Genomic DNA, 713911 nt, shown 5'->3' on the forward strand with positions numbered 1-713911 from the left:
CCCAGTCAGAAATATTACTTCTGGAAAACCCTCCCCTGTTAGTTGATAGTCTAAGCTCTCAAGTACATCTGTGCAGCGAATTAACTACTGTTTGGGGTGAAGCCTCATCAATACGGCAAATGAACTGGCTTTGGCAGTTAGCTCATTTGTGGCAACCCCTGTCAACGGAAGGAGTAGCTTCCAGCTTATTAGATCCCAGTGTATTGCGAGTTGAAGGGGCATTAGTGCGGTTACTGGAGTTGCATTTAGATTCAAAACCAGAGCCAACATTGTCACAATTAGGGGAATTTTGGCAAGCACTGCGGAAAGAGGCCAAGCCAGCCATAGCTGAATTTCTCAACCAAATTAGCGATTCTCTAATTCAGGGCAAAATCAACTCATCTGAACAATTAATTACAGTTTTAGATCAAGGACTAGCACAGTTAGGGACATCTGCTACCGGACGAACTTCTCCAGTACAGACAGCTATTAAAATTGTCACCCAAACTAATACAGGCCCCAGTCGTCAACGCAACGAAGATGCCTGTTACCCACCCAGTGGTGTCGTGGTGAGTAAACCACCACAGCAAACAGCCTTAGCTATTGTCTGCGACGGTATTGGTGGGCATGAAGGAGGTAACATCGCATCCACTTTGGCCATTGAAACTATTCAGCAACAAGTAATCGAACTAACTTCAGTTCCTTATGAGAACATAGATCCCTTGCTGCTGCTAACTGATTTAGAACAGGCAGTAGCACTTGTCAATGATAAAATTAGCCAGCGCAATGATATTGAAAATCGTCAAGGGCGACAACGGATGGGAACCACTCTGGTAATGGCTTTGCCCATCGCCCATGAAATGTATATCACCCATATTGGTGATAGTCGTGCCTATTGGATTACCCGCCACGGTTGTTATCAAGTTACCTTAGATGATGATGTGGCTTCCCGCGAAGTGCGTTTAGGCTATGCTATATACCGCGAAGCATTACAACATAGTGGTTCTGGCTCTTTGGTGCAAGCTTTAGGGATGAGTAAAAGCGCTTCATTACATCCCACATCCCAAAGGTTTATCATTGATGAAGATGCCATTTTTCTACTCACATCCGATGGTTTGAGTGATTTTGACCGTGTAGAGGAATATTGGGAAACAGAAATTTTACCAATTCTTTCTGGCGACACAAATATAGAAAATGTAGCCCAGCGACTTATAGAAATCGCTAATACAAAAAATGGACACGATAATGTCACCATTGCTTTATTACATTATCAAGTCCAATATTCCGAACCTGAATTAAGGCTCAAAGCTGACATTCCCACTGTTTCCTCTAGCAAAACGGTAGATTTGACACAAAAAATCACAAACGGGACAGTTTTAGACAAATCTCACCAGCAAACTCAAGTTATTCCAGAAACCAAGCCTATTCGCACCTCTCAATTACCGCTACAGTTGCTAGTTCTTTTGGGGGTACTTTTAGCATCTGGTTTACTAGGATATTGGATCAAAGTCCAACGGCAGCTACCACTTCCGATTGCCGAGCCGATAAATCCATCCGTCAACCCACAACCAACAAACCTAGAAAACAACCAGAAAGATTTCTCACCACCAGTCAGTCAAACACCTGCGCCTTAGTGAACAATGCCTTTACGGCATACCACACTATCCTATAATGCAGGTGATAAACAAAATCAAAAATTACCAGGTAAAAATTTCTGCCTGGACTAAGTTTATTGCTAATTATTTGTTCTTAAAGTTTAGTTTCTTGAATCCATGTCCTGCCTGAATCTGGCGATCGCCCGTCTAGTAAATACTGGCACTGATAACTTCGCTATTTGGGTGGTCAAAGCTCCCTATCCCAGTGGTTATGTTTTGCGTGACTGTGTTTTTTCTACTGAACTTACTCAAATTTGGCAAGAATGGCAGCAGATGTTTGCTGGTCATATGGATATTGTTTCATTGCCGACATTACCAGGAGTAAATACATTACCAGTTGATTTAAATTTGCCCGTCGTCAGTCAAACCACAAGTCCTTACAGTAGTCGGTTGATGCAATACCTCGGCATCAGTTTATGGCGTTGGGTATTCGATGGGTCAATTCTTGGTAGTCTAGAACGTAGTCGTGGTATTGCTATGGGTCAAAATAAACGGTTGCGCTTCCGTTTAGAAATTCGTGACCCGGAACTTATTGCTCTGCCTTGGGAAATTATGCAGCGTGAACCTGGTCAATCAGCAATATCTCTTTCCCAAGATATCTTATTCAGTCGCACTACTAGTGAAGTTGAACCTCTGCCAAATTTGCGAACTGACCCAGCATTAAATGTCTTATTAGTTTTAGGACATGATGACAATCTGCAATTAGAAACAGAAGCTGCCATTCTCGAAAAAATCTTGTCAGACTGTAGTCCATTAGAAAAAAGTGTCTATGCGCCCTGTATGGTGAAGACTCTGTTGCAACCCACTCCACAACAGTTAATTCAAGAGTTAGAAACCAAAGCCTACAATGTCTTTTTTTTCGCTGGCCACGGTCTACCTGCTCCAGATGGTGGGTTATTATTTTTGGGGTCAGATATGACTCTCAATGGGATAGAATTAGCGCAGGTATTAACACGTACAGGTGTAAAACTGGGAGTTTTTAATGCCTGCTGGGGGGCGCAACCAGCAACAATTAATCAGCAAGTTATACCTACTAGTAGTTTAGCAGAAGTACTCATCCGTCATGGTGTACCTGCGATATTAGCAATGCGGGATGAAATTGCTGATCAAGAAAGTCACAGTTTTATTCAAGCTTTTACAGAAGCATTGCGATCGCGCAAACCAATTGATGAAGCTGTGGCATCAGCCAGACAAGAACTGTTAACACTATATAAGTTCAATCAACCAGCTTGGACATTACCAGTTCTCTATCTACATCCAGATTTTAATGGTGACTTGATTAAGACTGTTGATGAAGGAATTACAGAACTACCAGATACGGCTATCTCTGGTCTGGGTTCCTCAACACCGACAGCATCATTGCGATCGCTTTCACCAGAAGGTAAAACTTGGTTATTGCGTTCCGGTGTCACCCGTATTGGTCGCACTAAAGATAATGATATTGTTATTCCTGAACTCTATATTTCTAAACGTCACGCCGAAATCTTATGTCGGAATACTCTGACTGGTACTACATCAGTGCGAACGTACTATCTACAAGATTTATCAACTTATGGTACAACTTGGTGTCTAGGTCCAAATGGTTGGCAACAAATCCTCCGGGAGGAAGTTCCGCTTAGATCGGGGATGCAATTAAAGTTTGGCAGCGCTAAAGGTGAAACATGGGAATTTTTAATTAAAAGCCCCTAATAGATTAATTTCAAGGGTAAAGTTTCTGATTCCAGGATTAGTTTCAATCTTCTACTTTAAATATAGAGAAACGATCATTGTTTTTTGCGGAAATTTGATTCTTCAAGCTGTAGCTGTCAACAATGCTAATTAATTAATTGTGAGGTGAAACATGATTAATAAAATCAATGGTTTAGATACCTGCTCGGTTTTTACATCTTCAGTAGATTTAGATTTATTAGAAGCACTGCTACAACCTGAAGATGCTGCTTATCCCTGGAATCCCGCTGATGAAGAATCAGAAGCTTATTTTTCCCAGCTAGAGCAGCAGTTTGACTGTCAGGATTTACTAACAGAAGACCTGACGACAAGAGCGCAGAATTTTTATCATCATCTAGACGATCTTTGGTCTCAAGTTTCCCATTCCCAAACTGACCATGATCAGAAGCCATCTCATCGTCTTCAATCCGCTTTACATACTGCTTTTTCTAGCGCTGTCCCCTTAAATTGGCTAAATGCCATCGCCCAAAAAGCCTTGGAAGTCATCACTTTAGAAAAATCAGCTAGTGATAAGCTAGTCGAATGTGTTCAAGCTTTACTACCAAATTGGGGAACAGATGATCTACTAGTCTTAGCTCGTCCTTTTTCTTATGCCATGCGAAGTCACGAACAACAAAACTTGGTATTTGTCATCAGCAATATTGAAAATCGAGAGTGGACTAGTTTATCAGAAATAGAACAAGCAAAAGTTAGTTTAGCAATCGCTGACTATGCATTCAAACAAATCTCTAGCTTAGAGAAGGAATCTTAAATTAGTAATTAGTGGAATCATTAAGGGCTGAAGATTAAATTAAGATGGTAATTATTTTCGATTATTTATGGTGGTGTTTTTCGTGTACTAACAATCAGACGCTAAATTTTCATTTTTTGCTCATAATCACATCAGCGCAGACCATATATTGACTGATGGCAATAATTGCACCATCTACAGCAAGCCTTAATTATTCGCCTCTTTTCCTGTCTCGTAATCAGGTTAGGATAAACGGTAATGGGACAAGGTTAGATTTAAGCTTTTCCCCCTTTTCCCCTTACCCTTGACCCCGAAAAAAAAGACAGGTGAAGAGCGCTTATCTAAATTCTATTGCCATCTCCCTAAAAATATTTTATTTTGGTTCGAGAAAGCGAGTAGCGAAATTTTGCGATCGCGTAGGCGATAATGCCCTGGCTTTCAGAATTGCCGCCATCAAAAAAGCATAAGATAGAACACCAACTACCACCAACAACAAAGCATTAATTGAACCCGTAGCATTCCACAAAGCATGGAGTGCAGAAGCGCTTAAATAACCAACAGAGAGAATCTGCCAACTCATCAGCGGCTTGAGGACAGCTAACCCTATAAAATAGCCCAGATATCCACTGTAAGCCATATGTCCAGCTACAGAGCCTAAAATTCGCGGAATTAGTAACTGTAACCCCACCAACTGACCTGCACCTACTCCCGATTGTTGGGTAACATTTTGGGTGATCACAGGCACATATTGACCAAGAGTTTCCAGCAAAGTAAAACCTACAGCTGAAGCAGTTCCCAGCAAAATACCATCTAGAGGTTCCCAAACGCCGATTCGTTCACGCCAGGGTGATGGCAATGAGTTACCTATGAAGTATGCACCTAATACTGGCAATGCCTTTAGTAATTCCTCCATTAACCCAGCACCAAAAAACATCCGCACCAGCAACTCTGTAAAGGTGATTGAATCTTGAGATGAGGGCAAACTTCCAGGAAGAATAACGCGAAATACAAAAATTAGAAAATCCAATATAGGACTAAGCAAAATCAGCGTTGTACTCAATGCCATAGCGATGAGTACCCACCAAGGTTTCGGTTTACCACAAAGTTGATAAACAAAGTAGTAAGCAGCAAAGGCGATGTAAGACCCAACAATCAATTGATTTGCTTGGGGATTCCCTACGGTAGCAAACATCAGTACTACAAATACGACTGTCAGAATTCCCGGTACTAGGTAAGCTTTCCGAGTTAAATCTTTCCCAGTGGAAATGATGGGAAACAGTTGTGTAAAGCTAACAGAATCTTGCTGTGATGCCAGTTGCCTATTTTTAGCAGATGGTAGTGTCTTTCCCTGATTAAGTGTCATCACTGTTGGTTGAGAGGGAAATTCATACTCAAAAATGAATTGTGGACCATCTGCACCTAGAGAAATGCGATCGCCATGATGCAATTCCTGAGAACCTTGTAAAAGTTGTCCATTTAAAAAAGTTCCATTGGCGCTATTCAAATCACAAATCACCCAGCTGAATCTGCTATCTGGTGATACAGAAAGGGGACGAACCACCGCATGACGACGAGATACCATCCGGTACATCATGGCATCCAAGACAACTTGGCAGATGGGGTCGCGTCCAATGACCATCTCTTTAGTGGGAAGTAGTGAGTAGCGGGATTCCGATCCAGAAGTTACTCCATTACTAGACACTAGCCGCAGAAATGCATTATGTCTTGCGTTGTTGCCTGTCATCGAGTTAGTGAGTGAGTCTAAACAAATTCTATGGCTTACGCCAAGCTACGCTATCAAATTTTTTGGTATGGTAGTAGATTTAACCTTAGTCATATCAATAGCCACAGCTATTGCTAAATACACTATAGCTTCACTAACCCTCGCTTCGCTCCAATTCAAAATACAAAATTAAAAATTCAAAATCAAGAAAGCCAAAAATTTAGAATATTAGTTGTTTTACTCTTAACTTAGAAGCAGGGAAGCTTTTTAGCCAAGGGGGGCGAGGAAATATTATTGTCTAGGTTGGTATATATTCATTTATGTTTTAAGTAAGTGGAAGTGAATACACTTAAAAGTAAAGTACTCTTATGACAATCTCCTGAATTTATTTATGGGATTCATGTATAATTGATGGACTAAAGTAAATTAAATTCTGTTACTGCTGCGGAGAAGTTTTTGTTTTCATGTCCTGAAAGACTAAGTTTTATCAATGCAAATCGTTGTAAAGAAGTTAAAATTCTCCACTTTGACAAGGTGATATTAACACCTGTTGTTTGTGCTTCTTCCTGAACGCTAATTGGTATATTTGTAGAATCCAACCAAGGTGGATGAGGTTCAATAGCTAATTGGGTAACTTGTTTACCTGTGCGTTCCAAAATTAGTTGTTGCAGATACTGTTGATAAGATTCAATTTCTGTTGTTGTGGAACAGGGTAATTCAACTAAAGCCTGACGTTCTGCTAAAGTCAATTGATTCCATTCAGACAACCTGAGCTTAATTCCACAAGTATCTAATTTGTAACGTAGTTGCATAGGTATGCACCGTAGAGACTCCACAAAATCGGCTTCAAATCCAAATAATTCTGCCATATTTAAATTAATAACTACAGTAGTTTAATGTTCTTTTCGGGAATTATTTGTCCGAATTATAAAATAACTAATTGATAGGGAAAGAATAGCAATACCTAAACCTATAATTTCTATACCTTCAGTTACTTTTAAATCAAGAATAATAATTTTACGAGCAATTGCAATTAGAGAAGTAACAATAACTAATTCAACTTGTAAAACGTGCTTTTTTAGGTAGCCTGTAATATTTTCTAAGATTTCCAATGCAATCAGCACATTTAGAAATAAACCAAAAGTTTTAAATAATGCCTGACTAAAAGTACCTTCTGCTGGAGAAAGTATCTCCTTAACTATAAATATTGTTAAATCTGCCAGCGTCGCAAAAATTACTAGCACCATTAGAAGAGATAGTAACTTTGAAACTATGACCTCCACAATTTCTATGAAGTTCATAAAGTTTTTATCACTTGTAACTTCTATCAATCGTTTGATTAGTCTATTCATTTGACGTATCCTGAGTTAAAATCAATTGAAAAACTACAAAAATAAAAACCCCATATAAATATCTACAGGATAAAACAGACTATTCCAGACTATTCGTAATCGACCAATCCTAATGTTTAACTGCTTGTTATCGAAAATATTAAACAATGATTAAGTTCGCGGAAATTTTTGATCATAAAAATCAATCATAACTATTGAATATTAATAATAGGTCTGAGTGAATAATTCCCAGTTTAGGAAACATATTAAGCAGCTTACCATTGTGAGGACAAAATTTGATAATTTTTGGCAGTAATTTCTACAGAAACGGGTACTAGCTGCACAGCGCAAGCTTTTAATTCTGGTTGCAGAGAATCAGGACAAGATTCTGAGTGAGTAAGCGTGTTAGCTTCTGCCTCATTTGCCCATAACTTACCCCAATGCATAGGCACAAAAACAGTACCGGGGGAAATAGCCTTTGTGACTTTAGCCGGAAACTTAGTTTTACCACGACGCGATCGCACTTCTAGCCACTGATTATCAATAATACCCAAATCAGCAGCATCACGGGGATGAATCTCAATAAACGGTTGCGGGTGTAGTTTGCGAATTTTCTCTATTCTACCTGTGCGTGTTTGTGTATGCCAATGTCCATACAATCTACCAGTAGTTAATATAAAAGGATAATTCTCATCAGGTGGTTCAGCTAAACCTTGAGAATAATATGCACCAAATTTAGCGCGTCCGTTATTTGTATGAAAACGTAGATTAGTATATAGACGTTTAACTGCTGAATTACTACCCTGTGAATAAGGCCAATGAGTTGGACCTTGTGTAGCTAAAAACTCATGACTTAAACCCGACATATCACAAGGACGCTGACGAGTTAACTGGACAAATTCCTGATAAACTTCGGCGGAATTTTGGAAATTAAACTTATTATCAAAACCTAATCTTTTTCCCACTTCCGCGAAAATTTCCCAATCAGGTTTTGCTTCCCTGGGTGGTTCACGAAAAGCTGAACATAGAGTTACCATTCTCTCAGAATTAGTCATAATCCCAGTTTTTTCACCCCACTGTGCCGCAGGTAATAAAACATGAGCATAAGCTGATGTTTCTGTTGGGTAATAAGCATCTTGATAGATAGTAAAAGGAGATTTCAATAACGCCTTTTTCGTTCTTTCTAAATCTGGCATACTCACAGCGGGATTAGTAGCAGCAATCCACAATAAACCCACATTTCCTATTTCCAAATTAGTAATTATTTCCCACGCTGTCAAACCAGGAACAGAGGAAATTTGTCCTTTTTCTAAACCCCAGAAATCCTCAACTTCTCCTCGATGTTCGGCATTTTTTACTGACCGATAACCCGGTAATAAATGGGATAAACCCCCCGCTTCTCTGCCACCCATAGCATTAGGTTGACCAGTCAAAGAAAATGGACCCGCACCAGGTTTACCGATTTGTCCCGTCATTAAATGTAAATTAATAATAGTTCTAACTTTAGCCGTACCTTCAGAAGATTGATTAACACCCATTGACCATAAAGAAAGTACAGATTTTGATTTTCCCCAATATTTAGCAGCCGTTTCTAAATCTGCAATACTAATACCACATCGACTAGCTACAACTTCTGGAGAATAATGCCGAATTACCTCTGCATAAGCTGGAAAATTGCTGGTACATTCATCCATAAATAATGTATCAATATAATTCCAACGCATTAATAAATGAGCAATACCATTTAATAAATCAATATCTGTACCTGGACGAATAGCTAAATGTAAATCGGCTGCTTCTGCGGTAGGAGTGCGACGAGGATCAACCACAACCATTTTAACATTATGATTTTTTTTATGATATTTTGCTAACCGATTAAAAATAATGGGATGACATTCCGCCGTATTTGTACCAATTAAAAAAGCACAATCAGTTAATTCTAAATCATCGTAACAGCAAGGAGGACCATCAGCACCAAAACTTTGAATATACCCAGATACCGCACTAGACATACACAACCGGGAATTAGCATCGAAATTATTAGTTCCTAAACAACCTTTGAGTAACTTTTGAGCAATATAATAATCTTCAGTTTGAAATTGTCCAGAACCATACATACAGATAGAATCTGTAGCTTGATTTAATCGTAATGTTTGAATACGTTGGATAATAATATCAAAAGCTTCATCCCAACTTACACGCCGAAATTCTGCATCTAAAGAATCACGTAACATTGGATAATGCAATCTATTTTTATCTAATGATTCGGCAATTGTTGCACCTTTAACACATACCATTCCTTGACTGGAAGGATGGGATTTATCACCCCTAACTCGCCAAGTTGGAGTTCCTTCACTATCTCGATTTGTGGCTTTTCCATGTTGGGCTGGTGGGGAAACTTCTAAACCGCAACCAACCCCGCAATAAGGACAAAGTGTTTTGGTAAATTCATTCATAATATTTGCAGGTTTAAAAGGTTATTTCGCGCAAAGATGCAAAGGAGCAAAGGCGCAAAGTTACGGCTAATGCTGCGTTATCAGATTCTGCATTTTTTATGATAAACGAACCGCAGAGGCACAGAGGACGCAGAGATAATTTAAGAAGAGGAGAAAGGAGAAATATTTTTAATTTCTGGTTTTTATGTTCTTACCTTTGCGTCTGGAGCGCCTCTGCGTGAGACAATTATTCTTCTGTCATTAAAATTGGTTGATGGTTAATTATTTCTGCTTCAGTTTCATTATCAGATGCAAATGAATCTTTTGGTTCTTTGAGGAAGAATCCACACATGAAGGCGCAAATCATTGCGGCTATTCCCATTGTTGCAAATAGGGTTGATGCGTCTGTTAAACTGAAGATTGTCAGATAAACTACGCCGCCAAAGTTACCGTAAGCACCGACGTTTCCTGCTATTTGTCCTGTTGCTTCTTTTTTGATTAATGGGACTATTCCGTAAGTCGCACCACAACCAGCTTGAGCAAAGTAAGCCGCGAACATTGTCACAGCAATTGCTAAGGGGATAGGCCAATCTTTGTTAATGAAGTGCGCCATTAAATAACCAATTGCAATCCCAGCAGAAACTATTGTCATTGTCCATTTACGCGAACCAAATTTATCGGAAATTAATCCACCACTAGGACGAGAAACTAGGTTAAGAAATGGATATACAGATGCAATCATTCCAGCGACAATATGTTCTAAACTAAAGGTTTTTTCAAAAAACGCGGGTAGCATGGAAACGGCTGCAAGTTCTGAACCAAAGCTGGTAATGTAGGTAAATTCTAAAAGTGCTACTTGACTGAATTGATAACGTTGATTTGCAGGGTAGGTTTTTTGTCTAGTTAGTAATTCTTGATTGACTTGATATGCTTGGTAACTTTGGTAAGCAAATAATCCTGCTAACGCCAACCAAGCTATATACATTTGGCTGGTGGTAAAGAAGTGAATATTTTTTTGTTCTAATCTCCAAGCTAATAAGCCTAATGCGAAAATTAACCCGAAGTTAGACACAATCATCGCCCAAAAGCTTTTGATGGAAGTTACTTCTAATGAACCATTTTTCTTGGGCTTTTTATAAACTTTACCAATCGGTGTATCTTGAACGCTTTTAAAGTAGAATAATCCGTAAATTGCAGTGATAATTCCTGTTAATGCAATTGTTAATCTCCAGTTAGAACCACCACCATCTAAAAAGCTAGTTGCAATTGCAATTGTTGGTAAAGCAAATTCTGCTCCAAATGCGCCAAAATTGCCCCAACCGCCATAAATACCTTGCGCTATTCCCATTTCTTTGGGAGGAAACCATTCCGCTACCATGCGGATTCCCACAACAAATCCAGAACCGACTATTCCCATTAATAAGCGACTAATAACTAATTGGTTAAAGTCTTGGGCTAATGCTGTTGCTAAACAAGGAATTACAGCAAACATTAATAATAAAGAATAGGTAATTCTTGGACCGAATTTATCCAGTAACATCCCAATAATGATGCGGGCTGGAATTGTTAAGGCTAGGTTACAAATTCCTAAAGTTTTAATTTGTTCGGGTAGTAAATGTAATTCTTTCCCAATGGTGGTAGCAAAGGGTGCAAAGTTAAACCAACAGACAAAGGTGAGAAAGAAAGCAAACCATGTCTGATGTAAAATTCGATAACGTCCTTTTAATGAAAATAATCCTTTTAACATTTCTTTTCTCGCTAAATAATTGAATTTCTGAAAAATTGGATATACAAATCCATAGACAATTATGAAATTGCCCAAGGTTTTAACTAATTAATAATCAAAGATGTCGGTAATTACTTATTACCAATTACCAATCACCAATCACCAATTACCATTTCTAAACTATTGCTGGTTCTCGCAATTTTGCCCCAAATTGGGTAATTAGTATTTCTCTCAATATGGGTTGTAAGTCTTCACAGGGAATACTTTTTTGCACGCAAGTTCCTAAATGTGCGTCTTTCCCCACTGTTCCACCCATGTAAATATCCACACCTTCCGACATTTTGCCATTTTTACGCACTTTTGTTCCCATTAAGCCAATATCTGCTACTTGCGGTTGTCCACAGGAGTTTGGGCATCCTGTCCAATGAATTCTTACAGGACGTGATAAAGTTAGTTCAGATTCCAATGATTTAATCATTGCTAAGGCGCGGTTTTTGGTTTCTATTAATGCAAAGTTGCAAAATTGTGCGCCTGTGCAAGATACTAATGATCGCATTAATAAACCAGGATTAACTGAGAATTTCTCTAATATCGATTCTGTGAAAAATGGTGTTAAACTGGAATCGGGAATATTCGGAATAATGATATTTTGTTCTACCGTAAACCGGATTTCTCCACTTCCATAAACTTCGGCTAACCGGGCAATTTCAAACATATCATCAGCATACAATCGCCCGACGGGAATATTTAAACCTGCGTAGTTAAATCCAGGTTGTTTTTGTTTATATATTCCCACATGATCCCGTTTTTCCCAGTCAATTTCATCTTTGGCTACTGCGGGTAATAATGATTTTCCAAAACGGTTTTCTACTTCTGCGCGGAACTTTTCTATCCCCCATTCATCAAGTAGCCACATTAACCGGGCTTTTTGTCTATTTGTGCGTAAGCCATGATCTCGGAAAATCTCGACAATAACTTTGGATAATAATACAACTTCGGCGGGAGATACCCACACATTGAGAGGAATGGCTGCTTCACAACGTTTTGCAGAAAATAAGCCGCCGACAATGACGTTAAAACCAAAGATTGGTACTTCATTTTCATTTCCCCAAAAAGCGGGAATAAAGGCTAAATCGTTAATTTCTGCGTGAACGGAATTATCTCTTCCGCCGGTAATTGCAATGTTAAATTTCCGGGGAAGATTGCTAAATTCTGGATTACCTTCACCGTTGTTAGTCAGCATATCTTGAATTTGCTGCACTAATTCTCTGGTATCATAAAATTCATCTGCATCCAAACCTGCTACAGAATCACCTGTAATATTACGGACGTTATCCATCCCCGATTGGATAGTAGTTAATCCAACTTTGTGAAATTTATTAAAGATATCGGGAATATCTTCAATGTTGATCCCGCGTAGTTGTATATTCTGTCTGGTGGTAATATCGGCGCTGCCATTTTCACCGTAACGCTGTACCACTTCTGCTAAAGCAGACATTTGATTGCTGTTGAGAATGCCGTTGGGTAGACGCATTCTCATCATGAATTTACCGGGAGTGACTGGACGGAAAAATACACCTAACCATTTTAGGCGATGGTTGAGGTCGTTTTCGTCCATTGCTTCCCAACCGATTTGGGCAAAATTTTCTATTTCGTTTTTAACTGCAAGTCCGTCTTTTTCAGCTTTGAATTTCTCGAATTTATTGAGTTTTTCGGTGGTAGTTGCTGTTTCTGTCATGGGCTTTTTTTGGGGAACAGGACTTAATTAACTGTGTATCCGTGTTCTTATCGGTTTTGTACTTGCCACTTTGGGAAAATAACTGATAGTAGTTTCCTGGTTGGTGGTGTAACTGTTTCGATGTTGTTACGTTAAGGTGAATTTTCATAACAATTCGTATAGTAGGTTACTAAATTTGAGTAATTATGCAGAAAACGGATATTATAATTGCTGTTTTTGTATAATATAAACAACATAAAGCATTTATAAATATTTATACAATTATGGTCAAAAACGTATTGACGAAAAGCGATTAAGAATCATTACATAAGCATTGCTTTTATGAGACTTTGTTTATTAATAGGACTTACGCAAGTGTCACACCAAACATCTATTTTATGGTGCGTCAGATATCAAGTATCTGTTTATTTGCAGGATATGTCAGGTCTGACGCACCCTACCAATATGCCAGTTGCGTAAGTCCTGATTAAGATAACCGCATAAACAGAATAGCAATTTTTACAAATCTAATCTTATGCCCAGTTTTAGTTCAGACATCTTCTTAAACCACTTGAAAACTAAAATTAAGACTTGCCCAATTATTCACATCCAAAATGTATGAGTCTGTAGCAGTTCCATTCATATCAATTTTAACTTGACTAGCGTTGTGCAAGTCTTGTAGCACAGCCTGGGCAACTTCTAGGGAGTTAACTAATGGACTAATAGGCTGTTGGTAAGTAGTTGGAGACTTAGCAGTTATTAAAGCTTCCAGAGTTCTACTAAAAGGAGCAGTACTGAGAATTAATTGATGTTCACAAAATAGAGCGCGTATTGGTAGCATCCAGCCGATGGTAGAATTATTTTGTGGGATCTTCAGAGTCTGTCCTGGGGCAATGACTATTTCTTGCAAACGGGGTTTGGTATGGGGCGATTCTGGTTCAAGAGCGGTTTGCCAGGGGTAAAAAGCGATTACCTCAGGTGAGCTGGAGCCAAATGCATTTCTAGAGTTATTTAACCCCATTAGCATTAAATATATAGGGCGATCGCTCAAATTTTCCACTCGATACTGCATTCGACTGCCGACGGGAACGCTAGGAATACTTTGTGCTTGAGTGCTAGATGCTTTTTTAGTAGCAGTTTCCTCAGTCTGACTGCGCCGAGTTTCCCTTTTCATGACAACACGGGGCGATATGTTGTTAATAATCTCTAAAGTCGCTTTAACTGGTAAACGAGAAGAACCTTCATTGTCTGTCAGTCGCCATAACTTTGCTGCTAACAGTGTGGAAAATTTCGGTTCTAATCGTTGTACTGCTACTTTCACTGCTTCCCCGTCTTCCCCAGTGGTATTGAGGATTAGTTCACCACCTAGAGAAAAAAGACCGTAACGACTAGGAATTTGTTGTAATTTACCAAATACAAAATTAGCTGGCTGTTCTGCTGCTATGTTGGCAGTGCGGGCAATGGCCGCAAAAGCACTAGTTGCGTCTACCCGCTCAATTCGTTCTAATTCAGAATCTAAGGCTACGGTTAAGTTGATATTTCGAGGTAATACGCGGACTGCTTCTTGGACAAGTTGTCCTACTTGTGGCATGGTAGTAGGTTCTGGAGATATTTGCGCTTTTGCAGTTAATCCAGTTCGTGACTTTAAGGTTAATTTTTCTCCAGTAGCTAGAGTTAATTTAGAGTTAACGCCGTAATATTCTAGAACCTGGGGGGGTAAGCCAGCTAACCATAACTGAACTGTTTTACCATCTTCATCTGTGCCTGTGACAACTCCTTCGGCACCGTTACCTTTTAGGGGAAGATAATTGAGAATAAAAGCACTTTGAGGATTTTTTTGGTCATTCAATAATTTTGGTTGCTGTTCACTACCTTGTTTGTAAATAGAACTACTCACATGAGACAGCAGAATTTGAATAGTTGTGGCTGGGGTAGCTTCCCATAAATATTGAGTCAAAGCATAAGTAAATAATCCCGCACTGAAGCCAGAAAAGAGCAATTCTCCGGCTTGCTGATTTTCATCGGAGGTGGCTTTGAGGACAATAGCATTGTTGGCGGCTAAGTTCTGAGTTTTGAGTTGTTGGAGAAACTCAAGTTCCTCGACTGCGAACTTTGCTGCTGGCAATTCTGGACGGGAGCGAATTCGCAAACTTGATGGCTGTGATGTAGTTGGAGCATAGTAACTAGTATCTAATACTGCGGTTACTTTATCGCTGGGGAGCGATCGCAATAATAATAAAAGTGTTTCTTCTGATAAATAGTTGACAACACGCCTATTTTGGATATTGTTTTTATCAACTGGTATCAGGGCATTCTGCACAGTCTCTGGCAAAGTCCCCAATTTCACACGACTACCATAACCACTAAAGTGGAATACAACCACATCATCGGCTTTTGCTTGCTTACTCAAATGCTCCAAAAAAGCCGCTTCAATAAATTCTCGACTGGCTTGTTCCTCAGTCAAGGTCAAAATATCCGAAGTGGCAAAGCCAAATCGGTGAATCAAAAGTTCCCTTTGCAATTCCACGTCAGTCAGACAACCACCCAGGGGGGGACTTTGTGGATATTTATTAATCCCTATTAATAAAGCCAACTTACGAGTACTCGGTTGTGCCAAAGCTTGATAATAGCGGTTTCCCAAAGTCAACCACTCAGCCTCAGTTAATCCTAGTACCGCTAGTAAGCGGCTTATCCGTTCTAAAAACGTACGCCGTTTCATAATTCGCTATCAGCCATCAGCCCATCAGCATAATAGCTTAAAGGGCTGAAGTCTGTAGAGTAAAGTTTCTGATTATACTTTTTGCTAATTTCTAGTGCAGCATTGGGTAATTTAACCGTTAAAAACTCTTGCAAAGCTTGTTTAATCTGCTTTTTGAATTTTTAATTGTTAATTCCGAGAAAGCGGTAATAGTCGGTTTTAAGCTAATACTGCTGGACTACTCATTGCTCGTGTCAACTCTGCTGCTACTTCAGGACGAGAGAATTCTGGTGGGGGTAATTCACCACGACGTAGCATTTCTCGGACTTTTGTCCCCGACAGGTGAACCCGTTCCTCTGGCTTGCTAGGACTAGTTTTGGTTGTCGCCATTTGTTTGGTGCGTGTGCAGTAGAAAGCGTGTTCAAACTTCATTGGCACAATGCCCAATTCTTCCGGCGCAAACTCATCGAATATATACTGAGCATCATATGTACCGTAGTAGTCACCTACACCAGCATGATCACGCCCAACTATAAAATGTGTACAGCCGTAATTCTTGCGAACTAAAGCATGGAAAATTGCTTCTCTTGGACCAGCATAACGCATTGCCGCTGGATTAATTGCCAAAATGACTCTATCTAGAGGGTAATAGTGTTCTATCAAAATTTCATAGCAACGCATCCGCACGTCTGCGGCGATGTCGTCTTCTTTAGTTGCCCCTACCAATGGGTGTAAAAATAGACCCTCTACTGTTTCCAAGGCGCACTTTTGAATATATTCATGGGCGCGGTGGATAGGGTTGCGAGTTTGGAAACCAACTATAGTTTTCCAACCCTTCTCTCTAAACATTTCCCGTGAAGCGGCAGGATCAATTTGATAGCTGGGAAAATGGGGATGGGAATCACGTTGTAATAACCAGATATCACCTGCAAGATTAACAGAACCTTGATTATAAACTACCTGCACACCGGGGTGTTTAGCATCATCAGTGCGATAAACATTAATAGCTTCGTGTTTTTTGTCGTAGGTATACTTTTCAGTTAGTTCCAAAACCCCAATAAATTCGCCATTAGGGTTATCCAAACGGACTAAATCACCTTTTTGGAGAGGGGCTGCAACTTCTTCTGTAACAGACAGTGTAATTGGTATTGACCAGACAAGACCGTTAGCCAGCCTCATTTCTGCTACTACTCGGTTGTAGTCTTCTTGGTTCATAAAACCAGTCAGCGGACTAAAACCTCCGATTGCAATCATTTCTAAATCAGAAACTGCTCGCTCATCCAGTGTAACTCGTGGCAAAAAGTCGGCTTTAGAGAGAAATGTTTCCTTTTGTGCGGGTGTAGCAACCCGGTTAACTAACTCTCCGCCGTGGGGGGCAATAGCATCTTGATGGTAACTCAACGTGATTATTTCCCTATAATTGTTGCGAACTATGTATTAATTTATCAAATTGTTGGTACATATAGTACAAATTCTTAAAACTTTTTGTTAATTGCCGGTCGGGAAGGGTGAGATTGGGATAAAGGGGCAGGGCGATGGTAATATTTCCCAGAACCGAGACGAACTGAAAGCGATACCTTCTCTTCGATACGCTCCGGGTTGGCGCAGTCTGTCCGTAGGACTTACGGTGAGCTACGCGATCGCACTTACATTAGTTCTTACTGTTATAGGTACAGTTTTTCATCACCAAGCCTGTAGAGGCAGGGTTTCTTCGCCCTTTATTGTGTTGCATTCGACCAATAAACGCACATATTAGTACTTGTGAAACATCCTGGATAAAGATATGATTTAATCGACTATGAAACAAAAATTTTGTGAAAAAAATTCTCATTTTAACTGCTAACCCCACAAACACAAAACCATTACGTTTAAGTGAAGAAGTCAGGGAAATCAAAAGTGCTTGGGAGCGTTACCAAAAACGTGAACAATTTGAAATTATTGTCGAAGAAGCAGTACGTCCTCAAGAATTTCGTCGTACTCTATTAGGATATAAACCAGATATTGTACATTTTTCAGGACATGGTGGAGGAGAACAGGGTTTAGCTTTAATGGGAGATAATGGAGAAGCCATTTTACTTAAAGTTGCTCCTTTAGCTAAATTTTTTAAAGCATTACAAGAAATATTTTTTAATGAAACTTGGCAAAAATTGAGATTAGTTATTTCCCATTCTCAGGAAGTTTATATTTCTTTGGATGTGAATAAATCTCCTTTTAATGTCGGTTTACCCATTAATTTAAATAAGTTTAGTTTAACCCAGGTTCAAGATTTAGTTAAACGACATGGATTACAATGGTCAGACACAGAAATTAATCAATTAATGGGGATGATTGATGGTCATCCTTATTTGGTGAGAACAGCTTTATATCATATTGCTACTAACGACTTAACTTTAAAGCAATTTTTAGAAATTGCTCCCACTGAAGAAGGATTATATGAAGACCATTTGTATCGTCATCTTCTCATTTTGGAAGAAAATCAAGAACTAAAATCAGCCATGTTAAAATTAGTTAATAGTGATGATGCAATTACATTAGAACCGATTTATGCTTTTAAATTAAAAAGTATGGGATTAGCAGAATCAAAAGGTAATAAAGTGATTCCACTATGTAATTTATATCGGCTTTATTTTAGCGATCGTTTGCAAGATTGATTTATGTCATTTAAAATGATGACAATCGACTAAATCTAACCGAGTTATTTCATTATGGAAATAACCCGCCCAGAACTGAAGTTCAGGGCTAATAACTAAAGTCCGTTAAAACGGACTATCAATTTTTCTTTAGTCGTCTTTAGACGACTTTTGCTATTAGACATGGCTACGCCACGCAAGCTATCAGAATTCATTCTGAGGCGGGCTTTAGAAGAATCTGAAAAATAAAAATGGAAAATTTAAACTCAGTTAATTATGAATATCAAGTAGGTGGTTCTCTCCCAGCTTCTGCTCCTACTTATGTTACTAGAAAAGCTGATGAGGAACTGTATCAAGCTATAAAAAAGGGAGAATTTTGTTATGTTTTAAATTCCCGACAAATGGGTAAATCTTCTTTAAGGGTTCAAACAATGAAACGGCTTAAAGAAGTAGATGGATTTGCTTGTGCTGCTATTGATTTAACTGAGATTGGTTCAGCTAATATTACCCCTTTACAATGGTATGCAGGAATTATTATTGAATTAATTAATACCTTTGAATTAAATGAAAGATTTGATATAGATAGTTGGTGGGATAAATATGACCAAGAATCTTTGTCTGCGGTGAATTTCTTTGGTAATTTTCTGCGAGATATTCTTTTAAAATATGTTGAATCAAACATTGTTATTTTTATTGATGAAATTGATAGTACCCTGAGTTTAGATTTTAATGTTGATGATTTTTTCGCTTTAATTCGCTCTTTTTATAATCGTCGAGTTGATAATGTTAAATATAATCGTTTGACTTTTGTATTATTAGGAGTAGCGACTCCCAGCGATTTAATTCAAGATAAAACTCGCACTCCTTTTAATATTGGTTATGGAGTAGAATTAACAGGTTTTACTTTTGCAGAATCTCAAGCATTAGCAAAGGGATTAAGTGTTAAAATCAATCAACCAGAAAAATTATTAGAATTAATTTTAAATTGGACTGGTGGACAACCTTTTTTAACTCAAAAAGTCTGTAATTTAGTTATAAATTCTTCTGGTTTATCTGAAGGAAATGAAAAAGAATGGTTAAAAAATTTAATTATAACTAATATTATTGAAAATTGGACAGAACAGGATAAACCTGAACATTTACGCACCATTGAAAGACGGATTTTAATTGATGAACAAATGACAGGTGAATTATTAGATATTTATCAAAAGATTTATCAACAGGGAGAAGTAGTTAGTCAGAATACTGGAGAGGAAGGAAAGTTACAGTTATCGGGTTTGGTGGTGAAAATAAATAATTATTTACAGATTTATAATCCTATTTATCGAGAGGTTTTTAATCAAGAATGGATTGATAATCAATTAGCTGCTTTACGTCCCTATTCTGAAGCGTTTAGGGCGTGGTATGGTTCAGGTTGTCAGGAAAATTCTTGGTTATTACGAGGAAATGCTTTAAGAAAAGCGGAAGAATGGGCAGAATCTAAGAATTTAAGTTTTCAGGATAAACAATTTTTAGCCGCTTCTCGTCAGCAGGAAATTGAAGAGGAAATCAGAGAAAGGGAAAAGGAAGCGGAGTTAGAAAGGGAAAGAAAGGAGAAGGAAGCGGCAGAAAGGGCGATAATTATTGAGGAAGAAGTTAAACAAGAGGCAGAGAGGCAATTATCTATAGCTAACAAAAAAGTAACTGAAATAGAAAGAAATATTTGTAAAATCAAGGAATTATCCGCAGTAGCTTCTCAACTTCAACAAAAAGGTCACAACAACGAGGCTAACCAATTTTTAAATATTGCAGGTTTAGTCTTACAAGAAAAAATCAAAAATCAAGAACTTAAAGAGGCTTTATTAGATATTTCTTTAGTTTTAGGATATGAATATTTAGAAATAGAAGAAAAATATATTAAGGCCAAAGTAGAATTCGATAAAAGTTTTGAAAAAATATCAGAAGAAAATAAACCTGATAACAATAATTATAGTTATTTAGTTGTCTTAATCTATATTCATTATGTTAAAGGTAACGTAGAAAAAGAATTAAATAAAGTCTTATATAATTACAAGATAGCTTTTCAGAAATATAATCTTCTCAAATCTCAATTAAAATCTAATTTTGAGTTATTCACTTTAGACCTGAATATTCTCTATAATGGTAATGCAGATATTATTGGTATTCTTTATCGCAAACTTAATTATTTAGATAGATCAAATACAGTTTATTATGAATCTTTAAAAGCACATTTATTAGATGAATTGGACTATTTAATGCAGCAAAATAGATGGAAAGAAGCAGATCACAAAAATTGGCAATTTCTTCTTATTGCATCTGGAAAAGAAAAAGAAAATTATTTGCAATTAAATGATATCAAAAACTTTAATTGTGATGATTTAAAAAAACTAGATAGTTTATGGACTAGGAACTCTCAAGGACATTTTGGTTACAGTGTTCAGGAAAAAATATATCTAAGTACGGGCAATTCTTTAGAATTTGACTGGGATAAGGGCAATTTTACAATATGGAATCAAACAAGATATGATGAGTTCGGGGAGGAATTAGGATGGAAGAAAAAGGGTGGAGAGTGGATGAAATATGATGAAATACCTTGGAAATGCGAAACTAACTTTCAAGCAGAGAGATACGGGATATTACCTCGCTACGGCGTATTATTGGGGATAGTTTCTGTTGCTGGTTGTGGTTCTGGACTTTCTCTTTTATTACAAAGACTTGTAGATTGTAGCAGGTAAGGCTTTCAGAGAATTTTTGAAGTTATGAGAGTAGATAAATTATTTTCATTGTATTCTGTGTATTCACCATTTTGAAGTTGTTGAATACCTGCGGCTATATCCTGTTTTAAGGATTCAATATTTTGTGTTTTCTGGTGTTCAGTTAGTCGGGAGTGTTGAATTTTTTCTACTAAGATTTGATATTCTTCTTGAGAAAGTGAAAGGATAATTTGAGTGAGAGAGTCAAGAAGTCGTGTATTAATTGTAGGAATGGGTTGGTTCATAAGGCAATAATGTTAAGAATTAGGTAGTTAGTATTTCCTGTTCTTAAGTTGCTGAAGTAACTTTAGAATTTGGGGTTAATATTGCTGGAAAGACTGGAATTCCTTATATTGTCACAGGAGAGACTAGCAGTAATGTGAAAATTACTGTTAAATGTAAATTTAATCCTACATCAAGTGATGAATAATCATTTTAAAAAACAGCTTGTAATGGTTTAGATAGTAAATTTTTCATCTAACAATTACACTATCAAGACTTGTTTTGCTGTTAATTTCAAATCGGGAAAGATGGAAGAAACAAGTTGATCGTTATTTTGAAACAATCGCTTTTGATATTCATCCTCTACTAATGTACAAATAGTAATAGTTGGTTGTTTGGGTTTACCAATATATTCTCTTCCACCAATACCTAAATAATCTACAATCCAATATTCAGATATACCTAATAAAGCGTAATCTTCAACTTTGCGTGCATAGTCATTTTGCCAATTTGTACTTACAACTTCTGCAATTAGTTTAATGGATTTTCCTGATGTAATCACAGGTTCATTTTGCCATAATGGTTCATTAATTAGTTGTGTTTGATCCAAAACAATGACATCGGGACGAAATGCTGTTTCTGTTCCCAATAGTTTGATTAAACAGCGATGAGGAATAAAATATGGTAAGTCCTGACGATCAATTTCTACATTCAGTTTTCGCCCAATTAAAGATGATACTTGCTCATGGAGTCCTGTTGGTTCCATTTTGATTAATTCCCCATCAATGAGTTCATAATTCTCGCTGTCACCGTACTGAGTGATAAACTCATTGACTGTGATCAGTTTTGGGGGTGATTGTACCATGATCATTTTCCTCACGATTAGGCAAATCTGGAGAATTGACTAAAACTGTTCAATTATTCCCCCACCCAATACCTTATCCCCTTTATACCAAACCGCAGCTTGTCCTGGGGTAATACTAAATTGAAATTCATCAAATACCAAACGCACACGGTCATTTTCTAAAGGAATTACTGTCACGGGTACAGGTGCGGAACGATAACGAATTTGCACTTCTGCACGAATGGGGGTTGAAGGTTCAGTAATAGAAACCCAGTTGACTCTATTTACTGTACATTCTGATTCTGTTCCTTTGGTGCGATGCCTGCGGCGAGCTTCGCTATCGCCTACAATGACTTTATTATTAGCTGCATCTAATTCAATCACATACAAAGGTTCAGCCGCTGCAATTCCTAAGCCTTTTCTCTGACCGATTGTGTAATGATGAATACCATCATGTTGTCCCAAAACCTTACCAGTGGTATCGACGATATCACCTGGTTTTGGTGCTAAATATTTATCTAAAAATGCCCGCATGGAACCGTTACTTTCCACTAAGCATAAATCTTGACTTTCTGGTTTATCGGCGGTTTTTAAGTTGTATTCAGCCGCCATGCGTCGGGTGTCGGTTTTGTTCAGTTCACCCAAAGGAAAGATAGAACAACTTAATAAATCTTGAGATAAATCGTAGAGGAAGTAAGATTGGTCTTTATTGCGGTCAACTGCGCGTAATAATTGGTAACGTCCTGTGGTTTCATCGTAGCGAATTTTGGCATAATGACCAGTAGCAATGCTGTTGCATTCCCATTGTTCACGGGCATATTTTACCATCGGACCAAATTTCACAGTCTTGTTACATTGGGAACAAGGCAACGGCGTAATTCCCACACTATAACCAGTGACAAGAAAATCAACAATCTCTGTTTGAAAGACATCCCGAATATCGACAACTTCATGGGGAACGCCCAATTGTTCACAAATCTGAGCCGCGTCGATCATTCCTTCAGAGCAACATTGCCCTTTGCCTTTCATTAGCCAAAGAGTCAAACCAATTACATCATAGCCCTGATTGTGTAGAATAGCGGCAGCTACGGAACTGTCAACGCCACCAGAAAGACCAACGACGACTTTTTTCATAAACCACACTTTTAGAAGTGCTAATTTTTTATTGCTAGTAGAAGTTTTTCATCCTAGCACAGGATGGAAATTACCAAACTATCCAATTGTAGCATACACTTCTGTAAACCCTTGCTAATAAAGCACTTCTTTTTTTACACTAGATGCAAGTATTTGCAATTTTTCATGACTTGATTAAAATGATGTTTGCGAGAAAATATGTGAGACAATTGGTTGAAAAATATATGTTTAGTATGATAGCAAGTCAACTCATTCCCCTACCCATACTTGCTTTAGTTTTTAGCGGATGCTTGGTACTAGTTTCCCAACATAACCCAGTACAAGCCCAAATATCTAAAAATGGTTGCTTAATAGCGCAATCAGCATTACCGCAGTTGCAACCAATAGGGTTTAATCAAAATAATCAAAATTCTGATTTCTACTCAACTACCCAAATTAGTCAATATAATCAAAGCTTTGAACGCTACTTTGTTTACGTTGACAGCAGTAATATGCAAACACTACAAAAAGTTCGTCAGGTTGAAAGTAGTGCTTATATTCGGGAGTACAATGGACGTAATGTTATTCAGTCAGGGATTTTCACCCAGCAATCTAACGCTCAACAACGAGTGAGAGAACTGGAGTTAAATGGTGTTAGTGGCGCTCGTATTGTTAGTTTCTCCAATGCAGAACCAATATCCTCTTATTTTGGTGAAAAAGTCCCATTTTCCTCTGTTAATGGTGATTTGTCGATTTCTAAACCTGTGAGCGCTTACTATGTAGTCATTCCTAGCAATAAAGATAATTTACGATATATTGCTCAAGAAATTCAAAGAAATATAGGTCAGAATAGCAATGTGTTTCAAAGAAATCAACCACTGGGAGCGCATATAGCTGTGGGACCTTTTAGCGATCGCTCGACGGCAGAACAATGGAATAATTATCTAAGAAAGTCAGGTTACGGTGATGCTAGGGTTTACTACGGAAAATAACTGACAAAATAATTCATAATTGGGAAAACTTTTCCCCTTGTTCCCTGTTCCCTATTTCCTATGACTAAAGAACAAATTGTCGTCTCTGCTGCACAAATGCGAGATATTGAGGGGCGGATATTCGCCGCTGGGATGCCTGTCGCAGCTTTAATGGAAAAAGTAGCGGGATTGATTACCAAGCGGCTAAAAGCTATTATCCCAAAAGGTCGAACTATAGGAATTTTAGTTGGTCCTGGACACAATGGTGGTGATGCTTTAGTTGTAGCCCGTGAGTTACATTTTCGTGGTGATCAAGTTTGGATTTATCAACCTTTTACTAAACTCAAAGAATTAACTTCTCAACATCTCCAATATGCCCAAAGTTTGGGAATTCCTTGTTTTGAAGAACTAGGAGAATTACCAAATTGTGATTTTTTGATTGATGGTTTATTTGGTTTTGGTTTAGAAAGAGAAATTACAGGTAATATTGCTTTAGCAGTTAATCATTTTAATGAAGGGAATCAGCCGATTTTTAGTATTGATTTACCTTCCGGTTTGCATACAGATACTGGAGAAGTTTTAGGTACTGCAATTCGTGCTACTCATACCTTTTGTTTAGGTTTGTGGAAACAGGGCTTATTGCAAGAACAAGCATTAGAATATATTGGTAAAGCTGAATTAATTGATTTTGATATTCCCTTAGCAGATATTCATGCTATTTTAGGAAATGTACCAAAAATAAACCGTATTACCAAAACCACAGCAATTTCAACTTTACCTTTACCCCGTTCTTCAGTTACACATAAATATAAATCAGGACATTTACTGTTAATTTGTGGTTCAAGACGTTATGCTGGTGGAGCAATTTTAACTGGTTTGGGTGCGCGGGCTTCTGGGGTAGGAATGTTATCTATTGCTGTACCTGAATCGATTAAACCTTTATTGGTTTCCCATTTACCAGAAGCATTAATTATCGATTGTCCAGAAACAGAAATGGGAGCAATTTCTCATCTACAATTACCAGGAAAAACGCATTTGAGTTCGTTTAATATAATTGCTTGTGGACCCGGTTTAACTCAAGATGCTATGCCGATAGTACAACAGGTAATTGAAAGTGAAATTCCTTTAATTCTTGATGCTGATGGTTTAAATATTTTGGCAGAATTAGGGACTATTGATACTTTACAAAAACGCAAAATCACAACAATTCTCACACCCCATACAGGTGAATTTCATCGGTTATTTCCTGATATCGATTTTAAAGATAGAATTAAATCAGTGCAAACAGCAGCATCACAAACTGGGGCTGTAGTGCTGTTAAAAGGGGCAAGAACAGCTATTTCTAACCCTAAAGGAGTCGTTTGGATAAATTCTGAAAGTACACCAGCTTTAGCCCGTGGTGGTAGCGGTGATGTGTTAACTGGTTTAATGGGAGGAATTTTGGCGCAGGTTGTTAATAAACAAGTTAATATTGAAGATGTAGTAGCAACTGCGGTTTGGTGGCATTCCCAAGCTGGTATTTTAGCAGCAAAAGAAAGAACAGAATTAGGTGTTGATGCTTTTACTTTGACGCAATATTTGATGAAAGTTTTGGTTGATAGATAGTTTGCTTATCATCAGCAAAAAGTACTTGATTTTTAACTGTGGGTTTTGGAATTTTTAAAGAGATTCTTAATTGTCTTTTTCCTAAAGTATAAATCAAAAGACGCAATCCCATTAACATCATCATTGTCTCTAAGTAGAAAGGCACAAAAAAACCGTAGACGCGCAGCGGCTTCTCGAAGAGTACTATGTAACGAAAAGTGGTGTTTTTGTCTTAACTCCATGTAAAATACATATTCCGGTCTGTATTTCTTCAACATCATGGGCAGCACTTTTGGTCATCTTTTCCGAATTACGACTTTTGGCGAATCTCACGGCGGCGGTGTGGGCGTTATTATTGATGGTTGTCCCCCACTATTGGAAATTTCGGCTGAGGAAATTCAATTTGAGTTAGATAGAAGACGGCCGGGACAAAGTAAAATCACGACTCCTCGCAAGGAAGCGGACACCTGTGAGATTCTATCTGGGGTGTTTGAGGGTAAGACGCTGGGAACACCCATTGCAATCTTAGTCAGAAATAAAAATACCCGTCCTGAAGATTATGATGAGATGGCGCAAAAATATCGCCCTTCCCACGCAGATGCTACCTATGATGCAAAATATGGTTTTAGAAATTGGCAAGGTGGCGGTAGGTCGTCAGCTCGTGAGACAATAGGGAGAGTTGCAGCTGGTGCGATCGCCAAAAAAATTCTTCGTCAAGTTGCAAATGTGGAAGTTATTGCTTATGTGAAGCGAATTAAGGATTTAGAAGGCGTAGTTGATACTAATACTGTTACTTTAGAAGATGTAGAAAGCAATATTGTCCGCTGTCCAGATAGCGAAATTGCTAACACCATGATTTCATTAATTGAACAAACCGGTCGAGATGGTAATTCCATCGGTGGTGTGGTTGAATGTGTGGTGCGGAACGTTCCCAAGGGTTTAGGTGAACCAGTTTTTGATAAATTAGAAGCAGATTTAGCAAAAGCAGTAATGTCACTTCCCGCAAGTAAAGGTTTTGAAATTGGTTCTGGTTTTGATGGAACTTTGTTAACAGGATTTGAACATAACGACGAATTTTATATTGATGAAAATGGCGAAATTAGAACAGTAACTAATCGTTCTGGTGGTATTCAAGGGGGAATTTCCAACGGAGAAAATATCATTATCCGAGTTGCATTTAAGCCGACGGCTACTATTAGAAAAGAACAAAAAACTGTAACTAAGGAACGTGAAGAAACGGTTTTAGCCGGTAAGGGAAGGCATGATCCTTGTGTATTACCCCGTGCTGTGCCTATGGTTGATGCGATGGTTGCTTTGGTTTTATGTGACCATCTTTTACGGCATCATGGACAGTGTAAGGTGTTGTAGGAAGTAGGAATTTTAGACAATTTTGATGGGGTGTTGATCTGGAATGCCCCTTTTGATTGATGTAGTCATACTTAATCAAGTCTAACTGCATCAATAGTTCTTATGACTACCATCAATACAAATCAAGACTACCAAAATCGTGTTAAACATTTTACTGCTTTACAATCTAAATATCAAGCAACTCAGCATCAAGATTCATCACCTTCTAGTCTGCTGTATTTGATTTTACGAAAAGTTGATTTAGGATTAGAACTCAGTGAGTTAGAGTTAAATTGGTTACAAAAAAATGAGCTAACACAAACAATTGAAATTATTTGGGTACAGAAATTTAGAAAGGGAGAACTTAAAAGGCTAGAAGATGAATTTTCTCAATTGAAAGCTAAGTATAAAATTACTAAATCTTGGGAATCATCATTAAACAGTTTCCTATATCCCATACTTTGGAAACTTGATAAAGAAGGTCATTTAGATAATGATGAAATTCAATTACTGCAAGATAAGAATTTATCTCAAATAGTTGAAATAGCTCAAGATATAAAAAAATTTGCTGCTCTAAAACAGAAGTATCAAGCTACTAAATATCAAGATTCATTTCCTGATAAGGTACTATATTCAATTCTCAAAACATTAGACAAATCTCAAAGTTTGGATGATTCTGAATATGAATGGTTACTAGAAAATGAATTATTTGAAACTATAGAGATTTTTGAACAACAAGAGTCAAAGAGAGAAGAAGAGTTAAATAGACAAAAAGAGTTAGAAATACAAAAGGAGTTGGAAAGACAAGAAGAGTTAGCAAAACAAGCAAAATTTACTCAACTAAAAGAAAAATACAAAGCTAATAAATACTTTGAGCCATCGGTCGCTAGTAGATTACATGAAATATTGCAAAAATTGGAGGAAAATAAAAAGCTAGCTTATTATGATGAAGATTGGTTGAAAAATAGAGGGCTAAAACAAACAATTAAGATTGCTAAAGAGCTTGAATTCAAAAGAGAATTTATTCAACTAAAAGGAAAATACAACGCAGATAAATATGCAGATTTATCACCTGATAGTGATTTGTATATTATTCTCAAAAAACTTGAATCAGAGAACACGTTAAGTAAGGATGAGTTGGAATTTCTGCAAAAACATCAATTGACAGATACATTAGTTATAGCTAATCAACAATATGGTGCCAGTTTAAAACACAAAGCAGAATTAGGGCAGTTTTTAAATGATTCGGAAATTGAATGGTTGCAAAATAATAAACATGAAGATATTATTACTTTTGCGAAACAGAAGCATTTTTCAGCACTAAAAATAAAGTATGGATTAATAGATCCTACATTACCTCTAGAACCATTGTATACGATTATGGTCAAATTAGAGAAAAAAGAACGGCTAGATCCTGTGTTAGTTGTTCAGCTTATAGAAGAAAAGCTTTTATCTCGTGATGGAAAAATTACTGTTGCACATTACAGACTAGAAGCTGAATTTTTAGAACAAGAAATTAAACGCACTGGACACAAATGGCATATCCCCACAGCGAGTAGTTATTGGCGCAAAGCCAATGAACCTGAACAGGCTTTAAAACTTACTAATTTAGATTTAGGTAAAATTAAAGAAAATAATCTCAAATCAGCTATTTCAGTCACTAGAGGTGCAGCCTTTAGAGATATTGATAAATTAGATGATGCAGAAATTTGTGCAATAAAAGCTATGGAGTATCAGCCTGATAGTCATCAACCTTACACATTAATGGGTGCTATCTGTTATGACAGATTTGACTATGAAGAAGGTAATAACTGGTTTGAACAAGCCATTAATCGTGGGGCTGATATTGAAGACATAGATTCTGAAATTAAGCGAGTAATTAAAAATACAAAAGACGAACAAAAACGACATGAAGCAGCGGAGTATCTCTTGAGAAAAGATTCATACCGTTATGCTTGGGCTAAAGATTATCTGAAAAAACAGAAGGATAATAAATAACTACTTTCAATTTAATTTTTGTAGAGATGTTTTATATCTCTCCAATGTGGTGTATTTAGATAAAAATCTGGTGGGGTGGGCATCTTGCCCGCCCTTATTTTGAAAATAGAGTATATTATATTAATATGTAATATTATACTCGTTTATAAAAATATCAAACATGGATTTCATCACGCTTTTAGGATTTGCAGCCGGGTTATTAACAACAATCGCTTTCTTACCCCAGATGTTTAAAACATGGAAGACAAAATCAGCAAAAGATGTTTCATTCGTTATGCTGATTACTTTTATGTCAGGTTTATTTCTATGGTTAATCTATGGAATCATTCTTGGTGCATTACCAATTATTTTAGCTAATGGTATAACTTTATTTTTAAATTTTATTATTCTCTGGCTGAAATTAAAATACAAGTAAGATTATATTGGTAGGTGTTTTGGGTTTCCTTCCTCAACCTAAACTACAAATTTATTATTATCTAGTTTACAATTAGATATATATAACGCATTAGATAAACCTGTGACATCATCTGTATTTGACTCGGAACGCCTTCTATTTACCCCTGCAAACCCCCATAATGATGCTATCCCGCTGATTTTCGCTTTTCCCAATGAGTACACTGTGGGGATAACTAGCCTTGGCTATCAGGTAGTTTGGGCGACTTTAGCTATGCGTGATGATTTGCAGGTAAGTCGCTTATTTACAGATACTCAAGAACAAATTCCTAGACAGCCGGAAATCTTAGGTTTTTCTATGTCTTGGGAATTAGATTATGTGAATATTTTCAATCTTTTGGAATCTTTAGGAATTCCCCTTCGGGCTAGTTTTCGTAATAAACAACATCCCTTAGTTTTTGGTGGTGGACCAGTTCTCACAGCGAATCCAGAACCGTTTGCTGAGTTTTTTGATGTAATTTTATTGGGAGACGGAGAAAATCTGTTGGGTAATTTTATTGATGCTTATAAAGAAGTTAGAAATGCTGATAAAGAAACTCAATTAAAAAGATTAGCGCAAGTTCCAGGAATTTATATTCCTAGTTTATATTATGTAGAATATAAAACAAAAGATGGAGAAATAAAATCTATTAATCCCATTGCGGCTGAAATTCCCGAAGTTGTCCAAAAGCAAACTTACCGAGGAAATACTCTCTCTGCTTCTACTGTTGTTACCGAAAAAGCAGCATGGGAAAATATTTTTATGGTAGAAGTAGTGCGAAGTTGTCCAGAAATGTGCCGCTTTTGTTTAGCGAGTTATTTAACTTTACCTTTTAGAACGGCGAGTTTAGAAAATTCTTTGATTCCTGCTATTGAACGGGGTTTAAAAGTTACAAATCGTCTGGGTTTATTAGGTGCTTCAGTTACTCAACATCCTGAATTTACAGAGTTATTAGATTATATTAGTCAGCCAAAATATGATGATGTTCGTTTGAGTGTGGCCTCAGTCAGAACGAATACGGTAACGGTTAAATTAGCTCAAACTTTGGCGAAAAGAGACACGCGATCGCTTACCATTGCCATAGAAAGTGGTTCGGACAAATTACGCCAAATCATCAATAAAAAGTTATATAACGATGAAATTATCCAAGCAGCTATAAATGCAAAAGCTGGTGGTTTATCGAGTTTGAAGTTATACGGAATGGCGGGAATTCCAGGAGAAGAAGCGGAAGATTTAGAAGAAACTGTAGCGATGATGCAAACTGTTAAAAAAGCTGCTCCTGGTTTGCGGTTAACACTGGGATGCAGTACCTTTGTGCCTAAATCACATACGCCTTTTCAATGGTTTGGTGTGAATAAACAAGCCGAGAAGCGGTTACAGTTTTTACAAAAAAACCTAAAACCACAAGGGATAGATTTTCGTCCAGAAAGCTATAATTGGTCGATTATACAAGCTTTGTTGTCGAGAGGCGATCGCAGACTCTCTTCTCTGCTAGAGTTAACTCGTGACTTTGGTGATTCTTTGGGCAGCTACAAACGCGCTTTTAAACAACTTAAAGGACAAATTCCCAATTTAGATTTCTATGTTTACGCTAATTGGTCAACTGAGCAAGTTTTACCTTGGAATCACTTGCAAGGTCCGTTACCTCAGTCTACACTAATAAAGCATTTGAGTGAAGCTATGAGTCATTTTCGCTCTGGTTCGGAAGTGAAATAAACGCAGAGGTTCGCTGAGGTAAACGCAGAGGTTCACGGAGTTAGAGATGCAAAACACATCTGAATTTTATTGTGCTTATTGTGGGGAACCAAATTTAACTTTTATTGATTTTAGTGCAGGAATGCAACAAAGTTATATAGAAGATTGTCAAGTTTGCTGTCGTCCTAATATTTTGTATGTCAGAATTGATGAAGATACCCTAGATATTGAAATTGATAGTGAATACGAAGGCTAAGTTTTAGGTTTTTATTTCTATGTTGCAATTTAAACATTCTTCAATTATTGACGCACCAGTGGAAGTAGTTTGGAAATTACATGAAAGACCAGACATACTACAACTACTCACCCCACCTTGGCAACCAATCCAAGTAATTCGTCGTGAGGGGGGACTAAATGAGGGTGCAATTACAGAATTTCGCTTGTTTCTTGGCCTGTTACCTTTGACTTGGTTAGCACGTCATACTGAATATGAACAATATAAACTGTTTACCGATGAACAGATATCTGGTCCCTTTGAATCTTGGGTACATCGCCATGAATTTGAGCTAGAAAATGGTAAAACCAAATTAACTGATAATATCACTTTTTCTATGCCTGGTGGCGATAGTGTCGAATTTCTCAGTGGTTGGTTAGTACAAGTTCAATTAGAAGCGATGTTTCGTTATCGTCATTATGTGACTAATCGGGAATGCGAATCACGATAATCTAAAATAAAAATTTATACTAATATTTTTGAGGCATTGGCTCAGTAAAGCCTTTAAAATACTACTATTACCAACATTATAACTCTATTCGTCCAGTATAGACCTTAATTTGATTGGTTTTAATATTACCAAACCTCTTAGTAATTTCACATATATAATCTAACTTCCTAACAGAAAACAATTTTTGCTCTGGCTGTATTGTGCAATAATACTTAAAGTGTCTTAATACTTCTACATATTTTAGATTATTAACATTAGCCCCTGCGAAAACACTAATCATTTGTAGGCTTTTATCTCGAGTGGTTGGACTATTCTGCTGTGACTATATTTTAGGGATTTTTACTGAAATTCTACCGGGTGCAAAAGCATGATTCACTTCAAACGACTACTTAGGTTTCCAACCAAAAAATTAAACCCAGTAGCAGGGATGTTTATTGCTATTGTCATTATTAGCATCTGGGCTATTAGCCTGATTTTTTTAATGTCTATTGATATCTCCAATGTCAATTTTTTAATGTTATCTCCTATTATCCTTTGGCAAACATTTTTATACACAGGATTATTTATTACAGCCCATGATGCTATGCATGGAATAGTATTTCCACAAAACCCAAAAATTAATCATTTTATTGGTTCTTTGTGCCTATCTCTTTATGGTCTTTTACCATATCAAAAACTTTTAAAAAAGCATTGGTTGCATCACCATAACCCAGCTAGTGAAATAGATCCTGATTTCCATGATGGTAAACACAAAAATTTCTTGGCTTGGTATGTTTATTTCATGAAGAATTACTGGAATTGGTCGCAAATTATCACTTTAATTATTATCTATAATATTCTAGTTTACATTTTCGATATGCCTCGTAATAATCTAACTTATTTTTGGGTAATTCCTTCGCTTTTAAGTTCATTACAATTATTTTATTTTGGTACTTTCTTACCCCACAGTGAACCAAGTAATGGTTATATTGAACCTCATCGCGCCCAAACTATTAACCGTCCTATTTGGTTGTCTTTTATGACTTGTTATCATTTTGGATATCATGAAGAACATCATAAATATCCTCATGCAGCTTGGTGGCAACTACCTAAAATTTACAAGCAATGTGAATAATTGGCTAGTTTTGTAGTTATAGCAGGTGACAGGTGACAGTCTGAAGAGTCTTTTGGTGTCTAGGTTTTATAAACATAAGTAGTCGTGCAAAATAAATTGTACATTTAGGAGAGGGAACAGGTAACAGATAAGCACTATAGGGATTTTTATTTGTTCCGAAAATAGTCAATTAATTTTGCTCAGGTACTTATCATGTCCGCTTAATCACTTATCAAAAAAAATTCTCCGCGTAAGAGCGTCTCCGTGTCTTGAGTGTCAGTCTAAATCATGACTTACGCAACTGGCACATTGGTAGGGTGCGTCAGATATCAACAATCTGTTTATTTGCAGAATTTATGCAGTCTGACGCAACTGGCACATTGGTAGGGTGCGTCAGATATCAACAATCTGTTTATTTGCAGGATTTATACAGTCTGACGCAACTGGCACATTGGTAAGGTGCGTCAGATATCAACAATCTGTTTATTTGCAGGATTTATGCAGTCTGACGCACCCTACAACTTGAGCGTCAGTATAAAAGATAAGTATTCAACTGGACATGATATCAGTTGTTGTCCTAACCGCCCTGTTCGTAACTATATACAGTGCATTTACAACCAACAAGCGTGCCAGAAATAGCTTTAGTTTGTGGGTAAATTTTCAGGTAAAGATGGACGCACACACAAATATATTAAAGCCCCAAATAAGGGAATTGCAGCAAATAACCAAAATAATTGCTTGTGCTGCCAACCACGTCTTGTCATATCATCTCCTAGTAAAGTGGGAAATAATAGACTCAACATACAAAAATCTAAACTCATGACATGAATAAAACGGCTTGTTTGCCATTGCTGTACAAAGTTCCCCCAGTCTCCTTGTAAAGCATAGGCAAATAAAAGCCCTGCACCTAAAGTTAATAAAATCCCATTTATCCGTGAATCTAAAAGTTTGATAATTAGACTTTTTTTACCTACAAACTCTTGATTTGATGCTCTAAAAACCAAGTATGGTAAAATAGCAAAAGCCCCAACTGCAAAAGAAGCAGTAGCAAATGGCCAAGCGGGGATTTTTTGCCCTGTACCATCAATAAATAAAACGGCGCTGTAGATGAAAGGCCATACACCCATGATATTAAATAAGGCGATAACTAAAGGGTTAATGCCTTGCCATTCACCAGTAGAAATATTTTTAATTAACTCTAAACTTGCTGGGAAATTGTCAGGAGGAGCAAATAAAAAGGCGTAGGAAATAAATCCTAGCCATAATAAAGCAAAAGCAATTTTTCTGAACATGATTTAAGTAGTTTAACTGAAAGCTTCTGAGAGGTAATCTGCGGCTGCGGCTACAACAGCGATCGCACTTTCATAGTCTAACCTTGTTGGACCCAAAACTCCCACACTTCCCACTGGTACAGAACCCCGACGATAGGGAGAAGAAATCAAAGTACAAGTGCGAATTGGTTCTAATGGATTTTCTGCACCAATCCGAACTGTCACCCTTGACTTACCTGCATCCTCTGTTTCTGGCTCCTCACAAATTAACCGCCATAGTTGTTCTTGTTCTTCTTCCAGCAGATGGATAATTGTTTGTACTTGATGTACTTGGGAAAACTCTGGTTGACGCAAAACTTCTCCTACACCCCGCACCATAATTTGTGTAGTAGCTGGTGCAAAAGTGTGACGAGTTAATTCTAACAATGAATTTTTCAAGAATTCGCCATAGCGTTGAAATTCTTGATCCAATTCACTCCAGTCCAGATGAGCTAATTCCAACAGACTGCGGCCTCTTAAATGGCTATTCAAAAAATTAGATACAATCTGCAACTCATGATCAATTACCTCTGGATCTGGTTTAGTTTCTGATGACGCTGTAAATAAATCCATCACCTTAGAATGTGTCTCATAACCATCAGTCACCACAATCAGCATAATCTTACTTGATTCAATTTGCACTAATTGCAAATGTCGTAACTGTGCTGTACTGGTTTGCGGCATAGTAATTAAGGTAATACAGCCACTCAAAGTTGCCAAAATTTGGGCAGCTCCGTGCAGTAGGGCTTCCAAACCCCAATCTTCACCAGGCCGAAGTTGTTGTAATGCAGCTTCTACCTCTTTATTGACAGCTTCCGTACCCCTGTCTTGGGAAATACTACGCGCACGGAGAAGCCAACTACCTGTAGCATCTTGCAAAGAAGGTGTAATCAGTTGGTCAACATAAATGCGATAACCAGAATCAGAAGGTATTCTGCCAGCAGAAGTGTGAGGTTGGTAAAGTAATCCAGATTTTTCTAAAACTCCCATCACATTGCGAATTGTAGCGGAGCTAACACCCAGGTCAAACTCCTCAATTAGAGCCTTGGAACCAACAGGTTCTGCGGTAGCAATATAGTGGCGTACAATTGCCCAAAGTATATGCTGTTGTCGATTGGTTAGTTGGACTTGCATAGGAGATATTTTACTGAAGGCAAATTTTAAACAAAGTTTGAAAAAAAGTTGTGGCTTTTACCACTAAAAAATATTCAGTATGAATTTGTTTAAGATAGCAGATTATATATTTATGTAATAAAAATTTCCAGCAAAACGCTACTTAAGCGTATTTACCAAGACAGTCTGCTGATTGCTACAGTGTCTATCTTGAGAAGATTATCTCATCCTTTACCGTATACTCTCACAGTAGATTAACAAAAGCAGTATTTTAAGTTACAAATATGTGATTTAGCTTTTGTCTCCTTTATCTTACCAACTCCAAAGGAATCCTCAATCATTTGTGAAAAATTTTCAGTAGTTTAAGCATTGCTCAATCTACGTATTTTTCACAAATATAATCCCTAATACTGTGGAACTGAAGGATCTACTAGTATAGAGTAGGCAGCAATACCACCACCAATATTTTTAACATTTGTGAATCCTTGCGCCACTAACCATTGGCACATCTGGGCAGAACGAACACCATGATGACAGAGTACAAGGGTTTCAGCTTCCGAGTCAAAGCGAGTAGAAACCTCTTCGTTCCATTGAGCAAATTCGCTGAGGGGAAGGTTAACAAAGCCCTCAATGCTGGCTATTGCCACTTCTTGGGGTTCTCGTACATCCATCAACTGTAGTCCCGAATCACCAGCAGCTAGACGTTGTGCTAGTTCCTCTACGCTAATTTGGATAAAAGATTGACCTGTCATGCAATTACTCTAAATAATGCTCATATTATTTATGTTGACAGAAAAAATGAGAAAAATCCTGTTTTCTAATGCTTAGAAGTTGCGCTTCTATCCTAAAATCGAAAACGGAGCATTTACTAGGTCTAATGTGAACAGTCAAAGCTCATTTTTTAGGTTCCTAGTAGCTGGTGCGATCGCCCTGCTACTGTTTAGTATTGCTGGTTTTTACTGGTTTTTTGCCAAAAGTCCGGTTGGCCTAGTGATTTCTCGCTCTCAACCTGGTGCGGCTGTATTCATATCAAAGCTGTCACCTGTGATGGTGTCATTACTGGTAAATCCCGAAGGTTTACCAGGATTGGAGCAAAAAGGAGAAATTTCCCAGATTAAAGCTAATCTATTGGCTAAAACTAGCATAGATTATCAAGAAGATATTAAACCTTGGCTGGGAAATGAAATTACATTGGCTGTGACTAGCCCAGATATAGACCGCGATCCAGAAAACGGACTACAATCAGGATATCTGATGGCACTGGCAACAGATAATCCAGCCCAAAGCCGTGAGTTAATCGAGTTGTTGTTTTCCAAACGGTCTTTAGCTGGGGCTAATTTAGCTGTTGAACAATACAAAGGTGTAAAGTTACTGTATGACACCCAAGAAACATCAGCAACAGCGCCAATTCAAACTTCTTTAGCTGGTACGGTTGTTGATAAGTTTGTGTTATTTGCTAATGATGCTCAAGTGCTGCGAGAAGCTATTAATAACGTCCAAGCACCGGATTTGAATTTAACAAGTTCTCCCGAATATCAAAAAGCTACTCAACAAATACATCAAGATGCTGTAGCTGTAACTTTCTTAAATCTGCCTGAAGTTGCCAATTGGCAAGGGTTAGAACTGGCAGAATCTACTTATAGTAGTCAAATTCTATCTTTAGTTTTAAATCCCCAAGGATTGCTGGTAGAAAGCACATTTTTGACATCTACAGAAGTTACCTCCTCATCTCCATCACTATCTAAACCTGTGGGAGCATTAGATTATATTCCAGCATCAGCAGGTTTGGTAATTTCTGGGGCGAATTTGAATAATTTACCTAACAGCGATTTAGCAAAACTGTGGAGACAGGGAACAGCAACAATATATGGTTCATCAGCAGAGGCTATTTCTCGCTGGTTAAAACCTTTGGTAGATGTAGAGAAAGATTGGGGTGTAAATTTTAGTGAGGATATTTTTAGTTGGGTAGTGGGAGAATATGCGATCGCCACCCTCACTGAAGATAGCGCAATTTTACCCAAAGAAGGAAATGCCACCCCCAATTGGGTGTTTGTGGTGGAAAAAACACCCCAGTTAGTAGAAGGTATAGCTCGTTTAGATAAAATAGCCAGTAGCAAAGGCTTAAATGTGAGTTCCCTCAGCCTCAAACAGCAAACAGTTTATGCTTGGACAGAATTAAAAGCCATTAGTCAGGATGAATTAGCCCTTAGCGTCGAGGCCAAAATTCAGGGAGTGCATACAAACCAGGGTAATTATGAGATTTTTACCTCTGACTTAAAGACGATGGATAAAGTCTTGACTAGCAAGGAAAAATCCTTAATTGATAATCCCAAATTTCAAGATACAATCAGCGCTATTCCCCACATCAACCAAGGCTATATCTATATTGACTGGAAAAAAAGCCACAAACTTCTGGAACGTCAGCTTCCCTTACTTAAATTCGTGGAAGTTTTAGGCAAACCACTATTTAAGAATCTGCGATCGCTTACAGTTAGTAGTTATAGCCGTGAGTCAGGGACATTAAAAGGTGGCGCATTCTTTCAGCTTCATCGCTCTTAATTTCTCTATTTTCATCTTCAATAGGACTAAAGCTGCGTGTCACACTCAAAATCTGTTGTAGGGTGCGTCAGATATCAATAATCTAGTTATTTGCAGGATTTATGCAGTCTGACGCACCCTACCAATGTGCCAGTTGCGTAAGTCCTGTTCAACTCAAATTAGATGGGTTGAGAAGCAGAGTTTCTGAATATTTACTAAATCAAAAATGCTATTTGCATCATACGTAGAAGTGATGCAGATAGTACCAAATTGATCTTTTGATCTTTTGTACATAAAATTAGTAGATACAGTCACAAAAAAATTATCTGGGAAGGATAGCATGAAAAATTTTCGCTTCTGGCTTCAATTTCGAGGTAGCTGGTTATTGGCTATGATGACCGCTATGATAGTTACACCCGTAGCAGCCCAGACAGCAAATTTTGGAACTATCAAACTATCACCAGGTTTTGAACCAGTAAAAGGAAAAGGAATTGGCTATACAGGGGGTTCTTATTCCTTATCTGCAATGAGCAACCGTGATCGGGATAAAAAAGTTTGTATTGGGTTTGGAGATCCAAATCCTGATCACATCCTCGTTTTAGAAAAAGACTTTGACAACCTGAAAATATTAATCAACAGTGGTGTTGATACAACGTTGTTCATTAAAGGTCGAGACGATGGGATTATCCGTTGTGGAGATGACACTGGTAGAAATAAAGATGCAAGTGTGATTGATAAGCAATGGAGAAGTGGCACTTATTTGATTTGGGTAGGTACATTTTATCCTGGACTCAAACGTAACTACACTTTGACAGTAGAGCAATAATTGGTGATTGGTGATTGGTGATTGGTGATTGGTGATTGGTAATTGGTAATTGGTGATTGGTAATTGGTGATTGGTAATTGGTGATTGGTGATTGGTGATTGGTAATTGGTGATTGGTAATTAAGTTTTTCCCTGTCCCCGTGTCTCCGTGTCTCCCCATCTCCGCGTCTCCCTATCCCCGCGTCTCCATCTCCCCGCGTCCCCCCATCTCCCCGCGTCCCCGCGTCTTCCCATCTTCTTAATTCCTTAGTTCCCAAGTAACTGTAAAATGGGAAAGTAGCTCGCTATGCTGTCCAAGGGTACTATCTCGATGCTCTCTATACTACGTGCCGATTTTCGCATCATCTTTGAACGTGACCCAGCTGCCCGGAATTGGTTGGAGGTCTTGTTTTGCTATCCAGGTTTGCAAGTCCTCATATTTCACCGCTTTGCTCACTGGTTGCGTAGTATTGGTATTCCCTTTTTTCCCCGCTTGATTTCTCACATGGCGCGGTTTTTAACCGGTATTGAAATTCACCCAGGGGCTGTAATTGGTCAAGGAGTCTTTATTGACCACGGAATGGGAGTAGTAATTGGGGAAACAGCCATTATCGGCAACTACGCGCTGATTTATCAAGGTGTCACCCTAGGGGGAACAGGTAAAGAAAGCGGCAAACGTCACCCCACATTAGGCGAAAATGTTGTCGTTGGTGCAGGTGCAAAAGTTTTAGGAAATATCGAAATTGGTGATAATGTCCGCATTGGTGCTGGTTCAGTCGTGTTAAGAAATGTACCATCTAGCTGTACAGTTGTCGGCGTACCTGGACGTATCATCTACCGTTCGGGAGTGCGGGTTGCACCTCTAGAACACAGCAATTTACCGGATTCAGAAGCTCAAGTAATTCGTGCCTTAGTTGATCGCATTGAAGCACTAGAAGAACAAATCCAATCTCTGCAAACCCCTGCAAAAACTCCGGTTTTAGTCGGTCAATTCATTCAAGAAAATCAATTACCAAAAGAACACAACTTTTGTAATCTCAGAGATAAAAAGATTCAGGAATTCTTTGATGGTGCAGGAATATAGAAAAGAGACAAGGGAGTAGAGGGTACGAAAACCGTATTACATTCTACTTCCTGTTGAACACCAAAAATTAAAATTACGGGTTTATGGCTTCAGTCAACCATTCTTGGTTTTCATTGCGGTGATAAACCCATCTATTTTGTGGCTCACCCCGCAATTCTAAATGATCTACTTGTACTGGTTCAAGTAATAATAAACAAAAATTTTCTCCTGGTTGAATAGTGTCTGGTGGTGGTGGTGTAAAAGCTTCTGGTGTTTGTACTCTCAGATCACCAGGAGTAGGCCAAACAAATTGTAACCTAGCGGCATCACTCAATTCTTGCCACATTTTGATTCTCGCAGGTTGTAAATCTAAGTGAGAATCAGCAGTTACCAAAGTTAATTCTCCAGTAATCCGAAATTGTTCTCTTGTTTTAGGAAAATACCAACAAACTTCCGCTGCTGACTGTTTTGATATTTGTTCAGCTTTTGCACTACGGATATCGGTAATAAATTTGATCTGGTTGGTGTCGTCTAGAAAGCCCCGAAAAACAACGGTACGATTAGCAGGAAAACCATTTTCCCTAACCGTTGCTAGTTGTAAGTAACGAGCATAAACAAGGCTACGATTACGATGAAGGGCATGATTAATAATAGTTCGCCAAGGTGCGAGAGACATTTTTAATTGAGATTGAACGCGGATGCACGCAGATAAACGCGGATAAAGACAGATAAATCAATGGATTTCAGAATTATGTGCAACCTCAGATAAAATTGGTATTAGTAGGAGTCTTATTAATTGTACGGTAATCCGCATTATTGCCAGCAATCTCCACCAAAAATCATCTCTAATATTCTTCATTGCGGCTGACAATTAGATATAGGCCGCCAAGAACGTTGAGAAAATTGACCTGTAGGTTCATAAGCCAAAAGTGTCACTTCTCCCTTTTCATTCATTACCCAACCCCTCGCCAGCACAACTTCAGTAGAAGGTGAGAGTAAAGAAGAATTTGCTATCATCTCTTTCTTATTTCCTTCCTCTATATTTCTTCTGTCACCTGTCACCTGTTCCCTATCACCTTCTGCCTCCACCCAAGCAAACTGCTGATAATTACCGCTTAGAGCATCATTAGGACTTGGTGGTACTCCTCCCCTTCCAGTAATAGAAAATTCGCTTCCTGCCCCTCTTGTGCAGGGATTAGCAGCAATTAAAGTATTAGGATCAACGACATTTTGGGGGATTTCTACTAATCCTTGGGCGGGATTTACCCCAGAGGTGCTAAAAGTAACAGTGCCTTGTAAAGAAGCACCTGATACTTGAGAAATAGCAGCGATGTCACTTGTAGTCAGTAGAGATGTGGGACTGACCTGTAAAGTAGCAAATTGGTCATCGGTCAGTCCTAAACGCTCTCTAACTTGTTCTCGACTAACTGCTGTAAAACCAAATATATTTGGGACATTAACCGTAACTTTACCACCTTGGGCTGTACGAGCATTGGCTGTGATGTCGCTATTTTCCTGGGGAAATGCTAAGAGGATGTCACTATTGATATTGATGTTACCGCCGTCAAAACTACCAGCATCGGTTGTGATGGTACTGGCTTGACGTAATTGTATATCTTTCGCAGTGATGTTAATGTTTCCGCCACCACCTGCTTCGGTACTACCATTAATGCTACCTTTGTGATTGAGAGCGATCGCATCAGCAACAATATTAATACTCCCAGCTTTCCCTGTTCCTAAACCCTGCACATTAATTGTGGACTCATTCTGCACAAGTAATTGCTGAACATTGAGATCTAATGAACCTGCATTTGCTGTAGCGTTGGCATTAGTGAAATCACCGACAATCCCCACAGAAGCTTGGATTCTACTATTTAATTCCCCTGGATTCTGAATCCCTAAAAGCTGGACACGCCCAGCATCAATGGTAATATTTCCGGCATCACCTTTACCTAAAGAAGCTGCCGAAATTATCCCCCCATTCTCAAGAGTCAGCAGAGGTGTAGAAAGGTAAATATCACCTCCGCGACTGTTAGTATAAGTGTCAGCACTGAGAAAACTAACACTCTTTCCCCCGTTAGCTAAAACCCCAGAAACACCACTCAGTTCTACCGATTCCGTGGCTTTAATTGTTAAATTCCCTCCCAGTCCCCCCGTCGAATTCAGGAGAACATTACCGATAGCCACACCACTGGTTAAGGTAATTCCCGCACCTTCAGAAATCAGTAATCGTTTAGTATCAATAGTAATATCCCCAGCTTTGCCAGTTGCACCAAAAGAAGTTGTCCCAATTAGGGTTTGTGAAACACTTCCAGCCGGAGTACGTAATACTTCTACTGATTCAGAGGCTTGAATATTGATATTTCCTGATACCCCTTCACCACGATTTAAACTAGCCAAACTAGAACCGTCACGCACTATCAACTGTTCTGAATTAATAGAAATGTCTCCTCCTGTACCAGTACTTCCGCGTAGATTACCGCTATTAATTCCAGAACTAACTAATTCTACAACCTTGGCATGGATGTTGAGTTCTCCCCCATTTTGAGAGCTATAAGTTCCACCTCCTATGGCTACTCCATTTTCTAATAATAAATTGCCAGTATCAATTGTCATGTTTCCAGCAAGACCTGTACTAAAGGTACTACTACTCAAAACAATTGGTAAATCAAAAGTATTTATTATTCCAGTAATTAGATATGTAGCTATCAAGTTTTGCAGACTAGGAAACCCCACACCACTGAATTCTACAGCCTCTTTAGTGCGAATATTTAAAGCCCCTCCTGCACCCTCACCATAGGTTGTAGTGGATATTTTTGATCCTTCCTGAGCGCGAAATTTTTGAGCATTGATATTTATGCCTTTTCCAGGTAAATTTCCTAGGGTTAAGGCAAAAATTTGGGAACTATTTAAAAGAAGATTATCACCTTGTAAGTTTATTTGACCACCACCAATACCGCTGGTATTAATCAGTGAATTATTGGTTATTTGAATATTGCCAAAATTTTGAATATTATCATAATTGACAGTGACATTTTGCGGAGTAAAACTCAAATTAACTAAGCCAGAACTAGCTACACTACCCAAAATAATTTGTCCGTTATTAGCAGTTAAATTACCATTGTCAAGTTGAATATTCCCACCAAGTAATGCTAAAGTTTGACCATCATCTACAGCGAAACCAAGATGATTATCTATAGGGATAGTTTCAGGTAAGGGAGGTAAATTTAATATTCCTATAGCTTGTGATTGATTAATAATTGTCCCCGGATGATCTCTAAATCTCAACCCCACAGGAATATTCACAGTTAATAGAGGTGTTTGAGGATTATTACTACTAAATTCAAAGCCGTTATTAAATACCACACTGTCGGCTGTAGAAGCAAAAAATGAACCCCGTAAATCTAATTGGGCATTTTTTCCAAAAACAATTCCTTGGGGATTTAATAAAAATAAATTAGCATTTCCCAAAACTCCTAATGTTCCCAAAATATTGCTAGGATTACTACCTGTCACGCGGGTAAAGATATTGGTGATATTATGAGGATTTGTGAAATAAACTGCTTTTCCTTCACCAACATTGAATTCTTGGAAACTATGAAATAAGCTAGAACTACGAATTGCTCCCCCTGCAATATTATCAGATAGTGAATTATTGATAATCTGGGATTTTTCTGAACCTAGAGTATCATCTGGGATGATTTGCGCTAAAGCTGGAAAGGGAATCAGGAAATAGATAAAAAATAAAAAGAAAGATTTTTTAGTCATTTGCTTAAGTTGTTTTAAATATTGATATATTGATATCAATTTGATTATATATATTCAATCCCAACTGTTATTTAAGGTTGTCTAAAATGAAGTCACATTTCCCAAGCGAGTAAAACGGATTTCAATTCTTCGTCGTTTCACATCGTCTGTACGGGCTATCCCTGCAAATTGTCCATTTGGTAATATTAACTGTGCCGCAGAATAAGCACGAAATGAGAGTCCTCGCAGTCTACCTTCCTTTTTTTGAATATCACGCAATACCTGGACAACTGACAAAGCACGCATTAATCCTAAATCAGCATTAGAAGCTGCTTGTAGTTTACCTACTGATAAACTACCACTAGCTACTTTTTCTAAATTTACATCTAAATTACTGACTACATTACCATTAGGTTGTCCGTCAGTGTGTCCAATTATTTCTATAACATTAATACCATATTGTTTAGTTCTAGTTTCTATTTCTGGTACTATTTGTTGCAAGATGTAATTTGACATTTTTGGGGGCATTTCTGCGCTACCGGAAGCAAATCTATAATCTCCTTGATCTTTTATGATTATGATTGGTGGTGTATCTGTTGATTGTTTTTTTTGCTTGATTTGGGTTTGCAAATATTTTACTTGTTGCTCTAATTGTTTGATTTTTACAGCTAAATTAACTGAATTTTTAACAGGTTTATTTTGATCTTTAGTAATTTGTGATATGATAATAGTTAGAAATAAAAATAAAACTAATATCATAAACGCATTAGACATCAAATCAGTAAATGCTTGCCAAACATTTAAATCTTCATTATGTTCAGTATATCGTGAACGACGAGCCATAAGTTAAATGTGTTTGTGAATATGAATCATTTCTAATCAATCTGATTTACTTAGCTATTCAATTTCTTGTTTGAATCTAGCAATAGAATTTTTCGTATCATAAAGATTTTTATTACATTCCTGAAGATTAGCGATAATCCTTTGAAAACCTTGGGTATTGATACCTGTTTGTTTATCAATTCCTTTAATCATGGTATTACTAACAGTTTGGTACTCGGAAATCAGTTGAGAATTATTATTTTGTAATGATTTCATCAAATCTGATTGAAGGTTAGCAAATTCCAGGCTAAATTGGTGGACATAGGTTTCAATATTATTTACAAAAGTTTGAATTTGTTGATTATTACTATCTAATTGATTAGATACACTGGCAATGGTAAAATTAACTTCCGATATGTGTGTTTTCCCAGTTTCTAACAACTGATTGATAACGGTTATTAATTCACCCAAACTATTAACTTTATCACTCACCCTCTGCTCTAAATCATCCAGTTTTTTCACCGCTTTTTGATAACTGTTAGCTCCTTTCTGAAGTTGAGGAATAATTTCACCAAGATAATTTTGGTTAGATTGATGTAAATCTAATACTTGAATTGAACTTTGATTAATACTCTTGATATCATTTGCTAAAGTCATTAAAGCATAACTACAGTTCTGAACTTCAATTAAAACAGTTTGAATCAATTCTGTTGTTGTGGCTAAACTTGCAGCTGACTGGGAAAATTTTTGCTGTGTATTACTCAAATCTACTGTAGCTAATGATAATTGTAGAGGAAACTGACTTTGATTAAAAGTTTCAGCGGACTGTTTAAATATTTGAGATGTTGCATTTAATTCTGACATTGAATTTTCAAACTCATAAGCAGCACGAGATATAGTTCCAGCAGCGTCTGTAAATTTTTCATAAACTTGTCTAGCTAAATCTGTAGTTTCTTTATTTCCGTCAGCAATTTGTTGTGCTACTTTTCCCATAGATTGTTCCACAGCTTCGCGCACTGTTTCGCCAAAATTTGTTAAAAATTCATCCTGCTGGGATACCATTCTATTCACTATTCTATCAAGACGAGCATCACCTTGGACTTCAGGAAGATAAATATTATCTAAATAATCTTCTAAAGAACTAATCAGCCGATATTTAGCAAGTCCAGCATTAAATATAAAATTGACTACTGTTAACAAAGCACTGAAAAATAGTCCTGTTAAACTAGTAGTAAATGCAATACTCATTCCTTCTAATGGTTTCTTTAATTCAGTAACTAAATTGCTGACATCATTAGCATTAGTTTGATTAATCGTTTGACTAAGGGTAGATAAATTAATGGTGATACCTAAAAAAGTTCCCAGTAATCCAAACGCTAACAGTAAATTTGGCAGAATCCGACATAAATAATCTATTTGTTCACAGGTAAATCCCTTAATTTTTTCCTGACTATAAATTTGATCTATTAATGCTCCTGTATTTACCTGTTCTAATTGTTTACTAGCTTGCTGAAATCTATCTTCTAATATTTCAACAATTTTCGGTTGTTCTCCCCTTACTCCTGTCTTGATTAATCTTTGGACTTTATTAGTTAAAACTATCAAATAGCGGTAAAGAGATATGCGAAGAATAATAGTAACTATAGATGGGATGATAACCAGAAAAAGAGTGATAAAAATTAAGTAAGGTGGTAGTGGTGGCATAAAAATTACCTTTGGTAGTGCAGGAAGATTGTGAAAAGTGGGTAGATATGAACTACCCATAAAAAAGGCTATACTAGGTGAGATATTTCTCGACTATTTTTTGCATTTGTATCTCATAATATTCTTGAGGAATCAAGTTATTATCAAACAATTCTTTTAAACGTGCTAATTCTGAACGTAATTTGTCTTGATTATTGTTATTTTCTAGAGGAGAACTAGGAACTATTTCCCCAACAATAGCTTTTTGAGTTCCTGTATTGTTTCTGGGTGGAAGTGAATTTTGATTTCTAAATCTTGCTTCCATCTTCTTCCAAAAACGATTTATTACTCCTTCCCTAACTGTTGGTTGTATCTTGTCAGGTGACACATAGACTTTTTGGATATGGGGAAAATTAGGACTATCTTTGGGTATTTGCTTGAGCTTATCTGGAAAATGACGCAGTTTCGGTAGATATTCATTTTCCCATAGTTTCGGATTATTTTGCATTTCCGAAATTACATCATCTAAAATCTTCTGTAAAGTATCCGCCATATTGCGATTATTTGCCAAATCTTCTAAAGATTGCATCCAGTTTGCACTCACCGCAGCAGTATAATAACTATCTTGGAACGAGTCATAATGTTGAAACTCTAATTCTTGAGTTTCGTAATTTGCTGTTAATAATTCCAATGCTAAACAAGGATAAAAAATATTCTCCACTTCTTCCATTTTTCCTGCATTAGGTGGGATAATATCAGGAAAGGAAGTGTAATAGTCATTATGCAAGAAATATTTGCCAGAATTTTGTTCTCGTAAATATGGGTTTCTCATTCTTTCCAAATTACTAATTAATCTCAAAGGAAATGCACCATACTCATTCACAAATAAAATTTCATCATCTGCTTGCATTGGTTTTAAAACAGTGTTTGAAACTCCTAAATCTTGAGTGAGTAAAGTTTTAAACTGTTTCACTTCTAATTCATCTGTATCTTTATATCCTACTAATTTACTACTTTTAGCAGGATCATCTCGGAAATAAGGATCATTCAAATTTAAACGCAGCAAAGGTTGAGCTTCCTGCATAATTTGTGCTAAACGAGTTGAACGTGCAGCTAAGGAGTATTTTTGCATGAAGCGTTTAATCACAGAAGTAACAATATTGCTACCTCGAAAAGCAAATAAACTATCAATTTTCAGATCAATTTCTTGTTTTAGCTGAGAGTGAGTAGTGCGTTCCATATTCAGGAAAAATGCCAAAGATGCTCCTCTGCCAGTTTCTTCGGTAAGTGCTGAACTTGCTAAGACTAATTGAGGACGAACATCATTTTCTGGTAAGATTGTTTGATGACAAAGTTCTATATCCTCACTATCAAAAATTGCTTCTCCACTCATTTCATCAAAATTCAACTGTTTTAATTCTTGTTCCTCCTTCTCATAAGCACTTTGTAAGTCTTCTACTAAACTGCTAAAAGCAGCAACTTGTTTTTCTCTTTCTTGAACGTGCTTTTGTAACTGATTAACAATTTTCAGTGTTTCTTGTAAAACTGTTAAATTAAAATTATGCCTGATCAGTTTACAAACTTCCTGAATTACCTTTTTACATTCTTCTTGAAATTGGCTATTCTTTAAATTGCCAATCAGCATAAATTTATTTTCCAGTTCTTCAATTATTTGATCAGTGTTATCCCACTTTCTTTCTACATCCTCTATGCGTTTCATTCCCCCAAAATCAGTTATTGATTCTTGCAAATCACGTTGATATTTATGCAATTCATGTTGCAGTGCTTCTAACCAGTTACGGCTGTTTTTAATAGAAAAGTTAGCTTCTATTGGTGTAAGTAGCTGAATCAAATAATCATCAATGTTGGTGCTAAGTTCTTTGATAATTTTAGGAGCAGCTTGTATTAATTTGGTCAACCAATAACCGCGAATACTTTCAGTTTCTCCTGGTTGTACAGTACGGAACTGTTTATAAAATTCTGTCGCTAACTGTTGCCGTACATTTGCGCGATCATCCTTAGTTTTACATTCAGAGATTAACTTTGATAATTTATTTTGCCAAGTTTTGATACTATTACTAAAAGTCTTATTAGATTCTTCTACAGATTCCGCTAATTTATTAATTAATCCATCTCGTTTTACTAAATCATTATGCCAATGATTTTGAATCAAAAATTGCTCTAATAAGTTTGCAGGATCAGGGCTTTGACCTTCACCATTTAACCAAAATTTGACTAATTCTGAACCGACTTTTGTTAAGGCTATTTGAATGATCGTATCACGAGGAAAATAAATCGCTGATAGTCCAAATGTTAAGTATCTTTGGCTATTAGGGCGTGGATGATCATCATTCTTGATTAGATGTTCTTGCAAATTATCTCTGTTGCTTTTGACAGATGCTGCTAATTCACCAGAAAATTCTAAAGCAATTTTATGAGCAATTACATTACATAGCTTACCTTGTGTAAGTATTGAATATTCTCCTAGTGTTTGATTACTTACTAAATAAGTATATTCAAATGGTGAACGTTGTTCTTGTACAGAAACTAAATTTTGAGTATCATAACAAGCTTCAAATTTTGTGCCAGGAGAACTATAGTAATTGAGTTCTTTAAGGGCAGCATAAGTGTTAGAAATCATGCTCGTTGTATTACCATACAATTCTGGACTAATGACTAAATAGCCAAAAATGCAAGCGCCTTGTTCACCATAAATATTTCTCAGACTATAAGCAACATCTAAAAACATTCCGCTTCCTGTGCCACCACAAAGAGAACCGACCACAAAAATATTTAATCCTGCTTTTATTTCTAAACCTGATTGCAATAATAAAGATTCATGTCCTCTCGTCTTTTTTTCGGCTGTTTCAATGGCTACTTGAATTTTTTGGTAGTTGTGGAAAAAAGCCAGTCGTCCCACAGGTCTAATACCTTTTGCACCGTCTTCAATTGCTCTAACGTCTCGCAATAACTGAGGAGGAAACCAGATCCCAATATGGTCATAAGGTCCATAACTACTATATTCTGAACGCCGTTCTAGTCCTTCTACAAACATGGTGACATCTTTAGATGACATGGTAGCACCGACTTTTTCAGATTCTTTAAAACTTAAATCAACGCCATGATATGTACTCCCAGTTCTAATACCTGTGACTTGGGTTGCAGCTTTATCTGTGTCAATATGAACGAAACTAACAATTGGTAAATTATTTAAATCTCCATAGCGGTCAACAAGTAACCTTCTAATTCGCATTAAAACATCTCTACCAGTTCCACCTAAACCGATACAAATTGTGCGATTAATTCCTCTAGATTGGGTTTCGTTTGCAGATGCTTGAGTCATGGTTTTTCCTTGAATACTATTTTTTAATTTTGATAGAAATCTCGTGATCGCGTTGGCGTTTATCTGGACAATTTAGTGTAAAATTAGAACTAGAGATAAGAGTCCGTGATGTAATTTTTTTGTTGTTAAGTTCAATTTTTGCATCTTCCTTTGGCACTAAATAAAGCTTTTCTCCTTTACGTTCTAAATATGCTTTAATGTCTCCACCTCTAAAGTCAATAGAATGTATACAGCTAGAATCATCTTCACCAATTGCGATTTTTTTATGATTTGCTAATCTACATATTTTTTCTTCATCTTCTCCATCATCTTCTAACTTGATTCGCACTTCCCATTTTTTTTGTAGTCTGGCAAATCTGAATATACTCCAAATTCCGGATACCAATATTAATAATAAAATGAAACTGGGAAGCCATAGCTGTTTAATTAAATAAGGATTAACTAAACAAGTTTCTTGATTTCCTGGTGCTGGTGTACAAAATTCTTGAACTGTAGAGTTAATGTCTATTACAGATAGTTTATAATCTTTATTATCTTGGTTTTTAATAATAAGCGATCGCTCTTTTAAATGTAAAGATTGAATCCAATTTTGTCGCTCTTGACTTTCCGTAGATTCTGCTATTCTAAAAGGACTATTAGCAGGAGTTTCTATCCAAATTTGGGAAGTAATTCCTGGTTTAGTCAATAATGGTGCATCAGTAATCCAAACAACTGACTGCGGCTTAATTGGTTGATTTTTTGAGAGGCGATTTTGATTAATCTGTGCTATGGCTTGATAAACAGTTAATTCTGCTCTTTGAATATCTGTTCCGTAGCGGTTAGGATCATAGTTAAAAGGAATTTTTGCTAAGACTTTATCAATATTTTCTATATTTTTATTACTAAAATATATTGGCGTTCCTAATGGATTTTCTAGAGATATAACTTCATCAAAAACTAAATCTTGAGCAAAAGGAACAATGTAAACAGAATCTCCAGGTTTGAGGCTGTCTTCAACTATCTGACGTAAGCGAATACGTCCTTGGTCATTTAAACCCACACTTTCCGTTACATCAATGGCTAAAACAACATCACGTTTACCCCCACCCAAGAGGGATACTAACTGTAAGCCATTTTTTTGTGTGTCAGTCAGTGGTTGTCCAGGGAGAATTTTTGTTATATTCACAAATTATATATACGGTTTATTCTGTATTTTATCTGACAATTGCCATTGATGAAAGCGCATTGTGTCAAAAAAATAATATTTACGATTAAAAATTCTTTTATGTTTTTTTATTTCTTTCTTGCCTTACTTAAAATAGAAAATAGTTAATAGTGAGGTAAAAACCTTGATCTTGTAAGGTTTCATCACTTGCTTTCACATCGATGAGGGGGATACCATAATCTAAACGCGCATTTAACTTATCGCTCATTTGCCAGATTAACCCTAAACCTGTACCTAATAAATTATTTGATTGGGAATTTGCTTTTTCTCCCGCATAGTTCCACCCTACCCCAAAATCAAGGAAGGGTGCTACCTGTAAAACTCCTTTTGCTTCTGGTATACGCAGAATAGGAATACGTAATTCTGCTGAGGCGATCGCACCGTTATCTGTTAAGATTAAGTCTTGACGATAGCCTCGCACGCTTCTAACTCCACCAATTCCGATCTGTTCTAGAGATAGTAATGAATCTGTGGATATCTGAATATCGGAACGCAGAATTAACAAGGTTTCTGGTGCTAATGAACGCACATATTGCCCTTGTCCTCTCCAGGCAAAAAAGCGGCTATCTGGTGCATTATTATTTACTGTAGCACCAAAAATATCTGTACCTAAAGAAAATTGCGATCGCGCTGCTAAAACTTGACGAGGACTCCTTTGCACATATTCTTGAAAAAACCGCAAACTGGAAACGCTGGTTTCTCCCTGATTATTCGCTCCTGGAGATAGGGGAAATCCCTCTTTTAACAGGGAAGTTTGGCTTTCTTGTCGGGAAAAAGTTAACCCTAATGCTATTTCTTGATTTGGTTTTTGAATAATGGGTTGACGATATGTGAGTTCATAAGTGCGTGATTTTCCCGCAATATCTAGGCGATTAAATGGCTGTTCAATCACGTTAGTATTAGTTACACCTGCTGTAAATTCAATTGTGCCATTGTGGGCATTGATGGGTAAAGTATAATTAGCATCAAAGGCATTACTCCCATCACTGTTTGTATAAGATAACTCTAATCCATCACCCCAACCAAGTAAATTGCCTTGATTAATTTTAATACCCCGTCGTAAACTACCCACGCTGGGAGAACGATTGTTATCCATAAATATTTCACTAGTAAGTGTATCTGCTTCTTTGACTCGCACTTGTAACCGACTTTGTTGGGGACGACTTCCGGCTTGGAGTTCAGCAGAAATATTCGCAATTAGGGGGTTGAGTTGCAGTATTTGTAAGGCTTCTAATAATTTGTTGCGGTTGAGGGGTTTTTTAGTGGCAATTTCTAAACGCGATCGCAGATAATTAGCATTGAGGCGACGATTACCGATAATCTGAATTTCTATTAATTCCCCTTCGATAATCCGAATTTTTACCACTCCTCCAGTTCTAGGAAAGCTTTGATTAGCCAAAATCACCGCACCAGAATTGATATATCCAGCTTCGACATATTTTTGCGTTACTGCTGTCTCTACTGCTATGAGTTCCGCAAAGGTAATTTCCCTGTCTGTAAAGGGCTTGGTGACTTCTGCAAGTTGGCGATTGCTAAAAGCAGTATTTCCCTCAAATTCAAAGCCTTCTACGCGAATTGTACCGGGAATCTGTGGCAATATGTTCCCAGGTTGCAGAGTGGGTGGATTGGTTTCTAGAGGAGTAGGTAGAGATTTTTTAGGCTGAATTGGGCTGAATTCGCGGTTTTTTGGGATAACAGGGTCAGGTCTTTGAACGATATAATCGGTAATTTCCATATTTTTTGTCTCACGCAGAGGCGCAGAGGCGCAAAGAGGAATCAATAGTATGTCTAAGTACATAAAAACTGCTTTAATTTCAAAATTATTAATTCATAGGATTTAAGTTGGGTTTTAGTTCTTCGGTTTTTATCATCAGTATTAACAAGTATTTATGCTAATGTGATGATGTAAATTAAATATCTGGATAAAAAATTAAATTAAATTTAAATTAAATTTAAATTATACAGAGAAACCCATTAAATTAGTGAAAGTAATAAATTTATATTCAGGCTAGATCAAAATGCGTCTAGAGCAGTTGCAAGCCTTTTTGGCGATCGCTAAAACTGGCAGCTTTCAACAAGCCGCAAAACAATGTGGTGTGACTCAATCAACTATTAGTAGGCAAATTCAGGGACTAGAAGCAGATTTGGGAGTAGAATTATTTCATCGAAGCACCCATGCTAAATTGACGTTAGGGGGTGAACGTTTACTTCCCCGTGTCCGTAAAATTTGCCAAGAATGGGAGTCCGCTACACAAGAATTAACAGATTTAATGGGGGGAAAGCAACCAGAACTATGTATTGCAGCGATTCATTCGGTCTGTGCTTATTACTTACCACCAGTGTTACAAAAGTTTGGTCATGATTATCCAGAAGTACAATTGAGGGTAACATCATTAGGAAGCGATCGCTCTCTCAAAGTTCTCAAAGATGGTTTAGTCGATTTAGCAATTGTCATGCACAATCGCTTTTTAATCTCTGGTAAAGAAATGGCCGTAGAAGTTCTATATGATGAACCCATAGAAGTCTTAACCGCAGCTAATCATCCCCTAGCTAAATATGAATCTATCCCTTGGTTGGAATTAATTCGTTATCCTCAAGTAGTATTTAAAGATGGCTATGGAATGCAACGTCTAATTCAAGATCGATTTGAACAGATGGAAGCTAAACTCCATGCAGCTTTGGAAGTAAATACTTTAGATGCTTTTCGGGGAGTAGTCCGTCAAGGAGAACTCATTGCTTTACTACCTCATTCAGCATTAATAGAAGCCAGATATGATCCTACTCTTGCAGTTCGTCCTCTAGCTAACAATAGCAATTTAGCTGATAATTCGAGTTTAACTCGGCGGGTAGTCATGGTAACAACTCAAGACCGTCTCCAGATTCCCCCAATTCAGCATTTTTGGCAACTCGTCAAGGATAATATTCATTTATAAATTCATCCAGAACTTTCTGTTTTTAAATTTGGGAGTTGGAGCAAATTTCTCAACAACTTCAATATATTTAGGTAATATAGTAATTGAAAAGTTTGAAAGTCTATTTATGTCTAAGAGAATGTTTTAAAAGTTTTGTTTCTGTAGTAGTGAATTATAGCAATTCCCATTTAAGTGAGGTACAAGCAGTAATAGTTAAACACAGATGGACGCAGATAAACGCAGATAATTTTGTACTCCATTAGACTAGGAAATGCTATATATTCACGAGTAAGAGCAATAATTTAGACTTTTCAAACAACCTCTAAGTTTGATCATTCAATTGATATCCTAACCATATTCTATGATTGACCTTTACTATTGGACTACACCCAACGGCCATAAAATTACCCTATTTTTGGAAGAAGTTGGAATACCCTATAACGTTATTCCGGTAAATATTGGTGCAGGAGACCAGTTTAAACCGGAGTTTCTGAAGATTTCTCCCAATAATCGTATTCCTGCAATTATTGATCACCAACCTGCTGATGGTGGTGAACCTATTTCTGTTTTTGAGTCTGGAGCAATTTTACAGTATTTGGCAGACAAAACTGGAAAGTTGATGCCAACAGATATTCGCGGTCGTGTAGAGGTTCTGCAATGGCTGTTTTGGCAGATGGGGGGATTGGGTCCAATGGCAGGACAAAACCATCATTTCAGCCAATATGCCCCGGAAAAAATTGATTACGCCATTAATCGCTATGTCAAGGAAACTGGACGATTATACGCTGTTTTAAATAAACGATTAAGCGATCGTGAATTCATTGCTGGGGATTATTCCATTGCCGATATTGCCAGCTATCCCTGGATTGTACCTTACGAACGACAAAGTCAAAAGCTGGAAGATTTTCCTCATCTACAACGCTGGTTTGAAGCAATTAAAGCCCGTCCAGCAACTATTCGAGCTTATGAGAAAGCTGAGGCTTTCAAAAATCAGCAAATCAGTCCCGAACAATCACGAGATTTGTTATTTAATCAGTCTGCCAATACTGTTAAGCCGTAATCAAAAATTAAATATTGATCCCAAAGGCTTTACGTTTTAGGTAATGAGATATCGCCATTAATGTCAGGGAACTCCAAAAATAAGTAGGTGGGCGTTAAAAATTGTCGTTGGGGTCAGGCAGGGAGCAGGGGGCTTTCTAGCAGGGGGAAAGAGGGTTTCACCCCTATTTACTTTTCTTCACATACCTTTAAATTTTTCTGTTTACCTACTTAAATTATCCAATTTCACAGCATCTTATTGCCCTAAAAGCGATGGTCTTTTATTTGGAAGTCCCTTTTTGGAGTCATCCCATTTCTTTATGAGGCTGTGCCGAATTTCCTAACCTTGTTTTTCATTATCTGTGTCGCGCCAGTTGCTACAAGTCGGGAAACCCGCACAAAAATTGACAAATGACTAATATATTTAGAGGATTTATCCAAAAAGTAGGTAGTGGCAGTCATACATCAGAAAATTTAACTCGTGCTGAAGCCGCTACTGCTACAAAAATGATGTTAATAGGTGAAGCGACACCAGTACAAATTGGTGCTTTTTTAATTGCTCACCGCATTAAACGTCCCACTGGAGAAGAGTTAGCGGGAATGTTAGATGCTTATTATCAACTTGGTCCGAAGTTGCAACCAATAGCAGAAACTGTCATTGTTTTAGGCATACCCTATGATGGCAGAACCCGCACCGCGCCAATTAATATTATTACAGCTTTATTATTAGCGGCTGCGGGAAAACCTGTGATTATGCACGGGGGGAATCGCTTACCAACAAAATATGGTTTACCTTTAATAGATATTTGGCAAGGTTTAGGAGTCGATTGGACTGATTTACCACTCGAACAAACCCAGCAGATTTTTGAGAAAACAGGAATTGGTTTTGTTTATACACCAAAGCATTTCCCGTTAAATCAAACTTTGTGGGAATATCGTGATCAATTGGGTAAGCGTCCACCATTAGCAACAATGGAGTTAATTTGGTCTCCATACGCTGGGGATGCTCACATCATTGCTGGCTTTGTTCACCCCCCGACAGAAGCAATGTTTCAGATAGCATTGGGCTTGCGTGGAGTAACAAAATTTACTTTTGTCAAGGGTTTAGAAGGTAGCTGTGATTTACCGCGCGATCGCACAGCAATCATCGGACTATCTTCACAAACAACATCCCCAGAATTAGAACGACTCCAACTTGTACCCCGTGAATACGGTTTTACTACCAAAAATGTCCCCCTTGGCACTACCGAAGAACTCATCAACGATATGCAAGCAGTTTTGGCTGGTAAACCAGTTGAACTCATGCAAACAGCTTTATGGAATGGCAGTTTTTACCTTTGGCGAAGTGGGATTTGCCCAGATATTCGTGCTGGGATGGATAAAGCATCCAAGTTATTTAGCAGTGGCGCAGTAGCGGCTAAACTTCAAGAACTAAAAATTGAATTTAGGTAACTTGAAGTTACGGAATCACTGGCAACACCATACCTTCGCAAGCTAGTAACACATTAGGAAAATTAGATTTCAGTTGGTCTTGAATTTGGTCAAGAAAAACATCATCGTCGTCTGGATGATGGTGCGAAATTACTAACTTTTGTACACCAGCACTTTGAGCTAAATCCACCGGAGTTTTCCAGAGTAATTCAGCATACTCATGGTTTTTATTAGTTGGCGGAGTATAGGTAGCGTTAGTCACTAGTAAATCAACACCTGCTATGATTTTTAGAATCTGCTCTTGCTCTTCTAAATCAAGATTCTGGTGTAAATCGGTCACATAGCTCATGCTATGGTTTCCCCAACTGATTCGGTAGCCAATTGACCTCTGGTTTTTATTAATTAATGCTGTTGTAATTTTGACATCACCTAATTCCACTGCATTCCCAGGAATTAAATGATGAAAAAGCAACTCCGACTGCATTACCTGTAAAGGGTAAGGAAAGTGAGGTTGGAGCATCTGATCGCACAGGCATTGTTTGATTGATGCGCCATTTGAGGCAGCCGTACCATAAATATGAAAGCAATTATCGGTAATAAATGCAGGTGCAAAAAAGGGAAATCCTTGAATGCGATTTGATTGGGAGTTAGTAAAAAATAAATGGGCTTCTAAAGGCTCTTGTAGTTGTTGCCAAGTCTTACCTAAAACCCGTAAGCCAGTACCTCCATCAAAAATCAAGCGTTGCCCTGCTATACATATCTCTACGCAAGCAGTATTACTACCGTAGCGGCAGGTATGACTGTTTGGGGTAGCAATTAAACCGCGCACACCCCAGAATTTAACCCAAAACTCCCCAGCAAGGTTATTTAGCGTGGGAGTTAACTTTTCATTGACGTAGCTTTGGGAATCAGACAGCTCAAAATTTGACATTTTTCTTGAAATTAGAGCTTACTGAGCAGATCATCGTAGTTTCGTACTTCCAGCATCCGGTTTTTTTCGTCCACAATGACAACCGTAGGAGAGTAATGTTTTAACTCCTCTAGTGTAAACTGCCCGTAAGTCATTATAATCAAGCGATCGCCAATAATGCCTAAACGTGCGGCCGCTCCATTTAATTCAATGGCTCCTGAATTAGCGGTTGCAGGAATTGCGTAAGTAATAAAACGCTTACCATTAGCATTATTCACTACTTGTACTTGCTCATAAGGTAAAATACCAGCTTTATCTAAAAGTACTTCATCAATGCTGATACTACCCACGTAGTTGATATTCGCTGCCGTGAGGGTACAGTTATGAATCTTAGCCAAAAGGAGAGTGCGCTGCATTTCGGTTTGGTTTTTTCTGCAACAAGTGAGCGTGGTTTTAATCTGGTCAATAGGGTTGTTGGCGGTTTTTTCAGTTTTGTCATGGGCAATTGGTATTTATTATACCCATTACCCATCACTTATTACTCATTACCCAACATCTATTTTTTAGCAGCTTTGATAAACTTCTCTACTAAGGGTGCAACCCTCTCTACATCCTGCCAACCGAGTATTTCTGTCACTTTCTTTTCCAAGTTTTTATAAGTGCGAAAAAATTCGGCAATTTCATCTAGACGGTGGGGAGGTACATCCTGCAATGATTTTACATGGGCGTAGCGTGGATCTTTGTCGGGAACACAAAGAATTTTTTCATCGCGGTCGCCACCATCAATCATTTCCAAATAACCAATGGGTCTTGCAGCAATGACACAACCAGGGAAGGTCGGTTCATCCATTATTACCATACCATCTAGCGGATCGCCATCATCAGCTAATGTGTTGGGTATAAACCCGTAGTCATAAGGGTATTTTACTGAGGAAGAAAGTACCCGGTCTAAGGAAAAAGCTTGCAAGTCTTTATCAAATTCGTATTTATTTTTACTCCCGCCAGGAATTTCAATCAGAACGTTGATCACACCCGGTTTCGGTTGGGCAGGAATAAGGGATAAATCCACAATAAAACTCCTCTACTAAAAGTTAATCACGGGGACAATCAGTTTGGTTCCCCGTGTAGAATTTTAGAGCAATTTTGGATCTCTGCCCAAGGTATTCATTTAAATGCTATTTACTAGTATTTTTATACTAAATAAATTGACCATCTAGTCGCTTTGTAGAGTATATATTTGTCACAATGCTTTTACATCTTGTTTAATCCTTACTTCTGTCCAGGTAATAGGTTAGCTGTTGCTGACTATTCTGAACATCGGGTGAAGAATAGTGAGAAATGATAAATACAGGGAGGATCAGGGTTACCAGAGCGATCGCAGTTCCCACAATGTCTGCCAAACGTTGGGAATATGTGTCGGAAGAATTGGCAGACTGGCTATTTGAATTCATACAAAATTGTGGTTTGTCATATCACTTGTTAGTTTTACTCTCTATAAAGAGAGTCTCAATATTATTCTAGCTATTTTTTTTCGTAAACTCTGTAGCTTTAAAGAATCTCATCTATTTTGAAAAGGGGCAAACCAGTTTTTTATACATGATACTTTTGTTACAAATTAAGTGTCAAACATCTGATACTTTTTTGGGTAACTAAATATTTTCAGATACTTTTTTGATCTGTGTCAGGGTTAGTTGACATTGTGATCATGATCACTGCATTATTGATTACCTTGTGAGTTGGAGTTGATGTTCAATAAACTAAGTTGATTAAGATGATGTCCTCAGATTATAACATCTGAAAAGGCTTTTGGTAAGAGTATTTGCGTCGATGTTATTAGGTTTGATACAGTTTACATTTAGCTAAACTTACTTAAAGCATTTTAGGTATTGTCAATTGCTCAACTGTAGATACACAGGAAAATCTGAGCATTCCGGAAAATCAGAGTAATGATATTCTTTCAGCAGAATCATCCCCTCGCAAAATAATAGCTGCATAGTAACTATTTCACTAGGTTTGTTCAGTGATTGTTACCAAAAGCATTTGCAAATCTAAATTTTCTGGCATGGTAATTGTTACTGTTTCTTTGTCAATCTCTATATAAGTAGATAAAAAACATCTAGATAGTAGAGATTTGCTGACAGCAAACAATTAGCAATATTACGGCAGAATTTAGGAGTCAGAAGTAGCTACAGGTTTACAGTTTCAGTAAGAGTAAGGGATTAAAAAACCGCCTTTGTACAAAGGCGGTATGCTTAAGCAATCAGAGGTAATCACAAATTACTTTGTCATTGGCTAGATGGCTGTCATATACTTATCGCTATTCACCATCTAGATTTCCACAAGATTAAAAAAAAATTATTTAAAGGTTAAGGAATCATCTGTCTGCACTTTTATCCTTTGCCATAAGCACTCATTGGTTCTTTAATAAATCGGATGTAAAGATGCCTAAATGTGGACTTAATCACACGAGGCATAGCAAAATCAATAGGCATTAATTTTTCTGGTAATTGCCAATCTTCTATTCGTAGTAAATCTGGTGATAAATTAGGAAAGTCAATTTCACTTAATTCTGGACAAATTCCTAGTCTTTGGGAAGCGGCAACAGTGGGAACTTGTTCAGGTAAAACTTTGAGAACTTCCAGCATTGCCCTATCTAAAGCAAATACATTAGCTGATGCTGCTAAAACTTCTAAATTACGAGGTTCTCCACCACTTGGTCCATTACCTTCATGACCAATAATACCATCTAAAATGGTTAGATTGGGGTTAATTGCCCTAGCTGTTTCTACTAACATTTCTCCAAATCTGTTAGCATCTTTGCCAGCTTCCATATGCCACCAAGCTTTCATTTTCCCAGGAACGCAACCAAAGAGATTTTTTACTCCTAAAGTTAAAGTTAATTGCATATGAGATTTAACTTTGGGGAGATTAATAATCACGTCTGCTTCCATTGCTTCTTTAGAGAGTAGTAGGTGATTAAAATTGTCGTTGACTGTTTGATAACGTTTACCATGAAATTCAACAAGCGGTAAATTCAATTCTTCTAAAATTGGTAATAAACCATTAGCTATCGCTACACCTTTTGCACTCCCAAAAGCGGGGCTATCTCCCAAAAATGGCTTACCACCAACTGCAATTACCATTTCGGCAACAGCACGTACTAATTCTGGACGGGTGGTACATTCTTTAGTCGGACGAGAACCTGTGAGGAGGTTGGGTTTGAGTAAAACCCGGTTTCCTGGTTTAACAAAAGCAGCCATGCCCCCTAAAGGTTCTAGCAGTGTTTCCAAGGATTCTTTTAAAGCGTCTTGTGCGTAGGATTTAGCTCGAATCAGACTAACAGATGGTTGTTGTGTTTGCATGGGGAATAGTTGCGTTATTATAATAATATAAACGAAATTTAGATAAAATCAAGGTAAGTCGGTTAATACTAAGTTAATAGTAATAAATTATGCCTAAATTCCTATATACATGATTTTTAAGTTATTAGTAATTAGCAATGCAACTTAATTAAATTAATTCTTGACTATCTTTTTATTGGGATTTTTACACTAATAAATTTTCTATTCCTATTGTTGTTGCTATTGTGGAAAATTGGATAACTCTGCTATATTGCAACCGCCATTGTAAAGCGTTAGAAATCGTTAGATAGCCTATTGTTGGAGGTGATTGTAAAATTCTTTCTGCTAGTGCCTCGCGCCCAATTTCATCCAAAGGAAAATTCCGTTCCTCTAAAAAAGCGATCACATCATCTTTATTGCCATTACGGCGGATAATTTCCATAATTCCATAAGTAGTTTGATAATCTCCAGTTCGTTCCTTTTCTACAAAAAAAACGTTATGAAATTTTAAATTAGCAGTTAGAGAAAAAGGTATCAGATGTAAAATCAAACTGATCATCTACTATTAAATTATCTTGCAAAATATCTTTTAACCTTTGTCTTGGTTTGATATCAGGTAAAGTAGGAAGATTCAGGGTTAACATTTTATTTTTATAAGCAATTCCCCAATTATAATTTTTACCTTCATTTACCATTATAGGTATCATATATTTATTTATTAATATTTCTGGATTGTGTAAATTTTCTAAATCTGATTCAGTCAAGAAAACTGATGTATTTTGTAAAAGCTGAGAATTTATATTAACTGAATTTAATTTAGTTCCGAAAATAAAAATTCTGTCTCTATTTTGTGGTATACCAAAGCTAATAGGACTAATAATTCTCCATTCAATCAAATAATCTAATTCCGATAGAGCATTTAAAATTACTCGAAAATGATAGCCATTTTCCATTGTTAACAGTCTTTTGACATTTTCTAAGAAGAAATATTTAGGTTTTTTTTCGGCTATTATTTCTACAATACGTTCAAATAAAGTTCCTCTAACACTATCTCTCACACCTAGTTTTTTACCAGCAGGGCTAAATGGTTGACAAGGAAAGCCAGCAGTCAAAATATCATGATTGGGTATATCTGATATAGTAATTTTATTAATGTCATCTAACATTATGGAATTTTTACCAAAATTACTTTCATAAACTTGACAACTGAGTTTATTGATATCATTAGCCCATACACTTTGAATATTCGCATTTTCTAAGCCTAAGCGAAAACCGCCAATACCAGCAAATAATTCTATAGCTTTTAAATTGTTTGTTTTCATATATTAATCAGTTGACTTACCCTATCTATCAGATCCCCGAATTCTTGAGAAGTCGAGGATCTTGTATTTATGTTAAAGGCACAATTGCACTCATTTGTTCTAAATCTAAAACAGTGGCTAATTCTACTTCTGTCATTAAGCCTTTTTCTAAAACAATTTGCCGCAGAGATTTACCTGTTTCTAAAGATTCTTTAGCGACAGCAGCAGCATTAAGATAACCGATGTGAGTATTCAAGGCTGTGACTAATGCTAAACTGCCTTCAGCATAAGCTAAACAACGTTCTTTATTTGCAATAATGCCTTGAATACAGCTTGTAGTTAAAGCCGAAATTGTATTACCTAAAATCTCAATGCTGTGAATTAAATTATAGGCAATCAGAGGCATCATCACATTTAATTCTAATTGTCCAGCTTGGGCAGCGAGTGCGATCGCACTATCATATCCCATTACCTGAAAACAGACCATTGATGTCATCTCTGCCATAACTGGGTTATATTTTCCGGGCATAATTGAAGAACCAGGTTGGACTGGAGGTAGTTGAATTTCCTTAAACCCTGTTTTGGGTCCCGAATCCATTAAACGCAGGTCATGGGAGATTTTCACCAAGTCCTGTGCTAAATTCCGCAACGCCCCGGAAACATTCACAAACGCCCCCATACTTTGCATAGCAGCCATTAAATGGGGTGCAGGTTCTAGGGGAAATTCCAATAATTGCGAGAGGATATCTACAACTCTTTGACGATATTCAGGGTGAGTATTCATTCCTGTTCCCGCAGCACTACCACCTAAACCCAATACCATCAAATCCCCAGAAGCAATATAAAGACGGTTTTGGTGTTCTGAGAGGATTTGCGCCCAAGCCGCAAAATTATCACCTAATCGCACTGGTACAGCGTCTTGGAGGTGGGTTCTCCCAGATTTGACAATATCTTGAAATTCTGTAGCTTTTGCTTCTAAAGCAGAAATTGCTAATTCTAAAGCTGGGTGTAAAGTTTGGGAAAGCGCCAATAAACCACCAATGCGAATTGCTGTAGGGATGACATCGTTGGTAGACTGCCCATAGTTTACATGATCGTTAGGACTAACGCGTTTGTAGTTACCTTTTTCGTCACCAAGAATTTCTAGCGCCCGATTTGCGAGAACTTCGTTAATATTCATGTGGTGTGATGTTCCCGCACCAGCTTGATAAACATCAACGACAAATTGATCTCGTAATTTACCTGCGAGGATTTCATCAACAGCTTGGATAATCACTTCACTTATATCTGCGGGAATACAACCCAATTCACCATTGACAATTGCGGTAGCTTTTTTAATATACAAACAAGCATCAACGTAAGTAGGTAAAGGCTTTAAGCCACTAATGGGGAAGTTTTCGATAGCCCGTTGGGTTTGGATACCATAGTAAACATGATTGGGGATAGTGCGATCGCCCATCGAATCCCGTTCTATGCGAAAATCTGTATTGTCAGTCATAGTATTGTTTAGCTCATCTCAAAATACAGATCATCCCATGTAGTTGTACCAAAAAACTAATTTAGAATTTTTGTAAGTAGTTTAGACAATATGAAATTAGACTTCTTAAACATTCTCGGCGTTGCATAATTGCGGGATGATTTGAGAATCTGCATCAATTAATCACCGCGTCTGGAGGGGAGCATCCCAATTTTGCAAAAATATACGCAACTAACCCAAAAAACCTGTTTTACCTCTTACCTATGCCTTCGGCACGCTACGCGAACGCGCTCTTCGCGTCTATCCCTACGGGACACTTCGTGAACGCGGTTCGTTTATTTTATGCTTTGTATTCAGTTGGAAGCTCAGATAAAAAATAAACTTACACATTTGGGATGCTCCCGTCTGGAGTGTCCCCGCGTCAGCGTGTCAGCCTCAATCATCGCCTTATTCAGCAACGCCACATTCTCTAAGTCGGTGGTGTTCCTTCTTCTTCTACAGGACGAATAATCGCTGGTGCTGGTGTTAAGTCTGGCTGAAAAATTGCCTGCAAAGCTTGTTCCAAAGTTTGTGCCATAACAATGCGATTTTCATAAGCGACAACTACCCTTACCAACGTTGGTAAACTATTTTGTGTAGCTTCTAAATAAATTGGTTCAACGTACAATAAAGATTGCTCAATAGGAACAATTAAAAGATTACCCTGAATTGCTCTAGAACCTTGACGATTCCATAGAGAAATTTGTTGAGAAATTACGGGATCTTGATTAATTCTTGCTTCTATTTGCTCTGGTCCATAAATCAAGCGTTCTTTAGGAAAATTATATAATAGTAATTTACCGTAGTTCTCGCCATCTGAACGTGCTGCTAACCAAGCAATTAAATTTGTTCGTTGTTTAGGTGTGTAGGGAATCAGCAAGATAAATTCTTCAAAAGCAACATTAGGAAGGCTAGTAATTAAATAGTAAGGTTCAACTTGACGGGTTTGATTTCCATAAATTTCATTAGGGATTTGCCATTGATCTTCTCGATTGTAAAATACTTGGGGATCGGTCATATGATAAACCATTAACCGTTCCGATTGAATTTTAAAGAAATCAACCGGATAGCGAATATGACTGCGGAGATTTGCAGGCATAGCTGCCAGCGGTTGAAACATTTGAGGAAAGATTTTTGACCAGGAAACAATGACAGGATCTTTTGGTTCAGCGATGTAAAATCTCACTGTACCATTGTAAGCATCAATTAGTATTTTAACGGAATTGCGAATATAGTTAATGCCGTTGTTACCTGTGTCAGAATAGGGATAGTGATCGCTTGTTGTATAAGCATCTACAATCCAGTAAAGATAATTTTTTTCTCCTGAAAATTGTGGATTATTATTATTAGGATTAGCATCAGCAGCAACTAAATAAGGTTCACTATCGAATTTTAAAAAAGGTGCAATAGCGTGAATTCTTTGGGTAATATTTCGCCGGAATAATACTTTTGTTTCTGGTAGAAAATCTCTTGTAAACACCATTTGCCAATCTTTCAAATACATAGCAAATAGCCACCGTCTCCACAGAGAATTAATTCTAATTCCACCTTTACCATCGTAGGTATTATAAACATTATCACTGCCACTGGGATAATCTAATTCTCTGACTCTCGTGCCTGTCATGACATGAGTATTAGTAATTTCTCCATAATAAATTCGCGGTTCACCAATAGGAATACTTTTACGAATAGCTTCACTAGAAGTAGTTAATGCACTACCATTGCCACTAATATCTTTAACGAAATATTCTGGTAAACCACCAGGAGCAACTTTATTGACGGGACTCATAGTAAAGCCATAACCATGAGTGTAAATTAAATTGCGGTTTATCCATGTCTTAGCTTGTTGTGGTACAGCATTATAGTCTAATTCCCTAGCTGCAATTAACACCTGCTGTTTTTCTGTTGATTGATTTGTGATTTTGTAACGATCAATATCAGCATCAGGAAACCGATAATAGGGACGAATTTGTTGTAATTGACGGTTAGTTTTTAATAGTGGTTCTTGATCCCAAACTCGGATATTACGAATTGTGAGATTATTAGCTTTGAGATTAGATTGAGTTAATTTTCCTTGGGGGTTAAAGGTTTGAGAATCAATTACTTCTAAATCGAAGGCTTGACGAGTTAGCGCAATAGTACGCTGTATATAAGGCTGCTCTCGTTGTAATTCATTGGGTTGAACGATTAAATATTGAACAACAGCAGGTAAAATAAAATCACCAATAACGATTAAGCCTAGATAAAAACCTAAGCCATAAATTATCCAGCGATGATGCCGAGATTTAGGTTTCCAAAATAAAGTTTGCCATAGCAGATAAAATGCGATTGCTATAGCTAAAACACATAAGCTGGTGTCAGCTGGTAACTGTACTTGAACATCGGTATAACTAGCGCCAAAACTAACCCCACGGGGAGAATAAACGAGTTCATAACGACTCAGCCAATAACTAAAAGCTATCACCAACATCAAACAGCCACCCAAGCCGAATAAATGATGTCTTTGTGATGGTGAAAAGCCCGGAAAAATACCTTGACTTAAGCTATCTCCAGATAAAAGATAACTGAGAAGAACGGCAATAAAGCCATATAAACATAATCCAACTAGCCAAAATGCTAATAGTTCCCAAACTGGGAGGTAGAAAATATAAAAGCCGATATCTTTATCAAATAAAGGTTCTGTACTGTTGAAGGGAGTGGAATGGAAATATAGGACTATCTTTTCCCAATTTTGAGACAGCACCCAACCAAAAATAAGACTGAGAATAATTGCGATCGCTCTCAGGCAAAATTGGGAATATACTAAAAGAGTGATCGCCATGACCACAGCTAAAATAAAATACCAGATTTGGGAAACAATCTTGCTGGCTAAATTCCAAATTGTCTCCAATTGGAATAGAGGTAGAATTACACTAACCTGATTAACTTCACTATGCCAGTAATTTAGGGTGACTTCCCCATAATGTGCCACAATTAACCCTACCAAAAAACTTAGTCCTAAAGTTATGGGTAGTAGTAGGTACAATCTAATTTTTCTATTTATGAAATCCGGTTTAGCGGTTTCACCAAATCTGTCATACTGGTGGCTGAGAAAATGTGTTAGTTCCCTAGCAAGTCCTTTTTCTTCATTACGGACTGGTTCACTTTTCAGAAATTGGGAATATTTGAGCCGATTTGCTACTGCTAGATTACCTAAAAGATAGGCAAAACTAATACTAACAACAACTACCCATAAAGTACTTTGAGTTATTAAGTGCAGTAGAAATGTCTGCAAATAGCCAACTTCCTGAAACCAAAAAATCTCGGCTCCTAAATGGGATACTAAAACCAATATTAACAACAGAACTATCGATACTATAAAAACTCTTAACAACCATTTCGAGAACATTCTTTTTTACCCATTAATTGGGAGTACGATATACAGCAGGGAAAAGAGAACAGGGTGGAAATTTTCTTGTTATATAGCCTCCTGCAACCTGAAATCTGCTGTAAGTCTACTTACTTAACTGTTAATTCCAGTTACCAACCATAGTGAAAGCAGACCAAAAATAAGGATGTGATAAGTCTATCTTACCTAAATTAGACAGTTCTGGAGGTAGAGAAATGCGCTTGTCTGGGGATAGATATAATTGTTCATTTGCTATGCGAACTTCTCCCTTCAGCATTGCTAACTGAGCTTGTCTGAGAGATTCGGAGCGCAAGGAAGTCATCTTGAGCTGCTCGTAAAATTTGGTCATCAGTGCCAAAGAACCTTGATCACTCACATACCAGAGACTACCTAATACCGACTTTACCCCTGCCTGCACTGCTAAACCAGAAAATCCCAATTCAACTTCTTGACTACCCAACGCAGTCCTACAGGCACTCAAAACTAACATTTCTACTTTAGGATTTTTATTCCAGTTTAATTCTTGAGATAGCTTTTTCAACTGTTGCAAATTTATTTTTTCATTCCAAAGTTGAATATAAGAGTTATTGATTTTTCCTGGCTTAAAATCACCATGAGTTGCTAAGTGAATAATTCCATAATTATTTTTAATACTGAAAGTCTTAAGATTATTTATTGTAGATGATTCATTTAAAAATATCTGAGCTTGACTTTGCCAAATTTGTTTACTTATGGTGTCTATTTCTATGGGAACAGATGGTAAAGGCTCTTGTCCTTCTGTACTTTGTGATATCCCCATAGCCAGGATATCTGAGTTGACGATAGGGATATAACGAGTATCTGTGAGGCTAAAACTAGGGATAATACCAATACTATATTTTTCAATCAAGAACTGTTTACCATCATGTAAAGCCGCCATGGGGATAGTTCTTAAGCCATTATCCATTGAAAAGATTAAAGTATTGATTTTATTAGCTTTTAAGGCTGGCTCCAGAGGCTCAATTATCCACTTATAGAGTTTTTGTGCGTCGTCAAGGTAATCATTGCGTCTATTATTAGTAATTTTTACTCGAAACTCTTTAGCAACTTTTTGGATGTTACTATTTTTAGCTTCTATGACATCTTTGCGGATAATTTTAGTCTGATATGCTGGAGTTTGTGTTATGGGTTGTAAGCTTTTTGCATTGCTGGAAATATTTTTTTGATTTTCAATTGGCGGGATTAGAATTAGGCTTAATTTATCTTTTAGGGCAGTTACGTAAATAACTGCGGCTTTTCTATTTGTCTTTTTAGCAAGGTTAGATAAATTATTAGCAATATCTTCAGTTGAAGCAATATCTCCAAAAAAATCAGTACCTAAATATTTCCCAAATTGAAAAGCTTGTAATTCTTCCAACTTATTCACAGCTTCTTCTGGTGTTGCTGCTGAAAAATCTCTATCAAATTCATTTCTATCTACGACAATTACACCCGTATTTTTATTATCATTATCAGGATTAATAATTTCTTGGGTATCAGGATTAGTGATATCTGACTGATTTCCAGGTTTAACAACCTCTTGAGGGTCAGGATTAGTGATATCTGACTGATTTCCAGGGTTAACGATCTCTTGAGGGTCAGGATTAGTGATATCTGACTGATTTCCCGATTGTGCCTGCACAGATTTCAAGAAACTAATAATTAAAATAACTGACAAAAAGATTGACAAGAATAAACGATTAATTTTCATTAATTTCATCCTAAATACTCACGTAAATTCAACTAAAAAGAAATACTATAACCAACGCCTAATATAAAGCGACTGCCATCACCTGCATTGCCAGTAATATCACTAATTCCTGGTGTAATTACTAAAGGAATTTTGGGAAATGGTGTGACAGATAAACCCAAACCCAAATCTTGTCCAGACCATTCAATGATTGCACTTACTGGCTTTGCAACTTGCATAGCGGCACTACCAAACACACCAACTGTATCAATATTTTTGTTAATATCCGATTCTGAACGAAACTGTCCACCACCGACACCAGCAGAGACATAAAGACGACTGAATGGTTTGCTATCACTATCTTGTAAGCGAAACATTTTAGTAATTACACCATAACCAGATGTACCCCCGTCAGTATCACCAAAAGTCACAAAATTCTTCACACCAACAGCTACAGCTAGATCATTGGGAAGTCGGCGATGTAATTTAAAACTAATGTTTCCATCTTGGAAAGAATCTAGATCAACAATACCTATATTTACATCTAAACCAACCGATTTGTTAGCATCACCTAAGCCTATACCCACACCTAAAACTCCATCTGCTTTGTCAGTAAAGCGAGCGCGAGATTGAAATCCTACCGCGATAGAAGCTCTTCCCCAAGATTTACCATAAGCTGATGGTGTGAGCATCGTAATACTGGGAGATGAAAGCAGCTGCGTTTTATTCTTCTCTAGTACTAAGGGTAACTTTTGTGGTTTAAACGGCTTTTGCTCTGGGTAGCTAGGTTCTGTTGTTAAATAATTACCATCAACTGGATTAACATTTTGATCCATATTGATTTCAGGAGCCTGGCTTAAGTAATCAGAGGATATTATAGCTTTGGTAGTGATTGACGTGACAGTTTCTGATTCTATATTTCCTAAAGTTGGAAATTCTGTGATGGTGTTTAGCGCTGCAACTTGAATAGGAGTAAATTTATCCTCATAAATCATTTGGCTATGTACATTGTGATAAATTTCTATGGGGGAATAACTCTCTAGAAAGTACATAATCATACCAGATGTGTGTAAGTGGAGATGCTAAAAATCCCTAAATTTTAAATGGGGATATCAATACGTTTTGTTTAAATACCCCATAGTGGTAATTATTATATCAATACTCTAGATAGTTTTATGACTAAGGTAAAAAGAAAGTTACGTATCAATAAGTGTTTAGGGATCATTATTCTGCTAATGGTCACGACTGAAGGATAAAGTTTTCACAGAAATATGGAAGTGTTCACAATCATCACCTACTTACTAATTAACTGGTATAATATTCTCTACATTCTACATCCGCCCTAGAGAGCCTAAGTCAAAATCCTTATTAATTAGGACTTACGCAAGTGTCACACTAAAAATCTGTTGTAGGGTGCTTTACTACTGCATAAATCCTGCAAATAAACAGATTGTTGATATCTGACGTGGTTGGTGAGCTTGCCGAACCACACCCTACCAATGTGCCAGTTGCGTAAGTCCTGTTAATATGGCTAATTGCTTTCTCTCTTCAGGTTTGAGACTGTTTTTATTAATAAATAGTAATTATGCTTACCAGCGTTGATCGGTTGTTATTTGTCCGGCGTGTCCCCATTTTTAACGAATTGCGAGATGATTTTGTGGTGCGGCTGGCTTCAGTGATGAATGAACTATCATATCCTGCTAATTACAGTATCTTTAAACAGGGCGAAGAAGGGCGCTCGCTCTATATTGTTGTATCTGGTAAAGTCAAAGTCCATATTGGGGAAACAAAATTAGCAGAAGTTGAGCAAGGGAAATACTTCGGAGAAATGGCTGTATTTGATACTCAACCCCGTTCCGCCACCGCTACAACTGTAGATTCTTGTGAATGTTTAGAACTCACCCAAGAGCAACTTTATGATGCGATTGAAGAAACTCCAGAAATTGCGGTGAATATCATTCGTGAACTATCGCGGATAATTCGCCGACTGAATGAAAGTATTAATCATTAGACATTGTTGCAGAAACCTGTAGGGAATTTCTACACTTTCTCCCCAATGTTGATGAATGTATGAAGCATGAACATTAGGTAAATTCCAACCTTCAAATCCTGTATTTTCCTCACAATCATAACGATAAGTATCAAATAATGGTTGTTGAGGATTAGTAATTAAATGGGAACGATGAAACTCATGTCCATAAATATTTGTTCCTGCATCAAATAAGCAACTATTTTCTAAAACTACTGCGCGACGATATCCTAAAGTTAGACTTTTATCCATTTGTGCCGATGTTGGTAAAATTCCCAGCATTGGCCAAGATTTACCTTCAAAATCAATAATATTTTCACATAAATACATCAATCCTCCGCATTCTGCAATTGTGGGAATTCCGGCTAAAATAGCTGTTTTTACTTCTTTAATAATGCTAGTATTTGCGGCTAATTGTTGTGCAAATACTTCGGGAAATCCACCACCAAAATACAGTCCTTGGATATTTTTTGGAAATTCAGTATCTTCTAAAGGACTCCAAAAAACTAATTCTGCACCTAATTGTTTTAGTAAATCTAAATTGTCTTGATAGTAAAAATTAAAGGCTTTATCTCGTGCAACAGCAATTCTGATTTTAGATTTGAGATTGGGGATTGGGGATTTGGGAGATTGAGGATTAATAGCTGAAACTTGAGATACTTGCAGTAGTGGTAATAATTTTTGCCAATCAAAGCAATTATCGCCTAAATCTGCCAAGCGATTGACGACATCATTCAATTCTGGTAATTCAGATGTGGGGACTAAACCCAGATGACGGTCAGGTATAGTAATATTATCTTGTCGTCTTAAAACGCCGAGAATAGGCAATTGTAGAGGTTTTAGGGAATCTTTGAGCAGGTATAAATGGCGATCGCTACCCACACGATTCAATACTAACCCAGCAACTTTAATTCTACTATCCAAAGCACAATATCCATGTGCGATCGCAGCCACTGAACCAGACAACCGACTACAATCAATTACCAAAATTACAGGTATATCTAATAACCGTGCAACGTGCGCCGTACTCGCAAAATCAGTTGGTAATTGATGTTCTTCTCCAGTCCCCTTAACCCCATCAAATAAACCCATCACCCCTTCAACCAGAGCATATTCACACCCAGGGGAATGAAGATTAAAACATTTTTGTACATAATTTTCTGAAGTCAGTACAGAGTCTAAATTCCGACAAGGCAGACCAGTAACATACTGATGAAACATCGGGTCAATATAATCTGGCCCCACCTTAAAAGATTGCACCTTCACACCACGACGACACAAAGACGCTAAAAGGGTAAGTGTTACTGTTGTCTTACCCACCCCGCTACGTTCTCCAGCAATAATAATAGACATTAGTAATTTAGTAGACCTCTTCCAAAATTGTTTTATGGTAGGATAAAAGGTTTTGACCTAACAAAGCAACTGTCGAATCGGAAATTTAAACACTTGCTTGGGATAGCTTGAACACGTTAACCGCAGAAACGCTTCACATAACATTGCTACTTAATTAGCAACATTTATACTTATAACATTGAAAAAGCTAGTCAACTTATTGACCATTTATTCAATCACCTAGCTTACCACAAGACTTTTTTTGGCAGAGGTCTATCATAAATTTACAAAAATCATCAAAAAATATCTAGCTTATTGACTTTTATTCCTAAAAGTTATAGAGTTTTTTTATCATGTTAATTGCAAGTAATTAGCAAAAATACTGAAAATTATTTCTATTGGAGGAAAAAATGCAAGTGAGCCAAAAATACTCTTGGTATGTTAGTGCAGGGTTATTAGCGTTGACAGGAATGGTTTTCAGTAGTTTAGGATCTCCGCAAATAGCCGTTGCTAACTTTTCTGAAAATCAACTAACACCACACTTAGTTGCTCAAAAAATTAAAACTTTAACCATAGTTTTTCCTACTCGTGCAGATTCTACTGACTTGCAAAATAAAGCTGATAATGTAGCTGTATTTTTATCTAAAGAGTTAAAAATGCCTATCAAAGCGCAAGTAGGTGATGATACAGCCGCAGTAGAATCCTTAAGAGCAAATAGAGCTGATGTAGCGTTTTTAAGCAGTCGTTCAGCTTTAAAGGCTGAACAATTAGCAAATTCTCGTTTATATTTGGCTGAAGTTCGCAAAAATTACTCTGGTAGATACACTTATAATTCTATTTTTGTTGTTCCCAGTAATAGCCAATTAAAAAGTAAAAATTCTCCAAAAGCAACTTTAGAACAACTCAGAGGAAAAACAATTGCTTTTACTTCTCCGACATCTGGTTCTGGATTTATTTTTCCAGTAAGTGAATTAGTGAAACAAGGTTTTGTTCCTAATCGTGATCGCTTAGAAAACTTCTTTGGTAAAATTAGTTATGGTGGAAATTATAGCAAGGCTTTAGATGCTGTAGTTAGAGGACAAGCTGATGTAGCTGTAGTATCAGAATATGCTCTATTTTCACCCTATCTTGCCGCTCAAAATAGAGATAAAGTCAGAATATTACATAAAATTTCTGGTGTTCCTGCTCATGGTATTGCTATTGATGATGATGTACCAGTTCTGATCAGAGAAAAGCTTATTAATGCTTTATTAAAGTTAAACAAATCAGAAAATAATCAATTACTCACCAGTTTATATAATTCTACAGAACTGGTAAGAATTGATCATGATCGACATCTCCGACCAGTTAAAGAAGCTTTAAAAAATGTGGGAATAGATCCATAGTTTTTAACTAATACCAATTCTATGTAAAGATGCGCCAAATTTATTTGGTAGAGACGTTCCCTGTGTAGGGATTATCGGCTCTACAACAATAGATAAATTGCATCTTCATACAAAAACGGTATAACAAGTTAGGATAGAGAATTTAAATCAGAAAACTCTCTATTCTGACATAACTTTGCTATTTACATTAGCTTTTGATAAAATTAGCCATGACTGTTTATTCTGAAACAACTAATAATTACCATTCATCTCAAAAAAACGTGAATTTTATTGAATGTTCTCACTTAGAGACAGGTTATATTTCATCTCTACAGCGGCCAATATTAAATGATATTAACTGCAAAATTAATCAAGGTGAATTTGTCGCATTATTAGGATTGAATGGTGCTGGTAAATCGACATTATTAAAATCACTTGTAGGTTTAGTACCTTTAGTCAAGGGAGAAATTAAAATTGATGGTGTTTCTGTAAATAATCAAAATTTACCGCAAATCCGTCGAGATGTGGGAATGTTATTTCAAGGAGGTGGATTAATCCGGCAATTATCAGCAATTGATAATGTATTGTGTGGAAAATTAGGAGTAAGAACAACTCGACAAACTATATTTGGATTTTCCCAACGTGATCGCACATTAGCCTTAGAATTATTAATACAATTAGGTTTAAAAGAACAAATATATCAAAAAACTAGTCAATTAAGTGGTGGACAACAACAAAAAGTAGCTATTGCTAGAGCATTAATTCAATACCCACAAATACTTTTAGCTGATGAACCCACAACAGGTTTAGATATAGTAGCTTCACAACAAGTAATGGCAACATTAGCAGAATTACATCAACAAGGCTTAACTATAATAACTGTTTTACATGATTTAGCATTAGCTACAGCATACGCTCAAAGGGCTATAATTTTAGATCATGGAAAAGTCGTTTATGATGGTAAATGTGAAAATTTACAAGAACGATTTTTATAATTTATCAAGTAAAGTAATTCAAATTATATTGAGTAATTTTAAAAATGAAAAGCATTTCTAAATTGCAAAATTTGCATCGTTATCATTCTTGGTTTATTTCTTTAGTTATTTTCTTGTTAATAATAGGAGTTTACACTTGGGCATTACAAGGATTAAAAGTTGATTTTCAATTATTAAAAGATAGTAGTCCTTTCATTATAGATTTTATTTCTCGGTTATTTCCTCCGAATTGGCAAGTTTTAGATATTGCCATTAAAGGGTTAATTGAAACTGTGCAGATGTCTGTATGGGGAACATCCATAGGTGCAGTTTTATCATTACCAATTGCCATAGCCAGCGCTAATAATATCGCCCCTTTGTGGTTAAGATGGATAGCAAACTTAATACAAAACTCCGTTCGTTCCGTACCTTCAATTATCTTAGGTTTAATCTTTGTAGCTGCTACAGGATTGGGCGCACCTGCTGGCACATTAGCATTATCAATATATACTATTGGCTATCTTGCTAAGTTTTATCAACAAGCTATAGAATCAGTAGATAATAGTTCCTTAGCATCTTTACAGGTGATTGGGGCATCAAGAATACAAATAGCCCAGTATGGAATATTACCGCAAATATTACCTTTAGGATTAGGTTATACCCTGTGGATGTTTGAATATAACATTCGTGCTGCTTCGGTTTTAGGAGTAGTTGGTGCTGGAGGTATAGGTTTTCAATTAAAAAGTTATATAGATGGTTTTGAATATACCAAAGCCACAACCATGATGTTAGTACTATTAGTAGTAGTGACAGTTATTGATTGGTTTAGTAGTAAGTTACGTCGTTATTTAGAGTCAATCTAGAGTGACGGGAGCATCCCAATTTTGCAAAAATATACGCAACTAACCCAAAAAACCTGTTTTACCTCTTACCTATGCCTTCGGCACGCTACGCGAACGCGCTCTTCGCGTCTTCGCGGTTCGTTTATTTTATGCTTTGTATTCAGTTGGAAGCTCAGATAAAAAATAAACTTACACATTTGGGATGCTCCCAGAGTGACCGATATATTACGCCAAATTTCACTAAATAAAGGGTGCTTTTTGACAAAAATGAAAAGCATCTCCCAGAAGATAGAGCTTGCAACTCACGCCTTGTTGTAAAATAGACAATAGAACGATTAGGGAGGGCCAGTTAACTGGTCATAAACTTCTATAGAGACCATCTTCGGAAATCTCCAAGGTTTAAAGTCCAGCCAGCTGAAACAACTACAGCGGCTGTACCACCAGCGCATATCGGGCGATTGCATCACAACATCCGAGTTCGCCCAGCGTCTGGCCGCAATTAGCACAGAACTAAATCAGCCAATATGTGCCTACCTCAACCGTCGCGGACAAGTGATTAGAGTTGGGGTGGGTAATCCGCGTCAAACCCAAATTCCACCCCTAGAACTGCCACGTTACGGTGCAGAACGTCTGAGTGGTATTCGTTGTATAGCAACTCACCTCAAGCCAGAACCACCCAATGAATCGGCGTTGACGGCAATGGCATTGCAACGATTAGATGCTCTAGTAGTGTTGAACATTACTGGCACGGGATTTACAAAGCGGGGTGGTGGTGCGACGGGCTATGTGAAAGAAGCTTATCTAGCTCACTTAGTAGCCAATAGTAAACAGCTAGTTTTAACCGATTCTGAGGGAATTAGCACCCCAGACTCAGCTTCGTACTCTAGCATATCGCCACCTTTGAGTTTAGATGCGATCGCAGAACAAGATTTTCTGGACTTGGTAGAAAGTCTAGAAGAGGAATTTAGCCGGGAATACACCGCCCAAGAAGTAGACGCAGATCATGATCGCGTCGTCATTGTCGGTGTAATCACTGATAGTACCACTGGTCAACAATTCCAGGACACAATCGCCGAATTAGTGCGGTTAGTGGATACGGCAGGTGGAGACGTTTTGCAAATACTACAACAAAAGCGATCGCGCATTCATCCCCAAACCGTTATTGGTGAAGGCAAAGTTCAAGAACTCGCCCTCACCGCCCAAACATTGGGAGCCAATCTTGTCGTCTTTGACCGTGACCTCTCACCCGCTCAAGTCCGCAACCTAGAAGCACAAATTGGGGTCAGAGTCATTGACCGTACAGAAGTAATTTTAGATATCTTTGCCCAACGCGCCCAATCTGGTGCTGGTAAATTACAAGTAGAACTAGCACAGTTAGAATATATGCTGCCACGACTCACCGGTCGAGGTAAATCCATGTCCAGACTAGGTGGTGGGATTGGGACACGGGGTCCTGGTGAAACAAAACTAGAAACAGAAAAACGGGGCATTCAAAAGCGGATTTCCCGACTGCAACAAGAAGTTAACCAGTTGCAAGCACATCGTTGTCGATTACGTCAAAGACGACAACATCGAGAAGTTCCTTCTGTTGCTGTAGTGGGTTATACCAATGCTGGTAAGTCTACTTTGCTCAATGCTCTCACTAATGCCGAAGTTTACGCAGCCGACCAACTTTTTGCCACACTCGACCCCACTACACGCCGCTTGGTCATTCCTCATGCGGATACTAATGAACCCCAGGAAACTCTAATTACAGATACAGTAGGGTTTATTCACAAGTTACCTCCCTCCTTAATGGATGCCTTCCGCGCTACCTTAGAGGAAGTTACAGAAGCTGATGCTCTACTACACTTAGTGGATTTATCCCATCCTGCTTGGTTGAGTCATATTCGCGCAGTTAGAGAAATTCTCGCCCAAATGCCCATAACTCCCGGTCCGGCCTTAGTTGCTTTTAACAAAATTGACCAAGTTAGTAGCGAGACACTAGCTTTAGCCAAGGAAGAGTTTCCTCTAGCGATATTTATCTCCGCTAGTCAGCGTTTAGGTTTAGAGACTCTACGTTATCGTCTGTCCCAGTTGATTGAATATGCTGTTGATGATCGGTAAATACTGAAAATTAAATGAACCTATGATTATTAATTCCGTATTCTCACCAAGTACGGAATTTATTTATTCTGTTTAGTTCAGTAAAGATGTTGACAACAATAGAAATTAAGTTTATTTTTTGTCCTTTTTAAATTGCCTCAAATGCAGAAAATCTACTGATTATTACCGAATAATCGATTTTGACCCAATCTCCTAATATGCCAATTGCGTAATTTATTTACGTAAAATATCTATATAATTGAGCTTATTTATATCAAAATCAAGTATTCAGTATACGTAAACATACACTCCGTTTAATGGTTAATTAAATCTTTTATAAAGTTGCCTTTGAAACATAGACTTGAGAATATAGTTGTGCCAAACTATATCCATTAGTAATAAGTTTTACAAATAAATAAAAGCACTTTTACTGGAGCGTATCGTAAATGTTAACAAGACCCTCTCACAAAATACTAAGTTATGTAGCTATCGGAGTTTCATCTTTAACTGTAGTCATGGTTTCCCAAATGCCTCAAGCCTACGCAGCTAGTATGACCTTTTCTGCTACAGGTACTAACTCAGCAACCAACAGCAGTCTCAACTCATCAGTTATTTTTGATGATTCGTTAAACCCAGGTCAATTGACTATCACCCTTACTAATATTGGGGCAGGTGCAAAAGCTCCTTCTGATGTTCTGACTTCACTTTTTTGGGACTACAATGGTTCTTCCCCTTTAAACTTATCCTTGGCCTCAGCTAAAGCAGCAACAGTCACTCAAAATGGTACTAATACTAGTAATGTTGATCTTCTGAAGATTGGTACAACTACTAGTACAACTAAAAAAGGGAAAACTACTACAGAGACTACTTATAGTCCTGAATGGGCATTTGCCTCTACTAACAGTCAGGGTGGCTTAGGTGGAGATGTTTCTAAGCCTGGCGCTGTAGCAGTAACTCAAAAGTACGGTCTTGGTACTGCTGGCTTAGGTATTTTTCAGGGCATAGGAGGCCAGACCCAACAGGCGTATGGCATAATAAATGGCTACGACAGCAGTGCGAATAAACCAATCACAGAAAATCCTTTTGTTAACAACTCTGCAACGTTTGTTTTATCAGGGTTACCCACTGCCTTTGATGTAAAAAAGATTAGCAACATTCGTTTTCAATACGGAACTAATTTAAACGAAGCTGCCACCTATTATATTGCACCACCACCACCACCAAAAAAAGTACCTGAACCTAACACAGCATTTGCTCTTGCTTTATTCGCTGTGGGTGCGCTAAGAGTGGTAAAGAAACAGTCTCTGCTAGTAGCTTAAATTCTAGATATGAGGGATGTTCATAACAGCAAAGGGGCGGCTTGAATTCCATCTAAAGAAGGAATTAGCCTCCTTTTTTTTTAGACTGGAGTAGCAACAGTTTAAAATTAAGAAGTATTTGATTAAATATTGGATATTTATGACAGCAAAAGTAGAAATTTACACTTGGAGTACTTGCCCATTTTGTATACGTGCTAAAGGCTTGCTAAAGAACAAAGCAGTTGATTTCATCGAATACAGCATTGATGGAGATGAAGTAGCAAGAACTAAAATGTCTCAAAGGGCAAATGGAAGACGCTCTTTACCGCAAATTTTTATTAATGATGATCACATTGGTGGTTGTGATGATATTCACGCTTTAGATAGTCAAGGCAAGTTAGATGGATTGCTTTCTGCTGGTCATAACGTTTAAGTTAAAAAGTACCACAAAAGCAATATCTAGCGACAAATTGACCAACCATTACATTCAAAGGTGATTGAGGTAAAGAGGGTGAAACTGGCTTTCATTATAGATCCCATCCATCAGCTTGATCCATGCCATGACACAAGTATTGCTCTCATGGAAGCCGCGCAAATTCTAGGTCATGAAGTTTGGATAACTCAAGCTAACCTACTGAACGTAGTGGAGAGTAAAGCTTGGGCTTTGCTACAGCAGGTAGAACTTGTACCAGTGGAGTTAGTAGAGGGACGTTGGATAGCAGCAAATCCCTGGTATAAGTTAAGTTCTAGCGTTTTAACTTCCTTGGAATCAATGGATGCTGTATTTATGCGGACAGATCCACCTGTCAATGATTCCTACCTCTATGCTACTTACATTTTGGATTACATTGACCAAAATAAAACCCTGGTAATTAACAGCCCTAGTGGTATCAGAAGTGCAAATGAGAAAATGTATGCTCTTCAGTTTACCGAATGTATTCCCGAAACGATTGTCAGTGCTGACAAACAAGTTATCCGCGAATTTGTGGCAGCAAAGGGAGCAACTGTTCTCAAACCGCTGGGTAACAAAGCTGGAGAGGGGATTTTATTTTTGCAATCAGGCGATCGCAATTTCAATTCCATTGTTGAACTTAGTACCCTCCAAGGTCGAGTACCTGTGATGGTACAAAACTATTTACCAGCAGCAAAAGACGGAGATAAACGGATTATTTTGCTGGATGGTGAACCGATTGGGGCGCTCAATCGCCTTTCTAGTGGCAGTGATTTTCGCAATAATATGGCCACAGGGGGTACTGTAGCTCAAACCCAAATTACTCCATCAGAGCAGAAAATCTGCACCATCTTAGCTGACAAACTACGCGAAGATGGGTTGATTTTTGTGGGTATTGATGTGATTGGTGGCTACCTGACTGAAGTCAACGTTACCAGTCCCACGGGAATTCGTGAGATTGACCGTCTAGATGGTACTCGTCTTGGGGATCAGGTCATTCAATGGCTTGAGCAGAAGCTAAACAGAAAACAACTCAATTAAACTAGGACGCGGAGATACTGATATGTGTTCATGTATCTATAACCGCGTCTTTGTATCAGAGCATAATTTCTATAAATTATCCAATTTCACAAAATCAAAACGACTTTTCCTCACCCTGCTTCCCTACCTTAAAAGCAATGAGATATTTTTTATTTGGCAGACCATAAAACTTCGGGGTAGCAACTAAATTGCTGACCCCTCCCTGGTGAAATAAACCCTAAAACTAGGAAATTGTATACAGCACTCTGTCACAACTGAGACTGCAAATTTAATCTAAAATCTCAAATCCACAATTACTTAATTTTTGGGTGGTGTACGTCGTCGTTGGAGAAAGTCAGGAATATCCAGTGAGGGTTTCTCTTTAGGCTCAGGAATTGGATTGGGTTGATTAACAGTTGGTTGTGGTGTAGGTTTTCTAGTATTTGCTGGAGTTACTATTCTTGTGTTAGCCACATTTTGTTGTGGTGCAACTTGGATTTCCCCTGTAAATCCAGTAGCAATAACAGTGATTCTGACTTCTCCTTGTAGTCTGTCATCAATTACTGCGCCGAAAATAATATTCGCATTGGGATCAACCACTTCATAGATGGTTTCAGCCGCAGCATTGACTTCATGTAAAGTGAGGTCACTACCACCAGTAATATTAAAGACAACTCCTCTAGCTCCTTCAATAGAACATTCTAACAAAGGTGAAGAAATTGCGGCGATCGCTGCTTCTCTAGCTCTAGATTTGCCAGAACTCACACCAATGCCCATCAATGCTGATCCTGCATCTGCCATAACTGCTCGCACATCAGCAAAGTCAACGTTGACTAACCCTGGAATCGTAATAATATCAGAAATACCTTGCACACCTTGACGTAACACATCATCAGCATAGCGAAAAGCTTCTTGTACAGGCGTTTGTTCGGGAATTACCTCCAACAACTTATTATTAGGGATAATAATCAGGGTATCCACCCGACTTTTCAATCCTTCAATCCCCTGCTCGGCTTGGCTGGTGCGTCGCCGTCCCTCGAATACAAATGGACGTGTGACTACGCCGACAGTAAGAGCGCCCATTTCTTTAGCCACTTCTGCCACAATTGGCGCTGCACCTGTACCAGTTCCACCACCCATACCAGCTGTGATAAACACTAGGTCTGCACCTTCTAAAGCCGTAGCAATCTCATCACGAGATTCCTCTGCTGCCTTTTGACCAATAGCAGGATTACCCCCTGCGCCTAAACCTCTTGTCAGTTTCTGTCCGATTTGCAAGCGACTGGGAGCGCCAGCTAGGGTAAGCGCTTGGGCATCGGTGTTAATTGACCAAAATTCCACCCCAGATACATCAGATTCAATCATGCGGTTAACAGCATTGCCACCCCCACCACCGACACCAATCACTTTAATGTTGGCAACTCGTCCAGGAACAATTTCACCAATACGGCTATTTTCAGTAATTTTCTTACTATCATGATTTCCGTAGTTCAACCCAGAACTGTTAAAGGGGTTGTTGGCGTTAACTGCGAGGGAGAAACCTGGCTGTCCGACAGATTGCGAATTTTTATAGGTAAGCTCTTGGTTATTATCGAGTGTCATTGGATTTTTGAAAGGTAGATAAACGACTTTTTCTGGTGCTATTCACCTAAGAGTCAACTATAGTTTGACCATGCCATAGATTGTGGCAGTATTTTTTATTGTTCTCAACACGAACAAACTTAACCGGATTGGACGTACAATAATTAGCTATGGGATACGCTTGAAACATGGACTATCGCACCACTAAATTCTCAGCAAGTATACTTAACTATGTTCGACAATTGGTCTATTCTCAATGATATATTCCTCCTCTATCCAAGTATGCGTGCATTATCTCCAATATGATTCCCCTATTTTTACTCAAAGTTTGATTTTGTGATAGTTTTGACGATGAATGTTGATTAATTCAGTACTATTAACTAGTAAATACTTTAAACTTTTGTATAATTTTGAACTTTTTATTGAGTAAAATACGTTCAAAAGTTACTCGGCTTAATTTTGGAGTTGATTCTCCTATGGAGTTTAAAGTAGTTCTTATACACCTTAGCAGAGTAAAAGCAACTCCACACTCCAAATTCTCACCAGACCATAGAACTTGTAAAGATGGTTCGCGGACAATCTTCTCTGCATTAATCATATGATCGATATTAGGGATGATCACAACTTTAGACACAAACCTTACTTACTTAATCAGTAGCCTTGAATAGCCAGCATAACTAGACACACCGTGTTAATGAACAGAAGTTACAGCGCAGAAAAGTCTGAACCCATGCCACAGTAGCAAAACACCTGAAAATTCAGCCTGAAAATTAAGGCGGTATTTCCCCCCATCCCGCGCTTAATTTCGATCAACCCGATGTGAGGCTAACAATTGAGTATCTGTTACTCTCAAATGAGTTTCTATCATTTATCCTGTCATTTTAATAAAACTTAATGCCAATGTTTGTTTTGGTGGCAAAAATGGTGATGTTCGCAAGGATTTCGATGACTAGAAAATTTGTTTATTTACCAAGGCTTACTGAATCAAATAGACCAGATGTTTTTAGGGGGATTGAGACTTAATATAAAGTTTTTGGTTCATTTGTACTGAGGGAAAATCGGGATTTTTGAGATTGATATACTCTATCTGACCAGGATTAAATTTTGCAGGTAAATGACGCATTTGGGCAAGTACCCTAATTTGTTCAGGTAACTGGGTACTAGGTAAACCGAGATGCACATTTCCTAATTCTGTTTTCAGAATCAAATTAGTAGGATCTTGGTAATCAATTTCCGTTATTTTCAGAGAACTTTGGCTGATGGCTTGATAAAGTTGAGTCCAGTAAGGACGGGATTGTTGTGGTGAGACAATCACTTTAAGACTAGGTAGTTTTTCGGTGGGATTAAGAAAAGTGTATTTTTCTAAGGGCATCAATACCCCATGAGCATCGATTAAACCTATGTCACCCTTTTTGCTGACAGTACTACTATTTGGTGAGCAGTTCTGTGGATTTTCTCCAGGAGAATTTGCAGAGGATTGAGAGTTAGCGCGACAATCAATGGTTTTTTGCTGTTTGCTTGTTTGTGCGACGGCTACTGGTACACGTTCTTGAACTTCGATAATTAATCCAGGAGGGAACAAACGGCGACTGACAGTGGCTTGAGCAATAGTTGGTTGTTGCTTCAAGGATTCTGCGATCGCATTTGGTTCTATCCGCCACAACGACTGAGGATAAGATAACACTAGCAGTGACCGAATAGTTTGCTCTGAGAACAATTGCTTGCCCGATTTCATCACTATCTGTGTAGGAGCCTTTAGTACCCACATGGGTTGGATTGTCAGCCATAGTAATCCACCTGCCAGACCACAAACAGCGGAGGTTCGCCAAATAGTCTGAAGAATTTTTATTTGCCGTTGCTGACGTAATTTCTTACGACGCTGGGCTAAATCCCTACGAGAAACTGAGACTATGCCAGCCATTTAAACCCCTTTTCGGTTTTAGTTTAACTTAGTTAGGTACGCTCTTCTAGTCAATTAATTTATCAGAAAGATGCATAAAAACCTTTGACAATATCGCAGCCTGAGGTGATCATCTTCAACCCAACTGAGGGACGGCCAAATCCAACAATATCTCATCGCTTTTAGCACAGAGGAAGGAAACGTCGGTTTGATTCCGTGAAATTGAATAATCAATCTATTTTTTGGAGTTCCCTAAGAGCGTCCGATTCTTATCTTGTTGCTAGATAACTATGCCAAGAAAATAGCATCAACCTCAAGCCCTAACTTGAGAGTTGATTGCAGAGCTATAAATTTATAAATTTAAAACTCCAAACTATTTCCTAATCTACCATTCTAGAGATTCATCGCTTGGAAAAACATCATGAGTTTTCTGAAACGCCGTATCTTCTGGACTAGCTTCCACTGGCAAATTCACTAAAAATGCTTGTAGTCGCATCCGTTCGATATAAGGCCAACCTCCCTCAGACTGAATATCTTTGAGCAGTGAGTAGAGCCTCTGGCGGTTATCAGGTAAGCTATCTTGAAACATTCCATCACGAATATTTCTATGTGATTTTTCTAACTGTCGCAGCAGAGCCAATAGAGCTATCACATCACCTTGACAAAATTGTGCGACATCTTCTACCGCTGTAGCGATTGCTTGTAACTGATCAGAAATTTTCTCTAACTCAGAATTTTTACCGTTGCTCATATAAATCTCTCCATGCGTACAAGATCAACTCAAATTTACCGAATATTTGGGATTTTTAATTGTTTATAGAGAGTTATAGTTCTGCAGTTACCCGCTAAATACTGCTTTGTGAAGTGAAACTACAGGCTAAACTGAAGCTCAATTTATGGGACTCCCATTTGATTTTTGAAATCCACTTAGGGTGGAAAATGCCAACTATAGAAGGGTTTTGATGACAAATGCCCCTACACTAGGAAAATTTTCCAGATATCATCTAAACCTCATCCAAGTTGAGAACTGGAGTTTTTCAAAAGGGAAAAGGGAACAGGGAACAGGGAACAGGGAACAGGGAACAGGGAAGAGTATAAGATTTGGGAATAAAACCCAATTCTGAAAAAACTAAGGATTTCAAAGTAGACGTGGTTTATGATTGCTAAAGATAGGAAAAGTAATGACGATGCCCACGGCACGCTGATTCCTCAAAGAAAAGCGATCGCTTTTAAAACAGAGACTGAAAGCTTAACACAGCCTCTAAGGGAGCTAACTAGGATCAATAACTTCTTATTTCTAAATATAGTGCTTTGATTTTGAGCTAAAAAAAATCGTATGATCTGGCTGATTTCCCCATCTAAACAATGGAATGTGTGTAGCATCAGGAAATACATACATATTACTGCATAATTTGGGTAACACTGCTGTTGCTACAAGTATAAGCGAAACCTACTAAGCGCTCCTGAACTCCTGAACTCCTGTATTCTTTTTGTAGACAACTTTAGATATTAATTTTTGACATTGAGGTTGACCATGAGGTATCGCGCTTTAATTGTGGCTTTCTTGGCTTTATGTTTAGGGCTAATCACTGCTTGTAGTGATGCCCCTGCTTCGAGTGGCAAGGATCTACTCACCTATGAACAAATTCGAGGCACTGGTTTGGCTAACAAGTGTCCTCAACTGATAGAAACAAGTCGTGGTTCCATTGCACTTGATGCCAGCCAGTCCTATGCCATCAAAGAACTTTGCTTAGAACCAACAAATTTCTTTGTCAAAGAAGAACCCGCTAACAAACGCCAGAAGGCAGAATTTGTTCCTGGTAAATTATTAACTAGGTACACATCAACTATTGACCAAGTACAAGGCAACCTAAAAATCAATTCCGACAATAGCTTGACCTTTGTAGAAGCAGACGGTCTTGACTTCCAAGCCATCACTGTTAAACTTCCTGGTGGTGAACTAGTTCCTTTCTTGTTTACCATCAAAAACTTGGTTGCTCAAACACAACCTAATTCAACCAGCATCAATACCTCTACGGACTTTGAAGGCTCTTTTAAGGTTCCTTCCTATCGTGGTGCTGCTTTTCTAGATCCTAAGGGTCGTGGTGTGGTTTCTGGTTACGATAATGCTGTAGCTCTTCCCGCTCAAGCAGATGATGAAGAGTTAACCCGCACTAACGTCAAACGTGCAGAAATCCTGAGTGGCAAAATTTCTTTACGAGTAGCTAAAGTAGATAGTGCTAGTGGCGAAATAGCTGGTACTTTCGAGAGTGAACAGCCATCTGACACAGATTTGGGTGCTGGTGAGCCTAAAGAAGTTAAGATTCGCGGTTTATTCTACGGTCGCGTTGAAGGTAATGGAGTCTAAATCCTCTTATTGACACAAGAGAGCTATGGTGCGGGATATGGGTTTTTCCGGTATTGTCCGACCAACATAGATGTATTAGTTAATCCAGATGTCCTCTTTTTTCAGGAGGCATCTGGTTTTTTTTAGGAATCTGGGAACATCTATTTTATACCTATTTACTTTATGGGTAATACCAATAGGCAAATGCGATTATGAGAGGACACGGGGATGAAAAATTCATGTGTAGCTTTGATTAAGTGAATTGAGATTATCCTCAATCTTGTTTATATTCTCAGTAAATAAACGTAGATTACATTTTTTATTTCAAAATTAGATGAATTTAATCAAGTTAAATAAGCAATATCACCAATAAGAAACTTTTACAGACCTAAAACTATAAGGAATATTATTGCTAGATACTTATAAGTAAATCTCATATTGCGTTTGTTAAATTAAGTACGATCTCGGTTTGACATTGGAGCATTAATTGTATATTTTGATTCTAGGGTAATTGTTCCATCAACTACTGGACAGACTAACTTCAGTTGAATAAAAAAACACACATATCAATTTCTTCTCTCAAAATGACGATGGACTCTGAACCTACTGATGGAATGCTTTTTAGCAAAAAGTTCTTTCTGTCATAGGGTCTTGCCGATTCTGTAAGAGCAGCATTTATCTAGATATCGTGCAATATGTACCCTCTTTGCCGATGTCTGAAAAAGGTTTAAAAGCAATTACTCAATTCAATTATTTGTTTAATACCCAATGTGCCATGCATACTACAGCCACAAACGAACTAAAACATGAGATTTCGCAGCTATTGCGAGAGTATGAGCAAAATCCCTCAGAACGCCTTCGCAATCAACTAGTGAAACTAAATTTTGGATTAGTGAGAAAAGAAGCTCACTACTGGATCAATCAATGCCATGAAAGCTATGACGATTTGCTCCAGGTCGGTTGCTTAGGTTTAATCAGGGCTATTGAAAGATTTGAACTCTCTAAAGGACACGCCTTTAGTTCTTATGCAATGCCATATATTCGCGGGGAAATTCAACACTATCTGAGAGATAAGGGTGTGACTATGCGAATACCCCGACGATGGCTGGCACTACAACAGCAAGCAATTGGAGTTTCGCGCTCTTTGCGGGAAAAAAATAACCGTCAGCCAACTGATTCAGAATTAGCCGCAGCACTAGAAATCTCTCTGAGTGAATGGCAAGAGGTTAAATTAGCGTGGGTCAACCGCTCTCCTTTGAGTTTGGATGTACCAATCCAGGATGGGGAAGAAGGAGCTACATCCTTAGGTGAGTTGGTTCCAGATCCTCATTACCGCAGCTTTCAACTGGCCCAAGAAGACCAAATGCGTCTACAACAAGCCCTAGTGCAGCTAGAGAACCGTACCCGCGAGGTTTTAGAATGTGTATTTTTGCAAGATTTGACTCAGAAACAAGTCGCAGAGCATTTGGGGATTAGTGTGGTTACTGTGTCTCGTAGAGTCAAAAAAGGGCTGGATTTATTGAAAAATCTGATGGGTGCAGCAGAAGATTAATAATAAACCAGATCAAACTGTAGTTATGCTGGACTGACAGTGTTAAAAACAACGATAAAAGTGTAAAAATGTAGGCTATAAAGGAAACAGTCTTCGCCTCTAATAACAATTGAAGGCGTGCTAATTTCCATAAGTAAACCTTCCTATAGCTTTCGAGAACGGCTAATGGGTATAAAATCACAAATTACAGCTACAGCTATTTTCATGTTGGCGATCGCTGGATGTAGTTCAGGAGAAACTCCAGAAGCTACTAATACTTCTAGCCCTGTACCAACTCCCCAAGTAGCAGCCCAGAAACCACCAACAGATCCAACTTTTCCCAATCCTGTAGTACCTCCTAGTGCTACTAGCCCTGTTGGTTTAAGTAATGCTGGTATCATTCAATCAACTAACGGCGATTTGCAACCGGGTCTAATACCAAAAGGAAGACCTGATCCATTTGCCCAAATTGTTAAGCCGACATTTACACAAATGCCTGGTAATGGAGATACAAAACTAGAAGTTCCTAAAATACCTCGTCTACCAACTCAAGTTACTAATCCACAACAAACGCAAACATCGCAAAATAGAACTTCAGGAAAACAAACAAATGTAGCGGCGGTCAAAAATAGAAATACTAATCCCAAGACTGCTACTCTACCTAAGCTTAAACCTGGAATAACTTCACCTCTGCCTAAGGTTTTACCTCAAACTGTTGCTACCCAGCCCATAAAGCCTTTATTGCCACCGCAACCACAACCTGAAGCGGCAAAAGCAATTGTAGTCAGTGGTGTGGTTTTGATTGGTAGAGAACCCCAGGCAATTATCAAAGTACTGGACGAAAAAACCAGTCGCTATGTACAAGCAGGACAAATATTAGGTAATGGTGTTTTGATTAAACGGATTGAGATGAATAGAGGTTCTAATCCTACTGTAATTTTGGAACAATACGGTATTGAAGTAGCCAAAGCAGTGGGTGATAAACCTATGAACTCTCAGCCATCAAAGACTGCTTCTACTAGCAATCCTATTTCGATGGTCACACCGCTTTAAAATTTTGTTATGCTCTCAAACCTAATTGTGATTTAAATACGGCTATCAATCTGAAAAAAGCGGTCAGATTAATCGTTTATCTCTAGTTTGGGAGTGCCTTACAAAGAATTTAAAAAACAGAAAATAAAGTTTAATGACCGGAGATTTCCGGTTTTATATTAGTTTTATGGAGTTTATGGAGCAGATTAAAGAAAAAGTTGAATTCCCTAATTTACCTTTAGCTGTATATCGAGAGATAGCAGCTCATTTGCGTCAAGTAGAAGGAATAGAGGTGGATTTAATTTCCCAGACTTCTTCGCAGTTCGATTATAGTCAAAGTCAAGTTGATAGTTTGTGGATTTCTGGGACAACAAATGTTAATGAGGAAAGCCAACAGAGAATCAAACAAATTTTGGCTTACTATCAGAATCTGTATGGTGTTTAATTTTTTAAGCTTTTTGTGAAATTTAATTTCAGTTTCAACCCTAGTTTAGGGTTTTTTTGTGCCTAATAGAAGTTGTAAGTTGCTGGTGTTGAGGTTGGAGATATTTTTTCTCACGCAGAGGCGCTCTAGACGCAAAGGAAGAGCTAAAAAAAGACTTTTGCAATAGAAATCGACCTTGTTTCTAGAAAACGCGGGTATCATGTCAATGGCAATTTTTAGCAATGCTTACTCAGATGAGTTAGTGACAGCTACTGAGTTGAATAGTCAACCTGGACGAATTCTAGACAAAGCTTATGAACACCCAATTACTATTACTAGAAATGACCAATCTTTTGCGCTGTTGCGTCGTGAGGATGTGGCTTATTTAGTGAAAGGGGTAATACAAAGTAAGGCTGTTTTTGAGGTGTTATCGGTGGCATTTCGGTTGTTGTTAGGTCAAGAAATTGGTTATGAGCATCCTTATGGTTGGTTGCGGGTTTTTGATGCGGATGAATTGCAAGATTTTATTAAAGAGGTGAGTGAGGCTTTTCGCTTAACTGATATTTCTAATGAGGCTTGGGATTTGATTGATGCTATTATTTATGAATGGAAAGAAAGTTCTATAGCTATTATTAATCCTGAGTTAGCAGCAGCTTTTAATGATGATAAGGTGAAATCATGAATATCCAAATTAAACCGGAATTAGAGCAAATTATTCAAGCACAAATTGCAACGGGTAGATATACAAATCCTGAAGATGTGATTAGTAAGGCTTTGAAGTTGCTTTTGGAGTGGGATAAGGGTTATCAGAATTGGGTGGAAGAAACACGGGAAAAGGTTGATGTTGCTATTGAACAATTGGATAGAGGAGAAAGTATTGATGGGGATGTTGTGATTTCACAATTGCGGGCTAAGTTGGCATTTATCAAAAACAAATAATAAGTTATAATAAAAACAAATTACAGACTTTGATTAATTAGCACAATTTAAGTTAAACTAGTAGTTATATTTGAGGTTAAAAATATGACTCCCGTAACATCAAAACAACCAGCACGACGCGGAAGAATTTTTCCTGAATTGACTATCTCACCAGAAGAATTAGCTAGACGAAAAGCGGAAGATGAAGTATTTTATCAGCGTTGTCGTGCAATTTTTGATCGTGTCCGTTCTGAATATATTGAAAGTCACTATGGTTGGTATATTGGCATAGAACCAAATAGTGGTGAATACTTTCTTGCTCAAGATAATATCCAAGCTCATAAAAAAGTCCTTGAAAAATACCCAAATGCTAAGAATTATGTGTTTTGCTTAAATGAAACAGGAACGACTGGGAGAATATGATTCAGGGAAATTTTGGTGGTGAGGGGCAGCTATTTTTTGAGATTGATTTGATTACTGCTGATGGTTTACATTTGCCTGTAGATGCGATGTTAGATACAGGTTTTACCAAGTTTATGGCAATTAATACCCAAGATTTAGATGGACTTGATTGGGTTTTTCTTGGTAATGAACCTATGCAAACAGCACAAGGTGAATCAAGGTTTAATATCTATTTAGGTAAGGTAATATTAGATGGTAAGGAATATGAAATTCCTGTTTATGTAGGGGATAATATTACAGAAGTTTTATTAGGTTCTGAATGGTTGAAGTTTTTGCGTTTGGTTGTGGATTTTCCAGAAGGTATTTTAACTTTGGGATGAATATTTTTATTTCGCGCAAAGATACAAAGGAGCAAAGACGCAAAGAAAGAGAAGTGTTATAAAATATATATAGGTCAAATACCAGGATAAATTATGACTATTCAAATTAAACCGGAATTAGAGCAAATTATTCAAGCGCAAATTGCAACGGGTAGATATACAAATCCTGAAGATGTAATTAGTAAGGCTTTGAAGTTGCTTTTGGAGTGGGATAAGGGTTATCAGAATTGGGTGGAGGAAACACGGGAAAAGGTTGATGTTGCTATTGAACAATTGGATAGAGGTGAAGGTATTGATGGAGATGTTGTGATTTCACAATTGCGGGATAAGTTGCGTCAAGCGAGAGAAATACAAGGATGAAAATACATATTAAAAACAATTTGAATAATATAAGTATAATTTAATCAAGGTTTAAAAAGTCTCTCGGTGTAATAATCTGGTTTTGATATTCGGCTAGAGTTTTAAGTGATAAAAGGTCTTGATCTCCTGTGATCAAAAATTCGGCGTTGGCATCTTTTGCAAGTTCTAAAAATTTGTTATCATCTGAATCTCTACAGATATCTATTTGAGTTTTTATTTCTATAAATTGGCTATTTTTTTTGACTACTTCTAAAAAATCTTGTCGTTCTTCATCGGAGATATATTTATTGAATTTAGGTTTATAAATTAGTGTTTTTAATTCTTGATAAGTTTCCTCGCTTTGAGCTATTTTGAATTGTTTATAGGCTTTATCTAGGGCTTTACGGACTGTTCCATCTGGACTGAGTGCAGCACTAAGTAAAACATTGGTGTCAATGACAATTAGTTTATGATTCATCAGCTAATAATTCTTCTAAAATTTCTTCTGTAAGTCCTTTTGCTTGAGCATTTCTACCGATTCTATCAAAAACAGTCATTAAATCTTCTTCTTGATTTTTTGGTGAGTTGATCTTTATTTGTTGGATAATTTCTTCTTGTTCTTGTGCGGGAAGTTGTAACACAAGATTAAGAATTTGCTCGAAGGTTAGAGGATAGGTTTTTTGTGTCATGGTAGTTTATTAAGTATCAATAGCTGAAAATCCTGTAATTTTTGATTCAGAAATCTAAACCGATGCAAACCCAGTAAACTGTCTCACATAAGGTGATCTAAAAGCTAAAACAATATCTGTTTTCGGTACTCCTAACTCTACTAATTGATGAGGAATTCCTTCTTCCGTAAAATCTCTTTCAATCCAAATTTTACCATCTTTAATACTAATATGAATGGGACAACCATAAATTCTATTTTCATCCTTCCATCCTGTATATAACAATAAATAAATATCCCGTTCTGTATCAAACACAATTTCTGTGTGTTCTAAATCTTCCTCTGCTTGGTCTTTTGCGTATTTAGAGATAATATCTTTTACTATCTCTTGATAATTTAAGGTTTCCATAACACTATTTCCTCCTTATTAATGTCAAAAACTAATAATTTAATCTCATAAGTTTGTAAAACAGTTTGAATGAAACTATCAGTAAAAAACTCTTGATATATGTCTTGAGATATAGCTAAATATAATATTCTTTCGGGGTCTTGCTGTCCTAATGCTATCCTATAATTTAAAAATTGACCAATAGCTGTATGAAATTCAGAAATTGCTGAAAGTCCTAGAAAACTTTTTACTTCTACGGCTATCTTGTGATTATCTTTCTCAGCGTCAATTAACTTTTCTGCATCTAAATCTATCCTAATTTTAACTAATGCTGTTAGGCGCAAATATAAAGGATCATCAGTAATTTGCCAATTCTCCTTTTCTAAGGCTATTTTAACTGTATTGTGAAATATATCTTTTGCTGACATAAAAAATTTAAAGTGATATTTTATCTTAGATAATACCTTATTTTTTAAGTAATAAAGATGTTGGGTTATGCCTACGGCACGCTACGCGAACGTTCCATTGCTCCGCAACGCTAACGCGAACAACCCAACCTACAACTAACCCACTGCAAAACCAGTAAATTCCCTCACAACAGGAGATTTAAAACCTAAAACTATATCGGTTTTTGGTACTCCTAATTCTACCAGTTCACTAGCTACACCTTCTTCAGTTAAATCTCGCTGAATCCAGATTTTTCCATCTCTAATATCTACATGAATAACTGTACCATAAGCCCTTTCGTTATTCTGCCATCCTACATGAACTACTAAATAACTATTTCTTTCACAATCAAAAATTAACTCCTTTTCTGTTCCTTCTGATCTATGATTTTCGGTATGTCTTGCTAACACGGTTTTTACTAATTCAGGATAATTCATTCCTTCCATAAAACAATCTCCTGTTTAATAATTTCAAAAATCAATAATTTTAATTTATGTTCAGCAATTATTTCTTGAATAAACGGAATTAGAAAAAACTCTTTGTATATGTCATTACCAATTGCTAGATATAAGATACGGTTGGGTTCTTTTTTTCTTAAAACAGTACGATAATTAAGTGTTTGTCCTAAAGCTGTATGAAATTCAGTAACCTCAGATTGTCCTAAAAAAGATTTTACCTCAACTGCTATTTTTTGACCTTCTTTTTCTGCTCCTAATAGTCTTTCTGCTCCTAAATCAATTCTAAAGTCAAGACCATCTACTGTAAATGATAAAGGATCATTAGTAATTAACCAACCATCTTTTTCTAAAGCTAACCTGACTGCATTATGAAAAAAATCTTTTGCTGACATAGGGATAAATTTATACTACAATATATAGTATATTAATTTGGGTATTTACAAAAAGCCCTGGCGATTAGAAATCGCGGCTATACAAACGAAGTCCACCTGCGTGGACTAAAAACAAGATTTTTGAACCCGCAAAGGCGGGTTTTGTCTGTGTAGACGCGAATTATATTGGGTAGAGTAAATTGAGTCTTATTATTGACATTGTAATACTTCATGCTAAATTGTACTGAAGACTTAAAACAGATATTTTACCCAAGTACAATGACGGAAAATAATTCTCCCCTTATTCAGACCAAAGATTTTATTAGCAGTGGTTTTTTTCCTAAAGAGTTAGTCCCAGCATTTACAACAGAAGGACTTGCAAATAATCTTGATAAAGTGAACGATATTGTTCAAGCCACTTTACCAAAACATTTTAGTCAGTGTTCTTATTATTCATTCCCAAAAAGTAAATATTCTCGTCGTAATTTAGCAATTCCTAATCCTCTGCATCAAATCATCTTATGTAATACATTATCTGATAATTGGGCAACTCTGAGACAAAAGATCGAAACTTCTCCTTTATATAAACCATTACTTTTTTGCTATGACAGAAGTAATCAATCCTTATCAGAAACTGAACCCTATCCAGGTATGGAATCTTCTCCTATTCCTGATTTAAGTATTAAACGGGCTGTATCTGCCAATTATAAAGATTTGTTAGATTGGCGAGTTATTCATTCATCAGGTTATTCTTATTGTCTTCATACTGATATTTCAAGATTTTATTCTACTATTTATACTCATAGTATTCCGTGGGCGATTCATGGGAAATATATCTCCAAAAAAAATAAAAATAAGGAAGATGGAGAATGTGCAATAGGCAATAAAATTGATCGTTGTGTTCGTAATACGCAAGAGCAACAAACTAAAGGTATTCCTATCGGAACTGATTCATCATTAGTTATAGCTGAAATTATTGGTTCTGCTATAGATAAAAAACTTAACGAACTATTAGGTTCTACTTTATCTGGATTTCGTTATATGGATGATTATTATTTATATTTTAACTCTCTTTCAGAGGCAGAACTGGCACTCTCTCAACTACATAAAATATTTCACGATTTTGAATTAGAAACTAACTCAGAGAAAACATTTATTGTTGAACTTCCTGAATCTATTGAGCCGATTTGGGTTTCAGAAATGAGAAGACATCCTATTGATAATCAAAACAAAACAGAACAGCGCAATGATCTTATAACTTATTTTAGTAAATTATTTGAATATTCCAAAATATTTACAGATGATTTTGTAATTAAATATGGTCTTCGTAGAATTAGTAAAACTAAAATAAAATCCGAGAATTGGGAAATTTATGAAGCGTTTATACTGCAATCAATCTTATTCGCACCTAACGCCTTAGTTATCGCTACGGAAATACTATGGGCATATTCTAAATTAGAATATAACTTAAACAAAGAAAGAATATCTTTAACTATTAATTCGCTAATTTTACGTCATAGTATTTTGAATCATAGTCATGAAGTCTCATGGGCATTGTGGCTAAGTAAGACGCTGAATATACCAATTGAAGAAAACACATTTAAGGCAATTTGTGAATTAGAGGATTCTGTTGTTGCACTTGTCGCTTTAGATTTATATCAAAATCATAATACTCTTATTAGAGGTACATTTGAATTTGAGAAATGGAAAAGTATAGTCACACCCGACGATTATAATAATAATTTATATTCTAAAAATTGGCTTTTATGTTATGAAGCTAGTATAAAAGGATTTTTTTCTAATGTTAGCCAAAGCGAATATATGAACAATAATAATCAATTCTTTTCTACATTAAAAAATAACAATATAACTTTCTACAACCATGACAATCAAGTTCAAGATTTATTAGAATATATAGATAATGATGAAGCAGATGATGAAGCAGATGATGATACAAGTAGCAATAGTTGGATGTCATACTAAGTAATTTATATTCCTGTATAACTATCCTTTTACTCTTCTCTTCTTTCTTCGTGTTCTTCCTGCCTTTGTGGTTCGTTAAATAAATTCACAAGAAAAACTAATAAAAAACAGAAAAAATCTAAACCGATGCAAAACCAGTAAATTGTCTCACATAAGGTGATCTAAAACCTAAAACAATATCTGTTTTTGGTACTCCTAACTCTACCAACTCATTAGCTACTCCTTCCTCTGTAAAATCACACTGTATCCAGATTTTTCCATCCTTAATATCAACATGAATCACCGAACCATAAGTTCGTTTTTCACCTTCCCAACCTAGATGAATTACTAAATAGTGATTTTTTTGATTATCAAGTATTAATTGTATTTCCGTTCCCTTAGCTAAATGACTTTCTGTATGTCTTGCTAATACTGTTTGTACTAATTCAGGGTAATTTATTCCTTCCATAAAACAATCTGCTCCTTCCTAGTTTCAAATATCAATAATTTTAATTTATATTCAGCAATTATTTCTTGAATCACAGGTATCAGAAAAAAAGCTGTATAGATTTCATAACTAATTGCTAAATATAAAATACGATCAGGTGCTTCTCTTCCTAAAATATAACGGTAATTAAGTGTTTGTCCTAAAGCTGTATGAAATTCACTAATCGCTGATTTTCCCAAAAAAGATTTTATTTCAACTGCTATTTTTTCTCCTTCTTTTTCTGCTGCTAGAAGTCTTTCCGCTCCTAAATCAAGACGAAATTCTATAGTATCTACTATAAATCTTAAAGGATCGTCAGTAATTAACCAACCATCTTTTTCTAAAGCTAACCTAACTGCATTGTGAAAAAAATCTTTTGCTGACATACAAACTTACAATAACACCCTCAATCCCATTCTATCCTCTCTCCGTGCCTCTGCGCCTCTGAGTGAGAAAAAAAAGGGATAAGCAAAACGCCTATCCCCAAAAAATCAACTAATTAATGACTTACGTTCCAGACTGCCAAGAATTGGTATAGTCAATTTGCGCTGCTGTCAAACTATCAATGAAAATGCCCATAGCTTGCAACTTCAAACGAGCAATTTCTTCATCCACATCTCTAGGAATAGAGTGCAAACCAGCAGCTAAACTACCCTTATTCTTCACCAGGTATTCAACAGCCAAAGCTTGGTTAGCAAAACTCATATCCATAACTGCGCTGGGGTGTCCTTCAGCCGCAGCCAAATTAATCAAACGTCCTTGTCCGAGTACGACAACGGATTTACCATTTGTCAACTTATACTCTTCAGTGAAAGGACGAACATCCTTGATTTCCTTAGCATTAGCGGCTAAGTATTTCAAATCAAGTTCCAAATCAAAGTGACCAGAGTTACAAACAATTGCCCCGTCTTTCATCACATCGAAGTGTTCACCGCGAACGACGTGCTTGTTACCTGTGACAGTAATGAAGATATCACCGTAAGGTGCTGCTTCCGCCATTGGGAGGACGCGGAAACCATCCATAACGGCTTCAATAGCCTTGATGTGGTCAATTTCGGTAACGATGACGTTTGCACCCATCCCACGGGCGCGGAGGGCTGTACCCTTACCACACCAGCCATAACCGACAACTACAACAGTTTTACCAGCTAACAAAATATTTGTAGCGCGGATAATCCCATCTAAGGTAGATTGACCAGTACCATAGCGGTTATCAAAGAAGTGCTTGGTGTCTGCGTCGTTAACGTTCATCGCTGGGAAGGTGAGAACGCCTTCTTTAAACATGGCGCGTAACCGCACGATACCTGTGGTGGTTTCTTCGGTGCTACCAATTAAATCTGCAATTTGGTGTTGACGGTGTTGAACTAATTCTGCTACCACGTCGCTACCGTCATCAACAATGATGTTGGGGCGATGATCTAAGGCGATTTGGACGTGACGGCTATAGGTAGCGGCATCTTCGCCTTTTTGTGCAAATACGGAAATTTCATGATCAGCTACAAGACTTGCAGCTACGTCATCTTGAGTTGATAAGGGGTTACTAGCAATTAAAACTGCATCAGCACCACCGGCTTTGAGAGCGATCGCTAAATGTGCTGTTTCTGTGGTAACGTGGGCGCAAGCTACAAGGCGCAATCCAGCAAATGGCTTTTCTTTCTCAAAGCGATCGCGGATTTGCTTCAATACGGGCATTTCTCGTCCAGCCCATTCAATGCGTTGTCTTCCCAAGGGAGCAAGGGCGAGGTCTTTAACCTCGTGCTTTAATCTGGGAGTTGTTGCGGTCATGAAAAATTATCCTCTAAAAAACAAAAAAGGGTTAAAAACCTTTACGTACTTTAACAATATTTTCTCACAAGTGCCAATTTTTAGCTGTAATTGCCGTCTCAGAGAGGATATGACCGATAAAAAGCGAGCATTTACCAATCACTATTTTTATGCACCTTGTCTTTTTTTCCTAATATCTGTTATTAGTATTATGAGCAAATAGGCTACTCATGACTATCAACATATTTTATCTATCTTTAGATAGAAATAACGGTCATTTAAGGCAGATTTGACCAAAGTATAGATAATATAGACCCTGTGTTGATAATTACTCTATAGAGTAGCCAAAAATAGATTTTCTTGAAGGAGGCTTTTGAGTGCGTTTTAAATTTTTGGCCATCGCAGTTTCAATGGCTGTTACCGTTGTTTCTGTACCAAAAGCTACAGCCCAGATTCCTCTTTTTCCTTATTTGCCAACTCCTAGCAGTGCGAGTAATAATTCTGAAAACCAAACTGCTTCGGAATGGATTTATTTAGATGGCCGTCCATTATTTCGGATAACTGGATCAAAAAACGATATTTCCCAACGGGTACAAAATATCCAACTTAATTTACAGGAAATTAGCCAAGATTACTTTCAATCATCTACACAAAAGCTGAAGGTGCAGATTCGCACAGTCAACGCTTTACCAGTAATTTATGTCAATGATAAATATCTCATGACTATTAATTCACTGGATGCTAAATTACGTGATGTAGATGCTTTAAATTTGGCTAATCAAATTGTCGGAGATTTGCAGAAAGAGCTAGAAAAATCCAAGGAAGAACGCCAAACTTCATCTTTAATCAGCCAAAGTAAAATTGCTGGTGGTATTTCTTTGGCAATGATTTTGTCAAGTTTACTAATATATCGTTATCAACGTCGTTCTCAAAAAGATGATTTAGAGCCAATTCCCCCAATTGACCAAATAGAACAACCAATTACAACCCAACTAAATCAACAGCAACATCAGCATTTAGTAGAAGTCAAAAAAAGACTATTTCAATTAACACAAACAGGTATTTGGGGAAGTGGAAGTTTCATTATTTTGGGTTTATTTCCCTACACAAGAGCATTACAATTAGGGATTCTTACAGCTGCCCAAATTCCTTTAAAAGTTGGTGTTGTAGTTTTAGGGACTTACGTAACTATTCGTTTTAGTTATGCCCTAATTGACAAATTTACCACGACATTAATTAGTGGTGGTGTTTTATTAAATTCAGAAACTTCTGAACGGATGCAACTGCGAGTTTCCACATTTTCAGGAGTGACAAAAAGTATTACTACCTTGATTTGGATCGGAGTTGGTATTTTACTCGCGTTGGTTGCATTAGGTATAGATATAGTTCCCTTATTAGCGGGTGCTGGTTTAATAGGTGTAGCTGTATCTCTCGCTTCTCAAAACTTAATCAAAGATGCAATTAACGGCTTTTTAATTATTCTCGAAGACCAATATGCCCTTGGTGATGTAATTAATGTCGGAGATGTGGGAGGATTAGTAGAAAATTTAAATCTGCGGATGACTCAAGTTCGGGATGCAGAAGGACGTTTGATTACAATTCCTAACAGTGAAGTGAAAATTGTTGCTAATCTTTCTAGTCGCTGGTCACGAGCTGATTTAACTATTCCAGTTTCTTACCAAACTAACATTGATGAGGCTTTAAAGTTAATCACAAATGTGGCTTTAGAAATGAATCAAGAACCTTTCTGGAAGCGGCAAATTGTGGAAAAACCAAGTATTTTGGGAATTGATAATTTTAGCGATCGCGGTTTGATTATCCGTGTATGGATTAAAACTCAGCCTCTTAAACAATGGGATGTAGCGCGAGAATACCGTCGTCGTTTAAAAATTGCTTTAGATAAAGCCGGGGTTTCAATTTCCGTTCCGCAACAAGAAATTTGGGTCAATAATACTCAGTTGTTTAACTCTCAGAATAATGGTAAGTCTGAATTACCCTCAATTACAGCACCGGAAATCTAAAGACTGCAAAGTTGTTTTAATCACCTAACTATTTTTCTCTCCAGGAAAGAGTATTGTAGAGGCGTTATATAAAGCGTCTCTACATGATTATGTTTGCATATAAAAATTACTTTTAATTCCGATCTTGGCAAACTAGTATATTCGTACTATACTATAAAAATAGTCTTCAAACCTGGAAAGACTTATGGAAGATGGATTTAAAGGACTATACCTATGATGAAGCATTATATTCTCAGCCTCAACCCAACTGCCAAGCATGAATGGGATCGTTGTATTTTACGTGATCCTCTCACTGCAAAACGTCCAGATATAGCTAAATTAATTTCCGAAGCCGTAGGTGCAGATACAGGCAATTATTTAGTAAGTGTAAATATTGAAGTCACAGTATTAGAACAAGCATCAGCATCACCAGCAGAACAACTTTCACTACCATTTCCAGAAGTCAACCTCCCATCACAACTTCGCGAAGCAGCTTAAAAAGGATGCAATATTTGAGGGTGCAAACTATGCGCCCCTATAAGTACTAGGACAGAATTAATTACACAATGTCATTGCGAATGGAACGCAGTGGAATGACGCAATCGCAAGGGCTGGGATTGCTTCGCTTCGCTCGCAATGACTGTAAATATTTTTGTCCAATTACTTAGTCTTTATAAAAACTAGGACTTACGCACTGTACAAATTAATCATGGTATGATTTCTACGAAAATAGGTCGTTTTAGGCTTTGATTAATGATTACTTTGATGGTAAATATATCTGTGCTGTAAGGGTTTAGCATTGCTAAACCCCTACGACATATCGGTTTTTTTATAATTCATATTTTGTATTTTCCGTCAATGCGTAAGTCCTAAAAACTTGTTTATGTCATTTTTCTCCAACCACTGGGAAAATAGTTGATATTTTAATTACTACTACGCTTGATTTAATTAATCCCCAACATTTGTACCTCATAAACCTGCAATTCGCTGTAAAACTTTTGTGGTACTGGCATCTTGTCTGTTCAAATCATGTAGATTAAATAGACAATAGCTTCATCCTCATTTACGTATCTGCGAAGGACATTCAACCATGCCACATTTATTTGAACCATTGAATCAACGCAGTGTTACCTTTAGTAATCGCATTGCAGTTTCTCCCATGTGTCAATATTCCAGCGAAAATGGGTTCGCTAATGATTGGCATTTTATTCACCTTGTGAGTCGTGCCGTGGGAGGTGCAGGACTTGTAATTACTGAAGCAGCGGCAGTTGAAGCCCCAGGAAGAATCACGCCGCAAGATTTGGGAATTTGGGAAGATGCCCACATTGAAATGCTGGCAAGAATTGTAGAGTCGCTTCATCGTCATGGATCTGTGGCAGGAATTCAGCTTGCCCATGCAGGACGAAAAGCTAGTACAGCCACTCCTGGGGATGGTGATGGAGTGCTTTGGGAATCTGAAGGGGGATGGAGAGCGATCGCTCCCAGTGCTATTCCATTTGAGTCAGAAAGTCCTACTCCCAAAGCATTGAGTATCGAAGAAATTCAAAACCTGATCGAATCATTTGTGAATGCTGCTCGACGTTCTCTAGAAGCAGGATTCGACGTGATTGAAATTCACTCGGCTCACGGTTATCTATTGCATGAATTTCTCTCTCCACTAAGCAATCAACGGACGGATGAATACGGTGGTAGTTTTGAAAATCGCATCCGGTTTTTATGTGAAGTTGTTCAAGCCGTAAGAAATATTTTACCGGATCAAACTCCGCTTTGGGTGCGTATTTCTGCAACTGATTGGGTTAGTAATGGCTGGGATATTGAACAAAGTATTGCTCTTTGCAGTAAATTAAAATCACTGGGTGTTGATTTAATTGATTGCTCCTCAGGTGGAATTGTCCCTGGTGAAAAAATTCCCGTTGGTGCTGGTTATCAAACATCATTTAGCGATCGCATTCGCCGCGAAGCCAAAATTGCTACTGGTGCTGTTGGCATGATTACAGCACCCGAACAAGCGGATCATATCATTCGTACAGGTCAAGCAGACATAGTGTTAATCGGTAGAGAGATGTTGCGTGATCCTTACTGGGCAAGGCGGGCAGCCAAGCAACTGCGCCAATCCGTATCGGTTCCGATTCAGTACGATCGCGCCTGGAAGTAAGTATATCTGCAATGAATCTATTAGACATCTGGTGGAAAAGAATGTAGAGACGTTCCATGGAACGTCTCTATAAGGGTTAGAACCCTTTATCTGATGCCAATTAAAATAATGATTGCAGTAACTTTTGAATTTGCTGATTAATAATCTTCACATCAAAACGTTCACTAGCATTAGTTCTAGCATAATTGGCGATAGTTGCAATTTTCTCTGGTTCCTGAACGCAGGTATTAATCACTTGTGCTAATTCTTGAGATTCTCCTGGTGTGACTAAAAAACCATTAATTCCATCTTCCACCAATTCCATTGCACCGCCGGCTTTAGCAGCAATCACAGGTTTACCACACAGCATCCCTTCCACAATCACTCTTCCAAAAGGTTCTGGTGCAGTGGAAGTATGTGCCACTACATCACACATTGCCATTAATTGGGGAATATCTGAGCGAAATCCTAAAAACTTCACCCGATTTTCTAAACCTAGTGCGGCAACTTTTTGGTGTAAATCTTGTACATAATCTTGTTCACCAAATAAAGCATCACCAACAAGAACTGCTATCACATTTTCCGGACATTCAACAAGTGCATTAATTAAAATATGCTGTCCTTTCCAGGGAGAAAGACGGCTAAAATGTCCAACCACAAATTTATCTTCTATTCCTAATTCTTGTTTTAAATTTTTAATCTCAGTTTCACAAGTTTGATAATTATCCGATTCAAAACCATTATAAACTACTTCAATAATATTGGGTTTACCTCCTGCTTCTAAAAATGCAGTTTTACTAGCTTCAGAATTAGCGATTACCAATGAAGAGAACCGATTAACTAAAGTAACAGCAACCCGCAGATTAGTTTTGCTAAAGTGTTCTGCAGAAAGAATATCATGTAAATGATAAACCAAAGGACGACGAGCGAAAAAACTCGCTATTGCACCTACAACTAAAGCCTTTTGAGTATTAGCGTAAATTAAATCATATTCTCTGGCACGTTGAACAACCTTATAAATGAGAGGAGTGAGTTGTCCCACACTACCTAAAGCTTGTAACAAACTGCTTTGTTTACGAACATTAATAACTTGAGTCGCTAAAACTTCAACAGGAATTTGATTCTTTTCTAGTAACTTCCTAAAATCACCATCTGCAAATAAACCAACCAAGGAGCTTTTTTGATAGGATTTAGCAATATCAATTAAACATAATTCTGCACCACCTGGTTTTCCACTTTGATCTAAAAAAAGAATCTTCATGTCATCTCCAAAATCTTTGCATCTGTATTTACCTGTGGTGAATGTTTTTATTAAAATTTATCAACTTAAGCCAAAAGCACCTGCCGCACCTTTTGAGCAATATTAGTCCAGTCGTAATTTGTAGTTGTGTAAGCACGACATTCTTCTCGAGAAGGTAAATAAATTTTACCTAATAGTGCTTGTTCTATTTTTTCAGAAATGCTTTCAACAGTAGTAGAATTAGTAATTAAATCCGGTGAAAATCCCTGTACAATTTCTGGCATACCTCCCACAGGAGTACAGATAACAGGAGTACCACAAGCTAAAGATTCAAGAATAGCTAATCCAAACCCTTCAAAAGATTGACTAGGCATAATAGTTAAATCAGCCGCTTGGTAAGCAATTGGTAACTCTTTCTCTGGTAAAAAACCTAAAAATTTAACGTTGTTTTCTAGTCCTAATTCTATAGCTTGTTGTTGAAGTAATTCTTGGATATGACCACGGCCAGCTATAGCTAACCAAATATCAGGAATATTGGGTTTAATTATGGCTATAGCTTCTAGTAATTTATCAATTCCCATGCGATTAACTAAGCGACGGGAAGTGAATAATATTTGCTGACTACTGGGCCAACCTAGTTGTTTTCTTGCATCTTGACGTGATAAATTTGCTTGAAAGTGATTAATATCAACTCCACCAGGAATGATGTGAATTTTGTTCCAAGGAATTTGGTATTTTTGATGTAAAATGTGACCAAAAGCTTTACTAAGAACAATAAAACGATCACATCTATTATAAGTATTTTTTTCTATCAACTGCTGCTTTAGCCAAATACTTAGTTTCTTATTTACTACTTCCTCCTGACTTTCGGAAGCCCAAGGTCCATGAAAATTAAAAGTAATTGGTACTCCCTTAGGTAAAATATCTAAAATTGGAAAACTATATAATGCGAAATGCAAATTTATTGCATCAGGTTTACCTAATCTTGTTTTCTTAAATTTATTACGAATTGACCAAAACCGTTGCGAAATAGAACTATCTGGGGAAGCTAAATTAGTTAACTTAATAGGTGTATCTTTTTCATCCATTGGTAAACCTACACCACATAATTCTACTTGGTCTTTATGTGCTGCTAATTTATGAGTTAGTTCATAAATATACCTTTCCAAACCTCCAGGGGTTTTAGGAAACCAACCTGTTCCCAATGTTAAAATAGATGCAGATGATGCTGATTTACAATTTTTTTGATTATCTTCCACCTATTTATCTCCTCGGATGAATTAAGTTTGCTTTGGTGTGGTTACACGCTCAAGTTCACTTTTTTCTATTCAGCCATTAGTTAGTATTGCTAATTTTGAGAGTAGGTAACTCTCTATACAATGCTTAAAAGTCCAGCTAAATTAGATACAAGTTAATTACTAGAAATGTTAAAAAACTCTAGTCAAGAATTAGATAATAATATCCTTATATATTCTGTATTTAGACATTTAAAACAGGACACTTTTTTTATAAACTATTTTTAGCTACCTGTCAACTAATAAATTACCCAATGTTTTCTGATTAACTCAGAACTATTACTAGAGACAAATATATTACTTAATTCTTGTTTAGATAAAATGATTAATGGATAAGCTTTTCCGCCGCATATTTTTTATAAGCTACAACTTATTTTCATTTGTTAATGTATTAAAATTTGCTGTTATTTGTACAGATAATACATTCATCTAAGTAAAAAACGAGTGAGTATAATTGTAATGTAAAAAAAGCATATTTTATTGATAAAGTTTTGATGAAAGTAGCTGATAAACACTATTTACTTGTTAATTTATATATGTGTTCCCATGATCAATATAAACAAATTAGGTTAAAAATCACTTTCTTTAGATATGGAGAGATAAGTAAATATTCACAAATATATTAATAGTAACTAGCCAACTTTTGTATTAAAAGTCCCCATTCTCATTTAAAGTATTTGTATGAAAAATCGATTATTATCACATTTCCATGAAAATCGCCAAAAAATTAATCCCTTCATCAATAAATTGATTCATAAACGATCTTGGTTAACAAAAAAAGCTTTCAAAATTTTACTCTGTCTAACCTGTGGATTCATGGTGACATTCCTAGGAATGACAATGGACTTGGCTATGACCAAAAGTAATAAGACTCCAGCCACACTTACCTATAAAACCTCTTGGCTTGGTAATACCTTTGGTAAAGGAAAATTACAGGTACAAAATAATATAGAGGCAATGTATGTAACAGCAAATGGGGAGATTTATACTAACAGTCTCTGGGATGAAGCAGGAATAGAAGCAGGAATATATAAAGATGGTAAAGTAATTGCTGCTCTTGAAGACACTCACGGCTGGAATCGTCTTGGTGGTAAAGCAGTAATAGTCAATAGTAAATATATTTACATTGCGATGAGTCAAGGTGGGATGAATAATCGAAAAGAAGATTATCCTCCCGAAGGTACAACTTGGTATTGCGTCAGACGCTATGATTTAGCTGGAAAACCTGCACCTTTTCCTGGAGGAAGAGGCTGGGATAAAAGTATGTTAATTACCAGTAATAAAAGCGAAGTTACTGGTTTAGCAATTGTAGATAATAAGTTATTTGTTAGCAATGAGGCTGCTAACATAGTTCGTATTTTCAATACTGACACAATGCAGGAAATAGGCAGCTTTCCTGTTACTAATCCGGGTAAAATAGCTATTGATACACAAGAAAATTTGTGGATTATTCAAAATCAAAAAGGTAGCACCACTGGCAAAATCGTCCATTATTCGCAGACAGGTAAAAAGCTACCAGAACAAATTGTAGATGTTGTGGAACCAACAGCAATTGCTACTGATAATCAAAGTAGATTATTAGTTGCAGAAAATGGAGTCCGTCAACAAATCCTAATTTACAACATTAAAAAACAGCCTGTACAAGTAGGAACTTTTGGCAATAAAAATGGTATTTATGGTGATATACCTGGAGAAGTTAAAAGTTTAAAATTGTATGGAATTACAGGAGTTGGTACAGATGCTACAGGCAATATCTATATCAATAACAATGGTTTTAATAAATCAGGTACAGATTTAAGAAAATTTTCCTCATCTGGAAAACAACAATGGCAATTACTAGGCTTAATATTTGTAGATAATGCCGATACTGACCCCAAAAGTGATGGTGTAAATGTCTTCACTAAGCAAGAAGAATACTTGATGGATTACAGTAAACCTGCTGGTCAACAGTGGACTTATAAAGCCTATACAGTTAATCCTTTCAAATATCCTCAAGACCCACGCTTGCATACATCTCCAGATGGTACATTTATGCGACGTATCCAAGGGAAGCCGTTTTTATTCCTCACAGATATGTATGGCAGCTTTCTACAAATTTATCGTTTTCAACCAACTACAGACGGTAAAATTGCTATCCCTGCGGGACTGTTTGTTAATACTAATGAAAGTGGTAAATCCATTACTGGTAATTGGCCTCCCTATCAACCAGCTAAAGGAGAATGGATTTGGCGGGATAGTAATGGTAATGGTGCATTTGAGCAAAATGAGTATGACAGCAGCCAAGATTATCCCTACACAGGTGGTTGGTGGGTAGATAGCAAAGGTGACGTTTGGAAAACCTTGCGAACTGAAGATGGTATTCGCCATTATCCTTTACAGGGTTTAGATAGCAAAGGGAATCCCATCTACACCTATAGTTCCATGAAAAGGGAAAAAACTCCCAACCTGTTTAAGGATTTGCGGCGCATTGAATATTTTCCCCAAACAGATACTATGTACTTGTCAGGCTTTACCGCAGAACATCCCGCAGTTGGTGATGATACCGGAGTGGTGGGATCAGAAATTGTCCGCTTTGATAATTGGAGTCAAGGAAATCGCAGACCTAAATGGCGAACCGTTGTTCCTTATGACACCACTGGTAAGCGAGAAGTTTCTACCGCAGCTATGAGTATAGCCGGAGATTATGTATTTGCGGTGACAGTGAAAACCGCACAGGTGTATGTCTACAAAGCCAATACAGGCAAAATGGTACATACATTTAGTCCGGGACCGGAAGTTGGTGGAGAAAGTGGTTGGATTGATATACCCTATGGTATCCGGGCTTTTCGCCGTTCTAATGGTGAATATCTAGTGTTTGTGGAAGAAAATTGGAAAGGAAAGGTGATTATTTATCATTTACCAATTTGATAAATATTAGTTTTTTCATTGGTATCTAGGTTTTATCATCGGTTGGTGTCCTGACTGCCCTATCTGTTGCTATATATGGAAATATCTCGCATTCAGAGGGAACAGGAAGCAACTCTTAACAGGAAAAACTCATGTTTAAAAACATGAGATTGAAATAATGACACTGTTTTTTTGGTGCTACGTATCTCAAAAAACATCCTTTTTTTGACTGAGCTTTAAACTCTTAAACTTTAGTTTCTTATCTGTTCCCTGTTAAGAGTTCCCTGTTCCCTTTTTTTGTAATTTAGAAGCACAGATGTCGAGACTGAATTGATATTATCAAATATCATCTTTTAGAAAATGTTTTAAAAGTTTTTAATCTATAAATAAACCCCTCTCCAAACCCCGCATCGGGGAGAGGCTTTGAAACCCCCATTCCAGCTAACAAAAGTTGTTCCGCTCCCCTTGTAGGGGAGGGTCAGGGAGGGGTAGGGGGCGTTGCATAATTGCGGAATGATTTGAGAATCTGCATCAATATATAATCACCGCGTCTGGAGTGTCCCCGCGTCCCCGCGTCAGCCTCAATCATCCCATTATTCAGCAACGCCGGGTAGGGAAGCAGGGGAGTTAGGTTCTTGGAAATTATTGGTTTCATCTAATACTTTTCAAACAACCTCTTAGACATTTTTTTTGCATAAGTATATCTTAATACTGTTAAGTTAAGGATAATTTTAGGTTGGATAGAGCGACAGCGAAACCCAACACAGTCCTGAAGATGTTGGATTATGCCTACGGCAAACTACACAACCTATGAAATTTAATAGTCGTAATTCTAACTTTATCTATTTAAATATATCTGTTGATATACCCATAAAAAGTTTTTTAATTGAGATATTTAATGCCAAAAAAATCTCCGTGTCTTTTATTAATTTATTGATCACCTAACATCTTTCTCAAGTCTGATTTTCTCTTTATATTTTCACTGTAAGTTCACACAAAAAATAAATAGGATTAGTTGTAGTTAATTATGATAAAAATAATTATCGGTTGCTGAATTAAAAGATATTTTTTAAGTCTTGTCAGAACAACTAGATTCTGATATATCTAAGTCCTACAAGTATTATATTTTCAGCAATTAAATAAGCATTATATTTCTATATACCACTGGAGCAGAAAAAATGAATCATAAAAACAGCCTCATCAAATTAGAAAAGATAATTCCCAAGAACTTAATAAATCAAATCCAATATATTCATGCCAGTTTACTCTCCCGGTGGATTTTGAATTGGGGAAGTCAACCACTAATATTTAACCAAAAAGCCGCAATGGTTTTTTCTCCCCATCAAGATGATGAAACATTAGGATGTGGCGGAATGATTGCCAGAAAGAGGGAACAGGGTATACCAGTAGTTGTAACTTTTCTAACAGATGGAAGAGGTTCTCATGGCTTAGATCCACATATTCAAAATCAAATTATCAATATTCGCAAACAGGAATCACTGACGGCATTAAATATTTTGGGAGTGAAGCCTTCAGAAATTCACTTTTTAGATAAGGAAGATGGAACTTTGAAAGATTTAAAAATAGAAGAAAAACAACAGCTAATTTTCCGGATTTGTGAATTGCTTCAGCGTTATCAACCAGGAGAAGTTTATGTACCTCATCATAAAGATTGTCACAGAGATCATGAAGTTACTTATGAACTAGTTAAAGAAGCAATTTCCCAATCAGGAATTACAGTAGAATTACTAGAATATCCCATTTGGGTATTCTGGAGAGCGCCATTATTTATCCTCTTAAACTTACAGGATATTGCCTTTGCTTATCGACTATCAATTACATCAGTGCAAGATAAAAAAACTAGAGCCATTGCGGCATATCATTCTCAACTTGAAATGTTGCCTCGTGGCTTTATTCAGCGATTTTTAAATTCAGAAGAAATATTCTTTAAGGCAGATTTTTAGTGTTTGAGCATTTATCTAAAATTTGATTAAATCAAGGTGAAATCTCTACCGGTAAGCATCGTTATATTTGAGCCAAATAATGACCGTGGAGATAATTTATAAATGCGAATCCTTCATATCACCAATCATGTACAAAAAATTGGTAACGGCATTGTCAATGTAGCTGTAGACTTAGCCTGTTTACAAGCAAAAAAAGGTTTTCATGTAGCTGTCGCCTCATGTGGCGGAGAATATGAAGAATTATTAACCGAACATGGTGTTAGCCACTTTCAACTAGATCAATCAAGAACGCCATTAAACATGATTAAAGCATCTTGGCGTTATCGAGAAATTATCAAAGAATTTCAACCAGATATTGTTCATGCCCATATGATGACAGGAGTTGTATTGGCAGGAATTCTGAGAAATAGTGGTAAATATAGTTTAGTTTCTACCGTACATAATGAATTTCAACGTAGTGCAGTTTTAATGGGATTAGCAGATCGGGTAATTGCAGTTAGTCATGCAGTAGCTGATTCAATGATCCGACGTGGTATCTCAGCTAAAAAATTACGCGTGGTTGCTAATGGTACATTAAGTAGTCCTCGACATAAGAAAATTCAAGACTACCAACCGCTACCACTACATCATCCAACTATTACTACTGTAGCTGGGATGTATACTCGGAAAGGGATTAGTGAATTAATTGAGGCATTCAGCATTATTGGGAAAGATTTTCCCCAAGCACATTTATATTTAGTAGGAGAAGGTCCAGATCGGTCTATATTTGAGGCTATGGCACAAAGTACAGCTTTTGCTAATCGCATCCATTTTGAAGGTTTTCAACCAGAACCGCAAGGCTATATGTTAGCAACAGATATCTTTGTGCTTGCTTCACATTGTGAATCCTTTGGGTTAGTGCTGACAGAGGCAAGAGAAGCCGGTTGTGCAATTGTAGCCAGCGATGTAGATGGTATTCCTGAGACTTTGGATCATCGTCAAGCTGGTTTATTAGTACCACCTAAAGATAGCCAAACCTTAGCTAGTACTTTGGTGCAATTACTCAGCAATCCTGAACTAATAAACAAGTGGAAATTTCGCGCTCAACAGAATTTAGAGCGTTTCAAAGTAGAGCGAGTAAATGAAGAAACAGTGGCGATATACCGAGAATTAATCAGACAATATGATGTCCCCAAAATCATGAGAACAAGGGAATTAGTTGTAGGTAAATAGATGAGCAGATAAAAAATTGTTGCCAAAATAAATCGTGAATGTTGGGTTATGAAGTGGTTTGGGTGATTTATTAGTTAATAACCACGTCTAACCCAACCTATCAGGTTTTAAAAACATCTGCAAGAAAGCTTTCATGGAATATGAATCGATTCCTTTTTGCTCAGATGCATGGCAATTCCTTTCTCGTAATAAGCGGCTTCATTAACAAAGACAGGATAAACGGTAGACTCTCCTTCATAGCAAATATCTTTGCCTGTAAAAGTTAGGAAGATAGGATCACCTGGATGCAAAGGTTCATAGTCTTGAAACTGAAGTTTGGGGTGAATCATTGCGACAATTTCCCCATTTTCATTTCTAGGGTAATCGACAGAACCAAGAGATTTATAAAGTGTCAACTTGTTATGATTTAGGTGAGTTTGTCCTTGGTTACATTCTTCAAAATATTGTAAGATTGTATATATAAGCTGTTCTGTTTGTTGGAATAGTTCAGCATCCAAAATACCCTGGGCTACAGCACCAACTTCTATTGCAAAACCCAATTGGCATAAAGAACGGAGGAAACCATTACCTCTGGGTTGCTGGTGACTGTAAACTTTTACTAAAGGATTAATCGAACTCAAATTAGCTGCTAACTGAAGTAAAAACGGATGCATATTACCAAGAATAATACATAATCCCATGTTGGCAGTAGTGGTATGCAAATCAATAATTACATCTACAGGTTCTTGGTTTTGTGGTTGCAATATTTGTTGAATTTCTTTAGCCCGCAATTCTTCGTAAGTAAAGGAGGTAGGAGCTTGGAAATTGTCGATAGTAAAGCAACGATTCAAATCTTTATCAATATATCTTCTCCTCGCAGCAATCGCTTGAGGATTACCTAGTAATGCTAAAGTTTCAAAACTATGTTTATTAATTAAATTTGGATATTTCTGAAACTTTTTAACTAGGTAAACTCCTGTTAACTCATTACCATGACTTCCGCCAACAATTGCCACCCGGTTGATTTGATTCATAAGTGCCTCATGTATAAAATATTATAATAATAATAGCGGAAATTGTCTGCCAGCTTTAATTTATAGGACACATGAAATGTTAGTACCGCAAGGCAGAATTAGATCGTGTTCAGTTAAAGACTGATCAATAGGGAACAGCGCTGAGAGTTTTTTTTGATAAATAACTAAGTAAAGATGATATTAAAACTTAAAATGCCAGTTTCTTGAATTAATATAGAGACGCTGTACGCAACGTCTCTAGATAGTTTCGTATTTTTTTGATTGTATTACCCTTATGATGTGATTCTTTTGGGCATTTTTTCTAAAACAGTTGGCATTTGTGAGCGAATCACATTAATCAAATTTTGAGCATAACGTTGTGTAGAAAATTGGAGGGCGCGTTGCCGTGCTGCTAATCCTACACTATGGGATAGGTCTGGGTTGTCAAGATATTGAAGAATAGCTTGGGCTAATGCATCTTGATCAGCGTAAGGTGTTAACAATCCATTGACAGCGTCGGTGATAATCTCCGTTGGTCCGCCAGCATTGCCAGCAATAACCGGTTTACCTAAAGCCATAGCTTCGATAATCACAATCCCAAATGGCTCTTGATCAGAAGCATGAACAAATATATCCATTGCTTGTACCCATTCAGGAATATTACGCTGTAACCCGGCCATAATTATGCGATCGCATAACCCTAAATCAGTTATTTGTTTTTTTAAGAAATCCTCATAGTCTGGTTCCAAATCGTGTTTACCACCGACGATCACACAATTAGCATCAGGATATTTTTGCAAAACTTGGGGCATAGCTTGCACTAGTACGTGCATTCCCTTCCATCTCTGCAAACGTCCGACAATGCCAATTAAAGGACCATGCAATGGTAAACCGAGCTTTTGGCGTGCTTCTGCTGGAGTGGGTAACACAGTAGGCTCAAATCGATCCAGGGCGACACCAGGGTAAACTAAGGGTGTGGGTCTGTGAGGCCAAATCTGTGACTGTGCTTTTTGTCCATCTTGGCAGAGGGTGATAATTGCCTTAGCAGGGATTAAAGTAGCAAGACGCACTAACCAGGTTTTATCACTAGGTACTTCTAGCTGATACCACAAAGCAGGCAACCCCGCTAACATAGCCGCCAGTCCCCCAGTGATGTGGGTGATCCACATCCAATTGAGAATCATGTCTGCGCCTTCACGGCGGGCGATCGCAGCTATCCGAACAATAGTCGCAATCAAACGATGGACTTGACGCAAACGACCGCTTTCGATAACTCTGGTATCAATGCCCAGGTTTCTCACTTGTTCCACCATTGGACCATCTTCTAAGAAGATTGCCAACCATTCTACATGAGCATTACGCCCTTGCTGCATCAAATCCCAAAACATCATTTCACCGCCGCCTCTTTGCTCGGCTAACGGCATGATCACAACTACTTTCATAATTTAAACCTTAATTCCTTGATGTTGATAATATTTATGTCCTGCCATTGCCATAGCAAAAAATCCCCAAAGAATCATCCCAGCTACACTCAACATTCCGCTGCCAATAATTAGTTGGGAACAGGAAGCGATCGCAATGGCGCGGGCAGTACTCAGAAAACTATCAAACCGAGCTTCACCATAATTGATCACACTAAAAATCATCAAGATCAGCGCACCCAGATAAGGAATAGCGCCAAACCAACCCAAGGTGAAAAACATATCTAAAATGCCGCTATCAATGACAACTACTTCTATTTGTCCGGTTTTTTCATTCACCTTCCAGGTATTTCCTAAGCCATTACCCAAACCATTAGAAAGGGCTAAACCCAGGTTTCTGTCATAGCTGCCTGATCTATCTTTAAAGCTGCCATCTTCTTGCAAATTAGAAAAACTTTCTAATCGAGCCGTAACCACCTTAGAAATTGGCTCAATACTGATTAATGGCACAACACACATTGCCATCACTAAAATTATGGTAATTAATCGCATTTGCACCCGCGTCTTGGCTGAAGACATAATCATAATTACCCCGAATAACCAACCTATCCAGTTAGTACGGGCTTGTGCCAACAAAAACGATAAATAACCAACAGCGGAAGCAGGAAAAATTAATTTTCCCGAATTGGTAAATAACAGCAGCAAACCAGTTTGCATGACTGCACCAAATGGTCCAACTGAGTGCAGTGTACTCCACACGCGCATCCCAAAAGGTACAGGATCTCCCGAACTGGTAAACAATTTTGATTCAATTAGCCAGTACCTGTCCCACTCTGGTGCTACCACAAATTGGTATATACCGTAAGTGCCAACGATTAACACACACCAGAGAAATACGCGTTGAATGTTCTGACGATAACTTGGATAATCTCGCCAGTTCATAAATATGTGAAAACCAAAAATAATTGGACAAAGCCAGTCCAATAAACCCCGTGCTACGGGAATGGGTGAGTTATAAATCAGTCCCACGAGAAAGGCATATAACACCCCAAAAAACCCCAAAATAAAAGGTAAGCCGCCTTGGCGACAAGCGCTAGGAAGATAGCGTAATAAAGTTATTATGGTAACAAACACCACTAAATACGGTGCTATAAGTATTTGACGGGTGGGGTCCCAACCAATTCTATAGTCAACTAAGCGAGCAAATAAGGGGGTGAGAAACCAAATCCACCAAGTAAAACCAATGTAGAGAATGGGATGGCGCAAGTATAAAAATAATGCTACCAGCAAAGATGTTGCCGGAAACACCAGGCGCAACATAGAAGCAGCACCAGCAAAATAGCAAGTAATTGTCAAGAGTATGAAGCCCAGAATTACCGTCCAAGCCTGTGCTGATCGCTCTTGAGGAGAAAAATTTTCTTTTAAAGTACTATTGAAAAGTATTTGTTTGGAAATCACTGTATTAGGTGGTAATTGATAATTGGTAATTGGTCATGGGTGAAAGTTGTTCTAATAGACCTGTCCGACTAATCACTTATCAAAAAAAATCTCCGCGTCCCCGCGTCCCCACATCTCCGCGTCTCCGTGTCCCCTCGTCTCCGTGTCCCCTCGTCCCCACGTCAGCCTCAATCATCCCCAGTTCCCAATCCCCAGTCCCTGATATGTCTGCCATCCTTGCCAACGCCCACGCCAAGATGCGAGCAACTTTTTACCCACAAGTTCTCTTTGGCTGGGAAAAAGTCGCAGCGATTGGATTAGACCTAAACTATCTCTAGTTCCTACTAATAATGCCCAGAACAAAAAGATCGCCCGACGAATCGGGGGCAAATGCTCTAGTAAAACTAGGGTTTCATTATGAACTAAATTAATTAAGGCTGTTTCATTAAAGTTTCGCCGCTGGTCTTCATCAAAACGTTGGGCTGGATAATGATCTACGGCAACTTGAGGATCATAAATAATTTTCCAACCTGCTCGTTTTAGGGTGAGGGTAAATGCCATTTCAAAATGTACCTGCGCCCCTGTTCCTCGCATCCGCTCATCAAAACGTAATGTTTGAATGGCTTGTTGTCGAAAACTCATGTTTACACCTTTGAGAACATCGACTTCACGAGGTATACCAACACCTAAATGATGATTGCCAATTACACGCCCAAACCACTGTAACCGACCAACTACTGGTCGGGATTCGTCTTCTAGTTTGCTGCCGTGATGTACCCAATCACGCCCACCCACAGCACCAATGCAACTATCTGCGGCAAAGTGGGCAGTAATTTTCTCTAACCAATCTGGGTGGGGTGCAGCATCATCATCAGTAATGGAAACAATATCTCCTTTTACCTCTGCCAGTCCGGCATTGAGGGCGGCAACTACTCCTGATTGTGTGACTGTGACGATTTGCAAAGGTAGGTTTTGGGGGTTGAATTGGTCTAGAAATTGCCAAGTTTCTGTATCTGTATCCCGGACAATAGCGATCGCTTGATCAACAGGTTTAGTTTGTGCCTGTAGCGCCAGAAGGCAGCGCGATAAATCTAGGGGACGGCGATAGGTGGGGATGAGAACTGTGTTCTTCATTCTCAATTAACTCCTCAAATAGATTCAGATATGTTTGCGCCATAGTCATCCAGCTATGTTGTTCAGCTACAGTCCGCGCTTTTACACCCATTTGCTGCATTTGTGACGGTTCACTTAGTAAAGACAATAATGCTGCTGCTAAAGCCTCAATGTCGTCTGAGTTGGGCAAAACGATCCCACATTCTGGTGTCACTAACTCTGCACCTCCGGTTGCGGTGGCAGTAATTACGGGTAGTCCAGAGGAAAGTGCCTCTAACAATACGAGGGTACAGGCTTCGTAACGGGATGGAAACACAAATAAATCCACCGCCCGCATAATATCGGCAATGTCACGGCGATATCCCAGAAAATGCACCCGTTCAGTTAAGCCTAGTTCGGCTGTTAGCTGCGGAAAGGGGCTACCTTCTGTACTTCCTACCACTGCTAAATGTAAATTGGTAACTTTTACCAAGGCTTGCAGTACAGTATCTAAGTTCTTTCTGGGTGTGCGGATGTCTCCAGCAAACAATGCTAACGAGACATTTTCTGGTAAACCTAATTTTTGCCGCCCAGCCTCACCAGGAGCAAATTCTTGCAAGTCAACACCATTCACAATTACCCGAATTGTTGAACGAGGTACACCAATGCTGACTAATTCTTGGGCTACTTTTTCCGATACGGCTACGACGATTTTGGCTTTTTGGAAAGCTCGTTTTTCCCAATAGGAATTTATGGCTGTATAGAGCCATTGGTATAGCCCATAAGCATCTCGACGGTTACGAGAAATATGGACAGGCGATCGCCACCACGAACTATGGACAAAATGTACTGCATTGACATCAGCAGCGCCCATAGTAATAGCACCATTGACTTTAATTAAATCAACTTCTTGACCATGTTTACCCAACCAATCGCTGCTTTTTTTGGCAAATATGAAATTTTTTAGAAATTCCGTAGGATATCCTTTAACGGGGATAGAAACCCAATTTACCAAGCTATTTTTTTCTAGCTCTGGTGATATTTCACTTGCCAATAATGTCAGATGATGACCGCGACGAATCGCTTCTTTAACCACTTCATAGTTTACTCGTCCCTGACCATCACCCTTTTTAATTTTGTGGGTTACAATACAAATTCTCACATATCACCTCATTTTTAAATGAATTGCTAACTCTATGAGTTGGCTATTTCTAGTAATTGATTCGCTAAAGCTTGAGGACTAAAACTGATAGTTAGTGATGCCAGAGTTCGCAAATTAATTTTTTGTGCTTTCATGGCTTTCCAAAGATAAGAACGGGCTTCTACTGTCTGCTTATTTCGCATTAAGCCAATTCCCAAAGTCGTATGAGATTCTAACCATTTTTGTTCAAAGTAAGATTTGAATTCCCGAAGCTGAGGATCTTCCATAAATTGTTGGTAACAAAACAATTCACTTGTAGCCTTACGGATTTTCGCTTGAACATCTCGACCACCACTGAGCATCGTATCACTTTGTTCATGAATACGATATCGCGTCAATTTTTCGGGACAATAATAAACTCCATATCCTGAAATACAAGAAAGGTATGTTAAATACAAATCCCACATACCACCAACTTCAGCAGGAATATTATCCCAATCAATAATATGATTACGAATCACACAAGCAACAGCAGTCCCTATGCTTTTATCTATTAACCCAATTTTATTAAAAGATTTATGCACTCCTTTTTCCAAGGTATCTCGCTTGAAAGCTTTGCTATTTTCAACAGTAGCAGCATGATTAATTATGCTCTGTGAATCTATAATATATTGATCACAAAAAGCCAGAATTACATCAGAGTTTGCTTCTAGAGGTGGTACAAGTTTGGCTAAAAAATCTTCATTCCACATATCATCATCATGAAGACTCGCAACATATTTACCTTGTGCCATTTTGAAAGCACTTAGTTGATTAGCCAACATACCAATATTTTGTTGGTGTCGCCAAAATTTGATGCGTGAATCTTGGAAGGATTCAATCAGAGATTGAGGATTTTCGGGACTACAGTTATCAGAAACGATAATTTCAATATTTTGATAAGTCTGTTGAACCGCGCTAGAGATTGCCTGCTTTAAGTAATCTAGACGATTATAAGTAGGAATGATGACGCTGACTAGAGGTTCGGCTAATTTAGCATTGATAGACATAATTACAATTCGTTATTTTTTCATCTTTAGTCTTAAAAAGATTGAAAATCAGCAATAGTTTTGGTGTAGATTTTTTCTAATCGCTGAATGTGAATATCAAGAGTAAATTCTTGCTCAAACCAATGCCGACCTTGTTCACCCATTAATCGGCTTTTATGATAGTTTGTAGCTAGTTCGTTGATGGCATCTGCCAATTTTTGAATATGATTAGCTGGGATAAGGATTCCTGTTTGACCATCTTGCACATATTCAGGAATTCCGCCAACAGCACTGGCAATTATAGGACGATACCGAGCATAAGCTTCTAAAGTTACTAGACCAGCAGGTTCTGGCCAAAGACTAGGAAAAACTACAGCTAAACAATGTTGATAAAGTGTTTCTAGTTTTTCTTTATGACACCAACCATGCCAAATAATGCGATTGTTCAAACCCATTCTTTCGGCTAATTTTTCCATGTCATTTTTAATCCAACCTTCACCAGCTATATCAAGATGAATGTGAGATTTAGTCTTGGCTAAAGCTTTTAGCAACCATTCAATTCCTTTATCAGGAACAATTCGACCCACAAACAAAATTCGCTGATTTTGATGAATCTCTTTACTTAAAGATGCAGTAGGATATTTAGGCCGTTGTACACCACAATGTAGTGTAACTACTTGATGGGGTGATAACCCATTACTAATAATCTGTTCCCGCACAAAATTACTATTAGCAATTACAGGAATCTTAATTTTTTTGGCAGTATTAAGAAAATTATTACTATTCTGCAAACCCTGAAATATCTTTTGCGGTCTGCGACTACCACAACCATCTACCAAATGTCCCCAAGTACAGCCCAAGGGGTGCATATTGCGATTACATTTTTGTTGGCGATTTGCTAAATATTTTGTGCCACTTGGACAGTAGCTAGAGTGATTATGTAGTGTAAATACTGCTGGACATTCGCCACTTACTTCTGCTAAAAATTCTGGATCATGAAGGTGGAGTAACTTACATTGACCTTGGTCTAAATTTTTGAAAGAATTAATATGGCGATTGCTTACCCCATGAATTGGCGAATTTACCAAAGAAGATATGTAAGTTTCTAATCCACCACCTCCTCTAATATCAGCAGCAGAGCATTGGTAGAGCATCTTTTCGGCTACTAATGTATGATTCATATTGAATTTACTCACTACTAAATAAAATCAAGTTTTTGAGAAAACCTTCTAGAGCAAAGATATTAGCGAACCAAACATTATTTTTATTATTCAAGAACTTAATTTCCCAAGTTTAACCAAAATCTATGTCGGACATCATTAACATAATGTCTTAAAGCAATTTTTTGCTTATCAAACTTGTCTGAATAACTAAATTGGTCATCAACACTTAAAACAAACTTCTCTCGATTAAGTGGCTTCGCTTGGGCAATATGCATAGCTAGGTGAACTACAGTTTGATCTGTAAAATATATTGGTGAATCTACTAATTCGGCAACGCGATTTAATGAACTTAGCCAATCTATTTGCTTTTTAAGCAAGAAAAATCCTGCATTTACTGGGTTGATTTTTTCATGATCATGTAAAAGTATTCGCTCGTCCAATGAAGCTAGACAATCAGGTAAATACCAAGGTAAACTATCATCTGACTGACATAAATTAATAATTTCATCAGCACCTGGGAAAAATAAAATATCGGCATCGGTGTAAATAGTCGGCTGTTCGATTGGAAGTGACATCAATACTGCCATTCTTCTCCACATTGCCATAACTGATTTTTGAGGATGATAAAGTGCATAATCCCAAATATATTGAGGAATATCACCTGTTGCTAAATCTTTCCATTCAACAACATCAACACAGGAATGTATCTTACATAAAATACTACTAGAATTTGATGAATAGCTACCATCAGAAATCACAGTGAATTTGTTAGGAATACCAACATGACGAATAAATGAGCGAATATTTGCTACTTGGGTAGCTAAGTCCCGTTGACAAGAGAAGGAATAGACATTGATGTTAAGTTTTCGATGTTGATAAAGTGGAAAATTAACAATATTATTAATTGCTTTTGTGTATATAAAGCAATTTAATTTTCCTTGAAGTTTTGCCGAATGATAGCCTATGTTAACCATTGTTCCTCCCAAAAACCCTACCGACTTAAAACAATACTATTCCAGGTGTAATCAGGTGTAATCAGGTGTAATTTAGATTTTGATTTAATATTGTTAATTACACCCTTAAAACCTATTTAGACTGACCTAATTCATACTGCATTTGGTGATATTGCCAAAGCTTACCTTGCTGTTCCAAAAGCTCTTGATATTTACCCTGTTCTACTATTCGTCCTTGTTCTAAAACTACTACTTTATCAGCTTTAGCAATTGTAGAAAGACGGTGAGCAATTGCAATCACAGTTCGACCAACAGCAAGCTTTTCTAATGAATCCTGAATTAATCGCTCAGACACAGAATCCAAAGCACTAGTTGCTTCATCTAAAATCAAAATCTCCGGGTTACGCAATAAAGCACGCGCAATAGCAAGTCGCTGTCTTTGTCCCCCAGATAACCGAATACCTCTATCTCCCAATTGTGTATCAAACCCTTCTGGCATTTCTAAAATAAATTCTTGTGCATTTGCCAATCGAGCCGCTTCTTTAATTTCCGCTTCTGTTGCCTCTGGTATACCATAGGCAATATTGTTCCAAATAGAAGTGTTAAAGATAAAAGTATCCTGACTAACAACCGCTATTTTGCGGCGGAGAGAGTTAATTTCAAATTGTCGCACATCAACTTCATCAATGTAAATATAGCCATCTGTAGCATCATAAAACCGAGGAATTAAATCGGCAATTGTGGTTTTACCAGCACCAGACGCACCGACTAAGGCGGTCATTTTGCCTCGTTCAATTGTCAGAGTGATATTATGCAGCACGCGTTGATTCTGACTATAGCCAAAATCCACTGAGACTAAATCAATTGATCTTTTAAAACCTGTAAATTCAATTGTGCCGTTTTGAAAGTAGGTTTTATCCTCACTTTTTAACAAGGTTTTAATATTTTCGGCTGAACCTTGGAGAGTGCTGAGAAATGCTCTTGTGCCATTAATATCTTGAATGAATGGTACGAGCCGAAATAGTACAAAGAAAAAGGTGAGCAAAGAACTAACTTGTAAAGCACCATTAACCACAAAGCTACTAAAAGCCAAAATAATCATACCTACCAGCACAGTAGTAGCTGCGCTTTCAGCAATTGGTTTTACCAATGTCCAAGTTAAAATAACTTTAGTTGAACTACTGACTATTTGATTACTCGCTTTGTAGTAACGCTGACGCTCTAATTCTTGAGTACCAGAGGCATGAACAGTGCGAATGCCATTGATAAATTCTAGGGCTGTTGATGTAAAATTACCATTAGCAACTGATGTACCAAAACTAGATTCTCGCACTCTGGCATTGAGAGTTGATAAGCCGACAGCTAACAGCGTGAACAAAAATACTGCAATTAGCGTCAGTTGCCATGAAAGCAACACCATTGTACTTAAGTAAACAATAACCGTCAAGCTTCTAGTAAATAAAAATGCTCCACCACTAAAACCCTGTCGAATCCTCTCAATTTCTGTAGTAATGGTATTAACTATTTCCCCAGAACGAGTAGTGCTAAAATAACTAAGAGATAAAGATTGTAATTGCTCAAAAATTTGTTTGCGTAAGCGATCTCCAAGATATAATTGACAAAATTCTGTGTATATTTGAGAAAAGTAGTTAAAGGCTGCACGTATCCAAGTACTCAATAAAATTAGAAAAGATACGCGATATAAGCGGCTAACTGCTGATGTATGAATTCCCAATATGTAATGATCAAACCAGCCTATTCCTATTTGAATTGGTTGGGAATTAGGATTCGTTAGATTTTGCAAAAACGAGAGCAAAAAACCAATGCTAATACCTTCAAATGTGGCAGCCAAAAATGTAAAAATTAGGGCAAGTATGGTAATGCGACGAAAGTGTTTAAACTCTCGCAAAATTAAATGATTTTCTCTCCAGAATTTACTAGTATTAAGCAGATTACGAAGCGGATGAAAAATTTGAAGATTCATCGGTATTTTTTTAGCAGTATTTTGTCAAATCAAGAAGTGTCCCATAGATTAAGATGCAACCGATTTTGTTTCTAGCTTCAGTGCGGTAAATCAAATCTACAACTACCGCACTTAGGCTAATAATTATATCCTTTAAAATTCAAATGCTATAGGTAAATCACAGTGTTTGTCTATGTAAATGCAACAGATTCGCATTTTGACCATGTATTTACCATCGATTCGTCATTACTGACAACTGATTTAGCTGTTTTTCATCTTCAAGATTTAGCTGAACTGCATCTGTTAAAGCCCAACAATGAGAGCCTATTAAACTTATGTCACCACGCAGTACATTAAATAATTTTGGTAAATTATTTAGACCATAGCTACACATCAAAAAACCTAAAAATGTGATATTATGTTTTCCATTTGTACAAAATTTAATCAGTTGAAAAAGTTTACCTCTCTCACCAATATGCCATTCATAAGAAAATAATACGCCAGGGGAGTAAATTTGCATAAGTACGGACAATACTAGTATCAGAGGGCTAACTAATAACAGGACAAAAAAAGCCAAAACCCAGTCAATTAGTCTTTGTATAGTCCTCAACATTTGTTGACCTTGTTTAGGCAATTTCTGACTAGGAGGTATGCTGAGGAATATTGGCTTTTTAGCCTGTTGACAGGCCTCTGCCCAAAATCGTAGTGAAGTATCACCTAGTTTTGGATCTATACTCACCAAACTAACTGGAGAATGTTTTAAACACTCTACCAATAATTGTTTGTTCTCTAGTGAAGGTAGATATGGTTGTTCTAGGTTTCTAGGCAACTTTACTAATAACTGGCCTCTACGCCATTGAAGTGTGCAGTATTGAGAGTGATAATTTTGATGGTGTTGGGGTATGGTGCAGTTACTTTGTAAATTGGGAATGATTGATGTTGTCATATTTCTTTGAATGTATACAGTAGCAAATTACTGATTTTATATCTCAGGCGAGGAATGCCAAATATTGCGATGCCAATCTTGTTGTTGCTCTAAAAAGCTGAAGATAAATCAAGGTAAAAACAAGTTATCAAAACCTGTCTTATCAGCAAGCACCTGGCTTAATTTTGTAGGTGTGAAGATGTACAGAAAGCAATAATAAGAGTTAAGCGAGCAGCAATTAAGATAGAGGTGTTATCGCACTTGGTATTTTATAGCAATGGACAAGGCGGTTAGGACATCTACCAATGCTAAAACTTAGACAACAAAAGAGTTTTAGTACTGTTAAGAGTCACCTGCTATATCTGGGGGTTTGTAGAGGTTAATTGCCCCCTCATCACGACATCAATTTACTTCCAGTTGCTTAATTTTTAGACAACTATCACAAAACCTGTTGATTTTTATCCTTTCAGCCTTGAGTTTTGTCTTCAATTTCTAGAATATAGTAATCACTAGAAATAACTAATGCTTAAATAAATTCTTTATTTACTCTTTAAATAAAGTTGAGATTTTGGACAAAATATTAAGCTATGATAAATTTACTGACTGGATAATGAAACAGAATACACTATATTCTTTTGTTTGAAAACATGATTAATCATACTATAGCAAAGAATACAAAAAATATAAATAGTACACAGTGATGTAAACTAAAAAACCATGAGAAATTACTGAAAAGCTTATATAGCAGTTCCCCTGCTCTTGAGGTACTAGGGAATAAATTGGTGTGTACTTCATTAGATTTGGAAATGCTATATAATATATTTATTGAATTGTTTATTCTTGATTTTGACCTGCGGTAAGATTCTAAATATTAACAATAGAATAGGGCAGAAGTAGAGAAAGATATAATTTTTCTCTAGACTCTACCCTTTTGATCCAGTTTTGATTGAAAGCACTAATCAAACTGAGGAATGAGTTAATCAACAAAATATTCAGGAGTGCTGATGACTATTAATTTTACTTTTTTACTCAGCACTATTTTGTTCAAGAAGGCAGGAGGCAGAGGGCAGAGGGCAGAAGGAACCAATTGGAAAGGGATTGTGACCCCTCCCAATCGGAAGCTCCCAAATTTTCGATTTGGGAGGGGCTTCATACCCTTACTCCTTTCAGTCGTGGGCAGAGGAGACATTCCTTCTGCCTCCTGCCTCCTGCCCTCTGCCTTTACCGGTGAAGTTTAAATCACATAAGACTTACGTATTGACAAAATTCCTCAAATATGTAATCTGAATTATATTTCTTGTAGGGTGTGGTTCGGCAAGCTCACCAGCCACGTCAGACACGATATTTTCACAAAAAACAGATTCTCTCTATCTGACGCACCTTACTCAATAAGTTATTCCCAAAAGCGAAAACGACGCAATTTCGTTCATTTACATCATGGCAGATTCGTACAGTGCGTAAGTCCTAAGTTATTCCTTTTCCCTCTCCACCTTTCAGGGGGAGTCCATATGTTCCTCCTGAAAGGAGAGGAGTAGGGGAGCCAGTGCGTTGCTGGGGTTCCCCCCCCGTTGTAGAAACTGGCGTGAGAGGTTTACCAGAGAGGTTTCATATTTAATTGCGCCAAGCTACTTAGCTATTTTTCCACAATTTGCTGTAGCGCCAATTGTTGTTGCTTGACATAAGGGACATAAGCACTGTCAGAGTTGGATACTCCATTAGCCACAACCCCAATTAGATTTAACTTGCTTAACATAGCTGTAGCTTGAGTAAGTTGAGTCCGTGTGACTTTACCAATGCTTGCTACCATAATTACGCTGCGACAAGATGATGCGGCAAGCATGGCATCCACTAAACCTAGAACTGGTGGAGCATCGATGAGTACCAAATCATAATTCTCTTCAAATGCTGCCATCAACTGTATCATGCGTGGAGAACTCAAAAGATTAGCTGAGTCAAGAGGTATGGGTCCAGCAGTCAAAATGTCGATGTAGGATGAGCCTGAGTATTGAACTCCAATCTGATTGGGGATATTGACATCACTAGCTAGTAGAGTGGAAAGCCCTTGTTCATTAGGAAGGTTTAACTGTTGATGCAAACTGGGAGCGCGTAAATTAGCATCAATGAGTAGTACCTTTTTGTGTAATCGAGCTGCACTCATAGCCAGACCCAATGCCAAAGCTGACTTACCATCATCCGGCAATGCTGATGTCACCATCAACGACCTCAAGTCAGATACAGTATTGAGAAGTTCTATATTTTTATAAATCAGATCTAGTGATTCCCAACGAGGTGGGGATTGTAGCACTTGAATTGTCCAGGGTGCCAGAACTTCTGGCTTACCAAAAGGCAATTTGATCACTGATTCTCTGGGTTTAGCTGCTGGTAATTTGGGTGTTGTTCCTAATAATGGCAAGGAGAATTGTTTTTCCAGTTCAGCAGTAGTATGTAATGAATCATCAGATGCTTCTCGAATAAAGGCAGCAATACCGCCTAACATTAATCCAACTACTGCACCTAACAAAAGATTCTGTTGGAGGAAAGGACCAGTAAGCATCCCTTTTTGTGGTTCTTCCACCACTTCCCAATTAAACCCACCTTTGGAAAGTTCCTGCCGCAATTGCTGTTCTGCTCTGAGCAATTGCTCCATTCTTTCTCGGCTAAATTGTAATTGTGGAAGTATGCGATTATAGTAAGCTAACAGAGAGGGAAAGCGTTTAAGTTGCGATCGCAGTTCGTTCTCTTTTTGCGCTAAGGTTTGATCACGCGCACTTAAAGCCACTATATTGGTTTGGTTATCTACTAACTGGCCAGTCAGGTTCAGGTCAATTTGACCAAGCTGCCCTTGTTCAAGTAAAGTTTCTCTAGAACTAAATACACTAGTAGACTGTCCACCTAAAGTTCTACTAACTTCTTTTCTTAATAGTTCTTTTTGACTTTGAAGTTGTTCGGTCAGCTTCTGCACACTAGGAGTATCATCTGTAAAGCGTAAGCGTTCCTGTGCTAAAGCTAATTCTGTTTTTTGGATTTCATTGAGTAAGCCTTGGTAGCGAGTAGACTGACTCAAACGGGAAGATACTAAAGCATTTTGTGGAGAACGATTCAGTTGTTCTTCCAAAGATTTTTGCCGAGCTAAAGCCTCTTCATATTGAGAACGAGTGGTCTGCCGCTCTTTCTGAATATTATTTAAAGTTTCCTCAAGTGCTTTAGCTTGTAATTCTGGATCAATTAAGTTTTGGTTTCTCCGAAAACGCTGGAGATTGGATTCAGATGCATTTACTTCATCACTGGCTTTTCTTAACTGTTCTCTAATAACTTGTAAGCCTTTCTGTAAGCGTACATCTTGCTGTTGTTTGTTGTATTCTACATAAACTTGCCGAATGGCAGTCAGCACTTTTTGGGTTTTTTCTGGATTGCTACCTGTATAATCAACTTGAAAGATTTTAGTGGCAACATTATCATCTTTAGTCTTAATTTGAGTTAAAACTAAGGAGGTTTTGATTTCTTTGGTAGTGATATTCGGATAGTCTGATTTAAGTTTATCTACTGCTTTTTGGATGAGTCCAGAACTCTGCATTAGATTCAGCTGGGTTGCAGTGTCTATAACAACACTAGTGTCAGTAAACTGATTTTCTACTCCACCTCCTTCCTTTTTACCTTGATAATTAGGTTCTATGAGTAGTTGCATTGTACTTTTGAAGTTAGGATTTGTCTTCAAAGTTATGATGCCTGCAAGAGCCGTAGAACTGAGAAATACTAACAAAAACCAGGGAAATCTCCGCACAAATATAGTAAGCATTTGTCCGTAGCCAGGTTCTGTTTCTACTACTGAATTTATATGGGGATTTAGGCTAGTTTGAACCACGTTTATTATCCTTCTCTGTGAGATGGCTTCCCCTGAGGGGTACAGTTAACAAATCAAATGAATGAGTGATACATATGAGCAGATTGATCAATGATTTGCTCAACCTTACTAAAGAAGGCTTGTTCTGAAAAATTATTGACAGCGTGATTACGAATTTTTTCGTAATTCCAAGATATTCCTTGAGCTTCTAGTAATGCGGCTTGTAAAGAATCGGGTGTTTGCCTCTTAAAAAAAACTCCGGTTTGACCAGGTATTTGAGTATCTAATACCCCACCGGCTCCATAGGCAATTACTGGAGTTCCACTAGCATTTGCTTCTACTGGAACTAATCCATAGTCTTCTAAAGCTGCAACAATAATAGACTTAGCTCTAGAAAATAAGTCTTTACGTTTTCCATCAGTAACATGACCTAAGAACTCTATATTGCTTAATGCCTTGGATTTTAACCGTTCTAGTTCTGGTCCATCACCTGATATTAATAAATTCCACCCTAACCAATTAAAAGCTTCGACTATGATATCAAGACGTTTATAACTTATCATCCGGGCAGATGCCAAGTAGTATTCATCTTTCGTATCTGAAAATACAAAATTACTTGTATCAATTGGATAGTTAATTACAAGTGCGTTTTTCCCGTAAATTTCTTGGATACGTCGGGCAACAACACTGGAATTAGCAATGTAGAGGTCGGGTTCCTGAGAATATTTCAGGTCTACATTTCTCATCATTTGAAAGACTTTTTCAATTAAGGGAGCAAAGTAGCGATAGTCTCCATACTCTCGTAAATAAGTTTCTGTATCCCATAAGAATCGGGTAACATTATGACAAAAACAAATATGACGTGCTTGTGGTTTTTTCTTAACTGCTTTAGCAAAACTGGTGCTACTACTGATAATAAGATCGTAGTCTTGTAAATCCAAAGCCCGAAAAGCAGGAAAGTACAGAGGAGCCATCAAGCGGAAATTTTTAGCTGCACCAGGAATTTTTTGCAAAAATGTTGTATTAACGATACGCTCACCTAAATCAATAGTTTTTTGCGGCTCGTATAAAGAGGTAAAAATATCGGCTTCCGGGTAGCGTTTACAAAGCAATTCAAACACACGCTCTGCCCCACCGCGCTGGGTTAAGTAATCATGGACGAGAGCAATTTTCATGGATGATGCCTTATATTGCAATGTTGATTAAATTGAGGGTTAATTAACAAGTTTGTACCGATATGTTTATACCAGTCTTAGGTTGATACTAAACCCTTCTTGAGGAGGTTGTTGAAATTTTGGATTTTGGATAATGCCCTTGAGAAAATATAAAAAATAGGGAAGATTTACTTATTGTTGATGGAGTTTTAGTTAATTAAGTTACACTTAATCAATAAATCATTTAACTTAGATAAAAACTAAGTGAATACTATCAACTAAAATTTTTACTATCTGTAAATAAGAATCAGCAGTTGAATAAGAATATCAGGAAAAATTTTGACTATTCGCTCATCTTGAACAAACCTAGGCTTTGCTTAAGGGTGTGATGGAAACCCTTAAGCGATCAATTTACTAACAGCTATTTTGCCAGTATTAGAGTTTTGGCAGGAGTAAAATAAGTTGTTTGTTCAGCACGTAGTTTGTCGCACAGTCTATCTTCTGGCAATTCCACGTCGTCGTAGGTGAGGACTTGATCTTTGCTAAGATCACGCTTTAACCGACATCCTTCGGCTATCCCCATTGGGAGTAAGTTTTGTTGCTGGACAATTGCTGAGTTTTCACATTGTCCATAGGTCATGTAATAACCAATACCATCAAGAGTTTCTCCAGCTTTGAGGTCGATTTTAGCAGTAGCGACGACATCGACAACGGGTCCGGCTATGGGAGCTAAAACGGCATCATGGAACAGGACTGCACGCGCTACTGATAGGGGAACTTCAAAATGGCAAAGGTGATAGGGGGTGTAGAAGCTGTAGAGAGGACCTTCACCGAGTTTATAGAGGTTGAGATAATGGCGTTGTTTGGGGTCGTCGTGGGTGGCAAAAACAAACACTCCTGGACCAGGTTTTGTGCCGACGACATAATCAACGATGCCACCTAATTCTTTGAGTTGGTCAACGTCATACATTTTGGTCATTTCATCCACATGACCGGTGTAGTCATATCCCAACATCCCCCGTTTTGCTACTTTCATATCTGTAGCATTGGCAACTATTGCTTGCTCAAAAGAAATTTTTGTGCCGTCCGCAAAGCTTGTTACCATGGCGGGATTTTGACCCCAGCGTTTAGCAAAGCCTTCTTGGGTGGTGGGGTTGCGGTAGGGGTCTTGTAAACCTTTGATGTTGCCGCACAATAGGGGGGTTAAACCGATGCTTTTGACGAAGCGATACAGGTTCATTTCTACCCCTGGTTGGTCGCCGTCACAGGCGCTGAGGATGACTCCAGCGCGGTCTGCATGGACTTTGAGGATGGGACCAATTGTACCGTCGAGTTCGGCATTCATCAAGATGATATGCTTTTGATGAGCGATCGCACTCATAACTAAATGAGCCGCAAATTCAATTGTGCCTGTGACTTCAATGATTGCATCTATGCCTTCGGCTTCACACAGCAACATGGCATCTTCGGTGACTGCATATTGGTCTTGGGCGATAGCCTCTTCTAAATCAGCTACATTAGTAACAACCTGAATATCCTCAATTCCCGCTTCTAAATAAGCTCGTTTAGCTGTATCTATATGACGATTGAAGATAGCAACTAACTTCATTCCAGGGACTGAATTAATAATTTGATTAGCTATTCCTCGTCCCATAAAACCCGCACCAATCATTGCTACTTTGACTGGCTTACCTAATGCTTCCCGTGCTTGAAGAGCTTTATCTACAATAATCATTTTAAACTCCTATCAAAATAGATTCTAGTAAAGGCCAATTCCGATCTTTATCAGACATTTCTGTGACACTCAAAGGCCACGAGATTTCTAAAATCGGATCATCATAACGCAAGCCACGCTCATATCCAGGGGTGTAAAATTCACCTACTTGATAAACAACTTCTGCACCATCTGTTAAAGCTTGATAGCCATGAGCAAACATTTCTGGTACATATAAAGCGCGGCGATTTGACGCAGTTAGTTCTACACCAATATGTGTCAAATAAGTTGGAGATTCGGGACGCATATCAATAATTACGTCATAAATTGCTCCTTGAATACAGCGAATTAATTTTGTTTCTGCGGCTGGGAGAATTTGATAGTGCATTCCCCGCAATGTACCTTTTTTGTGATTAAAAGATAGGTTACATTGGGCAACTGTTGGCTTTAAACCATGTGCGGCAAATTCCTCAGCACAAAATGTCCGAGCAAAAAAACCACGATGATCTGGTTTTTCTTCTAAGTCAATAATAAAAGCATCTTTGAGAATAGTTTCAGTGAATAACATAGATGACAAAATTGTTGAGGGTTTAATGCAAAAACTAGCAATTAATCAAGTTGAGATGATCACCTTTTAACTTAACTCTTTGGTAAGAGAATAACCCAAGTCTTTAACCATACAATATCCGTAGATATTTATGATATTTTTTTATTTTCTAGGCTGCTAAATGGTGAAGATATCTCTTCTATTTTCTGGTATGCAGCACTGCTTTCTAAAAATGATTTACTGACTAAACCAAGATAACGAATCATGGTGGTGAAGGACATGATAGGCCATCTTCTAAAAGCACCAAATAAAACTCGCCAATTATTATTGGTGAAGTGCTGAATAACTAATTTTCTACAAAATATTTTAGAGTATCCTATCTCCTTGAGTTTGATATTAATTTCGGGTGAATAAATATATTGCATTTTTAGCAATATTTTGGGTTTTACCATCCAATGACTAGCACCGAAAGCATTTTCTAAAAAAGTATCCTTGGTTATTTTAACGCTGCCATTAAAAGCACAAAAACCAGTTAAATAAACCTGGTAATCTAAGTTTTTCAAACCATCAGACCATTTTTTTAGAGCGCCCTGAGCTAATTCTGTCTTGTATACTAGAGCAGACATTAATTGCACACCGGAGCGATTTTCCTGTATGCAGCGCTCAAATGCTGCTTTACCATCATGCTCAACTTTTTCCTGATCAAGTTCATAACAGCGTTGATATAATAATTCCCTTGTAATTTCATGACGACAGGAAAAATTCAATATCAGTAAAGCTAAATCTGGTTCTTGCTTCAAGGTATTGACGATATAAGATATCGTTTTATCAGCGATAATATCATCATCACTAACAGTCCAAACATATTTGCTTGTTGCAGCTTGTAGGCAATAAGCAATATTTTTCATTACACCAACATTTTCGCTATTTTTGTTAATATGAAATGTTAGATTTGGTAAAAATAGCTGCCATTTCTTAACTATTTCCTGTGTATTATCTTCTGAACAGTTATCAGAAATAATAATTTCACATTCAGATTCAAAACCTTTGATAGATTCAGTTAACCAAGTTAACTGTTTATCAAGCAAGACAGCACGATTGTATGTGGGAATGGCGATGCTAAGTAATTTATTCACGGTATTTACAGTAAATCAGATTAAACAAAGAAAGTCCTAATTATCAACTTGAAAAAATACTTTATTGGATTTGTTGACTTAATTGCGGTTTCGCAAAAGTATGATCATGATATTGTGTACAAAGTTCTGGGCGTTTCGGTGGTTTAGCTGTGTACACAAAAAATAAAGTTGAACGTTCTTCTGTTCGCAAAGTACCATGATGTAAAACATTTCTGGTATCTACGAAAATCACAGTTCCAGCTTTTCCAGGACAAGCTTTCCAAGCTGATTTAGGAATAATTTTGCTTAATTTGAAATCATTAATTCCTAAATATTTTGATTCCCAAAGTTTATAATCAACCCAATAATAATTAAATTGTTCTAAAGGGTGATTAGGTAGAGATACATATTCAAAATATCCATGTTTTTCTGTCACATCATTTAAATAGATGATGACTTTAATCATGCGCCGATCTTCAGAATCTTTATGCCATAGCAGCGTTTGTAATTGCTGCTCATTTGGAAAATCTTTCCGCAAATGTACACCATGAAAAGCTATAGGTAATCCTATATAATTTTCAATAATATTTTGCAGTCTGGCTTCAATTCCCCAGGTAAAGAACTCTGGTAAATCTGTGATTGTATAAATTTGCGGTAACTTATAACCTGCCTGAATATCTCGTGGAGTTACCATACTTGTTACATAATTATTAGCAGAAGCTAACATTTCTGGAGTTGATGGTAGTCCTAAATCTGCAAGTGTCGTAATGTAAACACCTTCTCGCTTCAGGGTTTCAGCAATCAAGCCATCATTGCCTGTCAATACAGGTAAATTACTTTGATACTGCCAAAGTTTATATCTATAAACTAATTCACTTGCTAATGCTGAAATTTTAGTTGCTACACTATCAAACATAGTATTATTTCCTGGTAATTAAACATTTTAATGTACCTAAAATTAGCAATTTATTACTCATTATTTCTGATTTCTTGACTATTAATATCACTTATTTCTGCTATGTTAAATTCTCTGACTGGCATGATTTCAAAAGCAGATAACCCGACTAAAGCTAGAAAAAGAGCTACTGTTTTGATAGCAGGTACAGGCCATCTTCTTAAAGCACCTAAAAATACTTTCAAATTTACTTCTTTGAAGTTTTTCAACATCATCCGACGACAAAATTGCTGAGAATATCCATTCTCTCGCAGCTTTAAAATTACTTCTGGAATGTGTTTGTATTGCATTAATAGTGCAGATTGTGGCTCTTTTTGCCAGTAGCTTACACCTACAATACATTCTAAGTAAACTTCTTTAGTAACAATAACCTTGCCATTAGCGGCACAATATCCTGCTAAATACGCTAAAGATATCCAATTACTGCTTGCATCTGGCCAAATTTGTAGAGCGCCTTTAACTAAGTCAGTACGATATACTGTAGCAGTCAGAAAAATTACTGCACCTACACTTTTAGCAAAACAATGTTCAAATATTGCTTTTCCATCATCTTTACCATCTTCACTATCTGCATCAAACCAACGATTACCAACTATTGTAGGTGGATGAACTGGTTCACCAGTAATTTTATTAGTACCAGAAAAATTCAGAAATAATAATGATAGATCCTCAATTTTTTTAATTTTATCTATTACATAACTAACAGCTTCATATTTAATTGGATCATCATCCCCAATTGTCCAAACATATTTGGTTTTAGCAGAACTTAGGCAATAAATAATATTTGGCATTACGCCCAAATTTTCGGAATTTTTATTTGATCTAAATGTGATGTTTGTAAGAATATTTTGCCATTTTTTAATAATGGATTGAGTGTTATCTGTTGAACAATTATCAGAAACTAATATTTCACATTCAGATTCAAACCCTTTAATAGATTTTGCTAACCAATTAAGTTGTTTGTCTAGCAATGCGGAGCGATTATAAGTAGGAATAGAAATTGTAAGTAATTTATTCATGGTATGGTAATCAATCCTAAGTAACTAGAGTCTTGCTGGGTAAAAAAATCTTGTATCTAGTCTATTAGATGCTTCCGAATCAAGTAAATTTGATTAAATTTGATTCGGAAACTTTAATTATTGATTCTAACTAAATCTAATTTTTAGTCCAGAAAAAATCTTGGTCAATTTGTTGAGTACGAATTAGATACTCTAACTGCTTCAACCGAGTAAATCCTCTAAACAAGAAAGTATCTTCAGTCATATGAATTTGACTGAATAAATTAAATAATTGTTCAGCACCGCGTTGAGCATTCCAATCACACTTAAATCCGGGAAGAATTGTGTTAATCTTCTCAAAAGATACTCGATAACTGCGGTTATCTGATCCGTTATTACCAAAAGATAATTTACAACCAGGGAAAGTATCAGCAATAATTTCTGCGACTTCTTTAACCCGATAATTATTTGCTGTATCTCCAACGTTAAAGACTTGATTGTGGACAATATCTCTAGGTGCTTCTAAAGCGCAAACAATGGCTTTACAAATATCCAAAGCATGAACTAATGGCCGCCAAGGTGTACCATCACTAGTCATTTTAATTTCTTTGGTAGTCCATGCTAATCCTGATAAGTTGTTTAAAACAATATCAAATCGCATTCTAGGAGAAGCACCAAAAGCGGTAGCATTCCGCATAAAGGTGGGAGAAAAATCATCATCAGCTAATGGTTTGACATCTCTTTCTACTAATGTTTTGCATTCTGCATATGCTGTTTGAGGATTAACAGGTGATTCTTCTGTAACATCATCTTCACTAGCAACGCCATAGACACTGCATGAAGACATATACACAAAGCGACGTACCCCTACTGCTTTGGCTAAATTAGCAAGACGAACTGAACCTAAATGATTAATTTCATAGGTAATATTGGGTGCTAATTGTCCTGTAGGATCATTGGAAAGTTCCGCCATGTGAACGATTGCTTCCACACCCTGTAAATCTTCAGGAGTAATATTACGAATATCTTTATTGAGGGTTTTAGCTGTTATATCACTTCCGTTATATAGCCAACCAACTTTATAAAAACCAGTATCTACGCCGAGAACTTCGTGACCTCTTGCAATTAACATAGGAGGCAGTAAAGAACCTAAATATCCTTCTGTTCCTGTTACTAATATCTTCATTGTTGTTATGTCCTGTTTGTTGATTATTTCAATTACACGGAGCTTTATTCACAGCGAAATTATCTTTGCAATTATGTCAAAAGCAAAGAAATCATGAGAATTAATACGACAATGTTTTAGAGTTTTGACGTAGTTAGTGATGTTACTTTCAACAATTTTCTAACCAGTCTTCTCCAAACAGTATCCCGCCATCCTGACCAAGATGTCATATCAAGATATTGAAAAAATAAATCTTTTTTCGGGTGCTTACATTCTGTTTGCAATCCTGCGTACCAAGGTTTAGGAGAGTTAGTAAAGTGAATAATGTAAGGTTGATGGAGAAGTTCTTCATAGATATCTTCTGCATAAGGACTCTCTTTCCAGGATGAATAATCATATATTCTCGGCATTTGATTCCATCGCGGATGAATTTCTTGCCATTTACCCGCAAGCACTGCATTCAACCCATCTTGATCGTTTCTGACATATTCTCTATTCTGTGTTATGTATTCAAGAACTTTTTCTCCTATGTTTTCGTTGCGCCATTGTTTTAGATTAATTACTAAAAGTCCAGAATTAAAATATTTCAAATCTGGGCTAATTCCGACTTCTTTGTAATTCTTCAATCCATCAGACATTGATATATACAGTTCAACATCATCCTGAACTGCTAATACATAGTTGTCTTCTAGAGGAATATTCCATAACTCCTCTAAATTTCCTTTGACTACCATATCGGTGTCTAGATAAATTGCTTTATCAAACTCTGGTGGTAAAAATTTAGTAATTAGGAGTCGATAATATGAAGTAGTTGTTAGATGCCTAGTCAAGACCAGATTATTTAACTGCGTATCATCTATTTGTATCCATGAAATCTCAACTTGGTCTGATTGAAGTGATTTAATAATTTTGTTTTTGTTAGTTTTATTAATCCCTCCATCAAGAATAAATAATGCTATTTGGCGCTTACTTTTAAGATTTGCGAGTGCTGAACGAACCGTAACCGCTAGGGGCATAGCATAGTTATTATCAGCAGCACAGACAAGTATAATCGGCTGAAGTGTGGAGTCAATGTACATAACAAGAATACTGTCAAGTTGCTGAATATAAAAATCTAGATGATGGCGATGACAACAATAAGTGATTAAGCAAAATTTTATAATTCACTTATTCTGAAATAGATTCAGATTAGATCCAGCTAATCTAGGGTAGATGCCAAACAATTTATCAAAAGTTAATTTTTTACTGCCATTTTCAGGAGAAGAGACTCTTGGGGTATTTGCGCCACAATTGCTTTACCAATTTCCAAGGAAGAAGTTGCTGCGGGTGAGGGTGCATTGCAAACATGAATAGAATTTTTGCCTTGGACGATTAAAAAGTCATCTACTAAGGAACCATTACTCTTCAATGCTTGAGCGCGAACTCCTGCATGGGTGGGGACTAAATCTGCGGCTTGGACTTCGGGAATTAGTTTTTGTAAACTCTTAACAAAGGCAGCTTTACTAAAGGAACGAATGATTTCTTGAATTCCTTCATCAGCGTGTTTAGCTGCTAGTTTCCAGAAACCAGGATAGGTGATTACTTCGGCAAAATCTCGCAAGTCAAAATCGGTTTTTTTGTAACCTTCTCGTTTGAGACTGAGAACTGCATTTGGTCCTGCGTGGACACTGTTATCAATCATCCGGGTAAAGTGGACACCCAAAAAGGGGAAATCAGGGTTGGGAACCGGGTAAATGAGCGTTTTGACCAAATAGCGCTTTTCTGGGGTTAGTTCGTAATATTCGCCCCGGAAGGGAACTATTTTGGCTTCGGGGTTAGCTTTTCCTAATTTTGCAATGCGATCGCTATGCAATCCGGCACAATTGATCACAAATTGAGTTTCAAAACTACCTTTGTTGGTTTCAATTACCTGATTCTTCCCACTGTGAGAAATTTGTAAAACTTTGGTATTGAGGCGTAAATCTCCACCTTGATTTTCAATAATTTCAGCGTATTTTAAACAAACTTGTTTGTAATTAACAATTCCTGTAGAAAATACACGGATTCCACCTACACAACTGACATGAGGTTCAATTTCTTTAACCTCTTCAGGACTGATTTTTTGAACTGGTATTCCGTTCTCTAAGCCTCTGTTGTAGAGAGTTTCTAATCTGGGTAGTTCTTGTTCTTCTGTGGCCACAATTACCTTACCACAAATATCATGTTCAATTTCATATTTTTGGCAGAATTCTATCATCGATAGACTACCATCACGGCAAAATTTAGCTTTGAAGCTGCCTGGTTTGTAGTAAATTCCCGAATGAATTACGCCGCTATTATTGCCTGTTTGATGAAATGCCCATTGACTTTCTTTTTCTAGTACTAATATTCGTGCGTCAGGATAGCGATTTCCTATGGACATTGCTGTAGAAAGTCCAACTATTCCTCCACCAATAATTGCAAAATCGTACATTAGTAATCTTTCCCTAATCCAAAATTAGTATTACCAAACTTTCCACGGAGCTTGATTATTTTTCCATAGATCCTCTAAGTAGTTTTTGTCTCTTAAAGTATCCATAGGTTGCCAAAAACCATTATGTTTAAAAGCCGATAATTGTTCCATATCAGCTAACTTTTCTAATGGCTCTTTTTCCCAAACAGTATCATCATCAGTAATAAAGTTGATTACTTCTGGTTCCAGAACAAAATAGCCACCATTAATCCAAGCACCATCACCTTCAGGTTTTTCTCGAAAACTCGTAATTTTGGTTTGTTCTTGTCCTAGAGAAATTGCCCCAAATCTTCCTGCTGGTTGCACTGCACTGAGTGTTGCTAAACATTTTTGTTCTTGATGAAATTTAATTAATTCTGTGATATTTACATCACTGACTCCATCACCATAAGTGAAACAAAAAGTGTCGTTACCAATATGTTCTTTGACTCGCTTTAAACGCCCGCCTGTCATTGTATTATCACCTGTATTTACTAAGGTGATGCGCCAGGGTTCAGCATATCCAGAATGTATACTCATCTGGTTAAATCGCATATCAAATGTCACATCTGACATATGTAAGAAGTAGTTAGCAAAATACTCCTTGATGATGTAACCTTTGTAGCCGCAACAAATAATAAATTCATTAATCCCGTGGGATGAATAAATTTTCATGATGTGCCAGAGAATTGGCTTACCACCAATTTCAACCATAGGCTTGGGTTTAATACTAGTTTCTTCACTGAGGCGTGTACCCAGTCCTCCAGCTAAAATCACCGCTTTCATGCAATTAATTCCCTCGAAGATTTGCAGGTAGGTTATTATTTAAGTTATCGGGATGAAGAGGATGCACTATAAATATAGAAAAAATTTATTTTCATATATTTATTTTTCTCTACCAAGAATATAGAAACAATTTAACTGGAAATTGATCATAAATTGTGAAGAAAAAGTAAATTAAGATACTTTATATATAAAAGCTTGATGAATATACTAATTGTGAATTCAACTTTAATAAATTATACCATTTTAAATGTGTAGCTTTGGATTCTAAAAGACTTACTGTATCAGCTTTAGAGTTTTCTATCTACTGCTATTTTTTCTAACCTTGGTATTAATAAAAGCAAATAAACATAAAAATAACTAGCATTATATTTTGCCTACCTCTAAAGGAATGATTTTTCCTGAAGAGTCAGCAAAAAATGCTAATTATCATACAGATACTATGAAATGATCTAAGATCACGCCTGGTTCAATACTTATTATTATGCCTGGCAGGATGATGCGGAGATTTTTTTTGACAAGAGATCCTATTGGTAGCTGCTAATTGATGATTGATGAAAAGATAATTGCAACAAGCTAATTAACAACAAGACCAAATTTATCGACGGTAATTAAACAAACTGGAGACTAGGGATTAACTTGTTCAAAAATATTTGAACTCTGGAATAAAGTATCACACTTTTTGGATACGATCACGCAAATGTTACTGAGAGCTTGCTGATAATTATCCATATCCTCTTGTTGCAGGTACATTTGAGCAGATTTTTCTAAATCTTCAATTGCTTGGGCATGATTTTCTTTAACTTGACTTTCTCCATATTGTGCTAGTTCATAGTACACCATCCCTCGCTTGAGATACACTTTTGCCATATGAGGATTGATATTTATGGCTTGGGTAAAATCACTAATTGCCTGTTTATATTCTTGTGCATAATTGCTGCTATATTGAGCAAATTGATAACGGGCAAGACCTCTTTGAAAATAAGCTTCTGCTTTAGATAAATTAAGTTTGATAGCTTGAGTAAAATCCGCAATTGATTTTTGATATTCTTGTTGGGAATTATTGCTATATTTAGCAATTTGAGAACGAACTATACCCCGTCTAATATAAGCTTCAGTATCATGACTATTCAGGTTAAGAGCAGTATTAAAGTTATTGATAGCTTTCTTATACTCTTGATCAGGATCATTACTATAGTCGGCAAGCATATAATAGGCATTACCTCGGTTCACAAGTGCTTTTACTTCCTGAGGATTAATTTTAAGAGCCTGGTTATAGTCTGCTAATGCTCCTTCAAAATCATTGATATTGTAGCGGGCATTACCTCGATTAATAAATAATTTTGCGTAATTAGGATTTTTTTTGATGCCTTGGCTAAAATTATCAATGGCTTGCTCATATTCTCGTTTTTGATAATCCATGTTACCTCGCTCATAGTAATCTTCAAAAGTCAGACTTTGATCTACTAAATCAGTATTATTTTCTTGGCGAGACATCAACGTTTGTTGAGTGTAAGGATTTTGAGAAACAAATGGACGAGTAAATTTAATCATTACGTCTAAATATCCCAACAAACCAAAACCCAAAAGACAAAACATAACTGTGTAGAATTTGGATTTTTTTGAATTTTTGGGAGGTTGAACTGTAGAAAAGTTTTGAGTAAATATTGGTTGCCAATGGTGTACTGAAGAGCCGACTGTAACTGGTTTTCGGAATCGAGGAGTGTGTGTGTGGCGCTTTTTGGGTTTTCGGCGCGGTTGCAGATGTTCTCTCGAAGCGATCGCTTCCAGTGATGGAAAAGGATCGCGTCCACCTAATCGCAAAGCACGTTCACACCAAGGACATTGCTTCAGGTGATTATTATAAAGATGCTGAGAATTTATAGTACAAGTAACAAGATTTTCTTCTGCCACAGCTATTGCTGAGAACCAGGTTTGAGCGCTAGGTCGCAATTGGGGATTGTGATGGCCATCTTCAAAACAACGGACAAACAAATCCCTTAAACTAGGATGAAGCATTTCCCAAGGGGGTGAAACGGGGGTTGGCCGATAGGGAACTTGCCGTTTTTGACAATATGTAAAATGACCATCAACTATCCTAGCTTCATAGGCAGGGGGGTCAAATACACCTTGAAAAATCCCTGAAAATGGGTGAGTCCCTTCCATTAACAATTGAAATATCAGTACTGCTAATCCAAATACATCATGGGAACTGTTGCGATCGTACTGAGCGAAAGTTTTATTCTGTAATTCTGGTGGAGTATATTCTGGTTTACCGACTGGACAACGATAGACAATATTCTGTTCTGAGTCACGTACTTGGAATGAGTCTGTATCTACCAAGGTGATTAAGGCGGTATCACTCACTAGAATATTCGACTCATTCACATCGCCAATACAGTATTGACTAGCGTGCAAAGCGGCAAAAGCTGCGGCTAAATTGCGAGCAGTCCTGAGTAAATACTGATAATTGAATAAGGGGCAGTTTTGGCGACGGTTTCCAGGATTGTAAAAGTCCATAATCGGCCGCATCTTGCGAATGCGGGGCATTAAAAAGCCGATTATGCTCCCACTACCATCTGCTGCTTGTAATAACTCTCGTGGCCAAGCAATGGAAATATGCCCTAAATTAGCTGTAGGGTTTTCAGGCGGTTTGGCAAGCATCACCTGAAGTTTTTGAGCATGGGTGACAACTGGCTTGTGATAAATTTTTGCCACTAAATTTTCATCTGATGGCACTGCATATACACAAGCTTCTCCACCACGCCCTAAATTAACGGTGAGATCGAGAAGTTCTGGCTTGGGAAAACAACGTATTACCTGCATGGTAGAGTTAGGATTGATAGAGGTTATTTTGACAGATATTGCTTATGAGTGGCTGAATGCTGCTAAGACTAAGGTCAAATCATCATCCGTGCGTTGAGTAATCCGCTCAGAGCATAAAAACCTCACCAACTGATCTTTGGCCATAATCTTATCCTCCGCATTCGCTACAAACTCGAATAAGGGAAAAAAGAATGGTTTGTGAGGTTCACCGACAACCATATTTAACGCCAGCATTTGTAGTCCATCGGTGAGAACGCCTATATTGACTATTGTTTGGCGCAATATTCTTATTTGGGCGGTATCTACTGCATCTGGTGAAGTCAAAAAAGTAGTTTCATTAATGTATTCACCGTTATTAGGTATGGTAAGTGCCAGCAGATTACCCGTCTGATCTTTGGCTACAGCTAAACCATCACCTATTTGACCTACGGCTACAACTTCTGGTGTGGCGATCGCAATAATTAAGGTAGTTGCTAAGTCATGAGGCTGATGATTGCAGACATTTGCCTCATCTTCTACAGCTTTTTTAGCTGCTAATATGGCATCCGTCAGCAGTCCACGCAACAAACCATCATCCGCAATACTCTTGCGGATCATGTCTTGATTGTTTGAGAGATGGTCTATCGCTGTTTCTACAGCAATCATTGCTCCCACCTTTCCCAAAGTTGCAGAACCTGCACCATCTGCTGTCGCTACTACTAACACGTTATCTGGCAATATTTGCCAATGGTGAGCATCCTGACACAACTGTTTGCTTTTGACGTGGCTAGTACCACATACAGAAGCGGCTACTATCCGCCATTGAGAAGTCTGTTTTGGTGTGTTCATAAATTTGCTCTCACAGCTAAAGTAAAAAGTTATCAGTTTCAAGGTGGGTGATCAAAAACCACTACCTCAGCATTTTTGCCAATTGATGGGGAATTTTTCCCAGCAATTTAACTGGTAACTGTCAACTGTTAACTGTTAACTGTTAACTGTTAAACAGACCCCCAACCAATTGGTGGTAGTGCTACTTGCTCATCTACTTTAGAATGAGAAACAGCTGACATACTAGCCGAAAGCCAAACGAACATTTCGATAAAGTTTAATCCCTGGAGTTTCAAAGGGGTACGCACAGCTATTTGATTTAACCGCATCATATTGGCATTATCTACACCTACGGTAAAAAATGCGACGCGCTTATTTGCTTCATCTCCTTGTAGCCGCTGCACTGCTTGCTCAATCACATGATCTAACTCACCTTGTGGCTCACCATCAGTAATCATAAATACCCACGGACGATAGTACGCAATGCCATTAGCACGATACTGCGATTTACGTTCTTGAATTATTTCTAATGATTTATGAATTCCCGCGCCCATTGTCGTTAGTCCCTGGGCTGTTAGAATGGGTGGGTTGAATTGGTCCGCGGTGACAAAGTCTTGCACTACGTTGACATGACTATCAAATGTAATAATCGCTACCTCTACTCTCCTGGCTGCTAAGGAATTTTTAACTAGTTCATCCTTGAAACTCAGCAAGCCTTGATTTAAAGCCTCTATCCGTTCTCCTTGCATCGAGCCAGATGTATCTAGCAATAGCACGCAAGGACAACGGGGTTCCGGGTTTTCTGCAAACTCTACGACTTCATCTAGTTTTAGTGTATCCAGCATAACCTTTTGTGTTATGTTATAGTCCAAAGCTTTAATTTCCTTTCCTCAAAGTATATAATTTCTAACACTAGTACGACTACAATTATGGTATTTGGCGGTAAATAGCTTAATCTTCATTAACCAAATTATTCTCACCTAATTCTCTATTTCAGGAAATTTGAATAACTATATGGTTTAGTTAAAGCGAATTTATCAGGGTGCGAATCTTAGCTGTTGTGGTGGAACTGCCATAATTTATGTCCAGCACTTTAAGAATATAATAATCAATATAGTCATTGATCAAAGTTAAGTTCTTAAAGATTTTATGTGGAAAATGGATAACTAATAAACTACTAAGTGATCCTCATTAATTCTGCCATTCAAATAAACATTACAATGTAAAAATGGCAACAAAAAACTGAATTTTATGGAAAATAGAAGGAGTATTTACAGACTAGTACCATACAGGTAAAATAACTATACAGTTGAAAAATGTTAACAAGTTTTTTCCTTTGTTCTTGCTGACAGTAGTAATATTATTAAGTTACCAAAGCAGCCAGAATAAATTTCTGTAGCTAATAACAAGTACATAATATTTGTAGGTACATATTGTTTATAGAGAAAAATTAAAGAGAAACGCAAATTTAATCTCAAGATTTACTCTTTCTCAATACTAAGTCAATTTCTCCAAAAAAAACTGTAAAAAATATGAATAATACTGGTACATTTAGCAAACTATCTCCTGAGCGATTATTAAGGCAGTTAACTAATTGTTCTGATACCACTTGTTTACAGGTCTTAAGCAACTCAGTATCTTGGACAATATATTTAGAAGAAGGCAGGATCATTTATGCTACCCATTCAGTAGAACCATTTGATAGACTAGAACGGCATATGCGTCGTCTAAGTCAGCAAATTCCCCTGTTGACTGGTGAAATTCGTGTGCAGTTACGGATGATGTTTGAACCTGATTGGCAAACTCAGTTAATTGATAATGACGACAATGCACCAAGTCAGTCTCCAGAATATCAAGCTATTTACTGGCTCGTTAATCAAAAACATCTACTGTCTACACAAGCAGCAGTGCTAATTCAAGAATTAGTTAAAGAAGTAATTGAATCATTTCTGCTCATTCAAGAAGGAACTTATCAATTAACAGACCTAGTAAATAATATTCCCAAAATTTGTAAATTAGATGTAGACAATATTATAGAACGCTGTCACAAGCGGTTACAAAATTGGCAGTCTTTTACTCCCCAAATATCTTCTCCCTATCAGCGTCCATATCTGTTGATCAACAGCAAATTCTATGATAGAAAACTCCCAGAACTACAGCAGAACCTAACTAACTGGATGAAGGGGTTTAGCTTGCGTCATCTGGCTGTAATTATGAATCAGGATGAAGTAAAACTGGCTCAAACCCTATATCCACATATTCTTCAGGGTTCGATTATTTTGCATGAACCAGATCCTCCATTTGATCAATTACCTAAGACTTTTAAAGATTTATCACTGGCTTTACAACATAGTATAGACGCAATTGATAGCACATCATTTCCTGGAGAAATATTAGTAGATACTACTGAAAATGTAGAAAATACTGGGTCGGAAATTTCTACTTCACCCCTAGATAACTGGGAACAATTAACAATACCAAATAACATAAAATCTGAAGAGGAAAATGTAACTACTGCTACTATAACTGCTAAAAAAGTCTACAAAATTATTTCTGTAGATGATAGCCCCACAATTCTCAAAGAAATTACCCGCTGTTTAGAAGATGAAAGTGTGGCTGTAGTAACTATTAATGAGCCAATCAAGGCAGTGATGTCTATTATTAGACATAAACCAGATTTAATTTTGCTGGATTTGAATATGGCGGGAATTGATGGTTATGAATTATGTCGAATTATCCGTAATAATTCCATGTTTAAAGAACTTCCCATTATTTTTGTAACTGGAAGTAAAGGAATTGTAGATAAGGTAAAAGCCAGAATAGTAGGAGCATCAGGATATTTAACTAAGCCTTTTACTCGGGCTGAGTTACTGAAAATGATTTTTATGCATTTAGCATAAATGGTCAATCAGGGAAATAGACAAAAGCCATGAAAATATCATAATTAGCGCTTTATGGTGGCTTTTTCCCTAATAACTAACAACTAACTCTATAAACTAATTAATCGTGGCACAAGTTGTATTAGAAAATGTTTATAAAAGTTTCCCTCCTCGGAAGGGGGAAGGGATGACGAATCAGCATCAGTCATCACCAGGAAGAGAAGGAACCGATAGTATTAATGTGTTGCGGCGAATAAATTTAACTATCGCCGATGGTGAGTTTATGGTATTAGTGGGACCATCTGGCTGTGGTAAAAGCACTTTGCTGCGGTTAATTGCTGGTTTAGAAGTTATGACTGGTGGTAATATTGCCGTAGGCGATCGCTTGATTAATGATTTACCACCCAAAGAAAGAGACATCGCTATGGTGTTTCAAAATTATGCCCTCTATCCCCACATGACGGTGTATGACAACATCGCTTTTGGGTTACGTCGTCGGTTTGATGATGGGGAAGTTAGCAAAAAAACAATTACCAAATGGAAAGAAAATCTCTTGGTAGGGGTAAGCAGGAAACTACCAAAGGGACTGCGTTATGTTTCTCAAAAAGAACAAGCTATAAATGAAAGAGTGCGGAGTGTGGCTCAATTGTTGCAAATTGAAGCTTTGTTAAATCGTTTACCCAAACAACTTTCTGGGGGACAAAGACAACGCGTAGCATTGGGAAGAGCGATCGCACGCAATCCGCAAGTGTTTTTGATGGATGAGCCATTATCTAATTTGGATGCCAAACTACGCGCAGAAACTCGTACCCAAATTGTTAAATTGCAGCGTCAATTAGGAACAACAACGATTTACGTCACCCATGATCAAACAGAAGCCATGACAATGGGTGATCGTATTGCAATCATGTCGGAAGGCAAAATACAGCAAGTTGCCTCACCTTTAGAACTTTACAACCGTCCTGCTAATCGCTTTGTAGCAGAATTTATCGGTTCACCACCCATGAATTTTATCCCAGTGGAATTTCATGCACCTTTATTAATCACCCATTCTGACTTTCGCTTTACTCTTCCAGATGTATGGGGAAGTTCCTTACAAAAATATGATGGCAAAACTTTAATGTTAGGTATTCGTCCAGAACACTTGCATTTAAGTGTACCTGCCACCAAAAATTTACCCGTACAAGTAGACTTGGTAGAAAACTTGGGAAATGATACTTTTCTATCCGTGAGAATTGCTGATCCTGATTCAGCAAAAACAGATGGTCAAGCTCTACAAGTCCGAGTCCCACCAGATAGAGTCATAAACCTGGGTGAGCAACTGTGGTTATCATTAGTACCTGAAAAACTGCTCTTTTTTGATCCAGAAACTGAGTTAGCACTATTTCCTACAACATAGTCAGTTCTCCTTGAAATCTGCTTTTTTAATTTTTAATTGTTAATTTTTAATTCCGAAAAAGCGGTACTAGGGTAGCCAGTGAGGGTGAAAGCCGACTAAAGGAAGTTGTTCAGGCTTAATTTCGATGTTGTCCCCTTCTGTGATGGGTAACAGAGGCATAAGCCACAGACTACTAGTAGCAATTGGTTCACCATCATCAGTTTTTAAGCTGTTAGCAGGTAATGGTGTAGAAATATCTGGTAGTGGTACTACTTGATCAAACAATATGCCCAAACCATCAGGTGCTAAACTCATTTGCACATTGCGTTGAGCGGGGGGCAGCATTAACAGTGGCTTCTGCTGCTCGGTTTTGAGGTTAATCGCTACTAAATAAGGCTGTTCTATATATTGTTCTTTTGATACTAACTGTGTTGTCAAACAGTAGAGCGTTGGTGAAGCAGTATCAAAATTGCAACCGAGAATCGAGCCTGTTGTTTTTAAGAGTTGTTTCTGTACACCTTGGTTTGTAACCAAGAACAAATCTCGCGTGTAGTCACTATTAAACTTAACCATTGCTGCTTGTGAACCATCCTTGGAAAAAGCTTGGACTAAGCCAAATTGCGGCAAAAAATCCAGGGGTTTACTGGCATCTCCTAAAAGGGATAAAATTGCTGTTCCCTGTCCTTGGGCAACTGCTACAGCTTTACTATCTGGTGTAATCAGAAAGTCTCCACCAGGTTGACTTTCCAGTCGTTTTGGGATGTTTTTTTCTCCTGAAGAATTCTGGTTAGCTGGTAAATGCCATAGCCCAAAGTCACCGGGATTATCTCTTTTTCCCCGTTGTACAACAATGGTTTGCCCATCTGGAGATAAGTCAAATTTTAGGTTTTGATAGTCTTTATTATCTAAAATCAGGTCAATTTTGCCGGCTGGTTGGGCTTGTTCACCAGTTTTGCTAGAAATGCCTGTTGTAACTGTATATAATTGGGCTGAAAGTAAGTCTAAAGACTTGGAAGAACGAGCTGAGAATAATATTTTTTCCCCATCTGGAAATGGCTCGAAGTCCATAATAATCAGGTCTTTGGGGGTAAGTACCTTTTTTTGTTCTTGAGTTAAGTTGTAGAGTACTAACTTTCCTTGTTCTTCTTGATTGACTCCTATGTAAAGTAGGGCGCGATTGCGAGTGCTGAAGCTACCTGTAAAGGGTTCCATGACCCTATTTTTTCCTTCTGTTTCCGAGAATTTGTCTCTAGATCCTTCTAATAACACTTTATAGTTTGTGCCATAGGGTGCTGGTGTCACTAATGTATAAACTAGTCTTCGTCCTGCCCAACTGATTTTACCTGCTAGAGGTGGATCAATTTTTAACTTATCCTCTACGCTTTTGATGTCCATTGGACGGCTAAAGGTGAGGCTGAAGGAGATGTCTTCTGCGCCAATTTGTTGATTTTGCCAGGTAAAAGTTCTAACGATAGGCTTGACTGCATCACCTTGCCAGATCACGAACCCAATCAGCAGACTTAATAGGAGCATGAGAGCGATCGCAATTCGATCTAGTGGTTGAATTAATATATGAGATTTAGCCATTGGTTATTAGTCGTCATTGGTCATTAGTCATTGGTCATTGGTCATTGGTCATTGGTCATTGGTCAGGGAACACGTAATTCTACTTTTTCCCCGTGTCTCCGCGTCTCCGCGTCTCCCCATCACCGCGTCTCCCCATCTCCTCATCACCGTGTCTCCGCGTTCCCCCAGTCTACTAATAACTGTAGGGATTTTTGGGTTGGGGAATTTTCTTCAGCGAGTTAGCTTTGATAGTGAGTTGGCGTTTATTGGCCACAGTTTCTGTGATCATCTGTCCCTCTACTTCTAGCCAAGTGTCGGCGGGATACTGCTGATTATTATCTGGAACTTTAACGGGTAATCCTGCTGGATAAACATCTGCGGCACAACAGGTAATTACAAATCGCGCCAATATCAAATGGTCTTTTTCTAATTCTGGTGGGTGGATGACAAATCCTTGGACTTTAACTTTTTGACCTGTATATGCATCAGGTTCTGGATAAACATTGAGAATACGTACCCAGTCTATAAGCGATCGCTCTTCCGGGCGAACAGTCGCGCGAAAAGCTTGGGGTTGGGCGCGTGTTGCTCCGATTAATTCAGTTACACCTCGATCAAGTGCTGTTTGACTGGCAAAGACACGGGGTGTAATCATAAATCCTAAAATTGCTGATGTTAAAAGCAAGGCGCTGCCCCAACCAGGGGGAAATAGATTGATATGTTGTTGATTACTGGGTGCTTCATAACGGCGACGGTGTTGCCAAAGTTGCCTTCCTTGGGCAATTCCTACAATTAGCAACCCAACACCACCCAGGTTTACTAACCAAAAGTAATCAGGGTGAATCAACAAATTCAGTTTGCCTGTCAGCCAGTATTTCAGGATTAAAATTCCCCAAGCTGTAATTGCGAAGACATCTAGCCAAGGGCGCAATGTGTTTTGAAATTTGGGTTTGGAATTTGGGATTGAAGTCATTATTTATTAATTGATCAGCTGTAAGTTGCCAGTAGATAATTACAAATCACATTTGACAACTGACAAAAATTACATGACGTGCAAATTCAAAAATAAAGTCAACAAAAGTGTCAATTGTGCAGATAAAGCAAAGAGATAAATTAAAGCTTTGGGCTTGAAAATTGATAACATTAAGCCTACACTCTTGATATCAATCATCGGACCAAATACTAGAAATGCTAACAAGGAACCACTGGTAAAGGTTGAGGCAAAAGATAGCGCAAAGAAAGAATCGACTGTAGAACAGATTGATACTACTACTGCTAAGACCAACATGGCAAGAATTGAGGTAATTGGTCCGGCACCTAAACTGAGGATTAGTTCACGGGGAGCCAAGACTTGAATTGCCGCAGCAATAGCACTTCCTAACACCATTACTCCTGCTAATTCTCGCAATTCTTGGACTATATTATCCAATGCTAGACGCAGTTTGTCGGCAACAGATTTATTCGGGTTAGGAGTGGAAATATCTGTCGGGTTCAAACTACCATCTATTCTGACAGATCCACCGGATCTTCCACCGAGAATATAAGTCCCTGATTGCAAAATACTATTAACAGTTGCTTCTTCCTTTGCCTGATAACGTCTTCCCTTGCGTTTAGGTTCTGGTTTAGCGGGTGGGTTATATTTGAGGTAACGAGCGATCGCAGGTTGTAAAAAAGGACTTAAGTCTTGCTGAAAACTGAAAGCATAGCCAATAATAGTGGCGATCGCTAAGGACAATACTACTCTTAACACCACTATTTCTGGTTGATCTCTAAATGCTGTCCAAGTTGACCAAATCACAATTGGGTTAATTGTTGGTGCTGCTAGTAAAAAGCCAATTGCTACTGGTGTAGGTACTCCCTGCATCAATAACCGCCGCGCCACTGGCACATTACCGCACTCACACACTGGGAACAAAAAACCAATCATACTGCCAAATAAAGCTCCTAATAGGGGATTTCTGGGCATTCTCTCGACTAATTTGCGCTCATCGACGAAAAATAATAGCAAACTGGAGAGTAAAACCCCAAGCAGTAGAAAAGGCATCGCCTCGACTAGCAGACTGAGAAATATTGTAAAACCATTGTTCAGTTGATTCATGGGCGTGGCAGTCAAAAGCGGTGTTGAGTTTTAGGGTTATGACTAGTCATTCTATCGAAATGGATATCAAACGGGGATCAAAAGCAGATCAGTTAAAGTAAACATCATTATACTCAGCTGTTTGGAAGCAATCAGATTATCTACCCTTGAGAAATCGAAATTTTGATAGTGAGATTAATTGATAGCAGATTTCAGGTTGCAGAAGGTACAAAATTCAAGGACAAAGCCTGATGCTAACAGACTTTCAAATCTGTTAAGAGTTCCCTTGACTCTGCTGGATATCAATTGCACAAATTAATACTACACATTAATTACAGCAGCATCCTATCTCTGCATTTGGCCTTGCTGATTCCAAGTATGCATTTAAGCTCACACTGATGGGGATACTTCTGTGGTTGGCTTTGCCGACTTGTTATATCAATTCACTTAAGTAATTGGACAAAAATATTTACAGTCATTGCGAGCGAAGCGAAGCAATCCCAGCCCTTGCGATTGCGTCATTCCACTGCGTTCCATTCGCAATGACATTGTGTAATTAATTCTGTCCTAGTACTTAATTAAAGCTACAAATGAATCTCCCCGTCCCCGCATCTTTCTATTTGTATCAACCTTAAACTAAAAGAGGCTGCAAGTGGTGCGTGGCTTCTAGTCGCCTGATGCGAGATGTACTTTTTTCATAATTGATTTTTGAAAAAATAGGGCAAGTACATTGTCGTGATTTACGTACGAAAAATCCAGAATTTTATCCTTTTTACTCTGGATCATGCCTCAAAAAGTATTCTTACATATAGCAGGTGACAGTCTGAAAAGTCTTTTGGTGTCTAGGTTTTATCATCATTTGATGTCCTAATCGCCCTGTCTGTTGACATAAAAAAATCAATAATCAGTATTTACCGAATTTATTTATTTGTTTACGTATTAATACTGTTTGCAAAGTCAAAGCCCGCCCAAATTAACCAGAGAATCAGCTTTCTAGGGTCTTGATTAGCCAAGGAGAATATAACCGCATATTCCCGGATTACATTTATCACAAGCATCAAAGATAATCAGCTTAACTGCATATAGCAAGTGACTCAAAAAAATTACCAATTTTTAGTTTCAGGAAAGCTCAATGAAAGTTAAAAGTGCATTTATCTTTATTAGTTTGCTCTTTGGTGCTGTTTTATCTAGCACTAATTCTGCCGAAGCTGCCAGTTTCACCAGCAATGTTACTGGGAATGATCCGACAAAAGACATTATTTTAAATTCCATTACCCAAAATGGACAAACGATTAAAAACTTTTCCTACATCAACAAAGCTGTTATTCAATACAACACCCCCAGGACTAACGATCCTAACAGTGGTGCAGCTAGTACAGATAAAGGAGATCAGGCCACTTCACCATTAGCAACGGCTGAAGATCCCACGGGTAATGACATTGCGGCATACTTAGGTAATAACAACTTAAACAACATCATTGACACTGAAGAAAATGGTTCTTTCATAATAGATGTGTTCTTTGATAGCGAGATTGTCAAAGATAACTCAGGATTAGATAGCCTATTTTTCTGGGAACGAGGTATGAATAGTAGTTTAGGTATTCAAGCCCTGGATAGTTCTGGAAATGTAATTGGTAATATCGACCCAACTATAATCGATCAGACACGTAATCACTATAGTGGCATCGAAATTGACACCAAAGAAATTAGCAACCCTCAAGGATTTGGTTCTTGGGGTGTAAGTCTTGATGCTTTGGGAGTTACCAAATTAAGTGGTCTCCGACTCACAGCTAACAGTAGCTTTAATGGACCAGATTTCAAAATAATTGCTAAAAAAACAACAACAACAACGCCTGAACCAACAACAATTCTTGGCTTAGGTACCATTGCTGCACTTGGTTTGTTACGTCGTCGTCAGTTAAAACTAGGTTCTACCTTCCAATCTGTTCAGTAATACTGATACTAAGTTAATAATTAAATTGAGCCTACACAGGACTTACGCAACTGGCACATTGGTAGGGTGCGTCAGACTGCATAAATCTAGTAAATAAACAGATTTTTGATATCTTCCCCACCCTACAATAGATTTTTGGTGTGACACTTGCGTAAGTCCTACTACAATTGGAATCCGAAGGAATATCGGTAGCCCAGTTATGGGCTTTTTGCTTTATCTAATCTCAAGCTTGTAGTAAATTTTTGCCACGTAGGTAAATTTCCCGTGCGTAGTCAGTCCAAGCACCTTGTCCCCAATATCGAAAACAACTGGTTTGCAGCAACAAGTTATGTAATAAAATTTGGCGGTAGTGAGTTTGTTTGGTGATGGTTTTTTCTAAGTCGTTAGACAATAATGGATCAAATTTCTGATGAAATAATTTGCTTAATTCATACATGGGAGATAAAACATTTTCGTATCCTTGCACCCAACTAATATGATTAGTCCATGATGCACCATCCAGATGAAAATTAGGGTTAATCTGTTTTATTTCTTGAATAGCATTTTCTACAGCATTTTGTTGAATATTATCTGCTGAAACTCGCTGCCAAATTTGATGTTGTCCTACTGGTTGACAACAGGGAAAATCTTCAGGTTGACAACCAGCCGCAGTCAATAATTCTAAATATTCTGTTCCACAAACCCCGACAACACCTGTTTTACCTATTTGTCCCCAAGCTTGCTTGAAACCGCTGGGAAATTCATTCATCATCACGCCCCCATTTTCACCATCACCTATTTGACTGACGATTGGTGGTACTAAAACATTTCCTAGTTGTTGTTTAGATAAGGTTTTAGCTTCATAATATGGCTGCATTTGAGCGACTAATTTAGTATCTGAACCTTGGGTTTTAATTAAGGCTGTAATACTAATTGTTTCCCCTTGGGAATTACGAGCGATTAAACGGTGTGGTAGATGTTTTTGGGTGATAGGTTCACCACTGATTTGTTCTATCGTATGTTCTTGAACAAGTAACCAGCGGTATCCACATTCTTTCAGGGCTTTGATAAATGCAAACAAGGTATCTGGGTGATTTGGTAGGTGCATTTCTGGAGGTGAAAATCCTTTAACTCGTCCCAGGGCTTCCCAACCAAAAATTGCCGCAAACTGATGTTGCCAAGCGATAATGTGCAGTTTAATATCTGGTATGGGGGTGGAAGGAATGACAGCATGACCCCACATTGTTCCCAACCACTCTACATAAGGTTGATAGGTAGAATCACAGGTGATGCGTTTAAGATTGTCGAGAATGTCACTCCGTCCCATTTGTCGGAGTCCCCACAAGAGATTACCGGAATAGTCCAACATCACACGGGGGTTATGGCCTTGATTGACTAATTCAGGAATAAAGTCTCCCATGCGGCTGTAACAATAAGCAAATGGTGCAGCGTTGTGGTTGTCTCCTTCGTGCTGATGTTCAAACATATATTGCAGATTGCTGATGTATGAACCGTTTTGTCCAGCTGGTATAGTTGGTTGGTGCATATGCAGTGCGATCGCAAATACTGCATTGACATCTGCTAACTTGATATTAGTTGTTGGTAAAAATACGGGCGCATCATGGTTAACTACAGAAAGCACTTCTGTTTCCCAACCAGAAATATTTGGTAAGTCATCGATGATTTCGGGTAAAGATGGGAGATTGGTAAGGAGTTTAAGCATTTCTGGTTTTTCTGAAACGATGTCTAACTCCCAGATATTCCCACCTTTGGGTTCTACTTCTTAATAAACTTTGTTTACCAAATCTCCCTCTCTCCGCGTCCCCACATCCCCGCGTCCCTTCTTAAACACCCACTACTTTTTCTGCTATCCTTAATTTAGCGGAGCGCGATCGCACATTTTGAGAAATTTCTTCTTCACCAGCAATAATTGGTTTTTTTGTCAATACCTTTAACATGGGAGAATTTCTTAACCCGTGTTTCACTAATCTATCTTCCAAACTGTGAAAACTGATAATTACCATTCTTCCACCGGGAACCAGCGCTAATGGTGCTTTTTCTATCAGGGTTTCTAAAACGTTTAATTCATCATTCACCACAATTCGCAAAGCTTGGAAAACGCGGGTAGCGGGGTGAATTCTCCCGTGACGGTATTTAGGAGGGACAGAATATGCGATCGCATTTGCTAATTCTGTAGTAGTATCAAATGGGCGTTTTTCAACTATTCTTCTAGCTATTCTTCTCGAAAGTCTCTCTTCACCATACTTAAAGAAAATATCTGCTAATTCTTTTTCGTCCCACTCATTGATGATATCTCCAGCAGTGAGGGATTGTTGCTGGTTCATTCGCATATCTAAGTTTGCAGTATTTCTAAAACTAAAACCTCGTTCTGGATTATCTAAATGATAGGAACTCACTCCCAAATCAGCTAAAATTCCCTCATAATAATTTTCTGGAAATTGGTAATTTGCAAAGTTGCTATTAATAAAATTAACTCTATTTCCAAACTCTGATAAATTCTCTTTTGCTGCGTTTAAAGCATCTTCATCTTGGTCAACTGCTGTAATTTTCACATCTTCAGCAGTTTCTAATATTAACCGACTGTGACCACCACCACCAACGGTTAAATCTAAATAATTTCCACCAGGTTGAATATTTAAACCTGTAATCACCTCCTGGCTAAGAACAGGAATATGAGAAAAAGCGATTTCTTCTAAATCTAGCGATGTTTGTAAATTGGATTCGGTCATTAATTTTATCGTTAATTTTATCGTTGGTAAATAACTGCTTCAGGAACTTGACGCAGATTTTTTTCTACTTTTTTCGTATCGTTATTGATAATGATGACATAAGTATAGCCAGGAAATTCTACTTCATTAATTATCTGTTCCAGAAATTTGTATTTACCGCTATCTGTTAAAGTCCATTTGCGCTGAACACCAAGTATGTAAAAATGCTCTTCGGGAAAATAATTCACGACTTTTTGGACTAAATAAGCCGTTTTCAATTCTGGATATTTAGCTAACTGTGAACATAGATTTTCAATCACTTCAGCAGATAAATCGTGATGTTTAAATTGATCATTATCTTTAACATCAGAACGCTCTTGTTTAGCCAGCCACACAAACTCATAATGCTGCTGAATACGTTCCTGATAAGATTTTAATTCTTTATTTCTTCCTTGACTCTTCAGAAAGACATAAATCAGGTTACAACCATCAATAAATATATTTGAATTTTTAGAAATTGCTCTTTCAATATAATCTATGCCACTATCATCATTTCTTTTTAATAAAGCCTGTCCTAATAGATAATTAGCTTCCGTATGATTTTCGTCATCAGCTAGAATAGCTCTAAACATCAGCATAGCAGTTTCTTGACTACGAAATTCCCATGTCAAGTAAGCAATATCCCAGTTTTCATCTTTAGTCAAAGATTGATTTTTAGACTTTTCTTCTAAAACCTGAAGCTTTTGGAGAGATTCTTGAGCATAGGCGTACCGTTGTCGCCAAGGAGTTTGTACTTTTTCTTGCCAAGTTTGATCAAAAAGATGAGTAAATTTCTCTAAATTATTTCCTAAATATTCACTAGCAGCACTGATTTCAAATTGTGGTGGAACAGTTATTCCTTGATTTTTAACAGTCAGATATCCCAAAGATTCCAGTCTATCTTGTAAACAGGGATGAGTATCTTGATGATCGGTTTTTTCTGATAAAGCCTGTTGTAAAAAGCGAATAGAATCTTCTTGTGTTGAACAACTAAATAACATTAGAGATACTTGTTCATAAACATTTTGGGGAGGTTCTACTAATTCTTCGGCTTGTTTATAGATACTCGGCCAAAAAGAATTCTCCAAAAATTTAGCTTTGACATCGACATTAATCAAAGCTTCAGCTATATTTTCTACACCTACAAGTTCTGCTGCACAACGGTCTGCTTCATATTCATTCATTCGCCTTAACACAAATGAATAAGCAGCAAAAAAAGGAGAATACCAATTAAAAAAAGATTGTAAAATTAAAGAACCGACTTGATCACCACTTTGCTGTAGTTTTTCTAAAATTTGGTAGTAAGTTTTTTGAATACGATAAATCCAGCCGGCAAACTGACTGTGATTTCCCGATAAATGACCTAATTCATGTCCCAGCACAGCACAAAACTGTTCTGGTGATAAAGCTTGCATTAATGGTAATCCTAATAATAAGTAATTTTGTTGCCATCCCAATAAACCCAAACGAGGTATTTGGACAACAGCAGCGTTAAACTCATCTGTAAGTAAAATGTGGTGAAATTTTGGTGATTTTAACTTAGTGGTGAGTTTATCAACTAAATTAAATAGATAGGTAGCTTCTTGACGTTGGAGTTTTAAGCCTTGAGGTTCTGGAAATGTTACCCAGAGCGATCGCAAAACCACAAAAATTGGTACAAGCAGCACTAACGCCAATTTCAGCACAACACTGTTCAATGTCTTGGTGTAAAATGCCAGAGCTAGAAGTCCTACAAACACCAGCAACATCAATACCAAAGAGAAAAATATATAACCATAACCGAGTAAAGCCAACAACCCAACTCTCAACTTATAACTACCAGGTTGCTGCTGGGCGTACTGCTGTAAGCTAGTTACTAGCGTATCAAATTCTTCTTGATTTAAAGCCATATACACATAGTCCTAAGTTAAAACACTAGCTTAACCCAAGTATGATTTATTTAATCTTTATACTTAAACAAATTTATTAACGCCCTCAGTTCTGCATCTTGGTTCCATAGAATTTAATTAGTTTCAACATAAATTTAATCTATTGGTCTTTCGCCGCAGATAATCATAGTGTAATGAGGTGAATATTTTTCTGCTTCTCACTCCACACGGCATATAAAAAAATTACCTGTACCTCAATCCCTTGAATCTCTCGCTCCCTATAATAATTGAAGAAGCTGCACAAAATAAAGCATCAAGTACAAATCCGACTCTGCTATCCTCTCTTCAACAATCAACCTGTAGAGAAAATAGCAAGATTACCCCGACAAGCTAAATTTTGGCAGAGACGATAAATCTTGTCTGGTTAGCATCTTGGCGGTTCAATTCAAAAATGGCAATAACGGGAGAACAGCAAATCTATGAGTAGAATAGAAACCCGCACTGAACCAATGGTGCTAAATATGGGACCTCATCATCCCTCAATGCACGGGGTTCTGCGGCTAATTATGACACTGGATGGTGAGGATGTCGTTGACTGTGAACCAGTCATTGGCTACCTACACAGGGGAATGGAGAAAATCGCCGAAAATCGGTCAAATATCATGTATGTTCCCTACGTTAGCCGTTGGGACTACGCTGCGGGGATGTTTAACGAAGCCGTTACTGTTAACGCACCGGAAAAGTTAGCAGGTATCACAGTTCCCAAACGCGCCAGCTACATTCGCGTGATCATGCTGGAACTAAACCGCATTGCTAACCACTTGCTATGGTTTGGTCCCTTCCTGGCTGACGTAGGCGCACAAACGCCCTTCTTCTACCAATTCCGCGAACGAGAAATGATTTATGACCTGTGGGAAGCCGCTACAGGTTATCGCATGGTAAACAATAACTACTTCCGTGTTGGTGGTGTAGCTGCTGATTTACCTTACGGTTGGGTAGACAAGTGTTGGGAATTTTGCGAATATTTCATCCCCAAAGTTGATGAATATGAACGCTTAGTTACCAATAACCCGATCTTCCGTCGCCGTATTGAAGGTTTGGGTACTATTACCCGCGAAGAAGCAATTAACTGGGGACTTTCTGGACCAATGTTACGCGCTTCGGGTGTGAAGTGGGATTTGCGGAAAGTTGACCACTATGAATGTTACGACGATTTCGACTGGGATGTACAGTGGGAAACCGTAGGTGATTGTCTTGCCCGTTACATGGTACGGATGAGAGAAATGCGCGAATCCGTGAAAATCATCAAACAAGCCATTCAAGGTTTACCGGGCGGACCTTACGAAAATCTGGAAGCCAAGCGATTAATGGCGGGTAAAAAATCTGAGTGGGATGCTTTTGATTATCAATACATTGGTAAAAAAGTTTCACCTTCATTTAAGATTCCTACAGGTGAAATCTACTCCCGTGTAGAAAGCGGTAAAGGTGAACTAGGAATTTATTTAGTTGGTGATAATAACGTTTTCCCCTGGCGGTGGAAAATTCGCCCAGCAGATTTCAATAACCTGCAAATTCTCCCTCATTTATTACGGGGGATGAAGGTGGCCGACGTGGTAGTAATTCTCGGTAGTATTGATGTGATCATGGGATCTGTTGATAGATAATTAATCGCCGCATTACGCCGCTGTTTACTGTATTAGAGACGTGTTCATTCGCGTCTCTATGTTTTTTATATAAAAAATATTTGTGCTTTAAAATACGGTTATATTGCTTAATATAATTTAATATATTGTTAATATATTGAAATTAATATGTAAATTAATTTGAGAATGTACACTAAAACTTAATATTTATCTGGATAAAAATCAATGCTAATAAAATTAATTAATTATTTTTTCATACTTAGGAATATAATTGACTCAAAGCCATAAATATCACAAACTTAAATTCTGTTATGACAACTTATGTTAGGTGCTGAATAATTTTTTCTTAAAGGTCTGATAAGTTACTATATAAATTCGAGAGCCTTTACTTAAAAGTTAGTTTAGACCTGTGCAAATTCACCCTCACTCAAAATTTGAACATATCTCGAATCGGCATAGTCAACAGGGTATGCAAAAATTGCTGAATCGCCTTGTGAGAAAAATGCAGCGGGATGAGTTAGTTCGACAAACAACAAATCAACTCAGAGAATCACTGCAAGTTGATCGCGTAGTTTTATATTATTTTTATGAACAATGGGAAGGACAGGTGACATTTGAATCTTTGATTTCTGAGGAATTCTCAATTTTGGGTTCAACTGGAGCCGAAGATTGTTTTAACGACGAGTATGCTGCTTTGTACTTAGCAGGAAGGTTCAGAGCGATCGCTGATATTCAGGTTGAACCTATCGCGTCTTGTCACCGCGACTTCCTTCGCAGTATGCAGGTACGCGCCAATTTAGTTGTACCTATTTTGATCCCCAGAGGTTTATGGGGACTACTAGTAGCTCATCACTGTCAGAAGCCTCATGTTTGGTCATCAGCAGATATAGAATTAATGCGAACAGCCGCTGAAACTTTATCCACAGATCCAAACATCCTGAAAACTTAACATCATCTGCAACTTCTTGAAAATCTCGTGCTATGTGGCTTTGTACTTAAATTTCGCACCTCCTGCAATCTGCTGTAATTCTCCCCATCTCCGCGTCTTTTAACTTTTACCTGCAATTGCAAATTTTATGGATTCCCATCCCGCACTGTGTGAAGCTATAGCCAATCGTATTATCACCAATCCTCAGAAACGAATTACCTTTGCTGAATACATGGATATGGTGCTATATCACCCAGAATATGGCTACTATGCCAGTGATACAGTCAAAATCGGGTTTAAAGGTGGTGATTTTTTCACATCTTCCAGTCTTGGGAGTGATTTTGGCGAATTACTGGCTGTACAATTTTTCCAGATGTGGCAGATTTTAGGGCAACCAACGCCTTTTTCTTTGGTGGAAATGGGAGCAGGTTTTGGTATTTTGGCATCTCACATCCTCAATTACCTAAAATTACAATACCCAGATTTTTTTACTGTACTGGAATACATCATTATTGAGAAATCGCCAAGTTTAAGACAAGAACAGCAGCAAAGGTTACAAGATTTCTCAATCCGTTGGTGCAATTTGGAGGAAATAGTTCCTAATTCAATTATTGGCTGCTTTTTTTCTAATGAATTAGTAGATGCTTTTCCAGTGCATCAGTTCACCCTAGAAGCAGGAGAATTGCGGGAAATTTATGTCACTACATCGCAAAACCTAACTCCTGTTCTATTAGGAGAGAAGTCAAATATTGAATTTATGGAAGTATTAGGTGAACCATCTACACCGCAGTTAGCAGCATATTTTGATTTAGTGAAAATTGAATTAAGCCAAAGTACTTATGCAGATGGTTATCGCAGTGAAATTAATTTAGCTGCTCTCAATTGGTTGGGTATAGTGGCAGACTGCTTGCAACGCGGGTATGTGTTAACAATTGATTATGGCTACCCTTCCAGCCGTTATTATCACCCCAGGCGATCGCAAGGAACATTACAGTGCTACTACCAACATCGTCATCACGATAACCCTTACATCAATATTGGGCGACAAGATATCACTGCCCATGTTGATTTTACAGCTTTAGAATCCTGGGGTAAAAAGTGCGGTTTAAATTCAGTTGGTTGGACACAGCAAGGTTTATTTTTGATGGCGTTGGGATTAGGTGAACGACTAGCCGCCCTTTCATTTCAAAACCAACCATTATCACAAGTGCTAAACCGACGGGAAGCATTACACCAACTGATTTCACCAACAGGACTGGGTAGTTTTGGGGTTCTAGTTCAAAGCAAGGGATTGAATGCAGAAGCGGCCTGGCAATGTTTGAAAGGATTAACCACACCAGGGTAAAGGTGAAAGTAAAAGGTTAAAACTCTATTTAAGAATCCTGTATCAGTCTTTATTAGACTAGCATAACAGTGATTACCTTGAACTCTCAAACCTTAATTTAGTAATAACTATGACTGCTCACGACCTACTTGTGCTAGTAACTCTACTTAGTCCCGGACTCCTGCTTTCAATTATAATCATGGCTACTTTTGCCGCAGGTGGCTGATGTCTGGGAAATGAAAAAATGGGGATTTGGGGTGGATCAATAATAACTTATTCCCAGTCCCCATTTCCCCAATGACCAATGACCAATGACAAAGGAACATAAAACATGAAGGTTGCATTTCTGGGAACTGGATTGATGGGACTACCGATGGCTCAAAGGTTATTAGCCGCAAATGTAGAGCTAGTTGCCTACAACCGCACCCCAGAAAAATTAGCACCACTACAGGCAGCAGGGGCAGAAATTGTCACAAAACCACGTCAAGCAATTCGCTCTGCTGATTGTATAGTTCTGATGCTATCTAATGCCGCAGCTATTTATCATGTCTTGCTCACAGATACCAGTTGGCACACTTTATCAGGGCGCAGTGTCATCCAAATGGGGACGCTGACTCCTCCAGAAAGCCAAGAAATCAGAGATGCGGTAGTTGCGGCAGGTGGTGAATATATAGAAGCGCCCGTACTCGGTAGTATCCCGGAAGCAGAAACTGGCAAGTTAATTGTGATGGTAGGTGCGGAACCAGAACAATATCAACGTCACGTCAATTTACTGCAACATTTTGGACCCGAACCATTACACATCGGTCCTGTAGGATCTGCCTCAGCCCTGACATTAGCACTAAATCAACTCATTGCTTCCCTCACTACTAGTTTTGCCCTTAGTTTGGCTTTTGTCCAAATGCAAGGCATTGATATAGACTTGTTTATGCGAATCCTGCGCGATAGTAAACTGTACGCGCCTACCTTTGATCAAAACCTGAAACGGATGTTAGATGGCAATTACACTAAAGCGAATTTGCCTACAAAACAATTGATCAAAGAAATAGATTTATTTATCTCTGAAGCTAAATCCCTTGGTTTGAATCTCAGCAGTATTGAGGGTGTAAGGCATATCTTACAATCAGCAATGAAAATGTCATATCCAGAAGATGATTACTCTTCTGTCTTTCCCGCAATTCGGGAATGGGGTGAAGTTAGTGGTGGCTGATTGAAGGCAGAAGGCAGAAGGCAGAAGGCAGGTAATAAAAACCAGTAGAAGTTATTCTCCCCCTCTGCCCCCCTGCTCCTCTTAAAATGGAATGTCATCGGGATCTGGTTCGGCTTCTGTTACGGGCTGATAGGATTGACGTTCAAAATTTGCCGGTTGATAAGTGGGTTCGGGGGTGATTGGCTGGGGTACTGTCCCTGTAAAAGTGGTCGCTGGAGTTGGTGCTGGCTGAGTTGATTGGTATGTTTCTGGAGGACGTTGTGCTGGTGGTGCTACAGTCGCCACTGGTTGTGGACTCGGATTCATACCTTTGCCCATAGCATGAATACGTTGTACTGTCAACTCAGCACGTTTTTCTTTGAAACCTTCGGGACGATCAAAAGTGTTCATCCCTAAGCGCCCTTCGATAATCACGCGATCGCCTGATTGGTAAGTTTGATGAATTTCTTTCGCTAAATTACCCCAGCCGACAACTTTCAAAGGGTGTGAAGGGTCATCTGGACGCACTCCCGGAACATGAACGATCATTTCCGTCACTTCTAACCCGTCAGGTGTGTGACGCAGTTGGGGCGCGTCATAAATTTCTGCCATTAAAATACAACTGTTCATCTTGTTTTCCGCGAGATACCCCATGTTCAGCGAAGCAACATGGGGAGGGATAGCGTGTTTAATTTAATGGTTCGATGCCATTAAATTAAACATTTTCCGAGTTGACAACACGATTAATCCCGTGTTTCGCTGTATCAATCGGACTTTCTTAGCTGTACATTGCCCAAACCTTTTCCAGTTACAATCACTAACTGAAACGTGTTTTTCTGTGTCGCCGCTTACCCAACCAAAAAATGATTTCTTTCCTTGGGTTGCTTCAACAAAATCGCCTTTTCTAAATCCATATCGAGTTGTGGTTCCACCATATTTACGCCTGTTACCACCCTTGGATGGAACCATTAAATGTAGTTGTCTACGGCTAATTGGAGGACGACGTAAAATCGTAAATTGAGAATTAGTAATAGTTACATCACCTATCCAACTTGCACCATGACTTTTTACTTTCTCCCATATTTGATATTTAACAAACTCGGAACAGGCTAACGTGACTGCATCAACTGCGTGAGTTTCGGGGATTTGCAGAGATTTGTCAGATTTTTCTTTGTGTAATTTCAGGTGTTTTCGTAGGTTTGACGTTTCCCATCCTTTTTTTAATTCCACATTAGCCAGTTTCGATAGTCGTTTTATTTGATATCGTTGACCAACCATTACTGGGCTAAACCTCTTATCTCCTTGTGCTTTTACCTCTTCAATAACAATCGTTTGGATTGGGTAAACTTCGGACAATAAACTAATTGTTCGATATTCTAAATCCTTGTTAGCTCTGATGCTGGGAGGTAATTTAGACCCACGACGATTATCAAATCTAGTTTGACGATGAGAACGTTGAGAAAAACTTAATTTGCGATTAATTTTTCTTCCTCGCCTTCCGCGTCGCATCATCGCTCGTTGCTCCATTCGATCTTTAACCGTTTTGAATGGTAAAACTAGGTGCAACATTTGTAGCGTATATTTTTGAGACTGAACTGCTACACCAGAAAACATTTTGCCAGGGTCTAAACCAGCAACAATCTCTTGAGTCTGAATATCAGATGGTTCGGCTATTAATTGAACATAAAAAATACCTAGTTTGTTAAATTTGCCAATTGCAATACCAGATTTAATCCAACGTCTAGCGCGACTTGGCTTTGTTGGCATTAACGGAATATTTTTTGCTGAAATCACAGGTACTCGCATAAAGAGATAATCCTTGGAGTAAGCCGAAAACGCGGTCTTGGGCTTTGCCCAAGTGGAGCGATTTTCCCAGACAAGTTTAAGTCCCCTCGCCCAATCAATCCAGAATGTCTTGTCTTTAAACAACGACTGATAGCGAAGCGTGGCGTAAGCCATACAAACAGTCTTGCAGATAATCCAAACTGGGGAAGTATTTGGAAGTGCGTATCAGGATTGATCTCAGTGGGCTAGTCAAACACGTAAGATTTGTTTCTTACAAGCCCCATCCCTCTTCAGGGTGGGGTTATTGACATATTTCTCCTCATCAGTCAAACTTTACAATATTTCCACACCATAGATTTATCTATGGGGTTACTTAGCACTTGGCACTCCTGAACTTCATCGCAGGAGATTAAATTCACATTTGATCACAAAAGTCAAGTGAGAACTTTGAACAACTATTAATAGCTGTTCATGAACTGCACCTGACTGAAACGAGCATTTTATTCTGCATTGAGTAGTACTAATTTACCATTAAAAGATTAAATCTGGACATGAACTGGAAAAACACCTAGAGCAATTAACCGTGCTGGCAGGTCGCGTAAGATAGGTAAACGCAGCAGCCAAGGCGGTTGGAATGTTTGATTTTCCGTAAGAATTGGGGTAAATATTTGTTTTTGAATGAAACTTTGAAAAGCTTGAATCAGACGTGTAGGTAACTCTCGACGCTGCTGCACTTGGGCTAAATCGCTGACTTCTACATGACGTTGCTTGAGTGATTTACTGAGTACATTTGCCGTTACCACAGCATCTTGAATTGCGTAGTTTATCCCCACACCACCTACAGGGGACATGACATGGGCAGCATCACCGATGAGTAGCAGTCCGGGAAGATACCAGCGTTGAACACGGCTAGACTCTACTGAGAGAAAAGCTACCTGTGACCAATCTTGTAAATGCTGGATACGATTATTTAATTCTGGTACTATTTCCACAATAGACTTTTTCAACTCTTCTAAACCAGCGGCACGCAGTTGTTGATAACCACCTTTAGGAATAACATAGGCAATTTGCCATTCTTCGCCACGATTGAGCATCACAACAATGTGACCAGCAGCAAAGCGCCCCATTCCTCCGGTAATTTCTTCTGACTGACGGGGAAGACGAAACCAAAGCACATCCATTGGTGATGAAGTTGCAATTGACTCAAAGCCGCCTAATTGCCTTAAGCGTGAGTGTCGTCCATCTGCACCAATTGTGAGTATGGCTCGGACTTCATGCCAGCCACCTTGTCCACGATAACGCACACCTTGAATTACACCATTTTCTGCAATTAGTTCTTGGACATTTGCACCCATGACTAAGTGAAAATTGGGATATTTTTGGGCTTCTTGAGTGATGAACTCCAAGAATTTTACTTGGGGAAGCATCATGATATAAGGGTAGCGGGTTTTCAGGTGGCTAAAATCTGCTAAAGTCACAGTATCTTGGGGAGTTTGGATCTGAAGGCGGTGCATTTTCGTGTGAGGTAGTTGTAAAATGCGATCGCTCAAACCCAACTCTTCTATAATCTGCATTACCGAAGGGTGAATAGTATCACCTCGAAAATCCCGATCAAAATCCTTGTGTGCTTCCAGCAGCATCACCGAAATCCCCTGACGCGCTAACAGCAGAGAAAGTACAGCCCCCGCAGGTCCACCACCAACAATGCAACAATCTGTAGTTATTACGTCTACGATCTCGTGAGCATCATTCATAAAACCTCCTGAAAACTAAGGAGGACAAATTTCCATTATACGCTTTAACAATAGTATTCAGGACTTACGCAACTGGCACATTGGTAACGTGCGTCAGATATCAACAATCTGTTTATTTGCAGGATTTATGCAGTAGTAAAGCACCCTACAACAGATTTTTAGTGTGACACTTGCGTAAGTCCTAGTATTAATAAATCAGTCCGTTCTATCTGGAGTATGAGATAAAAACCTCATCATCTCCACCTAACATATAAAATTAAAGCAAAAGACAAATCTAAATCTGAACACAAGCACACTCCATGCGTATTTCTCTAAATTGGCTGCGGGAACTAGTAGAAATAAAACTTACTCCAGAAGAACTAGCCGAAACCTTGACAATGGCAGGGTTTGAAGTTGAAGATATTGAAGACCGTCGGACTTGGGCAAATGGCGTAGTTGTGGGTAAAGTGCTTGAGCGTCAACCTCACCCCAATGCAGATAAACTCAGCGTTTGTACAGTCGATATTGGTGCAGATGAAACTTTAAATATTGTCTGTGGTGCTGCTAATGTCTGTGCAGATATTTATGTCCCCATTGCCACTACAGGGACTTATTTACCCAATATCGATTTAAAAATTAAACCAGCCAAACTACGCGGTGTTCCATCTAACGGGATGATATGTTCTTTAAAAGAACTAGGTTTACCCACTGACATAGATGGTATTCATATTTTCACCCCAGAAAATCTTACCTTGGGTAGTGATGTCCGTCCCTTGTTAGGCTTAGATGATGTCATTTTAGATGTGACTGCGACTGCTAACCGTGCTGATGCTTTATCTATGGTGGGTATCGCTAGGGAAGTAGCAGCTTTAACAGGTGGAAAGTTGTCTATTCCAGAATCTGCAAAAGTAGAAATTATCAAAGGTACAGGAAACTTAGCTTTAAAAATCTCTGAACCAGAAGCTTGTCCGGCTTATATTGGTACGGTAATAGAACAGCTAAAAATCGCTCCTTCTCCAGAATGGTTACAACAGCGGTTGCGTTCTGCTGGAGTCAGACCAATTAATAATGTAGTTGATATCACTAACTACGTTTTGTTAGAACGGGGACAACCTCTCCACGCTTTTGATCAAGAACGGTTAAAATCTGTGGCTGGAGGTGAAAAATTAACTATTGGTGTGCGCTTTGCTGATGTTGGAGAAACTCTCAAAACCTTAGATGGACAAACCCGCAATTTATCAACTCAAAATTTGTTAATCACCGCTAATAATAAAGCAGTGGCTTTAGCCGGTGTCATGGGTGGTGAAGAAACAGAAGTTCATGAAGGTACACAAAGTCTAATTTTAGAAGCGGCTTTATTTGATTCTGTAGCTATTCGTCGTTCTTCTCGGAGTGTAGGCTTAAGAAGTGAGGCTTCGGGCAGATATGAACGCGGCGTAAATCGGGCAGAATTAGAAATCGCTTGTCACCGGGCTTTATCATTAATCAGTGAATTAGCAGCAGGTGTAATTGTTCAGCAAGAAATTGCTGATAGTCGTCCTGAATCTTCTACTTGGTTCCATTCTATCGCCCTGCGTTTAGATCGAGTCAATGACGTACTCGGACCGGTTGATTTGGGAGAAGAAACAGGAGAATTGCAAGAAAAAGATGTAGAAGAAATTCTGACTGCACTAGGATGTGAGTTGGTGAACAGTGGGGAACGTACTTGGAAGGTGACTGTACCTCCCTATCGTTACCGGGACTTAGAACGGGAAATTGACTTAATTGAAGAAATTGCCCGTCTTTATGGCTATGATAAATTCTGCGATACTTTACCAGAAAAAACTGAACCTGGTTATCTATCTTTAGATCAAGAGTTACTTCGGAAGTTACGCGCTTCCCTACGGGCTGAAGGTTTAACAGAATTAATTCATTATTCTTTAGTTAAACCAGGAGAAAGTCAGCAAATAGTCTTAACAAATCCATTATTTGCCGAATATTCGGCGTTGCGAACCGATTTGATATCTGGTTTAATTGATGCCTGTCAATATAATGTAGAACAGGGAAATGGGGTGCTAAATGGGTTTGAAATTGGGCGCATTTTCTGGCGCGAAGAAGATGGTTTCCAAGAAACTGATATGCTGGCTGGGATTATTGGTGGTGATGCCTCTTTGGGTAAATGGTCAAGAGGTGGTCGTGAACAACCTATCACTTGGTTTGAAGCGAAAGGTATTTTAGAAAGCGTATTTCAAGAACTTCGGTTGCGGGTGGAATTTCAACCAGAAAACCGCGATTCTCGATTGCATCCTGGACGCACTGCTTCTTTATGGGTGGGAGGAAACAGACTGGGTACATTTGGTCAAGTTCATCCTCAATTACGAAAAGAAAAGGGTTTACCAGAAGCAGTTTATGTGTTCCAATTAAGTTTGGATGTGTTGTTGAATGAGCTGGATAATGATGATTTGCTAGTTCCCAAATTCCATTCTTATTCTACCTATCCAGTCAGCGATAGAGATATTGCCTTTTTCGCACCTGTGAAAGTCACGGTTTCGGAAATTGAAAAGGTGATTACCAAAGCTGGGAAAGGTTTATTAGATTCTGTCGAATTGTTTGATGAGTATCGCGGTGAACACGTTCCAGTCGGACAACGGAGTTTAGCCTTTCGTTTAGTCTACCGTGCCAGCGATCGCACTCTCACCGATTCTGAAGTTCAACCAGTCCACGATAAAGTCCGTAGCGCGTTAGTGGAAAAATTCGGCGTGAGTCTGAGAAGTTAGGATTTGTTAATGGGTAATTGGTAATTGGTAAAAGTTTTTTATTCACTAATTCCCAATTCTCATCAAGTAGATTAACGTCAATAATTAAAGGTTCGTAGTCAGGGCTTTAGCCCTAATTTGGGTTTTCAAGCCCTAACTACCAGCGACTTTCAACTGATACCTCTTTTCAGATTTTATTCTTAAACTAGGATTAACAAAATCATGCCTAAATACATAATGTGGGGAACTTATTGCGAAGATGTATTAGCAAAACGTGACCCCTATCGTCAAGCCCATTTAGACGGATTAGCTAAACAAAAAGAATCTGGTGTTTTGATTACTATTGGACCGACTAAAGATGTCACAAAAGTTTTTGGCATTTATGAAGCCGAAGACGAAAACACCGTTCGTCAGTTAGTAGAAGCAGACCCCTATTGGCAAAACGGCATTTGGACTGAATATTCTATTAAGGAATGGATTCAAGCTTTTTAGTCAATCATAATTCATAATTTGTAATTACTTACGAATTATGAATTACGAATTATCCTTTAAGTGCTTTTCTAAAATTACGCCGATAAGATGGATTAGCAATAAACAAAGCTGGCCATAACAAAGAAAATCCAATGCGGTTTGACAGACTTTGATTAAAGTTAGTCCTATTAAATCCAGTCCAAAACTTCCAAGCACCACCTAAATAAACTACTATCAAGCCAAGAATAATTAAGTTACCCATTTCCATCAACTCCCTTCGTAACTGATAGAATATTAGTTAAGTAAAAAGGCGTAAATCAAAATAAATCTTGTGGGAAAGATGAACACAGTTCAAACTTTATCCCAATCATAAACATTTACGCCGACTTACATAAGTATGCCTTACTTATGTAGATTTTTCGTAGCCTACATTAATCAGTTCCTTAGTTTGAGACTACTTATTTACCTGATTGTAGTGTAAATTAATCTCACAAATCTCTGATAGTACAAAAATCTCATAGTTAAAAAATTCTCTCCTGAATCAAAGAGTATTGCTATAGTTTAATGAATCATTAAACTTATTTCTCAGTAGATGTATCTTGTGGAAGTTCCTCAAAAATTAACATTCATAAGAGACTTGATAAAGAATAACATAAAGTTTATAACAGACTAATGCAGCTAAAGCTGCAAACAGGAGGGTTTATGCGTGCAGTACTGATGGCAGGGGGTTCAGGGACAAGATTACGTCCTTTAACTTGCGATTTACCAAAACCGATGGTTCCTATATTAAATCGACCCATTGCTGAACACATTATTAATCTTTTAAGAAAACATAATATTACAGAAGTAATTGCCACGTTACATTATTTACCAGATGTTCTACGGGATTACTTTCAAGACGGCAGTGATTTTGGCGTGCAGATGACTTATGCTATCGAAGAAGACCAGCCACTGGGTACAGCCGGGTGTGTAAAAAATATTGCAGAATTGCTGGATGAAACTTTTTTAGTAATTAGCGGTGATAGTATCACAGATTTTGATCTGACAGCAGCGATCGCATTTCACAAACAAAAACAGTCAAAAGCGACTTTGGTTTTAACCCGTGTTCCCAACCCGATAGAATTTGGGGTGGTGATTACTGACCAAGAAGGAAAAATACAGAGATTTTTAGAAAAACCTTCCACTAGCGAAATTTTTTCTGATACTGTCAACACTGGTACTTATATATTAGAACCTGAAGTTTTAGAATATTTACCAGAATACACAGAATGTGACTTTTCTAAAGATTTATTTCCCTTACTACTCACCAGAAATGAGCCAATTTATGGTTATGTAGCCCAAGGTTACTGGTGTGACGTGGGTCATTTGGATGCATATCGTGAAGCACAATATGACGCTTTAGCTAGAAAGGTCAAACTTGATTTTCCTTACCAAGAAACTTCGCCCGGTGTGTGGATTGGTCAAAATACCTATATTGATCCTACAGCTAGAATTGAAACTCCGGCTGTAATTGGTGACAATTGTCGGATTGGGGCGAGAGTACAAATTGAAGACGGGACTGTAATTGGTGATAATGTCACCATCGGTGCTGACGCGAATTTAAAGCGTCCCATAGTTTGGAATGGTGCAATTATTGGTGATGAAGCCCAGCTATCGGCTTGTGTAATTTCCCGTGGGACTCGTGTAGATAGACGCGCTCATGTATTAGAAGCTGCCGTAGTGGGTTCCCTTTCTACGGTGGGAGAAGAAGCCCAAATTAGCCCCGGTGTAAGGGTTTGGCCAAGTAAAAAAATTGAGTCAGGTGCAGTTTTAAATATTAACCTGATTTGGGGCAATACTGCCCAACGGAATTTATTTGGTCAACGTGGTGTACAAGGTTTAGCGAATATTGACATCAGCCCAGAATTTGCGGTGAAATTAGGTGCTGCTTATGGTTCAACATTAAAACCCCGTTGTAAAGTGACGGTTTCGCGTGACCAACGGAATGTCTCGCGGATGGTAACTCGTTCTTTAATTGCTGGTTTGATGTCTGTAGGTATTGATATTCAAAACCTCGATTCTACAGCTATTCCTATCACCCGCACAGTGATCCCGACTATGGGAGTCGCAGGGGGTATTCATGTGCGTGTACACCCTGATCGCCCTGATTATATCCTGATTGAATTCATGGATGCCAAGGGAATTAATATCACTAAAGCCCAGGAAAAGAAAATTGAGGGGGCTTATTTTAAGGAAGATATGCGGAGGGCGCAAAGTCATGAAATTGGCGATGTGGCCTATCCCAGCCAAGTAATTGACCTTTACTGCACTGCTTTTGAGAAATTGTTGAATGTGGGGACACTTCGGAACAGTCGGGCGAAAGTGGTGATTGATTATGTTTATGCTGTGTCTGGGGCGGTTTTACCGCAAATGTTAGATAAATTTGGTGCTGATGCGGTAGTGTTAAATGCGAGTTTGAATAAAACTTCAATGTCAACTACTAACCGGGAAGGACTGCTGACACAATTAGGTCATGTGGTGGAAGCACTAAAAGCTAATTTTGGTGTTCAGGTATCAGCAAATGGAGAACAACTGATTTTAGTTGATGAGTCTGGTTACCCGGTGCGGGGAGAGACACTGACAGCGCTGATGGTAGATATGATGTTGACATCTAACCCCAGAAGTTCGGTAGTTGTACCTGTACACGCTTCTAGTGCTGTAGAACAAGTAGCTCGTCGTCATGATGGTAAAGTAATTCGCACCAAAGCCAATCCGACAGCTTTGATGGAAGCTTGTCAAAAAAATCCGAATGTAGTCTTAGGTGGTAGTGGGGAGACAGGTTTTATTTTCCCCCATCTACATCCAGGATTTGACTCGATGTTCTGCATTGCTAAATTAATTGAAATGCTGACTATCCAAGAGCGATCGCTGGCATCTGTCCGCGCCGAGTTGCCTCGCGTCATTTATAGAAATTATACCATCCGCTGTCCCTGGACGGCTAAGGGGGCGCTCATGCGTTATTTGGTAGAAACTCACCCAGCCCAAAATTTGGAATTAATTGACGGGGTCAAAATTTGTCAGCCTTATGATGATAGTTGGGTGTTAGTTTTACCAGATGCGAGTGAACCAATGGTACATTTATTTGCCAATAGTAGCGATCGTGAATGGGTAGACGAAAACTTGAGAAATTATCGCAACCGCGTTCAGACATTTGTAGAAAGAGAACAGGAATATTACGCAGCGCAAGTCTAAATTACCTGAAAAGACTCTCTGTCAAGGAGGTTCAAACCCTCTAACACTTGAGGACACAAATACTAGATCATGCAAAAAGTTGATCGCCATCCACCGGGTAATGTTATAAGGACTTTATGTAGCATTAATCATTGCTGATCAAAAAAACTCTCCGTATCATCGCTTCCTCCTATCAGCCTTAAGGAAAATTATATCTGTAAAAACACGTTAAAGCTAAAAACCGCAAACCATATTATATGAGCATTACAGTCTTTGACCATTTGCTTTCTGCCTATTTGCCATTTTGCACTAGTCACTCGTGCTGATCGAGAGTTAAACTTGGCTTCTAGAGGAAATTTTGATTGCCTACGGCAGTGCCTCAAGCGATAGAACTCAGTTGATCAGCAATGCTGACATTAGCATAGGTGAATATTTTTAAGCAGGTGGGTCAAGAGTGATGAATATAGATGACACCTCAAATAACGGCACTGTGATTGAACCTCTAAATTCTGCAAATTCGCCACAATCGGAGCAGGCGAGTTGTCCCTTTTACTCAGTTGTGCATTATGAAAATATGGCCGTGACTAATTTACCACTCCTGAACCCAGCAGCAGATGTCTACGAGGGGCTGCAACCACAGCAGCATGACACTACAGTTACACAGAACTTGACAAATCATCTCCAACAGGACTGGGTGGCAGAACCGGATAGTGATAAACAAGCACTTGTAGACTCTGAATTTCAAAAGTTACTAGCGTTGAATGAGGAGTTAACTACAGCTAATGGTGATTTATACAGTCAGGTAGAGCAGTTAAAACAGGAATTAGCTGAAGCAGAAAAGATTTTGCAATGGCAAAAAAAGCGCTCTAGCGTGACTGATTCGATGCTAAATCAACAAACTCAGGAACTCTCAGCCGCCCAAGAGCAAATTCAGTCTCTATTTCAACAGTTAGAAACTGCTGTCCAAACTGTTCAACATCAGGAAATTTTCATCGATACCCACAAAGCTCAATTACAAATTAGTCAACAGCGTTTAGCTCAATTAGAACGGGAATGTTCATTGCTGCAAACTAATTACAGTGAACAGTCTCAGCAGTTATTGCACTCAGAAAATACTTGTCGGGAGTTTCAGAGTAGACTCATGCGCCAACAACGCCAAACTCTGCAATTTAAAGCTGCTTTAGAAAAATGCCTAGATACATCTGTGCCTAGCTATGACACTTTAGAGTATACACCTGATCAGCCACAGGGCGTAACTGGTGGACAAACAAGATTTTCTAGAAAAGCACGGTCTTTATTTCCTAATGCACAGCCAATTAAACCTTGGTCAGCAGAAGCAGATATTATGAGTGGTGTCTGCGACGCTCTACGCCAAAATACAGATAATTCTGTTGCACAAGCTTCAGCACCATGTTCACACACTAAAAATTACTCTACACCAACTGCCCCATTTTCTGAGAGCAAATTAGATGAGGAATTTATCCTTACACCCACACAATTAGCCTCTTTGTCAGCAGTTGATGATTCTGTAATTAAATCAGAAACTGTTTCTACTCCTAGTTGCTCAAATTTAGATCAGCAATTGGAGAGTTTGATTCAAAGGTTTTTTGTATCTCCGCCCATAGATGATGTGCAAAGTAATCAAGCTGATACACCTATCGGGGAACCTTTAGCATTTACTTGGGAAAATGGTGAAGAACCGCAAATTACAAGAGAACAGGATTTAGAGACAGAAGATTTGCGGCTTTCTCCAACTCCTGAACCACAAGTAACTTCCACGTCTCGACACAAAGAGACAAATGCTGTAGAAACCGAGGACTATTGGTCAGAAGTCTCACCTTCTACATCGTCAAAATTGCCGTTGCACAATTTTTTCTCAGAACCTTTAACTGAATATCCGCAAGATCATAAATCACCTTCTCCCGTGATTTATCCCCAGCGTCCACCCAAGGGACGTAAGTCATTCGCCTCTGTAGAATTGCCGAATTTTCGCCCCAGTAGTCATGAATCAAAGATTAATGGTGAATCTAGTGACTAATGATATGGTATCCAGTTGGATGCTTATCATTAGGACTAACACGGGGACGCGAAGAGATTTTTTAATCAGCAATTAGTTGGATTTGATCTGACTAATGACCGAAAAGAATGGGATACAAGCCCCGTCCCTTCGACAAGCTCAGGACAAGCCTTCGAGGACGGCTTTATGGTAAAATTTAGGTAGAGTCGCCATAGGGCATTGGGAGACTTTAAACGGACATGGAGGGATGGTAAGACCACTTGTGGCGCAACCCAGCGAAGTGTCAAAGAATCCTCGCTCCTTGAGGACGAGAAGGTATGTCAATACGCCAGAGTGGTTTACCGGCAGAAATCGCATAATTGATGGTTAACAACTTTAACCACAATGACGGATAGCGGGGTTCTAGCCAAGTTTCGCTGAGTTTCAGGAATTTGGGGAGTGATTTACTGAGTACAGCACTGACTAAGGTATGACGGCCGAAGTTGAAATAATTACCTAACCAGCGCACTAAGTCCCGAAAACCAGCTAGTTGCCAAATCCACAGCAGCAAGGCTGGATTTTTCATGGCTGCTTTGATTGCTAATCGGTTAAATGTGAACCAATCGCAACGATCCTTAATGAAATTATCTGCTATTTCTGGAGGTTCGTCTGCTAATAAACCAAAGAAGGTATTAAGCATGGCGTTTACCCGTTGGGGAGGGATAAATTTGCCTGTGGGAACCATCATGCCTTTGGAAAATAGCCATGTTACGGAAACGTTACTTTGGTAGGCGCGAATTTGATTTAGGTGACGGAAACTGAGTAAATCATGTTTTAGGGCAGTATTTAGAAGTGTTGTTAACCGCTCTAAGTTGCGAACTAGGGAACCAAAACCAGTGAAGATTAGGGGTGACTGGAGTGAGGCGGCATCACCCATAGCAATTAATCTATCAAAGGCAATTGTGCGATCGCTCCCACTCACACTAAAATGCCCTGGTATATAGCCAAATGTTGGCTTTTTCCAGACTAGCTGATCCAGATCGCAGCGGCGATACTCTGGCAAAATTGTGAAAAAGTCTTCATACATCTCCAACAAAGAACCGGGATTTTTCCCATTCACTTCATGGTAGTGGAATAAATAAATAGTCAGTTCTTCGCCAACCCCAGGAAATAACTCCCAAATCAACTGTCTACCACGAGAAATATCGCCGTGACTATAAAGAACATCTCCATACTGAGAATCCCACACACCAGGCTCAAACCCTTTCTCAATTACTGCTCCCACTGTCGGACAGACACTATCAAAAGCCCGACCGCCATTTAATTGCCAAGCAATAGGGGAAGCTGTACCCATTGCATCTACTAACAATCTCCCACTAACTTGCTTTTCATTCCCACTAGCCAAATGCTTGACGAAAACATTAACTTGTGTATCACTGATCTCAGCCCGAATAAATTCCGTTTCATCCCAAATATCACCATCGGCAGCTTTGAGTTTTTCTCCACAGATTTGCAGCAATTTTTCGGAGTCTAAAGCTATATTCAGCACAGTTGGTGTATGTAGAATTGCTGATTTTAGATGAGGAGGATTATTACTATCAAAAAATTTATTAAATCCGTCTTTATATTCCCTGGCAATAATTATTTCTAACTCAGCATTTGTCAGCAAACCCAAATTTACCAAACATTGAATTTCATCACGGGAAATATTCCATTCCCGGTTCATCCTGCCAAAGGGTAATCTTTCTACCAGCAGAACTTTATAGCCCAATTTAGCCATCACAGCCGCATGAATCGACCCTAAAGCCCCACCGATATAAATAATGTCATATTCAATGTCATCTTGGGGATGGGGATTTTCTGCCTCTCTGTTCTCTCCATAAAAAACCACCTGACGAGGCTGCTGGGGATTTCTTACCCCTTCACGCCAACGTTGCTCCCACCAGTACGCACGCTGAAGATCATATTCCCCATTAGACATTTTCTGAAAGTACTTGACAGTTAGGGGATAATAGGGTTCTAACTGTGAAAAAATCGACTTTTGGGAATCAATTGCTGGTGGTTCTGGATATCTGTGAGGAAAACGGCTTCTGATTTCTCTACTCAGCCGCTGGATAATTTTTCCTTCATTCACAAAGGGTTTATCACCCCACCGGAATACCTTGAGGTAAGTAGTTCGCTGTACTGACCAGACAATTACAGAAAGTTCACTTGTCAAACTTTCCTCAACAGACACAATAGGATTTCTCAAGCGAAACCCGTCTGTGGTCAATAATTTGTCTCCATACTTCGGTACAAAATCTACTTGTAGCCATCTACGTACAGATACAGTATCGGTCGTAGGAATTTCTAAGTAAAGAACTTCTTTCATATTCTGCTCACATCTCCCATGGATTTACTCACTACGACAGATTTAACAAAGCCAGAAACTGCGTTAAACTCCGCCCTATCAATTGCATGAAAAAAATTTAATTAGGAAAATTAGTAAATTTTAATAGGTTGTTAAATTTATTATTCATTTTAGAACTTCTGTAAACTCATACCATGAATTATCCTATCCCAGTCAGTCCCCAAGAAATTTTTGCTCTTCAACAGCAGCCAGTTGATGAAGAACTGGTAGCTACGGTAATTGCTGGTGTAGTCAGACTTGTCCGCACTCAAGGTCAATCTTTGGAAGAATTAACTGCCCAAGTATTAGCTGATGATGCTGTGTTAAATCAACAACAGCGACGGTGGCTAAGTACGTTGGTTGCCCAAGCCTGGGAAAGTTTCCCGTAGTCATATCATGTCCAGTTGTTCGCGTAGCGTCTCGTCAGAGATATACTTATCATTGAGACTGACGCTCAAGACACGGAGACGCGGAGACGCGGGGAATTTTTTTTGACCCTGTTCCCTGTTCCATATTCCCTATTCCCTTCTCTCAACTTCTCGATTTAGCATAACAAGTACCGAAGAACCAAAATCTCTTCGTAGAGACATTTGATAAAACGTCTCTACAAAAATCTATTTACTCCTACACCTTCAAAGCCTTTTCAGCTTGAAAATGTAACAACAAACCATATTCCAAACCTTCAACCACAGCTTGATAGGAAGCTTCCAAAATATTTGTAGAAACTCCTATAGTAGTCCAACGTTGTTGACCATTACCCGATTCTACTAAGGCGCGAGTTTTTGCGGCAGTTCCTGTATTTCCATTCAGAATTCTGACTTTATAATCAGTCAACTCAAAGTCGGCAATTTGGGGATAAAAGTTCACCAAAGCTTTACGCAAAGCAGCATCTAAAGCTGCAACCGGTCCATTACCTTCCGCTGCTTCAAGAATGTTTTTCCCATTTACAGCTACTTTCACCGTTGCTAGAGAATTAGTAGTTGGTTTCACTTCCACTAAATCACAATGTACTTGGAAACCTTGAACTTCAAAAAACTGTTGACGACATTTTAAAGCCTCATACATCAACAGAGCAAAACTAGCTTCTGCGGCTTCAAATTGATATCCTTCAGCTTCCAATTCCTTCATGCGTTGGAGAATTTGTCTAGCTTGAGGATGATCCTTATCTAATTCAATCCCACAAGTTCGGGCTTGAGCTAAAACATTACTTAAACCAGACTGTTCAGAAATAACAATGCGACGTTGGTTTCCCACCAGTTCCGGCTGAATATGTTCATAGGTTAAAGGGTTACGTTCCACCGCAGATACATGAATACCACCTTTATGAGCAAAGGCCGAACGACCAACAAAAGGCGCGTGTTCATCAGGTGCGAGATTGACAACTTCGCTAACAAAGCGACTGGCTTCTGTAAGTTGATTTAGCTGGTGTTCACCGATACAGCTATAACCAAGCTTTAGCTGTAAATTAGGAATCAGAGAACACAAATTAGCATTACCACAGCGTTCCCCATAACCGTTGATTGTCCCTTGTACCATCTTTGCTCCAGCCATAACTGCTGCTAAAGCGTTAGCAACAGCCATTTCTGAATCGTTATGAGTATGTATGCCAATTTTGGTGATTGGTGATTGGGAAAAAATTTCTTCCCTATTCCCTGTTAAGAGTTCCCTGTTCCCGATTTCTGTAACTAGATCTTTAACAATTTGCGTAACTTCATGAGGTAAAGTTCCGCCATTGGTATCACACAAAACCAACCATTCAGCACCTGATGTCATTGCTGCTGTTAATGTTTGTAAAGCATAATCAGGATTTTGCTTGTAGCCATCAAACCAATGTTCAGCATCGTAAATTACACGCCGTCCTTGAGAACGTAGGTACTCAATTGTGTCGCTGATCATGGCTAGATTCTCTTCTAAACTGGTCTTGAGTCCGGCTGTAACGTGTAAATCCCAAGATTTACCAAAAATTGTTACCCAGCGAGTACCCGCAGCTAGAATCGCTTGCAGCATGGGTTCATCTGCGGCCTTGGTGTGAGGACGACGAGTGGAGCAAAAAGGAACAACTTCTGCTTGTTTGAGCGGATTTTCTTGAAGTTGCCAGAAAAATTGTACATCTTTGGGATTTGCTCCAGGCCAACCACCTTCAATGAAGGGAATCCCTAATTGATCAAGTTTGTGAGCAATGCGTAATTTATCTTCTATGGAGACGGATAGTCCTTCCCGTTGAGTGCCATCTCGTAGAGTAGTGTCATAGAGCCAAAGTTGGAGAGAGGGATTTGTGGTCATAAAACTGAGACATAAGAGACAACTTTGAAGCGATGTGCCAATATACAACAAAAAGCGAGTTTGGTAATCTAAAGATGCCCAAGGTACTAGCTCAAGGTAAAACCGTTGAGTGTGTTGTCCAAGCCAATTTACGCAAGGTTCTGTTAGACAATGGTGTTGACCTCTACAACGGCGGTTCTCAGGTCATTAACTGTCGGGGACTTGGCAGTTGTGGTACTTGTGCGGTTAAGGTAGAAGGCGAAGTATCCGTAGCGAATTGGCGTGATCAAACACGGCGTTCGCTTCCTCCCCATTCTCCCACAACTGATTTGCGTTTAGCTTGTCAAACTCAGGTTTTGGGTGATGTAAGAGTCACAAAATTTGATGGATTTTGGGGTCAAGGTTCTCAATTAGTTTGGACACCAGAAAGTTAAAAAGGAGACAAACAAGATGGGTAGATGGACACCCCTGATTTTAATGGCAGGAGGAGTGGCGATTTTGTTGGGTACGTTGCTAGGTATTAATTTTCCCATGGGTGGGCAGCAAACCGCTAATGTTCCCCCTGGTCGTAGAGCATCTAGCGTCCTCCCAGCTAATATTAATGTTAATAGCACTGCTACCAGGAATGATTCTGAAACTGCTACTAGTAACGATTCTGAAACCACTACTAGGAGTAATTCTGAAACTACCGCTAGTAACGATTTTGATAGTGAAACTCGCCGTACCAGCGTAGCTCAAAATAATGCTTCTACTGAGTCACTTACCACTGATAATACACCAAGTACAAGCAATACGGATACATCCACTACTAATACTCAATCAGTCTCAACAGACAGTGGTTTAGGTGACACAAATCAAGACAAAGAACCAATTCGGGCTTTGTGGTAGCTGGTGACTAGGGAAACGGAGATGGGGAGATAAATTTTAGATTTGATTAGATTTGAGATTTAAGATTGGGGTTAATTCAATATCAGCCAAAATCCGCAATCCAAAATCGAATATTCAATCACATTTTCCCCAATCACCAGCCCTTTGTTTACCCCTGATAAGTTATTAGTTATGTACTAATGACTAATGACTAATGACTACTGACGTTTTAATTATCGGTGGTGGCGTAATCGGCTTGGCTTGCGCCATTGAACTCAAATTGCGCGGGGCAAATGTCACCGTGCTTTGTCGCGATTTCTCGACTGCTGCCGGCCAAGCTGCTGCCGGGATGTTAGCACCTGATGCGGAAAATATCCCCAATGAGGCAATGCTTTCTTTGTGTTGGCGATCGCGTGCCTTATATCCCCAATGGACTGCTAAACTGGAAAAATTGACTGGTTTAAGCACAGGTTATTGGCCTTGTGGCATCCTAGCACCAGTTTATCAACAACCAAAAGCGAGAACCAATGATCAATCTCCTGCTTATTGGTTAGACAAATCGGCAATTGGGCAATATCAACCAGGATTGGGAGCAGATGTCATTGGTGGCTGGTGGTATCCTGAAGATGGTCAAGTTGACAATCGCGCCTTAGTTCAAGTTTTACGTACAGCGGCTCATTCTTTGGGTGTAGAACTCCAAGATGGAATTAAAGTAGAAGCGATCGCACAACAGCAAGGACAAGTTATCGGTGTACAAACAAATACTGGCTTAATTAGCGCTGCACATTATCTTTTGGCCGCTGGTGCTTGGGTCAATGAACTGTTACCCTTACCCATACGTCCCCGCAAAGGACAAATGCTCAGTTTGCGAGTACCAGAATTTTTGCCAGAATTACCGTTAACAAGGGTTTTATTTGGTGAAAATATTTACATTGTCCCCCGGCGCAATCGTTCTATTATTCTGGGTGCAACCAGTGAAGATGTGGGCTTTACTCCCCATAACACCCCAGGTGGGATTCAAAGCTTACTCCAAGCAGCAATTCGCCTTTATCCCCAATTAGAGAATTATCCGATTCAAGAACTTTGGTGGGGATTTCGTCCAGCGACACCTGATGAATTACCTATCTTGGGAAATAGCCATTGTCCCAATTTAACTTTAGCTACTGGTCATTACCGTAATGGCATTTTACTCGCACCAATCACAGCCACATTAATTGCTGATTTGATTTGGTCACAAACAGCCGATTCTCTATTGACTAATTTTCACTATTCACGCTTCCAATCTCAGGCATCTACTACATCTATGCTCACTCATTCTGCTAATTTTACTAACGGCAATCGCACCAATTTATCTACCAATTTATCTTTACCATCATCAGAATTCCACATTGAAGATTCAGGATTAATTATTGCTGGCAAAACTTTTAAATCTCGTTTGATGACGGGAACTGGTAAATATCGCAGTATTGAAGAAATGCAGCAAAGTGTCGCTGCTAGTGGTTGCCAAATTGTCACTGTAGCAGTGCGACGAGTCCAAACTAAAGCCGCAGGACATGAAGGTTTAGCGGAAGCTTTGGATTGGAGTAAAATTTGGATGTTGCCAAATACCGCTGGTTGTCAAACCGCAGAAGATGCCATTCGCGTTGCCCGTTTGGGACGAGAAATGGCGAAATTATTAGGACAGGAAGATAATAACTTTGTCAAGTTAGAAGTGATTCCTGATGCTAAATATTTATTACCAGATCCCATTGGCACTTTGCAAGCTGCTGAACAGTTAGTTAAAGAAGGTTTTGCGGTATTGCCTTATATTAATGCTGATCCCATGTTAGCCAAGCGGTTAGAAGAGGTAGGCTGTGCAACAGTCATGCCTTTAGCTGCACCTATTGGTTCAGGACAAGGGCTGAAAACTACTGCCAATATTCAGATCATTATTGAAAATGCCAATATACCTGTGGTAGTAGATGCGGGCATTGGTGCGCCTTCAGAAGCGGCTGAGGCGATGGAATTGGGGGCGGATGCGTTATTAATTAATAGTGCGATCGCACTGGCTCAAAATGCCTCAGCAATGGCTTATGCAATGAATTTAGCAACTGTCGCCGGTCGTATGGCTTATTTAGCCGGAAGAATGCCAAGGAAAGATTACGCTAGTGCTAGTTCACCGGTGACGGGAACAATTACTAGTTAATTTTAACCAATCTTGTAGTTCGGTTAAGAACAAAAAGCAGGTTGGGTTGAGCAATGGCATAACCCAACAAAGTCTTGAAAAAAAAGTCAACCCGGAATACTTTTATTCCCTGTCTAATCCTCAACAATAATTATTTATGCCACCTACTTATTACCTCTTCCATTTGATATATGAAAAATACTTCTGATCTCATCAATAATTAAAGAGGCATATTTTCACTGTTCACAAAATCTAACTCCTGCTATTTCTCAAAACGGAGAATAATCATGGATAATGTGATTACCTACAATAACGATAAAGGATTATTAGCCTACATTCAATTTCTGGCATCAAGAGCATTGAGAACCCAATATGATGGAACTGATCCAGTTTTTAATTTTGAAGATGCACTTGATCAAACAGAAATAGCACAATTAGCTGTAGATGAACTTAAAAAAATTCCAGAAGTTCAAGCTTTATTCACAGAACGCTGGCTACCTGCACCAATAGATTTAGATGAATTAAGTAAACTGTCTGAAGGAACTTTAGGAAATGTTTATGCTACGGAAATGAAAGCTAGAGGTTTTGATCCTAACTTCTATAAGAAAGTTCCTGTGGTTGATGATATTTCTTATCTGAAAATGCTCTGGAGAACAACCCATGATATCTATCATGTAGTTGCAGGATTTGAGACTGATATATCTGGAGAACTTGGTTTACAAGCTTTTGTTTTAGCACAAACTGCTATTCCTATCAGCATCATGCTTGTCAGTTTTGGTATGGTTTTAATTAGTCTCTATCAACCTGCTAAACTTAAAGCTTTAATGACGGAAATATCTCGCGGCTACTATCTAGGTTCTCATACTCCCAGCAAATTCATCGCCCAAAAATGGGATCAGTTTTGGGATATTCCAATTATTAAAATTCGCGCTCAATTAGGAATGAATCCTATCCCGGAAAACTGATATATTTAGGTAGGCGAAAATAAATCAAACTATGCTAAGTAAGGTAACAAATTTTGAAACTGGCTGGTAGTTAGGGCTTTAGCCCTAATTTGTATCGCTAAAGGCTGACCGCAAAGGAGCTAAGAATATAGTGATGCATCGAATACAGGAGATAGCTGGTCTAAAGACCTGACTACAAACCTTGAATTTTGAATTTTGAATTGTTTAGTCAGTAGATGTAACAGACACATATTATTGATTTTGTCAATCTTTGAGCATGAATTCAGAATCATTAACTTTTAGTTTTAATTAATGTAACGATTTATCTATAATTATGAGAGTAAATCTAGAATTATGTAACATAAAATCAAAGAAAATAACAAGGAATCACTTCATGCCTTATACAAACGAAGAAGGCGGTCTTATCAATAATTTTGCCCGTGAACCCAAGGTTTATCAAGCAGAACCTCCCACGGATGGGCAAAAGCGTACCTATATTATCTTAGGAATTGCGGCGGCGCTTTTAGTTGGTGGCTTAATTTTTGTCGCCTTCTCTGTTTCCAACGTTAGTTAGATTTTAGGCGTTGCTGATTTTGGGCATCAAAATAATTTTTCACCCGTTTAATACCTTTGTAGAGCCGAAAATCCCTACCCATGGAACGTTTCTACCTCCAAAAATTATACGCCAATATGGCTACGCCACGCTATCAGCAACGCCAGATTTTAGATTTTGGATTTTGAATCTTCAGTCCTAAATTTAAAAGGGTGAATTTTTTGGCTTCTCAGATTCCAATGTGAGAAGGAGCCTAATTTTTTCATATTTTGTTATAATATTATTGTAATTGTATAATTATATACTTGTGTTTACCATATTAAATCTTTAGAACTCGATTCATCCTGAGCAGAAAACATTAACTAGAAAATCAGAATAATGAGATTTTTTCAGTAGTCTCCAATGCATTCCTTCAGGATGTATACTATCTTTCGGCGCTGTAGCCACCATGAGTGTGAATGAAACTTTACCCACAGATGTTTTTGCCTGGAATAGGCAAGTATATCAACGTCTAAAACTGGCCTTGAGTCTTGGCTTACGGCGACAAATCCTTTTTGGTGTATGTGATGATTTACACTTAAGAAATCAAGTGGCGACTCGATTGCACTCCACCTTGGCTTATCCTGTCGGGCAAGTGCTAAATCAACCAGCAAATACAGGTGCAATCAGTACACCAGCTTATCCACGATTAGTCACATTGCGGTTGAATTTAAGCGATCCTAATCCGATTGTGCAAATAAACCAATGGTTGGCAAATTATCCTCCACCGATTGTGGGAGAGTCAAAAGATACCCCTGGTCGTCCTTTACCAATACCAGCATTTCAAATTGTTGGTGTAGAACTGCTGACTAAGCAATCAGTAGCCGTACAACGTTCGTTTCTGCACTATCTCCGTTTAAGCGAGCAGTATTTTGCTAACCAAGAATCTAGTCAATTTCTGGAGTCCAGCTTGCTGTTTTGGCTACCGCGCCCGTGGTTGTATGCGATTCAGCAATCAGCACCAAAATTTTGGAATTGTCGGACTGGTATATTTGTATTTGCTGGAGAACCGACACCAGCGGTAGATAATCGAGATCATCCAGAAAATTTGTCTAATTGGCGAGGTGGAGATGTCAGCAATTTTGATATTCTCGAAGAGTTACCAGAACAAACTAGCCAAGATTTTCAGGTGACTGAGATTAATGATTTTCAGCAAAAACCATTTACAGAAAAAGTTGAAAATCAACCACAGAAAGCAACTCGTATATCTGCCAATAGAAATGATATCCCTAAAATATCATCTTTTTTGCATATTAGTGACGAGTTAAAATCGTTAATTACGGAAACACTTCACACCGATATTGCTGAAGATGCGTATCATAACTGGCAACCACATCAACTTCTCTGGGAAATTGAAAAACTACATGAAATTAAAGCTTCTGGAGTAGAAATAGCAGTAGCTTATGAAAACTTAGGAAATTTATATCGTCTCCGGGTTGAGCAGGGACAGTCCAGTTTAGAAAACTTAATGGTGGCAATTCTGGCTTATCAGGAAGCTGTTAGCTATGACGACTGTTCTCCACAACTTCCAGATATTTTGAATGATTTGGGGACACTTTACTGGATGCTACACCGCACACCAGGAAATACCCAAGAGGGACAGACCTATATAGAACAGGGAATAGAATTTTATCAATTAGCAATCAAATTAATTGCACCTGATACCCAACCAGAAATTTATGCCCGCGTGCAGAATAATTTGGCTACAGCTTACGGTGATTTAGCCAAGTTTTCTCAGCCTGTGGAAAACTGGCAGCAAGCTGTGGTGGCTTATAGTGAAGCGCTTATTTATCGTACAGAGGAAATTGATCCTTTAAAGTATGCGGCTTGTCAGAATAATTTGGGGACTGCTTACTGGCATTTAGGACAACATAGTCAACCAGTGGAGCATCTCCAGAAAGCGATCGCTGCTTACAATTTAGCACTAGTTCACTACAAACCCGCAGATGAACCGCTCAAGTATGGCATGATTCAAAACAACATTGGTACTGCTTATTGGAATTTATCCCAATATGAAAAACCATTGGAAAACCTACAGTTAGCAATTGATGTCTACCGTGAAGCGCTGAAATATCGCACACCAGTTAATGTTCCTCATGCCTGTGCAGCTACCCAAAATAATCTTGGTACTGCTTATTGGCACATAGCGAATTTACCGAAAATATCCAAAGCAGAACGACAAAACTATCTGCAAAAGTGCATTAATATTTATGAAGAAAGTATTAATCTGGCTGACTCAATTAGTGATACAGGCTTAAGTTTTGATTTGTTAGTAACACACAATAACTTGGGATTAGCTCATTATCAACTAGTAACAGATAGCTCGTTTACTGGGGACAAAAAACTACTTTCTCAACATTTAGAAGCAGCCCTAGGAAATCATGTGCAAGCATTACAGGGTTTTAGTAAACATACAGAACCTTATCAAACAACTTTCAATCACATAGTAAAAGCCATCCGGACTTTCCACAACGAATTAGGGATACAAGGACAAAATCTAGCTTTATCAAAAGTTCCAGGTAATTTGATTCCAGAAATTTTACCTAAGTTGTAAAATATAGCAATCCGCACACCTGTCAATTTGTATTCAAATTTAATACCCCCGTACTCATGAAAGAAACTGTCCTAGAGGTTCGCAATCTACAAGTTGAATTTTCCGGTGATGGCAGCAAAGTTAATGCTGTAGATGGTATCACATTTGAGTTAAATCGAGGTGAGACTCTAGGGATAGTGGGAGAGTCAGGGAGTGGTAAATCAGTTACAGCCCTAGCTGTCATGGGTCTGTTGCAGTATCCCGGTAAAGTGAGTGGGGGGCAAATTTGGTTTCGTCCTCAGGAAAATGCCCAACCTATTGATTTATTAGCTTTACCTCCTCAGGAAATGCAGCTGTATCGGGGTGGTGACATTGCTATGGTTTTTCAAGAACCGATGAGTTCACTTAACCCGGTTTATGATATTGGGTTTCAGCTGACAGAAGCAATTATGCGTCATCAGAATGTGAATGCAATTGAAGCGCGAAGAATTGCGATCGCAGGTCTACAAGAAGTTAAACTTCTATCTAGTGATGAAGAAATTCAACAGCAGTATTTTAATAACTTGCAGCCAAATGGGTTCCAATTAGCACAGTCGGTAAAAAAACACAAAGAAGCCATGTTGGAACGCTATCCCCATCAACTTTCTGGAGGACAGTTACAACGGGTTATGATTGCAATGGCTATTTCTTGTAACCCATCATTGTTAATTGCTGATGAACCTACCACAGCTTTAGATGTGACGGTACAAGCAACAATTATTGACTTGATGCGGGAATTGCAGCAAAGCCGTGATATGGGTATGATTTTTATCAGTCATGACTTGGGGCTAATTTCGGAAATTGCTGACCAAGTAGCAGTGATGTATAAAGGTAAAATTGTCGAAGCTGGTGCAGCCGAACAAATTTTTAGTCACCCCCAACATCCATATACTCAGGGACTGGTGGCTTGTCGTCCCACTCTCCAACGTCGTCCCCAAAAATTGCTGACTGTTTCTGATTATATGAGTGTAGAGGAAGACGCAAACGGGCAGGTAGTAATTGAGTCCAAAGAACCAGTACAACCACGAAATGTAACTAGCGAAGAGATTAACCAAAGATTGGCAAATCTCACCGCCCAAAAACCCTTGCTGGAGATTCGCAACTTGAGAGTTGGCTTTCCGGTTCGGGGGGTATTAAGTAGGACAAAGCCCTACAATATGGCGGTAAATTCTGTTTCTTTTGATGTCTATCCCGGAGAAACTTTGGGATTGGTGGGAGAATCAGGTTGTGGTAAAACCACTTTAGGCAGAACTTTGCTCAGATTAATCGCACCCATGAGCGGTAAGATTTTGTTTGATGGGCAGAATATTACAACCTTGACAGGAGAGAGGTTGCAGAAATTGCGACGAGAAATGCAAATCGTCTTTCAAAATCCCTTTAGTTCTCTTGACCCCCGGATGAAGATTGGGGACGCAGTTATGGAACCGTTGTTAATTCACTCGGTGGGGAAGACAAAGCAACAACGGCAAGACAGGGCGGCAGAACTGTTAGAACGGGTAGGATTGAGTGCAGATGATCTCAAACGCTATCCTCATCAGTTTTCCGGTGGTCAACGTCAAAGGGTTTGTATTGCCAGGTCTTTGGCTTTAAATCCTAAGTTTATTATTTGCGATGAGTCTGTTTCGGCGCTAGATGTGTCAGTACAAGCTCAGGTATTAAATTTGTTAAAAGAATTACAGAGTGAATTGCAACTTACTTATATTTTTATTTCCCATGATTTAAGTGTGGTCAAATTTATGAGCGATCGCATTTTGGTGATGAATCAAGGGAAAATTGTGGAAGAAGGTACAGCCGAAAGTCTTTACCACGAACCCAAAGAAGAATACACACGAAAATTAATTGCGGCCATTCCTACAGGTAGTGCGGAAAGAATCAGGAATCGGCATTCACGCTTATAACCCACATTCCGCACCCTGGGGTGTCACATAGTATTATCACTTAATTCTCTCTTGATTTTTGGATATAAATTATGCCTTATCGACATCATGTATCCGTTAATTCATTGAGATGTGGTATACAATACATCCTCATATCATCACAAAAAAGAGTAAAAACCGATTGTGACAGTTGAGGGTGCGGAAGATAGGTTATAAGGAAAACGCCGAAAACCCTTGAAGACGTGGCTAACTTAGGAAGCCACGTCTGGGCTTTAGACAAGGGATGAAGGCTAGTTGCAGGATTTATCCTGCACAGACACTGGATCGGGTAGACTGTCTATCCAATCTTCTATCATTCTAGTTACAGAAAATTCTTTTTGCTCCGCCAATAACTTTAGTTTATGAAATCTGCGTGGTGTCGTTCTAATTCTTATATATTCAGTCTTCATTTTGTCTCCTATTTGTTTCCTATCTATGTTACTATATTAATAGGTCGTAAATAAAGAAATTAATGATAGTTCTAGAGTATAAAGTTAAGGGAAAACAGCATCAATATAACGCCATAGATGATGCAATTCGTACTACCCAATTCGTTCGTAACAAAGCAATTAGGTTTTGGATGGATGCACCACGCGAGCTAAAAATTGATAAGTTTGCTCTTAATAAATACTCTACTGAACTTCGGAAGGAATTTCCCTTTGTTACTGCATTAAACTCAATGGCTGTGCAATCAGCCGCAGAAAGAGCTTGGTTTGCAATATCAAGGTTTTACGACAATTGCAAATCTAAAAAGTCTGGTAAAAAAGGATTCCCCCGGTTTCAAAAAAACTGTCGTTCAGTTGAATACAAAACATCTGGGTGGAAGCTGCACAAAACTAAGCGACGCATCACTTTTACCGATAAAAAAGGGATTGGTGAACTCAAACTTTTAGGTAAGTGGGATATTCAATACTATGAACTTAAAGATATTAAACGAGTGCGTTTAATCTGTCGTGCTGATGGATATTATGCTCAGTTTTGTGTGGGTATTGATGTTATAGATGTTCAACCAAAAACAGGTGAAGAAATTGGTTTAGATGTTGGTATCGAGTCGTTTTACACTGACTCTAACGGGCATCATGAACCTAATCCTAAGTTTTTGAGAAAGGCTGAAAAATCAATCAAACATTCTCAAAGACGGATTTACAAAAAGCGGAAAGGTTCTAGTTGTAGGAAAAAAGCTAGAAAACTTTATGCTAAAAAACACTTAAAAGTAAGTAGGCAACGGATTGAACACGCTAAGAGAATAGCGCGTAACGTATGCAAGTCTAACGACTTAGTAGCCTATGAAGATTTAAGGGTTTCAAATCTAGTAAAAAATCATTGTCTGGCAAAATCAATTAGTGATGCTAGTTGGTATTTGTTCAGACAATGGATTGAATATTTTGCGGTTAAATTTGACAAAATCGCTATAGCCGTAGCACCACATTACACTTCTCAAAAGTGTTCTAGTTGTGGCGTAATTGTCAAAAAATCTCTATCAACTCGCACCCATAAATGTAGTTGCGGATGCGAATTGCACAGAGATACAAATGCCGCAGTTAATATTTTAAATCTTGCAAAAGCTAGGGGAGGGCATCCCCAAAGTAACGCTACAGAAGTTGAAGCCACTACTCTACTTGGTGAGCCAGCGCGGTCTTGAGGGTTTCCCCCATGAGCGACTGGCGTTCGCGTCAGCGTGCCGGAGGCATCACCCGTAAGGGTGCAAACCTGGTTGAGCAAGTTTTGACGATGAATGTAGAATCCCCTCGGCTTTAGCCAGGGGAGTGTCAATGTAGTTTTTTAGCATTATTAAAATAATTCGTAATTCGTAATTCGTAATTCGTAATTCGTAATTAAGTTTTGCAACGGGGATTTAGCTGAGGCATCAAAACTTGCTGCCTGTAGAGGCAGGGGAATTAAACCCCCAGCATTGGTTAAAGCTTCTATAGCAACAGACAAGGCGGTTAGGACATCTACCAATGCTAAAACTTAGACACCAAAAGAGTTTTAGCACTGTCACCTGTTAAGAGTCACCTGCTATAGCTGACTAGGAACGTACTCATGGCAATAATCACCTCATTAGGGCTTGCTGAAAAAGTTGTCTTAGATTTAGATGAAACGTATTAATATCCGTCTTCCTAATTGAGTAACTATTTCCTGTCCTAAACGCTGGGTTTCTGGACGCAAAAACAGTTGAGATAATTCCTGGATGGAGATAAAGTCTAAAGGGTTAATGAGTAAAAATTTAATGATAAATTGCTGGATATTCTGCCAATTGTTATTGAGTTTTGTCGTAGGAGGGTAAGAAGTAATTATTGACCTTGTCCAAATTACGACCTCCTCGAAAGCTTCTGTTGAGAGATTTTCTAGATTGATAACAAATTCATTAACTAGAACATAACGTAATGAAGTTCCTTGAGGAGAGTATAAAAAATCTAACGTTCGATCTAATATTAGATAAAGGTTAAAATCATCACTTTGATAAATATTATTTACTAAATCTGACACTGAACCCCATTGAATAGCCTTGTTGTTTAACCAGAAATTTCTGAGGGCATCCCATAATATGGGAGATTTCCTGGTTAATAACCATTGTGCAATATAGGGATATCCAACTTTGTAAGCCTGAAAACCAGGATTAAATTTCAGAGCTATTCCTTCTATAGTGGCAAAGCATCGAAAAACTAACACGTAGAATTTAGGAATTTGCCAAGAATATTCGTAAACTAAACCTAATAGCTTCTCAAACACTTGTGTGAAACCCAATTCAGAGATACTACTTTCCCGAACATTGCCAAACATCTCAGCCAGTTTAGGAACTAAGGGAACTAAGTCAGTTTCTGGAGGTAGAAATCCCAATAAAACGAAGTCTTCAGCAAGGGCTGGAAAATCACCAGTCACCAAATGTAAAAAGAAGATAATCAATAAGTCACGAGTCTCTGGTGCAACTTCGCTCATCATGCCAAAGTCTAGGTAAGCTAATTTCCCATCGGGAGTTACTAGCACATTACCAGGATGAGGATCGGCATGAAAAAACCCACCTTTGATCAGTTGTTGTAAAGCAAATTTAAATTCTAGAGAAATTAAATCCGCAGGGTCTAATCCTTGAGCGCGAATTACTTCAATTGACGTGATTTTTGTGCCATTGACCCACTCCATTGTCAGGACTCGACTCGTGGTGTACATTTGGTAGATCCGTGGCACATGAATTTGGGGAAAATCACCGTACAGTTGAGCAAATTTCTGGGCATTTAAACCTTCTTGGACATAGTCCATTTCTTTAAAGATACTATTAGCCAGTTCATCGGTCAAAGCACTAATATTAGTGTGGATGAATGGAATATTGTTTTGCACCCAAATTGATAATTGTTGAAGCAAGTAAATATCTAGAACAAGGATATCTATGATTCCAGGTCGTTGCACCTTGACAGCAACGATTTCACCTGTTTGGAGTTTTCCCTTGTAAACTTGTCCCAAAGAAGCAGCAGCTACAGGTTCGGGATCTAGTTCCGCATAGATTTGGTCATAGGGACATCCGAGTTCTTCTTTTATGACTTTATAAGCTTGTTCATTAGAGAAGGGAGGCAATTGGTCTTGCAGACTTGCGAGTTCGTCTACATAAATAGGTGGGATGAGATCAGGACGACAAGAAAGCACTTGTCCCATTTTGATGAATGTTGGACCCAGATGAATCAGCTTCTGCACTAAAATTTTGGCTCGTAGCTGCTGATTCCGTAGCAAGCGCCTAGTTAGCCAGTCCCATAGCAGCAGCATCCCAAAGGAGCAAAATGAACTTAAAATAGTCAAGCGACGTGGCCAGAGTTTTCTAGGTGGCTGGCTATGGTTAGCAATAGAGACAAGACTATTTGATAAGGGGACTGTATTATTTTTCATTTTTAGGTCAGTAGATAGGTGCAGGAAAATATATTTTGTTTTGTAAAATGGCTAAAATTTAACTACAATAACTTCTATATATGGCTAACGCTACGCTATCAGCAACCCCTAAGTACAGACTTGGGGAAAAACTCACAAAATAGGGTAGGAATTAGACCAAATTTTTGGCTCTAAATTCCTCCTCCCCAGTCTTTTTTACTTGATGATGATAGTTATATTTTCATCACTATTAAGGTTTCTGGTATGTTCACTACCATTTAAGTTGCTGCTTTTTGGATTGTGATTTAATTGATATATTTTCTCTGTTTTTCACGTAGCAGTTCTAGCAGAAAAGGACTTAAAAAATCCTTTACGGGATTAACCAAGTGATACCAAAATTGTTTCTGCTCCTCCAATAATTTAATATAAGTGTCTGTACTGTGTGGGAAGGGAACATTAAATGGCATAGAAAAAAGCCCGCCAAAGGATACAGATGTGCTTAAACCATCACCGAATCCTACAACTGTAATAGGTTCGCCGCCGTTAGCATACTTACCAAAGAAAATATCCCCTAGTTGTAGTCCTTCAGGAGCGATCGCAGAGATCGGGAATGGAGGATCATAAGGATATGTGGGAACTATATCTAAAACATTTTCAATGCGATAACTAAGTTCTGCTCCTATTTGCTGGTTGTAGAAATCTACAAATTGTTGATTACCAATTTTAGGTGCGGCGATCGCATAAACTTTGATCAGCAATCCTCCAGCTGAAGCTGAACCAAACCAACGTCGTAGTGATAAACCAGCGAGTTGGCTCAGGGCAGCACCCAAACTGAAACCAGTTACCCATACCTCTATAGGTTCAATTAATGGTGATAGCTGAGATAAAAGCTGCTCCTCAAGAAATTGTAAAATTTTCTCCAGTTCTTCATCAGCAACGACTTTTTTAACTAAATCTTGAGCTTGTTTTTCAAACTCTGCTCCCAGTAGGATTGCTCCCGCATCGCACAAAGCCATAATGCAGGGAAATTTCCGTAAGGGAGGTAACTGACGGAGCCGCCGGAAATCTGAAAGTTTTAGCTCACCTCGCAGAGTCTTGAAGAAGTATTGAATTTCATCAGCCACCGACTCAAAAGCCAGATGAAGTCCTTGCACTACTTTTGCCCGTTGGACAGAGAAAGCACCGTAATTAATCAGTTCCCAATCTACGTCAGAAACTATGTTATTCATCTCAACAGCACCATCACTAATACCTGCTGTACCTCGTAAAGAAATTGCGTACTGATGAGCAACTTCTGATTGAGTATTTTTGAGAATTAGTCCCCGAAGATTCGTGCTGTCATTACGGAAGATATGAACTAATTCCCATTCCTGATTTTTATCAAGAGCCTTGTAAAGTTTCTTGAGAGCTACATCATCAACACTGCCATCTTCATCCTGGAAAACATCGTATGCATACTTAGAAAAGTTTGCCATCAGGATGGCTTCATCAAAACTGAAGCCTTTACGCAACTTCAACGATGCTTGACTGGGTTGCCGATTTTTAGGAACAACTGCGGATTCTGTCGGTTGTACTGGTTCAGTTGGTTGCTGATTTTCCGGGATAACTGCGGATTCTGTCGGTTGTACTGGTTCAGTTGGTTGTTGATTTTCCGGGATAGATATCGGTCGGCAATAAATTCCCAAGCGCACTAACAAATTCTGGCGACCGCCATGAGAACCAAAGAAACCAATAATTTCTTGCCCTTCAGGAGCTTCTAAAACGAAAGATTCGACCTCTGTATTTCCGCTGCCACCGCCAAAAATTTGAGATTTAATGCCTTTTTTGGTTTCAAATTGGAGGGTGATAATTTCTTCTTTCGGGTATCCTGGTGCTTGCCGTCCCCAAGTTCCACTTATTTTAGTAAGATAATCTCCTGGTTGTATAGAGACTTCTACGTTACTGCCACCACTTCCAACTATAGCTGAACGATAAGTTTCCGCAGGGATAGAGTCAATATTTTCGTATTCTATTTGAAGTGTACCAATTGCCCAAGCCGCATCCATAAGAATACTTTTCAATCGTGATTTTGGGGCTGTATCTTGAGGTAACAATTCAAAATCTGTCCCTGATATTGAACCACCTTTGGTACCGACTTTGACAAACTTAGATACTTGTGGCTCAGTTGCTACTTCAAGATTTCCTGTAACTCTTAATGAGTAAATGCGATTACCTGAATTTGCAAATGCTGTAGAGTTACTACCTGATCCTGTAAATAGAAATGTTCCACTTAAGTTACCGATAGCCCATGCTGCGCTCTCTTCTTTAAAGAAACTGACACATCCTGCTTTTGGATGGTATATACCCACAAAGTCACCTTTGTTGACTTTAATAGGTTCAGAAAGTGAAAATTGGTTTAGTCCCACAACAGGAGTTTTCAGTTCACTTTGACCGACAACCAACCAGATATCTGCCTCTTTCCTATATATAATCAATTGTGCAGGTAAGGTGTTTTCTGCCCAAATTTCCCACTTAGTTAATTCACCATTGCCATTTATAGGATTGTTTGTATCTACTAAGTAAAAATTGGAGGCTGAATCTGCAATTCCATATTTAGTTGGAGTATTACCACCTGTAATTACATTACTCTCATTTTCACTAGATGTTACATCTTTAATTGGCAGTTCTTCTTGTTGCCAAGTAGCACCATTAATTGTGCCATGATTAGCATTGCTAGTTTTGTCAGTAGCGACATTACCCGAACCGTCATTCAGAGGAAAATAAGCCACCAAGCCCGTTTCTTTACCTGTCAGACGATAAGACATCGTTTCTTGAATCATCCCTTGCGCTCTCGCAAAATTCCAAATACGTGCTTCCGCAATTTCCCCCTTAAAGAAGGAGTTACCCTGATGAACACCTATGTTGAGAGTGCGATCAGAGGGATCGAAGGGAGCAACATTACTTGCCTGGCTGACTAACTGACCGTTCTGATACAAACACATTATCCGCGTTTGGCTATCATAGGCGACAGCTACATGAAGCCAGGTATTTTTCGGACAGGGTTGGGGAGCATTTACCGTCAAAAATTGCCCATTATGTCCGGCGGAGACTCCACTGGGTACAAACAATGCGTGGTGGATTCCAGAAATAATATTGTTAAATTGTGCGGGCGGTTCAGCAAGTTTTATCCAGGCTTCTTTAGTATAGGAAGCTGTTAAAATTCCGTCAGGCAATTTAATGTAATCATCCTTACCATCAAAAGTCAGCACAGATTGGACTGTATCCGTCTTTTCAATTTTTATAGGCAGTTCTTCTTGCTGCCAAGTAGCACCGTTAATCTTGCCGTGATTGGCATTGCTGGTTTTGTCATAGGCGATCGCACTTGATCCTTCATTTAAGGGGAAATAAGCAACTAAACCTTCCTCTTTTCCTGTCAGACGTTGATTCATATTCGCCTGAATTTCTGTCTGTGTAAGGGCTTTATTCCACACACCAACTTCTGCAATTTGACCAGGATAGAAATATTGAGGTTTTACTTCGGTGGAACCAGCACCAATTCGCAGAGGGCATCGAGTATTTAGTGTGTAAACTACATTTTTGCTGCCAACTTCTGTTCCATTGACATAAAGTTTCAGTTGTTTGCCATCAAAGGTACTTGTTACATGAGTCCAAGTATTAAGAATTACGTCTGAACCAGCAACAACTTCCCAAGCCTGTGTATTGTTCCCAACCCAAGCTTGCCACTTATTATTATCTCCTGCGTAGATAATATAACCTTTTGATAAGGGACTCGCATCACGGGATGTAATCACAGAACGCCAAGTTCCTTGACTTCCGACAACTTTTACCCAAGCAGAAACAGTAAATACATTAGGATTAAGGGATTGAGTGTAAGGAACTTCTACATAATCATCCTTACCATCAAAGGTCAGCACAGATTGGATTGTATCGGTCTTTTCAATTTTTAGAGGAAGTTCTTCTTGTTGCCAAGTAGCACCGTTAATCGTGCCGTTTTTACCGGAACTTGTTTTATCAGGGGCGATACTGCCTGAACCTTCATTTAAAGACCAATATCCCACTAATCCGGTTTCATTGCCCTTTAATCGCTGGTACATATCCCCTTTGATCTCTTGTTCCCGTCGGGCATAATTCCAGAGACTAACTTCCGTTATTTGTCCATTAAAATACCTACCATTGATTCCGTCATCCCAACCGATAAACATCGGTCCGTTATCTTGTTGAATTGTTCCTACATAGTCAGTTCTAGCAACTTCCTCTCCATCAATATACAAACGGATACTCTTGCCATCAAAGGTTCCTGCATAATGATGCCATTGGGTGATATCTATTTTGGGGTCAACTGCTGTTGCTCGCCAACCATTAGATGCAATATAGAAATGGATTGATTTACCCCCGGCATTGGGATGAAGTATGAAAGCATCTCGTTTACTGACTAAAAATCCATGTTCGTTCCAAGTTGGGGTGTTACTCTTAGCCCAACAGGAAATTGTCATGGACTCGGTTGGATTCGGACAATTAGCGACTTCAACATAATCTCCTTTGCCGTCAAAGGATAAAACGCCTTTATTTGCTTCCACACTGTTAGGGGCTGTTGGACTCAAGGGGAGTTCCTCTTGTTGCCAAATAGCACCATTAATTGTGCCGTTATTACCCTGACTTGTCTTGTCAGTCACTATATTTCCAGAACCTTCATTTAAAGACCAATAACCAACTAATCCCGCTTCATTACCAACGAGATAGCGGTTCATATCAGCTTTGATTTCTTCGGCTGAACGGATACGATTCCAGAGGCGAATTTCGGCTATTTTTCCCTTGAAGGCGTAGCACTCGTTATCATCTTTGAACATTCCGATTAACAAGTCATTTTCCGGCTCGTACTTAATAGCTGGTGAAGAAACAGCCAGGGTTGCTTTTTCCACGCCATCAATATACACCTTCATCTGTTCACCGTTATAGATGCCAGCGACATGATGCCACTGATTCAAATTCAATGTATTAACCCCGCTACTTAGATAGGGCATATGTTGCTGAGATTGACTGCTCGGTTCCAATCCTAAATAAATACCGCTTTTGCCATCGAGAAGTAAACCATAACCACTTTCTGTTAATCCGGTATCAAAGATATTAGAAAGAATACCAGCATATTCTTTTTGAACTTCAGCATAAATCCAGGCTTCAATGGTGATATCTTTCTCAATTTTAAAGGCAGATTTTTTGCCCAAATTAACGCAATCATCCTGTCCATCAAATTGCAATACTGATACTTGGTTAGGCATATTTGTTGTTAGACTAGGTGTCAATATAATTACTGATTCTAATGTTAAAGGCAGTTCCTCTTGTTGCCAAATAGCACCATTAATTGTGCCGTGATTAGCATTGCTAGTTTTGTCATTAGCATCCCCATTCAAGGGATAATAACCTACTAATCCTGGCTCATTTCCCAGCATACGGGAGTTCATGTTTTGCTGAATTTCTTCTGGAGTGCGAGCAATATTCCACAGGCGAATATCAGCAATTTGACCTGCAAAAAAACGTCGAGTTCCTCCTCCTTTACTGATAGAAGTACCCGCTGCTACGTATAGAGGAGAAGCATTTTGCGTAGATTGAATTGTTGTATCTTGGGTTTGACTTTGTTCAATCCCATCAATATACAAGAACAATTGGGAATCTTGCTTAACAAAAGCTACATGATGAAATTTTTGGTCATTAACTACTATTTTTGAGGAAAGCGAGGGATTTTTGCCATCATAGCGAGATCCATAGACTGTTCCCTTGGTAGAACTATAACGGATAGAATAGGGGAAAGCACTTCCTTGCCATTTTTCAATAATATTGATATCAAAAATCGTATTAGACCCTGGTTCAATTGTGCCAACTTTTAACCAGAGTTCGATGCAGAAATTTTGATTTTGATCAAAGTTAATAGCATCTTGGTTAGGAATAACTAGGTAATCATCCTGTCCATCAAATGCTAATACGGATTGGTTGGAAATCAAATTACTTGACATAATTCTCATGAACTAGGGTTTGCTGAATAAGTATAGAAATTGAATCTAGGTGTTACACAAATTGAAAAATTAAGAGTTGGTTGATTAAGTAGGTAAACAGAAAAATTTAAAGGTATGTGAAGAAAAGTAAATAGGGCTGAAACCCTCTTTCCCCCTGCTAGAAAGCCCCCTGCTCCCTGCCTTACCCCAACGACAATTTTTAACGCCCACCTACTTAGTCCTCAAATTTATACTGTTATTTATAGGGAAAATGCCAGGGTTTTAGCCTATCTTCCGCACCCTCAACTGTCACAATCGGTTTTTACTCTTTTTTGTGATGATATGAGGATGTATTGTATACCACATCTCAATGAATTAACGGATACATGATGTCGATAAGGCATAATTTATATCCAAAAATCAAGAGAGAATTAAGTGATAATACTATGTGACACCCCAGGGTGCGGAATGTGGGTTTTAGATATAGCAACAGACAGGGTGGTTAGGACACCAACTGATGATAAAACCTAGACACCAAAAGACTTTTCCTACTGTCACCTGCTATATCTGTGTCCACCATAAAAGTATACAGATTCGGTAGTGGCATAGTGTGCTGATGGAGACTAGAATAATTCCCACAATATGGGAGGAATTAGAGCAAATTTTTTGTTCCAATTCCTCTTTTTAATCATCAGTACTTATGTGTTACTGGGTAACAGCTAAATCACTGATTAATGCTGCTAGTATGTTAGTTGGCATTAACATCTTTTTTTTGGTCTTCATCCAGCAGTTCGATCAAGAAAGGACGTAAAGTATCCTTAACAGGGCGAGACAACTGATACCAAAATTGTTCCTGCTCTTTCAATAATTGAATATAAGTGTCAGGGCTGTGTGGGAAGGGAACAGTAAATGGGATATCAAAAAGACCACCAAAGGATAGAGACGATGGTTGACCACCAAGTCCCGTGACTGTAATAGCTTCGCCACCGTTAGCATATTCACCAATGAAAAAATTCCCAATCTGTATTCCTTGCGGTGCGATCGCTGAGATCGGCAGGGGAGGATTTAGGGGGATAGTTGGAATTACATCCAATGTATTTTCGATGCGATAGCTAAGTTCTGCTCCTATTTGCTGGTTGTAGAAATCTACAAATGCTTGATTACCAATTTTACATCCAGCGATCGCATAAACTTTCAGCAAAAGTCCTCCATTTTCAACAGTACCGAACCAGCGTCGCAGAGACAGTGCCGCTAGTTGACACAGAGATCCACCCAAACTGTGTCCTGTTGACCATACCTCTATTGGTTCTGTTGAGGGTGTTTGCTTGGGTAATACCTGCTCTTCGACAAATTGAAAAATTTTCTCTAGTTCTTCATCGTTATCCACTTCACCGTCTTCAAGGACTTTGGTAATTAACTCTTGAGCTTGTTTCTCAAACTCTGGTCCTAGCAGAATTGTTCCCGCATCTATCATAGCTGTGATGCAGGCAAATTTTCGCATCGGTGGCAAATTATGCAGATACCGTAAATCTGTCGATTGTAACTTGCCCTGTACTGTCCGAAAGAAGCATTGAATTTCATCAGATACCGACTCAAAGGCCAGCTGAAATCCTTTTACGACTTTTGCCCTTTGGCTGGACAACGCACCGTAAGGAATGAGAAGCCAATCTACATCAGTAGCTGAATCAGTCAGATTAACCGCACCGCCACTAGCTATTGCTGTGCCTCGGAAGGAAATTACATACTGATGCGAGTGAGGATTTTTGATAATTAGTGCGCGAATATTCGTGTCGTCATTGCGGACGGTGTGAACTAAATCCCATCCCTGATTTTTATAGAGCGCCTGGTAAAGTATTTTTAGCTCTGAATCGTCAATACTACCATCATCATGCACGAAAACATCGTAGGCATACTTAGAAAAAGTTGTCATCAGAATGGCTTCATCAAAACTAAAGCCTTTACGTAACTTCAAAAATGTGGTCATATTGATGTCTCCATTTTATCAATTTACAATTTAGATGAAATTTGAGTATAAACTAGCACCAAGCTAGTTAATTATACACAGATTTAACCAGAGGTTGTATCGGGGATACAATCAAGGTACTGTCTCAGTATTTCTGCGATCGCAGACGCATGGGGATGTCGTAGTAAGTTCAGATGATTGCCGGGTACAGTATGGACATCGACACCACCTTTTACCAAATCACGCCAACCCCAAGTTTCATCTTGATCAAGCTCTACATCACTTGTTTTTAGCAGGATAACTTTGCCATCATAAGACTGTGCTTTATACCGATACAAAGCTTCAGCATTAGCCACCAGCATCTGGACTAGACGAAGTGTGACACGAAGTTGCTCACATTTTGTCATGGTCTGGGGATTTTTAGTGGCAACTTGAGGAATTTCAGAACGATGTCCAAAAAATGACAACATCTGGTTAATTATACCTTTAGTTTGATCATCACCTTTGGACGGTTGAGAAGATGATGGTTCTGTTACCCTGATTAGGGCAAGGTAATCGTAGACCCAAGGCAGCATTTCTGGCACACTTACTAAGAAACCAGCTATTCTCCAGAGATCCTTGGCTTTGTAGCCAGTTTTCAAATCAGGGGGAATATCAACTAGGACTAATAAGTCCACGTCCTGATTTGCTTGTTTAAGACGAACAGCCATTTCATAAACAATGTAGGCTCCTAGTGACCAGCCTGACAGTAGGTAAGGACCTTGAGGTTGAACTGAACGGATGGCTTGAATATAATAATCAGCCATGTCTTCAACTCGCTTTAAAGGCCGTTTTTCCCCCGTCAATCCCGGTGATTGTATTCCATAGATAGGGTGATCAGAACCAAGTTGATAGGCTACAGGGTAATAGGGAAAGACGAAACTAGCCATCGGGTGAATCCAGAAAAAAGGCCGCTTGCTGCCATTTGGTTTGATGGAAACTAGACAGGGATTAGAGGTGAACGCATCTTCAATATCCCTATTACCATGTCCCAGTCCTCCTGATGATAGATCGGGCTTTTCAATAACTTGGGCTAATTCGGCAATGGTGGAAGACTGGAACAGAACCCACAACGCTAGATCACAACCAAAAGTCTCCTGTATCTGAGATACAATTTGCGCTGCCAGTACCGAATGACCACCCAGCGAAAAGAAGTTATCATGGATGCCTACTTTTTCCAGCCCCAGAACTTTTTGAAAGATTTCAGCTAACTGACGTTCAACTGGATTGCGAGGTTCTGTTTGTTCAGTAACTTTCAATCCTGTGTAGGTGTGAGTTAACTGTTTTATATCAACTTCCCCTGAATCTGTCAAAGGTATTTCATCCAGTTGGACAAAATGGCAGTGAGTTAGAGTACCGAAGCAATCGGCTAGGTTAGGCTGATACAATTGCTCAATGGATAATTCGCTAGTTTTGGCTGTGAATAAGGCAGTTAATTGTTGTAAATTCTGGCAATCTAAAGTGAAGCGCTGAATATGTGACTTCCCAGCATCCAATCCTACTAAAAGATGGTTAGAGCGATGTGCTAACGCTACTAACAAGGAATCTATTCCTTGAGAGGGCGAAATAGCACAAAATCCTTTAGCTCTACTTAATTCTTTCATGGGATAGCCGCGACTCATACCGGTTTCATCCCACATACTCCAACTCAAGCAATAGCTTTGCCAGGAAGTATGTTGCCTTTGGTACGTGCTAAAAGCTTCTTGGAAACTATTAGCCGCTGCATAAGCACCCACACCTGTACCCCCAAAGAAACTATTGACTGAGGAAAAGTGAATGAAGAAACCAGGATTCTGATGTTGTAGCAGGTGATGGATTACCCAAGTTCCCATTACCTTCTGTTGCAATTTAGCTGTTAAGCTTGCTTGGGTTGCAGATGTTATTAATTGTTCCTGGAGAACTCCCGCTAAATGAATTACTCCATCAATTTGAGTTTCCCACTGGGATGATACCAAATTAATGGTCTGTTTCATGTCATCCAGATTACAAATATCAACAGCTTGGTAGAGAACAGAACCTGGAAGTTGTCTTAACTGTTGATATGCTTGTATTTTCGCGGTTAAAGCATCTTCACCTTCTTGATAATTCTCCCAAGTGCTTTCATCTGGTAAAGGTGTCCGACCAATTAACAATAAACGAGCTTGATAATGCTCTAATAAATACCTAGCAATTTTAATGCCAATACCTCCCAGTCCACCAGTGATTAAATAGACTCCACTGGTTTTGAAAGGAAGTTGTTGCTGTTCTTGTTCGGCAAAATCTGTCTTTTGCAAACGAGGAACTAAGCGTTGTCCATCTCTGTAAGCTACTTCCGATTCTGGAGTCAAAACAGAAAATTCTGACAACAGATAACTTCTATTAATTTCAATCGCAGCAATGGGTAGATCAATATGGCGACATTCCAACCAAGGTATTTCCTGGGGGATGGTTTTGAGGAAGCCCAAAACTGTTGCTTTTTGATATGCGATGGGCGTTCGCGTAGCGTGTCCGCAGGACTCAGCCTCACCTTCGCTGAACGCGTCACTTGGTAAAATAGATTGACTGTAACTAGCTACAAACAACAACTGTATATTATCTTTTGTTTCATGCAACTTATCTATTGCTTTCACTAAAAACAGTAAGCTATAGAGTCCTTTTTGTTGACTAACCTCAAGAGTTTCTAGGTCAGAAATATCATCATTATACGTTTCATAATTCCAGAGATGGAAAATATGACCAATGGCATAATTGTTAGTGATTAATGATTTTATTAACCAGTGATAATCTTCTTCATTAGCAGGATTTACCACATAATGTTCACTGCTAATTTGAGCAAAGTTATTTCCCGCCTCAACTTTGATACAAGGATAATTTTGAGCTTCCAGTCTTTGACAAAGTGATTGTCCTAATCCTAAATCATCAACAAAGACTATCACTGCTTGTCTGACAGTAGAAATAGGATTAATTCGCGCCTGCTTCTGACACCAAACTTTCTGATAGAACCAATCAGGAATTGTATTTTTGCCTAAAAGAATATCGATGTCTTGAATTAAGGAACTAAAATCACCAGATTCTAGTTTCTGTTTAAGTAGAGAACGCTGAATTTTGCCACTTGTGGTCTTAGGAAATTCCTGACGTTCTATAGGAATCAGATAGGTAGGAGTAATTCCTAACTGAGAGGCAACTTCTTTTCTGATATCTTGAATAACTGACAAGTAAAGTTGAGAGTCTGTTTTTTCAGGTGAAAAGAAGATTGCTAATCCTTCAGTTCCTGTTTGTTGATTGGAGAATGCACAAGCCCCTGCATAAGTGGGAACTACACCTGCAATGCTATTAACAATATCTTCGACTTCATAGCAGTAATAATTAGCTCCATTGATGATAATTAATTCCTTCTCTCTTCCGGTCAAAACCAAATGACCATTCAGAATAAAGCCTAAGTCTCCTGAATTAAACCAACCATCTCCAACAAAAGCTTCTGCATTAGCTTGTGGATTATTTAAATAACCTGGGGTGACGACTTTTCCCTTAATCTGAAAACGCCCGATTACACCTTCTGGCAAAAGGGAATTTTTATCATCAGTGATGCGAATTTGCACTCCTGGAACTGGGCAACCAAGGTCAGTAAATTCAATCACATCTACGCTATAATCGGTTGTTTGCTCTAACTGAGCGCCAACAGAAGATTTTTTAATCCGATAAATATCAGTTTGCTCGTTAAACTGATTTTGATAAGTCATGCAAGTACAGACTTCAGCCATACCAAAAGCTGGTTGCATAACTTGAGAAGAAATACCAAAAGGTGCAACTGAATTCAAAAATTCTCGGACAACTTTAGGAGTTACCTGTTCTCCTGCATTCATCAAGAATTTAACTGAAGAGAGATCCCAATTGTTCCCAGGAGTTTTTGCCAGTGCTTCACTAATTAACTTAAATCCAAAGTTTGGAGACCAACTGTGAGAAACTCGGTATTCCTCCATCAAATCTAACCATTTCAAGGGGTTAGCTAAGATAACTGCTGTTTCCACTTCAACTTGTTGACAACCCAAATATGTATCTTTGAAATGGCACGTTAATATAGGGACAACATGGTCAACGGGCAACCAATTCAGGCTAATATCTTCAGTTGCATAGCCATTAAATTGTTTAGCTGCATGGATATGAGCAATGATTCCTTGATGAGTTTCTTGAATACACTTGGGAACTCCTGTGCTACCAGAAGTTAGCTGTAAAAAAGCTACTTCATCAGAGCGACTAGGATAAAATTCCGAGGTAGGTGAGTAATTTTTTAACTCGGCTACAGAACAAATTTTTAATTCTGGTAGCGGTAGTAATGAACCCAAGTTTTCTAGAGCTTCAACAAGAATGTTACTCGCTAAAATACAGGGGTGTTCGAGTAATTCCCATGTATTGTATAGTTTATTGATAACTGCATTTTTCTCTGTGTAAGTGGGGGCTACAGCGACGGTAACAGGTTGAATTCCTCCGAGGATACATCCCCATAAGGTTGGAAAATAATCACGCAAAGATGAAATTTGCAGAATAACTCGCTGTCCTGGTTGCAAGCCTTGATTTCGCAAGCCGCTAAGAATGCATTTAGCCTCTTCTAATAGGCTAGTGTATGTCTGAAATTCCTTTTCGCCTTTTGCAGAGATGTAAGTAATGCCTTGATTTTTGGATCGAGTTGCTGTTTGAATTAATGCTTCTGATAAAGTTTTGGGAGCATCTTCTGGAATATTCAGCACACCACCATCGCTAATTGCGGGTTTGCTAAATTGTGGTTTTTCTGTAGGGATAAAACTAACAACAGAGGCGGTTTCAGCAATCCGTAAGGAAATTGCCGTGTTATTTATTCCTGGTGGTAGTAGTTTTGCTAAGTGGAGTGGTGAAGGTGACGGCGTATGACGTGAACTGGCAATTACTACCGCTTGCTCAATTTCGGGATGGCTGTTTAATTGTTGCTGCCATTGTTCTAGAAGTTTAGTATCAATTACTTCTAAATAAGTTAAAACCTGCTCATCAATTTGCCCTGTTGCTGTCAATGGCAAATTCGATACTTGCAGATATGCAACTGGCAACATATAACCGGGCAAATTAGCCTGTAAATGAGCATTGAGAGATTCATTTGCTAAGGATTTTGAGCCAACTAAGTAAGCAACAAGTTTCCCCTCCCGCGCGAGAACATAGCAATCTTCTATACCAGGAATTGATAGTAACTCCTGCTCTATTGTTTGAAGATTGATCCGGTGTCCCCCAATCCAGATTTGCCTGTGTATTAATCCCAGTACTTCTAGAGATCCATCTCGACGCAGACGACCCCATATTTTAGTTCTCTGTAACCTTCCTAGTGAGGGATGTTCTATAACTTCAGTTTGTTCTTGCTGCTGCAAATGACTTTTATTTAAATGGGCATCACCAATATCACCAATATAAATCTCTCCTTCTACACCAAAAGGCAGCAATTCTTGATGATTATCTAATACATAAATTTGTGAATTATCTGCCCATTCATGATCAATAAATTTATTATTTTCAGCCTTGATAGCAGGGTTATGACATACACTTAATATCTGCTCTCGTTCAGATTGAGATAACAACGGCAGTTGACTAACTTTTTGCTGTGGATTGGATATAATTGCTGCTAATATATTTTGGAAATGACCTGCCATCTGGGCAATAGTCTGTTCATCAAATAAATCTGTGTTGTACCTAAAAAACCCAACTAGATCAGAACTTCCTTCTGCCATCATCAAGTCTAGATCAAACTGTCCCTCCATTTGGGACATTTCATAAGGTTTTAATTTAAATCCTTCTCGATCTACTTCACCACCTAATAATAGTTGTTGGCTATGGGGAAACTGCCGTAAGTTTTGCAAAACAAAGTTGAATAAAGCTTGAAATATAGGGGAACGGCTGGGATCGCGTTTTGATTGTAATCGTTCTACCAGCAAAGCAAAAGGAAAATCTTGATGCACCAATGCTTCTGATACGCAGGAGCGAATTTGAGTGAGAAACTCCTGAAAGGTGGGACTTTCTGAGAAATTCACCCGCATTACAACTGGATCAACAAAGTAGCCAACTAGTGGCATAAATTCAGATTTAGTTCTACCTGAAGTGGGAACACCGACTAAAATATCTTCCTGTCCCGTGTAACGATGTAGGAGAATCTTAAATGCCGCCAGCAGCACCATAGATTGAGTCGCACCTTCCTTTTGAGCCAGCTGTTTGATTTGTGCTGTCAGCTTTGGAGATAGTGTGAATCGATGAGAAGCGCCGTTATAAGTTTGTATAGGTGGCCGTGGTCTGTCTGTTGGTAAATTGAGTATGGGTAAATCTCCTGCCAATTTTTTTTGCCAGTATTCCCAAAGTTTTTCTCCTGGAGTGCTTGTTAACAATTCTCTTTGCCAACGCACGTAATCTATGTAGGAGTTTTTCAGAGGAGTCAGAGGTGGCTCAACCCCTGACTCTAGGGCAGGATAGGTCATGATCATTTCTTCCATCAGCAATGGAAGACACCAAGCATCAATGGCAATATGATGTACTGTTAGTAATAAAATATGTTCTTGTTGAGAACGAGTAAATAAACTCACTCGCATTACTGAACCATTTTCCAGGTCAAAGGGTTGCTGGGATTCTTGAAAAACCTGGTGATGAAGTTCCTGGTCACTCCAAGTAGAAGCATTTATCTGCTGAAAGTTTGGTAATTCGGTTTGATGGATCTTTTGAACTGGCTTGTTACCTTGTTTGGGAAAACTGCTACGCAACTGCGGATGACGTTCTATGAGAGTCTGGAAAGTTTTTTGCAAAGTCGTAACATTGACATAGGAACAGATACGACAGGTAAATGCCACATTGTAAAATCCATTCTCTGGTGCTAATTGCCACAGAAACCACATGGCTTGTTGACCATAGGAGAGGGGATAAACATTTAAAATATCTGGGGAATCATGAAGTACCTGTAAAATTTCAGTTTTGTGCTGTTGTAGTTGTGCAATAACATCAGCAGTTAGGACAGATTGGGAACCACCAATACGCAATTTTTCGCCGTTAAGTCCTAATTTAACTCCTTTCAAAGAAAGGTCTTGTAAAAATTCTACTATCATATTTCTATCTCAATCCAATCACTATTTTTGATGTTCATCTGAAATTGATCATTACTTTCTGGCTTCACAGTTTGAGTAATATTTATCGGAACTAGTTGATGGTTGATCTGAGTTGATAGGGTGACAATAGTTGACCCTTCCATAAAAATATTAATAGGAATATCTAAATTCAAATCCGTTTGCATCTGATTTCGCAATTCCGTAAGCATTAGCGAGTCCATGCCCATTTCAAAAAAATTTTGCTCTATGTTGGGCAATTGAGAGCCTTTAAATCCTAAAATCCTGCCGATTTGCTCCTGAAGATAAGTTATTAATAGAGTTATGCGATCGCTTTTATCTGCCGTTTCTAGCTGTTGTAAGATTTGGGTATTTTGGGTAGAAATTGATGGTTTTGCAGCTTGTTGTTCTATTTCGAGCTTTTTGGGCAGATATTGCTTTTGAGGCTGGATAGTACCTGTGTCAATCCAATATCGCTCTCTTTGAAATGGATATGTTGGTAGTGCAACTTTTGTCCGCTGATAATCACGGTCAAATCCTGACCAATCTACTTTGACTCCGGCTACAGACAACTGCCCTAAACTAGAGAGCATGACTTGCCATTCCTCCATTCCCGGAAGCAAAGAAGGTAGCCACATACCCTCAGGTTGGCATTCACGCCCCATGTCCAATAAAATGGGCTTTGAACCAATTTCTAAGAATACTTTATACCCAAGTTTATGCAATGTCTGCATACTTTTAGCAAACTGCGCTGCACTAGATACATGATTCATCCAGTATGGCGCTGTTGCTATCTCTTCATCAGCCAGATTACCAGTAACATTGGATATTAATGGTATTTGCGGCTGATTGTAGGTGACTTGATTGGCTATGGCTGAAAATTCTGCCAACACTGATGACACCATCTCGCTACCAGATGGTAACTGCTGCATCAATTGTCCTCGATGGGCAATGAGTTTGAGTCCATCTTCTAAGCTGAAAACCCCTGCTACAGTTGCAGCAACATATTCGCCGACATTATGTCCCATGACTGCATTTGCTTGAATACCCCAAGATTTCCAAAGTTGATACAGGGCATATTCAAAGGCAAATAAGGCTGATTGAGTATAGGCGGTTTGATCTAATAATGATGATGCAATTTGTTCTCCGGCTTGGTCAGGATATAGTATCTCTAACAGCGAATGTTTCAGATAGGGGCGTAGAATTTCATTACACTGCTCAAGCGTTTGGCGGAAGATGGGCTGAGTGTCGTAGAGTTGCCTTCCCATGTTGATGTACTGGCAGCCTTCTCCAGTAAATAGGAAGGCGATTTTCATCTGCTTTTTACTTGCTTGATTGCTGAACAATCCAGTAGTATGGTTTCCTGTGGCAAAAGCGGCTAGTTGTGCGATTAATTGCTCTTTTGAGTCAATTACAACTGCGAGACGGTGCTGAAAATGCGATCGCCCTGTATTCGCCGTAAAACAAATATCTGCTAATTCTAGCTTTGGATGATCTTCAAGGTGACTTTGATAGCGACTGACCAATGCTTGCAAAGCTGGTTCAGTTTTGGCAGATAAAGTTAATAAATGACTTGAACGCTCCCGCAAATTTTCATGTTTAACTTGAGGGGGCGCTTCTTCTAAAATTACATGAGCATTCGTACCACCAAAACCAAAGGCACTAACCCCTGCCAATCTCGGTTGTTCTTGGGCTGGCCATTCCTGTAGTTCTGTGGGAATTTGAATAGGAGTGTTTTTAATTTTAATGTAAGGATTTAACTCTTGAAGATGCAAATGAGCCGGAATCTCACCATGTTGTAGCGATAAAACTACTTTGATCAACCCAGCAATCCCAGAAGCAGCTTCCGAATGACCAATATTTGTCTTGACTGAACCAATCCAACAAGGTTGATTTACTTCCCTACCTTCCATCAGCACTGCTTTGAGAGAGTTCACCTCAATGCTATCTCCCAAAGGTGTTCCCGTACCTTGAGTCTCGACATAGCTGATCTGTGATGGTTTCACCTCAGCCCTGGCTAAAGCTTGGCGGATAACTGCTTGTTGAGAAGGTCCGTTGGGGGCTGTGAGTCCATTACTCAGACCATTTTGGTTAACGGCTGAACCTCTAATAATTCCTTGAATATTGTCTCCATCTCTCAGTGCATCAGCCAGACGTTTGAGAACTACAACTCCACATCCCTCAGCTCGGACGTAACCATCCGCTGACGCATCAAAGGTTTTGCAACGACCGTCTGATGACATCATTTGAGCATGAGAGAGGGAGATTGTTGCTTCTGATGACAAAATTAGGTTAACTCCCCCAGCCAGACACAGATTAGACTCTCCACTCAACAAACTTTGACAAGCGTAGTGGAGTGCTACCAGTGATGAAGAACAAGCAGTATCTATGACTAAACTTGGACCACGTAGATTGAGTAGATAGGATAAACGATTAGCAATAATGCACAAACCGGTGCCAACTGCATTGTAAGCATTAATTTGAGCATTTTCTTTCGCTAAAATTATTCCGTAGTCATAGTTAGAAGCACCTAAGAAAACTCCTGTTTGACTACCACTAAGTTGTGTTGATGGAACTATGCCGGCATTTTCCAAACTTTCCCAAGCAACTTCCAACAATAACCTTTGTTGAGGATCTAGACGTTCTGCTTCTCTGGGAGAAATTTGGAAAAAATTAGGATCAAAGTAATCTACTTGTTCTAAAAAGCCGCCTTTTATGCTTTTTGATTTGCCAGTGCTAGGGACTACGGAATGCTTGTGCAACGAGTCCCAATCATAAGGTCGTGATGATATCTCCCTAATCGCATCTATTTTATTAGATAGAAGTTCCCAAAAAGATGTTAGATTTTCAGCACTAGGAAATCGGCAACCAACTCCTATAATTGCTATTTTTTCCATTTTTTAAAGTGCTAGAGAAAACTGATTAAAGGCTTTGATATTATTTTTGATCGCTTTTCCAATGGAAGCGCCTGAGGCCATTACACTCATATTCCGATTTACAGGCCACAAATAATCTAGCTGATTTGCAAACTTACGTAAATCTGATAATAGGTGATTGTGTACCTTCAGATTGACATGGAATCCTTCATGCTCATGACATAGGCACTTTTCAATCCACTGAAGTGCCTCTTCTTTGGACATATTAAATACAGGACTCTGCAAGAGTTTCATAATAAAAACTATCGCATTACTATCACTCAAGAAGCGATTGCTTGATATTCCAGAAATAGCATTGAGGTTTTCATGCTGTGCTTGTAAGATAGCTAAATTTGCAATCAATTTTTCATAGGTCGATGGCTTAGGTAAAGTTTTATAAAAGTCTCTACCCAGGAATAAGGAAGTTGTTGTATGAAAAGCCTCATCTAAAAAATGATAGTGAGATATAGTTGTTGGACTGGCTATAAATTCATTATTTTTCTGCAATTTTCTGTAATATTGATGAATGCCAAATTCATGATTTTTCAGAGCTAGATTAGCCATGTAGCGCACAGCAAAAAAATTGGCAGCTAGGAATGGATAACTTCTCCAGTTATCGGAAAAGAACTGTCTTCTGGATGGGGCTGATTTTCCCGAAAGCCCATTAAAAAAGCCATTGCTAGCAAATGATGCAGGTTTATTGACATCTTTTACTTCTCCGAAATTTTCGGAATGAGATTGCTCTTTGTTTTTGAGCATCATCATAGTGATAAAATTGGCAGCAGAGGATAGATAATCAGAAAGTTGATAACTTTTCTGGCTGCTCAAAGATACTTTATCTGAACCAGAATTAATGAGAGCTTTCTTACCTAGTAAAGATTTTGTAGTTTGATAATTTACCTGATAGAAAGTATGAATATGTTTGCGTTCTTGGGCAGTTTCATGAGCTAACAATTCGACAAGCATTTTATAATCACTACTTACAGACATCAGGCAATCTGCTGTGACTGTGTTGTAATGAATTAGCTCAGTTTCGCTATCAGCAGTTAGTTTATAAAACAAAGTCCAATGCAAATGATTGAGAGCAAATTTTTGAGATTGAGAAGCTTGTTCATAGAGTGGTGTGCCATAAAGCAGTGAGTGTTCTGATTCACTCCAGTAAGCACTGCTGTTACTATCATAGTTAAAGTTTTTATCTAATTCCTCTATTTTTTCAGTGTAATCAGATTCAAGATTATTACTATAATTTTTCTCCAAGAGGGAGATAACTGGATTTACCGGAGATGTTGGTGAAGTTTGATTGCTAGTAATCATGAGTTATCATTCCTTTCTATATGTAGTTGATGATGGTTATTAGATGGATATTTGTCAAGGATATTGTTTAACAAATAGCCGAAACTCTAATTTTCAGGTAGAGGCGATTATTGATTCGGAGAACTGCTTAAAGGTTTTGACATTGTTTTGGAGAGCTTTGCTAATCGAGCCTCCTGAAGCCATGATCCCCATTTCACGGTTTATCTTCCATTGGTAATCTAGGCAACCGAAGAATTTCTGCAAAGATTCCAAGAGACTTTGATGATATTTGAGTCCTACATGGAAACCTTCGTGTTCTTGACAAAAACACTTTTCCATCCAATCGAGAGCTTCTTTTGTTTCCATCTCAAATAGGGAGGATTTTAAGAGCTTGTAGATAAAAACCATGAACAGCGGATCATCGGCAACACAGCGATTGGGAAAGACTCCAGAAAGACCATTTAACAGGTTGCGCTGCATCATGTAAATTATCTGACCAGATACAAATTTCTCGTAAGCAGTTGGCTTTGGGAAATCCTTATACATATCTTTGCCGATTGTTTGGGAAATCGTGGTGTGGAAAGCCTCGTCCATTAAGTGGTAATAGGAAACAGCTGTTGGGGCTGGTATATATTCGCCTTTTCGCTCTAATTCTCGGAAATACTTAACATAGGGATACTCTTGGTTCTTCAGGACAGCATTAGCCATATAGCGTAATGAATAATACTGACACGCCATAAACGGCGACATACCCCAGTGAGTAGTGAAAAACTTTAACCAGTAACGGGGTGCGATTAGTCCTCCTACACCATCTGCTGGTGCAGGAATTGGCTGGCCTTTCTCCTCCAAGTCTCGCAAATACTGAGAATAATACTGTTGTTTATCTCTCAGCATTGTCTTAGCGATCGCGTTTAAGGTATTATCTCGATATATAGAAAATCGGGAATTCCCCTTGCTAGAGATGAAAAACTCCTGAACAAAATCAGGGATTAAAGATTTAAACCAATTATTATTATCTTTATCTGATTTGGTATAAACGGAATTGCCCAAGGTGGTTTTGCCGACTATAGCCATTTTTGTTTTGAAACCAATTTTTTGAAAGGTGCGAATGTGGTAGCTTTCCTGATCGGTTTCAAAATCTAATTCCTGACAAAGTGTTTCATAAGTACCAAGGTTGCGAAACACACCATTCGTAACACTATTATAAATACTTGTATTTGCTTCGCTGGCAGCAATATAGTTATAGTTTGCTACCCAAAAAAGATGGTTTAGTGCTAGTTTTTGTGAGTTAGAAGCAACATTGTAGAGGGGAGTACCATATAGAACTGAAAGTTCGGGATCGCCCCAGTAATAATTACTGTTAATTTTGTAATCATACTCATTTCCCAAGTCTCTAATTTTCTCAGTATAGTCTGAGTCCGTGTTATTCTGATAAGTTTTTGAAATGAGTTTTAGGTGCTTTGTCTGTTGTACTTGTGGCTGGGTCGCTAACATAACTTTCTCCAGAAAATATTACTAATAAAATGCTGATTATTTCGACCTTTATTGTCACTTCAAGATTAGTGACATCCCAAAATAGATACTCTTATTAGTTGACCTGAGCTAAATGTTCCGCTAGGTCCGCAATTGTTGGATAATCATACATGATTGTTGGTTCTATGTCTTTTCCTAGCCAATCTTGTAAATCTCCCGTTAACATTACTGCGGATGATGAATCTAAACCATAACGGGCAAAAGTATTTTGTAAATCTATTTCTTCAGGTTCAATTTCTAGCAAATCTGATATGTAGGAAACTAGCCAGTTGCTAATTTCTTGTGATGTCAATTTATCGCTTTGTTCACTTACTCTGTTGTCTTCAGAAAGTTTAGTCATGTTAAAAACCTCAATTTTTGGTATATTTTACTGCGAATGAATTCAAACTCGTATTTTCTGATTTTTCAGTTTTTCACTTGCAGGGATTATAGGCTGATTTTGATTCTCTAACTGTATTAGTTTCTTGATCCTTATCTTATATTGTGTTAGCCATTTTTACAAAGATATTCGTCAAGTTTATCTTCTTCTCCAGCCATATTTTGCTCAACATTGGCAATCATTTCTGTATACTGATTAATCAGATTTTCTACCTGATTTATTATCCAGTACAATCTCCTTGCATAGATTGTCATTCATAGCATTAGCTATTTTTGAAGTGCATTAGCTTTCGCACCCTCCTTGATATTTACTCTTTTCAAATCAGGATTAATTTCCTGTACTTTTTCTAAGAGCGAGTTAACATCAGTTTCCAACTTTTGAAGTTTAACTTGATGCTGAAGGCTTTCATTACCATCTTCGACCACATTCAAACTGCCATCTACAAACCCACGCCGACAAGCATGGCGCTGGATTTTCCCGCTAGATGTCTTGGGAATACTACCAGGCTTAATCAAAACTGTGGCATATACTTGTAAGCCGTGGTGATCTATCACTGCCTCGGTGATATTTCCGATGACCTCTTTAATATTCAACCTCCTCAAAGATGTTCGTTCTACTTCTTGCACAACAACTAATCGCTGTTGCCCTTTTTGCTCTACTGTAAAGGCTGCCCCCCCATCAAATCGTAGTGCTGGATGACTGTTTTGAACCGTTAACTCAATATCCTGGGGGTAATGATTTTGTCCACGGATGATAATAACATCCTTGAGTCTTCCTGTGACAAATAGTTCGCCATCTTGCAAAAATCCCAAGTCTCCTGTGCGGAGAAACGGACCCTCACCTGTATCTGACAGATAAGCTTGGAAAGTTTCTGCGGTTTGTTCTGGTCGTTGCCAATAGCCAGCAGCCACAGAAGAACCCGATACCCAAATCTCCCCTATACGATTAGTCGGACATAAGGTTAAAGATTCGGGATCAACAATGGCGATTTTTTCATCTAACCAGGTTTGACCACAACCGACAATTGTTCTAGTTCCTGCTTCAGATTCAGCCGCTACTACCTGATTTTCTTCAAGGGCTGCTGCTTCTAGCTCGTACAGAACGGGGGGAGATGTTTTCAAACCGCCGGACACGAATAAAGTCGTTTCAGCCATGCCGTAACAAGGATACAATGCTTCTTTACGAAAACCACACTCGGCAAAATATTTTGCAAAGCGATCTAGCGTTTCCGACCGCACTGGTTCGGCTCCGTTGAAAGCGACTTCCCAACTGCTCAAGTCAAGACTAGACAGTTCTTCAGGAGTAATTTTGCGAACGCAAACATCATAAGCGAAATTGGGTCCACCACTAGTAGTCGCTTGGTAACGAGAAATAGCTTGCAACCAACGCAAAGGCTTTTGCAGAAAAGCTACTGGTGACATGAGAATGGAATGTATCCCTAAATACAGGGGCTGCAAGACATTGCCAATCAATCCCATATCGTGAAATAAGGGCAACCAACCGACGAAAATTGTTTTATCTGTATGTCCGAAGCCGATCTTAATCGCTCTCTGATTGGATAGCAAATTTCTATGCGTTACCATTACTCCCTTCGGTATTCCCGTAGAGCCGGAAGTGTATTGGAGAAATGCTAGACTATCCTGATCTAGTTTCAGTTCTTGCCAATGTGAACTGAGATTGCTGTCGATGTCATCAGTACTTAACCATTGCATAGTTGGCAATTCTGGATTTTGGTCCCATTGATTTACCAAGTTTGCTAACAAGGATGATGTAGTCAATACCACAGTTGCTTGAGCATCTGTGACTATCGATTGCAATCTTAATAAGTTCATATTCTGACGGGGTGGATATGCAGGAACTGCGACAACCCCTGCATATAAACACCCCAAGAAGGCTGTAATAAATTCTAGACCAGGTGGATACAATAACAAAGCACGTTCACCAGCTGATCCTAGAGACTGAAAACGGGATGCGATTGCTCTGGCTTTTTGATCTAGTTCTTGATAAGTCAGGCTGACTTCTTCCCTTTCGCCATCTTGCAGAAATGTGTAAGCCTTTTGCTGTGGCTGATTCTGCGCTCTATAGATAAGTAGTTCTATTAATGTTGAAAATCTCTCTAGAGGATTTTGCAAATCGTTCAAACGAACATTCATAAGCCACTAGTATTTTATAGGTTAGTAAGTAACACTATCAAAATTAAGCTGTTTTTAGTATTCAGACTTGATACTCAATCAAGGTTGTTTTTTGTATGCCTTTTGGTATATTGACATTCCCACTTAAATTTAATTCATCTTAAATTTAAGAATGCCCTAGACACCGAAATCAATTTGTCACAACTCCAAACCAAACGGGACAATGGATTTTGTTAAGTACCGAAAATTAGTAATATTCAGTTCCAGGTACAATCAGCGATCACTATTCGATAACCATAGGCAATAGCGAGTATTTTTCCTATCATTGAGAATTTAGTCATATCAAAATAGTACTTCTAACCTATGCGATAGTATCATACACCCCTCTAAAAAACCAAGTTAAATTTTTTATCTTAATTTTATACTCCAAAACTTAAGTTTTTTATCATAAGTTTTATACTCTACAGCAATTAGGATAGTTATGATATTATGTCTCCTATAACTGACGGAACATACGATTGCCTGATAGATAAAAGTCATCAGACAATAGAGTTCTAACCTTAGTGGAGGGATTAACTTCCCCACCACAGTACACCCTTCTTCCATTCACAAAAAAAGCTCTGACCAGTATCTGATTGTATAAAAACGGATTAATCATTACGTATGAAAACAAAATCCACTCAAATTTATTGCTACCCAAAGCTGGATTAATACGTAAGCGATTATCATGACTTGGAAGGCGGTGGTTGAAAAAGTTCCCATAATCATATACTCCCTGGCTACTGAGACTACACCCCTATTGCAAGCACGGTTATGGATAAGAAGTCAAAACATAAAAATATAACTTCAACATTGACAAAAAATATTAAATATGAGATATGGTTTTCAGGAACTTAAATTGAATTTCAATAATTTTTGAGCGATGCCTGCTACTTACTCTGAAGAGGAAGCTATACGGATTGTGTTGAAGAGAGCGAAGCGATCGCTATTTATTCTCAACTTCATCCTCAAAACCTGGAAACAAAGCAATTTTATTCACACCCGTAATGGTAAGTTTGTATGGTGTATAAGTTTTAGACACATACAGCTTCTCCGAATATTGCCGTAATCAACCTAACCAAAGAAGAAGGTTTTATGCAGAAATCTAATCAAGAGAAGTGGGTACTGTACAGTACCTGTGATGAAGATTCATACTCGGAGTTACGAGCTTTAGATATTACATCCAACGACAGAGTGCTTGCGGTAACAGGCAGCGGCTGTCGAACTCTTAGCCTTCTTGCTTGCAATCCCAAGTCCTTAATCTCTGTAGACTACTCACCTGGTCAAAATTATCTGCTCGAATTGAAACTAGTAGCAATTCGGGCTTTATCATATGAGAAGCTACTGCAATTTTTTGGTGTAGAAGATTGCTCCAATCGTTGGGATATATTTTGTTCATTCAAAGAGCAAATATCTGATCAAGCATTTGCGTATTTTAGCGCCAATCGGTGGGCAATTGAAAATGGAGTTCTCTGCTCAGGTCGTCATGAATTATTTTACGTTAGATTCGTTGCGCCATTAATGCGAGTACTTTATGGTAAACAACTGGAGCAGATTGCTCAAGCTTCAACATTAGAAGAGCAGCGTGAAATTTTCAATAAACATATCTCTGGTTTTTTCTGGAATTCTTTGATTCGTATAGGCTTTTCACCTTTGTCAATAACCCTCATTCTCAACGATCCCAAATATGTCGTAGAAATGAATGTCAATGTTGGCGATTACCTCATAGAAAGACTGAATCACACTTTCAATAACCATTTAGTCCGGGAGAATAACTGGACTAGTTTCATGTTCTATGGTAAATATCTGGGAAGACGTTGTCTTCCTCATTTTTTACTTGAGGAAAATTATCATGCTATCCGTAATGCCACAACCAAACTTGAGATTGTGACAGGAAATCTGGTCGAATGCATGAAAAAAATGCCAGAACGGTCAATCGACAAGTATTCACTATCAGATGTTACAAGTTGTATTGACACAGAGACTTTTAAAGCTTTAATAAACCAAGTTATTAGAACAGGGGAAAACCAAGGAAAATTATGCTATCGGAATTTTCTGAATAAGCAATTAATTCCATCTGATGTAGAAAATATTCTTCAGCGAGATCATGAATTAGCAGAGGCTCTTTATCATGATGATTTAGCATTTGCCTATAGTTTTGAGATAGCGCAAATTAACAAAATAGAAAAGCAAGTTGCAGAAACTAGAACAGTAGCTGAAATTAGTTAGTAGAAATAACTGAGGTAATATTTAGAGAGTCACGATTATGTGCTTGAATCAAAATTTCAGAATTCACCCCATTCCTAATAGCTGGTATCGTGTTTGTTTTAGTAAAGACCTGCGTCCAGGCGAAGTTAAGCCACTGCGTTACTTTAACAAGGATCTCGTTCTCTTCCGCACAGAAAGTGGTGAAGCCTGTGTCTTTGATGCTCACTGTCGTCATTTAGGAGCGCATTTAGGTCATGGAGGAGAGGTAAAGGGTGAATGTATCCAATGTCCTTACCACGGTTGGACATGGCATAAAGAGGGACAGTGCGTTCATGTTCCTTACCATCACACTGGTAATAATCCAACTGTTCAAATTGGCAAATGGCCAGTAGCTGAACTTAATGACACAATCTTTACTTACTACCACAGTGAAGGAAAGCCACCCACTTGGGAAATGACCGAATTTCCTGAATTTTCTTCTGGAGAGTGGGTATCTGCAATCCAAATGTATAAACGCAACGTTACATGCTCTATACAAGAAATTGCCGAAAATAATTCAGATACTGCACATTTCAGCCATTTACACAAAGCCAGGTTTGGTAAAGTCCTCACCGAATCTCTGGAATTAGATGGTTTGGTACGTACTCATATTGCCTCTTATGAACTTGAAGTACCGATTATATCTAGATTGCTTGGTATTAATGAATTCCATACTGCATATACACAGTATGGATTAGGTTGCAATCGAAATCATGTCTCCCTTAAAGCCAATGGAAAAACAGTCCTAGAATGGCGAATTATTTGTATGCATACGCCAATTGATAAAGAAAATGCCGAAGCGCTATGCATGACAAAACTGAAGAAATTCATAAATGTTCCCATCACCCGTTTATTAGTAGAACTACTGACTAAAAAAGCCTGTGATGAAGTTGACAGAGATGCAATGGTATGGGATCACAAAATTTTTCATGAGAATCCCCCTCTCTACAAGGAGGAACACAGCATTAACCAATTCCGAGAATGGGTTGAACAATTTTACTAAATTCGGATATTACCGAAAAAGATATCAAAATACGATATCACAATCAGTACCCACTCACCCTCCTAAGAGCATCTAAGAAATGAATTTTTTACACAAAGAACGTGCTACGCTCGAAAAATTTCTACCAACCCTTGATAGCCAACTGCAAGCAAAATCTCTTATGGAGATGGAAGGTAAGGAAAGTCCGGCGTTAAATATTTTTCGTCAACTTGGTGGTCCAGGATTATTGATTCCCCGCGAATATGGAGGGGGTGGTGTTACACCTTTAGAACTCGCTCACATTCAACGAGCAGTTGCCAGTCGTTCACCTTCCTTAGCGCTGGCTGCAAATATGCATCATTGCACAGTAATTGCTTTCCTAGACAGCATTGCTGATGAATCCGTTGCGGAGTTCGTTCGGGCTATTGCTGAGAACAATCTTTATTTAGCTTCTGGCTTTGCTGAAGGCAAAACAAGTGCAAGTATCTTGGTACCAACCATGACATCACAGCGGGTTGATGGTGGTTTACTTGTTAATGGTAGCAAAAAACCTTGCAGTTTATCCGCATCAATGGATTTTTTAACGGCAAGTGTGATTGTTCCTAGTAAATCAGGAGATGGACAGGAGTTAGCCTTAGCTATCATTGCCGCTGATTCACCAGGCATAGAGTGTAAACCTTTTTGGAATACTTGGGTTCTTAGTGGAGCAGAAAGTGAGGAAGTAATTTTAAAAGATGTATTTGTCCCAGAGGAATTTATTTTCTATTTAGGTAAGCCAGAAGACTTGGGAAGCATCATGGCTAGGGCGTTTGTTTGGTTTGAGTTATTTGTATCAGCTTCCTATCTGGGTGTAGCCAGCGCCCTCGTCGAGCGAGTAATTACCGAACGCAGAGGTACACCTACCGAGCGCTCATTGGTGGCAATTGAAATCGAAGGAGCAATGGCTTCACTCGAAGCTGTCGCCCATGCGATTATGCTTGGTTGGTCAAGCGATACTGAAATTGCACAAGCCTTATTTGTGCGTTATTCAGTGCAACGTGCTATAGAACGAGTTGTTGAAACGTCAGCAGAATTACTGGGCGGCATGGCCTTTATTAGTTCTGGAGAAATTGCCTATTTACTAGCAGCTTCCAGAGCTCTTGCATTCCATCCACCTTCACGTCTGAGTATGGCATCTTATTTAGATGACTATTTAGCGGGTGGTCCTTTACTGATGCCTTAATTTGAAAAGACGCGATGTAAATTCCCTGGAATAGGCTTGTACTTATGCTTTAACAATAAATCATAAGTACGAACCAGTGATAATTTATCACGCCAACCTACTTAAATAATTCCCATGAATCAGGTCATTACAACAATTACAAATAGCAATTTTATCAGCAACAATAGCTTCTCTAATTTAGTTGATCTTTTACGCTATAGAGCTTTAAATCAACCAGGTCAAACTGCTTTCACGTATTTAGAAGATGAAGAAGGACTAGAATCAACTTTAAATTATCAGCAACTAGATGCTAAAGCTAGAAGTATTGCTGTATATTTGCAGAATATATTGACTCCAGGAGAGAGAGTTTTATTACTCTACCCACCAGGACTTGATTATATAGCAGCCTTTTTTGGATGTCTGTACGCAGAATTAATTGCAATTCCTTTATATTCGCCGAGAAATAACCGAAAGATGTCTCGGATTCAGGCAATTCTGGAGGATTCTCAAGCACAAATTGCTTTGACAAATAATCAATCTCTGATTAATGTACAAACATTATTGAATCATGCTCCTGATTTAAAAAAATTACAATGGTTAGCAACTGACACAATTGATGAAAACTTAGCTGAACAATGGCAGTCAAAATCAGTTAGTAGTGTTTCTATTGCTTATCTTCAATACACATCTGGCTCTACTTCAACACCTAAAGGTGTAATGATTAGTCATGAGAATGCGTTAGAGAACTCAGCAGAAATAGCCATTTCCTGGAGAACAGGAACTGATAGTATTCTCGTATCATGGCTACCTCACTTTCATGATTTTGGACAAATATACGGTGTCATTCAACCAGTTTACAATGGTTTCCCATGTATATTTATGTCCCCTGCCGCATTTACTCAAAAACCAATTCGATGGCTAAAAGCAATCTCTGACTACAAAGCTACTCACAGTGGCGCACCAAATTTTGCTTATGATTTATGCGCCGACAAAATCAAACCTGAACAACGCGAAAATCTAGACCTAAGTCGTTGGGAGGTGGCTGTAAATGGTGCAGAACCAGTAAGAAAGCAAACATTGGAAAAATTCTATCAAGCTTTTGCACCTTATGGTTTCCGTTGGAGTACTTTCTACCCAGGTTATGGTCTAGCAGAGGCAACACTAAAAGTGTCATCTGCCAGAAATAACAACTCACTAACAACTTTAACTGTTCAAGCTGATTCACTGGCAAAAAATTTAATTGTCGCAGCATCAGAAGACGAGCAGTTTACAAGAACATTAGTTGGATGTGGTAGTACTGTATTAAACGCAAAAGTTGTAATTGTAGATCCTGAATCTCTCACTCAATCTCCATCTGGTCAAGTTGGTGAAATTTGGATATCAGGACCTAGTATTGCTCAGGGATATTGGGGACGAATTCAAGAAACTCAGCGCACATTTGGAGCTTATCTAACTGATAATGGTGAAGGACCATTCTTGCGAACAGGTGATTTGGGTTTTGTCAAAGATGATGAGTTATTTATCACAGGTCGCATTAAGGATTTGATCATTATTCGAGGTAGCAACCACTATCCTCAGGATATTGAGCTAACAGTAGAAGAAAGTCACCCCAGCTTACGTTCAGGATATAGTGCAGTCTTTAGTATCAATGAGAATGAGCAAGAAAGACTTGTTATTGTTTCTGAAATCGAGCGGAGTTACCTGCGGAAGTTGGATGCTGATGAAGTAATTCAAGCTATACGCAAAGCAGTATCTAAAGAACATGAATTAGAAGTATATGCTATATCACTTTTAAAAACAGGTAGCATTCATAAAACCTCTAGTGGCAAAATTCAACGTCAAGCTTGTCGTACTCAATTTTTAAATAACCAATTAGATGCAGTACGAGAGTGGAAAGATACATCAAACAAACCAGTAGTAAATCAAGGTACATCTCCCATGCAAAATAACCTATCTATCATCATCAAATTAGGTATTCAAGATTGGCTAGTTTCCTGGATTGCCAAAGAGAGAAACTTAGATATAAAAGAAGTTGACCCCAATCAATCTCTTACTGACTACGGTCTTAGTTCCTTAGATAGTATGAATTTACATGGAGATTTGGAAAATTGGCTGGGATATTCAATTATTCCTGATTGGTTGTGGGATGCTCCATCAATTGATGCATTAGCCCACCAAATTTCTCAATCTCAAATTGCTCTTTCTGTCCCTAAAGTTGCTGCATTATAGCGAGCTTCTGTAAATCCTTTCACCCTGAGAAATTCTTTAAGCTCCCCTTATTTAACCAAAGTTGGTAGTTATACCTGTAATAGTATGCGGAGTGATGGGGAGAAAAATTAATTCTTGCTTCTGAAACTCTTAAGGCCTATTCATAACTATCAACTTACATAATTTACCAAAACAATTGTTGTCTTCTTTCCATAAAATCACATGAAAATTGAAGCAATCAAAGCTGCTTTGCCGACAAAGAAACTCACAAATGATGATATTTTGGCATTGATTGAAGAATATAGCACACCAATCTTTGCTGGAGATTTAAAGACAGCTTTAAGTAAAATTAGTTATTTCCTTCGCTATTCAGGTTCAGATGTTCGTTACTGGTTAGACAAAGACGAAAAGCCAATTGATTTAGTAGCTCGTGCTTTTCAAGAAGCAATTAATGAGGCAAACTGCGACAAAGATGACATAGATTTACTAGTTTATACAGGTGTTGGTCGAGGATTTATAGAACCGGCAGCAGCCTATCACGTTGCAGCTAGTCTCGGTTTACAAAACGCAGAGTGTTTTGATATTCTCGATGCTTGTATGAGTTGGACTCGTGTACTAAACATAGTCTACTCACTATTTAAATCTGGTCGTTATAAACGAGCTTTAATAGTTAATGCCGAGTGTAATATGCATTTTGGTGGACCAGTCTTTCCTAGTGTTTTCCAACTGCCGAATATTGAAGCTATTGAATGGTCTTTTCCTGCTTATACTTTGGGAGAAGCAGCGACAGCAACAATTGTTTCCTACGATCCAGATCGAGAATGGGAATTTTACTTTAAATCTCGTCCTGACTTGGCAGATTTGTGCAATGTACCTTTAGATGGATACGAAGGTTATTGCATACCTTCTCCGCGTATTGGTTTAAATGGCATTAACAAATTTACCTCTTTTGGAGTTGAGTTGCACGCCAATGCATATCAGGAGTTCATCGATATCTTTAAATGTTTAAAAGCTCCGATTGAAGAAATTCGTGCAATTTTCCCCCATGCATCGTCCAAAAGAGAGTGGGACAAAGTTGCCGAAGCATTAAACATCAAACATCTCCTTTGGCATATTTATCCAACTTATGGAAATTTAGTCTCTGCTTCTGTACCTACAGGTATCGTCTCAGCTATCGAGGCAGGACAGATTAAGCGAGGAGATCGGATTGCTGGTTGGATTGGTAGTGCAGGTATGTCTTTTTGTGCATATTCGTTCATCTATTAATTAAGAAGTTATAAGAGAGGTATCCTGTATCTCTCTTTATCTTCTTTTGAAAATAGCCGATAATTAATTAACAAGAGGTTTAACAGTTAATGTTGTTGCAACTTTTCAAATTTGTTAGCGTAACTTTCATTTACCTCTGTGGATATTTTATTACTACTGTAGGTAAAAATAAAGAAGAGCGAAGCTTAAAACAGGGGCAATGGATTTATCGCTATTTCCTTCAGATGGGACCTGTCTACATTAAGATTGGACAAATTTTAGCGACACGTTCCGATTTGATTCCAGAAAATTGGGTACAAGTATTGCGAGAACTGCAAGATAATGTGCCTTATATGAATGAAGCTGATACAAGGAAAGTTATCACTCAAGATTTACCTCTGGCATTTGAAAACATTTTTAGTGAATTTTCCTTTCAGCCATTAGCTAGTGGTTCCATTGCTCAAGTCCATATTGCCACCTTATTAACTGGGCAAAAAGTCGCTGTCAAAGTTGTTAAAAAAAATGTTCGTAATCAACTTAAACAAAATCTAGATATTATCCAGTTCTTTGTTGCTATCCTTGATTTTTTAGTTCCATCTGTACGAGAACTAGGTTTACCAAAGCGTCTGCAAGAATTAAGAAATTTGCTGATTATTCAAGCAGACATGAAGCAGGAAGCTCAAAAGCAGGAAGAAGTATATACCAACTTTAAGGATCATCCTTATGTCATAGTTCCTGCGGTTATTAAAGAGCTTTCTACTTCTAACTTATTGTTCATGGAGTTCATGGAGGGAATCCCCGGAAAAGATGTTCATAAAGTTGAATTAAAACGAAATCTTCTCGCTCAAAGGTTTCAGGATACCATTTATACTATGCTTTATATGCATGGTTTATGTCATGGAGACCCTCATCCTGGAAATATCTTTTTTACAAAAGATGGCTCGATTATTCTCCTAGACTATGGCATTACTGTTCAACTTAGCGAAGATGAAAAATGGGGTTTATCGTCTTTTTACTATGCTTGTACTCGTAAGGAATGGGCTGTAGCTGTAGAGCGTTTTACTCAGCACTTTGTCACAGATAAAGATTACATTTTTCAAAATTTGAGCCAGTACGAGCAAGAAATTCAAAGGGTTTTACAATATCACTTTGATATCAGTACAACGCAATGGTCAACAGTTAGTTATTTCCAAGATGTTAGCAAGATATTGCGTAAGTATCACGCACGGTACACAACTAATTTTACAAAAGTTGAGTTGGTATTTTTATCTTGCGAAGGTTTTGCAACGCAAATCGATCCCAATATTGACATCTGGGAGAATGCAAGTAAGTTTACAGACCGTTATTCTCCCTACATGAGTTCAGAAGTCAAAGAAACGTTTGATGTTTATTTTCAACAAACGGCTCCTTCTTCTTTAGCAATGCGTGAGCGTGCCAGTATTTCCTTAGTTGCACCTACTCACATTAACCGATATTTTTTCCCCAGCACTTATCCAGTATTTGTCAAAAAGGCTAATAAAAGCAAAATTGAAGACTTTGATGGTAATGTTTTCGTAGACATATCATGCGGTTATGGTCCTCATCTCTTAGGCTACGCTCATCCTGCCGTTAACCAAGCAATTTCTGAATCTCTTGCTAACGGATTTGTCAACGCAATTGGCAGTGAAGCGGAATTAAAACTAGCCGAAATGCTGGTTGAGGCTTTACCAGGTGCTGAGAAAGCAATCCTATCCAACTCAGGAACAGAATCAATTTTACAAGCTTTCCGTCTGTGTCGTGCTTACCGAAAGAAAGATCGAGTAGCGAAGTTTGAAGGACACTATCACGGATTTTCTGATCAAGGAATGGTCAGTTCTTGGTTTCGCTTTACAGGTGAAAAATTTGATCCTCAGCCCATTGCCGGAACTCAAGGAACTGATAGTGCTACGGTCAAAAATACTCTGGTTTTGCAATATGGTTACATTCAAGGTTTAGAACGATTACGATCAGAAGCATCTGAGTTAGCCTGTGTTATTTGCGAACCAATGCCTTCATTACTAGCTAATTACGACGTTGAATTTCTCACAAAACTGAGAGCAATATGTACAGAGTTAGATATTCCTTTAATTTTTGATGAAGTTGTTTCTGGATTTCGGGTAGCTTATGGTGGTGTCCAAAACTTGGCAGGAATTACCCCTGATTTGACTTGCTTGGGTAAAGTAATTGGTGGAGGACTTCCTTGCGGTGCAGTTGTTGGGAAACAGAAACTGATTGATATTGGTAAAAGTTCCCAAGATCCTTTTTCTGACTATGAAAAGAAAGCCTTTGTCGGTGGAACAATGAGTGGAAACTCACTGACTTGTGTTGCAGGAACAGCTGCATTAACTTATCTCAAAGAACATCCAGAAATATATGTACAACTGGACAATAACACTAATTGGCTGGCAGAAAAACTACTAGAAATTGGTCACTCTCACGGTGTACCCATCAAGGTCAAAGCCAATCGTTCCATCTTTTCTTTGACATTTAGTCACAGACCTGCTAAATACTTCCGAGAAAAGCAAGCTGGTAGTAATTTTAAAGTCAATCTTGCTTTAGCCTACTATATGCGTAAACATGGCATTTATATGCCTGAACTCCATACATTAATGTTGAGTGCAGCCCATACTCAAGAAGACTTAGAACTTATTGGTACGGCATTTGATTTAAGTTTGCAGGAAATGATCAAGGATGGTTTCTTTACACTTTAGTTCGTAAATCAGAAATAAAGTCTAATGGAGAGATAAGCAGCTTACTCTCCTTTCTCTATTATTCCTCCTTTTTCAAACAATAACTGAGATTATTTTATGAACTCACTAAAATCTTCCCCACACTCTACTCGTAAATGCAAAGTTGCTGTCATTGGTGCTGGTGCTAGTGGTATTGCTACCGCAAAATGTCTTCTTGAAGATGGTCACGAACCTACTGTTTTTGAAAGCAGCGATCAAGTTGGTGGTGTTTGGGTCTTTAAAAATAATAGCGGACGAGCTTTTAGTACGGTTCACTTTCAACACTCAAAATATGTTAGTGTTTTCTCTGATTATCCTATGTCGATAGAGTCAAGTGATTTTCCTAACCATACAGAAGTTCTTCACTATCTCAATGACTATGTAGACCACTTTGATCTTAGGAAACATATCAAATTCAATACAACAGTAGATAAAGTTTCCAGAAAGAATGATAATTGGGAAGTTACTGTCAGCTATTCTGGTGGTCAATCTACTTTTAATTTCGATGCTGTGGCTGTTTGTAGTGGTATTTATAATGAAGCCAGATTGCCAACTTTTCCTGGTGAAGATAAATTTCAAGGAAAAATAATCCATTCCAAAGATTATAAAGAGCCTTCAATTTTTGCGGGTAAAAATGTTCTAATTCTCGGTAATGGACCAAGCGGAGTCGATATTGCAGTTACTGCATCTTATAGCTCTAATAAAACAATTTGGAGTTACCGCAAAAATCGTTGGTTACTGCCTAGATACTGCGAAGGATTACCTTTTGATTTTATCGTTACTCGTCTGAATAAACATATCCCTTTTCGTCATGAAATTTTATCTTTAGTTCACTTTAAAAAGTTTTACCCGATTATGTTGAACCACAAAGATTGTGGTGTTAAGCCAGATGTTGGTCCAGAAAAGTCTGGCCCAGTTTTTAACGAAGATGCTTTAAACCGTATCCGGCTGGGAGCAATTAAAACAAAACCAAATATTGCACATTTTGAAGAAAATAAGGTTGTATTTGAAGATGGTAGCAGTGAATTAGTAGATATGGTTGTGTATGCAACAGGCTACCAAGTTAGAATTCCGTTTATGAATGAATATTTAGGTGAAGACCATCAAAAAAACTTAAATCTTTATAAGATGGTATTTCCTCCAGAATTACCTAACTGTGGCTTTATTGGATTTGTTTATGGAAACGTCATATTTCCTACCTCGGAAATGCAAGCACGTTGGTTTTCTAAAGTTATTTCTGGTGAAGTTGAGTTACCATCAAAAGCAGTAATGGCAGCGCAAATAGAAGCCAACAGAAAATATCAGGAAGAAGGTTGGCTTGACAGTGCATACCGCAGCTTGCGCGTTTCAGCTTTTGACTACATGGATGACATAGCCAAAGAAATTAACGCCTTGCCTAAAATTTGGGAAAACTGGACTATTTTGAAGGAAATTTTCGCAGGTCCAATGATGGCTACACAATTCAGGCTTAATGGACCTCATAAATGGGAAGGTGCTATGTCTTGGATTAAAAAAGTACCCAAGCTAGTTCGTAAGTAGGTTATTGACACTAAACACTAATATTTTGTTGATTGGTGCATAAGTATCAAATATTCAGGAGTGGGATAATGAGCATATTCAAAGCTATTGTGAGCTTACTAATCTATGGTTTTTTGCTGATTGATATACCGCTTTTAGGTTGGGGTATTGATGATTTGAGAGGATTTTTGGCAAATCCAGTCAGAGGTATTTTCTTATTGGCTGGAATTGCTATGAGTATCGTCTATGCCTGGTTTATGCCTAAAAATACTTTGGGTGATGGAATTAAAGATAAATTGGTAAATCGCCAAAAAGTCATGTTATGGTTGAGCATTCTTCTTTACATTATCATGTTTAGCCTCTTGCCTTATTGCGATCGCCACAACCTATGGCAAATTCCATCTGAAAACTCTTTAAGATACGTTGGGTTAGTAATTTTTACTATTGGTGTAATTTTCTCCTTTTGGGGTCCAATACACCTTGGTCAACAATATAGTTTCAATTTGACACTGCAAGAAGACCATGAATTAGTCACAGATGGACCATTTAGTTATATACGTCACCCTCGTTATCTTGGTTTAATTCTTTGGATTTTAGGAGTTTCACTCATCTATCTTTCAATTGCAGGTTTGGTAATAACTGGCATAATGACTCTGTTGTTGGCATGGCGAATTTATGATGAAGAAAACTTACTTCAGCAAGAATTTGGTGAACAATGGACAAATTATTGTCAGCAAACAAAGCGGATAATTCCTCTGATTTATTAGAGTGAAGAAGACAAAATTATTTTGACTAATCACTGTAGAAAGTCAGGAATCAAAAGTCAGAGTATTGGAGTTAAAAAATGGCAGTTCTCAAACTTGAAAATGGTACTTTCTACACTGATTTAATGAATATTTCTCAGGAGTTAGCACCCCTGAATATTCAAATTAATCACTGGACTGTTGCAAATAACCCCGAAATCAAAGGATTATTGGCACAAGATAGCCTCAATGAACAAGAAAAAGAACAGGTTCTCAAAGCTTTAGATAGTTACTTTGAGCAACTAAAACAGATAGCAGGTTATACAACTCGTGATTTGGTTGTGCTGCATTCAGGTATTCCCAATCTTGATGGGTTACTAGCAAAGTTTGAGAAAATTCATACCCATGCAGATGATGAAGTTCGCTATATCATTGATGGAGAAGGAATTTTTGGCTTTGTACTTCCTGATGATAGTCAAGTGGAATTGACAGTACAACCAGAAGAATATATTAATGTCCCCGCCGGAACTGAACATTGGTTTTATCTAACCCCAGTAAAACGAGTGAAAGCAGTACGCTATTTTATTACCACAGAAGGTTGGACACCCCAATATACAGGTAGAGAAATTCGTATTTGCCAACTCCTAGAAAAATGAAAGGGAATAGGGAACAAGGTTAATTATAAGTTTGCTAGGAGAATAGATGAGACAGATTGTTTTTTGTGACTTTGACAGTACTATTACAGTTGAAGAAACTTTATCTGAACATCAAAAATCCTATATTCTCTGGAATAACTTTTTAGGACTCACGCAATCATTTAGCGAAATCGTGGATTGAATTCTATGACCAGCCCCACAATAGCAGATCCTCGTTTACAACTAATTGCCACTGCCCGTTATTTTTACGAACAAGGTTGGATGCTAGGAACTGCTGGCAACCTCTCAGCACGTTTACCTGATGGTAGTTTCTGGATTACAGCCAGTGGTAAATCTAAAGGTGAGTTATTGCCAAGTGATTTTATTCGCATAGATTCAGATGGCACAGTAGAAGCATCACCATCTAATTTGCAACCTTCAGCGGAAACATCTATTCATCAGGTAATTTACAGCTTGTTTCCAGAATCACAAGCTTGTTATCATATCCACTCAATTGAAGGTAATTTGGTTTCTCGCCTAGTTGCAGGAGACAGTCTACCTTTACCACCACTAGAAATGCTCAAAGGCTTGGGAATTTGGCAAGAAAACCCCTATTGTCTAATGCCAATTTTCACCAATCATCTGCAAGTTTCCCAGATTGCTGTTGATATTGAAAAACGGTTTGCTGTAACTCCACCGCAAATACCAGCTTTACTAATTCGTGATCATGGTATTACAGTTTGGGCTGCTTCAGGAGAAGCATCTCGTAATTACATTGAGTTATTAGAGTACATCTTTCGTTATATGGTCGTCGCTAGTAGGCTAGACCTAAAAAAATGTAGCCCAGAGAGTAACTATTAAATCTGGGTTGTGGATTATGAACTAAATAGAGCAAATAGAGCGATCGCCTACGGCACTTGTAAAGCCAATTACTAATTAAGAATACCTATGATAAAAGCAATTTTTATGAGACGGTTATGATTTTTCTTGCCCTTTTTGATCCTATTTTTACAGTTACGACTGCACCTACATTGAGGAAAAATCATGACTCCTAAACCTTCATTCAGCCCTGATTATGCAACGGCAAATAATTTTATTGCCAAACCAGATATAAAGCAATCAAGTAGGAGTAGAGAAAGAGCTAATAGCATTATAGAATGGCTGCGTAATTATGCTAGTACCCGCATTAATTCCCGCTTGATCGACGAGCGTCGTTGCATACCACCGTATATAATCCTCGATTTTGGCAATCAGGGAATACTGGGAATGCAAGTACCTGAACAATACGGAGGTTTAGAATTAAGTACTTACGATGCAATGCGCGTGACAGAACAAATAGCTGGTATTGATATTACACTAGCTACATTTGTAGTAGTCAATAACTTTTTGGGAGTTCGCCCAATTTTACAATATGCAAACGAAGGATTTCGCCAAGAACTCCTACCTATCCTTGCTCAGGGACGCGAACTGGCTTCCTTTGCTTTGACAGAAACGGGTGCTGGTTCAAATCCACGAAGTTTAGCAAGTATCGGCATACCAGATGCCACAGGTGGTTGGCGCTTGAGAGGGAAAAAGATTTGGATTGGTACTGCTTCATGGGCTGGTTTAATCAATACTTTTGTCAAGCTAGTTGACGCTGATAACAAGCCAATAGGAATTACTGGTTTTGCCCTGCGTCAGGGAACATCTGGCTTACGCAACGGACCAGAATCCGTAACAATGGGAATGCGAGGCATGGTTCAAAATACTATACATTTTGACGAAGTACCTGTATCTGAAGTCAATTTGCTAGGGAAAATTGGTTCTGGTATGGCAGTTGGTCAGGACGCAATGCTATTGACTCGGTTGGCAATTGGAGCTAAAAGTCTCGGTGGCATGAAACGTTGCGCCCAGTTGATGCTACGTTATGCAACTCGACGTGATATTGCTACAGGACGGCTGATTGATAATCCTTTAACTTTAGTCCGTTTGGGTAATCTAACAGCTGCAATTACAGCATTGGAAAATTTAATAACTCGGATTTCAGAATTAGTCGATAATGGATATTCTGTGCCAGGAGAAGGATATATTGTCTGCAAAACATTTGGTTCGGAATCTCTATGGCAAGCAGCTGATAATCTAATTCAACTTTTAGGCGGTCGCGGTTATATCGAGACTAATATCGCTCCTCAAATACTGCGAGATGCCAGAATATTTCGTGTTTTTGAAGGACCCACTGAAACTCTAAATATGTTTCTTGGTTCGTCTTTATTGCAACCGAGGGAAGAATTACAAATCTTTTTCTGTAATAGTCTTAATGCTCCAGTTGTTTGGGAAAGTTTAAAATCAGCCGTAGGAGAAATAAATGCACGTTGGTCAGAATCAATCGCTCCATTTAGCGATCGCACTTCTGCTCGCCGTTGGGCTTCCTTAGTTGCTGGTGAAGTGGCAACTTACGCAATTTTGCTTGCTGCTTTGCAAGGAACGCCAAACCATAAGCCATTAAATCAATTACATCGCGGCGCAATCGATTGGGTTCAATCTCAGTTTGACATTGCACTCCAGAAAGCTCTTAGCGGCCAAGAACTCATATCTGCCACCCAAAGTGCTGATGAAACTACAGCACTGATATCCAGCTATAATGAAACAATTGGGGACTTACAACAAACTCTCCCCGGTGAAGATCACTCGCTCGACGAGCTATTAAACCCACTCTAATCTCTAATAGCTGATTCTAGCCCTTTCAAATTGATTCAGAGGGAACAGGAAGCAACTCTTAACAGAAAAAACTCATGTTTAAAAACATGAGATTGAAATAATGACACTGTTTTTTTCGTGTCACTCTCCTTGTAAAAACATCCTTTTTTTGACTGAGATTTAAACTCAGAACTAAAGTTTCTTATCTGTTCCCTGCCCCCTGCCCCCTGCCCCCTGCCCCCTGCCCCCTGTTCCCTGTTCCCTGTTCCCTTCTTTTGTAAACAATATATATTATTTCAGTCCTACCATCTTAAATCCTACACTCATATTTTGGTTTTTTTGAAGGTTGAAATAACTATATATTGGTTCCGATTTCCCTCACATTCAAAGGGCTATATCTGATTTATAAACAAAACATTAAGATGCCATTATCTTGAAAAAAGTTAGTTATAATGTATTGTATAAATTTGATTATCTAAGGTATCCCAATGTCTAAAACTACCTTTACTATCGATGCTGATAATATGAGTCTATTTATGACTCCAGAAATGCAGGAAATCTTGACCCCAGATAATGTGAAAGCTCTCAAAGGTTTCATTGGCATGGTCAATGACGGACTAGATGTAGACAAATTTTTTGATATTGAAAATGCATTAGCCAACCATGAAGTTTCTGCTGCCCAGGCTGCCTATGTCAAGTCTGATCCTGAAGTTGCTAAACTTTTTGAAGAACGATATATTGCCCCGACTCCCGATATAGACGAATTACTCAAACTGCCTAAAGATTCCTTAGGCTTTGCCTATGCTTCTAATCTGCGTGCAGCAAACTTTGAGCAAGGTTTTTATCCCGCAGTCGATATTAAAAATGATGTGGACTATTTAAATTTGCGGGTGCGACAAACCCATGATATTTGGCACGCCGTTACAGGGTATTTATACGATTTGGATGCGGGAATTAAGTTGGCAGGATTCCAGGTTGCACAAAATCGCTCAACGAGTATGGTGATGTTTCTTGCTGCATTATTCCTGTATACGATCAAGACGAACGGAGATTTTAACCATATTGCAAATATTATTAAGGAGGGCTTCGATGTAGGGTGTCAGGCAAAACCCTTTCTAGCCCAGAAGTGGGAAGAGGCTTGGGAAAAGCCAATAGCACAATGGAGAGCGGAGTTAAATGTCACTTCTGTAAGAGATTAGAGTATTGATGAGCCTGTACTGGCAGCAATCTAACTTATTCGCAGACTTGTAGAAAAACCGGGCGTTGCATAAGTGCGGGATGTTTTTTGAGTGTAGAGCCGAGAATCCCTACCCATGGAACATCTCTACAAGAAATTGCCTCAACACAAGTCACAAACAGCTTCATTATTAAACCGTCAATTCAACAATTAAAGGTTGGGCTTAAGGGATTTTTAACCAATAAATTCCTTCATTTGGTAGGGTGGGCATCTTACCCACCCTTGTGTAAGCAAAAATTTCTAACTTCTTGACGGAGAAAAAGTTTGAAGGGTTGGCAGGATATACCACAATAAAAAAATCAAGCTAACATGAAAAAAAACATCGTTTTTCTACCCAATCATAACTATTTGCGGGCATCCAGAAGTAAAATTTTGGATTTTAGATGTTGCTGCTATTAAAGACTTACTCGTAATCTAAAATCCAAAATCTCAAATTAATATTAATCTCTGTAGCTAGTAGCCCCTGGCGCATTGGGGTCCCGATAAGCGGTTGGTTGTTCTTCACGCCTTTTACCTGCTAAACCTGCTAGACCTAATAGTCCAATTAATCCCAGCCAACCCCAATCAAAATCGTTACGATCATCATAATAAACGTTTCTGTTGGGTACAACGTCTGTTCTGGGTTGAGTTACCTGGGCTTGTGCGGGTAAATTTAAGGGTAAAATTCCCATCATCAACGTCAGAATTCCAACACCAAGAGTTTTGGTAAAATTGCTTTTCATGGTGAAATTGCCTTACACCGACTCGGATATTTACCAATGTATCTATTTTGCAAATTTATCAAATCAATCTGAGGCTATAATCTAGATTTTGTTGTAAATCAGGCTAAGGGTATATTTGGGCTGGCTGAAATGTTGTTCCCTACCCAATGATTACTACTGGGCTAACAACTGCGGTAGAGAACCACAACTTATACAATATCGAATGACCTAGAGATCAGGAACTTGTGAACTCCACCCCGGATTAGCCTCTGCCCACGCAGATATGGATTAACAAAATTTCATTAGACTACTGATTATGCAATTCCCGAATAATTTTATTAACCAATTTATTAACCAAGCAGATATAAGAAAATCAGATCACAGAAACAATTGCGTACTTACAACAAACTCTTGCCGATGAATATAACTCCTGTGACTAGCTGCTGCAAGTTTATACCGTCTAACATCACCTAAATCAATGGTTAATACCCCAAGCATTTGAATAATTAGGGTGACTCAATTTTTGCACCGTTTCAGAAAATGAGAAATTTCTTTAACCGGAAATCCAGCCCCACTATTTTACTAGTTGTTAATTTATTGTTAATTTAATTTCCAGTTCAAAACAATTATTTTATGCTGATTGGCTGATATGAAGCGAGGATTCCTATATTACCATCTATTAGTTAATTTCACTTTTATGAATGATCATAGATGGTAATATTTTATATATTTATTGGGTGAACTTTTACAATACTTTAACTGGCATTATAAGAATGTGATTCCCAATATCCGATCATTAAACCGACACCCACACCCCATAACAACCAAGCGGCAGCAAGCAACAACTGTGCTGGTTCAAGACCGTACCAATTTTGAAACCACGTTAACGCCACGCCATCAAGTAACAGCGCTGTTAATGACATCAGTACCGTGGCTATCAACAACTTTTCACCCTCTACCTTCCCAATTATTGCACCTATTTTAACTAACACCCAAGCTATGGGTATGGATAAAATAAAGAATAATATTAGCCAGGGATTGCCATTAACAAACAAGTGATCACCCGCAAATCGGATAAACAGTAAAGCTATAAACCAAAATATGATTCCCAGACTCACAAACAGGATTAAGTTGCTCAATGGTTTCTCATTATTCATGCGGATCAAACCCTTTTTAAAAATGGACTAAGAAATGTGAATTAAATAATGTGCAAAAGTAGGATATATGTACTTTGCAATATATAAGTAAATCATAGCATAATGGATCATTTCAAGTTGAATTCAGAATAGCAGGTAAAGTTTTGTATTAGCATTTAAAATTTCTGTCTTCGTCACTATAAAATTCATTGTGTAAATTGGATTATCTCAGATATCACAATGTCAAAATCTACTTCTTCCTACATTATCAATGGTGATACGAGTATATCTGTTAGTTCAGAATTAGTGAAAGGTGTGCAAGCTTTCCTTTATTTTATCAATGACGGAATGGATATTGATAAAATTTTTGATGTTGATGCTGCATTAGCCAAGCATGAAGTTACTGCTGCTGAGATTGCCTATGTCAAGTCTAATCCTGAAATCGCTCAACTTTTTGAAGAACAATATCTTCAACCAACTCCCAATCTAGAAGAATTACTCAAACTACCTGAAGATTCCTTAGGCTTTGCCTATGCTTCTAACTTGATATCAGCAAACTTTACGCCACACTTTTATCCTCAAGTAGAGCTTAAAGATGATGTGAGCTATTTAGCTCTGCGGATGCGACAAACCCATGATATTTGGCATACCGTTACAGGATATGGCTTCGATATTGCTGGGGGACTTAAGCTGGCAGCATTTCAGATCGGGCAAAATCGTGATCCAGTTTCAGTGATGTCGATTGCCGGACTGCTCATGAATACGATCAAGATGAACAAAGATTTAAGCCCAATTATAAGTTTAGCTTACGAGGGCTACAATGTCGGGTGTAAAGCAAAACCCTTTCTGGCGCAGAAGTGGGAAGAGGCTTGGGAAAAACCACTTGCAGACTGGAGAGCGGAGTTAAATGTCACTTCTGCAATAGCTCGAACCATTGAAGAGCGCGCACTAGCAGCAATCTAACTTATCTAAATGGCGATAGCTTCGCTTTGTTCAAGACGCTCCGCGAACAGCGCGGACATTGCCCAAAAATCAGCGAAAAATCACTTGTAAATGGCTGAAACCTATACCTCATATTTGGTATATCCTGTTAATCCGCAATAATACAAACAGTTTGAAACGTGACTCTTCGATAATCACTAAAACTTTAAACTCATAAGGAGATACCGATGTCTGAGCTTAAGACCGAATTTTTGTTCGAGATGAGAATACAGATTCAAGCCCCGATGGATGTTGGACAAGGACCCGATGGACACCGCATGATCTTTATGGCCAAATCTGGACATTTCGAGGGACCAAAACTCAAAGGTGAGATTATTCCCATGTCCGGTGGCGATTGGTCTAAAATACGGGCAGACGGATCAGGCTCAATGGACGTTCGTCAATGCCTGAAGACCGATGATGGGGCTATCATTCTCATGACTTATGGCGGACGGATGGTCACCAGCCCAGAAAACTTTGAGTATGCGGTGGATTATTTCAAGCCGGACGATCCAAAGGGCGCAGACGAGCGATACTATTTCAGGACTAATCCTTTATTTGAGACAGGTGATGATCGTTACGCATGGCTCAATAATATTATTGCAGTCGGCAAGGGACGCACTGGTGATGGCGGCGTAATTTACGAAGTATTTGCAGTAAATTAGGTATTACAAGGGGATTGTTATGCGGCTATTACGGGAGTGAGTAGCAATCGAAAACCGTAGACTTCCCTTTTCTTAACTTGTTTTCACCAACTGAGAATCAGCGATCGCCTATGGCTTAGACTAGGCTATAGGCATTACTCAAAGCGCAATCACTAAGGTAGAGTGTCTGCAAAGCCTTAAATAAAGTAAGCTAGATCATCTTTTCACTAACAGGAGGATAGAATGAGTTTTGATACTCAAGAAAATCACACCCAGAAATATAAAACTGTCGAGCTACCTCAAGGAATACTTCACTACAGCGATCGCGGACAGGGACCAATATTAATCTTTCTACACGGGCTTCTGGTTAACGGAAGACTCTGGCGTGATGTTGTATCTGTGCTTGAAAGCGAGTTTCGCTGTATTGTACCAGAGTTACCTCTCGGCTCTCATATCCAACCAATGAACCCCGACACCGACTTAACTCCACCAGGTGTTGCTCGCTTAGTAGCAGACTTTATTACAGCCCTCGATTTAGATAATGTCACCTTAGTTGGCAACGATACAGGCGGTGCTATATGCCAGTTAGTTATTAGCCAGTACCCAGAAAAAATATCAGGACTTGTACTCACTAACTGTGATGCTTTTGAAAACTTTTTACCCTTATTTTTCCGTCCACTTCAGTATGCTGCTCGGATACCAGGCTTTATCTTTGCATTTGCACAGTTAATGCGCTGGAGTTTAATTAGACATATCTTGTTTGGACTACTTGCACACAGACCCTTAGGATCTGAAGAAGATGCAGCATACTTTACACCACTAATTCGGTTTGCTGGCGTGCGTCACGATCTAACCAAAGCTGTATGTGGTATTTCCAATCGTTACACTATTGAAGCAGCCAGTTCCTTTGCCAATTTTAACAAGCCAGTATTAATTGTTTGGGGTGAAAACGATCCATTCTTTTCTTATCGCTTTGCTGAACGCCTCAAACAATCTTTTCCTAATGCTCGATTAGAGCGGATTGCAAAATCCCGTACTTTCGTACCGGAAGATCAACCTGAAGCCCTAGCACAGTTAATTATAAGTTTTGCTGTGACTGGATCAGTGAGAAGTTGAGGTAAACTCTTAGCTAAAATTAAGTAGGCGCACGATATTAACATATAATGAACTCTGCAAAAAGTTTATGATTAGCAGTAATGCTAACTTATAAGGAAAAAGGCTGAAAACCCTTGAGATTAAGTTTTGGAGCGTGGCGTAAAAACTTAACCGTCCTTTAGGCAAGAGATGAAAGCCTAAGCCTTGGGCTTTAGCCCTCAGTGATAGAGATGTTTCTAGCATACCTCTCTACCAATTCAGAAACACTAATCTTTTCTGTTTTGGCTTGCCTTGCCAAAAATTCCCATGCGGTATTTGTGAGCATAATACCCCGTCGCTTTTTAGGTTCATCGTAAAGCACCGGAATATTTTTTGTCCTTTTTTTTCCTTTTCCTGTTGACATACTGAGAATGTATGATTAAACTAATAACAAATTTAACATGAAAGGAGGTAATTAATTAGTGCTGGTTTTAGAGTACAAAGCCAAATGCAATCAAAGTCAAAAACAGGCTATCAACGAAGTACTCAGGACAACTCAGTTTATTAGAAACAAAGCTATTCGTTACTGGATGGACTCACCCAAAGAAGCGAAAATTAACAGAATTGCATTAAATAACTACTCAACAGCACTACGGAAAGAGTTTAGTTTTGTAGAAAAATTAAATTCAATGGCTTGTCAGTCTGCAACTGTTCGCGTAGCGTGCCGAAGGCATAAGAGCATGGCAAGCAATCCAAAGGTTTTACGACAACTGCAAAAAGAAAGTCGTAGGTAGAAAGGGATATCCTTGTTTTCAAAAAGATAATCGTTCAGTAGAATACAAAACCTCTGGATGGTTATTGCACCCAACAAAAAGACGTATCACTTTTACTGATAAAAAAGGTATTGGTGAACTTAAATTATTGGGTAAATGGGATATTCATACATATCCAATCAAGTTAATCAAACGAGTCAGAATTGTTAAACGTGCTGACGGTTTTTATGTTCAATTCTGTGTAGATACAGAAGTTAAACAAGAACCTAGGATAGCTGATGGTGAAATTGGTTTAGATGTGGGTTTGGAGTATTTTTACTCTGATTCCAATGGAGATCATGAAGCAAATCCCCGTTTTTTAAGAAAAGCCGAAAAATCCATCAAACACTCTCAAAGTCTCATTTATTCTAAGGAAAAAGGTAAAAACCAAAGACGAAAAGCAAGACAAAGATATGCTCGAAAACATTTAAAAGTAAGTAGGCAACGGAATGAACACGCTAAAAGAACAGCGCGTAACGTATGCAAAGCTAACGCTTTAGTCGCCTATGAAGATTTAAAAGTCAAGAACATGGTAAAAAATCATTGTCTTGCTAAGTCAATCAATGATGCGGCTTGGTCTACTTTTCGTCAATGGCTAGAATATTTTGCCGTGAAATTCAACAGCGTTGTTATTGCTGTTGCACCACATTACACATCACAAAAATGCAGTAATTGTGGTGCAATGGTGAAAAAATCTCTTTCAACTCGCACCCATAAATGTAATTGTGGATGTAAGCTTCAAAGAGATGTTAATGCAGCAATAAATATTCTTAATCTTGCCAAAAATAGGGAAGGGCATTCCCGAATTAACGCTACAGGAGTTGGAGTCTCTACTCTAGTTGGTGAAAACCTCCTAGAGCAAATTCTGACGTAGAATGTAGAATCTCCGTGGCTTTAGCCCGGAGAGTGTCAATAACTCTTCATCTTTTTCGCAGTATTCTCATGATCGCACCGCCAGCGTTTCTAAGCAAAATTGAGTCCTAGATAGCATTTTTGCTTTTGACACCAGACATACTTGACTTGTTCAAGAAGTCGGGGATCTAGTCTTAATAATGAATTTAAGGCGAAGGTGGGGGCGTTCAGTGCTAACCTAAAAGATGACATTGCTTGATCTCAGGTCGTTTACGACCCATTCTCAAAAATAGCTTCAATCATTTAGGCGCAGCATGGTCACCACCGCAGAAAAAACAAACATCGGTTACATTACCCAAATCATCGGTCCCGTTGTAGACGTTAAATTTCCCGGCGGGAAATTGCCTCAAATCTACAACGCTTTGACCATCACAGGCACAAATGAAGCTGGACAAAACATCAGCCTCACCGTTGAAGTACAACAATTGCTAGGCGACAACCAAGTACGGGCTGTGGCTATGAGTAGCACAGATGGCTTAGTGCGTGGTTTAGAAGTAGTTGATACAGGCGCTCCAATTACCGTACCCGTGGGTAAAGCCACATTGGGACGGATTTTCAACGTTTTGGGCGAACCTGTAGACAACCAAGGTCCCGTAAATGCTGAAGCAACTCTACCTATTCACCGTCCTGCTCCCAAATTCACAGACTTGGAAACAAATCCTTCTGTGTTTGAAACTGGGATTAAGGTTGTTGACTTGCTGACTCCCTACAGACGCGGTGGTAAAATCGGTCTCTTCGGCGGTGCAGGTGTTGGTAAAACAGTGATCATGATGGAATTGATCAACAACATCGCTACTCAACACGGTGGTGTGTCTGTATTTGCGGGTGTGGGTGAACGCACACGTGAAGGGAATGACCTCTACAACGAAATGATGGAATCTGGAGTTATCAACAAAGATAACCTCAACGAATCCAAAATTGCTCTAGTTTATGGTCAAATGAACGAGCCACCCGGAGCAAGAATGCGGGTTGGTTTGTCTGGTTTGACAATGGCTGAGTATTTCCGTGATGTTAACAAGCAAGACGTATTGCTATTTGTTGATAACATCTTCCGGTTTGTCCAAGCTGGTTCTGAAGTATCCGCGCTCTTGGGTCGGATGCCTTCGGCGGTAGGATATCAGCCTACTCTGGGTACAGACGTAGGTGCTTTACAAGAACGGATTACCTCCACCACCGAAGGTTCTATTACTTCTATTCAAGCTGTATATGTACCGGCGGATGACTTGACTGACCCCGCACCTGCTACCACCTTTGCTCACTTAGACGGGACAACAGTATTGTCTCGTGGTTTAGCATCTAAGGGTATTTATCCTGCGGTTGATCCTCTGGGTTCTACTTCCACCATGTTGCAACCCAACATCGTAGGTAGTGATCACTATGATACTGCGCGGGCTGTACAATCAACACTACAACGTTACAAAGAACTACAAGACATCATCGCCATTCTTGGTTTAGATGAATTGTCTGAAGAAGATCGTCTAATTGTGGCACGGGCGCGGAAAGTTGAGCGGTTCTTGTCTCAGCCTTTCTTCGTAGCAGAAGTATTTACCGGTTCTCCTGGTAAGTATGTGAAGTTGGAAGACACCATTAAAGGATTTAAACAAATTCTTTCTGGTGAATTGGATGCTTTACCTGAGCAAGCTTTCTACTTGGTAGGCGATATCAACGAAGCGATCGCTAAAGCAGAAAAGCTCAAGGGATAATTTCGTAATCCGTAATTCGTAATTCGTAATTTATGAATTACGAATTAACAACCATCAATTAGAAACTAAAAATATGACCCTGACTGTTCGTGTAATTGCCCCGGATAAAACCGTTTGGGATGCTGAAGCTGAAGAAGTAGTTTTACCTAGTACTACTGGTCAATTAGGTATCTTGAGTGGACACGCGCCGCTATTATCTGCCTTGGATATAGGTGTAATGCGTGTTCGTGCTAACAAAAATCAAGATTGGCAAGCGATCGCACTTGCGGGCGGTTTTGCCGAAGTTGATGAAGACGAAGTGACTATTTTAGTCAACGGTGCTGAACGTGGCGACAAAATTAACCTGGAAGAAGCCCGAACCGCTTACAATCAAGCCCAAACTCTTCTGAATCAAGCCCCAGCAGGCGACCGTCAAGCCCAAATTCAGGCAACTAAAGCCTTTAAACGCGCTCGCGCTCGGTTTCAAGCCGCCGGCGGTTCGGTATAAACCCAATCTTGCACTTACAAATAGTGAAAGTGAGTTTTTGACAAATCAGTAGGGGTTGAGCATTGCTCAATCCCCATAATACTAAGATTATATATATTTTTTGGTATCGACTCAATAAATGGGCAAATTAGGGAATTATTTTTGTGATTTCTATTGTGACGACAGAGGATTAACCGAAAACTTCTGTAATCGGAATTTCAATAATAAATTCTGAACCTCCTTCAGGGACTATTTGGTAAGTCAAACTACCTTTGTAAATTTCAGTGATAATTTGGTGGCTAGTAAATAAGCCTAATCCCATACCTTTAGCAACTAATTTGGTAGTAAAAAATGGCTCAAATAAACGATACTTATTTTCTTCAATAATTCCCATACCATTGTCTTTAATACTGATTATTACTTTATTTTCTGGGTGAGTATATGTATGAATCCAAATTTTTGGTTGAAATGAACTATCAATAAATGAATTGATTTTTACATCAAGTGCATCAATAGCATTTTGCAAAAGATGCATTAGCACTTGATTAAATAAATTTGCATAACCTATAAATTCTGGTAAATCCTCATATTTCTTAAAAATTTCAACTGCAACTGAACCATTTTTTAATACCATTTGATAGCGTAATATCATCAAAACACTATCAATACTTTCGTGAACATTAAAAGGTTTGATACCTGACTTATCAAGACGAGAGAAAATATGTAGAGCATGAACAACTGAGCGAATTCTTTCGGCTCCAGTGCGAATAGAATGAATTACTCTAGTAAAATCTGGAGATAAAAACTCCAGTTCAATTTCATCGATGAAATTGCTAATTTCTGGAGTTGCATTTGGAAATGCTTTTTGATAATAGTTAATCAGACTAATTAGCTTTTCAGCATATTCAGATGCAGGATTAAGATTACAAAGAATAAAACTTAAAGGGTTATTAATTTCATGAGAAATTCCAGCAGCAATTCGACTTGTATTCAGTAGCTTTTCTTTTTGAATAAGTTCAGCTTGAGCATTTTGTAATGCTAGTAGCATATTTTGTAATTGCTGATTATGAGATTCTTGCTCTTTTTGTAAATTTTGAAGCTTTAACTGAGTTTGAATTCTTATTAGTACTTCTTCTAAGTGAAATGGTTTGGTTATATAGTCAACACCTCCAGCTTTAAATGCTCTCACCTTATCACTAATATCATTACCAGCACTTAAAAAAATAATCGGAATTGATTGATTTTCTGGAACACTTTTTAAATATTCACATACTTCATAACCTCCCATTTCTGGCATATTAATATCTAAAAGTATTAAATCTGGTGGCAGTGCCTGAACAGCCATTAATGCAGATTGTCCACTGATAGCTTTGCGAATTTGATAATTCTGTTTTGATAAAAAATCTGATAAAAATCTAATATTTTCAAGTTTGTCATCAACAATTAGAATATCCGCTACAAATGATTTTTTTTGTCCAGACATATTCATTTAATTTACCAATACCTTTTTTTATTTAGTCGCTGCTTGCAATTCTTTAACTTGAGATTGAAGATAAAAAATTGTTTGTTGATACTTGATAATAGTCAATTGATGTTGAACTCGTGCCAATACCTCCTCCATATAAAACGGCTTGGTAATATAGTCTGCACCACCAGATCGAAAAGCTTGACCCTTATCAGTCATATCTTGTGATGCACTTAAAAAAATAATAGGAATATCAGCAGTTTCAGGATTTGATTTCAGTTGTTGACAAACCTCATAGCCATTCATTTCTGGCATTCTGATATCTAACAGAATTAAACTAGGTGGAGATGCTGCAACCGCTGTCAGCGCCATTTTGCCACTGATGGCCTTGCGAGTTTGGTGTCCATTATGCTCCAAAATACTGGATAAAAGACGAATATTTTCTAAAACATCATCAACAATCAAAATATTTATTTGGGTAGTTTGTATTAGCAGCTGATCGGGTGTACTTTCATTATTCATAATTTACCTGTCAAGATCATCTGGTGTTGGTTGAGTCAAGATCATCAGTTCCTTAAACTGATAGTTTGAAATCAATTCAGTTACAGCCGTAATCAGTTCAGTGTGTTCAGAAGGAATTTGAGTAATTAGCTGAAGACTATTAGCATCATTACCTTGGGCAGAATAAAAGTGTAATTGGTGAATCCATTCGCTGGGCATAACACTCAAAGCAGCTCTATCAAGTACAAAGTTATCGGTTTTATTTGCTAAATTGTCAGTAGTTTGTTTCTCTGGAGTAGATGTATCCAATTGTATTTGTAGATGAGAAGAAAGAGTTTCTATAATTTCTTCCCAGCGAAACGGTTTGCTGACAAAATCATCACACCCTACGGATAAGCTTTCCTCTCGCTGTTCTGTAAAGGCACTTGCAGTCAGAGCAATAATTTTTGTGGGAGTTTGTAGATTGGTTAACGTTTGTTCCAAAACCCGAATCTGTTGAGTAGCTTGATAACCATCGAGGATAGGCATTTGCATATCCATAAAAATTAGATGAGGTTGCCATTCCTGCCAGAGAGCGATCGCAATTTGCCCATTTTCAGCTTCTTGCACTTCAAAACCTAACTTTATTAAAATTTTGCTCAGTAGTAATCTGTTAGTAGAATTATCTTCAGCAATCAAAATTCGGTAATTATGCCCAGGAGCAATACTAACGGCATGATCAACAGGAAAAAATTGGGAACTAGGCATTGCTGAGGCTAAACTAGTCTGGATATGAAACCTGAAACAACTACCTTTACCCAATTGACTACGAACCGTAATTTCACCCCCCATCAATTGCACAAACTTCTGACTAATTCGCAACCCTAAACCTGTTCCTTCCTTAGATTTTTGTCCTGCGCGTGTTTGCTGAAATGCTTGAAATAAATCGCCAATTTCTTCTGGAGCAATACCAAGTCCAGTATCTTCAACTGCAAAAAAGAGAGACTGCTGAGTAGTAAGTAATCTGGTGTCACCCTCGGATAAATTCTGATTCCTAATTCGCAGAGTTACGCTTCCTTTCTCTGTAAACTTGATCGCATTGCCTAACAAGTTAATTAGTACCTGACGGAGTTTGTTTTCATCTGTTTTGATGTAACGAGGTACAGACTCATCAACATCAAAACTCAGTTGTAAAGCTTTTGATTGTGCTTTCAGTTCCAGCATAGCTTTTAAACTTTCCAGCAACTTATACAGATTAAACTCCGTTTCATAAAGTGTGATACGTCCCGCTTCAATTTTTGACATTTCTAACACATCATTAATCAATGCCAGCAAATGTTCACCACTGTTATTAATAATTTCAATATACCGTTGATGGTCAAAAGTTAGAGACTGATCTTGTTGCATTAACTGAGTGAAGCCGAGAATAGCGTTCAGTGGAGTTCGCAATTCATGGCTCATATTAGCTAGAAACTCACTTTTAGCCCGGTTAGCAGCATCAGCAGCTTCTTTGGCTAGTTTTAGTTCTTCTGTCTGTTGCTGAGTTTGGGCAAATAGTTCTGCCTGTTGTACAGCTACACCCAATTGATTACCTATTTGGGTGACAATTCCGATTTCTGCTTCTTGCCAATGACGGGGATGGCCATTTTGATAAACTGCCAACAAACCCCAGAGTTTTTGACCACAGAAAATGGGGGTAATGATGTAAGCTCGTGCTTGTAATTCTTTGAGAAAATTGAGATAGCAGTCATCAAATCCCGCTGTGTAAATATCGGTGACACAGCAATAACTATTTTTTTGCTGATAAATTCCGCCTTTATTCTCCTGTAAATAAGTATCACGATGTAAAACATCTGCACTGCTAAGTTGAGTTGTCACACAATTGTTTCCTTCAACAGCAATTTGGGTTAGTTTGGGATCATTTGCCCGTGAAGGAAGCAAAACATTCCAAGACTGCGTGACAGACTCAGAAACTAATTCTCCACTCCAGTCTGGTTTAAAGCGGTAAATTAAAACGCGATCGCATTTAATAGCTTGCTGTAATTCAGTAGTGGTGACATTAAAGATAGATTCCAGGTTGAGAGTTTGACGCATTTGCAGAATTACCCCGTTAATTGCCTGTTCTTTTTCTGCCATTACCCTCATAGCAGATTCGGCAATAGTTCTTTCCCTAACTTCAACTTCTAAGGAGTGATTAGCTTTCACCAATTCAGCAGTACGTTCCTTAACTCGTAATTCTAGATTTTCATAAGCAGTGCGTTTCTCTTCTTCTGCCCATTTACGTTGTAGTTCAGCAGAAGCCCGTGCTGCAAAAACCTTTAAGATGGCTTTGTTGCGATCATCAGCTAAAAAGGGTTTGACATCAACAATACAAAGATTGCCAATTACATTTTGATTAATGTCAACTAAAGGAACACCCAAATAGCTTTCTGCACCCATCTTCTCCATGAATGTGTTACCGGGAAATTTCTGCTGTAAGTCGCTAGGATAGGCATAGGGCATATTTTTATGAACTACATCTTTACAAGGAGTATTAATCAGTTCATATTCAAAATTTGCGGCTAAATGATCTACATACCAAAAATTAATACTTCGTAGCTTTTGTAAGGAGTTGTCAACAGTTTCAAACACTATTGCATAGGCAACATTAAGTGCTGTAGCTAGGTTTTCAACTAAAGCCGGAAAAAATTCGTCTCCAGTCACAGAAGCAGTACCAGATACAATCGTTTGTAGAGTTTCTTCAGCGCTTTTTCGTTCGGCTATTTGCTTTTCTAATTCTCGGTTGATGGCTTCTAGCTGTTCTGGTGTTCGCAATCCCAAAAACTGTGGGAGGAGTTCCACTAATCGTAAAGCTGTATAACAAGAAATTAAAGCTGTGACGGCGCGTTCAATGCCAGAAATCCAGTAGTAAGGATACCAAAGTGTTAAAATATCCAGGAGATGTCCTGTACCACAAAGGATAATAAATGCCCCAAACAAAACAAAGACATTGGAGAAAGGCATATCACTCCGTTTGCGGACAAAGTAAATCAGCATGGCTGGAATAGAAAAATAAGCGATCGCAATTAACGCATCACTAAGTATATATAAACCCACTAAAGGAGTTTGCCAGAGATAGCAATGCCCATGTGGTATGTAGGCACGAGATAATACAATATTGTGAAAAAATTCCCATATTGCTGACATAGTTTAACCTTAGTTTCCTAAATCTATATAGTCATGAGAAATTACATAATTGATATCTAATATAGGATATGTAATTTTTTTAATAGCCAGAATATTTAATTATCACTGATTTAAATTGTTACATTATCCGCAATGAAAAACCAGCACCGATGGAACTTTAAGCCAGTAATTTAATCATCTGAGCAGGAATGTTATTGTTCAGAAAAGAAAGATTGATAGAATCAGCTACTAAACGGATGTTCAACTAAATAAAATCTGTCGGTAAAGTGCGTGTGATTCCCTATGATGACTCTTCAGACTCAACCCAAAAACGCCGAAGAGGCGTTATCATCAGTTCTCAAGGTTGGCAAAGCTTACAAGCTGCTGAACACTTGTCCGCAGCGCGGGAAAATTCCGGTCATCCTTATACTTTAGAGCAGTTAAGCGATCTGCTTGCAGCAGCGCTTCGCTATCGCACCGGCATCAGCCCCAAAACCTTAACCAAAGTGCGACGACGACAAAGCCCCATAGATCAACCTACTCTAGCTTCCTATTTTGAAGCCTTTGGATTATCTTTAGGAGAAGATGATTACCTCAAACAAGAAGCAGATCATAATCTAGGAATGGCTGTTCTCAATAGCTTGCTGCAAGCACCTTTGAAAGGACAACTTCCCCTAGATTCGCCATTTTACATCTATCGTCCACCAGCAGAAAAACTCTTTATTCGGGAAATATTTAAACCAGGCGCATTAATTCGCATTCGCGCACCCCGACAATTTGGAAAAACATCTCTCATTGCTCAAGGGTTAACTCAAGCTAAAGAACATGGCTGTCGTTCAGCCGTTGTCAGCCTACAACTGGCAGATAGTCAAGTTTTGGGCAATTTAAGCCATTTTCTCCAATGGTTGTGTTTAATGGTCAGTCGTAGTTTAGGCATACCCAACCGCTTAGAAGAATTATGGAATCCATTATTTGGCAGCAACTATAGTTGCACTGACTATTTTGAAACATATTTGTTAACCGCAGCAGAAAGTCCACTACTTTTAGTGTTAGATGAAGTTAACGTTTTGTTTAACCACCCAGATATAGCTGCCGACTTTTTTGGAATGCTCCGAGCTTGGTATGAACAAGCCCGACACAATACAGGCAACAGCGAATCATGGCAAAGATTACGGTTGGTAATTGTGTATTCAACAGAGGTTTTTTTACCATTAAATTTGCATCAATCACCCTTTAATGTCGGATTACTAATTGAATTACCAGCTTTTACTCCACAGCAAGTTCAAGAATTAGCTATTCGCTATGCTGCTCCCACTCCAGAAATCTCTGGAATAGAATTAAATAAACTTCTGGGTGGTAATCCCTATCTAACTCAGTTAGCTCTATTTCACTTCAGTCAAAGAAACCGAAATATAGAACAATTAATAACAGATTTAACTACCCCTGATAGTATTTTTAATAGTCACTTACGACAACAGTTAGGATATTTGGAACAAAATCCACACCTCAAAGAAGCCATGCGACAAATAATTACGTCTCCTCAGGGTATTGAACTACATCCAACTCAATCATTTAAACTGCAAGGTGTGGGCTTAATTCGCTTTCATAATCAATTGGCAGTTCCTAGTTGTGATTTATATCAAAAATATTTTTCTCAGGTTCTGAATTGTTGATCATGTTAATATGGGGAACAGGAAACAGGGAACAAAAGCAATTATTTTAACTTTTGAATGAAAGAAATAACTTGTTCCTAGTCTCCAACTCTACTGTCACTTTGAATAAGAGAAACAAAAACAACAAAGCCCATGTTACAAGCTTTACCAGAAACCAAAACAATAACTTTTGACGAATTTCTGGAATGGAAACCAGAAGTCGGCAACTATGAACTACATGAAGGGGTAATTGTTGAAATGCAGCCATTAGGAGATCATGAGGAAATTAACGGGTTTGCCGCCGGTGAAATAACCGTAGAATACAAACGATTAAAACTTCCTTATATCCCACATTCCGCACTTCAAAAAGTAGCATAATTTAACTACATTGACGGTCAATTAAAACTTATGGTTTGAACAATTACGTATCAATGTAAAATAAAATTATGAACACACAAAGTTGAGCTTTAGAAGGTGTTTAAAAGCTATTTCAACAATAATATTTAATTTAAGGTGTGCAATCAGTTATCAAAAAGATAACCAATGAAATCGTAAAACCAGAGAAAAAACTAAGATAATAAATAATATTTTTGACAAGCAGTAGGTAGGAATTGCAAGATATGATGATGCGACTCTGTTAAGTTAAGAATTCGTTGAAATCCTTGTATCATCAAAAGATGAATCCCTTGAAAACATTGAAATATCCATCTTAATGTGGGAGATTCTGTGGGTTTATTCAGTTGATTTTTCACTGTGGCTTTTTGTGCCTTCAATGACATTCTTAATTGTTTTTGTCCTAAATTATAAACCAAAAGACATAATGCCATTAACATCATCATTGTCTCTACTCTTTCAGGATTTTTGACAAACAGACTATCCGCGAAAAATAACGGGTCTTTGATAAATCTAAATCCTCTTTCTGTAGATTGTTGTTCTTTATATATTTTGAGGATTTCTTCTGACTCTAACTCAATAGTATCCAGAATATTGGTGGCTAAAATAAATCTGCCACACGAGTTTTGTTGTTGTGTAATTAACTCCTGATTTTCTCTTAATTTACATTTCACTCTATAAACTGTTGTTTTCCCTTTATTGGTTTCAGTAATTTCCCGCTCGCATATTTGATGATATTTTAATTTGGTTGTTATTTCTTTGATTTTCAATTCGGCTAAAGATTTATCAGCAAATTCTTCCTGTTCTAATTTATCTACTAGTTTGTTAGCTTTTAATAACTCTTCTTGGATTTTTTTGTCTAGTTTATTTAAGTCTGCTTTTTTTCTCTCTACACTTTCTACTAATAACCATCTTTGCTCTATTCCTCCATAAGATACTTTCTCTTCCAGATAACTATAACCCTGTATTTTACAGGCTTTCATGTCATTATTGATGGAGGCTTTCACTAAATTTCTTGCTTTTTTAATGGATAATGGTACTCGACTTATCCATTTCATGTTTGACATTAATGTTAAATTACTTTCGCTATATAATGCACTGTCCGCCACCATGATACTTTCAAAATCTATTTGTTTAGAATATTCTACTAAGATGTGAGCGAATACTGCTTTATCTGATTCGTTTCCTGATGCTCCTCTAAAAAATAATGGTATATCCCCATCACTACTTACTATTAAATCTAATATACATTGTTTTAAGTCTGGACGATGGTCACGCGAATATCCTTGTGTGATTATAATTGGATGTTCTCTATTTATTCCTAGTTCTTTCTCTAGATTATTTAGGCAATTCTTATATTCCCCGTGTAAATGTAATGAGCTTGAGTCTAAATGGGAATATTTTGTGTCTATTCCATATTTCTTTACTACTTCTAAGGCAATGATTAAGAATAGTTTAGTTAATCCATATTTATAGAGTTTATCCATGACTCTACCTATTTTATCGTCGTTTAAATCTTCTGCTTTTATCCCATCTCCTATTAGATGTTCTACAGCTTTATCTTTAAAGAAATCTGGAAATAAATATAGTGGTCTTGATACAAAGCCTAGTCCGTTGAGAATAATTGCTTTGACTACTTCTCCTGTATTTACTTTTTCTCTGATATCTATTGAAAATATCTCGTTGATTTTTTCTACTATTCCTATTTCATCTATTATTCCTGCGATTATTCCTAAGTGATCTATGTTTTTACTCTCAATTTCTTCTTTTTGGTAATTCATATTATGAAGGCATTTTTTGGTAATTCAGTTTCATTCTCTCATTTTTTCCTGAATTTATTCTCAATGCCCTATGAATTTCTCTTTAGTAGTCCAATGGCAATTAAAGTCTATATTTTTACTTTCTTAGTTGCGTATTTGTATTTAAGCCTCTATGCTGCTTATGATACTTGTATTTGTACTACAAATTGAAGTGCGGAATGTGGGTTATATTATTCCCAAGCAAGCATTAATTAAGATTGATGATAGAGATTCTGCTTATTCACCTGATGTGGTAGTGATCAATCAAAAAAATCTTTCCGCTGAACCACTTTGGAAAAAATCATCAACTGTTACTCAAGCCGAATCTGTTCCTTTAGTCATTGAAGTTGTGAGTCAGTGCGTTGCGCGGGTTTCCCGCGTTGAAGCAACTGACGAACCCGTAAGGGTTAGCACTAACTGGAGAGATGATTATGGACATAAACTTGTTGACTATGAAACTTTTGGCATTCCTGAATATTGGATTATTGATTATTTAGGTTTAGGTGGTAGACGATATATTGGTAATCCAAAACAACCAACTATTTCTATTTACTATTTAGTAGAAGGTGAATATCAAGTTAATCAATTTCGAGGTCATGAGCCGATTATTTCACCCACATTTCCTGAATTGAATTTAACTGCTGACCAGATTTTTAAAGCTGGAAGAATAGAATAAATAGAATATAATATGCTTACCTATTCTAGCCCTAATTCATCTTATCAAGTAGGTGGAAGTTTGCCTTTCAATGCTTCTACTTATGTTTGTAGGGAAGCAGATGATTTACTATTTCAAGGATTGTTGGCTAGTGAGTTTTGTTATGTGTTTAATGCTCGACAAATGGGTAAATCTAGCTTGCGAGTTCAGATAACTCACCGATTACAAGCTGAGGGAATTCAATGTGGTGTAATTGATATTACGTCCATTGGCACAAGAGAGGTAACACCAGAACAGTGGTATGCTTCAATGCTTGGACTTTTGGTGAAAACATTTAAGTTAAATATTAGTTTACTGAATTGGTGGCAACAACGTTCTCATCTTTCTTTTGTGAATCGAGTTAGTGATTTTTTTGATTCTATTCTCTTACCACAAGTTTCTACACCTATTGTTATTTTTATTGATGAAATTGATAGTGTTCTGAGTCTGAAATTTTCCACCGATGATTTTTTTGCGCTGATTCGTGCTTGCTATAATCGACGAGCCGAACAACCGGAATATCAACGGCTGACGTTTGCTTTATTTGGTGTCGCCACTCCCGCAGATTTGATTTCTGATGCTACTCGTACTCCCTTCAATGTCGGAAAAGCTATTGAATTACGCGGCTTTCAATTTAAGGAAGCGACTCCCCTATTAACAGGATTGATAGGAGTTGTTTCTGATTCCCAATCTACCCTAAAAAGAATTCTTGATTGGACAGGAGGACAACCATTTTTAACACAAAAATTGTGTAATCTTGTTAGTAATAAAATTGATGTTGATCACCTTGTCGAAACTTACATACTCGAAAATTGGGAAAGCCAAGATGAACCAGAGCATTTAAAGACTATACGCGATCGCTTGCTTTATAGTGAACAACGCATTTGGAGATTGCTGGGAATATATCAACAAATTCTGTTGCGAAGTCCCTGTGATACCCAACCTGCTGGCATTTTCGCCGATGATAGTCCAGAACAAACAGAATTAATATTAACAGGATTGGTAGAAAAACGGGGAGGGATTCTCCAAGTCAAAAATCCTATTTATCAACATATTTTTAACTTAGATTGGGTTGGTAAACAACTAGCTAATTTACGTCCTTATTCTCAAGCTATCAATACTTGGACAGCATCAGGATACATAGATGAATCTTGGTTATTACGGGGAAAAGCTTTGCGGGAAGTGTTGACTTGGACACAGGGTAAAAGTTTAAGTGATTTAGACTATCGCTTTCTGGCTGCTAGTCAAGAACTAGAACGTCAAGAAGTCCAGAAAACCTTAGAAGCAGAACGATTACAGGAAGTAGAAGCCAGACTTGAATTAGAACAACGGCGTTCTGTAGAACAACGGCGGAATCTCAGAGTACAAAGAGTCCTGTTAGGAATTGTCAGCCTAGTGATGGTGATAGCGATCGCACTGGGACTGGTAGCATATCAACAATATCAGCAAACCGCAATTAGTGAAGTGCGTGCGATCGCTCTTTCCTCAGAAGCTCTATTTGCCTCTAATAAAGGCTTTGATGCCCTCCTCCAAGCAATTAAAGGCAAACAGCGTCTCCAGCATCTCAAAAATGCAGATACCCAACTTCAAGCACAAGTAGATTCTGCCCTGCAAAGAGTAGTATTGAGTATTCAAGAGCATAACCGTCTAAATGGACACACAGCAGCAGTTTTAGCCGTTCACATTAGCCCCGACGGCCAGCAAATTGCCACAGCCAGTGTAGATAAAACCATCAAACTGTGGAAACCAGATGGTACATTCCTCAAAACCTTAACAGGACATCAATCAATAGTGCGAGCCGTTAAATTTAGCCCAGATGGCCAAATTATCGCCTCTGGTGGCGATGACACCACCATCAAACTGTGGAAATCAGACGGCACATTCCTCAAAACCATCCCCACTAAAACAGCCGGAATTTGGAATCTGGCCTTTAGTCCCGATAGTTCCACCATCATCTCTGCGGGAATTGGCACTTTGCAAATCTGGAGTCGAGAAGGTTAATTATTACACAAAATTCAGTCAGAAACCACAGGAATTAGAGATATTACCTTTAGTCCAGATGGTCAAACCATAGCCGCAGCTTGTGCCGATAACCGCATTAAACTCTGGAATCGCAACGGTACATTAAAAATGATTTTAGCAGGACATAATGCCCCCGTCCAGGCAGTGGCCTATAGTCCCGATGGTAATCTGCTGATTTCCGGCGGTGCTGATGCCAATATCAAACTCTGGAATCGAGAAGGTAAAATGTTGCAGACCATATCTAGTGGTCATGACGCTACCATTTAGCGGTTAGCCTTCAGCCCTAATGGTAAAACCTTTGCGACCGCTAGTTGGGATAAAACGATTAAACTCTGGAATCGAGATGGTAGCTTAATCACCACCCTCAGAGGACATAACGCCGCAATATGGGGCATGGCTTTTAGTCCTGATGGCAGTTATATTGCCTCAGCAGGGGCAGAAAACATAACTCGTCTCTGGAAAACCCAAAATATCTTTCAACACACTCTCTACACTTCCATAGGCACAGTTCGTAAAGTCGCCTTTAATCCTGCGGGGACAATTGTGACTGTGACGGGAACAGACAAAACCATCAAACTCTTTAATACCAACGGCATTAAGTTACGCACCATTAAAACCCGTACCACTGATGTCTCTGATGTTGTTTGGAATCCTACTGGCAACTTGCTGGCATCTACTGGAGAAGACAAAATTATTCGGCTTTGGCAACCAGACGGTACTCTAGTTAATAGTTTGGCAGGTCATACTAATGCTACGGTTGAGAAGAGTGATTCTTTGCTTTGTGAAGAAATTTTATGATTTTTTTCTCACGCTCCAGACACTCCAGACGCAGAGAGGATATCACTTAGTGCCAGATTGCTAGTGGTAGTAAAGACAAAACAATCCAACTGTGGCATAGCTGACTTGGGACTGGTGATTGGTGGTAATTTGACTTAATTACCCATTACCAATCACCAATTACCCATTACCAACTTAAAATAATCAGGCGCTACCAGTGAAGGCAACTTCTGGAAATTTCAACTGCGCTTCTGCCATTGGACGGTTTCTGCCTTCCTCTTGCCAGTAGTTAATCACTTCTGTGGCTTTGTTTAGCAACTCGACGCGATCAACATCTGTAATCCAGTGTTTGGATTCTAACTCTTTTTTTAGCTCTTCCCAGGCATCATTTCTGGGCCAGAAAAAGTATTTGGTTAAGGGACTGGTTCCTTTACCAACAACCTGATCGACTGCTAGGGCGACGTTTTCGTCTAACCAGAGAATTTTTAAAATGAACTTGGTCAATTACACCTCCCGGAAAAATCCGGCTATGACATTACTAACGTTAGGGATGCTGGCGGCGGTCTACGCCGACGCTTATTTTAACGCAAACTCTGACCAATTGACTACTGAGAATTGTTGATGGATGATGGTTGAGGGGTGATTTTTGCCTAGATTTTTTTCCCGGATAGCGCGGGGGGGTGGGTGTTGAAAAACCTGTGACTCCAAAAAAGCCGGAAATCATTTTGTAGCAAGACTTTCCAGCTTTTTTGAGCTTGAATCACCCGCGCACCTTATCCAGACTGGGTTTCAGCCATTTTTAATCTTGACACGATCCTGGAAATCGACTATGATTAGACCACCCGCGCAATCGAACCTTGAAAACCAAATACAGTCAGCCTTTCCGGCTCCTGCTATTGCAATTTCACATAATCCCTATTAGGGATTGAAACATGAACAGATGATCATTCAAGATGCTCACTATCTACATTGCAATTTCACATAATCCCTATTAGGGATTGAAACACCAAATCAGCGAATACGTCACACCGGAAACTTATTGCAATTTCACATAATCCCTATTAGGGATTGAAACTAGATCCAAATATCCCCAAGGACGCATAGATGTTTCTGTAATTGCAATTTCACATAATCCCTATTAGGGATTGAAACAGCTATCTCTTTTAGACTAATATTACTTTCTTTATCATTGCAATTTCACATAATCCCTATTAGGGATTGAAACATTTCAAATGTAATATCTTGAAGGTGGTTTACTCTAATTGCAATTTCACATAATCCCTATTAGGGATTGAAACAGCTGAAGTAGGCACAACTGTGTTACCAGTACCAGATTGCAATTTCACATAATCCCTAATAGGGATTGAAGCTATAGCAAAATGACAAATTCAGGAATTTCTACATTAGGGATGAAAGCACAGTCCCAATCCTGGAATATGATAAAGATTCCAGTTTCCAGTTGCTTTCATGACCAAACAAACAAACACAATCGTCGTTTTTGATATAGATGGAGTAATCCGCGATGTCGGTGGCTCATATCGCCGCGCTTTAGCAGATACTGTAGAGCATTTTACCGACGGGGCTTATCGTCCCACACCTGTAGATATTGACAATTTGAAATCAGAAGGGATTTGGAATAACGATTGGGAAGCCTCCCAAGAATTCATTTACCGTTATTTAGAAACCCAAGGACAAAAGCGCGAACAACTACAATTAGATTATGAAATTATCGTTACCTATTTTCAAACTCGTTACCGAGGCACAGATTCCGAAAATTGGAATGGCTATATTTGTAATGAACCATTGTTATTACAACCTAGCTATTTAGAACAATTGACACAAGCAGGAATTAGTTGGGGATTTTTCAGTGGTGCTACTCGCGGTTCTGCTACCTATGTCTTAGAAAAACGTTTAGGTTTACAATCTCCTGTTTTGATAGCTATGGAAGACGCACCCGGTAAACCTGACCCCACAGGACTTTTTGACACTATTAGCTTACTAGAAAATGGCTGTGATCAAAGAAGACAAACTGTCATATATGTGGGCGATACAGTAGCAGATATGTACACTGTGGAAAAAGCCAGAGTTTTAGATAATTCTCGTACTTGGATAGGTGTAGGAGTTTTACCACCCCATGTTCAGGAAACAGTAGCGCATCGAGATGCTTATACTCAGACGTTAATAAAAGCAGGTGCAAAGGTTGTATATAGTAATGTGCAGGAATTAACACCTGTGAAGATTCCCAAATTAGAAGTGTAAACTCAAAGAACAGGAAATTTATCAAAATGTCTAATGTAAAACTACCTAATGAAGTTCAAGATCACCCTTGGATACAGACATTCAAGTGGCTAACTAATCCCTTGGAATATATCGAAAAATGCGCTAAAAGTTATGGAGATATCTACACTCTGCGTCTTGGACCGACTTTTAAACCGCAAGTCTTCATTAGTAAGCCCCAAGCTATTCAACAGATTTTTACCACAGATCCTAAAGATTTAGATTCAGGTTTAGCCGCAGGTTTTCAAGCCCCTTTATTGGGGAAAAAATCTTTATTAGCATTAGATGGTAAACCCCACCGCAGAGAACGTAAATTACTCACACCCCCTTTTCATGGGGAAAGAATTTTGGCTTATGGTGAGTTAATCTCTGAAATTACAGAAAAAGTGACTAGAAAGTGGCAAATTGGACAACCATTTTCAGTTCTTTCATCTATGCAAGAAATATCCTTTCAGGTGATTTTGAAGGCTGTATTTGGTCTCAGAGAAGGGAATCGTTATCAAAAACTGCAAGAAATTCTGATTGAAATTCTTAATCCCAAAAGCCCTTTTTTGCGAGCAATGATGCTGTTTTTCCCATTTCTGCGCCGGGATTTAGGTGCTTGGAGTCCTTGGGGAAAATTCCTGCGTTTGCGCCAGGAAATGGATGATTTGATTTATGCTGAAATTCAGGAAAGAAGATCGCAATTAGATCCATCTCGGACTGATATTTTATCTTTAATGATGGCGGCTCGTGATGAGGCTGGTGAGCCGATGAGTGATGTAGAATTACGTGATGAGTTGATGACTTTGTTGGTAGCAGGTCATGAAACTACAGCTTCTTCTTTAGCTTGGGCATTATACTGGATTCATTCTCAAACAGGTGTACGGGAAAAACTCTGGCAAGAATTAGATAGTCTGGGTAAAAATCCTGATGTCAATGCTGTTTTCCGATTACCTTATTTAAATGCTGTTTGTTCGGAAACATTGCGAATGTATCCGGTAGCAATGTTAGGTTTAAATAGATTGGTAAAATCGCCTTTAGAAATTGGCGGTTATCAATTTGAACCAGGAAATATATTAATTCCTGCTATTTATTTGACTCATCATCGAGAAGATTTATATCCTAATTCTAAACAGTTTCAACCAGAACGTTTTTTAGAACGGCAATTTGCTCCTTATGAGTTTTTGCCTTTTGGAGGTGGAAATCGTCGCTGTATTGGGATGGCATTTGCTTTATTTGAAATGAAATTGGTGTTAGCCAATGTACTCTCTAGTTGGCAGATGGAAATGGCTAACAGTCAGCCTGTGCAGCCAGTTCGTAAAGGCTTTCTATCTGCGCCAAGTGGTGGTGTAGCAATGATTGTTACCCAGAAAAGAGGGCAAATTGAGCCAGTTTTAACAACTAATACAAATTCCGGTTTTTAAGGATTTTCTGTTATTCCTGTGTTCACCTTTAGGAAAAGTCAAAATTAAGAGTATTACTGCTTTTTCAAAAATAAGGATACCGTCAATTATGCCTTTAATTAGCCTCATTGCTGCTATTTCCGAAAATCGGATTTTAGCTGACTCAAGCAAGGAAGATATTCATGTGGGTATTCCTTGGGATATTCCCAGTGATTTACATCATTTTCAGCAAAAAACTTGGCGACATCCTGTAATTATGGGGCGCAAAACTTATTCTACCTTCAATACACCGCTTCCAAATCGTACAAATATAATTGTTACCAGAGATGGTAATTTTAAAGCCCCTGGCTGTCTTGTTTTTGATTCACTTCAAGCGGCGATTGAATGGACGAAAATGAGTGAAACGGAAGAGATATTTATCGCGGGTGGAGGACAAATTTATACTGAGGCTATTAAATTTGCAAATAAGCTTTATTTGACTATTGTTGAAGGTAATTTTTTTGGCGATATTTATTTTCCTGAATTTGCCAATTTTGGCACAGTAACTAAGGAAAAACAGTCTCAGGAAAATGGCTTTAAGTTTAAGTTTGTGGAGATTGAAAGGTGCGTTAATGAGGTAACGCAACCTACCATTATGGGATAATTAATGTTTGGTTTGGGAATTCCCTTACTGTAATTTCAAGAACTTATCTAACGCTGCTACCATACTGGGAGGCCAACGACGGATATTTGCTACCCAGTTCATATCTTTGTAACGGGTATCGAGTCCATAAGCTGCTACCCAGTTGCTTTCTGCTTCTCCTTTTTTCCCACTTACCCAATAAGCTGCCGTTAATGCAGCACGCATATCGGCAAATTGGGGATATTTACGGACTATATTTCGCATTTCTCGGATGGCTTTGTCTATTTGATTGGTTTCGTATAAAGCCAAGGCATAATTAGCTCTAGCAAAGGCAAAATTAGGGGAGATGGCTGTAGCTTTTTGATAATCTGCGATCGCATCTTGCCATTTTCCCAATCCTGTTTTGGCGTTACCACGATTGTTGTATGCCATTGTATCATTGGGATCGAGTTCTAAAACATGATTATAGTCTGCGATCGCTTCTTCCCACTTTCCCAAACCTTCCCAGGCTGTCCCCCGATTTAAATAAGGGTCAGTGACGTTAGGTGCTAATTCCACAGCTTTGTTATAATCTTTCAGTGCTGCTTCTAACTTATTCTGACTCACACGAGAATTACCGCGATTACTCCATGCTCCAGCATTATTGGGGAATTTTTCAATTATTTCTGTCCAATAAGCTTCCGCAGTCACAAAATCACCTTTCTCTGTCGCTGCAAATGCCTTAGTTGCTAGTTCATCTCCGGCTTGTAACTGTTCTTCGGTAATGGGTTGTGATTGTGCAGATACAGGTGTACTCCAGCCGAAAACCATTAACAAACTCAGGAAAATACTAATTAATTTAATCATCTAACTCTCTGTGATGTGTAACAGAATTTATGATAAAGCAATCTTCAATTATTAAGTACTAGGACAGAATTAATTACACAATGTCATTGCGAATGGAACGCAGTGGAATGACGCAATCGCAAGGGCTGGGATTGCTTCGCTTCGCTCGCAATGACTGTAAATATTTTTGTCCAATTACTTAGTGAATAACAAGATACCCCAGTTCTCTAAAAGGGAGTAGATTATGTGCAGAATAATTATTATTGAAAGCAGATCGATTACCTAATCTGTATCAACTGAAAGTAGTTATTTCCGGCATACATATTAGTAGGGTGCGTCAGATGGGATAATTTTATTAATTCTGAGCAAATTATCGGGTCTGACGCACCATAGAAGAGATAAAATCCACGGCGTTGCTGAATAAGGGGATGATTGAGGCTGACGCGGGGACGCGGGGACACTCCAGACGCGGTGATTATATATTGATGCAGATTCTCAAATCATCCCGCAATGGGAGCAACGCCAAATCTACAATTCATATTTAATAAACTTTGTCAATGCGTAACCCGGATTTCTATTCACAATACCCTTTTGGACTAAAACCCCAAATAATTTAGCAGAAGAGAAACCTAAATTGTAAAAATTTCAGAGGGAACAGGAAGCAACTCTTAACAGAAAAAACTCATGTTTAAAAACATGACATTGAAATAATGACACTGTTTTTTGAGATGCGTAGCACGAAAAAAACATCCTTTTTTTTGACTGAGCCAGGACTTACGCAACTGGCACATTGGTAGGGTGCGTCAGACATCAACAATCTGTTTATTTGCAGGATTTATGCAGTAGTAAAGCACCCTACAACAGATTTTTAGTGTGACACTTGCGTAAGTCCTATGAGCTTTAAACTCAGAACTAAAGTTTTTTATTTGTTCCCTGTTCCCTTCTTATGTAAAGACATTTCCAGAAACATCTCTACATTTTAGATTTGGTGAATTTTGAATTATTTACACGCCTTCTACCAAAGCACTATACTCATCTGCTGTCAAGGAATCGTCAAAAACCTCATCTGGGTCATTGACGCGCAGTTTCAGGAACCACCCTTCACCATAGGGGTCATCTACTATTTGGTCAGGAGAGTCAATCAATTCCTGATTGCGTTCTACTACTGTACCAGAAACGGGTGAATTCAGTTCTTCAACGGCTTTTACTGACTCAATAGTACCAAGGCTATCTCCCTTAGAAACAGCATCACCAATATCTAGTAGATCTAAAAATACAATATCACCCAATTGGTTTAGGGCAAACTCAGTAATACCAATGGTGGCGATTTCGCCATCTAACCGTGCATATTCATGAGAATCTAGATATCGCAAATCCTGCGGATATTCCAAAGACATAATACTTCCTCTTCCACATTAAAAAATTAGTGTTACCACAGTAACCTAAAATACATTATTCCTCAAAAACATCAAAGGTTATCAGTTAGTGAGACGATTTTTTGAGCGATAAAATGGACGCTTCACAACTACTGTGGGAAAAGCTTTACCCCGAATTTCCACTTCTAGCTGCTGTTTGACAGTTGCTAACTGGGTGGGAACATAAGCTAGGGCTATGGGATAGCCTAATGTGGGTGAAAGAGTACCACTAGATATTTCTCCTACTACTTGCCCCGATGATAATACTGGGTATCCGTGACGGCCGATATTGCGTCCTTGGGTTTGTAACCCGACAAGTTTACGTTGTACTCCCTGAGTTTTTTGCTGTGCTAAAACAGTACGTCCAATAAAATCACCTTTGGTATCTAAATGTACTAACCACCCTAAACCGGCCTCTAAGGGTGTGGTGGTATCGTCTATATCCTGCCCATAAAGCGCCATTGCTGCTTCCAGACGCAGGGTATCTCTACAACCAAGCCCACAAGGTACAATACCAACATTATATAAACTTTGCCACAATTTTATCCCCACTGAAGGATCTACCATAACTTCAAAGCCATCTTCGCCTGTATAGCCTGTGCGGGCTAGAAATGCGGGTTCTCCGAAGATATCTGTTTCTAAATGACCAAAAGCTTTAATTGGAGATAAGTCCGCTGTCACTAAAGATTGCAGCTGCTTAGTCGCTGTTGGTCCCTGAACTGCAATTAAGACTTTATCCTGGGAGATGTCTTGAAACTCAACTGTATCAGTGTCCAGATGTTGCAAAATCCAGCTTTTGTCTTTATCTGTAGTTGAGGCATTGACGATAATTACTACCTTTTCCGCATTAGTTTTGTCTGTACCTTGGTAGTAAATAATAATATCGTCAATAATTCCACCTTGGGGATTTAATAAGACTGTGTATTGTGCTTGACCAGTTTGCAGACGACTCAAATCGGAGGGAACTAAATTTTGCAGCTGCGATATCAGGTTTTTTCCTTGGAGGGTGAATTTACCCATGTGGGAAATATCGAACATTCCAGCGGTGTTTCTGACAGCCTGGTGTTCTTGGATGATACCGCTATATTGTACGGGCATTTCCCAACCACCAAAGCTAGTAAAGCGGGCTTTGAGTTCTACACCTGTTGAATATAAAGGGGTTCGTGCTAAAGATTCGGTGTTACTTTCTTGATTAGTCATAGGTAGTTAGTTATGCGTGCGATACGTGCGGTGAGCGAATTTATCGCACCTCAACATCTGTATATCCTAATATCCTACGAGATGGTTTCCCATTTAGGAGACTCTTTGCACTCCTTGGTGCGGTTTAATAATTAATAGTGTAATTGTTGAGATTTATTAAGCAAAAATGATTAAGTATTGGCAAATATTCGCTAGTTTTGTTTTAGCTGCGGTGCTGTTTTTATTTCCCCTATCAGCACAAGCCGCAAGTTCTTCTAGTGTTACTAGTTCTTTGATTAACAAGGGATATGCTGGAAAAGACTATTCTGGTCAAAGTTTAGTCGGAACTGAGTTTACTAGTGTGAAGTTAGAGAAGACTAACTTTAGCAATGCTGATTTACGGGGTGCGGTGTTTAACGGTGCTTTGTTAGAGGGTGTAAGTCTGCATGGAGTCGATTTTAGTCAAGGTATTGCTTATCTCTCAAGGTTTAAAAACTCTGATTTTAGTGATGCGGTATTTACAGATGCCATGATGCTACGTTCAACTTTTGATGATGTTGATGTCACTGGTGCTGATTTTACCAACGCCATTTTAGATATGACACAGGTGAAAAAACTCTGTACAAAAGCCAGTGGTGTCAACTCTAAAACAGGAGTAAACACTCGTGAGTCTTTAGGATGTAAATAGAATTCCCTGCTTTTCAGTTTCCCCTGCATAAAACTGTGGGGGAAACTTAGATTACTTTAATTGTTCTCTAAAAATAAATTATCCAATGTCACCACATCAAAACTAATTTTTCTCCCCCCGCTCCCTGCTCCCTGCTCCTCTGCCCTAAAAGCGATAGGATATTCTTGTATTTGGAAGTCTCTAAATGGAGCTAAGGGGAATCGAACCCCTGACCTCTTGAATGCCATTCAAGCGCTCTACCAACTGAGCTATAACCCCGATAATTGCATCTTTTATAATGCCTTAATGATTTGCGTTTTGTCAAGTTGTTAGTTACTAAATCTGAACTTTTATTGATCATCCTCAGCAGTTGCTAAGAAACTTGCAGCAAATAGCTCATACAATGCCCCATCAGGAAATACACCACTAGCATAGCCGCAGCCGCTACGGCCACTAATGTGCCAGCCAACATCAAAGAAAATTCTTTGTGTTCAACGGCTTTTTCCATCAGGTGTAGCGACCAGGCTACCAGTGCTATATCAAAAATTAAAATAGGAATCAACATATATCTTAATATTACTTCATACTTGTAAACTTATACTAACACCCTTTTGGGAAACTTTGTCTAGCCTCGGATAGATGTAGTTGATTCCTATAAATTTCCTCATCAGGGTAATCGCACGGAAACGGATCGGTCGTGCAAATAATTTTTGATTTGGGCGACGCTTAATTGCCCAAAATGTAACAGAGATGCCAATAATGCTGCTTCGGCTTTACCTGCTGTCAAAGCCTCATGGATATGTTCACAATTGCCAGCGCCACCAGAAGCAATAACAGGAACTTCTACCGCTTGTGCGATCGCTCGCGTTAACTCTAGGTCATAACCGGCTTGAGTACCATCGGCATCCATACTCGTCACTAACAATTCACCTGCCCCCCGCTTTACAACTTCTTGCGCCCACAGTAAGGCATCTTTACCCGTATTTTCTCGGCCACCACGAACGTACACATCCCAACCTGGATTAGTGGGGTCAACTCTGCGCCTAGCATCAATAGCAACAACTATGCACTGATTACCAAAGCGATCGCTTGCCCGATCAATCAAATCTGGGTTGCGGACTGCCGCAGAATTAATACTAACCTTGTCAGCCCCTGCTCTTAACAAACCTTTAACATTTTCTAAGGTTTGGATACCACCACCCACAGTTAAGGGAATAAAGACCTGTTCAGCAGTCCGGTAAACCACATCAATAATCGTATCCCGGTCTTCATGAGTGGCCGTAATATCCAGAAACACTAACTCATCAGCACCAGCTTCGTTATAAACCTTGGCCAGTTCTACGGGATCACCTGCATCCTTAAGATCAATAAAGTTAACTCCTTTAACAACCCGTCCCGCCTTGACATCCAAGCAAGGTAAAATTCTTTTAGATAACATAATGACTTTCGTTCTCCAGGTAATTGCCGGAATTTAAATTCTAAATTGCCTTGCGTATTTCCAACCGAAAATTTTTGAGCCAATGGGCGCATTCTCAAATCTAAAATCCCCAATAGCTGAATTATGGCGATAATCTCCTCCAAAAAAAGCGGACAAGAACCCAACGGACAACCAAAGCAGCAGCGGGACTCACCAAAAGCACGTTCTGGGCAAAAAACGGCATCCTCAGAAGAGAATCTTTTAGTCCCAGAAGCAGCTATTGATGAAGAAGGTAAGCAAGAAGAGAGTATTCGACCCCAGCAATTTGCTGATTACATTGGCCAAAAAGACTTAAAGGATGTTTTAGATATTGCCATTAAAGCTGCTAAGTCTAGGGCTGAAGTACTGGATCACCTATTGCTATATGGTCCGCCAGGTTTGGGTAAAACCACAATGGCGATGATTCTAGCATCAGAAATGGGAGTAAATTGCAAAATTACCAGCGCCCCAGCTTTAGAACGTCCACGGGATATAGTTGGATTACTAGTGAATCTCAAAGCCGGAGATGTGCTGTTTATTGATGAAATTCATCGGCTTTCGCGGATGACAGAGGAAATTCTTTATCCAGCAATGGAAGATTATCGCTTAGATATTACAGTCGGTAAGGGTTCTGGCGCTAGGATTAGAAGTATACCCCTGGTTAAGTTTACTTTGGTGGGAGCAACCACCCGTGTCGGTGCGCTAACATCACCTTTGCGCGATCGCTTTGGCTTAATTCAAAAACTGCGATTTTATGAAATTGACGAACTTAGTCAAATTGTCCTTCGCACTGCTGAATTATTAAAAACCCCAGTCAATTTAGAGGGTGCTAAAGAAATTGCCAAACGTTCCAGAGGAACTCCCAGAATTGCAAATAGATTACTAAAGCGAGTCCGTGATTATGCTGAAGTAAAACTCTCAGGAGAAATTACAGAACTTGTTGCAGCTGAAGCTTTGCAACTATTTCAAGTAGATCCCTGTGGTTTAGATTGGACAGATAGAAAAATGCTAACTGTAATTATTGAAAACTTTAATGGTGGACCAGTAGGATTAGAAACTATTGCTGCGTCCACTGGAGAAGATACCCAAACCATTGAAGAAGTTTATGAACCATATTTAATGCAAATTGGTTATTTAAGCCGCACTCCTCGCGGTAGAGTTGCCACGACAGCAGCATATAAACACATGGGATTTAAACCGCCCAATGAGTAATTAGTCATGTTAACAATTCACCGATTCTGAGAGGAAAATGAAATACTACGTAATTTATGATGGTCAGTGTAATCTTTGTGTTAATTCAGTGCAGTTACTAGAAACTATAGATCAGGGAAAACTATTTAATTATGTTCCCATGCAAGATCAGCAAACATTACATAAATGGGGAATTACCCCCCAAGATTGTGAACAGGGAATGATTTTAATTGATGAGAATCTTTCACAACGTTGGCAGGGTAGTAACGCCATTGAAGAAATTGGACGTTTGTTGCCTACTGCGGGTTTTGTCGATATTTATCGTGGTTTACCCGGTATGAAATGGCTGGGTGATAAATTCTATGAACAAATCCGCGATCATCGTTATACTCTATTCGGTAAACGTGATACTTATCAATCTATTTATTGTGTTGATGGTAGTTGCAATGCGGGAAATAAACAACAATAACTTTAACCAAGATAAGGATACTGTGATGGTTGAATTTTCAATAATTCCATCCAGTATCTTATCGCATTCTGTTTAGTAGTTTCCATATCGCGTTGTTTGTGAACTCTGCCTATTTCCATCAAAAAATATGTAAGTTTAATGGCTGTAAATAAATGAATAAACCCCACAGCTTTTAAATTTTGTAAAAATAAATGTTGAATAATTTGTAATTTTTGCTTATGCCGAAAATGCAGCCACCATTGCATTTGATGGATAGCAATACTATGCTGATAATTTAAAATAGTTTCTACTTCAGTTAATTTATCTTTAACTTGCTCATAATACTGCATTTCTTGATGATAATCACCAGCTTTATAAGCTAAATCAGCATCATCAGCTAATTGATAGGCTTGACTAATTAACTGACCTGCGATTTCCGCTTGTTTTTCACTATAACCAAGTTTCATATAGATACCAGCGGCTGCTAATGCTAATTCTGTAAACTCCTCAGCATCGTGTAACCAATATATCTGTGCTTGTAGTTCTCCCAACATAACAGCTAAACTCTGATTCATGGTTTCCTCTAAAAATTTCTCGGTGATCAAATCTCCTCAAATCATCTGATGCTCACGTATTAATTTACCATTTGCCTGTTCTTTAATCCATTGAAAGGAAACCAGATTAAGTAAAAGACCAATCATAAATAACAAAATCATCAAAGCGATTTGATACCAAGCAATAGGTTTTACCAACAAATCAGCAACTAGATGGAAAAAATTCATCACTGAATAGAAAACTGTAACGCCAAACTGAAGCTTTCGATAACGGTTTGAGTCGCTGAAGAGAGTCGCAATCATGATAATCATAGGCACAGCAAAAAAGCCCAGCATTAACCACAGAATCCAGGCAATACTCCCTGTTCCATGAGTGTCAGAAGTAGCAATGTTTTGGTTATGAAACAGCGGCATTAAACCAAGCTGGGTATGAAACAGAATCCCTAGCAAAAACACAGTCCACAGTATGATGATTTTCTGGCGATGACTCACAGCCATAGTTATCCTACTCTTATATTTAGAGGCTTTTGCTTTTCTCTATCATAAGCAAACAACTTGAGGTAGTTCATTTAATCAGCGCTTTTACCAAACTGCTGCAACAATTCTTGACATAGAAGTTCTATGATTATGTATGAATGGTACTACTCAAATTATTTATGCGGTTAAATCTTTCTTGCTGTACCTCATATCATGTCCGGTTAAAGACTTATCATTAAAGAACCGCAAATAAATGCTATGACGCGAAGAGTTTTTCTGATTAGCAATTAGGCAGATTGGATATTAGTTATAATTCCCATCTTCGTGTCAATATCTAGTAAATTTATTTCCCCCTGCGGTTCCTCTTTAACCGGAGATGATATTTGAATGGGGTTTTACCTGCATAGCCAAGCTATGAGGTAATCATTACAATATATTAACATGGAAGTCTTTGGAGCGAAATTTGTGGTAACTAATCCCCCTCGTACTCAACCTAGTGATAACAAAATTTCGGCTACAAATAGTCAGAAATTAAGTGATTTCACACAAAGACACATAGGTATTCACCCTAATGATATTCAGCAAATGCTGGAAGTATTAGGTTTGAATAGTCTTGATGACTTAATTGATAAGACAGTACCCCAAGGAATTCGCTTTAACAAAACCCTACAATTACCACCAGCACAAAGCGAATATGCTGCACTAGCCAAATTAAAACAGATAGCCGATAAAAACCAAGTTTATCGCTCATTTATTGGCATGGGTTATTATGATTGTATTACCCCCGCAGTCATTCAACGCAATATCTTAGAAAATCCCGGTTGGTATACAGCATACACACCATATCAACCAGAAATTGCCCAAGGACGTTTGGAAGCATTGCTAAATTTCCAAACGATGATTATTGATTTGACGGGGTTAGAAATTGCTAACGCTTCTTTACTTGATGAAGCGACAGCAGCCGCAGAAGCAATGACTATGAGTTATGGCGTTTGTAAAAACAAATCACATAACTATTTTGTCTCCCATGAATGTCATCCTCAAACCATTGATGTTTTGCAAACACGCGCAAAACCTCTAGGCATAAACATCATTATCGGTGATCATCAAACCTTTGATTTTTCCGAAACTATCTTTGGTGCAGTTCTGCAATATCCCGCAACTGACGGTACAATTTACGACTACTGCGATTTTATCACAAAGTCCCATGCTCAGGGTGCATTGGTGACAATAGCCGCAGATCCGTTAAGCTTAACATTACTCACACCCCCTGGTGAATTAGGGGCTGATATTGCAATAGGAAGTACCCAACGCTTCGGTATTCCCTTGGGCTTTGGGGGACCACACGCTGCTTATTTTGCTACGAAGGAAGAGTATAAACGGCTCGTTCCAGGGCGAATTGTGGGAGTATCAAAAGATATTCACGGTAAACCTGCGTACCGTCTAGCTTTGCAAACCCGTGAACAACACATCCGCAGAGATAAAGCCACCAGCAATATTTGTACAGCGCAGGTATTATTGGCAGTGATGGCGAGTATGTATGCAGTCTATCATGGATCAGATGGACTGAGAGGAATTGCTCAAAATATCCATGAACTTACCGCAACTTTAGCAACTGGACTGAAAAAGTTAGGTTACAAAATCACTTCTGAAAACTTCTTTGATACCTTGCGGGTAGAATTAGGAAATACCAAATTAGAAGCAATTCTCGACGCTGCAAATGAGAGAAATATCAATTTACGCATTTTTGATAATTCAACTGTGGGTATTTCCTTAGATGAAACTACCACCGAAACAGATTTAATTGACCTTTGGCAAATTTTTGCACTAAAAGATCAATTACCTTTTACTGTGGAAGAATTACCAATTTCTCATTCTCAATTATCAAGAACAAGTAAATATCTCACCCATCCAGTTTTTAACCGTTATCATTCTGAAACTGAGTTATTACGTTATTTACATCAATTAGAAAGGAAGGATTTATCATTAACAACTTCAATGATTCCCTTGGGTTCTTGCACCATGAAGTTAAACGCAACTTCGGAAATGATTCCGGTAACATGGGCAGAATTTGGGAAAATACATCCTTTTGCACCAATTTCCCAAACTAGAGGTTATCAAATCCTGTTCCAACAATTAGAAGCATGGTTAGGAGAAATTACAGGTTTTGCGGGAATTTCCTTACAACCAAATGCAGGTTCTCAAGGTGAATATTCAGGACTTTTGGTAATTCATGAATATCATCAAAGTCGCGGAGAAGGACACAGAAATATTTGTTTAATTCCTCAATCTGCACATGGAACAAATCCCGCAAGTGCGGTAATGTGTGGAATGAAAGTTGTGGGAATTGCTTGTGATGATCAAGGTAATATTGATGTTGATGATTTAAAAGCCAAAGCCGAAAAACATAGTCATGAATTATCAGCTTTAATGGTGACATATCCATCAACTCATGGGGTATTTGAAGAAGCAATTCAAGAAATTTGTGCGGTAATTCATAGTCACGGTGGACAAGTTTACATGGACGGTGCTAATATGAATGCCCAAGTAGGTATTTGTCGTCCTGGTGATATTGGTGCAGATGTCTGTCATTTGAATTTACACAAAACTTTCTGTATTCCTCATGGTGGTGGTGGTCCCGGTATGGGTCCTATTGGTGTCGCTTCCCACCTTGTGCCGTTTTTACCTGGACATTTTGTGACGACAATACAGGAAAATAATCCAAAATCCAAAATCCAAAATCCAAAATTCACTGGTGCTGTTTCTGCTGCACCTTGGGGTAGTGCAAGTATCCTAGTGATTTCTTGGATGTATATTATCATGATGGGTGCAGATGGGTTGACGGAAGCAACCAAAATTGCCATTTTGAATGCTAATTACATCGCTAAGAAATTAGAGTCATATTATCCGGTTTTGTATCAGGGAAAAAATGGTTTAGTGGCACATGAATGTATTTTAGATTTGCGAAGTTTGAAGAAATCAGCGCAGATTGAAATTGATGATGTTGCGAAGCGGTTAATGGATTATGGTTTTCATGCACCTACTGTTTCTTGGCCTGTTGGTGGAACAATTATGGTAGAACCAACGGAAAGTGAATCTAAACAGGAATTAGATAGATTTTGTGATGCTTTGATTGCGATTCGTGAGGAAGTTGCGGCAATTGAATCTGGTAAAATGGACATTCATGATAATCTTTTGAAAAATGCTCCTCACACTGCGGAAAGTTTGATTGTTGGTGAATGGAATCATCCCTATTCTCGTGAACAAGCTGCTTATCCTGCACCTTGGAATAAGGAATATAAGTTCTGGCCAAGTGTGGGGAGAATTGACGCGGCTTTTGGGGATAGGAATTTTGTTTGTTCTTGTTTACCAATGGAGGCTTATAGTTAGTTAATTGTAGGGTGCGTTAATGAAATGTAACGCACCCTATGGACCAGTTTCCAATATACAATGAAACTATATTTGGATATTTTCCATTTTTCATATCTTCCAATAATTTGTTATATTCGTTATTATTTATTGAATATCCAGAATTATGACTCCATATTCACCTAAAACACCCATTGAGTTTCTCAAATACTGTTCATTGTATAATCCAATGATTGATGTGAATGAACAAGTTATTAGAAATGTCACTAATCTTCAGCTAGATAGAGAAAGTTGGTCTGAAGGAATTGAAGGTCAAATACTTATGAATGAATTATGTTTATCTTCAGAAAAGATACAAACTTTCTTTAGATGTGGAGTTAATGTAAAGCCATACAAAAAATACAAACCCGTTACCCTCAAACAAGTAAACACTTTAGAACCAGAAAATCAGTATTTTGAAACTTTGATATATATTTACTACGAATTAGTAGATACTAGCTTTCAATGGCTATCCATTAAATTAATGCAAAATAGTACATTGAGATTCAAGAGATTAGGCTGTTACCGCCAATTTTGGGGAGTAGGTAAATCCATTAGCGATGCTGATAATCAGTTAATGAATGATTATCATAATTACCTTCAAGAAAGAGATGAAAAAATACTTTGGTGTTTAACTAAAGGTATTCCTATCAATTGTGATGATTTTATAAATCTTCTAAAAAATAAAAATTTAGATGTTCATGAAAAGAAAGTTAAAATTAAATACCAATCTGACCAGGCTGGCATAACTTCTGCATCATATTCAATTATATATCATGGAAATGAAGTTCATTATCAAGTAAAAGTTGATTTAGAAGATTTGGATGTTGAATGGAGTATTGAAAGATACATTCCAGTAGAAATTTATGTTTCTGCGGAAACTTTTGAAGAAGCTATTCAGTTATACGATGAAGAATATAATAGCTTACGAGCAGACCCAGAAGAATGGGCAAAAGCTGTAAAAACAACTGAACTTAAAATAGAAAGAGAAGAGAGAGAAATGTTTGAGGCTGAACGAAAAGAGGGGCAAGCAACTTATAACTGGCTAGTTTCAGAGTTTGGTGATGATATTTTTCCAGATAGGGATTAAATCGAGATTTAGAATTTTATCAAGGTGACTAGATACCCGACTTCTTTTTTAATCTTCTAAATGAATTATAGACTAATGTGAGAAGTCGTGGATCTGAATTTTCAAGCAAATCAAACGTATCTCTGTTTACTCTATATCAGAAATACGATTGCTGCTCATTATGCCTTTAATAATTTTAAAAAATGCTCACCAATTTGATTTGGATGATAGATGTCTTCAACATAACCTTCAGCACGAATTAGTCCAACAGCATAAAGAGACTGACAAGTTTCATTGTCAAGGAAAGTAGAGAAGGGTTTACCACATGATGGCTCATATTCATTTGATTTTGAGTAATATTTTTCTAAATTCTTTAGGTCATCAATAAAAGCTCGGTCTATGATGTGCGCTAGTTTTGAAAAAGTGATATAGTCTATCTCACCTTTCATGTACCCTGCAAATATCTTTCCTAGTATTAATGACTTCTCAAAATCTTCATGACGATCCAGTAAAAGTATCAAAGTTTCACCAACTTTCTGAGACAATTCTTGATCATTGCTGATGTCATTTTTAAATTTTTCCCTGTCCTCTTCAGAAACTGTTGCTGTTCCATAAAGGAAATTTGCAATCTTTTTCATGAAAATGCGATCACGCATGGTAATAAATGCACCATGACCTTTGATGAACCATCCAAAAATCGGTATTTCCTTTAAAAATCCGTCTTCTTGATTTGAAACCATATCGAAAGCAATATCACTAAATTCCGTCACAATCTCAGTCATCTTAGATGTTGATAAAGACTCAACTAGCGATTTTGCGATATTGTTACTAGGCTTTTTTTGATTTTCCATAATAAATGCACTCACTCACCAAAACTTACTTCTAATATCGCAATTCACAAATTTATATCATTTATTAATCACATAAATGATAATACAATATTATATAAAATTTTAAGTGCTATCGCTGATATTGTCAATTCGGTTCAGTAGGAGCTTAGATTAAGGAACGCAACCCAACATAATGAAAATATCTGATTCATATTTTTTGTCAGAATCAGGATATCCAGGATTTTAGGATTTACAGGATTGTTATTTGTAAGTTGTTGGTGGGATGCTGAAATTTTAATTGTCTGAATCAGGATGTCAAGGATTAAAGGATGTACAGGATTGTTATTGATGAATTGTCTGTGAAGATTTGAAGATTATAAAATCCAGTTACAGTAATAGTCAAGAATTAACAGGGGATAATTTAACTGATAACTTATCTATCATCCCAAAATCTCTATATTTTATAGACAATCAAACAACCACATCCTGCAAATCCTCTAATCCTGGTTATCCTGATTCAGACAAAAAAATCCTCAAATCCCCATAGACAATCAAACAACAACATCCTGTAAATCCTCTAATCCTGGTTATCCTGATATGGCTTTCGCCACGCTTCGCTATCAGACAGATTGTGATTGATAAATTATCTGTGAATATTTGAAGATTATAAAATACAGTTACAGTAATAGTCAAAAACTAACAACGGATAATTTAACTGATAACTTATCTATCATCTCAAAATCTATATATTTTATAGACAATCAAACAACAACATCCTGTAAATCCTCTAATCCTGGACATCCTGATTCAGACAAATTAAACATGAAATCTAGGATTAAAAACCTTCTTATATTACAACTTCAACGCACCAAAATTAATCAATAATCCCACAGGAAAATTATAAGCTACCAAATAATTTTTAGCTTGCGCTAAATGAACATCTTCTAAAGAGATAACCGCTTTTAACTCCACCACAACCTGATTTTCAACTATAAAATCCGCCCTTCGTGTTCCTACTTCAATTCCCTCATAATAAATTACTTGTTCTACCTCCCTTCCAAAACCTAAACCTGATTTTTTGAGTTCAATTTCCATACATCTTTGATAAATAACCTCCTGAAAACCATTTCCCAAAGTTCTGTGTATTTTCATTGCACAGCCATTAATTATATATGTAATTTCGTCTAATTTGAGATTTTGGGTATTAGATGTGTTCATGGATTTTCAGGATTGTAATTTGTAAGTTGTTGGTGGGATGCTGAAATTGTAATTGTCAGAATCAGGATATCCAGAATTTTAGGATGTACAGGATTGTTATTGATTAATTGTCTGTGAAGATTTGAAGATTATAAAATACAGTTACAGCAACAGTCAACAAATAATTTAACGGATAATTTATTATCTAACATCCTAAAATCTGTACTTCCTCATAGACAATCAAACAATAACATCTCGTAAATCCTTTAATCCTGGTTATCCTGATTCAGACAAAAAAATCCTCAAAATCCCCACTTCAAATAAACAATTACATCCTGTAAATCCCGTAATCCTGGTTATCCTGATTCAGACAAAAAATATTTTAAATTATCCATATTTTTATTGTTGACTATGTTATAATATAAAAGTTGTCAAAATTATTAAAATAATTCTATGATGACTCAAGTAATGATTCAACCCTCATACTGGATAGAATCTGGAATTGAAATCAGCAAAGTCAGAAATTTGAATTTGTTTAAATTCACTCCAGAATTACAATCTAGGTTAGAAGAACTGGCTGATAAAAATAAAGCAGGAATGTTAACTACAACAGAAGAAGCGGAACTAGCAGGAATATTAGAACTGGATAGGATTTTTACTTTATTGAATGCAAAAATAATTGCTGAATCATGACAGTTAACGAGACAAGCAGAAAATTAGTCAGAGAAAGAGCAAAATTTCTTTGTGAATACTGTCATTCTTTAGAAGAAGCAAGTGCGGCTTTATTTGCTATTGATCATATTATTCCCCAGTCTCTTCCTGGTTCATCAGATGATCCTGATAATTTAGCTTTAGCTTGTCAACGTTGTAACGGATATCGCTATAATTTCACAACTGGTATTGACCCGGAAACTGGAGATGTAATTCCTATATTTAATCCTCGAAAACAGAAATGGTCAGACCATTTTATTTGGTCAGCAGATGGTTTGAAAATTATTGGTATTACTGCTACAGGAAGGGCTACTTGTAATCGCTTAGACCTCAATGATGAAAGGCATAATGAAGGTTCTATTATCAAAGCGCGTCGTTTTTGGATAAAAGGTGGTTGGCATCCACCAGATGAAGACCCGCGACAAAGCTGAGAAAACCCAACACTTTCACAATAGCTTTTTGCAACTTAAACTTTGCATCAGTGTATAATACATTTATGCTTCAATGATAGATACATAAAAATTATCTCAATTGATTATGACTAATATCACAATCTCTAACCTTGATGATGATCTGCAAAATCAGTTACAAAAACGAGCAGAAAAACATGGACATTCTCTAGAACAAGAAATTACAGAAATTCTTCGTCTTGTTCTCACAGGAAATCCTAAAAATCCTATCAATTTAGCAACTCTAATTGAAAACCGTTTTGCCAATTTTGAAAATTTGGAATTACCGGAAATAGAGAGAGAAGCGATTCGCACAGTGTCAATATTTACCGACTAAAAAATGATTATTCTTGATACAAACGTCATTTCCGAACTAATGAAAACTCAAAAATCAGCAATAGTTCGTGAATAGGTAGCAGCACAACCTTTAATGAGTTTGTTTACTACAACAATTACTCAAGCAGAAATTCTCTATGGTATTGCTTTACTTCCAGCAGGAAAACGACGAGAAGAACTTAGTCAAACAGCACAACTAATGTTTTCTGAAGATTTCGCTGGACGAGTTCTAGCTTTTGATCAAAATGCTGCTGTAGCATTTGCTCATATTGCATCTGTCCGACGACAAAATGGTACTCCCATTTCTCAAGCTGATGCTCAAATCGCTGCTATTTGTTACACTCATAAAGCAACTATAGCAACACGCAATGTTACTGATTTTGAAGGATGTGGTATTTCTATTATTAATCCTTGGAAACCTGAATCAATATATTAGTAAGTCTTCGCTTAGATTAAGGAATGCAAGCCAACATAATAAAAATATCTGATTCAGTCAAAATATTTTATTAGTCTTACACTTGCTTGTACCTCATGACACTGGGAAGTGCTGTATAATTATGAATACATTAGAAAAATTAGAATTGCTGAGTGAAAACTGTAGCGACAACACAGAATTAGAGCGAATTATTGGGCAACTGCTAAATGTGATTTTAACCCGTCATCGTCAAAAACTAGCTATCTATAACTTGGATATAGATAAATTTGAGAAAAAATATAATCTGACTTCTGAGCTATTTGAGCAACAATTTAATTCAGGAAAATTAGGAGATAAAATGTATTTTTTTGAGTGGTTTAGCTTATGTGAACTACGCAAAGATATTTTACAAAAAATCAATAAATTAGAACAAGCTTTATGAAAAATGCCGATGACTATTTGGCATGGATAAAATCTGTAATTGCACTTTGTCCAGAAGTTTTAAGTAACTAAGTTACTTTTAAGTGCCTACTTGTCAGAATAACTTGACATAGTTTAAAGTCGATGAAGTAAGATTTAGTACATCGATTTCATCATTAGATAAACGCCTGTAGATGTAGTTTTTGGGAAATTTTATTTATGGCTAATATCCTTCACATTGACTCTAGTCCACGTGGTGAACGTTCAATTTCACGTACACTTTCCTATGAGTTCATTACTTCTTGGAAAGATACCCATCCTGAAGATACAGTAACTTATCGTGATTTAGGTCGCAATCCTGTTCCCCATGTAGATGAATCATGGATTGCTGCTGCTTTTACACCACTTGACGCACGCACACCTGAACTAACTGAAGCAATTTCACTCTCTGATAGCTTAGTTGAGGAGTTACTAGAGGCTGACCGTTACGTTTTGGGTGTACCAATGTACAACCTTAGTGTACCATCTACTTTTAAGGCTTACATTGACCAAATTGTTCGTGTTGGCCGCACCTTTGCAGTTGGTGAGAATGGCTACCAAGGTTTAGTTCCTAGCGGTAAAAAACTGCTGGTTATCACCTCTCGTGGTGGTACTTTCCCCCCAGGAACTCCCGCTGCTGCTTATGATTTGCAAGAACCCTATATCCGTACCATTTTTGGTTTTATTGGCATCACTGATATTACTTTTATCCATGCAGATAGCCTAAATTTAGGTGATGAAGCGAGGGGAAAATCTCTAGAAGCAGCTAAAAATGCGATCGCTCAAGCTGTCGTCAACTGGTAATCTAAACTTTAGATGCTAGTGATACCATTTATTTAGAGGCTGTGCCGAATTTATTGGTCTTATTCATGTAGTTCGGCGCATTTTCAATAATATTGGCAGGAAATCTAACAAAAACTCTTTTGTTACACAGGTTGGAGATAAATACAAAGGATTGTAGCAAACTGATAATCTAGTTTTTATTTATGTAGATGCTGTAAATGAATGGCTGTATTTATTGGATTAATTTCTCGAACCGTTTATCATCTCGTATTTTATCGAAATCAGGATCAGTTTTGGCTAACTTTTGATATTTTTCTGGTACGAGTTGAATCGCTTTTTCTAGGTTTTCTAGTGCTAGTTCTACATTATCTTGTAAAGCATAATTACAAGCTTTATTGTAATAGGCTTGATGTAGACCAGACTTAATGCTAATTGCTTGATTATAAGAGGCTAAAGCTTCTTTATAGCGTTGCAATTTAGTGAGTGCAATTCCTCGATTAATCCAAGCTTCAGATTTGTTAGCTTGAATAGCTATCGCTTCATCGTAGGCTTTAACAGCTTCTTCGTAACGGTGTAAAGCTGTTAAGGCATTTCCTCGATTGTACCAAGCTTCATCTTTATTTGGTCGGAGAGCGATCGCTTTATCATAAGATTCTACGGCTTCTTCATAACGATGCAAAGCCGTTAAAGCATTTCCCCGATTAACCCATGTTTCCTCGCTGTCAGTTTTAATAGTGATCGCTTGATTATAGAACTTCAACGCCTCTTTGTAGCGATTTGTATCCAAAAAACTATTGCCTTTTTTTAACAAATTCTCTGCTTTTTGGCTATCTTGTACTTCCGTCAACAATTGATTGACATTGCGTTCTTGTACAAATTGCTTGGTGTTTTCTGCCGACGAGATTGCTAAATCTCCGCAGCCAATTGTCAAAAAACTAATAAATCCACAGGCAATAAAGCCTCGCCAAACAACCATGTTGCACCTACACAACTCATAATTTAATGTTAAGACTTATTGATATTCAATAATCGTATCAAAATCAACTAAAGTACTATCAATTATCTTTTGTTTTGTTGAGGAAAAAATGAAGATTTGGACAAATTTTGTTTAAAGTACGCATATCATACCATGAGTAAGTAAAATTAATCAATCAATTTACTTAGATACCTCATTAATTATTATGATTCCCTGTTTTTCTTTGTCGATCTATCTAAGTAGAAGCCATTAAACATCACCTCAAACCTTCTTCCTTCCTGCCTCCTGCCTTACCCTAACGATAAATGTTCACACCCACATACTGATGGTGAGAATCAATAATATTTGGTAGTGATCATGGTGTGAGATCATATCATATAGAAATTCAACTACAGTCAACGCAGTCTGAACAGAATGGAACAACATCGGAAGTCAACTGTCATAATTACGGGTGCATCCTCAGGTGTCGGTTTGCAAGCCGCAAAAGCTCTTGCCCAAACTGGTCAATGGCACGTAGTAATGGCCTGTCGAGATATCCCCAAAACTGAAACAGCTGCCCAAACAGTGGGAATACCACAGGATAGCTATTCTATTATTCATCTCGATTTAGCCTCTTTAGACAGTGTTCGACAGTTTGTGAAAGACTTTAGATTAACTGGTAAGTCTTTAGATGCTTTGGTTTGCAATGCGGCAATATATATGCCTTTAATCAAGGAGCCATTATGGAGTCCAGACGGATATGAGTTAAGTGTGGCTACAAATCACCTCGGCCATTTCCTTTTGTGTAACTTGATGTTGGAGGATTTGCAGAAATCATCCGCTTCAGAACCCAGACTCGTAATTTTGGGAACTGTGACACATAACCCGAAAGAATTAGGTGGAAAAATTCCACCTCGTCCAGATTTGGGAAATTTACAAGGCTTTGAAGCAGGATTTAAAGCACCCCACACCATGATCGATGGTAAGAAATTTGAACCTGTCAAAGCTTATAAAGATAGCAAAGTTTGCAATGTCCTGACCATGAAGGAACTGCATCGGCGTTATCATGAATCAACTGGTATCACTTTCAGTTCTCTCTATCCTGGGTGTGTGGCTACAACAGCCCTATTCCGTGACCACTATCCCTTATTTCAGAAACTCTTTCCACTCTTTCAGAAGTACATTACTGGGGGGTATGTGTCAGAGGAAGATGCTGGTAAAAGGGTTGCAGAAGTAGTCGCTGATCCCGCATACAATGAATCTGGGATGTATTGGAGTTGGGGGAATAGACAGAAAAAAGATCGCAAGTCCTTTGTGCAAGAGGTTTCCAACGAAGCCAGCGATGATGATAAAGCCAAGCGTCTGTGGGAATTGAGTGCAAAATTAGTTGGACTAGCTTAAAAAAATTTTTTTGTGTTCTCAAAATCAATTGATACCGCAAAACCTCAATCCCAAGAACCTCTGCTAAAAGGAGAGGGAAACACCACAGGGGGAAAATAAAAGTCTCTTTCCTGGTTGGAGATAAATTCAGAGAGAGGTTGGTTAAGTAAGTTGAAAACTAAGTAAAACACACCGATTACCGATAGCACCCTGATATTTAATCTAATTTCAGGGTGCTACGTTGTTAAAATTACTCAAATTTTTTTAAAGAGTAGATTTGTTAATCTTGGTTAGAAAAAAGTATGAGAACATAGAAAGCATGACGATTGAATCTAATTCCTCACACCCTCCTCAGCCAGAACCCAAACCAGACCAAGACTTGCAACCAGATGACTTTGACGTTGATACAAGTGAAAATGCACTCACCGCAGAAGGGTTGGCTGCACAACAAGCTTTATCAGCAATTTCGTCTTTACAGTCTTCCCAAAATACAAATGCCCTAAAACGAGCTTCGTCTAACTTCAAAGAAGAGTCTAGTCATAACATTATAGTTAAACCAAGGGCATTAATTTTTACTTTACTAGCGATCGCTCTAACTTTTATTGGTATTGCTATTAATAACTCGTTTCTGGGTATCTTGGGAACTTTGGGAACTTTGGTGTTATCCGTGGCAATGCTTTTCCCTTGGCTAAAAGATGTCATGCAAGAATGGTTTTCTCCCCAAGATAGAACCATATTTGTGGCTTTTATGGGTTTATTAGTAGGTATTACTGGCTTATTTAGATTTGCTGGTGTGGGTGATAGCCTCCTGCGTTGGGGACGTAAAATTAACTGGGATGCTTCAGGAACTTTAGCAGAATGGTTTGGTGCTTTAGGGCAAATTTCCATTGCTATTATCGCTGTTTACGTGGCTTGGCGACAATATGTGATTTCTAAAGACTTAACTATTCAACAAAACCTGCTGACAGTACAGCAAAATATTATTACTCAACAGCAAACAATTGATTCTTACTTCCAAGGTGTTTCCGACTTGGTACTTGACGAAGAAGGATTATTAGAAGATTGGCCGCAAGAAAGAGCGATCGCAGAAGGACGAACTGCCGCTATTTTTAGTAGTGTAGATGGTAGTGGTAAAGCCAAAATTCTCCGTTTTCTTTCCCGTTCTAAATTGCTGACACCATTAAAACGTGATCGCCGTTTAGGTAGAGCCATTCTTGATGGTATCGGTGGCTACGCAGAAGATCGGTTAGAAGGCGTGCGCGTCATCGACTTAGGAGTAATGTTAGCAGGTTCAGACCTTGCTGGTAATGATTTACGTTGGACTGATTTAAGTGAAGCTAATTTAGTTCGTGCTAATCTCAACGGTTGCGACTTAGTCAAAGCTAACCTATCCCGTACCATTTTATATGGTGCCAATCTCAGCAATGCTGATTTAAACGGTGTGCGTTTCTTCTATGGTTCATTAGAAAAAGCCTCACCCCGCAGTCGTATCAACCCACCTGACTATGATACAGGGGAACACACCGGCGCAGTTGTGGAAAATGCCGATTTCAGCAACGTCCAAAGAATGTCTGAATCAACCCGTTGTTACTGCTGTGCTTGGGGTGGAGAAAAAACCAGAGGCACAATTCCCGGTGGTTGTGAAGGTATTATCAATAAATTGGGAAGGTAAAATAATTCGTAATTCGTAATGCTCCCTTCGGGAGAGCTACGCTAACGTAATTCGTAATTAAAATAATTTATAAGTACTAGGACAGAATTAATTACACAATGTCATTGCGAATGGAACGCAGTGGAATGACGCAATCGCAAGGGCTGGGATTGCTTCGCTTCGCTCGCAATGACTGTAAATATTTTTGTCCAATTACTTAGTAGTCCGATTTGATTTATGTAGGGGTTTAGCACTGCTAAACCCTTATCTATGAAGGCTATCAAAAATCAAAAAATCAAATAGTAGTCTTAGAGGATGTTTGAAAAGTTTTGGGCGAATATAATAGAGCCTCCGGCTCCCGTTAGGGATACGCTACTACACAAGAAAAGTCCACTTCCGTGGACTAATGAAAAATGGGATTTTTAACCCGCGCCGGCGGGTTTAGTTTCTATAGCCGCGACTTCTAGTCGCCAGGGCTGTAATAATTTAGACTTTTCAAACAACCTCTTATATATGATGTGATCAACCGGATTAACCTGAATAGGAAATATTAGTAAGGTGTTTTTCCGCACCTGCACCTAAAACCCAGCGAAGAGTTGTGAAAAACCGAGGCCAATTATCTGTACCATCACCAAAATATTCTACTGCAACTTTCTCTTCTAAATCATTTATATCAATCATCTCATCATCAAGTTCTTTATTGATAAAATCAATTACAACTAATCTTTGATCCTTCAATCTTTGAACATTAAGTTCCAGGGTATCAATAGTAAATTGAACATTTTCTATAGGAATACAAGAATCTTCACAAGCTTTTTCATCAGGTCTAATTTCACCAGTTAAACTACTGAATTTAAATAGACGTAATGTTGGTAAATTCAGAGGATTTAATAATCTACCATCAGGTATAAAACCATCCTTTTTTTTGCCACAACATGGTAAATCTTTCAGTAGTTGTGGATTTTCCAAATCATCATCTTTCATTCCACCTGGAGGAAGACAGATAGCCAGCATATTTTGCCAATCTAGATCATAATTATTTTCTTTTGTTGATTGGTTACGAGGAATAAAATGTTCTACAGAACGATTGTTTTCTCGTAGTTTCATTTCACAATAAGCACACAGCCCTTTTTGATCAGCAAATAAAGTATCACGAATTGCATTAAAAGTTTTACTGTCACTTGTTAATCCTTTTTCCTTTTTTTTTCCGTTCTTACTTTTCCTTCCTGTCCATCGCCTAAATTGAGAAGAATATTGCTCCCTATAGTTTTTAAGTTCCTCTGGTTCTGGGGATTTACGCACATTTTTCACACCGCGTTCCTCCGTTCCAATCGACGGATTTGCATATCGGCTCTAGTCATATCTGGATCATACGATTCCCAATCTTGTAATTCTTTTTTGAGGCGTTTTGCTTCTTCTAATTGACCATTATCAATTGCTTCAAAAAGGCGTGTCAGTGTTCTTGATTCTTCTGTATCTGGTCTTAACTCACTCAACCCTAAAACATTTCTCACAATATCTGAACTTTTTCTTCCCTTAGTAGGTTCAGGACATGGTTTTACTTGATAATCTTCTAATATCCACACCTGACTTTGTTTCACAGTTGTTACAACTTCGGGACTGTGAGTTGTAGCGATAATTTGAGTATTAGGAAATACCTTCTTTAAATCAGGAATAATCTTTTGTTGCCAAGTTGGATGTAAATGCAAATCTAATTCATCAATCATCAAAATGGCTTCTGCTGCTAACGGGTTTTCCATCTGTGGATTGGCTTGTGCTAAACGCCGAGCAAAGTCCATCACCAACGCTAACATATTGCGATAACCTGCACTTAATTGACTTAGTAAAAGTTCTCTTTTTTCTCCTGTTTCCATTGTCCACTCAACCATTAATTTTGCAGATGTCGCACCTGAAAAATAAACGCGAGCATTGGGAGCAATAATTGTAGAAATAGCTTTGCGTATTTGCTTTAAATCGGGAAGTTCAAAGTTGATATCTTTTCGATTTTTTCCCTCTCTTAATTCTTCATACTCACGCCAGAAAAACCAGTTAGCTAAATCTGTGAAATTAGCTGTTGCAGCAAAGGCATTTTTTAAAGAATCAAATCTATCGAAAGGTAGATTGGAAATATCGTCAATGGCGAGAAGATTAGTTAAATTACGATCACCTTTATAATAAGCTATGACTGAAAGCTCAGATTTTGGATCATTTGTTAAAGTATCACATTTATTTTGAAGCTCTGAATAAAACTTTTGATTTGCTTCTTCTGACGATGGTATACCTGTAACAGTTGTAGAAATATCTTCCTTATCACCAATAAATAATTTTTTGTAGAAAATTCTCCATTCTGAAAAATCCGTAGTTGATACCGTAAATTCGGTTTGATTTTTTTGTTTATTATCATTTTGTTTAACTGGAAAATCTTGATGAATAAAATATTTATCGTGTTGTTGATATTTTATGCCTTTGATTAACTGAATACAACGCACATACGAGGGAAACATTGCCGCAGCAATAGCATCCAATAACGCACTTTTACCAGATCCATTATTGCCAACAAAAATATTGATATCGGGATCTAAATTAACTTCCAGATGCTCAAAGCAACGGAAATCTTTGATAATAACTCGTTGAATATGCATGGATTTATTTCACCTACTTAATCTGCTATCAAAGAATTTAGGAGTCAGGGAACAGAAATCAGTAACAGTCTATAACTGATAACTGACCCATCACACCTAATAAATAGCAGCTTATTCCAGTAAAGTCAGAATTTCCACACCATCTTCAGTTACTGCTAATGTATGCTCAAATTGGGCGGATAGTTTGCGATCGCGCGTTACCGCAGTCCAACCATCATTCAACATCTCTACTTCATAGGTTCCTTCATTAATCATCGGCTCAATGGTAAACACCATCCCTGGTCTCAGCCGCTTGCCTCTACCCCTGATGCCATAATGGGGAATATCAGGTGCAGTGTGGAAAATATTACTAATTCCATGTCCCACAAAATCCCGCACCACAGAAAAGCCTTGAGCCTCAGCATACTCTTGAATAGCTGCCCCAATATCCCCAATCTTCGCATCTGGTTTCACTTCGGCAATACCTAAGCGAAGACATTCTTCTGTCACTTCTACCAACTTTTGTATTTTGGGAGAAGATGCACCGACAATAAATGTCTTAGAAGTATCACCGTGATAACCATCGACAATAGGTGTGACATCAATATTGATAATGTCACCTTCCTTGAGAATCTGTTTAGCATTAGGAATACCGTGACAGATCACTTCATTCACACTGGTACAAATTGACTTAGGAAAGCCCCTATAGCCCAGAGGAGCGCTTTTTCCTCCGTGGGCTTTTGTCCAACGTTCCGCTTCATCATTGAGTTGCAGAGTACTAACCCCTGGTTTTACCAAAGGTTCTAAATGTTGTAACAGCTGGGCAGCCAAACGTCCAGCCCGACGCATTTTTTCTATTTCTCGCTGGGATAAAATAACAATTGGTTCAGTTTTGGTTTTCATTTATGACTCTTTTGTTAAAAATATAGTTAAACCTGTTTCTGCCGCCTTCTGTGCAGCATCTGCTACCTTGAGGGTATACAAACTTTGTTCCGGGGTGACATATAAGGGAGTGCCATGAAAAAGATGGTCTAACACCATATTCGTATCTTTAGCAAACAAACCCCGACGAGTACCCAAATCAATCAACGTTGTTTCCTCAGCTTGCACCAACATTCCTGTATCACCGTCCAGAATTAACCCCCCTTTTTCGCCGTTAATTTCAAATTTTCGTTCTGACTGCCATAGGGATTCACCTTTGCCATAAATTACTTGGGCTAACAACCCACTGGTAAAGCACAATTGAGCCACGCATAAGCAAGATTGATAATAATCTGTCTCCGTTTCCCAATATCGCTGGTGACAGTTCACAGTAAAAACTTCACCAAACAAATCAGTCAGACGATGTAAGCGAGAGAGTGCGCCAATTAAAGGAAAACCAAAGAAATCATGGTTGTAAGTCCACTTCCGGGGTGCTGGATGCTGGGGGTTAACGGTGCTGTAGCGGACATAAAACAATTCACCAAGTTGGGCTAAATGTTGTTTTAAAGCTTGATGCCAACCGCCCAAAAGTTCAATATGTTCGACGTGCAGCAGTTTATTTTTGGACTTGGCTAAAGCGATTAATTCTTCAGCTTCTTTCACATCCACAGAAAGGGGATACTCGACAATGACGTGTTTGCCGTTAGTAAGGGCAGCATGAGCGATTTTACCATGATCTCGATTAATCGTAGAAATCACAACTAAATCGATATCATCTCGCTCTACTAACTGTTGCCAAGAATTGATCACCTGGGTTTGATATTCTTGAGCAAAGGTTGCTGTCTGTTTGGGAGTGTGTCCTGCGATCGCCACTAAATGCGATCTTGGATCTTGCCGCAATGCCTCAGCCCTGAGTTTTGCTGCATATCCAGTACCAACTAAACCCACCCGCATGGTTGTATTTGCTAACGATGCATCGGAATTAGACATGATGTTCCGTAGTTCTGTTTGTTGGTTTGTGTAGCTACACAGAGTTAAGTGTGTTGTGTATGGCGCTTTTGCTCACTGAATATTTAAACAGTGGTGTTGCTGTCATGAATATATAATTTTTTCACACAGAGGCGCGGAGAGTAACAGTTTGAGAAATGAATTCTTAACTTTCATGCCTCGATATGGCTAACGCCACATAAGCTATCGGCAATGCCTTATCAGTCTGCTATTCATGCCATAGGCATTCTATCAAAAAGCTCGACCCGTCCCTGCGTCCGAGCCAATGATAAGTATTCAATCGGACACAATATCAGTCCTCGTGTCCCCGCATCTGCCCATTTGTATGAACCCCTAGGTAAAAAAGTATAAGTTTTGAATTTTTTAGACATCCATCCCAGCGATGATTTTATATAACTAAAACTTATTATTAACAAGTAACTAAATTTCATTACTAATCGCGGTCAATTTTCGGTTACAAGGTTTAATTTTTCCCGTAGTATCAGAATTGAAGCAAATTTTAACCAACAGCTGATCCCACAAGAGTAGCTGCACTGTTTGCTTTACGATTACTTATACTGCCTTTGCAATAAGAGAGGAATACTAAATGGCTACTTTCAAAGTCACCTTAATCAACGAAGCTGAAGGTTTAAACCAAACTCTTGAAGTTGATGATGATACCTATATTCTAGATGCAGCTGAAGAAGCTGGTCTTGACTTGCCCTACTCTTGCCGTGCAGGTGCTTGTTCTACCTGTGCAGGTAAAATCGTATCGGGTACTGTTGATCAATCTGACCAATCATTCTTAGATGATGATCAAATCGAAGCTGGATATGTACTAACTTGTGTGGCTTACCCAGCCTCTGACGTAACCATCCAAACCCACAAAGAAGAAGACCTGTACTAAAATTTAGGCATTACAGTCATAACCGCGCCTTGAAAATCATTTACAAGGTAGCAATCAGGAAAAAAAGTTTTTTATCCTTATTTCTGGTTGTCTAAATACAAAATTTCTTTTGCCATTATTGTTGGACAAAAGTTAAAAGGGGGAGTAAAAATGGATATTTCATTTCTGCCCCCTTTGTTTTTTACTGACTGAATATTTCCTAAGTAGGTTGGCGTTAAAAATTGTCGTTATGACAAGGGAACAGGGAACTCTTAACAGGGAACAGAGAAGAGGTTTTGGGAGATTTTACTTTTCGTTACATAGTACTCTTCGAGAAGCCGCTGCGCGTCTACGGTTTTTTTCCGGTCACCTACTTAATTGTTCAAGAAAGGCTTAATACCGTTGCCAAGCATTTTAATTTGCGTACCAGGATAATAGAACTGGAGAATTTTGTTACTGGACCAACCTAGCTTGGCTAAATGTTGAGCGCCTGTTTGACTTAATCCAACACCATGTCCTAGCCCACCACCGATAAAGGCATATCCCCACACACCTGGTGTACCCTTGTTTATGGGTTGCAGATAAAACAGTGTACTGCGGGGAGCCGCAAAAGCACTGCGGACTTCATCTTTGTGAAGAACAAAAACGCCGATATCAGTTTTCACGGCTAAATCCAGAATCCTACCACTTTCACTCCGCTTAACTACAGCTATAGCCTGAATTGTTTTAAATTTGGCATAGGGACTCTTTTTGACGCGCAAAAATTTCTGCAAGTCTTTGGTAATGTCCTCTAGGCTGGTTTGCTTGTTCCAGCGAAATACATCCCAGCTACTTTCATTAAATCCTTGTTGCAGGTTAATAAACTGTTGGAAATTTTTTTCGTCTGCTAAACTCTTTTTAGATAGATTCCAAAGATTTGTAGATGCATCAATAATAGGTCGTAAATAGGGACGATCTTCGCCATTCCAAACATCGCTAAAAGAAGCTGTAACACCACCTGTAGTCGAAGAATATAGGGCATCTACTAACTCGTTATTATAGGTTAGTACCATACCGCGTGTGGTAGCGATCGCTTGATCTGTTATCTTTGCCACTCCGTTCAGCCCATCATAAACTTGGCAGTGGGTATCGGCACATAATTGGTAGTCATCAACAGCAAACCTGCGTAAATTCCTAAGAGCATAGGTGCGAGCAATAACTGCCTGGGCTTCTAGAGATGTCTTGGGCGCACTCGTACCAATTTCATAGGGTAAAACTCCCCGTAAATAGGTTTCTAAGGGGACTTGATTAACCAAAGAGTAAGTACCGTAGGCGTTGGGTTGCAAGTTCATCCTGCCAGCATAAAGACGAGCATTCCCGGTTTTTTCGCTTTTATTTACCCGAATTAAGTTCTTTTCAGTGCTAATTTCTAGAAAGTTCTGGCTGTAGCGTTTACCGTTGACTACCCAACTGACTCGCGGGACTTGTTTGAGAATTTGGGTATCTAGGTAGGGAAGTTTCTGTCCAGAAGTTTCTATACTTTGTAATAACAAGCGTCGGAGTAAAGGACTGCTGTAAACATCTCGTTTTGCCCATACTTGCCAGCGTTCTGGCTGGGCTATTTCCACCTGTATTCCTTGATCACGCCAGCTTTTGGCACTGTCTTCCGCCGTTTCAAAGGTGCGGTAGTTACCTAAAACCACTACCTCTTGAACTTTGGGTGCGGGTAGGACTTCCATGACTGTTTCCAGTTGAATGGGGTTAGATGTGACTAGGGTTTGAGGCTGATTATTTACTGAAAATTTTAGCTTTAAGCGATCGCCCTTTGTTGGTGTTAGTTCCAGTTTGGCTGCGGGTGTTGCTCCAAATCGCTGTACAATCCCAATTTTTAGTTCTATGTCTGGGCTATTGTTTACAGGCTCGGATGCAGCAGTTAGTCCTAATAAACAAAAGGTCGTTAGTATTTTGTAGGCAGAACGACAGAAAAAAATTTTCATGGAAACTGGATTTTGCTCCCACAGTGAGGCTTTGGGGCTGATTTTAATTGGTTTTGCAGTGTTTTTGCAGTGTCGCATACCCATTCCCATAATAGCATTACCATTTTTTTGCCCAACACTTGCTTTATTGAAGTCATAACGACTATGATTTATCTACATGTACAAAACTAATCAGCAAATTTTTTTATGGTTAGGATTCAAGAAATTCCCTTAAATCAAATTCAGCGTCCCTTGCCGCGTCAAAACGATCCCCAGAAAGTAGCATCTTTAATGGCATCGATAGCGGAAATTGGGCAGCAAGAACCAATAGATGTCCTAGAAGTAGATGGACGTTATTATGGCTTTTCTGGTTGCCACCGCTATGAAGCTTGCCAGCGCTTAGGCCAAGAAACTATTATAGCCAGAGTTCGTAAAGCCACTAAGAGTGTTCTCAAGATGCACTTAGCTTAAACAGGGAATAGGGAACAGTAATAGAAAAAGGGATTGAGAACCCCACCATCTTTAACTTGCCACTTTAATTCAGTTATTTGGAGTCAAAAATCATGTCATTTCCAGTAAAAGTCAAAAATGTCAACATCGGTATTAATGATGCTAGTAGAGGCGAAATTGCCGAAGGATTGTCTCGCTTATTGGCTGACACCTATTCACTTTATCTGAAAACTCACAATTTTCATTGGAATGTGACAGGTCCAATGTTCCAAACATTGCATCTGATGTTTGAGACACAGTATACAGAACTAGCCTTAGCAGTGGATTTAATTGCCGAAAGGATTAGAGCGCTGGGCTATCCCGCACCAGGAACTTATAGTGAATATGCCAAACTGAGTTCGATTCCAGAAACTCCTGGAGTTCCTAAAGCAAAGGAAATGATCCAGCTATTAGTAGAAGGACAAGAAACCTTAGTCAGAACTGCCCGATCTATCTTCCCATTGGTAGATGCAGTTAATGACGAACCTAGTGCAGATTTATTAACTCAAAGGATGCAGGTTCATGAAAAAACTGCTTGGATGTTGAGAAGTTTGCTGGAAGAGTAGAGATTGAGCAAATGGGGTATAATAGGGAACAATGCTGTATACCCCATGCTTTATGTTAAATAATGATTTCACCAAAAAGTTGCAGAATTTAATGCAACGTGTGGGTATTTCCAGTTTTAAAGCTTTAAGTCGTGCTGCTGGGGTTTCAGAGCGGCAAATCCTGTGTTTACGACATGGAAAGCTTGAGCAGATGCGATTAGAGGTACTACTTAAGCTAGGCAAAATATTACAAATATCATTAGATGAATTAGTAGCAACTTTTTCAGATAGGATTGCTAATTCCCAAATACTGGCTGCGGAAGTCAACACACAGCATTTAAATACAGAGACAAAATTATTACAAGAAATTGCTGAGTTAAAAGCGGAGTACCGGAGAATTTTGCTGACAGTTGAACAACAACGAGAGTTATTACAGCAAGAGTTTCAGCAGTCTAGTTTGCAAATTTTGGAGTCTTTATTATTGTTTTGGCCGACAGCAGCGCAAAAGGTTAAGGAGAATCCCCAGTTAGATGCGGTAAAAATATTAGTGCCTTTAGTGCAGAATTCCTTAGATAAATTATTACAGGCTTGGGGTGTAGAAGCGATCGCCTCTGTGGGCGCAGAAATTCCCTATAATCCGCAATTACACCAATTATTGGCTGGAACCGCCCAACCTGGCGAAATTGTGAAGGTGAGTTATATTGGATACAGTCAAGGTGAAAAGCTGCTTTATCGAGTTCAGGTGAATCGGCTCACAAATGTTCAAGGTTAACTATTGATTTGCCATGAATCAATTCATATCATAAATTTGTTAATTATCAGTTCATAAATAACAATTTTATATGATTTTTTAACTAAAGAATCTCACTTTTTTAGTCTAATTTTCATAATTAAAATAATTTAGAGGGTTGAGAAAATTAGATTTTTTTTTAATTGCGATATTGGTATATACTAGCTAAAACAGAACATCATTGAGTCAATCAGAGTAACTTAATTATGAGTCAGCAGGTGAAAGTTCTTACAATCGAAAAAAATTTAAATGCCGACACCTCAGAAGAATTTCAGCAAGACATTGCCCAAATTCTAGAAAGTGGCGCAAAAATTGTATTAGTTGATTGTCAAAATATCACGTTTCTAGATAGTTCTGGTTTAGGAACTCTGGTGTTAGCATTCAAAATGCTACGGGATGTTGGCACAAAAATGGTTCTTTGTTCTATTAATGAACAAGTGAGGATGATTTTTGAGTTGACTAGTATGAATGAGGTATTTGAAATATTTCCCAGTCAAGATGCCTTTAATCAGGTTTTAACCGCTAAAAATTAATTAATCGAATTTAATTTGCAAAATAGATAAATCATCATCAAAGGCTTCTTTGGAGTTTAAATTTATTAAGTAATTCAGTATATGATCAAGTTGATGATCATCTGAATGCTGTAAGCTAAGTATTAGCTGAACAAATGCATCTAGACTCCAAAGAGTGCCATCTGATTTAGTAATTTCGTAAGCACCATCACTAAAAATATAAAGGCTACTAAATTGGTCAATATTGCAAGTGCTATCAACATATGTAGCTTCAGGAAACATCCCCACTGGCATACCTGGTGTTTTTAATAGTTTTACTTCAGGACTGATAGAAGATTTTTTGGATACTAATATAGCGGGTGGATGTCCACCACTGGCATAAATTAATTGGCGATTGAGTCGGTTATAAACTCCATACCAAATAGTAAAGTATTTATCATTTTTATAATTCATTTGAAAGGTATCATTCAACGCTGCTAATACCTGACTAGGTTGATAGTAATTGAGTCCTTTCAGCGCTCGAGAGCGAAGTAAATTCAGTACAGAAACAGAGGGTAAAGTTGCTCTGAGTCCATGTCCAGCAGTATCTAAGAGATAAATTGCTAAAGAGTCGGCATCAAGCCAGTAATAATCAAAGCAATCACCACCAAGTTGTCGAGAGGGAAGAAATCGAGAATTAATTCCCAGAGGTGTGGATATAGGTACAGGTAGAAGAGATTTTACATATTCTGCTGCTTCTGCTAGTTCTGTTTCTAATAATAGCTTTTGGGTTTGTAAATCTCGATTTAACTGATGTAGACGTAATCCGGCTCTCACTCTGGCTTGGAGTTCATTTTGCTCAATAGGTTTGGAGATAAAATCATCAGCACCAGCATCTAGTCCCTTAACCCGATCTGCGACTGAATCTAGGGATGTTAATAAAATAAAGAAGCTGGTGGATAACTGAGGATCTTTCTTGACGCGATCGCATACTTCCAGACCTGTTAAACCTGGCATCATCCAATCACAAATAATTAGGGCTGGAGGACAAGCAAGAGCCTGTAAAATTCCTTCCTGCCCATTATTAGCAGTAATTACTTGATAACCCTGTTTTTCTAACATCCTTTTCAGGAGAATCTGTATTGAGTAGTCATCATCAATTACTAGGATTTTAAACATAATAAATAGAGTATACAATCAGGAAATATTTTTATGCTAATGATGTAATTTATAGCCAATACAGATGGTTACTTCCACAACACCATTAACCCATTTTCAAGCAACTCAATTGTGAATCCTTATGTTTTTCTATATTCATCAAATATTACAGCAGATTGCCAGTTAGAGGAGGTATAAACTGAAAATCAAAATATGGCATACCCTAGGCGGCGCTATCCAATATTCAGGGGCGTTCACTTCTAACTCCTGCATTCTGCTGTATTATGGTGGTGACAGAGGGTTGAGCCATAAAAGTAGGGCTTTTTTAAGCTGGTTCAAGTCGCGGTATACTTCTTGCTTAAACCATTGACCTAAAGCATCAAAAGGTGTAAAAGAAGTTCCTGGTTGCCATTTAATATCTTGACCTAATGGTGTGGTGTGACTTCCAGATAAGGTTTGTACTGTTACCATTTCTGGAAAGCGATTTTGTAGGATTTTTGTTAAAGCTAGGGATTGATCAAGATTATCATTGCTAAATTTTATAATTAAATTACGCCGAATTTGATAAAGGTCTTGAACAAGTTGGTTAGTTTCTTGGGGTGTGGGGGTAAACTCGATTGCTAAGGTAGAATTTAATTGTTCTACTAAGGGGATAGCTTCTTTGGCGGTGTAGTTGTTAAAGGAGATGAGAATATTACCTGCACGTTCTACTTTAAACAGACTACCAATGAGTAAATGGAGTTTGCAACCCATACTATGGCCAACTCCATAGGTAGGGAGATAAAGCTTGCGTAATTCTCCAGAATCTTGTAGGCGTTCTAGAGTGCGTTCAAAGTTAAGTAGTACAGATTGTGCGATCGCAGTATGATCTAATGTGTTGATAAAGGGAGTCGCAATCACAACATATCCTTTTTCTGCAAACTGTTCTAATAACAAACGGTAAGTCAGATGAGGTGCAGTGGCGACGAATGCTCCTCCCAAGAAATGGATTATACCGATAGGATTTCTGGGAATCACTACCCAGTTACCTCTGATTTCTTTCCAGTCCATACCAATATAAGATACCTAGGGTAAGCTGTACTAATGCTTAATCAATACCTTGTCCAAATTGGAAAAAGCCTTGATTTGTAGGTTGGGTTGTCGAACGTAAACGTTCGCGGAGCAATCAGCATGAAACCCAACAAATGCGTTGGGTTGCGCTGTCTCTTAACCCAACCTACTGACAATGGACAAGGTATTGTTAATTCATATTATTTAATTTTACTCCCTTCTTACCAGAAGATGGGTAAATTACCCTGATTTACTAAGAGGGTGTTGGAAAAGTATTCTATAAAACTAAATAATCTCTAGAAATCTAAACTCAATCTTTTACCAGTTTAATGTTAACCGACTTAGCTCTGATTTTGTAACCTTCTCATTTCATATTGTACATCTAAAGCAATTTGCAATGCTTCATTTAATAATCTACCATGCTCACTTGCTTGTTCAGTAACTTGCATTGATGTTAAAGTTGCTAGATTATTAACAAATAGTTCGGAGTTTTTGAGAATAAACGTTTTATTTTCTCGGAGAATTTTCTCTGTTTTTAAAGCGCGAGTTAAATCATTCTTAGTCAGGTGTAAGGCTTCAATTACTTTATCTCTCTGCTTGATTCCTACTTCTGAGTTTCCTGCTGCTTCTATTTGATCATTAATCTCAATAGCTTTAATAACGGCATTATAACGCTCAACATCATTGAGTAAGATTCGCAGAGAATTTGTCATATTGGTTTTAAGAAATTTACTTTTAGTTTTCCACACTATATATAATATGATTTGGATCATCCCACCCAGCCAAAGACCAAGGAGTATTAATAATATCCCTGATGCAACTTTTATCTGTGGAGCAAATAATTTCAGGCTTATATCAAATAGCAAATAAACAAAGGTAAAGGTAGAAAACCCAATAAAAACTATGGTTACACCTTCAGAACCCTTGATTTTTGATATTGATTGCTTTAGCCATCTTTTCAGTGGATTAGTAATGATAATTAATTCATCATTAACAGGTAAATTAGTCAATTCCTGAAGCTCTTTTTGACTAATCTCCAAGCCCTGTAAATCATCCCGCACAGTTTTTAAATCCTCGCCAAAATAGTGATTTAGTCTAATATAGCAATCAAATTTAGAGAATAGTAACTAACTAGGCATTCTGGCAGACAAAAATATATCTAGGACTAAAGCTGCGTGTCACACCAAAAATCTATTGTAGGGTGCGTCAGACTGCATAAATCTAGTAAATAAACGGATTTTTGATATCTGACGCACCCTACCAATGTGCCAGTTGCGTAAGTCCTGATATCTATAGCAGTCAGATTTGATTTATGTAGGGGTTTAGCAGTGCTAAACCCCTACCGATAAAGGCTGTTTGTGTGCGGAATTTGTATGGCTACGCCACGCAAGCTATCAAAAATCAAATAGTAGTCCTATAGCTAAAAATTTACTTCTGAGCTAGTAAATTACTGTTTAGTTCATTCACAAGGAGAGATGGTAATAAATGGAGTTAGTATTTCCTCGTAACTACGCCAGCTACTACTTATTAAATGAAGTGACTAAATAATAACCTATTATAGCAAATGCAAAAAGTATAGTGGCGGAATATATGACTACATCCTTAACAATAAATGATATCCAATCTTTTCTCAGTTCTTGTTTAAACTTGAGTTCCCGCAACTTACGCTCAAGTTCTGCATCTTCCTTGGTAGATAAATTTACAGTACGGCTAGTGTATATATCATCAATTATTTCTGCTGTACTCTCTGTATCTTCCTCAGTGACAAAAGTTGCCAATGGATGATTTGTCTGTGTTGATATAATTGGTAAATTATCTTGATGAAGATTATTAACTTCCTTTTTGATAACTTTTTTGACAATTTTGGTTATTAAAGCTTCTAAGTTTTTTTCTGTCATCTGTTATTAATGGGGAGATTTTATAGCAGACTGTTTATATTTAAGTTTAGTTTAACTGAAGTGTGAATGACTGAAGTCTTTGCTACGAAAATAAGGACTGCGGTTAATTTGTCAATCAGTATTCAGTGATTCTAGATGCAGAAATACTCTAATTTTCAGGTTTTAGGTAAAATTGAGTTAAGATTTTGGGACTCTTAACCGTAAAAGGCAGAATTCCATTTGTATCTTATTCTTGTAGGTTGAAAATCGTCTATAGAGCCAGATCACCAGCCAATCATTATCATATTATGTCAAACCGGAAAAAAGAACCAAGTGGATGTGGATGTGCCAATATTCCATTGTCTGTAATTATATTTATTTTGGCAGGTGGTTATTGGTTATTTACCCAAAAAGATAATTTGGTGATTACGAACCTTTTATCTCAAGCTCAACAAATTACTAGTCCTATTTTCAATTTTACACCAAACATTACACCAACTTCTCAAACAACACCTCAAGTAACTCCTACAAAAATTCCTTCTCCTGCTGCACCAAGCATAGCTAAGATTACTCCTACTAATCAACCAACTCCCATTAAAATAGCCATACCAAAAACAACACCATTACCTGCAAATATTTGGGAGAAAAAAGCTATTCGAGGAATTTATTTAAGTCGCTACCAAGTTACTAATAATGCTAATGAAAAAATGATTCGTGAAAGAGTGCGTTATTATAAATCCCAAGGATTTAATACTATTATTCATGGTGTTTGGGGTAATGGTTGTACAATGTATAATAGTCAAGTCATGCAGCAAACTCTTGGTTATAAAAGTTGTCCAAATTTATTTAAAGATCAATGGTTGGATTGGTTAATTGATGAAGCACATAAACAAGGAATGCAAGTTCATGCTTATTTTGAGAAAGGTATTAAAATAGATAAAAATAGCCCTATTTTTGATTTAGCAATTCAGAAAAAATGGGTTGTTCCTGGTGTAGATAAAACCTATCCTTCCATAGAACATTATGTATTAGATGTAGAAATTCCTGAAGTTGCGAATTTCTTTAAAAATATTTTAGTCGAGTTTGTACAAAGGTATCCCAAAATTGATGCTGTACAATGGGATGATTATTTAGGTTATCATGCTGAATTGCCAGGCAAAGTAGACCGCACTACTAAGTTAACTAATTTTGTGCAGCAAATGATTACTGCTATGAAACAAGCTAATTCCGGCGTTAGTTTTGATATTTGTCATCATAATCCTTATTGGGCTAAAAGGTATTTTGCGGCTGATTGGGAAAAATGGAATGTAGATAGAGTCTTTATTCAGGTTTATAATGATGCTAATTTTCAAGAAGAATTAAATTATGTCAAAAAATATCATGGTATTGCTATTAGTGAGGCACAATTTCATCGTTTAAAAGAAGTAGTAAGTAACCCTGAGATTAAAAGTGTTTTAGTTTTTCCTGCATCTGGAAAACCAGAGGAAACGGCTTCTACATTAAACGGTTTGATTAAAAATCTTAAATAAAATTCAGTTAAATACTTACAAATTTGCTGTAATTTGGTAAAAGGTAATTCTTAAAAGTTACCAATTACCAATTACTAATAATTACGCTTTCTTCAACCAGCTAAACATGGCACGTAAATCTTTACCAACTTCCTCAATAGGATGTTCAGCTTCTTGACGACGCATAGCAGTAAAACCTGGTTTACCAGCTTGATTTTCTAACACAAATTCTCGCGCAAATTGTCCAGATTGAATTTCGCTAAGAATCTTTTTCATTTCCGCTTTAGTTTCGGCGGTGACAACTCTTGGACCACGAGTATAATCACCATATTCGGCAGTATTAGAAATACTATCGCGCATGGTTGCTAAACCACCTTCTACAACTAAGTCAACGATTAATTTGACTTCATGCAGACATTCAAAATATGCTAATTCTGGTTGATAACCTGCTTCAACTAAGGTTTCAAAACCGGCTTTGATTAAAGCACTTAAACCACCACACAATACTGCTTGTTCCCCAAATAAATCGGTTTCGGTTTCTTCACGGAAAGTAGTTTCCAGAATACCGGCACGTGTACCACCGATACCTCTAGCATAAGCCATAGCGCGATCGCGTGCCTTACCAGTTGCATCTTGATAAACTGCAAATAAAGCGGGTACACCTTGTCCTTGTTCGTAGGTACGACGCACCAAATGTCCGGGTCCTTTGGGTGCAACCATGACTACATCAACATCAGCAGGGGGAACAACCTGTGCAAAGTGGATATTAAAACCATGTGCAAAAGCTAAAATGTTACCTGCTTCTAAATTGGGTTCAATCTCGTTTTTGTAAATTGTTTTCTGCACTTCATCAGGTAATAAAATCATAATGAAGTCAGCTGCTTTTGCAGCGTCAGCAACATTTTTTACAGTCAAACCAGCGGATTCCGCTTTGGCTGTGGACTTACTGCCGGGATATAATCCGACAATGACATTTACACCGCTATCTTTTAAATTAAGGGCGTGGGCGTGACCTTGGGAACCATAACCAATAATAGCAACGGTTTTACCTTTTAAAAGGTCTAAATTAGCATCTTCATCATAATACATACGCGCCATAGAAGCATCTCCTGTCCGCAATGGTTGTTGTGAAATTGGCAGACTTTTGATTGTATCGCAAATTGGTGATTGGTGATTGGTGATTGGTGATTGGTGACAGGTGACAGGTGACAGGTGACAGGTGACAGGTGACAGGTGACAGGTGACAGGTGACAGGGAACAGAAAATATTTATCTTTGTTCTGACTCCTGACTTCTTATCAAGACGCTACTTTTATTTTTTTTTAAGAAGTTCAAGATAAACAGAAATAATTGTGATAATTTTGATACAAATTTGTTAAGAATAGTTACAGCACCTGTAATGAGAGGAAATATTTTCTATGGTTGATCTAGCTGACAAAACACCAGTACATCAAGTCGTGATTATTGGCGGGGGCTTTGGTGGGTTGTATGCCGCTAAGTCTATGGCTAAAGCTAATCTGCAAATCACGCTGATTGATAAACGCAATTTTCATCTTTTTCAACCACTGCTGTACCAAGTCGCTACAGGTGCTTTATCCCCAGCGGATATTTCCTCTCCCTTGCGTTCTGTCCTCAGCAAGAGCAAGAATACAAAGGTGCTGTTGGGTGAAGTGAATGATATTGATACCAACGCCCAAAAGGTGATGGTAGGTGAGGAAGCTGTTCCCTACGATACCTTAATTGTGGCTACAGGGGCAAAACATTCCTATTTTGGGAAGGATAACTGGGAAGAATTTGCACCCGGTTTAAAGACTGTAGAAGATGCTATTGAAATGCGTCGGCGGATTTTTATGGCTTTTGAAGCCGCTGAAAATGAAAGTGATCCAGTTAAACGCCAGGCTTTGTTAACTTTTGTAATTGTCGGTGGTGGTCCAACGGGGGTAGAATTAGCGGGAGCGATCGCAGAATTAGCAACTAAAACCCTCAAAGAAGATTTCCGCAACATTGACACCTCAGAAACCAGAGTTTTATTGTTAGAAGGTTTAGATCGTGTGCTTCCTCCCTTTGCACCGGAATTATCTCACACAGCGGCAGCATCATTAAAGGCTTTGGGTGTAGATGTGCAAACCAAAACCTTAGTAACACATATTGAAAATGATATAGTTACGATTAAACAAGGTGATGAAGTTAAAGAAATTGCTGCGAAAACAGTGTTGTGGGCTGCGGGTGTGAAAGCCTCACCAATGGGGAAAGTTTTGACAGATAAGACAGGAGTTGAGCGCGATCGCGCAGGTCGTGTTATCGTTGAACCAGACCTAAGTATTAAAGGATTTCCCAACATCTTTGTAGTTGGTGACTTAGCAAATTTTGCCCATCAAAATGATAAACCTTTACCGGGAGTTGCACCAGTCGCCATGCAAGAAGGTGAATATGTGGCTAAACTCATTCAAAAACGTCTTAAAGGCGAAATATTACCCCAATTTGAATATGTAGATAGAGGTAGTCTAGCAATGATTGGGCAACACGCCGCAGTTGTTGACTTAGGTTTCCTCAAACTTAGAGGTTTCTTCGCGTGGTTCTTCTGGTTATTTGTGCATATTTACTTCTTGATTGAATTTGATAACAAATTAGTTGTGATGATTCAATGGTTGTGGAGTTATTTTACCCGCAACCGTGGCGCGAGATTAATTACAGGAAAAGATATTGTTAAACCTGTACCAGTGGAAAGTAATGGACATTATCAACCGCAGAAAACTAGACAACCATTGAATGTGTAGTTTACTCGTTCCCAGTCTCAGACTGGGAATGCCATTTTAGAGTCTCTGACTCTACTGTAAATGTTGTTTGTCTGAATCAGGATATCCAGGATGATAGGATTTACAGGATGTGATTTAATATTCTCCCCAGATACCGGACTTCTGGAATATCACAATTATGACAACTGTGAAACTTTGATGTTAAAATAGACAAGTATAACTTAAATTACATCAATCCTCAAAAAATAATGAAAGGTTATATCAAAGGAAAAACAGTTATTTTACTAGAAGAATTACCAGACTCTTTTCAAGAAGGTGATGAGGTGGAAGTTTTAATTTCCACTTTAGAAAGAAATGATCACAATATGCCAAAATTAGATGTTGTTCCCATACATCATCAGCAAAAACAAGATCAACCAGGGTTACATTTAGGTGCAATATCAACCAGTGATGATTTTGATGAACCCTTACCTGATGAATTTTGGTTAGGAAAATCATGAAATTACTGTTTGATACTCATACTTTTATTTGGTGGGATAGTCAACCTCATAAATTATCTGCTCAAAGTTTAGCTTTATTATCTAATAGTTCTAATATCAAATTTCTCAGTATAGTTAGTATTTGGGAAATGCAAATTAAATATCAATTAGGTAAGTTATCTCTGCAACTTCCCTTAAGAGATATTATCAATGAACAAATACATAATCATAATATTGTGATTTTATCAATCACATCTGAAAATATATTAGGATTAGATAATTTACCGTTACATCATAAAGATCCATTTGATAGATTATTAATTTCACAAGCAAGTCTTGAAGATGCGATTTTAATTAGTTGTGATTCTGTTTTTAATCAATATTCTGTGAAAGTTGATTGGTAATCTAGGAATCGGACTTGAATTTTTTTGTTTTTTGTATGAAAACTTAGATCAATCTTCAAAAATCATCCTGTTCATCCTATAATCCTGGACATCCTGATTCAGACAATTTTCAATTTTTAATTTTTAATTTTTAATTTCAAACAACATCCTGTTCATCCTCAAATCCTGGTTATCCTGATTCAGACAAAATACAATTTATGAAAATCTCCAGTAGTCTTCAAATACCATATCATCTTGCTACATAATAGAGATAAAAGTTGTATCTTTAGGATTACCAATAATGTATCAAACAGATCCACCACTTTCCCCTAAAGAAACATTACCAACAATGTATGATCTTCCCAGCGAAGACCCGGAGGAGAAAGGTTTGCCAGATCAATTTCATTTATTACAACCACAATTACTAGCAGATACATTTCGTCCGCCTAACTATCCTAGCGACCAAATATTTACAGCTAGTGATATGAATTTATATTATGATGGTCGTCATCCATTGTGGCATAAACGCCCAGATTGGTTTGCGGTTGTTGGTGTTTCTTCTCTTTATGAAAAAAGAGATTTACGATTAAGTTATGTAGTTTGGCAAGAATTTGTAAATCCTTATATTGTGGTTGAATTATTATCACCAGGAACAGAAAAGGAAGACTTAGGTCAAACTTTGCGAGATGTGGAAAAACCCCCAACTAAATGGGAAGTTTACGAGCAGAGTTTAAGAGTTCCCTATTACGCAATTTTTGATCGTTATCAATCTGAATTTAGAATGTTTGAGTTAAAGGGCGCTCATTATGTTGAAGTAAATTTATCAGATTTACGTTTTTGGATTCCTGATTTAGAATTAGGTTTGGGTGTTTGGCAAGGCAGTTATAAAAATGTGAATATGCCTTGGTTACGTTGGTATGATAAAGATGGTAATTGGGTGTTAACTCCTGTGGAAGAAGAACGCCAAAAAGTTGAACAAGAAAGACAAAAAACAGAAAGATTAATTGCCCAACTCCGTGCGCTTGGTGTTGAACCTGATTTAGATTAATTTACCTACTTTCCTCTTTAATGTCTGTATTATCCCTCGTTCCCAGTCAGAGACTGGGAATGCCATTTAGAGGCTCTGCCTCACATATTTGTTCACAATAACCAGTACATTAATAAGGAGGATAGGAATAAAAAACCAATGAATGCGATTTCTAACGAAAAGACACAAAGTGTCTACGCCTCTACCTTAACTTCTATTATCAGTGCAGAAAACGCTGTCTTACCTTGGGAAAATCTCACCCCCACCCAGCAACAAAAAATACAACAAGGGATACACTGCAAAAGCTATCCCAGTTGTGTCGTTTATCCCCACAGCCAAGCAGAATTAGCCGCAGTTATCACCACTGCTAACCGCAATAAATGGCGTGTTCTCCCCTGCGGTAGTGGAAGTAAACTTCATTGGGGTGGTTTGGGTAAAAATATTGATATTGTTGTCAGTACAGAACGTATTAACCAACTCATAGAACACGCAGTTGGTGATTTAACTGTCACCGTCGAAGCAGGAATGAAATTTGGCGATATTCAAGAACTATTAGCTAAATCTCGACAAACACTAGCTCTTGATCCCGCATTTCCTAATTCTGCTACCATTGGCGGTATTGTAGCTACTGCTGATACAGGTTCTCTACGTCAACGTTATGGCGGTGTCCGTGACCAACTTTTAGGTATAACTTTTATCCGTGCTGATGGACAAATAGCCAAAGCTGGGGGAAGGGTAGTAAAAAATGTTGCTGGTTACGATTTAATGAAATTATTCACCGGTTCTTACGGTACATTAGGAATTATCAGCCAAGTCACTTTTCGAGTTTATCCTTTACCAGAAACATCAGCAACTGTAATATTAACTGGTAAAGCTGAAGCTATCTCCCAAGCTGCTACAATTTTGCAAAGTTCTGAGTTAACACCAACTCAAGCAGATTTAATATCAAATCAATTAGTTTCTGATTTAGGTTTAGGTAATGGAATTGGTTTAATTATCCGGTTTCAAACTATTAGCGAAAGTGTGAAGGAACAGTCAAACCGAATTTTGGCAATTGGTCAACAATTGGGTTTACATGGGGCGATTTATTCAGCAGAAAATGAAGCGACTCTATGGCAACGATTACCAGAAACAATACATGATGCTGTGAATAATTCTGTAATTACTTGCAAAATAGGAGTATTACCAACTGCTGCGGTACAGGTTATTAATCAGATAAAATTCGGGTTAATTCATTTAAGTAGTGGTTTGGGTTTGGTGCGGTTAGAAAATCAAAATCAAGTTTTAGCATTACGTCAGTTATGTGAAACCAATTATGGCTTTTTAAGTGTTTTAGCTGCACCAGTTGCCATCAAAGAAAAGTTGGATATTTGGGGTTATACTGGGAATGCTTTACATATTATGCGGGGAATTAAAACACAGTTCGATCCTGAAAATATTTTAAGTCCTGGTCGGTTTGTGGGTGGGATTTAAGAGAATGAACCGCGAAGGCGCAAAGAACGCGAAGTTTAAGAGGGAAAAGAGAAATGCAAGAAGTTTCAAATGGTGCTGTTAATAATGTTGCTAGTATTAAGAATTTAAAGGGGTTTGATGTTAGTCATCCTCCAGATCCAAAGTTGATTGATAGTTGTGTTCATTGTGGTTTTTGTCTCTCTACTTGTCCTAGTTATCGAGTATTAGGTAAGGAGATGGATTCACCCAGAGGACGCATCTATTTAATGGATGCTATTAATGAGGGGGAAATTGCTCTAAATACGGCAACTGTTGAACATTTTGATTCTTGTTTGGGTTGTCTGGCTTGTGTGTCAACTTGTCCTTCTGGTGTGCAGTATGATAAGTTGATTTCGGCAACTCGTCATCAAGTTGAGAGAAATTATAACCGCAGTTTTTCTGATAAGTTAATCCGTCAATTGATTTTTTCTCTGTTTCCCAATCCCGACCTTTTAAGAATTTTACTTTTACCATTATTCGTTTATCAAAAGTCGGGAATTTCTAAGTTATTACGCGCTAGTGGGTTAATTAAAGCGATATCTCCTCGTTTAGCAGCTATGGAGTCTATTCTGCCAGAAATTACTGTTAAAACTTTTCAAGATAATTTACCAGATATCATCCCTGCGAAAGGTGAGAAAAGATATCGTGTTGGGGTAATTTTAGGATGTGTGCAAAGGCTGTTTTTCTCTCCTGTGAATGAAGCAACAGTGAGAGTATTAACTGCAAATGGATGTGAAGTGGTAATTCCTAAATCTCAAGGTTGTTGTGCTGCACTTCCTGAACACCAAGGACAAACGGAACAAGCAAAAGCTTTAGCAAGACAAATGATTGATAGTTTTGCTGATACAAATGTCGATTTCATCATTATCAATGCTGCTGGTTGTGGTCATACTTTAAAAGAATATGGTCATATTTTAGCTGATGATCCAGAATATGCAGAGAAAGCCAAAGCATTTGCAGGGAAAGTTAAAGATGCACAAGAGTTTTTAATTAATGTGGGTTTAACTGCTAAACTTTCACCTTTAACTGATAAACCTTTAACTTTAGTTTATCAAGATGCTTGTCATTTATTACATGGACAAAAGATTAGTATTCAACCTCGTCAGTTATTAAGAAAAATTCCAGGGGTGACTTTAAGAGAACCAATAGACGCGGCTTTATGTTGTGGTAGTGCAGGTGTTTATAATATGCTGCAACCAGAAATTGCGGAAGAACTAGGTAAGCAAAAAGTGCAAAATTTATTAAATACAGGTGCTGAGTTAATTGCTTCTCCTAACCCTGGTTGTAGTTTGCAAATTAGTAAGTATTTGCATGGTCAAAATATTTCTGTTCTGCACCCAATGGAGTTATTAGATTATGCAATTCAAGGTGTAAAATTGGAGGTTTAAAATCTCAATTTTAACCTAAAAAAATATACAATTGTAGAGATAATTCCGAAAAACTTTCTACAATTTCTATTAGGGAGGGTAACTATTGTAGGGAAGGGGCTGGGGTTAGGTCTAATAATAGTGGTTCAAATACATGAAAACTGCTGTAAGGCTGGCCATCTCCTCCCTGGTAGGATGATTGAATAATTGCAGTTATCAAGAAATTGAAATTATGTCTAATTCTCCATCTTCCTCAATTTTATACAAGTCTCCCCGTGTGACTATTGTGGGCGCGGGTAGGGTTGGTAGTACTTTAGCCCAACGCATTGCAGAAAAAAATTTGGCTGATGTAGTGTTATTAGATATTGTTGAGGGTATGCCTCAAGGTTTAGCTTTAGATTTGCTAGAAGCCAGAGGATTGGAATTACATAACCGACAAATTAGTGGTACTAATAATTATGCAGATACGGCTAATTCAAATATTGTGGTGATTACCGCTGGTTTTCCCCGCAAACCGGGAATGAGTCGGGATGATTTGTTGAAAATTAATGCCAAAATTGTGGTTGAAACTGCCAAAAATGCGATCGCATATTCTCCCCATGCTATCTTTATTGTTGTCACAAATCCTTTGGATGTGATGACTTATTTAACTTGGCAAGCTACAGGTTTACCCAGAAATCAGGTTATGGGTATGGCTGGGGTGTTAGACTCGGCTAGGTTTGAAACTTTCATCGCTTTAGAACTGGGAGTTTTACCTGCGGACGTAAAAGCAATGGTCTTAGGTAGCCATGGTGATTTAATGGTTCCTTTAGCCCGTTACGCAACTATTAACGGTATTCCCGTTACAGAATTATTAGACCCAGCGACAATTGAAAGTTTAGTAGAAAGAACCCGTAACGGTGGTGCGGAAATTGTGGAATTAATGCACACAGGCGGAGCGTTTTTTGCTCCTGCTTCTGCTACCTGTTTAATGGTAGAATCTATTTTATTAAATCAGTCGCGTTTGTTGCCAGTTGCAGCTTATCTGCAAGGTGAATATGGTTTAAATGATATTGTGATTGGTGTTCCTTGTCGTTTAGGATCTGGTGGAGTTGAGAATATTTTAGAATTGACTCTCAATGATCAAGAAAACACAGCTTTGCAAACTTCAGCCAATTCTGTACGCCAAAATATTCAAAGGGCGCAGGAAATCTTGTCTATTCAAGATTAAGAATCGTGAGGTACTCCACACTTCCCTTTGGGTGAGTGTGGGCTTCTCAGTGATATCATGTCCAGTTGAATACTTATCATTTAAACTGACGCTCAAGACACGGAGACGCGGTGATTATATATTGATTGATGCAGATTCTCAAATCATCCCGCAATTATGCAACGCCATAAAAACTTATAAATAGTAATATTCCCCTAACTTGCTATCTTACTCAGAACGTATTCAGAGGGAACAGGAAGCAACTCTTAACAGAAAAAACTCATGTTTAAAAACATGAGATTGAAATAATGACACTGTTTTTTTCGTGCTACGCATCTCAAAAAACATCCTTTTTTTTGACTGAGCTTTAAACTCAGAACTAAACTTTTTTATTTGTTCCCTGTTCCCTGTTCCCTGTTCCCTGTTCCCTGTTCCCTTCTTTTGTAAATTAGCTCAATTAGGGGAATCTAGGGATAGATTAAGCCGTGAAATACTTGGCTACAGGGTGATAAGTAATAATCGCCGTTGTAGACTGTTCAGGATACAATTGCTCACTTTCATCCATGTGCATCTTCATCCTATCAACTCCCAACAACTCCAACTGCTTAGACTGGTCTTGAATATTCGGACAAGCCGGATAACCGAAACTATACCGAGAACCTTGATAACGCTGTGCCAAAATATCCCGAATATTATCCGGTTCAGCATCACCAAAACCCAACTCCCGGCGAATTCTAGCGTGTGTCCATTCAGCCAAAGCTTCCGCAACCTGCACCGCCATACCATGAAAATACAGATAATCAGTGTATTGATTATTAGCAAATAATTTCTGTGCAAACTCCGTAGCCACTTCCCCCACAGTCACCGCTTGCATAGGGAAAACATCAATAATTCCCGACTCCTTCGGTGCAAAGAAATCTGCAATACATAACCGATTAAAAGACCTCTGACGCGGAAACTCAAAACTGGTTCTTACCTCCGTGTCCTCTGTGCCTCTGTGGTTAGTTTCATAAATCAACAAACTATTCCCCACAGACTGACAAGGAAAATAGCCATAAATGACTTGAGGATGTAATAAATTCTCCTCAATAATGCGCTGTTTCCAACCTTCTAAAACTGGATAAACCTGCTCATCTAAAAACGCCTGATATTCCTCCTTAGATTGTTCCTTTGGCTTGCGGAATTGCCATTGTCCAAAAATCAAAGCTTGCAAATCCAAATACCAGAATAATTCCTCCAAAGAAATATCATCAGGTTGTAAAAACTGCGTTCCCCAGAAAGGAGGTTTTGGACGTTCAATATTTACCTCTACCGCTTCCGAACGTCGAGTATCTTTTTCCTTTGGTTCAACAGGTACTTTATCCTTAACAGCATTATCGACTATTTCTTGATGTCCATTTGTTGATGCTTCAGATTCTCCTAATTCATCCAAAAATCCCTGCAAATCATCCCAATTACCTGCCGTTTTTGCTGGCATTAACTTATCCATGAAATGCAAATCAGAAAAAGCATCCTTGCCATAAACTACTTTACCTTTGTAAGCATTTTGGCAATCTTGATTCACAAACTTAGGAGTTAAAGCTGCACCACCTAAAATCACAGGAACAGTAATTCCTTTTTCATTAAAAGTCTGCAAATTCTCCTTCATAAAAGCGGTAGATTTCACTAACAAACCACTCATGGCAATACAATCAGGTTGATGCTGTTCGTAAGCTTGAATGATATTTTCTACCGATTGCTTAATGCCCAGATTAATTACCTTGTAACCATTGTTAGATAAAATGATATCCACGAGGTTTTTACCAATATCATGGACATCACCTTTTACCGTCGCAATCACAAAAGTTCCCTTGGCATTATTACCAGATTCAGACTTTTCCATGAACGGTTCTAAATAAGCAACCGCAGCTTTCATAGTTTCGGCTGATTGCAAAACAAAAGGTAATTGCATTTGTCCCGAACCGAACAATTCACCCACAACCTTCATCCCATCTAACAAGAATGTATTGATGATTTGTAAGGGAGGATATTGTTCTAAAGCCTTGGTTAATTGGGTTTCTAAACCAATCCGTTCACCGTCAATAATATGACGTTTCAAACGTTCTTCAATTGGTAAACTGGCATCAATTCCCGTATTCCGTTTTGTTTTGACTCCTGCAAAAATTGTTGTCAATTCTCCCAAAGGATCATAAACGCAGACATTACCATCAAATTTACGTTGATCATAAATTAATTGCCGACAAACTTCTTGATGCTGAGGTTCAATTTTCGCCAGAGGTAAAATTTTACTCGCGCTGACAATTGCTGCATCCATACCCGCTTGCATAGCTTCATGCAAAAACATCGAGTTTAGAACCATCCGGGATGCTGGGTTTAAACCAAAGGATATATTAGATACACCCAACATGACATGACATCCTGGCAATTCTTGACGAATACGGCGAATTGACTCTATTGTGGCTTTACCATTTTCTCGGTCTTCTTCAATCCCTGTAGAAATAGGTAGAGCTAAAGTATCAAAAAATATTTCTGTAGGCGCAATACCATATTCTACAGCTTGACGATAAGCACGTTGGGCAATTTGAAACTTTTTCTCGGCTGTCCGTGCCATGCCATCTTCATCAATTGTACCAATAATGACACCAGCACCGTATTTTTTTGCTAATTCTAGCACTTTCAAAAATCGCGGTTCGCCATCTTCGTAGTTAGTGGAATTGAGTAAACACTTACCACCAGCCACTTTTAAACCCGCTTCCATTTTTTCCCATTCGGTGGAATCGAGCATTAAAGGCAATGTCACATTATTAACAATGCGAGAGACTAACTCGTGCATATCACGCACGCCATCACGTCCCACATAATCAACGTTAACATCTAAAATGTGTGCGCCTTCTTTAACTTGACTCCGCGCCATTGATACTAAACCATCCCAATCTTCAGCGTTGAGTAAGTCACGGCATTTTTTAGAACCACTGGCGTTGAGACGTTCACCAACAATCAAGAAAGAATTTTCTTGTTCATAAGGTTGAGTAGTATAAATTGATGCGGCTGCTGGTTCTAAACTGGGTTGTCTAACTTTTGGTTTTAACTCTTTGGCAATTTCTGCCAATTGTTGAATGTGTGCTGGACGTGTCCCACAGCAACCCCCAATCACTTGGACACCCAAATCTTCGATAAAGTGCATTAAAGACATCCGCAACTCAACGGGTGTCAGTTTGTAATGTGCTTGACCACCAACGTTTTCTGGTAAACCAGCGTTAGGAATACAGGAAACTACGAAGGGAGAATGTTCTGATAAATACTTGATGTGTGGTTTCATCAAGTCGGGACCAGTGGCGCAGTTTAAACCGAGAATATCAATGGGGTAAGATTCCAGGATAGTAACTACAGCACTGATTTCTGTCCCTACTAGCATTGTTCCCATGCTTTCCATAGTTACAGACACCATTAAGGCTCGTCTTTCGCCTTTTTTGGCAAAAACTTCTTCAATCCCGTTTAAAGCAGCTTTAATTTGCAGTACGTCTTGGCAAGTTTCTACCAGAAATAAATCCACACCACCATCAAACAAGGCTTCTGCTTGTTCAGCAAAAGAGGCTTTCATGGTGTCAAAGTCAATATGTCCCAAGGTGGGGAGTTTGGTGGTTGGTCCAATAGAACCGGCTACAAATCGGGGTTTTTCCGGGGTGGAAAATTCCGCAGCCACGCTTTTGGCCAGTTCGGCAGCTTTCTTAGTCAGATAATAAGCTTGGTCTGCTAGGTCATATTCTGCTAGAACTATGGACATAGAGCCAAAGGTGTCGGTTTCAATGACATCAGCACCAGCAGCGAGAAAATCACGGTGAACCTTAGCGACGGCTTCGGGTTTGGTGTGGACTAGATACTCGTTACAGCCTTCATATTGTGCGCCGCCAAAATCTTCAGCGGTGAGGTTTTGGGTTTGCAGGTTAGTTCCCATTGCACCGTCAAAGACGATAACAGGACGTTCTGGACTATGTAGGTGTTTTAGGAAAGGATGGGTCATATTGTGTTAAAAAATGGAGTTTGTTTTGTGATACTAGTGCAGCACTAGACTTAGTTTATTATTTTCCAAAATTTGGATGGTTTTAGACAAGTTTTCTAGAAAAATACGTATTTTAATTTTGTAGCGTGTTTTTAATCAGCTGTTTTTGAGTTGCTGTGTCTTGTGTCTAGGAGATTGAGAATGCTAAGATCAGCCTACGAACCGAAAGAATCAAAAAGTTGTTTGGATTACACTTAGTATACTAATATGACTTTATCTAAATAGTAAAATAATAATATTAATATCAGCCATAGTACCAATATTACATATATGAGATTTAAGGATTGGGCAACTAGAGTCATGTTAATCTTTTTCATGTTCTCAGCGCTGATTTTGGCAGTGTTTATCGGTGGTGCAAGACAGATAAAAAATCATCAAGCTGCTGTAAATCCAGAAGTTACAACATGGAATCAATATCCACAAGCGCAATTACAATCTGTCATAAATACAGACAAAAAGAAAATAAATTTACCTAAATCACCAGTTAAAACTAGTAAAATTAATAAAAATCATCTTAAGTATGCAACTACTGCGGCTTTCGCCAAATATAGACCTAGTTTTGCTAAAGCTGAAGTGGATTCTAGCAATTATGGCGATCGCTATACCAGAGATGTTAACGGTGTAGCTTTTAACAATCAACCGATTATTGTCATTCACGAAACTAGTAATTCTGCTTCTAGCGCTATTAATTTTTTTCAAACACCCCATGATGATGAAAAAGTGCAAGCAAGCTATCACGCTTTAATTACCATAGATGGAACGGTAATTTATCTTGTTCCACCAGATAAACGCGCTTTTGGTGCAGGTAATTCTGTATTTGAGGGTGTTAATGGTTTGGAAACTGTACAGACTAACCCCAATTTACCTCCCTCTGTGAATAATTTTGCTTATCATGTGTCTTTAGAAACTCCTGTCGATGCTTGGGGTGAAAATCATATCCAGGGTCATAGTGGTTATACAAAAGCTCAATATAATTCTTTAGCTTGGTTGATTGCTCAAAGTCAAGTTCCCGATGATAGGATTACTACTCATCGTACTGTTGACCGTTCTGGACAAAGAGCAGATCCAAAAAGTTTTGATTTTGATAAGTTTTTTAATTTACTTCATAGCTATCGTCAGCTAAAAACCGTTAACTAAGTTCAATAACAGCTTGTGTTAAAATTAATTTAATTTCAGATGGAGGAAATAATTATGATTTCATCACCTTTGATATTACATTTTCCCTCATCAATGCCAATGACAGATGATCAATTCTTTGAATTCTGTCAAGAAAACCGTGATTTACGCATTGAGAGAAATAAATTTGGAGATATATCAATCATGTCACCAGCAGGTTCAGAAACAGGAAATCGAGAATTTAATATTGCTGTACAGCTAGGAATTTGGTCAGAAAAAGATGGTACAGGAATTGGTTTTTCTTCCAGTACAGGTTTTAAACTCTCCACAGGTGCGGAACGTTCTCCTGATGCTGCTTGGATAAAGTTAGAAAGATGGAATAAACTTACACCAAAGCAACAAAAAAAGTTTGCACCTATTTGTCCTGATTTTGTCATTGAATTAAGGTCAGCTTCTGATAACTTGCAGCCTTTAAAAGATAAAATGCAAGAATATATGCAAGAATCAGAAATACGATTAGGTTTATTAATTGATCGTAAAAATCGGCGAGTTTATATTTACCGTCCTGGACAAGTAGAAGAATGTTTAGAAAATCCTGATACTGTTAATTGCGAACCTGTTTTACCGGGGTTTGTGTTGAATATGGAAAAAATTTGGTAGTTAATGATCAACAGCTTAAAATAGAGAGTGAAATAAAATAATAAGTTTTGGGAATAATAATGATGACAAATACTTATTCACTTAGTGTCTAAAAAGAGACGTTGATGGATATCATAACTCATTGCGGTGCTGTGTTTTTAATATTCGACAAGGTTGGGTTCTAAGTTATCTAGAATTATTTTCATATTTCATATATAGCTTGAGATCGGTTTATATTATAGCATTTTTCAGGATTATATATCAACGCGGTAGGGGTTTAGCAATGCTAAACCCTTACATTTTATGAATCAATGATCGCACTCTAGTCTCTAGCCACATTGACTTTATAAGAGCGATCGCTTTCTTTATTCGTAATGTTTAGCGATTACTAGATCGCGCTTCGCTATCGCTCTCTAGCATCTAGCCACGTTGACTATAATCTCTTAGATTTTATCATATTTTCTAAAATAATTTTTATTGTATCATGCTATAATCAGATTAAAATTATATTCAAGTCTATTATTATGTCTTCCATAGAAATTACACAGGCAATTAACCAAATATCAGAATTATTTCACTTAGCATTAAATGGAGAAGAAATTATTATTACCGAAAACCAGCAACCTTTATTAAAATTAACAGCACTCAAATCTAAATCTAAACGTCCTCCTTTATTTGGTACAGATAAAGATATCATTTCTATTGCTGATAATTTTGATGAGCCATTAGAAGAATTTGAAGATTAACCATGCAAGTTTTATTAGATACTCATACACTTTTGTGGTTTTTTTCAGGCAATGAAAATATTAGTATAACTGCTCTCCAATTAATTGAAGATAGCAAGAATCTCAAATATATAAGTCTTGTCAGTGTTTGGGAAATGGCAATTAAGCAAAGTAAAGGTAGGCTGAATTTATCTGTACCTATAGATGATTATATTCAGCAAAAAATCCAATTGGCTGATTTTAAACTCTTAGATATTCAACTGAGTCATTTACAAACAGTTTCTAGCTTGCCTTTTCATCATAATGACCCCTTTGATAGATTATTAATAGCACAATCTATGGTTAAAAATATCCCTATTGTTAGTCGAGATTCTATGTTTGATTCATACAAAGTTGATCTTATATGGTGATCTCAATTATTAAAGCGATCGCACTCTAGCCATGTTGACTTTATAAGAGCGATTGCTTTTCTCTATCTATGGAAAATAAAGGGCAATTACAAAAGAAGGGAACAGGGAACTCTTAACAGGGAACAGGGAACAGGGAACAAATTAGGACTTACGCACTGTACGAATCTGCCATGATGTGAATGAACGAAATTGCGTCGTTTTCGCCTTTGGGAATAACTTATTGAGTAAGGTGCGTCAGATAGAGAGAATCTGTTTTTTGTGAAAATATCGTGTCTGACGCACCCTACAAGAAATATAATTCATATTACTAAGTAGTAGTCAGAATCAGTATTTTCAAGATTTAATACATAAATATTAAAAATATTAAATTAAAAATGGCGATTGATGTAGTCAAAATAAATAAATTACCAATAAATTATCCTTTAATCCTAGAAATCCTGATTCAGACAAAATAAGTAAATGATCAATAAATAATCCTGTTAATCCTTTAATCCTAAAAATCCTGATTCAGACAAATTCTGTGTTTTGTTTCTTACCCAGTAAGGGTTTAGCATTGCTAAACCCCTACACCCACTATTGGAAATCTTCTTTAATGTCAGCCGATTTTGCTCCAGAAACACCTATGCTAACGATTGGGTTAGGACTAAACTGTAAAGTCTTAAACCTTAAACACCAGAGAAACAAAGGACAAAACACGAATGAATACATTTCTAGATACTGCTATTGAAGCAATTGTCGCCCGCGAAATCCTCGACTCACGGGGAAAACCAACGGTGGAAGCCGAAGTACATTTGGCTAATGGGGTTGTGGGACTGGCTCAAGTTCCCAGTGGTGCGTCTACAGGCACATTTGAGGCTCATGAATTGCGGGATGATGATAAAAGCCGTTATGGCGGTAAAGGGGTACTCAAGGCGGTGCAGAATGTCAATGAGGTGTTAGCACCAAAATTGTTAGGTTTGGATGCTCTCAACCAAGAAGCTTTAGACAGAACGATGATTGCTTTGGATGGTTCACCTAATAAAGCGAATTTGGGTGCAAATGCGATTTTGGCGGTTTCCTTGGCTGCTGCAAAAGCCAGTGCTGAGTCTTTGGATGTTCCCCTATATCGCTATTTGGGCAGTCCGTTGTCAAATTTGCTACCTGTTCCCTTGATGAATGTGATCAATGGTGGAGCGCACGCTTCTAATAACGTAGACTTTCAAGAGTTTATGATTGTACCTATTGGCGCTCCTTCTTTTAAGGAAGCTTTGCGTTGGGGTGCAGAAGTGTTTGCGACTCTCAGCAAGGTTTTGGATGAAAAAGGTTTGCTGACTGGTGTCGGTGATGAAGGTGGTTTTGCACCTAATCTAGAATCTAACCAAGTGGCTTTAGAATTGTTAGTAGCGGCGATTAAAAAAGCTGGTTATAAGCCTGGGGAAGAGGTGGCTTTGGCTTTAGATGTAGCAGCCAGTGAGTTTTACAAAAATGGGCAGTATGTCTATGATGGCAAACCCCATGCACCGAGCGAGTTTGTTGATTATTTAGGACAATTGGTTGACGAATATCCAATTGTGTCTATTGAAGATGGTTTGCATGAGGAAGATTGGCAAAATTGGCAATTACTAACTCAGAAGATAGGCTCAAAAGTGCAATTAGTAGGCGATGATTTATTTGTCACTAATGCTACTCGCTTACAAAAAGGTATTGACCAAAAAGCCGCTAACTCGATTTTGATTAAGTTGAATCAAATTGGTTCGCTAACTGAAACTTTGGAAACCATTGATTTGGCAAATCGCAACGGTTTTCGTTCAGTAATTAGCCATCGTTCTGGCGAAACTGAGGATACAACTATTGCTGATTTGGCTGTGGCTACTCGTGCCGGTCAAATTAAAACCGGTTCTCTGTGCCGTAGTGAACGGGTAGCAAAATACAATCGCTTACTCCGTATTGAGCATGAATTAGGCGATCGCGCTGTTTATGCTGGTACTGTTGGTTTGGGGCCTAAGTAGTTTCTTTTTAACGCAGAGGGGCGCGGAGGTCAACGCAGAGGGTCGCTGAGGATTTCTTCTCTGTGTTCCTCTGCGTTACCTTGGCTACCTGGTGCGTTAAGGATAAAATCCGACTTTTGGCAAGCCCAAGGTTTCATCCCAGCCCAGCATGATGTTCATACACTGGATTGCTTGTCCTGCTTGACCTTTAATCAGGTTGTCGATAGCTGACATGACAATTACCCGGCCTGTGCGGGGATCAACTTCTATGCCAATGTAACAAGTGTTACTTCCACAAGCCCATTTTGTTTGGGGGTATGTGCCGCTATTACAGATTTTTACCCAAGGGGAATTACGATAAAAAGCTGTAAAAATTGTGATTAAGTCGTCACGGACTAAACCAGGGTCGCGCAGTGTGGCGTATACGGTCGCCAAAATCCCCCGCACCATGGGAATGAGATGGGGTGTAAATTGGATTGTGACTTCGTGTCCTGCCAATTCGCTGCAAATTTGCTCAATTTCTGGAGTGTGGCGGTGTCTGCCGACGTTATAAGCCCCTAGGGAGTTATCGGCTTCGGCTAATAAAAGATTAACTTTAGCTTGTCTGCCGCCGCCAGATGTTCCAGATTTAGCATCAATAATGGCTGTTTCTGGAACTATCAAACCCTGTTTTAAAAGTGGAGAAAGTGCCAGCAGGCTGGCTGTGGGATAGCAACCAGGACAACCAATTAGTTGAGCTTCGGAAATGCGATCCCGGTACAATTCCGGTAAGCCATAAATTGCTGTAGCCGCAACTGTGCGATCGCTTCTCTGTGTACCATACCAATTTGTATAAGTTGTCAAGTCACTGAATCTATAATCTGCACTCAAATCCAGTACTTTGCATCCTTTTTCTAGCAGTTGAGGTGCAATTTGACAGGCTAGTCCGTTGGGTAAAGAAAGAAATACTACTTCACAACGACTGGCAATAATTTCTGGATTTACAGCCTCAATTGGTAAGTTAACTATATTTCCTAGATGTGGGTAAAGATCAGCAAAGGATTTACCAGCGCTGCTTTCACCACCTAAGTACACCAGTTCAACTTCTGGATGATCCATCAGTAGTCTCACTAGTTGAACTCCGCCATAACCTGACGCGCCAACTATCCCAACTGGTACGCGTCTTAAATTACCCATGTGATGAAATCCTTATCTACTTTTGTTAATTTGTTCTCAGCTACCCACAATATCAGCGACTAGATGGGAAACACACAAAACAGGTGATTGGGAAAATTATTTCTCCACCTCCCCATATCCTCAGTCTCCATTCTCTTGCTAAATTTTCAGTAGCAGAAATTTTTGTCATTTTATCGAATGATTGCTAGTCTACTTCTGTATCTGATAAAGAAGCTACAATTTAAAATAAGAAATTGTTAAAAAAATTTACGTTGGTAGCTGGAAATTTTCTGTGTTACAGCCTAAGACTAGCCAAGCCTTTGAATTTGATTCGATAGATGCCGCTTTGTCCGACCTCAAAGCAGGTCGCGTCATTGTGGTAGTAGATGATGAAAATAGAGAAAATGAAGGCGATTTAATTTGTGCCGCCCAATTTGCCACCCCAGATATGATCAATTTTATGGCTGTGGAAGCCAGAGGGCTGATTTGTCTGGCCATGACTGGCGATCGCTTGGATGAACTAGATTTACCATTGATGGTGAGTACTCTAACAGATACTAACCAAACTGCCTTTACTGTCAGCATTGACGCTGGCCCTCATTTAGGTGTCTCTACGGGAATTTCCGCAGAAGACCGGGCCCGCACCATCCAAGTTACTCTCAACCCAGCCACAAAACCTGAGGAATTACGCCGTCCTGGTCATATTTTTCCACTTCGGGCTAGGGCTGGAGGTGTGCTTAAACGAGCAGGACATACGGAAGCCGCAGTGGATTTAGCTCGATTAGCTGGATTATACCCAGCTGGGGTAATTTGTGAAATTCAAAACCCTGATGGTTCCATGGCGCGGTTAACACAATTAGTGCAATATGCCCAAAATCATCAGCTAAAAATTATTAGCATTGCCGATTTGATTAGTTATCGTCTTCAAAATGATCGTTTGGTCTATCGAGAAATCGTTACTAAGCTACCCAGCCAATTTGGTCGATTTGATATTTACGGCTATCGTCACACCCTAGATAATACAGAACACGTAGCAATTGTCAAGGGCAACCCTGCAAATTTTCAAGATGAACCTGTCATGGTGCGAATGCACTCAGAATGTTTAACAGGTGATGCTTTGGGTTCTTTGCGCTGCGACTGTCGAATGCAGTTGGAAGCCGCATTGAAAATGATTGAGTCTGCCGGTCAAGGTGTGGTTGTTTATCTACGACAAGAAGGACGGGGGATTGGCTTGATTAATAAACTCAAAGCCTACTCGTTGCAAGATATGGGACTAGATACGGTAGAAGCAAATGAGCGTTTGGGATTTCCCGCTGACTTGCGAGACTACGGCATGGGGGCGCAAATGCTGATGGATTTGGGCATTAAAAAAATTCGTCTTATTACCAACAACCCCCGTAAAATTGCTGGTGTTAAGGGCTATGGATTGGAAGTAGTTGATCGTGTTCCTTTGTTAATTGAGGCTAATGATTACAACTCCTATTACCTAGAAACAAAGGCGAAAAAGCTAGGGCATATGCTGTTACAAAGTTATCTTGTCACCGTGGCCATTCACTGGCAAGATCACCCGCAATTGGCGACAAAACGCTATGAACGGTTAGATAAATTTCGGTATTTAGCTAAAAATAACGATTTGTTGTTACAGGAGGAATCTCGTCCATTAGGAATTGCACTGTTTGATAAGCCATCTTTAACTGTACACTTGGGTTTTGATCAAGCAAATGTTGCTGAATCTAATTGGTATCAACAAAGTGGTCATCCTTACCTGCAAGCAATCTGTAAAATTCTGGATGAATTAGTAAATTTACCTTATGTCCAGAAATTGGAATTTCTAATTTCTTCAGGTAGTGATCCGCTAAGTAATTTACAAGTGCAATTAGATCGACAGAGATTTAGTAATGGTGTCCTCCCTTCATCATTGAAGGATAACTTAGAGACACAACAGATTTACAGTTTTAGTAAGTAGGGTTTTATTTACCAACTTTCATTTTATGCGTGGGGATACAGCAATGCTGTGTCTCTATTGCATCCCAAAAGCCTCAAGAGTTATACAGTTTCACTTTCAAGTTGATAAAAATCGAGAGAGGAAGGGATGTAAAGAAAGGGAGATTTATTTTTAGCTTTAATTAAGTAAAATAAATGCAATCTGCTTAATTTTTAATGTTTAATTCTCCTAAATTATCCTTAAAGGTAACTGCTATAGCGTTTCCTAGTCTAGTGAAGTACAAAATCATCTGCGTTTATCTGCGTCCATCTGTCTTGAAAAGTTTCCTACGCCGGGAAACCCGGCTTCGAGGAACTTTTCGCTGCGTTTAATGATTACAGCTTGTATCTCACTTGAATGGTAACTGCTAAAAAAATCTAATACTAGGAAAAAAATAATGCAAACTAATTGGAAAATTGGATCTTTATTTGGTATTCCTCTGTTTTTAGACCCGTTATGGTTTGTAATTTTCGGATTAGCAACCCTAAATTTTGCCGTAGCTTATCAACAATGGGGTACTTTCACAAGTTGGAGTGCTGGACTAATTATGGCACTGCTATTATTTACTTCTGTGTTATTGCATGAGTTAGGACACAGCTTAGTAGCACAGTCTCAAGGGATTAAAGTTAATTCCATTACGTTATTTTTCTTCGGTGGGATTGCCGCAATAGAAGAAGAATCGAAAACTCCAGGGCAAGCCTTTCAAGTAGCGATCGCTGGTCCTGCGGTCAGTATAGTCCTATTTTTGTTGCTACATCTAACTTCTAACATCATTCCTGATACCACACTGCTGAATGTAATGGTGAGAGATTTAGCGAGAATTAACTTAGTTGTCGCTTTATTTAACTTAATTCCTGGTTTACCGTTGGATGGTGGACAGGTATTAAAAGCAGCACTATGGAAAATAACAGGAAATCGCTTTCAAGCCGTACATTTGGCAGCAAAGTGCGGACAGATTTTAGGTTATAGTGCGATCGCTTTAGGATTTGCCATCGATTTCTTCAGCAAAGAATTACTCACAGGTTTATGGATTGTACTCTTGGGTTGGTTTGGTATTCGTAACGCCAACAGTTATGACCGTGTAACCACATTACAAGAAACTTTGCTCAAACTGGTAGCTGCTGATGCCATGACCCGTGATTTTCGCGTAGTTAATGCCGACCAAACACTGAGAGAGTTTGCTGATTTGTACCTTTTAGAAACATCCTCCTCACAAGTTTACTTTGCCGCTGCTGATGGACGTTACCGAGGTTTGGTGACTGTTGATGATTTACGGACAACCGAAAGGAGTCAGTGGGAAACCCAAACTCTGCAAAGTATTGTTCATACCCTCACAAATATACCCACCGTTACTGAGTCAACTCCTTTAGCCCAAATAATTAACAAACTAGAAAATGAACAGCTACCCCGAATTACTGTTCTCTCTCCAGCAGGGACTGTAGCTGGCATCATTGACAGAGGAGATATCGTTAAGTGTGCAGCACAACAGTTAAACTTGCCAATTACCGACACTGAAATCAAGCGCATTAAAGAAGAAGGTAGTTTTCCCCCAGGTTTGCAACTGGGAATAATAGCCAAGTCAACCACGAATTAAAGAAGTTGAGTTTTGACATACTTATGTCATCACTTTGTAACGAACTCGACAAAACCTTATGTGATAGTTGATTTGGTATTTGGTTACAAAATGCTTTTTTGGGTTCCAAGGCGGGGTTTCCTGCCTTTTTTTCTTTTTTGTTAGATTAAATTTAAGGGTGGACAAATAATCGCCCACCCTACCCAATGTAAAAAAAATTGTCGTCAATTAAAATCCATTAATCATGAAAAATGAGTTTCTAGGGGATTGGCGATGTATTTAAATGTGGGTTCAGAATTCCAAGGACCGCGCTCATTCTGATCGTTGCCATTTGTCGATAAGTTGTAGTAGAGAGAAACCGTTTCATCAGGTTGAATATTCCCAAATAGAGGATCAGTCAACTTACCCAAAGAATCCAAAGCCTTCATAAACATTTGGGTATGAGAAATTTCTCTTGTTAAGAGATGGACTAAAGTTTTTTTAGTTCCCTCATCTGTTGCCAGTTTAATTAATGCTTCATAGGTTTGACGAGCGCCTGCTTCTGCGGCAATATTAGCACGTAAATCACGTACTACATCGCCACCTTCATTCAAGTATTTCGCACTCCAAGCATTACCTTGACTATCAAGAAAGTGGGGACCAACTCCTCGCACAGCAAACAGACTACTTTTGTAAGCTTCTGTTTGATCTGTATTTTTAGTATGAGCTTCGATGAGTTGACCTACCATCTCTAAATGTCCAAATTCCTCAATGGCAATATCTTGGAGCATATCGCGGATACCAGAATTTTCTACATGAAAAGATTGTACCCAGTATTGCAAAGCTGCTGAAAGTTCCCCTGTTGCTCCTCCAAATTGTTCTAGAAGTAATTGTGCAAAACGAGGGTCTGCGGCATCAACTTTGACTGCATGAATCGGTTCTTTTTTGTGGAAAAACATACAACTTATTCAAACGCTACATCAAATTGATATTAACCAAATCAAAAAAATTAAACTCTACTAAGCTCTACTACTTCTTTGGAATAATCCCCACAAATAAATTGCTATAATGGCTCCAATTATTGCTACTAAAATTCCTGGAATACTTAAAGTAGCTGTTGTCAGTTGTAAGGTTCCTGTGCGAATAAGCGTAAATAAAGTTCCACCGATAAAAGCACCAACAATACCTAAAATCATTGTTGAAAGAATTCCCCCACCTTGATAACCAGGATAAACAGCTTTAGCAAGAGCGCCAGCCAATAGTCCTAAAACTATCCAAGCAATAATATTCATTATTTTTTCCTAAAAAATCTAATCCAGCTAATCCACTATTTAGATTATCAATTAATAATTATCTTTCTTTCTACCAAATGAGATAAATCTGCAAACCAAAAGATGGACTTAATAAAAAAACATCATACTCAATTTGGTTATATTTACCGTTGCTAAACTTGGCAATTTTTATAGCAAAAATCAATTAGGAATTATTTTACTTTTGATAGATTTATGCTTATTCAAGCAAATTTACCGCAAATCTTAGCATTTTTCAGCCTGTTGACTAGTACACTTTAATTCTTCTGAAGACATTAAATTAGTTCCAAATTCTGGAAAATAATCATAAAATAAAGGCAGGTACAGCAACCAGCTTACTTTTAAACCCCATTGCTTCATCCTTATTGCTTATGAATTCCTCGTCAGCACGACAGTATTTTTACCAGGAGATTCAACAACCTGACGAGTGTATCAACTTGGCAAGGGCAGCTTTGTATATTGCCCAAGAAGAATATCCTGAGCTTGATACTGAAGAATATATCAATGCTTTGGATACAATGGCAATGGAGTTAGAGGAACGCTTACCATTTTCACGCTATCCTCTGCGAGTGATTCAATGTATTAATCAATACCTATACCAAGAATTGGGTTTTAGCGGTAACAGAATAGATTACTATGACCCATGTAATAGCTTTTTTAATAATGTAATCGAACGTAAAACAGGGATTCCCATCACGTTGGCACTAGTTTATCTAGAAGTCGCAAAACGCATTAATTTTCCCATGGTAGGGGTGGGAATGCCAGGACATTTCCTGATTCGTCCAGACATACCAGATATAGAGATTTTTGTCGATGCATTTAATCAGGGTGAGATCATGTTTGCCCAAGATTGTCAAGAAAGGCTTTCACAAATTTATCAGCAATCAGTGACACTCAAACCTGAATTTTTAGCCGCAGTTAGCAACCGTCAATTATTGACACGAATACTCACAAATTTGAAGTATATTTACCTCAAACAGCAAGATTTGGTAAGAACTTTAGCCGCAGTTGAAAGAATTTTATTGTTGTGTCCAGATGTAACTTTAGAATTAAGAGATAGAGGTTTGCTTTACTATCAACTTGGTCAATTTACCCAAGCAGTAGAAGACTTACAACGTTATCTAGCTAAAGTTCCTGATGCTGATGATGCCTCTGTAATTCGTCAATTATTAGCTAAATTGGGTAAAAAAGTTGAATAAATTCAAAATTACGAATTACAAAAAAAGGGAACAGGGAACAGGGAACAGGGAACAGGGAACAGGGAACAGGGAACAGGGAACAGGGAACAGGGAACAGGGAACAGGGAACAGGGAACAGGGAACAGATAAGAAACTTTAGTTCTGAGTTTAAAGATCAGTCAAAAAAAGGATGTTTTTACAAGGAGAGTGACACGAAAAAAACAGTGTCATTATTTCAATCTCATGTTTTTAAACATGAGTTTTTCCTGTTAAGAGTTGCTTCCTGTTCCCTCTGAAGAATTACGAATTAGATATTGTTTCTGCAACTCTTTTCAAACGACGGATTTGGGCTTCCATGTCGGCTTTTGTCCAAGTTGCAGCAAATGTGTTAAAACCCCAACTGACTAAGGGGTTAGGAATTTGAAATTGGAAGCGGTTAATTAAGATTGTACCATTGCTGATGGGTTGACATTCCCAGCGATCACTTCCTTGGAAAAATCCCTCAAATCCCCAGATTACTAAACCAGGTTGTCTTTCTATAACTACTGTCTTTAAAGTGGGTTTAAGTCCGGGGATTTGGATTATGAAACGGCTTTGACTATCAATATCTGTACTCCATACTTCTCCTACGGGTTCACAACGTAGCATTGGGTTAAGCCAACGGTGCATGAGATTTAAGTCTGTAAAACATTTTTCTACTACTGTAGCTGGAGCATTAATTTCTATTGTTTGTTCTAAAATTTGGGGAGATTTCATAGTTTTTTTCTGAGTTTAATTTTAGTCAGCAATTCATCTTTAATCCGGTTTAAAATTGAAGTCTCATCTAAAGTTGATAAAATTTGACTAACTACTGCTTTTGGTCCATCTGAACCCCAAGTTGCACCATTTGCTAAATAAGCTTTAGTAACTTGTCCAATACCATAGGAAGATACACCAGCTACTCCCGCTTGAGTTATGGCTATGGATAGATATGGTGCCATTGTCACTCCTGCTGTTGCTGTTGCAGAGATACCAAGTAAGGTTTTTAACCCACTTAAACCCAAATTTGCTAATAGTTCACTAGCACCGATACCACCCATACTCAAGGCGATTTTTTGGAGTAATTTAACAGCACCAGTTTCTGTCATGGGGATACCATAAAGTTGAGATAAGCCTAAAATTAAAGCAATATCAATAATCACAGCACTGAGGATATCAACTACAGTAACAGGATTGAGTGCGATCGCTAATGATTTTGTCATCACCGCTTTCCAAATCAACTCATTTGCATTCTGTTCTCGAATCATCAGTTTGCGTTCTACTACTTGCTCATTAACACTATCAGCATAAAGCATCGTATTCAGTGCTACTAAAGCTTTACCTTCCCGTTGCAGAATCTCTAAAATTTTCAGTTTTAATTGATCAACTTGAGCATGACCTTGACGTAACTGTATACCTCTGCTACCATCGGCACGATGCACCGCAGTTTTTACCAATGGTGAAGCCGCAGACATAACAATTTCATCCGGTGAAACTAACTCTCGCACCCTATCATCCCGGATTTTTTGATAAATTGCCATTCTGTCAGCTTCTGGATATTGATCAACCTTGTTAAATACCAAAATTATCGGTTTACCAGCTTCTCGCAACTGGGAAAGTGCTTCATGTTCCATCTTTGTCATATCCGCAGTAATCACAAAAAGAATCAAATCTGCTTGTTTGGCGATTTTTTCAGCTAATACAGCGCGGGTTTCTCCATCTACTTCATCTAGTCCAGGAGTATCAATTAATTCTACTTGGGATTGATTATTGGTACGCAAAGTAACTCGTAAAGCCCGTTCAGTTTCACCAATTATTTCTTCAGTAATAGTCCAATTAACTTTTTGTTCTGTACGGGTGACACCGTGTAATGGTCCAGTCTCAAATACTGATTGTCCAACTAAAGCATTTAATAAGGAAGACTTTCCTCGTCCTACCATACCAAAAGCTGCAATCTGTACTACCATGCTGTCTAATTTACTCAACATGGTTTCTAAATCAGTAATTTCTGCTTCCAAACCTGATTTTTCCTGAGTAGTCAGGTCAAGATTATTAACTAAATTTCTCAGTGCCGTTTTCGCTTGTTTATAGTTAAGTTCGGCTTGAATGTCTTCAAATGTGAAAATAGCACTGTCCAGTTCTTCTTGCCATTTAGTTGATTCGTTTGCAGAAGGTTCAGGTAATTTCGAGGTCATATTAATTTTGGGATTTTGGATATAGCTAATTTTTAATGAATTTAGTTATTTGTATATTAAATAATTGATGTTATAATGATTCCATCATATTATCCACAGAAAAGAATTATTAAAAACTATTTCATTATATCATAACTCATGAAAAAACCAGACCAACTTGAAAAGTTATATCTCCAAGATTTAGAACTGAGAAAAAATTGGTATTCTCCTGTAGCAGATGCTTATAACAAAGTCAGACCACGCTATTCTCAAGAAATTATTAATCGTACTATAGAATTAGCTGAACTGACTCCTGAAAGCAAAATACTTGAATTAGGATGCGGACCAGGAAATGCAACTGTATCTTACGCTCAATTAGGATGTTCATTGTCTTGTTTAGAACCGAGTCAAGAAGCTTGTAAGTTTGCCAGACAAAACTGTGCAGCATATCCAAACGTAGAGATTAAGCAAACAACTTTTGAAGAATGGCAACTAGAACCAGGGAAATTTAAGGCGGTTTTAGCAGCAACTTCTTTTCATTGGATGAATCCTAATATTGCTTATGCAAAATCCGCTGAGACTTTAGAGAAAAATGGTTCTTTGATTTTGCTGTGGAATATGACACCTCAACCTAATTATGAGGTATATAAAACATTGCATGAGGTTTATCAAATTCATGCTCCATCTTCAGCCAGATATGAAGATAGTACAACTCAAGTAAAGATAGTCAAATCTTTAGGAGAAAAAGCTATTGACTCAGGTTATTTTCAAGATTTAGTTACCGATCATATTCTCTGCCAAGTGACTTATAGTATTGATAATTATTTGCTGCTTTTAAATACTCTTTCACCGTATTTAAAGTTAGAAGCATCGATTAGAAATGCTTTATTTGCTGGTCTACGGGAAAAAATAGAGCAGCATTATGGAGGCAGTATTGAGATTACATATGTTTCCGCTTTTCAGGTAGCAAAAAAGGTTTAGTAGAGGTTTTTCGGTAAGTAAACCCCAAAGTAGAAAATAAATCTAAAAAATGCTAATTGTCGTGATTGTCATTAATATCATTATCTCCGTAATTTTGCTATATTTCGCCAATAAAATGTGGCAAATCAAACAAGAATTGGTAGCAGTAACTGATAAATTAACCAACTATGAACGTGCTACCCATGTAACGTTAAATACAGCACCACAAAGTATACATACAGGACAGCAGCAGATATATAACCTGCGCCAAATTAATCAAAGACTAGAACTGCAAATCCAACAAATGCAGCAAATTCTCAATCTCATTTTACTAGGAAGAAAAATTTGGCAGCAATCTTTTTGGAACATAGGGTCTTGCCAGAGGAGAAAACCCACCTAAAATGGGTGTAAAGAGAAAAATAATTAAAATGTCTAATAACCGTTCTGGAGTATTTATTGGTGGCTTGATGCTAGGAGCGACTATTGGTGCTTTAACCAGCTTACTTGTTGCTCCACGCACAGGACGCGAAACACGTAAACTTTTGAAAAAATCTGCGGATGCTTTACCCGAATTGGCAGAAGATATATCAACAAGCGTGCAAATTCAGGCAGATCGTCTTTCTAATAGCGCCTTGCGAAACTGGGATGATACTTTAGAGAGACTGCGGGATGCGATCGCAGCTGGGGTAGATGCTACACAGCGAGAAAACCAAGCCATACAAAGGCAAACACCTGCTAATGCCGAAAATCAAGATTCTCTCACCCAGCATCTAGAACGCTCATAAATAACATAACTGTGATTGATCCTCTGTTTTGGCTGGGACTGTCCCTCCTCTTAGTCGCTGCTAGTCTAACTACTTTGTTAGTGGCGGCTATACCGGCTTTGCAGGAATTAGCACGCGCTGCTCGCAGTGCCGAAAAATTCTTTGATACTCTCTCACGGGAGTTACCCCCCACTCTCAACGCCATTCGCAATACTAGTTTAGAAATAACAGATTTAACCGATGATGTTAGTGAAGGTGTCAAAAGTGCCAGTCAAGTTGTTAAGCAAGTAGATCACAGCTTAGACAGTGCCAAAAAGCAAGCCCAAAATGTTCAAGTTACTACACGTAGCGTTTTAGTTGGTGTTAAAGCTGCATGGAAAACATTTACCCGCCCAAAGCCTACTAGACGAAGCACCGAATGCTTGCCCATGAACGAAAAACCACCGCTAACGTTGCGAGAGCGAGAAGCACAGAGACAAGAAAATCGGCGCACACAACTAGAAACCTACCGTCTAAATAACGGTTATGGTGAAACTGCTAGTTGGGAAAGGGATTTAAATCAGGAAGATTTAAGTTGAAGAAGATGGGGAGATTGGGGAAAATCACCCATCACCAATCACCCATCACCAATTACACTTTGTCCAGATGTCTTAGATTAGAGTAAAGTAAACAAGTGTAAAGAAGTATCATTTTTCCCATACTTGTTTAAAACAACTTGTTCACTTCCACCCGTTAATACTTATATAAAAAAGTCCATGCAGCTTTGTTTTTGGCGACTAGTTTTAGTATTCATTGCAGTCTTTTGCTTTTCTGGGTCAATTTGGGCAATGCAATCTCCATCAGCCCTAGCTTACGAAAATCCTGACCTACTACCTGCCATATTCACTCCAGTTGTAGATTTAGCTAAATCGCTCCCTGATCCACAAGAAGAAAAATTGGTCAGAGAACTAGAACAATTTGAAACGGATACTGGTTGGAAATTGCGAGTATTGACCCAGTATGACCGTACCCCAGGTAGAGCAGTAATCAAATATTGGGGTTTAGATGACAAAAGTATTCTCCTAGTTGCCGACTCTCGTGGTGGTAATATCCTCAGTTTTAGTGTTGGTGACGCAGTTTATGAATTTTTACCCAGGACTTTCTGGATTGAACTGCAAACCCGGTTTGGTAACTTGTACTTTGTGAGGGAACAAGGGGAAGACCAAGCCATCCTGCAAGCCTTAGATTCAGTTAAAGGTTGTTTACTTAAAGGTGGTTGTAATGTCGTTCCCGGACTACCAAGAGAACAATGGATATTAACCCTCATTACTTCCGCTGTGGGTGGGGTTATTTGTGGCTTTGCTGCTCAACCTCGCAATGATAAACAAGTTTTTGCTTGGCAATGGGCTTTAATTTTCTCACCATTATGGGGAATTTTGTTTATTGCCTTCGGTATTGGACCTGTGGTTACTCGTACAAGCGATTGGTTGCCTCTAGTTCGCAATATCTCCGCTTTTTTAATTGGTGTTTTAGTCGCTTATTTATCTCCAGTTTTCAGTCGTCCTTCTTCCAGTCACGAGTCTTAACTTTAAGAAGAAGGTAACAGGTAAGAATATCCCTCTGCCTTGTTCCTGCATTCTGATGATAAGCTGAAAGCTAATGTGTGAGAAGCTGAACAGCAATGGAATGGCACGTAACTGATGCTCAAAGCTTGGCAATAATTGATAGTGAAATTGGCGATCATGTCTTTTCACCAGCAGAGTATGAGATAGTCCGGCGAGTAATATACGCAACATCGGATTTTGAGTATAAGTCCTTAATCCGGTTTTCGGAACACGCTTTACAATCAGGAGCAGCAGCACTAGCAGCACGCACCACAATTGTAGTAGATGTGCCAATGGTACAAGTCGGTATCGCCTACGATATTCAAAATACTTTTGCCAACCCAGTATATTGCAGCATGGAAGCGCTGACACGCCCACAAAAAGAAAAAACTCGTGCTGCTTGGGGAATTGAAACTCTTGCCAAGCGTTATCCAGAGGGTATCTTTGTGGTCGGTCAAGCCCAAACAGCATTAACTGCACTTGTAGAGTTAATTGAAACTGAAGAAATTCGACCGGCGTTGATAATTGCCACCCCAGTGGGATTTGTCAATGTAGATACTGTTAAAGAACGGTTGCAAGAATCTTTAGTACCTTATATTACTATTGACAGTCGCAAAGGTAATGCAGTTGTGGCATCTGCAATTGTCGATGGCTTGGTTGATTTAGCCTGGCAGGCTTATGGACAAGATCGGAATGGGGGAAATTAACCGAGAAATGAGGAAGTGGGGAGAATTAATATCTATCATCCCCTCTCCTTCTGTTCTTTTCTGGACGACGACGCGGCTTTTCCCACTGGTCTTCACGTAAGCGGAGACTGACTTCATTAAAGAAATCCTGTCGCACTAATGGATAGTCGCTGATCCATAAGTTGCGACTAGGAATGTAGATATTGCTAAATTCTTCAATGCGACTTAAATCTGAGCTATTTGACATTACTATCATTTCTGCTATTTGACCACGTGCGATCGCTTTGTGGGCAGGACGTAATGGCGCTTCAAATTCTACAGTAAATCCTGTGTCGTCTCCCAATTCTAAGTTAATTCGTTTTTCGCGGTTTTCGATAATTACCAACTCGCCTTTATTATTGACGGTTTCTTGTTTACCCATTAACCGATCTGTAATCCACCAGTCTAGTACCCGCCCGCGAAAAAAGCCGCTGTACTTGTAACGTCGGCACTTTGAGTTACGGATACTCGCTTGAAAGACTGGATACCACAACCAAAAAAAAGCGCCAAATACCCCGAATATCAAAATAAACCCAAAATCTAGCTTGAAAAGGGTTTGAACCAGTAAAATTAAAACTACAGTAACTACAGAAATTAATAGTCGCTGTAACAAATTGCTGAATTTTCCCCAATAGTACTTATACTGTGTCCCAGTACCAATCAAAGGAATGATTTGTTCAAATTTTTGGCGAGTTAGAGGAACAAGCATGAGTTGTGAGTGCTGAGTGCTGAGTTGTGAGGTGAAAATTTAGAGTATTTTTTCTAATCCATATACTAAAGACTTTAGCTGGTTTACTTTACGAATTGCGAGTAAAACTCCAGGCATATAGCAGGCGCGATCGCTTGTATCATGGCGTAAAGTGTAAATTTGACCAGCCGCGCCAAAAATCACTTCTTGATGGGCAATCAGTCCTGGTAAGCGGATACTATGAATTCTAATCCCTTCATCAGCAAGAGAGCCTCTGGCTCCGGGTATCTTCTCAGTTTCTTCGACTTGAGGCGGGTTAAAGCTTTTACCCAATTCGGCTAATAATTGTGCTGTTTGAATTGCTGTACCACTAGGAGCATCTGCTTTTTGGTTATGATGAAGTTCAATAATTTCTACATGATCAAAATATTTAGAAGCTGTAACGGCGGCTTGTTGTAGCAATACCATACCAATAGAGAAATTAGGAATCAGCAAGCAACCAGTACTGGCTTTTTCCGCAAAATCTGTCAAATCTTGAATTTGTTCAGGACTTAAACCTGTGGTTCCGACCACCGGACGAATACCGTAAGCGATCGCACTGCGAATATTACTATAAACTGAGTCAGGATGGGTAAAATCTACCATCACTCCAGGAGCCATCTGTCTTTCACCCGCCACATAGCCTAACATTGGCTCTAGTTGGTTAGTAATTGGCACTTCTAAAGGTTCGCTTAAACCTGCCAATTCCCCTGCGTCTTTTCCCTGATGTTCAGCAGAAGTATCCAGAGCGCCCATTAAAATCATATCAGGTGCTTGAGCCACCGCTTTAATTACTTCCCGTCCCATTTTGCCAGCTGCACCGTTGACAATTACCGGGATAGTAGATTGATTAGTCATAATTTCAGAAATGCGTTTTTAGTCATTTTACTTACATTTGGCACCAAATCCGACAATTGAGTGATAATCAATTTGATAATCAATTTCAGCGATTTAACTCAGGAGGCATGAGTTATGGAAGAATTACTAGAACTTCAACAATTGCTGATTAGTGGCAATATTTCTGAGGCGTTGTTGCTAGTCGAAGAGATGACAGAAATGAGCAAAGATGACAAGCTAAATAAAATTTTTAGTTTTGGCATTATTTTACTAATGCATTTGATTAAACAATCTGCCGAAAAGCGTTCAACAAAATCCTGGGAAATATCTATTGCTAATGCAGTTAAGCAAATTCAACGCACCAACAAACGACGCAAAACTGGTGGAAATTACATCACTACAGCAGAATTACAAGAAACTTTAGAAGATGCCTATCAGTCTGCTTTAAATCAGGCAGCATTGGAAGCATTTGCAGGTAAATATGATCCAGAAACAGTGGCGAAGATGGTAGATAAAGAGATGATATTAGAACAAGCGATTGCATTAATATTAGGTAATGCTACATGAATTATTAAATAACCATTAAATAACCATAATTATATTCGTTGTAAAATGTGAGAAATAGTTAATTGTAATTCTGTAAATAGTGGAGATATGATTAGATCATCACCTTTAAATTGATTAACTTGATATTCTCCATCAATTAAAGAATAAACTGAGAGAGTCGGTTGTTTAGGATTACCAATAAATCTTCTACCACCGAAAGCAGCATAATCAACAATCCAATATTCAGGAATACCCATAGATTCATATTCATCAGCTTTAGTAGAATAATCTGTTTTCCAATTACTACTAACAATTTCTATTACCAAAGGAACAGAAGCAGCTTGAGTAATGGTTGATTCCTTTTTCCAGAAAGGTTCATTCACTAAATTTTCAGGATTTAGTAATAAGATATCAGGTGAATAAGCAGATTTAGAATTTGATGGTTTTATAAATGTTGTTTTTGGTATTAGATAGTTAAGGTCAAGTTTATCTAATTCTGCTGATAATTTACGGACTAAAAAACCAATAACTAATTCATGATCTCCTACTGGTGGATTCATTTCAATAATTACTCCATCATGTAACTCATAGCGTAAACCTGTTTCTGGATACCATTGGATAAATTCGTCAAAGGTTACTGGTTTCGTTAATATTTGTACCATAATTGACCTCTTACATGATTATTGCTAACGAATAATTATGATGATGGCATTTCCCAATCAGATAAAATAGATTATAGCCCCTTGCGGGGGTTGGGGGTGGGGTTTTTCTCAACCAAGAAACGCTATATTATTCTATATCATCTGCAAGTTTTACATCCATCACCCACGAAAACCATGACTTCCCCTGTTCAACAATATTATCAATTTGGTGGTAGTCTTCCTCCTCATGCACCGACTTACGTCACACGCAAAACAGATGAAGATTTATATCAAGCTGTGAAAGCTGGAGAGTTTTGTTTTGTTCTCAACTCTCTACAAATGGGAAAATCAAGTTTGCGTGTCCGCACTATGCAAAGATTACAAACAGAAAAAATCGCTTGTGTCGCTATAGATTTAACAGCCATTGGCACATCAGGATTAAATTCTGAACAATGGTATAATGGCATTATTAATAATATTTCTGAAAGTTTAAAATTAGAAGATAAATTTGATTTAGATGCTTTATGGGAAGAAAATAAACCACTTTATAAATTTGGCAAAATACACAATAATGATTATCATTAAAATATGAATATACCAATCATCACAGTTGTTGCTGGACTTGCTGGCTGTGGGAAAACTACTTGGATTTGCCAAAAGTTGCAAAATACCGTTTCCCTTGACAATGTAATTTATTATAGTCCTGGAAATGGCAAGGTTCCCATAGACCAAACGCGCATAGCTGCGGAATTCCCAGAAGTAAAAGTCTTTGGAGACGGACAAGAAATCGAATTTTACACCCAGCTAGAAACCGCCAAACTAGCCTATATTGAACTGGGGTTTTATTTGGAATTAAGTGCCATTCAGCAAATATTAAATGATGTACCCTATATTGCTATAGCAATTTTACCACCACAGATCCAAGATTCTGAATATCATCATTGGGCAGAAAAAATTGTCAAAGGTGCAAATATTGATATCAGTATTTCCCCAAGTCAACTTTGGCGCGTTCCCAGCAGTGGTCAAGTAATTGACGAAGATAGTTTAAATGAATTTTGGTATGAAATTACTCATCATGCTTATGGTCAAGTTACCCGTGCTAAAGGAATTTTTGATGTAGCCGATGGTCGGTCAATTTACGGTGATTTTGTCGCGGGTATCCCAGCAACAGATTTTCTAGAATTGGACTTACCACGTCATTTAGAAGGCAGACCAGAGCGATTTAGTGGTATGGAAGTATGGGGTAAAAATTTAGACGAGTCAGCAATTAAACAAACTTTGCAAGATTGTTATTTATCAGACATCGGCATTAAACAATACCAAGAACAGGTTAAACTGATTTTATCAGAAGGGGAAATAAATCAGTGAAAATAGCGGTAATGTCATGTATTCATGGCAACTCTGAAGCCTTGGATGCAGTTTTATCAGATATAGATCACCAAAAAGCGGAAAAAATCTTTTGTCTGGGAGATTTAGTCGGATATGGCCCTTATCCAAATGAGGTAGTCACACAAATTCGTTCTTTGGAAATTCCTACTTGTGCGGGTTGTTGGGATGAAGATATTGTTGAAGGGTTGAATGCGTGTGATTGCAGTTATCCTTCTTTGTTGGCTGAAAATCGGGGGAAAATAGCTCATGAATGGACAAATCACCAAATTAATCCTGAAAATAGAGAATTTTTAGCTCAATTACCCCATAGTTTCCATGAAGAAAATTTAGCTTTTGTTCACGGTAGTCCCCACAGCAACCACGAATACTTATTACCTGAACTGGACGCTTTTGCCGCTTTAGAACGAGTACTTTCCACAGATGCAGATGTGCTTTTTTGTGGTCATACTCATGTCCCCTATGTCCGTGACTTAGACGCAAGTAGTTTGCAAGTGCGTGTTCAAAGTCAAGGAACAGCAGCAAGAGAAATCAATTTTACAGCTAACTTGAAACGGATTATTAATGTCGGTTCTGTGGGAGAACCTCGACATGGCAGACCCAATGCAACTTATGTGATTTATGACACCGATAATCAAGAAGTGAAGTTGCGGGAAGTTGCTTACGATTATCAAAAAACCTGTGCTGCAATTATTGAAAAGGGTTTACCTGCTATTTTTGCTTGGCGTTTGTCTCAAGGTTTGGAATATGCTGAAAGGGCTGATGATGCGACTCATGTTTGTACTAAGTAGCGATTTACGGTTTTCCAAGAAATAAATTATCTAAGAAAACGAACCGCAGAGGCGCAGAGGGCGCAGAGAAATAAGAAAATGACTAAATGGGCGATTTTGAGCGGAATAGAGGGTAATTTAGCGGCTTATGAGGCTGTAATGGCTGATGTTAAGCTGCTGTGTGATGTTGAGGCTTTATATATTTTGGGCGATTTGGTGGGGCCAAATCCAGATTCTGAGAAGTTGGTAGCAAGAGTTCGTAACCCAAAGCGCGGGGAGTTGGAACCTTTAGTTTGTAAGGGTTGGTGGGAAGAACAATGTTTTATTCTCCACGGTGTGGCTGGAACTGGGGAACCGACGGAGTTAATGGCTAAGTATGGGGGAGATACTGTGAAGTTACTTTGGGATTCGGTTTCTCGTCCGACTGTAGAATGGTTGCGAAATTTAGATTTTGGTTTTTTTGAACTTGATTGTTTATTAATTCATGGTTCAACTGTAGCAATTGATGAAGCATTAACGCCAGAAACGCCTCCTATCCAAATGCTTGACCGTTTGGGACGTATGCAAGCTAATAATTTGTTTTGTGGTCGTTCTGGTTTGGCTTTTAGATATCAGCTAGAAGCAGGTTCTATTACTACTGGTGTGACGACTTTGGATAGTTCCTCTACTTCTGAAACTGTGGAAATTTCTTCGCGTCAAGTGATAGGTGTGGGTAATGTGGGCAGAAATCTGGGAGAAGCGATTTATACTGTTTATGATCCAGAGACGAATTTTTTAGAATTTAAAACTGTGCGTTACCGAGTTGAGAAAGATTATCAGGTTTTGGCTAGGGCAATTTCTGCTGAGTAATTTTGGATCTTGTTTCCCTAACCAGGAGTCAAGATCAGAATATTGTATGGATTCTATTTAATTAAGTCAGATATTTTCAATGAATTTGGATAAGATGGACTGATTAACAATCAACTGGTCTGAAAAGATGGTTGGCTTGTTTTCCCAGTCACAAACTTTTTTCTAGAAATGAACAGAAAATTTATCTTGGCCTTGCTTTCTAGTCCTGTCTTGTTTACGTCTATGCTATCTATGGTAATGATGGCTAGACCTGCTCATGCTAGTCAAACAGTTACCCCTGTTGGAACTCATCTTTCTTGCGTTCGTTCTCCCCACTCAGCAACTGTGCGTCAAGTATGTATCCAGGCGGATAATGTTGCGCCTACGACAGCAAAACCAAAGATGGAATTGGCACAAGTTCAACCTAGTCAAAATCAGCCAGATGAACTAGTATTCACTGATGCAGAAAGTGATGAAGCGATTAAGTTATTTGGCTGTGATTGCCCAGTTTGCCTAAATGCTGTGCGTCAGTTGCATGGTATGGCACCTTTGGCCGTGTAGTTTGAAAAACCGTATTTATAGATAATCCAACGTTCATAAAGAAATACAACCGAGAATATCTGTCTTCATGATCAGGTAATCTAGCTGGATAATTGAGACAAAAGGGAAGAAGTAAAGAGTCAGAAAGTTAAATTTCTGGCTCTTAGCTAGAAGAAGAATAACCAATAAATCAATTTAATACCAGCAAAATTGGGACTCAAGCTTAGATTCTGCCGATGTTGTGGAGTCCTAAGATGATTCCTGCACCTAAGATATGACCAAAGGAGGTGGTTGCTAATACAGCAGGTAAACCAAAACCACCAAAGAAATTGGGTGCGGGTAAAGCAGGTTCTGCACTAGGATACTTGATTGTAAATTTGCCAACTGCGATCGCTATAATGTTGGCGAGAATCATGATGATGCCAACATTGGGAGTCCATTCTAGAGCTGCGGGTACAGTAGCAAGTAAGGTTGATGTCAACATCGGTTTCTCTCCTGAGATTATGGAATCATTGACAATATAATCTTCAAAATTCGCCTTAAAAATCAACAAAAAGCCCATTTTTGCAGCAATATTTAACAGTTGTTGCCAATACTTAATATAAACAATTACTTTACGGATGCCATTTGGTCATCAGCAATACAATTACCAAATGAATTGTCTTGTTTTGACGGAGAAGACAATGAGCAATCGCTAAACTGAATAAGAGCGATCGCTCTCCAGATAATTTAAACTCAAGATGAGACTGACTATTTATTTACTCTATTATGTCCTCAAGTATTGATTCCTTACCACCTGCTTTAGCTAAAATCGTCCAACGCTTCCAACGTGCTACCGAACCAAAGCGACGTTACGAACAGTTAATTTGGTATGCTCAAAAGTTGCCAGAGTTTCCCGAAGCTGATAAATTACCCGAAAACAAAGTTCCTGGTTGCGTCTCACAGGTATATGTGACAGCATCACTGGATGATGGGAAAGTTGTTTTTCAGGGAGATTCTGATTCCCAGCTAACTAAGGGATTATTAGCGCTGTTAATCGAAGGATTAAACGGACTAGCACCAACCGAAATTGTCCAATTAACTCCTGATTTTATTCAAGCTACTGGTTTAAATGTTAGCTTGACACCTTCCCGCGCTAACGGTTTTTACAACATTTTCAAAACCATGCAGAAAAAAGCTTTGGAATGTAAGTTAGAGAATTAGGACGCGGAGAAGAAGAGACGCGGGGACGCGGAGAGGGGGAGACACGGAGGAATGACCAATCACCAATCACCAATCACCAATCACCAATCACCAATCACCAATCACCAATTACCAATTACCAATTACCAATTACCAATTACCAATTACCAATCACCAATCACCAATCACCAATCACCAATCACCAATCACCAATTACCAATTACCAATTACCAATTACCAATTACCAATTACCAATCACCAATCACCAATCACCAATCACCAATTACCAATTACCAATTAAATCAAGATGTCTACCAATTTATTAACAAAACCTGCTGGTGCATTTGGTGGTGAAGTTCAAGAATTTCTCTGGAATTGGGAAAATCAGCAATTGCAGGTGATTTATGAAACTCTTGGCCAAGGTTCTCCGCTTTTGTTGCTTCCCGCATTTAGTAGTGTTTCTACAAGGGGAGAAATGGGAGAACTTGCTAAATTACTCGCTTCCCATTTTCAAGTTACCGCGTTAGACTGGCCAGGTTTTGGGGAATCGTCCCGACTAAAATTAGATTACAACTCGGCAATATATCAGCAATTTTTGGCAGATTTCGTGAAATCTGTGTTTAGTATCCCTATTATTGTAGTTGCTGCTGGTCATGCTGCTGGTTATGTGCTGCAACTAGCCGTTAAACAGCCAAATGCTTTTTCGCGGATTGTTCTAGTAGCACCAACTTGGCGTGGTCCTCTACCGACAATGGGAGCAAATCCAAATATAGCTGCTATGGTGAGGGGATTAGTACAAACGCCTATTCTCGGTCAAGCACTTTATAAACTTAACACTACCCCATCTTTCTTAAGTTGGATGTACAGCCGCCATGTCTTCACCGACACAGCGAAACTTACACCCAGTTTCATCACCGAAAAATGGCAAAGCACTCAACAACCAAACGCCAGATTTGCTTCTGCGGCCTTTGTCACCGGCAATATAGATACTATTCATAGTCAATCAGAGTTTCTATACCTAGCACAGTCCTTATCTGCCCCACTAATGGCGGTAATTAGCGAATCTAGCCCCCCGAAGTCACGACAAGAAATGGACGCATTGGCAGCTTTACCAGGCGTTAGCAGCGTTGTAGTTCCTGGTTCTTTGGGACTGCATGAAGAATACCCAGCAGTAGTTTTTGAGGCAATATTACCATTTTTAACAAGGGTGTGTTAGACAGATAATGATTATCAACAAATCATCAAATTTGGTTTAAGATTATGATGGCTTCAGAAACATTAACGACCGTGCCTGTAACCGTTTTAACTGGCTATTTAGGTGCAGGTAAAACCACTCTACTCAATCACATTCTGACTTACGAACACGGTAAAAAAGTTGCTGTCATCGTCAATGAATTTGGGGAAGTAGGCATTGATAATCAACTAGTTATTGATGCAGATGAAGAAATCTTTGAAATGAACAATGGCTGTATTTGTTGTACAGTTCGGGGTGACTTAATTCGCATCATCGGCAATTTGATGAAGCGTCGTGATAAATTTGACCATTTAGTAATTGAAACCACTGGATTAGCAGATCCTGCACCTGTAATTCAGACATTTTTTGTAGATGAAGATATGCAGAGTCAATTGTCATTAGATGCAGTAGTTACAGTTGTCGATGCCAAGCATATTTGGCAACATTGGGAAGCAGATGAAGCCCAAGAACAAATTGCATTTGCTGATGTAATTTTATTGAATAAAACCGATTTAGTCACCCCAGAAAATTTACAAGAATTAGAAAAGCGGATTCGGTCGATGAATGCGATCGCTAAAATCTACCGCACCCAAAACTCAGAATTAGGAATGGATGCATTATTAGGTGTAAAAGCCTTTGATTTAGACCGCGCTTTAGAAATTGACCCCAACTTCTTAGGTGAAGATGCCCATGTACATGATGAAAGCGTTTATTCTGTAGCTTTTGTAGAAAAAGGCGAAATAGACGGACAAAAATTAAACGAATGGTTAAGTGAATTATTACGTACTCAAGGACCAGATATCTTTCGCATGAAAGGCATTTTAAACATTGCAGGAGAAGATGATCGCTTTGTTTTTCAAGGAGTACACATGATATTTGATGGTAAACCAGATAGACCTTGGAAAGCCAGCGAAACCCGGAAAAATGAACTTGTATTTATTGGTCGGAATCTTGATGAAGCTAAATTAAAACAAGATTTTCTAGCCTGTCTGGTGTAAATCCAAATATTCTCTCTTCGTAAGTATTCAGCCATAGCACTTGTTCATACCCAGATCCCCGACTTCTGACATCAATTTATAATTTGTGGACACAATAAACAAAAGAAGTCGGGGATCTTATTGCCCTACCTGAATTCTTACCTCTCTTCTTCCTTCTTCCTTCGCGATCTTCGCGCCTATCCCTACGGGACACTGCGTGAACGCGGTTCAATAAATCATATTCTCAGATGCAAATCGAGGTATTAGAAATAAAATGTAAAACTAGGCGTTGGTGAATAAAAATGATAAATTTATATCCTAAATCAACAACGCCATTTTCTTTTCGTTTAGTAAAAAAATAATATTGTCCATCATATCCAGACATGAACCCTACAACTAATAAATCTCCAGAATTTACAGCTTACTATTCAGGTCAGCTTGCAGATTATGTAACATCTTTAACTTGGTCAAACCAAGGAGAAAAACTAGCTGCAACTTCCGCTGCTGGAGAAGTTATCCTCTGGGAAAATAGCGAAATTACAACCTTACAAACTGCCACAAATAAATCAGTAGATTGCGTGGCATTTTCTGCCGATAGTAAATATTTAGCCGTCGGTGGACAAGATGGAAAAGTGAAAATCTGGCGAGAAAATCAATTAATTACCACTTTAGAAAACGCCCCGGCTTGGGTTGATAAATTAGCTTGGAATCATACCAACAACCAACTAGCATTTAGTTTAGGGCGTTACGTCCAGGTATGGGATGCATACACATCAGAAATTATCATCACCCTCAATTTTGAAAACTCATCAATTTTAGGAATTGATTGGCGTAAAGATGGGCAATATTTAGCCATTAGCGGTTATCAAGGAGTAAAAATTTGGAATACTCAAGATTGGGATGAAGAACCTTATATTTTAGCCACGACTACAGTGAGTGTAGCAATGGCTTGGTCTCCTGACGGCAAATACTTAGCTTCTGGCAATATGGATCGTAGTATCACCGTCTTGGAATGGGGAAATCCCGATCCTTGGGTAATGCGAGGCTTTCCGGGGAAAATTCGCCAATTAGCTTGGTCAGAAGCCACTACAGCCGTTGGTGCGCCACTTTTAGCCTCTTCCAGTGTTGAGGGCGTAGTCGTTTGGGAAAAATCAGAGGATGAGTCATTGGGTTGGGAATCGCGCATATTGACTAATCATGTGGATATAATTAATGCGATCGCATTCGCACCTTCAAGTTTTCTTCTCGCTTCCGCAGCAGCTGATGGTTGGCTGTGCTTGTGGAACCAAGCCACCGAAGTATCCCAAATTCTCACAGGTGTCCATGCTGGATTTTCTACCCTAGCTTGGCATCCCAGTAGGAGTGGAGTTTCCCCACCCTTAATCGCCGCAGGTGGGGAACAAGGGGAACTACTTATTTGGTCAAAAACTACTGACTAATCACTAATAATTGGCTATGCTGTATCAGCAGCGGCCTCTAAAGTGTGAACTATGAACATAGCCAAACTGATTTTGCTTGCTTGTCCTGTTTTTCTGGCATCTCTGCTACTGGTAGCTAATCCAGCCCATGCATTGGGTAGAAACGGAGTCATCACTCTAGCTACACCATCTGCACACAACAATATTGAAATAACAGCACCAAATTTTGGTTTAGTAACCAATCCAATTATTGATCAATTAGGTTGCGGTTGCTCAACTTGTGTTCAGGCTAAATTTCAGATGTTACAAGGTCAGTTACCTGCTGCTGGCTTTTAGTAAAGTTAGGAGTTATGAAAATTTCCTAGGCACAGCATGACTGTGCCTTTATTAATTTGAGATATGTAAGTTTTCAGGATAATTAGAGGATGTTAGAAAAGTCAAAAAACATACTATTTAATCAATTATTAAATGCCGCTTTTTTTACTATTACACTTGGATTTGCAGGGTGTAGAAATCAACCTATAAATACAGCATACACCCAAACTAATCAAAACAGCAGCATTAACAGAAATCTTCCTCAAGTTGTAGCAACGACAAGTATACTCTGTGATTTAACTAAACAGATTGCCGGGACAAGCATTAACCTTACCTGTTTGATTCCCCCTGGTTTAGATCCTCGCTTTTATCAACCCACACCAGAAGATAGACAAGCCATTGCACAAGCTAATCTTATTTTCTATCATGGCTACAACTTTGAACCAGCTTTAATCAAAATTATTACAACCAAACAAAACCGAGCGCGGAAAATAGCTGTCGCCCAACTCGCCGTAGCACAGCCTCAAAAATTACAAAATCAAGGTAAAGAAATTACTGAACCACATATTTGGCACAATCCCAAAAATGCTATCAAAATAGTAGAGATAATTAATAGTAATTTAGGAAAAATATCGCCTAAAAATGCCAAAAACTATAGTAGTAATACCAAAAAAGTTACAAAAGAATTAAACCAACTCAATATCTGGATTAAATCTAGACTTGCTAGTATTCCTACCAAAAATCGCAAACTAATGATCAATCATCCAGCAATGATTTATTATATTAAAGCTTATGGATTGCCCTATAAAGGAAGTTTGCTAAATATTAGTGATGAAGAAAATTTAACAAATACAAAAGTTAAAAACATGGCTAAAGATATTCAAAAAGCTAAAGTCATAACAATTTTTGCAGACACAAAAACCAACTCTAATTTGCTAAAAAATATAGCCAAACAAGCTAATGTCAAACTTTTCCCTAGAGAACTTTATACAAATGGACTAGGTGAACCAGGTAGTGATGGAGAAACCTATCAAAAAATGATGGATGCTAATACACGCAGCATTGTAGAAGGATTGGGTGGAACTTATCTGAAATTTGCACCGAACATTTCCCCCTAGGTAAATATGAATATATTAGTATTAAATGCCGGATCAAGTAGCCAGAAAGTTTGTCTGTATGAAATTACAGATCACACTATTCTCAACCAAGCACCACAACCTCTTTGGGAAGGAAAAATTAGCTGGACTCAAGACCAAGGTGGAGCAGAAATCGAGGTAAAAACAGCAACAGGTGCAGTGCTGCAAGAATATATCGACGGTGACTCCCGCAGCGCACATTTTGCCTATATACTCCATACTCTCAGTCACGGTGCGACTAAAGTTATCAGTCAATTGTCAGACATCGATCTAGTCGGACATCGGATAGTACATGGTGGACAAGACTACCGCCAAACTGTGGTAATTACAGAAGATGTCAAAAACGCCATCGCTCGTCTTTCTACCCTGGCTCCAGCCCATAATCCAGCGGCTGTGGATGGCATAGAAGCCATTGAACAAAGCTTGGGAGATGTTATCCAATTTGCAGTATTTGATACTGGGTTTCATAGTACTTTACCTGATGCAGCCGCTATTTATCCTGGCCCCTATGAATGGGTAGAACAAGGTATCCGCCGCTACGGGTTTCATGGTATCAGTCACCAGTACTGTTCTAGTCGTGCAGCACAAATCCTGGGTCGAGATTTAAACGAACTGCGGTTAATAACCTGTCATTTAGGTAATGGTTGCTCTTTAGCGGCAGTTAAAAATGGTCGCAGTATTGATACAACTATGGGTTTTACGCCTCTTGATGGCTTGATGATGGGTAGTCGTTGTGGATCAATTGATCCGGGGATTCTGATTTATCTATTGCGTCAATGTGATTACTCAGCAGAAAGGCTAGATTATGTTTTAAATAAGGCTTCTGGATTACGGGGAATTTCGGGCGTTTCTAATGATTTACGGGAAATAATAGCCGCAATTAACCAAGGCAATGAACGCGCCCAATTAGCTTGGGATATATACGTACATCGCTTACAGGCTGGTATCGGTTCTATGCTGGCTAGTTTGGGAGGTTTAGATGCTTTAGTTTTCACTGGTGGGGTAGGGGAAAAATCTCCCAGAATTCGTCAAGAGGCTTGTACAGCTTGGGAATTTTTGGGATTGAAAATAGATGTTGTCAAAAATCAGCAGCAGCCAATTGATGTAGATATTGCTACATCTGATTCCGCTGTGCGAGTATTAGTTATACATACTCAAGAAGATTGGGCTATAGCACAACAATGTTGGCAATTATATAAAATCAATAATTAGGAATTACAAAGAAAGTGTATTATATACAATGATGTAAATTGTCTAAAAAATTAGAAAGACTATGTTTATATCTCGTGAAGCTATTACTACTCCTTTGGTAGCCTGTTTATGTATTTTAGGAATTAGCATAAGTCAATTTCCTAGATTACAAAAACTGTTAATTAGTAAACAGAATACATCTTTAGAAAGCTTACAAAAAAACCAGGAAAAAGAAAATTTACGGCTTAATTTACTGAATAAATCTCCCAGCTTTAGTTATAACAATATTATTGCTGATTGGACATATATCGATTTTTTGCAATATTTTGGGGATAATGACATCCGAGACCAAACAGGTTATAACTTGAGTCCAGAATATTTTGAAGTTATAATAGGACGAGATCCCAGATTTTTAGCAGCTTATTTGGGTCTTTCTATTAGTACTTCTTTATATGCTGGTATGCCAGAGAGGTCTATTGCTTTAATGGAGAAAGGTTTAAAATCTTTATCTCCTACTGTACCTAATAAATCTTATTATGTATGGCGATATAAAGGAACAGATGAATTATTATTTTTAGGCAAATCCCAAGCCGCAAAGGAATCTTTTTTACAAGCCGCTAATTGGGCAAGTGAGCAAACTGATCAAGAAAGTAAAAATGTGGCTTTTCTATCTGCAAAAACGGCTGAATTTCTGAGTAATAATCCTGATAGCAGATTTGCCCGTATTGCTGGTTGGACAATGGTTTTACAAAATAAGGTGGATGACAAAACCTTCAAAAGAGCAGTTAGAGAAATTGAAGCTTTGGGAGGTGAGGTAACTATTGATGCAAATGGGATACCAATAATTAAATTGCCGGAGAAAGATTAAAATAATTCGTAATTCGTAATTCGTAATTCGTAATTCGTAATTCGTAATTCGTAATTCGTAATTCGTAATTCGTAATTCGTAATTCGTAATTCGTAATTTTCCCCGCGTCTCCGTGTCCCCGCGTCCCCGTGTCTCCGTGTCCCCGCGTCTCCGTGTCCCCGCGTCCCCGTGTCTCCGCGTCTCCGCGTCTCCGTCTCCTCTGCCCCTCTTCCCCATTCCCTATTTATGTATTGGTATTGTGGTAAATTAATTGATGCTAAAACTCTGGAATTGGATATTAATGATCCGGGTTTGCTTTATGGGGCAACGGTTTTTACCACACTGCGGGTTTACGGTGATTCCCTTGATAGCAGTTTAACTAATTGGCAAGCACACTGCGATCGCTTGAAATTTAGTTTACACGCTTTTGGCTGGACAGAACCGGACTGGAATTTTGTGCGCCATGGCGCACAAATCCTGTTGAAACATTTTCCAGTTATCAGAATCACTATCTTTCCAGATGGGAGAGAATGGATTATTGGCAGATTATTACCGCTTAACTTGACAGAAAAGCAAAGTCATGGTATTGTCTGCGCCCTTGCCAAACCAGAATTAGCTCGTTCTCTTCCTGATCATAAAACTGGCAACTACTTGAGCGCTTGGTTAGCAAAAAATACTGTTCAAACCTTAACAGCCGAAGAAGCGATTTTAGTAAATTCTCAAGGAAATTGGCTAGAAACCAGCACCGGTAATCTTTGGGGCTGGGGAGAAGGCTGTTGGTGGACACCACCTCTAGAAGAAAGAATTTTACCAGGAATAGAGCGATCGCATTTACTCAAAGAACTACAAAACCGTGAAACCAGCGTACAGCAGGAACCTTGGACAGTGGAAATAGTCAAAAAATTCACAGCCATAGCCTACACTAATAGTGTTGTCGAGATTATTCCCATCCATACCGTTCAACAGCCTACAGGGTCGCTACAATATAATCCCTACCATGATTGTTTCTCAAAAATCAGAGAATTATTTTTACCATGACACGAACACCATTTTGGTATACGTTAAGATAAGTTAACATAATTCTAATAATCCCCTCTCTTTTTTAGAGAAGTTACGCGCAAGCACAAAAAAATCAGAAGGATAGACCTCGGTGAATAAAAAATGGAGAAATGCTGGGCTGTATGCGCTACTTTTTATAGTTGTAATTGCTTTAGGGACTGCGTTCTTTGACAACCAACCCCCTCAAGTAGAAACATGGCGCTACAGTCAATTTATTCAAGAAGTAGAAACGGGTAAAGTAGAAAAGGTCAGTCTCAGTTCAGACCGTTCTACAGCAATGGTTACACCTAAATACGACCCCAATAAAAAGCGCGTCACTTTAGTTAACGACCCAGACTTAATCAATACTTTGACAGCTAAAGGTGTTGATATTGCAGTATTACCCCAAACCGACGAAGGATTTTGGTTTAAAGCACTCAGCAGTTTATTTTTCCCTGTATTGCTTTTAGTTGGTTTATTTTTCTTGTTACGTCGCGCTCAAAGTGGCCCCGGTAGCCAAGCGATGAACTTTGGTAAATCTAAAGCCAGAGTGCAAATGGAACCCCAAACCCAAGTTACATTTGGTGACGTTGCTGGTATTGACCAAGCCAAATTGGAATTAAACGAAGTTGTAGACTTTCTGAAAAACGCCGACCGCTTTACCGCCATTGGTGCAAAAATTCCTAAAGGTGTACTCTTAGTTGGACCTCCTGGTACAGGTAAAACCCTCCTCGCTCGTGCTGTAGCTGGGGAAGCTGGTGTACCTTTCTTCTCAATCTCCGGTTCAGAATTTGTGGAAATGTTCGTTGGTGTGGGTGCTTCCCGCGTCCGCGATTTATTTGAACAAGCAAAAACCAACGCTCCTTGTATCGTCTTTATTGATGAAATTGACGCAGTCGGTCGTCAACGGGGTGCTGGTTTAGGTGGTGGTAACGACGAACGGGAACAAACCCTCAACCAGTTGCTCACCGAAATGGATGGTTTTGAAGGTAATACAGGCATTATTATTATTGCTGCTACCAACCGTCCTGATGTACTTGATGCTGCTTTATTGCGTCCCGGTCGTTTTGACCGTCAAGTTGTCGTAGACCGTCCTGACTACGGTGGACGCAGCGAAATCCTCAAAGTTCACGCACGGGGTAAAACCTTATCGAAAGATGTGGATTTGGATAAAATCGCTCGTCGTACCCCTGGTTTTACAGGTGCAGATTTATCCAACTTGTTGAACGAAGCCGCAATTTTAGCAGCACGTCGCAATTTAACCGAAATTTCGATGGATGAAATCAATGATGCCATCGACCGCGTATTAGCTGGGCCAGAGAAGAAAGACCGAGTAATGAGCGAAAAGCGCAAAACCTTGGTTGCATATCACGAAGCCGGTCACGCTTTAGTTGGTGCGTTGATGCCTGACTATGACCCTGTACAAAAGATTAGCATCATTCCTCGTGGTCGTGCCGGTGGCTTGACTTGGTTTACTCCCAGTGAAGACCGCATGGATACAGGTTTATATAGCCGTGCTTACCTGGAAAATCAGATGGCTGTGGCTTTAGGTGGTCGTTTAGCTGAAGAGATTATCTTTGGTGAAGATGAAGTTACCACAGGTGCTTCCAATGACTTGCAACAGGTAGCACGAGTTGCTAAACAGATGATAACTCGGTTTGGCATGAGCGATCGCTTGGGTCCTGTGGCTTTAGGTCGTCAACAAGGTAATATGTTCCTCGGTCGGGATATCATGTCTGAGCGTGATTTCTCCGAAGAAACCGCAGCCGCAATTGATGAAGAAGTTCGGAAATTAGTCGATACTGCTTATATTCGCGCTAAAGAAGTGTTGGTAAATAATCGCCACATTTTGGATGAAATCGCCCAAATGTTGGTTGATAAAGAAACCGTAGACGCTGATGAATTGCAAGAAATTCTGACAAATAACGATGTTAGAACTGCTGCTTTTGCATAGTAGTTAATCAGTTTTGAAGATTGGGGTATTTCTGGGTTTTCTGGAAGTACCCCAATTTTTTTTTATTTCATACCATTTTTGCTATAAACTTGCATGATATGATTGCTTAATTTATTATTCGATTCCATAAAGGCATCAGTAGAGCCGTAAAGCATTAGATATCATGGAAGTTTTACCATTACCCAATAATTGGCAAGATATTCAACCTGACGTTGTATATTCTTCAACTTATGATTTGCAAGTTTCATTTAGCGACAAACAAATAAAATTAGGTATAAGATATGATAGTAAAGGAAAGCATTTAAAAGCAATTGCAAAAGGGCAGGTACATCCAGAAAATAGTAGTGGGCTTGTTGATTCTGAAGAAAAAGGATATGATTTAAAATCTAAAGTATTAGGTAACGGTGGCGATAGACGGTTTCACGCCAAATATATTAATGGTATATTACATTTTCCTGGTTTTGTAACACAACATTAATCCAGAATAGATTATGACTACACTTCAATTAAAAAATCACCAAATCTGGCAAGATTTAACTGAGATATTAGAAAATTTAGATACTAATTCTCTTGTTCAAAAACATCTTGAAAAATGCTGTTATACAATCAATGGTTATTGGGATGAACAGGATGAATATTATGACTCAATTAGTTTACCTCGCACCATAGAAGCAGAATTAGTCAGCAGTTTTGTAGGTGTTACCCAAGATAAACGCTTTCTAAAACTCAAATTTTCTCTTATTGGTACTGGTTATCCCGATTCTGACAACCCACTTAATTCACTTAATATTGCTGCTGCTATTCATGCTGTAGCGTTCCCTGATGATAGATCTTACCCATTCGGATCTCCAACTATTCAAAATATAGGTGAGTTAGTTCTTATCTATAATGAAAATCTGGAATTTGTTGATGAAAATTGGCTTTTAGATATCGATTCTCCTCTGCTTGATAAAAAACAAGTTACTAACACCTAACTCGTAATTTATCAAATCAATTAAATAAATTCTCTGAAAAAAACGTAAATAAATATCTAATTTCCCATTAAAGTCTAGATTACTTTCAGCAAGGTGTAGAGTATATTGCTGTTCAACTTATTCTGTTTTTGATAGCATGAGCCGCACCTGCGATTCCCTTCATAACAATGCTAGTACAAGCGGCTCGTGGCATTATGTTCTTAATTGATTCTATCAAACGCTTAACTACCTCCTTAATTAAACTTGGCATTTGAGTAAGCGGTCTCCAAAATAAATCTGACACCAATAGCAACACGAGAACAAAGGCAGTGAATGAAGGTTCCAAAGAGGTTATGATCGGCCATACACTTTCTCCCGAAGAGAAAGAAAGTATTTTCAGCTTATATAGAGCATTATTGATTCATATTATAAGACAAGTTTGAAAATTATTCAAAAAATTAAATTTTTTTCAATATTCTTTCAAGTTGTCGTGCTTTAGATTTTCAGGATCTACACCCATAGCTAAAAGTCTTTCTGCTAGTAATTGGGCGCGATTTTCTGCGGTTTGAGCGCGGGTTTCGGCATTTTCAGCCCGTTGTTGTGCTTCTTCCTTTTGCAGCCGTTCCATTTCTGCACGTTCATCACCAGTAGGCAAAACATTACCATCTTGGTAACACCAACGTAACCAATTATCTTGCTTCCCTTCAAATTCACCTGACCACAAAGTTACACCTAAACCAACTTGTTCTAACCAAGTTTCTTGAGTTTCCATATAATATCTACCATTGAGGCGATAAATACGCAGAATCTCTTCTCCTAATTGTTGACAGGGGTCATAAACAATATAGTAAATAACCCGCATTTTTTCATAAATTCTCAGCTTTTTCTCTAATTCTTCACCTTCTTGATTAGAAACAATTTCAATCACAACTTCTGGAACTTTACCAAACTTCCAAACTAAATAAGAACGATTTTGTTTTTCCCACCAATTTTCAGGAACTTGCACATCAAAACTAATAAATACATCAGGAACAATAGGCGGTTCACCAGCAGTATGGTAAACTCCCACATTAGCTGTTGCTAAAAAAGTCTGATTTTGTAAAGAACTGTAAAGAGAACGGACTAAAAGGCGTTGTTGTTTGGCAGATGCGAGATTATCCACAGGTGTATCATCTTCAGTGACTAGCAGGTTGGCATCTGGCACATCGTAATCATCAACGTTGATTAAAAGTTGCTCAACCATGATTTTATCCACTAATTGAGAGGGTTACTTATAGATTAACTGATTGTTGACGGGAGAGTTTTATAGCTGTTTTCATGTTTGAGGATTTGGCAATAATTTAATCAAAAATAAACCACTAATGCCACCATAGATGAATCCACTCACCATACTACCTGCCACTGCTGCCGAAAATAAAATTTCAATCAGTGTCTGTAAATCGCCTTTAAATATCTTCTCAGCAGTAACAGCCGCCAGAATACAGGCCAATGTACCTATACCTGCGCCTACTATGACACCTATAGTAGTGGCAATAAGCCAGTTAAGAGTCTTTTCTCTCGGCCATTTCATAACTAGTGCTTGGGCAAAACTCAGCGAAATAATGCCACTGGCTATGCCCAAAATTGGACTCATAATGGCATTAGATGTAATCACAAGTATTAACCCACCTATCCCACAGCCCATGCTAAAACCGAAAGTTGTGGCTAATATCCATTTAGCAGAAACTTTCTTGCGTAAAACTAATTTTTGGGCAATACCTACACATAAACCACCCAATGCACCACCCCAAAAACCGGAAATTGCAGATAAAGAAGAGTTTATCCCCAGCAAGCTGGAAAACAAGCCTAAAAAAAAGCCTAAAGAAAAGCCGATAGTAGTAGCTAATACCCACCGCCACCAAAATTTCCATCTCACAGTTGGATTTGACATTTTGTTACATACTTAGGACTTATGCAATTGTCACAATAAAAATCTATTGTAGGGTGCGTCAGACTGCATAAATTCTGCAAATAAACATATTTTTGGCATTTGACGCATCTTACAAATAGTGACAGTTACGTAAGTCCTGATACTTTTGTTTTTTAACGTCGTTTTAATAAATCTAGGACTTACGCACGCTAACTAAACTTACCATGATATGTATGAACGAAATTGCGCCCTTTCAGACTCTTTAAGTACTATAGTTCAGTAAGGTGCGTCAGATACAGGACATCTGTTTTTTGCCAAATTATCGGGTCTGACGCACCCTACAAGAGACAAAATGGATAATCCATATTTGATCTATTTTATCAATAGACCAGTCCTAAAATTAATGAAATTGAAGTTTTAACGCGGTGCTGGCAAATTATCCCAACCATACCAATGACGTACTGCTAACCACGCAACTGAAAGTAAACCTGCAAGGCTCAGAGTTAAACCACTCCAGGGTATCAATAATCCAAATACAGGTAAAATTGCCCCAGCAATAGTACAGATAATAGCAGCTAAGGAAGCATGAAGATTTGACCCTAAACCATAGGTCAAAATTAGTAATATAAATGAAATTATGATCCAAGCTAATTCGGCATTTATTAACCGCGCCATGTAGGTTAAAGTTAGTAAACAAGCAAAGAAAATACCACCAGCTATAGCGACATTTTTTAAACTCATTGGTAGAGATAAATATAGTAGTAATATCCACCACAAAAATAATGCCGGCGCTAATAGTAATAATCTGGGAATAATGCCAGTATTTTTAATAGCTTGAGTACTGGTAAAGACACCAAAGGGATTTTTTACAGAAACATTATCAGCAAAAATCCAAGTAAATTGAGTGCCGTCACCAGCGATTTTCTTCTGATTAGTGGGTTCAATGCCACTGGCAAAGTCGGCATTACTAAAATTCGCTGTTGCTGTAAGACGGAATTGAGAAAGTATTTGATTGGCTGCATTATAAACCCAGCGTGGTCCACCTCGTGCCTGATAAGTAACTCTAAATGTTGTTTCTTCGCCAGGTTCTAAACGAAAGGGAAAACCATAATCACCGGGATTAGTTTGTTTTAATCTTGTTCCGTTTCGTTCTACTTTGTAATTAGTTAAAAGTGAGGAACCGTAAGGTGGTGGTGCTTCAAAGAAAAAACTATTTATATCACTTAGTTGGTTAACAACTTTGTAATCAGCAGTGTAGTCGGTAAGATAAATAGAACTACGATTTTGAACGTTGACACTTTGGTCTATTTTGACTTGAATTTGTGAGCCAGATAATGTTAGATAACGTGTGACTTTTTGTTTATCATTAACTTTGACTATTTTGTTGTTAACTTGGGTGGTATAGGTGTATGGTTCTTCGGTAATGTAGCGGATTTGAGGTGCGGTTTGTTCTAATTTATCACCTGCAACACTTTCGGCTACTTGTGAGACTTTGGCTTGTTCCCAGTAGTGGTAACGGTTGCTTAAAGTTGAAGTTAGGAAAAATCCCGTGACTAAGAGAACTAAAATTAGAGCTAAATGCTGTAGTCCCCGCAATAATTGAGAATAGCGAATCGCCCATTCGCCAAAGAAAACGGCTTGTTCGGTGGTATTTCGTCTGAGGGAAAAACTTATTAGTGCGATCGCTACTCCTAAAGCTACAATCAAAAATACAAATAACAGTGAACCTTGGAGTAATTGAGTGCCAAATTGGACTAACTCATGGGGATGTGTCAAATCTGGCAATCCGGGAATGCCTTGAGCAGAAGGAGTCATAATTAGTTATTTGGGTAATTTGAACCACTAGTACAGTACGGCGTAAGTAAGATAACCATTAAAAAATCTCTGAAAAGCTTATACAATCTGCTTTTTTAATTTTTAATTTTTAATTTTTAATTCCGCCCTGCGGTACTTGACCGATGTACTATGACAAAAGTTGCAGAAACTTAACTTTGTATATTGAAGTTTTAGCGTTTCAGCGTGTAATTAATATATTGCTTGAATAAATATGCCGATTGCTATCGATTTTGGAACTAGTAACACTGTCATTACCCGCTGGAATCCCGTCACCCAGCAGCCAGAAACTATAAATTTACCGGGTTTATCCATTCAACAAAATCTCAACCCTCCACTGATTCCCAGCTTGGTCTATGTGGAAGATGCTACTCAAGGTAATATCTTAGTTGGGCAACAAGTGCGCGATCGCGGTTTGGATCTCAAAAGTGATAGTAGATTTTTCCGCAGCTTCAAACGGGGAATTGGGGCAAATATCCAAGGCTTCTTACCCGAATTAGATGGACAAAATATCACTTTTGAACAAGTAGGAACATGGTTTTTAACTAAGGTAATTTCAGAATTAGCTCCCACAGAAGGTGGTTTAGATTCTTTAGTTTTAACAGTTCCTGTAGATAGCTTTGAAGCTTATCGTTACTGGTTAGGCAATGTTTGTCAAGCACTGCCTGTTGAACAAGTGAGAATGTTAGATGAACCTACGGCAGCTGCTTTGGGTTATGGTTTGGCAGAACAAGAAAATTTGTTGGTAATTGATTTTGGTGGTGGTACTTTAGATTTATCTTTAGTGTGTTTAGATAAAAATCCCCAAGCTAATATTAAACCAGTAGGATTTCTACTCAAATGGGGTAATAAATCTCTGGCTGAAAATTCTCAGCAAAAGGTAAAAACTGCCCGTATTTTGGCAAAAGCTGGACAAAATTTAGGTGGAACTGATATTGATAATTGGATAGTTGATTACTTTGCTAAAACCCAAGGATTACCGATTAATTCCCTGACAACTCGACTGGCAGAACGGTTAAAAATTCAGCTATCAACCCAAGACAGAGCTAGTGAATTCTTTTTTGATAATGAGACTTTTGAAAGCTATGAAATGGAACTTAACCGCAAGGGACTAGAAGAACTCCTCAAAGAAAACGGATTTTTTGATAGATTACATGATGCCATGATGACACTGTTGCAGCAAGCCCGTCGTCAAGGAATAGAACTTAATGATATTAATGCTGTGTTGTTAGTTGGTGGTTCTATACAATTACACGCAGTGCAGACATGGGTAAACCAATATTTTGAGCCAGAAAAAATCCGCTGTGAACGTCCTTTTGAAGCGATCGCTCAAGGTGCGCTGCAAATCACCCAAGGAATGGAAATCAAAGACTATCTCTATCATAGTTATGGAGTCCGTTACTGGGATCGTCGTAACCAGCGTCACAGCTGGCAACCGATTGTCAAAGCAGGACAGGCTTATCCCATGACTCAACCAGTAGAATTAATCTTGGGGGCTTCGGTGGAAAATCAACCCAGTATCGAGTTGATTTTGGGGGAATTGGGAACAGACACCGGCAGTACAGAAGTTTATTTTGATGGAGATCGCCTAATTACTCGCAATATTAAGTGTTTAACAACCCCAGTCAAACCCCTCAACGACAAAGAAGGGGCTAGAAAAATTGCCCAACTATCACCCCCAGGATTTCCGGGGAGCGATCGCATTAAAATCCTCTTTCAAGTTGATGATAAATGCTGTTTACGTATCACCGTTGAGGACTTGTTGACAAATGACACCCTGGTTGAAAATCAACTTGTAGCACAGTTGAAATGAGACTTTCAGCTAAAACGAGTGTTGTTTATTCCCAACTCCAAAATTGAAACCCTACCGACGCACAATCACCACAGTTCCCATTGCAGCCCAATTGTATAACTTCCGCGCTTGACTAACTGGCAAATTAACGCAACCATGACTAACTGGAGTGCCAAAACGGTTGTGCCAGTAAGCACCATGAATGGCATATCCTTCATAAAAATACATGGCGTATGGAACATCAGGAATGTCGTAACCTCTACCACGCATCCGATTAATCCGATATTTAGAATTAATTTGAAATCTACCAATGGGTGTAGGAGTTTTACTCTTTCCCGTAGAAATTCGGTAGGAGTACACTAAATTTTTACCTTCCCAAGCACGTAATCTCTGCTCAGATAAATCAATTTCAATCCGGCGAGATTGGGATATTTGATTATTTTTGGAGACAGTAATACTTTGATTTACTGTATATGCATTAGCTGTAGTAGTTTTGGGGTTACTGGTTGGTGAAGACCAAGAAAATGAAGTCATCAGCATTAACAGTATACCTGTACAAAAAGTTCCAGAGGAACGCATTAAAGCACTGCGAATCCAGCTTGGCATAATCCAATTACCTTTGAAGATTTACTGTTATTAGTTCGCGCAGGAATTCTGAGGATTTACGCCAAATTCTGGAAAACAGAGATTTAGAGATGTTTGATACCCCCTCATTATCTTATTTCTAATTTACTTATTCTGTAAAGCAGGAAACGGTTTGATACTTGTCATGATTCTCAATATCTAGAAACTCCTATTCTATTTTTGGGCGTTGCATAATTGCGGGATGATTTGAGAATCTGCATCAATATACAATACCTTGTCCAAATTGGAAAAAGCCTTGATTTGTAGGTTGGGTTGAAGTATGAAACCCAACAAATGCGTTGGGTTGCGCTGTCGCTTAACCCAACCTACAGAAAATGGACATGGACAAGGTATTCATATATAATCACCACATAATCACCGCGTCTCCCTGTCTCCGCGTCCCCGCGTCCGCCTCAATCATCCCCTTATTCAGCAACGCCTATTTTTGAAATTGCCTATTCCTGCACAATTACTGGTGTCCCTACGTCAGCCCACTCAAATACCCATTTAGCATGATTAGGTGCAAGATTTACACAACCATGACTGACAGGAGTACCAAATCTGTGATGCCAATATGCTCCGTGAATGGCATAACCGCCTTGATAATACATAGTATGGGGAACGTTGGGAACATCATAACCCCTACCGCGCATCCGAGCTTTTTTCAGCTTTGTTTGAATTTTAAAAGTGCCAACGCGAGTAGGTGTAGATTTTTTACCAGAAGAAATGGTGATTGCATAGACAGGATTGCTACCTTCCCACGCAATTAAATTTTGCTTGGAGAGATCAATTTGAATCCAGCGTTGATCAGATTGTTTGAGTGTTTGAATAGCTGTAGCAATTTTATTGTTATCGGGATTTGCCCAAACTTGACTTGATACAGTACTAAAAATACCAGTATAAATTACTGTACTTGCAAGTAATATTTTTAAGGAACGCACCCAGTGAGGATAAATCAGACTTTTCATGGTACACACACTCCTCTTCACTAACTGAATAATTGGGGAAGAAGTAACTCAGAAAAGTTTACCCACTACCAATTACTCACTACATAACTATTAATTTAACGTGCGTATGAGCTTTTTGGCTTGGAGTGCGATCGCACCCCAATTTTCCTCTAATAGCCATTTTTTTGGGAATAATTCCCCACTTAAGCCGACAGCGACTGCTCCAAATCGTAAAAAATCTTTAGCATTCTCTAGTGTCACACCACCGGTAGGAATTAGGGGAATATGACCAAGAGGAGCTTGTAAACTTTGAATATAGCTAGTTCCCCCCACTGATTGCACAGGGAAGACTTTGACACTACTTACTCCCTGATTCCAAGCAGTAACAATTTCTGTAGGTGTAAGTGCGCCTGGGATAATTGGAACATCTTTGGCTATTGCAGCTTTAATCATTTCTGAGTCAGTATGGGGAGTAAACAGAAATTGCGCCCCAGCTGCGATCGCATCTTTTAACTGCTGAACATTAAATAGTGTTCCTGTACCAATGATACAGTTAGGCAATTCGGCACGGAGTAAAGAAATTAAATCAGCAGCGCGATCACTATTCCAAGTAATCTCTATTAGCTGCATTCCCCCAGCAGCTACAGAAGAAGCCATTTTTTCACCCCATGCTATTTTAGGAGCGCGAATAACTGCGATCGCTCGATTTTGCTGCAATTGTGATAACCAAACTTGATTCGACATTTTTACGATAATTTGTAATTGCTGCAATTTAGATAAAAAATAGGATTGCTATAGAAGTCATATTTGATTTTTGAAAAAAATTAGGTATTGTAGGGTGCGTCAGATATTACAAATCTGTTTATTAATAGAATTTATGGAGTCTGACGCACCCTACGTATCTTTTCATAAATCAAATATTATTCCTATATATTATTTTCATCAACAAAAAACACAACAAAAATTACCTCAATTATTTTTTGTATTGAGGTAAATTACAAGTTTATAACTAATACCTATTCTATTAAAGATATCCAGATTTAATCGTCTAATCAGGCGGTAAGTTGACATTTGTTGCTAAACCGACTGTTTTCAATAACGCAATTTCCCACCAAGTAACATCAATTTCCCACCAACGCCAACCGCACTTGGCTACGTGAGGATAAGCATGGTGATTATTGTGCCACCCTTCACCATAAGTAAGAATTGCTGCCCACCAGAGATTACGGGAATTATCATCGCTTGCAAAGGTACGATATCCCCACATATGGGTTACTGAGTTAATCAGCCAGGTGGTATGCCAGAGAAGGACAGACCTCAAAAACACGCCATAGATCACAAATGACCAGCCTCCCAGGGCATACAGCAACAAGCCAACGGGAATTTGCAGCAGCAGGAAGTAACGATTTAGCCAAACGTAAACAGGATCTCGCGCTAAATCAGGAGCAAATCGCTGATAGCAATCATAATCAAAGAAGTCGGAACGGGGATAAAAAATCCATAGCATATGACTCCACCAAAAACCTTTACGGGCAGAATAGGGATCTTTTTCTTCGTCTTCGGTGTAAGCATGATGCAAACGATGTCCAGCCACCCAGAAAATCGGACCACCTTGGATGGATAATGCACCTAAAATAGCGATCGCATACTCTAACAACTTGGGAACTCGAAAACTGCGATGACTCAGCAATCGGTGATAACCTAAACACACTCCGATGCTGCCAAATAGCCAGTGAAGTAACAAAGTTACACCCACAGCACCCCAGGAAAAAAACCAGGGTGACAGCAATGCTAGTCCATGAATAGTACCGAAAAATGCCACCGGCACCCAATTAAGTCGCAGAGGTTGGGGGTTCTCTAGCTGATTTGATGAAAAATTTAATGTCATAAAGAGGGAACAGGGAACAGGGAACAGGTGACAGGTGACAGGTGACAGGGAATAGGTGACAGGTGACAGGGAATAGGTGACAGGGAATAGGTGACAGGTGACAGGTAACAAGGGAAAAAATTAGAAATTAATTCTTTCTCCTAACGGTTAATATCTAAATGCTGTATTCCGCTGCTATCAAACCATTCGCCCAATCCTGGGGCTGAAGAAAGATTTCCGTGAGTTTTGCTTCGGGGCTTCCTGGTTCTGGTTCATAGCCATATTCCCAGCGTGTCAGCGGTGGTAGAGACATGAGAATAGATTCCGCCCGGCCATTGGTTTGCAGCCCGAAAACCGTTCCCCGGTCATACACTAGATTAAACTCAACATAACGACCGCGACGGTATAATTGAAATTGACGCTGGCGATCGCCATATTCCATCTCTTGTCGTCGTTCCGCAATGGGCAAATAAGCCGGTAAAAATGCCTGACCACAGCGTTGTACAAACGCAAACATATCTTCCCAATTACGAGATACAGTTCCCACTTGCTGGCTGTAAAGTGCTGCTTGACTATCGGCTTGAGAACCGACGTAAAGTCTACCACTAGCATCTTGATAATCAAAAAAGATCCCGCCAATCCCCCGCTGTTCCTGACGATGCTTTAAATAAAAGTATTCATCACACCAGCGTTTGAACGTCGGATAATATTCTGGATGGGAAGCATCACAAGCAGCTTTTAAAGTTTGGTGAAAATGAACAGCATCTTCCACAAAAGGATAGTATGGCGTTAAATCAGCCCCGCCACCAAACCACCAAATCGGACCAGCTTCAAAATAACGGTAGTTGAGGTGTACCGTCGGGACATATGGATTACGAGGATGCAGCACCATCGAAGTTCCAGCCACAAAGAAATCATGTCCGGCTGCTTCTGGGCGTTGAGTCAGAATTGCCGGAGGTAAGCTATCTCCCCAAACTTCTGAAAAATTAACACCACCTTGTTCAAATACCCGCCCTTCCCGAATCACACGGGTGCGTCCTTGACCACCTTCGGCTCGTTCCCAGAGGTCTTCCCGAAAACGAGCTTCTCCATCAAGTTGTTCTAGACCAGCACAAATTTCATCCTGTATGTCCTGCATCAACTGCTTCGCCCGTTGGCGGGAATCTACAGGTGGATTGACTGAATTTGGAGTTGCGAGCAATATTGTTTGACTTGTAGATTTCCGCAGATGATTCTCTGAATGACGACCCATGCTGAATACCTCTTAATCTCTTGGTAAGAGTGGTTACTTCAATTAATAACTCTATAGCTATTAAGCTAATAAGATATCGGGTAGTTACAAAACTTAATCAACTCAGGATTTACAGATTTAGTAGGGTGCGTCAGATGGCAAAATTTTGTTAATTGTGGGCTAATTATCGGGTCTGACGTGGTTGGTGAGCTTGCCGAACCACACCATAGAAGAGATAAAATCCACAATCCATATTTGATAAATTTTGTTAATGGGTAAGTCCTAAAATACTGCAAATAAACAGATATTTGATATCTGACACACCATAAAATAGATGTTTGGTGTGACACTTGCGTAAATCCTATTAACTCAGGACTTACAAATTTAGTAGGTTTTTCATATCTGATGCACCCAGCCCCTACCGAACTCAACTTTGCTTAAAAATTGTAAAGCTTTAACTACAGAATCTAGTCAAAGAACTATAGTAATCATAACTTGATAGCTATGTAAGTATTAACCCAAGTTGCTAGTTATCTAGTTGAGGCTGGTAATGGGTGATTGGTAATTGGTGATTGATGATTGGTGATTGATGATTGGTGATAAAATCCCAGGCTTCATCCTGTTCATCCTTAAATCCTGTTCATCTTGATTCAGACAGTTTCCCTAACTAGCAACTTACGTTATTAAACAAACTACTAGAGGAATCATGGTAAATACCCTACCCAAACCAGGAATTAAAGCCCCAACCAAAGAAACCGTACTTACTCCCCGGTTTTACACCACAGACTTTGAAACCGCTGCTAATTTGGATCTTTCCGCCCAAGAAACAGAGTTACAGGCAATGTTGGCAGAAATGCGAGCCGACTACAACCGCCACCATTTCGTCCGGGATGACGAGTTTGAGCAGTCTTGGGAACACATTGATGGTGAAGCACGCAGCGCCTTTATTGAGTATTTGGAACGCTCTTGTATTTCCGAGTTTTCCGGGTTTTTGCTATTTAAAGAATTATCACGGAAGCTAAAACAACGTAATCCGTTATTAGCGGAAATATTTCAACTGATGGCGCGTGATGAAGCTCGTCATGCGGGATTTCTCAATAAAGCAATGGGTGATTTTAAACTTTCTCTGGACTTGGGTGAGGTAACAAAAACCCGCACCTATACATTTTTCCCATTGGAGTGGGTGCTTTATAGTGTTTATTTATCAGAAAAAATTGGTTATTGGCGTTACATCATTATCTATCACCATTTACAAAAGCATCCAGAGCATCAGTTTTACCCAATTTTTCGTAAATTTGAGAGTTGGTGTCAAGATGAAAACCGACATGGGGATATATTCAAGGCTTTGTTACGTTCTCAACCCAAACTCTGGAACAACTGGAAATCAAGACTTTGGAGTCGGTTTTTCTTGTTATCGGTATTTGCTACTCACACTTTGACAGTTCACGAACGAGGTAGTTTCTACCATTTGCTAGGACTTGAACCCACAGAATTTGATCAGCAAGTGGTTCGCAACACCAACGAAACTGCTGGACGCGCTTTTCCAGTCATGTTAAATACCGAACATCCTCAGTTTTTCCCACTTCTACAACAATGCTCAGATTACAATTTAAAAATATCCGAGATTTCCCGCAGTTCTAGTAACAAAGTCGTGAAATTTATCCGCAAACTACCTTTAATAACAGCAATTGTTTGGAATCTCCTTCTCGTTTATTTAATTAAACCGATTGATACTGAAGCTTTACGGGGAACTGTGCGTTAAATGATTGGGGTTGGGTTGCTTTTAACCCAACCTATTAAATGTAAATGTCTCACGCAAAGGCGCAGCAGCGGAGCGTTCGCGGAGCGTGCCGTAGGCTTTAGCACGAAGTGCGTTAGGCGCAAAGGTAAGAATTTTCACAATTAAAGCCAGTGAATTTCATACCTAAATTTAGCCACGCCATTTTTATTCGCTATTTTTGGTTTGAAGCAGAGAAGATATAGAATTTGACTGTAGCCATGTGAATATTTTTATCCTATTACTATCATTTGGCTTTAATGTGTACTCACCCTTTTGAATCTCTTCTATAACATTACTACTAACCCCTGACTTGTCTTTCATTAGGTCTTCAAACATAGCTAGTGGAAGTAGTACACTTTCAACTTCAACATCATCTTCACTAAATTTAATTATCTCAAATCTAAACCTATAGCCAGACCATCTGATAGTAGGTAATCTATCAACTGCATTTTGGGTATTTTCTATGATATTACTATACTGGCGGCTGGGATTTTTTTGTCCGTGCATTATCCACCAGTAAACATTGTGCCTAACAAAATGCTTTCCATTTTCGTTATCACAAACCTCTATTTCCACATCATCAACATATACAAACTGACGAGTCATTACTCTAACTTCACCTTCAGCCATTGCTTCTAATTCCTCCCAAGATTCAACTTCACCGACATCTTTATCCTTTCCATTTGTAGATTTATTTTTATCAACCATTTCTACAGAAATAGGATCATCTTCCAAAGCACCTAAACCTGATGTATTCTGCTCATTATCTGGCATTTTTTCTAAAATTATTTCTAGTTGTTCGCTACTAAAAGCCATAAGTTCTACTCCAGCTAAAGTCCGACGAGTAGAATATTGCATAAAGTCAACTAAACTTTGAGCAGGAGATATATCTATTCTTAATCCATTATATTCAGTCTCCCAATATCCGAATTTACCTGAAGATTTACGTTCTGTTTTATATTCTTTCCACTTTAAAGCACTAGCCTTTTTATTAATGTTTTTTAATGCAGTTCTAATACTTCCAGAGAATCCTTTCATTCCATAAACAGGATACAATAAATATATTGTTGGTGGTTCTTTGTCTAAAATTGGGTCAAACCCAAATATCATAACATTGAACCTGGATAACTGCTGAAGACTTTGCTGTAATGCAATTTCGGCTGGAGTTATTTTTTTAATTGGTGCTATTACTTTTGACCAGTTTAGCGGTGGTTTGTATAACCTAATAAACTCATTTTCGAGATTTGCGAGAGTTTCTAAATCACGGTTACAAGTCAACCAACAAATATTGAGTCTATTCTTTTTATTAAATCTTCTTAGTTGATGAAATCTATGGTGTGCTTTCCATCTTTCACATAAGTTGACAGTTCGACCTATATAAATAATCTGACCTTGACTATCAGAGATAAAGTAGATAGCTGCACAATTAGGAAGACGATCTTTTTCAAGTAAATAGACTGATGGTAGTTCAGATAAATTGATATTTTCTAATAACATTGCACCACTTAAATAAAAATGTAGGTTGGGTTTTTTACATCAACCCAACTTAACATAAAACACCAAAAACCTCTGCGTCACTTTGCGTTAACCTCAGCGTGACTCCGCGTTTAAAAAATTATCCAGATACTGTACCATCAGGCATAATCGCTCCTTCCAAATCAGCATCGGTGAGAATTGTTCCTGTTAAATCGGCTCCTTGTAAATTGGCGTTTCGCAATATTGTATTAGTGAGATTTGCATAACTTAAATCCGTACCTTGCAAACTAGCTCCAGTCAAATCAGTTGCTAAATCTCCCCACTGTATACTTCGGCTGAGATTGGCTCGACATAACTTTGCATGATCCAAATTAGCATGGTGCAGTGAAGCGGCTCGTAAGTCAGCGTAACTCAAATCTGCTTCACTCAAAACTGCATACCCTAAATCTGTGCGTTGGTCGGAACTAGGACGAAAATCAGCTTTAATTATCAGCGCACGAGAGAGTTTTGCACCATGCAAATTAGCACCACATAAACTAGCCTTAATTAAGTTTGCTTCATCTAAACGAGCCAGAATTAGCTTTGCACCAGTCAAATCAGCTTCACGTAGAATGGCACGATACAAGTCTGCTTTGCTCAAGTTTGTTCCCCAAAGGATGGCTTCACTCAGGTCTGCTTCCCGTAAACAAGCTTGGCTGAAGTTGGTTTTACCTAGCCGTGTTTGACGTAAATCAGCATAGCTAAAATCTGAGCCTGTAAGGTTAGCATTCGTTAGCTCTGCTTCTTGTAGATTAACTCGCTGAAAGCTGCGTTCTCCCGCTAGATAACGGTTTAAAATTTCATTTACATCCATAAATAATTACAAGTTTGTGATTGGAGATTCAGAACAGGATCAAAGCAATAACGAAATTAGTGACTAATTAACTAAATAACTTTTTAGTAATCTTACCATTTTCGTCTTACTTCTGAGTATTGGAATGTGAAATAAAAGAGTATTTCCTCTATTGATACCAGCAAACTCTGAAATTAGCCCAAATAATCTGTTTTATTCGCCGCTGTTAATTGACAGTTAGTTATAATACTAATTAGTGATTAAACAATTATTTTGCTAAAGATTGAGTCTCCCTATGCCCAAAAAGAAGCCATCCAAAACTGATCCAGCTATTCTCGCGGCAGTTGCTGACTATTTTAAAGTGCTATCAGAGGGGAGTAGATTACAAATTTTGACCTGTCTGAAATCAGGTGCGATGAATGTGATGGAGATTGCAGAGGCGACTGGTTTAGGGCAAGCAAATCTGTCTAAGCACCTAAAAGTATTAACTCAGGCGGGGATTTTAGCTCGTCAGCCCAAGGGTACTAGTGCTTTTTATGAGATTGCAGATCCGATAATTTTTGAGCTTTGTGAGTTAGTATGCGATCGCATTACCGAAAGAGTATTACAGCAAGCTGAAAGTCTGAAAGCTCTTCGTAGCAGAACTGGAGTTTTTTGAAAGAATTCCATACAACTGACATCCAAACCGCTGTCAACAACCACTTTAGTTGTTAAATAGCATCTTGCCCAGAAATATCAACCTACTTTATCTACAGGCAAGACATCATGAAAATGATTGTAGTCCACATAGCGATGTCCATCAGGGGTGTGGTGCATAATATCAACAAATCTACGATTCCAGAGAATTTGATTAGCACTATAACTATGACGAGCATGGACAACTTGTGCCACCGTTTCATCAATACCACTAACAGAAACCATCAGCAAAGAATTAGTCTGAGTTAGTAATTCTGCTGTCATTCCATAAAGAGGACTAGACTCATCAATAATATGCATTACTAACCAGGACAAAGAAAAGTTAGGTGTTTGATGACGTAAAAGTTTGAGATCATAAATTCGCCGCATGGAATATCCTTCTACTGTGATTTCATCGCGCATTAAATACATCCGCATCTGAGCTTCTAAAATCATGTTACGGCGCTGATTAGCAGTACGAAATGCCAGCGTTGGCACTCCTTGATGGGGTGTAATAACAGCTACACGGCTAAAGATCACACGGGCAGTTGGTCGAGAGAAACGGGCAAAGGCTAATCCTGTCATCACCGCAATTCCCACCACACCAATCATTGCTTCAATAGTGACAATGATATTGGCATAAGTTGTTTTTGGATACATAGCACCGTAACCAATAGATGCCAAGGTTTGCACACTAAAGAAAAAGGCATCTGCAAAAGAACCTGGTTGAGCATTAGCTATACAATCTCCTCCTAGCCAATAAGCGGAGGCAAACAAAGCATTAATAGCTACATAAAACACACAAATTAAGATCAAGAAACCAACCCAGGGAATCGTTAGTAGCAGATGGTAAGGATCACGCCAGTAAGAATGCCAAGCACCCATACCTATGATTTCAAATTGTCCATTGTGGATTTTGATGTGAACTCGTGGGATGATAACTTTTTTTTGCTTCCTAGACTGTCTCTGCAATCGAAATTTCCGAAATTTCATGGGGAGTAACCAAAAGCATGATGAATGGTAGTATGACAGAAGTGTTAAATACAGTTATAAGATCACATATCTGGTGATTATTTAATCCTGATGAATCGCAACTTTTGGATTACTGCTTTAATTGCCTTTGTGAACTCCCTGAGTTTTACAATTTTAATTCCCATTATCTATCTTTATGGTAAACAATTTGGTTTAAGCGATTTCCAAACCAGTTTACTATTTTCTATTTACTCTATCGCTCAATTTTTTGCCACTCCTGTCATTGGTAAATTGTCTGATCGTTTTGGACGTAAGCCTTTATTAATAATCAGTTTAGCGGGAACTGTTATCGCTAACTCCATAGCTGGAACTGCAACAACTGCGGGGCTGCTTTTTTTCGCCCGATTTTTAGATGGTATCACCGGAGGGAATGCTTCTGTTGCTCAAGCGGTAATTTCTGATCTCACCAGTCCCAAAAATCGCGCTCAAGCCTTTGGAATTTATGGAGCAGCTATGGGTTTAGGCTTTGTCTTAGGGCCAGCTACTAGCTTATTAGCACAACAGTTTTCTTTAGGGGCTGCCTTTTTAGTTTCTGGTGCAGTGGCGTTTGTAGCCCTGTTAATGACAATATTCTTTTTACCGGAAACTCTTCAAAGTCAAGCTACCAAATCCAAGAATATTTTTGATTTAGGCTTAGGAAATTTAATTAAAGGTTTAGCAATGCCGGGAGTCGGTATTTTGCTCTTAATTAATTTTTTAACGGGAACAACTTTTACTATGTTTACCTATGCTTTCCAACCTTACTTTATTCAAGTATTAGGTCAAAACAGTAAGTCTTTAACATTATTATTTTTATTATTTGGGATTCTAGGTGTACTTATGCAAACCTGGGGAGTGTCCGTAATGAGCAAGAAAATTGATGTAGTTAAAATATTATTTTTAGGTTTGTTTTTTCGGAGTTTGTCATTTGCTTTGATGCCACTTTTACCTAATATTACATATTTTGTGATTGTCAGTATAATCTTTTCAATATTTAATTCTCTCGTTCAACCTATGATTAGCACGTTAATTTCTCTTAATGCTCAACCACAAGATCAGGGAACTGCTTTAGGTTTGAATGCATCTTATTTAAGTATTTCTAATGGTATTGGTCCTGTAATTGCCGGAGTGATTGTCAAACAATCTAACCCCATAACCTATGGCTATCCTTTATATTTAGCAGGATTATTAACATTTTGTGTTTTAGTTTTTGCCATATATAATCGCAGAAGATATACACCTCATAACTCATAATTCATAAAAAAGGTGGGGATTACCCACCATAAAATTAACTACTATCAAAACTTTGGTTGTTGATCTTGAGCGCAGCGGTTAAACCATTCTTGATACTTTTGCTGTTGGGACTCAGTTTCTAGGATAATTGCCAATTTTATATGCTGGCACCCATTATTTTGGTCTAGAGCAATTGCGTTTAAAAGTAAACTAGCAATTTTTGGAGAACTAAACTCACCATAGACCATTAAATTACTATCAAAACTTGGAAATTGTGAGATTTGACCTGTAGTTAACTCTACACCAGAAATTTCTCCTTGACGTAAATCAATTTCTGCGAGTTTTTGATATTCTGGGCTAATTTGTTCAACAATTAAAGTTTCTCGACGAGCAGGAACTTGTATAATGTGAGTTTTAATTTGTTTACGAACAATAACCTCTCCCACTTTTTGCTTTTTACTATCAACAATTAGTTTTTCTTCTAAAAGAGGAATAATTTTTTCCTCAACCACCGCTAAATTTTCTAAATTAACAGACGCATTTATTTCTGGATTTTGTGTTCCTAGTTTTTCCGAAATTAAATATTCAGGCATATAGTTTATTGATTAGTGTTATGTGTTTATGTAAACCGATTTAATAGTTTTCTTGGAAAATGAATGAAATTATTTAGCCCGCCTATGCGGGCTAGGTTAGTTTAGACGACTCAGTCTTACTTAAAAAAATGAAAATCAAATATCAAATTGTCATTTTTTACAAACCAGTTATCGTTCTTCAATTGGTAGATTAGGGGAACTTACATCTAACTCCTCACGACGCACAGTTTCTTGAGTTTCAACCTGATCATGCTCAATTACTTTTTTAACTCTAACTTCTTCCCTGACAAATGCCTCTTTGCGAATTTCAGGTGTTTCTTCGTAAATTTCCATGCGAGCAACTTCACCTTCATGGAAGTCAGCTTCACGAGAAGAAACAGTTCTACCAGCGTCATCTGGTGTGACACGTTCAATGACAACGTGTTCTCTGTCAATTGGTACTGAAACTCGTGTTTTTTCAGTTTCTACGTGCTTACCAACTGTGACTTCCCCCATCTTGCGACGGTTTTTATTGGCAATAAGTCTTTCTTCATACAATTTTAGAGTTTGATGATCTTGCTCATTCAAGTTGAACAAATCAGGCTCATGTTCGTAGCTATAGGTATCGCGGTCGTAAGCTGATGTAGTTCTTGGTGCCGAGGTTGTTGATGAGTCTACAGGTACTGATGATTCGAGGGGAGATGATGTTTCCAAAGGTGTGGTGACATACTGGGGATTGCGATATATTCCCCGTACCCGTTCTTCATAGTCGTAATCTGCAACTAGACGTTCATTAAATTCGGGTAAATTGTCAGCTTGTTCTCTTGTTAATGCAATGGCGTAAACCCGATTGGTATTGTACTCGATACGAGTCCTACCAATGGGGAGTAATACTTTCTTACCGAAAATCCACAACCCTAAGTCAATGACTAAATAACGAAAATGACCTTCATCATCAACTAAAATATCATTAACACTACCAATCTTTTCGTTAGTTCCTTGGCTGTAAACTCCGAATCCTTTAATATCTTTACCTTCAAGGGTATCACGATAGTTAGGATCAAACTCTTGTAATTTGTAAAGAGCCATTATATTAGACCTCTTGCAATTATAGAATTTCTTAACTTCTATATGCCTATCGTAAAATTTTATCCAATTGCTATCCTCTTCCTAGAGACCTAATTTGCATGGGCTTATTTTTACCAAAAGTGATATGAGTGAGCTTTTAAAGCTATCCTTAGTAATAATAGTGAAAACCCAAAGTTATAGATTCATAAAGCCGATTTATTTATAGGATTTATTTATAGGATTTATTTATAGTTTGTTGTAGGATTTATTTATAGCAATATGAAAAATATAAAATGTTTAATTTTTTCAAAGCTTCAATATTGCAGTCAGGAATTTAAAAGTGTTTATGAACAACCTAGGAAAAATAAAAGCAGATAGATATATGAATGTAATTACTAAATACTTACCAATAACAAATAAGAATATTCAAGCAACACCTTCCAAAAGCACACCACCTCCAGATATATTAATTGCTAGGGGTTGGCAAAAAGAACAATATGTTGGTATCGCTATTCTACTCCTGGGATTAATTGCTGCTATTGGATTTATAAATCGTAGATTTGAATATGCATTAATCTTTGCTCTTACTCTGAGTGTTATCTTAATTTTTTTCTTTATTACCGTTTAAAAGATAGTAATCTTCCTTAAAGATCAGGAGAAAATTTAAGGTTAATTTACAGATGTTTTCGAGGAAATCAACTACATTTTTATATCTCACACAAAGGAAGAGCCGAAATAGAAAACTTAGCGTGTGGTACAAATACATAAAAACTGCTGTCAGTACATCCCCATATCCTCAGAGTAAATTTAGATGATAGTATTTTTGTTAACTAATATCTTAACAAACTTGTATTGAATACTACTTTAGTGTAATATATTTTGTTGTTTGTGAAAATGACCTTTTTCAGGCTTTTCACCCAATTTTCAAGGGATTATTAGACAAGGACTATTTAAAAAATAGCAAATTTTAAGCATCCAATTGAAAATTGCCCATACATCTCATTCGTTTTTTTATCAGGTGAAAAAATGTTGTTGTTTTTAAGGCTGATTGATTATTTATTAGCAGCTGTTTTTATCAGTGCTGCTATCATCATTTATTTCGATTCCGCTAATCAAGAATATGTCATAGCTGGTTCAGCAGCCTTAGCTATTGCGATTTTTTTGTTTCTACTCAACAGAAGCTCAGTTAACACTGCTCAGAAGGAAGCACAAAAAATTGAACTTGAAAAAAAAGCTGAACTTTATACCTCTTTATTAACCCTTAGTAATTCCTTGGAAAACAATACCATTATCCCTGCTAGAGCCAAAGCTTTAGAGTATTGTCAAGATTTGATTAATGATTATAAAAACATTAGAAATTGGGCAAGAAATCTTTACTACATTCTGCAAATTTCTACTGTTATTTTGTCTGGTGTTACACCAATTCTAGTATTGGTAGATAAGTTAGAAGCGGGACAAGCTTGGCTGAAATGGCTGCCGGTAATCTGTCCGGCTCTTGCTTCTATTGTTGCCAGTATAGTCACTTCTTTTCCTTTTCAGAAGAATGCAATTGTTGCTAACACAATTGTTGAGTTATTAGAAGCAGAACAAGAAAAGTTTATTTTGGGAATTACACCAGCTTATCGTTGTTATGACATTACTGATGAATCTGAACAAAAACAACGGATAAGTCAATCTGTGGAACAATTCATTACCCAAGTTAATAACATTCACCTGCAACAAGTACAACAATCTCCTGAACAGCAAAATGATAAGAAGGAACAAGCCACTACTGAACAACCCAGTTCTGATACAACTAAAACCGAACAACCTGCTTAGAGGATGTTTTAACAGTATTGGGCGAATATAAAAAAGCCTTCGACTACTGTCAGAGATACAAATAATGAGGACTTACGCAACTGGCACATTGGTAGGGTGCGTCAGATATCAACAATCTGTTTATTTGCAGGATTTATGCAGTAGTAAAGCACCCTACAACAGATTTTTAGTGTGACACTTGCGTAAGTCCTAATAATAACAGAAATTCAACCCACTCAGGTGGGTTTTCTCTTTGGTATATGTGACTTCTAGTCGGTTTATCAACATCCTTTTAAAGTGATCTATTCAATTATTAGATGATATTGTTTCTGCCATTCTCATAATCATATCTTCCAAAGTTCTCAATAAATCTTGCTCATTATAAGGTTTAGAAAAATAAGCTCGCGCACCTAATTGCATAGCCATTTGACGATGTTTATTACTGCTACGAGAAGTCAACATAGCAATAGGAATATTTTTAAATTCTGTGTTGGATTTAACACGATCTAGAAAGCTATAACCATCAAGACGTGGCATTTCAATATCACAAATTACAGCTTGAACTTTTAAGCCGCTTTCTAACTTTTCCCAAGCATCTTGGCCATCTTTAGCCTGTTCAACTTGATACCCTCCTTTTTCTAAAGTGAGAGCTAAGTAACGGCGGACATTAATTGAGTCATCGACAATTAAAATCATGCCTTTTTGGTGAGCAGGTCTAGCTATAGGTTTATCTTTTTGTGGTTTAAGAAAAGCTGTTTTTAATCTAGTTTTAGGTAATTTATTACTTCTGTGGGGACGTTGATTATTCGTAATCCAAGATACCAACTCATTAGTATTTACCAGTGGTACTACCCGACCATCACCGAGAATTGTGCAGTTGCTAAAACCTTCGGGTAAAGGTATATTTCCTTCAACTTGGCGAATTGCCACTTCTTGTTCACCCCAGCAACGGTCTACTTGCACAGCCACTGGTTGATGATCATTTTTGACTATTAACACGCTACTGGCATTAATGCCTGTGGGACTTTCTATGTCTAAACTATTGTAGTGGGAACAATTAAACTCAAAGTAATTACCTAGACGCATTAAAGGTAACATAGTATCTTGCCAGTTGAGGAATTCTCCACCATCCATTGAGAAAACCTGATCGTTTTGCAGTAAGAAGATTTCCGCAACTACGTCTGTAGGAACTGCCAAGACCATACGCTGATGTCGTACATTATTAGTATCAATCTCTACCAATAACACTCGTGCAACTGACAGTGTAAAGGGTACTGATAAAGTAAAGGTCGTGCCAATTCCTGGCTGTGTATCAACTTTAATATCACCCCGCACCAGTGTCAGGTTATTGCGAACAACATCCATACCTACACCACGACCAGATAAAGCTGTGACTTGATCAGAAGTCGTAAACCCAGGTTCAAAAATCAGGGATAGTAGTTCTTCATCATTAGCACCAGCTATTAATGCTGTATCTAAACCCATTGTGATGGCGCGTTGGCGGATTTTTTCTAGAGAAATGCCTCTACCATCATCACGCATTGTAATGATAGTGCGATCGCTGCGGTGATATCCTTTAATTTCAATTAATCCCTGTTCTGGCTTCCCTTGAGCATGACGAGTTGCTGGATCTTCAATTCCATGATCAAAAGCATTACGTAACAAATGCATTAAAGGTTCATTCAAAGCCTCTAAAATGCTGCGTTCAATTAAAGTTTTCCCACCTTCAATATTTAATTGGACATTTTTGCCATACTCAACATTTAAATCACGAATTGCTCTGGGAAAACGTTCTACCAAATCAGATAAAGGACGCATCCTCACTTGTGTTAACTTTCTCTGAGCTTGCTTAGATGTCTTATTTAGCTTTCGCGCAATTTGATCTGTATCATCAACACTCAATTGAATATCGCTAGTGACTTCTGCTACTTGAACAATAGTTTCCATCACTTCCTGAGATAACAAATTTAATTTTTGATAGGCATCCATTTCTAACCCATTGACATCTGCATCTCTGTCTGGTGTCTGATGATTAGCTGCCAAAGTTTCCGTAATAATTTTTTCATATGCTAACCGTACTTCTTGATGTTCTTGATCAAGAATTTGTACTCGTTGGCTAAGACCAAAGACTAATTTTCGTAATCTTTCTAATTGTAAATTTAGTCCATTCCTCTGGATAGTTATTTCTCCAAATAAATCATTAATCTCCTCTAGTTGCTTACTAGGAACTCGAACTGTATTTTCATGATTTTCTTTATCTTTAGAAACAGTGATAATATCACCTTTACGTTCAATTTGTTTATAATCTAAAGATGGAATTTCTGGAGTAACCGTTTTGTTTGGTTCAGGAAAATTAACAGCATTAATTTCTGGTGGTAACTCTATCTCTAATGATTCAGAATCAGTAATTACCTCCTCATCTACCAATAAATTTTCATTAATTGGGACTATTGGCGAGGTAATAACCTGCTTTTGAATATTTCTAACTGCACCTAGATGAATATCTCTTGGTAAGCTATTTTTTTGATTTGTCAGCACTAAAGCTTGCGATCGCCGCCATGCTTGCAATGCTAACTGAGCAATTTCTACAAAGCGATCAGGAGCAGTTTTTAAGTGATGATTAACTGATTCACAAAGCTGAGTAAAAGCAGTTAACTGAAGCATTTCCCCCAACCCACCCAACTCTGCCGCCATTATCCCCACTTCTTGCTGTAACTCCAGTTGAGAACTATTTGCTAACAGAGATTCTAGTCGCTGCAAATACTCTTCTACTTCGGTTTCAAATAACAATGGAATAATTCCCTGACTATCTTCTGAGGATAGCATGGTTCTAATATCTTCAGGAGACGGATCACCCAACCGCTGATGTAATTCATCAAAAATCGGATAGCAAAATGTTTTTAACCACTTATCATCTAGAGCTTTTCTTTGTGATAACAAATCTACAATTTGCCGCAGCCAGTCAACACCAGATAACAATAAACTCTGTAAATGAGTGTCAATTTCTAGGGAATTTTTACTGGTTTTCAGAACCTTAAAAGAATCTTCTAGCCGATGAGACAAATCACTCAATACCCGAAACCCCATCATAGCCGCGCCACCTTTAATAGAATGAGCGGCTCGCATTGCAGCATTGATATTATCTAAATCGATATGCTTGCTAGTATCGATTTCTAGCAAGATACTTTCTAATGTGTTTAAATAATCAGTTGCCTCTTCCAGAAACTGCATCTGGATTTCCAGTTCTTTATCATTCGTCATAAATCATTAGTCCTCAGTCATTCAGTTTTAGATTTGGAATTGATAATTTAGGAATTTATGCCACTGGTAATTAATGACTGACTTAATTGACTTTAAAAGTCTCGACAGTCTGTTGTAAATGCTGGGAAATTTCCACAGTTTTTTGTAGAGATTGAGAAACTTGGTGCGAAGAATTGCTGGTGTGTTCGGAGGTAGCAGCAATATCTTTCATCAATTGGCTCACAACTTGAGATGTTTGTACCTGAGAAATAGTAGCTGTAGAAATTGACTGGACTAAAGCATCTATTTGCTGGGACACATCTAAAATTTCACCCAAACTCTGTTTAGCATCTTCAACAATTTGGGTACTTTCAATTACTTGAGTAGTTCCTATCTCCATCGCCTTGACTACTTCATTAGTTTCTCGTTGAATTTTCTCGACAATTTGCTCAATTTCTTGAGTAGCAGCCGCACTCCGAGCCGCTAATTCTCCAACTTCTTCAGCAACTACCGCAAAACCTTGACCTTCTTCCCCAGCCCGCGCCGCTTCAATACCTGCATTAATCGCTAATAAATTAGTTTGGATGGCAATTTGATTAATTAAAGACACTACGCGGGAAATTTGCTGGGAGGATTCTCCTAAATGCCTAACTTTCTTAGCAGTTTCACCGACTGTTTCTTGCAAAGACAGAATATTCTGCACTGTCAAATCCATCGCTTTTCCACTTTTAGTAGCGGTGTGGTTAGCATGATTTGCAATCGCAGTAACTTGTTGAGCGTCATCAGCTACAGCTTGCATGGAACTGGTCATTTGTTCGACAGCTTCTAAGGTGCGATTGATCTCAGAAGCTTGTGTAAGTGATATCTCTGCTAATTGTTGGATAGCATCTTGATTTGAGCCAAGGGCTGTATTGACTTGTATCGCAGTCTGTTTGACTTGGGTGACAATATCTCGTAGGGTTTCTACAATTGAGTTGAAAACATTGGCAACAGTACCAACTTCCCCAGATACGATATCAGCTTGTACCGTCAAATCTCCGTGAGCAGCATTTTCTACCTCGGTAATTAACTTCAAAAGTTGCAGATGTAGTGTGTCTTTTTGTTGCCATTGCTGCTCTGAGGTAGCTTCTCTATTCGCTTGAATTTCCGACTCTTTGACAGAGATGGGTATTTCATTCTCTCTGGGAATTTCTACAGGAGTTTTGATTTCATCTTCAGCCCGGATTGCTACTACCGCAGATTTATCTGAATTTGGCTTTGTCATTTCCTGAGCTAACCAAGCTACAAGTAATGTCATTAAGAATGCTATCAGTGCTGTTCTATTAGCAATAAAAATCAGAAATTGTCTTTGCGGCTCAACAGCTGTTTTTGCATCTTGAGACATAATTACCTGCCAGTTGAGTTCCGGTAAACCTTTTATTTTTCTCAATGGCACATAACTGATTATTTCTGGCTTTTGATTAATTGTTTGAACTCCTGTTAAATCATTGATGTTTTGCCTAGCCAGTAAGTTCGCTAAACTAGGATATATTACTGTAGCCTCTTGCCCTAATAAATCTGACTTAGGACTGAGGAATAGTTTTCCTGAAGCATCAACCAAATAATAGTTATTATTATTGGTTAGTTCATTTTTAATGGAATTTTCTAAAAGTTGTAAAGGTATCCGGGTTCGCACTATCGCAATAGTTTTTCCTGTGGCTCCTTCTTTAACTGGTGCAGCTATATAAATTACTAAACCAACAGTTTCTAATTTTTCGGGTTGACTAATCACAACAGCGTTTTTTTGCAAAACCTCTGGGAAATATTTTTTGGTTCTTTCCTCTTGTATTGCTTTACCGCTATTTTGCAGAATTATTCGCCCATTCAGATCCAATACTGCTACACTGTCATAGGCTTTATAAGCCGTGATAAAGCGGTTTAATACTGCCTGTTTTTGGGGAAGAACAGTAGTTTGACTAACTTGAGCATTTGTCAAAAAGGGGAGATTAGAAAGTATCTGAATATCTCCATACCTTGCCAACAAAAACCGATTAATAGTGTCGCTGAAGCTAGTCACTCCAGTTTCTTGATTTATGATAATTTGCTTATTAATCGATTTACTACCAGATATGTAGGCAATTATTCCCATTCCCATTACTGGTAATGTACCAATAGCAAGTGCAAAAAATATCGCTTTTGTGCTTAATTTAAGCCGCTGCAAATATTTAAATGCAGAATTGCCAAAGTAATTTTTATTTGTCTCATTATCAGACTTAATAGCTATCTCGATTTTAGTATCAGTAACTTTTGGTGATGCCATTATAGATGCTTTATTTTTAGTATCACCATTTTGATCAGCCTTGGTTTTATTAAACATGAAATAATTCCCCTGATGTTATTAAAAATAACAGTAAAGAGCGATTCTTTATGATGACTTAATCACTGCGAAGATTAGCATAATTTACAATATTTTGTGCATCTAATACGAGTAAAGTTTCTTCTTTCTGCTCTACGCAGCCACATAAATAAGGAACTAAACTAGAAGCCACTTGTCCTACAGGAGAATGAATATTATCAGACATCAATTTAGTTGTACCTTTAATTTCTTGCACAACTAAGCCCAACAGCAATGATTCAACTTTGATAACGATGATATTATACTGTCGAAGTCGATGATCTAAGCATTCTAAATTAAACATTTTTGGCAGATCAATTACCCAAATAATCCGACTACGCCAATTCATTAATCCTAATACGCAAGTGGGCATATTCGGCATTGCTGTCACGGATTCAACTGGTATAATAATCGCCTCTTGGGTATGATTAATTGATAAAACAGCCGTAGTTTGTTGATTGAGTTGAAATTTAAGATAGCTGTTTCCTAAGGAGCTTTGGATGGGTTGATAGTACAGGGTTATTTTGGAATTTGCCATATATGGAAGATTTTTAGCTTATTGATGGCATATTTATTTACTAATATCATTTAATTGGCTATTTTTATCGTCAAATATCGAAATTATCATCAGTAAGTTTCAACTTCACGATAAGTATTATTAAAATCTCCATTGCCAGTATTAATAATTTATCTATTTGACTGGCAATTACTCAATTAGCTAATGTGTTTAGACACCATTACTAGTAAATCTGCTCTAGTGAACGGCTTGGTTAAATAGCCTGATGATCTGACAATTTTAGCTTTTGCTTTGTCAATAAAGCCTGTTCTTCCCGTTACCATAATAATAGGTGTATTTTTAAATGCTGAATGTCTCCGTAATAATGAGCAGAGTTCATAACCATCTAAATTGGGCATTTCTACATCTAACAAAATCAGATCAGGTTTACTTCTGATAATTTGCATTAAAGCTTTAATTGGGTCATTAATCAAGACTACTATGAATGTCTGTTCGTCTAAGAAATGCCTAAGAGAATTTAAAACTGCTTGACTATCATCAATACAGGCAATTGTATAATGATTTTTGCTAAGAGACGACTGCTTATTTTTGTGATTTTTCTGGTTAGCAAGAGATATTTTTGGTAATTTAGCTGATTTTTCTTCTGGTTGATTTTCTGGTAATACCTGAGTTGGTGAACTACTATGAGATGATATTACTGGTTTGATATTCTGGCGATAGCGTAACTGCTTTTGACAATGTTCTACAATCAATTGCAAATCTAAATGACAGAACTTTGGTAGTTCATCCCAAGAATTATCAGAATTAAGTTTATAGTTACCTTCTTTTAGACATAGAAATGATTCCAGGACTTCTTTTGCTAATTCTTCTATCAGCATTCCAGCTTGTGCAGAGGTAATATAGTCTTGTTTTACTAACCAGCAAATAGCATGATAGTCTGCGTTTGCTATTAACTCGGTTTGGGCTGCGGAAATTAGCCCCATCTGTTCATAAGTTACACTGTTAAAAGTGGGAATTTTCTGATTTAAGCGTTGTAAGTGACTTTCAAGACGCTCAAATACTTTAACTGAATAAGTAGCATAAGTTAGTTTACCGTCTTGTAAATAGATTGACCAAGAAACTATATTAGTAAATACATTTAAGCATCCTGTCACTCGTCGAGTACTGAGTTGTGCTAACAGGGACAGTGGATGTAGTTTCTGAAACAACCTGTAGCTACCTAGAGGAGTTGTCATCATTTTGCTTTTACTTTAGCTAAATTCAATACTTGTGATTTGAATCTGCACATAGCAATCCTATCTAATTTGTGACGTATGATTTTAGCATTGCTAGACTCTTACTAATACAGAAAATGAAACAAGCAACTGATTTGCTTAACATAGATTTAGGATTGCCACAGCATATACTTCACAATTAAAATCAAGTATAAAACATCAAATACTTTGTCATCCTAAATACAAAATTTGATGTTCTAATTTGTAGTCAGCGTCACTGGAGGCTCAAACCTCCACAAGCAGCTGAAGATGGCTGTAAATGAGTAGACACTTCTAAGCGAGAATGTAAAGCGTTTAATATATTTTCAATCCCCCATTCCATATCAATTGGATTGATATCAACATATATTTAGACACAATTGTGAAGAAAAATTCACGCCGTTTAACTCCTCTTCCCTCCTGTCTCCTGCCTGATCCTAACGATAAGTATTCACGTCCAGCTATTTATCCCCCTGACGGGAGGAATAGCATGAAAAGTGTAGATGCGTTGCTGTTTCTCCAGAGTTTTCAGTTGCCTTGCTTATCAATAAGATGCGTTGCAACTTTACAAGAATGCACTATCCGTTGACTATGGTTTAGAGTAGAATTAGCAACTAAGCTCAAGAAAATTGCCAATGGTGTTTGATCCTGACTTTTTGAATGACAACTCTGAGCAACACCCTAATCAGCTTTTGAACGATCACTTTGGGGAAAATCCGAACCAGTTACTCAAATATTTGCAGCATCAGTCTCCCGAAGTCCTAGCCCGTGTAGCCCAGTCAGTTAGCCCGGAAATTAAACAAATCATTTCCCAGAACGTCCAAGGGCTGATAGGAATGCTCCCAGGAGAAAGTTTTAATGTGCAAATTACTACAGACCGGGATAATTTAGCAGGGCTGTTAGCATCAGCAATGATGACCGGATATTTCTTGCGCCAAATGGAACAACGAATGCAATTAGAGCATTTGTCTAATCAATAGTCAAGAGTACAGGCGCAATTTACCACGTCTGTACTATTAACTACTGCTGAGGATATGTTCCTGATAGCACTTTCAAGGTTTGAGTTTTTCCCCTGCGGTTGACTTCGATTCCGAGAATGTCACCTACTGTACTTGAATCAACAATCTTCTGTACTTGGGCTGTAATTTTTACTGCTTTACCGTTGATTTTTTGAATCACGTCTCCGGGAAGTAATCCGGCTTGTTCTGCTGGAGAATTTTTCAAAACTTCCTTAATGACAACACCAACATCTGGCTGAATGTTGAGTTTGTTAACCTGATTCAACTGTTGTTTTTTGGACGGAGAAAGATCCGTCATTTCAATTCCCAAAAAGGGATGATCTGCCTTTCCTTTGATAAATAGCTCATTAGCAATGCGGGCAGCGGTTTCTATGGGGATAGCGAAACCGAGTCCTTGAGCATTGGCGCGGATAGCTGTATTAACGCCAATAACTTCACCTTGGGCATTTAAGAGTGGTCCACCAGAGTTACCAGGGTTAATTGCGGCATCAGTTTGGATAAAACTAACGCGCTTATCGGGAACACCAACTTGGGAACTAGTGCGGTCTGTGGCGCTGATAATGCCGATAGTGACAGTATTATCTAAACCTAAAGGATTGCCAATAGCGATCGCCCATTGACCAGGAATTAAGTTTTGTGAATTACCTAACTTCACTGTCGGCAATTTATCAGCGGGAATTTTCACCACTGCTACATCTGTTACAGTATCAACTCCTACCACTTTCCCCTCAAAAGTTCGACCGTCTTTCAGGGTAACTTGGACAGTATCTGTCTCTGCTACTACGTGAGCATTGGTTAGTAATTCCCCATTTTCGCTCAAAATAAATCCTGAGCCTGTACCTCGCTCAATTCTTTCGTCAGGAATTGGTTTTTCATCCTCTGGGAAAAAACGCCGCCACAGAGGATTGTTGAAGGCTTCAGAAATCGGATTTGCCACTTTACGGGTTGCATTAATTCGCACAACCGCAGGGCCAACTTTCTGTACAGCAGTAGCAATAAAATTTACATTATCGCCGCCAACAGCATTCCCCACTCCTGGGACAGAATATGGAACAACAGCCTCTGGAGGTAAGGCCGCTGTGACATTTTTTAACTCTAGAAATGAGGGATTATGTGGCAAAAGATATCGACTGCCAAATACACCAAAACCACCGCCCATTACTACTAAAAACAGATAAATGGCTAGTTGCTTCACAGATAACTTCATATTAATTAATTAAGAATAATTGCGCTCACAGCAAAACAGTTACTAATTTCTAAGTGTAGTCAAAAAAGAAGAAAGCAGGCAGGGTGCAAGGAACAATTTTGTAGGGGAGAAAACTTGGAATCAAGCCAAAAAAATATCCCATCTTTAAGATTCCCCAACTAAAATCTAGAATTAGCGCTCTCTGAACTTGTGAACATGACTTTTTCCTATCGTTCAATGTTTTTATATGGCTTAGTTAGCACTTTGGGGTTAATATCCACAATGCCACAACCACAAAGCGCCAATGCTGTACCAAGTTGTCCAATTCCTGCCCTATCTCGCATTCAACGCCATCAAGTTTCTCGTGGTGAGACTTTAGAGGGCATAGCACAGGGCTACAAGCTGATGCCAGCAACAATTATCGCCATGAATCCATCTATCAACAACGGGACAGTAACGGTTGGTACTGAACTGCAAATTCCTCCCTTCAATGGGGTTGTAGTCGAAGTACCCCGCACTCAAACTTGGCGACAAGTCGCTGCAAAGTACAAAGTTCGTCCAGATACCCTGTTTGAGATGAACGGTTGTCAACAAAATCCTAGAGTTGTTTTTGTTCCCGTTGTTCCCGGAGTAACTGCTGCATCTAATCGTATTATTGCTGCTTCCCCAGCACAAACTGCACCATCTGCAACAATAGCAGGCTATCCCTTACCAAGTGGTACAACTGTAGCTTTACCTTATGGCTGGCAAATCAACCCCATCAATAAGGCAGTTTTTTTTCATAGTGGTGTAGATTTGATCGCACCAGTGGGTACACCTGTGGAAGCGATCGCCCCAGGTATTGTAGTATTTGCTAAAGACCAAAATAGTTATGGCAAGTTAGTAATTATTAACCACATTGGTGGATATCAAAGCCGTTACGCCCAACTTGAGACGATAAATGTCACTTTGGGTCAAAACATTAAAGCAGGTGACATCCTCGGTACTGTAGGTACTACTGGCATCCCAACTTCTGGAGAACCCCATCTACATTTTGAAATGCGTTTTAATGGTCTTTTAGGTTGGGAAGCAAAAGATCCAAAACCTTATCTCACAAAATAGGTTTTCGGGACTGGGTAAAAGTTGTTTCCAATAACCAATTATCAGTAACCAATTACCAATTTTTCAGTGGATTTAATAATGTGCATTCCTGCTTCAGCAAATCTAGCAAATGTCGCGTTAGCTTGTTCTGTATAATCAATAATTCCCGGAACCACAACAGGAGAAGTGCAATCTTCTAGTAGATATATTTTATTTGTCAGGGTAGAATCTATCTGTTTTATTTCTGTTAATAAATCGTCAATTGTCCAAGCCACACAATGACTTTTAGCTTGTCCAGCAATAATCACCGCATCGAATTCTAAAAGTTGTTTAATTAAATTTGTGTTTTTTTCAGCAATTGGCTTTTCGTCAAAACCTACTAAAACTTCTGGACGTAAAATAGAATAATTTTCTGTTAACAGATTTTCACCTTTTAATTCAAATTGGGTTTGACTTTGACGAGCGATACTATGAAAAAATATCGCTTCTTCTACCGATGAAACTAAAGCATGACCAATTCCCCCTAACATAGAATGATAAGGCCAAACTGTCAGCGGGTATTTACCATTTTCGCTAAGTTGGTTAACGTAATGAAAAGCCTGTTTTTTTAATAATTCATAATCGCCATTTCTCACACTATTAGCAACTGCTGGATTAACTTGCCAAATTCCCATTTCTATATCTGCGGGTGTAATGTTAGTAGCTGCTGGTGTGGGGTGTTCTCCATCTGCATTTATCCAAAAAATCGGATGGAATATTTGCATCGCTGTATGAGTATCTAGGGTGGGGATAATTTTGGTAATTATGCCCAAATTGCGATAAATGAATTCACACAATCTTGTATTATCATCAACTGCACCAGTTCCCGTTTGTCCACCTACATATAATTCAAAATCAGGAATACAAAAGGTGTTTTGGACATCAATTAATAATAGACAAATGTGGGTTTTATCTAATGTTGCTGGTTGGATATTTTGTTGTTTTGCAAATGTTTCTGCTTCAGCAGCAAGTTGTTGGTAAGGTACGCGGTATACTTCACCGACTTTTGCGGGGTTGAAGTGGGAGGGAATGGGGAGTTGGGTTGGGTTAGTCATAAGTGTATTAAAATTTGCGAACAGATAGGTTTGAGTAGCGGAAAACCATAGTAACCAATGTAAAGAAAAGTAACCTGATACTTGATAATTTTAATTCTGTCAGGTATTCTGATGAAACCCAATAAGTATATTTTAATGCTTTTGCTGTGTTAACGCCACTAATTGACCAGTATGAAAAAGAACTTCATCTTTTAGAAGAATCTACTGAACTATCAGAAGAAGCAATTTTGCAAGTTTTCCTGGTGCGCGATCGCATTCAGAAATTATTAAGTGACAAAACAGATGTTTCAGCCGACATCCTATTGGATTTGTTTAAATTGGATAGTCGCTTAAAAAAACAAGCAAATAGAATTAACCAAAAAGCACAATTAGTCACATGGCGGAGTAGTTTAGAAATACCTGTCAATTATTGGTGGTGGTTTTTAAAACCAGAAAGTCATCGTTTTGATAAAAATGATTGGTTATGGAACTCTTTAACTATTGCTTCCTTGACTGCATCATTGAGTTTAGTAGTAGATATTTCTACAAGATTTCTAGGTGGTGGAGTAGGATTTGGTAGTGCTTTAGGAACAATTTTTCCTAGTGTTTTAACTTTATTTACAGCAGGAGGAGTATTAACAGCAACCGGAAAAATAGTCATTGAAAAATTGTTATCTAAAATGCTAATTCCGGCATATTTTTTAGCAGAAGCTAAATTGGTAATTTCATTATTACTAGTAGGATTTTTAGTAGCAATTAAAGTTGGATTACCTTCCATAGCTGAAAATTGGTACATTCAACCAGCATATCAAGATTATAAAAATGATGATTGGGATAGCGCCATCTCTAAATACGAAAAAGCTATTAGTCTTGATCCAGATAATGCTCAAGCGCATAATCAATTAGGATTTATTTATGAACAATTACAGGACTTAGAAAAAGCGAGAAGTGAATATAAATTAGCAGTACAGGGAAAAATATTAATAGCATATAATCGGTTAGCTAGGCTATATTTATTAGAAAAAAAGCCAAATGAGGCTATTTCTCTTCTTTACATATTGGAATCATTAATAGAGAAAACAAAAAATGATAAAAACTCAGACAAGAGTTTATTACAATATCAATTTTATAAAAATCTTGGTTGGACAAGATTTCAGCAAGGAAATACTGAAGATGATAAAAAAATGATCCGTAGTGCCAAAAGGCGTTATCAAGAAGCAAAAACATCACTAAACAATGCAATTTCAAATTCAGGTTTACCAGAAAATGAACAAGAAGGTACTGCTGATTGTTTGATGGCTCAAGTTTTAGAAAAATTAAAGGAGACAGAAACATCTAAGAAATATTGGAATTTGTGCCTAGATGCTAATAAACGTCTACCGGAAGTAGATGGATGGAAATTTATAGCTCGTGAACGTTTAACAACAAACAAAGGAGAAAAATAATGCCTCAGATTAAAGTTACTCAAGATACTGTACAATTCCAAGAAAAACTTGATAGTCCTTGGAACCCTCTAACAAAAGGTACTATTCGGACAATTGTTAAGGGAAATAGAATTCAAAAAACAGATGACTCTGGTAGAATTGCAGTTGATTGTGGCGGAGGTTTCCAAGTATTTAATAATCTATCTACTGTAAATGAACCATTTGCTTTATCTGATTTATGCTCTGCTCCGGTTCCCCAATCATCAGAGAATAATGAGATTCCTTTTATTTATATTCCACGTAAGACTTCCCTGCTCTCAAATCAACCAATTATACGCTGGAATAAGGTTACTGATGCCACAACTTACACTATTGAATTAATTGACAAAGACGCAAATAAAATCTGGACACAAGATGTCGATAGTAGTGATGTTTGTCAAGGGGGTATTTGTAAAATTGATTATTCAGGCACTCCTTTAGAAACCAATCAAATTCACAACTTAATCATTACTACAGATACTGGACGCTCTACCGAGGAAAGTGTTGTCCCAAATACGGGTTTTCAAGTCATAGTTGCTGCTAGAGCATTAGAAATCAATCAGAAAATAAATGACATTAAAAATCTAGGATTATCAAATACAGAACAGGGATTAAAAATATCTGAAATCTATGAACAAAATAATTTAATTGCCGAGGCAATTTTGATTTTAGAAAACTTAAGCGACGTTGATAAAACTTCTGATGTTTATTGTCAGCTTGGTGAATTTTATTACTATTATCTTGATTTACCAATAAAAGGTGCAGAACTATTACAAACGGCGATAAATAAAGCAACAGACATAAAGCAAGCAGCAGTAGCACAAATAGAACTAGCCGAACTGAAAATCATTTTTGGTAAAAAAGATGAAGCTAAAGCTTTATTAGAGGAATCTCTCAATAAATATACAACATTGGGAGCAGTAGAGCATCAAGATCACATTGATTACATAAATCAAAAACTTAAACAATTATTACCATAAATTGTTTCAAATATAAAAATTACTTTGTCTTGTTTATTAATTTCTATAAATTTAGAAATAATAAGCAAGATAGAGTTTTTATACATAGTAAATTGAATTATGAAAAATACTGAAAATCAAGTAGAATTAGCAAAAATCTTAGTAGAATCAGCAGAAAAATGGGCAGCACAGTCGAAAATTTCTAGAGCAATTAAAGAATACAAGAAAGCTATTGATATTGTAGAATCAATAAACTTTATTTTTCAAGGAATAGAGGATGTAGAAAAAGAGTTTTATCAAACCTGGGCTATTTTTTATGAAAAACTAATCATATTACTTTGGCATAAAAAATGTTATAGAGAAGCATTTAATTATATTGAAAGAAGAAAAGCTAGAATTTTAATTGATAGACTTGCCAACAATCTTGACAAATTAGAATTTGCTAACAATTCTAATAGTAAGCATTTTAATCAAGAAGAATTAAAGAATAAATTATTTCAGTTAAAAAGTAATGGTAATGAACAGAAAAGTTCCTTGCTAAAACAAGAGTGCCAAAAATTATTAAATGACATAGAAAGAAAAGAGCCAGAAATAGCTTCCTTGTTTAAAGTTAAAACTATTTGTACTATCCGTCTTCAACAATATTTAGATAATCAAATTACTTTATTAGAATATTTTGTTACTAAAAACTTTACTTTGGCTTTTGTAATTACTCGGTATAAATTTCGAGTATTTAAGTTGAGTATTACTAAGGAAGAAATCGCTGAAAAAATAAGGGCTTTTAGATTTTCAAACACAAATATTAATCATCCTGAAGAATTACAACAACTTTATGAGTGGTTAATTCAACCTATAAAATCTCAATTGAAGACAAATAAACTAATTATTGTTCCCCATAATATTCTGCATCATTTACCATTTGCAGCCTTGACTGACGGTGATGAATATTTAGTTGAAAAGTACACTTTAGTTAATCTTCCTAGTGCTAATGTTTTGCGGTTCTTGCCTAAGAAACGTGTTTCCAGAGATAAACTTACGCTTTTTGCACTGGGAAATCCTCAAAATACCTCAGCACCTTCAGGACTCAAAGACTTACCATCTGCAAAGGATGAGGTGGAAAAAATTTCTACATTTTATAAAGAAAGTACCTGTTATGTTGAGAAAAATGCCACTGAAAGTAAATTTTGGGAAGAATCTCCTAAAACGTCTATTCTACACATTTCTGCTCATGGAGAATTTCAACCAACTAAACCTTTAGAAAGTTGTATTTATTTAGCTAAAGATGAAGAATATTCTGAAATTTATCAAGATGGGAAATTACAAGTTTATGAAATCTATAAATTGGATTTAAGTCATACAGATTTAGTAGTTTTGAGTGCTTGTCAAACTTATATTGGTAACACATATAAAGTTGGAAATGGAGACGAAGTAATTGGGCTAAATTGGGCGTTTATTTATGCAGGTAGTCCTACGGTAGTTGCCAGCCTATGGAATGTACCCAGTAACACAACTTCTAAATTAATGGTAGCTTTTCATGAAAACTTACATCAAGGAATGAGTAAAGCAGAAGCATTCCAAAAAGCTCAAATACAAGTATTGAAGAGCGAAAACTCAGAAAAGTTACACCCTTATAATTGGGCGGGTTTTATTTTAACTGGAGACGGATAAATAAAAACCTGTTCAGGAGTTGAAAAAGTTTCACAAGATAAATTTGCTTGTGAAGCTGATGCTATGAAAGCATTATCAAAACTATCAAAACAAAGTTATCGAATAAATTAGGTTTTTACTCCTTTATTCACTTGCTTAAAAACAGCTTTTTAATAGTTTCCAAAGGTAAAAACATTTCCAAAGGAATATCTACAAGACTAACAAAACCATAACGTTGATAATAAGTTTGAGCTTTTTCGTCTTTAGCATCAACAAATAGACCAATTACTCCCGCATTGTCAGCAATTACTAAAGCTCGTTTCATCGCTTCAATCATCAGTATTTCACCAATCCCTTGATGTTGCCAGTCTTGGGTAACAGCCAAACGAGCAAGTTTAACACCAGGAACTTTTGTAGGGTATTTTTTAGCAAGCTGTGGTGGTAATTTTTCCGTTTGTACCTCACAAATAGACAAAGTAAAAAAGCCAATAATAGTTTTGGGTTGTTCTGTTTCAACTAAAATAAAAGTGCGAGAAATCCCTTTTTGAATATGCTGACGTGCGGTGCGTATCAGAAATTGATTTAGTATCTCATTACCACAATTAAAACTTTCGCGGTTATGGGATTTATTGAGCAGTTCAATGATTTTCACGAAAAAATTCTTGATGTTTAACAGCGGCAGCTTTTAAGGCTGAATTAGGTTCAGGAGGATTTTCAATTAGGCTAAAAACTGTATCAGCATCCTGTTTGGATAAGTTAATTACCCGTTCTGCTTCTAGAATTTTGTGAGCTTCTTTGAGGGCTGATTGAACCAAAAACTGGTTTAAAGTCGCTCCAGATAGGGCTGCTGCTTGTTCCAAAGTTTCCTTTACCTGAGTGGAAATCCTTGCTGTCACCCTGGCATCATTGACAGAAGAAGTGGAAGACATAGCTGATTTTGGATGTGTATGAAATTTTATTTTAACGCTAAGGTGTCATTTTGTCACCACAATATATAAAATGACGTAACTGATATTCTAACTTTTCACCACTCCATCCCCCAAAACAGCCCCAACTGTGGCAATCTGAGAAGCAGAACCCCTTGCAATCTGATATTTTAGCTACAGAAAATCTACTTATTAAGGTTATGCAAACTCTGCCGACTCTGGAAACTACCAACACTATATCTAGCCAACCTGCCTTTGATACAGCCATCAAACGCCGCAAAACCCGTCCTGTTAAAGTGGGAGATGTCACCATTGGGGGAGGCTACCCCGTCGTGGTGCAGTCGATGATTAATGAAGACACCTTAGATATTGATGGTTCCGTAGCCGGTATTCGTCGTCTCCACGAAATAGGCTGCGAAATAGTCCGCGTTACAGTTCCCAGTCTAGGACACGCCAAAGCGTTGGCGGAAATTAAACAGAAATTAATTAAAACTTACCGTGATGTGCCAATTGTGGCTGACGTACATCACAACGGTATGAAAATCGCCTTGGAAGTCGCCAAACATATTGAAAAAGTGCGAATTAATCCAGGGTTATATGTATTTGAAAAGCCAAATACTACCCGCACCGAATATACAAAAGCTGAATTTGACGAAATCGGCGAAAAAATCCGCGAAACCCTAGCACCTTTGGTAATTTCCTTGCGTGATCAAGGTAAAGCGATGAGAATTGGCGTAAATCATGGTTCTCTTGCCGAAAGAATGCTATTTACCTATGGTGACACCCCCGAAGGTATGGTGGAATCTGCCATAGAATTTATTAGAATTTGTGAATCTTTGGATTTTCACAATGTGGTAATTTCCATGAAAGCGTCACGAGTTCCTGTAATGGTAGCTGCCTACCGCTTAATGGCTAAACGCATGGATGATTTAGGTATGGATTATCCCCTACATCTGGGGGTGACAGAAGCCGGTGATGGTGAATATGGCAGAATTAAATCTACAGCCGGCATTGCCACATTACTAGCTGATGGTATTGGTGACACCATTCGCGTATCTCTAACCGAAGCACCAGAAAAAGAAATTCCTGTCTGTTACAGCATTCTGCAAGCCTTAGGTTTGCGGAAAACAATGGTTGAGTATGTCGCTTGTCCTTCTTGCGGACGGACGTTATTTAATCTAGAGGAAGTGCTGCACACAGTCCGGGAAGCTACCAAACACTTAACAGGGTTAGATATTGCCGTCATGGGTTGTATCGTTAACGGACCAGGAGAAATGGCAGATGCTGACTATGGCTATGTCGGCAAAACACCTGGTTACATTTCTTTATATCGTGGCCGAGAAGAAATTAAAAAAGTCCCAGAAACACAAGGTGTAGAGGAGTTAATCAACCTCATTAAGGCTGACGGCCGTTGGGTAGATCCTTAAATCAGGTGATAGGTGAACGGAAAAGGGGGGAAAGAGGAAAGAAATCTGGAGAGATAAACAAACCAATCCCCAATTACCAATCACCAATCACCAATCCCTGTGTTAAATTGGGCATACTGACTATAAATTTTCCCTCTGACACAACTGTCATTATGGTGATTACAAAAAGTAGACTTGTTTTAGGTGCTACGGCAGTAACGCTCTCTACAATTGCTGTTACTAGTCTTGGCATTCACTCCCGTGGTCAGGCTTTATTTAAAGCAAGTCCCAAGGAATTAGTAGATGAAGTTTGGAATATTGTTTACCGTCAATATGTAGATGGTACTTTCAATCAGGTAGATTGGCAGGCTGTTCGTAAAGAATATTTAAGCAAGTCCTACACTAATAAGGAGGAAGCTTATAAGTCCATTCGGGAAATGCTTAAAAAGCTAGAAGACCCTTACACCCGCTTTATGAACCCAGAGGAATTCAGAAGTATGCAAGTAGATACTTCGGGAGAACTTACGGGTATTGGTATTACTATCAGTCAGGATGAGAAAACTAAGAAATTAGTTGTAATTGCCCCAATTGAGGATACACCTGCCTTTAAAATAGGGGTTTTGGCTAAGGATATCATTCTAGAAATTGATGGCAAAAATACTGAAGGGATGGACACTAATCAGGCTGTATCTCTGATTCGTGGTGAAGCCGGAACAGCAGTCAAGTTAAAAATTCTGCGGAATGGTCAAACAAAACAATTTAACATCACCAGGGCGCGAATTGAAATCCATCCAGTTAAGTTTTCCCAGAAGCAAACACCAGCAGGTAATATTGGCTACATTCGTTTAAACCAGTTTAGCGCCAATTCTGGCAAAGAAATGAAAGATGCTATTAACAACTTAGAAGCAAAAAAAGTACCTGGTTATATTTTAGATTTACGTGGCAACCCTGGTGGTTTACTATTTTCCAGTGTGGACATTGCCCGAATGTGGCTAGATAAAGGTATCATTGTTTCTACTATTGACCGTCAAGGTGAACAAGAACGGGAAATAGCTAGGGGAAGAGCTTTGACTACTAAACCTTTGGTAGTTTTGGTAGATAAAGGTTCGGCTAGTGCCAGTGAAATTCTTTCAGGGGCTTTGCAGGATAACAAACGCGCTATTTTGGTGGGTACGCAAACCTTTGGTAAAGGCTTGGTACAATCCGTTCGTCCTCTAGAAGATGGTTCGGGGTTAGCAGTGACCATTGCTAAATACCATACTCCCAGTGGTAAAGATATTAACAAGCATGGTGTTGATCCAGATGTAACAGTTGAGTTAACAGATGCTCAAAGACAAGATTTGTGGCTACGTGAGCGGGATAAACTCGCTACTCTAGAAGATCCTCAATTTGCCAAAGCTGTGGAAATTTTAGGTAAGCAAGTTTCTCAAAAAGCTACAACAACGAATAATAATTAAATTAAACCCAAAATCCCTTCGGGTGATGCCTCCAGCACGCCTAAAAACCAGTCACTCATGGTGAAATCCCCTAAGACCACGCTGACTCTCCAGAATTAAATGGGTTGGCATTTTCCAGCCCTCGTTAATTCAATAAGCCCAGAAATGGTTTCTTCTGGAGTATTTAAACTTACCAATTTTTCAAAAATTTCTAGGTTTTTGTAATCAATTTTTTGCTTAGATACTATTTTATGGTTTGGTTGTTCCTGTATCTGGCTGGATTAAAATAGGCATTCCTCCCTTTTCAGAACCAATAACTACAATTTTAGAATTATTAGATTGAGCAAGTTTTTCTGTAGCTTCAATTGCGCGTAATTGCAATAATTGATTATTCAGTCCACCAGAGATAATTTTTTGAGAATCAGCTATACCTTTAGCTTCTATTGTTTTTCTTTCAGCTTCTTGACGTTCTTTTTCTAAGACAAATTTCATCTGTTCATTTTCTTGTTCTGCTTTGAGTTTTTCTTGAATTGCTGTTTGTAAAGTTTCAGGCATTTTCACATTTCTCAAAAGTGCTTGGTCAACAATAAAACCTAAAGCTGTTATTTGAGTTGTGAGTTGTTGATCAATTTTTTGAACAATTTCTTGGCGTTTTGTTGAATAAATTGCAATAGCTGGATAGTTTGCTGTGATAGCGCGAACGGTGGAACGAAATCGGGAAATGATCAATTGTTTTTCATCAGTTCCAATTGTTTTATATACTATTGCTGCTTTCTGGGGGTCAAGTCTATATTGCAGACTAACATCAAGATTTAAACTTAAACCTTCTTGAGATGTTGTATCTATGTTTTCCTTGATATCTTTAAGACGAGTGGAAAAATTCAAAACTTTCGCAAAAGGGTTAACTACGTGAACACCTGAATCAAGTGTATTGTCGGCAACTTTACCGAATAAATTGATAATACCAACATTCCCCGGTGGAACAGTCACTAAAAGTCTGGAAATAGAAGGCATTAGTGCAATACTACCAATCAATATAGTAATTCCACGGACTGCTAATTTAGTTCTTTCGCTGGTGATTTTGCCTGTTTGCAGATATATAAGACTTGCTATGAGACTTGTGAGGAGGGGTAATATAAAGCCCATAAGATTATCCTGTGTTGTTAAGATGTTGTATATACTTAACATACAAGTATAATAATAAGTTTAAGGTTTGGTTATGAATCGTTATGTTATGCTATTGCTGTAAATTCTATTTGGATACCTTAATACCTATTTAAGATTTTCAGGAGACTGTTTCTATTGATTATTCTATGTACTCATAATGACGGTGGTGTAGGCAAAACTACTCTTGCTGTGCATATTGCTGGTGTTCTTCTTAATAGACAGTATAGTACACTTCTAGTTGATTGTGATGATCAGGCAGATTTTTGGCAGTTTTACATTGATCGCAATCCAGAAAAATCAAAAGATTGGGAAAAATACGAAAATAGTACAGTAATGTATAATGAAAGGCGTGAAGCAATACCAAAAGAGCTACTAAAAGGTCAATATGATCATATTGTTTTAGATATTAACAGTCCTCTAAAAAATACTGTACAAACAATAGTGGGTAATGACCCGGATTTGATTTTAGTACCAGTTAATAAATCTCAGAGAATCAAAGCATTGCGTAATCTTCCCAGAACTCTAAAAGTTATTGCTCAATTGGAAACAAAAGCAGGCTATGATCCACAGGTAATTATTGTACCTTTAGGAATATCACAATCCTCTATATATGAGATCGTTGACAGATTAGAAGATGATTTGAAACCTCAAAGATACAGAGTTGCAGATCAAATGTATGATTGTCAAGAGGAAATGCAAAATGCTATTTATCAAGATAGAAAATATATTTGGGACTATGAAGGCTTAGAACATTTATACGATTACTTTGTTGATTTATTAGATGGATAATCTTGGGAGATTAATTATGTCTAGAGAAGATAAAGTAACTACTCAAAGTAAAGAGTTTTTGGTCGATAATGCCATTCAAAACGGCACAAAAAAAGTAGAGGAAGAAAAACAAGAAATCCAAAACTTAGATTTAGATATAGAATTAAGATATACTAACTCTGAGTTAGAAAAAATACGGAAACTAACTTCAATCCTAAGATTGGGAAAAGAACTATTTCTAGAATCAGCAATTAGTTATGTACATTTTCTTTTCTCTGAACATAAAGAAAGTATCCAAAAGATAATTGATGAAGAATCAGAAAATTATCAAGCCGAGTTAAAACAAATTAGTCCCATAGAGAATATGTCTAAAAAAGACCGTGATAGATTTTCAGGGAAAATTAGGCTATCGCCTGAAACATCAAACAAAATAGAACAGTTGGAGATGAAAGATAGAATCAATGAATGTTTGTTTGTTGGTATAAATTTACTTTATAAAAAATTAGTTGGAGAATTTAAAACAGTTAATCAGGAAAAATAAAAATGGATTTCTTAGAAATTGATGCCTTAGTGAATGGTATTATTTATTCTACAGAAGCGGCAAAACAAGATTTAGGAAGACGTTTTGCTGCTTATTTAGGATTAACACCAGGAAAAGTGGGACGTGACGGAGGAATAGATGGTTATGCAAAATTGGATAATGAGATGATTTATTTTCAATCTAAATTATCCCAGGATATATTGGATGCCTCTTATGCAGCAGAGTTTATTGGGAATATAGTAATTCATGAAGCTAATATCGGCATAATGTTAGCTGGTTTTGGTTATACAGACGGATTTCGTTCTCGTTTAAATAAAGCTATTCAAAGTAAACATATTAATACACACCTAAAAATTTATTTATTAAGCCTTGAGGATGTGTTTGGAGAAACGGAGATATTTATAAAAGCTACTCAAGATTTACCTCCATTGAGGAATTTGAGTAATGGAGAATGGGCTAAATATAAATAGTATAATATCTGACGTTATCTATTATTTATATATTTATTTAAATTAGGTTTAAATGTATATGTGCATCAGCAACACTATCCAAAAATCTCACAATTTATTTGAGGAGGTGGGAATAAAATGACAGCAACTCAACCAACAAACCCGACTAATTCAAATCTTTATAATGAAGATTTTTATCTGTGGATTGAGACAACAGCAAAACAATTAAAAAATGGTAACTTTGAGGAAATTGATTTAGCCAATTTGATTGAAGAAATTGAAAGCATGGGGAGAAGTGAAAAAAGAGCATTAAAAAGCAACTTATTAGTTGTATTAATGCACCTCCTAAAATATAAATACCATCCTGAAAAATGCAGTAATAGTTGGTTATCTACTATTTATGAACATAGACGCAGATTGAAAGAAGACTTAACCGAAAGTCCAAGTTTAAAAAAATACTTCTCTGAGGTATTTAGCGAATGTTATCAAGATGCGAGAAAACAAGCTTCCTTGGAAACAGGGTTATCACTTGATATTTTTCCTTTTGATTCTCCATTTACCACAGATGAAAGTTTAAATCAAGATTATTTACCAGAACAACCTTGATTTTTTTCTTATCTTCTTTTACGTGAGATAAAAAAACGGAAGGTAGAACTTTCTTGATAGCATTCCCAGTCAGAGACTGGGAACGAGATTACTACTTACCGTTACCACCATTACTAATTAGAATGCGTTCAGCCAGCTTTTCCGGGACTTCTTGCAGATGATCTTGTTCCCAATGGAAAGAACCAACGCCTAAAGTAAGCGATCGCAATTCTACAATAAAATTCTGCATTTCCGCTTGGGGTAAATATGCAGCCACGTTATCCCAACCAGGCCAATCATGTCTACCTTCATAACCCAAAATCTGCCCCCGTCTCCCACTCAACAGCTGCAACACCTTAGAGGTAAACTCATTAGGAGTAGTCACATCTACCTTTAAAATCGGCTCTAACAGGGTCGGTTGGGCTTGGGGTATACCCGTCTGCATTGCTAATCTTGCAGCTTGTTTAAAAGCCTGTTCCGAACTATCAACGCTGTGATAAGAACCATTGATTAATGTCACCGCCACATCTACGATAGGGAAACCCAAAGGACCGTGGGTGAGAAATTCCCGCACTCCCATTTCTACACCAGGAATGTATTGTTTAGGAACAACACCACCAACAATTTTTTCATTAAAGTTAAAACCTTCCCCTCTTGCTAAAGGTTGAATATCTAGAAAAACATCACCAAATTGTCCATGTCCACCGCTTTGATGTTTATAACGTCCATGAACTGAATTTACAGATTTACGAATAGTTTCTTTGTAAGGAACTTGGGGTAAATGAGTAGACATAGGCAAATTATATTTGCGACGCAATCTATCTAAAGCAACTTGCAAATGTATTTCACCTTGTCCCCACAGAATAACTTCGTGGGTATCTCCATGCTGTTCCCAATTTAAAGCCGGATCTTCTTCTAATAACTTAGTCATAGCAGCACTAAGTTTGACTTCATCATTGCGTTTTTCTGGGGTAATTGCTAAAGCAAAAACTGGTTCTAATTGTTCAGCTTTTGGTAATTCCATCCTATGGGAATTTGTAGAGATTATATCACCAGTTTTAATTCCTTCCAGCCGACTCACCGCAATAATTTCCCCAGCGACAGCTTCATTAATTTGCTGTGTTTGTTGTCCCATTAAACGGTAAAGACCACCAGCGCGAACACCATTTAAAACAATACCATCAGTTAATGTACCTTGCCAAACTCGCACTAGAGAAAGTTTACCACCTTGAGGAGTATAAAAGGTTTTGAGAACTTGAGCTAAAGGAGTATCGCTAATTTGAGCTAAACGCCGTTCTCTTGTGGTTTCGGGTTCTGGTGCTTCTCTCAACAGTGCTTCTAATAAAGGTCTAACACCATAATCTTGTTCCGCGACACCAAAGAAAACTGGTACAACTAAATCTGCACCTAATTCTAATTTTAAATCTTTGAGAATTTCTTCTTGGGGAGGTTCGATATCTTCTAAAATTTCTTCCAGTAAATGATCATCAAAATCTGCCAAAGCTTCCAGCATTTCTGCTCTGGCTATATGTTCTTCTACTTTTAATTCTGCTGGAAAAGGTATAGAATCAGCAGGTGCGCCGGGATGATATTGATATGCTTGTTCACTTACCATATCAATAAATCCTGTGAGTTGTTCCCCTTGCATAATGGGGTATTGGTGAGCAACTAAAGGACGACTAGAAACAGCTTTGAGGGAGTGTAATGTTTCTAAAACGTGAATATTTGCCCTATCCATTTTATTCACAAAAACGATATGGGGAATTTCCCAATCATCAAGGAATTTAAATAATGGTGCGAGTGTAAGTACACGTTCCCGTATTGGTTCGCAAACAACAATTGCGGCATCGACTCCCATTAAAGCATTATATGTTTCTTGGGCAAATTCTATAGAACCGGGACAGTCTATAAATGTGAAGCGAGTATTTTCATATTCGGTATTAGCTGCGGATACCTCAATACTCATGCGTCGGTCGCGGGCTTCGTTGGCGCTATCTCCGACTGTGTTACCATCTTTAACGTTACCTTTACGAGAAATCGCTCCAGTGACAAATAACAAACTTTCAAGTAAAGTGGTTTTTCCGCTTAAATAAGGGCCGACAATTGCCACATTCCGCGAACCGGATTTTACTCTTTCGTTCATAAAACCTCCTTTGCGGTGATTCCCTTAACCGCATTCTGTGTTTTTCAGGAGTAATTCATTTATTGATTCAGGAGAATTATTCCTGCTTTAGTTTTTTATTATCCTCCTTTTAATCTAAAGATAAAAAAATCGTTGCTTGTTGTAAGATTTACTTTAAGAAGATTGAAGTAGTACTAAGTTTTATTCTGAATCTAAAATTTTTGTTAAATAATTCGTTTATCACAATCAATACCTTGTCCATTTTCTGTAGGTTGGGTTAAGCGACAGCGCAACCCAACGCATTTGTTGGGTTTCATACTTCAACCCAACCTACAAATCAAGGCTTTTTCCAATTTGGACAAGGTATTGCACAATATTTTCTTACTAGTAAATTTATGACATTACCATTAAAAAAATATCCTCTAATTGGAATTGTTACTGTGCTGGTACTAAATGTAAATATTAGTCCAGTAATTTCAACCTCTTCCCCAGTTAACTCAACTCAATTGAATATCAAACCTCTCTCCAAACCTCTCTTCACCCCCCTAAAGTCTCCCCTACAGGGGGGACAAAAACTGAGCCTCTCCTTTCAGGAGAGGTTTGGAGAGGTGGAGAGAGGCTTTAACTCACCTTTCCCTGGTTGGGGGGTTAGGTCTTTTTTAGCTCAAACTACCCGTCAAACAGCGTTAGATTGGTTAAATAAAGGATTACAGGCGATTAAGGGGGGAAATATGCAAGATGCAATTAGCGCTTTTCGCCAAGCAATTCAACTTGATTCGACATTAGCACCAGCGCATTATAATTTGGGTTTAGCATTGCGACAAGCGGGACAGTTACAACCAGCAGCAGATGCATTTTATCAAGCGACGCAAGCAGATCCTCAATTTGCACCAGCTTTTGCTAATTTAGGAGGTGCGTTGTTAGAAGGGAATAATTTACAGTTAGCGGTTGATTATTTAGAACGAGCGCTTCAACTAGATCCGCAACTGGGTTTTGCCCATTATAACTTAGGACTGGTCAGAGAAATACAAAAAGATTGGCAGAGTGCGATCGCATCTTTTCAGCAAGCCATTATCTATAGTCCGAATTCCCCAGAACCCGCTTATCATTTAGGGATGTCTTATTTGCAACAAAATAAAATTGAACTTGCAAAAGAAGCCTTTACCAAAGCAATCACCATAAATCCTAGATATGCAGAAGCTTATTATAATCTTGGCTCAATTTGGTTTAATCAGGGCAAATTTAACGAAGCATTAACAGCATTTAGAAAATCAGCCGAAGTAAATTCCAATTATGCTGATGCTTATTATGGTGCAGGACTAGTATTTATACAAAAAAAACAATATTCAGAAGCAATAAAAGTATTAAAATATGCCAGAGATTTATATAAAACTCAGAAGAATTCCCAATGGGCAATAAATGCTGAACAATTGTTAATACAAGCACAAAACTTAAATAACAATTAAATAACCAATTAAATCAGGACTTACGCAACTGGCACATTGGTAGGGTGCATCAGACGGCATAAATCCTGCAAATAACCAGATTGTTGATATCTGACGCACCCTACAACAGATTTTTAGTGTGACACTTGCGTAAGTCCTATAAATAACAAACCACGCTGAGGCGCGAACCTTTAATATTACGTAACAATAAGATAATTGGGTTAACTGGCTGGTGTGGTCTGAATCCCAATAGTAATGAAAATGTATACGCAGAAACGCTTCAAGAGCCGATTTTTATTTTTTGACCGTTGGTTAGATCGTCATGCAATCGTTCGCAACATGGAGGCCTTCCAAGACTTAATTGTCATTTTCCTCTGTTTAGCCTTATTTGCAGTCATGTTAGTACAATTGTGGGGAATATTTATTGCTCTCACTCATTCACTAGACTACAAACAAGTAACAGCTAAAATGTTATTTGTATTAATTCTAGTTGAGTTATTTCGACTACTTATGGTTTACTTACAAGAGCATAGTATTGCTGTTGGTGTAGCAGTCGAAGTAGCAATTGTTTCCGTTTTGAGAGAAGTAGTAGTTCATGGTGCGCTAGATATTTCGGGAATACAAACAGCAGCAATTTGTGGCTTATTACTTATTTTGGGTGGATTATTATTAGTCTGTGCCAAAACACCTCACATGGATTGTATGAGTGCTAACACAAAATCTTGTCCAATTTTGCATTCAGGAAGGAGAGAAGAGGAAAATGAACTAGAATTTAGATATTCACGTACCTGTGATGAAAACCAACCTCCTGCATAAATAAGCCAAAAGACATCATTCTCTGGCTAGATAAACCAAGCCATAAAAGTAGCAAGTGGGAATACCAAATACTTGAGGCTGCTAATGCAGCCTTGATACTTTTCCCTCAGCTTTTTGGTAGATGAATGACTCTTTGAGAGTGAGTATAAATTAATTAGAAACTTTCAAAAGGGTAAATTTATGACTACTGGTAACGGGCAATCGCAACAACCCATTAGTAATTTAGAGTACGACTTCATTACCGTACTGCACAACAAAGCCGCAGCAGTACAAGCTTACGAACGTTACATTCAAGATGCACAAGAAGTTAATTCTCAGCCTTGTGTAGAATTGTTCCAAAAATTACGTCAATCAGAAATTGAAGAAGCACAAGAAATTCGTCATCATCTGCAACAAGTGATGGCACAAGGAAGGATGTAAACTTTAAATCCGTAGGGTGCGTTAGCAACAGCGTAACGCACCATTAGCATTTTTGAATAGGTCTTATAAATTTACAAATCATCGAATTTTTTATTTACTTCCAGAATTTCTAATCCAACGTCAATTCTATTACGACACCACATTGCGTTTTCTTTAGACCAGTTTAAATCTTCAACAAGATATTGCTGAATTAATTCAGTATTTATCTTCTTTCTTTTACAAAAACCCGAAGCTGCACAAATAAATAAATCAAGCCTTTCAATATCATTACGATGATAGCTTTGTGGATGAGAACTCAGGTATCTTTCAAATCGCTCTCTTGTTTTTGGAGATGAAATGATTTCATTTAGTCCAATATCTTCTTTTGATATTTCAATAGAAATATTCTGAACACCAGAATTAATAAATTTATTAAAATCTTGATAAAATCGCCTTAGTAAAGCGTTATATTCTAGCATTGATATATAGCCATGCTGCGAATTAAAAATATTTACTATGGAATAATATAATTGGTCATTTTTTCGAGTTTTTTTAGTCACAATATTTCTTTTAGTTATAAGAAATTTTGGTTGGTGGTAGCCATTATCTAAAGATAGAATACAGGAGGGCTTACTCGTTTCTTTTATATGTTCTTCAGATTCTTTTTGGAGATAAGTCCAATCCTTAACCTGTTGAGTGAAATCTTTAATAACATTAATTAATAAATTCGGTATCACTCATTTCTTTTGATTTTAAGTTTAATTCTTGATAAGCATTCATTTAATTAACCTAAAAATATTTAATTTGCTTGACAAGGATGTAGGAAACCACCTGAATTAAATTCTATGTTGGTCACGAGCGATAACTAAGCAATATATAGAAATCGTGCCTTTTTCCCCTGCTTCTATCTTTAAAAAGATACACCTCCGACCACCGAAAAAGGTTTAAAATCTCTTAGACAATTGCCAAATCATAATGCAAAACTAAAATTTCATCTGCTCTTAACGTAGCCATTGCATATTCACACCCTTGAGAGTCAGCAAATTCTACTAAATAATAACATTCTTCTCCTTCCTCATAAACTTCTACAATTGTTCCGACTTGCCCATTTGGTAAACTTGAAATAGAAGTATAATCTTCTTCCACCAAGGTTAATCGCTCAACTGGAATAGGCTTGAGAGTGGCGATAGTATCTAAAAGTTTAAGTTTTTTCATCTAATTTAAGAAACGCAGTAATCAAGCGTGGATTAGGATTTTTAGCAGTAATTTCCCAGATTGTCCGCAGTCTAATTCCATCTGTATCAGGTACTATCCAATCTACCTTAAACTGTTCACCAAATGGTGTTGTGTTTTGCTGGACAACTTCACCTGATATTGCGGCTGTTTGTACAAGTTCACGCAAAATATTAGCATCTTCAACTTTAATTCCTAAAACTGATGCAAAAACCCTAGCTTTATGTTTTCCACTAGGATGTTCTAGGTTTAGGCAGTAGTCAGTTAGCTTTTCCATAGCTATCTCTGACTTTTCGCCATTGGGTAATTTCATCTTTTGAATTTGGGTAGATGCACCTAATACAATAACTACTTATTTAAGATTATATCAATAAATCACATCTCCTCCGCGAACCTCTGCGCTTACCTCCGCGTTTCCTCTGCGTTAAAAAACAATACCCCTCTCCGCCACCGGAAAGGGGTAAATCATAGCTGCAACTCAGCACTACCTAATAAGCATCTTGCAACTCATAGAAATCAGGCGAAATGTAATCCTTACGTAAAGGCCAACCCACCCAATCTTCCGGCATCAAAATCCGCTTCAAATTGGGATGACCTTCATAGATAATGCCATACATATCGTAAGACTCACGCTCTTGCCAGTCCGCAGTCTTCCAAATCCAGTAAACTGAAGGCACAGAGGGATTTTCTCTAGGTAAGAACACCTTGACTCGGACTTCTGCCGGCTTATCAGCATTATCACTGACTTTAACCAAGTGATAAACACTCACCAATTCTTGTCCTGGACCCAAGTCAATACCTCCTTGAAACTGGAGATAATTAAACCCGTAGGCGTACAAAGCTGTAGCAGTAGGAAGTAAGAAATCTGCTGCTACCTTAATAATCTCCACCCCGTTCACGTCTGGGGCTAAAGATTCATGGTCAAAGCCATTTTCCGTCAACCACTGAGAAACTTGACCAGCAGGAACTATAGACTCTTCTGCTGCGGGAACCAATTTAGATTCTTCTTCAGCCACGCTTTTCTTCCTCCTTTGTCTTTGCTGTCAGTAGCGCTGGTGGTATGGGCATACCCATAGCTTCCGTTAATTCCTTCGGTGGAGTAAAGCGGGTATCTGACTGCATATACTTACCAGTTAAAATCATTGGTACTGGTTTCAAGTTATGAGTCGTACTGTAATAGCGGTGAGTTTGTTTAATTTGACCCCGTTCTTGCATGGAATCATTGGCAATTTTCTTCCGCAACTTAATAATTGCGTCAATAATCGCTTCAGGACGGGGAGGACAACCGGGTAAATATACATCGACCGGAATCAGCTTATCAACTCCGCGCACTGCACTAGGAGAGTCAACACTGAACATTCCCCCAGTAATTGTACAAGCACCCATAGCAATTACATACTTGGGTTCGGGCATTTGTTCATAAAGACGCACCAATTGAGGAGCCATCTTCATGGTAATTGTTCCCGCAGTGATAATTAAATCAGCTTGACGGGGGCTAGAACGGGGAATTAGTCCAAAACGGTCAAAGTCGAATCGAGAGCCGATTAAAGCGGCAAATTCAATGAAGCAGCAAGCTGTACCAAATAGCAAAGGCCACAAACTAGAAAGCCGCGCCCAGTTGTAGAGGTCATCAACGGTGGTTAAGATGACGTTTTCTGAGAGTTCTTGAGTGACAGTAGGGCGATCAACAGGGTTGATGATACGCTCTTTATCCTGGGTGGTTATATTAGAATTCAAGACCATTCCAAAGCTCCTTTACGCCATGCGTAAACTAAGGCGATTACGAGAATCGCAATAAAAACTAGCGCTTCAATAAACGCCAATAAACCCAAACGGTGGAAAGCAACCGCCCAAGGGTACAAAAATACAGTTTCTACGTCAAAAACGACAAAAACCAGTGCGAACATATAGTAGCGAATGTTGAATTGAATCCAGGCTCCGCCAATGGGTTCCATGCCGGATTCATAAGTGGTGCGCCGTTCTGGGCTGAAGCTACTAGGTCTGAGGAGCTTGGACGCTGAGAGCGCCAGGGCTGGTACTAGGCTACAGAGAAGGAAGAAGCCTAGAAGGTATTCGTAACCGCTGAGGACAAACACAATGGATATCTACCGCTGATGGTGTAATTGAAATGGAGAATTTTCCTTTACATTATATCTTTCCAGGCTTTCTGAAATCGTGGAATTAGACACACTGAGGGTAGGGTGTTGATTTGATTGTAAATTAATTTAAAAATGCTCATGCAGTTTCTAGAAATAGCAAGAAATGGGTGGCATTGAACCACTGCTATTCATAAATTGAGGAATGGGTGAATAAATTAACAGTATGAATTCCTCGATAGAAACTACTAATAGTTACAATAGAGAAGCCTATAAATGCATTGCTAAAGCGATAGCGAAGCGCTCCGTAGGAATCGCATTTATGCAGAAAAATCATCTACACCAGCCTGACTTGCAAACCGTAGCTCAACACGTACAACTGAGTGAATATCACTTTCAGCGCTTATTTACGAAATGGGCAGGAATCAGTCCCAAACGTTTCTGGCAATATCTCACGGTTGAATATGCAAAATCAAAAATCACTGAGACTAAGAGCCTTTTATCTCTGACTATGGATGTCGGGTTATCGAGTCCAGGACGTTTACACGACTTGTTTGTGAAGCTAGAAGCCATGTCACCCGGTGAATTTAAGTCTGGGGGTGCTGGGTTGAAGATTTGGTATGGTATTCATGAAACCCCTTTTGGTGATTGTCTCATTGCCACAACAGCACGTGGCATCTGCAATCTTCATTTCCTGAATGCAAAAGATGAAGAAATTGCTGAAAATAACCTGCGTACAGAATGGAAAAATGCAGAAATCATTCATGATCAGCAAGTGACAAGAGAAACTATCACTCGCATCTTCCAACCAGTTGCAGACAATAGTCCTCCCTTAGTCCTTGACGTTAAAGGGACTAACTTCCAGATTCAAGTTTGGCGATCGCTGCTGAGAGTTCCCTGGGGAGGAATTACCACCTATAAGGGTTTAGCAGCATCAATGGGTCGTCCAACCGCTGCTAGAGCCGTAGGTAACGCAATTGGAAGTAATCCAGTTGCCTACTTAATTCCCTGTCATCGCGTGATTCGAGAATCGGGTGAGATGGGTGGTTATAGGTGGGGATTAGAACGTAAGACGGTTCTCCTGGGATGGGAAGCTAGTCGAAATCAGCTAAGTTAAGCCTTTGCATCACCTACCACAGTATATTTGTTTGGTAGGTTTTAAATGCACCGTCTTTCGTGATCACAGGTATACTTTCTGCTAAACTTTGGGCGATTATGAGCCTGTCAAATGGATCTTTATGGTGAAAAGGCAGCTTTGCTAACTCATCTAAATGTTCTGGTTGTATTTCAAGTAACTCAATAGCATTTCCATACACTTCCCGCTTAACTAACTCAGTGAGCGCCATGCCAAGTTCTAGCTTGCCGATACTAACCTTGATAGACATCTCCCAGAGACTCGCAATGCTCAAAAATCTCTGGTTTTCTTGGTTTTCGATCAAATTCCTGGCCGCGTTACTACTCCCTTCACAATGTAAAACTACATATCTTCTTCCTTCTTCCTTCGCGCTCTATCCCTACGGGACACTTCGTGAACGCGTCTTTGCGGTTCATTTAATCCATATTCTTCCAGTGATTAGGGAGTAAGATTGAGAATACCTTCGATAAACCACAGAAACGTATGGGTATCGAGTAGAAGCTTCATGGAGTGTATTCCTCAAAGTCCTCTAATGGCTCATCAAAATCATCTGTCATTCTTACTAACCCCTTAGCACTGCCAAATTTAGGACTTGCCCTTACTGCTGTAATTGGCACAATTTTGAAAGATGATCCATCGTTCCGAGTGATGATAACTTCTTCTCCACCTGCCACTTCTTCAATTAGCTTTGCCAGTTGAGTCTCAGCTTCTTTCAAGTTAATCTGGTGCATTGATGGTTTCCAGCCAAAAAACCGATGTCTTGAATATAGCTTCTTTGTGAGGTCATTGTTCAAGGAGCATTGTTGCTATTACAAAGTTTTTGATGACGTTTAATGGACTCAGCTATTTCATACATTAATGGCTTATCCCGTTCTAAATTGAATGGTGTGGCATTTTTCCAATCATAAAACCATACTGGCTTTCGTCGCTTATCCTCTGGCTCGATCGGATATCTTGGAAAAACATGGGCGTGTAGTGCTGCCTCACTGTTACCTAAAATCTCGTAATTGATGCGAGTAGCACCAGTGACTTCCAGCAGTGCATCTCCCAATAATGTCATGTCTTGCAAGAAGTTTAGACGCTGATCCATTGTTAAAGCATTTAGGTCTGGAACCACAGGATCGGGTAGCAAGAGAGAGTAACCCCGCAAAAACTGCACATCTCCAAGTACTACCCAACCTGATCCAACACGGCAAATTACGGTGGGATTAGTTCCCTGTCGTGCGGCCTCAACTCGATCATGAATGAGAGTGGACATATAAAATTACTAAATAGAAAAGCCTAACAAATATGTCATAATTTGTAACGTATCTTTAAGATTTGCCCTCTGGGAGGCTTTAGCCATGAGCGAACAAGCTGAACAAGCTGAACAAGCTATTGAAACTCCAGTTTTAGATAGGTATGAATGTCGCTCTTGCGGTTACGTTTATGAACCGGAGAAAGGAGACGACAAAAGTGATATTACCGCTGGGACACTGTTTGCAGAACTACCTGCCAGTTGGCGTTGTCCAGTTTGTACTGCTAACAAGGTAGCTTTTGCCAACATTGGTCCTGCGGGTACAGCATCTGGTTTCAAAGAAAATTTAGGTTACGGCTTAGGTGTTAATACGCTGACACCAACCCAAAAGAACATTTTGATCTTCGGTGCTTTAGCCCTTGGTTTCTTGTTCTTTATCAGTCTTTACGGCTTACAATAAGAACCGGTTTTCACAAATACCTTACACAAATTTAGAAAAGACTAAGAAATACTGATGCACTCAATTGTAAAAAAGTGGCAAGGAATTTTTGCCGCGTTAATAGTAGTTATAGCTTGTATAGGTTGTAGCAAAGTTCCCTCTATCAGCTACAATCCCTGGCAAGTTATTAATGTGCCAACAGAGTCGAAACTATTTGATATTGGCTTTACTGGCAATCCCCAACATGGTTATTTAGTTGGTAGTAATGCTACCTTATTAGAAACCAAAGATGGTGGAAATACTTGGCAGCCTCTCAAACTGGAACTAGATGATGAAAGGTATCGCTTTAACTCAGTTAGTTTTACTGGTAATGAAGGCTGGATTGCTGGAGAGCCTTCGTTGCTGCTACATACTACTGATGAAGGTAAATCTTGGTCACGTATTCCCTTAACCGAAAAGTTACCAGGTAGCCCAATTGCGATCACCGCCTTGGCTGAAAATACAGCCGAAATGGCTACTGATGTGGGTGCTATCTATCAAACTACAGATGGTGGTAAAAACTGGAAAGCACAAGTCGAAGCTGCTGTTGGTGTGGTGCGTAACCTAGAGCGATCGCCTGATGGTAAGTATATCGCTGTTTCTGCCAAAGGTAGTTTTTACTCAGTCTGGGAACCAGGACAAGCAGCTTGGGAACCCCATAACCGTCTCAGTTCTCGACGAGTAGAAAATATGGGCTTTGCTGATAATGGCCAGTTATGGTTGTTAGCAAGAGGTGGTCAAGTTCAATTTAGCGACTTGACTAAACCAGATGAATGGCTAGACGTAGAATATCCAGAATTGGCCACCAGCTGGGGTTTACTAGATTTGGCCTATCGCACACCCGATGAAATCTGGATTGGTGGCGGTAGTGGTAATCTGTTACGCAGTACCGACGGCGGCAAAACTTGGGAAAAAGACCGGGAAGTGGAAGGAGTGGCCGCTAATTTTTACAAAATTGTATTTTTTAAGCCAGACCAAGGTTTTATCATTGGCGATCGCGGTATTTTACTCAAATATAACCCCAGTGCAGAACCAGCTGACCAACCAGAGGCTGCTTAGTTACATCCAGGGTTAAGTGATGATACTCTTTTCTGAGAAGAACGTTGCAAGTTGTAACTGTTTCTAAACTTTGTAGGATAATAAACTCAATAGTAGTTTTCGTGAAGGTAGTGATTTAAATGGCAGGTACCACTGGAGAGCGTCCGTTTTCGGACATTATTACCAGCATTCGTTACTGGGTAATTCACAGCATCACCATTCCAGCTTTATTTGTGGCTGGCTGGCTATTTGTCAGCACCGGACTGGCTTATGATGTGTTTGGCACACCCCGTCCTAATGAGTATTTCACACAGGTGCGTCAAGAAGTGCCAATTGTGAAAAACCGTTTTGAAGCTAAAAAGCAAGTAGAAACATTTATCGGAAAGTAATTTGAAATCATGACTAGCGGCAATAACATCAATCAACCAGTTACCTATCCAATTTTTACGGTTAGATGGCTTGCAGTTCACACTTTAGGTGTACCAACTGTCTTCTTTTTGGGCGCGATCGCCGCAATGCAGTTTATTCAACGCTAGGAGTAATTTATGGAAAGATCACCAAATCCTAATCAACAACCAGTTGAATTAAACCGTACCTCTCTGTACCTAGGACTACTCTTGGTTTTTGTGCTAGGGATTCTGTTCTCCAGTTACTTCTTTAACTAACTGGAACCGTCATTGCTAATTTCTGTTGATTTGTTCTTAAGAGAGGAGAAAACCATGTCTGGAAGTGGAAGAATTCCCCTGTGGGTCGTCGCTACGGTCGCAGGCTTAGGTGTAATTACTGTTGTAGGTATTTTCTTTTATGGAGCCTACGCTGGAATCGGTTCTTCGTTGTAATGATAAGCTGATCCGAATTTTTGTTTAAAAAACATCAAAAACCGCCTATCTCAATGAGAACGGCGGTTTTTTAACTAAAAGTTGAGACAGGGTGCAGGAAGAAGAAAAAAGAAAGCAGGAAGAAAAAAGAAGAAATACTCTCCGTGTCTCCCCATCCCCGCGTCTCCGCGTCTTCCCATCTCCGCGTCTCCGCGTCTCCCCATCTCCCTGTCTCCCCAATCATGAGTCCCTAATTAGGCGATATCTTCGCTTTCAATGTATGAAAATAGAAATGCGAAAATGACTGCTGGTAAAACTAGACCAGTCAGAGGTACGAAAATGGAAGGTAAAAATGAAGAATAGGCCAAAATAGAGGGCAGAAGTGAACCTGACATAGTAAAAGTCCTTTTAAGTCACACTACAATTCAAAACGAGCTTACTGTAAAATTCTGCCTATTTTTGCAAATTCTCAAGATTTTTAACACAGACCTTTACATACCCAGCAGTTCATCTGGTTCCAGACTCGGTAAATCAGGAGGAATCACAGTTTTGACTACTGTAACTTTGCGACTTTCCTGTTGTGTAGTCAAATCGAGAGCGATCGCTTCCACACGGATTTCCACACAGCCTAAAGGTACAACTAAGTGAGTTACTGCTTCCCAATTTCCCCAGGAGGTAGGTCGCAAGTCTTTGAGTAGATGCGGCCCGTCTAGCAACCCACGAGTTTGGTAATCTTCAACCCATAACTTCACCGCCACCCCTGACCATATCTCAGACAGTTCTAAACGCACTTTCACCGACTTTCCAGCCAGCAATTCACCATTGGGCAGAAAGAGTTGGGGTGTTGGTAAAAATGCCAGTACAGGACTAAATATATCTACTAGTGGTTGTTCTTGTTGTTCAGGAGACTGATTGTTGTTTTTATTTGTCAGTGGTCTATAAATATCATCGAGATCATCGAGAACGATTTCTTGGGATAACAAAGTAGTATTGGTTTGGAGCGTGCTAGGAAGTAGTATTTGTCCTGCTTCTAGTTGTGATTCACCAGCATCTAAAGAAGGATTTTCTGCAAAATTATCTATATCTAGCTCCTCAACTGCCGAATTTTCTCCATTCAGAGTTAAAGGCTGCTCCTGATTTGACTCATGAGTATGATTATCTTCATCTACTAACTCGATACCTGCTGGTAACAATAATCCTTGATTCTGCATCCACTTTTTAATTAGGGGAGATAAATCTGGGGTATTTGTGGTGATGGATTCTTCACCCTCCAGAGTCGGAACTTGAGTAACAGGATTTTCTGTTAATTCGAGATTAGGTACATCTGCAAATGCGATCGCTTCATTGATATTGTTAGCATCTCCTAGGAGTTGAGATTCATCTGGAATCTGAGATCCTAAGGCATCCAGAGGGTTAATTTTGACTTCTTCTTCTCTAACTGGGACTACTTTTAACCGTTTTAAGTAGGGTAAAGTAGTTTTTGTCTGTTTAATCACCAACTTTTCCAGATCAATTGGAGCTATCTGCCGAGCTATTTTCACAGTTCCTGTTAATGTCAGTGATTCTGCCACTACAGCATCAGTAGCAATGGCATCTTTTTGACTTCCAGGCAGCTTGGGGAGTTGCGGTGAAAGCCTATCCAAAAAAACTATAGGTTTAATTCGCGGTGGTAAAGATTTGTTGCGGGATGGTTTTAAGATATGAAACTGGGCTAGTTTTGGCTTTTTGCCCAAATTAAACAGTTCTAAACTGATACTGACAAGTGGTTCCTGCTTTGTGGCATCTACTTGGGTAGGTGGCACATTGCTGTCAGTTGATAAGTCTGGTGTAATTGATTTTTTGCTGCTAACTGTCAGTAATTCTGTGACATCTGCTGTAATTGTCAAAGCATTGCTGGCTAAGAGTATGACTTCACCACCATTTGTAACTGCGCCATATAAATTAATATCTGCCAAAATCAACTTTGATTCGGACTCAGTGGGAATATCAATTACAGTACTAAATCTCAAAGGCAAGGTTTTAGCTGTGAGAGGCTGCTTGACTTGAGTTAAAATTTGTGACTCTAGGGGCGATCGCAGTTCAATGACTAGTTGCAGCTGATCGAGGCTTATAGTAGATAATATTTCATCTTCCAGATTCCCCATTTCTGCCAATTCCACTTCTCCATTTACTGTTATGGGCTTTCCCCAACAAGTAATGTAAGTATCCCGTTCTAAAGATAGTTTCAATAGCGGGTGTGGTGATATTGGTCTAAAATCCTCAAATAGTTGTTTTTCATCTAAGGATTCCGAGGTAGGTAAAGCCAAATCTATTAAGCTTTGTAAAATCTGTTCCGCTGTCTCGCCTTTAACCCAAACTGGGCTAACAGGCTGGTTAATAATTATATCTTCTTCAGTTTCCGTGAAAACATCCTGAATATCTAAATTCTCATGTGGAGTAATCCCAGATTCCTCTTCGGCATCTAATTGCTTGTCAAACTGATCAACAATACCGGGGGTTGGTTGGCCACTAAGTTCTTGGGGTAAGACTTTAATCGTCAGCGTATATTGCCAGGATTCACCTAGCATATGCGTCATCAAGTCACCAGAACATCGTAACTCCCAAATTCCGGGTTTGAGATCAATAAAGGGAATGACAGCCATTAATCCATCTGCATTTGTGCGACGCAAACGCTTAAAAATTCTCCGTTTGGGGAGAACTTCCTGGATTGACGAGTGAGTTACCCGCACTTCTACATCTGTATTGCTAAGATGAGAACGAGCCAAAACTCTATACTTACCTGCCAAAATTTTTAGAGTTGGCGATTCCAGGGTTTGCCAAGTGCGATCGCCCTGTTTCTGTATCAGAAATTGCCAGTGTTCCATTGTGAGTAATGCCCAAGCCGAATAGCCACCGATTAATATTTTGCATTAACTTGCTTGCCAGTTTAACTCAGGAATACGTAATTGCATCACTTATCTTGGCTCAATACATCTACACTGTGTCTGAATCCGACTCAGTTCTAAAAAATCTTACCTGTTCCCTGTTCCCTACTGCAAATCAAATCGGATTGCTATAGTATTGGTATTAGGTATCAGATATTGATCAAGATATCAATCTAAATAGTGAAAAATCTGACAATTTATAATTTTTATTTGATTTATTATTAACCAGTTTAAGTTGATGACAACTCTAATTTAATTATGCCTAGTTCCCAAAATTTTTCCACATCTTTAAATTTTCAAGGAGATTACCCCTGTCCTGTTTGTCGCATTGGTAAAATTTATCATATGTCATTAATGGAGGCTATGTCTTGTGACTTTTGCCAAGAAATTTTTACCGTAAATTTAGAACTACAACAAATTAAAATGCCTTCTAGAGAACCACCTTTAGTTTGGCGGTGGAATGGTTTTAAATGGACAGAAGCCCAGTTAGAAGGTGTAGAATTGGGTTGGGGTTATGTCTTGGCCGCAATTGGTTTTATATTTTTTCCTACTACATTAATTGCCATCGGCGCTTATCATTTTCCACCAGCACCTCATGATCCTCTTAGCTGGATACCATCTATCTGGACAGTACTCACTTTTTTATTACATTTAGCAATAATAGTTTGGATTTTAATTGAAATTTATCAAATCCCAATTATGGCGTATTTTCGAGCTATAAATCGCTGGAGAAATGAATTAACAAGGTGAATATTAAATAACACAAAATTGTATCCTTTTCAGGAAGGGGACTTAAAGCCACAATCTGACTTGCTGTCAGCATAGTAACATAAGCTACGGGCATATCTACGCCTTTGCTGCTATCCTTATGTAAGGGTATTAAACTGATATTATAGGTCTGTAGCAATATTAGATTTGCCCAATACTTTGAAAACATCTTCTCAGTAAGTCAGTGTAAATATTTATCGTTATGACTAGACAGGAAAGAGGAGAGTTTTCACTTTGTTTACATAGATATGTTTATTTACACATTTTTACTTGTATTTGTTTATCCTGTGGGAACTTTAGCGCAACAAAGTGTAGTAGTATTTTAGAGATAACTCACAAAAAATTATTGAATGGAAAAAATCGGAAATTGGGAATTAGAGAGAAAGAGACTTGAACAGTGATCTTTAGTAATTTTTAAAGACGCACTCGTTACAGGAGAATCTGGTCATGTCAAAAAGCCACTTCACTATCTGGGGCTGGGTAAAAGGCTAAATCGATAATCGATACAGAATCTGAAATCCCCTGTATGAATCTAGGGAGAGCCTCAATCAATATTTATACTGTCAAATGACGGCATCACTCATAATTAATTTAATGATTATTCTGATTGTCCACCAACACATTGTATGAGCGAACTGGAGCGGTATTACAGAGTCTTAGAATTAGAGCCTGGAGCAACACTAGAAGAAGTAAACCAGGCTTATAAAGATTTAGTGTTTGTTTGGCATCCTGATCGCCTTCCTAAAGACAACCACCGCTTACAAAAAAAAGCTCAAGACAAGCTCAAAGCCTTTAATGAAGCTCGTGACCAATTGCGTTCTTCAAAAGATAAGCCTGAAACTGCACATACTCATAGAACAACTCCGCAAAAAAAACCACCAACTACAAATTATCAACCACCAAATCAAAACCCAGACTTGAGTGGAAAAGATTTTAGTCGAGCCAACTTGAGTAACAAAGACTTATCTGGTAGAAACCTAAGTTATGCCAATTTGAGCGGTTCTAATCTCAGTGATACTTTTATGCACAAAGTTAATCTTAGAGGAGCGGACTTATCGGAAGCAAATTTGTTTAGAGCTAACCTACTATTAGCAGACTTAAGAGAAGCCAATTTACGCTCGGCTAATCTGATTGGTGCGGATCTCAGTGGTGCAGACTTGCGTGGTGCAGATTTGCGTGGTGCTAGAATTCGTTCAGGTGAAAGGCTATTGGTGAAACTGATTGGTGCTAACTTAGCTGGAGCTATTATGCCTGATGGGGTAATTCATAGTTGACACTAACCAAGCCTTTCAGGTAAAGAAATCTTAACAGTTGTAAAAATCCTGCCCCAATCATTGGTAAGACAAACAGGGAGGTAGTTAATTTTCTTAAAAAAAATCAAATAAGATTTCCATCGTGTAGAAAAACCTGAAAAACCTGGTTAACATTACTTGCAATATGGGAAACTTAGTAATATTCCTTATAAATCAGATTGCCCATGAATAGTATCATATATAACATTTTAGTCAAAATAATTAATGGAGAAGATCAGCAACTCAACATCTTTAAGAGTAGTGTCAAGGTAGATTCACCCGAATTAATTGCCATAATTGAAAGATAACTAGCAAAAGAGTCCTTGGTCATTAGTGACGACTTAAAAAGTCTTATATTATTGATTATTGACTTAGGAAAAACACTTTTTAATTAATTGGTGTTAAATTGTCATGAATATTGTAATAATTGGTTGTGGTTATGTTGGTTATGCAGTTGCTCAATATTGGCAACGAAATAATAATTTTGGGATTACTACAACCACAACTAATCCTGAGCGTGTCCCCGGATTACAAGCCGTATCTCAAAAAGTTATCATTACCCAAGGGAATGATACAGAAAGTCTAAAAGCAGCATTAAAAAATCAAGATGTTGTTCTATTAACTGTGGGAGCGAAAAGTGCAATTTCCTATGAAGAAACTTATCTGCAAACTGCTAAAACATTAGTTTCAGTATTAAGAGATTGTCCTAATATTCGCCAATTGATATATACAGGAAGTTATTCAATTTACGGTGATAGAAATGGTGTCTGGGTAGATGAAGAAACTCCACCAGCACCAGCTAACCTTAATGCTCAGATTCTTCGTAAAACTGAGGATGTTTTACTGTCAGCCGAGAATGAAAACATTCGCGTTTGTATTTTACGTTTGGGGGGAATTTATGGACCCGGTAGAGAATTAAAAAAAATATTTGCACAAATCGCAGGGACAACTCGTCCTGGTAATGGCGAAGATATCACAAATTGGATTCATCTCGATGATATTGTTGGTGCTATCGAATTTGCTCGCAATCACCGCTTACAAGGTATATATAATCTTGTTGATGATGCACATCTTACCAGTCGAGAATTAATTGATCATGTATTAACAAAACATAATCTACCTAATGTTATGTGGGATGCAGCGAGTAAAAGTACCCGTCAATATAATACCTGGGTATCAAATCAAAAGCTAAAAGATGCAGGTTACAATTTAATTCATCCCCAGATAATTTTTTAGCGAATATTAAATTTAGAATCATGCAGCCATCAACCGTAGCTAATACATCTTCTGCAATACCGCCTAGTTCTGAATTTTATTCTTGGCAGACTCATCATTGTGCTTATGAAGTTCATCAACCGATAAATTCAACTCCAGTAGGTATTCCGGTGCTATTAATTCATCCCATTGGGGTAGGATTATCAAGGAAATTTTGGCAGAGATTTATCCGTGAATGGTATCAGACAAATCACCACAACTCTATTTACAATCTTGATTTATTGGGATGTGGTGAAAGTGATATGCCACGCAAAGCTTATACACCAATTGATTGGGCAAAACAGTTACAACATTTTTTACAAACAGTAGTCAAAAAACCTGTGATTTTAATAGCACAGGGTGCTTTATCTCCAGTAGCAATTGAATTAGTTAAACTGGAACCAAATTTAATTGCCGGAATTATATTTTCTGGTCCAACTGCTTGGAGTGTGACTACTAAAAATGCACCTAAATGGCAACAAAAACTACTATGGAGTATCTTTGATTCACCTATAGGTAATGCTTTTTTCCGCTATGCACGTACTCGTAAATTTTTAGCTTCTTTCTCAACTGAAAAACTGTTTGCATCTGCTGATACTGTGGATGAGGAATGGCTAAATACTCTATCAGCAGATGCTCAAAATATGGGTGGACGTTATGCTGTATTTTCCTTTTTAGCGAGATTTTGGCAACGGGATTATAGTGGTGATATTGCGGCTATTGTACAACCAACCTTAGTAGTTTTGGGAGATATAGCATCAGCTATTAGTAAGGAAGGAAAAGCAGAAACGCCAGATGAACGTTTAGCGGATTATCTAGCTTGTTTACCTCAAGGACAGGGGATAAAAATTAAGGGAAGAAATGTTTTACCCTATGAATCAACATCTGAATTTGTAGCGGCTATATCCCCATTTGTTAATGAACTTTCTTAGCTCATATCTTGTAGCTTGAATGCTTAAGTTTATCCACATCAAATAATCCAAAATATACAGGAATCATATTTGATTTTTGTGTAATTAAGCCAGAAAAAAACAACCTATCTCAATTTAAGTAATACCAATTTTCTGTGAGGTTGCACATAATTCTCAAATTCATTGATTTATCTGTCTTTATCCACGTTTATCTGCGTGCATCTGCGTATCCTTCTCTTCTCCTGTCGGAGACGCTACGTGAACGGGATCTTGCTACAATTGTTCTATGCAGCTTCATATTTAGGACTTACGCAAGTGTTACACTAAAAATCTGTTTTAGGGTGCGTCAGACTGCATAAATCCAGCAAATAAACAGATTGTTGATATCTGACGTGGTTGGTGAGCTTGCCGAACCACACCCTACCAATGTGCCAGTTGCGTAAGTCCTGATATTAATCTGGTATAACTATTGGTATTGAAATTGACTCCTAATCAGGGCTTTAGACTTCAAAATAGGGTTGTAGCCCTGACTACAAACTTTTAATTAGTTACGTTCTTTTATTTATTGCGCTACGCATAAGTAGCCATCATGAACTGTGTACACCAGAACACATGAAAAAAAACTTCTTATTCCCCTCCACGAAACAGCGGGGAGGGGTTAGGGGTGGGGTCTTATTTTCAAGTCAGGTGTCCGTTAAAAATTGTCGTTGGGGTAAGGCAGGGAGCAGGGGGCTTTCTAGCAGGGGGAAAGAGGGTTTCAGCCCTATTTACTTTTCTTCACATACCTTTAAATTTTTCTGTTTACCTACTTAGAACCAAATTGACCTACCTTTCATCATCTCATTTACTTAAACAAGTATCTTTTGCTACTCTGTGCGAAGTATCATCAGTCAAATCTGATGGCAATCAAATGTTCTGATTGCCACTCTCGTGTCAAACTGATGAAGGAATCTTAATCACAAAATTATAGGAGTGGTGGAAATGGATGTCAGCTTGATTGTGTCCAACATCTTGAATCCACCTGTATTGGCTTTTTTTATGGGGATGTTGGCGGTTTTCCTGAAGTCAGATTTGGAAATTCCTGCACCTATTCCCAAGCTGTTTTCCCTTTATCTGCTATTTGCTATTGGGTTTAAGGGTGGTGTGGAACTGGTAAAAAGTGGTATCAGTCAGGAGGTGATTTTCACCATGCTGGCGGCGGTTTTAATGGCTTGTGTGGTTCCGATTTATACTTTTTTTATTCTCAAGGTCAAACTGGACTCTTACAACGCTGCGGCGATCGCTGCTACTTATGGTTCAATTAGTGCTGTCACCTTTATCACGGCTAGTTCTTTTCTCACTCAACTGGGTATTAGCTTTGATGGCTATATGGTAGCAGCCCTGGCTTTGATGGAATCTCCAGCGATTGTTGTTGGTTTGATCTTAGTAAAATTATTTACTGCTGATGAAAGTGATAGAGAGTTTAATTGGTCGGAAGTATTACAAGAAGCATTCCTAAATAGTTCCGTATTTCTCCTAGTTGGTAGCCTGATTATGGGTTTACTTACAGGTGAACATGGTTGGACGACTTTAAAACCGTTTACACAGGATATGTTTTACGGAGTCCTCACTTTCTTCTTGTTAGATATGGGACTTCTGGCGGCAAAAAGAATCAAAGATTTACAAAAAACCGGCGTTTTCTTAATCTTATTTGCCATACTAATACCCATAGTCAATGCTGGAGTTGGTTTAATTATTGCTAAACTAATCGGTATGCCCCAAGGAGATGCTCTGTTATTTTCCGTGTTGTGCGCTAGTGCTTCTTACATTGCAGTTCCAGCAGCTATGCGATTAACAGTTCCTGAAGCTAATCCTAGTTTATACGTTTCTACTGCTTTAGCTGTGACATTTCCTTTTAACATCATCATTGGCATACCCTTTTATTTATACGCAATTAATATATTTTGGAGTTGAAATTATGCAGTTGGTTAAACGGCTAGAAATTTTTGCTAATTACGTCGAAGTCGGCAAGATTTTAGAAGCTTTAGACAAGGCTGGTGTCCCTGAACATACTGTTATTAAGAATGTTGCTGGTAAAGGTAGGGGGGGAACAGATAGTGATGATTTAGCAATGACATTGCTAGATAACATTTATATTATTGCTTTCTTTGCTCCTGAAAAATTGCCGCTGGTGGAGATGCAGATTCTCAAAATTTTAAATAAGTTTGGTGGGAGTTGTTTTATTTCTGATGCAATGGAATTGAAAACAACCAAGTGTGTTGGTTAGTTCAATATAAAATTCATCATCAAATTATTCAGTTCTCTAATAACTCCGATATCTGAATTGTTGAAAATAGTATTCTTTCGGTATATGCAAAAAATCAAGAACCTGATTACAATACTCAAGGTGAAATCTAATTCCCTTGTATGATTAATCATGGAAAACTTCGTTTTTTACAATCCTGTTAAAATCCTATTTGGTAAAGGTCAAATCGCCAACGTTGCAGCGGAAATACCCGCAGATGCGAAAATTCTCATTACCTATGGTGGTGGTAGCATTAAAGCCAATGGTGTTTATGATCAAGTAAAATCAGCCTTAGCTGGAAGGAATGTATTTGAGTTTGGTGGGATTGAACCTAACCCCCACTTTGAAACTTTGATGAAAGCAGTGGAATTAATCCGCAAAGAAGGGATTGATTTTCTCTTGGCTGTGGGTGGTGGTTCTGTCTCTGACGGAACTAAATTTATAGCTGCTGCGGTTCCTTTTGTGGGTGATCCTTGGGATATTTTAGCCAAGGGTGCAGCGGTAACTGCGGCTTTACCAATGGGTGTGGTTTTGACTTTACCCGCGACTGGTTCGGAAATGAATCCAACTTCGGTGATTACCAAGTCGGAAACTCAACAAAAGCTATATTTCGCTAGTCCCTTGGTGTTTCCTAAGTTTTCAGTTCTTGACCCAGAAACAACTTTTTCCCTCCCTCCCAGACAAATTAGTAATGGGATAGTTGATGCTTTTACTCATGTGATGGAACAGTATTTAACCTATCCTGTCAATGCACCATTACAAGATCGGATGGCTGAATCAATTTTAAAAACTTTGATTTCAGAAGGTCCAAAAACTTTAGCAAATCCTACAGATTATGATGCACGAGCGAATTTAGTTTGGTCAGCAACAATGGCGTTAAATGGGTTAATTGCTGTTGGTGTTCCCCAAGATTGGACTACTCACATGATCGGTCATGAATTGACAGCTTTGCATGGTTTAGATCATGCTCAAACTTTGGCAATTGTATTACCAAATACATTGACAATTAAACGCGATTGCAAATGGCAAAAACTTCTCCAATATGCAGATAGAGTTTGGGATATTGTGGGTGGTTCTGAAGCAGAACGGGTAGACGCAGCAATTACTAAAACTCGTGATTTCTTTGAATCAGTTGGTGTCCGCACTCGGTTATCTGATTATGGTGTGGGGGTAGAAACTATTCCCGCAGTAATCAAAAATTTAGAAAAGCATGGGATGATAGCTTTGGGGGAAAATAAAGATGTTAATCTGCAAGCTGTTGAGAAGATTTTAGCTCTTTGTGCTTAGAAATTAAATTTTTGAGGGTAGGTATTTTACCTACCCATAACAAAGCAATTTTTAATATCTAAAATTTTTCAACTTGAGACAACAACAATATTGCTACAGATTCTATAATATAATTATTGATCACCACCACAGGAGTCCGTATGACCCAGATATATGAGGGAGTACGCTGGACAAGTTCAGACCTTGAACTCTTGCCAGATAACGGCAACCGTTATGAGATAATTAATGGAGAATTATTTGTGACAAGAGCGCCACATTGGAAACATCAAAAAGCTTGTACCAGAATTGCTAACGTACTCGATAGTTGGTCATTATCGACAGGTTTAGGAGAAGCTGTAACTGCTCCCGGTATTATTTTTACTGATGCTGATAACGTCATTCCTGATGTAGTTTGGGCAAGTAATGAAAGGTTAGCAACTTTATTAGATGATGATGGACATTTAACAGGTGCGCCAGAATTAGTAATTGAAGTGCTTTCTGCTGGTGTGGAAAATGAACGCCGAGATAAAGAAGTGAAATTAAAGCTTTATGCTTCTAGAGGTGTGCAGGAATATTGGATAATGAATTGGCGGTTACAACAAATAGAAGTTTATCGAAGAGAAAGGGCAATTTTAGTATTAGTAGAAACTCTGTTTGCTAATGATGAGTTAATATCGCCTTTACTGCCTGGATTTAGTTGTGTTGTGGATAGTTTATTTAAGTAGAAAATCCTTAAATTTAACATTGAAAGACAAATATTTTCTAGAAGTTAACCAAAATGGTACAAGCAATATTAAAAACTCTCACATTAGATGAGTTTCTGCAACTACCAGAAACAAAACCTGCTAGTGAGTATATTGATGGTCAAATTATTCAAAAACCGATGCTACAGGGAAAGCATAGTATAGTTCAAGGTGAACTTGTAGCTGCGATTAATGTTATTGTTAAACCTCAAAAAATTGCTCGTGCATTTCCTGAATTGCGTTGTACCTTTGGTGGACGTTCAATAGTACCTGATATTGCAGTTTTTGTGTGGGGTAGAATTCCTCGTGATGAAAATGGAGAAGTTTCTAACACATTTGCAATTTCTCCAGATTGGACAATTGAAATTGTATCACCTGATCAAAATCAGACAAAGGTAACTAAAAATATTTTGCATTGTTTAAAATATGGTACTCAAATGGGTTGGTTGATTGATCCAAGTGAACGGACTATTTTTGTTTATCATGCAAATCAACAAGTTGAGGTTTTTGATGAATTAGATATGTTAATTCCTGTACCATCTTTTGCTAGTGATTTACAATTGACAGTTGGTGAGTTGTTTGGTTGGTTGTTGGAGTGATAATATTGATTTATTAAGGCTTATTAAAAAAATCAGGTAGGCAATACCCACCTGACTCAAATCAACTATTATTTATTCAGTATGTGGTAGCAATGCCAATCAGTTATTTATCCTTAGTATCATCGCCATCAAGCCTTATTTTGCTAGGGTTAGCAGGTGGAGGAGATGCAGGTGGTTTTTTAGGTGGCTCATTTTTTTTGTCATTATTCTCTTGCTTATTAGGCATGGAAAACAATCTCATAGATAGTGAAGAACATACTAATACTAAACTAGCTTATGAATATACAGAAAGTTTCTTAAAAGATGTGAATAAAAGTATAGATTCACTTAATACTAAGATGACGACCGTCATAGGTTTTAGCGGTGTACTGCTGAGATTTTCAGCAGACCTCTCAGACAATGGTTACTGTTTATATATCAAAATTGCTGTTTGCGCTCTTCTTGCTATAGATATTGGTTTATGTATCATTGGATTAATGCCATCTCCATGTGGTGATACCGTCTCACCTGAAGATTTGTTAGATGGAGAGTGGTATTACAAATCAGATGAAAGATGTCGTCACTATATTGCTAGTGCATGGAAAGGAGCAATAAAACAACTTGAACTTCAAGCAAAAAACAAGGGAGAGTGTTTAAGATATGCTATGTGGAGTTTGGCTTCATCAACAATATTATTTGCTGTTAGTATAATCATGGAAGCAATAGCTAAAAGTGTGATTGGGCAAAATCCTTATCCTATTCAATTTCTTTAAAAGAAAAAGAACCAGAACGCATATTATATCTAGCAGTTCCCGATTCAACATATCAGTCATTATTTGGAGAAGTTCTCATCCAAAAAGTCCTACAAAACTATCCTGTTAAACTAGTTGTTTATGATGAAGTAACAGAGGTAATAAGATTATGGATAAACTAAATTACTATCGCCAATGTTTGCGAGAATTTCTCACGCAATACGCAAAATATGGCTCAGAAGATCAAAATATGGAAACCCAATTGATCTTTGATACAGAAAATGATCATTACCTTTTATTGCGAACTGGTTGGGATAAAAAACGCCGAATTCATTCCTGTATATTTCATTTTGATATCAAAGATGGAAAAATTTGGCTTCAGGAAAATAATACAGATATTGATGTTGGCGAAGAACTAGAAGAAATGGGAATTTCTAAACAAGAAATTGTCATAGGTTTTCATTATCCTGCACTGAGACAACATTCTCAATATGCTGTTTCTTAATATTGATTTAGCTGTATGGGCTTGTGGTGGAACTGATTAAAAAATTACTCTAAATTTCTCTGCATTTAGCTGCATTATTTCCTAACTTATCTAACAACCACTTCACAGCACTTTCCACATCTGCAACTTGTTCTCCTGCTGGTACTAATGGACGTTTCACCATCACCACTTTTATTCCCATTTCTCGCGCAGCAATAATTTTAGGATAAGTGGCATTACCACCGCTATTTTTGCTAACAATAGTATCTATTTGATAGTGACTTAAAATTTCCCTTTCATCTGCTAAAGAAAAGGGTCCGCAATCACACAAAACTAAACCAGGAGGAATAACAACATCAGCATTTGGTGGATCAATCATTCGCATCAAAAACCAAATTTCCTGCAAATGGGAAAAAGCAGAGATTTCTTGTCTCCCAATAGTTAAAAATACCCTTTGTGCTTCATTTTCCAACGCTGCGGCCGCATTGATAATATTTTCTACTTCAATCCAGATATCGCCCTCCTCTTGTTCCCAAGCCGGACGAATCATCATTAAACGGGGAATACCTACTTCCCTTGCTGCATTTGCTGCATGAAAAGAAATCTGATTTGCAAAAGGGTGAGTAGCATCAATTAACACATCAATTTGCATTTGATGCAAATAAATAGCCAATCCTTCCACACCACCAAAACCACCAATACGGAAATTACCAACAGGGGTAGAAGGTTCGCGGGTACGACCGGCTAAAGATGATATTGCTTCAATTCCAGGAATATTCGCCACCTTTGCGGCTAATTCAGCTGCATCACCCGTTCCACCGAGAATTAACACACGCAGCATAGCAATTTGGGACTTTAGATTTTATAAACTCTTACTGCGACTTTGCGAGAGATAAATTCATACTTTTAATCAGCACCGCTGAATTTTTACTAATTAAAATCTTAAACCCACTCCACCTTGTAAAGATAAAGCTGTACCTCCACTGTTGCGGTAAGCATCAAAAGCAATAATAGCATTACCAAAAATCACAGTCTTGCTATTAGGTACAACATAATCAATTCCCGGCTGCAAAGCAAAGCTAATTTTATTACCCACAGGGGAAGCTGTATTCCCACTAGTTAATACCATCCCAGCACCCAAGTAAACATCAGTTTGCCAGTTGAGAGGGAGATCATAAGAAACTGTAGGCACAACTGCTGTACCTTGACCAATTAAAGCTTGAGCGCGGAAAGAAACTGGTGTTTCTAGTAACTTGTAGCGGGCAGCCAACACCCCACCAAGTTGAGTACCATCACTCAGCCCCAATGTTGGGCCTATACCAACATAGCTACCATAAGCTACTTGAGCTTGTGCTGCTTGGGTATTGATAGTCAAACTCAAAACCGCACCAACTCCTAGAACTGAAATTAAATATGGAAGATGGTTCATAACCTCACTCCTGACACCGTATAAATAACTATATTATCTAAGTTATCCCAGGAAAAAAAGGAAAGTGTCCAAAGAGACAGGGGAGGAAGAATATTTCTAGAAAAGGGAAGAATTTATAAATTCTCCATTTCCTCGGATATCCTCCTTACAAATACCCTCCCCCTATCACGACAAATTAAGGACAACGGGGATGAATGCCACCTTTAGTACAAATGAAAGCCAGTTGCTTGGGATCTAGATTTTTAGCTTCAGTAAAATCCACACCCTGGACTATAGCAGCTTGTGAACCGAGATCAGAAGTTTGGACAAACTGATCTGCGGGGTCTTGTTTGGCAGGGAAGAGTGTAGTACCTTGAAAATCTGCTCCGTTCAAATTTGCGCCCCGTAAATCTGCACGACTTAAATCGGCATTTCGCAAGTTAGCATTTTCCAAATTAGCAGAGCGCAAAACAGCACCAGAAAGACGAGCCGTACTGAAGTTAGTATTGCTCAGATTAGCATTATCTAAATAAGCTTCAGATAAGTCTGAACCTTGCCAATCAGTGTTAGTTAAATTGGCAGATGATAACTGTGTGCCGATCGCAGAAACACGACCTAAATGAGCAGCATATAAATTGGCTTCCATTAATTTAGCATCACTGATATCTGCCCCAGTGAGACTGGCATTTTCCAAGACTGCTTTCTGTAAATCGCTGCCTATTAGCTGGGCGCTGCTGAGATTTGCACCTACTAAACGGGCGTTGGATAAGTTCGCTTTGTTGAGGATAGCGCGGCTTAAATCGCTGCGATTCAGCAATACTCGACTGAGGTTAGCATCAGAAAGGTTGGCTTGCTTCAACTGAGTTTTACTCAAATCAGCGATGACATCATCATAAGTATCCCAACGTCCATCTTCACCCACACTACGGAAGCGACTACCTTTCAAACTAGCCCGATTCAGATTGGCAGCTTTAAAAATCACTCCAGATAAATCAGTGTTGTTTAGTACCAAGTTAAATAAAGAAGTTGCTTCAGAGCTGTTCGTCCCCAGTTGGGTGCTGCTCAAATCGATGTCATTAATTTTGCCGCTATAGACAGTCAAAATTTTATTGATAGCCTGTTGGTTAAGACTTAATTGCTTTTGTCTAAGCTCTTGGTTTGGGCTGTTACCTGCTGATTCCAGTTCCCCTGAGAGAAACTGATTCATGCGTTTTAATTCTGGCAGAGCTTGGGGTCCAATATTTGCTAAAGCCTGTTGGATTGTATCTAATATGTTGGGATCAGTTTCCTTAACCAGCAAATCTACGAGAAATTTGATGGACTGTGTGTCGTTGATACCACCCAAAACCAGAATTGCCCTTTGGCGTTCCTCATTGGTGATACCAGCATTAGGATTGAGTTGTTTTACTAGTTCGAGAAACTTTTCGCTGTTAATTTGCTGGGTTTTTCGCAGGCTTTCTTGGTTTTGGACGTAGATTTGTGTCCCAACTAAAGTTGATAAAACCGCAATCATGCTGGCTACACCCACCAACAACAGGGTTAGATTGGGGCTACCCAGCTTCACCTCTGTGGAGATAGGTTGCTGACTAGATGTATTTACCCCATCCTCATTTTCTGATGGTGACTCCTCATTGCTAGGACTAACCGTGGTTTTAACCCGCTTGTTGCCAGTTATGGCATCAATGGTGTAAGTACCTGCTAACTGATCATGGAAGGCACGACGGCGCTTTTGGGAAGGCCAGCCCATGGCTTGTCCTAGCACCATTAACACAGCTAAAAATGTGAACAGACCTAAGTTAGGAAAGGCAAAGCTGTAGCGCCAAAGCAAATAGGCGATGGAAACTGGCACAGACCAGCGTCCTAGTCCTTCCCGCACGACTACAGCGCCCAAACCGGGGGCGTTACCTTCTTCATTAACTACCTTGACACCAAACCTCCGTTTGGGGATGGTGCTGCCGGTTTTACCCAGTAAATACAATTGCCACCAGGAGAGGGTAATTGGTGCTAATAGGGCGACTGTCCAGAGGAAATTAGTCGGCCAGGCCACATTTCTAATACCGTAACTGACGGGTAAAGCTAAAGGGCGGGCGATCGCTCTTTCTGTGACTACCAACACTGGATTCAGCGGCACTCGATTGATATCGCTGCGAGAATTGGCATAAACACCCATGCCAAAGGGAACCAAGCCACTGGCAACTACTAGTGTCATTTCCACTGCCCAAGCTGCACAACGCCTTGTTACTAGGGGTAGGGAATTAGCTTTTTCTGGTTTTTTGGACTGGCTAGATTGATTAATATTTGTCCTGACAGTTGGGGTCGTCATTGCATAATTCCCTTTGACTTTATGTTTACGCCACTCTCGGCGCGGTTAAAATAGACTATTGCTTATTTTGAAAGCTATTAGACACAAAAAATTTGTATCCAAGATACACTAACACTGCTAAAAGTGCCAGACTAATTACAGATGCCACCAGTTTAAACACTGTTTGTAACACCAAAAAGCCTAAAAAGATCGCCAAACCGGCAACGGCAACCTTTTTTATTCCCGCTAAACTTTGGAACCATAAACGCGATCGCTCTAAATATGAGTTCAATTTGGCAAATCCAGACGAGGGTGTCTGTTGTTGTGTTTCTGATTGGGTAGGGGTTGTGGAAAATGAATTCATCTCCTCCTCTAGCTTTTGGAGACGACGTTGCCAGTCTTCTTCTGATTTTGGATTCATGAATTTTGTTTACCTCAGCTAGGACACCTATTTTACAACCAATCAACCAAATCCTTGCTGTAGCGGTTGTCTGAAGTAGGTGGGCGGGAATATTTATCCTTAGGATTAAGCACTAGGAAAGAAGGTTCTAACCTTGTTAATTTTTCTTCACAATAGTTATGCTGATTTGTGCGGCGTTGCATAATTGCGGGATGATTTGAGAATCCGCATCAATATATAATCACCGCGTCTGGAGCGTCTCCGTGTCCCCGCGTCAGCCTCAATCATCCCCTTATTCAGCAACGCCATTTGTGCATACCTACTGAGTGATTTTAGTAATGTCTATATGTGCAACACCTCTATAGCTAGGAAAAATCATGTATTTTACCGATATTACAGGAATCAAGGGCGTAAATTTACGGCTTTTGCTGCCAATCTGAAGGATACAATTTATTAGGTACTACAACTTAAACATGATTAAATTTGAGTATCAGTAAGATTTTTCTGTCTTTCTGCTGACGCTTCAGGACATTTTATTTTAATGTTTTGATTTTTGAACAGACACGTAGGCTGCGTTAGTGGTAGCGTAACGCACCAAAGCTTGAATAAGTTTGGAACTAAACACAATATTCAGGGTCTTCGCTAATGAATTTCATTTTGTCCAACTACTTAAAAATTTATACTTTCTCTGTCGGAACCAAACTGACTTGCTTACGTCTCAATAACCAGATAGAGATAATATCATGTCCGGTTAAAGACTTATCATTAGGGAACCGCGCTCAAGACACGGGGACGCTCTTACACGGAGAGTTTTTTTGATAAGCAATTAGCCGGACTTGATATAGTTTATAAATTTATTAAATTTATAAATTTATAAATTTTTATATCAACAGTTGGGAGCATTAATTAAAATGAAGACTTTAAAACTTTTGAATCTTGTTCCCGCAATCTTGGCTATAAGTTTGGTGTTCAACCCAGTTAGTTTTGCCCAGACTCCAACCATTGTAATTGATAAAAATCTCCAGTCAGATCCAACTATTGTCAATGGAACGTCTGGAGGAAGTGTCAAGAGCAATTGCGGAAATATTAGCGCTGCACCTAGTCAAGTTATTCAGGTTAAAAAACCACTACCTTACTTGCGTTTAACAGTTGAGAGCCAAGGAAAGTCTACGCTGTTAATTGAGGGTCCTGGGGGGCGCTTTTGTGTGATGGCAGATAATTATTCAGGAGATAAGCCAGAACTTTCTGGTTTTTGGCCGATTGGGCAATACTTGATTTATATAGGCAATTTATCCCCACAGCAGTATCCCTATACCCTATCAATTTCACAACAAAATAAGTAGTCAAAGTAATTGATAATTAATTAATTAATTACTTCTGACTATTGAAAATTAATCTTCCCGTGATTTGGGTGGGACTTCAATGGCTGTGATATCAATTGTGTCATCTGGTGTGAAGCGGCGAAATTTACCATTTTGTACTAATAGCTGTTCTCCGCAATTTGGACATTGTAACTGGCTGTTATTTAAACCTGTCGATTCAAACCCGCAGACGGGACACTTGTCAGTAACCAAGCTACGTTGTAGCCACCAGCGAAACGCAACGAAGCCTATGATAGGTGTCACCAGGAACAGTCCCACAATAATTAGCAAGGAATTGACTAACCAGCCTAAGCCCAATGATCCTAATAACCAGATTACTACTAAGAATATGAGCCAAGGGCGGAGATTATCAAGATTTAATTGAAAGTTATTAAAGCGCATTTCTCAATTTTTTTCTACTTTCACTTTATCTTAGTCATTGGTCAGCAAAGAGGAGGAGAGCAGCATTTGTTGTAAACGTTGTTGAAAAGCTTGTATACCAAAAACAGCGATCGCTTGCTCTCGTAACCATTTTCCATCACAACGCTGTTCATGACCTTGAAGAATTTCAATACAAGCTGCTGCTACTGCATCAGAATGTCGGTATGGTACTCTCCATCCTAGTTTACCATCTTGTAAGGGATCAGATGAACCATCATCGTCACCAGATAAAACTGGGACACCACAAGCCATTGCTTCTAGATAAACTATGCCAAAGCCTTCTTGAGAGGGCATAACATAGGCATCCGCTAGACGGTAGTGTAACATTAATGCTTCTGTAGCTACAAAACCGGCAAAGATCACGCGATCGCTCACACCTAAATCTTGTGCTAACTGAGCTAATCGTGGTTGGTCATCACCACGACCAATTACCAAATATTTTACCTCTGGAAATACCTGGATAATTTGCGGTAATGCTCTAATTGTGACATCTACACCTTTGTAAATATCCCCAGACCATAAACGCGCTACAGTCATTAATACCTTGGCATTATTTAAGCCATACTTCTCAACTAATTCTGGTGCTTTGAAGCCAGGAGTAAATTTATCCCCATCAATAGCACAAGGTAACATCTTTACCTGAAGAGGATTTATCCCATTAGCAGCACAAGCACGATCTCGACTATAGCGACTAATTGTCCAAATCGTCGAAGCTGAAGCCAACGCCCGTCTTTCTTGATTTTTTAGCGGTGTCCAGACTTCCTTCCCATAAGTTAATACAGTATAAGGAATACCCAAGGGCTGACATAAAATTTGGATAAGTCTCGCTAACTTAATATGACCACAGAAAACCTGTTGTGGTCTGTTTTGAATGAGATATCGAAATAATGCCAAAGCCAATTTAATTCTCCCTATTTTGGGGGAATTACCTTTAAAATAATGAAATTTTAAATTTTCTGATGCAAAAGGATTAACACAATCAGGACTATCCCGCAATAAGAAAACTTCCGCTTGACAACTTTGATTTAATCCCTGATAAGCACGAAAAATATCCTTAACATAGGATTGAATTCCACCTTCAAGGGCAAAAATTTCTAAGAACACAAATACATGATTGGCTCTCTCGTTAAATTTTCCACTTGAAGTTACTTTATCTGCCACTTGATTAATTACCATTGTTGGATAGATATTATATTGGTAAAGCCGATATAAAAGGCGTAACTTTGCCACTTTGCAAACCTTCCAAATCTGTTTTTACCATCTTTTCTAAAAGTTGTTCAAAACTAACTTTTGGTTCCCAGCCCAGATTTTGTTTGGCTTTACTGGGATTAGCAACGAGTTGAAAATGTTCATCTGCCCGTAACAAATTGCTATTAGTAACTACGTAATTTCGCCAATCTAATTCCACACAATCAAAAGCCGTGGCGATTAATTCTCTGACACTGTGGAGTTTACCTGTGCCAATCACATATTCCTCCGGCTCATCAACCTGTAGCATTCGCCACATAGCTTCAACATGATCTCCAGCAAAACCCCAATCACGCTTGGCATCCAAGTTACCCATTTCTAAGGTTTGGGCTAAACCCAATTTAATCGATGCTACCGCTAAAGAGACTTTGCGTGTCACAAACTGAGGAGGACGTAGAGGAGATTCATGGTTATATAAAATACCACTACAAGCAAACAAACCATAACGCTGTCGGTGATGTACCATAGTCCAGTGAGCGTGTAATTTTGCTGCCGCATAGGGATTTTTGGGACGGAAAGTAGTTTCTTCATCTTGAGGAGAAACATCAACATCCCCAAACATTTCTGAACTGCTGGCTTGATAAAACCTTGTAGATAAACCAACTTGGCGGATTGCGTCTAATAACCGCGTAGCAGTGCCGGTGATCAGATCGAGAGTTCCTAAAGGATCATGCCAGGAATCGGGAACAAAACTCGGCGCAGCTAAATTGTAAATTTCGTGGGGCTGTAGTTGTTCGACAGCAGTTAATAAACCCGCACAATCTCTTAAATCAACGGTGTAAATTTCTACTTTATCTTTTAGACTTCCCAATTTTGACAAGTTAGGTTGTCGATGGGGAGATACCAAGCCCACGACTCGGTAATTTTGGTTAAGCAGTAAATGACTGAGATAGTAGCCATCTTGACCTGTAATGCCTGTAATTAGGGCTGTTTTTGTCATAATGAGAATATAGTATATTTATTAACGTAAGTTGCTAGTTAGATTAAGTAGGGTGCGTCAGAACCTGAAAATTAGCACTCTGTGCCTAAAATTATCCTGTCTGACGCACCTTACAGACTACAAAATCCCTGAAAATGAATAACTAAGAACTTGAGTTAGTATTATTTTTACAGAAAAATTGGTGTTTCCATTAGTGAGATTTCGGAAATTTCTTAAACATTTATTAAAGATTTATGAATATATTAATTTTGGCTGTCTATTTTAAAGATTTGACAAAATGAGTAGCAATCTCAATCTTTTCGCACCTGTTCAGCTAGGAGCCTATATCCTACCCAATCGGATTGTCATGGCTCCTATGACTCGGTTAAGGGCAATTGACAGTATCCCTAACTCCCTAATGGCGACTTACTACGCTCAACGCGCTAGTGCAGGGTTAATTGTTACAGAATGCACGATGGTGTCTCCTCTCAGTTTAGGCTACATGAATTGTCCGGGTATATACTCAGAAGAGCAGGTGGCAGGATGGCGCTTGGTGACAGATGCTGTCCATGAACAAGGAGGAAGAATTTTTCTGCAATTATGGCACGCTGGGAGGGTTTCCCACTCGTCTTTGTTGGGTGGTGAGTTGCCTGTTGCGCCTAGTGCCATAGCGGGGGTTGGTTCATTACATACGCCAATTGGTAAAGTGTCTTTAGAAACTCCTCGTGCTTTAGAAATTGAGGAAATTACTGAAATCATTGAACAATTCCGCCAAGGGGCGAAAAATGCTTTGGCTGCTGGTTTTGATGGTGTTGAACTTCACGGCGCGTTTGGTTATTTAATTGACCAATTTTTACAAGATGGCTCTAACCAACGTACTGATGAATATGGTGGTTCCATTGAGAACCGCAGTCGGTTCCTTTTGGAGGTGGTAGCTGCGGTGGTTGATATTTGGGGAGGTGAACGTGTCGGTATTAAACTTTCACCTAGTAATACATTTTACGGGATGCAAGATAGCAATCCTCAAGCAACTTTTGGCTATGTGATTAAGACGCTTAACTCTTTTGGGCTTGCTTATCTGCACTTGATGGAACCGAATGAAGTTGATTTAGCTACCCGTGAGGTGTTGAATCCTGTCATTACTGAGTTTCGCCCGATTTACCCAGGAACTATCATTACTAATGGTGGCTATGATGGCATCACAAGCGATTCCTACGGAGCGCTTCGCGAGCGCATTATCATGAGTGGTATTGCAGATTTAGTCTCTTTTGGCAAGTTATTTATCTCTAATCCAGACTTACCAAAACGCTTACAACTTAATGCTGAATTGAATACACCAGATCCAAAAACATTTTATGCTGCCGATGCTACAGGATATACTGATTATGCTTTCTTAGAATCTTAGCATCTTCACAAAGACAGCATAAAATTCGGCATAAAATCGATAAACTCATAACCAGTTTCGGTTTTATAATCGTCTAGAGCAGCTAAGAAAACAGGTAATTAAACATGGGCAGAAATAGGTTGAATCAAACCTATCTAAACACAGCATATTGCAGGTAAATTTAGCCCAAAATTTAGTAGAGGCGTATTGCAATACGCCCCTACATAACTGTATTTTAGATATGGCTCATCTCACCTAGTTTGAAAGCCTGTTTTTACCAGGAAATATCACTTTGCGGGTACGCACAAATAATTATGGATTTGTCAAACTTTACTACACTTCAAAACTTAGAATCTGCTTTCGGTGGTGAATCGATGGCAAATCGCAAATACCTGTTTTTTGCTAATGTTGCGCGTCAACTGGGTTTTTCCGACTTAGCAAAACTTTTTAAGGAAACAGCAGATCAAGAAACTGAACACGCTTTTGCTCATTTTCAGTTGTTACATCCAGAATTAGTTGTTAAAGATGCAGCAAGTTTAACTGATGAACAAAAACGGGAAATTATCTCTCGTTGTTTGTCTTTAGCAATTGAAGGTGAAACCTATGAATACACTACAATGTATCCTGAATTTGCTGCTGCTGCTGAAAATGATCGTGATAATCCCGCAGCGGAAGAATTTCTTAAACAAGCTCAAGAATCTAGCGATCATGCTAACACATTCCGCTCCGCAGCACACCGTTTTGGGTTGCTAAAATTCATTGAAAATTACCATGCAGATCGTTACTCTGAAGCTTTGGAAGTATTAAATGGAGGACAAGCTGTAACTAGAGTAGCAGGTGAAGATCCCGCAACTCAAAAATGGATTTGTAGACAATGCAGCATGATTTATGATCCTGTTGCGGGTGATCCTGATTCGGGAATTGCACCTGGTACACCTTTTGCCGCAATTCCTGATGATTGGAGTTGTCCTATTTGCGGTGCTACTAAAAAGACTTTTAAACCTCTTGAGGAAAAAGTTGCTGCTTAAGATAACACTGATTGAGTTTCTCGGTTGAATTTAAGTAAATTACAACTAATATAGCCTTTATCCCTCTTCCCTGATAATCTATAAAATATGGAAGGGGGATTTTTATATTTTTAACTAACTGAGTTTAATTTCTGGATAAATAAATATGCTGCCAAAAATAAGAAAAATTTACAGACTTGAAGAATACTCTCAGTCAGATATATTCTATCATTCTTTGGCTCCCATTATAGGAATCATCTTATCAGTTTTTGGTGGCTGGATAATGTTTAGTTTTTGGTTTTTAACAGGTGCATTTATTAGTATTTTATTTTTAGATATTGATAATTGTTATGAAGTACTAACTTGTCACTTCAATTCCACAATTGGTAAAATCACCTTGCAACAACGAAATATATTTTCTCAGGGAGTGATTGAAATACCACTTAATGAAATTGAAACTGTACTAATTAACTCATGTAGTTCTTCCTTTACTACTAAAACTAGATTTGGTAAAAAAATCCAAATTGATAATCAGTTATATTGGATTGTTGTTGTTTTGCATTCTGGTGAACATCGTCGCCTGACTTATTATGAAACATCTATGTTTAAGAGTAAACAAATAATAGTTGATTATATTTTGTTTTTGAAAGAGAATACATAAGATTAATTATCGAGAGGTGCATCATTATCATTATTTGGTCTTGGTTTGGGGGAATGAATAGTGTATTTTTTGGCAGCGCTAGGTTTTACGATTTTGATATTTTTCGTATTTAGGTATTAGGTATTTGACTTGTAGGTGAAGGGGGTTAGCTGAAAGTTACTAGGGTTAAAAATTCAGCAGATGTGTATTAGTTTGTATTGATACTTGCAGATTTTCTCATCCGCTAGTGATATTCTACACCAAAAATAAGGTTGCTTGATGACTATTTTGGAGAAAAAATCTCCACATTTATAATTCTATGACATTATTTGAGTAAGTTGTAGTAATTTTATTTGAAGCTCTTGAGCAGGTAAAACAGTAATGCTAGTTCAGTTAACTATAGAAAACTTCCTATCTTTCAGAGAGGAGACAACATTTAGTCTAGTGGGGGTAAGCAGTGACCAGCGTCATGCAGATCATTTTGCTGTAGACGCAGCAGGTAAAGGGCGATCACTATTGCCTATCTCTGCTATATATGGTGCAAACGCAGCAGGTAAGTCTAATCTGATCAAGGCAATTGATTTTGCAAAAAATTTGATTGTAGAAGGAACACGTAGTGGGCAAATTATTCCAATTTCTCCATTTAAATTAGGTGATGACAATAAAAAACCTAGTAAGTTTGAATTTATTTTTACTTATCGGGACAACCTTTATTCTTATGGATTTAAGCTGAATGCTACTCAGATTCTTGAAGAGTGGCTTTATGTCACTCCTGCTGGTAAAAAAAGAGAAGTACTATACTTTGAGCGTATTACCTCTGAAAATAAAGAAACAAAAGTAGAGCTTGGAGCATCGCTTAAAGGTAGAAGTAACAAAAATAAGCAATTTTTAGAATTTATTGAACAAGGTACTCGTCCTAATCAGCTTTTCTTGACAGAAACTGTGGATCGTAATGTTCAGTTAGTAAAGCCAGTATTTGACTGGTTCAAAAAGGTGCTGACCGTTATACCAGCAGAAGCTACACATCAAGGTTTAGAGCTTGGAATGCTGAATAGTAAGGAATTCACTGATTTTTTGAGCAATTTTTTGAAATTTGCCGGTACAGGAATTGATTCGATAGGAACAACAGAGGTTGAACTAGATTTTGACCGTTATCTTCCAGACATACCAGAAAATCATAGAGAGGAAATAATTCAAAATCTTTCTGAATCTGGTGAAAATTCAGCCGTCATGATTGAGAATTCATTAGGTAAGCGTTACCTTCTTATGAAAAATTCTCAAAATCAGTTAAATTTAATTCAGATCAGAACTCAACATCATCATGAAAGTGGTCACCTTGTTGACTTTACAATCGAGGAGGAATCCGAAGGTACACAGCGCTTGATTAATCTCATTCCTGCGCTTTTTATTTTGAAGGAAAATCCTGAAAAAGTCATTTTTCTAGATGAGTTGGATCGTCGTTTACATCCCTTGCTATCACGTCAATTTGTAGAAGGTGCATTAAAATGCAAAAGTCAAAACAATATGAGCCAACTAATTTTCACAACTCATGATACTAATTTGCTTGACTTAGAACTTCTGCGTCGAGATGAAATTTGGTTTGTTGAAAAAAATAAACAAGGTGCATCACATATCTATTCTCTAGCTGAATTCAAAATTCGCCCTGACTTGGAAATAGAAAAAGGATATTTAAACGGTCGATTTGGAGCTATTCCATTTTTTGGTGATATTCGTAGTTTAGGATGGCTTGATTGTGAAGATGATGTAACTAAAAAAAATAATATTAACAATGGGAAAAATCAGTAGAACTAAATTAATTGATCGTGCCTATAATACACGAGATGCAAAACTTTTTATAATTGCTACTGAGGGTGCAGAAACTGAACAGCAATACTTTGGAATGTTTTATGATTCCCGCATAAAGATAGAAGTATTATCTACGGGAGAAGATAACAGATCTGCTCCCCAATATGTTTTAGATAGATTAGAAGAGTTTGTCAGAAAGTATGATTTAAATGAAGATGATAGTCTTTGGCTTATGTTTGATGTAGACAGATGGCCTGTCAAGAAATTAAGTGAGATTTGCCGTGAAGCTAGAAAGAAAAAATATCATTTAGCAATTAGTAATCCCTGTTTTGAAAGCTGGTTATATTTACACTTTGATAATTTAAGTCCTGATGATAAGCCATGCAGAATTATTGAAGATAAGCTACGTGAAAAATTAGGAAGTTACAACAAGAGTAATCTTGACTTAAGTTTGTACAAAGAAAATATTGAAGAAGCTGTAGAACGTGCTAGGTATTTGGATACCAACCATAATCATAATTGGCCTCATACACCAGGAACGCGAGTTTATAAACTCGTTGAGATACTTCTTAAAGCAATACAAGATTTTAGTTAATCATTAATTTAATTAGAGTTGTAAGAATTATTTTTTCAAAAATACCCCCAAAAAAAGAGAGTGGGAGGAGGCATTATCAAGCGCCATTCTCTCCCACTCTACTATTTGCTGCTGAAGCGATTCAGGAATATACACATAACGCTAATCGTTTCTTAGGGGGGTAATCTACAGGTTAACGATAACGCCTCTACTCAGTGAGTATTCCTATTGCAGCAAACACTAATTCTATTTATTTGTCTGACAACCTTAACAAGAATCATTTGCTAATTTGTTTAACCTTTTCACAACTGCTTGCTTTCGTTTGTCTAATACAATTTAGCTTGGTTCATCATCAGGTGGTTGCCAATTTGGCATTTTCTTTTGGTTTTTATATTGTTCATTGTTAACAATTTACAATATGAATATCTGTTAATGCAACAGAAAATCACTAGATAAATTTCTGCAAAAATATCCGGATAACTGAAAAGAGACTGTTGGTAAATTAAAAAGGGGTAACACCCCTCATCTCTATCCAGACTTGATTTCAGTAGGTTTTAAGACACTTTATATATTTATCTAAAACTGATTTTAAAGCAACTTAACCATATAAAACCAATGTTTTAGCTATGAGGGGTGAAACCCTTCATTAATTAACAACCTGTTTTCTAAAAGTCGTAATTATCGAATTTAAATGCTTAAACCAATTCTCCTAGGGGCAAAATCAGCAACGGTGGGATGACAAAATTCATGAGTTGTGATATCTCGCCAAATAGGCAAAGCTAAGGTTATATATTCGGCTCTAGCTTGTAAAGATGCAGCTGCGGCTTCTGGTGAAAGCGTCGTGACAACAACTGCACTATTGATGTACAACATCTGAACAAAGTTATTTTGTCAGGAATATCAGCGATAATTTTGGTTATACGTCTGCACGGAGAACTCATGCTGACATCTCCAGAAATTGTTACATGGCTACAAGAACGCACAACTTTAGGCATTCTCTCATCTGAAGTATTGAATGCGATCGCTCAAGCTATAGAAGAAACCGTCATTCCCGCTGGAAAAAACCTTGTTACTGAAAGAACATCCCCACAAGCGCTTTATATTCTCGTCAATGGTCAAATAGAAAGCGATTCTGTTTGTGGCTTCCTTCCTGGTGCAGTTATTCACCTCAAAGAAATACTCCTAGATGAATTAATCCCATTCACAATTACCACCCTCACAGAATGTCATCTCTGGGTTATCCCCCGCGCCAAATTTCAGGATTTAGTCAGTCAATATCCAGAAATTAGCCAAGCTTTGTCTCGTCTATTAGCTCAAGAATTGGCTCAATTAGCATCTGCGTTAACCTACGAACAAGAGCGTTCTCTCGCTTTGCGACCCTATGTAGTCACCAAAGCCCAACGGGGAATTGTGGGTACAAGTCGGTATGCTGTCAAGTTACGAGAGCAAATTTGTAAAGCGACTAATGACCAGAAATCTGTAGTTATTTTTGGGGAACCTGGTTTAGATAAAGATAATATCGCCGCCCTAATTCACTATAGTTCTCCCCAACGACGACAACCAATTATTAAAATTAATTGTGGCCTTCTTCAACATAGCGGTGCAGATTTATTTGGTCGTGCTGGTGGTAAACCAGGACTGTTGGAATGGCTGGGAGGAGGTACTCTCATTCTCAACAACATCCAAGAATTACCCACAGAATTATTACCGAGTTTGATACAGTTACTCAAAACAGGGACATATTCACCTACTGCGCGTCCTGAAGATCCACCGGCTGAAGCTCGCATCAGTAAAGCCCGGATTCTCATGGTATCAGAAAAAACTTTACCAACTGTTGAGCGCTGTGTTGGACATAGTATTAAAGTCCCGCCGTTACGGGTCAGGAAAGCTGATATTAAAGTGCAGGTGGAATATTACACCAGTCTCTACACTCGCTCTAGAGGTTTAGCGAAACCACGGATGACTCCTGAAGCTTTACGTAGCCTTCAGTCCTATGATTTTCCCGGAAACCTCAAAGAACTCAAAAATCTCGTTGAACGTGCCATAGTGCAAGCTGGAACAGCCAGTGAATTAACAACAGAACTGTTTTGGGCTACCCAAGGGAAGCAACAGCAATTTCGGGTAAATTTATTAAATGCCTATCCGAGGTTACGGCGATTTCTGCGAAGTGATTGGTGGCCGGAACGCATCAACTATGGTTTTACGGTGATAGCTTTTCCCTTGATTGTGGCTGTGTTGTTCATGGGACCGCAAACGCGCGATCGCAATTTTGCTTTAAATATGTTTTGGGCTTGGTGGTGGCCTTTCTCGCTGTTGATATTTCCCTTTTTAGGGCGAGTGTGGTGTTCTGTTTGTCCATTTATGATTTATGGAGAAATCACCCAAAAGCTATCTTTGATATTATTTCCGCGCACATTGCAACGCTGGCCAAGAGAAAAAGCTGAAAAGTGGGGTGGCTGGTTTTTATTTGGTTTATTTACCCTCATTTTCCTCTGGGAAGAACTTTGGCATTTAGAAAATACAGCTTATCTTTCGGCTTGGTTACTATTATTAATTACCGCTGGCGCAATGATTTGTTCTGCCATTTTTGAGCGGCGATTTTGGTGTCGTTATCTCTGTCCTATTGGCGGCATGAATGGCTTATTTGCTAAACTTTCTATGACCGAACTTCGCGCCGAACAAGGTATCTGTTCTGCCAGTTGCACAACTTATCAATGTTATAAAGGCGGAGTGCAGAAAGGCGAAGGTTTAGAAACTAACGGCTGTCCTATATATTCCCACCCAGCCCAGTTAGAAGAAAACCGCGATTGTGTTCTGTGCATGACTTGTTTAAAAGCTTGTCCTCATCGTTCTGTAGCCTTTAATTTGCGTCCTCCTGGAATTGAATTGTGGACAACTCATACTCCCCGCAGTTATGAAGTGGCATTATTATTTTTACTCTTGGGTGGAGTATATTTGCATCGTTTACCAGAATTACAAACTTGGTTAGGTTTGGAACTAGATTTAAATCAGTTTTTACCGCATTTAGGTTTATCGCTGTTGGCGTTAATTATTCCTGTGGCTGTTCCTTTCGGGGCATATAAGTTAATGCAACTTTTTTACTGGCTGGGAAAATCCAAAATTAAAACATCTTCTAAACCCAGACCTTTTATCGAACTTGTTTATGGTTATTTACCTTTGATATTGGGTGGAAATTTGGCGCATTATTTACGTTTGGGTTTAAATGAAGGAGGGCGAATTTTGCCGGTGACTTTTGCAACTTTTGGTTTAAATGGCGAACAGTTGCCAATATTGGTAGCACACCCAGCAGTGATTGCATTTTTACAAGGTTCTACTCTTGTGTTTTCTGTGTTGTTAACGATGGTTTTAACACAAAAAATTGCTCGACAACCCTTACGGATGCTGCTTTGGCAACACTTGGGAGCTATTATTTTAGGTTGGAGTATGTCGATGTTGATTGTATTTTAAAAATTCTCGAAGATAAATCAATTGACTTCTATTACTGATTAGATATAGCTAATTTAGCCGAATCAGCAAATGCTTTAGTATCTGTAAATACCGTAAGTTCTGCATCACTTTGTTAACGTACCATTCTATTTAAACTGATCGTATTTTCAGCTACAGTTATCCCTTCCCGAAGTGAGTAACAATGGAGATAAATAACTGATATGCAGCCTTGTCTGTAAATAATGCGGCTGTTTCATGAAACCTCGAATCATTGTTTGTGGCTTAGGACGCACTGGATATAAAATCTTTCGTTTGCTGAGACAACAGGGTGCTTTAGTTGTCGGTATTCATCGCAAACCCATACCTGGCGAAGCTGCGGGAGATGTAATTATTGGCGATTTATATGCAGCTTCTACCCTGAAAGCAGCAGGAATTGAGCAAGCACATACTTTAGTAATTGCTAGTTCTGATGATGCCCTAAATTTGTCAATTATGATGCAAGCGCGGGTATTAAATTCTCGTATTCGGATTATTAACCGCTTTTATAATACAAATTTAGGTGAACGTCTAGATCAAACTATAGTAGACCATTTTAGTATGAGTGTTGTTGGTTTAGCAGCACCAGTATTTACTTTTGCGGCTTTGGGAAATCAAGCAATAGGACAAATTAAGTTATTTGATCAAACTTGGCCAATTCAGGAAGAATATATTGATGAGGATCATGTTTGGATAGGTCAGAAACTGAGTGATTTATGGGAAGATAATACGCGAATGCTAATTTATTATCTACCTGTAGTCGGGAAGATGAATTTAGTATCGGCGGTCTTGTCTGAACAAAGATTAAAAGTAGGCGACCGCTTAATTATTGGTACTCAACCTCGCATTAATCAATCACGGAAATCATTAGGAAGAAAACTGCTAAAAATATTTACAAGTATCCGCCAGTTTCAGAAACACGCTCAATCTGTGATAGTCATGGCAATGGTACTAGTAGTAATTATTTTACTGGCTACATTTACCTATGTTTCTACTAAATTAAATATCTCATTTGTTGATGCTTTATATTTTGCTGTAGGCATGATTACAGGTGCAGGTGGTAATGATAAAGTAGTAGAACAAGCACCAAATAGCATTAAATTATTTACAGTTTTTATGATGCTGGCAGGGGCAGCAGTTTTTGGGATTTGGTATGCTATGCTTACTGATTTTGTTTTAGGTACTCGCTTTAAACAATTTTGGGATGCTGCCAGAATTCCCCAACGGAGTCATTATATTGTTTGTGGTTTGAGTGGGATTGGTATTAGGATTATCCAGCAACTCCACGCCAGTGGACATGAAGTAGTAGTAATTGAAACAGATCCTAATAATAAATTTGTCAGCACTGCTAGGGGAATGAGTATTCCTATTATTCTTGCTGATGCCAGTTTTCGGACAACTTTACAAACTAGTAATATAGATACTGCTGCCGCAGTTTTGGCTGTTACTAACAACGATGCTACTAATTTAGAAATTGCTCTTAAAGCTAAGTGTTTAAAACCCAAAATTCCTGTAATTGTTAATTACGTTGATCCTGATTTTGCGGGTATGGCACAACAGGTATTTGACTTTGAAGCTGTATTGAGTCCGGCGGAATTAGCCGCCCCTGCTTTTGCTGCTGCTGCCCTTGGGGGTAGAATTATTGGGAATGGGATTATTGCCGATAGTTTGTGGGTAGCTTTTGCCACTTTAATTACACCTTTACACCCTTTTTGTGGTCAATGGGTCAAAGATGTAGCCAGGTCTGCAGATTTTGTACCTTTATATTTAGAGACAAATCATCAAACTTTAAATGGCTGGGATTTATTAGAAACTAATCTCAGTCCTGGAGATATTTTATATATGACCATTCCTGCAAATCGATTATATCAATTATGGCGTGAGGAACAGCAGCCGATCATAGGTTGAAGTGGAATATTGGGATATATTGTTATTCACAAATTATTTGTCAAGGAAAGCCAATATCTGTATGATAGTTTAAGGATTTTAAATTATGCCAAGAAAAATAAATATTTAAGTCGTATTGCATTAGACATATTTGATAATTAGTATATTTTTCTAGTTTAAAAATATGCTGAAAAAGAGCATTATTTGATACAAGTTAAATTTCTCAAAATCTATTCTTGATTACAACTTTAAAAACACTTTAGGAAGAGAATGGATTGAGAAAAGAATATTATTTGGACTCGGAGACGAATCATGGTAGCGATCTCAGAGAAAGTTCAGCCCCGGTTAACTATACAAACTGTAGAAATTGCCCCTAATACAACGGCGATTCGCTCTCTTGATTGGGATCGAGATCGTTTTGATATTGAATTTGGACTGCAAAACGGCACAACCTATAATTCATATTTAATTAGGGGTGAACAAACAGTTTTGATTGATACTTCTCATCAGAAGTTTCGTCACCTGTATTTAGAAACCCTCAAAGGTATTGTTAACCCCAAGACAATTGATTACATTATTGTCAGCCACACAGAACCAGATCATAGCGGTTTGGTAGAAGATGTATTACAGTTAGCACCGAGAGCAACTGTTTTAGCTTCTAAAGTAGCGCTTCAGTTTTTGGAAGGTTTAGTACATGATCCTTTTTCCAAGCGAATTGTCAAAAGTGGCGATCGCATCGATATTGGTAAAGGACATGAAATCGAATTCGTCAGTGCGCCCAATTTACACTGGCCTGACACGATTTTCAGCTTTGATCGCCAAACCCAAATCCTGTATACCTGTGATGCATTTGGAATGCATTTCTGCGACAATCGCACCTTTGACGAAGACTTAGAAGCGATTGAAGCCGACTTCCGATTTTATTACGATTGCTTAATGGGTCCTAATGCTCGTTCTCTATTGAATGCAATGAAGAGAATGGGTGAACTTGGTAAAATCAAAATAATTGCTAACGGACATGGTCCATTACTGCATCATAATCTAGATCTGCTGACAGAGTGTTATCAAAACTGGAGCCAAAAACAAGCTATAGCAGAGACTGTAGTTGGTTTATTCTATGTTTCAGAATATGGATATAGCGATCGCTTGGCTATGGCGATTTCTGAAGGTATCCAAAAAGCTGGAGTGGGAGTAGAAGTAATTGATCTCAACACAGCAGAACTCCAAGAAATTCAAGAACTAGCAGGTAGAGCATCGGGTATTATTATCGGAATGCCTCCAACTACCTCCATAGCAGCTCAAGCTGGAATGAGTTCATTGTTATCAGTCGCCAAAAATAAGCAAGTAGTAGGACTATTTGAATGTTATGGTGGCGATGATGAACCCATTGATACCCTACGTCGTAAATTTATTGATTTAGGTGTCAAAGAAGGCTTCCCAGCAATTCGGATAAAAGAAGTTCCCAGTGCATCAACCTACCAACTTTGTGGAGAAGCTGGTACAGACTTGGGACAATTGATCATGCGAGAACGCAACATCAAACAAATCAAGTCTCTCGACGTGAACATGGAAAAAGCGTTGGGTAGAATTAGCAGTGGCTTGTATATTGTCACCGCCAAAAAAGGTGATATGAGTGGAGCAATGATCGCTTCCTGGGTGACACAAGCTAGTTTACAGCCTTTAGGCTTCACAATAGCCGTGGCCAAAGACCGGGCTATTGATAACTTACTCCAATTAGGCGATCGCTTTGTTCTCAATGTCTTGGAAGAAGGAAACTATCAAGACCTGAAAAAGCATTTCCTCAAGCGGTTACATCCCGGTGCAGATAGATTCGCCGGCGTGAAAACCCAAACCGCCAAAAACGGTTCACCCATTCTTACAGACGCACTCGCATACATGGAATGTGAAGTTGTCACCAGCATGGAATGTAGCGACCATTGGATTTTATACTGCACAGTCGAAGATGGACGTGTTTCCAAGCCTGATGGAATCACAGCAGTACGCCATCGCAAAGTAGGGAATTACTACTAATTCGTAATTTGTAATATTTCCTGCGGAAACGCTTCGCGAACGTAATTCGTAATTCGTAATTTGTAATTAAAAATCTAATTATGAATTATGAATTACTAATTACTAATGTTTAAATTTTGAATTGCAATGCACAGATATTTTCCTGCAAATATTTCATAATTATTATGAGCTTCCCAGATCCTCTTTCTAACGCTTTTGAATCTGCTAAAAATTGGTTGTCACAAGTTTTTTCTCCACAACAAAAACCTATGAGCAATTCCAAACCACGCGACGTACAAATTCTACCTATTGCCACAAACACCAAAGTTATTAGAGCCAGAAGTGCGTCACGTCTAAGGTTTGAAATTGAATATGCACTTGAAAGAGGAACTACCTCCAATTGCTATTTAATAGAAGCCGATAAAACTGCCTTGATTGATCCTCCAGGGGAAAGTTTCACCGCAATTTATCTGGAAGCATTACAGGATACAGTTAACTTCAGAAAGTTGGATTATGTGATTTTGGGTCATTTTAGTCCCAACCGTGTACCAACTTTAAAAGCACTGTTAGAACTTGCACCACAAATAACTTTTGTTTGTTCTTTGCCTGCATCTGCTAATTTACGGGCGGCTTTTCTAGACCAAGATATCAAAGTTTTGGTCATGAAAGGAAAAGAAAATTTAGATTTGGGTAAAGGTCATATTTTAAAATTCTTACCTACACCTAGTCCCCATTGGCCAGAAGCACTTTGTACCTACGACCAACAAACCCAAATTCTCTACACAGATAAATTATTTGGAGTACATATCTGTGGAGATGAGGTATTTGATGACAACTCAGAAAGCTTTAAAGAAGACCAGCGTTACTACTTTAATTGCTTAATGGCTCCCCATGCAATCCATGTAGAAGCAGCTTTGGAGAAAATCTCCGATTTGCAAGTGAGAATGTATGCTGTTGGTCACGGGCCGTTAATTCGCACCGGCTTAATTGAACTGACAAAAGCCTATGGAGAATGGAGTCTTTCCCAAAAGAATCGGGAAATTTCCGTAGCGTTACTTTACGCTTCAGCTTATGGCAATACTGCAATTTTAGCGCAAGCTATGGCGCTAGGATTAACTAAAGGTGGGGTTGCAGTTCAATCAATTAACTGTGAATTTGCCCTACCTGATGATATTCGTAATACTGTAGAAAAAGCAGATGCTTTTATTATAGGTACTCCCACCATTGGTGGTCATGCACCTACTCCTATTCACACAGCTTTGGGTATTGTTCTCTCTACCGGTGACAATAGCAAACTGGCTGGGGTATTTGGTTCCTACGGTTGGAGTGGTGAAGCCTTAGACTTGGTTGAAGGTAAACTCCGAGATGCTGGATATCGGTTTGGCTTTGATACCTTGAAGGTAAAATTTAAGCCTGATGAAGTTACACTCAAATTATGTGAAGAAATCGGTACAGATTTTGCTCAAGGTTTGAAAAAAGCCAAAAAAGTTCGTGTACCCCAACAATCTGCTACCCCAACAGAACAAGCTGTAGGGCGGATTATTGGTTCTGTCTGTGTGGTGACAGCCAAGCAAGGAGAAGTTTCCACAGGAATGCTAGGCGCTTGGGTTTCTCAAGCTACTTTTAATCCACCAGGAATTACAGTTGCGATCGCTAAAGACCGAGCCGTAGAATCTCTTATGTATCCTGGTGGAAAATTTGCTCTCAATATTCTCCCTGAAGGTGTTCATGTAGATTACATGAAGCATTTCCGCAAGAATTTCGCCCCCGGAGAAAATAGATTTGCTAACTTCCAGACTGTAGAAGCAGAAAACGGCTGTACAATTCTCACTGACGCATCAGCTTATCTGGAATGTTCAGTTAGCCAACGTCTTGAATGCGGCGATCATTGGGTAGTATATGCAACAGTGGATAACGGTAAATTACTCAAGGCTGATGCTATGACTGCTATCAACCACCGCAAAACAGGTACACACTATTAATTACCAAAAGGTATAAATTAAATAACCTAACCGCCTTGAGTAATTACCAAGGTGGTTTTATTTTGGTGTTGACGATATGAATCAAGTTAAAAGTGGGTAGTTTAAATACAGTGCCAGATCAAGTCATCTCTTGACTGAGGAATAATTGTATAGCAGGTGACAGGTGACAGTCTGAAGAGTCTTTTGGTGTCTAGGTTTTATAATCACTTGGTGTCCTAGCCGCCCTGTTCGTTGCTATATATGTGACTATGAAATAGCCCTGATAGTCAATCAGATATAAATATAATATTAGTAGAAATTGCTAAATTTTTATAATTTTATACATTATAAAAACTACAACAATTATTACAGCTATGAAACCAAAAGAATTTCAAAAAATCATCAGCTACTTTATAGAAGAATCAGAAGAGCATCTCAACACAATCTACAAAGGTTTATACAATTTACAAAACACTATTGATGATAGAGAAGAATTAAATGCCATATTCAGTGCTACTTTTAGTATGAAAGGTGGCGCAGCAATGCTAGGATTTACCAGTTTGCAAAAAATTGTATCTCATCTAGAAGATTGTCTGAAATTACTGCGTTATCCGATTATTGCCGACGAACCTCTACAATTACTATTCTTGGATATTTATCATGCTATCAAAAGATTAGTTACGGTAATTAAAGCAAATGATGGTTTAAATGCAGCCAAAGTAGTTGATATTACTTTGAATACTGATGCTGTTTTTACAGTTCTCAACTCTCATTTACTTTTTCTGATTGATAAAACTAACTATAAAGCCAAAATAACTAACATAGATGTCTGTGAAAACTGGAGTTATGATATACCATTAAAGCTGATTTTATTAGATACTAAAAACTTTTTATGTAGAGCTTTCGCCGATTATTTTGAAGGCTTACCCAATGTAAAAATCGTCAATGGAACTTTTGAAGAGTTATCTTTTTTTGATTGTATAGTTACTGCTGCTAGTTCTTTAAATTCCGCCAATAATATTGATTCTACAGTACTAAATTTTTTTGGTAAAGACGTAGAAACATTATTACAAAAACGCATTCAGGAAGAGTATTTGGGAGATCAACCTATCGGCACATCTTTAATTGTAGAAACAAATCATGCTTTACATCCATTTATTGCCCATAGTCCCACTCTGAGAATGCAAATGTCAATAGCTGGTAAAGATCACGTTTATCAAGGACTGTGGTCAACTCTTTTAGCCATTCGCAAACATAACCAAACTTATTGTAATTGTTTACAAAAACAAATAAATACAGTTGTTGTTCCTGGTTTGGGGACTAGTCCAGGTAGCGTCCCAGTTGATGAAGTGGCTAGACAAATGTCTATGGCATATCAAAATTTTCTTTTCAGTGTTCAGCCTTTACAGTCTTCATATCCAAGACAAGCACAGGATTCGCTTGCACTTTCTTAAAAAAAGCAAAAGTAAAATTTTCTTAAATTCTGTAATTGCCACCAAGACAATTGCTAAATCCTAGTTTAATCTTTAATTATAAAGGTATTGATAGTTGACTTTTTTAATCAAATGCCAGCTACTGCCAAAGCTATTTTATAGTATTTTTTTTCCTCCTATGGCTCCCAAACACACAAAAATTAAATTTCCTCTTTGGCATTATTTGAACCAACCCTTATTTAGCCGTGATACTAAATTAATTTGGAATCCCCAGCGTTTCGCACTAATCTGGCGAATTGGACTTTTAGAAAGGTGTTTGGCTAAACATTCTGACGCTAAAGGACCCCAACAACATTAGCTAATCAAAATAATTCGTAATTCGTAATTCGTAAACAGGGAACAGGGAACAGGTGACAGGTGACAGGTAACAGGTGACAGGGAACAGGTGACAGGTGACAGGGAACAGGGAACAGGTGACAGGTGACAGGTAACAGGTGACAGGTAACAGGTAATTCTTAATTTCCCCGCGTCTGGAGCGTCTCCCCATCTCCGCGTCCTCCCTCGTTCTCCCAACGACACACCGGACTACTTAAGCCTCGTCGTCTATAGAACGGGGTTTTTTGCCATCTAATAAAGCACTGACAGTCATATCTCCCATGACATTGATTGCAGTGCGACAACGATCTAAAAACCAGTCTACAGTTACTAGTAATGCTATATAATCTGTCGGTAAACCCACAGAACTAAAAACCAAAGTCATTGTTACTAGTCCAGCATTGGGAATACCTGCTGCACCTACAGAAGCAAAAATGGACGTGAGAACTACAATTAATTGCTGACCTAAACTTAAATGTTGCCCGATCACCTGAGAAATATATAATGCAGACATGGCTTCATAAAGAGCAGTTCCATCATTATTGAAATTTGCGCCAACTAAAGCTCCCAAAGATGCAGAAGATTCTCTCAAACCAATTTTTGTTTGTAAAACCTCAAAGGTGATCGGCATTGCTACTGTTGAAGAAGAAGTGGAAAAAGCTGTTAAGAAGGCATCAGCACCACCAGCTAAAAACTTGATTGGGTTTACCCAAGAACCCAATTTGACTCTGGTGAGATAATAACAAGCTTGTAAAAACAAAGCCACCAGCACCGCGATAATAAATGCGGCTAAAGATTGAAAAGGTGCAAAACCTCTTTCAGCAATGATTTTAGCAACAATACCAAAAACAGCTAAAGGCACTAAGGCAATTACCCAGTTCAAAATGCGGATGATTGCTTCAAATAATGTGGCGATGACATTTTCAATGGACTGGTATTCTTTTTTGCCTTGGTTGATTTGTTCTGATTTTAAACCCCGCAGAACGATACCAAAACTGAGGGCAATGATAATTAATTGGATTACATTATTATCAACTAATGGCTTGAGTATGGCATCTGGTACAGCATCTTTAAATAATCCCCAAGGGTCGAAACTTTGAGGAGTGATTTGTGTGCTGCCTGGGTCTACTAAAGTTCCCCAAGTTCCTGGACGCAGGATGTTGGCAACTAAAAGCCCTATAACGATAGCTACTGTGGTGTTGGTTAAGAGTAATACTGCTAACTTCCTTCCCGCTGTCCCAGGGATATTTGTAGTCATGAAGGTATGCAGCACCGCTACTAAAATCAGCGGTGTGGCTAGGGCGCGGAGTGCCTTGAGGATTAATTCGGCAGGAATTGCTAAATTAGTGATGAAGATAGCGTTGCTGGGGCTAGGATTCCCCGCACCTAGGGCAATGCCGAGGATAATTGCCAGCACGAGAGCAATAATAATTTGTAAGGTGAGGGGAATACGCTGCCACCATGACAGGTTTTTAGTTCCGGGTGAGTTAGTATTCTCTGTTTCGCTCATACTAGATGCTATTAAATGGCTGTAACTATTAAAACATCACCGGCAACCATAAAAATTCCGGGAATAGGAAAGCGGTCATTGAGGGTAAAAACTGTTAAGCTGGTATCCCGTATTGATAAAGTCAATCTAAAATCCAAAATATAAACAAAATATAAAATTATATGTCTTTTGTCCCTTTGCATATTCATAGTGACTATAGTTTGCTCGATGGAGCCAGTCAGTTACCAGAATTAGTAGATAGAGCGATCGCACTGGGTATGAAAGCGATCGCACTCACAGATCATGGTGTCATGTATGGTGCAGTTGAATTAATTAAAATCTGCCGCAATAAGAATGTTAAGCCAATTATTGGCAATGAAATGTATATTATTAACGGTGATATTGAAAAACAAGAACGCCGTCCCAAATATCATCAAGTCGTTTTAGCTAAAAATACAAAAGGCTATAAAAACTTAGTTAAAATCACTACAATTTCTCACCTTCAAGGTGTACAAGGTAAAGGTATTTTTTCCCGTCCTTGTATTAATAAAGATTTGCTTAAACAATATCATGAAGGTTTAATTGTTACCAGCGCTTGTTTAGGTGGAGAAATTCCCCAAGCCATACTTAGTAATCGACCAGATGCAGCCCGAAAAGTTGCTAAATGGTATAAAGAAGTTTTTGGTGAAGATTTTTATTTAGAAATTCAAGATCACGGTTCTCAAGAAGACCGAATTGTTAATGTTGAAATTGTCAAAATAGCACGGGAATTAGGAATTAAATTTATTGCTACTAATGATTCACATTATATTTCTTGTTTTGACGTAGAAGCCCATGATGCTTTGCTATGTATTCAAACAGGACAGCTAATTAGTGAAGATAAAAGAATGCGATATAGCGGCACAGAATATCTCAAATCTGCTGATGAGATGAAGGCGCTATTTCGTGACCATTTAACTGATGATGTCATTGCGGAAGCTATAGCTACAACGGTCGAAGTAGCGGATAAAGTTGAGCCTTATCATATTATGGATGAGCCGAAAATTCCTACTCCTCCAATTCCATCTGGTCACACTCCTGACACTTATACAGAAGAAATTGCTTGGCAAGGACTTCTAGATAGATTAAATCGTAAATCTCGTAGCGAAGTAGATCAAGTTTATAAAGAAAGATTGGAATATGAATTAAAAATGCTGCAAAAAATGGGTTTTTCTACATACTTTTTAGTTGTGTGGGATTACATCAAGTTTGCACGAGATAATAATATTCCTGTGGGACCAGGACGAGGTTCTGCGGCTGGTTCTTTGGTTGCTTATGCAATGCGAATTACTAATATTGACCCTGTACATCATGGTTTATTATTTGAGCGCTTTTTGAACCCAGAACGAAAGTCAATGCCTGATATTGATACGGATTTCTGTATTGAAAAACGGGATAAAGTCATTGAATATGTAACTAATAAATATGGGGCTGATAGAGTTGCTCAAATTATTACTTTTAACAGATTAACATCTAAAGCAGTTTTAAAAGATGTCGCCAGAGTGTTAAATGTTCCCTATGGTGACGCTGATAAAATGGCGAAATTAATTCCTGTGGTGCGAGGAAAACCAACCAAGCTTAAAGTTATGGTTTCTGATGAAACACCAGCACAAGAGTTTAAAGATAAATATGATAATGACCCAACTGTTCGTCATTGGTTGGATATGGCCATGCGAATTGAAGGTACTAACAAAACCTTTGGAGTTCACGCTGCTGGTGTGGTGATTTCTGCTGATCCTCTTGATGAAATTGTCCCCCTACAACGCAATAATGATGGTTCTGTAATTACCCAATATTTTATGGAAGATTTGGAATCATTAGGTTTGTTGAAAATGGATTTTCTCGGTTTGCGGAACCTGACTCTAATTCAAAAAACTATTGATTTAATTGAAGAAACTAAGGGTTATAAAATTGACCCTGATGAAATTACAGGTCAAGAAAGAAAAGCACAACATATATTAGCAAAAGGTCAGCATAGCACCTTACCCAAAGAAGTGCAGAAAGCTTATGATTTATTAGAATCTGGTGAATTAGAAGGAATATTTCAATTAGAGTCTTCGGGAATGAAGCAAATAGTTAGAGATTTGAAGCCTTCTAATATTGAAGATATTTCTTCTATTTTGGCACTTTATCGACCGGGACCATTAGATGCAGGATTGATTCCTAAGTTTATTAACCGTAAACATGGACGAGAACAGATTGAATATGAAACAGGTATTTTAGAACCAATATTAAATGAAACCTATGGAATTATGGTCTATCAAGAGCAAATTATGAAAATTGCTCAAGATATGGCTGGTTATTCTTTGGGACAAGCTGACTTGCTGCGTCGGGCTATGGGTAAAAAGAAAGTTTCGGAAATGCAGAAGCAGGAAGAAAAATTTATTGATGGTTCAACTAAAAACGGTGTGAGAAAGCAAGTTGCTGAACAGTTATTTGCGGATATGTTGAAGTTTGCAGAATATTGTTTAAGTTCCGATACAGAAGTTTTAACTGTTGAATATGGTTTGATTCCCATTGGAGAAATTATCGAAAAAAGGATTGATTGTAGTGTGTTCAGTGTTGATAAAAATGGAAATATTTACACTCAACCAATAGCACAATGGCATGATCGGGGAATACAGGAATTGTATGAATATTGTTTAGATGATGGTTCAACAATTCGCGCCACAAAAGACCATAAATTTATGACTACTGCGGGGGAAATGTTGCCGATTGATGAGATTTTTGAACGGGGTTTGGATTTGTTAAAGGTGCATAATTTGCCACAGTAAAAATTTACAGCTATTTTTAGGTAAATGAACCACATCTTTGATTAAAGTTTCGCGCAAAGACACAAATAAGCAAAGGCGCAAAGGAAGAAAGAAATTAATTTGGGGTGTGGTCTCAATACATGAAAACTGCTGTTAAATTTAAAATTTAAAATTAAACACCCAACTAAACTGAGACTATCTGTAGACTTAGGGGTATTAAAACCTTGAATTTACGATAAACAAGTAAAAATTTAAAAGTGAGATACTCTGACAAAAATATCTTGATAAGGACAAAAATCCTATGACTCAAGGAACAAATACTGCAATTGAAGGTATTTATGAAGTCTGTATTGGCGTTCCAGATCCAATTTCAGCAATTCAATATTGGGAACAATTTGGCTATCGCATTGGGCAAGTGGCAGAATTAAATGCAGATGAAGCTTACCAATTATACAAGGTGAATTCCCCTTTAAAAGCGATTCGTCTTTATCACCAAGACGCAGATCATGGTTTAATTCGGCTGATGGTTTGGGAAAACCCGACAAATCAAGGATTGGGTATCGGTTCGATGAAAGTTAAGGGTAATCGTTGGGGTACTGCTTTAACTGCTGATTTGTTAGGAATTTTAAATCATGCAGAAAATGCCAAAGCCGCAGGTTCGACTATCAGGTATTCGCACCCTCACTGGGAAGTGATTTATGACAAAGAGAGAAAAAGCCGTCCTTTTATAGATGCTGCTATTGGGGTGCGAGAAATGATGTTGCTGCAACCATTGACGCGACAGGTGCTATTTCAACGTTTTGGCTATGTGATGCCCCATTATGGAAAAATCAATCACAATGGGGCTTTAGCCACTAGTCAGTTTACCCATATGGGGATGATTGTTCAGGATGATAGCAAAGAAACTCTGCGCTTTTATGAAGAAGTTTTGGGTTTATTGCGTGTGCGTGATGATGTAGAAACTACCTATGAATCTTCTTTAGTCGGTCGAGATTTGTTTGAACTTAATCCTGGGGAAAAGTTTATAGTTACGGCTTTTGATGATCCTCGTTCTTCCAAGTCTGATTTTATGGCAGCACGCAGTGGTAGACTTTACATCATTCGCTTTCCAGAGCATATCAGCTTAGAGTCGCGCTTTGAATCTGCCCAACCGGGAAGTTTGGGAATGTGCCTTTACACTTACCGCGTCAGGGGAATACATACCTATTTTGACCGAATTCGGGCGAGTAATGCCAAAAATTTGACAGATATTGTGAATAATGAATTTGGAGAATTGAGTTTTTCCTTTGTTGCACCGGATGGCTATTTCTGGACTTTGATGGAAAAAAATTAAATAATTCGTAATTCGTAATAATGCCTACGGCACGCTACGCGAACGTAATTCGTAAACAGGTTACAGGGAACAGGGAACAGGTTACAGGGAACAGGTTACAGGGAACAGGGAACAGGGAACAGGGAACAGGGAACAGGGAACAGGGAACAGGGAACAGGGACAGGTAATTCTTAATTTCCCCGCGTCACCGCGTCCCCGTGTCCCCGCGTCACCGCGTCACCGTGTCCCCGCGTCACCGCGTCACCGTGTCCCCGTGTCTCCGCGTCCCGACTTCCCCGCGTCACCGCGTCTCCGCGTCTCCGCGTCTCCGCGTCCCGACTTCCCTACCTCCCCACCTCCCCTAAAATCCCATTGCTTCAGCTACGGCTTTAACTTCTGCGTCAATACCCTGTTTAAATTGACTGTGACTGTGCTTAATTGCTGTATCTGGGTCTTTAAGACCGTTTCCGGTGAGGACACAAACTACTGTTGCACCTGTAGGAACTTGGTCTTTTACCTTTAATAACCCTGCCACAGAAGCCGCACTGGCAGGTTCACAAAATATACCTTCTGATGATGCTAGGAGTCTATAAGCATCAAGGATTTCTTCGTCTGTGACGGCGTTGAAGCTTCCCTGACTGGCTGATTGGGCGGCGATCGCTTTATCCCAACTAGCAGGATTACCAATTCTAATTGCTGTGGCTAAGGTTTCTGGATTTGCTACTGGTTTACCATTTACCAAGGGTGCAGCACCAGCAGCTTGAAAGCCCATCATTTTCGGTAAGCGATCGCATTTACCGATTTGATGATATTGACAAAATCCCATCCAATATGCTGTGATATTTCCCGCATTTCCCACAGGTATACATAACCAATCGGGAGCATTACCCAAAGCATCGACAACTTCAAATGCGCCTGTTTTCTGTCCTTCCAAGCGGTAGGGGTTGACAGAATTCACCAAGGTAATCGGATAACTATCTGCCATTTCCCGGACTATTTCCAACGCCCGGTCAAAATTGCCTTTAATTGCTAATACCTCAGCCCCATAGAGTAATGCTTGTGCTAACTTACCCAAAGCAACATAGCCGTCAGGAATCAACACAAAAGGTTTCATTCCCCCACGGCGAGCATAAGCTGCGGCTGCGGCAGAAGTGTTACCTGTACTAGCGCAAATTACCGCTTTAGCACCTGCTTCTTTAGCTTTGGTAATGGCCATGGTCATCCCCCGATCTTTGAAGCTACCGGTAGGGTTAAGACCATCATATTTAACAAATACCTTAACCTGTCTGCCAATGCGTTCTGCGATCGCTGGCACTGGTATCAAGGGCGTGTTACCTTCCAACAAGGTAACAACTGGAGTGCTTTCACTGACAGGCAAGTATTCACGATAGGCTTCTATCAGTCCAGGCCAGGGTTGGCGATGAGATTTAGCAACAGACAAGCTCAAAGTCACAGGATTCAAAACTTCTTAACTAGGGATTGAAGATGGGAAAATTGTCTTTTATCTTAGTGGTGTCAATAACTTTACCACGCTGATGGCGATCTTCAGCTGCCGCGTCTACAAATTGCATGATTCTTCTTTCAAACCTCTGCTGCTGTTGAGAACGCTGCCTTGTTGCTTGAATGTATAAACTATCAAAGCACAATAGATCATTGGTGGAACTGAGGCGCTATCATCGTAGTTTCTTATGACTTAACTGACAATCTATTAGATTATGTGATTAAAAGTATACAATGATTTAAGAAAGCTTAAGATAGCAATATTATAATATCTCAAATGGTGTGAGTTAAGTTTGCAAATGAGTATAACCATGTCCAATTTGTCATCCAGTGTTGCCAGTTGCGAATCTCATAGCGAATTAGTCAAGAAACTGACTAAGGCTTATTATCGAGACGACCAGCAAGAGAAGTTTATGGATTTACAAGCAGAAGTAGATTCTTTACTGCAACAGTTACAGAATCTCAAGAGCCAAAAGCTAGAATCTTGCAACCAGGAAGAATAAACTAAAAAATTTAGTGGCTATTCAAAGCGCTGATTAGTTTCCGACCAGCGCTTTAGAATGTATCTATCAGCACTTTCTACCAATAAAATTAGAGATTGGTCATTGGCAGGATGAGCGATCGCACTTAGAGCTTGCTGTGATTTTGGGCTAAAGTCATTATAGATAACCTTACCAGTATTCGAGAAAATCAGAGTCCGGGGACGTTTTTGAGCTTCTACATTTCCCCCCTTGATAGACGGTTTGATAGGCGCTGACTGATTCAATGATTCTATCGCTGCACCCGAAATAGTCAGAACTACGTCCAGATTACCGTCATTAGTGACATCAATCAGTTGTACAGGCCAATCACCCATTTTTACCTGCATCTCTGGGAATTTGGGAACAGCACCACTAAGGGGCATATCACCAGATTTTTGCCAAGAACGCCATGTATTTTCTAGCATTAACTGGACTAATTGGGGATTTTGTTGATAGAGTTCTTGGACAGTAATAGGAGATGGTTGTACCCATTCTAAGGCTGCCGGCGTGAGAGCTAAAGGTTTGGGTTGAAGAGAATTATTTTGAGTTTGAGGAATAGCCACACCAGCAGCTAAAAGCCGTAAAACACCATTCCGAAGTTGTACTGCTTTAATAGTCGCAGGACTAATTTGCTGTTCTCCATCCTGTAACCACACAATTATTTGGATAGTAGGATCAGTACTAATTCCCAATAGGTTTGCCCAAAATTGGCTAGACTGAGATTTTGGTGGGTTTAAATTAGTAAACGGGTAACTCAGCCAACTAGCAAGGTGATGAAATGCACTTACATTTATCTCATACCATACCTGGTTATCCGTAATCTTTAAATCTGCTGTTCCCGGTATCAGTACCCAATCAGCATCATTAACTAGGCTAATTTGTTGTACCCCACCAATAATTTGACTGATATGAGTAGTTGTCACCTCATAATTGAGTTTTGCTAATAAATCTTGAAAATAGGTGAGATTTTCCTGATTGATGCTTGGTTGTTCCTGTAACCAAGAAGTAGCACGTTGTTCTCCCCGTTGTACGGCTAACATCAAATATGCCCAAGCCAATACAGATTGTCTATTAGGGTTGAGTCGCAACGCTACAGCTGTACGATTCCATAAACTACCTCTATCTGTTTTCAGCAAGGTAGCAATTTCTTGGGCATTTTGAGAAGATGCTGTAAATAGCTGTAAAGCTTTCTCCCAGCGACCATCAATTAAATCTGTCAATACTTGCTGACTGGGACTAGCCCAAATTTTATCAGCTTGGCTTTTGGTGAATTGGGAATGAAGGCGAATTAAATCGATTTGCGCCTGTACAGCCGCTGGAAAAGGTTTTTTACGATTTTTCTGGAGAGATGTCAACCAAGCCAACGCCGGAGACCACATTCCATTTCGGGCTAATAATAGGGATTTTTGATAGCCAAAGTCCTCAAATACTGATTTAAGGTTAATTTCTTCCAGCACCACAGAATTAGGGACTAAATCGCCAGCTTTGATTTGGTAAACTTGCAGATGGGGTTCTAAACCTACAGTCTGGTCGATAACTAACTCTTTTGCGGTACTACCAGTTACTTGCTCCCATTTAGGTAGTTGCCCATTGGGGTTTTTCCAAGATAACATTGGCTGTAAGCTTCTATTGCCAGGATTGTAGTAATAAATTTGACCGTAGACGATAGAACTATCTTCTTGTTTGTATTCCCCCCGCAGATTAAACCAGAATCCTGGTAAGGATGTAGAGTTTTCAAAAGCTTTTATCTCAGTGAAAAATAAGTTCTTTTTTCCCTCTTGATTGTTGGTATCTGATGCAATTTCGCCAAAAGGGGATTTCACAAAGAATTCTGTCAGACCAGTCACAGACATTTGCGTGACTAGATTGTAGTATTTTTCTGGATGCAATTGGAATTCTAAGGACTTGGAGCGCTGATAAACCCTCAATTCTACTAGTTCTTGACAATTAGACTGACAATTAGCACGTTTTTGGAAGATTGGTAGTAGAAATGACTTCTGTTGCTGATCATCTAAATATATAATTTCCCCAGCTATGCGGTTTTTTTGACTTAAGCTAAGTTGAATTGCTGGGAGAGTTTGGGGGCGATCGCTCTGACTCAGTGGAAGTTGCGCCCATTCTGGTAAAATTTCATTTAGCCAGCTAACCTGTTCTGGGTTGAAAATGAAGAGAATACTAATCCAGCCAAAAGCTATGATGACACCAGTACTACTTAATAAAATCATCAGCGCTACGGTTGACAACAGCCAACTGTGCCATTTAGGCTCTTTTTTAGGTCTTTTAGCGCTCTTCTTCATCGCACCTGTACGAGGCTGATTGATTCGAGCAAGTTTTTGCGTCAGCTTCCGCGAGTGCTTTCCCATCTTAGTTTTCAGTCACCCTAGATAATCTTTTGGGCTGGGTATTTTGTCTTTTATACCCTGACTTTGCAAAGTTGCCCATAATTGTTAAGTTTAAATTTTTACATTTTACCAAAAAGCTTAATTATCTAGGACTTAGGCACTGTATAAACCTGTCATGATCTAAATGAACGAAATTAAGCATAGGGAAATCAGTAATGTTGGTCGGTGTTAGCGAAGCGGCACGAAGTGCGGAATGATATCATGTCCAGTTGAATACTTTATGACTTACGCATTGACAAGATTCCTCAAATATGTAATATGAATTATATTTCTTGTAGGGTGCGTCAGACACGATATTTTCACAAAAAACAGATTCTCTCTATCTGACGCACCTTACTCAATAAGTTATTCCCAAAGGCGAAAACGACGCAATTTCGTTCATTCACATCATGGCAGATTCGTACAGTGCGTAAGTCCTATACTTATCATTTAGACTGACGCTCAAGACACGGGGACGCGGAGAATTTTTTTTGATAAGTGATTAGGCGGACATGATATGAATATTTCTTGGTTTTTTCCAAACAAATATTTGATATAATTTTAACAAGTAAATGTAATCCAATTAAATGCTGAAAAGCAGCCTATTAAAATAAAAGCTAATTGTTTGGCTCAACCAAAGAACGGTGGGCGCAGGGTTTTAAAGCTCAGTCAACGTCTTCATAGAAGAGTCACGCTCGTTGCCCACACTTACCCGTTCGCGTCAGTGTGCCTATAGCTTGCGTGGCGACGCAGGAGCCTTGGGAGTGTGTGGAGTATATCACGAGTTATCTAAATATAAAAAAGGTTTGGTTAGCCACCAAACCTTCATATAAATCCAGTGCATAACAACATCCCAACCTAATTTAACCTGTCTGGTTTTATTGAAGCATCTTCCTATGGGATGTGTACAAATATCTTGAAAGCTGATAATGTGCTATACCTTAACAGTTAAGAAAATTCCGGGAAGAAAACTTTGTTCTGTTTCTGTTTTTACCCTGCAAAAATGCCTACTTTATGGTTAAGGTCGTAAATGTAAAACTATTGATAATTTCCATACTTGTTGATTTTTACTGTTAATAGAAAACGGGAAACAATTTTTAACTTTCAACAAGTTATGACAATACACAGGGCGGTTAGGACACCAAAAGACTTTTCAGACTCTTACCTGCTATATAACTGTGATTAGTAGGTATTTGGCATTTTTGCACTTATCTATCACAGTAGCTTGATATATTGCAGAAATTACCAAGATGTTTTTAAATTTTATACTACAGACACAGTAAAGTCCGTCTTTATTTGTTTATTTTTGGGGATTTGGCAATTTGGCAGAAAATGATAAAATACCTATGTTATCCTAAGTAAAATGCTTAGGATTAATAATGAATAAAGACAATTAGCACGATCTAAATCGATGTTATTTTTGTTGATTTCATTTGCTATCCTGACAACCTATTGAATCTTAAATTTGTTATTTTTGTTTCTTATTCCAAGGTGTATTACCACTTTCAAGCTATTAGTACGGACGGGTATTTATCCCGTCCTTTATTTTTGGCAAATGCAAGGAATAGAAAAACTAAATCGATACATTCCTAACTTCTGCTATGTATGCGCGACTTATTAAACTAAAGCTGCGGTATCTTTTAGAGCAAAAATTTTCTCAATGATATCTTCTACAACTTTATCAGGTGTAGAAGCACCAGAGGTTATACCCACGACTATTTCTCCTGTTGGTAACCAGTTTTCTGTTGTTACCAAATCTCCTGTTAATTGCCGATGTTCAATGGACTTACCAGATTTAATCCGCTCAACACAATCAATGTGATAAGAAGGAATACTGCGATCAAAAGCAATTTGTTGTAATTGAGTAGTATTTGATGAATTAAACCCACCAATTACGACCATTAAATCTAGATTATCTTCCACTAATTCTAACATCGCATCTTGACGTTCTTGGGTAGCATCGCAGATGGTATTAAAGTTTTGGAAATGCAGATTTAATGCTGTTGGTCCATATTTCTGCATCATGGTTCTCTCAAAGATTTTACCAATTTTCTCGGTGTCACCTTTAAGCATGGTAGTTTGGTTAGCAATACCCACTTTTTCTAAATCTTTGTCAGGATCAAATCCAGCGGAACAAGCTTTAGCAAATTTCGCTAAAAATTCTTCTCGGTTGCCACCATTAAGAATATAGTTAGTTACATATTCTGCTTCTTGTAAATTCAATACAATCAGGTATTTCCCAGCAAAGGAACTAGTAGCAACGGTTTCCTCGTGCTTATATTTACCATGAATAATGGAAGTGTATTCGCCTTTTTTGTGTTTTTCAACGGTATTCCAAACTTTAGAAACCCACGGACAAGTAGTATCAACTATTTTGCAGCCTTTATCATGCAAAATTTGCATTTCTTGAACGCTGGCACCAAAAGCTGGTAGGATTACCACATCACCTTGATCAACAATAGAAAAGTCCTTTGTATTAGCTTCAACAGGGATAAATTGTACTTCCATTTCCTGCATTCGCTGATTCACAGAGGGATTGTGAATAATTTCATTGGTAATCCAAATGCGTTCTGTGGGGAAGTGCTGACGAGTTTCATAGGCCATGGCGACTGCACGTTCTACACCCCAGCAAAAGCCAAAAGCTTGTGCTAGTCGGATGGTAACATTACCTCTTTGGAGAGTGTAGTTGCGATCGCGTATTTGCTGAATCAAGTTGCTTTGATACTCGGACTGCAACTGGGTAGCTACTTCGGCTTGATGACCAAACCCTTTGCGGTTGTAATTTTCTGAATGTTGTAGGCTACGTTTAAAAGCTTTGGTATCCATTTAGGTTTTGCCACTAAAATCACTTTTTCTTATTTTCTCGTGCCAAGGGGCGATTTAGATGGATAAATCAGTTATCTATTAAAAAAACTCCCCGTCTCCCAATCTCCCAATCTCCCAATCTCCCAATCTCCCAATCTCCCCATCTCCCCATCTCCCCATCTCACCGTCTCCCCGCGTCCCCGCGTCCCCGTGTCTCCGCGTCCCCGCGTCCCCGCGTCCCCGTGTCTCCCCATCTCCGCGTCCCCGTGTCTCCCAATCTCCCCATCTCCGCGTCCCCGCGTCCCCGCGTCTTCCCTATTAAATCCTCTCTCGACTAGTCCCTAGCTGGTTTTCTTGACGTTGGGGTGCTAATTGCTTGTTGTTATAAATCTGCAATGCAGTTCGCCAGACTAGATAGCCTTGAGGATTGAGATGTAAACCATCAGTAGTCAATTCCTGGTTGAGATTACCTTGCTTATTGGTGAACAAGGGATGTAAATCCAGATATTTGACATCTTGTCTAGTTGCTATTTTTTGTATTTCTTCATTTAATTGGCGAATGCGACTATTGGGAATAGCGAGTAATTTCGCCTTTCCTTCCCATGTTGCTTCCTCTCCCCCATGAGGTAATATTGATTGGACAAAGATTTGCGATTGGCGGTGATTCCTTCGCAAATAACGGAGAATTTGCCGCTGATTGGCTAAAATTTCCTGATCACTTACGCCTCGAATGAGGTCATTAATACCAATCATTACTAAAATTGTCTCTGGCTGAGTCTGGTCAAATAAATCTAATCTTTTTAATAGTCCATCGCTAGTTTCACCGGATATAGCCTGATTTAGCCAAGTTCTATCTTCTGGTAATAACTCCGGTGGAAACCACAAACTCAGAGAATCTCCAGCCATTATAGTTAAATGCTGAGGAGACTTAGCAGCCGCTACTGTTGCTTCTTGTTTGAGGACATCTAACCATTGTCGATAGTTAAGTTTATGGCGAGGGCCTAACTCCGATACTACAGGTCGGTTTATATTGTTGAGGTTGACTGGTGCTGGAGAAGTTGTGGTTGCAAACGCAGTGGTCAATTGCTGCTGTCGCCAAATCAGCAGGATGACGGACAACATCAAGATACCATTGGTGATCAGTAAGAAAAATCCCCAGACAGGAAATGTTTTTACAGGAGTGGACACGACTAAAAAATTAAAAATAAAAAAATCAAAATGACTTCTGTCGTCAGTCTGATGGCGAGTAAGTTAAATGTACATCAGGCTAACAAACTTTAGCAATTTTGATTCATGGGAGTTTCCCGGTAGGTTAGGAAAATCTCTTTAATTTACAATGTCTTCACCAAATTGAAAACAGCCTTGATTAGTAGCGATCGCTTGACAATCAAGACAGTCGCTACAGAAAACATGAATCTTCGCATCTACTCGTCTGTGTATTCCTAATCTTAGGACTAGGAAAGATTTATGCGATCGCCAAACTCGGAGTTATAACCTTCTTCTCCGTGTTCGTTAATATCCAAACCTTGATTTTCTGTTTCTTCCTTCACACGCAGTCCGATTGTAGAATCAATAAATTTGAGGATCAGCCATGTGCCAACAGCGGCGATGATATAGGCTATGGCGATCGCTCCTAGTTCTACGAATAATTCCCCGAAGTTACCACGCAATACACCTTCTTTCCCACCGGAGTTGACTTCAGTGGTGGCGAAAAAGGCGGTTAAAATTGCCCCCAATGTTCCCCCAACACCATGTACAGGATAGGTATCTAAGGCATCATCAATATTAAGCTTGTGCTTGAAACTCACCGCATAAAAGCAAACAAGGGCGGTCATAAGCCCAATCAAAATAGCTGACAAGGGTGTGACAAATCCTGCGGCTGGAGTAATCCCTACCAAACCAGCTACTGCACCTGTGGCTGCACCAACAGCGGTGGGTTTACCTCTGAGAGTGGCTTCTAAAATTAGCCACATCAACGCACCAGCAGCGGCAGATGTATTTGTAGCGACAAAGGCGACTGTGGCGACACTACCTGCAGATAAGGCGCTACCAGCATTAAAACCAAACCAGCCAAACCAAAGTAAGCCAGCACCTAATAAAATAAAGGGGACATTATGGGGTGGACTCAGACGATCTGGGTGGTTTTTCCGAGGTCCGAGGACGATGGCGGCGACGAGTGCAGAAACTCCAGAACTAATATGTACGACTGTGCCACCAGCAAAGTCAAGAGCGCCTAATCCACCATATAAACTCAAGAATCCACCTTTAGCCCAAACCATGTGCGCTAGGGGTGTGTAGATAAAGGTTGACCACAATAGCACAAATAAGCAATAGGCTCGAAAACTCATCCGTTCAGCGATCGCCCCGGAAATTAAAGCTGGGGTGATAATTGCAAACATGGCTTGATAGATCATGTAGGCTTGATGAGGTATTGTTCCGGCATAGGAAACAACTTCCGCAGGGGCTGAACCTTCTAGATAACCTGTGGTTTCTAAACCAACACCGTTTAAACCTAACCACTGTAAGCCACCGATGAAGGGCAAACCAGGGGCAAAGGAGAGGCTATAACCCCAAAGAACCCAGGTGACTCCGACAATGGCCATCAAGACAAAACTCATCATTAAGGTGTTGAGGATATTGCGCGATCGCACAAACCCACCATAAAAAAAAGCCAAGCCTGGTGTCATCAGCATTACTAGTGCTGAGGAAATCAGCATAAATGCTGTGTCTCCAGTATCAGGAGCAGGGGGAGTGGCTGTTCCTTGGGCTAATGCACTACCCAGCAGTGGGAATGCTAACAAAAATCCGGTCAAAACCCCAATCATTACAAATTTCTTCAGCACTTTTTTTGTTCCTATGCACCAATCACTGGACGTTACTTAAATAGCTTCCGTAATCTTGGATACGACTTCTGTCTTAAAAGTTACTCCACTTCCAGTTTTCGGAAAACCTTAACAAAAAAATAATCTTGATTTTATCTACTAATTGCACAACTAATTATTTAGTTATGTATTATTTACATAATTTAATATTAAAAATTACATTGATGGTGACTGGGGACGCGGGGACGTGGGGACACGGTGACGCAGGGACACGGGGACGCGGGGACGCGGTGACACGGGGACGCGGAGACACGGGGAAAATTAAGAATTACCTGTCACCTGTTCCCTGTCACCTGTTCCCTGTCACCTGTCACCTATTCCCTGTTCCCTGTCACCTGTTCCCTGTCACCTGTTCCCTGTCACCTGTTCCCTGTCACCTGTTCCCTGTTCCCTATTCCCTATTCCCTATTCCCTGTTTACGAATTACGAATTACTAATGATTTTAAATCTTGAAGAACAGCCGTAGCAGATTGATAGCGATCGCTAAAATGGTAGCAAACCATCTGATCTAAAATAGTCGCTAATTCAGTACTGACTGTCACTGTTGACCGCCACATAATATTACCAGTTTCTGGATTTGGCTGAAGTTGCTGCGCTGGTATACCAGTAATAGCTTGAATCCCAATCATTCCCAAAGCATAAATATCACTACATAAACGAGGATGTCCCGCAAACTGTTCTGGAGGAGAATAACCCCTTGTCCCAATAGCTACGGTGGCTAATTCTGTTTCCTCTGCTTGACGTGGTTGAATCAACTTTACTGCCCCAAAATCTATTAATACCAGTCGATTATCTTCAGTACATCTAATAATATTAGTTGGTTTAATATCTCGATGAATGACACGGCGTTGATGTATAAATACTAAAATTTCTAAAATTTCTTTGAGCATCGCAATCACAAATGCTTCACTCTTTACCCCTTGTTCTGGTGGTAATTCTGCATTTAAAGTATGACCGGCAATATATTCTTGCACCAAGTAAAATTCTTGATTATCTTCAAAGTAAGCAAATAGTTCAGGAATGTGACGATGTTTGCCCAAAACTTCTAAAATTTCCGCTTCAGTATTAAATAACCTCCGGGCAATTTGCAAAAACTTTGTATCATTACGGGCTGGCATTAACTGTTTAACTACACAGATAGGATTACCAGGTCGTTGTGTATCTTCTGCTAAATAAGTGCGACCAAATCCACCAGCACCAAGGATTTTGGAAATTTTGTAACGTCCACCTAAAACAAACCCACCATGATTAACTGTGGAGATTTCAGATAACCAATTTAGTTGAGAGCCTAGGGATGGAATAAATGTTGTTTGATCAAATAGTAAACTTAATTGTGCGATCGCTTCTTGTTGTTTTTCCACTTGCAGAATAATCGCTTGGTTTTCTTGCTGAGTTCGGTAAGTAATGTAACCCATAACAGCAAAACCACTGATGATTAAAGCCAAAGCAGGTGACAAAAGTGGTATCCATATTGCTTGCAGATAAAAAGCAGCAACAATTCCTAGCAACCCAAATAAAACAACAACTTCTACTACTAATAACAGCAAAGGATGTCGCCATTGCCATGCTAAAGCACCACCTAGCAACGAACAAGCCCAAATCCACAAAAATTCACCCCAGTCAGGCCAATAGGAGATTAGAGGTCGTCCATCTAGTACTGTACTCAGAATTTGACTTGCTATTTGTGCATGAATAAAAACACGAGGCATTCTTGGAGATTGGTCTGATAAAGCACTATAGGGTGTATAAAAACCAGAATGCAAAGAACTGGCTGTAGTCCCGATAATGACCAAACGATCCTTAACCCAATTAGGGTTTACTTCACCTCTAAGAACCTGCATCAAAGTGACTTGTTGGGCGAGGTGATTTGGATGCCGATAATTTAACAGGATTTGATAACCATAAGCATCTGTTTGCTGATAACTGCCCGCATTAGGATCTAGACGGGGAAATAAAGTTTCACCTATTTTAAATTCTCCATTTTCAGTAAAATCATATTCGATACCTTGTTTTTGCAAATAAGTAATAGCTAATAAAGCAGCAAAAGAAAATCGCGTTTGACATTTATTATCTGTATTTGTAACATCAGTAAATAATAAACTGCGGCGCAGGATTTGGTCAGTAGAATTATCAGTAATTACATCATCAAAGCCGATATTATCCATAGGAAAATTGCTAGGTGGTGTAACTTCTGATCTACCCATATTGCTTAACAAGCAAGTAGTGATAATGTTATTTTGATGTTGTAGATGAGTTGCTAAGTTGTTGTGATTTGGTAGGTAAATATTTAAACCAATAACACTGGGGTGATAAGATTCTAGTTTTGCTAATAATTTGTTGATAGTTTGATCTGATAATGGCCATTTCTCCTGGATCAGATCATCCTGAGTAATTGTGACTAATAAAATTCGCCGATCAAGTGGTTCTTCAGGACGGGACTTTTGGGAGAAACTAGGCGATCGCAACATCTGGTCATAAATACTTAACTCTCCAGCTTGTAACCATTTCAGTTCACGCATTCCCCAGACTAAAGCAGTCACTCCCGCACTACTCAGAAGAATGAGCCACAAGTAATTGTGGATACTAAAAGTCAAAGGAGAACCCTGATCTTTGATGATAAATGCACGGAATTTTGCTAAAAGTCCATTAATCACGGTAATGCTGCGGTAGCCTGATGTGGTAGATGTTGCACAACTGAAATTTACAACGATTTTCAAATCAATAGACGTTTCTGATACCGACTATTTCTTTCCCTGTTAGATAAAGAGAGTAAATTTCGTTTTTGTAGTCTATTAAAATCAAAAATGCTGTAATACCAATTTTATGTGAGACTGCCCTTTATTTACGTAGGGGAAATTCAGGTATTGCCCCACACCCTTATATTTTTACATAACTACTATAGGGCTAATATTTGATTTTTGAAATACACGTAGGGTGTGTAAAGCTCTTGCGGGCATGGCTACGCTTAGAGCGAAGCGTAACGCACCTTCCTCAAAGCCTTTGGTGCGTTACGGCTTACGCCTAACACACCCTACATATACCTAGATTTTTTCAGAAATCAAATATGATTACTATACGTAGCAATTTATTCTTGTGGAGTTTTTTGAACCTCTACAGCAGAAGTCAGCATAGACAAATCTATTGGAGTTGATTGGGAGGATGCCTCTAACTTAAGTAGTTCAGGGGTTAGTTCAGGTGATATTTCGACCTTGACACTTCCATCATGGGAACCGAAAAATTTATCGTAATTGGAAGCCACAGCTAAAAATGCTCCTCCTAAAATACAAATAGGTAAAGGCAAAGACAATCCTTTCACCCAATCAAAGAATTCTGCCAAAGCGAATAACACAAAAAAACAGGCAAGCCAGACCCTCATCTTTTCATCCCCTATATGGAAATAACTATGAAATAACTATATTTATAGGTTAAACACCTGGCATGATAATCGATGTACGCCACAATCACAAATTTTTAGCTTAAAAAGTAGAAGCCTCTCACCTGGAGTTTAGACTAAATCGGTAATTTTCGACTGAAGCGACATCTGTTTTGGAAGTGAATGACCCAAAATTAGGACTTGTTCCTGTGAGCTTGTGGAAAGATTTACACTTCCGTAAAGCTGCGACGGGAGCAACGCGATTTTGTGAAAATTCTGCGTTCAAGGCAGGAGGCAGGAGGCAGGGGGCAGGAGGTGTATAATGATGTAATTTCTCCCAACTTCCTACTTCAAACTTTTTGCGTCATGAGTTACAGAGAACAATTTATTTGGCAGCGTGGTGTCAAGCTTGCCATTAACTGCTACCGACTTACCGAAAAATTCCCAAAATCTGAACTTTACGGATTAACTAGCCAGATTAGACGCTCGGCAGTTTCCGTGCCATCAAATATAGCTGAAGGTTATGGAAGACGGACGCAGAACGAATATATTCAATTTTTACACATTGCTTTAGGTTCGCTTCGAGAACTTGATACTCAATTGATTATTTCTAAGGAAGTCGGATTAGCATCGCCTGAACTATTTACTCCTGTTTTGGAAGAAGTCGATAGGTTTCAAGGAATTTTAGTATCAAGCATTCAAAAGATTAAGTCTTAAAACTCTTCTATCTCTTGCCTCCTGCCTCCTGCCTCCTGCCCTCTGTCTCCTGCCTCACCTCACAAAATCGCATCGCTCCCAGCTGCGACACGCCCAATGTTACTCATTAGGATTGAAGGAATCACCAACACCACAGATTATTTTTTGCAGCACAAGCGCATTATTCCTCGTATCTATAGTAGTATACTTAATTACATGATATAACTAAATCCTGTGTCATAAGTCTATGGACGAGCGAAACCTCTACCTGCAATCACTCATTCGAGAGGCTTGCAACCACCCACCAACTAGCGCACAGCGTAGTAAAGCTATCAACCGTTTGCTGAGATATGTCGAGAATTTAAAGCGTACCGAGAATAGAGGAAATGATATTTACGAAGAAGCTCTATATAAAACTATGTTTAATTTGAGTAAGACAGTTTGCGAGAAATATGATCCTCATCGAGGTTCATTCTTGACTTGGTTTAATATATGCCTTCGTAATCAGTATAGAGATGAACTTCGGGCTGCTAAACGCGATCGCAGACAGTCTGTATGGCAAAATGATCAAGCTGAACTAGACCCTTTAGATCAAGTTGCTTCTCCGGTAGATGCTACATTGCTACTCGATACTTGGGAATCATTGGTTCAATGGATTAAAGACGATCCTGATAATCTTCTGAAGACTTGCCACATTAGAAATAACCCACAAGTCAACTGTCAATTGCTTGCATACTTAAAACTTGTTAGTGGTAAAGAAGAAAAAGACATTGCTACAGAATTTGGCTTATCACGCGGTGCAATTTCGTCTCATTGGACAAGAAAATGTAAATCCTTAATGCGACAGTGGTTAGACAAAAATCAGAGGCTGTTTGGAGAAGATAACTATGAACGATAAGTTAAGTGTGTTACGAGAACTGGCAATTCCCTTCCCAATTCCGCCATCGTTTCGCCGCCAAGCCAGAGTCTACGCATCACAGTATTTCACTCCCGCAGTCCAAGAAAGAGTCTATTTGAATACCTTAGCTGTATTCGTAGCTGATGCTTACTCGCGTCTGCTTGGTTTTGAGACTAATCTTGGCAAACCAGAAAGATGGAATGTGGTTAATCGTCTATGGAGCGAAGCTAACGAGCTAGAATTACTTGGATTGGGCAATTTGGAGTGTTGTGTAATTGCTACAGGACAAGAGAGTATTACTATCCCATCAGAAAGTTTGAGTGATACCAATAGTATCTGCATTGGCTATTTATTTGTAGAAATCGCTAGTTCACAAACAGCCGCAACGCTAATTGGTTTTTTGTCTGCTGTGCATCCCGAAATTACAGATGTAGAAGTGGCAATCACTGATTTACAGTCTATGGATGACCTAGCCGATTACTTGGCGCAAGCACAAACAACCCAAACGAATGACCTGACGCGAGAGTTTACAAAACGAAAAATTACTTACTTGAGAAACTGGTTAAATAACATTTATACAGCAGATTGGCAACCCTCAATGCGGGATCTGCGAGGTGCTACCTGCAAGAAAAAACTCTATTTGGCAGGGCAACTATTTAATCTGCAACTTTCTGTTTCTCAAAGTGAAGATGAATTGATGTTAGTAAGAGTGATTGTTCAAGGTGAAAATGCTTATTTGCCTGGAGGAATGCAGGTCAGTGTACCGGACGAATCTGAGATTTATACTGAGACAGTAAATGAGGCTGCTGACCTGATTTATATCCCTCTAGAATTAGTTTCTGGGGAAGAATTTTGGGTAGAGTTACGGTTAGGAGAAGACAGCATTAGAGAATATTTTATCGCTTGAAAAGAGTTGATAATGATTAGTAATTAAAGTGTCTTATAACAAATTATTTAACGTTAGAAATTTCGACTATAATAAGACTGTATTTACCTCTTGTGAATAGTAATTATACCAATTTCATGTAAAGATGCATAAAAAGAACCCCTCCCTAACCCTCCCCGCAAGCGATGAGGGAACCGGATTTTTGTGGTCTAGGGGGGGTCAAAATAATATGCAGCCTCACAAATAATTGGTATTACTGGAGTTCATAGTAGTTTAAATTTTGAATTAGTATCATGGCGTTTAAAATATACTTTAAAATTGGTGGGCGAGTCAAACTCAACCATGCGGAAGTTCTGCCTGTCACCCTTGCATTTTATAATCAGCAGGAGCAAATACAAGAACTAGTTTCGTTTCTATCTCCTCTGCCAAAAACTCTGGAAGATAAGTTTAAACAATGGCAGTATTATATTGGGCTTCAAGGTAATCGCAAGGTTGCTAGAAATCCGGGTAATTTTATTTCCGGGGGTGTTAATCTCACAGAACTGGCTAATTCGTTGAAAGTCGAATTAAACAAATGGTTAGGTAGTGATGGCTGGATTGATGAGAATGGAGAACCCGATCCGCGTGTTAGTCTGGTTTTAGCAAGATTCAGGGAGAAAATTACCCAGAAAGATGAAGTCCAGATTATTGTGCAGACAGAAGACAGACAATTGCGGGGACTTCCTTGGCAGGAGTGGGATACCTTGGCAGGTTACACTAGCAGAGGTGTAGAAGTTGCCATCAGTGCTACAAATTTCCAGCGACTAACTCAAAAGCAAACACCACAATTGAGAGCAACTGCACGCATACTTGTAGTGTTTGGTGATGAAAAGCTGGGTTTTGCTGAAGAAGAAGATTTTATCAAAAGTCTAAGACAGCATGGTGGAGAACCACATATCCTCAGACAACCAACACGGCAAGAATTAGAACAAAATTTAAAAGATCCCCAAGGGTGGCACATTTTCTTTTTTGCAGGACATAGTGAAAGCGATCGCAAGGGGCAGATTGGGTGGATTCAAATTAACCCAGCCGATGGTCAACAAGGAATTATTGAAATCAGTGAACTGAGAGAATTGCTGCAAAATGCCATCAACAAAAAGCTGCAATTAGCAATCTTCAATTCTTGTGATGGCTTGGGACTGGCAAACCAGCTAACTGAGTTATCACTACCTTACTGTATTGTGATGCGGGAAATGGTTGAGTCTTCCGTCGCCAGAGAATTATTGAAGCATTTTCTCGCATCTTTCGTTAAAGATCGCTCTTTATTTGCCTCAATGAATGTAGCCAGACAACAGCTACAAAAGAAATTTGAACCCGGTAAAAGTTGGCTACCTGTAATTGTTGCCAATCCTCTGGCTAAAGAACTTACCTGGAATCGGTTATTTTCCGAGAGGAGGTTATCTTGGCAGTGGGAAATGGTGTTGGGTATAGTTGCAATCGCTGTGATAGTTTGCCTACCTGTAGCGATATTCTGCGAATTTCAGGGTTGGGAAACCTTGAGTTTTTACACCCAACTTTACCCCCATTTGATAGTATATCCTTCTTTGTTTCTGTGGATGCCTCTGTTTGCAGCTTACAGAGCGCATTGTATGATTCGTGTTAAGACAGGTCCCTTGGTATTTTTGTCATTTTTAACTATTTTTCTGGTATTCTGCGGTCTGTTCTTTGAGGTTACAGGCGATCGCATGATGTTAATGGAGTTTAAATCCGATGCGACGACGACAATTTCCACACAGCAACTACCTCAACTCTATAAGAATTGGGGAACAACAGCAGCAGATATTAAAAGCATTCCCCCAGAAATTTTTAACACCACTCAAGCTTTTGATGTTGATGGAAATTTGATTCTGAAAAAATCAGAATTAGAACCAACCATCAAACGTATTCACAAAGATAATCATACGGGATTTCAAGGGCTTTTGCGGATGGCTACTGCCTATGATGTTTGGAAACAAAATCCTCAAGCCTTTTCTATCAGTCGGTGGTTTTACGCTTTGACTTTTTTTGCCATCGTTACTTGTGGTATTCAGATTCTGGCACTTGTAGCGACGATTTTGTTTGTCCCAGATTCCGTATTTAACAAGAATAAATACTTGAGTTATGTCATTATCTGTGAATTAGGTATTCTGCTGTGGGTGCCTTTTCAAAGCTACAGCATAGAGAATACCAAAAGCCTGTTATTTTCATACGAGTTGCGAGGGGATCTAGCTGGACTTAATGTTCTCCTTTACGCAATTATTGCCATCATAGCTTTGGCAACTATTAGCAGCATCTACAGAAGCGCCAGCAAAAAATATCAACCTATTTTATTGTCATTCTTGTTAGGTAGTTTAATCCTTGGGCTTCTAAGTAGCTGGTTTGGTGCTTCTCTCATTGATAACCTGTTTGGAATCAGTAGTACTAATCCTCTAACTCCTTGGTTTGCAAGTAGCATTTTCTTTGCTGCTTTATTTTTCTTCTTGTTAGTCCCGTTGATTGATCATAGCGTTGAAGACGAGTGAATATGGAAGGTAAATTAGTAAATAAAAAACAGCAGAAAGTAATTTTGATTGTTGGCTTGGCATATATTTTGCCTGTTTTCCTGATTTATGTAGGATTAGTTCCTTTCTCTTGGCGATTTTATCTCCTGATTTTGGCTGCTGTGGCTATTTTAGCAACCGCTCGACTGTACCGATTTTCTACTGTAGAACTGGGTATTACAAAACAAAATTTCGGAAGTTCTCTCAGTGCGATCGCTCTACCAACCTTGGCTTCTGCTTTGCTAATGTTGATTTACTATATGATGCAAGGAGCGCGTATTGATAACTCTGCATACAGATGGTCTTTCTATATTTTCTTTGTGGCTGTGTCTTCCCCTCTACAAGAGTTTTTATATCGCGGCTTTTTATTCGGTATTTTTTCCAGAGCTAAATTAGCGATTTGGTTACAGATTCTACTCTCGACATTACTTTATAGTCTCGTTCATCTCATCTATCAAGATATAACCACCCTGCTGTCTACATTAATCCTTGGTCTATTCTGGGGCTATGACTACGCCAAATATCGGAATTTATATAGTATCATCATCAGTCACTCGATACTGGGTGCGATCGCTATCCTCGTTGGACTAGTATAAACCTCAAGAAAAAATTTTTGCGTCCTTTGCAGCACCGAGGGATTCTCATACGTATCTATATTGTCAATGAGAAATCAAAAGAGCTAGTTGATGAAGCAAATGATGATTATTGCTGGAGGGATACTCTTTGCTATGGCAATGATATCTCTAATGTTCGGTGGTGCAGCTTTATCAAGCTTTGAAGCTAGATTGTCACCCCCTCAGGAAGCTGCCTCGTAACCTGTTACGTCGTCTAGCCATCTAAAGATTTACTTTATAAATGGTCTCTTAGACCGATTACAAAACATAGGAATACACAGTCATGAACTACCAGCGATTAGTTTGTCAAATTTCACTTGCTTGTTTTGCAGTTTTGGGGATGGAAGCTTTGCAGCCACAAGCAGCGATGGCTAAATGGTTTCGCTCCCTGTATGCTGGACAACATGATTGGGTGACATGGACTATTGATCCAGGGGAGTATGTTCTTGAGGCAAGTACTCTCTTAAATCTTGGCGATGTTGATATCGAGATTTATGACACTACGGGTCAGATGTTTGCAAGCGGTAAAAAGCTTGGGGGTGAAACCATTTTCTTTAGCGTTCCCCAGGGAACGGAAGGAGATTTCAAGATTAAGTACAGTATGCCTTTTTGTATCAATCCTGCGGGTGCATGTCCTGTAAATATCAATATAGACTCTTCCAGATAAAAAAATCTGTATAAGCAGGCATTTTATCAGCAGGGTTTGATGGCTATGATGCTTATACAGCAACCTCTTTAACTTCTTTGTAGCCCCCTCAAGTCTTCATAGAAAAGTCGCTGAGAAGCCCACATTCATCCGTTCGCGCCAGCGTGCCGCAAGGCATAGGGGAGTTTGTGGATACCTCACCTCAAGCCTTGCGAGATGTTCCATTTACTGCTAATAACTTCTGTAGCTTGTTGAACAGAAAGCGGTCGATAGAAAAAATATCCTTGCACATCATCGCAGTTAATTGACTTTAAAAACTCCAGTTCCTCTGGTTTTTCAACTCCTTCAGCAATTAGTGTTAAACCTAAACTGCGCCCCAAAGCAACTATAGCCGTAATGATATGGGCTACTTTGTTATTTGTATTATCTGTAGTTAATTCTTTAATAAATGATCTATCAATTTTTAAATTGTGGAGTGGTAAAACCTGTAAACGAGAAAGAGCCGAATGACCCGTACCAAAATCATCAATAGACAGGAGTAAGCCCATTTGCTCCAAATCTTTTAGCACAGTTCTAGCAAAGTTGAGATCCTCAATAGCAGTTGTTTCTGTAATCTCTAACTCTAAAAATCGTGCTTCAAGTCCCGTAGCTTCTAAAATCCAGGCTACTTTTTCCACTAGCTTAGGTTGGCGGAATTGCTTGGGAGAAAGATTAACTGCAATAGTTATGGGTGGGAAACCCGCGTCTTGCCAAATTTTATTTTGAATACAAGCTTTTTGGAGTACCCATTCGCCTAAAGGGATAATTAATCCACTGGCTTCAGCTAGGGGAATGAAGACATTGGGGGCGACAATTCCCATATCTGGATGATGCCAGCGCAACAGCGCCTCCATGCCAGTAATTTCTCCAGAGATGATGTTAACTCGTGGCTGGTAGTACAATAAAAATTCGTCTCGTTCTAAAGCATGGCGCAAACTCTTCTCTAAACTCAGAAGTTCGGGAACTTTGGCATTCAAAGATTCTTTATAGAATTGGTAATTATTTCTACCCTTATCTTTGGCATAATATAAAGCGGTATCGGCGTGCTGAATCAGGGTTTCAGCATCAGGACTCTGTTGATTTAGCAGTGCAATGCCGATGCTAGAACTGATATAAAGTTCATGTTCTTGCAGATAAAAAGCATTTTCTAAGGCTTTTAAAATGCTCAGTGCTATCTGAATGACTTCATCTGTTTCAATGATTTGGGGTAACAGGATAGTAAATTCATCTCCTCCCCAACGGGCAATAGTATCTCCTGGTCTGAGAGACGCTCTTAATCTTTGAGCTACACTTTGTAATAATTCGTCTCCAAGTGTGTGTCCCAAGGTATCATTAATCATCTTGAAGCGATCTAAATCCAAGAACATCACAGCTAAACTTTTTGGGCTGTGAACTGCTGTTTGGATAGCTTTAGCAAGTAGATCATTGAACTGTAAACGATTGGGCAAACCAGTCAATAGATCATGAAGGGCTTGATAGCGAATTTTTTCTTCCACTTGCTGACGCTGACGAGCGCCACTAATGATCGCTGCCATAGTCAAGAGACTAGATTCTTCATGCCTTGACCAACGCCGTGGGGAAGTACAGTCTGCTAACCCTAGGTATCCCCAAAAATCTTCCTCTAATCGTAAGGGTACAAGTAGGAAAGACTGAATGTTGTCTCGACGCAGAAATTCTTTTTCTGTCGTGGGAAATTCTTGGGTGAGTCCACTAATGGGCTGTCCCCCAGACAGAGTATTGTACCAGCGTCCTAATCCTGAAGTTTGATAAGATTGATTCTGCCAATGATGGTGAGATGTTTCCATCCCAGGTTGTATCCATTCAAATCGCAGACTTACAGCCATTTCCCCTGTAACTGGATGGCAATGGTTTTGGAAGAGGTAGATGCGATCGCCATTGGCAGCTTCTCCAAAAGTAGCGAGTGCCTTTTCTATAGCTATTTCATAGTTCATTTCTGCCAACAGATAATTGGCGGCTTCAGTCACTGCTTGAAGCAAGCGATCGCGTTGTTTTAGTTCTGCTTCGGCTTGTTTTTGTTCAGTAATTTCTCTAATAATAAAAGTTCTAATTAAATCACTTTCTGGTAAGTAATGAACAGATTGTTCAAAAATCTCTCCGTTGACTTCTATCTCTCGCACAAAAGAATTTCCCGTTTGATTTTTAACTGCACTAAGCAAGTTTGCCAAAATGGGATGGTGCTGACCGATTTCCCTAATTCTAGGAAACTTATTGGCCGCAGCCGGATTAAAATACGTTACCGTTCCCAATAAATCCATTTCGATAATTGGATTGGGAATCAGTTCTGGAAAAGAGGCCAGACGAGTTAAGGCCGCGTCACTAGCTCCCTCTACGCTGGTATCAGAGACAATTGTTTCAAAAGGATTAGCGGGATTTCCTTGACCAGACAGAAAAATAGACAGGTCTGATGCTGTATAAGATTCTATAAATGCTGCTTCCGACAGATTGGAAATAGCATAGTATTGTGCTTGAGCGTGAGGATTGCCAAAAGCAATTAAGTCTCCATTTTGGAGGTTATGAGAAAAACATTTAGTACCATTAATAAATAAGCCATTAGTGCTTCTTTTGCCTTTAAAGTTACCATCAATTATCCGAAAACCATATTGTTCAGTGTCAGGAATCAGAACCCGCAATAAAATTGCGTGCTGCCTTGATACAGACCGAGAACTGAGAACAATAGCATTTCTAACATCCCGTCCTAGAGAGTAGGTTGTCTCTAACAGAGGAATTGTTCGCTGTCCTTCCAGGTCTTGGATAACCAATAAGTGGCGTATTTTTTCCCGATCATTTCCTGGCATACCTCTTCCTTAAATTCTCATGTCTATTGAACTATCCTGCACAAATACGGATGTTATTAGTCTGGAATTAGTAGCTTTTTGATTGAGTCTGGGTTGCGGTGAAAATTCTGAAGTTTTTGTTTGAATTCAACAATAGTTTTCACAAAATGTATCTGTATGGTCACTTTAACTTAGTTTTTCTGGACTAGACACTGAGAATAAAATTAAACACTAAGAAAAAATTATGCTGTATTAACAGGTTGAGTTAATAGGATTAATAGCCTATGCCCAGTTTCAAGCTGATTGTATACAAATTAAACAGCTATGGCAGCTAAACCGATTGAAAGGAAAGTCTTTCTGTGTATAAGTTTTATTATCACTGTATGTCTTAACTCGCTTGGTAAGTGCCATATTTATGTATTTTTTGATATTTATTTACCATTACTCATTGATTCAGAAATTCTCTGCTTCAAAAACGACTGTATTGCCAATAAAAATATAATCTATTTTATCGCCATATTGTTTTATATGAGTCAAAATACAGCAGCAGTCAGCTAAGGAACAAGCTGTTCTACCCTCAAGTTAATATTTTTAAATCTATTTAATTAAGTCAAGACCTGTGTAATAGCGTTTATTGATGAAGATGCAATTTAGCCTTTGTTGTAGAGCCGAGAATCCCTACCCATGAAACGTTTCTACTAAATAAATTTGGCGTAGCTTTACCTCGTACAAGGACAGAAGTAAAGGTAAATTTTCTCTTTCCTCTTTTTCAAAATTCTGCAATTCGTCTATTTTGATACCAAAGGTTTCGACGCATCTTTTTACTTGGTCTTAAGAATCCCCTCGGCTTTAGCCAGAGGAGTGTCAAAAAAGTATAAAAATGCGTCGAATGCTCAATTATTCGTAAATCTTAGGACTTACGCAGGTGTCACACTAAAAATCTGTTGTAGGGTGCTTTACTACTGCATAAATCCTGCAAATAAACAGATTGTTGATATCTGACGCACCCTACCAATGTGCCAGTTGCGTAAGTCCTGAATCTGTGCAAAAAACTTGTAATTCTGCGGTCTTAAAGGGTTTGTTTTTGAGAATACGTCGCTAAACTCTGGATTTACTAGCCAGAAACGCGAGTTACCGAAGATTCACGTACATGAAGCCTGAGTAAACGTAACCAACGCATCCAAGTTTTAGCTGGTTGTTCAAAGAATGTGAAAATATCACCGAAACCTAAGTTGGTTTTTTGATGATGTAACCAGTGTTGTTCAGGAGTAGTTATGAATAGCAGCTGACAAACAAAAGCTACAGGTTGTGAAGTTTTCCAACCTAGGGATGTTATGTGTCTCCACCATACATGAAACTGACCAAACACTAAACCACAGATAACGCCAATGGGAGAAAAAGACCACAGAAAGACAGCTACCAGCAGGTATGGTAGAGCGCCCAAGATTCCGTCTAAAAGCACTTGGGGATTAAATGTTAGAATAGCGTAGTGGCGGAAGTCTTTTTTCCAGGAGTGGTGTGTTGTGAGGTGGAGGCTACCAAAAACATGCTCAGGGACGTGGTAAAAAAAAGTCGAAAGGAAATCGCCAAAAAACAGTAACAACCAAGTAACAGCGATAGCCTTAAGCATTTGTACTCCTTAAGTTGTATGGAAAAAGTTCACAGAGAAAAAATTCAAAATTTATAGCCAACAAGGTTATGAAGTAGTTCAGCATTTATGAATTACTACACCTAAAGGACTTTACTTGTTTTTGCTCAAAATCTATGTCGGTAGAGAAATAGCAGTTTGGTGAATTTATATTTCTTCATGACACTAAACACCAACTGTTGATGGACTACCATGTTGTTTTTCACAATGAGGGGACAAAAATTATACATCTACAGCCCGATAGATCAATTGTATTTGATTTTTCTCTGGTCACAATCTTCGTACTAAGACATACAGTATGAGCAAAGATTGAGTTAACATTGGTACAAATTTAGGTTAAGCTTTTCCACATTCATCTAGTAAAAACTATAGCTATGCTGAGAAAAGTGTTGAGAGAGCTTAAATCTGAAGGTAAGTAAATTTTATTGTGAATATTTAAGGAGTATTTATATTAATAAATTCTGTTTTATCTACTCTTTTGTGATCAATAAGTTTTGGTTAAAAAATCTGCTATAAGGTAATATCAAGATGCCTAAATGGAAACTATTAACAGAATTCACCTTTGATAGCGCTCACTACATAAAAGACTACAATGGTCCCTGTGGGAGAATGCATGGACATACTTATAAAGTAAAAATCGAAGTGCAATCATCAAAGTTGCATTCTTCCGAATACTGTCCACATCCAGTCATGGTTGCTGATTTCAAAAGCTTACGTTGGGCTAAAAAAGATGTAACGCAAGGAGGATTAGATCATTGTGTGCTGAATGAAGTTTTACCTCCTGAATATGAAACAACTGCTGAGATGATTGCTAAATATATTTATGATGAAACCAAAAAGCGATTACCAGCAGATGTAAAACTCAAGGTAGCAATATCAGAAACTGCTAATTCTTGGGCAGAATATGAGGATGATTAAATAATTCTTAATTCGTACCTGATAAAGCTCAAACGCAACTATTTTTTTGTGGTATTCCGTGTTTCAATTATTGAGGTAATAATTAACAGCTATGGGATATGTCACAGAAAGCAGCTGCTTTAAAGTTTGTGATTTTGCTTGGTTTTGTGAGCCTCTGTGCCGATGCCACCTATGAAGGAGCGCGTAGTATTACAGGGGCTTATTTAGAAGTTTTGGGAGCTAACGGCACTGTAGTCGGTCTAGTAGCTGGCTTTGGTGAACTAATTGGTTATGGCTTCCGTTTAGTTATTGGTTATCTTAGTGACAAAACAGGTAAATACTGGGGAATTACAACTTTAGGCTACATTTTAAATACCGCCGTTGTACCATTTTTAGCCTTAGCTGGGAGATGGGAAATAGCCGCAAGTTTGATGATGGCTGAACGCACAGGTAAGGCGGTACGTACTCCCCCAAGAGATGCCCTACTTTCCCATGGTGTGAGCCAAATTGGTAGCGGTTTTGGCTTTGGTTTGCATGAAGCAATGGATCAAACTGGTGCAGTAATGGGGCCTTTGGCTGTAGCGGCAATGGTTTATTTTCAAGGAGAATATCGCCATGCGTTTACAATTTTAATTGTACCTGCGGTATTGGGATTAATTGTATTATTAATTTTACAGTTTTTATATCCAAATCCCAGTGATTTTGAAGTAGAAACAGTGGCAAATGCAGAAGAAAAACTGCCACGTATATTTTGGATTTATCTGGGTGCGGTGGCAATTATTGCAGCTGGATATGCAGATTTTCCCCTGATTGCTTTCCATTTTCAAAAAGGAGAAATTGCTTCTGGACAAACAATTCCTTTATTTTATGCTTGGGCTATGGGAGTTGATGCTGTAGCAGCATTAATATTTGGATATTTCTTTGACCGGATTGGCATTTCTATGCTGATAATTGCAGCTAGTATTTCATCTTTGTTTGCACCTTTGGTATTTTTTGGAGATGCACGTTTTGCTCTTTTAGGAATGGCATTTTGGGGTATTGGTATGGGGGCGCAAGAATCAATTCTGAAAGCCGCCATAGCTGGGATGGTTCCTAAAAATAAACGGGCTACAGCTTACGGCATTTTTAGTACAGGCTATGGTTTATCTTGGTTTTTAGGTAGTGCTTTAATGGGGATTTTGTATGATTATTCCATTACTTTTTTAGTTGTTTTTTCTTCACTAACTCAACTTCTGGCAATTCCTTTCTTTGTTTGGGTGAAATTGCAAGCTGATAACTCTTCTATCTCCGCAGCAGATATTCAAGCAAGTGACTAAATTTGAATTTTCTAAACTTTTACTAACGCCAATCATCCAAAGCAAAAACATCGGCACGGTTATATCCTGATTCACTCGGTCTATGCATGGCTACGCCGATGATTTCACTACAAAAACCACGGGAAAGCATTTGCAAATAAGCTGCTTCTCGACTGGTATTTACTCCCGCAACTAAGCGGGACATTCCTTCCGATAAAGTTAAACTTTCACACAAGTCTAACAACTGGTCAAAATGTTTTTGTGCATTATTTCCTAAAAGCACAGCCCCAAATTTTACAAAGCAATTATTACTACCCGCTTCTGTCCCAGCGCCAATATGACAAACTGCAAATCCGACCAAACCTGAATCATGCCATAAAAAAATTGTATCACCTAGATTTTGTGTGTGAACTGTTTGTATTTGCTGGGAAACATCTAAACCTGAATAGATATAATCAGTGAGTTTAATACTAGCTTGAAGACTTTCGGCACGTTCAGTTTCACTCATTTGGGAATATCTGCTATTTTGAGGTAACGGTGAAGCTTGTTCTACTGATTTGCTAAGAATTGTTGTTAGAAACCGCAAACGAAAACCAAATTTTTGATACAGTGCATGATGTTTAGGACTTTGAGCAAAAGTATGTATTCCGGCTAATTGAGTATTCCATTGAGTAAAGCAAGAAATTGCAGGTTCAATTAAACGTTGGGCTATTCCTTGGTTCCAAAAGTCAGGATGAACACTTAATGGACCAAAAGAAGCAAAACTTCCCCAATTAGTCACTAAGTTAATACCAATTAATTTGCCATCAAATTCAGCCGCAAAAGCTGACTGGTTATTAGTTTTCCAACGATGAGATATGTAAGTTTTATCTCCTGCAAAATCCGTGGGGTTAGATAATCCGATAAAATTACCAAACGCTAATCTAAATATGTGATCAGCAGCGACTAATTCGTTTTCTTGTAATAAACGAATAGAAATATTCATGTTCAACTCCTCCACATCTTAAAATCTTAAAAATCTTGATTTTGATATTAACTCAACCGTTGTTTTAACCACAAAGCTAATAAAGGTAAAGCTAACCGATAACCCTGTTCAGCATTGTAAATTAAACCTTTATTTTGCAAACCAGTTAACGCACCTTGTAAACTTCCACCTCTAGAAAGTCCATGTTTTTGAATATATTCTTTACTTTGTGGTTTGTCTGTAGGGTCAACAGCTAAACATTCTAAAAGATGTATTTGACTGGCTGGAAGTAACATCAATAAAGATTCATAGGTCATAGATAAATCTTTAAGCATTCCTTCAACTACCTGCTGTACTTGTTGTTCCGTAATTAAGCCTTGAACATACTCCAAAGTTGATAGTCTGCGGATTAATGCCATCGCATCACCAATATTTCCCTGAACTGCATCTAAAAATATTTGTAATGCTTGAGAATGAGGATCAAATTTGAGTTTTTCTGTGTGTAAAATTTCTCTTGCCCACAATGCTAAAATGTCCTTAGATAAAGGAACTAACTGGATTGTTTCTATGGGATAGCTATGATCATCTGTATGGTGGTTTGTCTCGCCAATTGTAGCTAATAAAACATAACTAACATGAGGATGGGCTTTGACTTCTTGCCTAAAAGTTGATTCCCATAAACTATGACGATCCCAAGAACGAATATGCGGGAAACTCTGCAAAATTAAAACTACTCGCCGATCTAAATCAGCGGACATCATTTGCAACAATTCTAACAAGATTATAAATGCTTGCCATAATTGTTTTTGATTGAGGGAATGTAATAATTTAAGTTTACTTTCAGCATGAAAAATAAAAAACTCACTTGCAGTTTGGTTAACCCAAGTTTCAATTTTTTTTGCTTCCCAGTTTTGGCTAATTGCTTCTGTGAGTAATTGTATAAATCTTTCCCCATCTATAGCCCGGATACAGTCTATATCTAAGACAACAGCACCAACTTCTTGTGCTGCAACTCTAACTAAAGTCCGTCTTCCACTTCCAGCTACTCCAGTAATCAGCAAATCACCATCCTGGGCAAGTATTTCGATAATGCGCTGAAATTCTAGGGAACGTCCAATTAATTCTAAAGAAGTAGATAAATCCAAGTTCACAGCTTTCTCATCTCTGGTTATAGTTCGCACTGCTAGGGAAAACATAAATCATTAGGTGTAACTATGATTATCATCAGAAAAAATTAGTGCTTTTTTAAAAATAGCACTAAAGATTCGTGCTAATAATAATTTAGCACTTTATACAAAACAAATTAAAATCACGGTTACACCAACCAGGTTCATCCCCGTGGACTACCCGGATAAAAGCCGTGTTGCTATCTACTTGTGTAGTTGCGGTTTTTAATCGTCCTTTCTGCTAAACCCTTACTTAATAGGCAATTCCCGTGTTAGAAGCGTGCGTATTAGCAACAATATTGTTTGGTTTTTTCGGTATCATCCTCAAAAAAAATCTGGTGATGAAGATTGTCTCAATGGATGTGATGAGTACGGGTGTAATTGCCTTTTATGTACTAATTGCATCACGAGAAGGCTTATTCACTCCCATTATTTCAGAAGTAAAAAATGTTGCTTACGCCGATCCTGTTCCCCAAGCGGTGATTTTAACAGCGATAGTCATTGGGTTTTCAATTCAAGCTTTAATGCTAGTCGGTGTGATGAAATTAGCACAGGATAATCCCACATTAGAAAGTAACGAAATCGAGAAAAATAACACACCATGAATAGTATTACCATTGCTTGGGTTGCTATCCCATTTTTTCTAGGGTTCATCATTTTTTTAGTCCCCAAACTTAACCGACATCTAGCACTTTGGGGGGCGATTGCTTCTGCGGCTTATGGCGTACAACTATTTTTAGAACCATCACCTATAAAACTAAATTTACTCGATAATTTTGGTGTTACTTTAATAGCTGATCAGTTAAGCGCCTATTTTATTTTAACTAATGCTTTGGTTACGGCTGCGGTAATTATTTACTGTTGGTGCAGCGATAAAACAGCTTTTTTCTATGCCCAAACTATTATTGTTCATGGTAGTTTAAATGCTGCTTTTATCTGTGCAGATTTTATTAGTTTATATGTAGCGTTAGAAGTCAGCGGGATTGCAGCTTTTTTATTAATTGCTTATCCCCGCAGTGATCGCTCAATTTGGGTAGGTTTACGCTATCTATTTGTTAGCAACACTGCGATGTTATTTTATCTGGTTGGTGCAGTATTGGTTTATCAAACCCATCATTCTTTTAGTTTTGTTGGTTTAAAAGATTCACCACCGGAAGCATTAGCATTAATTTTTCTAGGATTATTAATTAAAGCCGGGGTTTTTGTATCCGGTTTATGGCTACCTTTAACACATTCTGAATCAGAAACACCTGTTTCCGCTTTGCTTTCAGGTATTGTTGTCAAAGCTAGTATTTTACCTTTATTACGTTGTGCTGGCATTTCTGAAGAAATTGATAATATAGTCAGAATTTTTGGTGTAGGAACAGCTTTCATGGGTGTATCTTATGCTGTTTTAGAAAAAGATACAAAACGGATGTTGGCTTTTCATACCATTTCCCAGTTAGGCTTTATTTTAGCTGCACCAGCGGTAGGTGGTTTTTATGCTATGACTCATGGACTGGTAAAATCTTCTTTATTTTTGCTTGCGGGTTCTTTACCAAGTCGCAATTTTAAAGAACTCCAATATAAACCAATTAATACTAATATTTGGATTGCGTTAGTTATAGCTAGTTTATCAATTTCTGGTTTTCCTTTATTGTCAGGTTTTGGGGCAAAGGTTTTAACTATAAAAAGTCTGTTACCTTGGCAATCTATCCTCATGAATATTGTGCCTATAGGTACAGCAATATCCTTTGCTAAATTTATCTTTTTACCTCATAAAAAAGACGGGGAACAAAAAGTAAAACCTGGTTTTTGGTTGGCAATAATATTATTGATTACTGTTTTAGTAGTAGCCAACTTTGTCTATTTACAAGCTTATAGCATTATCAATATTAGTAAAGCCCTAATTGTAATTGCCATTGGTTGGTTAGCATATCATTTCATTTTTAAACGATTAGCAATATATTTACCTCGTGTACTTGAAGAATTTGAGCATTTAATTGGTGTGATGAGTCTAACTTTAATCCTACTATTTTGGATGGCATTAGCATGATTGGACATTTAATATTAAGATTATCAATTTGGTTTTTACTCACCTCTGATCTGAGTTTAATCAATATCATTATTGGGGTAATTATCGCTTTAGTTTTACCCAGGGGTTATACATCACGGGCAAAATTAACAGAATGGTTAAAGGTTCTCATTCAAGTAATGATTGCCATTCCTGTAGCGTTTAAGGAAGCATTTGAAATTATTTTATATCCCCATAATCGAGAAGAAATTATTAGGGAAAAAGTCAAACATAAACATTCTTCACTGTTGGTTTTCATGGATATATTTCTGATTACATTTACACCGAAAACCATAGTTATCAATCATAATGAAGAAGGATTTTATGAAGTTCATAAAATTAATCCAGAAGGTAAATAATTATGAATCTAGAAATTGTTTTACTAGCTATGATTGCGGCTTTGTTAATTCCTATTTATGAAGCATGGAAAACTGATAATACTTGGCAGCTAATGTTAGCTTTAGGTAGTATTTCCAGCAAGGTATCCATCATAATTTTAGTCATTTCTGTTTTGCGAGATGATTGGATGATTGGAGTAGTATCAGTGATTATTTTGAGTGTAGGAAATGCCGGATTTATGTTATTAGCTCATATTTTGAGAAGGTTAAATGAAGCATGATTAATATCATTAGTTATACCTTGATAGGTATAGGTATTTTTTTCTGGTTTTGGGGAACTTTTCATCTAGTTAGTGACAGATCAGTATTATTTAAATTACATGGTCTTTCTGTTGCTGATACTCTGGGTTCAATGCTGATTATTGTCGGACTTTTATTGAAAATTCCCAGTGAATGGCCATTACTAATTTTAGGTATTATCTCCTTAGCAATGTGGAATACTATGCTGGGTTATGTAATTGCATATTGTTCAACTCAAGAGGCGAAAAATGAATGATTCATATCTTTATATAATTATTGCCTTGTTACCCTTAACTGCGGGAATGTTAGTAACTCAAGTTAACCCCTATCATGCTTTAGTAATTCGTGGGGTATTGGGTGGAGTAGCTGTAATGGTAGATGCCGTTTTAGGTGCAGCAGATGTGGCTTTAACAGAGGCATTAATGGGAACCATGCTATCAATTACCCTTTATGCGGTAGCGGTACGTTCATCTTTAGTTTTACGTCTTGGTGTGATTGAAGATCAGTTAATAGAAACAAATCAAGATTCTAATTTTCAAGAACTTATCAACGATTTTCGGAGCATTTTTAGTAAACATTATATGCGGTTAGAACTTATACCTTACAACAGTAATCAATGTTTACGAAATGCTTTGATTGACAAAGAAGTTCATGCTACCTGTGCGCCATTAGCAGCAAGTAAAGAATTTGCAGAAACCTATCAAACTGAAATTAGAGTACAACGCATCTATAACATTATCGAAAGTGAAATCTCTTCACCAAATACAGTTTTAAAATATTTCAATATTTTAGATACAGGAGGTCAACATTAATGAAATTTGTTTACATTTTAGCTGGCATAGCTTTGTTTGTGAAAATGTTAATTATGCCTAATGCCGAACCGAATTTATCAGATATTACTATTGTGGAAACAGTAGTTAAAGAAAGTGGTGTTATCAATGCGGTATCAGGGATTATTTTTAGAAATCGTCTTTATGATACTATTTTTGAAGTAATTGTATTTTCGATTGCCATTCTCGGTTGTAATTTTTTACTTGCTAATGAAAGACCATCCTGTACGATCTATCAATTTAAAGATCAATCATCCATTATTTTGGCTCGTTTGGGGGCGACAATTGCGGCTTTAGTGGGTATAGAATTAGCAATTAGAGGACATTTAAGTCCTGGAGGTGGTTTTGCTGCTGGTGTGGCAGGTGGAACAGCAATTGGATTAATAGCAATTACTTCTTCATATCAGTGGATGCAAGATATTTATCAACGTTATCATGCTGCTACTTGGGAGAAGGTTTCAGTTTTGATTTTCATTGTTTTATCTGTGATAACTTTGTCAGGATTAGAGTTACCACATGGTGAATTGGGAATGCTTTTTAGTGGTGGGGTTTTGCCGATTTTAAATATTCTTGTTGCTGTGAAGGTGGCGTTGGGTTCTTGGGCGGTACTTTTGATTTTTATTCGTTATCGAGGTTTGTTGTAGTTTTGAGTTGGTAAATTATAGCTGTCTAGTAGCTATATAGTGATAGTAATCATATTTGATTTGGACTAAAGCTGCGTGTCACACCAAAAATCTGTTGTAGGGTGCGTCAGATATCAAGTATCTGTTTATTTGCAGGATTTATGCAGTCTGACGCACCCTACCAATGTGCCAGTTGCGTAAGTCCTGTTGATTTCTACAAGAATCTATAGTGATCCGATTTGATTCATGAATTTTTGATGGAGGCAGGGAACAGGGAACAGGGAACAGGGAACAGGAAAGAAGGATTTTAGTATGTAAGGTCTACTACTTCTTCTAATATACAAGGGTGTGTTAGACGTAAGCCGTAACGCACCAAAGGTTTCGAGGAAGGTACGTTAAGCTTCGCTCTAAGCGTAGCTATGCAAGGGCTTTACACACCCTACGTGTATCTCTAAGTAGGTAAACAGAAAAATTTAAAGGTATGTGAAGAAAAGTAAATAGGGGTGAAACCCTCTTTCCCCCTGCTAGAAAGCCCCCTGCTCCCTGCCTTACCCCAACGACAATTTTTAACGCCCACCTGACTTGAAAATAAGACCCCACCCCTAACCCCTCCCCGCTGTTTCGTGGAGGGGAATAAGAAGTTTTTTTTCATGTGTTCTGGTGTACGCAGTTCATGATGGCTACTTAGCAGCAAAAAATTTCTTGTTTGAAGATTTCGCTTTCTGGTGGCGAGAATTGTTACGATAATTTCAGATTAGTTTTTGAAACCTTGATCCAATCTGAAACCCTAGAACTACTAGAATGGCAACGCCTTTGCCAGCACCTTTCCACCTTTGCGGCCACTAAGTTAGGGGCAACAGTTGCGCGTAACTTGCCAATCCCGGAAACCCAGACAGAAAGCCAAAAGTTGTTAGCTCAAACCAAAGAAGTATATCAACTGGAAAGTCACCTTTCCCCAGGATTATCTTTTGAGGGAATTCAAGATATTGGCGATTCCCTAGAACGTGCCGAATTGCAAGGAATTTTGTCTGGAGAGGAATTGTTAGCGATCGCTACCACCCTGGCTGGTACGAGAAATTTACGGCGTGTAATTGATAACCAAGAAAATTTACCAATTCTGACTGATTTAGTCTCCGAATTAAGGACTTATCCAGAATTAGAACAGGAAATTCATCGCTGTATTGATGAACGCGCTCAAGTCACTGATCGTGCTAGTCAAAAAATGGGGGAAATTCGCATTGATTTGCGGCGGATACGCAGTCAAATTACCCAAAAACTGCAAAACATCATTCAAGCCAAATCGGGGGCAGTTCAAGAACAACTGATTACTCAAAGAAGTGATCGCTTTGTGATCCCCGTCAAAGCACCGCAAAAAGACGCAATTCCCGGTATTGTTCATGACACTTCCACCAGTGGCGCGACTTTATATATCGAACCTCACAGCGTCGTCCCTATGGGGAACCAACTGCGCCAAACCATCAGAAAAGAACAAACAGAAGCAGAAGCAATTCGCCGTAATTTAACCGAACAAGTTGCCGCAGTTAAACTAGATTTAGAAAGGTTATTAGCGATCGTCACAACCTTAGATTTGGCAACAGCTAAATCTCGTTACAGTTTCTGGATAGGTGCTAATCCTCCTCGCTTCATTAATCGGGAAGAACAAGAAATTATCACCTTGCGACAACTGCGTCACCCGTTGTTAGTTTGGCAACAGCAACATGAACAAGGAAACCCAGTGGTTCCCGTGGATTTACTCATCAGTCCCAATATTCGGGTAGTGACAATTACTGGACCGAATACTGGTGGGAAAACAGTAACTTTAAAAACTCTCGGATTAGCTGCATTAATGGCCAAGGTGGGTTTATTTGTCCCCGCCCGCGAACCAGTGGAAATGCCTTGGTTTGACAAAGTTTTAGCTGATATTGGTGATGAACAATCTTTACAACAAAGTTTATCCACATTCTCAGGACATATTCGCCGTATTAGTCGGATTTTAAATGCTTTGGGGAGTCAGGAGTCAGGAGGGGCGAACGGCCGTTCGCCCGTACAGGAGTCAGGAGAAAGGAGAAAGGAAGAGGAAGAGGAAGGAATAAAACTACCAATTACCAATTACCCATTACCAATCACCAATCACCAATCCCTCGTTTTACTGGATGAAGTTGGTGCTGGTACAGATCCGGCGGAGGGGAGTGCATTAGCGATCGCACTTTTGCAATATCTCGCCAATCATGCCCAACTCACAATTGCTACCACCCACTTCGGTGAACTCAAAGCCCTAAAATATGAAGATGAGCGATTTGAGAACGCTTCCGTAGAATTTGACGAAAGTACTCTCTCACCAACTTATCGGTTGTTGTGGGGCATTCCAGGACGCTCTAACGCCTTAACTATTGCCTTGCGCTTAGGACTAAAACCGGAAGTGGTAGCAGAGGCTAAAACCCAAGTGGGAGAAGCCAGCGATGAAGTGAATCAGGTGATTGCGGGTTTAGAAGCCCAACGTCGTCGTCAAGAAACTAAAGCTGCTGAAGCCCAAGAATTATTACGACAAGCCGAAAAGCTATATAAAGAAGTTTCTCAAAAAGCCACCGCTTTAGAAGAAAGAGAAAAAGATTTACGTGCTTCTCAGGAAGTAGCCGTCCAACAAGCAATTACCCAAGCAAAAGGAGAAATTGCCCAAGTAATTCGCCGTTTGCAAAAAGGCACACCCACAGCCCAAGATGCCCAGCAAGCAACCAGCGCGTTAAATCAAATTGGACAGAAATACGAACCAGCACCACCACCAAAACCTAAACCGAGGTTTATGCCCAAAATAGGGGACAGGGTGCGAATACCCAAATTAGGACAAACCGCAGAAGTAATCACCCCCCCTAATCCAGATGGTGAGTTAAGTGTCCGCTTTGGAATCATGAAAATGACGGTGCAGTTGTCAGATGTAGAATCTTTAGACGGGCAAAAACCAGAACCCATCGTTAAAGCCAAACCAGCCCCAGCTGTAGTCACCCCACAACCAGCAGCAGTCCCAGCCATTCGTACTTCCAAAAATACAGTAGATTTGCGCGGAAAACGGGTAGCTGATGGCGAATATATTTTAGACAAAGCTATTTCTGAAGCTGATGGTCCTCTCTGGATTATTCACGGACACGGTACTGGTAAGCTCAAGCAAGGAGTTCACTCTTTTCTAAAACAGCACTCCAGAGTTAGCCACTATGAACCAGCAGAGCAGGCCGATGGCGGTAGTGGTGTCACTATTGCTCATATAAAGTGCTGAGTGGTGAGTGGTGAGTGCTGAGTGGTGAGTTCTGAGTAACGAGTGCTGAGTTTTGAGTAACGAGTGCTGAGTGCTGAGTGCTGAGTTCTGAGTGCTGAGTGCTGAGTTCTGAGTTTTGAGTTCTGAGTGCTGAGTTCTGAGTTTTGAGTACCAATCACCCATTACCAATCACCCATTACCAATCACCCATTACCAATCACCCATTACCAATCCTCATTAACTTCTCATATTGGGAAAAGAAATTTTCATTTAGAGTAAAACAAAGAAAACCGCTGTTTACTAAACTGATTCAAAGCTAACTATGGGAAACCAACTTTCAGGCTTGAGAGTCTGTTTCAAAATAGGTAACAGCAACAGCCTCTATTCGCCTGATCACCTATGCTAAAAGTTATGCACTTGGTCGCCAATTCAGCCACAACAAACTCCCAGTGGGAGGATTTAAACCACTTTCCAGCCGCCAACTCAGTTGAATGGGATAACATCAAAACTCAGTTAGACTTAGTGCTGTTATCTTTAGAAACCTTAACTGGCATTGGTTCTGAGGCTATGCTTTCGGCGGCAATTAATCTAAATTTAGAGTCAAAAGTTCCAGATCGTGTAGCTTTATGGCGATTGCGTCAGTCGAATCCCTTACGCAAAGGTCAAGGAGGTCGAAAAAACTTGGATGTAGAAGAAGCGCGATCGCTAGTTCTAATTAGCTGCTACCTCGCTAAACAACACCAGGAATTAATTCGCCGTGCTGTTGGTCTATTAGAACAAATAGCTACAAACAACCAGAAACCTCATCAGACCGCTTTACTGGGAGATTATATCGATACTTTCTGTAACACCTATCAAGAACGGATGGAAGAGAACGAAAAAATCTCTACGGATGCGCTGACCAACTTAGCATTAAAACTGCTAGTAGATTTACTTTTTTATAGCGCTCCTAGTGGACACCGCCGACTGTGGTTGTCACTTATAGACCGTTCTACAAAAACAAAACAATTTTAGATTTTAAAATACTAAGTCCAACTAAGTCCAAAATCCAAAATTTCTCTTTGTCCCCATTGCAATTTTTGCTATGCCTCGCTTAAATTCTGTTATTCGTCGCTACACGCCTCCTACTTGCACACTAGAAATCAGGGCGCAACGCTCACCTTTATCTCGCTGGATGGGTCAAGCTGTTCTCAAACAAATAGGTTTTGAACTCCACTTTGATGATCCAGGACTATCAGGAGAACGCAAAGTGCCAATTCAGGGCGATCATGATCAACTAGAAGTTTTGTGTAATGTAGTCACAACCTACGTTCAACAACTGCTACAAAAATCAGCAGATAACTTTTGTTTGAGTTTCTTAGAACCGCAAAATTCTAATACAACATCTGACCAGCCAGAATTAAACGATGTTCCCCCCTCTCCGTCGTCACCCAAAACCATTAACTCATCTAGCATGGGGATTTTGGAAGCAACAATTTACCTAGAATCTAGTAGCAATTTAACTCATAAACTATTTCTTGGTTCTCTTGCTAACTCAACATCTGGCCCCGTAATTCAACTCACTCTATTGCAACTATTTGATTTAGCCACAGCTTTAGATGAATACTCGGCTGATGTCATAGCACTACCAAATCTGAATAGTGAGAATTCTTTTCCCAGTTTAGTTTTACCGACTTGGACACCTGTAGCCGCAATGTTGGTAATAGCTGTGGGTTTCACTCCCCTAACCTGGCAATATGCTAACAGCATCAGGCAAAAGCAACAGCAAACCGCTGAAACAACGACTTCAACAACACAAAAAGTAGCTATTGAGCCTTCACCCGCTCTTAACTCAACTTCCCCTCAACCAGAACTAGTTTCCCCTGGAAATTTGTCTTCTCCTCCTAGTGGTACTGCTGCATTACAAATACCCAATGCAGATTCTATTCCTCCACTTCCTAATTCCATTGTTGACCCCACTCCTCTCTCTTTCCCCAATTCAACTATCCCGTCCACAGCTAAAACATTACCGAAAAATGCTGTGACGAGTGAGCAAAAAACAAAACCAGCCCTTTCCAGCAATCTCCAGACATTACCAACAACTCCCAATTTTGAAGAAAACTCTACAGGCGTGATTAACCAAAGTGGAATTACTCTCCCCACCCGTGAGATTTTGACTACTAAAAATAGTAGTATTTCCAAAATCCCTCAGTCTCTGGCTTCTATGCCCAAAGAGACTCAAAGTCAAACTTCTCCCCAAATATCTTCTCAACTAGACTCACAGCCACTAGATAGAATTAATTCCCCTGATAGCAATTCTTCTGTCTCCAGTGATGCTAATGTAGTGGCAAAATTGCGAAATGCAACTAAAACCTCTTCATCTACAGAAGCATCCTCTAACACGACTTTATTTGATATCCCTCAAGTGGCAGAAGCCAGAGAATTTCTACAAAAAACTTGGCAGCCACCTAGTGGATTTTCACAAACACTAGAGTATAGTTTGATGTTGGGTGTTGATGGCTCTATTGAACGGATTTTGCCATTGAATCGAGCAGCTAGAGAATACGTTAACACCACTGGTATTCCAGAAATTGGTAAAGCTTTTGTCTCTACTAATAAATCTGGGCAAAATATCAGACTGCGAGTAGTCCTCAGTCCCGATGGTAAGGTGCAAACTTTTCCAGAAACACCATGAGATGGCGACTTGGGGAGACGCGGAGATGGGGAGATGGGGAGATGGGGAGATGGGGAGACGCGGGGATGCGGAGATGGGGAGATGGGGAGACGCGGGGACGCGGAGATGGGGAGATGGGGAGATGGGGAGACGCGGGGAAAATTAAGAATTTCCTGTTCCCTGTTCCCTGTTCCCTGTTCCCTGTTCCCTGTTCCCTGTTCCCTGTTCCCTGTTCCCTGTTCCCTGTTCCCTGTTCCCTGTTCCCTGTTCCCTGTTCCCTGTTCCCTGTTCCCTGTTTACAAATTCTATAATTTTTATGCCACTTGCCAAACTGGTACAAAATTTTCAGCAGCATTTGCTGAATTTGAGGAATTTTTAACTTCAGTTATTAAGTACAGTTGCGGAACTGGTCAGTTACTATTACCACTCTTTTGACCACTTCATAAAATAGTGCTTATAGTACTTAGTTAGAGGAGGGGGATATGCAAACATTTGGACAGCAAAAAGACAGCAATGCTTGGATTATTCAAACCTGGGCAGCTTTTATTATGTCTATTTCTATGACAGGTTTTGGTATTGTCAATTTACCTGTGGATAATTGGGTAAAAGGCTTTATGAGTATGGGTTTAGTTTTTTCTGTAGGTTCAACTTTCACCTTGGCAAAAACTACTAGAGACTTGCATGAATCCAGAAGGTTAACTTCTAGAATTGATGAGGCTAAAGTTGAGAAGTTGCTTTCACAACATGATCCTCTCACTCTTAAATGAGGGCAGGTATAGCAATTTTAAATTCGAGGATGTGTAGGGTGTGTTAACGACAGCGTAACGCACCCTAAAAATTTGCTTAGTTTTTTAAACTTATTTTTATAATTTGGTGCAGCAAATTAGTAGTAAAATTAATTACTAAATATTTTTACTACAGCAAATTTGTATAAAAAAAAATGGCAATTCTTAACATTAAGCAGATTTGGCAAAAAATAACAGACACTGGAGAGAAAATTGAATTAGGTACAGATATTACTACAGCCGCTGCGGGGTTAGTCATAGCATTGGGTGTAGTTCCTACTGCTATTGCTACTGCTCCTGTGACAACAGTAACAATAGCTAGTATCCCATTGATTGGACTGGGAGGAAAATGGTTACAGTCAATATCAAATAACAGAAAGAGCAAGTTAGAAGAATGGGTAGCTCTTGCTGTTCCTATTGCTTATATTAGCAGTTTTGATAATTTAGTGAGAAAGAATTATTGGTTAGAGGAAAAATTTAATAACGCTGCATCAGGTGTAGAGATACAACAAGAAATTACTGAATTAGGAAAGCTGGAATTAGATGCAGAACTAGCAAAACTGGCATTAACTGATTTTACAGAATCGCATTTAGGCTTAATTTTAAAACGGCAGTTATCTAATTATTTAGAAAAAGCTGGAATTGATAAATACACAGCAGAAATTATTACAGGTTGGGTAGGTTGGGGAACTCTAAATTGTATCGCAGAACTAATCAGCCAAGAAATCAAAAGTAAATCAAGTTTGTCTGAGATTTTAAACCAGAATCTTATTGCAGCACAAGAAAAAATCAAAAATACTAAATATAGTAAAATTAACTTTTATCTCCAGGATCAGATTTCACCTAATTCTATTAATCATGAAATTAAGGAACGTTGGCAAATCTTAGGTGAAAAAGACTTGACTATTCCCGATCTTTATGTGCCTCTGCAAGCTGAATTGCTAGATAGTAACGGGAAAGTGATAGAAAATGTCAATCCTAAACAAAGTCCAGTGATTTTAGAAAAATGGGCTAAGGATTTATTAATTAATCCTGATTCTCAGCAACAAAAGCAGGTGATGTTTATCCAAGGGGGACCAGGTAGAGGTAAAAGTGTGTTTTGTCGGGTATTTGCGGAATGGATACACCAAAACTTACATCCTATTTGGACACCGATTTTAATTAGATTACGAGATATTAGCACTTTTGAAAACGATATTAAACATACTCTCCGTACAGCCGTGAATGCAGATTTTGCTGAGGGTGATGATCGTTGGTTAACAGATGCTAATACTCGATTTTTATTTTTGTTGGATGGTTTTGATGAGCTAAGAATGCAGAGAAGTTCTACCACAGGTATAGAAGCATTTCTTAAACAAATTGGTGATTTACAACAAAGTTGTCATAGTAATTCCCAAATGGGACATCGATTTTTAATTACGGGGAGAGAATCAGCTTTACAAGGAATTGAAAGATTTATTCCCCACAATTTAGCCAGGGTAGAAATATCTTTGATGAAAGAAATATTTCAAAAAAGATGGTTACGGAAGTGGAAACAGAAATTTGGTGAAGATAAATCTCTAGCTTTTGGGAATTTTCTGAAATCTGATAGCTGTCCCGAACAGGTAAAAACCTTAGCACAAGAACCATTATTACTATATCTGTTAGCAGCAATGCACCGAGATGGAGAAATAACAGATTCAATGTTTACTGGAATTAGTAGTAATCAAGCCAAAATCACGATTTATCAAAAAACCGTAGATTGGGTATTAACAAAACAGCGTCCTCAAGAATTGAATGAGGAAATTACTGCATTAAAAACAGAAGCCTTAAAAAGAGTTTTAGCTGAAGTTGGGTTATGTGTTATTCAAACAGGAGGAGAATATACTTTAATTAAACATATCTATGAACGATTAAGATGTGATGACGATGCAAAAGAAATCCTCAAAGATGCAGCACAAAAAAAATTAGATGATCATCCATTAAGAAATGCTTTAACGGCGTTTTATATAAAGCCTGCTCCTAGTGAAGTAAAAGGAGGCGCAGTAGAATTTGTTCATAAAAGTTTTAGTGAATTTTTATTTGCTCAACGTTTACAAAATAGTTGTAATCTATGGATTGAAAAGGTAAAAAAGAATCAAGTATGGCGGTTTGATGTTAGTAAAAGCCAACTAGAAAAAGAAATTTATGACTTATTCGGTTATGGCGGACTTACATGGGAAATTGTTCAGTATTTAATAGGGTTAATTCTACCTGATAGCGGTCAGCAATTGACATCAGAAGAGTTGCTAAGATTATTTACTAGGTTGCGAGATTTTTATTATGACTGGTGTGCGGGTAAGTTCATCAATGCTTACAGAAATAACTTAATTGATGAAGAATATCAAGAAAATTTGCCCCAAAATAAAATGGTGCAGTTGCACAAATATGGTGTAACAATAGGATTTCGAGAAGTTGATATTTATACTGGGCTAAATGTTTTAATTATTTTATTTAAGTTACATGATTATGCTCGCAATAAAGATGAGTTAAAAGACAAAATCTCATTTCATCCCTGTCAGAATTTAGATAGATTTGACAATGAGTTACTAAATCGCATCATTAGCTATAGCAACACAATTAAGATTGGTGATTTTGTTAATATAGTAAGTCAACATCTCTGTGGCGCAGACCTCAGTGGCGCAGACCTCAGTGGCGCAAACCTTAGTGGCGCAGACCTCAATCGCGCAAATCTCAGTGCCGCAAATCTCAGTGACACAAAGCTCAATCGTGCAAATCTCAGTGCCGCAAATCTCAGTGACACAAAGCTCAATCGTGCAAATCTCAATCGCGCAAATCTCAATCGCGCAGACCTCAGTGATGCAAACCTCAGTGGCACAAAGCTCAATCGTGCAAATCTCAGTGACGCAGACCTCAGTGACGCAAATCTCAGTGGCGCAGACCTCAGTGACGCAGACCTCATAAGAGCAAATCTTAGTGACGCAGACCTCAGTGGTACGAATCTCAGTGACGCAGACCTCCGTCGCGCAAATCTCAGTGACGCAGACCTCCGTCGCGCAAACCTCATAGGCGCAAAACTCATAAACGCAAACCTCATAAGCGCAAACCTCATAAGCGCGAAAAACCTACTTCCAGACCAAGTGAAATTAGCTAAAGGCTGGAAAAAAGCAATTTATGATGATGATTTTCGTCTTGAGTTGGGTTTAAAATCTGTTGACTAAATGCAAAAAGGCTGGTCATAGCACCAGCCTCCTAAAATGTTAATTGCTTGATATTTTAATTTTAAGATTGTTTCTTTTTTAACTTTTGCTTCTTCCGGCGTTTTTCTGTAGCAGCTACAGCGTGTTCCACTGGATAACCAACTACAGGAATCACTTGAAACTTGCGGTCTTCTTCTAGGTTTTTCAATTCGGTGTAATCAACCCAGTGAATACAATCAACTGGACAGGTATCTATAGCCTCTTGAACTACCTCTTCTACATCTCCATCTTGGCGAACTACGCGCGATCGCCCATAATCTGGTTCAATATAAAAGGTATTACGGGCAACATGGGCGCAATGCTTACAACCGATGCAGGTAATTTCATCTACATAAACGCCCCTTTGCCGCAGCACACCGCCTAGTTCCGGTTCTAAACCAGAACGTTCTGGCTCGTCTCGTAAAAAACCCCCTAATTCTGGCTCTAAACCAGAACGATTATTTTCTGCTTCTGGTGACTGCGGCAAATCAGACATGATTAACTCCAGCGCTGTACAACTAGACGAATCGAACCATCTTCATTTTTTTGTTGTTCGGTCACTTGAAAACCGACTCGCGCAGTTTCTTTTACCACTGCTTGGTAAGCATAACGTTGGGTTACTTGGCGCAAAAATCCATCTACAGACAAGTTTTGCTGCCAATATTGCAAATCAGCTACCAATTCATATTCTTTGCCATTCCATCTAAAACCGATATCATAACCATTTTCCTGCTCAATGGAAACTTCAGCAGGATGGGTTTGGCCACGATAACCGCGTACTTCTTGTGGGCCTGGCTTCCAGTCTATACCCAAGTCAGTGAGCGCATCTTTCAAGGATTCAAGGTTACGGATTTGAGTTTTGATTTGGCTAAAGTGTGACATGGTGATTGTGAATGAATGACAATAAACTAGTTGGAAAATTTACCATTCGCTAAACGCGGTTTGCGTATTCGCTACACCAGATTCCTGCACATTATTATTGGTGGCGAAAAATTCTGAGGTTGGCTCCTGATTCAGTACTTGTCCCAGCTGCGCCTCTATGGCTGCCGTGACTTCAGCACAAGAAGCCCCTATAATACCCGTGACTTTCTCTTGTACCCGACCGTCTGGATAAATTATGAATTCTAATGTCTCCATGCTCTGAAAGCCAACCTCGATAGTACAATTGAACTTTACTGCTTTAGTAGAGTTGCTGAAAACCTAGCCGCAGGAACAAATTAGATACAAACTTGCCATTTGTTAACTAATGTTCCATCTTTCGCAACATATATCTCAGAATCTTTACAAAAATTATTATTTTTATAAGTAGGCACGTCTGTTATTAGTAAGTTTCCCTTAACCTGATTAATTAGTCAAGGTCAATATCACTGAGGACAGCTATCTGTAAAAACTCTTAAAAATCAGGATTGCAGCCCATAGAGACATAAAGGAGAATATAAAAAAATAGTAAAGCTTATTGAAATAATTTATTATTACCATTGGCATAAAAATATCGCTAAGAACCAAATTTAACGGTAAAACGACTTATTTTAGCTTTGCGCCCCGAACTATCAGCCGCAACCACAGCCATCCTAACCCACTGCCAATCAAATAATAGGGAAAATCTGCCCAAGTGAAAGCAGTACCGATTAACATTTTTCCCCACCAAAATGAACGTACCCAATTTAGAAATGGTGGATGCCACAATTGCATAAATTCCAACAAGCAAGTAATTATGAATACCCAGATAGGGATTTGCCACACTGCTTGGCGAGTAGGAATAAACACAAAGGCGAACAAGCACCAAAATATCTCATAGAAAATCCCTCCTACCTCTTGGTTCAACCACCAAATAGAATAGCGATAGTGGCTGTATAAAAGTCCAATGGGGAGAATAATTGCTAGAGAAAGAATGGAACGCCTGCGAATATTTGTAAGTAGTGGCATTATTTCTGGTGGGTACTAGCTCTGTACACGGGCAAGTATGGCTTCAATTACTGTCTGGGCGGCTTCCCTTTGGATAAAATGCCCAACTCCTGGTATTACAAATCGCTGGTAATCTTTTGCAAAAAAATGTTCTTTGTTGGCACTAGTTTCTGGTAAGGTTGCACCATCAGCGCCGCCGTGCAGTACGGTTGTTGGCACATAAATTTTAGGTGCAGACATCAGTTGCTGGTGAATAGTATCGTAATCAGGATCATTAGGAGAATTGCCCCAACGACTACGGTATGAGTCAATAGTAATATCGATCCAGTCTGGGTTATCAAATGATTGTGCAGTAGCCTCAAACTCAACTTCACTAAAACGCCAGGTAGGACACCACAATTGCCATAGCTGGCGTGTAAAGCCCCGTCTCTCTGCTGCTAAGGTGGCACGTCCCCGTTCTGTAGCAAAAAACCATTGATACCAGTATTGTTGCACCTGTTCAAAGGATAGCGTCTGTTGAGGATTGTTGGTTCCATAACCGACTGACAATGTGGTGAGAGTATGTACCAGGTCGGGACGTAAAGCCGCTATATTGTAGGCAATGCGTGCGCCCCAGTCGTGACCTACCAAATGTACAGACCCGATTTTTGCAGTTTCAATGAACTCAATTAGGTCTTGTCCCAAGGCTGCAAGTTGTCCGCTACGTAGGGTCTGAGTATCAAGAAACTGTGTCAAACCGCAACCTCTCAGAAATGGTGTAATACAGCGGTAGTTTTCACTCACCAATGCAGGAACGATTGCATTCCAAGTCAGTGCATCATCAGGCCAGCCATGCAAAAGAATTATAGTTGCTGCATCACTAGTACCATAACTGTGATAAGCGATGTTGAGACGGGAGGTTTTAATGTACTGGATCATAAATTTATTGAATCTAAAAAATAATAGGCGTTGCATAATTGCGGGATGATTTGAGAATCTGCATCAACAGGACTTACGCAACTGGCACATTGGTAGGGTGCGTCAGATATCAACAATCTGTTTATTTGCCGGATTTATGCAGTAGTAAAGCACCCTACAACAGATTTTTAGTGTGACACTTGCGTAAGTCCTAATCAATATATAATCACCGCGTCTGGAGTGTCCCCGCGTCAGCCTCAATCATCCCCTTATTCAGCAACGCCAAATACAAATAATATAGCGATCGCTATCCAGGTAGTAAAAATCCGATTTATTCAACCGCACCTGATTACGACTTTCTGTTCAGGACAGATGCTCTGAGTCCGAGATACATTTTTAGCTTTAATTTAAGTGGATTACGTAAGTATTTTGATACTACTCAATAAATCTACTTAAATCTTCATCTAACCCTATATTCAGGAATTTGGTGAATTAGATACCTTTATTGTGGTAAAAGTTATCTGGGGCTGGAAGATGCACAGTTAAGTATTGGTTAAGGAATTTTACTGATCTTCAGTTAGTTTCTGCACTCGATCTAAAATGAGTAATATCTTGTCTGGTCAATGACTTATAAAACATTTATGGGTAATCGGTAATATGTTATTGGTAATAATTATATTTCTATAAATAGTTAACTATTACCTATGATCAGCTTGACCGATAGTATAAGTATTCAAGCAGACACGATATAAATTGCCAACTTTAATGGTGATTTCCGCCAGGATGCCTTACTCTAATGTATGAGCCATGCCAAATAATGAGCGATCGCTGACTACCTATAATTCTGCACTGTTAACCCAAATAGTCTCTCATGTCTGCCAAGCAATCATTGCTATTCAACAACAGCAGCCAGAATTATTACTGGAAAAGTATAGAAAAGTTCAGTGGCAAAGTAATTCTAATCAATCTGCTTTGAGCGCAAAGTTTACAGAATTACTCAGCCAAACTCAAGGCTGGGAAGAGTTATTACACAAGCTGCAATTATACCTCAAAGCTATTGTTGTCACTGAAGCTTTTGATTCACCAATCTTATTAGAACTAATTGCTAGGATTCAGCAACTAAATCCTGTAAAATCTGCCTTAAATGGCTCATTAAATTCCATATTTGCCCCATCTTTACAGCCGGTAGGAATAGCAGTTTTACTTTTAGATGCCGAAAATTTACAAATTAATAGCAGTACAGAAAAGTTTTTCTCAACTATTTGTAATTGTCCAATTCAAGTAAAAATTGCCTTTGCTAATTGGAGTAGTCGCGGCAAGCTGGATGTAGAATTGCATGAACGCGGTTATGATTTGATTCATGTTCCTGCTGGTAGAGACAATGCCGATGGGAAAATGATTGCTTTTGGCTCTTCAATTCATGAACGTTACCCCAATGCAAAAGAAGTTTTGGTTTGCTCATCAGATAAAGTGATGACTAATTTATGCAACAATTTACAGCAACATGGATTAATAGTCTATCAAGTTAGTCAGCATGGAGAAAACATTAATTTATTCAATAGCTCTACAGGAGAAACTCAAACCTATTGTGTGAAACCTTTACCAGAAATACCTTCATTAATTCAAATACTCAAAGACTTAATTAACGATGAGAAAAAAGCTACAGGTAATCACTGGATAAAGGTTTCTAAGGTATTTCAGTTACTGAATACAAAACATAAAATCAATATGGGTCAGGTGATTGCCACTCATCTTCCTGGTAAAAAGCCCAAAGATATCTTCACTCGTTATCCGGCTGATTTTGTGGTTCATAAAGTTGATGATTCATCTGATTTTTATGTAACAGTTTTTGATAAAAGTCTCATTGAAGTTGTTAATGATGAAGTTGAGAATAATCACCAAAGTATTAACTCCCTAGATGATTTAGAAAAATCCCTGCATCTAATTCTAGAAAAATTAATTAAAGAATCTGTTAGTGGTTTTGTTGATGTTAGTATTTTAGGAAGCAAATTTAATCAAGAGTATGGTAAAGCGATTACTAAACAATTAAAAGATTTACAGATTAGTGGTAGTTATATACAATTTTTACAGTCTTGTAGTTCTTTCCAAATCAGGCAGAAAGGAGTAAAATGGGAAGTAAGTCAATCTCAAACAAATAATAGTCAGTCTAGTTTTTTAGCTAGGATAAATTCTCAAGCAGATTTAGAGGAAGTACTCAAAAATATTCTGGGAGAATTAACCAAAAAATATTCTCAAAAATACATTGACATTAGCATTTTAGGAACTAAATTTAATCAAGAATATGGTAAAACCATTACCGAGCAAATCAAAGAATTAAAAATCAAGACTACTTATATGCAGTTTTTGCAGTCTTGCAGTTCTTTACAGCTAAAGCAAACAGACAGAAAATGGGAAGTGGCTATATCCTAAACCCCAGTCCACCCACGCGGGGACGCTCCAGATGGGGAGATGGGGAGACGCGGGGATGTAATTTGAATGATTTGATAATGGCTTACATCGTGCGTTAGCACTACAGTTAATGTCCTTACTACCTGGCGGTTGCTATACTAAAAGTAGTTTGTAAAGAAATGTAAATAAATATTGTGATGCAGGATAAAGTCGTTGTCATTGTCGGTGCTACGGGCGGTATTGGTTCAGCCTTAACTCGTAAACTTGCGCCCACAGGAGCTAAGTTGGTACTAGCAGCTAGAGATGCCGTGAATTTAGCAACATTGGCCGAGGAGTTATCAGGAGAAGTCTTGACAGTTCCGACAGACATTACTCAACCCCAACAGGTAGAGGCATTAATACAAGCAACTGTTGCCCAGTTTGGTCAAATCGATGTTTTAGTAAATGCTGCGGGTGCAGGTATTCTCAAACCATACAACAGTATAGAGCCAGCCGATTTAGATAGGATGCTGGATCTCAATTTAAAAGGCAACTTCTACACCACTCAGGCTGCTGCTGAAGAGATGCAAAAACGTAAGTCTGGTCATATCTGTAATGTGGTGGGAATTCTCGGAAAGCATTCGATGTCTATGGCTGCGGCTTATTCTGCTTCTAAGTTTGGTGTTGTTGGTTTTAGCAAGTGTATGGCCGAAGAACTCAAGCGTTTTGGAGTCAAATTCACTCTATTCTACTTTGGTGGAGTAGATTCTTCTTTCTGGGACAATGTAAGTTTAAAAGTAGACCGAAAAAAAATGCTTAGTTGCGAAACTGCTGCTAATGCTATTTTTTATGCCTTATCAGCCGAACCTCAGGCTATACCAATGGAAATTAATATTCAACCGGATAGTCACCTATTTTTCTAAGTTCACTATTATGGCTGAGGGAATACATGAAAATCTAGTATAAAAGGCAAAATTGACTGTATATAAGCTGTTGCGCTGGATTTTCAGAGATTATGCTCCAAATTGATCACGTTCACTTTTATGTAGAAGATGCCCAATGGTGGCGAGATTGGTTTGTCAAGTATCTGGGGTTTCAAGCGGTAGTGAGTTCAATTTTCCCTACTCTTGTTAATCGAGGAAAATCGTTTCATACTTGTACGGAAGTTGTCAAAAATGGCAATGTCTATTTTTTACTGTCTTCACCGTTGTTACCCACCAGCCCAGTAGCTGAGTTTTTGCGTCATCATCCCCCTGGTGTGGCAGATGTGGCTTTGCTGGTGACAGATGTGGAAACGGTGACGGCAAGGGCTTCTGCAAACGGTGCTAAAGTCTTGCAACCTGTTCAAGATGCGGTATCCATTAAATTTGCCAAAATTGCGGCTTGGGGTGGGTTAACTCATACGTTGATTGAAAGACAACACGCAAAAGACGAGGACGAGGAGAAAAATCTTTTACCAATCCCCAATCATCAATCACCCAACATTTTTACGGCTATAGATCATGTAGTTCTAAATGTGAAAGTCGGTGATTTACAAGCTGCGGTAAGTTGGTATGAAAATATTCTCGATTTTCAATCTCAACAAAGCTTTAAAATTCAAACCAATCGTTCCGCTTTGTCTAGTCAGGTGATGATTTCTGCCAACGGTGGCATACAGCTACCGATTAATGAGCCGGCTTCACCTAATTCGCAAATTCAGGAGTTTTTAAATGTGAACAGGGGGGCGGGAATTCAACATATTGCTTTACGTACGTCTAGTCTTGTGAGTGCGATCGCTCGTTTTCGGACTGCTGGTTTATCTTTTCTCTCTGTCCCCCCAAGCTATTACTCACAGCTACAAGAGCGTTTAGAGGTTCCACTCTCACCCCAAGAACTGCAAGCGATCGCACAACAAGAAATCTTGGTAGATTGTCAACAAGATGCTCCTTTAGGGGCTTTACTATTGCAAATTTTCACTCAGCCGATTTTTTCTGAGCCGACTTTTTTCTTTGAGTTTATTGAACGCCGTTCCCAAGCTCAAGGTTTTGGTGAAGGTAACTTTCGTGCTTTATTTGAAGCCATTGAAAGCGAACAAATTAAACGCGGATTTGTCAGGTGACAGGTAACAGTTGTATCTATTCCCTACACCTTATTCCCGGTTCCCTGAGATAATGTTCATAAAAATTCCCACCATCAACTAATGCTGAGACTAATTACTGATTTCGACGGACCGATTATGGATGTTTCTGAGCGGTACTATCGTGTTTATCAATTGTGTTTGGATAAAACCAAATATCCTGATCAAGTAGTGACAGAACTTTCTAAAGCCGAATTTTGGCAACTCAAGCGATCGCACACCCCCGAAAAGCAAATAGCCTTAAAATCAGGTTTAGACCCAGAACAAGCACAAGACTTTTCCCTTCTCCGCAAACAAACAGTACATACAGAGCCTTACTTTGAGTATGATAGCCTCGTATCTGGAGCCGAAGATGCCCTCTCCAAAGTTCAAGAAGCTGGAATTGATTTAGTAGTGATGACGATGCGTCGGGTGCGGGAACTGGACTACGCTGTCAATAAGTATAATTTAGGTAGATTTTTTCCAGAAAATCGCCGTTATTGTCTCAGTAACGACTATGTAAAAACCCGCGACGTTGAAGATAAACCTCTACTAATGGCCAAAGCATTGGCGGAACTTCCCCCTGCTGCTGATACTTGGATGGTAGGTGATACAGAAGCCGACATTACCGCTGCGAAAAGACATGGTGTGAAAGTAATAGGTGTAGAAAGTGGAATCCGCGATCGCACTCAATTAGAACTTTACCAACCAGACTTAATTGTTAATAATTTGAGAGATGCTGTAGATTTAATTCTCTCTTATTACTAGAGTGCGTTAGCTCGTAGTAAGGGCTTTAGCCCTTATTCTAGGACTAAAGTCCTGACTACAAACATTGAATTATTTGTGGCTTTCTACTCAAAAGCTTGTGGAATTTACTTTTTAGTTTTTAATTTCTAATTGTTAATTCCGAGAAAGCTGTACTAGGTTGAATAATCAAAGTAATTTCTGGACAAAACTAAATTAATTATGTCTATGTGATTGAGATCAAAGTCTTGATTTATGAGAATTTATTTGAAATTATTATAAATAAGATTAGTTGAAATCTAGTCTCATCTTACGAATGAGTTGCAAAACACTCAGATAGAAATAAAGGAGAAATTCTCATGGCTAATATCCAAATTTCTACACTACTTCCTACTGGTTATGAACTATTTAATGATTCCGCCAGTTTTCTGGATGAACTAGCTACTCAGGAAATGCAAGGTATTGCTGGAGGTGGTCATCATTCTTGCCATTATCATAAACAAAAGTCCCATGATGGCTCATACAACAACAATAACTTTCAGTCTTTGTGGTAACTCATTAATTGAAAAGAACAGCTGTTAGTTAACGGCTAATTACATTCATAGGGAGAGTAATCAAAATTACTCTTCCCACTCTTTTATGTACTACTTACTGAATAAACTACATTTTTGGTGTTCTTATCCACGAAGTACTTTGTAAAGTGAGTTCATAAAAATTTCACTTCCAGCGATAAATTAATTGCTGAGAACTTATCCGCCACAGAATTGCGGCTACATTAGTTAACAAACACGTAACTGCTAGACCCAATAAAATATAAGTTGGTAACATCACCACGCCAATGATAAACCAAGTGTAAACGTGCATAATCATTATGAAAGCAAATATACTGGCAAATCCTACAGCTTGCCATACTTGAACTGTTGGACGGTTGAGGACTGTGAGGATTATTGTTAATAATGTAGCGAGTATGTTCGCTGGAACCAGGAATGTACAAATGCCTGCACAGTTTGTTCGAGAGAATTCAGCTAAGGTATGGAAATCTAGCATTAATTTATCGTAGGTAAGATTAGCTTAGGATTAATTTTAACGTTTATTTATTTAACTGAATTTACCTTAGCATAGAAGTGATTACGCACATCATTTTTTTACATTATTTAAAGAATCAACTAGAATAAATTTGAGAACAGATATGGTGGACAATGCCCACCATGACTGAATTAACCCATCAAAATTACCGTATCGATAACGTGAATTACGCCATTATCTGCGGCAATATCGGCTGCTAAAACTGTGGCATTTTTCACCTCAAAACCATCTTCACAATTAATTTTAATCAAAGACCCTTCCACAGAAGTCACCGTACCCAATTTTGCTAAATCAGCTTTAGTCAGCTTTCCGGGAACCACATGATAGGTTAAAATCCGTGCTAACTGAGGAAGATTTTGTAATAAAGTTGTAATTGTGCCTGGGGGTAACTTAGCAAAAGCATCATCAGTCGGTGCAAACACAGTGAATGGACCAGGACTTTTTAATGTTTCCACTAAACCAGCAGCTTGGACAGCTGCCACCAAAGTTTTAAACGAATCATTACTAACTGCAATATCAACAATATCCGCCATTGATGTCACCTCATATCTACCAAAGGTTCTAAAGAATAGTAAATCATGTTTAACTTTTATTAAAAAAAATCCTGGTACAATATCTACTGATAATTTTCTTAAGATTTTTTTATAGATGAAATGGGTAATCGTACATACGCAATTTTGGGAACTGGTGCATTAGGCGGGTTTTATGGCGCTAAACTGCAAAAAGCAGGTAATGAAGTCCACTTTTTGCTTAAAAGCGATTACTTAGAGGTGAGTCAACATGGTTTAGTTATAGAGTCTAAAGACGGTGACTTTACCCTCCCCCAAGTTTTTGCCTACAGTGATGTCAAAAAAATGCCTAGCTGTGATGTCGTCATAGTAGCGCTAAAAACCACACAAAACCACTTGCTACCGCACATATTACCACCAGTAATCAAGGATGATGGAGTGGTGTTGGTATTGCAGAATGGACTAGGTATAGAAGAAGAAATTGCTGAACTGGTGGGAAATGTAAGAGTTATTGGTGGGTTATGTTTTCTGTGTTCCAACAAAGTTGCCCCAGGACATATTCGCCATTTAGACTATGGACAAATTACCTTGGGTGAATATCAATCCAACTATCAGCCCACAGGAATTACCGAAAAAATGCAGCAAATTGCTGAAGATTTTCAAAATGCGGGGATATCAATCGAACTAGCAGCAGATTTACTATTAGGACGTTGGAAAAAACTAGTTTGGAATATTCCCTACAACGGATTATCTGTAATTCTCAACGCCAGAACCGATGAATTAATGGCAGATATTCACACTCGTCAGTTAGTTGAACAGTTGATGTATGAAGTGGCATTAGGGGCGAAAAGTACAGGACGTTTAATTCCTGAAAGCTTCATTCAAACAATGCTTGATTACACTATTAAAATGAACCCCTACCGCACCAGTATGAAAATTGATTTTGATGAACATCGTCCTTTAGAAGTAGAAGCAATTTTTGGCAACCCATTAAGAAAAGCCGAAACGGCTGGTGTAAATTTACCGCAAATTCGCAGTTTATATCAACAACTGAAGTTTTTGGATACGAGAATAATTCGTAATATTTCCTATGGCTACGCCACGCAAGCTATCGGAAACGCTACGCGAACGTAATTCGTAATTCGTAATCAGAAGAGTTCTCTGTCATATCAATTCACATAATTAAAGCTACAAATGAATCTCCCCTTCTCCGCGTCCCCGCGTCCCCTTCTCCGCGTCCCCGCGTCTCCCCTTCTCCGCGTCCCCGCGTCCCCTTCCCCTTCTCCGCGTCCCCTTCCCCGCGCCTCTGCGTGAGAAAAAAATATAGTTCATTCACATCAAAATTCCTGCAAATCCTGGATTTTTTCCGGTAAATGAGTGCTGGTTGTTGCAGAAAGAATGGAAATTTGCATTTTTTGTGTTATAACCCTCACAGAAAATGAACTAAGGCAGACTTCTACTCTATGGAACCAGACAAGCTGGCCCGGTTTAAAGAGTACGGTGAATTTATCCTCAGGAAAATTGACTCAGTACCCCAACGTCCTTCCCAACAAGAAGATTGGGTTCCTACTAGCCTCGATGATTGTTTAATGCGCCTGCGGGAGGCTGCACAGAAAACTCTAGAACTGGCTACCTCACCCGTCAAAATCGGCGTTATGGGTGAATTCAGTAGCGGTAAGAGTTTGCTGCTGGGTAGTCTGATTGGTTATGCTGATGCTTTACCGGTCAGCGAAAATCCCACGACTGGGAACGTTACGGCTATTCATATTAAACCTCAGGATGGCTTTGTTACCACCAAAATAGATAATTACACGGTGGAGTATTTATCTCATGAAGGGGTGAATGAGTGTTTACACTTTATGTTGGGGGAAGCAAACCGCCGGGCGATTGCTGCTGGACTCCCACCATTACAAGTCTCCAAAATCAAAACTGGTAAAGATATTTCTAAATGGTGTGAAGAAGCATGGAAAAGCTCAAGTAATTTAGAATTACGCTATTTGCTGCGAGAATTAGTGTTATTTCTGCGGGCTTATCAAGCTTATGGTGAGGCTTTGTGTGGTAGTCATTATCACATTGATAGTACAACAGCCCATGAGGGATTACAACTGACGGAAATGCCAATGGCTATCCAAACTCTCAAATTTGATGATCTACCGCCAGCGCATATCCGTTTACCAAGTGCGCCCCAAAGACTACAAACGCAATTATTACAAAATAGCTTTCTCCTCATTCGCCGTGTTGATATTGATGTGAAAATATCACAGGAAATTTGGGATGTAAATGGTGCTGAAGAATTTGTGCTGTTAGATTTTCCCGGCTTGGGGGCGGCGAATTCCGGTGCAAGGGATACTTTCTTGTCGCTGCGGGAATTGGCGCAGGTACAGACAATTCTGGTGTTGCTCAATGGTAAATCACCGGGGAGCGATCGCGCTAATAAAATCTTCACGATGATGCAGCAGCAACGACCAGGACAAGATTTAAAAGATTTAATTCTTGTTGGTGTAGGACGTTTTGACCAATTACCCTTAGATAGTGAAGGTGGCGAAAGAATACTTGATTTTTTAATTGAAGATCATCCCAATTCTCAACCATTACAAACAGATGTAGTTTTCCAAAAGCTGAAGGTTTTACAAACTATTATTGATGGGGCGGAAGCTTTTACTAGCCAAAAAGATCGCATCGTTTTATTATCTCCTTTGTTAGGATTAGCTGAACTAGCCAAACGTTCGACAACAGTTAAAGCTGGTTCGGAAGAGTTTATTGCTAACTTAGATTATCCTGATTATCTAGAACGGTCGAAGCGAATACAACAAAAATGGGGTAAATTAAGCGAACGGTTGTTAATAACTGAAACGCGGAATCATCTAGGTAGACAGTTAGGTTATTTTGCCCAAGATGGCGGTATTAGTAAACTGCGAGAATTGATTCAAAATCATGTGACTACACATGGGTTAAAGCAATTATATGAAGATACTCGCAGGGCGGCTGATATAGTGCGTCAGCAACAGGAACAACTCAAAGATATCATTGCAGAAATTCATGAACAAGGTATACCCACAGTTGATAATCCTGCTTTACTTGAATTGCGGTTGGGAATTGAAAGTTTAGATAAAGCTTATAGAAACTTTCAAAAAGATTTGGGTAAAGAACCACTTAAAGATCGGCGAGGAGTTATTGTTAGTGATGTCATTAAAGATGAATTAACTTATCGAATTCTGAATTGGAGTCAGTGGACACTGCTATTTAATAAATCCCAAAATGGGACAATTACTTTAGCAGAATCTAAAGGTGCAGCCGGAAAATTATTTGATAGAGGAAATAGGATTAATAATTCTTTACCTACTAAAAGTGATGACCTTTATCCAGAGTTTGAAAAGACAGTTAAAGAACTAGAAGATTTTGCCCGCGAACGTATTCGTCAAGCGGTGATAGACTTGTTAGGTAAACTCGCCAGTCAAGTAGTTTTAGAACGGGAAAATTTGCAAGCCATTCTCAATCCAGAAATTGAACCAGTTATTGAAGAAAAATTTGGAGTAGAAGCAGCAGACCTATTTTATAAACTTCTCTTAGGATGTGATCCTCATCAATGGAAAGAAGCTATTATCTTAGAGATAAACAGCCAAGATAAAGCTATTTCACCAGAAATGATGTTTCCTTTAGCACGGCAAAATGAGAAACATAATATTGGGCAAATTTTTGATTGGTCGCCTGAGAAAAACCAGAATTTAACTCGTTCTGCTAATCATCAAATGTTTGTTTTGCGTCTACGAGATGAAATTACAGCTAGTGCGAGTCTTCATCTTGTCCAATATGTCAGTGAAGTAAATCAGCAAGTCAATGCAGAATTACAAGGCATTTTAGATCAAATTATTCCCAGTTTACAAAATCTATCTAAAAAGGAAGAATTACTACGATATATTGCGGCGGGAGACGCACCCTCGGAGTTAGCAATTCCCACCTGGTTGCAGATTCTTTCGGGTATTGTAGAAATCAATGAAAGTGATACTTATGAGTATCTTTAATAAACAGGGGTGCAAAGGAGATTATTTGCCTAATGAACAATGACTAATAAGGAACCTACATAATGCCTGTGGAAATTAGCCTTCCACCTCGTTATCAATTGCGTGTTAAAGAAAATAAAAGTTTGGATTTACCTGCTATTCAAATTGTGGCAGCTAATAGCAATATACCGCATATTTCTCGCATTATTTGCACTGTGAAAGGTACGCCAACGAAATTAGCAGCAGAAATTCAACAAAAATATAAACACTTTAACTCGGCTACACCCAAAAAAATCTCTAACTTATGTCAACTAGGTCAATATCCTTATCAGTTAAAGGAACCAATAACAGAAGTAGTAAACTGTACTTTACAGGTAATTGTTGAGTATTTCGATTCTAATGCTACAGGAAATCCAATTTTATCTAATCGTAAACATCTTAGTGTTTCCTGTAATCTTTGGTTTTCACCAGATTTTCAAACAATAGCAATGGATACGCACATGAACCCTTTTGAATTAGATACTTATCTGAATAAATTAAGTCAGCAATTGAGTGAAAAATTGAACGAAAAATCACAAAAAAGATTTCCTGGTTGGTTGGCTTTAGATTTTGGGACTTCTAACTCTACAGTGACACTTTTCGATCCTATTGAAGTCCCAATTGCGGAAATTTTACCACGAGAACAAGAACTCAGATTACGTCAACGTTTAGCAGAGTGGTTAAATTCTCCTGTGACTTCTGCTTTACCTGACGTAAGTGTGGGTGAGTGGGAAAAATTTATTGCTAACATTAGTAAAAATTTAGAAATTGAACCAGAACAGTTAAGTGACGTTTTTGAAAGTGATAACAAAGCGCTATTTTTAGAAGCTATTCGCCAAATTGAATTATGTCTAGGAAACAGTGACAGATTTCGTCGTGCTGTCAGTAAAAAACTTTATCAAATATATCACGAAGTCTTCCGTGTCCCAACTTTAGAATCACAGAATTTAATTCCTATAGTTTTAGATATTGACAGACGAGATACAGAAATTCCCAGTGAAATGGAAGTATTGCAACTAGCACCATTAAAGTTGGGAATGGGTAGAGAAGCCAGAGATAATAGAAAAAAAGCGATTGCATACGGTGCGTCAAAGACAAACCCTCAAGGTACAACTACTTCTGTTAAAGAAATTATTAGCAGATTTCACCACTCTCCCAAACGCTATTTTGGTCAAAATCGTACTTTCCCAGTAATTATAGATGGGCAAGAAGAAAATATTCAAGTTAATCAACTAATTCAAGCAGCTTGGGCGCATTTAATTGAATTAACTGAAGATTATCGTCAACGGGCTAGACGGAGATTTTCTGAGGGAGATTTATTAACAGCAGTTGTTACATACCCAACAGTAGCACCCCCAGTAGTTCGCAAAGAAGTTAAACAACTGGTGGAACAATTAGGAATTGATGATGTGCAAACAGCCTATGATGAAGCTGTGTCTGTAGCTATATTCTTTTTATGGCGAGAATTTGGGGGAAATCTCAATATTGGGATTGAATCTTTTAAAACTCGCTGTCGCCAAATTGGGAATAAATGGTCACAAAATGTTTTAGTTTTGGATATTGGTGGTGGGACTACAGATTTAGCTTTAATTGAATTAACATTAGAAGACAAAACTCCATTTTTTGCTGATAATGAAGACCGGGGTTTAGGCGGACGTTACTATAAACTGACTCCTAAATTATTAGGTTCTTCTGGGCATTTACAATTAGGTGGTGAATTAATTACTTTGCGGATTTTCCGCCTTTTAAAAATAGCACTGGCTGATTTTCTTTTAACGGCATTAACCAATGGAGATATCGAAAGCGATAAATTAGAAGACTTAATTAACTCCGAATTAAATGAACGCTTTTTAGAAGAAGGTAACTTTAAACCTGGTAGTTTATTAAAATGTGTAGATAAGGAAAATCCAGAAGGTGATGTTGCTTTTAAAGATGCTTTAGATACAGCCGAAAAAGTATTACCTACCCGCTGGCAACAAGCAACTCAACGCCTACAAACATTTTACACACTTTGGGATCATGCTGAAGCTGCTAAACTCAAATTAGGACAAAAACCACTTAACGATGGTTCTTTATTTGTTTTCACTCTTTCTGAACAACAAATTAGTGAACTACTTGCCCAAAGTGGAGTTAAGTTTCAAATTATTATCCCTGATGCTATTTCTCTGACTATCGATAGTCAGCAATTTGAACGCAGTGCAATTTCGCCAATTAAAGAAGCAATTGGAATTGCCAAAGGACTCATGGAAAGTCGCTTGAATTCTCGAGATAGTCAAAAAGTAGATTGGTTAATTCTCTCTGGTAAAACTTGCAATCTTGACTTGGTACAACATCAAATCTACCAAGAATTTAGTAAGTCTCCCTATTTTGTTTGGAACCCGGAACGCATTACTTTTGTTTTAGAATTTACTAAACTCGCTACTTCTGCTGGTGCTTGTTATGCTGAAAAGTTACGTCGATTAAGATTTGATCCTGAAGAATCAAAAAGTCTACTGCGTAAAGGTGCAAACCAGCTAGAAATAGATGTGAAAAATCTATTTTATTATTTACCTTGTAACTTCAAACGTAAAACCCAAAGTAATGAATTGTTAGGAATATTCAATGCTGGACAAGAACTCTATCAACTTGCAGTCTGGGAAAGTGTTGCTAAAGTTCGTACCTATTGGCAAGGTATACAATTAACAAACATTATCTATCGTCAAGACTATGAAGATGGCGATTTACGTCTATGGGGCAGTTTTGATGGTAAAACTTTAATGGAGAAATTAGGCATGGAAGAAGCACAGTTTCTCAAACAAATTAAAGTCCAATTTGAAATTGACCAAACTCTACAATTTAGCGTTTTGCTATGTCAAGGAAATCCACATTATTTAATAGATGTTGTGGGTATTGATGTCAATTCAGCTATATCGGAGGATTTAGAATCATCCGACTTATTTATTGATGGTAAATTAAAGTGGAATATCGCTGTTGAAGGTGCTTATCAGGACTTGAATGATGGTGATATTGCTATCAATGTTTTAGAGTCAGCAACAGTTGATCTACCTAATGCTTATCATTTAGTATTTGCGGTTGATAATAATGAAAATAAAAGACTAGAAACATTTCACTATTTACAAGATGGTGTGACAGAACCCGGAAAAGGTCTAATTAGTAATCCTTTACCACCTTTCCCTCAAAGTGGACAACACACTTTCTATGTTTATCAAACAGATAGTGAAACTAATACAAAAAAATGGATACGCATTGGTTCACTGAGTAAGCCAGATATTACTACAGATTACCCCTGTCAATATCATATTACTCTCGACCACAAGGGGATATTGCGAATGCACGCTGGTGAAGTTCCTTACTGGACATCACATAATCAAGAATGTCTCCAACAAGAAGGATGTGTTTATCGTGCAGAATTAGAATTACAACCCAATGAAGTTGATAAAGAACGTGATCCTTTTTGCGGAATACATTAAAGTAATTCGTAATTCGTAATAGTGCCTACGGCAGGCTATCGCCAACGTAATTCGTAATTTTCCTCGCGTCCCCGCGTCTTCCCCTCCCCGCGTCTCTCCTACTCCCTCCGTCTGCGTTGCCAATTCACTATTTCTCAGCCTCATTATGCAGCATTTACGTCAATTAATAGAAATAGAAAACTCAGAATTAGCCCAAGTATTACGGTTTAGTTTATATGGACTAGAAGCGGCATTAAATCAGGCGCGGGAGGAATATCCACAAGATCCAGGAATTGAGTTGTGTGAGCAGTTTTTGCAAGAACTTTACCAGCTTTTACAACCAATATCAGTTCCACAGGTTGAGGTTAGTGGAGAATTCAAATTAATTCATTTACAAACAGCTTTCAATTCTGACTCGGAACTAAATTCTTATCTGGGTAATTCCCCTTTACAAAGCCAAAATGATGCTGATTTATGGAATGAAATACAACGCTGTCTGCTGCGAGTTCCTGAAAATTTAGCTATAGCTTGGAGACGGTTAGCCGGGGAATTAGCACAAGAAGTTGGTGCAGTTGAAGATACTCAAAATCTTGATGAATTGCCTTTTATTCGGGATGAAATAATTTACCCCGGATTGAGTGGAACTATTCAAGCTAAAGGGTTATGTTTGTCTCAAAAAGCTCTTTTAAAAACAGATATCAATCGGAGTTATGCAACTAGTGAGTTACAGTTGTTAGCTGGATTTCTACTTTTATATAGAAAAGTTCTTGAGATAGAACCAAATTTACATCATGCTTTAAAGAGTGTGTTTAGTTTTGATGTTGTTTCTTTCTACACTAGTCCAGAACAGCGTCATCTCTATCTTGAAGCTTTAAGCGATCGCTGGCAACGGACAGAAAAAACTGATGAAAATACTGACCCTATCTTCAATCTACGTGCTTGGATTGACATGGATGAAGCTATTCATTCCTTAGTCTTTATTCCTCCAGCCGAGCGTTATTCCTGGTGGGGAAAGTTACAACAAGAATCACGACGTGTGCTGAAAAAAGTGGCTAATAAAGCCATAAAAGCAGGTCATGATATCCGCCTTAAACAATTGTCAGGACTGTATGCTGATAATTGTACTTTTTCTAAAGATGACATCCAATTAGACTGTGGAGGTACACCAGGAGAAGTTTTAGCTTGTCTGCGAGTGTATGCGCGAATTAATCAGGAAGAAAATCCGGGACGAGTGCTATTTCGGTCTTTACGGTAAAAAGGAAGATAGGTAGATGCGGGGAGGGGAAGACGCGGAGATGGTGGGACGCGGGGACGCGGGGAGGGGGAGACGCGGGGAGGGGAAGACGCGGAGATGGTGGGACGCGGGGACGCGGGGAAAATTTAAGAATTACCCTGCACCCTGCCCCCTGCACCCTGCCCCCTGCACCCTGCCCCCTGCCCCCTGCACCCTGCACCCTGCCCCATACTTTACTGCATACGAGGAGGTATAGGTGTAGGTCTAGGTGAAGGTGTAGGTGAAGTTACAGGGGAGGAGGTTTGCTCGGCAAATAGAGTTTGTGGTTTATTTGTAGCTTGAGAACTGTGAGATATGACAGCCAAGGTAGCAGTCCCCAAAAATGCAACTAAAGTTAAACGTGCGAAGGATTTCATATTTTTATGCCTGTTAAGACTTGTGCTACTCTATATTGATACGTCCGTAAAACTTAGCTATCTTGCTATAGTTAGGCTTACTTATGTTTCTATAAGTAGAAAAATTCATTTATAAAAATGTCTAAAGTTAATGTTTTAGTGAGATGTAATTAATGTCAAGATAAAAATGCGGAGTTGATAGAAAATGCTAAAAAGCAGATGGAGAAACAAATATAGATGATTCAACCGCGCAAGCAATTTGCTCAACATTGGTTAAAAAGCGAAAAGGCACTCGACGCAATTGTCAAGGCCGCTGAGTGTAAAAATAGCGATCGCATTTTGGAAATTGGCCCCGGTACTGGAATTCTGACTCGGCGGTTATTACCCCTAGTTCAATCTCTAGTCGCTGTGGAAATTGACCGCGATTTGTGCAAATTACTTGTTAAACAACTAGGTCAGAAGGAAAATTTTTTACTGCTACAAGGGGATTTTCTAACTCTAGATGTACAGTCTCAAGTGACTGCTTTTCCCAATTTCCAAAAGCAGAATCACGTTGTTGCCAATATTCCCTACAATATTACAGGGCCAATTATTGAAAAGTTACTTGGTACGATCGCTCATCCGAACCCAGAACCTTTTGATTCTATTGTCCTTCTGGTTCAAAAAGAAGTCGCAGAAAGATTATATGCTAAACCAGGATCAAGGACTTTTGGGGCGTTGTCTGTACGAGTGCAGTATTTAGCTAGTTGTGAGTTAATTTGTACAGTCCCCGCTGCGGCATTTGAACCACCACCAAAGGTTGACTCCGCTGTGGTGCGATTGCGCCCTCGTCAAATTGAAATTCCCGCCCATGACCCCAAAAAGTTGGAAAATCTGCTGAAATTAGGATTTGGGTCTAAGCGAAAAATGTTAAGAAATAATTTGCAATCGGTAATTGACCGCGATCGCTTGACTCAATTACTGGAACAATTAGGAATAAATCCCCAAGTACGCGCCGAAGACCTCAGTGTTGAACAATGGGTATCACTCACAAATCAGTTAATACTCAACTAACTGATAAATGTTAACTGATAACTGATAACTGATAACTAATATGCGTTCTTATAGTTTAATTGCACCTGCCAAAATCAACTTATATTTGGAAATCATCGGCGACCGCCCTGATGGATATCATGAGTTAGCAATGATACTCCAAAGTATTGACCTAGCAGACCAAATTGATATCCACCCTGCCAGCACAGAGACGATTCGCGTTTACTGCAACCACCCACAAGTACCGACAGATAATAGTAACTTAGCATACCGGGCAGCAGCGCTAATGGCGACGAAATTTCCCGACGCGTTTAAAAATTTGGGCGGTATTGACATTACTCTAAACAAGCGAATTCCTGTAGCAGCAGGTTTAGCTGGTGGTTCCACAAATGCAGCAGCGGTATTGGTGGGGATAGATTTACTCTGGAACTTGGGACTAACTTGTGCAGAATTAGAAGAATTAGGCGCTACATTGGGTTCTGATGTGCCATTTTGTATTTCTGGGGGAACTGCGATCGCTACAGGCAGAGGTGAACAACTCTCTCCTTTACCAAGTTTAGATCACATCCACATAGTATTAGCCAAATATCGGAGTTTAGAAGTTTCTACTCCTTGGGCATACAACACCTATCGTCAAGAATTTGGTGGTACTTACATTAGAGAAACCGCAAATTTAGCAGCCCGTGCTAATGCAGTCCATTCGGGAGAAATAGTCAAAGCTATTGTCAATAAAAATACCGCAGAAATCGCCCAAAAACTGCACAATGATTTAGAACGGGTAGTATTGCCAGCTTATCCTCAAGTTTTGCATCTGCGGGAACTATTTGCAACTCAACCAGGAGTTTTAGGCACAATGATGTCTGGTTCTGGCCCTTCTGTATTTGCTATTGTAGAATCGGCAGAACAAGCAGAAATTGTCAAAATAAAGATCCGAGAAGCAATTCCTGATCCAGATTTAGAATTATTTGTGACTCGGACAATTACACATGGAATTAAAATCGCACCATGAATGAACCAAATGTTACCCCTTCGGCAGATACTAACGCCCAAGTACCACCGACTCCCCTACGCTGTATAATGGGTGCGGCGATGTCGGGAGGATTTGGATTTGCCATGTATTCCCTCATGATAGCGATCGCAACAACTTTTGCCAGCAAACCCATCCATTCGGATAATCCCATGGTAGTAAATATTGGTTCTGCTGTTCGCACCTTAGTTGTGGGTGTAGTCGCTTTAGGAACCGGGATATTTGGGATTGTGGCACTTGGCTTATTAGCCTTGGCTATACAACTATTATTACAGCAATTCACAAAGCCTAAAAACAGTTAATTAAGGCTGACGCACAAGACACGGGGACACGGAGACGCGGAGATGGGGAGACGCGGTGACACAGACAGTTTTTTGGATATGATCAACTACTTAACGGTAAATCATTCACCAATGGTGAGCGATTTTTGATGATTTGTAGTTTTGTAGTCTTAGGAATTTGCACAAATTGATTTTCTTTTCTCCAATTTGTTGGGGATAATTTGTGATACTGGCGAAACTGGCGGGAGAAATGACAAGCATTTTGATAGCCTAGTTTTGTCGCAATTTCTTCAATAGTTTGATGAGTATTTTTCAGTAAAGTACAAGCAGCGGCCATGCGGCGCTTGACAATCCAGACATTCACAGTTTCTCCCGTTTCTTTACCTACTTGGGTAGTTAAGTAAGCCGACGAATAGCCAACAGCTTGGGCTACATCAGACAAAGTAATCCCTTTGTGATAATTAGCCTCAATATAGTTGAAAACTTCTTGGAGATGGGGAACAGGCGGAAAGATAAACTCAGAGTTTAATGAACTATCTGATAATTCTGGAACTTGATGATAGTTAGCTGCATAACAGTATCTGAGAAGTGATTGCTTTTCTAGTCGGATAGCGATCGCTTTTAGTAACTCATTCACTGTCAAAGGCTTGGTAAGATAGTCATCTGCTCCCAAATCCATAGCTTTTCTCATAGATGCCATCGTATTACTAGCTGTGAGAAATATGAACGGAATGACAGATGTAGCAACAGCTTGACGCAGCTTAGTAACAACGGTGTAACCATCCATATCTGACATCATCAGATCACAAATCACCAAATCTGGTAAATGTTCTTGTGCTTGTTGGATACCAACCAGACCATTTTCCGCTCCTATCGTCACAAAACCTTCAGCTTCAAGACCACCTAAGAAGAGATTACGGGTAACGGCATCATCTTCAATTACGAGAATTGTTTTCGAGGATTCACGTATCATTTTGTACCCTATAAAAGTTGTCAAAGGGAATGATTACTAAACTTTTTGCCGATGATTAAGCTGAAACACAATCAAGGTTGATTGAAAAATACAACTAAGCTAACTTAATTAAACTGGGACTTACGCACAAGCTATGGAATAAACGAACCACAGAGGCACAGAGAACACAGAGGAATGAGGGTTTGAGAGATATTTTGCGTAAGTCCTGTAAACATTAAACCTCAGAATAGGGAACTGATGGTAGCGTCACAGTGAATGTTGTGCCAATCCCAATCTTCGTCACCAATGAAACTTCTCCTTGATACAAGTCAACCAGAGTTTTAACAATTGATAAACCTAGTCCTGTACCGGGAATATGATCAATATTGCTACCTCGATAAAATGGCTCAAATAGTCTTTGTTGATCTTCTTCAGGAATGCCAATTCCTTGATCCTGAATTTGAAAAACCACTTTTCCCTCCTCACAATTAAGTATAAAATTTACTGTACTATCAATAGGAGAATATTTAATGGCATTATCAAGCAAATTATTCAAAATCACACTTAATAATTTTTTATCAATCCATACCATTGAGCAATTACCTCGACTCTGAACATTAATAGATTTATGGCTATTATTTATCAGTATTTTTGATACTAACTCATTACAGAACTGAAATAAATCAATAGGTTTTTGCTCTATATTTAGTTTTGCTGATTCTGTTTTAGCTAAGGATAAAGTATCCTCCAAAATTTGGTTAATTTGTTCGACTGCTATTTGAATATGTTCCAAAAATGGTCGTATTTTATCCCCTGTCCATTGAGTAATATGCCGCTGGATTAAGCTATTAGAAAAGTATACTACATTTAATGGTGTACGAAATTGGTGGCAGATAATAGAAACAAAATTCGCTCTGAATTCGCTGAGTTTTTTAGCTTGTTCTAAAGCCTGATTTAACTGCAATTCTGCATATTTGTAATTCGTAATATCAATACCTATAATTGCTTCAATTTTTTTACTCTCCACATCCTGGTTTCCCTCTAACTGAGCCACAGCACAAGCTATCCATTTATCTGTACCATTTTTTGTCAGGATATGTATTTCTTGATATTCAGAACCTCCTTTTTCACATTGTCTTAATTCTTGACTTTTGAACAATTGCTTTAGATCAAAATTCCTCAACAGTTCCTGTTTTGTATAACCAGTTAGTAACTCTGCTGCCGAATTAGCATAGCGAATTTGTGTACCTTGAATTAAAAAAACACTAGCTTTAATATCATTTATTAAGTTATAAAATATACTTCTTGTTCCTTTTATTATTGCGTAATTCTGTTTAGATATTTCTTGTTGCCAATAATTTGTTAATTCCTTGATTTCATCAATGGTTTCTTGGGGACTAAAATCTACTAACTCATGACTATTCTCTCTAAAAAAAGCACATACAAATTCTTTATTCTGATTTTTAATATAGGTAAGGTTTATCTCTGTTACAAATACTTGATCTCTTTTAGTACAATAGCGAAATTTAAAGCAAATGCGTTTTATTTTTTTCAAAACTTGCCATTGTTTTGACCAATTATGTAGAGAAAAATCTACATCTAAATCACTCAGTGTCATAGACAGCAATTCCTCACGGGAATAATCAGTCTGAAGACAGAGTACATCATTAACATAAAGAAACTGGGCATTTTCTCCTAAACAAAATGCAGCATCTCCAGACTGATTTATCAGATAATCAGCAAATATAAACTTCTCTTCTGACTGTGATGCTGCTAGAGAATTAGATGAAATTAAGCTAAATTCGGCGGAATTCATAGTTATAGTTGCTCCTGATAATTAGTTGACATCATACTTTTGCTAAAAATTGAGTTAATCAAACTCGTATAGAAACTTAATATTTATTTTTTTTTAATAAAATAGATGAATTCCATTTTAGCAATGAAAATGAAATATATTACTTTAGTTGCATGAAAAAATCGATGGATATCATTACGTACTTTTATGCTAGAAAATAAAAACTCAGCATCAATACATTTTGTTTTTTGTCAAATCAAAACTTAAGCAGATGGCGTAAATTTCATATACAGCTTCCTTTCATGGATACACCAATCTCTAAGCTTTAGCACTTTTTAAACATCCTCATGATCTTAATTGCATATATATAGACAATATTTTTATACACTCACATATATCTGCTCCTTTTAGGAATGTAAGAGGTATGCTATTTTGGCACAAGTAGTATGTTTATCGAATGATTTTATGTTTCAAGTTCGGCTGTTCTAAAATTACTAATAAGCCCTGGGAATTGTCTTGACTAACATATTGAAAATTGCTACCGTTAACTAGACGTAGCTAGATTAATATTTGTTAAGCTTTGATTTAGTTATTTATTACAGCCTTAGCACTCCTTAACTAGGAGATTTGCCGCTTGTTTAAGTTAAACTCTCCAATTTTAGCTTTTACAGGATTTAACTATATATAACCATGCTTAAACATCCTTCATAAGAGGTAGTTTTTTTCCATTTTATTCTTTATGGAATATGATATATCTATCAAAAGACATAGAAAAAGTGAACAATATATGTGCTTCCCAACACCAAGAGTTAATGTCCTATGTCTCCCGATAGCATCAGCTCTGAATAGAACCAGAGAGAAGGATAATTAGATATTAGGCTTAAAAATCATCAAAAATATTTCAAGAGCGAAAAAATAGACTGGTTTACCAAAAAATAGTTCATGTATCCATTGCTGAACTTTGAGTAGGCTTAAGAAAGAAGCAGCTTCTGCAATACGGTTAATCTGTATGGGTGGGTTTAGCTAAATATCTATTCAGCAAAAAAATGCTGCACTAGCTGGTTAAACCTGCCCCTACTTTCAGAAAATAAACATCAACTTTGGGATAATGATGAAATTTATTTTTTTGTAAGCAGATGCTTATCTCAGCAATGTTTACTGTGACTTCACTTGTTCTGAAAATTGTCAAGGAAAATGGAGGCTGGGTGTTAAATCAAAAAATTTGATAATTGCTTCTCAATCCCTTCATGAATTTGAAATATTTTCTCAGTATTATCTCATCATTTTGCGGGGATTTATAAACCCACTAAGAAATTGTGTGTATGCTGGAAACTCTTCACCGCAATAGTAGAAATATGGGAAAATTATACCAGATTATTGACAAAATAATTTTAGATTTGGGATTTTAGATCCAATGAATTTAATCTACAATTTAAAATCTTCAAGCTTCTAACTTGAGACACAGTTACAATCCGAACCTAAACATTGATTTGCTTTATTTACACAATAAGGAGTGCATACTATGAGCCAAAATATTGCTGATTATAATAGACAAATCAATAAGAAAATTAATACCGAACAAATTGAACAAATAGTCAAAGCAATTATATCTGGTAAGTACTCCTGGGCTTGCGTTTTACTTTTACGTTTTTCAGGACACAACCCAATAGAATATATACCCTATCGTACTTATATCAGATTGCTAAAAAATAATTGTCTACTTGCTGGTTCTCAGCAAAATAAAACTCCCAAAAAAGATGTGGAAATGTTTAATCTCAAGTCAAATTGGATTCATTTCTAAGAATGTATCAAATTGAGGTTATGGTGGTTCTTGGTTAAGTGAGGTAAAAAAGCACCACCCCCAAACCCCATCCCAGTAAGCGATGAGGGGACTATGATGTACTTGATGTGATGAAGAAATGCCATACACTTAGATACATTTCTCATAACTCCTCACAAAAAAAATTGAAGAATGAAATTTCATAATTCATAATTCGTTCTCATCATGATTTACCCAGTTAGTATCTCTAATAGTCGGCTGCAACCTATCCTCAGAGAAATTGTTTCGCAAAAAAAGCTAGAAGTCGTACAAATGCAGCAAGAAATGTCTTTAGCTTCTTTACAACGTCAATTAACTGCTGCTCCGACTGTAAGAGATTTTTTTACAGCTGTGCAACAAAGTCTTGACAAACCTAGCTTAATTGCAGAAGTAAAACCAGTATTACCTGCTCAAGGTTTGATCAAACAAGAATTTAATCCAGTAGCGATAGCTAAAGCGTATGAGCGTGGTGGAGCAACTTGTTTATCTGTCGTTACTGACCAAAAGTTTTTTCAGGGTAGTTTTGAGCATTTACGTGCTATCCGTGGTCTAATAGCATTACCTTTATTGTGCAAAGATTTTATTCTTGATCCCTGCCAAATTTATTTAGCACGGGCTGCGGGTGCTGATGCAATATTATTGATTGCAGCTATTCTTTCAGATAGAGAAATGCATAACTTTTTGCGTGTGATTCATTACTTGGGAATGAATGCGGTAGTCGAAGTCCATAACTTAACTGAATTGGATCGAGTACTTAAGTTAGAAGACTTACGCATAGTGGGAATTAACAACCGCAGTTTAGAAGATTTTAGTGTCAATCTTAGTACCACTCAGCAATTAATGGCAGCTAGGCGATCGCAATTACAAAACTTAGGTATAATCGTTACTAGTGAATCAGGAATCGAAACAGCAGCTGATTTATCTCTGATTGCTGATGCTGGTGTTAATGCAGTCTTGATGGGAGATTCTTTATTGCAAAAAGGGGATTTAGAGGAAACTGTACGCAGTTTACTGAAACCGAATTCTCCTGTCTATAAAGACCTGGTAAAAAAAGCAGTCTAATATTTACTCAAAAACCTCTCTCCAAATTTCTCTTCCATAAGGGGAGAGGTCTTAAAATCAAAATTTCTGTTGAGGAAATAGTGTAAAGGTGATTATATTTCCAAAATAGAATGATTTAAATTTAGATTTTAACAACTTTTAAAGTTTTCAAACTACTATCTGCACAACCGGTGATAAAACCACCCATATTTTGAATTTTTTGCAAATATTTTAAAGCTGATTCTGTAATTAATTCTCCTGGCATTAATAGGGGAATTCCTGGAGGATAAGGACAAATAATTTCAGCACAAATCCGTTCTTGGGTTTTTTCTAAAGGGAGGATTTCACTATTAGCAAAAAATGCCTCACGAGGAAAAATTGATACAACATTGGCAATAATATCATCGTTTTTATTTTTACACGGTTGACATTCAGATGTCAAGGGGGTGATATGGGTAAGATTATTTAATGCTTGCACTAAATTGGTAATATCTGTTTTTGTGTTTCCTAAGCTAATAATAAAGGTGATATTTTGCCAAGATGAAAATTCAGGAACGACAGCAAATTTTTCATTTAAAATATCTTCAGCTGCAAAGCCAGTCAAACCTAATTTTCTCACATTGACTGTTAATCGAGTTCTGTCTAAATCTATAAATCCCGGTGATTTTTTTTGATTAGCAAGAGAAGTAGATAAGCCAGGAATTTGATGAAGTTCAATTCTGGCTTCTTTTGCTAGTAGTAGAGTTTGAGACATCAGCTTTTCCCCATGTATTGCCATTTGCTGACGTGCAGCATCTAAAGAAGCTAAAAGAATAAAACTAGGACTAGTAGATTGAACTAATTGCAAAGCTTTATTGACTCTATCAATATCAATTTTTTTACCTTGAATATGTAACATTGATGCTTGTGTCATAGCTCCCAATGTTTTATGAATTGATTGTACTGTTAAATCTGCACCTGCGCTTAAAGCAGATATTGGTAATTCTGGGTGAAAATGAAAATGTGCGCCATGTGCTTCGTCTACAATTAAGGGAATATTATATTGGTCGGTGAGTTGTGCGATCGCTTGCAAATTTCCACAAATACCGTCATAAGTAGGATAAACTATCAGCACTGCTTTTGTATCTGGATGTGTTGCTAATGCTGCTTTTACTGCTTCCGGTGTAACGCTGTGAGCAATATCTAAATCTTCATCATATTCAGGTTGAATAAAAATAGGCATTGCACCAGAAAGAATTAATCCAGAAATAACTGAAGAATGAACATTTCGTGGCAGAATTATTTTTTCTCCCATTCTACAAGTAGCGAGAATTGCGGCTTCAATTCCGCAGGTAGAACCATTAACTAAAAACCAAGTTTTCTCTGCCCCAAAAGCCTCGGCTGCGAGTTCTTCGGCTGCGAGAATTGCATTTTCTGGTTTGAATAAATTATCTAATTCTGCTAATTCTGTTAAGTCAGCGCGGAAGACATCTTTACCGATTAAATCAGTTAAAAGTGGAGAAATGCCCACACCGCGTTTATGTCCTGGGGTGTAAAATGGGGCATGAGGACGGGTTGTACAGGCTTTTAAGGCATCTATAAGGGGGGTTTGATTTTGATTGAGCATTTTTGTGGAAAATAGGTTTGCTGGTATGTTAAAATACGTATCAATAGCTATATTTTAGCTATATAGTCAGTTAGAATTCCATCAATAATTTTAACCTCAATAAAATATCCCCATGATTGAAATTGTATTTCTCGTTGAAGATGATCCAGATGGTGGTTATACAGCCACAGCATTAGGGCAATCAATTTTTACTCAAGCCGATGATATAGAAACACTAAGAGTAATGATTCGTGACGCTGTTCATTGTCATTTTCCTGATGAAGAAAAACGTCCTAAAATTATTCGTTTACATATAGTTCGAGATGAGGTAATAGCTTCTTGAAACTTCCACGAGATTTGTCAGGTACAGAATTAGTAAAAGCTCTTGCCGGTTTAGAGTACAAAGTTAGTCATCAAACAGGTAGTCACATTAGATTAACTACCCAACTAAATGGTGAACATCATGTTACAGTTCCTGCCCACGATCCTATAAAAATAGGAACTCTAAACGCAATAATTAAAGATATTGCATCTCATCATGATTTTGACAAAAATGAACTAATTGTGTTACTTTTTCCCTAGAAAACAAAGAAATAATTTATGAAATATTTCCCCAAATTAATGAATTTAAAAGATATCAAACAAAAACTATTTCCCATCATAAAAATCATCTCCATACCACTGATCACCAGCGCAATGGGATTAGAATTATGGAATATACAAACATCAATAACTAACCATCAACTACCGAGTATATTAACTCCAGCTTTAATGATTGCTCATTTTGCCCTGTCGGCTCATTTTATCGAAGCAATAGTTGCCGCTTATTATGCACCGAATCGCAATCAGACATCAATTAAATATGCAACTTATACATTTTTTGTTGGTACAGTTGGTTTATTAGAATTGTTTGACAATGATGAAGAAAAAGAGTTAAAGGGAAAAGGTTAAAAATGTTTTCTTTCCCCTTTAACCCAACTTTGCTTTAAGCTTTAGCCCCAGGTGCAGCAGCATGAATTAGTTCTGGTTTTTCGTCAGTAGCAGGACGCTCGATGGTTTGAGCAGATGTCGGACGTTTATTACGCTCAAAATTGTTTACTTGCACAGGCTGACCGGTTTCAATAGATTGATAGAGTGTCTCAATAATGCAAACATCATTCCATCCTTCTATTCCCGATGGTTCAGGGTCTTTATTTTGGAGAATACAATCGGAGAAATAGGTGAATTCTGCTGCTAATTGATCGTGACGCTCAAAAGTCCGTTCTTGGGTTTCACCATCAATAGTTAGATAGTGCTTAATTGCTCCCTGCCAAGTGTAAGCAGATTCGACTCGGATGTCACCCTTATTTCCGACAACTTGGTAATTAGAAACTTTTGCTGCACCAAAGCTACAGGTAAATGTTGCTAGTCGTTCATGGGGAAAGCGGAGGATAGCACTAGTCATTTCTTCCACTTCGCTAAAGCGTTGTTCTTCTTTGGTAGCAGCTACAGCAAATACTTCCGTTGGTTCATCTTGAAATAGATAACGTGCGGCATTAATGCAGTAAATACCAATATCATATAGCGTTCCCCCACCTTTATTCTCTTGTAAACGAATGTTTCCCTGTGCTACTTGTTGAGAGAAAACAGAATTGAACAGCCGTGGTTCACCTATTTGACGAGAGCGGACAACTTCTACAGCTTGCATATTTCCTGGTTCTAAATGCAATCTATAAGCAATCATTAACTTGACACCATTATCATTTGCAGCTTTATTCATGGCTTCGCACTCTTTTTCTGTCACAGCCATTGGCTTTTCACACAGTACATGAATAGCTTGATTAGCTGCCCGCACAGTATACTCACAATGGAGGTGATTTGGTAATGCAATATAAACAGCATCTATTAAGCCGCTGGTTAGACATTCCTCATAATCCTCATAAGCATAAGTATGCTCAATATTATACTGTTTACTGAGTTCTTCACGTTTTATCGGATCATCGGAAACCAAAGCAACTAATTCCGAGTTATCGGCTTGAGTAAATGCTGGTAAAGCAGCTTGTTGAGCAAACCAACCTAAACCAACAACAGCGTAACGAATTTTGCGTTTTTCGTTTGTATTTGTCATTTTTAGACCTCTTGATGAAGAAGTTGTTTTCAGAAAATCATTCTTTCACGTTGATAAAGTTTTTCAAGTATTTCATCGTACTCATGAGAGAGCTTTAATCATTCTTGATGCAGATTTATCATCAGTAAGTTCTAGTTTTTTTATATGAATTACTCCTTTGGCAAAATTAAGACTTTCACTGCATTTTTTGGGTAAATGCTGTATTTTTATCAGTTAACCAGGGTGATCAACTATATAAACTATATATGAGAACCCTCTGTGTCGAATGGTAGAAGACTTTACAATAAAGATTAAGCTAATCTAGCTATACAATCACATTTGCAGATTTAAACTAAAATCAGATTTTACCTACCTCAAAAGCGTAGCAGATATTAGGCATCACTCGTAGTTAGAACTTGTTTACTCATTTCATGATTCCGCAGCAATATTTAAATATCTACTACTCAATTTTCTTATTTATCTGAGTAATAGATAGTCTTTTAATCCTGAGAATAACCAGAACTATTCCCGCAGGATGATTACTAAAATTTGAGGATTGAAGGGGTATTATTATTAACTAATTTATGCAGTTTTTCGTAGGAAAGAAAGGAGAAAAGAATGATTTTTTCAAATTTGTTTACGACCTTTCAGTGGTGCTATTTACATTTAGGATTAACACCGATAAAAGCAACGGGTAAAGTGTTAACTCCTGTACAAACACCATTGATTTTTTCTAGTCCTAAATTTTTGGTGGCTTTGCTATGTGGTGTATTCATGGCATTTGCTTTTCAATTATTATTCACTAATCTCTCTGTAGCTGCGGGAATTTCAGCTTTAGGAACTGGTGCATATTCTGATGTTGATGATACACAAACATTAGGCGGAAGTATTCGCAAAATTGAAGCTAAGATTGGGACTTGGGCAATCTTTTCTTCTAGTATTGCATTATTTATCGCTTGTTTTTTAGCGGTTAAACTGAGTTTAATTCAAAGTGCGTTTTTGGGTGCAATAATCGGTGTCGTTATTTGGTCTACCTACTTCACAGTTATCATGTGGCTGGGTTCTAATGCTGTAGGTTCATTAATTGGTTCTTTTGTTAGCACTGTAACGAATGGTATTCAAGGTTTATTGGGTACAGCAACTACTGCTATTGGTGCTAATGTTGCTCAAAGACAGATGGTTTCTACGGCTGAAGAAATTACCGCCGCAGTGCGTCGAGAATTAACTTCTGGTTTTGATGCTGACAGTATTAAAAATACTTTGCAAACTTCTTTGAGTTCTCTACAGTTACCAAGCCTAGATATCAAAGAAATTAGAAGTCAATTTGACCAGTTGTTAAAAGATGTAGATTTGCGAGATATTGGCGATAGTGAACTTCTCAAAAATATCAATCGTCAGACTTTTGTTGATTTAATCAGCAGTCGGACAGACTTTTCTCAAGAAGATGTCAATAAAATTGCTGACCAACTGGAAGCTGCTTGGAAGCAAGTTTTAAATCGCCAAAATCCCACGGAGAAAGTCCTAGATTTACTGAAGTCTGCTAGTCCAGAAGAATTAAAATCAGAAAAATTAGGTGAAAGGCTGCAACAACTAATAACTGTTGGGGGAAATGGTCAGCAAACCAATGGTGTGCTAAAACAAGCTATTCAATATGGCTTGGGTGCAGCAGGAACAGCAGTGTTAGAGAGAGCTAATATTTCTGATATCAATGTTCAAGAAATCACAACTGAACTGAAAAAAATTGGCAGTCAAGCTCAAGATGTCGATGTCAATAAAATTATTGAGCAACTCAAACAGGTTATTAACAAAACCAGTGAACAAGCAAGTAAATTAGGTACTCAATTAGGTGGAAGATTTTCTACACAACCTCAAAATACTATCAAGGCAGATGTAGAGGAATATATCCTTAGCTCTTTTCCTTGGCATTTTAATCGCCTCACAATTCAAGATGAATTTAGAGAAGTCATTTATGATCCTCATGCAAATCCCAGCACTGTCCGCCATAATTTAGAAGAAATCAATCAAGATTACTTTTCTAATTTGCTAAAACAACGAGGTGACATCAATGAGGATATGAGGCGAGAAATTTCGGAACAATTAGAAAGTATTCGTCAAGAAGTTTTACCAATTGTTCAACAGGCGGAAAAACAAGATAAATCACAAAATCTTCGCAGTCAAATAGAAGATTATTTGCGGAATGCGAATCAAGAAGAATTGAATCCAGAAGGAATTGAGCAAAACTTTGGAGTGATGCTGGGAGATCCAGAAGCTGGTTTTGAAGAGTTACAGGAACGGTTGAGTAAATTTAATCGGGATACATTCTTCCCATTACTCCAGCAACGTCATGATTTTAGCGAAGAGGAAGTTAATAATATTATTGGTCAACTCGAAAGCACCCGTGATCATATCATTGATCAAGCTAGAGAATCGCAAGAACAAGCGAGAAATAAAGCTGATGAATTGCGTCAAAGGGTAGAAGATTATCTGCGGAATACTAACAAGGAAGAACTGAATCCTGATGCTATCAAACGTGATTTTCAGGTTTTGTTAGAAGACCCGCAAGCAGGAATAAATATTTTGCGTTCTCGCTTATCGCAATTCGATAGAGATACGTTGGTGCAATTATTGAGTCAGCGTCAAGATTTAAGTGAGTCAGAAATTAACCAAACTCTGGACTCTTTGGAAAGGGTACGAGATAATATTCTGCAAGCACCACAAAAAGTTGGCGAAAAAGCGCAAGAACAGTATGAACAAACAACAACAGCAATAAGGGAATATCTGCGAAATACCAACTTGGAAGAACTTAACCCAGAAGCTATTCAGCGAGATTTACAACAGCTGTTGAATGACCCCAGAGAAGGTGCTGTAGCATTACGTAATCGCTTGTCGCGATTTGACCGAGAAACATTAGTTAAATTGCTGGCTGGACGCGAAGATTTGAATGAAGAGCAAGTTAATAAAATTATCGATTCTGTACAACAAGCGATCGCTAATATTATTAAAGCACCTCAACGTTTAGCGCAACGCACGACTAAACAAGTGCTAGATTTTGAAGCCAATTTGGAAAATTACCTGCGTAACACCAACAAAGAAGAATTAAATCCTGAAGGAATTAAACGCGATTTGCAAATGTTGCTATCTTCACCCCGCGCAGGTATTGGAACTTTAGGTGAGCGTGTTTCCAAATTCGACCGTTCTACATTAGTAGCTTTGCTTTCTCAACGTGAGGATATTTCTGAAGAAGAAGCAAACCGAATTGTAGACCAAATTGAATCTGTGCGTGACTCGATAGTTCAACAATTCGAGCAAATTCAGCAAAGAATGCGATCGCTAGTTGACAGTGTTTTTGGCAGAGTTCGTGACTATCTCAACTCCTTAGACCGTCCCGAACTCAGTTATGAAGGCATTCAGGATGATGTTGCTAAAATATTCGATGATCCGCAAGCAGGATTTGAAGCATTGCGCGATCGCTTAAGTCAATTCGACCGTGATACTCTAGTTGCTCTCCTCAGTTCTCGTTCAGATATCTCCGAAGAGCAAGCCAATCAAATTATTAATCGAATTGAATCAGCGCGGGATAGGGTATTACACCGAGCCGAACGCATCCAGCAAGAAACCCAAAGAAGACTACAAGCTATTAGAGAACAAGCGAAACAGCAAGCAATTGATAGTAAAAAAGCCCTTGCAGATGCGGCTTGGTGGTTATTTAACGCCGCTGTTGTCTCCCTAGTCGCATCAACAATCGGTGGCGTTTTAGCCGTAATTACTCCCAATCTGTTTGTTTAAAGGCGATTCCCCAAGAGTCATCTTTTTAAATGTAGAGATGTTCCACGGAATGTCTCTACAACTTTTTTTACATCCATTATCATCAAGTTAGACTGACCATGATTAATCCCGCTGCTATCTCCATCCCCGAACCCCAAATTCCTACTCCTGAAACCAACCCCCTACCACCACGTCCTCAGCCTACACCACAAGAGCCAACCATTCCCCCACCTTTCCCGGAACCAGTACCAGAAACAGTACCCGCACCAATTCCTCAAACCATTCCTCAACCTGTTTGAATTATCTTTATAGTGGATAGTTGAAACCAAAATCTAAAATTTACAATGCTAAGAGCCGGAATTGTCGGACTTCCCAACGTCGGAAAATCAACCTTATTTAACGCTGTAGTGGCTAACGCCAAAGCCGAAGCCGCTAATTTCCCATTTTGTACCATTGAACCCAACGTTGGCATGGTCTCAGTCCCAGATGACCGGTTAAACGTTTTAGCAAAGATTGCTACTTCAGTACAAACTGTACCCGCCCGTGTCGAATTTGTCGATATTGCCGGTTTGGTGAAAGGTGCAAGTCAAGGAGAAGGACTGGGTAATCAATTTTTATCCCACATTCGGGAAGTTGATGCGATCGTTCATGTTGTCCGTTGTTTTGAAAATGATGATATCATTCACGTTGCCGGTTCAGTTGATCCAGCGCGAGATATTGAAATCATTAATTTAGAACTGGGTTTATCTGATTTATTCCAAATTGAAAAACGCATTGATAGAACTCGCAAATTAGCACGTACCAGCAAAGATGCACAATTTGAAATTACGGTTTTAGAAAAATTAGCCTCTGTTTTAAATGAAGGTAAATCTGTCCGTCAAATAGATTTGAATACTGAAGAATCTGAAATTATTAAAGGCTTAGGATTACTTACCAATAAACCAATTATTTACGCTGCTAATGTTTCTGAAGATGACTTAGCAACTGGTAATGATTTTGTGGAAAGAGTGCGAGAAGTTGCTGCGGTAGAAAATGCTGAGGTTGTGATTGTTTCTGCTCAAGTAGAAGCAGAATTAGTGGAATTAGCAGAAGCCGATAAAGCTGACTTTCTAGAATCTTTGGGTGTGAAAGAAGGTGGTTTAAAATCTTTGATTCGGGCAACTTATACTCTTTTAGGTTTGCGAACTTATTTCACCTGTGGACCCAAAGAAACCCGTGCTTGGACAATTCATGCGGGAATGTCTGCACCCCAAGCTGCAGGAGTCATTCACTCTGATTTTGAACGGGGATTTATTCGCGCGGAAACTGTGGCTTATAACGATTTAGTCACACATGGTTCAATGAATGCAGCCAAAGAAAAAGGCTTGGTAAGAAGTGAGGGTAAGGAATATATTGTGCAAGAAGGTGATGTACTATTATTCCGATTTAATGTGTAATAAGTAGGTTAGGTGCGTTATCCTGTGGCTAACGCACCCTAAAATGATTCTCCTAGTAAAGCTTCTAGCACTGTCACCTGTTCCCTATCACCTGCTACCAACCCCCGTCAGCAATATTTTAGACAGTAGTGATTTCTTGCACCAAAACATAAGGTTCAACAATTAAAGCATTAAATCGTTTAGTGCGGTTAAGATTCCATTCTCCAATTTGATCTACTGTAGGTTTGGCAATCAATTGCTCATCAATCCACTGTTGAACTGAAGGAATGTTATCACCTGCGATCGCAACTCCCACATCTAATAAGTCTAATCCATTTGTTACCACAATTATTGCATCTCGCTGCACATGAGGAATTAACCAATCCCATTCTGCTTCATCGATATTTTTTTGTAATTCTGCTCTCAAATCCGACATAATTTCTAATCATACGCTTATCATCTTGATTTTACATGATTTGTTAATTTAAGAAAAATCATTTGTCAGAAAACTGAAACAATGATATTGGATATTTTATTCAAAAATCACATTAACTAAACAACAAATAACCACTAAATTAGCTTTGTTACCTGCTTACAAAAAACGGCTTTCATCTCTTTCTTAAAAGCTGCTGTCGTGTACTAGTAGTCTGTCAAGAACTAATTGACGGTTAAATAAATTTTCCTTCTTCCTTCTTCCTTCTTCCTATCCCTACGGGACACTGCGTGAACGCGCTCTTTGCGTCTTCGCGGTTCGTTCCTTTATCCGTCAAAATTTATTTGACAGACTAAGTAATTGGACAAAAATATTTACAGTCATTGCGAGCGAAGCGAAGCAATCCCAGCCCTTGCGATTGCGTCATTCCACTGCGTTCCATTCGCAATGACATTGTGTAATTAATTCTGTCCTAGTACTTACTAGCAATCTGGGGCTACAAAAATGAAGTCCACCTATGCGGACTCATTAAAATCCAATTAAGCGGGTTTATATATTACGCCATCACCATACCGCCATCAACATTAAAGACTTGTCCAGTGATGTAGGCTGCGGCGGGATCGGCTGCTAGGAAGCGCACCATACCAGCAATTTCTTCTGGTTGACCAAAACGCCCTAGAGGGATGTATTGCAGGATGCCTTCGGCTTTGATATCGCTAGTCATATCGGTGGTGATAAAACCAGGGGCAACTGCGTTGACTGTGATTCCACGGGAAGCTAGTTCTTTAGCAACAGTTTTGGTAAAACCGATGACACCTGCTTTGGCAGCGCTGTAGTTCGCTTGTCCAGGATTGCCCATTTGTCCAGCAACGGAGGCAATGTTGATAATTCTACCTGAACGTTGCTTCAGCATGATTTTACTGACGGCTTTTGTACATAAGAAAACACCTGTAAGATTAAGGTCTATGACAGATTGCCAATCTTCTAGTTTCATCCGCAAGAGTAGTGTATCGCGGGTAATGCCAGCATTGTTAACTAGAATATCAACTCGGTTAAACTTATCTATAGTTGTGTTCACTAGTGCATCTACTTGTTCAGCTTGAGAAACATCAGCTTGTAGGGCGATGGCTTCCCCTCCGACTGCTGTAATTTCTGCTACTAGACTTTCAGCCGCACTACTAGAATTGGCATAGTTGACAACGACTTTCGCATTTTGGGATGCTAGTTGTAAAGCGATCGCTCTACCAATTCCCCGTGATGCACCTGTGACAATTGCAACTTGATTTTGTAATAATGTCATTTAATTGTCCTCGATCTTACAAATACCGCGCTAATTATCTTATGGTGATTTGGGGAATATATGATACTGTTTTACTTTAACCTTGATACAAATGGACAAACGCGGAGATTCATTTGTAGTTTTAATCAAGTCTTGGGTTATTTAATATAGCAGGTGACAGAGTTGAAAGTCTGTTTGTGTCTAGGTTTTATGATTAGTTCATATCCTAACTACCTTGGCTGTTGCGGTATAATCTGGGGTAAATTAGCGAATATTGACTAAATTAACAATTTTCCTAAAAAACCATTAAATTAAGTCAATCCCATATTGTAAGAATTACTATTAAAACAAACAATTAAAAATTGGCTTGTGTCATGACAACTAAAAAACAATTTAACAGCTTTGAAGAAATGCTGTCTGGTTCCGATGTACCTGTGTTGGTAGATTTTTATGCTGATTGGTGTGGACCCTGTAAACTAATGGCACCAATATTAGAGCAAGTCAATGCTCAACTCAAAGACCGTTTACGAATTATTAAGATTGATACGGAAAAGTATACAGAATTGGCAAGTCAATATAACATTCTAGCCTTACCAACTCTGGTACTATTTAAGCAAGGTAAGCCAGTAGATAGAATTGAAGGTGTAATGCAAGCACCACAATTAGTCCAACATCTTCAAACCTTGATTTAACACTTATTCAGTTATCAGCTAACAGTATGTTTACTGCTTACTGATAACTGGTTTAAGAACGTCTTGCATTTAAGCAGCACCATTCTTTTCTTTTCCATAGAGTAGCAACAACCCAGCCATTTTGCTCTAGAGCATCAGCAACGCCTTTAGATTGCTCCAGTAAAATACCACTGAAAATACCCCAAGTAGTAGATTTAGTGATGGCTTTCATTTCGGGGAGTAACTCAATAATCACGTCAGCTAAAATATTGCAGACAATACCATCAACTGGTTGACTAATCACTTTTGTTAAAATGCCTACACTACCTTGGAGAGGGATTAAGTGTTCTGAGTCAATATCATTGAGAGCGCGATTGCTGAAGGTTGATTTTACTGCTAAGGGATCAGTATCGACTGCATAAGCTTTTTCTACTCCCAGTAGTACTGCACCAATAGAAAGAATGCCGGAACCACAACCAATATCCGCAATTACCAGGGGTTCTTTTGGCTCAACCTTAGCAATAAAAGCTTCAGGAACTTGACTAAGACGCATTTCTAGAGATTCTAGACATAACTGGGTTGTGGCATGATTTCCTGTACCAAATGCTACACCTGGATCAAGACGAATTACCAAACGTTCTAATGAATCAGGTAGCGGTAGCCATGCGGGATTAATCAGGAAGCGATCGCCTATTTCCTGCGGTTGCCAATATTGTTTCCAGCTACTAGCCCAATCTTCTTCATCAATCAAATTCCAGTGCAGCAGCGGAGATGGTAATCCTATACATAAAGCATCTTGGCGCAGCCATAGTGAGAGTGCCGACAAATCCAGTAGCTGTGCTTGAAAGTTGGGCAAATAAGCCTTGACTAGTGAGGAATTGCCTTTGCTTTCAATGGCTGTACCACGACAGCCAAAAATCTCCAGTCGCCAAAAGATAGAATCTTCTAAGTCTGGATCACATAAAATTTTTAATTCCCACCAGGTGTTTGCCATATTTTAGTGCTGAGTTATGAGTCCTGAGTGCTGAGTTATGAGTTATGAGTTATGAGTTATGAGTAATTCAGTTAAGTAGTAATACTCTTGCTCTTAACTTTTGTCTTCACTCAGCATTCGTTACTCAGCACTCAGCACTTATAAAGTTACTGTATACGCATCTCGAATCCCAGGTACTTTTTTAATTTCGTTCAAAATGCCATCGGGTAAAGGATCATCAATACTCAAGGCCATGACAGCATCACCACGAACAATTTTTCGCCCTACCTGCATACTGGCAATATTGACATTAAAGCTGCCAAGCAGGGAACCGAGTTTCCCGATAATTCCTGGCATATCGCGGTGTAGGGTAAAAAGCATATATTTACTGGGTGGGACGTTAATGGGGAAACCGTCAACGTCTGTCAGGTGGATTTCTTTATCACCTAACAAAGCACCAGTGACTGAATGAGTACCTAAAGTCCCTGTTGCTTCCAGATGTAGCGAACCAGCATAATCTCGCGCCGAGGCATCACGGGTTTCAATGACTCGAATGCCACGTTCTTTGGCTTCTATGCTGGCATTGACATAGTTTACCCGTTCCCGTAGGGCTTGATAAAGTAGTCCTTTTAGGGCTGCTACTACCAAAGGCTGACTCTTATTTGTGGCCAGATCCCCTTGCAAGGTAACATTAAGTGTTTCCACTCGTCCACCTACTAGTTGTCCTACCAAGTTACCCAAGGTTTCTGCCAGCTGCATATAAGGCTTGAGTTCTTCTAAGATATCGGGGCTAAGTCCGGGAATGTTGACGGCTGAACGGGCTGGTAGTCCTAAAAGCACATCCCGAATTTGTTCAGCTACGTCTATGGCTACGTTTACTTGGGCTTCGCTAGTGGATGCACCCAAGTGGGGAGTGAGGATCAGGTCTTTTCCGAGCGATCGCAATTCTGATTCTCCTAGCGGTTCAGACTCGTACACATCTAAAGCTGCACCACCAATTTTACCCTCTTTAATTGCTGTTGCTAAAGCCGCTTCATCAATGATGCCACCACGAGCGCAGTTGATAATTCTCGCAGTCGGTTTCATCTTCGCCAAAGTTGCGGCGTTGATTAAATGGGTAGTTTCTGGGGTTTTGGGGATGTGTAGTGTGATATAGTCCGCTTGCTGAAACAACAAATCTAAATCCACCAACTGACAGCCAAGTTGTTCAGCCCGTTCTGTAGAAATAAAGGGATCATAAGCTAACAGTTTCATTCCCATAGCTTTAGCTACAGACGCAACATGAGAGCCAATTTTACCTAAGCCGACAACGCCGAGAGTTTTTTTGTATACTTCTGCACCGACAAAAGTTTTACGATCCCATTCACCGCGTTTGACTGAAGCATTTGCATCTGGGATATGACGAGATAAAGATAACATCATTGCTAGGGCGTGTTCAGCAGCAGCAATGGTATTTCCTTCAGGAGAGTTAACAACTACAATACCTTTGCGGGTAGCCGCAGGAACATCGACATTATCTACACCCACACCAGCACGACCAATAATTTTTAATTGTGTGCCAGCTTCAATAATTTCTTGAGTGACGCGGGTTCCAGAACGGATCATCAGCGCGTCATACTCACCAATAATTTCTATCAATTCTGCTGGTTTAAGACCTGTCTTGACATCAACCGTAGCAACTTGGGAAAGAATGTCAATACCAGCCTGGTCAATAGGATCGGAGACAAGAACCTTGGACATGATTACTTCATTTAAATTTACAGGTTTTGCGGCACAAGACTTTTAAGTTTAGTCTTTATCTGTGACAATTCTGCAAAAAATTATGGGTGTTTATATGAAATAAGCTTTGATCAAAAAGATGTGATGATGCTTAAAAGGCTGATAGTGACTTCTCCTGAGATAAAACCACCTCACTGCTTTTGCTGGGAAATTCAAACCCTTAGAGCTTTTGAAGGATTCATTTCGGCATTTTCTTTATAATTGTTGTGAGTGTTGGGGAAAGTAGTCATGTTAAATTTCAACCTACCAAGGTACTTACCCTCTGCTGAAGAATTACCCGACTCTGATGAAACACCCGTGGATAACGAACTGCAAGAATTAATTCCAGGATTGCTGAAAGCGATACTGCTAACACTTTGGGCAGAACGCATGGACTGGTTTTTCGGAGTAAATATGGGTATTTATTATCACCCTGATGAACTGCCGATTGTCCCAGATGGGTTTCTTAGCTTGGGGGTAGAACGTTGTTACGATGAGGAACTACGCCCTAGTTATGTGTTGTGGGATGAAAATGTTGTCCCGATTTTGGTGCTAGAAGTAGTTTCCCCAAATTACCGTAAGGAATATAGCATTAAATTGGATGAATATGCCGCATTAGGAGTGCTGTACTATGTGATTTATTCTTCTCGTCGTCGTCGCCAACCCAGGTTGGAAGTGCATAAATTAGTCAATGGTAAGTATGAGTTACAGGAAAGCAGTCCTGTTTGGCTACCAGAAATCGGCTTAGGAATTGGTTGTGAACGAGGCAATTATGGCGGCATAACCAGGGAATGGTTGTATTGGTATGACGAATCAGGAAAACGTTATCTAACACCCCAAGAACAGATTCACGAAGTACAAAACCACGTCACCAAGCTGGAGGATAAATTGCGTGAGTTAGGAATAGATCCAGAAAGTTTAAGTTGATACGGGGACGCGGAGATGGGGGGAGGGAAAGACACGGAGACAGTGGAACGCGGGGACGCGGAGAGTTTGTTTGATCGCAAACGGCTGAAAGTAGAGTAAAACCCTCTTTCTCCCTGCCCCCTGCACCCTGCACCCTGCGCCCTGCCCCCTGCCTCCTGCACCCTGTCCCCTTATTATGGAAATTGCCGATCGCGCACTTCCACAGCGTAGTCCTGGACGGCTTTGGTAATTGTTTCTCGTAGGTTTGTATAAACTTTGGCAAATGGTGGCTGCTTTTCTGAAAGTCCTAAAATATCAGAAGTCACTAAAACTTGCCCATCACAATCTGAACCTGCGCCAATGCCAATAGTGGGAATACGGAGTTTTTGAGTGATTTGTAATGCTAGATGGGCGGGGATATGTTCTAATACTATTGAAAATACACCAGCTTGTTCGAGAGCGATCGCTTGATTTAAAATTCTCTCCCCTGCTTCCGGGGTTTTTCCTTGTTGTCGCAAACCAAGTTGATGTACTGATTGCGGTGTCAAACCCACATGACCCATGACTGGAATACCAGCTTGCACCAACCGCTCTATAGTCTCGACCATTGCGGGATAACCACCTTCTAATTTTACAGCCTGCGCTCCAGTTTCTTTCAGCACTCGTCCAGCTGACTGCATTGCTTGTTGAATACTTTCTTGATAAGTCAAAAATGGTAAATCTACAACGACTAAAGCATTTTTCACACCACGACGCACAGCTTTAGCATGGTGGATCATTTCTTCTAAAGTAATTGGCAGAGTGGTTTCATAACCAAGCACAACCGCCAAAGAATCACCTACAAGGATTAAGTCTACACCAGTTGCGTCGAGGAGTTGAGCGATCGCATAATCCCAGGCAGTCAAAGCGACAATTGAACGTCCCTGCTGTTTCCATTGAATTAATTGCTGGGTAGTAACTGCCATAAATAATTTTAAATTTTAGATTTTAGATTTTAGATTGGTTAATGGGTAATGGGTCATGAGTCATGGGTAATGGGTCATGGGTAAGAGTTTTTTACCAATCACCAATCACCAATCACCAATTACCAATCACCAATTACCAACCCCTACTTTACAAACCGACCAAAACCGAAATGAGGTCGCGCCTGATCCATTGTAGGCATTAACCAAGCCAGCCCCTCACTGGTTCCCACCCACAATTTATTGCCGATATCAGGTGCAAGGGTCAAAACCCGACTAGAAGGAAGTCCAGCAACTCGATCTAACAAAGCTCCTGTATTTGGATTTAATCTTAACAACCCATTGGTACTCCCAACCCACACGCTACCATCTTGAGCAAAGCGAATTGAAGTTACATTTCGTCCCCGCAAAGGAGTTACAGACCTCAGCACAATTCCATTTTTAGGGTTAATTACTAACAAATTATTCGGCATTCCTGCCCAGATTAACCCTTCCGGACTGATAGCTAAAGTTTGCACAGTTGATCCTGGTAAACTGCCGATTCGCTTCATAATCAAACCACTGGCAGTATTCACCCGCACTAATCCATCCAAAGTCCCAACCCAAAGTTGACCATCAGCATCTAAAGTCATAGCATTGGCGCTAACACCAGGTAAATTTTTAACTGTTGTCATCACCAAACCTTGGTCAGGACTAATTAGAACTAAACCACTATCAGTTCCTGTCCATAAATAACCACGTTTATCAATTAATAGCGATAATACCCGCTTGGAAGGTAGTAATAAATTTTGGGCTGTAATTTCATTCGTGCGAGGATCAACTCGTGTTAAACCTTCATAATTTCCCACCCACAAACGACCGACTTTATCTTGAGCTAAAGAACCAATAGCAATATTTGGTAAACTAATGCGAGCAATAATATTACCCGTATTCGGGTCAATGCGCGATAAACCCCGCCAAGAACCTACCCAAAGATTACCAGCAAAATCTCCTAGTAAGTTACTAACACGATAATCAGTTTCTACTTCCCTTTCTAGCACGTCCCGCTCATTAGGTAAGGGATCTATTCGCTTTGGGGGTGGTGCGGCTGGATAAGTGGAGGTAGAACTCGGTTGATTGAGACTGGGATTTATGTCTGTATTACTACTATTATCAACATTTTGGGCTGTAGCTGGTGTTACCATGCTTGGTAAAGCTATTAATCCCAGCAAGGCGGACATTATCAATAAATTAGTATGCTTGTGAAATAAAGTCACGGTGATATTCCTTTTGATAGAAGTATCCAATTAATAACTTAAAGTAACCTAAAAAGTCTTTGGCGTAGATAGGAAAAATAATGGCTTAGGGATTTGCACAGAAATATGATACCAGCTATTATAAGTTTGCATACACCTAGTTAAATATACTAGAATTTGTAAGTTTATTTAATACTAAATAGAGTAACGTAAATAATTAAAGGTTTGTAGTCAGGTCTTTAGACCTGAAATTCGGGCTAAAGCCCTAACTACGAGCCAATTAGGGATTTGCACAGAAATATGATACCAGCTATTATAAGTTTGCACACACCTAGTTAAATATACTAGAATTTGTAAGCTTATTTGATACTAAATAAAGTAACGTAAATAATTAAAGGTTTGTAGTCAGGTCTTTAGACCTGAGTTTCGGGCTAAAGCCCTAACTACGAGCCAAAGCGCGATTTTTACCCGCAATTTCCACATTGTAATAAACAATTCCCGGATTTTGGCTGACATAATGGGCAATAATCGCACTTTTACCAATACCCGGTTCACCGATAATAGTAAAATAGCCCCGGTCATATTGATCGAGAAAGTTGTTGATAGCAGAAAAGACAAATTCACGACCGATAAAGTTGTAATTTTTGGCGTTAATGATTTGCTGAAATTCTGGGGGATGTCCTCTTGTATTTGTAAAATTTGTGTTATTAAACATTTCTTTGCCTTTATTTGATATTATGAAAAATTTAATTTTTCTCCTTTATAATTTCTTCAATATCTTGCCAAAATTCTGCTCTTGTCACATTTTTTAGAGACTTTTGGCGTTCTTTTGTATAATCACCAGAACCCCAACCCATTTCTTGTAAAAAGCGAATTGTGTCAATTTGAGCTAACTCTTTAACTAAAGCTTGATAACCTTTTCTACGTAATTCAATGAGTGTCATTTTCATAATTTTAATAACTGCTTCACCTTCTAAACGATTTCTATCATAACTCCAATCATCAAAAGGACGATTTAAACAGCAAACATCAAGATAAATAAAATAAGATTTGCTCATTATATATCCCCTCCCTCCAAGCGCAGGAAATGAAGCCGTCCTGATTGTTCTCCTACGACAATTGTTAACCCATTGGGAGAAACTGCACAGCAAAATATAGAACTTTCACCAATAAAAGTAGAGAGTTCCTTTCCTGTCTCCAAATCCCACACTTTCAGGGTGTCGTCATTTGAACCAGAAACGGCTTTTTTGCCATCGGGGGTAATTGCTACTGCTTGTACATAGGAGTTATGACCTGTCAGGGTACGCAGTAAGTTTCCACCTGGAGTAGTTAAACTGGCTGTAATCGGACATAATCGCGGAATTTTACTTTTACTTTGTGCTGCATCTGCTAATATTTGCTGAATGTCTCGCTGTTGACAACTCTGCAATCTTCCCCATAATTGTCCTACTAATTGATTTGAGTCCTGATTCACCACATGGGAGGATAACTCTAGAGTCTGTTGAATTATTTTTAGGGTTTTGATTTGTTCTAGTGTTAATTGTTTATCATGTGCTAAGTTTTCTAATTTTTCAGGCTCTTTAACTAATAAATAATCTCTTGTTAAAGCTTCTATTCCAAATTTAGGATATTCAATTTTTAGAGAAATAAAATCAAAATCGGTGAGAGTTTGATAATATTTATCTGAGTTACCTGCTTTTAAATGTTGTTCAGGGAACTGTCCCAGAAACAAACTTTTAAACTCTGCTGGTTTTGCTGCTAATTTAGTAGCGATATTTCCCATATTATTTATTTTATTTCCTTTAGATATTTAAGTCAAGTTCCTAGTTATCTAGTTGAGGATGGCAATAGGTAAAATAATCTTTAATTACTTTTTCTTTAAACAGGTTTAAAATTGCTTCCGGTTTAAATACTCCATACTTTACTAGAGCGTAAACATAAACAGTATCAACATCATCAGAAATTTCCGTAGGATTGAATTTTAATTCTTGTAAAACTTTGATTACAGCTTCATTTTTTTGAGCTTGTTTGATGATTAATGAAGCAGCTTGAGGAGCATATTTTTTAATCACGGAAATAATAGCGGCAAATTCTATGATCATGTCTAATTACCGGAAAGTTACTATTTAGCTTATGTGTGTTATTACATCTACTATATAAGTTAGTGTTGCATTTATTTGAGCTTTTTAGCAAAATGTACGATAGTTACTGGTAACTATAATAACAATGCTGATTATAGTAAAATGTAAATGATTTATTTTTAGCTAAATTTTATACTCAATAAATATTCATAGGTTAACGGCTTTTCTGACATTCACACACACTTAACACTGTTACTTGCATATTGCTTTTCTATATCGGTCTTGCTAATTTTAGATAATCAGGACTTACGCAACTGGCATATTGGTAGGGTGCGTCAGACCTGACATATCCTGCAAATAACTAGATTATTGATATCTGACGCACCATAAAATAGATGTTTGGTGTGACACTTGCGTAAGTCCTAGAAAATAAAAATGTCTGTATTCCTTTCCTGTTCGCTGTTAAGAGTTCCCTGTTCCCTCTCCTAACTATAAAATTTATTTTGCACGACTACTTGTAAGCTTTCCAACTTTTTATCTGTCGCCATTATTTTTTGTATCGGTATTTTATATTACAAAACTTTATAATAAAACTCTTATCCCCTGACCGCTTTACACTGAGATATATACATTTGTAAATCATTCTTAACAAAATGTTTAAATCTTTTTGTAATAACAAATTTAAATAGATGAGTAGACAAAATTTGAAAAATAACTTATTGAATTATTGATATATTGTGGGGTAAGCTACAAATTCACTGATGTGCAATTTCTTCTCCCTTGCCCATCCCATGACTAAACCTGTCTTAAGTGAAATTGCCTGATGATGAATCTTTACCTTCTGTAGGTAAAGGTATCAGACTAAAAAAAAGACAATTGCAGCAAACCAGCTTCATACACTGGAATGCAACGGTTTTTCAGGCAAAAATTCCTCAGACGGCTTGTAAAGCCAGAGAGTTGTCTTGAATTAAGTGGGTTTAGTAGGGTATGCAAACTCAAGATGAAAAGATTTTGTATTCCTGGGACGAAAAATCACAGCGTCAAATAGTGCGTCTGAAAAATATGGTAAAAAATTTGTTGCGGTAAATTGCTACTGTAACCAGGTTTGTGCAGCAGTAATACTGCTACCATCGAGCCGTATCGCCCCTAACTATAAGGAAAACTTATAAATTCATTAAGAATGAAGAAAGGGGAGGGGTGATAAGAAGTTGCACATAACGTGATTTGATAGTAAAAAGAGAGACTTGTTGGAAGGAAAATATGTCTTACGCTCAAACGAAAACTCAGGCCAAATCTGGGTACCAAGCTGGGGTTAAAGATTACAGACTAACTTATTACACACCTGATTACACTCCTAAAGATACAGATTTATTAGCAGCATTCCGGATGACTCCCCAACCCGGAGTTCCTCCCGAAGAAGCTGGTGCGGCTGTAGCTGCTGAGTCTTCCACTGGTACTTGGACAACAGTTTGGACAGACTTGTTAACCGACCTAGATCGCTACAAAGGTCGTTGCTACGATATCGAACCAGTTCCTGGTGAAGACAACCAGTACATCTGTTACGTTGCTTATCCTTTGGATCTGTTTGAAGAAGGTTCTGTAACCAACGTATTGACCTCTATTGTTGGTAACGTATTTGGTTTCAAAGCTTTACGGGCGTTACGTTTGGAAGACATTCGTTTCCCTGTAGCTTACATCAAAACGTTCCAAGGACCTCCTCACGGTATTCAAGTTGAACGTGACAAGTTGAACAAATACGGTCGTCCTCTGTTGGGTTGTACAATTAAGCCCAAATTAGGTCTTTCCGCTAAGAACTATGGTCGTGCTGTATACGAGTGTTTACGTGGTGGTTTGGACTTCACCAAAGACGACGAAAACATCAACTCTGCTCCATTCCAAAGATGGCGCGATCGCTTCTTGTTCGTAGCTGAAGCTATCAACAAAGCACAAGCAGAAACCGGCGAAATCAAGGGTCACTACCTGAACGTTACCGCTCCCACCTGCGAACAAATGTTGCAACGGGCTGAGTACGCTAAAGAACTCAAAATGCCCATCATCATGCATGATTACCTAACCGCAGGTTTCACAGCTAACACCACATTGTCTCGTTGGTGTCGTGATAACGGTATTCTGTTGCACATTCACCGTGCTATGCACGCTGTAATTGACCGTCAGAAGAACCACGGTATCCACTTCCGCGTATTAGCTAAAGCTCTTCGCTTGTCTGGTGGTGATCACATCCACACTGGTACAGTAGTTGGTAAGTTGGAAGGTGAACGTGGTATCACAATGGGCTTCGTTGACCTATTGCGTGAAAACTACGTTGAGCAAGACAAGTCTCGCGGTATTTACTTTACCCAAGACTGGGCTTCTCTACCTGGTGTAATGGCAGTTGCTTCCGGTGGTATCCACGTATGGCATATGCCCGCGTTGGTAGAAATCTTTGGTGATGACTCCGTACTACAATTCGGTGGTGGTACTTTGGGACACCCCTGGGGTAACGCTCCTGGTGCTACCGCTAACCGCGTAGCTTTAGAAGCAGTTGTTCAAGCTCGTAACGAAGGCCGTAACTTGGCTCGTGAAGGTAACGATATTATCCGCGAAGCTGCTAAGTGGTCTCCTGAGTTGGCTGTTGCTTGCGAACTGTGGAAAGAAATTAAGTTCGAGTTTGAAGCAATGGATACCGTCTGATAATTGAGGATTTGGGATTTTGGATTCATTAAACATCCAAAATCTAAAATCTAAAGGGCTGGGTCAAGCATGGATCTAAAGCAAATTGCGAAAGAAACAGCCAAAACTCTCCAAAGCTACCTGACTTATCAGGCGTTAAGGATTGTATTGGCACAGCTAGGCGAAACAAATCCTCCTTTAGCACATTGGTTGCAAAACTTTTCCGCTGGCAAAATCCAAGACGGAGAAGCATATATTGAGGAACTGTTTCAGGAAAAGTCAGATTTGGCCTTGCGGATTATGACTGTCAGGGAACACATAGTGGAAGAAGTGACAGATTTCTTACCAGAAATGGTTCGGACTGGCATTCAGCAAGCCAACATGGAACAGCGTCGCCAGCATCTCGAACGCATCACGCAACTAAATTTATCAAATCCCAGCCCAACAACTGAAAGACAGATAATATCTGATGCTAATTTGGATAATTTATCCAATTAGTCAGCTAACCAAGTAATAAAAAATCTCCCCCACTTATCAAAAGCTATGCAAACTTTACCTAAAGAGCGTCGTTACGAAACCCTTTCTTATCTTCCCCCTTTGTCTGACGCGCAAATTGCCAAGCAAGTTCAGTACATCATCACACAAGGTTTCATTCCTGCAATCGAATTCAACGAAACTTCTGAACCTACAGAACTTTATTGGACAATGTGGAAATTGCCTTTGTTCGGCGCTAAAACTGCTCAAGAAGTATTGAGCGAAGTTCAAGGTTGCCGTTCTCAGTATGGTAACTGCTACATCCGTGTTGTTGGTTTTGACAACATTAAGCAGTGTCAAGTTATGAGCTTCTTGGTTCACAAACCCAGCAGATACTAAGTTCTGATTTGGTTTAAATAATTGATTATTTTGAGAGGTAGAGTTTTCTATCTCTCTTTTTTTTAACGCAGAGGAACACGGAGGTTAGCGCGGAGGTACGCGGAGTTTTTTTTGAGTTTTTGATGGAATTAATTGTGGGTTGAAGTAGTACAGATAAAGCTATTAGTTGGTTAATTAATTAACTCAAAAAAGTTTTATGTCTTTAAAATATCCACTCCAAGAAGTGAGAATTTGTTTTGTTGGTGAATCATTTGTTAACGGTACAGGTGATCCTGAATGTCTGGGTTGGACAGGTAGAGTATGTGTTAATGCTAATAAAAAAGGTCATGATATTACTTACTATAATTTAGGAGTGCGGCGAGAAACGAGTAATGAACTCAGAAATCGCTGGTTAAGAGAAGTCTCTTATCGTTTACCAAAGGAATATGACGGTAGGGTAGTATTTTCTTTTGGTGCAAATGACACTACTATCGAAAATGGTAAAACTCGTGTTGATTTTGAAGAATCAATTGTTAATATTCAGCAAATTTTAGGTGAAGCAAAACAGTTATATCCAGTTTTAATGTTAAGTACAGCACCCTGTGGAGATCAAGCACAAAATCAGAGAATTGCAGATTTATCTCAAAGATTTGCTGTGGTATGTCAGGAGTTAAACATACCCTATTTAGATGTTTTTTCTAAATTAATAAATTCAAATATTTGGCTAGAGGAAGCAAAAAATTATGATGGCGCTCATCCTAGAAGCGCAGGTTACGCAGAATTTGCCGAAATTGTAGATAATTGGGATGCTTGGTTAAATTGGTTTTCTCTAACTTAATCTATAGATATTAATATCAAATTAATTATGAATTATTGGCTTAAATTGACCATATAATTATACTCAAAACGGCTTAATCATTTAATTCTATAGGTAGGGGTTTACCACTGCTAAACCCCTAAACATCCAGGTTTTCGTAATCTTGCAAAAGTCTATGTCTCAACCGTTATTATCGCTCCCTCAAATTTTAATCTTGATGAATATGAGATAAATTCTGAATAGCCCATTCATGCATCGCATAGAGAATTGGTTTGAGACTTTCTCCTATAGGTGTCAGAGAATATTCTACCTTAGGGGGGATTTGTGCATATATTTCTCGATGTATAATGCGATCTTCTTCCATTTCTCTGAGTTGCTGTGTGAGCATTTTTTGGGTAATTCCCGGTAAACCTCGCTGTAATTCGCCAAATCGTTTCTCACCTGAAATTAATTCTCTAATAATTAAGACTTTCCAGCGTCCACCGATTACCTTAATGGTGCTTTCTACTTCACAAGTCGGCCTACTTAGACTATGGTTGTCTGCTTCTGCTTTCATAGTTACTTTTTGGGAAGTATAGTACTTTTAAGTGCCTACTATTCATAGTAATTGTACATAAGTTAAAGTCAATAGAGAAAATAAGTTAAGTCTTGTGCATCAAAAAATCAACACAGAGACTAAAAACACTTAACCGATTTTGAAAGGAGAACACTATGAATCAACCTGTAATTGCTGATAAAAAACCTGCGGTTTTAGAACTAGAAGCTGGTACTTATTACTGGTGTACCTGTGGACAATCAAAAAATCAGCCTTTCTGTGATGGTGGTCATAAAGGTAGCGAATTTACACCTCAAGCATTTGAATTAACTGAAAACAAAAAGGTGGCATTGTGCCAATGTAAATATACTGCGAATTCTCCTTTTTGTGATGGCGCTCACGCTAAACTTTAAACTTAACAATGAGATACCCAACTTCTCCATTTAAGAAGTCGGGTATCTAAATCCTAAATTTATTTATCCTGAACTCCTAACTCGGTACTTTTATGGTACTTCAATAGGAATCAAAGTATTTTCTGGTAAATAGCTGTGAAAACAACCTTCATCTGCTAATGCCAAAATTAGGCGGAGGGGATAATCGGGCGGAACTTGCAAATCTGCCCAAGGTATTGCCACCTCTAAACAATTATTTAAAGCAGCTTGAGCGCGACTAGCACGAGGATGCCATTGATAATTATCTCCTGCTTCTCTAAATTGAATTGATTGGGTAAGTAAATTAATTTCTAAATGATGGTGATACAGATAATTAACTGGTGCAATATCTGGTACTTCTGCTAAAGGTATGGGGCTATTTACCATTGTTTTATCTGGATAATACCAGAGTAAATTTAACTCGGTTGGTAAACCTTTTCCTGGTGCAACGCCACTTTTAAAATCTATTCGCACATAAAAATTTAGGTGATCTACTCCATACCAAAGTCGCTGGATCAGGCTGCTGTTGTGCATTGTTCCCCTTGCACCGCCAACTTCTATCCGTCCGGCTTTGTCCCAGTCTTGTTCATCACCTTTACCATCAATAACTGGATGAATAAATCCTGCTGGTCGATGGTCGATTCGTGCTTCATGCGATTCTACGGCTTTTCTTAAATAGCCAGGTATGGGTTCATTTAAGGCTTTATAAATACCATACAGATGCTCTCGAAATAATTGATCAAAAATGGCATCTTGATTTGATGAATGTCCTTCGCCAAACCACCAAAACCAGTCGGAACCTTCGGCAGCATATAAGGCTTCCCAGGCTGCGGGGTTGTTTTCTTCAGTCGCTTCGGGATGATTGGCTAGGACTTGTCTAGCTTGCGTTAGGTAGTCCCAAGCGCGATTTTTGGCTGGATCACCGATCCAGGTGGTGAAACTGCCATCTACCCAAGAACCGCTGTGTAGTTGTTCTCCGGGGATGGTGGCTGTGGGGGGAAACTTGTCTAGGAATTCGGAGACGGTGACAAGTTTGATATGAGGTTCGTCACTTAAGCTTTGATATAAGGTTTCTAGGAAAGGTTTACCGTCTTGGGGATAAAATTCCCAGCAATTTTCACCATCTAAAGCGATGGTGACTAACCAAGGTTGGTCACTGGGGTTGTCTCTTTGCATTTTAGCGATCGCTTGCAAATGTCCCACTAAATCCGCCGTAGCCTGTTTTGGCGGCATCGCCCCATAGGTAAAACCAATCAAATCTGATAATCTATGGTCGCGGAATACTATGGATAAATCACCTGCTGGAGTTTGCAAACGATAAGGACGATAAAGCAGTTCTGGTTGCTGTACATTTCCCGCCCCATCCCGATGGAAAAAATGTCTCAGCGTCCAACCTAGGACGGCTTCATCTGAGCAAATCCAATTAAATCCCTGTTTAACAATGTACGGTAGAATTTCTGGGCTAACTGACTGTTCAGAAGGCCACAAACCACGAGGATTTTGCCCAAACCGGTCGTGATATAAATCCCAGGATTTCTGCAAATGACGAGGAATATCTTCCACCCACTGAAAGCGCTGGTCAGGTAATATCATATTTGGCACTGCTACCCGCCCAGAATTAGTATCAGCTAATAAGGGTAAAATCGGGTGAGTGTATGGAGTAGTCGTGACTTCTAGCTGCCCTGAGTCCTGCATTTTCCGGTGTTGGGGAATAATGCGGCTGAGGATTTGGCGTTGTTTAGAATAAATGCGTTGGCGATCGCTTAAAGTAAAATTCCGTCCCTGTTGCAACCAAGCTGCAATTTCCGGGTCATCCCAAAATAGTGGGTCAATCCAAGCCAGATTATGCCAAGCTAGTAAATCTCCATAATCTGGCAATTCCCAATTTGCTAAACACCAATTTTTTCCCTTTTCCTGCCTTTGACAATACAACTCGGCGTAGCGAGGATGGGGATCTATAAGAGTGTGGTGATTAGCATCAAAAAAATGTTGTATAATAAATTCCCGTTGTTCTGTGGTTAACTTTTCCACAGGTGTCAAACTGGCTGTGAGGTAAGGATCAAGCGCAGTACCAGCAATATAATCTTCCAGTTGTAATATTAAAGATGGTACTAAATTCACCGTTTGGTGTAACTTGGGATACTTCTCTAGCAGTAATATTAAATCTAAATAATCCTTAGTACCATGTAACCGTACCCAAGGTAGACGGTAATGTTGGCTATCTAAAACTGAACTGCTACTACCAGGAGACTTGTACAGTGGCTGATGTTGATGCCAGATAAAAGCGACGTACAGGGGATGGGACATAGGGATTTATAAGTAATTGAGAATTTGCTAATAATGTTGAATTATGAATGATAAATTATCCAATATAATAATTCACCCCAGGTAATTAATTATGGGAGATGGGTAATTGGGGGCAATAGGCAATGGGAGATAGGAAGGAGGCTCAAAGGCAGGGTAGATAGGGAAATTCTCTTCCCATCTCCCCATCTCCCCATCTCCCCATCTCCCTATCTTCCCATCTCCCCAGTCCCTAGATAACTTGTTCGATTTCCGAAATTTCGGGAATCATTTCCTTGAGACGGCGTTCAATACCCATTCTCAGAGTCATTGCGGAACTAGGACAAGAACCGCAAGCACCTTGCAACCGCAGTTTCACAATGGGGCCATCCAGTTCAACGAGTTCCACATTACCGCCATCAGACATCAGATAAGGGCGCATTTCATCTAATACAGTTTCAACGTTTTCAGTTGTCAGTTCCATAGTTGCCATAGTTTTAGACCTGTTAAGTTAACGATGGGTGTGAAAATTGGATTTTAGGAATTTTACCCATTCCCCAAAATATCCAAATTTTTTGGCTTTTGCTGATTCAAATCGATCCTAGACCCAATTGCCACTATATTGTGGGTTATCTGTTTTTGATGACGTTTCAGGAGGCAGAAGGTCGAAGGCAGGAGGCAGGAGGATCAAATCAAAGGGGATTCGACCCCTCCTGATTTGAAGCCACTGAACTCTTTTCAGTGGAGGTCTTAAACCCTGGCTATCTTTTGTCCCAGCTTACGTTAAGGGTCAGTTTCCCCCCAGCAAAGCTGCCCCCTAACTCCTGCCTTCGATAAAACTTAGACACCAAAAGACTTTTAGCTCTGTTACCTGCTATAACAGCTTGATATTAGAGTATGTGAACTCAGTAATAGAGTCAGCAACTTGACTAACAACATTTTCATGCTCTTCTACAACCTGATTAGTCATGATGTAATAGTCGCCAAATTTTTGATAGGTGTCTGTAAACTTGAGAACGCTGTTAACTTCATTGGTTTTGGAGTTACAAAAAACCACATCATAGTGACTGGCAATGTAACCAGAACCTGTATCGAAATAGTCCCAAGTATTAATGACCAAAGCCATGCGACCCATAACTCGATTTTCTTGACAAATTTTGCGATCGCGGATTTTATACTGAGAATCTATAGATTCACCTTTTACGAGAACTGTAACTGAGTCTGTTTCATCGGTTTGTCCCAAAGTAAACTCATGCTGATGGTGAGACTGTTGGAAATTATAGGGTTTGCAGCGTGTGACTGTTTCCTGCAACTGGATATAGATACCTTCTTCTATTTGTTGATCTGCAACGCCTGTAACTTCTACGTCTAAGTCGCGGTTAATGTGAATTTTGCCAGTGTAAACTTCACTTCCCTGTAGCAGTTGTACATCTGCACTGTAGCCAGGAAAGTTATCGTCCCAAGTGTAACGACTTTCGTAAGCTGTTTGGAATAAAACGCCTGCGGTTGTCTGAACTGTCATACAAGCACTTTGACTTCACTTTTATCTAGTGTAGTCTGGGTAGTTCAATTTAGAGTTTCTATCTCACATTCGCTAGGGGAACACAGCACTGGTTGTTGATAAAGTGGGACTGTAAAGGTGACAGTTGAGCCAAGTCCTTCGCCTAAACTGTAGAAATGAACTTCACCCCCCATTGCCTCTATAAGCTTTTGGGATATGGTTAGTCCTAAACCTGTGCCACCATAATGACGAGTGCGGGAACCATCCACCTGGGAAAATAATTGAAACAGTTTATCTTGCTTATCTAGGGAAACACCAATGCCAGTATCTGCGACTCGTACTTTGACAATGCCAGGTAATGCCTGTGGTTGCAGTTTGCCTTTGCTTTTTTTCAGGACTAAATCGGCACTAATCGTGACACCACCTTCGTGAGTAAATTTAATGGCATTCCCTACCAAATTGAGCATAACTTGTAACAATCTTTGATAGTTGCCTTGGACGATGATTTCATCGGAGGTGATAGGCATTTGCATCTGGAGGCTCAGGTTTCTCATCTCAGCTTGGGGACGCGTAAAGCTTTCTACATCACTAAATAGCTCATTTAGCTTAACTGGAGCGCAATCTAACTCCATTTTGCCAGCTTCGATTTTGGCAATGTCTAAAATATCATTGAGAATATTCAGTAGATGTAGTGATAATTGGTGAGCTTCTGTCAAAAACTGATTTTGTTCTTCGGGATCATCTGCCATCCCTTCTAAAATCAGCTTCAAAAAGCCAATCATGCCATTCAGGGGTGTCCGAATTTCATGGGATACATTAGCCAGAAATTCGCTTTTTAAGCGGGAAGCTTCTTCAGCCTTTTGCCGTGCTGCTTCTAGTTCTTTATATAAAGTAGCGTGTGCGATCGCAGTTCCCAGTTGATCTGCCAGTTCTTTAGTTAATTCTCGTTCTGTTTCTGTTAACAGATAGCATTCATCATTTAAGCTGAGAGCAACTAACCCATTTGCTTGGTCTTGATAACTAGTAGCAACCAACAAAAATTTTTGCGGACCAGAACTTATCTGCACAGGCATCTCTATCACCATTGGTTCCAGAGTAGTTAAAGCCTGAGTAAAAGCAGGCTCAGAGGATATATCTATTTCTGAGCCAAGCATAGGATCTAAATCTGGTTGGTGATACTCAGCTATTACCTGAACTTTTGAGCTAGAAAGCTGATAAGGACAGATAATACAGCGCTCTAGCTTGAGTACTTTTCCTAAAGTATCAACTGTTTGCTGCCAAATAACATCTAGATCAAGTGTTCGGCGGATATTTCTGGTGATTTTATTTAATAATTTTTGGTGTTGCGGCGATGCCTGTGGCACACTAGGCGAAGGCAAAGCCGGTTCTTGTTGTGAAGGCGAAATAGAAGCCTGATTCACTTCTTGAGCCTTGGCTGTAGCTTGCAACAACCTACCCATCACCAAAACTGTAGTCGCGGTTTGACCCAATCGCGGCATCATCGGAGTGATTGTCAACTCCAACTCTAATAACTCCTGACTGCATTTAAACCAGCACTGAACTCTTTCTGGTACTAAGCTTGTTAAAATCCGGTGTAATCGTTCCAGATAAGCAACTTTATCCACCGGAGTAAAGTTTTCACTCTCATTGAGCGTATCAATTCTTTTCTCAGTCTTTAAATCTAGGAGTTCGCTATGCTGCCAATCAAATGTCAGATAGCGCCCAGACCGATCTTGCGTATATACCAACTCAGATCCGAGAGTTAGTAATGCGCCATTCGTAGTGCGGGGAATAGATTCCCGATTCTGAGAAAATAAATTCGGCAATTGGGTATTTGCAGTAATAGTCATTAATCGAGTTGGATAGACAAATTGCTTTCCACCGTAGTTGTACTAAAGCTGCTTAAATTTTGGCATAAACTTTTACAGCTTTTACATTTTCGATTGTGTATTTTTGACTTTTCTGGAATCTAGCACCTTAAAATTTACATTTCTTATCATTAGGGGGATTGGGGAGATGGGCGACGCGGTGACGCGGAGATAAAGAGACGGGGGGACGCGGAGAAATAATTACCTCCTGCACCCTGCCTTCTGCCTTCTGCCTCCTGCCTCCTGCCTTCTGGTGATTGATCTCTAATTTCAATCGTTCCATTCCCCGCGAGGAGGAACTGGTGTCCGCACAGGGGTACGTGTTAGCTCATCATCTCTAGGTACATCACCGCGCAACCATTGGCGGATTGCCACCTCAATCACCTTACTTGGGTCATTGGTAAGATGCTGAATTTGTTTTATTAACTCGGAGTCTAGACGAACGGCTATTTCTACCTTATCGGGGTGACTGTTTTCCGCATCGGTAGGTCTTTCTTGCATATTCATGGGTTTAGATGCTCTGAAATGGTTTTGTCCAAAGCTGTGTCAAGCAGTTATATTCATGATTCAGGCTATTTCACTGCACGAACATGGAAATAAAAAGTACAGTTACATAGTTACCCGAAATAGTACCAAAATAACAGCGTCAGGTTTTAAGTGGCAATTTTCTTATAACTCGCTAGACAGTAGCTCCCCTCTCTAGAAGTTTTGTTAGTAAATCAGTAGTTGCAGGTAATTGCCAAGGGTAATTACCTTTTATCCCTAAGTGTACTTAATTTATTTTATTGTAAGCTCCCAGTTGATTAATTCCAGCAGCTATCAATAGAGTTTCATAATATCCTTAAAAATTCACCTACCCTTGTGAGGATGGGGAGATGGGGAGATGGGGAGATGGGGAGGAATCACCAATCACCAATCACCAATCACCAATCACCAATCACCAATCACCAATCACCAATCACCAATCACCAATCACCAATCACCAATCACCAATCACCAATTACCAATTACCCATTACCAATTACCCATTACCAAAGAAAGCATTAAAATACATTAAGTAAATAACTTTCACTTTTGGTTGCTGCTGAAGCAAAGATAGTATATGACTGACGTTCCCGCAGTTCGCATTCGCAATTTTTGTATTATTGCTCACATTGACCACGGGAAATCTACTCTCGCTGATCGCCTTCTACAAGCTACTGGAACTGTAGAAAATCGACAGATGAAGGAACAGTTTCTCGACAACATGGATCTGGAACGGGAGCGCGGCATTACAATTAAGCTGCAAGCTGCCCGGATGAACTACACTGCTCAAGATGGCCAGCAGTATGTTTTAAATTTAATTGATACTCCTGGACACGTAGACTTTTCCTATGAAGTTTCGCGTTCTCTGGCTGCTTGTGAAGGTGCTTTGTTAGTAGTAGATGCCTCCCAAGGTGTAGAAGCACAAACTTTGGCAAATGTGTATTTGGCACTGGAGCATAATCTAGAAATTATCCCAGTTTTGAATAAAATCGACTTGCCAGGGGCAGAACCTGAGAGGGTAATTGGCGAAATTGAAGAAATTATTGGTTTAGATTGCAGTGGGGCAATTTTGGCTTCGGCTAAAGAGGGAATTGGTGTTCCAGAAATTTTAGAGGCTATCGTTGAGCGCATACCACCAGCACCAGATAAAATTGGTGAACCCTTACGGGCTTTGATTTTTGACAGTTACTATGATAGTTACCGGGGTGTAATTGTCTACTTCCGAGTCATGGATGGTAGTTTGAGAAAGGGCGATCGCATTTACTTGATGGCATCTGAGAAAGAATACGATATTGATGAGATAGGCGTGCTTTGTCCTACCCAAACCCAAGTAGAAGAACTACACGCTGGGGAAGTGGGTTATTTAGCCGCATCAATTAGGGCTGTAGCTGACGCACGGGTAGGAGACACCATTACCCTAGCTAAAGCCAAAGCCACAGAAGCTTTACCTGGTTACACCGAAGCCAACCCAATGGTTTTCTGTGGAATGTTCCCCATTGATGCTGATCAATTTAAGGATTTGCGAGAAGCTTTAGAAAAACTCGAACTCAACGATGCTGCACTGCATTATGAACCAGAAACTTCTAGCGCTATGGGGTTTGGCTTTCGTTGTGGGTTCTTAGGTTTGCTGCACATGGAAATTGTCCAAGAACGCCTAGAGCGTGAGTATAACCTAGATTTAATTATCACAGCCCCTTCAGTGGTTTATAAGGTGATCACCATTAAAGGTGAGGAAGTGTACATTGATAATCCTAGTCGTTTACCTGAACCTAATGAACGCCAAAAAATAGAAGAACCCTACGTCAAAGTAGAAATGATTACCCCAGAAACTTACGTTGGCGCTTTAATGGAGTTGTCGCAAAATCGTCGGGGTATCTTCAAAGATATGAAATATCTCACCCAAGGACGGACTACACTCACTTATGAGCTACCTTTGGCAGAAGTAGTTACAGACTTTTTTGACCAAATGAAGTCTCGCTCTCGCGGTTATGCCAGTATGGAATATCATCTGATTGGCTACCGAGAGGATCATTTGGTGAAGTTGGATATCATGATTAACGGTGAACCAGTAGATTCCTTAGCGATGATTGTGCATCGGGATAAAGCCTACAATGTGGGTAGAGCAATGGCGGAAAAGCTGAAAGAACTCATTCCTCGTCATCAATTCAAAGTCCCCATTCAAGCATCTATTGGTAGTAAAGTCATTGCCAGTGAACACATTCCCGCCATTAGGAAAGACGTACTAGCTAAATGCTACGGTGGTGATATTAGCCGTAAGAAAAAACTCTTGCAGAAACAAGCTAAGGGTAAAAAGCGGATGAAAGCGGTAGGTACGGTGGATGTACCACAGGAAGCATTTATGGCTGTACTGCGTTTAGATCAAAAATAAGATTACTAAGGCAGGGAAAAACCCTGCTTTTCAAATCTGTATCTGTGGTGGAAAAAGTAACGAAGAATTATATTTTTGTAATCACCCAAGTTTTTAGTTATCTAGTTGAGGCTGGTAATGGTTGATTGGTCATTGGTGATTGGTAATAGGGGTAAAGTCAAGGTACGCGCAAAATTTATCACGATGTAAATTTTTTGTAACAAATTCAACCTTATCGCCTGTGTCTATACAGTCATCACCATGCAAAACCGGGTAAATTGTACGCGAAGGCTGAAACTGAGATGGGGTAACCCTGTGAAAAAACTATGATTATGCTGCTAGTTTTGATCAAATTTCCACGAAAAATCGTCGTTTCAGGCACTTAAATTTTTCTTAGCATACAAAAAACCTTTTTTGGCACGGTGATACCTACCAGCCGTCAAAATCCAGATCCACGCCACACAACGAATAGTTCTAACCCACATTCCGCACCCTGGGGTGTCACATAGTATTATCACTTAATTCTCTCTTGATTTTTGGATATAAATTATGCCTTATCGACATCATGTATCCGTTAATTCATTGAGATGTGGTATACAATACATCCTCATATCATCACAAAAAAGAGTAAAAACCGATTGTGACAGTTGAGGGTGCGGAAGATAGGTTCTAAAACACCGCTGGTATCTTTTTTGTGGTTCCCCCCAAGGGAATTCATTTAAGGATTCGTTAAGTTGTTGCCTGATATAAAGCAACTACTTGGTTGGAAATTGAACGTGTCAAACGCTTTGGTAAAATATTAAGAAAGCTCTCTAGCAGAAATTTTAGACCTAAAATTAAGTCTTGATCATGATATGGAGTACCTCCATAGACAATAGCTCCCCTACGATAGTCAATAAGCGAAAAACCAGTTTCACCTAGCGTTTGATCCCACTCAGTATCTGTACGACAAGAAATATGCCCATATATAGGAACTTCTTTACCATTAATTAAGAATTTTGTGGGATTATCTCTCAAATCATTTTGTAAGGCTTTAGTCTTAGAACGTGCATTTGAAAGCCAATAACTCTTTTGAAAGATGTTAGGTTCGTTTGGAGTTGTCAATATGAAATAGCCTCCTGTTTTGATGACTCTACGTAGTTCCTTTAAGAAGCCCGTAGGATTAAGGATATGTTCAATAACTTCTGAGCAATACAATAGGTCAACAGAGCCGTCGTCTAGGGGTAAACTATTAGTAATATCAACGGTCTTAAAGTCAATATTATCAGCATTGAAGTATTCTTTTCTCAAATTACAAATCCTATAGCTGGCAGGACTGCCTTCTAGCCCCAAGTAGTGGTATTTGACTGAGTAATTATCAAATAGCTGCTTGATGAGAAAAATATCTAATCCATCTCCACAACCAACGTCAACAAAGTTATGACTTGGTGTATCTTTGTTTATGGAGGACAATAATTGAATGTTCTTACTAATCAGGTCAGCAACTTCTTTGCGCTTGCGATACCAAAAGTAATTACCTGATGGAGTTCCTGTCTGTAAGTTTGCTTCATACTGAAACTTAACCTCCAGTATTTGAGCAATAATTTTGTTAACTTCGCTATAGCTCATAGACGTTTTATCCATAGGGTGAACGGAATTGTCAAGTTCATACTTTACCAAATGTCTATGAGCTTACCTTGCCAGACTGGCAATAAAAGTTGCCAGTATTAGACCGACTAAACCTACCTCCCCATATTGATCAAGTATGGGTTCGGTTTCTGCCCCAAGTAAGCGCTTTATCAAAACAATTTTTTAAGAGGTTAAGGTATTCAAATAATTAAACCTTAGTCAGTAGTAACAATAAATTTTGATTTTCTAATCATCAAATTTCCGCAACTATGGAAACAATAAAAGTCATCTAAAAATGACTAAATAGCCTCAACAATACTCAGTATGCTTTAATAAACTTTAACTATTAGCCGGGAAATTCATTTTTGGGCAGATGCCAGCGACTTTGAAGCGATCGCATGGATTTCTGTATGCTATAATATTATACCTTATACTTAATTTTGCCAACAAGACTTGAAACCCTGATTTGGAATAGGTTCTAGCTTTATTCAGCCAGCCCTACGTATTTTCGTTTTTTCGCCTTAACCGAGGGGTATTGCAAAAGCATTACAGTCTTTGGGGATTTTAAAATCCCATATCTGAAATAGTTCCCTAAGTTTGACAACTCTGATAAGCTTTATGAAAAAAACTATTAAAAAATTAAAAAATTTAGTCATCATCCTCATGGTAATTGCTAGACCTATCTTTTGAGATAAATATAGTTTTTGAATAGTTTTTGAGATTTTTGTAAATCGTCGGGGAGTTGCGTAAATGAAGATACTAGTACTGAGTTGGGAATTTCCGCCCAGGATAGTGGGAGGTATTGCCCGTCATGTAGCAGAATTATATCCAGAACTGGTAAAACTAGGGCATGAAATTCACCTGATTACACCTGAAGTTACACAAGCATCGTTGTATGAGGTAGTTGAAGGAATTCATGTACATCGATTACCTGTGTCCCAAGGTAATGACTTTTTCCACTGGGTAGTTAATTTAAACGAAAGCATGGGACATCACGGTGGTAAGTTGATCATGGAAGAAGGCGGATTTGATATTATCCATGCCCATGATTGGTTAGTTGGAGATGCGGCAATCGCTCTCAAGCATACCTTTAAAATTCCCCTCATCGCTACTATCCATGCGACTGAATACGGGCGCTATAACGGTATTCACAATGAAACTCAACGCTACATTAACGATAAAGAAAATTCCTTGGCTTATAACGCTTGGCGTATTATTGTTTGTACCGAATATATGCGATTAGAAGTACAAAGAGTACTACATAGTCCTAGCAACAAAATTGATGTTATTTATAACGGTATTCGACCAGAAAAAAAACAACACCACGAAGATTTTCATGCCTTAGATTTTCGTCGCCAATTTGCCGATGATCATGAAAAAATCGTTTATTATTTGGGTCGCATGACCTATGAAAAAGGTGTACCCGTATTACTTAATGCTGCGCCTAAGGTACTTTGGGAAATGGGAGGTTACGTTAAATTTGTGATCGTTGGTGGTGGTAATACCGACCATTTAAAAAGCCAAGCTTGGGATTTAGGAATTTGGGACAAATGCTATTTTACAGGTTTTCTATCTGATGATTACTTAGATAAATTCCAAACCATAGCTGACTGTGCAGTTTTTCCTAGTCTTTATGAACCCTTTGGTATTGTTGCGTTAGAAAGTTTTGCTTCTAGAGTCCCTGTAGTAGTTTCAGATATAGGTGGTTTTCCTGAAGTAGTACAGCATACAAAAACGGGAATTACCACTTGCGTTAATAACTCCGATTCCCTAGCTTGGGGAATTTTGGAAGTCCTGAAAAATCCAGGTTATGGACAATGGTTGGTAGATAACGCTTATGAAGATTTAGAACGACGTTTTAGTTGGCCGAAATTAGCTAAACAAACAGCAGTGGTTTATGAGAGAGTGGTAAGAGAGCGATCGCTTCACTCACTACACCCAGCACAGTCATCACCAATTGATTGGTAATTAAACACCAAGGAAAACTGAGGTTTTCCCAGAGTATTGCAGAGAATTAATAATTACTCTCCATTTTTTAGCGTAAAAAAACACTACAAAGTCTGTACGCTGGGAATTTTACCCTTTCTAATGAGAGAGTTAGCAGTAATTGCTGTTTGCGCCAAAAGATTAATATGACAAAGGCATTCCCAAATATAGCAAAGCGTTGGAAGAATGCAAAAACTATGTTGTTGAAAATGGTAAACCACATCATCAACCATTTGACAGCAAACCTGAAGCGCTATTTCCGAGATATCACAACTGATGTCCGTCCTCCCGCAGCTAAAACAGGTTATAAGCTACCTCTGTTAGCTGGCCCTGTGCATAATTTGGGTGGAGGTGGTCCCGATGTCGATGACGCTATCCAGTGGATGATTAACACCGTTAGAGGAGGGAGTAATTCTGATCACAAAGTCAATGTTTTAGTGATTCGGGCTGCTGGTGACGATGATTACAATCAGCTAATTTATCGCATGAGAGGTGTCAATTATGTAGAAACTTTAATTATTAGCAATAGACAAGAAGCCAACAGAACCGATATTTTTGATAAAGTCAGAAATGCCGGTGTCATTTTCTTTGCGGGTGGTGATCAATGTGAATATATTCGCAACTGGAAAAACACGAAATTAGAAGTTGCTGTTAAGTCGGTTTACGATAAAGGTGGTGCTATTGGTGGCACAAGTGCAGGGGCAATGATTCAAAGTGAATATATTTATGATTCTTGCGCTTGTGAAGATAGTATTGAAAGTGCAGAAGTACTTGATGATCCCTATCGTAATGTTACCTTTACCTATAACTTTTTTCAGTGGAAGTATTTGCGAAAAACCATCATTGATACTCATTTCGATGAACGGAAAAGAATGGGTAGAATTATGGTTTTTATTGCCCGTCAAATTCAAGATGGTGTATCTGCAACTGCATTAGGTATAGCTATTAGTGAAGAAACTTCTTTACTGGTTGATAAATACGGTATTGCTAAAGTTATGGGCAGAGGTGCAGCATATTTTATTTTAGGAGATCATCCACCAGAAGTCTGTCAACCTGGAACTCCGCTGACTTTTCACGATTATAAAATTTGGAGAGTTCCTAGAGGTGAGACATTTGATTTAAACAAATTACCTTCAAAGGGTTATTATCTCAGGAGTGTGAAGCGGGGAAGGTTTGACTCAGATCCTTATTAATTCAGAGGGAACAGGAAGCAACTCTTAACAGGAAAAACTCATGTTTAAAAACATGAGATTGAAATAATGACACTGTTTTTTTGGTGCTACGCATCTCAAAAAACATCCTTTTTTTGACTGAGCTTTAAACTCAGAACTAAAGTTTCTTATCTGTTCCCTGTTAAGAGTTCCCTGTTCCCTTTTTTTTGTAATTTGGTGAGAAGAATTCAATAGACATCTTCGGAAAAAATTGTAGAGCCGAGAATCCCTACCCATGCAATGTTTCTACAAGGGTTAGAAGAAACACATATTTAATTTTTATCCAGATATCTAATCTATATGAATAACTATAAATTGTGTGGTCTGTTATTTCCTAATGCAGCTTTAAAAATTCCATATCTGTTGTGCTGTGCGACAACATACCCTACATTTCAAAGCTTCTTAAATAGGGAAGAATATATTTTTGTCCCCGTTCAATGTAGTAAGGAGAAAAGAGAGTTTCATAATCTTGTTTTACTAGTGTCATAGCTCGCTGCATACGTTCATGCCCATAGACAATAAACTGGGCTGTTGATGCTGCATAGTATTCACGCTCTGACTCTTTAATATTTTTCTTAAAAGCATCTTGGTAAAGCGATCTTCCTGCTTGAATAAATGCTTTTTGTTCCTCGTCAAATTCAATTTGACCCTCACTAGGAAAATATAATTCTGTCCGTTTCATAAAACCCATAACTAGATTCATACATTCACGGGTTTGTTCTACAGACAAACATTCTTGATCACCACGACGAAATCCCCATTGAGTGCAACCATTAGTTATTTCTAACGCTCGCAATTTGCTAAATTTATCTAGAGCTTCATCAGAAAATTTTTCAAACTCTTCAATGCGATCTTCTATGAGCTTTTTAAACCTTGGAAAATCTTCTTCAAAAAAATCTTTTAGTTCTTCAATCTCTGTAAGCTTGTTCCAGTAAATTGTGCGTTGTATGTTCATGATTAAAAGCTGAATTATTTATTTATTCATTATATCGTTATTTTATTAATAAAACCCCTATCTCTTCAATTTAAGTCAAGAAATCGGGGTTCTAGATTAACTAACAACTAACTACTGAGGAAGTTCTTAAACTTTTGACAGTAGAAATCAAATGTTCGGCAACGGTGTCAATTTCCTCCATAGTATTAAATCGACCAATCCCAAACCGCACCGAAGCATAAGCCAACTTTTCCGAATTTCCTAAAGCAGTCAGCACATAGGAAGGTGCAACATTATTTGAAGAACAAGCAGAACCTGAAGAAACTGCCATAATTGGTTGTAAACCTAAAGAAAGTGCAGCACCATCTACACCCTCAATACTAATATTTAAGTTACCTGATAATCTTTTTTGAGGATGTCCATTTAAATGAATTCCTTCGATAGTAGATAACTTTTTCCACAATCTTAATCTTAATTCTGTCAATTGCTGATTTTCTGTTTCTTGTTCTGACAAAGCAATTTCTACAGCTTTACCAAACCCAACTATTTGCGGTGTATATAACGTACCAGAACGCAGCCCTCGTTCATGTCCTCCCCCATGTTGTTGGGAAATAAGTTTAACTCTAGGGTTGCGTCTGCGAACATATAAAGCACCTATACCCTTTGGTCCATATACTTTATGGGCTGTGAGAGACATTAAATCAATGTTCATCTCTTCCACATCTAAGGGAATTTTACCAATTGCTTGGGCTGCATCTGTATGAAAAACAATTTGACGTTGACGGCAAATTTCTCCAATTTCTGCTAAAGGTTGTAAAACCCCAATTTCATTATTTGCCGCCATCACAGATACTAAAATTGTATCATGTCGTAAAGCTTTTTCTAACTGATTTAAATCAATTAATCCATCTTTTTGCACAGGTAAAACTGTCAGACCAAAACCAAGGCTTTTTAAATATTCACAAGGGTCTAAAACTGCTTTATGTTCTGTTGCCACAGTCACAATGTGTTGACCTTTTTGGAAATAAGCTTCTGCTACACCTTTGATAGCTAAATTATTGGCTTCTGTTGCACCACTTGTAAAAACAATTTCTTCGGGGTTAGCATTAATGGCATTTGCTAAAATTCTCCGTGTTTGTTGAACAGCAGCTTCTGATTCCCAACCGTAAACATGACTAATACTAGCTGCATTACCAAACTTTTCGGTAAAATAGGGAATCATTGCGGCTAGTACCCTTTCATCAACTGGTGTAGTAGCGTGACAATCGAAATAGATAGGACGACTGGACATAGTTAATTCAACGTTAAATCAAAATTTGACTAGTTTTTTTAAGTCTTTGAGAACTTGATCAAGTTCATTTGTAAAAGATATGGATGACAATGTTATTTTATTAACATGACTGAGTGCTAAAAAGTTAAAATTACTTAACAGTTTTGCAATTAACGATAAGTTAACTGTAATAAAAGCGACAAAAGCCCCGGATAAAACTGGGGCAATTTTGGGGCAATTCTAAATAATGATAATTCATATACAAGAAATAAGGATTAAATTAACCCTTGGTCTTGCGAAATCTTGAAAATTCTTTTCAGAGACGTTTCCTTTACTAGTGTGGCAGCTTGTTTAATATCTAACCACATTCTTTCTCTTTGCATTGCCTCTGGCCAATCTTCTAAAACTGTCTCCACTGGTAACAAAAATAAATTTACTCGATAGATATTACCCCTTTTACGATATTCATACGCACCGATTTTCTCATTATTGACCTGGCCAACTACTCCTGCTTCTTCCCATGCTTCTTTAGCAGCTGAATCATAAGGACTCATTCCCTTACAAACTCCCCCTTTAGGAATTACCCAACTTTGACCTTTACGAGTGGTAATCAATAAAATTTCAACTTTTCCATCTCTGACACGATAGGGAATAACTCCTGATTGTTTCAAAACTTTATTAGGTTTTTGGCTCATGTGAATCTATTCCTAAACAATCATCTACTAAATTCTCAAATCCTAGAAATCATAAGAGCGATCGCATCATGGTAAATCAGTCTTTAGGGGGTTTCCTTTCTAGGTTAGCAATATTGACTATAAAATTGACTATAAATTTAAGTAGGTCGGTGAGGAAATTTATAACTATGTGACGGAAAGTTAACAAGATTACTAATTGTTAAATTTAATATGTTCTGTACTATGTTTTTTTCTTTCTCCCCTAGTCTTCACCCCATTTATTACCGCATAAGCAAGATATTCTTTGCCTTTAAGCATCTGTCCCGATAGCTCATCTTTTTTCAAATGCTGCCACTCCAATTCAATTGGATTCATCTAGGAGTAATATTGAGGTAAAAATAAACCGATTTCAGCGGTGTATATTGCATTTGAAATAAATAGTAACTACGAGCAAAGTTTGATAATTTGAGTTTGCAAGGCGAGTTTTTCATTTACACCAAATTTCAGCATTAGTTCTAGTTCCAACAGCATTTTCAAATTATTTTTCAGCTTGTTTACACAACAATTAGCAACCTCTTGGCGGATGTAATACAAGCGTTTGGAATTTTTCACGTCTGCAAGTTGGGATATTGCATTGTCATCTTGACATCCAGTGATGATCATCTGTTTGACTGTTAGCCAAGTGCGAAAGGTTGTAGTCAGGGTAGCGGTAATTTTTAAAGCTGGTTCGTTAGAGTTAATTAAGCCTTCAATAAATTCTAATGCTTGAGCATTGTCACCCAAGCGAATGGCGTTGGCTAGTTGTAAAGTATGTCGTAACAAGTTCTAAAATCTTGGGAATATGCTCTAAATTATGTTAAGTTTATGATTATTACTTCTTCTTACTTCAAATAATTCTGACTGGGTAGGTTTATAAACATACTCAACTCTTCAGTAGTGAGAGGGGTCGTTAAACCATTGAAAACAGAACCAAGAGGATGATTAAAATTTAATTGAGGGTCTTGTTGATTAAATATTGCTAGACGGGGTTGCTCAAATTTTCTTAGCATATTAAGAATACCGGATTCACTCTGGCTGCCATCTTGTTTTGATACGTCTTCTATGTTCTTATGAATCCGAATAGGCTCAAGTCCACTTTTTCCTTCACTCAGCAGTGCTTTTAGGAATTTTCCACCCCGTTGAACAATGTCTGAGTTTTGAGCTAGAAAGTAAACACCAACATTCCAAAACCCTAAAGCACGATTTGAAACAAATCGTTCAATGTACTGTTCTATCAATTTTGGCAATGTGTTTATGTAAACCTGGTACAGAAATTACCAGTCCTCCCTCAAATTTCAACTTCGGATCAGCTGTTGGTTTGTAATACCAATTATTTGTGAGGCTGCATATTATTTTGACACTCCCTAGACCACAAAAATCCGGTTCCCTCCTCGCTTGCGGGGTTAGGGAGGGGTTCTTTTTATGTATCTTTATATGAAATTGGTATAACCTGAATATTGTCTTTCTGTTTTTGAAATTAGTTCTTAGTGAAGTTTTCAGACCGGAATGTAGGGATGAATACCTCACTACAAACCTTTAATTATTTACGTTACTCTACTTAAACTACTCATTCCATATAAAATTTGACGAAGTTTCATATTTATTTTGGTTGATTTGGGGATGATTTTAAACTCGTAGATATTGGTTATATTTGTGTAGCTGTGACTTCTAGTCCATTCTCTGACCTAAACAAATTTAAAAGGATCTACTCTCCCCAAAACAGCCATATCTTCTGCATCTAATTCTACGGGAATACCACTGCGAATTAGTTCTGAAAAATCTTCATTGGGAACCATAATTGTCAGTGTATAAAGACGATTTGCACCCGTATTTTTAATCAAATGCGTGCCTGTAGGCGGTACTAATAAACTGTCTCCAGATTTGATTGCTACTGTTTTACCGTCACAAATAGCAACTCCTTCTCCTTTGAGAATAAAAAACATTTCTAATGCCCATTGATGACGATTTGCTGGCGTTTGTCCACCGACATCAAATATTTCTATACAACAGGTTAAAGAAGTATTAGCAGTTGTGGAATCAAAGATAATTGCTAATCGATTAGAGTCACGGGGGCTGATGCGGTATGCTTGATAATCTTTGGGAGATTTAATAACCGGAATCACACAACAAGTAGCTTGCATAGTTCAATTTTAGATTTTAGATTTTAGATTTTGTTATGGGTGAAAACTTCTTCCCAGTCTCTATTTTCTATTGAGAACTGGTGTTATTCAAAGTTGTAGAAATTGCTGTTGAATCTGTGACAAAACCAAAGCATTGGTTGACATTATATAATGTAGCTAACCAACAATATTCAGGGGAGGTTGTAGCAGTACAGTCTTTGACTAAAATGCAATCATATCCTAAAAAGTTGGCATCACATAATGTTGTTAAAACACATTGGTCAGCATTGACACCTGCAAATAATATTGTCGTTATTCCTAAATTCCGCAAAATACTATCTAAGGACGTATCCCAAAAGCCACTCATGCGATACTTATCGACACTAATGTCATCAGGTAGCTGCTGGAGTTCGTCTACTACCGCAGCCGCCCAACTTCCCGCCATGAGTACTTTTTCTCCATTGCTGGGCAGAGGATGTCCCAATCCTACACCATCACCTGTGGGATTATAGACATGGAGTAAAGCCGCACTAATATTCAATAAATCAGGACGATTTCCCCAATTTAGCCAAATTACAGGCACATTGGCCGCCCGTAGTTGTGGTAATAATTTTTGTAACGGTTCAATAGGTTGACTGGCTGGGGTGACATCTACGCCGATATGCGCCAACCAACCATCAGGATGACAAAAATCGTTTTGCATATCAATAATGATAATGGCGGTTTTTGCTAAATCTAGGCGCAGGGTTTTGGTTTCTGTTGATAAAATAACGAATTGTGGGTTTTTTTGCGGACGAGTAATATCTGCAAAATCTTGATTCACATTCCAAGCATTTGGTGCAATTCCTAAAGTCCGAACGGGTAAATTCATAAATGCCAACACCTAATATCATTGTTTACGTTGTAACTTAAAAATATGTTGACTGTTCAATTACTTAATCAAGGTTAAAATAATGAACTTTACTATCAAAAATGCTGTAATTCCTATTACAAATGGTTACACAACTGTAGATGTTCAAGTTATCAATGGTATCATCTCCGCCATTGCAACCGATTTAGATGTGATTGGTACAAAAATTAACGGTGAACATAAATTATTATTGCCTGGTTTTGTTAACGCCCACACCCATTCTTCCGAACATTGGCAACGGGGAGTAATTCCACCTTTACCGTTAGAATTATGGTTAGCACACCTGTATGAGTTTGCCCCTTTGGATACGGAACAGGTTTATCTCAGCGCCTTGGGAACGGCGGTAGAAACTTTACTTTCTGGGGGAACGAGTGTAGTTGATCATTTGGTGTTAATTCCCGGAAAAGAATTAGAAACTATCGCTACATCTGTTCGCGCTTATCAAGAAATCGGAATTCGGGCTTTTGTTGCACCTCTAATTCAAGATGAGTCTTTGAATGCAAGTATTCCTTCAGGGGAATTTTCCCAAATTCATGAGCCTTATTTTCGTTCGACTGGGTCAACTTTGGCAATTATTGAAGAAGCGGTAAGGTTGTTTCATCGTCCAGAGGAGGGTATTACTATTTTAGTTGCACCAACGGGGATTCAGTTGTGTACTGATGCTCTATTTACTGGATGTATTGAGTTAAGTAATCGTTACAATCTTTGTCGTCACTCGCACTTACTGGAAACCAAGGCTCAGAAAAAGCTTGCACAAGAAAAATATGGTTGTAGTGCGGTTGAACATTTACAAACTATTGGCTTTTTGAGCGCTAGTACTAGTTTAGCCCATTGTGTTTGGTTAACTGATGCTGATATTAATATTCTTGCCCAAACTCAATCTACTGTCGTTCATAATCCTTTAAGTAATCTGCGTTTAGGTAGTGGTATTGCTCCTATTTTAAAATATCGTCAATCTGGGGTAAATGTAACTTTTGGTTGTGATGGTGCTTCTAGTAATGATTCTCAAGATTTGTTAGAAGCTATTAAAATGGGTTCGATTCTGCACAATGTTACAGATTTTGATTATCAATTTTGGATTACTCCCCGTGAAGCTGTCGAAATGGCTTCTTTAGGTGGGGCAAAGGGACTAAATATAGATGCTAAAATTGGTTCTTTAACTGTAGGTAAACAAGCTGATTTAGTTCTTTATGATTTGACTAATTTATCATTATTACCTCGGACTGATCCTATTGGTTTATTGGTTTTGGGTCGTCCTAACAATGTTGTAGATAGTGCCTGGGTTAATGGTAAACAAATTATTGCTAATGGTGCAGTTACAACTATTAATGTTGATGAATTGCGGCAAGAATTATTTAACCGTAGTCAGTGGGAAACAACTCAAAAATCAGAAAGTGTAGTGCAAATGGAAGGGCGTTATCGTCAAGTTATGGGTTTATAAAACGCAGAGGTACGCTGAGGTTAGCGCAGAGGTACACAGAGGGAGTTTTTGTAGTTTACAGGACTTACGCAACTGGCACATTGGTAGGGTGCGTCAGACTGCATAAATCTAGTAAATAAACAGATTTTTGATATCTGACGTGGTTGGTGAGCTTGCCGAACCACACCATACAATAGATTTTTGGTGTGACACGCAGCTTTAGTCCTATTAGTAATACCATTTCTTTATGAGGCTGCGCTTAATTTTATAACCTTGTCTTTTTCTTCTCTGTGTCCTCTGCGTCTCTGTGGTTCGTTCCTCTTTGAATTTGGCGCATCTTTATACAGAATTGGTATAACAAATTAAACGTTCCTCATCTCATATATAAAATTTCTCTCGGTGTATCTATTTTAGGTTTAGAATAGAACTATTTAAAATGAGCTTAACTACAAATGCTACCATTGATTATTGTTTTCATTTTAATCATATTTATAGCTGGTTTTAAGCTAGACCAAGAATATCAGCGTGGTGTTATATTTCGGCTAGGTAGAATTAAGGGTGTTCGTGGTCCTGGTTTATATTGGATTATACCCTTAATTGATCAAAAAACTCAGGTAGACATTCGCACGAAGACGGTGACTATTGAACCTCAAGAAACTGTTACTGCTGATAGTGTCACCATCAAAGTTAATGCTGTTCTCTACTACCGCATTACTAACGCAACTTTAGCCATTAATAAGGTTGAAAACTACCAATTAGCAGTTTATCAAACTGCTTTAACTACCTTGCGTAATGTGGTTGGGCAAAATATATTGGATGATGTTTTACAAAACCGGGATAGGATTAACACAAAACTTCAAGAAATTGTCGATGAAATAACTGGTCCTTGGGGTATTTTAATTGAACGTGTAGAAACTAAAGACGTAGAAATTCCGCTGGCTATGCAACGAGCAATGGCAAAAGAAGCTGAAGCAATTAGAGAAAAACGCGCCCGAATAATTAAGGCGGCGGCAGAAAAAGAAGCTTCGGTACAATTATCTGAAGCGGCACAAATGATTATGGAAAATCCGGCAGCTTTAGAATTAAGACGATTGCAAATGTTAACAGAAATTGGAGCGGAAAATAACACGACGACGCTGTTAATGATGCCTTCAGATTTTATCATCTTGGCAAAAAATTTGTCGGATGCGATTCAGAAACAAGGACAAAATAATTCGTAATTCGTAATTACACTTTGGGGTAAACTCCTCAACGTTTCCCTAAGTTAGGTGTCCTTCTTTTTAACCCAATTATTAATTGGAGTGCAAATACTTTTAATATTGGTACACGCTGTATAAGGCATAAACCTAAACACCGTATTATTCTTAATTGAAAAATATCAATCATTCGCAAAATATCCTATGGTATCCACTTCTCCCTCATTATCCGATATTCAAAATCATTGGGCGTATTTATTTATTCAGGGTTTAGTTCAGCGTCGCATTCTCAATGGATATAGTGATGGGACTTTTCGCCCTAATAATCCTGTTACTCGTGGTGAGTTTGCGGCTATCATCGGTTCTGTATTTACGCCCACTAAAAAACGGGAATATCTATCTTTTAAAGATGTCGATGAGACATATTGGGCTAAAAATGCCATTAAAAAAGTTTATGAAACTGGATTTCTGGTGGGCTATCCTGATCAAACTTTCCGCCCCAATGATACTATTTCTAGGGGTGATGTCTTAGTCTCTATGGTCAACGGGTTGGAGATTGCTGCTCAGGTAGCACCTGACTTAGTGAGTAAGTTACCACAAATCTATCAAGATGCGCCCGTTATTTCTAGTTATGCTATCAATCAGGTGGCGATCGCAACTCGTGTCGGTTGGGTGGCTAATTATCCCAATATTAAAATACTGAACCCGCAAATGGCTGCTACTCGTGCTGAGGTAGCGGTAATGGTATATCAAGCTTTGGTATATCTGGGGAAAGCAGAAAAAATCACCTCTGACTATATCGTTGTCCCCACAAATCCCAATACACCCAATAATACAATTAGGTTAAATCATCGCCGAGAGTTTCGCGGTGCTTGGGTGACAACAGTGTGGAATAGTGATTGGCCTTCCAAACCAGGACTTCCAGTGGAACAGCAGAAAGCCGAACTATTAGAAATTATCAAACAATTACAATCTCTCAATTTTAACGCCTTAGTTTTGCAGGTACGACCAGAGGGAGATGCTTTATACTCTTCTGAGTTAGAACCTTGGAGTGCATGGATTACAGGGACGCAGGGGAAAGCACCAGAACCATTTTATGATCCTTTAGAATATGCGATCGCAGAATGTCATAAACGCAATATTGAACTTCATGCTTGGTTCAACCCCTACCGCGCCAAAACTACTATCAAAAGTGGTTCTAATGTCCGTCCCCACATAGCAGTCACAAATCCTGAAGTTGTTTATCAATGGGGTAATCAATTATGGATGGACCCAGGCGCAAAAATCGTCCAAGATCGAGCCTACAATGTAATTATCGATGTTGTCAGCCGCTACGATTTAGATGCCATTCATCTAGATGACTATTTTTATCCTTATCCCATATCTGGTCAATCTTTTCCTGATAGCAAAACCTACGCAGCTTATAAATCAAATGGTGGCACACTCAGCCTAGAAAATTGGCGACGGGAAAACGTAAATCAGATGGTGTTGCGTTTATCTCAGGGAATTAAAAAAACTAAGTCTCACGTTAAATTTGGTATTAGTCCCTTTGGCATTTATCGCCCCGGACAACCAGCAGGTATTGTTGGTTTAGATCCCTATAATGTCCTTTATGCTGATTCCAAAAAATGGTTACAAGAAGGTTGGATAGATTATTTAGCCCCCCAACTTTATTGGCGTACTGACCAAATACAACAAAGTTATGAAGTCTTACTAAAATGGTGGACAGAAACTAATACCAAACAACGACATATTTACGCTGGTAATAATATCGGACAACTTGACGGGAAAGTTTGGAAAAATTCAGAAATAGAAAAGCAAATTCTCCTTTCTCGCAACTTGGCTGGAAAGTTTTCTTTGGGAAATATCTTTTTTAGTATGAGTTCTATCAAAAACAATCGCCAAGGTATAGCTGACCAATTTAAGTCTTATTATCCCATACCCGCTATCGTTCCCAGTATGTCCTGGCAAAATAACACTCCACCTCCTCCTCCCAAAGATATCAAATTTGAAAATGGTAAATTAAATTGGCAACCAACTGATAATCAACCTGTGCGTTCTTGGACTCTTTATCGCCAAATTGCAAATAATTGGACAATCCAGCGCATTTTATCTACAGGGACTACCTTTGCTACCGTACAACCCGGAACCTATGCAGTATGTGCAGTGGATAGATTAGGAAATGAGAGTGAGGGTTTGGTAATTATCGTATCCGGTTAAATGGTGTTCGTTATGGCTGACGCGGGGACGCGGAGATGGGGAGACGCGGGGACGCGGGGACACGGGGACGCGGAGATGGGGAGATGGGGAGACGCGGAGATGGGGAGACACGGAGACGCGGAGAAAATTCCCTGTTCCCTGTTCCCTGTTCCCTGTTCCCTGTTCCCTGTTCCCTGTTCCCTGTTCCCTGTTCCCTGTTCCCTGTTCCCTGTTCCCTGTTCCCTGTCACCTGTCACCTGTCACCTGTTTACGAATTATGTCTGCTAATTAACAGAAAAGTAGTTACTTCACCTCTACCTTTTACCTGAATTAATCCCCGTTTTTCTAATTTATAATCATCTTTAATGTGTGAATAAGTCGTTTCTGATAATTGAATTTTGCCGACAATGCCATGAGATTCCATTCGACTAGCTAGATTAACTGCATCACCCCATAAATCATAACTAAACTTTTTCAAACCAATTACCCCAGCAACTACAGAACCAGTATTAATCCCAATTCGTAATTGAAAAGATTCACCGGTTGTCGTTTTAATTTGAGTAATTACCTGTTGCATATCTAGTGCCATTTGAGCAACAGCAAGGGCATGATCAGAGCGGGGTGTAGGTAAACCACCAACTACCATATAAGCATCACCAATTGTCTTGATTTTCTCTAAACCATGAAATTCTGCTAATCTATCAAAGCTAGAAAAAATCTCATTGAGAGAATTAACAAGTTCTATAGGTGTGATATGCGCCGCTAGTCCGGTAAAATTGACAATATCTGCAAAGAGAATAGTGACTTCATCAAATCGTTGAGCGATCGCACTTTGATCCTGTTTCAACTGTTGGGCAATCTCCGCAGGTAAAATATTCAGCAGCAAGCGTTCAGATTTTTCCTTCTCATCCCGTAGACAAGCTTCTACCTGTTGGCGATCGCGTATTTCTTGTCTTACCCGTTGAAACATTTGGCTAAATGCCTCGATCACCTCACTCATTTCATCCCGACGTTGCACAGACAAAGTAGAAAAAAGCGGATCATCCCCATCTTTACTAATCGCTTCCCCCGCAGCTACCAAATCATCTCGCAGCAACAAAATCGGCCTAATCACCGTTACTCCCAGAGTCAGCATTGTTGTTAGGGTAACAAAAATCGAGATGATTAAAACCAGTCCAGCAACCCTGATTGAAAAAGCATACAACTCGGCTTGTACAGAGGAAGAATCATGACGCACAATCAGGATATACTTCTCAGCTAACATCTGGGCAGACCAAGCAACATCATAGCGGTTTCCATCGTGACTCCGAAACCGAAAAACCTTGGCCTTCCCCAAATTAGTTGCAGAAATCTGGGGTTTTTCCCCAAATGTTCCCACTAATTTCCCATTAGCTTGATAAACTGCTCCACCTAGAATCACAGATCCAGGTTTGAGTTTCTTAGCTGTAATACTCAGAATTTCTGAAGCATCTGCACCTTGCTGAATTTTGTAAATAAGGGAAGCAAAAACTTCATCCGAAACATCTTCCAACTTGGATAATAGTTCATCTTCCCTCCGAAAATAAGAAGGTACCAGAATTGCTAGTTCAATCACGACAATACTGGTAAATACCCAGGTAACAATGTATCGTGATAACCTGGCCTTAAAAAGCTGTAGGCACATTTTCAAAAGGGTTAACATCCAGCTTTCTCCTTCAATAAACAGGCAACAGAGCAATTACTGATTACTGAGCTTTAGTAATGAAGTATTTATCACCTGATTATAACTGAGCAACTAGGGGCAAAATAACGTGTCCCGCGTATCCCTACCTGTAACGGGATTAGTGCCTTTGGCAATCTTACACAATTTTTTTTGCTCATCTGAACGCAGCAGTACATCAGTAAAATCCGCTCCGTCAACTATAGCACCATCAAATCTGGCACTGGCTGCAAATGCACCTTCTAAAACTGCATTAGTTAAATTTGCTTTAATCAGACGCGCAGAATCAAGGGTAGCATTTGTAAGATTAGCCCCCTCTAAGTTGGCTGACTCTAGATTCGCTGCAAAAAAGCTAACACCGCTCAAGTTAGCATGACTAAAATTACTCTGACGGAGATTAGCTTTGGTAAAGCTGGAGTCTGTTAAATCACGTCCTGAAAAATCAGCTTCCACGAGGATTTCTTTATTGTATTCCAGTGCCAATGCTGTTGATGTTAGACCTACTAATGTTGTCATGGGAATGATTACCCACAGCAATAAACTGAGTATAATTGAGCAAATCCGATACTTAGTATTCATGGTATTTTTAATTAATGTCTAAATCTCCACGATCTAATTATCCAGATATTGGTCATTTAGGAGAAGACCTAGTAGCCCAATGGTTACAATCTACAGGTTGGGAGGTTCTGCACCGCCGCTTTTGTTCTCGCTGGGGAGAAATCGATATTATCGCCCAGTATCACGAGCAAACAACAACCGCCCCAAATACCAACAATCCAGACTCAATCCTAGCATTTGTAGAAGTAAAAACCCGCAGTGCAGGTAATTGGGATACTGGGGGTAGAACCGCTATCACTCCCCAAAAGCAAGCAAAAATCTGGCGCACAGCAGAAATATTTTTGGCTGAATATCCTGAAAAAGCTGATTATCCATGCCGCTTTGATGTGGCTATTGTCTTTTGTCAACGGGTATTAAAAACTCATGGTAAAGTTACTGCTATTCCTGAAGCGATCGCAAGTCTATCCACAAATGAACTCACTTTACAACTGCAAGAATATATTCCAGCTGCTTTTGAGCTAAGTAGTAAGACTGAATAAAAGAAAAGTTAGTAGTCAGGGCTTTAGCCCTATCAAACCTAGCAAGAGAGCGATAAATCGCTCACTACGACCAAAATTTTATCTGACATTTAATTCTGTCTATCTACTTGTATTATTCTGTCGGTCTGGAAAATATTTTTTCCCTAGTTGTTACAATCTAATTCAGACTGTGCCTGATGTCTTCGATGGATGGTACAAAAGTTAAAATTGTAAAATTAAACACGTTTTTATTCTAAAATCATGAAAGCATCTGCTAAGTTCGACTTTGAAGACGAAAAATTTAACGCCCCACCTTCCCAAGTCCTTCCCTGGGGGTTAATGATCAATCCTCGTTATGGAAAAGATGGGTTACAGAGTTATGGTTTGGCAATTAGCCAAGATAATGCCCAAGCTATTGGTTTTCAACCAGATGATAATTGGCAACAGGTAGACCATGAATTTAGTTCGGGAATGGAAACTGTGTTTATTAGCACTACTCCCCGATTAGTAATTGTGCGTCGTGGTCCATTATCTGTTAAAGACCGAGAAACGGGGATTAAATTGGGTACGTTTAAGGATAATTATGATGCTTTTTTAGCTGATAAACTTAAATTTAAAACCTTTACTCGTCATCTGATTTTTTTAGTAGGTGAAGATAAAAAGTTTTTACATCAATCACCTCTACAATTAACTCTCAGTGGTTCACCTGGAGCTAGTTTTGGTAAAAATTATTCTGAATACCAACAAGGTAGAGCCATCGGTGGTTTTGTGGCGGAATTAGAAAAGGCTTATGCTGGCTTTCAAAAGAAACCCGTGACTCCAAAAGGACCTTTGTTCCATGCTCATGGAATTTTTTGCCCAATCATTGAATGTGAAGAAAGAGGGATTGAACCAAATACGGCTTTGGTGGCTTCAACTGTCGATTACAAACATCCCACAGTCTCAACTTTAACTGATTATATGATTGCCTCAGATTCTCCTGAATCGGCAATTATTTGTCAGGCTTTTGAAGAACACAAAGAATTTGGTAAAGAAGTGATTAAACCAGAAATTTCTAAGGTAGAAATGGCTGGTGTTACCAATTCTTATGTTTATGCCGATGATGATGAATTTGGTTATCCACCGTATTAGGATAATTCGTAATAATGCCCATTAAGTAGGGGCGGGGTTTCCCCGCCCGTATCTATCTATAAACTAATTTTTGAGTAGTAAATAGAACAGTGAACCGTTACCGCCGGAAATACCCGCGCGATCGCCTGCTAGTTTACCAGTCCCCATGAAATAATCTACTCTTCCTGGGCCTTTAATCGCACTGCCGGTATCTTGATCTAAGACAAAACGGCTAACTCTCCGAGACTCTAATTTACCTCTTCCCGCAGGATAAGGAAATGAGTTGTTAATCAGTGCTAGTGCGCCAGGAGGCATGAGGGATTTATCTGTGGCAATGGAACGTTCTGCTGTTACAGGGACGCTAATACTGCCTGTAGCTGCCGTACCGTTAGTTTCTTGAAAGAAAACAAATCTTTCCCAACGTGGTAGATAATTATTCATCTCCCTGGGATTTTGACGGAAAAAACTAATTAACTTGGGCATGGTTAAACCGCTGAGTGGCAATTTACCATCTTTCGCTAGTTCTCCACCAATACTAGTCCAAGGATAATCAGTTCCCCCAGCGTAACCAACCGAGGTTTTTTGTCCATTTGTTAATTTAATTTGGGCAGAACCTTGAATTTGAATCATGTAAGGATCAAAGCGATCGCGGAACCAAAGCATTTCTAACCCACGCAACTTGCTTTTATTCCCTTTTAAACCATCTTTACCTTCTAAATCAACCCGTTTGGGATGGGGTTTAGCCCAGTCTTTAAAGTCTGCTGGAACTCGATACAAGGGATATTTATATGTTGAAGTTCTGACACGGCTGGCGGTATACTCCGGCTCGTAATAAGCTGTGAACTTGACAGTACCCTTGCCATCATTGCCGACAGACTGGTAAAAAACAAACTCCCGATTTACAGCAGCTTGTAGTTGGGTTGCTGATGTAGAACTGACAACCAATTGCCGAAAGCGCACTAAACTCCGACGCACCCGATCTAGGGTAATTTCTTTGATGGGGTAATCAGCATATATTGTCGCTGCTTTATTTGTTCCCAAATAACGCAAACTGTTATCAATGGAAGTTAACAGAGCTTGTTTATCTCCTTGTTTACCCCAAAGTTGTTCATCCCAACCCAAGCAACTTTGGGAGGTACAAGCGGTTCCCACGTTGACTGGTTGCAGTGGTGGTAAGACTTCAGGTGTAGTTGGTATTGTTATTGGCTGTGTAGTTGGAACTTGAGCAACAACTGACCAAAGAGGATTTACAAAGGCAATTCCTAAACTCAAGGATAGCAAAGCAAGGGTTTTTCTCATCATCTTTCAATACTAGAACTAAAAATCGGTTCTACCCGAATACCAACAATCCGGGATGGACGTACCACCATATATTCCCCTTGAATATTTTTAATCGGTACGCTAATAAAATCGTTAGAAGCTGACTTTGGCACTAGCTCCCCACTATACCACTTCTGAAAATCTTGAATAGTAGGAAAACGCACTTCTTCCCGATGTCCGCTATCCAACAGGAGGAAAACGGCATATTCGTTTGGAGTTCTAGGCATAAATTCACATCACATCATTTTTAATACATCCAACTCATTGTTAACCACGTCTGTCCCCAATGAAAAGGGTAATTCATTTTGGATTTTAGATTTTAGATTTTGAATTTTAAAAGACTTACTGCTTGAATAAGGCAGGAGACAGGAGGCCAAAAGTAGAATAAAGAGGAATATTCCCGCATATATCGCTGTTTTGCCTCTTCTCCCCTACACCTAGAAGAGTTGACGCTTGCTTCCCCCACAGCAGTTCCCGATAATTGCTAGAAAAAATTAAAAAAATAATTTAAATCGTGCTAACTGTGTTTCAATAGACCTCGTGAGAATTTTATTTAATTCTCCACTGTCTTGAAATTGTAAAATTTGCTGTATAGGTAAATCAAAGGGAAATTGTCCTTCTAATTCTGGTCGTTGCATTTGTCCTAGTAGAATTTGTTCAGACCTTTTACTTGCAATTGCGTAACCAATTTCTACGCAGACATGGGGACTGGGAACTAGTTGATGGGATTCTTTGCCCTCAAGGCTAGTGATAGGTGTGGTATCTGCAATAAATAATAAACTTTTACGGATTTTCCGCATTATGCCTTGGTTTAGCCGCAAAGGTGCATTGCTAGAACTGGATAATTCTATTAATGTTAGGGGTAAACGCGATTTTGTATTTAAAGTTTTTAAACTTTCTTGTAGTTCTTCTCTAAGTATTTCACTTGCTTTTACATACTCAGTTTGAGAGCAGAAAAAAATAGTTGGTTCTAATTGAGCTAACAATGCCTGTTTGGTAAAATAAATCTCATGACTAATCAAGTCAATGTTAGCTACACAATAACCACCGCTACCCTCGATATAAAATTCAGTATTTTCTCCTTCCAGATACCGTCTAAACCAAGTTGATGCTTTTACTTGGTCACTTTCTTCCAAAAAGTCTGCACGCAATCCTGATTTAAGTAAGCTTTTTTTACTTAAGCGAATGTCTGGAGGACGTTTTTCCAATTCTGTAATTGGCTGATAATCCTGTAGATACCACGCTCTGAGCGCAATAATTGACATAAAGGGTGATTTTAACTGTCTCTTGCTATTCTATTATAGTACAAAATTACTCTTACAAAAGAAGGGAACAGGGAACAAATAAAAAACTAAAGTTTAAGAGTTTAAAGCTCAGTCAAAAAAAGGATGTTTTTACAAGGAGAGTGACACGAAAAAAACAGTGTCATTATTTCAATCTCATGTTTTTAAACATGAGTTTTTTTCTGTTAAGAGTTGCTTCCTGTTCCCTCTGAATTAGAATTACATCGGTTATCAGTTACAACAAATTGCCAGTTGCAGGAGGTACAAACTGAAAATCAAAATCCGGCATACGCTACGCTATCAAATATCACGCAGCCTTCACTTCTGACTTCTGAATTCTGCTGTATCACTATTGCCAGAATTTAATTACAAACAACAACACCCAACATCTACTAGCTGAGTTTCTCTCTCCTGTTTTTGATTCTATCTAGGGATGTACTACCTTTCATGTCCTTGATAAACAAGTGATGAATACTAGTTACAGCGCCCCCTGATTTTAATCTATCGAGAGAATATAAGCTTTCGCGTTGGGTGTTGTGTTGTTCGGACGAGACAGATTTGAGTTCAACAGCAATTTCACCTCTTAACTAAATTTTCACTCTACTAGCTGTTTTATCTGCCAGGGAAGTTTTTCTTTAACTTCTACTACTAAATTAGCACGGGTAAATGGAGGTGGAAATTTTTGCAATTAAACTTTACAACTTAAGAATTACGAATTACAAATTACGAATTATCTTAACTCTTGTATTCTCCTTGAAATTTTAGAGGGATTTCAATCCAGAACTCTGTTCCTTTTCCAGGTGCTGATATACATTCCATCAATCCACGATGTTTTTCTACAACAATTTGGTAACTAATTGCTAATCCTAGTCCTGTACCTTTACCAACGGGCTTAGTAGTAAAGAATGGGTCAAAAATCCGTTTTTTCACTTCTTCACTCATGCCTGGTCCATTATCGGCAATGCTAACTAACAGATAGGAATTTTGGGCTGAAACTCTGGTAGAAATACGAATAGTTGGTGATGATTTGATCACTTCTGATTCTACTCTTTCTTCTATCTCATCGGTTAAGACATCAATTGCGTTGTTAATGACATTCATGAATACCTGATTCATTTGTCCGGCGTAGCATTCCACTTTTGGTAATTTGCCATAGTCTTTGATTACCTCAATGCCAGGAAAATGGCTGTGTGCTTTAAGTCGATGCTGCAAAATCAATAAAGTGTTATCAATACCTTCATGTAAGTCAACACGCTTGTTTTCAGCTTCATCGAGACGGGAGAAATTGCGTAATGACAGGACTATGGAACGGATGCGATCTGATCCTACTTTCATGGATGACATGATTTTTGGTAGGTCTTGGATGAGAAAATCAAAGTCTATAGCTTCGATAGTGGCAAGAACTTCACTATTGGGGTGGGGATAATGAGATTGGTAGAGTTGTAAAAGCTTGAGTAAGTCCTCAGTATAGTTACTGGCATGACAGAGGTTGCCATAGATAAAGTTGACAGGGTTGTTGATTTCGTGGGCTATACCTGCAACTAACTGTCCTAAACCGGACATTTTTTCGGTTTGAATTAATTTGGACTGGGTTTCTTGAAGTTGGTGTAGGGTATGTTCTAACTGTGCTGCTTTGGCTGTGGCTTTCGCTTCTGCTGTACAACTTTGTGCATAGAGTTGGGCTTGCTGAATTGCGATCGCAGCTTGGTCTGCTAATTGCTGTAACAACTCAATTTCTGCATCTTGCCAATTCCTGGGAGATTCACACTGATGGGCAACTAGCAAACCCCAAAGTTGATTACCCATTTTGATGGATACGATCAGGTTAGCTTGGACTTGCATACTTTCCAAGAATTCTCGATGACAAGGACTTAATGTCTCACAAGATACATTGTTAATTGTTCTGACTCTACCTTGTAAATAAAGTTCAATATACTCTTCAGGAAAACATTCTGATGATAACTGCATACCCAAAATCGGTTGCCAATTACCATTTACCTCTTCTACAATCACCTCACCATCATTTTCAGACATTAATTGATAAATTAGCACTCGGTCAGAATTGAGCAGGAGACGGACTTCCCGGACAATGGTTTGTAAGATTGTATTCAAGTCCAAGGTGCTGCGAATTTGATCTGTAACCTGCTTGAGTGCCTTAGTCAGCATCAGAGTTTTTTCTATTTCAGCAGTTTGTTCTTGTACTCTAACTTCGAGGTTGGCATTCAATAAATGTAGTTGTTGGTATGTTTGCTGTTGCTGAATTGCCATTGAGAAGTTTTGTGACAAAGCTTGTGCTACTGTAATTTCTTCCTCTGTCCATTCTGGTGCCTGTCCTTTTCTTTCTTCTCGCCAAACGTCAAAGGAAAGGCGTGGTAATTCTTGATACCTATTTTGGTCGTGTCTTCCTGCCCAGAGGACTTGACTATCAAATTCGGGGCGAAAAATGCTTAATACACCAATGAAATTTTCGCGGTAATGCAGGGGAATGACCATTAGCCCCCGAATCTGAGTGGACTTAAAGGCTAAGGCTAAAACTCTGAGATATGATGCTTTATAAAGGTCAGAAATTGCCCAGATTTGCCCTGGTTTATAGTCAGCCATCCAGTTTTGCCATATGGGATGCTGTTCAATTACACTATTTTCTAATTCATAAGGTAGTTGTGGCTGTTCACCATAGGTATATAGTTCTCCGCTTTGTTCAATATAAAGCCTGCCACCAACACCACTAAAAGAAGAAATTGTTGCTTCTAAGGCTTGCTGTATTTGGATTGTTGGTAGTTGATGTAAAAGGGTTGTAACGTGGTTGATGATGGCTTCTCGCTGCTGCTTGGCTTTAGCTTCGCTGAGGAGTTTACTTTGAGAAATAGCGATCGCTACCTGATCTGCTATTTGCTGTACTACTTTAAGTTCTCGTCTCAAAATTGTTTTCGGTTTGCTATGGTGAGATACCAGCAATCCCCATAGTTTTGGTTGTGTAGCTTCTCCTTTGGGGTCGTATTCTAAAATTGGAACCACAAACGAAGACTGTACACCCATGGCTTGTAAATACTGAATATGACATGGGTCTACTTGCCGATAGTGAATATTCTGTGTCAGTAAGGGTTTACCATTTTTGGCTGACTTGAGTGGCGATAAGCCGATTGTCCCACCAGGCACATCTACTATTGAGCGTTGCCTCGCTAACAAGAACATTTCTCTGACTGGTTGGGGAATGTCATTAGCCGGAAAATGCAGCCCTAATAAAGATGGCAGACGCTGCATATAATAATTGGATTCAGCTATGACTTCACCGCTACCATCAGCGTCAAACCGATATATTTTGACTCTATCTGTTCCCAAGAATGAACGAACTTCAGTCACGGTATTTGTTAATATTTCTTGGAGATCGAGCGATCGCCGAATCTGTTTGATCATCCGGTGCAGTAAATTTTCTTGCTCTATGCTTTGCTGCAAACCGTTTGGCTTATCGGTAAAAGTCATTGCTAATCTTCACCTTATTAAAAATTAATTTTTTTTACCCTTTTCCCTGATATGAATTTATGATTCTAAACCTTGTGGATTTATTATCTTTTATTTACTAAAGTTTATTTTATCTACATATAACAAATTTTAGTTCCAGATTTTTTGACTCATTTCAGTATAACCACTTAATTTCTTTCTTGATATGCTAATAGTCATCATTAAAAATATTTATTTTTTATAAAGTTTTATGTTCAAAATCATTTTTTATCATTACTTTCAGGAAATCAACTTGAGCAATTTATTCAGTAAAAATACTTAAATATATTTTTTTGATCACAATAATCTCTAATTTATTAAGTTTTGTACTGGAAATCGCTTCAAAAAAATTGTCGCTAACTGCAAGCGTATCTTTAAATGTAAATATTTTAACTTATCAATTGGTGATTACTGGCTAAAAAGAGACTCTTTATTAAGGATTTGGGTAAAGAAGAGTTAATTAAAGCTACAAATGAATCTCCGTGTCACCTCTGCTGCTGCTTGATCCCAAGAACAAACATTTATGCTAACCTCCTGATTGATAAAGAGAGTAACTGACGGATTTCTTCGCGCACACTCATGAGGATTTTACCAAGATGATTTTCACCGCTTTTATCCATACCACAGCCCCAAAAATAATCTGTGGGTGAGTTTTCCACCAAAATTTCATTACCTGTTACCAACAAGACTTCTCTAATTTCCAAATGAGTAAGAAACTTCTTGAGAACGGCTTCTCGCATGACTTGGGTTTTGACTAATTCCCAATCTAAGCGTAGTCTATTTGTACTACATCGTCCTAAAGCAGCTGCTTCTTCAGGAGTAGCCGCTGCCTGAATTAAGGGTATAATAGCCTCATCTTCACTGCCAACAAACTTTTGTGCTTGATAATAATGCTCAACCGTTGGCCAGTAAGTATTCTGGATTTCGATAGGGTGGAGAGAAAAGTTAGAAAAACAGCCATAGGGCTGCCAAACTTTGTAAAAGTAAATAGTCATCTCAAAATAGTTGTCTTATATATTAAATTTTATAATGTCTGTTGAGGTAACAGAGTAATATCTCCATAGTTGCATGAAAAAGCGATCGCAGATTGTCCACTACCTTTCACCCATAGGTTCTGCTAGGTAAGCGTTTATTTGCAGGTCGGGGTTAGGAATTTTTACAAAAGAAGGGAACAGGGAACAGGGAACAGGGAACAGGGAACAGGGAACAGGGAACAGGGGACAGGGAACAAATAAAAAACTAAAGTTTAAGAGTTTAAAGCTCAGTCAAAAAAAGGATGTTTTTACAAGGAGAGTGACACGAAAAAAACAGTGTCATTATTTCAATCTCATGAGTAATCCTCGCAAATCAGCACGTATTTCTGAGTAGCTTTTACCGCTATTTGGAAAGGAAACTAATTGTTGACATTTGCCATTAAATTCCTGAAAAAATTTTTCACCCGCTTCTAGGTTGTTTTGTGAGAAGTATTCAGCAATTTCGCTCAGGTCACGACTAGCGAGAATATTAATAAAGTAACGATTCATTTTTGTACCTGTCGCTGTTGCTGAAAACGATCTAAAATTTGATTTACAAATGTTTCACCGTCAATAGGTGCTGTATGTTCTGAAATTGCAATAGCAGTATCAATTTTTTCGCGCACTTCCTTAACCCATTCTGTTTCAGAACGATCATATTCATCTAGCAACTGGAGAGCAATTTCTATAACTTCTTCTACAGAGTGGTATTTTCCATTTTGCAGTTTTGTTTGAATAAAGTGTACTTGCTTAGGTGTGAGACTGATACTCATAATAATTTTGGTTAAGTTAGTTGTAGATAATAATTATAATATAATTCCAAAAACTTATTTATTCTCAGGAGTGTTACTTTTATTCTACATCAATGTTAAAAATTTTAGGTTGCATCAGATTCATCTGGTGCTTTACCAATTGTCTGCTGTGCTGCGTGACGGATATGAAGAATACGAACTGTAGAAACTTCCTTTCCTTCTATAATTGTGAAAATTATCCTGTATGCGTTGCGTCCTTTTCCATAAATTATCTGACGCATTTCTTGACTAAAATAATCATTTTCTCTAGCTAAAGAATATCGCTTTGGCATTTGTGATAAAGACTCAATTAGTCTTAATAACTCTGCATACCACTGGCTTGCTTTTTCAGGAGAAGTTATTTGAGACAACTGTAAAAATGCTTTGTCTGCTTCTGCTTCTGCCGTGCTAGAGATTTCAATACGGTATTTCATGAATCCCCTGGCAGGTTATACTTGCGACGCTGCTCATCAGCAAAATCATCAAAGGAACGAAAACGACCTGCTTCAAAGTCTTCTAATCCTTGCTGGATACCCTTAATAGCTGCTTCTGAGTCTTGTAATTCCCAGTCTAGGATATTCTCCAACAATTCAGCCGCGACAAAACTAATATCTTGTCCTTGCTGTGCTGCTTTCTCTCGCAGTCGAGCTTCTAATTCTGGACTCAGGGAAACAACTATCGCCATAACCGTATATTTTGGGAAAGGTTTCTAGATATTATTGTATATCAAATAATGCGATGCCTGCGGCGAGCGTAGCTATCGCGTAGCATACCGAATGTATCGCTGTTTACTCTATATTGAAAATGCGTAAATAACCGCACCAAAGATATCGCTCTTTTATCTATCTTAATTTGAAATGTACTTTGGTTTAAAATTAGTTTAATATTGATAGTTAGAAGTATACAGAATTATTATGGATGCTTTAATTGAAGAACTAAATACAAAGTTAAATTACTGGCAACCTGCTGTAGCAGAACAAGTTCGCCATTGTATTCTAGAAATCATCGAAATGGCAGATCAGGATGTTTTAGATATTCTCAGAACCCGTACAGTAGAGCAGGAAGTTTTGGATTTGTTAGATGAACCCTAAACTTGGTGAAATTTGGCTTGCTGATTTGGGTATAGCAGCAAAAACACGCCCAGTTGTGATTGTATCCCGTAATGACCCAGACCCACCACGAGCTTTGGTGATTTATGTACCACTAACTACCCAAAATCGGGGAAGTTTTTATGAGGTTGCACTACCTCGACTACAATTTCTTGAACGGGATTCTACAGCGAATGTTCAAGGTATTGGATCTATTCCAACGGTAAGACTAGAGAGAAAATTGGGCAAGTTATCAGAGGAAGTTATGCTGGAAATTCAGCAAGCGATTAAATTCGCATTTGATTTACAGGAAGATGCTGAATAATCGCACTCACTCTACGTCAGAAATGCGATCGCTCTCAACTCTACATCATAACTGCGTTAGCGAAGCGCACCGAAGGTATCGCTCTCTACTCTACATCAGAAATGCGATCACGCTGACTCAACTTTGACGAATAATTAACTCCTTGACAATTAATATTAATCTATTTAAATTATTTTCCATTTCCTTGTGTGTTTGCTCAATTTTAGTACCGGGACGAACATGACCAACTTCATTTCGGAGTCTTGTGTAGAGTGTTTCATCTGGTATAGTTGAATTTTTTGGATTTTTTTTTGGTTTAGGTTTATATCTTGGGTTTCTACTGACATTTGGTTCAAATGAAAGAACAAAGTTATCTACTTCAATTTGATCATCATTGCACAACATTAGCAAAACACTATATAATGCCATGAACTTTGAGAGTGGATCTTTAAAATTAAGAGCAGAATAAAATAGATTATAATATGTCAATCCATTGTGATTTTTTTGCTCCAGCAGTTGTTTAACTTCCAATAATTGTTGGTTAGTAGGACAGTGATCTAAATATACATTAAATCCCATTCCTATGCCAAAATCTGCGTAGATAATTGTTTGTGTAGTTCCATCAGCTTGTAGTTCTTCTTTGACAATATTTTCATCTACTTTACGAAAGTTTTGAAACAAAGTGTTAAACTTAAAAGTCAATATTTTAGTAGTGTGATTAGCAACTTCTTGTGCTTTACTAAATATTTCTTCAACTGAATCTGTATTGATAATTTCTACTGTTAGAATAACTCCTTCATCTCTCGCTGATTTGACCGTTGTCAATAATACTTTTGAATCAGGATAAGCAAATTCAATTGATTCAAATTGCACGCCAGTAAAGTCGGCATTGAAAGTAATTTTTCCTCTAAACATAGTTTATTATAGTCAGTAGTTGCTAACACATTAACATTATCAATTAACTCCATCGTCTTTTACTTTCTACAATAACTGTTGTAAGAAAATTCTTTAAAGTTGGTTCATACTTGAATTCTCCTAAATTAATATGATTGGAATTTTCCCACTCTGCTAGTGTCCAATATGCCGATGTAGTCACTGCTAATTCAAGAGTAAAGTAGCTTCGTAACCACTCAGATGGTGGATCATTATCTATTTTAAAAATAACTGCCATGTATGCTGCCTCTGGACTTACTCTAGGTGCAGGCATAGTAATGTATATTATTCCAATATTGTCAGAATGCTTAGTAAAATTACATATTGGGTAAACCAATGCTGTATAATTAGGAATTGGAAGTTCAGAATATTTATTCCAGAGTTGTAAAATCCAGTTTTGGGCAGATTTATCAATAACCTTACTTACTAAATCATTAAAGTTATTTTCTACAATATAGGGCATTAATTGATGGGCAAATTTATAATGCTGCTGATTAAGATTTTCACTAAATTGCTGATCACTAATTAGCCCTTTAAAGTATTCTTGAATGTCCATTATTGATTAGTCCTAACAGTTTTATTCAGTTTACAGCTTTTCGCTAAATTATGCGTTTCTGATTTTTGATAAAATCTAAGAAACCGCAAACTCCGTATATTTCCGCACTTCAGGCGCTTTAAACCCTAAAATAATATGTGATTTTGGTATTCCCGCAGCCACCAAATCATTAGCCACCCCTTCCTCAGTTCCATCATGTTGAATGCAAACCTTACCATCAATTAAATCAAGATGTAATAAAGTTCCATATATCCGATAACCATTTTCCCAACCAGTTTCTACTAATAAATAATGATCATTTTTTTCATCTAACACTATTTCCACTTTCACCTGTTCATCATTACCAAAAAAATCTGCATATTCTTCCAGATTTTTTTTAATAATTTGACGATATTGATTAGTTAAGGAATCCATTTGACAATTACCTCCTGTTCAGCATCGAAACTAAACAAACGAATAACACCATCTTCAATTAAAGTTTGACCAGCTTCTTCTTCAAAAACTAGTCATAAATTATCCCATCTCCCTATATAGGACTAATTATCAACTTAATAATTCCTGTGGACATACAACAACAATACTTGTAGTTAATAAAAAATCACTAGGATTAAAAGTTAAAATATGGGTAACTTGATAAGCAAGCATAACAGCAACAATACGCACATCATGAGTACGTTTACCCATTACTTTATTAGTTGTTACCAAATTTAACCAATTGGGAAAAATGTCTTCAGACTCTTCCAACAGTGGAAAACGCTGAAGAATTTGGTCTATAGTATTTCGGGTTTTTTCTACAGTCCACCCCAAACCATTCACTTCAACTGGTCGAGTAGCCACAACCCAAAACTCAACGAGTATTTGCGCTGTCAGCAAACATTCATCTCCCTGTGCAAGTAACCGAGATATAGCCTCTGTCGCTAAGTGATGCTGAATATCAGAAGGATTACAGAAGCGCATGACAACATTAGTATCAAGAATATATCTCGTCATTCTTCGTAAATACTATCTCGATTAAAAGCTTCATCAGATAGACTTACACCAGTTTCAGGAAGTTGAGAAACCCATTCACGAAACTCCTTAGCCCTTGCTTCTGGGTCAGCATCGGATTTAGGACTAACTGACAAACTATACTGACTATTTAGGGAAGCAGCAACTAATTCTGCTACTGAAAGTCCAACAGCACTAGCTTGTTGCTGCAAAGCTGTATAAACGTCATCGTTAAGTTCCAGGGTTAATACTTTGCTCACGATTTTTAAGCTACCTTAAATAACGTTCAAGTAATTATAGCTTTTTTCTACTTGAGAACCTAGAAAAATAAAGCATAATTAACCTTTATAACCATTAACCAACACAGAAAAATCACTATGAACACACAACCTATCCGCGTCGGAGTTCTCGGTTTTGGTGGACTCGGACAAGCAGCCGCCAAACTCCTCTCCAGCAAACGAGAAATGATTCTAGTTGCAGCCGCAGACCAAAAAGGCTACGCTTACTCCACCGAAGGCTTAAACACCCAAGCTTGTATTACCACCTACCAAAAACAAGGTACAGTGGGTTATTTAGAACCAGTTGGCACATTAAGCAATAACAGCATTCAAGACCTTATTCAAGCCACTGGTAACGCTGTAGATGGTTATTTCCTGGCTTTACCCAACCTCCCCAACGACTTTATCCCCTCTGTCGCCAAAGAATTTATCAAAGCTGGTTGGAAAGGTGTGCTAGTGGATGCTATTAAACGTACCAGTGCAGTAGAACAACTCCTGGCCATGAAAGATGAACTGCAAGCTGCGGGAATTACTTACATGAGTGGCTGTGGTGCAACTCCTGGATTATTAACCGCCGCTGCTGCTTTAGCCGCCCAAAGTTACGCCGAAATTCACAATGTGGTAATTACCTTTGGTGTGGGAATTGCTAACTGGGAAGCCTACCGCGCCACGGTTCGGGAAGATATTGGACATATGCCAGGTTATAGTGTAGAAGCAGCTAGGGCGATGACTGACGCAGAGGTGGAAGCATTACTAGATAAAACTAACGGTGTGCTGACTTTGGAAAACATGGAACACGCCGATGATGTAATGTTAGAAATAGCGGGAATTTGTTCACGGGATAGAGTCACAGTTGGTGGTGTTGTTGATACCCGCAATCCTAAAAAGCCTTTAAGTACCAATGTGAAAATTATCGGTCGTACTTTTGAAGGAAAAATTTCAACTCATACCTTTACATTAGGCGATGAAACCAGCATGGCTGCGAATGTCTGCGGTCCGGCTTTTGGTTATTTAAAAGCTGGTCAAGAATTACATCAACGAGGTATTTCTGGTTTATTTACAGCTGCGGAAATTATGCCGAAGTTTGTAAAATAGGTGATTGAGGATTGGTAATAGACATTTTTCGTAAATGTTGTAGAGACGTTCCCTGGAACGTCTCTGGCATTTTTTATCATCGTCAATTTAACGGACATGATATTACCTATTACCTCGTTTAAGCTGGTGGAAGTTCAGAAGAGGAAAAAGACGATGTAACCTCTTCTTCAACCACAGAAGGGGGTGTTTGGATAATAAAAGGCAGTTCAGCACCCACAAGACCCCGTTGGATGCGTTCTGATGTTTCTTTGAACACCACAAACAGAGGATAAATAGTATTTGCACCCTCACTCAAAATATGACTGTGACGAGGGTGCATTAACCATTCATATTCCTTATCTAATAACACTTGACTTTTGCGCCATCTTCCCAATAAATCAGAAAAGTCTTCATGGGGACGATGAATGAAAACTAAAATCTCTGCACCAGTTTTGATTTTCCATTCTGGGTCACACATGATAATAGCAATATCACAGGGTAAAATTGTACTCTGTGAAGTTTTTGTTTCAATGTCTCTAATTCTGACTATTGGTAAAGGAATAGTAATGACACTTTCAGAAGGACGACGGAGACTAGGAATCATCTCCAAATAGGGACGATGTTGTTTGAGGAGAGCGATCGCAGCTAAATGATTGCTATACTCAGCTAAACTAGCTTCATAAACAGATTTTTGTACAGGCATAATTTTTCAGTTATTTAGTGATCAGTTAAGAGTTATCAGTTATCAGTTTCTAGGACTTACGCAAGTGTCACACTAAAAATCTGTTGTAGGGTGCTTTACTACTGCATAAATCCTGCAAATAAACAGATTGTTGATATCTGACGTGGTTGGTGAGCTTGCCGAACCACACCCTACCAATGTGCCAGTTGCGTAAGTCCTGAGTTTCTTCACTATTCACTGATAACTGTTTACTGATTTTTTTAGCCCAATGTTTCAAATACTTTGAACATAGGCAGATACATTGCTAACAAAATTGTACCAACCATTCCCCCAAGAACCACAATCATCAGAGGTTCCAAAATACTGGTTAGGGCTTTAACTGCCTGTTCTACTTCATCTTCATAGAAATCGGCAACTTTCATCAACATAGCATCTAATTCCCCAGTTTCTTCGCCGATACTCATCATCTGAATTGCCATAGGCGGAAAAACTGCATCTTTTTGCAAAGCAATACTAATCATACCTCCTTGTTGAACATCTAAACGGGCTGCATCTATGGCATTAGCAACCACTTGGTTTCCTGATGTATCTCGCACGATTTCCAAACAAGTTAGAATCGGTACACCTGAACGAGTTAAAGAGCCAAAAGTCCGGCTAAAACGAGCTACTGAAGACTTTTGAATTAAATCACCAAACAAAGGAACTTTTAAAGAAAGACGGTCAATTGTTTCTTTGCCAACACGGGTTTTGTAATACTGTTTATAGGCAAAGGATAATGCCATAAAAGCACCAATAATTGCTAAAGACCATACACTTCTTAGCACCTTACTACAAGTCATTAAAAATTGTGTTAAAGGAGGTAATTCTACTCCTATATCTTCAAAAATGTTCGCAAAAACGGGAATCAGAAAAACAGTCATCCCGACAAAAATGGCAGTAGCTAAAAAGCCTACAACCATTGGATAAGATAAAGCCGATTTAATTTGGTTTTGTAATCTGGCTACATCTTCTAATAATTTAGCCAAACGATTCAAAACCTCATCTAGAACCCCACCAACCTCTCCTGCTTGAACCATACTGACATACAAACCATCAAAGCATTCAGGATGTTTACGCATGGCATCTGAAAGATTAACTCCAGTTTGCACATCGTTGCCAATTTCAATCAGGGCTTGTTTAAGTTTAGGGTTACTACACTGTTCAGAGAGTACACCCAATCCTCTCACAATTGCCACACCGGCATTTACCAATGCAGCAAATTGACGAGAAAAAACCGCTTTATCTTTAACAGAAACCTTCACCAAAGAATTCTGAAATTTTTTGAAATCAAAGATTGAAGCCAAGCTTTGAGATTCTTTCAAGTCTTGAACAACAAAACCTTTATCTCTAAGATTAGTCCTAGCGTCTGACAAAGAATCAGCAACAAATTTCTCAGTGCGGGATTTTCCTTGGGAGTCACGAACACGAGCAAGATAAGTAGGCATAATATCAATTAAAAATTAAAAATTGAAAATTGAAAAGTTTAGAGGTTGGTAATGGGTGATTAGTAATTCATAATTTGTAATTAGAATAATAACTACGAATTACGAATTACGAATTAGATAGAAACTTAATGCGCTCTAGCAACCGAACCAGGTTTTGCACCTGCGCCCTGTTGTGGATTTCCACCGATGAGACGTTGAACTTCATCGGGTTTAGAAGTCTTAGACATTGCTGCTTCAAAAGAGATAGTTCCAGCCTTATACAAATCAGCTAAAACTTTCTCTAGAGTTTGCATTCCCAACTTACCTCCTGTTTGGATAGCCGAGTAAATTTGGGCAGTTTTCCCTTCACGAATTAAGTTGGAAATAGCCGGAGTAATAATCATAATTTCTTGAGCCATTACTCGACCATATTCACCTGGTTTAGGATTTTTCTTAGGTACTAAGGTTTGACTAAACACTGCAACTAAAGAGTTGGACAATTGCACCCGCACCTGAGTTTGTCTTTCATGAGGGAAAACGTCAATCATCCGGTCAACTGTTTGTGCAGCTGAACTAGTGTGCAGTGTACCAAATACCAAGTGTCCAGTTTCCGCAGCTGAAATAGCCAAAGAAATGGTTTCCAAATCCCGCATTTCTCCTACCAGAACAATATCAGGATCTTCCCGCAAGGCTGCTTTTAAGGCATTAGCAAAGCTTTTGGTATCTTCACCTAATTGCCGTTGGTGAACCAGGCTTTTAATGGGTTCGTAGACAAATTCCACTGGATCTTCAACAGTTAGGATATGTTCTGCTCTAGTGCGGTTAATTAAGTCAATCATCGCCGCTAGGGTAGTGGTCTTACCGGAACCGGTCGGACCTGTGACGAGAATTAATCCTCTAGGCTTTTCAGACATTTCTCGGACTACATCTGGCAGACCTAATTTTTCAAAGTTAGGGATTTTAGAACTTAAAGCCCGCAAACAAGCTGCATAAGCTCCACGTTCTTTATAAACATTCACCCGGAAGCGAGCCAATCCTTTGACACCATAGGAACAATCTAATTCCCAGGTTTGTTCCAAGGTTTTCCGCTGGGTGTTGTTGAGCATACTGAAAATCAGTCTTTGGCACTCATCTGCTGTTAGGACATGATCTCCAATGGGAGTCAGATGACCACTGACGCGGAAATAGGGTGGCAAACCTGCTGATAAGTGCAGATCCGAACCACCCATATCAATTAGCTGTTCCATCAAGTCTTCAATCATCATTTCCATAGTTGCTTCGCTCCAATTTAAAAATAGGGAATAGGGAACAATTCAAAATTAACAAACTTCTGCCTCTTGCCCCTTCAGTTTTGGATTTGCGATTTTAAATTTGAGATTGTTTAATCCAAAATCCAAAATCCAAAATCTAAAATTCTTCTGTCTCCTGTCACTAATCTTGAAACCGGGGTGTCATACAGTAGGGACAATCTAGCCATTCTTGTTGTAGTGTGGCATCACAAGTTTTACAGGTCAGGCCACTCTTGCGTTTGGCTTTCAACTCAGCTTCCAAACCTGTATCAGTGAATGTCACACGCTCCACCTCTTCTAGAGTGGTGGCACCTTGACGAACTAGATCCAGACTGTAAGCAAGCAAGGTTTTCATACCCTCCTCTACGGCTACTTCTTTGATGCGTTCTGTGGGTGCATCTTCGTTGATGAGAGTTTGCAGGCTTTCGGTAATCCGCATAACTTCATAAACACCAACACGCCCCTTATAACCAACACCATTACATTTTTGGCAAAGCTGATTGTTAGCTTTAGCTTCGACTGTGGCTTCTGAGGGGAGAGTATTAGCTTTATAGAAAGTTATTTCCACATCTTTAGCAGCTGATAAACCGTAGCGAGCTAGTTCATCAGAAGTGGGATTATAGGGAATCCGACAGTCTGTACATACACGTCTGACCAGACGTTGTGCGAGAACGCCAATTAAGGAACTGGAAACCATGAAAGGTTCAATATCCATTTCTCCCAAACGAGCGATCGCACCAGGCGCATCATTGGTGTGTAAGGTAGTTAATACTAAGTGACCTGTCAGTGCCGCTTCTATCGCTGTTTTAGCGGTTTCCTTATCTCGTGTTTCCCCCACCAGCAACACATCAGGATCTTGTCGCAAGAAAGCCCGCAGCGCCGTCGAGAAATCCAGTCCTTTTTCCCGAATTACTTGTACTTGAGTAATCCCTGGCAAACTGTACTCAATCGGGTCTTCTACAGTACTGATGTTAATTCCTGGATCGTTTTTTTCCGCCAATGCCGAATACAACGAAGTCGTTTTACCAGAACCTGTTGGACCTGTCACCAGAATCAACCCGAAGGGCTTGCTGACCATATCCTGGACAATATGCAAAGTCTCAGGATCAGTAATTAACTTATCCAATCCTAGTTGAGTGGAAGAGTTATCCAGAATCCGCAGCACCACCTTTTCCCCATAGCGACTGGGTAAGGTATTGACACGGAAGTCAACTTTCCTTCCTTCAAACAAACGGCGAATCCGTCCATCTTGAGGTAAACGCCTTTCCGCAATATCTAAATTAGCAATGATTTTAAATCGGGCTGTCACCGCCGGGATAATCTTTTTTGGCATAGCGGGAAAGGCTTCACGCAGTACCCCATCTTTGCGGAAACGAATTCGTAAGTTTTCCTCTTGTGGTTCGATATGAATATCCGAAACGCCTTCATGCAAAGCTTTGAACAGGACTCTATTGACAAGTTTGATAATGGGTGCATCCTCAGCCCCCTTCATCGCTGCCCCTATGTCAACCTCTGCGTCTTCGGCGACTTCATCAGTTATATTTTCTATATCTACTAAATCTTGACCAACATCTGTAAACTTTTCTTGTTCCCGTTGCTTTTGTATAACAGCGAACTCATCTAAGTATTTGTTGATCATTTGCTGGTAATCTTCCTGGGTAATTACCAGTCGCTGCAAAGATAAACCTTGAGGGCGTAGGATGCGGTTGAGATCATCACAAGCCTCTAGATTATCCGGATCTACCATCGCCACTAACAAATAAGGCGGGTTATGCTCATCATGTTTAGATAGAGGTACTAAACGGTGACGACGACAGATATCCACTGGAATCAAGGTGTCAATCAATTTGCTGACGTTTACATTGCCAAGTTGACTGACTTGTGGATCAAGGGATTCAACACCGTATAGTATTTTTAATTCAAATAAATGCTGTTTCTTGTATTCTCTAAGCAACTCAGGTGATAGTTGTTGCCCAGTGATTGATTCCAATACATCTGTCAACATTTTGCCAGATTTACGGCTTTCAATCAGCGCCTGCCTCATCTGTTCATTATTGACATAGCCAGATTGTACTAACTGGTTGCCGAAGTGCGAAAACTCTGTTCTGGTAGTTAGAGCGGTGCTACGCCGTTGTGGTGAGGAGTTAGTCATAAGTCAATAAGATAGGAGACCTCTTATTTAAGTATTCCCACACTGTAGTCAATAATTCGCATTGAGACTGTATTAAATTTAAGTTTAAAACTTTTTGTCTGAAAAATCTTGATGCTTAGAACTGTTTTCTGGTCAAGGAGAGAATAACTTTGACCCTTGGCCTCTGTCTATTCCCCTAAGTACGTGGGCTGAAGATTTATCGTTAGGATAAAGTAGGAGGGTTTTAGCCTCGTTAATTTTTCTTCACACAGTTATGTTAATTTGTGCCTACAGACTTAATTTCTTTTCTAGCGTCGGTAATAACAGATTCAGGACTTACGCAACTGGCACATTGGTAGGGTGCGTCAGACTGCATAAATCCTGCAAATAAACAGATTGTTGATATCTGACGCACCCTACAACTAGCGTCGGTAATAACAGATTAAAAAACTGACTTATGATCAGGGTCGAAGTCCATCAAGTTCCACAGATCCACGAAATTAATTCTTGGTGCTAACATTACTGTTTTGGCTAATGGCTTCAGAAAGGCCACACTAATTCATTCACTATTGGTCACAATTTGTCACAATAGGAGGACGGTGAGATCACTCCCAAAAAAATGTCGGCGATCAAATCTGCTTAAGTTGCCAATCTTAATCAGTAAAGGTTGCAATATGTGGCTACTATCCTTTAAATTTTATCTGAATCAATCTCAACTCTCAAAGATAGTACCAAGTAACCGCAGTTTTAATTATGGAATAAATCCCACATCCTGAAACCAAGTCTCTGCCTGAAAAAATGGGCAAAATCCCAAATCCCAAATCCCAAATCTACAATTGCTTGGCGCACTGCCGTAAAAAGCATCTGAGATGAGTAGACGATTATGGACGAAAATAAACAAGTAAACAATACAAGCCAGCAATTGGGTGAACCAATAGAGGTAAAGCAAGCAATGAAAAGCGACTCTCCAGCCGAAATTAACTCTAACGAATCTGGCAGCGAGGTGACTGAGCAAATGGCAGCCGAAACTAATGTACCGACAGAACCTGCACTTACAGAGGAAAATGGTGTCGCTGCGGCAGAAACAATAGAGGTAAATACGGCAGCTTTAGCAGAATTGGCTCAACAAATTGAGTCTCTGAAAACACAACTTGAAGAGCGTAGTACCCAATATATGCGGATTGCCGCAGATTTTGAGAATTATCGCAAACGCGTCTCTAAAGAAAAAGAAGAGACAGATGTGCAGGTGAAACGGAATACGATTATGGAATTATTGCCTGTAGTCGATAATTTTGAGCGTGCCAGAGCGCACCTCAAACCGCAAACCGATGGCGAGATGACTATTCACAAAAGTTATCAAGGGGTTTATAAGCAATTAGTGGATTGTCTCAAGCGTTTAGGTGTTTCTCCAATGCGTCCTGAAGGTCAAGAATTTGATCCTAATCTCCATGAAGCAGTCATGCGGGAACATACAGATGAGCATCCAGAAGGTACAGTATTAGAAGAGTTAGTGCGTGGGTATTATTTGGGAGAACGTATACTCCGTCATGCAATGGTGAAAGTAGCAGCTCCAAAAGAAGATACACCTTCCGAACAAGAAGATGAGTCGAATCATGATCACGGTTAGGTTTTCTTCATGCACTGTACTAACTGAATATTTCTAGATTCAGATAAGGGCGAGAATCCCAGTTCTCAAAAATGATTGGGCTGTTGAACTGTTTCTGAAATTTAACAGCCCCATCCAAATTTGTTTCCATCTCAAGACTCGGCTTCCTAATCAGCAGCAGACATCGCTATAACTCTTTGTATTTCCACTGTATATCAACATGATTTACACAGATGTTACCTTTAGCTTCTAGCCCTGAGCAAAAAACGATAGTCCGCGAAAAATCACGGTAAAAGCACTCAGTAAAAATACTGTAAATATGGGAAAAGTTATTGGGATCGACTTAGGCACTACTAACAGTTGCGTTGCTGTTATGGAAGGTGGTCAACCGATAGTGATTGCCAATTCTGAAGGCGGGCGCACTACTCCTAGTATTGTCGGATTTGGTAAGAGTGGCGATCTTTTGGTTGGTCAGTTAGCCAAGCGGCAATCTATCACTAATGCTGAAAATACAGTCTATAGTATAAAAAGATTCATTGGTCGTCGTTGGGATGATACAAAATCAGAACGCACTCGCGTACCTTATAACTGTGTCAAAGGTCGAGATGATACTGTTGATGTAGCAATTCGCGGATCTAACTACACACCACAAGAAATATCCGCAATGATCCTGCAAAAACTCAAACAGGAAGCAGAAAACTTTTTGGGTGAAACTGTAACTCAAGCAGTGATTACAGTCCCGGCTTATTTCACAGATGCCCAACGACAAGCAACTAAAGATGCTGGAACCATTGCTGGATTGGAAGTCTTAAGGATTATCAATGAACCTACTGCTGCGGCTTTAGCCTTTGGTCTAGACAAGCAAGATCAAGAACAATTGATTTTGGTTTTCGACTTGGGGGGTGGAACTTTCGATGTCTCTATTCTCCAACTTGGAGATGGAGTTTTTGAAGTTAAAGCAACTAGTGGTAACAATCAACTGGGTGGAGACGACTTTGACAATTGCATTGTCCTCTGGATATTGGAGGAATTTCATCGACAAGAGAACATCGATATTTCTCTAGATAAAATGGCACTGCAACGCCTGCGGGAAGCGGCTGAAAAGGCAAAAATTGAACTTTCCAGCATGGTAAATACTTCAATTAACTTGCCCTTTATTAGTGCCGATGATACAGGTCCCAAACACCTAGAAATGGAACTGAGTCGTTCTAAATTTGAAGAACTCACAGCCCATCTCATTGCAGCAACCATTGAACCCATGATTCAAGCGCTCAAAGACTCAGACCTTAAACCCAAAGACATCAACCGGATTATTTTGGTAGGTGGTTCTACTCGCATTCCTGCGGTCTTAAATGCTGTAATCAAATTCTACGGTGGTAAAACTCCAGATCGTTCCATCAACCCTGATGAAGCAGTAGCATTGGGAGCAGCCGTTCAAGCTGGAGTGTTGGGTGGGGAAGTTGATACGCTGCTACTTTTAGATGTGACTCCCTTGTCTTTGGGTCTGGAAACCCTAGGAGAAGTATTCACTAAAATCATTGAACGTAATACCACAATTCCTACGAGCAAATCCCAAGTTTTTTCGACAGCAGTTGATGGACAATCTTCTGTAGAAATTCACGTTCTTCAAGGGGAACGGGCTATGGCACGAGATAATAAAACTCTTGGTAAATTTCTCTTAGCTGGTATTCCTCCTGCTCCTCGTGGTGTGCCACAAATTGAAGTAGCTTTTGACATTGATGTCAATGGCATTCTCAAAGTTGCTGCTCAAGATAAGGGTACAGGTAGAGAGCAAAGTATTCGGATTACCAATACGGGTGGTTTAAGTCAAGCTGAAGTCGAACGGATGCGGCAACAAGCTGAGTTGTATGCTGAAGAAGACAGAAAACGTAAAGAACTCATTGAACTCAAAAACCAAGCTGATAACCTGTTGTTAAGTTATACATCTACTTTACGAGACAATGGGGAATTAATCGCCGAAGAACTTAAAGTGTTAGCAAGTGAGAAATTTGACAACCTTCAAGCGGCAATGAGTGACCCGACTATCTCCATAGCAGTCTTTAAGCCAATAGTAGATGACTTCCAACAAACTCTGTTTGCTATTGGTGCAGATGTTTACAAACGAGCCAGCAGTCCATTAGATAACCAAATGGAACAAGATGAACTTTCTGATATTTCTTCCACAGTAGTAGCTGAAACTTCTGCAAACGAAGCACCACCACCAGAATTCAATATTGATTTTGATGAGGATAATACTGCTGCCGCTGATTATGAGGCGATAGACTAATATGGCAAGGTGGAATTAAATTTTTTAATTCCCCTCCAGGTTTAGCTAACTGATGATGGCTGTTGGTACAGCCGGATGTTAGGTATCTGCTCATAATAAAAATGGTTTTATATCCCCAAGGTTTGCTAGATTGTAGAAGCAAATTAGAGTTAGCTAAATGCTTCAATACTACATATACGATTAAAAGTATATGGTGGTTTTCCACACCAAATGGTACGGCTAGTCCCTCTAGTTGATAAGCGTAGTTTCTTCAATCTAAGTAGCACAATTGTGAAAGAGACAGTCGGTGACAGTGAAAATGGTGTAAACCCCAAGCACTGGTGCAAAAGCTGATCCTAAACAAAGAGTGTAGGACTGATTCAACCGTTGCCCATCAGGGTAATTTGGCTGAATTTGTTTATAATTTCTGTAACTTGTTTCGTTAATCTCGAAAGAAGCACCTGTTACTCAAGACCTTCTAGTAATTTTTGTTAAAGGTAAAAGGTAAAATCAATTATTAACAAAAATTAAGTGTTGTCTCTAGCCATTTACCTTCTGCCAACGCTACTTCTGATTTCTTACTTCTAACTTTTACCCTTGTTCTATGGCCCGCGACTATTATGAAATTCTAGGTGTCTCTCGTGATGCCGACAAAGAAGAAATTAAACAGGCTTATCGCCGTCAAGCCCGGAAGTATCACCCAGATGTGAACAAAGAACCGGGCGCGGAAGAAAGGTTTAAAGAAATCAACCGCGCTTATGAAGTGCTGTCTGAACCAGAAACCCGTGAGCGTTATAACCGTTTTGGTGAAGCTGGGGTGTCTGGTGCTGCTGCTGCTGGTGCTGGCTTCCAAGATATGGGGGATATGGGCGGTTTTGCCGATATCTTTGAAAGCATTTTCAGTGGCTTTGCTGGTGGAGGCATGGGTGGACCAACCCAACAGCAAAGACGGCGTAGTGGACCTGCACGGGGTGATGATTTACGGCTAGACCTGAAGTTAGATTTTCGGGAAGCGGTATTTGGTGGCGAAAAAGAAATCCGCATTTCTCATCTAGAAACTTGTGAGGTCTGTAGCGGTTCTGGTGCTAAACCAGGAACTCGTCCCCGGACTTGTGCAACGTGTAGCGGTTCTGGTCAGGTGCGACGGGTAACTAGAACTCCTTTTGGGAGTTTTACCCAAGTTTCTACTTGTCCAACTTGTAATGGTACAGGGGCAGTAGTTGAAGATAAATGTGATGCTTGTGACGGTAAAGGCGCAAATCAGGTCACGAAAAAGCTGAAAATCACTATTCCCGCTGGGGTGGATAATGGTACACGCTTGCGGATCTCTCAAGAAGGTGATTCTGGTCAACGAGGTGGTCCACCTGGAGATTTGTATGTTTACTTGTTTGTAAATGAGGATGAGGAATTTCAGCGCGATGGGATTAACGTGCTTTCGGAAATTAAACTCAGCTACCTACAAGCAATTTTAGGTTGTCGTTTAGAAGTGGATACAGTCGATGGTCTGGTGGAGTTAATTATTCCACCGGGAACTCAGCCGAATACAGTAATGAAGTTGGAAAATCGTGGTGTACCTCGGTTGGGAAATCCTGTAAGTCGTGGCGACCATATGCTAACAGTGTTGATTGATATTCCCACTAAAGTCACTCCAGAGGAAAGAGAACTTCTGGAAAAACTGGCTAAAATTAAGGGAGACAGGACTGGTAAAGGTGGTGGATTTTTTGAAAATCTGTTTAAGTCATGAGTGTATTTTCCTTGTTAACTCCTGATGTTCAACTAGATTTGCGTGGTACTCCTTGTCCCATAAATTTTGTGCGGACAAAACTTCGTTTGGAACAAATGACAAATGGAGGTTTATTGGAAGTCTGGTTAGATGCTGGAGAACCAATTGAACAGGTTCCTGATAGCTTGACTATGGCAGGTTATCAGGTGGAAAAAATTACGGACTGCTCTGGCTATTTTTCCTTGTTGGTACGCCGTCCGTCAACTACCGTATGAAAGGGGATACTGTTTCTACTAATGGACAGTTACTGGGTACGGTGTTAGCTGTACAGGCTAATTTTTATCGGGTGCAGTTGGATGAGGGAGTCAGGAGTCAGGAGTTAGAAACTATAGAAAGTTCTTCTTCACTGTCACCTGTTCCCTGTCAACTATCACCTTCTTCCCCAGTCCCCATTCTCCTCTGTACCCGCAGGACTCGGTTGAAAAAAATCGGCCAACAGGTGATGGTGGGCGATCGCGTAATTGTGGAAGAACCTGATTGGAGTGGGGGACGAGGTGCGATCGCTGATGTTCTCCCCCGCAATAGTGAGTTAGACAGACCTGCGATCGCTAATGTTAACCAAATTCTCTTGGTTTTTGCGGTCGCTGACCCACCTTTAGAACCTGTGCAATTGAGCCGATTTTTAATTAAGGCTGAGTCTACAGGTGTGGATGTATTGCTGTGTTTGAATAAATGTGATTTAGTTTCCCCAGAGGAAAAACAAGAAATTAGCGATCGCTTATTTAATTGGGGTTATCAACCAATTTTTATCAGTGTTCAAAATCAAATCAATATTAATCAAATTTCTGAATATTTAAATAATAAAATTACTGTGATTGCTGGTCCTTCCGGTGTGGGAAAATCCAGCTTAATTAATCTCATGATTCCTGATATTAACCTACGGGTTGGGGAAGTTTCCGGGAAGTTAGCCCGTGGTCGCCATACCACCCGTCATGTAGAATTATTTGAAATGCCTAAAGGTGGTTTATTGGCTGATACTCCTGGTTTTAATCAACCTGATTTAAATTGTAGTCCAGAAGAATTAATTTATTATTTCCCAGAAGCCAGAAAAAGATTAGAAGTTGCTAGTTGTCGTTTTAGTGATTGTTCGCATCGAGATGAACCAGATTGTGTTGTTGGTGATGACTGGGAAAGATATGCACATTATTTAGAATTTTTGGCAGATGCTACCATACATCAAACTTACTTAAAACAACAAACCGATCCTGAATCTACATTAAAGTTAATGAGTAAAGGTAAAGGTCAAAATCAATATGAACCTAAACTAGAAAGTAAAAAATATCGCCGTATTTCTCGTAAAACTCAATTACAGGATTTACAGGAGTTATATCGAGAAAGTGAAGATTGACAAATTCAAAATCAATTTTACAAAGCTAGGACTTACGCATTGACAAGATTCCTCAAATATGTAATATGAATTATATTTCTTGTAGGGTGCGTCAGACACGATATTTTCACAAAAAACAGATTCTCTCTATCTGACGCACCTTACTCAATAAGTGATTCCCAAAGGCGAAAACGACGCAATTTCGTTCATTCACATCATGGCAGATTCGTACAGTGCGTAAGTCCTAAAAGCTTTTTTATTGGACAAAGTTGCATTAATAGCAATTTCTAACAACTCATTGAGAGAAATTCCCGCTGCTTTGGACATAGATGAAATTACACTTTTAGGTGCAAAAGAACAATATAAACCAGCTTCTAAAAAATAAGGTTCTCCATTTGGATCAATGCGAAAATCAAATAAACTATAATGACGACATCCTAAAGCTTGATGACATTTTTTAGCTACTTCCTGCACTTTTTGGGTAATAGGATCATTAGTATCTACAATCCATGCTTTAATATTATCTTTGGCTGTTAAAAATAAGTTGCCATCATTTCCTAATTTTAGTTTATCAGCATAATCCCGCACGGGTTTAGTTTTTGAGTCTACTAAATATTCTTCTAGGGGTAAACTGACCAACTCCCCATTTTTAACAATTATTCCACATCTAACTTCTCGACCAAGTTCTATATATTCTTCTACTATCACTTCTTCTGCATATTCAAACGCATTTTTTAAAGCTGCATCATATTCTTTGATGTCTTTTACTAATGTCACTCCTAAAGAATTATCTGAACTTACAGGTTTAACAACTGCTGGAGGTTTAATAGTGGGAATGTCTCCAAGACGTAAAACCTCACCGTAAGGAACTTTTACCCCTGCTGAGGCTACAATGGCTTTAGCTTTCGCTTTATTCGCTGTTATAGCCATCACTTCTGGGGTATTACCTATATAGGGAATATTCAGCAAATCGAATAAAGCGCGGAAATGGGTCATCCCTGGAATACAAAACATTTGTGGTAACACCACATCAATGTTTTTTGTTATCACCAATCCCATAGCATCAGGTAAGGACATAGGTTTACTAGCTGCAATATTTTCAGGACTGAGGGAAGTGGGAAATCTCCACTGATGATCGGGTGTGATATATGCAATGTGAATATTATAGTTTGATTTTTCTATTGCTGTTAAAGAATCTTGAGCATAAAGACGTGATAAATTACAGTAAAAATCACTTTCAGCAGAACCAGTTAAATAAAGAATATCAAGTTTTGACATGGTTTTTTAGAAGTTCCAAATTTCAGAAATTTTGAAATTACGAGTTATTTAGTCACCACCAATTTCCACCAATTTACCAATATTGAAATCTATTTTTACCCAACCTTTTAATTTTCCAAGATTTTGCAGTAACAATAAGGTAATTTGCCAATGATGAACCATCAAAAATGGTAAAGGATCATCTTTTTCTAACATTGCATCTTTACCTTTAATAACTTTATTCACCCAATTTATTAAATCATTAAAAGACCTAATTCCTGTCAATCTCCATAGTTCATGATATAACCAATAAGTTGGTTTACTTGTTGGTAAAGGTTCTATATGGGTTTGATTTTCACTATCTTTTAAATAAGCATCTGCTAACCCCGGATGATTGTAAAACATAGTAATTGCGGTGTGAGTGCGAGGGTTACATTCTATCGGGTAAACTTTACCATCTGCGGTTTGCATAAAGTCAAAAGAAATTTGTCCAGTTAAATTTAATGATTTCACAAAATGCTGCACCCATTTAAATATTTCTGGGTTATCAACCTGTTCATAATTAATTTGAAAAGGAGAAGATTGAGAACAGCAATGTAAACGAATTTCTCCATTTCTAACCGTGCTGTGGGTACAATATTCCTGTCCGGTAATAAATTCCTGCATTATCCAAGGTCTTTCTTCACTAATTGGTAAGTTTTTGACATAATCTTCCATTCCTGTAAATGGTAATTTTGTCATATCTAACCTAGTTACAGAATCATATTTAATGCTTTTTAGTATATAGGGATTTTGTTCCTGTGAAAAATCAAAGTTGATAATTTCTTCTGGGGAATTAATAAAAAATGCCTTTGGTGCTGTTAAACCTAAAACCCTTGCTTGTTCACACAAACTAAATTTATCATCTAATATTTTGGTTATCTCAGCATCAAAGTGAAATACTTCACAATGCGGAGATAAGATTGGTTTTGCTAAGGAATCATAATAACTTGCTACGGGACTAGAAACGGGAATAAATACATCTATACTTTCTTGTTTGACTATATTTAATAATCCTTGAAAATAGCCTTCTGGATCTTTTTCTGGTGCAGGTACTGTGAAGAATTTTGTCACTGCATTAGAAAATTGATGTCCTGACAACCAATATTTATGACTTTCTACCATAAATACTTTATGTCCAGCACGATGAAAAGAACGCGCTAGTTGTAAAGATTTGGTCATTTTTCCTCCTGTTAAGAGGATGTTTTTGGGATTTTCACAAGTTACTTGTTTCTGGAAGGGAAGGGTAATGAAATTAATAATTAAGGAAATGAGGACAATAATCAAATTAATGGGAAAGACCAAGAAAAGTAAAAGCAGTGTTCCCAGAGTTTTAAATAGAGAAATAATCAAATTCATAAGTTTATGGAAATTAGAATTATGTAGGTTGGGTTGACGTAAGGAAACCCAACATTGTGTTGTGTAATGTTTGTTGAAACTTTATTTAGATTGCGATATCGTTTAACCCAACCGACAATTTTATTAGCTGAACTGTTAGGAAAATAATCGAATTCATAATTGTGTAGTAAGACTGAATAAAAACCAACATTGTGTAATGTTTGTAGGGTGTTGGGTTGCGCTGTCGCTTAACCCAACCTACAATTTTTTTGTTATTTACGTTTGATGATTGTTAGACCATCTCGTAAGGGTAAAATAACTTGTTCAACTCGTGCATCTTCCGCAACAAAGCGATTGAAATTAGCTATTGCTTCTCCGTTAGCTGTTCTTTTTTCTGGAGATAAATAAGGTTGTCCTTGCAAGAGGGTATTGTCAACACAAATAAATCCCTCTTCTGCTAAAAGACTGCTTTCTAAAAGTATATTGAAATAATCAACATACTCTTTTTTGTCAGCGTCAATAAAGACTAAATCAAAAGTTTCTCCTGCTGCTGCTAATTCTTTGAGTGTTTCTAAAGCAGGAGCAATTTTAACGGTGATTTTACTACCGTGGGGAGAAATTTGAAAACATTTTTTGGCAAACTCCGCAACATAATCATCTACTTCACAAGCGATAATATTACCATCTGCGGGTAATGCTTCTGCCATTGCTAAAGCAGAATATCCAGTAAACATTCCTATTTCTAGAATGCGTTTAGCTTTGGTCATGGACACAAACATTTTTAAAGTTTGTCCTTCAATGTGTCCAGAAAGCATTTCTTGTTCTAACTGACGGACTGTTTCCCCATCAGAAAATCTCTGACTCCAATCTTCAGCAGCAGTTTTTTGTGCTAAAGCTGCTAATTCTGGAGATTCATTTGTTGTGTGTTCATCCAAATAAGGATCAATTCCCGCTGCTAATTCATAGACTTTTTGGAGAGAAGCTGCAAGTTGAGAAGAGATATTTTCTTGCTTGGCTATTTTCAGAGTTGTTTCTAATTCCTCAACTAAAATACCCAAGGGAGTAACTGGTCTAGGAGTAATTGTTTTCACTAATGTTTCAGTCATTGTTATTATCTAAAACTCCTATTGCAAACCTAAATCACTAAGATACATTTCAATTCCTGCACCGTGATTTGGTAATGTGTTACATACGGTTTTATGTGCTTCTACAGCAGCTTGAAGTAATTCGGGTGGAACTTCTTGAATATAGTCACAATTACCAATACCATCTCTAGGAACGGGGGCCCATAGTCCACCATCTCCCCGCTTACGACGCATATTTTTTTGACCTTCTATCATCACATCCATATCTTCCAGAATGGGATGAAAAACTGTTAAACCCAAAGACTGACATAATGCGATAATGCGATCGCGATCTTCTGATTTTAACCAATTCATTTCTACTGCTAAAGTTGCACCAAAGGCCATCCCTGTGGTCACTGCGTGGCCGTGCATCATTTTCACCGCAGGTTCAAACCTTGGACTCCAGGTATGTCCATAAGCATGGGGACGGTCTTGATATGTTTCAAACATATTCGTTCCCTCATGTTTCATATAAGAAAACAATGCGCGATAAATAATCTCATCCGCAATTTCTGCTAACTCTTCATCTGCATCCAAAGTTGCAAAGTGAGTTTCTACTAACCGAGGTCCGTATTTTTCCAACAACTCAAATAAAACAATGTCATCGGTAATGGCCATTTTAATAATTTCTGCCATTCCGTTACGAATATGTCCAGTAGCTAAAGTACGGAAAAAGCTCCGATCAACTAAAGTTAATACAGGTGGATGATAAGCACCAATACTATTTTTGAATTGTTTCCCGTTGGTGCAGGTACGAGGTGATGGACCTGCGTCAATAGCTGCAACTACTGTTGTTCCCACCATAATGTAAGGGGTGCGACGGTGTTGCAAGGAACAAGCTAAACCAGCAACATCGCTAAGAACACCACCACCAATAATTAATACAGGTTCATTGCGAGAAACATCACAACCATCTTTTCCTAAAAACCCTAAAATACGATGGACTGTTTCTGGGGTTTTATCTGTTTCCCAAGCCCGAAAAGCCATCATTTCTAATGGTATTTCATGAGCATTAAAATATTCACGAACTTGATCACCATACAATTCATTTACTGTCTGGTCAATCACTGCTACACAACGACCACGACTATTATATATGTTAGCTAAAATCTCATTTCCTGGCTGAAAAACTCCTTCTACTACTTTTACTTCTGACTTGAGAGTAAAAGTTGCTTCAACCTCAAAAGAACGACCATCTTTTTTGTGTGCTATTTCCCCTGAACCTTTGTACCACTGTGATGTGAGATATTTTTCCCCATGGGTCAGTTTAATGGTGTCTGTTTCTGTTTGACTAACAACTTTTTCTGAATCTACTAATAGTTTATCTGTGATTTCTGGGGTTGGTAGTATGCTTTGTGGAGTCATTTCAACTGGCCTTATTCTGATTATTTGTATTTCTGACAATGGAATAAAAAAAGTTCTGTTCTTGGCAAAAATTGATTTGAACAGGTCTTTTTTTTGCAAAAGATTCAACAAAATTACTTAGATGAACCGATGTTTGAAAGTTAACAGGATCATCTTTGCCAACCAGTCGGCTGGATAGCATATTTACTATTACCGTCACTATTAATGTAACAAAACATTAAGTTCTCTAATTTTGTGTGGTGGTTTATGAGTAAATTTTTAGATTTAGTTAATGTTCTTAACAAAGAGTAACACTCTGTTGTTGCTTATAGTTTATATAAACTTTATGTATTTATTAAATTAATCGAAAATCTTTTAACCTAAAGGAATGCTGTTATATTCAGTGATCTAAATACTTGTCAAAGAAAACATATTGTGGTATTCAAAATGAGTTTAAAAATAATAGAAGTAAGTATAATTACTTTGGATGCATTCATGATAACTATCTGCTACTAGATTTTTTATTTTGACAACACTTGTGAAGCCTGACTGATAAAACTTCCTTCACGATACCGATATCATCTTAAAATATTCTTAATTTCTGCCCAACTCTCGACCTTCAATTTACAAACCAACCCAGAACTATTATGGCTATAGGCTACGTCGCACTTGTACTTCATGCACATTTACCCTTCGTTCGTCACCCAGAAAGTGACTATGTGCTGGAGGAAGAATGGCTGTATGAAGCCATTACAGAAACATATATCCCTTTATTGAAAGTATTTGAAGGCTTAAAGCGAGACGGCATCGACTTTAAAATCACCATGAGTATGACACCTCCGCTGGTGTCTATGCTTCGTGATCCTCTGTTGCAAGAACGCTACGATGCACATCTATCCCAACTAGAAGAACTGATAGAACTGGAAGCCGAGCGAAATGTCCAAAATGGGCATATGCTTTATTTAGCTGAACATTACGCCACTGAGTTCAATGAAGCCCGTGAAGTTTGGGAAAAATACAATGGTGACTTAGTAACGGCTTTTAAAGGTTTCCAAGATACTAATAATCTGGAAATTATTACTTGCGGTGCTACTCACGGGTATTTACCGCTGATGAAAATGTATCCCCAGGCTGTGTGGTCGCAAATTAAAGTAGCTTGTGAACACTACGAAGAAACTTTTGGCCAAGCACCTAGAGGTATTTGGTTGCCCGAGTGTGCTTATTATGAAGGGTTAGAGCGAATGCTGGCGGATGCTGGTTTACGCTATTTTCTGACTGATGGACATGGTATCTTATACGCTCGTCCCCGTCCCCGTTTTGGCACTTATGCGCCAATTTTTACAGAACCTGGTGTAGCGGCTTTTGGTCGAGACCATGAATCGTCTCAACAAGTTTGGTCTTCTGAGGTGGGTTATCCTGGTGCGGCTGAATATCGGGAATTTTATAAAGATTTGGGCTGGGAAGCTGAATATGAATATATTAAGCCTTACATTATGCCCAATGGTCAGCGGAAAAATACGGGGATTAAGTATCATAAAATTACCGGACGCGGTTTAGGTCTTTCTGATAAGGCACTTTATGATCCTTACTGGGCAAGGGAAAAAGCAGCAGATCACGCTGCTAACTTCATGTATAATCGTGAAAGACAATCGGAGCATTTACACGGGATCATGGGTCGGCCACCAATTATTGTCTCTCCCTATGATGCGGAATTATTTGGTCACTGGTGGTATGAAGGTCCTTGGTTTATTGATTACCTGTTCCGCAAATCATGGTATGACCAAGGAACTTATGACATGACTCATTTGGCTGATTATTTGCGGGATAACCCTACACAACAAGTCTGTCGTCCGGCTCAGTCTAGTTGGGGTTACAAGGGTTTTCACGAGTATTGGTTAAATGAAACAAACGCGTGGGTTTACCCACATTTACATAAAGCTGCGGAGCGGATGATTGAAATTTCCCAGCTAGAACCAGAGGATGAGTTACAATGGAAGGCGTTAAACCAAGCGGCAAGAGAGTTATTATTAGCACAATCTTCTGACTGGGCGTTTATTATGCGGACGGGAACAATGGTTCCTTATGCGGTGAGAAGAACGCGATCGCACTTAATGCGGTTTAATAAACTATATGAAGATGTGAAAGTAGGTAAAGTTGATAGCGGTTGGTTGGAAAAAGTCGAGTTAATGGATAATATTTTCCCCAACATCAATTATCGCTCTTACCGACCAGTGTAGTCTCTGTGAGAATTAGGATTTACAGGATTTGAGGATGAATCAAGATCATCAAAAACATCTTCAATTTTGTGAATCCTGATCAGCTGCTACTGTACCAGTCAGTCGTGCAAAGTGCTGTAATTAAGTAGTAAGACAAAATTAATTACACAAAATTTAACCTACAACCTTTATTGAGCCTGAAATCTAATGTGTAAGTATTTTTGTCCGATTACTTAAGATTCATTTATTAATAATTGAGGGGCGAATGTAATGCAGCGAATTCAAAGTACAGTCTTTGGGCTTTTAATGCTCAGTGTTATTACATTCGGTATTGCTTGCGTTGATTTACGTGACGCTGGAAATAGTAATGCTATTCAACCAGATTCTCAAGCCATTTTGTTGCAGCGTGATCAGCAAAACCGTAAACGCAACAGTCAAGAGCAACAGAATCAGCAAGCTTCCGAAATTCAAAAGGTTTCCACTGGATTTGAGGTAGCACCACTATCAACCGATCCTGCTATTAATGATTGGCTAGACCCACACTATGTGGTTATTGATCAATCAGCCAACTTACGCAACAAATTGTTTGTTTTTTTTCCAGGCTCATTTGGTAACCCAAGCAGGCAGAAGTTGATTACCCAATTTGCAGCAAAACAGGGCTATCACGCTATTAACCTCAATTATCCTAACTCTTGGACAGTAGATAGATTGTGCCGTAAAAACTCTGCTCCAGACTGTTATGCTAAAGTGCGCCAGGAAATTATTGAGGGAAAAGATTACTCGCCTTTAGTAAATATCAGTCCTGCTAACTCGATTGAAAATCGAATGCTAAAGCTGTTGCAATATTTAAATCAGCAGTATCCCCAGCAAGGGTGGAGTCAGTATTTCAATAAGGATATGATCAAATGGGATCTGGTTGTCGTGTCAGGCCATTCTCAAGGAGGAGGGCATGCAGCCATGCTAGGTAAGCAACATCGAGTTGCCAGAGTAATTATGCTGGCTGCTCCCGCTGACTACAGTGTGGTTTCAAGTGTGGTTTCAGGACAAATAGCTTCTTGGCTGGCGGCTCCTGGACAAACACCACCAGAACGATATTACGGCTTTGCCCACATCAAAGATCCAGGGTATGCGAGAATTCAAAAGGCGTGGGAGTTATTGGGTATGGCGAATTATGGATCTGCTGTAAATGTAGATGGACAACAACCACCCTACAATTATTCTCATCGGTTGATAACTGCTTTGATTCCTTCTCGCCAAGGTAAGTACCATGGTAGTGTTGCTACAGATGGAACAACGCCAAGGCAATCAGATGGCACTCCTGTCTTTCAAAAGGTTTGGCAGTATTTAATTAGGGTTAGCTGAAAGGTGGTTGCCATGTCCATACATACTTCAGCACTAATCTTGTTAATTTACCTTCACGAAATATAAGTGGAGCAAATAGCAAATAGATTAAGCAAATTATATTCTTAATATAGCCGAAAAAATCTAGGTGTCAATATCAATGGCTGAAAAAACCAAAACTCGTCAAATTATTGACATCATTCTCAAAAATATTGAGAATAAAGTAGCTTATTGCGAAAAAACTTGACAAATCACTTTTTTAGTAAAAATCAGATTTAAAAAACTAATCACAACAAAACCCCCAGTTACGAAACTGAGGGTGATTTTTATGGACATTTGATCAACTGGCCTTTACTGCTATTGAGGTAAAGTGCGGCTGGTGTAAGCATCCATCACATAAGCTGGAGTGCGATCGCTGTAATCTATTTCCATACCTGTAATAGATTTTGCCAATTGTTCAAAAGATTCAGAACGCCAGTTACGTTCATGGATAGGCTTACTTTGTTCACCCATGAAGTAGGCCAAAGAACCAACAACTGAAACAGCTACCCAACCGACAACAAATAATGCAATTAAGATAGTCATCTTTAAACCTCGTGTTTTAACTTGTGTTTCTCTATGTAAATAAATATAACAAATATAAACAAAATTTGCAAACTGTTCATAAGGTGTGCTAACCGATGATATTGGTGGGGGATTCCACACTGTTCCCTCCTATCCACAAAAAAAGACAAAAAAAGACAGGTATAATTCCTGTCTGAGAATCAATTATTTAGCAAAGAAGTTTAGAAATTCATCTCAGCAGCTTGGACTTTTTCTACCTGCTTCTTCTTCAGTACCAACATTACTTGTGCTAACATCACCAAACAGATGAAAGCTACTAACCAGGTGACTCTAGAACTGTCTTGTAGCACTATTTCTGCATCTTTTTGACCGAAACCACCCACATTGGGGTTGCTGGTCAAAGCATCACCAGATGCAACTGTTTGTCCTTCAGAAACAATCAGGTCTGGACCTGCGGGAACTAGATCGTTAACAACTTCACCAGATTCAGGTTTGATGCTGATTACATACTTAACGTTACCGTCTTCATCTTCTTCTTTGGCAATCTTGCTAATTGTGCCAGCAGTGGAAGCGTTGTAAACGTTATTATTGCTCTTTTCACCAGTGGGGTAAATTTGTCCGCGTCCCCGGTTTCCACCGACATGAACGGAATATTTACCGAAGTTGATACTCTTGTCAGTTGCGGGGTTAGGAGAAAGAACAGGGAAGACAATTTCTTGATATTGTTCGCCGGGTAATGGTCCAACGATGACAATATTGTCTTTTTCTTCACCGTAGGGTTGGAAGTAAACATCGCCTACTTCTTCCTTTAGTTCTTCAGAAATACGGTCTTCAGGTGCAATTTTGAAGCCTTGAGGCAACATTAATACAGCACCGACATTTAAGCCGACTTTAGAACCATCAGCACCTACTTGCTGGACGCTGGTATCGTAGGGAATTTTGACGATCGCTTTAAATACGGTGTCAGGTAATACCGATTGGGGTACTTCTATTTCTGTATTTTTTGCGGCTAGGTGACAGTTAGCGCAAACGATCCGCCCTGTAGGTTCACGGGGAGTTTCAGGATAGGCGGCTTGCGCCCAGAAGGGATAAGCAGCAGCGGTTTGGGGTAGGGCTAGATCGCTGGTGAAGAAAAAGGTTAGGGTGGCGATCGCTATCAGCAATGAGTTTACCATTGCTTTAGCAATGCAAGTTAACCTTGCAGGTGTACAGGCGTTTCTCATCTCTATAAAGTCATTTGTCAGTGGTCGTTGGTCATCCATCGGTCATTGGTGATTGGTGATTGGTGATTGGTGATTGGTGATTGGTGATTGGTGATTGGTCAAGAGTTGATTAAAAATTCTGGACTGTTGACTTTCAGACTAATAACTCAACACTCAACACTCAATACTCAATACTCAACACTCAATACTCAATACTCAACACTCAACACTCAATACTCAATACTCAATACTCAGCACTCAATACTCAATACTCAGCACTCGGTACTCGGTACTCGGTACTGTTTAAGACCACCAAGGAGCTTCTTTGGTGCGGAAGTCGGTTTCTGTCCAAGGGGTCAAAACGATTTGGTCGTCATTAACTGTGGTGTGAGCCAAAGCCAAAGATAGAGGTGCAGGCCCCCGAACAACTTTACCAGTTGCGTCGTACTGGGAACCATGACAAGGGCATTTAAACTTGTTCTCAGCTACGTTCCAGGGAACGACACAACCCAGGTGAGTACAGATGGCGTTGATACCATAATCCGCGATCGCTTCTTTGCTTTCTACGACAATATAAGTGGGGTCGCCTTTGAGTCCTTGAACTAGAGTGCGATCGCCTACATTATGGCTAGAAAGAAATTGACTAACTTTAACGCTGTTACCCAATTCATCTTTTGCTGTTGTACCACCACCAGCGCCACCACTGGCAGGGGGAATAAAGTAGTTGACTACGGGATATAATGCTCCCAGAGCCACCCCTGTCACAGTTCCAAAAGTGAGCAGGTTCATGAATTGACGACGACCCATATCAGGAACGTCTGCTGATTCAGAAAATTGAGCCATAATCTACGCGCAATTGTGTAATTTTTTTAACAGTTTGACAAGTTTACTACTACTTAAGCAATTCTTGCCTGAGTTGAAATGCTAACGCCCCCAGGGATGCCACACTTCTTTGTTGCAAGACCTGTCTAGCATCTTTTCTGTTAGCATTACATTTCTTTATATCCTTATCATACTGGAGTTACGGAACTTAACATCATAACTAAATGTAAAATCTAATTTAGAAAACCTCTGAATCCCATAGGGGAATAAGCTGTGATGTTTCCCAGAGATTCAACAGCCACAGCATGAGTATTGCAAATCCCAAATCCCAAATCCCAAATTTTGAATTGATATGACAGGAAAGGAATTACGTCAACTGTTGATTGATAAGTGGGGATACTCCTATGATGTCCAGTTTCGTCGGACACAGGGGAAGGTATTTCTACAAGTCATGTGGAAATATGTTGAACAAGCCTCATTCCCTTTAAGCGAGCCTGAGTACCAAGAGCATATTGACGGTATTGCTAATTATCTCCATGCTTTGGGAGGAACAATACAAGTACAAACTTTTATTGCCCAAACTAAAGAACGTCCTCGATTGGGTAAAGCGGTTAGTATTCCCTTAGATTTGGGCGATCGCACTTCCGAATGGATATTATGAAATAAAAATCAAGTATCAAGCCATTTGAATTGTTTATTTTCCCGTCAGTTTAACTAAACCAACTCCACCAAAATAAAGTCCTAAAACCGCCCCTGCTAAAAGACTTTGAGTGAGGGGATCTGTAGAAGGTGTCAGTACAGCACCCAAAATTACTGCTCCCATAATCACAAAACGCCACCCAGCCAGCATTTTTGCGGAAGAGACAATCCCTAAATTACCTAACAACAATTGAATAATGGGAATTTGAAATGCTAACCCAGTGCTGAATAACAATAACAGCACAAATTCAAAATATTTTTCAATTGACCATAGTTGTTCGACAACATCTGCACCGTAGCTGATAAAAAATTGTAAAGCTGCGGGAATAAGTAGCAAGTAAGCAAATACTAACCCGCCGACAAATAGCACACTAGAACCCAAAACCACAGGTGCTAACAAACGACGTTCTCGACGTGTTAGTCCGGGAAGTACGAATTGGATAATTTGGTAAAGAATGAAGGGACTAGCAAGCACCAAACCACTGTAACCCGCAACTTTAATGGAGACAAAGAAATATTCTCCTGGTGCTAGTTGCAGAAACTTGATCCCATGCGCTGGGACTTCTAGTAGCTGTACAAGAGGTTTAACGACGATAAAACAGCCAATAACACCCACTACTACAGCGATTAAAGAATAGAAAATCCGTTGCCGTAATTCTTCAAGATGGTCGAAAAATGACATTTCGACATCATCTGATAACTCATCCTGGGGATTAACTTCTGAATTTCCGTATCCTTCTGTATCTATATTGGGAGAATTGATAGTATCTACATCTGGTAAAGGTGTCATGAGTTAATTAATAGGCAACATTCCTTAACTATTTTATCTGTGAGAGCGACTTTGAGGGGAAGAGGAAGAGGACGCGGGGAGGGGGAGACGCGGGGACGCGGGGACGGGGAGAAGAGGAAGAGGAAGAGGAGGGGAAGAAGGGGACGCGGGGAGAAGAAGGGGACGGGGAGATTGATTTTTAGCCAGGAATTACGCAAAATATATCTCAAAGCCTCTTTTCTCTGTGAACTCTGTGCCTCTGTGGTTCGTTTTTCCGGTGTTGCATAATTGCGGGATGATTTGAGAATCGGCATCAATATATAATCACCGCGTCACCGCGTCACCCCCTCCCCGCGTCCTCTTCCCCGCGTCAGCCTCAATCATCCCCTTATTCAGCAACGCCGTTTTTCTATGAGGTGTGCGTAAGTCATATTAGCTTTGATTTTGCGATCGCTACGCTCACCGAAGGTATTGCACTATTGATGTGAAAACTGTTGTAATTGTTTACTGAGTTGGTAATTTGGGGTGTGTGGCTGAGTATTTAGCAACCACAGCCGAAATTTCTGGGTTATATAGTCGGAGATAATTCCAGTAATTACCAAAAACTTGCCTAACGTAATTTCTGGTTTCATCAAAAGGAATTTCTTCTACAAACTCATCTGGATCTTCTTTGGATATAGTTCGCAACCATTTGGCAACGTTACCTGGACCAGCATTATAACTAGCGATCGCTAACATGGAATTATTTCCATATTGCTGATGAGTGTGATCTAAATACCAAGTACCCAGCATAATGTTATCGTTCGGGTTTTCCAAATTAATGGTTTTCATATCAACATTAATTTGCGGGGCTATCCATGCTGCTGTACTGGGCATTACCTGCATTAAACCCGTTGCACCGACTATAGATTTAATTTTTGGCTGAAACCGCGACTCCTGACGCATCAGGGCTGTAACTAGCAGAGGATTCAGTTTACGTGTAGTTGACCATTTTTCAATTTCTTGGAGATAGGGAAAAGGATAACGAGCTTGCCAATAAATGATTTGTTGACTTAAAGCTGCATATTCGGCTTTTTCTGCGGGTATTTCCCGATCTTCCAATTTAGAAATCTTATCAATCCCGATGAGATTTTCGCCCTTGGCCAACAGCATCAACCCTTCGGTAAAGTCTTCGGCTACAGTAGGCTTATCTTTGTTCTGAAATTCTGTCTTCCACTGAAACCAAGCATCACGATCTTGACCTAATAAGTATAATTCCTTAAAAGTGTCAGAACCCGCTGTTGGTACAGGACGCTGATGTGGGACAACTTCCGGGTTCATCAGTCGCAGGTTATTAAAATTACCTACATCTAACCCCAAAATGCTTGCAGAGCGCCATGCGTAATAAGATTGGGGAAATTGGCTAAGTACATACTCATAAGCAGTACGAGCTTCCTGCTGTTTTCCTAGTGTAGTTGCCCATTTACCTACCCAAAAACTGGCTCTAGGAGCTAAAATGCTGTTAGGATTATTAGCAGCTATTGGTTGCGCCCATTGCCATGCACCTACATAATCTTGGGCTTTGGCTTTATTTAGGGCTGTTTTCCAGCGATATTCTGCCGCTTCATTAGAACTGCTATACTTACCTAAAAGTAATTTCCAAGTCGTATTAGCTGACTGGTTATCGTTGAGAGTTTCCAGTAATTTAGCTTTTTGTACGAGTGCTTTCGGTGCTTGTTGAGGAAATTTATTAATTATTTGGTCAAGATAAGGGATTGCGGCTTTTCCTGGGGCAATTTCTGCTAATCTCAACAGGGCTGTTCCTGTTTCTTCAGCGGTGGGGAATTGTTGCACCTGTTGTTTATAGAGAGGAACTGCTTTGTCTCGCTCTTTGTTTAACTGTAACCCTCTAGCGGTGCGGTAGAGACTGCGGGCTGTTTTGGGTGCTTTAGTATAAGCATTAGCCGCTTTGGTAAATTGATTATTGTCCCAATAAACTGAACCAATGAGTTCCCAATTTGCGGGTGTGAGTTGAGGCTGTTTCACTAATTGATCTAATATACCGACAATGCCCGGTTCATTGGCAGCGTATTTAGCTAAAATTAGTTGTAATTTGGGTTGATTGGGATTATCTTTTAAGCGTTTGCGGATAATTTCCCAGGTGAGGGGATGAGAAGGAAATTGTGCGATCGCTTGATCATGTAGTTTTGGTTGCCCAATCAAGTATATCGCCTTAACTGCGGCTGCTTCTTGGGGATAATCTTTTAGGACTTTTTGCCGCAAATCTGAAGCTTTACCCTTTTCACCCAGCATATCCTCTGCCTGAGCCTGTTTGAGCAGAATGTATGGTGCTAAAACCGGATAATCTTTTTCTAGTCCTTGTAGTAAAGCTAGTGCTTTTTCTCCTTGGTTGGTTTCCAGGTAATCGCTGGCCAAGAGATAACTAGCTCTTTTTTGATCTGGCGATTCGCTGCTTTGAGCAATTTCACTTAGTTTGGCGGCGCGTTCTGGTAAAGATTGAGATATTAAACTAAAGACAACAGACTTTGATTTATTCGTCTCAGATAATTGCTCAGGTTTACTCTGACTTACGTTTAACCATTTACTCAGGGTTTTCCCAGCTTGTGGGGCTGACACCATACCGCCGACTAAAAAGGCACATAGTCCTGCGCCAGCAATCAGATAAATTTGCTTGTTTTGTAGTTTCTTCAGCATGGATACCCGCTGTGGATGTAGCGTCTTCAGGAGAAAGTTTTGATCAATTTCTTGCAACTTTAACACTACTAGCGGGAAATGTTATCACTTTTGAGTCGCAAATTCAGAATTTGGGGAAAAAATCAAAAGCTTATTCAGGACTTACGCAACTGGCACATTGGTAGGGTGCGTCAGATATCAACAATCTGTTTATTTGCTGGATTTATGCAGTAGTAAAGCACCCTACAACAGATTTTTAGTGTGACACTTGCGTAAGTCCTATTATTGTTTAGGTTTTGGTATGGAAATGAAATCATACTTTACCAGTTTAGTTATCGTTTTGCTAATTCTGGAGTTTTCCCCTTTAACCCAATCATCAATTTGAGTGCAAATACTTTTAACATTGGTACTCGCTGCATCAACCATAAACCCAAACGCCGAATGATTACCACTGGTAGGAAGTTATTAGAAAATACTCGATCTAATAAATCTGTAAAACCTAAAATTGTGAGGTTTTCTTTTTTTCTCCAGCGCTCATATTTTTTGAGAATTTGGATATTACCAATATCTTCACCGACTTGGTGCGCTGTTTGGATAACTTCTGCTAAAGCTGCTGCGTCACGAATACCTAAATTTAAACCTTGTCCACCGACAGGATGACAGTTGTGTGCTGCATCTCCAACTAAAGCCAGACGGGGGAGGACATAGCGATCGCTCTGCATCAACTGTACCTGAAAAATAAAGCGATCGCCCAATAATTCCAATTTACCCATCTGCTCACCATAGCGTTTGGTGAGTTCAGCCAAAAATTCTTGATCATTTAAAGCACATAAAGCTTTGGCTTCTTCATGAGGTGCCGTCCACACAATACGGCAACGGTTCCCGGGTAAGGGTAAAATTGCAAAGGGACCACTAGCCCAAAACTTCTCATAAGCTGTATGATTATGGCATTTTTCTGGCTTGACAAAAGCCACAATACATGATTGCCAATATTTCCAGCCTTTAGTTTTAATTCCCGCAGCTTGACGAATTGGCGACTTTGAACCATCTGCTGCCACTAGCAACTTACTACGAATTGTCCGATTTTCACCATCAACTTTAATATTAACTGTAACTATATCTTTGTCATTTTGCGTATTTATCACTTCCGCTGGACAGAGATAAGTTACATTCGGACAATTCTGTACAAATTCCTGTAAAGGTTGTAACAGTGTATAATGTTCAGCTACATAACCTAATTCTGAAGTCCCTAAATCAGAAGTTTGGAATTTCACCACATCGGCATAGTCAGCATCAGATAGCCGCACTTTGTTATATTTAGCGACATTGGGGAGGATTTTGTCCCAAATACCAATTCCTTGGAAAATCCGGGCTGAAAGCATATGTACGGCGTAAGCTTGGCCTTTAGCGACTGCGGCTGATGTCACCTTAGCTTCAATTAGTAGCACACTTAAGCCAGAGTCTTTTAAAGCAGCAGCCAGGGTTAAGCCAACAATTCCACCACCAACAATTACCAAATCATAATCATATTGCTGTTGGTGTGTGGGTGTTTGGGGAGGAGGAAGGGTTTGAGTAAGCTGAGTCAGGGACATTGTTAAGAGAGATTACAGCGTTTTACTTATTATTTTTACGCAACTCCCCGAAGACAGCAAGTTAAAATAATTCGTAATTCGTAATTCGTAATTCGTAATTTGTAATTCGTAATAGGGCCTCCAGTCAGCTAGGGATACGTAATTTGTAATTAACTCGGATTTTATATGTTTCCCGTTAAGAGTTTCTTAACTAGCAACTTACGTTAATCATTAGCTACTAAACCATAGTAGCCATGAGATTATCAGCCATGTCAAAATTGGCTGTCACATTTTGGACATCATCTAATCCTTCTAGAGTATCAATCAATTTGAAGAGCGATCGCGCCTGTTCAGAATCTGTAACTTCCACCTGGTTACCAGGAATCCAACGCAATTCAATATCTGTGACTTGAAAACCTTTTGCTTTGAGTGTTTGACTGAGAGTTTCTAAATTTGCTACCTCAGTAAATACTTCAGCGGTTTGATCTTCCGTCATTTCATAGGACTCAGCATTACCTTCTAAAGACGCTTCTAAAAGCTGTTCTTCATCAACCACACCCTCAACTACACAAATGCCTTTTTGAGTAAACATCCAACTAACGCAACCTGTTTCCCCTAAATTACCGCCATTTTTACTAAAAGCTACACGCAAATCTGCGGCTGTACGATTGCGGTTATCTGTGAGGGCTTCAATTAAAATTGCTACACCACCAGCGCCATAACCTTCATAGCGAATTTCTTCTAAACTGGAGTTATCACCGCCAAAAGTACCTGCACCTTTAGCGTTCGCGCCTCGCGTGCCGCAGGCAATCGCTCTTTCAATATTATCATTAGGAATCCCCGCCGCCTTCGCCTTATCAATCGCCGTCCGCAGTTGAAAATTACCAGCAGGATCTGGTACACCATTTCTAGCAGCAACAATTATCGCCCGTGACAGTTGAGTGAAGATATTGCCTCTTTTAGCATCTACTACCGCCTTCTGACGTTTAATATTTGCCCATTTACTATGTCCTGCCATAATCTGAAATTAATGATTAACACCGTCTTCCAAAATAGAATATACAGCAGATTTCAGGTATAAGCTTAACCTTGTGTAGCCCCAGACTTTCACTTTCTTAAAACCAATTGAAAGGAATTCAGATATCCGGTGATGGTTTTAGCTAAAGTCGGACGCTGTTTTTTAGAAACTATGGCCATGACTTGATATAATCGCCCTTCAGCAACATACATTCTATTTGTAGTTACCTTACCAGCCGAATCTACATATTGAATTTCTTTACCAGGATGACCGTTTGAACTGCGAATATTGCGTTCACTAATCAAATTACTTTGTGTAGCTTTTAAAGAATTATCCTGGGCTTGATTCAATATTTTTTGTGGGTTTGTCATCTTAGCATAACTATATGGAAACTCATTGTAAGTTACTAAATATGCAACTTCCTGTTCCGGTGGTTGGGCTACAAATATTTCTAATTTTATTTCTCCCATGTAGGTTTTTTGAACTTGAGTTTTCTTTTTTGGTCTTCCTGGCATTAAAACCTGAAAACTTTTATCTGGGGGAGTGAATACCTTCCACTTTGGCTGTACTACTTTAGGAACAGCTGGTTTACTAGGAGAAGTGGTAGGTTTGGATTGACGCATCTCAGCTGAGACGAACCCACTATATACAAATGTGGCAGCGATAAAAGGTAGTAAAACTTTGATAATCATATTTATAGCATTTGCAAATGCAGATTTGATTGTTCCTGCTATTTATAACCTAGCTGCACATACAGCAGCACCAATTAATCCTACTTGTTGATTAAGAATTATATGCACCGGTATTTCTTCGAGTAGAGAACGCATTCTACCTTTTTGGGTGAAAGCTAACATAAAACTCCCATTTTGCATCAAAGGCAAAATTTTGGGGGCGATACCACCAGCAATGTACAATCCACCGTAGGGTAAGAGTTTTAAGGCCAGATTACCGGCTTCTGCACCGTAGGCTTCTAGGAAAATTTGTATAGTTTGTTCAGAAAGGCGATCGCTTTTAACTAAGGCTACACTACCAATCGCTGCACCTGGATCAACGGTTTTTTCGGCTTGTCCGGCTTCCTGTTCCCAATTTCTGACAATTTGGGCAATCTCTGGATTTTCGGAGTCTATTTGACGATCTCTTAAAAATTGGTAAATGGAAGTAATACCCAAACCGGAAACTACTCTTTCTACAGAAGCACGTTGAATATCATGTTTATCCAACAGGTATTTTAGCAATTGAAACTCTAACTCATTCCGAGGGGCAAAATCTGCGTGTCCACCTTCTGAGGGAAAAACTTGATAATGGTTTCCCTGTTTGATTAAAAACCCTTGTCCTAAACCAGTCCCTGCACCAATCACCGCCATAGGTGCTTCTGGTTGATGTTTCCCAACTTGCAATGTGAGTAAATCTTGTTTGGTTAAGCCAAAAATGCCATAACCAACGGCAGCGAAGTCATTGATTAAGGAAATCGTCAGAATACCTAATTGTTGGGCTAAACGTTTTGTATCTAAAAACCAGGCTAGGTTGGTTAGTTTAGCAGTATTGTTGACCACAGGTCCTGCGATCGCAAAACAAGCTTTTTCTGGTGTTGAGGTATTGGCTGCGGTTAAAAATTTCTCTACTATTGGCACTAAATCGGGAAAATCCCCACTGCGGTAACTTTCCTCCTGTAAGGTTTTTAATCCTACATCTGAAGATTCCACCAGTCGCAAAATTGTTTTTGTCCCGCCTATATCTCCTGCTAGTAGTAATGTCATAAAATTTATTAGTTAGTTAGCTAGTTACTTTTGCTTAGTTAGGTTGCCATTAACTTAAATAAGTTAAAAATCCCTAATGTAGAGACTTACACAAATCTTACTACTTCCTCTATTGTGGTCAGATGGGAAGTATCTCCTTTGAGTTCTAGCAACCATTCTGATTCTTGACGTACCACTTTTACTAAAGAACATAAAGTAGCTTTAACTTCAGTTTTGGCAATTTCCCCGACTAAACCCATCGCTGCACCCAACACAGAAGCGCCATGTGCTACCAAAAGAATATCAGATGGCCAGAACTCTGTCGCTAGACATCTTGCTGTTTGTGCAGAACGTTGTCTGACTTTTTCATGGGTTTCGGGATATTGGGCTGCAACACGGGATGTGTAACTAATATCTATTCTGGGAAATAATGCCGCTAAAGCTTGGGTTGAGAGTCTTTCTGGTGCTTCTGTCATCCATTCTGGATTTAACCACTCACTCAAGCCTGTTTCTAGTTTAATTGGTAAATCTAATGCTTCTGCAACTGCGTTCGCTGTTTGCACTGTTCGCAAAAAGGGAGATGCAAAAATATGCTTGATTTTTTCGCCTTTGAGTCGTTTTCCTAATTGTTGCGCCTGGATCATGCCATCATCTGATAATGGTGGATCATAGCGTTTTTCGGCTGTGAGAAACCAATCAGGGTTAACAAAATCAAGGCGGTTGGCGTGTCTGGCAATCCAGATGATTTGACTCATGGGAGAAAAGCCTATGGGTATAAATGGGTGCAATTTTAATATAGGATATTATTGTAATATTTCGTAACAGCTTCAGTGATTTTTTATCTCAAATAAAATAAACTACCTCACATTTCTCACTAAAAAATTGTCCTGACCACAGCTTTTTTGAGAACGTTTTAAAATTTCCGCACTACAAATACCTGCTTTACCATCTTTAGAATAGCAAAAGAAAACTTCTTGTAAAAACCTACCTGAATCAGAACAATAAGGTGCTATCCCATTAGCAGTAAATTGTTTATTAGAACCTATAAAAGCACTTTTCAAGTCTTGAACAGTAGTGCGAAATGGTTTAGCAGGACGATTATAAGCTGGGGGAATCACCAGAGAATATTTTAACTGTTTGCTTAATGTTAAATATTCGAGAGGTTTTTTACCTGAGCAAGTTCCATGTTTTTGCCATTCATGATTATAAAGTTTCTCACTGGGAAATAAACCTCTAAACTTTTGCTGGACTAATTGCGGTAATTTTTCAGTTGTACAATTAGCCGGATAACCTTTTTGATATTGTGGCCAAAGACCATGTAAGACAAAACCATATTTTCTTCCTGGACTGCACTGCTGAGGATCACGATTACCATTTCTCGCGCAATGATCAGGCGACCAGGATAATGTTAAAACATAAAAATCAAATTTACCTGGAGTACCCCTATTTTGGGCTACTGCACTATTTGGGATAGCTAGGGTAGTTATTAATAAAGATGATGCAATGACTACGTGTTTTATTTGCATATTCATAACCAATTACTCTGATGCTAAAAGTCTTCAAAATTACCATACCGTATTTGTGCAATAAAAAAAAGACTAACACACAGATCCCCGATTTCTTTGAGAAGTCGGGGATCTAAATCCCTTGACAATGTAAACTACATTTACAGAAACTCAGGAGAGAAGAAAAGCATTGGACAAGTTATTAAAAATCTCAAATTTTATTGATACCTGCACTGAACGCATTGGCCGCTGGACGAGTTGGTTAGTCCTGGTGATGGTGATCCTTGGTGTATGGAATGTTTTAGGTAGATACATTGGGCGAATTATTGGCAGCAATCTCACATCTAACGCCTATATAGAAGCACAATGGTATATTTTTGACTTAGTTTTTCTCTTAGGTGCGGCTTACACCCTCAAGCATAACGAACACGTGCGGGTGGATATTTTTTACAGTAACTTATCTGGGAAAAAGAAAGCGATCGCAGACTTATTTGGAACAGTATTTTTTCTGATTCCTTTCTGCATTATGGTGATTATTTTTTCCTGGGATACTATTATTGCTTCTTGGCAAATTTGGGAAACATCACCAGATCCGGGAGGTTTACCCCGCTACCCCATTAAAGCCATGATTATTGTCGCCTTTGTGATGCTAATTTTTCAAGGCATTTCGGAAGTGATTAAAAACGTCGCCATACTCCAAAACAGAATAGCACCCCAGGAGGAAAATCATGACGCTGGATTATGAATGGCTTGGTCCGGTTATGTTTGGGGGGGCTTTAGTTTTACTGTCCTTGGGGTATCCAGTCGCCTTTTCTCTAGGTGGTGTAGCGATTTTATTCGGCATCATCGGTATTGCTTTGGGTGTTTTTGACCCGGTATTCCTCACAGCCATGCCACAGCGGATTTTTGGCATCATGGCTAATTATACGCTGTTGGCTATCCCTTACTTCATTTTCATGGGGTCAATGTTGGAGAAATCTGGCATTGCGGAAAGGCTGTTAGAAACGATGGGAATTTTGTTAGGACGCTTGCGGGGTGGACTAGCTTTAGCTGTGGTGCTGGTGGGTGCGTTACTTGCAGCAACTACGGGTGTGGTAGCGGCCACAGTAGTAGCAATGGGTTTAATTTCTCTACCGATTATGCTGCGCTATGGTTACAACAAAGAATTAGCCACCGGTGTAATTGCGGCTTCAGGGACTTTGGGGCAAATTATCCCCCCTAGTGTGGTATTGGTGGTTTTGGGTGATCAGTTGGGTATATCTGTCGGTGATTTATTTATTGGTTCAGTCATTCCTGGCTTGATGATGGCGGGGTCTTTTGCCCTTCATGTGCTAATTGTAGCATTTTTAAAGCCAGAGGTAGCGCCAGCTTTACCTGCCGAAGTACGGGAAATTGGCGGAAAAGCTTTGAGAAAGCGCGTAATTCAGGTAATGTTACCGCCATTGATTTTGATATTGTTGGTTTTGGGAAGTATCTTTTTTGGCTTGGCGACACCCACAGAAGCCGGTGCGGTAGGATGTGCAGGTGCGATCGCCCTTGCTGCTGCTAACGGTCAACTAACTTTAGCATCTCTGCGTCAGGTATGTGATAACACTTTAAGAATTACCAGCATGGTAATTTTTATCCTGTTAGGTTCTACAGCTTTTAGTTTAGTATTTCGGGGATTAAATGGCGATCAATTCATGTTTGATGTGCTTTCTAATCTCCCTGGTGGTCAAGTTGGATTTTTAGCCCTGAGTATGACTGTAGTTTTCCTCTTGGGCTTTTTTATTGACTTCTTTGAAATTGCCTTTATCATCGTTCCTTTGTTTGTTCCAGTCGCCCAAACTTTAGGAATTGATTTAGTTTGGTATGGTGTGATATTGGGAGCAAATTTACAAACTTCTTTCCTTACACCTCCCTTTGGTTTTGCCTTATTTTATCTGCGCGGTGTCGCACCTCCAGAAGTAACAACTGGTGATATTTATCGCGGAGTAATTCCGTTTATTTTGCTGCAATTGCTCGTGGTGCTTTTAATTATTATCTTTCCAGGAATTGTCAGTTTCTTACCTTCTTTGGGACGATAAGATCATATATCTCGTTCCCAGTCTCAGACTGGGAATGCTATCAAAGAGGTTCTACCTCTAATTTAATATTAGGCAGATCCTTGATGTTTCATTCCCATACAGAGTATAGGAATAAGAAAAACGAACCACAGAGGCACAGAGAACACAGAGAAAGAGGTTCTACCTCTACATTTAATATCAGGCAGATCCTTGATCTTTCATTCCCATACAAAGTAGAGGAATAAGCAACGAGAAATTTGGTGAGGTTAATTGTTCTACTGTTATTTTCTGCAATTCCCATACAATAATTACTCATAATCATGAGGACGCAGAAACCGCGTCCCTCATCTGTATAGTATGGCAATTAAGGAAAGCCACTAGCGATTTGTTTTACCCACCTGGAAATAATGTGTTTATGTGTTGTTATTATCTTTGTCTTCATTGTTGGAGGAGTTATATTTTATCTTTTTCATCACCCAAAGTAAAACTGCATCAGAAGACTTTTCAATTGCCCAAGTAATTAAAGCTGTTAAAAGAAGAGTAGAGATATCCATCAGAACTTCCCGCTATTGTTTTTTTTGCTTGACTATTTATATAAAATCAAATAAAAAATAGAGAAAAAAGATCCAAAAAATAGAATTTACTAGAATTTAATAGAAATCTTGCTCATTATGATTGATGATGTTATTTTGGAAATATCATAAGACCTACGCCAAAAACTCTCAAACTCTTATTATTCTGCGGTTGGTTATTCTCTAAATCCTGCGCCGAAACTGCCTCAGAATGAATTCTGATAGCTTGCGTGGCATAGCCATGTCTAATAACAAAAGTCGTCTAAAGACGACTAAATAAAAATTAATAGTCCGTTTTAACGGACTTCGGCTATTAGACTGGGAATTCATTCCCAGGCGGGTTATGAAGCTAATTGAGAATATTGAAATTGTCCATATATAATTAATCAGTGAGGTGCAATTTATGATATCCCCAGAACTGACAACATTACAACAAAAATTTCTGCAAGAGATTTCCAGAGAATTTCAATTTACTGGAGATACACATCAAATATTTATAGTTCGATTCGACCCGAATTATTATGATATTGATGATGAAAAACAACTCGCTAATAAAATTGATTTTAATAAAGATAAAGAAATTGATGAAATTCAAAAAATCAGAGATGAATTAAGATTGAATATTTATCCTATTTTTAGAAAAAATAATTGTATTATAACTTCAGTAAAAGGTAGACCACAAAAAGGAAATGAGCCTTGGAAACAGGCTTATAAATGGCTTTGGGAACAGAAATATCCTGAATGGCTTGCACAACAACAAACCCAAAATTATCAACCTGAACCCCAACCCGAAACCCTACAAATCAACTGGCGCGAAATATGCCAGAAAATGCTACAAAAACAGCAACATCAACAACGATTAAGACGACAAATCACCGAATTAAAACACGAAATAGAAATCTTTGTCCCATTAGGCTTAATTCAACCGAAACCCGCACGACGTAAAGAAGAAGATAAAAAAGAAACACCCTTTCCCGATGCGGCTGATGGTATGCAGCAATATGAATTAAAATCAGAAGAAATTACCAAACAATACGAATATCAGCAATTTATTGATGAAGTCATAGGCCAGCAAACCAAAAATTTAGCCATTATTGGAGAACCAGGGGCGGGAAAAACCACTTGGTTAAGCAAAATTGCCGAATATTTAGCTGATAATCCTGATTATCCTAGCCCTATTTTTATTAATCTCAGTCGCTTAGACAATAGAACCCTAAAAGACTATTTACTGCATACTTGGCTAGAAGAGGCTTTAGAGTTTATTCCTTCTCAAAATACCGTTATACCCGCTTTAGTGGCAGATTTCCAGCAACAGTTTAAGCATAAGCGAGTGTGGTTGCTGTTGGATGGGGTGGATGAGATGAAAACCACCGAAAACTCACCTTTATCCCAACTCAATAGCCAATTAGAAGGATGGTTAACTTGGACTAGGGTAATTCTCACCTGTCGTCTCAATGTTTGGCAACCTAACCCCATAGCTAATTTTGAATACTATCGCACTCTGGCTTTTAGTGATGCCGAGTTGAGAAAATTTATTCAGCAGTGGTATGAAAAAGCGGAAAAACGGGAGTTAGGGGAACAGTTACAGCAAAAGTTAACCGCACCCCAACACAGCCGCATTTTTGATTTAGTCAAAAACCCCTTGCGGTTGGCAATGTTGTGTCAGAGTTGGTATTTTTTGCAAGGGGAATTACCGGAAACTAAGGCGAATTTGTATCAGCGTTTTGTGGATGCAACTTATGAATGGAAAAAAGGGGAATTTGGAACTACAGCAGCGCAAAGACAACAGTTAAATCAGGCTTTGGGAAATTTGGCGTTGAGGATGATTGATAAACAAATCAGTCTCAAGGAGTCTGTGATTAAAGATGTCATGAGTTTAGAGGAGTTTGAGTTAGCAGAAAAGTTAGGTTGGTTAAATTGGGTTTATCGTGATCAAAAAACTGATGAAAGGGTTTATGCTTTCTTTCACCTGAGTTTTGCAGAATATTTTGCAGCTTGTGTGATTGATGATTGGGATTATTTTTTACCTAGAAATCATGTAGATAAACCTGTTGAGGGTAAGAAATATCGCATTTTTGAGAATGAGTGGAATGAGGTGTTTTTAGTGTGGTTTGGGCTAGTAAAAGACAAAGTATCACCTGATTTGAAAGAAGAGTTAATGAAAAAGTTGGTGAATTTTCAGGATGGTTGTAAAGATTTTTATATGTATCAATCCTATTTTTTAGCAGTTGCTGGTACTAGCGAATTTAGTCATAGGAATTTTACAGATGAAATTATAGAACAGGTTATGCAATGGACATTTATTAATGTTAACAATCAAAAAAATAACCATAGAATAAGTGCTTTTATTGAGAAGGAATTTAAAAGCTCACTTATACAGGCAAATTCTAATAGACTAATTCACTGTTTAACTAAGCAGCTATTATCTAATCAAGTTCCGGTTAACCGTTTGGAAGTTGCATTAATGTTACTTGAAAAATCACATAACAATGAAGTTGCTGTTGAAATTATAGTTGATTATCTAGATAAATGTCAGGAAGCATACAACCGAACTAAACAGATTAATTTGCAAAGCATAATAATCAAAAGAAAATTAGAAAAATTAGCTCCTATTAATCCACTTGCTATCTCTACTTTGACTAGGCTTTCGTCAAATCAGAAACAACATGATCAAAATTCTCAAATTCCTTCCAAGTTAGATTTTAATAGTTTATTTCAACTCCCCACTGGAAATCGAAATGATATTGAGAATTTTATAACCTTATTAGTAGAGATGGACATAGATAGTATCAAACAATCTATTTTTAAAATAAATGACATTGATACTCTGATTGGACTAATAGGTAAAAAAATTATTTTGAAACCGAGTATTCATAAATTAGGACATCTCAATGCTATAGTGGATGTATTAGATAGGTTAAATATCAGTCATGATGACATAGCTTATAGATTTATTAAAGATATTAATTCCGTGTCCATAGATAGGTTAGCAGAAATTGCTTCTAGCGACTCTACTGTTATTCCTAAACTATTTGAAATGCTTCATTGTAGTAAAGATATCAAGAGTAAACAGAAATTTCTGAATATTTTAGGAAAAGCAGCATCTAAAAACATCAATGCTACTGTAGCTTTGGTGAATATATTGCAAACTACAAAAGATTATGTAATTGGTATTAATGCTATCTACTTTATCAAAAAAATATTTAAACCTGATTTGCTGAAAGTAGTAATACAAGGGTTAAAAAACTACATGGAGGATATCGAAGATATAGAGGTATATGAAATTCTCTGGCATTGCGCCCAAAATATGACCTATCCTGAATTTTACCGCGCTTGGCACGGTGAACTATCCCCAATTCTACCAAGCATGGCACGCCACCACCACCCCCTAACCAACTCGAACAACAATACACCGATATTTATACCCAATTAAAGCAACTGCAACCCACCTCCACCACCTATCCCATCCCCATCAACGCCGCCAACCTGGAAGGGAAAACGGCAGAAAAAGCCATAGCAAAAGGTATTTTAATCAAAATTTATGGCGAAATCTTTCCCAAACAAAAAGCCAACACCATAGAAGATATATTCGACTTAGAAAACGAACTCCAACCCCTGAGAGAACATCTAAAAACAGATAAAATCGCCCTCATTTTCTGTAACATTAATCCCCACCCAGAATTAATTAATTTCTGTCAGCAATTACAGAATCACTGGTTAAAAATCGCCTTGATTACCAATACACCAATAGCATCTCCCTTGAGTGGTTTTCTCCCTCAACAGGATAATTTATTAGGGGTGGTTCAAACTTGGTTAGAGGAATCAGAGATGTTTGACCGAAGTTCATAAAATCTTCCAATTCCTAAAACTGTTTGGCATCTCGAAAGTTAAATTCGATATTGACCAATGAGATATTACTTACTCTCAGCCGTCACAAAATTGGCATAGCTTAATTCATTGGTTTTATTCCATCTATAAATCTGTTCTCTAAATTTTTTCCACCCTTCATAAACTTGCTTAAAAGTTGCATCCTTACTCGCATTTTCTTCATATATTTCAAAAGCAGCTTTTTTTGCAGCTTGCATAATTTCTTGACTGTAAGGAGTTAATTTAGTCCCACCAGCCAGTAATCTTGTTAATGCTTCCCCATTCAAAGCATCGTATTTAGTTAACATATTCATATTGGCTTCAAAAGTTGCTGTTCTAAAAATTTCCTGGTATTCTTTGGGTAATTTATCCCAAGCATTCCGATTAACCAATACATCTAAAGTTGGTCCCGGTTCCCACCAACCAGGATAATAATAAAATTGCGCGGCTTTGTTTAAACCCAACTTCTCATCATCATAGGGTCCAACCCACTCCGCTGCATCAATTGCACCTCTATCTAATGCTAAATATATTTCTCCTCCGGGTAACACCTGCACATTTACCCCTAACTTAGACATAACTTGTCCCCCTAAACCGGGAATTCGCATTTTTAAGCCATTTAAGTCAGCAACAGATTTAATTTCTTTTTTGAACCATCCCCCCATTTGCGCCCCAGTATTACCAGCGGGAAAGTTGATAATATTAAAATCAGCATAAATTTTTTGCATGGCTTCTAGTCCACCACCCTGATACAACCAAGCATTCTGCTGTTGGGCGTTTAAACCAAAGGGTACGGTGGTAGCAAAAGCCAATACAGGATTTTTACCTATGTAATAATAACTAGCTGTGTGACCACATTCCACAGTTCCGGCTTGGACTGCATCTAATACTTGCAAACCTGGTACTAATTCTCCAGCAGCAAAGGGAGTAATGGTGAAGCGGCCACCCGTCATTTCTTTGATTCGTTTGGCGATGGTTTCCGCACCAATATAAGTCCCTAACGTCTTTGTCCAGCTAGTAGTCATTCGCCATCTGACAGTGGGTAAACTACCTTGTACAGCAGTGGATGTACTGGTTTTAGCACAAGCTGCGGTGAGTGCGGCTGTTGCTGTAGCGATCGCCCCTGTGTTAATAATTTGTCTGCGTTTCATAGTCTTTTTCTGATTTCCATTACTCTATCTTCTGGCTGATAGTGCAATGTATCAGGTTTTTTGGATCAAAAGATCCCCGACTTCTTCAAGAAGTCGGGGATCTGCGGTTTTCAAGAATGGCGGAATTGTGCCATAAAACGGCGATCAATACAGTCTTTCCCATGCCACAATAATTGATGAGGTGGTAAGGTGAAATCTCCTCTTGTAGCTACTGCGCGTCCGTCACCTGTGCCAATTAAACTTAAATACTCTTTTTGTGGTTTGTAGGGTTTTAGTGATTTATTTAAAATCGTCCTTCGCAAATTTTCATACAACGGTTTACCTTGACGCACTGCAAAAACACCTGCTTTTGGTAAGTGATAATTAATCATTGTGGCAATATCACCTGCTGCAAAAATTTGGGGATGACTAACAGATTGCAAATTATCATTGACTAAAATAAAACCTTTTTCATCTGTAGTAATTCCTGAATCTTTGACCCAATTTGCGGCTGATGCTTGTGTTACCCAAAACACGCGATCGCACTTTAATATTAACCCAGATTCAGATTGAATTTCTACTTTTTCATTAGTTGCTGGTCTAACTTGACACACATTTTCACCCAGATGTAATTTTACACCTTTATTAATTAAAACTGCTTGCATAATTTTCCGCACAGTTGGGTGATGATTTGGCATTAATTCTCCTGTGCGTTGCCATAAATGCACTTCTAGATTTTCACTTCCTAATTTCTGTAAACCTGCGAGCATTGATAACGCTAATTCTACACCTCCAGCCCCACCACCAACAATACTAATACATAGCGGTTTTTGGGGTCTTTTAATAACCATTTCCTGCAATTTATACCAGTGTTCTAAAAGTTGTTTAACTGGTTTAGCTGCAATTGTATATTCTGCCGCACCTGGTAGAGATAATTTCGCTGGAGTGCTGCCAATATCAATAGAGAGAATATCAAAATCTATCGCAGATCCGTTAGCACAAAAAACCTGTTTATTTTCTAAATCCAGACCTACTACTTGATCAAGATACAACTGAGCATTAGCAAATTTGCTTAAATTTTGCAAGTCAATATGACATTGAGAATAATTATAAAATCCGGCAATATGTCCGGGTAACATCCCAGAGTAGGGTGTATATTGATCTGGAGTAATTAAGGTTAAATTTACTCCAGCTACAGGGTTATTACTAAACAGGTTTAAAACAATGGAATGACTATGGCCACCACCAATCAGAACTATGTTTTTGAGTATTGGCTGGGTATTTGCTTGCATTTACAGATTTAAGTAAATTTCCTGAACAATTAAAATAATTCGTAATTAAGTTTTGCAATAGGAATTCAGATAATGCCACAAAACTTGACCTTTATAGAAGCCGGGAACTTCAACCCACGGAACTTGTTAAATATAACTTAAGTATAAGTTAAATATAAGTTAAATATAAAATAAATCGATTTTATCATGATCGTTCTCTATTAGAGGTGAATACTAAGTGATAGTCAGAAGAATTAACAATTTATCAATAGGTTTAACGCATATTTTTCTTAATCAACAACTATAGCCATAACTTTATGAGTATAAGTTTTAACTTTTTACAATGCTTAAATTCAGTGCGCCGATTCAAAACGCCTCATTCAAAAAAGATCATCCTGTGGATGCTAGGAATTCAAGAACGTTTAAAACATACTCAACAAAATAACTCATATCAACAGTATTTAATGAATGTCATACCGATACTTGAGAATAATTCCATTGAAGCCAGTCTATCTGCAATTAATGATTTAGAGCATCTTGCTAAAATCCAACCGCAATATCACTGGATAATTATGGATATGTTAACTAATTTTGTGAGAAATAAAGCTCCTATTATTTCTCCAACAGAATTAATGATTAATTCTTCGATAAATATCCAACAACTAATTCAAGCAGCCATTACTGTGATTGGCATGAGAGATGTCACAAAAGACCCAGAAAATGACCAGATTGACTTAAGTTATACAAATTTAATGGGGTTAAATTTATCTGGTGTAAACCTCGCAAAAACTAACCTTTATCAAGCCAATTTATCTAATGCTAATCTTACTAGTGCAAACTTAGAAGGAGCAATTCTCAGTGCAGCAAATCTCAGTGGTGCAAACCTTAATCTGGCTAATCTATCCGGTGCAATTCTCAGTGCAGCAAATCTCACTGGTGCGGATCTTTCTAATGCTAACTTGCATCGAGCTAACTTGTATTTAGCTAGTTTGCAGAATGCAATTTTGCATGATACTATTCTTAATAGTGCAAATTTAAGAGAAACTAAGTTTAGTGTTTAGGAGGCAATATATACCAGGGTGTTTACATTTTCCACTGAGAATATTACAGCTACAATTTTTTCTTTCCAGCTATTGATATCTACTTCTGTATAGGGGTAGATATAAGTGTATATTGTAACTATTTAAACACTAATGTTTTTTTGAACAGAGTATAGTTATTTTCACTAACATTAATTATTACCATAGTTAATTAATCTCTATTCTTATCTCAAGTCCGCTGAATTGCTTACCTAAAAATTCACTGTCTCTTTGTATCAGCCCTAATGATAAGTATTCAAGAAAATGTGATATTTAATATCCAACTTTGAAGCTAAATGCTATACTGTTTTTTTCAATCATCTCAGTAATAACTCATTATTGTGAAGCATCTTTATGGTATGTCTGCTAAAAAGACAGACGCAACTTTGAATTGGTTAATCACCATCATAGTTATCGTTGCTATCTCCTTGATACTGATTGTCTTCGCATCTACTAATATTGAGAAGTTATCACTTCTGCAGCGAATAGCTGTTAGAAATCAAGCCTTGACTACGACTGCTATAGTTTTTTTAGGTTTAGCTGTCATGGTTAATGCTTATTACGCAGCCAAGCAGAATCAAACAATGCAAAAAAGTGCCATTACAGCGGAAAAAACCTTAGCAATTGGGATTGAAAATATCAAACTCACCCAAGAAAAATTAATTGCAGAACGCTTTATTGGTGGAATTGCTCAGTTAGGACATGACAAAGTAGAAACCCGCACAGGTGCAATTTATGCATTAGAAAGAATTGCTCAAGATTTCCCTCAAGAACATTGGACAATTATGGAAATTTTGACTGCTTTTGTCCGTGAAAATGCACCCATACAAGTAGAGAGAAAACAACAAAAGCCAGAAGATTTCATGGCTATTGATTTGGGTCAACATCGGGATAGGGTGCGTCGTCAACAGTCAGTAGATTCTTATATCCCATCAGATACTTTTAAACTTCGTACTGATATTCAAGCAGCTTTAACTGTGATTGGTAGACGCGATTTTCAGCAAGACAGAGAAAATCAAAAGCTGGATTTAAGTAATACGAATATCAGACGAGTAAACTTAGCTGGTGCAAAATTGCAACGGGTAGATTTGCGAGGTTCTGATTTATCTGGAGCCAATTTACGGGAAGTAGATTTAAGTGAAGCAGACTTGGATGGAGTTAAACTCATAGGGTCGATTCTCTATGAAGCTAACTTATTTAAAGCAAGTTTGCGAGGTGCTAATTTGAGTCGTTCAAACCTCAATCTCGCTAATTTATATGGAGTCAATCTCCTGTCAGCTAACCTATTTGGTGCAAGTTTGCGTTCGGCTAATTTACAAGCTGCTAATTTGTATAAAGCTAATTTACAACAAGCAAATCTGAAAGCAGCTAACCTCTCTAGTGCGAAGTTATTTCTGGCTAATTTGCAAGGAGCAAAGTTGGGGAAAACTAATTTACATTTAGCTGGTTTAATTGCGGCTAATTTACAAGGTGCAAATCTTAATGGTGCAAATCTGCAAGGTGCTAATTTGAATGCTGCGAAGTTACAACAAACGGATATCTATTTTGCTAATCTCAGTCAAGCTAGTTTGACAGAAGCAGATTTGCAGCAAGCTAATCTTATGGGAGCTAATCTCTGTGGGGCTATTCTTGATGAAGCTGACCTGTCTTGGGCAAATTTAATGGGTGCTAATTTATCTGGCGCTCAACTTTGTGATGTTAATCTGATTGGGGCGATTTTGACTGGTGCAAAAAACTTGGAATCAGAACAGATAATTATGACATTAGGAGATATTAATACTCGTCTCCCTGATTATATTGAACCCCCAGCTAGTTGGCGACAATCTAGTTAATTTCTAGTTAATTTATTGTTATCACTGTTGCTAATTTGGGTGTATTCTACTTTTGAGAACAGGAGAGAAGTGTATTTTAGACAAAGTCACATTTTTTATCTATTGAGCTTTATTTAAAATCCTCTAATTACCTATATTTAAAACAGCTTTAATTCTTGCGTTGGGTTTTGTGCCTCACATAAACCTACAAAAACAGGACTTACGCAACTGGCGCATTGCTAGGGTGCGTCAGACTGCATAAATCCTGCAAATAACTAAATTATTGATATCTGACGCACCCTACAACAGATTTTGAGTGTGACACGCAGCTTTAGTCCTAAAAAAATAGCAAAGGTATTGTAAATTTGAATTTTATTGTATTACATTAAGCTCTAAATTAAGTTATTAAATCATAACTTACCAATTGTCATGATTGCTTGTTTTAAATTTACTGAATTCGTAATCAAATTAGCTTTTTATATTAGTCCATTTATATTATTTTTGGATAAACACTAATAACTCGCACTTTCCAGCTTTTGCTAGACAAAGGTTTGAAAAGTTAAGGCTGTTACAAAAAGACTAATATTTGTGAGGTTAAAATTATCATGGCATTTGATATTACTAATAATTTTTCCTCCAAAAGGGAACTTAATTTTACTCCTATTTACCCAGTTGATACCTTTAATACTCCGGCTGACAATAGCTTAACTTGGGGTAATCGTAGCAGTTTACCGAAAGTGGAAACAGCAGAAACTATCGCTACAACTAATAGCTATAATTCCAATAATGGCTATGGTTTAGTAGATGCCGGTAAAGCAGTGAGTGAAGCCGCTGGTGAGAGTCCTTATGGAGATACTCCTGATTTGGGTGGAAATAATTGGGGTGCAGATTTAGTAAATGCTCCAGCTGCTTGGGAACATGGACACACAGGAGAGGGTATTATTGTTGCGGTTTTAGATACTGGAGTTGACTATAATCATGAAGATTTAAAAAACAATATTTGGACAAATAATAAAGAAGTTGCTGGTAATGGTATAGATGATGATGGCAACGGCTATATTGATGATTTTCAAGGTTGGAACTTTGATAGTAGCAATAATAATGTTTTAGATGATAATAGTCATGGAACTCATGTTTCGGGTACTATTGCCGGAGAAAATAACGGTATTGGTGTAACTGGTATTGCCTATAATTCCAAAATTATGCCGGTCAAAGTTTTAGATAAAAATGGCTCAGGTTCTTATTCAAATATTGCTAATGGGATCTATTATGCTGTAGATAATGGGGCTAATGTTATTAACCTGAGTTTAGGAGGTAATTCTTCTAATGATAGTCTTAAATCAGCTATTGAATATGCCAGCAGTAAAGGTGTAATTGTTGTTATGGCCGCAGGAAATAATGGCGACTCTACACCATCTTATCCTGCCCGCTATGCCTACAATTCAGGAATTGCTGTGGGTGCAGTAGATAGAAATAATAACTTCACTGATTTCTCTAATCGTTCTGGTTCTCAAGAAATCAAATATGTTACCGCACCAGGTCAAGATATTTATTCCACGGTTCCTAATAATCAATATGCTACTTATGATGGAACTTCTATGGCTGCCCCTCATGTTGCTGGGGTAGTGGCTCTTATACTCAGCGCTAACCGCAACTTAAGTGATAGTCAAGTCCGGGATATTATCACAGGTACAGCAAACAATACTACACCAACTCCAGCGCCTAGTCAGCCTTCAAATCCATCTCCTTCTCTGCCGTTTCCATTTCCTATTGACTTATTACCTTTTAGTCTAGATATAGGTTCACTACTACCAAATATAGGTTCACTATTTCCCTTCGGTTCACAAGGGCAATCAACTATCTCATTACCGCCGGTTGTTCTTTCTGTTGGTGGAAATAGTTTAGAATTAAGGTTTCGTGATGTTGGTACGGGAATGCAAAAGATAGCAAATTTCAGTTATTATGGCGAGAATAATAATCAATGGGCATTGCGTTATTATGACAGCAGTTTCACTAACTATGCAATTACTGAAGATATTCATATCTTCAGTTTGGAATAAAGTTTTACAAAACACAAATTTTACAGAAAATTAAATAAACAGTAAACTTTCAAATTATATCCTACCTAAAAGGAGTTTTAGAGCTTTAGCAGTAAAATTAGTCTAAACTCCAATTAGGTTGACTATTTATTTGAGTTTATCAACAGCATTTTCAAAAGCTGTATTTAATTCTTTCCAAGCTTTTTCAAAGCCAACTTGCATTTCTGCCCAAGCTTCTTCACCGACTTCTTGCAGTTCTGCTAACTTAGCTTGAGCAGCATCACGCTTGGTATATATTTCTTCCAATTTACTGTTATACTCAATTGCTGTATCTGCTTTTGCTTGGCTCGCTTTTGCTTTCAATTCATCTATCTGAGCATTGAATTTCTCTAATTGTGCTTTGACTTTATCTTGATAGACTTGTCTTTTTTCATTCTGAACTGTCATAAGCGCACCTGCAATAAATAAATTTTGTAAAATGATGAAATTTGTTTTGCTAATTATTCACCATTTACACCCCTATTATAGCAATAATCATTCTGATTAAAATCAACTGATAGATGTAAATATGGTAGATATAGGTTAAGAAAACTATATCTAAAGGAATAAAAATTTAAAATTCAATCCCCAGCATCTTGACATATATTTTGCCAGAATTGTATATTGATGGGTTATAGGTGTCGTCTCTCAAGGTAGTAGCAGAAAATAAATCAAAATCCTTTTAGAGAACAACCGAGCGATCGCATACAATCAGTTTTAACAAGCTACAATTCTACACCTCAAAAAATAACCAAAATCAGCCTTCATATTTATAGAGGCTTGTTTTATTTACTCACTTTTAACTTCAAATTCATCACTGATTGCAAGATTTAACCGCTCATTTTTTAAAACCATATTTTTATTTGCTGCTTTTTCACGACTTGCTAGTATTTCTTGATAATATTCTTCAGGTGTTAACCCATAGTCTCTTTTGACGCAGGCAACTTTATCTTTAATACAATCCTCAATCATTAATTTGACATCAGCAAAATAATAATCTTCATTGCATGATTTAATATGTATCTTATGAGTTATTGAAGGAACCGCGAGTCTTTTTAAACCTCTTGCTTCTTTTAAGACCCTACTACCTATTAAATTGTCATCAACATCAAAAAAACTAAAAATTGTTTTGCCTTTAGTACCTCTTTTTAAAGCTGGTTTCAATCCTAAAAAAATATCAACTGATGGGAATACACGGGTTAAAAACAAAAAATCTTCCATTATTATCTCCTATTGAGTTATTTAATTATCTAATATATTCTCTCAAAAAGTTTGGAGGGATTATTATTAGTCGTTGATTGAGAACAGCTATGGAAATCCAGTTCCTCTCCACGCAAAAGTAGGGAGGGGATATTATGGCTGTAGGAAAACGATTTCATTTCAATACTACACCAAATCCCTCTCCTTTTCTGCGTTTTCCGTTTCCTATTGACTTATTACCTTTTAGTTTGATTGATATCGGTTCATAATAAACCGTTGGTTTTCTAGTCAAAAAACTCGGTAAAGAATTCAAAGTTAATATATCAAATTCTCAAATGAGTTTTTTAACAAACCTCTGTCAATACTGAAAACTCAGTTCTGGTAAAACAAGGCACTGCTTGTGTGATATCGCTCATAAATTACCTCTGTGGTTTTACAAAAGCTCTTTTACTAATACCACAAAGTTGAAAACTTTGACAGAGCCAGGGAACGAGAAACACCAACATTCTTTCTTTACCTCACAGAAAAAGCCTCACTAAATCTGCGTGTAATTGGCTCAACAATAAAGGTCAAAACCGACTTCTTCCTCGTCACAATTTCAGCATTCGCAGCCATACCCGGAGTAAATTCTACCTCTTGTCCTCGGAGATTAATTGAGTGTTTATTCAATTTAATTTGCGTTGGAAAAATTAATCCCAATTCTTTATCAACAACCGCATTCGGACTAATTTGTAAAACCTCACCATCAACTACACCAAATTCTTGAAAAGGGAAAGTTGCTAATTTCACCTTTACTTTCATCCCCTGACGAATAAAACCAATATCACGATTGAGGACTTTTACTTCTAAAAGCATTTCTTCCCCTTCTGGGACAATTGATAATAACTCTTCACCAGATTGAACTGGTCCTTTAGTAGCTTTAATTTTGTAAATTGTCCCCGCTACAGGTGCTTTAATAGTTTCTCCGTCTTTTTGCTTTTTCGCTTGTTCTAATTGACCAGCAACATTGGTTAATTCTTCTTTACGCTTGTTGATTTGGGTAAGAATTTCACTTTGGCGTTCTGATGTTAAACGTAAACCTTGATTACGTGCAGCTTGATAAGCCTGTTCAACTTGTTTGATTTCTTGAAGTTGAGCAGAAATATCTTTTTCTAAAGATGTAACTTTGTCTTGTGCTTCTGTTAACCTATTTTTGGTATTAGTGACTTCATCTGAACTTTTAATAATATCTGTATTGGCACGATTTAATCTTTCTTGCGCGTCTAGATAATCAACTCTAGGAACTGCACCAGGATTTAATAGAGTGCGAAGATTTTTTTCTCTTTGTTGAGCAATGCTTAAATTACTTTCTACTTTAACACGGATACTTTTGGCATTAACTAAGTTAGTTTGAGCATTAATAGCACTAGTTTTAGCGTTTACTAAATTTTCTTGTAACCGAGTCAACCGGACTTTGGCTTGATTAATGATTGAAAGTTGGCGTTGTGCTTCTGCTTCCGCTGCTGCTTGTTTGGCGTTGTAGTCTAACAAACGGGAATTTAATAATTCATCTTGCAATTTTGTCCCCGCAATTTTCCTCCCAGTTCGTTCTGCTTGTAACCTCTGTAAATCGTCTTCAATTAATTTACTAGCCTTAGATAATCGGTTAACATCTGTTTGTTGTAAATTTGGATCACGTTCAATTAAAACTTGATCTTTGGTGACGCGATCGCCTTCTTTTACTTTAACCGCTAAAATAGATCCATTACCTAAAGATGTCACTGGTCTAACTTGAGTAGAAGCAATTAATTCTCCTGGTGCTGTCGCTACTTCATCAATTTCTGAAAAATGCGCCCAGGAAATTGCCCCAAATATAACAATGCTAATTGTTCCCGCTAATAATCTTGTATAAAGTGGAGGTAATTCCTGTACAGCTTTACCCAATTCATAAGATAATTGTTCTTCTGGTTTTGCAAATCTCTCTTTTGTATGACGTGCTTGAACAGCATTTGCAGCTAGAGAAAATTTCATAATTTTTGTCCTTTGTTATAAGTCATCAGTGATTAGTCATTTGTTTAATTGCTAATGACCAATAACTAATGACTATTTTCTAAATTTCTACATAACGGCGCAAAAAGTTTTCTAATGTTTCCAATTGAAAGTTAAAAATTCTTTCTAAATTGGCGGTTTCTTCTGATGTACAGAAAAATTCATTAGCTAGTAAGGTGCGAAAAGTTCCTAAACTTGTTTGGGCTGAGGAGTTAAATAAACCTAATGCACCCCGGAAGCTATCAACAGCAAACAGAGGAACGTTGATGACTATCGGTTCTTTGTTAAAGATGCGACTAAAAATTTTGGGAATATCCTCTCGCAATAAAATTTCCGCACCTCCTACTGGTAAAATTTGGTTACAAGCATCTGCAACGGTCAAAGAATCTACAACTATCCTGGCTAAATCATCGGTGCTAACAATAGATGTGCGGTTTTTAGGATCACCGATAAGTAGATATAAACCCGTTTCTCGAAACGATTCCGCCAGTGGTAGCAAGTTTGATGCTAATCCAGCAGGGCGTAAAATAGTGTAATCTAAGCCACTACTTTGCAGATATCTTTCTACGGCTCGTTTGGCTTTGAATACGGGTGCATCTTCATATCCTCTGTCAGCACCTAAAACGGATATAAAGACAAAATGTTCAACACCCTGGACTTTAGCCTGGTCAATGAGTTCAATATTAGCGCGGTAATCTAAAGATAGAGCATCATTCCCGGAACCGTGAGCGCTGATAATATATTTCACTCCGCGACAAGCTTTCTCAATGTCCTGTTCTCGTCGCAAATCACCAATGAAAATGTCAGAACCCCGGTGTTCTAACTCGCTGTAATGGGAAGTCAAGCGGACAAACGAACGTACAGGCTGCTGTTGTTGGCGTAATAGTCGCACGACGCGGCGACCAATTCCGACCGTTGCTCCAGTGACTAGAATCATAGCTTTTGGATTTGAGTATGGGCTATTCCTCTAGTTAAGTTTAATCACTATTTTGTCTGATAGCGTGGCGTAGCCATATCAGGATTTTCAGGATTTAAGGATTAACAGGATTAAGATGAGGATCTAGAATGGAAACGTTGGGGTTAAACAAAATTGATGCAGATACCAGAAACAAACCCAAAGATAATAATACCTATATCTAGTCTCTACACAACTGATTTTTATGCTTGGATACAGGAACAAGTTTCTTTACTCCCTAAAACTCCACAATAACTGGTGTATGATCGCTAGGCTGTTCCAACTTTCTTGGTGCGACATCAATAATACAACTTTGAGCGCGATCGCACAAAACCGATGTGAGATAATGATGGTCTATTCTCCATCCTAAATTACGCTTGAAAGCAGCAGTACGATAATCCCACCAACTATAATGTCCTTTTTCGCTGTTGAATTTACGAAAAGCATCCGCAAAACCCAGCGAAAGAATATCTCGTAAAGCTTGGCGTTCTGGTTCAGATGCCATAATATGATTTTCTATCTTTACTTTGTCGTGAATATCTATATCTTCCAAAGCGATATTAAAATCACCACACATACAAATAGCCGGATTTGACAACAACAGCACCTGCAAATATTCCCGCAGTATTTTTAACCAACCCAGCTTATATTCATATTTGTCGCTGTCTACAGATGAACCGTTGGGAACATAAAGATTAATAATTCTAACTCCGTCAATTACACCAGTTATTACCCGCTTTTGCTCCTCCCATTCTGTTTCTATCTCTGGTAAAATTGCCGTGAAACCCATACTCACATCTTCTAAAGGTTGACGACTAATGAGCGCCACGCCATTATAAGATTTCTGTCCAGAAATATAAGGGTAATAGCCTATTTTTTCAAACGCTAAAATCGGAAAATCTTTATCTATTACTTTCGTCTCTTGCAAACACAGAACATCAACAGAATTTTGATTTAACCAATTAATTACCTGTTCTAAGCGTATACGAATCGAATTTACGTTCCAAGTAGCAATTTTCATCATTTTTCAGTATTACAATCAGTAGGTATACTTTAATATTTGTGGTTGGGATCACGCAAGAGAAAGTAATCAGAGGATTTAAAGCTTATTTATCTTTCTTGACATAGTTGGCTTGAATTTTGCCGACCAATTTAGATTAAGAATTATAAAAAATTTAAATTTCTGGTAAATAAAAACTCTAGAAAATTGTTACAATCCATTATTTTTACGCCAAAAATAGGCGATTACTAATTGCTCTAATTTGTGATTTAGTATGTCTCGCTACAAAATCAGTGAATTTGTGAGCTAGACTACAGAACATTTTAATTGATTATGATCCCCAAGGTAGATGAAAATCCGAAATGCTCGGTTATAGTTTAAGAGTGCTGTTGATTTTTAGCTATTACTTAATAATTGCAATAATCAGCATTTTTATGCCCCTTTTTATTAGAAGATGTTCTTAACAGTGATCAAGTGTACCAAAAATTCCCCACAGACGGGTTCGCCTAGCACTCAGCAGCAAGCAGTTGTCTTTGCTCTCCCCCACAGTGAGAGAGGTCTTAAAATTCCTTTTTTTTTCCCTTTTCCTGGTGAGGAAGGGGTTATGGGTTAGGTCTTCAGGGTTTTGATGTTAATCACGCTACTGCTAAAACATCCTTTGAGAAAAGAAATTATTATCTGCAATTTACAGCAGATTACAGGTTGTAGGAAGTACAAAATTTAAACCCAAAATTATGTATCCAGGAGATTTTACTCCTGACTCCTAAATTCTGCTGTAGATTGCAAAGCCGAGTGGTTGATGCTTAAAACAACCAATAGACATCTGATGAAAAAGAATGTAGAGCCGAGAATCCCTACCCAGGTCACGTCTCTATAAGGGTTCTGGATAACGCATATTTCATTTCTGGAGATGTCTAATTTATTTGGGTTTAATCAAAAATTTTTTTGCCTGATTTCAACAATCATCTTTTCGAGGAGGAAGTTGTTATGAATAAGAGAGTTAATACCTGCCCATGCTGCGGTGGTTCCATTTTGCGTCATGTTCGTTATGGCGAATTGTATTGGTTTTGCCTATCATGCCGACAAGAAGTGCCACTGTTAAATATTAATCGTTTACCTAATTCAGATACTCGTAATACATCAGGAGTGCTTACCGAGCAGGCAGTTGACCTAGCATCATCCTGAAATTAATACAAGATCAAAACACGTTAATTAGCCTAGATTTAGCGCAAGTGTCAAACTCCAGATGACGCTGGCGCTATGCTTTGAGCAATTTCCAAAAGTTGATTTCCAAAAGTTGATTCCAAAAAGTTTGTGATCAAGATAGCTGATAACCTTACCAATATCTCGTTATGATATAAAAGTAGATAAAACTTAAAAAATATTTATCCAATGCTGATTGACTCCTCTGGCTTATCCAAAGTCAAAGACTCAGTAACCAAGACAATTCTTTTCGGTAACGAACCTAAGCCAGAACTAATTGCCATTCTTGTAGTTTACTTTGTTCAAGGTATCTTAGGGTTAGCGCGTCTAGCCGTCAGTTTCTTCCTCAAAGATGAATTGCATTTGAGTCCAGTTGAGGTATCAGCACTGTTGGGAATAGTCGCCATACCGTGGATGATTAAGCCCATATTTGGTTTTATTTCCGATGGTTTGCCTATATTCGGCTACCGTCGCCGGCCATATTTAGTTTCATCAGGAATATTGGGCGCTGCTGCTTGGATCAGTTTGGGTACCATAGTCAATAATAGCTGGCAAGCAACAATAGCGATCGCTCTGAGTTCCCTCTCTGTCGCCTTCAGTGATGTGATTGTTGACTCCCTTATTGTCGAACGAGCCAGGGCAGAAACCCAAGCTAAAGCCGGTTCCCTTCAATCTTTATCCTGGGGTGCTACTGCTCTTGGAGGCGTAATCACAGCCTACTTTAGTGGCTTACTATTAGAACATTTCACTACCCGTACAGTATTTTTATTTACCGCTGGATTTCCTCTGATTATTTCATTGGTAGCATGGTTAATTGCAGAAACACCAATCAGCAAAGTTGAATCAGAAAATCATCATACCAACTTTCTCACCGTCAAAAATCAAATTATTCAACTACGCCAAGCCTTTAGTCAACCAAGAATTTGGCTACCCACAGCATTTATATTTATTTGGCAATCTACACCCAGTGGCGACTCAGCTTTTTTCTTCTTTTTCACCAACGAACTTCACTTTAAACCAGAATTTTTAGGCAGAGTTAATCTCGTTACAAGTTTAGCTTCATTAATTGGCATTTGGATATTTCAACGTTTTCTTAAAGGTGTTCCCTTTCGGGTAATTTGTAGCTGGAGCATTATCATTTCCGCCATCTTAAGAATGACAATACTCCTGTTAGTAACTCACACAAATAGAACATTAGGAATAGATGATAAATGGTTCAGTTTAGGTGATAGCTTAATTCTCGCCGTCATGGGACAAATTGCATTTATGCCTGTAATGGTTTTAGCTGCTAGAATTTGTCCATTCGGAATAGAAGCAACATTATTTGCAATTTTAATGTCCATCTTTAATCTAGGAGGGGCTGTTTCCAGAGAGCTTGGTGCATTAATTATGCACTGGTTAGGAATAACTGATACTAGATTTGATGCTCTATGGCTGTTAGTGATAATTACTAATTTCAGTGCTTTGTTACCTCTTTTATTCATCAACTGGCTACCTGTAGACAAAGAGGAATCTGAGATCACAGAATTACCGGCAGTTTCAGTTAATTAGGACTTACGCAAAAAATGCTCAAACTCTTATTTCTCTCTGTCCTCTGTGGTATGCTTCGGGAAGTCACTTCGTGTCTACGATATTCGATCTAAGAGCGATCGCTAACTGATGATTTATACTTTGAACCATCAGGCATAATCGCACCTTCCAGGAACGCACTACTCAATTCATAATCGCTGACTTTAGCATTTTTGAGATTAGCACCAGTTAGGTAAGCTCCTGCTAAGTTTGCACCACTCAAACTAGCATCTCTCAAATTTGCACCATTCAAGTTTGCATCACTTAAATCTGCACAAATTAAATTAGCATTACTTAAATTGGCACTATTAAGATTAGCTTGAGTTAATTTAGCAAAACCCAATTTTCCATGACTCAAATCTGCACCACTAAGTTTAACCTGACTGAGATTAGCATTATCTAAATTGGCATAGCTCAAATTAGCATTAGTCAAATCACATTCCATCAAATTAGCTTTACTCAAATTGGCATGAGAGAGATTAATATCTACTAACTCCGCACCAGCAGCATCCAAACCTCTCAAAGAAACACCATCTTTATTCAAATCTTGCAGGGCTAAAATTCTCGCATAACTAACTTTAACATTGTGTGCGGCATCAACCGTACTCCAAGCTTGATAATGAAATTGTTTTCTCCGGTCTGGAGCTTCTTTAATGAATAAAACTAACGCCACCACCAGACTGATAGTATCAGCAGCACCCAAAGCCTCTCCAAACAGAGAATTATCATCGACAATTAGCAGAAATACCGTAAACACAACTGCTGAAATTACAGCCACTAACCATACTGGTGCTATCCAGAAAGCATCAATAAATTTAGCAGGAAGTTGTTTGATGACTTCACTAAATGGCTGTTCTGATATTTTTGTCTGAAATTTCTGATAACTAGCAGTAAAATTAGTGAGAATTTCTTTTAAAACTTCACCATCTAACTGAATCGATATCAGAGATTTTTTCTCCTGTTCCGCTGTGGAATCAAATAGCTGAGATTCTTTTTGAATTTCAGTTTTTAAAGTTGCAGGTTTCGCTAAAGTTTTAGGTTTCTCAGCTTGTACAGGTTTCGCTAAAGTTGTAGGTTTTTCAGCTTGGATAACTTTAGGTGAAGATTCTTCCCCCGCACCTTTTAACATCAAGGTTGTAATAGCTCTATAAGCATCTAGCCAAGCTTTTTTGACTTCAGGAGTCCAATCTTCCCCAAGATACTGCTCAAACGCCAACAACAGTGCTTCCCCCACTGGCCTATAATATTTAGGAACTACTCCATAACCGATGTGTCTACCTCCTAAAGCCTTGAGAACTGGCTCTAATGCTTCTGGGTTGCGGAGATTTTCTACTACCAAAACCAGGGAATTTATCAGCTTTTTTTCTTGACTTCCCATATCAGTATGGGTAAATAACGGTTTCACCTCTGGGTGAGCTTGAAAAAGATTATCGTAGAAGCTGGCTGCAAATTCATTAGCGTGAGGTTTAACTTTTTCAAAGCTATTTACTAATATTTCTACAGGTAACTCTGAAGATTCTGCTTCTGGTATTTCTGTTAATATTTGCTCCGCTACTTCTATTTGTGGAATTTCCTCTATTTTTTGCTCAATAGGTTTTGTAATTGTTTGTATTGCTTGTTGTTCTGAATTTTCTGTTATCTCTGATTTATCTGATTTATCGGATTTAACTTGTGTTGTTGGTACATGATCTACACTTGCACCTTTTAACATCAAGGTTGTAATAGCTGTAAAAGCATCTAACCAAGCTTTTTTGACTTCAGGAGTCCAATCTTCCACAAGATACTGTTCAAACGTCAGTAGTAGTGCTTCCCCAACTGGTTCATAATAATTGGGAATAGCTCCATAACCGACGTGTCTACCTCCTAAAGCCTTGAGAACTGGCTCTAATGCTTCTGGGTTGCGGAGACTTTCTACCACCAAAACCAGGGAATTTATCAGCTTTTTTTGTTGAGTTCCCATATCAGTATTAGCAAATAACGGTTTCACTTCTGGGTGAGCGTTAAAAAGATTATCGTAGAAGCTGGCTGCAAATTCATTAGCATGAGGTTTAACTTTTTCAAAACTTTGCTCTAAGAGTTCAACATTTAACGTCATGCTTTTTTCCCTATTAGTTGGAGAGAATTATGTCAGAGTAAGCAAAAGACCAAACTGGGCGCATTTTAAGAAACTCTGCAAAGGAAATTTTCAAGTCTTTATTATCATCATATTTTTCCATGTATTCATCGACTTCATTAGAAGGTAATCCCCACTCTAACAATAGGGTTTTTAGCTCAAATTCATCAATGTAACCGCTCTGATCAATATCTAGTTGCTCGAAAATCAATCTGCACTTTTCTTCATTGCTAATATTTTTACCTTTGGTTAAACATTCAACTTTTAGCGTTTCTGTTTGTAGTCGTTGTTTAACACCCTTAATTTGCCAGATTTTTTCATAAAATTCATCAAAACTAAATTCATCAAAATTGGTATTTCGAGCAATAAAGTTATTGATAAAAGAATCTGGAACTTGCCACTCGTGCCAAAGAGTTCTCAATTCTTCCTTATCTAAACTTCCAGTTTTATTTGTATCCAATTGAGCAAAAACTGCTGCTGCGATTGTTTGATCATCAACCTCATCAGAAGTGATGGACAAATTATTATTTATCCATAATTCTTTCGCATCTTCATCAATTAATGTCTGTCTTTGACTTTCTTTCGTCCAACTGATCCATTCTGCTGCGGTAGGATTCATAATTAACTTGTACAAAGCATTATATCCAAGCAGAAACAGAATAAAAAACAAGTTGCCAGCAACACCTAAGACAGATGGTAATATCAACACACCAGCAGCCAGAATCGAAGCAGAATAAAGATTATCTTTAAAGAGTCCAAAAACAGTAAAGATAAAGTAAAATACTCGACACCAAACGTATGTACTAAGCACTAAAAATGTGTTGATTAACCAAAAATTTGAATCTGGTTCTAAGAGGAGATTAACGGCACTATAGAGATGTAAACTGACAAAGAATAGATAGCCTGGAATCATTGCACTCTTAGAGCCAAAAACAATCGGTGTTTGGTAAAAAGATGAGGTGACATGACCGATTATGGCTGATAGTGCCATGATCATGGCAGGTATTTCTGGATTACTACTAAAAAACGCAATCACACCAAAAACAACCTCTATACTTCCAGAAATTACATGAGTTCTGATTGATAATTTCCTCTTGGGTAGCATGAGAAATTTCGGGTGTGGCGGGTTCGTGTAATGGTAGTACAAAACATAAAAATTACTGAGAATTGATGCACCACAAAGAATTAGTTTTTGATAATATTCAATTTCATCTCCTGTAAAGGTGGTACTAAAATAAAAGCAAGCCAGGGCGTAAATGGTGGCAGGTAAAAGTAGGAACAAATTCTTGAAAGATACTGACATATTTAGTCTCTTTGTTTCATTGATGAAATTTGATTTATGGCTCTCCCAGAATGGTTATGGTAATTTAATAACAAAAAAATCTAAAAATCCTTATTAGACAGTGATTTCAGCAATCTAAAAATATAGATTTAATAAGAATCTGGTTTTATTATATTAAAACCTTTTCTATCTAAGAATTTTAGATGATATTAAGTATTATTTTTACATAGCTAGTCTAGGAGAGCCTGATTTATTAAGCTGAGATTTTGGAAGTTAATTGTTTACTGATGCAGTATTATTAACAACGTTAAGGTTAGCAACTAACCCATAGGTTGATACATACTCTTCTAACTCTTGCAAATCAACTGTTCCACTTTTATCTGCGTCTAGAGTGTTGAATAGATAATCAGTTATGTACTTCCTGACTTCTTGTGAGCTACGTTCACCTGTTGTCATATCTTCTATGCGTCCTAAAAGCTCCATAATTTCGTCTTTATCAAGTGCTTTACTTCCATCTGTATCCAATTCAAGGAAAAGCTTTCTGATATCTTCTGTTGCCATTCTCGAAGAGCGTAAAGTTTCTCTCAATAATTCATTACCAAATGAATTCATAAACAATATTTGTTCGATGACTGGTATGCAGAAGAAACCTAATGCTGCCCAAAAAATTGCATATCTTACGGCTTCAGGATTTGCAGTTGCAGTAACTCCTAGAAAAAGAGATGCCCACAGGAAAAAGTTAGGATTCACAAGCAGAATATAAGCATCCTTAGCTTCTGCCTTATTCAGCTTACCTGTTGTTAATACTGAAGTTAATACAGCAGAGACACGGATTAAGATAAAAACTAATGTTGCCACTGCTAGTTGTTGCAAACAGGCTAGGGAACGGTTCAGATCAGTTGATGAAAATAAGTCAGAAATGAATGTTGATGGAGTAAACTGAAACCCAGTTGCCAAAGCCATAAATGCGACAGCAAGCACTCCAATAAATTTCCAGTTCTTACTGTGGTGGTTTGATTCAACAGGAGATTTATCACGCCAAAATTGGGCTAAAGCTGCCGGTATTGCCAAACCAACAATGAGAATAATTCCGAAAAATATCAGGCTTGAATTGTTAATTGGTAATTGTTTTGCCAAGCCAAATGTCACAACCAATGCAACAGGAGTGATGATTGATAAAGTCCTGGATAAGATAGCCGAGGGATAAAGATTACCGCCCCAAAGTACCGATAAAACTGGGGAAGTAAGGGCGGGTGGAACCATCAAAAAAAGCACCCACATAACTTTGTACAAATCACCGGGGCTTTGATACAAAATTCCCGAAAATATTAAAAATATTCCAACTAACCATCTTACTAACATCCACCCGTAAACTATGTACTTCACAGTTGAAGTTACTTTGCGTTTACTCGCTGCAAAGTCAATATCCAGGTAAGTATAAAAGGTGGAAGCAGCTAGACAAACAACAATTATTCCTCGAAATAGTTCTGATGGAATTCCTCCTGTGGAGGCACTTAAAGCCCTTACCAAGCATCCTAATAAGAAAGCAGCAGCATAGAGAAAAATTGCCCACATAATTGACAGATCATTAATCTGTTTTCGTACAGAAGCTGCACCACCGGATTCTTTATCACGAAACTTGACTAACTCTTCTTTAGAGAGTGCTTTACCATTAGGCAGTTTCAGATGTTTATAAGCAGTTGGTGGTAAATCACTTAAATAAAGTGCTAAGGGTTCTAATACATATTGATGGCACACCACCAGAACAGTTTCGCCCCGTTCTAAATGTGGTACAATTCGCTCTTGGTAAAAACTTGCAGCGCGGTGATAAACTTGTGCAATTTTCTCGCCAGCCGGCGGTGCTTCGTTATGTGAATGCAACATTTCCTCGAAGCCTTCGTAGCCCAAAGCTAGACGAAGTAGATTCAAATTACGACCTGCAAAAATGCCAAAAGATTTCTCACTAATTCGATGGTCTATTTGAATAGGAATATCAGAGGATTTCAAAGCCTGACTTTCAGCCAGGGCAATTTCACAAGTTTGTCTTGCACGTCTCATGTGAGAGACATATACAGCATCGAACTTCATCCCTTTTTTCTTGAGGTCAGAACCTGCTTGACGGGCTTGCAATCTACCAAATGCAGTCAAATCTACATCTAATACACCTGCAAAAATATTGCGTTCATTGCTGGTACTTTCACCATGTCTAATGAAATAGACTTTTCCTTCTTGATGATTGTTTTCTCCTACTTGGCTAGATGTTTCTGAGTCAGAAATTATTTCCACAATAGATGCTCCTTCTGTAGATTATTCATGTTGTTCATGAAAGCCCTGTAACCTGAAAATTTCTGTGCTTTTGCAAAAAGCAATTACAAATTCAAACTTTCTAATTCTTGCCAGAGAATAGACATAAAATCATTAGCATCCTTAATACCCATTTCTCCTAGTGCTTTCCACTCTTCAGTAGTGTAATCTAAATCCTGTCCCATAATGTCTTGAGTCCAATAAGGTAATTTAGATGGATTTTCCATTAGCTCATAAGTCATCTCCAATATTTTTGTGCCTGTCGTATTTTCCCTCACCTTTGTACTCAAGCAAAAAGCCAGTAATTTACCGAGATTGCTTTCCGGGGGAATAGATACTAGGAAAGCCATATTTTGAGCCAGAACAAACTTATCTAATTTCATTTTTATCTCTTTTCGTATTGCAACTGCTTATGCCGCAGTAGGGAAAATATTCAGATCAGAACATAAAATTTGCTCTGCTGCTGCTTCACCAGTGTTGCAGCTATTTGATCAACTTGTCAAACAAGTTGATCAAATAGCTGCATAAACCGTTCCCTATCCACATCCAAACAAGCATCTACATTAGGTGGATTCGTTTTTTCATCGCGGCGATCGCGTCGATCTGCTAGTGACATTCCTGTCGTAAATCTTCCTTGAGTTTCAACCATCATATATAGCGATTCTGTAGTTACTAAACTCGGATCAATTGCCACCGCCATTGCCAAAGGATCGTGTAAATAACAGCCATAAAAGCCTTCATGATCACGATAAAAAGCCATATAAATTTCGGTGCAGTCGGCAATAAACTGAGAAACTTTTGTCGGACGACGCTGTAAATTATCTTCAACAATTTGACGAGACAAGGGGGCTTTCATCGCCACATCTAAACCCACTAAAGTGAGAGGAATTCCCGACTCCATCACAATTTGAGCCGCATCAGGATCGACAAAAAAGTTAAATTCAGCAGCGGCTGTAATATTTCCGGGTACAGTCACAGCCCCACCCATGATGACAATTGTCCCTACTTTTTGCATGGTTGCACTATCTTTTTGAATCGCTGTTGCCAGATTCGTGAGCGGTCCTAATGCAACAATGGTCAAACTCTCGCCGTACTCTTGGGCTGCCTTCAGCAGTACATCAATCGCCTTCTCTTCCGATGGCTTTATAGTCAGTTGAGGATAGCGGGGTGTACCATCAGCTTCCTGAAAGCGATCAAGTTCACCCAAACCATCAGCCCCATGAATTCCTGCGGCATTAAAGGTTGGTTTGATCAGAGGCTTTTCACAACCTTTGGCAACTATAGGGAATGTATCGGGTTCAACAATACTGACTACACGCAAGACATTATTCGCCGCCTGATCAACATTAATATTGCCAGCCACAACAGTGACGGCTTTCAAGTCTAATTGCGGTGAATTTAAGGCCATAATCAGAGCCAAGGCATCATCAACACCTCCGTCCGTGTCTATTATTACTGGTATAGTTTGATTTTGAAGAGATATCATCTTAATTAATCCTCCAATTAATTGATTTCAAGGTCATGTAAATCATGGATAGACAAAGCCAACAATTAAAAAACATCTCTATTTGTAAACTAATCGTCCTTCGATATGACTGTTAAGATTTTGATGATGGCTCAAGTATTCTTCCAAGACATCCTGATAATTAGTGGCAATTACTTTGGGGTCGGCTAATTTTGTTAATTCTGCATGGGTAATGCCTAAATTCTGAGCCGAATTTTGGTAACGATAGCCATCCATACAAATAGTGTAATGTTGATTGTCTTGTACAGCTTGTTCCTTAATGCTTAAGGATTCCAGGCTATGCAGGGCATCATTATAAACTGCTTTAATGCCTTGGTTGACCTGAAAGAAAATACTCACTTTGACCCTCTATGCGGTTTTCCGGTCTCATAATATGGGCAAATATCTGGGTTAAGTGAACCCCAGTCACTCGAAATTTATGAAGAGTATCTTGATAAGGGAAAACGGTTTTCAGATCACTCAAAGTTACTGGCGGTCCTAATTCTTGTCCTCGGATTGAACCACTGGCAACAAAAACCACATCTAAACTATCAAGTTGAGCAAAAATATCAGCGATTAAGTTTCCCAATTCAGTTTCTTGTTCACGCTTGGGATGGGTCATTTTATGGGCTAATCTTCCAATCAAGCGATTATACTTGCGGTCTACATCTTCTTTGAACGAAGCAATCAGCTTTTCGATTTCGAGATCAGGCAGAGCCAGATTATTATCAACTGGAAGCAGTTGCCATTTCCATTCAACGATGCTATTCGTATCGTCATCAACTACAATATCAAAACGTCCGATCTGGTCTGTCCCTACTCCGGCTTGGGCAATCAGAATATTATTAACTTCGGCTGGTTGTTCTAAAAATGTATGGGAATGTCCGCCGATAATCATATCCACACCCCATTCTGGATCTAGCATTGCTGCCAGTTTTTTATCCTCTTCAAAACCTATGTGGGTGAGGATAACGGTTAAGTCAATATCATCATTTTTGTAGGCGTTGCAAATCTTACCAATTTCTGATGCCGCATCTTCTAAATTAATAAAAGTGCCAATATTCCTATCACGTTTTAATGTTCTCAGAGCTTCTTCTGTGACAATTCCGATGAACATAATATCGAATCCATCAACATTGAGGATAATGTATGGATTCATCAAGCGGCGGTTATACTTTTTAATGTATAAATTGGCATTAACTATGGGAAAATTTGCCATCTTTTCCAGGAATAATAAGTGAGGCAACCCATAATCTAATTCGTGGTTTCCCAAGGTAACGACATCAGGAGCCAGGTAATTCATAATTTCTATGGTGGAAATCCCTTGGTATTCCGAATCAATCGTCGAGCCTTGGAGCATATCACCAGCAATAACAAACAGCACGTTTTTCTCGTCCCGACGCACCTGATTGATATATCCAGAAAGTAGGGACATACCACCAATAACATGACCCTCTTCAAGACCTGTAGCCTCTGCTAAAAAGTCGCCATGCATATCATTTGAATGTAAGATTGTGAACTTTTTAAACCGTTCGGTGAGTGTCATAGTCTTTTATCTCAAAAAGCCCGATTTTTGTTGTTATGATTGTACTGAAGAATAGTGGCTAGAAGTTTTCTTTTCTATAGCCAAATCCGTATTTTGTGCAAAGACTCTTCAACTGTGTCGATAGTCCAGGCGGTCCACAGAAAAATACATCGATTTTATGGGGTGCGTGTTGTTTTGCTAAGTCACGGAAAATTTCATCCCAATCTGGACGACCGGTTTTTGTCCGGCTTTTTAAACCTGTAATCAAATCTACCTTTGTCCGAGAATGTAACAAATCCATCGCCACAAATAGAGTGCTAGACTTCATGTCTGACTTTTGCTGTGCGCCTGTAAGGTATAAGTTGATATCAAAGAGTTTGTTAGTGTCTTCGATTTCGATTTGTGATAATAATTCTACAAACCATTCAAAGGCTTTTTGTTCTCGATTGAGCCAGAAAAAATGGACTTTCTTCAAATTGATGTTAGAAGAATTATGTTGATTACGATACAAAATACTTTTCAGAATCGAAGCAAAGGGAGTTACACCAATACCAGCACCGATTAACACCGCATATTTAGATTCAAAAATATGTGTACTTGGTGTTCCATAAGGTCCATCTAAATAAACCGGAACTCCCTGCTCAGGTTGACTACTATCTGAACGTATCCATTCTTCTCTTTGCTCTCGAAAAAGTTGATATAACTTACCAGTCCAACTTCCTGCTGCGCGGATATGTAAAGATAAGACATCTGGTCTTTCCGGGGCGCTACTAATTGTAAATGGATGCCATTCAAAGTTAGAAATACTGGGACATTTTATAAATAAATAATCCCCTGGTTGATATTTGAAAGAGGCTGGACGTTGCACTTCTAAACCTAACACTTTAGAAGGCAGTAAGGAGGCATTAACTACAAATGTTGCGTCTTTTGTAGCCCGCCAACGGATCACTAATTCAATCACAAATCCCAACACAGGGAATAACACCCACTGCCAAAATACTGGCCCATGAATTAATGCCAGAATAAACCACAAACCATAACCCAGATGAGCTATATAAAAAAGCGCAAATTTCCCTCCTTGTCGGATAGGTGCTTGCGCTGTTACCCACATAATGGTGAAAACTATCAGGAGTAAAAATCCTGATAAACCAGCTTTCGTCCCCAATAAACTTTGGAGAAAGGGCGCAGGTAAGGTGGTGTAATTGAGAAAATGTGCGGACGTATGCACAATTGCCAAGGCAAACATGACTTGACCTATTAATTTATGAAATTCGATGCTTTCATCTATGGGTAAATAGTCGTTAAGGCTACTTTTGCGAAGCCAAGTCATAAAATGCCGTAGCATGGGGATGAGAATTAGCGCCCCATTGAAGTTAAGTGTTGCACCACAACCTCTGGCAATTTGAACATATACATTTTTGCCTAAATCTGCATATCGATCAACTGCCCCGAAGAAAAGAAATATATTAACAGCAACATAGAGGGACAAGAAAGCTATTTTGACCCAATTGTTTTGAATATAATGCTTGATGTGGTCTTTTTTTGTCCGCTTGTTTTCTAAAGTAGTTACTGTTTGAGAGTTTTGCTTGTGAGGTCTGAGCCAGCTAACAGGGCTAACTGTCATTGCTTCAATTAAATCAGGAAATTTCCCTATTAAACTTTTAAATTCTGCAAAAGAAATTGCCCCGCTGTTATCGGTGTCAGCTTCTAGAAACAATATATCGACTAAATCGTTAATTTGTTCTGGTTTGAAACTGAGATTATTTTCATTAAGGCTGGCAGTAATTAAATGAGCAATTTCTGATTTTTCAATGGAATCATCTCCGTTGATATCATGTAATTGATAAGCAAATTTTAGTTTATCTTCTGTAGTGGCAAAAACCAGGTTTTCTACAGTTGTCAAAAATTCTTCTATTTTAATAGTGCCACTGCTATCAATATCGAATATAGCAAAAAGCCTATCAGCAAAATATTCGTCTTTTAGTCCTAAAGCTTTTTTAAATTCTTTCTGATCAACTTGTTTGTCTTCTCCGGCAATTTTGGTAAAGACTTGTCGTAATTCGTCTAAGGTTTGTCTTGGAGTTGCCATTGTTTCTTTTATTTATAAGAGTTATTTATTTCTCAATGGAGCTTAGTAATCCTATTGTTAATTTCCATCGTTGAGTTATTGATATTCAACAGATGATATTTCTAATAATTCAGCATAATAAAATACATAAGTAAAGTCTAATGCCTTATAATCATGGCAGTTATAACTTTTAGGCATACCCCACAGAATTCATGGAATTACGCCATCTTAAATATTTCGTGGCTGTTGCGGAAAACCTCAATTTTAGTCGTGCTGCTACGCAATTGTATATTTCACAACCTGCCTTAAGCCGTCAAATAAAAAATCTTGAAGATGAACTGACTGTTATCCTCTTTATCCGACAATCGGATGGGTTGAAACTCACTGACGCTGGAAAATTTTTTTTGGAACAAGCCAGAGATATTTTGAATCGCAGTAATATTGCTATTCAAACCATCAAGAATAATTACACAAATACAAATGAGCCTTTAGTGGTTGGCTATATTCCAACTATCTTGCAGAGTTTTTTAGGTGAAGCCTTACATTGTTTTGGATCTGCCTATCCTGACATTGTTGTACGTTTTCAGGAGATGCCCCCTAGTGACCAAGTGAAGGCGTTGCGGAATAGGACGATTGATATTGCTTTTATGGGTAATCCACCGGATGATTTAGAACCAGAGTTTATAGTTAAATGCGTTAAGGAAGTTGTAATTGATGCTCTCATACCAGATACCCATTTATTAGCATCTCGTTCTTCAATTAATTTAATGGAACTTGCATCTGAAAAATTTATTGGGATGTCTGAAAAAACGTTTCCAGGACGGAATAATCGTATTCGTGATACTTGTTATCAAGCTGGTTTCATACCGAATATCCATCTGTTTGCTGATAGTCATGCTTCTATGATTGCTCTTGTTGCATCAGGGCAAGGGGTAGCAGTAATGCCACGAGAGGCAAGTGCATTGCCTCATCCTAAAGTTGTATTTATGCCTCTTCACCATCCCATATACTACGCCCGATCAACTGCGGTATGGAGCAAAGAAAGATTTTCTCAATCTTTAGATAAATTCCTCAAAATTCTCTTTGAGAATGATAAAATTCCTAAAACTTTAAAAATTCCTGCCCTATAAATAAAAAAATATAATTATATTAGTAATACATTTGTAAAAACACTATTTTATTTTTTATCTATTTATAGTATTTCCTAATCTAATGAGGTACAAACTTATCTGTGTTTATCTACGTCCATCTGCGGTTAATTCTTTCTTCTTGTACCTCACTTGCATGGCAATTGCTATATACCTAGGACTTAATTCTTGACCGAGATATTTATTAGTCATCTCCAAATTTATTACAGGGTAAAACTGGCGTTGCTGAATAAGGGGATGATTGAGGCTGACGCGGGGACGCGGGGATACTGAGACGCGGGGACGCGGGGACGCGGAGAATTTTTTTTGATAAGTGATTAGGCGGACTTGATATTAAATGTTGATTTAAATTTATGCATCAGAACGCTAATAAAACTGTAATAAAAACTACAAAATTGACATCTTCTTAAAAAAAGAGGGTAAGCTAATCATATAAATCCGGTTCACGAACATAGCGTGATGAGGAGTAAATGATATGGTGACAACGTCGCGTCCAGTCTGGGAAAATCACTCTCCAGCACATATTTGCCCATTTGACCAAGCTTGTAGTTATTTAGAATGGGCTGCGAAAGAATTAAAACTTGATCCTGGTTTAGTAGAAATACTTAGCCATCCCCGAAAAGTTGTGACAGTTTCCATTCCGGTAAAAATGGATAATGGCGAAGTGCGAGTTCTCGCTGGACATCGAGTCCAACATTCTGATATTTTAGGCCCATATAAAGGTGGAATTCGATACCATCAGGCTGTAACACTGCGGGAAGTTTCAGCTTTAGCAATGTTAATGACCTGGAAATGTGCGTTGTTGGGTATTCCCTATGGTGGTGCTAAGGGTGGAATTCCTATAGATCCTAAACAGTACAGTGTGGGGGAATTAGAACGCATTAGCCGCCGTTATATTAGTGAGTTAATTAAAGATATTGGTCCTTCCGTAGATATACCCGCGCCAGATATGGGTACTTCTGCCCGTGAAATGGCCTGGATGATGGATACTTATTCTGTTAATGTTGGTCATTCTGTACCAGGTGTGGTGACTGGTAAGCCGCTTTCTGTTGGTGGTTCTCTGGGAAGGGAAATGGCTACGGGAAGGGGTGTAATGATTATTATCCGTGAAGCACTAGCAGATCAAGGTAAATCCCTTGAAGGTGTGCGAGTTGCGATTCAGGGATTCGGTAATGTGGGCGGAGCTGCGGCTGAATTATTACACGCAGCCGGAGCAAAAATTATTGCTGTTTCCAGTGGTGCTGGAGGTGTATTTTCGGAAGTTGGTCTTGATATTCCGGCTTTGAAAGCCTACGCTGCTGAAAACCGCAGAAGTGTTGTCGGTTTCCCCCAAGCTACACCAATTAGTAATGCAGATTTACTGACTTTACCTTGTGATGTCTTGATTCCCGCAGCTTTGGAAAATCAAATCACTGAGGAAAATGTTTATCAAATACAAGCGCAGTTTATTGCTGAAGCTGCTAATGGACCTGTGACATTGGAAGCTAACCAAGTCCTAGAAGCCCGTGGTGTAACGGTGTTACCGGATATTTTAGCTAATGCTGGGGGTGTAGTGGTGAGTTATTTGGAATGGGTACAGGGGCTTTCTTACCTGTTCTGGGATGAAGAAAGAGTGAACCGAGAAATGGAATATTTAATGGTACAGGCTTACCGTAAGGTGATTGAACAGTCGAAAGCAAGGCAGGTTAATCTGCGATTAGCTGCTTATACTTTAGGTGTAGGTAGAGTCGCACAAGCTTTGACTGACAGGGGTTTGTATCCTTAGTTATACAGTAGCGTTCAGTGTTCAGTATTGGTTTAGCATTGCTAAATCCGTACAAATGTAAATGTAGAGACGTTCCAGGGAATTTCTCTACACTTACAAAAGAAGGGAACTCTTAACAGGGAACTCTTAACAGTGAACAGTGAACAAATAAAAAACTAAAGTTTAAGAGTTTAAAGCTCAGTCAAAAAAAGGATGTTTTTACAAGGAGAGTGACACGAAAAAAACAGTGTCATTATTTCAATCTCATGTTTTTAAACATGAGTTTTTTCTGTTAAGAGTTGCTTCCTGTTCCCTCTGAAATTTACTAATTTTTCATCACGCTTAGGGCTGGAATTGTATAGCAGGTGACAGGTGACAGGTGACAGTCTGAAGAGTCTTTTGGTGTCTAGGTTTTATAATCAGTTTGTGTCCTAACCGCCCTGTCCGTTGCTATAGCGAATTTATGTGAGAAATTTTAGTTTTGATTTCGATATAGCAATTCCCATTCTAGTGAGATACAAGCATTAATAATTAAACGCAGATAACCGCAGATAATTTTGTACTTCATTAGAGTAGGAAATGCTATAAGACAAGATTACCTATTAGTTCTTGTGACCGTTCTCTCAACGGTTAGCTGACGGACACTACTTACTTCCCTAATGTAACTATAATTCCAAACATCTTCAAAGACTAATTTTTCTTCACGTTGTTTTTTGGAATCATAGCGAATTTCGGTAACAATTTTTACTTCTGATTTCTCGAAGTTATCATTACCTGCACGCAGTTTTCTAAATTCGATTACCTCTGGGCTTACGAAGTATTTTTTGCCTTTCTTTTCAATCTTTTTCGAGCCGGTAGTGTTATAAACTAGTATCCAACGATTGTTTTTACGAGTGTAGACTGTATAGACTACATTTGCGTATTTAGTAGCTGGCTTCTCTACAATCTCTAAATGTATAACTAAGGCTTTTTGATTGGGATTGACTAATCTTCCTAAGTTGAAGAAGCAATCCCAATCTTTGACTTTATAGTGTTTTGATGATCGATCATCGTTATCTTTATGATCATGATGGTCATCTTTATGATCATGATGGTCATCTTTATCTTTTTTAGCAATCAGAAAATTTAATTCTTCTCCACTTGACTTATTTGTCAATTTGGTATCTAAACCAGATTTCTCCAAAGTTTTATCTTGTTGTAAATTGGCTATTTCCGTTGTTAAAGAGAAAACGTCAGAGGGAATAGACATCACAGCTACGACAGAGAGGCTTGTAACTGTTAAAACATCTTTGCAAAAAGAAGCGAAGGAAGACTTGTGTGACATTGATATCCTTTTGTAACTTGGTTGATTAAATAGGTTACTTAATTCCTATTTCCTATATGACTTAAGTCATGGTGACAAGTTCCCAAAATTATGTAACTTTCTACACTTATTAGCCGTTGCTAATGTATAAGTGCTGAGTATAAACCCAGTTTTTTTAATATCCAGTTCCTAGTTCCTAGTTACCAAAGCCTTCGCCATGATTTTGAAATTTTGAGCAATACTGGTACAAGAAGGATGGTTTACAGAACATTACAAAAATGACGATTCAACTTAGTGATAAGGCTTTATTAGACTGGAGTGGTGATACTTTAGCGATCGCCTTATTTGAAGACGCAGTAGAATTAACTGGTGAGTTAGCAGCTTTAGATGAGAAATTCGCGGGCATTTTACAAGAAATAATTGCTGAAGAAGAATTTACTGGTAAAGTCAATAGCACCATTTTTACGCGGGTAGGTGCTGGAAACAATGTGCGGAAATTGATTTTGGTCGGTTTAGGTAAACCAGACGGGCTGAAACTAGAGACTTTCCGCCGTGTTGCGGCTACTGTAGCGCGAACCGCCAAAAAGCAAAAAACCAAAACTCTAGGAATCAGTCTACCAGTATTTAACAACGATCCTGCCGCAACGGCTCAAGCTATAGCCGAAGGCGCACAACTGGCACTTTACCAAGATACACGCTTTAAATCTGAGCCAGAAGATAAAAGTCCCAATATCGAAACAATCGATTTACTAGGATTAACTGGACAAGAAGCAGCCATTACCCGCGCTAATCAAATTGTTTCTGGGGTAATTTTGGCTAGGCAGTTAGTAGCAGCCCCAGCTAACGCCGTTACACCTATCACTATGGCAGAAACTGCCCAAGCGATCGCTAACGAATACGGTTTGCAACTAGAAATCCTGGAACAAGCCGAATGTGAAAAATTAGGTATGGGTGCATTTTTAGGAGTCGCCCAAGCTTCTGATTTACCACCAAAATTTATTCACCTCATCTACAAACCAGCCACCACACCCAGACGTAAACTGGCAATTATCGGTAAAGGTTTAACTTTCGACTCCGGTGGATTGAATATTAAAGGTGCTGGTAGCGGTATCGAAACCATGAAAATTGACATGGGTGGTGCAGCGGCGACATTAGGTGCAGCTAAAGCTATTGGACAACTAAAGCCAGATGTGGAAGTTCACTTTATTTCCGCTGTCACCGAAAACATGATTAGCGGTCGTGCTATGCACCCTGGAGACATCTTAACCGCCTCAAATGGCAAAACAATCGAAGTTAACAACACCGATGCTGAAGGGCGTTTAACCTTGGCTGATGCCTTGGTATATGCCGATAAATTGGGAGTAGATGCGATCGTTGATTTAGCAACTCTCACAGGTGCTTGTGTGGTGGCTTTGGGTGACGATATCGCCGGTTTATTTACACCTGATGATGCTGTCGCTTCCCAACTACAAACAGCCTCAGAAGCAGCAGGTGAGAAAATTTGGCGAATGCCAATGGAAGACAAATATTTTGACGGGTTAAAATCTGGTATTGCCGATATGAAAAATACCGGACCGCGTTATGGTGGTTCGATTACTGCGGCTTTGTTCCTAAAGCAGTTTGTTAAAGATACTCCTTGGGCGCATTTAGATATCGCCGGTCCAGTTTGGGCTGATAAGGAAAATGGTTACAACGGTGCTGGGGCGACTGGTTTTGGTGTCAGAACTTTGGTTAGTTGGGTTTTGAGTTAATTTAATTATTTCTCGTTCCCATACTCTGTATGGGAATGAATTAAGGTTCTGCTTTGGGTGATATCCAAGGTAGAGCCTTTTTTTAGTTCAGGTAATTTCTGTTAATGTAACCGAATATATTAATTTTTATCTGATAAAATATAAGATGATTTTACCAAATCATGAAAATCACAGTTTATGAATACTCTATCTGTTAGCAAAGAACACATAGTTATTACTCCGGGAGTATGTGGAGGAAAACCACGCATTGCTGGACATCGGATCAAGGTTCAAGATATTGTCATCTGGCATGAAAGGATGGGAATGTCACCGGATGAAATTGTTTATCAATATCCTAGTATTTCTCTCGCAGATGTTTATGCAGCTTTGGCTTATTATCATGATCACAGGGAAGAAATAAGACAGCACATTGAGGAGGGAGAAAACTTTGCTAAACAATTACAAGGTAATAAACCATCTTTAGTTGAAAAAATATTAAAGGGTGAAAATGTCAAACAAGATTAAGTTTCACCTTGATGAAAATGTTGGTAATGCAATAGCTAACGGTTTGAGAATGAGAGGAGTGGATGTCACCAATTCTCCAGAAGAAGGGTTAATTGGTGAATCTGATGAACAACAATTAGCTTTTGCTGTTTCTCAAAAACGAGTCATTTTTACCTTTGATGATGATTTTCTTAGTTTAGCTGCCACAGGGATTGAACATTGTGGTATTATTTATGCTCGCCAAAAACGTCAGTCAATTGGAAAAGTTATTAGTGATTTAGTTTTAGTTTGGGAATGTTTAGAACCTGAATATATGTACAATAATATTGAATTTTTGTAGTTGAGTTAATAAAATTGTAGTTGGGGTTAAGGAGTAGATTTTTTATAAAACTATAATGTAGGGGTTTAGCAATGCTAAACCCCTACCCAAAATATAGGTGTATACTTCTACTTACTAGAGTTATTTTATAAATCCCATACATTATTTATTGAACAAATTCCAGATGCTATCATATCATCTATCATCTTATTTAGATAATCAATCACAACTGTTAATCTGTCCTCAACTACATCAGGAACTTCTTGCATATCAGCCCTGACTAAATAACTCCATTCTTTTTCAATCATTGTTTCTACAATATTTGAATATTTTGGATGTGAACCACTGTGAAAAGTCACTTTTAAGGGTCTTTTATTTCGATCAGAATTTGCATCAAACACTCCAAATTTTATTGCCTGAGTAACCAATTTACTGCGCCTACAAACATCTATTGGAATAATATGATGATGTGGCTTTTCCAAAGTACCAGAGAAATTGCTTGAACGTTTAATTTTTTGAACTATTTCTTGCTCTTCTTTTGTAAATTTGTCTCCTCTATCACCCTTAGCCATTGATAGAATCATGAGTAATTCATGAAGAGATACTGAACCTGATAAAATTTTGTCTTTATCTTGCCCACCTTTCTTTTTTAAAAATAATTTTCCTTCTTTGCTATCATATTTTCCAGAGTATTCACCTGGAGAAATTCCTAGATACTCAGTTAATGGCGAATCTTTAGGAATACGTAAATGATCAAAATAACGATCAGCAGACATTAATTTACATCCACTCCTAGCATCATTAGTAGTAATAAAATAAATTCTTCTGATTCATCTTTTTTAAATAAATCTCGAAACTTTTTATCGTATTCTGAAGGATCAAAACTACGAAGTTTGCGAACAACTTTTGCCTGTTCAGAATCTAACTTATTTTGTTGTTCTAATTGTTCTAATTTTTGTATTTCTTCTTTAAATTCTTCTAAAACATCTTTAAGCTTTGATTGTTGAATTTCTTCACGAAACTTTTGAGGATCTATTTGGGAAAATCGAGGCTTGCCATCACTTCGAGGTTTCGGTAGTCTAATTCCTGCCATTGCTAGACTCATACCAAAAATTGTGAAACCTAACCAGAAACCCATCACAAGATAAGTTATAATGGGAAATAACCACCAATACCAACCAGGGTGTTTATCATTACGTCCGCGAAGAGAATCTAATCCTAAACCAACTAAACCAAAGATACAAACTACTATTGGAACTGCAATTAATACTTGAACATCAAAAGATGATCCTGAACTTAAAGCTATGATAGCTACAATTACATCTATAACCAACCCCAAACTGATCCAGCTATAAAGAACTCTGACATTAAACCTAAAGTTCTCAGTCATTGGACCTGGAGTAACAAAAGTGAGAATCTTCTCAAGCATAATTAATTATTTTACCCTTAAAATTTATTTGCTTGCGAATTAATCAGCTATAGTCGGCAATTTTTGATTTGTCTTGTTTGATGTTAAGCAGTCTAAATCATCTTGTTTGAACCATTACAGATAAAAATCCTTTATTTCCTACCCAATTTTGTAAAAAAATATTAATCTAAACCCTCAAAACCCCTTGATTTTCTAACCCCAGACTAGGCTAAAATAGCTACAAGCGTTACTACACCTAGTTATGATAACTGTTACAGAAGTGTTACAAGTAGTGGATGAGCTAGTCTTTAAACACACGGGAAACCACCTAACCGACTTACAGAGAAGTGCTGTTAAAGGCATTTGGGAAGGTGATACTTATAGTAAAATCGCTGATGAATTTGGTTATGAAAGCGAAAATCATGTTGGAAATGTAAGTCGTGAATTATATAAAATCTTGTCTAAAGAATTAGGTGAAGATGTAACTAAATCTAATTTTTGTTGGTCTATAGAAAGAATAGGTAATTCATTTAATCCACAGCTTATTGGAATAGGAATAAAAAATCATGTTAATTGGTGTCCTAACAATAAAGATACTCAAAAAACAGAAGTTAATAAAGAAGATAAAATTAAACAAATAACAACCTATATAAACCTCAAACAATCCCCAAAAATCACCCATTTATACGGACGCACCAACGAACTAGCAACCCTATCAAAATGGATAGAAAACCCCAGAACTCGCTTAATATCCATCTTAGGAATTGCAGGTATTGGTAAAACCTCCTTTGTTAGACACTTCATTGATACTCACACCATAACCTTTGATGCAGTTATCTGGAAAAATATTAAACTATCTAACTCCTTAAACTCTATCCTTACAGAAATTGTCACCGAATTAAATGTAAATAACTTCGAGAAAAATCTAATTCGTCAATTATTGAGTGAGGATATTATGCAAGAATCTGTAATTTATCAGGATATTTTGCAAAAGGGTGAACAGAAGGGAGAAAAGATAGGAGAACAAAAAGAAGCTTTTCGTTTCCTGAATCGTCAATTAAATCGGCGCTTTGGTGAAATAGCTTTACCAATAATTGAAAAAATGCGCCTATTATCCACTGAACAATTAGAAATATTAGGAGAAGAGTTTTTAGACTTTTCCAATATATCTGATTTGGTTAATTGGTTAGATAGACAAAATTAAGTAATTGTCTAGGTTTATAGGGCAAATCAAATATTAATATAGACTTTGCCCTATAATCGAGTCTCGACATATATACGTCTACGTTATTCGCTTAAATGCGAGAAAGAAGAAATATAGTTTTCTGATGCTTTTTTTATAGTTTTTACTTGTTAAGTATTGCAATCTGATAAAATTTGTAAGGTTTCTTTGAGCTAGGAGCAATGGGATCGACTGGTGTAAGGATCGCAATTGACGCAATGGGGGGAGATCATGCACCCGCTGAAATCGTCTCTGGCGCACTGCGAGCGCGGGAAGAATTAGGTGTCAAAATATTATTGGTGGGTGATCCACAGCAAATTGAGGCTGCAATGCCGCCAAAAACAAATATGGCGGGTTTAGAGATTGTTCCGGCTGAGGAAGCGATCGCTATGGATGAGGAACCGATCACCGCTGTAAGACGCAAACGGAAGGCTTCCATCAATGTAGCGATGGATTTAGTCAAAAAACAGCAAGCAGATGCAGTATTTTCTGCGGGTCACTCTGGAGCCGCAATGGCATCAGCGTTGCTCCGCTTAGGACGATTACCAGGAATTGATCGCCCCGCTATTGGGACAGTATTTCCCACAATCGTCGCAGGCAAACCAGTGATGATACTTGATGTCGGCGCTAATGTAGACTGCCGTCCTAAGTTTTTAGAACAGTTTGCCGTCATGGGATCGATTTATAGTCAATATGTTTTGGGAACACCTGAACCCAAAATAGGTTTATTGAATATTGGCGAAGAAGATACTAAAGGTAATGAAGTAGCTCTCCGCGCTCACCAGCTATTAAGGGAAAATACCCAAATTAATTTTACTGGCAATGCGGAAGGACGAGATGTCCTATCTGGTGAATTTGATGTGATTGTCTGCGATGGCTTTGTAGGTAATATTTTACTAAAATTTGCCGAAGCCGTGGGCGGAGTAATTCTGCAAATTCTGCGGGAAGAACTACCCCAAGGTTTACATGGTCAAATTGGTACGGCAATTTTAAAACCCAACCTTAAGCGCGTTAAACAGCGCATGGATCACGCCGAACATGGAGGTGCTTTACTTTTAGGTGTAGATGGAATTTGTTTTATCGGTCATGGCAGTTCCCAAGCGCCTTCAATTTTTAGTGCTATTCGCATGGCCAAAGAAGCTGTAGACAATCAGGTACTGCAAAGATTACAGTCCCAATATCAAATCCTACAGAGTGAGAGCGATTAGCTAGAAGTCATTTGTCATTAGTCATTTATACTGGTAAGAACTAAAACTGATAAATGACAACTGACAATTGACAAAAATACTGATAGCTGGAGAAATTAAGAGTGCCAATATTCAACGGTGTCGCAATTACAGGCAGTGGCTCGGCAGTACCAGCAACTACCTTAGATAACCAATTACTAACTCAACTGGTAGAAACTTCAGATGAGTGGATCACCACAAGAACCGGAATTAGTCAAAGGCGGATAGCATTGTCGCCTGATTCATTAACTTCACTTGCTACTACTGCTAGTCAACAGGCTATTGCAGCAGCAGGGATTAATGCAGAGGATATTGATTTAATTTTGCTGGCAACTTCTACCCCTGATGATTTATTTGGTAGTGCTTGCCGGATTCAAGCTCAGATAGGTGCTGTCAAAGCAGTTGCTTTTGACTTAACAGCAGCTTGTTCTGGTTTTGTATTTGGACTAGTCACAGCCGCACAATACATTAGAACAGGTGTTTATCAAAATGTACTGCTGATAGGGGGAGATATCCTCTCTCGTTGGGTAGATTGGCAAGATCGGCGGACTTGTGTATTGTTCGGTGATGGTGCTGGGGCTGTAGTCTTACAGGCTAATAAGAGCGATCGCTTATTAGGATTTTCTCTAAAAAGTGACGGTACTCAAAATCATTATCTCAACCTCGGTTATCACGGTTCTACCCAAGAACTGAGTCCAGGTATAAATGTCACTAAAGGAACTTATCAACCTATCAGCATGAACGGTAAAGAAGTCTACCGCTTTGCTGTCCAAAAAGTCCCAGAAGTTATAGACAAAGCCTTATTTGCAGCTAATCTTAAAGTGGAAAATATAGATTGGCTAGTATTACATCAAGCAAATCAAAGGATTATCAACTCCGTTGCTGAACGCTTAGAGATTCCCGAACATAAAGTCATCAGCAATGTCGCCAACTATGGTAACACCTCCGCCGCATCTATCCCACTGGCATTAGATGAAGCAGTGCGAGCAGGCAAAATTAAACCCAATGATATCATTGCTACCTCCGGCTTTGGAGCAGGTCTGACCTGGGGTGCAGCAGTTTTTCAATGGGGAAGATAAATCAAGTCAAAAGTCAAAAGTCAAAAGTAGAGAATTAATACTAATAATCAATGACAACTGACAACCGACAACTAACAACTGACCACTGACTAATAACAAATGACTAAAACTGCATGGGTGTTTCCCGGACAAGGTTCTCAAGCATTGGGAATGGGAATAGACTTGTTAAATCTACCATCTGCCAAAGAAAAATTTATTCAAGCTGAGGCAATTTTGGGCTGGTCTGTTATAGATATCTGTCAAAGTGATATTGACACTTTATCACGGACACTTTATACCCAGCCTAGCCTATATGTGATTGAAAGTATTATTGCTGATATCTTGCGAGAAAAAGGACAGCAACCAGACTTAGTTGCTGGTCACAGTTTAGGCGAATATATAGCCTTGTATGTAGCTGGTGTTTTTGAATGGTCAGCGGGATTGCATTTAGTAAAGCGTCGATCTGAACTAATGGATAGTGCTGCTGGTGGCATGATGGCTGCATTAATGAACTTTGACCGAGAAGAGTTAGAAAAAGTCCTTATTGCAACACCTGATGTAGTTTTGGCAAATGATAACAGTCCTGCTCAAGTTGTAATTTCTGGAACTCCTGAAGCTGTCCAGGTTGTTATGTCTCAAGTTAAAGCCAAACGGGCTATCCCCTTAAAAGTTTCGGGAGCATTTCATTCACATTTAGTAAAAGCAGCAGCAACAGAATTTCAAGAAGTTCTACAATCAGTTGTTTTTCAATCCGCAACTGTCCCAGTTTTATCTAATGTAGACCCAGTTCCAGCAGTGGAAGCTGAGATTTTAAAACAGCGTCTTTCTCAACAAATGACGGGTGCAGTTCGGTGGCGAGAAATTGCTTTACAATTACCAGAAAATGGCATTGAAAAAGTTGTGGAAATTGGTCCCGGTAACGTATTAACTGGTTTAATTAAACGGACTGTACCTGGATTAAATTTAGAAAACATTCGTAATGCGGCTGATTTATCTGCATAGATGATTTCATAAATTAATTCAAACTTAAATCAATCATTATATAGCTAAACTTAGCAACATAAAAGAGTTGATGTTGTCTGTGCTGCTGTGTAAAGATTTGTTTGGTGAATTAATTCCTAATTTATCTCCAGTAGTTTTTTCATAGTAAATAGTGATACTCAACATTCTTGGATTTCTAACATCAAACCTGATATGTTTATAGATTTACCACACAAACAAATTTGTATAGAATGTGATGACAATACAAGGGATAAACCAGGTAAAATTGCTGATTATATACTTAAGAAGTTGAATACATATCCGAATCTACTTGATACCCTTATCAAAACCTAGAATCGACCTGAACTTATTCCCAGTCTCTAACTGAGAATGAGATAAACGAGATAACGATATACTTTACACCCCTTAAAATCACCCAAAACCTGGTGTAATAACCCTACAAACAAAAATCAAAATATTCATGAATACACTTGAACAAAAAACTTGGATGACGCAAGCTGATTATGCTAAAAAACTGCGTCCTTTATTACCACCAGAAGCATTCTTACCTGATAAAAATAAACTCTGGATTCTGTTAATTAATCTAGCAATCATGATTCTAGGTTGGGGAATTGCAAATTACCTTGATGAATGGAATTGGTATTTGCTCTGGCTCTATTTACCATTAACATTGGTGATGGCAAATAGTGTTGTTGTTCTCCTTTTTAGCACCCACGATTTGCTACATAGCCGCACAATTAAGAACCCTTGGTTAAGACAAATAATTAGTTTACTGGGATTTACAATGTTATGGATGCCCCCAACTTTATGGAAAGCAGTACATAATCGAGAACATCACAATAAAACCAATTCTTTAGAAGATCCAGATCGCAATTATTTAGACAGCCAACCTAAAACTTGGGGTAAATGGATTCAGAATGCTTTTGTACCGTCGGCTGAAGTAAATCCTATTTTATTGTTTATAGGTATGGGTCATGCTTGGGGTATTCACGCATTTCGTAATATTACCTCAGTTTTATTATTCAACAATGGTAAAGCTGAATATCCTGTAGTAGCTTTTACAGTTAGTGGTAAGGAACGACGGGCAATTGCTCTAGAATTGTTAATGATCATCGGTATCCATGCCAGCATCTTAACTTACTTAGAATTCCATCCAATCAAACTTCTTCTTGGCTACTTCTTACCAATTTGGATAGGCTATGCAGTTCTGATATTTTATATCTATACGAATCATATGTTATGTCCAATGACAAGTGTAAATGATGTCCTGATTAATAGTCTTTCTATTCGAGTTCCTAAACTATTCGATCTACTACATTTAAACTTTTCTTATCACACAGAACATCACATTTTTCCTGGCATAAATTCAGATTACGCGCCAATGGTACAAAAATTATTACAAACACATTATCCTGAACGGTTCAATTTGTTAAATGCTGGCAAAGTATGGAAATTGATGCTACAAACCCCTCGTCATTACAAAGATAACAACACCTTCACAGACTGGTCTGGAAAAAAATCCGTGGAATGCCTAAGCCCAGGCACAAATCATCTGACTGAGCAGAGTAATCCTCTATGATGCGCTTGGCTGATAAAATTTGAAGAAGTTGACATAAAACTGGTATGTGTGTCAATTTTAGAGTAAAAATAGTACCATAACCATCCTTACTGGAATAACTTCGGGTTATGAAAAAAGCTGTCTACTGGATAATGGGTGAAAGGGCAGGAAGAACTATAGTTGGGACTTGGAACTGGTTATGGGGAATGCCTGTAGAGTCAGGTGGTAAAGTAGCTGTAGCAGTTGCTGAAGAATCTCTACAGTCCATGCAAGAAGCCGTTCAGAAACTAGCTCAAGCTGTTGCGGCTCAAGAAGGTGCTTATAAAACCGCCAAGCGCAAATATGAGGCAAAAATTACAGAATCCAAAACTCTAGAGCAACAAGCCATGATTGCTCAACGTAGTGGTAATGAAGAAGCAGCGCGAATGTCCATGAGTAAGGCCATTCAAACGGAGCAAATCTTGCCGAAACTGGAGGAAATGGTTAAACAGGCGGAAATGGCTGTAAAGGCTTCTAAAGATAAACTCAACCGTGAGCGCATGAAGCTAGAAAACTACAAAGCCGATATGCAAAATATGAAAGATATGTCAGAGGTGAATGAAGCCCTGGCTATGATTGCTAAGGTCAATAATGAATTTGATATTGGTTCGGCTAAAAGTGACTTTGAAAAAGCTAAAGGTGCAGTTGAACGTCGGAATCTCAAGACAGAGGCTTTAGCAGAATTATCTGAAAATCCAGCAGAAAAGCTACAGGCCGAAATTGAAAATATGACATTAGACGATGAAGTTGCCCGTCGTTTGCAAAGGTTACAAGATTCTACACCCAAACAAATATCAGAATAAGTAGAAATTTATGAGTCAGAGAAGCGGACCACCTCCTATTGTTTTTATCTTGCTGTTTTTGGGGCTTTTGGGTGGTGGTTACTGGTGGTTTTTCATGCGTAAGCCGGCTTCAACCCCTACATCTGTAGGTGGTAATACAATAACCACTACAGTAGCTTTCCCGCTACCAACAACAGTAGCCAGCGGTACTACCGTAAAAATAGACGGTTCTACCAGTATGGTGACAATTAACCAAAATCTCAAAAATGGTTTTGAGAAACAGTTTCCAGGTACAACAGTAGAAGCAATTGGGAACGGGACAGATAGAGGAATTCAGGATCTTTTAGCTGGTAGAGTTGATATTGCCGCAGCCTCCAGACCATTGACAGCACAAGAGCAAGGTCAGGGATTAAAGGCTGTTACTGTAACACAAGATGCGATCGCTATCATCGTTGGTAAAGCAAATCCTTTTAACCAAGGATTAACCAGTAGTCAAATTGCAGATATATTTCAGGGAAAAATTAATAATTGGTCAGCAGTGGGTGGTTCACCTGCGACTATCCGGGTCATTAACCGACCAGTAATTAGTGGCACACATCAAACATTTAAAGAATTGGTGCTAAAAGGCGCTAATTTTGGGACTACGCCTAACATTACTACACTACAACGAGATGCCACAACTCCCTTAATTCAAGCTTTGGGAATTGATGGTATTGGCTATGCGACCTTTGCACAAGTGGCAAATCAGCAAACGGTGCGAGTCGTAGTAGTTGATGGTTTGACTCCAGATACAAGTAGTTATCCCTACCAGCGTCCACTGTATTATGTCTATAAAGACCCTGCTAATGTAGGAGTGCAAGCATTTCTAGGCTATGCAACTTCACCCCCAGGACAACAAGCTCTAGCATTAGGAAATTGATGTAGAAGAGATAATTTGTTGGAAAAATGGGAGTTAGGATGTGGAAATTAGAGGTGAAAATGTTTCTTGACTTCTTCTTTAACGTTCTGACTCCTAATTTTTGTATTCTGTTTTATTTTTGAATTGTTTATTTATATAATCTTCCGTGACTAGAACTCGTGAACCATTAATTAGTCTGGCACTTTACCACGCATTTAAGTGGTCAGTGGTTAGTCCCTTGCTGCATACTTACTTTCGGGTCAAGATTTATGGAGTAGAAAATGTCCCCCAAACCGGAAAAGTGCTAGTAGTCAGTAATCATGCTAGTTACTTTGACCCACCAATTGTTTCTAGTTGTGTACGTCGTCCCGTCGCGTACATGGCTAAAGAAGAATTATTTAAAGTCCCTGTTTTAGCACAAGCAATTAAATTATACGGTGCTTACCCGGTTAGTCGGGGAAGTGCCGATCGCACCGCCATCCGTTCTGCTTTAGAATGTCTTGATAATGGTTGGGCTGTAGGTGTTTTTTTAGAAGGGACTCGTACTCCAGATGGTCGGATTACTGACCCCAAAAGAGGTGCAGCACTACTAGCCGCAAAGGCGAAAGTACCTTTTTTACCAGTAAGTTTATGGGGTACTGGCAAAATTTTACAACCTGGTTCATCCTTTCCTCGTTCCGTTGCCATTACTGTCAGAATTGGCAAATTAATTGATGCCCCTAGTTCCACTAATAAACAAGAATTGGAGGCATTGACACAAAAATGTGCATCTGTAATTAATGAAATGCATGATTTAGGAAGATAGTTCCAATTTTAGATTTATGAAGCTGTATAGAATAATTCAACGCGGATAAAGACAGATAAATCAATGGATTTCAGAATTATGTGCAACCTCACATAAAATTGGTATTAGGTTAAGGAAATGTAGAAATTGTAGGTTGGATTAACCGTCAGCGTTACCCAACAAAATATTTGGTAATGTTGGGTTTCTTTGATTGCTACACAACGCTAATGACTCAACCTACAAGCTCAACTATTTTTTGAGATTTAACCGATTAGTATTAACAACTTGGGTGATTTCATGTTTGGTTGATCGGGTGTTGATCCACAGCAAATTTCAGAACAAAGCCACAGAAAAAGAGAGTTTTAACCATGTTCAGAGTTCCCTGTTCTCTGTTCCCTGCTGTAAATTCTTTGCAAGACAGTAAAAGCTAAAAGCAAAATAATACTACTGGCACAGGCTATCATCACCATCAAACTCATCCCCTGCGCTCTCATTGCCAACAAGTTAAAACACAACGTAATTGACCACAATGTAAAAGCAGCATGGCGTTGAGATAATCCCCAAGCCAGTAAGCGGTGATGCAAATGGTCTTTACCAGGAGTACTCAGAGGGTTTTTTCCTGCCAAGAGTCGCCGGATAAACACCTGAGTAGTGTCTAAAACTGGCAACAGTAGAAATAAAACCGTGGGGATCAGAGCATAAACGGTATTTTGTTGAAGTTTGCCTAAAATACTAGTTGCTGCTAGTACATAACCAAAAAAATAGGCTCCAGCATCACCCATGATAATACGTGACGGATGGAAATTATGGCGCAAAAAGCCCAATGCTGCTCCTGCCAAAGCAGCCAAAACTAAGGTAGCCGCCGCCCGATTATTAAATTGGGCAGAAACAGCTAACAAACTCATAGCAGTAATAAAGCTAATTCCTCCTGCCAAACCATCCATGCCATCCATCAAGTTAATAGCATTGGTAATACCTACAACCCACAAAATAGTCAACGCCATCGACAGTAGCGAATCAATAGGAGTACCAAACATCACTTTGATGCTGATACCATTGGCAACCAGCAACAGTGCTGTTGTAATTTGCGCCCACAAACGGACAGAAGGGGGTAAGCCAAATTGGTCATCAATAAAGCCCACAAGGACTAATATCGAACCTCCTAACAGAATCGTTAAAACTTGAGCTAATACGCCTTGGAGTTCAATAGGACGTAAAAGGCTGGCTAGTACCAAAGCGGCAATTACACCAGCATAGATAGCCAAACCTCCTGCATTAGGTAAAGGTTCTCGATTGAGTCGCCGGGCGTTAGGTTGGTCTGCCCAACCCACCCGCAAAGCAAATTTGCGTATAATTGGCATTAAACGCCACGTTACCAGCCAAGCCAAGATAAAAGTAAAAACTACCGCCAACCAGCCGGTGCCGCTAGGGTCAGCAATACCAAGGGACTTCAGGGAGTTATCTAGGTTCATCTCCCAATTCCACCATTACTGCCAGTATCTAAAATGAGCATTAACCCTAATATTAATCAATTTTTTATTTGTATCTGTTAAATTCAGTAGCTGAGGCACTTAGCACTCTTTGCCTGTGAGTGCTAAATTGTCTAATGGAAGCGCTAGAGAAATAAAACATGGCCAAGATTATTGCATTTAATGAAGAATCACGACGGTCTTTAGAAAAGGGTATTAACGCCTTGGCTGACGCGGTGAAAATCACCTTGGGGCCAAAAGGTCGTAATGTCCTTTTAGAAAAAAAATTTGGTATACCTCAAATTGTCAACGATGGTATCACTGTTGCCAAAGAAATTGAACTAGAAGATCCTCTGGAAAATACCGGAGCTAGACTAATTCAAGAAGTAGCCTCCAAAACCAAAGATATTGCTGGAGATGGCACTACTACTGCCACGGTTTTAGCACAGGCTATCATTAAGGAAGGGTTAAAGAACGTTGCCGCCGGCACAAACCCCATTAGCTTAAAACGAGGAATTGATAAAACCGTTGAATTGCTAGTGGCAGAAATTGCCAAAATAGCCAAGCCAGTAGAAGGTAGTGCGATCGCTCAAGTTGCTACTGTTTCTGCTGGTAATGACGAAGAAGTTGGCAATATGCTGGCTCTAGCAATGGAAAAAGTCACCAAAGATGGTGTCATCACCGTTGAAGAATCCAAATCCCTCACAACTGAACTAGAAGTAGTCGAAGGGATGCAAGTTGACCGGGGTTACATTTCCCCCTACTTCATCACCAACAACGAACGGATGACGGTGGAATTTGAAAACGCCCGCATTTTGATTACCGACAAAAAAATCAGCAGCATTCAGGATTTAGTACCTGTATTAGAAAAAGTTGCCCGTGCAGGTCAAGCTTTGCTGATCATTGCCGAAGATGTGGATGGAGACGCTTTGGCCACTTTAGTTGTCAACAAAGCACGGGGTGTGCTGACGGTTGCAGCAATTAAAGCCCCTGGATTTGGTGAACGCCGCAAAGCTTTATTACAGGATATCGCCATTCTCACAGATGGACAGATGATTTCTGAAGAAATCGGTTTAAGTCTGGACACCGCTACTTTAGAAATGTTGGGTACTGCCCGCCAAATCATCATTGACAAAGAAAACACTACTATTGTCGCTGGTAGCACCACTAAGCCAGAAATCCAACAGCGAATTGCTCAAATTCGCAAGCAGTTAGAAGAAACTGATTCTGACTACGACACAGAAAAATTGCAAGAACGCATCGCTAAACTAGCTGGTGGTGTGGCAGTTATCAAGGTGGGTGCAGCTACAGAAACCGAACTCAAAGACCGTAAACTGCGGATTGAAGATGCACTCAACGCTACTAAAGCCGCAGTCGAAGAGGGTATTGTCCCTGGTGGTGGCACTACTCTGATTTATCTGGCTTCCAAAATAGAAGCAATTAAAAACAGCCTCGACCCCGAAGAAAGGATTGGCGCTGAGATTGTCGAAAGAGCGCTAGAAGCTCCCTTACGTCAAATTGCAGACAATGCTGGTGTTGAAGGTTCCGTGATTGTTGCCAAAGTGCGAGAAACTGATATTAACATCGGCTATAACGCTGCTACAGACGAATTTGAAGATTTAATTGTCGCAGGTATTATCGATCCTGCTAAAGTTGTCCGTTCAGCTTTACAAAACGCCGCTTCTATTGCTGGGATGGTTTTAACTACCGAAGCAATCATCGTTGAGAAGCCTGAGAAGCAAGCTGCCGCTGCCCCTGATGCTGGTATGGGTGGCATGGGCGGTATGGGCGGTATGGGCGGCATGGGCGGCATGGGTATGTTCTAATCACCCCTTCCCCAAATAATTAATTTTTAATTTTTTTCTACAGTTTGTCTTAACAAAAAGACAAACTGTTTTTTATACCATTCAGGAATGTTGGAGAAACTTATAAATGTTATTATATCGGCTGTAATACCCAAATTTCTGACGATTCAGTGACAAAAGCGGCTTGATTCAATGGTATTAGGTAAAAGTTCATGATTAAAAAAATTCGCCGTACTCCTAAATTCTTAACTAAAGAATATACCAAAGAACACCATCATCAACCAGGAACTCTGCCTGGCACGATCATCATTGATGAAAATGCTGACCAGCCAATTATTTTTATAATTGACTATAACCAAACTAACTTTATCCGTGAACAAATCATTAACCCTGAAGATTGCTTTAATTATTTGGATACAGAATCTGTTTCTTGGGTAGATGTACAAGGCTTAGGTAATAGAGATGTTTTAGAACGCTTGGGTAAAGTTTTTGATTTACATCCTCTAGTTTTAGAAGATGTGGTCAATATGACAGAACGTCCGAAAATTGAGGATTATGAAGACCAATTGCTGATTATTGCTCGTATGGTAGTCCCAAAGGAACGGGGCTATGGTTTCTATAGTGAACAAGTAAGTTTAGTATTGGGAAAATATTATTTACTCACAGTTCAGGAGGAAGCAGAACATGATTGTCTAGAAGGAGTGAGAGTGCGAATTGACAAAAATAAAGGTATTATCCGCAAACAAGGAGCCGATTATTTAGCTTATTCTTTATTAGATGCCATTATTGATGGTTTTTTTCCTGTTTTAGAACTTTATGGAGAACAAATTGAAGAGCTAGAGCAGGAAGTAATTATTAAACCTACCCCAAAAACATTAAGAAAAATTTATCAAATTAGAAGAGAACTACTGCAATTACGTCGGGCAATTTGGCCACAAAGAGATGCAATTAATTCTTTAATTAGAGATGGTAGTGAACTAATTAGTGATGAAGTGAGAATTTATTTGCGCGACTGTTATGATCATACGGTGCAAGTGATGGATATGGTGGAAACTTACCGAGAACTAGCTTCTGGATTAATGGATGTCTATCTTTCCGCAGTTAGCAACAAAATGAATGAAATTATGAAATTACTAACGGTGGTTTCATCAATTTTTATTCCCTTAACTTTTGTGGCTGGAATATATGGCATGAATTTTAATACTGAAAAATCACCATATAATATGCCTGAACTCAATTGGTATTGGGGCTATCCACTCTGCTTGGCATTTATGGCAATTGTTGCTGGTGGATTAATATTCTTTTTTTGGCAGCGGGGTTGGCTAAATAATTCAGTAGATATTAAGCATGATTAAAAATACCAAAGTTTTAATAAATAAAGTAATCTAGTAATCGAAAAATTTTTAGAGGGAGTTGATCAGAAAATTTATGGCAGTACAAAGTGGCGACCAAAATCTGATTGTTTTAACAATTTATATCCTTGGGGTATATTCCACATTCAATCGCATGATTGAATCCATTGATGATATGGTGATGCTAAGTTTTCAGAAAGATATTGTCGATGAACAATTAAAAGAACAAAATCTGCAAGATACAGTGGGTATTTCTTTTAAAACAAGTAATTATGGTTTAGATAAGATAGAAACTGATCTAACAGAGTTATCAATGAGTATTGAAAATAAATCTGAAAGTATTGCCATATACGTTGACTGGGATAATAGTTCTTTTGTGGTTGAACATACACAGCAATCCCGACGAGTGATTCGCAAATCTCCAGATTTAACCCGTGATTTAGCTATACCCCAAGTTCCTACTATCATTGCTCCTAAAAAAACTATTTCGGAAAATGTTACCGCTGAAGATGTTTTTCAAAGAGATAAAGAATCAGGTATTTATAAACCTGCATCGCCTTTAATTAATGTTGCTGCCATAAAAAAGAATGATAAACAAAAGAAGTTATACAAAGACTTTATCGATGGCAAAAAAGATTTGGAATTTTCCCTGCAAATCGTGCTGCGGATTTCGGAAATGAGAGTTGGTATTGCACCTGGGATAAATGTTCCTCCAGTTTCAATTATTAATTGTCCTTTTACGATGAAAAAGCTCCCTTGGACTTACGCTTTGCCTTGGAATAAAAAGAAGTAATTCCGATCCAGACACAGATGGCGATCAAAGCGTACACTGGATAAAGGAGAGAGTAGGCGTAGGCAGTTGCAGATCAGTTATCAACACTGGTTTGAGGAAAGTCCGGGCTTCCGAAAGACCAAACTTGCTGGATAACGTCCAGTGCGAGTGATCGTGAGGATAGTGCCACAGAAAGATACCGCCAATCAGTAATTGGTTGGTAAGGGTGCAAAGGTGCGGTAAGAGCGCACCAGCAGCATCGAGAGGTGCTGGCTCGGTAAACCCCGGTTGGGAGCAAGGCCAGAGGAACTATGGTTGGTCTTTTACCAGTTCCGTTAAACAAGAGCCGCTAGAGGTGTCTGGTAACAGGCATCCCAGATAGATAACTGCCCTCGTAAGAGAACAGAACCCGGCTTACTACCGACTCTCTTCTTTAAACGAATTATGGATTTTTTATTTTCCATAGTTCGTTTTTTAGTTTCAGCGATTAGAAATCACCGCTACACAAACTAAGTTCACCTGTGTGAACTAATAAAAAATCAAAATTAAGCTTTAAACGCACCTTTACTAAAACCAGAGAAAAAGAAAAGAGTGAAAAAAAGCAATTAATTGTTAACCTAAATAGCTAGGGGTTTAGCATTGCTAAACCCCTACAAAAATTTTATCAGGATCATGATTTTGGTGAATTGCTAGAGAATAAACTTCTACCCTAAATATTAGGCATTAATATCGTCCCAAAGCTGTGAAATTGGGAAAGTTTGCCCTGGCGCTACCTGTCGTGTATTTATACTCTATATTTAATGCTAAGTTAGGAGTTATTAGCCCTTTTTCCACACTTACTGAATGTCTCTCGTTTATCCCCGCCGTCAACGGCAACTTGAAAGTTTAGTCCAAAAGCTGGGTTTGTCAAAAGATGCACCGATAAAGTGGCCTTTACTTGATTTGGCGCTAACTCATGCGACTGTTTCTGAGTCGGCAAATTATGAACAACTGGAGTTTGTCGGTGATGCGGTGGTGCGGCTGGTAGCGGCTGTGATGTTATGGGAACATTATCCTGATTCCTCTGTGGGGGATTTTGCGGCTATTCGTTCCGTTCTGGTGAGCGATCGCATTCTTGCCCAACTAGCTAGAGGATATGGTCTAGAATTATACTTACTCGTTGCTGGTAGTGCTACTGCCGATCATGTTGGTCAAGAGTCAAGACTTGCAGATGCTTTTGAAGCAGTTCTGGGAGCGCTTTATCTGAGTACTCACAATCTTGACCTGATTCGCCCTTGGTTAGATCCCCACTTCCAAGAACTGACCACAGAAATTCGTCTTGATCCCGCTAGACTTAACTATAAGGCTGCTCTCCAAGAATGGACTCAGGCACAATTTAAAGTCTTACCAGAGTATCGGGTACTTGAGGTTAATCAACCCCACGATAGTCAAGAACGTTTTCTGGCTGAAGTTTGGTTAAATGCAAAAATGTTAGGACAAGGTAAAGGACGCTCTATTAAAGCCGCTGAACAAGCCGCTGCTAAAGTAGCTTATTCAGTAATATCTGAAGAGGTGATTACTAAGGAAGCAAATGACAAATAAGTACCTGAGCAAAATTAATTGAATATTTTCGGAACAAATAAAAATCCCTATAGTGCTTATCTGTTCCCTGTTAAGAGTTCCCTGTTCCCTCTCCTAAATGTACAATTTATTTTGCACGACTACTTAATTCCTTAATGGCACAAGCCCCCGGATTTATCAGAGGGGTCAATCCAAAATCTAAAATCCAAAATCCAAAATCGGATGACTAATATTAAACTGGCGGTAATCGGGGTTGGACGCTGGGGAGTACATTTACTAAGAAATTTTTTAGCACATCCTCAAGTGTCTGTAGTTGCTGTGGTAGACCACCATCCAGCCAGATTGGCAGCGATAAAACAAGAGTTTGATTTAGATGAAAATGTATTATTAACAACAGAGTGGGAATCCGTTAAACAGGTTGCGGAACTAACAGCAGTAGCGATCGCCACTCCGGCTACCACTCACTATGCCTTAATTAAAGATGCTCTCCAGTTGGGTTATCATGTTTTGGCAGAAAAACCCTTAACTCTTCATCCAGAAGAATGTCAGGAACTCTGTCAATTAGCGGAGTATCAGCAATTGATACTCATGGTTGACCACACTTATTTATTTCATCCAGCTGTAGAACGAGGTGAAACTGTGGTTCAATCTGGTCAATTGGGTGCTTTACGTTATGGTTATGCTACTCGCACCCATTTGGGACCCGTCCGTCAAGATGTTGATGCATTGTGGGACTTAGCTATTCATGATATTGCCATTTTTAATAATTGGTTAGGTGAATTACCTGTGAAAGTGCAAGTAACGGGTAGTGTTTGGTTACAGGAAAATAGGAAAATTGAGGGAACAACAACGGAAAACCCAGGTTTAGCTGATTTAGTTTGGGTAACGCTGACTTATCCAAATCAATTTCAAGCCTATATTCACCTCTGTTGGCTAAATCCTGATAAACAAAGACGATTAGGGATTGTGGGTAGCAAGGGTAGTTTAATTTTTGATGAAATGTCCTCTGTATCACCTCTAACCCTGATGCATGGGGAGTTTTCTCAACAGGAAAATTTGTTTATACCTGTGAATCAAAAGCAAGAAGTGCTAGAAATCGAAAAAGGTGAACCATTACAAAAAGTGTGCGATTGCTTTGTTGTCTCTATCCTCCAGAATACCCCTTCTGTGGTTTCCTCTGGGTGGGTAGGTAGAGAATTAGTAGAAATTCTCACTGCTTTGACTACATCTCTTCAACAAGGTGGTAAATCTATCACCATCACTAATCCTTAATTTTATGATTTGTAGTAACCGTTCAGAGGGTTAGACAAGCGATCGCAATAAATTTAATTGATATAGGACTAAACATACAACGCTTCCTGCTGTTATGAGGTACAGTTTTTTATCCCTAAGTAGGGGCGGGGTTTGCCCGCCCTATAAGTACTAGGACAGAATTAATTACACAATGTCATTGCGAATGGAACGCAGTGGAATGACGCAATCGCAAGGGCTGGGATTGCTTCGCTTCGCTCGCAATGACTGTAAATATTTTTGTCCAATTACTTATTATATTGAATTCTGAAATTAAAGCTTTGCGACTTTTTCACCTTGTTGTGAAAGTCGATTGATCTCACCTGTATCTACTTGTTCTTCCTTTATATCTGCTGGTGAAGAATCGTAAATTTCCAAAGTTTGATCTGGCTGCAAGCTAGGATAACTGATTTCTTTGACTTCATGAGAAGATGAATTTTCACTATTCCTTAAATCCACTTTTTTCCCTGAGTTAGGTAATAGAGAGATATCAATCAAAGGTAATATAATTTTTACCGTTGTCCCTTGGTGCAAACCTAAACTCTCCAGGGTAATAGTCCCTCCCATAAGTTCGATTAAGTTCCGAGAAATTGCTAATCCCAGTCCAGTACCTTCAAATTTGCGCGTGGTAGTACCATCAACCATCACAAAGGGACGAAATAGCTTATGTTGCTGACCAGGATCAATACCTATTCCTGTATCTTTAATTGAGACTATGACATGATATTTACTATGACTTTGTTGAATATCTGTGCTAATGGTGATGCTACCTGTATCGGTGAATTTCGTAGCATTACCAATGATATTAATAAGAACTTGTTTGAGTTTTACTTCATCTGCCTTAATTGGTATGGCTTCATTACCTAACTCACATTTCAATTGCAGTCCTTTATGTTGCACATTCACTGATTGTAAATTAATCACCTCTAACAGTAGTTGACGTAATTCTAGAGGGGTTATTACTACTGAGAGTTTACCTGCTTCAATTTTGGAAATATCGAGTAAATCATTAATAAGTCCTAACAAGTGAATTGCTGTTTCATCCGCTCGCTGGAGAAATTCCAATTCTTCTTCTCTATCATCACACATTCCATCTCTAACTAAGCGGACACAGTTAATAATAATATTGAGTGGATTTCTTAATTCATGGGAAGTTGTAGCTAAAAACTGACTTTTAACTTTGTTAGCAGATTTTGCTTCTTTCCAGGCTATTTCTAATTCTTCTGCCCATGCTTTTAGTCTTTCAACCATTTGATCTAGTGCTTGTGCCAATTGATTGAATTCCCGAATTTTAAAGTTACGGGGAATTGGTTGTGCGGCATGGTGACTATGAATATTTAAAGCAAAGTCTCTAAGTTCTTCTACAGGGCCTGCTAGATAAGGAACTAAATATAATGATGCTAACAAACTTGCGCCAATTAAACCAACAGTCAAAACAATGAGGATAAGTTTGATTTCATCTAAACCAAACAGTGCATTTTTTACACTTGTAACAGCTAAGATTATCCATTTTTTTTGCTGCTTTGGTGTACTGGGATCAGCAATAGCTGTATAACCAGCAACTAATTCTTCACTTTCTATGAATTTAAAGTTTATGGAATCATTACGACCTGCAACTGCATTTTGAATTAAGCTTTTTAGTTGTTTGGCATCTGAATAATTCTTAATATTAGTTCCTACTCTTTCGGGCAATGGGTGAGCCAAAATAGTACCATTTTCAGCAATAACTACCAGAGAACCTGTCAGTGAGCCGGGTTGATTTGTAGTTTTTTGGTGTAATGTTGTTTGGAGAATTAAAGCATAAGCTAAATTTCCTCGACGATTATAAACAGGGGCTGATAAGAGTAATTGCAGTTGATTGTCTGTGTGTTTTTTGCCCGTTGTTCCGGCTTTGGGTGGTAATATAGCTTGAATTTCTACTTCATTGCCGGAAAAAGAGGAAGTTAATTCTAAAATGGCTTTATCACCACAGCTACTAGCAATAATATTACCGTTTTGGATATTTTTTAATTGAATACAATCTATGTGATTTGGTAGTTGTTGTGATAATTGATTCAGATATGTTTGAATTTGATCGGAGTAACCAGATTTAATTACTGTTGTTTGACTAGCACTGAATAAATTGGTTTTTAGTACAGCGATTGTATCGGTAATTTTCTCTCCTTTATTGATAGCGCTTTCTGTTAAGTTTTGCCGAGCAGTTGTTAATAGACTTGAGCGTGCCTTATTTAGAGCAACCATTTCTCCGACTAATAACACCGGAACAAATAGCAAAAGTATTCTTGTTACTAAAATTCGCCGAAAGGACGATTGACGGAACTTAGCCATCGAGTGTCTCACTTCGCATCTGCAAACCACAATAATACCGATATGCAATTAGATTAGCTAAAAAAAACATTTTATAAAATTATTAGAAATTTATTGTAACTTGTTAAAAATATCAAACTGTTATTTGGTAAAAAGACACTAGAGATACCAAAACTATTAGACAGTATATTTAATAGCGACTGGTTTTGCATATCTATATCAAGGATGAAATTAATAAACATTCTTCTGTTAGCAAGGTTATTCTATAATCAACTGATTGATGGCAGTCAGATTTTGAAAATTCTCGTTTGATAGAGATTCTAGAATTTAAGATTTTTCTGTTGTATTCATCAGTGTAGATGGCAAAATAGTAAATTTCAGGAGATAGACTACACTTGAAAAAATACATCGCTGCCTCTAATGCCGTTTTATTTGGGGCTGGTACACTCCTTAATAACGGTACAATAATTGCTGTATTAGATTCAACACTGCTGCAACAGAGGACAAAAATAGAACTCCTCAGTCCGTTCATATAGTAATTTCGGGTTCTAGCGACCTTAATCCGGATATTAAATTCTTTTAACAACCAGTTAAATGCTAGTTACTTACGACTAAAGTAGAGGCAAATTTTTGGTAATAACTCTCAAATTGTCCCTTTGAACAAGAATTATTTTTCAGCTATCGGCTGCAACGACAAGCTTATATAGATTACGCTAATAAAAGCTTTTGCTAACTTTTTAAATATTAAAAGCCACACGATGGTAAAACAACTTAAACCCCAATACTCTGTCGTTTGGACTAACAAAATTGCCGAAGTTACCCAAGAAGCCTGGGATGCTTTGGCTATGCCACTCAAAACCCCGTTTTTAGAGTGGGAGTGGCTGAATAATATGGAAACCTCCCACAGTGCTACAGCGAACGCAGGTTGGTTGCCAAATCACTTAACGTTGTGGCGAGATAGGACATTAATTGCTGCTGCCCCTCTGTATTTAAAAGGGCATAGTCAGGGCGAATTTGTATTTGATCATCAGTGGGCAGAGTTAGCTTCTCGCATTGGGGTAGAATATTATCCAAAAATGTTGGGAATGTCTCCTTTTACGCCGGCTGAAGGCTATCGCTTCTTAATTGCTGCTGGGGAAGATGAGGAAGAAATCACGGGGATGATGTTGCATGAGATTGATTCTTTTTGCATCAAGCATGGTATTTCTGGCTGTCATTTTCTGTATGTTGATCCTCAATGGCGTGCTGTGTTAGAAAGACAAGGTTTTACGGCTTGGTTACACCATAGTTACATTTGGGAAAATGCGGAATTTCAAGTTTTTGATGATTATTTGACAGGATTCAATGCTAATCAAAGACGCAATATTAAACGGGAACGTAAGGCTGTGGAAAAAGCAGGTTTACGACTCGAAGCATTGACTGGTGAGGAAATTCCTCAGTCTTTTTTTCCTTTGATGTATGAGTTTTATGCTGATACCTGCGATAAGTTTGGTTGGTGGGGTAGTAAGTACCTGACAAAGCGATTTTTTGAGCAGCTACACCATAATTATCGCCATCGGGTGGTGTTTTTTGCGGCTTATCATGAGCAGAATCAGCGTCAACCTGTGGGAATGTCTTTTTGTCTATTTAAGGATGACAGGCTATATGGGCGCTATTGGGGTAGTTTTCAAGAAATAGATTGCTTGCATTTTGATGCTTGCTATTATAAACCGATTGAGTGGGCGATCGCTCACGGTATCCAAACTTTTGACCCTGGCGCAGGGGGAAGACACAAGAAACGACGCGGGTTTCCGGCTAAACCGAATCATAGTCTCCACCGATTTTACAATAACCGTTTAGGACAAATTTTGCGCCCTTATATTCGGGAAGTTAATAAAATGGAACAGCAGGAAATGGAGGCGATTAATGCAGAGTTACCTTTTACTAAAGGTGATGCTTAGAAAAAATGGCGTTGCTGAATAAAGGGAGGATTGAGGCTGAGGCGGAAGGAGAGGCGGTGATTAGGCATCTCCCAAAATTAAATATGCGTTTCCTAGAACCCTTGTAGAGACGTTCCATGGAATATCTCTACAATTTTTTCTGGAGATGTCTATTATATATTGATACAGATTCTCAAATCATCCCGCAATTATGCAACGCCGAAAAAATATCTCCTCAGCAATACCTTTGAGATGTAATGTAAAAACACTGTCCAATTAATTTTTCTTTTTAGAATGCTTATGAATTTGCTACTTGAAGATTTGACTGCAATTGATCATAAACTTTCTCAGCGTCATATTGACCTTGATCCTAGTGGTTATTTCATTATTTACATAGACCGCAATGAACAGTTAATTTACGCCAAGCATTTTACAAATGTAATTGATGATCGCGGTTTAGCTGTAGATCCAGAAACAGGGAAGGTAATTCCAGCACGGGGAAAGGTGGAAAGAACTCAATCAACTGTATTTAGTGGCAGGACAGCAAAGGAACTGTGTGTAAAGATTTTTGAAGAAACTCAACCCTGTCCTCTTACCTTATTAAACCATGCGGCTTATTTGGGTAGAGAATTTGTCCGGGCTGAAATTGCTTTAGTGACTGGGCAAGAGTATATTCAGGATTAAGATCAAGGTTAATGGGTAATATGGCAATCCTAAATAAGATATGAACACTTCTTTTTCTCTACTTCTGCGCTTTCTGCGTCTGGAGTGGTTAGTTTTAAAAACTACGTTCATAAATCAAATAGGATTGCTATATTTGTTTTCCAATTATCCTTTCTCCAATTTTATAGTTATCAATCCCTAATAGGGAGTAATAGAAATTGCAATATGACTGCGCTCGCTAAGTCGGGTATTCCTGCTTGTGTTTCAATCCCTAATAGGGAGTAATAGAAATTGCAATTTGGCAGTTGAATTTTGCCATCATGGGGAATATGAATGTTTCAATCCCTAATAGGGAGTAATAGAAATTGCAATTTTCCCTGACATTCAGTTGGTTTAATCTTATTAATTGGAATTGTTTCAATCCCTAATAGGGAGTAATAGAAATTGCAATCATGATTTGTCCGCATAGAGGCACTTGCTTAAAAGGTTTCAATCCCTAATAGGGAGTAATAGAAATTGCAATTTGAGTTCAAAGTTATTGAATCAAAACTAGATATCAATGTTTCAATCCCTAATAGGGAGTAATAGAAATTGCAATAACAGTGAAAAGTTAAGGTAGGGAATAACCCCTACCATTAGGTTTCAATCCCTAATAGGGAGTAATAGAAATTGCAATAAATTGTTGATTAACAGGCTTGCATATTTCAACAGAGTTTCAATCCCTAATAGGGAGTAATAGAAATTGCAATTTCTTGGTATTGGCAGGGCGGGTTGAAGTCTCATGTTTCAATCCCTAATAGGGAGTAATAGAAATTGCAATCGAAAATCGACTCAGGCGCAACATTAGATCCAGATGTTTCAATCCCTAATAGGGAGTAATAGAAATTGCAATATGAATGCGTTACGGTTCGTGGAGTGCCAGGGCGTTTCAATCCCTAATAGGGAGTAATAGAAATTGCAATATATCTGTAAATCTTGCGATCGCAATTGAGACTATTTCGTTGTTTCAATCCCTAATAGGGAGTAATAGAAATTGCAATATAATCTGGAACGTGCTGACAGCAAGAGCTTCAGCGTTTCAATCCCTAATAGGGAGTAATAGAAATTGCAATTGCGATCGCTCGTTGTAGCAGATACTGGAACAAATGGGTTTCAATCCCTAATAGGGAGTAATAGAAATTGCAATCTGAATTACCATCTCATCAGCATCCACAGGATTGTCACTGTCAGTTTCAATCCCTAATAGGGAGTAATAGAAATTGCAATCGCTTCTGCGCCAAGTCCTTTACACCCTTGCATCGTTTCAATCCCTAATAGGGAGTAATAGAAATTGCAATCAGTCTAGCTTTATCAGAGGTAAATCTTTTTAATTGTTTCAATCCCTAATAGGGAGTAATAGAAATTGCAATCTCTAAGTTACCTAAGAAACATCTAGTGACTTCTTTATCTAGTTTCAATCCCTAATAGGGAGTAATAGAAATTGCAATAATGCTAAATTGTCATCCTCAATGTTGTCTACTGAAGGTTTCAATCCCTAATAGGGAGTAATAGAAATTGCAATTACCATAGCTTTCATTGGATATGGAGTATTTAGTTTACTGTTTCAATCCCTAATAGGGAGTAATAGAAATTGCAATAATCCATGCTTTCTTAGACTCCTACTGTAACCCTGTTTCAATCCCTAATAGGGAGTAATAGAAATTGCAATTGCAGCAAAACAAAGAAGCTCTATCTAAGTTAGGTATTGTTTCAATCCCTAATAGGGAGTAATAGAAATTGCAATTCCTGAAGCACAAAGAGAATTGGCTATTGGAATGTTAAGGTTTCAATCCCTAATAGGGAGTAATAGAAATTGCAATCAATCAGAAGGAGTAGGGGAAGATATAGTAACCTTCCTGTTTCAATCCCTAATAGGGAGTAATAGAAATTGCAATTGCTTTAGGGGATAGTGATATGCACAAGGTAGAGATAGTTTCAATCCCTAATAGGGAGTAATAGAAATTGCAATAGTTGGGTTTTATGGTCACCAGGTGGAGAAATTATGTTTCAATCCCTAATAGGGAGTAATAGAAATTGCAATTAAGCATTGTGTTAACCACTGATCTTCTGCTTTAAGTTTCAATCCCTAATAGGGAGTAATAGAAATTGCAATTTTTAGCTTGATAGCCTCTAAGACTTGTTCATCAGTTTCAATCCCTAATAGGGAGTAATAGAAATTGCAATTTTGAAAATTGATGTTAGTAAATGCAATAGAAAGTTTCAATCCCTAATAGGGAGTAATAGAAATTGCAATCTGGTATGTCCTTAAAGTTTGTTCAGAATGTTATGGTTTCAATCCCTAATAGGGAGTAATAGAAATTGCAATAGCGGGAGGCTGAAAGCCTATATATATGTAGTTTTCAAGGTTCAATTGCGCGAGCGATATCATCATAGTCCATTTCAGGAATCGTGTCAAGAGGGAAAAACGCTGAAAGCCTTGCTGTGTAAGGTGCGCGAGGGGTTGGACAAGAAAAAATCAATCAAAGCCTTATATAGATAGGATTTCAGGCATTTTTTGACAACCTGAATTTTTTACACCCACCCCCTCGCGCATTAAGCGAAGAAAATCGTCTCATCACGGGGCTGTTCACCACCAATTCTTTCGACCTTACCATAACAGCAAGCACAAAGGAAATAAAAGCGGATGCTGTCAGTATCAGGTTTAATCAGCTTATTGAGGCGCGATCGCAACTTAGCATACTGAGTATCAGTCAACTGACATTCAAAAATACTATACTGCACCCATTGACCATAGGACTTGAGAATACTATGGATTTTAGTCCGGCGTTTATCCTCAGAAATATCGTAAGAAACAACAACATTCATAAATTGGTAATTGGTAATTGGTAATTAGTAATTGGTAATTGGTGATGAGTAATTAAGAAGAATAAACTCTTGCTTTCTTACTGTCACCTGTCACCTGTTCCCTGTTACCTAAATAGCTATTTCAAAAACAAAGGAGGATATTTATCAATTGTTCCCATTAAATACTTAGCCAAAAATCTCGCTTGCAATTCAAAAGCTTCTCGATAACTACATTTACGCCCCATAACCGGATGTTTAAACTCCGATATTTTTTTCTTTTCGTACAAAGTCAAAAAAGTTTTCCGTCCTTCTGGAGTCAGAGAAACAGCACCGCTTAACGGTTCAGCGATAAAATTTGTCGGTGTTAATAATTGGTTATTCAAAATAGATAAAACTATTGCATCTACCACCAAAGGGCGAAATTCTTCCATCAAATCTAAAGCCAAAGAAGGACGATTATAGCGATCAAAATGTAGGTATCCTAAATATGGATCAAAACCCACAATATTCACAGCACTTTGGACATCATGACGCAATAAAGAATAACCAAAACTCAACAAAGAATTAACCGGATCTGTCGGTGGACGACGGACACGCTTAGGAAAAGAAAATTCAGGATTACGAATTAATTGATTGAAACCACCAAAATAAGCAGCACTACCTGAACCTTCTAAACCACGCAAAGAATTAATATTTTCAGTTGACTTAATTGCATCAATTATCTGTTCAATGCGAGTAATATTTTTAGATAAATCAACATCATCAGATTCACGTTGACGACGCATTAATATTTGACGGTAGTTTTTTAATTTTCCTCTGACAAAACCTTGAACAACATGAATAGATTGAGGTGTTTCTCCTGCTGCTTGCCATTGTGCTTTGCGAACGAAAATATTACCAGACATTTCTGGCTGCAAACGTCCCAAATAGTGACCAATTTTATTGATAAAAGATAGGGGAATATGACGTTGCATCAATTCATCCACAACAGCCGGCGAAATAGTCGCTCGTCCTAAAACAACTACACATTCAAGATGAATAAATGGAATATCCTGAAGTATTTTCTTTTCAAACTTCACATTAATTCGTTCATCAACCTTACCGACAAAAGCATCATCTTGTACAATATAAAGAGTTCCCATGATTAAATCCTCAAAATAGGTGACAGTGGACAGGTGACAGTAAAAAGAGTTTTAGAAATGTTTTGGTTTTTTGCATCAATTAGGACTTACGCAAGTGTCACACTAAAAATCTGTTGTAGGGTGCGTCAGACTGCATAAATCCTGCAAATAAACAGATTATTGATATCTGACGCACCCTACCAATATGCCAGTTGCGTAAGTCCTGATCAATTTTTAATTGATCAATTTGCTTCTTGATAACGTCCAACTTTATCAGCAACTTGTGGCAAACATCGAGAATATAAACTACAACCATCACAGCGTTTTGTTTTTACAGCTTTTGGCATTGCACCTATAAATAACAACATTTGCACAGCTTCAATAGTCGCAATGGTACTATCTCGTAATTCCGGCGTAATTTCTACTAATTTACGTTGATGAGTTTGGGCATAATAGATATAACCAGAATTGATATTTTTTCCCGTCATTTCCTCCAAACACAAAGCCTGAGCGCAAACTTGTAACTCATCATTATCCCATTCTCCTTTACGTCCTCTTTTGTATTCAATTGGGTAAAATTCGCCATTTTCAAATTCAATTAAATCAGACTTACCAATTAATTGATATTGATCTGATTTCAAATAAATGGCGCGTATCTGCCAAGTTTCCTCACGGTTTTGTTCTCCCACAGTGTGAACTCTTTCATGTAAACTTGTGCCTTCAATTGTGTATTGATTATCAATGAATTCACCTGCACAATGAATTAACCAACAACGATGAGGACAATAGGAATATTGATTTAAGGATGCGATATTAACGTATTCATTAGGTGACAGGTGACAAGTGACAGGTGACAGCGAAGAGGAGGTAGTAGGAAGAGAGTTAGTTTGTTGTTGAGCCATAGTTAATTAATTCAAATAAGTGAATATTTGTTAATAGTTTAGGAGAAATTTTTTATGGAGTATTTAAGATTTTAAACCTCAGAGAAGTAAGCATTTTACTAATTTCTACTATTAAAGATAATGTGGGATTTGCTTGTTCTGAAGTTAGATAATTTAACCTAACTGCAAGCATTAAAAAAGTTTCTGTTTCCATTAAAGAACCCTTAGCAATAGACAAAAAATGTGCAAAGTCGTTTTTAGTTGTTCCTCGTGCATGACCTTCTGCAATATTTGCTGGAACAGATGCAGCAGCGCGAGTAATTTGTGAAGTAAGACGATAAATTTCTGTATTTGGAAATCCAGTAGCTAATTGATAGATATTCACTACCATATCCATTGATTTCTGCCAAACAATTAAATCTCGATGTGATTCAATCTTCATAAATAACTCCTCTTCTCTTCTTACTTCTTACTTCTTCCCTCTTCCCTCTTAACTGTCACCTGTCACCTGTTCCCTGTCACCTTCTTCTCACCATGCCCATTCCCATAGTCGTTTTACGTCCTATTCCTGCATATAAAGCAAAATCAGATAAAGCATTAATTTGCTTAATTCCTATTGCTTCTACATTGCCAAGAATGCGATAACTAATTTCACCTAAACAACCAATAAACTTATTTTCATAGTTGCTAATAACTTCTGTTTTGATGTTAAAAGCACTAGGATAAACTGACTCAAGGGAAATATTATTTAATTCAATTCCGCTATATTTATTCCAGCGATTTTGCAGACTATTAAATACAGATTCTTTGGTTGGTAAAACATTATCAAATGTACCTTGACGAAAGGCTACAGGTGTAGAAAAAATGAAATTAAGATTGCGTTCTTGTTCGCTTGCTTGTTGATAAAGTTGATGATAACTACAAGCATTAGCCCAAGGTTGAGTAGATTGAGGTGTACCTTGAATGCTAGTAATAAATAAATTAGCTGAACCCAAATGCCAAGGTTGTTCCGGGTTAATATTCAACCATAAAGGTGTGAGTTGACTAAATAAGTTGTCATTTAATAATGATATTCGCCACCAACAGGAAGCACCGGCAGGAATAGGGTTTTGATGGGTATATTGCAAAGTATAAGATTGGTTTTTATTTTTGTTTTGTATCTGTAAAGGGGAAAGAGTAAAGGCTTTATCCGCATTTGATTCGTGGAGGTAGTCGCCTAATTTTTTATCAACAGAACTGACTAGGTTAAGAAACAAGGCGTGATAATGTCTGCCGGTGAGGAAATTGGGGTAAATGGGAGATTGGGGGGTGATGTTGAGAATGAGACTGTGGGGCATATTTTTTGCAGAGTGAGACAATTTGTAAATAGATAATGAAAATTAAGAGAGATTGAGAGTATAAATTAATAAAGGTTGCATAAAGAGTAAAACAAATGAAAGTTGATAATTATCTTGAAGCAAAGGCACTCACTGAAAAATTAAAAGCCAGCTTACCAATTAAAGTCAAGGCTGAAAAAGAATTATTGAAAATGTTGAAGAAGAGAGGAGACATAATAAATCCAGAGAAAGAATTTGAAATTGATTGGGTAGATTACTCTGGAGATGAAGGAGGCATTATGTGCAGATTAGTCAGCAAAAACGATAATCCCAAAGATGAAGATAAAGCGCAATATGTAGTTTCTATTACCCATCTCAAAATAGATCCAGATCATCCCCATGCAGAAGAAATAGCTACTTATCAACGTGAGCGAAATCGTAAATTAATGTTGCAAAATCGTGGTAGTCTTTTGACTGAATTAATGCCTTCACGCCCTCCTAAAATAAAGAAGAGCGGTAAAGGTTTTGGTAAATAACTAACTCCGAAAACGGTATTGCATTTGTTTGGGGAGTTTTACATTTTTGATATCATCAAAATAGTAATATTCTCCTTGCATTTGCACATTTTGAATGAGACTAACTGGAGGCATATTTACCACATCATAACTAATCACTTGATTAGTAAACATGACATCTAAGGGATTTAAAGGATGAGTACAGGTGAATAAATCAGTTTTTGTTTTTGGTTGGAGTAATTTTTCAACCGTGATTTCTGCCTTACTCATCCATTTACCTAAACGAATCCATTTAGGTAATTTGATTTCTTTTTGAGAGATAAGAAAAAACTCAAATTGACTTTCTGGAGCTAATTCACGAATACGTCCATAAGTTGGAATATTCTTACTAATTTGCTCCATTTTGACGTGATAATTGAGGTTAGCCCATTTATAAGTGTGGGTAACATAAGCAGATCCTAAAGGACGTTCAGGTGTAACATAAGGACGCGCAGGTGTAATATAAATCCCTTGATGATTGAGAGGTTCTAAATCTCTTTCATAATGGGGTATATGTTCTGCATCAGAATAGCTGCTTTTTGCTAAACCAAGAGCATAAGTCAGAGCATAATTATGTAAATATTGCTCTGTTATATAAAGCCTACCTAATTCACGAGTAGCAAAATACAAAGGATCTTGCAATGTAAGAAGAAGACGATAAATTTGCATACATTATGTTTCCTCCCCTTCATCTGTTTTATTTTTATTCCTTCGACTTCTACTATTGGTACTATTTTCTGCTTTTTCTTCTTTCAAAACACCTGCTGCTTTTGCATAATTTAAAGTATCTTGTGTTAATGAGTTCATCCATTGTTTGAAATTATCTTCATTTCCCAGAATGGATTGAGCTTCATCTTGAAGAGATACAAGAGATTCTTTGGAAATTAATTCATAAAAAACTCCGTCTTTTTGAATTAATTCATTAACAGCTTGTTCTGTAGCTGATTTAAGAAAAGTTGTTTCATAAGGAGGTAAAACATCTCCGATAATGTCGTAAATTTTTTGAGTTAATCGCAAATTGCTGAAAATTTCACCATCAGCAAAGATTATGGCTACAACTGTATTTCTAACTTGTCCAGTTCGTGTAGTTTGAGCGCCATAACGTTTGGTACGTTGCAAATTATTCAAGAGATATAAAAAGCTATTTGGTGTTGGATCACGTAATGTAACCACACTAGGAAAAGGAACTTCTGGTAACACATGATCTTGTTCACTAAAACGATTAGTGGTGTCTGTTCCTTGTGTCATTGTCCCATCTTCATAGGGTGCATTCAAGGTAAAAGTTCCGTGAGATTCTTCATATTTAGGAACAGCATAAGCTGAGTCTATAAAAACTTTGGATTTCTCAGAACCAGAATTATCTGCACCACCTTTACCTACTGCATAACCGTAAATAACACAGTCGGGGCAAACTCCACAAGGATTTTCATTGTAAGCACAGTCTTTTTTATGTTGGAGTTTGATCTGGTCGTAGATTTCATAACGCCGCAATAATTCACGTCCTGTTAAACGTTCAGGAGTGGTTTGCTTACGTTTGAAAAGCACTAAACGACTAATTGCTTGTGAATCATTAAGTCCTGCTCTAACTCTGGCTACATTGAGTTCTCCATCAGTTTTAAATACTGCATAAGAATCTGTTTCTCTGAGAACTATAAAGTGAGCATATTTAGCTCCAGGAATGCGAGGAATAGATTCTTGAAAATGTTTTTTGTACTGTTCAAACATTAATTTAACTCCTTATTTTCTGATGTTTGTGTTTTTTCTTCAGGTTTTTTGATGTACTGTTTGATATACCAAGCCTCCGACGCATGACGAATCAGATTGATATTTTGTCTGAGAAGCGATCGCTCTGCCCTACAATAGTTCTGAAATACTTCTTTAACAAAGTATTGAGAAAAGTCTTGAATGACAGTTTCACGCTGGCTTTTATCCTTCACTACTTCGGAGGGTATATAACCTTCGTTGTTGTTATTTAGTACACCATCTACTAGAGAAAATAAGTAACCCTCTATCATTAATTGCAGGTCATCTTCAGCAGTATTTGGTTGACTTTCTAAGATGACTTTTGCTGCTATATTTAAAGGTCGAAGCCTTGTATATGCAGAGGAATTTTTACCTGATGCTCGATAAAAACGAGCATATTTATCAACTAACTCTCGAATCATGTTCATGGGGTCATCACCTTGATAATAATTAATCAAAAGTTGGTAATAATTCAGCAATTTTTTTGCAACAATAATTGCTGGATCACTAAGCTGAGTTGATTTTTTCTTGCGTTCCTCCTTTTTGATATTTTCGAGTATGCGATCTGCATAGTGAAATACATACAAAGGGCTAGTATCCAAAGATTGAGAAACATTATTTAAAGCATTCCAGACAGGAAAATTTCTACTATCGCGGTATGCTTGGGATGTTAAAGCATAGACAGCAAAAGCCGCAGGAATAGCAGTAATAAATTCATCTAAACGGAAACTAGATTTTTTGATGCTGTGCTGCCAGTAGGTATGTACACCATCCAAAATCACAGTTTCTTTAAAATCTGCTCCTGAGTCGTATGGTGGAAGAGTTGAACGACTAGCAACTACTTTAACTCCAAAGGTTAAAGGTGCAATTAATGTTAGTAATGCTGGTATATGCCATACTTCGGTATCAGTTGGTTTTTTAAATAATGCCGGAACTCCTAAAAGATAATAACCGTGCATTTGTCCTTCTGGATATTCCACTTTTTCAACTCGCCGTTTCTCATTTTCTTTAGAATCAGCACCTATTCTAAAAACATCTGTACGAGGGATATATTTAGGGTCATAGTTATGTTTTGCTAACTCTTTATCTAAATCAGAAAAGACATTTTGAGCAAAGCTTTTATAGGCTCGGTTCATGATGAGAGCAGTTTCTGGGGTGAAATAGTAATCTGGATAAAGATGCAGATAAATAATATCATCATCAGCTTCTAAACCTCGGTTTAAAGAATAACTACGAAGCAATTTTTCAGCTTGGCAAACTGTACAAATTCCACGTAAAGACTCTTTAGAAAGGCTTGTAACTCGTTTGTTAGTGTAACTAGAAAATTCCTCTCGTACATCAAACGCACTATTACAAACAGCACATATTGGTTCACGCTTACGGTTAGCTTTGTTTCGGTGATAACGATTCAACTCTTTTTCAAAATCATGTTTTTTATCACTGTCACTAATATCCAAAACTTGACCAATGTAACTATCAAGAAAAGCAAACGCTGTTATTCCTTCCGGTTTACCCCATTCTGTAATAACTTGGTGGATAGCTTTTAACATTTTATCTTCAAGTTCAGCATCATTTAAGCTGCCATGCTTCCTCATATAATGACCAGCTAAGAAATACCACCCATGAGGTACACCACCAAGAGCCGGAATACGTTTTAAAGTTTCTAAATACTCGTTCATATCCAAAGCATTAAGTAAACTTTGGATAGCCTTATCTTCAGTTACTCCATAGTATTCTTTAAGGATATCTACTAACCCTCTAACGCCTTCTGCTAATCTATCAACTTGTAAATTAGCTGGATAATTCCAATCTAAATCTGCTAATTCAGGAATAGACCTAATTTTTTCTCTCCTTTCACCAGTTACAGGGGTTCGTTTATCGCCAAGTATATTAAAAAGTTGCTTAATGAGAGTTTCTGACGCACGTTCTACATCAGCTACTTCTTTCATATCTGGTTTGCAACTGATAATACCTTTTGGTTGACGATAAATTAAACGATTCAATCCTTTATCAGCAGTTTTTAGGATTTGCGATCGCACTATTTCAGCTAGATTAGATAAATCTGGTTTTTCACTATCCTTTGGTGCAAAGTATGTAATTCCATCAGGGAAGAATAAAAAAGCTATCCATCCAATTTCCCTAGCTTTATCTAATACTATATTGTGAATAGTTTGAGTTAATAATCCCCTATTTTCTATTGTACGATGATGGCGAATAACATATTTATCTTTTAACCTACGTCGTACAATTGCCCGAATCTTTTCTTGATATAAACTATCTGGACGATAAGCCATAGAAGCTAATAAATCAGCAAAACGGACAAATTCAGCTAACCCTATTAAATCTTCAGGAGATAATTTTATATCTTGGAAATTAGCAAGAGTCAAATTTGCTCCTCTTGCATCTTCAGCATTTTGAGCAAGAAAAGCTATATCTTGCCAATATTCATTGCTAATAAATTTCCACAGTCCCAAACTTTCTGCCCAAATATTAAAATAATGGTAGTATTTATCCCATTCTTTACCATCCATCCGCGCATTACCCAATTCCTTGAGTACAATTTTATTGAGATCGTGCAGAGTCACAGCAGCTAAATATAGCCGTTGTTGTAGTTCCTCTAAATTAGCTAATTTAACTAGAGTCCAACCACCAACAACAGCATTTAAAAGATGCACCGCTAAACTTTGATCTTTATGTTCAACTAATGTATTAATAGTTTTTTCCTTTTTATCTGGTTTAGCATTAACAGCCAATTCCTTAGCCGCTTCTAAACTCATTCCCTTGGCTGGTTTAAGACTGAAGTAATCAAGAATATTAGGAAATACTTTTTCTATCCAATCTCGCAAAACTTGATCTTCAGCATTATTTAAAGTCTCTAACGCTAGAACTACTAAGGGAGGTTCTTTTTCTGGTATAACTGGCTTACCATAATTCTCAGGTGTTAACCAATCGAAATTATCTATCATTTTTTACTCTCCCGCAAAAAATATTTCATTAGTTTTTTTTTGCCAATAAAGAAGACTATCTAATAGCAGTGCATCTAAACCAAAAGCTACAGCATATTCTTGACGACTAGAATCAACTACTTTATGTAGCTCAAACAAACCAGGTAATTTATAACGTCGGCGCAATGTTTTGATATCATATTTACCAGGATCAGCAACACAAGTTGTAATGGGTAAATATTCAAGTTTTTCATTTATCTTTTTAATTGCTCGATGACGACTCTGTATAAAAAACCCTTTTCTTTCTTGTGCTATGTTGAGTTTTAACCTATCTAATTTGTCTGTAAAAATTAGTGCAACAGGTTCATAGCTACTTAAATATTGTGTGATCTTTGCATATAGTTCCAGATTATTTTTATAAAATGGTTCATGCAATCTCTCACTTATTTCTTTTGCTTCCTCCTCTGATATAAGTTCAAAATCTGTTCCTGCAAGTAAACGTATTAAACTCATACTTTTCACTGCGTTTGTATTTGGGTCATGAATCCATATATCTAATTGTCCTCCACCGCGAAAAGTTGATAAATCCTGAATAATCATTCTGTGTTCTTTCAGTTCATTTAACCTAGACCAATAAGGAGTTTTGCCAACAATTCGATTAGCTTCTTGCTCATAACCTTCAATCAAAGTTTGATATTGATCCTTTTGTTGATTAAGCAAACAAAATCTAATTGTAGAAAGAACACAACCCCAACGGCTTAAATATCGCTGAAATTCTTGAGGCTTTTGGTAGATGTTGTCTTTAATAGTTTGGAAAAAACTTTCTCTATCTACTTCAGTTTCATTACCATAAATTTCAGAGAACTTATCCTTTACCCAATCTGGAACTAAAGCTATTGCTTGGTAAGTTGGAAACCCATCATGTCTTCCTAATCTTCCTAAACGCTGAATAAACGTACCTGCATCTAAAGATTCATAAACCAGAAAATTGATTTCAAAATCTACACCAACATCAACTGTAGAAGTTGCAATAATTAATTGTTTAGTCATTGCATCTTCTCTAACTTTTGCACCAGTTAACCCTGTATTTTCGCCTATACTTAAACCTAAGTTGGCATTTTCTAAAGTTTTTACTATCCGTTTAGCAGCAAATACACTATTAGCAATGATAAGTCCCTTAGAATTAGGATATTGAGAAAAGAATTGTTTGATATATTCTAAATTCTCAACTACCCAATTTTCAATTCCTCCATTACTTTGCTCAGATGCAACTAAATCTAAATCTACTTCATGTAAAATTCTCCGATGAGTTTGACTTTTTTCTAACCCATGTTCATATTCACCTTTGATAATTTTAGTAGTAATCCCTGCTCTTTCAAGAACTTTTAATAAAACATTATCTGGGGTAGCAGACAGAAAAAGAAATTTTGCTGCAAAACGCTCTCCTAAACTTGCTCTATTAAAAGCAATACCATCCAATACATTAGCAATTTGTGGAGCGTGAAAAATATGAAATTCATCAAATACTATGTAGCGGTATTGAATAAACCAATTTTCAGCTAAACGAGCTTTGTTACCACCTCTACTATCGTAATATAAGCGATGAATCAACGTAAAAATATCAGGATTTGTGACGACTATATTATTATCATTAGCTACATTTCGTAGTGTGTTCAGTTTGTTAAAACCTTCTTCACTCATATATGAAGCTAATTTAGATCCTGTGAGTTCACCTACTTGTAACTCAAGATTAAATTGATTTTTCCATTTTCCTATTTGTTTTCCTTGATCACGAATAAGCTCATTTGTAGGATAGTTAAACAAACCTTTTCCTAATCCACTTGTTTTATCAAACGCTGGGAGAAGAGCGGCTAAAGTTTTACCGTCACCAGTTAGAGCAGTGTCAAATACAAATTGATAACTTTTAATAGCATCCCAAACTTCTTCTTGATGAGTAACAAGTTGGATATTATTAACGGATGTGTGAGAATATTTAGACCATGTAGAAAGTAGTTTTATTTTCATAAATCACCCTGTAAATAACATTACAATTTCTTGTTAATCATTTCCTTCTTCCAGTGCAATTAAATAAGAATTAATTTGTCTAACATAAAGCGGATATTGCTGTAAAGCAAAACTAATTGCCATGAAAACTTGATTCGGATCTATATCATCATATTCATGAACTAAACGATTTCTTAAACCTGATGATGGTGCAATCTGTTTTGCTAGTTCAGGAGTAATAATTTGATATTTACCTAATTCAATAAAAGCCTCAAAATTAGTGTAAGATTTTCCAGGTTTGAGTTTTGACAATATATGATCATTGATGTCTATTGCAGCTTGAGTCATTAATTGCAATAGTCTTTCTACAATAAGTTGTTGACGAAAATCACCTAAAAATTCATCAAGACTTATAGAACTAAATTCCTCTAAGGTATTGTAATATTTGGTAATTAACCTTAGTCGAGCTAAAACTATTTCAGAATCTATATTACTCATGCTCCCCACTTATTTAACTCAATTTCAATCATTCGGTGTTGTTCTTGACGGAATTTTTTTAGTTCCGATTCATTTTTGAAGGAATTTAATCGAAAATCATTAAATTCTCCAGGGGATTTTTCAAATAACATAATTCCATCCCGTGCCACAAAATGAGCAATTAAACAAGAACATTGATTTAGATCGACAATATCTATAATGTCAGGATTGATTTTCAAGACTTTACCAATGATTTCGTGTAATTCAAAGAAAGCTAATGGATGTTCTTTGATGTAGGAATTATATTTTTCTTCATCAAATAAAACTGCAAAATCCCAATCACTATTGGCGTTAATATTACCAGTTGATCTAGAACCAAAAAGAACCAACATTTTTAAGTAGGGTATTTTTTCAGGAAGTTGCAAGGATAGTTCTTGAAGTTCTGCAATTGTGGGAGTATTATTTTGCATTTGATTTGTGTCCAGCTATAAGAGTTATCCTCTTCAAGAAGTTTCTATATAACTAAGTCGTATTTTCAAGCAATGGGAGTAGGATAAACTACCCCCAAGATTTCAGAAATTCTTGTTAAGCGTTGCTTATGGTGAGCGAAGCGATCGCTTTTGACTCGATTACCAGTTTATACTCATGCTGTTGACCTTGAATACGACGTTTATCAAACTGATAACCTCGTTTCTTGAGGACGTGCATAGTTGCAGAAAATCGGTGGCTAATTTTTTCGACTAGTTCTTCTGTAGAATGCCAGCAAGAATCTGACATAACTTGAAGCATACGATCTGGGAGATTATCTTTCACAAGAAATTACCTAAATAAGTTTGCGCCGAAATAGCCATATCAGTGCTAACCTATGAGATACCACTCAACATAGGTGAACTGAAACAGCTTTGTTTCGGTTCTCTTTAATAAATATAGCACCAAAATTTTGTCTGTAGTAAAGAAGTGCTTAAAAATCTGGTAATGAAAAAAATTGTTCCATGAAACTTTTAGGATATATACTAAAGAAGCCTTGAGACTAGACCTTAATCCCTATCAGGGATTGAAATTGTAGTAAAGATGTGATCAAGGCATTAACACAACCTCATAAATCCCTATTAGGGGTCGCAAGCCAGAGAGAAATTCTGGCTTTTTTAATGTCTTTTTTGGATACCTCATATTGTGTCCGTAACTCGTTGCTAAAACCTATAATGACACTGAAAATAAATGTTGGCAAGAGAATACAAGTATAAAGTGTCCGTACAAAATGAGTCGCAAAGGTCAGTCTATAACTCTGTCGGTATCAGAACGAGATAAAGCCGAACTAGAAGCGATCGCACTAGAATTCGGTATGATGTGGGGAGATGAACCCAATATCTCCAAACTCATCAAAGCGATCGCTCAACGTGAATTAATAGTTGGTAAAAATCATGACTGGCAGGATTCCCGTATCCGTGCCTTACATCGTTGTATTGCTGCATTAACTGACATCGGACAAATTGAACAAGCAGAAATTATCGCCAATTTGTTACTTGAACGTAGTGAATTATCCGTACCACTGCGGAGGGAAATTGAAGCTTTCCTGATTAATTCTCTCCCATCTTGGCGATCGCAAATAGACTACTATATATTGCGTCAACAGCCTTTTCAACTTGCTTATCAAGATGCAGCAGAGCGAGTATTTAATTTTACAGTCCACCATGCTAAAATTACACCCCACGAAAAGCGTCAATATCTTGACTGCTGGTGTGAAGAAACAGAAGGCAATTTTGGCATCCCAGAACTACTACATAACTGGTGTTTCCGTTTAGACAGAATTAATGAAGCATCTGTCACGGAAATTACTGGTAAATGGCATTCTAACCTAGACCAAATAGAAGTGGAAATGCACCTATTAAATAACTTAGCTTTTGCCTATCAAACTAAACCAGAGGATAAAACAGTGGAATGGATACCAGACAAACCAAAGGTGAAACGAGTAATTAGGAGAGTATCAAATACATTTTGGTTTATTAGGGAAATTATGCAATATTCATCTGATTGTATTGTCATTTCACCGGAAAGCGTGCGATCGCAGATCAAACAAAAACTGATCAAACTATGTCAAAGTTATGACTTAATCACATGACTTAATCGTATCCTTAGAGACTGATATAAATGGAACATACTAGTATTTAGGGAAAAGGGAAAATGTAATATGTTTTACACAATCCCCACTTCCCAATCACTTATGCTTCATTTGAAGGTTGAACAGCTAGATAGATGTAGTAAGTGGCCATGGGAATGACAGTGGCAGCAATTAACAGTCCAACTACCCAAGCGATCGCATTATCTTTTTCGGTTCCTTCGGTTTTTCCAAATGTACCTTCTACTTGCACAGTTTCCATAATCTTGGGTGGACCAGGATCAGGTTTACCGGAGATCACAGCGACTAAGCGATCGCGCACGTCAATAAATGCCTGATTATATTTATTCCCATTGCGTAATGGTACACCTAATGTATCCTCAGCCACACTATTAGCAATCTCATCTGTCAGTGTAGACTTGACCTGATCACCACTCACAATAGCCGCACGATTGGTGACAGTATCAATCACCAATAAAGTTTGATTAGCTTGATCTGCTGCTGTGGGAAACCATTTTGCAAACAGTCCTTGAGCAAAACTTTCTGGTGTTTCCCCATAGTCAAGTCGGTGAACAGTAACAATCCTCGCTTCGTTACCAGTTTCCTGTGCTAATTCTTTGAAAGCGCCGCTAATTTGACCCTCATTAAAACGACTAATAACTTCACCTTGATCTACAATCCAGGTATCTGGTGTCAGATTAGGTATTTGATACACACCAGTAGCAAAGGCTGGTGTAGCAAAGACAGAAATAGCCATCATCATGATCACCAATACAGGTAAAATGAGACGGACAAGATATGTGTGACTACTAAATAATTGCTTGAGTAGCTGTTTCATGAAATGAATCCTACTAAGACACTCTTGCAATCAAAATACTACAGAACCTATGCCAAAAGCACCTGTTTAGGAGATAATTCTCCGCTGTTGGCCATAAAAGTAACTTTAAAACTATGACAATCATCTTAACCAACGACGACGGTATCGACGCACCAGGTATTCAAGCCTTACTGAAAGCGGTCAACGGCAAAAATCTGATTATCGCCGCACCACAAGAACATCAATCTGGTTGTGGACATCAAGTTACCACAACTCTTCCTATTCAACTACAACGTCGTTCTGAGTTTGAATATGCTATCTCTGGTACTCCCGCTGATTGTGTGCGAATTGCCAAGACACAAATTTGCGAAAATATCAAGTTTGTGATTTCAGGTATTAATGCTGGTGGTAATTTGGGAGTGGATGCTTATATCTCTGGTACTGTTGCTGCTGTCAGAGAAGCGGCAATGCATGGTATTCCCGGAATTGCAATTTCTCAATATCGCCAAGGCAAGCTAGATTACAATTGGGATTTAGCTGCTCAGTGGACATCACTAATTTTAGCAGACTTGCTGGCGCGTCCTTTAGAACCTGGTAGCTTTTGGAACGTTAATTTACCCCATCTCCTACCAGAAGATCATGCGCCTGAAGTAGTATTTTGTCAACCTTGTACCAAACCTTTACCTGTAGACTATCGAATCGATGGCGATAATTTTTATTATGTAGGTGAATATGGTAAACGAGATCGCACTCCTGGTAGTGATGTGGATGTATGCTTTCGGGGAAATATTGCGATAACTCAGTTAAGAGTATAAAACTTCATGTTTCTTCATCTGAGCTTTGAAGCAAACACACTATTTTGTCTACTGTTTGTGTCAATTGAGTCAGTTCTTGTAGAGAATCTTTCTGTGCTTCAGCTAGAGTTTGAACAGCATCACACAAAGCAAAAATTTGAAACCCTTGCTGTTGTACCTGCTTTCCCTGTGCTTCAACTTGCACACTCAGCGCATCAACTCTTTCAGCCAGACGTTCAATAGTTTCAGTCGTAGATAGCACTGCTTCCCCTATTTGCTCAACAATAGCTTCTAATCGACTAATTTTGGCTTCGACTCCTGCTGAAATCATTTCCTGTCCACCCCAATTTTGAGAAATCATCATATTAATATTGTTAGTATTCATCCAATAATTTCATAATCAGTAATACAAGACTAAATTCTGATTTTCAGTATCAAAAAAGTCCAACTGATTTTCATACTCTTATGCATTCCCAAAAAGTATTTAAGTTACAGTCAATTGTCAGTAATTGAAATTGATAAGTTTTTAGTCAACCTACATAAACCCTTTTCTAATCTTGCTTATAGCAACAACGCTGTATTTTGAAATGGGTTGTATCTGTTTAGACTATCCTATTAATTGCTTACTGTTTCCAACAAGAGGTTAAGGGTTAATTACTGATTGAGTAATTATAAAAATCATAAAACCTACTTGTACTGACTCTTTCTAGAAGTGCGTTTTATCGCTAACTGTGGAGACTGTATATATAAGGTTTCTATGGTATTTATTTAGCGCTGCCTCACATAAAATTGATATTATATTCAGCGGTATTTTATTTGATCTAAGTTGCTAATACAGCTTAATAAAAATTATTATCCTTTGAAAAGGTTAAAAAGCTGATAAGACTTGCTCTATTCCCTCTTAACCTCCAGCATAGCTGAAGAATTGCAGTAGTACCACAGGGCGGAATTAAAAGTTAAAAAAGCAGATTAAACAAGTTTTTTACTAGCCTTTAATGATACCTTTATTTCCGCCACAGTGGACTAAAAATTTACGTTATTAAATGAATGATTTACCTAAAAATACAATCCCAATACCACAAAAAGCTAAACCAGCCCAGCGAATTTTACTTGCTAATATTGGCTGAATTTCTTTTCCACCCATAATTGCACCACTTTCTCTAGAACAGAGAAAAATCACACTTTGAGTTAAGGTGACACCAATAATATAAGTAACTACAGTTACTATTCCTGCACCAAGGATTGATTCACCATCAGCATAACCCTGAAATAAACCAGCCGCCGCACTGACTATGGCAATCACTAACCAACTAAGTTGAATTTGCTGGACTAAAATGATGCCAAAAGCGATAGTAAAAATAGCGATCGCTATTTCTGTACCTAGTAAATTTAGTTGGTACAAATGAATTATTTGTCCACACAAAGCAGCTATCACAAAAGATGCACCTATCCAAGCACCACGTCCAAATCTGGCAGCCAGTAAGCCAATGGCAACTATACCAGCTAACCTGTCTAAGGCAATAACTGGATCAGCTATACCCCAAATTAACCCTTCCCATGAGTTGGAAATAGTGTGTGCAACTGGTACTCCACCTGATGAACTTAGTAGACTAATGAGGACTAAAGCTGCGATCGCTCCAATGTGTCTGTACTGTCTGGATACGGGTAGTTTCCGTAAATTAGAAGATGCTGTTAGTGGTATTTTGAACATTATCATTAATAGGTCAGATTAGTCTTTTCTGTAATTTATACTACTTCAATCTCAAAAAAACTAATGCCGTTATAAATATATATGACATAGTCCCTACATATAGCAGGTGACAGGTGACTCTTAACAGGTGACAGCCTGAAAAGTCTTTTGGTGTTTAGGTTTTATAATCAATTGGTGTCCTAACCGCCCTGTCTGTTGCTATATTTTGGTTAAATTGAAATTGTTGAAATTAGAGCAATATGACTTTCAGATGATCATCTCAGGAGCTTCAGAAAACATTACTTTATTAGTGAATGGATCACCGAAGTAATTCCTCAACTTGATGCTGGCTCCACAAAATTCTATAAAGCCCTGGCTGTTGTAGAAGCTCTGAATGATTACCTATTTGAACAATTTTGCCCTTATCCATGACAAAAATTCGGTCAGATGTGGCAGCAGCGGAGAGTTGATGGGTAATGAAAATTACTGTTTTTCTCTGATTGCCACGGTCAAGATTTTTCAGAATTTGTGTAGCTGTTTGATTATCAACACTGGAGAGAGCATCATCTAAAATTAATACAGGGGCATTAATCAGCATTGCCCTAGCTAGGGCTGTACGCTGTCTCTGTCCACCGGAAAGAGTGATTCCGCGTTCACCAACAATGGTTTCATACTGCTGAGGAAAAGTACTAATTTCTGATGCAATTTGGGCAAGATCAGCAACTGCTGCTACAGAGTCTTCTTCACTGAGGGGGTCGCCATAACGGATATTATTTTTAATGGTGGTGCTAAACAAAAAGCTATCTTGAGGCACATAAGCGATCGCACCTCGTAAATCATTTAAAGCTATTTTTGTAATATCCATCCCATCCAAAAACAACTGCCCCGCTTCAATATCTAACAAGTGCGGTAAAGCATTAGCCAAAGTTGATTTACCCGATCCAATAGCGCCAACAATAGCCACCACTTCCCCAGGATCAATAGTAAAATTAACATGATCTAAAGCTGGAGTAGTCGCACCAGGGTAAGTGTAAGTCAGGTTTTTAGCTGTCAGCTTTCCTGTTACTTTTTCGGTACTGATACGTATAGAATCTGCGGCATCTTGAATTTTCGGAATAACACTGAGAATAGATTCCAGGCGATCTATACTTACTTCACCTCGTTGATAAGTAGTGATTGTGAAACCTAACAAAGCTGTTGGGAAAACCAGACGCTCTACATAAATCAATAGCGCCAGAAAATCACCTACAGCCAGAGTTCCAGAAGATATCCGCATTGTTCCCAAGCAGATGATAATTAGAGAACTGAGATTAGCTAGACCACCAATCAGAGGAAACAGAGTATTTCGGCTTTGTGCCAATTTGAGATTAGCTGCCAATAGCTGCTGATTTTTCTGGTTAAAAGCTTGACGTTCATTTTCTTCTTGAGCGTAGATTTTAATTAAAGAAATACCACTAATATCTTCTTGGATCAGCTCACTCATATCCGAGAGTTTTTCCTGCACTGCGGATTGTTGTTGGCGCAAGCGATCGCTAAACAAATGTACTAGCAGGAACATAAACGGGTAGACTGCCAGGGAAGCTAATGTCAGATCCACACTAATCGACAGCATCACTGGTAGCGTCAGAGCATAAGCAAACAGAGTATTTGCCAAACTCAACACCGCAAAACCCAACAACCTCCTGATATTTTCTACATCACTAGTAGCACGACTAATTAAATCACCAGGAGTGTTATTGGCAAAATAAGCCGGCTCCAATTTCAGTAAATGTTCAAAAATCCGCTGTTTCAGTGCAAATTCCACCTGCCGCCCTACACCAAATATCCAGATCCGGGAGGCCATACGCATCAGCAACATTGCTGAACTCAACAAAATAATTGTAGTTACATAATGTATTACTTGATCCAAACTAAAGGTGGTCGAAAGTTTGTCCACCCCAGAGCGAATCAGCAAAGGGATGTAAACACCCAAACCATTCACAAACAATAAAGCAATAATGCCTAATGTCGTCTCTCGCCAATAGGGACGCAAATAAGTACCGAGTTTCTCAAGCCGTCGAGATTGTGCCATTCCAGCAATTTTGCTACTTTATCATCCTGGACTAACTGACTGTGGTTTTCTGGTTTTGTCGTAATTACCGCAGCCAGTCTTAACATACTCTAATCGATGACTAAGATGTATAGCCATGATTAACTGGGTACATGAAGACGCATAAATAAAAATATTTTTTGCGTGTTTACATCTTTGTATTCCCTTGACTTTGTACCTCTATTTTTTAAGTTAGCAAGTCAGACTGACTATTAAATCAGGCCAGCTACCAAAAGATAGTAGAGCGGCCTGTTTATAATCAGGTTTTCTACCTTATCAAGAGCGCCCGCGCAAGAAAACGTAAATCTGATTGAGATAACTTTCCCAAACTTGGGTTGTCAGTTGCAGAGTTTCTGCATTAGGTACAAAATCTTCTACTCTTAACCCTCTTGTACTGATGGCTTGAGGATTTTGGAGTAGATAGGATGGTATTTTCATATTTAGACTGTTGAAGTCCATGTTTGTGCGACTCATATCTCCCAGAGGTAGGATGCTATCCCCGCTGATATCTGAGATGTTCAAACTTGTTGGACTCAAAGCTACTAAAGTTGCAGATGGAGGCAACCCAGCCGCTATTGGAGATCTGACTAAAAAGTAAGCAATAGCTGGTGTACTTGACAATAGCAAAATCGTCAGCGCCCAGCCCAATAATAACCCACCAGGTTTTTCTATCCCTCCTCCTTTGATCTTTTGGGCAGCAATAATCAACATTAAAACCGCCGCTCCTAGAGGCTTAAGTGGAAAAGATATAAACCGCCATAAAGAAGCCACAGCTGGTTCCCCAGGATTAAGAAATGCCAAAGCTAAAACGACTAATACAGTCCCTAAAGCTAATCTGCCAACAAAGTTTACTGTTGGATAAAATCTTTGGAATAAAGAAAAGGCAAAAACACCAATTAGTAGCCACAACAATACCCGGCTTAGTAATTGAAACATAGATTAACTCTCTAATTTTCTGGTGTGGCAAGCCTAAAGGATGGGGTGAGTGGACTTATTTTATCGTCAAACTGTAATTTCACCATGAGCCGACTTATAAAATACTTCATCCCTCATACCTCACACCTACAGACTACCGTCGTAGTGATTTTAGTTCAATTTTTTGACACTGCGTCTATATATTAGGATTTTCCAGAAGAGTAACAATAGCATCAGTAAACTAAATTAATTGAGTAGTAGTTGTCAAATCGTGATAAGGGAAAAACTATGTCGCCGGAAAAACCTACCATTTTGGTAACTGGGGGAGCGGGTTATATTGGTTCTCATGCAGTGCTGGCTTTAGTTAAAGCTGGTTATCAGGTGATCATCCTTGATAATCTCGTGTATGGGCATCGTGATTTAGTGGAAAAAGTTTTACAAGTAGAACTTATAGAAGGTGATATTGAAGATCGTCCTCTGTTAGATCATCTCTTTAAAACCCGCGACATAGCAGCAGTTATGCACTTTTCAGCTTATACATATGTGGGCGAATCAGTAACTAATCCTGCCAAATACTATCGCAATAACGTTGTCGGGACTTTGACTCTGTTAGAGGCGATGCTGGCAGCTTCGATTAAGAAATTTGTCTTTTCCTCCACTTGCGCCACATACGGTATACCGAAATTTATCCCACTCACAGAAGAGCATCCCCAAAATCCCATTAATCCCTATGGAACTACCAAATTGATGGTAGAGCAGATTCTTGCTGATTTTGATGTGGCTCATGCTTTTAAATCAGTGCGTTTCCGCTACTTTAATGCTGCTGGTGCTGATCCTAATGGCTTGTTAGGTGAGGATCATAATCCAGAATCTCATTTGATTCCTTTGGTATTGATGACAGCGTTAGGCCAGCGAGAATCAATCTCGATTTTTGGTACTGATTATTCTACTTCTGATGGCACTGCTATTCGGGATTATATTCACGTCAGTGATTTAGCAGATGCTCATATTTTAGGTTTGGAATATTTACTCCAAGGTGGTGAAAGTGAAGTTTTCAATTTGGGTAATGGTAATGGCTTCTCGGTTCGAGAAGTGATTGCCGCTGCTGAGGATGTTACCGGAATGATTATACCTGTTCAAGAGTGCGATCGCCGTTCAGGAGATTCTCCAGTTCTCATCGGCACAAGTGAGAAAGCTAAAAATATCCTAGGCTGGAAACCTCAATACCCAGGTATTAAAGATATTGTCGCCCATGCCTGGCAATGGCATCAAAAAAGGCATAAGTAGCCATCATGAACTGTGTACACCAGAACACATGAAAAAAAACTTCTTATTCCCCTCCACGAAACAGCGGGGAGGGGTTAGGGGTGGGGTCTTATTTTCAAGTCAGGTGACAGGGTGCAGGGTGCAGGTGAGACGCGGGGATGGGGAGATGGGGAGACGCGGAGATGGGGAGATGGGGTGACGCGGGGACACGGAGAAAATTAAGAATTCCCTGTTCTCTGTTTACGAATTACTCTTTCCTCAGTGCTTGCACTAAGAAAAATACGATACCTATAGATAGCAGTATAATTGCTATGACAATTATAGGTTGTATGAATCCTATCGCCCCACCTTGCTGTTGATTAGTAATATTTTGTCCAGATTGTGGTGTCTCTACAGCCTTACCTGCTGCTACGGTGATTTGAAACTTTAAATCAAAAGGTCGAAAACTCCCTTCTGTAGCAGGTTTACCAGTCAGTTCAAGTTCATAAGCCCCTGGTTTAGGAAAAATAATTTCCGCTCCTGGTATGCCTTGATAGCGTTCAGCCTGGACAGCTTTCAAGACAGGCTCAAGTAGTGCAGGTTCTCCCGGTGTATAAGGTTCGGCATAAACAGCCAACTGACAATTACAGTCTTTGAGCGGTACTACCTTACCACCTTTGCGGGTAAGAGCAAACCAAGCTTGAGACGGTTCACCGGCACGGGGGTTATCATTAGGTTCAATGTGGAGAGTACCACCAACATCGGCTGCAATTTGCACCTTATGAGCAGAAGCGGTGGAAACTGATGTTAATAATAGAACTAATAGAAATACTGGTAAAACATAATTTGTCTTTCTCCGGCTGGGTGTAGTTGAAATACTGAGTTTACCGCGACTTGTTGGGAGGAACATACAACTTTTCTATACTTAATTTTGACCAAAAACAGCGCCAACGGACTAATAACACCCCGATAGTGATGATTCCCAGTAATACAGTCGCTAATGTATTTTCCCAAGTCAATAAAGAACCTAGATAATGAGAACCAATTAAAACTGCATGAATGGTACTCAATAGTAAAGCTGGAACGCTTAAAAGATGAATTTGCCGCCAATACTTACCTAAATACTTCTGAATTTGATCAAAACTTGTAAGAGCAGCAGGAGTCATTAACATTAATGCCACAGCACCTGCAATCATTCCCCATTGAAATTGCCAAGGCAAAAACTCGAAAGCGGCAAAATTCCATTGGAGCGAGTGTTCTATCATGTGGGTTATATGCACCCCAGACAGAATAAAAGCAGCTACTCCTAAAGCACGACGGTAGCGCAGAGGTGATGCCCAGCAGCTACTAATCGGACGAGCAATTAGCGCCAGAATTAGGCAAATCAAGGCGGCGTGTCCGCTGTAGTCTACCATTGTGTCACCAGTCCGCAACAGGGTAATTGCGCCAATGATCAGTGTCACCCAACCACCCAAGCGAAACAACTGACTCCGCCGATCTTTACTCATTAAGGAAGTGGAAACACCTACTCCCAACATTGTGGGTAAAGTTCCCAAACCAAAAGCTAACATAGTGATTGCACCATGCCATAAATTACCTGTAGCTGCGGCTTTAATTTGAGCAGCGTATAAAAAACCGCAAGGCATTAAACCCCAAGTCATCCCTAATAGTCCTGGTGTCCACCATTTACTGTGTAAGGAGAGCTTCACCATACTTGCACTAAGTCGGTTGTGTAAACTACCTTTTAAGAGAGGGTGCAATAAAGGAATACGTGGTAATAAGTCTGGCTTGAGTTGTCCTAAACCAAACCAGATCAGCATTATACCTGTAATAATTGCTATCCAGCGACGGAAATCGCTACCAATCCCAGCTAATTGCCCACTTTCGACTAATACCGAACCTAGTGCGCCAATCCCAGCGCCAACCAGTGCATAACTCAACATTCGCCCTAAGTTTAGCAGGGTATGAAATTTTAATTGCTGTTGCCAATCTTGAGTTTCTTCTTGATGGGAAAGGGAAAATGCCACTGCTAAAGGTCCACACATCCCGAAGCAATGTCCAAAACTCCCCAGGAATCCCAGGATTGTCATCAGCAATAAATCCAACATAAATAAAATCCTGAGTAATGAGTTCTGAGGCAGAAATCAGAACTTTTCTAGACGGTAAATTTACGTTAAATTGGTAATTCTGTCAAAAGACAACCTGTAAAACTTGATGTTTGGGTAATGTCAAACAAGTTACTTAATTAATTACGCAAGTGTCACACCAAAAATCTATTGTAGGGTGCGTCAGACTGGATAAATCTAGTAAATAAACAGATTTTTGATATCCTCCTTCTTACCAATGTGCCAGTTGCATAAGTCCTGTTAATTTTGACAACTCCACCAGCAAGTTAATTAACCTTGGGTTTAGGAAATGTCAAAGTCCAGTTTTTTGGATTATTCAGTTGAGGATACAAACCTTGGAAAATCATTTTTATAGCAATGCGACTTCTAATATAGAACCTAATTAAATGGGTTCCTGGTTGAGCAATAACATCATCATAACTTTGACTATAGCCAAAAGGAGGAGAACAGTATGTGCGGTTCTTTGGAACTGTTAACATAAAAAACGGAGTATTTTTATATTCATCAGGAACCATAAATATCCCATATATATTATGTTCACCATGCCAAGGTTTAACAATAACCTCAGTTGCTTGGACTTGAAATTTATTGTTTTTTAATTTCAACACATCTACAAGACTGCAATTAGAATCATTTACAGGCCACCAGATCAGAATAATGACGATAGAAAGCAGCAGCAGGAAACCATAAGTGAAGGAGCGACGCATACAGTCCAGATAATTTTGTGGGAATGAGGTTCAAATTAGACGACAATTTAGGCAATTTTTATGGCTATTAACACGGATTTTAAATAAGTTTCGTCAATAAGGTAGGATTATTTGCTGTAACTTTTAATTATTAATTATAGTAGTCAAAGACACTAAAAACAGGTACAATTTCTGAAGTTAAGGTGCAGTTTTAAAGATGTTCACAGGAAAAAGCTGGAAAAATCTGAAGATAGTTGCAGGTGTACTCAGTACTATCACAATCACGCAATTATTGGGAGCAAACACTTCTGCACAAGCTGCGGATACGTTGGTGGTTCGGTATGGTGCTTTAGAAGAATCGGCTTCTTTTGCAGATTTAAAAAAAGCTGCCGAAACTGGAGAATTACCCGATAGTTTAGGAACTTACACCAAAAGATTAAACGAACAACAACGCAGTTTCCTAGTGCGCGGATTAAGAATTAGAGTACCCGTGAATGTCGTCACTATCAATAGGTTACTCAATACCCAACTTGGGAACACTATTCTTAATGACATCTCTAAGGCTATAATCCGCGATGATCAAGCTGGAGTTCAAGCACTCAGATCAGGTTTAATTTTAGGTGCTAGTTCGTCCCAAGGTCTATCTGTACTCAATTTTATTGCTGCTTATCCCAGTAAACGCCTAGAAATTAGTGTACCGCAAGCGTTGACAGTGGCACAGAGTTTGAATATGGCTTTTTGGCGGACTCAGCAGTTGATGCTGGCCATAACTCCCCGAATTGACCCCACAAAAGTACAAGTTTCTGACTCTGTTGATCCTACACAGCCAGGAAGCGCCGAAGTACAAGTCCTCAACTTAAATCTGAATGATGAAAAGCGCCAACGTAATATTCCCGTAGATGTTTACTGGTCAAATTCTGCAAATACCGAAAAACCTGTAATTGTCTTTTCTCATGGTTTTGGTACAAATCGTACAGATTTGCGTTATTTAGCTGAACATCTGGCTTCTCATGGTTATGTAGTCGCAGCTTTAGAACATTCTGGTAGTAATCTGACAAGCAAGAATTTAGCAGTCAAAAATAAAACTCCATTGCTTAAACCTCAAGAATTTGTAGATAGACCAAAAGATATTAGCTTTGTTTTAGATGAATTAGAAAAGCTAAATCAAATGGCTGATAACCCATTAAAAGGGAAACTAGCAACTAATAAAACTATGGTTGTTGGTTATTCTTTTGGTGGGACTACAGCTTTAACATTGGCTGGGGGTGAATTACAAATTGACAGTCTTAAAAAAAGCTGTGAGAAAAATCTAGCTAAATTGAATTTGCTGCAAGATTTCTTGTGTGTAGCTAAAGAATTACCAGAAAATAGCTATCAATTACGAGATGACAGAATCAAACAGATAGTAGCCCTTAATCCTGCTACTTCTTTGGTGTTTGGTGAAACAGGTTTAACAAAGGTGCAAGTACCAACTTTAGTATTAACAAGTTCAGCCGATGATGTCACTCCACCTTTAACTGAACAAATTATCAGTTTTGCGAAAGTTCCCTCTCCTAAATGGTTGGTTGGTGCAGTTGGTGGTACTCATCTGAGTGTGATGGATGCTAGTTTGATTAATCATAATCAGGGAAAAACCAATTCATCTTTTTCTAGTCGGGAAGTAGTGGGTGAAAAATCCGCAGATATTCGCAAATATGTTAAAGCTATTACTTTAGCAATGGCTGCACAGTTAACTCCAGAAGCAAACAAGTATGCAGTTTTCTTGACTCCAGATTATGCTCTAATTTCCTCAACTTCACTGTTTCCATTTCGGCTAGTGAAGGAACTTCCTCCCAATGTGTTGGGGTTGACGAAAGGATTAGGTGAATAATAAATAAACAAAAAAGGCTTGGAAGGGAAACCAAGCCCAGACTTCACTCAGGGTAAAATATACTATCTACTTTACAGTTTTTAAGTAATTCAAGCATCCTCCTTAAGACTGACATTCTCAAATTTAGTAAACAGGTTTCTGGTAAAAATCAATTATTGATTCTGAGGGCTACTTAGAAATTTTACAAAAGTCTCAGCCATTATTAGTAATAAATTATTAAACGCAGATAAACGCAGATAAACGCAGATGTAAGTGAGCTAATCTTATTATAAATGAGATTCATTCATCTATACTCAAAATGGTTTAATCCTTTGATTATGTAGGCGTTTAGCACTGCTAAACCCTTACAAATCTAGTGTTTTTGTCATCTTATCGATTCTTGCATGTGATGATTTGGTTAAAAATTAAATGGTGATTTTCAGACACAATTGACGAAAATCGTCGCCCCGCACTTCAAAATTAGGATATTGGTCAAAACTCGCACAAGCAGGAGATAATAACACGACAGATGCTTGATGTTGTTTGGCTAATGCTGCTGATTTGGAAACTGCGTTTGCCATTGTTTCCACAATTTCATAATTATGATATCCTAGTTCTTGGAGACGTTGCGCGAATGCAGGTGCAGCATTACCAATAAGTAAGACAGCAGCGGCTTTAGTTTGAATTGTTGCTAACCAACCTGTATCATCTCCGGGTTTAGCTTCACCACCTGCAATGAGTATGGCTGGACTTTTCACAGATGCTAAACCGACTTCAGCCGCATCATAGTTAGTGGCTTTGCTATCATTAATAAAGTCAATTCCTTCCCAGGTGCAGATATGTTCTAAACGATGGGGAACACCGGGAAATTCTCGAATTGCATGAGATATTGCTTCAATATCAATATTTGCTAATCTGGCGGCTGCTACTGACATGAGGAGATTTTGTTGGTTATGTTCTCCTACCATTCGCAAAGCAGATACTTCTACAATTTGTTTGGGTGCTGATGTGGAGTTTAACTTTTCTATTACCCAACCATCTTCAATATAAAAGCCTTTTTCACCAATGAGGAAATTTTTACCTTTGACAGTTGTCCAATAAGCATCTTGCCATTGTTGATTTAAACCTATTTTACTCAAATAGGCATCATCTCCATTGAATATTTTTAGTTGAGAATTATTTAATAGCTTGGCTTTGATATTGTAGTAATTTTCTAAAGTTTTGTGACGCGCAAGATGATCTGGTGTGAAAGTTGTCCAAATTCCAATGCGGGGAGACAGGGTGACGGAAGATTCGATTTGATAACTGCTAAGTTCACCAATTATCCAATCTAGGCGATTTTGGATTTTAGATTTTGGATTTTGGATTGTGTTTTCTTCGTCGCCTTCAATTCCCATCTGGGTTAAAGCGACTTCACAAGCAGCATAGCCGATGTTACCACAGGCTGGGGCGTTGAATCCTGCGGCTTGAAAAATGGCAGCAGTTAGGGCTGTGGTGGTGGTTTTACCGTTTGTACCGGTAATTCCTACCCAGGGAATATTTTGTAAATGTCGCCAAGCGAGTTCCATTTCGCCAATAGTTTCAATTCCTAGCGATCGCGCTTTGGCTAAGATAGGAATATCCCAAGGTACTCCAGGGCTGACAACTATTAATTCGGGTAAGTGATTAGTGTCGAGGTTTGGGGAATGTCCTAAGTTGACGGTAATTTTTTCAGCTGCTAGTTCTTGTTGTTGTTTAAGAAGGGTTGGGGAGGTGTTCGTATCGCTGATTTCTACCTCCCAGCCTTCCTGTTTCAACAATCTTGCCGCAGCAACCCCGGACTTTCCCAATCCAATAATGCAAGCTTCTGGCATAGACTGACTGTGTAGCATCCCTGGTTAAGCTACTTTATGTTAACCCGAATTGGTAAAAATTACACCAGTTTTTGTTGCTTTATGCTACAGATTTTTCACAATCGCCCCAAAATCAGCTAAAACACGAGCATGATTTCGCAATAATCCCAGCAAATTTAACCGATTTCGCTTGATGTTTGAATCTGAGTCCATGACTAAAACGCTATCTTCACCATCAAAGAAGGTACTGACGGTGGGCGCGATTTTTTCCAGTGCGGCTATTAACAGTTGATAATTGCGGGTTTTTTGGGCTGCTTGAGTTTGTGGAACTAATTCTACTAGGGCGTTATAGAATGCAGATTCAGAAGACTTTTGGAAGAGTTCTGGTTTCACAAGGGATTGTGGTTCTAGCTGTTGAAAGTCTAAATCACCTTGTGCTGCGAGACGGGTAGAACGGTTAACGGTTTCGTAGATTTTATCTAATGTACCGTCTTTGCGGATTTGTTGTAAATAGAGAGAGCGATCGCGTACATCTAATAAATCCTGTAAAGCACGTTCTGTGTATTCTGGGTCATTTTCTCCCAATACCGCATTTACCAAGTCATAATCAATCTGTCTTTCTTCTTGTAATAAGGTGCGGATACGTTGCAGGAAAAATTCTTGCAAGTTGGAAATTAAGGATTTTGCATCTTTGTTAAAAGTGGTAGCAAAATTTGTGGCTATTTGCTCAATTAGAACCACTAAATTAATTTGCAAATTTGCAAACCAAGTAATTTTAACTATCGAATTAGCCGCACGACGTAAAGCAAAAGGATCAGATGAACCGGTGGGAATTAAACCTAAACCAAAGATACTCACTAAAGTATCTAATTTATCGGCTAGACTGACAACTTGGCCTGTAATAGTTGCGGGTAAAATATCACCTGCACCTGTAGGTAAATAATGCTCAAAAATCGCTTTTGCGACTTCGCTATTTTCCCCACTAGCTAAGGCGTATTTTTCTCCCATAATTCCTTGTAATTCGGGGAATTCATACACCATTTGCGTGACTAAATCTGCTTTACATAATAATGCGGCTTTGTGAATATTCTCGCTTGTTGGTGCATCTAATTGTAATTGGTTGCTGATTTGTCCAGCAATATTCACTATTCTATCTACCTTCGCACGGACAGAACCTAACTCTTCTTGGAAAGTGACTTTTTCTAATTGGGGTAAATAGCTTTCTAACGGTTTAGCTAAATCAGCTTCATAGAAAAATCTGCCATCTGCTAAACGCGCCCGAATTACTCTTTCATTTCCGACAGCAATGATATCTGATTTTGCTGGATCACCGTTAGAAATTGTGATAAAATTTGGCAACAATTCATTATTATCGTCATTTTTGAAGATGGGAAAATAACGTTGGTGCGTAACCATGACTTCTGTAATTACTTCAGTTGGTAATTGCAAAAATTCTGGTTCAAATTTACCGATAACTGCGGAAGGATATTCAACAAGATTGATGATTTCTGCTAATAAATCTGGGTAAAGAACTGTATGTCCACCTGCTGTTTGGGCTGCGGCTTGGACTTTTTCGGTGATGACTTTTTCTCGTTCTTCAGGAATGACAGTCACAAAAGCCGAACGGAGAGTATTTACATATTCTGTTGCGTGGGAAATGCTGACAGGTTCGGGATGTAAAACGCGATGTGCTTGAGAAATGCTATCGCTCTTCACAGTCTTTTCGCCATTCTTTAATTCTAACGGCAAAACATCCCCATCTAACAAAGCTACCAACCAACGAATGGGGCGAGAAAATCTTTCATCTCCGCTTCCCCAACGCATTAACCGCTTTCCTTCCAAATTCCAAACCCACTGGGGAACCAATTCTGTTAAAATTTCCGCAACTGGACGGCCAACTGTCTTTTTCTGAACAAAGACAAAATCCCCTTTTTCCGTGGGACGAATTTCTAAAGCTGTGATTTCCACACCTTGTTTTTTAGCAAAACCTATTGCTGCTGGTGTGGGTTTACCATCTTTAAAAGCTGCTTGTGCGGGTGGTCCCTTAATTTCTTCTTCCTTGTCTGGTTGTTGAGACGGTAAACCGGTGATTAAAACCGCTAACCTTCGAGGAGTTCCATAAACCTCAACCGCTTCTGGAGTCAGACTATTTGCTTCCAGACTTTGGGGAATGCGCGATCGCCATTGTATGATGGCATTACGCAGAAAACTTGCAGGTAGTTCTTCTGTACCAACTTCTAATAAAAATGCAGGCATAAGTCACTTAATTTCGTCAGTCAATTCCACCAGTTTACCTTGTCATTAGGCTGAAGTATGGAATGTAAGAATCAAGATTTTTAGCTAAAGATGCTGGGAACTTTACTTTTAAACGCAGAGGTTCGCTGAGGTAAACGCAAAGGTACGCAGAGTCTTTGTTCAAGTTTTCGCTCTCTGATTTATGCAATACTGTAAAGTTCAGATATTAGCCGTTTTTAGGATAAATTTTACATCTTTCTATCTATCAAATCCTGATTCAGACATTATCTTTTTAATAACCTTAAACCACTTAAAGTCACTAATACCGTTGAACCTTCATGGCCGATAACGCCCATAGGGAGGTTAATATTCCCGAAAAAGTTACCAATTAAGAGTAAAACAATAAAACCCAAAGCTACAGTGATATTTTGTTTGATTATAGATTGCGATCGCTTACCCAATTTCATCGCCACCGCAATCTTTTCTAAATTATCCGCCATCAATACTATATCTGCGGTTTCCAAGGCCACATCACTACCAGCTACACCCATTGCAATACCGACAGAAGCTTGGGCTAAAGCAGGTGCATCATTTATACCATCCCCTACCATAGCCACAGTCTGATAATGTTTCTGGAGACTACGAATTACATCTAGTTTATCTTCTGGCAAAAGCTCTGCATACACTCGATCAATTCCCACCAACTTAGCCACAGTTTGGGCGGTTCTGTGATTATCCCCAGTTAACATGACAATTTCTTCAATTCCCAACTTCCGCAATTGGTGAATAGTTGCAGTTGCTTCTTCTCGAACTTCATCTGCGATCGCAATTATACCCAAACAATTGGTAATTCCTGATTGAGAATTTTCCTGGGCTACCCAAACCACAGTTTTACCCTCATCTTCCCAACCTTGCGCCGTTTGTTGCAAAGCTGCGGGTAAATTAGTCACATACTTATGAATAAAAGCCCTATTCCCGACAATGATCTTTTGTTCATCTACAATACCAATAATACCCTGTCCTGGTATAGCTTGTGCTTCAATTGCCCGTTGGCATTTTAACTCAGCCGCAGCTTGAATAATTGCCTTAGCAATGGGATGTTCAGAAGCCGATTCTACAGATGCTGCTGCTGTTAATACATCGTTGTGAGTAAATTCCTCAGATGCGATTACCTGAGAGACTTTTACCAGTCCTGTAGTTAGAGTACCAGTTTTATCAAATGCGATCGCTCTAACTTTCCCAATCATCTCCAATTGAGAGCCATTTTTAAACAAAATTCCCCTTCTTGCACCATTAGCAATTCCAGATAGTAAAGTAGGCATTATCGCTGCCATTAAAGCACAAGGAGAAGCTACCACCAAAAAAGTTAACGCCCGATAAATCGTAGTTTCCCAATCCCAACCCCAAATAAACGGCGGTAAAATTGCTAATAATATTCCCGCAATCACAATTAACCGCGCATAGCCCCGTTCAAATTTTTCAATAAACTCTTGAGAAGGTGGTGCTTCTGTTTGCGCTTGTTCAACTAACTTAATTACCCGTTGAATTAAACTACTTTCCGCAGGTTTGTGTACTTGCAACTTTAACGCCCCATAACCGTTGAGACTACCTGCAAAAACTTCCTCTCCCACCGTTTTTTCTACAGGTAAAGATTCCCCCGTAATCGCCGCTTGATTTAAAGTACTGTAACCAGATAAAATCAACCCGTCAGTAGGAATTATTTCCCCCGGTTTCACAACTATTTCATCTCCCACCCGTAACTCAGAGATAGAAACCATTTCTTCACTTCCTTGACGCAGAACCCGCGCTGTATCTGCTGTCAAACTCATCAAACTGCGGATACTGCGTTCTGTGCGACGCATAGCGTAACCTTCCAAAGCGCCACTAATAGCAAAAATGAGAATTAAAATCGCGCCATCAATAATTAGATGATATTCCCGTTTCCATAATCCCAAACTAGCAGCCCCTAGCGCCGCCACTATCATCAGCAAATCTACGTCTAGTTCTTTTTCTTTAAAAAGAGTAGTTAGCCCCTCACGAGCGCTTTCATAGCCACCAATGACATAAGCAGCCGGTAGCAGCAGCAACGCCAAACCCAACCAGTTGAGATGTAAAGCAAACCAGCCGAGAAATAGCAGGAAACCACAAAGCATTGCGGCAACTGCGTCAGCGTGTTCTGTAGTGAATTGTTGAAACCGTTGGGAATAAAGCATGAGAGTGGTATTGAGATTACTACTCTCACCCTAAACCTTGACATTAATGTTAATGTCAAGTCACACTAAAAATCTGTACGCGAACAGCAAACCCTACTTATTAGTATTAAGTCTCTTGAATATACTTTGGAATTATGAATACAGCTTGCTTAACTATCAAAGAGTTTACTGAAGCGGTAGGTGGTGGAATTACACCGCGCATGGTGAGACATTATCATCAATTAGGGTTATTACCCCAAGCTGTGCGATCGCTTAGTAATTATCGCCTATACAGCCAACAAGATGTGATCCGATTACAAAGAATTGTTACACTCAAACAGCAAGGTTTTCAACTCAACCACATTCGACACATTTTGGAAGTTGAACCAGAAGCAGAAACAAATCAGAATTTAATCGGGCGACTACAACAACAATATCAGGCAATAATACAACAAATTTCTCAATTGCGACAAACTGCCTCGGCTTTAGAAAGTTTGTTGGGGAGAGATGAACATTGTCAAATCATACAAACCGAAGTTCTATCCCAAATTAAGTTACTGGAAAGTGACACCCAAGCGGGTTTAGGTGGACTGGAACAACTTTGGAGTCAGTTAGACGCTGAAGTTCACAACCATTCAGAAGTATTCCCCGAATCCTTACAACGCTTATTACCTGATTTATCCAATCGTTCGGAAATTGAACAACATCTGATTTCCCAATTGGTTTTAGCTTGCGGTGATGTGAGTTTAGTATCTTTCTTGCGGTTGAGTCGGGAAGCCATAGCAGCCAGTCGTAAAGCCCTAAAATCTGGTTGTGAGATTATTGTCGATCTTCCCACTGTTGCCGCTGCCTTAGATCAAACTCGATTAGCTCATTTGGGATGTCTAGTCACAACTTTAATCGATAATTCTCATATTACCACTGTCACAGAAGCAGAACAAGCATTTTGGCAGCATCAACAATGGCGAGAAACATTGCTGCAACTAAATACGGGGGCTATACTGGTTGTTGGTTATGCTCCCTCAGTATTGCTGGAGATATGTACAGCCCTTAAAAACCAAAAAATTCAGCCTGCATTAGTGATAGGAATGCCGATTGGCTTTAGTCATGCACCCGCAGCCAAGCGACAACTTATGGAACAAAACATCCCTTTTATCACTATTGAAGGAAATTTAGGTGGTGGATTATTAGCTACTACTGTTCTGAATGCCTTGGTAGAGTCGCTGATTGATAAACCCGATTGTCATTGTTACCTCAAGGAAACTCTCGTATAAATTATAGCCAAGAAGCTTTTTGTTTTTACCAGATCAACAAAACGTAGTATGAATTAACTTTGAGTAAATTCGGTGACTAGGGATAAACATAACTAAAGATGTATAATTAGCGCGTCTCCTCTATACAAAAACATCTTGGGAAGTAGCCCGCTTTACTATATTCTTATACCTGGATAAGGGGCATATGTCGCAACAAGAAAAAAAACAGAGTGTAATTGTTAGTTTGGCTTTATCACTAGCCTTAGCTACCATTCCCTGGGCAGTAAACTTCTTAATTTCCAAACCTGTATTGGCAGAATCTACAAATGATGTGGCCGCTTTCTCACTGCCGCAAACAGTGGAGAATGGAACTACAGTGCGGATTGATGGTTCCAACACCTTGTTGATGATTAACCAAAACCTCAAAGATGACTTTGAAAAAAAGTTCTCTGGAACAAAAGTAGAAGTGAGTGTTAATGGAACTGATGCTGCACTACAAGCTTTGCTAGATGGCAAAATAGACATAGCAGCGATCGCTCGTAAATTAACACCAGCAGAACAAGCCCAAGGTTTAGAACAAGTCAATTTACACCGAGAAAAGATTGCCATTGTAGTTGGTGCAAACAATCCTTTTAAAGGTGGTTTAACTAGTGAACAATTCGCCAAGATTTTTCGGGGAGAAATCACAGACTGGTCAGAACTAGGAGGATCTGCTGGTAAAATTCGGTTTATCGATCATCCAGCAACTAGCGATACTCGGAATTCTTTTCGCAACTACCCAGCCTTTAAATCTCAGGAATTTGCCACAGGTGCTAATGCCATTCAAGTAACTGATGATAATATTGCCCAAATTATCAAAGGATTAGGCACAGACGGCATCAGCTATGTTATGGATAATCAGGTATCAGTGTTGCCTGATGTGCGAAAACTAAAAGTACAGGAAATCTCCCCAGACAATCCTAAATATCCCTTTTCCCAGTCTTTAGTTTACGTTTATAAGCAAAATCCCAGCCCTGGAGTGGCTAGTTTTCTCGGTTTTACAACTGCAACCCCCGGAAAAAAAGCGATAGAAGCAGCTAGAAATTCTGAAGCATCTGCGATCGCCGCCCGTGCATTACAAAGCTTTAGTACAGAAACTACCACAAGTTCTACACCAGCTGCTACACCCATAGCTACTGCTTCATCCAATGAGAATCCATCAGAGACTTCATCTACCAACCTTAAGTCAGGTAACGAGCAGCAGTTAGTCACTCCTTGGGACAATAATCCTATTGGACAAAGGAATATAGTACTTTGGATAGCTTTATCTTTGTTACCAATTGTTGGCTTAGGTGGTTTTTTAACTTGGTGGGTACGGGGAAAACAACAATCAATCAGTGAAAACACAACTGGCTTGGAAGTTGATACTTCTCAGGAATCGGTTTTAGAAACAACACCTGATGAATTTAGCTTTCTTCCCTCTGCTAACGACACTAATCTTACTAACGGAACATCTCACCACAATCAAAATACGACATCAACCGTATCTAATACAGAAGAAGATTTCATTTTCGCTGATACTGACAACTTAGGATCTGGTGTAACAGCCATAGCTGTTAAAGAAAAAAACACCGCAGTAGAAAATAAAAATCAGGTAGAAATTTATAATCAGACAATTGCTCTTGATTGTGGTGAAGTTGTCTGGGACACAGAAGCACCAGTAGCTGTTGTTAAGACTCCCTATCCTCAAGTTCCAAATATTTTAGAACCGCCATTCGATGTAGAACTGCCAATAGAGGATCTCACCAGTTCTCTCTTAGAATTGCTAGATGAGACAGTAGAAAACTCTAATCAACATTCCACAACTTCGCTTTCAGAATTACTAGATGAGACAGTAGAAAACTCCAATCAACACTCTACAACTCTGCTTTCAGAATTACTAGATGAGACAGTAGAAAACTCCAATCAACACTCTACAACTCTGCTTTCAGAATTACTAGATGAGACAGTAGAAAACTCCAATCAACACTCTACAACTCTGCTTTCAGAATTACTAGATGAGACAGTAGAAAACTCCAATCAACACTCTACAACTTCGCTTTCAGAATTACTAAATGCGGCAGCAGAGGACACTAATCCATATTCTACAACTTCGCTATTAGAAGTACTTGGTGTGTTAGCAAACTCAGCTAATGATGAGTCTAATACTTCACTGTTAGATTTGCTTGGTGTTCTCACAACATCTACAGATGGAGAGTCCAACACTTCACTATTAAAATTACTGACTGTACCCACATCAACATCTCCTCAAGATTCCACAGCTTCGCTTTCAGAATTATTGGGTTTGTCACCAGAATCATTAGATGTAGAACTACCAATAGCGGAGATAAAACATTCACTACCTGACTTATCAAATGAATTAGAAGAGTTATTCAATACCTCAGATGAAGAAACTGAAGTTAAGGCTAACTTGACAGAAGAAATTACCAATTTGTCAGATGTGATCGGTGATGGTAGTATTATCTTCACACCCCGCACTCCCAAATGGGCTTATGTTTCTTGGTATGTTTCTGAGTTTCAGAAACAAGCACTGCAGAATAAAGGCGGCCATTTCTTAGCAGTGCGACTATATGATGTCACTGATATTGACCTCAGTTACCAAATTCCCCAGTTAGTTCAACAGTATGAATGTGACGAAGCAACACATGATCGTTATGTGGCTATTCCCCAAGGAAATCGTGACTACATGACTGAAATAGGTTATGTTACTTATGCTGATACCTGGTTATGTATAGCTCGTTCTGGTATTGTTCGTGTATTCAGTCGTTCTAGTGCAGATTTTTGGCTGGTTACGGATACTGAGCTAGTTATTCAAGGAGCAACAGAACCTGGTGCAACTATTACCATCAATGGTAAAAGCCTTAGACTCCAATCTGATGGCACTTTCCATTTTCGTGTTCCCTTTTCAGATAACTTACTCAACTATCTGATCACAGCAACCTCTGCTAACGGAGGACAAAGTCAAACTATCTCTAAGAAGTTCTCTCAGGAAATTTCAGAGAGTTAGGATTTAGAAACTAGGAGTGACTGAATAATTACTAATCCGTAATTCGTAATTCTTAATAATGCCTCCAGCTGGCTACTACCAACGTAATTAAAGATTACAAGCCCCTGGCTTTAAATATGGGCTGATAATTACGAATTACTTTGACTCTTTTCTGCATTAATCACTCCTACTCCTGGGAATTTTTAACTCATCCTCATACTCAAATCCAACCACCTCGATTGGGTAATTGGCGCACTACTAGAAATATAGTCAATCCCAGTTTCTGCTACACCGTGAATAGTCGCCAAAGTAACATTTCCCGAAGCTTCAATCTTGACATCACTATCCTGCTTACGAATCAACTGCACTGCCTCACGCATCATTTCCAAAGGCATATTATCCAACATGATAATATTAGCTTTATGCTGTAACGCTTCTTCTACCTGTGCCAAACTTTCTGTTTCCACCTCAATTGTTAGAGGATAAGGAATCTGGGAACGAACACGGGTTATAGCTTGTCCAATTCCACCAGCAGCTACAATGTGATTATCCTTAATCATTACCGCATCATCTAAACCCATCCGGTGATTAATCGCACCACCTATAGCCGTAGCGTACTTTTCTAGGATTCTTAATCCCGGTGTGGTTTTGCGTGTATCCACCAACTGAGTAGGTAAATCTGCTATTTTCTCTACATATATATTAGTCAAAGTTGCAATGCCACTTAACCGCATCGCTAAGTTCAGCGCCACCCGTTCCCCCATCAACAGAGCATCCAAGGAACCGTTAATTTCTGCCACCACCTGTCCCGGTTCACACTTTGCACCTTCATTTGTTATGGAGACAAAGTTAACTTTCTCATTCAAAAGCTGAAACACCCTCGCTGCAACTGGTAAACCAGCAATTATCCCTGGCGCTTTCGCTACCCATTTAGCTTGTCCGGGTGTTGCACTGTGCGATAAAAGAGATTGAGTAGTGCGATCGCCTCTACCAATATCTTCCAACAACCAACTTTGCAACAATTTATCTAGCACCAAAAAAGGTGGTAGTACAGCCACGACGTGTTTCTCCATATTCTATAGATATCTATCGTCAAAAATTGAATATGCTTTATCCAAAAATACCCGTATAGACCTTTTACATAACCCCTATGAATTTTTGTTCACTCCTATATCCAATACTTTATCTGAGGAATTGCAAAGTAATTCTATCTGCAATTACTGCCAAATTATTATGAATAAATCCAAATTGCTTGAATTATAGGGAAGAGTTATGACCCGGATCATAAAAATTGGCATCCCAGTCTATAAGTCCAGCACAATTTCTTCTCTGTAGGAAGTTTATATCGTAAAAAGCTTACCCCGTAAAGCTTTGAAGGGAATTTAAAAAAGAGCGAAGAAAAAAGTTTGTCAAAGTAGTTGACAAGAAGAAAGAGGTTAGATATATTGAATAAGTGCCGGAGAGAGAAGCCGAACGAAAGCGACGCTCGAAGGAGACCGAACCTTGAAAATATTATAGTTTGAAAGACAGTATAAAACAAGTACTCTGCGTCAGTAAAGAAAATAACCTGACCGAGGTTGAAAAAGACGGTCAAAAGAGCTAAAGAAAACGAACCAAAACGGAGAGTTTGATCCTGGCTCAGGATGAACGCTGGCGGTATGCTTAACACATGCAAGTCGAACGGAATCCTTAGGGATTTAGTGGCGGACGGGTGAGTAACGCGTGAGAATCTGGCTTCAGGTCTGGGACAACCACTGGAAACGGTGGCTAATACCGGATGTGCCGAGAGGTAAAAGGCTTGCTGCCTGAAGATGAGCTTGCGTCTGATTAGCTAGTTGGTAGTGTAATGGACTACCAAGGCGACGATCAGTAGCTGGTCTGAGAGGATGATCAGCCACACTGGGACTGAGACACGGCCCAGACTCCTACGGGAGGCAGCAGTGGGGAATTTTCCGCAATGGGCGAAAGCCTGACGGAGCAATACCGCGTGAGGGAGGAAGGCTCTTGGGTTGTAAACCTCTTTTCTCAGGGAAGA

604 protein-coding genes, 1 tRNA gene, 1 other RNA gene, 9 pseudogenes, 2 CRISPR repeat arrays and 1 other annotated feature (1 of these 618 running past the window's edge) are annotated in these 713911 nt (G+C 38.5%); of the genes and pseudogenes, 309 read left to right on the forward strand and 306 right to left on the reverse strand.

Features of this window, described 5'->3' with window-relative positions:
- The 3 genes from ANA7108_RS0101280 to ANA7108_RS0101290 form a co-directional block, all read left to right on the forward strand.
- On the forward strand, positions 1-1613 hold the 3' portion of the coding sequence (locus ANA7108_RS0101280) for a protein phosphatase 2C domain-containing protein (protein WP_016948941.1). It extends 337 nt beyond the left edge of the window; only the last 1613 of its 1950 coding nucleotides appear in the window; its start codon lies off the left edge, out of view; the stop codon is at positions 1611-1613.
- A gap of 138 nt (positions 1614-1751) precedes the next feature.
- The gene (locus tag ANA7108_RS0101285; protein ID WP_016948942.1) at positions 1752-3323 is read left to right on the forward strand and encodes a CHAT domain-containing protein; all 1572 of its coding nucleotides are present in this window, start codon (positions 1752-1754) and stop codon (positions 3321-3323) included.
- A gap of 151 nt (positions 3324-3474) precedes the next feature.
- On the forward strand, positions 3475-4113 hold the full coding sequence (locus ANA7108_RS0101290; protein ID WP_016948943.1) for a hypothetical protein: 639 nt from the start codon (positions 3475-3477) through the stop codon (positions 4111-4113).
- Between the two features lie 352 nt (positions 4114-4465).
- Here ANA7108_RS0101290 and ANA7108_RS0101295 read toward each other — a convergent pair whose 3' ends face one another.
- The 8 genes from ANA7108_RS0101295 to sat form a co-directional block, all read right to left on the reverse strand.
- A complete protein-coding gene (locus ANA7108_RS0101295; protein WP_026103919.1) occupies positions 4466-5836 on the reverse strand; it encodes a PrsW family glutamic-type intramembrane protease in 1371 nt (456 codons plus the stop codon).
- A gap of 395 nt (positions 5837-6231) precedes the next feature.
- Positions 6232-6684 (reverse strand): nitrate reductase associated protein, encoded by a 453-nt coding sequence (locus tag ANA7108_RS0101300; RefSeq protein WP_016948945.1) that lies wholly within the window; start codon positions 6682-6684, stop codon positions 6232-6234.
- A 24-nt stretch (positions 6685-6708) separates the two neighbouring features.
- Positions 6709-7167, reverse strand: coding sequence for a phosphate-starvation-inducible PsiE family protein (locus ANA7108_RS0101305; protein WP_016948946.1), 459 nt, complete (start codon positions 7165-7167; stop codon positions 6709-6711).
- Positions 7168-7421: 254 nt separating this feature from the next.
- A complete protein-coding gene (locus ANA7108_RS0101310) occupies positions 7422-9602 on the reverse strand; it encodes a molybdopterin oxidoreductase family protein (RefSeq protein ID WP_016948947.1) in 2181 nt (726 codons plus the stop codon).
- A gap of 226 nt (positions 9603-9828) precedes the next feature.
- Positions 9829-11328, reverse strand: coding sequence for a NarK family nitrate/nitrite MFS transporter (locus ANA7108_RS0101315; protein ID WP_016948948.1), 1500 nt, complete (start codon positions 11326-11328; stop codon positions 9829-9831).
- Between the two features lie 154 nt (positions 11329-11482).
- On the reverse strand, positions 11483-13045 hold the full coding sequence (locus tag ANA7108_RS0101320; RefSeq protein ID WP_016948949.1) for a ferredoxin--nitrite reductase: 1563 nt from the start codon (positions 13043-13045) through the stop codon (positions 11483-11485).
- Positions 13046-13586: 541 nt separating this feature from the next.
- A complete protein-coding gene (locus ANA7108_RS0101325) occupies positions 13587-15743 on the reverse strand; it encodes a caspase family protein (RefSeq protein WP_016948950.1) in 2157 nt (718 codons plus the stop codon).
- 198 nt (positions 15744-15941) lie between these two features.
- Positions 15942-17123 (reverse strand): sulfate adenylyltransferase, encoded by a 1182-nt coding sequence (gene sat / locus ANA7108_RS0101335; protein ID WP_016948952.1) that lies wholly within the window; start codon positions 17121-17123, stop codon positions 15942-15944.
- A 413-nt stretch (positions 17124-17536) separates the two neighbouring features.
- On the opposite strand from sat, the gene ANA7108_RS0101340 reads away from it, so the two are divergent.
- Both ANA7108_RS0101340 and ANA7108_RS0101345 read left to right on the forward strand, forming a co-directional pair.
- A complete protein-coding gene (locus ANA7108_RS0101340) occupies positions 17537-18373 on the forward strand; it encodes an AAA-like domain-containing protein (RefSeq protein ID WP_016948953.1) in 837 nt (278 codons plus the stop codon).
- A gap of 230 nt (positions 18374-18603) precedes the next feature.
- The gene (locus ANA7108_RS0101345; RefSeq protein WP_016948954.1) at positions 18604-21087 is read left to right on the forward strand and encodes an AAA-like domain-containing protein; all 2484 of its coding nucleotides are present in this window, start codon (positions 18604-18606) and stop codon (positions 21085-21087) included.
- Between the two features lie 5 nt (positions 21088-21092).
- Here the strand turns inward: ANA7108_RS0101345 and ANA7108_RS0101350 are convergent, their stop codons facing one another.
- The gene (locus ANA7108_RS0101350; protein ID WP_016948955.1) at positions 21093-21350 is read right to left on the reverse strand and encodes a hypothetical protein; all 258 of its coding nucleotides are present in this window, start codon (positions 21348-21350) and stop codon (positions 21093-21095) included.
- 62 nt (positions 21351-21412) lie between these two features.
- Here ANA7108_RS0101350 and ANA7108_RS31310 point away from each other — a divergent pair.
- Positions 21413-21535: pseudogene (locus ANA7108_RS31310) on the forward strand (CU044_2847 family protein); the annotation flags it as partial.
- Between the two features lie 54 nt (positions 21536-21589).
- Here the strand turns inward: ANA7108_RS31310 and ANA7108_RS0101355 are convergent.
- Both ANA7108_RS0101355 and mnmA read right to left on the reverse strand, forming a co-directional pair.
- Positions 21590-22192 (reverse strand): Uma2 family endonuclease, encoded by a 603-nt coding sequence (locus ANA7108_RS0101355; RefSeq protein WP_016948956.1) that lies wholly within the window; start codon positions 22190-22192, stop codon positions 21590-21592.
- A gap of 39 nt (positions 22193-22231) precedes the next feature.
- A complete protein-coding gene (mnmA, locus tag ANA7108_RS0101360; protein ID WP_016948957.1) occupies positions 22232-23305 on the reverse strand; it encodes a tRNA 2-thiouridine(34) synthase MnmA in 1074 nt (357 codons plus the stop codon).
- A 224-nt stretch (positions 23306-23529) separates the two neighbouring features.
- Here mnmA and ANA7108_RS0101365 point away from each other — a divergent pair, with 224 nt between their 5' ends.
- From ANA7108_RS0101365 to crtW, 9 genes are all read left to right on the forward strand, one after another.
- The gene (locus tag ANA7108_RS0101365) at positions 23530-24276 is read left to right on the forward strand and encodes a hypothetical protein (protein ID WP_026103920.1); all 747 of its coding nucleotides are present in this window, start codon (positions 23530-23532) and stop codon (positions 24274-24276) included.
- A gap of 60 nt (positions 24277-24336) precedes the next feature.
- Entirely contained in the window at positions 24337-25860 is a 1524-nt protein-coding gene (locus tag ANA7108_RS0101370; protein WP_016948959.1) for a bifunctional ADP-dependent NAD(P)H-hydrate dehydratase/NAD(P)H-hydrate epimerase, read from the forward strand.
- 258 nt (positions 25861-26118) lie between these two features.
- Positions 26119-27207, forward strand: a complete 1089-nt coding sequence (gene aroC, locus ANA7108_RS0101380; RefSeq protein ID WP_016948961.1) for a chorismate synthase — start codon at positions 26119-26121, stop codon at positions 27205-27207.
- Between the two features lie 102 nt (positions 27208-27309).
- Complete coding sequence (locus ANA7108_RS0101385) at positions 27310-29184, forward strand: hypothetical protein (RefSeq protein WP_016948962.1); 1875 nt, start codon at positions 27310-27312, stop codon at positions 29182-29184.
- A 160-nt stretch (positions 29185-29344) separates the two neighbouring features.
- Entirely contained in the window at positions 29345-29599 is a 255-nt protein-coding gene (locus ANA7108_RS0101390) for a SemiSWEET transporter (RefSeq protein WP_016948963.1), read from the forward strand.
- Between the two features lie 102 nt (positions 29600-29701).
- The gene (locus tag ANA7108_RS0101395) at positions 29702-31333 is read left to right on the forward strand and encodes a radical SAM protein (protein ID WP_026103921.1); all 1632 of its coding nucleotides are present in this window, start codon (positions 29702-29704) and stop codon (positions 31331-31333) included.
- A 46-nt stretch (positions 31334-31379) separates the two neighbouring features.
- A complete protein-coding gene (locus tag ANA7108_RS0101400; RefSeq protein ID WP_016948965.1) occupies positions 31380-31568 on the forward strand; it encodes a CPXCG motif-containing cysteine-rich protein in 189 nt (62 codons plus the stop codon).
- Positions 31569-31587: 19 nt separating this feature from the next.
- Entirely contained in the window at positions 31588-32037 is a 450-nt protein-coding gene (locus tag ANA7108_RS0101405; protein WP_016948966.1) for an SRPBCC family protein, read from the forward strand.
- Positions 32038-32404: 367 nt separating this feature from the next.
- Entirely contained in the window at positions 32405-33151 is a 747-nt protein-coding gene (gene crtW / locus ANA7108_RS0101415; RefSeq protein WP_016948968.1) for a beta-carotene ketolase CrtW, read from the forward strand.
- A 620-nt stretch (positions 33152-33771) separates the two neighbouring features.
- Here crtW and ANA7108_RS0101420 read toward each other — a convergent pair.
- From ANA7108_RS0101420 to ANA7108_RS0101430, 3 genes are all read right to left on the reverse strand, one after another.
- Positions 33772-34422: a hypothetical protein gene (locus ANA7108_RS0101420; RefSeq protein ID WP_016948969.1), complete on the reverse strand. Its 651-nt coding sequence runs from the start codon at positions 34420-34422 to the stop codon at positions 33772-33774.
- A 12-nt stretch (positions 34423-34434) separates the two neighbouring features.
- Positions 34435-35574, reverse strand: a complete 1140-nt coding sequence (gene hrcA / locus ANA7108_RS0101425; protein WP_016948970.1) for a heat-inducible transcriptional repressor HrcA — start codon at positions 35572-35574, stop codon at positions 34435-34437.
- Positions 35575-35957: 383 nt separating this feature from the next.
- Positions 35958-36305, reverse strand: a complete 348-nt coding sequence (locus ANA7108_RS0101430) for a rhodanese-like domain-containing protein (protein WP_016948971.1) — start codon at positions 36303-36305, stop codon at positions 35958-35960.
- A 127-nt stretch (positions 36306-36432) separates the two neighbouring features.
- Here ANA7108_RS0101430 and ANA7108_RS0101435 point away from each other — a divergent pair, with 127 nt between their 5' ends.
- The 3 genes from ANA7108_RS0101435 to cysE all read left to right on the forward strand — a co-directional run bounded on the left by ANA7108_RS0101435 (position 36433) and on the right by cysE (position 39979).
- Positions 36433-38112: a DUF3352 domain-containing protein gene (locus ANA7108_RS0101435; protein WP_016948972.1), complete on the forward strand. Its 1680-nt coding sequence runs from the start codon at positions 36433-36435 to the stop codon at positions 38110-38112.
- A 319-nt stretch (positions 38113-38431) separates the two neighbouring features.
- A complete protein-coding gene (locus ANA7108_RS0101440; RefSeq protein ID WP_016948973.1) occupies positions 38432-38917 on the forward strand; it encodes a hypothetical protein in 486 nt (161 codons plus the stop codon).
- A 309-nt stretch (positions 38918-39226) separates the two neighbouring features.
- Entirely contained in the window at positions 39227-39979 is a 753-nt protein-coding gene (gene cysE / locus ANA7108_RS0101445) for a serine O-acetyltransferase (RefSeq protein ID WP_016948974.1), read from the forward strand.
- A 73-nt stretch (positions 39980-40052) separates the two neighbouring features.
- Here cysE and ANA7108_RS0101450 read toward each other — a convergent pair whose 3' ends face one another.
- From ANA7108_RS0101450 to ANA7108_RS0101480, 7 genes are all read right to left on the reverse strand, one after another.
- Entirely contained in the window at positions 40053-40634 is a 582-nt protein-coding gene (locus ANA7108_RS0101450) for an Npun_F5749 family FMN-dependent PPOX-type flavoprotein (protein ID WP_016948975.1), read from the reverse strand.
- 179 nt (positions 40635-40813) lie between these two features.
- The gene (locus ANA7108_RS0101455) at positions 40814-43726 is read right to left on the reverse strand and encodes a filamentous hemagglutinin N-terminal domain-containing protein (RefSeq protein WP_016948976.1); all 2913 of its coding nucleotides are present in this window, start codon (positions 43724-43726) and stop codon (positions 40814-40816) included.
- Between the two features lie 81 nt (positions 43727-43807).
- Positions 43808-44548 carry a hypothetical protein gene (locus ANA7108_RS0101460; RefSeq protein ID WP_016948977.1) on the reverse strand — a complete coding sequence of 247 codons (741 nt, stop codon included), beginning with the start codon at positions 44546-44548 and terminating at the stop codon, positions 43808-43810.
- Between the two features lie 54 nt (positions 44549-44602).
- A complete protein-coding gene (locus ANA7108_RS0101465; RefSeq protein WP_026103922.1) occupies positions 44603-46231 on the reverse strand; it encodes a hypothetical protein in 1629 nt (542 codons plus the stop codon).
- Positions 46232-46304: 73 nt separating this feature from the next.
- Positions 46305-49553 (reverse strand): tubulin-like doman-containing protein, encoded by a 3249-nt coding sequence (locus ANA7108_RS0101470; protein WP_016948979.1) that lies wholly within the window; start codon positions 49551-49553, stop codon positions 46305-46307.
- A gap of 16 nt (positions 49554-49569) precedes the next feature.
- Entirely contained in the window at positions 49570-50718 is a 1149-nt protein-coding gene (locus ANA7108_RS0101475; protein WP_016948980.1) for a VWA domain-containing protein, read from the reverse strand.
- Between the two features lie 127 nt (positions 50719-50845).
- Positions 50846-52492 carry a ShlB/FhaC/HecB family hemolysin secretion/activation protein gene (locus tag ANA7108_RS0101480; RefSeq protein ID WP_016948981.1) on the reverse strand — a complete coding sequence of 549 codons (1647 nt, stop codon included), beginning with the start codon at positions 52490-52492 and terminating at the stop codon, positions 50846-50848.
- Positions 52493-52775: 283 nt separating this feature from the next.
- Here ANA7108_RS0101480 and ANA7108_RS0101485 point away from each other — a divergent pair, with 283 nt between their 5' ends.
- The 3 genes from ANA7108_RS0101485 to ANA7108_RS0101495 all read left to right on the forward strand — a co-directional run bounded on the left by ANA7108_RS0101485 (position 52776) and on the right by ANA7108_RS0101495 (position 56159).
- Positions 52776-53690: a LysR family transcriptional regulator gene (locus ANA7108_RS0101485; RefSeq protein WP_016948982.1), complete on the forward strand. Its 915-nt coding sequence runs from the start codon at positions 52776-52778 to the stop codon at positions 53688-53690.
- Positions 53691-54030: 340 nt separating this feature from the next.
- Entirely contained in the window at positions 54031-54729 is a 699-nt protein-coding gene (locus ANA7108_RS0101490) for a glutathione binding-like protein (protein ID WP_016948983.1), read from the forward strand.
- 389 nt (positions 54730-55118) lie between these two features.
- Positions 55119-56159: an anthranilate phosphoribosyltransferase family protein gene (locus ANA7108_RS0101495; protein ID WP_016948984.1), complete on the forward strand. Its 1041-nt coding sequence runs from the start codon at positions 55119-55121 to the stop codon at positions 56157-56159.
- 7 nt (positions 56160-56166) lie between these two features.
- On the opposite strand, the gene ANA7108_RS0101500 is transcribed toward ANA7108_RS0101495, so the two are convergent.
- The 11 genes from ANA7108_RS0101500 to ANA7108_RS0101545 form a co-directional block, all read right to left on the reverse strand.
- A complete protein-coding gene (locus tag ANA7108_RS0101500) occupies positions 56167-57069 on the reverse strand; it encodes an MBL fold metallo-hydrolase (RefSeq protein ID WP_016948985.1) in 903 nt (300 codons plus the stop codon).
- Between the two features lie 11 nt (positions 57070-57080).
- Positions 57081-57464, reverse strand: a complete 384-nt coding sequence (panD, locus tag ANA7108_RS0101505; RefSeq protein WP_016948986.1) for an aspartate 1-decarboxylase — start codon at positions 57462-57464, stop codon at positions 57081-57083.
- Positions 57465-57604: 140 nt separating this feature from the next.
- Complete coding sequence (locus tag ANA7108_RS0101510; protein ID WP_016948987.1) at positions 57605-58117, reverse strand: inorganic diphosphatase; 513 nt, start codon at positions 58115-58117, stop codon at positions 57605-57607.
- A 193-nt stretch (positions 58118-58310) separates the two neighbouring features.
- Positions 58311-58499, reverse strand: a complete 189-nt coding sequence (locus tag ANA7108_RS28430; protein WP_084776855.1) for a hypothetical protein — start codon at positions 58497-58499, stop codon at positions 58311-58313.
- 939 nt (positions 58500-59438) lie between these two features.
- A complete protein-coding gene (locus ANA7108_RS0101515) occupies positions 59439-60410 on the reverse strand; it encodes a DUF362 domain-containing protein (RefSeq protein ID WP_016948988.1) in 972 nt (323 codons plus the stop codon).
- A gap of 184 nt (positions 60411-60594) precedes the next feature.
- The gene (locus ANA7108_RS0101520) at positions 60595-60948 is read right to left on the reverse strand and encodes a hypothetical protein (protein ID WP_016948989.1); all 354 of its coding nucleotides are present in this window, start codon (positions 60946-60948) and stop codon (positions 60595-60597) included.
- Positions 60902-61711 (reverse strand): DNA cytosine methyltransferase, encoded by an 810-nt coding sequence (locus tag ANA7108_RS26640; RefSeq protein ID WP_016948990.1) that lies wholly within the window; start codon positions 61709-61711, stop codon positions 60902-60904. The genes ANA7108_RS0101520 and ANA7108_RS26640 overlap by 47 nt, the downstream gene beginning before the upstream one ends.
- A gap of 67 nt (positions 61712-61778) precedes the next feature.
- Positions 61779-63188: an aspartate ammonia-lyase gene (locus ANA7108_RS0101530; RefSeq protein WP_016948991.1), complete on the reverse strand. Its 1410-nt coding sequence runs from the start codon at positions 63186-63188 to the stop codon at positions 61779-61781.
- 448 nt (positions 63189-63636) lie between these two features.
- Positions 63637-66594: a UPF0182 family protein gene (locus ANA7108_RS0101535; RefSeq protein ID WP_026103923.1), complete on the reverse strand. Its 2958-nt coding sequence runs from the start codon at positions 66592-66594 to the stop codon at positions 63637-63639.
- Positions 66595-66715: 121 nt separating this feature from the next.
- Positions 66716-68323: a CHAT domain-containing protein gene (locus tag ANA7108_RS0101540; RefSeq protein WP_026103924.1), complete on the reverse strand. Its 1608-nt coding sequence runs from the start codon at positions 68321-68323 to the stop codon at positions 66716-66718.
- Between the two features lie 32 nt (positions 68324-68355).
- Positions 68356-69354, reverse strand: a complete 999-nt coding sequence (locus ANA7108_RS0101545) for a hypothetical protein (protein ID WP_016948994.1) — start codon at positions 69352-69354, stop codon at positions 68356-68358.
- A 533-nt stretch (positions 69355-69887) separates the two neighbouring features.
- Between ANA7108_RS0101545 and ANA7108_RS0101550 the strand changes: the two genes are divergently transcribed.
- Entirely contained in the window at positions 69888-70313 is a 426-nt protein-coding gene (locus ANA7108_RS0101550) for a cyclic nucleotide-binding domain-containing protein (RefSeq protein WP_016948995.1), read from the forward strand.
- Here the strand turns inward: ANA7108_RS0101550 and ANA7108_RS0101555 are convergent.
- A complete protein-coding gene (locus tag ANA7108_RS0101555; protein ID WP_016948996.1) occupies positions 70269-71684 on the reverse strand; it encodes a cobyrinate a,c-diamide synthase in 1416 nt (471 codons plus the stop codon). The genes ANA7108_RS0101550 and ANA7108_RS0101555 overlap by 45 nt on opposite strands.
- 389 nt (positions 71685-72073) lie before the next feature.
- On the opposite strand from ANA7108_RS0101555, the gene ANA7108_RS0101560 reads away from it, so the two are divergent.
- The 7 genes from ANA7108_RS0101560 (at position 72074) to gshB (ending at position 79718) form a co-directional block, all read left to right on the forward strand.
- Positions 72074-73048, forward strand: a complete 975-nt coding sequence (locus ANA7108_RS0101560; RefSeq protein ID WP_016948997.1) for a phosphate/phosphite/phosphonate ABC transporter substrate-binding protein — start codon at positions 72074-72076, stop codon at positions 73046-73048.
- Between the two features lie 209 nt (positions 73049-73257).
- Positions 73258-74022, forward strand: coding sequence for a phosphonate ABC transporter ATP-binding protein (locus ANA7108_RS0101565; protein WP_016948998.1), 765 nt, complete (start codon positions 73258-73260; stop codon positions 74020-74022).
- 44 nt (positions 74023-74066) lie between these two features.
- Positions 74067-74864, forward strand: a complete 798-nt coding sequence (gene phnE, locus ANA7108_RS0101570) for a phosphonate ABC transporter, permease protein PhnE (RefSeq protein WP_016948999.1) — start codon at positions 74067-74069, stop codon at positions 74862-74864.
- Between the two features lie 348 nt (positions 74865-75212).
- Positions 75213-76949: a GTPase HflX gene (hflX, locus tag ANA7108_RS0101575; RefSeq protein WP_026103926.1), complete on the forward strand. Its 1737-nt coding sequence runs from the start codon at positions 75213-75215 to the stop codon at positions 76947-76949.
- A 425-nt stretch (positions 76950-77374) separates the two neighbouring features.
- Positions 77375-78247 carry an XDD4 family exosortase-dependent surface protein gene (locus ANA7108_RS0101580; protein ID WP_016949001.1) on the forward strand — a complete coding sequence of 291 codons (873 nt, stop codon included), beginning with the start codon at positions 77375-77377 and terminating at the stop codon, positions 78245-78247.
- 139 nt (positions 78248-78386) lie between these two features.
- Positions 78387-78659, forward strand: a complete 273-nt coding sequence (grxC, locus tag ANA7108_RS0101585; RefSeq protein ID WP_016949002.1) for a glutaredoxin 3 — start codon at positions 78387-78389, stop codon at positions 78657-78659.
- A 78-nt stretch (positions 78660-78737) separates the two neighbouring features.
- Entirely contained in the window at positions 78738-79718 is a 981-nt protein-coding gene (gene gshB / locus ANA7108_RS0101590; RefSeq protein WP_026103927.1) for a glutathione synthase, read from the forward strand.
- 297 nt (positions 79719-80015) lie between these two features.
- On the opposite strand, the gene ftsZ is transcribed toward gshB, so the two are convergent.
- The 3 genes from ftsZ to ANA7108_RS0101605 form a co-directional block, all read right to left on the reverse strand.
- A complete protein-coding gene (ftsZ, locus tag ANA7108_RS0101595; RefSeq protein WP_016949004.1) occupies positions 80016-81299 on the reverse strand; it encodes a cell division protein FtsZ in 1284 nt (427 codons plus the stop codon).
- 982 nt (positions 81300-82281) lie between these two features.
- Positions 82282-83199: a cell division protein FtsQ/DivIB gene (locus tag ANA7108_RS0101600; protein WP_016949005.1), complete on the reverse strand. Its 918-nt coding sequence runs from the start codon at positions 83197-83199 to the stop codon at positions 82282-82284.
- Positions 83200-83563: 364 nt separating this feature from the next.
- Positions 83564-83929: a hypothetical protein gene (locus ANA7108_RS0101605; RefSeq protein WP_016949006.1), complete on the reverse strand. Its 366-nt coding sequence runs from the start codon at positions 83927-83929 to the stop codon at positions 83564-83566.
- 783 nt (positions 83930-84712) lie between these two features.
- Between ANA7108_RS0101605 and ANA7108_RS0101620 the strand changes: the two genes are divergently transcribed.
- The 9 genes from ANA7108_RS0101620 (at position 84713) to ANA7108_RS0101660 (ending at position 90572) form a co-directional block, all read left to right on the forward strand.
- Positions 84713-85546: a photosystem II manganese-stabilizing polypeptide gene (locus tag ANA7108_RS0101620; RefSeq protein WP_016949009.1), complete on the forward strand. Its 834-nt coding sequence runs from the start codon at positions 84713-84715 to the stop codon at positions 85544-85546.
- A 754-nt stretch (positions 85547-86300) separates the two neighbouring features.
- Positions 86301-87077: an RNA polymerase sigma factor SigF gene (locus ANA7108_RS0101625; protein ID WP_026103928.1), complete on the forward strand. Its 777-nt coding sequence runs from the start codon at positions 86301-86303 to the stop codon at positions 87075-87077.
- A gap of 117 nt (positions 87078-87194) precedes the next feature.
- A complete protein-coding gene (locus ANA7108_RS0101630; protein WP_237741472.1) occupies positions 87195-88109 on the forward strand; it encodes a hypothetical protein in 915 nt (304 codons plus the stop codon).
- 133 nt (positions 88110-88242) lie between these two features.
- Complete coding sequence (locus ANA7108_RS0101635) at positions 88243-88533, forward strand: hypothetical protein (protein WP_016949012.1); 291 nt, start codon at positions 88243-88245, stop codon at positions 88531-88533.
- Positions 88534-88732: 199 nt separating this feature from the next.
- Positions 88733-89194: a hypothetical protein gene (locus ANA7108_RS0101640; RefSeq protein WP_026103930.1), complete on the forward strand. Its 462-nt coding sequence runs from the start codon at positions 88733-88735 to the stop codon at positions 89192-89194.
- Positions 89191-89451: a type II toxin-antitoxin system ParD family antitoxin gene (locus ANA7108_RS0101645; RefSeq protein WP_016949014.1), complete on the forward strand. Its 261-nt coding sequence runs from the start codon at positions 89191-89193 to the stop codon at positions 89449-89451. The genes ANA7108_RS0101640 and ANA7108_RS0101645 overlap by 4 nt, the downstream gene beginning before the upstream one ends.
- A gap of 84 nt (positions 89452-89535) precedes the next feature.
- Positions 89536-89853, forward strand: coding sequence for a hypothetical protein (locus ANA7108_RS0101650; RefSeq protein WP_016949015.1), 318 nt, complete (start codon positions 89536-89538; stop codon positions 89851-89853).
- On the forward strand, positions 89850-90212 hold the full coding sequence (locus ANA7108_RS0101655) for a hypothetical protein (protein WP_016949016.1): 363 nt from the start codon (positions 89850-89852) through the stop codon (positions 90210-90212). Before ANA7108_RS0101650 ends, ANA7108_RS0101655 begins: the two co-directional genes overlap by 4 nt.
- A gap of 93 nt (positions 90213-90305) precedes the next feature.
- Positions 90306-90572 (forward strand): type II toxin-antitoxin system ParD family antitoxin, encoded by a 267-nt coding sequence (locus ANA7108_RS0101660; RefSeq protein WP_016949017.1) that lies wholly within the window; start codon positions 90306-90308, stop codon positions 90570-90572.
- A 40-nt stretch (positions 90573-90612) separates the two neighbouring features.
- Here ANA7108_RS0101660 and ANA7108_RS0101665 read toward each other — a convergent pair whose 3' ends face one another.
- The 6 genes from ANA7108_RS0101665 to ANA7108_RS0101690 all read right to left on the reverse strand — a co-directional run bounded on the left by ANA7108_RS0101665 (position 90613) and on the right by ANA7108_RS0101690 (position 92903).
- Positions 90613-91029 (reverse strand): putative toxin-antitoxin system toxin component, PIN family, encoded by a 417-nt coding sequence (locus ANA7108_RS0101665; protein ID WP_016949018.1) that lies wholly within the window; start codon positions 91027-91029, stop codon positions 90613-90615.
- The gene (locus ANA7108_RS0101670) at positions 91019-91240 is read right to left on the reverse strand and encodes a hypothetical protein (protein ID WP_016949019.1); all 222 of its coding nucleotides are present in this window, start codon (positions 91238-91240) and stop codon (positions 91019-91021) included. The genes ANA7108_RS0101665 and ANA7108_RS0101670 overlap by 11 nt, the downstream gene beginning before the upstream one ends.
- 54 nt (positions 91241-91294) lie before the next feature.
- On the reverse strand, positions 91295-91627 hold the full coding sequence (locus ANA7108_RS0101675) for a XisI protein (RefSeq protein WP_016949020.1): 333 nt from the start codon (positions 91625-91627) through the stop codon (positions 91295-91297).
- Positions 91615-92034: a XisH family protein gene (locus ANA7108_RS0101680; RefSeq protein ID WP_016949021.1), complete on the reverse strand. Its 420-nt coding sequence runs from the start codon at positions 92032-92034 to the stop codon at positions 91615-91617. Before ANA7108_RS0101680 ends, ANA7108_RS0101675 begins: the two co-directional genes overlap by 13 nt.
- Positions 92035-92169: 135 nt before the next feature.
- The gene (locus ANA7108_RS0101685; RefSeq protein ID WP_016949022.1) at positions 92170-92499 is read right to left on the reverse strand and encodes a XisI protein; all 330 of its coding nucleotides are present in this window, start codon (positions 92497-92499) and stop codon (positions 92170-92172) included.
- A complete protein-coding gene (locus tag ANA7108_RS0101690; protein WP_016949023.1) occupies positions 92487-92903 on the reverse strand; it encodes a XisH family protein in 417 nt (138 codons plus the stop codon). The genes ANA7108_RS0101685 and ANA7108_RS0101690 overlap by 13 nt, the downstream gene beginning before the upstream one ends.
- 258 nt (positions 92904-93161) lie before the next feature.
- Here ANA7108_RS0101690 and ANA7108_RS0101695 point away from each other — a divergent pair, with 258 nt between their 5' ends.
- Positions 93162-94865: an RNA-directed DNA polymerase gene (locus ANA7108_RS0101695; protein ID WP_016949024.1), complete on the forward strand. Its 1704-nt coding sequence runs from the start codon at positions 93162-93164 to the stop codon at positions 94863-94865.
- 118 nt (positions 94866-94983) lie between these two features.
- Here ANA7108_RS0101695 and ANA7108_RS0101700 read toward each other — a convergent pair whose 3' ends face one another.
- The 3 genes from ANA7108_RS0101700 to ahcY all read right to left on the reverse strand — a co-directional run bounded on the left by ANA7108_RS0101700 (position 94984) and on the right by ahcY (position 97116).
- Positions 94984-95313 (reverse strand): XisI protein, encoded by a 330-nt coding sequence (locus ANA7108_RS0101700; RefSeq protein ID WP_016949025.1) that lies wholly within the window; start codon positions 95311-95313, stop codon positions 94984-94986.
- On the reverse strand, positions 95301-95717 hold the full coding sequence (locus ANA7108_RS0101705) for a XisH family protein (RefSeq protein WP_016949026.1): 417 nt from the start codon (positions 95715-95717) through the stop codon (positions 95301-95303). Before ANA7108_RS0101705 ends, ANA7108_RS0101700 begins: the two co-directional genes overlap by 13 nt.
- 121 nt (positions 95718-95838) lie before the next feature.
- A complete protein-coding gene (gene ahcY, locus ANA7108_RS0101710; RefSeq protein ID WP_016949027.1) occupies positions 95839-97116 on the reverse strand; it encodes an adenosylhomocysteinase in 1278 nt (425 codons plus the stop codon).
- A 356-nt stretch (positions 97117-97472) separates the two neighbouring features.
- Here ahcY and ANA7108_RS0101715 point away from each other — a divergent pair, with 356 nt between their 5' ends.
- The 3 genes from ANA7108_RS0101715 (at position 97473) to namA (ending at position 101250) form a co-directional block, all read left to right on the forward strand.
- Positions 97473-99116 carry a mechanosensitive ion channel family protein gene (locus tag ANA7108_RS0101715; protein ID WP_026103931.1) on the forward strand — a complete coding sequence of 548 codons (1644 nt, stop codon included), beginning with the start codon at positions 97473-97475 and terminating at the stop codon, positions 99114-99116.
- Between the two features lie 213 nt (positions 99117-99329).
- The gene (locus ANA7108_RS0101720) at positions 99330-99593 is read left to right on the forward strand and encodes a hypothetical protein (protein ID WP_026103932.1); all 264 of its coding nucleotides are present in this window, start codon (positions 99330-99332) and stop codon (positions 99591-99593) included.
- A 592-nt stretch (positions 99594-100185) separates the two neighbouring features.
- Positions 100186-101250 (forward strand): NADPH dehydrogenase NamA, encoded by a 1065-nt coding sequence (gene namA / locus ANA7108_RS0101725; protein ID WP_016949030.1) that lies wholly within the window; start codon positions 100186-100188, stop codon positions 101248-101250.
- A gap of 100 nt (positions 101251-101350) precedes the next feature.
- On the opposite strand, the gene ANA7108_RS0101730 is transcribed toward namA, so the two are convergent.
- Together ANA7108_RS0101730 and ANA7108_RS0101735 are read right to left on the reverse strand one after the other, a co-directional pair.
- A complete protein-coding gene (locus ANA7108_RS0101730; protein WP_016949031.1) occupies positions 101351-102490 on the reverse strand; it encodes a glycosyltransferase family 4 protein in 1140 nt (379 codons plus the stop codon).
- Between the two features lie 65 nt (positions 102491-102555).
- The gene (locus tag ANA7108_RS0101735; RefSeq protein WP_016949032.1) at positions 102556-103728 is read right to left on the reverse strand and encodes a glycosyltransferase family 4 protein; all 1173 of its coding nucleotides are present in this window, start codon (positions 103726-103728) and stop codon (positions 102556-102558) included.
- A gap of 717 nt (positions 103729-104445) precedes the next feature.
- Between ANA7108_RS0101735 and ANA7108_RS0101740 the strand changes: the two genes are divergently transcribed.
- From ANA7108_RS0101740 to ANA7108_RS0101750, 3 genes are all read left to right on the forward strand, one after another.
- Positions 104446-106671: a hypothetical protein gene (locus ANA7108_RS0101740; protein WP_016949033.1), complete on the forward strand. Its 2226-nt coding sequence runs from the start codon at positions 104446-104448 to the stop codon at positions 106669-106671.
- Between the two features lie 1157 nt (positions 106672-107828).
- Positions 107829-108614 carry a PIG-L deacetylase family protein gene (locus ANA7108_RS0101745; protein ID WP_016949034.1) on the forward strand — a complete coding sequence of 262 codons (786 nt, stop codon included), beginning with the start codon at positions 107829-107831 and terminating at the stop codon, positions 108612-108614.
- A gap of 102 nt (positions 108615-108716) precedes the next feature.
- A complete protein-coding gene (locus tag ANA7108_RS0101750; protein ID WP_016949035.1) occupies positions 108717-109826 on the forward strand; it encodes a glycosyltransferase family 4 protein in 1110 nt (369 codons plus the stop codon).
- 131 nt (positions 109827-109957) lie between these two features.
- Here ANA7108_RS0101750 and ANA7108_RS0101755 read toward each other — a convergent pair whose 3' ends face one another.
- The 24 genes from ANA7108_RS0101755 to ANA7108_RS0101880 all read right to left on the reverse strand — a co-directional run bounded on the left by ANA7108_RS0101755 (position 109958) and on the right by ANA7108_RS0101880 (position 141161).
- The gene (locus ANA7108_RS0101755; RefSeq protein WP_016949036.1) at positions 109958-110839 is read right to left on the reverse strand and encodes an aspartoacylase; all 882 of its coding nucleotides are present in this window, start codon (positions 110837-110839) and stop codon (positions 109958-109960) included.
- Between the two features lie 272 nt (positions 110840-111111).
- Positions 111112-112260 (reverse strand): glycosyltransferase family 4 protein, encoded by a 1149-nt coding sequence (locus tag ANA7108_RS0101760; RefSeq protein ID WP_016949037.1) that lies wholly within the window; start codon positions 112258-112260, stop codon positions 111112-111114.
- Positions 112261-112263: 3 nt separating this feature from the next.
- Complete coding sequence (locus tag ANA7108_RS0101765; RefSeq protein ID WP_016949038.1) at positions 112264-113697, reverse strand: hypothetical protein; 1434 nt, start codon at positions 113695-113697, stop codon at positions 112264-112266.
- A gap of 171 nt (positions 113698-113868) precedes the next feature.
- Positions 113869-114810, reverse strand: coding sequence for a glycosyltransferase family 2 protein (locus tag ANA7108_RS0101775; RefSeq protein WP_016949040.1), 942 nt, complete (start codon positions 114808-114810; stop codon positions 113869-113871).
- Positions 114728-115930 carry a glycosyltransferase family 4 protein gene (locus tag ANA7108_RS0101780; RefSeq protein ID WP_016949041.1) on the reverse strand — a complete coding sequence of 401 codons (1203 nt, stop codon included), beginning with the start codon at positions 115928-115930 and terminating at the stop codon, positions 114728-114730. The genes ANA7108_RS0101775 and ANA7108_RS0101780 overlap by 83 nt, the downstream gene beginning before the upstream one ends.
- A gap of 32 nt (positions 115931-115962) precedes the next feature.
- Positions 115963-116958 (reverse strand): glycosyltransferase family 2 protein, encoded by a 996-nt coding sequence (locus ANA7108_RS0101785; RefSeq protein WP_016949042.1) that lies wholly within the window; start codon positions 116956-116958, stop codon positions 115963-115965.
- Positions 116959-116990: 32 nt separating this feature from the next.
- Positions 116991-118118 (reverse strand): glycosyltransferase family 4 protein, encoded by a 1128-nt coding sequence (locus ANA7108_RS0101790; RefSeq protein WP_016949043.1) that lies wholly within the window; start codon positions 118116-118118, stop codon positions 116991-116993.
- Between the two features lie 98 nt (positions 118119-118216).
- Complete coding sequence (locus ANA7108_RS0101795) at positions 118217-119074, reverse strand: hypothetical protein (protein WP_016949044.1); 858 nt, start codon at positions 119072-119074, stop codon at positions 118217-118219.
- A gap of 112 nt (positions 119075-119186) precedes the next feature.
- On the reverse strand, positions 119187-121037 hold the full coding sequence (gene hepA, locus ANA7108_RS0101800) for a heterocyst formation ABC transporter subunit HepA (protein WP_016949045.1): 1851 nt from the start codon (positions 121035-121037) through the stop codon (positions 119187-119189).
- Positions 121038-121245: 208 nt separating this feature from the next.
- Positions 121246-121962 carry a heterocyst development glycosyltransferase HepC gene (hepC, locus tag ANA7108_RS26645; protein WP_016949046.1) on the reverse strand — a complete coding sequence of 239 codons (717 nt, stop codon included), beginning with the start codon at positions 121960-121962 and terminating at the stop codon, positions 121246-121248.
- Positions 121963-123574: 1612 nt separating this feature from the next.
- Positions 123575-125803, reverse strand: coding sequence for a polysaccharide biosynthesis tyrosine autokinase (locus ANA7108_RS0101815; protein WP_016949048.1), 2229 nt, complete (start codon positions 125801-125803; stop codon positions 123575-123577).
- Between the two features lie 53 nt (positions 125804-125856).
- On the reverse strand, positions 125857-126957 hold the full coding sequence (locus ANA7108_RS0101820; RefSeq protein WP_016949049.1) for a glycosyltransferase: 1101 nt from the start codon (positions 126955-126957) through the stop codon (positions 125857-125859).
- A gap of 400 nt (positions 126958-127357) precedes the next feature.
- Positions 127358-128671: an NAD(P)H-dependent oxidoreductase gene (locus ANA7108_RS0101825; protein ID WP_016949050.1), complete on the reverse strand. Its 1314-nt coding sequence runs from the start codon at positions 128669-128671 to the stop codon at positions 127358-127360.
- 1 nt (position 128672) lies between these two features.
- Positions 128673-129218, reverse strand: a complete 546-nt coding sequence (gene rfbC / locus ANA7108_RS0101830) for a dTDP-4-dehydrorhamnose 3,5-epimerase (RefSeq protein WP_016949051.1) — start codon at positions 129216-129218, stop codon at positions 128673-128675.
- A gap of 128 nt (positions 129219-129346) precedes the next feature.
- On the reverse strand, positions 129347-130333 hold the full coding sequence (locus ANA7108_RS0101835) for a glycosyltransferase family 2 protein (protein ID WP_016949052.1): 987 nt from the start codon (positions 130331-130333) through the stop codon (positions 129347-129349).
- A gap of 61 nt (positions 130334-130394) precedes the next feature.
- Complete coding sequence (locus ANA7108_RS0101840; protein ID WP_016949053.1) at positions 130395-131228, reverse strand: hypothetical protein; 834 nt, start codon at positions 131226-131228, stop codon at positions 130395-130397.
- 53 nt (positions 131229-131281) lie between these two features.
- The gene (locus ANA7108_RS0101845) at positions 131282-132286 is read right to left on the reverse strand and encodes a glycosyltransferase family 2 protein (protein ID WP_016949054.1); all 1005 of its coding nucleotides are present in this window, start codon (positions 132284-132286) and stop codon (positions 131282-131284) included.
- Between the two features lie 136 nt (positions 132287-132422).
- The gene (locus tag ANA7108_RS0101850) at positions 132423-133451 is read right to left on the reverse strand and encodes an NAD(P)-dependent oxidoreductase (RefSeq protein ID WP_016949055.1); all 1029 of its coding nucleotides are present in this window, start codon (positions 133449-133451) and stop codon (positions 132423-132425) included.
- A 116-nt stretch (positions 133452-133567) separates the two neighbouring features.
- Complete coding sequence (locus tag ANA7108_RS0101855) at positions 133568-134509, reverse strand: glycosyltransferase family 8 protein (RefSeq protein ID WP_016949056.1); 942 nt, start codon at positions 134507-134509, stop codon at positions 133568-133570.
- A gap of 155 nt (positions 134510-134664) precedes the next feature.
- Positions 134665-135882: an L-2-hydroxyglutarate oxidase gene (gene lhgO, locus ANA7108_RS0101860; protein ID WP_016949057.1), complete on the reverse strand. Its 1218-nt coding sequence runs from the start codon at positions 135880-135882 to the stop codon at positions 134665-134667.
- 30 nt (positions 135883-135912) lie between these two features.
- Positions 135913-136686 (reverse strand): glucose-1-phosphate cytidylyltransferase, encoded by a 774-nt coding sequence (gene rfbF, locus ANA7108_RS0101865; protein WP_016949058.1) that lies wholly within the window; start codon positions 136684-136686, stop codon positions 135913-135915.
- Positions 136687-137310: 624 nt separating this feature from the next.
- A complete protein-coding gene (locus tag ANA7108_RS0101870; RefSeq protein ID WP_016949059.1) occupies positions 137311-139509 on the reverse strand; it encodes a tetratricopeptide repeat protein in 2199 nt (732 codons plus the stop codon).
- A 42-nt stretch (positions 139510-139551) separates the two neighbouring features.
- The gene (locus ANA7108_RS0101875) at positions 139552-140337 is read right to left on the reverse strand and encodes a PP2C family serine/threonine-protein phosphatase (protein WP_016949060.1); all 786 of its coding nucleotides are present in this window, start codon (positions 140335-140337) and stop codon (positions 139552-139554) included.
- A gap of 149 nt (positions 140338-140486) precedes the next feature.
- Complete coding sequence (locus ANA7108_RS0101880) at positions 140487-141161, reverse strand: VWA domain-containing protein (protein ID WP_016949061.1); 675 nt, start codon at positions 141159-141161, stop codon at positions 140487-140489.
- 687 nt (positions 141162-141848) lie between these two features.
- On the opposite strand from ANA7108_RS0101880, the gene ANA7108_RS0101885 reads away from it, so the two are divergent.
- On the forward strand, positions 141849-143216 hold the full coding sequence (locus ANA7108_RS0101885; RefSeq protein WP_016949062.1) for a response regulator: 1368 nt from the start codon (positions 141849-141851) through the stop codon (positions 143214-143216).
- Between the two features lie 106 nt (positions 143217-143322).
- Complete coding sequence (locus ANA7108_RS0101890; protein WP_016949063.1) at positions 143323-144594, forward strand: ABC transporter ATP-binding protein; 1272 nt, start codon at positions 143323-143325, stop codon at positions 144592-144594.
- A gap of 66 nt (positions 144595-144660) precedes the next feature.
- Here ANA7108_RS0101890 and ANA7108_RS0101895 read toward each other — a convergent pair whose 3' ends face one another.
- The 3 genes from ANA7108_RS0101895 to ANA7108_RS0101905 all read right to left on the reverse strand — a co-directional run bounded on the left by ANA7108_RS0101895 (position 144661) and on the right by ANA7108_RS0101905 (position 148234).
- Entirely contained in the window at positions 144661-146160 is a 1500-nt protein-coding gene (locus ANA7108_RS0101895; RefSeq protein WP_016949064.1) for an Ig-like domain-containing protein, read from the reverse strand.
- 172 nt (positions 146161-146332) lie between these two features.
- Positions 146333-147109: a TIGR03943 family protein gene (locus ANA7108_RS0101900; RefSeq protein WP_016949065.1), complete on the reverse strand. Its 777-nt coding sequence runs from the start codon at positions 147107-147109 to the stop codon at positions 146333-146335.
- A gap of 69 nt (positions 147110-147178) precedes the next feature.
- Positions 147179-148234: a permease gene (locus ANA7108_RS0101905; protein ID WP_026103934.1), complete on the reverse strand. Its 1056-nt coding sequence runs from the start codon at positions 148232-148234 to the stop codon at positions 147179-147181.
- A 1111-nt stretch (positions 148235-149345) separates the two neighbouring features.
- On the opposite strand from ANA7108_RS0101905, the gene ANA7108_RS0101910 reads away from it, so the two are divergent.
- Positions 149346-150167, forward strand: coding sequence for an exosortase-dependent surface protein XDP2 (locus ANA7108_RS0101910; protein ID WP_016949067.1), 822 nt, complete (start codon positions 149346-149348; stop codon positions 150165-150167).
- 223 nt (positions 150168-150390) lie between these two features.
- Here ANA7108_RS0101910 and ANA7108_RS0101915 read toward each other — a convergent pair whose 3' ends face one another.
- The 3 genes from ANA7108_RS0101915 to ANA7108_RS0101925 form a co-directional block, all read right to left on the reverse strand.
- Positions 150391-151869: a hypothetical protein gene (locus ANA7108_RS0101915; RefSeq protein ID WP_016949068.1), complete on the reverse strand. Its 1479-nt coding sequence runs from the start codon at positions 151867-151869 to the stop codon at positions 150391-150393.
- 121 nt (positions 151870-151990) lie between these two features.
- Positions 151991-152896, reverse strand: a complete 906-nt coding sequence (gene rsmH, locus ANA7108_RS0101920) for a 16S rRNA (cytosine(1402)-N(4))-methyltransferase RsmH (RefSeq protein ID WP_016949069.1) — start codon at positions 152894-152896, stop codon at positions 151991-151993.
- Positions 152897-152913: 17 nt separating this feature from the next.
- Positions 152914-154803 carry a M48 family metallopeptidase gene (locus tag ANA7108_RS0101925; RefSeq protein ID WP_016949070.1) on the reverse strand — a complete coding sequence of 630 codons (1890 nt, stop codon included), beginning with the start codon at positions 154801-154803 and terminating at the stop codon, positions 152914-152916.
- A 458-nt stretch (positions 154804-155261) separates the two neighbouring features.
- Here ANA7108_RS0101925 and ANA7108_RS0101930 point away from each other — a divergent pair, with 458 nt between their 5' ends.
- From ANA7108_RS0101930 to ANA7108_RS0101945, 4 genes are all read left to right on the forward strand, one after another.
- Positions 155262-156446 carry an NAD(P)H-quinone oxidoreductase subunit H gene (locus tag ANA7108_RS0101930; RefSeq protein ID WP_016949071.1) on the forward strand — a complete coding sequence of 395 codons (1185 nt, stop codon included), beginning with the start codon at positions 155262-155264 and terminating at the stop codon, positions 156444-156446.
- Between the two features lie 388 nt (positions 156447-156834).
- A complete protein-coding gene (locus ANA7108_RS0101935) occupies positions 156835-157374 on the forward strand; it encodes a GAF domain-containing protein (protein ID WP_026103935.1) in 540 nt (179 codons plus the stop codon).
- A gap of 127 nt (positions 157375-157501) precedes the next feature.
- Complete coding sequence (locus ANA7108_RS0101940; protein WP_016949073.1) at positions 157502-158698, forward strand: class I SAM-dependent methyltransferase; 1197 nt, start codon at positions 157502-157504, stop codon at positions 158696-158698.
- A gap of 310 nt (positions 158699-159008) precedes the next feature.
- Positions 159009-159887 carry an NAD(P)-dependent oxidoreductase gene (locus ANA7108_RS0101945; protein WP_016949074.1) on the forward strand — a complete coding sequence of 293 codons (879 nt, stop codon included), beginning with the start codon at positions 159009-159011 and terminating at the stop codon, positions 159885-159887.
- An 81-nt stretch (positions 159888-159968) separates the two neighbouring features.
- Here ANA7108_RS0101945 and ANA7108_RS0101950 read toward each other — a convergent pair whose 3' ends face one another.
- The 3 genes from ANA7108_RS0101950 to ANA7108_RS0101960 all read right to left on the reverse strand — a co-directional run bounded on the left by ANA7108_RS0101950 (position 159969) and on the right by ANA7108_RS0101960 (position 163405).
- On the reverse strand, positions 159969-160496 hold the full coding sequence (locus tag ANA7108_RS0101950) for a single-stranded DNA-binding protein (RefSeq protein WP_016949075.1): 528 nt from the start codon (positions 160494-160496) through the stop codon (positions 159969-159971).
- 63 nt (positions 160497-160559) lie between these two features.
- Positions 160560-161825: an RRXRR domain-containing protein gene (locus ANA7108_RS0101955; protein WP_016949076.1), complete on the reverse strand. Its 1266-nt coding sequence runs from the start codon at positions 161823-161825 to the stop codon at positions 160560-160562.
- Between the two features lie 365 nt (positions 161826-162190).
- Positions 162191-163405 carry an FAD-dependent oxidoreductase gene (locus tag ANA7108_RS0101960; protein WP_016949077.1) on the reverse strand — a complete coding sequence of 405 codons (1215 nt, stop codon included), beginning with the start codon at positions 163403-163405 and terminating at the stop codon, positions 162191-162193.
- Positions 163406-163704: 299 nt separating this feature from the next.
- Here ANA7108_RS0101960 and pheT point away from each other — a divergent pair, with 299 nt between their 5' ends.
- Positions 163705-166140: a phenylalanine--tRNA ligase subunit beta gene (gene pheT, locus ANA7108_RS0101965; protein ID WP_016949078.1), complete on the forward strand. Its 2436-nt coding sequence runs from the start codon at positions 163705-163707 to the stop codon at positions 166138-166140.
- Between the two features lie 201 nt (positions 166141-166341).
- Positions 166342-166611 (forward strand): YciI family protein, encoded by a 270-nt coding sequence (locus ANA7108_RS0101970; RefSeq protein ID WP_026103936.1) that lies wholly within the window; start codon positions 166342-166344, stop codon positions 166609-166611.
- Between the two features lie 49 nt (positions 166612-166660).
- On the opposite strand, the gene ANA7108_RS0101975 is transcribed toward ANA7108_RS0101970, so the two are convergent.
- Entirely contained in the window at positions 166661-166852 is a 192-nt protein-coding gene (locus ANA7108_RS0101975; protein ID WP_026103937.1) for a hypothetical protein, read from the reverse strand.
- Positions 166853-167292: 440 nt separating this feature from the next.
- On the opposite strand from ANA7108_RS0101975, the gene ANA7108_RS0101980 reads away from it, so the two are divergent.
- Both ANA7108_RS0101980 and ANA7108_RS26650 read left to right on the forward strand, forming a co-directional pair.
- Positions 167293-169821: a mannose-1-phosphate guanyltransferase gene (locus tag ANA7108_RS0101980; protein ID WP_016949081.1), complete on the forward strand. Its 2529-nt coding sequence runs from the start codon at positions 167293-167295 to the stop codon at positions 169819-169821.
- Positions 169822-170257: 436 nt separating this feature from the next.
- Positions 170258-171838, forward strand: coding sequence for a hypothetical protein (locus tag ANA7108_RS26650; RefSeq protein WP_016949082.1), 1581 nt, complete (start codon positions 170258-170260; stop codon positions 171836-171838).
- 262 nt (positions 171839-172100) lie between these two features.
- Here ANA7108_RS26650 and ANA7108_RS0101990 read toward each other — a convergent pair whose 3' ends face one another.
- The gene (locus ANA7108_RS0101990; RefSeq protein WP_016949083.1) at positions 172101-174167 is read right to left on the reverse strand and encodes an NAD(P)/FAD-dependent oxidoreductase; all 2067 of its coding nucleotides are present in this window, start codon (positions 174165-174167) and stop codon (positions 172101-172103) included.
- 173 nt (positions 174168-174340) lie between these two features.
- On the opposite strand from ANA7108_RS0101990, the gene ANA7108_RS0101995 reads away from it, so the two are divergent.
- Positions 174341-174574 (forward strand): hypothetical protein, encoded by a 234-nt coding sequence (locus ANA7108_RS0101995; protein WP_016949084.1) that lies wholly within the window; start codon positions 174341-174343, stop codon positions 174572-174574.
- 235 nt (positions 174575-174809) lie between these two features.
- On the opposite strand, the gene cimA is transcribed toward ANA7108_RS0101995, so the two are convergent.
- On the reverse strand, positions 174810-176468 hold the full coding sequence (cimA, locus tag ANA7108_RS0102000) for a citramalate synthase (RefSeq protein WP_016949085.1): 1659 nt from the start codon (positions 176466-176468) through the stop codon (positions 174810-174812).
- 74 nt (positions 176469-176542) lie between these two features.
- On the opposite strand from cimA, the gene ANA7108_RS0102005 reads away from it, so the two are divergent.
- The 8 genes from ANA7108_RS0102005 to ANA7108_RS0102040 all read left to right on the forward strand — a co-directional run bounded on the left by ANA7108_RS0102005 (position 176543) and on the right by ANA7108_RS0102040 (position 187144).
- Entirely contained in the window at positions 176543-176881 is a 339-nt protein-coding gene (locus ANA7108_RS0102005) for a 2Fe-2S iron-sulfur cluster-binding protein (protein WP_016949086.1), read from the forward strand.
- A 16-nt stretch (positions 176882-176897) separates the two neighbouring features.
- Positions 176898-177335 (forward strand): hypothetical protein, encoded by a 438-nt coding sequence (locus ANA7108_RS0102010; RefSeq protein WP_016949087.1) that lies wholly within the window; start codon positions 176898-176900, stop codon positions 177333-177335.
- 193 nt (positions 177336-177528) lie between these two features.
- Positions 177529-179499, forward strand: a complete 1971-nt coding sequence (thiO, locus tag ANA7108_RS0102015; protein WP_016949088.1) for a glycine oxidase ThiO — start codon at positions 177529-177531, stop codon at positions 179497-179499.
- 266 nt (positions 179500-179765) lie between these two features.
- Positions 179766-180443 carry a Coq4 family protein gene (locus ANA7108_RS0102020; RefSeq protein WP_016949089.1) on the forward strand — a complete coding sequence of 226 codons (678 nt, stop codon included), beginning with the start codon at positions 179766-179768 and terminating at the stop codon, positions 180441-180443.
- Positions 180444-180816: 373 nt separating this feature from the next.
- Positions 180817-180996 carry a photosystem II assembly protein Psb34 gene (gene psb34, locus ANA7108_RS0102025; protein ID WP_016949090.1) on the forward strand — a complete coding sequence of 60 codons (180 nt, stop codon included), beginning with the start codon at positions 180817-180819 and terminating at the stop codon, positions 180994-180996.
- 427 nt (positions 180997-181423) lie between these two features.
- Entirely contained in the window at positions 181424-183568 is a 2145-nt protein-coding gene (locus ANA7108_RS0102030; RefSeq protein WP_016949091.1) for a tetratricopeptide repeat protein, read from the forward strand.
- 56 nt (positions 183569-183624) lie between these two features.
- Entirely contained in the window at positions 183625-185484 is a 1860-nt protein-coding gene (locus ANA7108_RS0102035) for an ABC transporter ATP-binding protein (RefSeq protein WP_016949092.1), read from the forward strand.
- 490 nt (positions 185485-185974) lie between these two features.
- Positions 185975-187144, forward strand: coding sequence for an RNA-guided endonuclease TnpB family protein (locus tag ANA7108_RS0102040; RefSeq protein ID WP_016949093.1), 1170 nt, complete (start codon positions 185975-185977; stop codon positions 187142-187144).
- A gap of 149 nt (positions 187145-187293) precedes the next feature.
- On the opposite strand, the gene ANA7108_RS30010 is transcribed toward ANA7108_RS0102040, so the two are convergent.
- From ANA7108_RS30010 to ANA7108_RS0102095, 11 genes are all read right to left on the reverse strand, one after another.
- Positions 187294-187464, reverse strand: a complete 171-nt coding sequence (locus tag ANA7108_RS30010) for a hypothetical protein (RefSeq protein WP_016949094.1) — start codon at positions 187462-187464, stop codon at positions 187294-187296.
- 129 nt (positions 187465-187593) lie between these two features.
- Positions 187594-189378 (reverse strand): AarF/ABC1/UbiB kinase family protein, encoded by a 1785-nt coding sequence (locus ANA7108_RS0102050; RefSeq protein ID WP_016949095.1) that lies wholly within the window; start codon positions 189376-189378, stop codon positions 187594-187596.
- 284 nt (positions 189379-189662) lie between these two features.
- A complete protein-coding gene (locus ANA7108_RS30665) occupies positions 189663-195365 on the reverse strand; it encodes a LamG-like jellyroll fold domain-containing protein (protein WP_016949096.1) in 5703 nt (1900 codons plus the stop codon).
- Between the two features lie 727 nt (positions 195366-196092).
- Complete coding sequence (locus ANA7108_RS0102060) at positions 196093-197328, reverse strand: hypothetical protein (protein ID WP_016949097.1); 1236 nt, start codon at positions 197326-197328, stop codon at positions 196093-196095.
- Between the two features lie 83 nt (positions 197329-197411).
- Positions 197412-204428: an SDR family NAD(P)-dependent oxidoreductase gene (locus ANA7108_RS28090; protein ID WP_016949098.1), complete on the reverse strand. Its 7017-nt coding sequence runs from the start codon at positions 204426-204428 to the stop codon at positions 197412-197414.
- Positions 204425-207322: a type I polyketide synthase gene (locus tag ANA7108_RS0102070; RefSeq protein WP_016949099.1), complete on the reverse strand. Its 2898-nt coding sequence runs from the start codon at positions 207320-207322 to the stop codon at positions 204425-204427. The genes ANA7108_RS28090 and ANA7108_RS0102070 overlap by 4 nt, the downstream gene beginning before the upstream one ends.
- A gap of 3 nt (positions 207323-207325) precedes the next feature.
- On the reverse strand, positions 207326-208654 hold the full coding sequence (locus ANA7108_RS0102075) for a hypothetical protein (protein WP_016949100.1): 1329 nt from the start codon (positions 208652-208654) through the stop codon (positions 207326-207328).
- A gap of 93 nt (positions 208655-208747) precedes the next feature.
- Complete coding sequence (locus tag ANA7108_RS0102080; protein ID WP_016949101.1) at positions 208748-210127, reverse strand: hypothetical protein; 1380 nt, start codon at positions 210125-210127, stop codon at positions 208748-208750.
- A gap of 94 nt (positions 210128-210221) precedes the next feature.
- Positions 210222-210506 (reverse strand): acyl carrier protein, encoded by a 285-nt coding sequence (locus ANA7108_RS0102085; protein ID WP_016949102.1) that lies wholly within the window; start codon positions 210504-210506, stop codon positions 210222-210224.
- A 146-nt stretch (positions 210507-210652) separates the two neighbouring features.
- Positions 210653-210799 (reverse strand): hypothetical protein, encoded by a 147-nt coding sequence (locus ANA7108_RS30045; protein ID WP_016949103.1) that lies wholly within the window; start codon positions 210797-210799, stop codon positions 210653-210655.
- Between the two features lie 12 nt (positions 210800-210811).
- The gene (locus tag ANA7108_RS0102095; RefSeq protein WP_016949104.1) at positions 210812-212698 is read right to left on the reverse strand and encodes a fatty acyl-AMP ligase; all 1887 of its coding nucleotides are present in this window, start codon (positions 212696-212698) and stop codon (positions 210812-210814) included.
- Positions 212699-213811: 1113 nt separating this feature from the next.
- Between ANA7108_RS0102095 and ANA7108_RS0102100 the strand changes: the two genes are divergently transcribed.
- The 12 genes from ANA7108_RS0102100 (at position 213812) to ANA7108_RS0102160 (ending at position 230117) form a co-directional block, all read left to right on the forward strand.
- On the forward strand, positions 213812-214945 hold the full coding sequence (locus tag ANA7108_RS0102100; protein ID WP_016949105.1) for a DUF3419 family protein: 1134 nt from the start codon (positions 213812-213814) through the stop codon (positions 214943-214945).
- Positions 214946-214982: 37 nt separating this feature from the next.
- Positions 214983-215966, forward strand: coding sequence for a Rieske 2Fe-2S domain-containing protein (locus ANA7108_RS28095; RefSeq protein ID WP_016949106.1), 984 nt, complete (start codon positions 214983-214985; stop codon positions 215964-215966).
- A 79-nt stretch (positions 215967-216045) separates the two neighbouring features.
- Complete coding sequence (locus ANA7108_RS0102110) at positions 216046-217167, forward strand: acyl-CoA dehydrogenase family protein (RefSeq protein ID WP_016949107.1); 1122 nt, start codon at positions 216046-216048, stop codon at positions 217165-217167.
- A gap of 114 nt (positions 217168-217281) precedes the next feature.
- Entirely contained in the window at positions 217282-219375 is a 2094-nt protein-coding gene (locus ANA7108_RS0102115; protein WP_016949108.1) for an AMP-binding protein, read from the forward strand.
- Between the two features lie 201 nt (positions 219376-219576).
- The gene (locus ANA7108_RS0102120) at positions 219577-220620 is read left to right on the forward strand and encodes a 3-oxoacyl-[acyl-carrier-protein] synthase III C-terminal domain-containing protein (protein WP_016949109.1); all 1044 of its coding nucleotides are present in this window, start codon (positions 219577-219579) and stop codon (positions 220618-220620) included.
- Between the two features lie 224 nt (positions 220621-220844).
- Entirely contained in the window at positions 220845-223328 is a 2484-nt protein-coding gene (locus ANA7108_RS0102125; protein ID WP_237741473.1) for an aminotransferase class III-fold pyridoxal phosphate-dependent enzyme, read from the forward strand.
- Positions 223329-223424: 96 nt separating this feature from the next.
- On the forward strand, positions 223425-224885 hold the full coding sequence (locus tag ANA7108_RS0102130; RefSeq protein ID WP_016949111.1) for an NAD(P)-binding domain-containing protein: 1461 nt from the start codon (positions 223425-223427) through the stop codon (positions 224883-224885).
- 68 nt (positions 224886-224953) lie between these two features.
- Positions 224954-225631, forward strand: a complete 678-nt coding sequence (locus ANA7108_RS0102135; protein WP_016949112.1) for an isoprenylcysteine carboxylmethyltransferase family protein — start codon at positions 224954-224956, stop codon at positions 225629-225631.
- A 77-nt stretch (positions 225632-225708) separates the two neighbouring features.
- Positions 225709-226263: an acireductone dioxygenase gene (locus ANA7108_RS0102140; RefSeq protein WP_016949113.1), complete on the forward strand. Its 555-nt coding sequence runs from the start codon at positions 225709-225711 to the stop codon at positions 226261-226263.
- Positions 226264-226449: 186 nt separating this feature from the next.
- Positions 226450-227103 (forward strand): methylthioribulose 1-phosphate dehydratase, encoded by a 654-nt coding sequence (gene mtnB, locus ANA7108_RS0102150; RefSeq protein ID WP_016949115.1) that lies wholly within the window; start codon positions 226450-226452, stop codon positions 227101-227103.
- A 183-nt stretch (positions 227104-227286) separates the two neighbouring features.
- Positions 227287-228939 (forward strand): acyl-CoA dehydrogenase family protein, encoded by a 1653-nt coding sequence (locus ANA7108_RS0102155; protein ID WP_016949116.1) that lies wholly within the window; start codon positions 227287-227289, stop codon positions 228937-228939.
- Positions 228940-229406: 467 nt separating this feature from the next.
- Positions 229407-230117 (forward strand): Coq4 family protein, encoded by a 711-nt coding sequence (locus ANA7108_RS0102160; RefSeq protein ID WP_016949117.1) that lies wholly within the window; start codon positions 229407-229409, stop codon positions 230115-230117.
- A gap of 478 nt (positions 230118-230595) precedes the next feature.
- Here the strand turns inward: ANA7108_RS0102160 and ANA7108_RS0102165 are convergent, their stop codons facing one another.
- On the reverse strand, positions 230596-230877 hold the full coding sequence (locus tag ANA7108_RS0102165) for a WGxxGxxG family protein (protein ID WP_016949118.1): 282 nt from the start codon (positions 230875-230877) through the stop codon (positions 230596-230598).
- A gap of 734 nt (positions 230878-231611) precedes the next feature.
- Entirely contained in the window at positions 231612-232013 is a 402-nt protein-coding gene (locus ANA7108_RS0102170; RefSeq protein WP_016949119.1) for a DUF5367 family protein, read from the reverse strand.
- Between the two features lie 219 nt (positions 232014-232232).
- On the opposite strand from ANA7108_RS0102170, the gene ANA7108_RS0102175 reads away from it, so the two are divergent.
- From ANA7108_RS0102175 to atpC, 6 genes and pseudogenes are all read left to right on the forward strand, one after another.
- Entirely contained in the window at positions 232233-232955 is a 723-nt protein-coding gene (locus tag ANA7108_RS0102175; protein ID WP_016949120.1) for a Coq4 family protein, read from the forward strand.
- Between the two features lie 206 nt (positions 232956-233161).
- Positions 233162-233638 carry a DUF3237 domain-containing protein gene (locus ANA7108_RS0102180; RefSeq protein ID WP_016949121.1) on the forward strand — a complete coding sequence of 159 codons (477 nt, stop codon included), beginning with the start codon at positions 233162-233164 and terminating at the stop codon, positions 233636-233638.
- A gap of 222 nt (positions 233639-233860) precedes the next feature.
- Positions 233861-234733, forward strand: a complete 873-nt coding sequence (locus ANA7108_RS0102185; RefSeq protein ID WP_016949122.1) for an alpha/beta fold hydrolase — start codon at positions 233861-233863, stop codon at positions 234731-234733.
- Positions 234734-235173: 440 nt separating this feature from the next.
- Positions 235174-236377 (forward strand): annotated as a pseudogene (locus tag ANA7108_RS26670) (RNA-guided endonuclease InsQ/TnpB family protein).
- A gap of 292 nt (positions 236378-236669) precedes the next feature.
- Entirely contained in the window at positions 236670-238118 is a 1449-nt protein-coding gene (gene atpD / locus ANA7108_RS0102200) for a F0F1 ATP synthase subunit beta (protein ID WP_016949124.1), read from the forward strand.
- Between the two features lie 73 nt (positions 238119-238191).
- The gene (gene atpC / locus ANA7108_RS0102205; RefSeq protein WP_016949125.1) at positions 238192-238605 is read left to right on the forward strand and encodes an ATP synthase F1 subunit epsilon; all 414 of its coding nucleotides are present in this window, start codon (positions 238192-238194) and stop codon (positions 238603-238605) included.
- Between the two features lie 169 nt (positions 238606-238774).
- On the opposite strand, the gene ANA7108_RS0102210 is transcribed toward atpC, so the two are convergent.
- Genes ANA7108_RS0102210 through ANA7108_RS0102220 form a run of 3 tightly spaced genes read right to left on the reverse strand, consistent with a single transcriptional unit; the run spans position 238775 to position 243715 of the window.
- Positions 238775-240067, reverse strand: coding sequence for a response regulator (locus ANA7108_RS0102210; protein ID WP_016949126.1), 1293 nt, complete (start codon positions 240065-240067; stop codon positions 238775-238777).
- 27 nt (positions 240068-240094) lie between these two features.
- Positions 240095-240571: a response regulator gene (locus ANA7108_RS0102215; RefSeq protein WP_016949127.1), complete on the reverse strand. Its 477-nt coding sequence runs from the start codon at positions 240569-240571 to the stop codon at positions 240095-240097.
- Between the two features lie 3 nt (positions 240572-240574).
- Complete coding sequence (locus ANA7108_RS0102220) at positions 240575-243715, reverse strand: GAF domain-containing protein (RefSeq protein WP_016949128.1); 3141 nt, start codon at positions 243713-243715, stop codon at positions 240575-240577.
- Positions 243716-243981: 266 nt separating this feature from the next.
- Between ANA7108_RS0102220 and ANA7108_RS0102225 the strand changes: the two genes are divergently transcribed.
- Together ANA7108_RS0102225 and ANA7108_RS0102230 are read left to right on the forward strand one after the other, a co-directional pair.
- The gene (locus tag ANA7108_RS0102225) at positions 243982-245367 is read left to right on the forward strand and encodes an AAA-like domain-containing protein (RefSeq protein ID WP_144052341.1); all 1386 of its coding nucleotides are present in this window, start codon (positions 243982-243984) and stop codon (positions 245365-245367) included.
- 132 nt (positions 245368-245499) lie between these two features.
- Complete coding sequence (locus tag ANA7108_RS0102230; RefSeq protein WP_016949130.1) at positions 245500-245724, forward strand: Uma2 family endonuclease; 225 nt, start codon at positions 245500-245502, stop codon at positions 245722-245724.
- A gap of 191 nt (positions 245725-245915) precedes the next feature.
- Here the strand turns inward: ANA7108_RS0102230 and ANA7108_RS0102235 are convergent, their stop codons facing one another.
- Positions 245916-247520 carry an IS1634 family transposase gene (locus ANA7108_RS0102235; protein ID WP_016948903.1) on the reverse strand — a complete coding sequence of 535 codons (1605 nt, stop codon included), beginning with the start codon at positions 247518-247520 and terminating at the stop codon, positions 245916-245918.
- A 160-nt stretch (positions 247521-247680) separates the two neighbouring features.
- Here ANA7108_RS0102235 and ANA7108_RS0102240 point away from each other — a divergent pair, with 160 nt between their 5' ends.
- From ANA7108_RS0102240 to ANA7108_RS31315, 3 genes and pseudogenes are all read left to right on the forward strand, one after another.
- Positions 247681-248214, forward strand: coding sequence for a Uma2 family endonuclease (locus ANA7108_RS0102240; protein ID WP_016949131.1), 534 nt, complete (start codon positions 247681-247683; stop codon positions 248212-248214).
- A 12-nt stretch (positions 248215-248226) separates the two neighbouring features.
- Positions 248227-250233 (forward strand): AAA-like domain-containing protein, encoded by a 2007-nt coding sequence (locus ANA7108_RS26675; RefSeq protein WP_016949132.1) that lies wholly within the window; start codon positions 248227-248229, stop codon positions 250231-250233.
- A gap of 12 nt (positions 250234-250245) precedes the next feature.
- Positions 250246-251052: pseudogene (locus ANA7108_RS31315) on the forward strand (WD40 repeat domain-containing protein).
- A 183-nt stretch (positions 251053-251235) separates the two neighbouring features.
- Here ANA7108_RS31315 and ANA7108_RS0102250 read toward each other — a convergent pair.
- Positions 251236-251535, reverse strand: coding sequence for a 30S ribosomal protein PSRP-3 (locus ANA7108_RS0102250; protein WP_013190996.1), 300 nt, complete (start codon positions 251533-251535; stop codon positions 251236-251238).
- A gap of 391 nt (positions 251536-251926) precedes the next feature.
- A CRISPR array of direct repeats spans positions 251927-252401; the repeat unit is 37 nt; unit sequence ATTGCAATTTCACATAATCCCTATTAGGGATTGAAAC.
- Between the two features lie 97 nt (positions 252402-252498).
- Between ANA7108_RS0102250 and ANA7108_RS0102255 the strand changes: the two genes are divergently transcribed.
- From ANA7108_RS0102255 to ANA7108_RS26685, 3 genes are all read left to right on the forward strand, one after another.
- Positions 252499-253290 (forward strand): TIGR01548 family HAD-type hydrolase, encoded by a 792-nt coding sequence (locus tag ANA7108_RS0102255; RefSeq protein ID WP_016949135.1) that lies wholly within the window; start codon positions 252499-252501, stop codon positions 253288-253290.
- 26 nt (positions 253291-253316) lie between these two features.
- A complete protein-coding gene (locus ANA7108_RS0102260) occupies positions 253317-254714 on the forward strand; it encodes a cytochrome P450 (RefSeq protein WP_016949136.1) in 1398 nt (465 codons plus the stop codon).
- A gap of 88 nt (positions 254715-254802) precedes the next feature.
- Positions 254803-255336 carry a dihydrofolate reductase gene (locus tag ANA7108_RS26685; RefSeq protein ID WP_016949137.1) on the forward strand — a complete coding sequence of 178 codons (534 nt, stop codon included), beginning with the start codon at positions 254803-254805 and terminating at the stop codon, positions 255334-255336.
- A gap of 24 nt (positions 255337-255360) precedes the next feature.
- Here the strand turns inward: ANA7108_RS26685 and ANA7108_RS0102270 are convergent, their stop codons facing one another.
- From ANA7108_RS0102270 to gcvT, 3 genes are all read right to left on the reverse strand, one after another.
- On the reverse strand, positions 255361-256161 hold the full coding sequence (locus ANA7108_RS0102270; protein WP_016949138.1) for a tetratricopeptide repeat protein: 801 nt from the start codon (positions 256159-256161) through the stop codon (positions 255361-255363).
- A gap of 983 nt (positions 256162-257144) precedes the next feature.
- Positions 257145-257540 (reverse strand): glycine cleavage system protein GcvH, encoded by a 396-nt coding sequence (gcvH, locus tag ANA7108_RS0102275; protein ID WP_192815419.1) that lies wholly within the window; start codon positions 257538-257540, stop codon positions 257145-257147.
- Between the two features lie 78 nt (positions 257541-257618).
- Complete coding sequence (gene gcvT / locus ANA7108_RS0102280) at positions 257619-258755, reverse strand: glycine cleavage system aminomethyltransferase GcvT (protein WP_016949140.1); 1137 nt, start codon at positions 258753-258755, stop codon at positions 257619-257621.
- Positions 258756-258924: 169 nt separating this feature from the next.
- On the opposite strand from gcvT, the gene ANA7108_RS0102285 reads away from it, so the two are divergent.
- On the forward strand, positions 258925-259422 hold the full coding sequence (locus ANA7108_RS0102285) for a pentapeptide repeat-containing protein (RefSeq protein ID WP_026103941.1): 498 nt from the start codon (positions 258925-258927) through the stop codon (positions 259420-259422).
- A 185-nt stretch (positions 259423-259607) separates the two neighbouring features.
- Here ANA7108_RS0102285 and ANA7108_RS0102290 read toward each other — a convergent pair.
- The 3 genes from ANA7108_RS0102290 to hisF all read right to left on the reverse strand — a co-directional run bounded on the left by ANA7108_RS0102290 (position 259608) and on the right by hisF (position 260839).
- Positions 259608-259680 (reverse strand) — tRNA-Ala (locus ANA7108_RS0102290).
- Between the two features lie 94 nt (positions 259681-259774).
- On the reverse strand, positions 259775-259966 hold the full coding sequence (locus tag ANA7108_RS0102295) for a hypothetical protein (RefSeq protein ID WP_016949142.1): 192 nt from the start codon (positions 259964-259966) through the stop codon (positions 259775-259777).
- A gap of 102 nt (positions 259967-260068) precedes the next feature.
- Positions 260069-260839, reverse strand: coding sequence for an imidazole glycerol phosphate synthase subunit HisF (hisF, locus tag ANA7108_RS0102300; RefSeq protein ID WP_016949143.1), 771 nt, complete (start codon positions 260837-260839; stop codon positions 260069-260071).
- Positions 260840-260962: 123 nt separating this feature from the next.
- Between hisF and ruvB the strand changes: the two genes are divergently transcribed.
- A complete protein-coding gene (gene ruvB, locus ANA7108_RS0102305; protein WP_016949144.1) occupies positions 260963-262069 on the forward strand; it encodes a Holliday junction branch migration DNA helicase RuvB in 1107 nt (368 codons plus the stop codon).
- A gap of 37 nt (positions 262070-262106) precedes the next feature.
- Positions 262107-262517 (forward strand): thiol-disulfide oxidoreductase DCC family protein, encoded by a 411-nt coding sequence (locus tag ANA7108_RS0102310; RefSeq protein ID WP_016949145.1) that lies wholly within the window; start codon positions 262107-262109, stop codon positions 262515-262517.
- A 2-nt stretch (positions 262518-262519) separates the two neighbouring features.
- On the opposite strand, the gene ANA7108_RS0102315 is transcribed toward ANA7108_RS0102310, so the two are convergent.
- Both ANA7108_RS0102315 and ANA7108_RS0102320 read right to left on the reverse strand, forming a co-directional pair.
- Entirely contained in the window at positions 262520-263071 is a 552-nt protein-coding gene (locus ANA7108_RS0102315; RefSeq protein WP_016949146.1) for a hypothetical protein, read from the reverse strand.
- 36 nt (positions 263072-263107) lie between these two features.
- A complete protein-coding gene (locus ANA7108_RS0102320; protein ID WP_016949147.1) occupies positions 263108-263548 on the reverse strand; it encodes a hypothetical protein in 441 nt (146 codons plus the stop codon).
- Between the two features lie 444 nt (positions 263549-263992).
- On the opposite strand from ANA7108_RS0102320, the gene gcvP reads away from it, so the two are divergent.
- A complete protein-coding gene (gcvP, locus tag ANA7108_RS0102325) occupies positions 263993-266917 on the forward strand; it encodes an aminomethyl-transferring glycine dehydrogenase (protein ID WP_026103942.1) in 2925 nt (974 codons plus the stop codon).
- A gap of 145 nt (positions 266918-267062) precedes the next feature.
- Positions 267063-268025, forward strand: a complete 963-nt coding sequence (locus ANA7108_RS0102330; RefSeq protein WP_016949149.1) for a hypothetical protein — start codon at positions 267063-267065, stop codon at positions 268023-268025.
- A 158-nt stretch (positions 268026-268183) separates the two neighbouring features.
- Here ANA7108_RS0102330 and ANA7108_RS0102335 read toward each other — a convergent pair whose 3' ends face one another.
- Positions 268184-268855: a hypothetical protein gene (locus ANA7108_RS0102335; protein ID WP_016949150.1), complete on the reverse strand. Its 672-nt coding sequence runs from the start codon at positions 268853-268855 to the stop codon at positions 268184-268186.
- Between the two features lie 831 nt (positions 268856-269686).
- A complete protein-coding gene (locus ANA7108_RS0102340; protein ID WP_016949151.1) occupies positions 269687-270052 on the reverse strand; it encodes a GxxExxY protein in 366 nt (121 codons plus the stop codon).
- A gap of 432 nt (positions 270053-270484) precedes the next feature.
- Between ANA7108_RS0102340 and ANA7108_RS0102345 the strand changes: the two genes are divergently transcribed.
- The 6 genes and pseudogenes from ANA7108_RS0102345 to ANA7108_RS0102370 all read left to right on the forward strand — a co-directional run bounded on the left by ANA7108_RS0102345 (position 270485) and on the right by ANA7108_RS0102370 (position 273205).
- Positions 270485-270724, forward strand: coding sequence for a hypothetical protein (locus tag ANA7108_RS0102345; RefSeq protein ID WP_026103943.1), 240 nt, complete (start codon positions 270485-270487; stop codon positions 270722-270724).
- Complete coding sequence (locus ANA7108_RS0102350) at positions 270721-271173, forward strand: HNH endonuclease (protein WP_016949153.1); 453 nt, start codon at positions 270721-270723, stop codon at positions 271171-271173. The genes ANA7108_RS0102345 and ANA7108_RS0102350 overlap by 4 nt, the downstream gene beginning before the upstream one ends.
- A 106-nt stretch (positions 271174-271279) precedes the next feature.
- The gene (locus ANA7108_RS0102355) at positions 271280-271528 is read left to right on the forward strand and encodes a hypothetical protein (protein WP_016949154.1); all 249 of its coding nucleotides are present in this window, start codon (positions 271280-271282) and stop codon (positions 271526-271528) included.
- A 3-nt stretch (positions 271529-271531) separates the two neighbouring features.
- Positions 271532-271963 (forward strand): annotated as a pseudogene (locus tag ANA7108_RS26690) (type II toxin-antitoxin system VapC family toxin).
- 121 nt (positions 271964-272084) lie between these two features.
- Complete coding sequence (locus ANA7108_RS0102365) at positions 272085-272384, forward strand: hypothetical protein (protein ID WP_016949156.1); 300 nt, start codon at positions 272085-272087, stop codon at positions 272382-272384.
- A 197-nt stretch (positions 272385-272581) separates the two neighbouring features.
- Positions 272582-273205 carry an FMN-dependent NADH-azoreductase gene (locus tag ANA7108_RS0102370; RefSeq protein ID WP_016949157.1) on the forward strand — a complete coding sequence of 208 codons (624 nt, stop codon included), beginning with the start codon at positions 272582-272584 and terminating at the stop codon, positions 273203-273205.
- 211 nt (positions 273206-273416) lie between these two features.
- Here ANA7108_RS0102370 and ANA7108_RS0102375 read toward each other — a convergent pair whose 3' ends face one another.
- Positions 273417-274160 carry a tetratricopeptide repeat protein gene (locus ANA7108_RS0102375; protein WP_016949158.1) on the reverse strand — a complete coding sequence of 248 codons (744 nt, stop codon included), beginning with the start codon at positions 274158-274160 and terminating at the stop codon, positions 273417-273419.
- Between the two features lie 414 nt (positions 274161-274574).
- Between ANA7108_RS0102375 and ANA7108_RS0102380 the strand changes: the two genes are divergently transcribed.
- A complete protein-coding gene (locus tag ANA7108_RS0102380; protein WP_016949159.1) occupies positions 274575-275540 on the forward strand; it encodes a protochlorophyllide reductase in 966 nt (321 codons plus the stop codon).
- Positions 275541-275838: 298 nt separating this feature from the next.
- A complete protein-coding gene (locus ANA7108_RS0102385; protein ID WP_016949160.1) occupies positions 275839-277191 on the forward strand; it encodes a pentapeptide repeat-containing protein in 1353 nt (450 codons plus the stop codon).
- A 510-nt stretch (positions 277192-277701) separates the two neighbouring features.
- On the opposite strand, the gene ANA7108_RS0102395 is transcribed toward ANA7108_RS0102385, so the two are convergent.
- From ANA7108_RS0102395 to ANA7108_RS0102410, 4 genes are all read right to left on the reverse strand, one after another.
- The gene (locus ANA7108_RS0102395; protein ID WP_016949162.1) at positions 277702-278481 is read right to left on the reverse strand and encodes a retron system putative HNH endonuclease; all 780 of its coding nucleotides are present in this window, start codon (positions 278479-278481) and stop codon (positions 277702-277704) included.
- Positions 278478-279812, reverse strand: coding sequence for an AAA family ATPase (locus ANA7108_RS0102400; RefSeq protein ID WP_016949163.1), 1335 nt, complete (start codon positions 279810-279812; stop codon positions 278478-278480). Before ANA7108_RS0102400 ends, ANA7108_RS0102395 begins: the two co-directional genes overlap by 4 nt.
- A 111-nt stretch (positions 279813-279923) precedes the next feature.
- Positions 279924-280694, reverse strand: coding sequence for a type I methionyl aminopeptidase (map, locus tag ANA7108_RS0102405; protein ID WP_016949164.1), 771 nt, complete (start codon positions 280692-280694; stop codon positions 279924-279926).
- Entirely contained in the window at positions 280695-281702 is a 1008-nt protein-coding gene (locus ANA7108_RS0102410; protein WP_026103944.1) for a Gfo/Idh/MocA family protein, read from the reverse strand. It lies immediately after the preceding gene.
- Positions 281703-281912: 210 nt separating this feature from the next.
- Here ANA7108_RS0102410 and ANA7108_RS30050 point away from each other — a divergent pair, with 210 nt between their 5' ends.
- Positions 281913-282071 (forward strand): hypothetical protein, encoded by a 159-nt coding sequence (locus ANA7108_RS30050; protein ID WP_158318339.1) that lies wholly within the window; start codon positions 281913-281915, stop codon positions 282069-282071.
- 235 nt (positions 282072-282306) lie between these two features.
- Entirely contained in the window at positions 282307-282606 is a 300-nt protein-coding gene (locus ANA7108_RS0102415) for a ferredoxin (protein ID WP_016949166.1), read from the forward strand.
- A 353-nt stretch (positions 282607-282959) separates the two neighbouring features.
- On the opposite strand, the gene ANA7108_RS0102420 is transcribed toward ANA7108_RS0102415, so the two are convergent.
- Complete coding sequence (locus ANA7108_RS0102420) at positions 282960-284561, reverse strand: SpoIID/LytB domain-containing protein (RefSeq protein ID WP_237741553.1); 1602 nt, start codon at positions 284559-284561, stop codon at positions 282960-282962.
- Between the two features lie 186 nt (positions 284562-284747).
- On the opposite strand from ANA7108_RS0102420, the gene ANA7108_RS0102425 reads away from it, so the two are divergent.
- From ANA7108_RS0102425 to ANA7108_RS0102440, 4 genes are all read left to right on the forward strand, one after another.
- Positions 284748-285011, forward strand: coding sequence for a ParB N-terminal domain-containing protein (locus ANA7108_RS0102425; protein WP_016949168.1), 264 nt, complete (start codon positions 284748-284750; stop codon positions 285009-285011).
- Between the two features lie 92 nt (positions 285012-285103).
- Positions 285104-285595, forward strand: a complete 492-nt coding sequence (locus tag ANA7108_RS0102430; RefSeq protein WP_016949169.1) for a Dps family protein — start codon at positions 285104-285106, stop codon at positions 285593-285595.
- Positions 285596-285647: 52 nt separating this feature from the next.
- Positions 285648-286346: a nucleotide exchange factor GrpE gene (gene grpE, locus ANA7108_RS0102435; RefSeq protein WP_016949170.1), complete on the forward strand. Its 699-nt coding sequence runs from the start codon at positions 285648-285650 to the stop codon at positions 286344-286346.
- A 224-nt stretch (positions 286347-286570) separates the two neighbouring features.
- Complete coding sequence (locus ANA7108_RS0102440) at positions 286571-286897, forward strand: STAS domain-containing protein (RefSeq protein ID WP_016949171.1); 327 nt, start codon at positions 286571-286573, stop codon at positions 286895-286897.
- Here the strand turns inward: ANA7108_RS0102440 and ANA7108_RS0102445 are convergent, their stop codons facing one another.
- From ANA7108_RS0102445 to ANA7108_RS30430, 4 genes are all read right to left on the reverse strand, one after another.
- Positions 286898-288034, reverse strand: a complete 1137-nt coding sequence (locus ANA7108_RS0102445; protein ID WP_026103945.1) for a PP2C family protein-serine/threonine phosphatase — start codon at positions 288032-288034, stop codon at positions 286898-286900.
- A gap of 261 nt (positions 288035-288295) precedes the next feature.
- Complete coding sequence (locus tag ANA7108_RS0102450; RefSeq protein WP_016949173.1) at positions 288296-289063, reverse strand: DUF1350 family protein; 768 nt, start codon at positions 289061-289063, stop codon at positions 288296-288298.
- A 341-nt stretch (positions 289064-289404) separates the two neighbouring features.
- On the reverse strand, positions 289405-290124 hold the full coding sequence (locus tag ANA7108_RS0102460; protein ID WP_016949175.1) for a hypothetical protein: 720 nt from the start codon (positions 290122-290124) through the stop codon (positions 289405-289407).
- A gap of 459 nt (positions 290125-290583) precedes the next feature.
- A complete protein-coding gene (locus tag ANA7108_RS30430; RefSeq protein WP_016949176.1) occupies positions 290584-290961 on the reverse strand; it encodes a hypothetical protein in 378 nt (125 codons plus the stop codon).
- Between the two features lie 287 nt (positions 290962-291248).
- On the opposite strand from ANA7108_RS30430, the gene ANA7108_RS0102470 reads away from it, so the two are divergent.
- Entirely contained in the window at positions 291249-292469 is a 1221-nt protein-coding gene (locus ANA7108_RS0102470) for a family 10 glycosylhydrolase (RefSeq protein WP_016949177.1), read from the forward strand.
- A gap of 81 nt (positions 292470-292550) precedes the next feature.
- Here ANA7108_RS0102470 and ilvC read toward each other — a convergent pair whose 3' ends face one another.
- Entirely contained in the window at positions 292551-293546 is a 996-nt protein-coding gene (ilvC, locus tag ANA7108_RS0102475; RefSeq protein ID WP_016949178.1) for a ketol-acid reductoisomerase, read from the reverse strand.
- A 319-nt stretch (positions 293547-293865) separates the two neighbouring features.
- Here ilvC and ANA7108_RS0102480 point away from each other — a divergent pair, with 319 nt between their 5' ends.
- The 7 genes from ANA7108_RS0102480 (at position 293866) to mdh (ending at position 301160) form a co-directional block, all read left to right on the forward strand.
- On the forward strand, positions 293866-295224 hold the full coding sequence (locus ANA7108_RS0102480; RefSeq protein ID WP_016949179.1) for an NAD(P)/FAD-dependent oxidoreductase: 1359 nt from the start codon (positions 293866-293868) through the stop codon (positions 295222-295224).
- Positions 295225-295451: 227 nt separating this feature from the next.
- Positions 295452-295703: a hypothetical protein gene (locus tag ANA7108_RS30680; RefSeq protein WP_016949180.1), complete on the forward strand. Its 252-nt coding sequence runs from the start codon at positions 295452-295454 to the stop codon at positions 295701-295703.
- Positions 295700-296086, forward strand: coding sequence for a type II toxin-antitoxin system VapC family toxin (locus ANA7108_RS0102495; RefSeq protein WP_016949181.1), 387 nt, complete (start codon positions 295700-295702; stop codon positions 296084-296086). The genes ANA7108_RS30680 and ANA7108_RS0102495 overlap by 4 nt, the downstream gene beginning before the upstream one ends.
- Before the next feature lie 280 nt (positions 296087-296366).
- Positions 296367-297113 carry a Uma2 family endonuclease gene (locus ANA7108_RS0102500; protein WP_016949182.1) on the forward strand — a complete coding sequence of 249 codons (747 nt, stop codon included), beginning with the start codon at positions 296367-296369 and terminating at the stop codon, positions 297111-297113.
- A 138-nt stretch (positions 297114-297251) separates the two neighbouring features.
- Positions 297252-298565, forward strand: coding sequence for an FAD-binding oxidoreductase (locus ANA7108_RS0102505; RefSeq protein ID WP_016949183.1), 1314 nt, complete (start codon positions 297252-297254; stop codon positions 298563-298565).
- 53 nt (positions 298566-298618) lie between these two features.
- On the forward strand, positions 298619-299971 hold the full coding sequence (locus ANA7108_RS0102510) for a (Fe-S)-binding protein (protein ID WP_016949184.1): 1353 nt from the start codon (positions 298619-298621) through the stop codon (positions 299969-299971).
- 211 nt (positions 299972-300182) lie between these two features.
- Positions 300183-301160, forward strand: a complete 978-nt coding sequence (mdh, locus tag ANA7108_RS0102515) for a malate dehydrogenase (RefSeq protein WP_016949185.1) — start codon at positions 300183-300185, stop codon at positions 301158-301160.
- A gap of 457 nt (positions 301161-301617) precedes the next feature.
- Here the strand turns inward: mdh and metH are convergent, their stop codons facing one another.
- Positions 301618-305160 carry a methionine synthase gene (gene metH / locus ANA7108_RS0102520; protein ID WP_026103947.1) on the reverse strand — a complete coding sequence of 1181 codons (3543 nt, stop codon included), beginning with the start codon at positions 305158-305160 and terminating at the stop codon, positions 301618-301620.
- Between the two features lie 309 nt (positions 305161-305469).
- Between metH and ANA7108_RS0102525 the strand changes: the two genes are divergently transcribed.
- The 5 genes from ANA7108_RS0102525 to eno all read left to right on the forward strand — a co-directional run bounded on the left by ANA7108_RS0102525 (position 305470) and on the right by eno (position 310077).
- Positions 305470-306336, forward strand: coding sequence for an N-acetylmuramoyl-L-alanine amidase (locus ANA7108_RS0102525; RefSeq protein WP_026103948.1), 867 nt, complete (start codon positions 305470-305472; stop codon positions 306334-306336).
- 54 nt (positions 306337-306390) lie between these two features.
- On the forward strand, positions 306391-306975 hold the full coding sequence (locus tag ANA7108_RS0102530) for a Uma2 family endonuclease (RefSeq protein ID WP_016949188.1): 585 nt from the start codon (positions 306391-306393) through the stop codon (positions 306973-306975).
- Positions 306976-307478: 503 nt separating this feature from the next.
- Positions 307479-307700 carry a type II toxin-antitoxin system Phd/YefM family antitoxin gene (locus tag ANA7108_RS0102535; RefSeq protein ID WP_016949189.1) on the forward strand — a complete coding sequence of 74 codons (222 nt, stop codon included), beginning with the start codon at positions 307479-307481 and terminating at the stop codon, positions 307698-307700.
- A 2-nt stretch (positions 307701-307702) separates the two neighbouring features.
- Positions 307703-308089: a type II toxin-antitoxin system VapC family toxin gene (locus ANA7108_RS0102540; RefSeq protein WP_016949190.1), complete on the forward strand. Its 387-nt coding sequence runs from the start codon at positions 307703-307705 to the stop codon at positions 308087-308089.
- Positions 308090-308787: 698 nt separating this feature from the next.
- On the forward strand, positions 308788-310077 hold the full coding sequence (eno, locus tag ANA7108_RS0102545) for a phosphopyruvate hydratase (protein WP_016949191.1): 1290 nt from the start codon (positions 308788-308790) through the stop codon (positions 310075-310077).
- A 96-nt stretch (positions 310078-310173) separates the two neighbouring features.
- On the opposite strand, the gene argC is transcribed toward eno, so the two are convergent.
- Complete coding sequence (gene argC / locus ANA7108_RS0102550; protein WP_016949192.1) at positions 310174-311232, reverse strand: N-acetyl-gamma-glutamyl-phosphate reductase; 1059 nt, start codon at positions 311230-311232, stop codon at positions 310174-310176.
- A 271-nt stretch (positions 311233-311503) separates the two neighbouring features.
- Between argC and ribBA the strand changes: the two genes are divergently transcribed.
- Positions 311504-313177, forward strand: a complete 1674-nt coding sequence (gene ribBA, locus ANA7108_RS0102555) for a bifunctional 3,4-dihydroxy-2-butanone-4-phosphate synthase/GTP cyclohydrolase II (RefSeq protein ID WP_016949193.1) — start codon at positions 311504-311506, stop codon at positions 313175-313177.
- Between the two features lie 415 nt (positions 313178-313592).
- Positions 313593-314789 carry a site-2 protease family protein gene (locus ANA7108_RS0102560; RefSeq protein ID WP_016949194.1) on the forward strand — a complete coding sequence of 399 codons (1197 nt, stop codon included), beginning with the start codon at positions 313593-313595 and terminating at the stop codon, positions 314787-314789.
- A gap of 221 nt (positions 314790-315010) precedes the next feature.
- Here the strand turns inward: ANA7108_RS0102560 and ANA7108_RS0102565 are convergent, their stop codons facing one another.
- Both ANA7108_RS0102565 and ANA7108_RS0102570 read right to left on the reverse strand, forming a co-directional pair.
- Positions 315011-315706 (reverse strand): manganese catalase family protein, encoded by a 696-nt coding sequence (locus tag ANA7108_RS0102565; RefSeq protein ID WP_016949195.1) that lies wholly within the window; start codon positions 315704-315706, stop codon positions 315011-315013.
- A gap of 60 nt (positions 315707-315766) precedes the next feature.
- Positions 315767-316039 carry a GlsB/YeaQ/YmgE family stress response membrane protein gene (locus ANA7108_RS0102570; protein ID WP_016949196.1) on the reverse strand — a complete coding sequence of 91 codons (273 nt, stop codon included), beginning with the start codon at positions 316037-316039 and terminating at the stop codon, positions 315767-315769.
- Between the two features lie 389 nt (positions 316040-316428).
- Here ANA7108_RS0102570 and ANA7108_RS0102580 point away from each other — a divergent pair, with 389 nt between their 5' ends.
- Positions 316429-317256, forward strand: a complete 828-nt coding sequence (locus ANA7108_RS0102580) for a SirB1 family protein (protein ID WP_026103949.1) — start codon at positions 316429-316431, stop codon at positions 317254-317256.
- Positions 317257-317535: 279 nt separating this feature from the next.
- On the opposite strand, the gene ANA7108_RS0102590 is transcribed toward ANA7108_RS0102580, so the two are convergent.
- Together ANA7108_RS0102590 and ANA7108_RS0102595 are read right to left on the reverse strand one after the other, a co-directional pair.
- Positions 317536-317991, reverse strand: coding sequence for an SRPBCC family protein (locus ANA7108_RS0102590; RefSeq protein ID WP_016949200.1), 456 nt, complete (start codon positions 317989-317991; stop codon positions 317536-317538).
- Positions 317988-319448 (reverse strand): GTP-binding protein, encoded by a 1461-nt coding sequence (locus ANA7108_RS0102595; protein ID WP_016949201.1) that lies wholly within the window; start codon positions 319446-319448, stop codon positions 317988-317990. Before ANA7108_RS0102595 ends, ANA7108_RS0102590 begins: the two co-directional genes overlap by 4 nt.
- A gap of 138 nt (positions 319449-319586) precedes the next feature.
- On the opposite strand from ANA7108_RS0102595, the gene ANA7108_RS0102600 reads away from it, so the two are divergent.
- The 6 genes from ANA7108_RS0102600 (at position 319587) to ANA7108_RS0102625 (ending at position 323441) form a co-directional block, all read left to right on the forward strand.
- Complete coding sequence (locus ANA7108_RS0102600; RefSeq protein ID WP_016949202.1) at positions 319587-320408, forward strand: class I SAM-dependent methyltransferase; 822 nt, start codon at positions 319587-319589, stop codon at positions 320406-320408.
- A 49-nt stretch (positions 320409-320457) separates the two neighbouring features.
- Complete coding sequence (locus ANA7108_RS0102605) at positions 320458-320787, forward strand: hypothetical protein (RefSeq protein ID WP_016949203.1); 330 nt, start codon at positions 320458-320460, stop codon at positions 320785-320787.
- Positions 320788-320815: 28 nt separating this feature from the next.
- Positions 320816-321172 (forward strand): YtxH domain-containing protein, encoded by a 357-nt coding sequence (locus ANA7108_RS0102610; RefSeq protein WP_026103950.1) that lies wholly within the window; start codon positions 320816-320818, stop codon positions 321170-321172.
- Positions 321173-321183: 11 nt separating this feature from the next.
- Positions 321184-321729: a hypothetical protein gene (locus tag ANA7108_RS0102615; protein WP_016949205.1), complete on the forward strand. Its 546-nt coding sequence runs from the start codon at positions 321184-321186 to the stop codon at positions 321727-321729.
- A gap of 177 nt (positions 321730-321906) precedes the next feature.
- A complete protein-coding gene (locus tag ANA7108_RS0102620; RefSeq protein WP_016949206.1) occupies positions 321907-322716 on the forward strand; it encodes a TPM domain-containing protein in 810 nt (269 codons plus the stop codon).
- 95 nt (positions 322717-322811) lie between these two features.
- Positions 322812-323441 carry a precorrin-8X methylmutase gene (locus ANA7108_RS0102625; protein WP_016949207.1) on the forward strand — a complete coding sequence of 210 codons (630 nt, stop codon included), beginning with the start codon at positions 322812-322814 and terminating at the stop codon, positions 323439-323441.
- Positions 323442-323466: 25 nt separating this feature from the next.
- Here the strand turns inward: ANA7108_RS0102625 and ANA7108_RS0102630 are convergent, their stop codons facing one another.
- Both ANA7108_RS0102630 and dapB read right to left on the reverse strand, forming a co-directional pair.
- On the reverse strand, positions 323467-324168 hold the full coding sequence (locus tag ANA7108_RS0102630; RefSeq protein ID WP_016949208.1) for a hypothetical protein: 702 nt from the start codon (positions 324166-324168) through the stop codon (positions 323467-323469).
- Positions 324169-324207: 39 nt separating this feature from the next.
- A complete protein-coding gene (gene dapB / locus ANA7108_RS0102635) occupies positions 324208-325044 on the reverse strand; it encodes a 4-hydroxy-tetrahydrodipicolinate reductase (protein ID WP_016949209.1) in 837 nt (278 codons plus the stop codon).
- Between the two features lie 114 nt (positions 325045-325158).
- Here dapB and ANA7108_RS0102640 point away from each other — a divergent pair, with 114 nt between their 5' ends.
- A complete protein-coding gene (locus tag ANA7108_RS0102640) occupies positions 325159-325590 on the forward strand; it encodes a DUF29 family protein (RefSeq protein ID WP_016949210.1) in 432 nt (143 codons plus the stop codon).
- Between the two features lie 29 nt (positions 325591-325619).
- Here the strand turns inward: ANA7108_RS0102640 and ANA7108_RS0102645 are convergent, their stop codons facing one another.
- Positions 325620-326231 carry a Uma2 family endonuclease gene (locus ANA7108_RS0102645; RefSeq protein ID WP_016949211.1) on the reverse strand — a complete coding sequence of 204 codons (612 nt, stop codon included), beginning with the start codon at positions 326229-326231 and terminating at the stop codon, positions 325620-325622.
- 21 nt (positions 326232-326252) lie between these two features.
- Between ANA7108_RS0102645 and ANA7108_RS31320 the strand changes: the two genes are divergently transcribed.
- From ANA7108_RS31320 to ANA7108_RS0102670, 5 genes are all read left to right on the forward strand, one after another.
- Positions 326253-326795 carry an AAA-like domain-containing protein gene (locus ANA7108_RS31320; protein WP_369750692.1) on the forward strand — a complete coding sequence of 181 codons (543 nt, stop codon included), beginning with the start codon at positions 326253-326255 and terminating at the stop codon, positions 326793-326795.
- Positions 326796-326798: 3 nt separating this feature from the next.
- Positions 326799-327578: a GTP-binding protein gene (locus ANA7108_RS0102655; RefSeq protein ID WP_016949213.1), complete on the forward strand. Its 780-nt coding sequence runs from the start codon at positions 326799-326801 to the stop codon at positions 327576-327578.
- Entirely contained in the window at positions 327575-328387 is an 813-nt protein-coding gene (locus tag ANA7108_RS0102660) for a metallophosphoesterase (RefSeq protein ID WP_026103951.1), read from the forward strand. The genes ANA7108_RS0102655 and ANA7108_RS0102660 overlap by 4 nt, the downstream gene beginning before the upstream one ends.
- Before the next feature lie 78 nt (positions 328388-328465).
- Positions 328466-329215 (forward strand): hypothetical protein, encoded by a 750-nt coding sequence (locus tag ANA7108_RS0102665; protein WP_016949215.1) that lies wholly within the window; start codon positions 328466-328468, stop codon positions 329213-329215.
- A 168-nt stretch (positions 329216-329383) separates the two neighbouring features.
- Positions 329384-329755 (forward strand): hypothetical protein, encoded by a 372-nt coding sequence (locus tag ANA7108_RS0102670; protein WP_084776857.1) that lies wholly within the window; start codon positions 329384-329386, stop codon positions 329753-329755.
- 202 nt (positions 329756-329957) lie between these two features.
- On the opposite strand, the gene psaK is transcribed toward ANA7108_RS0102670, so the two are convergent.
- Complete coding sequence (gene psaK / locus ANA7108_RS0102675) at positions 329958-330218, reverse strand: photosystem I reaction center subunit PsaK (RefSeq protein WP_026103952.1); 261 nt, start codon at positions 330216-330218, stop codon at positions 329958-329960.
- 284 nt (positions 330219-330502) lie between these two features.
- Between psaK and ANA7108_RS0102680 the strand changes: the two genes are divergently transcribed.
- The 13 genes from ANA7108_RS0102680 to ANA7108_RS0102745 all read left to right on the forward strand — a co-directional run bounded on the left by ANA7108_RS0102680 (position 330503) and on the right by ANA7108_RS0102745 (position 342000).
- Positions 330503-330937: a SufE family protein gene (locus ANA7108_RS0102680; protein ID WP_016949218.1), complete on the forward strand. Its 435-nt coding sequence runs from the start codon at positions 330503-330505 to the stop codon at positions 330935-330937.
- A 51-nt stretch (positions 330938-330988) separates the two neighbouring features.
- Positions 330989-331270 (forward strand): hypothetical protein, encoded by a 282-nt coding sequence (locus ANA7108_RS26705; RefSeq protein ID WP_016949219.1) that lies wholly within the window; start codon positions 330989-330991, stop codon positions 331268-331270.
- The gene (locus tag ANA7108_RS0102690) at positions 331224-332132 is read left to right on the forward strand and encodes an alpha/beta fold hydrolase (RefSeq protein WP_016949220.1); all 909 of its coding nucleotides are present in this window, start codon (positions 331224-331226) and stop codon (positions 332130-332132) included. The genes ANA7108_RS26705 and ANA7108_RS0102690 overlap by 47 nt, the downstream gene beginning before the upstream one ends.
- Before the next feature lie 44 nt (positions 332133-332176).
- Positions 332177-333148, forward strand: coding sequence for a GTP-binding protein (locus ANA7108_RS0102695; protein WP_026103953.1), 972 nt, complete (start codon positions 332177-332179; stop codon positions 333146-333148).
- Between the two features lie 362 nt (positions 333149-333510).
- Positions 333511-334566 (forward strand): WD40 repeat domain-containing protein, encoded by a 1056-nt coding sequence (locus ANA7108_RS0102705; protein WP_016949223.1) that lies wholly within the window; start codon positions 333511-333513, stop codon positions 334564-334566.
- A 51-nt stretch (positions 334567-334617) separates the two neighbouring features.
- Entirely contained in the window at positions 334618-334881 is a 264-nt protein-coding gene (locus tag ANA7108_RS0102710; RefSeq protein ID WP_016949224.1) for a hypothetical protein, read from the forward strand.
- A gap of 89 nt (positions 334882-334970) precedes the next feature.
- A complete protein-coding gene (locus tag ANA7108_RS0102715) occupies positions 334971-335978 on the forward strand; it encodes a metal ABC transporter substrate-binding protein (RefSeq protein ID WP_016949225.1) in 1008 nt (335 codons plus the stop codon).
- Between the two features lie 6 nt (positions 335979-335984).
- On the forward strand, positions 335985-337208 hold the full coding sequence (locus ANA7108_RS0102720) for an acetate kinase (protein WP_016949226.1): 1224 nt from the start codon (positions 335985-335987) through the stop codon (positions 337206-337208).
- A 61-nt stretch (positions 337209-337269) separates the two neighbouring features.
- Positions 337270-338055, forward strand: coding sequence for a hypothetical protein (locus tag ANA7108_RS0102725; RefSeq protein ID WP_016949227.1), 786 nt, complete (start codon positions 337270-337272; stop codon positions 338053-338055).
- Positions 338056-338280: 225 nt separating this feature from the next.
- Positions 338281-339072, forward strand: a complete 792-nt coding sequence (locus ANA7108_RS0102730; protein ID WP_016949228.1) for an aminotransferase class IV — start codon at positions 338281-338283, stop codon at positions 339070-339072.
- Positions 339073-339184: 112 nt separating this feature from the next.
- Positions 339185-341026, forward strand: coding sequence for an ATP-dependent zinc metalloprotease FtsH3 (gene ftsH3, locus ANA7108_RS0102735; protein WP_016949229.1), 1842 nt, complete (start codon positions 339185-339187; stop codon positions 341024-341026).
- A gap of 163 nt (positions 341027-341189) precedes the next feature.
- Positions 341190-341504 carry a hypothetical protein gene (locus tag ANA7108_RS0102740; protein WP_016949230.1) on the forward strand — a complete coding sequence of 105 codons (315 nt, stop codon included), beginning with the start codon at positions 341190-341192 and terminating at the stop codon, positions 341502-341504.
- A 13-nt stretch (positions 341505-341517) separates the two neighbouring features.
- Positions 341518-342000, forward strand: coding sequence for a hypothetical protein (locus tag ANA7108_RS0102745; RefSeq protein ID WP_016949231.1), 483 nt, complete (start codon positions 341518-341520; stop codon positions 341998-342000).
- A gap of 448 nt (positions 342001-342448) precedes the next feature.
- On the opposite strand, the gene ANA7108_RS0102755 is transcribed toward ANA7108_RS0102745, so the two are convergent.
- The 3 genes from ANA7108_RS0102755 to ANA7108_RS0102765 form a co-directional block, all read right to left on the reverse strand.
- Positions 342449-343222, reverse strand: a complete 774-nt coding sequence (locus ANA7108_RS0102755; protein WP_016949233.1) for a Uma2 family endonuclease — start codon at positions 343220-343222, stop codon at positions 342449-342451.
- 72 nt (positions 343223-343294) lie between these two features.
- Positions 343295-343909: a hypothetical protein gene (locus tag ANA7108_RS0102760; RefSeq protein ID WP_016949234.1), complete on the reverse strand. Its 615-nt coding sequence runs from the start codon at positions 343907-343909 to the stop codon at positions 343295-343297.
- 396 nt (positions 343910-344305) lie between these two features.
- Positions 344306-345703 (reverse strand): hypothetical protein, encoded by a 1398-nt coding sequence (locus ANA7108_RS0102765; protein ID WP_016949235.1) that lies wholly within the window; start codon positions 345701-345703, stop codon positions 344306-344308.
- A 232-nt stretch (positions 345704-345935) separates the two neighbouring features.
- Between ANA7108_RS0102765 and ANA7108_RS0102770 the strand changes: the two genes are divergently transcribed.
- On the forward strand, positions 345936-347534 hold the full coding sequence (locus tag ANA7108_RS0102770) for an Hsp70 family protein (protein ID WP_016949236.1): 1599 nt from the start codon (positions 345936-345938) through the stop codon (positions 347532-347534).
- Between the two features lie 51 nt (positions 347535-347585).
- Here ANA7108_RS0102770 and ANA7108_RS0102775 read toward each other — a convergent pair whose 3' ends face one another.
- The 5 genes from ANA7108_RS0102775 to hemF form a co-directional block, all read right to left on the reverse strand.
- A complete protein-coding gene (locus ANA7108_RS0102775) occupies positions 347586-348119 on the reverse strand; it encodes a L,D-transpeptidase (RefSeq protein ID WP_016949237.1) in 534 nt (177 codons plus the stop codon).
- A gap of 473 nt (positions 348120-348592) precedes the next feature.
- On the reverse strand, positions 348593-349105 hold the full coding sequence (locus ANA7108_RS0102780; protein WP_016949238.1) for a L,D-transpeptidase: 513 nt from the start codon (positions 349103-349105) through the stop codon (positions 348593-348595).
- A gap of 90 nt (positions 349106-349195) precedes the next feature.
- Positions 349196-349828: a bifunctional 4-hydroxy-2-oxoglutarate aldolase/2-dehydro-3-deoxy-phosphogluconate aldolase gene (locus tag ANA7108_RS0102785; RefSeq protein ID WP_016949239.1), complete on the reverse strand. Its 633-nt coding sequence runs from the start codon at positions 349826-349828 to the stop codon at positions 349196-349198.
- Between the two features lie 304 nt (positions 349829-350132).
- A complete protein-coding gene (locus ANA7108_RS0102790; protein ID WP_016949240.1) occupies positions 350133-350972 on the reverse strand; it encodes a fatty acid desaturase in 840 nt (279 codons plus the stop codon).
- A 154-nt stretch (positions 350973-351126) separates the two neighbouring features.
- A complete protein-coding gene (gene hemF, locus ANA7108_RS0102795; RefSeq protein WP_016949241.1) occupies positions 351127-352203 on the reverse strand; it encodes an oxygen-dependent coproporphyrinogen oxidase in 1077 nt (358 codons plus the stop codon).
- Positions 352204-352888: 685 nt separating this feature from the next.
- On the opposite strand from hemF, the gene acsF reads away from it, so the two are divergent.
- Complete coding sequence (gene acsF / locus ANA7108_RS0102800) at positions 352889-353944, forward strand: magnesium-protoporphyrin IX monomethyl ester (oxidative) cyclase (RefSeq protein ID WP_016949242.1); 1056 nt, start codon at positions 352889-352891, stop codon at positions 353942-353944.
- 183 nt (positions 353945-354127) lie between these two features.
- Here the strand turns inward: acsF and ANA7108_RS0102805 are convergent, their stop codons facing one another.
- Positions 354128-355459, reverse strand: a complete 1332-nt coding sequence (locus ANA7108_RS0102805; RefSeq protein ID WP_016949243.1) for a GIY-YIG nuclease family protein — start codon at positions 355457-355459, stop codon at positions 354128-354130.
- A 118-nt stretch (positions 355460-355577) separates the two neighbouring features.
- Positions 355578-356291 (reverse strand): heterocyst differentiation pentapeptide repeat protein HetL, encoded by a 714-nt coding sequence (gene hetL, locus ANA7108_RS0102810; protein ID WP_016949244.1) that lies wholly within the window; start codon positions 356289-356291, stop codon positions 355578-355580.
- Positions 356292-356565: 274 nt separating this feature from the next.
- On the opposite strand from hetL, the gene ANA7108_RS0102815 reads away from it, so the two are divergent.
- Positions 356566-356928, forward strand: coding sequence for a helix-turn-helix transcriptional regulator (locus ANA7108_RS0102815; RefSeq protein WP_016949245.1), 363 nt, complete (start codon positions 356566-356568; stop codon positions 356926-356928).
- A gap of 77 nt (positions 356929-357005) precedes the next feature.
- Here ANA7108_RS0102815 and ANA7108_RS0102820 read toward each other — a convergent pair whose 3' ends face one another.
- The gene (locus ANA7108_RS0102820) at positions 357006-357938 is read right to left on the reverse strand and encodes an ion channel (protein ID WP_026103954.1); all 933 of its coding nucleotides are present in this window, start codon (positions 357936-357938) and stop codon (positions 357006-357008) included.
- A gap of 90 nt (positions 357939-358028) precedes the next feature.
- Between ANA7108_RS0102820 and ANA7108_RS0102825 the strand changes: the two genes are divergently transcribed.
- Entirely contained in the window at positions 358029-359210 is a 1182-nt protein-coding gene (locus ANA7108_RS0102825) for an MFS transporter (RefSeq protein WP_016949247.1), read from the forward strand.
- 44 nt (positions 359211-359254) lie between these two features.
- Here the strand turns inward: ANA7108_RS0102825 and ANA7108_RS0102830 are convergent, their stop codons facing one another.
- The gene (locus tag ANA7108_RS0102830) at positions 359255-359782 is read right to left on the reverse strand and encodes a DUF2382 domain-containing protein (RefSeq protein WP_016949248.1); all 528 of its coding nucleotides are present in this window, start codon (positions 359780-359782) and stop codon (positions 359255-359257) included.
- A 168-nt stretch (positions 359783-359950) separates the two neighbouring features.
- Positions 359951-360850, reverse strand: a complete 900-nt coding sequence (locus tag ANA7108_RS0102835; RefSeq protein WP_016949249.1) for a DUF2382 domain-containing protein — start codon at positions 360848-360850, stop codon at positions 359951-359953.
- Positions 360851-361175: 325 nt separating this feature from the next.
- Here ANA7108_RS0102835 and ANA7108_RS0102840 point away from each other — a divergent pair, with 325 nt between their 5' ends.
- A complete protein-coding gene (locus ANA7108_RS0102840) occupies positions 361176-361457 on the forward strand; it encodes a hypothetical protein (RefSeq protein WP_237741474.1) in 282 nt (93 codons plus the stop codon).
- Positions 361458-361855: 398 nt separating this feature from the next.
- Positions 361856-362647: a DUF4231 domain-containing protein gene (locus tag ANA7108_RS0102845; RefSeq protein ID WP_016949251.1), complete on the forward strand. Its 792-nt coding sequence runs from the start codon at positions 361856-361858 to the stop codon at positions 362645-362647.
- Positions 362648-362932: 285 nt separating this feature from the next.
- Here ANA7108_RS0102845 and ANA7108_RS0102850 read toward each other — a convergent pair whose 3' ends face one another.
- The 4 genes from ANA7108_RS0102850 to ANA7108_RS0102865 all read right to left on the reverse strand — a co-directional run bounded on the left by ANA7108_RS0102850 (position 362933) and on the right by ANA7108_RS0102865 (position 369995).
- Positions 362933-365887: a hybrid sensor histidine kinase/response regulator gene (locus tag ANA7108_RS0102850; RefSeq protein WP_016949252.1), complete on the reverse strand. Its 2955-nt coding sequence runs from the start codon at positions 365885-365887 to the stop codon at positions 362933-362935.
- 82 nt (positions 365888-365969) lie between these two features.
- Entirely contained in the window at positions 365970-368222 is a 2253-nt protein-coding gene (locus ANA7108_RS0102855) for a methyl-accepting chemotaxis protein (RefSeq protein ID WP_016949253.1), read from the reverse strand.
- Between the two features lie 58 nt (positions 368223-368280).
- Positions 368281-368778 (reverse strand): chemotaxis protein CheW, encoded by a 498-nt coding sequence (locus ANA7108_RS0102860; protein ID WP_016949254.1) that lies wholly within the window; start codon positions 368776-368778, stop codon positions 368281-368283.
- Between the two features lie 176 nt (positions 368779-368954).
- Entirely contained in the window at positions 368955-369995 is a 1041-nt protein-coding gene (locus tag ANA7108_RS0102865) for a response regulator (protein WP_026103955.1), read from the reverse strand.
- A gap of 650 nt (positions 369996-370645) precedes the next feature.
- Here ANA7108_RS0102865 and ANA7108_RS0102870 point away from each other — a divergent pair.
- Complete coding sequence (locus ANA7108_RS0102870; protein WP_016949256.1) at positions 370646-370990, forward strand: DUF760 domain-containing protein; 345 nt, start codon at positions 370646-370648, stop codon at positions 370988-370990.
- Positions 370991-371030: 40 nt separating this feature from the next.
- Here the strand turns inward: ANA7108_RS0102870 and ANA7108_RS0102875 are convergent, their stop codons facing one another.
- On the reverse strand, positions 371031-372236 hold the full coding sequence (locus ANA7108_RS0102875; protein ID WP_016949257.1) for an HhoA/HhoB/HtrA family serine endopeptidase: 1206 nt from the start codon (positions 372234-372236) through the stop codon (positions 371031-371033).
- A gap of 195 nt (positions 372237-372431) precedes the next feature.
- Here ANA7108_RS0102875 and ANA7108_RS0102880 point away from each other — a divergent pair, with 195 nt between their 5' ends.
- Entirely contained in the window at positions 372432-373316 is an 885-nt protein-coding gene (locus ANA7108_RS0102880) for a M23 family metallopeptidase (protein ID WP_016949258.1), read from the forward strand.
- A gap of 41 nt (positions 373317-373357) precedes the next feature.
- On the opposite strand, the gene ANA7108_RS0102885 is transcribed toward ANA7108_RS0102880, so the two are convergent.
- Positions 373358-374389: an isochorismatase gene (locus ANA7108_RS0102885; protein ID WP_016949259.1), complete on the reverse strand. Its 1032-nt coding sequence runs from the start codon at positions 374387-374389 to the stop codon at positions 373358-373360.
- 146 nt (positions 374390-374535) lie between these two features.
- Here ANA7108_RS0102885 and ANA7108_RS0102890 point away from each other — a divergent pair, with 146 nt between their 5' ends.
- The 3 genes from ANA7108_RS0102890 (at position 374536) to ANA7108_RS0102900 (ending at position 378458) form a co-directional block, all read left to right on the forward strand.
- The gene (locus ANA7108_RS0102890; RefSeq protein WP_016949260.1) at positions 374536-375813 is read left to right on the forward strand and encodes a tetratricopeptide repeat protein; all 1278 of its coding nucleotides are present in this window, start codon (positions 374536-374538) and stop codon (positions 375811-375813) included.
- Positions 375813-376811 (forward strand): lipopolysaccharide assembly protein LapB, encoded by a 999-nt coding sequence (locus ANA7108_RS0102895; RefSeq protein WP_016949261.1) that lies wholly within the window; start codon positions 375813-375815, stop codon positions 376809-376811. The genes ANA7108_RS0102890 and ANA7108_RS0102895 overlap by 1 nt, the downstream gene beginning before the upstream one ends.
- A 99-nt stretch (positions 376812-376910) precedes the next feature.
- Positions 376911-378458 (forward strand): CHAT domain-containing protein, encoded by a 1548-nt coding sequence (locus ANA7108_RS0102900; RefSeq protein WP_016949262.1) that lies wholly within the window; start codon positions 376911-376913, stop codon positions 378456-378458.
- Positions 378459-378585: 127 nt separating this feature from the next.
- On the opposite strand, the gene ANA7108_RS0102905 is transcribed toward ANA7108_RS0102900, so the two are convergent.
- A complete protein-coding gene (locus ANA7108_RS0102905; RefSeq protein ID WP_016949263.1) occupies positions 378586-379089 on the reverse strand; it encodes a GNAT family N-acetyltransferase in 504 nt (167 codons plus the stop codon).
- On the reverse strand, positions 379076-379366 hold the full coding sequence (locus ANA7108_RS0102910; protein ID WP_016949264.1) for a DUF1778 domain-containing protein: 291 nt from the start codon (positions 379364-379366) through the stop codon (positions 379076-379078). Before ANA7108_RS0102910 ends, ANA7108_RS0102905 begins: the two co-directional genes overlap by 14 nt.
- 197 nt (positions 379367-379563) lie before the next feature.
- Between ANA7108_RS0102910 and ispG the strand changes: the two genes are divergently transcribed.
- On the forward strand, positions 379564-380790 hold the full coding sequence (gene ispG / locus ANA7108_RS0102915; RefSeq protein ID WP_026103956.1) for a (E)-4-hydroxy-3-methylbut-2-enyl-diphosphate synthase: 1227 nt from the start codon (positions 379564-379566) through the stop codon (positions 380788-380790).
- Positions 380791-380942: 152 nt separating this feature from the next.
- Positions 380943-382226 carry a carboxyl-terminal processing protease CtpC gene (ctpC, locus tag ANA7108_RS0102920; RefSeq protein ID WP_026103957.1) on the forward strand — a complete coding sequence of 428 codons (1284 nt, stop codon included), beginning with the start codon at positions 380943-380945 and terminating at the stop codon, positions 382224-382226.
- A 228-nt stretch (positions 382227-382454) separates the two neighbouring features.
- On the opposite strand, the gene ANA7108_RS0102925 is transcribed toward ctpC, so the two are convergent.
- On the reverse strand, positions 382455-383351 hold the full coding sequence (locus tag ANA7108_RS0102925) for a prohibitin family protein (protein WP_016949267.1): 897 nt from the start codon (positions 383349-383351) through the stop codon (positions 382455-382457).
- A gap of 156 nt (positions 383352-383507) precedes the next feature.
- Here ANA7108_RS0102925 and ANA7108_RS0102930 point away from each other — a divergent pair, with 156 nt between their 5' ends.
- From ANA7108_RS0102930 to ANA7108_RS0102945, 4 genes are all read left to right on the forward strand, one after another.
- A complete protein-coding gene (locus tag ANA7108_RS0102930; RefSeq protein ID WP_016949268.1) occupies positions 383508-384161 on the forward strand; it encodes a ParA family protein in 654 nt (217 codons plus the stop codon).
- 16 nt (positions 384162-384177) lie between these two features.
- The gene (locus tag ANA7108_RS0102935) at positions 384178-384681 is read left to right on the forward strand and encodes a hypothetical protein (protein ID WP_016949269.1); all 504 of its coding nucleotides are present in this window, start codon (positions 384178-384180) and stop codon (positions 384679-384681) included.
- Positions 384682-384683: 2 nt separating this feature from the next.
- Positions 384684-385151 (forward strand): hypothetical protein, encoded by a 468-nt coding sequence (locus tag ANA7108_RS0102940; protein WP_016949270.1) that lies wholly within the window; start codon positions 384684-384686, stop codon positions 385149-385151.
- Positions 385152-385268: 117 nt separating this feature from the next.
- The gene (locus ANA7108_RS0102945) at positions 385269-385736 is read left to right on the forward strand and encodes a DUF29 domain-containing protein (RefSeq protein WP_016949271.1); all 468 of its coding nucleotides are present in this window, start codon (positions 385269-385271) and stop codon (positions 385734-385736) included.
- Positions 385737-385827: 91 nt separating this feature from the next.
- Here the strand turns inward: ANA7108_RS0102945 and ANA7108_RS0102950 are convergent, their stop codons facing one another.
- Positions 385828-387858 carry an elongation factor G gene (locus ANA7108_RS0102950; protein WP_016949272.1) on the reverse strand — a complete coding sequence of 677 codons (2031 nt, stop codon included), beginning with the start codon at positions 387856-387858 and terminating at the stop codon, positions 385828-385830.
- A 374-nt stretch (positions 387859-388232) separates the two neighbouring features.
- Between ANA7108_RS0102950 and ANA7108_RS26710 the strand changes: the two genes are divergently transcribed.
- The 3 genes from ANA7108_RS26710 to ANA7108_RS0102970 all read left to right on the forward strand — a co-directional run bounded on the left by ANA7108_RS26710 (position 388233) and on the right by ANA7108_RS0102970 (position 390518).
- Entirely contained in the window at positions 388233-389303 is a 1071-nt protein-coding gene (locus ANA7108_RS26710; RefSeq protein WP_016949274.1) for a lipopolysaccharide assembly protein LapB, read from the forward strand.
- Positions 389304-389543: 240 nt separating this feature from the next.
- Positions 389544-390098 carry a phosphate-starvation-inducible PsiE family protein gene (locus tag ANA7108_RS0102965; protein WP_016949275.1) on the forward strand — a complete coding sequence of 185 codons (555 nt, stop codon included), beginning with the start codon at positions 389544-389546 and terminating at the stop codon, positions 390096-390098.
- A gap of 180 nt (positions 390099-390278) precedes the next feature.
- Positions 390279-390518 (forward strand): hypothetical protein, encoded by a 240-nt coding sequence (locus ANA7108_RS0102970; protein WP_016949276.1) that lies wholly within the window; start codon positions 390279-390281, stop codon positions 390516-390518.
- 71 nt (positions 390519-390589) lie between these two features.
- Here the strand turns inward: ANA7108_RS0102970 and ANA7108_RS0102975 are convergent, their stop codons facing one another.
- The 6 genes from ANA7108_RS0102975 to ndhC all read right to left on the reverse strand — a co-directional run bounded on the left by ANA7108_RS0102975 (position 390590) and on the right by ndhC (position 393826).
- On the reverse strand, positions 390590-391234 hold the full coding sequence (locus tag ANA7108_RS0102975; RefSeq protein ID WP_016949277.1) for a hypothetical protein: 645 nt from the start codon (positions 391232-391234) through the stop codon (positions 390590-390592).
- Between the two features lie 217 nt (positions 391235-391451).
- Positions 391452-391712: a DUF4926 domain-containing protein gene (locus ANA7108_RS0102980; RefSeq protein ID WP_016949278.1), complete on the reverse strand. Its 261-nt coding sequence runs from the start codon at positions 391710-391712 to the stop codon at positions 391452-391454.
- Positions 391699-392043, reverse strand: coding sequence for a DUF6883 domain-containing protein (locus ANA7108_RS0102985; protein ID WP_016949279.1), 345 nt, complete (start codon positions 392041-392043; stop codon positions 391699-391701). Before ANA7108_RS0102985 ends, ANA7108_RS0102980 begins: the two co-directional genes overlap by 14 nt.
- Positions 392044-392218: 175 nt before the next feature.
- Complete coding sequence (locus ANA7108_RS0102990) at positions 392219-392746, reverse strand: NAD(P)H-quinone oxidoreductase subunit J (protein WP_016949280.1); 528 nt, start codon at positions 392744-392746, stop codon at positions 392219-392221.
- Positions 392739-393473, reverse strand: a complete 735-nt coding sequence (ndhK, locus tag ANA7108_RS0102995) for a photosynthetic/respiratory NAD(P)H-quinone oxidoreductase subunit K (RefSeq protein WP_016949281.1) — start codon at positions 393471-393473, stop codon at positions 392739-392741. Before ndhK ends, ANA7108_RS0102990 begins: the two co-directional genes overlap by 8 nt.
- Entirely contained in the window at positions 393464-393826 is a 363-nt protein-coding gene (ndhC, locus tag ANA7108_RS0103000; protein WP_015214106.1) for a photosynthetic/respiratory NAD(P)H-quinone oxidoreductase subunit C, read from the reverse strand. The genes ndhK and ndhC overlap by 10 nt, the downstream gene beginning before the upstream one ends.
- A gap of 226 nt (positions 393827-394052) precedes the next feature.
- Here ndhC and ANA7108_RS0103005 point away from each other — a divergent pair, with 226 nt between their 5' ends.
- Entirely contained in the window at positions 394053-394943 is an 891-nt protein-coding gene (locus ANA7108_RS0103005; protein ID WP_016949283.1) for a methylated-DNA--[protein]-cysteine S-methyltransferase, read from the forward strand.
- A 13-nt stretch (positions 394944-394956) separates the two neighbouring features.
- Here the strand turns inward: ANA7108_RS0103005 and ANA7108_RS26715 are convergent.
- The 3 genes and pseudogenes from ANA7108_RS26715 to ANA7108_RS0103020 all read right to left on the reverse strand — a co-directional run.
- A pseudogene (locus ANA7108_RS26715) lies at positions 394957-395268 on the reverse strand (type II toxin-antitoxin system VapC family toxin); the annotation flags it as partial.
- Positions 395269-395464: 196 nt separating this feature from the next.
- Positions 395465-395692, reverse strand: coding sequence for a type II toxin-antitoxin system Phd/YefM family antitoxin (locus tag ANA7108_RS0103015; protein WP_016949285.1), 228 nt, complete (start codon positions 395690-395692; stop codon positions 395465-395467).
- A gap of 59 nt (positions 395693-395751) precedes the next feature.
- On the reverse strand, positions 395752-396219 hold the full coding sequence (locus ANA7108_RS0103020; protein WP_016949286.1) for an HIT family protein: 468 nt from the start codon (positions 396217-396219) through the stop codon (positions 395752-395754).
- A gap of 85 nt (positions 396220-396304) precedes the next feature.
- Between ANA7108_RS0103020 and ANA7108_RS0103025 the strand changes: the two genes are divergently transcribed.
- From ANA7108_RS0103025 to ANA7108_RS28485, 6 genes are all read left to right on the forward strand, one after another.
- On the forward strand, positions 396305-396658 hold the full coding sequence (locus ANA7108_RS0103025) for a rubredoxin (protein WP_016949287.1): 354 nt from the start codon (positions 396305-396307) through the stop codon (positions 396656-396658).
- 54 nt (positions 396659-396712) lie between these two features.
- Positions 396713-397735, forward strand: coding sequence for a photosynthesis system II assembly factor Ycf48 (locus tag ANA7108_RS0103030; RefSeq protein WP_016949288.1), 1023 nt, complete (start codon positions 396713-396715; stop codon positions 397733-397735).
- Between the two features lie 119 nt (positions 397736-397854).
- The gene (gene psbE / locus ANA7108_RS0103035) at positions 397855-398103 is read left to right on the forward strand and encodes a cytochrome b559 subunit alpha (RefSeq protein WP_016949289.1); all 249 of its coding nucleotides are present in this window, start codon (positions 397855-397857) and stop codon (positions 398101-398103) included.
- Positions 398104-398112: 9 nt separating this feature from the next.
- Complete coding sequence (gene psbF / locus ANA7108_RS0103040; protein ID WP_015115279.1) at positions 398113-398250, forward strand: cytochrome b559 subunit beta; 138 nt, start codon at positions 398113-398115, stop codon at positions 398248-398250.
- 9 nt (positions 398251-398259) lie between these two features.
- Entirely contained in the window at positions 398260-398379 is a 120-nt protein-coding gene (locus tag ANA7108_RS28480) for a photosystem II reaction center protein L (RefSeq protein WP_084776858.1), read from the forward strand.
- Positions 398380-398433: 54 nt separating this feature from the next.
- Positions 398434-398553, forward strand: coding sequence for a photosystem II reaction center protein J (locus ANA7108_RS28485; protein WP_016949290.1), 120 nt, complete (start codon positions 398434-398436; stop codon positions 398551-398553).
- 233 nt (positions 398554-398786) lie between these two features.
- Here ANA7108_RS28485 and psaI read toward each other — a convergent pair whose 3' ends face one another.
- A complete protein-coding gene (psaI, locus tag ANA7108_RS28490) occupies positions 398787-398927 on the reverse strand; it encodes a photosystem I reaction center subunit VIII (RefSeq protein WP_084776859.1) in 141 nt (46 codons plus the stop codon).
- A gap of 96 nt (positions 398928-399023) precedes the next feature.
- Complete coding sequence (locus ANA7108_RS0103050) at positions 399024-401396, reverse strand: hypothetical protein (RefSeq protein ID WP_016949291.1); 2373 nt, start codon at positions 401394-401396, stop codon at positions 399024-399026.
- 318 nt (positions 401397-401714) lie between these two features.
- On the opposite strand from ANA7108_RS0103050, the gene ANA7108_RS0103055 reads away from it, so the two are divergent.
- The 13 genes from ANA7108_RS0103055 (at position 401715) to ANA7108_RS0103105 (ending at position 411809) form a co-directional block, all read left to right on the forward strand.
- On the forward strand, positions 401715-402206 hold the full coding sequence (locus ANA7108_RS0103055) for a hypothetical protein (protein WP_016949292.1): 492 nt from the start codon (positions 401715-401717) through the stop codon (positions 402204-402206).
- A gap of 644 nt (positions 402207-402850) precedes the next feature.
- Complete coding sequence (locus tag ANA7108_RS0103060; protein ID WP_016949293.1) at positions 402851-403498, forward strand: pentapeptide repeat-containing protein; 648 nt, start codon at positions 402851-402853, stop codon at positions 403496-403498.
- A gap of 203 nt (positions 403499-403701) precedes the next feature.
- Positions 403702-403824 carry a hypothetical protein gene (locus ANA7108_RS31150; protein WP_255344862.1) on the forward strand — a complete coding sequence of 41 codons (123 nt, stop codon included), beginning with the start codon at positions 403702-403704 and terminating at the stop codon, positions 403822-403824.
- 103 nt (positions 403825-403927) lie between these two features.
- Positions 403928-404752, forward strand: coding sequence for an SDR family oxidoreductase (locus ANA7108_RS0103065; protein WP_016949294.1), 825 nt, complete (start codon positions 403928-403930; stop codon positions 404750-404752).
- A 20-nt stretch (positions 404753-404772) separates the two neighbouring features.
- Positions 404773-405702 carry an alpha/beta fold hydrolase gene (locus ANA7108_RS0103070; RefSeq protein ID WP_016949295.1) on the forward strand — a complete coding sequence of 310 codons (930 nt, stop codon included), beginning with the start codon at positions 404773-404775 and terminating at the stop codon, positions 405700-405702.
- Positions 405703-406662: 960 nt separating this feature from the next.
- Positions 406663-407634 (forward strand): sodium-dependent bicarbonate transport family permease, encoded by a 972-nt coding sequence (locus ANA7108_RS0103075; protein ID WP_016949296.1) that lies wholly within the window; start codon positions 406663-406665, stop codon positions 407632-407634.
- Positions 407635-407638: 4 nt separating this feature from the next.
- Positions 407639-407947, forward strand: coding sequence for a hypothetical protein (locus ANA7108_RS0103080; protein ID WP_016949297.1), 309 nt, complete (start codon positions 407639-407641; stop codon positions 407945-407947).
- Between the two features lie 150 nt (positions 407948-408097).
- Positions 408098-409252 (forward strand): iron-containing alcohol dehydrogenase, encoded by a 1155-nt coding sequence (locus tag ANA7108_RS0103085; protein WP_016949298.1) that lies wholly within the window; start codon positions 408098-408100, stop codon positions 409250-409252.
- Positions 409253-409392: 140 nt separating this feature from the next.
- Positions 409393-409956 carry a Uma2 family endonuclease gene (locus ANA7108_RS0103090; protein WP_016949299.1) on the forward strand — a complete coding sequence of 188 codons (564 nt, stop codon included), beginning with the start codon at positions 409393-409395 and terminating at the stop codon, positions 409954-409956.
- Positions 409957-410009: 53 nt separating this feature from the next.
- A complete protein-coding gene (locus ANA7108_RS0103095; protein ID WP_016949300.1) occupies positions 410010-410573 on the forward strand; it encodes a Uma2 family endonuclease in 564 nt (187 codons plus the stop codon).
- 92 nt (positions 410574-410665) lie between these two features.
- Positions 410666-411325, forward strand: a complete 660-nt coding sequence (locus tag ANA7108_RS0103100; RefSeq protein WP_016949301.1) for a hypothetical protein — start codon at positions 410666-410668, stop codon at positions 411323-411325.
- A 20-nt stretch (positions 411326-411345) separates the two neighbouring features.
- Entirely contained in the window at positions 411346-411486 is a 141-nt protein-coding gene (locus ANA7108_RS31325) for an element excision factor XisH family protein (protein WP_237741555.1), read from the forward strand.
- Positions 411474-411809 (forward strand): XisI protein, encoded by a 336-nt coding sequence (locus ANA7108_RS0103105; RefSeq protein WP_016949302.1) that lies wholly within the window; start codon positions 411474-411476, stop codon positions 411807-411809. The genes ANA7108_RS31325 and ANA7108_RS0103105 overlap by 13 nt, the downstream gene beginning before the upstream one ends.
- A gap of 49 nt (positions 411810-411858) precedes the next feature.
- Here the strand turns inward: ANA7108_RS0103105 and ANA7108_RS0103110 are convergent, their stop codons facing one another.
- The 5 genes from ANA7108_RS0103110 to ANA7108_RS30060 all read right to left on the reverse strand — a co-directional run bounded on the left by ANA7108_RS0103110 (position 411859) and on the right by ANA7108_RS30060 (position 416101).
- Positions 411859-412629, reverse strand: a complete 771-nt coding sequence (locus tag ANA7108_RS0103110) for a cobalt-precorrin-6A reductase (RefSeq protein WP_016949303.1) — start codon at positions 412627-412629, stop codon at positions 411859-411861.
- Between the two features lie 93 nt (positions 412630-412722).
- Entirely contained in the window at positions 412723-413217 is a 495-nt protein-coding gene (locus tag ANA7108_RS0103115; RefSeq protein WP_016949304.1) for a hypothetical protein, read from the reverse strand.
- Between the two features lie 175 nt (positions 413218-413392).
- A complete protein-coding gene (locus ANA7108_RS0103120; protein WP_016949305.1) occupies positions 413393-415519 on the reverse strand; it encodes a pentapeptide repeat-containing protein in 2127 nt (708 codons plus the stop codon).
- A gap of 55 nt (positions 415520-415574) precedes the next feature.
- On the reverse strand, positions 415575-415919 hold the full coding sequence (locus ANA7108_RS0103125) for a hypothetical protein (RefSeq protein WP_016949306.1): 345 nt from the start codon (positions 415917-415919) through the stop codon (positions 415575-415577).
- Between the two features lie 32 nt (positions 415920-415951).
- Positions 415952-416101 carry a hypothetical protein gene (locus ANA7108_RS30060; RefSeq protein WP_016949307.1) on the reverse strand — a complete coding sequence of 50 codons (150 nt, stop codon included), beginning with the start codon at positions 416099-416101 and terminating at the stop codon, positions 415952-415954.
- Positions 416102-416809: 708 nt separating this feature from the next.
- Here ANA7108_RS30060 and ANA7108_RS0103135 point away from each other — a divergent pair.
- A complete protein-coding gene (locus ANA7108_RS0103135; protein WP_016949308.1) occupies positions 416810-417241 on the forward strand; it encodes a hypothetical protein in 432 nt (143 codons plus the stop codon).
- Between the two features lie 48 nt (positions 417242-417289).
- On the opposite strand, the gene ANA7108_RS0103140 is transcribed toward ANA7108_RS0103135, so the two are convergent.
- From ANA7108_RS0103140 to ANA7108_RS0103150, 3 genes are read right to left on the reverse strand one after another with little or no spacing between them, the layout of a single operon-like run.
- Complete coding sequence (locus ANA7108_RS0103140) at positions 417290-417661, reverse strand: hypothetical protein (RefSeq protein WP_016949309.1); 372 nt, start codon at positions 417659-417661, stop codon at positions 417290-417292.
- Positions 417662-417691: 30 nt separating this feature from the next.
- The gene (locus ANA7108_RS0103145) at positions 417692-418876 is read right to left on the reverse strand and encodes a glycosyltransferase (RefSeq protein WP_016949310.1); all 1185 of its coding nucleotides are present in this window, start codon (positions 418874-418876) and stop codon (positions 417692-417694) included.
- 13 nt (positions 418877-418889) lie between these two features.
- Positions 418890-419888: a GDP-mannose 4,6-dehydratase gene (locus ANA7108_RS0103150; RefSeq protein WP_016949311.1), complete on the reverse strand. Its 999-nt coding sequence runs from the start codon at positions 419886-419888 to the stop codon at positions 418890-418892.
- A gap of 277 nt (positions 419889-420165) precedes the next feature.
- On the opposite strand from ANA7108_RS0103150, the gene ANA7108_RS0103155 reads away from it, so the two are divergent.
- From ANA7108_RS0103155 to ANA7108_RS0103175, 5 genes are all read left to right on the forward strand, one after another.
- Positions 420166-421272: an alkene reductase gene (locus ANA7108_RS0103155; RefSeq protein ID WP_016949312.1), complete on the forward strand. Its 1107-nt coding sequence runs from the start codon at positions 420166-420168 to the stop codon at positions 421270-421272.
- A 293-nt stretch (positions 421273-421565) separates the two neighbouring features.
- Complete coding sequence (locus ANA7108_RS0103160) at positions 421566-422279, forward strand: rubrerythrin family protein (protein WP_016949313.1); 714 nt, start codon at positions 421566-421568, stop codon at positions 422277-422279.
- 145 nt (positions 422280-422424) lie between these two features.
- A complete protein-coding gene (locus ANA7108_RS0103165; RefSeq protein ID WP_016949314.1) occupies positions 422425-422919 on the forward strand; it encodes a hypothetical protein in 495 nt (164 codons plus the stop codon).
- Between the two features lie 360 nt (positions 422920-423279).
- Entirely contained in the window at positions 423280-424704 is a 1425-nt protein-coding gene (locus tag ANA7108_RS0103170; RefSeq protein ID WP_016949315.1) for an ATP/GTP-binding protein, read from the forward strand.
- On the forward strand, positions 424688-425299 hold the full coding sequence (locus ANA7108_RS0103175) for an RloB family protein (protein ID WP_016949316.1): 612 nt from the start codon (positions 424688-424690) through the stop codon (positions 425297-425299). The genes ANA7108_RS0103170 and ANA7108_RS0103175 overlap by 17 nt, the downstream gene beginning before the upstream one ends.
- 666 nt (positions 425300-425965) lie before the next feature.
- On the opposite strand, the gene ANA7108_RS0103180 is transcribed toward ANA7108_RS0103175, so the two are convergent.
- Positions 425966-426151 carry a hypothetical protein gene (locus ANA7108_RS0103180; RefSeq protein ID WP_016949317.1) on the reverse strand — a complete coding sequence of 62 codons (186 nt, stop codon included), beginning with the start codon at positions 426149-426151 and terminating at the stop codon, positions 425966-425968.
- A gap of 69 nt (positions 426152-426220) precedes the next feature.
- Between ANA7108_RS0103180 and ANA7108_RS0103185 the strand changes: the two genes are divergently transcribed.
- From ANA7108_RS0103185 to ANA7108_RS0103205, 5 genes are all read left to right on the forward strand, one after another.
- A complete protein-coding gene (locus ANA7108_RS0103185) occupies positions 426221-428746 on the forward strand; it encodes a sigma 54-interacting transcriptional regulator (RefSeq protein WP_026103959.1) in 2526 nt (841 codons plus the stop codon).
- Between the two features lie 234 nt (positions 428747-428980).
- Entirely contained in the window at positions 428981-430669 is a 1689-nt protein-coding gene (locus ANA7108_RS0103190) for a TrkA family potassium uptake protein (RefSeq protein ID WP_016949319.1), read from the forward strand.
- Between the two features lie 291 nt (positions 430670-430960).
- Positions 430961-432679, forward strand: a complete 1719-nt coding sequence (locus ANA7108_RS0103195; RefSeq protein WP_016949320.1) for a diflavin flavoprotein — start codon at positions 430961-430963, stop codon at positions 432677-432679.
- Positions 432680-432927: 248 nt separating this feature from the next.
- Entirely contained in the window at positions 432928-434640 is a 1713-nt protein-coding gene (locus ANA7108_RS0103200; RefSeq protein WP_026103960.1) for a diflavin flavoprotein, read from the forward strand.
- Positions 434641-434993: 353 nt separating this feature from the next.
- The gene (locus tag ANA7108_RS0103205; protein ID WP_016949322.1) at positions 434994-436073 is read left to right on the forward strand and encodes an Hpt domain-containing protein; all 1080 of its coding nucleotides are present in this window, start codon (positions 434994-434996) and stop codon (positions 436071-436073) included.
- A gap of 568 nt (positions 436074-436641) precedes the next feature.
- Here the strand turns inward: ANA7108_RS0103205 and ANA7108_RS0103215 are convergent.
- Positions 436642-437937: a dicarboxylate/amino acid:cation symporter gene (locus ANA7108_RS0103215; RefSeq protein ID WP_016949324.1), complete on the reverse strand. Its 1296-nt coding sequence runs from the start codon at positions 437935-437937 to the stop codon at positions 436642-436644.
- A gap of 161 nt (positions 437938-438098) precedes the next feature.
- On the opposite strand from ANA7108_RS0103215, the gene ANA7108_RS0103225 reads away from it, so the two are divergent.
- Both ANA7108_RS0103225 and ANA7108_RS0103230 read left to right on the forward strand, forming a co-directional pair.
- Entirely contained in the window at positions 438099-440729 is a 2631-nt protein-coding gene (locus ANA7108_RS0103225) for a trans-splicing intein-formed DNA polymerase III subunit alpha N-terminal partner DnaE-N (RefSeq protein WP_016949326.1), read from the forward strand.
- 280 nt (positions 440730-441009) lie between these two features.
- A complete protein-coding gene (locus tag ANA7108_RS0103230; protein WP_016949327.1) occupies positions 441010-442041 on the forward strand; it encodes a hypothetical protein in 1032 nt (343 codons plus the stop codon).
- Between the two features lie 340 nt (positions 442042-442381).
- On the opposite strand, the gene thrC is transcribed toward ANA7108_RS0103230, so the two are convergent.
- Positions 442382-443473, reverse strand: a complete 1092-nt coding sequence (gene thrC, locus ANA7108_RS0103235) for a threonine synthase (RefSeq protein ID WP_016949328.1) — start codon at positions 443471-443473, stop codon at positions 442382-442384.
- Positions 443474-443831: 358 nt separating this feature from the next.
- On the opposite strand from thrC, the gene ANA7108_RS0103245 reads away from it, so the two are divergent.
- Positions 443832-444023, forward strand: coding sequence for a hypothetical protein (locus ANA7108_RS0103245; RefSeq protein WP_016949330.1), 192 nt, complete (start codon positions 443832-443834; stop codon positions 444021-444023).
- Positions 444024-444040: 17 nt separating this feature from the next.
- Here the strand turns inward: ANA7108_RS0103245 and ANA7108_RS0103250 are convergent, their stop codons facing one another.
- From ANA7108_RS0103250 to ANA7108_RS0103285, 6 genes are all read right to left on the reverse strand, one after another.
- Positions 444041-446404: a hypothetical protein gene (locus tag ANA7108_RS0103250; protein ID WP_016949331.1), complete on the reverse strand. Its 2364-nt coding sequence runs from the start codon at positions 446402-446404 to the stop codon at positions 444041-444043.
- 1635 nt (positions 446405-448039) lie between these two features.
- Entirely contained in the window at positions 448040-449248 is a 1209-nt protein-coding gene (locus ANA7108_RS0103255) for a 4-hydroxy-3-methylbut-2-enyl diphosphate reductase (RefSeq protein ID WP_016949332.1), read from the reverse strand.
- 297 nt (positions 449249-449545) lie between these two features.
- Positions 449546-450415, reverse strand: a complete 870-nt coding sequence (locus ANA7108_RS0103270; RefSeq protein WP_084776860.1) for an SGNH/GDSL hydrolase family protein — start codon at positions 450413-450415, stop codon at positions 449546-449548.
- 266 nt (positions 450416-450681) lie between these two features.
- On the reverse strand, positions 450682-452070 hold the full coding sequence (locus tag ANA7108_RS0103275) for an ammonium transporter (protein WP_026103961.1): 1389 nt from the start codon (positions 452068-452070) through the stop codon (positions 450682-450684).
- Between the two features lie 455 nt (positions 452071-452525).
- A complete protein-coding gene (locus ANA7108_RS0103280; RefSeq protein ID WP_016949336.1) occupies positions 452526-454763 on the reverse strand; it encodes a CHASE2 domain-containing protein in 2238 nt (745 codons plus the stop codon).
- A 431-nt stretch (positions 454764-455194) separates the two neighbouring features.
- A complete protein-coding gene (locus ANA7108_RS0103285; RefSeq protein WP_016949337.1) occupies positions 455195-455485 on the reverse strand; it encodes a hypothetical protein in 291 nt (96 codons plus the stop codon).
- A 363-nt stretch (positions 455486-455848) separates the two neighbouring features.
- On the opposite strand from ANA7108_RS0103285, the gene ANA7108_RS0103290 reads away from it, so the two are divergent.
- From ANA7108_RS0103290 to ANA7108_RS0103320, 6 genes are all read left to right on the forward strand, one after another.
- Positions 455849-456199, forward strand: a complete 351-nt coding sequence (locus ANA7108_RS0103290; RefSeq protein ID WP_026103962.1) for a four helix bundle protein — start codon at positions 455849-455851, stop codon at positions 456197-456199.
- A gap of 226 nt (positions 456200-456425) precedes the next feature.
- Complete coding sequence (locus ANA7108_RS0103295; protein WP_016949339.1) at positions 456426-457076, forward strand: RNA polymerase sigma factor; 651 nt, start codon at positions 456426-456428, stop codon at positions 457074-457076.
- Positions 457066-457983: a DUF1822 family protein gene (locus tag ANA7108_RS0103300; protein ID WP_016949340.1), complete on the forward strand. Its 918-nt coding sequence runs from the start codon at positions 457066-457068 to the stop codon at positions 457981-457983. Before ANA7108_RS0103295 ends, ANA7108_RS0103300 begins: the two co-directional genes overlap by 11 nt.
- Positions 457984-458255: 272 nt before the next feature.
- Entirely contained in the window at positions 458256-460502 is a 2247-nt protein-coding gene (locus ANA7108_RS0103305; RefSeq protein WP_016949341.1) for a CHAT domain-containing protein, read from the forward strand.
- A 2-nt stretch (positions 460503-460504) separates the two neighbouring features.
- Positions 460505-461116, forward strand: a complete 612-nt coding sequence (locus tag ANA7108_RS0103310) for a CPBP family intramembrane glutamic endopeptidase (protein WP_016949342.1) — start codon at positions 460505-460507, stop codon at positions 461114-461116.
- A gap of 301 nt (positions 461117-461417) precedes the next feature.
- Positions 461418-461801, forward strand: coding sequence for a hypothetical protein (locus tag ANA7108_RS0103320; protein WP_144052342.1), 384 nt, complete (start codon positions 461418-461420; stop codon positions 461799-461801).
- A 176-nt stretch (positions 461802-461977) separates the two neighbouring features.
- On the opposite strand, the gene ANA7108_RS0103325 is transcribed toward ANA7108_RS0103320, so the two are convergent.
- Both ANA7108_RS0103325 and ANA7108_RS0103330 read right to left on the reverse strand, forming a co-directional pair.
- Positions 461978-464635 (reverse strand): EAL domain-containing protein, encoded by a 2658-nt coding sequence (locus ANA7108_RS0103325; RefSeq protein WP_016949345.1) that lies wholly within the window; start codon positions 464633-464635, stop codon positions 461978-461980.
- Positions 464636-465728: 1093 nt separating this feature from the next.
- Entirely contained in the window at positions 465729-466244 is a 516-nt protein-coding gene (locus ANA7108_RS0103330) for a sterol desaturase family protein (RefSeq protein WP_016949346.1), read from the reverse strand.
- A gap of 546 nt (positions 466245-466790) precedes the next feature.
- Between ANA7108_RS0103330 and ANA7108_RS0103335 the strand changes: the two genes are divergently transcribed.
- Positions 466791-467180, forward strand: coding sequence for a 6-carboxytetrahydropterin synthase (locus tag ANA7108_RS0103335; RefSeq protein ID WP_016949347.1), 390 nt, complete (start codon positions 466791-466793; stop codon positions 467178-467180).
- Between the two features lie 98 nt (positions 467181-467278).
- Positions 467279-468475, forward strand: a complete 1197-nt coding sequence (locus ANA7108_RS0103340) for an MFS transporter (protein WP_016949348.1) — start codon at positions 467279-467281, stop codon at positions 468473-468475.
- Between the two features lie 22 nt (positions 468476-468497).
- On the opposite strand, the gene ANA7108_RS0103345 is transcribed toward ANA7108_RS0103340, so the two are convergent.
- Together ANA7108_RS0103345 and ANA7108_RS0103350 are read right to left on the reverse strand one after the other, a co-directional pair.
- Positions 468498-469439, reverse strand: coding sequence for a GNAT family N-acetyltransferase (locus ANA7108_RS0103345; protein WP_016949349.1), 942 nt, complete (start codon positions 469437-469439; stop codon positions 468498-468500).
- 47 nt (positions 469440-469486) lie between these two features.
- Positions 469487-470614 carry an ATP-binding protein gene (locus ANA7108_RS0103350; RefSeq protein WP_016949350.1) on the reverse strand — a complete coding sequence of 376 codons (1128 nt, stop codon included), beginning with the start codon at positions 470612-470614 and terminating at the stop codon, positions 469487-469489.
- Positions 470615-470853: 239 nt separating this feature from the next.
- Between ANA7108_RS0103350 and ANA7108_RS0103355 the strand changes: the two genes are divergently transcribed.
- From ANA7108_RS0103355 to ANA7108_RS31330, 12 genes and pseudogenes are all read left to right on the forward strand, one after another.
- Entirely contained in the window at positions 470854-471189 is a 336-nt protein-coding gene (locus tag ANA7108_RS0103355; protein WP_026103963.1) for a cation:proton antiporter subunit C, read from the forward strand.
- On the forward strand, positions 471186-472619 hold the full coding sequence (locus ANA7108_RS0103360) for a cation:proton antiporter (RefSeq protein ID WP_016949352.1): 1434 nt from the start codon (positions 471186-471188) through the stop codon (positions 472617-472619). The genes ANA7108_RS0103355 and ANA7108_RS0103360 overlap by 4 nt, the downstream gene beginning before the upstream one ends.
- Positions 472616-472996 (forward strand): cation:proton antiporter, encoded by a 381-nt coding sequence (locus ANA7108_RS0103365; protein ID WP_016949353.1) that lies wholly within the window; start codon positions 472616-472618, stop codon positions 472994-472996. Before ANA7108_RS0103360 ends, ANA7108_RS0103365 begins: the two co-directional genes overlap by 4 nt.
- A gap of 2 nt (positions 472997-472998) precedes the next feature.
- On the forward strand, positions 472999-473256 hold the full coding sequence (locus ANA7108_RS0103370) for a hypothetical protein (protein WP_016949354.1): 258 nt from the start codon (positions 472999-473001) through the stop codon (positions 473254-473256).
- Entirely contained in the window at positions 473253-473531 is a 279-nt protein-coding gene (locus ANA7108_RS0103375; RefSeq protein ID WP_016949355.1) for a monovalent cation/H(+) antiporter subunit G, read from the forward strand. Before ANA7108_RS0103370 ends, ANA7108_RS0103375 begins: the two co-directional genes overlap by 4 nt.
- A complete protein-coding gene (locus tag ANA7108_RS0103380) occupies positions 473524-474087 on the forward strand; it encodes a DUF4040 domain-containing protein (protein WP_016949356.1) in 564 nt (187 codons plus the stop codon). The genes ANA7108_RS0103375 and ANA7108_RS0103380 overlap by 8 nt, the downstream gene beginning before the upstream one ends.
- On the forward strand, positions 474087-474749 hold the full coding sequence (locus tag ANA7108_RS0103385) for a Na(+)/H(+) antiporter subunit B (protein ID WP_016949357.1): 663 nt from the start codon (positions 474087-474089) through the stop codon (positions 474747-474749). The genes ANA7108_RS0103380 and ANA7108_RS0103385 overlap by 1 nt, the downstream gene beginning before the upstream one ends.
- Positions 474750-475497: 748 nt before the next feature.
- Complete coding sequence (locus ANA7108_RS0103390; protein WP_026103964.1) at positions 475498-477996, forward strand: endonuclease MutS2; 2499 nt, start codon at positions 475498-475500, stop codon at positions 477994-477996.
- Between the two features lie 378 nt (positions 477997-478374).
- Positions 478375-478989, forward strand: a complete 615-nt coding sequence (locus ANA7108_RS0103395) for a DUF3038 domain-containing protein (RefSeq protein ID WP_026103965.1) — start codon at positions 478375-478377, stop codon at positions 478987-478989.
- Between the two features lie 70 nt (positions 478990-479059).
- A complete protein-coding gene (locus tag ANA7108_RS0103400) occupies positions 479060-480649 on the forward strand; it encodes a DUF4335 domain-containing protein (RefSeq protein ID WP_016949360.1) in 1590 nt (529 codons plus the stop codon).
- A gap of 461 nt (positions 480650-481110) precedes the next feature.
- Complete coding sequence (locus ANA7108_RS0103415) at positions 481111-481395, forward strand: YiaA/YiaB family inner membrane protein (protein WP_016949363.1); 285 nt, start codon at positions 481111-481113, stop codon at positions 481393-481395.
- Between the two features lie 1076 nt (positions 481396-482471).
- A pseudogene (locus ANA7108_RS31330) lies at positions 482472-484277 on the forward strand (NACHT domain-containing NTPase); the annotation flags it as partial.
- Here ANA7108_RS31330 and ANA7108_RS31335 read toward each other — a convergent pair.
- Positions 484262-484324, reverse strand: a pseudogene (locus ANA7108_RS31335) (hypothetical protein); the annotation flags it as partial. The pseudogenes ANA7108_RS31330 and ANA7108_RS31335 overlap by 16 nt on opposite strands.
- On the opposite strand from ANA7108_RS31335, the pseudogene ANA7108_RS31340 reads away from it, so the two are divergent.
- A pseudogene (locus ANA7108_RS31340) lies at positions 484296-484613 on the forward strand (pentapeptide repeat-containing protein); the annotation flags it as partial. The pseudogenes ANA7108_RS31335 and ANA7108_RS31340 sit on opposite strands and share 29 nt — an antisense overlap.
- Positions 484614-484674: 61 nt before the next feature.
- Here the strand turns inward: ANA7108_RS31340 and ANA7108_RS0103425 are convergent.
- From ANA7108_RS0103425 to ANA7108_RS0103445, 5 genes are all read right to left on the reverse strand, one after another.
- Positions 484675-485127, reverse strand: a complete 453-nt coding sequence (locus ANA7108_RS0103425; RefSeq protein WP_016949365.1) for a ferredoxin — start codon at positions 485125-485127, stop codon at positions 484675-484677.
- 2 nt (positions 485128-485129) lie between these two features.
- Positions 485130-485513: a DUF1257 domain-containing protein gene (locus tag ANA7108_RS0103430; RefSeq protein WP_016949366.1), complete on the reverse strand. Its 384-nt coding sequence runs from the start codon at positions 485511-485513 to the stop codon at positions 485130-485132.
- A 39-nt stretch (positions 485514-485552) separates the two neighbouring features.
- Positions 485553-485768 carry a DUF2997 domain-containing protein gene (locus ANA7108_RS0103435; protein ID WP_016949367.1) on the reverse strand — a complete coding sequence of 72 codons (216 nt, stop codon included), beginning with the start codon at positions 485766-485768 and terminating at the stop codon, positions 485553-485555.
- Positions 485769-486155: 387 nt separating this feature from the next.
- The gene (locus tag ANA7108_RS0103440; RefSeq protein ID WP_016949368.1) at positions 486156-486557 is read right to left on the reverse strand and encodes a DUF2809 domain-containing protein; all 402 of its coding nucleotides are present in this window, start codon (positions 486555-486557) and stop codon (positions 486156-486158) included.
- Between the two features lie 15 nt (positions 486558-486572).
- Positions 486573-487454, reverse strand: coding sequence for an alpha/beta fold hydrolase (locus tag ANA7108_RS0103445; protein ID WP_026103966.1), 882 nt, complete (start codon positions 487452-487454; stop codon positions 486573-486575).
- Between the two features lie 786 nt (positions 487455-488240).
- On the opposite strand from ANA7108_RS0103445, the gene ANA7108_RS0103450 reads away from it, so the two are divergent.
- The 5 genes from ANA7108_RS0103450 (at position 488241) to ANA7108_RS0103470 (ending at position 493214) form a co-directional block, all read left to right on the forward strand.
- Positions 488241-489863: an NYN domain-containing protein gene (locus tag ANA7108_RS0103450; RefSeq protein ID WP_016949370.1), complete on the forward strand. Its 1623-nt coding sequence runs from the start codon at positions 488241-488243 to the stop codon at positions 489861-489863.
- Between the two features lie 176 nt (positions 489864-490039).
- On the forward strand, positions 490040-490744 hold the full coding sequence (locus ANA7108_RS0103455) for an SDR family oxidoreductase (protein WP_016949371.1): 705 nt from the start codon (positions 490040-490042) through the stop codon (positions 490742-490744).
- A 92-nt stretch (positions 490745-490836) separates the two neighbouring features.
- On the forward strand, positions 490837-491919 hold the full coding sequence (gene hppD / locus ANA7108_RS0103460; RefSeq protein WP_016949372.1) for a 4-hydroxyphenylpyruvate dioxygenase: 1083 nt from the start codon (positions 490837-490839) through the stop codon (positions 491917-491919).
- An 81-nt stretch (positions 491920-492000) separates the two neighbouring features.
- Positions 492001-492684 carry an HAD family hydrolase gene (locus tag ANA7108_RS0103465; RefSeq protein WP_026103967.1) on the forward strand — a complete coding sequence of 228 codons (684 nt, stop codon included), beginning with the start codon at positions 492001-492003 and terminating at the stop codon, positions 492682-492684.
- Positions 492685-493019: 335 nt separating this feature from the next.
- Positions 493020-493214, forward strand: a complete 195-nt coding sequence (locus ANA7108_RS0103470; protein ID WP_016949374.1) for a hypothetical protein — start codon at positions 493020-493022, stop codon at positions 493212-493214.
- Positions 493215-493377: 163 nt separating this feature from the next.
- Here the strand turns inward: ANA7108_RS0103470 and ANA7108_RS0103475 are convergent, their stop codons facing one another.
- A complete protein-coding gene (locus ANA7108_RS0103475) occupies positions 493378-493707 on the reverse strand; it encodes a hypothetical protein (RefSeq protein WP_016949375.1) in 330 nt (109 codons plus the stop codon).
- Between the two features lie 170 nt (positions 493708-493877).
- The gene (locus ANA7108_RS0103480; protein ID WP_016949376.1) at positions 493878-494279 is read right to left on the reverse strand and encodes a fasciclin domain-containing protein; all 402 of its coding nucleotides are present in this window, start codon (positions 494277-494279) and stop codon (positions 493878-493880) included.
- 120 nt (positions 494280-494399) lie between these two features.
- Between ANA7108_RS0103480 and ANA7108_RS0103485 the strand changes: the two genes are divergently transcribed.
- The 4 genes from ANA7108_RS0103485 (at position 494400) to ANA7108_RS0103505 (ending at position 502999) form a co-directional block, all read left to right on the forward strand.
- The gene (locus ANA7108_RS0103485) at positions 494400-495389 is read left to right on the forward strand and encodes a putative 2-dehydropantoate 2-reductase (protein WP_016949377.1); all 990 of its coding nucleotides are present in this window, start codon (positions 494400-494402) and stop codon (positions 495387-495389) included.
- 329 nt (positions 495390-495718) lie between these two features.
- Positions 495719-498277, forward strand: coding sequence for a dynamin family protein (locus ANA7108_RS0103495; protein WP_016949379.1), 2559 nt, complete (start codon positions 495719-495721; stop codon positions 498275-498277).
- A 62-nt stretch (positions 498278-498339) separates the two neighbouring features.
- On the forward strand, positions 498340-501765 hold the full coding sequence (locus ANA7108_RS0103500; RefSeq protein WP_016949380.1) for a virulence factor SrfB: 3426 nt from the start codon (positions 498340-498342) through the stop codon (positions 501763-501765).
- 145 nt (positions 501766-501910) lie between these two features.
- Positions 501911-502999 (forward strand): hypothetical protein, encoded by a 1089-nt coding sequence (locus tag ANA7108_RS0103505; RefSeq protein WP_016949381.1) that lies wholly within the window; start codon positions 501911-501913, stop codon positions 502997-502999.
- A 212-nt stretch (positions 503000-503211) separates the two neighbouring features.
- Here ANA7108_RS0103505 and ANA7108_RS29440 read toward each other — a convergent pair whose 3' ends face one another.
- Positions 503212-503394, reverse strand: a complete 183-nt coding sequence (locus ANA7108_RS29440) for a hypothetical protein (protein ID WP_144052344.1) — start codon at positions 503392-503394, stop codon at positions 503212-503214.
- A gap of 216 nt (positions 503395-503610) precedes the next feature.
- Between ANA7108_RS29440 and rsmA the strand changes: the two genes are divergently transcribed.
- Genes rsmA through ANA7108_RS0103525 form a run of 3 tightly spaced genes read left to right on the forward strand, consistent with a single transcriptional unit; the run spans position 503611 to position 505734 of the window.
- A complete protein-coding gene (gene rsmA, locus ANA7108_RS0103515; RefSeq protein ID WP_016949383.1) occupies positions 503611-504426 on the forward strand; it encodes a 16S rRNA (adenine(1518)-N(6)/adenine(1519)-N(6))-dimethyltransferase RsmA in 816 nt (271 codons plus the stop codon).
- A gap of 40 nt (positions 504427-504466) precedes the next feature.
- Positions 504467-505414 (forward strand): 4-(cytidine 5'-diphospho)-2-C-methyl-D-erythritol kinase, encoded by a 948-nt coding sequence (gene ispE, locus ANA7108_RS0103520; RefSeq protein ID WP_016949384.1) that lies wholly within the window; start codon positions 504467-504469, stop codon positions 505412-505414.
- Positions 505411-505734: a DUF3082 domain-containing protein gene (locus ANA7108_RS0103525; protein WP_016949385.1), complete on the forward strand. Its 324-nt coding sequence runs from the start codon at positions 505411-505413 to the stop codon at positions 505732-505734. Before ispE ends, ANA7108_RS0103525 begins: the two co-directional genes overlap by 4 nt.
- A gap of 82 nt (positions 505735-505816) precedes the next feature.
- Here the strand turns inward: ANA7108_RS0103525 and ANA7108_RS0103530 are convergent, their stop codons facing one another.
- A complete protein-coding gene (locus tag ANA7108_RS0103530; RefSeq protein ID WP_016949386.1) occupies positions 505817-506686 on the reverse strand; it encodes a response regulator in 870 nt (289 codons plus the stop codon).
- A 214-nt stretch (positions 506687-506900) separates the two neighbouring features.
- Positions 506901-508481 (reverse strand): PAS domain-containing sensor histidine kinase, encoded by a 1581-nt coding sequence (locus ANA7108_RS0103535; RefSeq protein WP_016949387.1) that lies wholly within the window; start codon positions 508479-508481, stop codon positions 506901-506903.
- 1501 nt (positions 508482-509982) lie between these two features.
- Between ANA7108_RS0103535 and ANA7108_RS0103540 the strand changes: the two genes are divergently transcribed.
- Together ANA7108_RS0103540 and trpC are read left to right on the forward strand one after the other, a co-directional pair.
- Positions 509983-510261: a HetP family heterocyst commitment protein gene (locus ANA7108_RS0103540; RefSeq protein ID WP_016949388.1), complete on the forward strand. Its 279-nt coding sequence runs from the start codon at positions 509983-509985 to the stop codon at positions 510259-510261.
- Between the two features lie 204 nt (positions 510262-510465).
- On the forward strand, positions 510466-511341 hold the full coding sequence (trpC, locus tag ANA7108_RS0103545) for an indole-3-glycerol phosphate synthase TrpC (RefSeq protein ID WP_016949389.1): 876 nt from the start codon (positions 510466-510468) through the stop codon (positions 511339-511341).
- Between the two features lie 121 nt (positions 511342-511462).
- Here trpC and ANA7108_RS0103550 read toward each other — a convergent pair whose 3' ends face one another.
- Positions 511463-512926, reverse strand: a complete 1464-nt coding sequence (locus tag ANA7108_RS0103550; protein WP_016949390.1) for an aminotransferase class I/II-fold pyridoxal phosphate-dependent enzyme — start codon at positions 512924-512926, stop codon at positions 511463-511465.
- Positions 512927-513038: 112 nt separating this feature from the next.
- Here ANA7108_RS0103550 and ANA7108_RS0103555 point away from each other — a divergent pair, with 112 nt between their 5' ends.
- Genes ANA7108_RS0103555 through ANA7108_RS0103565 form a run of 3 tightly spaced genes read left to right on the forward strand, consistent with a single transcriptional unit; the run spans position 513039 to position 513856 of the window.
- On the forward strand, positions 513039-513248 hold the full coding sequence (locus tag ANA7108_RS0103555; protein WP_016949391.1) for a hypothetical protein: 210 nt from the start codon (positions 513039-513041) through the stop codon (positions 513246-513248).
- Positions 513245-513487, forward strand: a complete 243-nt coding sequence (locus tag ANA7108_RS0103560) for a type II toxin-antitoxin system HicA family toxin (RefSeq protein ID WP_016949392.1) — start codon at positions 513245-513247, stop codon at positions 513485-513487. Before ANA7108_RS0103555 ends, ANA7108_RS0103560 begins: the two co-directional genes overlap by 4 nt.
- Before the next feature lie 18 nt (positions 513488-513505).
- Positions 513506-513856, forward strand: a complete 351-nt coding sequence (locus ANA7108_RS0103565; RefSeq protein ID WP_016949393.1) for a hypothetical protein — start codon at positions 513506-513508, stop codon at positions 513854-513856.
- 34 nt (positions 513857-513890) lie between these two features.
- Here the strand turns inward: ANA7108_RS0103565 and ANA7108_RS0103570 are convergent, their stop codons facing one another.
- Positions 513891-515012: a Gfo/Idh/MocA family protein gene (locus ANA7108_RS0103570; RefSeq protein WP_016949394.1), complete on the reverse strand. Its 1122-nt coding sequence runs from the start codon at positions 515010-515012 to the stop codon at positions 513891-513893.
- Positions 515013-515609: 597 nt separating this feature from the next.
- Here ANA7108_RS0103570 and ANA7108_RS0103575 point away from each other — a divergent pair.
- From ANA7108_RS0103575 to ychF, 3 genes are all read left to right on the forward strand, one after another.
- A complete protein-coding gene (locus tag ANA7108_RS0103575) occupies positions 515610-518777 on the forward strand; it encodes a hypothetical protein (RefSeq protein WP_016949395.1) in 3168 nt (1055 codons plus the stop codon).
- A gap of 98 nt (positions 518778-518875) precedes the next feature.
- A complete protein-coding gene (locus ANA7108_RS0103580) occupies positions 518876-519055 on the forward strand; it encodes a hypothetical protein (RefSeq protein WP_016949396.1) in 180 nt (59 codons plus the stop codon).
- Positions 519056-519100: 45 nt separating this feature from the next.
- Positions 519101-520192, forward strand: coding sequence for a redox-regulated ATPase YchF (gene ychF, locus ANA7108_RS0103585; RefSeq protein ID WP_016949397.1), 1092 nt, complete (start codon positions 519101-519103; stop codon positions 520190-520192).
- Between the two features lie 118 nt (positions 520193-520310).
- Here the strand turns inward: ychF and ANA7108_RS0103590 are convergent, their stop codons facing one another.
- Complete coding sequence (locus ANA7108_RS0103590) at positions 520311-520607, reverse strand: DUF2288 domain-containing protein (protein WP_016949398.1); 297 nt, start codon at positions 520605-520607, stop codon at positions 520311-520313.
- A 553-nt stretch (positions 520608-521160) separates the two neighbouring features.
- Positions 521161-521904: a 3-oxoacyl-[acyl-carrier-protein] reductase gene (gene fabG, locus ANA7108_RS0103595; RefSeq protein ID WP_016949399.1), complete on the reverse strand. Its 744-nt coding sequence runs from the start codon at positions 521902-521904 to the stop codon at positions 521161-521163.
- Positions 521905-522257: 353 nt separating this feature from the next.
- Here fabG and trxA point away from each other — a divergent pair, with 353 nt between their 5' ends.
- Positions 522258-522575 (forward strand): thioredoxin, encoded by a 318-nt coding sequence (trxA, locus tag ANA7108_RS0103600; RefSeq protein ID WP_016949400.1) that lies wholly within the window; start codon positions 522258-522260, stop codon positions 522573-522575.
- Positions 522576-522627: 52 nt separating this feature from the next.
- Here the strand turns inward: trxA and prmA are convergent, their stop codons facing one another.
- Complete coding sequence (gene prmA, locus ANA7108_RS0103605) at positions 522628-523548, reverse strand: 50S ribosomal protein L11 methyltransferase (RefSeq protein ID WP_016949401.1); 921 nt, start codon at positions 523546-523548, stop codon at positions 522628-522630.
- A gap of 138 nt (positions 523549-523686) precedes the next feature.
- On the reverse strand, positions 523687-525267 hold the full coding sequence (gene serA, locus ANA7108_RS0103610) for a phosphoglycerate dehydrogenase (protein ID WP_016949402.1): 1581 nt from the start codon (positions 525265-525267) through the stop codon (positions 523687-523689).
- A 267-nt stretch (positions 525268-525534) separates the two neighbouring features.
- Here serA and ANA7108_RS0103615 point away from each other — a divergent pair, with 267 nt between their 5' ends.
- Positions 525535-526212 carry a Uma2 family endonuclease gene (locus ANA7108_RS0103615; RefSeq protein WP_016949403.1) on the forward strand — a complete coding sequence of 226 codons (678 nt, stop codon included), beginning with the start codon at positions 525535-525537 and terminating at the stop codon, positions 526210-526212.
- 173 nt (positions 526213-526385) lie between these two features.
- Here ANA7108_RS0103615 and panB read toward each other — a convergent pair whose 3' ends face one another.
- The 6 genes and pseudogenes from panB to ANA7108_RS0103645 form a co-directional block, all read right to left on the reverse strand.
- Positions 526386-527156: a 3-methyl-2-oxobutanoate hydroxymethyltransferase gene (panB, locus tag ANA7108_RS0103620; RefSeq protein WP_016949404.1), complete on the reverse strand. Its 771-nt coding sequence runs from the start codon at positions 527154-527156 to the stop codon at positions 526386-526388.
- Between the two features lie 143 nt (positions 527157-527299).
- Positions 527300-528373: a two-component regulator propeller domain-containing protein gene (locus tag ANA7108_RS0103625; protein WP_016949405.1), complete on the reverse strand. Its 1074-nt coding sequence runs from the start codon at positions 528371-528373 to the stop codon at positions 527300-527302.
- A 469-nt stretch (positions 528374-528842) separates the two neighbouring features.
- Positions 528843-529103, reverse strand: a pseudogene (locus tag ANA7108_RS0103630) (ATP-binding protein); the annotation flags it as partial.
- A gap of 31 nt (positions 529104-529134) precedes the next feature.
- Positions 529135-529446, reverse strand: coding sequence for a hypothetical protein (locus ANA7108_RS30790; RefSeq protein ID WP_016949407.1), 312 nt, complete (start codon positions 529444-529446; stop codon positions 529135-529137).
- The gene (locus ANA7108_RS0103640) at positions 529446-530171 is read right to left on the reverse strand and encodes a WD40 repeat domain-containing protein (RefSeq protein WP_016949408.1); all 726 of its coding nucleotides are present in this window, start codon (positions 530169-530171) and stop codon (positions 529446-529448) included. The genes ANA7108_RS30790 and ANA7108_RS0103640 overlap by 1 nt, the downstream gene beginning before the upstream one ends.
- 40 nt (positions 530172-530211) lie before the next feature.
- Positions 530212-530490: a hypothetical protein gene (locus ANA7108_RS0103645; RefSeq protein WP_016949409.1), complete on the reverse strand. Its 279-nt coding sequence runs from the start codon at positions 530488-530490 to the stop codon at positions 530212-530214.
- A 1239-nt stretch (positions 530491-531729) separates the two neighbouring features.
- Between ANA7108_RS0103645 and ANA7108_RS0103655 the strand changes: the two genes are divergently transcribed.
- The 4 genes from ANA7108_RS0103655 (at position 531730) to ANA7108_RS0103670 (ending at position 534829) form a co-directional block, all read left to right on the forward strand.
- A complete protein-coding gene (locus ANA7108_RS0103655) occupies positions 531730-533160 on the forward strand; it encodes a form I ribulose bisphosphate carboxylase large subunit (RefSeq protein WP_016949411.1) in 1431 nt (476 codons plus the stop codon).
- A 69-nt stretch (positions 533161-533229) separates the two neighbouring features.
- On the forward strand, positions 533230-533637 hold the full coding sequence (locus ANA7108_RS0103660) for a chaperonin family protein RbcX (protein ID WP_016949412.1): 408 nt from the start codon (positions 533230-533232) through the stop codon (positions 533635-533637).
- A 45-nt stretch (positions 533638-533682) separates the two neighbouring features.
- Complete coding sequence (locus ANA7108_RS0103665) at positions 533683-534012, forward strand: ribulose bisphosphate carboxylase small subunit (protein ID WP_016949413.1); 330 nt, start codon at positions 533683-533685, stop codon at positions 534010-534012.
- 196 nt (positions 534013-534208) lie between these two features.
- A complete protein-coding gene (locus tag ANA7108_RS0103670) occupies positions 534209-534829 on the forward strand; it encodes a GDSL-type esterase/lipase family protein (RefSeq protein WP_016949414.1) in 621 nt (206 codons plus the stop codon).
- A 187-nt stretch (positions 534830-535016) separates the two neighbouring features.
- On the opposite strand, the gene ANA7108_RS0103675 is transcribed toward ANA7108_RS0103670, so the two are convergent.
- Positions 535017-535364: a helix-turn-helix domain-containing protein gene (locus ANA7108_RS0103675; RefSeq protein ID WP_016949415.1), complete on the reverse strand. Its 348-nt coding sequence runs from the start codon at positions 535362-535364 to the stop codon at positions 535017-535019.
- 155 nt (positions 535365-535519) lie between these two features.
- On the opposite strand from ANA7108_RS0103675, the gene ANA7108_RS0103680 reads away from it, so the two are divergent.
- Positions 535520-535756, forward strand: a complete 237-nt coding sequence (locus ANA7108_RS0103680; protein WP_016949416.1) for a CDGSH iron-sulfur domain-containing protein — start codon at positions 535520-535522, stop codon at positions 535754-535756.
- Positions 535757-535846: 90 nt separating this feature from the next.
- Here ANA7108_RS0103680 and ANA7108_RS0103685 read toward each other — a convergent pair whose 3' ends face one another.
- The 5 genes from ANA7108_RS0103685 to ANA7108_RS0103705 form a co-directional block, all read right to left on the reverse strand.
- Entirely contained in the window at positions 535847-538081 is a 2235-nt protein-coding gene (locus tag ANA7108_RS0103685; RefSeq protein WP_016949417.1) for a glycoside hydrolase, read from the reverse strand.
- 229 nt (positions 538082-538310) lie between these two features.
- A complete protein-coding gene (locus tag ANA7108_RS0103690) occupies positions 538311-538541 on the reverse strand; it encodes a NifU family protein (protein ID WP_026103970.1) in 231 nt (76 codons plus the stop codon).
- A gap of 390 nt (positions 538542-538931) precedes the next feature.
- Entirely contained in the window at positions 538932-539579 is a 648-nt protein-coding gene (locus tag ANA7108_RS0103695) for a DUF3386 domain-containing protein (RefSeq protein WP_016949419.1), read from the reverse strand.
- A 44-nt stretch (positions 539580-539623) separates the two neighbouring features.
- Complete coding sequence (locus ANA7108_RS0103700) at positions 539624-541408, reverse strand: cell wall metabolism sensor histidine kinase WalK (protein ID WP_016949420.1); 1785 nt, start codon at positions 541406-541408, stop codon at positions 539624-539626.
- Between the two features lie 288 nt (positions 541409-541696).
- Entirely contained in the window at positions 541697-541933 is a 237-nt protein-coding gene (locus tag ANA7108_RS0103705; protein WP_016949421.1) for a hypothetical protein, read from the reverse strand.
- A 376-nt stretch (positions 541934-542309) separates the two neighbouring features.
- On the opposite strand from ANA7108_RS0103705, the gene ANA7108_RS30065 reads away from it, so the two are divergent.
- On the forward strand, positions 542310-542483 hold the full coding sequence (locus tag ANA7108_RS30065) for a hypothetical protein (RefSeq protein WP_016949422.1): 174 nt from the start codon (positions 542310-542312) through the stop codon (positions 542481-542483).
- A 45-nt stretch (positions 542484-542528) separates the two neighbouring features.
- Positions 542529-544340: a translation elongation factor 4 gene (gene lepA, locus ANA7108_RS0103715; protein WP_016949423.1), complete on the forward strand. Its 1812-nt coding sequence runs from the start codon at positions 542529-542531 to the stop codon at positions 544338-544340.
- 708 nt (positions 544341-545048) lie between these two features.
- Here lepA and ANA7108_RS0103720 read toward each other — a convergent pair.
- Complete coding sequence (locus ANA7108_RS0103720) at positions 545049-545942, reverse strand: bifunctional 2-polyprenyl-6-hydroxyphenol methylase/3-demethylubiquinol 3-O-methyltransferase UbiG (protein WP_016949424.1); 894 nt, start codon at positions 545940-545942, stop codon at positions 545049-545051.
- 735 nt (positions 545943-546677) lie between these two features.
- On the opposite strand from ANA7108_RS0103720, the gene ANA7108_RS0103730 reads away from it, so the two are divergent.
- Entirely contained in the window at positions 546678-547895 is a 1218-nt protein-coding gene (locus ANA7108_RS0103730; protein ID WP_016949426.1) for a glycosyltransferase family 4 protein, read from the forward strand.
- A gap of 164 nt (positions 547896-548059) precedes the next feature.
- On the forward strand, positions 548060-549106 hold the full coding sequence (locus ANA7108_RS0103735; RefSeq protein ID WP_016949427.1) for a cyanophycinase: 1047 nt from the start codon (positions 548060-548062) through the stop codon (positions 549104-549106).
- A 403-nt stretch (positions 549107-549509) separates the two neighbouring features.
- On the opposite strand, the gene ANA7108_RS0103740 is transcribed toward ANA7108_RS0103735, so the two are convergent.
- From ANA7108_RS0103740 to ANA7108_RS0103775, 8 genes are all read right to left on the reverse strand, one after another.
- The gene (locus tag ANA7108_RS0103740) at positions 549510-550079 is read right to left on the reverse strand and encodes a hypothetical protein (RefSeq protein WP_016949428.1); all 570 of its coding nucleotides are present in this window, start codon (positions 550077-550079) and stop codon (positions 549510-549512) included.
- 100 nt (positions 550080-550179) lie between these two features.
- Entirely contained in the window at positions 550180-551349 is a 1170-nt protein-coding gene (locus ANA7108_RS0103745) for an IscS subfamily cysteine desulfurase (protein WP_016949429.1), read from the reverse strand.
- Positions 551350-551603: 254 nt separating this feature from the next.
- Positions 551604-552023, reverse strand: a complete 420-nt coding sequence (locus tag ANA7108_RS0103750) for an NUDIX hydrolase (protein ID WP_016949430.1) — start codon at positions 552021-552023, stop codon at positions 551604-551606.
- A 192-nt stretch (positions 552024-552215) separates the two neighbouring features.
- A complete protein-coding gene (locus ANA7108_RS30070) occupies positions 552216-552377 on the reverse strand; it encodes a hypothetical protein (protein WP_016949431.1) in 162 nt (53 codons plus the stop codon).
- Between the two features lie 69 nt (positions 552378-552446).
- Positions 552447-552824 (reverse strand): hypothetical protein, encoded by a 378-nt coding sequence (locus tag ANA7108_RS26725; protein ID WP_016949432.1) that lies wholly within the window; start codon positions 552822-552824, stop codon positions 552447-552449.
- Between the two features lie 59 nt (positions 552825-552883).
- On the reverse strand, positions 552884-553279 hold the full coding sequence (locus ANA7108_RS0103765) for a hypothetical protein (RefSeq protein ID WP_237741476.1): 396 nt from the start codon (positions 553277-553279) through the stop codon (positions 552884-552886).
- Positions 553280-553726: 447 nt separating this feature from the next.
- Positions 553727-554182, reverse strand: a complete 456-nt coding sequence (locus ANA7108_RS0103770; RefSeq protein ID WP_016949434.1) for a cupin domain-containing protein — start codon at positions 554180-554182, stop codon at positions 553727-553729.
- 67 nt (positions 554183-554249) lie between these two features.
- Positions 554250-555032: a cysteine hydrolase family protein gene (locus ANA7108_RS0103775; protein WP_016949435.1), complete on the reverse strand. Its 783-nt coding sequence runs from the start codon at positions 555030-555032 to the stop codon at positions 554250-554252.
- A gap of 82 nt (positions 555033-555114) precedes the next feature.
- Between ANA7108_RS0103775 and ANA7108_RS0103780 the strand changes: the two genes are divergently transcribed.
- From ANA7108_RS0103780 to ANA7108_RS0103790, 3 genes are all read left to right on the forward strand, one after another.
- Positions 555115-556512, forward strand: coding sequence for an amidohydrolase (locus tag ANA7108_RS0103780; RefSeq protein ID WP_016949436.1), 1398 nt, complete (start codon positions 555115-555117; stop codon positions 556510-556512).
- 431 nt (positions 556513-556943) lie between these two features.
- A complete protein-coding gene (locus ANA7108_RS0103785; protein ID WP_016949437.1) occupies positions 556944-557711 on the forward strand; it encodes a slipin family protein in 768 nt (255 codons plus the stop codon).
- A gap of 180 nt (positions 557712-557891) precedes the next feature.
- The gene (locus ANA7108_RS0103790) at positions 557892-559907 is read left to right on the forward strand and encodes a family 10 glycosylhydrolase (RefSeq protein WP_016949438.1); all 2016 of its coding nucleotides are present in this window, start codon (positions 557892-557894) and stop codon (positions 559905-559907) included.
- 247 nt (positions 559908-560154) lie between these two features.
- On the opposite strand, the gene ANA7108_RS0103795 is transcribed toward ANA7108_RS0103790, so the two are convergent.
- Entirely contained in the window at positions 560155-561567 is a 1413-nt protein-coding gene (locus ANA7108_RS0103795) for an adenylate/guanylate cyclase domain-containing protein (RefSeq protein ID WP_016949439.1), read from the reverse strand.
- Positions 561568-561660: 93 nt separating this feature from the next.
- Positions 561661-562164 carry a pentapeptide repeat-containing protein gene (locus ANA7108_RS0103800; RefSeq protein WP_016949440.1) on the reverse strand — a complete coding sequence of 168 codons (504 nt, stop codon included), beginning with the start codon at positions 562162-562164 and terminating at the stop codon, positions 561661-561663.
- 14 nt (positions 562165-562178) lie between these two features.
- Between ANA7108_RS0103800 and ANA7108_RS0103805 the strand changes: the two genes are divergently transcribed.
- Positions 562179-562682 carry a YraN family protein gene (locus ANA7108_RS0103805; RefSeq protein WP_016949441.1) on the forward strand — a complete coding sequence of 168 codons (504 nt, stop codon included), beginning with the start codon at positions 562179-562181 and terminating at the stop codon, positions 562680-562682.
- A 240-nt stretch (positions 562683-562922) separates the two neighbouring features.
- Complete coding sequence (locus ANA7108_RS0103810) at positions 562923-563792, forward strand: DUF5895 domain-containing protein (protein WP_016949442.1); 870 nt, start codon at positions 562923-562925, stop codon at positions 563790-563792.
- 63 nt (positions 563793-563855) lie between these two features.
- Here the strand turns inward: ANA7108_RS0103810 and ANA7108_RS0103815 are convergent, their stop codons facing one another.
- From ANA7108_RS0103815 to ANA7108_RS0103855, 9 genes are all read right to left on the reverse strand, one after another.
- Positions 563856-565070 carry a murein transglycosylase A gene (locus ANA7108_RS0103815; RefSeq protein WP_016949443.1) on the reverse strand — a complete coding sequence of 405 codons (1215 nt, stop codon included), beginning with the start codon at positions 565068-565070 and terminating at the stop codon, positions 563856-563858.
- The gene (locus ANA7108_RS0103820) at positions 565070-565318 is read right to left on the reverse strand and encodes a hypothetical protein (RefSeq protein ID WP_016949444.1); all 249 of its coding nucleotides are present in this window, start codon (positions 565316-565318) and stop codon (positions 565070-565072) included. Before ANA7108_RS0103820 ends, ANA7108_RS0103815 begins: the two co-directional genes overlap by 1 nt.
- Positions 565319-565585: 267 nt before the next feature.
- Positions 565586-566356, reverse strand: coding sequence for a hypothetical protein (locus ANA7108_RS0103825; protein WP_016949445.1), 771 nt, complete (start codon positions 566354-566356; stop codon positions 565586-565588).
- Between the two features lie 753 nt (positions 566357-567109).
- Positions 567110-569854 carry a GAF domain-containing protein gene (locus tag ANA7108_RS0103830; protein WP_016949446.1) on the reverse strand — a complete coding sequence of 915 codons (2745 nt, stop codon included), beginning with the start codon at positions 569852-569854 and terminating at the stop codon, positions 567110-567112.
- Positions 569855-570393: 539 nt separating this feature from the next.
- Complete coding sequence (locus tag ANA7108_RS0103835) at positions 570394-570867, reverse strand: NADAR family protein (RefSeq protein WP_016949447.1); 474 nt, start codon at positions 570865-570867, stop codon at positions 570394-570396.
- A 321-nt stretch (positions 570868-571188) separates the two neighbouring features.
- On the reverse strand, positions 571189-571395 hold the full coding sequence (locus tag ANA7108_RS26730; RefSeq protein ID WP_016949448.1) for a type II toxin-antitoxin system RelE/ParE family toxin: 207 nt from the start codon (positions 571393-571395) through the stop codon (positions 571189-571191).
- Positions 571392-571658 carry a type II toxin-antitoxin system ParD family antitoxin gene (locus ANA7108_RS0103845; protein ID WP_016949449.1) on the reverse strand — a complete coding sequence of 89 codons (267 nt, stop codon included), beginning with the start codon at positions 571656-571658 and terminating at the stop codon, positions 571392-571394. The genes ANA7108_RS26730 and ANA7108_RS0103845 overlap by 4 nt, the downstream gene beginning before the upstream one ends.
- 104 nt (positions 571659-571762) lie before the next feature.
- Positions 571763-572110 (reverse strand): type II toxin-antitoxin system RelE/ParE family toxin, encoded by a 348-nt coding sequence (locus ANA7108_RS0103850; RefSeq protein WP_016949450.1) that lies wholly within the window; start codon positions 572108-572110, stop codon positions 571763-571765.
- A complete protein-coding gene (locus ANA7108_RS0103855; RefSeq protein WP_016949451.1) occupies positions 572107-572361 on the reverse strand; it encodes a hypothetical protein in 255 nt (84 codons plus the stop codon). The genes ANA7108_RS0103850 and ANA7108_RS0103855 overlap by 4 nt, the downstream gene beginning before the upstream one ends.
- A 229-nt stretch (positions 572362-572590) precedes the next feature.
- On the opposite strand from ANA7108_RS0103855, the gene ANA7108_RS30435 reads away from it, so the two are divergent.
- Both ANA7108_RS30435 and ANA7108_RS0103865 read left to right on the forward strand, forming a co-directional pair.
- A complete protein-coding gene (locus ANA7108_RS30435) occupies positions 572591-572767 on the forward strand; it encodes a hypothetical protein (RefSeq protein ID WP_016949452.1) in 177 nt (58 codons plus the stop codon).
- Positions 572757-573089: a type II toxin-antitoxin system PemK/MazF family toxin gene (locus tag ANA7108_RS0103865; protein WP_016949453.1), complete on the forward strand. Its 333-nt coding sequence runs from the start codon at positions 572757-572759 to the stop codon at positions 573087-573089. Before ANA7108_RS30435 ends, ANA7108_RS0103865 begins: the two co-directional genes overlap by 11 nt.
- 117 nt (positions 573090-573206) lie before the next feature.
- On the opposite strand, the gene ANA7108_RS0103870 is transcribed toward ANA7108_RS0103865, so the two are convergent.
- The 5 genes from ANA7108_RS0103870 to ANA7108_RS26735 form a co-directional block, all read right to left on the reverse strand.
- Positions 573207-573983 (reverse strand): hypothetical protein, encoded by a 777-nt coding sequence (locus tag ANA7108_RS0103870; protein ID WP_016949454.1) that lies wholly within the window; start codon positions 573981-573983, stop codon positions 573207-573209.
- Between the two features lie 43 nt (positions 573984-574026).
- Positions 574027-574557 carry a hypothetical protein gene (locus ANA7108_RS0103875; protein ID WP_016949455.1) on the reverse strand — a complete coding sequence of 177 codons (531 nt, stop codon included), beginning with the start codon at positions 574555-574557 and terminating at the stop codon, positions 574027-574029.
- A 75-nt stretch (positions 574558-574632) separates the two neighbouring features.
- Positions 574633-574971 (reverse strand): XisI protein, encoded by a 339-nt coding sequence (locus tag ANA7108_RS0103880; RefSeq protein ID WP_016949456.1) that lies wholly within the window; start codon positions 574969-574971, stop codon positions 574633-574635.
- 129 nt (positions 574972-575100) lie between these two features.
- Positions 575101-575547, reverse strand: coding sequence for a type II toxin-antitoxin system VapC family toxin (locus ANA7108_RS0103885; RefSeq protein ID WP_016949457.1), 447 nt, complete (start codon positions 575545-575547; stop codon positions 575101-575103).
- Positions 575544-575804, reverse strand: coding sequence for a hypothetical protein (locus ANA7108_RS26735; RefSeq protein WP_016949458.1), 261 nt, complete (start codon positions 575802-575804; stop codon positions 575544-575546). Before ANA7108_RS26735 ends, ANA7108_RS0103885 begins: the two co-directional genes overlap by 4 nt.
- 117 nt (positions 575805-575921) lie before the next feature.
- On the opposite strand from ANA7108_RS26735, the gene ANA7108_RS0103900 reads away from it, so the two are divergent.
- Positions 575922-576917: a hypothetical protein gene (locus ANA7108_RS0103900; protein WP_016949459.1), complete on the forward strand. Its 996-nt coding sequence runs from the start codon at positions 575922-575924 to the stop codon at positions 576915-576917.
- Positions 576918-577035: 118 nt separating this feature from the next.
- On the opposite strand, the gene ANA7108_RS0103905 is transcribed toward ANA7108_RS0103900, so the two are convergent.
- The 4 genes from ANA7108_RS0103905 to ANA7108_RS0103920 all read right to left on the reverse strand — a co-directional run bounded on the left by ANA7108_RS0103905 (position 577036) and on the right by ANA7108_RS0103920 (position 582482).
- Positions 577036-577599: a hypothetical protein gene (locus tag ANA7108_RS0103905; protein WP_016949460.1), complete on the reverse strand. Its 564-nt coding sequence runs from the start codon at positions 577597-577599 to the stop codon at positions 577036-577038.
- 239 nt (positions 577600-577838) lie between these two features.
- Positions 577839-579062 (reverse strand): type II secretion system F family protein, encoded by a 1224-nt coding sequence (locus ANA7108_RS0103910; RefSeq protein WP_016949461.1) that lies wholly within the window; start codon positions 579060-579062, stop codon positions 577839-577841.
- Positions 579063-579187: 125 nt separating this feature from the next.
- Positions 579188-580312 (reverse strand): type IV pilus twitching motility protein PilT, encoded by a 1125-nt coding sequence (locus tag ANA7108_RS0103915; protein ID WP_016949462.1) that lies wholly within the window; start codon positions 580310-580312, stop codon positions 579188-579190.
- 160 nt (positions 580313-580472) lie between these two features.
- Entirely contained in the window at positions 580473-582482 is a 2010-nt protein-coding gene (locus ANA7108_RS0103920) for a GspE/PulE family protein (protein WP_016949463.1), read from the reverse strand.
- An 859-nt stretch (positions 582483-583341) separates the two neighbouring features.
- Here ANA7108_RS0103920 and grpE (ANA7108_RS0103925) point away from each other — a divergent pair.
- The 5 genes from grpE (ANA7108_RS0103925) (at position 583342) to rsgA (ending at position 589464) form a co-directional block, all read left to right on the forward strand.
- Complete coding sequence (gene grpE, locus ANA7108_RS0103925) at positions 583342-584088, forward strand: nucleotide exchange factor GrpE (RefSeq protein ID WP_026103971.1); 747 nt, start codon at positions 583342-583344, stop codon at positions 584086-584088.
- Between the two features lie 298 nt (positions 584089-584386).
- Positions 584387-586354, forward strand: coding sequence for a molecular chaperone DnaK (dnaK, locus tag ANA7108_RS0103930; RefSeq protein WP_016949465.1), 1968 nt, complete (start codon positions 584387-584389; stop codon positions 586352-586354).
- A gap of 583 nt (positions 586355-586937) precedes the next feature.
- On the forward strand, positions 586938-588077 hold the full coding sequence (dnaJ, locus tag ANA7108_RS0103935) for a molecular chaperone DnaJ (RefSeq protein ID WP_016949466.1): 1140 nt from the start codon (positions 586938-586940) through the stop codon (positions 588075-588077).
- Complete coding sequence (locus ANA7108_RS0103940) at positions 588074-588331, forward strand: sulfurtransferase TusA family protein (RefSeq protein WP_016949467.1); 258 nt, start codon at positions 588074-588076, stop codon at positions 588329-588331. The genes dnaJ and ANA7108_RS0103940 overlap by 4 nt, the downstream gene beginning before the upstream one ends.
- Positions 588328-589464 (forward strand): small ribosomal subunit biogenesis GTPase RsgA, encoded by a 1137-nt coding sequence (gene rsgA / locus ANA7108_RS0103945; protein WP_016949468.1) that lies wholly within the window; start codon positions 588328-588330, stop codon positions 589462-589464. Before ANA7108_RS0103940 ends, rsgA begins: the two co-directional genes overlap by 4 nt.
- Before the next feature lie 189 nt (positions 589465-589653).
- On the opposite strand, the gene ANA7108_RS0103950 is transcribed toward rsgA, so the two are convergent.
- The 4 genes from ANA7108_RS0103950 to ANA7108_RS0103965 all read right to left on the reverse strand — a co-directional run bounded on the left by ANA7108_RS0103950 (position 589654) and on the right by ANA7108_RS0103965 (position 594566).
- Positions 589654-590721, reverse strand: coding sequence for a hypothetical protein (locus ANA7108_RS0103950; protein ID WP_016949469.1), 1068 nt, complete (start codon positions 590719-590721; stop codon positions 589654-589656).
- A 48-nt stretch (positions 590722-590769) separates the two neighbouring features.
- A complete protein-coding gene (locus ANA7108_RS0103955; RefSeq protein ID WP_016949470.1) occupies positions 590770-592098 on the reverse strand; it encodes an ATP-grasp domain-containing protein in 1329 nt (442 codons plus the stop codon).
- Positions 592099-592349: 251 nt separating this feature from the next.
- Complete coding sequence (locus ANA7108_RS0103960) at positions 592350-593183, reverse strand: O-methyltransferase (protein WP_016949471.1); 834 nt, start codon at positions 593181-593183, stop codon at positions 592350-592352.
- Positions 593184-593201: 18 nt separating this feature from the next.
- On the reverse strand, positions 593202-594566 hold the full coding sequence (locus tag ANA7108_RS0103965; protein ID WP_016949472.1) for a sedoheptulose 7-phosphate cyclase: 1365 nt from the start codon (positions 594564-594566) through the stop codon (positions 593202-593204).
- 626 nt (positions 594567-595192) lie between these two features.
- Between ANA7108_RS0103965 and ANA7108_RS0103975 the strand changes: the two genes are divergently transcribed.
- Together ANA7108_RS0103975 and ANA7108_RS28100 are read left to right on the forward strand one after the other, a co-directional pair.
- Positions 595193-596782: a glycoside hydrolase family 57 protein gene (locus tag ANA7108_RS0103975; RefSeq protein WP_016949474.1), complete on the forward strand. Its 1590-nt coding sequence runs from the start codon at positions 595193-595195 to the stop codon at positions 596780-596782.
- Positions 596783-597031: 249 nt separating this feature from the next.
- Positions 597032-598123: a hypothetical protein gene (locus tag ANA7108_RS28100; protein ID WP_016949475.1), complete on the forward strand. Its 1092-nt coding sequence runs from the start codon at positions 597032-597034 to the stop codon at positions 598121-598123.
- A gap of 336 nt (positions 598124-598459) precedes the next feature.
- On the opposite strand, the gene ANA7108_RS0103990 is transcribed toward ANA7108_RS28100, so the two are convergent.
- The 3 genes from ANA7108_RS0103990 to petC all read right to left on the reverse strand — a co-directional run bounded on the left by ANA7108_RS0103990 (position 598460) and on the right by petC (position 600711).
- The gene (locus ANA7108_RS0103990; protein WP_026103974.1) at positions 598460-598687 is read right to left on the reverse strand and encodes a photosystem II protein, Psb35-related; all 228 of its coding nucleotides are present in this window, start codon (positions 598685-598687) and stop codon (positions 598460-598462) included.
- A gap of 200 nt (positions 598688-598887) precedes the next feature.
- Positions 598888-599889: a cytochrome f gene (gene petA, locus ANA7108_RS0103995; RefSeq protein WP_026103975.1), complete on the reverse strand. Its 1002-nt coding sequence runs from the start codon at positions 599887-599889 to the stop codon at positions 598888-598890.
- 282 nt (positions 599890-600171) lie between these two features.
- Positions 600172-600711, reverse strand: a complete 540-nt coding sequence (petC, locus tag ANA7108_RS0104000; RefSeq protein ID WP_016949478.1) for a cytochrome b6-f complex iron-sulfur subunit — start codon at positions 600709-600711, stop codon at positions 600172-600174.
- 331 nt (positions 600712-601042) lie between these two features.
- Between petC and ANA7108_RS0104005 the strand changes: the two genes are divergently transcribed.
- A complete protein-coding gene (locus ANA7108_RS0104005) occupies positions 601043-601351 on the forward strand; it encodes a DUF3067 family protein (protein WP_016949479.1) in 309 nt (102 codons plus the stop codon).
- Between the two features lie 33 nt (positions 601352-601384).
- Here the strand turns inward: ANA7108_RS0104005 and tatC are convergent, their stop codons facing one another.
- The 8 genes from tatC to ANA7108_RS0104050 form a co-directional block, all read right to left on the reverse strand.
- Positions 601385-602179: a twin-arginine translocase subunit TatC gene (tatC, locus tag ANA7108_RS0104010; protein ID WP_016949480.1), complete on the reverse strand. Its 795-nt coding sequence runs from the start codon at positions 602177-602179 to the stop codon at positions 601385-601387.
- A gap of 483 nt (positions 602180-602662) precedes the next feature.
- The gene (locus ANA7108_RS0104015) at positions 602663-604852 is read right to left on the reverse strand and encodes a transglycosylase SLT domain-containing protein (protein ID WP_016949481.1); all 2190 of its coding nucleotides are present in this window, start codon (positions 604850-604852) and stop codon (positions 602663-602665) included.
- A 311-nt stretch (positions 604853-605163) separates the two neighbouring features.
- Entirely contained in the window at positions 605164-606423 is a 1260-nt protein-coding gene (locus ANA7108_RS0104025; protein ID WP_016949483.1) for an FAD-dependent hydroxylase, read from the reverse strand.
- A 217-nt stretch (positions 606424-606640) separates the two neighbouring features.
- On the reverse strand, positions 606641-607420 hold the full coding sequence (locus tag ANA7108_RS0104030; RefSeq protein WP_016949484.1) for a YebC/PmpR family DNA-binding transcriptional regulator: 780 nt from the start codon (positions 607418-607420) through the stop codon (positions 606641-606643).
- An 89-nt stretch (positions 607421-607509) separates the two neighbouring features.
- Positions 607510-608112 carry a hypothetical protein gene (locus ANA7108_RS0104035; RefSeq protein WP_016949485.1) on the reverse strand — a complete coding sequence of 201 codons (603 nt, stop codon included), beginning with the start codon at positions 608110-608112 and terminating at the stop codon, positions 607510-607512.
- Positions 608113-608154: 42 nt separating this feature from the next.
- Positions 608155-609177, reverse strand: coding sequence for a glucokinase (locus ANA7108_RS0104040; RefSeq protein ID WP_016949486.1), 1023 nt, complete (start codon positions 609175-609177; stop codon positions 608155-608157).
- An 86-nt stretch (positions 609178-609263) separates the two neighbouring features.
- On the reverse strand, positions 609264-609911 hold the full coding sequence (locus ANA7108_RS0104045; protein ID WP_016949487.1) for a histidine phosphatase family protein: 648 nt from the start codon (positions 609909-609911) through the stop codon (positions 609264-609266).
- 102 nt (positions 609912-610013) lie between these two features.
- Positions 610014-610688: a hypothetical protein gene (locus tag ANA7108_RS0104050; RefSeq protein ID WP_016949488.1), complete on the reverse strand. Its 675-nt coding sequence runs from the start codon at positions 610686-610688 to the stop codon at positions 610014-610016.
- Between the two features lie 163 nt (positions 610689-610851).
- On the opposite strand from ANA7108_RS0104050, the gene ANA7108_RS0104055 reads away from it, so the two are divergent.
- Both ANA7108_RS0104055 and ANA7108_RS0104060 read left to right on the forward strand, forming a co-directional pair.
- Positions 610852-611406, forward strand: coding sequence for a TRAP transporter small permease subunit (locus ANA7108_RS0104055; RefSeq protein WP_016949489.1), 555 nt, complete (start codon positions 610852-610854; stop codon positions 611404-611406).
- Positions 611390-612727, forward strand: a complete 1338-nt coding sequence (locus ANA7108_RS0104060; RefSeq protein WP_016949490.1) for a TRAP transporter large permease subunit — start codon at positions 611390-611392, stop codon at positions 612725-612727. Before ANA7108_RS0104055 ends, ANA7108_RS0104060 begins: the two co-directional genes overlap by 17 nt.
- A gap of 392 nt (positions 612728-613119) precedes the next feature.
- Here ANA7108_RS0104060 and ANA7108_RS30080 read toward each other — a convergent pair whose 3' ends face one another.
- Positions 613120-613260, reverse strand: a complete 141-nt coding sequence (locus ANA7108_RS30080; protein WP_016949491.1) for a hypothetical protein — start codon at positions 613258-613260, stop codon at positions 613120-613122.
- A 421-nt stretch (positions 613261-613681) separates the two neighbouring features.
- Here ANA7108_RS30080 and ANA7108_RS28105 point away from each other — a divergent pair, with 421 nt between their 5' ends.
- A complete protein-coding gene (locus ANA7108_RS28105) occupies positions 613682-616711 on the forward strand; it encodes an NACHT domain-containing NTPase (protein ID WP_016949492.1) in 3030 nt (1009 codons plus the stop codon).
- A 481-nt stretch (positions 616712-617192) separates the two neighbouring features.
- On the opposite strand, the gene ANA7108_RS0104075 is transcribed toward ANA7108_RS28105, so the two are convergent.
- Positions 617193-618296, reverse strand: coding sequence for a TRAP transporter substrate-binding protein (locus tag ANA7108_RS0104075; protein ID WP_016949493.1), 1104 nt, complete (start codon positions 618294-618296; stop codon positions 617193-617195).
- Between the two features lie 110 nt (positions 618297-618406).
- Positions 618407-619567, reverse strand: a complete 1161-nt coding sequence (locus tag ANA7108_RS0104080; RefSeq protein ID WP_016949494.1) for an FAD-dependent oxidoreductase — start codon at positions 619565-619567, stop codon at positions 618407-618409.
- 380 nt (positions 619568-619947) lie between these two features.
- Here ANA7108_RS0104080 and ANA7108_RS0104085 point away from each other — a divergent pair, with 380 nt between their 5' ends.
- From ANA7108_RS0104085 to ANA7108_RS0104095, 3 genes are all read left to right on the forward strand, one after another.
- Positions 619948-620607, forward strand: a complete 660-nt coding sequence (locus ANA7108_RS0104085; RefSeq protein WP_016949495.1) for a pentapeptide repeat-containing protein — start codon at positions 619948-619950, stop codon at positions 620605-620607.
- 377 nt (positions 620608-620984) lie between these two features.
- Entirely contained in the window at positions 620985-622457 is a 1473-nt protein-coding gene (locus ANA7108_RS0104090; protein WP_016949496.1) for a pentapeptide repeat-containing protein, read from the forward strand.
- 584 nt (positions 622458-623041) lie between these two features.
- Positions 623042-624496, forward strand: coding sequence for a S8 family peptidase (locus tag ANA7108_RS0104095; protein ID WP_016949497.1), 1455 nt, complete (start codon positions 623042-623044; stop codon positions 624494-624496).
- 126 nt (positions 624497-624622) lie between these two features.
- Here ANA7108_RS0104095 and ANA7108_RS0104100 read toward each other — a convergent pair whose 3' ends face one another.
- From ANA7108_RS0104100 to xth, 5 genes are all read right to left on the reverse strand, one after another.
- The gene (locus ANA7108_RS0104100) at positions 624623-624922 is read right to left on the reverse strand and encodes a hypothetical protein (RefSeq protein WP_016949498.1); all 300 of its coding nucleotides are present in this window, start codon (positions 624920-624922) and stop codon (positions 624623-624625) included.
- A gap of 381 nt (positions 624923-625303) precedes the next feature.
- On the reverse strand, positions 625304-625735 hold the full coding sequence (locus ANA7108_RS0104105; RefSeq protein WP_016949499.1) for a hypothetical protein: 432 nt from the start codon (positions 625733-625735) through the stop codon (positions 625304-625306).
- 492 nt (positions 625736-626227) lie between these two features.
- Positions 626228-627724, reverse strand: a complete 1497-nt coding sequence (locus ANA7108_RS0104110) for an HlyD family efflux transporter periplasmic adaptor subunit (RefSeq protein WP_016949500.1) — start codon at positions 627722-627724, stop codon at positions 626228-626230.
- Between the two features lie 79 nt (positions 627725-627803).
- Positions 627804-628679 (reverse strand): SDR family oxidoreductase, encoded by an 876-nt coding sequence (locus ANA7108_RS0104115; protein WP_016949501.1) that lies wholly within the window; start codon positions 628677-628679, stop codon positions 627804-627806.
- A gap of 256 nt (positions 628680-628935) precedes the next feature.
- Positions 628936-629718 carry an exodeoxyribonuclease III gene (gene xth, locus ANA7108_RS0104120; RefSeq protein WP_016949502.1) on the reverse strand — a complete coding sequence of 261 codons (783 nt, stop codon included), beginning with the start codon at positions 629716-629718 and terminating at the stop codon, positions 628936-628938.
- Positions 629719-630684: 966 nt separating this feature from the next.
- Here xth and ANA7108_RS28535 point away from each other — a divergent pair.
- Both ANA7108_RS28535 and ANA7108_RS0104135 read left to right on the forward strand, forming a co-directional pair.
- Positions 630685-630882 carry a hypothetical protein gene (locus ANA7108_RS28535; protein WP_084776864.1) on the forward strand — a complete coding sequence of 66 codons (198 nt, stop codon included), beginning with the start codon at positions 630685-630687 and terminating at the stop codon, positions 630880-630882.
- 207 nt (positions 630883-631089) lie between these two features.
- Positions 631090-632451, forward strand: a complete 1362-nt coding sequence (locus tag ANA7108_RS0104135) for a folate/biopterin family MFS transporter (protein ID WP_016949504.1) — start codon at positions 631090-631092, stop codon at positions 632449-632451.
- 88 nt (positions 632452-632539) lie between these two features.
- Here ANA7108_RS0104135 and ANA7108_RS0104140 read toward each other — a convergent pair whose 3' ends face one another.
- The 8 genes from ANA7108_RS0104140 to ANA7108_RS0104170 all read right to left on the reverse strand — a co-directional run bounded on the left by ANA7108_RS0104140 (position 632540) and on the right by ANA7108_RS0104170 (position 643286).
- Positions 632540-634564 (reverse strand): globin domain-containing protein, encoded by a 2025-nt coding sequence (locus ANA7108_RS0104140; protein WP_016949505.1) that lies wholly within the window; start codon positions 634562-634564, stop codon positions 632540-632542.
- A gap of 13 nt (positions 634565-634577) precedes the next feature.
- Positions 634578-635885, reverse strand: coding sequence for an EF-hand domain-containing protein (locus ANA7108_RS0104145; protein ID WP_016949506.1), 1308 nt, complete (start codon positions 635883-635885; stop codon positions 634578-634580).
- Positions 635886-636137: 252 nt separating this feature from the next.
- On the reverse strand, positions 636138-638150 hold the full coding sequence (locus ANA7108_RS0104150) for a histidine phosphatase family protein (protein ID WP_016949507.1): 2013 nt from the start codon (positions 638148-638150) through the stop codon (positions 636138-636140).
- A gap of 83 nt (positions 638151-638233) precedes the next feature.
- Entirely contained in the window at positions 638234-638551 is a 318-nt protein-coding gene (locus ANA7108_RS0104155; RefSeq protein ID WP_016949508.1) for a hypothetical protein, read from the reverse strand.
- A gap of 116 nt (positions 638552-638667) precedes the next feature.
- Entirely contained in the window at positions 638668-639654 is a 987-nt protein-coding gene (locus ANA7108_RS0104160; protein ID WP_016949509.1) for a nucleoside hydrolase, read from the reverse strand.
- 78 nt (positions 639655-639732) lie between these two features.
- Positions 639733-640032: a hypothetical protein gene (locus tag ANA7108_RS30795; RefSeq protein WP_237741477.1), complete on the reverse strand. Its 300-nt coding sequence runs from the start codon at positions 640030-640032 to the stop codon at positions 639733-639735.
- Positions 639998-641218 carry a bifunctional UDP-sugar hydrolase/5'-nucleotidase gene (locus ANA7108_RS26750; RefSeq protein WP_237741478.1) on the reverse strand — a complete coding sequence of 407 codons (1221 nt, stop codon included), beginning with the start codon at positions 641216-641218 and terminating at the stop codon, positions 639998-640000. Before ANA7108_RS26750 ends, ANA7108_RS30795 begins: the two co-directional genes overlap by 35 nt.
- Positions 641219-641276: 58 nt before the next feature.
- Positions 641277-643286, reverse strand: coding sequence for an EF-hand domain-containing protein (locus tag ANA7108_RS0104170; RefSeq protein WP_016949510.1), 2010 nt, complete (start codon positions 643284-643286; stop codon positions 641277-641279).
- Between the two features lie 191 nt (positions 643287-643477).
- On the opposite strand from ANA7108_RS0104170, the gene ANA7108_RS26755 reads away from it, so the two are divergent.
- Both ANA7108_RS26755 and ANA7108_RS0104180 read left to right on the forward strand, forming a co-directional pair.
- The gene (locus ANA7108_RS26755; protein ID WP_016949511.1) at positions 643478-644395 is read left to right on the forward strand and encodes a LysR substrate-binding domain-containing protein; all 918 of its coding nucleotides are present in this window, start codon (positions 643478-643480) and stop codon (positions 644393-644395) included.
- 493 nt (positions 644396-644888) lie between these two features.
- Positions 644889-646178, forward strand: coding sequence for a Glu/Leu/Phe/Val dehydrogenase (locus tag ANA7108_RS0104180; protein WP_016949512.1), 1290 nt, complete (start codon positions 644889-644891; stop codon positions 646176-646178).
- Between the two features lie 574 nt (positions 646179-646752).
- Here ANA7108_RS0104180 and ANA7108_RS0104185 read toward each other — a convergent pair.
- Complete coding sequence (locus tag ANA7108_RS0104185) at positions 646753-647481, reverse strand: hypothetical protein (RefSeq protein WP_144052348.1); 729 nt, start codon at positions 647479-647481, stop codon at positions 646753-646755.
- A gap of 257 nt (positions 647482-647738) precedes the next feature.
- Here ANA7108_RS0104185 and ANA7108_RS0104190 point away from each other — a divergent pair, with 257 nt between their 5' ends.
- From ANA7108_RS0104190 to ANA7108_RS0104200, 3 genes are all read left to right on the forward strand, one after another.
- Positions 647739-649211, forward strand: coding sequence for a leucyl aminopeptidase (locus ANA7108_RS0104190; RefSeq protein WP_016949514.1), 1473 nt, complete (start codon positions 647739-647741; stop codon positions 649209-649211).
- Between the two features lie 177 nt (positions 649212-649388).
- Positions 649389-649715 (forward strand): DUF433 domain-containing protein, encoded by a 327-nt coding sequence (locus tag ANA7108_RS0104195; protein WP_016949515.1) that lies wholly within the window; start codon positions 649389-649391, stop codon positions 649713-649715.
- The gene (locus ANA7108_RS0104200; RefSeq protein ID WP_016949516.1) at positions 649699-650034 is read left to right on the forward strand and encodes a DUF5615 family PIN-like protein; all 336 of its coding nucleotides are present in this window, start codon (positions 649699-649701) and stop codon (positions 650032-650034) included. Before ANA7108_RS0104195 ends, ANA7108_RS0104200 begins: the two co-directional genes overlap by 17 nt.
- A gap of 125 nt (positions 650035-650159) precedes the next feature.
- Here the strand turns inward: ANA7108_RS0104200 and ANA7108_RS0104205 are convergent, their stop codons facing one another.
- Positions 650160-650789, reverse strand: coding sequence for an AHH domain-containing protein (locus ANA7108_RS0104205; RefSeq protein ID WP_016949517.1), 630 nt, complete (start codon positions 650787-650789; stop codon positions 650160-650162).
- Positions 650789-651403: a hypothetical protein gene (locus ANA7108_RS0104210; RefSeq protein WP_144052349.1), complete on the reverse strand. Its 615-nt coding sequence runs from the start codon at positions 651401-651403 to the stop codon at positions 650789-650791. Before ANA7108_RS0104210 ends, ANA7108_RS0104205 begins: the two co-directional genes overlap by 1 nt.
- A gap of 280 nt (positions 651404-651683) precedes the next feature.
- Here ANA7108_RS0104210 and ANA7108_RS30800 point away from each other — a divergent pair, with 280 nt between their 5' ends.
- From ANA7108_RS30800 to fabD, 4 genes are all read left to right on the forward strand, one after another.
- Complete coding sequence (locus ANA7108_RS30800; protein WP_016949519.1) at positions 651684-652625, forward strand: DUF4351 domain-containing protein; 942 nt, start codon at positions 651684-651686, stop codon at positions 652623-652625.
- A gap of 200 nt (positions 652626-652825) precedes the next feature.
- Positions 652826-653851 carry a phosphate acyltransferase PlsX gene (gene plsX, locus ANA7108_RS0104220; RefSeq protein ID WP_016949520.1) on the forward strand — a complete coding sequence of 342 codons (1026 nt, stop codon included), beginning with the start codon at positions 652826-652828 and terminating at the stop codon, positions 653849-653851.
- Between the two features lie 101 nt (positions 653852-653952).
- On the forward strand, positions 653953-654948 hold the full coding sequence (locus ANA7108_RS0104225) for a beta-ketoacyl-ACP synthase 3 (RefSeq protein ID WP_016949521.1): 996 nt from the start codon (positions 653953-653955) through the stop codon (positions 654946-654948).
- Between the two features lie 99 nt (positions 654949-655047).
- The gene (fabD, locus tag ANA7108_RS0104230; protein ID WP_016949522.1) at positions 655048-655929 is read left to right on the forward strand and encodes an ACP S-malonyltransferase; all 882 of its coding nucleotides are present in this window, start codon (positions 655048-655050) and stop codon (positions 655927-655929) included.
- A 36-nt stretch (positions 655930-655965) separates the two neighbouring features.
- Here the strand turns inward: fabD and ANA7108_RS31155 are convergent, their stop codons facing one another.
- The gene (locus ANA7108_RS31155; RefSeq protein ID WP_016949523.1) at positions 655966-656094 is read right to left on the reverse strand and encodes a hypothetical protein; all 129 of its coding nucleotides are present in this window, start codon (positions 656092-656094) and stop codon (positions 655966-655968) included.
- 295 nt (positions 656095-656389) lie between these two features.
- On the opposite strand from ANA7108_RS31155, the gene ANA7108_RS0104240 reads away from it, so the two are divergent.
- The 4 genes from ANA7108_RS0104240 (at position 656390) to ANA7108_RS0104255 (ending at position 660011) form a co-directional block, all read left to right on the forward strand.
- Positions 656390-657508, forward strand: a complete 1119-nt coding sequence (locus ANA7108_RS0104240) for a fatty acid desaturase (RefSeq protein ID WP_016949524.1) — start codon at positions 656390-656392, stop codon at positions 657506-657508.
- A 107-nt stretch (positions 657509-657615) separates the two neighbouring features.
- Positions 657616-658329, forward strand: coding sequence for a PspA/IM30 family protein (locus ANA7108_RS0104245; RefSeq protein WP_016949525.1), 714 nt, complete (start codon positions 657616-657618; stop codon positions 658327-658329).
- A gap of 10 nt (positions 658330-658339) precedes the next feature.
- Positions 658340-659227, forward strand: a complete 888-nt coding sequence (locus ANA7108_RS0104250) for a phosphate ABC transporter substrate-binding protein (protein ID WP_016949526.1) — start codon at positions 658340-658342, stop codon at positions 659225-659227.
- A 145-nt stretch (positions 659228-659372) separates the two neighbouring features.
- Positions 659373-660011 carry a 1-acyl-sn-glycerol-3-phosphate acyltransferase gene (locus ANA7108_RS0104255; protein ID WP_016949527.1) on the forward strand — a complete coding sequence of 213 codons (639 nt, stop codon included), beginning with the start codon at positions 659373-659375 and terminating at the stop codon, positions 660009-660011.
- A 341-nt stretch (positions 660012-660352) separates the two neighbouring features.
- On the opposite strand, the gene ANA7108_RS0104260 is transcribed toward ANA7108_RS0104255, so the two are convergent.
- Positions 660353-661462, reverse strand: coding sequence for an MraY family glycosyltransferase (locus ANA7108_RS0104260; protein ID WP_016949528.1), 1110 nt, complete (start codon positions 661460-661462; stop codon positions 660353-660355).
- A gap of 158 nt (positions 661463-661620) precedes the next feature.
- Between ANA7108_RS0104260 and groL the strand changes: the two genes are divergently transcribed.
- The 6 genes from groL (at position 661621) to ANA7108_RS0104285 (ending at position 668220) form a co-directional block, all read left to right on the forward strand.
- Complete coding sequence (gene groL, locus ANA7108_RS0104265; protein ID WP_016949529.1) at positions 661621-663285, forward strand: chaperonin GroEL; 1665 nt, start codon at positions 661621-661623, stop codon at positions 663283-663285.
- Positions 663286-663476: 191 nt separating this feature from the next.
- On the forward strand, positions 663477-664619 hold the full coding sequence (corA, locus tag ANA7108_RS0104270; protein ID WP_016949530.1) for a magnesium/cobalt transporter CorA: 1143 nt from the start codon (positions 663477-663479) through the stop codon (positions 664617-664619).
- A 73-nt stretch (positions 664620-664692) separates the two neighbouring features.
- Positions 664693-665409 carry a hypothetical protein gene (locus ANA7108_RS0104275; protein ID WP_016949531.1) on the forward strand — a complete coding sequence of 239 codons (717 nt, stop codon included), beginning with the start codon at positions 664693-664695 and terminating at the stop codon, positions 665407-665409.
- A gap of 48 nt (positions 665410-665457) precedes the next feature.
- Positions 665458-665821: RNase P RNA component class A (gene rnpB / locus ANA7108_RS28355), an RNA gene on the forward strand.
- Between the two features lie 410 nt (positions 665822-666231).
- Positions 666232-666969 carry a ribonuclease III gene (gene rnc, locus ANA7108_RS0104280; protein ID WP_016949532.1) on the forward strand — a complete coding sequence of 246 codons (738 nt, stop codon included), beginning with the start codon at positions 666232-666234 and terminating at the stop codon, positions 666967-666969.
- Positions 666970-667170: 201 nt separating this feature from the next.
- Positions 667171-668220, forward strand: coding sequence for a Gfo/Idh/MocA family protein (locus tag ANA7108_RS0104285; RefSeq protein ID WP_016949533.1), 1050 nt, complete (start codon positions 667171-667173; stop codon positions 668218-668220).
- A 291-nt stretch (positions 668221-668511) separates the two neighbouring features.
- On the opposite strand, the gene ANA7108_RS0104290 is transcribed toward ANA7108_RS0104285, so the two are convergent.
- Entirely contained in the window at positions 668512-670566 is a 2055-nt protein-coding gene (locus ANA7108_RS0104290; protein ID WP_016949534.1) for a sensor histidine kinase, read from the reverse strand.
- 737 nt (positions 670567-671303) lie between these two features.
- On the opposite strand from ANA7108_RS0104290, the gene ANA7108_RS0104295 reads away from it, so the two are divergent.
- Together ANA7108_RS0104295 and ANA7108_RS0104305 are read left to right on the forward strand one after the other, a co-directional pair.
- Entirely contained in the window at positions 671304-672485 is a 1182-nt protein-coding gene (locus ANA7108_RS0104295) for a GNAT family N-acetyltransferase (protein ID WP_016949535.1), read from the forward strand.
- A 279-nt stretch (positions 672486-672764) separates the two neighbouring features.
- Complete coding sequence (locus ANA7108_RS0104305) at positions 672765-673148, forward strand: DUF4346 domain-containing protein (RefSeq protein ID WP_016949537.1); 384 nt, start codon at positions 672765-672767, stop codon at positions 673146-673148.
- A gap of 167 nt (positions 673149-673315) precedes the next feature.
- Positions 673316-675492: a CRISPR direct-repeat array (repeat unit 37 nt; unit sequence GTTTCAATCCCTAATAGGGAGTAATAGAAATTGCAAT).
- Positions 675493-675719: 227 nt separating this feature from the next.
- On the opposite strand, the gene cas2 is transcribed toward ANA7108_RS0104305, so the two are convergent.
- The 5 genes from cas2 to cas6 all read right to left on the reverse strand — a co-directional run bounded on the left by cas2 (position 675720) and on the right by cas6 (position 679310).
- Positions 675720-675992 (reverse strand): CRISPR-associated endonuclease Cas2, encoded by a 273-nt coding sequence (cas2, locus tag ANA7108_RS0104310; protein WP_016949538.1) that lies wholly within the window; start codon positions 675990-675992, stop codon positions 675720-675722.
- A 116-nt stretch (positions 675993-676108) separates the two neighbouring features.
- Positions 676109-677113 (reverse strand): type I-D CRISPR-associated endonuclease Cas1d, encoded by a 1005-nt coding sequence (gene cas1d / locus ANA7108_RS0104315; RefSeq protein WP_016949539.1) that lies wholly within the window; start codon positions 677111-677113, stop codon positions 676109-676111.
- A 221-nt stretch (positions 677114-677334) separates the two neighbouring features.
- The gene (cas4, locus tag ANA7108_RS0104320; protein WP_016949540.1) at positions 677335-677994 is read right to left on the reverse strand and encodes a CRISPR-associated protein Cas4; all 660 of its coding nucleotides are present in this window, start codon (positions 677992-677994) and stop codon (positions 677335-677337) included.
- A 52-nt stretch (positions 677995-678046) separates the two neighbouring features.
- Positions 678047-678415, reverse strand: a complete 369-nt coding sequence (locus ANA7108_RS0104325) for a four helix bundle protein (protein ID WP_016949541.1) — start codon at positions 678413-678415, stop codon at positions 678047-678049.
- A 76-nt stretch (positions 678416-678491) separates the two neighbouring features.
- Positions 678492-679310, reverse strand: coding sequence for a CRISPR-associated endoribonuclease Cas6 (gene cas6, locus ANA7108_RS0104330; RefSeq protein WP_016949542.1), 819 nt, complete (start codon positions 679308-679310; stop codon positions 678492-678494).
- 95 nt (positions 679311-679405) lie between these two features.
- Here cas6 and ANA7108_RS0104335 point away from each other — a divergent pair, with 95 nt between their 5' ends.
- Positions 679406-679825, forward strand: coding sequence for a hypothetical protein (locus ANA7108_RS0104335; RefSeq protein WP_016949543.1), 420 nt, complete (start codon positions 679406-679408; stop codon positions 679823-679825).
- Here the strand turns inward: ANA7108_RS0104335 and cas5d are convergent, their stop codons facing one another.
- The 7 genes from cas5d to ANA7108_RS0104370 form a co-directional block, all read right to left on the reverse strand.
- On the reverse strand, positions 679826-680512 hold the full coding sequence (gene cas5d, locus ANA7108_RS0104340; protein WP_016949544.1) for a type I-D CRISPR-associated protein Cas5/Csc1: 687 nt from the start codon (positions 680510-680512) through the stop codon (positions 679826-679828).
- A gap of 3 nt (positions 680513-680515) precedes the next feature.
- A complete protein-coding gene (cas7d, locus tag ANA7108_RS0104345; RefSeq protein ID WP_016949545.1) occupies positions 680516-681568 on the reverse strand; it encodes a type I-D CRISPR-associated protein Cas7/Csc2 in 1053 nt (350 codons plus the stop codon).
- Positions 681568-684552, reverse strand: a complete 2985-nt coding sequence (gene cas10d, locus ANA7108_RS0104350; RefSeq protein ID WP_016949546.1) for a type I-D CRISPR-associated protein Cas10d/Csc3 — start codon at positions 684550-684552, stop codon at positions 681568-681570. The genes cas7d and cas10d overlap by 1 nt, the downstream gene beginning before the upstream one ends.
- A gap of 3 nt (positions 684553-684555) precedes the next feature.
- Positions 684556-686556 carry a type I-D CRISPR-associated helicase Cas3' gene (gene cas3 / locus ANA7108_RS0104355; protein ID WP_016949547.1) on the reverse strand — a complete coding sequence of 667 codons (2001 nt, stop codon included), beginning with the start codon at positions 686554-686556 and terminating at the stop codon, positions 684556-684558.
- Between the two features lie 33 nt (positions 686557-686589).
- Positions 686590-687033, reverse strand: a complete 444-nt coding sequence (locus ANA7108_RS0104360) for a DUF86 domain-containing protein (RefSeq protein WP_016949548.1) — start codon at positions 687031-687033, stop codon at positions 686590-686592.
- Positions 687030-687482: a nucleotidyltransferase family protein gene (locus tag ANA7108_RS0104365; RefSeq protein WP_016949549.1), complete on the reverse strand. Its 453-nt coding sequence runs from the start codon at positions 687480-687482 to the stop codon at positions 687030-687032. The genes ANA7108_RS0104360 and ANA7108_RS0104365 overlap by 4 nt, the downstream gene beginning before the upstream one ends.
- A 115-nt stretch (positions 687483-687597) precedes the next feature.
- On the reverse strand, positions 687598-687789 hold the full coding sequence (locus tag ANA7108_RS0104370) for a hypothetical protein (protein WP_237741479.1): 192 nt from the start codon (positions 687787-687789) through the stop codon (positions 687598-687600).
- 481 nt (positions 687790-688270) lie between these two features.
- On the opposite strand from ANA7108_RS0104370, the gene ANA7108_RS0104375 reads away from it, so the two are divergent.
- Positions 688271-689131: a YafY family protein gene (locus ANA7108_RS0104375; protein ID WP_016949551.1), complete on the forward strand. Its 861-nt coding sequence runs from the start codon at positions 688271-688273 to the stop codon at positions 689129-689131.
- Between the two features lie 100 nt (positions 689132-689231).
- Here the strand turns inward: ANA7108_RS0104375 and psb32 are convergent, their stop codons facing one another.
- Complete coding sequence (gene psb32, locus ANA7108_RS0104380) at positions 689232-689966, reverse strand: photosystem II repair protein Psb32 (protein WP_016949552.1); 735 nt, start codon at positions 689964-689966, stop codon at positions 689232-689234.
- Between the two features lie 113 nt (positions 689967-690079).
- On the opposite strand from psb32, the gene surE reads away from it, so the two are divergent.
- Complete coding sequence (gene surE / locus ANA7108_RS0104385; protein ID WP_016949553.1) at positions 690080-690760, forward strand: 5'/3'-nucleotidase SurE; 681 nt, start codon at positions 690080-690082, stop codon at positions 690758-690760.
- Positions 690761-690764: 4 nt separating this feature from the next.
- Here surE and ANA7108_RS0104390 read toward each other — a convergent pair whose 3' ends face one another.
- The 4 genes from ANA7108_RS0104390 to ANA7108_RS0104405 form a co-directional block, all read right to left on the reverse strand.
- Positions 690765-691124, reverse strand: a complete 360-nt coding sequence (locus ANA7108_RS0104390; protein ID WP_016949554.1) for a hypothetical protein — start codon at positions 691122-691124, stop codon at positions 690765-690767.
- 654 nt (positions 691125-691778) lie between these two features.
- Entirely contained in the window at positions 691779-692450 is a 672-nt protein-coding gene (locus ANA7108_RS0104395; protein WP_016949555.1) for a HupE/UreJ family protein, read from the reverse strand.
- A 298-nt stretch (positions 692451-692748) separates the two neighbouring features.
- Positions 692749-694500, reverse strand: a complete 1752-nt coding sequence (locus tag ANA7108_RS0104400) for an ABC transporter ATP-binding protein (RefSeq protein WP_016949556.1) — start codon at positions 694498-694500, stop codon at positions 692749-692751.
- 294 nt (positions 694501-694794) lie between these two features.
- Positions 694795-695454: a hypothetical protein gene (locus ANA7108_RS0104405; RefSeq protein ID WP_016949557.1), complete on the reverse strand. Its 660-nt coding sequence runs from the start codon at positions 695452-695454 to the stop codon at positions 694795-694797.
- A 267-nt stretch (positions 695455-695721) separates the two neighbouring features.
- Between ANA7108_RS0104405 and galE the strand changes: the two genes are divergently transcribed.
- A complete protein-coding gene (galE, locus tag ANA7108_RS0104410; protein ID WP_016949558.1) occupies positions 695722-696720 on the forward strand; it encodes a UDP-glucose 4-epimerase GalE in 999 nt (332 codons plus the stop codon).
- Positions 696721-696946: 226 nt separating this feature from the next.
- Here the strand turns inward: galE and ANA7108_RS0104415 are convergent, their stop codons facing one another.
- The 3 genes from ANA7108_RS0104415 to ANA7108_RS0104425 form a co-directional block, all read right to left on the reverse strand.
- The gene (locus tag ANA7108_RS0104415; protein WP_016949559.1) at positions 696947-697588 is read right to left on the reverse strand and encodes a hypothetical protein; all 642 of its coding nucleotides are present in this window, start codon (positions 697586-697588) and stop codon (positions 696947-696949) included.
- Positions 697563-698786: a sulfite exporter TauE/SafE family protein gene (locus ANA7108_RS0104420; protein WP_016949560.1), complete on the reverse strand. Its 1224-nt coding sequence runs from the start codon at positions 698784-698786 to the stop codon at positions 697563-697565. Before ANA7108_RS0104420 ends, ANA7108_RS0104415 begins: the two co-directional genes overlap by 26 nt.
- Before the next feature lie 284 nt (positions 698787-699070).
- Positions 699071-699511, reverse strand: coding sequence for a hypothetical protein (locus tag ANA7108_RS0104425; RefSeq protein WP_016949561.1), 441 nt, complete (start codon positions 699509-699511; stop codon positions 699071-699073).
- Positions 699512-699707: 196 nt separating this feature from the next.
- On the opposite strand from ANA7108_RS0104425, the gene ANA7108_RS0104430 reads away from it, so the two are divergent.
- Complete coding sequence (locus ANA7108_RS0104430; protein WP_016949562.1) at positions 699708-701360, forward strand: alpha/beta hydrolase; 1653 nt, start codon at positions 699708-699710, stop codon at positions 701358-701360.
- A 404-nt stretch (positions 701361-701764) separates the two neighbouring features.
- On the opposite strand, the gene murD is transcribed toward ANA7108_RS0104430, so the two are convergent.
- The 3 genes from murD to ANA7108_RS0104445 form a co-directional block, all read right to left on the reverse strand.
- A complete protein-coding gene (gene murD / locus ANA7108_RS0104435; protein ID WP_016949563.1) occupies positions 701765-703192 on the reverse strand; it encodes a UDP-N-acetylmuramoyl-L-alanine--D-glutamate ligase in 1428 nt (475 codons plus the stop codon).
- Between the two features lie 84 nt (positions 703193-703276).
- Entirely contained in the window at positions 703277-705427 is a 2151-nt protein-coding gene (glyS, locus tag ANA7108_RS0104440) for a glycine--tRNA ligase subunit beta (RefSeq protein ID WP_016949564.1), read from the reverse strand.
- Positions 705428-705690: 263 nt separating this feature from the next.
- Positions 705691-707619 carry a heavy metal translocating P-type ATPase gene (locus ANA7108_RS0104445; protein WP_016949565.1) on the reverse strand — a complete coding sequence of 643 codons (1929 nt, stop codon included), beginning with the start codon at positions 707617-707619 and terminating at the stop codon, positions 705691-705693.
- Positions 707620-707753: 134 nt separating this feature from the next.
- Between ANA7108_RS0104445 and ANA7108_RS0104450 the strand changes: the two genes are divergently transcribed.
- Both ANA7108_RS0104450 and ANA7108_RS0104455 read left to right on the forward strand, forming a co-directional pair.
- Positions 707754-708872 carry a precorrin-8X methylmutase gene (locus ANA7108_RS0104450; protein ID WP_016949566.1) on the forward strand — a complete coding sequence of 373 codons (1119 nt, stop codon included), beginning with the start codon at positions 707754-707756 and terminating at the stop codon, positions 708870-708872.
- A gap of 184 nt (positions 708873-709056) precedes the next feature.
- On the forward strand, positions 709057-711897 hold the full coding sequence (locus ANA7108_RS0104455) for a substrate-binding domain-containing protein (protein WP_016949567.1): 2841 nt from the start codon (positions 709057-709059) through the stop codon (positions 711895-711897).
- 182 nt (positions 711898-712079) lie between these two features.
- On the opposite strand, the gene nadC is transcribed toward ANA7108_RS0104455, so the two are convergent.
- Positions 712080-712949, reverse strand: a complete 870-nt coding sequence (nadC, locus tag ANA7108_RS0104460) for a carboxylating nicotinate-nucleotide diphosphorylase (RefSeq protein ID WP_026103980.1) — start codon at positions 712947-712949, stop codon at positions 712080-712082.
- A 580-nt stretch (positions 712950-713529) separates the two neighbouring features.
- Positions 713530-713863 (forward strand) — a sequence feature (16S ribosomal RNA rRNA prediction is too short).
- The last annotated feature ends 48 nt before the right edge of the window (positions 713864-713911 follow it).

This window comes from Anabaena sp. PCC 7108 (assembly GCF_000332135.1).
Taxonomy (GTDB): Bacteria; Cyanobacteriota; Cyanobacteriia; order Cyanobacteriales; family Nostocaceae; genus Anabaena.

Coding starts and splice junctions, on each gene's coding strand:
- ANA7108_RS0102970 (WP_016949276.1), top strand. CDS start 390,279: ATGACTACTGGTAACGGGCAATCGCAACAACCCATTAGTAATTTAGAG.
- ANA7108_RS0101760 (WP_016949037.1), bottom strand. CDS start 112,260: ATGAAAGTAGTTGTGATCATGCCGTTAGCCGAGCAAAGAGGCGGCGGT.
- ANA7108_RS0101885 (WP_016949062.1), top strand. CDS start 141,849: ATGAATAATACTGGTACATTTAGCAAACTATCTCCTGAGCGATTATTA.
- ANA7108_RS0103140 (WP_016949309.1), bottom strand. CDS start 417,661: ATGCGCTTTAATAACTTTCAATTAAATCTTGATAATCTCCGCCCTTGG.
- ANA7108_RS0102505 (WP_016949183.1), top strand. CDS start 297,252: ATGAATGCGATTTCTAACGAAAAGACACAAAGTGTCTACGCCTCTACC.
- ANA7108_RS0102335 (WP_016949150.1), bottom strand. CDS start 268,855: ATGGAAAATCAAAAAAAGCCTAGTAACAATATCGCAAAATCGCTAGTT.
- ANA7108_RS0102855 (WP_016949253.1), bottom strand. CDS start 368,222: ATGTTTAATAAAACCAAGGCTGATCAAAATGGTGATACTAAAAATAAA.
- ANA7108_RS0103435 (WP_016949367.1), bottom strand. CDS start 485,768: ATGGAGACATTAGAATTCATAATTTATCCAGACGGTCGGGTACAAGAG.
- ANA7108_RS0104140 (WP_016949505.1), bottom strand. CDS start 634,564: ATGACGTTAAATGTTGAACTCTTAGAGCAAAGTTTTGAAAAAGTTAAA.
- ANA7108_RS0102495 (WP_016949181.1), top strand. CDS start 295,700: ATGAAATTACTGTTTGATACTCATACTTTTATTTGGTGGGATAGTCAA.
- ANA7108_RS0102630 (WP_016949208.1), bottom strand. CDS start 324,168: ATGCTTGTTCCTCTAACTCGCCAAAAATTTGAACAAATCATTCCTTTG.
- hepA (WP_016949045.1), bottom strand. CDS start 121,037: ATGAATCTTCAAATTTTTCATCCGCTTCGTAATCTGCTTAATACTAGT.
- ANA7108_RS0102470 (WP_016949177.1), top strand. CDS start 291,249: ATGTCAAACCGGAAAAAAGAACCAAGTGGATGTGGATGTGCCAATATT.
- ANA7108_RS0101895 (WP_016949064.1), bottom strand. CDS start 146,160: ATGGCTAAATCTCATATATTAATTCAACCACTAGATCGAATTGCGATC.
- cas7d (WP_016949545.1), bottom strand. CDS start 681,568: ATGTTTGAACAGTACAAAAAACATTTTCAAGAATCTATTCCTCGCATT.
- ANA7108_RS0101515 (WP_016948988.1), bottom strand. CDS start 60,410: ATGCAAACACAACAACCATCTGTTAGTCTGATTCGAGCTAAATCCTAC.
- trxA (WP_016949400.1), top strand. CDS start 522,258: ATGACAACTAAAAAACAATTTAACAGCTTTGAAGAAATGCTGTCTGGT.
- ANA7108_RS0104180 (WP_016949512.1), top strand. CDS start 644,889: ATGGTGACAACGTCGCGTCCAGTCTGGGAAAATCACTCTCCAGCACAT.
- ANA7108_RS0104250 (WP_016949526.1), top strand. CDS start 658,340: ATGAGTCAGAGAAGCGGACCACCTCCTATTGTTTTTATCTTGCTGTTT.
- ANA7108_RS0103540 (WP_016949388.1), top strand. CDS start 509,983: ATGAGCCAAAATATTGCTGATTATAATAGACAAATCAATAAGAAAATT.
- ANA7108_RS0102255 (WP_016949135.1), top strand. CDS start 252,499: ATGACCAAACAAACAAACACAATCGTCGTTTTTGATATAGATGGAGTA.
- ANA7108_RS0103835 (WP_016949447.1), bottom strand. CDS start 570,867: ATGACTATTTACTTTTACAAAGTTTGGCAGCCCTATGGCTGTTTTTCT.
- ANA7108_RS0102345 (WP_026103943.1), top strand. CDS start 270,485: ATGATGACTCAAGTAATGATTCAACCCTCATACTGGATAGAATCTGGA.
- ANA7108_RS0103735 (WP_016949427.1), top strand. CDS start 548,060: ATGACAAAGGCATTCCCAAATATAGCAAAGCGTTGGAAGAATGCAAAA.
- ANA7108_RS0103305 (WP_016949341.1), top strand. CDS start 458,256: ATGGCGTTTAAAATATACTTTAAAATTGGTGGGCGAGTCAAACTCAAC.
- ANA7108_RS0103105 (WP_016949302.1), top strand. CDS start 411,474: ATGGATAAACTAAATTACTATCGCCAATGTTTGCGAGAATTTCTCACG.
- serA (WP_016949402.1), bottom strand. CDS start 525,267: ATGTCCAAGGTTCTTGTCTCCGATCCTATTGACCAGGCTGGTATTGAC.
- ANA7108_RS0102030 (WP_016949091.1), top strand. CDS start 181,424: ATGAGTGTGAATGAAACTTTACCCACAGATGTTTTTGCCTGGAATAGG.
- ANA7108_RS0103160 (WP_016949313.1), top strand. CDS start 421,566: ATGGATTTGTCAAACTTTACTACACTTCAAAACTTAGAATCTGCTTTC.
- ANA7108_RS0102340 (WP_016949151.1), bottom strand. CDS start 270,052: ATGAACACATCTAATACCCAAAATCTCAAATTAGACGAAATTACATAT.
- ANA7108_RS0103950 (WP_016949469.1), bottom strand. CDS start 590,721: ATGTCAAAACTTGATATTCTTTATTTAACTGGTTCTGCTGAAAGTGAT.
- ANA7108_RS0103780 (WP_016949436.1), top strand. CDS start 555,115: ATGAACTTTACTATCAAAAATGCTGTAATTCCTATTACAAATGGTTAC.
- ANA7108_RS0102895 (WP_016949261.1), top strand. CDS start 375,813: ATGCCTCAGATTAAAGTTACTCAAGATACTGTACAATTCCAAGAAAAA.
- eno (WP_016949191.1), top strand. CDS start 308,788: ATGAATACATTTCTAGATACTGCTATTGAAGCAATTGTCGCCCGCGAA.
- ANA7108_RS0101675 (WP_016949020.1), bottom strand. CDS start 91,627: ATGGAAACCTTAAATTATCAAGAGATAGTAAAAGATATTATCTCTAAA.
- ANA7108_RS0103825 (WP_016949445.1), bottom strand. CDS start 566,356: ATGTCAATTATTGCGCTCAGAGCGTGGTATCTACAGGATTATCAGCCA.
- ANA7108_RS28535 (WP_084776864.1), top strand. CDS start 630,685: ATGAATAAGAGAGTTAATACCTGCCCATGCTGCGGTGGTTCCATTTTG.
- ANA7108_RS0103975 (WP_016949474.1), top strand. CDS start 595,193: ATGGCTATAGGCTACGTCGCACTTGTACTTCATGCACATTTACCCTTC.
- ANA7108_RS0101745 (WP_016949034.1), top strand. CDS start 107,829: ATGAATCATAAAAACAGCCTCATCAAATTAGAAAAGATAATTCCCAAG.
- ANA7108_RS0103855 (WP_016949451.1), bottom strand. CDS start 572,361: ATGGCGATAGTTGTTTCCCTGAGTCCAGAATTAGAAGCTCGACTGCGA.
- ANA7108_RS0103530 (WP_016949386.1), bottom strand. CDS start 506,686: ATGATACGTGAATCCTCGAAAACAATTCTCGTAATTGAAGATGATGCC.
- ANA7108_RS0104015 (WP_016949481.1), bottom strand. CDS start 604,852: ATGCTGAAGAAACTACAAAACAAGCAAATTTATCTGATTGCTGGCGCA.
- ANA7108_RS0102320 (WP_016949147.1), bottom strand. CDS start 263,548: ATGGCTGTGAGTCATCGCCAGAAAATCATCATACTGTGGACTGTGTTT.
- ANA7108_RS0104375 (WP_016949551.1), top strand. CDS start 688,271: ATGAGTCGCAAAGGTCAGTCTATAACTCTGTCGGTATCAGAACGAGAT.
- ANA7108_RS29440 (WP_144052344.1), bottom strand. CDS start 503,394: ATGAAATCCTTCGCACGTTTAACTTTAGTTGCATTTTTGGGGACTGCT.
- ANA7108_RS0104210 (WP_144052349.1), bottom strand. CDS start 651,403: ATGACTGAGAACTTTAGGTTTAATGTCAGAGTTCTTTATAGCTGGATC.
- ANA7108_RS0104035 (WP_016949485.1), bottom strand. CDS start 608,112: ATGATTATCAAAGTTTTACTACCTTTTATCGCTGCCACATTTGTATAT.
- ANA7108_RS0103965 (WP_016949472.1), bottom strand. CDS start 594,566: ATGACTCCACAAAGCATACTACCAACCCCAGAAATCACAGATAAACTA.
- ANA7108_RS0104145 (WP_016949506.1), bottom strand. CDS start 635,885: ATGTCAGTATCTTTCAAGAATTTGTTCCTACTTTTACCTGCCACCATT.
- phnE (WP_016948999.1), top strand. CDS start 74,067: ATGAAAAGCATTTCTAAATTGCAAAATTTGCATCGTTATCATTCTTGG.
- cysE (WP_016948974.1), top strand. CDS start 39,227: ATGCTCTCTATACTACGTGCCGATTTTCGCATCATCTTTGAACGTGAC.
- ANA7108_RS0102835 (WP_016949249.1), bottom strand. CDS start 360,850: ATGGCTCTTTACAAATTACAAGAGTTTGATCCTAACTATCGTGATACC.
- ANA7108_RS0103790 (WP_016949438.1), top strand. CDS start 557,892: ATGGTATCCACTTCTCCCTCATTATCCGATATTCAAAATCATTGGGCG.
- ANA7108_RS0103005 (WP_016949283.1), top strand. CDS start 394,053: ATGAATTCCTCGATAGAAACTACTAATAGTTACAATAGAGAAGCCTAT.
- ANA7108_RS0101420 (WP_016948969.1), bottom strand. CDS start 34,422: ATGTTCAGAAAAATTGCTTTTGCTTTATTATGGCTAGGATTTATTTCC.
- psb32 (WP_016949552.1), bottom strand. CDS start 689,966: ATGAAACAGCTACTCAAGCAATTATTTAGTAGTCACACATATCTTGTC.
- ANA7108_RS0102035 (WP_016949092.1), top strand. CDS start 183,625: ATGAAAGAAACTGTCCTAGAGGTTCGCAATCTACAAGTTGAATTTTCC.
- ANA7108_RS0103015 (WP_016949285.1), bottom strand. CDS start 395,692: ATGCACCAGATTAACTTGAAAGAAGCTGAGACTCAACTGGCAAAGCTA.
- ANA7108_RS0103085 (WP_016949298.1), top strand. CDS start 408,098: ATGGAAAACTTCGTTTTTTACAATCCTGTTAAAATCCTATTTGGTAAA.
- ANA7108_RS0103850 (WP_016949450.1), bottom strand. CDS start 572,110: ATGAAATACCGTATTGAAATCTCTAGCACGGCAGAAGCAGAAGCAGAC.
- ANA7108_RS0104400 (WP_016949556.1), bottom strand. CDS start 694,500: ATGGCACAATCTCGACGGCTTGAGAAACTCGGTACTTATTTGCGTCCC.
- ANA7108_RS0101390 (WP_016948963.1), top strand. CDS start 29,345: ATGGATTTCATCACGCTTTTAGGATTTGCAGCCGGGTTATTAACAACA.
- ANA7108_RS0103080 (WP_016949297.1), top strand. CDS start 407,639: ATGCAGTTGGTTAAACGGCTAGAAATTTTTGCTAATTACGTCGAAGTC.
- ANA7108_RS0102785 (WP_016949239.1), bottom strand. CDS start 349,828: ATGTCGAATCAAGTTTGGTTATCACAATTGCAGCAAAATCGAGCGATC.
- ANA7108_RS0101970 (WP_026103936.1), top strand. CDS start 166,342: ATGCCTAAATACATAATGTGGGGAACTTATTGCGAAGATGTATTAGCA.
- ANA7108_RS0104425 (WP_016949561.1), bottom strand. CDS start 699,511: ATGCGTCGCTCCTTCACTTATGGTTTCCTGCTGCTGCTTTCTATCGTC.
- ANA7108_RS0104085 (WP_016949495.1), top strand. CDS start 619,948: ATGCTAGGAATTCAAGAACGTTTAAAACATACTCAACAAAATAACTCA.
- ANA7108_RS0103245 (WP_016949330.1), top strand. CDS start 443,832: ATGTCCAATTTGTCATCCAGTGTTGCCAGTTGCGAATCTCATAGCGAA.
- ANA7108_RS0102005 (WP_016949086.1), top strand. CDS start 176,543: ATGCCCAAGGTACTAGCTCAAGGTAAAACCGTTGAGTGTGTTGTCCAA.
- ANA7108_RS0103100 (WP_016949301.1), top strand. CDS start 410,666: ATGCCAATCAGTTATTTATCCTTAGTATCATCGCCATCAAGCCTTATT.
- ANA7108_RS0102720 (WP_016949226.1), top strand. CDS start 335,985: ATGAATATATTAGTATTAAATGCCGGATCAAGTAGCCAGAAAGTTTGT.
- ANA7108_RS0102140 (WP_016949113.1), top strand. CDS start 225,709: ATGGCAGTTCTCAAACTTGAAAATGGTACTTTCTACACTGATTTAATG.
- ANA7108_RS0101470 (WP_016948979.1), bottom strand. CDS start 49,553: ATGACTCAAGCATCTGCAAACGAAACCCAATCTAGAGGAATTAATCGC.
- ANA7108_RS0101990 (WP_016949083.1), bottom strand. CDS start 174,167: ATGAAAGAAGTTCTTTACTTAGAAATTCCTACGACCGATACTGTATCT.
- ANA7108_RS0103430 (WP_016949366.1), bottom strand. CDS start 485,513: ATGTCACACTTTAGCCAAATCAAAACTCAAATCCGTAACCTTGAATCC.
- ANA7108_RS0102605 (WP_016949203.1), top strand. CDS start 320,458: ATGCTAATTGTCGTGATTGTCATTAATATCATTATCTCCGTAATTTTG.
- ANA7108_RS0103485 (WP_016949377.1), top strand. CDS start 494,400: ATGGGTAATCGTACATACGCAATTTTGGGAACTGGTGCATTAGGCGGG.
- ANA7108_RS0104325 (WP_016949541.1), bottom strand. CDS start 678,415: ATGAAGATTGAATCACATCGAGATTTAATTGTTTGGCAGAAATCAATG.
- ANA7108_RS0103670 (WP_016949414.1), top strand. CDS start 534,209: ATGTCTTTAAAATATCCACTCCAAGAAGTGAGAATTTGTTTTGTTGGT.
- ANA7108_RS0104405 (WP_016949557.1), bottom strand. CDS start 695,454: ATGTTTCAATTACTAAGCCGGGTATTGTTGTGGCTACTAATTGGTGTT.
- ANA7108_RS0102375 (WP_016949158.1), bottom strand. CDS start 274,160: ATGGTTGTTTGGCGAGGCTTTATTGCCTGTGGATTTATTAGTTTTTTG.
- ANA7108_RS0102260 (WP_016949136.1), top strand. CDS start 253,317: ATGTCTAATGTAAAACTACCTAATGAAGTTCAAGATCACCCTTGGATA.
- ANA7108_RS0103345 (WP_016949349.1), bottom strand. CDS start 469,439: ATGAATATTTCTATTCGTTTATTACAAGAAAACGAATTAGTCGCTGCT.
- mnmA (WP_016948957.1), bottom strand. CDS start 23,305: ATGAAAAAAGTCGTCGTTGGTCTTTCTGGTGGCGTTGACAGTTCCGTA.
- dnaK (WP_016949465.1), top strand. CDS start 584,387: ATGGGAAAAGTTATTGGGATCGACTTAGGCACTACTAACAGTTGCGTT.
- petC (WP_016949478.1), bottom strand. CDS start 600,711: ATGGCTCAATTTTCTGAATCAGCAGACGTTCCTGATATGGGTCGTCGT.
- ANA7108_RS0104420 (WP_016949560.1), bottom strand. CDS start 698,786: ATGTTGGATTTATTGCTGATGACAATCCTGGGATTCCTGGGGAGTTTT.
- ANA7108_RS0104390 (WP_016949554.1), bottom strand. CDS start 691,124: ATGAATACTAACAATATTAATATGATGATTTCTCAAAATTGGGGTGGA.
- ANA7108_RS0102095 (WP_016949104.1), bottom strand. CDS start 212,698: ATGAATGTTCGTTTGAACGATTTGCAAAATCCTCTAGAGAGATTTTCA.
- ANA7108_RS0103285 (WP_016949337.1), bottom strand. CDS start 455,485: ATGAGGGTCTGGCTTGCCTGTTTTTTTGTGTTATTCGCTTTGGCAGAA.
- ANA7108_RS0102640 (WP_016949210.1), top strand. CDS start 325,159: ATGGAAGAATTACTAGAACTTCAACAATTGCTGATTAGTGGCAATATT.
- ANA7108_RS0102945 (WP_016949271.1), top strand. CDS start 385,269: ATGACAGCAACTCAACCAACAAACCCGACTAATTCAAATCTTTATAAT.
- pheT (WP_016949078.1), top strand. CDS start 163,705: ATGCGTATTTCTCTAAATTGGCTGCGGGAACTAGTAGAAATAAAACTT.
- ANA7108_RS0102210 (WP_016949126.1), bottom strand. CDS start 240,067: ATGTCTGGACAAAAAAAATCATTTGTAGCGGATATTCTAATTGTTGAT.
- ANA7108_RS0101905 (WP_026103934.1), bottom strand. CDS start 148,234: ATGAATCAACTGAACAATGGTTTTACAATATTTCTCAGTCTGCTAGTC.
- ANA7108_RS26650 (WP_016949082.1), top strand. CDS start 170,258: ATGAATATAGATGACACCTCAAATAACGGCACTGTGATTGAACCTCTA.
- ANA7108_RS0101960 (WP_016949077.1), bottom strand. CDS start 163,405: ATGAATGATGCTCACGAGATCGTAGACGTAATAACTACAGATTGTTGC.
- rsmA (WP_016949383.1), top strand. CDS start 503,611: ATGATTCAACCGCGCAAGCAATTTGCTCAACATTGGTTAAAAAGCGAA.
- ANA7108_RS30050 (WP_158318339.1), top strand. CDS start 281,913: ATGCCTTATCAGTCTGCTATTCATGCCATAGGCATTCTATCAAAAAGC.
- ANA7108_RS0103915 (WP_016949462.1), bottom strand. CDS start 580,312: ATGGAAATGATGATTGAAGACTTGATGGAACAGCTAATTGATATGGGT.
- ANA7108_RS0101500 (WP_016948985.1), bottom strand. CDS start 57,069: ATGTCAAATTTTGAGCTGTCTGATTCCCAAAGCTACGTCAATGAAAAG.
- psbE (WP_016949289.1), top strand. CDS start 397,855: ATGGCAGGTACCACTGGAGAGCGTCCGTTTTCGGACATTATTACCAGC.
- ANA7108_RS28095 (WP_016949106.1), top strand. CDS start 214,983: ATGTGCTTGAATCAAAATTTCAGAATTCACCCCATTCCTAATAGCTGG.
- ANA7108_RS0101925 (WP_016949070.1), bottom strand. CDS start 154,803: ATGGCTTTAAATCAAGAAGAATTTGATACGCTAGTAACTAGCTTACAG.
- ANA7108_RS0101365 (WP_026103920.1), top strand. CDS start 23,530: ATGTTTAGTATGATAGCAAGTCAACTCATTCCCCTACCCATACTTGCT.
- ANA7108_RS0103290 (WP_026103962.1), top strand. CDS start 455,849: ATGAGTTACAGAGAACAATTTATTTGGCAGCGTGGTGTCAAGCTTGCC.
- ispE (WP_016949384.1), top strand. CDS start 504,467: ATGCGTTCTTATAGTTTAATTGCACCTGCCAAAATCAACTTATATTTG.
- ANA7108_RS0101620 (WP_016949009.1), top strand. CDS start 84,713: ATGAGGTATCGCGCTTTAATTGTGGCTTTCTTGGCTTTATGTTTAGGG.
- ANA7108_RS0103070 (WP_016949295.1), top strand. CDS start 404,773: ATGCAGCCATCAACCGTAGCTAATACATCTTCTGCAATACCGCCTAGT.
- ANA7108_RS30800 (WP_016949519.1), top strand. CDS start 651,684: ATGATAACTGTTACAGAAGTGTTACAAGTAGTGGATGAGCTAGTCTTT.
- ANA7108_RS0103125 (WP_016949306.1), bottom strand. CDS start 415,919: ATGAATCCAAAATCAGAAGAAGACTGGCAACGTCGTCTCCAAAAGCTA.
- corA (WP_016949530.1), top strand. CDS start 663,477: ATGATTAAAAAAATTCGCCGTACTCCTAAATTCTTAACTAAAGAATAT.
- ANA7108_RS0103180 (WP_016949317.1), bottom strand. CDS start 426,151: ATGTTGTACATCAATAGTGCAGTTGTTGTCACGACGCTTTCACCAGAA.
- ANA7108_RS0101605 (WP_016949006.1), bottom strand. CDS start 83,929: ATGAGCAACGGTAAAAATTCTGAGTTAGAGAAAATTTCTGATCAGTTA.
- ANA7108_RS0102020 (WP_016949089.1), top strand. CDS start 179,766: ATGGATAATGTGATTACCTACAATAACGATAAAGGATTATTAGCCTAC.
- ANA7108_RS0102070 (WP_016949099.1), bottom strand. CDS start 207,322: ATGGAAAAAATAGCAATTATAGGAGTTGGTTGCCGATTTCCTAGTGCT.
- ANA7108_RS0104090 (WP_016949496.1), top strand. CDS start 620,985: ATGTCTGCTAAAAAGACAGACGCAACTTTGAATTGGTTAATCACCATC.
- ANA7108_RS0102885 (WP_016949259.1), bottom strand. CDS start 374,389: ATGACTAACCCAACCCAACTCCCCATTCCCTCCCACTTCAACCCCGCA.
- ANA7108_RS0102075 (WP_016949100.1), bottom strand. CDS start 208,654: ATGATTACTAGCAATCAAACTTCACCAACATCTCCGGTAAATCCAGTT.
- ANA7108_RS0102850 (WP_016949252.1), bottom strand. CDS start 365,887: ATGACGAATGATAAAGAACTGGAAATCCAGATGCAGTTTCTGGAAGAG.
- ANA7108_RS0101560 (WP_016948997.1), top strand. CDS start 72,074: ATGCAAGTGAGCCAAAAATACTCTTGGTATGTTAGTGCAGGGTTATTA.
- ANA7108_RS0104050 (WP_016949488.1), bottom strand. CDS start 610,688: ATGAATATGCAAATAAAACACGTAGTCATTGCATCATCTTTATTAATA.
- ANA7108_RS0103775 (WP_016949435.1), bottom strand. CDS start 555,032: ATGAATTTACCCGTTCGGACTTTAGGAATTGCACCAAATGCTTGGAAT.
- ANA7108_RS0104360 (WP_016949548.1), bottom strand. CDS start 687,033: ATGAGTAATATAGATTCTGAAATAGTTTTAGCTCGACTAAGGTTAATT.
- ANA7108_RS0103475 (WP_016949375.1), bottom strand. CDS start 493,707: ATGCTAGATTTCCATACCTTAGCTGAATTCTCTCGAACAAACTGTGCA.
- ANA7108_RS0101405 (WP_016948966.1), top strand. CDS start 31,588: ATGTTGCAATTTAAACATTCTTCAATTATTGACGCACCAGTGGAAGTA.
- ANA7108_RS0102730 (WP_016949228.1), top strand. CDS start 338,281: ATGTATTGGTATTGTGGTAAATTAATTGATGCTAAAACTCTGGAATTG.
- ANA7108_RS0103865 (WP_016949453.1), top strand. CDS start 572,757: ATGAACCCTAAACTTGGTGAAATTTGGCTTGCTGATTTGGGTATAGCA.
- ANA7108_RS0104095 (WP_016949497.1), top strand. CDS start 623,042: ATGGCATTTGATATTACTAATAATTTTTCCTCCAAAAGGGAACTTAAT.
- ANA7108_RS0102295 (WP_016949142.1), bottom strand. CDS start 259,966: ATGTTGATTCCTATTTTAATTTTTGATATAGCACTGGTAGCCTGGTCG.
- ANA7108_RS0102115 (WP_016949108.1), top strand. CDS start 217,282: ATGAATCAGGTCATTACAACAATTACAAATAGCAATTTTATCAGCAAC.
- ANA7108_RS0103680 (WP_016949416.1), top strand. CDS start 535,520: ATGAATCAACCTGTAATTGCTGATAAAAAACCTGCGGTTTTAGAACTA.
- ANA7108_RS0101555 (WP_016948996.1), bottom strand. CDS start 71,684: ATGTCTATTATTATTGCTGGAGAACGTAGCGGGGTGGGTAAGACAACA.
- ANA7108_RS0102865 (WP_026103955.1), bottom strand. CDS start 369,995: ATGATGACAACTCCTCTAGGTAGCTACAGGTTGTTTCAGAAACTACAT.
- ANA7108_RS0103470 (WP_016949374.1), top strand. CDS start 493,020: ATGGCTAATATCCAAATTTCTACACTACTTCCTACTGGTTATGAACTA.
- ANA7108_RS0103440 (WP_016949368.1), bottom strand. CDS start 486,557: ATGCCACTACTTACAAATATTCGCAGGCGTTCCATTCTTTCTCTAGCA.
- ilvC (WP_016949178.1), bottom strand. CDS start 293,546: ATGGCGCGTATGTATTATGATGAAGATGCTAATTTAGACCTTTTAAAA.
- ANA7108_RS0103815 (WP_016949443.1), bottom strand. CDS start 565,070: ATGAGAAAAACCCTTGCTTTGCTATCCTTGAGTTTAGGAATTGCCTTT.
- ANA7108_RS0104170 (WP_016949510.1), bottom strand. CDS start 643,286: ATGGCAACTCCAAGACAAACCTTAGACGAATTACGACAAGTCTTTACC.
- ANA7108_RS26750 (WP_237741478.1), bottom strand. CDS start 641,218: ATGACACTCACCGAACGGTTTAAAAAGTTCACAATCTTACATTCAAAT.
- ANA7108_RS0103905 (WP_016949460.1), bottom strand. CDS start 577,599: ATGCCTGTACAAAAATCTGTTTATGAAGCTAGTTTAGCTGAGTATAGC.
- ANA7108_RS0102220 (WP_016949128.1), bottom strand. CDS start 243,715: ATGTCAGCAATATGGGAATTTTTTCACAATATTGTATTATCTCGTGCC.
- grpE (WP_016949170.1), top strand. CDS start 285,648: ATGTTAAATAATGATTTCACCAAAAAGTTGCAGAATTTAATGCAACGT.
- ANA7108_RS0103625 (WP_016949405.1), bottom strand. CDS start 528,373: ATGTCCGCCTTGCTGGGATTAATAGCTTTACCAAGCATGGTAACACCA.
- ANA7108_RS0103120 (WP_016949305.1), bottom strand. CDS start 415,519: ATGACGACCCCAACTGTCAGGACAAATATTAATCAATCTAGCCAGTCC.
- ANA7108_RS0102365 (WP_016949156.1), top strand. CDS start 272,085: ATGAATACATTAGAAAAATTAGAATTGCTGAGTGAAAACTGTAGCGAC.
- ANA7108_RS0101450 (WP_016948975.1), bottom strand. CDS start 40,634: ATGTCTCTCGCACCTTGGCGAACTATTATTAATCATGCCCTTCATCGT.
- cas10d (WP_016949546.1), bottom strand. CDS start 684,552: ATGATAGATAATTTCGATTGGTTAACACCTGAGAATTATGGTAAGCCA.
- cas5d (WP_016949544.1), bottom strand. CDS start 680,512: ATGCAAATTTATCGTCTTCTTCTTACATTGCAAGATCCTTTGTATTTT.
- fabG (WP_016949399.1), bottom strand. CDS start 521,904: ATGACATTATTACAAAATCAAGTTGCAATTGTCACAGGTGCATCACGG.
- atpD (WP_016949124.1), top strand. CDS start 236,670: ATGGTCACCACCGCAGAAAAAACAAACATCGGTTACATTACCCAAATC.
- ANA7108_RS0102385 (WP_016949160.1), top strand. CDS start 275,839: ATGACGATTGAATCTAATTCCTCACACCCTCCTCAGCCAGAACCCAAA.
- ANA7108_RS30045 (WP_016949103.1), bottom strand. CDS start 210,799: ATGACAATCTATGCAAGGAGATTGTACTGGATAATAAATCAGGTAGAA.
- galE (WP_016949558.1), top strand. CDS start 695,722: ATGTCGCCGGAAAAACCTACCATTTTGGTAACTGGGGGAGCGGGTTAT.
- ANA7108_RS0101400 (WP_016948965.1), top strand. CDS start 31,380: ATGCAAAACACATCTGAATTTTATTGTGCTTATTGTGGGGAACCAAAT.
- ANA7108_RS0104105 (WP_016949499.1), bottom strand. CDS start 625,735: ATGGAAGATTTTTTGTTTTTAACCCGTGTATTCCCATCAGTTGATATT.
- ANA7108_RS0103740 (WP_016949428.1), bottom strand. CDS start 550,079: ATGAACATACAACGCACAATTTACTGGAACAAGCTTACAGAGATTGAA.
- ANA7108_RS0104240 (WP_016949524.1), top strand. CDS start 656,390: ATGAATACACTTGAACAAAAAACTTGGATGACGCAAGCTGATTATGCT.
- ruvB (WP_016949144.1), top strand. CDS start 260,963: ATGGCGATAATCTCCTCCAAAAAAAGCGGACAAGAACCCAACGGACAA.
- lhgO (WP_016949057.1), bottom strand. CDS start 135,882: ATGTACGATTTTGCAATTATTGGTGGAGGAATAGTTGGACTTTCTACA.
- hepC (WP_016949046.1), bottom strand. CDS start 121,962: ATGACAACATCAATCATTCCCAATTTACAAAGTAACTGCACCATACCC.
- ANA7108_RS0103090 (WP_016949299.1), top strand. CDS start 409,393: ATGACCCAGATATATGAGGGAGTACGCTGGACAAGTTCAGACCTTGAA.
- ANA7108_RS0104190 (WP_016949514.1), top strand. CDS start 647,739: ATGACGATTCAACTTAGTGATAAGGCTTTATTAGACTGGAGTGGTGAT.
- ANA7108_RS30435 (WP_016949452.1), top strand. CDS start 572,591: ATGGATGCTTTAATTGAAGAACTAAATACAAAGTTAAATTACTGGCAA.
- ANA7108_RS0103665 (WP_016949413.1), top strand. CDS start 533,683: ATGCAAACTTTACCTAAAGAGCGTCGTTACGAAACCCTTTCTTATCTT.
- ANA7108_RS0102240 (WP_016949131.1), top strand. CDS start 247,681: ATGATACTTGTATTTGTACTACAAATTGAAGTGCGGAATGTGGGTTAT.
- ANA7108_RS30070 (WP_016949431.1), bottom strand. CDS start 552,377: ATGAATCCAATTGAATTGGAGTGGCAGCATTTGAAAAAAGATGAGCTA.
- ANA7108_RS0104060 (WP_016949490.1), top strand. CDS start 611,390: ATGACGCTGGATTATGAATGGCTTGGTCCGGTTATGTTTGGGGGGGCT.
- ANA7108_RS0103720 (WP_016949424.1), bottom strand. CDS start 545,942: ATGGATAAAACGTCTATGAGCTATAGCGAAGTTAACAAAATTATTGCT.
- acsF (WP_016949242.1), top strand. CDS start 352,889: ATGGTAAATACCCTACCCAAACCAGGAATTAAAGCCCCAACCAAAGAA.
- ANA7108_RS0102875 (WP_016949257.1), bottom strand. CDS start 372,236: ATGAAGTTATCTGTGAAGCAACTAGCCATTTATCTGTTTTTAGTAGTA.
- ANA7108_RS0102645 (WP_016949211.1), bottom strand. CDS start 326,231: ATGGTACAAATATTAACGAAACCAGTAACCTTTGACGAATTTATCCAA.
- ANA7108_RS30060 (WP_016949307.1), bottom strand. CDS start 416,101: ATGCAACGCCGCACAAATCAGCATAACTATTGTGAAGAAAAATTAACA.
- ANA7108_RS0103095 (WP_016949300.1), top strand. CDS start 410,010: ATGGTACAAGCAATATTAAAAACTCTCACATTAGATGAGTTTCTGCAA.
- ANA7108_RS0102900 (WP_016949262.1), top strand. CDS start 376,911: ATGAAAAATACTGAAAATCAAGTAGAATTAGCAAAAATCTTAGTAGAA.
- ANA7108_RS0101975 (WP_026103937.1), bottom strand. CDS start 166,852: ATGGGTAACTTAATTATTCTTGGCTTGATAGTAGTTTATTTAGGTGGT.
- ANA7108_RS0101345 (WP_016948954.1), top strand. CDS start 18,604: ATGGAAAATTTAAACTCAGTTAATTATGAATATCAAGTAGGTGGTTCT.
- ANA7108_RS0101740 (WP_016949033.1), top strand. CDS start 104,446: ATGAAAAATCGATTATTATCACATTTCCATGAAAATCGCCAAAAAATT.
- ANA7108_RS0103215 (WP_016949324.1), bottom strand. CDS start 437,937: ATGAGCGAAACAGAGAATACTAACTCACCCGGAACTAAAAACCTGTCA.
- ANA7108_RS0101485 (WP_016948982.1), top strand. CDS start 52,776: ATGCGTCTAGAGCAGTTGCAAGCCTTTTTGGCGATCGCTAAAACTGGC.
- ANA7108_RS0102540 (WP_016949190.1), top strand. CDS start 307,703: ATGCAAGTTTTATTAGATACTCATACACTTTTGTGGTTTTTTTCAGGC.
- ANA7108_RS0103645 (WP_016949409.1), bottom strand. CDS start 530,490: ATGATCATAGAATTTGCCGCTATTATTTCCGTGATTAAAAAATATGCT.
- ANA7108_RS0101480 (WP_016948981.1), bottom strand. CDS start 52,492: ATGGAAATTACCGATTATATCGTTCAAAGACCTGACCCTGTTATCCCA.
- ANA7108_RS0104045 (WP_016949487.1), bottom strand. CDS start 609,911: ATGAGTCAAATCATCTGGATTGCCAGACACGCCAACCGCCTTGATTTT.
- hetL (WP_016949244.1), bottom strand. CDS start 356,291: ATGGATGTAAATGAAATTTTAAACCGTTATCTAGCGGGAGAACGCAGC.
- ANA7108_RS0103745 (WP_016949429.1), bottom strand. CDS start 551,349: ATGTCCAGTCGTCCTATCTATTTCGATTGTCACGCTACTACACCAGTT.
- ANA7108_RS0103785 (WP_016949437.1), top strand. CDS start 556,944: ATGCTACCATTGATTATTGTTTTCATTTTAATCATATTTATAGCTGGT.
- ANA7108_RS0103730 (WP_016949426.1), top strand. CDS start 546,678: ATGAAGATACTAGTACTGAGTTGGGAATTTCCGCCCAGGATAGTGGGA.
- ANA7108_RS0102170 (WP_016949119.1), bottom strand. CDS start 232,013: ATGAATAATGAGAAACCATTGAGCAACTTAATCCTGTTTGTGAGTCTG.
- ANA7108_RS0101460 (WP_016948977.1), bottom strand. CDS start 44,548: ATGGCTCGTCGTTCACGATATACTGAACATAATGAAGATTTAAATGTT.
- xth (WP_016949502.1), bottom strand. CDS start 629,718: ATGAAAATTGCTACTTGGAACGTAAATTCGATTCGTATACGCTTAGAA.
- ANA7108_RS0102155 (WP_016949116.1), top strand. CDS start 227,287: ATGACTCCTAAACCTTCATTCAGCCCTGATTATGCAACGGCAAATAAT.
- ANA7108_RS0104155 (WP_016949508.1), bottom strand. CDS start 638,551: ATGAAATTAGATAAGTTTGTTCTGGCTCAAAATATGGCTTTCCTAGTA.
- ANA7108_RS0102680 (WP_016949218.1), top strand. CDS start 330,503: ATGTCCTCAAGTATTGATTCCTTACCACCTGCTTTAGCTAAAATCGTC.
- ANA7108_RS0101320 (WP_016948949.1), bottom strand. CDS start 13,045: ATGACAGAAACAGCAACTACCACCGAAAAACTCAATAAATTCGAGAAA.
- ANA7108_RS0102085 (WP_016949102.1), bottom strand. CDS start 210,506: ATGACTAAACTTTCTGAAGACAACAGAGTAAGTGAACAAAGCGATAAA.
- ANA7108_RS0104115 (WP_016949501.1), bottom strand. CDS start 628,679: ATGATTCTAGTCACTGGAGCAACGGTCGGAATTGGTCGCCGCGTCGTG.
- ANA7108_RS0101685 (WP_016949022.1), bottom strand. CDS start 92,499: ATGGAAGGAATGAATTATCCTGAATTAGTAAAAACCGTGTTAGCAAGA.
- ANA7108_RS0103415 (WP_016949363.1), top strand. CDS start 481,111: ATGCAAACATTTGGACAGCAAAAAGACAGCAATGCTTGGATTATTCAA.
- ANA7108_RS0104335 (WP_016949543.1), top strand. CDS start 679,406: ATGAAAGTTGATAATTATCTTGAAGCAAAGGCACTCACTGAAAAATTA.
- ANA7108_RS0101755 (WP_016949036.1), bottom strand. CDS start 110,839: ATGAATCAAATCAACCGGGTGGCAATTGTTGGCGGAAGTCATGGTAAT.
- ANA7108_RS0101310 (WP_016948947.1), bottom strand. CDS start 9,602: ATGAATGAATTTACCAAAACACTTTGTCCTTATTGCGGGGTTGGTTGC.
- ANA7108_RS0101465 (WP_026103922.1), bottom strand. CDS start 46,231: ATGCCACCACTACCACCTTACTTAATTTTTATCACTCTTTTTCTGGTT.
- metH (WP_026103947.1), bottom strand. CDS start 305,160: ATGACCCATCCTTTCCTAAAACACCTACATAGTCCAGAACGTCCTGTT.
- ANA7108_RS0102770 (WP_016949236.1), top strand. CDS start 345,936: ATGCCGATTGCTATCGATTTTGGAACTAGTAACACTGTCATTACCCGC.
- ANA7108_RS26640 (WP_016948990.1), bottom strand. CDS start 61,711: ATGAAAACAAACAATTTAAAAGCTATAGAATTATTTGCTGGTATTGGC.
- ANA7108_RS0102815 (WP_016949245.1), top strand. CDS start 356,566: ATGCCCAAAAAGAAGCCATCCAAAACTGATCCAGCTATTCTCGCGGCA.
- map (WP_016949164.1), bottom strand. CDS start 280,694: ATGAAAACCAAAACTGAACCAATTGTTATTTTATCCCAGCGAGAAATA.
- thiO (WP_016949088.1), top strand. CDS start 177,529: ATGACTACTGACGTTTTAATTATCGGTGGTGGCGTAATCGGCTTGGCT.
- argC (WP_016949192.1), bottom strand. CDS start 311,232: ATGGGTAATTTAAGACGCGTACCAGTTGGGATAGTTGGCGCGTCAGGT.
- ANA7108_RS0103555 (WP_016949391.1), top strand. CDS start 513,039: ATGATTGAAATTGTATTTCTCGTTGAAGATGATCCAGATGGTGGTTAT.
- ANA7108_RS0104100 (WP_016949498.1), bottom strand. CDS start 624,922: ATGACAGTTCAGAATGAAAAAAGACAAGTCTATCAAGATAAAGTCAAA.
- ANA7108_RS0102695 (WP_026103953.1), top strand. CDS start 332,177: ATGATGGCTTCAGAAACATTAACGACCGTGCCTGTAACCGTTTTAACT.
- ANA7108_RS0102880 (WP_016949258.1), top strand. CDS start 372,432: ATGACTTTTTCCTATCGTTCAATGTTTTTATATGGCTTAGTTAGCACT.
- ANA7108_RS0102655 (WP_016949213.1), top strand. CDS start 326,799: ATGAATATACCAATCATCACAGTTGTTGCTGGACTTGCTGGCTGTGGG.
- ANA7108_RS0102725 (WP_016949227.1), top strand. CDS start 337,270: ATGTTTATATCTCGTGAAGCTATTACTACTCCTTTGGTAGCCTGTTTA.
- ANA7108_RS0102665 (WP_016949215.1), top strand. CDS start 328,466: ATGACTAAATGGGCGATTTTGAGCGGAATAGAGGGTAATTTAGCGGCT.
- ANA7108_RS0103960 (WP_016949471.1), bottom strand. CDS start 593,183: ATGACTGAAACATTAGTGAAAACAATTACTCCTAGACCAGTTACTCCC.
- ANA7108_RS0101840 (WP_016949053.1), bottom strand. CDS start 131,228: ATGTTTGATAGTGTAGCAACTAAAATTTCAGCATTAGCAAGTGAATTA.
- ANA7108_RS0102315 (WP_016949146.1), bottom strand. CDS start 263,071: ATGAATCAGAGTTTAGCTGTTATGTTGGGAGAACTACAAGCACAGATA.
- ANA7108_RS0102080 (WP_016949101.1), bottom strand. CDS start 210,127: ATGTTAGCGACCCAGCCACAAGTACAACAGACAAAGCACCTAAAACTC.
- ANA7108_RS0104365 (WP_016949549.1), bottom strand. CDS start 687,482: ATGCAAAATAATACTCCCACAATTGCAGAACTTCAAGAACTATCCTTG.
- ANA7108_RS0102525 (WP_026103948.1), top strand. CDS start 305,470: ATGAGATTTAAGGATTGGGCAACTAGAGTCATGTTAATCTTTTTCATG.
- ANA7108_RS0101550 (WP_016948995.1), top strand. CDS start 69,888: ATGCTTACCAGCGTTGATCGGTTGTTATTTGTCCGGCGTGTCCCCATT.
- ANA7108_RS0103500 (WP_016949380.1), top strand. CDS start 498,340: ATGCCTGTGGAAATTAGCCTTCCACCTCGTTATCAATTGCGTGTTAAA.
- ANA7108_RS0101850 (WP_016949055.1), bottom strand. CDS start 133,451: ATGAAGATATTAGTAACAGGAACAGAAGGATATTTAGGTTCTTTACTG.
- ANA7108_RS0101545 (WP_016948994.1), bottom strand. CDS start 69,354: ATGTACTTTCTAGAGAGTTATTCCCCCATAGAAATTTATCACAATGTA.
- ANA7108_RS0103425 (WP_016949365.1), bottom strand. CDS start 485,127: ATGTCTGATTTGCCGCAGTCACCAGAAGCAGAAAATAATCGTTCTGGT.
- ANA7108_RS0103990 (WP_026103974.1), bottom strand. CDS start 598,687: ATGACTATCTTAATTGCATTATTTGTTGTCGGTTGGGTAGCTGTTTCA.
- ANA7108_RS0102270 (WP_016949138.1), bottom strand. CDS start 256,161: ATGATTAAATTAATTAGTATTTTCCTGAGTTTGTTAATGGTTTTCGGC.
- ANA7108_RS0102175 (WP_016949120.1), top strand. CDS start 232,233: ATGTCAAAATCTACTTCTTCCTACATTATCAATGGTGATACGAGTATA.
- ANA7108_RS0103830 (WP_016949446.1), bottom strand. CDS start 569,854: ATGACTTTTACCGATAAGCCAAACGGTTTGCAGCAAAGCATAGAGCAA.
- psbF (WP_015115279.1), top strand. CDS start 398,113: ATGACTAGCGGCAATAACATCAATCAACCAGTTACCTATCCAATTTTT.
- ANA7108_RS0104205 (WP_016949517.1), bottom strand. CDS start 650,789: ATGTCTGCTGATCGTTATTTTGATCATTTACGTATTCCTAAAGATTCG.
- ANA7108_RS0103795 (WP_016949439.1), bottom strand. CDS start 561,567: ATGTTAACCCTTTTGAAAATGTGCCTACAGCTTTTTAAGGCCAGGTTA.
- ftsZ (WP_016949004.1), bottom strand. CDS start 81,299: ATGACACTCGATAATAACCAAGAGCTTACCTATAAAAATTCGCAATCT.
- ANA7108_RS0102235 (WP_016948903.1), bottom strand. CDS start 247,520: ATGAATTACCAAAAAGAAGAAATTGAGAGTAAAAACATAGATCACTTA.
- ANA7108_RS0101705 (WP_016949026.1), bottom strand. CDS start 95,717: ATGTCAGCAAAAGATTTTTTTCACAATGCAGTTAGGTTAGCTTTAGAA.
- ANA7108_RS0102510 (WP_016949184.1), top strand. CDS start 298,619: ATGCAAGAAGTTTCAAATGGTGCTGTTAATAATGTTGCTAGTATTAAG.
- prmA (WP_016949401.1), bottom strand. CDS start 523,548: ATGGCAAACACCTGGTGGGAATTAAAAATTTTATGTGATCCAGACTTA.
- ANA7108_RS0102535 (WP_016949189.1), top strand. CDS start 307,479: ATGTCTTCCATAGAAATTACACAGGCAATTAACCAAATATCAGAATTA.
- cas4 (WP_016949540.1), bottom strand. CDS start 677,994: ATGGCTCAACAACAAACTAACTCTCTTCCTACTACCTCCTCTTCGCTG.
- ANA7108_RS0101385 (WP_016948962.1), top strand. CDS start 27,310: ATGACTACCATCAATACAAATCAAGACTACCAAAATCGTGTTAAACAT.
- dnaJ (WP_016949466.1), top strand. CDS start 586,938: ATGGCCCGCGACTATTATGAAATTCTAGGTGTCTCTCGTGATGCCGAC.
- gcvT (WP_016949140.1), bottom strand. CDS start 258,755: ATGACTAATCAAGAAAGTAACACCGAATCTTTAGCACGAACCCCTTTA.
- psaI (WP_084776859.1), bottom strand. CDS start 398,927: ATGTCAGGTTCACTTCTGCCCTCTATTTTGGCCTATTCTTCATTTTTA.
- ANA7108_RS0103250 (WP_016949331.1), bottom strand. CDS start 446,404: ATGGGAAAGCACTCGCGGAAGCTGACGCAAAAACTTGCTCGAATCAAT.
- ANA7108_RS0104005 (WP_016949479.1), top strand. CDS start 601,043: ATGACAGGAAAGGAATTACGTCAACTGTTGATTGATAAGTGGGGATAC.
- ANA7108_RS0103445 (WP_026103966.1), bottom strand. CDS start 487,454: ATGATCCAGTACATTAAAACCTCCCGTCTCAACATCGCTTATCACAGT.
- ANA7108_RS0101495 (WP_016948984.1), top strand. CDS start 55,119: ATGACTAATATATTTAGAGGATTTATCCAAAAAGTAGGTAGTGGCAGT.
- ANA7108_RS0102985 (WP_016949279.1), bottom strand. CDS start 392,043: ATGAAATTACCCAATGGCGAAAAGTCAGAGATAGCTATGGAAAAGCTA.
- murD (WP_016949563.1), bottom strand. CDS start 703,192: ATGCCAGAAGCTTGCATTATTGGATTGGGAAAGTCCGGGGTTGCTGCG.
- ANA7108_RS0101750 (WP_016949035.1), top strand. CDS start 108,717: ATGCGAATCCTTCATATCACCAATCATGTACAAAAAATTGGTAACGGC.
- ANA7108_RS0103810 (WP_016949442.1), top strand. CDS start 562,923: ATGAAAGCATCTGCTAAGTTCGACTTTGAAGACGAAAAATTTAACGCC.
- ANA7108_RS0102610 (WP_026103950.1), top strand. CDS start 320,816: ATGTCTAATAACCGTTCTGGAGTATTTATTGGTGGCTTGATGCTAGGA.
- ANA7108_RS0102910 (WP_016949264.1), bottom strand. CDS start 379,366: ATGTCTTCCACTTCTTCTGTCAATGATGCCAGGGTGACAGCAAGGATT.
- ANA7108_RS0103705 (WP_016949421.1), bottom strand. CDS start 541,933: ATGAATATGCAAGAAAGACCTACCGATGCGGAAAACAGTCACCCCGAT.
- ANA7108_RS0103205 (WP_016949322.1), top strand. CDS start 434,994: ATGAAACCAAAAGAATTTCAAAAAATCATCAGCTACTTTATAGAAGAA.
- ANA7108_RS0102415 (WP_016949166.1), top strand. CDS start 282,307: ATGGCTACTTTCAAAGTCACCTTAATCAACGAAGCTGAAGGTTTAAAC.
- ANA7108_RS0102830 (WP_016949248.1), bottom strand. CDS start 359,782: ATGCCTGAATATTTAATTTCGGAAAAACTAGGAACACAAAATCCAGAA.
- ANA7108_RS0103465 (WP_026103967.1), top strand. CDS start 492,001: ATGCTGAGACTAATTACTGATTTCGACGGACCGATTATGGATGTTTCT.
- ANA7108_RS0103880 (WP_016949456.1), bottom strand. CDS start 574,971: ATGGATTCCTTAACTAATCAATATCGTCAAATTATTAAAAAAAATCTG.
- ANA7108_RS0101690 (WP_016949023.1), bottom strand. CDS start 92,903: ATGTCAGCAAAAGATTTTTTTCATAATGCAGTCAGGTTAGCTTTAGAA.
- ANA7108_RS0102120 (WP_016949109.1), top strand. CDS start 219,577: ATGAAAATTGAAGCAATCAAAGCTGCTTTGCCGACAAAGAAACTCACA.
- ANA7108_RS0104245 (WP_016949525.1), top strand. CDS start 657,616: ATGAAAAAAGCTGTCTACTGGATAATGGGTGAAAGGGCAGGAAGAACT.
- nadC (WP_026103980.1), bottom strand. CDS start 712,949: ATGGAGAAACACGTCGTGGCTGTACTACCACCTTTTTTGGTGCTAGAT.
- ANA7108_RS0103365 (WP_016949353.1), top strand. CDS start 472,616: ATGATTGGACATTTAATATTAAGATTATCAATTTGGTTTTTACTCACC.
- ANA7108_RS0103750 (WP_016949430.1), bottom strand. CDS start 552,023: ATGAGCCAAAAACCTAATAAAGTTTTGAAACAATCAGGAGTTATTCCC.
- ANA7108_RS0101635 (WP_016949012.1), top strand. CDS start 88,243: ATGACCGGAGATTTCCGGTTTTATATTAGTTTTATGGAGTTTATGGAG.
- ANA7108_RS0102370 (WP_016949157.1), top strand. CDS start 272,582: ATGGCTAATATCCTTCACATTGACTCTAGTCCACGTGGTGAACGTTCA.
- ANA7108_RS0102570 (WP_016949196.1), bottom strand. CDS start 316,039: ATGAATATTATTGCTTGGATAGTTTTAGGACTATTGGCTGGCGCTCTT.
- ANA7108_RS0103590 (WP_016949398.1), bottom strand. CDS start 520,607: ATGTCGGATTTGAGAGCAGAATTACAAAAAAATATCGATGAAGCAGAA.
- ANA7108_RS0104185 (WP_144052348.1), bottom strand. CDS start 647,481: ATGTCACACAAGTCTTCCTTCGCTTCTTTTTGCAAAGATGTTTTAACA.
- ANA7108_RS0103050 (WP_016949291.1), bottom strand. CDS start 401,396: ATGGAACACTGGCAATTTCTGATACAGAAACAGGGCGATCGCACTTGG.
- hisF (WP_016949143.1), bottom strand. CDS start 260,839: ATGTTATCTAAAAGAATTTTACCTTGCTTGGATGTCAAGGCGGGACGG.
- ANA7108_RS0101355 (WP_016948956.1), bottom strand. CDS start 22,192: ATGGTACAATCACCCCCAAAACTGATCACAGTCAATGAGTTTATCACT.
- ANA7108_RS0103505 (WP_016949381.1), top strand. CDS start 501,911: ATGCAGCATTTACGTCAATTAATAGAAATAGAAAACTCAGAATTAGCC.
- ANA7108_RS0102160 (WP_016949117.1), top strand. CDS start 229,407: ATGTCTAAAACTACCTTTACTATCGATGCTGATAATATGAGTCTATTT.
- ANA7108_RS0102350 (WP_016949153.1), top strand. CDS start 270,721: ATGACAGTTAACGAGACAAGCAGAAAATTAGTCAGAGAAAGAGCAAAA.
- ndhK (WP_016949281.1), bottom strand. CDS start 393,473: ATGGTCTTGAATTCTAATATAACCACCCAGGATAAAGAGCGTATCATC.
- ANA7108_RS0103685 (WP_016949417.1), bottom strand. CDS start 538,081: ATGTCCCATCCCCTGTACGTCGCTTTTATCTGGCATCAACATCAGCCA.
- surE (WP_016949553.1), top strand. CDS start 690,080: ATGACAATCATCTTAACCAACGACGACGGTATCGACGCACCAGGTATT.
- ANA7108_RS0103655 (WP_016949411.1), top strand. CDS start 531,730: ATGTCTTACGCTCAAACGAAAACTCAGGCCAAATCTGGGTACCAAGCT.
- ANA7108_RS0102620 (WP_016949206.1), top strand. CDS start 321,907: ATGCAGCTTTGTTTTTGGCGACTAGTTTTAGTATTCATTGCAGTCTTT.
- ANA7108_RS0104275 (WP_016949531.1), top strand. CDS start 664,693: ATGGCAGTACAAAGTGGCGACCAAAATCTGATTGTTTTAACAATTTAT.
- ANA7108_RS0102580 (WP_026103949.1), top strand. CDS start 316,429: ATGAATTCCTCGTCAGCACGACAGTATTTTTACCAGGAGATTCAACAA.
- ANA7108_RS0101535 (WP_026103923.1), bottom strand. CDS start 66,594: ATGTTCTCGAAATGGTTGTTAAGAGTTTTTATAGTATCGATAGTTCTG.
- ANA7108_RS0104450 (WP_016949566.1), top strand. CDS start 707,754: ATGAATACAGCTTGCTTAACTATCAAAGAGTTTACTGAAGCGGTAGGT.
- ANA7108_RS0101315 (WP_016948948.1), bottom strand. CDS start 11,328: ATGTTAAAAGGATTATTTTCATTAAAAGGACGTTATCGAATTTTACAT.
- ANA7108_RS0102185 (WP_016949122.1), top strand. CDS start 233,861: ATGAGTTTTGATACTCAAGAAAATCACACCCAGAAATATAAAACTGTC.
- ANA7108_RS0103380 (WP_016949356.1), top strand. CDS start 473,524: ATGAATGATTCATATCTTTATATAATTATTGCCTTGTTACCCTTAACT.
- ANA7108_RS0102125 (WP_237741473.1), top strand. CDS start 220,845: ATGGGACCTGTCTACATTAAGATTGGACAAATTTTAGCGACACGTTCC.
- ANA7108_RS0103300 (WP_016949340.1), top strand. CDS start 457,066: ATGAACGATAAGTTAAGTGTGTTACGAGAACTGGCAATTCCCTTCCCA.
- ANA7108_RS0101915 (WP_016949068.1), bottom strand. CDS start 151,869: ATGCTTAAACTCCTTACCAATCTCCCATCTTTACCCGAAATCATCGAT.
- ANA7108_RS0101430 (WP_016948971.1), bottom strand. CDS start 36,305: ATGACAGGTCAATCTTTTATCCAAATTAGCGTAGAGGAACTAGCACAA.
- ANA7108_RS0104370 (WP_237741479.1), bottom strand. CDS start 687,789: ATGTCAGATTCTTGCTGGCATTCTACAGAAGAACTAGTCGAAAAAATT.
- ANA7108_RS0102595 (WP_016949201.1), bottom strand. CDS start 319,448: ATGACCTCGAAATTACCTGAACCTTCTGCAAACGAATCAACTAAATGG.
- ANA7108_RS0103875 (WP_016949455.1), bottom strand. CDS start 574,557: ATGGACATTCAAGAATACTTTAAAGGGCTAATTAGTGATCAGCAATTT.
- ANA7108_RS0103075 (WP_016949296.1), top strand. CDS start 406,663: ATGGATGTCAGCTTGATTGTGTCCAACATCTTGAATCCACCTGTATTG.
- ANA7108_RS0103360 (WP_016949352.1), top strand. CDS start 471,186: ATGAATAGTATTACCATTGCTTGGGTTGCTATCCCATTTTTTCTAGGG.
- ANA7108_RS0101855 (WP_016949056.1), bottom strand. CDS start 134,509: ATGTACATTGACTCCACACTTCAGCCGATTATACTTGTCTGTGCTGCT.
- ANA7108_RS0102355 (WP_016949154.1), top strand. CDS start 271,280: ATGACTAATATCACAATCTCTAACCTTGATGATGATCTGCAAAATCAG.
- ANA7108_RS0103700 (WP_016949420.1), bottom strand. CDS start 541,408: ATGACTATTACTGCAAATACCCAATTGCCGAATTTATTTTCTCAGAAT.
- ANA7108_RS0103225 (WP_016949326.1), top strand. CDS start 438,099: ATGTCTTTTGTCCCTTTGCATATTCATAGTGACTATAGTTTGCTCGAT.
- ANA7108_RS0101640 (WP_026103930.1), top strand. CDS start 88,733: ATGTCAATGGCAATTTTTAGCAATGCTTACTCAGATGAGTTAGTGACA.
- ANA7108_RS0102100 (WP_016949105.1), top strand. CDS start 213,812: ATGCAGAAATCTAATCAAGAGAAGTGGGTACTGTACAGTACCTGTGAT.
- ANA7108_RS0101490 (WP_016948983.1), top strand. CDS start 54,031: ATGATTGACCTTTACTATTGGACTACACCCAACGGCCATAAAATTACC.
- ANA7108_RS0102825 (WP_016949247.1), top strand. CDS start 358,029: ATGAATCGCAACTTTTGGATTACTGCTTTAATTGCCTTTGTGAACTCC.
- ANA7108_RS0103190 (WP_016949319.1), top strand. CDS start 428,981: ATGAAACCTCGAATCATTGTTTGTGGCTTAGGACGCACTGGATATAAA.
- ANA7108_RS0103570 (WP_016949394.1), bottom strand. CDS start 515,012: ATGACAAATACAAACGAAAAACGCAAAATTCGTTACGCTGTTGTTGGT.
- aroC (WP_016948961.1), top strand. CDS start 26,119: ATGGGCAGCACTTTTGGTCATCTTTTCCGAATTACGACTTTTGGCGAA.
- ANA7108_RS0101565 (WP_016948998.1), top strand. CDS start 73,258: ATGACTGTTTATTCTGAAACAACTAATAATTACCATTCATCTCAAAAA.
- ANA7108_RS0102230 (WP_016949130.1), top strand. CDS start 245,500: ATGTTACAAGCTTTACCAGAAACCAAAACAATAACTTTTGACGAATTT.
- ANA7108_RS26730 (WP_016949448.1), bottom strand. CDS start 571,395: ATGAATCGTTACTTTATTAATATTCTCGCTAGTCGTGACCTGAGCGAA.
- ANA7108_RS0102715 (WP_016949225.1), top strand. CDS start 334,971: ATGTTAGAAAAGTCAAAAAACATACTATTTAATCAATTATTAAATGCC.
- ANA7108_RS0103450 (WP_016949370.1), top strand. CDS start 488,241: ATGCCAAATAATGAGCGATCGCTGACTACCTATAATTCTGCACTGTTA.
- ANA7108_RS0103800 (WP_016949440.1), bottom strand. CDS start 562,164: ATGAATACTAAGTATCGGATTTGCTCAATTATACTCAGTTTATTGCTG.
- ANA7108_RS0103330 (WP_016949346.1), bottom strand. CDS start 466,244: ATGCTTAAGGCTATCGCTGTTACTTGGTTGTTACTGTTTTTTGGCGAT.
- ANA7108_RS0101950 (WP_016949075.1), bottom strand. CDS start 160,496: ATGAACAGTTGTATTTTAATGGCAGAAATTTATGACGCGCCCCAACTG.
- ANA7108_RS0101305 (WP_016948946.1), bottom strand. CDS start 7,167: ATGAATAGACTAATCAAACGATTGATAGAAGTTACAAGTGATAAAAAC.
- ANA7108_RS0101350 (WP_016948955.1), bottom strand. CDS start 21,350: ATGAACCAACCCATTCCTACAATTAATACACGACTTCTTGACTCTCTC.
- ANA7108_RS0102860 (WP_016949254.1), bottom strand. CDS start 368,778: ATGGCAAATTCCAAAATAACCCTGTACTATCAACCCATCCAAAGCTCC.
- ANA7108_RS0104455 (WP_016949567.1), top strand. CDS start 709,057: ATGTCGCAACAAGAAAAAAAACAGAGTGTAATTGTTAGTTTGGCTTTA.
- ANA7108_RS0103480 (WP_016949376.1), bottom strand. CDS start 494,279: ATGGCGGATATTGTTGATATTGCAGTTAGTAATGATTCGTTTAAAACT.
- ANA7108_RS0103030 (WP_016949288.1), top strand. CDS start 396,713: ATGCACTCAATTGTAAAAAAGTGGCAAGGAATTTTTGCCGCGTTAATA.
- ANA7108_RS0102380 (WP_016949159.1), top strand. CDS start 274,575: ATGGAACAACATCGGAAGTCAACTGTCATAATTACGGGTGCATCCTCA.
- ANA7108_RS0103820 (WP_016949444.1), bottom strand. CDS start 565,318: ATGCCTAGAACTCCAAACGAATATGCCGTTTTCCTCCTGTTGGATAGC.
- ANA7108_RS0102165 (WP_016949118.1), bottom strand. CDS start 230,877: ATGAAAAGCAATTTTACCAAAACTCTTGGTGTTGGAATTCTGACGTTG.
- ANA7108_RS0101795 (WP_016949044.1), bottom strand. CDS start 119,074: ATGGTTAACATAGGCTATCATTCGGCAAAACTTCAAGGAAAATTAAAT.
- ANA7108_RS30430 (WP_016949176.1), bottom strand. CDS start 290,961: ATGACAGAAAAAAACTTAGAAGCTTTAATAACCAAAATTGTCAAAAAA.
- ANA7108_RS0104295 (WP_016949535.1), top strand. CDS start 671,304: ATGGTAAAACAACTTAAACCCCAATACTCTGTCGTTTGGACTAACAAA.
- ANA7108_RS0104305 (WP_016949537.1), top strand. CDS start 672,765: ATGAATTTGCTACTTGAAGATTTGACTGCAATTGATCATAAACTTTCT.
- ANA7108_RS0102130 (WP_016949111.1), top strand. CDS start 223,425: ATGAACTCACTAAAATCTTCCCCACACTCTACTCGTAAATGCAAAGTT.
- ANA7108_RS0103565 (WP_016949393.1), top strand. CDS start 513,506: ATGAAATATTTCCCCAAATTAATGAATTTAAAAGATATCAAACAAAAA.
- ANA7108_RS0101980 (WP_016949081.1), top strand. CDS start 167,293: ATGCGTGCAGTACTGATGGCAGGGGGTTCAGGGACAAGATTACGTCCT.
- ANA7108_RS0101290 (WP_016948943.1), top strand. CDS start 3,475: ATGATTAATAAAATCAATGGTTTAGATACCTGCTCGGTTTTTACATCT.
- hppD (WP_016949372.1), top strand. CDS start 490,837: ATGCTCCAAATTGATCACGTTCACTTTTATGTAGAAGATGCCCAATGG.
- ANA7108_RS0102760 (WP_016949234.1), bottom strand. CDS start 343,909: ATGTCAAATCCAACTGTGAGATGGAAATTTTGGTGGCGGTGGGTATTA.
- ANA7108_RS0101655 (WP_016949016.1), top strand. CDS start 89,850: ATGATTCAGGGAAATTTTGGTGGTGAGGGGCAGCTATTTTTTGAGATT.
- ANA7108_RS0102705 (WP_016949223.1), top strand. CDS start 333,511: ATGAACCCTACAACTAATAAATCTCCAGAATTTACAGCTTACTATTCA.
- ANA7108_RS30065 (WP_016949422.1), top strand. CDS start 542,310: ATGGGGAGATGGGGAGGAATCACCAATCACCAATCACCAATCACCAAT.
- ANA7108_RS0101680 (WP_016949021.1), bottom strand. CDS start 92,034: ATGTCAGCAAAAGATATATTTCACAATACAGTTAAAATAGCCTTAGAA.
- ANA7108_RS0104285 (WP_016949533.1), top strand. CDS start 667,171: ATGACTAATATTAAACTGGCGGTAATCGGGGTTGGACGCTGGGGAGTA.
- ANA7108_RS0102780 (WP_016949238.1), bottom strand. CDS start 349,105: ATGAAAAGTCTGATTTATCCTCACTGGGTGCGTTCCTTAAAAATATTA.
- ANA7108_RS0101900 (WP_016949065.1), bottom strand. CDS start 147,109: ATGACTTCAATCCCAAATTCCAAACCCAAATTTCAAAACACATTGCGC.
- psaK (WP_026103952.1), bottom strand. CDS start 330,218: ATGTTGACATCAACCTTACTTGCTACTGTACCCGCAGCTCTAGAATGG.
- ANA7108_RS0101720 (WP_026103932.1), top strand. CDS start 99,330: ATGATGAAGCATTATATTCTCAGCCTCAACCCAACTGCCAAGCATGAA.
- ANA7108_RS0101660 (WP_016949017.1), top strand. CDS start 90,306: ATGACTATTCAAATTAAACCGGAATTAGAGCAAATTATTCAAGCGCAA.
- ANA7108_RS0102740 (WP_016949230.1), top strand. CDS start 341,190: ATGGAAGTTTTACCATTACCCAATAATTGGCAAGATATTCAACCTGAC.
- ANA7108_RS0103025 (WP_016949287.1), top strand. CDS start 396,305: ATGAGCGAACAAGCTGAACAAGCTGAACAAGCTATTGAAACTCCAGTT.
- dapB (WP_016949209.1), bottom strand. CDS start 325,044: ATGACTAATCAATCTACTATCCCGGTAATTGTCAACGGTGCAGCTGGC.
- glyS (WP_016949564.1), bottom strand. CDS start 705,427: ATGCCTGCATTTTTATTAGAAGTTGGTACAGAAGAACTACCTGCAAGT.
- cas1d (WP_016949539.1), bottom strand. CDS start 677,113: ATGGGAACTCTTTATATTGTACAAGATGATGCTTTTGTCGGTAAGGTT.
- ANA7108_RS0102840 (WP_237741474.1), top strand. CDS start 361,176: ATGAACAACCTAGGAAAAATAAAAGCAGATAGATATATGAATGTAATT.
- ANA7108_RS31155 (WP_016949523.1), bottom strand. CDS start 656,094: ATGTTGAGTATCACTATTTACTATGAAAAAACTACTGGAGATAAATTA.
- ANA7108_RS0103550 (WP_016949390.1), bottom strand. CDS start 512,926: ATGCTCAATCAAAATCAAACCCCCCTTATAGATGCCTTAAAAGCCTGT.
- ANA7108_RS0102180 (WP_016949121.1), top strand. CDS start 233,162: ATGTCTGAGCTTAAGACCGAATTTTTGTTCGAGATGAGAATACAGATT.
- rsgA (WP_016949468.1), top strand. CDS start 588,328: ATGAAAGGGGATACTGTTTCTACTAATGGACAGTTACTGGGTACGGTG.
- ANA7108_RS0102565 (WP_016949195.1), bottom strand. CDS start 315,706: ATGTTTTTCCACAAAAAAGAACCGATTCATGCAGTCAAAGTTGATGCC.
- ANA7108_RS0102040 (WP_016949093.1), top strand. CDS start 185,975: ATGATAGTTCTAGAGTATAAAGTTAAGGGAAAACAGCATCAATATAAC.
- ANA7108_RS0101825 (WP_016949050.1), bottom strand. CDS start 128,671: ATGATTATTGTAGATAAAGCTCTTCAAGCACGGGAAGCATTAGGTAAG.
- ANA7108_RS0101730 (WP_016949031.1), bottom strand. CDS start 102,490: ATGAAGATTCTTTTTTTAGATCAAAGTGGAAAACCAGGTGGTGCAGAA.
- ANA7108_RS0102710 (WP_016949224.1), top strand. CDS start 334,618: ATGAACATAGCCAAACTGATTTTGCTTGCTTGTCCTGTTTTTCTGGCA.
- ANA7108_RS0102050 (WP_016949095.1), bottom strand. CDS start 189,378: ATGAAAAATAATACAGTCCCCTTATCAAATAGTCTTGTCTCTATTGCT.
- ANA7108_RS0104075 (WP_016949493.1), bottom strand. CDS start 618,296: ATGAAACGCAGACAAATTATTAACACAGGGGCGATCGCTACAGCAACA.
- ANA7108_RS31150 (WP_255344862.1), top strand. CDS start 403,702: ATGAATAGTATCATATATAACATTTTAGTCAAAATAATTAATGGAGAA.
- ANA7108_RS0101995 (WP_016949084.1), top strand. CDS start 174,341: ATGAATTATCCTATCCCAGTCAGTCCCCAAGAAATTTTTGCTCTTCAA.
- ANA7108_RS0101300 (WP_016948945.1), bottom strand. CDS start 6,684: ATGGCAGAATTATTTGGATTTGAAGCCGATTTTGTGGAGTCTCTACGG.
- ANA7108_RS0104290 (WP_016949534.1), bottom strand. CDS start 670,566: ATGGCTAAGTTCCGTCAATCGTCCTTTCGGCGAATTTTAGTAACAAGA.
- ANA7108_RS0103870 (WP_016949454.1), bottom strand. CDS start 573,983: ATGTTTAGAGGAAAAATTACTTTCAATGCCGACTTTACTGGCGTGCAA.
- rfbF (WP_016949058.1), bottom strand. CDS start 136,686: ATGAAAGCGGTGATTTTAGCTGGAGGACTGGGTACACGCCTCAGTGAA.
- ANA7108_RS26755 (WP_016949511.1), top strand. CDS start 643,478: ATGGAATTACGCCATCTTAAATATTTCGTGGCTGTTGCGGAAAACCTC.
- ANA7108_RS0104200 (WP_016949516.1), top strand. CDS start 649,699: ATGTCAAACAAGATTAAGTTTCACCTTGATGAAAATGTTGGTAATGCA.
- ANA7108_RS0102440 (WP_016949171.1), top strand. CDS start 286,571: ATGAGTCAGCAGGTGAAAGTTCTTACAATCGAAAAAAATTTAAATGCC.
- ANA7108_RS0104445 (WP_016949565.1), bottom strand. CDS start 707,619: ATGCTTTATTCCCAACGGTTTCAACAATTCACTACAGAACACGCTGAC.
- ANA7108_RS0103900 (WP_016949459.1), top strand. CDS start 575,922: ATGAACACACAACCTATCCGCGTCGGAGTTCTCGGTTTTGGTGGACTC.
- ANA7108_RS0102445 (WP_026103945.1), bottom strand. CDS start 288,034: ATGTTTAAAATCCTAGTAATTGATGATGACTACTCAATACAGATTCTC.
- ANA7108_RS0102950 (WP_016949272.1), bottom strand. CDS start 387,858: ATGAACGAAAGAGTAAAATCCGGTTCGCGGAATGTGGCAATTGTCGGC.
- ANA7108_RS0103200 (WP_026103960.1), top strand. CDS start 432,928: ATGAGCAATTCCAAACCACGCGACGTACAAATTCTACCTATTGCCACA.
- cas6 (WP_016949542.1), bottom strand. CDS start 679,310: ATGCCCCACAGTCTCATTCTCAACATCACCCCCCAATCTCCCATTTAC.
- ANA7108_RS0101520 (WP_016948989.1), bottom strand. CDS start 60,948: ATGATCAGTTTGATTTTACATCTGATACCTTTTTCTCTAACTGCTAAT.
- ANA7108_RS0101440 (WP_016948973.1), top strand. CDS start 38,432: ATGAAAAATTTTCGCTTCTGGCTTCAATTTCGAGGTAGCTGGTTATTG.
- ANA7108_RS0102450 (WP_016949173.1), bottom strand. CDS start 289,063: ATGGACTGGAAAGAAATCAGAGGTAACTGGGTAGTGATTCCCAGAAAT.
- ANA7108_RS0102330 (WP_016949149.1), top strand. CDS start 267,063: ATGACTCCATATTCACCTAAAACACCCATTGAGTTTCTCAAATACTGT.
- ANA7108_RS30665 (WP_016949096.1), bottom strand. CDS start 195,365: ATGTCAAGTAATTTGATTTCCAACCAATCCGTATTAGCATTTGATGGA.
- ANA7108_RS0103580 (WP_016949396.1), top strand. CDS start 518,876: ATGATTAATCCCGCTGCTATCTCCATCCCCGAACCCCAAATTCCTACT.
- ANA7108_RS0103310 (WP_016949342.1), top strand. CDS start 460,505: ATGGAAGGTAAATTAGTAAATAAAAAACAGCAGAAAGTAATTTTGATT.
- ANA7108_RS0101540 (WP_026103924.1), bottom strand. CDS start 68,323: ATGAAAATTAATCGTTTATTCTTGTCAATCTTTTTGTCAGTTATTTTA.
- cimA (WP_016949085.1), bottom strand. CDS start 176,468: ATGACCACAAATCCCTCTCTCCAACTTTGGCTCTATGACACTACTCTA.
- ANA7108_RS0102480 (WP_016949179.1), top strand. CDS start 293,866: ATGGTTGATCTAGCTGACAAAACACCAGTACATCAAGTCGTGATTATT.
- ANA7108_RS0103110 (WP_016949303.1), bottom strand. CDS start 412,629: ATGCTGCGTGTGTTAATTCTCGGTGGAACGGGTGATGCAGCTGAATTA.
- mtnB (WP_016949115.1), top strand. CDS start 226,450: ATGACCAGCCCCACAATAGCAGATCCTCGTTTACAACTAATTGCCACT.
- groL (WP_016949529.1), top strand. CDS start 661,621: ATGGCCAAGATTATTGCATTTAATGAAGAATCACGACGGTCTTTAGAA.
- ANA7108_RS0102560 (WP_016949194.1), top strand. CDS start 313,593: ATGCAAACTAATTGGAAAATTGGATCTTTATTTGGTATTCCTCTGTTT.
- hrcA (WP_016948970.1), bottom strand. CDS start 35,574: ATGCAAGTCCAACTAACCAATCGACAACAGCATATACTTTGGGCAATT.
- ANA7108_RS0103335 (WP_016949347.1), top strand. CDS start 466,791: ATGCCTAAATGGAAACTATTAACAGAATTCACCTTTGATAGCGCTCAC.
- ANA7108_RS0103575 (WP_016949395.1), top strand. CDS start 515,610: ATGATTTTTTCAAATTTGTTTACGACCTTTCAGTGGTGCTATTTACAT.
- ANA7108_RS0101945 (WP_016949074.1), top strand. CDS start 159,009: ATGAAGGTTGCATTTCTGGGAACTGGATTGATGGGACTACCGATGGCT.
- ANA7108_RS0104030 (WP_016949484.1), bottom strand. CDS start 607,420: ATGGCAGGACATAGTAAATGGGCAAATATTAAACGTCAGAAGGCGGTA.
- ANA7108_RS0101875 (WP_016949060.1), bottom strand. CDS start 140,337: ATGAACACACCAAAACAGACTTCTCAATGGCGGATAGTAGCCGCTTCT.
- ANA7108_RS0102805 (WP_016949243.1), bottom strand. CDS start 355,459: ATGTTATTAGAAAATATCAATTTATCTGAACTACCATCAGTCTATTTA.
- ANA7108_RS0102755 (WP_016949233.1), bottom strand. CDS start 343,222: ATGGTTGAGCAACTTTTAATCAACGTTGATGATTACGATGTGCCAGAT.
- ahcY (WP_016949027.1), bottom strand. CDS start 97,116: ATGACCGCAACAACTCCCAGATTAAAGCACGAGGTTAAAGACCTCGCC.
- ANA7108_RS0103375 (WP_016949355.1), top strand. CDS start 473,253: ATGATTAATATCATTAGTTATACCTTGATAGGTATAGGTATTTTTTTC.
- ANA7108_RS30680 (WP_016949180.1), top strand. CDS start 295,452: ATGAAAGGTTATATCAAAGGAAAAACAGTTATTTTACTAGAAGAATTA.
- ANA7108_RS0103175 (WP_016949316.1), top strand. CDS start 424,688: ATGGGAAAAATCAGTAGAACTAAATTAATTGATCGTGCCTATAATACA.
- ANA7108_RS0104040 (WP_016949486.1), bottom strand. CDS start 609,177: ATGACATTACTACTAGCAGGAGATATAGGCGGGACAAAAACAATTTTG.
- ANA7108_RS0102215 (WP_016949127.1), bottom strand. CDS start 240,571: ATGAATAATGAAAGTACACCCGATCAGCTGCTAATACAAACTACCCAA.
- cas2 (WP_016949538.1), bottom strand. CDS start 675,992: ATGAATGTTGTTGTTTCTTACGATATTTCTGAGGATAAACGCCGGACT.
- panB (WP_016949404.1), bottom strand. CDS start 527,156: ATGGCAGTTACTACCCAGCAATTAATTCAATGGAAACAGCAGGGACGT.
- ANA7108_RS0102310 (WP_016949145.1), top strand. CDS start 262,107: ATGAAATACTACGTAATTTATGATGGTCAGTGTAATCTTTGTGTTAAT.
- ANA7108_RS0104430 (WP_016949562.1), top strand. CDS start 699,708: ATGTTCACAGGAAAAAGCTGGAAAAATCTGAAGATAGTTGCAGGTGTA.
- cas3 (WP_016949547.1), bottom strand. CDS start 686,556: ATGAAAATAAAACTACTTTCTACATGGTCTAAATATTCTCACACATCC.
- ANA7108_RS0102870 (WP_016949256.1), top strand. CDS start 370,646: ATGGTGTTTGATCCTGACTTTTTGAATGACAACTCTGAGCAACACCCT.
- ANA7108_RS0101785 (WP_016949042.1), bottom strand. CDS start 116,958: ATGTCTATCAATGCTAAATTAGCCGAACCTCTAGTCAGCGTCATCATT.
- rnc (WP_016949532.1), top strand. CDS start 666,232: ATGTCTCTCGTTTATCCCCGCCGTCAACGGCAACTTGAAAGTTTAGTC.
- ANA7108_RS0101820 (WP_016949049.1), bottom strand. CDS start 126,957: ATGAAAATTGCTCTCGTCCATGATTACTTAACCCAGCGCGGTGGGGCA.
- ANA7108_RS28485 (WP_016949290.1), top strand. CDS start 398,434: ATGTCTGGAAGTGGAAGAATTCCCCTGTGGGTCGTCGCTACGGTCGCA.
- ANA7108_RS0103060 (WP_016949293.1), top strand. CDS start 402,851: ATGAGCGAACTGGAGCGGTATTACAGAGTCTTAGAATTAGAGCCTGGA.
- ANA7108_RS0101580 (WP_016949001.1), top strand. CDS start 77,375: ATGTTAACAAGACCCTCTCACAAAATACTAAGTTATGTAGCTATCGGA.
- ANA7108_RS0103255 (WP_016949332.1), bottom strand. CDS start 449,248: ATGGATACCAAAGCTTTTAAACGTAGCCTACAACATTCAGAAAATTAC.
- ANA7108_RS0104110 (WP_016949500.1), bottom strand. CDS start 627,724: ATGAAATTTTCTCTAGCTGCAAATGCTGTTCAAGCACGTCATACAAAA.
- ANA7108_RS0102925 (WP_016949267.1), bottom strand. CDS start 383,351: ATGGGCTTTATATTACCCCTCCTCACAAGTCTCATAGCAAGTCTTATA.
- ANA7108_RS0103920 (WP_016949463.1), bottom strand. CDS start 582,482: ATGACTAACTCCTCACCACAACGGCGTAGCACCGCTCTAACTACCAGA.
- ANA7108_RS0102110 (WP_016949107.1), top strand. CDS start 216,046: ATGAATTTTTTACACAAAGAACGTGCTACGCTCGAAAAATTTCTACCA.
- rfbC (WP_016949051.1), bottom strand. CDS start 129,218: ATGTTATTCACTGAAACTATTCTCAAAGATGCTTTTATTATTGACTTA.
- ANA7108_RS0103135 (WP_016949308.1), top strand. CDS start 416,810: ATGAAGACTTTAAAACTTTTGAATCTTGTTCCCGCAATCTTGGCTATA.
- ANA7108_RS0102590 (WP_016949200.1), bottom strand. CDS start 317,991: ATGAAATCTCCCCAAATTTTAGAACAAACAATAGAAATTAATGCTCCA.
- ANA7108_RS0103350 (WP_016949350.1), bottom strand. CDS start 470,614: ATGTTTTCCCTAGCAGTGCGAACTATAACCAGAGATGAGAAAGCTGTG.
- ANA7108_RS0101955 (WP_016949076.1), bottom strand. CDS start 161,825: ATGGCTTACGCCACGCTTCGCTATCAGTCGTTGTTTAAAGACAAGACA.
- ANA7108_RS0103325 (WP_016949345.1), bottom strand. CDS start 464,635: ATGCCAGGAAATGATCGGGAAAAAATACGCCACTTATTGGTTATCCAA.
- ANA7108_RS0102940 (WP_016949270.1), top strand. CDS start 384,684: ATGGATTTCTTAGAAATTGATGCCTTAGTGAATGGTATTATTTATTCT.
- ANA7108_RS0102690 (WP_016949220.1), top strand. CDS start 331,224: ATGTCTACCAATTTATTAACAAAACCTGCTGGTGCATTTGGTGGTGAA.
- ANA7108_RS30790 (WP_016949407.1), bottom strand. CDS start 529,446: ATGAGCAAATCTTATTTTATTTATCTTGATGTTTGCTGTTTAAATCGT.
- ANA7108_RS0103695 (WP_016949419.1), bottom strand. CDS start 539,579: ATGACAGTTCAGACAACCGCAGGCGTTTTATTCCAAACAGCTTACGAA.
- ANA7108_RS0103675 (WP_016949415.1), bottom strand. CDS start 535,364: ATGAAAGCAGAAGCAGACAACCATAGTCTAAGTAGGCCGACTTGTGAA.
- ANA7108_RS0103145 (WP_016949310.1), bottom strand. CDS start 418,876: ATGGTAATTAATCAAGTGGCAGATAAAGTAACTTCAAGTGGAAAATTT.
- ANA7108_RS0102790 (WP_016949240.1), bottom strand. CDS start 350,972: ATGACATTAAATTTTTCATCAAATCAGCTAGAGAACCCCCAACCTCTG.
- ANA7108_RS0104260 (WP_016949528.1), bottom strand. CDS start 661,462: ATGAACCTAGATAACTCCCTGAAGTCCCTTGGTATTGCTGACCCTAGC.
- petA (WP_026103975.1), bottom strand. CDS start 599,889: ATGAGAAACGCCTGTACACCTGCAAGGTTAACTTGCATTGCTAAAGCA.
- ANA7108_RS0101665 (WP_016949018.1), bottom strand. CDS start 91,029: ATGAATCATAAACTAATTGTCATTGACACCAATGTTTTACTTAGTGCT.
- ANA7108_RS0104025 (WP_016949483.1), bottom strand. CDS start 606,423: ATGTCCCTGACTCAGCTTACTCAAACCCTTCCTCCTCCCCAAACACCC.
- ANA7108_RS0101790 (WP_016949043.1), bottom strand. CDS start 118,118: ATGAATCATACATTAGTAGCCGAAAAGATGCTCTACCAATGCTCTGCT.
- ANA7108_RS0102980 (WP_016949278.1), bottom strand. CDS start 391,712: ATGAAAAAACTTAAACTTTTAGATACTATCGCCACTCTCAAGCCTATT.
- ANA7108_RS0103340 (WP_016949348.1), top strand. CDS start 467,279: ATGTCACAGAAAGCAGCTGCTTTAAAGTTTGTGATTTTGCTTGGTTTT.
- ANA7108_RS0102135 (WP_016949112.1), top strand. CDS start 224,954: ATGAGCATATTCAAAGCTATTGTGAGCTTACTAATCTATGGTTTTTTG.
- ANA7108_RS0102625 (WP_016949207.1), top strand. CDS start 322,812: ATGGAATGGCACGTAACTGATGCTCAAAGCTTGGCAATAATTGATAGT.
- ANA7108_RS0101285 (WP_016948942.1), top strand. CDS start 1,752: ATGTCCTGCCTGAATCTGGCGATCGCCCGTCTAGTAAATACTGGCACT.
- ANA7108_RS0101645 (WP_016949014.1), top strand. CDS start 89,191: ATGAATATCCAAATTAAACCGGAATTAGAGCAAATTATTCAAGCACAA.
- trpC (WP_016949389.1), top strand. CDS start 510,466: ATGATTTACCCAGTTAGTATCTCTAATAGTCGGCTGCAACCTATCCTC.
- ANA7108_RS0103400 (WP_016949360.1), top strand. CDS start 479,060: ATGCCTCGCTTAAATTCTGTTATTCGTCGCTACACGCCTCCTACTTGC.
- ANA7108_RS0101695 (WP_016949024.1), top strand. CDS start 93,162: ATGACGGAAAATAATTCTCCCCTTATTCAGACCAAAGATTTTATTAGC.
- ANA7108_RS0101600 (WP_016949005.1), bottom strand. CDS start 83,199: ATGGCTGGCATAGTCTCAGTTTCTCGTAGGGATTTAGCCCAGCGTCGT.
- ANA7108_RS0103615 (WP_016949403.1), top strand. CDS start 525,535: ATGTTAAATTTCAACCTACCAAGGTACTTACCCTCTGCTGAAGAATTA.
- ANA7108_RS0103150 (WP_016949311.1), bottom strand. CDS start 419,888: ATGACAAAAACAGCCCTAATTACAGGCATTACAGGTCAAGATGGCTAC.
- ANA7108_RS0103455 (WP_016949371.1), top strand. CDS start 490,040: ATGCAGGATAAAGTCGTTGTCATTGTCGGTGCTACGGGCGGTATTGGT.
- ANA7108_RS0102060 (WP_016949097.1), bottom strand. CDS start 197,328: ATGACCACATTTTTGAAGTTACGTAAAGGCTTTAGTTTTGATGAAGCC.
- psb34 (WP_016949090.1), top strand. CDS start 180,817: ATGCCTTATACAAACGAAGAAGGCGGTCTTATCAATAATTTTGCCCGT.
- plsX (WP_016949520.1), top strand. CDS start 652,826: ATGGGATCGACTGGTGTAAGGATCGCAATTGACGCAATGGGGGGAGAT.
- ANA7108_RS0103165 (WP_016949314.1), top strand. CDS start 422,425: ATGCTGCCAAAAATAAGAAAAATTTACAGACTTGAAGAATACTCTCAG.
- ANA7108_RS30080 (WP_016949491.1), bottom strand. CDS start 613,260: ATGGATATCTCTACTCTTCTTTTAACAGCTTTAATTACTTGGGCAATT.
- fabD (WP_016949522.1), top strand. CDS start 655,048: ATGACTAAAACTGCATGGGTGTTTCCCGGACAAGGTTCTCAAGCATTG.
- ANA7108_RS0101845 (WP_016949054.1), bottom strand. CDS start 132,286: ATGAATAAATTACTTACAATTTCTATTCCTACTTATAATCGCTCCGCA.
- ANA7108_RS0103660 (WP_016949412.1), top strand. CDS start 533,230: ATGGATCTAAAGCAAATTGCGAAAGAAACAGCCAAAACTCTCCAAAGC.
- ANA7108_RS0103385 (WP_016949357.1), top strand. CDS start 474,087: ATGAAATTTGTTTACATTTTAGCTGGCATAGCTTTGTTTGTGAAAATG.
- grxC (WP_016949002.1), top strand. CDS start 78,387: ATGACAGCAAAAGTAGAAATTTACACTTGGAGTACTTGCCCATTTTGT.
- ANA7108_RS0101370 (WP_016948959.1), top strand. CDS start 24,337: ATGACTAAAGAACAAATTGTCGTCTCTGCTGCACAAATGCGAGATATT.
- ANA7108_RS0103640 (WP_016949408.1), bottom strand. CDS start 530,171: ATGGGAAATATCGCTACTAAATTAGCAGCAAAACCAGCAGAGTTTAAA.
- ANA7108_RS0102430 (WP_016949169.1), top strand. CDS start 285,104: ATGTCATTTCCAGTAAAAGTCAAAAATGTCAACATCGGTATTAATGAT.
- ANA7108_RS0103370 (WP_016949354.1), top strand. CDS start 472,999: ATGAATCTAGAAATTGTTTTACTAGCTATGATTGCGGCTTTGTTAATT.
- ANA7108_RS0101880 (WP_016949061.1), bottom strand. CDS start 141,161: ATGCTGGATACACTAAAACTAGATGAAGTCGTAGAGTTTGCAGAAAAC.
- ANA7108_RS0104415 (WP_016949559.1), bottom strand. CDS start 697,588: ATGTTCCTCCCAACAAGTCGCGGTAAACTCAGTATTTCAACTACACCC.
- ANA7108_RS0103525 (WP_016949385.1), top strand. CDS start 505,411: ATGAATGAACCAAATGTTACCCCTTCGGCAGATACTAACGCCCAAGTA.
- ANA7108_RS0101530 (WP_016948991.1), bottom strand. CDS start 63,188: ATGACTGACAATACAGATTTTCGCATAGAACGGGATTCGATGGGCGAT.
- namA (WP_016949030.1), top strand. CDS start 100,186: ATGCCACATTTATTTGAACCATTGAATCAACGCAGTGTTACCTTTAGT.
- ANA7108_RS0103940 (WP_016949467.1), top strand. CDS start 588,074: ATGAGTGTATTTTCCTTGTTAACTCCTGATGTTCAACTAGATTTGCGT.
- ANA7108_RS0103320 (WP_144052342.1), top strand. CDS start 461,418: ATGAACTACCAGCGATTAGTTTGTCAAATTTCACTTGCTTGTTTTGCA.
- tatC (WP_016949480.1), bottom strand. CDS start 602,179: ATGACACCTTTACCAGATGTAGATACTATCAATTCTCCCAATATAGAT.
- ANA7108_RS0101625 (WP_026103928.1), top strand. CDS start 86,301: ATGCATACTACAGCCACAAACGAACTAAAACATGAGATTTCGCAGCTA.
- ANA7108_RS0102600 (WP_016949202.1), top strand. CDS start 319,587: ATGAAAAAACCAGACCAACTTGAAAAGTTATATCTCCAAGATTTAGAA.
- ANA7108_RS0103395 (WP_026103965.1), top strand. CDS start 478,375: ATGCTAAAAGTTATGCACTTGGTCGCCAATTCAGCCACAACAAACTCC.
- ANA7108_RS0103885 (WP_016949457.1), bottom strand. CDS start 575,547: ATGACGAGATATATTCTTGATACTAATGTTGTCATGCGCTTCTGTAAT.
- ANA7108_RS0103805 (WP_016949441.1), top strand. CDS start 562,179: ATGTCTAAATCTCCACGATCTAATTATCCAGATATTGGTCATTTAGGA.
- ANA7108_RS0102420 (WP_237741553.1), bottom strand. CDS start 284,561: ATGAAAATTTTTTTCTGTCGTTCTGCCTACAAAATACTAACGACCTTT.
- ANA7108_RS0103295 (WP_016949339.1), top strand. CDS start 456,426: ATGGACGAGCGAAACCTCTACCTGCAATCACTCATTCGAGAGGCTTGC.
- ANA7108_RS0103020 (WP_016949286.1), bottom strand. CDS start 396,219: ATGTCCACTCTCATTCATGATCGAGTTGAGGCCGCACGACAGGGAACT.
- ANA7108_RS0102500 (WP_016949182.1), top strand. CDS start 296,367: ATGTATCAAACAGATCCACCACTTTCCCCTAAAGAAACATTACCAACA.
- ANA7108_RS26675 (WP_016949132.1), top strand. CDS start 248,227: ATGCTTACCTATTCTAGCCCTAATTCATCTTATCAAGTAGGTGGAAGT.
- ANA7108_RS28090 (WP_016949098.1), bottom strand. CDS start 204,428: ATGATAGTAGAATTTTTACAAGACCTTTCTTTGAAAGGAGTTAAATTA.
- ANA7108_RS0102010 (WP_016949087.1), top strand. CDS start 176,898: ATGGGTAGATGGACACCCCTGATTTTAATGGCAGGAGGAGTGGCGATT.
- ANA7108_RS0104395 (WP_016949555.1), bottom strand. CDS start 692,450: ATGTTCAAAATACCACTAACAGCATCTTCTAATTTACGGAAACTACCC.
- ANA7108_RS0103155 (WP_016949312.1), top strand. CDS start 420,166: ATGAGTAGCAATCTCAATCTTTTCGCACCTGTTCAGCTAGGAGCCTAT.
- crtW (WP_016948968.1), top strand. CDS start 32,405: ATGATTCACTTCAAACGACTACTTAGGTTTCCAACCAAAAAATTAAAC.
- ANA7108_RS0103690 (WP_026103970.1), bottom strand. CDS start 538,541: ATGGAACTGACAACTGAAAACGTTGAAACTGTATTAGATGAAATGCGC.
- ANA7108_RS28480 (WP_084776858.1), top strand. CDS start 398,260: ATGGAAAGATCACCAAATCCTAATCAACAACCAGTTGAATTAAACCGT.
- ANA7108_RS0104195 (WP_016949515.1), top strand. CDS start 649,389: ATGAATACTCTATCTGTTAGCAAAGAACACATAGTTATTACTCCGGGA.
- ANA7108_RS0102400 (WP_016949163.1), bottom strand. CDS start 279,812: ATGCATATTCAACGAGTTATTATCAAAGATTTCCGTTGCTTTGAGCAT.
- ANA7108_RS26705 (WP_016949219.1), top strand. CDS start 330,989: ATGACCAATCACCAATCACCAATCACCAATCACCAATCACCAATCACC.
- ANA7108_RS0102775 (WP_016949237.1), bottom strand. CDS start 348,119: ATGCCAAGCTGGATTCGCAGTGCTTTAATGCGTTCCTCTGGAACTTTT.
- ctpC (WP_026103957.1), top strand. CDS start 380,943: ATGGTGATTACAAAAAGTAGACTTGTTTTAGGTGCTACGGCAGTAACG.
- ANA7108_RS0101940 (WP_016949073.1), top strand. CDS start 157,502: ATGGATTCCCATCCCGCACTGTGTGAAGCTATAGCCAATCGTATTATC.
- ANA7108_RS28105 (WP_016949492.1), top strand. CDS start 613,682: ATGATATCCCCAGAACTGACAACATTACAACAAAAATTTCTGCAAGAG.
- ANA7108_RS28100 (WP_016949475.1), top strand. CDS start 597,032: ATGCAGCGAATTCAAAGTACAGTCTTTGGGCTTTTAATGCTCAGTGTT.
- ANA7108_RS0102820 (WP_026103954.1), bottom strand. CDS start 357,938: ATGAAATTTCGGAAATTTCGATTGCAGAGACAGTCTAGGAAGCAAAAA.
- ANA7108_RS0104135 (WP_016949504.1), top strand. CDS start 631,090: ATGCTGATTGACTCCTCTGGCTTATCCAAAGTCAAAGACTCAGTAACC.
- ANA7108_RS0101775 (WP_016949040.1), bottom strand. CDS start 114,810: ATGAAGAACACAGTTCTCATCCCCACCTATCGCCGTCCCCTAGATTTA.
- ANA7108_RS0102965 (WP_016949275.1), top strand. CDS start 389,544: ATGTATACGCAGAAACGCTTCAAGAGCCGATTTTTATTTTTTGACCGT.
- panD (WP_016948986.1), bottom strand. CDS start 57,464: ATGCAGCGCACTCTCCTTTTGGCTAAGATTCATAACTGTACCCTCACG.
- ANA7108_RS0102935 (WP_016949269.1), top strand. CDS start 384,178: ATGTCTAGAGAAGATAAAGTAACTACTCAAAGTAAAGAGTTTTTGGTC.
- mdh (WP_016949185.1), top strand. CDS start 300,183: ATGTCTAATTCTCCATCTTCCTCAATTTTATACAAGTCTCCCCGTGTG.
- ANA7108_RS0102425 (WP_016949168.1), top strand. CDS start 284,748: ATGGTTAGGATTCAAGAAATTCCCTTAAATCAAATTCAGCGTCCCTTG.
- ANA7108_RS0103845 (WP_016949449.1), bottom strand. CDS start 571,658: ATGAGTATCAGTCTCACACCTAAGCAAGTACACTTTATTCAAACAAAA.
- ANA7108_RS0102845 (WP_016949251.1), top strand. CDS start 361,856: ATGTTGTTGTTTTTAAGGCTGATTGATTATTTATTAGCAGCTGTTTTT.
- ANA7108_RS0104160 (WP_016949509.1), bottom strand. CDS start 639,654: ATGATATCTCTTCAAAATCAAACTATACCAGTAATAATAGACACGGAC.
- ANA7108_RS0102670 (WP_084776857.1), top strand. CDS start 329,384: ATGAACAGAAAATTTATCTTGGCCTTGCTTTCTAGTCCTGTCTTGTTT.
- ANA7108_RS0101910 (WP_016949067.1), top strand. CDS start 149,346: ATGAAAGTTAAAAGTGCATTTATCTTTATTAGTTTGCTCTTTGGTGCT.
- ANA7108_RS0103230 (WP_016949327.1), top strand. CDS start 441,010: ATGACTCAAGGAACAAATACTGCAATTGAAGGTATTTATGAAGTCTGT.
- rsmH (WP_016949069.1), bottom strand. CDS start 152,896: ATGACCGAATCCAATTTACAAACATCGCTAGATTTAGAAGAAATCGCT.
- ANA7108_RS0101930 (WP_016949071.1), top strand. CDS start 155,262: ATGAGTAGAATAGAAACCCGCACTGAACCAATGGTGCTAAATATGGGA.
- ANA7108_RS0101455 (WP_016948976.1), bottom strand. CDS start 43,726: ATGACTAAAAAATCTTTCTTTTTATTTTTTATCTATTTCCTGATTCCC.
- ANA7108_RS0103055 (WP_016949292.1), top strand. CDS start 401,715: ATGCCTAGTTCCCAAAATTTTTCCACATCTTTAAATTTTCAAGGAGAT.
- ANA7108_RS0102765 (WP_016949235.1), bottom strand. CDS start 345,703: ATGACTCCTTCTGCTCAAGGCATTCCCGGATTGCCAGATTTGACACAT.
- ANA7108_RS0103065 (WP_016949294.1), top strand. CDS start 403,928: ATGAATATTGTAATAATTGGTTGTGGTTATGTTGGTTATGCAGTTGCT.
- atpC (WP_016949125.1), top strand. CDS start 238,192: ATGACCCTGACTGTTCGTGTAATTGCCCCGGATAAAACCGTTTGGGAT.
- ANA7108_RS0101325 (WP_016948950.1), bottom strand. CDS start 15,743: ATGAAACGGCGTACGTTTTTAGAACGGATAAGCCGCTTACTAGCGGTA.
- ANA7108_RS0102410 (WP_026103944.1), bottom strand. CDS start 281,702: ATGTCTAATTCCGATGCATCGTTAGCAAATACAACCATGCGGGTGGGT.
- hemF (WP_016949241.1), bottom strand. CDS start 352,203: ATGGGTCGTCATTCAGAGAATCATCTGCGGAAATCTACAAGTCAAACA.
- ANA7108_RS0103195 (WP_016949320.1), top strand. CDS start 430,961: ATGGTAGCGATCTCAGAGAAAGTTCAGCCCCGGTTAACTATACAAACT.
- lepA (WP_016949423.1), top strand. CDS start 542,529: ATGACTGACGTTCCCGCAGTTCGCATTCGCAATTTTTGTATTATTGCT.
- ANA7108_RS0101650 (WP_016949015.1), top strand. CDS start 89,536: ATGACTCCCGTAACATCAAAACAACCAGCACGACGCGGAAGAATTTTT.
- ANA7108_RS0103770 (WP_016949434.1), bottom strand. CDS start 554,182: ATGCAAGCTACTTGTTGTGTGATTCCGGTTATTAAATCTCCCAAAGAT.
- ANA7108_RS0101870 (WP_016949059.1), bottom strand. CDS start 139,509: ATGCAGGTAATACGTTGTTTTCCCAAGCCAGAACTTCTCGATCTCACC.
- ANA7108_RS0103170 (WP_016949315.1), top strand. CDS start 423,280: ATGCTAGTTCAGTTAACTATAGAAAACTTCCTATCTTTCAGAGAGGAG.
- ANA7108_RS26710 (WP_016949274.1), top strand. CDS start 388,233: ATGACATTACCATTAAAAAAATATCCTCTAATTGGAATTGTTACTGTG.
- ispG (WP_026103956.1), top strand. CDS start 379,564: ATGCAAACTCTGCCGACTCTGGAAACTACCAACACTATATCTAGCCAA.
- ANA7108_RS0102530 (WP_016949188.1), top strand. CDS start 306,391: ATGATTTCATCACCTTTGATATTACATTTTCCCTCATCAATGCCAATG.
- ANA7108_RS0103910 (WP_016949461.1), bottom strand. CDS start 579,062: ATGCCTACTTATCTTGCTCGTGTTCGTGACTCCCAAGGAAAATCCCGC.
- ANA7108_RS0104080 (WP_016949494.1), bottom strand. CDS start 619,567: ATGCAAGCAAATACCCAGCCAATACTCAAAAACATAGTTCTGATTGGT.
- ANA7108_RS0103115 (WP_016949304.1), bottom strand. CDS start 413,217: ATGAACCATCTTCCATATTTAATTTCAGTTCTAGGAGTTGGTGCGGTT.
- ANA7108_RS0103955 (WP_016949470.1), bottom strand. CDS start 592,098: ATGAATTTGATTATTTCTCTATTTAAAACTCTGGGAACACTGCTTTTA.
- ANA7108_RS0103495 (WP_016949379.1), top strand. CDS start 495,719: ATGGAACCAGACAAGCTGGCCCGGTTTAAAGAGTACGGTGAATTTATC.
- ANA7108_RS0103535 (WP_016949387.1), bottom strand. CDS start 508,481: ATGAATTCCGCCGAATTTAGCTTAATTTCATCTAATTCTCTAGCAGCA.
- ANA7108_RS0102745 (WP_016949231.1), top strand. CDS start 341,518: ATGACTACACTTCAATTAAAAAATCACCAAATCTGGCAAGATTTAACT.
- ANA7108_RS26685 (WP_016949137.1), top strand. CDS start 254,803: ATGCCTTTAATTAGCCTCATTGCTGCTATTTCCGAAAATCGGATTTTA.
- ANA7108_RS0101670 (WP_016949019.1), bottom strand. CDS start 91,240: ATGACACAAAAAACCTATCCTCTAACCTTCGAGCAAATTCTTAATCTT.
- ANA7108_RS0101295 (WP_026103919.1), bottom strand. CDS start 5,836: ATGACAGGCAACAACGCAAGACATAATGCATTTCTGCGGCTAGTGTCT.
- ANA7108_RS28430 (WP_084776855.1), bottom strand. CDS start 58,499: ATGAATTCAAATAGCCAGTCTGCCAATTCTTCCGACACATATTCCCAA.
- ychF (WP_016949397.1), top strand. CDS start 519,101: ATGCTAAGAGCCGGAATTGTCGGACTTCCCAACGTCGGAAAATCAACC.
- ANA7108_RS0101700 (WP_016949025.1), bottom strand. CDS start 95,313: ATGGAAGGAATAAATTACCCTGAATTAGTACAAACAGTATTAGCAAGA.